This is a genomic window from Streptomyces yongxingensis (genome assembly GCF_055597465.1).
Genome location: NZ_CM145717.1, coordinates 5,661,677 through 6,567,708, shown reverse-complemented (window position 1 = coordinate 6,567,708; position 906,032 = coordinate 5,661,677). Strand labels below are relative to the sequence as shown.

Annotated in this window: 793 protein-coding genes, 14 tRNA genes, 1 other RNA gene, 17 pseudogenes and 4 riboswitches (1 of these 829 cut by a window edge); of the genes and pseudogenes, 357 read left to right on the top strand and 468 right to left on the bottom strand. The window is 71.5% G+C overall.

All coding sequences use genetic code 11. From position 1 onward, the window contains the following. Positions 1–69: 69 nt before the first annotated feature. Complete coding sequence (locus tag ACZ6TD_RS28400) at positions 70–489, top strand: metallopeptidase family protein (protein WP_471342671.1); 420 nt, start codon at positions 70–72, stop codon at positions 487–489. 228 nt (positions 490–717) lie between these two features. Here ACZ6TD_RS28400 and ACZ6TD_RS28395 read toward each other — a convergent pair whose 3' ends face one another. The 3 genes from ACZ6TD_RS28395 to ACZ6TD_RS28385 all read right to left on the bottom strand — a co-directional run bounded on the left by ACZ6TD_RS28395 (position 718) and on the right by ACZ6TD_RS28385 (position 6,849). Further along, positions 718–2,295 carry a DUF5719 family protein gene (locus ACZ6TD_RS28395; RefSeq protein WP_471342670.1) on the bottom strand — a complete coding sequence of 526 codons (1,578 nt, stop codon included), beginning with the start codon at positions 2,293–2,295 and terminating at the stop codon, positions 718–720. Further along, complete coding sequence (locus ACZ6TD_RS28390) at positions 2,292–6,302, bottom strand: glycosyltransferase family 2 protein (protein WP_471342669.1); 4,011 nt, start codon at positions 6,300–6,302, stop codon at positions 2,292–2,294. Before ACZ6TD_RS28390 ends, ACZ6TD_RS28395 begins: the two co-directional genes overlap by 4 nt. 283 nt (positions 6,303–6,585) lie before the next feature. Next, entirely contained in the window at positions 6,586–6,849 is a 264-nt protein-coding gene (locus tag ACZ6TD_RS28385; RefSeq protein ID WP_004952403.1) for a WhiB family transcriptional regulator, read from the bottom strand. Positions 6,850–7,543: 694 nt separating this feature from the next. Here ACZ6TD_RS28385 and ACZ6TD_RS28380 point away from each other — a divergent pair. From ACZ6TD_RS28380 to ACZ6TD_RS28365, 4 genes are all read left to right on the top strand, one after another. Next, on the top strand, positions 7,544–8,065 hold the full coding sequence (locus ACZ6TD_RS28380; protein WP_471342666.1) for a cysteine dioxygenase: 522 nt from the start codon (positions 7,544–7,546) through the stop codon (positions 8,063–8,065). A 48-nt stretch (positions 8,066–8,113) separates the two neighbouring features. Continuing rightward, a complete protein-coding gene (gene cofD, locus ACZ6TD_RS28375) occupies positions 8,114–9,076 on the top strand; it encodes a 2-phospho-L-lactate transferase (RefSeq protein ID WP_344595275.1) in 963 nt (320 codons plus the stop codon). Beyond that, entirely contained in the window at positions 9,073–10,479 is a 1,407-nt protein-coding gene (locus ACZ6TD_RS28370) for a coenzyme F420-0:L-glutamate ligase (RefSeq protein WP_471342664.1), read from the top strand. The genes cofD and ACZ6TD_RS28370 overlap by 4 nt, the downstream gene beginning before the upstream one ends. 325 nt (positions 10,480–10,804) lie before the next feature. Beyond that, positions 10,805–11,716, top strand: coding sequence for a DNA-3-methyladenine glycosylase family protein (locus ACZ6TD_RS28365; RefSeq protein ID WP_471342661.1), 912 nt, complete (start codon positions 10,805–10,807; stop codon positions 11,714–11,716). A gap of 580 nt (positions 11,717–12,296) precedes the next feature. Here ACZ6TD_RS28365 and manB read toward each other — a convergent pair. Continuing rightward, positions 12,297–13,328 (bottom strand): mannose-1-phosphate guanylyltransferase, encoded by a 1,032-nt coding sequence (manB, locus tag ACZ6TD_RS28360; RefSeq protein ID WP_471342659.1) that lies wholly within the window; start codon positions 13,326–13,328, stop codon positions 12,297–12,299. A 147-nt stretch (positions 13,329–13,475) separates the two neighbouring features. Continuing rightward, complete coding sequence (locus ACZ6TD_RS28355; protein ID WP_471342658.1) at positions 13,476–15,047, bottom strand: peptidoglycan recognition protein family protein; 1,572 nt, start codon at positions 15,045–15,047, stop codon at positions 13,476–13,478. A gap of 128 nt (positions 15,048–15,175) precedes the next feature. Between ACZ6TD_RS28355 and ACZ6TD_RS28350 the strand changes: the two genes are divergently transcribed. From ACZ6TD_RS28350 to ACZ6TD_RS28335, 4 genes are all read left to right on the top strand, one after another. Further along, on the top strand, positions 15,176–15,928 hold the full coding sequence (locus tag ACZ6TD_RS28350) for a TIGR03089 family protein (RefSeq protein WP_471342656.1): 753 nt from the start codon (positions 15,176–15,178) through the stop codon (positions 15,926–15,928). Positions 15,929–16,144: 216 nt separating this feature from the next. After that, positions 16,145–17,263 (top strand): LCP family protein, encoded by a 1,119-nt coding sequence (locus ACZ6TD_RS28345; RefSeq protein ID WP_471342655.1) that lies wholly within the window; start codon positions 16,145–16,147, stop codon positions 17,261–17,263. 227 nt (positions 17,264–17,490) lie between these two features. After that, complete coding sequence (locus tag ACZ6TD_RS28340; protein WP_471342653.1) at positions 17,491–19,182, top strand: LCP family protein; 1,692 nt, start codon at positions 17,491–17,493, stop codon at positions 19,180–19,182. A 69-nt stretch (positions 19,183–19,251) separates the two neighbouring features. Next, complete coding sequence (locus tag ACZ6TD_RS28335) at positions 19,252–20,874, top strand: LCP family protein (RefSeq protein ID WP_471342651.1); 1,623 nt, start codon at positions 19,252–19,254, stop codon at positions 20,872–20,874. A 101-nt stretch (positions 20,875–20,975) separates the two neighbouring features. On the opposite strand, the gene ACZ6TD_RS28330 is transcribed toward ACZ6TD_RS28335, so the two are convergent. Continuing rightward, positions 20,976–21,992: a glycosyltransferase family 2 protein gene (locus tag ACZ6TD_RS28330; RefSeq protein WP_471342649.1), complete on the bottom strand. Its 1,017-nt coding sequence runs from the start codon at positions 21,990–21,992 to the stop codon at positions 20,976–20,978. 220 nt (positions 21,993–22,212) lie between these two features. Between ACZ6TD_RS28330 and ACZ6TD_RS28325 the strand changes: the two genes are divergently transcribed. After that, positions 22,213–23,661, top strand: a complete 1,449-nt coding sequence (locus tag ACZ6TD_RS28325) for an LCP family protein (RefSeq protein ID WP_471342648.1) — start codon at positions 22,213–22,215, stop codon at positions 23,659–23,661. Positions 23,662–23,670: 9 nt separating this feature from the next. On the opposite strand, the gene ACZ6TD_RS28320 is transcribed toward ACZ6TD_RS28325, so the two are convergent. Continuing rightward, positions 23,671–24,243, bottom strand: a complete 573-nt coding sequence (locus ACZ6TD_RS28320; protein ID WP_138915309.1) for an acyl-CoA thioesterase — start codon at positions 24,241–24,243, stop codon at positions 23,671–23,673. A 107-nt stretch (positions 24,244–24,350) separates the two neighbouring features. Here ACZ6TD_RS28320 and ACZ6TD_RS28315 point away from each other — a divergent pair, with 107 nt between their 5' ends. Beyond that, positions 24,351–25,670 (top strand): LCP family protein, encoded by a 1,320-nt coding sequence (locus tag ACZ6TD_RS28315; protein WP_471342646.1) that lies wholly within the window; start codon positions 24,351–24,353, stop codon positions 25,668–25,670. 65 nt (positions 25,671–25,735) lie between these two features. Here ACZ6TD_RS28315 and ACZ6TD_RS28310 read toward each other — a convergent pair whose 3' ends face one another. Next, entirely contained in the window at positions 25,736–26,857 is a 1,122-nt protein-coding gene (locus tag ACZ6TD_RS28310) for an acyl-CoA dehydrogenase family protein (protein WP_471358114.1), read from the bottom strand. A 220-nt stretch (positions 26,858–27,077) separates the two neighbouring features. On the opposite strand from ACZ6TD_RS28310, the gene ACZ6TD_RS28305 reads away from it, so the two are divergent. Both ACZ6TD_RS28305 and ACZ6TD_RS28300 read left to right on the top strand, forming a co-directional pair. Then, positions 27,078–28,418, top strand: a complete 1,341-nt coding sequence (locus ACZ6TD_RS28305; RefSeq protein WP_471342644.1) for a UDP-glucose dehydrogenase family protein — start codon at positions 27,078–27,080, stop codon at positions 28,416–28,418. 124 nt (positions 28,419–28,542) lie between these two features. Further along, on the top strand, positions 28,543–28,911 hold the full coding sequence (locus ACZ6TD_RS28300) for a VOC family protein (RefSeq protein WP_471342643.1): 369 nt from the start codon (positions 28,543–28,545) through the stop codon (positions 28,909–28,911). A 28-nt stretch (positions 28,912–28,939) separates the two neighbouring features. On the opposite strand, the gene ACZ6TD_RS28295 is transcribed toward ACZ6TD_RS28300, so the two are convergent. The 3 genes from ACZ6TD_RS28295 to ACZ6TD_RS28285 all read right to left on the bottom strand — a co-directional run bounded on the left by ACZ6TD_RS28295 (position 28,940) and on the right by ACZ6TD_RS28285 (position 31,980). Next, positions 28,940–30,139 carry a dipeptidase gene (locus ACZ6TD_RS28295; RefSeq protein ID WP_471342641.1) on the bottom strand — a complete coding sequence of 400 codons (1,200 nt, stop codon included), beginning with the start codon at positions 30,137–30,139 and terminating at the stop codon, positions 28,940–28,942. A gap of 198 nt (positions 30,140–30,337) precedes the next feature. Further along, complete coding sequence (gene purE / locus ACZ6TD_RS28290) at positions 30,338–30,862, bottom strand: 5-(carboxyamino)imidazole ribonucleotide mutase (protein WP_471342640.1); 525 nt, start codon at positions 30,860–30,862, stop codon at positions 30,338–30,340. Then, on the bottom strand, positions 30,859–31,980 hold the full coding sequence (locus ACZ6TD_RS28285) for a 5-(carboxyamino)imidazole ribonucleotide synthase (protein WP_471358111.1): 1,122 nt from the start codon (positions 31,978–31,980) through the stop codon (positions 30,859–30,861). Before ACZ6TD_RS28285 ends, purE begins: the two co-directional genes overlap by 4 nt. A gap of 183 nt (positions 31,981–32,163) precedes the next feature. Here ACZ6TD_RS28285 and ACZ6TD_RS28280 point away from each other — a divergent pair, with 183 nt between their 5' ends. Continuing rightward, positions 32,164–32,691: a GtrA family protein gene (locus ACZ6TD_RS28280; RefSeq protein WP_471342639.1), complete on the top strand. Its 528-nt coding sequence runs from the start codon at positions 32,164–32,166 to the stop codon at positions 32,689–32,691. A gap of 28 nt (positions 32,692–32,719) precedes the next feature. Here ACZ6TD_RS28280 and ACZ6TD_RS28275 read toward each other — a convergent pair whose 3' ends face one another. Beyond that, on the bottom strand, positions 32,720–33,970 hold the full coding sequence (locus tag ACZ6TD_RS28275; RefSeq protein ID WP_471342636.1) for an ATP-binding protein: 1,251 nt from the start codon (positions 33,968–33,970) through the stop codon (positions 32,720–32,722). Positions 33,971–33,992: 22 nt separating this feature from the next. Continuing rightward, positions 33,993–34,673 (bottom strand): response regulator transcription factor, encoded by a 681-nt coding sequence (locus ACZ6TD_RS28270; RefSeq protein ID WP_020870789.1) that lies wholly within the window; start codon positions 34,671–34,673, stop codon positions 33,993–33,995. Positions 34,674–34,996: 323 nt separating this feature from the next. Here ACZ6TD_RS28270 and ACZ6TD_RS28265 point away from each other — a divergent pair, with 323 nt between their 5' ends. Further along, a complete protein-coding gene (locus ACZ6TD_RS28265) occupies positions 34,997–36,523 on the top strand; it encodes a peptide MFS transporter (protein WP_471342635.1) in 1,527 nt (508 codons plus the stop codon). Positions 36,524–36,609: 86 nt separating this feature from the next. Here ACZ6TD_RS28265 and ACZ6TD_RS28260 read toward each other — a convergent pair whose 3' ends face one another. The 6 genes from ACZ6TD_RS28260 to ACZ6TD_RS28235 form a co-directional block, all read right to left on the bottom strand. After that, positions 36,610–38,013: a hypothetical protein gene (locus ACZ6TD_RS28260; RefSeq protein ID WP_471342633.1), complete on the bottom strand. Its 1,404-nt coding sequence runs from the start codon at positions 38,011–38,013 to the stop codon at positions 36,610–36,612. 1 nt (position 38,014) lies between these two features. Continuing rightward, entirely contained in the window at positions 38,015–39,082 is a 1,068-nt protein-coding gene (locus ACZ6TD_RS28255) for a hypothetical protein (RefSeq protein WP_471342632.1), read from the bottom strand. After that, entirely contained in the window at positions 39,079–40,131 is a 1,053-nt protein-coding gene (locus ACZ6TD_RS28250) for a COG1470 family protein (protein WP_471342630.1), read from the bottom strand. The genes ACZ6TD_RS28255 and ACZ6TD_RS28250 overlap by 4 nt, the downstream gene beginning before the upstream one ends. Positions 40,132–40,157: 26 nt before the next feature. Further along, positions 40,158–40,907, bottom strand: a complete 750-nt coding sequence (locus ACZ6TD_RS28245; RefSeq protein WP_471342629.1) for an LPXTG cell wall anchor domain-containing protein — start codon at positions 40,905–40,907, stop codon at positions 40,158–40,160. A 169-nt stretch (positions 40,908–41,076) separates the two neighbouring features. Beyond that, a complete protein-coding gene (locus ACZ6TD_RS28240; protein WP_191068668.1) occupies positions 41,077–41,586 on the bottom strand; it encodes an ATP-binding protein in 510 nt (169 codons plus the stop codon). A gap of 183 nt (positions 41,587–41,769) precedes the next feature. Beyond that, positions 41,770–42,138, bottom strand: coding sequence for an STAS domain-containing protein (locus ACZ6TD_RS28235; RefSeq protein WP_137978272.1), 369 nt, complete (start codon positions 42,136–42,138; stop codon positions 41,770–41,772). A gap of 252 nt (positions 42,139–42,390) precedes the next feature. Between ACZ6TD_RS28235 and ACZ6TD_RS28230 the strand changes: the two genes are divergently transcribed. Next, entirely contained in the window at positions 42,391–43,338 is a 948-nt protein-coding gene (locus tag ACZ6TD_RS28230; protein ID WP_471342628.1) for an RNA polymerase sigma factor SigF, read from the top strand. Positions 43,339–43,485: 147 nt separating this feature from the next. Here the strand turns inward: ACZ6TD_RS28230 and hutI are convergent, their stop codons facing one another. From hutI to hutU, 4 genes are all read right to left on the bottom strand, one after another. Then, positions 43,486–44,664, bottom strand: a complete 1,179-nt coding sequence (gene hutI / locus ACZ6TD_RS28225) for an imidazolonepropionase (protein WP_471342627.1) — start codon at positions 44,662–44,664, stop codon at positions 43,486–43,488. A gap of 44 nt (positions 44,665–44,708) precedes the next feature. Next, a complete protein-coding gene (locus tag ACZ6TD_RS28220) occupies positions 44,709–46,139 on the bottom strand; it encodes a formimidoylglutamate deiminase (RefSeq protein WP_471342626.1) in 1,431 nt (476 codons plus the stop codon). Beyond that, positions 46,130–47,317 carry an allantoate amidohydrolase gene (locus tag ACZ6TD_RS28215; protein WP_471358109.1) on the bottom strand — a complete coding sequence of 396 codons (1,188 nt, stop codon included), beginning with the start codon at positions 47,315–47,317 and terminating at the stop codon, positions 46,130–46,132. Before ACZ6TD_RS28215 ends, ACZ6TD_RS28220 begins: the two co-directional genes overlap by 10 nt. Before the next feature lie 128 nt (positions 47,318–47,445). Next, a complete protein-coding gene (gene hutU / locus ACZ6TD_RS28210) occupies positions 47,446–49,107 on the bottom strand; it encodes a urocanate hydratase (protein ID WP_471342624.1) in 1,662 nt (553 codons plus the stop codon). 233 nt (positions 49,108–49,340) lie between these two features. Between hutU and ACZ6TD_RS28205 the strand changes: the two genes are divergently transcribed. Together ACZ6TD_RS28205 and ACZ6TD_RS28200 are read left to right on the top strand one after the other, a co-directional pair. Further along, a complete protein-coding gene (locus ACZ6TD_RS28205; RefSeq protein WP_471342622.1) occupies positions 49,341–50,357 on the top strand; it encodes an MDR family NADP-dependent oxidoreductase in 1,017 nt (338 codons plus the stop codon). A 105-nt stretch (positions 50,358–50,462) separates the two neighbouring features. Beyond that, entirely contained in the window at positions 50,463–51,824 is a 1,362-nt protein-coding gene (locus ACZ6TD_RS28200; RefSeq protein ID WP_471342620.1) for a type III PLP-dependent enzyme domain-containing protein, read from the top strand. A gap of 87 nt (positions 51,825–51,911) precedes the next feature. On the opposite strand, the gene ACZ6TD_RS28195 is transcribed toward ACZ6TD_RS28200, so the two are convergent. Continuing rightward, positions 51,912–52,841: a LysR family transcriptional regulator gene (locus ACZ6TD_RS28195; protein WP_471342618.1), complete on the bottom strand. Its 930-nt coding sequence runs from the start codon at positions 52,839–52,841 to the stop codon at positions 51,912–51,914. 89 nt (positions 52,842–52,930) lie between these two features. Here ACZ6TD_RS28195 and ACZ6TD_RS28190 point away from each other — a divergent pair, with 89 nt between their 5' ends. Then, positions 52,931–53,665, top strand: coding sequence for an SDR family oxidoreductase (locus ACZ6TD_RS28190; protein WP_471342616.1), 735 nt, complete (start codon positions 52,931–52,933; stop codon positions 53,663–53,665). A 218-nt stretch (positions 53,666–53,883) separates the two neighbouring features. Here the strand turns inward: ACZ6TD_RS28190 and ACZ6TD_RS28185 are convergent, their stop codons facing one another. The 3 genes from ACZ6TD_RS28185 to ACZ6TD_RS28175 all read right to left on the bottom strand — a co-directional run bounded on the left by ACZ6TD_RS28185 (position 53,884) and on the right by ACZ6TD_RS28175 (position 57,112). Continuing rightward, positions 53,884–54,471: a hypothetical protein gene (locus ACZ6TD_RS28185; RefSeq protein WP_471342615.1), complete on the bottom strand. Its 588-nt coding sequence runs from the start codon at positions 54,469–54,471 to the stop codon at positions 53,884–53,886. 138 nt (positions 54,472–54,609) lie between these two features. Continuing rightward, positions 54,610–55,479, bottom strand: coding sequence for a MurR/RpiR family transcriptional regulator (locus ACZ6TD_RS28180; protein WP_471358106.1), 870 nt, complete (start codon positions 55,477–55,479; stop codon positions 54,610–54,612). A gap of 106 nt (positions 55,480–55,585) precedes the next feature. Continuing rightward, positions 55,586–57,112 (bottom strand): aromatic amino acid ammonia-lyase, encoded by a 1,527-nt coding sequence (locus tag ACZ6TD_RS28175; RefSeq protein WP_471342613.1) that lies wholly within the window; start codon positions 57,110–57,112, stop codon positions 55,586–55,588. Between the two features lie 161 nt (positions 57,113–57,273). Here ACZ6TD_RS28175 and ACZ6TD_RS28170 point away from each other — a divergent pair, with 161 nt between their 5' ends. The 5 genes from ACZ6TD_RS28170 to ACZ6TD_RS28150 all read left to right on the top strand — a co-directional run bounded on the left by ACZ6TD_RS28170 (position 57,274) and on the right by ACZ6TD_RS28150 (position 62,281). Then, positions 57,274–58,413 carry an ABC transporter ATP-binding protein gene (locus tag ACZ6TD_RS28170; protein ID WP_471358103.1) on the top strand — a complete coding sequence of 380 codons (1,140 nt, stop codon included), beginning with the start codon at positions 57,274–57,276 and terminating at the stop codon, positions 58,411–58,413. Continuing rightward, positions 58,410–59,051 carry an ABC transporter permease gene (locus ACZ6TD_RS28165; RefSeq protein WP_471342612.1) on the top strand — a complete coding sequence of 214 codons (642 nt, stop codon included), beginning with the start codon at positions 58,410–58,412 and terminating at the stop codon, positions 59,049–59,051. Before ACZ6TD_RS28170 ends, ACZ6TD_RS28165 begins: the two co-directional genes overlap by 4 nt. A gap of 1 nt (position 59,052) precedes the next feature. Further along, positions 59,053–59,730 carry an ABC transporter permease gene (locus ACZ6TD_RS28160; RefSeq protein WP_020870769.1) on the top strand — a complete coding sequence of 226 codons (678 nt, stop codon included), beginning with the start codon at positions 59,053–59,055 and terminating at the stop codon, positions 59,728–59,730. 147 nt (positions 59,731–59,877) lie between these two features. Further along, positions 59,878–60,816, top strand: coding sequence for an ABC transporter substrate-binding protein (locus ACZ6TD_RS28155; protein ID WP_471342610.1), 939 nt, complete (start codon positions 59,878–59,880; stop codon positions 60,814–60,816). A gap of 16 nt (positions 60,817–60,832) precedes the next feature. Next, positions 60,833–62,281 (top strand): purine-cytosine permease family protein, encoded by a 1,449-nt coding sequence (locus tag ACZ6TD_RS28150; RefSeq protein ID WP_471342607.1) that lies wholly within the window; start codon positions 60,833–60,835, stop codon positions 62,279–62,281. A gap of 40 nt (positions 62,282–62,321) precedes the next feature. On the opposite strand, the gene ACZ6TD_RS28145 is transcribed toward ACZ6TD_RS28150, so the two are convergent. The 4 genes from ACZ6TD_RS28145 to ACZ6TD_RS28130 form a co-directional block, all read right to left on the bottom strand. After that, complete coding sequence (locus tag ACZ6TD_RS28145; protein ID WP_471342605.1) at positions 62,322–64,658, bottom strand: ATP-binding protein; 2,337 nt, start codon at positions 64,656–64,658, stop codon at positions 62,322–62,324. 54 nt (positions 64,659–64,712) lie between these two features. Further along, positions 64,713–65,336, bottom strand: a complete 624-nt coding sequence (locus ACZ6TD_RS28140; protein ID WP_471342604.1) for a DUF6879 family protein — start codon at positions 65,334–65,336, stop codon at positions 64,713–64,715. Next, on the bottom strand, positions 65,323–65,598 hold the full coding sequence (locus tag ACZ6TD_RS28135; protein WP_471342602.1) for a hypothetical protein: 276 nt from the start codon (positions 65,596–65,598) through the stop codon (positions 65,323–65,325). The genes ACZ6TD_RS28140 and ACZ6TD_RS28135 overlap by 14 nt, the downstream gene beginning before the upstream one ends. 95 nt (positions 65,599–65,693) lie before the next feature. Continuing rightward, entirely contained in the window at positions 65,694–67,073 is a 1,380-nt protein-coding gene (locus ACZ6TD_RS28130; RefSeq protein ID WP_471342601.1) for an acyl-CoA synthetase, read from the bottom strand. Between the two features lie 120 nt (positions 67,074–67,193). Between ACZ6TD_RS28130 and ACZ6TD_RS28125 the strand changes: the two genes are divergently transcribed. Next, the gene (locus ACZ6TD_RS28125; RefSeq protein ID WP_471342600.1) at positions 67,194–67,631 is read left to right on the top strand and encodes a hypothetical protein; all 438 of its coding nucleotides are present in this window, start codon (positions 67,194–67,196) and stop codon (positions 67,629–67,631) included. Positions 67,632–67,912: 281 nt separating this feature from the next. On the opposite strand, the gene ACZ6TD_RS28120 is transcribed toward ACZ6TD_RS28125, so the two are convergent. Continuing rightward, on the bottom strand, positions 67,913–69,298 hold the full coding sequence (locus ACZ6TD_RS28120; RefSeq protein ID WP_471342598.1) for a cystathionine beta-synthase: 1,386 nt from the start codon (positions 69,296–69,298) through the stop codon (positions 67,913–67,915). 203 nt (positions 69,299–69,501) lie between these two features. Between ACZ6TD_RS28120 and ACZ6TD_RS28115 the strand changes: the two genes are divergently transcribed. The 3 genes from ACZ6TD_RS28115 to ACZ6TD_RS28105 all read left to right on the top strand — a co-directional run bounded on the left by ACZ6TD_RS28115 (position 69,502) and on the right by ACZ6TD_RS28105 (position 73,258). Next, positions 69,502–70,533: an SGNH/GDSL hydrolase family protein gene (locus ACZ6TD_RS28115; protein ID WP_471342596.1), complete on the top strand. Its 1,032-nt coding sequence runs from the start codon at positions 69,502–69,504 to the stop codon at positions 70,531–70,533. A gap of 293 nt (positions 70,534–70,826) precedes the next feature. Further along, positions 70,827–72,047, top strand: coding sequence for an acetyl-CoA C-acetyltransferase (locus ACZ6TD_RS28110; RefSeq protein ID WP_470012556.1), 1,221 nt, complete (start codon positions 70,827–70,829; stop codon positions 72,045–72,047). A gap of 272 nt (positions 72,048–72,319) precedes the next feature. Beyond that, positions 72,320–73,258 carry a hypothetical protein gene (locus tag ACZ6TD_RS28105; protein ID WP_471342595.1) on the top strand — a complete coding sequence of 313 codons (939 nt, stop codon included), beginning with the start codon at positions 72,320–72,322 and terminating at the stop codon, positions 73,256–73,258. Positions 73,259–73,294: 36 nt separating this feature from the next. Here ACZ6TD_RS28105 and ACZ6TD_RS28100 read toward each other — a convergent pair whose 3' ends face one another. Next, positions 73,295–73,636, bottom strand: coding sequence for a hypothetical protein (locus ACZ6TD_RS28100; protein ID WP_471342593.1), 342 nt, complete (start codon positions 73,634–73,636; stop codon positions 73,295–73,297). Positions 73,637–73,755: 119 nt separating this feature from the next. Between ACZ6TD_RS28100 and ACZ6TD_RS28095 the strand changes: the two genes are divergently transcribed. After that, entirely contained in the window at positions 73,756–73,986 is a 231-nt protein-coding gene (locus ACZ6TD_RS28095) for a DUF4287 domain-containing protein (RefSeq protein ID WP_037954490.1), read from the top strand. Positions 73,987–74,138: 152 nt separating this feature from the next. Here the strand turns inward: ACZ6TD_RS28095 and ACZ6TD_RS28090 are convergent, their stop codons facing one another. Together ACZ6TD_RS28090 and ACZ6TD_RS28085 are read right to left on the bottom strand one after the other, a co-directional pair. Then, complete coding sequence (locus tag ACZ6TD_RS28090; protein ID WP_471342591.1) at positions 74,139–75,035, bottom strand: Bax inhibitor-1/YccA family protein; 897 nt, start codon at positions 75,033–75,035, stop codon at positions 74,139–74,141. Between the two features lie 185 nt (positions 75,036–75,220). After that, positions 75,221–75,303: transfer RNA gene (locus ACZ6TD_RS28085), tRNA-Leu, on the bottom strand. 403 nt (positions 75,304–75,706) lie between these two features. Here ACZ6TD_RS28085 and ACZ6TD_RS28080 point away from each other — a divergent pair. Together ACZ6TD_RS28080 and ACZ6TD_RS28075 are read left to right on the top strand one after the other, a co-directional pair. After that, complete coding sequence (locus tag ACZ6TD_RS28080; RefSeq protein WP_471342590.1) at positions 75,707–76,489, top strand: ABC transporter ATP-binding protein; 783 nt, start codon at positions 75,707–75,709, stop codon at positions 76,487–76,489. Between the two features lie 228 nt (positions 76,490–76,717). Beyond that, positions 76,718–79,258 (top strand): ABC transporter permease, encoded by a 2,541-nt coding sequence (locus ACZ6TD_RS28075; RefSeq protein ID WP_471342589.1) that lies wholly within the window; start codon positions 76,718–76,720, stop codon positions 79,256–79,258. Positions 79,259–79,358: 100 nt separating this feature from the next. Here ACZ6TD_RS28075 and ACZ6TD_RS28070 read toward each other — a convergent pair whose 3' ends face one another. The 10 genes from ACZ6TD_RS28070 to ACZ6TD_RS28025 all read right to left on the bottom strand — a co-directional run bounded on the left by ACZ6TD_RS28070 (position 79,359) and on the right by ACZ6TD_RS28025 (position 89,968). Further along, positions 79,359–80,672 carry a class I SAM-dependent methyltransferase gene (locus ACZ6TD_RS28070; RefSeq protein ID WP_471342587.1) on the bottom strand — a complete coding sequence of 438 codons (1,314 nt, stop codon included), beginning with the start codon at positions 80,670–80,672 and terminating at the stop codon, positions 79,359–79,361. Positions 80,673–80,895: 223 nt separating this feature from the next. After that, positions 80,896–82,275, bottom strand: a complete 1,380-nt coding sequence (locus tag ACZ6TD_RS28065; RefSeq protein WP_471342586.1) for an NAD(P)/FAD-dependent oxidoreductase — start codon at positions 82,273–82,275, stop codon at positions 80,896–80,898. A gap of 128 nt (positions 82,276–82,403) precedes the next feature. Then, on the bottom strand, positions 82,404–82,565 hold the full coding sequence (locus ACZ6TD_RS28060; protein WP_471342585.1) for a hypothetical protein: 162 nt from the start codon (positions 82,563–82,565) through the stop codon (positions 82,404–82,406). A 104-nt stretch (positions 82,566–82,669) separates the two neighbouring features. Continuing rightward, positions 82,670–83,632, bottom strand: coding sequence for a Ppx/GppA phosphatase family protein (locus ACZ6TD_RS28055; protein ID WP_471342584.1), 963 nt, complete (start codon positions 83,630–83,632; stop codon positions 82,670–82,672). Beyond that, a complete protein-coding gene (locus ACZ6TD_RS28050) occupies positions 83,629–84,171 on the bottom strand; it encodes a DUF501 domain-containing protein (protein ID WP_471342582.1) in 543 nt (180 codons plus the stop codon). Before ACZ6TD_RS28050 ends, ACZ6TD_RS28055 begins: the two co-directional genes overlap by 4 nt. 71 nt (positions 84,172–84,242) lie before the next feature. Next, complete coding sequence (locus ACZ6TD_RS28045; RefSeq protein ID WP_471342581.1) at positions 84,243–84,725, bottom strand: FtsB family cell division protein; 483 nt, start codon at positions 84,723–84,725, stop codon at positions 84,243–84,245. Positions 84,726–84,829: 104 nt separating this feature from the next. Next, on the bottom strand, positions 84,830–86,110 hold the full coding sequence (gene eno / locus ACZ6TD_RS28040; RefSeq protein WP_191069721.1) for a phosphopyruvate hydratase: 1,281 nt from the start codon (positions 86,108–86,110) through the stop codon (positions 84,830–84,832). Between the two features lie 265 nt (positions 86,111–86,375). Further along, a complete protein-coding gene (locus ACZ6TD_RS28035) occupies positions 86,376–87,074 on the bottom strand; it encodes a transglycosylase family protein (protein ID WP_471342579.1) in 699 nt (232 codons plus the stop codon). 6 nt (positions 87,075–87,080) lie between these two features. Continuing rightward, positions 87,081–87,248: riboswitch (cyclic di-AMP (ydaO/yuaA leader) on the bottom strand. A gap of 254 nt (positions 87,249–87,502) precedes the next feature. Next, entirely contained in the window at positions 87,503–88,504 is a 1,002-nt protein-coding gene (locus ACZ6TD_RS28030; protein ID WP_471342578.1) for a transglycosylase family protein, read from the bottom strand. Between the two features lie 186 nt (positions 88,505–88,690). Further along, positions 88,691–89,968 carry a cytochrome P450 family protein gene (locus ACZ6TD_RS28025; protein ID WP_471342576.1) on the bottom strand — a complete coding sequence of 426 codons (1,278 nt, stop codon included), beginning with the start codon at positions 89,966–89,968 and terminating at the stop codon, positions 88,691–88,693. A gap of 653 nt (positions 89,969–90,621) precedes the next feature. Here ACZ6TD_RS28025 and ACZ6TD_RS28020 point away from each other — a divergent pair. The 7 genes from ACZ6TD_RS28020 to ACZ6TD_RS27990 all read left to right on the top strand — a co-directional run bounded on the left by ACZ6TD_RS28020 (position 90,622) and on the right by ACZ6TD_RS27990 (position 97,440). Then, a complete protein-coding gene (locus tag ACZ6TD_RS28020; protein ID WP_471342574.1) occupies positions 90,622–91,767 on the top strand; it encodes a sensor histidine kinase in 1,146 nt (381 codons plus the stop codon). Then, on the top strand, positions 91,764–92,165 hold the full coding sequence (locus ACZ6TD_RS28015) for a roadblock/LC7 domain-containing protein (RefSeq protein ID WP_201857704.1): 402 nt from the start codon (positions 91,764–91,766) through the stop codon (positions 92,163–92,165). The genes ACZ6TD_RS28020 and ACZ6TD_RS28015 overlap by 4 nt, the downstream gene beginning before the upstream one ends. Then, positions 92,162–92,533 (top strand): DUF742 domain-containing protein, encoded by a 372-nt coding sequence (locus ACZ6TD_RS28010; RefSeq protein ID WP_137978293.1) that lies wholly within the window; start codon positions 92,162–92,164, stop codon positions 92,531–92,533. The genes ACZ6TD_RS28015 and ACZ6TD_RS28010 overlap by 4 nt, the downstream gene beginning before the upstream one ends. Continuing rightward, entirely contained in the window at positions 92,508–93,098 is a 591-nt protein-coding gene (locus ACZ6TD_RS28005) for a GTP-binding protein (RefSeq protein WP_470012527.1), read from the top strand. Before ACZ6TD_RS28010 ends, ACZ6TD_RS28005 begins: the two co-directional genes overlap by 26 nt. A 9-nt stretch (positions 93,099–93,107) precedes the next feature. After that, a complete protein-coding gene (locus ACZ6TD_RS28000) occupies positions 93,108–94,454 on the top strand; it encodes a cytochrome P450 (RefSeq protein WP_471342570.1) in 1,347 nt (448 codons plus the stop codon). Positions 94,455–94,799: 345 nt separating this feature from the next. Beyond that, entirely contained in the window at positions 94,800–95,942 is a 1,143-nt protein-coding gene (locus ACZ6TD_RS27995; RefSeq protein WP_471342568.1) for a tryptophan dimethylallyltransferase family protein, read from the top strand. Between the two features lie 124 nt (positions 95,943–96,066). Then, a complete protein-coding gene (locus ACZ6TD_RS27990; RefSeq protein WP_471342565.1) occupies positions 96,067–97,440 on the top strand; it encodes a tryptophanase in 1,374 nt (457 codons plus the stop codon). Positions 97,441–97,568: 128 nt separating this feature from the next. Here ACZ6TD_RS27990 and ACZ6TD_RS27985 read toward each other — a convergent pair whose 3' ends face one another. The 4 genes from ACZ6TD_RS27985 to ACZ6TD_RS27970 all read right to left on the bottom strand — a co-directional run bounded on the left by ACZ6TD_RS27985 (position 97,569) and on the right by ACZ6TD_RS27970 (position 100,695). Then, complete coding sequence (locus tag ACZ6TD_RS27985; protein ID WP_471342563.1) at positions 97,569–97,988, bottom strand: DUF6479 family protein; 420 nt, start codon at positions 97,986–97,988, stop codon at positions 97,569–97,571. Between the two features lie 196 nt (positions 97,989–98,184). Continuing rightward, positions 98,185–99,243, bottom strand: a complete 1,059-nt coding sequence (locus ACZ6TD_RS27980) for a nucleoside triphosphate pyrophosphohydrolase (RefSeq protein ID WP_471342560.1) — start codon at positions 99,241–99,243, stop codon at positions 98,185–98,187. After that, positions 99,204–99,821, bottom strand: a complete 618-nt coding sequence (locus ACZ6TD_RS27975) for a SurA N-terminal domain-containing protein (protein ID WP_471342558.1) — start codon at positions 99,819–99,821, stop codon at positions 99,204–99,206. Before ACZ6TD_RS27975 ends, ACZ6TD_RS27980 begins: the two co-directional genes overlap by 40 nt. A 178-nt stretch (positions 99,822–99,999) precedes the next feature. Continuing rightward, complete coding sequence (locus ACZ6TD_RS27970) at positions 100,000–100,695, bottom strand: HNH endonuclease family protein (protein WP_471342555.1); 696 nt, start codon at positions 100,693–100,695, stop codon at positions 100,000–100,002. Between the two features lie 83 nt (positions 100,696–100,778). On the opposite strand from ACZ6TD_RS27970, the gene ACZ6TD_RS27965 reads away from it, so the two are divergent. Next, positions 100,779–102,242, top strand: coding sequence for a DUF2079 domain-containing protein (locus tag ACZ6TD_RS27965; protein ID WP_471342553.1), 1,464 nt, complete (start codon positions 100,779–100,781; stop codon positions 102,240–102,242). Between the two features lie 76 nt (positions 102,243–102,318). On the opposite strand, the gene ACZ6TD_RS27960 is transcribed toward ACZ6TD_RS27965, so the two are convergent. From ACZ6TD_RS27960 to ACZ6TD_RS27950, 3 genes are all read right to left on the bottom strand, one after another. Beyond that, the gene (locus ACZ6TD_RS27960) at positions 102,319–103,107 is read right to left on the bottom strand and encodes a VOC family protein (protein WP_471342550.1); all 789 of its coding nucleotides are present in this window, start codon (positions 103,105–103,107) and stop codon (positions 102,319–102,321) included. A 233-nt stretch (positions 103,108–103,340) separates the two neighbouring features. After that, positions 103,341–104,618: a L,D-transpeptidase gene (locus tag ACZ6TD_RS27955; RefSeq protein WP_471342547.1), complete on the bottom strand. Its 1,278-nt coding sequence runs from the start codon at positions 104,616–104,618 to the stop codon at positions 103,341–103,343. A 198-nt stretch (positions 104,619–104,816) separates the two neighbouring features. Further along, positions 104,817–105,143, bottom strand: coding sequence for a hypothetical protein (locus tag ACZ6TD_RS27950; RefSeq protein ID WP_471342545.1), 327 nt, complete (start codon positions 105,141–105,143; stop codon positions 104,817–104,819). A gap of 99 nt (positions 105,144–105,242) precedes the next feature. Here ACZ6TD_RS27950 and ACZ6TD_RS27945 point away from each other — a divergent pair, with 99 nt between their 5' ends. After that, the gene (locus ACZ6TD_RS27945; protein WP_471342542.1) at positions 105,243–105,557 is read left to right on the top strand and encodes a hypothetical protein; all 315 of its coding nucleotides are present in this window, start codon (positions 105,243–105,245) and stop codon (positions 105,555–105,557) included. 109 nt (positions 105,558–105,666) lie between these two features. On the opposite strand, the gene hutH is transcribed toward ACZ6TD_RS27945, so the two are convergent. The 6 genes from hutH to ACZ6TD_RS27915 form a co-directional block, all read right to left on the bottom strand. Continuing rightward, on the bottom strand, positions 105,667–107,205 hold the full coding sequence (hutH, locus tag ACZ6TD_RS27940) for a histidine ammonia-lyase (RefSeq protein ID WP_471358098.1): 1,539 nt from the start codon (positions 107,203–107,205) through the stop codon (positions 105,667–105,669). Between the two features lie 526 nt (positions 107,206–107,731). Beyond that, complete coding sequence (locus tag ACZ6TD_RS27935) at positions 107,732–108,838, bottom strand: GGDEF domain-containing protein (RefSeq protein WP_471358094.1); 1,107 nt, start codon at positions 108,836–108,838, stop codon at positions 107,732–107,734. Positions 108,839–109,162: 324 nt separating this feature from the next. After that, a complete protein-coding gene (locus ACZ6TD_RS27930) occupies positions 109,163–109,957 on the bottom strand; it encodes an enoyl-CoA hydratase/isomerase family protein (protein ID WP_471342539.1) in 795 nt (264 codons plus the stop codon). Between the two features lie 93 nt (positions 109,958–110,050). After that, positions 110,051–111,595, bottom strand: coding sequence for a cytochrome P450 family protein (locus ACZ6TD_RS27925; protein WP_471342536.1), 1,545 nt, complete (start codon positions 111,593–111,595; stop codon positions 110,051–110,053). 187 nt (positions 111,596–111,782) lie between these two features. Further along, complete coding sequence (locus ACZ6TD_RS27920; protein WP_470012498.1) at positions 111,783–112,958, bottom strand: adenylate/guanylate cyclase domain-containing protein; 1,176 nt, start codon at positions 112,956–112,958, stop codon at positions 111,783–111,785. Between the two features lie 146 nt (positions 112,959–113,104). Then, on the bottom strand, positions 113,105–113,992 hold the full coding sequence (locus ACZ6TD_RS27915; RefSeq protein WP_471342533.1) for a biotin--[acetyl-CoA-carboxylase] ligase: 888 nt from the start codon (positions 113,990–113,992) through the stop codon (positions 113,105–113,107). A gap of 255 nt (positions 113,993–114,247) precedes the next feature. Here ACZ6TD_RS27915 and ACZ6TD_RS27910 point away from each other — a divergent pair, with 255 nt between their 5' ends. The 4 genes from ACZ6TD_RS27910 (at position 114,248) to ACZ6TD_RS27895 (ending at position 117,017) form a co-directional block, all read left to right on the top strand. Then, complete coding sequence (locus ACZ6TD_RS27910) at positions 114,248–115,846, top strand: acyl-CoA carboxylase subunit beta (RefSeq protein WP_471342531.1); 1,599 nt, start codon at positions 114,248–114,250, stop codon at positions 115,844–115,846. Between the two features lie 23 nt (positions 115,847–115,869). Continuing rightward, positions 115,870–116,076, top strand: coding sequence for an acyl-CoA carboxylase epsilon subunit (locus ACZ6TD_RS27905; protein ID WP_413809031.1), 207 nt, complete (start codon positions 115,870–115,872; stop codon positions 116,074–116,076). Positions 116,077–116,171: 95 nt separating this feature from the next. Then, positions 116,172–116,303 carry a morphogenic membrane protein MmpB gene (gene mmpB / locus ACZ6TD_RS27900; protein ID WP_020870724.1) on the top strand — a complete coding sequence of 44 codons (132 nt, stop codon included), beginning with the start codon at positions 116,172–116,174 and terminating at the stop codon, positions 116,301–116,303. Between the two features lie 108 nt (positions 116,304–116,411). After that, positions 116,412–117,017, top strand: coding sequence for a Maf family protein (locus tag ACZ6TD_RS27895; protein ID WP_471342530.1), 606 nt, complete (start codon positions 116,412–116,414; stop codon positions 117,015–117,017). A gap of 61 nt (positions 117,018–117,078) precedes the next feature. Here the strand turns inward: ACZ6TD_RS27895 and ACZ6TD_RS27890 are convergent, their stop codons facing one another. Next, positions 117,079–117,531: a hypothetical protein gene (locus ACZ6TD_RS27890; RefSeq protein ID WP_471342528.1), complete on the bottom strand. Its 453-nt coding sequence runs from the start codon at positions 117,529–117,531 to the stop codon at positions 117,079–117,081. Between the two features lie 344 nt (positions 117,532–117,875). Between ACZ6TD_RS27890 and ACZ6TD_RS27885 the strand changes: the two genes are divergently transcribed. Next, entirely contained in the window at positions 117,876–119,624 is a 1,749-nt protein-coding gene (locus ACZ6TD_RS27885; RefSeq protein ID WP_471342526.1) for an acetyl/propionyl/methylcrotonyl-CoA carboxylase subunit alpha, read from the top strand. A gap of 368 nt (positions 119,625–119,992) precedes the next feature. On the opposite strand, the gene ACZ6TD_RS27880 is transcribed toward ACZ6TD_RS27885, so the two are convergent. Then, complete coding sequence (locus ACZ6TD_RS27880) at positions 119,993–120,931, bottom strand: alpha/beta hydrolase (protein WP_471342524.1); 939 nt, start codon at positions 120,929–120,931, stop codon at positions 119,993–119,995. A gap of 130 nt (positions 120,932–121,061) precedes the next feature. On the opposite strand from ACZ6TD_RS27880, the gene ACZ6TD_RS27875 reads away from it, so the two are divergent. Next, a complete protein-coding gene (locus tag ACZ6TD_RS27875) occupies positions 121,062–122,069 on the top strand; it encodes a GlxA family transcriptional regulator (protein ID WP_471342522.1) in 1,008 nt (335 codons plus the stop codon). A 170-nt stretch (positions 122,070–122,239) separates the two neighbouring features. Here the strand turns inward: ACZ6TD_RS27875 and ACZ6TD_RS27870 are convergent, their stop codons facing one another. Continuing rightward, positions 122,240–122,866 (bottom strand): DUF4232 domain-containing protein, encoded by a 627-nt coding sequence (locus ACZ6TD_RS27870; RefSeq protein ID WP_471342521.1) that lies wholly within the window; start codon positions 122,864–122,866, stop codon positions 122,240–122,242. Positions 122,867–122,904: 38 nt separating this feature from the next. Next, positions 122,905–124,083 carry an alpha/beta hydrolase gene (locus tag ACZ6TD_RS27865; RefSeq protein ID WP_471342519.1) on the bottom strand — a complete coding sequence of 393 codons (1,179 nt, stop codon included), beginning with the start codon at positions 124,081–124,083 and terminating at the stop codon, positions 122,905–122,907. Between the two features lie 148 nt (positions 124,084–124,231). Here ACZ6TD_RS27865 and ACZ6TD_RS27860 point away from each other — a divergent pair, with 148 nt between their 5' ends. Beyond that, positions 124,232–124,825, top strand: a complete 594-nt coding sequence (locus ACZ6TD_RS27860) for a TetR/AcrR family transcriptional regulator (RefSeq protein WP_471342517.1) — start codon at positions 124,232–124,234, stop codon at positions 124,823–124,825. A gap of 186 nt (positions 124,826–125,011) precedes the next feature. On the opposite strand, the gene ACZ6TD_RS27855 is transcribed toward ACZ6TD_RS27860, so the two are convergent. Together ACZ6TD_RS27855 and ACZ6TD_RS27850 are read right to left on the bottom strand one after the other, a co-directional pair. Beyond that, on the bottom strand, positions 125,012–125,995 hold the full coding sequence (locus ACZ6TD_RS27855) for a DeoR/GlpR family DNA-binding transcription regulator (protein WP_471358090.1): 984 nt from the start codon (positions 125,993–125,995) through the stop codon (positions 125,012–125,014). A gap of 137 nt (positions 125,996–126,132) precedes the next feature. After that, positions 126,133–127,581, bottom strand: a complete 1,449-nt coding sequence (locus ACZ6TD_RS27850; protein ID WP_471342516.1) for an NAD(P)H-quinone dehydrogenase — start codon at positions 127,579–127,581, stop codon at positions 126,133–126,135. A gap of 136 nt (positions 127,582–127,717) precedes the next feature. Here ACZ6TD_RS27850 and ACZ6TD_RS27845 point away from each other — a divergent pair, with 136 nt between their 5' ends. The 3 genes from ACZ6TD_RS27845 to ACZ6TD_RS27835 all read left to right on the top strand — a co-directional run bounded on the left by ACZ6TD_RS27845 (position 127,718) and on the right by ACZ6TD_RS27835 (position 132,255). Further along, the gene (locus ACZ6TD_RS27845) at positions 127,718–128,155 is read left to right on the top strand and encodes a gamma-glutamylcyclotransferase family protein (RefSeq protein ID WP_020870716.1); all 438 of its coding nucleotides are present in this window, start codon (positions 127,718–127,720) and stop codon (positions 128,153–128,155) included. 292 nt (positions 128,156–128,447) lie between these two features. After that, on the top strand, positions 128,448–129,275 hold the full coding sequence (locus ACZ6TD_RS27840) for a purine-nucleoside phosphorylase (protein ID WP_470003617.1): 828 nt from the start codon (positions 128,448–128,450) through the stop codon (positions 129,273–129,275). 1,207 nt (positions 129,276–130,482) lie between these two features. Next, positions 130,483–132,255: a phospho-sugar mutase gene (locus ACZ6TD_RS27835; RefSeq protein WP_471342514.1), complete on the top strand. Its 1,773-nt coding sequence runs from the start codon at positions 130,483–130,485 to the stop codon at positions 132,253–132,255. Between the two features lie 379 nt (positions 132,256–132,634). On the opposite strand, the gene ACZ6TD_RS27830 is transcribed toward ACZ6TD_RS27835, so the two are convergent. Further along, positions 132,635–133,312, bottom strand: coding sequence for a PH domain-containing protein (locus ACZ6TD_RS27830; protein ID WP_471342513.1), 678 nt, complete (start codon positions 133,310–133,312; stop codon positions 132,635–132,637). Positions 133,313–133,449: 137 nt separating this feature from the next. Between ACZ6TD_RS27830 and deoC the strand changes: the two genes are divergently transcribed. The 4 genes from deoC to ACZ6TD_RS27810 all read left to right on the top strand — a co-directional run bounded on the left by deoC (position 133,450) and on the right by ACZ6TD_RS27810 (position 137,527). Further along, complete coding sequence (deoC, locus tag ACZ6TD_RS27825; RefSeq protein ID WP_471358088.1) at positions 133,450–134,445, top strand: deoxyribose-phosphate aldolase; 996 nt, start codon at positions 133,450–133,452, stop codon at positions 134,443–134,445. Between the two features lie 6 nt (positions 134,446–134,451). Continuing rightward, positions 134,452–135,885, top strand: a complete 1,434-nt coding sequence (locus ACZ6TD_RS27820) for an aldehyde dehydrogenase family protein (RefSeq protein WP_471342511.1) — start codon at positions 134,452–134,454, stop codon at positions 135,883–135,885. Then, positions 135,878–136,741 carry an aldehyde dehydrogenase family protein gene (locus ACZ6TD_RS27815; protein ID WP_471342509.1) on the top strand — a complete coding sequence of 288 codons (864 nt, stop codon included), beginning with the start codon at positions 135,878–135,880 and terminating at the stop codon, positions 136,739–136,741. Before ACZ6TD_RS27820 ends, ACZ6TD_RS27815 begins: the two co-directional genes overlap by 8 nt. 144 nt (positions 136,742–136,885) lie before the next feature. Then, positions 136,886–137,527 (top strand): ATP-binding protein, encoded by a 642-nt coding sequence (locus ACZ6TD_RS27810; protein ID WP_471342508.1) that lies wholly within the window; start codon positions 136,886–136,888, stop codon positions 137,525–137,527. A gap of 166 nt (positions 137,528–137,693) precedes the next feature. On the opposite strand, the gene ACZ6TD_RS27805 is transcribed toward ACZ6TD_RS27810, so the two are convergent. Then, positions 137,694–138,476, bottom strand: a complete 783-nt coding sequence (locus tag ACZ6TD_RS27805) for a SigE family RNA polymerase sigma factor (protein ID WP_471342506.1) — start codon at positions 138,474–138,476, stop codon at positions 137,694–137,696. Positions 138,477–138,677: 201 nt separating this feature from the next. On the opposite strand from ACZ6TD_RS27805, the gene afsQ1 reads away from it, so the two are divergent. The 5 genes from afsQ1 to ACZ6TD_RS27780 all read left to right on the top strand — a co-directional run bounded on the left by afsQ1 (position 138,678) and on the right by ACZ6TD_RS27780 (position 142,728). Further along, a complete protein-coding gene (afsQ1, locus tag ACZ6TD_RS27800) occupies positions 138,678–139,355 on the top strand; it encodes a two-component system response regulator AfsQ1 (protein WP_173963281.1) in 678 nt (225 codons plus the stop codon). A gap of 205 nt (positions 139,356–139,560) precedes the next feature. Further along, positions 139,561–141,120: an ATP-binding protein gene (locus ACZ6TD_RS27795; RefSeq protein WP_471358086.1), complete on the top strand. Its 1,560-nt coding sequence runs from the start codon at positions 139,561–139,563 to the stop codon at positions 141,118–141,120. After that, positions 141,117–141,731, top strand: a complete 615-nt coding sequence (locus ACZ6TD_RS27790) for a hypothetical protein (protein ID WP_471342505.1) — start codon at positions 141,117–141,119, stop codon at positions 141,729–141,731. The genes ACZ6TD_RS27795 and ACZ6TD_RS27790 overlap by 4 nt, the downstream gene beginning before the upstream one ends. Positions 141,732–141,889: 158 nt before the next feature. Further along, complete coding sequence (locus ACZ6TD_RS27785) at positions 141,890–142,465, top strand: VanZ family protein (RefSeq protein WP_471342503.1); 576 nt, start codon at positions 141,890–141,892, stop codon at positions 142,463–142,465. 59 nt (positions 142,466–142,524) lie between these two features. After that, the gene (locus ACZ6TD_RS27780; RefSeq protein WP_471342502.1) at positions 142,525–142,728 is read left to right on the top strand and encodes a PspC domain-containing protein; all 204 of its coding nucleotides are present in this window, start codon (positions 142,525–142,527) and stop codon (positions 142,726–142,728) included. Between the two features lie 112 nt (positions 142,729–142,840). On the opposite strand, the gene ACZ6TD_RS27775 is transcribed toward ACZ6TD_RS27780, so the two are convergent. Both ACZ6TD_RS27775 and ACZ6TD_RS27770 read right to left on the bottom strand, forming a co-directional pair. Further along, complete coding sequence (locus ACZ6TD_RS27775) at positions 142,841–143,092, bottom strand: ATP-binding protein (protein WP_471342501.1); 252 nt, start codon at positions 143,090–143,092, stop codon at positions 142,841–142,843. A 124-nt stretch (positions 143,093–143,216) separates the two neighbouring features. Beyond that, on the bottom strand, positions 143,217–144,383 hold the full coding sequence (locus ACZ6TD_RS27770) for an adenosine deaminase (protein ID WP_471342499.1): 1,167 nt from the start codon (positions 144,381–144,383) through the stop codon (positions 143,217–143,219). 103 nt (positions 144,384–144,486) lie between these two features. Between ACZ6TD_RS27770 and ACZ6TD_RS27765 the strand changes: the two genes are divergently transcribed. Continuing rightward, complete coding sequence (locus ACZ6TD_RS27765; protein ID WP_470003606.1) at positions 144,487–145,251, top strand: alpha/beta hydrolase; 765 nt, start codon at positions 144,487–144,489, stop codon at positions 145,249–145,251. A gap of 225 nt (positions 145,252–145,476) precedes the next feature. On the opposite strand, the gene ACZ6TD_RS27760 is transcribed toward ACZ6TD_RS27765, so the two are convergent. Continuing rightward, positions 145,477–146,844 carry an MFS transporter gene (locus ACZ6TD_RS27760; protein WP_471342497.1) on the bottom strand — a complete coding sequence of 456 codons (1,368 nt, stop codon included), beginning with the start codon at positions 146,842–146,844 and terminating at the stop codon, positions 145,477–145,479. A gap of 92 nt (positions 146,845–146,936) precedes the next feature. Here ACZ6TD_RS27760 and ACZ6TD_RS27755 point away from each other — a divergent pair, with 92 nt between their 5' ends. Further along, positions 146,937–147,890: a LysR family transcriptional regulator gene (locus ACZ6TD_RS27755; RefSeq protein ID WP_262699042.1), complete on the top strand. Its 954-nt coding sequence runs from the start codon at positions 146,937–146,939 to the stop codon at positions 147,888–147,890. Between the two features lie 9 nt (positions 147,891–147,899). On the opposite strand, the gene bla is transcribed toward ACZ6TD_RS27755, so the two are convergent. The 15 genes from bla to ACZ6TD_RS27680 form a co-directional block, all read right to left on the bottom strand. Next, positions 147,900–148,811 (bottom strand): class A beta-lactamase, encoded by a 912-nt coding sequence (gene bla, locus ACZ6TD_RS27750; RefSeq protein ID WP_471342495.1) that lies wholly within the window; start codon positions 148,809–148,811, stop codon positions 147,900–147,902. A gap of 79 nt (positions 148,812–148,890) precedes the next feature. After that, on the bottom strand, positions 148,891–150,168 hold the full coding sequence (locus ACZ6TD_RS27745) for a thymidine phosphorylase (protein ID WP_471342494.1): 1,278 nt from the start codon (positions 150,166–150,168) through the stop codon (positions 148,891–148,893). A gap of 63 nt (positions 150,169–150,231) precedes the next feature. Further along, positions 150,232–150,654, bottom strand: coding sequence for a cytidine deaminase (locus tag ACZ6TD_RS27740; protein ID WP_471342491.1), 423 nt, complete (start codon positions 150,652–150,654; stop codon positions 150,232–150,234). After that, positions 150,651–151,946, bottom strand: coding sequence for an ABC transporter permease (locus ACZ6TD_RS27735; RefSeq protein WP_471342488.1), 1,296 nt, complete (start codon positions 151,944–151,946; stop codon positions 150,651–150,653). The genes ACZ6TD_RS27740 and ACZ6TD_RS27735 overlap by 4 nt, the downstream gene beginning before the upstream one ends. Next, the gene (locus ACZ6TD_RS27730; protein ID WP_470003599.1) at positions 151,943–153,076 is read right to left on the bottom strand and encodes an ABC transporter permease; all 1,134 of its coding nucleotides are present in this window, start codon (positions 153,074–153,076) and stop codon (positions 151,943–151,945) included. The genes ACZ6TD_RS27735 and ACZ6TD_RS27730 overlap by 4 nt, the downstream gene beginning before the upstream one ends. Then, a complete protein-coding gene (locus tag ACZ6TD_RS27725; protein WP_471342485.1) occupies positions 153,073–154,845 on the bottom strand; it encodes an ABC transporter ATP-binding protein in 1,773 nt (590 codons plus the stop codon). Before ACZ6TD_RS27725 ends, ACZ6TD_RS27730 begins: the two co-directional genes overlap by 4 nt. 62 nt (positions 154,846–154,907) lie before the next feature. Then, complete coding sequence (locus ACZ6TD_RS27720; protein ID WP_471342483.1) at positions 154,908–155,942, bottom strand: BMP family lipoprotein; 1,035 nt, start codon at positions 155,940–155,942, stop codon at positions 154,908–154,910. A gap of 279 nt (positions 155,943–156,221) precedes the next feature. Then, positions 156,222–156,518: a hypothetical protein gene (locus tag ACZ6TD_RS27715; RefSeq protein ID WP_471342481.1), complete on the bottom strand. Its 297-nt coding sequence runs from the start codon at positions 156,516–156,518 to the stop codon at positions 156,222–156,224. Between the two features lie 141 nt (positions 156,519–156,659). Beyond that, positions 156,660–157,016 (bottom strand): hypothetical protein, encoded by a 357-nt coding sequence (locus ACZ6TD_RS27710; RefSeq protein ID WP_471342478.1) that lies wholly within the window; start codon positions 157,014–157,016, stop codon positions 156,660–156,662. Positions 157,017–157,167: 151 nt separating this feature from the next. Then, positions 157,168–157,359: a hypothetical protein gene (locus ACZ6TD_RS27705; RefSeq protein WP_471342475.1), complete on the bottom strand. Its 192-nt coding sequence runs from the start codon at positions 157,357–157,359 to the stop codon at positions 157,168–157,170. Further along, positions 157,356–157,928, bottom strand: a complete 573-nt coding sequence (locus ACZ6TD_RS27700) for a hypothetical protein (protein ID WP_471342473.1) — start codon at positions 157,926–157,928, stop codon at positions 157,356–157,358. The genes ACZ6TD_RS27705 and ACZ6TD_RS27700 overlap by 4 nt, the downstream gene beginning before the upstream one ends. 102 nt (positions 157,929–158,030) lie before the next feature. After that, complete coding sequence (locus tag ACZ6TD_RS27695; RefSeq protein ID WP_471342471.1) at positions 158,031–159,227, bottom strand: helix-turn-helix domain-containing protein; 1,197 nt, start codon at positions 159,225–159,227, stop codon at positions 158,031–158,033. A gap of 109 nt (positions 159,228–159,336) precedes the next feature. Beyond that, complete coding sequence (locus ACZ6TD_RS27690) at positions 159,337–160,188, bottom strand: helix-turn-helix domain-containing protein (RefSeq protein ID WP_471342469.1); 852 nt, start codon at positions 160,186–160,188, stop codon at positions 159,337–159,339. Positions 160,189–160,210: 22 nt separating this feature from the next. Continuing rightward, on the bottom strand, positions 160,211–160,744 hold the full coding sequence (locus ACZ6TD_RS27685) for a DUF6879 family protein (protein ID WP_471342468.1): 534 nt from the start codon (positions 160,742–160,744) through the stop codon (positions 160,211–160,213). After that, a complete protein-coding gene (locus ACZ6TD_RS27680; protein WP_471342467.1) occupies positions 160,719–160,976 on the bottom strand; it encodes a hypothetical protein in 258 nt (85 codons plus the stop codon). The genes ACZ6TD_RS27685 and ACZ6TD_RS27680 overlap by 26 nt, the downstream gene beginning before the upstream one ends. 231 nt (positions 160,977–161,207) lie before the next feature. Here ACZ6TD_RS27680 and ACZ6TD_RS27675 point away from each other — a divergent pair, with 231 nt between their 5' ends. The 4 genes from ACZ6TD_RS27675 to ACZ6TD_RS27660 all read left to right on the top strand — a co-directional run bounded on the left by ACZ6TD_RS27675 (position 161,208) and on the right by ACZ6TD_RS27660 (position 162,791). Continuing rightward, the gene (locus tag ACZ6TD_RS27675; RefSeq protein WP_471342465.1) at positions 161,208–161,585 is read left to right on the top strand and encodes a DUF6415 family natural product biosynthesis protein; all 378 of its coding nucleotides are present in this window, start codon (positions 161,208–161,210) and stop codon (positions 161,583–161,585) included. 1 nt (position 161,586) lies between these two features. Next, positions 161,587–161,811 carry a hypothetical protein gene (locus ACZ6TD_RS27670; protein WP_471342463.1) on the top strand — a complete coding sequence of 75 codons (225 nt, stop codon included), beginning with the start codon at positions 161,587–161,589 and terminating at the stop codon, positions 161,809–161,811. Between the two features lie 265 nt (positions 161,812–162,076). Continuing rightward, complete coding sequence (locus ACZ6TD_RS27665; protein ID WP_471342461.1) at positions 162,077–162,205, top strand: hypothetical protein; 129 nt, start codon at positions 162,077–162,079, stop codon at positions 162,203–162,205. Between the two features lie 76 nt (positions 162,206–162,281). Next, on the top strand, positions 162,282–162,791 hold the full coding sequence (locus ACZ6TD_RS27660; RefSeq protein ID WP_471342459.1) for a hypothetical protein: 510 nt from the start codon (positions 162,282–162,284) through the stop codon (positions 162,789–162,791). 111 nt (positions 162,792–162,902) lie between these two features. Here ACZ6TD_RS27660 and ACZ6TD_RS27655 read toward each other — a convergent pair whose 3' ends face one another. The 5 genes from ACZ6TD_RS27655 to ACZ6TD_RS27635 all read right to left on the bottom strand — a co-directional run bounded on the left by ACZ6TD_RS27655 (position 162,903) and on the right by ACZ6TD_RS27635 (position 169,232). After that, on the bottom strand, positions 162,903–164,123 hold the full coding sequence (locus ACZ6TD_RS27655) for an amidohydrolase (RefSeq protein WP_471358084.1): 1,221 nt from the start codon (positions 164,121–164,123) through the stop codon (positions 162,903–162,905). A gap of 227 nt (positions 164,124–164,350) precedes the next feature. Next, positions 164,351–165,544 (bottom strand): hypothetical protein, encoded by a 1,194-nt coding sequence (locus ACZ6TD_RS27650; RefSeq protein WP_471342456.1) that lies wholly within the window; start codon positions 165,542–165,544, stop codon positions 164,351–164,353. A 116-nt stretch (positions 165,545–165,660) separates the two neighbouring features. Continuing rightward, positions 165,661–166,605, bottom strand: coding sequence for an N-acetylneuraminate synthase family protein (locus ACZ6TD_RS27645; RefSeq protein WP_471342454.1), 945 nt, complete (start codon positions 166,603–166,605; stop codon positions 165,661–165,663). Beyond that, positions 166,606–167,805: a cytidylyltransferase domain-containing protein gene (locus ACZ6TD_RS27640; RefSeq protein ID WP_471342452.1), complete on the bottom strand. Its 1,200-nt coding sequence runs from the start codon at positions 167,803–167,805 to the stop codon at positions 166,606–166,608. It lies immediately after the preceding gene. 65 nt (positions 167,806–167,870) lie between these two features. Beyond that, positions 167,871–169,232: a DUF6716 putative glycosyltransferase gene (locus ACZ6TD_RS27635; RefSeq protein ID WP_471342451.1), complete on the bottom strand. Its 1,362-nt coding sequence runs from the start codon at positions 169,230–169,232 to the stop codon at positions 167,871–167,873. 187 nt (positions 169,233–169,419) lie between these two features. On the opposite strand from ACZ6TD_RS27635, the gene ACZ6TD_RS27630 reads away from it, so the two are divergent. The 3 genes from ACZ6TD_RS27630 to ACZ6TD_RS27620 are packed head-to-tail and all read left to right on the top strand — an operon-like array spanning position 169,420 to position 173,095. Further along, positions 169,420–170,397 carry a glycosyltransferase family 2 protein gene (locus tag ACZ6TD_RS27630; protein ID WP_471342450.1) on the top strand — a complete coding sequence of 326 codons (978 nt, stop codon included), beginning with the start codon at positions 169,420–169,422 and terminating at the stop codon, positions 170,395–170,397. Beyond that, on the top strand, positions 170,397–171,806 hold the full coding sequence (locus ACZ6TD_RS27625; protein ID WP_471342448.1) for a polysialyltransferase family glycosyltransferase: 1,410 nt from the start codon (positions 170,397–170,399) through the stop codon (positions 171,804–171,806). The genes ACZ6TD_RS27630 and ACZ6TD_RS27625 overlap by 1 nt, the downstream gene beginning before the upstream one ends. After that, the gene (locus ACZ6TD_RS27620) at positions 171,803–173,095 is read left to right on the top strand and encodes an acyltransferase family protein (protein WP_471342447.1); all 1,293 of its coding nucleotides are present in this window, start codon (positions 171,803–171,805) and stop codon (positions 173,093–173,095) included. Before ACZ6TD_RS27625 ends, ACZ6TD_RS27620 begins: the two co-directional genes overlap by 4 nt. Before the next feature lie 62 nt (positions 173,096–173,157). Here ACZ6TD_RS27620 and ACZ6TD_RS27615 read toward each other — a convergent pair whose 3' ends face one another. From ACZ6TD_RS27615 to ACZ6TD_RS27605, 3 genes are all read right to left on the bottom strand, one after another. Next, the gene (locus ACZ6TD_RS27615) at positions 173,158–174,060 is read right to left on the bottom strand and encodes an aminoglycoside phosphotransferase family protein (RefSeq protein ID WP_471342445.1); all 903 of its coding nucleotides are present in this window, start codon (positions 174,058–174,060) and stop codon (positions 173,158–173,160) included. Positions 174,061–174,502: 442 nt separating this feature from the next. After that, positions 174,503–175,990, bottom strand: coding sequence for a CoA transferase (locus ACZ6TD_RS27610; RefSeq protein WP_471342443.1), 1,488 nt, complete (start codon positions 175,988–175,990; stop codon positions 174,503–174,505). A 159-nt stretch (positions 175,991–176,149) separates the two neighbouring features. Beyond that, entirely contained in the window at positions 176,150–177,136 is a 987-nt protein-coding gene (locus ACZ6TD_RS27605; RefSeq protein ID WP_471342442.1) for a trypsin-like serine peptidase, read from the bottom strand. Positions 177,137–177,595: 459 nt separating this feature from the next. On the opposite strand from ACZ6TD_RS27605, the gene ACZ6TD_RS27600 reads away from it, so the two are divergent. After that, entirely contained in the window at positions 177,596–178,306 is a 711-nt protein-coding gene (locus ACZ6TD_RS27600; protein ID WP_471342440.1) for an MIP/aquaporin family protein, read from the top strand. A 166-nt stretch (positions 178,307–178,472) separates the two neighbouring features. Beyond that, positions 178,473–180,701, top strand: coding sequence for a catalase/peroxidase HPI (gene katG / locus ACZ6TD_RS27595; RefSeq protein WP_471342439.1), 2,229 nt, complete (start codon positions 178,473–178,475; stop codon positions 180,699–180,701). Between the two features lie 99 nt (positions 180,702–180,800). On the opposite strand, the gene ACZ6TD_RS27590 is transcribed toward katG, so the two are convergent. Genes ACZ6TD_RS27590 through ACZ6TD_RS27575 form a run of 4 tightly spaced genes read right to left on the bottom strand, consistent with a single transcriptional unit; the run spans position 180,801 to position 184,644 of the window. Then, positions 180,801–181,832, bottom strand: coding sequence for an L-idonate 5-dehydrogenase (locus ACZ6TD_RS27590; protein WP_471342437.1), 1,032 nt, complete (start codon positions 181,830–181,832; stop codon positions 180,801–180,803). 38 nt (positions 181,833–181,870) lie between these two features. Continuing rightward, positions 181,871–182,668: an SDR family oxidoreductase gene (locus ACZ6TD_RS27585; protein WP_471342435.1), complete on the bottom strand. Its 798-nt coding sequence runs from the start codon at positions 182,666–182,668 to the stop codon at positions 181,871–181,873. A 45-nt stretch (positions 182,669–182,713) separates the two neighbouring features. Next, positions 182,714–184,111 carry a GntT/GntP/DsdX family permease gene (locus tag ACZ6TD_RS27580; protein ID WP_471342434.1) on the bottom strand — a complete coding sequence of 466 codons (1,398 nt, stop codon included), beginning with the start codon at positions 184,109–184,111 and terminating at the stop codon, positions 182,714–182,716. Positions 184,112–184,131: 20 nt separating this feature from the next. Further along, positions 184,132–184,644, bottom strand: coding sequence for a gluconokinase (locus ACZ6TD_RS27575; RefSeq protein WP_471342432.1), 513 nt, complete (start codon positions 184,642–184,644; stop codon positions 184,132–184,134). 134 nt (positions 184,645–184,778) lie between these two features. Here ACZ6TD_RS27575 and ACZ6TD_RS27570 point away from each other — a divergent pair, with 134 nt between their 5' ends. Further along, positions 184,779–185,510, top strand: coding sequence for a FadR/GntR family transcriptional regulator (locus ACZ6TD_RS27570; RefSeq protein ID WP_137978339.1), 732 nt, complete (start codon positions 184,779–184,781; stop codon positions 185,508–185,510). A 55-nt stretch (positions 185,511–185,565) separates the two neighbouring features. On the opposite strand, the gene ACZ6TD_RS27565 is transcribed toward ACZ6TD_RS27570, so the two are convergent. Continuing rightward, a complete protein-coding gene (locus ACZ6TD_RS27565; protein ID WP_471342431.1) occupies positions 185,566–186,315 on the bottom strand; it encodes an SDR family NAD(P)-dependent oxidoreductase in 750 nt (249 codons plus the stop codon). Positions 186,316–186,411: 96 nt separating this feature from the next. Here ACZ6TD_RS27565 and ACZ6TD_RS27560 point away from each other — a divergent pair, with 96 nt between their 5' ends. Then, positions 186,412–187,023, top strand: coding sequence for a TetR/AcrR family transcriptional regulator (locus tag ACZ6TD_RS27560; protein ID WP_471342430.1), 612 nt, complete (start codon positions 186,412–186,414; stop codon positions 187,021–187,023). A gap of 154 nt (positions 187,024–187,177) precedes the next feature. Here ACZ6TD_RS27560 and ACZ6TD_RS27555 read toward each other — a convergent pair whose 3' ends face one another. Next, positions 187,178–187,441: a type II toxin-antitoxin system VapB family antitoxin gene (locus ACZ6TD_RS27555; RefSeq protein WP_471342428.1), complete on the bottom strand. Its 264-nt coding sequence runs from the start codon at positions 187,439–187,441 to the stop codon at positions 187,178–187,180. 437 nt (positions 187,442–187,878) lie between these two features. After that, the gene (locus tag ACZ6TD_RS27550; RefSeq protein WP_471342427.1) at positions 187,879–188,919 is read right to left on the bottom strand and encodes an aldo/keto reductase; all 1,041 of its coding nucleotides are present in this window, start codon (positions 188,917–188,919) and stop codon (positions 187,879–187,881) included. An 82-nt stretch (positions 188,920–189,001) separates the two neighbouring features. On the opposite strand from ACZ6TD_RS27550, the gene ACZ6TD_RS27545 reads away from it, so the two are divergent. Then, complete coding sequence (locus ACZ6TD_RS27545) at positions 189,002–189,583, top strand: TetR/AcrR family transcriptional regulator (protein ID WP_471342426.1); 582 nt, start codon at positions 189,002–189,004, stop codon at positions 189,581–189,583. Here the strand turns inward: ACZ6TD_RS27545 and ACZ6TD_RS27540 are convergent. Then, positions 189,580–189,888 carry an ATP-binding protein gene (locus tag ACZ6TD_RS27540; RefSeq protein ID WP_471358082.1) on the bottom strand — a complete coding sequence of 103 codons (309 nt, stop codon included), beginning with the start codon at positions 189,886–189,888 and terminating at the stop codon, positions 189,580–189,582. The genes ACZ6TD_RS27545 and ACZ6TD_RS27540 overlap by 4 nt on opposite strands. A gap of 224 nt (positions 189,889–190,112) precedes the next feature. On the opposite strand from ACZ6TD_RS27540, the gene ACZ6TD_RS27535 reads away from it, so the two are divergent. The 4 genes from ACZ6TD_RS27535 to ACZ6TD_RS27520 all read left to right on the top strand — a co-directional run bounded on the left by ACZ6TD_RS27535 (position 190,113) and on the right by ACZ6TD_RS27520 (position 192,396). Continuing rightward, positions 190,113–190,922 (top strand): helix-turn-helix domain-containing protein, encoded by an 810-nt coding sequence (locus tag ACZ6TD_RS27535; RefSeq protein ID WP_471342424.1) that lies wholly within the window; start codon positions 190,113–190,115, stop codon positions 190,920–190,922. Continuing rightward, entirely contained in the window at positions 190,919–191,161 is a 243-nt protein-coding gene (locus tag ACZ6TD_RS27530) for a DUF397 domain-containing protein (protein WP_471342422.1), read from the top strand. The genes ACZ6TD_RS27535 and ACZ6TD_RS27530 overlap by 4 nt, the downstream gene beginning before the upstream one ends. A gap of 418 nt (positions 191,162–191,579) precedes the next feature. Continuing rightward, positions 191,580–191,951 (top strand): hypothetical protein, encoded by a 372-nt coding sequence (locus ACZ6TD_RS27525; RefSeq protein WP_471342421.1) that lies wholly within the window; start codon positions 191,580–191,582, stop codon positions 191,949–191,951. A 40-nt stretch (positions 191,952–191,991) separates the two neighbouring features. After that, positions 191,992–192,396, top strand: coding sequence for a hypothetical protein (locus ACZ6TD_RS27520; protein ID WP_381316612.1), 405 nt, complete (start codon positions 191,992–191,994; stop codon positions 192,394–192,396). A 71-nt stretch (positions 192,397–192,467) separates the two neighbouring features. Here ACZ6TD_RS27520 and ACZ6TD_RS27515 read toward each other — a convergent pair whose 3' ends face one another. Together ACZ6TD_RS27515 and ACZ6TD_RS27510 are read right to left on the bottom strand one after the other, a co-directional pair. Further along, the gene (locus ACZ6TD_RS27515) at positions 192,468–193,241 is read right to left on the bottom strand and encodes an SAM-dependent methyltransferase (protein WP_471358079.1); all 774 of its coding nucleotides are present in this window, start codon (positions 193,239–193,241) and stop codon (positions 192,468–192,470) included. Positions 193,242–193,473: 232 nt separating this feature from the next. Beyond that, complete coding sequence (locus ACZ6TD_RS27510; protein ID WP_471342420.1) at positions 193,474–194,886, bottom strand: amidase; 1,413 nt, start codon at positions 194,884–194,886, stop codon at positions 193,474–193,476. Positions 194,887–195,044: 158 nt separating this feature from the next. On the opposite strand from ACZ6TD_RS27510, the gene ACZ6TD_RS27505 reads away from it, so the two are divergent. Further along, positions 195,045–195,191 (top strand): SCO1431 family membrane protein, encoded by a 147-nt coding sequence (locus ACZ6TD_RS27505; RefSeq protein ID WP_471342418.1) that lies wholly within the window; start codon positions 195,045–195,047, stop codon positions 195,189–195,191. Between the two features lie 22 nt (positions 195,192–195,213). Here ACZ6TD_RS27505 and ACZ6TD_RS27500 read toward each other — a convergent pair whose 3' ends face one another. Continuing rightward, the gene (locus ACZ6TD_RS27500) at positions 195,214–196,488 is read right to left on the bottom strand and encodes an alpha/beta hydrolase family protein (RefSeq protein WP_471342417.1); all 1,275 of its coding nucleotides are present in this window, start codon (positions 196,486–196,488) and stop codon (positions 195,214–195,216) included. Positions 196,489–196,608: 120 nt separating this feature from the next. On the opposite strand from ACZ6TD_RS27500, the gene ACZ6TD_RS27495 reads away from it, so the two are divergent. Further along, positions 196,609–197,322 (top strand): B3/B4 domain-containing protein, encoded by a 714-nt coding sequence (locus tag ACZ6TD_RS27495; protein ID WP_471342416.1) that lies wholly within the window; start codon positions 196,609–196,611, stop codon positions 197,320–197,322. Here the strand turns inward: ACZ6TD_RS27495 and ACZ6TD_RS27490 are convergent. After that, positions 197,319–197,534, bottom strand: coding sequence for a hypothetical protein (locus ACZ6TD_RS27490; protein ID WP_037953453.1), 216 nt, complete (start codon positions 197,532–197,534; stop codon positions 197,319–197,321). The two genes, ACZ6TD_RS27495 and ACZ6TD_RS27490, sit on opposite strands and share 4 nt — an antisense overlap. A gap of 133 nt (positions 197,535–197,667) precedes the next feature. Further along, on the bottom strand, positions 197,668–199,263 hold the full coding sequence (locus ACZ6TD_RS27485; protein WP_471342414.1) for an acyl-CoA mutase large subunit family protein: 1,596 nt from the start codon (positions 199,261–199,263) through the stop codon (positions 197,668–197,670). Positions 199,264–199,394: 131 nt separating this feature from the next. Here ACZ6TD_RS27485 and ACZ6TD_RS27480 point away from each other — a divergent pair, with 131 nt between their 5' ends. Then, positions 199,395–200,291: a L,D-transpeptidase family protein gene (locus ACZ6TD_RS27480; RefSeq protein ID WP_471342412.1), complete on the top strand. Its 897-nt coding sequence runs from the start codon at positions 199,395–199,397 to the stop codon at positions 200,289–200,291. 800 nt (positions 200,292–201,091) lie between these two features. On the opposite strand, the gene ACZ6TD_RS27475 is transcribed toward ACZ6TD_RS27480, so the two are convergent. The 4 genes from ACZ6TD_RS27475 to ACZ6TD_RS27460 all read right to left on the bottom strand — a co-directional run bounded on the left by ACZ6TD_RS27475 (position 201,092) and on the right by ACZ6TD_RS27460 (position 206,067). Then, on the bottom strand, positions 201,092–202,294 hold the full coding sequence (locus tag ACZ6TD_RS27475; RefSeq protein ID WP_471342410.1) for a hypothetical protein: 1,203 nt from the start codon (positions 202,292–202,294) through the stop codon (positions 201,092–201,094). Then, complete coding sequence (locus ACZ6TD_RS27470; RefSeq protein ID WP_037953450.1) at positions 202,294–202,974, bottom strand: RNA polymerase sigma factor; 681 nt, start codon at positions 202,972–202,974, stop codon at positions 202,294–202,296. Before ACZ6TD_RS27470 ends, ACZ6TD_RS27475 begins: the two co-directional genes overlap by 1 nt. Before the next feature lie 61 nt (positions 202,975–203,035). Next, positions 203,036–204,070, bottom strand: a complete 1,035-nt coding sequence (locus ACZ6TD_RS27465; RefSeq protein WP_471342409.1) for a DUF4328 domain-containing protein — start codon at positions 204,068–204,070, stop codon at positions 203,036–203,038. 347 nt (positions 204,071–204,417) lie between these two features. Continuing rightward, positions 204,418–206,067 (bottom strand): beta-N-acetylhexosaminidase, encoded by a 1,650-nt coding sequence (locus ACZ6TD_RS27460; RefSeq protein ID WP_471342407.1) that lies wholly within the window; start codon positions 206,065–206,067, stop codon positions 204,418–204,420. Between the two features lie 238 nt (positions 206,068–206,305). Between ACZ6TD_RS27460 and ACZ6TD_RS27455 the strand changes: the two genes are divergently transcribed. From ACZ6TD_RS27455 to ACZ6TD_RS27430, 6 genes are all read left to right on the top strand, one after another. Then, the gene (locus tag ACZ6TD_RS27455; protein WP_471342405.1) at positions 206,306–206,878 is read left to right on the top strand and encodes a 2-oxo-4-hydroxy-4-carboxy-5-ureidoimidazoline decarboxylase; all 573 of its coding nucleotides are present in this window, start codon (positions 206,306–206,308) and stop codon (positions 206,876–206,878) included. Positions 206,879–207,034: 156 nt separating this feature from the next. After that, a complete protein-coding gene (gene sdhC / locus ACZ6TD_RS27450) occupies positions 207,035–207,415 on the top strand; it encodes a succinate dehydrogenase, cytochrome b556 subunit (protein WP_037953444.1) in 381 nt (126 codons plus the stop codon). Between the two features lie 5 nt (positions 207,416–207,420). Then, on the top strand, positions 207,421–207,891 hold the full coding sequence (locus tag ACZ6TD_RS27445) for a succinate dehydrogenase hydrophobic membrane anchor subunit (protein ID WP_037953443.1): 471 nt from the start codon (positions 207,421–207,423) through the stop codon (positions 207,889–207,891). Between the two features lie 24 nt (positions 207,892–207,915). Next, the gene (sdhA, locus tag ACZ6TD_RS27440; RefSeq protein ID WP_471342403.1) at positions 207,916–209,670 is read left to right on the top strand and encodes a succinate dehydrogenase flavoprotein subunit; all 1,755 of its coding nucleotides are present in this window, start codon (positions 207,916–207,918) and stop codon (positions 209,668–209,670) included. Then, positions 209,670–210,443, top strand: a complete 774-nt coding sequence (locus tag ACZ6TD_RS27435; protein WP_471342401.1) for a succinate dehydrogenase iron-sulfur subunit — start codon at positions 209,670–209,672, stop codon at positions 210,441–210,443. The genes sdhA and ACZ6TD_RS27435 overlap by 1 nt, the downstream gene beginning before the upstream one ends. Positions 210,444–210,579: 136 nt before the next feature. Continuing rightward, positions 210,580–211,884 carry a VanZ family protein gene (locus ACZ6TD_RS27430; protein ID WP_471342399.1) on the top strand — a complete coding sequence of 435 codons (1,305 nt, stop codon included), beginning with the start codon at positions 210,580–210,582 and terminating at the stop codon, positions 211,882–211,884. A gap of 52 nt (positions 211,885–211,936) precedes the next feature. Here ACZ6TD_RS27430 and ACZ6TD_RS27425 read toward each other — a convergent pair whose 3' ends face one another. Together ACZ6TD_RS27425 and ACZ6TD_RS27420 are read right to left on the bottom strand one after the other, a co-directional pair. After that, positions 211,937–213,436 carry a metallophosphoesterase gene (locus ACZ6TD_RS27425; RefSeq protein WP_471342398.1) on the bottom strand — a complete coding sequence of 500 codons (1,500 nt, stop codon included), beginning with the start codon at positions 213,434–213,436 and terminating at the stop codon, positions 211,937–211,939. A 64-nt stretch (positions 213,437–213,500) separates the two neighbouring features. Beyond that, positions 213,501–213,752, bottom strand: a complete 252-nt coding sequence (locus tag ACZ6TD_RS27420) for an SCO4848 family membrane protein (RefSeq protein WP_037953585.1) — start codon at positions 213,750–213,752, stop codon at positions 213,501–213,503. Between the two features lie 106 nt (positions 213,753–213,858). Between ACZ6TD_RS27420 and ACZ6TD_RS27415 the strand changes: the two genes are divergently transcribed. Next, positions 213,859–215,211 (top strand): D-alanyl-D-alanine carboxypeptidase family protein, encoded by a 1,353-nt coding sequence (locus ACZ6TD_RS27415; RefSeq protein ID WP_471342396.1) that lies wholly within the window; start codon positions 213,859–213,861, stop codon positions 215,209–215,211. Positions 215,212–215,264: 53 nt separating this feature from the next. Here the strand turns inward: ACZ6TD_RS27415 and ACZ6TD_RS27410 are convergent, their stop codons facing one another. Beyond that, positions 215,265–216,272, bottom strand: coding sequence for a YihY/virulence factor BrkB family protein (locus ACZ6TD_RS27410; protein WP_471342395.1), 1,008 nt, complete (start codon positions 216,270–216,272; stop codon positions 215,265–215,267). A gap of 157 nt (positions 216,273–216,429) precedes the next feature. Between ACZ6TD_RS27410 and ACZ6TD_RS27405 the strand changes: the two genes are divergently transcribed. After that, positions 216,430–216,570, top strand: a complete 141-nt coding sequence (locus ACZ6TD_RS27405) for a hypothetical protein (RefSeq protein WP_471342393.1) — start codon at positions 216,430–216,432, stop codon at positions 216,568–216,570. Positions 216,571–216,611: 41 nt separating this feature from the next. Here the strand turns inward: ACZ6TD_RS27405 and ACZ6TD_RS27400 are convergent, their stop codons facing one another. After that, positions 216,612–217,211 (bottom strand): 2'-5' RNA ligase family protein, encoded by a 600-nt coding sequence (locus tag ACZ6TD_RS27400; protein ID WP_471342391.1) that lies wholly within the window; start codon positions 217,209–217,211, stop codon positions 216,612–216,614. Positions 217,212–217,457: 246 nt separating this feature from the next. Further along, positions 217,458–218,471: a tryptophan--tRNA ligase gene (gene trpS / locus ACZ6TD_RS27395; protein WP_471342389.1), complete on the bottom strand. Its 1,014-nt coding sequence runs from the start codon at positions 218,469–218,471 to the stop codon at positions 217,458–217,460. 76 nt (positions 218,472–218,547) lie between these two features. Here trpS and ACZ6TD_RS27390 point away from each other — a divergent pair. Continuing rightward, positions 218,548–219,087, top strand: a pseudogene (locus tag ACZ6TD_RS27390) (RNA polymerase sigma factor); the annotation flags it as partial. Between the two features lie 344 nt (positions 219,088–219,431). Here ACZ6TD_RS27390 and ACZ6TD_RS27385 read toward each other — a convergent pair. Next, positions 219,432–220,703 carry a serine hydroxymethyltransferase gene (locus ACZ6TD_RS27385; RefSeq protein ID WP_471342387.1) on the bottom strand — a complete coding sequence of 424 codons (1,272 nt, stop codon included), beginning with the start codon at positions 220,701–220,703 and terminating at the stop codon, positions 219,432–219,434. Between the two features lie 39 nt (positions 220,704–220,742). Continuing rightward, a riboswitch (ZMP/ZTP riboswitch) is annotated at positions 220,743–220,840 on the bottom strand. Positions 220,841–220,872: 32 nt separating this feature from the next. On the opposite strand from ACZ6TD_RS27385, the gene rocD reads away from it, so the two are divergent. Beyond that, complete coding sequence (gene rocD, locus ACZ6TD_RS27380) at positions 220,873–222,093, top strand: ornithine--oxo-acid transaminase (protein WP_471342386.1); 1,221 nt, start codon at positions 220,873–220,875, stop codon at positions 222,091–222,093. Positions 222,094–222,104: 11 nt separating this feature from the next. Here rocD and ACZ6TD_RS27375 read toward each other — a convergent pair whose 3' ends face one another. The 3 genes from ACZ6TD_RS27375 to pdxR (ACZ6TD_RS27365) form a co-directional block, all read right to left on the bottom strand. Next, on the bottom strand, positions 222,105–223,292 hold the full coding sequence (locus tag ACZ6TD_RS27375; protein ID WP_471342385.1) for a glutathionylspermidine synthase family protein: 1,188 nt from the start codon (positions 223,290–223,292) through the stop codon (positions 222,105–222,107). A 15-nt stretch (positions 223,293–223,307) separates the two neighbouring features. Beyond that, on the bottom strand, positions 223,308–223,658 hold the full coding sequence (locus ACZ6TD_RS27370) for a hypothetical protein (RefSeq protein WP_471342383.1): 351 nt from the start codon (positions 223,656–223,658) through the stop codon (positions 223,308–223,310). 127 nt (positions 223,659–223,785) lie between these two features. Further along, positions 223,786–225,294, bottom strand: a complete 1,509-nt coding sequence (gene pdxR / locus ACZ6TD_RS27365; RefSeq protein ID WP_471342381.1) for a MocR-like pyridoxine biosynthesis transcription factor PdxR — start codon at positions 225,292–225,294, stop codon at positions 223,786–223,788. Positions 225,295–225,340: 46 nt separating this feature from the next. Between pdxR (ACZ6TD_RS27365) and ACZ6TD_RS27360 the strand changes: the two genes are divergently transcribed. Beyond that, complete coding sequence (locus ACZ6TD_RS27360) at positions 225,341–225,820, top strand: carboxymuconolactone decarboxylase family protein (protein WP_471342380.1); 480 nt, start codon at positions 225,341–225,343, stop codon at positions 225,818–225,820. 152 nt (positions 225,821–225,972) lie between these two features. Then, on the top strand, positions 225,973–226,545 hold the full coding sequence (locus tag ACZ6TD_RS27355) for a Uma2 family endonuclease (RefSeq protein ID WP_471342379.1): 573 nt from the start codon (positions 225,973–225,975) through the stop codon (positions 226,543–226,545). Positions 226,546–226,581: 36 nt separating this feature from the next. On the opposite strand, the gene ACZ6TD_RS27350 is transcribed toward ACZ6TD_RS27355, so the two are convergent. The 15 genes and pseudogenes from ACZ6TD_RS27350 to purN all read right to left on the bottom strand — a co-directional run bounded on the left by ACZ6TD_RS27350 (position 226,582) and on the right by purN (position 244,254). Then, a complete protein-coding gene (locus ACZ6TD_RS27350) occupies positions 226,582–227,559 on the bottom strand; it encodes an ABC transporter substrate-binding protein (RefSeq protein WP_471342377.1) in 978 nt (325 codons plus the stop codon). Position 227,560: 1 nt separating this feature from the next. Next, positions 227,561–229,582: an ABC transporter permease gene (locus ACZ6TD_RS27345; protein WP_471342374.1), complete on the bottom strand. Its 2,022-nt coding sequence runs from the start codon at positions 229,580–229,582 to the stop codon at positions 227,561–227,563. 46 nt (positions 229,583–229,628) lie between these two features. Next, a complete protein-coding gene (locus ACZ6TD_RS27340) occupies positions 229,629–230,729 on the bottom strand; it encodes a quaternary amine ABC transporter ATP-binding protein (protein ID WP_471342371.1) in 1,101 nt (366 codons plus the stop codon). Continuing rightward, a complete protein-coding gene (locus ACZ6TD_RS27335) occupies positions 230,729–232,315 on the bottom strand; it encodes a GMC family oxidoreductase (RefSeq protein WP_471342368.1) in 1,587 nt (528 codons plus the stop codon). Before ACZ6TD_RS27335 ends, ACZ6TD_RS27340 begins: the two co-directional genes overlap by 1 nt. Before the next feature lie 210 nt (positions 232,316–232,525). Further along, the gene (locus tag ACZ6TD_RS27330) at positions 232,526–234,028 is read right to left on the bottom strand and encodes an aldehyde dehydrogenase family protein (protein ID WP_471342366.1); all 1,503 of its coding nucleotides are present in this window, start codon (positions 234,026–234,028) and stop codon (positions 232,526–232,528) included. Positions 234,029–234,326: 298 nt separating this feature from the next. Continuing rightward, the gene (locus tag ACZ6TD_RS27325) at positions 234,327–235,145 is read right to left on the bottom strand and encodes a serine/arginine repetitive matrix protein 2 (protein WP_471342365.1); all 819 of its coding nucleotides are present in this window, start codon (positions 235,143–235,145) and stop codon (positions 234,327–234,329) included. A gap of 132 nt (positions 235,146–235,277) precedes the next feature. Next, positions 235,278–236,072 carry a hypothetical protein gene (locus ACZ6TD_RS27320; protein WP_471342363.1) on the bottom strand — a complete coding sequence of 265 codons (795 nt, stop codon included), beginning with the start codon at positions 236,070–236,072 and terminating at the stop codon, positions 235,278–235,280. Between the two features lies 1 nt (position 236,073). Next, complete coding sequence (locus tag ACZ6TD_RS27315; RefSeq protein WP_471342362.1) at positions 236,074–236,538, bottom strand: hypothetical protein; 465 nt, start codon at positions 236,536–236,538, stop codon at positions 236,074–236,076. Continuing rightward, positions 236,525–238,186 (bottom strand): hypothetical protein, encoded by a 1,662-nt coding sequence (locus ACZ6TD_RS27310; protein ID WP_471342361.1) that lies wholly within the window; start codon positions 238,184–238,186, stop codon positions 236,525–236,527. The genes ACZ6TD_RS27315 and ACZ6TD_RS27310 overlap by 14 nt, the downstream gene beginning before the upstream one ends. 401 nt (positions 238,187–238,587) lie before the next feature. Beyond that, positions 238,588–239,577, bottom strand: coding sequence for a malate dehydrogenase (locus ACZ6TD_RS27305; RefSeq protein ID WP_471342360.1), 990 nt, complete (start codon positions 239,575–239,577; stop codon positions 238,588–238,590). A 279-nt stretch (positions 239,578–239,856) separates the two neighbouring features. Continuing rightward, positions 239,857–240,126 (bottom strand): annotated as a pseudogene (locus ACZ6TD_RS27300) (helix-turn-helix domain-containing protein); the annotation flags it as partial. 405 nt (positions 240,127–240,531) lie between these two features. Then, a complete protein-coding gene (locus ACZ6TD_RS27295) occupies positions 240,532–241,002 on the bottom strand; it encodes a DUF3017 domain-containing protein (RefSeq protein WP_471342358.1) in 471 nt (156 codons plus the stop codon). Then, positions 240,992–241,879 carry a bifunctional methylenetetrahydrofolate dehydrogenase/methenyltetrahydrofolate cyclohydrolase gene (locus ACZ6TD_RS27290; RefSeq protein ID WP_471342357.1) on the bottom strand — a complete coding sequence of 296 codons (888 nt, stop codon included), beginning with the start codon at positions 241,877–241,879 and terminating at the stop codon, positions 240,992–240,994. Before ACZ6TD_RS27290 ends, ACZ6TD_RS27295 begins: the two co-directional genes overlap by 11 nt. A gap of 156 nt (positions 241,880–242,035) precedes the next feature. Next, entirely contained in the window at positions 242,036–243,601 is a 1,566-nt protein-coding gene (gene purH, locus ACZ6TD_RS27285) for a bifunctional phosphoribosylaminoimidazolecarboxamide formyltransferase/IMP cyclohydrolase (RefSeq protein ID WP_471342355.1), read from the bottom strand. Then, on the bottom strand, positions 243,598–244,254 hold the full coding sequence (purN, locus tag ACZ6TD_RS27280) for a phosphoribosylglycinamide formyltransferase (RefSeq protein ID WP_137978374.1): 657 nt from the start codon (positions 244,252–244,254) through the stop codon (positions 243,598–243,600). Before purN ends, purH begins: the two co-directional genes overlap by 4 nt. Before the next feature lie 401 nt (positions 244,255–244,655). Here purN and ACZ6TD_RS27275 point away from each other — a divergent pair, with 401 nt between their 5' ends. Beyond that, complete coding sequence (locus ACZ6TD_RS27275; RefSeq protein ID WP_471342352.1) at positions 244,656–245,486, top strand: hypothetical protein; 831 nt, start codon at positions 244,656–244,658, stop codon at positions 245,484–245,486. A 41-nt stretch (positions 245,487–245,527) separates the two neighbouring features. Here the strand turns inward: ACZ6TD_RS27275 and ACZ6TD_RS27270 are convergent, their stop codons facing one another. The 8 genes from ACZ6TD_RS27270 to ACZ6TD_RS27235 form a co-directional block, all read right to left on the bottom strand. Beyond that, positions 245,528–247,396 (bottom strand): cell division protein PerM, encoded by a 1,869-nt coding sequence (locus ACZ6TD_RS27270; protein ID WP_471342350.1) that lies wholly within the window; start codon positions 247,394–247,396, stop codon positions 245,528–245,530. A 208-nt stretch (positions 247,397–247,604) separates the two neighbouring features. Further along, positions 247,605–248,489, bottom strand: a complete 885-nt coding sequence (sucD, locus tag ACZ6TD_RS27265; protein WP_020870608.1) for a succinate--CoA ligase subunit alpha — start codon at positions 248,487–248,489, stop codon at positions 247,605–247,607. A 21-nt stretch (positions 248,490–248,510) separates the two neighbouring features. Further along, positions 248,511–249,683, bottom strand: coding sequence for an ADP-forming succinate--CoA ligase subunit beta (sucC, locus tag ACZ6TD_RS27260; protein ID WP_471342347.1), 1,173 nt, complete (start codon positions 249,681–249,683; stop codon positions 248,511–248,513). Positions 249,684–250,030: 347 nt separating this feature from the next. Continuing rightward, positions 250,031–251,494 carry a hypothetical protein gene (locus ACZ6TD_RS27255; RefSeq protein WP_471342346.1) on the bottom strand — a complete coding sequence of 488 codons (1,464 nt, stop codon included), beginning with the start codon at positions 251,492–251,494 and terminating at the stop codon, positions 250,031–250,033. 98 nt (positions 251,495–251,592) lie between these two features. Beyond that, positions 251,593–252,498, bottom strand: coding sequence for a hypothetical protein (locus ACZ6TD_RS27250; protein ID WP_471342343.1), 906 nt, complete (start codon positions 252,496–252,498; stop codon positions 251,593–251,595). Positions 252,499–252,666: 168 nt separating this feature from the next. Next, positions 252,667–253,980: a VWA domain-containing protein gene (locus ACZ6TD_RS27245; RefSeq protein ID WP_471342341.1), complete on the bottom strand. Its 1,314-nt coding sequence runs from the start codon at positions 253,978–253,980 to the stop codon at positions 252,667–252,669. Beyond that, complete coding sequence (locus ACZ6TD_RS27240) at positions 253,977–256,520, bottom strand: DUF5682 family protein (RefSeq protein ID WP_471342339.1); 2,544 nt, start codon at positions 256,518–256,520, stop codon at positions 253,977–253,979. Before ACZ6TD_RS27240 ends, ACZ6TD_RS27245 begins: the two co-directional genes overlap by 4 nt. Then, a complete protein-coding gene (locus ACZ6TD_RS27235; protein WP_471342337.1) occupies positions 256,517–257,662 on the bottom strand; it encodes an ATP-binding protein in 1,146 nt (381 codons plus the stop codon). The genes ACZ6TD_RS27240 and ACZ6TD_RS27235 overlap by 4 nt, the downstream gene beginning before the upstream one ends. Positions 257,663–257,799: 137 nt before the next feature. Here ACZ6TD_RS27235 and ACZ6TD_RS27230 point away from each other — a divergent pair, with 137 nt between their 5' ends. Then, a complete protein-coding gene (locus ACZ6TD_RS27230) occupies positions 257,800–259,266 on the top strand; it encodes an SWIM zinc finger family protein (protein ID WP_471342336.1) in 1,467 nt (488 codons plus the stop codon). Beyond that, positions 259,263–260,990 (top strand): DUF5691 domain-containing protein, encoded by a 1,728-nt coding sequence (locus tag ACZ6TD_RS27225; RefSeq protein WP_471342334.1) that lies wholly within the window; start codon positions 259,263–259,265, stop codon positions 260,988–260,990. The genes ACZ6TD_RS27230 and ACZ6TD_RS27225 overlap by 4 nt, the downstream gene beginning before the upstream one ends. Positions 260,991–261,371: 381 nt before the next feature. Here ACZ6TD_RS27225 and ACZ6TD_RS27220 read toward each other — a convergent pair whose 3' ends face one another. Continuing rightward, complete coding sequence (locus ACZ6TD_RS27220) at positions 261,372–261,782, bottom strand: cobalamin B12-binding domain-containing protein (protein WP_471342333.1); 411 nt, start codon at positions 261,780–261,782, stop codon at positions 261,372–261,374. A gap of 434 nt (positions 261,783–262,216) precedes the next feature. Here ACZ6TD_RS27220 and ACZ6TD_RS27215 point away from each other — a divergent pair. After that, positions 262,217–263,107, top strand: a pseudogene (locus tag ACZ6TD_RS27215) (lipase family alpha/beta hydrolase); the annotation flags it as partial. Between the two features lie 199 nt (positions 263,108–263,306). Further along, a complete protein-coding gene (locus tag ACZ6TD_RS27210; protein ID WP_471342332.1) occupies positions 263,307–265,046 on the top strand; it encodes a M23 family metallopeptidase in 1,740 nt (579 codons plus the stop codon). 116 nt (positions 265,047–265,162) lie between these two features. Here ACZ6TD_RS27210 and pcrA read toward each other — a convergent pair whose 3' ends face one another. Beyond that, positions 265,163–267,637 (bottom strand): DNA helicase PcrA, encoded by a 2,475-nt coding sequence (gene pcrA, locus ACZ6TD_RS27205; RefSeq protein WP_471342330.1) that lies wholly within the window; start codon positions 267,635–267,637, stop codon positions 265,163–265,165. 158 nt (positions 267,638–267,795) lie between these two features. Beyond that, positions 267,796–267,980, top strand: a riboswitch (cyclic di-AMP (ydaO/yuaA leader). A gap of 8 nt (positions 267,981–267,988) precedes the next feature. On the opposite strand from pcrA, the gene ACZ6TD_RS27200 reads away from it, so the two are divergent. Further along, positions 267,989–269,152, top strand: a complete 1,164-nt coding sequence (locus ACZ6TD_RS27200) for a C40 family peptidase (RefSeq protein ID WP_471342328.1) — start codon at positions 267,989–267,991, stop codon at positions 269,150–269,152. A gap of 103 nt (positions 269,153–269,255) precedes the next feature. On the opposite strand, the gene ACZ6TD_RS27195 is transcribed toward ACZ6TD_RS27200, so the two are convergent. Together ACZ6TD_RS27195 and ACZ6TD_RS27190 are read right to left on the bottom strand one after the other, a co-directional pair. Further along, positions 269,256–270,014, bottom strand: a complete 759-nt coding sequence (locus ACZ6TD_RS27195; protein ID WP_471358076.1) for a L,D-transpeptidase — start codon at positions 270,012–270,014, stop codon at positions 269,256–269,258. 120 nt (positions 270,015–270,134) lie between these two features. Continuing rightward, positions 270,135–270,488 carry a hypothetical protein gene (locus tag ACZ6TD_RS27190; RefSeq protein ID WP_471342326.1) on the bottom strand — a complete coding sequence of 118 codons (354 nt, stop codon included), beginning with the start codon at positions 270,486–270,488 and terminating at the stop codon, positions 270,135–270,137. A 346-nt stretch (positions 270,489–270,834) separates the two neighbouring features. Between ACZ6TD_RS27190 and ACZ6TD_RS27185 the strand changes: the two genes are divergently transcribed. After that, entirely contained in the window at positions 270,835–271,857 is a 1,023-nt protein-coding gene (locus ACZ6TD_RS27185; protein WP_471342325.1) for a C40 family peptidase, read from the top strand. Between the two features lie 370 nt (positions 271,858–272,227). Further along, the gene (locus ACZ6TD_RS27180) at positions 272,228–273,190 is read left to right on the top strand and encodes an SDR family NAD(P)-dependent oxidoreductase (RefSeq protein WP_471342322.1); all 963 of its coding nucleotides are present in this window, start codon (positions 272,228–272,230) and stop codon (positions 273,188–273,190) included. 192 nt (positions 273,191–273,382) lie between these two features. Here the strand turns inward: ACZ6TD_RS27180 and ACZ6TD_RS27175 are convergent, their stop codons facing one another. Beyond that, the gene (locus tag ACZ6TD_RS27175; RefSeq protein WP_471342321.1) at positions 273,383–274,198 is read right to left on the bottom strand and encodes an SDR family NAD(P)-dependent oxidoreductase; all 816 of its coding nucleotides are present in this window, start codon (positions 274,196–274,198) and stop codon (positions 273,383–273,385) included. 88 nt (positions 274,199–274,286) lie between these two features. Between ACZ6TD_RS27175 and ACZ6TD_RS27170 the strand changes: the two genes are divergently transcribed. Next, positions 274,287–275,138 (top strand): helix-turn-helix transcriptional regulator, encoded by an 852-nt coding sequence (locus ACZ6TD_RS27170; protein WP_471342319.1) that lies wholly within the window; start codon positions 274,287–274,289, stop codon positions 275,136–275,138. Positions 275,139–275,184: 46 nt separating this feature from the next. Here the strand turns inward: ACZ6TD_RS27170 and ACZ6TD_RS27165 are convergent, their stop codons facing one another. The 4 genes from ACZ6TD_RS27165 to ACZ6TD_RS27150 form a co-directional block, all read right to left on the bottom strand. Next, positions 275,185–275,964, bottom strand: a complete 780-nt coding sequence (locus tag ACZ6TD_RS27165) for a LuxR C-terminal-related transcriptional regulator (protein WP_471342318.1) — start codon at positions 275,962–275,964, stop codon at positions 275,185–275,187. Next, positions 275,961–277,238: a PspC domain-containing protein gene (locus ACZ6TD_RS27160; RefSeq protein ID WP_470003519.1), complete on the bottom strand. Its 1,278-nt coding sequence runs from the start codon at positions 277,236–277,238 to the stop codon at positions 275,961–275,963. Before ACZ6TD_RS27160 ends, ACZ6TD_RS27165 begins: the two co-directional genes overlap by 4 nt. A gap of 160 nt (positions 277,239–277,398) precedes the next feature. Continuing rightward, on the bottom strand, positions 277,399–277,626 hold the full coding sequence (locus tag ACZ6TD_RS27155) for a hypothetical protein (protein WP_471342316.1): 228 nt from the start codon (positions 277,624–277,626) through the stop codon (positions 277,399–277,401). 158 nt (positions 277,627–277,784) lie between these two features. Next, the gene (locus ACZ6TD_RS27150) at positions 277,785–279,095 is read right to left on the bottom strand and encodes a PspC domain-containing protein (RefSeq protein ID WP_471342314.1); all 1,311 of its coding nucleotides are present in this window, start codon (positions 279,093–279,095) and stop codon (positions 277,785–277,787) included. 125 nt (positions 279,096–279,220) lie between these two features. Between ACZ6TD_RS27150 and ACZ6TD_RS27145 the strand changes: the two genes are divergently transcribed. Then, positions 279,221–281,098 carry a protein kinase domain-containing protein gene (locus ACZ6TD_RS27145; protein ID WP_471342313.1) on the top strand — a complete coding sequence of 626 codons (1,878 nt, stop codon included), beginning with the start codon at positions 279,221–279,223 and terminating at the stop codon, positions 281,096–281,098. Positions 281,099–281,273: 175 nt separating this feature from the next. Here the strand turns inward: ACZ6TD_RS27145 and ACZ6TD_RS27140 are convergent, their stop codons facing one another. The 5 genes from ACZ6TD_RS27140 to guaA all read right to left on the bottom strand — a co-directional run bounded on the left by ACZ6TD_RS27140 (position 281,274) and on the right by guaA (position 286,525). Then, entirely contained in the window at positions 281,274–281,801 is a 528-nt protein-coding gene (locus ACZ6TD_RS27140; RefSeq protein WP_471358073.1) for a DoxX family protein, read from the bottom strand. A 131-nt stretch (positions 281,802–281,932) separates the two neighbouring features. Next, positions 281,933–283,228, bottom strand: a complete 1,296-nt coding sequence (locus ACZ6TD_RS27135) for a hypothetical protein (RefSeq protein WP_471358071.1) — start codon at positions 283,226–283,228, stop codon at positions 281,933–281,935. Positions 283,229–283,333: 105 nt separating this feature from the next. Continuing rightward, positions 283,334–284,131 (bottom strand): class II aldolase/adducin family protein, encoded by a 798-nt coding sequence (locus ACZ6TD_RS27130; protein ID WP_471342311.1) that lies wholly within the window; start codon positions 284,129–284,131, stop codon positions 283,334–283,336. Positions 284,132–284,196: 65 nt separating this feature from the next. Beyond that, the gene (locus ACZ6TD_RS27125) at positions 284,197–284,799 is read right to left on the bottom strand and encodes a Uma2 family endonuclease (protein ID WP_471342310.1); all 603 of its coding nucleotides are present in this window, start codon (positions 284,797–284,799) and stop codon (positions 284,197–284,199) included. 139 nt (positions 284,800–284,938) lie between these two features. Further along, a complete protein-coding gene (gene guaA, locus ACZ6TD_RS27120; protein WP_471342308.1) occupies positions 284,939–286,525 on the bottom strand; it encodes a glutamine-hydrolyzing GMP synthase in 1,587 nt (528 codons plus the stop codon). A gap of 306 nt (positions 286,526–286,831) precedes the next feature. Here guaA and ACZ6TD_RS27115 point away from each other — a divergent pair, with 306 nt between their 5' ends. Then, the gene (locus tag ACZ6TD_RS27115) at positions 286,832–287,101 is read left to right on the top strand and encodes a chorismate mutase (RefSeq protein WP_471342306.1); all 270 of its coding nucleotides are present in this window, start codon (positions 286,832–286,834) and stop codon (positions 287,099–287,101) included. A gap of 744 nt (positions 287,102–287,845) precedes the next feature. Beyond that, entirely contained in the window at positions 287,846–288,871 is a 1,026-nt protein-coding gene (locus ACZ6TD_RS27110) for an LAETG motif-containing sortase-dependent surface protein (RefSeq protein WP_471342305.1), read from the top strand. 127 nt (positions 288,872–288,998) lie between these two features. On the opposite strand, the gene ACZ6TD_RS27105 is transcribed toward ACZ6TD_RS27110, so the two are convergent. The 6 genes from ACZ6TD_RS27105 to ACZ6TD_RS27080 all read right to left on the bottom strand — a co-directional run bounded on the left by ACZ6TD_RS27105 (position 288,999) and on the right by ACZ6TD_RS27080 (position 299,427). After that, entirely contained in the window at positions 288,999–290,753 is a 1,755-nt protein-coding gene (locus ACZ6TD_RS27105) for a GMC oxidoreductase (protein ID WP_471358068.1), read from the bottom strand. Between the two features lie 145 nt (positions 290,754–290,898). Beyond that, a complete protein-coding gene (locus tag ACZ6TD_RS27100; protein ID WP_471342303.1) occupies positions 290,899–292,509 on the bottom strand; it encodes a succinic semialdehyde dehydrogenase in 1,611 nt (536 codons plus the stop codon). Between the two features lie 89 nt (positions 292,510–292,598). Next, complete coding sequence (locus tag ACZ6TD_RS27095; protein WP_471342302.1) at positions 292,599–294,449, bottom strand: serine/threonine-protein kinase; 1,851 nt, start codon at positions 294,447–294,449, stop codon at positions 292,599–292,601. A 77-nt stretch (positions 294,450–294,526) separates the two neighbouring features. Beyond that, on the bottom strand, positions 294,527–296,251 hold the full coding sequence (locus ACZ6TD_RS27090) for a serine/threonine-protein kinase (protein ID WP_471342300.1): 1,725 nt from the start codon (positions 296,249–296,251) through the stop codon (positions 294,527–294,529). Positions 296,252–296,459: 208 nt separating this feature from the next. Further along, positions 296,460–297,836 carry a M64 family metallopeptidase gene (locus tag ACZ6TD_RS27085; protein ID WP_471342298.1) on the bottom strand — a complete coding sequence of 459 codons (1,377 nt, stop codon included), beginning with the start codon at positions 297,834–297,836 and terminating at the stop codon, positions 296,460–296,462. A 217-nt stretch (positions 297,837–298,053) separates the two neighbouring features. After that, positions 298,054–299,427 carry an alpha/beta fold hydrolase gene (locus tag ACZ6TD_RS27080; protein WP_471342296.1) on the bottom strand — a complete coding sequence of 458 codons (1,374 nt, stop codon included), beginning with the start codon at positions 299,425–299,427 and terminating at the stop codon, positions 298,054–298,056. A gap of 109 nt (positions 299,428–299,536) precedes the next feature. Here ACZ6TD_RS27080 and ACZ6TD_RS27075 point away from each other — a divergent pair, with 109 nt between their 5' ends. The 3 genes from ACZ6TD_RS27075 to ACZ6TD_RS27065 all read left to right on the top strand — a co-directional run bounded on the left by ACZ6TD_RS27075 (position 299,537) and on the right by ACZ6TD_RS27065 (position 303,463). Beyond that, positions 299,537–300,952 carry a helix-turn-helix domain-containing protein gene (locus ACZ6TD_RS27075; RefSeq protein WP_471358065.1) on the top strand — a complete coding sequence of 472 codons (1,416 nt, stop codon included), beginning with the start codon at positions 299,537–299,539 and terminating at the stop codon, positions 300,950–300,952. Between the two features lie 457 nt (positions 300,953–301,409). Further along, positions 301,410–302,078 carry a response regulator gene (locus ACZ6TD_RS27070; RefSeq protein ID WP_471342295.1) on the top strand — a complete coding sequence of 223 codons (669 nt, stop codon included), beginning with the start codon at positions 301,410–301,412 and terminating at the stop codon, positions 302,076–302,078. Then, positions 302,075–303,463 (top strand): sensor histidine kinase, encoded by a 1,389-nt coding sequence (locus ACZ6TD_RS27065; protein WP_471342294.1) that lies wholly within the window; start codon positions 302,075–302,077, stop codon positions 303,461–303,463. Before ACZ6TD_RS27070 ends, ACZ6TD_RS27065 begins: the two co-directional genes overlap by 4 nt. 225 nt (positions 303,464–303,688) lie before the next feature. Here the strand turns inward: ACZ6TD_RS27065 and ACZ6TD_RS27060 are convergent, their stop codons facing one another. Further along, positions 303,689–304,066, bottom strand: coding sequence for an STAS domain-containing protein (locus ACZ6TD_RS27060; protein ID WP_020870562.1), 378 nt, complete (start codon positions 304,064–304,066; stop codon positions 303,689–303,691). Positions 304,067–304,376: 310 nt separating this feature from the next. Here ACZ6TD_RS27060 and ACZ6TD_RS27055 point away from each other — a divergent pair, with 310 nt between their 5' ends. Together ACZ6TD_RS27055 and ACZ6TD_RS27050 are read left to right on the top strand one after the other, a co-directional pair. Continuing rightward, complete coding sequence (locus ACZ6TD_RS27055) at positions 304,377–304,955, top strand: sigma-70 family RNA polymerase sigma factor (RefSeq protein ID WP_471342293.1); 579 nt, start codon at positions 304,377–304,379, stop codon at positions 304,953–304,955. Continuing rightward, positions 304,952–306,637: a zf-HC2 domain-containing protein gene (locus ACZ6TD_RS27050; protein ID WP_471342292.1), complete on the top strand. Its 1,686-nt coding sequence runs from the start codon at positions 304,952–304,954 to the stop codon at positions 306,635–306,637. The genes ACZ6TD_RS27055 and ACZ6TD_RS27050 overlap by 4 nt, the downstream gene beginning before the upstream one ends. A 14-nt stretch (positions 306,638–306,651) precedes the next feature. Here ACZ6TD_RS27050 and purU read toward each other — a convergent pair whose 3' ends face one another. Both purU and ACZ6TD_RS27040 read right to left on the bottom strand, forming a co-directional pair. Continuing rightward, positions 306,652–307,521 carry a formyltetrahydrofolate deformylase gene (gene purU, locus ACZ6TD_RS27045; RefSeq protein ID WP_471342290.1) on the bottom strand — a complete coding sequence of 290 codons (870 nt, stop codon included), beginning with the start codon at positions 307,519–307,521 and terminating at the stop codon, positions 306,652–306,654. A 51-nt stretch (positions 307,522–307,572) separates the two neighbouring features. After that, positions 307,573–308,019: an SCO4402 family protein gene (locus ACZ6TD_RS27040; RefSeq protein WP_223864866.1), complete on the bottom strand. Its 447-nt coding sequence runs from the start codon at positions 308,017–308,019 to the stop codon at positions 307,573–307,575. A 171-nt stretch (positions 308,020–308,190) separates the two neighbouring features. Between ACZ6TD_RS27040 and ACZ6TD_RS27035 the strand changes: the two genes are divergently transcribed. Beyond that, the gene (locus ACZ6TD_RS27035) at positions 308,191–309,501 is read left to right on the top strand and encodes an ABC transporter substrate-binding protein (RefSeq protein ID WP_471342288.1); all 1,311 of its coding nucleotides are present in this window, start codon (positions 308,191–308,193) and stop codon (positions 309,499–309,501) included. Between the two features lie 60 nt (positions 309,502–309,561). On the opposite strand, the gene ACZ6TD_RS27030 is transcribed toward ACZ6TD_RS27035, so the two are convergent. Both ACZ6TD_RS27030 and ACZ6TD_RS27025 read right to left on the bottom strand, forming a co-directional pair. Then, positions 309,562–311,118 carry a hypothetical protein gene (locus tag ACZ6TD_RS27030; protein ID WP_471342286.1) on the bottom strand — a complete coding sequence of 519 codons (1,557 nt, stop codon included), beginning with the start codon at positions 311,116–311,118 and terminating at the stop codon, positions 309,562–309,564. A 340-nt stretch (positions 311,119–311,458) separates the two neighbouring features. Then, a complete protein-coding gene (locus tag ACZ6TD_RS27025; RefSeq protein ID WP_471342284.1) occupies positions 311,459–312,856 on the bottom strand; it encodes a transcriptional regulator in 1,398 nt (465 codons plus the stop codon). A 376-nt stretch (positions 312,857–313,232) separates the two neighbouring features. Between ACZ6TD_RS27025 and ACZ6TD_RS27020 the strand changes: the two genes are divergently transcribed. The 3 genes from ACZ6TD_RS27020 to ACZ6TD_RS27010 all read left to right on the top strand — a co-directional run bounded on the left by ACZ6TD_RS27020 (position 313,233) and on the right by ACZ6TD_RS27010 (position 316,512). Beyond that, a complete protein-coding gene (locus ACZ6TD_RS27020; RefSeq protein ID WP_471342282.1) occupies positions 313,233–313,898 on the top strand; it encodes a bifunctional DNA primase/polymerase in 666 nt (221 codons plus the stop codon). Between the two features lie 116 nt (positions 313,899–314,014). After that, a complete protein-coding gene (locus ACZ6TD_RS27015; protein ID WP_471342281.1) occupies positions 314,015–314,830 on the top strand; it encodes an ABC transporter ATP-binding protein in 816 nt (271 codons plus the stop codon). After that, positions 314,827–316,512 (top strand): transporter, encoded by a 1,686-nt coding sequence (locus ACZ6TD_RS27010; RefSeq protein WP_471342279.1) that lies wholly within the window; start codon positions 314,827–314,829, stop codon positions 316,510–316,512. Before ACZ6TD_RS27015 ends, ACZ6TD_RS27010 begins: the two co-directional genes overlap by 4 nt. 123 nt (positions 316,513–316,635) lie before the next feature. On the opposite strand, the gene ACZ6TD_RS27005 is transcribed toward ACZ6TD_RS27010, so the two are convergent. Together ACZ6TD_RS27005 and ACZ6TD_RS27000 are read right to left on the bottom strand one after the other, a co-directional pair. After that, the gene (locus ACZ6TD_RS27005) at positions 316,636–316,980 is read right to left on the bottom strand and encodes an SH3 domain-containing protein (RefSeq protein ID WP_471342278.1); all 345 of its coding nucleotides are present in this window, start codon (positions 316,978–316,980) and stop codon (positions 316,636–316,638) included. Between the two features lie 153 nt (positions 316,981–317,133). After that, positions 317,134–318,321 carry a lactate 2-monooxygenase gene (locus ACZ6TD_RS27000; protein WP_471342276.1) on the bottom strand — a complete coding sequence of 396 codons (1,188 nt, stop codon included), beginning with the start codon at positions 318,319–318,321 and terminating at the stop codon, positions 317,134–317,136. Positions 318,322–318,639: 318 nt separating this feature from the next. On the opposite strand from ACZ6TD_RS27000, the gene ACZ6TD_RS26995 reads away from it, so the two are divergent. Beyond that, positions 318,640–319,098: a hypothetical protein gene (locus tag ACZ6TD_RS26995; protein WP_471342275.1), complete on the top strand. Its 459-nt coding sequence runs from the start codon at positions 318,640–318,642 to the stop codon at positions 319,096–319,098. A 106-nt stretch (positions 319,099–319,204) separates the two neighbouring features. On the opposite strand, the gene ACZ6TD_RS26990 is transcribed toward ACZ6TD_RS26995, so the two are convergent. Beyond that, positions 319,205–320,074: an alpha/beta fold hydrolase gene (locus tag ACZ6TD_RS26990; RefSeq protein WP_198273028.1), complete on the bottom strand. Its 870-nt coding sequence runs from the start codon at positions 320,072–320,074 to the stop codon at positions 319,205–319,207. Positions 320,075–320,808: 734 nt separating this feature from the next. Next, on the bottom strand, positions 320,809–321,501 hold the full coding sequence (locus ACZ6TD_RS26985) for a metal-dependent transcriptional regulator (RefSeq protein WP_037958355.1): 693 nt from the start codon (positions 321,499–321,501) through the stop codon (positions 320,809–320,811). A 152-nt stretch (positions 321,502–321,653) separates the two neighbouring features. Here ACZ6TD_RS26985 and ACZ6TD_RS26980 point away from each other — a divergent pair, with 152 nt between their 5' ends. Continuing rightward, positions 321,654–322,409, top strand: coding sequence for an SIS domain-containing protein (locus ACZ6TD_RS26980; protein ID WP_471342272.1), 756 nt, complete (start codon positions 321,654–321,656; stop codon positions 322,407–322,409). 302 nt (positions 322,410–322,711) lie between these two features. On the opposite strand, the gene ACZ6TD_RS26975 is transcribed toward ACZ6TD_RS26980, so the two are convergent. Continuing rightward, a complete protein-coding gene (locus ACZ6TD_RS26975; RefSeq protein ID WP_471342271.1) occupies positions 322,712–324,268 on the bottom strand; it encodes a PAS domain-containing protein in 1,557 nt (518 codons plus the stop codon). A 385-nt stretch (positions 324,269–324,653) separates the two neighbouring features. Then, positions 324,654–325,352 (bottom strand): pyridoxamine 5'-phosphate oxidase, encoded by a 699-nt coding sequence (gene pdxH, locus ACZ6TD_RS26970; RefSeq protein ID WP_471342269.1) that lies wholly within the window; start codon positions 325,350–325,352, stop codon positions 324,654–324,656. A gap of 349 nt (positions 325,353–325,701) precedes the next feature. Here pdxH and ACZ6TD_RS26965 point away from each other — a divergent pair, with 349 nt between their 5' ends. Continuing rightward, positions 325,702–326,805, top strand: coding sequence for a citrate synthase 2 (locus tag ACZ6TD_RS26965; RefSeq protein WP_471342266.1), 1,104 nt, complete (start codon positions 325,702–325,704; stop codon positions 326,803–326,805). A gap of 136 nt (positions 326,806–326,941) precedes the next feature. Here the strand turns inward: ACZ6TD_RS26965 and ACZ6TD_RS26960 are convergent. The 9 genes and pseudogenes from ACZ6TD_RS26960 to ACZ6TD_RS26920 all read right to left on the bottom strand — a co-directional run. Next, positions 326,942–327,535 (bottom strand): annotated as a pseudogene (locus ACZ6TD_RS26960) (TetR/AcrR family transcriptional regulator); the annotation flags it as partial. Positions 327,536–327,672: 137 nt separating this feature from the next. Then, positions 327,673–328,491: pseudogene (locus ACZ6TD_RS26955) on the bottom strand (enoyl-CoA hydratase family protein); the annotation flags it as partial. After that, complete coding sequence (locus tag ACZ6TD_RS26950; protein WP_471342264.1) at positions 328,488–330,071, bottom strand: 4-coumarate--CoA ligase family protein; 1,584 nt, start codon at positions 330,069–330,071, stop codon at positions 328,488–328,490. The gene ACZ6TD_RS26950 and the pseudogene ACZ6TD_RS26955, both read right to left, overlap by 4 nt. Positions 330,072–330,218: 147 nt before the next feature. After that, positions 330,219–331,379 carry an acyl-CoA dehydrogenase family protein gene (locus ACZ6TD_RS26945; protein ID WP_471342262.1) on the bottom strand — a complete coding sequence of 387 codons (1,161 nt, stop codon included), beginning with the start codon at positions 331,377–331,379 and terminating at the stop codon, positions 330,219–330,221. A 62-nt stretch (positions 331,380–331,441) separates the two neighbouring features. After that, positions 331,442–333,397, bottom strand: a complete 1,956-nt coding sequence (locus ACZ6TD_RS26940) for an acetyl/propionyl/methylcrotonyl-CoA carboxylase subunit alpha (RefSeq protein WP_471342261.1) — start codon at positions 333,395–333,397, stop codon at positions 331,442–331,444. An 11-nt stretch (positions 333,398–333,408) separates the two neighbouring features. Beyond that, positions 333,409–335,007 (bottom strand): acyl-CoA carboxylase subunit beta, encoded by a 1,599-nt coding sequence (locus tag ACZ6TD_RS26935; protein WP_471342259.1) that lies wholly within the window; start codon positions 335,005–335,007, stop codon positions 333,409–333,411. Between the two features lie 79 nt (positions 335,008–335,086). Continuing rightward, positions 335,087–336,787: an acyclic terpene utilization AtuA family protein gene (locus ACZ6TD_RS26930; protein ID WP_471342258.1), complete on the bottom strand. Its 1,701-nt coding sequence runs from the start codon at positions 336,785–336,787 to the stop codon at positions 335,087–335,089. Then, on the bottom strand, positions 336,784–337,752 hold the full coding sequence (locus tag ACZ6TD_RS26925; RefSeq protein ID WP_471342256.1) for a TIGR03084 family metal-binding protein: 969 nt from the start codon (positions 337,750–337,752) through the stop codon (positions 336,784–336,786). Before ACZ6TD_RS26925 ends, ACZ6TD_RS26930 begins: the two co-directional genes overlap by 4 nt. Before the next feature lie 273 nt (positions 337,753–338,025). Next, complete coding sequence (locus tag ACZ6TD_RS26920) at positions 338,026–340,890, bottom strand: FAD-binding and (Fe-S)-binding domain-containing protein (RefSeq protein ID WP_471342255.1); 2,865 nt, start codon at positions 340,888–340,890, stop codon at positions 338,026–338,028. A gap of 316 nt (positions 340,891–341,206) precedes the next feature. Here ACZ6TD_RS26920 and serC point away from each other — a divergent pair, with 316 nt between their 5' ends. Continuing rightward, complete coding sequence (serC, locus tag ACZ6TD_RS26915) at positions 341,207–342,325, top strand: phosphoserine transaminase (protein WP_471342253.1); 1,119 nt, start codon at positions 341,207–341,209, stop codon at positions 342,323–342,325. A gap of 82 nt (positions 342,326–342,407) precedes the next feature. Here serC and ACZ6TD_RS26910 read toward each other — a convergent pair whose 3' ends face one another. Then, positions 342,408–343,412, bottom strand: a complete 1,005-nt coding sequence (locus ACZ6TD_RS26910; protein ID WP_471342252.1) for a hypothetical protein — start codon at positions 343,410–343,412, stop codon at positions 342,408–342,410. Between the two features lie 436 nt (positions 343,413–343,848). Here ACZ6TD_RS26910 and ACZ6TD_RS26905 point away from each other — a divergent pair, with 436 nt between their 5' ends. Both ACZ6TD_RS26905 and ACZ6TD_RS26900 read left to right on the top strand, forming a co-directional pair. Continuing rightward, positions 343,849–344,400 carry a hypothetical protein gene (locus ACZ6TD_RS26905; RefSeq protein ID WP_471342250.1) on the top strand — a complete coding sequence of 184 codons (552 nt, stop codon included), beginning with the start codon at positions 343,849–343,851 and terminating at the stop codon, positions 344,398–344,400. Between the two features lie 280 nt (positions 344,401–344,680). Further along, positions 344,681–345,676, top strand: coding sequence for an aldo/keto reductase (locus tag ACZ6TD_RS26900; protein ID WP_471342249.1), 996 nt, complete (start codon positions 344,681–344,683; stop codon positions 345,674–345,676). Positions 345,677–345,846: 170 nt separating this feature from the next. On the opposite strand, the gene thpR is transcribed toward ACZ6TD_RS26900, so the two are convergent. The 4 genes from thpR to ACZ6TD_RS26880 form a co-directional block, all read right to left on the bottom strand. After that, complete coding sequence (gene thpR / locus ACZ6TD_RS26895) at positions 345,847–346,440, bottom strand: RNA 2',3'-cyclic phosphodiesterase (protein ID WP_471342248.1); 594 nt, start codon at positions 346,438–346,440, stop codon at positions 345,847–345,849. A gap of 150 nt (positions 346,441–346,590) precedes the next feature. Next, the gene (locus ACZ6TD_RS26890) at positions 346,591–348,024 is read right to left on the bottom strand and encodes an MFS transporter (protein ID WP_471342246.1); all 1,434 of its coding nucleotides are present in this window, start codon (positions 348,022–348,024) and stop codon (positions 346,591–346,593) included. A gap of 33 nt (positions 348,025–348,057) precedes the next feature. Then, positions 348,058–348,519, bottom strand: a complete 462-nt coding sequence (locus ACZ6TD_RS26885; protein WP_471342245.1) for a MarR family winged helix-turn-helix transcriptional regulator — start codon at positions 348,517–348,519, stop codon at positions 348,058–348,060. 232 nt (positions 348,520–348,751) lie between these two features. After that, complete coding sequence (locus ACZ6TD_RS26880; protein ID WP_471342244.1) at positions 348,752–350,218, bottom strand: NCS2 family permease; 1,467 nt, start codon at positions 350,216–350,218, stop codon at positions 348,752–348,754. 214 nt (positions 350,219–350,432) lie between these two features. Between ACZ6TD_RS26880 and ACZ6TD_RS26875 the strand changes: the two genes are divergently transcribed. Together ACZ6TD_RS26875 and ACZ6TD_RS26870 are read left to right on the top strand one after the other, a co-directional pair. Then, complete coding sequence (locus ACZ6TD_RS26875) at positions 350,433–350,714, top strand: DUF2530 domain-containing protein (protein WP_471342242.1); 282 nt, start codon at positions 350,433–350,435, stop codon at positions 350,712–350,714. 361 nt (positions 350,715–351,075) lie between these two features. Beyond that, the gene (locus ACZ6TD_RS26870) at positions 351,076–351,894 is read left to right on the top strand and encodes an SAM-dependent methyltransferase (protein ID WP_471342241.1); all 819 of its coding nucleotides are present in this window, start codon (positions 351,076–351,078) and stop codon (positions 351,892–351,894) included. A gap of 71 nt (positions 351,895–351,965) precedes the next feature. Here the strand turns inward: ACZ6TD_RS26870 and ACZ6TD_RS26865 are convergent, their stop codons facing one another. Together ACZ6TD_RS26865 and ACZ6TD_RS26860 are read right to left on the bottom strand one after the other, a co-directional pair. After that, a complete protein-coding gene (locus ACZ6TD_RS26865) occupies positions 351,966–355,511 on the bottom strand; it encodes a sacsin N-terminal ATP-binding-like domain-containing protein (protein ID WP_471358060.1) in 3,546 nt (1,181 codons plus the stop codon). Between the two features lie 1,134 nt (positions 355,512–356,645). Beyond that, positions 356,646–357,551 (bottom strand): DUF3027 domain-containing protein, encoded by a 906-nt coding sequence (locus ACZ6TD_RS26860; RefSeq protein WP_471358058.1) that lies wholly within the window; start codon positions 357,549–357,551, stop codon positions 356,646–356,648. Between the two features lie 421 nt (positions 357,552–357,972). Here ACZ6TD_RS26860 and ACZ6TD_RS26855 point away from each other — a divergent pair, with 421 nt between their 5' ends. From ACZ6TD_RS26855 to ACZ6TD_RS26840, 4 genes are all read left to right on the top strand, one after another. Further along, positions 357,973–359,472: an MFS transporter gene (locus ACZ6TD_RS26855; RefSeq protein WP_471342239.1), complete on the top strand. Its 1,500-nt coding sequence runs from the start codon at positions 357,973–357,975 to the stop codon at positions 359,470–359,472. 149 nt (positions 359,473–359,621) lie between these two features. Beyond that, positions 359,622–360,128: a hypothetical protein gene (locus ACZ6TD_RS26850; RefSeq protein ID WP_471342238.1), complete on the top strand. Its 507-nt coding sequence runs from the start codon at positions 359,622–359,624 to the stop codon at positions 360,126–360,128. Positions 360,129–360,252: 124 nt separating this feature from the next. Beyond that, positions 360,253–361,104 (top strand): futalosine hydrolase, encoded by an 852-nt coding sequence (gene mqnB / locus ACZ6TD_RS26845; protein ID WP_471342235.1) that lies wholly within the window; start codon positions 360,253–360,255, stop codon positions 361,102–361,104. Beyond that, positions 361,101–361,991: a 1,4-dihydroxy-6-naphthoate synthase gene (locus ACZ6TD_RS26840; RefSeq protein ID WP_471342234.1), complete on the top strand. Its 891-nt coding sequence runs from the start codon at positions 361,101–361,103 to the stop codon at positions 361,989–361,991. Before mqnB ends, ACZ6TD_RS26840 begins: the two co-directional genes overlap by 4 nt. A 108-nt stretch (positions 361,992–362,099) precedes the next feature. Here the strand turns inward: ACZ6TD_RS26840 and ACZ6TD_RS26835 are convergent, their stop codons facing one another. After that, positions 362,100–362,483, bottom strand: a complete 384-nt coding sequence (locus ACZ6TD_RS26835) for a cold-shock protein (protein ID WP_014177506.1) — start codon at positions 362,481–362,483, stop codon at positions 362,100–362,102. A gap of 168 nt (positions 362,484–362,651) precedes the next feature. Here ACZ6TD_RS26835 and ACZ6TD_RS26830 point away from each other — a divergent pair, with 168 nt between their 5' ends. Continuing rightward, positions 362,652–362,960, top strand: a complete 309-nt coding sequence (locus ACZ6TD_RS26830) for a hypothetical protein (protein ID WP_471342232.1) — start codon at positions 362,652–362,654, stop codon at positions 362,958–362,960. A gap of 93 nt (positions 362,961–363,053) precedes the next feature. Here ACZ6TD_RS26830 and ACZ6TD_RS26825 read toward each other — a convergent pair whose 3' ends face one another. Further along, positions 363,054–363,686, bottom strand: coding sequence for an HAD family hydrolase (locus tag ACZ6TD_RS26825; protein WP_471342230.1), 633 nt, complete (start codon positions 363,684–363,686; stop codon positions 363,054–363,056). A 75-nt stretch (positions 363,687–363,761) separates the two neighbouring features. Between ACZ6TD_RS26825 and ACZ6TD_RS26820 the strand changes: the two genes are divergently transcribed. From ACZ6TD_RS26820 to ACZ6TD_RS26810, 3 genes are read left to right on the top strand one after another with little or no spacing between them, the layout of a single operon-like run. Continuing rightward, positions 363,762–364,856, top strand: a complete 1,095-nt coding sequence (locus tag ACZ6TD_RS26820; protein ID WP_471342228.1) for a FecCD family ABC transporter permease — start codon at positions 363,762–363,764, stop codon at positions 364,854–364,856. Next, entirely contained in the window at positions 364,853–365,992 is a 1,140-nt protein-coding gene (locus ACZ6TD_RS26815; protein WP_471342227.1) for a FecCD family ABC transporter permease, read from the top strand. Before ACZ6TD_RS26820 ends, ACZ6TD_RS26815 begins: the two co-directional genes overlap by 4 nt. Continuing rightward, on the top strand, positions 365,989–366,876 hold the full coding sequence (locus ACZ6TD_RS26810; protein ID WP_471342225.1) for an ABC transporter ATP-binding protein: 888 nt from the start codon (positions 365,989–365,991) through the stop codon (positions 366,874–366,876). The genes ACZ6TD_RS26815 and ACZ6TD_RS26810 overlap by 4 nt, the downstream gene beginning before the upstream one ends. A gap of 171 nt (positions 366,877–367,047) precedes the next feature. On the opposite strand, the gene ACZ6TD_RS26805 is transcribed toward ACZ6TD_RS26810, so the two are convergent. After that, on the bottom strand, positions 367,048–368,316 hold the full coding sequence (locus ACZ6TD_RS26805) for a hypothetical protein (RefSeq protein WP_471342223.1): 1,269 nt from the start codon (positions 368,314–368,316) through the stop codon (positions 367,048–367,050). Positions 368,317–368,601: 285 nt separating this feature from the next. On the opposite strand from ACZ6TD_RS26805, the gene ACZ6TD_RS26800 reads away from it, so the two are divergent. Continuing rightward, the gene (locus ACZ6TD_RS26800) at positions 368,602–371,601 is read left to right on the top strand and encodes a helicase C-terminal domain-containing protein (RefSeq protein WP_471358055.1); all 3,000 of its coding nucleotides are present in this window, start codon (positions 368,602–368,604) and stop codon (positions 371,599–371,601) included. A gap of 91 nt (positions 371,602–371,692) precedes the next feature. Here the strand turns inward: ACZ6TD_RS26800 and ACZ6TD_RS26795 are convergent, their stop codons facing one another. After that, positions 371,693–372,592, bottom strand: a complete 900-nt coding sequence (locus ACZ6TD_RS26795; protein ID WP_471342220.1) for a VanZ family protein — start codon at positions 372,590–372,592, stop codon at positions 371,693–371,695. A 212-nt stretch (positions 372,593–372,804) separates the two neighbouring features. Between ACZ6TD_RS26795 and ACZ6TD_RS26790 the strand changes: the two genes are divergently transcribed. Together ACZ6TD_RS26790 and ACZ6TD_RS26785 are read left to right on the top strand one after the other, a co-directional pair. Continuing rightward, positions 372,805–374,454: a DNA repair helicase XPB gene (locus ACZ6TD_RS26790; protein ID WP_471342217.1), complete on the top strand. Its 1,650-nt coding sequence runs from the start codon at positions 372,805–372,807 to the stop codon at positions 374,452–374,454. Positions 374,455–374,720: 266 nt separating this feature from the next. Continuing rightward, on the top strand, positions 374,721–376,829 hold the full coding sequence (locus ACZ6TD_RS26785; RefSeq protein WP_471358052.1) for a HelD family protein: 2,109 nt from the start codon (positions 374,721–374,723) through the stop codon (positions 376,827–376,829). A 93-nt stretch (positions 376,830–376,922) separates the two neighbouring features. On the opposite strand, the gene ACZ6TD_RS26780 is transcribed toward ACZ6TD_RS26785, so the two are convergent. Next, the gene (locus tag ACZ6TD_RS26780; RefSeq protein WP_471342215.1) at positions 376,923–377,645 is read right to left on the bottom strand and encodes a copper homeostasis protein CutC; all 723 of its coding nucleotides are present in this window, start codon (positions 377,643–377,645) and stop codon (positions 376,923–376,925) included. A 56-nt stretch (positions 377,646–377,701) separates the two neighbouring features. Between ACZ6TD_RS26780 and ACZ6TD_RS26775 the strand changes: the two genes are divergently transcribed. Beyond that, a complete protein-coding gene (locus tag ACZ6TD_RS26775) occupies positions 377,702–378,367 on the top strand; it encodes an HD domain-containing protein (RefSeq protein ID WP_471342213.1) in 666 nt (221 codons plus the stop codon). Positions 378,368–378,454: 87 nt separating this feature from the next. Then, positions 378,455–379,699: a Cmx/CmrA family chloramphenicol efflux MFS transporter gene (locus ACZ6TD_RS26770; protein WP_471342212.1), complete on the top strand. Its 1,245-nt coding sequence runs from the start codon at positions 378,455–378,457 to the stop codon at positions 379,697–379,699. A gap of 253 nt (positions 379,700–379,952) precedes the next feature. Here the strand turns inward: ACZ6TD_RS26770 and ACZ6TD_RS26765 are convergent, their stop codons facing one another. Together ACZ6TD_RS26765 and ACZ6TD_RS26760 are read right to left on the bottom strand one after the other, a co-directional pair. After that, a complete protein-coding gene (locus ACZ6TD_RS26765; RefSeq protein ID WP_471342211.1) occupies positions 379,953–380,225 on the bottom strand; it encodes a DUF4031 domain-containing protein in 273 nt (90 codons plus the stop codon). Beyond that, on the bottom strand, positions 380,225–380,581 hold the full coding sequence (locus tag ACZ6TD_RS26760; protein ID WP_086883249.1) for a hypothetical protein: 357 nt from the start codon (positions 380,579–380,581) through the stop codon (positions 380,225–380,227). The genes ACZ6TD_RS26765 and ACZ6TD_RS26760 overlap by 1 nt, the downstream gene beginning before the upstream one ends. A gap of 148 nt (positions 380,582–380,729) precedes the next feature. On the opposite strand from ACZ6TD_RS26760, the gene ACZ6TD_RS26755 reads away from it, so the two are divergent. Together ACZ6TD_RS26755 and murQ are read left to right on the top strand one after the other, a co-directional pair. Beyond that, positions 380,730–381,671 carry a MurR/RpiR family transcriptional regulator gene (locus ACZ6TD_RS26755; RefSeq protein WP_471342209.1) on the top strand — a complete coding sequence of 314 codons (942 nt, stop codon included), beginning with the start codon at positions 380,730–380,732 and terminating at the stop codon, positions 381,669–381,671. A gap of 138 nt (positions 381,672–381,809) precedes the next feature. Next, on the top strand, positions 381,810–382,775 hold the full coding sequence (murQ, locus tag ACZ6TD_RS26750) for an N-acetylmuramic acid 6-phosphate etherase (RefSeq protein ID WP_471342208.1): 966 nt from the start codon (positions 381,810–381,812) through the stop codon (positions 382,773–382,775). A gap of 125 nt (positions 382,776–382,900) precedes the next feature. On the opposite strand, the gene groL is transcribed toward murQ, so the two are convergent. From groL to thrC, 4 genes are all read right to left on the bottom strand, one after another. Beyond that, on the bottom strand, positions 382,901–384,526 hold the full coding sequence (gene groL, locus ACZ6TD_RS26745) for a chaperonin GroEL (RefSeq protein WP_256650254.1): 1,626 nt from the start codon (positions 384,524–384,526) through the stop codon (positions 382,901–382,903). Between the two features lie 402 nt (positions 384,527–384,928). Next, the gene (locus ACZ6TD_RS26740; RefSeq protein ID WP_009716982.1) at positions 384,929–385,135 is read right to left on the bottom strand and encodes a cold-shock protein; all 207 of its coding nucleotides are present in this window, start codon (positions 385,133–385,135) and stop codon (positions 384,929–384,931) included. Positions 385,136–385,543: 408 nt separating this feature from the next. Next, entirely contained in the window at positions 385,544–385,822 is a 279-nt protein-coding gene (locus ACZ6TD_RS26735) for a MoaD/ThiS family protein (RefSeq protein WP_471342206.1), read from the bottom strand. Continuing rightward, on the bottom strand, positions 385,819–387,120 hold the full coding sequence (gene thrC, locus ACZ6TD_RS26730) for a threonine synthase (protein WP_471342205.1): 1,302 nt from the start codon (positions 387,118–387,120) through the stop codon (positions 385,819–385,821). The genes ACZ6TD_RS26735 and thrC overlap by 4 nt, the downstream gene beginning before the upstream one ends. 18 nt (positions 387,121–387,138) lie before the next feature. After that, positions 387,139–387,280, bottom strand: a riboswitch (SAM riboswitch). Positions 387,281–387,471: 191 nt separating this feature from the next. Between thrC and ACZ6TD_RS26725 the strand changes: the two genes are divergently transcribed. Both ACZ6TD_RS26725 and ACZ6TD_RS26720 read left to right on the top strand, forming a co-directional pair. Continuing rightward, on the top strand, positions 387,472–388,419 hold the full coding sequence (locus tag ACZ6TD_RS26725) for a glucosyl-3-phosphoglycerate synthase (RefSeq protein ID WP_471358049.1): 948 nt from the start codon (positions 387,472–387,474) through the stop codon (positions 388,417–388,419). Positions 388,420–388,577: 158 nt separating this feature from the next. Further along, positions 388,578–390,044 (top strand): alpha,alpha-trehalose-phosphate synthase (UDP-forming), encoded by a 1,467-nt coding sequence (locus tag ACZ6TD_RS26720; protein ID WP_471342203.1) that lies wholly within the window; start codon positions 388,578–388,580, stop codon positions 390,042–390,044. Positions 390,045–390,199: 155 nt separating this feature from the next. On the opposite strand, the gene otsB is transcribed toward ACZ6TD_RS26720, so the two are convergent. From otsB to ACZ6TD_RS26705, 3 genes are all read right to left on the bottom strand, one after another. Further along, on the bottom strand, positions 390,200–391,063 hold the full coding sequence (otsB, locus tag ACZ6TD_RS26715) for a trehalose-phosphatase (protein WP_471342201.1): 864 nt from the start codon (positions 391,061–391,063) through the stop codon (positions 390,200–390,202). Between the two features lie 138 nt (positions 391,064–391,201). Next, positions 391,202–391,420, bottom strand: coding sequence for a DUF3263 domain-containing protein (locus ACZ6TD_RS26710; protein WP_471358046.1), 219 nt, complete (start codon positions 391,418–391,420; stop codon positions 391,202–391,204). 116 nt (positions 391,421–391,536) lie between these two features. After that, complete coding sequence (locus ACZ6TD_RS26705; RefSeq protein WP_471342200.1) at positions 391,537–392,820, bottom strand: extracellular solute-binding protein; 1,284 nt, start codon at positions 392,818–392,820, stop codon at positions 391,537–391,539. Positions 392,821–393,112: 292 nt separating this feature from the next. Between ACZ6TD_RS26705 and ACZ6TD_RS26700 the strand changes: the two genes are divergently transcribed. The 3 genes from ACZ6TD_RS26700 to ACZ6TD_RS26690 all read left to right on the top strand — a co-directional run bounded on the left by ACZ6TD_RS26700 (position 393,113) and on the right by ACZ6TD_RS26690 (position 396,406). Next, entirely contained in the window at positions 393,113–394,045 is a 933-nt protein-coding gene (locus ACZ6TD_RS26700) for an ROK family protein (RefSeq protein ID WP_471342198.1), read from the top strand. Next, positions 394,045–395,256, top strand: a complete 1,212-nt coding sequence (gene nagA / locus ACZ6TD_RS26695) for an N-acetylglucosamine-6-phosphate deacetylase (protein WP_471342197.1) — start codon at positions 394,045–394,047, stop codon at positions 395,254–395,256. Before ACZ6TD_RS26700 ends, nagA begins: the two co-directional genes overlap by 1 nt. A 187-nt stretch (positions 395,257–395,443) precedes the next feature. Further along, positions 395,444–396,406, top strand: coding sequence for a 1-phosphofructokinase family hexose kinase (locus ACZ6TD_RS26690; protein WP_471342195.1), 963 nt, complete (start codon positions 395,444–395,446; stop codon positions 396,404–396,406). Positions 396,407–396,431: 25 nt separating this feature from the next. Here the strand turns inward: ACZ6TD_RS26690 and ACZ6TD_RS26685 are convergent, their stop codons facing one another. Continuing rightward, positions 396,432–397,424: a carbohydrate-binding protein gene (locus ACZ6TD_RS26685; RefSeq protein ID WP_471342194.1), complete on the bottom strand. Its 993-nt coding sequence runs from the start codon at positions 397,422–397,424 to the stop codon at positions 396,432–396,434. Positions 397,425–397,610: 186 nt separating this feature from the next. Then, on the bottom strand, positions 397,611–399,302 hold the full coding sequence (gene cdgB, locus ACZ6TD_RS26680) for a diguanylate cyclase CdgB (protein WP_471342192.1): 1,692 nt from the start codon (positions 399,300–399,302) through the stop codon (positions 397,611–397,613). Between the two features lie 405 nt (positions 399,303–399,707). Between cdgB and ACZ6TD_RS26675 the strand changes: the two genes are divergently transcribed. Then, on the top strand, positions 399,708–400,208 hold the full coding sequence (locus ACZ6TD_RS26675; RefSeq protein WP_471342190.1) for a flavin reductase family protein: 501 nt from the start codon (positions 399,708–399,710) through the stop codon (positions 400,206–400,208). A 69-nt stretch (positions 400,209–400,277) separates the two neighbouring features. Here ACZ6TD_RS26675 and arfB read toward each other — a convergent pair whose 3' ends face one another. Then, positions 400,278–400,715 (bottom strand): alternative ribosome rescue aminoacyl-tRNA hydrolase ArfB, encoded by a 438-nt coding sequence (arfB, locus tag ACZ6TD_RS26670; RefSeq protein WP_471342189.1) that lies wholly within the window; start codon positions 400,713–400,715, stop codon positions 400,278–400,280. 174 nt (positions 400,716–400,889) lie between these two features. Here arfB and ACZ6TD_RS26665 point away from each other — a divergent pair, with 174 nt between their 5' ends. Then, positions 400,890–401,465: a TerD family protein gene (locus ACZ6TD_RS26665; RefSeq protein WP_210949255.1), complete on the top strand. Its 576-nt coding sequence runs from the start codon at positions 400,890–400,892 to the stop codon at positions 401,463–401,465. Between the two features lie 92 nt (positions 401,466–401,557). Here ACZ6TD_RS26665 and ACZ6TD_RS26660 read toward each other — a convergent pair whose 3' ends face one another. Next, entirely contained in the window at positions 401,558–402,007 is a 450-nt protein-coding gene (locus ACZ6TD_RS26660) for a Uma2 family endonuclease (protein ID WP_471358043.1), read from the bottom strand. A gap of 172 nt (positions 402,008–402,179) precedes the next feature. Beyond that, positions 402,180–402,761 carry a TetR/AcrR family transcriptional regulator gene (locus ACZ6TD_RS26655; RefSeq protein ID WP_471342187.1) on the bottom strand — a complete coding sequence of 194 codons (582 nt, stop codon included), beginning with the start codon at positions 402,759–402,761 and terminating at the stop codon, positions 402,180–402,182. A 104-nt stretch (positions 402,762–402,865) separates the two neighbouring features. On the opposite strand from ACZ6TD_RS26655, the gene ACZ6TD_RS26650 reads away from it, so the two are divergent. The 5 genes from ACZ6TD_RS26650 to ACZ6TD_RS26630 all read left to right on the top strand — a co-directional run bounded on the left by ACZ6TD_RS26650 (position 402,866) and on the right by ACZ6TD_RS26630 (position 408,378). Next, positions 402,866–403,876, top strand: coding sequence for an NAD(P)-dependent alcohol dehydrogenase (locus ACZ6TD_RS26650; RefSeq protein ID WP_471342186.1), 1,011 nt, complete (start codon positions 402,866–402,868; stop codon positions 403,874–403,876). Between the two features lie 479 nt (positions 403,877–404,355). Beyond that, complete coding sequence (locus ACZ6TD_RS26645; protein ID WP_471342184.1) at positions 404,356–405,975, top strand: M4 family metallopeptidase; 1,620 nt, start codon at positions 404,356–404,358, stop codon at positions 405,973–405,975. A 108-nt stretch (positions 405,976–406,083) separates the two neighbouring features. Next, positions 406,084–407,169: an S-(hydroxymethyl)mycothiol dehydrogenase gene (locus tag ACZ6TD_RS26640; protein WP_471342183.1), complete on the top strand. Its 1,086-nt coding sequence runs from the start codon at positions 406,084–406,086 to the stop codon at positions 407,167–407,169. Then, complete coding sequence (locus ACZ6TD_RS26635) at positions 407,169–407,807, top strand: MBL fold metallo-hydrolase (RefSeq protein WP_471342182.1); 639 nt, start codon at positions 407,169–407,171, stop codon at positions 407,805–407,807. The genes ACZ6TD_RS26640 and ACZ6TD_RS26635 overlap by 1 nt, the downstream gene beginning before the upstream one ends. A 73-nt stretch (positions 407,808–407,880) precedes the next feature. Then, the gene (locus ACZ6TD_RS26630; protein WP_470003435.1) at positions 407,881–408,378 is read left to right on the top strand and encodes a hypothetical protein; all 498 of its coding nucleotides are present in this window, start codon (positions 407,881–407,883) and stop codon (positions 408,376–408,378) included. 333 nt (positions 408,379–408,711) lie between these two features. Here ACZ6TD_RS26630 and ACZ6TD_RS26625 read toward each other — a convergent pair whose 3' ends face one another. The 4 genes from ACZ6TD_RS26625 to ACZ6TD_RS26610 form a co-directional block, all read right to left on the bottom strand. Continuing rightward, positions 408,712–409,641, bottom strand: coding sequence for a LuxR family transcriptional regulator (locus ACZ6TD_RS26625; protein WP_471342180.1), 930 nt, complete (start codon positions 409,639–409,641; stop codon positions 408,712–408,714). Positions 409,642–409,664: 23 nt separating this feature from the next. Then, complete coding sequence (locus ACZ6TD_RS26620) at positions 409,665–410,393, bottom strand: helix-turn-helix transcriptional regulator (protein WP_471342179.1); 729 nt, start codon at positions 410,391–410,393, stop codon at positions 409,665–409,667. 797 nt (positions 410,394–411,190) lie between these two features. Next, positions 411,191–411,448 carry a LysR family transcriptional regulator gene (locus tag ACZ6TD_RS26615; RefSeq protein ID WP_471342178.1) on the bottom strand — a complete coding sequence of 86 codons (258 nt, stop codon included), beginning with the start codon at positions 411,446–411,448 and terminating at the stop codon, positions 411,191–411,193. 248 nt (positions 411,449–411,696) lie between these two features. Next, positions 411,697–411,769, bottom strand: a tRNA-Thr gene (locus ACZ6TD_RS26610). A gap of 176 nt (positions 411,770–411,945) precedes the next feature. On the opposite strand from ACZ6TD_RS26610, the gene ACZ6TD_RS26605 reads away from it, so the two are divergent. The 3 genes from ACZ6TD_RS26605 to ACZ6TD_RS26595 all read left to right on the top strand — a co-directional run bounded on the left by ACZ6TD_RS26605 (position 411,946) and on the right by ACZ6TD_RS26595 (position 414,743). After that, on the top strand, positions 411,946–413,082 hold the full coding sequence (locus ACZ6TD_RS26605) for an ABC transporter ATP-binding protein (protein WP_471358041.1): 1,137 nt from the start codon (positions 411,946–411,948) through the stop codon (positions 413,080–413,082). 337 nt (positions 413,083–413,419) lie between these two features. Continuing rightward, positions 413,420–413,839, top strand: coding sequence for a hypothetical protein (locus tag ACZ6TD_RS26600; RefSeq protein WP_471342176.1), 420 nt, complete (start codon positions 413,420–413,422; stop codon positions 413,837–413,839). A 103-nt stretch (positions 413,840–413,942) separates the two neighbouring features. Continuing rightward, positions 413,943–414,743 carry a nucleotidyltransferase family protein gene (locus ACZ6TD_RS26595; protein ID WP_471342175.1) on the top strand — a complete coding sequence of 267 codons (801 nt, stop codon included), beginning with the start codon at positions 413,943–413,945 and terminating at the stop codon, positions 414,741–414,743. Positions 414,744–414,840: 97 nt separating this feature from the next. Here ACZ6TD_RS26595 and ACZ6TD_RS26590 read toward each other — a convergent pair whose 3' ends face one another. From ACZ6TD_RS26590 to ACZ6TD_RS26565, 6 genes are all read right to left on the bottom strand, one after another. Beyond that, positions 414,841–416,595 (bottom strand): DoxX family protein, encoded by a 1,755-nt coding sequence (locus ACZ6TD_RS26590; protein ID WP_471342174.1) that lies wholly within the window; start codon positions 416,593–416,595, stop codon positions 414,841–414,843. A gap of 419 nt (positions 416,596–417,014) precedes the next feature. Then, positions 417,015–417,965, bottom strand: coding sequence for a 23S rRNA (guanosine(2251)-2'-O)-methyltransferase RlmB (gene rlmB / locus ACZ6TD_RS26585; protein ID WP_471342172.1), 951 nt, complete (start codon positions 417,963–417,965; stop codon positions 417,015–417,017). Between the two features lie 146 nt (positions 417,966–418,111). Beyond that, positions 418,112–419,509, bottom strand: a complete 1,398-nt coding sequence (gene cysS / locus ACZ6TD_RS26580) for a cysteine--tRNA ligase (RefSeq protein ID WP_471342170.1) — start codon at positions 419,507–419,509, stop codon at positions 418,112–418,114. Between the two features lie 219 nt (positions 419,510–419,728). Next, complete coding sequence (ispF, locus tag ACZ6TD_RS26575) at positions 419,729–420,220, bottom strand: 2-C-methyl-D-erythritol 2,4-cyclodiphosphate synthase (protein WP_471342168.1); 492 nt, start codon at positions 420,218–420,220, stop codon at positions 419,729–419,731. After that, positions 420,210–421,004 carry a 2-C-methyl-D-erythritol 4-phosphate cytidylyltransferase gene (ispD, locus tag ACZ6TD_RS26570; protein WP_471342167.1) on the bottom strand — a complete coding sequence of 265 codons (795 nt, stop codon included), beginning with the start codon at positions 421,002–421,004 and terminating at the stop codon, positions 420,210–420,212. Before ispD ends, ispF begins: the two co-directional genes overlap by 11 nt. Before the next feature lie 320 nt (positions 421,005–421,324). Further along, positions 421,325–421,807 carry a CarD family transcriptional regulator gene (locus ACZ6TD_RS26565; RefSeq protein WP_009716930.1) on the bottom strand — a complete coding sequence of 161 codons (483 nt, stop codon included), beginning with the start codon at positions 421,805–421,807 and terminating at the stop codon, positions 421,325–421,327. A 632-nt stretch (positions 421,808–422,439) separates the two neighbouring features. Between ACZ6TD_RS26565 and ACZ6TD_RS26560 the strand changes: the two genes are divergently transcribed. After that, positions 422,440–423,147: a DUF461 domain-containing protein gene (locus ACZ6TD_RS26560; protein WP_471342166.1), complete on the top strand. Its 708-nt coding sequence runs from the start codon at positions 422,440–422,442 to the stop codon at positions 423,145–423,147. 139 nt (positions 423,148–423,286) lie between these two features. On the opposite strand, the gene phoP is transcribed toward ACZ6TD_RS26560, so the two are convergent. Both phoP and phoR read right to left on the bottom strand, forming a co-directional pair. Beyond that, positions 423,287–423,967 carry a two-component system response regulator PhoP gene (gene phoP, locus ACZ6TD_RS26555; protein ID WP_037960596.1) on the bottom strand — a complete coding sequence of 227 codons (681 nt, stop codon included), beginning with the start codon at positions 423,965–423,967 and terminating at the stop codon, positions 423,287–423,289. Next, positions 423,964–425,259 carry a two-component system sensor histidine kinase PhoR gene (gene phoR / locus ACZ6TD_RS26550; protein ID WP_471342164.1) on the bottom strand — a complete coding sequence of 432 codons (1,296 nt, stop codon included), beginning with the start codon at positions 425,257–425,259 and terminating at the stop codon, positions 423,964–423,966. The genes phoP and phoR overlap by 4 nt, the downstream gene beginning before the upstream one ends. 321 nt (positions 425,260–425,580) lie before the next feature. Between phoR and phoU the strand changes: the two genes are divergently transcribed. From phoU to ACZ6TD_RS26530, 4 genes are all read left to right on the top strand, one after another. Next, a complete protein-coding gene (phoU, locus tag ACZ6TD_RS26545) occupies positions 425,581–426,258 on the top strand; it encodes a phosphate signaling complex protein PhoU (protein WP_451638399.1) in 678 nt (225 codons plus the stop codon). Positions 426,259–426,678: 420 nt separating this feature from the next. Next, positions 426,679–426,909 (top strand): hypothetical protein, encoded by a 231-nt coding sequence (locus tag ACZ6TD_RS26540; protein WP_413799976.1) that lies wholly within the window; start codon positions 426,679–426,681, stop codon positions 426,907–426,909. A gap of 457 nt (positions 426,910–427,366) precedes the next feature. Next, on the top strand, positions 427,367–431,533 hold the full coding sequence (locus ACZ6TD_RS26535) for an nSTAND1 domain-containing NTPase (protein ID WP_471342163.1): 4,167 nt from the start codon (positions 427,367–427,369) through the stop codon (positions 431,531–431,533). 250 nt (positions 431,534–431,783) lie between these two features. Then, positions 431,784–432,707, top strand: coding sequence for an FkbM family methyltransferase (locus ACZ6TD_RS26530; protein WP_471342161.1), 924 nt, complete (start codon positions 431,784–431,786; stop codon positions 432,705–432,707). 12 nt (positions 432,708–432,719) lie between these two features. Here the strand turns inward: ACZ6TD_RS26530 and ACZ6TD_RS26525 are convergent, their stop codons facing one another. From ACZ6TD_RS26525 to ACZ6TD_RS26505, 5 genes are all read right to left on the bottom strand, one after another. Beyond that, entirely contained in the window at positions 432,720–433,334 is a 615-nt protein-coding gene (locus ACZ6TD_RS26525; protein ID WP_471342159.1) for a dihydrofolate reductase family protein, read from the bottom strand. A gap of 90 nt (positions 433,335–433,424) precedes the next feature. Beyond that, positions 433,425–434,183, bottom strand: a complete 759-nt coding sequence (locus tag ACZ6TD_RS26520) for a glycosyltransferase family 2 protein (protein ID WP_471342158.1) — start codon at positions 434,181–434,183, stop codon at positions 433,425–433,427. A gap of 2 nt (positions 434,184–434,185) precedes the next feature. Further along, positions 434,186–434,971 carry a GntR family transcriptional regulator gene (locus tag ACZ6TD_RS26515; protein WP_471342156.1) on the bottom strand — a complete coding sequence of 262 codons (786 nt, stop codon included), beginning with the start codon at positions 434,969–434,971 and terminating at the stop codon, positions 434,186–434,188. Positions 434,972–435,139: 168 nt separating this feature from the next. Beyond that, positions 435,140–435,493 carry a VOC family protein gene (locus ACZ6TD_RS26510; protein WP_471342155.1) on the bottom strand — a complete coding sequence of 118 codons (354 nt, stop codon included), beginning with the start codon at positions 435,491–435,493 and terminating at the stop codon, positions 435,140–435,142. Positions 435,494–435,525: 32 nt separating this feature from the next. Next, positions 435,526–436,287, bottom strand: a complete 762-nt coding sequence (locus tag ACZ6TD_RS26505) for a phosphoglyceromutase (protein ID WP_471342154.1) — start codon at positions 436,285–436,287, stop codon at positions 435,526–435,528. A gap of 127 nt (positions 436,288–436,414) precedes the next feature. Here ACZ6TD_RS26505 and ACZ6TD_RS26500 point away from each other — a divergent pair, with 127 nt between their 5' ends. Then, the gene (locus ACZ6TD_RS26500; RefSeq protein WP_471342152.1) at positions 436,415–437,740 is read left to right on the top strand and encodes an MDR family MFS transporter; all 1,326 of its coding nucleotides are present in this window, start codon (positions 436,415–436,417) and stop codon (positions 437,738–437,740) included. Positions 437,741–437,771: 31 nt separating this feature from the next. Here ACZ6TD_RS26500 and ACZ6TD_RS26495 read toward each other — a convergent pair whose 3' ends face one another. The 6 genes and pseudogenes from ACZ6TD_RS26495 to mshA form a co-directional block, all read right to left on the bottom strand. Continuing rightward, positions 437,772–439,793: a M48 family metalloprotease gene (locus ACZ6TD_RS26495; RefSeq protein ID WP_471342150.1), complete on the bottom strand. Its 2,022-nt coding sequence runs from the start codon at positions 439,791–439,793 to the stop codon at positions 437,772–437,774. Further along, positions 439,790–440,473 carry an RNA polymerase sigma factor gene (locus ACZ6TD_RS26490; RefSeq protein WP_471342148.1) on the bottom strand — a complete coding sequence of 228 codons (684 nt, stop codon included), beginning with the start codon at positions 440,471–440,473 and terminating at the stop codon, positions 439,790–439,792. Before ACZ6TD_RS26490 ends, ACZ6TD_RS26495 begins: the two co-directional genes overlap by 4 nt. Continuing rightward, positions 440,466–440,741: a hypothetical protein gene (locus ACZ6TD_RS26485; protein ID WP_471342147.1), complete on the bottom strand. Its 276-nt coding sequence runs from the start codon at positions 440,739–440,741 to the stop codon at positions 440,466–440,468. The genes ACZ6TD_RS26490 and ACZ6TD_RS26485 overlap by 8 nt, the downstream gene beginning before the upstream one ends. Positions 440,742–440,879: 138 nt before the next feature. Further along, a pseudogene (locus tag ACZ6TD_RS26480) lies at positions 440,880–442,623 on the bottom strand (glycoside hydrolase family 55 protein). Between the two features lie 179 nt (positions 442,624–442,802). Further along, positions 442,803–443,414, bottom strand: a complete 612-nt coding sequence (locus tag ACZ6TD_RS26475) for a type III secretion system chaperone family protein (protein ID WP_471342146.1) — start codon at positions 443,412–443,414, stop codon at positions 442,803–442,805. Then, positions 443,407–444,768: a D-inositol-3-phosphate glycosyltransferase gene (gene mshA, locus ACZ6TD_RS26470; RefSeq protein WP_471342144.1), complete on the bottom strand. Its 1,362-nt coding sequence runs from the start codon at positions 444,766–444,768 to the stop codon at positions 443,407–443,409. Before mshA ends, ACZ6TD_RS26475 begins: the two co-directional genes overlap by 8 nt. A gap of 208 nt (positions 444,769–444,976) precedes the next feature. On the opposite strand from mshA, the gene ACZ6TD_RS26465 reads away from it, so the two are divergent. Then, entirely contained in the window at positions 444,977–445,789 is an 813-nt protein-coding gene (locus ACZ6TD_RS26465; protein WP_470003400.1) for a methyltransferase domain-containing protein, read from the top strand. Here the strand turns inward: ACZ6TD_RS26465 and ACZ6TD_RS26460 are convergent. Both ACZ6TD_RS26460 and ACZ6TD_RS26455 read right to left on the bottom strand, forming a co-directional pair. Next, complete coding sequence (locus ACZ6TD_RS26460; RefSeq protein WP_471342143.1) at positions 445,752–447,275, bottom strand: APC family permease; 1,524 nt, start codon at positions 447,273–447,275, stop codon at positions 445,752–445,754. The genes ACZ6TD_RS26465 and ACZ6TD_RS26460 overlap by 38 nt on opposite strands. 140 nt (positions 447,276–447,415) lie before the next feature. Continuing rightward, positions 447,416–448,264, bottom strand: a complete 849-nt coding sequence (locus ACZ6TD_RS26455) for a helix-turn-helix transcriptional regulator (protein WP_471342141.1) — start codon at positions 448,262–448,264, stop codon at positions 447,416–447,418. 160 nt (positions 448,265–448,424) lie between these two features. Between ACZ6TD_RS26455 and ACZ6TD_RS26450 the strand changes: the two genes are divergently transcribed. Further along, the gene (locus ACZ6TD_RS26450) at positions 448,425–449,450 is read left to right on the top strand and encodes an aldo/keto reductase (RefSeq protein WP_471342139.1); all 1,026 of its coding nucleotides are present in this window, start codon (positions 448,425–448,427) and stop codon (positions 449,448–449,450) included. A gap of 18 nt (positions 449,451–449,468) precedes the next feature. Here ACZ6TD_RS26450 and ACZ6TD_RS26445 read toward each other — a convergent pair whose 3' ends face one another. The 5 genes from ACZ6TD_RS26445 to ACZ6TD_RS26425 form a co-directional block, all read right to left on the bottom strand. After that, positions 449,469–449,927 (bottom strand): NUDIX hydrolase, encoded by a 459-nt coding sequence (locus tag ACZ6TD_RS26445; protein WP_471342137.1) that lies wholly within the window; start codon positions 449,925–449,927, stop codon positions 449,469–449,471. An 85-nt stretch (positions 449,928–450,012) separates the two neighbouring features. Continuing rightward, entirely contained in the window at positions 450,013–451,581 is a 1,569-nt protein-coding gene (locus tag ACZ6TD_RS26440; RefSeq protein ID WP_471342136.1) for a CHAD domain-containing protein, read from the bottom strand. Between the two features lie 196 nt (positions 451,582–451,777). Further along, a complete protein-coding gene (locus tag ACZ6TD_RS26435) occupies positions 451,778–454,030 on the bottom strand; it encodes an RNA degradosome polyphosphate kinase (RefSeq protein ID WP_471342134.1) in 2,253 nt (750 codons plus the stop codon). Positions 454,031–454,261: 231 nt separating this feature from the next. Then, positions 454,262–455,194: a mycothiol synthase gene (gene mshD / locus ACZ6TD_RS26430; protein WP_471342131.1), complete on the bottom strand. Its 933-nt coding sequence runs from the start codon at positions 455,192–455,194 to the stop codon at positions 454,262–454,264. A gap of 62 nt (positions 455,195–455,256) precedes the next feature. Beyond that, on the bottom strand, positions 455,257–456,414 hold the full coding sequence (locus ACZ6TD_RS26425; protein WP_471342129.1) for a PDDEXK nuclease domain-containing protein: 1,158 nt from the start codon (positions 456,412–456,414) through the stop codon (positions 455,257–455,259). Between the two features lie 96 nt (positions 456,415–456,510). Here ACZ6TD_RS26425 and ACZ6TD_RS26420 point away from each other — a divergent pair, with 96 nt between their 5' ends. Next, positions 456,511–458,334, top strand: coding sequence for a bifunctional metallophosphatase/5'-nucleotidase (locus ACZ6TD_RS26420; protein WP_471342127.1), 1,824 nt, complete (start codon positions 456,511–456,513; stop codon positions 458,332–458,334). 54 nt (positions 458,335–458,388) lie between these two features. Here the strand turns inward: ACZ6TD_RS26420 and ACZ6TD_RS26415 are convergent, their stop codons facing one another. From ACZ6TD_RS26415 to ACZ6TD_RS26405, 3 genes are all read right to left on the bottom strand, one after another. Continuing rightward, positions 458,389–459,573, bottom strand: coding sequence for a macrolide family glycosyltransferase (locus ACZ6TD_RS26415; protein ID WP_471342125.1), 1,185 nt, complete (start codon positions 459,571–459,573; stop codon positions 458,389–458,391). Positions 459,574–459,841: 268 nt separating this feature from the next. Further along, positions 459,842–460,096, bottom strand: a complete 255-nt coding sequence (locus tag ACZ6TD_RS26410) for a DUF397 domain-containing protein (protein WP_471342124.1) — start codon at positions 460,094–460,096, stop codon at positions 459,842–459,844. Positions 460,097–460,107: 11 nt separating this feature from the next. Beyond that, positions 460,108–460,959 carry a helix-turn-helix domain-containing protein gene (locus ACZ6TD_RS26405; protein WP_471342123.1) on the bottom strand — a complete coding sequence of 284 codons (852 nt, stop codon included), beginning with the start codon at positions 460,957–460,959 and terminating at the stop codon, positions 460,108–460,110. Positions 460,960–461,086: 127 nt separating this feature from the next. On the opposite strand from ACZ6TD_RS26405, the gene ACZ6TD_RS26400 reads away from it, so the two are divergent. From ACZ6TD_RS26400 to ACZ6TD_RS26385, 4 genes are all read left to right on the top strand, one after another. Next, positions 461,087–461,578, top strand: coding sequence for an ATP-binding protein (locus ACZ6TD_RS26400; RefSeq protein ID WP_471342122.1), 492 nt, complete (start codon positions 461,087–461,089; stop codon positions 461,576–461,578). Between the two features lie 73 nt (positions 461,579–461,651). Further along, positions 461,652–462,545 (top strand): hypothetical protein, encoded by an 894-nt coding sequence (locus tag ACZ6TD_RS26395; RefSeq protein ID WP_471342120.1) that lies wholly within the window; start codon positions 461,652–461,654, stop codon positions 462,543–462,545. 7 nt (positions 462,546–462,552) lie between these two features. Next, entirely contained in the window at positions 462,553–462,828 is a 276-nt protein-coding gene (locus ACZ6TD_RS26390; protein ID WP_471342119.1) for a hypothetical protein, read from the top strand. Positions 462,829–463,209: 381 nt separating this feature from the next. Then, positions 463,210–465,708, top strand: a complete 2,499-nt coding sequence (locus ACZ6TD_RS26385) for an NACHT domain-containing protein (RefSeq protein WP_471342116.1) — start codon at positions 463,210–463,212, stop codon at positions 465,706–465,708. A 206-nt stretch (positions 465,709–465,914) separates the two neighbouring features. On the opposite strand, the gene ACZ6TD_RS26380 is transcribed toward ACZ6TD_RS26385, so the two are convergent. Further along, on the bottom strand, positions 465,915–468,440 hold the full coding sequence (locus ACZ6TD_RS26380; RefSeq protein ID WP_471342114.1) for an ATP-dependent Clp protease ATP-binding subunit: 2,526 nt from the start codon (positions 468,438–468,440) through the stop codon (positions 465,915–465,917). 508 nt (positions 468,441–468,948) lie between these two features. Here ACZ6TD_RS26380 and ACZ6TD_RS26375 point away from each other — a divergent pair. Beyond that, entirely contained in the window at positions 468,949–469,542 is a 594-nt protein-coding gene (locus tag ACZ6TD_RS26375) for an SCO3374 family protein (RefSeq protein WP_471342113.1), read from the top strand. A gap of 5 nt (positions 469,543–469,547) precedes the next feature. Here ACZ6TD_RS26375 and ACZ6TD_RS26370 read toward each other — a convergent pair whose 3' ends face one another. The 10 genes from ACZ6TD_RS26370 to ACZ6TD_RS26325 all read right to left on the bottom strand — a co-directional run bounded on the left by ACZ6TD_RS26370 (position 469,548) and on the right by ACZ6TD_RS26325 (position 478,122). Next, complete coding sequence (locus ACZ6TD_RS26370) at positions 469,548–469,886, bottom strand: histone-like nucleoid-structuring protein Lsr2 (RefSeq protein ID WP_137978524.1); 339 nt, start codon at positions 469,884–469,886, stop codon at positions 469,548–469,550. 221 nt (positions 469,887–470,107) lie between these two features. Beyond that, positions 470,108–470,629: an amino-acid N-acetyltransferase gene (locus tag ACZ6TD_RS26365; protein ID WP_191064449.1), complete on the bottom strand. Its 522-nt coding sequence runs from the start codon at positions 470,627–470,629 to the stop codon at positions 470,108–470,110. A 22-nt stretch (positions 470,630–470,651) separates the two neighbouring features. After that, the gene (locus ACZ6TD_RS26360) at positions 470,652–471,047 is read right to left on the bottom strand and encodes a BlaI/MecI/CopY family transcriptional regulator (RefSeq protein ID WP_385214602.1); all 396 of its coding nucleotides are present in this window, start codon (positions 471,045–471,047) and stop codon (positions 470,652–470,654) included. A gap of 120 nt (positions 471,048–471,167) precedes the next feature. Then, positions 471,168–471,350, bottom strand: a complete 183-nt coding sequence (locus tag ACZ6TD_RS26355) for a hypothetical protein (RefSeq protein ID WP_044573347.1) — start codon at positions 471,348–471,350, stop codon at positions 471,168–471,170. 102 nt (positions 471,351–471,452) lie between these two features. Beyond that, positions 471,453–472,268: a hypothetical protein gene (locus ACZ6TD_RS26350; RefSeq protein ID WP_471342110.1), complete on the bottom strand. Its 816-nt coding sequence runs from the start codon at positions 472,266–472,268 to the stop codon at positions 471,453–471,455. Between the two features lie 361 nt (positions 472,269–472,629). After that, positions 472,630–473,427, bottom strand: coding sequence for a type III pantothenate kinase (locus ACZ6TD_RS26345; protein WP_020870373.1), 798 nt, complete (start codon positions 473,425–473,427; stop codon positions 472,630–472,632). Positions 473,428–473,430: 3 nt separating this feature from the next. Beyond that, positions 473,431–474,462 carry a carboxylating nicotinate-nucleotide diphosphorylase gene (nadC, locus tag ACZ6TD_RS26340; protein ID WP_471342109.1) on the bottom strand — a complete coding sequence of 344 codons (1,032 nt, stop codon included), beginning with the start codon at positions 474,460–474,462 and terminating at the stop codon, positions 473,431–473,433. Next, positions 474,459–476,222: an L-aspartate oxidase gene (locus ACZ6TD_RS26335; RefSeq protein WP_471342107.1), complete on the bottom strand. Its 1,764-nt coding sequence runs from the start codon at positions 476,220–476,222 to the stop codon at positions 474,459–474,461. The genes nadC and ACZ6TD_RS26335 overlap by 4 nt, the downstream gene beginning before the upstream one ends. Next, complete coding sequence (panC, locus tag ACZ6TD_RS26330) at positions 476,219–477,190, bottom strand: pantoate--beta-alanine ligase (RefSeq protein ID WP_471342106.1); 972 nt, start codon at positions 477,188–477,190, stop codon at positions 476,219–476,221. The genes ACZ6TD_RS26335 and panC overlap by 4 nt, the downstream gene beginning before the upstream one ends. Beyond that, the gene (locus ACZ6TD_RS26325) at positions 477,187–478,122 is read right to left on the bottom strand and encodes a Rossmann-like and DUF2520 domain-containing protein (protein ID WP_471342105.1); all 936 of its coding nucleotides are present in this window, start codon (positions 478,120–478,122) and stop codon (positions 477,187–477,189) included. Before ACZ6TD_RS26325 ends, panC begins: the two co-directional genes overlap by 4 nt. A gap of 146 nt (positions 478,123–478,268) precedes the next feature. Between ACZ6TD_RS26325 and ACZ6TD_RS26320 the strand changes: the two genes are divergently transcribed. Continuing rightward, positions 478,269–479,489, top strand: a complete 1,221-nt coding sequence (locus tag ACZ6TD_RS26320) for a threonine aldolase family protein (protein ID WP_471342104.1) — start codon at positions 478,269–478,271, stop codon at positions 479,487–479,489. On the opposite strand, the gene ACZ6TD_RS26315 is transcribed toward ACZ6TD_RS26320, so the two are convergent. After that, positions 479,385–479,720, bottom strand: a complete 336-nt coding sequence (locus tag ACZ6TD_RS26315) for a hypothetical protein (RefSeq protein ID WP_471342103.1) — start codon at positions 479,718–479,720, stop codon at positions 479,385–479,387. The genes ACZ6TD_RS26320 and ACZ6TD_RS26315 overlap by 105 nt on opposite strands. Positions 479,721–479,819: 99 nt before the next feature. Between ACZ6TD_RS26315 and ACZ6TD_RS26310 the strand changes: the two genes are divergently transcribed. Both ACZ6TD_RS26310 and ACZ6TD_RS26305 read left to right on the top strand, forming a co-directional pair. Next, a complete protein-coding gene (locus tag ACZ6TD_RS26310; protein ID WP_471342101.1) occupies positions 479,820–480,902 on the top strand; it encodes a DUF5937 family protein in 1,083 nt (360 codons plus the stop codon). Positions 480,903–480,974: 72 nt separating this feature from the next. Then, positions 480,975–481,322 carry an ArsR/SmtB family transcription factor gene (locus ACZ6TD_RS26305; RefSeq protein ID WP_471342099.1) on the top strand — a complete coding sequence of 116 codons (348 nt, stop codon included), beginning with the start codon at positions 480,975–480,977 and terminating at the stop codon, positions 481,320–481,322. 108 nt (positions 481,323–481,430) lie between these two features. Here the strand turns inward: ACZ6TD_RS26305 and ACZ6TD_RS26300 are convergent, their stop codons facing one another. Further along, complete coding sequence (locus ACZ6TD_RS26300; protein ID WP_471342098.1) at positions 481,431–482,126, bottom strand: response regulator transcription factor; 696 nt, start codon at positions 482,124–482,126, stop codon at positions 481,431–481,433. A gap of 57 nt (positions 482,127–482,183) precedes the next feature. Continuing rightward, on the bottom strand, positions 482,184–483,380 hold the full coding sequence (locus ACZ6TD_RS26295) for a sensor histidine kinase (RefSeq protein WP_471342097.1): 1,197 nt from the start codon (positions 483,378–483,380) through the stop codon (positions 482,184–482,186). A gap of 109 nt (positions 483,381–483,489) precedes the next feature. On the opposite strand from ACZ6TD_RS26295, the gene ACZ6TD_RS26290 reads away from it, so the two are divergent. Both ACZ6TD_RS26290 and ACZ6TD_RS26285 read left to right on the top strand, forming a co-directional pair. Next, positions 483,490–484,542: an SAM-dependent methyltransferase gene (locus ACZ6TD_RS26290; RefSeq protein WP_471342095.1), complete on the top strand. Its 1,053-nt coding sequence runs from the start codon at positions 483,490–483,492 to the stop codon at positions 484,540–484,542. A gap of 500 nt (positions 484,543–485,042) precedes the next feature. Then, on the top strand, positions 485,043–486,185 hold the full coding sequence (locus tag ACZ6TD_RS26285; protein ID WP_471342094.1) for an NADH-quinone oxidoreductase subunit D: 1,143 nt from the start codon (positions 485,043–485,045) through the stop codon (positions 486,183–486,185). A 42-nt stretch (positions 486,186–486,227) separates the two neighbouring features. On the opposite strand, the gene ACZ6TD_RS26280 is transcribed toward ACZ6TD_RS26285, so the two are convergent. The 4 genes from ACZ6TD_RS26280 to ACZ6TD_RS26265 form a co-directional block, all read right to left on the bottom strand. Further along, complete coding sequence (locus tag ACZ6TD_RS26280; RefSeq protein WP_471342092.1) at positions 486,228–487,217, bottom strand: hypothetical protein; 990 nt, start codon at positions 487,215–487,217, stop codon at positions 486,228–486,230. Between the two features lie 259 nt (positions 487,218–487,476). Further along, positions 487,477–488,436: an ABC transporter substrate-binding protein gene (locus tag ACZ6TD_RS26275; protein ID WP_471342090.1), complete on the bottom strand. Its 960-nt coding sequence runs from the start codon at positions 488,434–488,436 to the stop codon at positions 487,477–487,479. 174 nt (positions 488,437–488,610) lie between these two features. Then, positions 488,611–489,348 (bottom strand): ABC transporter permease, encoded by a 738-nt coding sequence (locus ACZ6TD_RS26270; RefSeq protein ID WP_471358037.1) that lies wholly within the window; start codon positions 489,346–489,348, stop codon positions 488,611–488,613. Then, positions 489,348–490,031 carry an ABC transporter permease gene (locus tag ACZ6TD_RS26265; protein ID WP_037964684.1) on the bottom strand — a complete coding sequence of 228 codons (684 nt, stop codon included), beginning with the start codon at positions 490,029–490,031 and terminating at the stop codon, positions 489,348–489,350. The genes ACZ6TD_RS26270 and ACZ6TD_RS26265 overlap by 1 nt, the downstream gene beginning before the upstream one ends. A gap of 141 nt (positions 490,032–490,172) precedes the next feature. On the opposite strand from ACZ6TD_RS26265, the gene ACZ6TD_RS26260 reads away from it, so the two are divergent. Further along, the gene (locus ACZ6TD_RS26260; RefSeq protein WP_471342089.1) at positions 490,173–491,330 is read left to right on the top strand and encodes a betaine/proline/choline family ABC transporter ATP-binding protein; all 1,158 of its coding nucleotides are present in this window, start codon (positions 490,173–490,175) and stop codon (positions 491,328–491,330) included. 32 nt (positions 491,331–491,362) lie between these two features. Here the strand turns inward: ACZ6TD_RS26260 and ACZ6TD_RS26255 are convergent, their stop codons facing one another. Next, complete coding sequence (locus tag ACZ6TD_RS26255) at positions 491,363–492,493, bottom strand: alpha/beta hydrolase (RefSeq protein WP_471342087.1); 1,131 nt, start codon at positions 492,491–492,493, stop codon at positions 491,363–491,365. Between the two features lie 169 nt (positions 492,494–492,662). Here ACZ6TD_RS26255 and ACZ6TD_RS26250 point away from each other — a divergent pair, with 169 nt between their 5' ends. From ACZ6TD_RS26250 to ACZ6TD_RS26225, 6 genes are all read left to right on the top strand, one after another. Further along, positions 492,663–494,495, top strand: coding sequence for a phosphatidylglycerol lysyltransferase domain-containing protein (locus tag ACZ6TD_RS26250; RefSeq protein WP_471342086.1), 1,833 nt, complete (start codon positions 492,663–492,665; stop codon positions 494,493–494,495). Positions 494,496–494,530: 35 nt separating this feature from the next. Further along, positions 494,531–495,409, top strand: a complete 879-nt coding sequence (gene folP, locus ACZ6TD_RS26245; protein ID WP_471342085.1) for a dihydropteroate synthase — start codon at positions 494,531–494,533, stop codon at positions 495,407–495,409. Then, positions 495,406–495,891 carry a nuclear transport factor 2 family protein gene (locus ACZ6TD_RS26240; protein ID WP_121824446.1) on the top strand — a complete coding sequence of 162 codons (486 nt, stop codon included), beginning with the start codon at positions 495,406–495,408 and terminating at the stop codon, positions 495,889–495,891. Before folP ends, ACZ6TD_RS26240 begins: the two co-directional genes overlap by 4 nt. A gap of 195 nt (positions 495,892–496,086) precedes the next feature. Then, positions 496,087–496,455, top strand: coding sequence for a dihydroneopterin aldolase (gene folB / locus ACZ6TD_RS26235; RefSeq protein WP_471342083.1), 369 nt, complete (start codon positions 496,087–496,089; stop codon positions 496,453–496,455). Beyond that, positions 496,452–497,045 (top strand): 2-amino-4-hydroxy-6-hydroxymethyldihydropteridine diphosphokinase, encoded by a 594-nt coding sequence (gene folK, locus ACZ6TD_RS26230; protein ID WP_471342082.1) that lies wholly within the window; start codon positions 496,452–496,454, stop codon positions 497,043–497,045. The genes folB and folK overlap by 4 nt, the downstream gene beginning before the upstream one ends. A gap of 62 nt (positions 497,046–497,107) precedes the next feature. Beyond that, positions 497,108–497,605, top strand: a complete 498-nt coding sequence (locus ACZ6TD_RS26225; protein WP_210946350.1) for a DUF3180 domain-containing protein — start codon at positions 497,108–497,110, stop codon at positions 497,603–497,605. A 57-nt stretch (positions 497,606–497,662) separates the two neighbouring features. Here the strand turns inward: ACZ6TD_RS26225 and folE are convergent, their stop codons facing one another. The 6 genes from folE to dacB form a co-directional block, all read right to left on the bottom strand. Then, the gene (folE, locus tag ACZ6TD_RS26220; RefSeq protein ID WP_037964707.1) at positions 497,663–498,268 is read right to left on the bottom strand and encodes a GTP cyclohydrolase I FolE; all 606 of its coding nucleotides are present in this window, start codon (positions 498,266–498,268) and stop codon (positions 497,663–497,665) included. A gap of 129 nt (positions 498,269–498,397) precedes the next feature. After that, positions 498,398–500,440: an ATP-dependent zinc metalloprotease FtsH gene (gene ftsH, locus ACZ6TD_RS26215; RefSeq protein WP_471342080.1), complete on the bottom strand. Its 2,043-nt coding sequence runs from the start codon at positions 500,438–500,440 to the stop codon at positions 498,398–498,400. 255 nt (positions 500,441–500,695) lie between these two features. After that, a complete protein-coding gene (gene hpt, locus ACZ6TD_RS26210) occupies positions 500,696–501,235 on the bottom strand; it encodes a hypoxanthine phosphoribosyltransferase (protein WP_471358034.1) in 540 nt (179 codons plus the stop codon). A 61-nt stretch (positions 501,236–501,296) separates the two neighbouring features. After that, complete coding sequence (gene tilS, locus ACZ6TD_RS26205; RefSeq protein WP_471342079.1) at positions 501,297–502,406, bottom strand: tRNA lysidine(34) synthetase TilS; 1,110 nt, start codon at positions 502,404–502,406, stop codon at positions 501,297–501,299. Between the two features lie 210 nt (positions 502,407–502,616). Continuing rightward, complete coding sequence (locus ACZ6TD_RS26200) at positions 502,617–503,756, bottom strand: zinc-dependent metalloprotease (protein ID WP_471342078.1); 1,140 nt, start codon at positions 503,754–503,756, stop codon at positions 502,617–502,619. 87 nt (positions 503,757–503,843) lie between these two features. Beyond that, positions 503,844–505,436, bottom strand: a complete 1,593-nt coding sequence (dacB, locus tag ACZ6TD_RS26195) for a D-alanyl-D-alanine carboxypeptidase/D-alanyl-D-alanine endopeptidase (RefSeq protein ID WP_471342077.1) — start codon at positions 505,434–505,436, stop codon at positions 503,844–503,846. A gap of 86 nt (positions 505,437–505,522) precedes the next feature. Between dacB and ACZ6TD_RS26190 the strand changes: the two genes are divergently transcribed. Next, entirely contained in the window at positions 505,523–506,014 is a 492-nt protein-coding gene (locus ACZ6TD_RS26190) for an inorganic diphosphatase (protein WP_014061662.1), read from the top strand. 141 nt (positions 506,015–506,155) lie between these two features. On the opposite strand, the gene ACZ6TD_RS26185 is transcribed toward ACZ6TD_RS26190, so the two are convergent. The 3 genes from ACZ6TD_RS26185 to ACZ6TD_RS26175 form a co-directional block, all read right to left on the bottom strand. Then, positions 506,156–507,859 carry a threonine/serine exporter family protein gene (locus ACZ6TD_RS26185; protein WP_471342076.1) on the bottom strand — a complete coding sequence of 568 codons (1,704 nt, stop codon included), beginning with the start codon at positions 507,857–507,859 and terminating at the stop codon, positions 506,156–506,158. Positions 507,860–508,059: 200 nt separating this feature from the next. Further along, a complete protein-coding gene (locus tag ACZ6TD_RS26180; RefSeq protein WP_471342075.1) occupies positions 508,060–508,767 on the bottom strand; it encodes a DedA family protein in 708 nt (235 codons plus the stop codon). 258 nt (positions 508,768–509,025) lie between these two features. Next, positions 509,026–509,805, bottom strand: coding sequence for a MerR family transcriptional regulator (locus ACZ6TD_RS26175; protein ID WP_471342074.1), 780 nt, complete (start codon positions 509,803–509,805; stop codon positions 509,026–509,028). A gap of 124 nt (positions 509,806–509,929) precedes the next feature. On the opposite strand from ACZ6TD_RS26175, the gene leuE reads away from it, so the two are divergent. Both leuE and ACZ6TD_RS26165 read left to right on the top strand, forming a co-directional pair. Continuing rightward, entirely contained in the window at positions 509,930–510,643 is a 714-nt protein-coding gene (leuE, locus tag ACZ6TD_RS26170) for a leucine efflux protein LeuE (protein WP_471342073.1), read from the top strand. An 84-nt stretch (positions 510,644–510,727) separates the two neighbouring features. Then, positions 510,728–512,140, top strand: a complete 1,413-nt coding sequence (locus tag ACZ6TD_RS26165; protein WP_471342072.1) for a glutamate decarboxylase — start codon at positions 510,728–510,730, stop codon at positions 512,138–512,140. Positions 512,141–512,203: 63 nt separating this feature from the next. Here the strand turns inward: ACZ6TD_RS26165 and ACZ6TD_RS26160 are convergent, their stop codons facing one another. The 7 genes from ACZ6TD_RS26160 to ACZ6TD_RS26130 form a co-directional block, all read right to left on the bottom strand. Beyond that, positions 512,204–512,650, bottom strand: a complete 447-nt coding sequence (locus ACZ6TD_RS26160; protein WP_471342070.1) for a hypothetical protein — start codon at positions 512,648–512,650, stop codon at positions 512,204–512,206. A 1,289-nt stretch (positions 512,651–513,939) separates the two neighbouring features. Beyond that, positions 513,940–514,725, bottom strand: a complete 786-nt coding sequence (locus ACZ6TD_RS26155; protein WP_471342069.1) for an ABC transporter permease — start codon at positions 514,723–514,725, stop codon at positions 513,940–513,942. Beyond that, positions 514,722–515,720, bottom strand: a complete 999-nt coding sequence (locus ACZ6TD_RS26150; RefSeq protein WP_471342068.1) for an ATP-binding cassette domain-containing protein — start codon at positions 515,718–515,720, stop codon at positions 514,722–514,724. Before ACZ6TD_RS26150 ends, ACZ6TD_RS26155 begins: the two co-directional genes overlap by 4 nt. A 150-nt stretch (positions 515,721–515,870) precedes the next feature. After that, positions 515,871–516,500, bottom strand: coding sequence for a PadR family transcriptional regulator (locus ACZ6TD_RS26145; protein WP_471342066.1), 630 nt, complete (start codon positions 516,498–516,500; stop codon positions 515,871–515,873). A 70-nt stretch (positions 516,501–516,570) separates the two neighbouring features. Continuing rightward, positions 516,571–517,137, bottom strand: a complete 567-nt coding sequence (locus ACZ6TD_RS26140) for a DinB family protein (RefSeq protein ID WP_471342063.1) — start codon at positions 517,135–517,137, stop codon at positions 516,571–516,573. Between the two features lie 108 nt (positions 517,138–517,245). Further along, complete coding sequence (locus ACZ6TD_RS26135) at positions 517,246–518,703, bottom strand: aldehyde dehydrogenase family protein (RefSeq protein ID WP_471342062.1); 1,458 nt, start codon at positions 518,701–518,703, stop codon at positions 517,246–517,248. 90 nt (positions 518,704–518,793) lie between these two features. Then, entirely contained in the window at positions 518,794–519,657 is an 864-nt protein-coding gene (locus ACZ6TD_RS26130; RefSeq protein WP_471342060.1) for a helix-turn-helix domain-containing protein, read from the bottom strand. A gap of 305 nt (positions 519,658–519,962) precedes the next feature. Between ACZ6TD_RS26130 and ACZ6TD_RS26125 the strand changes: the two genes are divergently transcribed. Next, the gene (locus tag ACZ6TD_RS26125) at positions 519,963–520,451 is read left to right on the top strand and encodes an ATP-binding protein (RefSeq protein WP_471342058.1); all 489 of its coding nucleotides are present in this window, start codon (positions 519,963–519,965) and stop codon (positions 520,449–520,451) included. Between the two features lie 17 nt (positions 520,452–520,468). Here the strand turns inward: ACZ6TD_RS26125 and ACZ6TD_RS26120 are convergent, their stop codons facing one another. Continuing rightward, a complete protein-coding gene (locus tag ACZ6TD_RS26120) occupies positions 520,469–521,620 on the bottom strand; it encodes a site-2 protease family protein (RefSeq protein ID WP_471342056.1) in 1,152 nt (383 codons plus the stop codon). A gap of 62 nt (positions 521,621–521,682) precedes the next feature. Next, complete coding sequence (locus tag ACZ6TD_RS26115; protein WP_471342055.1) at positions 521,683–521,964, bottom strand: DUF397 domain-containing protein; 282 nt, start codon at positions 521,962–521,964, stop codon at positions 521,683–521,685. A gap of 256 nt (positions 521,965–522,220) precedes the next feature. Here ACZ6TD_RS26115 and ACZ6TD_RS26110 point away from each other — a divergent pair, with 256 nt between their 5' ends. The 6 genes from ACZ6TD_RS26110 to ACZ6TD_RS26085 all read left to right on the top strand — a co-directional run bounded on the left by ACZ6TD_RS26110 (position 522,221) and on the right by ACZ6TD_RS26085 (position 528,016). Next, positions 522,221–523,909, top strand: coding sequence for a bifunctional 3'-5' exonuclease/DNA polymerase (locus ACZ6TD_RS26110; RefSeq protein WP_471342053.1), 1,689 nt, complete (start codon positions 522,221–522,223; stop codon positions 523,907–523,909). Between the two features lie 284 nt (positions 523,910–524,193). Continuing rightward, positions 524,194–525,240, top strand: coding sequence for a rod shape-determining protein (locus ACZ6TD_RS26105; RefSeq protein ID WP_471342051.1), 1,047 nt, complete (start codon positions 524,194–524,196; stop codon positions 525,238–525,240). 151 nt (positions 525,241–525,391) lie between these two features. Further along, entirely contained in the window at positions 525,392–525,988 is a 597-nt protein-coding gene (locus ACZ6TD_RS26100; protein ID WP_075200395.1) for a sigma-70 family RNA polymerase sigma factor, read from the top strand. Further along, the gene (locus ACZ6TD_RS26095; RefSeq protein ID WP_471342049.1) at positions 525,985–526,797 is read left to right on the top strand and encodes a zf-HC2 domain-containing protein; all 813 of its coding nucleotides are present in this window, start codon (positions 525,985–525,987) and stop codon (positions 526,795–526,797) included. Before ACZ6TD_RS26100 ends, ACZ6TD_RS26095 begins: the two co-directional genes overlap by 4 nt. Positions 526,798–526,910: 113 nt before the next feature. After that, positions 526,911–527,456 carry an RNA polymerase sigma factor gene (locus ACZ6TD_RS26090; RefSeq protein ID WP_037955421.1) on the top strand — a complete coding sequence of 182 codons (546 nt, stop codon included), beginning with the start codon at positions 526,911–526,913 and terminating at the stop codon, positions 527,454–527,456. Continuing rightward, positions 527,453–528,016, top strand: a complete 564-nt coding sequence (locus ACZ6TD_RS26085) for an anti-sigma factor family protein (RefSeq protein WP_471342047.1) — start codon at positions 527,453–527,455, stop codon at positions 528,014–528,016. Before ACZ6TD_RS26090 ends, ACZ6TD_RS26085 begins: the two co-directional genes overlap by 4 nt. Before the next feature lie 154 nt (positions 528,017–528,170). Here the strand turns inward: ACZ6TD_RS26085 and ACZ6TD_RS26080 are convergent. From ACZ6TD_RS26080 to ACZ6TD_RS26060, 5 genes and pseudogenes are all read right to left on the bottom strand, one after another. Beyond that, positions 528,171–528,491 (bottom strand): annotated as a pseudogene (locus ACZ6TD_RS26080) (signal peptidase II); the annotation flags it as partial. Between the two features lie 293 nt (positions 528,492–528,784). Then, a complete protein-coding gene (locus ACZ6TD_RS26075; protein ID WP_471342045.1) occupies positions 528,785–530,053 on the bottom strand; it encodes a glycoside hydrolase family 5 protein in 1,269 nt (422 codons plus the stop codon). An 8-nt stretch (positions 530,054–530,061) separates the two neighbouring features. Further along, the gene (locus ACZ6TD_RS26070; protein ID WP_471342043.1) at positions 530,062–530,409 is read right to left on the bottom strand and encodes a response regulator; all 348 of its coding nucleotides are present in this window, start codon (positions 530,407–530,409) and stop codon (positions 530,062–530,064) included. A gap of 858 nt (positions 530,410–531,267) precedes the next feature. Next, entirely contained in the window at positions 531,268–532,341 is a 1,074-nt protein-coding gene (locus ACZ6TD_RS26065; protein ID WP_471342040.1) for a glycoside hydrolase family 6 protein, read from the bottom strand. A gap of 18 nt (positions 532,342–532,359) precedes the next feature. Then, positions 532,360–533,520: a S8 family serine peptidase gene (locus ACZ6TD_RS26060; RefSeq protein ID WP_471342038.1), complete on the bottom strand. Its 1,161-nt coding sequence runs from the start codon at positions 533,518–533,520 to the stop codon at positions 532,360–532,362. A gap of 294 nt (positions 533,521–533,814) precedes the next feature. On the opposite strand from ACZ6TD_RS26060, the gene ACZ6TD_RS26055 reads away from it, so the two are divergent. From ACZ6TD_RS26055 to ACZ6TD_RS26005, 11 genes are all read left to right on the top strand, one after another. Then, positions 533,815–534,324, top strand: coding sequence for a GtrA family protein (locus tag ACZ6TD_RS26055; protein ID WP_471342037.1), 510 nt, complete (start codon positions 533,815–533,817; stop codon positions 534,322–534,324). Then, the gene (locus ACZ6TD_RS26050; RefSeq protein ID WP_471342035.1) at positions 534,321–535,616 is read left to right on the top strand and encodes a glycosyltransferase; all 1,296 of its coding nucleotides are present in this window, start codon (positions 534,321–534,323) and stop codon (positions 535,614–535,616) included. The genes ACZ6TD_RS26055 and ACZ6TD_RS26050 overlap by 4 nt, the downstream gene beginning before the upstream one ends. Further along, positions 535,606–537,366, top strand: coding sequence for a glycosyltransferase family 39 protein (locus ACZ6TD_RS26045; RefSeq protein ID WP_471342034.1), 1,761 nt, complete (start codon positions 535,606–535,608; stop codon positions 537,364–537,366). Before ACZ6TD_RS26050 ends, ACZ6TD_RS26045 begins: the two co-directional genes overlap by 11 nt. A gap of 24 nt (positions 537,367–537,390) precedes the next feature. Next, on the top strand, positions 537,391–538,821 hold the full coding sequence (locus tag ACZ6TD_RS26040; protein ID WP_471342033.1) for a hypothetical protein: 1,431 nt from the start codon (positions 537,391–537,393) through the stop codon (positions 538,819–538,821). Positions 538,822–539,098: 277 nt separating this feature from the next. Beyond that, a complete protein-coding gene (locus ACZ6TD_RS26035; protein ID WP_471342031.1) occupies positions 539,099–539,443 on the top strand; it encodes a hypothetical protein in 345 nt (114 codons plus the stop codon). Positions 539,444–539,445: 2 nt separating this feature from the next. Continuing rightward, complete coding sequence (locus ACZ6TD_RS26030) at positions 539,446–541,362, top strand: PAS domain S-box protein (RefSeq protein WP_471342029.1); 1,917 nt, start codon at positions 539,446–539,448, stop codon at positions 541,360–541,362. Then, the gene (locus ACZ6TD_RS26025) at positions 541,359–542,048 is read left to right on the top strand and encodes a response regulator (RefSeq protein ID WP_471342028.1); all 690 of its coding nucleotides are present in this window, start codon (positions 541,359–541,361) and stop codon (positions 542,046–542,048) included. The genes ACZ6TD_RS26030 and ACZ6TD_RS26025 overlap by 4 nt, the downstream gene beginning before the upstream one ends. A gap of 211 nt (positions 542,049–542,259) precedes the next feature. Beyond that, on the top strand, positions 542,260–542,952 hold the full coding sequence (locus ACZ6TD_RS26020) for a phosphatase PAP2 family protein (RefSeq protein ID WP_471342027.1): 693 nt from the start codon (positions 542,260–542,262) through the stop codon (positions 542,950–542,952). A 5-nt stretch (positions 542,953–542,957) separates the two neighbouring features. Continuing rightward, the gene (locus ACZ6TD_RS26015) at positions 542,958–543,647 is read left to right on the top strand and encodes a response regulator (RefSeq protein ID WP_037955385.1); all 690 of its coding nucleotides are present in this window, start codon (positions 542,958–542,960) and stop codon (positions 543,645–543,647) included. Beyond that, positions 543,644–545,401 (top strand): sensor histidine kinase, encoded by a 1,758-nt coding sequence (locus ACZ6TD_RS26010; RefSeq protein WP_471342025.1) that lies wholly within the window; start codon positions 543,644–543,646, stop codon positions 545,399–545,401. The genes ACZ6TD_RS26015 and ACZ6TD_RS26010 overlap by 4 nt, the downstream gene beginning before the upstream one ends. A gap of 99 nt (positions 545,402–545,500) precedes the next feature. Continuing rightward, positions 545,501–546,481: a polyprenyl synthetase family protein gene (locus tag ACZ6TD_RS26005; RefSeq protein ID WP_471342023.1), complete on the top strand. Its 981-nt coding sequence runs from the start codon at positions 545,501–545,503 to the stop codon at positions 546,479–546,481. A gap of 302 nt (positions 546,482–546,783) precedes the next feature. Here the strand turns inward: ACZ6TD_RS26005 and ACZ6TD_RS26000 are convergent, their stop codons facing one another. Both ACZ6TD_RS26000 and ACZ6TD_RS25995 read right to left on the bottom strand, forming a co-directional pair. Beyond that, positions 546,784–546,981 carry a hypothetical protein gene (locus ACZ6TD_RS26000; protein ID WP_471358857.1) on the bottom strand — a complete coding sequence of 66 codons (198 nt, stop codon included), beginning with the start codon at positions 546,979–546,981 and terminating at the stop codon, positions 546,784–546,786. Positions 546,982–546,994: 13 nt separating this feature from the next. Then, a complete protein-coding gene (locus tag ACZ6TD_RS25995; protein WP_471342021.1) occupies positions 546,995–547,351 on the bottom strand; it encodes a PRC-barrel domain-containing protein in 357 nt (118 codons plus the stop codon). 164 nt (positions 547,352–547,515) lie between these two features. Between ACZ6TD_RS25995 and ACZ6TD_RS25990 the strand changes: the two genes are divergently transcribed. Continuing rightward, positions 547,516–547,683, top strand: a complete 168-nt coding sequence (locus ACZ6TD_RS25990) for a hypothetical protein (RefSeq protein WP_020870302.1) — start codon at positions 547,516–547,518, stop codon at positions 547,681–547,683. A gap of 185 nt (positions 547,684–547,868) precedes the next feature. Here ACZ6TD_RS25990 and ACZ6TD_RS25985 read toward each other — a convergent pair whose 3' ends face one another. Together ACZ6TD_RS25985 and ACZ6TD_RS25980 are read right to left on the bottom strand one after the other, a co-directional pair. Further along, complete coding sequence (locus ACZ6TD_RS25985) at positions 547,869–548,768, bottom strand: RNA polymerase sigma factor SigF (protein ID WP_471358031.1); 900 nt, start codon at positions 548,766–548,768, stop codon at positions 547,869–547,871. A 92-nt stretch (positions 548,769–548,860) separates the two neighbouring features. Continuing rightward, a complete protein-coding gene (locus ACZ6TD_RS25980) occupies positions 548,861–550,120 on the bottom strand; it encodes an MFS transporter (protein ID WP_471342019.1) in 1,260 nt (419 codons plus the stop codon). 106 nt (positions 550,121–550,226) lie between these two features. Here ACZ6TD_RS25980 and ACZ6TD_RS25975 point away from each other — a divergent pair, with 106 nt between their 5' ends. Together ACZ6TD_RS25975 and ACZ6TD_RS25970 are read left to right on the top strand one after the other, a co-directional pair. Beyond that, complete coding sequence (locus ACZ6TD_RS25975) at positions 550,227–550,613, top strand: ArsR/SmtB family transcription factor (protein ID WP_471342018.1); 387 nt, start codon at positions 550,227–550,229, stop codon at positions 550,611–550,613. 123 nt (positions 550,614–550,736) lie between these two features. Next, complete coding sequence (locus ACZ6TD_RS25970) at positions 550,737–551,417, top strand: DUF4232 domain-containing protein (RefSeq protein ID WP_471342017.1); 681 nt, start codon at positions 550,737–550,739, stop codon at positions 551,415–551,417. 58 nt (positions 551,418–551,475) lie between these two features. On the opposite strand, the gene ACZ6TD_RS25965 is transcribed toward ACZ6TD_RS25970, so the two are convergent. From ACZ6TD_RS25965 to bldG, 11 genes are all read right to left on the bottom strand, one after another. Beyond that, positions 551,476–551,549, bottom strand: a tRNA-Thr gene (locus tag ACZ6TD_RS25965). 112 nt (positions 551,550–551,661) lie between these two features. Then, entirely contained in the window at positions 551,662–553,206 is a 1,545-nt protein-coding gene (locus ACZ6TD_RS25960; protein ID WP_471342015.1) for an alpha/beta hydrolase, read from the bottom strand. A 162-nt stretch (positions 553,207–553,368) separates the two neighbouring features. After that, on the bottom strand, positions 553,369–554,595 hold the full coding sequence (locus ACZ6TD_RS25955) for a DNA polymerase III subunit delta' (RefSeq protein WP_471342014.1): 1,227 nt from the start codon (positions 554,593–554,595) through the stop codon (positions 553,369–553,371). Between the two features lie 414 nt (positions 554,596–555,009). Next, positions 555,010–558,336 (bottom strand): dTMP kinase, encoded by a 3,327-nt coding sequence (gene tmk / locus ACZ6TD_RS25950; RefSeq protein WP_471342012.1) that lies wholly within the window; start codon positions 558,334–558,336, stop codon positions 555,010–555,012. A gap of 120 nt (positions 558,337–558,456) precedes the next feature. Next, positions 558,457–561,306: a type I DNA topoisomerase gene (gene topA, locus ACZ6TD_RS25945; RefSeq protein WP_471342010.1), complete on the bottom strand. Its 2,850-nt coding sequence runs from the start codon at positions 561,304–561,306 to the stop codon at positions 558,457–558,459. Positions 561,307–561,515: 209 nt separating this feature from the next. Beyond that, entirely contained in the window at positions 561,516–561,713 is a 198-nt protein-coding gene (locus ACZ6TD_RS25940; RefSeq protein ID WP_471342008.1) for a hypothetical protein, read from the bottom strand. 286 nt (positions 561,714–561,999) lie between these two features. Next, the gene (locus ACZ6TD_RS25935) at positions 562,000–563,577 is read right to left on the bottom strand and encodes a DUF7059 domain-containing protein (protein ID WP_471342007.1); all 1,578 of its coding nucleotides are present in this window, start codon (positions 563,575–563,577) and stop codon (positions 562,000–562,002) included. Between the two features lie 228 nt (positions 563,578–563,805). After that, entirely contained in the window at positions 563,806–564,378 is a 573-nt protein-coding gene (locus ACZ6TD_RS25930) for a small secreted protein (RefSeq protein ID WP_471342006.1), read from the bottom strand. A 238-nt stretch (positions 564,379–564,616) separates the two neighbouring features. Then, positions 564,617–567,055 carry a sodium-translocating pyrophosphatase gene (locus ACZ6TD_RS25925; protein WP_471342004.1) on the bottom strand — a complete coding sequence of 813 codons (2,439 nt, stop codon included), beginning with the start codon at positions 567,053–567,055 and terminating at the stop codon, positions 564,617–564,619. A gap of 729 nt (positions 567,056–567,784) precedes the next feature. After that, positions 567,785–568,213, bottom strand: a complete 429-nt coding sequence (locus ACZ6TD_RS25920) for an ATP-binding protein (RefSeq protein ID WP_020870239.1) — start codon at positions 568,211–568,213, stop codon at positions 567,785–567,787. 91 nt (positions 568,214–568,304) lie between these two features. Further along, positions 568,305–568,646, bottom strand: coding sequence for an anti-sigma factor antagonist BldG (gene bldG, locus ACZ6TD_RS25915; protein ID WP_014061729.1), 342 nt, complete (start codon positions 568,644–568,646; stop codon positions 568,305–568,307). A gap of 54 nt (positions 568,647–568,700) precedes the next feature. Here bldG and ACZ6TD_RS25910 point away from each other — a divergent pair, with 54 nt between their 5' ends. After that, on the top strand, positions 568,701–571,157 hold the full coding sequence (locus ACZ6TD_RS25910; protein WP_471342002.1) for a DEAD/DEAH box helicase: 2,457 nt from the start codon (positions 568,701–568,703) through the stop codon (positions 571,155–571,157). A gap of 111 nt (positions 571,158–571,268) precedes the next feature. On the opposite strand, the pseudogene ACZ6TD_RS25905 reads toward ACZ6TD_RS25910, so the two are convergent. The 7 genes and pseudogenes from ACZ6TD_RS25905 to ssd form a co-directional block, all read right to left on the bottom strand. After that, positions 571,269–571,466: pseudogene (locus ACZ6TD_RS25905) on the bottom strand (Rv3654c family TadE-like protein); the annotation flags it as partial. Between the two features lie 65 nt (positions 571,467–571,531). Beyond that, the gene (locus ACZ6TD_RS25900; RefSeq protein WP_471342001.1) at positions 571,532–571,972 is read right to left on the bottom strand and encodes a TadE family type IV pilus minor pilin; all 441 of its coding nucleotides are present in this window, start codon (positions 571,970–571,972) and stop codon (positions 571,532–571,534) included. A gap of 130 nt (positions 571,973–572,102) precedes the next feature. Next, entirely contained in the window at positions 572,103–572,300 is a 198-nt protein-coding gene (locus ACZ6TD_RS25895; RefSeq protein ID WP_210945418.1) for a DUF4244 domain-containing protein, read from the bottom strand. Between the two features lie 148 nt (positions 572,301–572,448). After that, entirely contained in the window at positions 572,449–573,267 is an 819-nt protein-coding gene (locus ACZ6TD_RS25890) for a type II secretion system F family protein (RefSeq protein ID WP_471341999.1), read from the bottom strand. Then, positions 573,264–574,226 (bottom strand): type II secretion system F family protein, encoded by a 963-nt coding sequence (locus ACZ6TD_RS25885; RefSeq protein ID WP_471341998.1) that lies wholly within the window; start codon positions 574,224–574,226, stop codon positions 573,264–573,266. Before ACZ6TD_RS25885 ends, ACZ6TD_RS25890 begins: the two co-directional genes overlap by 4 nt. Continuing rightward, positions 574,223–575,389 (bottom strand): TadA family conjugal transfer-associated ATPase, encoded by a 1,167-nt coding sequence (locus ACZ6TD_RS25880; protein ID WP_471341996.1) that lies wholly within the window; start codon positions 575,387–575,389, stop codon positions 574,223–574,225. The genes ACZ6TD_RS25885 and ACZ6TD_RS25880 overlap by 4 nt, the downstream gene beginning before the upstream one ends. Beyond that, a complete protein-coding gene (ssd, locus tag ACZ6TD_RS25875; protein ID WP_471341995.1) occupies positions 575,386–576,495 on the bottom strand; it encodes a septum site-determining protein Ssd in 1,110 nt (369 codons plus the stop codon). The genes ACZ6TD_RS25880 and ssd overlap by 4 nt, the downstream gene beginning before the upstream one ends. Before the next feature lie 453 nt (positions 576,496–576,948). On the opposite strand from ssd, the gene ACZ6TD_RS25870 reads away from it, so the two are divergent. After that, positions 576,949–577,785, top strand: coding sequence for an HAD family hydrolase (locus ACZ6TD_RS25870; protein ID WP_471341992.1), 837 nt, complete (start codon positions 576,949–576,951; stop codon positions 577,783–577,785). 422 nt (positions 577,786–578,207) lie between these two features. Here the strand turns inward: ACZ6TD_RS25870 and ACZ6TD_RS25865 are convergent, their stop codons facing one another. After that, the gene (locus tag ACZ6TD_RS25865) at positions 578,208–579,035 is read right to left on the bottom strand and encodes a Fic family protein (RefSeq protein ID WP_470003272.1); all 828 of its coding nucleotides are present in this window, start codon (positions 579,033–579,035) and stop codon (positions 578,208–578,210) included. A gap of 102 nt (positions 579,036–579,137) precedes the next feature. Here ACZ6TD_RS25865 and ACZ6TD_RS25860 point away from each other — a divergent pair, with 102 nt between their 5' ends. Beyond that, entirely contained in the window at positions 579,138–580,142 is a 1,005-nt protein-coding gene (locus ACZ6TD_RS25860) for an ATP-binding protein (protein ID WP_471341991.1), read from the top strand. On the opposite strand, the pseudogene ACZ6TD_RS25855 reads toward ACZ6TD_RS25860, so the two are convergent. After that, positions 580,137–580,325 (bottom strand): annotated as a pseudogene (locus tag ACZ6TD_RS25855) (hypothetical protein); the annotation flags it as partial. The gene ACZ6TD_RS25860 and the pseudogene ACZ6TD_RS25855 overlap by 6 nt on opposite strands. Positions 580,326–580,908: 583 nt before the next feature. Between ACZ6TD_RS25855 and ACZ6TD_RS25850 the strand changes: the two are divergent. From ACZ6TD_RS25850 to ACZ6TD_RS25825, 6 genes and pseudogenes are all read left to right on the top strand, one after another. Further along, positions 580,909–581,943: pseudogene (locus tag ACZ6TD_RS25850) on the top strand (carbonic anhydrase); the annotation flags it as partial. A gap of 114 nt (positions 581,944–582,057) precedes the next feature. Next, positions 582,058–584,019, top strand: coding sequence for an acetate--CoA ligase (gene acs / locus ACZ6TD_RS25845; protein ID WP_471341990.1), 1,962 nt, complete (start codon positions 582,058–582,060; stop codon positions 584,017–584,019). Between the two features lie 247 nt (positions 584,020–584,266). Then, the gene (gene nhaA / locus ACZ6TD_RS25840; RefSeq protein ID WP_471341989.1) at positions 584,267–585,658 is read left to right on the top strand and encodes a Na+/H+ antiporter NhaA; all 1,392 of its coding nucleotides are present in this window, start codon (positions 584,267–584,269) and stop codon (positions 585,656–585,658) included. A 139-nt stretch (positions 585,659–585,797) separates the two neighbouring features. Further along, positions 585,798–586,259 (top strand): phage holin family protein, encoded by a 462-nt coding sequence (locus ACZ6TD_RS25835; protein WP_470003268.1) that lies wholly within the window; start codon positions 585,798–585,800, stop codon positions 586,257–586,259. Then, positions 586,256–587,182, top strand: a complete 927-nt coding sequence (locus ACZ6TD_RS25830) for an alpha/beta fold hydrolase (RefSeq protein WP_471341988.1) — start codon at positions 586,256–586,258, stop codon at positions 587,180–587,182. The genes ACZ6TD_RS25835 and ACZ6TD_RS25830 overlap by 4 nt, the downstream gene beginning before the upstream one ends. Before the next feature lie 143 nt (positions 587,183–587,325). Next, the gene (locus ACZ6TD_RS25825) at positions 587,326–587,529 is read left to right on the top strand and encodes a hypothetical protein (protein ID WP_075200444.1); all 204 of its coding nucleotides are present in this window, start codon (positions 587,326–587,328) and stop codon (positions 587,527–587,529) included. A 42-nt stretch (positions 587,530–587,571) separates the two neighbouring features. Here ACZ6TD_RS25825 and ACZ6TD_RS25820 read toward each other — a convergent pair whose 3' ends face one another. From ACZ6TD_RS25820 to nth, 3 genes are read right to left on the bottom strand one after another with little or no spacing between them, the layout of a single operon-like run. Then, positions 587,572–588,774, bottom strand: coding sequence for a MarP family serine protease (locus tag ACZ6TD_RS25820; protein ID WP_471341986.1), 1,203 nt, complete (start codon positions 588,772–588,774; stop codon positions 587,572–587,574). 12 nt (positions 588,775–588,786) lie between these two features. Continuing rightward, positions 588,787–589,470, bottom strand: coding sequence for an NUDIX hydrolase (locus ACZ6TD_RS25815; RefSeq protein ID WP_470003265.1), 684 nt, complete (start codon positions 589,468–589,470; stop codon positions 588,787–588,789). Further along, positions 589,467–590,312: an endonuclease III gene (nth, locus tag ACZ6TD_RS25810; RefSeq protein WP_037955321.1), complete on the bottom strand. Its 846-nt coding sequence runs from the start codon at positions 590,310–590,312 to the stop codon at positions 589,467–589,469. The genes ACZ6TD_RS25815 and nth overlap by 4 nt, the downstream gene beginning before the upstream one ends. Positions 590,313–590,560: 248 nt before the next feature. Between nth and ACZ6TD_RS25805 the strand changes: the two genes are divergently transcribed. Beyond that, on the top strand, positions 590,561–591,235 hold the full coding sequence (locus tag ACZ6TD_RS25805; RefSeq protein WP_014061749.1) for a Crp/Fnr family transcriptional regulator: 675 nt from the start codon (positions 590,561–590,563) through the stop codon (positions 591,233–591,235). Positions 591,236–591,391: 156 nt separating this feature from the next. Here ACZ6TD_RS25805 and ACZ6TD_RS25800 read toward each other — a convergent pair whose 3' ends face one another. The 4 genes from ACZ6TD_RS25800 to ACZ6TD_RS25785 form a co-directional block, all read right to left on the bottom strand. Next, positions 591,392–592,222: an MBL fold metallo-hydrolase gene (locus ACZ6TD_RS25800; RefSeq protein WP_471341984.1), complete on the bottom strand. Its 831-nt coding sequence runs from the start codon at positions 592,220–592,222 to the stop codon at positions 591,392–591,394. Continuing rightward, complete coding sequence (locus ACZ6TD_RS25795) at positions 592,219–593,322, bottom strand: NUDIX hydrolase (protein WP_471341982.1); 1,104 nt, start codon at positions 593,320–593,322, stop codon at positions 592,219–592,221. The genes ACZ6TD_RS25800 and ACZ6TD_RS25795 overlap by 4 nt, the downstream gene beginning before the upstream one ends. Positions 593,323–593,483: 161 nt before the next feature. Then, positions 593,484–593,954 (bottom strand): RidA family protein, encoded by a 471-nt coding sequence (locus ACZ6TD_RS25790; RefSeq protein ID WP_198275991.1) that lies wholly within the window; start codon positions 593,952–593,954, stop codon positions 593,484–593,486. Next, on the bottom strand, positions 593,954–594,109 hold the full coding sequence (locus ACZ6TD_RS25785) for a DUF4177 domain-containing protein (RefSeq protein ID WP_020870215.1): 156 nt from the start codon (positions 594,107–594,109) through the stop codon (positions 593,954–593,956). The genes ACZ6TD_RS25790 and ACZ6TD_RS25785 overlap by 1 nt, the downstream gene beginning before the upstream one ends. A 72-nt stretch (positions 594,110–594,181) precedes the next feature. On the opposite strand from ACZ6TD_RS25785, the gene bagA reads away from it, so the two are divergent. Both bagA and bagB read left to right on the top strand, forming a co-directional pair. Beyond that, positions 594,182–595,159, top strand: a complete 978-nt coding sequence (bagA, locus tag ACZ6TD_RS25780) for an ATPase BagA (RefSeq protein WP_471341980.1) — start codon at positions 594,182–594,184, stop codon at positions 595,157–595,159. Between the two features lie 53 nt (positions 595,160–595,212). Continuing rightward, a complete protein-coding gene (gene bagB / locus ACZ6TD_RS25775; RefSeq protein ID WP_471341979.1) occupies positions 595,213–596,562 on the top strand; it encodes an ATPase BagB in 1,350 nt (449 codons plus the stop codon). A gap of 706 nt (positions 596,563–597,268) precedes the next feature. Here bagB and ACZ6TD_RS25770 read toward each other — a convergent pair. Beyond that, on the bottom strand, positions 597,269–597,604 hold the full coding sequence (locus tag ACZ6TD_RS25770) for a WhiB family transcriptional regulator (RefSeq protein WP_020870211.1): 336 nt from the start codon (positions 597,602–597,604) through the stop codon (positions 597,269–597,271). Between the two features lie 386 nt (positions 597,605–597,990). Here ACZ6TD_RS25770 and ACZ6TD_RS25765 point away from each other — a divergent pair, with 386 nt between their 5' ends. Continuing rightward, positions 597,991–600,246, top strand: coding sequence for a transglycosylase domain-containing protein (locus ACZ6TD_RS25765; protein WP_471341978.1), 2,256 nt, complete (start codon positions 597,991–597,993; stop codon positions 600,244–600,246). Positions 600,247–600,431: 185 nt separating this feature from the next. On the opposite strand, the gene ACZ6TD_RS25760 is transcribed toward ACZ6TD_RS25765, so the two are convergent. Then, a complete protein-coding gene (locus tag ACZ6TD_RS25760) occupies positions 600,432–600,902 on the bottom strand; it encodes a GatB/YqeY domain-containing protein (RefSeq protein WP_470003259.1) in 471 nt (156 codons plus the stop codon). Between the two features lie 77 nt (positions 600,903–600,979). On the opposite strand from ACZ6TD_RS25760, the gene ACZ6TD_RS25755 reads away from it, so the two are divergent. Together ACZ6TD_RS25755 and ACZ6TD_RS25750 are read left to right on the top strand one after the other, a co-directional pair. Further along, the gene (locus tag ACZ6TD_RS25755; RefSeq protein WP_471341975.1) at positions 600,980–601,909 is read left to right on the top strand and encodes a metallophosphoesterase; all 930 of its coding nucleotides are present in this window, start codon (positions 600,980–600,982) and stop codon (positions 601,907–601,909) included. 96 nt (positions 601,910–602,005) lie between these two features. After that, positions 602,006–602,079, top strand: a tRNA-Pro gene (locus ACZ6TD_RS25750). Between the two features lie 392 nt (positions 602,080–602,471). On the opposite strand, the gene ACZ6TD_RS25745 is transcribed toward ACZ6TD_RS25750, so the two are convergent. Together ACZ6TD_RS25745 and ACZ6TD_RS25740 are read right to left on the bottom strand one after the other, a co-directional pair. Beyond that, the gene (locus ACZ6TD_RS25745; RefSeq protein ID WP_471341972.1) at positions 602,472–602,924 is read right to left on the bottom strand and encodes a hypothetical protein; all 453 of its coding nucleotides are present in this window, start codon (positions 602,922–602,924) and stop codon (positions 602,472–602,474) included. A gap of 38 nt (positions 602,925–602,962) precedes the next feature. Then, positions 602,963–603,367, bottom strand: coding sequence for a pyrophosphohydrolase domain-containing protein (locus ACZ6TD_RS25740; RefSeq protein WP_471341971.1), 405 nt, complete (start codon positions 603,365–603,367; stop codon positions 602,963–602,965). Between the two features lie 176 nt (positions 603,368–603,543). Here ACZ6TD_RS25740 and ACZ6TD_RS25735 point away from each other — a divergent pair, with 176 nt between their 5' ends. From ACZ6TD_RS25735 to ACZ6TD_RS25715, 5 genes are all read left to right on the top strand, one after another. Further along, complete coding sequence (locus ACZ6TD_RS25735; RefSeq protein WP_471341970.1) at positions 603,544–603,966, top strand: TOBE domain-containing protein; 423 nt, start codon at positions 603,544–603,546, stop codon at positions 603,964–603,966. A gap of 237 nt (positions 603,967–604,203) precedes the next feature. Beyond that, a complete protein-coding gene (locus ACZ6TD_RS25730; RefSeq protein WP_471341969.1) occupies positions 604,204–604,779 on the top strand; it encodes a TerD family protein in 576 nt (191 codons plus the stop codon). Between the two features lie 91 nt (positions 604,780–604,870). After that, positions 604,871–605,614 carry a hypothetical protein gene (locus tag ACZ6TD_RS25725; RefSeq protein WP_471341968.1) on the top strand — a complete coding sequence of 248 codons (744 nt, stop codon included), beginning with the start codon at positions 604,871–604,873 and terminating at the stop codon, positions 605,612–605,614. Continuing rightward, positions 605,611–606,222, top strand: coding sequence for a TerD family protein (locus ACZ6TD_RS25720; RefSeq protein ID WP_471341966.1), 612 nt, complete (start codon positions 605,611–605,613; stop codon positions 606,220–606,222). The genes ACZ6TD_RS25725 and ACZ6TD_RS25720 overlap by 4 nt, the downstream gene beginning before the upstream one ends. A gap of 58 nt (positions 606,223–606,280) precedes the next feature. Next, the gene (locus ACZ6TD_RS25715; RefSeq protein ID WP_471341965.1) at positions 606,281–606,706 is read left to right on the top strand and encodes a DnaJ family domain-containing protein; all 426 of its coding nucleotides are present in this window, start codon (positions 606,281–606,283) and stop codon (positions 606,704–606,706) included. A 66-nt stretch (positions 606,707–606,772) separates the two neighbouring features. Here ACZ6TD_RS25715 and ACZ6TD_RS25710 read toward each other — a convergent pair whose 3' ends face one another. Further along, positions 606,773–607,159: a VOC family protein gene (locus ACZ6TD_RS25710; protein WP_044573040.1), complete on the bottom strand. Its 387-nt coding sequence runs from the start codon at positions 607,157–607,159 to the stop codon at positions 606,773–606,775. Between the two features lie 207 nt (positions 607,160–607,366). Continuing rightward, on the bottom strand, positions 607,367–608,137 hold the full coding sequence (locus ACZ6TD_RS25705) for a VOC family protein (RefSeq protein ID WP_471341964.1): 771 nt from the start codon (positions 608,135–608,137) through the stop codon (positions 607,367–607,369). Between the two features lie 299 nt (positions 608,138–608,436). Between ACZ6TD_RS25705 and ACZ6TD_RS25700 the strand changes: the two genes are divergently transcribed. Further along, complete coding sequence (locus ACZ6TD_RS25700) at positions 608,437–609,714, top strand: cytochrome P450 (RefSeq protein ID WP_471358028.1); 1,278 nt, start codon at positions 608,437–608,439, stop codon at positions 609,712–609,714. A 130-nt stretch (positions 609,715–609,844) separates the two neighbouring features. On the opposite strand, the gene ACZ6TD_RS25695 is transcribed toward ACZ6TD_RS25700, so the two are convergent. Beyond that, complete coding sequence (locus ACZ6TD_RS25695; protein WP_385201112.1) at positions 609,845–610,219, bottom strand: nuclear transport factor 2 family protein; 375 nt, start codon at positions 610,217–610,219, stop codon at positions 609,845–609,847. Between the two features lie 98 nt (positions 610,220–610,317). Between ACZ6TD_RS25695 and ACZ6TD_RS25690 the strand changes: the two genes are divergently transcribed. Further along, entirely contained in the window at positions 610,318–612,174 is a 1,857-nt protein-coding gene (locus tag ACZ6TD_RS25690; protein ID WP_471341963.1) for a S9 family peptidase, read from the top strand. On the opposite strand, the gene ACZ6TD_RS25685 is transcribed toward ACZ6TD_RS25690, so the two are convergent. From ACZ6TD_RS25685 to ffs, 10 genes are all read right to left on the bottom strand, one after another. Beyond that, a complete protein-coding gene (locus tag ACZ6TD_RS25685; RefSeq protein WP_471341961.1) occupies positions 612,080–612,994 on the bottom strand; it encodes an SURF1 family protein in 915 nt (304 codons plus the stop codon). The genes ACZ6TD_RS25690 and ACZ6TD_RS25685 overlap by 95 nt on opposite strands. A 205-nt stretch (positions 612,995–613,199) precedes the next feature. Beyond that, positions 613,200–614,645, bottom strand: coding sequence for a hypothetical protein (locus ACZ6TD_RS25680; RefSeq protein WP_471341960.1), 1,446 nt, complete (start codon positions 614,643–614,645; stop codon positions 613,200–613,202). Then, on the bottom strand, positions 614,642–615,217 hold the full coding sequence (locus ACZ6TD_RS25675) for a SigE family RNA polymerase sigma factor (RefSeq protein WP_030829843.1): 576 nt from the start codon (positions 615,215–615,217) through the stop codon (positions 614,642–614,644). Before ACZ6TD_RS25675 ends, ACZ6TD_RS25680 begins: the two co-directional genes overlap by 4 nt. A 438-nt stretch (positions 615,218–615,655) precedes the next feature. Next, entirely contained in the window at positions 615,656–616,747 is a 1,092-nt protein-coding gene (locus ACZ6TD_RS25670; RefSeq protein ID WP_471341959.1) for an aspartate-semialdehyde dehydrogenase, read from the bottom strand. Beyond that, positions 616,744–618,024 carry an aspartate kinase gene (locus tag ACZ6TD_RS25665; protein WP_137978606.1) on the bottom strand — a complete coding sequence of 427 codons (1,281 nt, stop codon included), beginning with the start codon at positions 618,022–618,024 and terminating at the stop codon, positions 616,744–616,746. The genes ACZ6TD_RS25670 and ACZ6TD_RS25665 overlap by 4 nt, the downstream gene beginning before the upstream one ends. Positions 618,025–618,333: 309 nt before the next feature. Beyond that, on the bottom strand, positions 618,334–618,999 hold the full coding sequence (locus tag ACZ6TD_RS25660) for a DUF5063 domain-containing protein (RefSeq protein WP_471341957.1): 666 nt from the start codon (positions 618,997–618,999) through the stop codon (positions 618,334–618,336). Continuing rightward, the gene (gene recR, locus ACZ6TD_RS25655; protein ID WP_020870189.1) at positions 618,992–619,591 is read right to left on the bottom strand and encodes a recombination mediator RecR; all 600 of its coding nucleotides are present in this window, start codon (positions 619,589–619,591) and stop codon (positions 618,992–618,994) included. Before recR ends, ACZ6TD_RS25660 begins: the two co-directional genes overlap by 8 nt. A gap of 208 nt (positions 619,592–619,799) precedes the next feature. Then, complete coding sequence (locus ACZ6TD_RS25650; RefSeq protein WP_137978608.1) at positions 619,800–620,135, bottom strand: YbaB/EbfC family nucleoid-associated protein; 336 nt, start codon at positions 620,133–620,135, stop codon at positions 619,800–619,802. 129 nt (positions 620,136–620,264) lie between these two features. Continuing rightward, the gene (locus tag ACZ6TD_RS25645; protein ID WP_471341956.1) at positions 620,265–622,946 is read right to left on the bottom strand and encodes a DNA polymerase III subunit gamma and tau; all 2,682 of its coding nucleotides are present in this window, start codon (positions 622,944–622,946) and stop codon (positions 620,265–620,267) included. A gap of 75 nt (positions 622,947–623,021) precedes the next feature. Continuing rightward, an RNA gene (ffs, locus tag ACZ6TD_RS25640) (signal recognition particle sRNA small type) lies at positions 623,022–623,118 on the bottom strand. Positions 623,119–623,191: 73 nt separating this feature from the next. Here ffs and ACZ6TD_RS25635 point away from each other — a divergent pair. From ACZ6TD_RS25635 to ACZ6TD_RS25615, 5 genes are all read left to right on the top strand, one after another. After that, positions 623,192–623,276: transfer RNA gene (locus ACZ6TD_RS25635), tRNA-Ser, on the top strand. Positions 623,277–623,561: 285 nt separating this feature from the next. Continuing rightward, a complete protein-coding gene (locus ACZ6TD_RS25630; protein WP_471358025.1) occupies positions 623,562–625,037 on the top strand; it encodes an AAA family ATPase in 1,476 nt (491 codons plus the stop codon). Between the two features lie 421 nt (positions 625,038–625,458). Then, entirely contained in the window at positions 625,459–625,614 is a 156-nt protein-coding gene (locus ACZ6TD_RS25625; protein ID WP_471341955.1) for a hypothetical protein, read from the top strand. Positions 625,615–625,760: 146 nt separating this feature from the next. Continuing rightward, positions 625,761–626,297, top strand: a complete 537-nt coding sequence (locus tag ACZ6TD_RS25620) for a restriction endonuclease subunit S (protein ID WP_471341953.1) — start codon at positions 625,761–625,763, stop codon at positions 626,295–626,297. Further along, positions 626,294–628,315: a type I restriction-modification system subunit M gene (locus ACZ6TD_RS25615; RefSeq protein WP_471341951.1), complete on the top strand. Its 2,022-nt coding sequence runs from the start codon at positions 626,294–626,296 to the stop codon at positions 628,313–628,315. Before ACZ6TD_RS25620 ends, ACZ6TD_RS25615 begins: the two co-directional genes overlap by 4 nt. A 277-nt stretch (positions 628,316–628,592) precedes the next feature. Here ACZ6TD_RS25615 and ACZ6TD_RS25610 read toward each other — a convergent pair. The 6 genes and pseudogenes from ACZ6TD_RS25610 to ACZ6TD_RS25585 all read right to left on the bottom strand — a co-directional run. Continuing rightward, positions 628,593–628,883 (bottom strand): annotated as a pseudogene (locus ACZ6TD_RS25610) (flavoprotein); the annotation flags it as partial. A gap of 29 nt (positions 628,884–628,912) precedes the next feature. Beyond that, positions 628,913–629,119: pseudogene (locus ACZ6TD_RS25605) on the bottom strand (helix-turn-helix domain-containing protein); the annotation flags it as partial. A gap of 75 nt (positions 629,120–629,194) precedes the next feature. Next, a pseudogene (locus tag ACZ6TD_RS25600) lies at positions 629,195–629,278 on the bottom strand (hypothetical protein); the annotation flags it as partial. A 331-nt stretch (positions 629,279–629,609) separates the two neighbouring features. Beyond that, positions 629,610–630,053 (bottom strand): PIN domain-containing protein, encoded by a 444-nt coding sequence (locus ACZ6TD_RS25595; RefSeq protein ID WP_471341948.1) that lies wholly within the window; start codon positions 630,051–630,053, stop codon positions 629,610–629,612. After that, positions 630,050–630,310, bottom strand: a complete 261-nt coding sequence (locus tag ACZ6TD_RS25590; RefSeq protein ID WP_471341946.1) for a ribbon-helix-helix domain-containing protein — start codon at positions 630,308–630,310, stop codon at positions 630,050–630,052. Before ACZ6TD_RS25590 ends, ACZ6TD_RS25595 begins: the two co-directional genes overlap by 4 nt. A 193-nt stretch (positions 630,311–630,503) precedes the next feature. Continuing rightward, entirely contained in the window at positions 630,504–630,833 is a 330-nt protein-coding gene (locus ACZ6TD_RS25585) for a hypothetical protein (protein WP_471341944.1), read from the bottom strand. A gap of 431 nt (positions 630,834–631,264) precedes the next feature. Between ACZ6TD_RS25585 and ACZ6TD_RS25580 the strand changes: the two genes are divergently transcribed. Beyond that, on the top strand, positions 631,265–631,708 hold the full coding sequence (locus ACZ6TD_RS25580; protein ID WP_471341941.1) for a hypothetical protein: 444 nt from the start codon (positions 631,265–631,267) through the stop codon (positions 631,706–631,708). Positions 631,709–631,727: 19 nt separating this feature from the next. On the opposite strand, the gene ACZ6TD_RS25575 is transcribed toward ACZ6TD_RS25580, so the two are convergent. Next, positions 631,728–631,895, bottom strand: a complete 168-nt coding sequence (locus ACZ6TD_RS25575) for a hypothetical protein (protein ID WP_471341939.1) — start codon at positions 631,893–631,895, stop codon at positions 631,728–631,730. A gap of 204 nt (positions 631,896–632,099) precedes the next feature. Here ACZ6TD_RS25575 and ACZ6TD_RS25570 point away from each other — a divergent pair, with 204 nt between their 5' ends. Both ACZ6TD_RS25570 and ACZ6TD_RS25565 read left to right on the top strand, forming a co-directional pair. Beyond that, on the top strand, positions 632,100–633,266 hold the full coding sequence (locus tag ACZ6TD_RS25570) for a sensor histidine kinase (protein WP_471341938.1): 1,167 nt from the start codon (positions 632,100–632,102) through the stop codon (positions 633,264–633,266). Then, positions 633,254–633,928, top strand: a complete 675-nt coding sequence (locus tag ACZ6TD_RS25565) for a response regulator transcription factor (RefSeq protein ID WP_471341936.1) — start codon at positions 633,254–633,256, stop codon at positions 633,926–633,928. The genes ACZ6TD_RS25570 and ACZ6TD_RS25565 overlap by 13 nt, the downstream gene beginning before the upstream one ends. Before the next feature lie 191 nt (positions 633,929–634,119). Here ACZ6TD_RS25565 and ACZ6TD_RS25560 read toward each other — a convergent pair whose 3' ends face one another. Together ACZ6TD_RS25560 and ACZ6TD_RS25555 are read right to left on the bottom strand one after the other, a co-directional pair. Next, entirely contained in the window at positions 634,120–636,681 is a 2,562-nt protein-coding gene (locus ACZ6TD_RS25560; protein ID WP_471341935.1) for an FtsX-like permease family protein, read from the bottom strand. After that, on the bottom strand, positions 636,678–637,454 hold the full coding sequence (locus ACZ6TD_RS25555) for an ABC transporter ATP-binding protein (protein WP_471341933.1): 777 nt from the start codon (positions 637,452–637,454) through the stop codon (positions 636,678–636,680). The genes ACZ6TD_RS25560 and ACZ6TD_RS25555 overlap by 4 nt, the downstream gene beginning before the upstream one ends. Positions 637,455–637,787: 333 nt before the next feature. On the opposite strand from ACZ6TD_RS25555, the gene gdhA reads away from it, so the two are divergent. Next, positions 637,788–639,134 (top strand): NADP-specific glutamate dehydrogenase, encoded by a 1,347-nt coding sequence (gene gdhA, locus ACZ6TD_RS25550; protein WP_471358022.1) that lies wholly within the window; start codon positions 637,788–637,790, stop codon positions 639,132–639,134. A gap of 43 nt (positions 639,135–639,177) precedes the next feature. On the opposite strand, the gene ACZ6TD_RS25545 is transcribed toward gdhA, so the two are convergent. The 10 genes from ACZ6TD_RS25545 to ACZ6TD_RS25500 all read right to left on the bottom strand — a co-directional run bounded on the left by ACZ6TD_RS25545 (position 639,178) and on the right by ACZ6TD_RS25500 (position 652,050). Beyond that, a complete protein-coding gene (locus ACZ6TD_RS25545) occupies positions 639,178–640,287 on the bottom strand; it encodes a PP2C family protein-serine/threonine phosphatase (RefSeq protein ID WP_471341932.1) in 1,110 nt (369 codons plus the stop codon). 102 nt (positions 640,288–640,389) lie between these two features. Then, entirely contained in the window at positions 640,390–641,169 is a 780-nt protein-coding gene (locus ACZ6TD_RS25540; RefSeq protein ID WP_471341930.1) for an IclR family transcriptional regulator, read from the bottom strand. Between the two features lie 131 nt (positions 641,170–641,300). After that, complete coding sequence (locus ACZ6TD_RS25535) at positions 641,301–641,759, bottom strand: SRPBCC family protein (RefSeq protein WP_470003233.1); 459 nt, start codon at positions 641,757–641,759, stop codon at positions 641,301–641,303. A gap of 94 nt (positions 641,760–641,853) precedes the next feature. Then, positions 641,854–643,122, bottom strand: a complete 1,269-nt coding sequence (locus ACZ6TD_RS25530; protein WP_471341927.1) for an NAD(P)/FAD-dependent oxidoreductase — start codon at positions 643,120–643,122, stop codon at positions 641,854–641,856. Between the two features lie 429 nt (positions 643,123–643,551). After that, positions 643,552–644,823, bottom strand: coding sequence for a PucR family transcriptional regulator (locus ACZ6TD_RS25525; protein ID WP_471341925.1), 1,272 nt, complete (start codon positions 644,821–644,823; stop codon positions 643,552–643,554). Between the two features lie 164 nt (positions 644,824–644,987). Continuing rightward, positions 644,988–646,412, bottom strand: coding sequence for an amidase (locus ACZ6TD_RS25520; RefSeq protein ID WP_471341924.1), 1,425 nt, complete (start codon positions 646,410–646,412; stop codon positions 644,988–644,990). Continuing rightward, a complete protein-coding gene (locus ACZ6TD_RS25515) occupies positions 646,409–647,938 on the bottom strand; it encodes a sodium:solute symporter family protein (protein WP_471341922.1) in 1,530 nt (509 codons plus the stop codon). The genes ACZ6TD_RS25520 and ACZ6TD_RS25515 overlap by 4 nt, the downstream gene beginning before the upstream one ends. Beyond that, the gene (locus tag ACZ6TD_RS25510) at positions 647,935–648,249 is read right to left on the bottom strand and encodes a hypothetical protein (protein ID WP_471341920.1); all 315 of its coding nucleotides are present in this window, start codon (positions 648,247–648,249) and stop codon (positions 647,935–647,937) included. Before ACZ6TD_RS25510 ends, ACZ6TD_RS25515 begins: the two co-directional genes overlap by 4 nt. A 171-nt stretch (positions 648,250–648,420) precedes the next feature. Next, complete coding sequence (locus ACZ6TD_RS25505) at positions 648,421–650,763, bottom strand: terpene synthase family protein (RefSeq protein ID WP_471341918.1); 2,343 nt, start codon at positions 650,761–650,763, stop codon at positions 648,421–648,423. Between the two features lie 192 nt (positions 650,764–650,955). Further along, positions 650,956–652,050 (bottom strand): acyltransferase family protein, encoded by a 1,095-nt coding sequence (locus ACZ6TD_RS25500; protein WP_471341917.1) that lies wholly within the window; start codon positions 652,048–652,050, stop codon positions 650,956–650,958. A 315-nt stretch (positions 652,051–652,365) separates the two neighbouring features. On the opposite strand from ACZ6TD_RS25500, the gene ACZ6TD_RS25495 reads away from it, so the two are divergent. Continuing rightward, on the top strand, positions 652,366–652,821 hold the full coding sequence (locus ACZ6TD_RS25495; RefSeq protein WP_471358020.1) for a tellurite resistance TerB family protein: 456 nt from the start codon (positions 652,366–652,368) through the stop codon (positions 652,819–652,821). A gap of 89 nt (positions 652,822–652,910) precedes the next feature. Here the strand turns inward: ACZ6TD_RS25495 and ACZ6TD_RS25490 are convergent, their stop codons facing one another. Next, positions 652,911–653,858, bottom strand: coding sequence for a M56 family metallopeptidase (locus ACZ6TD_RS25490; RefSeq protein ID WP_471341916.1), 948 nt, complete (start codon positions 653,856–653,858; stop codon positions 652,911–652,913). A 3-nt stretch (positions 653,859–653,861) separates the two neighbouring features. Beyond that, a complete protein-coding gene (locus tag ACZ6TD_RS25485; RefSeq protein ID WP_020870142.1) occupies positions 653,862–654,275 on the bottom strand; it encodes a BlaI/MecI/CopY family transcriptional regulator in 414 nt (137 codons plus the stop codon). Positions 654,276–654,530: 255 nt separating this feature from the next. On the opposite strand from ACZ6TD_RS25485, the gene ACZ6TD_RS25480 reads away from it, so the two are divergent. Then, positions 654,531–655,805, top strand: coding sequence for a cytochrome P450 (locus ACZ6TD_RS25480; RefSeq protein WP_471341914.1), 1,275 nt, complete (start codon positions 654,531–654,533; stop codon positions 655,803–655,805). Positions 655,806–655,874: 69 nt separating this feature from the next. On the opposite strand, the gene ACZ6TD_RS25475 is transcribed toward ACZ6TD_RS25480, so the two are convergent. Next, positions 655,875–657,455 carry an SDR family oxidoreductase gene (locus ACZ6TD_RS25475; protein WP_471341911.1) on the bottom strand — a complete coding sequence of 527 codons (1,581 nt, stop codon included), beginning with the start codon at positions 657,453–657,455 and terminating at the stop codon, positions 655,875–655,877. Between the two features lie 351 nt (positions 657,456–657,806). Here ACZ6TD_RS25475 and ACZ6TD_RS25470 point away from each other — a divergent pair, with 351 nt between their 5' ends. Continuing rightward, on the top strand, positions 657,807–658,106 hold the full coding sequence (locus ACZ6TD_RS25470) for a type II toxin-antitoxin system VapB family antitoxin (RefSeq protein ID WP_014061825.1): 300 nt from the start codon (positions 657,807–657,809) through the stop codon (positions 658,104–658,106). A gap of 132 nt (positions 658,107–658,238) precedes the next feature. Further along, positions 658,239–658,940 carry a LytR C-terminal domain-containing protein gene (locus ACZ6TD_RS25465; protein WP_471341909.1) on the top strand — a complete coding sequence of 234 codons (702 nt, stop codon included), beginning with the start codon at positions 658,239–658,241 and terminating at the stop codon, positions 658,938–658,940. Between the two features lie 34 nt (positions 658,941–658,974). Here the strand turns inward: ACZ6TD_RS25465 and upp are convergent, their stop codons facing one another. Then, a complete protein-coding gene (upp, locus tag ACZ6TD_RS25460; RefSeq protein WP_037956795.1) occupies positions 658,975–659,610 on the bottom strand; it encodes a uracil phosphoribosyltransferase in 636 nt (211 codons plus the stop codon). Positions 659,611–659,788: 178 nt separating this feature from the next. Between upp and ACZ6TD_RS25455 the strand changes: the two genes are divergently transcribed. The 4 genes from ACZ6TD_RS25455 (at position 659,789) to ACZ6TD_RS25440 (ending at position 661,374) form a co-directional block, all read left to right on the top strand. Beyond that, positions 659,789–659,956, top strand: a complete 168-nt coding sequence (locus ACZ6TD_RS25455) for a hypothetical protein (RefSeq protein ID WP_471341907.1) — start codon at positions 659,789–659,791, stop codon at positions 659,954–659,956. A gap of 181 nt (positions 659,957–660,137) precedes the next feature. Then, positions 660,138–660,674 (top strand): tRNA adenosine deaminase-associated protein, encoded by a 537-nt coding sequence (locus ACZ6TD_RS25450; RefSeq protein ID WP_165556255.1) that lies wholly within the window; start codon positions 660,138–660,140, stop codon positions 660,672–660,674. A gap of 19 nt (positions 660,675–660,693) precedes the next feature. After that, complete coding sequence (gene tadA, locus ACZ6TD_RS25445) at positions 660,694–661,194, top strand: tRNA adenosine(34) deaminase TadA (RefSeq protein ID WP_471341904.1); 501 nt, start codon at positions 660,694–660,696, stop codon at positions 661,192–661,194. Between the two features lie 93 nt (positions 661,195–661,287). Beyond that, a tRNA-Ser gene (locus ACZ6TD_RS25440) sits at positions 661,288–661,374 on the top strand. 115 nt (positions 661,375–661,489) lie between these two features. On the opposite strand, the gene ACZ6TD_RS25435 is transcribed toward ACZ6TD_RS25440, so the two are convergent. The 12 genes from ACZ6TD_RS25435 to ACZ6TD_RS25380 all read right to left on the bottom strand — a co-directional run bounded on the left by ACZ6TD_RS25435 (position 661,490) and on the right by ACZ6TD_RS25380 (position 671,158). Continuing rightward, positions 661,490–662,254, bottom strand: a complete 765-nt coding sequence (locus ACZ6TD_RS25435) for a 2-keto-4-pentenoate hydratase (protein ID WP_471341903.1) — start codon at positions 662,252–662,254, stop codon at positions 661,490–661,492. Next, positions 662,251–663,039 carry a 2-keto-4-pentenoate hydratase gene (locus ACZ6TD_RS25430; RefSeq protein ID WP_471341899.1) on the bottom strand — a complete coding sequence of 263 codons (789 nt, stop codon included), beginning with the start codon at positions 663,037–663,039 and terminating at the stop codon, positions 662,251–662,253. The genes ACZ6TD_RS25435 and ACZ6TD_RS25430 overlap by 4 nt, the downstream gene beginning before the upstream one ends. Then, positions 663,036–663,464 (bottom strand): hypothetical protein, encoded by a 429-nt coding sequence (locus ACZ6TD_RS25425; protein ID WP_471341898.1) that lies wholly within the window; start codon positions 663,462–663,464, stop codon positions 663,036–663,038. Before ACZ6TD_RS25425 ends, ACZ6TD_RS25430 begins: the two co-directional genes overlap by 4 nt. 10 nt (positions 663,465–663,474) lie before the next feature. Next, complete coding sequence (locus tag ACZ6TD_RS25420; protein ID WP_471341896.1) at positions 663,475–664,374, bottom strand: shikimate dehydrogenase; 900 nt, start codon at positions 664,372–664,374, stop codon at positions 663,475–663,477. Further along, on the bottom strand, positions 664,371–664,517 hold the full coding sequence (locus ACZ6TD_RS25415; RefSeq protein WP_471341895.1) for a hypothetical protein: 147 nt from the start codon (positions 664,515–664,517) through the stop codon (positions 664,371–664,373). Before ACZ6TD_RS25415 ends, ACZ6TD_RS25420 begins: the two co-directional genes overlap by 4 nt. Next, a complete protein-coding gene (gene aroQ, locus ACZ6TD_RS25410; protein ID WP_330815240.1) occupies positions 664,514–664,969 on the bottom strand; it encodes a type II 3-dehydroquinate dehydratase in 456 nt (151 codons plus the stop codon). The genes ACZ6TD_RS25415 and aroQ overlap by 4 nt, the downstream gene beginning before the upstream one ends. 9 nt (positions 664,970–664,978) lie before the next feature. Continuing rightward, the gene (locus ACZ6TD_RS25405; RefSeq protein WP_471341893.1) at positions 664,979–666,259 is read right to left on the bottom strand and encodes an MFS transporter; all 1,281 of its coding nucleotides are present in this window, start codon (positions 666,257–666,259) and stop codon (positions 664,979–664,981) included. Positions 666,260–666,397: 138 nt separating this feature from the next. Further along, entirely contained in the window at positions 666,398–667,222 is an 825-nt protein-coding gene (locus ACZ6TD_RS25400) for a sugar phosphate isomerase/epimerase family protein (protein ID WP_471341891.1), read from the bottom strand. Then, entirely contained in the window at positions 667,219–668,187 is a 969-nt protein-coding gene (locus ACZ6TD_RS25395; RefSeq protein WP_471341888.1) for a VOC family protein, read from the bottom strand. The genes ACZ6TD_RS25400 and ACZ6TD_RS25395 overlap by 4 nt, the downstream gene beginning before the upstream one ends. After that, complete coding sequence (locus ACZ6TD_RS25390; protein WP_471341885.1) at positions 668,184–668,633, bottom strand: carboxymuconolactone decarboxylase family protein; 450 nt, start codon at positions 668,631–668,633, stop codon at positions 668,184–668,186. Before ACZ6TD_RS25390 ends, ACZ6TD_RS25395 begins: the two co-directional genes overlap by 4 nt. Positions 668,634–668,733: 100 nt before the next feature. After that, complete coding sequence (locus ACZ6TD_RS25385; RefSeq protein WP_471341882.1) at positions 668,734–669,501, bottom strand: IclR family transcriptional regulator; 768 nt, start codon at positions 669,499–669,501, stop codon at positions 668,734–668,736. Between the two features lie 286 nt (positions 669,502–669,787). Next, positions 669,788–671,158 carry a DUF6777 domain-containing protein gene (locus tag ACZ6TD_RS25380; RefSeq protein WP_471341881.1) on the bottom strand — a complete coding sequence of 457 codons (1,371 nt, stop codon included), beginning with the start codon at positions 671,156–671,158 and terminating at the stop codon, positions 669,788–669,790. Positions 671,159–671,495: 337 nt separating this feature from the next. Here ACZ6TD_RS25380 and ACZ6TD_RS25375 point away from each other — a divergent pair, with 337 nt between their 5' ends. After that, entirely contained in the window at positions 671,496–672,380 is an 885-nt protein-coding gene (locus ACZ6TD_RS25375) for a universal stress protein (RefSeq protein WP_471341879.1), read from the top strand. Between the two features lie 52 nt (positions 672,381–672,432). On the opposite strand, the gene ACZ6TD_RS25370 is transcribed toward ACZ6TD_RS25375, so the two are convergent. Next, positions 672,433–673,458, bottom strand: coding sequence for a 6-phosphofructokinase (locus tag ACZ6TD_RS25370; RefSeq protein WP_471341877.1), 1,026 nt, complete (start codon positions 673,456–673,458; stop codon positions 672,433–672,435). A gap of 232 nt (positions 673,459–673,690) precedes the next feature. Between ACZ6TD_RS25370 and ACZ6TD_RS25365 the strand changes: the two genes are divergently transcribed. The 4 genes from ACZ6TD_RS25365 to ACZ6TD_RS25350 all read left to right on the top strand — a co-directional run bounded on the left by ACZ6TD_RS25365 (position 673,691) and on the right by ACZ6TD_RS25350 (position 676,766). Next, positions 673,691–673,855: a hypothetical protein gene (locus tag ACZ6TD_RS25365; RefSeq protein WP_020870122.1), complete on the top strand. Its 165-nt coding sequence runs from the start codon at positions 673,691–673,693 to the stop codon at positions 673,853–673,855. A 161-nt stretch (positions 673,856–674,016) separates the two neighbouring features. Next, the gene (locus ACZ6TD_RS25360; protein WP_037956765.1) at positions 674,017–674,850 is read left to right on the top strand and encodes an RNA polymerase sigma factor SigF; all 834 of its coding nucleotides are present in this window, start codon (positions 674,017–674,019) and stop codon (positions 674,848–674,850) included. Positions 674,851–675,038: 188 nt separating this feature from the next. Next, positions 675,039–675,869 (top strand): RNA polymerase sigma factor SigF, encoded by an 831-nt coding sequence (locus ACZ6TD_RS25355; RefSeq protein WP_020870119.1) that lies wholly within the window; start codon positions 675,039–675,041, stop codon positions 675,867–675,869. Positions 675,870–675,935: 66 nt separating this feature from the next. Beyond that, positions 675,936–676,766: a hypothetical protein gene (locus ACZ6TD_RS25350; RefSeq protein ID WP_471341875.1), complete on the top strand. Its 831-nt coding sequence runs from the start codon at positions 675,936–675,938 to the stop codon at positions 676,764–676,766. Positions 676,767–676,853: 87 nt separating this feature from the next. Here the strand turns inward: ACZ6TD_RS25350 and ACZ6TD_RS25345 are convergent, their stop codons facing one another. After that, positions 676,854–677,054, bottom strand: coding sequence for a hypothetical protein (locus ACZ6TD_RS25345; protein ID WP_137978623.1), 201 nt, complete (start codon positions 677,052–677,054; stop codon positions 676,854–676,856). A gap of 211 nt (positions 677,055–677,265) precedes the next feature. On the opposite strand from ACZ6TD_RS25345, the gene ACZ6TD_RS25340 reads away from it, so the two are divergent. From ACZ6TD_RS25340 to ACZ6TD_RS25325, 4 genes are all read left to right on the top strand, one after another. Beyond that, complete coding sequence (locus tag ACZ6TD_RS25340) at positions 677,266–677,754, top strand: MarR family winged helix-turn-helix transcriptional regulator (RefSeq protein ID WP_471341873.1); 489 nt, start codon at positions 677,266–677,268, stop codon at positions 677,752–677,754. Positions 677,755–677,882: 128 nt separating this feature from the next. Next, positions 677,883–680,402, top strand: a complete 2,520-nt coding sequence (locus ACZ6TD_RS25335; RefSeq protein WP_471358017.1) for an MFS transporter — start codon at positions 677,883–677,885, stop codon at positions 680,400–680,402. A gap of 146 nt (positions 680,403–680,548) precedes the next feature. Continuing rightward, on the top strand, positions 680,549–680,734 hold the full coding sequence (locus tag ACZ6TD_RS25330; protein ID WP_471341871.1) for a hypothetical protein: 186 nt from the start codon (positions 680,549–680,551) through the stop codon (positions 680,732–680,734). Next, positions 680,731–681,582 carry a YceI family protein gene (locus ACZ6TD_RS25325; RefSeq protein WP_471341869.1) on the top strand — a complete coding sequence of 284 codons (852 nt, stop codon included), beginning with the start codon at positions 680,731–680,733 and terminating at the stop codon, positions 681,580–681,582. The genes ACZ6TD_RS25330 and ACZ6TD_RS25325 overlap by 4 nt, the downstream gene beginning before the upstream one ends. Positions 681,583–681,629: 47 nt before the next feature. Here the strand turns inward: ACZ6TD_RS25325 and ACZ6TD_RS25320 are convergent, their stop codons facing one another. The 6 genes from ACZ6TD_RS25320 to ACZ6TD_RS25295 form a co-directional block, all read right to left on the bottom strand. Beyond that, positions 681,630–682,412 (bottom strand): TetR/AcrR family transcriptional regulator, encoded by a 783-nt coding sequence (locus tag ACZ6TD_RS25320; protein WP_471341866.1) that lies wholly within the window; start codon positions 682,410–682,412, stop codon positions 681,630–681,632. An 81-nt stretch (positions 682,413–682,493) separates the two neighbouring features. Beyond that, on the bottom strand, positions 682,494–684,017 hold the full coding sequence (locus ACZ6TD_RS25315) for an MFS transporter (RefSeq protein ID WP_471341864.1): 1,524 nt from the start codon (positions 684,015–684,017) through the stop codon (positions 682,494–682,496). 176 nt (positions 684,018–684,193) lie between these two features. Beyond that, positions 684,194–686,401 carry an ArnT family glycosyltransferase gene (locus tag ACZ6TD_RS25310; RefSeq protein WP_471341862.1) on the bottom strand — a complete coding sequence of 736 codons (2,208 nt, stop codon included), beginning with the start codon at positions 686,399–686,401 and terminating at the stop codon, positions 684,194–684,196. Continuing rightward, complete coding sequence (locus ACZ6TD_RS25305) at positions 686,398–687,696, bottom strand: bifunctional glycosyltransferase family 2/GtrA family protein (protein ID WP_471341860.1); 1,299 nt, start codon at positions 687,694–687,696, stop codon at positions 686,398–686,400. Before ACZ6TD_RS25305 ends, ACZ6TD_RS25310 begins: the two co-directional genes overlap by 4 nt. A gap of 26 nt (positions 687,697–687,722) precedes the next feature. After that, positions 687,723–689,672 carry a sensor histidine kinase gene (locus ACZ6TD_RS25300; RefSeq protein ID WP_471341858.1) on the bottom strand — a complete coding sequence of 650 codons (1,950 nt, stop codon included), beginning with the start codon at positions 689,670–689,672 and terminating at the stop codon, positions 687,723–687,725. A 5-nt stretch (positions 689,673–689,677) separates the two neighbouring features. Next, positions 689,678–690,415: a response regulator transcription factor gene (locus ACZ6TD_RS25295; RefSeq protein ID WP_471341857.1), complete on the bottom strand. Its 738-nt coding sequence runs from the start codon at positions 690,413–690,415 to the stop codon at positions 689,678–689,680. A 175-nt stretch (positions 690,416–690,590) separates the two neighbouring features. Here ACZ6TD_RS25295 and ACZ6TD_RS25290 point away from each other — a divergent pair, with 175 nt between their 5' ends. Next, positions 690,591–691,469, top strand: a complete 879-nt coding sequence (locus tag ACZ6TD_RS25290; protein WP_471341855.1) for an LLM class F420-dependent oxidoreductase — start codon at positions 690,591–690,593, stop codon at positions 691,467–691,469. Positions 691,470–691,581: 112 nt separating this feature from the next. Here the strand turns inward: ACZ6TD_RS25290 and ACZ6TD_RS25285 are convergent, their stop codons facing one another. Further along, the gene (locus ACZ6TD_RS25285; RefSeq protein WP_471341853.1) at positions 691,582–692,448 is read right to left on the bottom strand and encodes an amidohydrolase family protein; all 867 of its coding nucleotides are present in this window, start codon (positions 692,446–692,448) and stop codon (positions 691,582–691,584) included. 155 nt (positions 692,449–692,603) lie between these two features. On the opposite strand from ACZ6TD_RS25285, the gene ACZ6TD_RS25280 reads away from it, so the two are divergent. Then, positions 692,604–693,311: a hypothetical protein gene (locus ACZ6TD_RS25280; RefSeq protein WP_471341851.1), complete on the top strand. Its 708-nt coding sequence runs from the start codon at positions 692,604–692,606 to the stop codon at positions 693,309–693,311. 76 nt (positions 693,312–693,387) lie between these two features. On the opposite strand, the gene ACZ6TD_RS25275 is transcribed toward ACZ6TD_RS25280, so the two are convergent. Beyond that, positions 693,388–693,461 (bottom strand) — tRNA-Met (locus ACZ6TD_RS25275). A gap of 63 nt (positions 693,462–693,524) precedes the next feature. Next, positions 693,525–695,708 carry a glycoside hydrolase family 9 protein gene (locus tag ACZ6TD_RS25270; RefSeq protein WP_471341849.1) on the bottom strand — a complete coding sequence of 728 codons (2,184 nt, stop codon included), beginning with the start codon at positions 695,706–695,708 and terminating at the stop codon, positions 693,525–693,527. 168 nt (positions 695,709–695,876) lie between these two features. Between ACZ6TD_RS25270 and ACZ6TD_RS25265 the strand changes: the two genes are divergently transcribed. Beyond that, positions 695,877–696,506, top strand: coding sequence for a hypothetical protein (locus tag ACZ6TD_RS25265; protein WP_471341846.1), 630 nt, complete (start codon positions 695,877–695,879; stop codon positions 696,504–696,506). A gap of 32 nt (positions 696,507–696,538) precedes the next feature. Here ACZ6TD_RS25265 and ACZ6TD_RS25260 read toward each other — a convergent pair whose 3' ends face one another. The 4 genes from ACZ6TD_RS25260 to ACZ6TD_RS25245 all read right to left on the bottom strand — a co-directional run bounded on the left by ACZ6TD_RS25260 (position 696,539) and on the right by ACZ6TD_RS25245 (position 701,946). Next, positions 696,539–697,219: a response regulator transcription factor gene (locus ACZ6TD_RS25260; RefSeq protein ID WP_471341844.1), complete on the bottom strand. Its 681-nt coding sequence runs from the start codon at positions 697,217–697,219 to the stop codon at positions 696,539–696,541. Then, complete coding sequence (locus tag ACZ6TD_RS25255) at positions 697,216–698,562, bottom strand: sensor histidine kinase (protein WP_471341842.1); 1,347 nt, start codon at positions 698,560–698,562, stop codon at positions 697,216–697,218. The genes ACZ6TD_RS25260 and ACZ6TD_RS25255 overlap by 4 nt, the downstream gene beginning before the upstream one ends. 206 nt (positions 698,563–698,768) lie before the next feature. After that, positions 698,769–701,018, bottom strand: a complete 2,250-nt coding sequence (locus ACZ6TD_RS25250) for an MMPL family transporter (protein WP_471341840.1) — start codon at positions 701,016–701,018, stop codon at positions 698,769–698,771. A 286-nt stretch (positions 701,019–701,304) separates the two neighbouring features. Further along, complete coding sequence (locus ACZ6TD_RS25245; protein ID WP_471341838.1) at positions 701,305–701,946, bottom strand: hypothetical protein; 642 nt, start codon at positions 701,944–701,946, stop codon at positions 701,305–701,307. A 476-nt stretch (positions 701,947–702,422) separates the two neighbouring features. Here ACZ6TD_RS25245 and ACZ6TD_RS25240 point away from each other — a divergent pair, with 476 nt between their 5' ends. The 5 genes from ACZ6TD_RS25240 to ACZ6TD_RS25220 all read left to right on the top strand — a co-directional run bounded on the left by ACZ6TD_RS25240 (position 702,423) and on the right by ACZ6TD_RS25220 (position 708,457). Beyond that, on the top strand, positions 702,423–702,824 hold the full coding sequence (locus tag ACZ6TD_RS25240; RefSeq protein WP_471341836.1) for a hypothetical protein: 402 nt from the start codon (positions 702,423–702,425) through the stop codon (positions 702,822–702,824). Positions 702,825–702,944: 120 nt separating this feature from the next. After that, positions 702,945–704,396, top strand: a complete 1,452-nt coding sequence (locus ACZ6TD_RS25235) for an amidase (protein WP_471341834.1) — start codon at positions 702,945–702,947, stop codon at positions 704,394–704,396. 252 nt (positions 704,397–704,648) lie between these two features. After that, positions 704,649–705,221, top strand: a complete 573-nt coding sequence (locus tag ACZ6TD_RS25230; RefSeq protein WP_471341832.1) for a hypothetical protein — start codon at positions 704,649–704,651, stop codon at positions 705,219–705,221. 608 nt (positions 705,222–705,829) lie between these two features. Beyond that, positions 705,830–706,948, top strand: a complete 1,119-nt coding sequence (locus ACZ6TD_RS25225; protein ID WP_471341830.1) for an MFS transporter — start codon at positions 705,830–705,832, stop codon at positions 706,946–706,948. A gap of 849 nt (positions 706,949–707,797) precedes the next feature. Next, the gene (locus ACZ6TD_RS25220) at positions 707,798–708,457 is read left to right on the top strand and encodes an HAD family hydrolase (RefSeq protein WP_471341828.1); all 660 of its coding nucleotides are present in this window, start codon (positions 707,798–707,800) and stop codon (positions 708,455–708,457) included. Here the strand turns inward: ACZ6TD_RS25220 and ACZ6TD_RS25215 are convergent. Continuing rightward, a complete protein-coding gene (locus ACZ6TD_RS25215; RefSeq protein ID WP_471341825.1) occupies positions 708,438–709,262 on the bottom strand; it encodes a transcriptional regulator in 825 nt (274 codons plus the stop codon). The two genes, ACZ6TD_RS25220 and ACZ6TD_RS25215, sit on opposite strands and share 20 nt — an antisense overlap. Positions 709,263–709,926: 664 nt before the next feature. Here ACZ6TD_RS25215 and ACZ6TD_RS25210 point away from each other — a divergent pair. Further along, positions 709,927–710,298 (top strand): DUF6415 family natural product biosynthesis protein, encoded by a 372-nt coding sequence (locus tag ACZ6TD_RS25210; RefSeq protein ID WP_471341824.1) that lies wholly within the window; start codon positions 709,927–709,929, stop codon positions 710,296–710,298. 1,201 nt (positions 710,299–711,499) lie between these two features. Here the strand turns inward: ACZ6TD_RS25210 and ACZ6TD_RS25205 are convergent. After that, positions 711,500–711,727 carry a hypothetical protein gene (locus ACZ6TD_RS25205; protein WP_471341822.1) on the bottom strand — a complete coding sequence of 76 codons (228 nt, stop codon included), beginning with the start codon at positions 711,725–711,727 and terminating at the stop codon, positions 711,500–711,502. A 79-nt stretch (positions 711,728–711,806) separates the two neighbouring features. On the opposite strand from ACZ6TD_RS25205, the pseudogene ACZ6TD_RS25200 reads away from it, so the two are divergent. Further along, positions 711,807–713,048 (top strand): annotated as a pseudogene (locus ACZ6TD_RS25200) (site-specific integrase). A gap of 91 nt (positions 713,049–713,139) precedes the next feature. Here ACZ6TD_RS25200 and ACZ6TD_RS25195 read toward each other — a convergent pair. Beyond that, positions 713,140–713,212 (bottom strand) — tRNA-Arg (locus tag ACZ6TD_RS25195). 416 nt (positions 713,213–713,628) lie between these two features. After that, positions 713,629–713,719: transfer RNA gene (locus ACZ6TD_RS25190), tRNA-Ser, on the bottom strand. Positions 713,720–714,031: 312 nt separating this feature from the next. Here ACZ6TD_RS25190 and ACZ6TD_RS25185 point away from each other — a divergent pair. Continuing rightward, complete coding sequence (locus ACZ6TD_RS25185) at positions 714,032–714,481, top strand: SSI family serine proteinase inhibitor (RefSeq protein WP_471341820.1); 450 nt, start codon at positions 714,032–714,034, stop codon at positions 714,479–714,481. Positions 714,482–714,694: 213 nt separating this feature from the next. Beyond that, entirely contained in the window at positions 714,695–718,750 is a 4,056-nt protein-coding gene (locus tag ACZ6TD_RS25180) for a PAS domain-containing protein (RefSeq protein ID WP_471341819.1), read from the top strand. A gap of 152 nt (positions 718,751–718,902) precedes the next feature. Here the strand turns inward: ACZ6TD_RS25180 and ACZ6TD_RS25175 are convergent, their stop codons facing one another. Continuing rightward, on the bottom strand, positions 718,903–719,202 hold the full coding sequence (locus ACZ6TD_RS25175) for an alpha/beta hydrolase fold domain-containing protein (protein ID WP_471358015.1): 300 nt from the start codon (positions 719,200–719,202) through the stop codon (positions 718,903–718,905). 38 nt (positions 719,203–719,240) lie between these two features. On the opposite strand from ACZ6TD_RS25175, the gene ACZ6TD_RS25170 reads away from it, so the two are divergent. Further along, a complete protein-coding gene (locus ACZ6TD_RS25170; protein WP_471341817.1) occupies positions 719,241–719,984 on the top strand; it encodes a GlxA family transcriptional regulator in 744 nt (247 codons plus the stop codon). Between the two features lie 68 nt (positions 719,985–720,052). Here ACZ6TD_RS25170 and ACZ6TD_RS25165 read toward each other — a convergent pair whose 3' ends face one another. The 6 genes from ACZ6TD_RS25165 to ACZ6TD_RS25140 form a co-directional block, all read right to left on the bottom strand. Then, entirely contained in the window at positions 720,053–721,708 is a 1,656-nt protein-coding gene (locus ACZ6TD_RS25165; protein ID WP_471341816.1) for a long-chain fatty acid--CoA ligase, read from the bottom strand. Positions 721,709–721,911: 203 nt separating this feature from the next. Continuing rightward, on the bottom strand, positions 721,912–722,442 hold the full coding sequence (locus tag ACZ6TD_RS25160; protein ID WP_137978641.1) for a SigE family RNA polymerase sigma factor: 531 nt from the start codon (positions 722,440–722,442) through the stop codon (positions 721,912–721,914). 304 nt (positions 722,443–722,746) lie between these two features. Continuing rightward, a complete protein-coding gene (locus tag ACZ6TD_RS25155) occupies positions 722,747–723,598 on the bottom strand; it encodes a DUF1906 domain-containing protein (protein ID WP_471341815.1) in 852 nt (283 codons plus the stop codon). Positions 723,599–723,651: 53 nt separating this feature from the next. Next, positions 723,652–724,818, bottom strand: coding sequence for a lipid-transfer protein (locus tag ACZ6TD_RS25150; RefSeq protein ID WP_471341813.1), 1,167 nt, complete (start codon positions 724,816–724,818; stop codon positions 723,652–723,654). Beyond that, positions 724,815–725,285 carry a MaoC family dehydratase gene (locus tag ACZ6TD_RS25145; RefSeq protein WP_471341811.1) on the bottom strand — a complete coding sequence of 157 codons (471 nt, stop codon included), beginning with the start codon at positions 725,283–725,285 and terminating at the stop codon, positions 724,815–724,817. Before ACZ6TD_RS25145 ends, ACZ6TD_RS25150 begins: the two co-directional genes overlap by 4 nt. A gap of 65 nt (positions 725,286–725,350) precedes the next feature. Beyond that, the gene (locus ACZ6TD_RS25140) at positions 725,351–726,349 is read right to left on the bottom strand and encodes a bifunctional MaoC family dehydratase N-terminal/OB-fold nucleic acid binding domain-containing protein (RefSeq protein WP_471341810.1); all 999 of its coding nucleotides are present in this window, start codon (positions 726,347–726,349) and stop codon (positions 725,351–725,353) included. 706 nt (positions 726,350–727,055) lie between these two features. Between ACZ6TD_RS25140 and ACZ6TD_RS25135 the strand changes: the two genes are divergently transcribed. Further along, a complete protein-coding gene (locus ACZ6TD_RS25135; RefSeq protein WP_471341808.1) occupies positions 727,056–728,201 on the top strand; it encodes a bifunctional DNA primase/polymerase in 1,146 nt (381 codons plus the stop codon). 445 nt (positions 728,202–728,646) lie between these two features. Then, the gene (locus ACZ6TD_RS25130) at positions 728,647–729,444 is read left to right on the top strand and encodes a hypothetical protein (protein ID WP_471341807.1); all 798 of its coding nucleotides are present in this window, start codon (positions 728,647–728,649) and stop codon (positions 729,442–729,444) included. A 104-nt stretch (positions 729,445–729,548) separates the two neighbouring features. Here the strand turns inward: ACZ6TD_RS25130 and ACZ6TD_RS25125 are convergent, their stop codons facing one another. Next, complete coding sequence (locus ACZ6TD_RS25125; protein ID WP_471341805.1) at positions 729,549–729,767, bottom strand: helix-turn-helix domain-containing protein; 219 nt, start codon at positions 729,765–729,767, stop codon at positions 729,549–729,551. Between the two features lie 358 nt (positions 729,768–730,125). Here ACZ6TD_RS25125 and ACZ6TD_RS25120 point away from each other — a divergent pair, with 358 nt between their 5' ends. Further along, positions 730,126–730,587: a hypothetical protein gene (locus ACZ6TD_RS25120; protein WP_471341804.1), complete on the top strand. Its 462-nt coding sequence runs from the start codon at positions 730,126–730,128 to the stop codon at positions 730,585–730,587. A 190-nt stretch (positions 730,588–730,777) separates the two neighbouring features. Here the strand turns inward: ACZ6TD_RS25120 and ACZ6TD_RS25115 are convergent, their stop codons facing one another. From ACZ6TD_RS25115 to ACZ6TD_RS25090, 6 genes are all read right to left on the bottom strand, one after another. Continuing rightward, positions 730,778–731,377 (bottom strand): ALF repeat-containing protein, encoded by a 600-nt coding sequence (locus ACZ6TD_RS25115; protein ID WP_471341803.1) that lies wholly within the window; start codon positions 731,375–731,377, stop codon positions 730,778–730,780. Between the two features lie 578 nt (positions 731,378–731,955). Beyond that, positions 731,956–732,207: a hypothetical protein gene (locus ACZ6TD_RS25110; RefSeq protein WP_471341801.1), complete on the bottom strand. Its 252-nt coding sequence runs from the start codon at positions 732,205–732,207 to the stop codon at positions 731,956–731,958. 98 nt (positions 732,208–732,305) lie between these two features. After that, on the bottom strand, positions 732,306–732,620 hold the full coding sequence (locus ACZ6TD_RS25105) for a DUF1330 domain-containing protein (RefSeq protein WP_471341798.1): 315 nt from the start codon (positions 732,618–732,620) through the stop codon (positions 732,306–732,308). A gap of 406 nt (positions 732,621–733,026) precedes the next feature. Beyond that, positions 733,027–733,110, bottom strand: a tRNA-OTHER gene (locus ACZ6TD_RS25100). A 485-nt stretch (positions 733,111–733,595) separates the two neighbouring features. Then, complete coding sequence (locus tag ACZ6TD_RS25095; protein ID WP_471341796.1) at positions 733,596–734,264, bottom strand: YdcF family protein; 669 nt, start codon at positions 734,262–734,264, stop codon at positions 733,596–733,598. Then, positions 734,261–735,052, bottom strand: a complete 792-nt coding sequence (locus ACZ6TD_RS25090; RefSeq protein WP_471341794.1) for a GntR family transcriptional regulator — start codon at positions 735,050–735,052, stop codon at positions 734,261–734,263. The genes ACZ6TD_RS25095 and ACZ6TD_RS25090 overlap by 4 nt, the downstream gene beginning before the upstream one ends. A gap of 599 nt (positions 735,053–735,651) precedes the next feature. Here ACZ6TD_RS25090 and ACZ6TD_RS25085 point away from each other — a divergent pair. The 8 genes from ACZ6TD_RS25085 to ACZ6TD_RS25050 all read left to right on the top strand — a co-directional run bounded on the left by ACZ6TD_RS25085 (position 735,652) and on the right by ACZ6TD_RS25050 (position 741,325). Beyond that, on the top strand, positions 735,652–735,915 hold the full coding sequence (locus ACZ6TD_RS25085; RefSeq protein ID WP_381862782.1) for a DUF6284 family protein: 264 nt from the start codon (positions 735,652–735,654) through the stop codon (positions 735,913–735,915). Then, the gene (locus ACZ6TD_RS25080) at positions 735,912–736,244 is read left to right on the top strand and encodes a hypothetical protein (RefSeq protein ID WP_471341792.1); all 333 of its coding nucleotides are present in this window, start codon (positions 735,912–735,914) and stop codon (positions 736,242–736,244) included. The genes ACZ6TD_RS25085 and ACZ6TD_RS25080 overlap by 4 nt, the downstream gene beginning before the upstream one ends. Further along, entirely contained in the window at positions 736,244–737,122 is an 879-nt protein-coding gene (locus ACZ6TD_RS25075; RefSeq protein WP_471341790.1) for a hypothetical protein, read from the top strand. The genes ACZ6TD_RS25080 and ACZ6TD_RS25075 overlap by 1 nt, the downstream gene beginning before the upstream one ends. Next, positions 737,122–737,505 carry an RRQRL motif-containing zinc-binding protein gene (locus ACZ6TD_RS25070; protein WP_471341788.1) on the top strand — a complete coding sequence of 128 codons (384 nt, stop codon included), beginning with the start codon at positions 737,122–737,124 and terminating at the stop codon, positions 737,503–737,505. The genes ACZ6TD_RS25075 and ACZ6TD_RS25070 overlap by 1 nt, the downstream gene beginning before the upstream one ends. A 36-nt stretch (positions 737,506–737,541) precedes the next feature. Beyond that, positions 737,542–738,048 (top strand): hypothetical protein, encoded by a 507-nt coding sequence (locus ACZ6TD_RS25065; protein ID WP_471341786.1) that lies wholly within the window; start codon positions 737,542–737,544, stop codon positions 738,046–738,048. A gap of 17 nt (positions 738,049–738,065) precedes the next feature. Beyond that, positions 738,066–738,623 carry a plasmid transfer protein TraA gene (traA, locus tag ACZ6TD_RS25060; protein ID WP_471341785.1) on the top strand — a complete coding sequence of 186 codons (558 nt, stop codon included), beginning with the start codon at positions 738,066–738,068 and terminating at the stop codon, positions 738,621–738,623. Between the two features lie 61 nt (positions 738,624–738,684). After that, positions 738,685–740,709: a plasmid transfer protein TraB gene (gene traB / locus ACZ6TD_RS25055; RefSeq protein WP_471358012.1), complete on the top strand. Its 2,025-nt coding sequence runs from the start codon at positions 738,685–738,687 to the stop codon at positions 740,707–740,709. A 166-nt stretch (positions 740,710–740,875) separates the two neighbouring features. Next, positions 740,876–741,325, top strand: a complete 450-nt coding sequence (locus tag ACZ6TD_RS25050; protein ID WP_471341784.1) for an RING finger protein — start codon at positions 740,876–740,878, stop codon at positions 741,323–741,325. 90 nt (positions 741,326–741,415) lie between these two features. Here ACZ6TD_RS25050 and ACZ6TD_RS25045 read toward each other — a convergent pair whose 3' ends face one another. Then, a complete protein-coding gene (locus ACZ6TD_RS25045) occupies positions 741,416–741,748 on the bottom strand; it encodes an HNH endonuclease signature motif containing protein (protein WP_471341782.1) in 333 nt (110 codons plus the stop codon). A 67-nt stretch (positions 741,749–741,815) separates the two neighbouring features. After that, positions 741,816–742,391 carry a hypothetical protein gene (locus ACZ6TD_RS25040; protein WP_471341779.1) on the bottom strand — a complete coding sequence of 192 codons (576 nt, stop codon included), beginning with the start codon at positions 742,389–742,391 and terminating at the stop codon, positions 741,816–741,818. A gap of 221 nt (positions 742,392–742,612) precedes the next feature. On the opposite strand from ACZ6TD_RS25040, the gene ACZ6TD_RS25035 reads away from it, so the two are divergent. The 5 genes from ACZ6TD_RS25035 to ACZ6TD_RS25015 all read left to right on the top strand — a co-directional run bounded on the left by ACZ6TD_RS25035 (position 742,613) and on the right by ACZ6TD_RS25015 (position 747,720). Then, complete coding sequence (locus ACZ6TD_RS25035) at positions 742,613–743,302, top strand: DNA cytosine methyltransferase (protein ID WP_471341777.1); 690 nt, start codon at positions 742,613–742,615, stop codon at positions 743,300–743,302. Further along, positions 743,299–744,138 (top strand): bifunctional DNA primase/polymerase, encoded by an 840-nt coding sequence (locus ACZ6TD_RS25030; RefSeq protein WP_471341774.1) that lies wholly within the window; start codon positions 743,299–743,301, stop codon positions 744,136–744,138. The genes ACZ6TD_RS25035 and ACZ6TD_RS25030 overlap by 4 nt, the downstream gene beginning before the upstream one ends. A 2-nt stretch (positions 744,139–744,140) precedes the next feature. Beyond that, on the top strand, positions 744,141–745,616 hold the full coding sequence (locus tag ACZ6TD_RS25025) for an ATP-binding protein (RefSeq protein ID WP_471341772.1): 1,476 nt from the start codon (positions 744,141–744,143) through the stop codon (positions 745,614–745,616). 459 nt (positions 745,617–746,075) lie between these two features. Beyond that, the gene (locus ACZ6TD_RS25020) at positions 746,076–746,264 is read left to right on the top strand and encodes a helix-turn-helix transcriptional regulator (protein ID WP_087684243.1); all 189 of its coding nucleotides are present in this window, start codon (positions 746,076–746,078) and stop codon (positions 746,262–746,264) included. A gap of 61 nt (positions 746,265–746,325) precedes the next feature. Then, the gene (locus ACZ6TD_RS25015; RefSeq protein WP_471341770.1) at positions 746,326–747,720 is read left to right on the top strand and encodes a tyrosine-type recombinase/integrase; all 1,395 of its coding nucleotides are present in this window, start codon (positions 746,326–746,328) and stop codon (positions 747,718–747,720) included. A gap of 143 nt (positions 747,721–747,863) precedes the next feature. Here ACZ6TD_RS25015 and ACZ6TD_RS25010 read toward each other — a convergent pair. Beyond that, a tRNA-Ser gene (locus tag ACZ6TD_RS25010) sits at positions 747,864–747,950 on the bottom strand. Between the two features lie 39 nt (positions 747,951–747,989). Beyond that, entirely contained in the window at positions 747,990–749,609 is a 1,620-nt protein-coding gene (locus ACZ6TD_RS25005) for a S1C family serine protease (RefSeq protein WP_471341769.1), read from the bottom strand. 230 nt (positions 749,610–749,839) lie between these two features. On the opposite strand from ACZ6TD_RS25005, the gene ACZ6TD_RS25000 reads away from it, so the two are divergent. The 3 genes and pseudogenes from ACZ6TD_RS25000 (at position 749,840) to ACZ6TD_RS24990 (ending at position 752,667) form a co-directional block, all read left to right on the top strand. Next, positions 749,840–750,673, top strand: coding sequence for a glycerophosphodiester phosphodiesterase (locus ACZ6TD_RS25000; protein WP_471341767.1), 834 nt, complete (start codon positions 749,840–749,842; stop codon positions 750,671–750,673). Positions 750,674–750,726: 53 nt separating this feature from the next. Continuing rightward, a pseudogene (locus tag ACZ6TD_RS24995) lies at positions 750,727–751,275 on the top strand (ATP-binding protein); the annotation flags it as partial. A gap of 423 nt (positions 751,276–751,698) precedes the next feature. Continuing rightward, a complete protein-coding gene (locus ACZ6TD_RS24990; RefSeq protein WP_471341765.1) occupies positions 751,699–752,667 on the top strand; it encodes a DUF5926 family protein in 969 nt (322 codons plus the stop codon). Positions 752,668–753,172: 505 nt separating this feature from the next. Here the strand turns inward: ACZ6TD_RS24990 and ACZ6TD_RS24985 are convergent. Further along, positions 753,173–753,847 carry a bifunctional DNA primase/polymerase gene (locus ACZ6TD_RS24985; protein WP_471341764.1) on the bottom strand — a complete coding sequence of 225 codons (675 nt, stop codon included), beginning with the start codon at positions 753,845–753,847 and terminating at the stop codon, positions 753,173–753,175. Positions 753,848–754,427: 580 nt separating this feature from the next. Between ACZ6TD_RS24985 and ACZ6TD_RS24980 the strand changes: the two genes are divergently transcribed. Both ACZ6TD_RS24980 and ACZ6TD_RS24975 read left to right on the top strand, forming a co-directional pair. Next, positions 754,428–756,068: a GAF domain-containing SpoIIE family protein phosphatase gene (locus tag ACZ6TD_RS24980; protein WP_471341761.1), complete on the top strand. Its 1,641-nt coding sequence runs from the start codon at positions 754,428–754,430 to the stop codon at positions 756,066–756,068. A gap of 149 nt (positions 756,069–756,217) precedes the next feature. After that, positions 756,218–757,714: an aminopeptidase P family protein gene (locus ACZ6TD_RS24975; protein WP_471341760.1), complete on the top strand. Its 1,497-nt coding sequence runs from the start codon at positions 756,218–756,220 to the stop codon at positions 757,712–757,714. Positions 757,715–757,787: 73 nt separating this feature from the next. Here the strand turns inward: ACZ6TD_RS24975 and ACZ6TD_RS24970 are convergent, their stop codons facing one another. After that, on the bottom strand, positions 757,788–758,309 hold the full coding sequence (locus ACZ6TD_RS24970) for a carboxymuconolactone decarboxylase family protein (RefSeq protein ID WP_471341758.1): 522 nt from the start codon (positions 758,307–758,309) through the stop codon (positions 757,788–757,790). A 47-nt stretch (positions 758,310–758,356) separates the two neighbouring features. On the opposite strand from ACZ6TD_RS24970, the gene pdxR (ACZ6TD_RS24965) reads away from it, so the two are divergent. After that, positions 758,357–759,832, top strand: a complete 1,476-nt coding sequence (pdxR, locus tag ACZ6TD_RS24965) for a MocR-like pyridoxine biosynthesis transcription factor PdxR (RefSeq protein WP_471341757.1) — start codon at positions 758,357–758,359, stop codon at positions 759,830–759,832. Between the two features lie 67 nt (positions 759,833–759,899). On the opposite strand, the gene ACZ6TD_RS24960 is transcribed toward pdxR (ACZ6TD_RS24965), so the two are convergent. Further along, positions 759,900–760,403 (bottom strand): ATP-binding protein, encoded by a 504-nt coding sequence (locus ACZ6TD_RS24960; RefSeq protein ID WP_121824507.1) that lies wholly within the window; start codon positions 760,401–760,403, stop codon positions 759,900–759,902. Positions 760,404–760,604: 201 nt separating this feature from the next. Between ACZ6TD_RS24960 and ACZ6TD_RS24955 the strand changes: the two genes are divergently transcribed. The 9 genes from ACZ6TD_RS24955 (at position 760,605) to ACZ6TD_RS24915 (ending at position 770,677) form a co-directional block, all read left to right on the top strand. Continuing rightward, complete coding sequence (locus tag ACZ6TD_RS24955) at positions 760,605–761,423, top strand: hypothetical protein (protein ID WP_471341755.1); 819 nt, start codon at positions 760,605–760,607, stop codon at positions 761,421–761,423. Positions 761,424–761,519: 96 nt separating this feature from the next. Continuing rightward, positions 761,520–762,263 (top strand): YcnI family copper-binding membrane protein, encoded by a 744-nt coding sequence (locus ACZ6TD_RS24950; protein WP_471341754.1) that lies wholly within the window; start codon positions 761,520–761,522, stop codon positions 762,261–762,263. Positions 762,264–762,405: 142 nt separating this feature from the next. After that, positions 762,406–763,065, top strand: coding sequence for an SCO family protein (locus tag ACZ6TD_RS24945; RefSeq protein WP_471341752.1), 660 nt, complete (start codon positions 762,406–762,408; stop codon positions 763,063–763,065). After that, entirely contained in the window at positions 763,062–763,565 is a 504-nt protein-coding gene (locus tag ACZ6TD_RS24940; protein ID WP_471341750.1) for a copper chaperone PCu(A)C, read from the top strand. The genes ACZ6TD_RS24945 and ACZ6TD_RS24940 overlap by 4 nt, the downstream gene beginning before the upstream one ends. Positions 763,566–763,571: 6 nt before the next feature. After that, on the top strand, positions 763,572–765,716 hold the full coding sequence (locus ACZ6TD_RS24935) for a copper resistance CopC/CopD family protein (protein WP_471341749.1): 2,145 nt from the start codon (positions 763,572–763,574) through the stop codon (positions 765,714–765,716). After that, positions 765,713–766,954 (top strand): iron uptake transporter deferrochelatase/peroxidase subunit, encoded by a 1,242-nt coding sequence (efeB, locus tag ACZ6TD_RS24930; protein WP_471341747.1) that lies wholly within the window; start codon positions 765,713–765,715, stop codon positions 766,952–766,954. The genes ACZ6TD_RS24935 and efeB overlap by 4 nt, the downstream gene beginning before the upstream one ends. A 129-nt stretch (positions 766,955–767,083) precedes the next feature. After that, positions 767,084–768,019, top strand: a complete 936-nt coding sequence (pheA, locus tag ACZ6TD_RS24925) for a prephenate dehydratase (protein WP_471341744.1) — start codon at positions 767,084–767,086, stop codon at positions 768,017–768,019. Between the two features lie 553 nt (positions 768,020–768,572). Next, positions 768,573–769,850 carry a serine--tRNA ligase gene (gene serS, locus ACZ6TD_RS24920; RefSeq protein WP_470003146.1) on the top strand — a complete coding sequence of 426 codons (1,278 nt, stop codon included), beginning with the start codon at positions 768,573–768,575 and terminating at the stop codon, positions 769,848–769,850. Next, on the top strand, positions 769,847–770,677 hold the full coding sequence (locus ACZ6TD_RS24915) for an HAD family hydrolase (protein ID WP_471341742.1): 831 nt from the start codon (positions 769,847–769,849) through the stop codon (positions 770,675–770,677). Before serS ends, ACZ6TD_RS24915 begins: the two co-directional genes overlap by 4 nt. 177 nt (positions 770,678–770,854) lie before the next feature. Here the strand turns inward: ACZ6TD_RS24915 and ACZ6TD_RS24910 are convergent, their stop codons facing one another. After that, on the bottom strand, positions 770,855–771,304 hold the full coding sequence (locus ACZ6TD_RS24910; RefSeq protein ID WP_137978659.1) for a phospholipase: 450 nt from the start codon (positions 771,302–771,304) through the stop codon (positions 770,855–770,857). Between the two features lie 204 nt (positions 771,305–771,508). Continuing rightward, positions 771,509–772,513 carry an Lrp/AsnC family transcriptional regulator gene (locus ACZ6TD_RS24905; protein ID WP_471341740.1) on the bottom strand — a complete coding sequence of 335 codons (1,005 nt, stop codon included), beginning with the start codon at positions 772,511–772,513 and terminating at the stop codon, positions 771,509–771,511. A gap of 153 nt (positions 772,514–772,666) precedes the next feature. Between ACZ6TD_RS24905 and ACZ6TD_RS24900 the strand changes: the two genes are divergently transcribed. Beyond that, positions 772,667–774,211 (top strand): MFS transporter, encoded by a 1,545-nt coding sequence (locus ACZ6TD_RS24900; protein WP_471341738.1) that lies wholly within the window; start codon positions 772,667–772,669, stop codon positions 774,209–774,211. A 154-nt stretch (positions 774,212–774,365) separates the two neighbouring features. On the opposite strand, the pseudogene ACZ6TD_RS24895 reads toward ACZ6TD_RS24900, so the two are convergent. Then, positions 774,366–774,452, bottom strand: a pseudogene (locus tag ACZ6TD_RS24895) (hypothetical protein); the annotation flags it as partial. Positions 774,453–774,659: 207 nt separating this feature from the next. Here ACZ6TD_RS24895 and ACZ6TD_RS24890 point away from each other — a divergent pair. Beyond that, positions 774,660–775,370, top strand: a complete 711-nt coding sequence (locus ACZ6TD_RS24890) for a FadR/GntR family transcriptional regulator (RefSeq protein ID WP_471341736.1) — start codon at positions 774,660–774,662, stop codon at positions 775,368–775,370. 66 nt (positions 775,371–775,436) lie between these two features. Continuing rightward, complete coding sequence (locus tag ACZ6TD_RS24885) at positions 775,437–776,729, top strand: CynX/NimT family MFS transporter (RefSeq protein ID WP_471341734.1); 1,293 nt, start codon at positions 775,437–775,439, stop codon at positions 776,727–776,729. Between the two features lie 239 nt (positions 776,730–776,968). Here ACZ6TD_RS24885 and ACZ6TD_RS24880 read toward each other — a convergent pair whose 3' ends face one another. From ACZ6TD_RS24880 to ACZ6TD_RS24845, 8 genes are all read right to left on the bottom strand, one after another. Beyond that, the gene (locus ACZ6TD_RS24880; protein WP_046085481.1) at positions 776,969–777,697 is read right to left on the bottom strand and encodes an ABC transporter permease subunit; all 729 of its coding nucleotides are present in this window, start codon (positions 777,695–777,697) and stop codon (positions 776,969–776,971) included. Positions 777,698–777,712: 15 nt separating this feature from the next. After that, on the bottom strand, positions 777,713–778,639 hold the full coding sequence (locus tag ACZ6TD_RS24875; protein WP_138914843.1) for an ABC transporter ATP-binding protein: 927 nt from the start codon (positions 778,637–778,639) through the stop codon (positions 777,713–777,715). Next, on the bottom strand, positions 778,636–779,535 hold the full coding sequence (locus ACZ6TD_RS24870; RefSeq protein WP_470003139.1) for an ABC transporter permease: 900 nt from the start codon (positions 779,533–779,535) through the stop codon (positions 778,636–778,638). Before ACZ6TD_RS24870 ends, ACZ6TD_RS24875 begins: the two co-directional genes overlap by 4 nt. Next, a complete protein-coding gene (locus ACZ6TD_RS24865; protein ID WP_471341733.1) occupies positions 779,525–780,649 on the bottom strand; it encodes an ABC transporter ATP-binding protein in 1,125 nt (374 codons plus the stop codon). Before ACZ6TD_RS24865 ends, ACZ6TD_RS24870 begins: the two co-directional genes overlap by 11 nt. 115 nt (positions 780,650–780,764) lie before the next feature. Beyond that, positions 780,765–781,328 carry a hypothetical protein gene (locus ACZ6TD_RS24860; RefSeq protein ID WP_471341732.1) on the bottom strand — a complete coding sequence of 188 codons (564 nt, stop codon included), beginning with the start codon at positions 781,326–781,328 and terminating at the stop codon, positions 780,765–780,767. 175 nt (positions 781,329–781,503) lie between these two features. Further along, on the bottom strand, positions 781,504–782,088 hold the full coding sequence (gene pspAB / locus ACZ6TD_RS24855) for a PspA-associated protein PspAB (RefSeq protein WP_471341730.1): 585 nt from the start codon (positions 782,086–782,088) through the stop codon (positions 781,504–781,506). Positions 782,089–782,091: 3 nt separating this feature from the next. Beyond that, complete coding sequence (gene htpX / locus ACZ6TD_RS24850; RefSeq protein WP_020870031.1) at positions 782,092–783,000, bottom strand: zinc metalloprotease HtpX; 909 nt, start codon at positions 782,998–783,000, stop codon at positions 782,092–782,094. Positions 783,001–783,108: 108 nt separating this feature from the next. After that, the gene (locus ACZ6TD_RS24845; RefSeq protein ID WP_471341727.1) at positions 783,109–784,017 is read right to left on the bottom strand and encodes an LLM class flavin-dependent oxidoreductase; all 909 of its coding nucleotides are present in this window, start codon (positions 784,015–784,017) and stop codon (positions 783,109–783,111) included. Between the two features lie 225 nt (positions 784,018–784,242). On the opposite strand from ACZ6TD_RS24845, the gene ACZ6TD_RS24840 reads away from it, so the two are divergent. After that, a complete protein-coding gene (locus ACZ6TD_RS24840; RefSeq protein ID WP_471341726.1) occupies positions 784,243–785,124 on the top strand; it encodes an HAD hydrolase family protein in 882 nt (293 codons plus the stop codon). 87 nt (positions 785,125–785,211) lie between these two features. On the opposite strand, the gene ACZ6TD_RS24835 is transcribed toward ACZ6TD_RS24840, so the two are convergent. The 6 genes from ACZ6TD_RS24835 to hisC all read right to left on the bottom strand — a co-directional run bounded on the left by ACZ6TD_RS24835 (position 785,212) and on the right by hisC (position 796,280). Beyond that, positions 785,212–786,054: a hypothetical protein gene (locus ACZ6TD_RS24835; protein WP_471341725.1), complete on the bottom strand. Its 843-nt coding sequence runs from the start codon at positions 786,052–786,054 to the stop codon at positions 785,212–785,214. Positions 786,055–786,346: 292 nt separating this feature from the next. After that, positions 786,347–788,071, bottom strand: a complete 1,725-nt coding sequence (locus ACZ6TD_RS24830) for a GAF domain-containing sensor histidine kinase (protein WP_471341724.1) — start codon at positions 788,069–788,071, stop codon at positions 786,347–786,349. Positions 788,072–788,534: 463 nt separating this feature from the next. Continuing rightward, positions 788,535–792,269 carry a thiol reductant ABC exporter subunit CydD gene (cydD, locus tag ACZ6TD_RS24825; RefSeq protein WP_471341723.1) on the bottom strand — a complete coding sequence of 1,245 codons (3,735 nt, stop codon included), beginning with the start codon at positions 792,267–792,269 and terminating at the stop codon, positions 788,535–788,537. Between the two features lie 19 nt (positions 792,270–792,288). Then, positions 792,289–793,290 carry a cytochrome d ubiquinol oxidase subunit II gene (gene cydB, locus ACZ6TD_RS24820; RefSeq protein ID WP_471341722.1) on the bottom strand — a complete coding sequence of 334 codons (1,002 nt, stop codon included), beginning with the start codon at positions 793,288–793,290 and terminating at the stop codon, positions 792,289–792,291. 28 nt (positions 793,291–793,318) lie between these two features. Continuing rightward, entirely contained in the window at positions 793,319–794,926 is a 1,608-nt protein-coding gene (locus ACZ6TD_RS24815) for a cytochrome ubiquinol oxidase subunit I (protein ID WP_471341721.1), read from the bottom strand. A gap of 274 nt (positions 794,927–795,200) precedes the next feature. After that, complete coding sequence (hisC, locus tag ACZ6TD_RS24810) at positions 795,201–796,280, bottom strand: histidinol-phosphate transaminase (protein ID WP_471341719.1); 1,080 nt, start codon at positions 796,278–796,280, stop codon at positions 795,201–795,203. 405 nt (positions 796,281–796,685) lie between these two features. On the opposite strand from hisC, the gene ACZ6TD_RS24805 reads away from it, so the two are divergent. The 4 genes from ACZ6TD_RS24805 to ACZ6TD_RS24790 all read left to right on the top strand — a co-directional run bounded on the left by ACZ6TD_RS24805 (position 796,686) and on the right by ACZ6TD_RS24790 (position 801,285). After that, on the top strand, positions 796,686–797,786 hold the full coding sequence (locus tag ACZ6TD_RS24805) for a LacI family DNA-binding transcriptional regulator (protein ID WP_471341718.1): 1,101 nt from the start codon (positions 796,686–796,688) through the stop codon (positions 797,784–797,786). 231 nt (positions 797,787–798,017) lie between these two features. After that, positions 798,018–799,253: a metallophosphoesterase gene (locus ACZ6TD_RS24800; RefSeq protein WP_471341716.1), complete on the top strand. Its 1,236-nt coding sequence runs from the start codon at positions 798,018–798,020 to the stop codon at positions 799,251–799,253. Positions 799,254–799,444: 191 nt separating this feature from the next. After that, the gene (locus ACZ6TD_RS24795; RefSeq protein ID WP_471341714.1) at positions 799,445–800,293 is read left to right on the top strand and encodes a hypothetical protein; all 849 of its coding nucleotides are present in this window, start codon (positions 799,445–799,447) and stop codon (positions 800,291–800,293) included. Between the two features lie 119 nt (positions 800,294–800,412). Further along, positions 800,413–801,285, top strand: coding sequence for a BRO-N domain-containing protein (locus tag ACZ6TD_RS24790; protein WP_471341713.1), 873 nt, complete (start codon positions 800,413–800,415; stop codon positions 801,283–801,285). A 133-nt stretch (positions 801,286–801,418) separates the two neighbouring features. Here the strand turns inward: ACZ6TD_RS24790 and thiC are convergent, their stop codons facing one another. After that, positions 801,419–803,188 (bottom strand): phosphomethylpyrimidine synthase ThiC, encoded by a 1,770-nt coding sequence (thiC, locus tag ACZ6TD_RS24785; RefSeq protein ID WP_471341711.1) that lies wholly within the window; start codon positions 803,186–803,188, stop codon positions 801,419–801,421. Between the two features lie 181 nt (positions 803,189–803,369). Here thiC and ACZ6TD_RS24780 point away from each other — a divergent pair, with 181 nt between their 5' ends. Further along, positions 803,370–804,836, top strand: coding sequence for a YibE/F family protein (locus ACZ6TD_RS24780; RefSeq protein WP_471341709.1), 1,467 nt, complete (start codon positions 803,370–803,372; stop codon positions 804,834–804,836). Between the two features lie 110 nt (positions 804,837–804,946). Here the strand turns inward: ACZ6TD_RS24780 and ACZ6TD_RS24775 are convergent, their stop codons facing one another. From ACZ6TD_RS24775 to ACZ6TD_RS24765, 3 genes are all read right to left on the bottom strand, one after another. Further along, positions 804,947–805,384, bottom strand: a complete 438-nt coding sequence (locus ACZ6TD_RS24775) for an SsgA family sporulation/cell division regulator (protein ID WP_046085022.1) — start codon at positions 805,382–805,384, stop codon at positions 804,947–804,949. Positions 805,385–805,806: 422 nt separating this feature from the next. After that, entirely contained in the window at positions 805,807–806,001 is a 195-nt protein-coding gene (locus ACZ6TD_RS24770; protein WP_020870014.1) for a DUF5326 family protein, read from the bottom strand. Between the two features lie 219 nt (positions 806,002–806,220). Then, on the bottom strand, positions 806,221–806,538 hold the full coding sequence (locus ACZ6TD_RS24765; RefSeq protein WP_201856542.1) for a cupin domain-containing protein: 318 nt from the start codon (positions 806,536–806,538) through the stop codon (positions 806,221–806,223). 77 nt (positions 806,539–806,615) lie between these two features. Between ACZ6TD_RS24765 and ACZ6TD_RS24760 the strand changes: the two genes are divergently transcribed. The 5 genes from ACZ6TD_RS24760 to ACZ6TD_RS24740 all read left to right on the top strand — a co-directional run bounded on the left by ACZ6TD_RS24760 (position 806,616) and on the right by ACZ6TD_RS24740 (position 810,447). Then, on the top strand, positions 806,616–806,996 hold the full coding sequence (locus ACZ6TD_RS24760; RefSeq protein WP_470003120.1) for a phage holin family protein: 381 nt from the start codon (positions 806,616–806,618) through the stop codon (positions 806,994–806,996). Between the two features lie 24 nt (positions 806,997–807,020). Then, positions 807,021–807,605: a low molecular weight protein-tyrosine-phosphatase gene (locus tag ACZ6TD_RS24755; protein WP_471341707.1), complete on the top strand. Its 585-nt coding sequence runs from the start codon at positions 807,021–807,023 to the stop codon at positions 807,603–807,605. Then, positions 807,602–808,780, top strand: a complete 1,179-nt coding sequence (locus tag ACZ6TD_RS24750; protein WP_471341706.1) for a cystathionine gamma-lyase — start codon at positions 807,602–807,604, stop codon at positions 808,778–808,780. The genes ACZ6TD_RS24755 and ACZ6TD_RS24750 overlap by 4 nt, the downstream gene beginning before the upstream one ends. 218 nt (positions 808,781–808,998) lie before the next feature. Beyond that, positions 808,999–809,895, top strand: coding sequence for a LysR family transcriptional regulator (locus ACZ6TD_RS24745; protein ID WP_471341704.1), 897 nt, complete (start codon positions 808,999–809,001; stop codon positions 809,893–809,895). A 42-nt stretch (positions 809,896–809,937) separates the two neighbouring features. After that, positions 809,938–810,447 (top strand): NUDIX domain-containing protein, encoded by a 510-nt coding sequence (locus ACZ6TD_RS24740; protein WP_471341702.1) that lies wholly within the window; start codon positions 809,938–809,940, stop codon positions 810,445–810,447. A gap of 774 nt (positions 810,448–811,221) precedes the next feature. Here the strand turns inward: ACZ6TD_RS24740 and ACZ6TD_RS24735 are convergent. The 3 genes and pseudogenes from ACZ6TD_RS24735 to ACZ6TD_RS24725 all read right to left on the bottom strand — a co-directional run. Continuing rightward, positions 811,222–811,860 (bottom strand): annotated as a pseudogene (locus ACZ6TD_RS24735) (pyridoxamine 5'-phosphate oxidase family protein); the annotation flags it as partial. Between the two features lie 154 nt (positions 811,861–812,014). Beyond that, positions 812,015–813,574, bottom strand: a complete 1,560-nt coding sequence (locus ACZ6TD_RS24730; protein WP_471341701.1) for a globin domain-containing protein — start codon at positions 813,572–813,574, stop codon at positions 812,015–812,017. Between the two features lie 352 nt (positions 813,575–813,926). Next, positions 813,927–814,559, bottom strand: coding sequence for an HAD family hydrolase (locus ACZ6TD_RS24725; protein ID WP_471341699.1), 633 nt, complete (start codon positions 814,557–814,559; stop codon positions 813,927–813,929). Positions 814,560–814,749: 190 nt separating this feature from the next. On the opposite strand from ACZ6TD_RS24725, the gene ACZ6TD_RS24720 reads away from it, so the two are divergent. The 3 genes from ACZ6TD_RS24720 (at position 814,750) to ACZ6TD_RS24710 (ending at position 816,341) form a co-directional block, all read left to right on the top strand. Continuing rightward, positions 814,750–815,256, top strand: a complete 507-nt coding sequence (locus ACZ6TD_RS24720; RefSeq protein WP_470003113.1) for a DUF2269 domain-containing protein — start codon at positions 814,750–814,752, stop codon at positions 815,254–815,256. A gap of 67 nt (positions 815,257–815,323) precedes the next feature. Next, a complete protein-coding gene (locus ACZ6TD_RS24715; protein ID WP_471341698.1) occupies positions 815,324–815,803 on the top strand; it encodes a MarR family winged helix-turn-helix transcriptional regulator in 480 nt (159 codons plus the stop codon). 82 nt (positions 815,804–815,885) lie between these two features. Next, positions 815,886–816,341, top strand: a complete 456-nt coding sequence (locus ACZ6TD_RS24710; protein ID WP_471341696.1) for a GNAT family N-acetyltransferase — start codon at positions 815,886–815,888, stop codon at positions 816,339–816,341. Positions 816,342–816,392: 51 nt separating this feature from the next. Here ACZ6TD_RS24710 and ACZ6TD_RS24705 read toward each other — a convergent pair whose 3' ends face one another. Continuing rightward, positions 816,393–817,688: an SGNH/GDSL hydrolase family protein gene (locus ACZ6TD_RS24705; protein WP_471341695.1), complete on the bottom strand. Its 1,296-nt coding sequence runs from the start codon at positions 817,686–817,688 to the stop codon at positions 816,393–816,395. Positions 817,689–817,991: 303 nt separating this feature from the next. Next, positions 817,992–819,380: a serine hydrolase domain-containing protein gene (locus ACZ6TD_RS24700; RefSeq protein WP_471341694.1), complete on the bottom strand. Its 1,389-nt coding sequence runs from the start codon at positions 819,378–819,380 to the stop codon at positions 817,992–817,994. 133 nt (positions 819,381–819,513) lie between these two features. Between ACZ6TD_RS24700 and ACZ6TD_RS24695 the strand changes: the two genes are divergently transcribed. The 3 genes from ACZ6TD_RS24695 (at position 819,514) to def (ending at position 821,133) form a co-directional block, all read left to right on the top strand. Further along, positions 819,514–819,945 carry a MerR family transcriptional regulator gene (locus ACZ6TD_RS24695; RefSeq protein ID WP_198273114.1) on the top strand — a complete coding sequence of 144 codons (432 nt, stop codon included), beginning with the start codon at positions 819,514–819,516 and terminating at the stop codon, positions 819,943–819,945. 58 nt (positions 819,946–820,003) lie between these two features. Then, positions 820,004–820,342 (top strand): thioredoxin, encoded by a 339-nt coding sequence (gene trxA, locus ACZ6TD_RS24690; RefSeq protein WP_471341693.1) that lies wholly within the window; start codon positions 820,004–820,006, stop codon positions 820,340–820,342. A 152-nt stretch (positions 820,343–820,494) separates the two neighbouring features. After that, a complete protein-coding gene (gene def / locus ACZ6TD_RS24685) occupies positions 820,495–821,133 on the top strand; it encodes a peptide deformylase (protein WP_471341690.1) in 639 nt (212 codons plus the stop codon). Positions 821,134–821,150: 17 nt separating this feature from the next. Here def and ACZ6TD_RS24680 read toward each other — a convergent pair whose 3' ends face one another. Together ACZ6TD_RS24680 and ACZ6TD_RS24675 are read right to left on the bottom strand one after the other, a co-directional pair. Further along, positions 821,151–821,753, bottom strand: coding sequence for a class I SAM-dependent methyltransferase (locus ACZ6TD_RS24680; protein WP_471341688.1), 603 nt, complete (start codon positions 821,751–821,753; stop codon positions 821,151–821,153). 112 nt (positions 821,754–821,865) lie between these two features. Then, complete coding sequence (locus ACZ6TD_RS24675) at positions 821,866–822,312, bottom strand: anthrone oxygenase family protein (RefSeq protein ID WP_471341686.1); 447 nt, start codon at positions 822,310–822,312, stop codon at positions 821,866–821,868. 91 nt (positions 822,313–822,403) lie between these two features. Here ACZ6TD_RS24675 and ACZ6TD_RS24670 point away from each other — a divergent pair, with 91 nt between their 5' ends. Then, positions 822,404–822,982 (top strand): TetR/AcrR family transcriptional regulator, encoded by a 579-nt coding sequence (locus ACZ6TD_RS24670; protein WP_471341683.1) that lies wholly within the window; start codon positions 822,404–822,406, stop codon positions 822,980–822,982. 89 nt (positions 822,983–823,071) lie between these two features. Here the strand turns inward: ACZ6TD_RS24670 and dnaB are convergent, their stop codons facing one another. Further along, positions 823,072–824,544 carry a replicative DNA helicase gene (gene dnaB / locus ACZ6TD_RS24665; protein WP_470003101.1) on the bottom strand — a complete coding sequence of 491 codons (1,473 nt, stop codon included), beginning with the start codon at positions 824,542–824,544 and terminating at the stop codon, positions 823,072–823,074. 460 nt (positions 824,545–825,004) lie between these two features. On the opposite strand from dnaB, the gene ACZ6TD_RS24660 reads away from it, so the two are divergent. Continuing rightward, complete coding sequence (locus tag ACZ6TD_RS24660; protein ID WP_471341682.1) at positions 825,005–826,345, top strand: MATE family efflux transporter; 1,341 nt, start codon at positions 825,005–825,007, stop codon at positions 826,343–826,345. 144 nt (positions 826,346–826,489) lie between these two features. On the opposite strand, the gene rplI is transcribed toward ACZ6TD_RS24660, so the two are convergent. From rplI to rpsF, 4 genes are all read right to left on the bottom strand, one after another. After that, the gene (gene rplI / locus ACZ6TD_RS24655; protein WP_198267438.1) at positions 826,490–826,936 is read right to left on the bottom strand and encodes a 50S ribosomal protein L9; all 447 of its coding nucleotides are present in this window, start codon (positions 826,934–826,936) and stop codon (positions 826,490–826,492) included. 18 nt (positions 826,937–826,954) lie between these two features. Beyond that, complete coding sequence (gene rpsR, locus ACZ6TD_RS24650) at positions 826,955–827,191, bottom strand: 30S ribosomal protein S18 (protein WP_003978893.1); 237 nt, start codon at positions 827,189–827,191, stop codon at positions 826,955–826,957. 85 nt (positions 827,192–827,276) lie between these two features. Further along, positions 827,277–827,855 carry a single-stranded DNA-binding protein gene (locus tag ACZ6TD_RS24645; protein WP_470003099.1) on the bottom strand — a complete coding sequence of 193 codons (579 nt, stop codon included), beginning with the start codon at positions 827,853–827,855 and terminating at the stop codon, positions 827,277–827,279. An 83-nt stretch (positions 827,856–827,938) separates the two neighbouring features. Then, complete coding sequence (gene rpsF, locus ACZ6TD_RS24640; RefSeq protein WP_030827724.1) at positions 827,939–828,229, bottom strand: 30S ribosomal protein S6; 291 nt, start codon at positions 828,227–828,229, stop codon at positions 827,939–827,941. 229 nt (positions 828,230–828,458) lie between these two features. On the opposite strand from rpsF, the gene ACZ6TD_RS24635 reads away from it, so the two are divergent. The 3 genes from ACZ6TD_RS24635 (at position 828,459) to ACZ6TD_RS24625 (ending at position 831,111) form a co-directional block, all read left to right on the top strand. Beyond that, positions 828,459–828,776 carry a hypothetical protein gene (locus ACZ6TD_RS24635; protein ID WP_471341679.1) on the top strand — a complete coding sequence of 106 codons (318 nt, stop codon included), beginning with the start codon at positions 828,459–828,461 and terminating at the stop codon, positions 828,774–828,776. A gap of 118 nt (positions 828,777–828,894) precedes the next feature. Beyond that, positions 828,895–830,013, top strand: a complete 1,119-nt coding sequence (locus ACZ6TD_RS24630; protein ID WP_137978694.1) for a lipid II:glycine glycyltransferase FemX — start codon at positions 828,895–828,897, stop codon at positions 830,011–830,013. Between the two features lie 66 nt (positions 830,014–830,079). Beyond that, entirely contained in the window at positions 830,080–831,111 is a 1,032-nt protein-coding gene (locus ACZ6TD_RS24625; RefSeq protein ID WP_470003097.1) for an alanine racemase, read from the top strand. 67 nt (positions 831,112–831,178) lie between these two features. On the opposite strand, the gene ACZ6TD_RS24620 is transcribed toward ACZ6TD_RS24625, so the two are convergent. Then, positions 831,179–832,663, bottom strand: a complete 1,485-nt coding sequence (locus ACZ6TD_RS24620) for a glycosyltransferase family 87 protein (protein ID WP_471341678.1) — start codon at positions 832,661–832,663, stop codon at positions 831,179–831,181. 215 nt (positions 832,664–832,878) lie between these two features. Next, positions 832,879–835,563, bottom strand: a complete 2,685-nt coding sequence (locus ACZ6TD_RS24615; protein ID WP_471341677.1) for a transglycosylase domain-containing protein — start codon at positions 835,561–835,563, stop codon at positions 832,879–832,881. A 357-nt stretch (positions 835,564–835,920) separates the two neighbouring features. Between ACZ6TD_RS24615 and ACZ6TD_RS24610 the strand changes: the two genes are divergently transcribed. From ACZ6TD_RS24610 to ACZ6TD_RS24600, 3 genes are all read left to right on the top strand, one after another. After that, entirely contained in the window at positions 835,921–836,631 is a 711-nt protein-coding gene (locus ACZ6TD_RS24610; protein ID WP_471341675.1) for a PadR family transcriptional regulator, read from the top strand. A 49-nt stretch (positions 836,632–836,680) separates the two neighbouring features. After that, entirely contained in the window at positions 836,681–837,763 is a 1,083-nt protein-coding gene (locus tag ACZ6TD_RS24605) for an inositol-3-phosphate synthase (protein ID WP_471341673.1), read from the top strand. Between the two features lie 85 nt (positions 837,764–837,848). Beyond that, on the top strand, positions 837,849–839,186 hold the full coding sequence (locus ACZ6TD_RS24600) for an MFS transporter (RefSeq protein WP_471341671.1): 1,338 nt from the start codon (positions 837,849–837,851) through the stop codon (positions 839,184–839,186). Positions 839,187–839,191: 5 nt separating this feature from the next. Here the strand turns inward: ACZ6TD_RS24600 and ACZ6TD_RS24595 are convergent, their stop codons facing one another. Continuing rightward, a complete protein-coding gene (locus ACZ6TD_RS24595) occupies positions 839,192–840,682 on the bottom strand; it encodes a CCA tRNA nucleotidyltransferase (protein WP_471341670.1) in 1,491 nt (496 codons plus the stop codon). Positions 840,683–840,862: 180 nt separating this feature from the next. Here ACZ6TD_RS24595 and ACZ6TD_RS24590 point away from each other — a divergent pair, with 180 nt between their 5' ends. The 7 genes from ACZ6TD_RS24590 to trxA (ACZ6TD_RS24560) all read left to right on the top strand — a co-directional run bounded on the left by ACZ6TD_RS24590 (position 840,863) and on the right by trxA (ACZ6TD_RS24560) (position 850,650). Then, complete coding sequence (locus ACZ6TD_RS24590) at positions 840,863–843,220, top strand: DUF6049 family protein (RefSeq protein ID WP_471341668.1); 2,358 nt, start codon at positions 840,863–840,865, stop codon at positions 843,218–843,220. Positions 843,221–843,269: 49 nt separating this feature from the next. Beyond that, positions 843,270–845,648 carry a murein biosynthesis integral membrane protein MurJ gene (gene murJ / locus ACZ6TD_RS24585; protein WP_471341667.1) on the top strand — a complete coding sequence of 793 codons (2,379 nt, stop codon included), beginning with the start codon at positions 843,270–843,272 and terminating at the stop codon, positions 845,646–845,648. A 110-nt stretch (positions 845,649–845,758) separates the two neighbouring features. Continuing rightward, positions 845,759–847,474 (top strand): protein kinase family protein, encoded by a 1,716-nt coding sequence (locus ACZ6TD_RS24580; protein WP_471341665.1) that lies wholly within the window; start codon positions 845,759–845,761, stop codon positions 847,472–847,474. A 36-nt stretch (positions 847,475–847,510) separates the two neighbouring features. Then, the gene (gene sigM, locus ACZ6TD_RS24575; RefSeq protein ID WP_471341663.1) at positions 847,511–848,200 is read left to right on the top strand and encodes an RNA polymerase sigma factor SigM; all 690 of its coding nucleotides are present in this window, start codon (positions 847,511–847,513) and stop codon (positions 848,198–848,200) included. Then, positions 848,197–849,177: an anti-sigma factor gene (locus ACZ6TD_RS24570; RefSeq protein WP_471341661.1), complete on the top strand. Its 981-nt coding sequence runs from the start codon at positions 848,197–848,199 to the stop codon at positions 849,175–849,177. The genes sigM and ACZ6TD_RS24570 overlap by 4 nt, the downstream gene beginning before the upstream one ends. Before the next feature lie 150 nt (positions 849,178–849,327). Further along, complete coding sequence (gene trxB, locus ACZ6TD_RS24565) at positions 849,328–850,278, top strand: thioredoxin-disulfide reductase (protein WP_471341659.1); 951 nt, start codon at positions 849,328–849,330, stop codon at positions 850,276–850,278. A gap of 42 nt (positions 850,279–850,320) precedes the next feature. Next, positions 850,321–850,650 (top strand): thioredoxin, encoded by a 330-nt coding sequence (gene trxA, locus ACZ6TD_RS24560; RefSeq protein WP_014061966.1) that lies wholly within the window; start codon positions 850,321–850,323, stop codon positions 850,648–850,650. 75 nt (positions 850,651–850,725) lie between these two features. Here the strand turns inward: trxA (ACZ6TD_RS24560) and ACZ6TD_RS24555 are convergent, their stop codons facing one another. The 9 genes from ACZ6TD_RS24555 to rpmH all read right to left on the bottom strand — a co-directional run bounded on the left by ACZ6TD_RS24555 (position 850,726) and on the right by rpmH (position 857,477). Further along, positions 850,726–851,343 carry a GNAT family N-acetyltransferase gene (locus tag ACZ6TD_RS24555; protein ID WP_452881459.1) on the bottom strand — a complete coding sequence of 206 codons (618 nt, stop codon included), beginning with the start codon at positions 851,341–851,343 and terminating at the stop codon, positions 850,726–850,728. A gap of 324 nt (positions 851,344–851,667) precedes the next feature. Further along, on the bottom strand, positions 851,668–852,813 hold the full coding sequence (locus tag ACZ6TD_RS24550) for a ParB/RepB/Spo0J family partition protein (RefSeq protein WP_471341657.1): 1,146 nt from the start codon (positions 852,811–852,813) through the stop codon (positions 851,668–851,670). Then, positions 852,810–853,898, bottom strand: a complete 1,089-nt coding sequence (locus ACZ6TD_RS24545; RefSeq protein ID WP_471341655.1) for a ParA family protein — start codon at positions 853,896–853,898, stop codon at positions 852,810–852,812. The genes ACZ6TD_RS24550 and ACZ6TD_RS24545 overlap by 4 nt, the downstream gene beginning before the upstream one ends. Before the next feature lie 226 nt (positions 853,899–854,124). Beyond that, positions 854,125–854,838, bottom strand: coding sequence for a 16S rRNA (guanine(527)-N(7))-methyltransferase RsmG (rsmG, locus tag ACZ6TD_RS24540; RefSeq protein WP_037954600.1), 714 nt, complete (start codon positions 854,836–854,838; stop codon positions 854,125–854,127). A gap of 111 nt (positions 854,839–854,949) precedes the next feature. Then, positions 854,950–855,459 (bottom strand): Jag family protein, encoded by a 510-nt coding sequence (locus ACZ6TD_RS24535; protein WP_020869968.1) that lies wholly within the window; start codon positions 855,457–855,459, stop codon positions 854,950–854,952. A 15-nt stretch (positions 855,460–855,474) separates the two neighbouring features. Further along, positions 855,475–856,614 (bottom strand): membrane protein insertase YidC, encoded by a 1,140-nt coding sequence (yidC, locus tag ACZ6TD_RS24530; protein ID WP_471341653.1) that lies wholly within the window; start codon positions 856,612–856,614, stop codon positions 855,475–855,477. 3 nt (positions 856,615–856,617) lie between these two features. Next, a complete protein-coding gene (gene yidD / locus ACZ6TD_RS24525) occupies positions 856,618–856,935 on the bottom strand; it encodes a membrane protein insertion efficiency factor YidD (protein WP_020869966.1) in 318 nt (105 codons plus the stop codon). Further along, complete coding sequence (gene rnpA / locus ACZ6TD_RS24520; RefSeq protein WP_037954594.1) at positions 856,932–857,315, bottom strand: ribonuclease P protein component; 384 nt, start codon at positions 857,313–857,315, stop codon at positions 856,932–856,934. The genes yidD and rnpA overlap by 4 nt, the downstream gene beginning before the upstream one ends. Positions 857,316–857,339: 24 nt before the next feature. Beyond that, the gene (gene rpmH / locus ACZ6TD_RS24515; protein WP_003956500.1) at positions 857,340–857,477 is read right to left on the bottom strand and encodes a 50S ribosomal protein L34; all 138 of its coding nucleotides are present in this window, start codon (positions 857,475–857,477) and stop codon (positions 857,340–857,342) included. Positions 857,478–857,914: 437 nt separating this feature from the next. On the opposite strand from rpmH, the gene dnaA reads away from it, so the two are divergent. The 11 genes from dnaA to ACZ6TD_RS24460 all read left to right on the top strand — a co-directional run bounded on the left by dnaA (position 857,915) and on the right by ACZ6TD_RS24460 (position 872,327). Next, a complete protein-coding gene (dnaA, locus tag ACZ6TD_RS24510; protein ID WP_471341651.1) occupies positions 857,915–859,732 on the top strand; it encodes a chromosomal replication initiator protein DnaA in 1,818 nt (605 codons plus the stop codon). Positions 859,733–860,593: 861 nt separating this feature from the next. Then, positions 860,594–861,724 carry a DNA polymerase III subunit beta gene (gene dnaN, locus ACZ6TD_RS24505; RefSeq protein WP_470003081.1) on the top strand — a complete coding sequence of 377 codons (1,131 nt, stop codon included), beginning with the start codon at positions 860,594–860,596 and terminating at the stop codon, positions 861,722–861,724. Between the two features lie 105 nt (positions 861,725–861,829). Then, positions 861,830–862,711, top strand: a complete 882-nt coding sequence (gnd, locus tag ACZ6TD_RS24500) for a phosphogluconate dehydrogenase (NAD(+)-dependent, decarboxylating) (protein ID WP_471341649.1) — start codon at positions 861,830–861,832, stop codon at positions 862,709–862,711. 56 nt (positions 862,712–862,767) lie between these two features. Further along, positions 862,768–863,910: a DNA replication/repair protein RecF gene (recF, locus tag ACZ6TD_RS24495; RefSeq protein WP_471341648.1), complete on the top strand. Its 1,143-nt coding sequence runs from the start codon at positions 862,768–862,770 to the stop codon at positions 863,908–863,910. Next, positions 863,907–864,467, top strand: coding sequence for a DciA family protein (locus tag ACZ6TD_RS24490; RefSeq protein WP_471341646.1), 561 nt, complete (start codon positions 863,907–863,909; stop codon positions 864,465–864,467). Before recF ends, ACZ6TD_RS24490 begins: the two co-directional genes overlap by 4 nt. Before the next feature lie 307 nt (positions 864,468–864,774). After that, positions 864,775–866,805, top strand: coding sequence for a DNA topoisomerase (ATP-hydrolyzing) subunit B (gyrB, locus tag ACZ6TD_RS24485; RefSeq protein WP_471341645.1), 2,031 nt, complete (start codon positions 864,775–864,777; stop codon positions 866,803–866,805). Positions 866,806–866,847: 42 nt separating this feature from the next. After that, a complete protein-coding gene (gyrA, locus tag ACZ6TD_RS24480) occupies positions 866,848–869,472 on the top strand; it encodes a DNA gyrase subunit A (protein WP_471341643.1) in 2,625 nt (874 codons plus the stop codon). Between the two features lie 3 nt (positions 869,473–869,475). Then, positions 869,476–870,246, top strand: a complete 771-nt coding sequence (locus ACZ6TD_RS24475; protein ID WP_471341641.1) for a DUF3566 domain-containing protein — start codon at positions 869,476–869,478, stop codon at positions 870,244–870,246. Between the two features lie 61 nt (positions 870,247–870,307). Next, a tRNA-Ile gene (locus ACZ6TD_RS24470) sits at positions 870,308–870,381 on the top strand. Between the two features lie 191 nt (positions 870,382–870,572). Further along, the gene (locus ACZ6TD_RS24465; RefSeq protein ID WP_003958712.1) at positions 870,573–870,707 is read left to right on the top strand and encodes a DLW-39 family protein; all 135 of its coding nucleotides are present in this window, start codon (positions 870,573–870,575) and stop codon (positions 870,705–870,707) included. 264 nt (positions 870,708–870,971) lie between these two features. Beyond that, positions 870,972–872,327: a hypothetical protein gene (locus ACZ6TD_RS24460; RefSeq protein WP_471341639.1), complete on the top strand. Its 1,356-nt coding sequence runs from the start codon at positions 870,972–870,974 to the stop codon at positions 872,325–872,327. 91 nt (positions 872,328–872,418) lie between these two features. Here ACZ6TD_RS24460 and ACZ6TD_RS24455 read toward each other — a convergent pair whose 3' ends face one another. Beyond that, positions 872,419–874,137 (bottom strand): serine/threonine-protein kinase, encoded by a 1,719-nt coding sequence (locus ACZ6TD_RS24455; RefSeq protein ID WP_471341637.1) that lies wholly within the window; start codon positions 874,135–874,137, stop codon positions 872,419–872,421. A 45-nt stretch (positions 874,138–874,182) separates the two neighbouring features. Further along, positions 874,183–874,728 carry a helix-turn-helix domain-containing protein gene (locus ACZ6TD_RS24450; RefSeq protein WP_037954566.1) on the bottom strand — a complete coding sequence of 182 codons (546 nt, stop codon included), beginning with the start codon at positions 874,726–874,728 and terminating at the stop codon, positions 874,183–874,185. A 118-nt stretch (positions 874,729–874,846) separates the two neighbouring features. Here ACZ6TD_RS24450 and ACZ6TD_RS24445 point away from each other — a divergent pair. Together ACZ6TD_RS24445 and ACZ6TD_RS24440 are read left to right on the top strand one after the other, a co-directional pair. Then, positions 874,847–874,919, top strand: a tRNA-Ala gene (locus ACZ6TD_RS24445). Between the two features lie 187 nt (positions 874,920–875,106). Continuing rightward, a complete protein-coding gene (locus tag ACZ6TD_RS24440) occupies positions 875,107–876,258 on the top strand; it encodes a response regulator (protein WP_471341635.1) in 1,152 nt (383 codons plus the stop codon). 96 nt (positions 876,259–876,354) lie between these two features. Here ACZ6TD_RS24440 and ACZ6TD_RS24435 read toward each other — a convergent pair whose 3' ends face one another. After that, a complete protein-coding gene (locus ACZ6TD_RS24435) occupies positions 876,355–877,077 on the bottom strand; it encodes a DUF5324 family protein (protein WP_471341634.1) in 723 nt (240 codons plus the stop codon). A gap of 296 nt (positions 877,078–877,373) precedes the next feature. Here ACZ6TD_RS24435 and ACZ6TD_RS24430 point away from each other — a divergent pair, with 296 nt between their 5' ends. Both ACZ6TD_RS24430 and ACZ6TD_RS24425 read left to right on the top strand, forming a co-directional pair. Next, entirely contained in the window at positions 877,374–877,907 is a 534-nt protein-coding gene (locus ACZ6TD_RS24430; protein ID WP_137978714.1) for a peptidylprolyl isomerase, read from the top strand. A 111-nt stretch (positions 877,908–878,018) separates the two neighbouring features. After that, entirely contained in the window at positions 878,019–878,903 is an 885-nt protein-coding gene (locus ACZ6TD_RS24425; protein WP_471341632.1) for a rhomboid family intramembrane serine protease, read from the top strand. A 304-nt stretch (positions 878,904–879,207) separates the two neighbouring features. Here the strand turns inward: ACZ6TD_RS24425 and crgA are convergent, their stop codons facing one another. After that, positions 879,208–879,465 (bottom strand): cell division protein CrgA, encoded by a 258-nt coding sequence (crgA, locus tag ACZ6TD_RS24420; protein WP_020869949.1) that lies wholly within the window; start codon positions 879,463–879,465, stop codon positions 879,208–879,210. Between the two features lie 145 nt (positions 879,466–879,610). On the opposite strand from crgA, the gene ACZ6TD_RS24415 reads away from it, so the two are divergent. From ACZ6TD_RS24415 to ACZ6TD_RS24390, 6 genes are all read left to right on the top strand, one after another. Next, on the top strand, positions 879,611–880,381 hold the full coding sequence (locus ACZ6TD_RS24415) for a DUF881 domain-containing protein (RefSeq protein ID WP_471341630.1): 771 nt from the start codon (positions 879,611–879,613) through the stop codon (positions 880,379–880,381). Between the two features lie 53 nt (positions 880,382–880,434). Next, a complete protein-coding gene (locus tag ACZ6TD_RS24410; RefSeq protein ID WP_471341627.1) occupies positions 880,435–881,112 on the top strand; it encodes a class E sortase in 678 nt (225 codons plus the stop codon). An 84-nt stretch (positions 881,113–881,196) separates the two neighbouring features. Beyond that, a complete protein-coding gene (locus ACZ6TD_RS24405) occupies positions 881,197–881,373 on the top strand; it encodes a hypothetical protein (protein WP_020869946.1) in 177 nt (58 codons plus the stop codon). Then, positions 881,370–882,020, top strand: coding sequence for an aminodeoxychorismate/anthranilate synthase component II (locus ACZ6TD_RS24400; protein ID WP_471341625.1), 651 nt, complete (start codon positions 881,370–881,372; stop codon positions 882,018–882,020). The genes ACZ6TD_RS24405 and ACZ6TD_RS24400 overlap by 4 nt, the downstream gene beginning before the upstream one ends. Then, complete coding sequence (locus ACZ6TD_RS24395) at positions 882,017–883,603, top strand: class E sortase (RefSeq protein ID WP_471341623.1); 1,587 nt, start codon at positions 882,017–882,019, stop codon at positions 883,601–883,603. The genes ACZ6TD_RS24400 and ACZ6TD_RS24395 overlap by 4 nt, the downstream gene beginning before the upstream one ends. Positions 883,604–883,643: 40 nt before the next feature. Continuing rightward, the gene (locus ACZ6TD_RS24390; RefSeq protein WP_471341621.1) at positions 883,644–884,384 is read left to right on the top strand and encodes a class E sortase; all 741 of its coding nucleotides are present in this window, start codon (positions 883,644–883,646) and stop codon (positions 884,382–884,384) included. 95 nt (positions 884,385–884,479) lie between these two features. Here ACZ6TD_RS24390 and pknB read toward each other — a convergent pair whose 3' ends face one another. The 6 genes from pknB to ACZ6TD_RS24360 form a co-directional block, all read right to left on the bottom strand. Beyond that, positions 884,480–886,498, bottom strand: a complete 2,019-nt coding sequence (pknB, locus tag ACZ6TD_RS24385; RefSeq protein WP_471341619.1) for a Stk1 family PASTA domain-containing Ser/Thr kinase — start codon at positions 886,496–886,498, stop codon at positions 884,480–884,482. A 167-nt stretch (positions 886,499–886,665) separates the two neighbouring features. After that, a complete protein-coding gene (locus ACZ6TD_RS24380; protein ID WP_471341618.1) occupies positions 886,666–888,138 on the bottom strand; it encodes a peptidoglycan D,D-transpeptidase FtsI family protein in 1,473 nt (490 codons plus the stop codon). Continuing rightward, entirely contained in the window at positions 888,135–889,547 is a 1,413-nt protein-coding gene (locus ACZ6TD_RS24375; protein ID WP_471341616.1) for an FtsW/RodA/SpoVE family cell cycle protein, read from the bottom strand. Before ACZ6TD_RS24375 ends, ACZ6TD_RS24380 begins: the two co-directional genes overlap by 4 nt. A gap of 22 nt (positions 889,548–889,569) precedes the next feature. Continuing rightward, entirely contained in the window at positions 889,570–891,165 is a 1,596-nt protein-coding gene (locus tag ACZ6TD_RS24370; protein WP_471341614.1) for a PP2C family protein-serine/threonine phosphatase, read from the bottom strand. Positions 891,166–891,240: 75 nt separating this feature from the next. Next, a complete protein-coding gene (locus tag ACZ6TD_RS24365) occupies positions 891,241–891,762 on the bottom strand; it encodes an FHA domain-containing protein FhaB/FipA (RefSeq protein WP_471341612.1) in 522 nt (173 codons plus the stop codon). Positions 891,763–891,772: 10 nt separating this feature from the next. After that, a complete protein-coding gene (locus ACZ6TD_RS24360; protein WP_191069750.1) occupies positions 891,773–892,618 on the bottom strand; it encodes an FhaA domain-containing protein in 846 nt (281 codons plus the stop codon). A gap of 326 nt (positions 892,619–892,944) precedes the next feature. On the opposite strand from ACZ6TD_RS24360, the gene ACZ6TD_RS24355 reads away from it, so the two are divergent. Beyond that, positions 892,945–893,031 (top strand) — tRNA-Leu (locus ACZ6TD_RS24355). A 239-nt stretch (positions 893,032–893,270) separates the two neighbouring features. Here ACZ6TD_RS24355 and ACZ6TD_RS24350 read toward each other — a convergent pair. Further along, complete coding sequence (locus tag ACZ6TD_RS24350; protein WP_471341610.1) at positions 893,271–893,927, bottom strand: FMN-dependent NADH-azoreductase; 657 nt, start codon at positions 893,925–893,927, stop codon at positions 893,271–893,273. A 114-nt stretch (positions 893,928–894,041) separates the two neighbouring features. On the opposite strand from ACZ6TD_RS24350, the gene ACZ6TD_RS24345 reads away from it, so the two are divergent. The 4 genes from ACZ6TD_RS24345 to ACZ6TD_RS24330 all read left to right on the top strand — a co-directional run bounded on the left by ACZ6TD_RS24345 (position 894,042) and on the right by ACZ6TD_RS24330 (position 897,465). Next, entirely contained in the window at positions 894,042–894,419 is a 378-nt protein-coding gene (locus tag ACZ6TD_RS24345; protein ID WP_471341608.1) for a winged helix-turn-helix transcriptional regulator, read from the top strand. 210 nt (positions 894,420–894,629) lie between these two features. After that, positions 894,630–896,147, top strand: a complete 1,518-nt coding sequence (locus ACZ6TD_RS24340; protein ID WP_471341606.1) for a DUF2252 domain-containing protein — start codon at positions 894,630–894,632, stop codon at positions 896,145–896,147. 96 nt (positions 896,148–896,243) lie between these two features. Further along, positions 896,244–897,068: a hypothetical protein gene (locus tag ACZ6TD_RS24335; protein WP_471358009.1), complete on the top strand. Its 825-nt coding sequence runs from the start codon at positions 896,244–896,246 to the stop codon at positions 897,066–897,068. Between the two features lie 43 nt (positions 897,069–897,111). Beyond that, positions 897,112–897,465: a rhodanese-like domain-containing protein gene (locus tag ACZ6TD_RS24330; protein WP_137978727.1), complete on the top strand. Its 354-nt coding sequence runs from the start codon at positions 897,112–897,114 to the stop codon at positions 897,463–897,465. A gap of 83 nt (positions 897,466–897,548) precedes the next feature. Here ACZ6TD_RS24330 and ACZ6TD_RS24325 read toward each other — a convergent pair whose 3' ends face one another. From ACZ6TD_RS24325 to paaA, 6 genes are all read right to left on the bottom strand, one after another. After that, on the bottom strand, positions 897,549–898,697 hold the full coding sequence (locus ACZ6TD_RS24325) for an acyl-CoA dehydrogenase family protein (protein WP_471341604.1): 1,149 nt from the start codon (positions 898,695–898,697) through the stop codon (positions 897,549–897,551). A 96-nt stretch (positions 898,698–898,793) separates the two neighbouring features. Continuing rightward, positions 898,794–899,900 (bottom strand): 2Fe-2S iron-sulfur cluster-binding protein, encoded by a 1,107-nt coding sequence (locus tag ACZ6TD_RS24320; RefSeq protein WP_471341603.1) that lies wholly within the window; start codon positions 899,898–899,900, stop codon positions 898,794–898,796. Next, positions 899,900–900,445, bottom strand: coding sequence for a 1,2-phenylacetyl-CoA epoxidase subunit PaaD (paaD, locus tag ACZ6TD_RS24315; RefSeq protein ID WP_471341601.1), 546 nt, complete (start codon positions 900,443–900,445; stop codon positions 899,900–899,902). The genes ACZ6TD_RS24320 and paaD overlap by 1 nt, the downstream gene beginning before the upstream one ends. Beyond that, on the bottom strand, positions 900,439–901,140 hold the full coding sequence (gene paaC / locus ACZ6TD_RS24310; RefSeq protein WP_471341599.1) for a 1,2-phenylacetyl-CoA epoxidase subunit PaaC: 702 nt from the start codon (positions 901,138–901,140) through the stop codon (positions 900,439–900,441). The genes paaD and paaC overlap by 7 nt, the downstream gene beginning before the upstream one ends. After that, positions 901,137–901,433: a 1,2-phenylacetyl-CoA epoxidase subunit PaaB gene (gene paaB / locus ACZ6TD_RS24305; protein WP_046088802.1), complete on the bottom strand. Its 297-nt coding sequence runs from the start codon at positions 901,431–901,433 to the stop codon at positions 901,137–901,139. Before paaB ends, paaC begins: the two co-directional genes overlap by 4 nt. Continuing rightward, complete coding sequence (gene paaA / locus ACZ6TD_RS24300; protein ID WP_044572512.1) at positions 901,430–902,380, bottom strand: 1,2-phenylacetyl-CoA epoxidase subunit PaaA; 951 nt, start codon at positions 902,378–902,380, stop codon at positions 901,430–901,432. Before paaA ends, paaB begins: the two co-directional genes overlap by 4 nt. A 224-nt stretch (positions 902,381–902,604) precedes the next feature. Here paaA and ACZ6TD_RS24295 point away from each other — a divergent pair, with 224 nt between their 5' ends. The 3 genes from ACZ6TD_RS24295 to ACZ6TD_RS24285 are packed head-to-tail and all read left to right on the top strand — an operon-like array spanning position 902,605 to position 905,385. Further along, positions 902,605–903,372: a DUF5819 family protein gene (locus ACZ6TD_RS24295; RefSeq protein WP_471341596.1), complete on the top strand. Its 768-nt coding sequence runs from the start codon at positions 902,605–902,607 to the stop codon at positions 903,370–903,372. Then, positions 903,369–904,601 (top strand): HTTM domain-containing protein, encoded by a 1,233-nt coding sequence (locus ACZ6TD_RS24290; RefSeq protein WP_471341595.1) that lies wholly within the window; start codon positions 903,369–903,371, stop codon positions 904,599–904,601. The genes ACZ6TD_RS24295 and ACZ6TD_RS24290 overlap by 4 nt, the downstream gene beginning before the upstream one ends. Before the next feature lie 4 nt (positions 904,602–904,605). Continuing rightward, positions 904,606–905,385 carry a TrmH family RNA methyltransferase gene (locus tag ACZ6TD_RS24285; RefSeq protein ID WP_471341594.1) on the top strand — a complete coding sequence of 260 codons (780 nt, stop codon included), beginning with the start codon at positions 904,606–904,608 and terminating at the stop codon, positions 905,383–905,385. Between the two features lie 30 nt (positions 905,386–905,415). On the opposite strand, the gene paaN is transcribed toward ACZ6TD_RS24285, so the two are convergent. Further along, positions 905,416–906,032 carry the final stretch of a phenylacetic acid degradation protein PaaN gene (gene paaN / locus ACZ6TD_RS24280; RefSeq protein ID WP_471341593.1) on the bottom strand. It continues 1,108 nt past the right edge of the window, so 617 of the gene's 1,725 nt are visible here — the last part of the coding sequence; its start codon lies off the right edge, out of view; its stop codon occupies positions 905,416–905,418.

Sequence of the window (906,032 nt, the reverse complement as noted above, 5' to 3'; positions counted from 1 at the left end):
ATGACCAGGCCCGTAAACCCCCATCAGTCCGAGCCGCGTCCCCGTCGTCGCGATCGCCACGGACGAGGTATGCGCGGCCCCATCGCGCCTCCCCAGGTGCCGCTCTCGGTCAGCCGCGCGGAGTCCTTCGTCGATCTTGTGCAGGACTCGGCGGAGCGGCTGGAGAGACGCTGGCCACAGCTGTCCGGGGTCGACTTCACGGTGCTCGATGTGCCCACGTCGGGGCTCGGCGGCCCGGGGTCGGGCGGCGGCCCGGACGGGCACGGCGGGGCGGACGGCTGGGACGGCGAGTCCGTGCCGCTCGGGCGCTTCATCGCGGCCCGCGGGGACGCGCCGGACCGGATCGTGATCTACCGCCGCCCGGTCGAGATCCGGGCGAAGAACCGGGACGAGCGGGCGCTGCTGGTGCACGAGGTCGTGGTCGAACAGGTGGCGGAGCTGCTGGGGCTGGCCCCGGAGTCCGTGGACCCGCGGTACGGGCAGGAGTAGCCGCAGACGGGTGGGAGCGGCGGGCACGCCGTACGGGCAGGGTCAGGAGGCGTCCGGCGGGTCGTGGCGCCTGCGGCGGGCTGCTCCCCGCCCCGCCCCTTCCCACAACTGGGGCTCCGCCCCAGACCCCGAGGTCCAGAGGGCGAGGCCACTGTCACGCGCCCGACACCCTCCAGCGGACGCGCCCTACAGGCGGGAACGCTGGGCGGCCGGGGCTCCAGCCCCGCCCTAGTCGTCGTTGAGCAGGGACAGGTCCTGGCCCGCCTCGGGCACCGCGACCGTGCCCCGGTCGTCCGGCAGCGACTGGATCGTGAACATCGGCACCCCGCCCTCCGACTGCGCCAGCATCCGCGAGGCGTGCACCGGGCCGCCGGAGAGCCGCTCGACCGTCACCGCGTACGGACCCTTGCCCGAGGCCGGGCGCGGTGGCTCCAGGGCCTTGGTGGTGCCGCCCTTGACCTCGTAGGTCTTGCTGACCGGGCTGCCGCCCCCGGCGCCCGCCGAGGCGGTGATCCGCACCTTGGCGGACGCGCGCGGCGCCACCAGGGAGAGCGTGGAGCCCTTGGTGCGGTTGTCGGCCGCGGTGGCGCTGCGCTCGATCGCGGCCGTCGCGGGGATGAACGCCGTCTCCTGGTCGCTCCCCTTGCCCCGGGTCACCTGGAGCGCGGCCACGACCGGTGTGGCCCGGCCCTCGCCGCCCTCGGGGGTGAGCAGCAGCGAGCCGGGCTCGCCCTTGGTCACGTCGCCGAGGTCGATCGCGGCCGTCATGCCGCTCTTGACGTGCAGCGACTCATGTCCGGCCGGGGTGATCGCGTTGTTCGGACCGGCCAGCCGCACCTTGAGGTCCGCGTCGTCGGAGCCGGGCGCGAAGACGACCAGGCGGGCCGAGGTGGCGTCCTTGGGGATGCCGGGGATCGCGACGCTCGTCGAGGGCACGGCGGAGGCCGGGAGCCAGTCGCTGCCCGCCTTCTGGTCCACGGCCTGCACGGCCGCCCCGATCCGGCCGGTGCGGGCCGTCACATGGAGCGAGGCGCCGGCCGCCCGCTGGTCGGTGAGGGTCGAGAGCAGGACCGGGACCGTGGAGCGGGGCGGGACCGTGATCGCTTCATCCGTGGAGGGCTTCAGCCGACCGCTCGGGCCGTAGAGCTTCAGGTCCACCTCGGCCGCGGCGTCGTCCGGGTTCGTCAGATGGACGAAGTCCTGACGGTTACGGTCGGTGCTGACGCCGGGGAGCCAGAAGTCCGTGTCGGGCACGGTGCACGCGGTGCCCAGGAGGCCGCGCCCGCTGCCCGCGTCGATCGTGGTGGTCTGCTGGACGGTCCAGCCGGGCGCGAAGCGGCCGTCGGCGGTGCCGATGAGGGCGGGCGCACCCGCGCTGCTCTCCTCGGTGGTGACGGGCTTGCCGGGCTCCTTCAGGGGCAGCACGGGCTTGTCGCCGCCCGGGGCCGCCTGGCCGCCCTTCCCGCCGTCCTTGCCCTCCTTACCGTTCTTGCCGTCGTCCTTACCGCCGTCGCCGCCGGGGTCCGTCGTGTCGTCAGCGGAGTTCTGGGCCGGCAGCAGTTCGGCGGTGCCGTCCTTGGCGTCCACGCCGTCCCGCTTGGGCGTGTACGCGGTGTAGGTGGTGCTGCTCACGTCCGAGGAGGAGGGCGTCGGGCACAGCAGCGTCGAGCGCTGCACGGGCAGCCGGGTGGCGGCCTTCGCGGAAGCGTCCGTGTCGTCGGAGGAGCCCCCCGTGAGGGCCGCGACGCCGGTGACGGCGGCCAGCGCCGTGGCGGCGCCGATCAGGGACAGGGTGGTGCGGTTCATCGCTGCTGATCGCTCCCGTCGCGGCGGTCCTCGGGGTCGGCGCCGCCGTACGTCGTGTCGCCCTGCGGGGGGTAGCCGCCGTCGGCATAGGGCTGCTGCTGGTCGTAGCCGTAAGGGTCGGCGTACTGGCCCGCGTACGGGTCCGCCGGGTACTGGCCCTCCTGGTAGCCGGCCGGATAGCCGGTGTCCTGGTAGCCGCCCTGGTAGTCACCGGCCGGGTACTGGCCACCGGCGTACTGGCCCGCGTAGCCCTCGCCCTGGTACTGCTCCCCCGCGTACTGCTCGCCCTGGTACTGACCGGCCGGGTACTGGCCGTATCCGGCGTCGGCGTACGTCTGCGCGTCCCACTGCTGCCCGTACTGCTGCTGGTGCGGCACCGCCGCGTACGGGTCACCGGCGGCCGTCTGGTCGCCGTAAGGGTCGTTCGCCATCGCGTTGTCGCCGTAAGGGTCGCCCGTGGCGGCCGGCTCGGCGGTCGGCTGCCACGGCGGCTCACCCGGCATGGGCGGCTCACCCGGCATGGGCGGCTCACCCGGCCGCGGGGGAATCCCGCCCGGCTGCCCGGGCATGGCGTCCGCGGCTGCCGCGTCCGTCTCCGGCCGCCCCTTGGCGCCCCCGTCCTGTGCCGCCTGGGCCGCCTGCGCCTCCGCCGCGGCCCGCAGCCGCCGCGCCCGGCGGCCGTCGCCCGCCAGGTCCTCGGCGGTCACGGCGGCGGCCGCGCCCTCCGCGTCCGGCAGGTCGTCGTCGACGTTCCGGCGGCGGCCCGGCAGTGCGAGCACCAGCAGCACGACCGCGAGCAGCCCCTGCGCCCACACCCATGCGGTGTGCGTGATGGGCGTGTCGTAGGTGAGGTCCAACCGGCCGCCGCTCGCCGGGAGTTCGAAGCCCTGCGCCCAGCCGTCGACCGTCGTCGGCTTCAGCGGCTTGCCGTCGAGCGTGGCCTGCCAGTCGGGCGCGGACCGGTCGGCGATCCGCAGCACCCGCCCGGCCGTGCCGTCCGGGACCGTGGTGTGCGCCTCGACGGGGCCGGAGGCCACGTGCACCGGCTTGGCCGCCGCCCCGCCCGCCGGGCGGCCCGAGGACTCGGCCGGGACGATGGAGACCCGCGAGACCCGCTGGTCGACCCGCCACAGCACCCCGCCGTGCTCCCGGCTGAGCTGAGTGAGGCCCGGGGTCGCGTTCAGCACCCGCTCCATCTCGGGCGGCGCGCCCTTCTGGACGTACACATAGCGCACCGCGTAGCCGCCGAGCTGACGGGTCTGGTCGGCGCCGGAGCCCGCGATCAGATTGGCCACCACACCGTCGAGCCGGGTGTCGGAGCCGCCGGCGGCCGCGAGTTCGCCGTCGCCCAGCCGGGCGCCGGAGCCGCGCACCAGGGCGTAGTCGGCGTGGGCGGCGCTGCTGTCGCCGCCGAGCACCAGGGTGCGGGCCTGGTCCTCGGTGGCGCTCTCGGCCGCCACGAAGGCCGGGACCTGCGAGGGGTCGCGCCGCCCCACCGGGCCGTCCGCGCCGCCCGTCATCCAGGTGACGGCGGCGTACAGCGGCGCGGCGACCGTGGCGACCGCGATCAGCAGCGCCACCGGCTGGCGCCAGCCGAAGCTCTGTGCCGCCACCCGCTCCCGCGCGTCCTCGGCGCCGACCACGGCGGCGGTCAGCAGCGCCAGGCCGTAGACGAGCGTCGCGGGCCCGGCCCAGCCGGAGCCGCTCGTGAGCGCCGCGAAGAGGAAGCCGGTGAGCGCCACGGCCCACGCGCTGCGCACCACCGTCTGCCGCTCCCCGCGCATCAGGGCGGCGAGCGCGGCCAGGACGAAGCCGAGCAGCAGCAGCGTGCCGCCGCCGTTGGGGCCACCGGGGCTGAGCGCGAGCAGGTCCAGGGCGGACGCGGAGCCGGCGCCGCGGTCCAGCCCGGCCTCCTTGAGGAAGCGGGCCGGGTCGGTGACCAGGTCCAGCGACCAGGGGGCGAGCACGACGAGCGGGGTGACGACGAGGCTCAGGAACCGCAGCCCGTACCCCATGAGCTGCTCGGTGCCGCTCCGCCGGTGGCGCAGCACGAGCACGCCGGCGCCCAGGAGGAGCGCCATCGGCCAGACGACCGGGGTGAAGGCCATGGTGAACGTCAGCAGCAGTGCGTACGCCCACGTCGCCCGCCAGCTCGGCAGCCGCGTCCCGTTGCCGGTGAAGCCGGTCGCGGCGGCCGCCGCCCGGGCCATCAGCGGCAGCAGTACGGCGAGCACGGCGGTGCCGAGCCGCCCGCCCGCGAGCGCCCCGGTCGCGGCCGGGAGGAAGGCGTACGCGACGCTGCCCCAGGCGCGCAGCAGCCGGGACTCCACCAGCGGCCGGGAGGCGAAGTACGCGGTGAACCCGGCCAGCGGCACCGAACAGACCAGCAACAGGGTCAGCGTGAAGCCCGTGGAGCCCAGGAAGAACGTGGCCAGCGTGGCGAGGGCGGCCAGATACGGCGGCGCGGACTGCGTCCCGCCGGTGCCGACCGGATGCCAGCCGTCCACATAGCTCGACCACAGCTCGGAGACATGGGCGGGCGCGGGCAGCAGGGCCCCGCCCGCGAGCGCGCCGGCCCCCAGCAGATCCCGGCAGGCGACCAGCGAGACCACCAGCAGCACGAGGAAGAGCATCGGGCCGGGCTTGCGCGCGATCCGCTTGAGCCGGGCGAACTGCTCGATCTCCAGGAAGTCGGCGTCGTCGCCGCCGGGCCCGGACTCGACCGCGCCGTGCCGCCCGCCCGAGGACAGCTCGGGCTCGGAACGGCCGCCCATATTGCTGGCGACTTGCTCGACCGTCGCCCTTACGGTCGCGCCGGGAGGCGGGAAGAGCGGCCGCAGCTCGCTCGGCTCCGTCTCGGGGCGGCCTCTGCGCTTACGGGCGGCGAGGATCCGCCCCGGCCGCAGCAGCACGCCGAAGAGACCGGCGACCTCGTCCAGTGCCTGCCCCGGCACCTTGCCCACGAGATAGGCCAGGGTGCGCAGCAGCGTGCCGAACAGGAGCCGCAGCATCACATAGGGCAGCAGCGCGCCCCGGGTGTTGACCAGCAGGGTGTAGACGGCGCCCGCCTTGTCCACGCGGTGGGGGTTCGCGACGGAGCGCCCCACGCAGTCGATGGGCCGCCGCTCGCGCGCGGACGCCTCCGCGTGCCGCAGTACGGCGTCCGGGGCCACCAGCACCTGGTGCCCGGCCGCCTGGGCGCGCCAGCACAGGTCGACGTCGTCGCGCATCAGGGGCAGCCGGGAGTCGAACCCGCCGAGTTGCTCCCACACGTCGCGGCGCACCAGCATGCCCGCGCTGGACACCGACAGCACCGGACGCACCTGGTCGTGCTGGCCCTGGTCCTGCTCGCGCCGCTCCAGGCCGGTCCAGCGGCGGCCGCTGCGGGCGATGCTGACGCCGACTTCGAGCAACTGCCGGCGGTCGTACCAGCCGCGCAGCTTGGGTCCTACGATCGCGGGCTCGCGGTTGGCGGTGAACTCGGCGTCGACCACCCGCAGCAGCTCGGCCAGGGCGTCGGGCTCGGGCGCGCAGTCGTCGTGCAGCAGCCACAGCCACTGGACGGGCTCGCCGTGCGGCAGCTCCGGCATGTCGTACGCGTCATCGCGCCAGGTGCGGTTGACGGGATCCCAGCCGCTGGGGCGCTTGAGGTACGTGAGCTCCTCGGGGCCCAGCACCGGGGCCGTACGGACCGCTTCGGCGACGGCCGTGCCGAAGCCGCTGCGGCGCGCCATGTGCAGCACCCGCTCCTCGCCGAGGGTCTCGGTGAGCAGCCGGGCGGAGTCGTCGGCGCTGCCGGTGTCGGCCGCGACGACGCTCTGGACCGGGCGCTCCTGGCCGAGCAGACCGGACAGCGCGTCGGGCAGCCAGCGGGCGCCGTCGTGGGCGACCAGTACGGCGGTGACGACATGACGCGGATAGGCCGGTGTCTGAACCGGTTCTTGAGCGGGCGCAAACGCGGCGGTGGCGGCCGGGTATTGGGCCGCCGGGTGGCTGTGCACGGACATCGAGGTACGGGCCCCGGTTCGCTGGACTGCGGTGGACGCGCGCGCCCCATGGGGGCGTTGGAGCGTCTCGGACGGGGCCCCACACTAACGGCTGTGTACGCGACCGGTCCGCCTCCCGTCGCCATGGGCTCGGGGGCGGACCGGTCGCGGTGGCTCACTCCCGCCGTGAACTGTGCGGATATGTCAGCGCGGGTCATGCGGTTGTGCCAGGTCCGACGGGTTTCGGCGGATCTGGCGGGCCTCGACGCCGTGGGTCGGACGGCGGGTCTTCAGACGCCGTGGGTCAGACGGCGGCCTTCTTCAGGCGGCGGCGCTCGCGCTCGGACAGACCGCCCCAGATGCCGAAGCGCTCGTCGTTGGCGAGGGCGTACTCGAGGCACTCGGAACGGACCTCGCAGGCGAGGCAGACCTTCTTCGCCTCACGGGTGGATCCGCCCTTTTCCGGGAAGAACGACTCGGGATCGGTCTGGGCGCACAGCGCGCGCTCCTGCCAACCGAGCTCCTCGTCCGCCTCTTCGACCAGCAGTTGCTGGAACAACTCGGTCATGTGCGCCCCTCGTCTGTCTTTGCGTCCCCGTGCCTGATGCCGTCGGTGAAGCGGCAGAACGACACGAGTGAAATTACAAGTGTGCCGATCCGGGCCAGTCAAGCCGAGATCTGCTATTGGGCCTCTTATTCACTCTGCGGAACCAAGGCTGCGCGGAAAGTGTTCAAATCGGCCTAAACGCGACACCTTCCCCATCCGTTGCCCGGGATCCCTCCTCTCACTCACTGAGGAGGACGCCATCGGCGCCGGTCCCGTTGCATCGCGCGGGAGATGGTGCGGAGTGCGCGGGGTGGTGCGGGGAGTGGTGCGCGTTGATGCGCCGTGTCACCAATACAACGCGCGCACAAACCTTTCTGCCTCCACAGCGACCGGATGAGGTGAACCTTGACCTGAAACGTGAGATGAAGTTGACAGCGGCGCGGCGATCCGGGTCTCCTAGGTCGCATGTCAGTGACCCACGCGCCCCTGCCGACCCGTGACCACGGGTTCCGCTGCGCTGTGCGGGCTCGCTGTCGCTGTTCGAGCTGTTGATGCCTCCTGAGCTCCAGCTTTCTCCGCGTTCCGCACGCGGCGTCTCGTACTGAGACCGCGCGCCGCGCCCGGATCGCACCTCGCGCCCTTACCGCGCCCCTACCGCCCCACCGCGTCCTTACGGCGCTCTCTCCGCGCCCTTCCCGCCGAGGAACCCCACCGCATGAACAGCGACGTCCAGATCGCCGGTGACCCGCTCGCCATCCCGCATCTGCTGCCGCCCGTACCCGCGCACCCCTCCACCGTCTCCGCCTTCGCGGGCCTCGCCCGCACCATCGCGGCCGACCGCGACGGCTGGGCGCCCCTCGTCCAGTACGACGCCACCAGCCGCTGGTACCACCGGCTGCGCACCGGCCCCGGCTATGAGGTGTGGCTGCTCAGCTGGGTGCCCGGACAGGGCAGCGGGGCCCATGACCACGGCCGCTCCTCCGGGGTGCTGACCGTGCTCCAGGGCGAGCTCACCGAGCGGGTGGGGACGCGCGGCGCGCGGCACACTCTGCGCGCCGGCGCACAGCGCGTCTTCGCGCCCGGTTATGTGCACGACGTGGTCAACGACGCCCTCGAACCGGCCGTCAGCCTGCACATCTACTTCCCCGGGCTGACCGAGATGCCGCCGCACCCCACCCAGAGCGCCGAGTTGCCCGCCGGGGCCGGGGCGGACGCGCTGGGCGCCCTCGGCGGCTGAGCCGCCCCGAACGCCCCCGATGTCCGGGGCTGCTGCCAAACTGTCCCCATGCGCATTGTGGTTCTGGCAGGCGGTATCGGCGGCGCCCGTTTCCTTCGCGGTCTGATGTCGGCGGCTCCGGACGCCGACATCACCGTCATCGGGAACACCGGCGACGACATCCACCTCTTCGGCCTCAAGGTCTGCCCCGACCTCGATACCGTGATGTACACCCTCGGCGGTGGCATCCACGAGGAACAGGGCTGGGGCCGGGCCGACGAGACCTTCACCGTCAAGGAGGAGCTGGCGGCGTACGGGGTGGGGCCCGAGTGGTTCGGCCTCGGCGACCGCGACTTCGCCACGCACATAGTCCGTACGCAGATGATCGGCGCGGGCTATCCGCTGAGCGCCGTCACCGAGGCGCTGTGCGCCCGGTGGCAGCCGGGGGTGCGGCTGCTGCCCATGACGGACGACCGCGTCGAGACCCACGTCCTGATCGACGACCCTGACGGTGAAGGCCGTAAGGCCGTCCACTTCCAGGAGTACTGGGTGCGGCTGCGCGCCTCCGTGCCCGCCCACGCCGTCGTTCCCGTCGGCGCCGACCAGGCCAAACCGGCACCCGGCGTCCTGGAGGCCATCGCCGACGCCGATGTCGTCCTCTTCCCGCCGTCCAACCCGGTGGTCAGCGTCGGCACGATCCTCGCCGTGCCCGGCGTGCGCGAGGCCATCGCCGACGCCGGGGTCCCGGTCGTGGGCCTGTCCCCCATCGTGGGCGACGCGCCCGTGCGCGGCATGGCCGACAAGGTGCTCGCCGCCGTCGGCGTGGAGTCCACCGCCGCCGCCGTCGCCAAGCACTACGGCTCCGGGCTGCTGGACGGCTGGCTCGTCGACACCGTGGACGCGGGCGCGGTCGAGGAGGTCGAGGCCGCCGGGATCCGCTGCCGGGCGATCCCGCTGATGATGGCGGACCTCAAGGCCACGGCGGCGATGGCGGCCGAGGCGCTGGCGCTGGCGGAAGAGGTGCGGGGATGAGCGCGGTGCGGGGCGGGTCGGGGAATGCGTCGAGGGGCTCGTCGGGCGAGCCGCCGTCGTATCAGGTGTGGGCCCTGCCCGGGATGCCCGAGGTGCGGCCCGGTGACGACCTCGCCAAGCTGATCGCGGACGCCGCGACCTCGGGTGGTCTGCCGGGGCTCGCGCACGGCGATGTGCTGCTGGTCACCTCCAAGATCGTCAGCAAGGCGGAGGGGCGCGTCGTCGAGGCGGCCGACCGCGAGGCGGCCATAGACGCCGAGACGGTGCGGGTCGTGGCGCGGCGCGGCCGCACGCGGATCGTCGAGACCCGCCACGGTCTGGTCATGGCCGCCGCCGGGGTCGATGCCTCCAACACCCCTTCCGGGACGGTGCTGTTGCTCCCCGAGGACCCCGACGCCTCGGCGCGGGCGATCCGGGCCGGGCTGCGGGAGGTGCTCGGCGTGGAGGTCGGCGTCATCGTCACCGACACGTTCGGGCGGCCGTGGCGGACCGGGGTCACCGATGTCGCCATCGGCGCGGCCGGGGTGCGGGTGCTGGACGATCTGCGCGGCGGAGTCGACGCGTACGGGAACCCGCTGAGCGCGACCATCGTCGCCACCGCTGACGAGTTGGCCGCCGCGGGTGACCTGGTCAAGGGCAAGGCCGAGGGGCTGCCGGTGGCCGTGTTGCGCGGGCTTCCGCAGGTGGTGGCGTTCGAGGGGCTGGACGGGGCTGAGGGGTCTGGCGGGCAAGGCGTCGATGGGGATGCGGGCGCGAGTGCGTTGGTGCGCGGGGCCGCGGACGACATGTTCCGGCTGGGTACCTCCGAGGCCGTACGAGAGGCGGTGACGCTGCGCCGTACGGTGCGGGAGTTCACCGACGAGCCGGTCGACGGCGCGGCGGTGCGGCGCGCGGTCGCCGCGGCCGTCACCGCGCCGGCGCCGCACCATACGACGCCGTGGCGGTTCGTCCTGCTGGAGTCGGAGGAGTCACGGACGCGGCTGCTGGACGCGATGCGGGACGCCTGGATCGCCGATCTGCGCGGGGACGGCTTCTCGGAGGAGAGCATCGCCAAGCGGGTGCGGCGCGGGGATGTGCTGCGCAAGGCGCCGTACCTGGTGGTGCCGTGCCTGGTCGCCGACGGCGCCCACACGTATCCCGATCCTCGGCGGAACACGGCGGAGCGCGAGATGTTCGTGGTCGCGGCGGGGGCCGGGGTGCAGAACCTGCTGGTCGCTCTGGCGGGCGAGGGGCTGGGCTCGGCGTGGGTGTCGTCCACGATGTTCTGCCGGCCGGTGGTGCGCGAGGTTCTGGGCCTGCCGGACGACTGGGACCCGATGGGCACGGTCGCGGTCGGTCAGGCGGCGGTGCCGCCGGCGGCACGGCCGGAGCGGGGGGTGGAGGGGTTCATGGTGGTGCGGTAGGTGTTTGTGTTTGCGCGGTGGGCGTTTGCGGTGTTTGCGGTGTTTGCGGTGGGGGCTTTGGGGCCGGGGTGTTGTCGGGGGCCGGGGTTGTCCGAGGCCGGGGTTGCGCGGGGCCGGGGTTGTGCGGACCGGTTGCGCGGTGAGGTCGCGTGCGCGGGGGTTGGGGGCGCGCGTTGTGCGGAGTGGGAGCGCGGGTGCGGGGGAGGTTGCTGGGGTGCGCCTCGGTGGTGGTCGGGGGTGACGGGGCGCCGTGGGGCGGGGTGCGCGGTCGGTGGTGTGGTGGGTGCCGACCCGGTGGGGCGGCGGTGGGTCGTAGGGTGGCCGCGTGTGTGTGAGACGTACCTGGAGTCCCCCGGCGCCTTGTGACCTCGCGCGTAACCTCGGCGTGCTGCAGCGAGGGCCCGGGGATCCCGCGTTTCAGGTCGGCGCGGACGGCGCGTTCTGGCGGGCGAGCCGGACTCCGGCCGGGCCCGGGACCCTACGGATCGCACGCAAGGGCGCGGAGATCGAGGGGCGGGCCTGGGGGCCGGGGGCTGAGTGGCTGCTGGACGGTCTGCCCGCCCTTCTCGGGGCGGACGACGACCCGTCGGCGTTCGTGCCCCGCCATCGGCTCGTCCACGAGGCGCACCGGCGTCACCCCGGCCTCCGGCTCATCCGGACCGGGCTGGTCCTGGAATCCCTGATCCCCTCGATCCTGGAGCAGAAGGTCACCGGCGTCGAGGCGTACCGGGCCTGGCGGCTGCTGCTCCAGCGCCATGGCGAGCCCGCGCCCGGTCCTGCGGAGGGGATGCGGATGCGGGTCATGCCCGATCCGCGGGGCTGGGCGCTGATTCCGTCGTGGGAGTGGCATCGGGCGGGCGTGGACGCCAAGCGCTCCTCGACGATTCTGCGGGCGGTCCGGGTTGCTCAGCGGCTGGAGGAGGCCGCGTCCATGGACCTTGCCGCTGCCGCGGCCCGGCTGCGGTTGATTCCGGGTATTGGGCCCTGGACGGCGGCGGAGACGTTGCAGCGCAGTAATGGGACGCCGGATGCGGTTACGGTTGGCGATCTGCATTTGCCGGGGATTGTCGGGTATGCGCTTGCGGGGCAACGGGGGGTGGATGATGAGGCGATGCTTGAGCTTTTGGCGCCCTATGCGGGGCAGCGGTATCGCGCGGCGCGGCTGATTTTGCTGTCTGGGCGTAGGCCGCCTCGGCGGGCGCCTCGCTTTGCGGTGCGGGACTTTCGGGGGATGTAGGGCTCTTGGGTGTGGGTGCCGTTGCCGTCGCCGTTGCCGTCGCCGGGTGCGCGGCGTGGAGCGTGGGTGCCGGGTGCTGGGCGTCGGGGTCGGGTGCGGGGGCGTGGGTGGCGGTGCGGGGCGTGGGTGCCTCCGGCGGTGAGCCCCCACCCCGCCCCTTCCCGAAACGATGGGGCGCCGCCCCCTCGACCCCCGCCGGGGCTCCGCCCCGGGCCCCGCTCCTCAAGCGCCGGAGGGGCTGGGTTGCGCCGAGACGGGGCTTCCCCCGGCCAGGGCTCCGCCCCCGACCCCGCTCCTCAAACGCCGGAGGGGCTGCAATTCCGCCGGAGGGGATGGGTGGGTTCCCGCCGGGGAGCCGGGTTCCCGCCGGAGGGGCTGGGATTCCGCCGGAGGGGCCGGATTCCCACCGAAGGGGCCGGGTTCCCACCGAAGGGGCCGGGTTCCCACCGGAGGGGCCGGATTCCCACCGAAGGGGCCGGGTTCCCACCGGAGGGGCCGGATTCCCGCCGGGGTGCTGGGGTCCTGCCGTAGGCGGCTGAGGGGGTGCCGGGGAGGTTGGGGGCGGCGGGGTGTCAGGCCGTCACTGGTCGGATGAGAAGCGGACCGCTCCGGCTGGGATGTCGGCTCCGCACCACACGCGGACGCCGTCCCGGAGCTCGTTGTCGGGGCCGACCAGGGCGCCGTCGCCGACCACCGCGCCCTGGAGGACCGTGCGGGCGCCGATTCGGGCGCCGGCGCCGACGAGGGAGTCGTGGACCTGGGCGCCCTCCTCCACGATGGCGCCCTCCAGCACCGTGCTGCCGTCGATGCGCGCGCCCGCGCCCACCCGGGCCTGGGGGCCGATCACCGTGCCGCCGGTCAGTTTGGCGTCGACCGCGACCGAGGCGCTGTCCAGGACGAGGCGGTCGCCGCAGCGGCCCGGCACGGCCGGGGAGGGGGCCCGGCCCAGCACCAGGTCCGCGGAGCCGCGGACGAACGCTTGGGGGGTGCCGAGGTCGAGCCAGTACGTGGAGTCGACCATGCCTTGCAGGTGGGCGCCCTCCGCGAGCAGACCGGGGAAGGTCTCGCGTTCCACGGAGACGGGGCGGTCGGCGGGGATGGTGTCGATGACCGAGCGGTTGAAGACGTACGCGCCCGCGTTGATCTGGTCGGTGACGATCTCCTCGGGGGTCTGCGGCTTCTCCAGGAAGGCGGTGACCCTGCCCCGTTCGTCCGTGGGCACCAGTCCGTACGCGCGCGGGTCCGGGACCCGGGTGAGGTGCAGGGAGACATCCGCGCCCGTCGTGCGGTGGTTGTCGACGAGGGCGCGGATGTCCAGGCCGGTGAGGATGTCGCCGTTGAAGATGAGCACCGGGTCGTCGGGGCCCGAGCGCAGCCGGGAGGCGACGTTGCGGATGGCCCCGCCGGTGCCGAGCGGTTCCTCCTCCGTGACGTACTCCAGGTGCAGGCCGAGCGAGGAGCCGTCACCGAAGTACGGCTCGAAGACCTCCGCCAGATAGGACGTGGCGAGCACGATGTGCTCGACCCCGGCGGCGCGGGCGCGGGCGAGTTGGTGGGTCAGAAACGGAACGCCGGCCGCCGGGACCATCGGCTTGGGAGTGTGCACCGTCATCGGGCGCAACCGGGTTCCCTTGCCGCCGACCAGGAGGATCGCCTCTGGCGATGGCGTTGCTGGCGCATTGGTCACGTATCGTCTCTGCTTCCTGCTGGGGCTCGCCGGTCGGCGGCCAGTGTATGCAGATCCCCGGACCGCGCCTGATCAGCGCCCCTGGAGGCGGGCGGCGGTCTTCCGTACCGAACCGAGCTTCTTGTAGAGACGCTTGCCGGGGCACTCGGTGGCGAAGCCGTCGCGGTGACCCGCGATCACATGGAGCTTTACGCTGGCGCCCTTTTTGTACTTGTTGCCGCCGCCCGACACCAGGTGCGTCGTACCGCGCGGATTCCGCTTGAAGAGGCCCAGTTTCCACGCGGTGAGCTTGGCGACGGCCTTCACGGCCTTGGCCGAGGGCTTCTTGGAGGTGAAAGTGCCGAGAACAGCGACGCCCATGCTGTTGGTGTTGAAGCCCAGCGTGTGCGCCCCGCGTACGGCTTTGGTCACACCGCCGGAGCGGCCTTCGTAGATTTTCCCGCACTTGTCGATGGTGAAGTTGTACCCATAGTCACGCCATCCCAGGCTCTTCACGTGGTAGCGGTAGATACTGCGCAAAACGGAGGGCGCCTGTGAGCAGGCGTAGTTGTTGCCCGTCACGGTGTGGTGGATGAAGGCGACCTTCACGGTCTTGCTGTAGACGTGGCCCGTTTCGCGGATCTTCTCGTCGGCGCCCCAGCCCGCGCGCGTGATGATGCGGGGCCGCGGCGCGCTGTAGCGGGCGGCGCTCGCCTTGGCCGCCTCGGCCTCGGCCTCGGCCTCGGCGTCGAGCGCGCTGGGCGGCGCGGTGGTGGGGTTGGGCTGCTGGGTGGAGGTGTGGGGGTACGGCAGCGGCTTGGTGGGCGATACGGAGGGTCTGGGGGCCGGCTTCGCGGACGGCGTGGGGGGCGAGGACGGTTTGGCGGACGGCGTGGGGGGCAAGGACGGCTTCGCGGACGGCCCGGAGGCCCCCCAGGACGGCCTTCCCGGCGAACCCACCACCGTCGGCTTCGCGCCCGGTAGACCACCCCCTGACGCCGACACCCCACCCCCCGCCGTCGGCACCGGGTGCCCCGGAAGCGCGCGGAGCGCGGCCCGGTCCGGCCCCGGCGGCGCCGGGGGCTCACCCGGGTCGACCAGCTCCAGCCGCAGCCCGGACGGCAGGGCCGCCGATCCCGCGTCCGCCGCCCCCGCCCCCGCGTCCGCATCCGCCGCCCGTTCCGGCCGCACCCGCGCCTGGACGGCGTCCGAGGCGCCGACCCACAGCGGCGCGGTGCCGCCGTGGGCCCGTGCGCCGCGGAGTTCGGGCGAGTCGGGGTCGGGGGCCTCGTCCCCGTACGGCAGCAGCTCGCGCCACGGCGACCACGCGCCGCCGACCGCGCGGGTACGCACCTGCACCCGGCCGCGGAGCTCCGCGGAGGGCCGGTCCCAGACGACGCCGACGAGCGAGAACGGCCGTACGCCCGACGCGGTGACGCCCCGCTCGACCGCGGCGTCTCCGCCCCCGGCGGCCACGCCCCGGTCCAGCCCGCCACCCACGAGCGAGCGCGGCGAATGCAGCGGGCGCAGCGGCAGCGACTGCGTGGAGCCGGCGGCGACGGTCCGCTCGGTCCGGGCGTGGGCGGGGGCGGGGTGCAGGGCGAGGGGAAGGGCGAGGGCGGCGGTGCACGCGACGCCGATCGAGGATGCCAGGTATGCACGCATGATTGAAATCGTCCCCATAAGGGGACAAACCTGTCCATTCGGAAGAGCGGACACGTCGCGGACGGTCCGGTGCCCCGGACCCCACCGACCCCGTCCGCGCCGCAACTTCGGCGCGTAGTCTTGCGCGCGTGAACGCCACCGATCGCACCCCTGCCGACCTGCTGGGATCCGCGCTCGACGCGGACCCCTCCCGCCCGCTCGTGACCTTCTACGACGACGCCACGGGCGAACGCGTCGAACTCTCCGTGGCCACCTTCGCCAATTGGGTGGCGAAGACCGCCAATCTCCTCCAGGACGATCTCGCCGCGGCGCCCGGCGACAGATGCGCACTGCTGCTCCCCGCCCATTGGCAGACCGCCGTGTGGCTGGTGGCCTGTTCCTCGGTCGGGGTCCTCGTGGACATCGGGGGCGACCCGGCCTCCGCCGATCTCGTCGTCAGCGGCCCGGACAGCCTCAAGGAGGCGCGGGAGTGCTCCGGGGAGCGGGTGGCGCTGTCGCTTCAGCCGCTGGGCGGCCGCTTCCCCCAGTTGCCGGAGGGGTTCGCGGACTACGCCGTGGAGGTGCCCAGCCAGGGCGACCGCTTCGCCCCGTACTCCCCCGTGGACCCGGACACGCCCGCGCTGGCCGTCGGCGGCGTGGAGCTGACGAGCGCCGAGGTGGTGGAGCGGGCGCGCGCCGACGCCGCCGGGCGGGGGCTCGGGCCCGGTTCGCGGATCCTGTCGGGGCTGTCGTACGGCACCTGGGAGGGGCTGTCGTACGGGCTGTACGCGCCGCTGGCCGGCGGCGGTTCGGTGGTGCTCTGCCGCCATCTGGACCGGCTGGACGAGAAGGGGCTGGCCGGGCGCAAGGAGAGCGAGCGCGTCACCGCCACCACGCCCTGAGGCCACGGCCACCGACCGGCCCCAGCCTCCACCCCCACCCCTGACCCGTCCGGCGGACCGAGGGCCGAGTCCACGGGCCGCGCCACCCACCCCGCGCGATGATCTACGGATACGTACAACCATGTGCGGGCTCCGCATGTCTGTTCCGTTAATCGGTATCCCGGCATGCGATGCCGCTCCGCCCCCCGGGCGGAAGACGGGTGGGAGGACGCGGACGTGACGACCGACAGTTCTGAGCCCGCACCGAGACGCAGGCGCCGCTGGCCGCGCGTCCTCGCGCTGGGCGTGGCCGTGCTGGTGCTGTCGGTGGCCGGGGCGGGGTGGTGGTTCTACGAGCGCCTCGACGGCAATATCCGCACCGATACCCGGACCGCGAACGAGCTGAAGAAGTACGAGGCCGAGCGGCCGGTGTCGGTGGTGCGGGACGCGCAGAACATCCTGCTGATCGGCTCCGACAACCGGGGCGGCAAGGGCAACGGCAAATACGGCAAGGACACCGGCACCCAGCGCTCGGACACCACGATCCTGCTGCATCTTCAGGCTGGCGGGAAAAGCGCCACCGCCGTCTCCATCCCGCGCGATCTGATGGTGGACATCCCGGCCTGCGAGGCGCCGGACGGAAAGCGCACCCGAGCCCGGTTCGCCCAGTTCAACTGGGCGTTCGAATCCGGTGGCGCGGCCTGTTCGATCCGCACCGTGGAGAAGCTGACCGGGATTCGCGTCGACCACCACATGATCGTGGACTTCAGCGGCTTCAAGCGGCTGGTGAACGCGGTCGGCGGGGTGGAGATGTGCCTGAAGGAGCCCGTGGACGACGCCGAGGCGCATCTGAAGCTGCCCGCGGGCCGTCAGGTCCTCCACGGCGAGCAGGCCCTGGGCTATGTGCGCGCCCGGTACAGCATCGGCGACGGCAGCGACACGGAGCGCATCGGCCGGCAACAGGAGTTCATGAGCTCGCTTGTGAAGAAAGTGCAGAGCAATGGTGTGCTGCTCAATCCCGCGAAGCTGTATCCGGTGCTCAACGCGGCGACGTCCTCGCTGACCACGGATCCGGGCCTGGATTCGCTCAAAGATCTGTACGCTCTGGTGCGCGGGGTGCGGGACATCCCCCGGGACAAGATCCGCTTCCTCACGATTCCGCGGCAGCCCTACACGTACAACAAGAACCGCGATGAGCTCGTCCAACCCGATGCCGACCGCCTGTTCCGGCAGTTGCGGCTGGATCGGCCGGTGCCGGTGTCCCACGCCGTCACGGCGTCGGCGGGTGGCGGCCCGAAGGCCGCCGACCTCAGCGGGTATCAGGGGACGACCGCGGCGCGCGGCATCTGCGAGTAAAAGGACCATAAGGGCGGCCCAAGATTCGTGAAGGATCAGATAAGGATTGGGCAGAATGCCCAGTTGTAGGGAAGTGGAATTTGTCACCGGCGTCGCTTGACGCTGATCTGGGCGGATAGTGTGAGCGATCCGGTGCGCTCTACGAGGTGGCCGCGCACTGCACGAAGACAGATGGAGCGCCTTGAGGGGGAGGCGCCGCGTGGCACCGACGGAGGACACAGGCGACCGTGGACGCGCAAGGCCCTGGCGGGGCGGGTGACTTCGACCCAGCCGATCAGTGGGTGTTCGACCCGAATACGGGCAACTACGAGCTGCGGCTGAATCCCGCCGAGACATCGGCGGACGACACCACGGAGCTGCGACGGGTCTCCAGATCATCGAGCGATGACGACGCCACCGGCTCCGAGCCCAGGGGACGCCGCCGCGCGGCCAAACGGGAGGCGGAGAAGGAGAAGGCGACGGGCCCGGTCAGCCGTCGCAAGCCGAAGCCGAAGAAGTCGAAGACGAAGAAGGCGCTCTACTGGGGCAGCGGCACCCTGGCCTTCCTGCTGGTGGGCGGTTCGGCCGCGGCGTACTTCGTCTATCAGCACCTGAACAACAACATCAGCAAGGTGGACGTCGGCGAGAACAACGCCGCGGTCTCCGACGGCCCGATGAACATCCTGCTGATCGGCACCGACCGCCGGGACGGCAAGGGGAACGAGGGCTACGGCGACGCGGGCAGCGTCGGCCACGCCGACACCACCCTGCTGTTCCACGTCTCCGCGGACCGGTCGAACGCGACGGTGCTGAGCTTCCCGCGCGACATGATCACCGACATCCCGGACTGCACCGTGAAGGAAGACGGCAAGGAGAAGACGATCCCGGGTGAGGAGGAGGTGCGGTTCAACACCAGTCTGGGGCAGGAGGGCCGCAACCCCGGCTGCACCTGGCAGACGGTGGAGAAGATCACCGGCCTGAACATCAACCACTTCATGATGGCCGACTTCAACGCGGTCAAGGAGATGTCCACGGCGGTCGGCGGGGTGGACATCTGCCTCGGCAAGGACATCAACGACCCCAAGTCGCACCTGAACCTGAAGAAGGGGCGGCACACGGTCAAGGGCGAGCAGGCCCTGGCGTTCGTCCGGACCCGGCACGCCGTCGGCTTCGGCGGCGACCTGGACCGGATCAAGCTCCAGCAGCAGTTCCTGAGCTCGCTGATGCGCAAGATGAAGGCCAGCGGGACGCTCTCCAGCCCGGGCAAGATGTGGGACCTGGCCCAGACCGCCACCAAGGCGCTCACCGTGGACACCGGGATCGGCACCGTCTCCAAGCTGGCCTCGCTGGGGAAGAACCTGAGCAAGGTCGATCTCAAGAACGTCACCTTCGCGACGGTTCCGGTCGTCGACAACACCGACGGTGCGACCGTGCTGCTCGACAAGACCAAGGCCGAGCCGCTCTTCTCCATGGTCCGGCAGGACGTCTCGCTGACCGAGGTCAAGAAGAAGGAGAAGGCGGCCAAGGACAAGCAGGCGGCGCGGCTCAAGGGGCCGAAGGCCGATCCCGCCGACGTCCGGGTCAAGGTGCTCAACGGCAGCGGCCAGTTCGGCGCCGCCCAGGAGACCGTCGACTGGATGCAGAACACCGAGGGGATGTCCCGCACCAGCAACGGCGGAAACGCTCCGTCAGAGCTGAAGAAGACGACCCTGGAGTACGCTCCCAACCAGGCCGACCAGGCGCGTCGGCTGGCCGACAGCATGGGGCTGCCCGCCTCCGCCATGAAGGAAGGCACGAAGGACGCCGAGCCGATGGCGGAGATGACCTTGACGCTGGGCGCGGACTTCAAGGGCGCCGGCACACCGATCTCCGCCCCGTCGAAGGCGCCGAAGGACATTCAGAGGGTTGAGGCCGACGACAAGGACGTCTGCGCCAAGTGACCGTCGCCGGCCAGCGGATCCACCCTCGTCCATCGGGCCGGACGACCGAGAGACAGCGGGGAGGGCCCGATGCGGCAGAGCGGTGTGCGGGGGGAAAGAGGGCGGCAGGCCACCGTTCCCGAACCGCGTGAGCACGGTGAGGACGACAGCCCGCCGGAAGGGGAGGGCCCCGCGTCGCACGGCGCGGGGCGCCGGGCGGGCGGTCAGGGGCGGCCGAAGCGGAGCCGCGGGGTGCGGATCCTGCGCTGGACCGCCCTGACGCTGGCCGTGCTGGTGCTCGGCGCGGCCGGCGCCGGATACTTCTACTACGAACACCTGAACGGCAATCTGAAGAAGGAGGCTCTGGACCTCGGCGACAGCAAGATCGGCAAGCCCGAGCCGAACGCCGCCGGACAGACCCCCCTCAACATCCTGCTCATCGGCTCCGACAGCCGGAACACCGCGGAGAACGTCAAGCTGGGCGGCGCCAAGCAGGACGCGGACCGCAAGCCGCTGGGCGATGTCCAGATGCTGGTGCACGTCTCGGCCGACCGCGGCAACATGTCGGTGGTCAGCATCCCGCGCGACACCCGGGTGACCATCCCCCAGTGCACCGATCCGCACGACGGCACGGTGTATCCGAAGACCGAGGGAGCCATCAACCAGTCGCTCCAGCACGGCGGCCCGGGCTGCACGGTCGCCACCTGGAAGGAGCTCACCGGCGTCTACATCGATCACTTCATGATGATCGACTTCTCCGGAGTGGTCTCCATGGCGGACGCCATCGGCGGCGTCCCGGTGTGCGTGGACGACAACGTCTACTCCCATGACAGCAAGGGCCATGGCTCCGGTCTGAAGCTGACCAAGGGCACCCACAACGTCAAGGGCGTCCAGGCCCTCCAGTGGCTGCGCACCCGCTACGGCTTCGAGGACAACAGCGACATCGGCCGGGCCAAGGCCCAGCACATGTATATGACGTCGATGATCCGCCAGCTCAAGTCGGGCACCAAGCTCAGCGACCCGGGCAAGCTGATGGACCTCGCGGAGGCCGCCACCGACGCGCTGACCGTCGACCACGGCCTCGGCACCGTCAAGAAGCTGTACGACCTGGGCAATGACCTCAAGCGGGTGCCGACCAAGCGCACCACCATGATCACCATGCCCTGGGAGTACGGCGGCGGCGGGGAGTACGTGCTGCCCAAGCCGGGCGACGCCGAGCAGACCTTCTCGCTGCTGCGCAACGACATCAGCCTGGACGGCAAGGACAAGAAGAAGCCGGACGCCACCCCGGCACCCACCGCGCCCAAGGATCAGATCCCGGTGGTGGTGCAGAACGGCACCGCCAGCACGGTCCTCGGGCCGGTCTCCGGCCGGGCCGCGGTCATCACCTCCGAGCTGGCGCGGCTGGGCTACGCCAAGGCCACCGCGAACACGGTGCTCATCTCGCAGGCCGACACCACCGTCCTCTACCCGGACGAGCCCCGGCAGGGCGACGCCCTGGCCGTGGCCAAGGCGCTGAAGCTGCCGAAGTCCGCGGTGAAGTCGTCGAAGTCGGTGCGGGAGGTCACCCTGGTGGTCGGCAACGACTGGCGCGAGGGCACCGCCTATCCGAAGGCGTCGGTGGACGACGGCGACAAGACGCCCAAGAGCGCGGACGCGCTCAACGGCGAGGAGAAGGGCTGTATGAAGATCAACCCGGGCTACACCTTCTGACGCCACCCCAAGGCGCCCTCGTCACGGCACGCCGGAGGGGCCGGACCCGATGCGGGTCCGGCCCCTCCGGCGTACGTGGCGTACGTGGCGTACGGGCGCGGCTACGGCGCCATGACCGCCGGGCGGCGGCTGGCGATGACCTTCTTGGCGAGCGACCGCGGGCTGGTCAGAAAGCCCCAGCCCCATGACATGTGCATGGTCGCGAGCGCCACCGGGATCCGCAGCCGGGCCGCCACCGGAAGCCCCTTGCCCGCGGGGAGCGAGCCCGCGACGATCGCGGCCAGATAGCCGCCGGGGATCACGAAGCCCCACGGGGTGACGGCCGCGCCCGCCACGATGCCCGCCGCGATGGCGACGACGGCGGTCGGCGGGGCGAGATAGCGCAGGTTGATCGAGCCCTGGTGGAAGCGGGCCACGACATGGCGCCAGCGGCCGTAGTCCTTGTACTGCTTGGCCAGGGCCCGCACGCTCGGCCGCGGCCGGTAGGAGACCTTCAGCTCGGGCGAGAACCAGATCAGCCCGCCGGCCTCGCGGATCCGGAAGTTCAGCTCCCAGTCCTGGGCGCGGATGAACTCCTCGTTGTACCCGCCCTGCCGCTCCAGCGCCTCGCGCCGGAAGACGCCCAGATAGACGGTCTCGGCGGGGGCCGCCTCACCACCGGTGTGGAAGGCCGCGTTGCCCACCCCGATCTTGGAGGTCATGGCGGCGGCGACGGCCTTCTCCCAGTCGTTCTCCCCCTCGGCGTGCATGAGCCCGCCGACGTTCTGCGCGCCGGTCTCCTCCAGGAGCCGTACGGCGGTCGCGATGTAGTCGGGCGAGAGCATGCCGTGGCCGTCGACCCGGACCACCACCGGATGGCGGGACGCCTTGATCGCCGCGTTCAGGGCGGCGGGGGTGCGGCCCGTGGGGTTGGGGACCGTATGCACCCGGGGGTCCTCCGCCACCAGTTCGGCGGCGATCTCGTCGGTGCGGTCCGTGGACGGGCCGAGCGCGATCACCACCTCCATCTCACCGTCGTACTCCTGCTCCAGGATGTGCCGCACGGCATTGCGCAGATGGCGTTCCTCATTGAGCACCGGCATGATCACGGAGACGGCCGGGAGCTGATGCGGGGGCATGGCACCTCGGGGTTCGGGGGCCGGGCCCCAGGAGACTGGGGGCGGGGCCCCAAAGGACTGCGGTTTCCGGGCCACGGTACCGCGAATGGGGGACGCCGGAACGCGCCGCCCGGGTGGCAGCGCCCCGTACCGGCGGCGTGGGGCCGTCAAGGCGATCGTCGTATGGGCCTACGGTGAGGCGGTTCCGCCCAGCCCGCCGAAGTCACGGAGGTCCCCTTCAGTGAGTGCACCGGCCCGATCGCCGCGCCCCCGCGCCCGCCGCCCCCGCTGGGGGCTGCGGCTGGCCACGGGCGGCGCCTGTCTGGTGCTGGCGGTCAGCGGCATCGGGCATCTGCTGGTCAGGGAGCTCGAATCCGGGATCCACCGGGTGGATGCCTTCGGCGGCCTGGACAACCGGCCGAAGACCACCGGCGGGGGCGTCACCTTCCTCGTGGTCGGCACGGACGGACGGGAGAAGATCACGCCTCGGGAGAAGGCGCTGTACCGGCTGGGCGGAGCCCCCTGCCGCTGCACCGACACGATCATGCTGATGCATCTGTCGGGCGACCACCGCCGGGTCAGCGCGGTCAGCCTGCCCCGCGACTCGTACGCCAGGATCCCCGCGTACACCGACGCCACCGGCAAGAGCCATCCGAGCCATCCGCGGAAGCTCAACGCCGCGTACGCCGAGGGCGGGCCGAGCCTGACCGTGCGCACCGTGGAGCATCTGACCGGCGTCCATGTCGACCACTACCTCGAGGTGGACTTCACCAGCTTCATGAAGACGGTGGATGTGCTCGGCGGGGTGAAGATCTGCACCGCGCGTCCGCTCAAGGACGACCACACCGGTCTTGACCTGCCGGCCGGCACCCATGTCCTGAACGGCGGCCAGGCCCTGCAGTACGTCCGCTCCCGGCATGTGGACGGCACCTCCGACCTGGGCCGGATCCAGCGGCAGCAGCGCTTCCTGGCGGCTGTGGTCCACCAGATCACGGCCGGGGGCATCCTGCTCAACCCGGTGCGGTTCAACCGGGTGGCCGGTGCCCTGCTGGGCTCGGTCCGCGCCGACCACGGCTTCAGTGCGGAGGACATGGTCGCCCTGGGGCGGGCGATGAGCGGGGTCACCCCCGCGTCCTCGGAGTTCGCCTCGGTCCCGGTGGTGCTGCCCGGCGTTCCGGTGAAGGGGGCCGGCTCCACGCTCCGCTGGGACCGGGCCAAGGCCGAGCGGCTCTTCACCACCCTCCGCGAGGACCGGCCGCTCGTCGCCCACCGCCCGAAGCGTGTCCGGGCCACCCCGGTGGACGTGGACCCGGCCCGGGTCCGGGTCCACGTGCTCAACGGCACCAATACGACGGGGCTCGCCCGCCGCGCGGACCGCGCGCTGCACGCCACCGGCTTCGCCACCACCGGCTCCCCCGCCGACGCCGCGACGCCCGACGTCCGGCACACGGTGATCGCGTACGACCCCGTCTGGGGCCGCTCGGTGCGCTCGCTGGCGGCCGCGCTGCCCGGGGCCCGGCTGAAGCCGGTGGTCGGGCAGGGCGCGGTGATGCAGGTCACGGTCGGCGCGGACTACAAGGGCGTACGGCCGGTGCGGGTCGAGGCGCCGAAGACCGACACCGCCGGGTTCGGGGCCGTCACCGGCGACGAGGTCGTCTGCCCCGAGGGCGGCGCCACCCGCTCCCTCTGACCCCGGGGGTCACCGCCGGTCGGCGCCCTCGGTGGCGTCGTCGGCGCGCCCGGCGGTGCGCTGGGCGCGGAGTTCCTTGATCGCGCGGCGCCGGGCCAGCCGGTGGGTGCGGCGGATCTCGGCCTCCTGGTAGCGCCGCTTGTCCCGTTCGCTCTCCGGGATGACCGGGGGCACGGGCCGGGGCTTGCCGTCGGCGTCGACGGCGGCGAAGACCAGATAGGCGCTGCCGACCTGGGTGGCGGGCGTGGACTCGTTCCACCGCTCGGCCAGCACCCGCACCCCGATCTCCATGGAGGACCGGCCGGTCCAGTTGACCTGGGCCTTCACATGGACGAGGTCGCCGACTCTGACCGGTTCGAGGAAGGCCATCTCGTCCATCGACGCGGTGACCGCGGGCCCCTCGGAGTGGCGTCCGGCGACCGCTCCGGCGGCGTCGTCCACCAGCTTCATGATCACGCCGCCGTGGACGGTACCGAGGAGATTGGTGTCACTGCCGGTCATGATGTGTGACAGCGTGGTACGAGAGGCGGAGGTGGGCTTTCCCGGAAGCTCCGGTTCCGCACCCTGGGCCTGTTTGGTCATGTCGTCCACCTTATGCGGACCAGATTCTTATCAGGTCTGCAACAGCCGTGCCGCGATCCTGCCCCCGGCCTGTAATGCGACCCACCCGACCAGGCACACTGCCTTGCATGAGCGAATGGCCCCAGGGATGGTCCGGCGACGGTAGCGGCCGGTACGGACGTGGTAGCGGCAGCGCCGAGCCGGAGGGGGCTCGTGCCATGCCGCAGGTGAGGCGCACGGCGCCTGGAGCGGGCGGTCCGCCGCCCTACGACGAGCCCCCACTGCCGCCCGACCTCTCGCCCCGCGGCACCGTTCCGCGGCAGCAGGCGTCCCAGGGCTATGACGACTACGACGACGGTTACAACACCGGTCAGGTCTACGGCCGCGGCAACGGCGGACCGGGCGGCGACCACGGCGGCCCCGGTGGTCCCGGCGGCCCCGGCCCGCGTCCGGTGAGGCCGAAGAACTGGAAGCGCCGGATAACCATCGGCCTGGTCACCCTGATCGTCCTGCTGCTCGCCGTCGGCATCGGCACCTACTTCTGGGCCGACTCCAAGCTCCGCCGCGAGGTCGACCTCAGCAAGGTCGAGGACCGGCCGGGCGGCGGCAAGGGCACCAACTACCTGATCGTCGGTTCGGACAGCCGCGAGGGCATGTCCGACGAGGACAAGAAGAAGCTGCACACCGGCTCGGCCGACGGCCGCCGCACCGACTCCATGATCCTTCTCCATGTCGGTGAGAACGGCAACACCATGGTCAGCCTCCCGCGTGACTCCTGGGTCACCATCCCGGCCTTCACCGGCTCGGAGAGCGGCAATCGGATCCCGCAGAGCCAGAACAAGCTGAACGCCTCGTACTCCTCCGAGGGCCCCGGACTGCTGGTCCGCACGATCGAGTACAACACCGGTCTGAAGATCGACCACTACGCGGAGATCGGCTTCGACGGCTTCGCCAACCTCGTGGACGGCGTCGGCGGCGTCGACATCGACATCCCGCAGGACATGAAGGACAAGAAGTCCGGCAATGACCTGAAGAAGGGCAAGCAGACGCTGAACGGCCAGCAGGCGCTCGCCTTCGTCCGGCAGCGCTACGGCCTCGCGGGCGGCGACCTGGACCGCACCAAGAACCAGCAGAAGTTCCTGTCCGCGCTGGCCAACAAGGCGGCCTCGCCGAGCACGATCATGAACCCGTTCAAGCTCTACCCGACGATGGGCGCCGGCCTGGACAACCTGGTCGTCGACAAGGACATGAGCCTGTGGGACGTGAAGGACATGTTCTTCGCGATGAAGAGCGTCTCCGGCGGCGACGGCAAGCAGATGAACATGCCGATCTCCAACCCCGGCCTGGCCACCTCCAAGGGCAGCGCGGTGCAGTGGGACATGGCCAAGGTCAAGCAGCTGATGGGCGAGCTGAAGAACGACGACAAGGTCACCGTCTCCAGCAACTGATCCGGACCACAAAAGACCGCTGCCGGACCCGTCGGGCCCGGCAGCGGTCTTTTGTCCTTCGAGGACTACGGAAGGTTGCGCGCCATCACGATGCGCTGGACCTGGTTGGTGCCCTCGTAGATCTGCGTGATCTTGGCGTCACGCATCATCCGCTCGAGCGGGTAGTCACGGGTGTAGCCGTAGCCGCCGAGTAGCTGGACCGCGTCCGTGGTGATCTCCATCGCGGCGTCGGAGGCGTAGCACTTGGCCGCGGCGCCGAAGAACGTCAGGTCCTCCTTGCCGCCGCCGAGGGACACCCGCTCGGACCGGGCCGCCGCCGCGTACGTGAGCTGCCGGGCGGCCTCCAGCTTCATCGCCATGTCGGCGAGCATGAACTGGACGCCCTGGAAGTCGCCGATCGGCTTGCCGAACTGCTTGCGCTCCTGGACGTACCCCTTGGCGTAGTCGAGCGCGCCCTGGGCGATGCCGAGGGCCTGGGCGGCGATGGTGATCCGGGTGTGGTCGAGGGTCTTCATGGCGGTGGCGAAGCCGGTGCCCTCGGCGCCGATGATCCGGTCGGCGGGGATGCGGACGTTGTCGAGGTAGACCTCGCGGGTCGGGGAGCCCTTGATGCCGAGCTTCTTCTCCGGGGCGCCGAAGGACACGCCCGGGTCGGACTTCTCGACGACGAAGGCGGAGATGCCCTTGGAGCGCTTCTCGGGGTCGGTGACGGCCATCACCGTGTAGTACTCGGAGACCCCGGCGTTGGTGATCCAGCGCTTGACGCCGTTGAGCACGTAGAAGTCGCCGTCGCGGACCGCCTTGGTCTTCATCCCGGCGGCGTCCGAGCCCGCGTCCGGCTCGGAGAGGCAGTACGAGAACATCGCGTCGCCCTTGGCGAGCGGGGCCAGGTACTTCTTCTTCAGCTCCTCGGAGCCGGAGAGGATGACCGGCAGCGAGCCCAGCTTGTTGACCGCGGGGATCAGGGAGGAGGAGGCGCAGACCCGGGCGACCTCCTCGATGACGATCACGGTGGCCAGCGCGTCCGCGCCCGAGCCGCCGTAGGACTCGGGGACGTGCACCGCGTGGAGATCGTTCGCGACCAGGGCGTCCAGCGCCTCCTGGGGGAAGCGGGCCTCCTCGTCGACCTCGGCGGCATAAGGGGCTATCTTCGCCTCGGCGAGAGAGCGGACGGCGTCCCTGAGCATGTCGTGCTCTTCGGACGGCCGGTACAGGTCGAAGTCGTATCCCGAGGACGCCAAGCCTCTCACTCCCCATTAGAGCGCTAACTACCGTTAAGTAACTGAATTCTAGGGGCGACGCCTCGGTAGGTATACGTGAGTTACCTGACAGAGTCGGCTGAGCCCGTACCGCGGTCCCGACTATGCTCAGGCACCGCATCTGCGATCGACCGTTCTGGAGCACTGCATGGCCCTCAAGATCACCGTGATCGGCACCGGCTACCTCGGCGCCACCCACGCAGCGGCCATGGCGGAGCTGGGCTTCGAGGTCCTGGGCCTCGACGTCGTGCCCGAGAAGATCGCGATGCTCACCGAGGGCCGGGTGCCGATGTACGAGCCCGGACTCGAGGAACTGCTGCGGCGCCACGTCGCGGGGATCGAAGGGGCCAGCGGGCGGCTGCGCTTCACCACCTCCTACGAGGAGGCCGGGGAGTTCGGCGACATCCACTTCATCTGTGTGAACACCCCGCAGAAGCACGGCGAGTACGCCTGCGACATGAGCTATGTGAACTCCGCGGTGGAGTCGCTCGCCCCGCATCTGCGCCGCCCCGCGCTGGTCGTGGGCAAGTCCACGGTGCCGGTGGGCAGCGCCGACCTGCTCGCCGCCCGGCTGGCCGAGCTGGCTCCCGTGGGGGCCGACGCGGAGCTCGCCTGGAACCCGGAGTTCCTGCGCGAGGGGTTCGCCGTCCAGGACACCCTGCACCCGGACCGGATCGTGGTCGGCGTCGCGGGCGACCGGGCCGAGAAGCTGCTGCGCGAGGTGTACCAGACGCCCATCGGCGAGGGCTCGCCCTTCGTGGTGACCGACTTCCCGACCGCCGAGCTGGTGAAGGTCGCGGCCAACTCCTTCCTGGCGACCAAGATCTCCTTCATCAACGCGATGGCCGAGGTCTGCGAGGCCGCGGGCGGCGATGTGGTCAAGCTGGCCGAGGCCATCGGCTACGACGAGCGCATCGGCAAGAAGTTCCTGCGGGCCGGGATCGGCTTCGGCGGCGGCTGTCTTCCGAAGGACATCCGGGCCTTCATGGCGCGCGCCGGTGAGCTCGGCGCCGACCAGGCGCTGACCTTCCTCCGCGAGGTCGACTCGATCAACATGCGGCGCCGCGGCCATATGGTCGAGCTGGCCCGCGAGGCCGTCGGCGGCGCCTTCCTGGGCAAGCGGGTCGCGGTGCTGGGCGCGACCTTCAAGCCGGACTCCGATGACGTCCGGGACTCCCCCGCGCTCAATGTGGCCGGTCAGATACAGCTCCAGGGCGCCCAGGTGACCGTCTTCGACCCCAAGGGCATGGAGAACGCCCGGGCCCTCTTCCCCACCCTCGCCTACGCCCCGAGCGCGGCCGCGGCGGCGGAGGGCGCCCATGCGGTGCTGCACCTCACCGAGTGGCGCGAGTTCCGGGAGCTGGACCCGGCGAGCCTCGGCGCGGTCGTCGCCGAGCGCCGCATCCTCGACGGGCGCAACGCGCTGGACCCCGACGTCTGGCGCGACGCCGGGTGGACCTACCGGGCGCTCGGGCGCCCGATGGCGTGAGGCTGCCGCAAGGCTCCTCGTTCGGCGGGTCCGGTCCGAGGCTCCCGTTCGGCGGGTCCGTTGTGACGCTCCCCGTTTGACGGGGCCCGTTCGGTCAACCCGGGACGGGACCCTAGGAGGAGCCATGGCCATCGCCAAGCTGGACGTCACCGCGATCGACTGCCCCGACCCCACCGCGCTCGCCCGCTTCTACCAGCAGGTGCTGGGCGGTGAGATCAAGAACGAGGGGAAGCCCTGGGTCGATCTGCACCTGCCCGACGGGGCCCGGCTGGCCTTCCAGGAGGCGCCCGGCTTCGTCGCGCCGAGCTGGCCGTCGGCGAAGGAGTCGCAGCAGTTGCACTTCGATCTGCGGGTGACCGATATGGCAGCGGCGCAGGAGCGGGTGCTGGCGCTGGGGGCCCGGGCGCTGGACCTCGACGACGAGGGCGGGAAGCGGGACTTCCGCGTCTTCGCCGACCCGGCGGGGCACCCCTTCTGCCTGATCCATCCCTGATCCGTTCCTGACTGGCCCATTATGCGCCTCAGGCGGCGTCCGTGGCGTCCAGTTGGTCGATCGTCGCGATGGACGGGCCGCGTGTGGTGCGGGCCGCGCGTGCCGCGTCCTCCGCGCCGCGCAGCGTACGGACCGCGTTCTGCCAGGTCAGCTTGGCCAGGTCGGCCGGTGACCAGCGGCGGTCGAGGAGCTCGGCCAAAAGGTTCGGATAGCCCGCGACATCGCCCAGGCCCTCCGGGGTGAAGGCGGTGCCGTCGAAGTCCCCGCCGATGCCGATGTGGTCGATGCCCGCCACCTCGCGCATGTGGTCGAGGTGGTCGGCGACGGTCGACACGGTGGCCATGGGTCGCGGGTTGGCCTCCTCGAAGGCGCGCTGCACCTTCATCGCGGCGGGCGTCATCTCCAGCGGATGCAGCCCGTGGGCGCGCATGTTCTCGTCCGCCTCCCGGGTCCAGGCGACCGCCTCGGGCAGCACGAACTTGGGCACGAAGGTGGCCATCGCCACGCCCCCGTTGGCGGGCAGCAGCTCCAGCACATCGTCCGGGATGTTGCGCGGATGGTCGCAGACGGCGCGCGCGGAGGAGTGCGAGAAGACCACGGGCGCCTCGGTCACGCGGAGCGCGTCCCGCATGGTGTCGGCCGAGACATGGGAGAGGTCGACGAGCATGCCCAGGCGGTTCATCTCGCGCACCACCTCCTCGCCGAAGCGGGTGAGGCCGTGTGCCTTCGGCTCGTCGGTCGCCGAGTCGGCCCAGGGGACGTTGTCGTTGTGGGTGAGCGTCATATAGCGCACGCCCAGGTCGTAGAGGGTGCGCAGGGTGGCCAGGGAGCAGTTGATGCTGTGGCCGCCCTCGGCGCCCATGAGGGAGGCGATCCGGCCCTCGGCCCGGGCCGCCTCCATGTCGTCGGCGGTGAAGGCTGGGCGCAGGTCGGTTGCGTACCGGTCGGTGAACCGGCGGACGACGTCGATCTGTTCAAGGGTGGCACTGACCGCCGTGTCGCCCTGGAAGTCGGAGCGCACGAACACCGACCAGAACTGGGCGCCTACGCCGCCGGCCCGGAGGCGGGGGAGGTCGGTGTGGGTGTACGCGGTGAGGTCGGCGGCCATGTCGCGCTGGTCGAGGTCGTAGCGGACCTGCTCGCGCAGGGCCCAGGGGAAGTCGTTGTGGCCGTCCACGATGGGGTGGGTGGCCAGCAGGTCGTGGGCTTGCGCGAGGTGATCGGTCATCCTCGTAGTTTCGTACGCGGGGCGGTGGAAGTCACGTGTTGTGGGGGCGCCTGCGGCGGGCTATGCCCCACCCCGCCCGTTCCCGAAACTGGGGACTCCGCCCCCAGCCCCCCGTTTTCGGGGGCTCCGCCCCCGGGCCCCCGCCGGGGCTCCGCCCCGGACCCCGCTCCTCAAAGGCCGGAGGGGCTTGATAGCTGCTCAGTGACCGAAGCCGAACGAACCCGCCCCGTCCACCTTCGCGCGCAGGCGCTTGCCCTTCTCCGTGGCCTGGGCGTTGAGTTCGTCCTGGAACTCGCGCATCCGGGACTGGAGTGCGGGGTCATGCGCGGCCAGGACGCGGGCGGCCAGGAGGCCCGCGTTGCGGGCGCCGCCCACGGAGACGGTGGCCACCGGGACCCCGGCGGGCATCTGGACGATCGACAGCAGGGAGTCCATGCCGTCGAGGTACTTCAGCGGTACGGGCACCCCGATGACCGGCAGGGGGGTGACGGACGCGAGCATGCCCGGGAGGTGGGCGGCGCCGCCCGCGCCGGCGATGATCGCCTTGAGGCCGCGGTCCGCCGCGTTCTCCCCGTAGGCGACCATCTCGCGCGGCATGCGGTGTGCCGAGACGACATCCACCTCGTACGGGACCTCGAACTCGTCGAGGGCCTTGGCCGCTTCTTCCATGACGGGCCAGTCGGAGTCGGAGCCCATGACGATGCCGATCACAGGAGCGCTCATTCGGTGATGGTCCCTCGGAGGTAGTCGGCGGCGTGGCGGCCGCGCTCGCGGACGTCGGCCAGGTCGTCGCCGTAGGTGTTGACGTGGCCGACCTTGCGCCCGGGCTTCACGTCCTTGCCGTACATATGGATCTTGAGCGCCGGGTCACGGGCCATGCAGTGCAGATAGGCCGCGTACATGTCGGGGAAGTCGCCGCCGAGCACATTGGTCATCACGGTCCACGGCACACGCGGGCGGGGGTCGCCGAGCGGCAGGTCCAGCACGGCCCGTACGTGGTTGGCGAACTGGGAGGTGACGGCGCCGTCCTGGGTCCAGTGGCCGGAGTTGTGGGGGCGCATCGCCAACTCGTTGACCAGCAGCCGGCCGTCGCGGGTCTCGAAGAGCTCGACCGCGAGATGGCCGACCACCCCCAGCTCCGCGGCGATCTTCAGCGCCATCTCCTGCGCCTGGCCGGACAGCTCCTCGGAGAGGCCGGGGGCCGGGGCGATCACGGTGTCACAGACCCCGTTCACCTGGATCGACTCCACGACGGGGTAGGCGACGGCCTGGCCGTGCGGGGACCGCACGACATTGGCGGCGAGCTCGCGGGCGAAGTCGACCATCTCCTCGGCGAGGACGGGCACGCCCGCGCGGAACGGCTCGGCCGCCTCCGCCACGCCGCGGACGACCCAGACGCCCTTGCCGTCGTAGCCGCCGCGCACCGTCTTGAGGACGACCGGGTATCCGTCGCCCTCCTCCTCCGCGAATCGCGCCACGTCCTCGGGGTCGGCCACGATGCGGTGGCGGGGGCACGGCACACCGGCCGTACGCAGCCGCTCGCGCATCACACCCTTGTCCTGGGCGTGCAGCAGCGCCTCGACTCCGGGGCGGATGACCACGCCGTCCGCTTCCAGGGTGCGCAGATGCTCGGCCGGGACGTGCTCGTGGTCGAAGGTGACCACATCACAGCCCTGTGCGAAAGCACGAAGGGTGTCCAGGTCGCGGTAGTCGCCGATGACGACATCGCTGACCACCTGGGCCGCCGAGTCCTGGGGGGTGTCACTGAGCAGCTTGAACCTGATGCCGAGGGGGATGCCCGCCTCATGGGTCATACGGGCGAGCTGGCCGCCGCCGACCATGCCGACTACCGGGAATGTCACCCTCCCAGGGTAACTTCCCCCTCCGACCGGCCCTGACCTGCGTTGGAGGAACCTCCAGATATTCCGCCGGGGCCGGCCTCGTCGCCTGGAGGGCGCGAAGCACGGCCGCTGGTTAGCATGGGGGGATTGACGACGCCGACGGGACGGGGCTGAACGATCACCATGAGTGAACGGAGCACACTCGATGGGCTGCGTGCCCGGATGGGGCAACTGACCCGCGAGATCGCGAAGTTCGGGGTGGTCGGCGGTGCCGGCGTCTTCGTCAATCTCGCGGTGTTCAACCTGGTGCGCGGGGTCACCGAACTGCCCGTGGTGCGGGCCAGCATCGTGGCCACGGTGGTCGCCACCGGCTTCAACTACCTGGGATATCGGTACTTCACCTACCGGGACCGCGACAAGCAGGGCCGCACCAAGGAGCTCAGCCTCTTTCTGCTGTTCAGCGCCATCGGCCTGATCATCGAGAACGGTGTGCTCTACACCGCCACGTATGGCTTCGGGTGGGACAGCTCACTCCAGAGCAATGTGTTCAAGTTCGTCGGCATCGGCCTGGGCACCCTCTTCCGCTTCTGGTCCTACCGGACCTGGGTGTTCCGGACGCTGCCCGCGCGGGAGGCCGTCGAGCGCGCGGAGGCATTCCTGTCCGAGGCGCCGCCCGCCCAGGCCACCCGGAAGCAGCCGGTCCGGAAGTAACCGCTCGGCCCACGGGGTCTCCGACCGCTCAGGAGGCCGAGGGGTCCTCGGCCTCGCGGCTGAGGAAGAGCGCGAACACCGGCGGATGCTGCTGGAGCAGCTCCAGGCGGCCGCCGTCCGCCTCCGCCAGGTCCCGCGCCACGGCCAGCCCCAGCCCCGTGGAGTTCCGTCCGCTGACCGTGCGCTCGAAGACCCGCGCCCCCAGGTCCGGCGACACCCCCGGCCCCTCGTCGGAGACCTCCACCACGGCCTGGTTGCCGGTGACGCGCGTACGCAGCGCGACCGTACCGTCACCGTGCATCAGCGAGTTCTCGATCAGCGTGGCCAGCACCTGGGCGACCGCGCCCGGGGTGCCCACCGCGCGCAGCCCCTTCTTGCCCGAGCGCACGATGGCGCGGCCCTCGCTGCGCGAGGCCGGGCGCCACTCCTCGATCTGCTGCTTGACGACCTCGTCCAGGTCGAAGGCGACCGCGGAGCCGCTGCGCGGATCGCGCGAATTGGTCAGCAGCCGCTGGACGACATCGGTGAGCCGCTCCACCTGGCCCAGCGCGATCGTCGCCTCCTCCTTGACCGTCTCCGGGTCGTCGGTGAGCGTGATCTCCTCCAGCCGCATCGACAGCGCGGTCAGCGGCGTACGGAGCTGGTGGGAGGCGTCGGCGGCCAGCCGCCGCTCGGCGGTGAGCATCCGGGCGATGCGCTCGGCGCTCGCGTCCAGGACGTCGGCGACCCGGTCCAGCTCCGGCACCCCGTAGCGCCGGTGGCGCGGCCGGGGGTCTCCGGAGCCCAGCCGCTCGGCGGTCTCCGCGAGATCGGTGAGCGGGGCGGAGAGCCGGTGCGCCTGGCGTACGGCGAGGGCCACCGCGGCGAGCACGGCGAGCAGCGCGACCGCGAGGATGATCAGCATGGTGCGGCCTATCTCACGGCTCACCGTGGAGCGGGACGCCTCGACCTTGACGACCTCGCCCTGCTCCCCCGGCTCCTCGGCGGAGATGACACTGCCCGTGGGGCGCTTGCCGATCTCCACCGTGCGGTGGTCGGGCATCCTGATCACCGCGTAGCGCCCGGGCTCGATCTGCTCGCGCAGCACCCTGGGGGTGACCCCCTCACCGCCCAGCAGCCTGCTGTCGACGATGCTGACCAGGCGCACCGCGTCGGAGCTCACGCTCTCCTGGGCGCTGTTCTCGATGGTCCGCGTCTCGACGATGACCAGCGACAGGCCGAAGACCGCGATGACGACGAGCACCACGGCCAGTGTTGAGTTGATCAAGCGACGGCGCATTGCCCTACCGTGTCAGCTCGGGTCAGCTTTTCTCGAATCTGAAGCCGACGCCACGGACGGTGGCGATATAGCGGGGGTTGGCCGCATCGTCACCGAGCTTCTTGCGCAGCCAGGAGATGTGCATGTCGAGGGTCTTGGTGGAGGACCACCAGGTGGTGTCCCACACCTCGCGCATCAGCTGGTCGCGGGTGACCACCCGCCCGGCGTCCCGCACCAGGACCCGCAGCAGGTCGAATTCCTTGGCGGTCAGCTGCAGCTCCTCGTCGCCCATCCAGGCGCGGTGCGACTCGACGTCGATCCGCACCCCGTGGGTGGCCGGCTGCTGTTGCTGCGTCTCGACGGCGCCGCGCCGCAGCAGCGCCCGGACCCGGGCGAGCAGCTCGGCGAGCCGGAACGGCTTGGTCACGTAGTCGTCGGCGCCGGCGTCCAGGCCGACCACCGTGTCCACCTCGTCCGCGCGGGCCGTGAGCACCAGCACCGGAAAGCCATGGCCCTCCGTACGGAGCCGACGACAGACCTCGAGCCCGTCCATCCCGGGCAGGCCGAGGTCGAGGACGATCAGATCGACGCCCCCTTGGAGACCGGCGTCGAGCGCGGTGGGTCCGTCCTCACGCACCTCGACCTCGTACCCCTCGCGGCGCAGGGCGCGGGCGAGCGGCTCCGAGATGGATGCGTCATCCTCGGCGAGCAGTACTCGGGTCATGGGGGTGATGGTAGTCCGCTGAGGTCGGAGCACGGGGCGCGTACGGCGCGACGAACGGAGCACGGACGGTTGCACGCCTCGCCCGTGAGGTATCTCTCACCGTCTCCAAGAGTGTCCAGAACGTGTCGTATGGTGAAACAACGTCTGCAGCACTCCTCCGGGGCCTTTGGTGGCGACGACGCACCCAAAGGTCTCTGTCATGTCCGGAGCGGGACGAGGTTGGCACGACCGGCCCGGCCCACATCCGGCGCTCAGTCGCTCAGCCATCCCCCCATGGGCGCCGGCCCCGCAGGCGGCGCTCCTGAGCACGCAAGGAAAGCACCATGGCGTCCAGCCTGACGAAGGGCGCCACCGCGCAGGAGACCCCTGCCGGCGGCAAAACCTTCTTCGGCCACCCCCGCGGCCTGGCCACTCTCTTCATGATCGAGATGTGGGAGCGGTTCAGCTTCTACGGCATGCGGGCCCTCCTCGTGGTCTATCTGATCTCCGGTGGCCCCGACGCCAAGGACGGCGGGCAGGGCGGCGGACTCGGGATGACCGAGGGCAACGCGGTGGCCATCTACTCGGTGTACCTGGCCATGGTCTATCTGCTGGCCATGCCGGGCGGCTGGTTCGGCGACCGGGTCTGGGGTCCGCGCAAGACGGTGGTGATCGCGTCCGGCATCGTCATGGCCGGGCATCTGGCGCTCTCCGTCCCCGGTCAGGCGACCTTCTTCGCCGGCCTCGGCCTGGTGGCGCTCGGCTCCGGTCTGATCAAGGCCAATATCTCGACGATGGTGGGCCAGCTCTACGACGGTCCGCAGGACCCGCGCCGGGACGGCGGCTTCACCATCTTCTACATCGGCATCAACCTCGGTGCCTTCGCCGCTCCCCTGGTGATCGGCACCGTCGGCCAGTCGTACAACTGGCACCTGGGCTTCGCGCTCGCCGCCCTCGGCATGGCGCTGGGCCTGGTCCAGTTCCTGATCGGCACCCGCCACCTGAGCCCGGAGAGCAGCACCGTGCCGACCCCGCTGGCGGCCGAGGAGCGCCGGTCCTGGCTGCGCAAGGCGATGAGCTGGCTGATCGTGGCCGCGGTCTTCTACACCGGTGTGGTGCTCAGCGGGAGCTGGACCCTCAACTGGGTACTGATCCCGATCACCGTCCTCGGCCTGATCATCCCGACCGGGGTGCTGATCCGGATCAAGCGCGACCGGGAGCTCTCGGCGGTCGAGCAGACCAAGGTGAGCGGCTACATCTGGTTCTTCGCGGCCGCCGCCGTGTTCTGGATGATCTTCGACCAGGGCGGTTCGACGCTGTCCGCCTTCGCCGAGACCAAGACCGCGGACACGATCTTCGGGCTGCACTTCCCATCCTCGTGGTTCCAGTCGGTGAACCCGCTGCTGATCATGGCGCTGGCCCCGGTCTTCGCCTGGCTGTGGCTGTGGCTCGCGCGGCGTGACCGGGAGCCGAACACCACGCTGAAGTTCGCCTTCGGCCTGGTCATGATCGGCGTGTCGTTCTTCGTCTTCGTGCTGCCGATGCAGACGGCCTCGGACGGGACCAAGGTCAGCCCGCTGTGGCTGGTGTCGATCTACCTGATCCAGACGATGGGTGAGCTGTGCCTCTCGCCGGTCGGCCTGTCGGTGACCACCAAGATGGCGCCCGCGAAGTACGCCAGCCAGCTCATGGGCGTGTGGTTCCTGGCCGTGACCGCGGGCGACTGCGTCACGGGCCTGCTGTCCATCGCCGGGGTCGACCTGAGCGGGGTCGGGGTGATCACGCTGGAGGCGACGATGGCGGCCCTCGCGGGCTTCGCGGTCTTCATGTACCGGAAGAAGGTCGGGGCGTTGATGGCCGACGTCCACTGACGTCCGTAAGAGGTCACGAGGGGCCCGGCGCGGGGAGATCCGCGCCGGGCCCCTCGTCTTTCCTGAGGGTTTTCGTAGGGGCCGGTTCAGCGGGTGGTGCCGCGCAGCTTGCGCCACGGGGTGAGGGTGAAGATGGCGCCGCCGAGCAGCACGGTGGTACCGGCGATCAGGGCGAGCGCCTTCAGCCCGCCGTGGTCACTGGCACCGGTGTCGGCGAGCCCGCCGCTGGTGGCCGAACCGCCGGTGCTGCCCGAGGTGCCGCCACCGGAGCCGCTGCCGCCGCCGGTCGAGTCACCGCCGGTGGTGCCGCCGGGCTGGCCGGTGGTGTCCAGTTCCAGCGAGACGCCGGGGTCCTTGGACGGGGTGCAGGTGGTGGTCGTACCGAGCGCCTTGACCGTCAGCACCCCGGGGGTGAGCGTCGACTTGCCGCTCGCACCCGGCTTGTAGGTGCCGGTGAGGTCGGGGATCTCGATCGGATCGCCGGACTTGATGGGCCCCTTGTTGGTCGGCCCGGCCACGGCCACGGTGCCCTTGTCCGCGCCGCCGACCTTGACGGCCATCGACGGCTTGACCGAACCGGCGGGGATGTCGGCCGGGCTGTCCATCACGGACTTGCCGAACTTCACGGTCAGCTCGAAGTTCCCGCCGCTCTTGGTGGCGTTGATCTGCACCGGGGAGGTCGCGTTCTTGTCGCCGATGGGGGTCTTGCAGGCGTAGGCGACCTGAACCTCCTTACCGGTGTAGGAATCGCCTCCGCCGTCCCCGCCACCGGTGGTGCCGCCGGTCGTGCCGCTCGTCGTCCCACCGGTCGTGCCGCTCGTGGTGCCACTTGTGGTGCCGCTGGTCGTCCCGCTCGTCGTACCGCTGGTGGTGCCGCTCGTGGTACCGCTGGTCGTCCCGCTCGTGGTGCCACTCGTGGTACCGCTGGTCGTGCCGCCCGGACCGCCGCCGCCGTCCGTCACCTTGATGGTCGCGGCGGCCTTGACGGCCTCCTTCGCCGAGCACTTGGTGTCCGTGGACAGCGGCTTGCTGACGTTGATGTTGTAGCCGCCGGGCGTCAGCGTCACCTCTCCCGCCTTGGTGAGCTTCAGCTTCCCCTTCATGTCGGAGAGCTTCATCTCACCGCCCTTGGGGATCGCCGGGTTCTCCCGCGGCCCCTCCATGGCCAGTTCGCCGGTCTGGGCGCCGCCCACCGTGATGGTGCCGGTCGGCAGCACGGTGTCGGCCTCCAGGTCGAGGATGGGCGGGTTCTTGGAGGCGGCCTGCACCGTCTTCCACACCACCTCGACCTCGTCCCCGACCTTCGCCGTCTCCGGTGCCGTCACGGCCACGGTCGTGGTGCCCTCCACCGGGGGCAGACCGGAGATGGGGGGCGGTAAGCACTCGGTCTGGTACGAGACCTCGGCGCCCTCCGCGCTGCCCGCGCCGAGCAGCACGCCCGCACCGCCGAGCAGCAGCGCGACGGCGGCCGCACTCACTCTTGGTCGCATCTCACGTGGTTCCTTTCGGGGTCGGTCGGATCTCCTCGGTCGGTGCGGAAATCTGGTGGTGCGGCCGTACCTCCGGCGCGGTGTCCGGGGTGAACCAGGGCAGCGCCGGCGGTGCGCCGTCCGCCGCGGCCGGTCCGGACGGCGGCGACGAGGGCGGGAGCGGGGGCGGTGGTGGCACGGTCCGCGCCGTACGGGGCCGCACCTTGTCCACGACGGCCATGCCGATCCGGAAGACCGTCGCCGAGACCACCACGCACAGCAGGACCCAGAAGAGCGTGACGCCCCAGGGCCGTCCCACCGCCCACGGCTGTTCGACGAGCAGCTTGTGGCCGTAGCGCAGTGAGACCAGATAGTCGCCATGGGCCCCGGCGGACAGTTCGACGTCCAGCTTGACCTGCGCCTTCTTCCCCGGCTGGATCGTCCCCCGCCAGCGCTGCTCCTCCCAGGAGGGGGCGAAGACGCCGTGCGAGGTGCCCACCTCGAAGACCGGGTCGCGGGCCGGGGTCGAGCCGAGGTTGCCGACGGTGACCACGAGCCGTCGCCTCGGCGGCGCGCCGAACCAGGTCAGCAGCCCGCTGGAGCCGTCGAGCCGGGCCGAGAGCACGCTCAGCCGCTCGCCCCCGGTCTGCTCCTTCGGCAGCGGCGCGACCGGGTGTCCGGCGACCTTGAACGCCACGTCCGCGGCGGCGGCTTCGCCGGTGACGGTCGCTATATGGATGACACAGGGGCAGGGTTTGGGCGGCTCGGACACCGGCAGCTTCTTGGTGAAGGTGCCGTCCTTGCCGACGGTGACCGCCCTGCCGTCGCCGTTGGCGCACGAGTTGGTGCCGCCGATCATGTTCTGCCCGCAGATGAGCAGGGTGAGCAGGGCACGCGGCCGCCATCGGGCGCCGGTCACGGTGACCGTCCCGCCCGTGCCCGCCTCGGCCTTGGAGAGCTTCGCGGTCGGGCCCTCGGCCGCCGCGGCGCCGCCCGTAAGGGGCGCGCCGAGGGTGATGAGGACCAGGGCCAGCACGGTGACCACGGCGGAGGGCCGGGCCGGGGTGCCTGGGTGTCGGGGTGCGTTCACGTGGTCGCTCCTGCCCCTGTGCGCCGCGGTTGCGGCTGCGGTTCCGGCTGCGGCTGCGATCGCGGTGTGCGGCGTCGGCGTCGTCTGCGCAGCAGCCGGACGCCTCCCCCGGCGCCCGCCAAGACGGTCGCCACCGGCGCGAGCAGCCACCACGGGACGGCCGTGTATCCGGCGGTCGCCGTGGCGTGCGCGCCCCCGCCCGCGGTGACGGTGAGCGTTACGTCCACCGAGTCGACGGCGGGCGGGTCCGGCCAGCTCTCGGTGAGCCGGACCCGTTTGCCCGGCGGCAGCTCGACCGGCAGGGTGCGGGGGGCCCGGCGCAGCACCTGGCCGAAGAGCCCGTCGGCGCGTACGGCCAGCCGTGGGGTGAGCACGGTGTTGCCGCGGTTGACGAGGGCGTAGCGGATGGCCGCCCCGCCGCCGCGGTCCTGGACCGTCACGTCCTCGACGGAGAGGGCGGACAGCGTCGCGCCGCTGATCCGCAGCCGCAGCCGGACCGCGATCTCCCGGCCGCCGGAGGAGACCATGACCGCGCCGGGGTGCTCACCGGGCGCCGCGTCGGAGGGGACGGTGACGGTGAAGGGGATGTCGGCGCGGGTGCGGGGCGGCACCGTCACCCGACGTTCGGCGAGCGCGATCCGGGCGCCGTCGCCGCCGCGCAGCCGGACGGTGCGTGGATGCCCGCTCCGGTTGGTGACCGAGAGCTTGTCCTCGAGGACGGCGCCGGGCCCGCCTTCGAGATAGATGTACGGCCGGTCGCCCGCGCCCGGTGCGCCGCCGCCCCCGGCGGCGGGGGCCGCCGACCAGTCCTCCCCGGCGGCGGCCGCCGGGGAGGCCCACGACACGGGGCTCACCGGGGAGGCCAACAGCAGGGGCACGGCACAGGCGCGGACGGCCACACGGACGGCGGGGCGGGCAGCTGCCCACACGGCCCGGCGTACGGCTGCACGGACGGCCGGGCGTACGGCTATCCACACGGCCCGGGGTACGGCTGCACGGACGGCCGGGCGGATGACGGCATGGACCGCGGCACGGATACGCGACGGCATCGGCGGCTCCTCGGCTGCCGCGCGGGTCAGGGGGTGGGACGCTGACGGCGGGTCAGCCAGAGCGCCCCGGCCACTCCGGCGAGCAGCACCGTGCCGCCGAGGGTGCCGAGCGCGACGGCGGAGTCCGTCGGTCCGGTCTGCGGTAGCTGGTCGTTGCCGGAGCCGCCCTGGGCACCGCCGGAGCCGCCCGTTCCGCCCGTACTGCTGCCGCCCGTACCGCCGGTGGAGCCGGAGTCTCCGCCGCCGCCCGCGGCCTTGACGTCCAGCGTCAGCGAGGGCTTGGGGTTGTTGCCGGGGGTACAGGTGGTGGTCGTGCCCAGCGCCTTGATGGTGAGGGTGGAGGCGGTGAAGGTGACCTTTCCGCTCTTCTTGGGGGTGTAGGTGCCCGACAGGTCACTGATCTTGATCGGGGTGTTGGCGGGGATGGCCTTGTCATTGGTGGGGCCCGACACCGATACCGTGCCGCTCTCCGCTCCGCCCAGTTTGATGAGCGCGCTGGGGTGCATGGCGCCCTTGCCGAGCTCGACGGGGCTGGAGGAGACGCCCTTCTGGAAGGACATCGTGAGCTTGTAGGAGCCGCCGCTCGCGACGCTCTTGATGTCGATGGGCGATACGGCGCTCTTGTCGCCGATCGGCGTCTTGCACTGGTAGTCGACGTCCACGGTGTCGGCGTGCGCGGCCGGGGCGGTGAGGAGTACCACGGAGCCCGCCAGGGCCGCCGCGAGCGTGAGGGCGCCGCCACGGCCGGACGGACGGCGTTGGTTGTGGGACACCACGAGTTCCCCTCTCGTCAAGCGCCGCAGCCGGATGTAACTGACGGCACATCAGATTGGGCGCTGACGGTACGCCGGGGACCTTGCCAAGGGAAGACAAAGAGCACGCCGGATCGGCGTGGGGCGGGGGAAGGAGGGTGAAAGCGGGATGGTGGGGCCGGAGCCGTGCTCTTCAGCCCGGCGCGGCGAGTTCGGCCCAGACCGTCTTACCGGTTCCCTCCACGTTCCGCACGACCCCCCAGTCCAGGCACAGCCGCTGGACGATGAACATGCCGTGGCCGCCGGGCCGTCCGGCGCGGTGCGGGGTACGCGGCGCGGGCGTACCGGTGCCGAGGTCCACGACCTCGAGACGGAGCACTTTGGCGTTGCAGCTGACGCGCAGTTCCTCGGGGCCGTCGGCGTGCAGACAGGCGTTGGTGACCAGTTCGGAGACGACGAGCAGCACATCCTCGGCGGCGGCCCGGTGGTCGGCGGTCGCGGCCGGAAGCCACCCCCAGTCGCGCAGCGCCTCGCGTGTGAAGTCGCGGGCGCGCGGCACGGCACCGCTGGCACCGATCAGATGGAGCCTGCGGATCTGACGGATGGGGCCGGCGGTCGGGGGTGCCGGTGGGGAGGCCGAAGCCGCAGGGCCGTCCGGGTCCGGGCCGCGGTCGCCCGGCGGGTACGGCCGGGTGGTGCTCATCAGCGCTTCACCTCACCGATTCACCGATTCAGGGACAAGGGATACCTGATCTCTTCAACAGTTTCAGCCTGTCTCCTGCCCGGCCATAGCGTGAGAACACCCACTACTTCCGCCCCACCGATGTGACGCGGGCAACGCATCGATGACCCATCGATGACACGCCGGAAACAGGAGTGAGCTATGTCACTCGACAAGGGCGGCGTCAAGCGACTCATGCACGGTAAAGACGGCGTCCGCGCCCGTGATCTCGAACACCCGGGCAACGATCGGCAACATTCCGGCCAGGTGGACGCCGCCGCCTTCGGCCTCGGCCTTGAGCCGCGCGCCGAGGAGGACGTTGAGCCCGGTGGAGTCGCAGAACTCCAGCTTCGAGCAGTCCACCACCAGCCGGACACGTCCCCCCTCCACGCATTTCTCCAGCGGCTCGCGCAGCACCTCGGCGGTGTGGTGGTCCAGCTCACCCACCGGCGTGACGACCGCACTCGCCCCGTGGTGCCGAACCTCGACCTGAAGCCGGCCCTTGCTGGCGCTGCCGACCATCCCGCGGTCCATCTGCGCACCTCTTCTGGCGTCTCGTTGCTTTCGATTGCGCGCATCGAACCCTACGCCTTCTACCCGCCGCTCCGGTAGCCGAACATTTCGCATAGTTCGGCAAATATGGACAACGTGGACTTGCCACTTGGTGGCCGATGCAGGTAGGGCTAGAGGTTCACACCCGCTTACGGCCGGCTTTGGAGGCGCCGCTCACCGGAGCAGCACGTTATGGCACCGGCAGCCATATGCCGAAGAACGATGGAGGAGACTATGTCACCCCGCCTCGACGACACGCGTACCGAACCCTCGGGGAGTACTCGGACCACCGTTTCGTCGGCCCCCCTGCCCGAGCAGTTCACCCCCGACGTTGACGCCCCGGCGACCGTTGGCCATCTCTTCGATGAACTGCCGGAATTGTCCGATCTGCCGGAAATCCCCCCGTATGACACGGTGACACCGGTGGACGCGAGGGCTCTGTCGAAGACCCTCTTCGAACGTCTCGAGGTGCTGGAGGAAGGCACCCACGAGTACGCCTATGTGCGTAACACCCTGGTCGAGCTCAACTTGGCGCTGGTCAAGTTCGCCGCCTCCCGGTTCCGCTCCCGCAGCGAGCCGATGGAGGACATCGTCCAGGTCGGCACCATCGGCCTGATCAAGGCCATCGACCGCTTCGAGGCCGGCCGGGGCGTGGAGTTCCCGACCTTCGCGATGCCGACGATCGTCGGTGAGATCAAGCGCTTCTTCCGCGACACCAGTTGGTCGGTGCGCGTGCCGCGGCGGCTGCAGGAGCTCCGTCTCGACCTGGCCAAGGCCGGCGACGAGCTGGCCCAGCGGCTCGACCGCGCCCCCACCGTCGGCGAGTTGGCCCAGCGGCTGGACATCAGCCCGGCCGAGGTCGTCGAGGGCATGGCCGCGAGCAACGCGTACACCGCGAGCTCGCTGGACGCCCAGCCGGAGGAGGACGACTCCGAGGGCGCGCTGGCGGACCGGATCGGATACGAGGACCACGGGCTCGAAGGCATCGAGTACGTCGAGTCCTTGAAGCCGCTGATCGCCGATCTGCCCGCCCGCGACCGGAAGATCCTCTCCCTGCGCTTCGTGGCCAATATGACGCAGTCGGAGATCGGTGAGGAGCTGGGCATCTCCCAGATGCATGTCTCGCGGCTGCTGTCGCGCACCCTCCGTCGGCTCCGCAAGGGTCTGATGATCGAGGAGTGACGCCTCCGCAGACGGATAAGGGCCCGCCCCCGGATCACCGGGACGGGCCCTTATTCGTGTGCCCCGCGCTTGTGCGTGTCTCCACAGTGCGCTCATTCGCGCACCACACCCTGCCGTGCCGTGCCGTCACCCGGCCGTGCCGTGCCGTCAGATCAGGGTGCCCTCGTGCCACACCGCCGAGACCAGGGGCACGCCGGGGCGGTAGGCGAGGTGCACATGGGACGGCGCGTCCAGCAGCGCCAGATCGGCGCGGGCGCCCGGGCTCACCCGGCCCACGTCGGTACGGCGCAGGGCCCGCGCCCCACCGGCCGTGGCGGCCCACACCGCCTCGTCCGGCGTCATCCCCATCTCCCGTACGGCCAGGGCGACGCAGAACGGCATCGAGCTGGTGAAGGACGAGCCCGGGTTGCAGTCCGGGGACAGGGCGACCGTGACGCCCGCGTCGAGCAGCCGGCGCGCGTCCGGATAGGTCGAGCGGGTGGAGAACTCCGCCCCGGGGAGCAGCGTGGCCACCGTCTCCCCCTGGGCCAGCGCGTCGACGTCCTCGTCGGTCAGATGGGTGCAGTGGTCGGCGGAGGCGGCGCCCAGCTCGACCGCGAGTTGCACCCCGGGGCCGTAGGAGAGCTGGTTGGCGTGGACCCGCGGGATCAGCCCGCGCTCCTTGCCCGCGGTCAGGATGGCGCGGGCCTGGTCGCCGTCGAAGGCGCCCTGCTCGCAGAAGACGTCGATCCAGCGGGCGTGCGGGGCGCAGGCGTCCAGCATCGGGCCGGTGACCAGATCCACGTACCCGGCCGGGTCGTCGGCGAACTCGGGGGCGACGATATGCGCCCCGAGGAAGGTCACCTCGTCGGTGTGGGCACCGGCGATGGTCAGGGCGCGGGCCTCGTCCTGCGAGGTCAGCCCGTACCCGGACTTGATCTCGACGGTCGTGGTGCCCTGGCGGCGCGCCTCGGCCACATAGCGGCCGACGTTGGCGTGCAGCACGTTGTTCGAGGCGGCACGGGTGGCGGCCACGGTGGTGCGGATCCCGCCGGCGCTGTACGGGCGGCCGGACATCCGGGCGTTGAACTCCTCGGTCCGGTCGCCCGCGAAGACCAGATGGGAGTGGGAGTCCACAAAGCCCGGAAGGACGGCCCGGCCACCGGCGTCGACCCGGTTGTCGGTGGCGGGTGCTTTGCTGGACTCACCGACCCAGGCGATGCGGTCGCCGTCGATGACGACGGCCGCGTCCCGGATCAGACCGAGGGGGCCTTCACCGAGGGAGGGGTCATTGGTGACCAGAGTGGCGATGTCGGTGATGGCCGTCGTGGGCGTCGCGGTCGTCATCGTGGGGGTGCTCTCCTTCGTCGGCCGTGCCGGTAGCGGCCGGATCACGGTCCGTGCAGGGCTTCGATGGCCTCGGCCAGCGCTTGCGGCACGCGCGGGACGAGCTGATGGGCGCCGTCCCGTACGACATGGCGGCCGCCGACCACGGTGTGCCGGACATCCGCGCTGGTCGCCGCGAATACGGCGGTCTCCGCGCCCAGCCGGGGCGGCGGCCCCGCGGTGCGCACCGAGTCCAGCGCGATCGTGGTGAGGTCGGCGAGCGCCCCCACCTCGATCCGGCCCGCCTCCGCGCCCCAGCCGAGCGCCGCATGACCGTCCGCGGTGGCGGCCCGCAGGAGCTGGGCCGCGGTCCAGTGGCCCCGGGCGCGGGTGCGCAGCCGCTCGTCGAGCTCCATGGCGCGGGCCTCCTCCAGGATGTCGATCACGGCATGGCTGTCGCTGCCCAGCGAGAGCGGTGAGCCCGCGCTCTGCAGCTCGACGGCCGGGCCGATCCCGTCAGCGAGGTCACGCTCGGTGGTCGGGCACATACAGACGCCGGTGGACGCGTGGCCCAGCAGCCGGATGTCGCCCGGGGTGAGGTGGGTGGCGTGCACGGCGGTGGTCCGCGGGCCCAGCACCCCGTGGTCGGCGAGCAGCCGGGTGGGGGTGAAGCCGTGTGCCTCCACACAGGCGTCGTTCTCCGCCGTCTGCTCGGAGAGGTGGACGTGCAGGGGCGCCGTGTGCTCGTCGGCCCAGCCGGACACGGTCGCCAGCTGGTCGACGGGGACGGCCCGCACCGAGTGGATCGCCGCGCCGATGCGGGTGTTGCCGTCGCCCTTCAGCCCGGAGACCCGCTCGGCCCAGGCTTCGGCCGTGCCGTCGGAGAAGCGCAACTGGTGCTCGTTGGGCTCGGCCCCGAAACCGGAGGAGAGATAGCAGGTGTCGAGCAGGGTGATCCGGATACCGGCCTCGGCCGCGGCCGCGATCAGGGCCTCCCCCATCGCGTTGGGGTTGCCGTAGCGGGCGCCGCCGGGCGCGTGGTGGAGGTAGTGGAACTCCCCGACGCAGGTGATCCCGGCCATGGCCATCTCGGCGTACACGGCACGGGCCAGCTCGAAGTAGCTGTCCGGGGTCAGCCGGTCGGCGACGCCGTACATCACCTCGCGCCAGGTCCAGAAGGAGTCCGGCGCGCCCTTGCGCCGCTGGTCCGGCCGGCCGTTCGCCTCGCCTCCCGGCTCGCCGTCCGCCGTGCCGTCCGCTCTGCCGTCCGCCTGGACGACACCGCGCAGGGCCCGGTGGAAGGCGTGGCTGTGGGCGTTGGCCAGGCCGGGGAGCGTCAGACCACGGAGCGTGACGGACCCGGCGGGCGGCCGCGGACTCCCGGGCACCACCGCCGTGATCCGCCCATTGGCCGCGGCCACGATCACCACGTCCGACCGCACGCTTCCGTCCACCCAGGCGTGCTCCGCCCAGTACGTCTGCGCCGTCAGTGACACGCCAGGCCCTCCAGTACCTCCGCGAGTGCGGCCACACCGGCGAGGCAATCGTCCTCGCCCGCCGTCTCCGCGGGCGAATGCGAGACGCCGGTGGGGTTCCTTACAAACAGCATGGCCGTCGGAACGGACGCGGACAAAATGCCGGCGTCGTGCCCGGCCCCGGTGGGCAGCACCGGGACACCGCCCAGCAGCCCGGACAGCCGGTCCCGGAGATCGTGGGCGAACTCGACGACCGGGGTGAAGGACTCCCGGGTGATCCGGACGTCCACCCCGTCGCGCTGTCCGCGCTCGACCGCGGCGCGCTCGATCTCGCCGACCACGGCGGCCAGGGTCTCCTCGTCGGCGGCGCGCGAGTCCAGCCAGCCGCGGACCAGGCTCGCGATCGCGTTGACCCCGTTGGGCTCGACGCTGACCTTGCCGAAGGTCGCCAGCGCCCCGGCGAGCTTTGCCTTCTTGCGGGCGGCGAGGACGGTGTTGGCGTAGGTGAGCATCGGATCGCGGCGGTCCTCGATCCGGGTCGTCCCGGCGTGGTTGGCCTCGCCGTGGAAGTCGAACCGCCAGCGGCCGTGCGGCCAGATCGCGGAGGCGACGCCCACGGGGTCGGCGGTGTCCGCGAGGGCGCGCCCCTGCTCGATGTGCAGCTCGACGAACGCGCCGATGCGGGCCAGCCGCTCCGGGTCGGGGCCGATGGCGTCCGGGTCGTAACCGGCGCGCTCCATCGCCTGGGGAAGGCTCAACCCGTCCGCGTCGCGCAGCTCATGCGCCTGCGCGACGCTGAGCTGCCCGCTCGTCAGCCGGGAGCCGACGCAGGCCAGGCCGAAGCGGGCGCCCTCCTCGTCGCCGAAGTTGACGATGGCGAGCGGTTTGGCGGGGCGGGCGCCCCGTGCGCGTAGCTCGTCGAGGGCGGCGAAGGAGGAGACGACGCCCAGCGGGCCGTCGAAGGCGCCGCCGTCGGGGACGGAGTCGAGGTGGGAGCCGGTGACGACGGCGTCTCCCGCGGTGGGGTCACCCAGCCAGGCCCACTGGTTGCCGTTGCGGTCCACTTCGTAGGTGAGGCCGCGGTTCTGGGCTTGCTCCTTGAACCACGTTCTGCAGTCGGCGTCCGCTTCCGTCCAGGCGTAGCGGCGGTAGCCGTTCGTTGCCGTGTCGCGGCCGACGGGCTTCAGGTCCGCCCACATCTCGTGGAAGGAAACGGGTGTGGGCAGTCGTTCCGCGGGGGCGGAACGGGTGGGCACACCCGCACCCGCGGTCGGCGACGGCGCCCCACCCCCCGCATGGGTTTCCGCGACCGGATGACGATCGTCGCTCACGCTTCGTCCTCGCGCATCGGGATCCGCACGCCTCGTTCCCGCGCTACCTCGTCCGCTCGGTCGTAGCCCGCGTCCACGTGGCGGATGACGCCCATGCCGGGGTCGTTCGTCAGCACGCGGCGGATCTTCTCGCCCGCGAGCGCCGTGCCGTCGGCGACCGTGACCTGGCCCGCGTGGATCGAGCGGCCCATGCCGACGCCGCCGCCGTGGTGGATGGAGACCCAGGAGGCGCCCGAGGCGACGTTGACCATGGCGTTGAGCAGCGGCCAGTCGGCGATCGCGTCCGAGCCGTCCAGCATGGCCTCGGTCTCGCGGTACGGGGAGGCCACCGAGCCGCAGTCCAGGTGGTCGCGGCCGATCGCCAGCGGTGCGGCGAGCGTGCCGTCGGCGACCATCTCGTTGAAGCGCTCGCCCGCCTTGTCACGCTCGCCGTAGCCGAGCCAGCAGATGCGGGCGGGCAGCCCCTGGAAGTGGACCCGCTCCTCCGCCATCTTGATCCAGCGGGCCAGCGACTCGTTCTCCGGGAAGAGCTCCAGGATCGCCTTGTCCGTGGCCGCGATGTCCTTCGGGTCGCCGGACAGGGCCGCCCAGCGGAAGGGGCCCTTGCCCTCGCAGAAGAGCGGCCGGATGTAGGCGGGGACGAAGCCGGGGAAGGCGAAGGCGCGCTCGAAGCCCGCCAGCTTGGCCTCGCCGCGGATGGAGTTGCCGTAGTCGAAGACCTCGGCGCCCGCGTCCATGAAGCCGACCATGGCCTCGACGTGCCGGGCCATCGACTCGCGCGCCCGCTGGGTGAAGTCGGCGGGCTTCTCGGTGGCGTACGAGGCCATCTCGTCGAAGTCCACGCCGGTCGGCAGGTACGACAGCGGGTCGTGGGCGCTGGTCTGGTCGGTGACGATGTCGATCGGGGCGTTCATCGCGAGGAGCTGCGGGACCAGCTCGGCCGCGTTCCCCAGCACACCGATCGACAGGGGGCGCCGGGCGTCCCGGGCCTCGGTCGCGAGCTGGAGCGCGTGGTCCAGGCTGTCGGCGCGGACGTCCAGGTAGCGGTGGTCGATACGGCGCTCGATGGCGCGCGGATCGCAGTCGACGCAGATCGCGACGCCGTCGTTCATGGTGACCGCCAGCGGCTGGGCGCCGCCCATGCCGCCGAGGCCCGCGGTGAGGGTGATCGTCCCGGCCAGGGTGCCGCCGAACTTCTTCGCGGCGACCGCGGCGAAGGTCTCGTACGTGCCCTGGAGGATGCCCTGGGTGCCGATGTAGATCCAGGAGCCCGCGGTCATCTGGCCGTACATGGTCAGGCCCAGCGCCTCCAGGCGGCGGAACTCCTCCCAGTTGGCCCAGTCGCCGACCAGGTTGGAGTTGGCGATCAGCACCCGCGGCGCCCATTCGTGGGTCTGCATGACGCCCACGGGGCGGCCCGACTGGACCAGCATCGTCTCGTCCTGCTTCAGCGTGCGCAGGGTGCGGACCATGGCGTCGAACGAGCGCCAGTCGCGGGCCGCCTTACCGGTGCCGCCGTAGACGACGAGCTTGTCGGGGTGCTCGGCGACCTCCGGATCGAGGTTGTTCTGCAGCATCCGCAGGGCGGCTTCCTGCTGCCACCCCCGGGCGCTGAGCTCTGCACCACGCGGCGCCCGTACGGGTCGCGGTCCTGTCATGGGCCAAGCCTCCCTGTGCCATCGACTGGTTCGACTGGATCGACCAGGATCGACTGGATCGAGTTATTCACATCTTGATGCCGATGAATATGACTAGTCAATACCGTGGGGCTCCGCATACGCCCAGGTGGTTCAGCGGCGCGGGCTCATCGTGCTGGTCGCGGCCAACCCGGCCCGGCGCCAGGGGGTAGCGTCACCAGGTCGTGTCCCCCACGCCCGCCGAGGAGCCCTGCGTGTCCCTCCCCGCCACCCACCGCGAGGTCCGTCTGGCGGCCCTGCCCGATGGGGTGCTCACCCCCGGTCACTTCGAGGTCGTCACCGCTCCCGTACCCACCCCCGGCCCCGGTCAGGTGCTGGTGCGCAACCGGCTGATGAGCGTCGCCGCCGTGATGCGCCCGCTCACGCTCGCCGACCCGGACGCCTTCGGCCTCCCCCAGCTACTGCACAAGCCCGGCGAGGTGATGCGGGGCGCGGCCCTCGGCGAGGTGGTCCGGGCGCCGGGCACGGATCTCGCCCCCGGGACCCTCGTCCGCCACCGCGCGGGCTGGCGCGAGTACGCGGTCCTGAACGCACCCGAGGTCTCGCCCGTCGACCCCGAGGCGCTGCCGGACCCCGCCGCCCATCTCTCGCAGGGGTTCACCGCCTGGCTTGGGGTGGTGCGCGGGGCCGGGGTGCGGCGCGGCGACACGGTGTTCGTCACCGGCGCGGCGGGCGGAGTGGGCTCCCTGGCCGGGCAGTTCGCCCGGCTGCACGGCGCCGAGCGGGTCATCGGCTCCACCGGCTCCCGGCACAAGGCCGACCGGCTGACGCGGGAGCTGGGCTATGACGCGGTCGTCCTGCGGGGCGCCGGATCGATCGAGGAACAGTTGCGCGCGGCCGCCCCCGACGGCATCGACGTCCTCTTCGACACCGTCGGCGGCGAACAGCTCCGGGCCGCCCTGGCACTGGCCCGCCGCAACGCCCGGTTCGCCCTGGTCGGCGCGCTGGCCGCGCAGCTCTCCGACGACGCGCTGGCCCCGACCGGGATCAGCACCCTGGCCCTGATCACCCGGAGCGTCACGCTGCGCGGCATCAGCGCGGTGGACCACCAGGACGCCATGCCCGGGTACCTGAGCGAGTTCGGCCGGGCGCTGCGCGAGGGCGCGCTCACCTATCCGTACACCCGGCTGACGGGGCTCGACCGGGCGCCCGGCGCGCTGTGTGAGCTGGTGGAGGGCCGCCACCTCGGGGCGGTGCTGGTGGAGCTGTAGGGCCGGGCCGGGGCCGGGGCCGCGCGCCCCGACCCCACGTCTTCGCCTCCGGAGCGCCCCCGGGGGGAACTGGTCCGCGGCCGTTCCGGATGGTTGGCTGAAAGCATGACATCGAAAGCGGTTGCGATGGCCACCCGGCGCGAACAGGCCGTACGAGCGGCCGTGGAGCAGCGGCTGCTCGGCCCGGACCAGCCCGTCGTGGGGCTGCTGGACGTGGCCGGGATCCGCTCCGCGGCCGCCGGGCTGCGCGCGGCCTTCGAGGAGGTCGTCACGCCCGGCACCCCCGTCCTGCACGCCTTCGCGGTCAAGGCCGCCGCGCTCGTCCCCGTCCTGCGGCTGCTGGCCGACGAGGGCCTGGGCTGCGAGGTGGCCAGCCCCGGCGAGCTGGCGCTGGCCCGCGCGGCGGGGGTGACGCCCGACCGGATCGTCCTGGACTCCCCCGCCAAGACCGCCGCGGAGCTGCGCGAGGCCCTCGACCTGGGCATCGCCGTCAACGCCGACAATCCGCAGGAGCTGGACCGGCTCGACGCGCTGGTGGGGCACCGCGCGGCCCCGCCCGCGCCCCTGGGCCTGCGGGTCAACCCCCAGGTGGGCGGCGGCAGCATAGGCGCGATGAGCACGGCCACCGCGACCTCCAAGTTCGGCGTCGCCCTCCAGGACCCGGGGGCGCGCGAGTGGGTCGTGCGCGCCTTCGCCGAGCGCCCCTGGCTGACCCGGCTGCACGCACACGTCGGCTCCCAGGGCTGTCCGCTGGAGCTGATGGCGGCGGGCGTACGGGCGGCCTACGAACTGGCCGAGGAGATCAACGAGGCGGTCGGCCGGCAGCAGATCGACGCCCTCGACATCGGCGGCGGCCTCCCGGTGAACTTCGCCACCGACGACGTCACCCCCGGCTACCGGGAGTACGCCCAACTGCTGCGGGCCACCGTGCCGGGGCTCTTCGACGGGCGGTACAAGCTGGTGACCGAGTTCGGACGGTCCCTGCTCGCCAAGTCCGGCCTGGTGCTGGCCCGGGTCGAATACGCGAAGTCCGCGGGCGGCCGCCCGATCGCGGTCACCCACGCGGGCGCCCAGCTCGCCACCCGTACGGTCTTCGCCCCGGAAGCCTGGCCGCTGCGCGTCCTGGCCTACGACGCGGAGGGCCGCCCCAAGGCGGAGACGGGTGACGGCCCGGTCCCCCAGGACATCGCCGGCCCCTGCTGCTTCGCGGGCGACCTGGTCGCGCGCGACCGGGCCCTGCCGGAGCTGGCGGCGGGCGACCTGGTCGCCCTGCTGGACACCGGCGCGTACTACTTCTCCAACCACTTCGCGTACAACAGCCTGCCCCGCCCGGGGATCTACGGCTTCGACGCGACGAGCGCCGACGGCGAGGTGCGCTTCGCGACGGTACGGGAGCCCCAGACGGTGGACGAGATCGTGGCCGAGAGCGGCGCCAAGCACGCGCTGGGCCTGAGCCGTCTGCGGTAGAGCCCCGCGTCCGGGCGCGCCGCGATGCGATGCGATGCACATCGCGAGGTGCGCCCGGGCCGTATGGATCCGAGGTCCGCCGCGCGGCTACCGCTTCGGCTCGCTCGGCGTCGTTCGAGCATCGGGGGCGAGTGCGTCGGACGGCCAGGCGTTCAGGAAATCGGTGATCAGAGGGTTGGCATCGGCCGCGCGGGTCGCCAGGACGACGCGGACCGGGTCGATGCCCTCGATGGGCACGGTGGTCAGGCCGGGGCGCAGTTGGGGCCGCCGGTCGCCGGCGGCCAGAATCAAGACCGTCCGCTCCTCGGCGACCAGGTCGAGCTTGTCCTCGAACGATTCGTAGTCGATCGGCGCGCTGCGAGCCGGAACGCCATCCGGGCGCGGCTCCAGGCGGGCGAAGTCGCTCCATTGCGGGACCGCGCTCGGGCATTGCGGCAGAACTTCTTCGCTGAGGTCGTCGACGGTCACCGATTCCTTTCCGGCCAGGCGGTGGTCCGTGGAGACGACCAGGACCCGTGGCTCGGTCCACAGCTCGGTGAGGCGCAGCCGGTCGGCGGGGAAAGGCAGTGGGGCGCGGGCGACCAGGGCGTCCACGCGGCGGTCGGTGAGGGCGTGGGCGTCGTTCCACTCCAGGTGGCGGGTGCGGATGCGGGCCGTGGGGTGTCGGTGCCGCAGCCGGCGTACGGCGTGAGTGATGACCAAGTCCTCGACGTACCCGATGGTGAACTCGCGCGAGTCGCCGGCGGCGCGGGCGGTGAGCTCGGCTTGATGGGCGGCTTGGAGCAGCGCCTGAGCCTGCGGCAGAAAAGCGCGACCGGCTTCGGTGAGCCGGCTGCCCTGGGGGGTGCGGTCGAACAGGCGCACGCCCAGATGTTCCTCGAGGCGCTGGATCTGGCGGCTCAGGGACGGCTGCGCGACGTGCAGCACCGCGGCGGCACGGCCGAAGTTGGCGTGCTCCGCGACGACCGTGAAGTAGCCGACGAGCCGCAGATCGAGGTCCGAGCCGGGAACGCGCACCGTTCGAGCCTACCCCCATGCAGTACGCGCATGACGGGTTGCGGATCAGGTCTTGGACGCCGTCGCCGGTCCCGGATTTGAATCGGGACATGGGAAATTACGACGGAAAGCGCGCCCTCGTCACCGGTGGCAGTAGTGGAATCGGCCTGTCGATCGCACGTCTGCTGGCGGCCGAGGGTGCTCAGGTGATGGTCACGGGGCGTAACGAAGCCGCGCTGGAAACGGCGGGCAAAGAGGGGCTGATCGCGGTTCGCAGCGACGCCACCTCAAAAGCCGATATCGACGCCCTGGCGGGGAAGGTCGAGGAGGCGTTCGGTCAACTGGACGCGGTGTTCCTGAATGCGGGCATCACCGACTCGATGTCGTTCGAGGCGATGACCGAGCAGATGTACGACGCCATCTTCGCGGCCAACACCAAGGGGCCCTACTTCACCTTGCAGCGGCTGCTGCCGCTGCTGGCCGAGGGCAGCGGGGTGGTGCTGACCACCTCGATCTCGAACGTGCTGGGGCAGTCGGACCACAGTGTCTACTCGGCGAGCAAGGCGGCCCTCCGGTCGATGGCGCGAACCTGGGCCCGCGAACTGCTGCCGCGCGGCATACGTGTCAACGCGGTGAGCCCGGGGCCCATCGACACAGGCATTCTGCACAAGAACCTGGGCGCGGAGGTGGCGGATGACATGCTGGCGGGCTTCGCCGCGCAGATTCCGATGCGGCGTATAGGGAATCCGGAGGAGGTCGCGCGTGCCGCCGTTTTCCTCGCCTTCGACGCGACCTACACCACCGGCGCCGAGCTCGCGGTGGACGGCGGCGGCACCCAGTTGTGACATCGATCAGGTGAACACCGTTCAGGATCGGACGGTGTTCACGTTCGGTGCGGGACCGGGCAGGCGGTTGAAGCGTGCGGACGTCGTGACGGGGTGCGCCACCGCCCGGCCGTGACAAACCGGCCCCGTCCATGCGCTGACCCCGTAGCCATGGGCGGGGCTTTCCCCCGTGCTGACCAGGGCAGGCGTGCCCTCGAAAGCCCCGCCGGGGCACCTCCTCAGCGCGCGGCCGCCGCGACCGCCCGGGAGCGCCGGGCGCCGCCCGGTCCCGCGTCGCCGGCCACGATCCCCGTCGTCTGGTAGCCGTCCACCGCCTTGCCCGCGGGCCGTCCCCGAGGCACCCGATCCGTGCGCACCCACAGCAGCGCGTCGTGCGCGCGCTCCCAGCGGCCCAGCCACAGCGCCTTGGCCCACAGCCCGGCGCCGAGGCCCGCCAGCAGCATTCCGCCCGCCGCCGGAACGGCGAAGGACGAGCCCATCGCGGCGAGGAAGGCCAGCAGCAGCCACCACCGCAGGGCGCGCCGCCGGGTCCGTACGGTCACCGCGCGGTCCTGGAGGAAGACCGCCTTGCCCGCGCGCGAGGCGTCACGCGCCAGCTCCAGATACCGCTTCCGGCGCACCACGAACACCACGACCCCCGCGATCAGGAAGAGCGCCGCCCCGGCGAGACTTCCGATCCGGCGCCCGGTCAGCCCCGGCACCAGCACCCCGGTTCCCGCGGCCAGCACACCGGGCCACCACAGCCACCCCGCGGGAGCCCTCACGATCACCGCCACCCGTGCCAGCGCATACGCCCCGCGCCCCACGCCCGACCTCCTCACTCTCGTGAATCCCGGAAGAAATCCCTGTCGAATCGAGGAATCTAGCCAGGATGCCTGAGAATTCGGTGAGAGGGACGGGGGTTGGCACACAGAGCGGTCCGGACGCCCGGCCGGAGACGCGGCTCACTCCACGAACAGGCCCCGCTCCGCCGCCTTCGCGTCGAACTCCTCCAGCCGCGCCTGCGCGTCCGGCAGCGCGTCGCACATCGCCTCCAGCAGCACCCGCCCCAGCAGCATCGGCGCACACGCGGTATCGAAGGCCAGACCCGTGCCGACCGCCGCGGGCAGCAGCAGATCGCTGTGGCGGGCGACCGGGGCGAAGGCGCTGTCGGCGACGGTGACCACGGTCAGGCCCGCCTGCCGGGCGTACTCCAGACCCTCCACGACCTCGCGCGGATGCCGCGGCAGCGCGAAGCACAGCAGCGCCGTCGCGCCGGCCCGCTTCGCCGCGTCCACGCGGTCGTCGAGCATCGTGCCGCCCTCGTCGAGCAGCCGGACGTCCGGATGGACCTTGCGCGCGAAGTAGCTGAAGCCGCGGGCCTGCGCGGAGGCGGCGCGCAGCCCGAGGACCGGCAGCGGGCGGGAGGCGGCGAGCAGCCGTCCGGCGCGGACGACGGGGGCGGGGTCGGCCAGCAGGGCGGCGAGGTGGCGCAGATTGTCGATCTCGGACTGCACGGCCTGCTGGTACTCGTTGTACGACCCCTCGTCCGCCTCCGGCCCGGCGGGCGCGACATCGCGCAGATGCTTGCGCAGCGCCGGATAGCCGTCGAAGCCGAGGGCGACCGCGAAGCGGGTCACGGACGGCTGGCTGACGCCCGCGAGCTCGGCCAGTTCGACGCTGGAGAGGAACGGCGCGTCCGCGGCCCGCCGCACCATGCAGTGGGCGATCCGCCGCTGGGTCGGGGTCAGCCGGTGGCCCTCGAAGAGCGCCTGGAGCCGGGCGGCGGTCGAGACGCCGGAAGCGGCCGGGCCGCCCGGCACCCCCGCCGGCATCGCCGTGACGTCCTCGTCCACCCGCGTCACCCGCGCACCGCCCACCCCGTCGCTCACCCCGTGGTCCGTACTCATCACGTCCTCCTGACCCTCGTACCCTCGTCCCTCAGGCCCCCGCCAACCGGTCGAGCAGACGCGCGGCCACCGCCACATCCTCCGTCAACGGCCGGTCCTCCATCCGGGGATCGAGCACTTCCGACGCCAGGGCGAAGGCCACACCGGCCGGGAGCTCCGGGTCGGGCTCAAGCCCGCGCTGGCGCAACGCCCGTACGGCAGCGACCAGTTCACAGCCCAGCACCAGCCGGTAGTGGTCGGCCACCCGGAGCGTCTGGCGGGCGCCGAGCGAGGCGAAACTGGCCTGTTCCTCCACCCCGCGCGAGAGCACGGCGTGGCCCAGCGAGGCGGGGTGGGAGACCGCGCGCATCTCGCCGAGGGCCGCCCCCGCCGCGTATTCGAGGATCATCACGCCCGAGCTCGCGGGCGCGGCGTCGCCGAGGAAGGGGCGCAGCCGGGTGAAGTCGGGTTCGCTGAGCGCGGCGAGCCGGGCGGTGGAGAGCCGGGCGGTCTGGAGCGCGGCGAGCCGGAAGTGGTCCAGGGCGAGGGCGGTGTGCGCGGCGTAGAAGTTGCCGTGGTGGTAGGCGGCCTCGTCGGTGGAGCTGATCAGCGGGTTCTCGGCGGCGGCGTTGAACTCGACGGTCAGCACCCGCTCCAGCGCGTCCGCCGCGTCCAGCGCCGGTCCGTGGATCTGCGGCAGACAGCGGAAGCCGTACGGGTCCTGTATGCGGCCCAGCGGCGGGGTGGGCCGGGGCGGGGCGCCGAGCAGGGCGCGCATCCGGGCGGCGGCCGCGACGGAGCCGGGGTGCGGCCGGGACGCGTGGACGGGTTCGGCGTACGCCTCGTACGACCCGCCGACCGCGATCAGCGAGAGCGCGGCCACGGCGAGCGACGCGGACAGCAGCCGCCGCAGCTCGGCGAGGGCGAGCGCGGACTGGCCGAGAGTGAGGGCGTTGCTGCTGATGAGCGCCAGGGCGTCGTTGCTGTCGAGCGTGATGGGGTCGGGGGCGCGACGGCCCGGGGCGGCCTCGGTGAGGTCCCAGGGGTGCTCGCCGACGAGCGCGAGACCGGTCTGGGCGAGCGCGGCGAGGTCCCCGGTGCCGACCGCGCCGTATTCGTTGATCACCGGGTGGGCGCCGCTGTCGAGGCCCTCGACGAGCGCGGTGACGACGGCGGGGCGCAGCCCGGCACCGCCCGCCAGAAGCTGATTCGCGCGGACGGCCATCATGGCGCGCACCTCGCGGCCGGGCAGCGGTGCGCCGATCGCGCCGGCGTGGCTGCGCAGCAGCCGCAGTCCGTGGTCGGAGTCGGCCGGGCCGACGTCCTCGGTGCGGTTGGCGCCCACACCGGTGCTGCGCCCGTAGACGCGGCCGGTGGCCGCGAGCCGGTCCGCGGTCTCCCAGGCGCGCTCGGCCAGCGCGAGCGCGGTGGGATCGGGCGCGGCGGGCCGGCTGAGACGGTCGGCCAGCCGCACGACATCCACGACGCGTAGGCTCCGGCCGTCCAGCGTGATCCGCGGGTCGGCGCCGTCGGTGCCGTCGGCCGCCGCATGATCAGCATCCAGCATGTGAGACAACATCCAGGGCAACCCCTCTCGAACACGCCTTTTCTGGGCCAACCGCCCAGCACTCCGTCCACATCGCGAGCAGAAGTAACCGGTGATTAACGCAGACCTCTTGACTTCTATTCACTCGACTATGACTGTGCATGACTATATGCAGACAGGGCAAGGGGAAGCGGATGATCAGCTTCAAGGACGTCAGTAAGCACTACCCGAACGGCACCACAGCGGTGGATCGCCTCAATCTCGAGCTCCCGGAAGGGGGCATCACCGTTCTTGTCGGCACCTCGGGCTGCGGCAAGACCACCACCCTCCGCATGGTCAACCGCATGGTCGAGCCGAGCAGCGGCACGGTGAGCGTGGGCGGGCGTGATGTCCTCTCTGCGGACGCCGCCGAGCTGCGGCGCGGGATCGGCTATGTGATCCAGCAGGCCGGGCTCTTCCCGCACCGCACGATCCTCGACAACATCGCCACCGTCCCGCTGCTGCTGGGCTGGGGCCGCCGCAAGGCGCGGGCCCGCGCCGCCGAGCTGCTGGAGCTGGTCGGGCTGCCCGCCGACTCCGGCAAGCGCTACCCGCACCAGCTCTCGGGCGGTCAGCAGCAGCGCGTCGGGGTCGCCCGCGCGCTGGCCGCCGATCCGCCGGTGCTGCTGATGGACGAGCCGTTCGGGGCGGTCGACCCGGTCGTACGGACCCAGCTCCAGAACGAGCTGCTGCGGCTCCAGAGCGAGCTGCGCAAGACGGTCGTCTTCGTCACCCACGACATCGACGAGGCGGTACGGCTCGGCGACCGCATCGCGATCTTCCGCACCGGCGGCCATCTCGTCCAGTGCGCACCCCCCGCCGAGCTGCTGGCCAGCCCCGCCGACGACTTCGTGGCGGGCTTCCTGGGCGCCGAGCGCGGGCTGAAGCTGCTCTCCCTGTCCACCCTCGCCGACGTGGAGCGGGAGCCCGCGCCCACCGACGGGCAGCGCTGGCGGCTGGTCACCTCCGGGCGCGGTGAGCCGCTGGGCTGGCGCGACACCGAGGGTCCTGAGGGCGACCGGGCCCCGCTGCTGCCGGTGCGCCCGCTGCGGGACGGCGACTCGCTGCTCACCGCCCTGGACGAGTCGCTGGCCTCCCCCGCCGGTCTGGTGGCCCGCGTGGACGCCGACGGGGTGCTCACCGGGGTCACCGGGCGCGACGCGATCCATGAGTACGCGGGGCGGCGCCATGCGGAGGCGGGCCGCGCGGCCGCCCTCGAGAACGCCGCCGAGGCGCCCGAAACCGCAGCGGCGGGCGACGGCACCACGGCCTCCGACACGAGCGTGACCGCATGACCATCGACTGGGGCTGGTTCCCCGACCATCAGTCCGACCTGGCCACGCTCACCCTCGACCACCTCTCCACCGCCGTCCCCGCCGTCCTCCTCGGTCTGCTGATCGCGCTGCCGCTGGCCGTGATCGCCCACCGGGTGCGCCCGCTGCGCGGACTCCTGCTCGGGGTCTCGAACATCCTGTTCACCATCCCCTCCATCGCGATCTTCGTCCTGCTGCTGCCGGTCACCGGCCTCACCCGCACCACCGCCATCACCGGCCTGACCATCTACACCCTGGTCGTGCTGCTCCGGAACACCGTCGAGGGCCTCGACAGCGTCCCCACCAAGGTCCGCGAGGCGTCCACCGCGATGGGCGCCCGCCCGCTGCGCACCCTGCTCACCGTCGAGCTGCCACTCGCCTTCCCGGTGATCATGGCGGGCGTACGGGTGGCCACGGTGATGGCGATCTCGCTGGTCAGCGTGGCCAGCTACATCGGGTACGGCGGCCTCGGCCAGCTCTTCACCGACGGCTTCCAGCGCAACTACCCCACCCCCGTCGTGGCCGGAGTCCTTCTGTCCCTGCTGCTCGCGCTGGTCGCGGACGCCGTGCTGGTCACCATCCAGTGGCTGTGCACCCCGTGGCTGAGGAGGCGTGCCTGACATGCTCGAACTACTCCAGAACCTCCTCCGCTGGCTGACCAGCGGCTCCCAGTGGTCCGGGCCCGACGGCATCGCCACCCGCCTCCTGGAGCACCTCCAGTACTCGCTGCTGGCCACCCTGGTCGCCGCCGCCATCGCCCTCCCGGTCGGGCTGCTCATCGGGCACACCGGGCGCGGCGCGTTCCTCGCCATCAACCTCTCCGGCTTCGGGCGGGCGCTGCCGACCGTCGGACTGGTCACGCTGGTCTTCCTGGCCAGCGGGCTGAGCATGTGGCCGGTGTACGTCTCGCTGGTCGCCCTCGCGGTCCCGGTGATCGTCACCAATACGTACGCGGGCATGGCCGCCGTCGACCCCGAGGTCAGGGACGCGGCGCGGGGCCAGGGCATGCGCTGGTACCAGGTGCTGTTCCAGGTCGAGCTGCCGCTCGCGCTCCCGCTGATCATGACCGGGCTGCGGCTGGCCTGCGTCCAGGTCGTGGCCACCGCCACCATCGCCGCGTACGTCAGCTTCGGCGGACTCGGCCGCTACGTCTTCGACGGGCTCGCCCAGCGCGATCTGGTGCAGGTGCTGGGCGGGGCGGTGCTGGTCGCCGTGCTGGCCATCGCCCTGGACCTGGCGCTGGCCGGAGTGCAGCGCCTGCTGTTCCGCAACCGCCCGCCGCGCGCCCACGCGCACTGAAGCCCGCCCCACCGACGTCACTCCGAGGCGACTCAGCGCCCCACCGACCTCACTCCGAAGCGACTCAGCGCCCTACGGACGTCACTCCGAGGCGCCTCAGCGCTCCCCCGACTCATCGACTTCACTCCGATCCGAGGAGACGACCCCATGAACCGCAGGAAACTGCTCGGCGGCCTGCTCGCCGGCGCCTCCGTGCCCGCGCTCGCCGCCTGCGGCGGCGGTATCACCTCGCTCAAGGGCGACGGCGGCAGCGGTGGCTCGGGCGGCGGCAGCAGCCTGGGCGGGCTGGTCATCGGCACCGCCAACTTCACCGAGAACCAGCTACTGGGCTACCTCTACGCCGAGGCGCTGAAAGGCGCGGGCATCAAGACGACCGTGCGGCCCAACCTCGGCTCCCGAGAGATCGTCATACCCGCCCTCCAGCAGGGCGATATCGATCTGCTCCCCGAGTACCAGGGCAATCTGCTGCTCCACTTCGACGACAAGGCCCCCCAGACCGAGGCCGGCGACCTCCAGAACGCCCTCACCGTGGCCCTTCCCAGCGGCCTGGAGGCCCTGTCGTACGCGGCCGCCGAGGACAAGGACGTCTTCTGCGTCACCCGCGAGTCCGCCCGGAAGTACGGACTGCGCAGCTTCGCCGACCTCGCCAAGCAGAACGGCAAGCTGGTCTTCGGCGGCCCGGCCGAGGACAAGAACCGCGTGGTCGGCCTGGTCGGCCTCAAGGACCGCTACGGCGTGACCTTCAAGGAGTTCAAGGCCCTCGACGCCTCCGGGCCCCTGGTCAAGGGCGCGTTGAAGAAGGGCGATGTGGACGTCGCCAACCTCTTCTCCACCGACCCCGACATCGAGGCCAACGACTGGGTGATCCTCGCCGACCCCAAGGCCCTCATCCCCGCCCAGCACATCGTGCCCGTGGTCCGCGCCGCCAAGGCCGACGCCAAGGTCCGCAAGGCCCTGGCCCGTCTGGGCGGCGCCCTCACCACCCACGAACTGGCCCGGCTCAACAAGCTGGTGAGCAACGACAAGAAGGACCCGGACCGGGTCGCCGCCGACTGGGCCGCCAAGAACGGCCTGACCAAGAAGTAGCGACAGGAGCACCCGTATGCCCGACTCCCCGGACGCGCTGGACTCTCTGGTCGAAAAGCGCTCGATCGACGTCGTCCCGGACGCGGAGCGCCATGGCACCGCCTTCAGCCAGTTCACCCTGTGGCTCGGCGCCAACCTCCAGATCACCGCCGTCGTGACCGGCGCCCTGGCCGTCGTCTTCGGCGCCGCCGCCTTCTGGGCGATCATCGCCCTGCTGATCGGCAACCTGCTCGGGGGAGCCGTGATGGCGCTCCACTCCGCCCAGGGACCGCGGCTCGGCCTGCCCCAGATGATCTCCTCCCGGGCCCAGTTCGGGGTCCGGGGCGCGATCGTCCCGCTGCTGCTGGTCATCGTCATGTACGTGGGCTTCTTCGCCAGCGGCAGCGTGCTCGCGGGGCAGGCGGTCGGCGAACTCACCCATCTCGGCGACACCACCGGGATCGTCCTCTTCGCCCTCGTCACCGCCGTGGCGGCCGCGGTCGGCTACCGCCTGATCCACACCCTGGGCCGGATCGCGGGCGTCGTCTGCGCCCTGGCCTTCGTGTACCTGGGCATCCGGCTGCTGGACCGCACCGACCTGGCCACCCTCCTCCACGACCGGACCTTCGACTTCCCGCTCTTCCTCCTCGCGGTGTCGCTCTCCGCCTCCTGGCAGCTCGCCTTCGGCCCGTACGTCGCCGACTACTCCCGCTATCTGCCGCGCGCCACCTCCGCGAAGGCCACCTTCTCCTGGACCCTCGCCGGCACCGTCCTCGGCTCCCAGTGGTCCATGACCTTCGGCGCCCTCGCGGCCGCCGCGGCCGGCCACGCCTTCGTCGGCCACGAGGTCTCGTACATCGTCGGCCTCGGCGGCGGCGCGGCCCTGATCACCTCGCTGCTCTACTTCGTCATCGCCCTCGGCAAGCTGACGATCAACGTCCTCAACACCTACGGCGGCTTCATGTCGATGGTGACCAGCGTCAGCGGCTTCCGCGGCCGCGCCACCCTCTCCCCGCGCGGCCGGGCCGCCTACATCGCCGGGATCATGGTCGCGGGCACGGCGGTCGCGCTGCTCGGCAAGGACAGCTTCCTGTCCTCCTTCAAGGACTTCCTGCTCTTCCTGCTGACCTTCTTCACCCCGTGGAGCGCGATCAACCTCGTCGACTACTACGCCATCGCCAAGGAGCGCTACGACATCCCCGCCCTCAGCGACCCGAACGGCCGCTACGGCGCCTGGCGCTGGAAGGCGCTGTCCACCTACGCCCTCGGCGTCCTCGCCCAACTCCCCTTCCTGTCCACCGCCTTCTACACCGGCCCCTTCGTCGCCCCGCTGGGCGGCGCGGACATCTCCTGGCTCGTCGGCCTCGCCGTCCCCGCCGCCGTCTACTGGCTCCTGGCCCACCGCGACACCGCCCATGTCCCGGACCGCATGATCCTCACCCCGGAGCCACCGCCGGGCCGCCCGTACGTCACCGAGTCCGGGTGACGGCGGGCCGGGGATCGTCCTCCTTCACATGCGGATGGCTCTACTGCGCGAGGGCGGCGGAGATGCGTTCGCGCAGTGCGACTGCCCGGGGATCGTCGTACGAGGCGAGCGCGCGCAGGGCCTCGCCCCAGTGCCGCCGCGCCTCCTCACCCCCGTCCGCCTCGTCCGCCTCGCGCAGCGCACGGGCGAGACCGTAGAGGGACAGCGCCGTGTGCCACAGGTCGTCCAGCTCCCGGTGGGCCGCCGCCGCGCGACGGTGGAATTCGGCCGCCTCGCCGGGCCGCCCGAGCCGCCGGTACGTCTCCCCCGCGCCGTCCCACGCCCGGGCCTCCCGCGCCCGGTCGCCGAGGCGTCGCTGGAGGGAGGCGGCCCGCTGGAACGAGACCAGGGCGTTGTGCGGTTCACCGTTCACCTGCTGCGCCCGGCCCAGCTCCAGCAGCCAGTACCCCTCCCACATGTGGTTGCGGTGGGTCCGGGCGATCTCCAGCGCGCGCTCGGCGGAGGCCAGCGCCTCCTCCGGCCTCCCGCGGTCCCGCTGAATGGCGCTCAGGATCCGCAGCGCGTTGCCCTCACCGCCCTGGTTGCCCAGCTCGCGGTGCATCTCCAGGGCCCGGTGGATGAAGTCTGACGCCTCCTCCAGCCGGGCCAGCTCGTACGTCGCCTCGGCGAGGTTCGCCAGTACGACAGCCTCCCAGTGGGCGACATCCAGCTCCCGGAACAGGGTTGCGGCCTGCTCGAAGTGGTCCTTCGCCACCTCCAGCCGACGCCCCCGCAAGTGGATCAGCCCGATGTCGTTCAGCGAGAGCGCCTCCCCGAGACGGTCACCCGTCTCCCGGCGTGCGGCCAGGGCGCCCTGGTGGTACTCGGCCCCCTCGGCCAGGCGATGTGACTGCGTGCACGCCATCCCGAGGCTTTCCAGAAGCTCGGCCTCGGCCGTGCGGTCACCCACCCGCCGCGCCGCATCCAGCCCGATCCGGCCCATAGCGATCCATTCCTCGAACGGGTTGAGGAGCATGTGCACACTCCGCAGCACCGCGGGAAGCTGCCAGGCGATCACATCGAGACCCGCCTCCTCGGCCGCGCGGGTCGCGGCCAGCAGATTGCCGCGCTCCGTCTCGTACCACCGCATGGCCTCGTCGTAGTCCGCGAAGGACGCCGCGGTGATGCCTTCACTCAGCGGTTCGAGGGGGATATGGGCCTCCTGCGGGTTGATCCAGGTCTGGGCGGCGTCAGCGGAATGCAGGTACCAGACCAGCACCCGGCCCAGCGCCGCCCCGCGTTCCTCCGGGGACTCCTCGTGCCGCGCCTGATCGGCCGCGTAGGCGCGCAGCAGGTCGTGGAACTCGTAGCGGTCGGGCCCGGTCTGCTCCAGCAGATGGGCGCCGGCCAGCACGTCCAGCAGATGCCGGATGCGGCCGGTGCCCCCGCCCCCGTCGAGAGCGGCGGCGGCCGCGGTGCCGAACTCGGCGCCCGGATGCAGCCCGAGCAGCCGGAAGAGACGCGCCGCCTCCGGGGGCAGCGCCCGATAGGACCAAGCGAACACGGTACGCACCGCCTCGGCCTCCTCGTCGTCTCCCACGCTCAGGGCGTCCCACAGGGCTGACTCGTCGCGAAGGTCTCTTATCAGGTCGTCCAGCCCCATCCTCGGACGGCTGGCGGCCCGCTCCGCGGCGATGCGCAGGGCCAGTGGAAGGCGGGCGCACAGCCGGGCCAGCTCGATCAGCCGGCCCGGGTCGTCCTGGGGTCGGTACGGGGCGGTGATGACACTCAGCAGCGCGACGGCCTCCGTCTCGTCCAGCGTGCCCAGGGTCAGCGTGTGCGCCCCGTCGCGGACGGCCAGCCCGGACAGCCGGCTCCGGCTGGTCACGATGACCAGGCAGCCCGCGGCGCCAGGAAGCAGCGGTCTGACCTGGCTCGCGGTGGCCGCGTTGTCGAGGATGACCAGCACCCTGCGCCCGGCCAGCAGCGACCGGTAGAGCGCCGCGCCCGCCTCCAGGTCCGCCGGAATTGCCGCCGCCGGTACGCCCAGGGCCGAGAGGAACCGGTGCAGCGCCTCCTGCGGGGTGACCGGCGCGCCAGGGTCATAACCGCGCAGGTTCACATACAACTGGCCATCGGGAAAGCGGTCCTGTACGCGGTGCGCCCAGCGCAGCGCCAGGGAGGTCTTGCCGACGCCCGCGGTTCCGGCGAGAACGCAGACCGGGACGGAAACGGATTCATCGCCGCCGTCGGCCAGGATGGCGTCGAGCCGTCCCAGCTCCTGGCCCCGGTTGACGAATCCCCGGACGTCCCCGGGCAGTTGCCGGGGCTTGAGACTCGCGGGGCGCCCGCCGCTGTGGAAGTGGATGCCTCCGCTGACGTCCCGGGCCTGCACCACGTCACCCGCGGACCCGGACAGTTCGGAATGCGTCCCGTGATCCTCGTTGATCTGCTACTCCGGTTGTGGTGGCGGTAAATGCGCTACTTCGCGGGCGAAATAAGACCCCAGATCCTCACCGGCGTCGTAGAGATCCCTGGTGAGCGCACGGCAGCGGGTGGTGATCCCGGCATCCGTGAACCGCACCGCGCCGTCGAGGATGCCCTGGTCCGTATAGCGGATCCGGTAGGTCGTGGAGTCGCCCAGCGTCAGGATCTCCGGCAGCGGTTCGGATCTCTCCAGGTCGGCGAGGTGTTCCGGGCCGACCACCCGGATCCTCTCCCCGCATTCGGCGCGCAGCCGCAGCAGATGCAGCTCCCATTGCAGATACGGGGTGATGGGCTCCTCGACCACCCGGACCCGGTAGAGGGTGATCCGGTGGTCTTCGACCTCCTGCGAGAATTCCCGCAGATAGCCGCGCTCCTCCTCGATGAGACGCAGGGATTCGTCCCAGTCGCCCCGGGCGAACGCCTCCCAGCTGGCGAATCCCGGCTCCCTGAAGTGCTGCCCCCGCTCCAGCTTCCAGGAGTCCTGGCCGTCGATCGTCCACTGCCGCTCGCGGAAGTCGCGGCGGTAGGCGTCGAGGGGGAGCGCTTCGCCCTGGCTGGTGTCGAGGCGGGGGCCGTCAAGTCCGAGCATCGGGGATGTCCGGTTTCGCGGCGCTCAGGGTGGAGCCCGGGATGACGACGAGGCGCTCGTCAGGGGCGATGCTGGCGTCGTCGGGGAGTTTCGCGCGATAGGCGTCGGTGAGGTCGCGGCCGATGACCGCGATGTCACCGTTGTCGAGCTGCCAGATGTCCGGGCACCCGTCACGTCCACCGGTGGTTCCGAGCTCGCGCGCCGACTTTCCTAATCGACGCGCGAACGACGCGGACGGGTCGGCTTCCCAGGCACGGGCCATCGCTCTCTCCACTCATCCGTCGTGGTTACCGAGTGTAGGAATGGCCTTCACGGATGGCAACGGTCGCCCTGTGCCGAGGACTGGATCAAGCCGTATCAGGCCGGGGGCAGCAGCTTCTTCTGGGGCTTGCCCATGGCGTTGCGGGGCAGGGCCTCCAGGAAGCGCACCTTGCGGGGGCGCTTGTGGACGGAGAGCTGGGAGGCGACGAAGTCGATCAGCTCCTTCTCCCCGATGCCGTCGGCCACGACATACGCGACGATCTCCTGGCCCAGGTCCTCGTGCGGGGCGCCGACGACGGCGGCCTCGCGGACGGCCGGGTGGTCCAGCAGGGCGTTCTCGACCTCGCCCGCGCCGATGCGGTAGCCGCCGGACTTGATCATGTCGGTGGAGGCGCGGCCCACGATGCGGTGGAAGCCGTCCGGGTCGATGGCGGCGATGTCGCCCGTGCGGAACCAGCCGTCCTCGGTGTACGAACCGGCCGTGGCCTCGGGCCGGTTGAGGTAGCCGTCGAAGAGGGTCGGGCCGGTGAGCTGGAGCTCACCGATCTCGGCGCCCTCCTCGGCGGCGATCCGGGTGCGGATGCCCGACAGGGGGGTGCCGACGTAGCCGGGGCGGCGCTCGCCGTCGGCGCGGGTGCTGAGGGTGATGAGGGTCTCGGTCATGCCGTAGCGCTCGATGGGGCGCTGGCCGGTGAGCCGCTCCAGCTCGCGGAAGACCGGGGCGGGGAGCGGGGCGCTGCCGGAGACCAGCAGCCGGGCGGAGGCCAGGGCGCGGGCGGAGTCCGGGTCCTGGACGATCCGGTTCCAGACCGTGGGCACCCCGAAGTAGAGGCTGCCGCCCGCCGTCGCGTACGCCGCGGGGGTGGGCTTGCCGGTGTGCACCAGACCGCTGCCCACCCGCAGCGGGCCCAGCACACCGAGCACCAGCCCGTGCACATGGAACAGCGGCAGCCCGTGGACCAGGGTGTCCTCCGCGGTCCAGGCCCAGGCCGCGGCGAGCCCGTCCAGGTCGGCGGCCACCGCCCGCCGGGAGATCAGCGCGCCCTTGGGCGCACCCGTGGTGCCCGAGGTGTAGAGGATGAACGCCGTGGACTCCGGGTCCGGCTCCGGCTTCGTCCACGCCGCGCGCTCGGTCAGGTCCACCGGGACGGTCTCGACGGGGGCGTCCACGGCCTCCCCGGTGAGCAGCAGGGTGGCGCCCGAGTCCCGCAGTATGTGGTCGCGTTCGGCCGGGCCGGAGTCCGGCGGTACGGGCACCACCGGCACCCCGGCCAGCAGCGCGCCGACCACCGCGACCACCGTCTCCGGGGTCGCGGTCGCCCGCACCGCGACGACCGGCGCACCGGCGATACGAGCCGCCACCGCGCCCGCGGCACCGAGCAGTTCCTCGCGCGAGAGCGCGCGGCCGCCGACGCTCAGGGCGTCGGGGCGGTCGCCACCGGGCGCGGCGAGGGACGTGAGGAGAGGTGCGGTCACGGAACTGGCTCCTTCCACAGCGGGCGTCGGTGCGTCTCGGGCCCGCTCGTCTTCCGGGGGGCTGGTTTCGGGTGCTAGCCCTACCGACAAAGCGTCCCCGCGACCGTACCGTCCTTAAGCATGGACGCCCGTGACCCGGATCTGAAAAAGGAACTCGACGCGGCCCTGCAGACCCATAAGGAGCTGGGTGCGGAGTACGAGTCGGAGCTGGTCGACTCCTTCATGGAGAAGGTCGAGCAGCGCTTCAACGATACGGCGGACCGCCATGTCCGCCGCCAGCTCGCCGAACAGCAGATGGCGATGGCCCGCGGCAACCGCCCGTACGCCACCGGCGCGCCCGCGGCCCAGGCCCACGGCCTGGGCCTCGGCGAGCGCTTCGCCTTCGTCGGGGTCTCCCTGGTGCTGGCCATCCCCCTGTCGGCCATCGGCGTCGTGAACGAGGGCCTGCCGGGCCTGCTGATCACCTGGGCCGGGATCTTCGGCGTCAACGCCGTCCACGCCATGGGGGCCCTCTCCTGGCTCCGCCGAGGCCGTGGGCAGGAGGAGAGCAGGGACTAGAAAAATCTGCGCGGGGACCGCCGCACCCCGGCGCTTTCGCACCGAGGGCGGGACGACGGCGGTCCCCGCGGGGACGCGGGCCGGGTCAGGGCCGGCATTCCGCGTCCAGGCGACCTTGGAGGTCCGGGAGCCGCTCCGGAGGTCCTGTCGCCTCATCTCGGGTGTCGGTGTCGTCCTTCCGACGCCCACTAATCTGCCGGAGCTGTGTTAACCCTGTGCTGCGGGCGCGTGACACGTACGTACCACTTGCCCGAAAGGGCGGTTGGGATCCTTACGGGCCCTCACTTCGGGCTATTGGCCAGGTACGCCAGCAGGTCCTGCCGGCTCACCACGCCCTTGGGCTTGCCCTCCACCAGCACGATCGCCGCGTCCGCCGCGCCCAGCACCGCCATCAGGTCCTCGACCGGCTCACCGGAGCCGACATGCGGCAGCGGCGGGCTCATGTGCTTCTCCAGCGGGTCGGTCAGCTCCGCGCGCTTCGCGAACAGGGCGTCCAGCAGCTCGCGTTCCACCACCGAGCCGATGACCTCGGCGGCCATCACATCGGGGTGCCCGGCGCCCGGCTTGACGATCGGCATCTGCGAGACGCCGTACTCCCGCAGCACGTCGATGGCCTCGCCCACCGTCTCGTCCGGGTGCATATGGACCAGCGAGGGCAGTCCGCCCTCCTTGCCCTGGAGCACATCGCCGACCCGCACCGAGGGGCCGTCCTCCTCGAGGAAGCCGTAGTCGGCCATCCACTCATCGTTGAAGATCTTGGAGAGATAGCCGCGGCCGCTGTCGGGCAGCAGGACGACCACCACATCGTCCGGGCCGAGCCGCTCGGCGATCTTCAGCGCGCCGACGACGGCCATCCCGCAGGAGCCGCCGACCAGCAGCCCCTCCTCCTTGGCCAGCCGCCGCGTCATCTGGAAGGCGTCCTTGTCGGAGACGGCGACGATCTCGTCCGCGACGGTCTGGTCGTACGCGGTCGGCCAGAAGTCCTCACCGACGCCCTCGATCAGATACGGGCGGCCGGAGCCGCCGGAGTAGACCGAGCCCTCGGGGTCGGCGCCGATCACCTGGACCCGGCCCTCGCTGGCCTCCTTCAGATAGCGGCCGGTGCCGGAGATCGTGCCGCCGGTGCCGACGCCCGCCACGAAGTGGGTGATCTTGCCTTCGGTCTGCTCCCACAGCTCGGGGCCGGTGGTCTCGTAGTGGGAGAGCGGGTTGTTCGGGTTGCTGTACTGGTCGGGCTTCCAGGCGCCCGGCGTCTCGCGGACCAGCCGGTCGGAGACGTTGTAGTACGAGTCGGGGTGCTCGGGGTCCACGGCGGTGGGGCAGACCACGACCTCGGCGCCGTAGGCCCGCAGCACATTGATCTTGTCCGTGGACACCTTGTCCGGGCAGACGAAGACGCACTTGTAGCCCTTGCGCTGGGCGACCATGGCGAGGCCCACGCCGGTGTTGCCGGAGGTCGGCTCGACGATGGTGCCGCCCGGCTTCAGCTCCCCGGAGCGCTCCGCGGCCTCTATCATCCGGACCGCGATCCGGTCCTTCACCGAGCCGCCGGGGTTGAAGTATTCGACCTTGGCCAGGACGGTCGCCCGGATGCCTTCGGTCACGGTGTTGAGCTTCACCAGCGGGGTGTTGCCGACCAGCTCAATCATCGATTCGTAGTACTGCACACCTGCTCCTGGTCCGGTTCCGCGGGGTCTCCGCGTCGGGGCGGCCGCCGTCGCGGGGCCGTGCTGCCAGCTTATTGCGCGCTGCCGCCCTCCGACCGGCGCGTTGGGACGAAGCCCACACGGGGCAACAAGTTGTTGGCAAGGCGTACAAAGGAGAAGGAAGCGCGTGCGCGTGCGGACGTGGACGGAGGTGGGCTGGACCCATGTCGATGTCGAGGGCGAGGGTGGCGCGGCGGATCGCCGCCGCGGCGGCGTACGGGGGCGGCGGGATCGGGCTGCTGGGCGGGGTGACCGCCGTGCTGTTGCTCACCGAGGTGTCCCATGCGAAGCGGGTCGTGGGCGGGTCGGACGATCCGCCTCCGCGCGCGGACGGCCGATATGGCTTCGCCTTCGCCCGCAGGACCGGCCAGCCACCACTGCGGCTGGCCTTTCTCGGCGACTCCACGGCCGCCGGACAGGGCGTCCACCGCCCTAGTCAGACACCGGGCGCGCTGCTCGCCTCGGGGCTGGCGGCGGTCGCGGAGCGCCCGGTGGACCTGCGGAACGTGGCGCTGCCGGGGGCGCAGTCCAGCGATCTGGAGCGCCAGGTCACGCTGGTACTGGAGGATCCGGACCTGCTCCCCGACGTATCCGTGATCATGATCGGCGCCAATGACGTCACCCGGCGGATGCCGCCCGCCACGTCGGTGCGGCTGCTGTCGGACGCGGTGCGCAGACTGCGCGAGAGCGGCTGCGAGGTGATCGTGGGCACCTGTCCCGACCTCGGCACGATCGAGCCCGTCTATCAGCCGCTGCGCTGGATCGCGCGGCGGCTGAGCCGGCAGTTGGCCGCCGCGCAGACGATCGGAGTGGTGGAGCAGGGCGGGCGCACGGTCTCGCTGGGCGATCTGCTGGGCCCGGAGTTCGCGGCGAATCCGCGGGAGCTGTTCGGCCCGGACAACTACCACCCCTCGGCGGAGGGGTACGCCACGGCGGCGATGGCCGTTCTGCCGACCCTGTGCGACTCGCTGGGCCTGTGGCCCGAGGAGGCGCCGGAGACGCTCGACCAGGGCATCCTGCCGGTCGCCACGGCGGCGGCCGAGGCGGCCGCGGAGGGCGGCACCGAGGTCACCGCGGCCCGCGGCCCCTGGGCCCGCCTGCTGCGCCGCCAGGGCCCTGCCACGAAGGAGCCCGCGCCCCTCTCCGGCTCCCCCGACACCTCGTCCCCGGTGTCCCCGCCCCCTTCGGGCTGCTGACCCCGCGCGGGCCCGCGGCCCGGGGCGAGGCTCCCAGCCCCGTCCGAGGTGCCGCCTGGCGTGCGCGGCCGAGCACATCGGCCCGCACCGGTGGGCCGTGGCATCGGTGGAGCGGTGGCGCCCAGCCCCGACGCGGCCTTGTGGTGCCCCGAGGGGACTCCGCATCCCGGGCCACTGAGCGTACGCTTGGAAAAAAGAGTCCCGCGTCACAGCCCGCACCCCGTGACCCTGCCGATACGTACGGGTAACTTCCCTTCGGAGTCCCGCCCGCACCCCGCCCCCATGGAGCCGTGATGCCCGAAGCAGTGATCGTCTCTGCCGCCCGTTCGCCCATCGGCCGCGCCTTCAAGGGTTCGCTCAAGGATCTGCGGCCGGACGATCTCACCGCCGAGATCATCCAGGCCGCGCTCGCCAAGGTCCCCGAGCTCGACCCGCGCGAGATCGACGACCTGATGCTCGGCTGCGGGCTGCCGGGCGGTGAGCAGGGGCACAACCTGGGGCGGATCGTGGCCGTGCAGATGGGGATGGACCACCTCCCCGGCTGTACGATCACCCGCTACTGCTCCTCCTCCCTCCAGACCTCGCGGATGGCGCTGCACGCCATCAAGGCGGGCGAGGGCGACGTCTTCATCTCGGCGGGCGTCGAGATGGTCTCGCGGTCGAAGAAGGGCACCTCGGACGGGCTGCCGGACACCCACAACCCGGTGTTCGCGGAGGCCGAGGCCCGTACCGCCGCACGCGCCGAGCAGGGGGGCTCCGACTGGCACGACCCGCGCGAGGACGATCTCCTGCCCGACCCGTACATCGCGATGGGCCAGACGGCCGAGAACCTGGCCCGGCTCAAGGGGGTCACCCGCGAGGAGATGGACGAGTTCGGCGTGCGGTCCCAGAATCTCGCCGAGGAGGCCATCAAGAAGGGCTTCTGGGAGCGGGAGATCACCCCGGTGACCACTCCCGACGGCACGGTCGTCAGCACGGACGACGGCCCCCGCGCGGGCACCACCCTGGAGGCGGTGCAGGGCCTGAAGCCGGTCTTCCGCCCCGACGGCCGGATCACCGCGGGCAACTGCTGCCCGCTCAACGACGGCGCCGCGGCGCTGGTGATCATGTCCGACACCAAGGCGCGGGAGCTGGGCGTGACCCCGCTGGCCCGGATCGTGTCCACCGGTGTCACCGGCCTCTCCCCCGAGATCATGGGCTACGGCCCGGTCGAGGCGTCCAAGCAGGCGCTGGCCCGCGCCGGGATGTCGATCGGCGACATCGACCTGGTGGAGATCAACGAGGCGTTCGCCGCGCAGGTCATCCCGTCCTACCGCGATCTGGGCATCGACCTGGACCGCCTCAATGTCAACGGCGGCGCGATCGCCGTGGGCCACCCCTTCGGCATGACCGGCGCCCGGATCACCGGCACGCTGATCAATTCGCTGCAGTTCCACGACAAGCAGTTCGGCCTGGAGACCATGTGCGTCGGTGGCGGCCAGGGCATGGCCATGGTCATCGAGCGCCTGAGCTGAGATGAGCTGGGCCGATCCGCCGAGCCGGGCCGGGCGGCCGCGTCGTAGCGCGTCTGCGACACTGGTTCGGCCCGGGCCGTGACCGAATCTCCCCCAGGATGTGACAAAGGTCCTGGGGGAGAGCCGTCTGCCCAGCTCAGCACCGGTGACCAAAGGCCCGCCCGGTACCGAATTCTGCCCATTTGGTGATGGTATGCACTGACGTCGAGAGGCGATAAGCCTCAAGCTGAGGTAGGAATTCGGGGGATCTACAGCCAACCGGGAGTACGTCAGTGAGCCCCACGACTCTTGCCCTCCTCCTGGCCGCGGTGACCGCCACGGCCGTAGGGGCGGCCGCCCTGCACACCGCGCGCGGTGTGCGCCGGCAGATCAGTGAGCTGCGCGCCGAGCTCGCGGCCACCGTGGCCGCCGGTGCCCGGACGGGCGGCGGAGGCGGCGGCGGAGGCGGAGGCGAGGAGGGCGGCGCGACGGTGCCCGCACCCCGCGCCACCCCGGCCGACGAGATACGCGCGGCCGTCGCCGACGCGCTGGCCGAGGAGCGGGAGCGCGAGCTGGCCGAGGCGCGGGCGTTCTGGGCCGCCCAGGAGGCCCGGGACTCCGCCGGAGCGGCCGACGCGCATTCGCTGCTGAGCGGGCCGGGCGGGTTCGGCGAGGACGCCCCCCAGGACGCGCAGCTCTTCGTGCCCCGCCAGGCCGACCTGGCCGGGCTCGAACCGCTGCTCGGGCTGGACGCGCTGGGCCCCGAGGCCATGGACTCCGCCGGGGACCAGGAACCCGAGGTCGAGTCCGAGGTGGAGCTGGAGCTGGGCGCCGGGGCGGAGCCCGCGGCCGAGCCCCGGGAGTCCGCCGAGCTGGCGTCGGCCCGCCGTCGCCATCCGTCCCACCCCGACTTCACCCCGTCGTCCCCCGTCGCCGACCACGACCGTACGGTGACCCGGCTCACCGAGCTGGCCGACGCCCGCACCCCGCTGTCCGATGTGCGGCCCGGGCCCCTCGGCACCCTCGACGTCTACGTCTTCGCCGACGGCACCACGATCTGCATGACCCCGGGCCACCGGGAGACCGCGGAGCGGCTGGCGGACGCGCTGCGCGAGGGCACGGCCCCGGTGCTGCTCGGCGGCTCGGGCGTCTCCGGCGCTTATGCGCTCACGTTCGGTTGCGGCGAGGAGAACGTGTACGTCCTCGCCGACCGCGTCATCGCCTCGCTGTAACGCACGGTAAGCGGCGTCGCACGGTAAGCGGCGCTCTCAGACGCCGCAGCGCCCCGCCGCCTCCGCCACGAGCGCCACGGCCTCGGCGGCCCCCCGCGCCGTATCGCCGCCCCCGGCGCCACCCGGCGCACGCTCCAGCGCGTGCACCAAATCATGTCCGGCCACCGCCACCTGGTCGGCGACCACGAACAGCCCCGCGTCCGGCATGATCCGCGGCGGGGTTCCCGGCTCCTCCAGCCGCTGTGCGCGCACCGACAATTCCCTAGCCAGGGCCAGTCCTTCGGCCGCCGCGCCCGCGCGCAGCCGGGACTGCGGAAGGGCGCGCAACCGGTCGGCGAGCCGGTCGACGGCGGCCAGGAGGGGGGTGACATCATCCACGCTCCGAGCGTATGCGCCACTGAGGGACTGTTGCCAACGGGCGAACACTCAGGCACGGTGAGCTGAAGGAAACCCGGGCCATGGACCCGGGTCCGGCATGGAAGCGTCCGGAGGCGCCGATGTCCCAAATCTTCTCCGACGAGACTCACCGGAACCTACTCTCCCGCATCCCCCAGTGCACGGGCCGTGAAGTCGCCGACTGGCTGCGCACGGTCGACGAGGGCCCCGCTTTCTTCCGATTCGAAGAGAAGGTCAGCTGGCTGCGCGGCGAGCACCAGCTCGCCTACGGCCACGCGAAGGCCATCATCCATGAACACGACTTGAGGCGTGCGGCACGCAAGCTGCTGTAGCCGCTGCCCGGAGGCAGAAGCGTGTATGACAGACCCACCCCCGAAAGGGGCGGCTTAAGCCGCACAGGAAGAAGGGCCCGCGGAGGTCTTCGCCTCCGCGGGCCCTTCTACGTGCTGTCCACGTGCTGCGTGACGCTCAGAGACGCCAGTCGCTAGTCCCTGAAGATCGAGATCAGCCGGAGCAGCTCCAGGTAGATCCACACCAGCGAGAGCGTCAGCCCGAAGGCGGCCAGCCAGGACTCCTCGCGCGGAGCGCCGTACCGGACACCGTCCTCGACCTGCTTGAAGTCCATCGCCAGGAACGCCGCGCCGAGCACCACACCGACGAGGCCGAAGACGATGCCGAGGCCGCCGCTGCGGAAGCCGAGGCCGTCCCCGCCGCCGAAGGCGGCGAACAGCAGGTTGACCGCCATCAGCAGGATGAAGCCGATGGCCGCGGCGAGCACAAAGCGCTGGAACCGCGCGTTCACCCGGATGAGGCGGGTCTTGTACGCGACGAGCACACCGACGAACACGGCCATCGTGCCGAGCACGGCCTGCATCGGGATGCCGGACCAGCGCTCGTTGTACACCTGGCTGATGACGCCGAGGAAGAGACCCTCGAAGAGGGCGTAACCCATGATCAGCGCGGGCGAGGCCGTGCGCTTGAACGACTGGACGAGGCCGAGCACCATCGCCACGAGCGCGGCGCCGAAGCCCACGCCCACCGGAAGCTGCGCGATCCACGCGACCGCGGCGGCGACGATGACGGTACCGAGGGTCATACCGGTGCGCATGACGACGTCGTCCATCGTCATCCGGCCGGTCTGCAGCGGGCCCGCCGGCGGCGCGCCGTACATCTGCTGCAGTTGTTCGGGGGTCAGATTCTGCTGGTCGCCCGCCGCGTAGGGGTTCGTGGGCGCCTGTGTCTGCGCGTACGGGTTACCGCCCGCGTACGGGTTGGCCTGACCGGCGGCGGGGCTCCCGGCCTGCGGCGCCGCGCCGAAACCGGCGTAGCCGCCGCTGCGGCTGAACCCCCGTCGCGAGAAGACCGGGTTGCTGCTCCTCATCTCACTCCTCCGTGGCCGCCGAGCGCGACCTTGACTCAAGAGTAATGGGTAAGCAAAGAAAGCACCCTAGTGCCCAAGGAGGATCTTTTCATGCAGGAAGAGGCCGCGCGAGGCCCCTGCGGGCCCCGCGCACGCACTTGGGGCGACCATCCACACACGCTGAGTGCGCCCACCGGATCTGAAGGTGCCCGGAACCGGACTTGAACCGGTACGCCCGCGAGGGGCAGCGAGGTTTAAGCTCGCCGTGTCTGCATTCCACCATCCGGGCAGCGGTTCCCCCTGGGCCGTACGGTGCGCATACGGCCCTCCCCTGGAAGAGAGCAGCACGAGCCTATCCGGGGACATGCCCCCGCACAGTGAATCCACGGACCGAGGTTGTCTTATTTTATTGGCAACTGAGGGTGCATCAGCAGCGGGGCGGGGTACCCGAAGTTGCCGACGTCCATTGGACCTGCCGATATGCCCTGATCCCCCATTAACTGGGGATTGACGCAATCTCGACGTCCCGGACGGGGCGTCTTCTCCTCCTCAAGGAGGACTCCGCCACCACCACCTACATCGCGCGACCCCCACGAGAACCGGAGCACGGGGTGATCCCGTGCCCCTTCACAACCGGAACCATGGAGTGACGTCCCGCCCACTCCCGCAGAGCACGACAGGAGTCATCCACCGTGACCACCACCCCCTTCGGCGTCGAAACCGCCGCCCGCTCCACCGCGGCGGCCGCCCGCGCCACGGACCTGAGCAAGGTCTACGGCGAGGGCGAGACCCAGGTAATCGCCCTGGATTCGGTCTCCGTCGAGTTCCGCCAGGCGGAGTTCACCGCGATCATGGGCCCGTCCGGTTCCGGCAAGTCCACGCTGATGCACTGCATGGCGGGTCTCGACACCATCTCCAGTGGCTCGGCCCAGATCGGCGATGTCGAACTGACCACGCTCAAGGACAAGAAGCTCACCCAGCTGCGCCGCGACAAGATCGGCTTCATCTTCCAGGCGTTCAACCTGCTGCCGACGCTGAACGCGCTGGAGAACATCACCCTCCCGATGGACATCGCGGGCCGCAAGGCCGACCAGGCGTGGCTGGACCAGGTGGTGGCCACGGTCGGTCTGGCCGGGCGGCTCAAGCACCGTCCCAACCAGCTGTCGGGTGGTCAGCAGCAGCGCGTCGCGGTGGCCCGCGCCCTGGCCGGCCAGCCGGAGATCATCTTCGCCGACGAGCCGACCGGCAACCTGGACTCCCGCTCCGGCGCCGAGGTCCTGGGCTTCCTCCGCAACTCGGTGCGGGAGCTGGGCCAGACGATCGTGATGGTGACCCATGACCCGGTCGCCGCGTCCTACTCCGATCGGGTGGTCTTCCTCGCCGACGGCCAGATCGTGGACGAGCTGCGCAACCCGACCGCCGACTCGGTACTGGACCGCATGAAGCGCTTCGACGCCAAGGGCCGCACGAGCTGACGCGGAGCGCGCGCCCGTCTCCCCTCTTAAGACTCGGTGCGCCTCCGGGGCGCCAAAGCCCCTGTCGACGGTCGACCGTGCTCGGCCCTTGCGCGCGGCGGCAGCCGCATATCGATCGCAGCCTCAGGGCCTCCGCGCGCTCTCCCTTTTGACAGGGGCGCGCCCCTTCGGCTCACTCGCAGCGCCGCCTCGCACTCCCCCACTCCACCCCTTCAGGACTGACACCTCATGCTCCGTACAGCCCTGCGCAATGTGCTTGCGCACAAGGCCCGGTTGCTGATGACCGTGCTCGCCGTGATGCTCGGCGTGGCCTTCGTCGCCGGCACCCTGGTCTTCACCAACACCATCTCCGACGCCTACCAGAAGAGCTCTCAGAAGGGGTTCGAGGGCGTCGACGTCGCCATCACCCCCGACAAGAAGGACGACGACTCCGCCAACCCCGGTGACGCGCCCCGGCTGAGCCAGCAACTGCTGGACAAGGCGTCCAAGGCGCCCGGCGCCGCCTCCGCCTACGGGGTGGTGCAGGGCTACTCCGCCCTCGCCGACAAGAAGGGCGACCTGATCGGCGGCGGCTTCTCCAACCGCGGTGGCAACTACTACCCGGGCGCCGACGGCAAGGACTCCCGGTACACGATGACCGAGGGCCGCGCCCCCAAGGCCGCGGGTGAGATCGCGCTCGACTCCAGGACCGCCGAGCGCGGCCACTACAAGGCCGGGGACTCCATCCGGGTGTCCGTCGACGGCCCGGTGCGCACCCAGAAGGTCGTCGGCGTCTTCACCACCGACGACGGCACTGTCGCGGCGGGCGGCACCCTCGCGCTGTACGACACGGCCACCGCGCAGAAGCTGTTGGGCAAGCCCGGGCAGTTCGACGAGATCGATGTGAAGGCCGCCCCGGGCACCTCGCAGGCCGCCCTGAAGTCGTCGATCGACAAGATCCTGCCCGAGCAGGCCAAGGCCGACACCGCCAAGAAGCTCGCCAAGGACCAGGCCAAGGCGATCGAAGACGGCATGAGCAGCATGCAGACCGCGATGCTGGTGTTCGCCGGGATCGCGCTCTTCGTCGGCATCTTCATCATCGTCAACACCTTCTCCATGCTGGTCGCCCAGCGCACCAGGGAGCTCGCCCTGATGCGCGCGGTGGGCGCGACCCGCCGTCAGGTCACCCGCTCGGTGCTCATCGAGGCCACCGTCGTGGGCGCCGTCGCGGCCGTGGTGGGCCTCATCGCCGGTGTCGGCATCGGCGCCGTGCTGCGCTCGGTGCTCAACTCCACCGGGGCCAGGGTCCCGGACGGTCCGCTGGTCGTCGCGCCGACCACCGTGCTGGTCTCGGTACTCGTGGGCGTCGTGGTGACCGTGCTCTCCGCCTGGCTGCCCGGCCGCCGCGCCGCCAAGATCCCGCCGGTCGCCGCGATGAACAGCGTGCACGCCCCGCCGACCACCCGCGGTCTGGTGGTCCGCAACACCATCGGCGCGATCCTCGCCGCGGGCGGTGCCGCGCTGGTGGTGGCCGGTGCGGGCATGGGTGGCGACGGCCAGGGCCCGATGGGCTTCGGCGCGGTCGTCCTGGTGATCGGCGTCTTCGTGCTCACCCCGCTGCTGTCCCGGCCGCTGATCGCGGCCGCCGGCCCGGTGCTGCGGATCTTCGGGATGCCCGGCAAGCTGGCCCGGCAGAACGCGGTGCGCAACCCGCGCCGCACCGCCGCCACCGCCTCCGCCCTGATGGTGGGTCTCACCCTGATCACCGGTATGACGGTGATCGCGGGATCCATGCAGAAGGGGATCGACAAGATGGCGGCCGACGGGCTGAAGTCCGACTACGTCGTCAGCATGGGCGGGACCGGCGCGCGGCCGCTGTCGCCCGAGGTGTCCAAGACCCTGGCGAAGCTGCCCGAGGTCAGCACGATCAGCCCGCTGCGCAGCTCCCCGGCCCGGGTCGCCGGCGACTCCGACTCCCTGACGGGTGTCGACCCGAAGGCCATCAAGGACCTGGTGAAGGTGGACTTCACCGAGGGCTCGTTCGCCGCGCTCGGGGGCACCAAGGCCCTCATCGACGACAAGATCGCCGACGAGCACCACTGGAAGGTCGGCTCCACCATCCCGGTGACCTACGAGGACGGTCGCAGCGGCAAGCTGACCGTGGGCGGTGTCTACGAGGGCAACCAGATGATCCGCGGGGTCATGGTCGACAACGCCACGGTCACCCCGCACATGGCCACCGTCGCGGACTTCCAGGTGATGCTGAAGACCAAGGGCGGCGCCACGGAGAACAACAAGGACCTGCTGAAGAAGACGCTCGGCGAGAACCCGGCGATCAAGATCCAGAACAAGCAGGACACCTCCGACGAGATCGCCAGCGCCTTCACCCTGATGCTGAACATGCTCTACGGGCTGCTCGCCATGGCCGTGATCGTCGCGGTGCTCGGTGTCATCAACACCCTGGCGATGTCGGTCTTCGAGCGGTCCAAGGAGATCGGCATGCTGCGGGCCATCGGGCTGGACCGCGCCGGCATCAAGCGGATGGTCCGGCTGGAGTCGCTGGTCATCTCGCTCTTCGGCGGGGTGCTCGGTCTCGGCCTCGGCGTCTTCTTCGGCTGGGCGGTCGGTGAGCTGATCGCCACCGAGCTGCCGAGCTACGAGCTGGTGCTGCCGTGGGGCCGGATGGGCCTGTTCCTGCTGATGGCGGCGTTCGTGGGCGCGATCGCGGCGCTGTGGCCGGCCCGGCGGGCCTCCAAGCTCAACATGCTGGCCGCCATCAAGGCCGAATAGCCGCACAGCCGAACAGCGGCGAGCCGGACACGGGACGTCCCCGTCCGCCCCCGAGAGGGGCGGGCGGGGACGTCCGCGTTGTGGCCGCTTTCAGTCGCCTTCAGCCGCGCCAGTCGCGGGCGCGCAGCGGAAGCCCCGAGGCCCCGCCCTCGGGGGTGCGGACGGCGAGGACCTGGTTGACCCCGATCCGGTTGCGCTCGAAGGAGAGGGCGGAGGCCGCCATGTAGAGCCGCCAGACCCGGGCCCGGCCCGGGGAGGTCAGCCGCACGGCCTGGCTCCAGGACCGCTCCAGGTTGGCGACCCAGCGGCGCAGCGTGAGCGCGTAGTGCTCGCGGATGGCCTCCACGTCGCGCACCTCGAAGCCCGCCTCCTCCAGCTGGGCCACGGTCCGGCCGACCGGGGCGAGCTCACCGTCGGGGAAAACATAGCGGTCGATGAACTCGTCCACGTGGTACGCCTCTTCGTCCGGCTGGGGGCGCCGGGCGATCTGGTGGTTGAGCAGCCGCCCGCCGGGCCGCAGCAGCCGGTGCAGGATGGCGGCGTACTCGGCGTACCGCACGGCGCCCACGTGCTCGGCCATGCCGATCGAGGAGATGGCGTCGTAGGGCCCGTCCGGCACCTCGCGGTAGTCCTGGACCCGGATCTCCACCTGGTCGGTGAGCCCGGCGTCCGCGATGCGCTTACGGGCGTACGCCGCCTGCTCCTCGGAGAGCGTGACGCCGACGGCACGCACCCCGTACTCGCGTGCCGCGTGCAGCACCATCGAGCCCCAGCCGCACCCCACGTCCAGCAGCCGCTGGCCGGGCTTCAGGGCCAGCTTGCGGCAGACCAGGTCCAGCTTGGCGCGCTGGGCCTCCTCCAGCGTGGAGTCCGCCCGGTCCCAGTAGGCGCAGGAGTAGACCATCGAGGGGCCGAGCACCAGCTCGTAGAAGTCGTTGCCGACGTCGTAGTGGTGGCTGATGGCCTTACGGTCGCGGCGCAGGGAGTGCAGCGAACCGAAGGTGGGCCGGGCCTCCTCGCGCGGCGGGGGCGGCGGCAGCCCCGGCCCGGCGAGCGCGATCATCTCCCGGGCTGCGGTGCGCAGCGCGGGGTCGCGCAGCGCCTGGAGGCCGGTGAGGAGCCGGGACCGCGGCGCGGTGGCGGGGCCGCGCTCCCACAGCAGCCCGGACAGCCGGTCCAGGGCCTCGTACAGATCGCCCTCGACATCAAGGTCCCCGGCGACCCAGGCGCGGGCCAGGCCCAGCTCGCCCGGCCGCCACAGGATCCTGCGCAGCGCCCGGCGGCGCCGGATGACCAGGGTGGGCGCGCCGGGCGGACCGGTCTCGCTGTGGTCCCAGGCGCGGACGCGGATCGGGAGGGGGGTTCCCAGCACCTCCTCGGCCAGGGTGGCGATCCGCCCAGCGGCGTCGGCCATGTCGCACCTCCGTGATGGCGAGTCAGGAAGATTCACTCACCACGTAAACACCATGGAACCCGCCGTACAGTCCCGCCGACACGTCTGGAATCGGCAAAACAGCTTCAAAAAGCGGGCCATCGGAGGGCATCCGAGGGCAGACGTAAGGGCGTCCGCCCCACGGATGGCGGACGCCCTCGGCGTCAGTTGTGCGGGTCGGACCCATAGGGTCGGGCCCGTAGGGTCAGGACGCCTTGGCCTTCTCGGCCGGGGCCGCCGGCTTGGCCGCGGTGGCGGCGCTGACCGGGGAGGCGGCCTCGTAGAACTCCTCGCGGGGGTTCTCGATGGCGCCGAGCGAGACGACCTCGCGCTTGAGGAACATCCCCAGCGTCCAGTCGGCGAGCACCCGGATCTTGCGGTTGAAGGTCGGCATGGCCATGCCGTGGTAGCCACGGTGCATGTACCAGGCCAGGCGGCCCTTCAGCTTGATCTTCATCTTGCCGAAGACGATCATCGCGACGCCCTTGTGGAGGCCCAGGCCCGCGACGGCGCCCTTGTTGGCGTGCTTGTAGTCCTTCTGCGGGAAGCCCCGCATACCGGAGACCACGTTGTCACCGAGGACCTTGGCCTGGCGCAGCGCGTGCTGGGCGTTCGGCGGGCACCAGGCGCCCTCGCCGGTGGCGAGGTCCGGGACCTGCGCGTTGTCACCGGCGGCCCAGATGTAGTCGCTGCCCTGGACCTGGAGGGTCGGGGCGGTGTCCACATGGCCGCGCGGGCCGAGCGGGAGGCCGAACCGGGCCAGCGCCGGGTTGGGCTTGACGCCCGCGGTCCACACGATGGTGCTGGAGTCGACCTCGAGGCCGTTCTTGAGGACGACATGGCCGTCGACGCAGGAGTTCATCGAGGTCTCGAGGTAGACCTCGACACCGCGCTTCTGCAGGTGCTCCAGACCCCACTTGCCCAGCTTCGGGCCCACCTCGGGGAGGATCTTGTCGGCGGCGTCGACGAGGATGAAGCGCATGTCCTCGCGCTTCACGTTCGGGTAGTACTTGGCCGCGTCGCGGGCCATGTCCTCGACCTCGCCGATGGTCTCCGCGCCGGCGAAGCCACCGCCGACGAAGACGAAGGTGAGCGCCTTGCGGCGGATCTCCTCGTCCGTGGTGGAGTCGGCCTTGTCGAGCTGCTCGAGGACGTGGTTGCGGAGGCCGATGGCCTCCTCTATGCCCTTCATACCGATACCGTTCTCCGCGAGACCGGGAATCGGGAAGGTGCGGGAGACCGCGCCGAGGGCGACGACCAGGTAGTCGAAGGGCAGCTCGTACGTCTCGCCGACGAGCGGCTGGACGACGGCGACCTTGCGGTCCTGGTCGATGGTCGACACGCGGCCGGTGAGGACCTCCGCCTTGGGGAGCACGCGCCGCAGCGGAACCACGACGTGGCGCGGGGAGATGCTGCCGGCCGCAGCTTCGGGGAGGAAGGGCTGGTACGTCATGTACGAGCGGGGATCGACGACCGTGACGGTCGCCTCGCCGTACCGCATCTTCTTCAGAATGCGGCGCGCCGCGTACAGGCCAACGTACCCACCGCCTACAACGAGGATCCTGGGACGCTCCGTGGTGCTCATGTTTCGAGTATCCAGCACCCCACAGGGGGGACCTCGTGAGCCCCTTCACAAGCAATGTGGGGGTATCTGCTACACTCCGCCGCCCCCGTGATCGACGCCATAGTTCCGCGGGGGAACCAGTAAGCGGATCACGACGTTCCCAGTGCTCTGAGCAGCGACAGTCGCTGAACGCGGGAGTAGACCACGAGGTTCCCGGCCGGCCTGTCGCACCGGACGACCCGGTCCATGATCCGCCACTTGTTGAACACCATCACCAAAAGAGGGCCGGGTGCGCCCCAGAAGGCGGCCACCAGGCAATTTTTTCATGTGAAGGATTTCACGAACTCTTTTGGCGGCCATCAGCGAAAGGCCCCCGAGGAGCCCTCCGCAGCCGCTCATACGCTATCGATCCCGCTCAGGCGATGCTCCACGCGATGCCGTCGAGGATGTCGTGTTCGCTCACCACAACCTCCTCGGCGCCGGTCCTTTCCATGATCGAAAGGAGCACGAGGGCGCCCGCCGCGATCACGTCGACGCGGCCCGGATGCATCGCCCCGAGGGCCGCCCGTTCGGTATGAGTCGAGGTCAGCAGCTTGCCCACGATCTCGTCGACATGATCGGCTCGAATCCTCGCGTGATGGATGGCGGCCGGGTCGTACTCCGCCAGCCCCAGCGCGATGGCGGCGATGGTGGTGACCGAACCGGCCAGCCCGACCAGGGTGTGCCCGCCCCCGTCCGGGCGGCAGACCCCGGTGAGGGGCACGGTTTCCCCGGCCAGGTCCAGCGCCCGGCCGATATCCGCTTTGATGGCACTGATCTGACCGGCCGTTGGCGGATCGGTCACTTGACCCTTGACGATGAGATGCCGCTCCGTCAGCCGCACACAGCCGACGTCGACGCTGCGGGCCGCCCGCACCCCGTCGTCGCCGCTGACGAACTCCGTCGAGCCGCCGCCGATGTCCACCACCAGGAACGGACCGCTCAGATGCTCATGGCCGGTCAGCTCCTTGGTCGCGCCGGTGAAGGAGAACGCCGCCTCCTGATCGCCGGTGATCACCTCGGGCTCGACGCCCAGGATCTCCACGACCCCGCGCACGAACTCCTCGCGGTTCTCGGCGTCCCGCGAGGCCGAAGTGGCGACGAAGCGGACGCGCTCGGCGCCCAGCCCGCGTATGACCTCCGCGTACTCCCGGCACGCGGCGAAGGTGCGCTCCAGCGCCTCGGGGGCCAGCCGCCCGGTGCGGTCCACGCCCTGGCCCAGCCGGACGATCGTCATCCGGCGGTCCAGCTCGGTCAGCTCGCCGGTGTCCGGGTCGGCGTCGGCGACCAGCAGCCGGATCGAATTGGTGCCGCAGTCCACGGCCGCCACGCGGGTCATGCGCTCTCCTCCTCGGCCGAGGCGGCGCAGGGCGCGACGCACGGGCCCTTGCGCCACCACTCAGGCAGCATCGCGATCGCCTCGTCCCCGAGCGGATTGACCCCGGGGCCGGCCGCGAGGGAGTGGGCGACCAGCACGTGCAGGCACTTCACCCGGTCCGGCATCCCGCCCGCGCTGGGGAAGCCCTGGAGCACCTCGATGGTGTCGCGGCGCGCGATGTAGTCCTCGTGGGCGGCGCGGTAGGCGGCGGCCAGCTCGGGGTCGGTGCCCAGCCGGGCCGTCATCTCCTTCATCACGCCCTCGGCCTCCAGCGTGCCGATCGCGGACGCGGCGCGCGGACAGGTCAGGTAGTAGAGGGTGGGGAAGGGCGTACCGTCCTCGAGCCGCGGCGCGGTCTCCACGACGTCCGGATTGCCGCAGGGGCAGCGGTGCTGAACCGCGCGCAGGCCCCGGGGCACGCGGTTGAGCTGCTCCCGTACGGCGTGGATGTCCGCGTCGGTGGGCGCGGTGGGCTCCGTCTGGGGCGGGGGCGTATCCATGAGTTTGGAAAGTTCTTCTTCTTCGTTTCGGTTCGAACACCGGGTGCGGCCGGCGGCCGGAGCGCGGCGCCTCAGCGGCGCGCGCTGCCCGCCCCCGCCGCGTCCGCCGTGTCCACGGCGTCCCAGAGGTTGGTGTACCAGGGGCGGCCGGCCGCGCCCCGGTCGGTGGAGTGCTCGGTGAGGCCGGCGCCGTCCACCACGCTGTAGCCGGTCTCCCCCGGCATCAGGAAGTGCAGCCGCTCCCGGGCCTGCTGCTCGGTGTAGGCGGGGTCGCGCAGCCGGGCCTTCCGCTCCCGCAGCTTCTTCACGTCCTCGCGGGCCCGCTCGGCCTCGTGCCGCTGCTCGGCGATGTCGGAGCGCTGGGAGATGTACTGCCGCATCGGATAGGCGAGCGCCACGACGAGGGAGCAGACGACCAGCGCGAGCAGGGCGGCCCGGCCGGTCAGCCGGCCGCGGCGGCGCTTGGTGCGCACGCGGTAGACCCGGGCGGCGGCGTGCTCGCCGAGCGCCTTGAGCCTGGTCGCGGTGGAGAACCGTTCCCGATCCGCCGGCACGTCGCCTCCCCGGTGGTGACTTCGCTTGGGTAACGCCGTCGAGCGGCGCCGTCCCCGGCCACGGTACGGGACCGCGGCCGGGGACGGGCGTCAGACGTGTCCGCTCAGCCCTTGAAGCGCGGGAAGGCGGAACGGCCCGCGTACACGGCGGCGTCGTCGAGGATCTCCTCGATGCGCAGCAGCTGGTTGTACTTGGCCACCCGCTCGGAGCGGGCCGGGGCGCCGGTCTTGATCTGGCCGCAGTTGGTGGCGACGGCCAGGTCGGCGATGGTGACGTCCTCGGTCTCACCGGAGCGGTGCGACATCATGCACTTGTAGCCGTTGCGCTGGGCCAGCTCGACCGCGTCGAGGGTCTCGGTCAGCGAGCCGATCTGGTTGACCTTGACCAGCAGGGCGTTCGCGGTGTCGCTGTCGATGCCGCGGGACAGCCGCTCGGGGTTGGTGACGAAGAGGTCGTCGCCGACCAGCTGGACCTTGTCGCCGAGCTGCTCGGTGATGGTCTTCCAGCCGTCCCAGTCCTCCTCGTTCAGCGGGTCCTCGATGGAGACCAGCGGGTACGCGGCGACCAGCTCGGCGTAGTACGAGGTCATCTCGGCGGCGGAGCGGGACTGGCCCTCGAACTGGTACGTGCCGTCCTTGTAGAACTCGGAGGCGGCGACGTCCAGCGCGAGCGCGATGTCCTGGCCCGGCTGGTAGCCGGCCTTCTTGATCGCCTCGACGATCAGGTCGAGGGCCTCGCGGTTGGAGCCGAGGTTCGGCGCGAAACCGCCCTCGTCGCCGAGGCCGGTGGACAGGCCGCGCTCCTTCAGCACGGACTTCAGGGTGTGGTAGACCTCGGCGCCCCAGCGCAGGGCCTCGGAGAAGGACTCCGCGCCCACGGGCGCGATCATGAACTCCTGGATGTCCACATTGGAGTCGGCGTGCGACCCGCCGTTGAGGATGTTCATCATCGGCACCGGCAGCAGATGGGCGTTCGGGCCGCCGAGGTAACGGAAGAGGGGGAGGTCGGACGCCTCGGAGGCGGCGTGCGCGACGGCGAGGGAGACGCCGAGGATCGCGTTGGCGCCGAGCGAGGACTTGTCCGGGGTGGCGTCCAGGTCGAACATCGCCTGGTCGATCAGCCGCTGCTCGGTGGCGTCATAGCCGACCAGCTCGGGGCCGATCTGCTCGATCACGGCGAGGACGGCCTTCTCCACGCCCTTGCCGTTGTAGCGGTTCTTGTCGCCGTCACGGAGCTCGAGGGCCTCGAAGGCGCCGGTGGAGGCGCCGGACGGCACGGCGGCACGGCCGGTGCTGCCGTCGTCGAGGCCAACCTCGACCTCGACCGTGGGGTTGCCTCGCGAGTCGAGGATCTCGCGAGCTACGACGACGTCGATGGACGGCACGAGGTTCTCCTTCGTATGGGTCTGCGGTAGCAGCACGAGCCTAACGGGCCGGGAGGGCTGCGCCCCGCGTTCGCCCGCCCCACGAGACGGGGGCGTGACACAAAAAGCCAGATTCTGGATCAAAAATCCAGATTTCTTGCGCATTGGGAAAGCCCCGGCGGGGCGCGCCATAGTGGGCGGCACGCCCGGCCGGGGCTCGTCTCTCGCGGCCGGCCTCAGGAGAGGTCCTCGGGGGGAGTCCTCGGGCCGGGGCCGTGACCGTGGCTCAGCGGAGGTGCAGCTGCTGGCCCGGGAAGATCAGGTCGGCCTGCTCCACGATGTCCTTGTTCAGCTCGAAGAGCTTCTTCCAGCCGCCCTTGACGTCGTGGGCCTTGGCGATCTTGCCGAGGGTGTCGCCGGACTTGACCTTGTACTCGCCGTCACCCTTCTTGATCGGGCCACGGGTCTGGTGCCGCGCGGCGGGCTCGGGCGCGGTGTGCGGCTGCGCCTTCGGCTGGGCCTTCGGCTGGGCCGGCTTGGCGGCCGGGGCCGACTTGGTGGTCGGCGAGGACTGGCTCTGCGAGCCGGAGGGCGCGGACGGGGCGGACGGGCTGCCGCCGGAGGTCAGACCCTTGCCGCAGACCGGCCAGGCGCCCTTGCCCTGGCTGCCCAGGACCTTCTCGGCGATCTGGATCTGCTGGGCCTTGCTGGCCTTGTCCGCGGTGGAGGCGTAGGCCGTGCCGCCGTAGGCGGCCCAGGTGGAGCTCGAGAACTGCAGGCCGCCGTAGTAGCCGTTGCCGGTGTTGATCGACCAGTTGCCACCGGACTCACACTGCGCGACCTGGTCCCACTGGGAGGTGGTGGCCGCCGAGGCGGAGGTCGCCCCGATGAGCGGTGCCGCCACGGCGGCACCGGCGAGACCGGTGAGCGCGGCGATACGGGTGGCCTTGGAGGGGCGGCGGTGCTTCCCGTTGGACTTGAGCATTTTGGTTCGTTTCCTCACCGACGCCTACGAGGTGAGCTGTCGGGTTCGGACGTGAGTTGCCCGGCCGGTCGCGATGGTCGCTCCCGGCTTCACCCCTAGCCGACGAGCCCGTTTCCACAGGCCATTCGGCACCTACCTTGGGTCCCCCGCTCCTGCCTTCGGCGCTGACGCGTCGGTTCCCCCCGACCGCCGGCAGGATTCGGCGTGACGATCGACGGTGCCCGCGGTGGCGAGCGGAAAGACGGTAAACACACCTTCCAAGAACGTTCAAACACCCCAAGGGCAGCGAATGGGGCTGTAATTGATCTCACCCGGCCCACATCGGCGCAGGTGGGGCCGGGTGAGGAGGGATCGGACACGAGGTGCGGCCCGGAAGATGTGACGAGATGTATGTCTCACCGGGTCCAGATCGGGCAATTCCCCCCGAATCACTGCTCCCTGATGGTGAGGTCAAGTCGCTGACCAGGGATGATCAGATCGGGGTCGGTTCCGATGAGGTCCTCGTTGGTTTCGTAGAGCCCTTCCCAACCCCGGGACACATTCTGGTGCTCGGCGATTCCTGACAGGTTGTCACCGGGGCGAACGGTGTAATCGTCGTCCGTGGAGCTCCCGTCGCGGTCCGAAGCGCCGCGCGAGGCATGGCGCCCGGAGGGCCGTGCGCTCCCCGCATCGTCGTCGTCGGCCCGCTCCCCGGCGTCCGGGGCGCCGCGGTGGCGGCCGGAGGGCGCCGGGTCGGCGGAGGGGTCCGCCGAGGGAGTCCTGGAGCCGTCCGACGCCGAGGGGCTGTCCGAGTCCGAGGGGCCGTCCGACGCCGGGTCGTCCGACGCGGAGCCGTCCAGACCGTCGGGGGACTTGGAGGTGTGGGGCGCCTCCGGGTCCTCGGCCGACCCGGACGCGTCCGGCGCGTCCGGCTTGTCCGCGCTGTCGGACGTCCCCGGACGGTCCGCGTCCGAGGAGGAGCCGTCCCGCCCCCGGTCCCCCGGGTCGTCCCCGCCGCGACCCGTCCCCCGGTCCGGGGTGGCCGTGCTGCCGGGGTCCACATCGGGGGCGCCGCCGCCGTCGGTGAGCCCGGCGCCCAGCGCACAGCTCGGCCAGGCGTCGGGGCCGCGGTCACCGAGGATCGCCTCGGCGACGGATATCTGCTGGGAGCGGCTGGCGAGGTCGGGGCGCGGGGCGTACTCCGTGCCGCCGTACTTCTTCCACATGTCGAGGGTGAGCTGGAGCCCGCCGTAGAAGCCGTTGCCCTCGTTGGCGCTCCACATACCGCCGCTCTCGCACTCGGCGACGTGATCCCATGTGGTGGTCTGGGCGGCCTGTGCGCCGGCCGCCCCGAAGAGGGGCATGGCGAGGCCCGCTCCCGTGACCCCCGCCGCGACGATGATGGCCGGGGCCTGACGGGGGCGACGGTGTCGACCATTACCGGAACGCATGCGATTGACCTCTCCTATGGCGCTATGGCGCTATGGCGACAAGGTTTGCCGGTGAACATAGCGAGGGCACTCGATCATCACAAGGCGATGTATCCCAGGTCACGCCAAGGTCACACGGCTGATGATTCGTCACGTATGTCCGGCCGTACGGGCCTTGGGGGTCCCGGACGCCCGTCTCTTCGGGTCTCAGCCGTCCGCGGAATCCCAGGTCACCGGGAGCGTGCGCAGCCCGCGCATGATGAGCCCGCCGCGCCACCGCAGATCGTCCGGATCCAGTGCGAGCCGCAGTCCGGGCAGCCGGCGCAGCAGGGTGGCGATCGCGGTCCGGGCCTCCAGCCGGGCCAGCGGGGCGCCCAGACAGTAATGGATGCCGTGGCCGTAGCCGAGGTGCTGGTTGTCCCGGCGGGTGAGATCGAGGACGTCCGGCTCCGCGAACCGCTCGGGGTCCCGGTCGGCCGCGGCGAGCACCACCAGCACCGGCTCCCCCTCGGCGATGTGCTGCCCGGCTAGGGTGAGCGGCTCGGTGGCGAACCGCCAGGTGGCGATCTCCACGGGTCCGTCGTAGCGGAGCAGTTCCTCGACCCCGGCGGCGAGCAGCCGCTCGTCCCCTTCTTCCAGGGCCCGCTGCATGAGGGCGCGCTGCTCCGGATGGCGCAGCAGCGCGTAGACGCCGTTGCCGATGAGATTGACGGTCGTCTCGAAGCCGGCGAAGAGAAGGATGAAGGCCATGGCCGCGGCCTCGTTCTCGGTGAGGTGCTCCCCGTGGTCGCTGGCCCGGATCAACCCCGAGATCAGGTCCTCCCCGTCCTCTTCTTCCCCGCGCTCCGCGAGTTCCAGGCGCTTGCGGTGGATCAGCTCGCCCAGATACGCCCGGATCCTCTTCACGGCGCGGGCCACTCCGCCGCGCGGGCCACCGCCGTGCCGGATCATCGCGCCCGCCCAGTCCCGGAAGTCGTCCTGGTCCTCGCGCGGCACCCCGAGCAGATCGCAGATGGCGTAGATGGGGAGGGGGAAGGCGAACTCATGGATGAGATCCGCCTCTCCCCTCTCTTCGAAGGCGTCGATGAGCTGATCGGTGAGGGTCCGTACCCGGGGGGCGAACGCGGCCACCCGGCGCGGGGTGAACGCCTTCGACACCAGCCGCCGCAGCCGGGTGTGGTCGGGAGGGTCGATATTGAGCAGATGTGTCATCAGTTCGGCGCGCCGCTCCCCCGGGATGCCCACCTTGCCCTTGGCATGGGCCGCCGCGCTGTGCCGCTGGGGGTTCTTCGAGAGCCGGGGGTCGGCCAGCGCCTTCCTGGCGTCGGCGTAACGGGTCACCAGCCAGGCGTCCACACCGCTGGGCAGCGTGGTCCGGTGCACCGGGGCGTGTTCGCGCAGCCAGGCGTACGCGGGGTAGGGATCGCTGGCGAACTCCCAGGTGAAGAGGGTGGGAGCGGAGCTGTCACGGGGCTGTTCCGACACCCCCCGACGATACCGGCGAGGGGCCGCCCTCCCCCCGGTCCGCCGGAAGTAACGACAGACAAAGAGAAATAAGGGAATAAGGAGAACAAAGAGAATAAGGGAGTCACGACCGGGATGAATGTCCAGCGGAATTCCCCATTCATCTCCACACACCCTTCACCGCCCATACACAGCCGGGGTCGAATGCCCGGTATCTGATGGCTGGGACCGCCGTTCGGCGGATGCCCGCGCCGCCCCGTTACGAACCCCCGGCACATGCCCTGACGTCGGTCAACACGGTGAACGGGGGGTGTGGCTGAAACAACGTGAGGTGAACGAATGGGACTGGGGCACATGCACGGGGCCCAGTGATACCGGTGATACGATCACCGCGCTTGCCAGGCGAGCCAAGGGCGCGTAAGACACACGGCGATCCGGCGCATCACGCCGAGAGGATCCCCACTCTGAGGAGCATTATGCCGCCAGTCGGGCATACGGAGCCGTTCCGGCGCACCGACTCCTGTGCGCTGCCGTCGGCAAGACGAGTGCGATGTCCCCGGAACCCGCGGGCGCCGTACGGGCGCTGACTTACCGCCGCTCCGACCATTCCAGACGCATAACGCACCACACCTCCCTAAAGTCCCTGGCGGTCTAGTCGTTTAAAGAGAGTCTCAATGACGCAATATCTACAGGATCCAGCGCTCTGGGCCCTGATCGCTGGCACGCCTCTCGCCGCAACCGCCATTATCCGCGGGCGAAAGGCGCGAGCGAATCTGCGCCAGGAGAAGGCGGAGCTAGAGAAACGCGCGGCCGACCTCGAGAACAATTACGCCGAGGCGGTGCAGGAGGCCCACAGCCGCGCCGAAGAGGCCACCAAGAGCGCGCTGAAGTCCGCCATGCGTACCCTTCAGGGCCTCGCCAACGAGCAGCAGCTCGCCATCTCCAAGACACAGGACAAGTACGGCGAGCACCAGATTCTCCAGGACCTCCTGGAGATCGACCACATGAACTCGCAGTTCGGTCGGCGTGCGCAGTCCATCGCGGTTCTCTGTGACGGCTGGCTGGGCCGGCAGCGCGCCGTCGCCTCGGTGTACGACGTGGTGCGCAGCGCCAAGGGCCGCATCCGTCACTACACCCGGGTGGAAATTCGCTCGCAGAGCAATTTCGCCCTGGTCAGCCGGGCCGTGGAACCGGTCGCGCTGGCACTGGCCGAGCTTTTGGACAACGCGACCAGTTACTCCGCGCCCGACTCGCCCATCGACATCACCATCCGCACCGTCCCCAAGGGCGTCTGCGTCATCATCGACGACGCGGGCGTCGGTATGAACGAGGAGGAGAAGAACCGGGCGGACAAGCTGCTCTCGGCCACGCACGCCACCGGTGTAACGGGACTGGGCAATCCGCCGCAGTTCGGTTTTGCGGTGATCGGTGTGCTCGCCGCGCGCTATGGCTTCACGGTGTCCGTCGATTCGGCCTCTCCCTACGGTGGTGTTCGCGCGGTCGTGCTTCTCCCCGAGGACCTTCTGACCAATATGCCCGAGCCGGAAGAGCAGCCGACGACCCGCGCTCCCGCCGCGGCCGAGCAGCCGGAGCCGAGCGGTTCCGCCATGGCCAGTTCCACCGTGAGCGGTTCCACCCCCGGGGGTCTGCCCAAGCGTCGCCGTAAGGGGGCGATTTCCATCGTCCCGAGAGCAGACTCCACCACTGCCGCGGCCCGGACGAGCGAGGAAACCGCATCGATCATGGGCGCGTTCCAGCGCGGCACTCAGTCCGGCCGCTCAGCAGCAAACCCGAACAGGGAAGGGCATGATCCTCAGTGAACAACGACCTGTCATGGATGCTTGAGAGCGCCCTGGAAGTACCAGGGGCTCGTCATGCGATCCTGGTTTCCGCCGACGGTCTGCTGATGGCCCGTTCTCAAGAGGTCAAGAAGGACGAGGCCGATACCGTCGCGGCGGCGATGAGCGGCATCCAGTCGCTGAGCCGCACCATGGCCGGCTTCTGCGGTGGCACCCATATGACGTGGCGCCAGACCCTGGTCGAGTTCGACGGTGGCTGGGTCTTCCTCATCTCCGCGGGTGAGGGCGCGTATCTGGCGGTCTCCTCCGCGCCGGATGTCGACATGGCCGACATCACCTTCCGGATGCAGCAGCTTGTCGGGCAGCTCGGCAAGGCGCTGACCACACCGCCTCGCGAAAACACCGGAATTCAGGCATGACGGCACCAGGCGAGCAGGAGCCCGAATCCGCCCAATTAGTGCGACCGTACGTCATCACCAACGGTCGAGGGCTGCCGGAGAACGACCAGTTCAACCTGATCACGCTGGTCACCGCCTCCGAACAGAGACCCCCCAGCCATCTCGACCCGGAGAAGCGCGGGCTCTTGGAGCTGTGCTCGGGTGGTTATCTCTCGGTCGCGGAGATAGCCGGACACATGGGACTTCCGATCGGCATCGTGAAGGTCCTGCTGTCCGATCTCTCCTCGGACGGATACCTCGTCACCCGCGCACCCGCGCCTCCGGCGCAGCTTGTCGACGTTTCGCTCCTTCAGGAGGTGCTGGATGGGCTCCAGGCCCGTTTCGGATGATGACGTCTATCTGAACGAAGCGGTGCAGATCGCGGCCAAGATCCTGGTCGTGGGGCATTTCGCGGTCGGAAAGACGACGTTCATCGGCACCATGTCCGAGATTCCTCCGTTGCGCACCGAGGAGCGGATGACTCAGGCCGGAGCCCATATCGATGACCTCATGGGCACCCGGGGCAAGACCACGACCACCGTGGCCATGGACTTCGGCCGGCTCACGCTCAGCGACAGACTTGTCCTGTATCTCTTCGGCACGCCCGGACAGGAGCGCTTCGTCCAGGTGTGGGAGGACATGACCCGAGGCGCCCTCGGGGCACTGATCCTCGTCGATCCCGAACGGCTCAAGGAATCCTTCCCGGTGATCGACCTGGTGGAGCACTACGGACTGCCCTATGCGATTTCCGTCAACCACTTCGACGGCACGCCGGTCCGCCCCGACAACGAATTGCGCGAGGCGCTCGACCTGCTGCCCGAGACCCCGATCGTCACCTGTGACGCACGTGACGAGAAGTCATCGGCCAACGCGCTGATAACGCTTGTCCGTTACCTACAGGAACGTACCCGCTAGGAGCACCTGATGAACATGCAATCGGATTTTCCGGCGGCGCCACCACCCGGCTGCCCCGCCCATGGCAGTGGCAAGCGGGTGCCGCTGCACGGGCCGGAGTTCACCGCCGATCCGGGTGCCTACTACGCGTATATGCGCTCGTACGGCCCGACCGCGCCGGTGGAGCTCTCGCCGGGCGTCGAGGCCACGCTGGTCACGGACTACTCGGCGGCGCTCCAGCTGCTGCAGAACCCGGACACCTTCCGGAAGGACTCGCGCCGCTGGCGTGACTACAACGAGGGCAAGGTCTCCCGGGACAATCCGGTCGTCCCCTTGCTGGAGTACCGGCCGAACTGCATGTTCACCGACGGCGCCGAGCATATGCGGCTGCGCCAGGCGGTGACCGACAGCCTGGCCCGGGTGGATACCCACCGGCTGAGCCGCCATGTCGAACGTGTCGCGGACTATCTGATGGACCAGTTCGTCTCCCGCGGCTCGGCCGATCTGCTCAACGATTATGCCAAACTGCTGCCGCTGTTTGTTTTCAATGAGCTTTTCGGATGCCCTGCGGAAATCGGCGACCGGGTCATCTTCGGTATTTCCGGAATGTTCGACGGTATCAACGCCGAGAAGGCGAACGAGGTCCTCGTCCAGAGCATCGCCGAACTCGTCGCATTGAAGCGCGAGCAGCCCGGAGACGATGTCACCTCCTGGCTTATGGAGCACCATGCCCAGCTGAACGACGGCGAAATGGTTCATCAGCTGGTGCTGCTGCTGGGCGCGGGTGCCGAGCCGCAGCGGAATCTCATCGCCAACGCGCTGCTGCTCCTGCTCTCGGATGAGCGGTACGCGGGGGCCGGGCTGCTGGTCGAGGACGCCCTCGACGATGTGCTGTGGAACAGCCCGCCCATGGCCAATTACGCTCCGCATTACCCGGTTACCGATGTGGACTTCGCAGGAACCCGGCTGCGGGCGGGCGATCTGGTGCTGGTCTCCATCGCGGCCGCGAACAGCGACCCCGCGCTGTCCGCCTCCCGGCAGCAGCTCAGCAAGCGCGCTCACCTGGCATGGAGTGCCGGTCCGCACGCCTGCCCGGCCAAGGACACCGCTCAGCTCATCGGTGTGGTGGCCATCGAGAAACTGCTCAACAAGCTGCCGGACATCGAACTCGCGGTGCCCGAGTCGAGCCTGACGTGGCGCCCCGGCCCATTTAACCGAGGGCTGACCGCACTGCCTGCCCGATTCACTCCGATACGTACGGACAAACAGCCCGTTACGCAGCAACAGATCCCGACGGGTGACCATCGCACCCACGCCCAGAATAAGCAGGAGAAGGGCGGCTTGTGGAGTTCGTTCCTCTCGTGGTGGAGAGCGTGATCTAGGTCACATCGGGAACCCATTTCATACCGCATGAATGTTCAAATGAACGGGTAGGCAGAGTTGCGCAATTTATGTTGGCCAAAATCTAAGAGGAGCTGTCGTGAGGTCTCCCGCCGCCGACGACATCACTGTCGGTCGACGATCAGCGGTTTCACTCATATCCCGACCGCACCCCCACCCCTGCGGCCAATCGAACACCTACCCTAATTTCGCGGAAGCACACACGATGGGAGCCCAGATACCCGCCCCACGGGGCGGGTATCTTCTCGTGGTACGGGAACACCGGGTATCCCCGCCGCCCAAACCAAAACAGCCGTTCCTCTCGATTCAGCGGGAGGTTCGATGAACGGTTTCCGTTCGGGCGAGGCACTGCTGGGTGACGTCGCCACGGGCCAGCTGACCCGGCTGTGCCACGTGGCGGGGCTGAGCGAGGCCGATACGGCCGCGTACGCGGGCGTGCTGATCGAGAGTCTGGGGGCCACGGCGGAACGGCCGCTGGCGCTGCCGCCCCCGTCGCGCACCTTCCTCTCCGACGACCACAGCCCCGTGGAGTTCTCCCTGGCCTTCCTGCCGGGCCGGACCCCGGACCTTCGGGTACTGGTGGAGCCGGGCTGCTCCGGCGGGGACGACCTGGCGGAGAACGGCCGGGCCGGTCTGCGGTCGATCCACGCCATGGCGGACCGCTGGGGGTTCTCGACCGACCAGCTCGACCGGATCGAGGACCTGTTCCTCCCACCGTCCCCCGAGGGCCCGCTGGCCCTGTGGTGCGCCCTGGAGCTCCGCCCCGGCGGGGTCCCCGGGGTCAAGGTCTACCTCAACCCCTCGGCGAACGGCGCCGACCGGGCCGCCGAGACGGTCCGTGAGGCACTGGCGAGGCTGGGCCACGGCCAAGCGTTCGACTCGCTGCCCCGGGCGGAGGGCTTCCCGTTCTTCGCCCTGGACCTCGGCGACTGGGACGCCCCGCGGGTGAAGGTCTACCTCAGGCACCCCGGCCTGTCCCCCGCCGAGGCGGGCTCCCTGCCCCGGATGACCCCCGCACCGGGCCGGGAAGGGCTGGAGGAGTTCTTCCGCACCGTCGGTGACCTCCCCGCCAGGGACCTCACCGACGACGAGGGCGCCGACCGGCTCACCGGGCGCCCCGCCCTCACCTGCCACTCCTTCACGGAGACGGCGACCGGGCTGCCCAGCGGATACACGCTCCACGTGCCCGTCCGCGACTACGTCCGGCACGACGGCGAGGCGCGGGAGCGGGCCGTGGCCGTGCTGCGCGGCAATGGCATGGACAGCGCGGCCCTCGACCGGGCGCTGGCCGCCGTGAGCCCGCGCCCCCTCGGCGACGGCGTGGGCCTGATCGCCTATCTGGCCCTGGTCCACCAGCACGGCCGGCCGCGGCGGGTGACCGTCTACGTCTCCTCCGAGGCGTACCAGACCCGGCCGCCCCGCGAGACGGTCCCCACCGGTGACCGGGTGCGGGCCCGGCTGTGAACTCCGCCGGGACACCGAACTCCAGGACGCCGGGCACCGAGCACGCCGGGACACAGAACTCCGGGACACCGCACGCCGAGCACGCCGAAACACCGAACGACGAACAGACAGGAGCAGGGGCAGCGTGGAGCCGTACAGGATCAAGGTTGTCGAACCGATACCCGTCACCACACGGCAGCAGCGCGAAGCGGCGCTGAAGCGTGTCAACTACAACCTCTTCGACCTGCGCGCCGAAGAGGTGACCATCGACCTGCTCACCGACTCGGGCACCGGGGCGCTGTCCGCCGCCCAGCTCGCCGCGGGGATGGCGGGCGACGAGTCCTACTCGGGCTCCCGCTCGTTCTACCGCTTCCACGAGACGGTCACCGAGCTCACCGGCTACGCGCACATCCTCCCCGCCCACCAGGGGCGCGCCGCCGAGCGCGTGCTGTTCACCACCCTGCTGGAGCGCGGCGACCTCGTACTGTCGAACACCCACTTCGACACCACCCGGGCCAATGTCGAGCTGAACGACGCCGAGGCGCGCGACCTGCCGTGCCCGGAGGCCAAGAACCTCGACAGCACCGACCCGTTCAAGGGCAACATCGACCTGGACACGCTCGCCCGGACGCTGTCCGGGCCCGACGGCTCCCGGGTCGCCGTTGTGGTCATGACCATCACCAACAACGGCGGCGGCGGCCAGCCCGTCTCCATGGAGAACCTCAAGCGGACGGCCGCCCTGTGCCGTCAGCACGGGGTGCCGCTCTTCCTGGACGCCGCCCGCTTCGCCGAGAACGCCTGGCTGGTCACCCGCCATGAGGAGGGCTACCGCGACCGCACCCCCCGGCAGGTCGCGGAGGAGGCGTTCCGCCTGGCGGACGGCTGCATGATGAGCGCCAAGAAGGACGGCATCGTCCACATCGGCGGCTTCATCGGCACCAACGACCCGGAGCTCGCCCAGAAGTGCGAGCTGCTCCTCATCGCCACCGAGGGATTCGCGACCTACGGCGGTCTGGCCGGACGCGACCTCGACATGATGGCGCAGGGGCTGACCGAGGTGACCGAGCCGAGCTATCTCGCCGAGCGCGCCGAGATCGCCTCCCACCTCGCCCACCGGGTCCGCGCCGCGGGCGTGGACATCGTCGAGCCGCCGGGCATGCACGCGCTCTACCTCAACGCCGGGCGGTTGCTGCCGCACATCCCGCCGCACCACTACCCCGGCCACGCCCTGGCCTGCCAGCTCTACCTGGAGGGCGGCATCCGCTCGGCCGAGCTGGGGTCGCTCTACCTCGGTGAGGAGGACGAGCACGGCAACCCGATCAAGAGCGCGCCGTACGAGCTGGTCAGGCTCGCCCTGCCGCGCCGGGTCTACACCCGCAGCCACTACGACCACGTGGGCGAGACGCTCGCGAAGATCGCCAAGAACGCGGACCAGGTGTACGGCTTCCGGATCACCGATCAGTCCCCGATCCTGCGCCACTTCCGCGCCACGCTGGAGCCGGTGCCCGTCAGGGGCTGACCTCCGCACGGCCGCACGCACGACCGCACGCACCACCACACGCACGACCGCACGCGGGCCCGGCACCGGACACCACCGGTGGCGGGCCCGCGTCGTACACACGCCTCGCGCGTCCCGCCTCGTACGCCTCAGCCGTTGCCGAACGAGCCGCTGCTGCCCTCGCGCCAGGTGGGCCGGTCCTCGGTGCCGCCCTTGCCGGAGTCCCGGGTCCCGGAGCCGCCCAGGTCGTACGGGAGCCGACGGCTGCCGTCCCGGTGCAGCTCATCGGGCTCGCGGTTCTGGGTGACATAGCCGACGCTGTCCTCGTCGTCCTGGTGCCCCGGGCCATGGCCCGCCGCCCGCGCCTCGTGGTCGGCCTCCTGGGCCTTCTGCCAGGAACCGGCGCGGCGTTGCGGCTGCTGGGGCGGGACCGGCTCACGGGCCCGTAGCCGTATCCCCCACCACACGGCCCCGAAGCACAGGATCACGACCACCAGCCCGACGATGAACGGCCCCGTCCCGACCAGCAGGTCCCGGGTCACGGCGAGATCCTCGGTGTACGTATCCATGGCGGCCGGGTACCCGGACCCGCCCGGATATCACTCCGGCCCCACCTGCGTCACGCACGGCCCGGCGTCACCGCCCGGCGTCACCGAGGAGCCCCCGCGTCACCGCCCGGCGTCACCGAGGAGCCTCCGCGTCACCGCCCGGCGTCACCGAGGAGCCTCCGCGTCACCGCCCGGCGTCATCGGGGAACGCCCCGCGTCACCGCGCCGCGGAGCCCTCCGCCGCCCGGATCGCGTCACGGTAGGCGCGGGCCGCCGCGCGCAGCGCCGCCTCCGGGTCCACGCCGTCCGCCTCGGCGCGCACCGCGAGCGCCAGCAGCTCATAGCCGATGCCCGCCCCGTCCGGCAGGGCCACGTCGAGCCCGGCCATCCGGGCGCGGGAGGCCAGCTTGGCGGTCAGCGCGAGCGAGGGCTGACCGAGCGGCACCCCTTCGGTGACCGAATCGCGCCGCTTCTCGGCCGCCTTGGTCCGCAGCCAGTGGCGCCGGACGTCCTCCGGGGTCTCGGCGGCCTCGTCGCCGAAGACATGGGGATGGCGGTGGATCAGCTTGTCCACGATGCCGCCCGCCACATCGTCGATCGAGAACGGGTGCTCGGGGTCGTCCTGGGCGATCCGGGCGTGGAAGACGACCTGGAGCAGCACATCGCCGAGCTCCTCGAGCAGCGCCTCGCGGTCGCCCTCCTCAATGGCCTCGACGAGTTCGTACGCCTCCTCGATGCCGTACTTCACCAGCTCCTCGTTGGTCCGGGTGCCGCTCCACGGGCACTCGGCCCGGATCCGGTCCATGACCTGCACCAGGTCGAGCAGCCGCGCGCCCGGCAGATCGTAGGAACCGGGCAGCAGCTCCAGGTCCGGCATCGCCTCCCGGCCGGATCCGGCCAGCCGCGCCAGCCCGTCGGTCAGCTCGGACTCGCCCTCGGCGGAGGTGATCACGACGGCCGTGCGGCCGCCCTCCGCCACGCAGTAGTCGACCAGCTCGCGCGCGCCCGGTGCGCCCGGCTCCACCTCGACGCCCGCATCCCGCAGATACGGCAGCTGCGGATGGTCCGGATCGCCGGAGAGCACCCGGTCGGCGCCGCGCAGCGCCTGCCAGGCGGGCCAGGACAGCAGTCCGGGCGCCACCCGGTGGCTGGTGGTGAGAAGGACGATGCGCCCGGTGGGGGCGGCGGCGTCGGCGGGGACGGACGAGTCAGCTGCGGTCACCCTTGCAACGTAACTTACGCCTGCCCGGGGGTACCGCCGGAGGTCCGCAGCCATGCCTCCTTGGCCAGGACGGCGGTGCCCTGGGTGTTGTCCCACTTTCCGTAGCGGGGGTTCACCCGGATGTCGAGCGCCTTGGAGGTCTGGGTGAACACCTGGTTGACCTTGGAGGTGCCGAGCTTGCGCAGCAGCGCGTTGCGCGTGAGGTCCATCCGGACCGCCTCGTCGATCCCGCCGGGCGCGATGCCCTGCTGGAGATACAGGGCGCGCAGGGCGGTGGCCCCGCCGCTCTGCTTCTCGGCGGCGGAGCGGGCGCGCTGGACCTCGCGGCGGGTGGGGTGGATCCCGTTGTCCTCACCGGCCCGCTCAATCACCCGGAACTGAATCATCCGGATCAGCGTGTCCTGGCTCAGCCGGCCGCTGCCCGCGACCATCTGAGCCGCCCTCGGGTCATTGCCCTGAGCCTGGCGGACGGCCTTGACCTGCGACTGGAGCTCGGACACGGTGATCCGCCCACCGTCCAGGACCGCCGCGGCACCGGGCCGCGGGGCGTCGCCGCACGCGGTGATCAGTGGCGCGGAGAGCAGCAGCGCGGACGCGGCGGAGACGGAGAGCGCAGTACGGCGGCGGATCATTGAGCCTCCCGGCAGAGATCGTGCGGCGCGACAAACGATCTGGCGTTGATCGATGGTATGGAGTCGGCGCGGCCTAGGCCACTGCTTGGACAACGATTCACCACGGTCTTGGTCAGCCTCCGGCCCCCGGCCCGCCGCCGGTCGCCCGGAGCCGGTGGCCGCCGTCGGCCTCCACGAGCTACCGCCCGCCCGAGCGCGCGGGCAGCTTCGTGCCGGGGCAGCCGCCCAACACCCGCGTCATCGCGCTCTTCTCGGCCCCGGTCACCCACAGCCCGTACGTCTTCTTCACCGCCACCTGGTGCGCCACATAGTCACAGCGGTACGCCTTGTTGGGCGGCAGCCAGGTCGCCGCGTCACCGTCGCCCTTGCGGCGGTTGGCCGAGGCGTCCACGGCGATCAGATTGAGCGGATCGTTGGCGAACGCCAGGCGCTTGGCCCGGTCCCACTTCTGGGCGCCCTTCTGCCAGGCGTCCGACAGCGCGACCACATGGTCGATGTCCACCTTGCTGTGGCCCCGGACGAACCGGACATCGCGGCCGGTGTACGGATCGTCGGTGAGCGTGCCCGAGGCGACCAGGCAGTGGCCGTCGCGGAACCTCACGTCCTTCAGGTCCCGCTTGAGGATGTCATCGCGGGTCCCGCAGCCGTTGTCGTCGGTGTCCACCCACGAGCTGCCGAACTCGCTCCGCTCGTAACCCGTCTTCGGCGCACGGCCTTTGACTGTGAGCGAGGACACAGCCGCCAGGGCCGAGCCGGACGCCGCGGGCCGGCTCGGACCGCTCCCGCCCTCGTCAGCGCCCTTTCCGTCCTGGTCACCGGCCTTGCAGCCGCCGACCGCCAGCAGCACCGCCAGCACCGCCGCGGAACTTCGCATCGGTATGCGAAACCGTCCCCGCAACCTTCCCGCCCCCTTCGCGTATCTTTTCGCACAGACCGCCCACACGATAAGGACCCTGGATGGACACGGCCGCAACCGCTCCGCCCGGCACCGGCGCCGAGGGGGCGACCGCCGTCATCAGGGGGCGTACCCGGCTTCTGGCGAGGGCAGGCGTACTGCGGCATCCGAAGGCCGATCCGTACTGGCTGGCCCTCGCCCTCTTCGCCGCCTTCACGGCGCTGTCGGTCTGCCGCTACCGCCGCATGGCCACCATGTCCTGGGACCTGGGCATCTTCGAGCAGGCGATACGGGCGTACGCGCACTTCCAGGCGCCCATAGCCGATCTCAAGGGCCCCGGCGCCAATATCCTCGGCGACCACTTCAGCCCCATAACGGCCCTGCTCGGCCCCGTCTACCGGCTCTTCCCCGGCCCGGTCACCCTGCTGGTCGCGCAGGCGGCGCTGTTCGCCGTCTCCGCCGTCCCCGTCACCCGCGTCGCCGCCCGGCTGCTGGGGCGCGGCCGGGGGCTCGCGATCGGCATCGCCTACGGGGTGTCCTGGGGCCTCCAGCGCGCCGTGGACTTCGACTTCCACGAGATCTGCTTCGCCGTTCCGCTCATCGCCTTCTCCCTGGAGGCGGTGATACGCAGGCGTTGGTACCCGGCGCTGCTGTGGGCCGCCCCGCTGGTCTTCGTCAAGGAGGACATGGGCGCCACGGTGGCCGCGATCGGCGCGGTCGTCTGGATCCGCGCCCGGCGCGACCCGGAGCGCGGCCCCCGCGCCGTCCCGCTCGCCGTCGCGCTGATGGGCTTCGGCGTCGCGGTCTCGGCGCTCGCGCTCGGCGTCGTCATCCCCGGCTTCAACGGCGCCGGCTCGTACGACTATTGGGACAAGGTCGGCAGCGGCGGTGAGCAGACCGGCACGATCCCGTTCGGCACCGCGCTGCGCACCCTGCTGTGGATCCTGCTGCCGACCACCGGTCTGCTGGCGCTGCGCTCCCCGCTGCTGCTGGCCGCCGTGCCCACCCTAGGCTGGCGCTTCCTCTCCCACGACGACCACTACTGGGGCACGGACTGGCACTACAGCGCGGTGCTGATGCCGGTCGTCCTGCTGGCCCTGGTGGACGCCCTGGACCGGGTCCGTGACACCCACCGGCCCTGGCTCGCCTCGTACGCCCGTCAACTGCCCGCGGCGGTGTGCGGCGCGGCCCTGGCGCTGTCGTCCTCCATGCCGCTGTACGGCCTCACCCAGGGCGCCACGTACGACAAGTCCCCGCAGACGCGGGCGGTGGAGCGGCTGCTGGACCGGATCCCGGACGGGGCGACGGTCGAGGCCAACGTCGGGCCGATAAGCCGGCTCACCAGCCGCTGCCGGGTGCTGTGGGTCGGCGCCACACAGGGCATTCGGCCGGACTACATAGCCCTGCAGGAGCCGCCGGAGCGCACCGAGCGGCAGGTGATCGAGTACGCCGGGCAGCTCCACCCGGGCAGCTCGTACACGCCCGTGGGCTCCACGTCCGGCTACTTCGTCCTCAAGCGGGGCTAGGGTCCTTCCGCGGCTCGCCGCAGGCGTCACGGTCCGCCGGACATCCCGTAGGCCCGGCCCGGGCTCCCGCGTCGGCTCAGCCCATGGGCTTCGGGGCGATCAGGGCGAACGGCGCCCCCTGCGGATCCTTCACCACCGACATCCGGCCCGCGACCATGTCGTACGGCGGGCGGAGGACCGTCCCGCCCTCGGCGGACACCTTGGCCGAAAGGCGGTCGGTGTCCTCGACGGCGAAGTAGACCAGCCAGTGCGGGGGCACCTCCGGCGGCATCCCCTCCCGCAGCGGCTGGAGCCCGCCGACCGTGCGCCCGTCGACGGAGAGCTCGAAATAGCCCTCGGCGCCCTCGCCCTCCACGGGGGTCGACTCCACGCCCAGCGCCTCCGCGTAGAAGGCCGAAGCCGCCTCCCGGTCGGTGGTGTTGAGCTCGTTCCAGATCAGCGTCCCCGGCTCGTTGACGAGGCCCGCGCCGGTGAAGCCGAGCGGCTGCCAGACGCCGAAGACCGCCCCCAGCGGGTCGGCCGCCACCAGCATCCGCCCGAGGTCCATCACATCCATGACCGGCATCAGCACGGTGCCGCCCGCCCGGCTGATGGACTCGGAGGTGGCCTGGGCGTCGGCGGAGCAGAAGTAGGTGGTCCAGACGGTCGGCGGCGGGGCCTCCTCGCCCACCGACCGCGCGGACATCACCCCCGCGACGGGCTTGCCCCTCAGGGAGCAGGTCGCATAGCCGCCGGTCTCCGGAGGGCCGACCTCTCCCTCCCAGCCGAACAGCCCGGAGTAGAAGTCCAGGGCGGCCTGTTGGTCGGGGACCATCAGATCGATCCAGCAGGGCGTTCCGGGCTGATAGTGCGTGACTTCGGGCATGGGGCCGCCTCCGTATCGCCACTTCCGGCCGTGTACGGCCGGTACGGGATGCCCCCATGGCCCATTCTCCTCCGGCGGGGCCGTCACGCCACTCGGCGCGGACCGCTACGCCGCGCACCGGTTCGTCGACGGGCCGTGAACGCGGCACAACGCCTTCCCGGCCGCGGCACGAAGCCGGGCGGCGGCCGGCCCGAAGGCCGACCGCCGCCCGGCGGTGGTGAGGAGAGGGTGCGTCAGGCGCTGCCGACGGCGCTTCCGGCCACCCACTGGCTCCAGTCCATGTTCCATCCGTTGAGGCCGTTGTCCGGCTGGACGGTCTTGTCCTTGGAGTTCTTCACGATGACGACGTCACCGACCTGGGAGTTGTCGTAGAACCAGGCGCCGTCCGTGTTGGGGTCGCCCGCGCCCTTGGTGTCCGACAGACCGACACAGCCGTGGCTGGTGTTGACGTTGCCGAAGATGGACTTGGCGCCCCAGTAGTTGCCGTGGATGAAGGTGCCCGAGGTGGACAGCCGCATGGCGTGGGGCACGTCCTTGATGTCGTACTCGCCCTTGCCGTCGTCGTCCGTGAAGCCGACCGTCGCACCGTTCATCCGGGTCTCCTTGAACTTCTCGGAGATCACCATCTGACCGTTGTAGGTCGTGTTCTCGGGGCTGCCGGCCGAGATCTTGATGGTCTTCAGCAGCTTGCCGTCGCGGACGACCTTCATCTCCTTGGTCGCGGCGTCGACCGTGGAGACCTGGGAGTGGCCGATCTTGAAGTTGACCGTCTTCTTCTGGACGCCCTTGACACCGGGCGACGCCTCGACGCCGTCCAGGTCCAGCTTCAGGGAGACGGTCGAGCCCGCCTTCCAGTAGTCCTTCGGGCGCAGGTCGAGCCGGTCGCCGCCGAACCAGTGGCCGACCACCTGCTGGCCGCTGCTGGAGGTGACCTTGATGTGGGACTCGACGTCCTTCTTGTTGGTCACCGCCTTGTCGAACCGGATGGACACCGGCATGCCCACGCCGACCGTGGAGCCGTCCTCCGGCGTGAAGTTGCCGATGAAGCTGTTGGAGGGCGAGACGGTGGTGAAGGACGAGTTCTCGGTCGCCTTACGGCCCTTGGAGTCCTCGGCGGACGCCCTGATCTTGTACTGGGTGGCGCGCTCCAGCTGCCCGCTCGGCTTCCAGGACGTCTTGTCGGGCGATATGGTCCCGGCCACGGTGTTGCCGGTCGCCGCGGACGTCATCGTGACGGAGGTGAGCTTGCCCCCACTCACCGTGACCTTGGTGTCACTGTTGATGCCCGCGTTCGTCGCACCGGCCTTCGGCGTGATCTTGATGTGGGCGTCCGACGCGTCCTTGGCCGCCGCCTCGTCGACCTGCGACTGCGACTTGTGCCCGTCGTTCTTGGCGTCGTCGCCGCCGCCATCCCCGCCGCACGCGGCGAGAGTGAGTACGCCGCCGAGCACGGCGGCCACGGCCACCAGCCCCTTACGGCGCTTGCCGTCCGTCATCACACGCTTCTCCATTTGACCTGGATCTTGATCTGGACCCCAGAAACCCCGGACCTGCCCGATAAGAACGCCTGTACCTTTTGGCCGGTTCCACGCACAGGAAAACTGTGCGCAAGGCCACTCGGCGAAGGCGCCAGTCAAGCGTAAGACCCGTCGGCACCCGGACCGGCACGGCTCAGCCGTCTTCGTCGCCCGGAATGCGGCCCTCCGGGCTCAATCGTCCTCGTCCAGGTCGGCGAAGGCCCCGGACCACTCGGCGGCGCGCGGATCGTAGTCGACGTGCTCGCTGCTCCAGGACGCCTGGGCCAGTTCGACCCCCGGCACCTCCTCCACCAGCTCGAACGGCTCGATCAGATAGGCCAGCGCCTCGGCCTCGTCCGACTCCACCATGCGGCGTGCGTGGCCCCGTTCCTCCGCGGCCATGGACGCATCGCCGTCGATCCGCTCGTACGTCGCGCGCCGCAGCCGGTCCGCATCGGTGATCTCGACCACGAGCTCCACACGAAGCCGGACGAATCGTGATGTCTCGGTACTCGTCATGCGACGGAGGTTAGGGGGCCGACCCGTCTCGCTTCCGCACGACCCGCAGTTGTCACTACGATCGGCGCACGGGGTCAATTTGCCGCAGCCTCAAGGAGGATGCCGTTGAACGCACGCCGACCGCTGCTGACCGCCGCCGCTGCCGGTTCGCTGCTGTGCGCCCTGTGGTTCGTCCCGTCCGCCAACGCCACGGTGGAGGACCCGGGATCGTCCTCGTCGTCCTCGTCGTCCTCGCGGACCTCCGAGAGCTCGCCCGGGTCCGGGCCCAGGACCGAGGCCGTGCCCGACGGGGATCTGGCCGACACCGGCAGTGTGGACGTCACCCCGTACCTCTTCGGCGGCACGGCCTTCCTGGGGCTGGGTGTGGCGATGGTGACCGCCTCCGTGCGGCGCACCCGCCCGGAGGCGTACTAGCCCCTTCGCCCGGAGGCGTGCCGGCCCCTGCGCTCGGGGGCGTGCCGGCCCCTGCGCTCGGAGGCGTGCCGGCCCCTGCGCTCGGAGGCGTGCCGGCCCCCGGCCCGGTTCAGTCCAGGGGGCCGGTCACCGACTCCACGGCCTCGATCAGCTCTCCGGATCGTACGAACGCGTCCGCCGCCGCCAAGTCGGGCGCCAGATAGCGGTCCTCGCCCGGCCCCTCGACGCCCGCCCGGCGCACCGCCGCCAGCACCGCCCGGCTCGCGGGCGCGGGCTCCAGACCCTGGCGCAGCTCGATGCCCCGGGTGGCGGCGACCAGTTCGACGGCCAGGACGCGGGCCAGGCTGTCCACCGCCGTGCGCAGCTTGCGCGCCGCCGACCAGCCCATCGAGACATGGTCCTCCTGCATGGCGGAGGACGGGATGGAGTCGACCGAGGCGGGCACCGCGAGCCGCTTCATCTCGCTCACCAGCGCGGCCTGGGTGTACTGGGCGATCATCAGCCCCGAGTCCACGCCCGGGTCGCCGGCCAGGAAGGGCGGCAGGCCGTGGGAGCGGTTCTTGTCCAGCAGCCGGTCGGTGCGGCGCTCGGCGATCGAGGCGAGGTCGGCGGCCGCGACGGCCAGGAAGTCCAGGACGTACGCGACGGGCGCGCCGTGGAAGTTGCCGTTGGACTCCACCCGGCCGTCCGGCAGCACCACGGGGTTGTCCACGGCGGAGGCCAGCTCGCGCTCGGCGACCAGCCGGGCGTGCGCGAGGGTGTCCCGGCCGGCGCCCGCGACCTGCGGGGCGCAGCGGATCGAGTACGCGTCCTGGACGCGCGGCGCATCGTCCTGGTGGTGCCCGGTGAGCCCCGAACCGGCCAGCACCCGCAGCATGTTGGCGGCGCTTGCGGCCTGCCCCGGGTGGGGGCGGATGGCGTGCAGCTCGGGCGCGAGGACGCGGTCGGTGCCGAGCAGCGCCTCCAGCGAGAGGGCGGCGGTCACGTCGGCGACGGTGAAGAGCCGGGCGAGGTCGGCGCAGGCCATGATCAGCATGCCGAGCATGCCGTCCGTGCCGTTGAGCAGCGCGAGCCCCTCCTTCTCGCGGAGCTCGACCGGCTCGATGCCGTGCTCGGCCAGCAGCTCGGCGGCGGGCCGCACCGTTGCGTCGGGCCCCTCGGCCTCGCCCTCGCCCATGAGCGCCAACGCGCAGTGGGACAGCGGTGCCAGGTCGCCGGAGCAGCCCAGCGAGCCGTACTCGTGCACGACGGGGGTGATCCCCGCGTTGAGGAGCGCGGCCATCGTCCGGACCACGACGGGCCGGACGCCGGTGCGGCCGGACGCGAGCGTCTTCAGCCGCAGGAACATCAGCGCCCGCACCACCTCGCGCTCCACCCGCGCGCCCATGCCGGCGGCGTGCGAGCGCACGATGTTGCGCTGGAGCTGGGCGCGCAGCTCGGGGCTGATGTGGCGCACGGCCAGCGCGCCGAAGCCGGTGGAGACCCCGTAGACGGGCTCGGGCTTGGCCGCGAGGTCGTCGATCACCTGCCGCGCCGCGGAGACGGCGTCGAGCGCCGCCTCGGAGATCTCGATCCGCGCGGTGCCGCGGGCTACGGCGATGACATCGTCGGCGGTCGTTCCGGACGTCCCCACCACCACAGTGTGCATATCCATATTCAGGCACCCTAGAGAGTGAATCCCCACCTGTCACCCCGCTACCCGCCCCTTCCGGGGCTCCGCCCCGGCCCCCCGCTCCTCAAACGCCGGAGAGGCTGGAATATGGGGGTCCGCCCGGGCCCCGGCGGTGTTGCCCCCGGCCCCAGCGGAGCTGAGCCCCTCAGCCCCGCGTGGCCAGGGACGAGAGGCCGTTTCAGCCCCTCCGGCGATCGAGGAGCGGGCTCCGGGACGGAGCGCCACGTCCCAGCCCCTCCGGCGATTGAGGAGCGGGCTCCGGGACGGAGCGCCACGTCCCAGCCCCTCCGGCGATTGAGGAGCGGGCTCCGGGACGGAGCGCCACGTCCCAGCCCCTCCGGCGATTGAGGAGCGGGCTCCGGGACGGAGCCCCGAGGGGGGCCGGGGGCCTGCCCCCGGTATCGGGAAGGGGCGGGGTGGGGAACGAAACGCGCCACGCCCGCGCGTAGGGGCTCAGGGGCACAGCCCCCAGCGGGACCCGGGGCGGAGCCCGGGGTGGGGGTCAGCGGCGGCCTCGGAAGCGGCGGCGTTCCGGGGGGCGGGCGGGAGACGTGTCGGCGAGGCGGATCACCGCGTCCTCCGCACCGCCGTCCCGGCCCGCCACAACCGGCTTCAGCGACCGGGCCGCCTTCGCCCGGTACTGGGCCGCGTCCGCCAGGCGGAAGAGGCGGCGGGCCGACGGCACCGGGCCGATCGGATCGCCCGTCGAGGCGATCCCGCAGGCCACCCCCTCGCCCAGCTCCAGCTCCGCCGCCCGCCGGCACAGCTCATCGGCCACCCGGACCACCTCGTCCGCCGGGGGCCCGACCCCCAGCAGGCAGAACTCATCGCCGCCCAGCCGGGCCACCAGCGCCCCGGGCAGCATCGCGCCGCATATGGACAGCAATGAGCCGAATCGTTCCAGCAGGCGATCGCCGACCGCGTGGCCGAGCGTGTCGTTCACCCGCTTGAGGCCGTTGAGGTCGCAGACCACCAGGCTCACCACCGTGCCGTCCGCGTGATACGCCTCCAGCGCCTCGTCCAGCCGTATGTCCACCGCCCGCCGGTTGCCGAGACCGGTCAGCGGATCGGTGAAGGCGAGGCGGCGGGCCTCCTCCAGGCGCTCGGTCTGGGCCAGCCCGGCGGCGGTCACCGAGGCCAGCACGGTCGCGAAGTCGGCGTCGTCGCGGTCGAAGACGGGCCGTCCGGCCGCCCGGGCCACATACAGCTCGCCCCACGCCCGCCCGTGCAGCACGACCGGGGCCACCACACAGCTTCCGCGGCCGCGCCGCCGCAGCGCGGCCACCCTCCCCCAGCTACCGCTGGGCGGGGTCGAGCCGGTGCCGGTGCCCACGCCCTCGGCCGTCTCGACCCAGGCGTGCGGCTCCCCACCCGCGGCCCAGTGCTCATGCAGGAATTCGGCGATCTCCGGGAAGTCGTGCACCGGGTACGACTCGTCCTCCGGCAGCCGCTCCTCGCCCGCCATCAGCTCGCCCACGTTGACCAGGACCCGCAGCCGCCCCCGCTCGCGCTCCCACATCGAGATCGCCGCGAAGCTGCCGTCGAGGGCGCGGCGGGCCGCCTCGGCCGCCGCGCCCACCGACTCCTGCGGGGTGTGCGCCGCCGCCATCTCCTGAGCGAGCCGCACGACGGCCCGCAATCGTCCGTCGACCCCGCCGGGCCGCCCGCCGATCTCCCCGTTGTCCGTCACGACGGCCTCGCATTCCTCACGGCCATGCATCGTTCGCTCTGCTCTCCAGCGTAAGAACGTCGAGAACAATCCGCTGCGGGCCGTTCACCCCGGGTATCCGAGCGAACGGTCACCCCCGGTGGCCGCTTCGCTCCCCCGGGCCGGGGCCACTCCCCGGATCCGGTCAACTTCCCCGGTCCGGGGTCGCTACTCCCCCGGTCGGGGTACTCCCCGGTCCTCGGTGCTCCGCCCGGTCCGGGTCCGTCACTCCCCCGGCCAGTTCGGCGGACGCTTCTCGTTGAACGCGGCCACGCCCTCCGCGCGGTCCCCGGAGAAGGCCACCGTCCGCCACGCCGCGTCCTCGACCTCCAGACCCGCCCGCAGATCCAGCCCCTGCCCCAGCCGCAACGCCTTCTTGGCGGCTCGCACGCCGACCGGGGAGTTCGCGGCGATGCCCCGGGCCAGCTCCAGCGCCTCGGCCCGGTCCTCGCCCTCCGCCGTCAGCCGGTCCACCAGGCCCAGCGCATGGGCCTCCGCGGCGGCCACCCGGCGCGCGGAGAAGATCAGCTCGGCGGCGCGCGCGGCGCCCACCCGGCGCGGCAGCAGTTGGGTGCCGCCGCCGCCCGGGATCACCCCGACCGACACCTCGGGCAGCCCCACCACGGCGGTGGGGTCGGCCACGATCACGTCACACGACAGGGCCAGCTCGAAGCCGCCGCCCAGCGCATAGCCGTGCACCGCCGCGATGGCGGGCATCGGCAGCTCCAGCACCCCGGTGTAGGCGGCGCGGGAGACCGGCCGGTGCCGCATCATCTCGGCGTCGGAGAGCGAGTTGCGCTCCTTGAGGTCCGCGCCCACGCAGAAGGCCCGCTCATGGGTCGAGGTCAGCACCACGGCCCGGACGTCACGGTCCCCGGACAGCGCCGCGCAGGCCGCCGCGATGGAGCGCGCCATCTCCGACGAGACGGCGTTCATGGCCTTGGGCCGGTCCAGCACCAGCTCGGCCACGAAGCCGTCCCTGCGGACCGCGACCCACTCCCCGTACCGCTGCTCACTCATCACGCACCCTCCCGGTTAACGACCGTGAACACACTGCCCGCGATCATTCCAGCTCCCCGGGGCGTGCGGAACCGGTGAGCCCCCGGACAGGCCCTAGCGGGCCCGCCGCCACCGGTTCAGGAAGCCCAGCAGGATCGACTGCTGCTTCTGCCCCTCCTCCCCCTGCCCCTCCGACTCCGGACCCGACCCCGGCCCCGTCGGGGCCTCAGCCGCGGACGCCGCGTCGGTCGCGAACGGCAGCGAGATCGGCGGGATGGGCGGCGGCGGAGGCGTCCCCGGCGACACCTCCTGCCGCCGGCCCGGCTGACCCGGGCCCGGCTGACCCTGCGGGCCCGGCTCCCCCGGCCGGGCGGCGGGCGGCGCACCGCGCCGACTCCCCGGCCTGGGAACGGGAGCGAACCGCACCGGCAGCGTGATCACCCCCCGTACGAAGATCCCGGACAGCCACTTCAGCTCCTCGATCTCCCCGGCGAGCGCGAGATCGGGGATCCGGTCCAGCAGCTTCTCCAGCGCGACGGAGGCGATCAGCCGGGCCGAGGACCGGCCGGGGCACGCGTGGGCGCCCGCGCCGAACGCCAGATGGGCCCGGTTGCCCTGCTTGTGCGGGGACCGCAGCAGGGCGTCCCGGTTGGTCGCCGCGAAGCTGATCATCACGGCGTCGCCCGCGCGCAGCCGCTTCCCGGCGAGGTTGGTGTCGTGGACCGGGAAGTAGAGCCCCATGTTGGCCAGCGGCGGGTCCGTCCACAGCACCTCGTCGAGGGCGTCCTCGACGAGCATGCTGCCGCCCATCAGATCGCCCGAGAACCGCTCGTCGGTGAGCAGCACCCGCAGGGCGTTGCCGATCAGTCCGGGCACCACCCCGGTCACCATCCCGATCAGCAGCAGAAGCTGCTCGACCAGCTCCTCGTCGCTCAGCCGCGCCGGATGGGCGATCAGCCAGGAGGTGATGTCCGCGCCCGGCTCGCGCCGCTTCAGGTCGATCAGCTCGCGCAGCGCCGCACCCGAGGTCCGGTCCCCGCCCGAGGGGTCCGAGCCGTCGATGAACGCCGCCACGCCCCGCAGCAGCCGGTCCATGATCTCCTGCGGGCAGCCGAAGAGCTGGTTCGTCACCATGATCGGGACCAGTGCGCAGTACGTCCCGATCAGCTCGGCCTCGCCCGCCTCGCAGAACTGGTCGATCAGCGAGTCGGCGATGCGCTCGACATAGTTCCGCAGGGCGCTGGAGTCGATCCTGCCGGTGGTGTCCTCGATGGCCCCGCGCAGCCGCCGGTGCTCCTCGCCGTCCACGAAGTCGACCTGCGGCCGGGGCCTGATGACCTGCGGGGCGTAGCTGGACTCCGGCAGCAGGCCCTCGTTCCTGGCCCGCCAGTGGCGGGGGTCCTTGGAGAAGGTCTCGGGGCGCCGCATGACCTCCAGCGCCGTGTCGTACCCCAGGCACAACATGGCCGGTACGCCTCTGTCCAGCTCCACCGGCGCGAGCGGCCCGTGGGCCTCGCGCAGCCGCCGGTAGACCGCGAAGGGGTCCGCACCGAACTCGGGCGCGTGGAGTGGTTCGACACCGGCCTCCCCGTGGGCGGGACAGCCCGGCGGAGGTAAGGCGCCCGGACGCTGAGCACTCGAATCGTAAAGCTGGGTCACACGTGCTCCTGGACACCGCCGGGCCCACCCCGCGGGCGGACGCGGACGGTGCTACTTCGACGACAGGACCTGGGATCCACCGAGTGGATCTTGCGGAGGTAGGCTAGCCCAACGGGCCCCGCCCCGCGCCCAGTTCAGTGATCCGGTCAGCGCCACCGGAACGATCCGGCCGCCCGCCCCGCACGGGTCACGCGCGACGGCTCAGCAGCCACGGCTCCACGACCCCGAGGCCACGCACCGGCCGCTGCCACATCGGCTGCAGCGCGAAGCGGTACGAGGGCGGCTCCTCGCCCTCCTTCTCCGCCGCGGCGGCCGCCTCCGCGGCCTCCGCCTCCGACACCGGGGCCTCCCCGGTGCGGCTCAGCTCCTCGGCGAACGCGCCGTCCACCAGGACCGCGTTCTTGGGGGCTATGGACGTCAGCCGGCTGGCCAGGTTCACCGTCGTGCCGAAGACATCGCCCATCCGCGTCGTGACCGTGCCGAACGCGATCCCGACCCGCAGCTCGGGCATCGTCTCGTCATGCGTCAGCGTCTCGATCAGGCGCAGCGCGATCTCGGCGGCGATGCCCGCGTCGTCGGCCGCGTAGAGCACCTCGTCGCCCAGCGTCTTGATCAGCCGCCCGCCGTGCGCCGCCACCAGGTCGGCGGCCGTGGTCTCGAACGCCTCGACCAGCTCGCCGAGCTCCTCCTCCTCCAGCCGCCGGGTCAGCCGGGTGAAGCTCACCAGGTCCGCGAAGCCGACCGCCAGCCGCCGGTCCACCATCTCCACGTCGTCCGCCGCCTGCACCACCCGGCCGGTCGCCGCCGCGAGCTGGCGCCGGTAGACGTAGACCAGGAACTCCTCCAGCTCCGGCAGCAACAGCTCGACCAGCGGATACGCGATCTCGGTCCGGGTCATCCCGGTCTCCTGGGGGTCGGTGAGCCCCTCCAGGAAGGAGTCGATCTGCCAGTCGGCGAGCCGGGCGGTGGTCTGGCCGGTGGACCGCGCCACCTGGATGGCCATCGGCTCGCTCAGCAGCCCGGCCTCGACCAGACCGGACAGCCGCCGCAGCGCCAGTACGTCGGCCTCGGTCAGCGCCTTGGCCTGGCCGATGTCGGCGAACCCCATGGCCCGCCAGAAGCGGGTGGCCAGCTCGACCGAGACGCCCGCGCTGCGGGCGGCCTGGAAGGGGGTGTAGCGCCGCTCGGCGCCGAGGATCAGCTGCTCCAGCCGGAGCGCGATGGGGTCCGGCTGGTCCTCGTCGGGGGGCTCCGCGGCGGCGCTCTCCCGCGCCCCGGTGTCCCGTACGGCCCCGTCGGGCGCGGCGGCGTCCAGCACCTCGCGCTCCTCGGCCGTGCCGGAACCCGCGTCGTCGGCGGTCACCGCCCGCCCCCTGTCCGATCCCTGCGCACTGCCCTTCCGTTCCCTCTTCCCGGCCCGGTCCCGAGCTCGCCCACAGCCGCCCCGAGCTGGACCGACCGCGACCACGATACGTCAGGTGTGCCGTAGCTCACTCTCCTAGGGGAGGGTCATTCCTCCCTCGGTACGGAGCGTAGATGCACGATGTCCCCGGCGGAGACCGGCTCCTGAACCCCGCCTTCCGTGGCCAGAACCAGACGCCCGTCGCCGTCGATCGCGACCGCCTCGCCGACGCGCTCCCGGCCGCCCGGAAGCTCGGCCCGCACCTGGCGCCCGAGGGTCGCACAGCCCGCCGCGTACGTCTCCTGGAGGCCGCTCGCCCCGGGGTCGCCCTCGAAGCGGCGCCACTCCCCGTACCACTCCGCGATCGAGCGCAGCACGGCCCGCAGCAGCGGATCGCGGTCGGTGGAGATCGCGTCCGCCAGGGCCAGCGACCCGGCGGTGGGAACGGGAAGTTCACCGGCGCGCAGCGAGACGTTCAGCCCCATGCCGATCACCACCGCGTCCCCGGCCCGCTCGGCGAGGATCCCGCCGAACTTCCGCTCCTCGCCCCCGACCGTCACCAGCAGGTCGTTCGGCCACTTCAGCGCGGTGTCCACGCCCGCCGTACGACTGAGCGCCCCTGCGGCCGCGACCCCGGCCAGCAGCGGCAGCCAGCCCCAGCGCTCCGTGGGAACGCCGGCGTCGCCGGGCCGTAGCAGGATGGAGAAGAAGAGCCCGGACCGGGCCGGGGCCGTCCAGGCGCGGTCGAGCCGGCCGCGCCCCGCGGTCTGCTCCTCGGCGATGAGCACCGCGCCCTCGGGGGCTCCGGCCCGGGCCCGGGTGACCAGATCCGTATTGGTCGAGCCGGTCGCCCGCACCACCTCGAGCTCGGTCCACAGCCCGCCGGGGCGCACCAGCCCCCGGCGCAGCGCGGCGGCGTTCAGCGGTGGCCGTTCCAGGTCGGACCAGCGTCCGTGCGCGTCACCCGGGCTCCCTGAGGTGTCAGAAGGCGTCATGGGGGCCAGCCTAGGGTCAGGAGGTGTGGCCAACGACGCAGTGCCACCAAGCGGTGCCGCCGATACGCTACGTGCCGGTAGCCCAGCCAGCGCAAAGCCGCCGAACGGTCCGGAACTCCCGAAGTCCGGAACCCCCGAAACCCGACAGGCCCCGTCTGATCACGATCACCACCCGTACGACCCCGTCCCCCGCCTTCCCCCGATCCTGAAGACCCCGCCGTATCCACCCCCAGGACGAGCAGGAGCCGCATCCCGATGTCCACCGAGCCGGAGACCGCCCCCGAGATTCCAGACCGTCACACCACCGCGGGGAAGCTCGCGGACCTGCAGCGCCGCATCGAAGAAGCGACCCACGCCGGGTCCGCGCGCGCGGTGGAGAAGCAGCACGCCAAGGGCAAGCTGACCGCACGCGAACGCATCGACCTCCTCCTGGACGAGGGGTCCTTCACCGAGCTCGACGAGTTCGCCCGGCACCGCTCGACCAACTTCGGCATCGACCAGAACCGGCCCTACGGCGACGGGGTCGTCACCGGTTACGGCACGGTCGACGGCCGCCCGGTGGCCGTCTTCTCCCAGGACTTCACGGTCTTCGGCGGGGCACTCGGGGAGGTGTTCGGCGAGAAGATCGTCAAGGTCATGGACTTCGCGCTGAAGACCGGCTGCCCGGTCGTCGGCATCAACGACTCCGGCGGCGCCCGCATCCAGGAGGGTGTGGTCTCCCTCGGCATGTACGGCGAGATCTTCCGCCGCAACACCCACGCCTCCGGGGTGATCCCGCAGATCAGCCTGGTCGTGGGCCCCTGCGCGGGCGGAGCGGTCTACTCCCCGGCGATCACCGACTTCACGGTGATGGTCGACCAGACCTCCCACATGTTCATCACCGGCCCCGACGTGATCAAAACGGTCACCGGTGAGGACGTCGGCTTCGAGGCGCTGGGCGGCGCCCGGACCCACAACACCACCTCCGGTGTCGCGCACTACATGGCCGGGGACGAGAAGGACGGCATCGAGTACGTCAAGGCCCTGCTGTCCTACCTCCCCTCCAACAACCTCTCCCAGCCCCCCGCCTTCCCCGACGAGGCCGATCTGGAGGTCTCGGACGAGGACCGGGAGATGGACACCCTCATCCCCGACTCGGCGAACCAGCCGTACGACGTGCACAAGGCCATCGAGCACGTGCTGGACGACAACGAGTTCATGGAGACGCAGGCGCTCTTCGCGCCCAACATCATCACCGGCTTCGGCCGGGTCGAGGGCCACCCGGTGGGCATCGTGGCCAACCAGCCGATGCAGTTCGCCGGCTGCCTGGACATCAACGCCTCCGAGAAGGCCGCACGCTTCGTACGCACCTGCGACGCGTTCAACGTGCCCGTCCTGACCTTCGTGGACGTGCCCGGCTTCCTGCCCGGCACCGACCAGGAGTACAACGGCATCATCCGGCGCGGCGCCAAGCTGATCTTCGCCTACGCGGAGGCCACCGTCCCGCTGATCACGGTCATCACCCGCAAGGCGTTCGGCGGCGCGTACGACGTGATGGGCTCCAAGCACCTGGGCGCGGACCTCAACCTGGCCTGGCCGACGGCGCAGATCGCGGTCATGGGCGCCCAGGGCGCGGTCAACATCCTCCACCGGCGCACCATCGCCGCCTCCGACGACCCGGAGACCACCCGCACCGAGCTGATCGCGGACTACGAGGACACCCTGCTGAATCCGTATATCGCCGCCGAGCGGGGGTATGTGGATGCTGTGATCATGCCCTCCGAGACCCGTCGCCACATCGTCCGCGGGCTGCGGACCCTGCGGAACAAGCGCGAAGCGCTGCCCCCGAAGAAGCACGGCAACATCCCCCTCTAGCCCCCTAGCGAAGGGCTGTTTCCATGATCCGTATTGTCCGGGGCAACCCGACCCCCGAGGAGTTGGCCGCCGCTCTGGCGGTGGTGCAAGCACGCGCGGCAGCCGCCATGGCCGCCGCGCAGACCGAGGACGATCCGGAGGAGTGGTCCGACCCGGCCCGCACCGTCCCCAGCCACCGGGTGCCGCACCCGGGCCCCAAGGCGTGGCGCACCACCTACTGGCCCGCCTGAGCGGCCCGCGGCGGGCCGAATGGCAGCTTCGCGCCGGGGCGCCTGAGTACGCGTACTCAGGCGCCCCGGCGTCTGTTGGCCTCAGGATCGGATTCATGCTGTGGTCCGAGCCGCCCGATGAGCCGCCCGAGGAACTGCGGCGGGCCGAGGCCATGCTCCGCCGCGCCCGCACCGTCCTGACGGTCTCCGTGCTGCTGGCGATGTGCATCCTCGGCATGTGGCCCTAGCGGACGGCCCCGGCGGACGGCCCTGGCCCGCGGCCCCGTAGCAGGTGGCTCCATAGCGGGTGGCCCTGGCCCGCGGCCCTGCTCCGGGAGCGGCTTACCCTGGTGCGCATGACTGCGCAGCGCACTCTCGTCCTCGCGTCCGCCTCGCCCGCCCGGCTCGGGCTGCTGCGGCAGGCCGGACTGGCGCCGAAGGTGATCGTCAGCGGGGTGGACGAGGACGCGCTCAGCGCCGAGACCCCCGCCGAGCTGGCCCGGGTGCTGGCCGAGGCGAAGGCCACCGCCGTGGCCGGGCTTCCGGAGACGGCCGGCTCCCTCGTCGTCGGCTGCGACTCGGTGCTGGAGCTCGACGGTCAGGCGCTCGGCAAGCCGGCGGACGCCGAGGAGGCCACCGCCCGCTGGAAGTCGATGCGCGGCCGGGCCGGGGTGCTGCGCACCGGGCACTGCGTGATCGACACGGCCGACGGCCGCCGCACCTCGGCCACCGCGTCCACCACCGTCCGCTTCGGCGAGCCGACGGACGAGGAGATCGCGGCGTACGTCGCCAGCGGCGAACCGCTGCACGTGGCGGGCGCGTTCACGCTCGACGGCCGTTCGGCGCCGTTCATCGACGGCATCGAGGGCGACTCCGGAAACGTGATCGGGCTGTCCCTGCCGCTGTTCCGCCGACTGCTCGCCGAACTGGACGTGCGGATCACGGATCTCTGGAACGACTAGGGAATTCCGGCTGGGCGTTTCCCTGGACTTCTCTTTGGCCTTTCCCTGGATCTTCCCCGGATCAGGCCGGGCTGGGGGCGTCGTGGCCACCGCCCGCGGGCTCGGCGGAGGGCTCTGCGGGCGGCTCCGCCTCGTACCCCAGCAGGCTCAGCACGATCAGCCCCAGCACCACCATCAGGAACGCGAACGCCGCCCAGCCCACCAGGCCGACCGAGAACGCGCCCAACAGCCCGTGCACCACCGCACAGGTGATGAGCAGGATGCGGGCCAGGCGGCCGGGGGCACGGTCGCGCACGGCGGTGCGCAGCAGCACCACCCCGCACACCAGCAGATAGAGGCCGAAGAGGCCGCCCGCGACCCAGGTGCCGATCGACATCGCGTCGGTGTCGAGGCCGCCCATGGACATCTGCTGACGGTCCACGACCAGGCCGAGGATCCAGTTCAGCAGCGCTATGCCGACCGCCTCGACCATCAGCGTCACCGCCGCCACCGCGGCCACTGGTCTGCGCGCCACCGCGATCCCCTCCACTCTGTCAGTGGCGAAGCACGCTACTAACGGGTAAGCGTCGCGACAAGAGGTGCGGACGTGCTGAACGCCGTGGCAAAGTTTCCGCCCGGCATTCGTAGGGTCTCCACAAAGAAACGTGAAGCGCCGCAGCACGGCGCGCCGGAGACCTTGCCCACATCGCGGACCGCGCCATGGCCCCGAAAACCGGGCGTACCGTGGAGCGACGGGGGATCCGGACGTTCGTCCAACGCGAGGTTCACGCTCCGTGTGGTCAAGCTCACGCCCGGGGTCTTCTCGGCGCGAGGTGTCGCCTGTACCTAAACTCGGCTTGTTTCAAGGAGGGAGCCATCGTGCGCAAGGTGCTCATCGCCAACCGTGGCGAGATCGCTGTCCGTGTTGCCCGTGCCTGCCGGGATGCCGGTATCGCGAGCGTAGCCGTCTACGCCGATCCGGACCGGGACGCTGTGCATGTGCGCGCGGCCGATGAAGCCTATGCGCTGGGCGGTGACACCCCGGCGGCCAGCTATCTCGACCAGGCCAAGGTCCTGGCCGCGGCCGCCGAATCCGGCGCCGACGCCGTCCACCCCGGCTACGGATTCCTCTCCGAGAACGCCGAGTTCGCCCAGGCCGTCCTCGACGCGGGCCTGACCTGGATCGGCCCCCCGCCGCACGCCATCCGCGACCTGGGCGACAAGGTCGCCGCCCGCCACATCGCCCAGCGCGCCGGAGCCCCGCTGGTCGCCGGCACCCCCGACCCCGTCTCCGGGGCGGAGGAGGTCGTGGCCTTCGCCGAACAGCACGGCCTGCCCATCGCCATCAAGGCCGCCTTCGGCGGCGGCGGCCGCGGCCTGAAGGTCGCCCGCACCATGGAAGAAGTCCCCGAGCTCTACGACTCCGCCGTCCGCGAGGCCGTGGCCGCCTTCGGCCGCGGCGAATGCTTCGTCGAGCGCTACCTCGACAAGCCCCGCCACGTCGAGACCCAGTGCCTGGCCGACACCCACGGCAACGTCGTCGTGGTCTCCACCCGCGACTGCTCCCTCCAGCGCCGCCACCAAAAACTCGTCGAAGAAGCCCCCGCCCCCTTCCTGACCGAAGAGCAGAACGCCCAGCTCTACACCGCCTCCAAGGCCATCCTCAAGGAGGCCGGATACGTCGGCGCGGGCACGGTCGAGTTCCTCGTCGGCAACGACGGCACCATCTCCTTCCTCGAGGTCAACACCCGTCTCCAGGTGGAGCACCCGGTCACCGAAGAGGTCACCGGCATCGACCTCGTCCGCGAGATGTTCCGCATCGCGGACGGCGAGGCCATCGGCTACGACGATCCGCCGATGCGCGGCCACTCCTTCGAGTTCCGGATCAACGGTGAGGACCCGGGCCGCAACTTCCTGCCCGCCCCGGGCACGGTGACCTCCTTCGTGCCGCCCGCCGGCCCCGGTGTCCGGCTGGACGCGGGCGTGGAGTCGGGCAGCGTCATCGGCCCGGCGTGGGACTCACTGCTGGCCAAGCTGATCGTCACCGGCGCCACCCGGCGGCAGGCCCTGGAGCGGGCGGCCCGCGCCCTGGCCGAGTTCCAGGTCGAGGGCATGGCCACCGCGATCCCGTTCCACCAGGCGGTGGTGACGGACCCGGCGTTCACCAGCGAGCCGTTCACCATCCACACCCGCTGGATCGAGACCGAGTTCAACAACACCATCGCCCCGTTCACCCCGACCGGCGCGGACGAGGCCGAGGAGCCCACCGCCCGCGAGACGGTCGTGGTCGAGGTCGGCGGCAAGCGGCTGGAGGTCTCGCTGCCCGCCTCCCTGGGCGTGGCCACCGCCCCCGCGGGCGGCTCGAAGAAGCCCAAGCGCAAGGCGGTCAAGAAGTCCGGCTCCGCCGCCTCCGGCGACGCCCTGGCCTCCCCGATGCAGGGCACCATCGTCAAGGTGGCCGTGGCCGAGGGCGACACGGTGGCCGAGGGCGACCTCGTCGTGGTCCTGGAGGCCATGAAGATGGAACAGCCCATCAACGCCCACCGCGCGGGCACCGTCAAGGGCCTGGCCGCCGAGGTCGGCGCGTCCCTCACCTCGGGCGCGGTCATCTGCGAGATCAAGGACTGACCCGCCCCACCGGACACCCGCCACGGCGGGCCCGGCCGGTCACCTCTGGACACTGTGGGTGAATCCGCCCCGCTGGACCTCATCCGGCGGGGCGGAGTGCTGCGAAGGGTGAGACGCGGGTGCGGGCGAGGGGTGGCCGGTGAGCCGGTGAAGTGGTGTCGCAGCCGTGACCCGGCGGGGCCGCGCAGCGGGATCCGCACAGGCCGAACGCCTGGACGCGGCAAACGGCGCCCTCGGCACCGGCCCGGTGACCGTGGCGGCGGCGCCCGGCGGTCGGTGTGCTGCTCGATACGGGCCCGCCGGGGAATTGCGGGCAGGCACCCCACGACAGGTACCCCACGAGCTTCCGTAGCGGGTCCCCGGGCCCGTCAGCGGTGGAGGGCCTCACGCAGGGCGCGTACCTGGTCGGCGAGGTTGCGTTCGCTGATGCGGGCCTGGGGGAACAGGAGGTCGAAGCCGTGGACGGCGCCGGGTACTTGGACCAGTTCGGTGGTGACGCCGGCGGCGGACAGGCGTGCGGCGTAGTCGAGGCCCTCGTCGCGGAGCGGGTCGATCTCCGCCACAGCGATGTAGGTGGGCGGCAGTCCGCTGAGGTCGGCGGCGCGGCTCGGGAAGGCGTACGGGTCGGCGTGGCTGTCCTTCGCGTAGTACCGCACGGCCAGTTCCAGAGCGCCTCGGTTGAGGACCGGGGTGTCGGTGAACTCCCGCGCCGAGGCGGTGGTCAGGCTGCCGTCCACGCCCGGGTAGGTCAGCGACTGGAAGAGCAGGCGCGGGCCTGCCTGGTCGCGGGCGCGCAGCGCGGTGGAGGCGGCGATGTTCCCGCCGGCACTGCCGCCGGCCACCGCGATGCGTGCGGGGTCGCCGCCGAGTTCGGCAGGGTTGGCGGCGATCCAGGTCAGAGCGGCGTAGGCGTCGTCGGCCGCGGCCGGGTAGGGGTGTTCGGGGGCGAGGCGGTAGTCGACCGAGACGACGACGGCCCGGACGTCGCGGGCGTAGCGCAGCGAGCGCCCCTCCTCGGCCTCGGGGGATCCGTAGGTGTAGGCGCCGCCGTGCACGTAGAGGATCATCGGCAGGTCTTCGGAGGTGTCGGGCCGGTAGACGCGCAGCCGCAGTTGTCCTCCGGGGCCGGGTATGTCCAGGTCCCGCACCGTGACCTGGTCGTCGACGGGGGTGCCGGGGCGTGTGCGCAGGGGTGCGTAGCGCTGGGGGTCGGCGAGGACTTCGTCGAGGCCGTAGACGGGGAAGACGCCGGTGTCGGCGGTGTCGAGCAGGGTCTGGATCTCGGGATCGACGGCGGGGACGGACATGGCTGATGGCCACCTTCCGGGTGGTGGACCGGGCGCTGCCCGGCCCAGGTGTGCGGAACTGACCTCAGTCTCTGCCGGTCACGAGCGGCGCAGAAGTGGCCCGAGGGCCACTATCTGCAACTATTGGGCCATGACCGTTTCGATACCTCACCAGGTGGCCGTTCTGGCCCTCGCGCCGGTGGTGGCCTTCGACCTCAGCATCCCGGCCCAGATGCTGGCCGCGGTCGAAACCCGCGCCGGACACGCGGCCTACGAGGTGCGCACCCTCACCCCGGACGGCTCCCCGGTGCCGACGGTGAGCGGGTACGGCATCACGCCCCAGGGCGACCTGTCCCTGCTGGAGCACGCCGACACGGTGATCGTCGCGGGGACCCGCTGCCCGGACGTGGTCGAGAACGGCACGGTGGACCCCCGTGTCGCGGAGGCGTTGCGTGCGGCCCGGCAGCGCGCCCGGCTGGTGTCCCTGTGCACCGGCTCGTTCATCCTCGCCGCCGCCGGCCTGCTGGAGGGCGGCCGGGCTGCGACCCACTGGCGCTACGCCCAGCAGTTCCGGCGGCTCTTCCCCACGGTCGACCTCGACATCCACCCGCTGTACGTCGCCGATCGCGGGATCCTGACCTCGGCCGGCGGCGCGGCGGCCATCGACCTGTGCCTGCACCTGGTCCGGGAGGACCACGGCAGCTCCGTGGCGAACCGGGTGGCGCGGTACAACGTCGTCGCGCCCATGCGGGACGGCGGGCAGGCGCAATACATCGAGCACCCGGTCCGGGAGGACGCGGAGGCGTCGACGGCCGGGGCGCGGACGCTGATGACAGAACACCTGGACCGGCGGCTGTCCCTCGAGGACCTCGCGGCGCACTGCCACATGAGCGTACGGACGTTCACCAGGCGGTTCCGGCAGGAGACCGGGCTCTCCCCCGCCGCGTGGCTCACCTCCGCCCGCCTGAGGCACGCGCGCCACCTGCTGGAGTCGACCGAGCTGTCCGTGGACGACATCGCCGCCAGGGCCGGTCTGGGAAGCGGTACGAACCTGCGGAAGCGCATGCGGGAAGCCCTGGACACCACCCCCTCCGCCTACCGCAGGGCATTCCGCTCCTCCTCCGCCGCGCACGCCCCGGAGCCGGCGCGGACCACGTGATGCCGCTCGGTGCCGGGCGACCGCGAGCCGTCCGCTTTCCGCACGGGCCGCCGGCCTCGGCGGACTGCCGCCTGCCTCCGTTGCCGTGGCGGCGGTCGACCCGCCGCGCGACGGAGAGCGCGGCCGGCCGAGCGCCTCGGCCGGCCGGGGTCACCGCCGAGCTGGTCCGGTCAGAAGTCGTACGGCTTCTCGGTGCTCCAGTTCAGCACGTCGGCCTCGTTCCAGCTGAACCGCGGCTTCTCGCCCTTCATGACGACGGAGTAGTAGGGGTTCTGGTGGCCGTCCGCGCCGCGCAGCGCGATGGCGAGCGACTGCGCCGTCTGGTGCTGCGAGCCGTAGTCGAAGAGGTTCACCGCGCTGTACACCTTGCCGCCGGGCCGGAGCGTGATGCGCTTGTCGCCGCCGGGGTTGTCCTTCTTCGAGTGCGGCAGTACGGCGTCGTCGTCGCCGAGCTTCACGGCCGGGTAGGAGGTGACCCAGCACGGCTTGGTGCCCTCGTTCGACGCGGTGACCAGCAGGTGGTCGCCCTGCTGCCCGGCGAACCGGTGCACCGCGGTGACCAGCAGCTCGTCGCCGCTGCACTGCTGGGCACCGATCGTTGTCGTCTTGCTCTCGACCTGCTCCGCGCCGCCCTTGCCGTCCCCGTCGGACGCGGACCGGCTCTGCGCGGTACCGGCGGCGTTGTCGCCGTCCGCCGCCTTCGAGTCGCCGTCGGCGCCGCCGCAGGCGGTCAGGCCCAGCGCCAGCGCGGCGGTGACGGCGGCCAGGGCGGCGGCGGTCAGCACCGCGCCGAACACCGCCGGACACCGCCCGACCCGCGTACGGTCCGGCCGGCTCAGCGGCCGCGCACCACGTCCTGGGGGAACGTCAGCTGACCGTTCATCCACCGCAGGGCCGTGGGCAGTTCGCGGCGCCAGGTGCGGAAGTTGTGGCTGCCCCGGTCCAGGATGATCGACTGCGCGCTCATCGGCGGCCGGACCGCGGCCAGGAACTCGCGGGTGGCACCGTAGTCGGGCTCGCCCCGGCGGCTGGAGGCCACCAGCACCGACACCTGCGGCTGGGGCAGATGGCCCAGCCGCCACAGCACATCGTGCTCCCGCTTCCTGCGCTCACCCGCCGGGCCCCGGCCGAAGAGGTCGCCGGTGGTGGGGTCGTTGACCACGCGGTAGTCGGGCGACAGGGCCGCGGCCGCGCTGTAGACGCGGGGGTGACGCAGGGTCAGCTGAAGGGCGCAGGTGCCGCCCGAGGAGTAGCCCAGCACACCCCAGGCGCTGGGGTCATGGCCGATCCGGTAGTGCGCCCGCAGCGCCTCGGGCAGGTCCCGGGCGAAGTACGTCTCGGCCTGGGGGCCGCCGGGGACGTCCACACACTCGGTGTCGCGGGGCGGGGCGATGGTGGGCCGCACCATCACGATGACCGCCGGCTGCAGCGCCCCGGTGCGGATCAGCCCGCCCGCCGTCTGGGGCAGCCGCAGATGCTGGGCCAGCAGGAAGGACCCGCCGGGGTAGCCGCTGATCGCCACGATCACGGGGAAGCGCTGCCGGGCGTACTGGCGCTGGAAGTACTGCGGCGGCAGATAGACATACGCCGGGTTGGCCGCCTGGCTGCGGCGGCCCAGGATCCGCACCGACTCGACCTTGCCCGCCTTGTCGGGCGGCCCGCTCGGCAGTCCGTGCACCGTGTTCAGCCCCTGCGGCGGGGCGGGCCGCACCAGACCGCCCGGCTCCCCGGCCGGCCCCGCGGCGCCGCCCTGCACATGGGACAGGGCCGCCGGTGCCGCATCGTCCTCGCCCAGCAGTTCGGCCCAGGACCCGTAGAACTGGAAGGTGCTGTTCACCGCGAGGGCCAGGGCGGCCACGATCGCGCACTGGGTCACGGCGAGGGCGGCCAGCCGGCCCGCCCAGGCCCGTACCCCCCGGCCCGCGAAGCGCGGCCACAGCCAGAGCGTCAGCCCCGCGCACGCCACGGCGAGGGCGATCATCACATACTCGAGTGATCGACTGGTCAGTCCCATTGTTCTTCCACTCCGGCGCACCGCAACGCACGGTGCCGTCGCCCTGTTTGATGCCGTTTCGCGGTACCCGCGTTGCCTGGCCAGGGCGTGCCTCCGGTCACGAAATGGCATGCTTGACTCACGGGCAGCCACGGCAGGGAGGACCGCGATGGCGATCGAGACAGCCACGGCGCAGACGCCACCGCGCCCCATGCGCGCCGACGCGCGCCGCAACTACGAGCGGCTGCTGGCCGAGGCGCGCACGGCCTTCACCCAGCACGGTACCGACGCTTCGCTGGAGGACATCGCACGCCGCGCGGGCGTCGGCATCGGCACGCTCTATCGCCACTTCCCCAACCGCACCGCGCTGATGGGCGCGGTCTTCCAGGGCGAGATATGCGCCCTGCTGGAGCGGTCGCGGGAGCTGGCCCAGGCGCCGCGGCCGTGTCAGGCGCTGATCGACTGGCTGCGCGCCATCGTGGACCACGCGAGCACCTACCGCGGACTCTCCCAGGCCCTGATGGCGTGCTCGGGCGACGAGACCTCGGAGCTGTCCCGCGGCTGCGGTCTGCCGCTGCGCGAGGCGGGCAGCGAACTGCTCGCCCGCGCCCAGCAGAGCGGTGCCGTACGGCCCGATGTGGTCATCGCCGATCTGATGCAGCTCACGAACGCGATCGCACTGGCCGTGGAGCAGTCGCCGGACGACCCGGAGTTGGCCGATCGGCTGCTGGCGCTGGCCTTCACCGGCCTCAAGGCCCGCTGACATCCGCCGGCGACCCTCGCTACGGGGTGTCCGGCGAATCCTTCCCCTCCCCACCAGCGGCTTAGCCCCTGGACCCCGGGGCCTGGGGCGGAGCCCCACCACGCGGCGGAGCCGCGTATCGATGCTGCGGGAAGGGACGGGGAGGGGAACAGCCCACCGCAGGCGCCACGGTCCGTCGGACACCCCCTAGCGGCGGCGCGGCGCCAGGTCCGCCACCCGCCCCGGCTGCTGCTCCGCCAGCGGCACCGCGGTGCGCAGCTGGGCGGAGCCGGGCCCGCCCGGGGGGTGGGGGTGGTTGCGGCGCGGCCCCGGCAGCGGCAGGCCCTCCTCGCCGCCGCCGCGGCCCTGGGACGGGCCCAGCCGCCCCGACTGCCGCCCCGCCGAACCGCCGCCCTCACCGCCCCCGGCCGGGCCGGACCCCACGCCCGGCCCGGCCACGGCGATCTGAACCCCCTGGTCCGCGAGGGCCTGGAGCTCGGTCAGGGCACGGTCGTCATGGGCGGGCGGCTCATCGGTCACCAGTCGTGTGATCACATCGGTGGGCACCGTCTGGAACATGGTGTCGGTGCCCAGCTTCGTATGGTCGGCGAGCACGACCACCTCCGCCGCCGCCTGGACCAGCGCCCGGTCGACGCTGGCCGAGAGCATGTTGGAGGTGGACAGGCCGCGCTCGGCGGTCAGCCCGCTGCCGGACAGGAAGGCGCGCGAGACCCGCAGCCCCTGGAGGGACTGCTCGGCGCCGCTGCCGACCAGGGCGTAGTTGGAGCCGCGCAGGGTGCCGCCGGTCATCACGACCTCGACCCGGTTGGCATGCGCCAACGCCTGTGCGACCAGCAGGGAATTGGTGACCACGGTCAGCCCCGGAACCCGCGCGAGCCGGCGGGCCAGCTCCTGGGTGGTGGTTCCGGCGCCGACGACGACGGCCTCGCCCTCCTCGACGAAACCGGCCGCGAGATCGGCGATGGCCGTCTTCTCCGCGGTCGCTAGATGGGATTTCTGCGGGAAGCCGGACTCCCTGGTGAATCCGCCCGGCAGCACCGCACCGCCGTGCCGGCGGTCGAGCAGTCCTTCTGCCTCCAGCGCCCGCACATCACGCCGTACGGTCACTTCGGAGGTCTGGACGACGCGGGCGAGCTCCCGGAGCGACACCGCTCCGTTCGCCCGCACCATTTCAAGGATCAATTGGCGACGTTCTGCAGCGAACACGAAACTGACAGTAACGCCAACGACCGTCTGTTTTCAGCAGCTTGCACCAATTAGCAGAAGTTGTACTTCTGTGAGGGCACGAAGTGCTATAAGGACCGGGTCTATGACTCTTCCTGAGTCTTCCGGGTGTGCAACTGCCGGGCCACCTCGGCGATCGAACCGGACAGCGAGGGGTAGACCGTGAAGGCTTTGGCGATCTGCTCCACCGTCAGATTGTTGTCCACCGCCAGCGATATGGGGTGGATCAGCTCGCTCGCCCGCGGCGCGACCACCACACCGCCGACCACGATGCCGGTGCCCGGACGGCAGAAGATCTTGACGAAGCCGTCCCGGATGCCCTGCATCTTCGCCCGCGGATTGCGCAGCAGCGGCAGCTTCACCACCCGGGCGTCCATCTTCCCGCCGTCCACGTCCGCCTGCGAGTAGCCGACCGTGGCGATCTCGGGGTCGGTGAAGACGTTCGCCGAGACCGTCTTCAGGTTCAGCGGGGTGACCGCGTCCCCGAGGAAGTGGTACATCGCGATCCGGCCCTGCATCGCCGCCACCGACGCCAGCGCCAGCACGCCGGTGCAGTCACCGGCCGCGTAGATGCCCGGCGCGCTGGTCCGGGACACCTTGTCGGTCAGGATGTGCCCCGACTCCGCCAGCTTGACCCCGGCCTCCTCCAGGCCGATGTCCGCCGTGTTCGGGATCGAGCCGACCGCCATCAGACAGTGGGTGCCGGAGATGACCCGCCCGTCCGAGAGCGTGACCTCCACCCGGTCCCCCACCCGCTTGGCGGCCTGCGCCCGGGACCGGGACATCACGTTCATCCCCCGGCGCCGGAAGACGTCCTCCAGCACCGCCGCCGCGTCCGGGTCCTCGCCCGGCAGCACCCGGTCCCGGCTGGAGACCAGCGTGACCTTCGACCCCAGCGCCTGGTAAGCGCCCGCGAACTCCGCGCCCGTCACACCGGAGCCGACCACGATCAGCTCCCTGGGGAGCTCATCCAGGTCGTACACCTGCGTCCAGTTCAGGATGCGCTCGCCGTCCGGCTTCGCGTCCGGGATCTCCCTCGGGTGGGCACCCGTCGCCACCAGCACCGCGTCCGCCACCAGCGTCTGCTCGCTGCCGTCCGCGGCCCGCACGATCACCCGCCGCGTGCCGTCCAGCGACTGCTGCGGCTCCACCCGCGCGCGCCCGCGCATGACCCGGCCACCGGCCCGGGTGACCGAGGCCGTGATGTCGTGCGACTGGGCGAGCGCGAGCCGCTTCACCCGGCGGTTGACCTTGCCCAGATCCACGCCGACCACCCGGGCCGCCTGCTCCAGCGGCGGGGTGTCGTCGGCGACGATGATCCCCAGCTCCTCGTAGGAGGAGTCGAAGGTCGTCATCACCTCGGCGGTGGCGATCAACGTCTTCGACGGCACACAGTCGGTGAGCACCGACGCTCCGCCCAGACCGTCGCAGTCGACGACGGTCACCTCCGCGCCGAGCTGCGCGGCGACCAGCGCCGCCTCATAGCCGCCGGGTCCGCCACCAATGATCACGATCCGAGTCACATGCTCCATTGTCCCGCACGGGTTCGAATGCCTTCAGCCCGGGGGGTTTCGCGGGGGCGACCGCCGTACGAAACCTCTCTCCGAACCCCCCGCCAAACCTCCCGCCCCGAGGGCCGTTCCACCCCTCTCCCGTACCCTCAGACCCATGTCGCTCTACGCCGCGTACGCCGGCAACCTCGACGCGCGGCTGATGTCCCGCCGCGCACCACACTCCCCGCTGCGCGGAACGGGCTGGCTGAACGGCTGGCGCCTCACTTTCGGCGGTGAGCAGATGGGCTGGGAAGGCGCCCTCCCCACGATTGTGGAGGCCCCGCGCTCCCAGGTCTTCGTCGCCCTCTACGACATCGCCCCCATGGACGAGGACTCCATGGACCGCTGGGAGGGCGTCGGCCTCGACATCTACCGCCGGATGCGGATCCGCGTCCACACACTGGACGGCGACGAGGCCGCCTGGCTCTACGTCCTCAACGGCTACGAGGGCGGACTGCCCTCGGCCCGCTACCTGGGCGAGATCGCCGACGCGGCGGAGTCGGCGGGGGCGCCGCACGACTATGTGATGGAGCTCCGGAAGCGTCCCTGCTGAGTCCGGTGTGTCCGGTTGACCCCGTTCCCGGGTTGGCTCGGTTCCCCGGTGGGCTCGGTTCCCCGGTTGGTCCGGTTTCCCGGTGGGTCTGGTTGGCCTGGTGGGCCAGGGGCGACGTGACTCTGCTGGGTCCGGTTGCCTGGTTGGGCCGGTGGGGCCGGGGCCAACGTGACCCTGGTGGGTCCAGCGGCAACGCGACGCATGGGTCCGGCCGTGAGCCCGGCGACAATGCAACGATCCGAACATCTCGGCGGACTCCGTCTACGCGCGTAGGCAGTTACCGGCTACCCTCGTGCGCGTGAACGCATCAGTTTCTTGGGACAGTCAGGGCGACCCGCACGCCGCCGCCGACGCCGCCGCCACCCGCCTGCGCGAGCTGACCGGCGCGGAAACCCACGACGTCGCGCTGGTCCTGGGCTCCGGCTGGGTCCCCGCCACCGACGCCCTCGGGGCGCCCGAGCACGAGTTCCCCGTCACCGAGCTGCCCGGCTTCCCGCCGCCCGCCGTCGCGGGTCACGCGGGCCGGATCCGGTCGTACCGGATCAACGACAAGCGGGCGCTGGTCTTCCTCGGCCGTACGCACTACTACGAGGGGCGTGGTGTCGCCGCCGTCGCACACGGCGTACGCACCGCCGTGGCCGCGGGCTGCAAGACCATCATCCTCACCAACGGCTGCGGCGGCCTCCGCGAGGGCATGCGCCCCGGCCAGCCGGTACTGATCAGCGACCACATCAACCTCACGGCCACCTCGCCGATCGTGGGCGCCAACTTCGTCGACCTCACCGACCTGTACTCGCCGCGGCTGCGCGCCCTGTGCCAGCAGGTCGACCCGACCCTGGAGGAGGGCGTCTACGCCCAGTTCCCCGGGCCGCACTACGAGACTCCGGCGGAGATCAACATGGCCCGCACGATAGGGGCGGACCTGGTGGGCATGTCCACCACCCTGGAGGCCATCGCGGCGCGCGAGGCGGGCGCGGAGGTACTCGGGATCTCCCTGGTGACGAACCTGGCGGCCGGTATGACAGGCGAGCCCCTCAACCACGAGGAGGTCCTCCAGGCGGGCCGCGACTCCGCCTCCCGCATGGGCAGCCTGCTGGCCCAGGTCCTCGACCGCCTCTGATCCCCGGTGGCGGCGTCACGGCGCCCTGCGCGGGTACTCACCCTTTGACTAACTGAACAGCGATGCGCGAGGTACGCGAGGTCTGCGGGGCGCGCGGGGTGCGCGGGGTGCGCGGGGTGCGCGGGGTGCGCGGGGTGCGCGGGGCGAGGCGGGGCGGGGTGCCCGGGAACGCGGGGCGGGCCGGGGTGCGCGGCCGGTTGTGTGGTGGGTGCCGGGGGCGGGGCCTCCGGGGCGGCGCCCTGGACCGCACATTTACGGCGCCGTTGGCCGGGGGCTTGCGTGGGCCGGAGATTGGCGCCACAAATATGCGTGAGCGTCCAGGACACCACCCCTCCGACCCCACCCCCTCCCGCCGTCCCGCGGCTCCCCGCCGGTGGCACGGACGCCTCGTCCGTCTCCGCCCCGACCCGGGTCAGCGGCCACCCGCCGGTGGCACGAGCTCGGGTCCGGTTCCGGCCCGCCCGGTGGCCGGGTGCTGGACGGTGTTGGACTCCGCCCCAGCCCCTCCCGCGCCTACCCGCGAGTGGCACGAGCCGCTTGTCCGACTCCGGATCGCAGGGTGGCGCCCGCCGCCCGACGGTGACTCTCCGACGCCGAGGCCATCGGTGGCTCCCTCTAGGCGGGCATGGATGGCGACGAGGCGCGAGGAGGCGGGACCGCCCTCAGATGCCGAGGCCCTCGGGGCACGGTCGCCGACGAGGCCGAGAGATGGAGGCGCACCCGCCCCCGAACGGGTCCGGAACCGGACCGGGCACGGTGGCGCACCCACCCCCGGACGGTCCGGAAACCGGCCGGGGCTCGTGCCGCCGGGGCGCGGTCGCCGACGCTCGGGAGGGGGCGGGGTCGGAGGGGCGGGGTTCTGGACGCTTACGTGTATTTGTGGCGCCAATTTCCGGCCCACGCAAGCTCCCGGCTAATGGTGCCGTAAATATACGGTCCAGAGCCCCGCCCCGGAGGCCCCGCCCCCGTACCCACAACGAAACCGGCCGCGCACCCCGGCCCGCCCCGCGTTCCCGGGCACCCCGCCCCGCCCCTCGCACCCCAGCAACCATCAACGCACCCGCACCCCGCATCCGCATCCGCACCCGCACCCGCACCCGCACCCCGCGCCCGCATCCGCACCCGCACCCGCATCCGCGCCCGCACCCGCATCCGCATCCGCATCCGCATCCGCACCACCCATACGACCACCCCCCAGGAGGCCCCCATGGCCACGGAGCCCGATCTCATCGCCCAGGCTCGCGCATGGCTTGCCGAGGATCCCGATCCCGAGACGCGGGATGAGCTCGGGAAGCTGCTCCAGGACGATGCCGTCGACGCGATCGCCGAGCGGTTCTCCGGCACGTTGCAGTTCGGTACCGCGGGGCTCCGGGGTGAGCTCGGGGCCGGGCCCATGCGGATGAACCGCGCCGTCGTCATCCGCGCCGCCGCCGGGCTCGCCGCGTATCTGCGGACGCACCACGGCCAGGGCGATCAGCACGGTCAAGGGCTGGTCGTCGTCGGGTACGACGCCCGCTACAAGAGCGCCGAGTTCGCCCGCGACACCGCCGCCGTCATGACCGGCGCCGGCTTCCGGGCCGCCGTCCTGCCCCGCCCCCTCCCCACGCCCGTCCTGGCCTTCGCCATCCGCCACCTCGGCGCGATCGCCGGCGTCGAGGTCACCGCGAGCCACAACCCGCCCCGCGACAACGGCTACAAGGTCTACCTCGGCGACGGCTCCCAGATCGTGCCGCCAGCCGACGCCGAGATCGCCGCCGAGATCGCGGCGATCCGCGGCCTGGACGACGTGCCCCGGCCCGAAACCGGCTGGGAGACGCTGAACGACGACGTCCTGGAGGCGTACCTCGCGCGGACCGACGCCGTTCTCACCCCGGGTTCGCCCCGGAACGCCCGCGTCGTCTACACCCCGCTGCACGGCGTCGGCCGCGAGACCCTCACCGCCGCGTTCGCCCGCGCCGGGTTCCCCGAGCCCGCGGTCGTGCCCGAGCAGGCGGAGCCCGACCCGGCGTTCCCGACCGTCGCGTTCCCCAACCCGGAGGAGCCGGGGGCGATGGACCTGGCCTTCGCTACGGCCCGCAAGGTCGCGCCGGACATCATCATCGCCAACGACCCGGACGCCGACCGCTGCGCCGTCGCCGTCCCCGCGATCACGAACCCCACGGCCCCCACGGACGCCGCGAGCTGGCGGATGCTGCGCGGGGACGAGGTCGGCGCGCTGCTCGCCACCCACCTCGTCCACAAGCGCGCCCGCGGCGCGTTCGCGACCACGATCGTCTCCTCGTCGCTCCTCTCCCGGATCGCGGACGACGCGGGGCTTCCGTACGCCGAGACGCTGACCGGCTTCAAGTGGCTGGCCCGGGTGGACGGGCTGCGCTACGCGTACGAGGAGGCGCTCGGCTACTGCGTGGATCCGGAGGGCGTACGCGACAAGGACGGGATCACGGCCGCGCTGCTCGTGGCCGAGCTGACGTCCGAGCTCAAGGAGCAGGGCCGCACTCTCGCGGATCTGCTGGACGACATCGCGGTGGCCCACGGGCTGCACGCCACCGACCAGCTCTCCGTCCGGGTCACGGACCTCTCCGTGATCGGCACCGCGATGAAGCGGCTGCGCGAACAGCCGCCCACCGAGCTCGCGGGGCTCGCCGTGACCTCGGCTGAGGACCTGACGCGGGGCACGGACACCCTCCCCCCGACGGACGGCCTGCGCTATCAGCTCGCCGGGAAGGGGAGCGTCCGCGCCGCCCGTGTGATCGTCCGGCCCAGCGGCACCGAGCCGAAGCTGAAGTGCTACCTGGAGGTGGTCGCCGACGTCCCCGCCGCCGACTCCCTCACCCCGGCCCGCGCCACGGCGGACACCGTACTGGCCGCGCTGAAGACGGACCTTTCGGCGGCGGCGGGAATCCAGCTCCCGGAAGCCGCCGACGCGGACGCGGACGTATCAGCCGCCGAGCCCGTCGCCGTCGCCCCCGGCGATCAGTGACGGCGCCGGAGCGGGCTCAGATCCGGTTGAGGTGACTGAACCCGGTGCCGGGCCCGAGGCAGGCCCGGAGGACGTGGGCGGGGGCGCCCGCCCCGGGGTCACAGCGTGGGCGTAGACGCGGTAGCGGAACGTGCCGCGCGGGGGTCGGCCACCCCCGGCGACGCCCGCGTCCCGCCCCCGGAGGGCCGGGCGACCGAGGCCAGAGGCCAGGCGGCGGAAGCACGGACCCGGGGTCCGGAGGCCGGCTAGCTGAAGGCCGGGAAGCCACGCCTGCCGCCGTGGGGCCGACCACCTCCGGCGGCGGGGCGGCTGGGCGGCCACGCGCGGCGGCCGGGACCAGGCGCCGGAAACCGGGCCAGCGGTCCAGCGGTCCAAGCGGTCAGCCGATGGCCAGCATGACGCCCAGCAGCACCGCACCCGCCAGCGTCGGGGCGATCACCTCGAAGGCCCATCGCACCTCCGGCGCCCCCTGGGCGCCCTCGCGCTGGGCGTTGAGTTCGGCCAGCTCGCGCAGGTCGCCGATCGCGGCGTCGGAGGGGGCCCGGCGGTCCTCGTCGGGCTTGTTCGCCGCGACATGGGCGGACGTGGTACCGAAGGGGTCCTCGGAGGCCGCCCTGGCCTGCTGCCGGGCGGCCCGCTTGCGCCGGCGCAGCGAGACCGGGATCGCCCACAGTTGGTACGTGGCCCCGCCCGCCAGCACCTCGCTGGTGTACCCGGCGCGCAGCCCCTCGACCGAGGCCCAGGGCAGCGTGATCGTACGGAACGGGTTGCGGACGAGCAGCCGGTCCTGCCCCGCGTACACCGCCGGGCGCACCGTGAAGGCGATCACCACCGGCACCGCGAACAGCAGCCCGGCCAGCGCCAGCCACGGCGTCCGTCCCTCGCCCCGGACCATCGCGTCGATGCCCAGCCAGCCGCTGAGCCCGAGCAGCAGCACCCCGCCCGCGATACCGCTCGGGGAGCGGTAGATCCGGTCCGAGAAGGTCTCGGCGTCGGAGGAAGCGGAGGAAGCGGAGCTGGAGGCAGTGGGGGCGGAGTCGTCGTCCGGGCTCGTCATGCGCCCGATTGTGCACCACACTCGGGGGGCGGGGGACGCCCAGGGGAGACCCGGGATCGCCCGCCCCCGGCCCCCGGTCGATTCCAGGCCCGGGGGTGACATCCGACTACGCGCGTAGATATGCTCGTCTGGTGACCATGCCCACCACAGTTCCCGCATACGGCAAAGAGGCCGCGGAGCGACTCGCGTCGATGGCGGACGTGACCGCCAACGACGGCGCACTGCGCCGCTTCCTGCACGGCCTGCCGGGCGTCGACGCGGTCGGCCTGCAGGCCCGTGCCGCGACCCTCGGCACCCGCTCGATCAAGACCACGGCGAAGGCGTACGCCATCGACCTGGCGATCTCGATGATCGACCTGACGACCCTCGAGGGTGCCGACACCCCGGGCAAGGTCCGGGCGCTCTGCGCCAAGGGGATCAACCCCGACCCCACCGACCGCACCACCCCGAAGGTCGCGGCGATCTGTGTCTACGGCGACATGGCGGCCACCGCCAAGGAGGCCCTGACCGGCAGCGGCATCCATGTGGCCGCCGTCGCCACCGCCTTCCCCTCCGGCCGGGCCGCGCTGCCGGTCAAGCTGGCCGACACCCGGGAGGCGGTCGCCGCCGGGGCGGACGAGATCGACATGGTGATCGACCGCGGCGCCTTCCTCTCCGGCCGCTACCTCGAGGTTTTCGAGGAGATCCGGCAGGTGAAGGAGGCGTGCGTCCGCGAGGACGGTACGGCGGCCCACCTCAAGGTCATCTTCGAGACCGGTGAGCTCCAGACGTACGACAACGTCCGCCGCGCCTCCTGGCTGGCGATGCTCGCGGGCGCGGACTTCATCAAGACCTCCACCGGCAAGGTGGCCGTCAACGCGACCCCGCCCGTCACCCTCGTCCTGCTGGAGGCGGTCCGCGACTTCCGCGCCACCACCGGCGTGCGGGTGGGCGTGAAGCCCGCGGGCGGCATCCGCACCTCCAAGGACGCGATCAAGTACCTGGTGATGGTCAACGAGACGCTGGGCGACGAGTGGCTCTCCCCGGAGTGGTTCCGTTTCGGCGCCTCCAGCCTGCTCAACGACCTGCTCATGCAGCGCCAGAAGCTGAGCACCGGCCGGTACTCCGGTCCCGACTACGTGACGGTGGACTGATACGCCATGCCAGTTTTCGAGTACGCACCCGCGCCCGAGTCCCGCGCGGTCGTCGACATCGCCCCGTCCTACGGCCTGTTCATCGACGGGGAGTTCGCCGAGGCGGGCGACGGCAAGGTCTTCAAGACCCTCTCCCCCTCCTCCGAGGAGGTCCTCACCGAGGTCGCCCAGGCGGGCGTCGAGGACGTGGACCGCGCCGTCAAGGCCGCCCGTAAGGCGTTCGAGACCTGGTCCGCGCTCCCCGGCTCCGAGCGCGCCAAGTACCTCTTCCGCATCGCGCGGATCATCCAGGAGCGCTCCCGCGAACTGGCCGTCCTGGAGTCGCTGGACAACGGCAAGCCGATCCGCGAGTCGCGCGACGCCGATCTGCCCCTGGTCGCGGCCCACTTCTTCTACTACGCGGGCTGGGCCGACAAGCTGGCGTACGCCGGCTACGGTTCGAACCCCCGGCCCCTGGGCGTCGCCGGTCAGATCATCCCCTGGAACTTCCCCCTCCTGATGCTGGCCTGGAAGATCGCCCCGGCGCTCGCCACCGGCAATACGGTCGTCCTCAAGCCCGCCGAGACCACGCCCCTGAGCGCCCTGTTCTTCGCGGACATCTGCCGTCAGGCGGGCCTGCCCAAGGGCGTGGTGAACATCGTCACCGGCGACGGCTCGACCGGCGCCGAGCTGGTCGCCCACCCCGGCATCGACAAGGTGGCCTTCACCGGATCGACCGAGGTCGGCAAGGCCATCGCCCGTACGGTGGCCGGTACGAGGAAGAAGGTCACCCTCGAACTCGGGGGCAAGGCCGCGAACATCGTCTTCGACGACGCCCCCATCGACCAGGCGGTCGAGGGCATCATCGGCGGCATCTTCTTCAACCAGGGCCATGTCTGCTGCGCGGGCTCCCGCCTCCTGGTCCAGGAGTCCGTCCAGGACGAGCTGCTCGACGCGCTCAAGCGCCGGATGGGCACCCTGCGCGTGGGCGATCCGCTGGACAAGAACACCGACATCGGCGCCATCAACTCCGCCGAGCAGCTGGCCCGGATCCGCGCCCTGGCCGACGCGGGCGAGGCCGAGGGCGCCGAGCGCTGGGCCCCGCCGTGCGAACTGCCCAGCTCCGGCTACTGGTTCGCACCCACCCTCTTCACCGGCGTCACCCAGGCCCACCGGATCGCCCGCGAGGAGATCTTCGGCCCGGTGCTCTCGGTGCTCACCTTCCGCACCCCCGAAGAGGCCGTGGCCAAGGCCAACAACACGCCGTACGGGCTGTCGGCGGGCATCTGGACGGAGAAGGGCTCGCGCATCCTGTGGATGGCGAACAAGCTCCGGGCGGGCGTGGTGTGGTCCAACACCTTCAACAAGTTCGACCCGGCCTCTCCGTTCGGCGGCTACAAGGAGTCCGGATACGGCCGTGAAGGCGGTCGCCACGGCCTGGAGGCGTACCTCGATGTCTGACAACCGACTCTCCGTGCTCAAGACCTACAAGCTGTTCGTCGGGGGCACGTTCCCCCGGTCCGAGAGCGGGCGGGTGTACGAGGTGACCGACGCAAAGGGCACGTGGCTGGCCAACGCCCCGCTGGCCTCCCGCAAGGACGCCCGGGACGCGGTCGTCGCCGCGCGCAAGGCGTTCGGCGGCTGGTCGGGGGCCACCGCCTACAACCGGGGCCAGATCCTCTACCGCGTCGCCGAGATGCTGGAGGGCCGCCGCGACCAGTTCATCCACGAGGTGGCCGACGGTGAGGGGCTGAGCAGGGCCAAGGCCACCGCGCAGGTGGACGCGGCGATCGACCGCTGGGTCTGGTACGCGGGCTGGTCCGACAAGACGGCCCAGATCGCCGGGTCGGCCAACCCCGTGGCCGGGCCGTACTTCAACCTCTCCTCCCCCGAGCCGACCGGCGTGGTCGCGCTCCTCGCGCCCCAGGACTCGTCGTTCCTGGGCCTGGTGTCGGTGATCGCCCCGGCGATCGTCACGGGGAACACGGCCGTGGTCATCGCCGCCGAGGGTGCCCCCCTGCCCGCGCTCTCCCTCGCCGAGGTCCTGGCCACCTCCGATCTGCCCGGCGGCGTGGTCAACCTGCTCTCCGGCCGTACCGCCGAGATCGCCGCCCCGCTGGCCGCGCACCAGGACGTGAACGCGATCGACCTCGCGGGCGCGGACCCGGAGCTCGCGGCCGAGCTGGAGAAGGCCGCCGCGGAGAACCTCAAGCGCGTCCTGCGTCCACAGGCTGTGGATTGGGCCGCCGACCCCGGCACCGGCCGCCTCCTCGCCTTCCTGGAGACCAAGACCGTCTGGCACCCCATGGGCGTCTAGCCCGCCGCAGGCGTCGCGAGGGCCGGAAACACACCCTGGCCCCACCCCCGCACCCCCTTCCGCAAATGGGCGGTTGGGTCGGCCGTTGGGTCGGCGGTCACGCGGGGGTCACGCGGGCGAAAGGATGCGTCACACTGGTGTTCCGTGACCAGCCAACCGCCTTCCGCCCGTGTCGTCCTGCTCTCCGGCCCCTCGGGTTCGGGCAAGTCCTCGCTCGCGGCCCGCACCGGGCTGCCCGTGCTCAACCTCGACGACTTCTACAAGGAGGGCGACGACCCGACGCTCCCCCAACTCCCCGACGGCGGGGGTGCCGACTGGGACTCGCCGCTGTCCTGGGACGCGGACGCGGCGGTCGCGGCCATCGAGGAGCTGTGCCGTACGTCCGGTACGACCGTGCCGCTCTACGACATCGCCACCAGCGCCCGCGTCGGCGAGGAGGCGCTGGACATCGGGCGGGCGCCGCTGTTCATCGCCGAGGGGATCTTCGCCGCCGACATCGTCGGGCGGTGTGCCGACCTCGGGGTGCTCGCGGACGCGATCTGTCTGCGCGGCCGCCCGTCCACCACGTTCCGGCGCAGGCTGCTGCGGGACCTTCGGGAGGGCCGTAAGCCCACGCTCTACCTGCTGCGGCGCGGCCTGCGGCTGATGCGCGCGGAGCGCGGGATCGTGGCCCGGCAGACGGCGCTGGGCGCGTACGCGTGCGGCAGGGACGTGGCGCTGGGCCGGATAGCGGCCGCGGCGGCGGGAGAGCGGATCCCCGCCGCCGGCCAGAGGGCGTCCGTATGACCGCATGACCGGATAGCCACGCAGTCAAATAGGTGCGAGGCCGGACATCCCCCCTCGGCTGTCCGGCCTCGCACCTATTTCCCCCGTGTTCCCTCGATTTCCTACTCCCTCCCCATTTCCCCCGTATCCCCCGATTTCCCCCCGCCTTCGGTCGTCCCCGCCGCCGTCAGGCGACCAGTTCGCCGAAGGACTCCTCCTCGTCACGGCCGAAGCTGAGGTTCTCGTCCTCGCGCAGCCGGCGCAGCGAGCGCCAGATGCTGCTCTTGACCGTTCCGACGCTGATGTTCAGGATGTCCGCGATTTCCGGATCCGTCCGGCCCTCGTAGTAGCGCAGCACCAGCATCGTGCGCTGCAGCTCGGGGAGCCGGGCCAGGGCCTGCCACAGCACGGTGCGCAGCTCGGTGCCGCGCATCGCGTCGTGGTCGCCCACCGTCTCCGGCAGCTCCTCCGTCGGGTACTCGTTGAGCTTGCGCCGACGCCAGGCGCTGATGTGCAGATTGGTCATGGTGCGGCGGAGATAGCCGCCGACCGCCGCCTTGTCGCTGATCCGGTCCCAGGCCCGGTAGGTCGAGAACAGCGCGCTCTGCAGCAGGTCCTCGGCCTCGAAGCGGTCACCGGTCAGGTGGTAGGCGGTTGCGTACAGGGAGGCGCGGCGCTCCTGGACATAGGCGGTGAACTCCGCCTCCGACGTGGTGCGCCGCTCCCCCTCTGCCTCCCCGTACGAGCCTCCCCCGTGGCCCCCCGGTCCCCCGTTGTCCCCCCCGAGGCCGTGACCGGCCTCCTTGTCCCCCGTGATCGCGTCAATGGCCACCATGTAAGGAGGCCGCTGACGCCCGGCGCCGCGAGCGCACCCCCGCCCGCTCACGGCACCGGACTTCTCATTGCCCCGCCCGGCGTCGTGGAGGCGCGTGCGAACTGCGCTGGTGGTGGAGAAGTGCAGTGTGCTCATTTCGCGCCCCCCGTCGATGGAGCCTGGTCGGTCTGGCTTCTGGCTGCCCCGGCCGGTGGTGTTCCGCCCGGTGCACAGAAGACTTTGCCGGGCCAGTTTCATGGGGGTGTCTGTCGACTGTCACAGGCTCGTCACAGGGGATCGAGACGATAAACCCCTGACGGTCGAACTACAGGCCCCTTGTAGGCCAGAATGACCAACGTGCCTTTCCTGTTGCTGATCGAGGACGATGACGCCATCCGCACGGCCCTCGAACTCTCGCTGTCTCGCCAGGGCCACCGTGTGGCGACCGCGGCGACGGGCGAGGACGGCCTGAAACTGCTGCGTGAGCAGCGGCCGGATCTGATCGTGCTCGATGTGATGCTGCCCGGGATCGACGGCTTCGAGGTGTGCCGCCGGATCCGCCGTACCGACCAGTTGCCGATCATCCTGCTGACCGCGCGCAGCGATGACATCGACGTCGTGGTCGGCCTGGAGTCCGGTGCCGACGACTATGTGGTCAAACCCGTTCAGGGCCGGGTGCTGGACGCCCGGATCCGCGCGGTGCTGCGGCGGGGGGAGCGGGAGGCCAATGACTCCGCGGCCTTCGGCAATCTGCTGATCGACCGCGCGGCCATGACGGTCACCAAGAATGGCGAGGATCTCCAGCTCACCCCCACTGAGCTGCGGCTTCTGCTGGAGCTCAGCCGCCGTCCGGGGCAGGCGCTGTCCCGGCAGCAGCTGCTGCGGCTGGTGTGGGAGCACGACTACCTCGGGGACTCGCGGCTGGTCGACGCATGCGTACAGCGGCTGCGCGCGAAGGTGGAGGACGTGCCGTCGTCGCCGACGCTGATCCGTACGGTGCGTGGGGTCGGGTACCGGCTGGACGCGCCGCAGTGAGCGACGCCCGTGCGGCCACCGGACCGCGGACGACCACGATGCCCGCACCTTCGCCGCACGGGCGGAGAAGCGAACGAACCGGCGCAGTGACGGTTACGCACGGGGGCGGAGAAGTACGGAATTGAGCGCAGTGAGCGACGAGCCCGGTCGGGCCCGGGGCTGGGCCGCGGGGCTCTTGCGGTGGTTCAGCCTCCGGCTGCGGCTGATGCTGGTCTTCGGCCTGGTGGCGCTGACCGCCGCCGTGTCCGCGTCCGCCATCGCGTACTGGCTGAACCGGGACGCGGTGCTGACCCGTACCCAGGACGCGGCGCTGGACGAGTTCCGCAAGTCCCTGAAGGACGACACCGACCCGCTGCCCTCCCTCCCCACCTGTTCCGAATTGCGGGAGGCGGCGGGTCGTATGGCGGACAACACCCAGAAGTACGAGGTACTGCTGATCACCCGGACCAAGGACGCCGGAAGCTGCCCCGCGGCCTCGGACAAGGATCTGTTCACCCTCGATGTGGTGCCCTCCTCGCTGCGGCGCGCGGTGGACCAGAAGCGCCCGGTGGGCAAGGGGAACACCTCCCCGTACCACCTCTACTGGCAGCGGATCACGCTGGACGGCACCCCGTACCTGGTCGGCGGGGCCAAGGTGAACGGCGGCGGGCCGACCGGCTACCTGCTCAAGTCCCTGGACACCGAGCGCCAGGATCTGAACTCCCTGGCCTGGTCGCTGGGGATCGCCACCGGGCTCGCGCTGATCGGCGCCGCGCTGCTGGCGCAGGCCGCCGCGGCCACGGTGCTGCGGCCGGTGCAGCGGCTCGGGGAGGCGGCGCACCGGCTGGGCGAGGGGCATCTCGACACCCGGCTCCAGGTCTCCGGCTCCGATGAGCTGGCCAATCTCTCCCACACCTTCAACCGGGCCGCGGAGCGGTTGCAGAAGCGGGTGGCGGAGCTGTCGGCGCGGGAGGCGTCCAGCCGGCGCTTCGTCGCGGACATGTCGCATGAGCTGCGGACCCCGCTCACCGCGATCACGGCCGTCACGGAGGTGCTGGAGGAGGAGGCCGACTCGCTCGACCCGATGATCGCTCCGGCGGTGCAGCTCGTGGTGAGCGAGACCCGGCGGCTGAACGACCTGGTGGAGAACCTGATGGAGGTGACCCGCTTCGACGCGGGCACGGCCCGGCTGGTGCTCGACGATGTCGATGTCGCCGACCAGGTGACGGCGTGCATCGACGCCCGCGCCTGGCTGGACGCGGTGGAGCTGGACGCGGCGCGCGGGATCGTGGCCCGGCTGGATCCCCGGCGGCTGGATGTGATCCTGGCGAACCTGATCGGGAACGCGCTCAAGCACGGCGGCTCGCCGGTGCGGGTCTCGGTGCGCACCGAGGGCGATGAGCTGCTGATCAAGGTCCGGGACCACGGTCCGGGCATCCCCGAGGACGTGCTGCCGCATGTCTTCGACCGCTTCTACAAGGCGAGCGCGTCCCGCCCCCGCTCGGAGGGCAGCGGGCTCGGGCTGTCGATCGCGATGGAGAACGCGCATATCCACGGCGGCGACATCAGCGCCGCGAACTCGCCGGAGGGCGGCGCCGTCTTCACGCTGCGGCTGCCGATGGACGCCTCCCGGATCGCCTCCGACGAGGCCGAGGACGAGCGCGACCCCGATCACGACAGCGACGGCTCCTCCGGGGGCGAGCGCGACGACGGCGGGGTCAAGGGCACGGCCGAGGGCAAGGGCACGAGCACCGGCACGGGCCGGGACGAGGAGGGCAGGCCATGAGCGCGCGCTGGACCCGGTCGGCCGCCCTCCTGCTGACCGGCGCGGTCGCGCTGCTGGCGGCCGGGTGCGGGATACGGGGCACCTCGGTGCCGGTGGACGCCGGGGCCGCGCCCTCGCGGGCGTCCTGCCGGGCGCCGGAGTCGGAGCGGGCCGCCGAGGGGGTGGGCACGGTCTCCGTACGGATTTATCTGCTGTGCTCCTCGCGGATCCTGTCGGTGAGCCGGACCACCCGGCAGGGCGACGAGAAGACGTCCCGGGAGCCGGTGCGGGTCGCCCGGGCGCTGCTGGAGCAGTTGCGGCTACCGCCGACGGCGGCCGAGGTGTCGGCCGGGTTCTCCACGGCGGTCGAGGACTGGGTGGAGATCTCCGGTCCGGCCAAGGGCGACCCGGACAGCGCGCTGCGGCTGAACCGGCCGCCGGAGGAGATCCAGTCCCTGGCGCTCGCCCAGATCGTCTGCACCTTCGCGGACACCACGGTGGCCGGTGACGACGGCAAGGTGGTGCTCGGCGGCCCGGACAGCCAGCGGGATCCGCTGAAGGCGTACCAGTGCACCGAGGAGATGCGCCGCAATCCGATGATCGCGGTCAACTCCGGGGTGCTGGTGTCCTGAACCCCGGGTCCTGGTCTCCTGAACCCCGGGATCCTGGTGTCCCGATTCGTTACCTGTCGGTACCGCCCCGTCCCAGGTCGGCGACTTGTCGGTAACAAGGTGCTGACCAGCGGGGCGGGGGCGGAACCGCGACCCCCGCGTGCGGCGTCCTGATTTTCGTGCAGGGTCCTTCCGGCCGCAGGGCCGCCTTCCGCTACCGCGTCGCGGGCTTCGTGCTCCTCGTGGCACACCTCTCGTTCGTCTGCTGGCTGACCCTGCGACCGGTGAACGTCCCCTGGGTGTCCGCGGCGACCCTCGAACCACTGGCCACCATCCGCGCCGATCTGGCGCTCAGCCCCTGGTCGGCCGCCCGTTCCATCGGGGGCGGGCTGCTGCTGCTCGCGCCGCTGGGGGTGCTGCTGCCGCTGGCCGGGGGCCGGATGGAGGCGTATCCGCTGGCCTCGCTGGTCCGTACGGCCTTCACCGGGGCGATGGTGGCCATGGGGTTCGCGCTGCTGCGCAGCGAGGTGACCGGGCAGATCATGAACGTGGACACGGTGCTGCTGAACACCGTCGGGGTCGCCCTCGCGCATGTGCTGGTGGTGCCCGCCGTACGGGCGCGGCTCCGCCGCCGGGCCGACCGGGGCCGGGCGGCCCCCCTCCCCCGGGACGACGGCGCCCAGGCCCCGACCCCGACGATTCCCAGGGTCGGGATCGCACCGTGGAGCGACGTCTCCTCCGGCTCGCGGACATAGCGTCGAGGACATCGGGAACCAGCTCTTCCCGAGCCCACCCGACGACGAGGAGTCCCATCATGGCCGCACCGCTGGTCCGCCCCCGCCACGACAAGAGGATCGCCGGTGTCTGCGCCGGTCTCGCCCGGCGCTTCGGGACCACCCCGACGACGATGCGGGTGCTCTTCGTGGTCTCGTGTCTGCTGCCGGGGCCGCAGTTCCTGCTCTATCTCGCGCTGTGGTTCCTGCTTCCGGCGGAGGACGCCTACCGCGAGGCGTGGTGACCCGGCGCGCCGACGCCGTGGCGTGACCCCGCGTACGTACCACCCATACGGAAGCGGCCGGGCCGCACACCCCCAGCGGGATGTGCGGCCCGGCCGTGTGCCCGGGCGGGGTTCAGCCGAGCTTGAGGAGGCCGGCGGTCGGCAGGTTCCCCAGCGGGAGCTGCCCCAGCATGCCCTGGGCGGGCTTGGCCTGGGGGGCGCCGGGGTTCGCCGCGGGCTGGCCGGCGGAGGGCTGCCCCGGGGCGGCGACACGGCCCGCGGAGCCGCCGGGGACCGGCGCCGCGGACGCGGCGCTGCCTCCGGCGACGACGGCGGCGGCACCGAGGGCAATGACACCGAGAGTCTTGAGGGTTCCCTGCTTCATCAGAAATCTGTCCTTGAGACGGGGGCTTGACCGATACGGAAACGTAGCCATGGATTTCGGCTGCCCGCAAACACCGAAAACGGCCTCCGTTACCCCGCCCCGTTCGTGCGCCGGGTGCGCCCGCTCAGCCGCTCTTGGGCGCGGAATCCCTGGTCACAGCCGACGCGGAGGCTACATTGCGGAACAGCCATTCGGACTTCAACTCGGCGTATCCGGGCTTGATCACGTCATTGATCATCGCCAGACGTTCGTCAAAAGGAATGAAGGCGGATTTCATCGCATTGACCGTGAACCATTGCATGTCGTCGAGCGTGTAATGGAACGTTGATACAAGATGCTGGAATTCCCCGCTCATGCTCGTCCCGCTCATCAGACGATTATCCGTATTCACGGTGGCGCGGAAATGCAGCCGCCGGAGCAGCCCGATGGGGTGCTCGGCGTAGGAACTGGCCGCGCCGGTCTGGAGGTTGGAGGTCGGGCACAGCTCCAGCGGGATGCGCTTGTCGCGGACGTACGAGGCGAGGCGGCCGAGGGTGAGGGAGCCGTCGTCCCCGACCTCGATGTCGTCGATGATGCGGACGCCGTGGCCCAGCCGGTCGGCGCCGCACCACTGGAGCGCCTGCCAGATGGAGGGCAGTCCGAACGCCTCGCCCGCGTGGATCGTGAAGTGGTTGTTCTCCCGCTTCAGATACTCGAAGGCGTCCAGGTGGCGGGTGGGCGGGAAACCGGCCTCGGCGCCCGCGATGTCGAAGCCGACCACGCCCAGATCGCGGTAGCGGTTGGCGAGTTCGGCGATCTCCAGGGCGCGGGCCGCGTGGCGCATCGCGGTCAGCAGCGCGCCGACGCGGATGCGGCGGCCGTTCTCCCAGGCCCGGCGCTCACCCTCGCGGAAGCCCTCGTTGACCGCCTCGACGACCTGCTCGAGGGTCAGCCCGCCCTCGAGGTGCTGCTCGGGGGCGTAGCGGATCTCGGCGTAGACGACGCCGTCCTCGGCGAGGTCCTCGGCGCATTCGGCGGCGACCCTGACGAGCGCGTCACGGGTCTGCATGACGCCGACGGTGTGGGAGAAGGTCTCCAGATAGCGCTCCAGCGACCCGGAGTCCGCCGCCTCGCGGAACCAGAGGCCCAGCTTGTCCGGCTCGGTCTCCGGCAGCGCGTCGTACCCGGTCTCCCGCGCGAGGTCGACGATGGTGCCCGGGCGCAGCCCACCGTCGAGGTGGTCGTGCAGCAGCACCTTGGGGGCACGGCGGATCTGTTCGGGGGTGGGCTCATGGGTGTGCTCGCTCGTCATCTGGGCAGCGTAGCCCCTACGCGCGTAGAACGTGAGGGATAGATACGCAACAGTGACCCGCACGGGTAGTGGAGTACACCAGTCCTTCTGCGATCGTGTCGCCATGGCTCAGCAAGCGTTGCCCGAGCGGGGCGCACGGCTGGGGCGGCCGATGGGCGCGGCCGCCGCGCGAACGACCGTACATGGTGTGGTGCTGCTGCTCCCCGAGGGGGAGCCCAGCGGGACGAGACGGCCGTCCAGACTCTCGGTGGCCGCCACGCTGCCGCTGGCCCGGCGGCTGGTCCGGGCGGGCCGGGAGGAGGGGCTGGCCGCCCATGTCGTCCACTACCGGTGCCGGGGCTGGAACGGGGCCGCCGCCGATGCCGCGTCCGATGCCACATGGGCCGTGGAGGAAGTGGTGCGGCGCTACGGCGACGTACCGGTCTGCCTCGTGGGCCACGGCATGGGCGGGCGCGCCGCCCTGCGCGCCGCCGGGCACGAAGCCGTCGCCTCGGTGGTGGCCCTGGCGCCCTGGCTTCCGGCGCCGGACGAGGTGCTCGAACCCGAGCCGGTGAAGCAGTTGGTGGGACGGCAGGTGCTGATCGCCCACGGCACGAACGACGAGCGCACCGACCCCGAGCTGTCCTACCGGCTGGCGGAGCGGGCGAAGAAGGCCAACCGCGATGTGTGCCGCTTCGAGGTGCACACCGACGGGCACGGGCTGCATCAGCACCGCTCCGAGGTGCAGGCGCTGGCTGCGGACTTCCTCCTGGGCTCCCTCTTCCACTCCGGCTTCTCCCGCCCGGTAACCGACGCGCTGGCGGCTCCGCCGCCGCTGGGCCTGCGGATGCCGCTGGCGGCGGGCTTCGGGGCGAACCTGGGTCGTTGAGGGCCTGGCCGAACGGACGAAGGGGCCGTCCCGCCGGACAGTGGCGGGGCGGCCCCTTCGCGCTTCAGGGGGTCGGCCCTGGCAGAGCGCTTACGGGGCTCCGCCGCGTGGCAGGAGCTCCGCCCCTGGACCCCGGGGTCTGGGGCTTAAGCCCCGGCACGGGGCCTGGGGCAGAGCCCCAGTTGTGGGAAGGGGCGGGGAGGGGAACAGCCCGCCGCAGGCGCCCTAGGCGGGCACGCCGACCATCTCGCGCCGCGTCGCCTCCGCGCGCCGTTCGGCCCGCGCCTTCCGCGTCGCGTACACCGTGATCGCCGCCGCGCCGCCGACCGCCACCAGGCCCATGGCGACCGTGCCGCCCCACCCGGCCGCGTGGAAGGCGAGCGCGCCCAGCGCACCGCCCACGCTGCTGCCGATGTAGTACGACGCCTGGTAGAGCGCCGCGGCCTGGGCGCGTCCGGTCTTGGCCGTACGGCTCACCGCCGAGGAGGCCGCCGCGTGGCCCGCGAAGAAGCCCGCGGTGATCAGCACCAGACCGGCCAGCACCGCCGGGATCGAGTTCAGCAGGGACAGCAGCAGCCCGGCCGCGGTCGTGGACACCGCCACGTACAGCGCGCCGCGCCGCCCGAGCCGGCCGACCAGCTTGCCGGTGGCCGCCGAGGAGACCGTGCCGACCAGGTAGATCAGGAAGATCGAGCCGATCAGGCTCTGCGAGAGCCCGAAGGGCTCGGCCACCAGGCGGTAGCCGATGACCGTGTAGACCCCGCCGAAGACCGTCATGAACAGCGCGCCGATCGCGTACAGCCGGCACAGCAGCGGATCGGAGAGGTGCCCGGCGAGGGTGCGGGCCAGCGCCCGCGGGCTTACCGAGGCCGGGGTGAAGTGCCGGGCCTTGGGCAACAGCATCCGGAAGGACGCCGCGCACAGCAGCGCCATCACGCCGACCGCGGCGAGCGCGGTCCGCCAGCCCCAGGCGTCCGCCACCCAGCCGGTGAGGATCCGGCCGCTCATCCCGCCGACGCTGTTACCGGCCACGAACAGCCCGATCGCGCCGACCAGCGCCTTCGGGTGGACTTCCTCCGAGAGGTACGCCATCGCGGAGGCCGGGATCCCGGCCAGCGCCGCGCCCTGGACCGCGCGCAGCCCGATCAGCCAGCCCAGGTCCGGCGCGAAGGGCACCAGCAGGGCGAGGACGACCGCGACCGTGAGCGAGACGGTCATCATGGCGCGCCGGCCGAACCGCTCGGACAGCGCGCTCAGCGGCACCACCGCGAGCGCGAGGCCGAAGGTGGCCGCGGAGACGCTCCAGCTCGCCTGGTCCGCCTGGACCCGCAGATCGTCGGAGATCGCGGGCAGCAGCGCCTGGGTCGAGTAGAGCAGGGCGAAAGTGGCGAGTCCCGCGGTGAAGAGGGCGAGCCGCATCCGGAGGTAGCCGGGGTGGCCCGGGCTCATCCGCTCGGACGCGGGGTCGGTCACCGCGCCGGACTCGGAGGAATTCGGGTTCGGGTTCGGGTTCGGGTTCGGGTTCGAGGACAGCGAAGCGGAGGCGTCCACGCGGTGGTTCCCGGTGGACGCCCTGGTATCAGCAGGAGGCATGGTTCGACCGTACGTATCCACGGTTGATGCGTCCAATGCACGGAACGGCGATAATCGATCCACTGCCGCATGAGTAAAGGTCAGGGTCGTCCGTGTCACGCATCAGTTACGAAAACGACATTCCGGTGACAGCAGATGTCGAGGCGGAGTCCTGGGCCGCCGCGCTCACCCCGCGCCTCGCCCAGTTCGCCGCCGTCGCCCGCCATGAGCATGTGACCCGCGCCGCACAGGAATTGGGGGTGCCCCAGTCGACGCTCAGCCGGGCGATGGTCCGGCTGGAGGAGGACCTGGGCGTGTCGCTCTTCGCCCGCCGGGGCCGTACGGTGGCGCTCACCCCGGCCGGACGGACCTTCCTGCGCTCGGTCGAACGGGCCCTCGCCGAGGTCGACCGCGCCGCCGAGTCCGTACGGGCCGACGCCGACCCCGCGGCGGGCCGGGTCTCGTTCGGCTTCCTGCACACGCTGGGGACCGAGACCGTGCCCGGCCTGATCCGGAGCTTCCGGGTGGACCATCCGCGGGTGCGCTTCCAACTGGTCCAGAACTACGGCGAGGCGATGATCGAGCGGATGCGCGCGGGCGGCCTCGACCTGTGTCTGACCTCCCCGGTGCCGGACGCCCCCGACCTGGTCGCCCGCCGCCTGGACGAACAGCGGCTGCGGCTGGTGGTCCCCGACGACCACCGCCTGGCCGGACGCCGCCGGGTCCGGCTCGCCGAGGCCGCCTCGGAGCTGTTCGTCACCCTGGAACCGGGCTACGGGCTGCGGCGCATCACGGACGCGCTGTGCGCCGAGGCGGGCTTCACCCCGAGGATCGCCTTCGAGGGCGAGGAGGCGGAGACCCTCCGCGGCCTGGTCGCCGCCGGCCTCGGCGTGGCCCTCCTCCCGCCCCCGGCGGTCCCCCGCCCCGGCGTGGCCGAGCTGACCGTCACCGCCCCGCGCGCCGTCCGCGAGATCGGCGTCGCCTGGCTGGACGGCCACCCCGACACACCCCCGGTGGCGGCCTTCAAAAGGTTCCTGCTGAGCCGCCGGGGCCAGCTGCTCACGTAGGCCGGCTGCTCACGCAGCCGGTCGGACGAGCGCTTCGACCGCCAGCGCGGTGGCCTTCGCGATCAGGGGGTCGACGGCCTCGGCGTCCTGCTCCGGCCGCGTGGAGAGGACGGCCAGCGCGATCGGCGCCCGGTCCGGGGGCCACGCGATGCCCACGTCGTTGGTGGTGCCGTAGCGGCCGGTCCCGGTCTTGTCCCCCACGGTCCAACCGCCCGGAACACCGGCCCGGATGCGCGCGTCGCCCGTGGTGTTCGCCACCAGCCAGCCCGCCAGCCGCTTCCGGTCCCCGGCCTCCAGGGCGCGGCCCACGGCGAGCCCGGCGTAGGTCCGCCCGATGGCGCGCGGGGTGGTGGTGTCGGTCACCCGCCCCGGCTCGGCCGAGTTCAGATCCGGCTCCCAGCGGTCGAGCCGGGTGATCCCGTCCCCCAGGGAGCGGCAGAACCGGGTGACCGCGGCGGGGCCGCCGAGCCGGCGCAGCAGGAGGTTCATGGCGCCGTTGTCGCTGTAGGAGATGGCCGCGGCGCACAGCTCCTCGACGGTCAGCCCGTTCGCGATGTTCTCGGGCGTACCGGTGATCGGGATGTGCCCGGCCGTCTTGACGTCGTCCTCGGTGTAGTGGATGCGCCGGGCGAGGTACTCCCCGTCCCGGTCCAGATCCCTGAGCACGGCCCCGACCGCGAGGGTCTTGGAGACCGAACAGATCGGGAACCGCTCATCGGCCCGGTGCACCACGGCCCGCCCCGTACCGGTGTCGAGCGCGAACACCCCCAGCCGCGCCCCGTACTCCCGCTCCAGCTCCCGCATCCGCCCCGGAATGCCCGCCGCGGCCCGCGCCCCGGTCGGCACCAGTACGGCGAGCGCCGTACCGGCGCCGAAGGAGAGCAGTGCACGGCGGGATGTGCGGGCGCCTATGGTCTTCACGGCGAGGACGTCCTCTCGTTGCGCTGAACGTTGCGCTGATCGTTGCGGTGATCATTACGCAACGAGAGGACGTCCCGGGTCAGGCGATGCGTTCCAGAACGATCGGGTTCGCAGTGAATTCCGTGTCCTCGGGCGCGTAGCCGATCGCGTCGGACAGGGCCTCCAGGGCGTAGGTGAAGGCCGACGGGGTGTCGGTGTGGAGGGTGAGGAGGGGCTGGCCGGTGGTGACGTGGTCGCCTGGTTTGGCGTGGAGCTCTATGCCCGCGCCCGCCTGTACCGGGTCCTCCTTACGGGCGCGGCCCGCGCCCAGGCGCCAGGCGGCGAGGCCCACCGCGTAGGCGTCGAGGCGGGTGAGGACGCCGGTCGACTCGGCGCGGAGGACGTGCTGTTCGCGGGCCGCCGGGAGCGGGGCGTCCGGGTCGCCGCCCTGGGCGGCGATCATGCGGCGCCAGTGGTCCATCGCGGTGCCGTCGGCCAGGGCCTTGGTGGGGTCGGCGTCCTTCAGGCCCGCCGCGTCCAGCATCTCCCGGGCCAGGGCGAGGGTCAGCTCGACGACGTCGGCCGGGCCGCCGCCCGCCAGGACCTCCACGGACTCGCGGACCTCGAGCGCGTTGCCCGCCGTCAGGCCGAGCGGGGTGGACATGTCGGTGAGCAGGGCGGTCGTACGGACCCCGTGGTCATTGCCGAGGCCGACCATCGTGGTGGCCAGCTCGCGCGCGGAGTCGATGTCCTTCATGAAGGCGCCGGAGCCCACCTTGACGTCCAGGACCAGGGAGCCGGTGCCCTCGGCGATCTTCTTGGACATGATCGAGGAGGCGATGAGCGGGATCGACTCGACCGTGCCGGTGACATCGCGCAGCGCGTACAGCTTCTTGTCGGCCCGGGCCAGCCCCTCACCCGCCGCGCAGATCACCGAGCCGACGTCGCGGAGGACGGCCAGCATGTCGCCGTTGGTCAGCTGGGCGCGCCACCCGGGGATGGACTCCAGCTTGTCCAGGGTGCCGCCGGTGTGGCCCAGGCCCCGGCCGGAGAGCTGCGGTACGGCGGCTCCGCAGGCGGCCACGAGGGGGGCGAGGGGCAGGGTGATCTTGTCGCCGACGCCGCCGGTGGAGTGCTTGTCGGCGGTCGGGCGCGGCAGGGAGGAGAAGTCCATCCGCTCACCGGACGCGATCATCGCGGCGGTCCAGCGGGCGATCTCGGCCCGGTCCATGCCGTTGAGGAAGATCGCCATCGCGAGCGCGGACATCTGCTCGTCCGCCACCTCGCCGCGCGTGTAGGCGTCGATGATCCAGTCGATCTGGGCGTCGGTGAGGCGGGTGCCGTCGCGCTTGGCGCGGATGACGGAGATGGCGTCCATGGGGGCTGTACGGGGCCTTTCGTGTTCAGGGGGCGACCGGGCGGGCCGAGGCGGCGCGGGGCGTCAGCCGTGGGTCGCGGCGCGGCGCAGGTCGGCGGGGCCGAAGGCGTCCGGGAGGAGTTCGGCGAGCGGGCGGATGCCCGAGGCGGTGTCCATCTGGAGCTCCGGGCCGCCGTGCTCCCACAGGAGCTGACGGCAGCGGCCGCAGGGCATCAGCACGGTGCCCTCGCCGTCGCAGCAGGTGAAGGCGGTGAGGCGGCCGCCGCCCGAGGCGACGAGGGAGGAGATCAGACCGCATTCGGCGCACAGCGCGACGCCGTACGCGGCGTTCTCCACATTGCAGCCGCTGACCGTGCGGCCGTCGTCCACGAGCGCCGCGGCGCCCACGGGGAAGCCGGAGTAGGGGGCGTAGGCCCGGGACATGGCGTCCCGGGCCTGTACGCGCAAAGCCTCCCAGTCGGGGGCCGCGGCGGCGGTAGTGGTCATGTGCCCTGTCCCTTCCGGTAGGGCCTGTTGTTCGCCTTGGGCATCCGCAGCCGCTGTGAGGCGAGCCCCATGACCAGCAGGGTCACGATGTACGGCGTGGCGCTGACCAGGTCGTTGGGGACCGTGTCGGTCAGGGCGTACCACAGCAGCAGCGCGACGGCCGCGGCGCCGGACACCGCGCCCGCGACATAACTCTTGCGGACAATCCGCCAGGCCGCCAGCGCGGCGAGGCCGAGCGCGACGAGGAGCAGCAGGGCGTGCACGGTCGCCCCGCCGTTGCGTAGCTGGAGGGCGTCGGAGTAGCCGAAAAGACCGGCGCCCATCGCGAGCCCGCCCGGTCGCCAGTTGCCGAAGAGCATGGCGGCGAGGCCGATGTAACCGCGGCCGCCGGTCTGGCCCTCGTTGTAGATGTGCGAGCGGACCAGGGCGAGGAAGACGCCGCCGAGCCCGGCGAGCGCGCCGGAGATCACCACGGCCGCGTACTTGTAGAGGTAGACGTTGACGCCGAGGGACTCGGCCGCCGTCGGGTTCTCACCGCAGGACCGCAGCCGCAGCCCGAACGAGGTCCGCCACAGGGCGAAGAAGCTGCCCACCACCAGCAGGACGGAGACGACGGTCAGCGCCGAGATGTCGGTGACCAGGCCGCCGAGGATGCCCGCGATGTCCGAGACCAGGAACCAGTGGTGGTTCTCCAGGTCGGCGAGCCAGTCGGACAGTCCGGGGACGGTGAACGACTGGATGGGGTCGACCTGCGGGGAGTTCTTCGGGGAGCCGCCGATGTCGGCCAGCGGTTCGAACCAGCGCTTGGCCAGATAGGTGGTGGCGCCGAGGGCGAGGATGTTCATCGCCACACCGGAGATGATGTGGTCCACCCCGAAGGTGACGGTGGCCACCGCGTGCACCAGCCCGCCGAGCGCGCCGCCGAGGACGCCCGCGAGCACCCCGACCCAGGGGTTGGTCTGGTAGCCGGCCCAGGCGCCGAAGAAGGTGCCGAGGATCATCATGCCCTCGAGGCCGATGTTGACCACACCGGCCCGCTCGGACCACAGCCCGCCGAGGCCCGCGAGGCCGATGGGCACGGCCATGGAGAGCGCGGCGCCGATCTGCCCGGAGGAGGTGACGCGGTCGAAGTCCGCCTGCTGGGCGGCGTCGACGAGCGCCCGCAGCACCGACAGCGCGATCAGCGCACCGGCGACGATCAGCAGCACCTTGCCCAGGGACATCCGGGAGGCGGGCCCGTTCCCCTTGCCCGGCGTGCTCGTGCTCTTGGTGGTGGTCACCGTGGCACTCATGCCGGCACCTCCGTCTCCTGCTTGTCCGTACCCTTGTCGGCCTTGGCCTGGGCGGCGAGCTCCGCGCCCACCCTCTGCTGCTGGCGCTTGAGCCCGTAGCGGCGCACCAGTTCGTACGCGATGACGACGCACAGGACGATCACGCCCTGCATCACGCCGACGATCTCCTTGTCGTAGCCCTCGAACTCCAGGCGGTTGGCGCCGCGCTCGAGGAAGCCCCACAGCACGGCGGCCAGGCCGATGCCGACCGGGTTGTTGCGGCCGAGCAGCGCGATGGCGATACCGGTGAAGCCGATGCCGGTGGGGAAGTCGGAGGTGAACTGGTGGGTGTCGTTGAGCAGGGTCGGCATGCCGATCAGACCGGCCATCGCTCCCGAGAGCAGCATGCTGGTGAGCACCATGCGCTTGACGTTGACGCCGCTGGCCTGGGCGGCGGACTCGGAGCGGCCCACCGCGCGCAGGTCGAAGCCGAACCGGGTGCGGCCGAGCAGGAACCAGAAGCCGACGCCCGCGAGCGCCGCGACCACGATGAAGCCCCAGATGGGGTCGAGGTCGCCGCCCGCCGGGATGGTGAAGAAGTGGCTGGAGGACGGCAGCGGGTCGGTGGCCACGATGTTGGTCTGCTTGTCGAGGTCGGCCAGCCGCCCGTCCACCAGCAGATAGCTGATGACGATGCCCGAGAGGGAGTTCAGCATGATGGTGCTGATCACCTCGCTGACGCCCCGGTAGACCTTCAGCAGACCGGCGATGGACGCCCACATGGCGCCGACGAGCATGGCGACCAGCAGGATCAGCGGGATCTGCACCAGCCCGGGGAGCTTCAGCGCCCCGCCGACGACGGCGGCGAAGAAGGCGGCGAGCCGGTACTGGCCGTCGACGCCGATGTTGAAGAGGTTCATCCGGAAGCCGATGGCCACCGCGAGCCCCGCCAGGTAGTACGTGGTCGCCTTGTTGAGGATGTAGACCTGGCTGTCGGCCTTCACGCCGTAGTCGAACATGATGCCGAAGGCGTTGAACGGCTCCTTGCCGGTCGCCAGCAGCACCAGCGCGGTCACCACGAACGCGGCGGCGAGCGCCAGCACCGGGGCCGCGACCGCGAGCAGCACCCGCTCCTTGTCCAGCTTCTTCATCGGTCCTCTCCCCCGGTCGCGGCCTCGGTCCCGGTCCCGGTCGCGGCCTCGGCCTCGGTCCCGGTCGCGGCCTCGGCCTCGGTCCCGGCCTGGGCCTCGTTACCGGAGGCGGCCTCGGTCCCGTCGTCCGCCGCGCCCTCCAGATGACCGGAGGCGGCGCCGGTCATGGCCGAGCCCAGCTCCTCCGGGGTGATCGTGGCCGGGTCGGCGTCGGCGACCAGCCGGCCGCGGTACATCACCCGCAGGGTGTCGGACAGGCCGATCAGCTCGTCCAGGTCGGCCGAGATCAGCAGCACGGCCAGGCCGTCCCGGCGCGCGGCGCGGATCTGGTCCCAGATCTGCGCCTGGGCGCCCACGTCCACCCCCCGGGTGGGGTGGGCGGCGATCAGCAGCTTGGGGTGGTGGCTCATCTCCCGGCCGACGATCAGCTTCTGCTGGTTGCCGCCGGACAGCGAGGCCGCGGTGACCTCGATCCCCGGCGTACGCACGTCGTACTCGGCGACGATCCGCTCGGTGTCGCGCCGGGCGGCGGCCGGGTTGAGCAGCCCGGCCCTGCTGTTGGGCTCCTCGGTGACATGGCCGAGGATGCGGTTCTCCCACAGCGGCGCTTCCAGCAGCAGTCCGTGCCGGTGGCGGTCCTCGGGGATGTAGCCGATGCCGTCCTCGCGCCGCTTGCGGGTGGGCGCGTGGGAGATGTCGGCGCCGTCGAGGGTGATGGTGCCGGCGTCGGGGTCGCGCATGCCCATGATGGCCTCGACCAGTTCGGCCTGGCCGTTGCCCTCCACACCGGCGATGCCGAGGACTTCGCCCTTGCGGATGCGGAAGTCGATGCCGTCGAGTACGGCCCGCTCCACCCCGTCCACATCGGTGGCGGTCAGCCGCAGCGCGTCCACGACGAGCATGTCGGTGTCGGTGACGGTGGATTCGCGGGTCTCGGGCGAGGGCAGCTCGCTGCCGACCATCAGCTCGGCAAGCTGCCGGGGGTTGGTCTCGGACGGTACGACGGAGGCGACCGTGGTGCCGCGCCGGATGACGGTGATGTCATCGGCCACGGACAGCACCTCGCCCAGCTTGTGCGAGATGAAGAGCACCGTCAGGCCCTCGGACTTGAGCTCGCGGAGGTTGTCGAAGAGCGCGTCGACCTCCTGCGGGACGAGCACGGCGGTCGGCTCGTCGAGGATCAGCGTCCGGGCGCCCCGGTAGAGGACCTTGAGGATCTCCACGCGCTGACGGTCCGCCACGCCCAGGTCCTCGACGAGGACATCGGGGCGGACGCCCAGCCCGTAGGCGTCGGAGATCTCCTTGATCCGGGCGCGCGCCTTACCGGCGATGCCGTGCAGCTTCTCGGCGCCGAGGACCACGTTCTCCAGCACGGTGAAGTTGTCGGCGAGCATGAAGTGCTGGTGCACCATGCCCACGCCGCGGGATATGGCGTCCGCCGGGGAGTGCAGTTCCACCGTCTCGCCGTCGATCGCGATGGTGCCCTCGTCCGGACGCTGCATCCCGTAGAGGATCTTCATCAGGGTCGACTTGCCCGCGCCGTTCTCGCCCACGAGGGCGTGCACGGTGCCGCGGCGCACGGTGATGTCGATGTCGTGGTTGGCGACGACTCCGGGGAACCGCTTGGTGATTCCGTGGAGTTCTACGGCGACGTCGGTGACGGCACCGGCGGGAGCGCCCTTGGGTGGGCTGGCGGCTTTGATGGCGCACTCCTGAGGGGCGGAGGGGGGTGGGGCTGGCCGGGGGCCGGACCGGCCGGGGTGTGCCACGGACCCGGGCGGCCCCTGGGCGGGTGCCCGGGGGTCTCGTCGCGGGTCCGTGGCACTGGGGTTCAGTCCTTGTAGGTGTCCTGGACCTTGATCTGACCGTCGATGATCTTCTTCTTGGCCGCCTCGATCTTCGGCTTGATGTCGTTGATGAAGCCGCCGGAGTAGGAGAGGGAGACGCCGCCGCGCTTGAGGTCGTAACTCTGGACGCCGCTCTCGGGCTTCTTGTCCTTCACGACGCTCTTGATGAAGTCGTAGACCGAGCCGTCCACGGTCTTGACCATGGAGGTCAGGATCGAGTTCTTGTACTGGGCCAGGCCCTTGTCGTAGTACTGGTCGCCGTCGACGCCGATCGACCAGGTGCCCTTCTTCCCGGCGGTCGCCTCGATGGCGCCCGCGCCGGAGCCGCCGGCCGCGGAGAAGATCACGTCGACCTTGTTGGAGAGCATGCCCTCGGCGATGTCCTTGCCGCGGTCCGGCATGCCGAAGCCCTTGGGCGAGCCGACCTGCACCCACTGGACGTCGAGGGACGCCTTGGGGTTGGTGTCCTTCAGGCCCTGCTGGAAGCCGCCCGCGAACTTCTTGATCAGCGCGCTGTCGGTGCCGCCGATGAAGCCGACCTTGTTGGACTTGGTCTTCAGCCCCGCCGCGACGCCGGCGAGGTAGGAGCCCTCGTGCTCGGCCGAGACCAGGCTGGCCACGTTCTTGGCGTCGACGACCGAGTCGACGATGGCGAAGTCGGTGTCCTTGTACTTCTTGGCGGCCTTGGTGAGCGAGGGGGTCCACGCGTAGCCGACGCCGATGACGGGGTTGTAGCCCGCCTCGGCGAGGCTCGCCAGCTTGTCGTAGCGGTCGGCGTCCGTGTCGCCGTCCTTCGCCGTCAGCTCCTTGCCCTTGACGTCGAAGTCCTTCAGGGCCTTGTCATAGCCCTTGGCGGCGGAGTCGTTGAAGGAGTGGTCGCCGCGGCCGCCCACGTCGTAGGCCAGGCCGACACCTGCGTCCTTGCTTCCCTCTTCGGAACTGCTGCCACACGCGGTGACGGAGAATGCGAGAGCCGCGGCGGCAATGCCCGCGACAGCTATCGTGGATACCCGGCGCACGAGGGTCCCCTCTGAATGACTCGGAGCGCCCCTTTGCGGCGCTGGCTCCGCCGCATCGTAACGCGCGTAGATGCCAGATAAAGGCCCCCTTGGAAGCCGTTATCGGATCGTCGCGAACCTCTCGTGTCCGCCAGGTCTACACAACGTTTCGGGCGGGCAAAACGGCCGCGGTTGCGCCCGGTACGTCCCAGTATGGTCCCCCGGACGAGGCTCCGGGTTCGAGGGGGCCGGGTCGCCCGGCCCCCCCTCCCACACCACCGGACGTGCGGGCCCCGTCTGTCAGCCGAGGGGCGTGTCAGGTGAGCGGAGCCAGAGCCGCTGTCCGCCGGGGGACACGGTCAACCCGAAGTCGCCGGAGTCGGGGCTACCGTCGTTCACGTACGCGTCGTGTACGACGGTGGCCTCCTCCCACAACTGGCGTGGGCCGTAACTCCACACCTCCTCCTGGGTGACCGTGGCCGCCGCCCCCATCCGATCGTGGAGCCACATCTGGTATCTGCCGTCGGGCGCCCCGTCGGCCATGACCACGCCCGGCAGTTTCGCGCCCGCGTAGAGCGCGAAACCGAGGCCGGACATGGTGCCGACGGGAAACGCGCCGGTGCTGCCCGCGCCGCCCTGTTCCGCAGTCCACCGGGAGGTCCGGGCGAGGGCGCTCCGAGCGCATCGGCATGAACCGGGCACCGCCGACGAACCGGCCGGAGGCGACCCCATCGCCGCCTACGTCGAGCCGTACCAGCGCCCCGGACCAGAGCGCTGCCCGTCGGCGACCTCGAGCGCGGTGAGCATGCGCGCCACCATCGTGGGCATGGAGTTGGACGAGGTCGCGATTCCCGGGCCGTCACTCCGCCCGTCGTCCACCTGCGTCACGATCGGCACATCCCGGTGGACCAGGTCCCACCAGGCCGCGTCCGTCGTCACGGGAACGCAGGTGGCCCGCTGCTCCCAGATCTCGCCGGGGATGAAGTGGTGGCGCGGGACGGCGGCGAAGGCCGAGCGCCATGCGTGCGGCAGTTCACCGGTCGCGGCCAGGGCTCCCAGCAGCGCCGCGTGACGTGGTCGCCAGTCCTCGGGCACGGACCCTCACCTCTCTCGCGGGGGCGGTGTGCCGTCCGGCGGGGGCGGCGGCGGGGGCGTCCACGGCTTGATCGGGGCGGGATCGCCCTTGTGCTTGTTCTCGATAGTCACAGTTCCACCTCCTGGATACGGGCGACCTGGCATCGGTGCCTCATTCACCCGCCTCACATCGGGCCTGCCGCGCAGCCTCCTCGTAGGCGCGCAGCAGCCGCTCCCCGGTCTCACACCCGGCGCCGGGCGTCCGGCAGGCCAGGCAGCCCGCGGCGTGCTCGATGGCGGCGCGCCACGCCTCATCGGCGAACGGATCCTTGGTCTGCTCGGCGGTCTGCTCGGCGGCTGTCATCGGGTCCTGCCCCGCACGGCCTGGGCGACGGCGGCGCGCGGGTAGTCCCGAGCGTGAGAGGGGCAGGCGTAGATGGTCGCGCTGGCGACGCTGCCGCTGTGTTCGATGGCGATGATGACCGGCTCGTCGGTGGGCAGTTGGCAGCGACAGCAGGTCTGGCGGCCCTGCGGGACCGGGCCCAGCTCGGCCCGGTCGGCCTCGGCCAGCGCTCCCCACAGCTTGACGGCGTCGGTGAGGTAGTGGTCGGCCGAGAGCGGCACGCGCCAGTGAGTGCCGGGGCCCTCCGTCCTGGAGATGGGCGGCACGCCGAGGTAGGTGCGCTCACCCGTCAGCTCGGTGAGGACGCGGACTTGCCGCAGATTCCAGCTCGTGGCGGAGTCCACGGCGACGAGCCAGTAGAGGGGGCCATGCTTGTCCTGGATGACGGCGCCGGTCGCGTCGCCGAGCAGTTCGAGGGCGCGTTCCCCGACGGTCGGGGCGGCTCTGACGGCATCCCACCCTGTGCCCACCGGTAACGCCTCGACGTTGTTGGTGTTCGGCGGTGTCCACGGCAGGCGTCTGGTCGTCATGGTCGGCTCCGCGCACGGTCTGTGTACTGACCGTCACATGGTGTCGACCTGACAGGACGTCGAGTTGCACTGAACTGTGCAACTCGACAGCAACTGCCCGTGCTACAGGCCGATCCAGTTCGCGAATTCGGCAAGCTCGCCGCTGCGCGACCGCTCACACGACCGCAGGGCGACGACCGCCTCGCGGGTGGTGGGGTGGTACCGCGTCTGCTGCGGCGCTGTCCGGCGTGCCCTCTGCAGGCAGCTGAGTGCCTGCGCCGAATCCCCGGTCCAAACGTTGGCCCTGCTCAGGTCCAGCCAGTGATGCCCCGCCCGGGACCGGTCCCAGCGCTTGGGGAACCGCACGTCGTCCGCCAGTTGGACAGCCTGGTCGTACTCCTCCAGGTCGCAGGCGATCGCTACGGCGTGGACGCCGACATTCGTCGGCCCCCACCCCACGCCGTAGGCGGCGGTCTCGCCGGTTCGTTCCGCCAGTTCGCGGGCCTCGGCTACGCGGGCCTCCACTTGGTGGGGGTCCTTCATCCGGCCTGCGATCACGGCTGCCCGCAGCTGAAGGACACCAGCCATCGCGGCGAGACCGTCCGTACTCCGCGCATCCTGCCCTTCCAGATCCCGGAGCGTGCCGTCCACGATGCGCATGCCCAGGTCGTACCGGCTGGAGGAGAGAGTGGTCTGGGCACGCAGGTAGCCGTACATGGCGGCAAGGCCCGGTTCGTCGGCGCGAGGTGCCGCCCAGTCCAGGCGTTGCAGGGCGACGGTGGCCAGGTCCACGTATCCGAAGGACCAGGCCAGCGTGAAGACGCACCGGAACGCCCATGCCAGACATTCGTGTGCCTGCCGCCGTTCCTCACCGCTGGTGGTGTGTATGGCTTGCACGCATTCGTCGATGAGCGCCGGGAGGTCGACGGCCATCGGCAGATACTCCGCTTGCCGCCGCTGTACCAGGACCCTCTCCATGTCGGCACGGATGAGCGCCACCGGGCGGGTCGGCACCTGCCAATCGAGGGGGATGTCCCAGTTCTCCATGCTGATGCGGATGGGCTGTATCACCTCGTCGAGCCGCTCGCGCCGAAGCTCCTGGGTATAGGGCTGGCCGAGTAGATCCGAGGTGGTCACGCTGAGCGCGCGAGCGCAGGCCGCGACGAGTGATGGCGAGGCGGGCCGCTGCCCGCACTCGACCTTGGACAGCAGGGACTTCGAGACGTTGGCGCGCATGGCCAGACCTTGCTGGGTCAGGTCGCGTTCGCGGCGGATACGAGCGATGCGTGCGCCGGTGTGTTCTTCAATGCTCTGTGGCATGCCGAACTCCGTTCTGACCTCGACACTCAGAACGGTACCCGCGGTCGGCTCCCCGGTACGGGTGGTCGGTCCCCCGTTTGGCGGATTCGAGGGCCCGCCGCGCCCGGAGTCAGTGCAGGGCTTCGATGGCCTTCAGGATCAACGCCCGCGCCTCGGCCCCGTACACGGCCATGCCGCGCAATTGCTCGAACGCCTTCACGTAGATAGCGATCTCCGACGGCTGGGTGACATTCACCTCGGCGGAGAGCAACTCGACGGACACCAGCGTGTCGTCGTGCACGTCGAATGTCTCCTGAGGCCATAGAACCCGCTCGCGCGTCCCAGCCGGGATGATGCCGAACGACACTTGCGGCAAGGCCCCCGCAGTCAGCAAGTAGCCCAGTTGGGCAGCCATCGCGTCCGCGTTGCCGAGCTGGTAATACAGCACGGCCTCCTCAATGAGGAACACGTAACGGTGCCCCGGCTCGTGGATGACCTGCGACCGCTCCAGACGCGCCGCCGCAGCCTCCGCCCCGTCGTCGGGGACCTCGAGGAACCGGGCATTCATCGACAGCAGCGCTCTCGCGTAGCCGTCCGTCTGCAACAGGCCGGGGACCAGGACCGGCGAATAGACGCGCAGCAGTTCCGTGGACCGGTACAGCTCGGTGTAGCTGTCCTGGAGCTTGGCCAGACCGGTGCGCACGCGGCGCCGCCACTCCCGGTACAGGGACTGGGCGTGCTGCGAGGCCGCGATCAGGTCCGCAGCCTGGTCGAGAGCACCGGCTGCGCGGCACCACAGGCGAATGTCCGTCGGTGAGGGCGGAGTGCGAGCGTTCTCGATCCGGGAGGTCTTGGCATGGTGCCAGCCGCACCTGGAGGCCAGCTCAGTGACCGTCAACCCGGCATTTCTCCTCAGGTCGCGCAGCTGGCGCGCCACGTTCTCGCGGGCTACTTGGGCTGAGGACGACGGTGAGATGGTCATGAGCTGGCCGTGGCGCTTCCTGTCAGCGGATCTCGTACTGGTCGTGAGGAATCGCGCGGTCCCACACCGCGTCAAACGCGTCCGAGCACTGTTTGACGATGACCGGCTCGGTCCGCAACTCCATGTCAGGGTCAGCCCAGTTGCCATCTCCCGTGAAGTGGTTGAACAGCACCCGCGTTCCGTCGAAGAGCCACAGGTCTGCGCCCGGAAGCATCAGGTCGACGGCCCGGCGGCGGGGAAGCCACCGCACCTGCTCGCCTGCGGCGACGTTCACGACGGTCCCGGCATGCTCGTAGCGGATGTAGTCGGTGACCGGCTCGGACACGATGCGTGCTCGGCGCACCACGACGCCGCGAGCGACCGCGCGGGAGATCATGTCGGTCCACGGCGCCCAGTACTCGGAGGCAGGGTCGACGTCCCGACGCCCAGTGGCCAGCCAGGTGTTGAAGTCGTCGGCTTCATCGCCGACGGCGTACTGGTCGCGCATCTCGAGGTGCACTGCTGAATGCTGTGCGGCCTGGAACAGTTCGTCAAAGCTGAGCGTGTTCTGCGACATCGCATGCCTCCCTCAGCACCGGGATCAGGCGAGCCGGGATACGGATGACCGTTTCGTGCTCGGGAATGCCAGGCGCGTGCCCCGGCGCCGGCGTCTGGACGCACTGGGTGCGGGTGGCGTCATCGGCGGTGTAGCTCTGGATCACGATGTCCGCAGTCTCCTGGTCCACCCAGGCTGTGGGTGATCCGTTCTTGCCGGTGTCGGGATCGATCCCGATGAACTGTAAGGGCATGGCCGTCTCCCGTGCCGTTCGTCGTGCGCTGATGTGCACCAAACTCGTCCGGCGATAGGGTTTCGTCAAGGGAGAAAATAAGCCTTGTAGCACGATGGAAGTCTGCGCGCACATCCGTGCACATTGCTGGCTGTGCCGCACAGCTCACTCCTGGCATCGGCGGGCACGACGAAAACCCGGCGAGGCGGCGGAGTCTCCCGGGGCGCGGCCAACGCCACAAGGAGCGCCAGCATGGCCACTTCACCCACCCGTCCGCCGACCAGCGAAGAGCGGCACCAATGCCCCCCCGACATCCAGACGATGCGCGCCACCACGCGCCGTCTGCTCGCCGAGGACGCCGAACTCCCCTCCACGGAGGAGATGGAGACGCTCACCCTCCGGCTGCGCGAGCACATCATGACCGCCGTCCCCGCAGTCGAGCAGATGGCCCACAGCCTTCCCGAGGACAACACCCGGCGCGCCTGCGCACGCGCCTGCATCGGCGAGGCCCGCATGCGGATGCGCGTGGAATCCGGCGCCACACCGTCCACCCGGATCGCACACGCCCAGCAACTCGCCCGCTCCGTCAACGCCACGTGTGACCACTACGAGAACCTCGGCGGGAGCTGACATGCCATCCCGCGTCGAGTGGCTGTGGCGCGGCGAGGGCAGCAGCTACGGCCACACGCGGAAGGTCATCGACCACCACGACGAGAACAGCGCCACCCCGTGCGAGGCGGACCCCCAGCTCCGTGAAGAGTGGCGCGCCACCCGCATGGGCCCGATGCTCGCTGCGGTCCCCGCGCTGCTGGCGCTCGCGGTCTGCCTCTGCTTCGCGGGCGATCCGGCCATATAGACCGGGTGGGGCGCTGGTGTTCCGGCCCCCGGTACCGGACGACGGTGCCAGCGGCCCGCCCTCCCAGACCCCTGCCGGTTGGCACGGGCCGACGACGGTCCATCGGCAAGGCAGGGACGAAGGGACTCCGGTACCGGCCTGGACCGCCGGGCCGGAGTCCCGTCCGGCAAGGCTCGTCCCGCCTCCCGCTTGCAGGCCAGTGGCCGGGACGAGCACCGCGCCATCGCGCGGGGACACCCCTGCGCGAGTGAACTCAGGAGGCCCCATGCGATTACAGCACGCCGTCATCCGCCATGACCCGGAGGACGGCGACACCATGCCGGACACGGACGCCCCCTCCCCGGGTGGCCAGACGCCCGGCGACTCCGACGACGGACGCCAGTACGCGAGGTAGCCCGCGTCCGGCGGCACAGGCAAACGGCGGCCCGCCCGAAAGCGCGGGCCGCTCCCACCACCAGGAAGTACCCTGAATGACCGCATCGCCCCCGCCCATGCCCAACCACTGGCACTGCTACCGCTGGACCGGAGAGCGCCGCACGTACGACGACGAGTCCGCCCGGCGGCCACCGCACCTCGTCGTAGAGGACATCCCGCCCCAGGAGTGGAAGCGGATCGCGGCGGCCAGCCCCGCCTTCATGGCAAGCGACGTGCCCCCGCTGGAGGTACCGCACTGGCTGCTCCGCCCGGCCAGAATGATCAAGGCCACCTTCGAGGCGCCCGACAAAGCCTCCGCCTGGTATAGAGACCAGGTCAGCGAGTTGAGCCCGTCATTCCTCACGGACCACGACAAGGACTCGGCCCGGCAGGCAGAGTGGTTCGCGGCAGCGGATGACCGGCTCAGATGGGGAGGCGATGTCGTCGGTGGCTGGTACATCCGCGGCACCGGATTCGCCTCGGTCCAGGTCATCGCGTGCAGCGCGAACCGCATCCGCCCGACGATGCCGTGCCCGTTGCCGAGGTTGATGCACGCGAACCCGTAGAACGACCGGTTGCCGTCGATCCCGGTGAGGTTTCCTCGGGGCGATGCCGACGGCCGGGCGGCATACGCCACCCGGCCGTCCGCGTCGGTTCCGGCGACCGCCCGCCAGGGCTTACGCGTTCCGGTCCAGCAGCACGGCGGCCGTGAACAGCTCCACGCCCACCGCGATCGCGCCCTCGTCCACGTCGAAGTCGCCCGCGTGGAGGTCGCGCCGGGTGGTGTCGCCGGCCTTGCGGACGCCGAGGCGGGCCATCGCGCCGGGCACCCGCTCCAGGTACCAGGAGAAGTCCTCGCCGCCCAGGGACTGCTCGGTGCCCTCGACCGCGTCCGCGCCCCGGCGGGCGATCATCGCGTCCCGCAGCAGTTCGGCGGAGCTCGCCTCGTTGACCACCGGCGGGACCCCGCGGATGTAGTTGATCTCCGACTTGGCGCGGTGCAGGGTGGCGATCTCGTCCACCGCGGCATGGACCAGGTCCGGGGCCTCCCGCCAGGCGGGCAGGTCCAGGCAGCGGACCGTGGCTGACAGCTCGGCGTGCTGCGGGATCACATTGCAGGCGTGGCCCGACTCCACCCGGCCCCAGGTGACCGCCAGACCCGAGCGGGCGTCCACCCGGCGGGCCAGCAGCGCGGGCACCTCGGTGATCACCTTGGCGACGGCGGTCACCAGGTCGGTGGTCAGATGGGGGCGCGCGGTGTGGCCGCCCGGCCCGTCCAGCGAGACCTCCAGCCGGTCGCAGGCCGAGGTGATCGGCCCCACGCGCAGCCCGATCCGGCCGACCTCGACCTTCGGGTCGCAGTGCAGCGCCAGGATCCGGCCCACACCGTCCAGCACGCCCGCCTCGATCGCGTCGGCCGCGCCGCCGGGCAGCACCTCCTCGGCGGGCTGGAACAGCAGCCGCACCGGGCGCGCCAGCCGCCCCTCGCGGGCCAGCTCGGCCAGGACCAGACCGGCGCCGAGCACCACGGTGGTGTGCACATCGTGGCCGCAGGCGTGGGCGCGGTCGGCGACGGTCGAGCGGTAGTCCACCGTCTTGGTGTCGGGGATGGGCAGCCCGTCGATGTCCGCGCGCAGCGCCAGCAGGGGCGCTACGCCGTCGCGCGGGCCGATGTCACAGATGAGACCGGTGCCGGAGGGCAGCACCCGCGGCTCGAGTCCCGCCTGCTCCAGCCGCGCCTTGATCGCGGCGGTGGTGCGGAACTCGCAGTTGCCGAGCTCGGGGTGCATGTGCAAGTCGCGCCGGAAGGCGATGAGTTCGGCACCCAGCTCCTCGGGGAGCGTGCCGGGCAGCGCGGGCGCGGTGGTGGGTGTGACATCGGTCGCATCGAGGGACATCAATTGCTTCACCTGAAGAAGCGTAGAACGCCAGGTGGGTCCACCGAATGTCGATCAACAAAAATTCAATCTGTTCGGGTACGCAAAAGTACCCGCCTCGCTGCATGATCCTCCTAGTCAGGGGGTATAACAGCTGGTTTCCCGGTCGGCCGCGGGTGAGATGCGCCACACGGCCGTACGGGCGACGAGCTCAGAACCTGAGACGCCTCGGGACGCCGCGACCGGTCTCAGGACGCCGCGACCGGTGCCGCGGGCGGTCCCGGGTTCGCCGGCGGGGCCGCGTCTCGCTGCGGGACCGAGTCCCTGGGCGGGGCCGCGTCCCTCGGCGGGGGCGACCCCGCCTGCGGCCCCGAGCCCAGCCGGCGCACATCGCGCGCCGTCCCGGTGACCCCGGACAGGAAGCCCTGGGCGCGCGGGGAGGCGTCGCTGGTCAGCCAGGCGGGGTCCACATCGCAGACCGCGACCTGGACGCCGGTGCCCACGAGCGCGAGCGGCAGGGTGTGCACCACGGTCGAGGGGAAGCTCACGATCGTGTGGCCGATGGGGCCGCGGCGGGCTATCAGCTCGAGCGGCAGATCGGGCCGTACGATCTCCAGACCCACCTCGGCCGAGACCCGGTGCAGCTTCTCGGCGCTCTCCCGGCGGTGGGCGAAGTAGCGGGTGGCGCCGTGGGCGCGGGCCAGTGAGCCGACCGCCTCCAGATAGCGCTCCAGGTCCACCACGCCCGTCTCGACCAGGGACGTGCCCACCAGGTCGGTGCCCCCGGTGAGCCGGGGCGGGCCGAACCGGGCGCGGGTCCAGGCGAAGTCGTTGGCGGTGATGGCGACCCCGGCGGGGGGCTCCACCGGCATCGAGCTGAAGACCTCGACCCGGCGCTTGGTGCCCGGGGTGAGCCGACGGCGCGCGGTGGCGGAGACCGGCGCGAACACCATGTCGCGCGCCCCCTTGCTGCCGCGCCGGTGCCAGCGCACCAGGGGCTCCCCCTTGGCCAGCTGGGAGATGAACTCCATGGTGGCCGTGCCGTCGTCCACCACGACCAGGTCCTTGGCCCGGGTGAGGGTCAGCAGGAGCTGGACATAGCGGGAGAACGGATCGCCTATGACGATCCGCCCGGCCCGGCGCAGCGGTCCGCGCAGCCCGCTGATGGTCTTGATCGGCGCACCGGCCCCGCCGCGCGCGTCCTCCCAGCGCACGGCGAAGCCCTCGTCCCGCGCCAGCTCGGCCATCCGGCGCAGCTGGCCGCGGGTCATCGGATCGTGCGGGGAGAGCACCACCACGGTGAGGTCCTGGGGCGCCGTGGCCCCGGGGCCCCCGGCGCGCTGGGCGTCGGCGTACGCCCACTCCAGCACGTTCAGCAGTTGAACCGGGCTCTCGACGAAGGCAAGCGTGGCCGCGGGGGCAAGAGGGGCAGCGGAGACCATCGCACCGTCCAAAGGCAGGGCCCGGAAGCGGCGGGCAGCCCCCGACGAGTCAGGGGTGCCCGCCGCTTCCGGGCAAGGGCCGGGCTCACCGGCCGGTGGATTCACGGCAGAGTGCCTCAGACCGCGGCGGGCTCGCGGTCGGCGGACTCGGACTCGGACTCGGACTCGGCGACGACGCCCGCGACACGGCGGAGCTTCTTCATCGGGCCGAGCTCGCTCTCGTAGACCTTCTTGACGCCGTCACCGAGGGACTCCTCGATGGTGCGGATGTCCCGCACCAGCCGCGTCAGGCCCTGCGGCTCGACCGAGGCGGCCTGGTCCGAGCCCCACATGGCGCGGTCCAGGGTGATGTGACGCTCGACGAACGCGGCACCGAGCGCCACGGCGGCCAGGGTGGTCTGGAGACCGGTCTCGTGGCCGGAGTAGCCGATCGGCACGTTGGGGTACTCGGCCTGCAGCGTGTTGATCACGCGCAGGTTGAGCTCCTCGGCCTTGGCCGGGTACGTGGAGGTGGCGTGGCACAGCAGGATGTTGTCGCTGCCGAGCACCTCCACCGCGTGGCGGATCTGCTTGGGGGTGGACATGCCCGTCGACAGGATGATCGTGCGGCCGGTCGCCCGCAGGGCGCGCAGCAGCTCGTCGTCGGTCAGCGAGGCGGAGGCCACCTTGTGCGCCGGGACGTCGAACTTCTCCAGGAAGGCGACGGCCTCGGTGTCCCACGGGGAGGCGAACCAGTCGATACCGCGCTTGGCGCAGTGCTCAGAGATGGCGCGGTACTCGTCCTCGCCGAACTCCACGCGGTGGCGGTAGTCGATGTAGGTCATCCGGCCCCAGGGGGTGTCACGCTCGATGTCCCACTGGTCGCGGGGGGTGCAGATCTCCGGGGTTCGCTTCTGGAACTTGACCGCGTCACAGCCGGCCTCGGCGGCGACGTCGATCAGCTTGAACGCGTTCTCCAGGTCGCCGTTGTGGTTGATGCCGATCTCACCGGTGACATAGACCGGGTGGCCGGGTCCGGCGATCTTGTCACCGAGGGTGCGGAGGCGAGAGTTGGAGCTCACTTAAGACAGTTCCTTTCCGAGAATCCACGAGGCGATCTCGCGGATCGCGCCGTCACCTCCGGGGGTGGAGGTGACCGCACGTGCGGCGCCGCGCACGACGTCGTGCGCACCTGCGACCGCCACGGGCCAGCCGACGAGGCCGAAGCACGGGAGGTCGTTGACGTCGTTGCCGACGTAGAGCACGCGCTCCGGCGCGATGCCCTGCTCCTCGCACCACTGCTTCAGTGCGAGATCTTTTCGGTCGATGCCGTGGAGCACGGGGACCTGGAGTTTCCGGGCCCGTGCGGCGACGACCGGGTTCTTTTCCGTGGACAGGATCAGCAGCGCCAGCTCAGCGCGGCGCAGGGCGGCGATCCCGAGCCCGTCGCCTCGGTGCACGGCCACGAGTTCGCGTCCTTCGGAGTCGACGAGCACCCTGTCGTCGGTCTGGGTGCCGTCGAAGTCGAGTACCACCGCGTCGATGTCGTCGCGGGTGGGGAGGGCGCCCGGCCGCTCGGCGTCGAACAGCGGGGCGAGCGCGCGGGCGCGGGCCAGATCGTGCGGATCGTCGATCTCCAGCACCCGGGCGGGGTCGGTGCGCACCAGGTCGGTGCGGCCGAAGAAGCGGTGCCCGGCCTTGCGGAAGCCCCGCGCGTCCATCGCGTAGGCGGCGCCGGTCTCCAGGAAGTCCTGGGGGCGGTCCTGGCGGCGCGGGCGGTACGACTTGTCGTGGTTGACCCCGTCGCCGCCGTCTTCTCGCGGGTTCTCGCCCTCGCGCCAGACGAAGCCGTGGAAGGGGGCGACGGTCAGGGCGGTGTCGGCGCCCTTCTCGGCGACCGCCGCGGCCACCCCGTCGATGTCCTCGCTGATGATGAAGGGGCTGGTGCACTGCACCAGGAGCACCACGTCCACGGTGGTGCCGTGCGACGCCTCGTAGGCGTCCATCGCGTGGATCACCGCCGCCTCGCTGGTGGCGGTGTCCCCCGCGATGTCGGTGGGCCGCTGGATGACCACCGCGCCCGCACCGCGCGCCGCGGCCGCGATGCCGGTGTCGTCGGTGGAGACGACCACGTCCGTCACCAGGCGGCTCGCCCGGCACTCCATGACCGCGCGAGCGACCAGCGGCACACCGCCGACGGCGGCGAGGTTCTTCGCGGGGACGCCCTTCGACCCGCCACGGGCGGGGATCACGGCGAGCACACACGGGCTCGAGGCGGTCATGGCGGCTCCTTCAGGGGTTGCAGAGGTGATCGAGGCCCCCAGGGCCTCCTCTTGATTCGCGTCGCTCACAGCTCCCCCATCCGCCGGATGACGGGAGCCACGCGCTGGACGCCATGGCGATAGGCGCCGCGGGCCGCTTCCCGCATCGTGTTGCGCACCACCCGCCGCAACGCGGAGACCTGCGCCTCGTCCTCGGCGGAGGCCCCGGGGCGGGGTGATCCGTCCGGCTCGAAGCCGTACCGGGCGAGCCGGCCGGGCAGATAGCCGGGTGCGGTGACGGGGGTGTAGAAGGGGGCGAGCGGCGGGAGGGCCGGTGCGGCGGCCAGCTCGGCCACCCGCTCCCGCGCGGCGTCGAACCAGGTCTCGTACGGCCCGTCGGCGGCCACGCCCTGGCGGCTGAGCCACTCGGCGTCCGGCTCGGGCAGGTGCCCGGCGTCAAGCTGGTCCCAGGAGGCCAGACAGCCGGAGCCGAGGAAGTGGTGGTTGCCGAGCGTCTCCCGCACCCCGAGGTCGGTGAGCACGGCGGTCGGTATGGAGCGGTGCAGCGACTCCAGGGCGGCCGTGGAGCTGACCGTGACCAGCAGGTCCGCGGTGTCCAGGACCTCGCCCATGTTCCCGTAGGCGAGCCGGAAGTTGGCGGGCAGGTTGTCGCCGAACTTCGCGATCAGCTTCTGGTAGGGAAGCTCCTCGATGTGGGTGGTGTGCTCGCCCGGCTTGGAGCGCAGCTTGACCACGACCTCGCGGTCCGGGTGGCGGCGCGCGTGCTCCACCGCGCGGCGCAGCAGATAGGTGCGGTCGGCGCGGTTGTCCGGGACGGACGGCTGGACGGCGAAGACGACCGTCCCTCCGGGGTACTTCCGGCCCAGCCGCGCCTTCTCGTCGTAGCGGTCGCCGCCGAGGAAGGGCAGCGCGCACTCCACGACGCTCTCCGCGTCGGCGCCGACGCCCTTGTAGACGTCACGGAAGCGCTCGGCGTCATGGCGGGAGTTGGCCAGCACCACATCGGCGCCGTGGCGCAGCAGCAGCCCGTCGGCCAGCTTCTCGTAGACGACACCGACATAGCCGGTGACGACCACGGGGCGGCGGTCGGCGCCCTCCCAGGCGTGGCGCAGTCCGTGCAGCATGGCCTGGACGGCGCCGCCGACCAGGGAGAGGACGATCACGTCATAGCGCTCACGGTCCATCGCCCGTACGAATTCCACGCCCGTGACCTCGCGCATCGCGTCGGCGCGCACCCCGACCTCGGTGAGCTGCCGGGCGGTCGGCGTGGCGCGGCCGCGCAGCAGGAAGCCGTCGAGGCGGCGCTCCGAGGCAGAACCCGACCCGTCCGGTACGAGGCGATGCGCGGTGAGCGCGCCCCATTTCCACCGGGTGTCGGAGTCGGCGAGCACGGCGACTCGCACAGAGGATTTGGTACGTGAGGACACGTCGGAGACGCTAGGAAGCGTTGTCGATTCACGGCCCAACGCAAGAGCAACAAAGGGTTAACAGAACGTCGACGGTTGGAGAATCGGCTGGCCGGAGCGGCGGGTTAACCGTTCCGACGTTCTTCGTTCACCTTTACGTACACCGTAGGTCAAGACGAATGCCGACCGGAGACCTAGCGTCACCCGCGTGGTTAAGCTCTCCGTCATCGTGCCGTTCTACAACGTGCAGACCTATGCCCCCGACACGCTCAGAAGTCTGCGCGCGAACGCGCGTGAGGACTTCGAATTCATTCTCGTCGACGACTGTGCCACCGACGGGACGCCGGAGATCCTGGAGCGGGCAGAACGCGACCTTCCGGGGGCCGTCTACGTACGGCATGAGAAGAACGGTGGGCTGGCCACCGCCCGGAACACCGGCCTGGACAACGCCACGGGGGAGTACATCGCCTTCCTCGACGGCGACGACTGGCTGGCCCCCGGCTACTACGCCCAACTGCTCGCGGCGATCGAGGACTTGGGGTGCGACTTCGTCCGCACCGACCACGTCCAGTGCACCGCCCGGGCGCGCTCCATCACCCGGGTGCCGCACGGCCGCCGCGATGAGGTGATGAACCCTCGGGACGTGATCCTCCCGGCCGACCGCTCCACCTCCGTCGACTACCCCTACGCCTGGGCGGGCATGTACCACCGCCGCCTGGTCGACGAGGGGCTGTTGCACTTCACCCACGGGCTGCGCACCGCCGAGGACCGGCCCTGGATCTGGCGGCTGCACCGCGAGGCCCGCAGCTTCGCCGTCCTGGGCCTGGCCGGGGTGTTCTACCGGCGCGGGGTCTCCTCCTCGCTCACCCAGATCGGCGATGTGCGGCAGCTCGACTTCATTCGCGCATTCGACCAGGTGATCGAGGAAACCGCACGGGACCGCGACGCCGACACCCTGCTGCCGAAGGCCGTCCGCACCTATTGCGCGATCATTTCCCACCACCTCGGCAACATCGAGAGATTCGAACCACAAGTGGCACGCAAACTCCGTTCCATGTCGGCGGCGGCGATGAAACGCATGCCCCAGGACGTATTGAAGGACGCACTGGATTCCATGGACTACGAGCGCGCCGCACGACTGCGGCGAGTCAAGCGCCGGTCCGCGGGGGCGGAGGTGGCGGCCTGATGTCCGCCTACAAGCCCCTGGCGGAGCGCAAGCGCACCCAGATCTTCCTCGCCTCGACCCTCTACGGGGCGGCGACCCTCGCGGCCGCGATCGACGCGGGCAGCGTCGGCCCGGCCGACCGCCGGCTGCTGCTGATCAGCAACAACGCCGCGACGCCGGAGACCACCCCGCCGGTGGACGAGATGCCCGGCTTCGAGCGGCTGCGCGGCCGCTTCGACCGGGTGCTGTCCTGGAACGAGACGATCTCGCCGTTCCACCCCGGCGGCTGGGCCCCGCGCGTCGACGACGCCCCGCTGTGGGAGCGCCATCTGCGGCTGCTGTGGAACCTCGGCGACGACAAGGTCGAGCTGATCCTGGAGTCCATCCAGGTCAACCCGGCGATGGCGGTCGCCAATGTGTTCCAGGGCGCGCCCATCGACGTCTACGCGGACGGGCTGATGAGCTACGGCCCGACCCGTAACAAGCTGGACCCGCTGATCGGCACCCGCATCCGCCGGCTGCTCCACCTCGACCTGGTACCCGGGCTGCGGCCGCTGCTGCTGACCGAGTTCGGCGTCGAGCCGGAGATCCTGCCGACCGAGGTGTTCACCAAGGTGCTCGCCGAGGTGGCCGAGGCCGCCCCGCGCAGCGTGGCCTCCGCCAGCGAGCGGATCGGGGTCGGCAGCGGCCCGGCGATGATGCTCGGCCAGTACCTGTCCGCGCTGGACATCCTCACTCCGCAGGAGGAGGAAGAGCTGCATCTGCGGATGCTGCGCGGCGCCGTGGCGCTGGGCCACCGCACCGTCGTCTTCAAGCCGCACCCCACCGCGCCGGCCCGCTGGTCGCGGATGCTGGAGAAGAAGGCCGCGGAGCTGGGCGCGGAGCTGACCGTCATGGACACCCCGGTCCTCGCCGAGGTGCTGTACCAGCGGATGAGCCCGGCCCTGGTCATCGGCTGCTTCTCCACCGCGCTGCTCACCGCCGACGTCTTCTACGGGCTGCCGGTGGCCCGGATCGGCACCGACACGCTGCTGGAGCGGCTCACCCCGTACCAGAACAGCAACCGCGTGCCGGTGACGATCGTGGACGCGCTGCTGCCCGACCTCGAGGACCACAAGGCGGTGGCCGCCGCCCAGCCGGTGGACGAGCGGGCGGGCAAGCGGCTGACCGGGCTGGTCACCGCGGTCGGCTTCTGCATGCAGGCCAAGATCTACCCGGATCTGCGGCCCGCCACCGAGCGCTATCTGGCCGCCCACCTGGACAACAACACGTGGCGCTACTTCAAGAAGCGCCGGCTGACCGCGCTCGCCCTGCCCGGGGCGGTGCCCTCACAGCTCGCGTTCATCCCGCGCAATGAGACGGTGCGCAAGGTGGCGCGCCGGGCCCGAGCCCTGAAGCGGGCCGCCCTCAAGCGGACGGTCACCGGATGAGCGCGCCGCCCGCCCCCGACACCGGGCCGATATCCGCCCCCGACACCGGGCCGATATCCGACTCGGACGCCGGGCCGATATCCCCCGCCGACACCGGGCCGATATCCAACGCGGCGGCGACGGCTCCCGCGCCGACGCCGCCGCGCGCCCCCGGCATAGCCCTGGAGCGATCCGCCGGCCTGGAGCGATCCGCCGAGCGCACCGCCAAGGCGGCGGCGCGCGGCGGTGGCCATCCGGTGCGGCTGCGGGCGCTGGACGGGCTGCGCCTGCTCGCCGCGCTCATGGTGGCCGCGTACCACTACGGCGGCCGCGACGGCGAGATAACCCAGGCGTGGGGCTCCTCGCCCCGCGCCCAGTTCCCCACCCTCTCCAGCTACTTCGCCTACGGCTGTCTGGGCGTCCAGATCTTCTTCGTCATCAGCGGCTTCGTCATCTGCATGAGCGGATGGGGACGGCCGCTGCGCTCGTTCTTCGCCTCGCGCGTCTCCCGCCTCTACCCCGCCTACTGGGTCGCGATCATCCTGGTGACCGGCGTCTTCGCACTGCCCTGGGTCGCCTACAAGGCGGTGTCGCCCAGCGACGCGCTGGTCAACCTCACCATGCTGCAGCAGCCGCTCGGGGTGGACCGGGTGCTGGGCGTGTGCTGGACGCTGTGGGCGGAGCTGCGCTTCTACGCCCTCTTCGCGCTGTTCGTGGTGCTCCCGGGCGCGACCCGGCACCGGGTGGTGCTCTTCTGCGCCGTGTGGACGCTGGGCTCGGCGTTCGCCGAGGCGTCGGACCTGCCGCTGCTGGACGTGGTCCTGATGCCGGAGTACTCCTCGTACTTCATCGGCGGGATGGGCATCTATCTGCTCCACCGCTTCGGCCATGACGCCCTGGCCTGGGGAATCATCGGGATCAGCTTCCTGATCGGCCAGCACTACGCGATCCGCGAGCTGTGGCACCCGGCCAACGTGGACGCCTTCTCCTACCGCTCGGCCACCGGCATCATCGCCGTGGTCGCCTTCGGCTATGTGGCGGTGACGCTGATCGCCCTGGGCAAGCTCAACTGGGCCGACTGGCGCTGGCTGACCGTGGCGGGCGCCCTGACCTACCCGTTCTACCTGGTGCATGAGCATCTGGGCTGGGTGGTCGTCTGGGTGCTCCACCAGAAGCTGGGCATCCCCTCCTACGGGACGTTCGCCCTGACCGTGCTGGTGATGCTGGGCCTCGCCTGGGTGCTCTACCGCTTCATCGAGCAGCGGTTCACCCCGATGATCAAGCGCTCGCTGTCCACGGCCCGGCTGTAGGGCTCGGTAAGGGCGTCACGCGCTCTCAGGGCTCCCCTCGCTGTTTCACGTCGAGGGGAGCCCTACGCGTTTCGCGGGGACAGCACCTCGTGGATCACATGGCGGGCGTTGGCCGCCATCGCCGGATTCGTCTCGCGGTAGTACGGGAGCTGGATGAGCGCCATGCTCAGGGCCCAGCCCCGGCCCCGGGCCCAGGTGGCGTCGTCCACGCCGAGCGCGGCGCGGAAGTCCTCCCGCACCGACGCCGGGAGCAGATTCCAGGCCGGGATCAGATCGCAGGCGGGGTCGCCCACCCCGGCGGTCCCGAAGTCGATGACCGCGCTCAGCCGCCCGTCCGCGACCAGCAGGTTGCCCGGCATCAGATCGGAGTGCACCCACACCGGCGGCCCCTCCCAGCCGGGCGCCGCCAGCGCCTCCTCCCACGCGGCGGTGGCCGCGTCGGTGTCGATCGTGCCCGCTGGTCCGCGCAACAGGCCGATCGCGGTACGGGTCTCCTCGTCCACCTCCCGCAGCGGTCCGCCCCGGTACGCGGGCGGCCCGTCCGCGGGCTCGATCCGGCGCAGCGCGACGATGAACTCCGCGAGGTCGGCGGCGAGTGCTCCGGGCCGGGCGACCCGCCCCTCCCGCGGGTTCTCCCCGTCGAGCCAGCGGTGCACGGTCCACGGCCAGGGAAAGCCGTCGCCCGGCGCGCCCTTGCCGACCACCGCGGGGATGGGGACCGGCAACGCGGGCGCGAGCCGGGGCAGCCAGTGGTGCTCCCGCTCCACGTCCCCGGCGCCGCCCGCGATCCTCGGCAGCCGTACGGCGAGGTCGTCGCCGAGCCGGAACAGGGCGTTGACGGTGCCCGACGAGGCGAACCGCTCGATGGGCAGCCCCGCCCACCGGGGGAACTGCGTGGCGAGCAGCCGCCGTACGAGAGCCGCGTCGATGGGCCGTTCGTCGGCGTGCATCGTGCTCGCGCTCATCGGCACCCTCCTGAGCCTCCTGAGTCGTGTCGGACACCACTACGCGTCAGGGGAGGGCTTGGCGGCAACCGAATTTGCCCCGGTGGACGTTAGGGGGTGTGTGTCCGACGGATCGTGACGCCTGCGGCGGCCTGTTCCCCTCCCCGCCCCTTCCCACAACTGGGGCTCCGCCCCAGACCCCGGCGCCCTGACCGGTGAGCCGATCACGGCCAACGGTCGGCTCATCAACCCCCGAGGCTCGGGGCCAGGGCAAACCCGGGGCTCCGCCCCAGACCCCGGCCGGGCGACCGGGAAGTGCGGCCATCTGCCGCACCGGCGTGCCGACCGCGACCAGCCCACCGGCGCAGGTGCTCACGGCACGACGGTCGGCTCGTCAACCCCCGGGGTCTGGGGCGAAGCCCCAGTTTCGGGAAGGGGCGGGTAGGGGAAAGATCCGCCGGGCTCAGAGCCAGCGCGGGACGTCGGCGCCCAGGCGGCCGGGTGGGCGGGCCCAGTCCAGGGGGCCGTCCGGGGTGGCGATCGGCGAGCGGGCGTGGTGCAACGTGCCCAGGTGGGAGGCGGTTTCGGCCAGCCAGGGCGACGGGTCATGGGCCGGGCCGTCCGCCAGGGCGGCGGGGGCGATGCCGTGGGTCAGCCAGGACGCGGTGCCCGCGAGGGAGAGCCGCAGATGGCGCCCGCCGCCGGTGTCCTGGCGCTCGGTCAGCGCCCGCAGCACCGCCGCCGCCAGCAGATAGCCGGTGCCGTGGTCGAGCGCCTGGGCGGGGAGCGCACCCGGGTGGCCGTCGCCATCGCCCTTCGCCTCGATCGCGGCGATGCCGGTGGCCGCCTGGACCAGGCTGTCGAAACCACGCCGCCCGGCCCAGGGCCCGGACCAGCCCCATGCGCACAGCTGGGCGACGACCAGCCCGGGGTGGCGCTCCAGCACGGCGTCCGGGGCGAGCCCGAAGCGGTCGAGCGCACCCGGGCGGTAGCCGGTGACCAGCACATCGGCGTCCGCGAGCAGCGCCTCGAAGGTCCGGCGGTCCTCGGGCGCGGCGAGGTCGAGCGCGGCGGAGCGCTTGCCGAAGCCGGTGTCGGCGTGGGCGTCCGGGTCCTCGGGCAGCCGGGGGGAGTCGATACGGAGTACGTCGGCGCCGAGCAGAGCCAGGGTGCGGGTGGCCACGGGTCCGGCGATGACCCGGGTCAGATCGAGCACGCGCACGCCGCTCGCGGGCAACACGGCGCTCGCGGACAGCGCCCCGTTCCCGGGCAACCCCCCGCTCGCGGTCCCCGTGCTCACCGGCGACCCTCCGCTCGCGGGCTGGGGTGCCTTCAGGAGCGGGAGCGGGAGCGGGCGCGGGACGCCCTCGCCGACCCGCCGGGACTCGATCAACGGCAGTGCGGCCAGCGGGATCTCGCTCTCGCCGGGCTCCGCCACGGCCACGGCCAGACCGCCCGCCGCGTAGACGGTCTCCTGGATCGCGCGCGCGGGGCGGGCCGCGAGCGCCGCCGCGAGTTCGTCCGGCCCGCTGTCGCCGGGCAGGCCGAGGGCGAGCAGCCGGGCCCGGTGGTGCGGGTAGTTGGCGTGCGTACGGACCCATCCGTCGGCCGCACGCCAGAAGCCGGACAACGGGGCGAAGTTGGTGGGCTTCCGGCCGTCGATCCGCAGGTGCCGTTCGCTGACGAACGCGGTGGCGACGGCACCCTCGTCGACCCGTACCGCCGGAACGGCCCCGCCGGAGCGCCGCGCGCCCAGTTCGGCGGCGGCCAGCGAGCACACGCCCACGGTGGCGCGGGCCAGCTCGGCCACGGGCAGTCGGGCGGGCAGTCCGCCGCTCACCGGGCGGTACGTCACTTGCGCCGGCAGCGCGGGGTCGCCGCCGAGGGCGGCCCAGGCGTGGGCGGTGGCCGCGTTCCGCGTATCCCGTGGTGGTGCGTCGCTCCTCGTCATGCGCTCATTGTGCGCCGGAGCGCCGGGGCGCCGGGGCGCCCTGCAGCGAGGCAAGGCAAGGCGAGGCAACGCGAGGCAAGGCGAGGGCCCGGCGCGTGCCCCGCCCCCTCCTCCTGGTCGGGGACGGAGAGGGCGGGCCGTGCGAGGTGGGTGGCGGGCCTACTCGGCGCCCGCCCGGCGGTAGAGGTCGAGGGCCTCATTGCCCAGCGTCGGGTGGTATTCGTTCGTGCCCGCGCTGACGCTGATGTTGCCGATCAGATAGCCCGCGCCGCCCGAGAAGTCGGCGAGGAAGCCGCCGCCGCTCGACCCTCCGGTCTGGACGCAGTCGATGCCCCACATCGTGGAGCCGGGGCGGCCCGCGTCGGCGAACTCATTGCCCTCGCAGTGGTTCAGCCGCTCGCCGTTGCCCTCGGCGGCGGAGCCTCCGTAGCCGAAGGAGTGGACATGGCGGCCGGTCTGCGAATTGAAGGCGATGCCCTGGGCGCCCACGGTGTCGGCCAGGGTGCGGCCGTTCACCGTGTTCATCACGGCGAAGGCGTAGTCCCAGTTGGCGTTGCCCCGGGTGGAGACGTACTGGCCGTCCCAGAAGAGGCGGCGGGCGGGGAAGGTGCCATAGGGGCGGTTGCCGTTGTTGTAGCCGGGGATGAAGACCCAGTTGCGGTAGCCGGTGCCGGTGGCCGCGTCCACGGTGCAGTGGCCGGCCGTGAGCACGACGGACTTGTTGTCGCTGTTGGCCACGGTGGCGGAGCAGGCGAAGGTGCCGCCGGAGGCGTTCTGGAAGAAGACCTTGCCCGCCGTGGTGCTGATCAGGCCGCCGCCGGTCCAGGGGGTGGGGGACGTGGCCCGGTGCGAGGGCGCGGAGACGGGGGCGGCGGGGCCCGGGAGCGGGGGCACGGTCACCCGCTCACCCGCGGTGGGCGCGGGGTCCGCGAGCTTCGCGGTGCGGGCGGCGGGGAGGGTGGTGACGTCCTGGGCGGTGCGCAGCCGTTCCGCCGTCCAGAAGCGGACGGCGGCGCGCTGCTCCTCGGTGGAGACGGAGGTTCCCTGAGCGGGGTGGGACGGGACGGCGGCGTGGGCGGCGGTTCCGGCGGTCCAGCCGAGGGTGGCGAGGGTGAGGGCGCTGAATAAGGTGGCGACACGTCTCATGCGGTCGGCTCCAAGTCCGTTGGAGGTGCCCGAGAGCGTTGGACAACGTTGTCCGACGCTTTGTCGCCGGTAGGGTGCCATGACTGGTCCAGACCTGCCATGAGGCCGGACGCCACAATTAGGGATCCCCCTAGCGCACTTGTGCCGCTCGCGCGCAGGCCCTCCTCGAAGCGCGCCTCGTCGTCCTGGAACGGATCCGAACTCACCGCCGCCGCCGACGGATAGCCCTCGGCGGCCATGCGCTCCTGACGGCCACCGCGTGCCATACGTCAGCGTTTCGTAAGGGCTCGACCGGTGGGCAGCCCTCCGGTTGGTCCATACGGTGTTGCACCGGGCAAGGGCAAGCACGTCGTTCGTGCCCGCCCTGACGTGGTCTCAGGCTCTGGGCTCCTGCGTATCGCAACGGCAAGGCACCACACCCGATCCCCTGCGCGACCCGAGTCCTCAAAGGAGAGAATCTTGCGCAAGTGCGTCGCTGAATTCATCGGCACGTTATTCCTCGTCCTCACCGTCGCAGCGGCGGTACTCACCAAAGCCCCTCTGGCTCCGCTGGCGATCGGTGGGGTCCTGATGGTGATGGTGTACGCCGGGGGTCATGTCTCGGGCGCCCACTACAACCCCGCTGTCACCCTCGCCGTCCTCCTGCGGGGACGGATCACCGCCGCAGAAGCGGCGACCTACGTGGTGGCGCAGTTGGCGGGAGGCGCCGCCGGAGCGCTGATCGCCCGCTGGGCCGTCGACCCGGACAAGGTGACGGCCCTCTCCTTGTCGGGACGGCAGCTCGGCGCGGCGCTGCTGGTGGAGGTGCTGTTCACCTTCGCCCTGGCCTACGTCGTGCTGAACGTGGCCACGAGCAGCAGCCACCCGGACAATTCCTTCTACGGTCTGTCCATCGGATTCACCGTGCTCGCGGGCGCCATAGCGGTGGGCGGCATCTCCGGAGGAGCGTTCAACCCGGCCGTCGCCGTGGGCGGCTCCATCGCCGGACTGTTCTCCTGGTCCTCGCTGTGGATCTACCTGCTCTCGCAGATCGTCGGGGGCGCCCTCGCGGCCGTCGCCTTCCTCGCACTCAACCCCCACGAACGCGGCGTACAGGCGATCGAGCCCGGTGCGGAGCCCGACGCCGCGCCGGGTGCGGGGGCGGCGGCTTCACCCCTGACCTCCCCATGACCCCGACCTCGGTTCCCGCCGGAAACCGTTCACCAGGTCGTCGGCCCCCTGGTGAGCACGGCCGACGTGCCGCGGACGGCCCCGCCGGGCTCGGCGACGCTGTTCCGCTGGTTTCACCGCCCGCAGTTCCTGAGCACCGTGATCCGCCCAGTCCGGAAGGATTCCCATGTCCGAGAACCATGACGCAATCGTCACCGACGCGAAGACGGAGGGAGGAGGTGGCTGCCCGGTCACGCACGGGCGCGCGCCGCACCCGACTCAGGGCGGCGGCAACCGCCAGTGGTGGCCGGAGCGGCTCAACCTGAAGATCCTCGCCAAGAACCCTGCCGTGGCCAACCCCCTCGGCGAGGAGTTCGACTATGCCGAGGCGTTCAAGACCCTCGACTTGCCGGCGGTGAAGCGGGACATCGCCGAGGTGCTGACGACCTCGCAGGACTGGTGGCCCGCCGACTTCGGCCACTACGGCCCGTTAATGATCCGGATGGCGTGGCACAGCGCGGGCACCTACCGGATCAGCGACGGCCGCGGCGGCGCCGGCGCGGGTCAGCAGCGCTTCGCCCCCCTCAACAGCTGGCCGGACAACGGGAACCTCGACAAGGCCCGCCGTCTGCTGTGGCCGGTCAAGAAGAAATACGGCCAGCGCATCTCCTGGGCCGACCTCCTGATCCTCACCGGCAACGTCGCCCTGGAGTCGATGGGCTTCGAGACCTTCGGTTTCGCCGGCGGCCGTGAGGACGTCTGGGAGCCCGACGAGGACGTGTACTGGGGTCCCGAGACCACCTGGCTCGGCGACGAGCGCTACACCGGCGACCGGGAGCTGGAGAACCCCCTCGGCGCGGTCCAGATGGGTCTCATCTACGTCAACCCGGAGGGCCCGAACGGCACCCCGGACCCGATCGCCGCGGCCCGCGACATCCGCGAGACCTTCCGCCGGATGGCGATGAACGACGAGGAGACGGTCGCCCTGATCGCGGGCGGCCACACCTTCGGCAAGACCCACGGCGCGGGCCCGGCGGAGAACGTCGGCCCCGACCCCGAGGCCGCCCCGATCGAGGCGCAGGGCCTCGGCTGGCAGAACTCCTTCGGCACCGGCAAGGGCGGCGACGCGATCACCAGTGGCCTCGAGGTCACCTGGACCAGCACGCCGACCCAGTGGAGCAACAGCTTCTTCCAGAACCTGTTCGGTTACGAGTGGGAGCTCACGTCGAGCCCCGCCGGCGCGCACCAGTGGGTGGCGAAGGACGGCGCCGGGGCGGGCACCATCCCCGACGCCCACGACCCGTCGAAGAGCCACGCTCCGACGATGCTGACGACCGACCTCTCGCTCCGGTTCGACCCGGCGTACGAGCAGATCTCGCGGCGCTTCCTGGAGAACCCCGAGGAGTTCGCGGACGCCTTCGCGCGGGCGTGGTTCAAGCTGACCCACCGCGACATGGGCCCGGTCGTGCGCTACCTCGGCCCGGAGGTCCCGTCCGAGACGCTGATCTGGCAGGACCCGCTCCCCGAGGTGACGCACGAGCTCATCGACGCCGAGGACATCGCCTCCCTCAAGAGCCAGGTCCTCAGCCAGGACCTGTCGGTGTCCCAGCTCGTGTCCGCCGCGTGGGCGTCGGCCTCGTCCTTCCGCGGCAGCGACAAGCGCGGCGGCGCCAACGGCGCGCGCATCCGCCTTGAGCCGCAGAACGGGTGGGAGGTCAACGACCCCGACCAGCTGGCGCCGGTGCTGCGCGCTCTCGAGGGGATCCAGCAGTCCTTCAACGCCGCCCAGGGCGGCGGCAAGCGGGTCTCGCTCGCCGACCTGATCGTGCTCGCCGGCGGTGCTGCCGTCGAACGGGCCGCCAAGGAGGCGGGCTTCGAGGTCGAGGTCCCCTTCACGCCGGGTCGCGTGGACGCGTCGCAGGAGCAGACCGATGTGGAGTCGTTCGCCGCGCTCGAGCCGACCGCCGACGGGTTCCGCAACTACCTTGGAAAGGGCAACCGGCTGCCCGCCGAGTACCTGCTGCTCGACAAGGCGAACCTGCTCACCCTGAGCGCCCCCGAGATGACGGTCCTCGTCGGGGGCCTCCGCGTGCTGGGCGCGAACCACCGGCAGACGCGGCTCGGTGTCCTCACCACGACCCCCGGCTCGCTGACCAACGACTTCTTCGTCAACCTGCTCGACCTGGGCACGACGTGGAGTGCGACGTCCGAGGACGCGAACACGTTCGAGGGCCGCGACGCCTCGGGGCAGGTCAGGTGGACCGGTAGCCGTGCCGACCTTGTCTTCGGGTCGAACTCGGAGCTGCGCGCGCTCGCGGAGGTCTACGCGAGCGATGACGCGAAGGAGAAGTTCGTGAACGACTTCGTCGCGGCGTGGGACAAGGTGATGAACCTCGACCGGTTCGACCTCGCCTGATCCTGACGTCCGGGTCGGCCCGCGCCAGGCCGGCCCGGACATCCCCGGCTCCGGGCGGACCGTGGTGTGCCGCTCCCGCTCACGCGTCCCCGGACCAGCTCACTGGCCGAAGTCCAGCAGGACCTTGCAGGACTGGCTGCGGTCGGCGGCCAAGGCGAACGCCTCCGCCGCCTCCCCCACCGGCCGCACCCCGCTGATCAGCGCGTCGAACGACGGCTCAGCGGCCAGCAGCCGCAGGGCATCGTTGAACTCGGCGTGGAAGCGCAACGCGCCCCGCAGCTCGATCTCCCGGCTGACCAGTACGTTTCCCGCGAACGGGCTCTGCCCCGGGGGCAGCATGCCCAGTTGCACCACCACGCCGCCGCGCCGCACCCGGCGCAGGCAGGTGTCGAGCCCGGCGGCCACGCCGGATGCCTCGATGGCGACGTCCAGCTCGTCCGAGGGCCAGTTGGGGTCGTCCGGGTCGTCGGCCCGTACGCACGCGGTCGCCCCGGCCGCCGCCGCGAACTCCAAGGCACGCGGCAGCAGATCGGTCGCCGTGATGGACGCCGCGCCCGCCGCGCGGGCTGCCGCGATGGTCAGGCAGCCGATCGGGCCGGCGCCGGTGACCAGCACATGGCGGCCCTTCACCGCGCCCGCCCGCCGCACCGCGTGCAGCGCCACGGACAGCGGTTCGGCGAGCGCCGCCCGGCGCGAATCCAGCCCCTCCGGCAGGGCGCGCAACTGCGCCGCCGGGACGGTGATCCGGGAGGCGAAGCCGCCCTGGACATGGGGGAAGCGCGCGGCGCTGCCCAGGTAGCGGGTGTCGCGGCAGACGTTGGCGCGGCCGTCGGCGCACTCCGGGCACACCTCGCACGGCGTCGCCGGGTGCACGGCGACCGGGGTGCCGACCGCGGGCCCGGTCGCGCCCTCGCCGTACGCCACCACCGTGCCCACGACCTCGTGCCCCAGCACCATCGGCTCCTGGAGCCGGAAGTCGCCCACCCCACCGTGCCGGTGGTAGTGGAGATCCGATCCGCAGATCCCGCCGTAGCGGATCGCCACGAGCGCCTGCCCGGGCGCCGGTTCCGGCTCCGGGAGTTCCTCGACCCGCAGATCACCCTGTCCGTGGATCACACAGCCCAGCACCATCCGGCCAGCCTCCTCAAGCTCACCTGGTATCCCAGCGTTCACAACACGCTCGTCATGCCGCCGTCTACGTACAGCACCTGTCCGCTCACGAAGTCCGCCGCCGGGGACGCGAGATACAGCAGCGCCCCGATCAGGTCCTCGGTGCGGCCCCAGCGCCCGGCCGGGGTCCGCCCGCGCACCCAGGCGCTGAATTCCTCGTCCTCGACCAGTGGCCGGGTCAGCTCGGTCTCGATGTAGCCGGGGCCGAGCCCGTTGACCTGGATTCCGTACCGGCCCCAGTCCGCGCACATGCCCTTGGTGAGCATCTTCAGCGCGCCCTTGGTCGCCGCGTAGGGCGCGATGCCGGGGCGGACCACCTCGCTCTGCAGGGAACAGATGTTGACGATCTTGCCGTGGCCGCGTGCGGTCATTCGCCGGGCGGCCTCCCGGCCCACCAGGAAGGCGCTGGTGAGGTTGGTGTCCAGGATCTGCCGCCAGGCGTCGTCGGTGAACTCCAGCAGCGGCGCCCGGTTCTGCATCCCGGCGTTGTTGACCAGGATGTCGAGCGGGCCCACCCGCTCCTCGACATCGGCGATACCGGCGGCGACGGCCGGGCCGTCGGTCACGTCGAACGCGGCGGTGTGCACCCTCGCAACTCCCGCGCCCTCCGCAACCCCCGCGCCGGCGCCGCCGAGGTCGGCGGCGGCCTTCTCCAGGGCCTGCGGATCGCGCCCGTTGAGCACCACCGTGCAGCCGGCCTCCACCAGCCCCCGCGCGAGGGCGTGGCCGATGCCCCGGCTGGAGCCGGTGACCAGCGCGGTGCGGCCCGCGATGTCGAAGAGCGGATGTGTCGTCATGGCGTGCGCATCCCTATTCTCTGCTCGGCGATTCTCTGCTCGGCTCTAGATCACCAGTGACAGCAGCAGGACGAAGACGAGCCCGACGACGGAGATGATCGTCTCCATCACCGACCAGGTCCGCACCGTCTGCCCGACGCTCATCCCGAAGTACTCCTTGACCAGCCAGAATCCCGCGTCGTTGACATGGCTGAAGAAGAGCGACCCGGCGCCGATGGACAGCACCAGCAGCGCCACATGCGTGCTGGACATGTCGGCGGCCAGCGGCGTCATCAGCCCGGCGGCCGAGATCGTGGCAACGGTCGCCGAGCCGGTGGCCAGCCGGATCGCGACCGCGATCAGCCAGGCGAGGAGCAGCGCGGAGACGTTCCAGTTCTCCGAGATGTCCATGATCATCTTGCCGACGCCGATGTCGATGAGGGTCTGCTTGAAACCGCCGCCCGCGGCGACGATCAGCAGCATCCCGGCGATCGGGGCGAGCGAGTGCTCAACGGTGGAGGAGATCCGGTCCCGGGTGAAGCCCGCAGGGCGGCCCAGCGTGAACATGCCCACGATCACCGCCGCCAGCAGCGCGATCAGGGGGTTGCCGATGACGTCGGCGACCCGCTGGACGCCGTTCTCCGGGTCGTCCACCACGATGTCGACCAGCGCCTTGATCAGCATCAGCACGACCGGCAGCAGCACGGTGAACACGGTGACGCCGAACCCGGGGCGCCGCTCCAGCTCCTCCGACGGGCGCGTGGGCATCAGCCGCTCCGGCGGGGTGACGTCCACCCAGCGGTCGGCGACGCGCGAGAAGACCGGGCCCGCGATGATCGCGGTGGGGACGGCGATGAGGACGCCGAGCGCCAGGGTGATCCCCAGGTCCGCGTGGACCGCGTCGATCGCGGCGAGCGGGCCGGGGTGCGGCGGCACCAGGCCGTGCATCACGGACAGGCCCGCGAGCGCCGGGATGCCGATCCGCATCAGGGAGAGGTTGCCGCGCTTGGCGACCAGCAGCACCACCGGGATCATCAGCACCATGCCGACCTCGAAGAAGAGCGGCAGCCCGATGATCCCCGCGATCAGCACCATGGCCCAGGGCATCGTCCGGTTGTTCGCCCTGGCGAGGATCGTGTCGACGATCTGGTCGGCGCCGCCGGAGTCGGCGAGCAGCTTGCCGAGGATCGCCCCGAGGGCGATCAGCACGCCGACGCCCGCGACGGTCGACCCGAGACCGGCCGAGAAGCTGGTGATGACCTTGTCGAGCGGGGCTCCCGCGACGGCGCCGAGCGCCAGTGAGCCGATCGTCAGCGACAGAAACGCGTGCAGCTTGGTCTTGGTGATGAGGAGGACGAGGACGGCTATGCCGACGAGGACGGCTATGCCGAGCTGTGCGTGACCGGCCGACGTGATCGGGTCGACGGTGTCCGCTGCCAGCATCTCGGCGCTGAGTCTGGTCACGGCGGGTTTCCTAACGTGCGTTACTGGTGTTCGAGCCGCCGCAGTTCGGCGGCGGCCCGCTCGGTGATGGCCTCGGGTTCGGGGGAGACGTCCACGGCGACGCCGTACTCGTCCGGCTGGAGCGGTTCGAGCGTGGCGAGCTGGGAGTCGAGCAGGTCCCCGGAGAAGAAGTGGCCCTTGCGCTCCTTCATCCGCTCGGCGATCAGCTCACGGTCGCCGGTCAGATGGAGGAAGACGATGCCGGGGGCGGCGGACCGCAGCCGGTCGCGGTACATCCGCTTGAGCGCGGAGCAGCTCACCACTCCCCCGCCCTCGGAGTGGGCGTGGGCCCAGGCACCGATGGCGTCCAGCCAGGGGCGTCGGTCGTCGTCGTCCAGCGGGGTCCCGGCCGACATCTTGGCGATGTTGGCCGGCGGGTGGAAGTCGTCGGCCTCGGCGTACGGGACGCCGAGCTCCTCTGCCAGCAGGGGGCCGATCGTGGTCTTGCCCGTTCCGGACACTCCCATGACCACGACAACCTGGGGGGCGTGCATTGTGTGAAAACCTCGCTGTCTTCCTCGACCTCGGCGCCGCCGGACACTCAACCCCACAGATACGACGTATTCAAGAGTCCGTGACGTAAAAGTCATACTTATTTGATGGGCTGGTGGCCGCGTAGTCTGAGCGCATGGACGAACAGGGGCCCGAGGGCCGTGGCCAGAGGCCCAGGGGCCGGGGGCTGCACGACCGCGTCCTGGAATCCCTCGGCCCCGCGATCACCGCGGGCGACTACCCGCCCGGCACGGTGCTACGCACGGACGAACTGGAGCGGCGTTACGACGTCTCCCGCACGGTCGTCCGGGAGGCGGTGCGGGTCCTGGAGTCCATGCACCTGGTGGAGTCCCGCCGCCGGGTCGGGGTGACGGTGCGCCCCACCGAGGAGTGGGACGTCTTCGACCCCCAGGTCATCCGCTGGCGCCTGGCCGGCCCCGACCGCCCCCGCCAGCTCCGCTCCCTCACCGCCCTGCGCTCGGCCATCGAGCCCGCCGCCGCCGGGCTGGCCGCCGAGCACGCCACACCGGAGCAGTGCGCCGAGCTCACCGAGCACGCGCTCAATATGGTGGCCACGTCGCGCGGCCAGCAGCTCCCCGCGTACCTGGTCCACGACGTGGCCTTCCACCGCGTGATCCTGCGCGCCTCGGGCAATGAGATGTTCGCCCGCCTCGGCGACGTCGTCGCGGAGGTCCTCACCGGCCGCACCCAGCACCGCGTCATGTTCAGCGACCCCGACCCGGAGGCGGTCACCCTCCACGTCCGCGTGGCCGAAGCGGTCCGCGCGGGCGACGCGGAGGCGGCGGAGCGCTATACGAAGGAGATCACCGTGGGCGCGCTGCGGGAGCTGGACATCCTGGCGCCCTGAGGACACCCCCCGGGTACACGCCCTGAGCCGCCCGAGGGCGGCCGGTGCGCCCGGGTCAGATCTGGTTCTCGCCCCCGTCGACGTAGAAGTTGGCGCCGAGGATGAAGCTGCTCTGCTCGGAGGCGAGGAACGCCACCAGCCCGGCGACCTCCTCCGGGCGCCCCATCCGGCCGATCGCGGTGGTCGTGGCGAGGTGTGCCTTGAAGTCGTCCGCTTTGCCCTCGGGGGCGATGCCCGTGATTGCCGGCGTGTCGATCGGGCCCGGCGAGACCGCGTTGACCCGGATGCCGCGACCCTTGAGTTCGTTGGCCCAGGTCCGCGCGAAGGACCGGATCGCGGCCTTCGACGCCGCGTACGCGCCGAACGCCTCCGTGCCGTTGTCCGCGGCGGTGGAAGCGTTCAGGATCACCGAGGCGCCGTCGTTGAGCAGCGGCAGCGCCTTCTGCACGGTGAACAGCGTGCCCCGCACATTGACGGCGAAGGTCCGGTCGAAGTGTTCCTCGGTGACCTCCTCCAGTGTCGCGAACGAGGCGGCCGCCGCGTTCGCGAAGACCACGTCCAGACCCCGGCCCCGGGCGCGGACGGCGTCGTAGAGCCGGTCCAGGTCGGCCAGGTCGGAGATGTCACCCGCCACCGCGGTGGCGGCCGCCGGGCCGATGGCCTCGACGGCCGCGTCCAGCTCGGCCTTCCGCCGTCCGGTGATGAACACGTGCGCACCCTCGGCCGCCAGCCGTACGGCGGCGGCCAGACCGATCCCGGTGCTGCCGCCGGTGATGACGGCGGTCTTGCCCTCAAGCTGTCCCATGCCAATAACCTCCCAAGATTTCGGTACCGATCGGTACTGAAAGCGAGCGTAGCGCACTTCTGAACCGATCGGTACTGAAGAGGTATCCTGGACGGCATGACGACGCGGCAACAGGCACCGATCGGCCGCCCGAGGGGGTTCGACGCCGACGAGGCCCTTGAGCGCGCCATGCGGGTCTTCTGGGAGCAGGGCTACGAAGGCGCCAGCCTCACCGACCTGACCAGCGCCATGGGCATCACCCGCACCAGCATGTACGCGGCCTTCGGCAACAAGGAGGACCTGTTCCGCAAGGCCCTGGAGCGCTACTCCGAGGGCCCCGCCGCGTACGCGGACCGGGCCATGCGGGAACCGACCGCCCAGCAGGTGGCCACCGCGTTCCTCCACGGCTCCGTCCGGGCCAACACCCGCCCCGGCTGCCCCGCCGGATGCCTGGGCGTCCAGGGCTCCCTCGCCGCCGGCGACCCCGGACGCAGCGCCCGCGACGCCCTCATCGCCTGGCGCAACGAAGGCACGGCCCGCCTCGGCGACCGGTTCCGGCGGGCCGTCGACGAGGGCGACCTGCCACCGGACACCGATCCCGATGTGCTCGCCCGCTACCTCATGGCCGTAGCGCACGGCATGGCCGTCCAAGCGGCCAGCGGTGCCACGCGGGAGGAGTTGCAGAAAGTGGCCGACGTGGCGCTGCACAACTGGCCGCCCGCGCCCTGAGCCTGCCCGAGGGCGGTTCCGATCTCAGCGGGGCGCTGCGGAGCGCACGAGCCGATGGCCCCCTCGTCCAGCTCATGACCCCAGAGATCGTTGAGCTTGCGGTCACACTGGAGACGCCAGACGGCCGTGGAGTCGGCGAGGTAACGGATCACGGTCAGGCCGCACCCTTCTCCGTACGCTCAGAGCCACCCTTCTCGGCCGCGTGACGCTGCCAGAACCCTTCCTCATCCCACTGCTGCGCCTGCTCCAGGTGGCGCAGACGCGCCTCGGTGCGCGCCCGGCGCTCGGCGTACTCGCGGAGGGCGATGTTGACCATCTCCTTCTTGATCTTGGCACCGGACAGCCGCATGGCCTCCGCGAGGGCGTCGTCGTCGATGTCGATCTGGGTGGCGGACGACTGCGGGCAGTTGGGGGCCATGATCCCGACGAGTGCGACGCCCGACCGCGCCCAACGGCGTTTCGGTGGTCCTGACGTCGCACTCGGCCCCCGACCCCTGAATACCCCCTCCGAAATCGCTTGATCTGACGCAACTACTACATCAAGCGATTTCCAGGAGGCACCTCCGGCAGCCCGGCACCGGGAGCGGCCTCCGGGCACAGGTGCCGCCACCGGCCGCACCTCGGCGTCCGCGAGATAACCGGCCGGTCTCCAGGCGACGCCCCCGCAGCCCGGCACCGGGCCAAGCCACCGGGCGCGGGTGCCGCCACGGTCTCGACACCGCACCGGCCCGACGGATGCCGGCGAGGCCCGCGCCCCCCCACCCCCTGCCCATGCTCAAATGCGCCGAAGGCGCGAGACGGCGCCGCGCCATCCCACGTCGGTCAGCCCACGACCCCGCCCAGATCCCCGGCGGCTCAGATCACCGGTACCCTCGGCGCCGCCACCCGATCCACGTCGCCGCCGAGGGCGGCCTCGCGGGCTGCGGCGGCCGTTTCGTGGGGGTTGCCGAGGGAGACGGCGCTGACCTCGGCCAGGCGGGTGTACTGGTCCTCGGTCAGGGTCAGGTCCAACGCGCCCAGGTACTCCGTCAGTTGCGCGCTCGTACGGGGGCCGATGACGGGGATGAAGGCCGTGGCGGCGCGGGCCGCGTGGGCGCGCAGCCAGGCCACGGAGACCTGCGCGGCCGAGGCCCCGGTCTCGGCCGCGATGGCCAGCACCGTGTCCAGGACGGCGGTCTTCTGGCCGCCGTCCTCGGCCCGCACCCCCACCCCCCGGCGGGTCAGCCGCCCCTCCTCCCCGGCGCGGTATTTGCCGGTCAGCATGCCGCCCCCGAGCGGCGCGTACAGCGCGGCGCCGAGGCCGAACGCCTCGGCCATGGGGAGAAGTTCGCGGTCGGCGGTGCGTTCGGCGAGGCTGTACTCGACCTGTACGCCGATGATCGGCGTCCTGCCGAGCCGTTCGGCCGCCGTGACCGCCGACGCCACCCGCCAGGCGGGGAAGTTGGACAGCCCGCCGTGCAGGATCTTCCCCGCCCGGATCATGTCGTCGAAGGCCGTGGCGATCTCCTCCACGGGGGTGATCGCGTCGGGCATATGCGCCCAGTAGACGTCGACATAGTCCGTGCCGAGCCTTCTCAGGCTCGCCTCCAGCGACCGGACCATGGTCTTACGGCTGTTGCCGGTCGCGCCGATCCCGGGGCGCTCGCCGCCGCCCGCGCTGTACTTCGTGGCCAGGACGAAGTGGTCGCGATCCGTGGCGAGCAGCTCGCCGAGCAGGGTTTCGGACGCCCCGCCCTGGTAGCGGTCGGCGCTGTCGAGGAACGTGCCGCCCGCCTCGGCGAACGCGTCGAAGACCGCCCGGTACTGCTCGCGGTCCGTGGTGGTGAAGTTCGCGGTGCCGAGTGCGTACTCGGATACCCGCAGGCCGGTCCTTCGACCGAAGGTCGTGTAGCGCATCTTTCCTCGCCCCTCCTGAAACCTGAAACTGGAATCTGATTCCGGTAAGCATACCGGAAGCAGATTCCGGTATGCTGGCACCGTGGACACCACCGGCAAGGACAAGCCCCTGCGCGCACACGCCGCCCGCAACCGCGACTCCCTCATCACGGCGGCGCGCGACGCCTTCGAGGCCGGTGAACTGGACATCCGCATCGAGGAGATCGCCCGCCGGGCCGGGGTCGGCGTCGGCACGCTCTACCGCCACTTCGCCACCCGCGAGGCCCTCATCGAGGCCGTCTACCGGCAGCGGGTGGAGGACCTGTGCGGCACGGCGCCGCGCCTACTGGCCGAGCTCACGCCGTACGACGCGCTCCGCGCGTTCCTGCGGCAGCTCATCGCACACTCGGCGGCCAGCCAGGGCATGGCCGTCGCGCTGGAGGCGGTCATGAACACCGGCTCCCCGGTCTTCACCCAGACCAGGGCGGAGATGATCGACGCCATCGCCACGATCATGACCGCCGCCGCCACGGCCGGGGAGATCCGTACGGACGTCACCCCCGAGACGGTCTTCCAGGCCATGGGCGGCATCTGCACCGGCCACGACCGCCCCGGCTGGGAGGACGGCGCCCAGTCCGTGGCGCGCCTCCTCCTCGACGGCCTCCGCGAACCCACGCCGCGCTAGGTCCCGATCTCGGCCCACACCGTCTTGCCGATCAGCTCGGGCACGACGCCCCACCGGTCGGCCAACTCCTCGACCAGCAGCAGCCCGTGCCCGCACTCGCGCGGCGCATCGGGCTCGGGGGCCGGGCGCACGGTCGGCAGGCGTTCGACGCGCGGGTCCCGCACCTCGATACGGAGCGTGGGCCCGGTGACGGTGAGTGTCAGCCGGAAGTTCCGCCCCGGTACGCGGCCGTGCAGCGCGGCGTTCGCGGCCAGCTCCGCGATGATCAGCGCCGCCGTCTCATGCGGCAGCCCCCAGGAGCGAATGCGCTCCGTCCCGAGGAGTCATGCCAGGCGGGCGCCCTTGCGGGTGGCCGAGAGCAGGACGGTGAAGTGCGAAACGGAAGTGTCGGTTCGAGTGATTTGTTGCTTCACGTCACTCAGCGTGGCCGCGCACGAATAGGCTGAAAAGTAGCGACGTCGATACGGGCAGTGACTGTCCGGCAATGGTCCGGGCCTGTCCGCTGGCGTCGGGTGGGAGGTGGACCCGTATGGAGGATGAGGAAAGCGGCGCGGTCCTGAGGACGGTCGGCCGCCAGATCAAGTTGTGGCGGGAAGCGGCCGGGCTGAAGCAGGCGGAGCTGGGGGCGGCGATCGGTTACGGAGAGGAGCAAGTTTCGGCCGTCGAGCGGGCTCGGCGCATCCCCAGCCCGGAGTTCCTGGACAACGCGGATCGGGTGTTGGAGGCGGGCGGCAAGATCGCCGCAATGAGGAAGGACGTGGCGGAGGCTCGCTACCCGAAGAAGGTCCGGGACCTGGCGAAGTTGGAAGCGGAAGCCGTCGAGTTGGGCGCGTACGGCAACCACAACATGCACGGGTTATTGCAGACGCCGGAGTACGCCCGTGCGCTGTACGACATGCGACGCCCCTCGTACTCGGAGGACAAGGTCGAGCAGCACGTGGCGGCACGAATGGCCCGACAGGAGATCTTCGATCGACGGCCTGCGACGACGCTGACATTCGTCCAGGAAGAGGTGACGCTGAGGCGCCCGCTCGGGGGCAGAATGGTTCTGCGCCGCCAGCTCGAACACCTATTGGAACTTGGCCAGTTGAGGCACGTCGAGATCCAGGTGATGCCTACGAATCTCGAGGACCATGCCGGAATGGGCGGGCAGCTTCAGCTGCTCAAGCTCAACGACGGTACGACCGTGGGGCACTGGGAAGCCCAGTTGTCCAACCGACTGATCTTCGACCCCAAAGAGGTCCAGATCCTTGACATTCGGTATGGGATCATCCGGGCGCAGGCCCTCACGCCGTGTGAGTCTCTGGCCTTCATCGAGAAACTGCGGGGAGAGACATGACCCTCAAGCCCAATGAGTGGACCAAGAGCAGCTACAGCAGCAACGACGGCCCTGAGTGCGTTGAGGTCGCCTGGAAGAAGAGCAGCTACAGCACCGACGACGGGCCTTCATGCGTAGAGGTATCGGCCCCCACCCCCTCCACCATCCACATCCGCGACTCCAAGAACCCCAACGGCCCCCACCTCACCGTCACCCCCACCGCCTGGACCGCGTTCGTCACCTACGCCAGCAACAACTAGGGGCCCGACGAGCCGTGACGCCTGCGGCGGGCTGTTCCCCTCCCCGCCCCTTCCCGAAACCATGGGCTCCGCCCCTGGACCCCGGGGGCTGAACAGAGCTCCCGCCGGGGGCCTGAGGCGTGCCCAGCCCGGGGGCTGGGGCGGAGCCCCAGATTCGGGAAGGGGCGGGGAGGGGAAAGACCCACCGGCCCCCACCCACGGCGACCCACCGGCTGATCGCTCCGCAGCCACTCGGCCTCGCCTTCGGCGTGTTCGTCACCATTGCAGACCGAGCCGCGTGCCGTCGCGCCCCTGGTGACCCCACCGCGAGGGCCCATGTTGACCTGATTCATGCTCCTGACGTCCGGGTTCCGTCCCTAATCTCACGGCGGTTGTTGCCGAGCGTCGCTCCGTGAGGCGACGCGCAAAAGGGGGGATCATGAGATCTGCGCGAACACTCGCGCGCGCTGTCTGCGCCACCGCCGTACTCGGAACCACCGTCGCGCTGGGCACCGGGCCGGTCTCCGCCGCGCCCGCCGCCACCACCGCGAGCTGCGCCTACCCGTACGTGTGCATCCAGCGGATCTCCGACGGGGTCATCATCGGGCGGTTCCAGGACGTCACCTCGGGCTACCAGGACCTGCCGTCCAGACCGAGCAACGTCACCATCATCAACACCCGACACGACGACGTCGCCTACATCCGTTACGCCAACGGATCGAAGGCCTGCGTCGCTCCGAACGACAGTCTCGCGATTTCGGGCTACGTCCTGACGGGCATTCGCATCTCCTCGTCCGCGACCTGCAGTTGAGCCACGTCATCACCGACCGGACACCGATCAAGGAGGAGAGATGAAGGCATCACGTAAGCCTCTCAGACGAGTCGCGTGGGCCGCGGCAGCGGCCACCGGGATCCTCGCCGCCTCGGCGGGAACGGCGGTCGCCGTCCCCGCCGCCCCCACGACCGCCGCCGCCCCCGCGAGTGCCGCGGCGAGCTGCGCGTATCCCTATGTGTGTCTGTTCAAGGACGGCGTCAGGATCGGCCAGTTCCAGGACGTCACCTCTGGTTTCCAGTCCCTGCCGTCCAAGCCGACCGGCACGGCCAGCTCGCCCATCACCGTCACCAACACCCGTCACGACGACGTCGCCTACATCCGTTACAACACGGGCACGACCGTGTGCCTCCCCCCGGAGTACAGCACCAACTTCACCGGGACGCTGACCGGGATCCGCATCTCCTCCTCCGCGACCTGCTGAGGTCCGGCGTGGAGTGAGCCGCGATGCGGCACGCTGAAGCGGTCGGGGTCGGTCGAGTTCGATCGGCTTCGTCAGGGCTTGCGGCCCACGCCCCCGTACGCGTCGACGTCGGGGGCCGTGCCGCTCGCCGCGTCAGGCCCCGGCCGCCACCGCGTGATCCGGACGATGCCGGGCTCCAGCACGTCGAGCCCGTCGAAGAACGCGGCGATCTCGTCGACCGGGCGGACGTAGTACGGGACCGCACCGCTCGCGTTGTACGTCGCGGAGGCCGCGATCATGCCCTCGCTGGTGGCGGTGGAGTCGCCGATCACCAGGTAGCTGCCGGACGGCAGACCGGCCATCAGGCGGTTCACCAGGGAACGGGCCTCGGCGTGGTCGGCGACGTGGCCGAGGACGTTGAGCAGGACCAGGGCGACCGGTTGGGTGAAGTCCAGCGTTCCGGCCGCCGCCCGGAGTACGGCGTCGGGGTCGTGGAGATCCGCGTCGAGATAGTCGGTGGCGCCCTCGGGGGTGCTGCTCAGCAGGGTGCGGGCGTGCACCAGGACCAGCGGGTCGTTGTCGACGTACACGATGCGCGCGTCCGGCGCGACGCGCTGCGCGACCTCGTGGGTGTTGTCAGCGGTGGGCAGCCCGGTGCCGATGTCGAGGAACTGGCGTACGCCGTGCTCGGCGGCGAGGCAGGTGATGGCGCGGGAGAGGAAGTGACGGCTGGTCACGGCCACGTCGGCCAGGCCCGGGAAGATCTCCTTGATCTTGTCACCGACCTCGCGGTCGGCCTCGTAGTTGTCCTTGCCGCCCACGAAGTAGTTCCAGAAGCGGGCGGAGTGCGGCTTGGTGGTGTCCATACGCCGCGCGACATCGGCTGCCGTGCTGTGGGTCGGCTCGTGCTCGGACAAGGAGCTGGCTCCTGACGGGAGTTCGTGAGGGTAGGTACGTAGGTGATGATCTCCTGCAAAGTTAGACGGAACCGGTCGCCCAGTGCACCGAAACGGTCGGGGAGCGAAAGATTGGCCACATATGTGTGCGGCGCCGTCGGTGCGGCGGGGCCGCGCGGGCCGGGCCGGCTGCCGCGCCGGGTTACGCGTGGTGGGCGGACGGCCAGCGCTCGTACCACCGCTGGTCGGCCTCCAACTGGGACGCCAGCGAGATGAGCACAGGCTCGCTGTTGGCCGGGCCCAGGAGCTGGGCGCCCAGGGGCAGGGTTGCGGCGGGGTCGGCGAACCCGGCGGGGACGTTCATCGCGGGCCAGCCCAGGACGTTCCACGGCCAGGCGTACGGGCACGCCGCGATCATGGCCCGGTCCGTACGCCACCCGGACAGACCGGCCATGGCGCCGATCCGCAGCGGCGGTGTGGCCGTCGTCGGGGAGAGGACGACGTCGAAGCGCTCGAAGATCGCCCCGATCTGGCGCCGCAGCGGCTCCTCGTACGACCGCGCCCACCGCAGCGCGGCGCCGCCCAGCAGCCGGCCGTTGCGGACGGCGCCGCGGGTGCGGATGTCCAGCAGCAGCGGATCGGGGACGCGGCCGGACCATTCGGTGAGCCCGGCCGTGGCGCGGGGCAGGAAGGAGAAACCCACGAGCCCGTAGCGCGGTTCGGCCTCCACCACCTCGTGGCCGAGGGCCGCAAGGCGCTCGGCGAGCCGGACGATGGCGGCCCGCACCACCGGGTCCAGCCTCTTCGGGGTGCCGGTGAAGGCCGTCTTGAACGACAGGGCGATCCGCAGCCGCCCCGGGTCGCGGCCCACCGCGGACAGCACGTCCACCGGCTCGGGGCAGTGCAGATCCCCCTCGCAGTTGCCGGTCGCGACATGCAGCAGCAGCGCCGCGTCGGCGACCGTACGGGCCAGCGGGCCGTTGCAGGTGATGCCGTTGAACGCCTCGGCGTCCGGCCAGGTGGAGATCCGGCCGCGCTGGGGCTTGATGCCGATGAGGTGGGTCCAGGCGGCGGGGATGCGGACCGAGCCCGCGCCGTCCGAGCCGAGCGCGGCGGGGACCAGACCGGCGGCGACGGCGGCCGCGCCGCCGCCGGATGAGCCGCCGGGGGTGTGCTCCGGGTTCCAGGGGTTGCGGGTGTCGCCGAAGGCGGGGCCCTCGGTGAACGGCCACTGGCCCAGCTCGGGGGTGTTGGTCTTGCCGACGATCACGGCCCCGGCCGCCTTCAGCCGCCGTACCGCCTCACCGTCCTCGGCCTTGGCGGGGAAGTCGCCGCAGCAGCCGAAGGCGGTGGGCTCGCCCGCGACGTCCGTGTCGTCCTTGACCGCGAGCGGGACGCCGAGCAGCGGCAGCCGCTCCCCCGCCGCCAGCCGCCGATCCGCCTCGGCGGCCTCGCGCAGGGCGGCCTCGGCGCGGACGCGGCGGAACGCGTTGAGCGTGGGCTGGGTCTCGGCGATGCGCTGGAGCGACTGCTCGACCAGCGCACGGGAGGTCACCTCGCCCCCGGCCAGGGCGCGGATCTGCTCGCCCAGACCCTTGGGAATGACGCTGGTCACCGTGGACCTCCTCGGGTGAGTTCGGCCACTCCCCCTTTACCCCAGGTGGCCGCTCGGCGCACCCTGGGCAACGGTGATGACCCTTTTCATCACGTGCATCGCTTACATCGCTTACATCACTTGCATCACGATCATCGCTGAGCACAGAGGACACCCGCATGACCGACATCGCGGCGCGCCGCACCGGCCTCCACGCCCGCACAGGGGGCCCCTCCGATGGCGAGGACCACCTGTTGGAGCATCTGCTCGGTTGGTCGCTGGTCGTCGTCCTCGCATTGCTCACCTCACAGCTCGGGCTGTTCTAGGCCCCCGGCCCGGACGCCGGGCTCAGTCGACGAATCGCACCTCCGGGTAGCGGGCCGACGGCCCGTCCAACAGACCGTCGTCATCGCGGTGGCGCAGCTCGCGGTCGAAGAACGCCGAGACATACGCGCGCTGGACGGCCACCGCCCGCTCGGGGGCGACCGTGCCGATCGTCCCGGTCACCATCTCCTTCGGCAGGCCCAGCCGAGCGGCGATCCGAGGCAGCATCGAGGTGGCGTCGGTGTAGGTCGCATGGCCCGAACCGAGCAGCGTCAGATCGAGGCGCGGACCCGAGCCGTGCTCCCACAGCGCACCCCACGACGGCACGGTGTGATGGTCGTTTCCGTCCTTGCCCATGAGCAGCACGGGGCGGTCCACACCGTCCGCGGCGACCGTGGAGAGGGGGCCGGGGTCGTGATCCTCCTGGACGTAGGCCAGCAGCCCGTCCAGATTCGCGGCCGCCGCGATTCGCCGGTCGTCGTGCATCGCCTGAAGGGCCGCGAAGCCGCCCGCCGACTGCCCGAACGCGCCGATGGCGGACGGGGCGAGCGGTGTCGGGACGATCGCCTCCAGCCGGTCGAGAACGAAGCGAAGATCCGCCACCCGCACCGCACAGGTCTTCCGCAGCAGTTCGACGACCGTGCCCTCGCGCTCGGCCCGCTCGTACTCCTCCGGCAGCCGGCTGGTCTCGACCCGGCCGTCCGGGAACTCGACCGCCGACGTGTCGTAGGTGTGGTCGACGCAGATCACGACATACCCGCGCGAGGCCAGCTCATCGGTGAGCGTGGTGCCCAGCGAGCGCGGGTCGCCGACGCCGGGCGAGTAGAGCACCACCGGCTGTGCCACCGGGAGCGCCACCGGGTCCGCGGCGCCCCGGCGCGCCCTCGCGGGCGGAGCCCCCTGGTGCGCGAAGGTGCGGGTCGCCGCCCAGTCGACGCTGCCCCGCGGCACGCCCCCGAAGTTGTTCAGCCGGTCGAAACCGGCCGCCTCGCCCGGCGACATCTGCGCGGCGCGCGGATACCGCTCGACGTCCCTGGCCGGATAGCGGACGCTGACCATCAGCTCACGCGACGGCCGGGAGGCGACCCAGGGATCGGGCCGGTCGTGATCGACGAGGCGGTGGGAGACCGTGCCCACGGGGTACGGCCCGGTGGGCGCGGGCAGCGTCAGCCGCACCCGCCGCGCGGCCGGGGCGGCGACCGCCCTCTGCTGCGCCGCCCCCACCCCTGAGGCGGCGAGGACGCCGGCGGCCAGCAGGGTCCGGCGGCGCGGGCCGGAGTCGGAAGTATGTGTGGTCATGCGCAGAGCGTTCCGCTTCCGGCGCTACGCCACCATCGGGGCAACCGCCGTCTCCCGGGTGGGGATGGCCCCCGAAGCCGTACAGCGCACTGCACCGCACCGTATGCCATAGTGGACCACATGACGTTCGACGCCGCAGCCTGGCTGGAATCCGCCACCATCGACCCCGCCGTACTCGCCCTGCGCCCCGACTACCGGGCGCTCCTCATCACCGCCGAGGGGCTGCTTCCCGGGCCCAGCGACGAGCTGAGCGAGCGGCTCCTGGCCGACGCCGAGTCGGCGGCGCGGGAGCGGTTCGGGGACGGGCCGGTGGAGGAGCATCCGCATCTGGCCGCCTGGCGCGAGGCGTTCCGCGCCTTCGGCGCGAAGCCGCAGCGCACCCGGCCCAGCGCGGAGGCCCTGCTGCGGCGGCTGTCCGCCGGGCTGCCCCGGGTGGACCGGCTGACCGACATCTACAACGCGATCTCGGTCGGCCATGTGATCCCGCTCGGCGGCGAGGACCTCGACCACTACGTGGGCGCGGCCCGGCTGGTGCGCGCCGAGGGCGACGAGACCTTCGAGACGACGGCCGGGGGCGAGCCCGTGATCGAGCACCCGGCGCCCGGCGAGGTGGTGTGGCGGGACGACACGGGCGCCACCTGCCGCCGCTGGAACTGGCGCCAGTGCACCCGCACCCGGCTCACGCATGACACCACCCGGGCGATGTTCGTCCTGGACGCGCTGGGCCCGATGGACGACACGGCGCTGAAGGCGGCCGGCGACCAGCTGATGGGGGCGCTGACGGAGGCGAGCCCGGGGGTGACGATCGCCTCGCGGCTGCTGGGCGCGGGCTAGAACAGGGCCTGCTGGCCCGGCGTCGGGGGCTCTTCCTCGCCGAACAGCTTTGGCGGAGTCGTGAGCAGCGGCGCGATCCGCCGCGAGCCGGGGCAGGAGATCAGCTCGTACGCGGAGCGCCGCCCAGGCGGGTCATGGCGGGCGAAGCGCCCGCCGACGACCGCGATCTCTCGGGTGCAGACCGGGCAGGTGCGGCGGGGTGACGACGACATGGGTCCAGTGTCGCCCAGCCCTCCGACAACGGCTCCGGGCCGACGCCCCGACGCCCCGGCGCCCGCCGCCCAGCCCAGCCGGTGCGACCCGGCAACCCAGCAGTCCGGCCGCTCGGCAGCCCGAACCGCTTGCTCAGAACGCGTCCACCGGCTTGTACGCCCCCCACACCTCCCGCAGCGCGTCACAGACCTCCCCGAGCGTGGCCCGCGCCGCGAGCGCGTCCTTCATCGGGTAGAGCACATTGGCCGTGGCCGTGCCCGGCTCGCTCTCGGCGGCCTTCCGCAGGGAGGACAGCGCCGCGCTCACCGCCGACCGGTCGCGCTCGGCGCGCAGCCGGGTGAGCCGGTCGCGCTGCCGGGCCTCGATCTCCGGGTCCACCCGCAGCGGCTCGTACGGCGCCTCCTCCGCCCACTGGAAGCGGTTGACGCCGACCACCACCCGTGTCCCCTCGTCCGTCTCCCGGGCGATCCGGTAGGCGTTCCGCTCGATCTCCTCCTTCTGGAAGTTCCGCTCGATGGCGGCCACGGCGCCGCCCAGGTCCTCGACCCGCCGCAGCAGATCGACGGCCGCCTCCTCGACCGCGTCGGTCAGCGACTCGATGGCGTAGGAGCCCGCGAAGGGGTCCACGGTGGCCGTCACATCGGTCTCGTGCGCCAGCACCTGCTGGGTGCGCAGCGCCAGCCGGGCGGAGGTGTCGGTCGGGAGGGCGATGGCCTCGTCGAAGGCGTTGGTGTGCAGCGACTGCGTGCCGCCGAGCACCGCGGCGAGGCCCTGGACGGCCACCCGTACGAGGTTCACCTCGGGCTGCTGGGCGGTGAGTTGGACGCCCGCGGTCTGGGTGTGGAAGCGCAGCATCTGGGACTTCGGATCGCGGGCGCCGAACTCCTCCCGCATCACCCTCGCCCAGATCCGCCGCGCGGCCCGGAACTTGGCGACCTCCTCCAGCAGCGTGGTGCGGGAGACGAAGAAGAAGGAGAGCCGGGGCGCGAAGTCGTCGATGTCCATCCCCGCGGCGACGGCCGTACGGACGTACTCGATGCCGTCGGCGAGGGTGAAGGCGATCTCCTGCGCGGGTGAGGCCCCGGCCTCCGCCATGTGGTAGCCGGAGATCGAGATGGTGTTCCACTTGGGCAGCTCGGCCTTGCAGTACTTGAAGATGTCCGCGACCAGCCGCAGCGAGGGGACGGGCGGAAAGATGTAGGTGCCGCGGGCGATGTACTCCTTGAGGATGTCGTTCTGGATGGTGCCGGTCAGCCGGCTCCCGGACACGCCCTGCTCCTCGGCCACGAGTTGGTAGAGGAGCAGCAGCAGGGCCGCGGGCGCGTTGATGGTCATGGACGTCGAGACCCGGTCCAGCGGAATGCCGCCCAGCAGCACCCGCATGTCCTGGACCGAGTCGATGGCCACGCCCACCTTGCCGACCTCGCCGTGCGCGAGGGGCGCGTCGGAGTCGTAGCCCATCTGGGTCGGCAGGTCGAAGGCCACCGAAAGACCGGTGGTGCCGTGCTCGATCAACTGCCGGTAGCGGGCGTTGGACTCGGCGGCGGTGCCGAACCCCGCGTACTGCCGCATCGTCCAGGGGCGGCCGGTGTACATCGTCGGATAGACCCCGCGGGTGAAGGGGTACTCCCCCGGCTCGCCCAGCCGCCCGGCCGGGTCCCAGCCGCTGAGCGCGCCGGGCCCGTACACCGGCTCGACGGGGAATCCCGACTCCGACTCGCGCGCCATGGGTCACGCCTCCTGATGGCTGATACCGGGCGTTCTCCCGGTACGGGGCCTTGTTCACAGCATGCGTCGATGTTCGCCCCCTGGCAGCCCCGGGAAGCATTCAGAGCAAAAAGATCAGGGGAGGGGTTCGGATGCACCGGACAGCGGTGGTCGGCACCGCGCTGGCCACGGCCACGGCGGCGGCACTCGTCGCCGGGTGCCGGCCGGGGGAGGCGACCGTGAACGGCCGGGGGCAGGAGCGACCCCAGGCAAGGGCCAGTACGAGCGCGCCCGCGCGGGAGACGCCGCCCCGGCCGCGGCGCACGTACACCCACAAAGCCAAGCCCAAGCGGGTGGCGGTGCGCCCGCCGCGCACCACGGCCCCCGTCGTGCCGCGGCGCACCGCGCCGAGGGTGGCCCCGCCGGTGATCCCCTTCGGCACCAGCGGGGACCGGGTGCGCGAGCTCCAGGCCCGGCTGCGCGCGCTCGGCCTCTTCCACCGGAACCCGACGGGGTACTTCGGCACGATCACGCAGGCGTCGGTCAGCGCGTACCAGCGGGGCCACGGCCTCGCGGTCACCGGCTCGGTGAGCGGGCGCACCTGGACCTCACTGCGCTCGGCGACGAAGACGCCCACGCGCGACGAGCTCTACCCGCCGACCACCCTTCCGCTGGCCAAGCCGGATCCGCGGTGCCTGACCGGCCGGGTGCTGTGCATCAGCAAGACCAGCCGCACCCTGGCCTGGATGGTCAACGGCCGGGTGGTGTCGGCGATGGATGTGCGCTTCGGCTCGGAGTACACCCCGACCCGGGAGGGGCTGTTCCAGGTCAACTTCAAGAGCCGGGACCATGTCTCGACGATCTATCACACGCCGATGCCCTACGCGATGTTCTTCAGCGGCGGCCAGGCGGTGCACTACTCCTCGGACTTCGCCGCCCGCGGCTACAGCGGCGCCTCACACGGCTGTGTGAACGTCCGCGACAAGAAGAAGATCGCGGCCCTCTTCGAGAAGGTGAAGGCCGGGGACAAGGTCGTGGTCTACAAGTAGTCCCGCTGGGACCGCGACCATCAATTGAGGAACCCCGCCGGCGAGGACCCGCTCCGCGAAAGCGACGCCGGTCTACGGGGGCCCGGCGGACCGCGGCTTTCCCCTCCCCGCCCCTCCCCGAAACCAGGGACTCCGCCCCTGGACCCCGGGCTCTGCGGCGAAGCCCCGCTCCGAGGGTCTGGGGCGAAGCCCGCTCCGGGGGACTGGGGCGAAGCCCCGGCCCGGGGGACTGGGGCGAAGCCCCGGCCCGGGGGACTGGGACGGAGCCCCGCTCCGGGGGGCTGGGACGAAACCCGGCCCAGGGGCCTGGGACGAAGCCCGCTCCGGGGGGCCTGGGAAGCCCGCTCCGGAGGTCTGGAGCGAAGCCCCGGCCCGGGGGCTGGGACGAAGCCCCGCTCCGGAGGGCTGGGACGAAACCCCGCCCCGGGGGACTGGGGCGAAGCCCCGGCCCGGGGGACTGGGACGAAGCCCCGCCCCGGGGTCTGGGACGAAACCCCGCCCCGGAGGGCTGGGACGAAGCCCGCTCCGGGGGACTGGGGAGAAGCCCCGGCCCGGGGGTCTGGGGCGAAGCACCAGTTTCGGGAAGGGGCGGGGAGGGGAACGGCCCGCCGCAGGCGTCGCCCTCTGGGCGCGAAAAAGAGGGCGGCGCGGGCAGAGCCGGGGGAACGTGCTCTGCCCGCGCCGAATGCGCGGAGCCGTCGGTACGGGGGGAACCTCGGCTCCCGCGCGGCCGATGACCAGTCGGCCCGTTTCTTTCAGCGTCACCGCTGAAAAAAACGTCACACCTGGGTGCCGGAGTCTCAGTCGGCACCCGTTTCCGCGGTGGTCGTGGGGTCGCCCGAAGCGGGCGAATCCGTGGGTGTCGCGGGGTCCTTCAACGTCGCGGGGTCGTCAGCCGCGGGAGTCGGCGTGGTGGCGTCGCTCGGCGTGTCCGTGGTGTCCGTGGTGTCCGGCGGAGGGGGCGGCGGGACCGGGTCGCCGTCCCCGCTCCCTTTTCCCGGGTCTCCGCCGGAGTCACCGCTGCCCGAACCGGCGCTGTCACCGGAACCGGAACCGTCGGAGCCGCCGTTGCCGCCCCCGCCACCCCCGCCGTTGTCCGAGCCGCCGCTGTCGCCGCCGCTGCCCGTGCCCTCGCCGCTGCGCGGAGTGCTGCCCGTACCGTCGTCCGCGAGGACCTGCGTGCAGTAGCCGTGGATGGCGGACGCGCTGCCCGCCGCCTTCGCCAGCTTCTTCAGCGACTTCTTGTCGAGGTCCGCGCCCACACCCGTTTCCGAGTCCAGGTAGCGCGGGCAGACGCGCAGGGCCCAGTCCGGGACGCCGGGCTCACCCTTGGAGGAACCCTCCGACGTGCCGTTCTTGCCCTTGCCGTCGCCCTCCGGGTCGGAGGGAACCGTTCCGCCCTGGGCGCCGTTCGACCCCACATCGCTGGCATCGTTGTCGCCCGAACCGCTGGGATCAGGCGCCGTCGTACCGCCGTCCCGGGAGATCTCCGGATGGGCGGAGTCCCCGCCGGAACCGCCGTTCGGCATGCTCACCGAGGGGCCCGGAGCGGGATCGCTCTGCCCGAACGGTGTCGGCAGTACCCCCGCGGCTGCCGCCACCGCGAATCCGCTGAGCGCGCATCCGGCCACGACCGCGACCATGCCCGCGCGCAGCGGGCGCCGCAGCCGCGGCTGTCTCTCTCTGAACCACCGGATCCGGTGCGGCCGCCGGGCCATGTCCATCTCGGCCACGGAACCCGCCTCGGCGTCGACCTCGACCCGGGCCGCCCGGAAGGCGGCCACGGCCGCCTCCTCACCGGGAAGCGCGGACGCGTCGGAGGGGGCCGCCGTACGGCCCGCGCCGGCGACGGCGCTGAGCACGGCCGCCAACCGTTCCGCGTCGGCATATGACTGGTCGCCCCGGCCGTCGGGAGTTGCAGGCTGCCCCTCGACCGGTTCGCCGCGAAGCAACCGCTCCGCGGCACTGTCATCCAGCCAGCTGTAGCGGTGGTCTTCGGCCATCACATGTCCTTCTGCGTTGGCGCGCGTGAATCCGTCACACCAGCAGACTTCGCCGCACCCGGCTTGGTTGCGCCACCGCCGTGTGACTCGCGTTGCCCCGGGACCCCGTCGAGCACCGAATCGCCCCCGGCCGCGGGGCCGATCAGATCGGCGAGCCGCCGCAGACCCCGGTGGGCGGCGGTGCGCACCGCCCCGGGCCGCTTGCCCAGCACCGCGGCCGCGCTCTTGGCGTCGAGGCCGAGGACCACCCGGAGCACCACCGCCTCGGCCTGGTCCTGCGGCAACTGGGAGATCAGCCCGAGCGCCTTGCCGGTGCCGATGGCCTCCATCGCCTCACCGGCCGTGTCCGCGTCGGACGGGCGGAACTCCAGCTCCGACTCATCGCCGCCGATGGCCGGGCGGCGGCCGCGCATCCGTATGTGGTCCAGCGCGCGATTGCGGGCTATCCGGGCCGCCCAGCCCCGGAACCGGTCCGCGTCTCCGCTGAAGCGCTGCAGGTCACGGGCGATTTGCAGCCAAGCTTCCGAGGTGATGTCCTCCGCGTCCCCATCGCCGACCAGCGTGCGCACGTAGCCGAGGAGGCGAGGGTGCACGGACCGGTAGACGGTCCGGAAGGCGGTCTCGTCCCCTTCCTGCGCCGCGAGCACCGCGGCGGTCAGTTCCGCGTCGTCCCCCTGCACGCTCTCTTCCTGCCCCACTCGGAGAATCCGTGGTCCAGTCGATTCCGGCGTAACCCGCGGGCTAGCCCTGCCCGTAGGGCGGGTACTGCTGACCGGGCTGGCCGGGCGGCGGGGTCGGCGGCATCTGAGGGGCACCATACGGCGTGGTGCCGTGGGCCGGGGAGCCGTACGGGTTCGGCGACGGCATCCCGTACGGGGCCGGACCGGCCATCTGCGGGGGCAGCGAGGCCCGCTGCTCCTGCATCGCGGTGATCTGCCGGACCAGCAGCAGCGCCAGGACCGCCGCGGCAATGAAGATCACGATGGCGAACATGTCGAAGGCCAGGATGGAGTGCAGGCTCTCGATGTCGCTCTTCGCCTCCGAGGGAGAGGGGGCGTAGTCGTCACCCTCCACCTTGCCCCGCAGCAGGTTGTACCGGATCCCGCCGACGGCGTTGGTGACCAGCGCCACGATCCAGGTGACCCACCAGCCGTTCAGCAGACCGCGGCTGACGGCGTGCGGCCCCTGCGGGGAGCTGGCGCGCCAGATGTCGTTGGCGATCTGCTTGGGGAACCAGAGGTTGACCACCGGGGTGAACCACGACCCGGCCGCCCAGCCGCTGCTGAAGCGGTGCTGGCCGGGCGCGAAGACCTCGGCGTTCAGCCGCAGCCGCCGGAACCAGATCGCCCAGACCACGGCGATCGCGACGGTGAGCAGCGAGTAGATGATCTGGGCCGTGGTGAACATGTCGTCGGCGTCGTTGAGGTCGTCCTCGGTGATGGAGACCGACTTGCCCTCGACCGCGTCCAGCATGTCCCCGATCACGCTGTACTGGCCGGATCGCGCCACCAGGAGGAAGATGAGCGCGGGCAGGGCCAGCCCGAACAGCGCGACGAGCGTGGTGGAGAGCCCGCGCCGGAGATCGACCCCGCCGGTCGGCATGCCCATCGGCGGAGCGGCCGGGTAGCCACCGGGCATCGCCGGGCCCTGCGGCGGGAAGGACGGCTGCTGCGGGGGGCCGGACGGCTGCTGGAGCTGCTGCTGGTAGGTCCCGCATGCGGCACAGCGCCCGTCGGGGCCGACGGCGACAGCGCGGCAGTTCCCACACGGATACATGGTCTTTTGAGTCCCCCTGGGAACGTGACCGCTCCGGGCCACGCGAGAAAATGAGCCTCTGACCGCGCCCAGAGCGCGGACCTGCACGTTACGGGCATCCGACCGGTCCCGTCCAGAGCGGAACGAGCCCCGGACAGCGGGGTGAAGTCCCCGGTTTCGCGCAAGGGGAGGTGTGACGCAATCGAGGCGTGCGACGCTGTAAGGGGTACGAGCCTGTTCCAGGCTCTCCTGATCGACGGTCGGGGCCTCTCCTGTGGGGGGTGGCGGCCCCGACCGTCCTTCTTTTCTCCCTCTCTCCCTCCCGGCACGCTCCCGGGAGTGCGCGCTCGGTTCGGTGGCCCCCGCGCTCAGACCCCCAGCCGCTCCGCGAGCCGGGTGAAGTCGGACCAGCTCAGCGGCGGCTTCCCGGGGTCCCACACCCGCTGCGCCAGCGCCGCGAGCGGCAGCCGGATGCCCCGGGCCACCTGAACGGGGGTCTGGGCCTCGGGATGGTCGCCCCAGATCGCGAGGCGGGCGCCGAGGATCCGGTCGGGTCCGGTCAGGCTCTTGTCGGCGATCGGTGTGGAGCCGCGCAGCACCGCCGGGGACCAGTCCTCGTAAATGCGTTCCCCGGTCGGATAGGTGAAGCCGCCGGGCTCGCCGAGCACGTAGTAGAGGAAGGAGTCGTTGAGGTTGACCACCTCGCGGCCCTCCTTCAGATACTCAAGCGGCTGCCGCGCCGTCTCCTTCAGCCGTCCCGTCCAGTACTCGACCTCGATGTCCTTGGCGGGCTGGACGACACCGCCCGCGAAGAAGCCGTCGTTCCACGCCTTGGGCCGCTTGCCGAGCTGCCGCGCGAGCCGGGCCCGGTCGTTCAGCCAGCCGGTGACCAGATCCTGCACCCGGGCGCTGGGGCCGTATTCCCTCTTGGCGGCGGCCACCAGCTTGGGGAACGACGCCTGGGGGTCCTTGACGGTCAGCGCGAGGTACTCATCGGAGCCCAGGTGCCACCAGCGGCCGGGGAAGAGGGGGGCGTACTCGCGCATCAGGTCGTCGACGATGCGGGCCGCGGCCGGTTGGGAGATGTCCACCGAGCCCTGGAAGGTGGTGCCGCCCGCGTTGCGCAACTGGAGCCGCGGATGGGCCCGGATGACGGCGCCGAGGTGGCCGGGCGAGTCGATCTCGGGGATGAGGGTGATGTGCAGCCGCTGCCCGAGCGCGACGATCTGCCGGACCTGGTCCTTGGTGAGGTGCTGGGACGAGACGATCTCGGGGTGGCTGGTGCTCTGGATGCGGAAGCCCTGGTCGTCCGAGAAGTGCAGGGCCAGCTGGTTGAGCTTGAGATCGGCCATCTGGCGCATCCGGGCCTCGATCCATCCGACCGAGAAGAATTTGCGCGCGATGTCCAGGTTGAGGCCGCGCTGGGCGCGGCCGGGCCGGTCGTGGATCACGCCCTCGGGGAGCCGGCCGCCGGAGCGCAGGGCCTGTTTCACGGTGCGGGTGCCGTAGAAGACGCCCGCGTCGGCGGGGCCGGTGATCCGGGCGCGGCCGCCCGCGACCGTCAGGGTGTACGCCTCGCCGCCGCCGCGCTCCTTCGGGGCGAGGGCCAGGGAGAGGTCACCTCGGCGGGCGGGGCCGGAGGTGGTGCGCAGCCCCAGCTCCGCGGCGATCATGCGGGCCTCGTCGGCGAGCGGGCCCTTGAGGTCGGCCACCACCCGGCTGTTGTCGCCGGGCCGCCAGCCGGGGCCCGAGGCCGGGGTGAAGTCGCGGACGGAGGGGATGGTGCGGGGCGGCGCGGAGACCGCCGTGCGGTGGGGCGGGACGGCCGAGGGGGACCGCGCCGAGGTGGCCGTCGTGGCGTGGGGGGAGGACCGCGCGGGCGAGGAGCGGGTGCCCGGCGGGGGGTGTCCGCCGTTCGTCTGCTGGCAGCCGAGGGCTATCAGGACGAGGGTGACGACGGCGCCCGCGATGAGACCGCGGACGCAGGACGCCTTGGTGGCTCTGAGCGGCAATCCCATGGCGGTGTACCTCCTCCTCGGACCCTCCCCGCTTCGGACGTCCGGCCGCGTGTGGCCGAAAAACGCCCTGCGCCCCGAATGCCGTCCACCGCATGTAGTAAAACCTCCCCGTTCGGGTGATATCGCGTTCCCTCCGGCACACCCACCTCCCCGCGTCGTTAGCGTGTACTGCTCACGCGCTCAGCCCATGTGTCCCACGCCTCCCCCGGGGTCCGTTCCTCCCGGGCGTCCGTATCCCATGCGCGCCTCATGCGTGTCCGAGGAGTCCACGCTGTCCAGGTCCAGGTCCCGCGCCGCCGCCTCCCGCCTCGACCGGCTCAACACCGCCCCCGCCGACGCGGCCGAGGCCGCGCTCCTGTCCTGTTGCGGCAGCCGCCGCTGGGCGCGGCTGATCGCGGCCCACCGCCCGTACCCGGACCTGGAGGCGCTGCTGGCCGCCGGGGACGAGGCCAGCTATGACCTCACCCCCGCCGATCTGGACGAGGCGCTCGCGGACGAGTCGGTCGTCGGCCATGAGCTGCCGCCCGCGGACAGCCTGAGGTCGCTGGCCGCGCACACCGCGCTCCAGGCCGCCCACGACGCGTACGAGCGTCGATTCGGTCACGTTTTCGTCATCTGTCTGGATGGTCTGCCGCCCGAGGAGCGGCTGGACCGGCTGCTGACCGGGATCCGGGACCGGCTGGGCAACGAGTGGGAGCGGGAGCGGGACAACACCGCCGAGGAGCTGCGGCGCATCGCCCGCGGCAGACTGGTCCGGCTGACCGAGAATCGGCCCCGGCTGCCGGAAGTGCCCGGGTTCCGGATCGCGTGATCGCCCGTACGTGCTTGATCGATCACACTTGAGCCCCCCGGCCGGACCCTCCGACAACACGTCGGTACGATGGCCAGGGCCGGTGGACCGTACCCGGCCGGGCCCGACCGACCGTGAAGCCGGCAGGCCCCAATCCCGCTTCCGGAGGGTTTTTCCGTGCCGGCTGGAACGCTGTATCGCGGCCGGGAAGGCATGTGGTCCTGGGTGGCTCACCGAGTCACCGGCGTCCTCATCTTCTTCTTCCTGTTCGTACATGTGCTGGACACCTCGCTGGTCCGCGTCTCGCCCGAGGCGTACGACGACGTGGTCGCCACGTACAAGAATCCCGTCGTGAACCTGATGGAGTACGGCCTGGTGGCCGCCATCCTGTTTCACGCCCTCAACGGCCTTCGCGTCATCGCCGTCGACTTCTGGTCCAAGGGCGCGAGGTACCAGCGCCAGATGCTCTGGGGCGTGGTCGGCATCTGGGTCGTGCTGATGGCCGGTGCCTTCTACCCGGTCCTCCAGCACACGCTGCGCGAACTGTTCGGGAGCTGACGCACATGTCCGCCGAGACCACCACCCCCGCGAGCGACGCGGTCAGCGCGTACGACGTGGATCATCCGGCCCCGGTCATCGAGCCGCCGCGGGCCCGCACCCGTAAGACGCCCAGGGCGACCCGGACGAACTTCGAGATGTACGGCTGGCTCTTCATGCGCCTGTCCGGCGTCCTGCTGGTCGTCCTGGTCCTGGGCCATCTGCTGATCCAGCTCGTGCTGGACGGCGGTGTCACCAAGATCGGCTTCGCCTTCGTGGCCGGCCGCTGGGCCTCGCCGTTCTGGCAGGCATGGGATCTGATCATGCTCTGGCTCGCCACGCTGCACGGCGCGAACGGCCTGCGCACGATCATCAACGACTACGCGGAGCGGGACAACACCCGCCTGTGGCTGAAGGCGCTGCTCTACACGGCGGCGGGATTCACCATCGTGCTCGGCACTCTGGTGATCTTCACCTTCGACCCGAACATCCGCTAGGCCCCGGGGCTGAGGTATCCACTCATGAAGATCCACAAGTACGACACCGTCATCGTCGGCGCCGGCGGGGCCGGGATGCGCGCGGCCATCGAGTCGACCAAGCGCAGCCGCACCGCGGTGCTCACCAAGCTCTACCCGACCCGGTCCCACACCGGCGCCGCGCAGGGCGGCATGGCCGCCGCCCTCGCCAACGTCGAGGAGGACAACTGGGAGTGGCACACCTTCGACACGATCAAGGGCGGTGACTACCTGGTCGACCAGGACGCCGCCGAGATCCTGGCGAAGGAGGCCATCGACTCGGTCCTGGACCTCGAGAAGATGGGCCTGCCGTTCAACCGGACCCCGGACGGCACCATCGACCAGCGCCGCTTCGGCGGCCACAGCCGCAACCACGGCGAGGCCCCGGTCCGCCGGTCCTGCTACGCCTCGGACCGCACCGGTCACATGATCCTCCAGACGCTGTACCAGAACTGCGTCAAGGAGGGCGTGGAGTTCTACAACGAGTTCTACGTCCTGGACCTCCTGATGACCGAGGTCGACGGGGTCAAGCGCACCGCCGGTGTGGTGGCGTACGAGCTGGCCACCGGCGAGCTGCACGTCTTCCAGGCGAAGGCCGTCGTCTTCGCCTCGGGCGGCTGCGGCAAGTTCTTCAAGGTGACCTCCAACGCCCACACCCTCACCGGTGACGGCCAGGCGGTCGCCTACCGGCGCGGGCTGCCGCTGGAGGACATGGAGTTCTTCCAGTTCCACCCGACCGGCATCTGGCGCATGGGCATCCTGCTGACGGAGGGCGCCCGCGGTGAGGGCGGCATCCTCCGCAACAAGGACGGCGAGCGCTTCATGGAGAAGTACGCGCCGGTCATGAAGGACCTCGCCTCGCGCGACGTGGTGTCCAGGTCGATCTACACGGAGATCCGCGAGGGCCGCGGCTGCGGTCCCGAGGGCGACCACGTCTACCTGGACCTCACCCACCTGCCGCCGGAGCAGCTGGACGCCAAGCTGCCCGACATCACCGAGTTCGCGCGGACGTACCTGGGCATCGAGCCGTACACGGACCCGATCCCGATCCAGCCGACCGCGCACTACACGATGGGCGGCATCCCGACCAACGTCCAGGGCGAGGTGCTGGCGGACAACGACACCGTCGTACCGGGCCTGTACGCGGCCGGCGAGGTCGCCTGCGTCTCGGTGCACGGCGCCAACCGCCTGGGCACCAACTCGCTGCTCGACATCAACGTCTTCGGCCGCCGGGCGGGCATCGCCGCCGCGGAGTACGCCGCCACGGCCGACTTCGTCGAGCTCCCGGAGGACCCGGCCGGGTTCGTCCAGGCACAGGTCGAGAACCTGCGCGACGCGACCGGCACCGAGCGGGTCACCGAGGTCCGCAAGGCGCTCCAGGAGACCATGGACAAGAACGTCATGGTCTTCCGCACCGAGCAGACGCTCAAGGAGGCCGTCGAGGAGATCGGCCACCTGCGCGAGCGCTACAAGAACGTCAGCGTGCAGGACAAGGGCAAGCGGTTCAACACCGATCTGCTGGAGGCCATCGAGCTGGGCAACCTGCTCGACCTGGCCGAGGTCATGGCCATCTCCGCCCTGGCCCGCAAGGAGTCGCGCGGCGGCCACTACCGCGAGGACTACCCGAACCGCGACGACGTCAACTTCATGCGGCACACCATGGCGTACCGAGAGGTGGGCGCGGACGGCTCCGAGTCCATCCGCCTCGACTACAAGCCGGTCGTGCAGACCCGCTACCAGCCGATGGAGCGTAAGTACTGATGAGCACCCCCACGCTTGAGAAGTCCGACCAGGCCCCCGAGGCGGCCGACGCCACCGCCTCGCACCTGATCACCGTCACCTTCCGGATCCGGCGCTTCAACCCGGAGGTCTCGGACCAGGCGGTCTGGGAGGACTTCCAGATCGACATCGATCCGAAGGAGCGCGTCCTCGACGGCCTCCACAAGATCAAGTGGGAGCTGGACGGCACCCTGACCTTCCGCCGCTCCTGCGCCCACGGCATCTGCGGGTCCGACGCGATGCGGATCAACGGCCGCAACCGGCTGGCCTGCAAGACGCTGATCAAGGACATCAGCCCGGAGAAGCCCATCACGGTCGAGCCGATCAAGGGGCTCGCGGTCCTCAAGGACCTGATCGTGGACATGGAGCCGTTCTTCCAGGCGTACCGCGATGTGATGCCCTTCCTGATCACGACGGGCAACGAGCCGACGCGTGAGCGGCTGCAGTCCGCGGCGGACCGCGAGCGGTTCGACGACACCACCAAGTGCATCCTGTGCGCCGCGTGCACCTCGTCGTGCCCGGTGTTCTGGAACGACGGCCAGTACTTCGGCCCGGCGGCGATCGTCAACGCCCACCGCTTCATCTTCGACTCGCGTGACGAGGGCGGTGAGCAGCGGCTGGAGATCCTGAACGACAAGGACGGCGTCTGGCGCTGCCGTACGACCTTCAACTGCACGGAGGCGTGCCCGCGAGGGATCGAGGTCACGAAGGCCATCCAGGAGGTGAAGCGCGCGCTGATCACGCGGCGCTTCTAGGACAGTTACGGGCGAGGGCCCCGCTTCCCGGGTTTCCGGGGGCGGGGCCTTCCTCGTTCCGGGACCGCCTTCGTCGTTCCGGCGGGTGCTGGGGAACTATGCACAGGGGGTATACACATCGCGTATAGTCGTGGGCATGGCCACCGCCTACGTTCTCCCGATCAAGACCGCTGCCGCGCTCTTCCCCCTGCTGGCGCTCTTACTGTTGCTGCCGACAGCCGTCGCCCTGTACCGCCGTCACGGCGTGATGTCCCGGGGGCGGGCACTGTCGCTGTACGGCTTCCTCTACTACTCGCTCACGGCCCTCTGCATGACGATCGTGCCGCTGCCGAAGCAGACCGCCGACATGTGCCAGCGGTTCGCGATGGTGGCCCATCCGCAGTGGATGCCCGGGAACACCTTCAGAGACATCTGGAAGGAGGCCGACCACAAGGTCGGGCTCAACGCGCTGGTCCTCCAGAACCCCGCCGTCGCCGGAACCGTCTTCAACCTGCTGCTGCTCCTGCCGCTCGGCGTCTTCCTGCGCTATCACTTCCGGCGCTCGCTGCGCGCCACCGCCGCGATCGGCTTCGCGGTCTCGCTGTCCTTCGAGCTGACGCAGTGGACCGGGGTATGGGGCCTCTACACCTGCCCGTACCGGCTGTTCGACGTGGACGACCTGATCGTCAACACGGCGGGGGCGGTGGCCGGTTGGCTGCTGGCCGGGCCGGTCGCGCGGATGCTGCCGACGCTGGAGACGCTGGACGGGCGGGCGCTGGCGGCGCGGCCGGTTCCGTTCGGGCGGCGGCTGACGGCGCTGGTCGTGGATGTGGCCGGATATGTCCTCGCCTCGGTGTTCACCACCGCCGTGATCTACCGTGGCGGGTCGGCCCCGACCTGGACGCTGGTGGGAATCTTCGTGGCCTGGTTCGTGCTGCTGCCGCTGGCGACGGGGGCGACCCCCGGAAAGCGGCTGTTGCTGCTGAAGCTGGTGGCGGAGGACGGCGGTCCGCTGGTGGTCTGGCGGCTGACCCTGCGCGCGCTGCTGATCGGGGCGCTGGTGATGCCGTTCCTGGCGGGGCTGTTCCTGGCGGCGCTGACCCTGCTGAACGAGCCGTATCCCGCCCACCTGTTCGCCACCGCCCGCGACTCGGGCACGCAGGGCGCGGCGGCGGTCCTCATGGCGCTGAGCCCCGTTCAGCTGCTGGCGGTGATGGCCGGGTTCACGCTGACGGCGGTCTGCGTACGGAAGACGCTGCGCCACCCGGACCGGCTGGCCCCGCACGACCGCGTCTCGGGCATCCGCAACGCGACGCTGCCGCACAGGCGGGCGGTGCGGGCGGCTGTAGGGACGGCGACGGCCGACCGGGCCGCTGCCGCGCCCGCTGACCGGGCCGCTGCCCCGTCCGCTGACCGGCCCGCTGACCCGTCCGCTGACCGGCCCGCTGACCAGCCTGCGTGACCGATCCGTTTCGGTCGCGGTGGGCGCGGGTCAGGGCTGAGGTGGCGGTCGCTCAGGCGCGGGTCGAGGCGAGCTCCACGACGGTGACGTCCGGGGGCGCCCCGACCCGTACCGGCGGGCCCCAGGCGCCCGCGCCACGGGTCACATAGAGCTGGGTGTCGCCGTACCGCTCGAGCCCGGCGGCGGTCGGGTTGGCGAGCTCGGCCACATAGGTGCCGGGCCAGAGCTGACCGCCATGGGTGTGGCCGGAGAGCTGGAGGTCGACGCCCGCCCTCACCGCATCGTGGATCACCACCGGCTGATGGGCGAGCAGCACGGAGGCGCGTGAGCGGTCGCGGTCGCCGAGCGCCTTACCGAAGTCGGGGCCCTGGCCCTCGCTCTCGCCCGCGACGTCGTTCACCCCGGCGAGATCGAAGCCGGGCAGCTCGGTGCGCTGGTTCTCCAGAGGACGCAGGCCCAGCTCGCGCACATGGTCCACCCACTCGGCGGCGCCCGAGTAGTACTCGTGGTTGCCGGTGACGAAGTAGCTGCCGTGGCGGGCGGTCAGCCCGCGCAGCGGCTCGGCGGCCGGACCGAGGTCGGCCACGCTGCCGTCCACGAGGTCGCCGACGACGGCGACGAGGTCGGGGTTGGTGCGGTTGACCGCCTCGACCACCCGCCGGGTGTGGTCGCGGCCCAGGATCGGCCCGAGGTGGATGTCGCTGACGACGGCGATCCGGAAGCCGTGCGCGCGGCGCGGCAGCTTGGCGAGCGGCACGGTGATCCGCTTGACCCGCGGCCCACGCAACACGGTGTACGTCCCGTACCCCACCGTCCCGGCCGCCACGGCAGTGGCCCCGACGGCCACGGCCCGCGCGACGAAGAGCCGCCGAGAGGGCGCGAGGGCCGCGTCCACGGGGACCGCCGCCCCGCCCTCGGCGACCGCCCCTGCGATGGGCTCGGCGGCGGCGCCCTCGGCGACCTTGACCGCCCCGGCCACGGCGGGCCCCGCCGCCCCGGCCGGCGCCTCGACGGCCCCGTCGGCGACGGCCTCGGCTTCACTCACCACGGCCGCGCCCATGCCGTCTCCGGCCGCTGAGCCCGCGCCGCCTTCGGCCGCCGCGCCCTCGCGGCCGCCCCGGCCGCCCGTGCCGACGGCCGCCGGAGCGGGAGCGGCGGCGCCGCTGTCGTCGGCGAACGCCGTCGGCCCGGGGGCGGCCGCCCCCGGGCCCTCGGTGGACCGCACATCAGCGGACGTGCTCAGCCAGGCGCGCAACAGCGGGCGTACCGCCTCACCGACCAGCAGGGCCAGGGTCAGGTACAGGAGCAGCGCGAGCCAGAGGTAGCCCGGCCAGGCGAGGGCGCGCTGGAGGGGGAAGGGCGCGCCCGCGCGGCCCGCGATCAGCGCGCCGACGCTGATCAGCGGTAGCGCGAAGGCCGCCGCCGTGCCCGTACGGCGCGCCCACCCCCCACCCGCCGTCGTATCGCGGACGAGCCGCCGCCATACGTACCAGTGGACGCCGGTCAGCAGACCGACGACGACCAGTGCGATCAGGACGTAGAGCACGACCATCCCCGGTCCCCTCCCCTAGCGACTACACGGCTACGCGACTACCTGCCACGGCTACCTGGAACGGCTACTCGGAGGCATCGTTCCGACGCAGGGCGCGCACGCCACGCAACCCGATCACCCCGATCGCCGTCCCCAAGAGAAACGAGGTGATCGCGAGCAGCAGATGAACCCAAAAGTACGCGGTGGGGTCACCGGAGTCGTCGAAGGCGAGTCCGCTGGCGTCCTTCCACAAATTTTTGACAAAGGTGAACCAGATGACCCAGCTCCAGACCCCGAAGGCGAGCAGGAACCAGGACACGGGGCGGCTGAGCTTCATGGTCTCCAGTATGGGCACGGCCTCCCATACCTCCACGCGGGGGTCTGTCGTCAATACGTCGGCGCTGCTGTCGCTCTCCTCAGCGACGCCAGGTACGTTCACCTCCGTGCCCACACCTTCCTTCACCAGCACTCACGTCCGACACAGCACCCGTAAGAGCACCGGCAAGAGCACCGGCAAGAGCACCGACAAGATCTCCGGCAAGGGCCGCACCCCCGCCCGCCGTGCCGTGGCCCCGCTGGCCGCCACCGCCGCCGCCCTCCTGCTGTGCGGTCCGCTCGCCGCCGCCCCGGCGCACGCCGCCGACCAGCCGGGCGGCTCCACCGACGCGGTCAAGCCGCCCGCCCACATGTCCACGGTGGGCGGGAAGCGGCTCGGCCGCCCCGACACCCAGGTGGACCCGAAGCCGGGCGCGCCCGCGCTGCCCAAGGGGCTCAGCGGGAAGTCGTGGCTGGTGGCAGACGCCGAGTCGGGCGATGTGCTCGCTTCGCACAACGCCCACTGGCAGCTGCCGCCCGCGTCCACGCTGAAGATGCTGTTCGCGGACACGCTGCTGCCGAAGATGCCGAAGACGAAGACCCACAAGGTGCGGCTGTCCGACCTGGAGGGGATGGGCGAGGGCAGCAGCCTGGTCGGGGTCAAGGAGAACTACACCTATTCGGTCCACGACCTGTGGCTCGGCGTCTTCCTGCGCTCGGGCAACGACGCGGTGCACGTGCTGTCGGCCATGAACGGCGGGGTCCCGGCGACCGTAAGGGAGATGCAGGCACACGCGAAGTATCTGAACGCCCGGGACACCCATGTGGTCACCCCGGACGGCTACGACGAGAAGGGCCAGGTCAGCAGCGCGTACGACCTGACCCTCTTCGCCCGCTCGGGGCTGCAGAAGGCGGATTTCCGGGAGTACTGCTCGACGGCGACCGCGCAGTTCCCCGGCACGTTCCAGAAGGACAAGAAGGGCAAGAAGACCCGCTCCAGCTTCGGCATCCAGAACACCAACCGGCTGCTGACCGGCCTCGGCGTCGAGCCCTACAAGGGCATCGCCGGGGTCAAGAACGGCAACACCACGAACGCGGGCGCCACCTTCACCGGGGTCGCCCAGCGCGGCAACCGGGTGCTGCTGGTCACCGTCATGAACCCGCAGCAGAAGGAGGCGAACGAGGTCTACAAGGAGACCGCGAAGCTCTTCGACTGGGGCTTCAAGGCGTCGGGCTCGGTGAACCCGGTCGGCACCCTCGTCCGGCCGGGCGCGGCGGGCGCGGACCACCCCTCGGCCGGTGGCGAGGACGGCCATAAGCACGCCCAGGCGTCCGTCTCGGCGGACAACGGAGGCTCGGGCGGCATGTGGACCGCGGTGGGCATCACGGGCGGCTCCCTGGCCCTGCTGGGCGCGGTGGCCTTCGGGGTGCACCGCCGCTGGCCGCTCCCGGAGCTGGTGCGCCGCCGCTCACGCGACTGAGCGAAGCCCTCACGGCCGCCGTGACCGCCTTACGGTCGCCACCGCCCGTTGTGTCACGCCGCCGCCGGCGGGCCTTCCGGCCCGCCGGCGCGGTGCTTCTCGACCTCCGGCTCGGGCGGCCCGGACGGCTCGGGCGGCCCAGACTGCTCGGGCGGCCCAGACGGCTGGGCCTTGTCCGCCTCCGCCGCCCATTCCGCCTCGTGCTCGGCCTGGGCGGCGGGCGGGGTGGCGGTCCAGGCGGCGCAGTACAGCGTGAGTTTCGCGGTGAAGTTGATCCACAGCAGCAGCGCGATGGGCACCCCGAACGCCCCGTACATGCTCTTGGCCGCCACGTCCTTCAGATAGCTGCTGAGCAGCAGCTTGAGCAGTTCGAAGCCGATCGCCCCGATGAGCGCGGCGACCACGACCGTACGGCGGGGCGGCTCCACGCCGGGGAGCCAGGTCAGCACGTAGCACAGCAGCAGGAAGTCGGCGCCGACGGCGATGAGGAACGCGGCGATCCGCAGCAGCCAGCCGCCGACCCCGTTCTCCGGGATGCCGATGAGCCGGGCGATCCGGCCCACGGCGGTGGCGGCCAGGGCGGACACGGCGAACGACACGAGCGCCACCCCGCCCAGCCCGACCAGCACGTACGCGTCCTTGACCTTGCGCACCAGCGGATTGCCGGGGTCCTCCTCCAACTCCCATACCGCCCGCAGGCACTCGCGCAGCGAGCCCACCCAGCTGATGCCGGTGAACAGCAGCAGGGCGCCCGCGACGACCCCGATCGTGCCGGCGTTCTGGACGAGTGCGCCCAGGTCGAGCTGGCCGGAGATACCGGGGATCTGCTGGGCTAGCTTCTTCTGGAGCTGCGCCATCTGCGACCGGGTGAGCGTCGCCGCGCCGATCGCCGCCCCGACGGCGATGAGCGGGAAGAAGGCGATGAAGCTGGTGAACGTGATCGCGGCGGCGAGCCGGGTCCAGTGGACGCGGTCGAGCCGTTCGTACGTACGCCAGGCGTGGGTGCGCATCAGCCGGGCCAGCGCGGGGCCGACGACAGGCAGCCGGGTCAACAATTCCATGATCAGCAACTACCCCTCTGCGCGGTGTCACTCCTCGGCGCGCCGGGCGCGCGGTACGGGTATCCGGGTTCCCCGGACCGGCGCTCCCCTCATCACTCTTTTCGGTGAGGGCGTGCATACGGGCGCACGATCACTCCATATGCCCCGGATCGTGCGGATGAGTTCCACCATGAAGGACGTCGTCGGTTCCCCGCAGTCGCCGCTCGTCCCGGGCGGCATCTCCGAGATCGCCCTGGCGGCCGTCCGCCGCCTGATCACCCGGCGCCCCCGAGGCCATCGAGGACGGGCCCGCGGATGACTGACGCACCGGAGCCCCGGCGGAGCGTTCCGGCGGAGCGCTCAGTGGGAGGGTGCCGCCGGGCGCGAGAGATCGGCCTGACGGGGCACCACGGGCGGGGCGCCGCCCGGCCGTTCGTCCGCCCCGAAGGGGTATTCACGGTCCAGCCGCCAGACCCCGTCCGCCCCCTGCTCGTACAGCGCGAAGCCGGTGATCGTCCAGGCGGCCTCGTACTCCTTGAGCTCCACGAACGCCCGGTCCATCGCCTCCTCGTCGATGCCGTGCGCGACCGTGACATGCGGGTGGTACGGGAACTGCAGCTCACGCGCGCACGGCCCGGACTCCGCCCGGATCCGCTCCTGGAGCACCGCGCACTCCTCCGCGCCCTCGACGATCCTGACGAAGACCACCGGCGAGAGCGGCCGGAAGGTGCCGGTGCCCTCCAGCCGCATCGGGAACGGCCGCCCCTCGGCCGCGACCCGCGCCAGATGGTCCTCCACGGCGGGCAGCGTCGAGGCGTCGACCTCGGTCGGCGGCAGAAGGGTGACGTGCGTGGGGATGCCATGGGCGGCCGGGTCCCCGAAGCCCGCGCGCCGCTCCTGGAGGAAGCTGCCGTACGGCTCCGGGACCGCGATCGAAACGCCGAGCGTTACGGTCCCCACTGCGTTCTCCCTCCTGGCCCTCCCGGGCTGCTGGGTTCTGGCCGCTGCACCCGTGTCAGTGTGGCGGCTGCGCCGCCTTCGCGGCTAGATTCCTCGGTCCTTCGGCACACCCGTCCAAAGGCCCCCTGGTCAGGGGGCCGGACCGGTGTGTTCCGCTATCCGCGCGGGTCCGTATTCATACGTGTTCATACGTGCGCGGGGCGCGCCGTGCTCACCGGGTGGTGCGCACGGCGCTCGGCGTGCCGCTCAGCGCGCCGCGGGCAGGAAGCCCACCTTGTCGTAGGCGGCGGCCAGCGTCTCGGCGGCGACGGCCCGGGCCTTCTCGGCGCCCTTGGCCAGGATTCCGTCCAACGTCGCGGGGTCGCCCAGGTATTCCTGGGTCCGGTCGCGGAACGGCGTGACCCACTCGACCAGCACCTCGGAGAGGTCGGTCTTGAGCGCGCCGTAGCCCTTGCCCTCGTAACGGCGCTCCAACTCCGCGATGGCGGTGCCGGTCAGGGTGGAGTAGATGGTCAGCAGATTGCTGACGCCCGGCTTCTTCTCCTCGTCGAAGCGGATCTCCGTCTCGAGGTCAGTCACCGCGCTCTTGATCTTCTTCGCCGAGACCTTGGGCTCGTCGAGGAGGCTGACGATGCCCTTCGGCGTGGACGCCGACTTGCTCATCTTGATCGTCGGGTCCTGGAGGTCGTAGATCTTCCCCGTCTCCTTGACGATGTACGGCTCGGGGACGGTGAAGATCTCGCCGAAGCGGCCGTTGAAGCGGTCGGCCAGATCGCGGGTGAGCTCGATGTGCTGGCGCTGGTCCTCGCCGACGGGGACGTGGTTGGCCTGGTAGAGCAGGATGTCCGCGACCTGGAGGATCGGGTAGGTGAAGAGGCCGACGGTGGCCCGGTCGGCGCCGTGCTTGGCCGACTTGTCCTTGAACTGCGTCATCCGGGACGCCTCGCCGAAGCCGGTGAGACAGTTCATCACCCAGCCGAGCTGGGCGTGCTCGGGCACATGGCTCTGGATGAAGAGCGTGCAGCGGTCCGGGTCCAGACCGGAGGCGAGCAGCTGGGCGGCGGCGAGCCGGCTGTTGGCGCGCAGCTCCGCCGGATCCTGCGGCACGGTGATCGCGTGCAGGTCGACCACGGTGTAGAACGCGTCGTGGGTCTCCTGCAGCGCGACGTACTGCCGGATCGCGCCGAGGTAGTTGCCGAGGTGGAAGGAACCTGCGGTGGGCTGGATACCGGAGAGCGCACGGGGACGATCGAGGGCCATGGCACCCATTCTCTCAGGTGTGGAACCGGACTCCGTCCGCCGGTGTATGAGATGTGTGAGGACTGGTGAAGCACAGATCATCGCGCGGGTGCGGGCCGGCGACGCCGAGGCGTATGCCGAGCTGGTGCGGGCCCATGCGCCGATCGCGCACCGCACCGCCCGGCTGCTCGGGGCGGGCGCGGATGCCGAGGATGTGGTGCAGGACGCCTTTGTGAAGGCGTATCTCGCGCTCGGGCGGTTCCAGAGCGAGGCGGCGTTCCGGCCCTGGCTGCTGCGGATCGTCGCCCATGAGACGAGTAACGCGGTGCGCTCGGCGCGCCGGAGGCGCACGGCGGCGGACCGGGAGGGGGCGCTGCTGGCCGGAGCCGAGCCGGTGATACCGGAGTCGGCCGATCCGGCGGCCGTGGCGCTGGCGGGCGAGCGGCGGGCGCGGCTGCTGGCCGCGCTGGAGGAGCTGAGCGAGCCGCAGCGGCGGGTGGTGATCTACCGCTATCTGCTGGATCTGGACGAGGGGGAGACCGCGGAGGCGCTGGGCTGGCCGCGCGGCACGGTGAAATCGCGGCTGAGCCGCGCCCTGAGACGGCTTGAGCGGCTGCTGGGGCCGTCGGAGTCGTCGGAGACCGAGATGGAGACGGCCGATGAGATGGAGTGGGGAGGCGAGGGAGATGGCCGAGGAAGGGCTGCCCGGAGAGCTGCGGGCGCTCGGGCGGGGGCCGGGGATACCGCCATCCGGCGGACCGTCGCGGCACGGCGTGTCGCAAGCGGGCGGCGTGGAGCCGGAGGCAGGCGCGCCCCCGGGGGCAGGCGTCCCGCCGGAGGGCGGGGAGACGCTGGTCGAGCGGGTGCTCGCCCGGATCGTGGGCCTGCCGGTGCCGGTGGCCGACGACGACCGGATCCGGGAGGAGCAGTGGTGGCGGCCCCTGCCCGGCCTGGAGGCCGGGCAGGGGCCCGCGCCGGGGGTCAGCCGGTCGGCAGACCGGGCGCCGGGTAGGCCGCCATCAGCTCGGACACCTCGGCCCTGATCTTGGCGAGGGCGCCCTCGTCACCGCTCTTCGCGGCGGTCACCCCGCGGTCGATCCAGTCGGCCACGGCGGGCATGTGCTCGGTGGACAGACCGCGCGAGGTGAGGGAGGGGGTGCCGATCCGGATGCCGGAGGGGTCGAAGGGCTTGCGCGGGTCGTAGGGAACGGTGTTGTAGTTCACCACGATCCCGGCCTGGTCCAGGGCCTTGGCCGCGACCTTGCCCGGCACCTCCTTGGGCGTCAGGTCCATCAGGATCAGATGGTTGTCGGTGCCGCCGGAGACCAGATCGAAGCCGCGGGCGAGCAGTTCCTCGGCGAGCGCCTTGGCGTTGGCGACCACGGCCCGGGCGTAGTCACGGAAGGCGGGCTGGGCGGCCTCGTGCAGGGCCACCGCGATGGCGGCGGTGGTCTGGTTGTGCGGACCGCCCTGGAGCCCGGGGAAGACGGCCTTGTCGATGGCCTTGGCATGGGTCTCGCGCGACATCAGCATCGCGCCGCGCGGACCCCGGAGCGTCTTATGGGTGGTGGTGGAGATGACATCGGCGTACGGGACGGGCGAGGGATGGGCGCCGCCCGCGATCAGACCGGCGATATGCGCGATATCGGCCACGAGCACCGCGTCCACCTCGCGGGCGATCTCCGCGAAGGCGGCGAAGTCGATCGTGCGGGGCACCGCCGTGCCACCGCAGAAGATCAGCTTGGGCCGCTCCTTGCGGGCCAGCTCGCGCACCTGGTCGAAGTCGATCGCGCCGGTGTCCTGCCGCACCCCGTACTGGACTCCGCGGAACCAGGCGCCGGTGGCGGAGACGCCCCAGCCGTGGGTGAGATGACCGCCCATGGGCAGTGACATGCCCATCACCGTGTCACCGGGCCGGGCGAAGGCCAGATAGACCGCGAGGTTGGCGGGCGAGCCGGAGTAGGGCTGGACATTGGCGTGCTCGGCGCCGAAGACGGCCTTGGCCCGGTTGATCGCCAGGGTCTCCACCTGGTCGATGACCTGCTGGCCCTCGTAGTAGCGGCGGCCCGCGTAGCCCTCGCTGTACTTGTTCTGCAGCACCGTCCCGGAGGCTTCCAGGACGGCGGCGGAGACATAGTTCTCGCTCGGGATCAGGCGCAGGGTCTCGGACTGCAGCAGTTCCTCGGAGCCGACGAGGGAGGCCAGTTCGGGGTCGGCGGCGAGCAGGGCGGGATGGGACAGGGGCAGGCTCATCGGGTCCTCCGGGGCGATCGGTGACGGTCCGGTCGTGTCCCGGGGTGCCCAGGCGGGCGGCACCTCGTGGCGCTGTGGCCGCGCATCGCTTCCTCGTGGTCGGTTCCACGCTCGGCTCGCCAGTCACGATGCGCACCCCCACTCTAGCTAGTGAGACAAGGAGGACAAGATGGGACCGGGACGCTCCGCGGAGCGGGCCATCGCCGCCGCCGAGGCCCATGGCGCGCACAACTACCATCCGCTGCCGGTCGTCGTCGCGTCCGCCGAAGGCGCCTGGATGACCGATGTCGAGGGCCGCCGCTATCTCGATCTGCTCGCCGGATACTCGGCGCTCAACTTCGGGCATCGCAACCGCCGGCTGATCGAGGCCGCCAAGGCCCAGCTGGACCGGGTCACCCTCACCTCCCGCGCCTTCCACCACGACCGCTTCGGCGCCTTCTGCTCCGAGCTGGCCGAGCTGTGCGGCATGGAGATGGTGCTGCCCATGAACACGGGCGCGGAGGCGATGGAGACGGCCGTCAAGACCGCCCGCAAATGGGGCTATCGGATCAAGGGCGTCCCGGGCGGCCGGGCCAGGATCATCGCCGCCGGGAACAACTTCCACGGCCGGACGACCACCCTGATCAGCTTCTCCACCGATCCGGAGGCCCGTGCCGACCACGGCCCGTTCACCCCGGGGTTCTCGATCGTGCCGTACGGGGATCTGGCGGCGATGGCGGCGACGCTCGACGCCGCGCCCGAGGAGACGGTCGCCGTACTGCTGGAGCCGATCCAGGGGGAGGCGGGGGTGGTGGTGCCGCCGCCCGGCTATCTGGCCGGGGTCCGGGAGCTGACCCGGGAGCGGAATGTGCTGTTCATCGCCGATGAGATCCAGTCGGGCCTCGGCCGCACCGGCACCACCTTCGCCTGTGAGCACGAGGGCGTGGTCCCGGACGTGTATGTGCTGGGCAAGGCGCTGGGCGGCGGAGTGGTCCCGGTGTCGGCGGTGGTGTCCTCCCGCGAGGTGCTCGGGGTGCACCGCCCCGGGGAGCACGGCTCGACGTTCGGCGGCAGCCCGCTCGCCTGCGCGGTCGCCCTGGAGGTCATCGCGATGGTGCGGAGCGGGGAGTTCCAGCGGCACTCGGCCACGCTGGGCGGGCTGCTCCACCGGGAGCTGGGACTGCTGCTGGGAAAGGGGGTCCAGGAGGTGCGCGGCCGGGGGCTGTGGGCGGGGGTGGACATCGATCCGTCGCGGGGCACCGGGCGGCAGATCTCCGAGCGGCTGATGGACCGCGGAGTGCTGGTCAAGGACACCCATGGCGCCACGATCCGGATCGCCCCGCCCCTGGTGATCAGCGAGGAGGATCTGGAGTGGGGGCTGGATCAGCTGAGGGCGGTGCTGGCCGAATGATCCGGTATCGCTCAGAGGATGACGTGCGGGACGAAGCGCGCGTACTCATCCGTCACCAGCCCCGCCGACTCACGGATGCCGAGCCCCGCCGCCTCGCCCTCGACCACCCAGGTGCCGAGCACCACGCGGTTGCCGTCGAAGTCGGGCAGCGGCGCCAGTTCCTGGTAGCAGCACGGCTCGTCGCGCACGACGGGCTCCTCGCCCGGCGGATGCACGGTGACCCCCGCGCCCTCGCGGCCCAGCAGCGGTTTGGCCACATAGCCGGTGGTGCGGGCCAGTTCCCGGGGGCCGTCGAGGTAGGCGGGCAGCAGATGGGGGTGGTCCGGGAAGAGCTCCCACAACACGGCCAGCAGCGCCTTGTTGGACAGCAGCATCTTCCAGGCCGGTTCGATCCACAGGGTGGATCCGGTGCCGCCCCCGTTGTCGAGCGTGTCCAGCACATGCGGGCCGAACCGGTCGGTGGCCAGCCACTCCCAGGGGTAGAGCTTGAAGCAGCTCCGGATGAAGCGGAACCGCTTGTCCACGAAGCGGCCCGACAGCCGTTCCCAGCCGATGTCCTCCATGGAGATCGCCTCGGTCCTCAGCCCGGCCTGCTCGGCCGTCTCGCGGAGGTAGGCGACCGTCATCAGGTCCTCGCCCAGCTCGTCCCCGGCCGAATGGGCGAAGTACAGGGGCGTCCCCGGCGGCAGCAGCGCCGCCTGGGTGCGCCAGGCGTCCACCAGCCGTTCATGGAGGGAGTTCCACTGGTCGGCGCCCGGGAAGCGGTCCTCCATCCAGAACCACTGGGCGCTGGCCGCCTCCACCAGCGAGGTGGGTGTGTCGGCGTTGTACTCCAGCAGCTTCGCCGGGCCAGACTCACCGTCGTAGCGCAGATCGAACCGGCCGTAGACGCTGGGCTGTTCGGCCCGGCGGTGCCAGGACTCGGCGATCAGCCCGGCCAGCCGCGGATCGTCGATGCCGAGGTCGGCGAAGCGGCCGGTCTCGACGATATGGGCGGCCGCCGCCAGCGACATCCGGTGCAGCTCCTCGACGACCTCCTCCAGCGCCTCGACCTCGGGCAGCGAGAAGGCGTAGTAGGCGCTCTCGTCCCAGTAGGGGCGCAGCGAGCCGTCCGGGTAGCGGGTCAGCGGATAGATGACCCCCTGCTCCTCCACCGTGGACTGCCAGTCGGGGCGGGGGTCGATGGTGTGGCGCTTCATCGTGGGGCGGCCCGCTCAGCCGCCGCTGGAGCCCGAGCAGCCGAAGCCGCCCCGGTCGGCCGCCTTGCTCTTGTCGAAGGTGCCGTAGTCCGCCCAGCGGCCGCTGACGTCGGAGTCGTAGTACCACTCGCCGTCCACGCGCGACGTGCTCCGGCTCTTCTTCCCCTTGCCGCCCGTGGTGGACGAAGAGCCCTTGCAGGCGCTGGAGTCGACGACCCGATAGCCGTTCAGCGCGTCATAGCTGTTCCGGTCCACACAGCGCTTGTCCGGTTCCGAACCACAGGAGGTGAGCGCCGCCGCCAGCGCGCCCATACCGCCCAGGATCACCGTGCTCGACCGCAGCCGCCGCGTCGTCTTCCGTTCCATCCCCGTCTCCCCGTTCCGCTCCCCCGGGCCGTCGTCCCGGCCGAGGCCCTCGGCTCCCCCGAGGCCGTTCTCTCCCCGGGTCCCCGGGACCGCGACCGCCCACCTTAGGGCAACGGAGGCGTGGCCTTCACGGCAGCACCCGGCACAGCGCCTCCAGGGCGCCCGTGAAGGCGTGGTCGGGCGGGGCGCCGTAGGCGAAGACCAGTGCGTCCGGCTGCGCGTCCGGGCCCGGTCCTGGCTCGTCCGGCTGCCGCTCCTCGCGGTAGCGGTAGCGGGCCAGCCCGTCCAGGGCCAGGCCCTGCCAGGCCGCGCCCTGCACCACGGACCGCTCGGTGCCCGGCGGCAGTTGGAGCACCGCGTGCAGCCCCGCCGCGATGCCCGTGACCCGCACCCGCGGGGCGAGTTCGGCCAGCGCCGCCACCAACTGGTCGCGGCGGCGCCGGTAGCGCATCCGCATACCGCGCACATGGCGGTCGTACGCCCCGGAGTCGATGAACTCCGCGAGCGTCAGCTGGTCCAGCGCGCCCGACTGCCACTCCCCCGTTCCCTTGACCGCCAGGAGGTCGTCCATCAGATGGTCCGGCACCACCATCCACGCCAGCCGCAGCGCGGGCGCCAGGCTCTTGCTGGCGGTGCCCAGATAGACCACGTGCTCGGGGTCGAGCCCCTGGAGCGCCCCGACCGGCTGACGGTCATAGCGGAACTCCCCGTCGTAGTCGTCCTCCAGCACCAGTCCGCCCACCCGGGACGCCCAGTCGACCACGGCGGCGCGCCGGTCGGGGTCCAGCGAAACCCCGGTGGGGAACTGATGCGCCGGGGTGAGCAGGACGGTCCGCAGCCCGGCCGACCGGTCCAGCTCCGCCGTCCGCGCGCCCCACTGGTCGACCGGCAGCGGCACGGTGCGCAGCCCGGCCCCGCGGATCACGTTCCAGTGGACGTCGAGCCCGTAGGACTCCACGCCCACCTCACGGTGTCCGGCCTTCGCCCGCACCCTGCTGAGCAGGGCCAGCCCCTGGACGAACCCCGCGCAGACCACGATCCGTTCGGGCGCGGCCCGCACCCCGCGGGCGCGCGCCAGATAGTCGGCCAGGACCCGCCGCAGCTCGGGCCGTCCGGCGGGGTGGCCGTAGCCGAAGGCGTCGTTCGGCGCGGCGGTCAGGGCGCGCCGGGCCGCGGAGAGCCAGGCGGACCGGGGGAAGGCCGAGACATCGGGCTGACCGGCCCGCAGATCGTAGGTGGGCCGGGTGGCGGCCACGGCGGCGGGCGGGGGTGTGCGCGGCGGCGCGGGCTCCGGCGGCACGACGCGCTTGGCGACCCGGGTGCCCGAGCCCTGCCGGGCGGTCAGCCAGCCCTCGGCCACCAGCTCCCCATAGGCGTCGGCCACGGTGTTCCGGGCGATGCCGAGGTCGGCGGCGAGGGAGCGGGAGGAGGGCAGCCGGGTGCCCGGGGCGAGCCGCCCGCCGCGGACGGCGTCGCGCAGGGCGCGGATGAGCGCGTCCCGCACTCCGGTCCCGCCGCCCCGCGGCAGATCCAGATGGAGATCCGCACCCGGCCCGGCCGGGCCGCCCGCCCGCTGTCCGGGGCCGTCTGTCCGCTGTCCGGGTGCGCCCCTCGGAGTGGCCCATGAATCCGCCATGGAAATGGACCATACCCGTGGGCCGCCCGGCCTCTAGCGTGGAGGCATGACGACCGGAACTTCCCACACGCACGGCCCACGGATGCAGTTCGCCAAGGCCGCCCCCGAGGTCTACAAGGCCATGGTCACCCTGGACGCGGCCGCCAGGAAGGGCGTCGACCCGAAGCTGGCCGAGCTGGTCAAGGTCCGTGCCTCACAGCTCAACCACTGTGCCTTCTGCATCGACATGCACACCAAGGACGCCCGCGCGGCGGGCGAGTCCGAGGAGCGCCTCTACCTCCTCAACGCCTGGGAGGAGGCCGTCCACCTCTACACCGAGCAGGAGCAGGCCGCCCTCGCCCTGACCGAGGCCGTCACCGTCCTGACCGACGGCTTCGTCCCGGACGAGGTCTACGAGCGGGCCGCCAAGCACTTCGAGGAGCGGGAGCTGGCCCAGGTCATCGCCCTGATCTTCACCATCAACGCCTGGAACCGGATCGGTGTGACCACCCGCATGACCCCCGGTGCCTACAAGCCGACCGTGTGACCATCCTCCCCCGTCGTCGTTATTGGCGACGGGGGACCGTTATCCGACATCGGAGTCATCGCGTAACGCATGATGGTGACAGGCCCCCGCATGGCAGTACGGCACGAAGGCAACACAGCCAGGAGGGGGACCCGCCAATGGGAGGTCTCGTGATGACGGCGCCACTGCCCGACCAAGAGTTCGAAAGTCTGCTCGACATCCATGCCCAGCTGGAGCTGCCGGATGGAATGCGGGCAGAACTCATCGGGGGGGAGATCGTCATCTCACCGACGCCTGCGAATTTCCACAACTGGATCTACGGCCGACTCCAGCGTCGTCTCAACCGTGAGGTACCGGAAGACTGGATCATTACCAACACCGCCACGGTCTTCCTCCCCGCGACGGAGGAGAGGTACATCCCGGACCTGCTCATCTGCGAGTCGGAAGCGCTGAAGAGCATGGAGGAGTGGCAGGTCAAGGCGGGTGACGTCCTGCTCGTCGCCGAGATCACCTCGCCCGCCACACGAGCGCGCGACCTCGGGGACAAGGTCAAGGGCTACGCTCACTCCAACGTGCCGATCTATTTGCTGATCGACCCGCACGACGACGAGGGCTCCACGACCGTGTACTCCGCGCCGGACGGGAAGGGCCGCTACCGGGACAAGCACCGAGTGGCGTTCGGGGAGCCGGTGACGCTCCCCGAACCGCTCGGCCTCGCACTCGACACCGCGGGCTTCCTCAAGTAATCCGGTCGCGCGGGCCGCCCTGAGCGCGATCCGTGCTCAGGGCATCCACTTCTTCCAGACGTCCGGATGCGCCTCGACCCACTTCTTCGCGGCGTCCTGCGGCGACATCCCCTGCGAGGCGATCAACTCCGACACCTCGTTCTGGTCCTTCTTGGTCCAGTGGAACTTCTTCAGGAACGCCGCCGCCTTGCCGCCCTTCTTCGCGAAGTCCGCGTTCAGGTACTTCTGCAGCGGTGTGGTCGGGTAGGCGCAGTCGATGGTGTCGGGGTCCTTGGTGCCCTCCTCAGCGCACTTGTCCGTGTACTTGGGCAGCTTCACCTCGACCATCGGCACCTGGTTGAACAGCCACTGCGGCTCGTACCAGTACGACAGGAACGGCTTCTTCGCCTTGGCGAACTGCTTCATCTGGGTGATCTGCGCCGCCTCCGAACCCGCGAAGACGATCTGGTAGTTCAGCTTCAGGTTCTTCACCAGCGCCTTGTCATTGGTGACATAGGACGGTGAACCGTCCAGCAGCTGGCCCTTGCCGCCGCTCTCCGCGGTCTTGAAGGTCTTCGCGTACTTGTTGAGGTTCTTCCAGTCCAGAACATCCGGATGGGCGTCGGCGAAGTACTTCGGCACCCACCAGCCGATATGGCCGGTGACGCCGAGCCCGCCGCCCGGCACGATCGTCTTCTTGTCCTTGACGTAGCGCTGCTCCTGGTCCGGGTGGCCCCAGTCCTCCAGGATCGCGTCCACCCGGTCCTGGCTGAGCGCGTCCCACGCCGGAACCTCGTCCACCTGCACGGTGTCGACGCGATAGCCCAGCTCGTGCTCCAGCAGATACTGGGCGACCGCGACATTGGACTGGGCGCCGACCCACGACTGGACGGAGAGCGTGACGCTCTTCGCCCCGCCCACATTGGCGTACGGCGAGGTCTGCTTGGTCATGTCCGCCGCGCCGCAGCCGGTCGCGGTGAACACGGCCGCGACCCCGGCGGCGGCCATCAGCAGCTGAGTGCGGGTGCGAGCCATCTCAGGCCCCCTTCCTGTCGCGGCGCGACGTCGGCTGGGTGACCCGGTCCAGCATCAGACCCAGGCAGACGATGGCCGCACCGGCGACCAGACCGGTGGCCAGATCACCCTGGGCCAGGCCGAACACCACGTCGTAGCCGAGCGCGCCCGAGCCCACCAGACCGCCGATGATCACCACGGCGAGCACCAGCACCACGCCCTGGTTGACGGCGAGCAGCAGCGCCGGGCGGGCCAGCGGGAGCTGGACCTGGCGCAGTTGCTGCCCCTGGGTGGCGCCGAGCGAACGCGCCGACTCCAGCGCCGCCGGATCCACGTTCCGCAGCCCCTGGGTGGTGATGCGGATGACGGCGGGCAGCGCGTAGACGATGGCCGCGGCCGCCGCCGGGGCGCGGCCGACGCCGAACAGCGCGACCACCGGGATCAGATACACGAACTGCGGCATGGTCTGGCACACGTCCAGCACCGGCCGCAGCAGCCGCTCCAGCCGGGTGGACCGCGCGGCCGCGATGCCGATCGCGAAGCCGAGCACCAGCGTGACGAAGACGGCCGCCAGCACCTGGGAGAGGGTGTCCATGGACGGCTCCCACACCCCGAGCACACCGATCGCGGCCATGGCGGCGGTGGCGGTCAGGGCGGTGGCCCAGGTGCCGATCAGCCAGGCCAGCGTCGCGACGATCAGCAGCACCGCGTACCACGGGAGGCCCTGGAGCCCCTCGCGCAGCGGGTCCAGGATCCACTTGACGTAGTCCGAGGCCCAATCGGCGGTGCCGCCGACGACCGGCACACCCGTGTAGAGGTGGTCGACCATCCAGTCCTTGAACTGGTTGACGGGCTCCTCGATGGGGACGGTCCAGCCGGTCGGCCAGGTCTGGGACCCGGCCAGCCGTCCGGCGAGGGTCACCAGCACGGTGATCACCCCGACGCCCGCCCAGGCGGGCCAGCCGCGCAGCAGCCGGGGCCCGCCCTCGGCCGGGGGCTCGCCGAGGCGCTCGCCCGCCGACGCCGTGGTGCGGTCCATCACGACGGCGAGCAGCACGATCGGGAGGCCGGCGGCCAGCGCCTTACCGACGTCCACACTGGACAGCGCCTGGTAGACGCGGTCACCGAGACCGCCACCGCCGATCACCGAGGCGATGACGGCCATGGACAGCGCCATCATGATCGCCTGGTTGACGCCCAACAGCAGCTCCTTGCGGGCCAGCGGCAACCGGGCCGACACCAGCCGCTGCCGCCAGGTGGCGCCGAGCGAGGTCACCGCCTCCAGCACCCCGGCGTCCGCGCCGCGCAGGCCGAGGGCGGTGAGCCGGGCCATCGGCGGTGCCGCGTAGATCACGGTGGCCAGCACCGCGCCCGGTACGCCGATACCGAAGATCAGCACGACGGGCAGCAGATAGGCGAACGCGGGCAGCACCTGCATGGTGTCCAGAATCGGGCGCAACGCCCGGAACGCCCGTTCCGAGAGTCCGCCGGCCAGGCCCAGCAGCCCGCCGATGACGACGGACGCGGTGACGGCGACGGCCATCAGCGCGAGGGTCTGCATCGTCGGCACCCACATGCCCAGCAGTCCGCACACGGCGAAGGACACCAGGGTCGTCACCGCGACCCGCACCCCGGCGACCCGCCAGGCCACCAGGGTCGAGGCGGCCGTCACCCCGGCCCAGCCGAGGGTGAGCAGGACGACGTAGACGGCGCGCACGCAGATGATGACCGCGTTGCTGATGTGGCCGAAGAAGTAGAGGAAGATCCAGTGGCTGTCGCGGTTGTCGATGATCCAGTCGCTGGCCTTGCCGAGCGGCTCGGAGACATCGACGGTCAGCGCGTCCGGCCAGCTCCCGCTCGCCCATTTGGCGTGCGCGAGGGGCACGAGCACGGCGGCGATCACCACGAGCAGCGCCAGTTTGCGCGCGGCGTGGCTGCGCACGACGGCGCTCAGCAGGGACGGGCGCGTCTCGTCCGCCGCCGTCCCGGTGGCCGCCGGTTCGGTGGCGGGGTCGGTGGAGGGGCGGGTGGCGGTCGCACTCATACGCGCCCCCCGGTACCGCCCGGCGGGGAGAGGGTCGAGGTGAGGCTCATGCCGCGGCCACCTCCTTGCCGTCCAGGCCCGCGACGACGCTCAGCAGACAGGCGTGGTCGACGACGCCCAGGCAGCGGCCGCCGTCCACGACGCGCGCGGGGCCGCCGGTGCGGGCCACGGCCTCGATCGCGTCGGCGACCGTGGTGCCCGGGGCCAGCGCGGGCCCGCCGTCCTGCTCGTCGGACGTCGCGGGGCGCATCGCGCGGCGCACGGTCAGCACCTGCTCCCGCGGCACGTCGCGGACGAAGTCCCGTACGTAGTCGTCCGCCGGGGAGCCGACGATCTCCTCCGGGGTGCCGAGCTGCACGATCCCGCCGTCGCGCATCAGCATGATGCGGTCACCGAGCCGCAGCGCCTCGCTGAGGTCATGGGTGATGAACACCATCGTCCGGCCCTCCTCGTGGTGCAGCCGGATGACCTCCTCCTGCATATCGCGGCGGATCAGCGGGTCGAGCGCGCTGAACGGCTCGTCGAAGAGCAGCACCTCGGGGTCGACGGCGAGCGCCCGGGCCAGACCCACCCGCTGCTGCTGACCGCCGGAGAGCTGGCCGGGGCGGCGGCGCTCGAGGCCGGTGAGGCCGACCTTCTCCACCACCTCGGCGGCCTTGGCCCGGCGCTCGGCCTTGCCCACGCCCTGGATCTCCAGCCCGTAGGCGACGTTGTCCAGGACGGAGCGGTGCGGCAGCAGCCCGAAGTGCTGGAAGACCATGGCGGCGCGGTGCCGGCGCAGATCGCGCAACCGGGCCTTGTCCATGGCCAGGACGTCCTCGCCGTCGATCTTCAGGGTGCCGGAGGTGGGCTCTATCAGCCGGGTGAGGCAGCGGACGAGGGTGGACTTGCCGGAGCCGGACAGCCCCATGACCACGAACACCTCGCCCGGCTGGACGTCGAAGGAGACCTCGCGGACGGCGGCGGTGCAGCCGGTGCGGGCCCGCAGCTCACCGGCGGACAGCTCGGCCTCGGCGGAGCCGGGGATCCGGTCGGCCTTGGGGCCGAAGACCTTCCACAGGTCGCGGACCGAGAACACCGGGGTGCCCTCGCCGCTCTCGGGGGTCCTGGGGGCGTCGGGCGTCTCGGGGACGACGGTCGTAGCCATCACGCCTCACCTCCCGGCTGATGCGTCGCGGCTCGGTCATCGGCCCTCCGCCGTTCCCGATCGCGCTCCTCGAACAGCAGCTCAGCGCACTTCTCGCCCACCATCAGGACTCCGATCATCGGGTTCACGGCCGGCATCGTCGGGAAGACGGACGCGTCGGCGATACGGACGCCGTTCAGGCCCCGGATCCGCAAATCGGGGCCGACCACGGCGAGTTCGTCCGACGTGGCACCCATACGACAGGTGCCCGCCGGGTGGTACACGGTGTGCGCGACCTTGCGGGCGTACTCGCTGATCTCCTCGTCCGAGGTGATCTCCGGGCCCGGGCACACCTCGCGCTTGAGCCAGCTCGCCAGCGGTTCGGTCTTGGCGATCTCACGCGCGACACGAATGCCGTCGACCAGCGTGCGGCCGTCGTAGTCCTCCTCGTCCGTGAAGTACCGGAAGTCGAGGGCGGGCTTGACGGACGGGTCGGCGCTGGTGAGGTAGAGCCGGCCGCGGCTGCGCGGCTTGGGGATGTTGGGGGTCATCGACACGCCGTGCTCGGGCTTTTCGTAGCCCAGCCGCTCCGGATTGTCGGTGAACGGGATCTGGTAGAAGTGGAACATCAGGTCCGGCCCCCGGGATTCGGGGTCCCGCCGGATGAACAGCCCCGCGTCGGAGTCCATCGCGGAGTTGTCCGGGATCGGGCCGTCCGTCTCCCACACGATGACCGACTCGGGGTGGTCGAGCAGGTTCTCACCGACGCCCGGCAGATCGTGGACGGCGGGAATGCCCAGCGCCTCCAGATCGCCCTTGGGCCCGATACCGGAGTGCATCAGCAGCCGCGGGGTGTCCACGGCGCCCGCGCAGACCAGGACCTCGGTCTCGGCCCGGACCAGGATCTCCTCGCCGTCCTTGGTGCGCACATGCACGCCGGTGACCCGGCCGGTGTCGTCCAGCTCCAGCTTGTACGCCCAGGTCTCCAGCATCAGATGGAGGTTGGGGCGGTCCAGGAACGGGTGCAGATAGGCGACGGACGCCGAGGAGCGCTTGTTGTTCTCCGGGTGGTAGGCGAGGTCGAAGAAGCCGACGCCCTCGTGGAACGGCTTCTTGTTGAACCCCTCGACCCGCGGCACCCCGACGGCGGCCTGGGCGGCATCGACGAAGTCCCGCGCGATAGCGTTCCGGTCCTTCTCGTCCACCGGGACGATGTTGTTGCGCAGCCGCTGGAAGTACGGGTCCATGGACTCCGCGTCCCAGCCCTCGGCGCCGGCCTCGGCCCACTCGTCCCAGTCACCGGGGAGCGGCTTGAAGGAGATCAGGGTGTTGTGCGAGGAGCACCCTCCGAGCACCCGCGCCCGGCTGTGCCGGATATGCGAATTTCCGCGTGGCTGCTCGGTGGTGGGGTAGTCGTAGTCCAAGTCGCCGCCGAGCAGGCCGAGCCAGCGCCGCAGGGTGAGCACATCGGGCCGGTCGACATCCGACGGTCCGCCCTCGATGACGGCGACACGGATGTCCGGGTCCTCGGTGAGCCGGGAAGCGATCACCGATCCTGCGGTGCCGCCGCCGATCACGACGTAGTCGTATGCGACAGGTACGGACATGTGGGGTTACTCCTCGCGGTCTTACCCAAACGGCTCGCGCCGGTGCGGGCCGGGGGCTGCTGCCGCCCCTGGGGGTGGGGGTGTAGCTGAGTGCCTTACGTGCCTACGGGCTTCTCGCCGCCGGTCGCCGCGATCGGGCGCGGCCGGGTCCGGGCCCCGGGGGACGAGTCCGGGCCCGGCCGTGCCCCGGGCGGGGCCGGCGGCGGGGTGTCAGCCGGCGAACCAGCGCACCGGGCTCGGCCGCAGGTTCTCGTAGACGTGCTTGGTCTCGCGGTATTCGTCAAGGCCCGCGGGACCGAGCTCGCGCCCGACCCCGGACTTGCCGAAACCGCCCCATTCGGCCTGCGGAAGGTAGGGGTGGTAGTCGTTGATCCACACGGTGCCGTGCCGCAGCCGGGCGGCGACGCGCCGCGCCCGCGCGGTGTCGGCGGACCAGACGGCGCCGGCCAGTCCGTACTCCGTGTCATTGGCGAGTGTGACCGCCTCGTCCTCGGTTTGGAAGGACTCGACCGTCAGAATCGGCCCAAATGTTTCCTCCCGCACCACCCGCATCTCGCGGTGGCACTGGTCGAGCACGGTCGGGAGGTAGAAGTAACCGGTGGCCGGGCGGACCTCGTTGGGCTCCGGCTGCTTGCCGCCGCAGCGCAGCAGCGCGCCCTCCTCCAGGGCGGACGCCACATACGCCTCGGTCTTGTCCAGCTGCTGGGCCGAGACCAGCGGACCGCACTCGACACCGTCCTCGGTGCCGCGGCCCAGCTTGATCTTCTCCGCCCGGCGGGCGAGCTCGGCCACGAACCGCTCGCGCACCGACTCCTCGATGATCAGCCGGGCGCCGGCCGAGCAGACCTGGCCGCTGTGGATGAAGGCGGCGTTCAGGGCCTGGTCGACGGCGGTGTCAAAGCCCTCGGCGGTGGCGCAGGCGTCGGCGAAGACCACATTGGGGTTCTTGCCGCCGAGCTCCAGCGCGACCTTCTTGACCGTCGGTGCGGCGGCCTGCGCGACCTTGGTGCCGCTGACCAGGCCGCCGGTGAAGGAGACCAGATCCACATCAGGGTGCTCGGACAGCCGGGCGCCCACGGGGTCGCCCGCGCCGGTGACCACGTTGGCCACCCCGGCCGGCAGTCCGGCCTCGACCAGCAGCTTCACCAGATGGACGGTGGACAGCGGGGTCACTTCGCTGGGCTTGATCACAAAGGTGTTCCCGGCGGCCAGCGCCGGGGCGATCTTCCAGCTGGCCTGGAGCAGCGGATAGTTCCAGGGGGTGATCATCGCGCAGACGCCGACCGGCTCATGGACCACGACGCTGTGCACATCGGGGGTGCCCGCGTCGACCACGCGCCCGGCCGACTCACCCGCGACCAGGTCGGCGAAGTAGCGGAAGGCGTTGGTCACGTCGTCGACGTCGACCCTGCCCTCCTCCAGGGTCTTGCCGGTGTCACGGCTCTCGATGAGCGCGATCGCCTCGCGGTCGCGCTGGAGCAGCTCGGCGACCCGGCGCAGCAGCGCCGCCCGCTCGGCCACCGGCGTCCCGGGCCAGGGGCCCTGGTCGAAGGCGTGACGCGCGGCCGCGATCGCCGCGTCGGTGTCCTCGACACCACCCTCCGCGACGACGGCGAGGGTCTTGGCGTCCGCGGGGTCGAGGACCTCCCGCTGCGCCCCGGACGCGGCTGCCTGCCACACCCCGTCCACATGAATGGTCTCGACTGCCGCCACGTGATTTCTGCCTTCCGGTTCCGCGTGCTGTGCCACTGGTCCAAGCCAGCAACATGGACCCCTAACCGGAAGGCGGGAACCTATGCGCGATTCGCAAGAGAAAGTGGGCCGCCTCACGTGATCCGAAGGCGGAACCGGCCCCTCGGCCCATGATCGGCCTGTGTGTCAAGAGGCGGTGCGGTCAAGAAGTGGTTCGGACGAGAGGGGGTGCGGTCGAGAGGCGGGGGTGCGATCAGGAGGCGGCGCGATCATCGACGCGGAGCGGTCAGGGCGCGGCGCGATCATCGACGCGGTGCGGTCACGACGCGGTGCAGTAGGCGGTTGGGCAGAAGGTGTCCACCGCCGTCTGGTGGACCTCCCGCTCCTCCACCCGGTCCCCGGCCCCGGAGGGGCCGATCACCAGCACCGCGTACATGGTGCCGCCGGGAGCGGCGAAGCGGCGGTCGAGGATCCGGCGGTGGCCATCGCTCTTGGACTCGTACGTGTACTCCAGCTGGGCCGGGTCCATGGCGGCCGAGCCCAGCCGGGTGAGGGCGATCTGCTCGTAGTCGCGGTGGGTGGAGGCGATCCGCTCGGCCTCCTGGGCGGACTCGTACGGCGTCGACTCGGGGCCGTGCAGCTCAAAGATCTGGATCACGGTGCTGTCGTCGGACGAGGTGTAGTAGACGCTGGGGCCCTCGGTCGTCCGCCGCCATCCGTCCGGGACCGCGAGGTGGTACCCGGCCGGATCGGCCTGGGTGCTGTAGCCCGCGGGCGGGGCGGCACCCGTCAGGGAGGGTGCGGACGGGGTGCCGAACGGCGTCGCGGACGGGGACCCGGAGGGTGCCCCGGTCGGAAGGTCCGTGGGGAGATCGGTCGGGAGATCGGTCGGCCCGCTGGTCTCGGGGCCGGGTGAGGGGTAGAGATCGCTCGGCTGGGAGGCATCCCCGCTCGGCGTGGCCGTGGGGCTCTCGCGGTCCCAGGGCAGCGGACCCGCATGATTCCGGGAGGTGCCATCGCCTCCGAAGGCCACCCATCCGGAGAACGCGATCCCCGCGACCAGGAAGATCGTCACGGCCAGCGCCCTTAGCACCCGCCTGGCGTCCTGCCCCGGCGCTCCCCCGTTGTCCACGCTCATCTATGCCCCCCGATGATGGATCTCTGCTCCCATATGCGGATAAGCCGCGTCGGCCCACATCGATGTACCCGGTTCGAGGGCCGCCCCACCCCCTGTCACCGCACCGATACGGATCCGTCGCCCGGCCGCCGGTCAGCTTGCCGGGCAGTAGGCCGTGGGGCAGAAGGACGCCAGCACGATGCCCTGCCGCTCCCGCTGCTGCGGCCAGTCGTCGGCCGGGCCCGCGACCAGCACCGCGTACTGCACCCGGTCCGGGCCGGTGAAGGCCCGGTCGAGTATCCGGCGCGGGCCGTACTTGGCGCTGCGGTAGCCGTACTCCAGCTCCGCGTCCGCGTCATCGCCGGGGCCGAGCCGCTTGAGCTCATACCTCTTGTAGCCGGGGTTCTTCTTGAGCCCCGTCTCGGCTTGGCGCAGCGCCTCGTACGGCGTGATGTCGGGCTCGGTCAGCGCGAAGACCTGGATCAGACTGCCCCCGTCGGACGACTCGTAGAACACCCCGGTGTCGCGCTTGACCCGCTGCCAGCCCTTGGGCACATCCAGCCGGAACCCCTCCGGGTCGGTGGTACGCACATAGTCCGCCGGCGGCCCCTGGGTGCTGTCCTCGGACACCGATGGAGGCGCCGAGGTCGGGTCCGAGTACGGCCCCGACGACACCGCCGAAGGCTGCTCGGCCGACGGCGACCAGGACGAAGCCGAGGGCGAACCGCCGTCCGCCCGGGGCTTGTCATCCCCACCGCCCGACACCAGCTTCCAGGCGCCGAAACCGATCCCGCCGACCAGCACCACGGCGAGCACCGCCAGCAGCACCGTGCCCAGATGCGGATTGGGTGGTCTTCGGCCCGGGGCCGGTGGCTCCGCGCCCACTCCCACCCAGCGCTGGGTCTCCTCGTCCCATCGGCGGCCCCCCTCGCCGCCCGGGGTGCTCATCTCACCCGCCCAACAGCGCGCCGACCGCCTGTCCGACGGCGACGCCCGAGGCGAGCATGCCGACACTGGCGCTCGCGTCCTGCAACATCACCCGGATCCGGGCCAGTCGGCCGGCCCCGGCCCGGCCGGTGCGCTGAATCTCGTCCTCGGTCCGGTCCAGCTCGTCGGAGAGCGCGCCGACCTCCGGGCTCGGGACCACCCGCCGCAGATCCTCGGCAAGCTGCCGAACGGCCTCCAGCAGCTCCTGATAGGCGGGATCACAGGGAGCCGCCTCCCCCTGCCGTCCGTTCACGATGTGGTTGTGGTCGCCGAAGCCGATGGCGCTGCCCTGCACACTTCCGAACCGGATGTTCCCGAACTTGCTCCCGCCGCCCGCCGCCGGGGCCGCGCCACCACCGCTCGCGCCCGCGGCGTGGTCCGCGCCGCCGCCCATGTCGCTACCGTCCTCCGTGTCAGCCATCGTCATGGCCGCCTCCCGCTCCGTTGCTTCCGGTGGTGTTGCTGATGGTGTTGTGGTCACCGAAGCCGAAGGCGCTGTGCTCCGCGGACTCGATGAAGACTCCGCCGCCGCTCACATTGATGACCTTCTGCTCGAACTCGCCGGTCTCCCAGCCGGCTTCGTCGAGCGCCCTTCGCACGCCGTTGGCCACCCGGTCCTCGACGCTCTTCAGATAGCGGCTGACATCCATCTCCTGGAAGAGCGATGCGCCGGCGTCGCTGCCCAGCTCCCGCACCGAGACCCAGGGCCCGTCGGGGATGGCCGCCTCATAACCCCCCGCGTACATCCGCCAGAGGAAGACGGCCGAGCGGAAGGCGTGGATGACCGCCCGGCCCGCCGCCGTGGGCGTCCGCCCCAGCGCCCAGATCACCTTGCCCGGCAGTCCGCCGCGGCGGTGGGAGTCGGAGAGCCGGTCGACCGCCCGGAAGTCCGGGCGGATCGGGCGCAGCACATGCGGCGCGAACTCCAGCATCAGCATGCCGCCCTGCGTATGCACCCGGACGAAGACCGTGGTGACGACCTCTTCCCGCCATGCGCCGACGCGGATCCGCAGAAAGTGCCGGCGGATCTCGCCGCCCTCCTCGACGGCCTCCGCCCGCTCCCGCGCGAAGTCCGCCTCGCCGTACGGCACGAAGGAGCGGCTCCGTAATCCGGTGACCTTGAGGAAGACGCATTCGTCGAGCTCCAGGCCGCGCAGCCGGTCGCGGCTCTCGGCGACGGCGCGAGCGGTGCCCTGCGCGGGGGAGGCGCCTTGGACGGAGGCGGTGCCCTGTAAGGAGGCGGTGCCCTGTAAGGAGGCGGTGCCCTGGGCGGAGGGGGTGCGCAACTTCTCGACCAGCGGCCGGATCCGCTCCAGGATCACCCGGTTGTCCAGCGGCACCGGATCGCCGCCCTCGCGCGGCCGCAGCTCGACGGCGAGGGTCCAGGTGTCATGGGCGGTGCCCGCCCCGAGGAAGGGGTGCCGATCGTGGTAGAGGATCACCGGTGAGTGCTGCTCACGGCGGATCAGGGCCCGCACCCGCTGGAACCGCTCGCCCTCGAACCGCTCCGCGGGGTCCGCGGCGAGGTCGGCGAAGGTCTCCGGCTCCAGATCGGTGGCCAGCACCCGGGCCACATGCTCACGGTGCAGGGCGACCGCGGCGGCCATCGCGGCCGGGATCACCAGCGCGAACCAGGCGGCGGTGGTGTCCGAACCGGTGGCCAGGACCGGTGCGAAGGCTTGCAGCCCGCCCGGATCGGACTGCCCGTCCGTGAGCGCCTGCGTCAGGGCGGAGAACACATAGGACAGCAGGGTCAGACAGCCGAGCACCCGCAGCACCGCGGCCGCCCGCCGCCGGGTGACGGTGACCCCGTCGGCCCCGGGATAGTCGGCGCGGAAGGGGCCCATGGCCCCGCCCCTCGCCCAGGCCGCCAGCAGAAGCAGCGCACAGGAGAGCAGGAAGAGATAGAAGAAGCCCTGGGCCAGCAGGAAGTCCAGCACCCATAAGGACACCAGCAGCGCGGTCCAGCACGCCTCCAGACGGCGGGCGCGCAGCGCGTGCGCGAGCACCCGGACCGCGTCGATGCCCAACGAGGGAGCCACGGCGCGCTCCTCGTGGACATACAGCTCGTCCACGACCGCGTCCCGGAAGTCGTCGTCCAGATAGGCGCCCGCGCATAACAGCCGGGTGGCCTCGCTGGTGGCGTAGGGAGAAGCGTCGGCGCCGACACGAGGAGAGGGGACGGCCGGTGACGGCTCCGACCGCGACCGCGGCAGACGAGCGGAGTGATCCCCTACAGAAGACTGAGCACCGCCAGAAGAGTGAGCACCGCCAGAAGAATCAGCAGCGCCAGAAAAATGATCACCGCGCGTATTGGCCATGTTTCCCCCCGAGGCCGTAGCAACTGCCTCCACGGTAGGGGAAGATGGCCCGCGATTACAGTGCATGGCCGAAGGGTCACACTCCGGAGTGAATACCGGAATGTGACCCTTCGGAAACGGCCGCGCTGGGGCGAGCTGGGGCGAGCTGGGGCGCGTCAGATCAGGCCGAGGTTCCGCACGGCCTCGCGCTCGTCCTCGAGCTCCTTCACCGACGCGTCGATGCGGGCCCGCGAGAACTCGTTGATGTCCAGGCCCTGGACGATCTCGAACTTCCCGTTCTTGGCGGTGACCGGGAACGAGGAGATCAGGCCCTCCGGCACCCCGTACGAACCGTCGGAGACCACACCGGCGGAGGTCCAGTCGTCGGCGTCGGTGCCGTTGACCCAGGTGTGGACGTGGTCGATGGCGGCGTTGGCGGCGGAAGCGGCCGAGGAGGCGCCGCGCGCCTCGATGATCGCGGCACCGCGCTTGGCGACGGTCGGGATGAAGGTGTCGGCCAGCCACTGCTCGTCGTTGACGACCTCGGCGGCGTTCTTGCCCGCGACCTCGGCGTGGAAGACGTCCGGGTACTGGGTGGCGGAGTGGTTGCCCCAGATCGTCAGCTTCTTGATCTCGCTGACCGGGGCGCCGGTCTTCTTCGCCAGCTGCGACAGCGCGCGGTTGTGGTCCAGCCGGGTCATCGCGGTGAAGCGCTCGGCCGGTACGTCCGGCGCGGCGGCCTGGGCGATGAGCGCGTTGGTGTTGGCCGGGTTGCCCACGACCAGGACCTTGATGTCGTCCGCGGCGTGGTCGTTGATGGCCTTGCCCTGCGGCTTGAAGATGCCGCCGTTGGCCTCCAGCAGATCGCCGCGCTCCATGCCCTTGGTACGCGGGCGGGCGCCGACCAGCAGCGCGACGTTCGCACCGTCGAAGCCCACGTTCGGGTCGTCGGAGATGTCGATGCCCTGGAGCAGCGGGAAGGCGCAGTCGTCGAGCTCCATCGCGGTGCCCTCGGCGGCCTTCAGCCCCTGCGGGATCTCCAGGAGACGCAGTTTGACCGGCACGTCCGCGCCGAGGAGCTGACCGGAGGCGATGCGGAAGAGCAGCGCGTAGCCGATCTGGCCGGCCGCGCCGGTGACGGTGACGGTGACGGGAGTGCGGGTCATGGCGGTCTCCTGCGCTGTGTTGTCAGTCCAAGATCTCTTGGTGTCGAGATACCTGCGTCAGGCTATCCGACGGCACCCGACCCACGTTCTCTCGGGCCATTGTGTAACCGCTCACCGTGCGTTCCGGAACACCGCGCACCTGGGACCACCGCGCACTTCGGCGGCCGCCTGCCAGGAGGGGGAGTGCAGGCGGCCGCCCAGTGCCGCACCCGTGGGGGGCTCGGGCAGCGCCTGCCCCGATTCCCCCGGCTCATTCCCCCCGGTTTTACGAATTCCTCCGGACGGGCTCCGGGCCCGCTCCGCCAGCTCCCACAGCGTGCTGAGGTGGTGGACGTCGGCGCCGGTGGCCTCGGCCAGGGCCTCCACCGCGCCCCGCGGGGGCAGCAGCCGCCCGTTGAGGCAGCGCTCTCAGGAACTCTCGCTGTAGCCGGTGTGGTCGGCGACGGCGGCGACGCTCAGCCCGCTGCGCTCGACGAGCGTGCGCAGTCGGCCGGTGAACTCCCGGACCTGCGGATCGAGTTCCTCCGGTAAGTCCCTCCAACGAGGCATTGCCTCCCCCTGCCCCCCCCCCCGCACGTACCTGTCAATCTCCCGCGCCGCGACCGCCGTTGGCGTCCCCGAGCCGCGAACTGACTACCCAGAGGGATGCCTTGCCCCAGGATGTCAGCTCCTCCGGCGGGGGCGCATCGGAGCATTTCGTGCACCGGTACGCACTCCCGCACACCCGGCTCGTCGTTGCACGGCCGATACCTCGTGCTGGAACGGTCACTTCCGCGCCACAGGGTCCCGACGCTCATTGATCCGGCACAGCTCACACACAACCCTGATTACCAGGCGGTCCGTCCTTCTTCGGGGGAGAGGGCGGACCGCCGCCGGACCGTTCGGATCCGGCCACAACGACGGCGGCCCGTCCTTCCACGGGGGAGAGGACGGGCCGCCGTTTCACATCGTCGGCTAGCGCACCGTGAAATGCACCACGTCGTCCAGGAACGGGATCGACACCCAGGGATCCGGCTGGGCCATCAGGGACAGCAGCACGATCGCCGCGCCCAGCAGCCCGTAGGTCAGCATGTCGGTGAAGCGCGACCGCACCGCGAGCATCCCCACCTCGGGCAGCGCCCACCGGAAGAAGGCGCCCGCCAGCAGGGACAGCCCGATCAGCACCGTGCCCGCCCGGAACGCGTCCAGGGCGACGATCAGCAGCCCCAGGCCCACCCCGCCCATCACCGCGAGCAGCGGCCACTGCCGGGCGGGCGCCGGAGCGGCACCGGGCGCGGCCCGGCCGCCGCCCTCCGGACGCGCGGTGTCCCGGGTGATCAGCGGGAAGCGGCGCGACCTGCGGAGGAGCCGACCGGGCCCCGCGGGCGACGCGGGCGGCTCCTGCCGCTGCTCCCCGGCCGCCGGCTCGCTCGCCTCAGCCGTCATGGCCGGCACCGCCGTCGGCGGCCGCCTTCGCGTCCCGCTCCGCCGCCTCCACCACGTTGACCAGCAGCTGGGCGCGGGTCATCGGGCCGACCCCGCCCGGGTTCGGCGAGAGCCAGCCCGCGACCTCGGTCACACCGGGGTGCACATCGCCGGCGATCTTGCCGTGCTCGTCCCGGCTGACGCCCACGTCGAGCACCGCCGCGCCCGGCTTGACGTCCTCCGGCCTGACCAGGTGCCGCACCCCGGCGGCCGCCACGATGATGTCGGCCTGGCGCAGGATCCCGGGCAGGTCGCGGGTGCCGGTGTGGCAGAGGGTGACCGTCGCGTTCTCCGAACGGCGGGTCAGCAGCAGCCCGATCGACCGGCCGACGGTGATGCCGCGGCCGACGACCACCACATGCGCGCCGTTGATCTCCACCCCATGGTGGCGCAGCAGCTGGATGACGCCCTGGGGCGTGCACGGCAGCGGGCCGCTCTCGTTGAGCACGAGGCGGCCGAGGTTCATCGGGTGCAGCCCGTCGGCGTCCTTGACCGGGTCGATCAGCTCCAGCACCCGGTTGGCGTCGATGCCCTTGGGGAGCGGCAGCTGGACGATGTAGCCCGTGCAGGCCGGGTCCTCGTTGAGTTCCCGGACCGCCGCCTCGATCTCCTCCTGGGTGGCGGTCTCGGGCAGGTCGCGCCGGATGGAGGCGATACCGACCTCGGCGCAGTCGCGGTGCTTGCCCGCCACGTACCACTTGCTGCCGGGGTCCTCGCCCACCAGCACCGTCCCGAGGCCGGGATGGATGCCCTTGGCCTTCAGCGCCTCCACGCGGCTGACGAGATCGGACTTGATCGCGGCTGCGGTTGCCTTGCCATCGAGAATCTGGGCGGTCATGACTTCATCCTCCCGGATGCGGGGACGTCGGATCCAATCAGGGGCCGGTCGGGACCGGACCGGCGAAGGCCGCACCCCGTGGTCCGGTCGGGGTACGGCCTCCTGTGCTCGCTCAGCGGTCGCCCGGTGCCCGCCCGCTGGTCACTCGGTACTCGCTCAGTGGAAGAAGTGGCGCGTGCCCGTGAAGTACATGGTCACACCCGCCTTCTGGGCGGCCTCCACGACCGCCTCGTCACGGACCGAACCGCCCGGCTGCACCACGGCCCTCACGCCCGCCTCGGCCAGCACCTCGAAGCCGTCCGGGAACGGGAAGAAGGCGTCGGAGGCGGCGTACGAACCGGCGGCCCGCTCGGCACCGGCCCGCTCGACGGCCAGCTTCGCCGAGTCCACGCGGTTGACCTGGCCCATGCCGACGCCGACCGTGGCGCCGTCCTTGGCGAGCAGGATCGCGTTGGACTTCACCGCGCGGCAGGAGCGCCAGGCGAAGGCCAGCTCGGCGAGGCCGTCGGCGTCCAGCGCCTCGCCCGTGGCGAGGGTCCAGTTGGCCGGGTCGTCGCCCTCGGCCTGGAGGCGGTCCTTGACCTGGACGAGCGTGCCGCCCTCGATGGGGCGCCGCTCGGCGGCCGCCACCGGCGACTCCGCGCAGCGCAGCACCCGGATGTTCTTCTTACGGGCGAGCGCCTCGACCGCGCCGTCCTCGTACGCCGGGGCGACGATCACCTCGGTGAAGATCTCGGCGACCTGCTCGGCCATGGCGACGGACACCGGGCGGTTGACGGCGATCACCCCGCCGAAGGCCGACAGCGGGTCGCAGGCGTGCGCCTTACGGTGCGCTTCGGCGACATCCGCCCCGACCGCGATCCCGCACGGGTTGGCGTGCTTGATGATCGCGACACAGGGCTCGGTGTGGTCGTACGCGGCCCGGCGGGCGGCCTCGGTGTCCGTGTAGTTGTTGAACGACATCTCCTTGCCGTGCAGCTGCTCGGCCTCCGCGAGCCCCTTACCGCTGCCATCGGTGTAGAGGGCGGCGGGCTGATGCGGGTTCTCGCCGTAGCGCAGCACGTTCTTACGGGTGATGGTGGCGCCCAGGAAGTCCGGGAAGGAGGAGTCGTCCGCCGCCGCGTAGTCGGCCGCGAACCAGTTGGCCACCGCCACGTCGTAGGCGGCGGTGTGCTGGAACGCCTCGGCCGCCAGCCGCTTGCGCCGGTCCAGGTCGAAACCGCCCTCCGCGGCGGCCTTAAGGACGTCGTCGTACCGCTCGGGGTTGACGACCACGGCCACGGACGGGTGATTCTTGGCGGCGGCCCGGACCATGGAGGGGCCGCCGATGTCGATCTGCTCGACGCACTCGTCGGGCGCGGCGCCCGAGGCGACCGTCTCGCGGAACGGGTAGAGGTTGACCACGACCAGCTCGAAGGGCTCCACGCCCAGCTCCCGGAGCTGCTCACGGTGGGAGTCGAGCCGCTGGTCGGCCAGGATGCCCGCGTGGACGCGCGGGTGCAGCGTCTTGACGCGGCCGTCGAGACACTCGGGGAAGCCGGTCAGCTCCTCGACCTTGGTGACCGGGACCCCGGCGGCGGCGATCTTCGCGGCCGTCGAGCCGGTCGAGACGAGCTGGACACCCGCCGCGTGCAGCCCTCGGGCCAGCTCCTCGAGACCCGTCTTGTCGTAGACGCTGACCAGCGCGCGGCGGATGGGCCGCTTGGTACCTTCGGCGGTCACGGGATCCTTACCTTTCGTCCCTCTATGCGGTAGCCGTGACGGGCCAGACGCCCCACGACCTCGACGAGCAGCGAGCGCTCGACTTCCTTGATCCGCTCATGGAGAGCGGACTCGTCGTCCTCGTCCCGGACCTCGACCACGCCCTGGGCGATGATCGGGCCGGTGTCGACGCCGTCGTCGACGAAGTGGACGGTGCATCCGGTCACCTTCACGCCGTGCGCGAGCGCGTCGCGCACGCCATGGGCGCCGGGAAAGCTGGGGAGCAGCGCGGGATGGGTGTTGACGCAGCGGCCGCCGAACCGGGCGAGGAACTCCTGGCCCAGGATCTTCATGAACCCGGCCGAGACGACCAGGTCCGGCTCGTGGGCGGCGGTGGCCTCCGCCAGGGCCGCGTCCCACTCGGCGCGGCCGGCGTGGTCCTTGACCCGGCACACGAACGTGGGGATCCCGGCGCGCTCGGCGCGCGCCAGGCCCTCGATGCCGTCGCGGTCGGCGCCCACGGCCACCACCTCGGCGCCGTAGCGGGCCACGCCCTCGGCGGCGATGGCGTCGAGCAGCGCCTGGAGATTCGTACCGGAGCCGGAGACGAGGACGACGAGGCGGACCGGGCGCCCGGGGCGCGCAGGGCTGGCGGGGGAAGGCGGGGAGGCCACGGCGGGGCTCTTTCTCGCGGGCGGTGCTGCCGTTTGTGTGGTCGTACAAGGTCGCGGACTCATCAATTCCGGGGAACTCTACGAAGCCGCCGACCGTCAGCAACGATACCGGCACACGAAGCGGCCCCCAGGGGACGGGGGCAGGCACGGGAGGTAGCGTCTGGACTGCGAATGCAACTGACGCCACTGACGCCGTGGGAACGACCGCCGCGCCCGCGCCCCGAGCCGTACGGCACCGGCCGTACCCGCGCCGTACGGCACCAGGCCGTACCCGCCCCGGCGTGCAGGACGACGACACAAGGGGAAGACACACTCCACATGCCGGACCGACGCCGCCGAGCGGCTCATCGCCTCACTCCGCCCCCCGCCCAGGCCCGGGGGCGGCGATGAGGCGCGCCCGCATGTCGCGTACGACGCCGCTGCTCCGGGAGCAGCAGTCGTCGTCCTCCTCGTCCTCGTCCGCCCCCGGCGGGCGGAACGGGGAGCAGCACGAGGACAATCCGTTCGCCCCACCGCCCGAGGGCAGGCCGGACCAGCCCTGGCGGCCCCGGCACCGGCCGGACGGCTCCGGCGGGGAGAGCGGCGAGGGCCGCCCGGGGGCCCAGGACGGACAGGACGGCCAGAACGACCAGGACGGTCAGCAGCCGCAACAGCCCCCGGCCTGGGGCAGCCAGTGGAGCAGCCGCCAGCCCGGCCGCCAGAGCGGCGGCTACGGCGTCGGCCCGGGCTCCAACCGCCCCTCCGGCCCCGGCGGGTCCGGCGGTCCGCGCTGGGACCCCAACGACCCGGCGCAGCGGCGCGCCCGGTACGCGCTGCTGTCGGGCATGTGGGCGTTCTTCTTCGCGCTCTTCAGCCTGCCGCAGATCGCGCTGCTGCTCGGGGTGCTGGCCCTGTACTGGGGCATCAGCTCGCTGCGGGCCAAGCCGCGCCGTACGGCGCCCTCCCCGGCCGCGGCCGCGCCCCTGAACGCCCCGCCCCCGCCTCCTGGCGCCACCCCGGCGGCGCTGCCCGCGCCCGGCAGCGGCCCCGCGAAGCCGCAGGCGACGGCGGCGATCAGCGGTCTGGTGACGGGCGGGCTCGCGCTCGCGATCGTCGCGGCGACGTTCAGCTTCCAGGTCGTCTACAGCGACTACTACACCTGCGTGGACGACGCCCTTACGCAGACCTCGCGCCACGACTGCGAAACCCTGCTCCCCGAGCAGCTTCGCCCCCTGCTGAGCACGCAGGACTGACGGCGCCGAGCTCGCACGGCCGAGAGCTCGCGCCGACCGCCTTACGGTTCGCGGCGGGCGTCGTCCGGCAGCGGCGAGGGCTCCGTGCGCGGGGGGTTCGGGGCGGTCTTGCCCTCGGTGGGCGGCTGCGGATGCGGCTCGGGGGTACGCTTCCGGCTCAGCGCCCAGCGGCGCGGGCGGGCCGCCCCGGTGGCGCCAGGGGTGCCCGCGGGCGTCGCGAGCCCTGCCATCGTGCCCACACCGGTTTCGCGTTCCGTCTCCCGCGCCGTCTCCGCACCGGCGCCGGGAGCCGCCTTACGGTCCCGCTTGCGGTCGGCGCCCGGCGCCCCGGGGCGCAGCCACTGCCACCACGGCTCGGCCATCGCCTCGCGCACCTCGGCGGACTCCATGGGCGACACCGTGGGCAGCACCGCCGCCCGCGCCTCCGCCTCGGCCGCGGCCCGCGCCGCGCGGGCGGCCTTGGCCTCCGTACGGGCCTTCCTGGCCGCCGTACGGGCTTGTGCGCGGGCCGTACGGCGCTCCGCCCGCATCGCCTTCCACTCCGGCCAGGAGGCCCTGGTGGGGACGCACAGCCGGTACCAGCGCAGCACCATCGCGCCGGGCACGCCGATCACTCCCGTCCAGGCCAGCGTGATCATGCCCGTACGCCACCAGCTCGGGCCGAGGTCGGCGAGGATACCGATGCCCAGCGGGCCGCCCGAGACCCCGGCCAGCAGCGCCATCGCGGCCGCGCAGCCGACTGCCGCCAACGCGGCGAGCACGAACGTCTCGGCCCAGCCCCAGGGCGGCCTGGGCTCGCCCTTGCCGGGCCGCCGCACCGCCGCGATCCCGATGAACCAGGCCACCGACACCCCGGCCGCGATCCCCGTGAACCAGACCAGCGGCCCGCCGGAGCCGTCCGTGGGCAGCGCGGCGACCAGGGGGAAGTGCGGCAGTTGGGGGTAGGAGGTGATGCCCAGCGGCGCGACCACACTGCCGCCGCCGGCCGTGAACCCCGCCCCGACCCCGTAGGCGGCGCCCCAGACGATCGCGTTCGGCAGCAGCGCCAGGCTCACCAGGAGCACCGCGAACCGTCCCGACCACACATCGCTGAGGTTGAGGAACGTCACCTGCACGGCGCCCGCGTGGCTCAGCACCGACGTCGCCGTAAGGAGCGCACCGCAGCCGAGCAGGACGACGAGACCGCTGGCCCCGGCCCGTAGCGCGGCGGTCAGCCGACGGCGCCGGCACCAGCTCCGCGCGGCCAGGGAGGCGGCCGTCCTCACGGTCCATGCGGCGCCGGGGAGCCGCCGCAGCCTCTCGCTCACACGTCCGGGCAGGCGGAGCGGGAACCGTCCGTCGGCCGTCCACACGCCGACGGCGGCGATGGCCCCGGCGACGACCGGCAGACGCAGCAGCGCGCTGAGCGGGTCGACGTGCAGGGGCCCGGTCGAGGCGTACACCACGGCAGCGGTGCCCACCAGCAGATAGCCGCCGGTGACCCAGGTGAAGGCGGTGCGCGGATCGACGACGGACTCCTCGGGCACCCACTGCCCCTCGCCCTCGTCGGGCTCCGCCTGGTAGACGGCGTGCTGGGCGGCCCGGTAGAGCAGCCAGCAGGGCACCACGCTGAGCAGCAGCGGGGTGAGTCCGACGGGCGCGGTGTGGCCGGAGAGCGTCTCGGTGCGCACGAGGTGGGCGCCATGGCCGAGCAGCCACAGGTCGGCCGCCACGTGCAGGGCTCCGTCGGGGCTGCTCTCGGGGGACGAGGAAGTGATCCACAGCAGCAGTACGACCACGGCGAGCGTGCCGAGGCCCAGCCCCGCGGCGACCACACCGCCGAGGAACGCCTCCCTGATGGCGGAGGAGCGCCGGGGCGCCGAGCGGTCGCGTGCGGACACCGACGGGCTGCGATCGGTCGTTTGCGTCACGTGACCATGCTGCCAATAACAGCCGTTTCATCCCTACATCAAGGGTTTGGTCGCCGTGTCGCGGCTAGTCCGCTTATGCGTCTTTTATGGCGTGATGGGACGGATAGGTGGCTTGCCGCGTTCCGCCCGGGTATCCGTCGCCCGGGAACGCCGCGGGCCCGCACCACCGTGGGGTGGTGCGGGCCCGCGACATGGAGCCGTGGCGGCGTCAGCCGGCCAGCGCGGCGCGCGCCAGGCGCGCGGTCTCGGACGGGGTCTTGCCGACCTTCACGCCCGCGGCCTCGAGGGCCTCCTTCTTCGCCTGAGCGGTGCCGGAGGAGCCGGAGACGATGGCACCCGCGTGGCCCATCGTCTTGCCCTCGGGGGCGGTGAAGCCCGCCACATAGCCGACGACCGGCTTGGTGACGTTGGCCTTGATGAAGTCCGCGGCCCGCTCCTCGGCGTCACCGCCGATCTCGCCGATCATCACGATCAGGTCGGTGTCGGGGTCGGCCTCGAAGGCGGCGAGGGCGTCGATGTGGGTGGTGCCGATGATCGGGTCACCGCCGATGCCCACGCAGGACGAGAAGCCGATGTCCCGCAGCTCGTACATCATCTGGTAGGTGAGCGTGCCGGACTTCGACACCAGACCGATCCGGCCGGGCTTGGTGATGTCGGCCGGGATGATGCCCGCGTTCGACTGACCCGGCGTGATCAGACCCGGGCAGTTCGGGCCGATGATGCGCGTCTTGTTGCCCTTCTTGCCCGCGTAGGCCCAGAAGTTGGCGGTGTCGTGGACCGCGATGCCCTCGGTGATCACGACGGCGAGCGGAATCTCGGCGTCGATCGCCTCGATGACCGCGCTCTTGGTGAACTTCTCCGGGACGAAGATGACCGTGACATCGGCGCCGGTGGCGTCGATGGCCTCCTTGACGGAGCCGAAGACCGGGATCTCGGTGCCGTCGAAGTCCACGGTGGTGCCGGCCTTGCGCGGGTTCACGCCGCCGACGATGTTGGTGCCCGAGGCAAGCATCCGACGGGTGTGCTTCTGCCCCTCGGACCCGGTCATCCCCTGGACGATGACCTTGCTTTCCTTGGTGAGGAAGATAGCCATGGTTTCTGGTGACCTCGTCCCTTACTTCGCAGCCAGCTCGGCGGCACGCTCGGCCGCGCCGTCCATGGTGTCCACCTGCTGAACAAGCGGGTGGTTGGCGTCGGTGAGGATCTTGCGACCCAGCTCCGCGTTGTTGCCGTCGAGGCGCACGACCAGCGGCTTGCTGACGTCCTCGCCCTTGGACTTCAGCAGCTCCAGCGCCTGGACGATGCCGTTGGCGACCGCGTCACAGGCGGTGATGCCGCCGAAGACGTTGACGAAGACCGACTTGACGTCCGGGTCGCCGAGGATGATCTCGAGACCGTTGGCCATCACCTCGGCGGAGGCGCCACCGCCGATGTCGAGGAAGTTGGCGGGCTTCACACCGCCGTGGGTCTCGCCCGCGTAGGCGACGACGTCGAGGGTGGACATGACCAGACCCGCGCCGTTGCCGATGATGCCGACCTCACCGTCGAGCTTGACGTAGTTGAGGCCCTTGGCCTTGGCGGCCGCCTCGAGCGGGTTGGCCGCGGCCTTGTCCTCGAGCGCCTCGTGCTCCGGCTGCCGGAAGGCGGCGTTCTCGTCCAGGGAGACCTTGCCGTCCAGCGCGATGACCTTGCCGTCTTCGGTCTTGACCAGCGGGTTGACCTCGACGAGCAGGGCGTCTTCCTTGATGAAGACGGTCCACAGCTTCTGCAGGACCTCGACGACCTGGTCCGCGATCTCGGCCGGGAACTTCGCGGCGGCGACGATCTCGGCGGCCTTCTCCTGGGTCACGCCCTCGATGGCGTCCACCGGGATCTTGGCGAGCGCCTCGGGGTTCTGCTCCGCGACGACCTCGATCTCCACGCCGCCCTCGACGGAGGCCATGGCGAGGAAGGTGCGGTTGGTGCGGTCCAGCAGGAAGGAGACGTAGTACTCCTCCTTGATGTCCGCGGTCTCGGCGAGCATCACCTTGTGGACCGTGTGGCCCTTGATGTCCATGCCCAGGATCTGGCCGGCCTTCTCGACGGCGTCATCCGGGTCGGAGGCCAGCTTGACGCCGCCCGCCTTACCGCGGCCGCCCGTCTTGACCTGCGCCTTGACGACCGCGCGGCCGCCCAGTCGCTCGGCCACCTCGCGCGCCGCCCCAGGCGTGTCGATGACTTCACCGGCCAGCACCGGTACACCGTGCTTGGCGAAGAGGTCCTTCGCCTGGTATTCGAACAGGTCCACGCGCGTCCGTCCCTTTTCCATGGATTTCGCGGTCGTTATCAGCGCGGGCGTGCCGCGGGGGCAGCGTGAGGACGCGATCTATAACGAGGGCGGCACACGTTCGCCGGGTACGCGGCATGTCCGTCTCGCAGGTTATCTCCGTGGGCCGTGCGGCCCTAAATCGCAGATCACACTGGAGCGGTGATTACGGTCACAGATCGCGACCGTTTCCATCTATCTCCGTACGACAACCGGGCAGCCCCCTCCCCAACGAGGGCTGCCCGGTCGATGACGCTTGCCTTACGGTTTTACGGTTTTGCAGTCTGCATGGCCTTCACGGCCTGACTGTCTGACGCCCGCCGGAGCGATCAGACGGTCGGGAGCGTGCCCGGAACGGTCGGGAGCGTGCCCGGAACGGTCGGCAGCTGGACCGGGACGGAGGGCAGGTCCGCCGGAACCTGCGGGAGCTCGGCGGGGACCTGCGGGAGGTCGGCCGGAACGGTCGGCAGCTGCGGCAGGTCGGTCGGCAGCTGCGGCAGGTCGGTGGGGAGCTGCGGCAGGTCGGCCGGGACGGTCGGCAGGTCCGCGGGGAGCTGCGGCAGGTCGGCCGGGAGCTGCGGGAGGTCGGCAGGGAGCTGCGGCAGGTCAGCCGGCAGCACCGGGAGGGCCGGGATGTTGGCGACGTCGGTCAGGTCGGTGGGCACCGCCGGGAGCAGGCTCAGCGCACCGTCCTTGGCGTTCCCCACGGTGGTCTGGGCGTTCGCGGCCACGCCCGTGGCCAGGCCGTGGGCGAACGGCACGGTGGTGCCCGCCACGTCCTGCGCGAACGGAACGGCGGTGGACGGCACGCTCACCACGACCGGCACCAGGCGGTCGACGGTGTCCTGAGCGGCCGGAACCACGTTGGAGGCGGTGCCCAGCGCGAAGCCCTCGGCGCTGCCGGTCACGACGTCCGCGTACGGGGTGGTGCGGGCCACGGCGTCGTCGGCCAGCGCACCGGTGTCACCCACGGTCCGCTCGGCGACCGGGACGACCTTGACCACGAGGCGGTGCACGGCGGGCGGCAGCACGTCCGAGGCCACACCGTCGACGACCGGCTTGGTGGTGCCGACGACACCCTGGACCTTGCCGGTCAGCTCCTCCGGGCGGATGCCGGCGCCGGAGAGGGAGGCGAGCAGGTCATTGGCCGAGCCCGGGGCGGAGGGCAGCTTCGGGGTGGCGGGGAGCTCGGTGGGCAGCTGGCCCGTGACGCCGTCGACGTTCGGCAGCGAGCCGGTGGGCAGCGTGGAGGTGTCGGGCAGGGCCGGCAGCGAGCCGAGGCCGGGCACGACGCCGGGGACCTCACCGGTGGGCAGGTCGAGGTCGGTGGTCTTCTTGACGGTCTTCTCGACGCCCTTGACCGCCTTGTGGGCCTTCTTGACGACCTTGTCCGGCTTGCCGGCGACGTCGCCGGTCAGGCCGTCGGTGGTGTGCTCGACGGTCTTGGTGACGTCCGAGACCCGCGGCAGGTTCTCGGCGCCGGGGACGCGGTCCCGCACGGGGGCGGTGACGCCGTCCACGGTGGAGGCGGCGCCGTCCACGGTCTTCTTCGCGGTGTCGGTCACCTTGGAGGTGTCGGCCACGCCGCCGGTCACACCGTCGACCGTCTTGGTCACCGAGTCGGTCGACACGGTCTTGTTCACCGTCTTGGTCACGCCGTCCACGGTGCTGGTGACGCCGTCGGTGGAGGGAACGGCCGGGTTCTCGGCGGCGTTGGCGGCGGCCGAGCCGAGGGCCCAGATACCGGTGGCGGCAGCGGCTACGAGGATGGAGCGGCGAAGGTTGTTGCGCATGGTGGAGGAAGTCCTTCGAAAGTCAAGAGAGGTTTCGGACGGGCAGACCTGACCCGCCCCCGCGCGGCAGGTCTCAACAGACGGGGGTGAGGTCTGCCCTAGCCGGGGAATTCGAGGACTTCGTTGAACCGCTCGCGCGTCGGCGCCGAGCTCTCCGCGCGGACCGTACCGGGCTTCAGCCCGAAGGACGGCACGCCGGACGGCGGAAGAGCGGCCTGGGTGTTCCCACCACGGGAAGCGCCGCTGTCGCCGGTGTACTGGGAGGTGGCCCCGAGCGGGGACCGCGGAAGGGGCAGCGGCGCCGGGGCGCCACCGTCCGGACCGGTGCCGGAGGCCGCCACCTGGACGACGGGCCCGTGCCCGTCGTGGGAGACGGCCGCGTCGTGGTGCGCGAGGACGGCCTGGGCGTGTGCCCCGGGCCCCATCGGCTCCGGCGCCGCGGGCGCCGCCTTGTGCACGGTCACCGGCTCGGCCTCGGCCGCGTGGTGCTCGGCGGCCGGGCCGTGGTTCGCGGGCACGCCATCGGAGCCCACGCCGATCGCGTCACCGATGCCGAGGTCGGGCAGGCACACCGGCAGCTCGCCGCCGGCGGTGCCGCCGATCAGGTCGTCTATCGGCTTGGTGATCTTCTGCGCCTGCTGCTCGATCGGCTCCTGGATGGGCCGCACGGTCTCCCGTACGACGTCCTGGGCCTTGTGCGTGGTGCGCGACACCACCGGCGGTGCGTGCCGCTCGACCTGCTGCCGCGCCCGCTCGACACCCGAAGGATCGAGCAGCCGGGAGCCGCCGGAGCTGTCGGCCGAGGCGCCGGTGGCCTCGGTCTGCTCGCTCGACACGCCGACGGCAGCGCCCTGATCGCTCCGCTCGGCGGCGTGAGCGCTGCCGCCGAAGAGGAACGCCAGGGCCAGGAAGCCACCGAGGAAGAGCGCCGCCAGCAGCGCCCGCCGCGCGGCCACCGTGCGCGGCAGGCGCACGGCGACAGGCATGACGGACGTGACAGACACGAGCGGGGCCTTCCCTGAGTACGAGGCGTACGACGGGCACATAAGCGTGCCGATGTGGCGTGTGGGCCGCCGGAACAGGACGACATCGCCAACCGGATGGCTGGATTCATGTCCTGGGCGACGAGGATGATCCTTGCACGACCCACAGGGGTCGGCGCAAGCCCCGGATCACTGATGCATCGCCATGTCCGGTATAGGCAGTTGGCGTCGTTCGATGGCCGCGGCCATCACGTCCGGGAAGAGATCGGGGGTGCAGGCGAAGGCGGGCGCGCCCAGCGCGGCGAGCGCCGCCGCGTGCTCGCGGTCGTAGCTCGGCGCCCCCTCGTCGGACAGCGCGAGCAGCGCCACGAACTGCACCCCGGACGCCTTCATCGCGGCGACCCGGCCCAGCATCTCCTCGCGGATGCCGCCCTCGTAGAGGTCGCTGATGAGGACGACGACGGTGTCGGCGGGCCGGGTGATCCGCGACTGGCAGTAGGCCAGCGCGCGGTTGATGTCGGTGCCGCCGCCGAGTTGGGTGCCGAAGAGGACGTCCACCGGATCGTCGAGCTGCTCGGTCAGGTCGACCACGGAGGTGTCGAAGACGACCAGCCGGGTGGCGAGGGAGCGCATCGAGGCGAGCACGGCGCCGAAGACCGAGGCGTAGACCACGGACGCGGCCATCGACCCCGATTGGTCGACGCACAGCACCACGTCCTTCCTCACCCCGCGGGCCGCCCGGCCGTATCCGATGAGCCGCTCGGGGACGACCGTCCGGTGGTCGGGCAGGTAGTTCTTGAGGTTGGCCCGGATGGTGCGGTCCCAGTCGATGTCCCGGTGGCGCGGGCGGCTGATCCGGGCCGAGCGGTCGAGCGCTCCGGTGAGGGTGGCGCGGGTGCGGGTGGCCAGCCGCTTCTCCAGGTCCTCGACGACCTTACGGACGACGGCCCGAGCGGTGTTCTTGGTCGTCTCCGGCATGGCCTTGTTGAGCGACAGCAGCGTGCCCACGAGATGGACGTCCGCCTCCACGGCCTCCAGCATCTCCGGCTCCAGCAGCAGGGCGGACAGCCCCAGCCGGTCGATGGCGTCACGCTGCATGACCTGGACCACGGAGGTGGGGAAGTACGTACGGATGTCGCCGAGCCAGCGGGCCACTTGGGGTGCGGAGCCGCCGAGCCCACCGGAGCGCGCGCCGCTTCCGGCCCCCTGGGAGCCGCCGCTGCGCCCGGCCGCCGTGCCGCTGGCGCCTGCGCCGTCGCCGCCTCCGGAGCCGTAGAGGGCCTCGAGCGTGCGGTCCATGGCGGCGTCGGCCCCGCTGAGCGAGCAACCGGTGCCGTCGGCGCCCTGGCCGCCGAGCACCAGCCGCCAGCGCCGCAGCCGTTCCTGGTCGGTCCGGGGGTGGGCGTGATCGCTTTGGAGGCTGTCGTGATGGGGAGCGGGGTCGCGGTGGGGGTCGGCATCGCCGTGGGGGTCGGCATCGACGTGCGGGGCACCGTGCGTCATCGGGCTGCCTCCATGGTGTCGTTGGCGTGCGGGGCGGGATCGAGGCCCAGCAGCAGCCGCACCGTCGGTACGACGGCCGCCGCACGGTCCGGGTCCAGCCCGGGGCCGAAGCCGGGTGCGGCGGGGGCGCCTTGGCCGCCGGTGGGCCCGTCGGCCGCGGTGCCCCGGCGGACCAGCTCGCCCAGGGTGCGGCGCACGCCCGTGTCGTACGCGGAGAAGGTGCGCCGCAGCAGGGGCAGGACGTCGGTGAACGCCTCGGCGGGAACGGAGATCAGCCAGCGGTCGACCAGGCCGAGCAGCCGCTCGTCGTGGACGAGCAGCATGCCGCCGCCCGCACCGCCACCGATGAACCCCTCGATCCATGAGGCCGCTTCGGGCGGCTGGGTGCCGGGCGAAAGCGCGAGCCCCATCAGCCGGGCCGCCTCGTCCTCGGCGAGCCGGCCGTCGTCCAGCAGCAGCCGCGCGGCGCGGCCCCGGATGAGGCCGGGAGTGGCGGGGATACCGTCCCGCCGGGCGAGGTTGCGCAGCATGGCCGCCCAGCGGGACCGCAGACCGTCGGCGGCGCGGGGCTCGGCTGGCCGCGTCTCCGTTGTCGACATGTCTGTTGTCGACATGTCGGTCCGCGGCTGCGTCGCGGTCTCTGCCCCGGCCGTCTCTGTTTCCGACAGCAGGGCGATCGCCCGGTGCACGGCCTCCATATGGCGGCACATCTCCGCGGCGCCGTCGGCGTCGAGGCCGGCGCAGGCGGGCGGCAGGCCGACCAGGATCCGCTCGGCCAGCCCGACCGCCACCTCGCCGAGCGCGGCGGTGTCAGTACCCCGTACGTCCCCGTAGCGCACCGAGCGCACCAGGGCGGGCAGGGCCTGGGCGAGATGGCCGACGTCCGCGTCGAGCGCGGCCCGGTCGGCGAGCGAGCGCATCACGACGGGGAGGGCCCCGGAGAGCCCGGCGAGCAGACAGCGCTCGGCCAGCTCGGTCACCTCGGCGAGCCCCTTGGCGCTCCGGGCCTCGGTCTCCGCCTTGGCCGTGGCCGCCGACAGCACCGTGGTGCCCCACACCCCCGCCTCGGCGACCCGCACCGCCAGCTCCGGCTCCCACCGCAGCCGCCAGGTCTCCCTGAAGGTGCCGGTGCTGCCCCGGGAGACGGCCGGGGTGCCCCAGCCGACCCCGAGCAGCCGCAGCCGGTGCAGCAGACGGCTGCGTCCCGCGTCGGTCTCCTTGCGCAGGTCCAGCTCCAGCTCGCGCTCCAGTGCCTCGGGCTTGAGCCGCAGCGAGCGCTGGGTGCGCGTCAGGTCGCGCTGGAGCGGCACCGCCGGAGCCGACTCGGGGACTTCGCCCAGGATGTCGCCGACCACGAGCCGGTCCCGCACGAGCGCGATCGGCACATCGGAGCCGTCGCACATCACCGCCCTGACGGCGTCGAGGGTCTCGGCGAGCCCGGCGAGCGGGCGTCCGCGCATGGCGGCCAGGGTTTCGGCGAGCCTTACGGCCTCGATGACATGGGCCGAGGACACCGCGAAGTCCTCGGCCCGCAGCAGCCCGGCGACCTTGGTGAGCCAGCGCTCGACCGGCCGGTCCGGGGCCTGGAAGAGATGGTCGTACCAGCCGGGCGAGGTGATGCCCGCCCCGTATCCGCTGTGCCGGGCCAGCCGCCGGTGCGTCCACGGCACCCAGCTGATCTCGGTCTTGACCTTGGGCAGCCCCTTGAGGAGCTTCCGGTCGGCGGTCGCGGTGGTCCGCTCCGCCAGCGCCGGTACGTGCCAGGCGCCGCAGACGACCGCGACCTCGTCCCCGAACTCCCGCCGCGCCTCGCGCAGCCGCAGCCGCATATGGGCCTCGCGCACGGCGTCGTCCTCGTGCCCGCCGTGCCCGTACTCGGCGCGCAGCGCCTCCATGGCCTCCGCCACGGCCCCGAACGCCTCCGCGCCACCGGTGCCGCGGTGCTCGATGACGTCCTCCCACCAGCGCTCCGGGTCGTCGTATCCGGCCACCTCGGAGAGGACGGCCAGCGGATCGACGCGCATCCGCGCCGCCTGGTCGCCGGGGTCGGCTTGGTCGTCCAGGTCGGCTTGGTCGGACAGGTCGGCTTGGTCGGCTTGGTCGGCCGAATCGGCCGGGGCAGGCGGGTTCGCCGGACCGGCCGGGGCGGGCTCAGCCGCCTGGCCGGGCTCAGCCGCCGGGGTCTTCTTCGCCGCCATGGCCAGCGAGTTGGCCGCCGGGAGGTCGATGAACCGCACCGGAACCTCATGGGCCAGCGCCCACTGGATGGCCGCCCACTCCGGGGAGAACCCGGCCAGCGGCCAGAACCCGGCGCGCCCCGGATCGTCCGCGGCATGGGCGAGCAGCGCCACCGGCGGACGCATGTCCTTCTCGGCGGCGAGCCCCACGATCGCGTCCGCCTCCGGCGGCCCCTCGATCAGCACCACGCGCGGTGGACACGCCTCCAGCGCCGCCCGTACCGCCCGCGCCGACCCGGGCCCGTGGTGCCGCACACCCAGCAGCAGCGGGCCCGCGGCCGGCGCCCGTGAGGCGCCCGTCATGCGGTCACCTCTCGGCACGCGCGGTAGAAGTCCTTCCAGCCCTCGCGCTCGCGGACCACCGTCTCCAGGTACTCCTGCCAGATGACGCGGTCGGCCGCCGGGTCGCGGACGACCGCGCCCAGGATGCCCGCGGCCACATCGCCCGCCCTCAGCACGCCGTCGCCGAAGTGGGCGGCGAGCGCGAGGCCGCTCGTGACGACGGAGATGGCCTCGGCCGTGGACAGCGTGCCGGAGGGCGACTTCAGCTTCGTACGGCCGTCGCCGGTCACTCCGTCGCGCAGCTCGCGGAAGACCGTGACCACCCGGCGGATCTCCTCGACGCCCTCCGGGAGCTCCGGGAGCTCCAGCGAGCGGCCGATCTGGGCGACGCGGCGGGAGACGATGTCGACCTCGTCCTCCGGGGTCGCGGGCAGCGGCAGCACGACCGTGTTGAAGCGGCGGCGCAGGGCGCTGGAGAGTTCGTTGACCCCGCGGTCGCGGTCGTTGGCGGTCGCGATCAGATTGAAGCCGCGGACCGCCTGGACCTCCTCCCCCAGCTCCGGGATCGGCAGCGTCTTCTCGGACAGGATGGTGATCAGCGTGTCCTGCACATCGGCCGGGATGCGCGTCAGCTCCTCCACGCGCGCGGTCATGCCGTCCGCCATCGCACGCATCACCGGGCTCGGCACGAGCGCGTCCCGGCTCGGGCCGTGGGCGAGGAGCTGGGCGTAGTTCCACCCGTACCGGATGGCCTCCTCGGGCGTCCCGGCGGTGCCCTGGACCAGCAGGGTCGAGTCCCCGCTGACCGCCGCCGCCAGATGCTCCGAGACCCATGTCTTGGCGGTGCCGGGCACGCCCAGCAACAGCAGGGCGCGATCGGTGGCGAGGGTGGTGACGGCGACCTCGACGATGCGGCGCGGGCCCACGTACTTGGGTGTGATCACGGTGCCGTCGGGCAGCGTGCCGCCGAGCAGATAGGTGGCGACCGCCCACGGCGACAGCCGCCAGCGCGCGGGACGGGGGCGGTCGTCGGCCGCGGCCAGCGCGCTCAGCTCGGCGGCGAAGGCGTCCTCCGCGTGTGGACGCAGCGCTTCCGCGGCTCCGGCGGCCGCTGCCGCCCCGCTCGTATCGGTGGATTCGGTTCCGGGCACAGTGACGGTCACAGCTCCCCCACGACTCGTTCTCTCGTTCCGTTTCCGGACGCGTGAACCACACTGCACCACACCACTGACAACCGACTGCCCGTCAGCGAATGCCCAGGTCAGAGGGATTGTCAGTGGGTGCCCGTACCGTCGCAGACATGAATCCGCAGGGGGAACGCTGGACGGCGGAGCAGGTGCTGGCCCTGGCTCCTGACGTCGCGTCGCGCACGGCGGGCGGCAAGCTCGCCGCGGTCGGCACATGGTCGGGCGCGGGCGCGCACGGCCAGGCGGTGTGGGGGCTGTGCTCGGGCAGCGGCAGCAAGCCGTACCAGACGGTGGTCGATCTGAACGGGCCCGGGTATCGGTGCAGTTGCCCGAACCGGAAGTTCCCGTGCAAGCACGCGCTGGGTCTGCTGCTGCTGTGGACGTCCGGCGAGGGGGGCGTGCCCGCGGGCGGGGAGCCGCCGGAGTGGGCCGAGCAGTGGCTCGGCGGCCGGCGGGAGCGGGCCGAAAAGCTCGCCGCCGGGGCCCGGGATGGGGGCCCGGGCCCCGGCGGCGGGACGGGGGACGGCGCGGGGAAAGGGGGGAGCGGAGGCGCGGCCGATCCGGAGGCGGCGCGCCGCCGCGCCGAGCGTCGGGCCCAGCGGATCGCCGCGGGCGCCTCGGAGCTGGAGCGGCGGCTCGCCGATCTGCTCCGCGACGGTCTGGCCTCCGCCGACCGCGCCGGGTACGGGGCGTGGGACGAGACGGCCGCGCGGATGATCGACGCCCAGGCTCCGGGTCTTGAGGCGCGGGTGCGGGAGCTGGCCGCGATTCCGTCGTCCGGTCCGGGGTGGCCCGCCCGGCTGCTGGAGGAGTGCGCGCTGGCCCATCTGCTCAACCAGGGTTTTCTCCACCTGGACCGCCTCCCGGAGAAGCTGGCCGCCACCACGCGCACCCGCGTGGGCCTCACGACGCCGGTGGCCGAGCTGCTGGCCACGGAGGAGGCGATCCGGGACCGCTGGCTGGTCCTGGGCCGCCAGGACGGCACGGACGGCAGGCTGACCACGCGCAGGACCTGGCTGCGGGGCGAGCGTACGCGCCGTATGGCGCTGCTGCTCTCGTTCAGCGCCCCCGGCCAGTCCCCCGAGCTCGCGCTGCCCACCGGCCTGGTGCTCGACGCGGACCTCGCGTATTACCCGGCGGCCCGGCCGCTGCGGGCGGCGATCGGCACCCGGCACGAGGAGGTGGCGGAGGCCGCGCCTGCCGTGGCGCCTCCGGCCGCTGAGGTGGGCGAGGTGCCTGGGGCCCCCGAGGGGTGCGATGTCGAGACCGCGCTCGCGGCCTATGGGGCGGCGCTCGGGGAGGATCCGTGGCTGGACGGCTGGCCGGTGGTGCTCGCCGATGTGGTGCCGGTCCCGGGGGACGACGGATGGCAGCTGGCGGATGAGCGGAGCGGCTCGGCGCTGCCCGTCGATCCGCGCTGCGCGGGGCGCACCGATCTGTGGCGGCTGATGGCGATATCCGGCGGTGGCCCGGTCACCGTCTTCGGTGAGTGCGGCCATCGCGGCTTCTCCCCCATCACCACGTGGGATCCGACCCCCGTCTCGCTCATCGGCACAGCAGCGCAGGGAGGCACCCGTTGACCAGTACGACGTCCGTCGCGCCCAGCGCGCCCAGCGCGTCCAGCGCGTCCTGGGACGATCTCGTCGCGGCCGCGCTGCTCGGCACCGAGCGGCGTACCCCGCCCGTCGGGCCGCGCCCCGGGCAGGACATGCCGTCCGCCCTGCTGGACGCGGCCGCGCTCAGCACGGTGCGGCGGCGGGCCGGGCTGCGGCCCGCGCCCGCCCGGCCGGGGCCGGACCGGGCGCCCGAGGATCCGCGGCCGGCGCTGCCCGCGGCCGCCCGCAGCAGGCTGGCGCTGCTGCTTGCCGACCGCTCGGCGCCGGGGCGCGGCGGTTCACGCTCCGCGCCCGACCTGGCCGAGCTGCTGCCGCAGTGGCTCGCGCTGGCCAATCAGCACGGCTATCGCGTGCCGGACGCGCTGCTTCCGGCGCTGCTGGACGCGGCGCGCGCCCGCACCGATCTGCGGGCCGAGGCGCTGACGCTCGGCGGGCCGCGTGCACTGTGGCTGGCCCGGCTGAACCCTGACTGGAAGTTCGCGCTGCGGGGCGCGGCGGGCCGGGCGTCCGCATCGCTCCCGGAGCCGTCCGGGGCGGCCGCCGCCCCTGATGAGGAACAGCGGCTGTGGGAGGAGGGGCTGTTCGCCGAGCGGGTGTCGCTGCTGGCGGCGGCCCGCCACCGCGACCCGGCGGCGGGGCTGGCGCTGCTGAGCGGCACCTGGTCGACCGAGCGGGCCGAGGACCGGCTGATGTTCCTGGACTCGCTGCGTGATGATCTCTCCCCGTCCGATGAGCCGTTCCTCGAACAGGCGCTGTCCGACCGCAGCCGGAACGTCCGCGCGACCGCGGCCGAGCTGCTCTCCGCGCTCCCCGGCTCCGCCCTCGCCGCGCGCATGGCCGAGCGGTCGCGGGGCTGTGTATCGCTGACCACGGATGGGCCGACCGCCGAGGGACCGACCGACGAGGGACCGACCGACGACGGGCTGACCGCCGACGAGCTGTCGGCCGCCGAACGGACACCCCGGATAACCGTCCGCCCGCCGGACGAGTGCGACAGCGGAATGCAGCGCGACGGCATCGTGCCCAAGCCACCCTCCGGCCGGGGGGAACGGTCCTGGTGGCTGGGTCAGTTGGTGGAGGCGACGCCGCTGGACCGCTGGATCGAGTGGTTCGGCGGACGCGCTCCCGCCGAGATCGTGGCGCTGCCCGTCGCGGACGGCTGGCAGGCGGATCTGCACGCGGCCTGGTGCCGGGCCGCGGTGCGGCAGCGCAGCGCCGAGTGGTGCCGTGCGCTGCTCGGCACCCCGGCGGTCGCGCCGGTCACCGCCGGGGAGGCGGCCCCCGCCGCCTGGCGCGACCCGGCGAAGCTGCTCTCCGCGCTGCCCGCCCGGGAACGGGCGGAGTGGGTGGCCGAGTTCATCGCCTCCCACGGGCTGTCCGACGCCTTCCGGCTGCTCGGGGTGTGCGCGGTGCCCTGGGCCGAGCCCCTGGGCCGGGCCGTCGTCGACGCCCTGGACATCGCCCGCGACGCGGGCAGCTACCCCTGGAGCTTCAGCGGCGTCATGGGCCTGGCCGAGCGCTGCCTGGACCCGGCCCAGGCGGACCGCCTCGAAGTGCTGACGGCGATACCGGACGAGAGGGAGGGGGCGGCGCCGGGTGCCGGTGGCTATTGGGCGGAGGCATTCCAACGCCTGGTGGGCACCCTCCGCCTACGGGCAGCCATACGAGCCGAGCTCGCCCCGGCCTGACCCGGACCGGCCTCCGGGTCGGCGGGTGCCCCGGGCTCGGGACGTGCTCGGGGGTGCTCGGGGCTCGGAGGATGCTCGGGGCCGGTCGGGCTCGGGGCTGGTCGGCCCGGCGTCCCCAGCCGGTTCCGCGCCCAGGCGTCAGGCTCCGGGCCGAGACTCGAACACCCGCCCCCGCGGCGCTGGCGGAGCAACTGGCTCCGCCCATGGGCGCCCAGGCTCGAGATGTGCTCGGGGCCCAGTCATGCGCCGAGACCCCCGAGGGGCTCCGGCACCCCGGCCCGGCTCAGGTCCCGGGCCTTCAGGCCCGGGTCGAGAGCCGGACGACGGGCTCCAGGGTGGAGATCCGGGCGACCGGCCCCAGGACGAGGCCCGGGCGGTGGGTCAGGCGGCTACCGGGCGGACGTTTTGGCGGACCCAGTCGACGATGGCTGTCGTGGTCGCGCCCGGGGTGAAGATCTCGGCGACGCCCTGTTCCTTGAGCGGGGGGATGTCCGCCTCGGGGATGATCCCGCCGCCGAAGACCTTGATGTCCTCCGCGTCGCGCTCCCGCAGCAGCTCCAGCACCTTGGCGAACAGGGTCATATGGGCACCGGACAGGATGGACAGCCCGATCGCGTCGGCGTCCTCCTGGATCGCGGTGTCGACGATCTGCTCGGGGGTCTGGTGGAGCCCGGTGTAGATGACCTCCATGCCCGCGTCGCGCAGTGCCCGCGCGATCACCTTCGCCCCACGGTCATGGCCGTCCAGCCCCGGCTTGGCCACCACCACACGGATCGGACCGGTCACACCCATCGCAGCCTCCAAGCCGTCGCACCCTCACCCATATCGACGTGAACGAACGTTATCCCCAGCATCTCCTACCCGGCAGTTTCGCGGCGTGCGGCGAGGGGGAAATCACACGATGGGACACGTTCGCTGAAGGCCGCACCCGTACCCGCATCCGCATCCGCATCCGCGCACACCGCGCAACGCACACCGCGCATCCGCCGCGCGGACGCCGCATACGCTCGGGCCGGCCACATCAGGGGAGCCGCAGCGGGGACCGTCGCACCGCGCAGCGCCGCCGCGAGCCGCATGGCGCCGCGGTGCGACGGGCGGTCCTGCGTCATGCGGTCACAGCGCCATTCACCGTGCGGTGCCGGGCATCGGGCCACCGCGCGGCCGAAGTCGTCGCCCTGACCGGGGCCCATGACCACGACCGACACGACCGAAGCGAACGGCTGCCCATGAGGGCATTCGGGGGGCCGCGAGCCGCCTCTCGTGCGCCGCATCGCGGGAGGTCGGCCGCCATGGGCCGCATACACAGCCAGAACAACCAGAACAATCAGAACAGCCAGAACATCCGAAACATCCAGAACGCCCGGAACGCCCCGCACATCCGGGCCATCGCCCTCGACCTGGCGCTGCTCGCCGGGCATCTGCTGCTCTACCCGACCGGGCTCCGTCAGGAGCGCCCGCCCGGTACGGCGGCGTGCCCGCCCATGGACAGCCCGGCCCACCGACCCGTTCTGCTCCTCCACGGCTTCATCGACAACCGTTCCGTCTTCGTCCCGCTGCGCCGCTCGCTCGGCCGCCACGGCCGTCAGCACATCGAGGCGCTCAACTACTCGCCGCTGCTGTGCGACCTCCGCACCGCCGCCGCGCTGCTCGGCCGCCATGTCGAGGGGGCCTGCGCCCGCACCGGCCACGGCCAGGTGGACGTCATCGGGCACAGCCTGGGCGGTCTGATCGCCCGTTACTACGTCCAGCGTCTCGGCGGGGACGCCCGCGTCCACACCCTGGTGACGCTCGGCACCCCGCACAGCGGCACCCGTATCGCGCCCCTGTTGTCCGCACATCCACTCGTGCGTCAGATGTGCCCGGACTCCTCGGCGATAACGGAGTTGCGGCAGCCTGCCCCCGATTGCCGTACGCGTTTCATCGCTTTCTGGAGCGATGTGGATCAGTTGATGATCCCGAAGGAGACGGCCCGGATAGACCATCCGGATGTGATCTCCCAGAACATCCGCGTCAACGGATTCGGACATCTCGCCCTGGCGGTGCATTTCTCCGTGGCCGCCCGCATCCGCGAGGCCCTGGACGCCGCCGACAAGGCACCGGCGGACGCCTCTGGCGCGGTTCCCGATGGTTCAGAAGCCCCGGAATTGCCGAACGTCAATCGAACATCCGGCCAAGGAAGCACGTACAGTCAGCCGAAAGACGGCCAAATGCCCTTTGCCGAGATGCTCAAAACTCACGGAAGATTGTCGCTGCCGCGTACCGCCGGGTACAGTCGCCGCTAATTCTCCTGCAGCCGAGGCGAAAGAGAAGTTGGTGGTGAACGACCGTCACCCGTCGGGGGCCTCTCCGACCGTCCCCGCTCCCGACGCCTCGTATCCGTACGACGAGGCTTACGGTCAGCGGCAGGACACAGCGCACGGCTACGTCGGGTACGACGGATACTCCACCGGCAGCTTCGCCCACCTGGCCACCGCCTACGGGGACGGTGACCCGCTCTACGGCGACAGCGATCCGCTCTTCGGCGCGCTTCCGGGCGCGTACGACGGCGGGCAGGGCGCCCACAGCGGTCAGTACGACGCCTCGCAGTGGGCCACGGTCGACCAGCACCACCAGACCGGGTCGTACGCCACCGGCCACTACGACGTGGGTCACGACACGGGCCACCACGAAACCGGTCAGCACGACACCGGCCACTACGACACGGCCCATTACGACACCGGCGCCTACGACACCACCGCGATGTGGGCCGCCTCCGGCTATCACCTGCCGACCGGCATCCCCGCCCAGCAGGACGCCGAGACCGGCGCCCAGTGGGACATCGGCGCCTGGGACACGGGCGCCACCGGCCACACCGAGCTGCCGGATCAATGGGACCACGGCGCGGGGTACGAGGCCGAGGCGTACACCTCGGGCGTGGACACCGGTCAGACCCAGGTCTGGGACACCTCCGTCTACGGGACCGTGGACGAGGCGCGGTACGACCACTCGGGTCCGAACCATCAGGGGTTCGACCAGCAGGGGCTCGACCACCACTCCGGCTTCGATCAAACAGGGCTCGACCAGCCCGAGCACGAGCCCAACGCCTTCGATGAGACGGCCGTCTTCGAGCCGGACGCCTTCGACCAGACCGCCGCCTTCGAGCAGGCCGCCATCCCCGAGCAGCCCGGCGCGTTCGAGCACACCGCCGGCTTCGACCCGGTCAACGAGCCCGACCAGCCGTACGACCCCGGCCCCGAAGCGGAACCTGAACCCAAGGCGGCGGTCATGCGGGAATCCGCCCCCTCCCCTCGCCGGGAGGTGAGCCGCGGCCGCCGCCGCACCCCCTCGCCCCGCCCCAAGCGCTCCGCGCTCCTCACCGTCGCCGTCCCCTCCGTCTGCGCCCTGGGCGTCACCGCCGTGGCCGCCGCCTCGGTCAGCGGCGTGGGGAGCGACAAGAAGGACGAGTCCACCACCCAGGCCGCGCCCGACACCGCGGCGGCCCCCGTGAAGCCCTCCGTCGCCAACAGCAAACTGGACTCCCAGCTCGCCGGGGTCCGCGAGGGCGCCGACGACTTCCGCGACCGCGCCAGCCGCACCCAGGAGCGGATCGACCTCCAGGCGCGCCAGGCCGCCGAGAAGAAGCGCAAGGCGGCCGAGGCGGCGCGTAAGGAGGCGCTGCGGCCGAAGTTCGCGCTGCCCGTCGCCCAGCACGGCCTGAGCGCCCAGTTCGGCCAGGCCGGTATCAACTGGATGTCGGTGCACACCGGCATCGACTTCCCGGTGAGCTACGGGACGCCCGTGATGGCCGCCACCGACGGCACCGTAAGGACGCAGTGGAACGACGCCTACGGCAATATGGTCGTCCTGACCAGCCCGGACGGCACGGAGACCTGGTACTGCCACCTCAGCAGCGCCAAGATCCGCTCCGGGACCGTCAAGGCCGGGGAGACCATCGCGTACTCCGGGAACTCCGGTAACTCCACCGGCCCGCATCTGCATTTCGAGGTCCACCCCGGCGGTGGCGCGGCCATCGATCCGCTGCCCTGGCTGCGCGGCCACGGCCTCGACCCGACCTGACCGATCTGATCTGACCGGCCTGACCGGGCGGGCCTCAGCTCTGCCCGCCGTAGCGCGCCCACCGGCGCGCTACAGCCTCACCGTCGCGCGCCGCAGCCTCAGCGTCCGGCCGCCCGCTACAGCTTCTCCACCGGTGCGTACCGCAGCAGCAGCCGCTTCGGCTTCTCGTCGCCGAAGTCGATCGTCGCCTCCGCGTTGTCCCCGCTGCCCTTGACCGCCACCACCGTGCCCAGCCCGAACGAGTCATGGGTGACCCGGTCGCCGATGGCCAGGGCGACCACCGGGCGCTCCTTGGCCCGCCGGGTGGCGAACCCGCTGCCCCCGGTGCGCGAACGCGACGTCGACAGACCGGACGACAGCCCCGACGGCGGGGTCGAGGCGATGCCGCCCATGGACGCCGACGGAGTGGCGGGCCCGGTGCGCCGCCACCGCACGTACTGGTCCGGGATCTCCTCCAGGAAGCGGGACGGCGGGTTGTACGCGGGCTGTCCCCAGGCGCTGCGCATCGTCGAGCGGGTCAGATAGAGCCGCTCGCGGGCCCGGGTGATCCCGACATAGGCCAGCCGCCGCTCCTCCTCCAGCTCCTTGGTCTGGCCGAGCGCCCGCATGTGCGGGAAGACGCCGTCCTCCATGCCGCTGAGGAAGACGACCGGGAACTCCAGGCCCTTCGCCGTGTGCAGGGTCATCAGCGTGATCACGCCGGAGCCCTCGGTGTCCTCGTCGGGGATCTGGTCGGAGTCGGCGACGAGCGCGACCTGCTCCAGGAAGTCCGCGAGGGTGCCGGGGTTCTCCTCGCCGCGGTCCTGCTCGAACTCCAGGGCCACGGCCGCGAGCTCCTGGAGGTTCTCGATCCGGGTCTCGTCCTGCGGATCGGTGGACGCCTGGAGCTCGGCCAGATAGCCGGTGCGCTCCAGCACCGCCTCCAGGACGGTCGCCGGGCCCGCCCCGGACTCCACGATGGTGTGCAGCTCCTCCATGAGCGTGTTGAACCGCTTGACGGCGTTGGCCGAGCGGGCCGCCATGCCGTACGCCTCGTCGACCCGGCGCAGCGCCTGCGGGAAGGTGATCTTCTCGCGCAGCGACAGCGCGTCGATCATGGCTTCCGCGCGCTCCCCGATGCCGCGCTTGGGCACGTTCAGGATCCGGCGGAGCGGGACGGAGTCCTCCGGGTTGGCGAGCACCCGCAGATAGGCGAGGACGTCCCGGACCTCCTTGCGCTCGTAGAAGCGCACACCGCCGACGACCTTGTACGGCAGCCCGACGCGGATGAAGACCTCTTCGAAGACACGGGACTGGGCGTTGGTGCGGTAGAAGACCGCCACGTCCCCGGCCTTGGCGTCGCCCGCGTCCGTCAGCCGGTCGATCTCGTCGGCGACGAACTGGGCCTCGTCGTGCTCGGTGTCGGCCACATAGCCGGTGATCTCGGTCCCGGCTCCGGCCTGCGTCCACAGGTTCTTCGGGCGGCGGTTCTCATTGCGCTCGATGACCGCGTTGGCCGCGCTCAGGATGGTCTGGGTCGAGCGGTAGTTCTGCTCGAGGAGGATCGTCCGGGCGGTGGGGTAGTCCTCCTCGAACTGGAGGATGTTACGGATCGTGGCGCCCCGGAAGGCGTAGATCGACTGGTCGGCGTCGCCCACCACGCACAGCTCGGCGGCCGTGGTCTCCTCGGTGTCGGTGCCCACCAGCTCGCGCACGAGTGTGTACTGCGCGTGGTTGGTGTCCTGGTACTCGTCCACCAGGACGTGCCGGAAGCGGCGGCGGTAGTGCTCGGCGACGTCCGGGAACGCCTGGAGCAGATTGACCGTGGTCATGATGATGTCGTCGAAGTCCAGCGCGTTGGCCTCGCGCAGCCGCGCCTGGTACATCACGTACGCCTCGGCGAGCGTCTTCTCGAAGCCGTCCGCAGCTTGCCCCGCGAAGGTCTCCTCGTCGATCAGCTCGTTCTTGAGGTTGGAGATCTTGGCGCTGAAGGACTTCGGCGGGAACCGCTTGGGGTCGAGGTCCAGATCCCGGCAGACCAGCGACATCAGCCGCTTGGAGTCGGCCGCGTCGTAGATCGAGAACGACGAGGTGAAGCCCAGCTTCTTCGACTCCCGGCGCAGGATGCGGACACAGGCGCTGTGGAAGGTGGACACCCACATGGCGTTGGCCCGCGGGCCGACGAGCTCCTCGACGCGCTCCTTCATCTCGCCCGCCGCCTTGTTGGTGAAGGTGATGGCGAGGATCTGGCCGGGGTGGGTGGAGCGGGCGCCGAGCAGATACGCGATGCGGTGGGTGAGCACCCGGGTCTTGCCGGAGCCGGCGCCCGCGACGATCAGCAGCGGGGAGCCGGTGTGCTCCACGGCGGCCCTCTGCTGCTCGTTCAACCCCTCGAGCAGGGCGGACGGGTCCACGGCGGGCCGGGCCGCGCCGTCCCGGTAGTGGGCTTCCCGGGGCACGGGCGCGTCGAAATCGCCGCTGAAGAGGTGATGCGGCACGTCCTCGGCACCGCCGTGGCCAGGGTGCGCCGAATCCTCGGGCGGGGGTGGCCGCTCCTCGTCCGAAGGAGGCCCGAGGTCCGCCAGGAAGCTGTCGTCAAAGAGGCTGCTCATCGCTCCCCGAGTCTAGGCCGCCCCACTGACAGCCGACGTCCGAACATCACGAAACGGTTTCGGGCAAAGCGGTCACCAGTCTTCACAGGAGCCCCACGTGTTGGCTACCGTCCTGCGTCAGGCGGCCCGGAAGATCCGTCGGCGAACCACGTCGGCACGGGCGGCCTCCGCCGAGTCCGGTACCGCCGTGAGGCGCCCGGAGCCGGGGACCCAAAAACGCAACACCGGGGTGAATCGGCCCGACCGGTGTGGCACGCGAGTGCCGCCCGGACACGGCCGTAGGGCAACCTTCCGAACCGCCCGAACCCGACAGCTAACCCGGTAGGCGGTCCACGGAAGGAGTCGCCTCCCTTGGCGTCGCACCGCAAGCCGCGGACCCGAATACCCGCCCCGCTCACCGGTCACAGCCGCCGTACGGCCGTCGGGTTCACCACGGCCGCCCTGGCATCCGTCACCCTCCTCTCCCAGTCGGCCAACGCCGCGCCCGCCGATCCCAAGCCGGCCGCCCAGTCGATCGAGAAGGTGAAGGAGAAGGTCGACACCCTCTACCACCAGGCGGAGACCGCCACCCAGCGCTACAACGCCGCCAAGGAGCGCACCGACCAGCAGCGGGCCAAGGTCGACAAGCTGCTGGACTCCGTCGCCCAGCGCACCGAGAAGGTCAACGAGGCCCGGCGCATGCTCGGCCAGTACGCCGCCGCCCAGTACCGCGACGGCGGAATGGCCCGCTCCGCCGCGACCCTGCTGTTCTCCAACGATCCGCAGGACGTCTTCGACCAGTCGCATCTGATGGACCGGATGACCGGCCGGCAGAAGCAGGCCGTCGACGACTTCCAGAAGCAGCGGGTGAAGGCCGCCAAGGAGCGCGGTAAGGCCAGCGAGAGCCTCGCCTCGCTGACCGCGTCGCAGAAGCAGCTGAAGGTCCAGAAGAAGACCGTCCAGGACAAGCTGACCGAGGCGCGACGGCTGCTGGCGAATCTGACCGCCAAGGAGAAGGCGCGGCTGGCGGCGATCGAGAAGAAGAAGGCGGAAGAGGCCCGCCGTAAGGCCGCCGAGCTGGCCGAGAAGCAGCGGCAGGAGGCGGCCGCGCGCAAGAAGCAGCAGGAGCAGAACGCGGGTGGCTCCGGTTCGACGGCGCCCTCCACGCCCTCGGCCCCGGCGGGCAGCTCCAAGGCGGCCCAGGCCATCGCCTTCGCCAAGGCGCAGCTCGGCAAGCCGTACGTCTGGGGCGCGACCGGGCCCAGCTCCTTCGACTGCTCGGGGCTGACGCAGGCGGCCTGGAAGTCCGCCGGGATCTCGCTGCCGCGCACCACCTGGGACCAGGTGAAGGCCGGTACGCGCGTCTCGACGTCCCAACTCCAGCCGGGCGATCTCGTCTTCTTCTACGACGACATCAGCCATGTCGGCCTCTACATCGGCGACGGGATGATGATCCACGCGCCGAAGCCGGGTGATGTGGTGAAGAAGGCGCCGATCACGGAGATGCCGATCTATGGGAGCGTGCGGCCCTCGTAGGCCCCTGGTCCTGACGCGCCGCTGCCCCGGGTCCCAGCCCGGGGCAGCGGCGCCGTCAGCGCCTCAGCGGCGCCGTCAGCGCCTCAGCGGCGCCGTCAGTGGCTCAGGTGCCGGGCTTGCGCCCGTAGACGTATACGTCGTCGCCGTTCTTCAGCAGGCTCCAGTACTTCTTGGCGTCGCCCTTACGCATGTTGACGCAGCCGTGGGAGCCGGGCGGGGACCATACGCTGCCGGCGATCGAGTGGAACGCCTGGCCACCGTCGAAGAACTGGCTGTAGGGCATGGCGACCTTGTAGAGCGTCGACCAGTGGTTGATGTCCCGCCAGTAGATCCTCTTCAGCCCGGTGCGGGTCTCGAAGCCGTCCCGCCCGGACCGCACCGGCACCGGCCCGTAGACCAGCCGGGAGCCGTCCTGGACCCAGCTCAGCTGCCGGGTGAGGTCCACGCAGGCGATGCGGCCCTTGTTGGTCGGGCACTTCTTCGCCGCGTTCGGATTGTGCCCGGCGGCCTTCTGGGCGCTGATGAGGCTCATCACACCCGAGGTGATCGGGCCCGCGTAGCCGATCGTCGGGCTGATGCCGTGGTCGATCTGGAACTTCTGGATCGCGAGACAGTCCGCCCGCGACTGCCGCCCGTCCACGGGACGGCCCAGGAACCGCTCGGCCTGCTTCTGGTACGGCCCCGCGGTGGTCGTGCACGACGACGCGGCCGTGCTCACCGGGGTCACCGATCCGGCCGACCTGCCCAGCGGCCGCGCCTGAGCCTGCGCAGGACCGGCGACGGCGACCGCGAGCGGCACCGCCATCCCCGCCAGCCCCAGCGCGACGCCCACGCGCCGCCCATGACTTCTGACTGCCCCCACTACCCCCATTGGCCACTCCTCTCGACTGCCTCGCTCTTTACTAGGACAGCTCGCGAGTGCAAACGGTTGCCCGGGATCGTGTCGCGATTGTGGTGGGATTACCCCCAGAACATTCGTTCGTCAGGTCCACAGCACGGCGATGAAGATGTTTGCCGTTGTCAAGGCACCCACCGCGCCGAAGGCGGCCGACTCTACCTTCTCCTCATCGCGCTTCACATAGACCAGGCCGAGGATGACGACCAGTAGCGCCAGCTTTACGCCGATTTTGACGGTATTGACGCTGTTGTCGTCCGCCTGATTGAGCCCGACCAGCGCAACGCCGGTCACCAGCATGGTCAGCGCGCCGTGCAGCATCGCCGGGATCATCCGCGCCTCGCCCGCGCGCGCGGCTTTGAGCTGCGAGAAGAAGCCGCCGAGCAGCGCGCCGATGCCGACGATGTGGAGGCCGACGACCACGTGAATGAGTACGTCCATGGCTCCGGAGACTAGCCGCGCGCATATCATCACCCGGCACTCGGGTGGGCCCCTATCGCCGCTTCGATCACGGCCGCCCACACTCCCGACCACCCCACTCGCCGGGCGATCAGCAGCCGTCACGGGACCGACGAAATCCGTGCACTCCCGTTCAATCCCCCGCACGGCCCCCGCTTTCCGGCCTAACTTCCTCCTCCAGGTGGCAGTCCGCTTCCCGTCAACCGAGGGTCCCCGCCTCATGGCGGGCTGCCACCTGCCCGTCCGCCCCCACAAGGGTCCAGGATGTACGGAATGTCCTGGACCGCCCCAACTGGACTGCCCAAGAAAGACCAGGTGAACCGCCGCAGTGGCGTCGCACAGGAAGCCCAAGCAGCGCTCGCTCACCAGCAGCACCGCCCGCGCGGCCGCGCTCCTCGCCCTCACCAGCGCCGCGTCCGGCACCCTCCTCGACGGCACCGGGCACGCCGAGAACCGCCTCACCCCCGCTCAGGTGAAGGCGAAGGTCGATGCGTACCAGCGGGAGGCCGAGGAGGCCACCGAGAAGTACAACGGCGCGAGGGAGAAGGCGGACAAGGCCCGCCGGACGCTGGAGGCGCTGCGCGACCAGGCCGCCCGCCGCACCACCCGGCTCAACGCCGCGCGCAACGCCCTCGGGGCCTTCGCCACCGCCCAGTACCGCTCGGGGACGATCGCCCCGGCCCTCCAGCTCGCCCTGTCCTCCTCCCCCGACCAGTACCTGCAGCGCATATCGCTCGCCGAGCGCGCGGGCAGCCGCCAGGCCGCCCTGATCGCCACGATCGGCCGTCAGGAGCGGAAATTACGCCAGGTCCGCGGCGAGGCGGCCGACCGCCTCGCCGCTCTGCGCGCCTCCCGGACGGCCGCCGCCCACCACAAGCGGACCGTCCAGGAGAAGCTCGCCGCCGCCGATCGCCTCCTCGACCGACTGACCCTCGAGCAGCGGCAGCGCCTGCTGGCGGCGCGGAACGGCGACAAGGCCGCCGGTTCCCTCGCCCCCGCCACGGGCCGTGCCGCCCGCGCCGTCTCCTACGCGTACGCGGCCCTCGGCAAGCCGTACGTCTGGGGCGCCACCGGCCCCCACGGCTATGACTGCTCGGGGCTCACCCAGGCCGCCTGGCGCGCCGCCGGAGTCGCCCTGCCCCGCACCACGTACACCCAGATCGACGCCGGACGGCGCGTCGCCCGCGACCAACTGGCCCCCGGCGACCTGGTCTTCTTCTACTCCGGCATCAGCCATGTCGGCCTCTACATCGGCGGCGGCCGCATGATCCACGCCCCGCACCCCGGGGCCCCGGTCCGGATGGCCTCCGTCGAGGACATGCCCTTCGCGGGGGCGGCCCGCCCGGCGTAGCGGCCCCGGACGGCCCGCCCGGCGTAGCGGTCCCCGGTCCCGACCTGGTGACACAGCGCCTGCCCGAACGGCACCGCCACCTTCGTCCTGGACCGGCTGGCGGACGGCGACGCGCTGCCCGACGCGGGCGGCATCACGGTGAGCGGCGGCCGCTCCAGCCCCCTGGGCGCGGCGCTCGCCATGGTCGAGGACACCCTGGACGTGGCGGGGCCGGTGGGTTCCGGGTGCGCCTGAGCGGCGGTCTGTCGGCGGGTGCGGGGGATGGCGGCGATCTGTCGGCGGGGCGTCGGTGGCGACCGTAAGGCTGACACGCGTTCGGCGTCGGCCCCATGGGGCACCGCTTCGCCCTTACGAACGCAAGGAGCCCCGTATGCCTTCCGCAGCCCCGGCCAAAGCCTCGACCGAGCGGTGGGACGTCCACAGCCTTCCACGGGCCGACGGAAAGACCTTTCTGGTGACCGGAGGCAACGCGGGGATCGGATACTTCGTCGCCGAACAGCTCGCCACTACGGGAGCCACCGTCGTCCTCGGCAGCCGGGACCCGGGCAGGGCGGACGCCGCCGTGGCGTCGATCCGCTCCGGGGTCCCCGGCGCCCGGGTACGGCATATCCGGCTGGACCTCGCCGATCTCCCGTCGCTCGAAGCCTCCGCGGAAGCGCTGGCGTTGGACCGCCTGGACGCGGTCGTCCACAACGCCGGGGTGAAGTTCGACCAGCCGCCGCGCCGTGAGACCGGAGACGGCCACGAGGCGATGTTCGGCATCAACCACCTCGGGCACTTCGCGCTGACCCATTGGCTGGCACCCCTGCTCGCGGCCGCCCCCGAGGGCCGTGTCATCACCACGGGCAGCTTCGCGGCCATGTCCGAGCGACTGGACCTGGACGACCTCGAGAGCACCCGGGACTACGAGCCCGAACGCACCTATGGGCGTTCCAAACTGGCCCAGATGCTCTTCGGTTTCGAACTCGACCGGCGGCTGAGGGCGGTCGGCAGCACGGTGCGGAGCGTGGTCACCCACCCCGGCGGCGCGCTCGACTCCCTCACCCCCTCCCGCCCACCCCTGCACGTCCGCACACCCGCCGAACGGCTGCGCGGCCTGCCCGCCGGAATCCTCGTCCAGGGCAAGGACGCGGCCGCCTGGCCCGCCGTACGAGCGGTCCTCGACCCGTCCATCACCGGCGGCGAACTATGGACCCCCCGCCACTTCGCCCTCCGCGGCACCCCCCGCCGCCGACCCGTCCGAGGTCACCTGGCCGACGCGGAAGTCGCGGCCCGCCTGTGGTCGGCAAGCCGCGACCTGACGGGGCTCGAGCCGCGGTTCGGCCCGGCGTGAGGCTGGGCGTGAGGCCCGGCGCGAGGCTGGGCGTGAGGCCCGGCGCGAGGCTGGGCGATCAGGACGCGTAGTCCTTGGGCTTCTCGGTCAAGCCCGGCTGGAGCGCGGCAGCCAGTCATGACGGTGTGATCACACGAGGTCACCGAATCGGGTGGTTTGTTCGCTGAAGCGGGTCGTCTGCGACCCGCGGTCTCACGCCTGGCTGCCGCCGTCCACCCGGAGGACCACGCCCGTCACATACGAGGCGCGGTCGCTGAGGAGCCAGGCCGCGGCCTGGGCGATCTCGTCCGGGTCGGCGGCGCGGCGCAGCGGGGCGTGGGTGGTGATCCGCTCGACGATGCCCGGGGATTCCTCCTCCCATGCGCGGATCATCTCGGTGAGCGTGGCGCCGGGCGCGATGGCGTTGACGCGGATGCCCTCCGGGCCGTACGTGACGGCGGCGGACTCGGTGAGGCTGTTGACCGCGCGCTTCATGGCACCGTAGGCGGGGAGTTCGGGGTTGCCCATGAGGCTGCCGACGCTGGAGTTGTTGACGATGGCGCCCGTTCCGGCGGTGGCGCGGATGGCGGCGACCTCGGCGTTCATGGCCAGCCAGGGGCCGCGGAGGTTGACGGCGTAGACGTGGTCGAAGTCGGCCTGCGGCAGCTGGTCCATCGGGCCGGGCTGCTGGATCGTCGCGCCGTTGTTGAAGGCCACGTCGAGGCGGCCGTACAGCTCCACGGCCCGGTCGACGGCGGCGCGGACGCTCGCCGCGTCGGCCAGGTCGCACACCACGTGATCCGCGGTGCCGCCGGCCGCCCGGATCTCCTCGGTGACCGTCTTGAGCTGCGCCTCCGTACGGGCCGCCAGCAGCACCCGGGCGCCCTCCCGGGCGAAGAGGCGCGCCGCGGCGGCGCCGATGCCGCGCCCGGCGCCGGTGATGAAGGCGACCTTGCCGGCCAGCAGGCCGGTGGCCGGGGTGAGGGGTGAGGTGGTGTCGAGAGGGGTGGTGTTCGGTGTGTCGTTCATGTCCCCGAGGCTGCTGCGGGTGCCGGGGCCCAACCAGGCACCGGCGGTACCTGGCTGAGCCCCCGGCCGTCCGCGCACACTGAAAGGCGTGGACAGACGAGAACTGGCGGCCTTCCTGCGCAGCCGCCGTGAGCGGATCACGCCCGCCGACGTGGGGCTGCCCGCCGGGACGCGGCGCCGGACGCCGGGGCTGCGGCGCGAGGAGGTGGCGCAGCTCGCGTTCATCTCGACCGAGTACTACACGCGGCTGGAGCAGGCCCGCGCCCCGCGCCCGTCCCGCGAGGTGCTGACCGGTCTGGCCCGCGCCCTGCGGCTGGGCGACACCGAGCGCGATCATCTGCACCATCTCGCGGGCGCCCCTCCGGGCCCGGCGGCCGGGCCCTCCCGCGAGGTGCGGCCGAGCATCGCGAACCTGCTGCGGCGGCTGCCGAACGCGGCGGCGATCGTGCTCTCCGCGACGTACGAGGTGATCGCCTGGAACGATCTGGCCGCCGCCCTCATGGAGGACTTCTCCGCCCTCCCGCGCCGCGACCGCAACTTCGTCCGCCGCGCCTTCCTCGGGCCGCACCGGGACGGGCGGCGGCTGTACGGGGTGTCGGACGCGGACGAGTTCGCCCGGACCTCGGCCCAGGGGCTGCGCGCCGCGGCCGCCCGCTACCCCGACGACCCCGAGGTGACCGAGCTGGTGGCCGAGCTGCGCTCGGGCAGCGAGGAGTTCGCCCGGCTGTGGGACTCCCACGATGTGTCCGCCCGGCCCGCCCTGTGCAAGACGCTGCACCATCCGCTCGTCGGGCCCATCACCGTCAGTTGCGATGTGCTGGACATCGCCGACCGGGACCAGCGGGTGATCATCTACACCGCCGACCCCGGCTCACCGGCCGAGGAGGCGCTGCGGCTGCTGTCGGTCGTCGGCACGCAGCGGATGGGGGTGCCGGGCTGAGCCGCCGCCGTTCGTTCCTCTCCGGGGCCGGGGCCGGGGCTCGGGCTCAGACCAGGCGGCGGGCCGTGGCCCAGCGGGTCAGCTCATGCCGGTTGGAGAGCTGGAGCTTGCGGAGCACCGCCGAGACATGGCTCTCGACCGTCTTCACCGAGATGAAAAGCTGCTTGGCGATCTCCTTGTAGGCGTAGCCGCGCGCGATCAGCCGCAGCACCTCGCGCTCGCGCTGGGTGAGCCGGTCCAGGTCCTCGTCCACGGGCGGGGCGTCGGTGGAGGCGAAGGCGTCGAGGACGAAACCGGCGAGGCGCGGGGAGAAGACCGCGTCGCCTTCGGAGACCCGGAAGATCGCGTCCACGAGGTCGGTGCCGGTGATGGTCTTGGTCACATAGCCGCGGGCGCCGCCGCGGATGACGCCGATGACGTCCTCGGCGGCGTCCGAGACGGACAGCGCGAGGAAGCGCACCGGACGCTCCTGGTCGGCCATCAGCGAGGCGCTGCGGCGCAGCACCTCGACGCCGCCCCCGCCGGGGAGGTGGACGTCGAGCAGCACGACCTCGGGCCGGGTCGCGGTGATCACGGTCACGGCCTGGTCCACGTCGGCCGCCTCGCCGACCACCTCGACACCGGTGCGGGCCGTCTCCCCGATCTCGGCCTGCACCCCGGTGCGGAACATGCGGTGGTCGTCCACGAGCACGACCCGCACCCGCCGCGCCGCCGCGGCATCGTCCGCCCCGGCGCCCCCGGCCCCCGCCGGACCGGGCGCGGCGCCCGGCACACCCTGCGCCCCGGGGCCGCTCGTCGCGTTCGTACCGCCCGTCGCGTCGGTCATGTCGTCGCCGCCCTCTCCATCTCCAGCTCCACTTCCGTGCCCCCGTCCGGCGCGGATCTCAGCCGCGCCGTGCCGCCGTTCCGCTGCATCCTGCCGATGATCGACTCGCGCACGCCCATCCGGTCCTCCGGCACCGCGTCCACGTCGAAGCCGGGGCCGCGGTCACGCACGGAGATGAACACCGTGGCCCCCTCGACCTCGGCGAAGACCTGGACGGCCCCGCCGTCGCCACCGTACTTGGCCGCGTTGACCATCGCCTCGCGCGCCGCCTGTATCTGTGCGCCCAGTTTCTCGTCCAGGGGGCAGTCGCCGACCACCACCACCTCGATCGGGACGCCGTGGTGGTCCTCGACCTCCGCCGCCGTCTTCTTCACCGCCTCCGCCAGGGTGTCCGGCTCCTCCGCCTCGTCCTTGCCCGTGCCCTCCGGCCGGTAGAGCCACGCGCGCAGCTCCCGCTCCTGGGCGCGGGCGAGGCGGGCCACCTCGCGGGGGTCCTCCGCGTTGCGCTGGATCAGGGTGAGGGTGTGCAGCACGGAGTCATGGACGTGGGCCGCCACCTCCGCCCGCTCCTGCGCGCGGATGCGCATCAGCCGTTCCTCGGAGAGGTCCTGCGTCATCCGCACCACGTACGGGCCCACCAGCAGCGCGATGCCGACAAGGACGGCCAGGGCCGCCTGGAGCACGGCCCCCAGGTGCTTGGCCGAGCCCTGGAGGACGACGATCCCGGACACCCCGGCGGCCACCAGCACGACCCCCGCGGCGCCACGGGCCAGCGGCAGGACCCGCTTGCTGCGGCTGAGCTCGACCCACTGGGCGCGGCGGGCGTTGTCCGCCTGGCGCCAGAAGAGGGCGACGCCCGCGCCGATGAGGAGGAGCGGCCATATGTAGGTGTTGGCGCGGCCGAGCTGGAAGCCCTGGACGAAGATCCCCATGCCGACGAAGAGGGCGACCAGGGCGATGATCTGGCCGCGCTCCGGCCTGCGGGCCAGGATCCGGCGGCGGCCGTCGGGGCCCACGGCGGTGAGCGGGCGGCTGACGGTCGTCTCCACGCCGCCGACGCCGAGCGGGACGATGAACCAGAAGAGCGCGTAGACGAGCGCGCCGAACCCCTCCGCCATGAACAGCGCGATGAAGACGATCCGCACCCAGGAGACCGGCAGCCCGAGATGCCCCGCGAGCCCGCGCGCCACACCGCCGAGGAGGCGGCCTTCGGCGCTGCGGTAGAGCTTGCGCGGGGGTGGCTCGGGGGCCGTGGGGGGCACTGCGGCGGTCATGGCTCGATCGTCACACGCCCGGCCGACAACGGGCATCAGGGTCGCCCCTGATCGTTCCCCGACCCCGGGGGCCGGGGGTCGGGGGCCCGGGAGGGGCGGGGGCCGGGGGACCGCCGCGCCCCGGGGGCCGGGGGCCGACCGCTCTCACCCCGCGGCCCCGTCAGTCGTCCGGCGTCGCCCTGCTCGACCGGCGGCGGAACGCGTACGTGAGGGCCGAGGTCAGGGCCGCGACGCAGAGGCCGCACAGGAGGGCCGGGAGGGCGATCTCCGGGCGGACGTCCCACTCCCCGGCCGCGTCCATCCCGTACGCGGCGGCCACGCCCAGGATCACCAGCCCGGCCACCAGCTTGCCCGGCTCGAACGGATGGCGGGACCGGTCGGGGGACATGTGCCCCAGGGAATGACCGCGCGAGTGATCGGGCCGATGCCCGAACCGATGGCCGAACCCGTGATGCCCGAACCGATGACCGAACTCCCGATGCCCGAACCGATGCCCGAACCCATGGTCGGACCAGTGCCCGAACCGATGACCGAACGAACGGCGCCTCATGAGCGCTTCACCTCCACCGCACCCAGCCCCATCTCCAGCTTCAGCGAGACCGTGCCCTCGGCCTTGCCGCCGCCCACCGGCTCCAGGGTGAGCTCGCGCTCCCGGTCCGGGCCGATGTCGACGTTGTGCTTGTCCCGCTTCTCACCCGGCAGCCAGATGTCGCCGATCCCGACTTCGATGTCCAGCCTCACCCGGGCGTCGCGCGGGACCGTCACGGCCAGCTTGCCCGCGCCCATCTCCACCCGGCTGGAGACGGAGCTGCCCGCTTCCAGGGGCAGCCGGTCCAGCTTCAACTCGGCGACGCCACCGCCCAGCTCATAGCCGTCGCGCAGCGACGCCACGGAGGTCGGGGCCCAGGTGCGGCGGGCCCAGTCGGGGGTGACGGCATCGGGGAGGGCGGCCGCGCCCGCCAGCAGCACGCTCGTCAGCAGCGCGAGGAACACCGTGCCGCCGCCGGCCCGCCCCCAGCGGGAGCCGATGACGAGGGCGAGCCCGAAGACCCCCAGCGCGCAGGCGAACCCGATCTCCAGGCTGGTGCCCAGCGGCTGCGAGGACCACCCCGCCCGCGCCCCCACCACGGCGGCGGCGACCGCCACCAGGAAGGCCCAGCCGCCGATCGACGACCGGTCCGGCACCCGGCGCGCCCGCTCCGCCTTCGCCTCCCGCTTGTCGTACGGGCCGTCGTCCGGCCCCCAGAGATAGCCGGTCCGCGACCCGGCCCCGGCACCGAGCGGCCCGGTCGTACCGTCCTTGACGATCGGGTCGCGCCACCAGGACGGGCCGGGGCCGCCGCGCGTGGGCGGCGCCTTGGTCTCGGGCGGCGCGTCGGCGACGGCCTGGGCCGTGGCCGCGTCCACCGCGCCCACGCTCTCCGCCTGCCGCCGGTGGTGCGACCAATAGCCCGCACCGGCCGCCGCGAGGGCGAGCATGAACGAGAAGTACATGACGCCGCCGTTGTTGAGCATCGACAGGAAGAGCCCACAGCCCACCAGCGCCACCAGCACCGCCGTCAGCCCAGGGCCTTCGACCCGGCCCGAGAGCAGCCTGCGCCCCTCGTTCTCGTCCTCGCCGTGGAACGGGATCAGCAGCCAGCAGAACCCGTACCCGATCAGACCGAGGCCGCCCGCGACGGCCAGCACCGACAGCACCACCCGGAAGATCACCGGGTCCAGATCGCAGTAGCGGCCGAGCCCTCCGCAGACCCCCGAGATCACCTTATGGTCACGACTGCGCCGAAGAGGCGTCTGTGACAGGCGGGAACCGGACGCGGCCTCGGCCTCGTCCGCCACGGTGGGTGCTTCGGTCATGCGTCCATGGTGACAACAGGGCCGTACCCGCGACATCCGGCATGCCCCTAGGTCTTCCCTGAGATCTCCCCGGGGGTCACGGCGGCTATCGTGTCGCATCGAACGTGTGCGGGGAGGGGAAAGCGGTGTCGGACGAAGGCCACCTGATAGCCGGACGTTACCGCCTGGTCGAGAAGATCGGCCGTGGTGGCATGGGCACGGTGTGGCGCGCGGAGGACGAACTGCTGGGCCGCCAGGTCGCGGTCAAGCAGCTCTACGTCTCTCCGCACCTCGCCGAGGACGAGCTGACGACCCTGCACGAGCGCACCCGCCGCGAGGCGCGCAGCGCGGCCCGCATCACCCACCCCAACGTGGTCGTGGTCCATGACGTGGTGGACCACCACGGACTGCCGTGCATCGTCATGGAGTACGTGCCCTCCACCACCCTCGCGGACCTGCTGAAGGACGGGGGGCGCGTCTCCCCCGACGAGGCCGCCCGCATCGGCCGCGGCATGATCGCCGCGCTGCGCGCCGCGCACGCGGCCGGGGTGCTGCACCGGGACGTCAAGCCCGGCAATGTGCTGCTCGGCCCCGAAGGCCGGGTCGTGCTCACCGACTTCGGCATCGCCATGGCCACCGGCACCTCGACGCTGACCAAGACCGGCGAGGTCGTCGGCTCCATCGACTACATCGCGCCCGAGCGGGTCAGGGGCCGCAAACCCGGCCCGGCGTCGGACCTCTGGGCGCTGGGGGCGACGCTCTATCAGGCGGTCGAGGGGCGCCCGCCGTTCCGCAAGGCCACGGCCATCGAGACGGGTTACGCGATCGCCGTCGATCCGCTGGACCCGCCCAAACGGGCGGGCGCGCTGACTCCGTTGATCGAGAGTCTGCTGGCCAAGGAGCCGGAGCTGCGGCCCTCGGCCGAGGAGACCGAACGGGCGCTGCGGCTCCCCGCCTCGGAGCCCGAGACGACATCGCTGCAGACCCCGCCGCTCGATACGACCACCACGAATCCGCCGATCGACGCGACCATGAACCTGTCGACGCGGCGGGAGCCCGGCACGGGCACGGGCCGGACGACGGGCACGGACGCGCACGCCGCGCCCAACGCGCCCACGACATCGACCCCGTACCACCACACGACCCACACACCGAGCACTCCGCACAACGCGACGAGCGCTCCGCACAACCCGCCGAACACGTCGCACACTCCGAGCGCACCGCACGCAGCGGACCCACGGCTTCCGTCGCACAACCCGGGCACCGGGAACACGTCCGGCTCGCAGCACACCCCGCCCACGGCCACGCCGTTCACCGCGTCGACGCCGTCCATGACCACCCAGACGCCAGCGCCCCCGCCCGCCCCCGCTCCGGCGCGCAAGAGCCGTAAGGCGGTGTGGACCGCCGCGGCGACCTCACTGGCGGTCGTGGCCGTGGCGGGCGGCGTCTACATGTTCGGCCTCGACCATGACAACGGCGGGGGGAACGGCGGGGGGAAGTCCTCCGCCACGGGCAACCCGTCGGCCTCCCCGGCCAAGCCGTACACCCCGCCGTCCGGCTACCACATCGTCACCGAGAAGAAGTTCGGCTTCTCCCTCCCCATCCCCGACGGCTGGACCCGCCAGGAGCAGAGCGACCCCGACGGCAACACGGTCGACCGCACCCAGGAGGTCCGCTACCTCGACCCCAACGGGCTGGCCGGTCTGAGGATCAACGTCCTGGACTTCGCCTCGGGCAACCAGGTCCAGCACTTCGAGGACCTCGAGGTCGCGTTCAAGGACAAGAAGGAGTACCCGATCTACGAGCGGTTGCGGCTCCAGGAGACGAAGTACCAGGGCATGCCCGCCGCGATCTGGGAGTTCAAATTCCGCGGCGAGGTCCGGATGTTCCGCGCGATCGACCTCGGCTTCGGCAATGAGGGCGACAAGGAGTACGCGATCTACCTGAGCGCCCCGGACGCGGACTGGGGCACCTACCGGCCGATCTTCGACGAGGTCCGGGACGGCTTCCGCATCATCAGATGAGGGGACCGGGCCCGGGACCCGGCCCACGGCCCGTTGGCCCACGGCCCGTTCGAAGAGGCGGGCCCAGTTCGAAGAGGCGCGCCCAGTTCGAAGAGGCGCGCCCCGCGTGAAGAGGCGCGCCCCGCGAAGAGACGCGCCTCCCGTGAGAGCCGCGAGCCGCGGAAAGAGCCGCGAGCTAGGCGAAGAGCTGCGAGCTCTGCCGACGCCGTCGCCGGGAGATGGCGACGTCCAGGGAGAGATACGGCGCCCCGGCCAGCACCAGCGGCAGCCACGCCATCAGATAGGCCAGGTCGTTGCCGTAGTAGTACGGGTCCGACTGCCAGCTCACGGTGAGCCACAGGCTCAGCGAGATCAGCGCGCCGCCGAAGGCGGCCAGGCGGGAGAGGAGGCCCACCAGGATGCCGAGGCCGACGGCCAGTTCGCCGTAGGCCATCGCGTAGCCGAAGGCGGTGGGGTCCTTGAGGGCCTGGTCGACCAGCCACGGCACGGCCGAGCTGTCCCGCACCTGGCGCATCAGCTCGCCGATCGAGCCCGAGCCCGAGTCGGACAGGAAGGCCGAGTCGGTGAGCTTGTCGATTCCGGCGTAGACGAAGGTGACGCCGAGGAAGATCCGCAGCGGCAGCAGCGCGTAACGGGCGGCGGTGGCCCTGATCCCCACGGGCTGCTGCCCGCCTATGCCGCTCACGCCACCCACCCCGCCCATACCGCGCACGCTCCCGCCGCTGCCCGAACCGGCCATACGATCCGCGTGTCTCATGCCGCCCGCCTCTCCCGTCACGCCGCCGTTTAGTTGCGTGTTCGACGAAACCATACGGAGCGGCCGGCCGGAACGACTCAGTCCATAACGTCGATGGGATAGCGGTTGGTCTCCGCCCCCGAGGCCGTCACGACCTGCACATCCACCCGGCCCGGCTCCACGTCCACCGGGACCGGCACGGTGAGCGCGGTGTCCGTGGGGCTGCTGAACCCCCCGGCCACCGGGACCAGCGGGACATGGACGTGCACCGCGCCGATGCGGACCACCAGCTTGGCCAGCCGGTCCGGGTCCTGGGCGCCCGGCGGGACGAAGCCGCTGCCGCGGATCTCGATGTCGTCGCCGGTGCGGATCGGGGCGTCGCGGTCGATGGCGCCCTCCTCGGGGAGGACCCGTACGACGGACAGCACGGTCGGGCGCCCGCCCTCCGCGTACTTCCCGGTCAGGTACATCACCACCGACACGGCCGCCAGCAGCGCCAGACCCCATGGCACGTCGGGCAGCCGCCACGGCTCGCGGGCGAGGCGGACCGCGGTGAAGCCGAGGGCCACGGTGTGGACGACGATGTACTGCACATCGGCGAAGCTGCCGCGGCCCGCGTCGTCGGTCAGCAGATCGGCCGCGCGCGGGCGCACGGCCCGCACCTTCTGGAGCCGCTGCGCCCGCACCCGGGCCGCCACGACGAGCCGTGCCAGCACCGCGGCCGCACACGTCAACGCGGCGACCGTAAGGAGCCCGGCGGTGCGGCCGAGGGCGAGCCCGTCGGTCAGCCGCTGCCGGTCGCCGGGGGCCACGGCCAGCTCGACGCCGAGCACCAGCACCGCGAAGACCGCGATCAGCAGCCAGGCTGCGGCGACGGTACGGGAGGTGGACAGGCGGTTGTCCTCGCCGACGAGCGGGGCGAGCGGGCCGCCGTCCGCGCGGTGCAGCCGGGCGGTGAGGGTCAGCAGCGCGGCGGTGATCACGGCGGCGGTGAGCCCGGCCGTCCGCGCGACCGACCAGCCCGCGCCGATCGCCGTGGCCAACTGGCCGATCAGCAGCGCCCCGGCCGCGCCCCACACCACGAGCACCGTGCGCAGCCACACCCGGTGGTGCCAGGCCGAGGTCTCGGCGCGGCCGCTGTCGGCGACCGAACGGGCCGCTTGGGCCAGCTCGTCCGAAACCCACTGCCGGGACGCCCCGGCCGAGTGGGCCAGAGCCCTGGGAAGGCCCTCTCCGGCCGCGAAACGCTCCCGCAGGGCCACGAACGCGGCCACGGCCCGCCGGTGGCCCTCACGGGCCCCCTGAGGGCATTCACAGCCCTTGTGGCCGTGCGGGTGCCCATGGGGGTGCCGTCCTTCTGCCGTCGTGGCGTTCTCCGCCTGCTCCACCGCCACGCGGGTCGCTCCGTCGTTCACTCGTTCCGTACGGGACCGCGGGTTCGCACGGCACCGCCCAACTGACATGTGTTGAGAGGGGATTGTGCCGCACCGCGGAGGGTGTCAGCTCAGCAGGTCCGGCTCATCGCGGGTGATCTGCAGATACAGAGGTTGATAGTTGATCCACGCCACAAGATCGTTTCCAAGCTGCTCACGCGTCCGCATCGCGTCGGCGTAGTCGATGGGCACCGGCTTGCCCGACGCCTTCGCGGTCAGCTGCACCTGGGCGGCCCGCTCCATCGTGATGAACCACCACGCGGCCGCGTCGACCGAGTCCCCGACCGTCAGCAGACCGCGATTGCGCAGGATGAGGGCCTTGTGACCGCCGAGCGCGGCGGCGATCGCACGCCCCTCCTCCTCGTCCACGACGACCCCCGTGGTGCCCCCGTAGACCGCGTGGTCCTCGAAGAAGGCGCAGACTTCCTGGGTGATCGGCTCCAGCGGTTCGCCAAGCGCGGCCAGCGCCCGGCCGTGCACCGAGCGGCTGTGCGCGACGGCCACGACGTCCGGCCGCGCCTGATGCACGGAAGAGTGAACGACGAAGGCCGCCTGGTTGACGTGGGCGCGCCCCTCGACCACCTGGCCCGCCTGATTGACGAGGAGCAGATCGCTCACGGTGATGTGACCGAAGGGCATGCCGAACGGATTCACCCAGTAGCAGTCGGTGAACTCCGGGTCCCGCACGGTGATGTGGCCCGCGACCCCCTCCTCGTACCCGAACCGCCCGAACAGGCGCAGCGCCGCGGCCAGCCGCTCCTTGCGGTAGCGGCGCTCGTCGTGGGGGGAGGCGTGCTGCGGGGGCATGGTGAACCGCAGCCGGTCGGTCGGTATCGGGGTGGGGGTCTGCGGCTGGTTCGTCATCGGCAGCTCCGCTCCTCTGGTGTGCTGGAGCGGAAGCTACCTCCGGGTATCGCAGGAGGCCAGAGTCAGGGCCTACGGCGATTGATCGCGGTGAGGTCGATCTCGATGGGGAACGGGACGGTCAGGCTGAGCTTGTCGTGGTAGATGCCGGTGAGTTGGTACGCCTTCGTAGCGGGGTCGAGCTCATAAACGTAGACCACGGGAAGGCCGCGATCCTCTTCCACCCGCCAGAAATGCGGCACGCCAGCACCGGCGTACTTGCGCGGCTTGACGTCGCGGTCACGCGCCTTGGAGTCCGGCGACACGACCTCCACAGCCAGAAGAATCTGCTGAGGGCCGTACCAGGTCTGGTACGCGTCAAGAAACTCGTACGCCCGCGTCACCAAGACATCCGGCTCGACCTGGTTCTTCTCATCGAGCCGGACGCTCATCTCCCGCAGGACCTCTGACTCGTCCGGCGCCTGGTTCTCCAAGGCGATCTCGAGCCGTTTCATGACACGTGCGTGGAATGCGGCCTGCGGACTCACGAGGACGAGACTCCCGTCGATCAGCTCCGTGTGCGGAGGAAGATTCGGAAGCCGGTCGAGGTCGTCCGCCGTCCAGCCGCCCTGCGGCGGGCGGGGCCACTCGTACTGCTCGTCCAGCCCGTACTCGCGTGCGGCGCTCATGATTGCTCCCATGGGACGGAGTCTCGCCTCTGCGGTCAGAGTACCCAGCACAAACGGCGACGCCGCCACTCAAACGTATGAGCGACGGCGTCGGCGTTTGACGATCAGATGACCATCCCGCCCGGAGGGAGCGCGGCGGTCACTCCCACTCGATGGTGCCGGGCGGCTTGCTGGTGATGTCCAGCACCACCCGGTTCACCTGGTCCACCTCGTTGGTGATGCGGGTCGAGATCCGCGACAGCACGTCGTACGGCAGCCGCGACCAGTCCGCCGTCATCGCGTCCTCCGAGGAGACCGGGCGCAGCACGATCGGGTGGCCGTAGGTGCGGCCGTCGCCCTGGACGCCGACCGAGCGGACGTCGGCGAGCAGGACCACCGGGCACTGCCAGATGTCGCGGTCCAGACCGGCGGCGGTCAGCTCCTCGCGGGCGATGGCGTCGGCCTCGCGCAGCAGGTCCAGGCGCTCCTTGGTGACCTCGCCGACGATGCGGATGCCCAGGCCCGGGCCCGGGAAGGGCTGGCGGTGGACGATCTCGTCCGGCAGGCCGAGCTCCTGCCCGACCATCCGCACCTCGTCCTTGAACAGCCGGCGCAGCGGCTCGACCAGCTCGAACTCGATGTCGTCGGGCAGCCCGCCCACATTGTGGTGGGACTTGATGTTGGCGGTGCCGGTGCCGCCGCCGGACTCCACGACGTCGGGGTAGAGGGTGCCCTGGACCAGGAACTCCACGTCCTCACCGGCCGCGCCCGCCTCGGCCACCAGCTCGGCCTGCGCCTGCTCGAAGACCCGGATGAACTCCCGGCCGATGATCTTCCGCTTCTCCTCCGGGTCGGAGACCCCGGCGAGCGCGGTAAGGAACCGCTCCTCGGCCTCGACGACCTTGAGCTGCACCCCGGTGGCCGCCACGAAGTCCTTCTCGACCTGCTCGGACTCGCCCTTGCGCATCAGCCCGTGGTCCACGTACACACAGGTCAGCTGGTCGCCGATGGCCTTCTGGACGAGGGCGGCGGCCACGGCGGAGTCCACACCGCCGGACAGCCCGCAGATCGCGCGCTTGGTGCCGACCTGCTCCCGGATCGCGGCCACGGACTCCTCGACCACATTGGTGGTGGTCCAGGTGGGCTCCAGGCCGGCGCCCCGGTAGAGGAAGTGCTCCAGTACCTGCTGACCGTGGGTGGAGTGCATGACCTCGGGGTGGTGCTGCACGCCGTACAGCCTGCGCTCGTCGCATTCGAAGGCCGCGACCGGCACCACATCGGTGGACGCGGTGACGGTGAAGCCCTCGGGGGCCTGGGAGCAGGCGTCGCCGTGCGACATCCACACCTGCTGCTCCTCGGGGGTGCCCGCGAAGAGCGTCGAGCCCTGTTTGGTGACGGTGAGCGCCGTACGGCCGTACTCCCGCGCCCCGGTGTTGTCCACCGTGCCGCCGAGCGCCGTGGCCATGAGCTGGAAGCCGTAGCACATGCCGAAGACCGGGACGCCCGCCTCGAAGAGCGCGCGGTCGAGCGTGGGCGCGCCCTCGGCGTAGACCGACGAGGGACCGCCGGAGAGGATGATCGCCTTGGGGTTCTTGGCGAGCATCTCGGCCACCGGCATGGTGGACGGAACGATCTCGCTGTAGACCCGGGCCTCGCGGACCCTGCGGGCGATGAGCTGGGCGTACTGCGCGCCGAAGTCGACGACCAGGACGGTGTCGGGGGCGGCAGCAGGGGACGCTGATGGCACTTCGGCGGCCTTCCGGCGGTGGTGGCGTGCGGTGGAACATGACTGCGGCGGGGCCACGGCTTCGGGGCGGGACCGCAGGTTTGGACTTTCGATTCTAACGGGCCCATAATCGACGCCATGTCCACGCGCATGACCTTCGTCTTTACCTATGGCACCGGCCCGTCCGGCTGCCATGGTCGTGCTGCGTAAACACTGACAGCGACTTCCCAGGCGCCCCGGGCCGGCAAAGGCCCGGGGCGCTCTGTCGTCTCTCCCGGGTCTCACCCGGGCTCCGGGGCTCCGCGACACGGACCAGGAGATACGGACATGAGCAGCAGCGTTTCGGCCACGGAGGCCGCGCATGTGATCGACACCGCACGGGAGCGGATCGACGCCCTCGACGGGCAGATCCTCGATCTCGTCCGGGAGCGGATGGCCGTCTCGGCCACCGTCCAGGAGGCACGGATCGCGGCGGGCGGGCGGCGGGTGCACCTCTCCCGCGAGATGGAGATCCTCGACCGCTACCGGCAGCGGCTGGGCAAGCCCGGTACGACGCTCGCCATGACACTGCTGGAGCTGTGCCGGGGCCGGGTCTGATCCCTCTCCGCCCCCGCGGCCCCAGAAAGCGGACACGGACAGCGGACGCGGACAGGCGAAGGGCCCCGGGGGCGCCCGAACGGGGCGGGCGCCCCCGGGGCCCTAGGCGGTCAGCACCGGCGTCAGGGCAGCGCCGGTGCTGAGAGGCGGCGCCGGGGGGTTGCGCCGCTGGCTTATGGGGCCCGTATGTCAGGGGTGTCTGAACGGCGTACGCCCGCGTGGTCGGACCAATGTCGGGGTGTGACCGGGGGCGTTTTCCCTCTCAGCATCGTGGTGGATGCGGAGCGCCGGGCGCAACCGTTTCGACCGGATACGGTCGGCCCCGGGCGTCCCCGGGGCCGACCGTCCTTAGGTGGTGACCGGGCTGCTGTCCCCTGCCGACCGGTCACCTCGCCGAAGCGAGGTCCCACGACGGGCCGCCTGAATCACCACAGGGGCCGCGTCTCATCGCTGCGGCGGATCTGAGCCACGCGTGGATTTTCCGGGCCGCTCCTGGCTGGCGCGGCACCGGGCACAACGAGCCCGCGCTCGGACCGGTCACCCGCCGTACGGGTGATGACGTGCGGGGCCGGGCGCCCGTCGCGGATTCTGTGACCATTCTGTGAGCAACCGTGAAGGCAACCTTTCGGCCATTCTCCTGGTCATGTACGTGCAAACGCACGGCCATCCCGCGTCCCCACCGCGACGGCCTTCCACACGCGTATCGCCCACCACGGCGATGCGTACGGACCCAGAGAGGTCTTCATGAAGCTTCGCCGCGCCCTGGCGGCTGCCGCAGCGACGGCCGCCATAGCCCCTGCCGCGCTTCTCGCGGCCCCCGCTGCCTTCGCGGAGACGCCGTCGAGCGAGAGCCCGTCGCCGTCCGCCTCCGAGACCGTGACGCAGTCCCCGGAGGACCCGGCGCCGTCGTCGACGGAGACCGCTCCGAGCGACGAGACCACGCCGACCACCCCGGCGCCGTCCACGAGCGCCACCGAGGCTCCGAGCCCCGGCACCCCCTCCGGCACTCCCTCGTCCACCCCGACCGAGACCGCCACCCCGGCCCCGACCCCGACGTCCACCGAGGAGCCGGGCGACGGCGAGTGCGCCGACGACGGGGACTACAACGAGGACCCGCAGCTCAGCACGACCCTGGTCGGCCTGCCGTCGAAGGTCGTGGCGGGCAGCGGCTTCCACGGCTTCAGGTTCCAGGTCAAGAACGACTCGGACCGCAGCTACCAGCGGGTCGACTTCGGGCTCTTCGCGGGCACGGTGCACGAGTCCACCCCGGACGGGACGGGCAAGTACCTGACGCTGCAGTACAAGGACCCCGAGTCCGGCGCCTGGACGGCGATCTCCACCGACGAGAACGACCCGGGCTCCGGCTACATCGGCTACACCGATGTGCGCCCCCACGAGACCCTTGACGTCGACCTCCGGCTGAGCGTCGCCAAGAGCGCGCCCGAGGGCTTCGGCTACGCCATCAGCGTCGGCGTGTACGCGGACGACGAGGGCAACTGCGTCTACTCGACCGGTGAGTACTACGAGTTCGACGTGCTGAAGGCGGGTTCGGAGCCGGGCAAGGTGCCCCCGGCCGACCCCAAGCCGCAGGGTGGCAAGAAGCCGCTGCCGCACAAGCCTGAGGGCAACACGGAGATCAGCCCGAAGGGCAGCCTGGCCGAAACCGGTTCCTCCTCCGCGCTGCCGATGATCGCCGTGATCGGGGGTGTGGCGATGGCCGCGGGCGGAGGCGCGGTCTTCGTGGTCCGTCGCCGTCGCGCCACGGTCTGACGGTCCTCGCGACGGTTCTGAGGGGCGCCGTACGGGCTGGTCTCCGGCCCGTACGGCGCCCCGGCGCTCAGGCGCCCGGCGCTCAGCCGCCCGGCGCTCAGCCGCCCGGCGCTCAGCCGCCCGGCGCTCAGGCGCGCGGCGGGACCTTCGGCACCGGCAGCAGCGGGAGCTTCAACGCCCCGAAGGCGTCCGCCGGTACGGCGGGGCTGCGCGGCGGGACGGGCCGCAGGCGTTCGTACGGCGCCTCAGGGGCCGGGCGCGGGTCGGGCTCGCCCTTGTTGGGCCACAGGGACATCGCCCGCTCTGCCTGGGCGGTGATGGTCAGGGACGGGTTGACCCCCAGGTTGGCCGACACGGCGGCGCCGTCGACCACATGGATGCCCGGATGGCCGTAGAGCCGGTGGTACGGGTCGATGACGCCCTCCTCCGGGGACGCCCCGATCGGGCAGCCGCCGAGGAAGTGGGCGGTCAGCGGGGTGCCCATGAGCTCGCCGACGTTGCTGCCCGCGAAGCCGTTGATCGAGTCGGCGATGTGGCGGGCGGCCTCGGCGCCCTCGGGGATGTGGTCGGGGTTGGGCTCGCCGTGGCCCTGGCGGGCGGTGAGCAGCCCCTTCCCCGGCCCCTTCGGCTTGCGGTAGGTGGTCAGCGAGTTGTCGTGCGTCTGCATGACCAGGCCGATGATGGTCCGCTCCGACCAGCGGCGGTTGGACAGTGAGCGCACGGCCAGGGTGGGATGCCGGAGGTTGGCGCCCAGGAAGCGCAGCCAGCGCGGAACACGGCCGCCGTGAGGGATCTGCAGGATGGAGAGCATCCCCATCGCGTTGGAGCCCTTGCCGTAGCGGACGGGCTCGATATGGGTGTTCTCGTTCGGGTGGATGGACGAGGTGATCGCGACACCCCGGGTGAAGTCCGCCCGCTCCTCCCCGCCCCGCGCGCGGCGGTAGCGGCGGTCGGTGGTCTGCGCGCCCACCAGGGCCTCGGAGTTGGTGCGGGTGAGGATGCCGAGGCGCTCCGAGACGCGCGGCAGCAGCCCCTTGTCCCGCATCGTGTGCAGCAGCGTCTGGGTGCCGTACGTACCGGCGGCGAGGACGACGTACCGGGAGCGCAGCGCCTTCGGCCTGCCCTTACGGCGGTTGCCGGTCGGGACGGTGGTGACCGTGTAGCCGCCGTGCGGGTCGTCGCACAGGGCGACGACGGTCGTCATCGGGTGGACCACGGCTCCGGCCCGCTCGGCGAGGTGGAGATAGTTCTCGTTGAGGGTGTTCTTGGCGCCGTGGCGGCAGCCGGTCATGCACTCACCGCACTCCGTGCACGCCTTACGGGTCGGGCCCGCGCCGCCGAAGTACGGATCGGGAACGGCCCCGCCCGGCGCGGCCTTCGTGGTGCCGTCGGCGTCGTGGCCGTCCCCGAAGAAGACGCCCACGGGCGCCATATGGAAGGTGTCGCCCACGCCCATCTTCTCGGCGGCCGCCTTGAGGTGGACATCGGACGGGGTGAGGGTGTGGTTGAGACGCGCCCCGAGCATCCGCCGCGCCTGGTCGTAGTACGGGCTCAGCTCCTCCTGCCAGTCGGTGATGTGCCCCCACTGGCGGTCCCGGAAGAACGGCTCGGGCGGTACGTAGAGGGTGTTGGCGTAGTTGAGCGAGCCGCCCCCGACCCCGGCGCCCGCCAGCACCATGACCTTGCCGAGCACATGGATGCGCTGGATGCCGAAGCAGCCGAGGGCCGGCGCCCAGAGGTAGTTGCGGAGGTCCCAGGAGCTTTTGGGCAGGGTTTCGGGGGTGAACCGGCGGCCCGCCTCGAGGACGCCGACCCGATAGCCCTTCTCGGTCAGACGCAGGGCCGATACCGACCCGCCGAATCCCGAGCCGATCACGATCACGTCGTAGTCGTAGTCGTAGTCGAAGTCGCCGTCGTCGGCGTGGGCGTTGAGATCGCCCGCGAAGTCCTCGTCGTGGCCGGGCTCTTGGACCCGCTTTTGGGCAGACTTCTCCCCTGACACTGGTACCTCCATTGAAATGTGCTGGTCAGCGCAGGCGCAGTGCCTTGAGCGCGCGCAGGCTGCGAGTCATGAAGTCCGCGTATTTCTCGTCCGTCATCCCGAAGGCCGGGCCGAGCGGCATCAGCCGCTGCTGGGCGACCGTCTGCGGTTCGGTGAACCTGAGGATGCCCTCGGAGCCATGGCGGCGGCCGAGTCCGGAGTCGCCCATGCCGCCCATGGGAGACGCGACGCTGCCGAAGGCGGCGGCGTAGCTCTCGTTGAGGTTGACCGTGCCCGCGCGCAGCCGGGTGGCGATCGCGCGGCCGCGCCGGGCGTCCTTGGTCCAGACGCTGGCGTTCAGACCGTAGGACGTCGCGTTGGCGCGCTCGATGGCCTCGTCCTCGTCGCGGAAGCGGTAGACGGAGACGACCGGACCGAAGGTCTCCTCGGTGCAGACGGCCATCGGGGACTCCACGCCGTCCAGGATGGTCGGCTCGTAGAAGTACGGGCCGATGTCGGGGCGGGCGCGGCCGCCGGCGAGGACCGTGGCGCCCTTGGAGACGGCCTCGTCCACATGGCGGGTGACGGTCTCCAACTGGCGCTCCGAGACGAGCGAGCCCATCTCCGCCCCGTACGCCAAGGCGGTGCCGAGCCGCATGGCCTTCGTACGGGCCGCGAAGCGCTCCAGGAAGTCGTCCGCGATCGACTCGTGGACGTACAGCCGCTCCATGGAGATGCACAGCTGCCCGGCGGAGGCGAAGCTGCCGCGCACCGCGCCGTCGACCGCGCGGGCGAGGTCGGCGTCGCGCAGCACCAGCATGGCGTTCTTACCGCCGAGTTCGAGGGAGCAGCCCACCAGGCGGGCGGCGGCGGCCTGGGCCACCTCGCGGCCGGTGCGGGTGGAACCGGTGAACGCGACGTAGTCGGCGCGCTCGACCACGGCGGGGCCGACCACCGGGCCGTCCCCGATCACGACCTGCCACACCCCGGCCGGAAGTCCGGCCTCCACCATGAGCTCGCGCGCCCACAGGGCGGACAGCGCGGTCTCGGTGTCGGGCTTCATCACCACGGCGTTGCCCGCCACGAAGGCGGGGATCGCGTCGCCCACGGAGAGCTGGAGGGGGTAGTTCCAGGGCGCTATGAGGCCCACGACCCCGCGCGGCTGGCGCAGTTCGGTGACCTTGGTGAGGGTGGGCACGGCGCCCAGATGCCCCTTGGGTCGCAGATACGCGGGCGCCTTACGGCCGTAATGGCGGGCCACGATGGCGACGCCCTGGATCTCCTCCTGGGCGTGCAGCCGGGTCTTGCCGGTCTCAAGCTGGATCAGGTCCAGGATCTCCGGCTGGCGGCGCAGCAGCAGATCGTGGAAGCGGAGGAGGACGGCGGCGCGCCGGCGGACGGGGGCCGCGGCCCAGGCCCGCTGGGCGGCGCGGGCGTTGTCGAAGGCGGTGGCGACGTCCTCGGGGGTGGACTCGGGCAGGGCGGCGGCGAGGACTTCCCCGGTGAACGGGGTGTGGCTGACGGTGGTGCCGCTGCCGCCGACGCCCCGGGTGAGCCGGGTGATCAGCTCGGGAGTGACGACGTCGGCGGCGGTGCGGGTGCCTTGGGGGGCGACCGGGTTGCCGGCGCCGCCCTGCGTGATGTGCGAGTCCGTCATGGGGGCGAGGGTAGGCCCGCCCGGCGGCTTTGGGTACCCGGCGGTAACAACTTTCGCCCCGCGGCCCCGGGCGGACCCGCCCAACCCCCTCAGAGCTTGTCGATCTTCAGATTCCGCACGACCCGCTCATAGAGCTCCTCGCCGTCCCTCTGGGCGTCGCCGTTGGCGGGCATGGAGACCGTCAGATCCCACGCGACCTTGGCCTTGTTGACGTAGAGGTGATCCCGCTTCACATACCGGATGGGGTTCTTGTTGCTGCTGGTGCCGTACGGCAGATAGGAGGTGGTGACGTCCCGCGCCTCCTTCCCCTGCTGCTTCGATCCTGCCTTCTCGCTCTTGGCCTCCTCGACCGTCGCCCCGCCGCCGTCCTTGTAGAAGGCGACGATCTGGTCCGCCGCCGCGTCGAGGTTCGCGGGATCGTTCTCGCCGTCGGGGGTGGAACGCCGCAGGGAGACGGTGAAGACACCGCTGGGGTCGTAGTACGTGACCACGGGGTTGTCCGAGTCGCTGTCGTCCTGGACCCGCCGGTACTCGCCCGGCACGGCCAGGGACGCGCCCACGACATCGCGCTCCTCCCGGACCGTCCAGCCCGGCGGCAGCCCCTCACTGGAGAACGGTTTCATGACCGTCAGCACCAGGGCGGCCGCCACCACCAGCACCAGACCGCCCAGCCCGAGCTGCGCCTTACGGTTCTTGTGCAGGATCGGCGGCACGAAGCGGCTGCCCCCGGACTGCCCGCCGCCCGGCGGGTGTCCGGCCGTCGCGAGCATGGTGGGCACCGACCGCGGCTCCCGCGCCGCCGCCTCCAGCGCCTGCCGCACCTCGGGCGCCGCCGGGCGCATCGCCGGGTCCTTGCGCAGCAGTTGCATGATCAGCGTGGCGAGTGGACCGGTGGCCCGCGCGGGGACCTGCGGTTCGGAGCCGAGCACGGCCTGGAGGGTCGCGGGGGCGTGGGAGCGGCGGAACGGGGACATGCCCTCGACCGCCGCGTACAGCACGACGCCGAGCGACCACAGGTCGGACTCCGGCCCCGGCCGCTGACCCAGCACCCGCTCGGGCGCGATGAACTCGGGCGAGCCGACGAAGCCGCCCGTCTCGGTGAGCCGCTGCTCGCCCTCGATCTGCGCGATGCCGAAGTCGGTGAGCACCACCCGGTCGCTCCGGCCGAGCAGCACGTTGTCCGGTTTCACATCGCGGTGCAGCACGCCCGCCTCATGGGCCGCCGCCAGCGCGCCGAGCACGGCGAGGCCGATCCGGGCCGCCTCGCGCGGATCCAGCGTGCCCTCCATCAGCCGGTCGCCCAGCGACTGGCCGCGCACCAGCTCCATCACGATCCAGGGGCGACCGTTCTCGACCACCACGTCGTGGACGGTGACGACGGAGGGGTGGTCGATCCGCGCCGCGGCGCGCGCCTCGCGCTCCATCCGCTGGTAGACGGTCTGCCGCTCGCGCTCGGGGAGATGGTCGGGGACGCGCGGCTCCTTGACGGCGACATCGCGGTCCACGACCTGGTCGTGCGCCCGCCATACGGTCCCCATACCGCCGTGGCCGAGGCGGGAGACGAGCTGGTAGCGGCCGCCGATGAGCCGCCCGCTGCTCGGGTCCTGCGCGGCGGGGGCGGGAGCGGGCCGCTGCGCGCCGGGCCGGTCCGCGGCGGGCGGCTGTCCGGCGGGCCGGTCCTCGGCGGGCTGCTGTCCGGCGGGCGGCTGGTGGCCGCTGCGCGGATCGGCGAACCGCGTCGGCTCGTACGCGCCCCGCGACGGCCCCGCCGCCCCGGCCTCCTGGCCCGGCTGCTGAGACCCCTGGGACCCCTGGGGCGCCTCACGTGTCCCGGCCGCCTCGGGTGGCGGCTGCGGCGCCGGCACCGGGGCGGCCGGAGCGTGCGGTGGCGGCAGGCTGTAGCTGGTGGGCTCGTTCGCCCGTCCCCCGTCGTTCGTCATGCGCCCATCATGACCCAGGGGCCGGCACCGCTGTGGCGGGGCCGTGGGCGCTCGTGACAAAGCCGTTGCGACGTCGTTCAGTTCGCCGCGCCGGGGCGCGAGAACGTGGCGGCGGCGGTGTCGAAATGCCGCTTGCCCAGGGATTTCTCACCCACCGGGGCGGATAGCCACAGGTCGTACATCTTGCCGTTTTCGTTCCAGCTCAGGTCGTATGTCTGCCGTGAGCCGCCGTCGTCGGCCGAGCCGTTCCAGATGAACGCCCACAGGGCGGCGGGACGGCCGTTGTGCTCGGTCTCGATGACCTGACCGCTGCGGTAGCCCGGATAGTCCTGCGGGCCCTTGGCGCCCGCCTTACGGCTGAGCCCGAGCGGACCCTCGGGGCTCTGCTCCTGGACGTGGATCCCGATCCGGAACTCCATACCGGGCGAGTTGTAGTAGACCCGGGGCGCCTTGTACTCGCGGGCGAACCCCTCGGGCACGGCGAGCGAGAAGCCGACCGGGTCCTTGACCAGCTCATAGCCCTCGGGGATCCGGTCCGACGGGCTCGCCGTGGGCTCGGAGTCCTTCACGGGCCGCTGCGGCGCCTTCTCGGGGGCGCTCGGACTCCGCGAACTCCCCTTGTCGGCGCTCTGGCTCGTACGCCCGCCCGGCGCCGCGTCGCCGTCACCGCCCCCGTCGTCCAGCAGCGCCACGACACCCGCGGCCGTACCGGCGAGCGCGACCACCGCCGCGGCCGCCATAAGGACGGCACGGCGACGCCCGCCACGACCGGAACGGGACGGGGCGGCGGGGGCGGCCGAGGCGGCTACGGGAACGGAGGCGGCCGGGGGCGCGGAAGCGGGGAACGGCGCGGGGGAAGACACCGGAGACACCGGGGGCGGCACGGGTACGGACGCCGATGAACCGCGGCCGTCCGGCCCGAACGGCACGCTGGGCTGGGTCGGGGTGTACTCCAGCGGGATCTCCGGGGTGTCGCCCACCTCCTGGGCCATCAGCAGCATCCGCTCGACCTCGTCGGCGGTCAGCCGCTCCTCCGGAGCCCGCCGCAACAGCCCTTCGACGACCGGCTTCAGCGGTCCGGCCGCCTCGGGAACGGGGATCTCGTCGAAGACGACGGCGTGCAACACCCCGGCCAGGGACTCGCGGAAGAACGGGGATTCACCGCTCACCAGCGTGCAGAGCAGCACCCCCAGCGACCACAGGTCCGACTCCGGCCCGGTACGCCGCCCCGACATCCGCTCCGGCGCGGTGTATTCGGGCGAGCCCACGAACGAGCCGGTCTCGGTGATCGTGGTGGACCCGGTGACCTGCGCGATCCCGAAGTCCGTCAGCACGACCCGGCCGGTGCCCGACTCCACCAGCACGTTGGCGGGCTTGATGTCCCGGTGCAGCACCCCGCGCGCGTGCGCGGCGCGCAACGCGCCCAGCAGCGCGCTCGCGATCCGCCCCGCCTCACGCGCCCCGACGGGGCCTTCCGAGCCCAGCCGGTCGGCGAGCGAGAACCCGTCGACCAGTTCCATGACGATCCAGGCGCAGTCGTCCTCCTCGATCACATCGTGGAGGACGATCACGTTCGGATGCTTGATCTGTGCGACGGTCCGGGCCTCACGCAGGGTGCGCTCGCCGCGCAACTGCGAGTCGAAGGCCGTGCGCCCCTCGTCCACATGGAGTTCCTTGACCGCGACATCGCGTCCCAGCAACTCGTCGACGGCCCGCCAGACCGTGCCCATTCCGCCGCGTCCGAGCCGTGTGGCCAACCGGTAGCGGTTGGCGATCAGACGGCCTTCTCCCCCGGTACCCATGGGCTCATCTTGCCTCACGGCACGGCGGCCCTCGAACACCGGACCACCGACCCACCCCCACGGGCGATTGAGCCAGGGCGCGCCATACGGGAACGTAGAGCATGCCGATGTTAAAGGGGCGGACCGCGGCCGCCCCCATCGGGCTCAAAAGTGGGCCGCCCCGCGGCGGGGGTCCACGGGGCGGCCAGTCGGAGGGGGACGGGAAGGGTCAGTTGGTGACCTTCCACGTCCGGGAATCACTCAGCAGCTTGCGCAGGGCCGGATCCTTCACCGCACTCGTGCCGTCCGTCGCCTTCGCGGTGACCTTGTGGCTCGCACCGTCGCCCGGGACACCCAGCTCCGCCGGGGTGACGCTCGTCCTGCCGTTCGCGGCGGTGACCTCCGCCCCGTCCACATACCACTTCAGCGACGCGCCCTTGGGCACGTCCACCTCGATGCCCGCCGACCGCTTGACGGCCGTCGCGGTGGCCGTACGGCTGCTGAGCGCGCTGGCGTGGCGGTAGAAGCCCGCGATCATCGCCTCACGGCCGGGGAGGCTGAACTCCCGCCCCAGGGTGCGCATGATCGAGTTGTCCGTGGGTCGGTTGATGCCCTTGGGGTAGTAGCGGCCGCCCTCGTAGGCGCCGACCGTGCCGCCGTCGGGTGAGATCTGGCCGATCCAGCGGTACCACTTCTTCTGCTGGGCGGTCAGCTGCGCCGCGCTCAGCTTCGTGGCGTTGGACTCGCCGGGCTCGGCGCCCGTGTAGGTGCCGTACTCCGGGTAGAAGTACTCGTCGGCCAGCTTGCCGAGCGAGTGGCCGGTCTCGTGGACCGCGATCTGGTCGGAGTCGGGGTGGTCGGAGGCGGCGGTGGCGATGCCGTCATAGCCGACCTGCGAGGTGAGGGTGTAGCCCGCGCCGCCGTACTTGGTGGAGTTGGACAGTACGACCACCAGATCGGCCTGCGGCGCCTTGGCCGCGTAGGACTCGACCTTGGCGGTGTCGACGCACAGCAGCCGCTCGATGTCGTCGCACCAGAAGTACGAGCCGAGGGCGGTGTCCTTGACGACGCCCTTGGAGGGGTCGCCGGAGACACCGGACTGGTTGGAGACGGCGTCCACGGTCCAGACGTTGAAGAGGTCCTTGTACGAGGCGTAGGGCTGCACAGCGGACATCTGCTGCCACTTGGAGCGCGCGTCGGCGTGGAAGTCCTCCTGCTGGCCCGCGGTGTAGCCGTCGCCGATGAAGACGACGTCCAGCTTGTCGGCCGTGGTGCCGTTGTCGACGACCGAGCCGACCTGGCCGTCGGCGGCGGCCTCCTTGGCCGACAGGGAGCGGGCGGCGCGGGCCAGCCGCTCGGGGGTGGCGGCCGGGACCTCGGTGTGGCGGGGGTGGCCGCCCGGGCCGGTGAAGTACTCCACGTCCAGGGCGCGCTGCGACGAGGCGGCGTCAGCGGCGGCGGACGAGCCGGTCGAGCCGGACGCTCCGGGCGACGCGGTGGCCGGAGCGGTCATGGCCGCGGCCGCCGCCAGGGCGATGCCTCCGGCGACGGCCGCGGTGCGCAGGGGGATGCGGCTGCGTATGCGGCTCCGTATGCGTCTGCGCACGGTGACTCCCGAAGTCCTCGCGATAAGCGGCCAGTTAAGCAGGATTAATTCGCCGCTCAACCTAAGGGGTCCGGGTGTCGGGGGCAATGGGAATTAGGGAAGTGGCTAGGAAATCGGGCACCACACAACCCTGCGGCGCGCTCCTCGCTCAACCCCTGCCGCTCACCCCTTCCGGCACGCGCTCAGCCCCTCCCGCACGCCCCTTCCGGCCTGCCGTTCAGCCCCTCCCCTCGCGCCCCCTCCCGTCACGCGCCAGCCGCAACAGCCGGTCCAGCACCCGGCGGCCCCCGGCCCGGATCCCGTCGTGCTCGAACTCGTCCGTCACCCAGGTGCGCAGGCCCCGGATCGCCCGCGCGGTGGCCAGGGAGTGCCCCGTGTCCACGTACAGGTCGTCGTGGTAGATCACGGCGGCCACCGGCACGGTGTTACGGGCCAGCCGCTCGGCGTCGTACAGCGGGCCCCAGCCGGTGCGCGCGGCGAGCAGCTCGGCGGTGCGGGCGAGCGGGCGCAGCGCCGCGTGGGTGTCGAGCATCCAGGGGTGCACCGTCTCGCCCGTAAGGAGCACCGGACGGTCCTCCGCGACCGCCTTACCGGCGTCGAACGCGGGGAATTCGGCGCGGACCCGCTCCGCGGCCCAGTCGGTGGCCCGGCCGTCCTGGGCGTAGGTCGACTCCAGCAGGAGGCTGTAGAGCGGGATGGCGGCGCGCGAGAGGACGGCCGCCGTCTGCTCGCGGAAGGCGTCGCTCAGCCGCGGCCCGTCGGCGGTGGGCACGAACGCGTCCTCCAGGAGGTAGTGCAGCCGGTGCGAGCCGTCGCCGCTGCCGAGCAGGAAGCCGAGCTGCTGGAGGGCGGGGACGGTGAGCCGGGTCCCGTCCGTCAGGACCTCCTCATGGTCGGTCAGATGCCGCACCAGGGCCCGGATGGTGTCCGCGTCCCGCGGATAGCGGGCGTAGTGGGCGAGGGTCTTGCGCTCCATCCGCGGATAGGCGGTCCGGTAGACGGCGTCCACGTCGGTGCCGGGGCCGATCGCGGGCAGTCCGCCGGCCACCAGCACCGCGTCCAGCCCCTCGGGCGCATGGGACAGATAGCTCACCGCGCAGAAGCCGCCGAAGCTCTGGCCCAGCACGGTCCACGGGCGGTCCCCCATGAGCCGGCGCCGGATCAGCTCGCAGTCGCGGACGATCGCGTCGGCGCGGAAGTGGGAGAGGTACGCGGCCTGTTCCCCGGGTCCGCCGCGCAGCGGCAGCGTCTGGCGGTTGGCCGGGGTGGAGCGGCCGGTGCCGCGCTGGTCGAGCAGGAGCACGCGGTATTCGTCCAGCGCGCGGTCCAGCCAGCCGGAGCGGCCCACCGGACGGTCCGCGCCACAGCCGGGCCCGCCCTGGAGGTACAGCAGCCAGGGGAGCCGCTCGCGCTCGGCGGCGGATTTGCCCGCGGCGACGACCTCTCGTGCGTAAAGCCGGATCAGCTCGCCCTCGGGAGCCTTATGGTCGAGCGGTACGTCGAAGTGATAGTCGGCGAGGAGCAGTTCCGGCTGACGGACGGTCGTCACGGCGCCCGGCCCGGCCGGTACCGCTGTGCTTGCCTGCTGCATCCTTCAATCCTCACGTTAAATGGACTTAGCCCGGCGATTAAGTTACCGCCGGGGAGAAGAGGGCACGGTGGCCGACAGAAGCGCCGGTGACGGGCGGACGGCGGGAACGGTGGCGGGGGCGGCCGGGGCGGAGTCGACCGCCGAGATAGGGCGCCGGGTGCTCAGACTGCGTACCGAACGCGGCTTCACCCAGCGGCAGTTGGCCGAGCCCGCGTACACCGCCGCCTATGTCTCCACCCTCGAGGCCGGGAGGGTGCGCCCCTCCGAGGCCGCACTGCGCCACCTCGCGGACCGGCTCGGTGTCAGCTACGACGAGCTGACCACCGGCCGCTCACCGCGTGATGCCACCCGGCTGCGGGCCGCCGTCACCGACGCCCGGCGGGCGCTGGCGACCGGCGCCGCCGAGGACGCCGCCGGGCTCTTCGCGGAGGTGCGCGACGAGGCGGAGCGGCTCGGGTTCGCCGAGGAGCGCTCGGCGGCGCTGCTGGGGCTCGGCGACTGCGCGCTGGAGACCGGTGACCTCACCGTCGCCCGCGACCACTTCGAGGCGGTGGAGCGGCTGCTCGCCGGGGAACCGCTGCCCCGCCGGATCCCGGCGATCCGCGGCCGGGCCGTGGCCCACCTCCTCGCGGGCGAACTGCGCTACTCCTGCTATCTACTGGAGAGCGCCATCGACGAGCTCAACGCCTCGGGGCTGCACGACCCGTACGCGCTGCTGCTGCTCTATACGGCGGCCATCGCGCCCTATATGGACATGGGGGCACACGCCCGTGCGGTACGCGCCGCCGAGTTGGCGCTCGCGCTGGCCCCGAGCGTGGACGACCCGGGGCTCATCGCCCGGATGCACCGCGGAGTGGCCCGCACCCTGATCGCCGAGGGGCGGACGGCCGAGGCCGACGCCTCCCTGGCCAAGGCGCAGGAGCTGTACGAGCAGCTCCGCATCCACACGGACCTGGCGCACTGCCACTGGATGCGCGGCTATGTGCACGCCCAGGACGGCAATCTGGAGCGCGCCGAGCGCGAACTGCGCACCGCCCGCGACATGCTGGCCTCCAAGCGGGCCGCGCTGTTCACCGTGCAGGTCGAGGTCGAGCTGGCGGATGTGCTGCGCCGTCGCGGCCGTACGGCGGAGGCGGAGGCCCTGCTGCTGCCGCTGCTGGCGCGCACCCCCGCCGCGGGGGCCGCGGACACCGCCGGAGAGCCGGACAAGGCGTCGGGCGAGGCCGGGCTGACCGCCGACCGCGGCGCGGTCCACGCGGGCGGCGCCCACCGGCTGCTGGGGCTGATCGCGGACGAACGGGGCGACGCCGAGGCCGCGGAGGAGCACTACTGCGCGGCGCTGTCCCTGCTCGAACGCACCGGCGCCGCCGGTGACCTGGCCGACCTCTGCCGGCTGCTGGGCGATCTGCTGCGCCGGGAGGGCCGCCTGGAGGCCGCGATGGACGCCTACCGCACCGGGCTCGGCCACCGCGCCGCGCCCGGCACCACCACCCTGGGCCCGGCCCCCGCCGAGCCCCCCATGTGAGGCGTCCATCGGCCCCTCCCGCCCCCACCGACCGCCCGCCCGGCCCCTCCCCGTAGCTTCTCGGGGGCCGGCCGGCGCCTGGGTCGCCGGGCGGAGCGCCTGGTCGGGGCGCACCGCACGGCAGGCGGTCGGAGAGACGAACAGGCCGCCGCGTGTGGGGGTCGCGGCGGCCTGACCGCGGCAACGCCCCGCTGCCGTGTCCGCCGATCGCGCATCGGGAGGCACTCCGGCGCGGTCACGGGGCTGGGGTTCGGGACGACCCCACGGGGTGATGCGGCTTGAGATCCACTCTGCCTGCTCGGAGCCGCCGGGGAAATCCACCATTGGTCTCCCGTCACCCCCTCCGACCGGCGGGGGTGTTCCCTCCCACTGACGGAGCCAACCACTCCATATTCGCTCTCCGATGAGGCAGGCTGTCCGGGCAATGGGCATGACAGCTGAGGAGAGGGAGCGGCCGGTGATCCGTGTGGCTGTAGTGGACGACGAGGCGCTCGTACGATCCGGTCTGCGACTGATCCTGGGCACGGCCCCGGACATCGAGGTGGTCGCCGAATGTTCCGGAGCCTTCGCGGTGGACACGGTGCTGGGCAGCAGGGCCGATGTGGTGCTGCTCGACATCCGGATGCCGGACGCCGACGGGCTCAGCGTCCTCAGACAGCTGCGGGCCGCACCCCGCTCCCCCGCCGTGGCGATGCTGACGACCTTCGACGTCCAGGAGTACCTGGCGGCCGCGCTGCGCGCCGGGGCCGCGGGCTTCCTCCTCAAGGACACCGATCCGGAGCAGCTCGTACGGGCCGTGCGCACGCTCGCCGAGGGCGGCAGCGTCCTCGACCCGGCCGTCACCCGCGCCGTGATCGGCGGCTATCTCGCCGCCGAGGCGGAGGCGACGGCAGCCGAGGCCGTCGAGGCGCTCACCCCGCGCGAACGCGAGGTGCTGACGCTGCTGGGCGAGGGGCTCGCCAATCCGCGGATCGCCGAGCGGATGGGGCTGGCGCCCAGCACCGTCAAGGACCATGTGCGGGCGGTGCTCGGCAAGTTGGGCGGGCTCAACCGCGTCCAGGCGGCGATCGTCGCCGACCGCGCCGGGCTCGTCACCAGCCGTCCGCCGATAGGTGGCCCCCGGTGACCGTCTCCCCGCTGCCCCCGCCCCGGAGTTCGTCCCCCGGCACGCCGGGCACGCCCGGTACGTCCGGCGCGTCCCCGGCCGCGTCGCCCGCGCCCGCCTCCTCCCCCGCCTCGCCGCCGCCCGCCCCGGCCTCCCGGCGGCGGCTGCCGCGGCGGGTCACTCGCTGGGGCTCGCTGATCGTCCCCGTCCTCCTGGCGATCGCCGACGCGCTGCTCGTCAACGGCATCACCTTCGGTCTCGAGCTCAACGTCTCGCTGGTGGCGGCGGCCGCGCTGCTGGTGCGCCGGAAGCTGCCCGCCCTGGTCTTCCTGGTCACGCTGCCGGGGATCCTCATCGGCTACGTCTGGTTCGCGCCGATGATCGCCCTCTACACGGTGGCCCGACTCCGCCCCGACCGGCGGCTGCTGGGGGTCTCGGCGCTGCTGCTGGCCGCCGCGCACTTCATCCCCTGGCCGGTCTCCGACTTCGAGCCGACCGCGTACCGGGAGAACACCCTCACGCTGATCGACGCGTGTGTGACCTCGGTGGGACCCATCGCGCTGGGCCTCCTGGTGCGTACGCGCGGGGAGCTCGCCGCCCGGATCGAGGACCTGACCCGCAGCCGCCGCCACGCCGACGAGCTGATCGCCGAGCAGGTGCTGTCCACCGAACGCGCCCGGCTCGCCCGCGAGATGCACGACGTGGTCGCCCATCAGGTCAGCCTCATCAGCCTTCAGGCGGGTGCGGTGCAGATCAGCGCGGAGGACGCGAAGGCGCGGGAGGGCGCGCGGACCATCCGCGAGCTGTCCGTGCGGACCCTGGACGAACTCCGCCATATGGTCGGCATCCTGCGCGCGGCGGGCGGCGACCACGAGGAGCTGACCCCGCAGCCCCGGCTGGCGGATCTGCCCCGGCTGATCGAACTCAGCGCGCTGGACGTCAGCTTCGAGACGGACAGCGCGACCCAGCGGCCGGGCCACTCGGAGGCGGTGGAACGGGCCGCCTTCCGCATCGTCCAGGAGGCGCTCACCAACGTCCGCAAGCACGCGCCGGGGGCGCGGGTGACGGTACGGGTGAACGACGCGGAGGGGGCGGGACCTGGCGAGGATCGTGAGGCGGTTCAGGAAGCGACTCACGCGGCGGCGCACGGGGCGGCGGACGAGGCGGCTCACGGAGCGTCTCAAGCGGCGGAGGAGACGCGGGGCCTGCGGGTCGAGGTGCGCAACGGCCCGCCCGACGCCTCCGCCGTGGCCCCGGGGCTGCCGGGCGGCGGTCACGGTCTGGTCGGGCTGCGGGAGCGCGCACAGTTGCTGGGCGGCACGCTGGAGGCCGGCCCCACGGAGGAGGGCGGCTTCGTCGTACGGGCCGACTTCCCCAAGACCCCGCGCGTCACGGGTCCGGCATGAGCGGGCGGCGTACAGCCCTGCGCGCCCCCGCAGGCGTACGGACACCCCTGGGCGGACGAACGGCTCCGGGCGCCGTATGCGGATCGGTGGAAGTCGGCTGCGGTTCGGTGGCGCCCCGAAGGGGTGCGGGGCCGTGTCGATGTGCGGCTCCGCCGCGCGGGCGCGACCAGCCACGACGGCGCCGCGGACGATCGACGGCAGGTCAGGGCACTTCCGGCGGAGCGCTTAGGCCGACAGGGGGTCGACCGCGTCCTCGTCGTCCTCGTCCAGCTCCGTGGCCGCCCCCAGGTCGGGGTAGACGTCGAACAGCCGCCGCACCCCCAGGGCCGCCAGCACCCGGTGCACATGCGAACCGTGTGCGGCGTCCTGCGGCGGCAGGATCAGCCGCAGCCGGCCCGAGCACGACCGCATCAGCCGCCGCGCCGCGATCAGTACGCCGACCCCGCTGGAGTCGCAGAACCGGACCTCCGAGAGATCCAGAACCAGCCAATGGCGGCCCTCGGCGACCGCGTCGTGGACGTGCTGCCGGACTGCGGGGGAGGTCACCAGGTCCATTTCTCCCGAGACCTGGAGAACGACCCACTCCCCCCGCCGGTCCTCCATCACCTTCAACGTCACGCGCCCGAAGCCCTTCGCTCGCCGCTAACCGGAATTTGCTGTTCCCGGGCGGCTGCCCGCCCGTCGGCGCATGAAACTCCCCCAGGCATACGCCTTGAGGAACGACCCTATGCCGCGCCGAAGCGTTTCGTCTCCCCGATCCTGCGTAAAGCGACCGTCCCCATACCATGCGCGGCCTCGTTCTCACGCACTTTGCCTGATGGACGCGTGTTGTGAGAGCCACCGGCATTACATTCGATATGAACGTGGGCATAGTGCCTGGAGGGCCGGCCGGACAACTCGGGATGGGGGCCGCATGACGAATGACGCACCGCCCCGCTGGGACCGCAGGATGCAACAGCGTCTGGCACGCGGCGAAGCGGCCGCACTCGCCGAGCTCTACGACCGATTTGCCTCACTTGTCCATAATTTGGCACATCGGGTCCTCGAGGACGAGACCGGTGCCGACCGCGTCACCAGGGAAGTCTTCGGCTACGTCTGGGAGAACCCGGACGCGTACGACCCCCAGCAGGGCTCGCTGCGCGCCTGGATCGCCATGCTCGCCCAGCGCCAGGCGGTGCACCGGCTCCGCACGTCACAGACCGCCTCGGCCCGCGAGGACACCCTCACGAGCGAGGCCCTGGAGGAGCGGATCCACGAGGCGTCCGTGGCCGCCCGCGCCGACTACATCGTCACCTCCATGCCCGCCCCGCTGCGCGCCGCCCTGGAGCTCGCCTACTTCGACCGCCGCGACTACCGCCAGGCCGCGGCCGCCCTCGGGGTGACGGAGGACGAGGCCAGGCGCCGCCTCCGGCTGGGCCTCCAGCTGCTGTCCACGGCCCATGTCCAGCCGCCCCGCGCGGTCTCGCCTCCCGGCTACGGACGGGCGCTGTGACCGGGCGCGGCGGGCCGGACCCGTACGACGACGCCTACGGCGAGAGCTCCGGCGGCTCCAGGGACGGGAGAGACGGGCCCGGACGGGGCAGCGACGCGGATCCGCCGTCCCACCCCGCCGGGCCACCACGCATACCGCCGCCGCGGTCGGCCGCCGAGGACAGCGGCCACTGGCCGGGCGCCCTGGACGGCGGCATCCCCGCCCCACGCCCGCCCACGGCGGACGAGGCGGCGGCGGAATGGACACCGGAGCCCGATTCGGCACCCACCCCGGAACCCGCCGCGGACTCCGCACCGGAAGCGACACCGATACCCGAGCCGCGCCCTGGCCAAGAGCCGGAACCAGCCCTGGGTCCCGAACCGGAACCGACCCCCGGCCCCGAACCGGAACCAGCTCTGGGCCCCGAACCGGAACCGACCCTTGGCCCCGACCCGGAAGCGAATCCGGAACCAGAACCGGAGCCGCGTCCGCACCCGGAACCGCCCGCCTCCGCATTGCTCCCCGCACCCGCGGCCACGCCCGCCCCACCGGCCGCACCCCTGGCGGCGCCCACGCCCTCCGCGGCGCATCCGCTTCCGCACGATCTGCTCCGCTCGCTGCTCGGCGCCTGGGCGCTGACCGCGTGCTCGCAGGAGGAGACCTCCGCCGTCGAGTCGCATCTCAACCACTGCCCCTCCTGCGCCGAGGAGGCGCTGCGGCTGCGTGACGCCGTCGGGCTGCTGCACACCGAGCACAGCCTGGACCTCGACCCGATGCTGCGCTCCCGGGTGCTCGCGGGCTGTCTGGGCCGCCGCCCGGCCCGGATACCCATGCCCGGCTGGGCCGGTGCCTACGACGCCGAGGCCGCCCGGCTGGACGCGCTGCTGCGCGACATGGGCGAGGCCGAGTGGCGTGCGCCGGTGCGGCTCAAGTGGTTCGACGGGCGGCGGCTCACCGGCCGGGACACCACCGTCGCCGGGGTGATCGGCCATCTGATGGTCGTGGACGGCATCGTCGCCGCCTCCCTCGGCCTCCCCGACCCGATGGGCGCCGGCGCCCCCGGCTCGCCCCTGGCCCGTACGGAGGCGTACTGGCACCACGAGCCCGGCGCCGCGTACGGGGCCGGTCCGCCCGGGGCGGTACGGGAGTTGTGGCGCGAGCAGGGCCATGCCCTGGTCCGTACGGCGTCCTTCGCCGGGCGCGGGGTCGCGGAGCTCGATGTGCCGTACGGGGACTTCGCGCTGCCGATCCGCGACGCGTTCCTCGACCGTGCCCTGGAGTGCTGGGTGCACGCCGGGGACATCGCCGAGGCCATCGACTACCCCTATGAGCCACCGGCCTCCGCCCACCTCAAGGCCATGATCGACCTGTGTGCCCGGCTGCTTCCGGGGACGCTGGCCGAGCGGCGCCGGGCCGGGCTCGCGTCCCCGCCCCGCCGGCTGGTCGAGGCGGGCACCCCGGGCCGTACGCTCCATCTCCAGGTGGAGGGCACGGGTGGCGGCGACTGGTACATCCCGCTGGACTCCCCGGCGGCGATGGCCGCGCCGGAGGAGGCGGTGGCGACGATCGCGCTGGACCAGGAGGCGTTCTACCTGCTGGCGTCCGGGCATGTACCGCCGCAGGAGGCGGCGGCGGGCCTGTCCGGCGACACCGAGGCGATCCGGGATGTGCTCTTCGCCACAGCGTCCCTGTCCCGCCTCTGACCGAGCCCTCCGAGTCAGTCGAAGACGACCGTCCGGTGCCCGTTGAGCAGCACCCGGCGCTCGCTGTGCCACTTCACGGCGCGGGCCAGCGCCTGGCACTCCACATCGCGGCCGACCGCCACCAGCTGGTCCGGGGTGAGCCCATGGCCGACGCGCTCGACCTCCTGCTCGATGATCGGGCCCTCGTCCAGATCGGCGGTCACATAGTGGGCGGTGGCCCCGATCAGCTTGACCCCGCGCGCATGCGCCTGGTGGTACGGCTTGGCGCCCTTGAAGCTCGGCAGGAAGCTGTGGTGGATGTTGATGATCCGGCCCGACAGCGCCTTGCACAGGTCGTCGGAGAGCACCTGCATATAGCGGGCCAGGACCACCAGTTCCACGTGCTCCGCGCGCACCAGGTCCAGCAGCCGGGCCTCGGCCTCCCGCTTGGTGTCCTTCGTCACGGGGATGTGGTGGAACGGGATCCCGTAGGAGCCGACCAGCTCCTGGAAGTCGGTGTGGTTGGAGACCACCGCGGCGATCTCGACCGGCAGCGCACCGATCCGCGACCGGAAGAGAAGGTCGTTCAGACAGTGCCCGAACTTGCTGACCATGAGCAGGATGCGCATCTTCTCGTCGGCGCGGTGGATCTCCCAGTCCATCTGGAAGGACTCGCCGACCGCCGCGAAGCTGGCCCGCAGGTCCTCCACCTTCACCGGCGAGACGGCGCGGAAGGCCACCCGCATGAAGAAGAGCCCGGTGTCACGGTCCCCGAACTGCTGGCTGTCCTCGATGTTGCAGCCGGTCATGAACAGATAGCTCGACACGGCGTGCACGATGCCCTGCTTGTCCGGGCAGGACAGCGTCAGGATGTACTGGTCGGGGACGGGATGTGACTCGCTCATGACTCCATAGCGTCCCACACCCGCGGCCGCTCCCCGCATCCGCGACGTCGTTCAGACCGCCTGCGTCATGATCGCCAGTACTTCGAGGGTGCGCGGTGGGGTGTCCGGGTCCTCGCCGTCGTTGGTGGCCAGCCGCACATGGGCCTCGCGGGCCGCCCGTACGGCCTCCGGCCAGCCATGGTGCTCGAGGTACGCCGAGACGGGGGCGTCCGCGCCCACCTGGTGCATGATCCTCAGCACCCGCAGCACGGCGACATCGACCAGCGCCGCCTCCTGCGAGTCGCGGAAGATCGTCCCGACGTACTTCTCGGCGGACCAGTTGTCCAGCCAGGTGTCCTCGACCAGCCGGTAGACGGCGTCCGTCACATCCCCGTACCCAGGCTGGCCGGCCAGCCAGCACTCCTGCTGGAAGACGGGATCCGAGAGCATGTGCAGCGCCGAGCGCACATTGGTGCGCCAGCGCCACCAGGGCATGTCATTGACAGGCATGGCTCCCATGGTGGTCGAGCGACGGGCGCGACGGGAAGACTTCTCCGAACCTTGCACAGTCACTGATCGTACGTTCTTCACACAGAGAGACGGATCGGCCCCCGCTGTTCACCTCTACGTCACCATCCCTTGTCTTGTCATAGCGGCTGCGTTCCTCGCGAAGCGACAGGCTCGCTTGCCATGACCGGACGGCGACGCCCTTCCTCCCGCCCCTTCCGAGCCGCCGTGGCGGCACTGTGTACGGCGGTCGGCGCGTCGCTGCTGTCCGGCTGCGGCGCGGTGCTGTCGAACAAGAGCGACAGCGACGCCATCACCGTCATGACCTGGGCCCCCGAGGGCACCAAAGCGACCAATATGCCGGGAATGCCCGCCATGGCGAAGGCATTTGCCCGCTGGGTCAACGACTCCGGTGGCATCCACGGCCGCAAGCTCGAAGTCGTCACCTGCAACGAGCGCAACGACGCCGTCCAGGCCGCCGGCTGCGCCCAGCGGGCCAAGGAGGACAAGGCCGTAGCGGTCGTCGGCTCGTACAGCCAGTACGGCCGGGCCTTCATCTCCCCGCTGGAGGTCGCCGGCATCCCCTACATAGGCGGCTACGGGCTGACGCAGGAGGAGTTCGACAGCCCGTACTCCTATCCGGTCAACGGCGGCCAGGCCGCCCTCCTGGTGGGCAACGGCCGCCAACTGGCCTCCCGCTGCGAGCGCACCGCGCTCGTGCGCCCCGACACCATCGCGGGCGACGAGCTCCCCCAGCTCCTCAACACCGGCCTCAGGGCGGGCAATCGCGCCGCCGCCCGTGACGTCCGCGCCCCCGAGGACGCGGGCGACTACAGCAAGCAGGCCGCCACCGCCCTGGAGGGCGTCGGCGCCGACAGCTCCCTCGGCACCGCCGACCAGGGCGCGGCCCTGGGGAGCTCCTGCGTCACCGCGGCGCTCGGCAACCGCACCGGCACCTTCTTCGACTCCTTCCGCCGGGTCCAGGAAAACCATCCGAAGGTACGGATAGCCTCCATCCTCGGCGGCGTCCGGCAGTCCCTGATCGACTCCACCGGCGGCACCTCCAGCCCCCTGGAGGGCACCTACGCCACCGGCTGGTACCCGGCCGGGGACGATCCGCGCTGGAACCCCATGAAGAAGGTCATCAACAAGTACGCCTTCGACGACAACCGCATCGATCCGGACGACCCCGGTACGCAGACCACCTGGATCGGCTACACGGTGCTGCGCTCGGTACTGATGTCCCTGCACGCCGACGACATCAGCGCCCGCACCGTGCGCAACGCGCTGGACAACGGCCACGCGGTCAACACCGGCGGGCTGACGCCGACGCTGCGCTGGGGCTACGACGACACCCTGCACGTGCCCAACTACTCGCGGATCGTCAACGCGGACGTCACCTACCAGATGGTGCGGGACGGCCGGCTGGTGGCGGTGCGCAAGGGCTTCGTCAACGTGTCCAAGATCCTGGAGCACTACCACCCGGCGGACTGAGCCGCCCCTGTCCCGGCAGGCCGCGCCGGGGACGGCGGCACCGCCGCCCCGGCCGCCCGGTCACAGGTCGGTGGCCTGGCGCGAGGTGAGGCCGTACTGGGAGGCGATCGGGTTCCACAGCCCCGAGGCCGTCTTCTTGGCCTGGGTCGCCTCGCCGCTCGCCCGCTCGGCCGCCCCGACCCGGGGCGAACGGCGGGCCTTGCCCTTGGGGCAGCCCTTCTTGCCGCCGACCTGGTCGGCCCAGGCCGCGTACTCGTTGTCGGCCCTCGCCGAGGACTTCCACGCCCTGGTGAGCGACGCGGTCAGCCGCGCGTGGTCGGGCAGCTTGTCCACCGAGAGCTTGCCCAGCCGGGTCACCAGGTCATTGCGCTGGCCCGCGGCGGTCCGCAGATCCGATGCCGCGGTGGTCAGGTCCTTGCAGGACTTGATGTTGTCCACGGCCTTGATCACCGACGCCCGGCTGTTGTTGCTGTCGGCGAGCAGCGCGTCCAGCGCCTTCGCCTGCGTCTCGACGGGGTCGGCGGCCTTGGACGACTCCGCGGCGCTCGGCGAGGAGCTGCTCAGCGTCGCGTTGTCCTTACCGTCGTCGTCGCCGCCCATACTGAGCACGGCTCCCGCGGCGAGCCCGGCGACGGCGCAGCTCGCCACCACCACGACGCCGATGAGCATGCCCCGCGACATCCGGCGCCGCCCACCGCCGCCACCATCCCGGTGGCCGGACGGCGGTTGCGGAACGTCCGGGCCGAACTGCGGAAGCTGCTGCGTCTCATCGGCCCCGCCGCCACCGCCGCTGTCGCGGAACAGACCGTCGAACTCCGAGGGCGGCGGCCGGTCCCCGGGAAGGCCGGGGCGGATCGCGTACGGGGCGCTGCCGGGCCGCTCCGGAATCGGCGCGGGCGCGGCGGGCGTGGGCGGGAGCACCGCGGTCTCTTCCGCGGCCTGGGCCGCGGGGGGCTGCTGACGGTGGGCGCCCCGGCGGCCGGGGCGGACGGCGCGGAGCTGGGTGGTGGACTCGGCCGGTGACTCGGGCCGGTTCTCGGGCGGCAGCGGCGCGCTCTTGACCGGGGCGAGCGTGGTGGTGGGGGTGTCCAGGGGCGGCGGGGCCTCACCCGGGACCGGGGGTATGACCTGGGTCTCGTCCGCGTCCCCTGCAGGCTGCGGCGGCAACACCTGGGTCTCGTCGGCGGCCTGGTACGGCGGCTGCTGGGGCTGGTGCGGCGACGGCGCGTTGTGCGGCGGCTGCTGGGCGGCGTGCGGCGGCTGGGCGGTGTGTGGCGGCTGGGCCGGTCTCTCCGGGGCCGTCCAGCCCTGCTGCTGCCCGTACGGCTGCGCCTCGGGCGGCGGCGGTGCGCCGAACCCGGCCTGCGGAGGCAGCTCCCCCTGTGGCGGCGGGGCGCCGAACTCACCCGGCGGCGGCAGTTCGCCCTGCCGCGGCGGTTCCGGAGCGCTCTGCGGCCCCCAAGGCTGCCCCCACGCCTGTCCCCCGGCCGGGGCCCCCTGCTGGGCGTCCGAGGGCCTGTAGTCCCCCTGGGCAGGCAGCACAACCCCCTCGCGCACAGGCTGCGCGGGCGGGACCGCGGGAAGCCGCGGCTCATTCCCCTGACCGCTCTGCGTCACCGGGACTCCTTGGTTATACGGAACGACGGAATCGTCGGGTCACGCTACCGGTTCCCCAGAGGGCGCGGTGCCCATGAGCCCATCGGGACGGAGAGAGACTGGTCACCGCGACATGGGGCACATCGCCACGATCGGGGGCGATATGAACCCCATCCGCACCCGCGGTAAACACAACGCAACACACTCCACAACACCCATGCCTCAACACACGCGCATCAGCCACCACAACACAACGCACCCGTAGCACCCACACCACGCAACGCCCCACAACGCACCCGCACCCGGCGGAATCCCAGGGCGAATCCCTGACCGGATCTCTGGCCGAATCTCTGGCCGGATCTCAGGCCACCTGCATCTGGAGCCGCGCCCCGAACTCCCGCACCACCGGCTCGTCCCGGTACGGCTCCAAGCGCTGCTGGAAGTCGTCCAGATACTCCGCGCCCCGGTTGGACCGCAGCGTGCCCAGCAGATCCACCGCCTGGGCGCCCACATGGCACGCCTGCTCCACCTCGCGCTGCTGCACATGCGCGGTGGCCAGCAGCAGCAGCCCGATCGCCCGCCGCCGCACCCGCCCCTCCGGATGCCCCTCCAGGGCCTCCTCGGCGCGCCGCCGGGCCTGCTCGGCCTGGCCCAGGTCGCGGTGACAGTGGGCCAGCTCATCGGCGAGATAGGCATGGTCGAAGTGGCGGATCCAGATGGGTTCGTCGCCCGTGACGGAGCCCGAACCGCTGCCCACCGCCCGCTCCATGGCGTCCAGCGCCCGCCCGGCCGCGGACTGGCAGGCCCGCGCGTCCCCCATCAGGGCGTGGCCGCGCGCCTCGGCCGCCAGGAACATCGATTCGGCACGCGGCGGCACCTGGCCCCGCGCGCCCTCCTGCGCCGCCTTCGCCAACTGGGCGATCTCTCGCGGATTGCCCAGTTGGGCGGCGAGATGGCTCATGCTGGCGGCGAGCACATAGCCGCCGTAGCCCCGGTCCCCGGCGGCCTGGGCGAGCCGCAGCGCCTGGATGTAGTAGCGCTGGGCGAGGCCGGACTGCCCGGTGTCGACCGCCATATAGCCCGCCAGCTCGGTCAACCGCGCGACGGCCGCGAACAGTTCGCGGCCGATCGCCTCGGTGTACGAGCCGGCCAGCAGCCCGGAGACCACGCTGTTCAGATAGTGGACGACGACGGGGCGCACATGGCCGCTGCCGTAGCGGTGGTCCAGGTCGACGAGCGCGTCCGTCGTGGCCCGCACCGCCGCCACGTCGGACCGCCCCACCCGGGCGCCCGCGGTGCGCGCCACCTGGGCGTCCGCACCGGTGATCAGCCAGTCGCGGCTGGGCTCGACCAGCGCGGAGGCGGCGACCGTCGAGCCGCTGAGGAAGTCGCGGCGCCCCACATCGCTGCGCCACAACTCGCAGACCTGCTCTATCGCGCCGAGGACGGTGGGCGAGAACTGCAGACCGACCCCGGAGGCGAGGTTCTTGCCGTTGGCCATGCCGATCTCGTCGATCGTGACCGTACGGCCGAGCTTGCGGCCGAGCGCCTCGGCGATGATGCCCGGCGCCCGGCCCCGGGGCTGCTGACCACGCAGCCAACGGGCCACCGACGTCTTGTCGTACCGCAGATCGAGACCGTGCTCGGCGCCGCACATATTGACCCTGCGCGCCAACCCGGCGTTGGAGCAGCCGGCTTCCTGGATGAGCGCCTGCAGCCGTTCGTTCGGCTGCCGCGCCACGAGCGGCCTAGCGGCCATGGCATTACCCCCAGTGACTGCTTGCGTTCTCGGCGTATCCGTCCCTGTTGCTGAGTGATGCCCCGCAGATATCGCAGGTATACGGCGAATGCGGAACTTGCCCGTATTGACCGCATCGTTCGCGTACGGCGCCGATCCGAGTCCGGGACCGCCCTCCCCCTGGCGCTGCGGCATGGCCGCCGGACACTCGCACGCCCGTCACGCATGGTGGCTACCCGCTTACACAGCCGCAACCCCACACGCGCCCCCGCCCGTGCACCCATGCGCCCCGCCGTGCCGTCGCCGCGCACCCCGGACCCCCGACGGCGCCGCCCGTGCGGGGGCCCGGCCGTAACCCTCGTTGACGGCGGAAGTTGTCCTGTGCGTGGAAGAGACCATGGACGTGACAGGACCATCGCGGTTCCCCGCGGGAACCTCGCAGATCCCTCAGCAGCGCGGGGAGCGACTGCGCGACGCGGCGGTGCGGTACGCCGAGGAGCGACATTGGGACGTGCTCTCCGGCGCCTGGCTCGAGGCCGTGGACGGGGTGGAGCGCTGCTCCTGCGAAACCGCCGACTGCCCGGCCCCCGGCGCCCATCCGACCGGCCGGGACTGGGTGAACCAGGCCACCGGCAGCGCGGTCGTGGTCCGCCGCATGTGGGCCAGGACGCCGCGCGCCTCCATCCTGCTGCCCACCGGCCGCACCTTCGACGCGCTCGACGTCCCGGAGTCCGCGGGCTGTCTGGCGCTCGCCCGCATGGAGCGCCGCCAGGTCGAGCTGGGCCCGGTCACCTCCACCCCCGGGCGCCGGATGCTCTTCTTCGTCCTCCCGGGAGCCGCCGCCAAGGTCCCCGATCTGGTGCGGAATCTGGGCTGGCCGCCGAACGCGATCGACCTGACCGCCCGCGGCGAGGGCGACTATGTGGTCGCGCCGCCGACCCGGGTGGGGCTGCGCGGCCCGATCCAGTGGGCCCGGCGGCCCACCGCCGCCAACCGCTGGCTGCCCGACGCGGAGGAGCTGGTGAGCGCCCTGGCCTACGCCTGCGGCCGCGAGCGCCGCTGACACTCCGGAGGGCTCCCCGGCACGGCCCCTATCGTGGAGCGACGGCGGGGGCGTCGTGACCGGCCCCCGCGTGATACGTCGGTGGGACACGTCTCACAGGGAAACGGGGTAAGCCGGTGCCGCAGGATCAAGCAGCAGACAGCACACAGCCACAGTCGTCCCGGGCCGCCGCCGTGCGGGTGAGCGGCCTGTGGAAGCGTTACGGGGAGCAGGTCGCGGTCGCCGGAATCGATCTGGAGCTGCCCTCCGGGCAGTTCATCGGACTCGTCGGACCCAACGGCGCCGGTAAGACCACCACGCTTTCGATGATCACCGGCCTGCTGCGCCCCGACAAGGGGACCGTGGAGATCGGCGGCCATGACGTCTGGCGGGACCCGGTCGAGGTCAAGGCGCGGATCGGGGTGCTGCCCGAGGGGCTGCGGATGTTCGAGCGGCTCTCCGGCCGGGAGCTGCTCACCTACACCGGGCGGCTGCGCGGGCTGCCCGGCGCGGAGGTCGACCGGCGCGCCACCCAGCTCCTGGACGTCCTCGATCTCGCGGGCTCCCAGAGCAAGCTGGTCATCGACTACTCCACCGGTATGCGGAAGAAGATCGGACTGGCCGCCGCGCTGCTCCACAACCCCGAAGTCCTCTTCCTCGACGAGCCCTTCGAGGGCGTCGACCCGGTCTCCGCCCAGACCATCCGCGGCGTCCTGGAGCGCTACACCCGCTCCGGCGCGACCGTGGTCTTCTCCAGCCACGTCATGGAGCTGGTGGAGTCGCTGTGCGACTGGGTGGCGGTGATCGCGAGCGGGCGGATCCGGGCCCATGGCCCGCTGGCCGAGGTGCGGGGCGACGCGCCGTCCCTGCAGGACGCCTTCCTGGAACTGGTCGGAGCCAACCGGCGCCAGGCGGGCCAGAGCCTCGACTGGCTGGGCGGCGGCGCCCGATGACGCTCACCGACCCGCTCGACGCCAAGGGTCCGCTCGGCACCGCGGCGCCCGCACCGCCCGCGGTCCCCACCGGCTCCCCCACCCCCGTCTTCGTCTCGCTGAAGCTGGCGCTGCTGCGCAACGGGCTGCGCCAGTCCAGCGGCCGGCGGGCCGCGTACCTCACCTCGCTGGTGATGGCCATGCTGTTCGCCGTGTTGCAACTCCTCGGCCTGGTGCTGCTGCGCGGCACGCACCACGTCGACGCGCTGGTCACGCTCCTTACGGCGGTGCTCGCCCTCGGCTGGGCGGTGATGCCGCTGTTCTTCCCCGGCGGCGACGAAACCCTCGACCCGACCCGGCTGGTGATGCTGCCGCTGCGGCCGCGCTCGCTGATCACCGCGCTGCTGGTGTCCTCGCTGATCGGCATCGGCCCGCTGTTCACCCTGACCCTGGTGGCCGGTTCGGCGATCGCCGTCGCGCACGGAGCGGCGGCCGCGGCGGCGGGCGTCGTGGCCGTGGCGCTGACCGTGCTGGTGTGCGTGGCGCTGGCCCGCGCCGTCGCCACGGCCAACACCCGCCTCCTCACCAGCCGTAAGGGCCGCGATATGGCGGTGCTCAGCGGTCTGTTCGTGGCGATCGGCGCGCAGTTCGTGAACCTCGGGGCCCAGCAGCTCGGCGGTAAGAACGGCCTGTCCGTGCTGGAACCGGCCGCCGCGGTGCTGCGCTGGGTGCCGCCCGCGGCGGCGGTGGACGCCGTCCAGGGCGTGAGCGACGGCGCCTACGGGGTCGCCGCGGCTCAGTTCGCGCTGACGGTGGCCGCGTTGGCACTGCTGATGTGGTGGTGGCGGGGCACCCTCACCCATCTGATGACCACGCCGGACTCCTCCACGATCCAGGCGGCGGCGCCGCGCGAGCGGCGGTCCCCCGGCGCGGCCGACACCCCGGACGCCTCGGGCCCGTTCGCCCGGCTGCTGCCCTCCGGCCGCACCGGCACGGTGCTGCTGCGGACGCTGCGCTATGCCGTACGGGACCCCAAGACCAAGTCGGCATGGGTCACCTCGCTGGGCGTCGGCCTGCTGCTGCCCTTCATCACCGCGGCCCAGGGCAACGGCTCGATCTACTGGGCCTGCTGGGCGTCGGGCATGCTCGGCATGCTGATGTACAACCAGTTCGGCCAGGACACCTCCGCCTTCTGGATGGTCGCCCAGACGATCTCCTCGCCCCGCGACGCCTATCTGGAGCTGCGGGGCCGTGCGCTGGCGCTGCTCCTCGTCGCGGTGCCGTACGTGGCGGTGGCGGTGCTCGGCTGCGCCGCCTTCCTGAAGAACTGGTCGGCCGCCCCCGAGGCGCTCGGGATCGCCCTGGCGCTGCTCGGCTCGATGCTGGCGACCGGCGCCATGACCTCGGTGCTGGCCCCGTACTCCATTCCGCAGGACAGCGGCTACAAGAACGTCGTCCCGGCGCAGGCGGGGATCGCCTGGATCAGCATCTTCGGCGGGATGATCGTGGGTTCCGTACTGTGCGCGCCGGTGCTGGGCCTGACGATCTGGCTGCATGTCTCCGGGGCGCACGGCTGGCTGTGGGTGGTGTTCCCGCTGGGCGCGGTGTACGGCGCGGCGATCGCGGAGACCGGCCTGCGGGTGGCGGCGCCGCGGGTCGCGGCGCGGCTGCCGGAGATCCTGGCGGCGGTCAGCAAGGGGTGACGACGCGGGCACGGCCACGGGCACGAGCGGCGGGGCCGGGGGCGAGCCCCCGGCCCCGCCGCGTGCCGTCGTACGAAGCCTCCGCGCCCGACCGCCGGGCCCCCAATTGCCGTAACGTTCCGGCTAGTCGAGGTACTTGCTGTACACCCAGCCTCTGGTCCCGGCGCGAATTCCGGTCGTGGTCCGCTTGAGGATCTTTCCGTAGGACCAGCTGTTCTCAAAGCCCCGGGTGCGGCAGAAGTACCGGAAGGAATCCCCTCGGTAAAGCGTCCCTATAGCGCGGTACCGCTTTCCCGGTCCGGTGCGGAATCTCGCGCCACTGGTCGAGACCTTGAAATTGACATCCGGGGAATTGAACTGACACGCCGATGACCCCACCGCCGACGCCGTTGGCGCCAGGGCGACGGAACCGCCCAGCATCAGCGCCGCCGAGAGCACGACCATCGAGGCTTTACGTTTGATCTTCACGCGACCACCCCCCGTGATCAGTTAATTCATTGCGCGCGGAAGAGCGTAGCACCCGTCAATCCGGAAGCTGAGGACCCGGTAAAACCCCGACGGCCCCTCGGCGAGTCGCCGATGGATCGGTGGTGGTGACAAGTTGAAAGCCGAAGGGAATTGTCAGCCGAGCGCCTCCGGGGTGAGCCCCGCGGCATCCGGATGGCCCGACAGCGCCAGCGTCAGCTCGAACTCGGCCAGCAGGGCGCGGATCACGTGCTCCACCCCCGACTGCCCGTCCAGCCCGAGCCCATAGGCGTACGGCCGCCCCAGCAGCACCGCGCGGGCGCCGAGGGCGAGCGCCTTGAACACATCGTCACCGGTGCGCACTCCGCTGTCGAAGAGCACCGCCAGCCGGTCGCCGACCGCCTCCACCACCCCCCGCAGCGCGTCGGCCGCCCCGATCGAGCCGCCCACCTGGCGGCCGCCGTGGTTGGACACGACGACACCGTCCATCCCCGCGGCCGCCGCGCGGCGGGCGTCGTCGGGGTGCAGCACCCCCTTCAGCACGATCGGGCCGTCCCAGTGCTCGCGCAGGAACGCCAGGTCCTCCCACGTCTTCCCGGGGTCGCCGAACAGCCGCACGAAGTGCAGCACCGCGGCGTCCCGGTCCTCGTGGACCGGCTTGGCGAGCCCGGCCTGGAACGCCGGATCGGTGAAGTAGTTGGCGGTGCCCACACCGTGCAGGAACGGCAGATATGCCTGGTCGAGATCGCGCGGCCGCCAGGCCAGCAGCGGGGTGTCGAGGGTGACCACCAGGGCGGTGAAACCAGAGGACTTGGCCCGGCTCAGAAAGCTCCTGGTGACCTCGCGGTCCTTGCCCCAGTAGAGCTGGAACCACCGCTCACCGTCCCCCATCGCCTCCGCCACCCGCTCCATCGGCGTACTGGACGCGGAGGAGAGGATGAACGGCACGCCCTGCGCCGCGGCGGCCCGCGCCGCCGCGCACTCGGCGTCCGGGTGCATGATCGACAGCACGCCGATCGGCGCGAGCGCGAGCGGCGCGGGCAGCCGGGTGCCGAACAGCTCGACCGACAGATTCCGCCGCCGTACGTCACGGAGCATCCGCGGCACGATCCGATGCCGGTCCAGCGCCGCCCGGTTGGCCCGCTCGGTGCTGCCGCTGCCCGCGCTGCCCGCCACGTAGCCCACCGGCCCGGGCCCCAGCCGCGCCTCGGCCAGCTCCTCGAGCCGGGTGAGGTCGGCGGGAAGCCGGGGAACGGCGCCGGTCATCCCGTTCAGATAGATCTCGTACTGAAATGCCGCCCAGTCCTTGCCGGGTTCCGGTTCCGTGCTGTCGCCACCGATCATGTGCTTCCCTTCACCTGTCCATGACTGGTCAATTTCCCATTGTTGTAGGGGAGTAGAGGGCTCGTAGGATCGACGAACCGTCGATCGTGCTCAAGGGGTCCCACCCGAACGCGATGAGGCCACGTTCCCGCATTGGAGTTCCACTTGCCACCGACCAAGACAACGTGGCTGCGTGCCGGCGCGCCCGTTGCCGTACTGGCGCTCGCCCTGACCGCGTGCGGACCATTCGGCGAAAAGGCCGATACATCCGAGAACGCACGGCACGCTTCCCGCTCGGGTGTCACCGGTGGTCACCAGAGTGGTGCGCAGAAGGTCGGTATGCGATCGGACGGTGAGCCGCCGCTCCAGCCGGGCCAGACCGGTACGCGTGCGTTCAAGGAGGACACCGGGGTCGAGCCCACCTACCGGATCGCGGCACAGAAGGTCGACATCGGCACGGCGGCCGAGGCGAAGGCGCTGGTGTCGAACCCGGCGGACGCCGAGGGCAAGGTGCCCGCGGTGGCCTATGTGAAGTACACCCATGTGCGCGGGGCCACGGTGAAGGAGTATCCGCGGGTCGGGGACTACGCGGAGGTGTACGCGGACGGTCGGCGGGGAGCGAAGGTCACGGGCGCTGCCGGGCGGCCCAAGGGGTGCGCGGACTCGGATGAGATCAAGAACTGGAGGAGCGGGCAGAGCCATCTGCTCTGCAACACCTTCCTGATTCCTGCGCGGGCGAGGTCGGTCGAGGTCATGTGGACGGAGATCGGCGGCGAGCCGTTCGTCTGGACGTTCTGAACGGGAGGTTTCTGAGCGGGGCGATCTGAACGGGACGTCCTGAACTCGACGTTCCGGACGTTCTGAACCGGGCGCCGCATCACCGGGTTCGCGCACCGCGGCGCCGTTAAACGGGCAGGACCGAGGCCAGGAAGGGCTCCACGGCACGGCGCCAGCCGTCCGGCTGGTCGTAGTGGACGAGATGGCCGGCGTCCACGACCTCCGCATACTGCCCCCGGGGCAGCACGCGGACCATCTCCTGCGCCTCGGCGCGGCCCAGCTCACCGTCCAGCCCGCGCACGACCAGGGTGGGGCACTCGACCAGCGCGAGCTCCTCCCAATGGGCGTCATGGACCCAGGTGTCACGGACCTTCAGCATCTGGCGGCAGGAGAAGGCCGGGCGCCAGCCGTCCGAGCGCTCGGCCATGACCTCGGCGAAGAAGTCGCCCCGGGGCGGATTCGGCCGCTCCAGCGTCGGATCGTCCTCACCGAACCACTTGCGCACATCGGCGAGCGTCGCGAAGGGCACCGGCCAGGACCGGAACCACTCGGCCCACTCGCGCTGCGATGCGGCGCCGAGGGCCGAGGCCCGCATATCGCAGATGACCAGCGCCCGGACCAGATCGGGGCGGCGGGCGGCGAGCTGCCAGGCGGTGAGGGCGCCCATGGCATGGCCGATCAGGGTCACGGGGGCGAGGCCGAGCTGCTCCACGGCCGCCTCGGCGTCGTCCACATAGGTGGAGCGGTCGAACGGCCCCTCGGCGGGCTTCTCGCTGCGGCCGTGGCCGCGCTGGTCGAGGGCGACCGCCCGATAGCGGGTGGAGAGCCAGCGGGCCGTCTCCGCCCAGTGGGCGGCCCGGCCCAGCAGCCCATGGAGCAACAGCACTCCGGGGCCCCGCGCTCCCTCGCGGCCAGCGCCTGCCTTGGGCGGATCGGTGAACTCCCAGGCGGCGAGCCGCACGCCGCCGGCCCCGCTCACTTCGATGCGTCGCACCATGTGGTCTGGCACCTCCAACCCTCTCTCGAACACCCTCACAGTATCGAACTCGTATTCGAACACGGGGGCGTTGGCGTCCAACACCCCTCGTTCGAGTGACCATGCTCGGGGATTGATCGTCTGCGCCCTGGGGAGACAGCTAGCGGGAGGCGGACTGCTCGGGGAAGGGAGTCCGCGGGGGACGACCCTGGGAGCTCGGGGCTCCGGGTCACCAGGGCCCCGGGTCGCACCGGCCGCGTTCGCGCGGTCCGTGCGGACCGGGGCCCAGCGGGGGGACATGGGGAAGCGGGGCCCCGGCACCTGACGGCACCGGGGCCCTCGCTGAAGAACATCCCCTCGGCGGCGCAGCCCATCGGGCCCACCGGACCCCCTCCCCTGACGATCCGAGCGTCAGCGACAGCGTCGCACGCGGCGGCCCGGCCCGCTCGGTTTCTGCCGACTCCGGTATCGGGAAAATCCGTCGTCGCAGGTCGTGACGGCCGAATGACGTGAACCGGGTGTATCGGTCAGCGTGTCGAGGCGCGGAAGGTGGTGCGGGGGTGTGTTCGCGCGCTGTTGGGAAGCGAGGTCAGGGGCGGACCGGGGCGGGGCGTCCGCGCGCCGGGGGCTGGAAGAGCGGGAAGAGCCGGAACAGGGGGGCGGGGTCAGGGAGGGGCGGAGAGACGCTCGCACCGGGCCCGGGTCGGCGCTTGACCCCGAGGGTCGGCGCTCGACCACAAGCGTCAGCGCTTGCGTCAGCGCTTGGCCACGAAGACATGCGAGGCGATCTCCGCCTCCAGCTCCGCCGCCTCACCGCTGCTGCCGACCAGCACCCCGCCCGCCGACTCGGTGACGCTCACCACGGAGCCCGGCTGCACCCCGGCCCGCCGCAGCGTGTACATCACCTGGGCGTCGGCCTGGATCGGCTCGCCGATGCGGCGCACCACCACCGTCTTGCCCTCCGAGCCCGGCTCCAGCTCACGCAGGCTCACCATGGACTCGTCCAGGAACGGATCGGCCTCGGCCTTCTCGCCCAGCTCCTCCAGGCCCGGAATCGGGTTTCCGTACGGCGACTCGGTCGGATGGCGGAGCAGCTCCAGCACCCGCCGCTCCACCGCCTCGCTCATCACATGCTCCCAGCGGCACGCCTCGGCGTGGACCTGCTCCCACTCCAGCCCGATCACATCCACGAGCAGGCACTCCGCGAGCCGGTGCTTGCGCATCACGCGCGTGGCCAGCCGGCGGCCCTCCTCGGTCAACTCCAGATGACGGTCGCCCGCGACCGTGACCAGCCCGTCGCGCTCCATCCGCGCCACCGTCTGGCTGACCGTCGGACCGCTCTGCTCGAGCCGCTCAGCGATCCGGGCGCGCATGGGGACCACGCCCTCCTCCTCGAGCTCGAGGATGGTGCGGAGATACATCTCCGTGGTGTCGATCAGTCCGGACATGCGTGCCCCTCGAAGTGTCGTGCGGTGGCCCTCAACCAATTCTGACGCATCCCACCGACAACGGGGCCGAGTCGGCCCCTTCCGCCGCAAGGGACCGGGCTGCTATTCACAGCGTCATGATCGAAACCCCCCACAGGGAAGGCGACGCGTTGATGAGCGAATCCAAGCCGGCCGGGCAATTCTTCGACGCGGCCATCGGCCTGCTGCGGCAGGTGCGGGACGAGGAGGGTGAGCATATCGCCGCGGCGGGCACCCTGATCGCCGATACCGTCGCCGCGGGCGGCCGCCTCTTCACGTTCGGCGCCGGGCACTCCTCCCTGCCCGCGCAGGACGTCGTCTACCGCGCGGGCGGGCTCGCGCTGATGAACCTGCTGCCGGTGCCGGGGGCGGTGGGCGTGGACGTCGTCCCCGCCACCCTGGGCAGCGCGCTCGAACGCGTCGACGGGCTCGCCACGACCGTCCTCGACAGCAGCCCGCTCCAGGCCGGGGACCTGCTGATCGTGATCTCGCTGTCCGGGCGCAACGCCCTGCCCGTGGAGATGGCCATGAGCGCGCGCGAGCGCGGCGTCAAGGTGATCGGGGTGACCTCGGTCGGCTACGCGACCGGCACGACCTCGCGCAATCCTTCCGGCGGCTTCCTCAAGGACCACTGCGATCTGGTCGTCGACAACAAGATCGCGATCGGGGACGCGGAACTCACGGCGGACGGCGTCGGCGCGCCCTTCGCGCCCGCGTCCACCGTCGTGACGAGCGCGATCATGCAGTCCATGGTGGCGGCCGGGATCGGGGAGCTGGCCGAGCGCGGGATCGAGCCGCCCATGCTGAGGTCGGGGAACGTGGACGGCGGACACGAGTGGAACCGTAAGGTGATGACGGAGTACGGGGACCGGATCTTCTACCGCCGGTGAGACCTTGCCGGGGGCCTGTACCGGCGGTGGGGACCTTATCGGGGGCATCTTCCCGTGGTGAGCTCTTACGGCCGGTGGGCTCCTCCCGATGAGGCCCTACCGGCAGTGAGCTCCTCCCGGCGGTGGCCCCTCGCGGTGAGCTCCTCCCGGCCGGTGGGCTCCTCCCGGTGAGCTCCTACCCGTGGCGGTCCTCCTCCGGCGGTGAGCCGCTACCGGTCGGCCCCGCCCCTCCGTGGGCGGCGGTCGCCGGTACGGCTGCCCCGGTACGGCGCCTTCCGTCGCGGCCGCTCCCCCGTGCGGTGTCAGCCGCTGCGTACGGCCAAGTCCACCGAGGCGGCGACCCGGGCCGCGACGTCCTCCGCGTACGTCGCGTCCGTCCGGTCGAAGGCCCGGCGGCTGGAGGTGCGCAGGAAGGTGACCACGCCGAGGGTGCGGCCGCGGCTGCGCAGCACCGCGCACAGGCCGTGCACCGCGCCCTCCGGCCATTTGCGGGCCGCCGCCCACTGGGCCGCCCCCGACTCGCCCGAGCGTCTCGCGCTCGCCCGTACCGAACCGCAGCGCTCGACCGCCTGGAGCGCCGGATGGCCCTCCGGGTAGGCCAGCGGGATGCCGCCCGGGACGACGGGCGGGCAGGGGCCGGGGGCGCCGGTGGGCGTGGCCGCCGCCCGGACCAGCCGGATCCGGTCCGCCGGGGCGCCCGGCGGCGGGTCCAGGACCAGGTCGATCAGGGCGTGGTCGGCGAAGCCCGCCAGCGCGAAGTCCAGGTGGACCGAGGCCGCCTCCATCGGGTCCTCGCATTCGGCCGCCGCCCGCGCCGCCCGGTGCAGTTGGTTGCCCCGGAAGCGCATCCGGGCGCCCTCCTGCTCCTGGCCCTTCACCTCCGTCACGTCCTGGAAGATCCAGGCCACCCCGAGCGGCGCCGGTTCCTCGGTGAGCGGTGAGGCCAGCCGGAGGAAGCCGCTGCGCCAGCAGCGGCGCCGCGCCGCCGCCCCGGTCTCGCCGCGGTCGGTGCCCTCGCCGCGCACCGCCTCGTCGTCGTCGAGCAGTTCGTAGCGCACGCCCTCCGCGCCCTCGAGGCCGTCCGCCGCGTCGGCGTCGGCGTCCCGCAGCGTCACCCACAGCTCGGTGGGCGCCGGGGGCGCTCCCTCCGCCAGGACGTGCTGGAGCGCGGCCTCCGCCTCCTCCACGCCCTGGTCCAGGAAGTCGCCCAGCGGCCGGCCGGGCGCGGCCTTACGGGCGGTGCGCAGCGCGCCCGCCGCGCTGGCGTTGACGACGGCCACCCGCAGATCCGCGTCGACCAGGACCACGTTCCACGACGCGTCGTCCAGCAGCGCCTCGCTCAGCGCGATCGACCGCTCCAGGTCGACCTGGGCGTGCACCTCGCTGAAGGCGCAGTACACCCCGGCCGGGCGGCCGTCCGCGCCCGGCACCCCCGAGGACTGCGTACGGACCAGAACCCGGCCGCCGTCCTTGGTCAGCAGCGCGAACTCGTGCACCCGGCGTCCCGTGGTGCCCATGGCCTCCGTAAGGCGCGCCTCGACGTCCCGGGCGTCCCCCGGGCGGACCGCCCAGCCGCCCAGCCCCTTGCGGCCGACCGCCTCCGCCGCCGTCCACCCGAGGATGCGCTCGGCCTCGTGGTTCCAGTGGGTCACCGTGCCGTCGGCGTCGAACGCGCACAGGGCGGCGTCCATCCCGTCGAGCAGCGCGGCGAGCAGTTCGGAGTCGGGCCGCTCGGGGCCGTCCGGGCGGTCGGGGTGGCCGGACGCCGGCGGGGCCGCGCCCGGCTGTCCCGGGACCCCCCGCGAGGACCGGGCGGAACGCGCTGGACGTGCGGGTTCGGAACGTTGTGAAGCGCTCACCTGACACCCCTTGCTGGACGTGGCTGTCTGTGGTGGGGCACGTCGGACATTGAACTCGAACGTGACACGCGCCACACCGCATTCGTCGAAATCGTTGCCTCACGGAAATTCGCTTGTGTGTGGCAGGAGGGGGTTCTTAGGGTGTCGGTACACGAGAAGGGAGGTGGTTCGGCAGATGTATGAAATCCGGACGCGTGAGGTGACTGCGGGCTAGCAGTCCGTCGTCGCGCTCAGCGCATTCGCCGGACTGGCGCACCTGAGGTGCGCAGCCGGCCAATCCCAAGCAGTCACCCGACCCGCGGGTCGCCGGTACGTCCGACCGGCCCCCTTCCGCCTCAGGGCGTCAGGGGACAGACCCGCGGGTTGTCCGCGTTCCCAGGGCGTTCTACGGGTACAGCCGCTCCACCCGCCAGCCGCCCTCCTCCTCGGGCAGCCGGACGTACCGCAGCCGGTCGTGCAGCCGGTTCTCCCGGCCCTGCCAGAACTCCACCGCCTCCGGCACCACCCGGAACCCGCCCCACTCCGGCGGCACCGGCACCTGCTCGCCCGGCGGATAGCGGTCCGCCAGCTCCTCGTACGAGCGGTCCAGCTCCTCCCGCGAGCCCACCACCGTGGACTGCGAACTCGCCCACGCCCCCAGTTGCGAGCCGTGCGGCCGGGTGCGGAAGTACGCCGCCGTCTCGTCACGTCCGGTGCGCCGCGCGGTGCCCGTCACGATCACCTGCCGGGCGATGGGGTGCCAGGGGAAGAGCAGGGCGACATGCGGGTTCTCGCCCAGCTCACGGCCCTTGCGGGAGCCGTAGTTGGTGTAGAAGACGAAGCCGCGCTCGTCGAAGCTCTTCATCAGGACCGTGCGGGAGCTGGGGCGGCCCCGCGCGTCGGCCGTCGAGACGACCATGGCGTTCGGTTCGAAGAGCCCGCTGCCGACGGCGTCCTCGAACCACCGGGTGAACTGCCGGAACGGATCACCCGCCAGGTCCGCCTCGCCGAAGCCGGCCGCGCGGTAGTGCTCGCGCATGGCGGCCGGGTCGTACGTACGCGCGGAGGAAGCCGAGGGCTCCGAGTCAACGTGAGGCACGGGCATATCTTGCAACATCATCGGTCCGTCGCACGGGCGGCCCCGGAAGAGCGCTCTCCCTCCCCCGCCCCGGCATCCCGTAACCCTCCCGCGACACGGAGGGGATGTGCCGCTTCTCACGCTTCCCCACGGGCACCGCACGCACCAGACTGAGCGGACCACGCGCCTGTTCGGCGCCTGGGCAGGCACCACCCCCGTGTCCCGGAGGTCACTCCCCGCCACGGTTGGGTGACCACCACCCGCACGGGGCACATCACGGAGTGACCGGTACGGACCGCGAGCCGTGTCAGGCGGCCGCGTAACCGTTCCGGCACCGTCCGCCGCCGACCGTCGTCCCGCAATGAGGAGCCGCCTGATGTCCGACTTCGTACCCGGACTCGAGGGAGTCGTCGCGTTCGAGACGGAGATCGCCGAACCCGACAAGGAAGGCGGCGCGCTCCGCTACCGAGGCGTGGACATCGAGGACCTGGTGGGCCATGTCTCCTTCGGGAACGTCTGGGGTCTGCTGGTCGACGGCGCCTTCAACCCGGGGCTGCCGGCCGCCGAGCCGTTCCCCATCCCGGTCCACTCCGGGGACGTCCGGGTCGATGTGCAGTCCGCGCTGGCCATGCTCGCGCCCGTCTGGGGCCTCAAACCGCTGCTGGACATCGACGCGGAGCAGGCCCGTGAGGACCTGGCGCGCGCGGCGGTGATGGCCCTGTCCTACGTGGCCCAGTCGGCCCGCGGCCAAGGGAGGCCGATGGTGCCGCAGCGGGAGATCGACAAGGCCGGAACCATCGTGGAGCGCTTCATGCGGCGCTGGCGCGGTGAGCCGGACCCCAAGCACGTGGCCGCCGTCGACGCGTACTGGACCTCGGCGGCCGAGCACGGGATGAACGCCTCCACCTTCACCGCCCGCGTCATCGCCTCCACCGGCGCCGATGTGGCCGCCGCGCTCTCCGGCGCGGTGGGCGCCATGTCGGGGCCGCTGCACGGCGGCGCGCCCTCCCGGGTGCTCGGCATGATCGAGGAGATCGAGCGCACCGGGGACGCCACCCGCTACGTCAAGCAGGCCCTGGACCGGGGCGAGCGGCTGATGGGCTTCGGCCACCGGGTCTACCGCGCCGAGGACCCGCGGGCGCGGGTGCTGCGGCGCACCGCCAAGGAGCTGGGCGCACCGCGCTTCGAGGTCGCCGAGGCGCTGGAGCGGGCCGCCCTGGACGAGTTGCACAACCGCAGGCCGGACCGGGTGCTGGCGACGAACGTGGAGTTCTGGGCGGCCATCGTGCTGGACTTCGCCGAGGTCCCGGCGCCCATGTTCACCTCGATGTTCACCTGCGCCCGTACGGCGGGCTGGAGCGCGCACATCCTGGAGCAGAAGCGGACCGGCCGTCTGGTGCGGCCGTCGGCCCGGTACGTCGGCCCCGGCGCGCGCAGCCCGCACGACGTCGACGGCTACGGGGACACCGCCTCGCGGTAGGTCAGGAGGCGGCAGGGGCGGAGTGGTCGTCGGCCGGGTGGTCGTCGGCCGGGTGGTCGTCGACGGGACGGTCGTGGGCCGGGCGGTCGCTGGCGGGACGGTCGTCGGCCGGACGGTCGTCCGGGTCCTCCGGGGTCAGGATCCCCTCCAGGATCCGCGACCACTGGGCCACCACCCGCTCCCGGCGGTGGCCGTCGTCCGTCAGCAGGTTGGCCAGGCCGAGGCCCCGTCCCATGTCGAGCAGGCCCTGGACGGCCTCCCGGACGCCCGGCACGGACTCGTCGGCGCCCAGCAGCTCCACCGCCATCCGATGCGTCTCCCGGCCGATCTTCGTCTCCAGGGCGGCCACCCGGGCGCCCAACTGCTCCTCGTACGAAGCCGCCACCCATAGCTGGAGGGCGGCCCGGAAGAGCGGGCCGGTGTAGAGGGTGACCAGCGCCTCGACCACCGCGGGGACGCGGCCCTCCCCGTGCGGGGCGGGGAGGGCACGCAGCTCCGCCGAGCGCTCCTCGGCGACATGCTCGACGGCGGCCGTGAAGAGGTCCTCACGGGTCGGGAAGTGGTGCTGGGCCGCGCCCCGCGACACCCCGGCCCGCTCGGCGACCACCGCGACCGTGGAACCGGCCCAGCCGCGCTCGGCGAGGCAGGACACGGCGGCCTCCAGCAGCCGCCTGCGGGTGGCGCGGCTGCGGTCCTGCTTGGGGTCGCGCAGGGCCGTACGGGGGGTCATCGGGACGCCCCGGCGGGGCCCGCGGCCCCCTTGTCCCCCGCATCCCCCGCGTCCGGAGCCGCCCCCGCGGCCGGTATCGCCCCCGTATCCGCCGCGACGCCCGCGTCGGCCGCCGCCCCCGCCTCGGCCACCGTCTGCCGCACCCACGCCGGGTCGCGCCGCTCCAGGAACGACGTCATGCCCTCGCGGGCCTCGTCGGAGGCGAAGAGGCGGGCCGAGAGCGCGGCCAGCGCCTCGCCGTCCCGGTCGAAGGCGCGCAGCACATCGGCGGTCACCAGCCGCTTGGACTCGGCCAGGCCCTGCGGGGAGCCCCGGCGCAACCCGTCGAGGACGGGCGCCAGCGCCTCGTCCGCGTCCCCCTCCGGGTCCGCGATGGTCACCAGCCCGATCCGGGCCGCCTCGGTGGCGTCGAACCGCTCCCCCGTGAGGTAGTAGCGGGCCGCCGCGCGCCGGTCCAGCCGGGGCAGCAGCGGCATCGAGATGACGGCCGGGGCGAGGCCGAGCCGCGCCTCGGTGAAGGCGAAGCTGGCGCCGCGCCCGGCCGCCGAGATGTCACAGGCCCCGAGCAGCCCGAGCCCACCGGCCCGTACGTGCCCGGTGACGCGGGCGACCACCGGCTTGGGCAGCTCCACGATCGACCGCAACAGCGCCACCAGCCCGGACGCCCCCGAAGCCGAGGGCGGTTCGCTCAGATCCGCGCCCGCGCAGAAGGTGGTGCCGGTGTGGGTGAGCAGCACCGCCCGCACGCGGTCGTCCCGCCCGGCCGCCGCCAGCGCCTCGCGCAACTCGGCGACCAGGCGCGAGGAGAGGGCGTTGCGGTTGTGCGGTGAGTCCAGGGTGAGGGTGGTGATCCCGCGCGCGGAGGCGGACCGTACGAGGGCCTTCGGCGCATCAGCCGTAAGGCCGTCGGTCAGAGGTCGGCCGTTCGTGGGGCCGGTCGTGGGGCCGTCGGTCATGGGGCGGTCGAACTCCTTTCCCTGGCGCGCAGTTCACGCCTGAGGATCTTGCCGGTGGCCGAGCGCGGCACGGCGTCCGTGAACTCCACGCGCCGCACCTTCTTGTACGGGGCCACCTGCCCGGCAACGTACGCGATGAGGTCGTCCGCCGAGATCCGGGTCCCGGGCCGGGGCACCACATACGCCTTGGGGATCTCATCGCCCGCCCCGTCCGTCACCCCGATCACGGCGGCGTCGACGACGGCCTCATGGGCGAGCAGCACGGCCTCCAGGTCGGCCGGGGCGACCTGATAGCCCTTGTACTTGATGAGCTCCTTCACCCTGTCCACCACATACAGCCAGCCGTCCGCGTCCACATGTCCGACGTCGCCGGTGTGCAGCCAGCCCTCGGCGTCGATCATCGCGTCGGTGTCCTCGGGGCGGCCCAGATAGCCCTTCATCACCTGCGGTCCGCGGATGACGATCTCGCCGTCCTCGCCCACGGCCAGGTCCGCACCGCTGTCCGGGTCCACGATGCGCATCTCGGTGCTCGGCAGCAGCTTTCCGACGGTCCCGGGCGGGGCGTTCTTCGCGTCGCGCGGCACCAGATGGGAGCCCGGGGACAGCTCCGTCATTCCGAACGCCTGAAGCAGCGGCGGTACGCCGAGCCGTTGGGCGCACGCCTCCGCGAGCCGGGCGTCCAACGGGGCCGCCGCGCTCAGCACGTACCGCACCGACGACAGGTCATGGCCGTCCACCGCCGGGTGCTTGGCGAGCGCGAGCACGATCGGCGGGGCCACATAGAGCGCCTGGGCGCGGTGCTTCTCGATCGCCGCGAGGAAGGTGTCGAGTTCGAAGCGGGGCAGCACGATCACCGTGCCGCCGTTGCGGAGCGGTGCGTTCATGAGCGCCGTAAGGCCGTAGCTGTGGAAGAACGGCAGAACGGCCAGCACCCGCTCCCCCGGCCGGTTGGGCACCAGCGTCTCCACTTGCGCGAGGTTGGTGGCCACGTTGCGGTGGGTGAGCATCACGCCCTTGGGGGTGCCGGTGGTGCCGGAGGAGTACGGCAGGACGGCGATGTCCTCGGCCGGGTCGATCGCCACCACCGGTTCGGGCGCGGTGCCGCTCTGCATGGAGCGCAGCGAGCGATGGCCGCTCGCCCCGTCGCAGACGAAGATCTCCCGTATCCCGCCCGCCCGTTCGGCGGCCTGCCGGGCCACGCCCAGCAGCGCCGAGACGGTGATGATCCAGGACGCGGCCGCGTCCCTGAGCTGCTTGGCGAACTCCTCCGGCGTCGCCAGCGGATGCACCGTGGTGACCGCGGCCCCGGTCCGGGTGGTGCCGTAGAACGCCGGTGGGTACATGATCGAATTGGGGCTGTGCAGGGCCACCACATCGCCCTTGCGCACCCCCGCCTCGGCCAGCTCGGCCCCGATCCGGCGCGACGCGCGGTCCAGCGCGGCATAGCTCAGGGCCGCCCCGGTCACGCCGTCCACCAGCGCGGTCAGGTCGCCGAACTCCTCGGCCGCGCGGGCCAGTACGGCGTCGTGGATGGGCAAATCGACGGGCGGTACATCGGGATACTCGCTGCGCAGCACCATGGCCGCTCCCCTCAGCTCTGATGGACCTACCTGTCCGTTCTGCCCTACCCGCGAGCTCCCTACGACTTCGGCGGGCCCGGCGCCGACCCAGTACGACTTGGGCCCGCTCAGTACGACCTGGGCTCGCTCAGTACGACTTGGGTCCTTTCAGTACGACTTGGGCAGGCCCAGGGTCTGGTGGGAGACGTAGTTGAGGATCATCTCCCGGCTGACGGGGGCGATCCGGGCCACCCGGGCCGCCGTGATCAGCCGGCCCAGCCCGTACTCGGCGGTCAGGCCGTTGCCGCCGAGGGTGTGCACGGCCTGGTCCACCGCCCTCACCGCGGCCTCCCCGGCCGCGTACTTGGCCATGTTGGCGGCCTCGCCCGCGCCCGCGTCATCGCCCGCGTCGTACAGGTACGCCGCCTTCGCCATCATCAGCCGGGCCAGCTCCAGCTCGATATGGGCCTGGGCGAGGGGGTGGGCGATCGCCTGATGGGCGCCGATGGGCTCCTTCCACACCTGGCGGGTACGGGCGTAGTCCACGGCCTTGTCGAGCGCGTAGCGGCCCATCCCCAGCGCGAACGCCGCCGTCATGATGCGCTCCGGGTTGAGCCCCGCGAACAGTTGGAGCAGCCCGGCGTCCTCGTCGCCCACCAGCGCGTCGGCGGGCAGCCGTACGTCGTCCAGCACCAGCTCGAACTGCTTCTCCGCGGCGGCCAGCTCCATGGGGATGTGGTGGTGGGAGAAGCCGTGGGTCTCGCGCGGGACGATGAACAGACAGGGCTTGAGCTTCCCGGTCCTGGCGTCCTCGGTGCGGCCGACGACAAGGACCGCGTCGGCCTTGTCCACCCCGGTGATGAAGACCTTACGGCCGTTGAGTATCCAGCCGCCGCCCTCGTCCCGGCGGGCGGTGGTGGTGATGCGGTGCGAGTTGGACCCGGCGTCGGGCTCGGTGATGCCGAAGGCCATGGTGATGCTGCCGTCGGCCAGACCGGGCAGCCAGCGCTCCTTCTGCTCGGCGGTGCCGAACCGGGCGATGACGGTGCCGCAGATGGCGGGCGAGACGACGAGCATGAGCAGCGGGCAGCCCGCCGCGCCCAGCTCCTCCAGGACGATGGACAGCTCGGTGATGCCACCGCCCCCGCCGCCGTACTTCTCGGGGAGATTGACGCCGAGGTAGCCCAGCTTTCCTGCCTCGGCCCACAGTTCAGCGGCCCCGTCGCCCTCCTGGGGGCCGCCCGGGGCGTGTCCCTTGGCGAAGGACGACACCGCGGCGCGGAGCGCCACGCGCTCCGGGGTGTCCACGGGCATGTGCGGGCTGGTCATGGACGGCTCCTCCCACGTGCGTGCGTTGTGCGGGCCACTTGGGCTGTGTTCCGCGGGCTGGGTCACTCCCCCGCCGCCACGACGGCGAGCAGGGCTCCGACCTCGACCTGGCGGCCGGGGGCGGCGTGCAGGGCGGTGAGCACCCCGGCGGCGGGCGCCGTCACGCGGTGCTCCATCTTCATGGCCTCCAGCCACAGCAGGGGCTGACCGGCCTCGACCCGGTCCCCGACCGCCACCTCGGCGACCCGCACCACCGTGCCCGGCATGGGCGCCAGCAGCGAGCCCGGTTCGGTGCGGGCGGTGGGGTCGGGGAAGCGGGGCAGCGCGGTGAACACATGGCCGCCCTGGGGCGTGTCGACATAGCGGCGGTCCCCATAGGCCGTCACCTCGAACGTGCGCCGGACCCCGGCCACATCGAGGACGACCCGCGCCGGCTCGGCGGACCGCCCTGGCTCAGCGGCCCGCCCCGGCTCGGCGCCCAGCAGCCGGACGTCGGAGAAGCCCTCCGCGAGCATCCCGTCGCGGGTGAGGCGGTAGCGCACCTCGTGCTCGGTGCCGCCCGGTTCGGCGCGGTAGCTCCTCTGCTGCGACTGGGAGGGCACATTGCGCCAGCCGCCCAGCCGCCCCGCCACGGTCGTCGGCCGCCGCGCCGCGTCGGCCAGGGCGGCGGCGAGGGCGGCGAGCGGAGCCGCCTCGTCGTCATCGGAGGCGGCGGTCAGCTCGGGCAGATGGCGTTCGAGGAACCCGGTGTCCATACGGGCCGCCTCGAACTCCGGGTGGCGCAGCGCCCGTACGAGCAGCTCGCGGTTGGTCACCGGGCCGTGGATCCGGGCCCGCTCCAGCCCGTGGGCCAGCCGCCGTACCGCCTCGGCCCGGGTGGGGGCCACGGCGATGACCTTGGCCAGCATCGGGTCGTAGTGGACGCCGATCGTGTCCCCGCCGTCCGGGCCGGAGTCCACCCGCAGCCCGGGGATCTCCAGCCGGTGCAGGATCCCCGTCTGCGGTCGCCAGTCGCGCGCCGGGTCCTCGGCGTACAGCCGCGCCTCGACGGCGTGCCCCCGGGCCGCCGGAGGCTCGGCGTCGAGCCGCTCCCCCTCCGCGATCCGCAGTTGGAGCGCCACCAGGTCGAGGCCGTGGATCTCCTCGGTGACCGGGTGCTCGACCTGGAGGCGGGTGTTCATCTCCAGGAAGTACGCCCGCCCCGAGGGTGAGACCAGGAACTCCACCGTGCCCGCGCCCTCGTAGCCGATCGCGCGCGCCGCGTTCGCCGCCGACTCGGCCAGAGTGCGCCGCAGTTCCTCGTCAAGACCGGGGGCCGGGGCCTCCTCGATGACCTTCTGGTGGCGGCGCTGGAGGGAGCAGTCCCGGGTGCCGAGGGTCCATACGGTGCCGTGGGTGTCGGCGAGCACCTGGACCTCGACATGGCGGGCGCCCTCCATATAGGGCTCCACGAAGATCTCACCGTCACCGAAGGCGGAGGCCGCCTCGGCGCGGGCGGAGTCGAGTTCGGCGGGGAGCGCGTCCAGTTCGCGCACCACCCGCATGCCCCGGCCGCCGCCGCCCGCCGCCGCCTTGACCAGCACGGGCAGATCGCCGGCGGTGACCTCGGCCGGGTCGAGCGGATCGAGCAGCGGCACGCCCGCCTTGCGCATGATCTCCTTGGCGCGGGTCTTGGAGGCCATGGCCTCCATCGCCTCGGGCGGCGGCCCCACCCACACCAGCCCCGCGGCCCTTACGGCGCGCGCGAAGTCGGCGTGCTCGGAGAGGAAGCCATAGCCGGGGTGGACGGCGTCGGCCCCGGCGGCCAGGGCGGCCCGCACCAGGAGATCGCCGCGCAGATAGGTGTCGGCCGGGGCGTCGCCCGGCAGCCTTACGGCGGAGTCGGCCTCGCGCGCGTGGGGCGCGTCGGCGTCCGCGTCGGAGTGCACCGCGACGGTGGCGATGCCGAGGTCACGGCAGGTGCGGACGATACGCCGCGCTATCTCGGCGCGGTTGGCGACCAGGAGGGAACGGATCACGGGTTCCTCACTCACATCCGGAAGACGCCGAAGCCACCGCGCGCGCCCTCGACCGGCGCGGTGTGCAGGGCGGACAGACACAGGCCGAGCACGGTGCGGGTGTCGCGCGGGTCGATGACGCCGTCGTCGTAGAGCCGCCCGGAGAGGAAGAGCGGCAGCGACTCGGACTCGATCTGCTGCTCCACCATGGCGCGCAGCGCGGCGTCGGCCTCCTCGTCGTAGGGCTGCCCCTTGGCGGCGGCGGACTGCCGGGCGACGATCGACATCACCCCGGCGAGCTGCTGCGGTCCCATCACGGCGGACTTGGCGCTGGGCCAGGCGAAGAGGAAGCGGGGGTCGTACGCCCGGCCGCACATCCCGTAGTGACCGGCGCCGTACGAGGCGCCGATGAGCACCGACAGATGCGGGACGCGGGAGTTGGAGACGGCGTTGATCATCATGGCGCCGTGCTTGATGATCCCGCCCTGCTCGTAGTCGCGGCCGACCATGTAGCCGGTGGTGTTGTGCAGGAAGAGCAGCGGGATGTCGCGCTGGTTGGCGAGCTGGATGAACTGCGCCGCCTTCTGCGACTCCTCGCTGAACAGCACCCCCTGGGCGTTGGCCAGGACCCCGACCGGATAGCCGTGCAGCGCGGCCCAGCCGGTGGCCAGGCTGCGCCCGTACAGCGGCTTGAACTCGTCGAAGTCCGAGCCGTCGACGATCCGGGCGATCACCTCGCGCGGGTCGAAGGGGACCTTCAGATCGCTCGGAACGATGCCGAGCAGCTCCTCGGCGTCGTACTTCGGCGGTTCGGCCGGCCCCGGATCGGGGTGCGCCTTGCGCCAGTTGAGGCGGGCGACCACCCGGCGGGCCTGGCGCAGCGCGTCGGGCTCGTCGGTGGCGAAGTAGTCGGCGAGCCCGGAGGTGCGGGCGTGCATCTCGGCGCCGCCCAGCGACTCGTCGTCGCTCTCCTCACCGGTGGCCATCCTCACCAGCGGCGGACCGCCCAGGAAGACCTTGGAGCGCTCCTTGACCATGATCACGTGGTCGGACATCCCGGGGATGTACGCGCCTCCGGCGGTGGAGTTGCCGAAGACCACGGCGATCGTGGGGATTCCCGAAGCGGACAGCCGGGTGAGATCCCGGAACATCGCCCCGCCGGGGATGAAGATCTCCTTCTGGGAGGGGAGATCGGCGCCGCCGGACTCGACCAGGCTGACGAGCGGGAGCCGGTTGGCGCGGGCGATCTCATGGGCGCGCAGCGCCTTCTTGAGCGTCCAGGGGTTGCTGGCCCCGCCGCGTACGGTCGGGTCATTGGCGCTGATCATGCACTCCACACCGGAGATCACCCCGATGCCGGTGACGATCGAGGCCCCGACCGGGTAGTCGCTGCCCCAGCCGGCCAGCGGCGACAGCTCAAGGAAGGGGGTGTCCGGGTCCAGCAGCATCTCGATCCGCTCGCGGACCAGCAGCTTGCCGCGCTCGCGATGGCGCTGGACGTATTTCTCACCGCCCCCGGCGAGCGCCTTGGCGTGCTCGCCCTCCAACTCGGCGAGCTTGGCGAGCATCGCCTCCCGATGGGCCGTGTGGTCGGCGCCTGCGGGGTCGAGCGCGGACGCGAGCACGGTCACAGCGATACCTCCGGTATGTCCAGGCGGCGAGAGAGCGGCCCATCGCCAACGGCCGTGGTTCGGAGGCCGGAACGGGGGATCACAGCAGAACCTCCGGTATGTCCAGATGGCGGGAGCGCAGCCATTCGCCGACGGCCTTGGCCTGGGGGTCGAAGCGGGCCTGCGCGGCGACGCCCTCGCCGAGCAGGCCGTCCACGACGAAGTTCAGGGCCCGCAGCCGGGGCAGCGGATGGCGGGTGACGTTCAGCGCGGCCGTCTCCGGGAGCAGCTCCCGCAGCCGGTCGACGGTGAGGGTGTGGGCCAGCCAGCGCCAGGCGTCCTCACCGCGCGCCCAGACGCCGATGTTGGCGCTGCCGCCCTTGTCGCCGCTGCGGGCCCCGGCGACCGCGCCGAGCGGGGCGCGGCGGGTCGGCCCCGGCGGCAGCGGGGGCGGCAGCGGGGGTTCGTCCACCGGACCTCCGGCGGCGGGCGTGGAGGGCGCCGGGGGAACGGACAGCCGGGTGCCGTCCGGCAGTACGGCGGTGTGCGGCACGGTGTCGGCCGGGGTCTCCACGGCCTCGAAGACGCCGTAAGGAGAGCCCTTTCCGGGCGGGGCGGTCACATGGAAGCCGGGGTAGCTGGCGAGGGCCAGTTCGACGGCCGCGCCGCTGATCACCCGCCCCACCGCCGCCGGGTCCCGGTCGCGCACCACCAGCCGCAGCAGTGCGCTCGCCTCCTCCTGTACGGCCGCGTCGGGGTGGTCGGTACGGGAGAGGGTCCAGCGGACCTCGGCGGGGCGGTGCTTGCTCATCGCCCCCTCCATCTGGTCCCGTACGAGCGCCGCCTTGGCCTCGATGTCCAGGCCGGTGAGCACGAACACCACCTCGTTGCGGTGGCCGCCGAGCCGGGTCAGCCCGGTCTTGAGGGTGCGGGGCGGCGCCTCGCCCCGTACGCCGTGGACGCGCACCCGGTCCGGGCCGTCCTGGGTGAGCCGCACCGAGTCCAGCCGGGCGGTGACATCGGGGCCCAGGTAGCGGGCGCCCGCCGTCTCGTAGAGGAGCTGGGCGGTGACGGTCCCGACCGTGACGGCGCCGCCGGTGTGCGGATGCTTGGTGATCACGCTGGAGCCGTCGGGGTGGATCTCGGCGAGGGGGAAGCCGGGGCGGCGGACGTCGTGCTCGGCGAAGAAGGAGTAGTTGCCGCCGGTCGCCTGGGTACCGCACTCCAGGATGTGCCCGGCGACCACGGCCCCGGCGAGCGCGTCCCAGTCGTCGGCGGCCCATCCGAAGTGCGCGGCGGCCGGGCCCGTCACCAGCGCGGCGTCCGTCACCCGCCCGGTGACCACCACGTCCGCGCCACCGCGCAGACAGGCCGTGATCCCGGCCCCGCCGAGATACGCGTTGGCGGTGACCACGCCGGGCCCCCAGTCGCGGGCGCCGAGGAGGTCGTCGCCCTCGACGTGGGCCACCCGGCACTCGATGCCGAGCCGCTCGGCCAGCTCGCGGATCGCGTCCGCCAACCCGGCCGGATTGAGCCCGCCCGCGTTGGTGACGAGTCGCACGCCGCGCTCCATGGCGAGCCCCAGGGTGTCCTCGAGCTGACGCGGAAAGGTCGTGGCATAGCCCCGCGCGGGGTCCTTGGCACGGTCCCGGCCCAGGATGAGCATGGTCAACTCGGCGAGGTAGTCACCGGTCAGCACGTCCAGGGGCCCGCCGGTGAGCATCTCGCGCACCGCGTCGAAGCGGTCGCCGTAGAAACCGGAGGCGTTGCCGATACGGAGGGGGCCGGGCGGAGGGGTCACGGGGCGCCTCCGGGGCGGTGTCCGGGAACGTCGCTCGGCGGGGCGGGGCTTGCGGGGGCGTCGCTTGGGGCGCCGAGGCCGGCGGAGGGACCGCCCGAGCCACCACCGCCTGCGGAGGCGTCGCCGGGGGCACCACCACCCGCCGTGCGCTCGGCACCACCACCCACCATGTGCTCCGTCCGCTGCCCCGGAGCCCGGCCCTTGCCGGGCGGGCCCGCGAACGCCTGAGCGATGTCCAGCCAGCGGTCCGCGTCCGGCCCTTCGGCGCGTACGGCCAGGTCGTCGCGGTGGGCCCGCTGGGTCACCAGCAGACAGAAGTCCAGCGCGGGCCCGGTGACCCGCTGAGCGGCGTCCTCCGGCCCGTACGTCCACAGCTCACCGTCCGGAGCGGTGAGTTCGACCCGGAACTCCTCGGCCGGCGGCTCCATCCCCCGCGCCGCGTACGCGTAGCCCCGCGCCCGGACCCCGATCCGGGCCACATGGCGCAGCCGGGCGGTGGGGGCCCGGCGCACGCCCAGCGCGTCGGCGACGTCCTGGCCGTGCGCCCAGGTCTCCATCAGCCGGGCGGTCGCCATCGACATCACGCTCATCGGGGGCCCGTACCACGGCAGCCGGGCGCGCGGCGGCTGCGCGGCCAGCGTCCGGAGCAGCCGCTCCCGCCCCTCGCGCCAGCGGCCCAGCAGCACCTCGGGCGGCTCGGCCGCGCCGCGCTCGGCGCCCTCGTCCACGAACGCGTCCGGCGCGGCCCACGCCCGGCGCACCTCGTCCGCGAACCCCTGGGCGTCCTCGGCGGCTTGTACGGCCCGCTCGTCGGTCCACGTGAGATGCGCGATCTGGTGGGCGATGGTCCACCCGGGCGCGGGCGTCGCCATCCGCCACTCCGCGCCCCCGAGCCCGGCCACCAGGCCGTCCAACTCGTCCCCCTCCGCCCGCAGATCGCCGAGCAGAGCCTCCGTCTCGGACACGCGTCGCTCCCGTCGTCGGGTCTGTCGTGTGTCGGCCTTCTCTTGCCCTCGTCAAGAGCCCTCACCGAGCGCCCTCGTCAAGCGCCCTCACCGAGCGCCCTCGCCAAGAGCTCTCGACGAGCGAGGGTGGCAGCGCGACGAGAAACAATCAAGCACGCTTGCATGATTCAGCCGGTTGAGACGGCCCGTCAGGGCGCGCCGACAGTGGGGCTGGTCGGCTCGATGAGGTGTGCGGCTCGGCGGACCAGCCCCGGCAACCGCGACCGGCTCGCCTTACGGCAGCCGTTCCGCCAGGACCTCTGCCAGGTGGCGGCCCTTCTGGCCCGCCAGCTGGGTGAGTTGGGTGCGGCAGGAGTAGCCGTCCGCCAGGATCTCCGTGCCGGGTTCTGCGGCCCTTACGGAGGGCAGCAGTTGCTCCTCGGCGCAGGCCGCCGAGACCTCGTAGTGGCCGTTCTCGAAGCCGAAGTTGCCTGCCAGGCCGCAGCAGCCGCCGCTCAAGGCGCCCGTAAGGCCGGCGCGTTCGCGGAGGCGGCGTTCGGCGGCGTCGCCGAGGACGGCGTGTTGGTGGCAGTGGGTCTGGCCGACGACGGGGCGGTCGATCCTCGGGGGCCGCCAGTCGGGGGCGTAAGCCTCCAGCGCCTGGGCGAACGTCGAGACGGACTCGGCGAGGCGTGCCGCGCGCGGGTCGGAGGTGAGGAGTTCGGGGAGGTCGGTGCGGAGGGCGGCGGTGCAGCTGGGTTCGAGGCCGACCACCGGGAGCCCGGCGTCCAGGGCCGGGGCCATGACGTCCAGGGTGCGCCGCATGACCGTACGGGCGCGGTCGAGCTGGCCGGTGGAGACCCAGGTCAGCCCGCAGCACACGGGCTTCGGCGGAACGACCACCCGCAGCCCGGCCGCCTCCAGCACGGCGACCGCCGACCGGCCGACGGACGGGGAGAGGTGGTTGGTGAAGGTGTCCGGCCACAGGACGACGGTCCGTCCGTGCTCGGGCCGCACCGATCCCGATCCGGTCCCCGCCTCGCGCGCCGCCGTGCGGACCCGGTCGCGCCACCACCTCGTGAAGGGCTCGTGGGCCAGTTCCGGGATGTCGCGTTCGGGGGCGATGCCGCCCAGGCGTTTGGCCAGGGTGGCGAGTGGGCTCACCCCGGCCAGCGCGTTGGCCGCCGGGGCCGCCCGCAGGAGGGACGCCGCCCGCAGCCACACCGGGAGCCAGCCCATCGAGTAGTGGGCGGCGGGGCGCGGCCGGCCCTCGTAGTGGTGGTGCAGGAACTCCGCCTTGTAGGTGGCCATGTCGACCTCCACCGGGCAGTCGCTGCGGCAGCCCTTGCAGGACAGGCACAGGTCGAGGGCGTCCCGTACCTCCTCCGAGCGCCAGCCGTCCTGGACGACCTCGCCCGCGAGCATCTCGTGCAGCAGCCGGGCCCGGCCGCGCGTGGAGTGCTTCTCCTCGCCGGTCACGCGGTACGACGGGCACATCACCCCGGCGCCGGACACCGACTCGTTGCGGCACTTGGCGACGCCCACACAGCGCCGGACCGCCGCCGAGAAGTCGCCCTTGTCGTGCGGATAGCCGAACTCGACGTCCACCGGGCGCCTGGGCAGCGGGTCGAAGCGCAGGTTCTGGTCCAGCCGCTGCGGGCGGGCCAGGACGCCGGGGTTGAGGCCGCCCTCCGGGTCCCACAGGTCCTTGAAGCGGGAGAAGAGGCCGACCATCTCCGCCCCGTACATGCGCGGCAGCAGCTCGGCGCGGGCCAGGCCGTCGCCGTGTTCGCCGGAGAGCGAGCCGCCGTGGGCGACGACGAGATCGGCGAGGTCGGCGGAGAAGGCGCGGAAGACCCGGATGCCGGGCTCGGTCAGCAGGTCGAAGTCGATGCGGACATGGATGCAGCCGTCCCCGAAGTGCCCGTACGGCGTGCCGCGCAGCCCGTGCTGGGCCATCAGGGCGCGGAAGTCGCGCAGATACGCGCCGAGCCGGGGCGGCGGCACGGCGCAGTCCTCCCAGCCGGGCCATGCCTCGCTGCCATCGCTCCTACCCGGAGTACGCAGTCGGGTCGCGGTCCCGGAGGCGTCCTCGCGCACCCGCCACAGGGCGCGCTGCCCGGCCGGGTCGGCGACCACGGTGTGGTCGGTGGTGGCCTCGGCGGCGGCGCGGGCCACCTCCTGGGCGCGGGAGAGCGCCTCCTCGCGGGTGGCGCCGCCGACCTCCACGAACAGCCAGGCCCCGCCCTTGGGCAGCCCGGTCGCCCCGGCGACCAGATCGGCGGCCATGCCCTCGACGGTCAGCGGACCGTAGGGCAGCAGGGTGTGCGCGGCCTCGGCCGCCGCGCTCTCGTCGGGGTAGCCGAGCACGGCCAGGGCGCGGGCGCCGGGCGCCTCCACCAGCCTTACAGTCGCCTCGGTCACCACGCCGAGGGTGCCCTCGCTGCCGGTGAGGGCGCGGGCGAGGTCGGCGTTCTTCTCGGGCAGCAGCTCGTCCAGGGCGTAGCCGGAGATCCGGCGGGGCAGCTCGGGGAAGCCGGTGCGCAGCAGGGCCAGATGCTGACCGGCCAGGGACCGTATGCCGTCGCGGAGCCGGGCGGGCAGGTCGTGGAGGCCCTGGGCGGCGCGCACCCGCTCCCCGCCGTAGGTGAGGACGTCCAGCTCGTGGACGTTGTCGGCGGTGGTGCCCCAGGCCACGGAGTGGGAGCCGCAGGAGTTGTTGCCGATCATGCCGCCGAGGGTGCAGCGGCTGTGGGTGGACGGGTCGGGGCCGAACGTCAGCCCATGGGCGCCGGCCGCCGTACGGAGGTCGTCGCAGATCACGCCCGGCTGGACGACGGCGGTGCGCCGCTCGGGGTCGAGCGAGAGGATGCCGCGCATATGGCGGGTGAAGTCGAGGACGACGCCGAGCCCGGTGGCCTGGCCGGCGATCGAGGTCCCGGCGCCGCGCGCGACCACCGGCACCCCGCGCTCCCGGCACACGGCCAGCACCGCCGCCACATCGTCGGCGTCGCGGGGCGCGACCACCCCGGCGGGCACCCGCCGGTAGTTGGACGCGTCCATGGTCATCAGGGCCCGGCTCGCCGTGTCGAAGGAGACGTCCCCGCGGACGGCCCGTCGCAGCGCCTGCTCCAGCTCGTCTGCCTGGTGATCAGCCATGCCTCCATGGTCCACGGCGAGGCGGCCGTTGAGAATGTCCAATTCCGATTCATGGCCGCTTCATGGTCGGCGTGCATGGCCTGTGCATGGCCCGTACACGGACGCTTCACAGCCTCGGCGCACGGCCGCTCCATCAGCCGCTTCATGGCCGCCACGCATGGCCCGCATGACGAGAATGACCGCCTTAAGGCTGCCATGTTCCAGCGATCGGCCCTTATGCCGGCACATCGTCGCGCGTCAACAGGATGTGGACATACCGTCTCACCCGCTGGACGCACCGTCGGAGCGCGGGTGCCGACGGATTAGGCTTCGGCTCGTGGCTGAGATCCGGATTCCCGATGACATCAAGCCCGCCGACGGACGCTTCGGCTCGGGCCCCTCCAAGGTGCGCACCGAGGCGCTGAGCGCCCTGGCCGCGACCGGAAGCTCCCTGCTGGGCACCTCCCACCGCCAGGCCCCGGTCAAGAACCTGGTCGGCGCCGTGCGCGAAGGGGTGCGCGAGCTCTTCCGACTCCCGGAGGGGTACGAGGTCATCCTGGGCAACGGTGGCTCCACCGCCTTCTGGGACATCGCGACCCACGGGCTGATCGACTCCAAGTCCCAGCATCTGTCCTTCGGCGAGTTCTCCTCGAAGTTCGCCAAGGCGGCGAAGCTGGCGCCGTGGCTCGAGGAGCCCACGGTGATCACCTCCGACCCCGGCACCCACCCGGAGCCGCGCGCCGAGAGCGGCACGGACGTCTACGCCTTCACCCACAACGAGACCTCCACCGGTGTCGCCATGCCCATCCAGCGGGTGGCCGGTGCCGACGAGGGCGCGCTGGTGCTGGTGGACGCGACCTCCGGAGCGGGCGGTCTGCCGATCGACATCGCCGAGACGGACGTCTACTACTTCGCGCCGCAGAAGTCCTTCGCGGCGGACGGCGGTCTGTGGATCGGCGTCTTCTCGCCCGCCGCGCTGGAGCGCGCCGCCCGGATCCACGCCTCCGGCCGGCACGTCCCCGAGTTCTTCTCGCTGCCGACCGCGATCGACAACTCGCTGAAGAACCAGACGTACAACACCCCGGCACTGGCGACGCTCTTCCTGCTGGACGACCAGCTGAAGTGGATCAACGGCCAGGGCGGTCTGGACTGGGCGGTGCGCCGCACCGCGACCTCCTCGCGCACGCTGTACGGCTGGGCCGAGGAGTCCAAGTTCGCCACCCCGTTCGTGGCCGACCCGGCCAAGCGGTCGCAGGTCGTCGGCACGATCGACTTCAACGAGGAGATCGACGCCGCCGCGGTCGCCAAGGCGCTGCGGGCCAACGGCATCGTGGACACCGAGCCGTACCGCAAGCTGGGCCGCAACCAGCTGCGGGTGGCGATGTTCCCGGCCGTCGACCCGGCGGACGTCGAGGCCCTGACGGCGTGCGTGGACTACGTCATCGAGCACCTCTGAGGGGCTCGCTCCGCACGCGAAGGGGCCCGCGGCCGACCACCGGCCGCGGGCCCCTTCGCGCGCTGACGATCCAGCCCCGGGATCAGCCCCGGCGGAAGAGCTTGCGCAGGCCGAGGAACACCACCAGCGCCCCGACGAAGGTGAGCCCGGCCTTGACCAGGTTGCCGTTCTTGTCGTCGTCGGTGAGCTTGCCGTCGACGCGGTCGGAGTACTCCCCGTTCTTCTTCTGCTCCTTCGCGGTGGCGTCCGGCAGCAGCTCCCCGCCGAGGTCCACCGGCGTCACCTTGGAGCCCGCGCCCTCGGTGCCGTACATGAGGGTGCCGCCGTCCGGGGTGAAGGTGACCGACTCGCCCTGCCGCTGGAGCGGCAGCCCCGGCTCCTTCTCCAGCCGCGTCGGCTTTCCGTTCCGCCAGCGGTACTCGGCGGCCGAGAAGTAGCCGCGCAGCACCAGCCGGGTGCCGTCCGGGGAGAACGCCCCGTCCGTGACCTCCATGTCGAGGTCGGAGACCCGCTGGAAGACATTCACCCCGGAGGGGCTCAGCGTGGTCGGCCCGGCGTACAGCCCGCCGTCCTCGTCACTCTTGCTGGCGATGTAGACGCGGCCGGTCTTGGGATGGACCATCAGCGCCTCGGCGTCGCGCGGCCCGCCCTGGTACTTGACGGTGAACTGGGTCGCGGTGACGGTGGTGTCCTTCAACCGCTTCGGCTCGGGGAAGCGGTAGATCCACACATGGTCCCACTGACCGCCCAGGTTGTCGCCGATGTCGCCGACGTAGACGTTGCCGTCCGGCCCTATCGAGATCGCTTCCACATCGCGGGGATCCCCTATGCCGCGCAGGGTGACCCGCGCGACCGTCTTCCCGGTCCTGCCGTCCACGGCGTAGACGTACGGGCCGTCCGAGCTGTCGTTGTGCGTCCAGTAGACGCCGGGGTGGAGACGGCTCGCGGCGAGGCCGCTGGACTCGGTGATCCGGGGGTCCTGGATCGTGAAGGGGGACGGCGACGACGAGTCGTCGGCGGCGGCCGGGGCGGCTGCGGACACGGCCAGCAGCGCGGCGGCACCGAGTACGAACGGAAGCGGACGCATGGGCCCAAGCCTGCCATCCCGCCGGGGGCGTCCGGTGCCGGAACCACGCCGGGGGGCTCCCTCCGGCCACGTATGGCTTCCCGTCGGGCAGGGCTTCCGTCCGGGCGGGGCTTCCGTCCGGGCGGGGCTTCCGTCCGGGCAGGGCTTCCGTCCGGGCGGGGCTTCCGCCTTCCGCCCGCGCCCGGCCATCCGTCCAGCCATGACTTCCGCCCACGGCCGGCTTCCGTACACGCCCGGCTTCCGTGATCACGCATGATTTCCGCGATCACGGGCAGATAACGTCTGTCAATTATTTGTGCGAGCGACCACTCCCAAATAACCCCGAGATTATTTGATCTCATCCGGGGATTATTTCGGCGAGAAATTTATCGGTCATTGACGGCATAGCGGGCGGCGGCATTGCAATGCAGAAAGGCCCCGCTTACGGTCTGAGCTCATGAGCGAATACAGCCAGTCCTCTTATGCGCAAACCGCACCGCCCACGCATTCCGCCGGTGCCCCGAACCACGGTGCGGCACCGGCCGCGCCGTCCAAGAAGATCGCGATCTTCGCGATCGTCGGCTCGGTCATCGCGCTGGTCGGCTCCATGGTGAACTGGGTGATCTCCGACGCCGAGGGCGCCACCGGGGGCATCAAGGGCATCGACGGCGACGGCATCATCACGCTGATCATCGCCCTGGTCGCGGCGATCCTGTTCATCGCCGCCATGGCCACCAAGAAGGCGGCGCTCTACCTGGTCGGCGGCGTTCTGGGGCTGGCCATGGCCATTGTCGCGGTCATCAACATGGCGGACACCGAGCGGCTGCTCGTCCAGAAGCTGAAGGACGAGGAGGGGGTGTCGCAGCAGGTCGCGGAGAAGGCGGCGGAGCAGGCCGCGAAGCTGTACGACATGACCGCGGGACCGGGGCTCTACATGGTCCTGATCGGCGCACTGATGGCCCTGGCCCTCGGCGTTCTCGGCTTTATGAAGTCCCGCGCCGCCCGGTAATCCGAAAAGGTCGGTCGCTTTCGGCGACCATATTCAGCGGCCATATCCGGCGACCGGAGTTCGACCGGAGTTCGACGGGAGTTCGATCGGAGTTCGACCGAAGTCCGACTCGAGCCGCAGAAACCCAAGACGCCCGCTTTTTGACCGCACGGGGGGCCAAAAAGCGGGCTTTCGGGTTTTCCACGGGGAATTCTCGGCCGGGGCCCTGCCGCCGCCGATGACCGAGCACCCGGCCCGCCCCCCTTGATTAGAGCGCACTCCAACGGCTTGGCTGATCCCCATGGAGTACACGCAGCTCGGACGCACAGGTCTCAAGGTCAGCCGTATCGTCCTCGGCACCATGAACTTCGGTCCGCAGACGGAGGAGGCCGACAGCCACTCGATCATGGATGCCGCGCTCGACGCGGGCATCAACTTCTTCGACACCGCCAATGTGTACGGCTGGGGCGAGAACAAGGGCCGCACCGAGGAAATCATCGGGAGCTGGTTCGCCAAGGGCGGCGGGCGGCGCGAGAAGACGGTCCTCGCGACCAAGGTGTACGGAAACATGGCCGCCGAGGGTGAGCCCTGGCCCAACAGCGACAAGCTCTCGGCCGTGAACATCCGCCGGGCCGTGGACGCCAGCCTCAAGCGGCTCGGCACCGACTACATCGACCTCTACCAGTTCCACCACGTGGACCGCTCCACCCCGTGGGACGAGATCTGGCAGGCCATCGACGTCCTCGTACAGCAGGGCAAGATCGTCTACGCGGGCTCCTCCAACCACGCGGGCTGGCACATCGCCCAGGCCAATGAGGCCGCGGCCCGCCGCGGTTCGTACGGGCTGGTCAGCGAGCAGTGCCTGTACAACCTGGCCGAGCGCCGCGCCGAGATGGAGGTCATCCCGGCCGCGCAGGGCTACGGCGTGGGCATCATCCCCTGGTCGCCGCTGCACGGCGGGCTGCTCGGCGGGGCGCTCCGCAAGGAGCGCGAGGGCGGCGGTTCGCGCAGCACGTCCGGGCGCAGCGCCGACGCGCTGAAGAACACGGCGGTGCGCGACCAGATCCAGCGGTACGAGGACCTGCTGGCCAAGCACGGCATCGAGCCCGGCGAGGCGGCCCTGGCCTGGCTGCTCACCCGGCCCGGGGTCACCGGTCCGATCGTGGGCCCGCGCACGGCCGAGCAGCTGGCGTCGGCGGTGCGGGCGTCGGAGCTGAAGCTGGGCGAGGAGCTGCTGACGGAGCTGGACGAGATCTTCCCGGGCCCGGGGCCGTCGCCGGAGGCGTTCGCCTGGTAGCCGAGGGCGAGAGCTATGAGGGGGCGTGGGCCGCGCGGCGGTCCACGCCCCCTTGTTCTCAGCCGCCGAGGGCGGCCGCCGCGGCGACGACGACGAGAATCAGCACCAGCGCGCCGCTCATGATCATGTTTCTGGTCTTGGGGTCCACACCTCGAGATTAGCCGGACCGCTCAGTGCCCCAGCGGCCAGGCCGCCACCACCTCGTAGCGCGGCTGCTGCCCGGGGACGCCCGGGGCCGGTGGATGGCTGCGCACCAGGCTGAGCTCGCCCACGGTCCACTCCCGGCCCGCGAAGCCGGTGAGCCCGTCCACGTACGGCGCGAGGCTGGTGGCGGAGCCATGACGCGGGGAGCCGTGCCGCGGGGAGCGGGCGCGGGCGATGGTCAGATGCGGGTGGTACGGGCGGTGCCGGTCCATCGGGACCCCGGCCCGTCGGCCCCCCGCCTCGGCGGAGTCGGCCAGCCGCCGCAGGGCCTCGCTGTCGCCGTCGACGCCCACCCACACCACCCGGTCGTCGAACCGGCCGCCGCCCGCGAGCCGCAGCTCGTGGGGGTGGTGCCGATGGGCGGCGCGGGCCAGCCGGGTGTGCAGCTCGGGCAGTACGTCCTCGGCCACCTCGCCGAAGAAGGCGAGCGTGAAGTGCCAGCCCTCCCGCTCGGTCCAGCGCAGCCCGTCCGCCCCCGGCAGCGCCCGGAGCGCCTTGACCCGCGCGGCCAGCTCGGCGACGGCCGCCTCCGGCGGCAGCACGGCGGCGAAGAGTCTCATCCGCCCAGTCTCCCGCACCGGGGGCGGGGAACTCAGCCCCTCCGGCGTTTGAGGAGCGAGGCCAAAGGGGCGGGGCCCCGGCGAGGCCAAAGGGGCGGGGCCCCGGCGAGGTCAAAGGGGCGGAGCCCCTTCCGGCACAGCCTGGTGGGTTCAGGCCGTGGCGGCCAGTGGCTTGTCCTCCGTCTCCGGCGTACGCGGCACGAAGATCACATGCGGGTGGCCCCGGCGCAGGTCCAGCTTCAGCCGCAGGCCGCCGGCCCGGACCAGGATCAGCCCCACCGCGGCCGCGGCGGCCGCCGAGATCAGGCCGCCCGCGGCGAAGCCGACGCGCGCGCCGCAGGTGTCGGTCAGCCAGCCCACCAGCGGGCCGCCGATCGGCGTACCGCCGACGAAGACCATCATGAACAGGCTCATCACCCGGCCCCGCATCGCGGGATCCGTCGCGAGCTGGACGCTGGAGTTCGCGGTCACGTTGAACGTCAGGCTGAAGATCCCGATCGGCACCATGAGCGCCGCGAAGAGCCAGAAGTACGGGGTGGCCGCCGCGACCATCTCCAGCACGCCGAACATCAGCGCCGCCCCGACCAGCAGCCGCCGCCGGGCCACCACGCGCCGGGCGGCGAGCAGCGCGCCCGTCACCGAGCCGATCGCGATCAGGGTGTTGAGCAGGCCGTACGTACCCGGCCCGGCGTGGAAGACATCGTCGGCGAAGGCGCTCAGCCAGATCGGGAAGTTGAAGCCGAAGGTGCCGATGAAGCCGACGAGCACGATCGGCCAGATCAGTTCGGGGTTCCCGGCCACATAGCGCAGCCCCTCCCGAAGCTGTCCCTTGCCGCGCGGCGCCCGCTCGACCTTGTGCAGCTCGCTGGTGCGCATCAGCAGCAGCCCGATGATCGGGGCGCCGAAGGAGAGTCCGTTGATCAGGAAGGCCCAGCCGCTGCCCACGGCGGTGATCAGCACACCGGCGACCGCCGGGCCGATCAGCCGGGCGGACTGGAAGTTCGCGGAGTTGAGGCTGACGGCGTTCCGCAGGTCCTTGGGGCCGACCATCTCGTTGACGAAGACCTGGCGGGTCGGGTTGTCGACGACGGTGACCATGCCGAGCAGGAACGCGATCAGATAGACGTGCCAGACCTGCACATGGCCGCTGAGGGTGAGGGCGGCGAGGGCGAGCCCGCACAGCCCCAGCGCGGTCTGGGTGAAGAGGAGCAGCCGGCGCCGGGGACATCGGTCCGCGATGACCCCGCCGTAGAGGCCGAAGAGCAGCATGGGCAGGAACTGCAGCGCGGTGGTGATGCCGACCGCGGTGGAGGAGCCGGTGAGACTCAGGACCAGCCAGTCCTGGGCGATCCGCGACATCCAGGTGCCGGTGTTGGAGATCATGGCACCGGTCGCGAACAGGCGGTAGTTGCGGATCCTCAGCGAACGGAAGGTCCCGCCCCGGGTGCGTCCCGCGGTGACGGCGGGAGCGGGGTCGGATACGGAGTTGCCGGAGTTGCCGGAGTTGCCAGGGCTTCCGGGGTCTCCGGGGTGTGCGGGGTTCTTCGGTGCGGGTGCGGAGTCTGCTCCGGGTCCCGTACTCAAGTGCGTTCGCCTCCTGGCTGCCTCGGGTCGTTCTTACATATGCGCGAGCTTCTCCAGCACGGGCGCGGCGGCGCGCAGCACGGCCCACTCGTCCTCGGTCAGCTCCCCGACCAGCTCGGCCAGCCAGGCGTTGCGCTTGCGTCGGCTCTCTTCGAGCATGGCCTCCGCCCGCTCGGTCGGCGAGACGACCTTCTGCCGCCGGTCCTCCGGATGCGGCTCGAGCCTGACCAGTCCCTTGGCCTCCAGCAGCGCCACGATGCGGGTCATCGACGGCGGCTGGACGTGCTCCTTGCGGGCCAGCTCGCCGGGGGTGGCGGAGCCGCACTGGGCCAGGGTGCCCAGGACCGCCATCTCGGTCGGGCTGAGCGATTCGTCCACCCGCTGGTGCTTGAGCCGCCGCGACAGACGCATCACTCCGGACCGCAGGGCGCTCACGGCGGCCGCGTCATCGGGGGGCGCCTCCGCCTGGTGCTGGGGGCGGGACAGATCCGGCATGGTCTTTAGCATAACTCATTACCTCGCCTAATGAAAACCCTGGGGACTTCCCTATTTTTATTTCACCCGAACGAGTGAGTTGACTCCGGGTAGTGACGTACGGCGACACGCATGAGCGCCCAGGACCACGGGGTGGGTCCGGGGCGCTCAGGGCGGAACGCTCATGCGCCGGGCGGGACGGCGTACACCAGGGGCGGGTCGACGACTCGGCCCGGGCGGGGCCGCGCTCGGCTCAGGAGACGCCGAGTGCCTGTTCGATCGGGTTGAGCAGGAAGTACACCAGGAAGCACAGCCCCACCGCGCCCAGCAGCCACGGGATCTCCCGGGTCCGCCGGGTGGCGATGCGCAGCAGCAGGAACGAGAGGACGCCCAGCCCGATCCCGTTGGTGATGCTGTAGGTGAACGGCATCGAGATCATGGTCAGGAAGGCCGGGATCGCGATCGTGGCATCGCTCCAGTCGATCTCCTTGACGTTCGCCGCCATGATCAGGAAGCCGACGACCACCAGCGCGGGGGTCGCGGCCTGTGAGGGCACCACCTTGGCCAGCGGGGTGAAGACCAGCGCGAGCAGGAAGAGCCCGCCGGTCACCACGTTCGCGAGTCCGGTGCGCGCCCCTTCCCCGACACCCGCCGTGGACTCCACGAAGCAGGTGTTGGCCGAGGCCGAGCCGAAGCCGCCGCCCGCGACCGCGACGCCGTCCATCATCAGGATCCGGCCCATGCCCGGGAGCTGACCGCGCTCATCGGTCAGCCCGGCCTCCTCACCGACGCCGATGATCGTGCCCATCGCGTCGAAGAAGCCGGACAGCAGCACGGTGAAGACGAAGAGACAGCCGGTGAGCAGGCCGACCTCATGGAAGCCGCCGAAGAGGCTGACATCGCCGACGAGGCCGAAGTCCGGGCTGCCGACCACCTTGTCCGGCACCGTGGGGACGGTCAGCCCCCACTGGGCGTCCGGGATCCGGGCCAGGGAGTTGATCACGATCGCGACCACGGTCATGGTCACGATGCCGATCAGGATCGCGCCGCGCGTCTTGCGGACGATCAGGATGAAGGTGAGCGCGAGACCGGCCACGAAGACCAGCACCGGCCAGCCCTGCAGCCGCCCGGCCACGCCCAGCCCCAGGGGGACGGTGGTGTGCGCGGCGTCGGGGTTACGGCTGACGAAGCCGGAGTCGACCAGGCCGATCAGGGCGATGAACAGCCCGATGCCGATCGCGATCGCCCGCCGCAGCCCGGACGGGATCGCGTCCATCACCCGCTGCCGCAGCCCCGAGGCGACGAGGATCATCAGCACCAGACCCGCGAGCACCACCATGCCCATCGCGTCCGGCCAGCTCATCTTGGGCGCGAGCTGGAGCGAGACCACGGCGTTGATGCCGAGGCCGGCGGCCAGCGCGATGGGGACGTTGCCGATGATCCCCATGAGCAGCGTGGTCAGGCCCGCGATCAGGGCGGTGGCGGTGACCAACTGGCCGTTGTTGAGCTGATGCCCGAACTTGTCCGTACCGGCCCCGAGGATGATCGGGTTCAGTACGACGATGTAGGCCATCGCAAAGAACGTGGCCAGTCCACCCCGGATCTCCCGGGAGATCGAGGAACCACGCTCGCTGATCTTGAAGAACTTGTCGATGCCGTTGGCGGGGGGAGTCGGAGCCTGCTTGCCGGCATCGACCGGCGCGGTGGCCGAGGGGGACATGAAGGACCTCAGTGTGCGTGAACATCAACAGCGGGTCCTTTGGGATGCCCTTTGGATGATCGAACAAGACATTCCGCTCAGACCCAGAAGTATTCAGTATGAAACTATCAAGGCCCGATCGCCAAACCGGTCCCGGCGAGGCCCTCTGCGAGGTCCGGCACGGCCCCGGCACGGCCCCGGTCGGGCCCAGGACCGGCCCCCTTAAGCTGTGGCCATGACGAAGTGGACCCCCAAGCACGAGGCGCCGGAGCCCCTCGAGGGCAATGTCGTGGCCACGATCACCGGCGGCACGATCGTGTGGTTCGTCCTCTTCCTCGTCCAGCTGCCCTTCTACGGCTGGTTCCACGAGCACGGTCACCTGTGGTGGCTGTGGACCTGCCTGGCCGGCGGCGGGCTCGGGCTGCTCGGCATCTGGTACGTACGGGCCCGGGACACGGCGATCCGCCACGGCTCACGGAACGGCGACGCGCAGCCGGCCGACCCACAGAACGGCTGACGCCCAGCACGACTGACGCGCAAGCACGGCCGGTCCACAGCACGGCCGGCGCACCCACCCCGAGCGCGCACAAGGCGGTACCCGTGACGGCGCGGCGCCGGGCCGTCCGCCGTTCCCGGCAGCGGCCCGGCGCCCTGGCCTGGTGCGCGGGCGCGCTCCCCTCCTCATGACGCACCCGCTCACCCGTCTGTGGCGCGCGCAGAAAGATGAGGGCCCCGCCGCGGGGACGCGCGGGCGGAGCCGGATGGGCCAACTGTACGATCTTCACGGGCCGTTCACAATGTTGCGGAAGCCTCACGCCGGGCACTTTGTTCGGGAACTACCGTCTTGTGATCGTCAACTCACCAGTAATGTGAGGGATATGACCGGTAACCGCTTTCGTGCCGATGAGATCGACACCAGCAAGCCGCACTCGGCCCGCATGTACGACTACTTCCTGGGCGGCAAGACCCACTACGCGGTCGACACCCACGCCGCCGAACAGGTCGAGGCCGTCTGGCCCGACGTCAAGCCGTGGACCCGCGCCAACCGGTCATTCATGCACCGCGCGACCCGCTGGCTCGCGGGCGAGGCGGGCATACGGCAGTTCCTGGACATCGGCACCGGCATTCCCACCGAGCCCAACCTCCACCAGGTCGCCCAGAAGGCCGCCCCGGACTCCCGGGTCGTGTACGCGGACAACGACCCGATAGTGCTGGCCTACGCGCAGGCCCTGTTGCTCTCCACGCCCGAGGGCCGCACCGCCTACATCCACGCGGACGTCAGCGATCCGGCGGCGATCCTGGCCGCCGAGGACCTGAACGACACCCTCGATCTGTCCCAGCCGGTCGCCCTGTCGCTGAATGCGATCATGCACTTCATCGCGGACGAGCAGAAGCCGTACGAGATCGTGCGCCAACTGGTCGAGCCGCTGGCCCCGGGCAGCTATCTCGTGCTCTCGCACGGCGCGATCGACCCCCGCCCCGGGGTCTCGGACGCGGTCACCAACCTCTACCGCAGCAGCGGCATCCATGTGCAGGGACGCTCCCGGGAGGAGATCCTTCCGTTCTTCGACGGGCTGGAGCTGGTCGATCCGGGCGTGGTGATGCCGCACCGCTGGAAGCCCGAGAACGAGCAGGCCAGGGCCGAGGCGGAGGCCACGGAGCTATGGATCTTCGCGGGCGTGGCACGCAAGCCCTGACCTGGGTGCGGGGGCCTGACCAGGCCGTACCGTACGCAGTGCCCGGCCACGCCCCGTACGGCTCGCGCCCGTCAGTCGAACCAGCGGGCCCGCGCCAGCTCCTCCGTACGGGTCAGATCCTCCAGCAGGGCCGCCACCTCGAACCGGCGCGCCCAGTGGCCGGCGGCCCAGGACAGACCGGCCGCGACGCCCTCGACCGTCGAGGCGTGCAGGGTGCCGTCCACGTACCGCCAGTCCAGCTCGATCTCGCCCGAGCCCGCGCCCTCGCCCTCGCCCGGGCCCTCGATCAGCAGCTCCTCGTGTTCGATGTACGACAGCGGGGCGCCCGGGAGGAGTTCGCGGACCGCCTCGGGCACCTCGTGCGAATCGCCCTGTGAGGTCACCCGCGCCGGGTACGCCTCGCTCAGCCGCCGCACCTGGAACAGCTCGGCCAGCTCCGCCGCCCGCGTGGGCCGTACGGGCAGCAGCGCCCGGCCGTCCGCCTCGGCCAGCGACATCAGGTCCGGGGCGTCCGCGACCAGCGCCTCGCCCGCCTCGACCACCGTCGGCTCGCCGTCCACGATGGCCCGCAGCTCATCCGGCAGGGTCACCTGCTCGGGGTCCAGGTCGGCCAACTGACCGTAGAGGGCGTGCAACTGGGCGGGGGCCACCTCGCGGTCCGGGTCGGCGAGGCGGGCCAGCAGCTCGGCGGCCCCGCCCGGCTCGTCCAGCAGCGCGGCGACCGAGGTCCGTACGCCCAGCGCGCGCAGCACCTGCTCGTCCTCGAACCCGGCGGCGTCCACCGCCTCGTACAGCCCGTCCAGCAGCGGATCGCCCCCGGCCGCGCGCAGCCCGGCGGGGCGGCGGCCGTCCAGCACCGGATGGCCGCGCAGCCACCACGCGGTGTACGAGCGCACGATCTCCGTCGTGCCGTCCGGCAGCAGCACCCGCACCGGCGCGGTCAGCGCGTCGCGCAGCGGCGGCTGGGCCAGCATGGCCAGCGCCCGCGGCCAGGCGTCGTCGTCGACCAGGTCCAGGTCCCGTACGGCCACGATCTCGGTGGCCACCGGCGGCACCGGCGTCTCCGGCAGCCGGTCCAGTACGTCCTCGCACCACACGTCGACGGCGTCCAGCACGCCGACGTCGTCCGGTTCGGTGAAGTCGCCCTCGCGCGGCTCCAGTTCATCCGGGTCCAGCACCACGTCAGTGGCCCTGACCAGCGTGAAGCCCGCCAGCACACCGACCGCGGCGAGCGGCTGCTCACCCCAGCGCTCGGCCAGCTCGGCGTCGCACGCGGCCAGTTCGCCCTCCCGCATCACCTGCTCGAAGGCGCTGCCGGGGAGGACCAGCTCACCGGCCGGGGCCAGTTCCCCGTCCTCGTCCGGGAGCGCGAGCGCGGCCAGCCACGGCTCGTCGCCCGGCGCCAGCCGGGCCTGCTGGACCAGGCCGAGGACGGTGTCGGCCAGCGTGTCGGCGTCCAGCGCCGCGCCCAGGCCCCCCTCGCCCTCCTCAGCGAACGGGTCGTACTCGTCCTCCGCCTCCAGCGAATGCGCGACGGCGGTCCGTACCTGCGGGGTCGTCAGCACGGCGCGGGGCGTGGCGGGGGTGGCGCCGAGCTTCTCCAGCAGCGGATGGGCGGCGTCCGGATGTGCAACTTTCAGGCCGAGGCGGGCGAGGGTGCGATGCGTGTCGCTGACCGCGGCGCCGCGCTCGGAGGTCCGCGCGGGCGCGGCGGGCTCGGCGATTCCGGCGGACTCGACCGGTCCGCCGGGCTCGGCGATTCCGGCGGGCTGGGCGATTCCGGCGGGCTCGGTGGTGACGGCGGACTCGGCGGTTCCGATGCTGTCCAGTCTGTGCAGGCTGTCCAGGTCGCCGTCGGCCTCGCCCGGCAGCGGCAGCAGCACCTGCCGGGGCCCGATCGTCGTCCGGCCGTCCGCCAGCGGCACCGGCAGCCCGCTGAGCCGGTCCGGGTCGATGCCGCCCAGCGAGTCGTACAGCCGCCGCCACCAGGCCGGGGCCCGCTCCACGCCCGCGAGCCGGTCGATGAGCTCGCCCAGCGGCACCCGGGCCACGCCCAGCACCCGCAGCTCCGAGCGGCGCTCGAGGCCCGCGGGCAGCAGCGTCGGGAACAGCTCGGCCAGCACCTCCACCGTCTCCGCGCCCGCGCCCTCGACGATCTCGGCGTCCCGGGGCCGCAGCGCGTACGGCTCGCCCTCCGCGCCGCCGCGCGCCAGCACGTCGTCGTCCCAGTCGGCCGGGGTGGGCGCGGGCGGGGCGGCAGCCGGCTCCCCCGCCGCGGGGCCGCCCTGGGCGGCGTCCGGGCCGAGCGCCTCCGGCGAGCCCAGCCAGCCCGCCACGGCCTCGGCCACGGCCGCGTCCTCCGTGCCCACGCCCACCGCCGGTGCGGCGGCGCTGGGCAGGAACGGCACCCTCGGCAGCCGCTCCAGCACCCGCTGGCGCAGCTCCCCGTCCAGCTCGCCCCGGCCGAGCTGGCCCGGGACCAGGTCGATCGAGCCGACCGAGACCGGATGCCAGTCGCGCAGCAGCGTCGCGTACGACTCGGCCGCGCGGTCCAGCAGGAAGTCCGTGAGCGGCCCGGGGGCGGTGTGGCGGCGGGTGGGCTCCAGCGGGAAGGACGCGATCAGCAGCGCGGGCATGCCCAGCGGCTCGTCGGTCGGCGTCGGGGCGTGGACCACCGGGGCGGTCGCGGGGCGCGTCGGCGCGCCCTCCGCGTCCACCGGGACCGCCCAGGTCACCGACCACACCGGGCGCAGCCGCTCCTCCACCGGGCGGTCCGCGAGCAGCTCCGGCTCCAGCCGCCCGCCGACGCTCTCGGTGCGCCAGCGCGTCGTACCGCGGGCGCCGCTGTCCTCGACGACGGTGTACGGGCCGTCCTGGCGGCGGCGCAGCGTCCGGGTGCCCTCGACGGTCTCGACCACGACCTCGGCCAGGCCGGGCAGGGTGAGCAGCAGCGCGTCGTCGATCCCGGCCAGCAGCCGCTCGGCCACGTCCCAAGCGGCGCCGTCGCGCAGCGGCAGCACGGCGACGGTGTCGTAGCCGTCCGGGGCGCTCCCCTCGGCGGGCAGCGGCAGCCGCAGCAGCGGCACGTGGCCGTCCCGGCGGCGCAGCTCCTCGGCGAGGCCGGGGCTGGTGGCGGTGGCACGCTGGGTCAGCTCCCGCGCCTCGGCCAGCGACCAGCGCACCCCGCCGGCGCGCCCCACGACCGCGGGCTCGTCGCTCACCGCGAGCACCGCCGCGAAGCCGACGCCGAACCGCCCGACCGCGCTCTCCGGGTCGTCCCGCTTGGCCGACGCCCGCAGCGTGGACAGCGACTCGACGCCCGCCGCGTCCAGCGGCGCCCCGGTGTTGGCGGCGGCCAGCACGGCGGGCTCGCCGTCGGTGGCCGGCCGGAGGGTCAGCCGCAGCCGCCCGGACACCCCGGCGCGGGCGGCGGCGTCCGCCGCGTTCTGGGCCAGCTCGACGACCAGCCGGTCCCGGTGGCCGCCCAGCGCCAGGTCCTCCTCGGCGTTGGCGTCCTCCCGGAACCGGGCGGGCGACGCGGCCCAGGCGTCCAGCACGCCGCGCCGCAGCCGCGCGGTCCCGAACGGGTCCGCGTCCTCGGTCGCGCCTCGCACCATCGCCGTGCTGCTCACGTCTCGCCTCCGGAAGTTCCTGGTCGGGGTCCGTCCTGCGCCACGGCGCCACACCGCCGAGTCCCCCGCGGTGCGGATCACCCCACCGCGCTCGCCGTTCCCTCGCGTGCCGCCCTTGCTAGCCGCGAACGTACCGCTATCCGCCCCCAAACGACGCCTCGGGCCCCACACAACCGGATTCTCCCCCTCACCTTGGGGCCCACGGGCCCCGTCTCACCAGGTCCCTGCCTTGGGCACGCGGGCAGAGGCGCACCCTCCACCGCCGCCAGCACGCCCCCGCCGTGACGGGCGCCCCGCGCCGTCGTGGCCGCTTGCCCCAGGGGATGTCCGACGGATCGTGACGCCTGCGGCGGGCTGTTCCCCTCCCCGCCCCTTCCCGAAACTGGGGCTCCGCCCCAGACCCCGGGGTCCGGGGGCGAAGCCCCTGCCACGCGCGGCCTCCCTGGGCGCCGTCCGGTAAGGGCGAACCGGGTCGGCGGGACTCGCCGCTGGGCCCCGATGACAACGCAGGGGGCGGGCCGAAGGCGCACGGCGCCCCGCCGCGCGCGTCCGAGCAGAGCGCGGCTGGACCCTGTCGCTCGAGGCCGCCACAGATCAAAGGCGTACGAGCCCGGACGCGGCCCGGACGCATCGTGCAGGCCGCCGCCCAGGCGTACGGGGCCCGCCCACACCTGACCGCACGTCGCCCGACCGGCCCGGCAGGCGGTGTAACCACCGGGGCGGCGGTGGGCAGCGGCCCGTCACCCGGTGGGGCGACAGGCGTGAGGCGTCGGGCGGGGCGGCAGCCGCGAGGGGGCGGGGCGCTGGCGCCGCAACGCGCTGGGACGCGCGGCCCCGCCGGGGCGGGAGTTCGCTGCCGTCGCCTGGGCGACCGTGTGCCGGGCGGCGGCCCCGGCCCGCAGTTCTGCAGCGGCCGGGCCAGGGCCGTCCTTCCGTAGCGGCCCAGCCAGGGCCGCCGTTCCGTAGCGGCTGGCCCCGGGCCGCCGTTCCATAGCGGCCCAGCCGGGGGCCGTCCTTCCGTAGCGGCCTGGCCGGGGGCGCGTCCCGCAGCAGTGGCCCCGAGGCCGTCGTTCCGTGCAGCCTGGCCGGGCGCCGTCGTGGGGCGGGGCCCGAGGCCCCTCAGCTGTGGCCCAGTTCCTCCGGCGGCGTGTCCGGCTCGACAGAGCCGCTCGTGCGGTCCGGGTGGAGGGGGAGGGGTTCGACGACGGTTTCGTCGACGACGGGTGGGGCCGGGCGGGGGGGCTTGGGCATGACGGCGGCCTCGGAGTGGGCGCCGCAGCCGTAGGAGAGGGAGACGACGCGGCCGTCCGCCGGGCTGAACTCGTTCGCGCAGGCCCCGAACGCCTGCCCCAGCGAGCCGCCGAGGGCCACCAGGAAGCCGCAGCTCGCGCAGGTGCCCGGGGCCGCCTGGGCCATGGGGGTCTTGGGGCCGTACGCCTCGTCCCAGCGGTCGGCCGCGACGTGGAGGCCGTAGCGGGACAGCACCCGGGCGCGCCGCATGCCCAGCTCCTCGGCGACGGCCGCGATAGAGCCGGTCGTGGGCGCGGCGGTCTGCGCCGCGGGGGCGCCGGCCGTCACATCGGCATCCTCCACCGCCGCGAGCTGCTGCATCTCCTCCGAGACCGCGGAGTTGGGCGGCGGCGCGTCCTCGCCCGAGTAGCCGGGCTCCAGCCGCAGGTCCTCGGCCTCGGTGGGGAGCAGGTCGCCCGGCCCCATGTCGCCGGGGCGCAGCCGCTCGCTCCAGGGCACCCACTCCGGCGCGAGCAGCGCGTCGGGCCCGGGGAGCAACACGGTCTCGTCCAGGGTGACGGCCTTCGCCCGGGAGGCGCGGGTCACCGTGACCGCCCAGCGCCAGCCGCGATAGCCCGGCTCGGCGCTGTCGAAGAGATGCGTGACCACGCGGTCGCCCTCGGCGACAGCGCCCAGATACTCGCCCACCTGCCCCGGACGGGCGGCTTCCACAGCCGCCTCGCGGGCGAGTTCAACCGCCTCGGCGCACAGGCGGTCGGGGGTACGGCTTCGCATCGCACTCACAGGATCGATTCTCTCTTCCACGCCGTCGCAGCCGTCTGACCTGGTGCGCCAGCCGTACGGCCGATCGCGGGACCGCGGACGGAGCGGACCATGGGGCCGCGTCGACGTCCGCGCCCATCCGGCCTTCGGGCGCACCTTGTACGTCCCATTCTGCGGGATGGCTACTCGGCACACGGCCAGGAACGACCCTCGGTGGCGCGGTTACGCACGCTACCTTGTCCGGCCGCACCGGCCCTACCCCCGTCTCATCCCCACCACCCGCCCCGGCGCCGTGCGCCCCCTCCCCTCCCGCCCCCGCGAAACCGCATTTCCGCTGGACAGCGGGGTGTTGCCGATTCCTCCCGACGGCGCCGCCATCCGGAAAGCCGTCGAAGGTCTGACGCTTCGGCCGCGTTGGCTGCACCATGGTCAGGTGGCAGGAACGCGGTGGCACAGCGGCGGCTCGACCAGTCGGTCGGGCCGCTGGATCGTCCACGCGCTCCGTGTTCCCTTCGCGCTCCGCCTCCCCTTCACCGCGGCCGGGCGGGGCATCCGCCGCGCCACCCACGCCCACGGCGCCGGCGAGTCGGGGCTCGGCAAGCTGATCGAACTGCACGCGGTGAACTCCGCGGGCGACATGCTGATCACCGTCGCCCTCGCCTCCACGATCTTCTTCTCGGTCCCGACCGACGAGGCCCGCGGCCGGGTCGCGCTCTACCTGGTCATCACCATGGCCCCGTTCGCGCTGCTCGCCCCCGTCATCGGCCCGCTGCTCGACCGCATTCCGCACGGCCGCCGCGCGGCGATGGCGGGCGCGATGCTGACCCGCGTGGTGCTCGCGCTGACGATGGCGGGCGCGGTGGCGGGCGGCGGGCTCGAGCTGTATCCGGCGGCACTGGGCGTGCTGGTGGCGTCCAAAGCGTACGGAGTCGTCCGTTCCGCCGTCGTGCCACGGCTGCTCCCACCCCACTTCTCCCTGGTCAAGGCCAACTCCCGGGTCACCCTGGCCGGGCTGCTCGCCACCGGCGCGGCGGCCCCGCTGGGGGCCGGGCTGCATCAGATCGGGCCGAGCTGGCCGCTGTACGGGGCGTCGGCGATCTTCCTGCTGGGCGGGTTCCTGTCGTTCACCCTGCCGCACAAGGTGGACTCCTCGAAGGGCGAGGCCAGGGCGCAACTGACCTCGGGGCAGCGCCATCTCCATCTGCCGGTGACGGTGCGCAAACCCAAGGCCAGGGTCGGCGGGGACAGGACCGCCCCGGCCGGGGGAGCCGCCTCCGGCGGCGGGGCCAGGGCCGCCTTCTCCCGGATCGCCTTCTGGAGGGGCCGGTCCCGGCGGCCCGGCCTCCGTACGGTCGGCCCCTCCGTGCTGCACGCCCTTCAGGCGTGTGCCGCGCTGAAGACCCTGTCCGGATTCCTCACCCTCTTCCTCGCCTTCCTCCTCCGCGACCAGCCGCTGGGCGGGCTCGGCCCCGAGATCTCACTCGGCCTGGCCGCGGTCTGCGCGGGCGGCGGCAACGCGCTGGGCACCGCGATCGGCGCCTGGCTGCGGGCGCGCGGCCCGGAGCTGATCATCGCGGTGGTGCTGAGCTCGGCCCTGGCCGTGATCATCGTGTCGGCGGCCTTCTACGGCGCGGTGACGGTGGCCGCCGTGGCCGCCACCGCCGGGATCTCCCAGGCGCTGGGCAAGCTGTCGCTGGACGCGCTGATCCAGCGCGACGTCCCGGAGGAGGTCCGTACCTCGGCGTTCTCGCGATCCGAGACCACGCTCCAGATGGCGTGGGTCCTCGGCGGCGCCATCGGCATCGTGCTGCCGCTCCACGGGGTGCTGGGGATGGCGGTCGCCGCGGCGGTGATCGCGCTGGGCACGGCGCTGAGCGTCCGCGGACTGCTGAGCGCCTCCCGGCAGGGGGCGCCGTATCCGCGGGTGGCGTGAGTTCCGGGCCGCGGCCGCCCCCGGCGGGAGCGCCATCGGCGAGTCGTACCCGTGCGAGGCGATCGGAGGCGGCCGCGGGCCTTGGTGAACAGCGGGGCCGAGTCGTACCCGCGCGCGAGGCGATCGGTGGGGCCAGATAGCCTGCCCGCATGACCGCTGCGCTGTTTTCCAGGGGCAAGGGCCGCCGCGCCGTCACCGCCGCCTGTGCTGTGTCCCTCGGGCTCGTCGCCCTCTCCGCCTGCGACAAGCCGACCCCGCTGGCAACGGTGACGGTCGGTTCGAACACCGTGACGGCCGAGGCGAGCAACGGCTGCTACGGCGACGGCAAGGACCTGAGCTCGAAGAAGTTCAAGGACTGCCTGTCCGCCAAGCCCGAGAAGACGATCAAGGTGACCCCCGGGGACAAGGTGCGGCTCGGGGTGGACCCCGAGATCGCCAAGTCCAGCTGGGGCCTGATCGCCAACAACCCGGTCATGGCCGAGGCGAGCAAGGAGACGTACCGCAGCTTCGACAGCGATACGCTCTTCGCCCGGCAGAACCCGCAGACCGGCCAGACCACGCTCGAGAAGAAGGTCACGATCACGGTCGCCGAGCTCGGCAAGAGCAGCCAGGGCGTCAAGGGCATCTGGCGCTTCACGCTGGAACGGGACTCCTGACAGGGCTCCTGACGGGACTCCTGACGGGATCCCCGACGAGCGGAGCTCCGCAGGACGGGGCCCGGTCGCACCGGGCCACCGGCCGCGCCGTGACAGGGTTGTGTGTGACAGGGGGGAGTCACCCATGCGCGTACTGATCGTCACGGCCGTACCCGCCGAGCGGGACGCCGTCGTACGGGGCGTCGGCGCCACGGCCCCCGAGGTGGCCGAACTCCCCGTCCCCGGCGGGGTGCTCCACCGGCTGAGCCCGGCGCCGCCCACCGGGCCGCCGCTCACCGTGGACGTCCTGGCCGCCGGGGTCGGCCCGGCCGCCGCGGCGGCCGGAACCGCCGCCGCCCTGACCGCGGCCGCGGTCGCCCGCACCCCCTACGACCTCGCCGTATCGGCCGGTATCGGCGGCGGCTTCACCACCGCGCGCCCCGTCGCCGCGCACCCCGCCACCACACCCACGGCGCGGTCCGCCACCGCAGCGCCCGCCACCCCAGGGCCCTCGACCACGCCGCCCGCCACCGCCGCGCACCTCGGCTCCGTCGTCGTCGCCGACGCCATCGTGGCCGCCGACCTGGGCGCCGAGACCCCCGACGGCTTCGCCGCCGTCACCGACCTGGGCTTCGGAACCGTCGAACACCTCCCGCCCGCCCCGCTCGTCGCCGCCGTCGCCGAGGCGACGGACGCCGTGCGCGGCACCGTGCTCACCGTGTCGACCGTGACCGGGAGCGCCGAACGGGCCGCCGAGCTGCTGCGCCGCCATCCGCGCGCCGTCGCCGAGGCCATGGAGGGCTTCGGCGTCGCGGAGGCCGCCGCGGCCCAGTCCGTGCCCGCTCTGGAGGTACGGACGGTCTCCAACGCCGTCGGACCGCGCGACCGCGCGGCCTGGCGGATCGGGGAGGCGCTCGAAGCGCTCACGGGCGCCTTCGCGACCATCGCCCCCCTCCTCGGCACCTGGACCTTTGACCCGGAAGGAACCCGGCAGTGACTGAGCCCCTGAGCGAGCCCCTGACTGAGCCTTTGAAGATCGCCTACTCCCCGTGCCCCAATGACACGTTCGTCTTCCACGCCTGGGCTCACGGCCGCGTCCCCGGCGCGCCCGCGCTCGATGTCACCTTCGCCGACATCGACATCACCAACGGGATGGCCGAGCGCGGAGAGTTCGACGTACTGAAGGTGTCGTACGCCGTACTGCCCTGGGTGCTGGACGACTACGCGCTGCTGCCCTGCGGCGGCGCGCTCGGCCGCGGCTGCGGTCCGCTGGTGCTCACGCGGCGGCCCGGCGAGGGGCAGCCGCTCACCGGCAAGGACCTGGCGGGGAAGACGGTCGCGGTGCCGAGCGAGCGTTCGACCGCGTATCTGCTCTTCCGGCTGTGGGCCGCCGCCGAGGTGCCGGGCGGGGTCGGCGAGATCAAGGTGCTGCCGTTCCACGCGATCATGCCCGCGGTGCGGGACGGCGAGGTCGACGCCGGGCTCGTCATCCACGAGGCCCGGTTCACCTATCAGAATTACGGGCTGCACTGCCTGGCTGACATGGGCGAGCACTGGGAGCGGACCACCGGACTCCCCATCCCGCTGGGCGCGATCATCGCCAAGCGCTCACTGGGCGCCGAGCGGCTGCGGGAGCTCGCCGACGCCGCCCGGACATCGGTGCGGATGGCCTGGGACGACCCGGAGGCGTCGCGGGCGTATGTCCTGGAGCACGCCCAGGAGATGGACCCGGCCGTCGCCGATCAGCACATCGGGCTGTACGTGAACGAGTTCACCGCCGACCTCGGCGAAAGCGGCTACGCCGCGGTGCGCGGGCTGCTGACCCGCGCGGCGGCCGAGGGGCTGGTACCGCCCCTCGGCCCCGGGGCGCTGGACGCGGTCTGACGCTTCGGCGAGTGGTCGCACGCCAAGCGGAGCCGGACGGGTATCCATCCGGCTCCGCTGACGGGATGTCGTATGTGCCGATGTGTGCCGGACCGCTCAGGTCGAAGGTCAGACGTCGAGCTGGTCGGCCACCGCCCGCAGCATGCCCGCGATCTTGTGGCCGTGTGCCTTGTCCGGATAACGGCCGCGCTCCAGCTGCTGCGTCACGTTCTCCAGCAGGGTGGTCAGGTCCTGGACGATGGACGCCAACTCGTCCGGCTTGCGGCGCTGGGCGGCCGCCACGGAGGGAGTCGGATCGAGAACGGTGACGGACAATGCCTGATCCCCGCGATTTCCGGCCACCACGCCGAATTCCACGCGCTGCCCCGGCTTCAGTGAGTCGACGCCTTCCGGAAGCACCGACGAGTGAACGAAGACGTCGCCACCGTCATCGCGGGAGAGAAAGCCGAAGCCCTTCTCACTGTTGAACCACTTGACCTTGCCGGTAGGCACGTCTGTCTCGTCCTCGTCGCTCGTCGGAAAACACGGAAAAACAGCTCTCGATAGCACTACAGCGGGTCGTAAGACCCGCCACCACCAAGGCTAATGGTCCCGAGCCTGGTGACAAGACGTACCCGGGTGGTTCCTATGCGCGCTCTGGCACGGATCTACCCTGGTCCAGTGAGTAATGAAACCCCGCACCGCGGCGGCTCCCCCGGCCACCCCCGAGAGGCGCCCCTTCCCGGCGACCGGCTCATCCGGTCCGGCGTCATCGTCTTCGCCATCGGAGCGGTGGCCACGCTCGCCACCGTCGCGCCGCTCTTCCTGGGCGCGGATCCGCTGCCCTCGGCGGCGTACTTCGTGTGCATGCTGATGGGCGTCGGCTTCGCCCTCGCCGCCGTCGGGCTGCTGCGCTCCATCGCCGCGCAGCGGCGGGAGGTCTCGGCCGCCGCCCGGGTGTCGCGGCCCCCCGTACCGCCGTCCGGGTGAACCGGGTGCACCAGGTGAACCGGGTGAGCCCGCAAGCCCTGAACCGGGTGAGCCGGTGCGCCCGTGAGCCGGTGAGCCGGTGGACTGGGCGGATCAGTCCGCCGTGCGATCGCCTATGTAGCCCGACAGCCAGGCCGGGAACGCCGTCAGATCGTCCAGCACGACATCCGCGCCGGCCCCGAGCAGCTCGTCCACCGCGCAGGGCCCGGTGGCGACCGCCACGGACAGCGCACCGGCCGTACGGGCGCCCCGTACGTCACCCGTGTGGTCGCCGACGTACACCGTCGCCCCGTACTCCCGCAGCGCCTCCGCCTTGGCCTCGGCCCACAGCCAGCCGATGACCGCGTCCGCCTCGATGCCCAGGTGGCTCAGGTGCAGCTTGGCGTTGGGCTCGTGCTTCGCGGTGACGACGATGGCCCGGCCGCCCGCCCGCCGCACGGCCTCGATCGCCTCCCGCGCCCCCTTCATGGCCAGGGTGGGCGCGATCGCGTACTCCGGGTAGAGCTCGCGGTAGAGCTCGCCCATCTCCTCGACGCGCTCATCGGGGAACCAGTGCACCAGTTCCTGCTCCAGCGGCGGGCCGAGCCGGGTGATGGCGAGGTCGGAGTCGATGTAGGTGCCGGTCCGGGCCGAGAGCGCCTCGTACGCCGCCTTGATGCCCGGCCGGGAGTCGATGAGGGTCATGTCGAGGTCGAAGCCGACGGTGAGAGCGGAGTGCGAAGACATGCCCGCCATTGTGCCTTGGCCCACCCCATACACTTAGCCTCGCCTAACTTCGTAGCCGACGAGCGAACGGACGCGATGACCGCCGACCGGACCAGCAACCACCCTCCCAGAGCCCCCCTGGTCCGCGACTCCCCAGCCAGCGCCTCCCCGGTCAGCGCCTCCTCAGCCCACGCCTCCCTGGTCCGCCGCCGCCTCGGCTGGACCGCCGCGGCCGTCGTCGCCCTGCTGCTCGCCGTCCTGCTGAGCCTCGCCGTGGGCAGCCGCCAGATCGCGCCGAGCGCGGTCCTGGACGCGCTGCTGCACGGCGGTTCCAGCGACGCCGCCGACATCGTGCGGTCCCTGCGGCTACCGCGCACCCTCGTCGGGCTGATGGTCGGCGCGGCGCTCGCCATGGCGGGCACGGTGATGCAGGGCGTCACCCGCAACCCGATCGCCGACCCCGGCATCCTCGGCATCAGCCAGGGGGCCTCGGTGGGCGTGGTGCTCGCGATCGCCTTCGCCGGGGTGCACACGCTCAGCGGCTATGTCTGGTTCGCCTTCGCGGGCGCGGGGCTGGCGTCGGTCGCCGTCTACGCCATCGCCACCAGCGGGCGGGGCGGCGCGACCCCGGTCAAGCTCGCGCTCTCCGGCGCCGCGATCAACGCCCTGCTGGTGTCCGTGACGACGGGCGTGCTGACGACGAAGGCGGCGGCCCTGGATGAGTTCCGCTTCTGGCAGATCGGCTCGCTCGCCGGGCGGGACACCGGGATCGTCGGTCAGGTCTGGCCGTTCCTGCTGGTCGGCACGGTGCTGGTGATCGCGGTGGCACGCGGTCTCGACGCGCTGGCGCTCGGCGAGGACGTCGCGAAGGGGCTCGGCCAGAACGTGGCGGCCGTAAGGATCGTCGCGGCCCTCGGCGCCACGATCCTCACCGGCGTCGGGGTCGCCGCCGCCGGTCCGCTCGCGTTCATCGGCCTCGCGGTCCCCCATATCGCCCGCGCGATCGTCGGCACCGACCACCGCTGGGTGCTGCCGATGGCCGCCCTGATCGGCCCGGTGATGCTGCTGGTCTCGGATGTGGTGGGCCGGGTCGTCTTCCCGCCGAGCGAGGTCCCGGCGGGCGTGATGACCGCGCTGATCGGGGTGCCCTTCCTGGTCACGCTGGTGCGCCGGAAGGCGGTGGCCGCGTGAGCGCGACGGAAAGCCGTACCGATGTCCGTACGGTCCGTCCGGGGGTCGGCCCGGCCGGGTACGGGCTGATCCGCATCACGCGAGGGGGACGTACCGGCCGTGGCGGATCGTTCCTGCTGCACCGCCGCTCGGCCCTCGTCGCGCTCGGGCTGACCCTGGCCACCGCCGCCGTCTGTGTGACGTACCTGTGCGTCGGCGAGAGCTTCGTCGACCCCGCCGACGCCGTGAAGGCCGTCCTGCACACCCAGTGGGGCCTCGGACAGGCCACCCCGAACGACCTCGTCGTCGGCACGCTGCGGCTCCCCCGGATGACGCTCGGCCTGATGGTCGGCGCCGCCTTCGGCATCGCGGGCGCGCTGATCCAGACGGTGGCCCGCAACCCCCTCGCGAGCCCCGACATCATCGGCGTCAGCCAGGGCGCGAGCGCGGTGACCGTGGGCGCGATGACCTACGGGGTCACCTCGTTCGCCGTCCTGCCGTACCTCTCCGTCCTGGGCGGCCTCGCCGCCGCCGCGCTGGTGTACGTCTTCGCCTGGCGCGGCGGGCTCCAGGCGGCCCGCTTCGTGCTCATCGGCATCGGATTCGCCGTCGCGCTGCGCTCGATCACCCATCTCTTCCTGACCAAGGGCGACTATCTCGTGGCCCAGCAGGCGAAGGTGTGGATGACCGGTTCGCTCAACGGACGCGGCTGGGGCGAGGCCGCTCCGCTCGGCTGGGCGCTGCTGGTGCTGCTGCCCGGCGTGCTGTGGGCGGCGCGGGCGCAGCGCACGGTGTCCATGGACGACGACACGGCGACCGCGCTGGGCGTACGGCTCGGGCGGGTGCGGCTGGGCCTGGTGGCCCTCGGCGTCGTGCTCGCGTCGATGGCGACGGGCGCGGCAGGACCGGTGGACTTCGTGGCGCTGCTCGCCCCGCAGATCGCCCGCCGGATGACCAGGACCGCCCAGATCCCGCTGCTGTGCTCGGCCCTGACCGGGGCGTTCATCGTCGTCACCGCCGACCTGCTGGCCCGCAAGCTGTTCGCGCCGACCGAACTGCCGGTGGGTGTGCTGACGGCGGCGGTCGGCGCCCCGTATCTGATCCACCTGCTGCTGTCTTCCGGGGGACGCGGCCGTAAGGGAGGCACCGCCGCATGACCGCTTCGGCGTCCACGAGGGGTACGAGCCCGGAGGCCGGTCCGGCCTCCGCCGGACCGGCGGAAGCCGCTTCCGCGAACCGGCCGAACCGGCTCACCGCGCGCGAGCTGACCCTCGCCTACGAGGACCGCACCGTCGTGGACGGGCTGGACCTGGAGATACCCGACGGCGAGGTCACGGTCATCGTCGGACCCAACGCCTGCGGCAAGTCCACCCTGCTGCGCGCCCTCGGGCGGCTGCTGCGGCCGCGCGGCGGCGCCGTGCTCCTCGACGGTACGGACCTCTCGCGCATCCCGACGAAGAAGATCGCCCAGTCCGTGGGGCTGCTCCCGCAGACCCCGGTCGCGCCCGAGGCGATCACCGTCGCCGATCTCGTCTCCCGGGGCCGCCAACCGCATCAGCGCTGGTGGCAGCAGTGGTCGGAGGAGGACGAACGGGCCGTCACGGACGCCATGGAGCGTACGGATGTGACGGCGCTCGCCGACCGCCCGGTGGACGAGCTGTCGGGCGGGCAGCGGCAGCGCGTATGGATCGCGATGGCGCTCGCGCAGGAGACCGACCTGTTGCTGCTGGACGAGCCGACGACGTACCTGGACATCTCCCACCAGGTGGAGGTGCTGGACCTGGTGCGCCAGCTCAACCACGAACGCGGCCGTACGGTCGTCGCCGTCCTCCATGACCTCAACCAGGCCGCCCGCTACGCCGACCATCTGATCGCGATGAAGGACGGCCGCATCGTGGCACGCGGCCGCCCGGGGGACATCGTCACGGCGGACCTGGTGCACGAGGTCTTCGGCCTCGACTCGGTGGTCGTCCCGGACCCGGTGACCGGCAGCCCCTTGGTCGTCCCGGGCACGCCCTGGCAGGCCACCGAGCACGGCTGAGCCGCGCAGGGCGCAGGCGCTCTGCGGGCGGGGGTACGGGCGCGTCGGGCCTCGGGCGTCGGGCCTCGGGCGTCGGTGCCCTGTGGGCCCGGGTACGGGCGCCCGGCGTGCGGCTGAGGCGGGCGCCCGCGCCTTCTTCCGGGCTCGAGCCGCCCCACGGGTGGCCCTGTGTCAGCCCCTGCGCCTCGCGCGCCAGAGGAGGAACAGCACCGAGGCGATGGCCGCGCCCCTGACGACGTAGGGCCAGGTCTCGGTCAGGGCGTCCTTCCAGCCGTGCTCGGGGATCGGCTCGCCCCACTTGTCGTCGGCCCGGCCCCACAGCCAGACCGCGGCCCCGGCCGCGACCAGGCCGGGCATGCCCAGCGCCGCCCACTTCGCCTCGGCCGGGGAGCGGCGGTAGGTGCTGTAGTACGCGATCACCCAGCCGAAGGCGATCATGATGATGTTGCCCAGGGCGGCGCCCGCCACGAGGAGTCCGACCGTCACCAGCAGCACCGGGCCGAGCCCGGAGAGCCACTTGGGGACGCCGCCCCCGCCCGCGGGCTGAGCAGCCGCCTTACCGGGCCCGAGCAGTACGCGGCGCAGCCTGCCACGCGGCTTGGCTCCGGCCCCCGCCTTCTTGGCCTCGGCCTTCGCCTTCGCCTCCGCGGCGGCCTCGGCCTCGGCGGTGGCCGCCTCCGCCGCCGCCTTCTCCTCGGCCTCGCGCCGCTCCTGGCGCTCCTGCTCGGCCGACTTGCCCTTACCGAGCAGTTCCGGGATCTCGATCCCGCCGGTGAACCCCTCGACCGCGCCGTACTGCGCGTCGCGCTGCTCGGGCTGGGCGAACGGGCCCGGCTCGACGTGCCACCAGTCCATGTTGGACTCGCGCGGGCCCAGTTCGTCCTCACCCGCGAGGTGCGGCGGCGAGGCGGCGTTGGACGGGGGCGTGGCGGGGGTGGCGGGCCTCGGCTTGATCAGGGAGGGGGCGCCGTCGCCCGGGGTGTGGTTGGCGTAGCCGTCCCCGTTCCGGCCGGTGCCGGGCACCCCCGGGGCGTCCTCCTCGCGCGGGGCGGGCACCTTACCGGTGAGACCGCTGCTCTTGGCGAGCCCGGCCAGCTTGTCGCGGGCAGCCCGCGCCGCCCCGGCGGCTCCTCGCGGCGACGCGCCGCCGCCCGCACCGCCGCCCTCCGTACTGGGCTCACCACCCGCTCCCCCCGATCCCGGATCGGGGCCTCGGCCGCCCGCGGCGGCCACCACATCGGCCGGTGAGCCCAGCTTGGACAGGATCCGCTTCACCCCGGCCGGGCTGTCCGCCCCTGAAGTGGCCCGGCGATGGTCGATGTCGGCGCGGAGCCCGGAGACCAGCCGCATGCGTTCACCGGACGACAGACCTTGTTGCTGAGCCAGGTCACCGACACGGCTCAGATAGTCGTAGACGAGCTTCTCGCTCTCGATCCCCACCAAGACCCCTGAGAATGCGCACCGTCGGCGTATCAGTCGGCTCCGACGGTACCGCGCGGAACCGGAATCCCGCCGCACCCCCTGCGTCCCGCACCCCGCGGGTACTGTGGATCGAATGAGCACTTCATGGAATCGAGAGGGCTGACATGCCCGAAGAGACCAGCTCGCGCAACCGGGAGGCATGAGTTGCCCGCAGACACCGGCCACGGCGACAGCGGTCCGCAGGATCGCGTCGCCCGGGGCGGCGGCCCAGGAGACGGCGGCCACGGCGACCGCGGCCGCGGGGTGCCGCGCACCCTCGCCGAGGAGCTGCGCACCCGGCCCGACGACGCCCTCGCCGCCCTGCTGCGCGCCCGCCCCGATCTGCTCTCCCCGGTCCCGAACGACCTCACCCAGCTCGCCACCCGGGCCGGCACCCGCGCCTCGGTGGTACGGGCGGTGGAGCGTCTCGACCGATTCGCCCAACAGACCGCCGAGGCCCTCGCCGTCGCGCCCGACCCCTGCCCGTACGAGACCCTGCGGGACCTGATGACGGGCGACGAGGGCCCGGAGGATGCCGGGGGTAATGGGCACGCCCGGGGCGTGGCGGAACTCGGGGATCACGGAGACGCCCGAGCCCCCGGAGACGCCCAGGACCCAGGGGCCGCCCGGGACCCAGGGGCCGCCCGGGACCCAGGGGCCGCCCGTAGCGCCGGGAGCGCCAGGGCCCCGGGGGATGCCTCGGCCGCCGGAGCCGCATCGGGCGTCGGCGCCGCATCGGGCAGCAGCACCCCTCAGGGTCCCGGCCCCGTCTCGCCCGCGGAGACCACCTCGGGCACCGGGCCCGCCTCGGCCGCCGGGACCACCTCGGGCATCGGCGCCCCCCTGCGCGCCGAGGAACGCGCCGCGATCGTCGCCGAGTTGCCGCGGGCCGTGGCCACCCTTCGCGAGCAGGCCCTGATCTGGGGCGGGGACGATCGGCTCCGGCTCGTCCGGACCGCTCGGGAGCTGCTCGCGCCCTCGCCCACCTCGCCCTCCCCCACCGGGCTCGGCCCGAGCGTGCGGGAGGCCACGTCCGGGATGTCGCCGGGGCGGCTTCAGGAGCTGCTGGCGAAGACCGGGCTGTCGCCCACGCATGACCCGGTCACGGCGGTGGCGGCCCTGGCCGGGCTGTTCCGGGACCGCGCCCGGATGGCGGCGCTGCTCGACGGGGCGCCGGCGGGCGCGGCGGCCGTGCTGGCCAAGCTGACCTGGGGGCCGCCGTACGGCGAGGCGTCCGTCGCCTCGCCCACCCCGCCCGTCGGCTGGCTGCTGGACCGCGGGCTGCTGCTGCCGTCCGGGCCGCGCAATGTCGTACTGCCCCGCGAGGTCGCCCTGCATCTGCGCCACGGCCGGGCGCACCGCGCCCCCGAGCCCTTCGCCCCGCCGCTCTCGCCCACCACCGAGCACGATCCACAGGTTGTGGACAACACCGCCGCGGGCCAGACCTTCACCGCCCTGGCCACCGTCGAGGAGCTGCTGGGGCAGTGGGAGACCGCCGGGCCGCCCGTCCTGCGCGCGGGCGGGCTGAGCGTCCGCGACCTCAAGCGGACCGCCGTGGCGCTCGACGTGTCCGAACCGGTGGCCGCCTTCTGGATCGAGCTGGCGTACGCGGCCGGGCTGGTGGCCTCCGACGGCGAGACCGACGAGCGCTACGCCCCCACCCCCGCCTACGACGACTGGCTGCGGCTGCCCGCCGAGGAGCGCTGGGCGCGGCTCGCCGCCGCCTGGCTGCCCGCGACCCGTACGTCGGGCCTGGTCGGTGGCCGGGACAGCAGGGGCCGCACCCTCGCCGCGCTCGGCCCGGAACTGGACCGCTCCCCGGCCCCCGAGGTCCGCCGCCGGGTCCTCGAACTTCTGGCCACCCTCCCGCACGGTGCCGCGGCCGCCCCCGACGTCCTGCTGGCCCGGCTGCGGTGGGAACGGCCGGCCGGCCACCGCGGGACCCCCGCCCCCACCGCGACCACGCCCGGTGCGGCCGCCCCTTCCGGGGCCGCCTCTTCCGGGGCCGCCCCCGGGGTCGCCTTCCCTTCCGGACCTTCCGGGTCCGCCCACGGGTTCGCTTCCGCGGCCGCCCCCGGGGCCGCCTCCACCGCCGCCTCGCCCACCGGCGAGGACCTGCGCTCGCGGCTGGCCCGCTGGGCCGTCGCCGAGGCCGAAATGCTCGGGGTCACCGGCCGGGGCGCGCTCTCCTCCCACGGCCGCGCCCTGCTGGAACGCCACCCGGACGAGCCGACGGCCACCGAGAGCGACCTCGCGTCCGCGCGGGCCGCCCGGCTGCTCGCGCCGCTGCTCCCCGAGCCCCTCGACCACGTCCTGCTCCAGGCCGACCTGACCGCCGTCGCGCCCGGCCCGCTGGAGCGGCCGCTCGCCGAGACCCTGGGCATCCTCGCCGACGTCGAGTCCAAGGGCGGCGCGACCGTCTACCGCTTCACGCCCGAGTCCGTACGCCGCGCACTCGACGCCGGGCGGACCGCCGACGATGTGCACACCTTCCTCGCCGCGCACTCCCGCACCCCGGTGCCCCAGCCGCTCACCTACCTCGTGGACGACGTGGCCCGTAAGCACGGCCGGCTGCGCATCGGCGCCGCCTCCGCGTATCTGCGCTGCGACGACGACGCGCTGCTCGCCGAGATCCTCGCCGACCGCCGTTCGGCAGGGCTGCGGCTGCGCCGCCTCGCCCCCACCGTGCTGGCCGCCCAGGCGCCGCCGGACACCCTGCTGGAGGGGCTGCGGGCGATGGGGTACGCCCCGGCGGCCGAGTCCGCCGAGGGCGATGTGCTGGTCAGCCGCGCCGAAGCCCAACGCACCCCGCCCCGCAAACCGCCCGTCCCGGTCCCGGAGGGCCCGCCGGTGCCCGACGCCACCCTGCTGGGCGCGGCGGTGCGCGCCATCCGCGCCGGGGACCTCGCCGCGACCGCGCCCCACAAACCGGCGGCCGCGGCCGGAGCGGGGGCGGGCCCGGAGGCCGGGTCCGGCTCACGGCCCGGGTCCGGGGCCGGTTCCGGGGCCGCCGCCAGCGGCGACCGGCTGCCCCGCACCACCTCCGCCGACACCCTCGCCACCATGCAGGCCGCGGCCCTGACCGGCTCCAACGTCTGGATCGGCTACGTCAACGCGAACGGCGCGGCCACCCAGCGCGTGATCGCCCCGGTCCGGGTCGAGGGCGGCTTCGTCACGGCGTACGACCACACGGCCGACGAGGTCCGTACGTACCCCCTGCACCGCATCACGGGCGCCGCCGAACTGGCCGAGGACGCCACATAGGCCATAGCCGAAATCAGCCCGTCCGGCGCTTGAGGACACGCCCGGCGGACGTCCGGGGGGCGAGGTGGGGGCTACGGCACGCGGGGAAAGCTCACGCGGCGGGCGGCGCCTCGGTCCCCCGCCGGGTCCACCGGTGCCACCAGTGGCGGCGGCGCGGGTGCAGGGCGCGGCCGAGCCGACGTCCGACCACGACATAGCCGATCAGCGCACCCGAGGTGTTGAGGATGACGTCGTCGATGTCGAAGGCCCGGCCCTCGACGATGAGCCCCTGAACGGTTTCGACGGCCACCATCACCAAGGCCGTCACCACGACCACCCGCACCGCGCCCCGCGCCTTGGGCACCAGCATCGGCAGCAGCACCCCGAAGGGCGCGCCGAGCAGCACATTGCCGCCGATCTGCTTCACCGTGTCCCGGAAGGCGGGCTGGTCGACGTAGGTACGCAGCGACCGTCCCGGACGCAGATTGGTGTGGACGAGGTCGACGGAGCCGGGTGAGGGCACGAGCGTGGCCTTGGCGAGCGCCGCCGCGAAGCCGACCATGCAGACGAACGCCACGAGCAGCACCACCGCCCGCGCGACGCGCGCGCCGAACGAGGAGCGCTGCAGCAGCGCCTTCTCCGGGGCGCCCTGGGGCTCGGAGGGTTCGGCGGTCCGGCCCTTCGTGGGCTGGCCCTTGGCGGGCTGGGCCTTCGTGGACTGGGCCTTCTCGGTCCGGGCCTTCGCGGTCGGCGGCTTCGCACTCTGCTTCTTCGCGCTCTGCGTCTTCTTCTTCGCGCTCTGCGTCTTCGCGGTCACGGGCCCCTTCGCCAGGCCCCCGCCCGTCCGCGGCCCCTTCTTCTGACCGCCGGCCTTCTTCTGGTCCTGCCCGCTCGTCTTCTTCCGGCCACCCACCGTCCGGGAGCCCACCCGCGGCTTCTTCTCCGCCGTCCGCTCTACCCTCGTCCTCTTCTCCGCCGTCCGCCGGATCTCCCATCCAGCGATGCTGATCACAGGGACTCACCTCCCGCCCATGGCTCCGTTGTCCTCGCTCCGTCGGTCCGTGTCCGTCTTCGCCGCTTGCCCGTAGCCGCCCGGAGTATCCCTGTGGCTCTCCGCCACGTGTCCCCGTGGCGCCGCGCCACGTATCCCGCTCCCTCTCCGCCACGCCTTCTCGATGGGGGACACTGGTTCTTTGGCCGGTCAGCACGAAAGGACCCAGGCGCGTGAATGGACCCCTCATCGTCCAAAGCGACAAGACGCTCCTGCTCGAGGTGGACCACGAGCAGGCGGACGCCTGCCGCCGCGCCATCGCGCCCTTCGCCGAGCTGGAACGGGCGCCCGAGCACATCCACACCTACCGGGTGACCCCGCTCGGGCTGTGGAACGCCCGCGCCGCCGGGCACGACGCCGAGCAGGTCGTGGACGCCCTCGTGGCGTACTCCCGCTACCCCGTCCCGCACGCCCTCCTCGTGGACGTCGCGGAGACCATGGCCCGCTACGGGCGGCTGCGGCTGCTCAAGCACCCCACCCACGGTCTGGTCCTGGAGACCAGCGACCGCCCGATCCTCGAGGAGATCCTGCGGTCGAAGAAGATCCAGCCGCTGGTCGGCGCCCGGATCGACCCGGAGACGGTCGTCGTCCACCCCTCCGAGCGCGGCCAGATCAAGCAGACGCTGCTGAAGCTGGGCTGGCCCGCCGAGGACCTGGCCGGCTATGTGGACGGCGAGGCGCACCCCATCGAGCTGCGCGAGGACGGCTGGGGCTTGCGGCCGTATCAGAAGCAGGCCGTGGAGGGCTTCTGGCACGGCGGCTCGGGCGTCGTCGTGCTGCCCTGCGGCGCCGGAAAGACGCTGGTCGGGGCGGGTGCGATGGCCACCGCCAAGTCGACCACGCTGATCCTGGTCACCAACACCGTCTCCGCCCGCCAGTGGAAGCACGAGCTGGTGCGCCGCACCTCGCTCACCGAGGAGGAGATCGGTGAGTACAGCGGTACGCGGAAGGAGATCCGCCCGGTCACCATCGCCACGTACCAGGTACTCACCACCAAGCGGAAGGGCATCTACCCGCACCTCGAGCTGTTCGACTCCCGCGACTGGGGCCTGATCGTCTACGACGAGGTGCATCTGCTGCCGGCGCCCGTCTTCAAGTTCACCGCCGATCTCCAGGCGCGGCGGCGGCTCGGACTCACGGCGACGCTCGTCCGGGAGGACGGCCGGGAGTCCGACGTGTTCTCGCTCATCGGGCCCAAGCGCTTCGACGCCCCCTGGAAGGAGATCGAGGCGCAGGGCTACATCGCGCCCGCCGACTGTGTCGAGGTCCGGGTCAATCTGACCGAGACCGAGCGGCTGGCGTACGCGACCGCCGAGACCGACGAGAAGTACCGCTACTGCGCCACGACCGACTCCAAGCGGCGGATCACCGAGGCGCTGGTCGCCCGGCACAAGGGGCAGCAGACGCTGGTCATCGGGCAGTACATCGACCAGCTCGACGAGTTGGGCGAGCACCTGGACGCGCCCGTCATCAAGGGCGAGACCACCAACGCCCAGCGGGAGAGGCTCTTCGACGCCTTCCGGCAGGGCGAGCTGTCGGTGCTCGTCGTCTCGAAGGTCGCCAACTTCTCCATCGACCTCCCCGAGGCCACGGTCGCCATCCAGGTCTCCGGCACGTTCGGATCGCGCCAGGAGGAGGCCCAGCGGCTCGGCCGGGTGCTGCGCCCGAAGGCCGACGGCCACCCGGCGGTCTTCTACTCGGTGGTCGCGCGCGACACGATCGACCAGGACTTCGCGGCGCACCGCCAGCGGTTCCTGGCCGAGCAGGGGTACGCGTACCGGATCGTGGACGCGAGCGAGCTGCTCGCGGACGAGGACGTCTGACGTCTGACGTCCGGGCCGTCACCGGTCCCCATGACGTCTGTCATGGGGACCGGTGATGGGCAGCTCTGCCCGGCCCCGTCATAATTCATTCGCCTCCCCGACATGCCCTGGCTACAATCGCCGGTCTTGCCGCCTCCCGCGTCCCGAACGGGGAGAGCCGCCGCCCGGACGGAAACCGGTCGGCATCTCGTACCGCGCGTCATCTACGTACCGCGCATCCGCTTTGTGCACTCACTTGTGTGTACTCGCTCGCCGGAGGCTACGCCGTGCCCTCGCACGCCCCTGACCACCCAGATCCGCTCTCGGAGCCGCTCTCGGCGCCCGTCTCGGACCCCCTCGCGCGGGAGCGCGCCCATCTGACCGCGTCCCGCGCCGCGCTGCGCGCCATGCGCGCCGACGTCGAGGCCCTCGACCTCCGGGACGTCGCCGCGAACTGGGTCAACGCCGAAGCGCTGCACCACCAGGTCAGCGAGCGCGTCAAGGCCCTCGCCGACCTCGCCGACACCCCGCTCTTCTTCGGCCGTCTCGACTATCTGCACGCGCCGGGCGCGGAGACGGCGGAGGGTGCGGAGGGGGAGCGGTTCTACATCGGCCGCCGCCATGTGCACGACGCGGACGGCGACCCCATGGTCATCGACTGGCGTGCCCCCGTCTCCCAGCCCTTCTACCAGGCGTCCAAGAAGGCGCCGATGGACATCGGGCTGCGCCGCCGCTTCGGCTATACGGGCGGCGAGCTGACGGCGTACGAGGACGAACGGCTCTCCGACCCGGGCGAGGCGGAGCAGACCAGCAAACTGCTCCAGTCCGAGATCGAGCGCCCGCGCGTAGGCCCCATGCGGGACATTGTCGCGACGATCCAGCCGGAGCAGGACGAGATCGTCCGCCAGGGGATCGGCGGCACCATCTGCGTCCAGGGGGCGCCGGGCACCGGTAAGACGGCCGTGGGGCTGCACCGGGTGGCGTATCTGCTCTACGCGCACCGCGAGCGGCTGGCCCGCTCCGGCACCCTGGTCATCGGCCCGAACCGCTCCTTCCTCCACTACATCGAGCAGGTCCTGCCCGCCCTCGGCGAGCTGCAGGTGGCCCAGGCGACCGTCGAGGACCTGGTGACCCGGCCGTCCCTGGGCGCGGTGGCGCGGGGCGCCGACTCCGCCGACGCGGCCCGTATCAAGGGCGACGCACGGCTGGCCGAGGTGCTGCGCCGCGCCCTGCGCTCGTACGTCACCCGGCCCACCGAGCCGTGCGTCGTGGTGCGCGGCTCACGCCGCTGGCGGGTGCCCGCGTATGAACTGGAGGAGATCGTCGAGGAGTTGCTCACCCGCGACATCCGCTACGGCGCGGCCCGCGGGGCGCTTCCGCAGCGCATCGCGCACGCCGTGCTCGTCCGGATGGAGCAGGCGGGCGAGGCCCCCGACGACCGGGTCCAGGACTCGGTCGCGCGCAACGCGGCCGTCAAGGCGGTGGTCAAGGCGGTCTGGCCGCCGGTCGACCCGGCCAAGCTGGTGCTGCGACTGCTCTCCGACGCCGACTTCCTGGCCGAGCACGCGGACGGCGTCCTCGACGCCGACGAGCAGAAGACCGTCCTGTGGGCGAAGCCGGCGCGCGGCGTGAAGTCCGCGAAGTGGTCCCCGGCGGACCTGGTGCTGATCGACGAGGCCGCCGATCTCATCGAGCGCACCCCGTCCCTCGGCCATGTGGTCCTGGACGAGGCACAGGACCTGTCCCCCATGCAGTACCGCGCGGTCGGCCGCCGCTGCAGCACCGGCTCGGCGACCGTGCTCGGCGACATCGCCCAGGGCACCACCCCGTGGGCGACGGCCAGTTGGGAGGAGGCCCTGATCCACCTCGGCAAGGAGGGGGCCGGGATCGAGGAGCTGACCCAGGGCTTCCGCGTGCCGCGCGAGGTGATCGCGTACGCCTCCCGGCTGCTGCCCGCGATCGCCCCCGGCCTGTCGGAGGCCACCTCGATCCGCGAGGCGGCGGGCGACTTCTCCGTACGGGCCGTGGACCCGGCGGAGCTGGACGCGGCCGTGATCGCCGCCTGCCACGAGGCCCTGGGGCATGAGGGCTCGATCGGGCTGATCGCGGCCGACGCCCGCGTCCCGGCCCTGGCCCAGGCCCTCGACGCGGCGGGCCTGACCCACCTCACCCCCGGCGAGGAGACCAGCGCCGAGTCCCGCCTCACCCTCGTCCCGGCGACGCTGGCCAAGGGTCTGGAGTACGACTACGTGGTGCTCGACGAGCCGGCCGCCGTGGTCGACGGCGAACCCGACGAACGCACGGGCCTGCGCCGCCTGTACGTCGCCCTGACCCGTGCGGTCTCAGGGCTGACGGTGGTCCACGGCGCACCCCTGCCGGAGCTGCTGGCGGCCTGACGGGGCCGGGGCGCGGTTCGGCGGTTGGCCTCCGCTCAGGCCACTCGGCTCAAGCCACTCGGCTCAAGCCGCCTCTGCTCAGGCCACCTCCGCTCAGGCCACCGGAACCGGCGCGTCCATGGCCATGCGCCACTGGCCTACCGCGGCCGCGTCCACCGGGCCCGACCAGCCGTCCGGGCGGGCCGCGCCGCCGATGTGGAAGGCGTTGATCCCGGCGGCGCGCAGGGTGGGCAGGTGGTCGAGGCGCAGGCCGCCGCCCGCCATGATGCGCGCTTCGTAGCCCGGGGTACCGGCCCGCTCCGCCTCGGCGAGCAGAGTGGGCAGACCGTCGTCCACGCCGCGCGCGGACCCGGCGGTGAGATATGTGTCGAGGCCGGGGACGTCCGCGAGCCGCTTGCGCAGGCCGTCGCGATCGGCGGCGCGGTCGATGGCCCGGTGGAAGGTCCAGCGGCTCTCGTCCACGCCGCCGCCCGCGCCCACGACCTCGGTCAGCGCGGTCACGGCGGCGAGGTCGACCCCGCCGTCGTCGGTCAGGAAGCCCAGGACGAACTCGTCCGCCCCCTCCGAGTGCAGCGCGGCGGCGGCCTCGCACAGCGCGTCGAACGCGTTTCCGGCCGCGAAACCGTCCGACGCGCGGAGCATCACCCGCACCGGCAGATCGACGGCCGAACGAACGGCGGCGAAGGTCTCACGGGATGGGGTGAGCCCGTCGGCGGCCATGTCGGTGACCAGTTCGAGGCGGTCCGCCCCTCCGGCCTGTGCGGCGATCGCGTCCGCGGGGGTCAGGGCGATCACCTCGAGAAATGGTCTAGACATGCAGGACAGCTTGCCACACCGCACAAGGGCGCAAACCGCTGCCCCACAATTGGCCCATGCCCGCACCCACCCGCCATCCGGCCCATGACGCGCTGCTCACCCGCTGGACGGACCTCCTCACCAGCGCCCGCGACGCCACGACCCCGTCTCCCGTTCCCTACGGCGAAGACCTCCTGACCCGCTGGGCCGAGCCCCAGCGCCGCTACCACACCACCGATCACCTGCTCGCGGTCCTGGACCGGGTGGACGAGCTGCTCCCCCACGTCCAGGCCCCCGACACCGCCGCGATCCGCCTCGCCGCCTGGTTCCACGACGCCGTCTACCTCCCCGACCGCTCCACCAACGAAGAACGCAGCGCCCGCCTCGCCGAACGCGCCCTCCCGGAAGCCGGCGTCCCGGAGCCCCGCGTAGCCGAAACCGCCCGCCTCGTCCGCCTCACCACCGACCACGACCCCGCCGACGGCGACACCAACGGCGAGGTCCTCTGCGACGCCGACCTCGCCGTCCTGGCGGGCTCCCCCGAGGACTACGGCGCCTACGCGGCGGCGGTCCGCGAGGAGTACGGATTCGTCCCCGACGACGACTTCCGCGAGGGCCGCGCGAACGTCCTCCGCCATCTGCTGGGGCTGTCCCGTCTGTTCCGTACGCCCGTCGCCCACGACCGCTGGGAGGCCGCCGCCCGCCACAACATGGCCACTGAGCTGGAACTGCTCGGTGCGTAACGGGTGACGTCAGGAATGCGGGGGTTGCCGCATGGCGTTGAGCCTGGCATGCCCTCCTCCTCCCCAGCGGAGTCCGCTCGCTCCCGCATGCCCCTGGCCGTCTACGTCCTCGGACTGTCCGTGTTCGCGCTCGGTACCTCCGAGTTCATGCTCTCCGGGCTGCTGCAACCCGTCGCACGGGACATGGGGGTGTCGATCCCCACGGCCGGGCTGCTGATATCGGCGTTCGCGATCGGGATGGTGGTCGGGGCGCCGGTGCTGGCGGCGGCCACGTTGCGGCTGCCGCGGCGGACGACGCTGCTGGCGCTGCTGGCGGTGTTCGGGCTCGGGCAGATCGCGGGGGCGGTGGCGCCGTCGTACGGGGTGCTGTTCGCGTCCCGGGTGGTGAGCGCGCTCGCGTGCGCCGGGTTCTGGGCCGTGGGCGCCGCAGTGGCGGTGTCGCTGGTGCCGGTGAACGCGCGGGCGAAGGCGATGGCGGTGATGGTCGGCGGGCTGAGCATCGCGAACATCGCCGGGGTCCCGGCCGGGGCGTTCCTCGGTCAGCACGCCGGGTGGCGGGCCGCCTTCTGGGCGGTGGCCGGTCTTTCGGTGCTCGGGCTGCTCGGGGTCGTCGCGCTCGTACCGCGTACGGAGGTGCCGACCGGGGACGACCAGCCGCGGCTGCGGGCCGAGTTGCGCATCTACCGCGACCGGCAGGTGTGGCTGGCGCTGGCCGCCACCGCGCTGAGCGGTGGCGCGGTCTTCTGCCTGTTCTCCTACCTCGGGCCGCTGCTGACGGATGTGGCGGGGCTGGACGAGGGCTGGGTGCCGACCGTGCTCGCGCTGTTCGGCGTCGGCGCGCTGCTGGGTACGGTCATCGGCGGGCGGATCGCGGACGCGCATCTGTTCGGCACGATGTTCGGCGGCATCGTCGCCTCGACGGTCGTGCTGAGCGCGCTGGCGCTGACCGCGCACAGCGCGGTCGCGGCGGTGAGCCTGGCGCTGATGCTCGGCTTCACCGCCTTCTTCACCGCGCCCGCGCTCAACGCCCGGATGTTCAACCTCGCCAACGCCGCGCCCACGCTCGCGGGCGCGACGAACACCTCGGCCTTCAACATCGGCAACACGGTGGGCCCATGGCTCGGCGGCCTCGTCATCGACGCGGGCTGGGGCTACCCGGCCGTGGCCTGGACGGGCGCGGCCCTCGCCGGTACGGGCGCGGTGACGACGGTCGCCGCGATGCGGCTGCACCGGGCGGCCGGCGCCTCCCGCGTCATCGCCACGTCGGCCTCCTCGGCCGGTAGGGAAGCGGCCCACGACCTGGCTGCTGACCCGTCGCGCACCACGCGCTGAGAGACCCCACCTCCCCGCGCGGGCGCGGCCACACCCGTTGCCTCCGCGCCGCGCCCCGACCCGGCCCCGCCGGGCGGGGTCACCGGCCCGCGGCGAAGCACGCCCGATGAGCTGCGACAGCACGGCACCGCGCGCGGACCTGCGCACGGCGCCGGGGCGGCGGTCGCCCCGGGCGGCCGGGCGCGGTCTCGACGGACGGCCGGGCGGCAAGGCGGCCGGGCGGCAGCGCGGGCCGCAGGCCCGCCCGTCCCGGTCAGTCCACGTTCGCGGCTCGTTTGGGGCGGCGGAGGCCCGCGGCCTTGAGGCGGCGGAGGAGTTCCTTGCTGCCGACCTCCTCCGCGCCCGCCCGTACCGCCTTCGCGTACAACTCGCTCGGCACGTCGTAGTGGTCCCGGTCGAAGCCTCGGCGCGGGGCGCCGATGCGGGCGGCGAAGGCGTGGAGTTCGGCGTAGGAGACATCGCTGACGAGATGGGACCACAGGCGGCCGTGGCCCGGCCACGAGGGCGGGTCGATCAGGACGGCCATCAGAGGGTGGTGCCCAGCGAGCCCACGGGCGCCACCGCGACCGCCGTCTTGCCGCAGACCCAGTGCGGGTCGGGGCCCAACTCGGGCTCCACGTCGAGGGCGTGGAGGTCGCCGCCCGTGGTGCAGACGGGACACAGCGGCCAGCGGCCGTACCGTTCCAGCAGGGCGTCCTGGACGTCTTGGGCGACCAGACCGGCCACGTACGCGGCGCCCTCCGGCCACTGCTCGACCCACCACCGCCGGTGCGCGATCGCGTCTTCGACCAGCGAGACGATGTCGGCGCGGGCCACCTCCCCCGCCGCGAGGTCGGCCAGGACGAGGGCGCGGGCCGCGTGCAGTGCCTGTTCGAGCTTCATGGGTCCCATTGTCACCTTTGCTTCCTCCCGGCGCCTGTTCGCTTCGTCCGCGGCCCCGGCCCCCCGGATGCCCCGCGCCCGCTCACCGGCCCGCCGTGTCGTCGTCCGGAGGGTTGACCGGCACCGTGGCCGGAAATAGTTTTCGCTGTTGAGTAGCGATCTGAAGGAGACTTTCATGCCTCCACCGCAGCCCGACGCCACCCCACCGCCCGTCCCGGCCGCCCTCGCCGCCAAAGTCCGCACGTTAGCCCCCTCCATGACCCGCTCCATGCAGCGCGTCGCCGAAGCCGTGGCGGGCGATCCGGCCGGTTGCGCGGCGCTCACCGTCACCGGGCTCGCCGAGCGGACCGGCACCAGTGAGGCCACCGTCGTCCGCACCTCCCGGCTGCTCGGCTACCCCGGATACCGGGATCTGCGCCTCGCGCTCGCCGCGCTCGCCGCCCAACAGGCCGCCGGCCGGGCCCCGGCCGTCACCGCGGACATCGCGGTGGACGATCCGATCGCCGACGTGGTCACCAAGCTGGCGCGGGAGGAGCAGCAGTGTCTGGCCGACACCGCCGCGGGGCTGGACACCAGCCAGGTCGAGGCGGCCGTCTCGGCGCTGGCCGCCGCCCGCCGGATCGATGTGTACGGGGTCGGGGCGTCCAGCCTCGTCGGCCAGGACCTGGTCCAGAAGCTGCTGCGCATCGGGCTGATAGCCCACGCCCACGCCGATCCGCACCTCGCGGTCACCAACGCGGTCCAGTTGCGGTCCGGCGACGTCGCCATCGCGATCACCCACTCCGGGCGCACGACGGACGTCATCGAGCCACTGCGGGTGGCCTTCGAGCGCGGGGCGACCACCGTCGCGATCACCGGACGGCCGAACGGCGAGGTCGCGCAGTACGCGGACCTGGTGCTCACCACCTCCACCGCCCGCGAGAGCGAGCTGCGCCCGGCGGCCATGTCCAGCCGGACCAGCCAGCTGCTGGTGGTGGACTGCCTGTTCATAGGGGTCGCCCAGCGGACGTACGAAACGGCGGCGCCCGCGCTCTCCGCGTCGTACGAGGCGCTCGCGCACCGCCACGATCCGCGTCCCGGGCACCGCTGAGCCCGGCCGGTCCGCCTTCGGTTCCGCCTTCGGTCCCACCCCCGGTCACTGTTTCGGTCACCGTTTCGCCGGTGATCGCCCTCGCGGTCACCGTCACCCCCACCCTTACGCTGACGTACCGGAAAGAGCCGCTTCACCATGACTTCCGCCGACTCCGCAGCCGATTCCGCAGCCGACTCCACGGGCTCCGCACGGCTCCGCGCCCAGCTCGACACCCTGACCACCGAGGCGTTCCGCCCCGAACTCGCCGAGATCGACCGGCTCGAAACCCTCGAGATCGCCCGGATCATGAACGCGGAGGACGCCGCCGTCCCCACCGCCGTCGCCGGTCAGCTCCCCCGCATCGCCGCCGCCATCGAGGCCATCGCCGCGCGGATGTCCCGTGGCGGCCGCCTCCTCTATGCGGGCGCGGGCACCGCCGGACGGCTCGGGGTACTCGACGCGAGCGAGTGCCCGCCCACCTTCAACACCCGGCCCGAGCAGGTCGTCGGGGTGATCGCGGGCGGCCCGGACGCCGTGGTGACCTCGGTCGAGGGCGCGGAGGACAGCGCGGAGCTGGCCGCCCGGGACCTCGACCGGCTCGGGATCGGCCCCGACGACACCGTGGTCGGCGTCTCGGCCTCCGGCCGCACCCCGTACGCCGTGGGCGCGGTCGAGCACGCCCGGCGGCGCGGCGCGCTCACCGTCGGGCTGTCCTGCAACGCCGGGTCGGCGCTCGCCGCCGCGGCCGACCACGGCATCGAGATCGTCGTGGGGCCGGAGCTGCTCACCGGCTCGACCCGGCTGAAGGCGGGCACGGCCCAGAAGCTGGTGCTCAACATGATCTCGACCATCACCATGATCCGGCTGGGCAAGACCTTCGGGAATCTGATGGTCGACGTGCGCGCCTCCAACGACAAGCTGCGGGCCCGTTCGCGGAGGATCGTCTTCCTGGCGACCGGGGCCTCCGACGAGCGGATCGAGAGCGCGCTGGCGGCCACGGACGGCGAGGTGAAGAACGCGATCCTCACCATCCTGGGCGGGGTGGACGCCCCGACCGCCGAGAAGCTCCTGGCCGAGGCGCACGGCCATCTGCGCGCCGCCCTGGAGGCCGCCACGGGCTGAGCCCGGGGCCGGGCCCCGCATCCGCGCGGGGCCGGATAAGCCGTCGGGGCGGCACCCCTGGGAGAGGGTGCCGCCCCGACGTTTCGGACGGTATGACCGACCGGCGGACGAACGCGCCGAGTCGATCAGAAGTCCATGTCACCGCCCGGCATGCCGCCCGGAGCGCCCGCCGGGGCGGCCTTCTCCGGCTTGTCGGCGATGACGGCCTCGGTGGTGAGGAACAGCGCGGCGATCGACGCGGCGTTCTGCAGCGCGGAGCGCGTGACCTTGGCCGGGTCGATGATGCCCTCGGCGATCAGGTCCACGTACTCACCGGTCGCGGCGTTGAGGCCGTGACCCGGGGTCAGGTTGCGCACCTTCTCGACCACGACGCCGCCCTCGAGACCGGCGTTGACCGCGATCTGCTTCAGCGGGGCCTCCAGGGCCAGGCGCACGGCCTGGGCACCGGTGGCCTCGTCGCCCTCGAGCTCCAGCTTCTCGAAGACCGAGACGGTCTGGAGCAGGGCCACGCCACCACCGGCGACGATGCCCTCCTCGACGGCGGCCTTGGCGTTGCGCACCGCGTCCTCGATGCGGTGCTTGCGCTCCTTGAGCTCCACCTCGGTGGCGGCACCGGCCTTGATGACGGCCACGCCGCCGGCCAGCTTCGCCAGGCGCTCCTGGAGCTTCTCGCGGTCGTAGTCCGAGTCCGAGGACTCGATCTCGGCGCGGATCTGGTTGACGCGGCCCTGCACCTGGTCGGTGTCGCCGGCGCCGTCCACGATGGTGGTCTCGTCCTTGGTGACCGTGATCTTGCGAGCACGGCCGAGCAGGTCGAGACCGGCGTTCTCCAGCTTGAGGCCGACCTCCTCGGAGATGACGGTGCCACCGGTGAGGATGGCGATGTCGCCGAGCATGGCCTTACGGCGGTCACCGAAGCCCGGGGCCTTGACGGCGACGGACTTGAAGGTGCCACGGATCTTGTTGACGACCAGGGTCGCCAGGGCCTCGCCCTCGACGTCCTCGGCGATGATCAGCAGCGGCTTGCCCGACTGCATGACCTTCTCGAGCAGCGGGAGGAGGTCCTTCACGCTGCTGATCTTGGAGTTGACGATCAGGATGTACGGGTCGTCGAGCGACGCCTCCATACGCTCCATGTCCGTCGCGAAGTACGGGGAGATGTAGCCCTTGTCGAAGCGCATGCCCTCGGTGAGCTCGAGCTCGAGCCCGAAGGTCTGCGACTCCTCGACGGTGATGACACCTTCCTTGCCGACCTTGTCCATCGCCTCGGCGATGAGCTCACCGATCTGGGTGTCGGCGGCGGAGATGGAGGCGGTGGAGGCGATCTGCTCCTTGGTCTCCACGTCCTTGGCCTGCTCGAGGAGCTGGGCGGAGACGGCCTCGACGGCCTTCTCGATACCGCGCTTGAGCGCCATCGGGTTGGCGCCCGCGGCGACGTTGCGGAGGCCCTCCTTGACCAGCGCCTGGGCGAGGACGGTCGCGGTCGTCGTGCCGTCACCGGCGACGTCGTCCGTCTTCTTCGCGACCTCCTTGACCAGCTCGGCGCCGATCTTCTCGTACGCGTCCTCGAGCTCGATCTCCTTGGCGATGGACACACCATCGTTGGTGATCGTGGGGGCGCCCCACTTCTTCTCGAGGACGACGTTGCGGCCCTTGGGGCCGAGGGTGACCTTGACGGCGTCGGCGAGCTGGTTCATCCCGCGCTCGAGGCCGCGCCGCGCCTCCTCGTCGAACGCGATGATCTTGGCCATGTGAAGTGGTCCTCCCAGAGACGGGGTGGATTGCTCCGGACCGCGCTGGCGCCCGCGACGGACGGCCTGCCTGCCGCGCGGTTCCTTGCCCCGCATGGCCTGGCGGGCCTCACCGACCCGGTCCTTCTGTCACTCTCAACGTCAGAGTGCTAACGCCAATGATTAGCACTCGGGCCTATAGAGTGCAAGCGCCCGAAGGGCGTCCTTGAGGGGTGGCGGTCGGGCGACGGGTGGGCGCAAGCGCCCGTGACGGGTGGGCGCAAGCGCCCGTAGGGCGTCCAGGGCCCGAAGGGGGCGGTAGGGCACGGGGAGCCATGGCGCCGGGCATGCCGAAGGGTCCGTACCCTGTTCGGGACACGGACCCTTCGGATTTGTTCGTTTCAGCTGCGTCGCGTCGGCGCGTCAGCCTACGGCCACGCGGACCATGTCGGCCTGCGGGCCCTTCTGGCCCTGCGAGATCTCGAACTCGACCCGCTGGCCTTCCTCGAGGGTGCGGTACCCGTCCATCTGGATCGCGCTGTAGTGGACGAACACGTCCGCACCACCGTCGACCGCGATGAAGCCGTACCCCTTCTCCGCGTTGAACCACTTGACGGTGCCCTGAGCCATTCCTAACTCCCCTATTGCTGGCCCTTGCGCAGGACCGCACTCCGCGGACCCGGGTCAGACCTCACCCCCCGGATGTGGGGGGTGTGCGCCGGAACGCGTCGACCGCCGCTGAATGTATCCGTCCCAACGCCCTCTGCAACAGGTCAATCGGACGAGAATTCTGGGCACGGCCGAACGGTTAAAAGTGAGAAATTATGTGAAGTTCGGGCAAGCCGGGCCGGACATAAGCAACTAACCCGACAATTCGCGCGCACACTTTACGCACAACTTGACGAGTTCTCATATGTGGCTCCGACCCCGGAGCCGGCGGGGAATCCGGGCAACTGTATCGCGATTCCACACACGGAATCGCCCCGTCCGGTTGTCCCCGGACGGGGCGATGCCAAAGGTGAGGAGGGGGACGCGGGGTCAGCAGCCGCCCGCGACCGCCGGGATGATCGAGATCCCGGCGCCGTCCGGGGTCGCCGTGGCCAGGCCGTCGGCGAAGCGGACGTCGTCGTCGTTGACGTAGACGTTGACGAAGCGGCGGAGCTTGCCGGTGTCGTCCAGGACGCGGGCCGAGATGCCCGCGTGGTTCTTCTCCAGGTCCGTCAGGACCTCGGCGAGGGTCGCGCCCTCGGCGGAGACCTCCGCCTGACCGCCGGTGTAGGTGCGCAGGATGGTCGGGATTCGGACGTTGACGCTCATGCGAGTCCAGCCTCTCGGAACGAGTCAAGGGTGGGGCGGATGATGGCGGAGGGGCCCGTGGTGGGGGCCACCGCGTCGAGGGTCTTGAGGCCGTCGCCGGTGTTGAGCACGACGGTCGTCAGGGACGGGTCGAGCAGACCGTCCTCGATCAGCTTCTTGGTCACGCCGACGGTCACGCCGCCCGCGGTCTCCGCGAAGATCCCCTCGGTGCGGGCCAGCAGCTTGATGGCGTCGACGATCTGCTCGTCGTTCACGTCCTCCACCGCGCCGCCCGTACGGCGGGCGATGTCCAGGACGTACGGGCCGTCCGCGGGGTTGCCGATGGCCAGCGACTTGGCGATGGTCCGCGGCTTCTGCGGCCGGACGACGTCATGGCCGGCCTTGTAGGCGGCGGAGACCGGGGAGCAGCCCTCGGCCTGGGCGCCGAAGATCTTGTAGGGCTTGTCCTCGACCAGACCGATCGCGATCAGCTCCTTCAGCCCCTTGTCGATCTTGGTGAGCTGGGAGCCGGAGGCGATCGGGATGACGATCTGGTCCGGCAGCCGCCAGCCGAGCTGCTCACAGATCTCGTACGCCAGGGTCTTGGAGCCCTCGCCGTAGTACGGCCGCAGGTTGACGTTGACGAAGCCCCAGCCCTCGCCCGCCGGGTCGCCGATCAGCTCGCTGCAGAAGCGGTTGACGTCGTCGTAGGTGCCCTCGATGCCGACCAGCTCACCGCCGTAGACCGCCGCCATGACGACCTTGCCCGCCTCCAGGTCGTGCGGGATGAAGACGCAGGAGCGGAAGCCCGCGCGGGCGGCCGCGGCGCCCACCGCGCCGGCGAGGTTGCCGGTGGAGGAGCAGGAGAGGGTGGTGAAGCCGAAGGTGCGGGCGGCCTGGACGGCGATGGCGACGACCCGGTCCTTGAAGGAGTGGGTCGGGTTCCCGGAGTCGTCCTTGATGTGCAGCTCACCGGTGACGCCGAGCTCACGGGCGAGGTTGTCGGCCTTGACCAGCTTGGTGAAGCCGGGGTTCAGGCTCGGCAGGTCCGCCACGTCCGCCGGGACGGGCAGCAGCGGGGCGTAGCGCCAGATGCTGTTCGGACCGGCCTCGATACGCCGGCGCAGCCCCTCCGGGTCGCCGGCCGGCAGCTCGTACGCGACCTCGAGCGGCCCGAAACAGATCTCGCACGCGAAGATCGGACCCAGCTCGAACCGCTCACCGCACTCCCGGCAGGACAATGCGACGGCGGGGCCGAAGGCACCGGAGGCGACGGAGGCGGAGGAAGTGGTTGAGCTTTCTACTGACTGCACAGCCATGGATGGCGAGGCCCTTTCTCCTCATCTTCCTCGCGACGCATTTCGCCACGAGACGGAATTGGCACCTTCCCGAGCTGGGAGCCTCGCTGCGGAATGCGAGATCAGCTGGAGGGTTGCCGGGGCTTCAACGGGCCGTTCCCTCTGCCCCTCTGGATGAGCGGTATGGCACCGGGCGGACCCGGGGCGTTTGTCGGCACGAGCGTCATCGGTACGTCGGTAAACACCGAGGTCGACCCCGACATACGACGGCCATGTGCGTTGTTCAAGACTGTAACCGAAGGCCCGGATGGTTGAGGTAGCCGTCCGATGCGCGAGATGGATCACAGCGATCACAGCAGGGGAGACACACAGGTGCTGGATGAGGTGGAGCGCTGGCTGAAGCGTCGCTCCTGGTCTGCCGACGACCGTCCGCTGGATCGCCTGCTGGCCGCGAAGCGGGCCACGGCGACGACGGTGAGCGTGGTCCTGCCCGCCCTGAACGAGGAGGCCACGGTCGGCGATATCGCCGACACGATCCGGCGTGAGCTGATGGGCGAGGCGATGCCGCTGGTGGACGAGCTGGTGGTGCTGGACTCCGGTTCCACGGACCACACCGCCGAGGTCGCCGCGGCGGCGGGCGCCACCGTCGTCCCCCGCGACTCGCTGCTGCCCCGGCTGCCCGCGCTCCCCGGCAAGGGCGAGGTGCTGTGGCGGTCCCTGCTCGCCACGAGCGGTGACATCGTCTGCTTCATCGACGCCGACCTGCGGGAATTCGAACCGCGCTTTGTCTCGGGAATCGTCGGTCCGCTGCTGACCGACCCCACGCTTGAGCTGGTGAAGGGCATGTACGACCGCCCGCTCGGCGAGGTGGCGGGGCAGGGCGGCCGGGTCACCGAGCTGGTCGCCCGCCCGCTGCTGAATCTGCACTGGCCCCAGCTGGCCGGATTCGTCCAGCCGTTGAGCGGGGAGTACGCGGCGCGCCGTTCGCTGCTGGAGCGGCTGCCCTTCCCGGTCGGCTACGGCGTCGAGCTGGGGCTGCTGGTGGACGCGCTGCACACGGTGGGGCTCGACGCGCTCGGCCAGGTCGACATCGGGGTGCGCAAACACCGCCACCAGGACGGGCAGGCGCTCGGCCGGATGGCGGCCGCGATCTACCGCACCGCGCAGCTACGGCTGGCCCGGGGCCATTTGGTGCGGCCGCGGCTGACCCAGTTCGACCGGGGCGAGAACGGCTTCGAGCCGCGCACCACGGAGGTGGACACCGAGGAGCGGCCGCCGATGATCGAGATACCGGAGTACACGGCGCGGCGCGCGGCGTGACGCCGGGATAGCGGCTCGGCGCTCACGGAGGGATGGCGTCCTGGCGCCCGCCGAGGAACAGCCTCCTGGCGCTGATGTGGCCGGAACCGGAATAGCACCTACGGGGCAAGAAACCGTACGTACGTTTGCGCGGGGCCGCGCCTGGCTAGGCTCGCGACATGGCAGTTCCGCGCACCGCCCCGATCCTGGTCGCGTCCAACCGCGGCCCGGTCTCGTACACCCTGGGCGAGGACGGCTCGCTCACCGCCCGGCGCGGCGGTGGCGGGCTGGTCTCCGGGCTCAGCGCGATCGGCCCGGACGCGGGCGCGGTGTGGGTGTGCGCGGCGCTCGGCGAGGGTGACCGCGAGGCGGCCCGGCGCGCCGGGGCCGGCCATCTGAACCCCGGTGACACCGGCGGCCAGCAGGTGCGGATGCTCGACATCGCGCCGGACGTCTTCGCCGCCGCGTACAACGGCATCGCCAATTCGGTGCTGTGGTTCGTCCACCACCTGCTCTACCAGACCCCGGTCGAGCCGGTCTTCGACGCGGAGTTCGCCGAGCAGTGGGCGGCCTACGAGAGCTATAACGCGGCGTTCGCGGACGCGCTCGCCCAGGAGGCGGTGGACGACGCCGTCGTCCTGGTGCAGGACTACCACCTTGCGCTGGTGCCCGCGATGCTCCGCGAGCGCCGCCCCGATCTGCGGATCGGTCACTTCTCCCACACTCCCTGGGCCCCGCCGGACTACTACCGGCTGCTGCCGGACGACGTCGCGGCGGATGTGCTGCGCGGCATCCTCGGCGGCGACCGCGCCGCGTTCCTCACCGAGCGCTGGGCCACCGCCTTCGCCGACTGCTGCGCGGCGGTGCTGGGCGCGGAGATCGTCCGGGACGGTGACGGCGACGGTAACGGCATGGCGACGGCCGTGCGCTTCCAGGGCCGGGAGACCCGGCTGGGCGTCCACGGCCTGGGCGCCGACGCGGACTTCCTGCGGGAGCGGTCGCGCCAGGGCGATGTGGACGAACGGCTGAGCACTCTGCGGGCCCAGATCGGACCGGGCCGGAAGTCGATCGTCCGGGTGGACCGCACCGAGCTGTCCAAGAACATCGTGCGCGGGCTGCTGGCCTACCGGCGGCTGCTGGAGACCCGTCCCGAGTGGCGCGAGCGCGTGGTGCACGTGGCCTTCGCCTACCCCTCGCGCCAGGACCTCGCGGTCTACCGCGACTACACCGAGCGGGTGCGGCGGATCGCGGACGAGATCAACGACGAGTACGGCACGGAGGGCTGGACTCCGGTCGCCCTGCATGTGAAGGACGACTTCGCCCGGTCCCTCGCGGCCTACCGGCTGGCGGACGTGGCCCTGGTCAACCCCATCCGGGACGGGATGAACCTGGTGGCCAAGGAGGTCCCGGTGGTCTCCGAGCGGGGATGCGCGCTGGTGCTCTCGCGGGAGGCGGGCGCGTACGCCGAGCTGGGCGAGGACGCGCTGGTGGTGAACCCGTACGACGTGGAGGGCACGGCCCGGGCGCTCCACGAGGCGCTGCGCATGAGCGACGGCGAGCGCGCGGACCGCACCAAGCGGCTCGCCGCCGCGGCGACCGCACTACCGCCACAGGCGTGGTTCCTGGCGCAACTGCGGGCGCTGTGATGGCTTGGGGGTGACGGGTGCGGCCGGGTACGGGCGCGGCCGGGTACGGGCGCGGCCGGGTACGGGCGCGGCCCGGGTGCCCGGCGCGACCTGGGCGCCGGACACGACCCGGATACCCGGCGCGACCCGGATGCCGGGCGATGTCCCGCCGAGCCCTACGCGGCTTCGCCGCTGACCGTGTCCGCCAGAGCCGACAGCAGGTCCACCACACCCGCCGGGCCGTCGACCACCAGGTCGGCCCGCTTGGCGAGCTCGGTCACCTCCGTGCTGCCGCTGCACACCAGCACCCCCGGCACGCCCTCCTCGCGCAGCCGCTCCACCGCCGCGAACGCGGCCAGGTCGCCCAGGTCGTCGCCCGCGTAGAGCACGGCTTCCGCGCCCGTCCGCCGTACGTAGTCGATGAGCGCGACGCCCTTGTCCATGCCCGGCGGGCGCAGCTCCAGCACCAGTCGGCCGGGCTCGACGATCAGCCCGTGGCGCTCGGCGAGCGCGTGCAGCGGCGCACGCAGCCGCTCGAACGTGGCCTGGGGGTCCTCGGCGCGGCGGGTGTGGACGGCGACGGCGCGGCCCTTGTCCTCGATCCACGTGCCGCGCGAGGCGCCGTGCTCCTCGAGGACGGCGGGGAGTCCGGCCTGGACGGCGGCGACGCCGGGGTGCGGTTCGGGCGCCTGGACCTCGCCGCTGCCCGCGTCCCAGCGCTCGGCGCCGTAGAGGCCGAGAACGACGAGCCCGTCCAGCCCCTCGGCCCCGGCGAAGCCGCCGTACCGTACGGCGACCTCGGCAGGGCGTCCGGTGATCACCGCGACGGAGCGGATCCTCGGGGCCAGCCGGGAGAGCGCGGGGACGGCGCCGGGGTGGGCGCGGGCCTGGTCGGGATCGGGGACGATCTCGGCGAGGGTGCCGTCGAAGTCGAGTCCGACGACGGCGCGGCCGGGCCGTTCGAGGAGGGCGGCGAGGCCCTCACGGCCGGCGGAGGTGGTGGGTACGGGGACGGGGTGACTTCCCATAGCGCTGCCCATGGCGGTGACCCTACCGGGCCCGGCGGCACGGCGCGCTTCCCCCGGGCGTCCCGCCGGTGAAGGGCCCCGCCCCCGCCCGTGCACGGTTCCGGCCGCCGCGCCAGTGCACGGGTTCCGGCCGTCCCGCCCCGAGGTGCGTCAGCGCCTTCCGCGGCGCTCGTCCCTGATCCGGCGCAGCCGGTTGACGGTCACCGGGTCGTGCTCCAGGGCCCTGGGATCGTCCAGCAGCGCGTTCAGCAGTTGGTAGTAGCGGGTCGGGGAGAGCCCCAACCGCTCCCGTATCGCCCGCTCCTTGGCGCCGGGGCCCGGCCAGCCGCGCCGCTCCACGGCGAGCACGGCCTGGTCGCGGTCGGACAGCCCGGCATCCGTGCCCGGCTCCTGATCCCGCTCCCGCTCCCGCCCCTCGTCCTCGACCTGGTCCTCGACTCGGTCGGCGGGGTCGCCGGAAGGGCCGGGGCCGGGCGTGTCCACTGTCATGCCCCCGCATTCTCCATGGCGTCGGCCTCCCGCTGGATCTGGCCCAGCACGCTCGCCGGGTCGCCGCCCTTGGCCACGGTCGAGCCGATCTTCTGCTTGATCAGCTTGCTGACCTCCGCCCAGGAGGTCTTGTCGGCCGGGTAGAACTCCGCGCTCTCCAGCTCGTCCAGGAACCGCCACAGCCGCTTGTACTCACGGTCGCCGAGCATCGTCTGCTCGACGGCGGTGGTCACCGGCAGCAGGTCGTACTCGGTGACGAAGTCCAGCACGTTGTTCTCGGTGTAGACGAAGTCGAGGAACTTCCCGATCTCCTTACGGTGACCGTTCTGCTTGAAGGCCATCAGCCAGTCGGCGACGCCCATCGTCGACGGGGACTTGCCCCTGCGGCCGGGCAGCGGCGCGGTGCCGTACGTGATGCCGTGGGCGGACGCCTGCTGCATCAGGGTCGGGTGGCCGTTGAGCATGCCGACCTCGCCGCGGGCGAAGGCGTCGAAGGTGTCCTGGCGGTTGGTGCGGGCCGGGGAGCCGGGGCCGGTGAGGTCCGCGCCGACGAGTTCGTCCCGCAGCCATTCGAAGGCCGCGATGTTCTCGGTGGAGTCGATGGTGTAACTGCCGTTGGCGTCGGTGTAGCCGCCACCGCCGCTGAGCATCCACATCATGGTCTCGGCCTGGCACTCCTCGGGGCCGAGCGGCAGCCCGTACGGGATCTTCACCCCACTGGCCTTGAGCTGGACGGCCGCCTCCTTGAGCTCGTCCCAGCTGGTGGGGGCGGAGGATATCCCGGCCCGGTCGAAGAGCTTCTTGTTGTAGAAGAGCAGCCGGGCGCTGGCCACGAACGGCACCCCGTACTGCACCCGCCGCACCTCACCCGCATGGGCGATCGAGGTGATGAAACCGGCCTGGGTGGGGATGGAGAGCATCTCGTCGGCGCGGTAGAGCTTGCCCTGCGCGGCGTAGTCGGCGTACGCGCCGATCTGCGCGATGTCCGGGGCCTGACCGTTCTTGACCATCTCGGCCACCCGCCGGTCCACCTCGGTCCAGCTGTAGACCTTGACGTCGACCTTAAGGCCGCCGTTCTTGGCCTCGAAGGCCCGGGCGACCTTGTTCCAGTACTTCTGGGAGCTGTTGGCGGTGCTGTCGCCGTAGTCGGCCGCGACCACCTTCAAGGTGACATCACCGTCGGAGCCGGAGCTGTCGCTGCCACAGGCCGTGAGTCCTGGTGCCGTCGCCACCGCCGCGACACCCGCCGTTGTCAGACCCAAGAACCGTCGCCGCTGCACCGCTGTTTTCCCACCCTATGGCTTGTTTCATCCTCAAGGGTCCTCCCCCCGAGGTCGAGCGAGTCTGCCTTGCAAACCTCCACAAGGTCTACACCATGGCCATATCGCTTCGGTATCGGAGCTCAATTGCCCAGGTGAGCGGGGTGCTACACGCGTAAGTGGGATGTGTCACCCAGTCACAAACGGAAGGGCAGGTTCATACCAACTCCCTTACGCGCAACGGCGTGATCTCCCGACGAGAAGCGGCGAGTGGACTAGACCTCTCATGGTGGATCGCGCGAGACTGTTCCATGTGAAACACGTCATCGCCCTGGATGTGGGCGGCACCGGTATGAAGGCCGCCCTGGTCGGGGCGGACACCACACTCCTCCACGAGGCCAGGAGGCCCACCGAGCGGGAGCGCGGACCCGAGGCGGTCGTGGCCGCGATCCTCGACTTCGCCGCCGAGCTGCGCGAGATCGGCGAGCGGCGGTTCGGTGGGCCCCCGCTGGCCGCGGGGGTCGGCGTGCCCGGGGTCCTGGACGAGGAGCGCGGGGTGGCCGTCTTCGCCGCCAACCTCGGCTGGAGCGACGTCCCGCTGCGGGCGCTGCTCACCGAGCGGCTGGGCGGGATCCCGGTCGCGCTCGGCCATGACGTCCGGATGGGCGGGCTGGCCGAGGGGCGCATAGGAGCGGGCGAGGGGGCACGGCGCTTCCTCTTCGTCTCCGTCGGCACCGGCATCGCGGGCGCCATCGGCGTCGACGGGCGCATCGACCCCGGAGCCCACGGCTCCTCCGGCGAGATCGGCCACATCGTCGTCCGGCCGGGCGGCGCCGCCTGCGGCTGCGGTCAGTCCGGCTGCCTGGAGACGCTCGCCTCGGCGGCCGCGGTGGGCCGCGCCTGGGCCGCCGCGAGCGGCGATCCGGCCGCCGACGCCGCCGACTGCGCCAAGGCCGTCCGGTCCGGCGATCCCAGGGCCGTGGCGGTGTGGGGGGAGATGGTGGGCGCGCTCGCCGACGGCCTGGTCACCGCCCTCACCCTGCTGGACCCCGGTGTGCTGATCGTCGGCGGTGGGCTGGCCGAGGCCGGGGAGACGCTGTTCGCGCCGCTGCGCACCGCGGTCGAGGAGCGGCTCACCTTCCAGCAGCTTCCCCGTATCGTCCCGGCGGCCCTCGGGGACACCGCCGGCTGCCTGGGCGCGGGTCTGCTCGCCTGGGACCGACTCTCCACGGAGGTAACCGCCTGATGGTCCAGCGAACGCATCTCACCGGCGCCCGGGTGGTCCTGCCGGACGGCGTGGTCGACAACGGGCGGGTGACGGTCGAGGGCACGCGCATCACGGCGGCAGGGCCGGCGGCCGCGCCGGCGGGGGGCCCGGCGGCCGGACTCTCAGCGGATTCCGCGCCCGGCGGCGACGACCGGGCGCTCGACCTGGCGGGCGGCTGGATCGTCCCCGGCTTCGTGGACCTGCATGTGCACGGCGGCGGCGGTGCCTCGTTCTCGGCGGGCACCCCCGAGGAGTCCCTGACCGCCATCCGTACGCATCGGCGGCACGGCACCACCACGATGCTCGCCTCCACCGTCACCGGCGATCTGGACGACCTCGCCCGGCAGGCCGCCGCCCTCTCGGAGCTGGTGGAGCAGGGCGAGTTGGCGGGCATCCACTTCGAGGGGCCGTTCATCTCCCCCCACCGCTGCGGCGCCCACCAGCCCTCGCTGCTGCGCGCGCCCGACCCGGCGGATGTGCGCAAGCTGGTGGACGCGGCGCGCGGCACCGCGCGGATGATGACCCTCGCCCCCGAACTGCCGGGCGGGCTGGAATCCGTACGGCTGCTGGCCGACAGCGGGGTCCTCGCGGCCGTCGGCCACACCGACTCGACGTACGAGGCGACGCTGGAGGCCGTCGAGGCGGGCGCGACCGTGGCGACCCACCTGTTCAACGCGATGCCGTCGCTGCTGCACCGCGCCCCCGGCCCGGTGGCCGCGCTGCTGGAGGACGAGCGGGTCACGGTGGAGCTGATCAACGACGGCACGCATCTGCACCCCGCCGTCCTGGGGCTGGCCTTCCACCGGGCGGGCGCGGACCGGGTCGCCTTCATCACCGACGCGATGGGCGCGGCGGGCATGAGCGACGGCCGCTATCCGCTCGGCCCCATGGAGGTCGAGGTCAAGGACGGCGTCGCACGGATCAGCGACGGGCCGACGGCCGGTTCCATCGCGGGCTCCACCCTCACCCTGGACCGGGCCTTCCGCCGGGCCGTCACGATCGACGGGCTCGGCGTCGAGGCGACCGTAAGGGCGCTGTCCGCGACCCCGGCCCGGGTGCTGGGCATCGCCGACCGGGTGGGTTCGCTGGAACCCGGCAAGGACGCCGATCTCGTCGTGCTCGACGACGACTTCCGGCTGCGGGGCGTGATGCGCGGGGGCGCTTGGGTGGTCCATCCCGAACTGAGCTGAAGTGCCCTGATGTCTGGCAGTGGTGACGGGTGTTGACACTGTCCGACGCTGTCCGGAACGACGCGGAGGTCTGGGCCGAAGCCACTCGTTTTGGCATGATCGCTCGGGCACGGGCACGGCTCGGCACACAGTCGCATTCAGCACAGGAGTCTCCGTCCGGCGGGGGGACGGGAGAGGGGATGCCAGGGTGATCCTCACGGTCACGCTCAACACCGCCCTCGACGTCACCTACCGGGTGCCGGAGCTGCGCCCGCACACCACCCACCGCGTCACCGAGGTCACCGAACGGCCCGGCGGCAAGGGCCTCAATGTGGCCCGGGTGCTGGCCGCGCTGGGCCATGACACCGTCGTCACCGGCTTCGTCGGCGGGGTCACCGGTGCGGTGCTGCGGCAACTGCTCGCCGAGATCGCCCCGCCCGGCGGCGGCCCCAAGGCACCTCGCGGCACGATCACCGACGCGCTGGTCCCGATCGCCGGCACCACCCGGCGCACCATCGGCGTCGTGGACGCCGCCACGGGCGACACCACCCAGCTCAACGAGCCGGGCCCGATCGTCACCACCCCCGAGTGGTCCACCTTCATGGACCGTTACGGCCGGCTGCTGCGCGAGGCGTCGGCGGTCGCGCTGTGCGGCAGCCTGCCGCCCGGGGTCCCCGTCGGGACGTACGCCCAGCTCATCCGCGAAGCGCATGCGGCGGGCGTGCCCACCCTGCTGGACACCAGCGGCGAACCGCTGCGCCGGGGCATCGCCGCCCGCCCCCATCTTGTCAAGCCCAACGCCGACGAGCTCGCCGGGCTCACCGGCTCCACCGACCCGCTGCGCGCCGCGCGCGACGCCCGGCGGCGCGGGGCACGCGCGGTGGCCGCCTCGCTGGGACCCGACGGCATGCTCGCGATCACCGCCCACGGCGCCTGGCGCGCCACCCCGCCGCGTCGGCTGACGGGCAATCCGACGGGCGCCGGGGACGCGGCGGTCGCGGGACTGCTGTCCGGGCTGGTCGAGGAGGCGCCGTGGCCGGACCGGCTGGCCCGCGCGGTGGCCCTGTCGGCGGCGGCCGTAAGGGCCCCGGTGGCGGGCGAGTTCGACCGTGCGGTCTACGACGAGGTACTGGCGCGGGTCGAGGTGACGGAGCACCCGGCGGCGGCCTGAGGCCGCCGCGAGCGCCGCCCCGGTCCTAGCCCTTGCCCTTCTCCAGCCACATCTGATCGATGTTGGCGTCGCACTTGTCCCCGGGCTCACACGACACGGTGATCGTGTTGGTGCCCTTGTTGAGCTGGACGATCGACCAGGTCTCCGTCCAGCCCTTCTCGTAGTCACCCTTCGGCGCGCCCGAGAAGTTCTTCATGTTGAGCGGCCGCGTCTCCTTCTTGCCGTTGATCGTCAGCGACATGCTCTGGTCCTCACCGGGCACGCCGTAGGTGACGTACAGCCGGTAGGACTTCGCCTTGGCCACGTCCACGCTCCAGGTCGCGGACGAGCCCGGGGTGTTGAGCCCGCCCACGTAGGTGCCGCCCTCGGCCTTGGCGCCCTTGATGTCGCTCGCCGGGGCCGCGCCACCGGTCAGCTTCATCTTCGCGGCGTCCTCGGTGGGCAGCTTCTCGCCGCCCGGGCCCTTGGAGGGTCCGGAGGGCTCGCTGGGCCGGACGCTGGAGCCCGCCGTGGGCCGGCCGGCCGGGTCGGCCTGGTCGTCCTTGTTGTCGTCACCGTTGGTGATCATGGCGACGCCGATGCCCACGAGGACCACCGCGACCACGGCGATCGCCCCGATGAGCAGCCCCTTGTTGTTGGGGCCCCGGCCGCCTCCGCCATGGCCGCCGCGCGGGGCGGCCGCACCGGGCTGGCGGGGGGCGCCGCCGGGCAGGGTCTCGGGGGCGGCGTAGTGCGCGTTCTGCCGGCCATAGCCGCCCTGCTGGCCGTACCCCTGCGGCTGCTGGTTCGGGATCTGCTGGCCGTAGTTGCGCTCGCCCACCGCGCGGACCTGGTTGTACGAGGTGCGGGGAACCCCCGGCTGGGCCGGGCCGGGGTAGCCATAGCCACCGGTGCGGGGGGCGGCACCCGGCTGGCCCGACTGACCGCCCTCGTTCCCTTGATCGCCCTCCGAGCGATACAGGTAGGCGAACGGGTCGTCGTTCTCCGGTGTGCCCGAGCCGTTGTTGCCGGCCGTCATCCCTCGTCACTCCCCTATGCATATGGCCATCGGCGCAGGATCAGAACGCGCCACGACAGCTCATATCAGGGTCGAGAGGGCCTCAACAGGGCGTGTGCTGTCCGGATGGCCAATATTCATGATCGGTTCACTGTCGGCGGCAGGGCCGCATCGGCGCAGCCTACCGCGACCGACCGCCCCCCTACCTCATCCGGCCCGGCGGCGCTCCTTGGAGCGGGACCGCTTCTCGATGTACATCCGCTGGTCAGCGGAGTGCAGCACCTCTTCGGCCGACATTCCGCAGCCCGCCCAGCCGATGCCGAAGCTGGCGCCGACCCGGACGGCCCGGCCGTCCACCCGGATGGGCGGAGTGATCGCGTTCCGCAGCCGCACCGCCAGGTCCGCCGCGTCGGCCCGGCCGAGGCCGTCGGCGAGGACGACGAACTCGTCACCGCCGAGGCGGGCGACCGTGTCCCCTTCCCGCACCCCGTTGGTCAGCCGGCGGGCGACCTCGATGAGCACGGCGTCGCCCGCGTGGTGCCCGAACCGGTCGTTGATGGACTTGAAGCCGTCGAGGTCGCAGAAGAGCACCGCGAGCCCCTTGTGGCCGTCGTCGATGTCGGAGTCCTCGTTGGGCGGGACGGTGTGCACATGGCCGTCGAACGGGGCGGTCTCGACCGGGGGCGGGGTGCCGAAGCACTCGAACTCGTCGAAGCCGTGCAGATGCCCCGCCGCGTCCACATAGACCCCGCCGGCGCCCGCGACACCGCTGTCCGAGGCGCCCCCGTCCTCGTACCCCCCGCCCGGCCGGGGCGGGGTGGCGCACAGCCGGGCGGCGAGCCGGGCGCGCAGCTCCGCGCTGTTGGGCAGGCCGGTCAGGGAGTCATGGCTGGCGCGGTGGGCGAGCTGCAGCTCATGGCGCTTGCGCTCCTCGATGTCCTCGACATGGGTGAGCAGGAAGCGCGGGCCGTCGGCGGCGTCGGCCACCACCGAGTTGCGCAGCGAGACCCAGACGTACGAACCGTCGCGGCGGGCCAGCCGCAGCTCGGCGCGGCCGCCCTCGGCGGAGGTGCGCAGCAGGGTGCCGATGTCCTCGGGGTGGACGAGGTCGGAGAAGGAGAAGCGGCGCATCGCGGAGGCCGGGCGGCCCAGCAGCCGGCACAGGGCGTCGTTGGTGCGCAGCAGCCGGCCGTGCTGATCGCCGCCCATCTCGGCGATGGCCATGCCGCTGGGCGCGTACTCGAACGCCTGCCGGAAGGACTCCTCGCTGGCGCGCAGCGCCTGCTGCTCGCGCTCCAGGCGCAGCAGGGCGCGCTGCATATTGCCGCGCAGCCGGGCGTTGCCGATCGCGACGGCGGCGTGGAAGGCGTACATCTGGAGGGCCTCGCGGCCCCAGGCCCCGGGACGGCGGCCGTTGCGCGGTTTGTCGACGGACAGGACGCCGATGAGCTCGCCGCCGGAGGCGCCCGCCGCGTGGAGCGGGGCGAACAGGCGGTCCATCGGATGCCATTCGTCGGGGAAGCGGGGCGCGGGCCCTGGGGTGTGCCACTGCGGGACGTCGTCGTCGTCGAGGACCCAGCCCTCGCTGTACGGGATGAAGCGCAGATCGCCCCAGCGCTCGCCCATGGACAGCCGGCGCTCCCAGGAGCAGCGGGAGCCGACCCGCCCGGCCATCAGCGCCTCGGCCCCGGCGCTGCCGCCGACGGCGGCGACCACGAGGTCCCCGTCGGGGCGGACGAGGTTGACGGCCGACAGTTCGAAGCCGAGTCCGGCGATGACACCGTCGGCGACGGCCTGAAGCGTGTCGGCGAGGTTGCGGGCGGTGTTCAGATCGGCGACCACTTGGTGCAGCTGCCGCAGTGTCGCAAGGCGGATGTACGGCTCCGACTCGGTCTCCATCGATCGCACTCCCCCGAGACCTCGACAGCAAACTCCTGGCGTCTTGTCGTCCGATTGCCACGGCCACTGAATCACAGCGAGCTGCCCACTCGGTACACAGGGTCAACAATTACCGCCTGCTGTGACTCATGTCACAGACCGTGTTCACGCCCCCAGCAGAGCGCGTGGGAGCGCTCCTGGCTTTTGTGATCGCAAATCCCGGAACGAGGGCGCCCGGCCATGCGAGGCGGCCGTCCAGACGGGTCGCGCGCCCTCCGGTGCGGCACCCGGCTTACGGCCCGCGACCTACGCCCGCACTGGTCCCCGGGCCCGATGCGGGGACCGGCCGGGGGCGGTTAGCGTCGAAGGGTGTTCTCGACAAGACCTTCCAGCCCAGCCGAGCCCGCCGTCCCCCATGCTGGTGGGGTGAGCGAGGACGAGTTCCGCGCCGCGCTGTCGCGGTTCACCGCGGGCGTGGTGCTGGTGACCGCGCACGACCCGGAGGAGGGGCCGCGCGGCGAGGACGTCGGCATGACGGCCACCGCGTTCATGTCAGTGTCACTTGACCCGCCGCTGGTGATGGTGAGCGTTCGCAACGGGTCCCGGATGGACGAGCTCCTGGAGCGACAGCCCCACTGGGCGGTATCGGTCCTGTCGGAAGGTCAGCGGCACATCGCGGGACGATTCGCCATGAAGGGGCGCATCAGCGACAGATTGCTGTTCGAGGACATGTCCGTGGTGCGGGGCGAGCACACGGACGCCCCGCTCGCGGTGGGCGCACTGGCGACGCTGGAGTGCCGCACCGAGCAGCGGGTGACGGCCGGGGACCACACGCTGGTGGTGGCCCGGGTGCTCGCCGCGGCGGCACCGGCCGCGGAGGGCGGGCCGCTGACGTACTTCAGGGGGCGCTACCGGGCGCTGGGGTGAAGGACGCCGAAGGGGTGGCGACCGGGGAACGGTGACCGGGCAGCCCGGTCGGCCCGGCCGGCCCGGGGGCTACGTCCAGCCCCGTCCCGTACGCCCCCGCTTGACGTCGCTCCGCTGCTTCTTCTCGCGCAGCCGCCGCTCGTTGATGCCCCGGGGGATCCGGGTGGGGCGGCGCGGCTTGGGCGGTGGCGCGGTCGCCTCCGCGAGCAGTGACGCGAGCCTTACGGCGGCCGTCTCGCGGTTGCGCCACTGCGAACGGTGCTCGGAGGCCCGTACGGTCACCACCCCGTCCACCAGCCGGCCCGCCAGCCGCTCCAGGGCGCGCTCCTTCCATACGGGCGGCAGCGCCTCGGTGCGGGCGAGGTCGAAGCGCAGCTCGACCTGGCTGTCGCTGGTGTTGACGTGCTGTCCGCCGGGCCCGGAGGACCGCGAGAAACGCCACATCAACTCGGCCTCCGGCAAGGAGACAGAACCTCGGATGACATAGGGCGCGGACATGTCCCCCATGGTCGCCTGCCGACCCCGGCGGCGTCATCTCGTTATCTCGTCGTACCCGGACATCAGGGTTTGGCAAAGAAAGTAAAGAGAGCTGGAACCTGTCGGGCCATTCATGGCGTTGTGGAGGGTGACGACGGCTTCGCCCGTCGCCTCGGACCATAGAGACCACGAAAGGGACTCCCCATGGCTGTAAGCCTGTCCAAGGGCGGCAACGTCTCGCTCACCAAGGAGGCACCGGGCCTGACCGCCGTCACGGTCGGCCTCGGCTGGGATGTCCGCACCACCACGGGCACCGACTTCGACCTCGACGCGAGCGCCATCGCCGTGAACACGAACGGCAAGGTCTACTCCGACCAGCACTTCGTGTTCTTCAACAACAAGTCCACGCCGGACCAGACCATCGTCCACACCGGTGACAACGTCACCGGCCAGGGCGAGGGCGACGACGAGCAGATCAACGTCAACCTGGCCGGTCTGCCGGCCGACGTGGAGAAGATCGTCTTCCCGGTCTCGATCTACGAAGCCGAGTCCCGCAGCCAGAACTTCGGCCAGGTGCGGAACGCGTTCATCCGCATCGTCAACCAGGCCGGCGGCACCGAGATCGCCCGCTACGACCTGAGCGAGGACGCGGCCACCGAGACCGCCATGGTCTTCGGCGAGCTGTACCGCAACGGCGCGGAGTGGAAGTTCCGCGCCGTGGGCCAGGGCTACGCCTCCGGCCTGGTGGGCATCGCCAAGGACTTCGGCGTCAACGTCTGAGGTTCCACCAGCGCACCACCACCAAGGGCCGCCCCGCACCCGGGGCGGCCCTCGCCGTGTCCACGGCCACCTCGCCGTCGCGGGGGAACGGGTCAGAACTCACTGGTGTCCAGGTCGAAGCCGAGAGGTTCGGGCAGCGACAGCGGCTGGGAGATGTCGACCTCGACCTTGCGGGTGTACCTCTTCCCAGCGGGCAGGGAGTGCAGGACGGCCTGGTTCCGCTCCCGGTCGATCAGCAGGTAGAACGGAATACCCGCCGCCGCGTAACCGCGCAGCTTGGGGCCCCGATCCCGCTCCGCTGTCACAGCCGACGTCACCTCACCGACCAACATCACCGCTCCCGGGCCCTGGAACTTCAGGGAGTTCCTGAAACTGCCCTTCGGCGCGACGACAAGGTCGGGTAAGCCCCTGCCTTCCGGCGAGGTACCCGGAAGGTGGAGGCCGAGGCCGGTGTAGCACCTCAGCCCGTTCCGGTGGTCCCTCACCTGACCGGACACGGACGACACGATCTCCGCATGCCCCCCATCGCCGGGGCCCGTCACGTGGATCGCACCCTCGACGAACTCCACGCGCCAACCCTCGGGAGCCGCCGCGCTCAACGCGCCGAAGGCATCCTCAGCAGGTGTAAGTGTCACAGCGGCCCCTCCCCCGGTGGCGCGATCCTTTCAGCCGGAGCGAACGGCTCAAAGCCGTTTTCGGCCGCATGTCACCCGTTCAGGGAACGGGCACCCGGAAGGCGCCCGAGACCGCCTGGGCCAGGGCCTGCTTGCGGCGGGTGTGGGCCTCGGGCGGGTCGTCGGGGGCGGCGGTGGCGGAGAGCCCGGCGGCGGACCAGGTCAGGGCCATGGCGAGGACCAGCGCGAGGACGTCCTGGGGGTCGATCGAGGCGGTGACCCGGCCGGCGGCCTGGGCCTCGGCGATCGCCTGGAGTTTGACGGTGACGGCGGATGACTCGGTCACCAGGTTGCCGGTGACCACTCCTTCGAGCTTGGCCCAGGTGGCCAGGCGGATCAGCTCCGGCCGTTCGATGGCGGTCTCGTACAGCCGCACGGCGTACTGGGGGAGGTCGTCGGCCGTGAACGGCACGGCGTCGACGACGGCGTCGGCGTGGAGGCGGAAGACGGCGCCGAAGAGGCCGAGCTTGTCCCCGAAGTAGGCGTAAAGCTGCGCCTTGTTGACGCCCGCGGCGGCCGCGATGCGGTCGACCCGGGCGCCCGCGATGCCATGGGCGGCGAAGTCGGCGGTGGCCGCGTCGAGCAGGCGGCGGCGGGTGGCATCGCTTTTCCGGGGAGACACGGGGACCAGGTTACCAACTGGTTAGTTGCGGGCGTTGGGCGTGGGCGCGTAGCGTACAAAAATCCAACCAACTAGTTAGTTAGAAAAAAGTGAGGTGGGGACGCATGACCGTGCGCGCGTACGCGGTGGAGCAAGCCGGTGGCCCTGTACAGCCGCTCGAGTACGAGCCGGAGCCCCTGGGCCCCCTGGAGGTCGACGTCACCGTGACGCACTGCGGCGTCTGCCAGACCGACGTCGGCCTGGTGGACGACGTGTACGGCGTGTCCCGGTTCCCGGTGGTCGCGGGGCATGAGGCGGTCGGCGTGGTCGAGGCCGTGGGCAGCGCCGTCGACGGCACGCGGCTGGCCGTCGGTCAGCGCGTGGGCGTCGGCGCGGTGGCCGGGGCGTGCTTCGTCTGCGAGTGGTGCCTCACCGGCCGGCAGCATCTGTGCCCGCACAAGGACGACACGGCGCTGCGCGGCGACCGCGGCGCGTTCGCCACCCGGGTGCGGGCGAGCGACTGGCGGTACGTCCAGCCCCTGCCCGACGCCCTCGCCTCCGAGCACGCGGCGCCGCTCCTGTGCGCCGGGATCACGGTCTTCTCGGCGATCGCCCGGAACGGGGTCCGGCCCACGGACCGGGTCGCCGTGGTGGGCGTGGGCGGTCTGGGCCACCTCGCGATCCAGTTCCTCGCCAAGTGGGGCTGCCATGTGACCGCCATCTCCTCGACGGCGGCGAAGGCGGACGACACCCGGCGGTTCGGCGCCCATGAGTTCATCGTCGCGGAGGAGGGGCTGCGGCGGGCCTCGGACTCGTTCGACTTCATCCTCTCGACCGTCTCGGCCGACCTGCCGTGGGACGCGTATCTCGCGGCGCTGCGCCCGCAGGGGACGCTGTGCGTGGTCGGCGTTCCCCACGGGCCGTTCGGCGTCCACCCGTTGAGCCTGCTGCCGGGCGAGAAGCGGCTCGTCGGCGGCGTCGTGGGATCAGCGGAGGAGAACCGGCGGATGCTGGACTTCGCGGCGCGGCACGGCATCCGCCCGGCCGTCGAGACGTTCCCGGTCGCGCGCATCGACGAGGCGCTCGACCACGTCCGCCACGGACGCGCGCGCTACCGGGCCGTGCTGGAGTTCTGACCGCGCCTCGGGAAACGCGGTGGGGCACGGCCCACCCCACAGATCGTCTTCTCGTCGCGTGCACAGCAACGCACAGCAACCCCGCCCTCCGCGCCCGCCGATCGCCCCGCCGCGCTCGTCACCTGGGCGATCGGCCGGGACCCGCCCCCGGCCCGGCCGGAGGTGCCGATGCGGCGAGGGCATGACGTAGCGGCATAAGTCGGCATCAACCAGCCGTTGTTGCCTCATGCCTCGCTGACCGAATTCGCCCCCACTTGAACAACGTCGAGTCAAATTCTTGTTACGCGCCTATCCCAATCGATCGTTCAATGACAATCTCTGGTCGGTCCGCCGCGCGTCTTCTGACTCCGCGGTAAGGCCCTCACGCACCTCTCTGTGCACCACTCGCACCACTCCTGCTCGACCGGACGGCCCACCCATGGCCGTCCGTACCCCCTACGCAGGGCCGCGACCCGGCGGCCCCAAGGCAAGGAGACCGAGTGAGACCCAACGCTTCCTCCCCCCGTAAGAAGACCGTCCGCGTGGCGGCGCTCGTCGCCTCCGCCGCCATGGTCGTCATCGGCGTGCAGACCGGCCAGGCCAGCGCCCAGCCGGAGCGCTCCCGCGAGGCGGGCGCCACGGCGCTTCCGCTGACCGCGGGCGAGCGCGCCACCGCGATCAAGGCGGCCCAGGCCGACGCCTCCGCGCAGGCCGAGTCCCTCGGGCTCGGGGCCAAGGAGAAGCTCCTCGTCCGCGACGTCATCAAGGACGCGGACGGAACCGTTCACACCCGCTACGAGCGCACCTACGCGGGGCTGCCCGTCCTCGGCGGCGACCTGGTCGTCCACGAGAAGACCAGCGGCGCGCGCTCCGTCAACAAGGCCACCGACGCGCGGATAGCGGTCAAGAGCACCGACGCCGCCGTGGCCCCCTCGGCCGCCTCCGGCACCGCGCTGAAGGCCGCGCCGAAGGCGACCACCGGTGAGAAGGCCAAGTCGCCGCGGAAGGTGGTCTGGGCGGCCACCGGCACGCCCGTCCTGGCCTGGGAGACCGTCGTCACCGGCACGCAGGCCGACGGCACCCCGAGCGAGCTGCACGTCGTCACCGACGCCACCACGGGCAAGAAGCTGTCCCAGTGGGAGGGCGTCGAGACCGGCACCGGCACCAGCAAGTACAGCGGCACGGTGCCCCTGGGCACCACCAAGAGCGGCTCCACCTACAGCCTCACCGACTCCACCCGGGGCAACCACAAGACGTACGACCTGAACCAGGGCAGCTCGGGAACCGGCACCCTGTTCACCGACGCGGACGACGTATGGGGCGGCGGACGCCAGACCGCCGGCGTCGACGCGCACTACGGCGCGGCCGAGACCTGGGACTTCTACAAGGAGTTCCTGGGCCGCAACGGCATCAAGAACAACGGCGTGGGCTCGTACTCCCGCGTCCACTACGGCAACAACTACGTCAACGCCTTCTGGCAGGACTCCTGCTTCTGCATGACGTACGGCGACGGCTCGGGCAACGCCAACGCGCTGACCTCGATGGACGTGGCCGGCCACGAGATGAGCCACGGTGTGACCGCGGCCACCGCGAACCTCAACTACAGCGGTGAGCCCGGCGGTCTCAACGAGGCCACCTCCGACATCATGGCCACCGCGGTGGAGTTCTACTCGGGCAACTCCGCGGACGTCGGTGACTACCTCATCGGCGAGAAGATCAACATCAATGGTGACGGCACCCCGTTGCGCTACCAGGACAAGCCCAGCAAGGACGGGGCGTCCAAGGACTACTGGTCCTCGACGCTCGGCAACATCGACGTCCACTACTCCTCCGGCCCCGCCAACCACTTCTTCTACCTGCTGTCCGAGGGCAGCGGCGCGAAGGTGATCAACGGCGTGAGCTACAACAGCCCGACCTACGACGGCTCGACCGTCACCGGGATCGGCCGGGACAAGGCCATCAAGATCTGGTACCGGGCCCTGACCACGTACTGGACCTCGACGACCAAGTACGCGGGCGCCCGCACCGGCACCCTCAGCGCCGCCTCCGACCTCTACGGGGCCAACTCCACCGAGTACAAGGCGGTCGCCGCCGCCTGGACCGCGATCAACGTGAAGTAAGCGGTCCGCCGAAGCGGTGACGGGCCGCACCGGGGGACCGGTGCGGCCCGTTCCGGACGGGCCTCGTCATCCCTGTCGTAGCCGCTGGTCGCCACTTACGCTGCTGTCATGACTCAACAGGTACGCGGCGTGGTAGCCCCCGGCAAGGGCGAGAAGGTCAGGCTCGAGACGATCGTGGTGCCGGACGCCGGCCCCGGCGAGGCGGTGGTCCGGGTCCAGGCGTGCGGCGTCTGCCACACCGATCTGCACTACCGGGAGGGCGGGATCAACGATGAGTTCCCCTTCCTCCTCGGCCATGAGGCCGCGGGCATCGTGGAGTCCGTGGGCGAGGGCGTCACGGAGGTGGCCCCCGGCGACTTCGTGATCCTCAACTGGCGCGCGGTCTGCCACGAGTGCCGGGCCTGCCGCCGCGGCCGCCCCTGGTACTGCTTCAACACCCACAACGCGCAGCAGCCCATGACGCTGACCGACGGCACCGCGCTCAGCCCGGCGCTCGGCATCGGCGCGTTCGCCGAGAAGACGCTGGTGGCCGCCGGGCAGTGCACCAAGGTCGACCCCTCGGCCTCGCCCGCCGCGGCCGGGCTGCTCGGCTGCGGGGTGATGGCCGGCATCGGCGCCGCGCTCAACACCGGCAACGTCCAGCGCGGTGACTCCGTCGCCGTGATCGGCTGCGGCGGGGTCGGCGCCGCCTCGGTGGCCGGGGCGCGGCTGGCCGGGGCCGCGAAGATCATCGCGGTGGACCTGGACGAGCGGAAGCTGGAGTGGGCCCGCTCGCTGGGCGCCACCCACACCATCGACGCCAAGAGCGCCGACGTCGTCGAGGCCGTCCGCGAGCTGACCGACGGCAACGGCGCCGACGTCGTCATCGAGGCGGTGGGCCGCCCCGAGACCTACCAGCAGGCGTTCTACGCCCGCGACCTGGCCGGCACCGTCGTCCTGGTCGGCGTCCCCACCCCCGAGATGAAGCTGGAGCTGCCGCTCCTGGACGTCTTCGGGCGCGGCGGGGCGCTCAAGTCCTCCTGGTACGGCGACTGTCTGCCGGACCGCGACTTCCCCATGCTGATCGACCTCTACCAACAGGGCCGCCTCGATCTGGACGCGTTCGTCAGCGAGACCATCGGGCTCGAGGACATCGAGGAGGCGTTCGCCAAGATGCACCGCGGTGAGGTGCTCCGCTCGGTGGTGATGTTCTGATGACCCCTCCGCCCGTACGCGTCGACCACCTCGTCACCTCCGGCACCTTCTCGCTGGACGGCGGCACCTGGGAGGTGGACAACAACGTGTGGCTGATCGGCGACGACCACGAGGTGTACGTGATCGACGCCGCGCATGACGCCGACGCCATCGCGGACGCCGTCGGCGGCCGCCGGCTGCTCGGCATCATCTCCACCCACGGCCACGACGACCACATCGACGCGGCCCCGGCGCTCGCCGAGCGCACCGGCGCGCCGATCCTGCTGCACCCGGAGGACGAGGTGCTGTGGCGGATGCGCCACCCGGACCGCGCCCCGGACAAGCCGCTGGCCGACGGTGACGTCCTTACCGTGGCCGGGACGCCGCTGCGGGTGCTGCACACCCCCGGCCACTCCCCCGGTGCGGTCTGTCTGTACGCACCGGCGCTGACCACGGTCTTCTCCGGGGACACCCTCTTCCAGGGCGGCCCGGGCGCCACCGGGCGCTCGTACTCGTCCTTCCCGACGATCATCGAGTCGATCCGGGAGCGGCTGCTGACGCTGCCCCCGGAGACGGTGGTCCGCACCGGCCACGGCGACTCCACGACCGTCGGGGACGAGGCCCCGCATCTGGAGGAGTGGATCGCGCGGGGGCACTGAGCCGCGCTCGTACGGCGAGCGCGGGGCCGCCCGCCGGGCGGGCGGCCCCGCGCCCCATGACACCATCGACCGCGTGATCGACCTGGGCTACTCCCTCTCCCGCCGCTTCCCCGACCCGCCACAGACCGACTACCGGCGGGCGGACCCGCGCACCCTGCGGCACGACCTGTTCTGCGGGGACGTCTACCTCGCCGATACGGAGACGGACCGCGAGCTGTCCACAGCCTGGGGATGGGTGCCGGTGCTCGACTTCGCCTGGGCGCTGTGCGACATCGTGGAACGGCTCGACCGGGACCCGCGCGGCAGCCGCTCGGCCACCCCGGTCCACGCCGAGCTGGACTTCACCGAATCGACCGACCGGCTGCTCTTCGAGCGCCGCTTCGGCTGGGTGGACATCACCGCCGACTGGGTGCCGTCCGAGGAAGCGCCGCTGACCTTCAACCACGCGGCGCTGCGCCGCGAGGCCCGCGACTTCCTGCACGACCTGATCGCCGACCTCACGGATCTGCACGAGGGGCTCGGTGACAACCCCGTGGTGTGGGACCTGCAGTCCCGCTTCCCGCGCGTATGAGGTTCAGCGATAGCCGCGAGGCCCCGCGATACGCCGCGAGATGCCGGTATCCCGCGATATCCCGTGAGGATTCGCGGAGGTCCGGTGCGGCTGGAAACCGTCGCCGAACCTCCGCTCCGGCAGCGTTCTCGGGGGTTGAATGCCGCCGGCGGGGAAACTCCCCCGCGCCGCGGCACCGGGGCTGAATTCCCTCGTCGCCATGTGTATCGACCGCCGAGAACCCTCCGCAAAGGGCACTACAGGAAGCTGCCAGACCCGAGCGGGACCTCGCCGATCAGCGGCGTTTCCGGCCATCGGAGGCCCTGCTCGGCTCGCCGTTTCCGGCCATCATCGTCATGGCTTCGGCGGATCCTGGGACGGTGTCATGGGCAGCAGGCCCAATTCCGCCGCCCGTACCCCCGCCTGAAACCGCGAGTTGGCCCCCAGCAACGCCATGATTTCGGCCACATAGCGGCGGTATGTGCGCACGGAGACCGCCAACTCGCGGGCCGCGACCTCATCGGTGGCCCCCAGCCGCAGCCGCTCCAGGATCGGCCGCACCAGTTCGCCGCGCGATCGCTCGCCCAGCTCGATGCGCTCGCTGACCGACAGCGCGGTCCGCCAGATGCCGTCGAACAGCGTCTGGAGCGTCTCGATGACGCCCGAGTCCCGGAGGGTGGAGGCGCGTCGGCCCGCGGCCGAGTCCGCGCACACCAGCGCGGCCCGGCCGTCCACGATGAGGGCGGCGAGCAGCGGGATGCGCGCCACCCGGACCTCCAGGGAGTTCCCGTCCCGCACATGCCGCTGTACGAAGCCCCAGTCCACGGTGTTCTGGGCGCACAGCATCCGGGTGCGCACGGTGTCGCCGCCCGACCGCAGCCAGCCGTCGAGCGCGCCGTGCAGCACGTGCACATGCGCGGCCTCCGCCGCCAGCACCACGTCCACCCGTTCCGTGGCCGTGCGCAGCAGGTCCTGCGCCGCGGCGTGCACTTCCTTGTCGTCCGCCTCGACGGCCGCGACCCATGAGTTCCGCAGTTGCCGGTCGCGGTGTTTGACCACCGTGGACTCGATGAGCGCGCGGACCGCGAGGAGTTCCTCGGTGATGTCGTCCGCAGGGTGCCCGCCGTCCCCGGAGTCCCCGGGGTGCCCGTCGTCCCCGGGATGCCCGTCGTCCCCGAAGTCCCCGGGATGCCCGTCGTCCCCCGGGTGGCGGGGCCCGTCGTCCCCGTCGTCGTCATCGTGCTGTCGCTGGACCCCGGCCCCCGCCGGTGTGGGAACCCTCATTGCCCTCACCCCCGTGAATTCGCTCAATCCACCAGCTCGCGGCCCGATTGGGCGAGCAGCCCGAGCTCGACCGCGCGCACGCCCGCCTGGAAGCGGGAGCTCGCACCCACGTCACGCATGATCGTCGCCACATGGCGGCGGTAGGTGCGCAGCGAAATCTGGATCTTCTTGGCCGCGACGTCGTCGGTGTGCCCCTCGCTGAGCCGCTCGAGGATCACCCGCATGGAGTCCGAGCGGAGCCGCTCGGCCAGCCGCAGATGTTCGTGCACCGGCATCGCGCTGCCCCAGGCCCCGGCGAACATCAGATACAGCGCGCGCACGGAGGCGAGGTCGGTGTTGACGGTGGCGTAACGGCCGTCGCGCTCGGGCCCGGACCGCCCGAACGCCGCCTTGCCGTCGACGATGACGGTCCCGTGCAGCTCGGCGTCGGTGACCCGGACCTCGAAGCCCAACTGGCCCGCGCGCACCGCGGCGAGGATGCCATGGGGCACCGCGAGCACCTGCGGGGTGCACAGCAGCCGGACGGTGACGCCGGACTTGGCCACCGCGGCGAACCGCCCCATCATCGCGAGCATCGGCTTGGCCCGCTCCAGGGCACCCGGCACGATCACGCTGACGCTGTACTTGGCACCGGCCAGCAGACGCCCGACGGCCTGCGCGACCGCCACGCCATCGGTGACGAGCACCATGGGCGAGGGCTGTGGCGGAATGGAGCGGTGCAGGGTCACCGCCGATTCGATGAGCTCGCACACCTGCTTGAGCGTCTCTTCTACGCCGTCGGATCTTCCACTCGAATTCGACAGTTCTGACATGACTCCCCCATCGGTACGCGACAGACCTGCCGCGTACCCGTCGATGAACGCCGAGCGGCCGCACGGCCGAGCTGCGGCCGCATGACGCCCGACGATTTCCCCAGCGTTTTAATCCCCGAATGACACGGGCATCGGAACTGCCCGCTCCCCCCTGCATCGCCGTACATTCACGTACGTTCAAGTGCGCGTTAACCAGCGTGCGTTCTCTCCGGAAGGCCGCCCCCCAGGCCGTGCGGCGGCGAGATTAGTTCGCTGGCCGCGCCTCAGTCAACGCATCATAGTTGATAACGTTCGGATAAATCGGCCACGTCAGGAGCGGAAACCGACCCGGCTCCGCATCCGGACCACGGGATTGACATCAAGTTGCACATCTGCCCGGAAACGCAGCTCGGACGATCACCCTCCGGGTGCGCAACGCAGCGGTAGGGGCACGGTGCGCAATCACGACGGCGCCCGATGGCCGCTTGCTGTCAGCTATGTGCCCACGCCGCCCCGACACGGTCCGCTATCCCCGCCCATCCTACGCCAACGCCACGAACTCCCTGGTCACTTGGGGTTTCACCGCGCCCTGCGGCGCACCCCGCACCAGACGGCCCCGCCCCAGTTGTGACGCGCTTTACACCGATGACAGCGCTGTCCATGCACGGGTGCGGACACGGCGCAAGGGGGCGATCCAGCCCGTACCGGCCGAGACCGGCCCACCGGGTACGCCGCAGGGCTTCCGGTGACAAGCCGCCTCAGGCCGCCGCACACGCGTCCTTCATGTCATCAATGAGCGCCAGCACGGCCCGTACGGACGGCAGAATCGCACGCCCCGCCTTGGTCAACTGAGTACCCGTGGAGTCCCGCGTGAAAAGCCGCACACCCAAGGCTTGTTCAAGACACTTGATCTGGTAGCTGATGGCCGGCTGTGAATAATCAAGTGCCCTCGCCGCCTCATCCATGCGGCCGATCTCGGCGATGGATACGAAGGCACGGAACTCACGCTCATGCATTTCTTCCCCCTGATATCCGTGTGCAGGCCATATCAACGGATCGAATCCGGATCGGCAACAGCGGATGCAGGAAGCTGCAAGGGCCAACATGATCAACCCATGTGCCCGGACGGACCCCGGACCGCCCCCGCCGCTCGACCGGCACACCCCGTCCCGCGCCACCGGCCCACGGCCCCGGGGACCTGCCCCCAGGCCGCCGCGGCGAAGAAAAAACCGCAGAGTCACATGGGTGACCTGCGGTTTCGCAGAGCCGACTGTCGGGTTCGAACCGACGACCTTCGCTTTACAAGAGCGGTGCTCTACCAGCTGAGCTAAGTCGGCGTCCCCTGCAGTGTACCCGGCCCCCGGGTGTGATCCGTTCGAAAATTCTGGGGTCCCGGCTAGAGACATGGCCGCCCTCGCCGGTATAGCGTCACGCCAATCCACCTCCGGTGGACTAGACCCCTCCTTTACTCGGATCGTCCGGCACGTTCCTGCCGGTGAAGGGACAGATCACCATGGCCACCGTCACGTACGACAAGGCAACCCGGGTGTACCCGGGCACCGAGAAGCCCGCTGTCGACCAGCTCGACATCGGCATCGAGGACGGCGAGTTCCTCGTCCTCGTCGGCCCCTCCGGCTGCGGGAAGTCGACCTCCCTGCGGATGCTCGCGGGGCTGGAGGACGTCAACGGCGGGGCCATCCGGATCGGGGACCGCGATGTCACCCATCTGCCGCCGAAGGACCGGGACATCGCCATGGTGTTCCAGAACTACGCGCTGTACCCGCACATGACCGTCGCCCAGAACATGGGCTTCGCGCTCAAGATCGCCGGCGTCAACAAGACCGAGATCCGGCAGAAGGTCGAGGACGCGGCGAAGATCCTGGACCTCACCGAGTACCTCGAGCGCAAGCCGAAGGCGCTGTCCGGTGGTCAGCGGCAGCGTGTGGCGATGGGCCGGGCGATCGTCCGGGAGCCGCAGGTGTTCCTCATGGACGAGCCGCTGTCCAACCTGGACGCCAAGCTGCGTGTGCAGACGCGTACGCAGATCGCCAGCCTCCAGCGGCGGCTGGGCATCACGACGGTGTACGTGACCCACGACCAGGTCGAGGCCATGACCATGGGCGACCGCGTGGCGGTGCTCAAGGACGGTCTGCTGCAGCAGGTCGACTCGCCGCGCAACATGTACGACCGCCCCGCCAACCTCTTCGTCGCGGGCTTCATCGGCTCGCCCGCGATGAACCTGGTCGAGGTGCCGATCACCGACGGCGGTGTGAAGTTCGGCAACAGCGTCGTGCCGGTCTCGCGTGAGGCGCTGAGCGCCGCGGCCGACAAGGGCGACCGTACGGTCACCGTGGGCGTCCGGCCCGAGCACTTCGACGTGGTCGAGCAGAACGGCGGCGCCGCCCAGGGCCTCACCAAGGCGTCCGACGACGCCCCGGCCGGTCTCGCCGTCACCGTCAACGTCGTCGAGGAACTCGGCGCCGACGGCTACGTCTACGGCACCGCCGAGGTCGGCGGCGAGGTCAAGGACCTGGTCGTCCGCGTGAACGGGCGCCAGGTGCCGGAGAAGGGCGCGCAGCTCCACGTCGTGCCGCGGCCGGGTGAGACGCACGTCTTCTCGACCTCGTCCGGGGAGCGGCTCAGCGACTGAGGCCGCGGGCCCGTCAGTTCGTCCCGAGTCAGTTCGTTCCGAATCGGTTCATTCCTACGGCGCCGCTCGTCCGCTTCCCGCGGACGGGCGGCGCCGTCGCGTTGGGGTGGGTGCGGGGTTGGCGGCGTTGTTGCGTTGTCGATAAATTCCCCGGCATTTCGAGCATTTCGACCCCGAGCGTCAACCCTCCGAACGGCAAGAGGGGGTTTCCGTCACCCGGGTTGGTGACGGAATGTCGCCAAATCGTCGCTCCTCGCTACGATCACCGCGTACCGCAGTTCCGTACCGCAGTTCCGTACAACCCACTCCGTACCACCCACCCGCGAGGAACCACCCCGTGAACCACGCAGCCCGCCGCATCGGCAGAACGCTCGCCCTCGTCCTCCCCGTCGTGCTCGTCCTCTCCGGCACCCTCGCGGTCACCCGCGTCCCCTGGGCCTCGCCGAGCGCCGAGTCGCAGATCCTCACCGCCTCCTCCGACCGGGCGTCCACCCACGCCACCCACCGGGCGCCGCATGAGCTGCTGCGCGACCGGCTGCTCGCCGAGCTCCAGGAGAAGAACCCCTCCGTGGCGCTCACCCACCTCCAGGTGGCGACGGCCGAACGGCCCTCGCTCGCCAAGCACTGCGCCTCCATCGCCCGTGCGCTCGGCCGCGCCGCGGTCGCCAAGTACGGCGGTGTGAGCCGCGCCCAGGCGTACGCACGGCCCGTCTGCGACACCTCGTTCGCGTCCGGGATCACCCAGGCGTACCGCTGACCGCGTCCCCCGCCGTACCGTCGGGGCTCTCCCCGCCCTTCCCACCCCCGTTCCCGCTCCGGCTCCGCCTGTGGCGGTCCCCGCACCGCATATGGTGCGGTTCATGAGCGATGACGACGAGCGCAGGCCCGGGCATCACCACCAGACCGCGCGCCCCACACAAGCCGTCGTCCTGGCCGGAGGCCAGGGCTCACGGCTGCGTCCGTACACCGACGACCGCCCCAAGCCGATGGTCGAGATCCCGGGCACCGGGACTCCGATCATCGGCCACCAGTTGGCCTGGCTGGCCGCCGAGGGCGTCACCGACGCCGTGGTCTCCTGCGGCCACCTCGCCGCCGTCCTCCAGGACTGGCTCGAGTCGGCGGAGCTGCCGCTGCGGGTGAAGACCGTCGTCGAGAAGGAGCCGCTGGGGCGCGGCGGCGGCCTGAAGTTCGCCGCCGCCAGGCTCCCGGAGCCCGACCAGCCCTGGTACGCCACCAACGGCGACATCTGGACCCGCTTCTCGCTCCGCGACATGGCGGACTTCCACGACGAGCGCGGCGCCACCGCCACGCTCGCCCTCGCCCGGCCGCGCATTCCGTGGGGGGCGGTGGAGACCAATGAGTTCGGCCACGTCCTGGACTTCATCGAGTCGCCGCCCTCGCCGTACCTCATCAACGCGGGCGTCTACGTCTTCTCCGCCGCCTTCACCGCGCTGCTGCCCGACCGGGGCGACCACGAGCGCACCACCTTCCCGCGCCTGGCGCGGGAACGTCGGCTGGCGGGCTTCCCCCTCCCTCAGGGCGCGTACTGGCGCGCCATCGACACCGCCAAGGACCTGACCGAAGCCGCCAAGGAACTGGCCGCCGGCCCCCCACCCCACGGCCACGGCCCCTTCAACACGACCCCTGTGCCACACGGCTGAGCCCGGATGCGCCGTGCGGCGCCGGCGGGGTTGGGCGCGGATGGGGAAGCCGTCGTGGGCGTCGGTGGGCGCCCTGGCGCGGGGAGCGGGAGCGCTCTCAGCCGAGGAGGCCGCCCAGGGCGGCTTCCTCGGAGGCTGGGTCGCTGTAGTTGTACGTGTTGTCCTCCGGAGGGCCGCCCTCCGGGCCGCCCGCGGACAGGCCGCCGCCGGCGCCGCCCAGCGAGGACGGGCCCGGCGCCGCCGGGGCGAGGGGGTGGCGCGGGGAGCGGGGGGTCGTCCCCAGGCCAGGGCGGGGCCTGGACGCGCCGCTGGGGCGGCCGGAGGTGCCGGACGCCGAATCCGCCGCGCTCGGCACCCCGGACGAGGACGTCGAGGCCGAGGAGTCCGCCGCGGACGGCTCGGGGCGGTGCGACAGCCGCTCGCGCGGCGACGGCGCACCCGCCGTTCCGTCGCCCGTGCCCGCCGTCCCGCGCTGCCCGCCGCGCGGGCTCTCCGCGGGCTTGCTGGGCAGCGGCGAGCCGGGGAGGTTGTTCGTCGGCATATCGCTCGGTTCCGGCGCCTTCACGACCTCCGAGGACCGTACGGCGGCACCCAGCATCGAGCCCACCAGCAGCGTCAGCCCGGCGACCACCATCGCCATCACGCCGCCGCGGCGCAGCACCCGGCGCCGCAGCTCCCACAGCCCGGCCCGGGGGCCGAGCCGCCGCCACGCCTCGCCCGCGAGGCGGCCGTCCACCGAGTAGACCGGCGCGCCCGCGATGATCAGCGGGCTCCAGGCGGCGAGGTAGATGATGTCGGGCGCGTCGTAGACCGGCACCGTGCGCCAGCTCACGGTGACGATCAGCGCGGCGGACAGCAGCGCGCCGAACGAGGCGGCCAGCCGCTGCCACAGCCCGAGCACGGTGAGCACCCCGACCACGATCTGCAGGAACGCCACGGTCAGCCCGGCGCCCACCGGATGGTCCAGCGCCAGGTCGCGCAGCGGCTCGGCGATCGGCCAGGGGTGCAGCCCGCTCAGCCAGGTGACCATCGAGCCGCGCTCGCCGCCGTCGAAGTAGACGGGGTCGGAGAGCTTGCCCATCCCGCCGTAGATGGAGATGAAGCCGAGGAAGATGCGCAGCGGGAGCAGGACGACGCCGAGGTTCATCCGGCGCCCGGGGTAGTAGGCGTGGCGTACGGACTCGGAGTGGCGGCGCGGGCGCGGAACCGCGGCGCGCCGCGACTCGTCCCGCTCGCCGTCGAGGGCGCCCGGCCGTCCGGAGGACGCGCCGCGCCGCTCCGCCCCGGCCGCCCTGGCCACCGCGCTCGCCCCACGCGCTCCGCCCCCTCCGCCCGCTGCGCCCGCCTCGTCCGGGCGGCCGTCCGCGCCCGGACGCCGCCGCCCGCCGGACGACCGGGGCACGCTCTCCGTACGGGGGGTGCGCGGGCCGATGACCGTGGGCGCCGTGTCGTCGTCGAAGGCGATCCGCGGCAGCACCTGCGTGGCGCCCACGTCCTCGGCGGCCTCGCCCGCCCGGGAACGGCCCAAACCATCGTTCAGGCCATCGGACAGACTGTCGGTCGGACCCTCGGAGGAGTACCGCACGGCCTGCAGCAGCCGGGTCGCCGCGGTGTCCCCGCCGGGGCGGGTGCGGCCGCTCCACACCACGGGCGGCCGACGCCGACCGGGGGTCGGGACGCGGGTGAGCCGGGCCGTGTCCGTCAGCGTGTTGCTGACGACCGGGACCCTGAGCTGCACCCGGAAGCTCGGGGCATTGACGGCGACCTGCGCCGGATCGCACGGCACCTTGGCCATGGTCAGCTGTGGTTCGTCGTCGAATCCCCCCGCGCGTCCCGCCAGGGGCGAAGGCATGCGGGCTTTTCTGGTCTCCACGCCCAACTAACCGAGTGACGGACGGGAAAGACACTGCCGGGGACGTCCCGATCTGTCCGAGGCCCGTCAAGATCATCGGCCGGTGGGCCGTCACGGACCGGGGCACACGCACAGCCCGACCCACGCCTGACCCACGCGGGGTCAGGCCCGGGTCACGCCCGGGTCAGGCCCGCAGGACGGCCTACCGGTCCCGCCTCACGGCGTTACCGGGCCCCGCACCACAGCCGCACCCGACCCGGCATCACGCCCGTGACCAGCCCCGCCCACGCCCAGCGGCGTACCGCTCACGCCCGCCTCACGCCCAGCGGCGTACCGCTCACGCCCGCCTCACGCCCAGCGGCGTACCGCTCACGCCCGCCTCACGCCCAGCGGCATACCCCCGCCCAGCGCCGTACCGCCTACGCCCGGCGGCGTGCCGCCTCGTAGAGGACGACGCCCGCCGCCACGCCCGCGTTCAGCGACTCCGCGCCGCCCGGCATCGGGATCCGCACCCGCAGGTCGCAGGTCTCGCCCACCAGCCGCGAGAGCCCCTTGCCCTCGCTGCCGACGACGATCACGACCGGGCCGTCCAGCACCTCGAGGTCCTGCAGCTCGACGTCGCCGTCCGCCGCCAGTCCGACCACCGTCAGGCCCGCCTTCTGGTAAGCCTCCAGGGTCCGGGTGAGGTTGGTCGCGCGGGCGACCGGGGTGCGGGCGGCGGTGCCCGCGGAGGTCTTCCAGGCGCCCGCGGTCATCCCGGCCGCGCGCCGCTCCGGTACGACCACGCCGTGGCCGCCGAAGGCGGACACCGAGCGGACCACCGCGCCCAGGTTGCGCGGATCCGTGACGCCGTCGAGGGCGACGATCAGCGGGTCCTCGCCCTCGTCGAAGGCGGCCGCGCTCAGGTCCTCCGGGTGGGCGTACTCGTACGGCGGCACCTGGAGCACCAGGCCCTGGTGGTTGAGGCCGTTCGTCATCCGGTCCAGCTCGGCCTTCGGCGCCTCCATGAGGTGGATGCCGCCGCGGTCGGACGCGACCTTCAGCGCCTCGCGCACCCGGTCGTCGCTGTCGATGAACTGCTGCACATACAGCGTGTTCGCCGGAACGCCCTCGCGCAGCGCCTCGACCACCGGGTTACGGCCCACCACCAGCTCGTTCGAGCCCTTGCCGCCGCGCCGCGGGACGGGGCGCTTGGCGGCCTGGCGGGCGCGGGCGTTGGCCATCCGCTGCTTGGCGTGGCCCTTGCGCATCTCGGCGGGCGGGGTGGGCCCCTTGCCCTCGAGGGCGCGGCGCCGCTTACCGCCGCTGCCGACCGTCGCGCCCTTCTTGTTGCTGGTACGGCGGTTCCTGCGCTGGCTGTTGCCGGCCATGAATGTCACCTGTCTCTTCACTGCTCAGCGCTGCTCGGCAAACGGCAACGGAAGAACGTCGAACGTCACACGCGTCTACGGTCGTACGGTCGTATGTACGGTCACAAGTGTGCCGCCCGACGCAGCGGGCGGCACAAACAGCCAGGTCAGCGGGTGCCCAGCTCCCAGCGCGGCCCGGACGGGGTGTCCTCGATCACCAGACCCGACTGCTGGAGCTGATCGCGGATGGCGTCCGCCGTCGCGTAGTCCTTACGGGCCCGCGCGGCCTGCCGCTGCTCCAGGACCAGCCGGACGAGGGAATCGACCACGCCGTGCAGATCCTCACCGCGGTCCGAACCGCCCGTCCAGTGCTCATCGAGCGGATCGAGGCCCAGCACGCCCAGCATGGCCCGCACCTCGGCGAGCCGGGCGACCGCCGCCTCCTTGTCGTCGGCGGTCAGGGCGGAGTTCCCCTGGCGGACGGTGGTGTGGACGACCGCGAGCGCCTGCGGCACCCCGAGGTCGTCGTCCATCGCCTCGGCGAAGGCGGGCGGCACCTCGGCGGCGGGCTCCACGTTCCCGGCCTTCTCGACCACGCGCTGGACGAAGCCCTCGATCCGCGCGAACGCCGACTCGGCCTCGCGCAGGGCCTCCTCGCTGTACTCGATCATCGACCGGTAGTGCGGGGTGCCCAGGTAGTAGCGGAGCACGATCGGACGCCAGCGCTTGACCATCTCGGAGACCAGCACCGAGTTGCCGAGCGACTTGCTCATCTTCTCGCCGCTCATGGTCACCCAGGCGTTGTGCGCCCAGTAGGCGGCGAAGTCGTCGCCGAACGCCTTGGCCTGCGCGATCTCGTTCTCGTGGTGCGGGAAGATCAGGTCGACGCCGCCGCCGTGGATGTCGAAGGCGCGCCCCAGGTACTTGTGCGCCATCGCCGAGCACTCCAGGTGCCAGCCGGGACGGCCGCGCCCCCACGGGGTCTCCCAGCTCGGCTCCCCCGGCTTCGCCGCCTTCCACATGGCGAAATCGCGCGGGTCGCGCTTGCCGGTCTCGCCCTCGCCGGAGGGCTGGCGCAGTCCGTCCAGATCCTGGTTGGAGAGCTTCAGATACTCGGGGAACGAGCGCACGTCGAAGTAGACATTGCCCTCGGAGGCATAGGCATGACCCCGGTCGATCAGCTCCCGCATCATCTCGATCATCTCGGGGACATGACCGGTCGCCCGCGGCTCATAGGTCACGGGCAGGCAGCCGAGGATGTCGTACGCCTGGTTGAAGGCGCGCTCGTTCTCGTAGCCGATCGCCCACCAGGGGCGCTTCTGCTCCGCCGACTTCGCGATGATCTTGTCGTCGATGTCCGTGACATTGCGGATGAACGTCACGTCATAGCCGCGGTGGGCGAACCAGCGGCGCATGATGTCGAAGTTCAGCCCCGACCTGATGTGCCCGATGTGCGGGGCGGCCTGCACGGTGGCACCGCACAGGTAGATCGAGACGCAGCCCGGCCTGAGCGGGGTGAAGTCACGGATCTGCCGGGCGCTGGTGTCGTACAGGCGAATAGTCACGCATCAAGGGTAGTGGGAAGTGAACGGTGCCCCGCGCGCCTTCCCCCACGGGGACACAGAAGCGTGACACTCGGGACGCGGGTGACACTCCGGGCGCACCCGCGCGCCCCCTGACCGCCGGAACGCCGACGCCACCGCCGGAGCACCCGCGCGCCCCGTACGCACTGCCGGTCGCCCCGTACGGACTGCCGGTCGCCCCGTACGGACTGCCGGTCGCCCCTACCGCCGGAACACCAGCGCCGTCGCGATCGCCGCGAGCCCCTCGGCGCGGCCGGTCAGGCCCAGCCCGTCCGTGGTGGTACCGGACACCGAGACGGGGGCGCCCACGGCCGCCGTCAGCGCCTTCGTCGCCTCGTCGCGCCGTTTGCCGATCTTCGGGCGTACGCCGATCACCTGGATCGCCACATTGCCGATCTCGAAGCCCGCGCCCCGGACGATCCGGGCGGCCTCGGCGAGCAGTGTGGTGCCGGCCGCGCCGGACCACTCGGGGCGGCCGGTGCCGAAGTGGGCGCCGAGATCGCCGAGCCCGGCGGCGGAGAACAGCGCGTCACAGGCGGCGTGCGCGGCCACATCGCCGTCGGAGTGCCCGGCGAGTCCGTACTCCTCGCCCTCCCACAGCAGCCCGGCGCACCACAGCTCACGGCCCTTCTCGAAGGCGTGCACATCCGTACCGATGCCCACCAGGGGGAGCATCGCCGCGTCAGAAGCCATCGTTCGCCCTCCTGCGGGCCAGGACCGCCTCGGCCAGCACCAGGTCCAGCGGCCGGGTCACCTTGAACGCCTCCTCATGGCCGGGGACGACCACGACCTCGACGCCGAGCCGCTCCACCATGCCCGCGTCGTCCGTGGCGCCCTCGCCCTCCAGGGCGATCTTCTCGTGGGCGGCCACGAGCGTGGCGCGGTCGAAGCCCTGCGGGGTCTGGACGGCGCGCAGCAGGGCGCGCTCGGGAGTGCCGACCACCGGCTCGGGCTCACCGGCCCGCTCCCCGGTGCGCGGCTCGACCTGCTTCACGGTGTCGGCCAGCGGCAGCGCCGGGACGACGGCGGGCGACCCGTCCCGTACGGCGGCGGCGACCGCGTCCACCGTGTCCACGGGCACCAGCGGCCGCGCCGCGTCGTGCACCAGCACGGTGGTGACGGTCTCGGGGACGGCGGCCAGCCCCTTGCGCACCGACTCCTGGCGGGTCTCGCCGCCGGGCACGACGACCACCTCGGTGGTGTCGCCGAGGCTGCCGCTCAGCGGATACGCGTCCAGCAGCCGCCGCACCTCGTCGGCGCCGTCCGGCGGGGCGACCACGACGACGAGGGAGACGGAGCGGGATCCGGCCATCGCCCGTACGGCGTGGACGAGCATGGGCGTGCCGCTCAGCGGGCGCAGCGCCTTGGGGGCGCCCGGGCCCAGCCGCACTCCGCGGCCCGCGGCGGGGATCACGGCGGCGGTGCGGGCGGTTCGCCCGGACGCGCCGGAGCCGCCGTGATCCGGTGTTGCGGACATTGAGTTGGCGTTCAGGTTTGCTTCCTCAGCCGAGATGGGTATGGCCACAGCGTGCCGGGCGCGATGCCCCGACCGGCCCCTTCCGTGACGACTGGTCGAGCCAGCTGCCCGGGCCCGGCACACCAACACCGCGCACCATGCGCGCGGTGGCGCATCGGCACCAGGTGCGATGGACCGGGGGCTCAGAGATCGCTCGGGGGATTGAGGAGATCACTCAGGGGGTCGACGACGTCCGGCACGTACACATGCCGCAGCGCCCGGCGACAGACGATCAGCGGGAATTCACGTCTGAGTCACTCGGGCACCACGGCATTGATATGTCAGGACGCGAGAACCTCGTCGAGCAGGGCCTCGGCCTTGTCTTCGTTGGTGCTTTCGGCGAGGGCGAGCTCGCTCACCAGGATCTGGCGGGCCTTGGCGAGCATGCGCTTCTCACCGGCGGAGAGTCCGCGCTCACGCTCTCGGCGCCACAGGTCACGCACGACCTCGGCAACCTTGATCACATCGCCGGAGGCGAGCTTCTCGAGATTTGCCTTGTAGCGACGGGACCAGTTCGTCGGTTCTTCCGCATACGGTGCACGCAGCACCTCGAAGACCCGGTCCAGCCCGTCCTGGCCGACCACATCACGCACACCGACGAACTCCGCATTGTCCGCCGGCACACGAACAGTCAGGTCACCCTGAGCGACCTTCAGCACCAAGTAGGTCTTGTCCACGCCTTTGATCTGGCGAGTTTCGATGGCCTCGATCAGCGCGGCCCCGTGATGGGGATAGACCACGGTGTCGCCAACCTTGAACGTCATGTGACAGGTACCCCTTCCGTGGCTATCCAGGGTAACACGGGAACGCCTTCTTCTGAATGGCGTTTTCGCAGGTCAGGGCATATCTCGGGGCTTGACAAGTGCGGCAGGGACGTGCTGCACGAGGTCGGCGGAACCGGGTATTCGCAGGTGGGAGCGGCTGTCCGGGCACCCCGAAACCCACCCGTTACGCGTCGGAAGAAGCCCGGACGAGTGGCCGTACGTCCCGTTTTGCCGGAGTCCAGTCGATGGACTTCCGCTACTCCGTTCGGATCAGGAGCGGGGGATCCGGCCCCGATTCACGAATTGATCACAGAGTTGATCACGCAGAGTGGATCAACTCTGTGATCAATTCTCGGACATGCATGGATTCCTTACCGATAATCTCCCGCGCGACCGGTCGAGCCGATATTCGGGACTTCGGGACGGCGCCGTACGGACCGCGTAACGCACGCGGGAAGCGCGCCGGAAGCCCGCCCGGACCACGCCCGGACCACGCCCGAACCGGCAGCACACGGGCGTGCCGCCCCGGGGCCGATCGCCTTGGGGCGGGTCGGGTGCGGGCCGAAGAGGGCGGATCGGTAATCTAAGCGCGCTGATCCAACCTTTACCTCGTCCTAGGAGATGCCGCCGCCGTGAGCAGCAGCCTTCGACGCGGCGCCCTCGCCGCAGCCGCCATCGTGGTCTCGGTCGCCCCGCTCTCCGCCTGCGGAGCCGGGAACGACGCGCAGACGCTGGGGGTCAAGCCCGACAACGCCGCGACGTCCGTCGGGGACATCAAGATCCAGAACGCCACGGTGGTGACCCAACCGGACCGTACGGCCAAGGGCCCGGCCGTCGTCACCGGCCGGATCTTCAACAACGGGAAGAACGACCAGACCGTCAAGGCCATCACCCTCCCTGGCACCAGCGCTCGGGTGAAGCTCTCCCCGGCCAAGGGCAAGGGCCCGGTCGTGGTCCCGCACGGCGGCTCGGTGGCCTTCGGCGGCGCGGGCAACGCCTCCGCCGTCATCAGCGACGGGCGCGAGGCCACCCAGGACGGCAACGCGCAGCGGGTCGTCTTCGACCTCAGCTCGACCGGCAACGTCCCGATCACCGCGTTCGTGGTCCCGGCGAAGAGCTACTTCAAGGGCTGGGGCCCGACCGAGCTGCCGACCGCCAAGCCGTCGGGCTCGGCGACGCCCGGCGGCAAGCCGAGCGGTACGCCCACTGGCACCGCCACCGGTAAGCCCAGCGGCACTCCGACCGGCACGGCGAGCGGCCGGCCGGGCGGCGAGGAGAGCAGCGGCACCCCGAACGGCATCGCCTCCGGCGAGCCCACCCCGAACGGCGGCGGTCACTGAGTCACTGAGACCCGTCGGCGGGTCTGGGCGGGTCACTGAGACCCGCACAGGCATGCGCGAGGGCGGCCCTGGACCTTTCCAGGGCCGCCCTCGCGCATGAGCCGCCTGCTACGGCTCGGTCCGGGGCTCAGGCCCGGTTTTACGGCTCGAACTTGTAGCCCAGACCCCGCACCGTCACCAGGTACCGAGGCGCGCCCGGGTCCGGCTCGATCTTGGCCCGGAGGCGCTTGACGTGGACGTCGAGGGTCTTGGTGTCGCCCACGTAGTCCGCGCCCCAGACGCGGTCGATCAACTGCATACGGGTCAGCACCCGGCCCGCGTTGCGGAGCAGCATCTCCAGCAGGTCGAACTCCTTCAGCGGGAGGTCCACCTTGCCGCCGCCGACCGTGACCACGTGCCGGTCGACGTCCATCCGCACCGGCCCGGCCTCCAGGGCGGCCGGGGTGACCTCCTCCGGCTCGCCGCGGCGGCGCAGCACGGCTCTGATCCGGGCGACCAGTTCGCGCGAGGAGAAGGGCTTGGTCACATAGTCGTCGGCGCCTATTTCCAGCCCGACCACCTTGTCGATCTCGCTGTCCTTGGCGGTCACCATGATCACCGGGACATTGGACCGGCCGCGCAGCTGGCGGCAGACCTCGGTACCGGGCAGGCCCGGCAGCATCAGGTCGAGCAGCACCAGGTCGGCGCCGTTCCGCTCGAACTCATCGAGGCCCTCGGGGCCCGTAGTCGCGATGGCGACCTCGAATCCCTCCTTGCGAAGCATGTACGACAGCGCGTCGCTGAACGATTCCTCGTCCTCGACGACCAGAACTCGGGTCACGGAAGGACCTCCGGGGCAGAGAGTGGTTCATTGGTGAAGGTCTCGTACGGCCGACCGTGGTCCTCGCCATCGAGGTCTCCGGTGTCGTACGACTCGCTCGACTCGCCCGTCTGGCTCCGCGAGCGGTCCCGGTCCCGCGCCGCACCGGCTTCCGGGAGTCTCAGGGTGAAGGTGGAGCCCTGTCCCTCGGCGCTCCACACAGTGACCTCCCCGCCGTGCGAGGCGGCCACATGCTTGACGATGGCGAGCCCGAGCCCGGTCCCGCCGGTCTGCCGCGAGCGAGCCGGGTCGACCCGGTAGAAGCGCTCGAAGATCCGCTCGCGGTCCCTCTCGGAGATGCCTATGCCCTGGTCGGTCACGGCGATCTCGATCAGGTCCCCGCCGGTCGCGGGGATGCGGCGGGCGGCGATGCCGACGCGGGTGCGGGCCGGGCTGTAGTTGACCGCGTTCTCGACGAGATTGCCGAGCGCGGCCGCCAGCTGGCCGCGGTTGCCCCAGACGTGCAGATCGGCGGTGCCGCCCGTGGCCATCGTGATCTGTTTGGTGCCCGCCTGGTGGCGGCACCGGTCGATGGCCTCGGCGACGAGCTCGTCCACCCGGACCGGCTCGGCGTCCTCCAGCGGGTCGTCGTTCTGCACCCGGGAGAGGTCGATGAGCTCCTGGACCAGGCTGGTCAGGCGGGTGGCCTCGACCTGCATCCGCCCGGCGAAGCGGGTGACCGCCTCCGGGTCGTCGGACGCGTCCATCACGGCCTCGGACAGCAGGGACAGCGCGCCGACCGGGGTCTTGAGCTCATGGCTGACGTTGGCGACGAAGTCGCGTCGTACGGCCTCGATCCGGCGGGCCTCGGTGAGGTCCTCCACCAGCAGCAGGACCAGCCGGGAGCCCAGCGGGGCCACTCTGGCGGAGACCGCGAGCGCGTCGCCGCCCCGGCCGGTGCCGCGGCGCGGCAGATCCAGCTCGATCTGCCGGATCTCGCCGTCCCGCCGGGTGTCGCGGGCCATCGCCAGCATCGGCTCGACGGCCAGCTTGCCGCCGCGCACCAGGCCCAGCGCGTACGCGGCCGAGCTCGCCTTGACGACGGCGTCCGCTTCGTCGAGGACGACGGCCGAGGAACGCAGTACTGACAGCACGGTGTCCACGCCGGGCGGCAGCACGGCGTCGGTATGCAGCGACGAACGCGTAGGCTTCGCCTGTTCACGCTCGCTCCAGCGGAACGCCAGCATGGCGATGACGCCGGTGCACAACCCGGCGAGCGCCGCCACTGCGGCGATCGCCGCGTTCACGTTCATGCGTCCAGGTTATGCGGGCGGCGAGACCCCTCCACAGCCCCGTGACGATCCCCTCGGTCAGACGTTGCCGAGAGTTCACCGGGGAGTCGGTATCGGTTCACTCCGGACGTTTCGTCGAGCGGGTGTCACACGGCGGAGCCGGGGCCGCGTTGCCGAGAGTTCACCTTGGAGTCAGGTGTGATTAACGCCCGATGCCGGAAGCGGACGCGTTTCGGCCGGAGCGTGGAAGTGTGGGGCCCCGGGCATGAGCCACGGAGAACCGCCAGAAACCTGTCAGAGCCTGTCAAAGATCGTCACCGAGAGTCGTGAAAGAGGTCAGTGATGCGGGACGCGTACCACGAGGAGCTTGATTCGATCGGGGACGGCCTGGTCGATATGGCCCGGCTCGTCGGTTCGGCCATCGGCCGTGCCACCACTGCCATTCTCGACGCGGACCTCAAGCTCGCCGAGAGCGTCATCGCCGCCGATGAGAAGGTCGATGATCTGCAGCGGGATCTGGAGGGACGGGCGATAGCCCTGCTCGCCCGGCAGCAGCCGGTCGCCACCGATCTGCGGATCGTGGTGACCAGCCTGCGGATGAGCGCCGACCTGGAGCGCTCCGGCGACCTCGCGCAGCACGTCGCCAAGCTGGCCAGGCTCCGCTTCCCGGACTCGGCCGTACCGCACGACCTGCACGCCACGATCCTGGAGATGGGCCAGCTCGCCCAGCGGCTGATGGCGAAGGCCGCCGAGGTCATCATCACCAAGGACGTCGACCTCGCGCTCCAGTTGGAGCAGGACGACGACGCCATGGACACCCTGCACCGCGCCCTCTTCCAGCACCTGATGGACGACCGCTGGAAGCACGGCATCGAGACGGCCGTGGATGTCACGCTGCTGGGCCGCTACTACGAGCGGTTCGCGGACCACGCGGTCTCGGTCGCCAAGCGCGTGGTCTACCTGGTCACCGGTGAGCACGCCGACGAGATGTCCCCGCAGGGGGACGTCGAAGGGGCGTGAGCGTCGAGGGGGCGTGAGCGGCTACGGGGCGTGAGCGGCTGCGGCGGTGTGCTTCGAAGCGCCGTCGACGCGCCCCTGCGCTCGGCCGCCGGGTCGTCGGCACCATGAGCAGCAGGTGACGTGACCCCTCCCGAGGAGGAGACGCATGGCGGACCTCTCCAAGCCCGAACCCGCTCCGACCCACCCCGTCGGTGCATGCGGCTGCGGCTCGGGCTGCGGCTGCGGCTGTCAGTCCGGCGGCCCGTGCCAGTGCGGCGGCAACTGCGGCTGACTTCGGCACGATCGATACGACCGACACAACCGACACGACGGAGGGCCTGGGACCGGCGACCGGTCCCAGGCCCTCTCGCGTGGGCCTCGGTTTCGTCGATGCGTCCCGCCCGAGGTGCGGTCGGCGCCGGAAGCGGCGAGCCTGGTCCTATGGAGGACAAGACCCCGGCCCCGCCTCGCGTCGTGGTGGACGAACCGCTGGACGGCCGCCGCCGTGTGCTGATCGACGGCGCTGACGTCGGAGTGGTGGTGAGCCCGGACGAGCTCCGGCGGCTCCTGCACCGCGCGGGCGTGATGGAAGAGGACGCGCCCCTCGACAGCCCCGAGCTGATCGAATGGAACGGCGGCGGCCCCGACGACTGGCCCGCCGCACCCAGATGACGTAGCAGGGACGACAGAGACGTAGCAGAGACGACAGAACCGCCACAACGTCCGGCGCCGGTCCCTCCCCTCGTGGGGACCGGTGCCGAACGCTGGAGCGGTGCCGATCCGCGCCGTACCGGTGCGGATCAGGGGGCCGGATCCGTGGTCGACGCGACCGCCGTCCCCGATGGGACCGGCTTCACGGATCTCCGGGGCTCACGCGACGCGCCCGCGACCGCCGTCTCGTGACCGCGACGAAAGCTGACCGAGAACATGCGGTGCCATGGGTTGTCTCTCCGTGCGCTGAGCTGATGGCCTTGCTGGACGGCTCGTGGTGGATGCGCTATCGCGGCATGATCCTGCCAGTTGTGCCTCCCACCGAGGAGGTTCCGGTCTCACGCTGCCGGTTTCTCCGCTGGTCAGCCATATAAAGTGAGTTTTCCGGTCCGGATGTCCAGCGCGGGGGAAGTAAGGAGTGGAGACCTTGAGTTCCGACTCGGGGGCACGCATAGCCTTCGCGGAACGCCTCGCGCTGCTGTACAGGGAGGCCGGTAATCCTCCCCTCAAGAGCGTGGCCGAGGCGGTCGTCCGACTCCAGCGGACCGATGAGCGGGGGCGTCCCGTACGGGTCTCCGCCCAGCGGATCAGCGACTGGCGACGAGCGAAGAACGTGCCCGCCCAGTTCGCCGCCCTCGCGGCCGTCCTGCACGTCCTGATACCCGACGCACGGCGCTCGCGGCCCGCGCCGGTGTCCCCGGGCCTGTACGACATGGCCCGCTGGCAGCGGCTGTGGGAGCGTGCGCTGGCCGATCCGGTCGGCGAACGCCCCGCGCCGGCCGCGGAAGAAGAGGACGGGCCCCCGGCCGAGGGCCCGGCGGTCCCCGGCGGCGTATGCCCGTACCGGGGCCTGGCCTCGTACCGCCGGCAGGACGCCCGGTGGTTCTTCGGCCGGGAGCGGAGCACGGACGCCCTCGTCACCCAGTTGCACGCGGCGGAGAAGACGGGCGGCCTGGTCGTGCTCGTGGGCGCTTCGGGGGCGGGGAAGTCCTCGCTGCTGAACGCCGGCCTGGTGCCCGCGTTGCGCACCGGGGCGCCGGGCGACGGGGACGGCCGGGCGAGGGGCGTGACTCAACTCGTGCCGGGCGGCGACCCGCTCGCGGAGCTGGCCCGCCATATCCCCGAACTCGCGCGCGTGGTCCCCACGGCGGACGAGTCGGCGGCGGACGAACCGGAAACGGACGCGGACGAACCGGCGGCTGACGGCCCACCAGCAGACACACCGACAGCCGCCGCCCTGCCGAGGGACAAACCGACAGCAAACGATCCAGCCGCGTACGAACCGGCCGCCTATCAACCAACCGCACACGAACCGGCCGCCGAACCCGGCACCCCGCAATTCGCCCACGCGGTCCGCGAGGCCGTCACCGCGTGGGCGGACCGCGAGACGCCGTCCTCCGACGCCCGCCCCGTCGTGATCGTGGATCAGTTCGAGGAGGCGTTCACGCTCGGCTCCGACGAGGCCGGCCGGCGCACGTTCATCCAGCTCCTCCACGCCGCCTGCACCCCCGCCGCCCCCGGCGAGCCGCCCCCCGTGCTCGTCGTCCTCGGCATCCGCGCCGACTTCTACGAGCTGTGCCTGGGCTACCCCGAACTGGCCGACGCGCTCCAGCACCGGCACATGGTGCTCGGCCCGCTGACCACCGCCGAGTTGCGCGAGGCGGTGACCGGCCCGGCCAAGGCCGTGGGCCTGGAGCTCGAGCCCGGGCTCGCGGAGCTGATCGTCCGGGAGGTGAGCGCCGACGGCCCCCGTGGGACGCATGACGCGGGCGTACTGCCGCTCCTCTCCCACGCCCTGCTCGCCACCTGGCAGCGGCGGAAGGCCGGACGGCTGACCCTGGCCGGTTACCGCGCGGCGGGCGGCATCCAGGGAGCGGTGGCGGCGACCGCCGAGCGGGCCTGGTCCAGCCTCGACTCCGAGGCGCGCACCGCCGCGAGGCTGCTGCTCCTCCGGCTGGTCCGGCTGGGCGAGGACACCCAGGCCACCCGCAGGCGGGGGACGCGGCACCAGTTGGCGAGGGAGTCGACGGACCCGGGCAAGACGGAGGAATCGCTCGAAACGCTGGTGCGCGCCCGCCTGGTGACGCTCGACGCCGAGACCGTGGAGATCACCCATGAGGCGCTGCTCCACGCCTGGCCACGGCTGCGCGACTGGATCGACGAGGACCGCAACGACCATCTGGTGCGCCAGCGGCTGGAGGAGGACGGCCGGTCCTGGGAGGGCTCGAACCGCGACTCGTCCCTGCTCTACCGGGGCTCCCGGCTGGAGCAGGCCCACACCTGGGCGAAGACCGCCGGCGGCACCTATCTGACCCGTAGCGCGGTGGAGTTCCTGGCCGCTTCGGTGAGGCTGCGCAGGCGCACGGTGTGGCTCCGCCGTGGCGCGGTGTCGGCTCTGGTCGTCCTGGCGGTGCTGGCCGCCGGTACGGCGGTGGTCGCGTGGCAGCAGCGGGACGACGCGGTGTTCGAGCAGGTGGTCACCGAGGCCGATCGCTTCCAGAACACGGATCCGTCGCTGTCCGCCCAGCTCGCCCTGGTGGCCCACGACTTGCGGCCGCACGACGAGGCCACCAGGAACCGGCTGCTGTCGGTGGTGAACGCGCCGCTGGCCACGCCGCTGCACGGCCACACCGGCGCCGTCTACCTCACCTCGTTCAGCCCGAACGGGCGGCTGCTGGCCACCGCCAGCTACGACCGGACCGTCCGGCTGTGGGACGTCAAGGACCGGACCCGCCCCAAACCGCTGGGCAAGCCCCTCACCGGCCATACGAGCTGGGTGAGCAGTGCGGTCTTCAGCCCGGACGGCGACACCCTCGCCAGCGCGGGCGACGACGGCACGATCCGGCTGTGGGACGTACGGGACCCCCGCCGTCCGCGCCCGCTCGGCGCGCCCCTCTCCCACCACGACGGCACCATCTATCTGCTCGCCTTCAGCCCGGACGGGCGCACGCTGGCCACCGCCACGGAAAATCGCGTGGTGCGCCTGTGGGACATGAGGCGCCCGGAGCGGCCCAAGGCGATCGGCGCGCTGACCGGCGCCACCGCCGCCGTGCGCTCCGTGGCGTTCAGCCCCGACGGGCGGACGCTGGCGGCCGGTGGCGACGATACTTCGATCAGGCTGTGGAACATGGCCGATCCGCGCCGTCCGAAACGGATCGGCAAGGTGCTGACCGGCCACAAGGATCTGATCCACTCCGTGGCGTTCAGCCCGGACGGCCGGACCCTCGCCAGCGGCAGCGCGGACAACACCATCCGGCTGTGGGACGTCGGCGATCCGCGTCACGCGGAGCCGCTGGGCTCGCCGCTCACCGGCCACATCGGCCCCATATGGTCGGTGTCCTTCAGCCCGGACGGATCCATGCTCGCCGCCGCCAGCCAGGACAGTACGGCGAGCCTGTGGAACGTCAGCGATCCGGCGTATCCCTCGCAGGTCGGCGAGCCGCTCGCGGGCAGCAGCGGCGAGATGTACGCCCTGGGCTTCAGCCCCGACGGGCGGACCCTCGCCACCGGGAGCGGCGACAACACGGTCCGGCTGTGGTCGATCCCGACGTCGGACATGGTCGGCCGGATGGGGGTGTTCCGCCCGGACGGGCGGGTGCTCGCCACGGCCGGGCGCGACGAGAAGGTCCGGCTGTGGAACGTGGACGATCCCAACCGGCCGGTGCCGCTGGGCGAACCGTTCGTCCCCGGGGAAGGCTCGGTGCGGGAGCTGACGTTCACCCCGGACGGCCACACCCTCGCGATGATGACCGGAGACCGCCAGGTGCGGCTGTGGAACGTCACCGAGCCGACCCGGCCCGTCCCGTACAAGCCGCCCCTCCCCCTGCGGACCCGGTTCGCGGGCGCGCTGGCCTTCACCCGGGACGGGCGCATGATGGCGACCGCGTACAACGACAACACCATCCAGCTGTGGAACGTCAGCGACCCGTCGCATGTCCGCCGGCTCGGCAAACCGCTCACCGGCCACCGGGGCTACGTCAACACCCTCGTCTTCAGCCCGGACGGCCGCACGCTGGCCAGCGGCAGCGCGGACAACACCATCCGGCTGTGGAAGGTGACCGACCCGCGCCACGCCACCCCGCGGGGCAGGCCGGTCACGGGCCACCTCGGCCCCGTCAACGCGCTCGTCTTCACCCCGGACGGCCATACGCTGGCCAGCGGCAGCGACGACAACACGGTCCGGCTCTGGGACGTCACCGACCCCGGCAGGGTGACCCGGCTGCGCTCCCCGCTCACCGGCCACACCGACGCGATCGTGTCGCTGACCTTCAGCCAGGACGGCAACACGCTCGCGAGCGGCGGCAACGACAACGCCGTCCGGCTGTGGGACGTCACCGTCCCCTCCAGGGCCACATCCATCGGTCAGTCGCTCAGCCCCAACGCCAAGACCGGCAATTTCCTGTCGTTCAGCCCCCACAGCCGGATGCTCGGGGTGTCCAGCGGCGCGGACACGGTCCGGCTGTGGAGCCTGGACGTGGACGAGGCGGTGCGTCGCATCTGCTCGATGACGCGAGGTGTGCTGACCCCGGAGAAATGGGACGAATACCTCTCCCGGCTCTCGTACGCGCCTCCGTGCGGTCGGTAACGACGTTGCGCGAACGTTGCGTGATCGCGGTCACAACTGCTCACCGCAAGGGAGGAGTCGGCCTCCCCACCCCGGCGACCGCGTTACTCTTAGGTACAGCCCGACCGCTGGTGCATCCCCCGTCGCCAGCGGTCGGGCGCTTCCATGTCCGGGCATGTCCGGGGCATGTCCGGGGGACACTGGGCACCGGTGCGGCGCGACAGCGAACGGGACCGCACCGCAAGAAGACACCTCCCCACCTGGAGACCCCGTGATCCGCAGGCTCGACCAGGCCGCTCTCGACCTCGGCCGCGAGTACGTCCGCCACGCGCCCTGGAGCGCCGGGAAGCGGGCCCTGGTCGAGCGCCACCTCAACGCCGCCCTGCGGGACCGCCCCCTGCACCGCCTGGCCCGTACGCGCTTCGGCGCCACCTTCGCCGTCGACACCCAGGACCTCATCCAGCGGTACCTCTACCTCTTCGGCGTCTGGGAGCCGCATATGACGCGGTGGCTCCAGCGCCGGCTGAAGCCCGGGGACGTCTTCGTGGACGTCGGGGCCAACATCGGCTACTACAGCGTCCTCGCCTCCCGCCTCGTCGGGCGGAGTGGGACGGTGGTGGCGATCGAGGCATCACCGACGTTCCACCAGCTCCTCCAGCGCCACGCGCGGCGCAATGACTGCACCAACATCCGCGCCCTCAACGCGGCGGTCTCCGACCGCGACGAGTTGCTGACCTTCATCCTCGCCAGCTCCCGCAACATGGGCGCCAACAGCGTCGTCCCCTACGACGGCCCCGCCGAGTCCACCTTCGAGATCGCGGCTCAGCCCCTGCCCGCCCTCCTCACCGAGGGCGAGATCGCCAACGCCCGGGTCATCAAGATCGACGTGGAGGGCGCGGAAGGCGGCGTGGTCCGCGGCCTCGTCCCCCTCCTCGACACCCTGCGCCCCGACGCCGAACTGACCGTCGAGGTCACCCCCCAGCGCATGTCCGACCTGGGCGACTCCGTCGAAGACCTGCTGACCGCCCTCAAGGACCACGGCTTCCACGTCTACCGCCTGCCCAACGACTACGCGGCGGGCAGCTACCCCGACGCCCTGCGGCGCCCGCCGGAGGTTCCGGTCCGCTGGCGGGGGCCGGTCACGGAGGAAAGCGACCTGGTCTTCTCGCGGGTCGACGCGGAGACCCTGCCCTGAGGGCTCGGGCGCCTACTGGTCGTCCTGGGGCAGGTGGGTCTTGGCGTCCTCGTAGGTGGCGTCGGCGGTGTGCTCGGCCGGGGCGTAGACGAGGTGCAGCACACCGGTGCTGAACGTGGCGGAGGAGAGCAGTTTCAGCGGGATCGTGGTCTCGCCCTCCTCGAACAGCCGCATGCCCTTGCGGACGGCGATCGGGTGGACCAGCAGGTGCAGCTCGTCCAGCAGGCCGTGCGCCATGAGCTGCCGGACCACCGAGACCGAGCCGCTGAGGGCGATGTCCCCGCCCGGTTCGTTCTTCAGCGCGGTGACGGCGTCGGCGAAGTCGCCCTTGAGCTGCTCGGAGTTCCGCCAGGTGAAGCTGAGGTCCTGGCGCGACAGGACGATCTTGCGGGCGTCGCCGAGCTTCTTGGCGAAGTGGGCGTCCTCACCGCCCGCCGCCTCGCGGTCCGGCCAGGCTCCGGCGAAGCTGTCGTAGGTCTTACGGCCGATGAGGAGGGTGTCGGCCGCGCCGAGACTCGCGTCGACGGCGGCGCCCATCTCGTCGTTGAAGTAGGGGAAGTGCCACTGGTCGGGCGCCTCCACGACCCCGTCGAGCGAGATGAACAGACTGGCGGTGATCTTCCTCATGATGCCCCTCCGTGGGATGCGGTCGGTGAGCTGTTCCTCCTCTCAGACCGGGGAGGCCACGCAAACTCATCGGTGGTGGCGAGCGGGTTTTCAGCGGGTGTCGTAGCGCCAGCCGTCCATGGCGGCCAGGACCCGGGCCCGCGCCTCGACCACCGCGAAGCGTGCCGCGCGCTCGGCCGCGTCGGTGTGGGCGGACTGGCTGGTGACCTGGCCGGGCCACTTGCGGTACAGCAGACCGGTCTCGGCGGTGAACCAGCCCCGGCTGACCGCGTTGAGGGCCATGAGGAGGCCGGTGTCCTCGGAGGCGGGCAGTGCCATCCAGCCGCCGAGGGCGAGGAGCAGGTCCCGGCGTACGAAGAGGGTGGCGGGGTGGACCTGGGCGCGGTGGTCGTTCGCCCTCCAGAATTCGAGGACGGCGCCGCGTGCGATGGGCCCCTGCGGCGGGTCCCCCTCGAAGCCGACGGTGGAGCCGTCCGGCAGCAGGTCCAGGGCGCGGGAGGTGGCCCAGCCGAGATCGGGGTGGTCGGTGAGCGCGCGGAGGTCGCGGGCGAGGGCGCCGGGGGTGAGCATGTCGTCGGCGTCCAGCACCTTGACGTACGCGCCCTCGGCGCGGGAGAGCCCCATCGTGCGCGCCATCGCGGCCCGGCCGGCCCGGCCCTGGCCGAAGCTGACGCGGGCGTCGTCGGGGACGTAGGGGCGTACGGCGTCGGTCTCGCCGTCCTCCTGGATGATCCACTGCCAGTCCCAGCCGTCCGGCAGCTCCTGCTCGCGCAACGACGTGTGGGCGTCCGGCAGATGGACGGCGCCGGGGGCGTGGACCGCGGTGATGACGGTGATGGTGTTCGGCATGGTCACCACCTCTTCAGGGGGGTGGTGAAGACGAGTTCCGTACGGTCCCCGCACAGCGTCACGTCGGAGACCTCGACGACCCGATCGTCGACGTCCGTGCAGATCTTCCGGAGGACGATCACCGAAACCCCCTTCTTGAGGCCGAGCGCCTCCGCCTCCTCCACCGTCGGCGGCCGGGCCGTGATCCGTTCCTCGATGCGGTCCAGCTCGACGCCGATCGTATAGAGCTGATTCTGGGTGCCGCCGGGCCAGGGCTCATGGGCGGCGTCGAGCAGGTCGGGGTTGGCGGCCACGACGTCGTGGACCAGGTAGGAGTGCACGAGCGCGAACGGCGCGTCCTCCTCGCGGCAGTTGGTGCGGTAGATCCGCTCCAGCAGCCGCGTGCCCACGGGGACCCCGAAGACCGGTGCCAGGTCCTCGTCGGCCTTCGCGTCGCGGTACTCGGCGTGAAAGGCGAGGTCACCGACCTCCAGCCCGGTGTCGTGCTCGGTGGACCCGGTGCGCAGCCGCTCCGCCTTGGACCGGCGGGCCCGGTCCTTCTCCCACTGGTGCCGCTCGTTGCTCCGCTCGACCCGCCGGCGCGGGGTCCGTACGAACGTCCCCACCCCGTGCCGCCTGTCGATCAGCCCCTCGGCCACCAGTTCCGACAGCGCCCGCTGAAGCGTCGGCACGCTCGTCCGGTACCGCGCCGCGAGCTTGTCCTCGGCCGGAAGCCGCTCCCCGGGCCCGAGCTGACCTGCGCGGATGCTCTGCCGCAGGGCATCCGCGAGCTGCTCGTACTTGGCCATGCTCAGCTCACCGTCCCAGGCTGCGCGGACCCTTTCAGCCTAAGTCCTCAAGACGTCTTGAGGACTGGCCCCAGGGCCGAACGGGGGCCACCCAAGTGATCAAGCCCCCTACTCGCGGTGAAACCGTGGGTAGGGGGCTTGATCGTTCGGGCGCGCTCTCAGGAGTGCTTACTGACGCCGTTGGCCAAGGACGCAGAACTCGTTGCCTTCGGGGTCCGCCATGACCACCCACGACTGGTCACCCTGACCGATGTCGACACGCTTCGCGCCATGAGCCTCGAGGCGAGCCACCTCGGCGTCCTGGTCATCCGGCCTGAAGTCGAGATGCAGCCGGCTCTTGGCCTGCTTGTTCTCCTCGATCCGGACGAAGTCCAACCCTGGCAGGCGATCCGGCTCCGGGCGGATCTCGAACTCGTCATCAGAGGAGTAGACCACAACCCAGCCAAGAGCCTCGGCCCACCACTGCCCCAAGGCCGCCGGATCCACCGAGTGAACGATTACCTGTTCCCATTCCAAGGTCATCCGCTGATCCTAGGGGCTTGGACGCGTGGGGCTTACTTCTTTTTGCCCTGGTTCTTGACCGCCTCGATGGCGGCCTTCGCCGCGTCCGGGTCGAGGTAGGTGCCGCCCGGGTTGACCGGCTTGAAGTCGGTGTCCAGTTCGTAGGAGAGGGGGATGCCCGTCGGGATGTTCAGGCCCGCGATGTCGGCGTCGGAGATGCCGTCGAGGTGCTTGACCAGGGCGCGGAGGGAGTTGCCGTGGGCCGCGACCAGGACCGTCTTGCCCGTGAGCAGGTCCGGGACGATGCCGTCGAACCAGTACGGGAGCATGCGGACGACGACGTCCTTGAGGCACTCCGTCTGCGGGCGCAGCTCCGGCGGGAGGGTCGCGTAGCGCGGGTCCTCGAACTGGGAGTACTCGGCGTCGCGGTCCAGCGGGGGCGGCGGGGTGTCGTACGAGCGGCGCCACAGCATGAACTGCTCCTCGCCGAACTCGGCGAGGGTCTGGGCCTTGTCCTTGCCCTGGAGCGCGCCGTAGTGGCGCTCGTTGAGGCGCCAGGAGCGGCGGACCGGGATCCAGAGGCGGTCGGTGGCCTCCAGCGCGAGCTGCGAGGTGCGGATGGCGCGCCTGAGGAGGGACGTGTGGAGCACGTCGGGGAGCAGGCCGGCGTCCTTCAGCAGCTCACCGCCGCGGACTGCCTCCTTCTCGCCCTTCTCGTTCAGGTTGACGTCCACCCAGCCGGTGAACAGGTTCTTCGCGTTCCACTCGCTCTCGCCGTGGCGGAGGAGGATCAGCTTGTACGGTGCGTCGGCCATGCCGTCGAGCCTACTGGACCGGTCTGAGGGCGTCGGTTGACGGACCCCGTCAATTGACTGGCGGGGCCACGTCAAGGTCAGTAAGTTGCGGCTGCTGGTTGTGGCACTTACAGGGGGGAGTCGTCCGGTGTCCGTCGTCCGACTGAGGCAGGCCGCCAAGGAGAGCGTCTCGGGGTTGCCCCGGGAGTTCTGGTGGCTGTGGACCTCCACGCTGGTCAATCGGCTGGGCGGGTTCGTGGCCACGTTTCTTGCCATGTACCTGACCGTGGATCGAGGCTATTCGGCGATGTTCGCCGGGCTGGTCGGGGCGCTGCACGGGCTGGGCGGGGCCGTGTCGGCGGTCGTCGCCGGGGTGCTGACCGACCGGCTGGGGCGGCGGCCCACGCTGCTGGTCTCGCAGCTGTCGACGGCGGTCACGGTCGCCACGCTGGGGTTCGTCCAGAACCCGGTCGCCATCGCCGTCGTGGCCTGTCTGGTGGGGATGACCAGCAACGCGTCACGGCCCGCGGTGCAGGCGATGATCGCCGACATCGTCGCGCCCGGGGACCGGGTGCGGGCCTTCGCGCTCAACTACTGGGCCATCAACCTCGGCTTCGCCGTCTCCGCGGCGGCGGCCGGGCTGATCGCGCGCCATGGCTATCTCACCCTCTTCCTGGCGGATGCCGGGATGACGCTGCTGTGCGCGGTCATCGTCTTCGGCAAGGTTCCGGAGTCCCGGCCTGAGCGGGACGGTGCGGTGGGCTCGCTGGAGTCGGAGCCGAAGCCTGAGGTCGGGTTGGGTACGGTGCTGCGGGACCGGCGGTTCATGGCCGTGGTCGGGCTGTCGTTCCTGGTCGCGACCCTCATCCAGCAGGCGTTCGTGGCGCTGCCCGTGGCGATGGGGGCGGACGGGCTGTCCAGTACGGACTTCGGCGTCGCGATCGCGACGAACGGCGTGCTGATCGTGGCCGTGCAGATCCCGGTGACGCGGTTCCTCGAGCATCGCGATCCGGCGCCGCTGCTGACGGTGTCCGCGCTGCTGACCGGCGTCGGGTTCGGGCTGACCGCCTTCGCCGGATCGGTCGGGATGTACGCGCTGGCCGTATTGGTCTGGACGATCGGCGAGATCATCAACACCCCCACCCAGATGGGGCTGGTCGCCCGGCTCTCCCCGACCCATGGGCGCGGCCGCTACCAGGGGATGTACACCCTGTCGTGGTCCCTCGCCTCGCTCATCGCCCCGCTCGCGGGCGGCACCGTCATGGACCGCTTCGGCGCGGATGCCCTGTGGGCGGCCAGCGCCGTGGTGGGCCTCGTGGCGGCCGGGGGGTACGTGGCGCTGGGACGCGCCCTGCGGAGCCGGCCTGCGGCCGGGGAGTCCGGGGGTGGAGTGGGTGCGGCTACGGCTACGGCTGGTGAGGTTGGTGCCGCCTCCGGTGGTGGGGTGCCTGTGGTTCGGGCGGGCTCCTCGTAGCGGGGCGGGCGGGGGCTGCCTCCGGTGGGGATCAGGGGGTGGATCTCGGGATGACCGGCTCGATGTGGATGCTCGGCACTGAGCGCGGGGGCAGGCGGTACGTCGGGGGCGTCGGCCACGCCGGGAAGGTGGGCCGCTGGTAGGTCGGGTACGGAGCGGGGTCCGTACCCGTGCCGCCGCCCGGCTGGTAGCGGTCGTTCCAGCGGGTCACCGGTGTCCCGGGGTAGCTCGGCTCGTCCCGGTTCGCCCATAGGACGAGCGTCAGCCCCGTCATCCCCACCAGCACGGTGAGCGCCAGCGCGCGTACGGCGGTGATGCGTCGGCGTGCGGGGCCGGTGGCACCGGGCGCGATGCTGATCCGTCGCGCCTTCTCGACCGGTGTCGGCTCGTCCGCCGCACCCCCGGCCCTGCCGGTGGTGGACAGCGGCGCGCGCTCGTCCACCCCCAGGGCGGCCAGGTGCAGCCCCAGCCGCTGGGGCTGGCCGGGGAGCCGTACGGCGGTGTCGGCCCAGGTGCGGATCGTCTCGGGGGCGATGCCGTCGGGCGGTACGAGGATGCTGGGGCCGGTCCAGTTCATGGCCCAGTACGCGGTCCCCCGCGCGACAAGCCGCGCCCCGATCAGTACGGCCAGGGCCTCGGCCAGGGGGGCGAGCGGGTCCTGTTCGGTCTGATCGCCACGGGGCGTTCGCTCGCCCTCGGGCAGCCGGGCGATGAGCGCGCGGGCCAGCGGCATCCGGCGGCCGCCGTCCAGCAACCGCAGCACTCGGTGGATTGTCAGCGTGTCCGGCTCCGGTTCCGTTTCCGGCTCCGGTTCCGACTTCTGTCGTCGGCCCATCCCCTCCGTCTCCTCCACCCCGCGCACCGCCTCCGCCAGCGGGGTCAGGATCCGTGTCGCGCGGTGCTCCGCCAGCTCGGTGAGCCAGTCCCGCCAGGGCACTCTCGTGCCCGCGTCCGGGCCGGACAGCAGGACGCGGCCCAGCGCGACCGCGTACCGCGGCTGTACGGAGAGCTGCGCGGGGAGAGGTTCCAGGGAGGGGAGGGGCTCAACTCCGGGCTGCCGCGCGGGCAGGCGCGACAGCCGTTCCAGCCGGACGGCCAGGGCCGGATGCGCGTCGTCGGGGTCCGCGGGCCGCTCCACGGCGCGGGCGCGCAACGCGGCCATCGGCTCCCGTAGTTCGGGCGCCTCGACCATATGGGCGAAGGCGCGGAACGGATCGTCGGGGATCCGGCCCGTCGCCCGGCGCATCGGGGCGAGGAAGTCCGCGAGGAACTCCTGCCACGCCGCCCCCAGCGCCACCGTGGAGCACAGCGCGTCGGCGACGGCGCCCGGACCGGCCACCCGCGCCGCCTCGCGATCGGCCTCCAGCTCCTGCCGCCGCCGGACCGGGCGGGTGAGCCAGCGGAAGACATGGGTGTAGAGGCCGAGCAGCAGCAGCGGCACACCCGCGTACAGCCGCACCAGGTCGTTCGCGGCCGAGGCGTCCTGGATCGCCTGCCGGGCGGCGACCAGCCCCGCCGCGCCCCGGTGGGCGACCGCGCCGAAGCGGCTGTGGCGGCCGGAGAAGTGGCCCAGCTCATGCGCGAGGACGGCGCGCAGTTCGGCGGGCGACAGACCGGCCAGCAGGGGCAGCCCCAGGTAGAGGACGCGTCGGCCGGGGGCGAGGCCGAGGAGTGGCGCGTCCTCGGTGACGGAGGCGTTGACCTCGGCGGTCACCTTGATGTGGCCGGGCGGCCGGGTGCCGACGTCGCGGGCCAGCTCCTCGACCGTGCGCCATAACTCCGGCGCCCCGCGCCGGGTCACCGTCACCGCGTCCTCGCGCGGGGCGGCGGGGCGGGCGGTGCGGATCACCGCCCACACCATGCCGAAGACGATTGGGGCGAACGCCGCGCAGGCGGTGACGACAGTGGTGGGCGGCGTCGTGGCCTCCGGCGTTCCCGCGGTCCATAAGGCGGCCACGAGGAAGGCCGCCCAGAGCAGCACCATGGCTGCGACCAGCGCGTAGAAGACGGCGAGCAGGGCGAGGGCGAGGAGCGCGCGGGCGGTGGCGATCATCGACGCCCCCGGATGCCGTCGCCGCCGGCCCCGGTCCCGCCCCGCACCGCCCGGCCCTCGTCCCTGAACCCGGCCGACAGCCACTCCGCGGCCCCGTACAGGGCCACGCTCAGCGGGTCCTTCGGGGCGCGGGTCAGGAGGCGCTCGGTCGCGCGGCCCAGCTCCGGGGAGACGTCGAGCAGCAGGCTCAGCCGGGCGCGGGCCTTGTGGAGGTTGCTGCCGACGCTGCCGACGGAGATGCCCAGTTCGGCGGAGATCGCCTGGTAGCTCATGCCCTCGAGCGAGTGCATGACGACCACCTGGCGCTGGCGCGGCGGCAGCGTGCCGAGGGCGCGCAGGGCGGCCAGTGCCTCGGCGGTCTCCTCCACGCTCGCGGTCGTGGCGGCCGGGACGGTCAGCTCGACCGGCTTCCAGCGGAACCACCAGCGCCGCCCGTCCCGCGAGAGCTTGCGCCGCATGGTGGTGGTCACCCACGCCTCGGGCGAGGCGCACGCCCTGACCTCGGGCCAGCGGCGCATCGCCTCGATGTACGCCTCCTGCACGGCGTCCTCGGCGTTCTGCCGGTTGTCGCTGAGCATCACCGCGCGGGCGGCCAGCCAGGGGTAGGTGCGGGCGTAGAAGGCGTCGAACTCCTCCTCGGGCCGCCCGCCGCGGGTGGTCTCCTCGACGGTGTCACTCACCTCGGTCGCCCCCGTCCCGCTCGGCCCGCTCGCCCCGACCCTCCGGCTCGTCCCGGCCCTCCGGCCGCCGCCGTATGGTCAGCGCCGCGCCGTCGGGGCGGCGGTCGGTGAGGACCGTGCCCGGCTCCGTTCTGTTCACCAACTCGGCCAGCGTGCGCGCCCGGAGCCGTTCGCCCGAGCGCGCCGCGAGCCAGCGGATGACGTCCCCCATCAGCCGTAGCACCCCCACTGTCACGACCGTTGCCACCGTGAGCCACGGATTGTCCATGAGCACCGTTGTGTCTCCTCTTCATGGTTCCCGGCCGGAGCCGGTTCACCATGAAGAGCCCTCATGGACCGTATTTCTTCACCGCGTTTCTCACCGTGTTTTCCGGGAGGTGTGAGCGGGAGGTGCCAGCGGGTGGTGTCAGCGCAGGGCGCGCTGTGCCTCGTACAGGTTGCGGGGGTGGACCGCCTCCGGGTGGCCGTAGGACTCGATACGGGAGTGGAGCGGACCGGGGAAGTCCGGGACGTCGATCTGGCCGAACTGCCGGACCTCGCTGATCCCGACCGTCGCGCTGTACGGCGCGATGTCGTCGATCCTGACGCACCCGGCCCGCTGATTGGTGACCGTGACGTTCCAGTGGGCGAACCGCGCACCGTAGAGCGGACCGGCGCTCGCGTCGCCGCCGTGCGACCCCGTGTTGTCCACGGTGATCTCCGTACGGACGTTGGCGAAGGGCATCCCGCGGTGGGTGTCGAAGGTGCCCATCTCCATCCGGCCGCGCGACCAGACGTTGTAGCTGGACAGCCCCTCCACATTGATCCCGTGCAGCTGTGTCCCCGCCGGGGCCGGGACGGTGCGCTGGGCCAGGACGAAGTCCTCGACGAGGTTGTCGTGCGAGCCCTCGCGGCAACAGTAAGGATGGTGGCTGCCGCGGCCCGTCACCCGGGTGCGGCGCAGGGTGCACGCCTTGGCGGCGACGAGCAGGAAGCCGTTGTCGACGTTGTTGACGGTCACGTCGTCCACCCAGCAGTCCCACGCGCACTGCAGCGCGACGCCGTTGTACCCCTTGTCCAGCAGGTGCTGCGCCTGCGGCGTCTCGACGACGTCGAGGGTGATGCCCTCGACCCCGGAGCCGGTGACCGGGCGCACCAGCGTGGTGAACCGGGGCTTCCAGTCGGGCCGGGCGTCGAGCGGCAGCGGACGGTCGAGGGTCACCCGGCGGCGCCGCCGGTCGACGGCGACGACGCGGCACGGCCACTCATAGGGGACGTACGAGGTGAGCTTGGTCTTGTCGGTCCAGACGTAGTCGGCGGCGCCCTCGACATCACCGGCCATATGGGCCAGCAGCGAGTGCGCGTCGTCGTCGGCGAGTTGGAGCAGCACGCGGTCGCCGCGGCGCAGGGCGGACGGGTCCTCGACGGTCACCGTCCAGTCGCCGCGGCGGGCGGGGGCGGCGACATCGGTAAGGGTGTGCCACTCGTCGCGCCGGTTGCCGGTCCAGCCCTCGAACGGCCATGCCTGGGGCCCGGATCGCGTCGGTGAGGGAGCGCCGGCGGGCGTCCGGGCAGATCCAGATGAGCCCGCCGGCCCAGGACCAGGACGACTTGTTGCCGCCGTAGCGGCTGCCGTACGGGCCGATCAGCTCGGTGAGGTTGCGGGTCGCGTGGAGGGTGGTGCGGCCGCTGCCCGCACCGCGCAGCACGACGTTGTCGTAGCCGAGGCGGATGACGTCGTCCACGCGGTACGTCCCGGGCGGCACCAGCACCGTGCCGCCGCCGCGGCGCCCGGCCGCCGCGATGGCGCGGTTGATCGCGGGGGCGGCGTCCGCGGAGCCGTCGGGCCGGGCGCCGAAGGCGCGGACGTCCGCGACGACGGGCAGGCGGGGGAAGCCCGTGCGGCCACCGAGGTATCCGGCGCGGCCGACGTACGGGATCTGGGGGTGGTCGTACGGCCGGGCGCGGAACTCACGCCAGAGGGCGGACGTGCGGGCCCCGCCGGACGTGCCCGTCCCGCCGGACGTACGGGCCCCGCCCGGCGTACGCGGTGCGGCGGCCGCCGCGTCCGTGGCGGTCAGGAGCGGGGCGCCCGCCCCCAGGAGCGTGGCGCCCGCCGCCAGGCCCATCGCACCGCCGAGCAACTGCCTTCTGCCGATCTCCGTGCCCATGAGCCAGCCCCGCCTTCCATGGATGTGAACGCAGTTCAGGTGAGAGACGGCGTGAGAATGCCATGGGGCAGGGGCGCGCGGAAGGGGTCGCGTCAGGATGGGTGAAGGTCAAGCAGATATGGGCGGAGGTCAAGCAGAAAGGCAGGCGTGGGACGAAGGCGGGGCCGGGACCCGGTCGTTCACTTCGCCGCATCCCGAGTCAGATTGCTGAACGCCTCAAGATTCCGCGTCGATTCGCCCCGCGAGGTTCGCCACGCGTACTCCTTGCGAATGGCCGTGGCGAACCCCATCTCCAGCAGCGTGTTGAAGCTGCCGTCGGCGTTCTCCAGCACCGTGCCGAGCAGCCGGTCCACCTCCTCCGGGGTGACGGCCGCGAGCGGCAGCTTGCCCACCAGATAGATGTCGCCGAGCTGGTCGATGGCGTAACTCACCCCGTACAGCCGGGTGTTGCGCTCCAGCAGCCAGCGGTGGACCGCCGCGTGGTTCTCGTCCGGGTGGCGGACGACGAAGGCGTTGACCGAGAGGGAGTGCCGGCCGACCCGCAGCGAGCAGGTGGTCGACAGCTTGCGGGTGCCCGGGAGCGTGACGACGTAGGTGCCGTCCTCCGGGCTCTCCCACTCCAGTTCGGCCTCGTTCAGCGTCCGCTCGATGACGGCCCGCGGGTGGGCCTCGGGGGCGGTGTCGGCCTTACGGTCGGCCTCGGGGGCGGTGTCGGCCTTACGGTCGGCCTGGGGCCCGGCCTCGCGGTCGGCCTCGGGCCCGGCCATGGAGTCAGCCTTGGGGTCAGCCATGGGCCGATCGTAGGCGACGCCGCTCGCGCATCGCCTCCGCGTACACCTCCGCCGTGGCGGCGGCGGCCGTGTCCCACCCGAAGGACTGGGCGTGCCGGGCCGCCGCCGCGCCCATCCGGTCCGACCGCCCCGGGTCCTGTACGAAGGGGCGCAGGGCGCGGGCGTAGTCGGCGGGGTCGTGGCCGTCGATCAGCGTGCCGCTGACCCCGTCCCGTACGGCCACCGGCAGACCGCCCACCGAGGCCGCCACGACCGGGGTGCCGCACGCCTGCGCCTCGATGGCCACCAGCCCGAACGACTCGCTGTACGACGGCATGACCAGCACGGACGCCGCCCGGTACCAGTCCGCGAGCTCGTCCTGCGCACAGGGCGGCCGGAACCGGACCACATCGCAGATCCCCAGCCGCGCCGCCAGCTTGTGCAGCCCCTCGGGCTTGGCCAGGCCGCTGCCGCTGGGGCCGCCCACCACGGGCACGACCATGCGCTCGCGCAGCGAGGGGTCCTCCTCCAGGAGGTGGGCGACGGCGTGCAGCAGGATGTCGGGGGCCTTCAGCGGCTGTATGCGCCCGGCGAAGAGGGGGATCAGCGCGTCGGCCGGGAGCCCCAGCCGGGCGCGGGCGGCGGCCCGGCCGTCGGTGGGCCGGAAGCGGTCGAGGTTCACCCCGGGGTGGACGACCGCCACCAGCTCGCGCGCCGCCTCGTAGTGGCGCACCAGCTCCTCCGCCTCCTCGGCGGTGTTGGCGATCAGCCGGTCGGCGGCGCGGACGATCTGCTGCTCGCCGATGACGCGGGCCGCGGGCTCGGGGGTGTCGCCCGCCGCCAGCGCGGCGTTCTTGACCTTGGCCATGGTGTGCATGGCGTGCACCAGCGGCACCCCCCAGCGCTCGGCGGCCAGCCAGCCGACGTGGCCGGAGAGCCAGTAGTGGGAGTGGACGAGGTCGTAATGGCCCGGCCGGTGCCCGGCCCACGCCTGCGTGACGCCGTGGGTGAACGCGCACAGCTGCGCCGGGAGGTCCTCCTTGGCCAGCCCCTCGTAGGGCCCGGCGTCCACATGCCGGACGAGCACCCCAGGGGCGAGCTCGACGGCCGGGGGCAGCGCGGCGGTGGTGGCCCGGGTGAAGATCTCCACCTCGATGTCGATGGCGGCCAGGCGCTTGGCCAGCTCCACGATGTAGACGTTCATCCCCCCGGCGTCGCCGGTGCCGGGCTGGTGCAGCGGCGACGTGTGGACGCTGAGCATCGCGATCCGCCGCGGCCGCCGTGGAATGCGGCGAAGCCGCTGGTGGGGCGGGGCGCCGAACGGTATGTGGGACCGGCCTCGCAGGCCGCCGAGCCGGGACGCGTGCTGGCTCACCGAGCGTTACCTCCTTGCCGGGGCGGGCTCCCTCCAGGGTGTCAACACCGGAACGTGTGGTTCCCATTTCCGCTTTGCCAAAGCGTGACGTACTGATATCCGACGGCCACTCCCCGCCCGCCCCGGTAGGCTCCCCGTCCGCCCCGGCATGGGTTCCCCGCCCGCCCCGGAACAGGCTCCCCCTCCGCCCCGGCATAGGCTCAGCGCCATGCCCGCCCGCGTTCCCCCGCCGTCCCGTCCGATCGGTTCGGCGACCCGCGGGACCACCAACCCCAACCGGCTGCGACGGATGGACCGGTGGATCGCGGCGGCGCACGGACCCGCGCTGCGCCGGGCCGCGGAGGCGCCGGTGGCGGTGGACCTGGGCTACGGGGCGGCCCCGTGGACCGCCGTCGAGCTGCTGGACCGGCTGCGGACCGTACGGGCCGGGGCCCGCGTGGTGGGGGTCGAGATCGACCCCGGGCGCGTGCTGGCCGCGCGGCCGTACGAGCGCGAGGGGCTCACCTTCGCGCACGGCGGCTTCGAGGTGCCGCTGCCCGGCGGGGCCCGCCCGGCGCTCATCCGGGCGGCCAATGTGCTGCGGCAGTACGAGGAGGGCGAGGTCGCCGCCGTGTGGCGGCGGCTGTGCGCCCGGCTGGCGCCCGGCGGGCTGCTGGTGGAGGGCACCTGCGACGAGATCGGGCGGCGGCACGTGTGGGTCGCGCTCGACGCGGCGGGCCCGCGCACCGTGACCTTCGCGGCCCGCCTCGGCTCCCTGGAACGCCCCTCCGACCTGGCCGAACGGCTCCCCAAGGCGCTGATCCACCGCAATGTGCCGGGCGAGCCGGTGCACACCTTCCTGCGCGACTTCGACCGCGCCTGGGCGGCCGCCGCCCCGTACGCGCCGCTCAGCGCGCGTCAGCGCTGGATACGCAGCGCCCAGACACTGCGCGCGGAGGGCTGGCCGCTCACCGACGGCCCGCGTCGCTGGCGTCAGGGCGAGGTCACGGTGCGGTGGGAGGCGGTGGCCCCCCGGGGCTGACGGCGCCGTCCGGGCGGTCTCCCGTGGCAGCGTCCGCCACGACCCGGGCGCCGCCTTCCGTGTCGGGATCGGCCCCCGCCGCGTACTCCTCGCTGATCTCCTTCGGGCCGAACGGCCACACCTTCTCCGTCCGCGCCCACAGCACGAACGCCACGCACCCCGCCGCGACCCAGGCGAGCGACCACTCGATGGGGTGCCGCCCGGGGGAGTTCTTGTCCGCGTAGCCGTAGATCACCAGCCAGCCCACCAGCGCCACCACGCTCGGCAGCGGATAGAGCCACATCCGGTACGGCCGCCGCAGGCCGGGCTGGCGGCGGCGCAGCACCGTGACGGCGACGACCTGCGCCAGGGCCTGCACGATCACCATGACCGTGGTCAGCAGTTGGATGAGCGTGGCCAGATCGGTGTGGCGGCCGATGAGGAAGCCGATCGCCGTCACGACACCCATCGTGGCCAGGCCCAGCACGGGGAAGCGATGGCGCGGGTGGAGCGTGCCGTACGGGCGGAAGAAAACCCGGTCGCGGGCGGCGTCGTACGGCACCCGGGAGCCGCCCAGCAGCCCGGCGAACACGGACGCGAAGGCCGTGATGAGGATGAGCACGGTGACGACGTCGGCCGCGCCCTTCCCCCAGGTCTCCTCCAGCACCGCCGAGGCGACGGACTGGGCGGCCACCGAGTCGGGGTCGGTCATCTCGTGCCAGTCGACGACCCCGAGGGTGCCGATCTGGAGCAGCAGGTAGATCCCCATGATCCCGGCGATCGAGGTGACGATCGCCCGCGGCAGGGTGCGGCCGGGGTCCTTGATCTCGGCGCCCATGTACGCGGCGGTGTTGTAGCCGAGGTAGTCGTAGATGCCGATGGTCAGGCCCGCGGCGAAACCGGTCCAGAAGTGACCGCTGGTCAGTTCGAAGGCGTGGTCCGGATAGGTGAACGCCAGCCCCGCGTCGAAGTGGCTGAAGGCCGCCACGATGACCAGGACCACGGAGGCGATCATCACGCACCACATGACGGCCGTGATCCGGGCGATGTGCTCGACGCCCCGCCACAGCAGCCCGATGACCAGGACGATGACGCCGAGGCCGACCAGATCGCCCTGGGTCTGCGTCATATCCGGCCACAGATAGCCCAGATACTGCACCAGACCGACCACACCCGTGGACATGATCAGCGGGATGAACAGCATCGCCGTCCAGACGAACAGGAACGGCATCAGCTTGCCGCTGCGGTACTGGAACGCCTGACGCAGATACACATAGCTGCCCCCGGCCCCGGGCAGCGAGGCGCCCAGCTCGGCCCAGATCAGCCCGTCGGCGAGCGCGAGCACCGCGCCCGCGACGAAGCCGATGACGGCCTGTGGTCCGCCGAAGGCGGCGACCATGAGGGGGATGGTGACGAACGGCCCGATGCCGCACATCTGGCTCATGTTGATGGCGGTCGACTGGAACAGGCCGATACGGCGGACGAATCCGCCCTCGGTGCCGGACATCCGGACCTCCATTGCCCTCTGGCGCCACTGGCGCCACTGTGGGAGGGAATGAAAGTAAGGAAAGTTTCCAGTCGCGTCAAGGAGGTGGGACGCGGCAAAACGCGGTCCCGCCGTTCAGGGCACCGCACCGCGCCCCGGGCTCAGGCCACCGCCGCCGCGCCCGCCAGCACCTTCAGCGCCTCCGCCGTCGCCGACCCCGCGTCGGCCGTGTACGTGCACAGCATCTGCCCCGGGTCCGCGGGCAGTACGAACGCCTCGAACCGCAGCACCAGCTCCCCCGCCTCCGGATGGCGGAACCGCTTGACGCCCCGCGTCCGCTCCTGCACCGCCTGCGCCTCCCACCGCCGCCGGAACTCCTCGCTCCGCTCCAGCAGCTCATGGGTCACCCGGCACACCCGTGAACTGCCGGGGTGGCGGCCGGTCTCCGCGCGCAGCCCGGCCACCGTGTCATCGGCGACCTCGGCCCAGTTCGGATGGATCTCCTTCAGCCGGGGGTCGAGGAAGACCAGCAGCGGGCCGTTGCGCCGCTCCTCGGGGATCGCGGCGTAGTCGATGCCGAGCCGGGTGCCGAGGGTGTTCCAGGCCAGGATGTCCATCGCCGGTCCGTAGACATAGGCCGGGACGGTGCCGTCCATCGCGTTCAGCAACTGCTGGATCTCCGGCCGCACCCGCGGCCGCGGATCGGGGTCGGGCTCCTCGGCGCGCCGCCGGGGCAGCGTGATGTTGCGCAGATAGGTGTGCTCGGACGGGGTCAGGCGCAGCGCCCGCGCCAGTCCGCCGACCACCGAGTCCGAGACGGCCGGGGCCCGGCCCTGCTCGATACGGGTGTAGTAGTCGACGCTGATCCCGGCCCGCTGGGCGACCTCCTCACGGCGCAGACCGCGCACCCGGCGCCGGACGACCCCGTCCGGCAGCCCCAGCTCGGCCGGGTCGAGCGCGGCGCGGCGCGACTTGAGGAACCCCTTGATCTCCGGTTCGGAATGGCCCATTCGTTCATTATCCGCGCGCCGCCGGATTCCGGGCCGGACAGGTGGTTCTGGCAGACCCAGGTTGAGCCGGGCCTGGTGAGGTTCCCGCCCGGCGCCGAGGCTGAAGGCGCAGGACGCCACGGAAGGCAAAGGCCACGGAAGGCAAAGGAAGGCAGCTGCCATGAAGCGCAGGATCCTGGGCGGTACCGGCATCTCGGTGAGCGAGTACGCCCTGGGCGCGATGATGTTCGGCGCCCTGGGCAACCCCGATCACGAGGACTCGGTACGGATCATCCACCGCGCCCTGGACGCGGGCATCAATTTCGTCGACACCGCCGACATCTACTCGGGGGGCGAGTCCGAGGAGATCGTCGGCAAGGCCCTCAAGGGCCGTCGCGACGACATCGTCCTGGCGACCAAGGCCCATTTCGCGATGGGCGACGACCCCAACCACGGCGGCAACTCACGGCGCTGGATCACCCAGGAGGTGGAGAACAGCCTGCGCCGCCTGGGCACGGATTACATCGACCTCTACCAGATCCACCGGCCGGACCCGACGACGGACGTCGACGAGACGCTGTCGGTCCTGTCCGACCTGGTCAGGGCGGGCAAGGTGCGCGCCGTCGGCTCCTCCACCTTCCCGGCCGAGCAGATCGTGGAGGCCCAGTGGGTCTCCGACCGGCGCGGGCACGTACGGTTCCGCAGCGAGCAGCCGCCGTACTCGATCCTGGCACGCGGCGTCGAGGCGGCGGTGCTGCCGACCGCGCGGAAGTACGGGATGGGCGTGCTGAGCTGGGGTCCGCTCTCGGCGGGCTGGCTCACGGGCCGCTACACCAAGGCGTCCGACATCGATCTGTCGGGCGGCCGGGCGGCCGTGGAGAAGCACAAGTTCGACCCGTCGCTGCCCGACAACGCGCGCAAGCTGGAGGCGGTCGCCGCGCTGGCCGGGCTGGCGTCCGACGCCGGGCTCTCGCTGCCGCACATGGCCATCGCCTTCGTACGGGCACACCCGGCCATCACCTCGGTGATCATCGGTCCGCGCACCATGGAGCACCTGGAGGATCTGCTCGCCGGGTCCGAGGTGGAGCTGAGCGAGGACGTCCTGGACCGGATCGACGAGATCGTCCCGCCGGGCACCGACCTCAACCGGGCGGACAACTACTACGTGCCGCCGGCGCTCGAGGACAAGAGCCTGCGACGCCGCTGACCGGACACCGGGATCGGTTCAGGACGGCCGCAGGGCGTGCAACAGCGCGTCGATGAGCGTGCGGTCGTGGTCGTAGGTGAGGCGGAGGCGGGCCGCGTCCGGCGGCAGCCAGACGAGGCGGTCGACCTCGCGGTTGGGCACGAAGGTCTCGTCGTGGTCGACCGCCTCCGCCGCCCAGTAGCGGACCTGTTTGGGGCGGCCCTTGGCCATGTAGTGGAGGGTGGGCAGCACCGCCCCCGGGGCGCAGCCCATACCGGTCTCCTCGACGACCTCGCGCACCGCGCCGTGCAGCGCTTCCTCGCCGTGCTTCAGCTTGCCCTTGGGATGGGACCAGTCGTCGTAGCGGGGGCGGTGGACGAGGGCGACCTCGAGCCCGCCGGCGCGCGGGGACCGTCGCCACAGCACACAGCCCGCCGCCAGGACCGTCCCGGTGTCCGTTCCGACCAGCCCGTCATCACGGGAATTCCGCCGGTTCATCCGCCGTCTCTCCCTCCCCGGTTTTCCGCTGTCCTCCGCGTGTCGCCCTTCTGCCCTTCGGTCCTTCTGCCCTTCCGGTCCGGCGTCAGGAGGATCTGGCGGCGGACACGCGTCGCCAGATCCGGCCGAACGCGAAGCGGGCCGCCTCGACCTCATGCCGCTGATCGGCGTGGAGCACCCCCAGCGCGTACGCCGTCGCCGGGGCGATCCGGGGCGTACGGGCGGCGGCCGCCGCGGCGGCGGCCGCCTCCGCCGCGTCGCGGTGGCGCTCCAGCGCCTGCCCGGCGGCCAGCAGCCGCACCGACAGCGGCGGCTCGGCGTCCACGGGTCCGGAGCCGCCCGGACCGGAGCCACCGGGACCGGAGCCGCCGGGCCCACTCGCCCCGTCCGGCTGCTGCCACGCCTGGTCGAGCACCTCCAGGGCGTACCGCCGCAGCCGCAGCAGATGGCGCACCTGGTGCCAGGGGGCGTCCTGGCGCTCGCTGGCGGGCGGGGCGTCCGCCGCCGGGGTCGCCGCCAGGCCGTGGACCAGCGCCTCCGCGTTGTACGGATGCCCGGCGCGGACCAGCGGCAGCGCCTCCACCGCCTCGGCCAGCCGCCGGTTCGCCAGCTCGGCGAGCGGCGGCAGCACCTGCCCGGCGGGGCGGGCGGCGTTGGCCTCGTCGAGCGGGGCGTCGGAGGCGAGCAGGGCGACGGTGTCGGCGACCGCGTGGAAGCGGGAGGAGCCGAGCGCCTCCAGGGCGGCGGTGTGGGCCCGGGTCCGGGCCAGGGTGAGCTGGCGCTCCAGCAGCGCTCCGGCGCGGGCCGCGCCCACGGTCAGCGCCCCGCCGCGGGCCTCCTCCTCGGCACCGGCCCGCTGATGGGCCGCGCCCGGCTGGCCGGACCGCTCGGCCTTCTCGCCCTTGGCGCCCCGGCCGCTCTTGTCACCGCGCTCACCGCGGCGCCGCCCGGCCGCCCGGCCCTCGTCCCTCTCCCGGTCTCTGTCCCGGTCCCTGGTCGTTCCGGCCGCGCCCTCGGCGCCGCCGCCCGCGTCGGCCGGACCGGGCCGCGCACCCTGCCCCCCGACAGGGTCCGCGGCCCCGCCTCCCGGCGCACCGGCGGCCAGGGAGACGCTGCGGCGGGAGGCACGGGTGGAGCGGGGAATCGGGCCCGCGGTGCCGGAGGGGCCGCCCGCGCCGTCGACCGCGACCGTGACCCCGCCGCCCGCCGTGCGCGCGGTGCGCGCGGTGCGCGCGGCGCTCGTGGCATGCGCCGCGTTCACAGGCTGTGGGTCGGAGGACCGCTCACCCGGGCTCGCGGCCTCGACGGCCGTTCCCTCGCCCTGCGGTGACCGGTCCGAGGGGCCGCCCGCGCCCGAGAGCCGGTGCAGGGCGCCGCGCAGCCGGTCCAGCCGCTCCGCGTAGGCGTGCTCCCGCGCCAGCGTGCCGGACAGCCAGGCCAGCTCGGTCCGCAGCTCATCGGACCAGGCCGTGTCGGTGATCGGGCGGTAGACGTAGAGCGCGCCGCTGATCCGCCGCGCGGCGCGGCGCAGCAGCCGGGCGGCCTCGGCCGCCTCCTGGACGTCGGAGCCGCTCTCGCGGTGCAGCCGCAGGCTGCGCAGGAAGTCTCCGGCCTGGGCGTGCAGATACGCCGACAGCACTTCCCCGGCCGTCACCGACTCCCACTCAGGCGCTCCCGAAGCCGCGGAGGCCGCCCCGGAAGCCCCCGAAGCCCCCGAAGCAGCAGAGGGTGCAGAAGCCCCGGAAGGTGCCGCCGCGGTCTCCGCCGCCCGGTCCGTCACGCCGTCGGCCCCCGGCCAGGACGGGGCGGCGGCCGGGTCCGCGGCGCCCGTCATCCCGGCCGGCGGCAGGTCATGTCGTTGAACCACGCCGTCGCCTCCGGGCGTCGATGAGCATCTCCTGAACGTTCCGCAGCGGCTGGCCGTCCGCGTCCGTGGCGTGCCGGGTCCACTCGCCGTCCGGGCCCAGGTGCCAGGAGGAGGTGGAGTCGGACATCCCGGTCTCCAGCAGGCGGTTGAGGGCGGCGCGGTGGCCGGGGTCGGTGACCCGCACCAGCGCCTCGATCCGGCGGTCGAGGTTGCGGTGCATCATGTCGGCGCTGCCGATCCACACCTCCGGCTCGCCGCCGTTCCCGAACGCGAACACGCGCGAATGCTCCAGGAAGCGTCCGAGGACCGAGCGGACCCGGATGTTCTCCGAGAGCCCGGGGACGCCCGGCCGCAGCGCGCAGATGCCACGCACCCACACATCCACCGGCACCCCGGCCTGCGAGGCCCGGTAGAGGGCGTCGACGACGACCTCGTCGACCATCGAGTTGACCTTGATCTTGACGTAGGCCGGGCGGCCCGCCCGATGGTGGGTGATCTCCTTGTTGATCCGGGTGATCAGCCCGCCGCGCAGCGACTTGGGGGCGACCAGCAGCCGCCGGTAGTTCTCCCGCCGGGAGTAGCCGCTCAGCCGGTTGAAGAGGTCGGAGAGGTCCGCGCCGACCTGGGAGCTCGCCGTCAGCAGCCCCAGGTCCTCGTACAGCCGGGCGGTCTTGGGGTGGTAGTTGCCGGTGCCCACGTGCGAGTAGCGGGTGAGGGTGTCGCCCTCCTGGCGGACCACCAGCGACAGCTTGCAGTGGGTCTTCAGGCCCAGCAGGCCGTAGACCACGTGGCAGCCGGCCTCCTCCAGCTTGCGCGCCCACTTGATGTTGGCGTGCTCGTCGAAGCGGGCCTTGATCTCGACCAGCACCAGCACCTGCTTGCCGGACTCGGCGGCGTCTATGAGCGCGTCGACGATCGGCGACTTGCCGGAGGTGCGGTACAGCGTCTGCTTGATCGCCAGGACGTCCGGATCGGCGGCCGCCTGCTCCAGGAACGCCTGCACGGAGGTGGAGAAGGAGTCGTACGGGTGGTGGAGGAGGACGTCCCGCTCGCGCAGCGCCGCGAAGATGTCCGGCGGGGAGGCGGACTCCACCTCGGCGAGGTCCCGGTGGGTGCCCGCCACGAACTTGGGGTACTTCAGCTCCGGCCGGTCCAGCGCGGCTATGCCGAACAGACCGGTGAGGTCGAGCGGTCCGGGCAGCGGATAGACCTCGGCGTCCGAGACCTTCAGCTCGCGCACCAGCAGGTCCAGCACATACGGGTCGATGGACTCCTCGACCTCCAGCCGCACCGGGGGCCCGAAGCGGCGGCGCAGCAGCTCCTTCTCCAGGGCCTGGAGGAGGTTCTCCGCGTCGTCCTCCTCGACCTCGAGGTCCTCGTTGCGGGTCACCCGGAACATGTGGTGCGCGAGCACCTCCATCCCCGGGAAGAGCGCCTCCAGATGCGCCGCGATCACGTCCTCCAGCGGCACGTACCGCTGCGGCGACGCCTCCAGGAACCGGGAGAGCGACGGCGGGACCTTCACACGTGCGAAGTGGTCATGCCCGCTGACGGGGTTGCGCACCACGACCGCGAGATTGAGCGACAGCCCCGAGATGTACGGGAAGGGGTGTGCCGGGTCCACGGCGAGCGGGGTCAGCACGGGGAAGATCTGCTGCCGGAAGAGGGTGAAGAGGCGGGACTGCTCCTTCTCGGTGAGATCCGGCCAGCGGACCAGGTGGATGCCCTCCTCCGCGAGCGCCGGGGCGACGTCCTGCTGGTAGCAGGCGGCGTGCCGGGCCATGAGCTCACGGGACCGGTTCCAGATCAGCTCCAGCACCTCGCGCGGCTGCAGCCCGGAGGCCGAGCGGGTGGCGACCCCGGTGGCGATGCGCCGCTTGAGGCCGGCGACCCGCACCATGAAGAACTCGTCCAGATTGCTGGCGAAGATCGCCAGGAAGTTGGCCCGCTCCAGCAGCGGGGTGGACGGGTCCTCGGCCAGCTCCAGCACCCGCTCGTTGAACGCGAGCCAGCTGCGCTCCCGGTCCAGGAACCGCCCCTGTGGCAGCTCCCCGTCCTCCGTGCCGGGCCCGGTGACCTCCTCGTACGAGTCCAGGTCGGCGTCGAGGTCGGGGTCGAGCGACCGCACCGGTGCGGCGACAGCATGCGGCCGGTGGGCCGCGATGGACCCGACCGAAGGCTGGGGGCGGGGCTGGGGCTGGGGGGAAACCGATGCCTGACCGCTTGTGTGGCTCATGAACTCATTGTTCCGCGCCGGAGGTGAAGACGACGTGGCGGAAGCGGGTGCGGAAACGGCACGGAGCCTCCGGTTCGACGAATTCGGCACAGCGGGCTGCATTCAGTGATGCTCGCAACCAAGGTTGAATCGCCGGTAACGGACACATGGCGCGTAGGAAATCGGGACCCATCCCCCAGGGGTCCCGCCCTCGTCACGCCCCCCTGGACTCAGGTCCCGCTCAGCTCTCGCTCAGGTCTCCGTCCGATACATCAGATCCGTCTCATGGGTGACGAAGCCGAGCCGCTCGTAGACCGCGACCGCGGCGAAGTTGTCGGCGTCCACATAGAGCATCGCGGTCGGCAGTCCCCGGGCCGCCAGATGCCGCAGCCCGATCGAGGTCAGCGCCTTGCCGAGGCCGCCACCCTGCGCGTCCGGCCGCACCCCCACGACGTAGACCTCCCCCAGCCGCTCCTCGGCATGCACCTTCGTCCAGTGGAACCCGACGATCTCCCCGCCCCGCTCGGCCAGGAAGAACCCCTCCGGGTCGAACCACGGCTCACCCTTGCGGTCGTCCAGGTCACGCTGGGTGAGCGAGCCCTGCTCGGGGTGGTGGGCGAAGGCCGCCGCGTTCGCCGCCAGCCACGCGGCGTCGTCGGCACCCGGCCGGAAGGTCCGTACGGTCACGCCCTCCGGGAAGGTGGGCTCCGGAAGACCCAGCTCCGCGAGCGACCCCAGGGGCCGCCGCATCTGCCGCAGCTCCCGGAACAGCGTCAGCCCCAGCACCTGCGCGAGATGGCGCGCCGAGGCATGCCCCCCGTGCGCCCAGATCCGCAGCCGCTTCCCCGACTCCCTGAGCAGCGTCACCCCCAGCGCCCGGCCGTGCCCCTGCCCACGGTGCCCCGGATGCACGACCAGCTCGGCGGCCGGTGCCTCCACCGGGTCGGTGTCCTCCAGCTGGGCGTACCCCACCAGCTCCCCGCTCGGCTCCCGCAACACCAGATGCCGCACCCCCTCCCGCCGCCCCCGCAGCTGCAGCCGCCCCTGCTCGGACACCGCCTGCTGCCCATCGGCCCGCGCGGACTCCGCGATCAGCCGCAGCACACCCTCCACCTCGGCCGACGTCAGCTCCTCCAGCACATCGAGCCGCCGGGCCCCGGATGTCTCGTTCACCACGTCATTCATGAGGCCGAGCCTACGGCGGCCCAATTGGCCAGCAAGCTGCTGGCCAATTTGTTACCGGCGAGTCACCCGGCTGCCCCATCCCCGTCGAGGATGTCGTCGGCGATACGCGAGAGATCCTCGGCACTGGGCATCAGCTCCCGCACATGGGGCGGCAGCGCGGCATAGGTGCTCACGGCGAGCGGTGCGTTGTTGCTCCGCAGGGCGTACTCGATCGTCCCCTTGTCGCGGCTCTTCGCGATGAGGATCCCCAGGGTCGGATCGTCGCGCTCCTTGTCCCGGACCAGGTCGTCGACGACGGTGACGTAGAAACCGAGCTGGCCGAGGTGGGAGGGGCGGGCCTTGTCGGTCTTCAGCTCGATGACGACGTAACGGTGCAGCTTGCAGTGGTAGAAGAGCAGATCGATCCGGAACTCCTCGTCACCGACCTTGATGGGGTACTGACGCCCGACGAAGGCGAAGCCCACCCCGAGTTCGGTCAGGAATCGGACGAGATGGGTGACCAGCGCGTCTTCCAGGTCGCGTTCGGCGGGCTCGCCGGTGAGCCGGGTGAAGTCGAGGCGGTATGGATCCTTGGTGATCTCCTGGGCCGCGTCCGACTCATCGGGGACGGTAAAGGTGAAGTTGGACAGCGCCGCGCTGTGGGTGAGGTGGGCCTTGGCGAGGATCACGGATTCGAGCTCGCTGCGCGACATGCCTCGGTAGACGGCCACTTGGGAGTAGAAGTCCAGCTCAGCGCGGTCATTGCACTTGTCCATCAGCAGCTGGATGTGCCCCCAGGGCAATTGTGCAGCAGGCTGTTGCACAATTGGCTCCGGCCAGAGCCGAGCCATCTTCAACATGTACTGAAGGCTTCGCGTGCCGAAGCCCCGCTGGTTCGGGAAGGCCGCGCGCAGCTCCACCGCCACCCGGTTGACGATCTTCGTTCCCCACCCCTCCCGCTCCCGGCGCTCCAGGATCGTCCGCCCGATCTCCCAGTACATCGCGATCATCTCGGTGTTGACCTTGAGCTGCGCCCGGACATGCGCCCCGCGCACAATCGCCTTGAGATCATCGACCAGTTCGAAGAAGCCCGGCGGGAGCTCGGACCCTGTGCGGGGATGGGCGTCTGCTTCGTGAGTTCGTTCTGCATGATCCGCACGCTCACATAACGAACCACCACCCAAACCCCTCATCAGGACTTTTCCGCCGAACGAGCGAAGTCGTCCCACACCGTTGACCATCGGCCATCAGCTCTTCACCTCACCCCTCTGCCCCGCTACGCGCGTTGACCGTAAGCTGCGCTCCACCATCCATCACGGGGCACACAAGGGGACGACATGCCAGCGAGACCTCAACGGCGCGGGGCGGGACGCCGGTTGGCCACGGGAGTCGCGGTGCTGGCCGCCGCGGCCGGAGTGCTGACCGCCGTGAGCCCGGCGGGTGCGGACACCGGCGCCACCGCCTCGGACAAGCACCGGCCCGGGCGCACCGTCGACGTGCAGCTGCTGTCCTTCAACGATCTGCACGGAAACCTGGAGCCCCCACAGGGCTCCTCGGGCACCGTCACCGAGACCCAGGCTGACGGCACCACCAAGACCATTCCGGCGGGCGGCGCCGAATACCTCGCCACCTCCCTCCGTAACGCCCGTAAGGGCCACGAGTACTCCGTCACCGCCGCCGGCGGCGACATGATCGGCGCCAGCCCGCTGATGTCCGGCCTCTTCCACGACGAGCCGACCATCGAGGCGCTCAACAAGCTCGACCTCGACGTCACCGCGGTCGGCAACCACGAGTTCGACGAGGGCCGTGCCGAGCTGAGCCGGATCCAGAACGGCGGCTGCCACCCCAAGGAGGGCTGCTACGAGAAGGGCAAGACCTTCGAGGGCGCCGACTTCCCCTACCTCGCCGCGAACGTCACCGACGAGAAGACCGGCAAGCCCATCCTCAAGCCCTACACCGTGTGGCAGCACAAGGGCGTGAAGATCGGCTTCATCGGGGTCACCCTCGAGGGCACCCCGGACATCGTCACCGCCGAGGGCGTCAAGGGCCTGAAGTTCCACGACGAGGTCGAGACGATCAACAAGTACGCCAAGGAGCTCAACCGTAAGGGCGTGAAGTCGATCGTCGCGCTCATCCATGAGGGCGGGCTGCCCGCCTCCCCCTCGTACAACTACGACTGCGACAACGGCGGTGCGGGCAAGGGCATCTCCGGCCCCGTCGTCGACATCGCCAAGAACATCACGCCCAAGGTCGACGCCCTGGTCACCGGCCACACCCACCAGGCGTACACCTGCACCGTCCCGGACCCGTCCGGCACCCCGCGCACGGTGACCTCCGCGGCCTCCTTCGGCCGTCTCTACACCGACACCACGCTCACCTACGACCGCCGCACCGGCGACATCGTGCGGACGAGCGTGAAGGGCGCCCACGCGGCGAACCACGTCGTGGACCGCGAGCAGCCCAAGGCCCCCGACATGACCTCGCTCATCGGGCGCTGGAACAAGCTGGCCGCCCCGATCGCCAACAAGCCGGTCGGCTACATCTCCGCCGACGTCAACGGCCGCGGCTCCACCGCCTACGAGACGCCCCTGGGCGACACCATCGCCGACGGCCAGCTCGAAGCGCTCTCCCCGTCCGACAAGGGCGGCGCCCAGATCGCCTTCATGAACCCCGGCGGCATCCGCTCCGACCTCGCCTACAGGGCATCGGGCAGCGAGGGGGACGGGGTGGTGACGTACGGCGAGGCGTTCACGGTCCAGCCGTTCACCAACATGATGAACGTGATCGACCTGACCGGCTCCCAGCTGATCACCGCGCTCCAGCAGCAGGTCAGCGGCGCCAACGAGGCTTCCCCGAAGATCCTTCAGGTCTCCAAGGGCCTCACCTACACGCTGGATCTGACCAAGTCCGGCAAGGACCGGATCGTCACGGACTCGGTGAAGCTGAACGGTGAGCCGATCGACCCCGCCAAGACCTACCGCGTCGCGCTGAACGAGTTCATCGCGGGCGGCGGCGACGGCTTCCCCGTCTTCAAGGACGGCAAGAACAAGCTCGTCGGCGCCTCCGACCTGGACGCGTTCACGGCCTACCTGGGCGCGCACTCGTCGCAGTCCTCGCCCCTGGACCCGCCTAAGGCGGACCGCATCACGATCGTGAAGTAACCGCCCGATTCCCGCCGATGGCCCGGCCGCCCAAGCGGCCGGGCCATCGTCGTGTCACCGCAGCGCAGCCTCGATCAGATCGGCGGCCCGCACGGCGCCACCCTCGGCCCGCGTCTCGGCCTTCAGCCGCGCCGAACGCCGCGCCACCTCCGGATCCGTGGTGAGTTCGGTGAGCGCCGCCCGCAGCGCCCCCGCCGTGGCGTCCGCCGTGGCGATACGGCGGGCCACCCCCAGCTCCACGAGCCGGTCGGCGTTCATCGGCTGCTCGGCGCCCTGCGGTACCGCGATCATGGGCAGCCCGCAGTACAGGCCCTCACTGCTGCCGCCCATCCCCGCGTGGGTGAGGAACGCGTCGGCCCGCTCCAGGATCGCGAGCTGCGGCACCCAGGAGTGCACCTCGATGTTGCCCGGGATCTCCCCCAGCTCACCCGGATCGACGTACTTGCCGATCTGGAGCACCACATGCCATCCGGGCAGATCCCCGAAGGCCGCGACGCACTCGCGGTAGAAGGCGGCCTGTCGGGTGTACGCCGAGCCCAGCGAGACCAGCAGCACATTCTCCGCACCGGCGGGGCGCTCCCAGCCGCCCTGGTCGGCACGGTCCCCGAGGCACGGTCCGACGAACGTCACGACCTCGGTGTTCACCCGCTCGGCGTTCGGCTGCATCGCGCGGGGAATGAGCGCCACGCAGCGCGGCGGCAGGCCGGAGAAGGCGTTCGGATCCGTGGTGGTGGCGCCGGACTCCGCGAGCCAGGTCGCGAACTTCTCCTGATACGCGTCCGCACCGGGAAGGCTCATGATCTGCGCCCCGACCTCGTCGTGGTAGCCCTCCCAGCCCACGATCGTCGGCGACAGCTGGACCAGCGGGCGCCCCTGCGTCTCGGCGAGCACCCGGGCGGGGTACGCGCCGATGTCGTACAGATACAGATCGGCCGGGTCGCGGTCGTACACGGCGCGCAGTTGGGGCAGGACGTGGATGGCGTCGTCCAGGAACACGGTCATCGCGCCGATCGGGTCCTCCGGCCAGTCGTTGTCGGCGACCGGCAGGGTGGAGCGGTACGGCACAAGCCGGGCCCCGGTCGACTTGATGACGTCCGCCATACGGGGATCGTTGGCGTACGTCACCCGGTGCCCGCGCGCCACGAGTTCACGGATGATCTCGAGGCTGGGGAGGGTGTGGCTGATGGCGGGGATGCCGACCATCGCGATATGGGCACGGCGACGGGACGGACGTGACATGAGAGATCACTCGTTTCAGGTCTACGGCGAAATGGACACGACGGCCCGGCGCACGGGCGTGGTCACCGGTGCGCCGGAGTGTGCGGCGTGTCAGCCGTAGATCTGAAGAAACGAGTCCATGCGGGGAACGGTACCCCGGCCGGCGACCGGCCCGCCTCCCGATTTTCCGGCCTCAGCAAGCGGTAAGTGCCCGCTCAGCGCCGAGCCCTAGGGTCGCGAACGCGACGGGCCGTCTGTTCTCCCTCCCTCTCCCGACGGACCGTCGCGCCTAACTTTCCTGGACGCGGTCGAAGTCACCGGCCTTGGCCCCACGTATGAAGGCGCGCAGGGCGGCGGGGGTGGTGGTCAGGATGACGTCGGGGTCGTCGCTCTCCCTGAGCAGGACGGCGCGGTCGCTCGCGGCGACGTTCACGCAGTTGCCCGCGTCCCCGCTGTGGGTGGACTTCCGCCAGTCAGCGGCGACGTTGATGCAGTTCGAAGAGTCTCCGCTGTAGGAAGACTTCCGCCAGTCAGGTATGGGCACTTCGAAACCCTTCAGATACTCCGCGCGATGCGGTGGATGAAGTCTCTTGACTCGGCCGGATCGAGGGCGCCGCCCTCCATACGTTCGAGCACGGTCCGATACTTGACCAGCTGCGCCTCCGAGTCGAGGAACTCACAGCCGTGATGGACGTCGAGCTGCACAGTGTCCAGTTGCGGAACAGGACCGTGGACATAGTCGATCGGTTGGCCATTACCGGGGAACGTGCCCCGCCCGAAGGGGACCACCAGAACCGTGACGTTGGCTTCCTCGCTCATCTCGCCGAGATGGGTCAACTGAGCGCGAGCCGTAGCCGCTCCACCGAACTGCATGCGCAGCGCAGCCTCATGGATGATCGCCGTATAGCGCACGGGTTCGTCCCGGTGCAGGATCTCCTGCCGCCTGATGCGGAGGGACAACCGGTGCTCTACCTCGTATTGCCGTAGCGGCGGCACAACCTCCTGGAACAACGCGCGCGCGTGGTCCGTCGTCTGCAACAGGGCCGGGATGTGGATCGCCAGGGCCACCCGCAGCTCGACGGCGTGATGTTCAAGCTCCGCCACGTCGATGAGGGCAGCAGGCAGATGCTCCCGGTACTCATCCCACCAGCCTCGTGTGCGTCCACCTGTCATATCGGCCAAGGCATCGACGAGGGCATCATCAGGGCAGGTGTAGTTACGGGCGAACGCGCGCACCCGGTCCGCACTCACCGGGTACCGCCCGGCCTCGATACTGCTCAGGCGAGCCTGGTTGATGCCGTGCTGCGCGGCGGCAGCGGTCGAGGACAAGCCTGCGCGTTCCCGAAGCTTCCGCAGTTCCGCGCCCAGTCGGCGCTGCCTCACCGTAGGCGTGTTGTTTGGCGGCATCGGTTCTCCCCTATCACCCACACGAGTTCAATTAGCAGCCTTGCTGCTGATTTCGTAGCAGGTCTACCACCGACTGCCATACGGTGTGGCGCAAGCCACCCAACTTCGCCCGACCGAGGGAGACTCCATGGCCAACGTACCGCCGTCCTCCGACCCCTGGACGTACTCCCTCCGCCTGCCCAACGACCCGCGAGCCGCACGGATCTCACGGGTCACCCTCCGGGCGGTCCTCTCCTCCCACGGCATGGCCGAGCTGACCGACACGGCGGAACTCCTGACCTGCGAGCTGGTCACCAACGCCGTCCGCCACTCCGACGGCCCCGCCCAACTCCGCATCCGCCACCTCTGCGAAAGCCGCCTCCGCGTCAGCATCTGGGACACCAACCCCACCATCCCCGCACCCTTCGACGCCCCGCCCAGCCCCCTCGACCGCTTCACCGCCCTCACCGAAGCCGCCGCCAACATGGACGCCACGTCCGGCCGGGGCCTGCTCATCGTCCGACTCTGCGCCGACAACTGGGGCGGCTACCCCCTCGCCGACGACCTCTTCGGCATCAGCGGCAAGCTGCTCTGGTTCGAACTCACCCCGCAGCAGAACGCCTACGAGATCGCCGCCTGACCCATTCCCCCAATCGGGTGATCACCGGTCATTTGCCCCGGGCACATGCTCCGACGACCCTACGTTCACACACATGGTCAGTTCGCGGCACGAGGCCGCACATCGCATCTTTCAAGAACGACCGGAGTTACTCGCGCCGGTATTCCGCATATTGGACGTCCCGCTGCCAAAGGAAGCAGCCGTCGAGGTGCTCACCCCCGACGCCACGGAGATCCGCCCGCTGGAGCGGCGCGTGGACAGCGTGCTGCGCGTGGTTCCGCCTGACGGCGGCGGCTTCCTCCTGGCCATCGAGGCACAAGGGCGCCGCGACCCGGACAAGGCGGTCAGCTGGGCGTACTACCTCTCGTACATGGCAGCGAAGCACGAGCTTCCGGTGCTGCTACTCGTAGTCTGCCAGGACAAGAAAACCGCCGACTGGGCGGCGGGGCCCTTTCGGATCGGCGTGGAGGGGTGGACAGCACTGTCCGTACACCCACTGGTCCTGGGCCCCGGGAACGTCCCGGTGATCCTCGACCCCGAGGAGGCGTCCCAGGATCTGACCTTGGCTGCCTTCTCGGCCTTGACACATGGGCGCGACCCAAATGCTCCGGCCATACTGAAAACACTGGCTCAGGCCCTCGCCAAGGCCGACCCGGAGTCCCGCCCGTACTACTCGGAGCTACTGGAGATCGGCCTGGGGAATACCCCAGCACGAGACGTCTGGAGGAAACTGATGAGCGTGGTAGGTAGCTACTTCCCTGGTCGCGGCACCCTTGTCGAAGAGACCTTCCTCAAGGGCAAGGCCGTGGGTGAGGCTGTGGGGGGTGCGCGCGCCGTGCTGCGCACCCTGGAAAACAGGGGGATCCGCACCTCGGCGGAGATCCGCGAGCGCATCACCGACTGCACCGACATCAAGACACTGGACCACTGGCTCGACCGTGCCATGACCGTCTCCACCGCCAACGAACTCTTCACCGAGGACGGCTGACGACACCATGGCCGTAGTAGGTAGCTACTTCCCCGGCCGGGGAACCCTCATCGAGCAGACCTTCCTCAAGGGCCAGGCCCACGGGGAGGCGGCAGGGCTTGCCGAGGGAGTCCTGCGCATCCTCGAACATCGGGGGATCGCCGTCCGGTCCGAGACACGCCGCCGTATCAGCGAATGCGGCTACCGCGACACCCTGAGGCACTGGCTCGACCGTGCGTTCACCGTCTCCCAGGCAGACGAGTTGTTGGATGAGCTCTTCGAGGTGGAGGAGCCGGACCGTTAGTCACCGCGCGGGCCCCGGGGCCGGACCGGAAGCCGTGCCACCGGGGCGCGGTCGCCGACGCGACGGGAGGGGGTGGGGTCGGAGGGGTGGTGTCCTGGACGCTTACGTGTATTTGTGGCGCCAGTCTCCGGCCCACGCAAGCCCCCGGCCAATGGCGCCGTAAATATACGGTCCAGGGCGCCGCCCCGGAGGCCCCGCCCCCGGCACCCACCACCCAACCGACCGCGCACCCCAGCGACCACCGCCCACCGCACCGCGCACCCGCCCCGTGCCACCGGCCGCCCCCGGAACCCACGCCGAACCCCACCCATCCGGCACAGACCGTGCCTACCCTGGTGGCTTCCGAACGGCGAACAACAGTCACCGGGGGGACGGGGCCTCATGGATCCCGCAGACGCAGCCGCAGACGCAGCCATAGCCACACTGGTCCAGGAACTCTTCGTCGCCGACGGGCCGGTGGACCGGCCCGTCCGCATCGCCTCCCTCGTCGCCTTCCAGGGCGACCACCGCACGCTGACCGAACGCGACCTGCCCCGGATCGCCTCCGCGCTCATCGAAGACGTCGCGAAGGAGATCGACGAAGACATCGCCGATCAGGCGCGGCCCCAGCTGACCCAGCTGACCGACGCCCTCGCCCGCACCCTCCACTCCCTCGGCACCGTCGACCTGGACGACCTGCGGGCCGTCCGCCTCGGCCCCGAAGCCTTCGCCCGCCACCTCGCCATCGCCGCCCCCGACGCCGACGAGGAACTGGACCCGGCGGACGCCCGGACGCACGCCTCGCTGCGGGAGGCCGTCTGCGCGCACATCCTGCGCTTCCTCACCCTCCGCTCCCCCTTCGTCGCGGCCGCCGAGGACGCCGCGTTCGAGGAGCGCTACGCCCAGGACATCATCGCCGCCCACGACCACCTCACCATCTACGGCATCGATCTGGCCCACTCCCCCGACAGCTGGCCGCTGGACGCCGCCTATCTCAGCCTGGAGACCGAGACCGACGGGGGCGGCCCCAGCGCCCCCGCCGAGCAGGCCCTCGCCGGGCGCACCCGGGTGCTGCTGTGGGGCGTGGCGGGGTCGGGCAAGACCACGCTGGTGCAGCGGCTCGCGGTGTCCGTGGCGCGCGGCGACCTCCCGGGCCCGCTGGAGGGGCTGCGCGGGCGGGTCCCGTTCGTGCTCCCCGTGCGCCGGTTCCGCCGCGCCGAGCCGAACCGCGACGGCTTCCCGGAGCCGGATGCCTTCCTGTCCGCCGTCCGCTATCCGCACGCCGCCGCGCAGCCGCCCGGCTGGGCCGAACGGGTGCTGTCGCACGGGCGCGGGCTGCTGCTCGTGGACGGCGTGGACGAGGCCCCGGAGGAGGAGCGCGAACGGCTCCGCGAGGCGCTGCGCGAGCTACCGACCCGCTATCCCGGAAATGTCTGGCTGGTCACCTCGCGCCCCTCGGCCGTACGGGAGAACTGGCTCGCCTCCGAGCGCTTCACCGAGCTGAAACTCTCCCCGCTCAGCCGCGAGGGCGTCACCGCGTTCATCCGGCGCTGGCATGCGGCGGCCCGCCAGGACATCACCGACCGGGTCGATCTGGACCGGCTCAGCGGTTACGAGGAAACGCTGCTGGACGCCGTAAGGATTACCCGGGACCTCGGGCGGCTGGCCACCAATCCACTGATGTGCGGTCTGCTGTGCGCACTGCACCGCGACCGCCGCGGCTATCTGCCGCGCGGCCGGAAAGCCCTCTATGACGCGGCCCTTTCCATGCTCCTGGAACGGCGCGACCGCGAGCGCGCCATGCTGCCGCCGGACGGAATCGACCTCCCCCAGGAACCGAAGATCCGGCTGCTGCAGAAGCTGGCGCACTGGATGCTCGTCAACGGCCGGTCCGAAATGGACCGGGCCACCGCCGTCGAGACGCTCGGCCGGTACATCCCGGCCATTCCGCACGCGGAGCGGCAGGGCGGGCCGGAGGAGATCTACCGCCATCTGCTCAACCGGACCGGTCTATTGCGCGAGCCCACACCCGGTTCGGTCGATTTCGTGCACCGAACGTTCCAGGACTATCTCAGCGCGAGAGCGGTCGTCGAACGGCACGATTTTGACTTCCTGATCGACCACGCACACCTGGACGACTGGGAAGAAGTGATCAGAATGTCCGTGGCTCTCGCCCGTCCCGATGAATGCGCCTACCTCCTGGAGGGGCTGCTGGCGGCCCGTAAAGACGCCCGGCCGGTCCATGCCCGCCATCGCAAACTCCTGGCGGCCGCATGTCTGGAACACGCGACGGAGCTGGACCCCGAGGTGCGTTCCCGGGTGCATCGCTATACCCGTGATCTGGTACGCCCGACCTCGCTGGAAGGGGCCCGGGCGCTGGGCTGGATCGGGCCTATCGTGCTGGAAATGCTGCCGGATCCCAGCGGGGTATCCGATGAGGAGGCCCACCGGCTGGCCGTCACCGCCACCTCGATAGCCGACGACCGCGCGATCGACTATCTGGTCCGGCTGCGGGACCGCGCCTCATGGGCGGTACGGGCGCAGCTCGCGGGCGCCTGGCGGCGATATGACACCGACCGCTACGCCGAGGAAATCATCGCCCATCTCGATGCGCGGGAACTCGACTTTCCGGTGTCGGACCTGGAGGAACTGCGGGCGCTGCGCAGGCTCGGTGGCCGCCCCTGCGTCCAGATCGCCGGTGCGTTCACCCCGGAGCAGCTGACCGAGGGCCTGGTGGCCGAGCGGCTGACCGAGCTGTGGCTGGCCTACGACCTGGGCGCGGACCTGGACCTGAGCTGGCTGGCCGGCTTCCCGAGGCTGGAGATCCTGCGGCTGAGCCACCGCAACGCGGAGGTGACCGGCGTCCCGGAGGGCGTCCAGGTCATCGTGGCGGGCGCGTGAGGGGAGCCCCGGAGGGTTCTGAGGGGAGCCCCGGAGGGGTTTGGCGTGCCCGGCCTCCCGGGGCGTCACAGAGCCCCTCAGGCCGCGCCTGCGCGGCCCCTGCACGAAAGGGGGCCACCTCCGGCCCCTGCGCGAAAGGGGGCCGCCCCGGACCGGGAAACGGTCCGGGGCGGCCCCGAGGCGATCGGCGAAGCTCAAGCTCCGCGTCACGCCTCCTTGCTGAGGTTCGGGCCCGCGCCACCGGCGGCGGACTCGATCGGCGGGGTGTCCGGCAGCGCCGACTTCTCCTCGCCGCGGAAGGTGAACTTCTTCTCCTCACCCTCGCCCTCGGTGTCCACGACCACGATGTGGCCCGGACGCAGCTCGCCGAAGAGGATCTTCTCCGAGAGCACGTCCTCGACCTCGCGCTGGATCGTCCGGCGCAGCGGCCGGGCGCCCAGGACCGGGTCGTAGCCCCGCTTGGCCAGCAGCTTCTTGGCGTCACCGCTGAGCTCGATGCCCATGTCGCGGTCCTTGAGCCGCTCGTCCACCTTGGCGATCATGAGGTCGACGATCTGGATGATGTCGTCCTCGGTGAGCTGGTGGAAGACCACGGTGTCATCGACACGGTTCAGGAACTCGGGGCGGAAGTGCTGCTTCAGCTCCTCGTTGACCTTGGCCTTCATCCGCTCGTAGCCGGTCTTCACATCGCCCTGGGCGGCGAAGCCCAGGTTGAAGCCCTTGGAGATGTCCCGGGTGCCGAGGTTGGTGGTCATGATGATCACCGTGTTCTTGAAGTCCACGACCCGGCCCTGGGAGTCGGTCAGCCGACCGTCCTCCAGGATCTGCAGCAGCGAGTTGAAGATGTCCGGGTGGGCCTTCTCGACCTCGTCGAAGAGGACCACGGAGAACGGCTTGCGACGCACCTTCTCGGTGAGCTGGCCGCCCTCCTCGTAGCCCACGTATCCGGGCGGGGAGCCGAAGAGCCGCGAGACGGTGTGCTTCTCGCTGAACTCCGACATGTCGAGCGAGATCATCGCGTCCTCGTCGCCGAAGAGGAACTCGGCGAGGGTCTTGCTGAGCTCGGTCTTACCGACGCCGGACGGGCCCGCGAAGATGAACGAGCCACCGGGGCGCTTGGGGTCCTTGAGGCCCGCACGCGTGCGCCGGATGGCCTGGGAGAGCGCCTTGATGGCGTCCTTCTGGCCGATGACGCGCTTGTGCAGCTCGTCCTCCATGCGCAGCAGCCGGGAGGACTCCTCCTCGGTGAGCTTGAAGACCGGGATGCCGGTGGCCGTGGCCAGGACCTCGGCGATCAGCTCCTCGTCGACCTCGGCGACGACGTCCATGTCGCCGGCCTTCCACTCCTTCTCCCGCTTCGCCTTGGCGGCCAGGAGCTGCTTCTCCTTGTCGCGCAGGCCCGCGGCCATCTCGAAGTCCTGCGAGTCGATCGCGGACTCCTTCTCCCGGCGCACATCGGCGATCTTCTCGTCGAATTCGCGCAGGTCCGGCGGTGCGGTCATCCGGCGGATCCGCATCCGGGAACCGGCCTCGTCGATCAGGTCGATCGCCTTGTCCGGCAGGAAGCGGTCCGAGATGTAGCGGTCGGCCAGGGTGGCGGCCGCGACCAGGGCCGAGTCCGTGATCGAGACGCGGTGGTGCGCCTCGTAGCGGTCCCGCAGGCCCTTGAGGATCTCGATGGTGTGCGGCAGCGACGGCTCGGCGACCTGGATGGGCTGGAAGCGGCGCTCCAGGGCCGCGTCCTTCTCCAGGTACTTGCGGTACTCGTCGAGCGTGGTCGCGCCGATGGTCTGGAGCTCGCCCCGCGCCAGCATCGGCTTCAGGATGCTCGCGGCATCGATCGCGCCCTCGGCGGCACCCGCACCCACCAGGGTGTGGAGCTCGTCGATGAACAGGACGATGTCGCCGCGGGTGCGGATCTCCTTGAGCACCTTCTTCAGGCGCTCCTCGAAGTCACCGCGGTAGCGGGAGCCGGCGACCAGGGCGCCCAGGTCCAGGGTGTAGAGGTGCTTGTCCTTGAGGGTCTCGGGCACCTCGCCCTTGACGATGGCCTGGGCCAGTCCCTCGACGACCGCCGTCTTACCGACGCCGGGCTCGCCGATGAGGACCGGGTTGTTCTTGGTGCGGCGCGAGAGCACCTGCATGACCCGCTCGATCTCCTTCTCGCGCCCGATGACCGGGTCGAGCTTGGATTCGCGGGCGGCCTGGGTGAGATTGCGGCCGAACTGGTCCAGGACGAGCGAGGTGGAGGGAGTGCCCTCCGCCGGGCCGCCGGCGGTGGCGGCCTCCTTGCCCTGGTAGCCGGAGAGCAGCTGGATGACCTGCTGCCGAACCCGGTTCAGATCGGCGCCCAGCTTCACGAGGACCTGGGCGGCGACGCCCTCGCCCTCGCGGATCAGGCCGAGCAGGATGTGCTCCGTACCGATGTAGTTGTGACCGAGCTGAAGGGCCTCGCGGAGCGACAGCTCCAGGACCTTCTTGGCACGGGGGGTGAAGGGGATGTGCCCGGACGGGGCCTGCTGGCCCTGCCCGATGATCTCCTCCACCTGCTGGCGGACCGCCTCGAGCGAAATCCCGAGGCTCTCCAGGGCCTTAGCGGCGACACCCTCACCCTCGTGGATCAGGCCCAGGAGGATGTGTTCGGTGCCGATGTAGTTGTGGTTGAGCATCCGGGCCTCTTCCTGAGCCAGGACGACAACCCGCCGCGCGCGGTCGGTGAACCTCTCGAACATCGTTAATCGCTCCTCAGAGCGGTCAGAAAGATCGGGGACGATCCCCTCCCTGTCCTTCCGCATGCTAGTCCCGCAACCCGGGACAGCTCATTCCAACTGCCGACAACCGTCCGGATCACCCCCGCTCGCACGGGGCAAACAGCCACTGGCCTCCTGCCCGAACAGCCGACAACTGCTTCAACCCGATGGTGCGAGACGATGTTCCCGCAGGCCAGGCATCTACGCCCACCGCCAGTACGCCGATGGCGAACGCCGCTTTCTCCCGACACGCGGACCGCCCCTCCCCACTAGGGATGTCTTACCCGCAAGCACAGATACTCCATGCCGTGAGGGCCGGTTCCATCCGCTATGGGCGAACAACCTTGCGCCCGTTCACCGGCCCTGCAGGACCCCTTACGGGTACGGGGCGCGCACGGGCCGGTACGGAACGTCATCGCGTACGGAGATCATCACGTTCGAACGCCACCGTCCGCGTAACCGAGCGGGCGGGCGGGGAGTTCTGCCGGGCATGATCCTCAGGGCCCACGGCGCGGAGCCGTCCGCACCGGCCGCCCGGTCACGCTGGTACGAGCGTGAGCTGGGCTGGCCGACGGCCGGCAGCGATCCCGTCGAATTGCTCACGGGGGTGGCCTTCGACGTCATCGAACTGCCGACCGTGGCCGGTTTCGCGATGCTGCGGCGCGTACCGCGGACCGGTCCGGTCGCGGTGGAGGGCGCCTGGATGCGGCTCCTGGTGGCCGCCGGCAGCGCGGACGAGCTTCCGGGGCTGCTCGACTGGCTGGAGTGGGGCGGTGTGGCCCTGGACCTGGGCGCGATCGGCGCCGGAGGCCGGATCACCGCGCCATGCCCCGCCCGCTCCCGGCCCCCGTCCCTGGGCGCCGGGCCGCCCGGTGAGCGATGCCCGCAGGAGGCCGCCGTATGGCTGCGACCTCCCGACGCGAAGGGCGGGGTGGAGCCGACGCTGCCGCGGGCAGGCTTCGGGGGCGATGGGGGCGCCCCCGATCTCGTACGGCTCGTGAGCGCGGCGGCCACGGAGTGCCACCGAGCCCGGTTGGTGCGCGCCCTGCCACTGCCCAGGCAGCGGCGAGCCGGGGAAGGGTGACGCGCTCAGCCGTTGGCCTTCTCATACGCCTCACGGACGGTCGCCGGAACACGGCCGCGGTCGTTGACCTCGTAGCCGTTCTCCTTCGCCCAGGCGCGGATCTTCGCGGTGTCCTGGCCGCCACCGCCCGCCGCCGCGCGCGCCTTGCCCCGGCCGCCGGAGGCCCGGCCACCGGTGCGCCGGCCGCCCTTGGTGTACGGCTCCAGGGCGTCACGGAGCTTGTCCGCGTTGGCGGTGGTGAGGTCAATCTCGTAGCTCTTGCCGTCCAGAGCGAACGTCACGGTCTCGTCCGCCTCGCCGCCGTCGAGGTCGTCGACAAGAAGGACCTGAACCTTCTGTGCCATGGGGTTCCTTTCAGGGAAAACCGGGGGGCTCGGGGCGCGGCGTTAGCCGCTGATGACTCACCCCCCAGGTAATTACACTACGGGAGAATAGGAAACCGCTTTTCCCGGAAAAACACAAACCCCCCGGGAAGGTTCGAGCGATCGGCCAAGCGGGAAGCCTCATGGAAGGCGATGTTCCGGAGCTATGTGATAGGGGCGCGATTCGGACATAGAGCCCGCGATCACAGTTGCAGAAGCATCCGGCTGTTGCCAAGGGTGTTCGGCTTCACCCGTTCGAGACCAAGGAACTCGGCGACGCCCTCGTCATAGGAACGCAGGAGCTCGCTGTAGACATCGCCGTCGACCGGCGTCTCGCCGATCTCCACGAAGCCGTGCTTGGTGAAGAAGTCGACTTCGAAGGTGAGGCAGAAAATGCGCCGCACGCCCAGCCAGCGTGCCGTCTGCAGCAGCTTGTCAAGCACCAGATGCCCTACACCGGTGCCCTTGAGAGTCCGATCGACGGCGAGAGTGCGGACCTCCGCGAGGTCTTCCCACATGACGTGCAGCGCTCCGCAGCCAATGACCTCGGCGTCCTCGTCGCGCTCGGCGACCCAGAACTCCTGGATGTCCTCGTAAAGCGTCACGGTGGCTTTGTCGAGCAGGATGCGATCGTCCACGTACGAGTCGATGAGGCGACGCACCGCCCGAACATCGCTGGTCCGGGCACGGCGGACGGTGACTACTTTTGATAGTGGGGAGGACATGAGCGGACGCTATCGCCCCGTGTCATCGCCCCGACTCACCGGGTCTCTCCCCCGGCTCCCCCAGTTGTGCGACGCGCATGGCATCCCGTAGTGCGTCGCGCTGCTCTTCGGACATCATCCCGAAGAACGCGACGAGTGCGGCCGCGGGGTTGTCACTGGTCGACCACGCTTCGTTCATCAGTGCGGCCGAGTAGGCGGCGCGCGTGGAGACCGCGGCATATCGATAGGCGCGGCCTTCCACCTCACGGCGCAGCCAGCCCTTGTGATGCAGGTTGTCCATTACGGTCATGACCGTGGTGTAGGCGATCGAGCGTTCCCGCTGAAGGTCTTCCAGGACTTCCCGGACCGTGACCGGGCGGTTCCACTTCCACACCCGCGTCATGACCGCGTCTTCGAGATCTCCCAATGGCCGAGGCACACCGAGAATAATAGTGGGAGATGTCGCGAATGTCCGGAGGGTTGGGCGGTTGGACGCGAAAAGCCACACGCCCCGGGACGCGACGCGTCCGCGGGGCGTGGTCCGGCGTGATCGATCCGCTCAGGAGGTCTCGCGCTCCGGCGCCGGGCGCTCGGCCTCGGCGCGGGCCGCCAGCGCGGCGTCCACCGCGGCGTCCTCCTTGGACTTGTTGGCGCCGCCCTGGCTCTTCACCATCGTCACGATGAGCGCGGTGAAGGCCACGGCCATCACGACGGGCGGGACCAGCGCGGAGACGTAATCCATGACTCTCGGCCTCCTTTTGCTCGAGACCACCAGATTACGCGGCGCGCCGCGGCCGCCCGGAGCCGGGCACCGGTCCCGGGCGGGGCGTCCCGGGCCGGCCGGTCAGGCGGAGCGGACCCCGGCGCCGGGTGCGAGCCCCGACTCGCGCTCCGGCGGCGGTGAGGGGCGGCGGCGCTTGGGCGGGAAGACCTCCGCCGGCGTGGGCACCGGACGTCCCGGGCGCGGCGCCCGGCGGCCCGGCTCCCTTCGCTTCGGCTCCTCGCGGTCGCCGTGCTCCGGCGGGGTGGGCTTCTTACGGGGCTCACGCTTCGGCTCGTCGGACTGGCGCACGGCCTCCCGCACGGCCTCGGGCCCCTTCCTGGCGGACCCCCGCGCGGCCGTCCCGGACGCCGCCGGGACCCCGCCGGGCAGGGCACGCAGCCGGGGCGCCACGGGGCGCGTACGCGGCTCCACGACGGCGCCGGCGCGCTCCGCGAGCCGGGCGCGCACGCCCAGCTCGGCAAGGAGCTCGCACTGGCTCAGCAGCGCGCGCCGGCGCGTGGCCTCACCGCCCCCGGCGGCCGACCCGCACAGCGCGCGGAGCGCGGCCAGATCCTCGGCCAGCGGCTCGTAACCGGCCGCCAGGGCGCCCTGGAGCTGCTCGAGATAGCCGACGGCGGCGCCGGGCAGGGCGGCGCGGTAGCGGGCGAGCTCGTCGAGCAGGAACGCTCGCAGCCGCCCGCCCTCGCGGACCGCTTCGTCCACGGCCTCGGCGAGCCGGAGACAGTCCTGGACCTCCTCCGCCCGGTCCGGGCCGAGGGGGCCGGCAGAGGGGGTGACGGGGTCGGGTTGGAGGGCGATGGCGAGGGCGCGTCGGAGCACACGCAGCTCATCCGCACTGAACGCCATTCCGCCGCGGGATCCATATGGCGTGGGCATGGGGCGACTTTAAGTGCTAAGCGGACAAATTTCGCTGAGCGCCGGACGGTGCGGCGCGTTGCGGACGCCGAGCCGCCATACGGGGGAAGCGCCGGACGGGACCGCGCCGAGGCGGTCCCGTCCGGACCCGGCACCCGGGGGCGGACCGTCGCATCCGGGTGCCGGTGTACATGGTCGACGGCCGTTCCGCTTGTCAATACGGAATTCGATGTGCCGTCTTTCCCTTGACCGCCCCTTGACCCATTGGCGAAGAGCGATCAGTTGCGCATGACGAATCCCGAGTGCGGGAATTCGTTTCGGAATGCCGTCAATGCGGTCGAGCACCCGGGTGAAGAGCAGGTGAAGAGCTGATCACCGGTGCTCAGCCGCGCGAGACGTTCCGCTCGTAGACCAGTCTGAGGCCGATCAGGGTCAACCAGGGCTCATGCTCATCGATCACTGAGGATTCTCCTAGCACCATGGGCGCCAGCCCGCCGGTGGCGATCACGGTGACGTCCTCCGGGTCCTGGGCGAGCTCGCGCGCCATACGGCGGACGATTCCGTCCACCTGGCCCGCGAAGCCGTAGAGGATGCCGGACTGCATGGCCTCCACCGTGTTCTTCCCGATCACGCTGCGTGGCCGGGCCAGCTCGATCTTGCGCAATTGCGCCCCGCGTACGCCGAGCGCCTCGACCGAGATCTCGATGCCCGGGGCGATCACCCCGCCCACGTACTCCCCGCGCGCGCTGACCGCGTCGAAGGTCGTCGCGGTGCCGAAGTCGACCACCACGCACGGGCCCTCGTACAGCTCGACGGCGGCCAGCGCGTTGATGATCCGGTCGGCACCGACCTCCTTGGGGTTGTCCACCAGGATCGGCACACCGGTCTTCACGCCGGGCTCGACCAGGACGGACGGCACATCGCCGTAGTAGCGGCGGGTCACCTCGCGCAGCTCGTGGAGGACGGAGGGGACGGTGGAGCAGATGGAGATGCCCGCGATGCCGTCACCCAGCTCCTCGCCGAGCAGCGGGTGCATGCCCATCAGGCCCTGGAGCAGGACGGCGAGTTCATCGGCGGTACGGCGGGCGTCGGTGGAGATCCGCCAGTGCTCGACGATCTCGTCGCCGTCGAAGAGGCCGAGCACGGTATGCGTATTGCCGACGTCGATGGTCAGGAGCATCGCTTACTTCTCCTCGGCCTCGCGCAGGTCCAGGCCGATGTCCAGGATCGGGGAGGAGTGGGTGAGCGCGCCGACCGCCAGATAGTCGACGCCCGTCTCGGCGTACGTACGGGCGCTCGCGAGCGTCAGCCGTCCCGAGGACTCCAGCGCGGCGCGCCCGGCGACCAGCTCGACGGCCTCGCGGGTCCGCTCCGGGGTGAAGTTGTCCAGCAGGATGAGATCCGCGCCCGCCTCCAGGACCGGCGGGATCTGCTCCAGGGTGTCGACCTCGACCTCGATCGGCACATCCGGGAACTCGGCCCGTACGGCGCCGAACGCCTCCGCGACACCGCCCGCCGCGATCACGTGGTTGTCCTTGACCAGCGCGGCGTCCGAGAGCGACATCCGGTGATTGACCCCGCCGCCGCAGCGCACCGCGTACTTCTCCAGGGCGCGCAGTCCCGGGGTGGTCTTACGGGTGTCACGGACCTTGGTCTTCGTTCCCTCGAGGGCGTCGGCCCACGCACGGGTCGCCGTCGCGATACCGGAGAGCCGGCACAGCAGGTTGAGCGCGCTGCGCTCGCCGGTGAGCAGGTCGCGGGTGCGGGTGCGGACGCTGAGCAGCTTCTGGCCGGGCTCCACCCGGTCGCCGTCCTCCGCGTGCCGCTCGACCTCGAACTCGTCCGTGCAGACCACGGACAGGACCGCCTCGGCGATCCGCAACCCCGCGACGGTGCCCGCCTCACGGGCCGTGAAGTCGCCGGTGGCGAAGGCGTCCTCGGGGACGGTGGCCACGGTGGTGACGTCCACGCCCTGGTCGAGGTCCTCCTCGATGGCCATATGGGCGATGTCCTCGACCTGGATGGGGTCGAGTCCGGCGCGGATCAGCAGCTCGGCCAGGTCGGGGTCCAGACCGCACTCCATCGGGTCGAGTTCACCGTCGTCACCGCCGCAGCCGCAGGCGTCGCCGCAGCCGCCCTCCTCACCGGGGCCGCCGATCTGGAGCAGCGGCAGGGACACGGGTGGCCGGCGGTCTTCGGAAGTGCTGCTGCTCACGGGTGGGACTCCGTCTCGGCTCGGGGGGTGGTCGATGGGGGAAACGCTTCGGAGTCCGTGGAACGGACATCGAGGGTGCCGTCCGGACGGAGGGTGACCAGCAGGTGGCGGCGCCAGGCGGCGTCGTCCCGCTCGGGGCGGTCCTCGCGCCAGTGGCAACCGCGGGTCTCCTCGCGGCGGAGCGCGGCGGCCACCAGGACCCGGGCGACGAGATGGAGGTTGGTGGCTTCCCAGGTCTCGACCCCGGGCTCGGCCGTCTTGCCGTCCCGCCGCAACTGCGCCGCGGCGTCGTCCTGGACGCGCTCCAGCCGGTCGGCGGCGCGGGCCAGGCTCTCGGCGGAGCGGAGCACGCCGGCGCCGTGGGTCATGATGTGCTGGATTTCGTAGCGGGCCTCGGAGGCGAGCAGGGGCGCGTCGCCGGAAGCAGCGGGAGCCGATGGCCTGGTCTGCTCCGCGGGCCGCTCGCGTCCCGCGGACTCCGCCCCGGCGGTGATGTCCGCCGCGATGCGCTCCGCGAAGACCAGGCCCTCCAGAAGGGAGTTGGAGGCCAGGCGGTTGGCGCCGTGGACGCCGGTGCAGGCGACCTCCCCGCAGGCGTAGAGACCGGGGACGGTGGTGCGGCCGCGCAGATCGGTGCGGACCCCGCCGCTCGCGTAGTGCGCGGCCGGGGCGACCGGGATGGGCTCGGTCACCGGGTCGATGCCGTGGGCGCGGCAGGCGGCGAGGATGGTCGGGAAGCGCCGCTCCCACATCGTGGCCCCGAAGTGGCGCGCGTCCAGGTACATGTGCTCGGCGCCGCGCTCCTGTATCCGCCGCATGATGCCCTTGGCGACGATGTCACGGGGCGCCAGCTCGGCCAGCTCGTGCTGTCCCCGCATGAACCGCACCCCGTCGGCGTCCACGAGATGGGCGCCCTCGCCGCGCACGGCCTCCGAGACCAGCGGCTGCTGGCCCTCCGCATCCGGGCCCAGCCACAGCACCGTGGGATGGAACTGCACGAACTCCAGGTCGCTGACCTCGGCCCCCGCGCGCAGCGCGAGCGCGACCCCGTCGCCGGTGGAGACGGCGGGGTTGGTGGTGGCGGAGAAGATCTGGCCCATGCCGCCCGTGGCGAGCACGACCGCGTCCGCCCGCACCGCGCCCACGCCGTCCCGCCGGCCCTCGCCCATGACGTGCAGGGTGACCCCGGCCGCCCGGCCGGAGCCGTCCTTGAGCAGGTCGAGCACCAGGGCGTTCTCCACGGTGTCGATACCGGCCGCGCGGACCGCGTCGACCAGGGCCCGGGAGATCTCCGCGCCGGTCGCGTCGCCGCCCGCGTGGGCGATCCGGCGGCGGTGGTGGCCGCCCTCGCGGGTCAGCAGGATCTCGCCCGTGGCGTCGTCGGCGTCGAAGCGGGCGCCGGTGGCGATGAGCCGGCGCACCGCGTCGGGCCCCTCGGTGACCAGCGCCCGCACCGCCTGCTCGTCGCAGAGCCCGGCGCCGGCCACCAGGGTGTCGTCCAGGTGTTGCTCGGGGGTGTCGCCCTCGCCGAGGGCGGCGGCTATGCCGCCCTGGGCCCAGCGCGTGGAGCCGTCGTCCAGGCGGGCCTTGGTGACCACGGTGACCTTGGCCCCGGCCGCGGCGCAGCGCAGCGCAGCGGTCAGCCCGGCGACCCCGGATCCGACGACCACGACATCGGCCTCGGTGGCCCAGCCGGGGGCAGGGGCGCGCAGGGCGGGGGCGGCGCTCTCGGCCGCCGGGCGCCCGGTCGGACGGGTCATCGGGCGGCTCCGATCCACAGGCGCAGGTTGTCTATCAGGCGGGTGGCGCCGACCTTGGCGGCGACGGCCAGCACGGCCTCGCCGGTGTGTCCGTCGGAGACCTCGGTGAAGTCGGCGGGGTCGACCAGGCCCAGATAGTCCAGGACGAGCGGCGGCTCAAGCCCCGCCGCCTCGTCGAGCACCGCGCGCGCCGCCGACCGCACCGCGGCGGGCGACGCGACCCGTATGAGCTCGTGCTCCTCGGACCCGGCCGGGCCCTCCCCGGCCGCCAGCAGCCCCGCGTCGCGCCCCGCGAACAGCGCCCGGGACAGGGCCAGCGCGGTGTCCCGCTCCTGGGCCGTCAGATAGCGGTTACGGCTGGAGAGGGCGAGCCCGTCGCCCTCCCGGACGGTGGGGACGCCGACGATCTCCACGGGAAAGTTCAGGTCGCGGACCATCCGGCGGACCAGCGACAGCTGCTGCGCGTCCTTCTCGCCGAAGAAGGCGATGTCGGGGCGGGTGAGATGGAGCAGCTTGGCGACGACGGTGAGCATCCCGTCGAAGTGGCCGGGGCGCGAGGCGCCCTCGTAGCGCTCGCCCAGGGTCCCGGCGGTGATCCGGACGCCCGGCTCACCGTCCGGGTACACCTCCTCGGCGGTGGGGGCGAAGACGATGTCCGCGCCCGCCTCGGCCGCGACCTTGAGGTCGGCGTCGAGGGTGCGCGGATAGCGGTCGAGGTCCTCGCCCGCGCCGAACTGCAGCGGATTGACGAAGACGGTGACGGTCACCAGGCCCTTGGCGCCCACCCGGGCGCGGGCGGCGCGGATGAGCGAGGCGTGCCCGTCGTGCAGCGCGCCCATGGTCATCACGACGGCCGTGCGCCCCGGCACGGCGAAGTGGGCGAGCGCCGCGTCCAGATCCGGGCGATGACGGAACAGCTCCACATCCGGCTCCCCTGGAAGCGCCTTGGTCCACAGCTTCGGGCTCATGCCTCACTACCTCCCCGGCCCCGCGCGTCGGTCACGTCCGAGAGCACGCCGAGCAGGTCCTCGGCGAGCTCCGGCTTGAGCAGTCCGTGCGCGAGCGCCCGGTCCGCGGTCGTACGGGCCATGGCCAGATAGCCGGCGACGGCGTGCGGAGCGTGCCGCCGCAGCTCGGCGACATGGGCGGCGACCGTGCCCGCGTCGCCGCGCGCGACCGGACCGGTGAGCGCGGCGTCGCCGCTGCGCAGCGCGTTGTCCAGCGCGGCGCCGAGGAGGGGGCCGAGCATCCGGTCGGGGGCCTCGACCCCGGACGCGCGCAGCAGCTCCAGGGACTGGGCGACCAGCGTGGTGAGGTGGTTGGCGCCGATGGCGAGGGCGGCGTGATAGAGCGGACGGGACTCCTCCGCGATCCACTCGGGCTCCCCGCCCATCTCGATGACCAGCGCCTCGGCCGCCAGCCGCAGCTCCTCGGGGGCGGTGACGCCGAAGGAGCAGCCGGCCAGCCGCTGAACGTCCACCGAGGTGCCGGTGAAGGTCATCACGGGGTGCAGCGCGAGCGGCAGCGCACCGGCCCGCAGCGCGGGCTCCAGCACGCCGACGCCGTAGCGGCCGGAGGTGTGCACCAGGAGCTGGCCGGGGCGCACCGCGCCGGTCTCGGCGAGGCCGGCGACCAGCTCGGGCAGCGCGTCGTCGGGGACGGTGAGCAGCACCAGTTCGGCCCGCGCCAGCACCTCGGAGGGCGGCACGACGGGGACTTCGGGGAGCAGGGCGGCGGCCCGGCGCACGGAGGCGTCGGAGACACCGGACGCGGCGACCGGGCGGTGCCCGGCCAGTCTCAGCGAGGCGGCGAGGGCCGGGCCGACGCGGCCCGCGCCGACGACCCCGACGGTGAGCCGGGCAGGTCGGTCCTGCGGCTCAGGCAGTGGTTGAGCGTTCACGCGGCAACGGCCTTCCGTTCCAGTCCTCAGGGGTACCGGACGATTCCCCGCCATGCTACGCGAGTGTTTCCGGGGGGTTTGGCCGCACGCCCGGGCCTGTGGACAACTCTGTGGTCCGATGGACAGGCGTGCGACATGATCAGCCCATGACGGACGGGACGGACGAGGCAGACGAGATGGACGGCACGGGCGGCGAGACGGAGCGGGCCACGCGGGCGCGCCGCCGCGCGGCCTGGCACGGCGCCGAGCGGACGCTCGCCCGCGGGCCCGCGGAGGTGCGGATCGCCGAGCGGCTGGCCGCCCTCACGACCGCCCTTGACGCCGACACCCCGTCGTACGACGGGGACGGCTGGGTGGACATCTACGGCGACGGCATCGTCGAGGAGCTCGAGCGGCGGGTCGCCGAGCTGCTCGGTATGGAGGCCGCGGCGTTCTTCCCCACCGGCACCATGGCGCAGCAGGTCGCGCTGCGCTGCTGGGCGGGGCGCACCGGCAGCCCGGTGGTGGCGCTGCATCCGCTGTCCCATCTGGACATGCACGAGCGGGACGCGTATCTGACGGTGAGCGGGCTGCGCGCGGTCCGTCCGACGAGCGAGCCGCGGCCGCCGACGGCCGAGGAGATCCGGGACCTGGACGAGCCGTTCGGCACCCTCGCCCTCGAACTCCCGCTGCGCGACGCAGGATTCGTGCTGCCCGAGTGGGAAGAGCTGGTCGCGGCCGTGGAGGCGGCCCGGGAGCGGGACGCGGTGGTGCACTTCGACGGGGCGCGGCTGTGGGAGTGCACGGCGCACTTCGGCCGGGAGCTGCCGGAGATCGCCGCCCTGGCGGACTCCGTCTACGTGTCCTTCTACAAGTCGCTCGGCGGCCTCTCGGGAGCGGCGCTGGCCGGTCCCGAGACCCTGGTGACGGAGGCCAGGGCGTGGCGCCACCGGTACGGCGGCCAGCTCTTCCAGCAGTGGCCGGCGGCGCTGGCCGCGCTGGACGGCCTGGACCGCGAGCTGCCGAGGCTGCCGTCGTACGTGGCGCACGCGCGGGTCGTGGCCAAGGCGCTGCGGACGGCGTTCACGGCCGCGGGGGTGGGGTGGTCCCGGGTGCACCCGGAGGTGCCGCACACCCACCAGTTCCAGGTGTGGCTGCCGTATCCGGCGGCGGTGCTGGACGAGGCGGGGGTGCGGCTGGCGGAGGAGACCCGGACGGTGCTGTTCCGTCGCTGGCGGGAGCCGGGGCCGCCCGGCCTGGCCACGACGGAGCTGACGGTCGCCTCATCCGCACTCGAGTGGACGGCCGACGACGTCACGGCCGCGACCGGCGCCTTCCTCGCCCTGGTCCGGGAGCTCATGGAGGCCCGGGAGCTCACGGAGGGCTGACCGGCGCCGCGCGAACACCTCCCTGATCGCCCTTACGGCGCGCAGGGCGTCCGTAAGGCGGCCATGGCGGCTGCGGCGGGCCGGGCGCCCGGCCATCACGGCCCGGACGTCGCGGTACTCCCGCAGCTCCCGGAGGGTGCGCCAGTCGTGCAGGCCCGGTGCGGGCGGGGCGGGCTCGCCGCGCTGGGCGGCCCGGTACAGGTCGAGTACGTAACTCTCGGTGAGGGACATGGCTCGACGGTCCGCCCGGCCCCGGGCGCCGGTCACGCCGTTTGACGATCGGCGTCAAACGAAGGCGACGCCGGGTCCTGGCTCCCGCACCATGGGCTCATGGCCAATGTCATCGACATCGCCGGGCTGCCGCCCGAGCGCATCGTCTTCAGCCCGTCCCCGCTCGCCGAGCTGGGCGCCGCGCTCCATGTGCTGTCCGAGCCCGGCCACCACCCCGGGCTGCACGGCTGGGCCACCGCCACCGCCTCGGCGCTCAAGCCGGATCTCGCGGACCGGCTCTGCGAGGCGGACTTCCTGTGGCGCTCCGCCCGCTCCGACCTGCTGCTCCCGGCCGCCCCCGGGGCGACGCTCGCCGAGGAGCTGGACGCGCTGGACCGGATCGACGACGAGGCGTTCGTGGCGGCCGCCTTCGAGATCGCCTGCTCCGCCTCGTACACCCGGCACACCCCCTCACCGCTGGTCGACGCGGGCGAACGGGCCCGGGTCCGCGAGATGGCGGCCGCCCGGGGGCCGCGGCAGGCGGCCTTCGCCGACCGCATGCTGGAGGACCCGGACGGGCTGCGGGTCTGGTTGCGGCGGCTGCTGGAGGACTGCGACCAGGCGTTCTTCGCCGACACCTGGCGGCGGACGCGGATCCAGCTCGCCGCCGACGCCCGCCACAAGGCGGAGCTGCTGCGGCACAAGGGGCTCGCGGAGGCGCTGACGTCGACCTCGGCCGCGCTGTCGCTGTCGGAGGACGGGGAGAGCATCCTGGTCGACAAGTTGGCGGGCGGCCGTACGACGGCGTACGGCGACGGCGTCACCTTCATCCCGACCGCCTTCGGCTGGCCGCACCTCATCGTCCTGCACGCCCCCGGCTGGCGCCCGGTGATCCAGTACCCGGTCGCCACCCCCGAACTGCCCCCGCCCGCCGCCCTGGAGCTCGTCCAGCGCCGCCTCGAGGCCCTGGCCCACCCGATGCGGATGCGGCTGTGCCGCACCCTGGCCCGCGGCCCGCACACCACCGGTGAGCTCTCCGAGTCGTACGGCATCACGCCCCCGGAGGTCTCCCGCCACATCGCCGTGCTGAAGAAGGCCGGTCTCGTCACCACCCGCCGCCGCGGCCGCTATGTGCTGCACCAGCTCGACCTGCCGTCGGTGGCCCGGCTGGGCAGCGACTTCCTGGAGAGCGTTCTGCGATAGGGCGCCGGCCCCGCCTAAAATGTTCACCGCACGGTGAACGCTGTCGGAACGGCGAGCGGCGGAGGAGCGGCGATGAGCAACCGAAGCCACCGGTCCGCACCGCGGCACACCCACCCCGACGACGTCCCCGTGCGGACCGCGCTCGCGGCACTCGCCGACCCCGTACGGCTCCAACTGGTCCGCGAACTCGCCACGGCGGCCGACTGGGAGCACACCTGCGGCACCTTCGACGTCCCCGTGGGCAAGGCGGCCCTCAGCCACCACTTCTCGGTGCTGCGCGCGGCCGGGCTGATCGAGCAGCGCGACCTGGGCCCCAAGCGGGTCAACCGGCTGCGCCGCCCCGAGTTCGACCAGCGCTTCCCCGGACTGCTCGACCTGGTCCTCCGCGAGCGCCCGCAGAACGGCGAGGACGCACGGTAAGACGGCCGGACGAAACGGTAAGGCGACCGCTCCCACCGTAAGACGGCCATGCCAACCGTAAGGACGCCACGTCAACCGTAAGGCCGTCGCCTCCGTAAGGCCGTCGCCTCAGCGGGCCGGTCCGGTCGACCCCCCGGCCCGGACCAGTCCGGTCTCGTAGGCCATCACCACCACCTGCACCCGGTCCCGCAGCTCCAACTTGGTGAGGATGCGGCCGACATGGGTCTTCACGGTCGCCTCGGACAGCACCAGCCGCGCCGCGATCTCGCCGTTCGACAGCCCCTGCGCGACCAGCATCACGACCTCGCGCTCCCGGTCGGTGAGCCGGTCCAGCTCCGGACGGGCCCGGCCCCCGGGGCCACCGGCTCCGCCGCCCGGCAGCATCGGCGCGAACCGGTCCAGCAGCCGGCGCGTCGTGCTGGGCGCGACCACCGCGTCACCGCTGTGCACCGCGCGGATCGCCGCGAGCAGCTCGCCCGGCGGCACGTCCTTGAGCATGAAGCCGCCCGCCCCGGCCTTGAGCGCGGAGAAGGCGTACTCGTCCAGGTCGAACGTGGTCAGGATGATGACCTTCGGCGCCCCGTCCCGCTCGCATATCCGCCGGGTCGCCTCCACCCCGTCCAGCTTGGGCATCCGGACGTCCATCAGGATGACGTCCACCTCGGTGGAGCGCAGCACCTGGAGCGCCTCCACCCCGTCGCCCGCCTCGGCGACGACCTCCATATCGGGCTGGGCCGCGAGCACCATCCGGAAGCCGGTGCGCAGCAGCACTTGGTCATCGACGAGCATGACGCGGATCGACATCCCGGACGGTCCCTTCCCTCTGGCCTGACAGCCGGCCTACAGCACCTATCAGATGGCTCAACGAACCGGCTTCAGCGGCAGCAGCGCGCTGATCCGGAAGCCGCCGCCCGGCCGAGGGCCCGCGTCGAGCGTGCCGCCCACCATGCCGACGCGCTCCCGCATCCCGATCAGACCATGGCCGCTGCCGTCGGCGCCGCCGTCCTCGTACATCTCCTGCTGCGCACCCCGCCCGTCGTCCTCGACCAGCAGCCCGAGCCCGTCGTCGAAGTAGGTGAGGCGGACGCTCGCGCCCACGTCCGGGCCGCCGTGCTTACGGGTGTTGGTGAGCGCCTCCTGCACGATGCGGTACGCGGTCAGCTCGACCCCGCTGGGGAGCTGGCGCGGGCTGCCCACGACCTTGAAGTCCACCGGGAGCCCGGCGCCGCGCACCTGCTCCACCAGCTCGTCGATCTGCTCGACGTCCGGCTGCGGGACGTAAGTGTTCTCCTCGCCCGGCTCCCCGGTGCGCAGCACGCCCAGCAGCCGCCGCATCTCGGCGAGCGCCTGGCGGCCGGTGCCGGAGATCGTCTCCAGCGCCTGCCGGGCCTGCTCGGGCGAGGAGTCCATGACGTACGCGGCGCCGTCCGCCTGCACCACCATCACCGACACGTTGTGCGCCACGACGTCGTGCAGCTCCCGTGCGATCCGGGCGCGCTCGGCGGCCACCGCGACCTTGGACTGCGCCTCGCGCTCCTTCTCCAGCCGGGCGGCCCGCTCCTCCAGTTGCGCGTAATAGGCGCGGCGGGTGCGGATCGAGTCGCCGAGCACCCAGGCCAGGACGAAGGGGATGGAGACGAAGACCGCCGAGACCACGTCCTCCCACCAGCCCTGCTGGGAGTGCGGCCAGCGGAGGGTGGCGAGGGGGGCCGCGCTGATCGCCACGCCCAGCGCGAAGCGGGAGGCCGGGCGCGAGGAGGTGACCGCCACCGTGTAGACGATCACCAGCATGGCGAAGTCGGCCACATTGGGCCGGATGTTCGCGGCCATCTGGGCGAGACCGCACAGGATGGCCAGCACCAGCATCTTCTCGGGGGCGCGGCGGCGCAGCGCGATCGTCGCCCCCAGCGCCAGGACGATCGGCACGCCCGCGACGCGGGAGCCCCGGCCCACCGACGCCTCCACGAGCCACAGGAACCCGGACGCGACAAGGAGGACGGCCCAGAAGGTGTCCACCCCTGTCGGATGCCTGCGGAGAAATTCGTAGAGGCGCTGCACGTCACCCAGCGTAGGTATCGCCGGACCCCTCCCGGGTCAGCCCGAGGGGCGATCCGCGACCCCCGGCCCTACTCCCCAAGGTGGAGACCACTCCGCATAGCGTGGCGGTGTGGCGAGTGAGAAGCATGAGTGGAGCGGATGGCGTACGGCGGCCGAACGCGCGCTGTACGGGACGGGCGGCTTCTTCCGCCGCCCGGAGGGCCCGGCGGGGCATTTCCGCACGTCGGTGCATGCCTCACCGCTGTTCGCGCGGGCGGTCGCGGAGCTGCTGTGCCGGGTGGACGAGGCGCTGGGGCACCCGGCCGAGGTGGCGCTGGTGGACCTGGGCGCCGGCCGCGGCGAGCTGCTCACGCGGGTGCTCGCCCTCGCCCCCGGCCTGCCGCACGGGCTGGGCCGGCGGCTGCGTCCGTACGCGGTGGAGCGGGCGGAGCGGCCGGCGGGCCTGGACGGGCGGATCGGCTGGCTCGATGCCCCGCCGGAGGGGTGGACGGGGCTGCTGTTCGCCAATGAGTGGCTCGACAACGTGCCCGTGGACGTGGCCGAGACCGACGCGGACGGCGTGCCCCGCCGGGTCGAGGTGGACCTCGCCTCCTTGGACGGCACCGAGCGGCTGGGCGACCCGGTGGACGGCGAGGACGCCGCGTGGCTGGACCGCTGGTGGCCCCTGGCGGGCGCCGAACCGGGGCTGCGCGCGGAGATCGGCCGTCCGCGCGAGGCGGCCTGGGCGGGGGCCGTCGGCTCCCTGCGGGCGGGCCTCGCGGTCGCCGTCGACTACGCCCACGAACGCGCCACCCGGCCCCCCTTCGGCACGCTGACCGGGTTCCGCGAGGGGCGCGAGGTCCGGCCCGTCCCCGACGGCTCCTGCGATCTGACGGCGCATGTCGCGATGGACGCGTGTGCCGCCGCGTCTGCCGCGTCTGCCGCATCCACCGCGTCCGCCGGGCCCGGCGCCGGGCTGATGACCCAGCGTGAGGCGCTGCGCGCCCTGGGCCTCGAGGCCCGCCGTCCCCCGCTCGCCCTGGCCTCCACCGACCCCACCGCCTACGTCCGCGCCCTCAGCGCGGCGGGCGAGGCCGCGGAGCTGACCGACCCCGCGGGCCTCGGCGCCTTCACCTGGCTCCTCCAGCCGGTGAACCTGCCCCAGGAGGTGCTCCGGCCGTAGGGGTGTCCGGCGGAGCTTGGCGCCTGCGGCGGGCCACGCGGCGGAGCCGCACATCGGCACTTCCCCCTCCCCGCCCCTTCCCGAAACTGGGGCTCCGCCCCAGACCCCGGGCCCTGCCACGCGGCGCATCGATACGCGGCTCCGCCGCGCAGGGGCCCCCGCCGCCTGGGAGCTCCCGCCGCCCGGGGGCTCCCGCCACGTGGAGCCCCCGCCGCGTGGGGCCCCCGCCACCTGGGGACTCCCGCCGCCCGGGGGCTCCCGCCACCTGGGGACTCCCGCCACCTGGGGACTCCCGCCACCTGGGGACTCCCGCCACCTGGGGACTCCCGCCACCTGGGGACTCCGCCACCTGGGGACTCCGCCACCTGGGGGCTCCCGCCACCTGGGCCCCGGGGTCCAGGGGCGGAGTCCCTGGTATCGGGAAGGGGCGGGGAGGGGAACAGCCTGCCGGACAGCCGCACCCAGCAGGGGGCTCACAGGGAGCTGAGAGACTGGTACGCATGACGGAGACGACAGTCGGCATCGGCGGCGCCGCCGAGAGCACGGACATGGTGCTCAACATCGGCCCACAGCACCCCTCCACCCACGGAGTGCTACGGCTGCGGCTGGTCCTCGACGGGGAGCGGATCCAGAGCGCCGAGCCGGTGATCGGCTATATGCACCGGGGTGCGGAGAAGCTCTTCGAGGCGCGCGACTACCGCCAGATCATCATGCTCGCCAACCGCCACGACTGGCTCTCCGCCTTCTCCAACGAACTCGGCGTCGTGCTCGCCGTCGAGCGGATGCTGGGCATGGAGGTCCCCGAGCGCGCGGTGTGGACCCGTACGCTCCTCGCCGAGCTCAACCGGGTCCTGAACCACCTGATGTTCCTCGGCTCCTACCCCCTGGAGCTGGGCGGCATCACGCCGATCTTCTACGCGTTCCGGGAGCGCGAGGACCTCCAGCACGTCATGGAGGAGATCTCCGGCGGCCGGATGCACTACATGTTCAACCGGGTCGGCGGCCTCAAGGACGACCTCCCGGCGGGCTGGCTGGGCCGGGCCCGGCAGGCCGTGGCCGAGGTGCGCTCGCGGATGGGCGTGTACGACGACCTGGTGCTCGGCAACGAGATCTTCCGGGGCCGCACCCGCGGCGTCGGCATCCTGGCCCGTGAGACGGTGCACGCGTACGGGGTCAGCGGCCCCATCGCCCGGGCCTCGGGCGTCGACTTCGATCTGCGGCGCGACGAGCCGTACCTGGCCTACCCGGAACTCCAGGACGTGCTCAAGGTCGCCATCCGCCAGGAGGGCGACTGCCTCGCCCGGTTCGAATGTCTGCTGGAGCAGACGCACGCCTCGCTGGCGCTGGCCGACGCCTGTCTGGACCGGCTGGACGAGCTCCCGCCGGGGCCGATCAACCAGCGGCTGCCGAAGGTGCTCAAGGCGCCCGAGGGCCACACCTACGCCTGGACCGAGAACCCGCTCGGCCTCAACGGCTACTACCTCGTCTCCAAGGGCGAGAAGACGCCGTACCGGCTGAAGCTCCGCTCGGCGTCGTACAACAACATCCAGGCGCTCACCGAGCTGCTGCCGGGCACTCTCGTCGCCGACATGGTGGCGATCCTGGGGTCGCTCTTCTTCGTCGTCGGCGACATCGACAAGTAGGTCGGCGAGGCCGACACGCGGGCGAGCCGCGCGGGCGGTCCCTCACGAGATCGCGCTGCGCAGCTCCCCGAGGTCGATCTGCTCCGTCTCGTCGTGCGCGGTCAGGTCGATGACCTCGCCCACCGCGCCCTTCTGGGACTCCGCCTTCTTGGTCTCCGCCAGGGTCTCGTCGCCGATCACATCCGCGAGGTCCTCCTCGGCGGCCGGTTCGGGCTCCCGCTTCTGCTTCTTCGCCTGCTTCTTCTGGGTGCCGAAGTAGTCGAAGCCGCTCTCCGAACGGGAGGCGGCCCGCCGTGCCGCGGCATACGGCACCACCGCCGAGGCGGCCGTACGGGCGTGGGTGCGCGGCTCCTGCGGGCCGTCGCCGTCCTGCCCGCCGGCCGCCGGGGGCTTCCCCAGCGTGGCGGCACCGTCCTTGCCCCGGCTCTCGCGCCGGCCCTTACGGTCGTCGTGCTCCGCGTCCCGCTCCGGGGTCTGCTCCGAAGTCTCGCCCCGGGCGGCCGCGGCGGCGGCCTGCTCCCGCCGCTCCTTCTGCCGTCGGGCGCTCTCCCTGAGCCGGCTCAGCGCCTCGTCGGCCTTGGCGTACGCGGCGGCCGACGGCAGCCCCGAGGGGAGCTCGTCCGGCTCGTCGTCGGAGTTGACGGAGTCGACCGATTCGGCGGACCCGGCGGCCTCCAGCGCCTTCGCCGGGGACGCGGCCTCCAGCGCGAGCCGGCGGCGGCCCTCCAGGGCGCTGGCCCGCTCGGTCTCGGCCGTGGCGTAGCGGCGCAGCAGCTCGGCGTGCTCGTTGCGGAGCCGGGCGAGTTCGGCGCGCTTGGCGCGCAGCCGGGTGTTGAGCGCGGCGCGGAGCTCGCTCGCCTTCTCGGCGTCCGCCTCGAGCTCCGCGATCCGCTCCTCGTACTTCATCTCCTGGCGCGCGGTCTCGCTCGCGGCCTCCGCGACCCGGCGGCCGGCCGAGCGGTCCCAACGGCGCATCAGGACGGCGCCGACGACCGCGGCGCCGGCCGCGGTCGCGGCAAGCCCACGGATCACGACCGTGTCGCCGACCAGCCAGGCACCGGCGGCGCAGGTTATTGACGCGACTGCGACCGAAGCGGAGGGGAGGAGCCTGTGCAGGGGTGGGGATTGGCGGTGGCGTCCACGTGGCATGGCCCGAAACTTACCGTGCAAAGGGGTCGCTTGGGTGCCCGCCGGGCCAGATCTGTTGTCAATCCGTTGGCAAATGCGGCGGTCGCGCGGCCGAGATCCCTTGCCGAGCCCTTGCCAAGCCCTCCCGAGCGGGGATTTGATCCTACTTCACCAGCCCCTTGTCCCGCAGGTAGTCGTCGGCGACATCCCCCGGCTTGAGCCGCTCGGCGTCAACTTTCTTGTTGAGTTCCCTCAGATCGGCGGTCGTCAGCACCTTGGTGAGCTTGTTCAGCGAGTCCGCGATCTTCTGCGAGCCGGCGGACTTCGCATTCACCACGGGAAGTACGTTGTCGGCATTCTGCAGATTTTTGTCGTCGCGGAGCAGCACGAGCCCGAACTGATCCAGCGTGCTGTCCGTGGTCGTGGTCAGGACCATCTGGTCCTTGCCGTCCTTGACGGCCTGCTTGGCCTGGACGCTGCCGATGTCCAGCGGGTCGATCCCGGCGATGTCGATGCCGTACTTCTTCTCCAGACCCGGCTGGCAGAAGGGCCGCTTGGGGCATTCGTCGCCCGCCGCCAGGGTGACCTTCTGCTTCGACTTCCCGAGGTCGGAGAGCGTCTTGAGATCGTGTTTCCTCGCGAAGTCACCGCTGACCGCGAAGGCGTTCTGGTCCACGGCCTTGCCGGGCTCCAGCACCTTCAGCCCGCGCGGTTCGGCGAGCTTCTTCAGCGCCGCGACCGTCTTGGTCACGTCCGAGGAGGCCACCGGGGCGGCATTCGAGCCGTTCTTCTTCTGGTTGAGGAATTCGGCCAGCGTCGCCGCGTACTCCGGCACGACATCCATCTGGCCCTTCTCCAGGGCCGGTTCATACAGCTCACGGGCGTCCACCGTCTTGATCGAGGTGGAATAGCCGGCGTCCTTCAGAACCCCCGCGTACAGCTCCGCGAGGATCTTCGACTCGGAGAAGGAGGCGGAGCCGATCACCAGCGAGCCCTTGCCCGGTTTACCGGAGCTGTCGCCGCCGCTCGACTTCTCCAGGCTGTCCCCGCCGCAGGCGGTCAGCCCGGCCGCCAGCGCCGCGACCCCCGCCACGGCAGCCGCCGCCCGATTGATCTTATTCATGGTTCCCCATCCGTAGTTGTGGCCGCGGTTGTGTGGCCGCGTTGTCGGCGCATTCCGCGTCATCCGCGCTTTCCGCGTCGTCCGCGATCTATGCCTCATCCGCGCTCTCCGCGCTGTCCGCCCTGGTGTCCGCACGCCTGGCGTCCGGCCGCGGGAAGGCTCGGCCCGCGGGTTCTACGTCGTGAGCGCCGGTGAGGCCGGCGCCTGGTCGGCAGGCGGGCGCCGGGCCGCGGTCGACCGCCGCCCCGTCCTGCGCCGCATCGGGTCGAGCACCAGCCCGAGCACCACGAAGACGCCCTCGACCACCAGCGCGAGGCCCGCGACCAGCACCGCACCGGCCACCACCTGCGGGGTGTCGGTGAGCCGGAAGCCCGCCGTGATGATCCGGCCGAGACCGCCGCCGCCCGGCAGCGCGGCCAGCGTCGCGGTGGCCACGACCTGCACCGCGGCCGTCCGTACGCCCGTCATGATGAGCGGGAACGCCAGCGGCAGCTCGACCCGGCGGATCAGCTGGCCGCCGGTCATCCCCATGCCGCGGGCCGCCTCGACGACCTCCCGGTCCGCCTCGTGCACCCCGACATAGGCGTTGGTGAGCAGCGGCGGGATGGCGAACAGCACCAGCGCGATGATCGTGGGCCACTGGCCGTGCGTCCCCAGCGGGCTGAGCAGCAACAGCACCAGTACGGCGAAGGTGGGCACGGCGCGCCCCGCGTTGGAGATGTTCACCGCGAGCGCGCCGCCCTTGCCGATGTGGCCGAGGGCCACGGCGATCGGCAGCGCCACCGCGCAGGAGATCGCCAGGCAGACGAGGGTCAGGAACAGATGCTGGCCCAGCCGGTGCCACACCCCGTCGGGGCCCGCCCAGTGCGACCCGGTGGCCAGCCAGGTCCACGCCTTGGCGACGACGTCCATCAGGTGGTGCCCTTCCGACTCTTGCGTGCCCACGGCGTCAGCAGCCGCTGGAGGCCGAGCAGCAGCAGATCCGCCACCACCGCCAGCGCCACGCACAGCACCGAGGCGGTGAGCACCTCGGCCTTGAAGAAGCTGCGCATGCCCTCGTAGATGAGGTTGCCGAGGCCGCCGTATCCGATGATCGCGCCCACCGTGGTGAGCGAGACCGTGGAGACGGTGGTGATCCGCAGCCCGGCCATCAGCGCGGGCAGCGCGAGGGGCAGCTCCACGCCGAAGAGCAGCCGCAGCGGGCCGTACCCCATGCCCCGGGCCGCCTCCCGCGCCTCCTCGGGCACCGAGGCGAGACCGGCCATGATGTTGCGCACCAGGATCGTGAGCGAATAGAGCACCAGCCCGGTGATCACCACCGCGGCCGAGACCCCGAACACGGGCAGCAGCAGCGAGAACATCGCCAGCGACGGCACCGTGTAGAGGATCGTGGTCAGCCCCAGCACCGGCCCGGCCACCGCCCGCCAGCGGCGGGCCAGCAGCGCCAGCGGAAAGGCGACCAGAAGGCCGATCGCCACCGAGGCGAGCGTGATCCCTACGTGCTCGAGCGTCGCGTCCGTCAGCTCTTGACCGCGTGTGCGTACATACTCACCGCATATCCACTCGTTACTGATCAGACAGTTTCCGTCGGCCATACGCTCACCTCCCCCGTCGGGTCGCGGGCCGGTTGCTCATCACAATTCCTGGGTGACCCTAACCCCGGGAGATGACAATCTCGTCCGATCGCCACACAACAGCAACAATGTCTGCCACGAATGCGGCAACAATGGGGAGCCATGATCCGTTTCGAGCATGTCACCAAGCGCTACGCCGATGGCACGACGGCCGTGGACGACCTCTCCTTCGAGGTGTCGGAGGGCGAGCTGGTCACCCTCGTCGGCCCCTCGGGCTGCGGCAAGACGACGACGATGAAGATGGTGAACCGGCTCATCGAGCCCACATCGGGGCGGATCCTGGTGGACGGCGAGGACATCGCCGAGGCGGATCCGGTCGCCCTGCGCCGCCGTATCGGCTATGTCATCCAGCAGGTCGGGCTCTTCCCGCACAAGACCGTGCTGGAGAACACCTCCACCGTGCCGCATCTGCTGGGCTGGCAGCGGAAGAAGGGGCGGGAGCGCGCCGCCGAGCTGCTGGACCTGGTCGGCCTCGACCCGTCCGTCTACGGCGACCGCTACCCCGACCAGCTCTCCGGCGGTCAGCGGCAGCGCGTCGGCGTGGCCCGCGCGCTGGCCGCGGATCCGCCGGTGCTGCTGATGGACGAGCCGTTCGGCGCGGTCGACCCGGTCGTCCGCGAGCATCTCCAGACCGAATTCCTGCGACTTCAGTCACAGGTGCGGAAGACCGTGCTCTTCGTCACCCATGACATCGAGGAGGCGGTCCGGCTCGGGGACCGCATCGCGGTCTACGGCTCGGGGCGGATCGAGCAGTTCGACACCCCGGCCACGGTGCTGGGCGCGCCCGCCACCCCGTACGTGGCCGACTTCGTCGGCGCGGACCGCGGGCTGAAGCGGCTGTCCGTCACCCCCATCGAGCCCGGCGACCTGACCCAGCCGCCCGTGGTCCACCTGGACGACCCGCTCTCCAAGGCGGCCGCCAAGCTGACCGCGGAGGGGGCGCGCTGGGCCGTGGTCCTGGACGACGCCGAGCGGCTGCACGGCTGGATCCCGGCGGAGGCGGCCGACGGCGCGCGGGGGACCGTACGGGACCACGCGCGCCGGATGGAGGCGTGGCTGCCGGTGGGGGCGCCGCTCAAGCAGGCGTTCAGCACGATGCTCCAGCACGACGCGGGCTGGATCGCGGTGCTGGACGAGGACCGCTTCCTCGGCGTCCTCACCCCGGCCCGGCTCCACGAGGCCCTCCGCCGCTCGATCGACGCCGACGCGGGCGGCATCCCCCGCGGCGAGGTCCAGCTCCAGACCGTCGCCGACGTGTAGGCCGACGGGGGCCCGGGGAGGCCCCGGCTGGGTCAGCGGTCGGCGAGACGGCCGCCGAGCCACTCCAGGGCGGCGGGGACCTCCCGCTTCCAGGTGTTGAAGTTGTGGCCGCCGGTGCTCAGGATGATCGACGAGATCCGGGTCGGCTCCCCGCGCCGGTTGAGCCGCTGCACCTTGTTCACGAAGCGCACGGTGTCCTTGTAGTTCCGCTCACCGTGCTCGCTGCTGGACACCAGCAGCGAGACCGGCGGCGCCGGCTTGTGGTCCAGCCGCCACATCAGGTCGTTCTCCCGCTCCAGCCGCTTGCTGCCACCGAAGAGATCGCCCGTGGTCGCGTCGATCGGGGCCTTGTACGACGGGGAGAGCCCGGCCGCGGCGGAGAAGGCGTCCGGGTGGCGCATCGCCATCTTCAGGGCGCAGTAGCCGCCGGTGGAATTTCCGATGACGCCCCAGTTACGGGCCCGCTTGCCCACGCGGTAGTGGTCGGCCACCGCCTTGGGCAGGTCCTTGGTGAAGAACGTCTCGGTCCGCGGCCCGCCGGGCACGTCCACGCACTCGGTGTCGCGCGGCGGCGTGACCGTCGGCCGCATCATCACCAGGACGAGGGGCTGCATCCTCCCCGCCTTGACCAGCCTGTGCGAGTGCTGTGGATATTTCAGGCCATTGATGAGCGCCTCGGTGGTGCCCGGGTACCCGGTCAGCACCAGCGCGGCGGGGAAGGTCCGCCGGGCGTACTCGGGCCGGAAGTACTCCGGCGGCAGATAGATGTACGCGGGGCTCGCGATCCCGGAGACCGGCCCCTGGACGTTCACCTTGTCGATGCGCCCGGCGACCCTGGGCGAGGAGCCGCCGTCCATGGCCAGGTGGCGGGTGTCGGTGACCCGCACCCGGGTGCCCGGGGTGTCGTGGTCCACTACGACACCCGGCTCGTCCTGCGTACCGAAGAGGTCGGACCAGGATCCGTAGAATCCGAAGGACTGATTGGCGAACAGTCCGAACGCCATGAACACGGTCAGCTGCGTGCCCAGTAGCATGCCGACCCGGCCGAGCACGGGAGCCACGCCGCGCCCGGCCAGCCGGGGCCACAGCCATATCGTGGCCGCGAACAGCAGCAACGCCGCGACGGCTGCCGCGATCACGATGTTGTTGCTCGTGAGACCCATCACTATCTTTCTGCCGGGCGGCCGGCCCCCCCGTGCCGCCGGGGGAACCTCCCAGCCGTGGCTGGGGAGTGAACCCCGCTCCTTCAAACGCCGTCTTACTGGGCGCAAATCGTGCGGATGCCGCGCAACAGAACCGAAGATCCTCTTGACCGAAGCGACGGGAATACAGATGTCTGACAGTCAAGATGCCGAAACATCCGGGAAGGTTCCCACCCGGATACGGCGCCTGCCACGCGGCCCCAGGCCAGAGGCGGTGCCCACCGCCGTCGGCACCGCGTGCACGCTGATCGGGCTGATGGACATCGTCTTCCCCCGGCTGCGGCACAGCAGGGTGCACGCGCTGGCCGAGCTGCTGCCGGGCGCCGTGAGCTCCCTGGCGGCCGCCGCCTCGATCGTGGTCGGTCTGCTGCTGCTGATGCTGGCCCACGGCCTCAAACGGCGTAAGCGGCGGGCCTGGGTCGCGGCCGTGGGGCTGCTGCCGGTCGGCGCCGCCGCACAGCTGCTCTACCGGCACTCGGTCATCGGCATGGTCCTCTCCCTCGTGCTGATGGGGGTGCTGATCCGCTACCGCGCCGAGTTCGCCGCGCTGCCGGACCCCCGAAGCCGCTGGATGGCGCTGGCCAACTTCGTGGGTATGGGCGCGGTCAGCGTCGGCCTGGGACTGCTCATCGTCCGTTCGCACCCGGACGCCATTCAGGGGCGCCCGTCGCTCGGCGAGCAGCTCGAGCACGTCCTGTGGGGCCTGTTCGGCTTCGAGGGGCCGGTCGACTACCGCCATGGCGCGGACTACACCGTCGGCTACTCCCTCGGCGCGCTGGGCCTGCTGACCGTGGCCACCACCGCCTATCTCGCCTTCCGCCCCGAGCACCCCGCCGCCCGCCTCACCGCCGAGGACGAGGAGCGGCTGCGGGACCTGCTCGCCGCCCACGGGCGCCGCGACTCGCTCGGCCACTTCGCGCTCCGCCGCGACAAGGCCGTGGTCTTCTCCCCCAGCGGCAAGGCCGCGGTCTGCTACCGCGTGGTCTCCGGGGTGATGCTGGCCAGCGGCGACCCGGTCGGCGACGTGGAGGCGTGGCCCGGTGCGATCGCCCGCTTCATGGAGGAGGCGCGGGCCCACTCCTGGACCCCGGCGGTGATGGGCTGCAGCGAGACCGGCGGCGAGGTGTGGACCCGCGAGACCGGCCTGGACGCGCTGGAGCTCGGCGACGAGGCCATCGTCGATGTGGCGGACTTCACCCTCTCCGGGCGCGCCATGCGCAATGTGCGCCAGATGGTCAAGCGGATCGAGCGGGCCGGCTACCAGACCCGGGTGCGGCGCGCCGGCGAGCTGAGCCCCGAGGAGCTGGCGACCATCCGGCGCGCCGCCGCCGACTGGCGGGGCACCGACACCGAGCGCGGCTTCTCGATGGCGCTGGGCCGGATCGGCGACCCGGCGGACGGGGACGCGGTCATCGCCACCGCCCACAAGGCCGCCGACGAGGGCGCCGAGGAGGGCCCGTACGGGGACCTCAAGGCCGTGCTGCACTTCGTGCCGTGGGGCCGGGACGGGATGTCGCTGGAGCTGATGCGGCGCGACCGGAGCGCCGACCCGGGCATGAACGAGCTGCTGATCGTGGCCGCGCTGCGGGCCGCCCCCGAGCTGGGCGTGGAGCGGGTGTCGCTGAACTTCGCGATGTTCCGCTCGGCGCTGGCGCGCGGCGAGAAGCTGGGCGCGGGCCCGGTGCTGCGCGGCTGGCGGGCGCTGCTGGTGTTCCTCTCCCGCTGGTTCCAGATCGAGTCGCTGTACAAGTTCAACGCGAAGTTCCAGCCGCGCTGGGAGCCGCGCTTCGTGGTCTTCCGCAACACCCGCGACCTGCCCCGGATCGGCCTGGCCGCGATGCAGGCCGAGGGGTTCGTCTCGCTCGCCCTGCCCCGGCTGCTGCGCCGCGGCCGCCACCCCGAGCGCAGGCCCTGCGCCCATCGGCACCTGAGCGAGGGCCGGGAGCTCCAGCAGGCGGCCTGATCCAGAAGGCACCCCCCTACGCCTAGGCTGGGCACATGAGCACGTTGCATGGGCGGGGCCGGGTGGCCGGACTGCCGGAGTGGGACCGGTGCGCGGTGATGGGCGTGGTGAACGTCACGCCCGATTCCTTCTCCGACGGCGGGAAGTGGTTCGACACCGATCTGGCCGTCAAGCACGGTCTCGATCTGGTCGCCGCCGGGGCCGACCTGGTGGACGTCGGCGGCGAGTCGACCCGGCCGGGCGCGGCGCGCGTCGACGAGGCCGAGGAGCTGCGCCGGGTGATCCCCGTGGTCCGGGAGCTGGCCGCAGCCGGGGCCGTGATCAGCGTGGACACCATGCGGGCCGCGGTGGCCGAGCGGGCCCTGGCGGCCGGTGCCCGGCTGGTCAACGACGTCAGCGGCGGCGGCGCCGACCCCGCGATGGTGCCCATGGTGGCCGCGGCGGGGGTGCCGTTCGTGGTCATGCACTGGCGCGGCCAGTCGATCGACATGAACAACCGAGCGGTGTACGCGGACGTGGTCGGCGAGGTCGTCGCCGAGCTGCGCGCCGGCCTGGAGCGGGCGGTCGCGGGCGGTATCGACCCGGAGCGGATCGTGGTCGACCCGGGTCTGGGCTTCGCCAAGGACGCCGGGCACGACCTGGCGCTGGTGGCCCATCTGTCCGCGCTGCGGGAGCTGGGCCGGCCGCTGCTGGTGGCGGCCTCCCGCAAGCGGTTCCTGGGGCGCGTCCTGGCGGGCGAGGGGGGCAGCCCGCCGCCCGCCCGGGAGCGGGACGCCGCCACGGCGGCGGTCTCCGCGCTCGCGGCGCGCGAGGGCGCCTGGGCCGTCCGGGTGCACGAGGTACGGGCCAGCGCGGACGCGGTGCGCGTGGCGCGGGCCATCGAAGCGGCCGAGACCACGGCGGGAGCGCTGTGACTTCCCTTACGGACAACGAGCGTGTGGCGCTGGTGAACACCGCGCTGTACGACGCCATGGAGCAGGGCGACCACGCCACGCTGCAGCGGCTCTGGCTGGACTCCCCCGACACCGAGGTGTCCTGTGTCCACCCGGGCTGGCCGGTGCTGCGCGGCCGGGGCGAGGTGCTCCGCTCCTACGCGCTGATCATGGCCAATACGGACTACATCCAGTTCTTCCTGACGGATGTCGAGGTGTCGGTGATGGCCGACACCGCCATGGTGACCTGCACCGAGAACATCCTCAGCGGCGCCCCGGCGGAGGAGGAGGGCCAGCTCGGCCCGCTGGTGGGCCAGCTGGTCGTGGCCACGAACGTGTTCCGCCGGACGGAGGACGGCTGGAAGGTCTGGGCGCACCACGGCTCACCGGTGCTCGCGGAGAGTGACGACGACGAGCCGGGCGGCCCCGAAGGCCCCGCCGACGACGGACTGCTGCCGGGCTGAGGTTCACCCCGTTCGAGCCCCGCGAGGTGGGGGTAGGAGGCTGTGGCGCGGAGCGTCGGCAGCGAGCGCCGCCCACCCCATGGGCGAATGCCGCCGGGGCTCGCAGGTAGATTCGAGGCAGGTACCCCCGCATACGGCAGGGGACGGGTGGTGCGTTCCGGCTGGGACGTGCCCGCGTACCGACGACCAGCAGGAGTGGTTCAGGTGGATCGTGTCGCGCTGCGCGGCCTGAGGGCTCGCGGGCACCACGGTGTGCTGCCCCATGAGCGCGAGGAGGGCCAGGACTTCGTCGTGGACCTCGTGCTCGGCCTGGACACTCGGCCCGCCGCGAAGGACGACGACCTCGGCAAGACCGTCCACTACGGCGTGGTGGCGGAGGAGGTCGTGGACGTGGTACGGGGTGAGCCGGTCGATCTGATCGAGACGCTGGCCGAACGGATCGCGGACCGGTGCCTCGAGCACGACGTGGTGCGGGAGGTCGAGGTCGTGGTGCACAAGCCGCAGGCCCCGATCACCGTGCCCTTTGACGACGTGACCATCACCATCACCCGGAGCCGAGTATGAGCAGCAGCGACCCGACCGTGCAGCCCGTTCCCACCTCCGTGGTGGAGCAGGTGGACGCCGCCGATGTGACGTTGAGCAACCCCAAACGGGCGGTGATCTCGCTCGGCAGCAACCTGGGCAACCGCCTGGAGACCCTCCAGGGCGCGATCGACGCGCTGGAGGACACCCCGGGCCTGCGGGTCAAGGCCGTGTCGCCGGTGTACGAGACGGATCCGTGGGGCGTGGAGCCCGGCACCCAGGCCACGTACTTCAACGCGGTGGTGCTGATCAAGACGACGCTGCCGCCGTCCTCGCTGCTGGAGCGCGGCCACGCGATCGAGGAGGCGTTCGAGCGGGTGCGGGACGAGCGCTGGGGCCCGCGCACCATCGACGTGGACATCGTGGCGTACCAGGACGTGGTCTCCGACGACCCGCGGCTGACCCTGCCGCATCCGCGCGCCCATGAGCGCGCCTTCGTCCTGGTGCCGTGGAACGACGTGGATCCGCAGGCCGAGGTACCCGGGCGCGGGACGGTCGCGGGGCTGCTGGCGGCGATGGGCCGGCACGGGGTCCGGGTCCGCGCCGATCTGGAACTGCGACTGCCCGAGTAGACGTTGATCCGGATAGGTTCCGGGAGACGCTGGCACGTACTGGATTGAGGGGCGACCGCTCGGTGAAGCAACTTCGGATCGGGGTGCTGGTCGGGCTGTTCGCCGTGGCCGGTGTGGTGTCGTGGGCGGGGGCCCGGCTGTGGGACACCTTCGGGTCGTTGCCGAGCGTCCCGGTGGCCGCGCCGATCGTGCTGGCCCTGATCGCGGTGGTGCTGGCCGCCACCGCGCTGTCGTTGCGGTCCCGGCTGCGCGCCCAGCGGGAGCGGCAGCCCGACGCCAAGGGCGTGGACCCGATGGTGGCCGCCCGTGCGGTGGTCTTCGGGCAGGCCAGCGCGCTGGTGGCGGCGCTGGTCGCGGGGATGTACGGCGGGGTGGGCGTCTTCCTGGCCATGGAGCAGCTCGATGTGCCCGCCCGCCGCGATCAGGCGTTCTACGCCGGGGGCTCGGTCCTGGCGGGTGCCGGGGTGGTGGCGGCCGCGTTCTTCCTGGAGCGGGTGCTCAAGCTCCCCGAGGACGACGACAACGACGGCAACGGCCCGAGCGCGGCGGCCCGCGCCTGAGGCGCACCGGGGGCCCGTCGTACGCCGCCGTGGGGTGTGCGGAGCCCGGAGAGCCGCTCAGCGGGCCATGATGAGGCTCATCGCCTCCGCCCGGGTGGCCGGGTCGCGCAGCTGGCCGCGGACGGCCGAGGTGAGGGTCTTGGCGCCGGGCTTGCGCACCCCGCGCATGGTCATGCACATGTGCTCGCACTCGACCACCACGATCACCCCGCGCGGCTCCAGTATCCGCATCAGCGATTCGGCGATCTGGGTGGTCAGCCGCTCCTGGACCTGGGGGCGGCGGGCGTAGACATCGACCAGCCGGGCCAGCTTGGACAGCCCGGTGATCTTGCCGTCGTGGGACGGGATGTAGCCCACATGGGCCACGCCCACGAAGGGCACCAGGTGGTGCTCGCAGGAGGACATCACCTCGATGTCCTTGACCAGCACCATCTCATCGTGGCCCAGGTCGAAGGTGGTGGTCAGGACGTCCTCGGGCTCCTGGCGCAGCCCCGCGAAGATCTCCTTGTACGCACGGGCCACCCGGCCCGGCGTCTCCCGCAGCCCCTCCCGGTCGGGGTCCTCACCGACGGCGATCAGCAGCTCGCGGATCGCGTTCTCGGCGCGCTTCTCGTCGAACACGCCAATGGGGCTCTCGCCGTCCAGCGTCACCGGGTCGGTCATGGAGCTGCCTCGTTCCTCACATACACGCACACGAACGCGAAAATGCCGCGTCCACCAGGCTAGAACCTGATGGACGCGGCATTCATTCCGGGGCCACCGGGAGCGGATCCCCGCCCCCGGTGGCGGGGATCAGTTCTCCGAGCCGGAGCCCGAGCCCTCAGGACGCTCGGCGCTGTCCTCCGGGGCGGTGCTCTTGGTCAGCGAGGCCGCCGAGGTGGGCTGGGCGCCGTTGGCCGGGGCCAGCTCCTTGGGGGAGAGCACCGGCGGACGGGTGGAGGGCGTACGCCGCGAGGAGCCGGTCCACGCCGGGCGGGCCGGGCGCTTGACGACCGGGGCGAAGATCTCGGCGATCTCCTCCTTGTTCAGCGTCTCCTTCTCCAGCAGCGCCAGCACCAGGTTGTCCAGGACGTCCCGGTTCTCGACGAGGATCTCCCACGCCTCGTTGTGCGCGGCCTCGATGAGCTTCTTGACCTCCTCGTCCACCAGCGCGGCGACCTCTTCCGAGTAGTCGCGCTGGTGAGCCATCTCACGGCCCAGGAACGGCTCGGAGTTGTCGGAGCCGAACTTGATCGCGCCGAGCCGCTCGGTCATGCCGTACTGCGTGACCATGGCGCGGGCCGTCGCGGTCGCCTTCTCGATGTCGTTCGAGGCGCCCGTGGTCGGGTCGTGGAAGACCAGCTCCTCGGCCGCCCGGCCGCCCATCATGTAGGCGAGCTGGTCCAGCATCTCGTTGCGCGTGGTCGAGTACTTGTCCTCGTCGGGCAGGACCATGGTGTAGCCCAGGGCCCGGCCTCTGGAGAGGATCGTGACCTTGTGCACCGGATCGCTGTTGGGAGAGGCCGCCGCGACCAGGGCGTGACCGCCCTCGTGGTACGCGGTGATCTTCTTCTCCTTGTCGCTCATGATCCGGGTCCGCTTCTGCGGACCGGCCACGACTCGGTCGATCGCCTCGTCCAGGAAGTGGTTGTCGATCAGCTTCTTGTCGCTGCGGGCCGTCAGCAGGGCGGCCTCGTTCAGCACGTTCGACAGATCGGCACCGGTGAAGCCGGGGGTGCGGCGGGCGACGGCCGACAGGTCGACGTCCGGGGCGACTGGCTTGCCCTTCTGGTGGACCTTGAGGATCTCCAGCCGGCCCTGCATGTCCGGGCGGTCGACGGCGATCTGCCGGTCGAAGCGCCCCGGGCGCAGCAGCGCCGGGTCGAGGATGTCGGGCCGGTTGGTGGCGGCGATCAGGATGACCCCGCCCTTCACATCGAAGCCGTCCATCTCGACGAGCAGCTGGTTCAGCGTCTGCTCGCGCTCGTCATGGCCGCCGCCCATACCCGCGCCACGGTGCCGGCCGACGGCGTCGATCTCGTCGACGAAGACGATGGCCGGGGCGTTGGCCTTGGCCTGCTCGAACAGGTCGCGGACCCGGGAGGCACCCACACCCACGAACATCTCGACGAAGTCGGAGCCGGAGATCGAATAGAAGGGGACACCCGCCTCGCCCGCGACGGCGCGCGCGAGCAGCGTCTTACCCGTACCGGGCGGGCCGTAGAGCAGCACACCCTTGGGGATCTTGGCGCCCACGGCCTGGAACTTCGCCGGCTCCTGCAGGAACTCCTTGATCTCCTGGAGCTCCTCGACCGCCTCGTCGGCCCCCGCCACATCGGTGAAGGTCGTCTTCGGCGTGTCCTTGGTGATCAGCTTGGCCTTCGACTTGCCGAAGTTCATCACTCGGGAGCCGCCGCCCTGCATCTGATTCATCAGGAACAGGAAGACCACGACGATCAGCACGAACGGGAGCAGTGAGAGCAGAATCCCGACGAAGGGGTTCTGCTTCGACGTCGAGACGTTGTACCCGTCGGGGATCCCATTGGGCTTCTGAGCGTTGGCCTGCAGAGTCTTGGCCAGATCGACGCCCTGGTCACCGATGTAGGTGGCCTGGAGCTTGTTGCTGCCCGAGATCTTGGCGACGTTGTCCTTGAGCTCGATCTTTACCTTGTGCTCGTCGCCGGTCGTCAGTTCGGCGGACTGGACCTGGTTCTGGTTGATCGCCTTGACGACCTGACTGGTGTCCACCGACTTGTAGCCGCCGGACGAGCCGACGACCTGCATCAACACGACCACGGCGAGGACGGCCAGCACGATCCACATGACCGGCCCACGGAAGTAGCGCTTCACGTCCATCCATACGGGGCGAAGCCGCCCCGTCCCTCCTGCCACAGTGAGGCACGGCAGCCCTGGAGGGGCGCCTGTGCGTGCGGTGTATTGCGGTGTATTTGCGGTGTATGAGCTGTGTAATCCTCAGTCTCGAAAAAGACTGACCTTCGGACGGTACCCCAGCATTGTCACCCGACGCCGCCGTGGACTGTTAACGAAACCGCCTTCCCCTGCTCCAACGGCGGAAAACCCCGCCAGGTTCCCAGGGGGCGGCGGCGCCCGTCAGCCGCCGTAGACGTGAGGGGCCAGGGTGCCGACGAACCGAAGGTTCCGGTACTTCTCGGCGTAGTCCAGGCCATAGCCGACGACGAACTCATTGGGGATGTCGAAGCCGACCCACTTCACCTCGATGGCGACCTTGGCCGCCTCCGGCTTGCGCAGCAGGGTGCAGACGTTCAGCGAGGCCGGCTCGCGCGAGCCCAGGTTCGACAGCAGCCACGACAGCGTCAGTCCGGAGTCGATGATGTCCTCGACGATCAGGACGTGTTTGCCCTTGATGTCGGTGTCCAAGTCCTTCAGGATACGCACCACGCCGGAGGACTGGGTGCCCGCGCCGTAGGACGACACGGCCATCCAGTCCATGGTGACGGGCGTGGAGAGGGCACGCGCCAGATCCGCCATCACCATGACCGCGCCCTTGAGCACGCCGACGATCAGCAGATCCTTGCCCGCGTACTCCTCGTCGATGGCGGCGGCCAGCTCGGCCAGCTTCGCGTCGATCTCTTGCTCGGTGATGAGGACCGACTTCAGGTCGGTGCCCATGTCCTTGTCGTCCACCCGCGCCACTCTCGTTCGACTTACCGGCTCATCTGGCTCGGGCGGATCAGCCCTGCCGGATGACCAGTCTGCCACCCTCCCGGCGGACCTCGACGCGCCCGGGGAGGTTGATGGCCCGCTGCCCCCGCCAGCCGGTGATCAGCCGGTCCACCTCTTCGATGTGGCGGGCGAAGAGCGAACCGGCGGGCGCGCCCGCGGCGATGGCGGCCCGGCGCAGCACCCGGCGGCGGACGGCGGTGGGCAGTCCGTGCAGGCCGACGGTGTCGAGGTGCACGGCCTGCGCGCCACCGGCCGCCGCCGGTGCGGTGGTCATCACATCGGCCTCGGCGCGGGCGGCCCAGGCGTCGAGGGCGTCGGCGTCGTCGCGGGAGAGCTGGGCGGTGCGGGCGAGCGCCTCGACGACGCCCTTGCCCAGCGCCTTCTCCAGGATGGGCAGTGCCTCGTGGCGGACCCGGGAGCGGGTGTAGGAGGGGTCCACGTTGTGCGGGTCGTCCCAGACGGGCAGCGACTGGGCCAGGCACGCCTCGCGGACGGTGTGCCGGTCCAGTTGGAGGAAGGGGCGGCGGTAGCGGCCGCCGGTGCCGGAGACCCAGGCCATGCCGGACAGCGAGCGGGTGCCGGAGCCGCGGGCGAGGCCCAGCAGAACCGTCTCGGCCTGGTCGTCACGGGTGTGGCCGAGCAGCACGGCGGCGGCGCCGTGGCGCTCGGCGGCGGCGTCCAGCGCGGCGTACCGGGCGTCCCGCGCGGCGGCCTCGGGACCGCCGCCCCGGCCGACGGACACGGCGATCGCCTCGACCGGCGCCAGGCCCAGGGCCCGCATCCGGTCGGCGACCTCGGCGGCGCGGGCGTCGGACTCCTGCTGGAGACCGTGGTCGACGGTGACCCCGCCGGCGCGCAGCCCGGCCCGCGGGGCCTCGAAGGCGAGGGCGGAGGCGAGCGCCATGGAGTCGGCGCCGCCCGAGCAGGCGGCGAGCACGAGCGGTGCGTCGTCCCGCGGGGCGGAGGCGCGGGAGCAGGGGGCCGAAGCCGCCGAGGAGGAGGGGGGAGCGGAGGGCGACGAGGCGGCCGGGGGCGCGGCCGAGTGGGCGACGAGGATGTCGTGGAGGACGCGGCGGACCGCGAGGCGTATCGCGGCGACCGCTGGATGGGGACCCATGTCCGTTTCCCATCTGTCATTCGAGGGGGTGCCTCGGGGGGTACGAGGAGTACGAGCGGTACGAGCCTTTCGTCACGCTGCGTATGTCGATGGTGACAGAAGCGAGCTGTTCCCCGAGCATCGCACGCCTACCCGTCGCCAACGGTCCCTCGGACGAGTGATTAAAGGGGGCGTTCGTCCGTTTTCGCGTGTGCCGGGAGTGTGCCGGTTCTAGGACTCCGCCTTGCGGTGCACCCGCGCGACCCACTCGGCGGGTTTGCTGATCTCCGCCTTGGTCGGAAGGGTGTTGGGCGAGGTCCAGACCCGGTTGAAGCCGTCCATGCCGACCTGGTTCACCACGGCCCGCACGAACCGCTCCCCGTCACGGTACTGCCGCAGCTTGGCGTCGAGCCCCAGCAGCTTGCGCAGCGCCTGGTCGAGCCGGCCCGCGCCGCTCGCCCGGCGCTTCTGGAACTTCTCCCTGATCTCCGCGACGGACGGCACGACTTCCGGCCCCACCCCGTCCATGACGTAGTCGGCGTGCCCCTCCAGCAGCGACATCACCGCGGTCAGCCGGGCCAGGATCTCCCGCTGGGCCGGGGTCTGGACGAGCTCGATGATGCTGGGCGCGCCGCGCCCGTCCTCCTCGTCCCCCTCGTCGGCGGGACGGCCGCCGCCCAGCGACTGGACGGCCTCGCGGACCCGCTCCAGCAGGGTGGCCGGGTCCACGTCGGTCTCGCCGAGGAACGCCTGGATCTCGGACTCGATGTGGTCGCGCAGCCAGGGCACGGCGGTGAACTGGGTGCGGTGGGTCTCCTCGTGCAGCGCGACCCACAGCCGGAAATCGTGCGGGGCCACGTCGAGTTCACGCTCGACGTGGACGATGTTGGGCGCCACCAGCAGCAGCCGGCCGCCGCCCGGGGAGCCCGGCAGGTCGCGGGTCGAGGGCGCGAAGGTCTCGTACTGGCCGAGCACCCGGGAGGCCAGGAAGGACAGCAGCATCCCCAGCTCGACCCCGGTCACCTTGCCGCCGACCGTGCCCAGCACCGCCCCGCCGGGCAGTCCGCCGCGCCGGTCCTGCATCTTGCCCAGCAGCGGTTTGAGGATCTGCCGGAAGCCCGCCACGTTCGCCCTGATCCAGCCCGCGCGGTCCACGACGAGGACGGGGGTGTCGGAGGCCGGGCCGCCGGAGACGGCCATCCGGGTGAAGGCGCGGACGTGCTCCTCCGAGGACTTGGCGTGCCGGCGCAGCTCCGCGACGACCGCGCGTGCCTCCTCGCGGCTCACCTCGGGCCCGGGGCGCACCAGCCGGGTCGCGGTCGCGACCGCGAGATTCCAGTCGACCATCTCCACACCACCGATGCTCGTCATGGCTTCACGGTACGTGGCCCGCGCCCCATCCGGGAGGACACCGGGGTCCGCACAGGCGGCCGCCCCGCATCCGGGCCGCCCCTCCGCTCAGCGGCAGCCGCAGTTGGCGAGGGCCGAGGCCATCCGGTCCAGGGCGCGCTGGGCGCCGGTGGCATCGGTGGTGCCGTTCGTCAGATACGCGAAGACCAGCAGCCGGCCGTCCGCGTCCACGACCGAGCCCGCGAGGCTGTTGACCCCGGTGAGGGTGCCGGTCTTGGCGCGGACCACGCCCCGGCCGACCGAGTCCTGGGCGTAGCGGGTGCGCAGGGTGCCGGTGAAACCGGCCACCGGCAGCCCGGTGAGCAGCGACCGCAGTTCGGGGTGGTCGCGGTCGGCGGCGCGCACCAGCACCTGGGCGAGCAGCCCGGCGGAGACGTGGTCGGCGCGGTCGAGCCCACTGCCGTCCGCGATCCGCGCACCGCCCAGCGGCAGCTCGAGCTTCCGCAGCCGCTGGGTCACGGCCTTCGCCCCGCCCTCGAAGCTGGCGGGCTCGCCCGCGGCGAGGGCGGTCTGCCGGGCCAGCGCCTCCGCGATGTCGTTGTCGCTGGTGGTCAGCATCCGCTCGACGAGCGAGGACAGCGGCTGGGAGCGGACGGAGGCCACCGTACGGGCGCCCTTGGCGGCCTCGCGGGCCCGGGGCTCGTCCTTCACCTCGACGCCGCGGTCGCGCAGCATCGCGGCGAAGGTGCCGGCCGCGTCGGCGGCCGGGTCCTCGGCGCGCGGGGCCGGGCCGTGGTCGCTGTCGTCCTTACGGCCCTCATCGGCCATCAGGGGGACGACGGGCGAGAGGTTCTCGTTGGGGCCGATGGTGTGGAGCTTCGGCCCGGAGTAGAGCGAGGTGTCGTAGCCGAGCCGGTAGGGGCCCGCGCCGCGCTTCTTCAGGGCGCGGGCGGTGTCATCGGCCAACTGGCGGAGCGCGGCGGGGTGGTCGTTCCCCTTGACGGCCCGCGCGGTGAGCGTGGGGTCGCCGCCGCCGACCAGCACGATGTCGTGCCCCGCGCCCGCCACGACGCTGGTCCTGATGCGGTGGTCAGGACCGAGGGCGGAGAGGGCCGCGGCACCGGTCGCGAGCTTGATCGTCGAGGCGGGGACGATGGCCGTGCCCGCCTTCGCGCCGAACACCTGCTGACCGGTGGTCACGTCCATCACCGCCACCGAGCGCTCACCGCCCAACGCGGAGTCCTCCAGCAGCGGTTCGAGCGTGTCGGCGAGCCCCGCCCCGGTGGGCGGCGGCACGGCGTCGCCGCCGCTGTCCGGCGACCGGGGCGCGGGCTGCGCGCCGAGTGCCGCCAGGACGGGCGGGGCGCTGGGCGCGGGCCGCCCCGGGCCGCCGTGCCGCTCGCCCGGGACGCCGTCCTCGGTGGCGCGGGCGCGTTCGGCCGTCCGCTGACCGCCGTCCCAGGGCCCGGCCACCAGCACCGACACCACGGCGACGACCAGGCCGGTCGCGGCGGAGACCGCCACGAGCTGCCATGTCCGCTGCTGCTCGCGGGGCGTACTACGCCATTCGCGCCGGACCCGGGCGCGCACGCGGTTCCACTCGCGCAGCCCGCGCCCGCGCATCCGGTCCACCTCGCGTCGCCCACGGCTCAGCCGGTGGCTCAGCCACTCCCTGACCTGCCACGATCGGGCTTCAGGCACGACCGACCAGCCCCTTTCGCCACCACACACCTGCGTGGGGGACACTTAATCACCAGACGTATGTGTTGATCATGGAGGAGCCACCCGTGGAGTTCGACGTCACCATCGAGATCCCGAAGGGTTCGCGGAACAAGTACGAGGTGGACCACGAGACGGGTCGCATCCGCCTTGACCGGCGACTCTTCACGTCGACCAGCTACCCCGCGGACTACGGCTTCGTCGAGAACACGCTCGGCGAGGACGGTGATCCGCTGGACGCACTGGTCATTCTCGACGAGCCGACGTTCCCCGGCTGCCTGATCAAGTGCCGCGCCATCGGCATGTTCAGGATGACCGACGAGGCGGGCGGCGATGACAAGCTGCTTTGCGTACCGGCCTCGGACCCCCGCGTGGAGCACCTGCGTGATATTCACCACGTTTCAGAGTTCGACCGCCTGGAAATCCAGCACTTCTTCGAGGTCTACAAGGACCTGGAGCCGGGGAAGTCGGTCGAGGGGGCCAACTGGGTGGGCCGCGCCGAGGCCGAGGCCGAGGTGGAGGCGTCCATCAAGCGTCTCGAGGCCGCCGGCGGCCACTGAGTCCTGATCACGCCGGGAGGGCGGGGCACCGTGCGGGTGCCCCGCCCTCCCGCGTTTCCGGGTCCGGGCGGCGGCGGTCCCGGGGCCCGGGACGGCGACGGCCGCCCCGGGCGTGCCCGGCACGGCCCGGCCCGGCCCCGGTCAGAAGCCCCGCGTGCGCTTGGCGGCGCGGCGGCCCGAGGGGTCGGCGTCCGCGCCGGGGATCTTCAGGAAGAGGCGCGCGGCCTCGCCTCCCAGGTTCACCCCTATGGCGATCGCCAGGGCCAGCGCCGCCGCCTGGGTGAGGTGCGGAATGCCGCGGTCCAGGTTGCCCTGGGCCAGCGCGAGCAGCCCGAAGTAGGTCGCGCTACCGGGCAGCAGGGGCCCTATCGCCGCCGTGACGTACGGCAGCGCCGAGGCGAATCGATACCGCGAGAGCAACTGGCCGAAGAGGCCGACCAGCCCGGCGGCCACGGTCGTGGCGGCCACCGGCGGGACGTTGGCGGTGTCGGCCAGCGCGCCGTAGACCACCCAGGCGACCCCGCCGTTGAGCGTGGCGAACAGCACGGTGTGACGTTCCTGCTGGAGCAGGATGCAGAAGGTCAGCGCGAGCAGCATCGCCGCCAGGATCTGGATGTACGGCCGCTCCACATGGCGCAGCGCCGCCTCCGGGTTGAGCTTGGCGTCGAGCTGGAGACCCCCGTAGAGCACCGTGAGCACCCCGCAGACGATGCCGACGATCAGATAGCCGACCTCCAGCAGGCGCGCCGCCGCGGTGATGTAGTAGCCGGTCAGCCCGTCCTGGACGCCCGCGACCAGCGCCCGCCCCGGAATCAGCGCGAACAGCCCACCGGTGATCACGGCGGACGCCTGGAGTCCGGAGTTGGCGAGGCTGAGCGCCACCCCGATCGCGGCGGGCGGCATCGCCGCGGCCACGAACTGGTAGAACTCCGGAAGCCCGCGCCCGGAGGCCAGCCACGCCAGCCGGTCGCCGAGCATCGCGCCGAGGGCCGCCGCGAAGAAGACCGGCCAGTCACCGCCGACCAGCATGCTCGCCGCGCCGGCCAGCCCGCCGCCGGCCACGGTGAGCGCCCAGCCGGGGTAGGGGTGGCGGTTACGGCGTATCTCGGCGAGCCGCCGGTACGCCTCCTCCAGCGTGAAGTCGTCCCGCGAGGTGATGTCGTCCACGAGCCGGAAGACCGCGGACAGCCGGGTGTAGTCGGTGCCCCGGCGCCGTACGGTCCGGCTGGCCGTGACCGGGTCGTCGACCAGCGAGGGCTGGTAGCTGACCGACAGCAGGGTGAAGGTGACGGTCGGCTCGCAGCGGTCGAGCCCGTACGCGTGCGCCACGCCGAGCATCGCCGCCTCGACGTCCTCGGCCCCCTCGCCGCCCGCGAGCAGCAGCTCGGCGATGCGGAGCGTGAGGTCGAGCACACGCGGCACGGCCGGGCCCGTCTCGTCCTGCCGCTCGACGCGCTCGGGCGTCGGGCGGTCGCTGATCGGCATGCGCAGCATCGTGCGCATCCGGTCCTGCCAGGGGGCGTCCTTGGTCAGCCGGACGATGGGCACGCCGTTCGGCGGGGTGATGGCGGGGAAGCCGCCGGTGGTCTGGTTCGAGGGGGTCTTCACCCCGGGGGGCGGCACGAACGCCGAGCCCTCGGGCTCGGTGGGGGCCTCCGCCGTCAGTCCGTCGGGGACGGCGAACTCCGACGTCGGGTGCTCGTCCTCGGGCGGCGGCGGCAGGGGTATGCCCAGGGGCGGGGTGAAGGCGCTGTGCGCCTCGTCGGACAGCGGCTTCTGCTGCTCCCCCGTGTCCGTCTCCGCCGCGCTCACGGCACGCGGCGTCTGCTGACGGTCCGGCCTCACGTGTCCTCGCTCCTCACCAGCCCTCCCCGTACGGTTCCCAGCGGCCAAGGATGCAACATCGCCGGCCACCGGAGCCCATTGTGCGGGGCGGTGGCCGCCGAAGGGGAGGTGGGGGCGGTGTGTAACGGGTGTGAAGCCTGGTGAGGGGAGGAGAAGGAGAGGCGGGGATCACGAAGGGCGACCGACGCCCGCCCCGCCGCTCAGCGCTTGGCGTGGCGCCCGCGCGGCCCCTGGGAGGGGGGACCCGCGGCCGGTCCCTGCGGCGCCGGCTGCGCGGCGGCCTCCTTCTTCGCCTTGCCGCGGGCCCGGAGGTACTCGATCACGATCGGGATGACCGACAGCAGCACGATCGCGATCAGGATCAGCTCGATGTGCTGATGCACGAAGTCGATCTTGCCGAGCGCCGAGCCGAGCAGGGTGACGCCGGTGCCCCACAGCACACCGCCGATGATGTTGAAGATGATGAACGAGCGGTAGTTCATCCGGCTCACGCCCGCGATGATCGGCGTGAACGTCCGCACGATGGGCACGAAGCGGGCGAGGATCAGCGACTTCGGCCCGTGCTTCTCGAAGAACTCATGCGCCTTCTCCACGTTCTCCTGTTTGAAGAGCTTGGAGTCGGGGCGCCGGAACAGCGACGGCCCCACCTTCCGGCCGAAGAGATATCCGGCCTGGTCACCGAGGATCGCGGCGACCGCCACGGCCACGCACACCAACCAAAGATCCTGCTTGATCACATCGGTGGTCACCAGCAGGCCGGTGGTGAACAGCAGCGAGTCGCCCGGCAGGAAGAAGCCGATGAGCAGGCCGGACTCCGCGAAAACGATGGCCAGTACGCCGAGCAGACCGAAGGTCTCGATCAGATAGTCCGGGTCCAGCCACTGAGGGCCGAGCGCGAGGGTGTTCACGGGTGAGGCTCCTGGGTCGAGGAATGCAGGCTCGTGCGAGGCCCGGCCGCAGGGTTGGGGCGGACTGAGTGTTCTTCGCAGTGTGCCGCCCAAAGCTATCAACGCCGTGTGCGTGCCCTTGGTTCCCACCGCGAAGGAGGCCCGCCCTCGGTTGCCCCGCCCAGGGATGCCCCTACGGGGTGCCCGGCAGGTCTTTCCCCTCCCCGCCCCTTCCCCCGGCATCGATATGCGGCTCCGCCGCGTGGCCCGCCGCAGGCGTCATGATCCGTCGGACGCCCCCTGGCCGTGCCGCTCCGCGTTCGCGAGGATCGCGTCCCGGAAGTAGCCGGCCAGCCCCGGCCCGACCTTGTCGAAGTTCTCCGTGAAGCGGTGGTCCGAGACATACATCCGGCCCAGGCAGGTGTGCATCTCATGGCCGCACTCGTAGTGGTTGCGGCTGATCCACTGCCGGTGCTCCTCGGCGAGGTCCATCGCCGCCTCGGACTCCGGCGGGGTGCCCGCGCCCATCAGCGCGACGAAGCGGTTGTTGATGTCGTCCCCCTCCTCCAGGATCCGCTTCCAGTCCTCCTTGGTGTACGAGGCCGCCCTGCGCTGGGACTCCCGGTACGCCTCGGTGTTCCCCCAGCGCTGCTCGACCTCCTCCTGGTACTGGTCCGGGTCGACGTCCCCGAAGACCTCGAACTTCTCCTCGGGGGTCAGATTGATGCCCATCTTCCGCGCCTCCATGGCTCGTTCGACGGCGGCGGCCATCTTCCGCAGCCGCTCGATCCGGTCGGACAGCAGCCGGTGCTGACGCCGCAGGTGGGCCTGCGGATCGATGTCCGGGTCGTCGAGCAGCACCGCCACCTCCTCGAGCGGAAAGCCGAGCTCCCGGTAGAACAGGATCCGCTGCAGCCGGTCGAGGTCGGCGTCGTCGTAACGCCGGTGCCCGGCCGCGCTGCGGGCGCCGGGGCGCAGCAGCCCGATCTCGTCGTAGTGGTGCAGCGTGCGCACCGTGACGCCGGCGAAGCTCGCCACCTGTCCCACGGAATAGCTCATGGCCGAATCCGCTCTCCTTCTGTTCGGTACGGGCTCCACGGTGCTCCCTCACGTCGCGTGAGGTGCAAGTCCGGATGGCGAAACCGGCTGGGCGGCGCGGCGGACCGCTGTCATCCTGCCGATCGTGCTGGGGATAACCGATCTTTCGACGTATCTGGCCGGTCTGGCGCTGATCATCCTGCTACCGGGCCCCAATTCGCTGTATGTGGTGTCGGTCGCGGCCCGCCGCGGCCCCCGTACCGGCTATCGGGCGGCGGCCGGGGTGCTGTGCGGCGACGCCGTGCTGATGGCGCTGTCGGCGGGCGGGGTGGCCTCGCTGCTGCACGCCAGCCCGGTGCTCTTCGCGGTGGTCAAGTTCGCGGGCGCGGGCTATCTGACCTGGCTGGCGGTGGGCATGCTGCGCGGGGCGCGGGCCCTGTGGCGCCGCCGCCCGGGGACCACGGAGGCGGCCCGGAGCGCGGCGGAGGCGCGGGGCGCGGACGGGGCCGGGGCTGGGGCCGGGGCCGGGGACACGGCCATGGGGTCCGCGGAGGGCGAGCGCCCGTACCGCCGAGCGCTGGTCATCAGCCTGCTGAACCCCAAGGCGATCCTCTTCTTCATCTCCTTCTTCGTGCAGTTCGTGGATCCGGACTACGCCCATCCCGCGCTGTCCTTCGTGGCGCTGGGCGCCTGGGCGCAGTTGTTCAGCATCACCTATCTGTCGGTGCTGATCTTCAGCGGTACGTATCTGGCGGCCACCTTCCGGCGGCGCCGGCGGCTGCGGGCGGGGCTCTCGGCGGCCGCGGGCACGGCGTTCCTCGGCTTCGCGGCGAAGCTGTCGCTCAGCAGCGCGGGGTAGCCGCGACCCAGTAACGCGGGGCTGGACACGAGGGCGCGGCGCGGGATCGGGGTTTATCTCCGATATGCCCCTAATTTAACGAAGATGGCACTTCACAAAGGCACTCCCGGCCGACGCGCGCTCGACGAATGCCCCGTTTTCTCCGTCAATCCGCTCTACGGCGAGGCCAACCCGGTCAGCGGAATGACCGGCAGGCCCCCTCGCCACTGCCTCCCGGACGAGCCGATGGCGCCCACGACGGCGTATCAGTTCGTCCATGACGAGCTGATGCTGGACGGCAACGCCCGCCAGAATCTCGCCACGTTCGTCACCACGTGGATGGAGCCGCAGGCGGGCACGCTGATGTCCGACTGCCTCGCCAAGAACATGATCGACAAGGACGAGTACCCGCGCACCGCCGAACTGGAGCGGCGGTGCGTGACGATGCTCGGCCATCTGTGGCACGCCCCCCATCCGGACGCGGTCGTGGGCTGCTCCACCACGGGGTCGAGCGAGGCGTGCATGCTGGCCGGAATGGCCCTCAAGCGGCGCTGGGCCAAGCGGAACCTGGTGAGCTATCCGGCCACCGCCCGTCCCAATCTGGTCATGGGCACCAATGTCCAGGTGTGCTGGGAGAAGTTCTGCACCTTCTGGGAGGTGGAGGCGCGGCAGGTGCCCATGGAGGGAGACCGGTTCCACCTCGATCCCCAGGCCGCCGCCGAACTGTGCGACGAGAACACCATCGGGGTCGTCGCGGTCCTCGGCTCCACCTTCGACGGCTCCTATGAACCCGTCGCCGAGGTGTGCCGGGCGCTGGACGACCTCCAGGAGCGCACGGGCCTGGACGTCCCGGTGCATGTGGACGGCGCCTCGGGTGCGATGGTCGCACCGTTCCTCGATCCGGACCTGGTGTGGGACTTCCAGCTCCCGCGGGTCGCCTCCATCAACACCTCGGGCCACAAGTACGGCCTGGTCTACCCCGGGGTGGGGTGGGCGCTGTGGCGTTCGCCGGACGCGCTGCCCGAGGAGTTGGTCTTCCGCGTCGACTACCTCGGCGGCGACATGCCCACGTTCTCGCTCAACTTCTCCCGTCCCGGCTCCCAGGTGGCCGCCCAGTACTACACCTTCGTCCGGCTGGGCCGGGAGGGCTACCGCGCCGTCCAGCAGCAGACCCGCGATGTGGCGCGCTCGCTCGCCGAGCGGATCGAGGCGTTCGGGGACTTCACCATGCTCAGCCGCGGCGATCAGCTCCCGGTGTTCGCGTTCACCACGGCGGAGGGGGTCCGCGACTTCGACGTCTACGACATCTCCCGGCGGCTGCGCGAACGCGGCTGGCTGGTGCCCGCGTACGCCTTCCCGCCGAACCGGGAGGACCTGTCCGTACTGCGGGTGGTGTGCCGCAACGGCTTCTCGGAGGACCTCGCCGATCTCTTCCTGGACGACCTGGGCTCGCTGCTGCCGGAGCTCCGGTCACAGCCCGCGCCCACGGGGAAGGTCGTCAAGGCGTTCCACCACTGAGCCCGGTGTCTCCGGTCCCGGGGGCGATGGCGGTCAGCGCGACCCGGCCGGAGGCGATGGCGGTCAGCGCGTCCGGGCCGGGGCCCGGAGCAGCTCGGCCCGGCGCCGGACCGCCTCCAGCGCACCGGGTCTGCGGCCGGGCACCCGGCCCCGCAGCTCGATCAGCAGCGGGGCGAGGCCGCCGGCCCTGGCCCGGTCCTCCACGAACTGCCACTGGTGGTGCGCCCGGTCCACGGCTCCCTCGACCTCGGGGTGCTCGGCCGATTCTCCGTTGCCCAGCCGCGCGTCGGCCACCGCGAGCCACAGCTCGCAGGCGCGGGCGGGGTCCCCCGCGATACGGGAGAGATCGGCGCGGACCTCCAGCCAGTGGATCGCCTCGTCGGACCGGGGACCGGCCGTCCGGAGGGCCTCCTGCTCCCAGGCGGCCGCCATCGAGGCCGCCTCGCTGTGCCGCCCCGCGTTGGCCGCCTCGAATATCGCCGCGTGCGTCGAGGCGAGCGGATCGGCCACGGGCGCCCACCCGGGTGGCGGTGGCGCGGGGGCGTGCGTCGGCTGCGGCGGGCGCAGTGATGGGGGCGCCGGTCGGGGATCGGCGGGGCGGAACGATTCGGGAGGGCCCGGCGGCATGGGGGGCGGGGAGGCCGCCCCCGTCCCGGCCGACCCGGCCGGTCCGGCCTGCCCGCTCGGTCCGCTCGGTCCGGTTGCCCCGGTCGGTCCGGTCTGGTCGGCCGTCCGGGTCTGCCCGGTTGCGCCGCTCGGCCCGGTTGGCCGGATCTCTCCCGTCTGCCCAGCCGACATGGCCTGCCCGCTCGGTCCGGTAGCCCCGGTCCACCCGCCCTGCCCAGCCGATCCACCCTGCCCGGTCGAACCGGCCTGCCCGCTCGGTCCAGTCCGGTCGGCCGTTCCGGTCGGCGAGCCCGGTCCAGTCGCCCCGGTCGGCCCCGCCTGCCCAGTAGGTCCGGTCTGCCAGATTGCCCCGAGCGGTGCGCTCTGCCCTGCCTGCCCGGCCCATGGGGCGGCGTCCGGGGCCGGGTACGGCTCGCCCGGCCCGGCGCCGTCCAGGAGCAGTTCGGGGCCGGCGCCCAGCCCGGCCTCCAGGGCGGCGCGCTGGTGGAGCAGCGCGAGTGGTGGGCGTTCGACGGCGGCCCGCAGCAGTCCGGCGAACGCTCGGCTGTAGTCCGGCGTGGCCATCTGCCGCTTGGGCGGGGCGGGTGCCACCGTGCCGTAGAGGGTCAGCCCGGCCGCGAGGGCGGACGGGCCGGCGGTTCGCAGCGGTGGCCAGGCCGTCTCGTCGGCCACCAGGTCGGCGACCACGACGGTGCTGCCCGGCGGCCGCCGGCCGAGTTCAGCGGCCAGCCAGTGCCAGGGCAGCGCCGTGTAGCGGGCGGTCCTCGGCGTCGTACGGGCCAACGCAAGGTGCGGCAGCCGCTGTTTGGCGTCGAGGGTGAGCTGGCCCGCGAGATGGACCAGCACCGGGCCCGGGTGCGCGGCGGCGGTCCGCAGATGCGTCAGCACGGTCTGCGGGTCGACCGGGTCCACGAGTTGGACGACGCTGGCGCCGCCGGGCGTGCCCAGCAGCGCCGCCGGGGATACGGCGGCGAGCTGGGGCAGCGCGGCGGCCGCGTCCATCAGTCGCTGTTTGCCTGCCGGGCCGGCGGCGAGCAGCAGGGCGTATCCGGGCCCGCTCACCGTCTCCGCCCCCGTGCCCGACCTGTCGTTCCCCATACCTGCACCGTATCCGCAACCGGCGACGACCGGTGGGGGTGTGACCGGCGCGGCATCCGGATCCGGGGCCGCCGTCAGCGGCTGAGCCTCCCGTAACGCCGCACCGCGACCGGGAGGAAGACCGCGATCAGCGCCAGCGGCCAGCAGACGGCGAGGAGTTGGGCATGGTCCGCGGCCCAGGAGCCGCCACCGCCCCCGGGGCTGCCGAACAGCTCGCGGATCGCGGTGGCCGTCGCCGACATCGGGTTCCAGACCGCGAGGGCGCCGAGCCAGTCGGGCATGGTCTCGGGCGAGGCGAAGACGTTGGAGAGGAAGCCCACCGGCCAGACCAGGATCTGCACGGCCTGCACCAGCTCCGGGCGCCCGGCGGCCATGCCCAGGAAGATGCCGAGCCACAGCATCGCGAAGCGCAGCCACAGCAGCAGCCCGACGGCGAGCAGCCCGTCGCCGAGCCCACTGTGCCAGCGCCAGCCCATCGCGAGCCCGACCCCGAGGAGGACGAGCAGACCGAGCGCCGACTGGAGCATGTCCAGCACACTGCGCCCGACCAGGACCGCCGAGCGGGCCATCGGCATCGAGCGGAAGCGGTCGATGACGCCCTTGTTGAGGTCCTGGGTGATGGCGAGCATCGTCCCTTCGAGGCCGAACACCATGGTGAGCGCGAGCGTGCCCGGCACCAGGTAGTCCTTGTAGTCGCCGCCGCCCGGGACGGTCATCCCGCCGCCGAGGAAGTACGCGAACATCACCAGCATCATCACCGGGAAGACCAGTTGGACGGCCACCTGGACGGGCTGCCGGGCCCAGTGGGCGAGTCCGCGGCGGGTCATGGTCCAGGAGTCGACGAGGGTCGCGGTCGTCATACGGAGATCTCCTCTTCAGCAGCGCCCGCCGTGGCCGTGTCCGCCGTCGCCGGTTCCCCGGTGAGGTGCAGAAAGACCTCGTCGAGCGTGGGGCGGCGCAGCACGATGTCCTCCGCCTCGATCCCGGCCGCTGACAGCGCCCTTACGGTCTCCGTCAGCGCGGCCACCCGGTCGGTGACCCGCGCGCCGAGCCGCCGCCGGTCGGGGTCGGTCTCGACCTCGGCGGCGCCGGTGGCCGTGCCCACGACCGAGGCGGCGGCGGGCAGTTGGCCCGCGTCGCGCAGCACCACCTCGATGCGGTCCCCGCCGAGCCGGGCCTTGAGCTCGTCGGCGGTCCCGTCGGCGATGGCCCGCCCGCCGTCGATCACGCAGACGCGGTCCGCGAGTTGGTCCGCCTCCTCCAGGTACTGGGTGGTGAGCAGCACGGTCGTACCGCCGTCCACCAGCGAGCGGACCGCGTTCCACACCTCCGTGCGGCCCCGCGGGTCGAGCCCGGTGGTCGGCTCGTCCAGGAAGAGGATCCGCGGCCGCATGATGAGGCTCGCCGCGAGGTCCAGCCTGCGCCGCATCCCGCCGCTGTACCCGCTGACGGCCTTGGTGCCGGTGCCGGCGAGGCCGAACCGCTCCAGCAGCTCGTCCGCGCGGGCCGCCGCCCGGCGGCCGCCCAGGTGGTAGAGGCGGCCGAACATCTCCAGGTTCTGCCGTCCGCTCAGCTCCTCGTCCACCGCGGCGTGCTGGCCGACGAGGCCGATGCGGTAGCGGACCTCGTCGGGGTCGCGCAGCACGTCGTACCCGGCGACCTCGGCCCGGCCGCCGTCGTGCCGCAGCAGGGTGGCCAGAATCCGTACGCAGGTGGTCTTGCCCGCGCCGTTGGGGCCGAGCACGGCGTGCACGGTGCCCCGCGGGACGGTCAGGTCGAGTCCGGCGAGCGCCTGTTTGTCGCGATAGGTCTTCCGCAGTCCCTCGACGACGATCGCGGGATCGCTGTCGGCCAAGGTCTTCCCCTCTCCCTCACGCTCTTCTCCGCGCCACGTAGTCAAGTTTGACTACGCATGCCGGAAGGTACTGCCCGAACCTCAACTAGTCAAACTTGATTAACCTAGAGGGCCGCCATCAGCCGCCCTCGATCGGCATGGTGTGGTGCCTCAGTCCGCGCCGGGCGCGGCGTACGGGTTGATGACGCCCTCCGGCAGCACCTCCACCGAGCGCTCCCCCTCGCCCGCCATCACGTACGCCCCGCCCTCGAGCCGCTCGATCAGCCCACGGGTCCACTCGGCGCCACTGTCCGCGGAGTGCACCCAGAACTTCATGATCTCGCCGATATGGCCCCACTCCTCGGGGGTGCCGTCCGGTGGCGTCCAGTGCCGGGTCACCTCGGCCCGCCACTCCTCCAGCGCCGCCACCCGCCGCTTGAGCAGGGCGATCGCCTCGTCCCTGGGCAGGTCCACGATGAAACCCACCCCGGCCGTCAGCTCGTCGATCTTCTGGTCATGGCGCAGCAGGGCCTCCCGCAGCAGCCGGAAGTACTCCTCCTCGCCCGCCTCGGTCAGCTCGTACTCGGTCCGCGGCGGCCCGCCGACCGTGCTCGGCGCGACGTCGTGCGCGCGCATCAGTCCCTGCTTCGCCATCTGCTTGAGCGCGTGGTAGATGGACCCGGGTTTGGCATGGGACCACTCGTGCGCGCCCCAGAACTCCAGGTCGTTACGGACCTGATAGCCGTGCGCCCGCCCGTGCTGGCGCACGGCCCCCAGCACCAGCAGCCGGATCGCTGACATCGCCCGCTCGTCTCCATCCTGGTCCCGATCCCCGCGGTGACCAGGCTAGGGGGTCGACGGGCCCGGCGGATCACCGCTCCAGGACCGACCAGTCGGGCTCCGGCATCGCCCCCGTCTCGAAGACGAGGTCGAAGGCGCCCTTGCCGTCGATCGACTCGCGGATGACGTCGGCGTGACCCGCGTGCCGGGCCACCTCCTCGATCAGGTGGAGGACCGCCCAGCGCCAGGTGCGGGTGCCGCCCTCGTCCCAGGGGAGCCGGAGCGCCTCGAACGTCTCGTCGAGCGACGGCAGGGCCCGTACCGCCTCCTCGGTTTCGCGCGCCACCTCCTCGTACAGGGCGAGCAGCGCCTCCACCGTCTCGTCCTCGGTGGGCTGGAAGGTGTTCTCCCACTCGGCCATCTGGTCCCTGGGGTCCCCCGCCTTGCCCTGGAGGACGCGCAGCCAGCCGCGCTCGCCCGTGACCACGTGCTTGAGCACGCCTGCCAGCGACAGCGCGCTCGCGCTGGGAGTGGAGCGGGCCTGCTCCTCGGTCAGGCCGTGTACCGAGCGCCGGATGCCGCCGCGCTGGGCGTCCAGGTACGCCAGCAGGGCGCCGCGCTCGTCCTGACATGCCTCGGGGTTCACGATCACGGGCATGACTGCCGCCTCTCATCTGGAGGGCGCCCGGGTCCGGCGCCCTTCGATGAACCCCACGCTAGGAAGGCTTGCGGTCAGCTTCTGTCCGCGAGCCCGCCGGGCGGCGCATCAGAACGGGAACTGGCTCCGGCCGTGCTGGATGGAGATCCACTTGGTGGTGGTGAAGTCCTCGATCATCGACTCCCCGTTGAGGCGCCCGAGACCGGAGTGCTTCTCCCCGCCGAACGGCACGATCGGCTCGTCGTGAACCGTGCTGTCGTTCACATGGATCATGCCGGTGTGGATCCGCCGGGCGAACCGCACCCCGCGCTCGATGTCGGCGGTGTGCACGGCCCCGCTGAGCCCGTAGTCGGTGTCATTGGCGATCTGTACGGCCTCGTCGTCGCCGTCGAACGGAATCAGCGTCACCACCGGGCCGAAGATCTCCTGGCCGAGGATCGCCGAGCCCGCCGGGACCCCGCTGAGCACGGTCGGCCCCATCAGGGTGCCCTCGGTGTGCCCCCGCACCAGCGCGGTGGCGCCCTCGGCGATCGTCTGGTCGACGAGCTGGGTGATCGCCTCGGCCTGGCCCTCGTTGATCAGCGGGCCGATATGGGTGCTGGGATCGACCGGATCGCCCACCTTCAGCGTCTCCACCTTGGCCACGAACTTCCTCGTGAACTCCCGCTCGACCGCCCGGTCCACCAGCACCCGGTTGGCCGCCATGCAGACCTGCCCCTGGTGGACGAAGCGGCTGAAGACGGCCGCGTCCACCGCGTAGTCCAGGTCGGCGTCGTCCAGCACGACCAGCGCGCTGTTGCCGCCCAGCTCCAGGACCGTGCGCTTGAAGTGGGAGGCGGCCACGGTGGCGACGTGCCGGCCGACCTTGTCCGAGCCGGTGAAGGAGATCACCTTCGGTATGGGGTGCTCGATCAGGGCGTCGCCGATCTCCGCGATGTCGGTGACCACGACATTGAGCAGCCCGGCGGGCAGCCCCGCCTCCTCGAAGATCTTGGCGACCAGACCGCCGCCGCAGACCGGGGTGTTCTGGTGCGGCTTGAGGACGACGGCGTTGCCGAGGGCCAGCGCGGGGGCGACCGACTTCAGCGACAGCAGGAAGGGGAAGTTGAACGGGCTGATGACGCCGACCACACCCACCGGCAGCCGGTAGAGGCGGTTCTCCTTGCCGTCCACCGGCGACGGCAGGATGCGGCCCTCGGGCCGCAGCGCAAGCTGGATCGCCTCGCGCAGGAACTCCTTGGCGAGGTGCAGCTCGAAGCCCGCCTTCACATGGGTGCCGCCGCACTCCGCGATGATCGTCTCGGAGAGCTCCTTCTCCCGGTCCTCGATGATCCGCAGCGCCCGCTCGAACACCGCCCGCCGGGCGTAGGGGTTGGTGGCACCCCACTCCGGCTGCGCCCGCTCGGCCGCCCGGTAGGCCAGGTCCACCTCCTCGACGGTCGCGACGGTGATGGAGGCCAGCTTCTCCCCGTTGTAGGGGTTGAAGTCGACGATGTCCCAGGAACCGCTTCCGCCGCGCCACTCGCCGTCGATGAACTGAAGGGCCAACTCGGAGAAGTAGGACATGCCATCCCTATCTGCAGGACGCGGTGCCGGTCCCCGACAGCCGCGCACATGTGGGGGGTCTTCCTGACAGCACGTCATCCTACTGACGGGTCAGGCGTCGCGAAGGAGCCCCCGGAGCAAATCCCGGCTCTCCTCGGGAGAGAGGCTGTCCGCGCTGAGCCGCTCCAACACCCGCTCGTAGTAGGAGACTTCATCGCGCTTGTCCAGATAGAGCGCGCTGGTGAGCTGCTCCAGATAGACGATGTCGGGGAGGTCGGACTCCGGGAAGCGCAGCCGGGTGAACGCCCCGCTCTCCCCCGCGTGGCCGCCGAAGGCGAACGGCATCACCTGGAGCGTCACGTGTCGATACTCGGAGACCGTGATCAGATGGCGCAGCTGGGCGGACATCACGCCGCGCCCGCCGTACGGGCGGTGCAGCGCGGCCTCGTCCAGGACCACGTGGAACGCCGGGGCGCGCTCGGAGACCAGCAGCTTCTGCCGCTCCAGCCGCAGCGCCACCCGCCGGTCCACCTCGTCGGAACACGCCTGCGGCTGACCGCGGGTGACCACGGCATGGGCGTAGCCCTCGGTCTGCAGCAGACCGTGGATGAACTGGACCTCGTAACAGGCGATATCGGAGGCGGCACCCTCCAGGCCGACATAGGTCTGGAACCAGCCGGGGAGCACATCGCCGTAGCTGTGCCACCACCCGGCGACATTGGCCTCGCGGGCGAGCCCGAGCAGTGCCGCGCGCTCCGCGTCGTCGGTGACTCCGTACAGCGTCAGCAGATCCTCGATGTCCCGCGCCTTGAAGCTCACCCGGCCCAGCTCCATCCGGCTGATCTTGGATTCGGAGGCCCGGATCGAATAGCCCGCCGCCTCGCGGGTGATGCCGCGGTCCTCGCGCAACCGCCTGAGTTGAGAGCCCAGGAGGATGCGGCGCACCACCGATCCACTCGACTCGCCTGCGGCCATCTCCGCGATCCTCCCTGTACGGAAAGCATCCTTGCGAACGGCGCCCCCGCAGCCCCTGAGGGCGAAGTCTGCCACTGTTCGGGCTTCACGCCGTAGGCACGTCGTTACTCAAGCCGATGATGTACGTCAGTGTACGGAGTCAGAAATACCGGCAAAACCCTGCGGATCGGACCAACTGGCCCGCGTGCACGTGCATCTGCCCTTGCATCTGACGTGCGCATTCGGAACCATAGGGTGTGCGCACGTGCCAGCTCGTACGAAATCTGGCCAGAGTTCGTCACGGCCACGGATGCAGGAGTGCTCGCATGGGGAGCGAAGGATCGACCCTGCTGGAACCCTTGTGGCAAGGGCTTGCCGCCATCGATCCCTCCGCCGTCTCCGGATCCGTCTCCTGCGCCCTGCCCGCCCGCTATGAAGCGGTCAAGGGAGCCCGGCAGTTCACCGGCTCCACCCTGCGGCAGTGGAACATCCCCGAACTCCTCGACGAAGTGGCGCTCGTCGTCTCCGAACTGGTCACCAATGCCCTCCGGCACGCCCTGTCCGGCACCGGAGGCGCCGGTGAGCCGGAGCGGCCGGTGCGGCTCCATCTGATGCGCGGCCCCTCACGGCTGGTGTGCGCCGTACGCGACCCCAGCGAGGTGGGGCCGGTGGCCGGCGAGGCGGGCTGCGGCGAGGAGTCCGGGCGCGGGCTCCATCTGGTGGAGTCCTTCACCGACGGCTGGGGCTGGCAGCCACTGGCGGGCACCCCGCGCGGCAAGATCGTCTGGGCCGTCTTCCGCCTCCCCGCCGCGTAGGGACACACCACCACCCGTCACGGGCGGGTGGACTCCGGCGGGGCCGTGGTGATGCCCAGGCCGTGCAGCTGGAAGAGCCGGTTCACATCGTGCATCGTGACGATCCCCGTCAACTGACCGTGGTCCACCACCAGCACCGGCAGCCCGCCACCACCCGGGCGCGCCCGCTCCAGCACCTCGCTCAGCAGCTCATGGGGCTCGGCCACCGTGCACCGCGCCAGCGGTACCGCCACATCGCGCACCCGCCGCTCCTCCCGGGCCTCGGACGGCACCGCCGCGAGCGCGCGCAGCCGGACGATCCCGCTGGGCCGTCCCTCGAAGTCCAGCAACGGCATCACCGAATGCCGGGCGTGGGCCGCCACGTCGTCGATGAACCGCCCCACGGTCAGCCAGTCGACCCCGGTGGCGACCGGCGCCGACATCGCGTCCGCCACCCGAACCCCGCGCAGCGCGGTGTTGACCCCGGCCCGCTGCCGCTCGGCGTTGGCGATGATCACCATGAAGAGGCCGATGAGCGAGAGCCACAACCCGCCGTTGTTCCCGCGCAGGAAGGAGATCCAGCCGACGGCGATGAGCACCACACCGAGGATCTGGCCGCTGCGCCCCGCCGCCCGGTCGGCGCGCTCCCGGTCCCCGGTGCGCCACCAGATCACCGCCTGCACCACCCGTCCGCCGTCCAGCGGCGCGGCGGGCAGCAGATTGAAGACGCCCAGCAGCAGATTGGCCCAGCCCAGCCAGATCAGCACGGCCGTGGGCACTCCCCAGCCGGTGAGCGCGTGCACCCCGACCCCCGCGCCGACGGCGATACCGCCGATGACCAGGCTGGTGAGCGGCCCGATGACGGCCACCCAGAACGCGACCCCGGCGGTGCGGGGCCGTCCCATCTTGGTCATGCCGCCAAGCGCCCACAGCGTCACGTCCTCCACCGAGACGCCCTTTCTGCGGGCGGCGACCGCGTGCGCCGACTCGTGCAGCAGCAGGCTGCCCATCAGCAGTACGGCGCCGACGACGCTGGCGAGGGCGTAGACGGCACCGGTCCGGCCGGGGGTCCACGCGGGCAGCGTCTCGTGGCCGAGCCCATAGGCGAGCAGCACGATCAGCACCGGGACGCTCCAGTGCATCCGCAGTGGTACCCCGAGTACACGTCCGACGCGGACCGAGCCGTTCATCGCCGTCTCACATGGGTCGGGTCCCCCCGATCGCCACTACCAGTGTCGCGCGTCCGCGGCGATCAGCCCAGACCTGCCGGATCGTGCGCCAGATGGTCGAACTCGCCGTCCTTGGCCCCGAGCAGCATCGCCTCGACCTCGGCCGGGGTGTAGATCAGCGCCGGTCCGTCGGGGAACCGGGAGTTGCGGACGGCCACGTCCCCACCGGGCAGCTTGGCGAACTCGACACACGACCCCTGGGAGTTGCTGTGCCTGCTCTTCTGCCAGACGGCTCCCCGGAGGTCCGCGGCCGCCATGCCGTTGTAGGGATGGTCGCGCACAGGGCTTCTCCACTGTTCGTGCATGCGTGCAGCTGTCAACTGTCCGGGATCATAGCCGCGTTCCTTTGCGAATGCATGGGCGAATGCATACGTGAATGCACAGGTCGATGCACAAGCAGATGCACGTGCACCATCCGTATCGGCGTGATCACCCGACACCCGGGATCTTCTGCCCGGAGTGAAGAAGAGCAGTCGTCATGAATGACGCCCGGGTCCCCCTCCGGGTTGAGCGGGCCTCGTCACCGGAGCGTTGTCAGACCCCCCTGCCAGAATCCCGGGCATGAGATGGGCGGCGGCGGAGACGGACCACGGGGGTGTTCGTCTCTGCCCGCTCGACCCCGGGGGAAGGGCCGCCGGACCGGTCGTCGAGGTCACGGCGGAGCAGGGCGGGATCGCCGAGGCCGTGCGGTCACGCCCCGAGGCCGACCGGTGGGTGTGGCGGTCCACCGCCGAGGTCTATCCACGGCTGCTGGCCGCCGGGGTCCGGGTCGAGCGGGCCTATGACATCGAGGCGGCCGAGGCGCTGCTCCTCGGCCACGAGGGGCGCGCGGGCGCACCGCGTTCGCTCGCCGCCGCCTGGGCGCGGCTGCGCGGGCTGCCCGTCCCCGAGGACCCGCCGCCCCGGGCGGCCGGGGACCAGCCGTCGCTGTTCGAGCCCGGTCCGCCGCCGCTGCCGCCGGGCACCGATCCGCTGGACGCGCTGCTGGAGGTGTACGCGGGCCAGCTCGTCCGTACGGACGCGGCCGAGCACCCGGACCGGATGCGGCTGCTGACCACCGCCGAGTCGGCCGGGATGCTGATCGCCGCCGAGATGCGGCGCGCCGGGGTGCCCTGGCGCGCCGACCGCCACCGGGAGCTGCTGGACGAGCTGCTCGGCGAGCGCTATCCGGGCGGTCTGGAGCCGCAGCGCCTGGCCGAGCTGGCCGACGAGGTCTCGCGCGCCTTCGGCACCCGGGTGCGGCCCGATCTGCCCGCCGAGGTCGTCAAGGCGTTCGCCCGCGCGGGCATCGCCCTCGGCTCGACCCGCGCCTGGGAGCTGGAGCGGATCGACCACCCCGCGGTGGAGCCGCTGCTGCGCTACAAGAAGCTCTACCGGCTGCACACCGCCCACGGCTGGGCGTGGCTCCAGTCCTGGGTGCGCGAGGGCCGCTTCCGCCCCGAGTACCTGCCCGGCGGCACCGTCTCCGGCCGCTGGACCACCAACGGCGGCGGGGCGCTCCAGATCCCCAAGGTGGTGCGGCGCGCGGTGGTGGCCGATCCGGGGTGGCGGCTGGTGGTGGCCGACGCCGACCAGATGGAGCCCCGGGTGCTCGCCGCGATCTCCCGCGACCCCGGGCTGATGGAGGTCGCGGGCAGCGGCCGGGACCTGTACGCGACGCTGTCCGACCGCGCCTTCTCCGGCCGGCGCGACCAGGCCAAGCTGGCGCTGCTGGGCGCGGTCTACGGCCAGACCTCCGGCGACGGCCTGAAGCACCTCGCGGCCCTGCGGCGGCGCTTCCCGGCGGCGGTGGCGTATGTGGACGAGGCGGCCCGCGCGGGCGAGGAGGGCCGGCTGGTGCGCACCTGGCTGGGCCGCACCTGCCCGCCCGCGGGCGGCGCCGCCGAGGAGACGGCCGACGAGGCGGGGCTGCCGCGGGACCAGGAGGAGCCGTCCTACGGCAGCACGGCGAGCGCCCGCGCCCGGGGCCGCTTCACCCGGAACTTCGTGGTGCAGGGCAGCGCCGCCGACTGGGCCCTGCTGATGCTCGCCGCGCTGCGGCGGTCGCTGACCGGGGCGGGGCTGCGCGCGGAGATCGTCTTCTTCCAGCACGACGAGGTGATCGTGCACTGCCCCGAGGCGGAGGCCGACGCGGTCCGGGAGGCGATCGCCGAGGCGGGCGAGACGGCCGGCCGGATCGCCTTCGGACCGACCCCGGTGCGGTTCCCCTTCACCATGGCGGCGGTGGAGACTTACGCGGACGCGAAGTAGGCGGCCCGGGTCCCGTCCGGTGGACCTTCGCGCCCGCGGCATCAGCGGCTGACGCCCGCGGCATCCGGCATCCGACGCGGGGGCGGCCCAGCGGCCCAGCCGTAACCGGGGGCACGCCGCGCCAGGCGTCTCGGGCCCGCGAAGATCCACCGCACGGAGCCCGGGGGGCGGTCGTCCCCCGACCGGCTCAGCCCCACGGGCAGCGGGCCTGACCGTCCCCACACGATGAGAGCGGAGGGCCGCCGGGCGGCGGCCCACCACACCGCCCACAGGGGAGACCTGCCATGACCATCAGCCTCGAGGCACTGCGCCGCTGCTCCATCGCCGTCGACCTCGGCGCGGCCAGGACGCGCGTCTACCTCAGGCGCACCGGGCTCATCGTCGACGAGCCGACCGTGGCCGCCGTGAACACCCACACCGGCGGGCTGATCGCGGTCGGCACGCTGGCCCAGCGGATGACCGGGCGGACGCCCGCACACATCCGGGTGGTCCGGCCGGTCTCCAACGGCACCGTCGTGGACATCGAGATGGCCCAGCGGATGCTGCGGCTGCTGCTGGGCAACAAGCTGCGGCGCGCCTGGCGGCGCCGCCCGCTGGTGAGCGCCGCCGTCTGCGTGCAGCACGACGCCGACCCGCTCGCCCAGCGCGCCGCGGTGGAGACGCTCACCGGGATCGGCGCCAAGCGGGTCGAGCTGGTGGACACCCTCATCGCCGCCGCCGTGGGCTGCGGTCTGCCGGTGGAACGGCCCGAGGCGACGATGATCGTGGTGTGCGGCGCGGCCACCACCCAGGTCGCGGTCCTGTCGCTGGGCTCGATCGTGGCCGCCGAGCGGGTGCCGGTGGGCGGCGAGACCGTGGACCACGCCGTCGTCCAGCATCTGCGCAACGAGCACGCGCTGATGCTGCCCAGCCAGGCCGTCCACCCGCTGCATCTGATCATCAAGGACAGCGCGGGCAGCGCGGACGGCGCCCGGGCCGTGCAGAGCGCCGAGGTGCACGGCCGGGACGTGGCCACGGGGCTCGCCCGGACCGTACGGATCGATGTCGAGGGCGTACGGACCGCCATCCGCACCCCGCTCACCGGGGTGCTGGACGCCATCGGCACGGTTTTGCGCCGCTGTCCGCCGGATCTGGTGGCCGACCTCGCCGACCGCGGCATCATGCTGGCGGGCGGCAGCGCGGTGCTGCCCGGGTTCGACACGATACTGCGCGAGGCCACCGGCATGCCGCTGAACATCGCCGACCACCCCGACGTCTGCGCGGTCGAGGGGCTCGGCGCGATGCTCGACGGCAAGGTGCAGCCCCTGCTGCTGGACGCGATGGTCTCCTGACCCCGTTCCGCGCCCGTACCTCGCCCTGACGCCTGATCGGAAATTCTTCGCGACGCGTTGAGCGGCTGCCTCCCCCCGTGCGTAGTGAAGGGGGAAGAGGCCGACATGGCCGCCGATCCCCCCCGGGGCTCAGACCGGGAGTCGTCCGTTGATGTTGTCCAACTCAGGTCAGGTCCTGGAGGTTCAGGTGCACGACGACGCCGCCGTGGCCGATGAGCGTCCGTCAAGATCCAGGCGTGGTACGCCGGACGAACAACTCATGCGCGCGCTCTACCAGGAGCACGCCGGACCGTTGCTCGCGTTCGTGCTGCGGCTGGTCGCGGGCGACCGGCACCGTGCGGAGGACGTCGTCCAGGAGACCCTGGTGCGGGCCTGGCGGAACGCCGACCAGTTGTCCCGGGCCACCGGCTCCATCCGGCCCTGGCTGGTCACCGTCGCCCGGCGGATCGTGATCGACGGACACCGCAGCCGGCAGGCCCGGCCGCAGGAGGTCGACCCCTCCCCGTTGGAACTCATGCCCGCGGAGGACGAGATCGACCGTGCACTGCGGCTCATGACCCTGACCGACGCGATGCAGGACCTCAGCGACGCCCATCGCGAGGTGCTGGTCGAGACCTACTTCAAGGGGCGGACCGTCAACGAGGCGGCCCAGACCCTCGGCATACCCAGCGGGACGGTACGGTCCCGGGTCTTCTACGCGCTGCGCTCGATGAAGCTCGCGCTCGAGGAGAGAGGAGTGACGGCATGACAGCGCAGACGCACCACCCGGGACATGACGCCGTTGGCGCGTATGTGCTCGGCGTGCTCGACGAGGCGGACGCCACCTATTTCGAGGAGCATCTGGCCGGCTGTGACCAGTGCGGACGGCAGCTCGACGAGCTGACCGGGCTGGAACCGCTGCTGGCCGATCTGGCCGCCGACGTCCCCGGGATCCACGCCGCCCCCGGGCGGACCCAGCTCACGGGCCACACTCCGCATGCCTTCAGCGCCACTCCCAACGCCATCGAGACCCTCACCGCGCGCCCCGGCCCGGCCCTGCTCACCCGCATGGTCGGCGAGGTCGCCGCGTCCCGCGCCAAGCGGCGGCGGCGCGGTCTCTACCTGGTCGCGGCGGCGGCCGCGCTGATCGTCGGCGGCCCGGTCGGCACGATCGCGGTCACCTCCGGCGGCTCGGACAGCTCCGTCACGGCCGCCCCCAGCGAGAGCGCCCTCTTCGCCGGCATGCCCGACAAGGTGCAGGGCACCGACCCGGACACCAAGGTGAACGCGGCGGTCGCGATGGAGGACAAGATGTGGGGCACCGACACCCTCCTCCGGTTGAAGAACGTCAAGGGCCCCCTGGACTGCAGCCTGATCGCGGTCTCCAAGGACGGTCATGAGCAGACGCTGATGACCTGGTCGGTGCCCGAGTGGGGCTACGGGATCGCGGACAGCCCCAAGGCGGAGGCGAGAGAGCCGCTGTGGGCGCACGGCGGCGCGGGGATGAAGCGCTCCGACATCGAACGCTTCGAGGTCCGTACGGCCGACGGAAAGCGCCTGGTCTCCCTGAACGTCTGACCTGCCACTCGGATCGCCGATCAACCCATGCGGCGCGGTGAGCGAGATGTTACACAGAGTGTGATACGTCGTGCTTCGCGTCCCCGGGGGGTCCGGATCCGAGGAGGCACTCCGTGGCTGACCCGGACGCCCATCAGCAGCGCATGTTCGCTCAGTATGTGCTGCCCGAGGTCGAGGTGCTGCTGCGCGTGGCCATGTCACTGACCACCCAGCGAGCCGACGCCGAGGATCTCGTGCAGGACACGTTACTACGGGCGTACCGGGCAGTCGGCCGTTTTGACGGGAGACATCCACGGGCCTGGCTGCTGACGATCATGCGGCATGCGGAGGTCAGCCGGCGCCGCCAGCGCCGGCCCCGGCTGCTCGACGATCCGGACACGGAGCTGGAGCGGCTGGTCCCGGCCCGGGACGCGACGCCGGAGGAGCTGGTGGTGGACACGACGTTCGACGAGGCCGTGGACGCCGCGTTCACGGCCCTTCCGCTGCGGGACCAGCAGGTGGTGCGGCTGGTGCATGTGGACGGGCTGTCGTACGCGGAGGCCGCACAGGTGCTGGACGTCCCCAAGGGGACGGTGATGAGCAGGCTGCACCGGGCGCGCAAGCGGATCCGGAACCAGTTGCTGGCCGCGGGAGTGGAATCGGAGCGAGGTGGCGCATGAGCAGATGGACATGGTGGCGGACCACGGGGACCACGCAGACCACCGGACGGCTCCGGACCACACGATGCCCCCTGGGCGCGCCGATGCTCCAGTCGTATCTGGACGGGGAACTGGACGCCCCGGCCGCGGCCCGGGTGCGCACCCATGTGGCCGAGTGCCACCGCTGCGCCCGGGAGCTCGCCGTCTACCAGCGGATCAGCGAGGCGCTGGCCGCCCGCGCGACGATCGACGAGGCGGTGCTGGACCGGCTCAGGGACTTCGCGGAGTCCCTCGCGGAGCGGGAGAGCCGGGAGCCGGGGACGGAGGGGGCGCCGCAGGAGCCGATCCCGGGGACGGAGACGGTGCCGACGGAGACGGTGCCGCCGGAGGCGATGCCGAACGAGACGACGCAGGTCGAGGCGATGCCGACGGAGACGTTGCCGAACGAGGCGATGCCGGTCGAGGCGATGCCGGTCGAGGCGATGCCGGTCGAGGCGATGCCCACGGAGACGGTCCCCGGGACGGCGCCGGGGGCGGATCGGGACGCCGATCAGGGCGCGGTGCACAAGGCGGGAGGCTGACGGCCACCGGATCGGGCCCCGCGCCCGGTCCGCTCGCGCCCGGACCGGGCAGTGCGACGGCCCGCTCGCGTGCCCGCGGGGGTCTGCGCAGCAGCAGGGCCGCGGTGAGCAGGGTCCCGCTGATCAGGGCCACATCGGCGAGGTTGAAGACCGGCCCGCGGGCGTCCAGCGTGATCCAGTCGATGACGGCGCCACGCAGCGGGCCCGGCGACCGGATCATCCGGTCGGCGCCGTTGCCCATCGCTCCCCCGGCGATCAGCCCCAGGCCCAGCGCCGCGCCCCGGCCGCGGACCCGCAGCCCGGCACCGGCCGCGCCCAGCGTGGCCACCGCGCCCGCGAGCGTGATCACCACGATCAGCGCGGGGCGGCTCTGGCCCAGGCCGAAGGCCACCCCGGTGTTGCGCACCAGCAGCGCGCAGAACGGCCCGAACCGGGCCTGCGGCCCCACGGTGCCGCTCCAGGCGGCCAGCGCCATCGCCTTGCTCAGCTGATCGGTCATGATCACGGCAAGCGCGACCAGGGGAAAGAGCAACCGGCCGGTCGCGGGGTGGGGCTTCATCATCGGCCTCCCTGGGGGTGGGGGGCCGGTCCGCGGGCGCGGTCCGCGGCCCGGGAAGGAAACCCGCCGGGCGGCCGCCCCGCTTCCCTTCCGGCGAAAAACACAGGACGAGGGCCCGCAGGCGGCACTGCCTGCGGGCCCTCGCTGCTTGCCAACGCCTTCGACCAGCTATGTGGTCATCGGCGGTGTACCGAAGGGGTTACTCCGACTTACTTCCCCTTCTTCGCCTCCAGGAGCGGCGTCTGGTACTTGGCCAGCATCTTCATCTTGTTCTTGTCGATCGTCTTCCAGTCGTTCTTCAGCACACCGCCGGTGTCACCCGAGTCCGGGTTCCAGGTCCAGTAGGTGTAGCTGATCTGGTGCTTCTTGAGGTAGTCCATCAGGGCGTTCTGCCAGACGGCCTCGGAGCTCTTACCGGCGGTCTTCTTACCGCCGAACTCACCGAGCAGCAGCGGGGCGATGTTCTGCTTCTTGATGTACGCCCAGTGCTTCTCCCAGATGGCCGGCATGTTCTTCGGGAAGTCCTTCGCCATGAACCAGTTCTGGTTGTAGACGCCCGGACCGTAGTCGTGGGCCGAGTAGACGACCTTGTTCGGCTCCTTGAGCTTCACCGGGTGCTTCTTCACACCCTGGAGGTCACCGCCCCACCAGAACTGCTCGTTCTTGTGGCGGTCCGTACCCTCGACGAAGATCAGCCAGTTCTTGTTGACCTTGTGGATGGCGTCACCGGCCTTGGTGGCGGCCAGCTGCCAGTCGGTCTTCGGGTTGCCGTCGCCCCACGTGGCCTGGCCACGCGGCTCGTTGTGGAGGTCGGCGCCGATCACCCGGTCGTTGTTCTTGTAGCGCTTGGCCAGCTTGACCCAGTCGTCCATCCACTGCTTCTCGGTGAGGCTCTGGGAGTACCACAGCTCACTCTGGCCGTACTGGTCCGGACGGTGCTGGTCCAGGATCACCCGGATACCACGGTCGGTGGCACCCTTGACGATCTTGTCCATGATCTGCTGGGGGGTGAGGCCCTTCAGATCGGGGTTCTTGTGCCAGTCGATGCCGTTGGGCTTGGCCGACGACTTGAACATCTCGTTCGCGTACGGCAGGCGCAGGGTGTTGAAGCCCTGCTTGGCCATCTGGTCCAGCATCGACTCCCAGTTACGGGTCCACAGGCCGTGCGGCGCGTAGGTGCCGGTCTCGAAACCGAACCAGTTCACACCGGTCAGGACGACCTTCTTACCGTCGGAGTCGACGATGTCGCCCTTCTTGGTGGACAGGGGACCCTCAGCACCCGCGCCGGTGGCCTTGGCGCCGGCGGCGGAGGAAGTGGTGGTGGTGGCCGACTGGCCATCGGAGTTGTTCACCGCGAAAGCGGTGACGGTGCCACCCACGGCAGCAGCAGCGACGACGGCCGCGGCGATACCGAAGCGGAGACGCTGCGAGCGCGGCGCACGCTTGGTCTCGGTGGTCGGGGCGTTGTTCTGGTCCATGGGGGAATTCATTCGGTGAGGCTCCTGAGCAATTGGGGTACTGCGGTTTTCAGGACGCTGGGGTTGTTCGTCGGAGATTCCAGACATTCCATCTGCGGGTCGGAGACTGCGGTCAGCCGGACAATCCGCGCGGACGGTAGGAGTTCGCCGATCAGGCGGACCAACCGCTGCGTTTGCCAGCTGGGCTCATCCACGTCGATCAGCACCACATCCGGCTGCAGGTGATGGACCAGAGAAATTGCTTCTCGGGCCGACCCTGCAATTCCGGATAGCTCCAGTCCGGGCTCCTCGACAACGAGATCGGCGAGAGCACTCAACACCAATGGGTGGTGCTCCACGACGAGAACTCTGTGCATCGATGGGAGCTCCTTCGGGGCTTGTCCTTTCGCTTCACGACATTAGGGAGTGACCGCAGTTGGTATCGCCGTACGCCTGGCTGAAATCTGCGTACCTCAATTGCAGGAATTCGGGGCACACCAAACGGCCGAATTCCGCCTACCTCAATTGAGGTAGGAGAATTCGGCCGTTTTGCATGGGTTATGTCCGTTTTAGGGGATGACCTGGAGGGCACAGGAGCCGCTCAGGAGGTTCTCAGGGAGTGCTCAGGGGATGCTCGGAGGCCGGCCAGGGGCCCTCAGGGCATGCGAAAGGCGCCGGTCACGGGGTGACCGGCGCCTATGGATCTTTCCCCTCCCCGCCCCTTCCCGATCCAGGGGCTCCGCCCCTGGACCCCGGGGCCGGGGCAGAGCCCGGGACGGGGCGCGGGGCAGAGCCCGGATCCGGGACCCGGGGCGGAGCCCGGAACGGGGCGCGGGGCGGAGCCCCGATCCGGGACCCGGGGCAGAGCCCCAAACCGGGGCCCGGGACAGAACCCCGATCCGGGACCCGGGGCAGAGCCCCAAACCGGGGCCCGGGACAGAACCCCGATCCGGGACCCGGGGCAGAGCCCCGAAACGGGGCGCGGGGCGGAGCCCCAAACGGGGCCCGGGGCGGAGCCCCGATCCAGGCCCCGGGGCAGAGCCCGGATCCAGGGCCCGGGGCAGAGCCCCGAACCGGGGCCCGGGGCGGAGCCCCGAACCGGGGCGCGGGGCGGAGCCCGGAACGGGGGCTGGGGCGGAGCACCAGTTTCGGGAAGGGGCGGGGAGGGGAGCAGCACGCCGCAGGCGCCGCGCTCGGCCGGGTACGCCCCACGAGGGCCGGAGGAGGGCGGAGCGTCAGCGCGTCAGCCGGTACGCATAGCCGGGGACGAACATCCCCGCACCGGCGGCACAGCCGTCCGCCTGGCCCGGCTGCTTGATCCACAGGAAGGCATCGACCCCGGGGATGCCCGTGGCGGCGGTGGGCGGCCTGCCCAGCTTGCGGCCCGGCGGATCGCAGAAGCGGTGGTGACGCGTGGGCCCCGCCCCGTTACGGCTGGTGTCCACCACGACCCCCAGCCGGGGCCGGCGCAGCTCCCGGATCACGGACAGCCCGTAGCGCACCTCGTCGGCGGTGGCGTTGAAGTTGGAGACGTTGACCGCTATCCCGTCCCCGTACCGCTCTATACCGGCGCGCCGCAGCCGCTCGGCCATGGTCTTCGCGGGCTGCCATCCGGAGTTCCCGGCGTCGTAGTAGACCCGGGCGCGGGGAGCGCCCCGCTGGAGCGCCCGCGCCGCGTACGCCAGGGCCGCGAACCGATCCGCCTGCTGCCGCCGCTTGAGACAGCTCATATGCGCGAGCGCGTCCGGTTCGAGGATGACGATGGCGCGCCCGTCCCCTATGCCCCGGGTGAGGGCGTCGCTCCAGCGCCGGTAGGCGGCCGTGTCCCCGGCGCCGCCGGAGCTCAGCTGCTGGCAGTCGCGCTGGGGGATGGTGTAGGGGACCAGCACCGGCAGCCGTCGCTGGGCGGCGGCGGTGCGGACGAGGTTGCGGGCCCGCTCCTCGATCAGGGACTCATTGGTCTCGGTGAGCCAGGCGGCCTGGGGCTCGGCGGCGATCCGCCGGGCGATGGCCGCCGCCCGTCGGTCGTGCGGATGGTCCCGCACCCAGGTCGCGGCCGGGTTGTGGGGGTCGACGTAGAAGCGGGTCGTGGCCGGGAAGAACGGCTTGGCCACGGGGAGCGACGGCTTGGTGGCGGGTGGCCGCACCGGGCCCACGAACAGGGCCTGCACGGTGGTCGCCGCCATCACCACCTCGACCACCAGCACCATCACGATCAGCTGGGCGACGCCCCGCCCCGCCCACCGGGAGGTGCGGGCGCGCACCGGCGGGCGGGGGCGGCGGTCGCGTCCGCACAGTTTCGTGATCATGGCGAGTCCTGCCCGGCCTCAGCCGTGGTGGGAGTTGTCGGGCGGCCTGCGCCGGCTGATGAGCACCACCGCCAGGATCGCGAGCACCACCAGGACTCCCGCCACCACACCTATCGTGACCAGGGCGGATTCATCCCCCTGGGTTCTGGGGGCGGCCGCGTCCGGGGTGGCGGACGGATGGCGGCGGGGGGCGGAGAGCTCGGCGGAGGCCGGGGGCGCGGCCCGGTCCGCCAGCGCCTTGGCCGGGGCGATCACCCCGTACCCATAGCGCGGGTCATGGCCCGAGGAGCCCTTGCGGTCGGCGGTGTCGATCAGCTTCTGGACCACCTGGTTGGCGTTCCAGCGGGGGTGCTCCGAGCGCAGCAGCGCGGCGCCCGCCGCGACCCAGGGTGCCGCGAAGCCGGTGCCGTCGCCGGTCCAGTAGTCGTCGTTGCCGGAGGTGGTGAGGATGGCGACACCGGGGGCGGCCAGGAGGGTCTTCCCTCCGTGGTGGGAGGAGGTCCAGACGGCGCCCTTCTTGTCGGTGGCCACCACGGCGACCACTCCGGGGAGCGCGGCCGGGTAGGTGGGCCGGTTGCCGATCTTGCCGTTGTCGCCCGCGCCGGCCACGATCACGGCGTCCTTGTCGACGGCGTATTTCACCGCGGACCGCAGTGCGGGGGTCGGCCGCTTGAAGTTGACGGCCAGGTCGATGACGCGCGCGCCATGGTCCACCGCGTGGCGGATGGCCTTCGCGGTGGGGTCGGCGAGGGGCTTTCCGTCGCGGTAGACGCCGAGCGGCATCACCTTGGCTTTGGGCGCGAGCCCGTACACCCCGTCGCCGCGGTAATTGCGGCCGGTGCCGACGATGATTCCGGCGGCATGGGTGGTCTGCTCGGCCGCCTTGCCGCCGTCCCGGGTGCCGTAGCCGCCGGTGCCGCCCGCGAAATCCTTTCCGCGGACCACGCGCCCGCGCAGATCCGGATGGGAGGCGTCGACCCCGGTGCCGATGACCGCCACGGTCACTCCGGCGCCTTTGCTGAATTTCCAGGCGCGCTCCGCCTTGAGCGCGGTCAGCGCCCATTCGGAATCGTGCAGCCCACCGGAATCGGAATCACTTGCCGCAGCCGACGTGGCCAGTGCGAGTGTCATCACGGCGATGACCGCTCCGGCCCGGCCGGCGAATGGATGGCGTGACATCACGTGACCTGACATTACGTCACCTACTCTCCTCGCACGGGACGCAAGGCCGTCCGGCCCATTTCATCTTTGGGCATCCCCCGCAGGTACTGGCACCCGCGAGAGGGTGAGCGCCCCGTCCCTTCTTTGGGGGACCGGTCCGGATACCCGGGCCCCGGCTCTCCCCAATACGGGGGATAGGAGAGGTCCGCCGAAGGTGTACCACCCGCTCCCCCGGGCGCGGGTACTACCTCCTTTTCGGGTGACGCACTCTTGGGTCAACGGCGATAAGAGCCTCCTGCCGAGGGAGTCGCGATGCAGCGTTTCCGAACGTTCAGCGAGCGCACCGGAGAGCCGGGCGAAGAGGCGGACAGCACCGACCGTCATGCCCGCAGGCGGGCCGGAATGCTGTTCCGAGCCCGCCGGATCCGGAACCCGATGGCAGGCATGCCCGGTCTGGCCCTGCGTTTCGCGGTGGTCGGCGGGGGCGGTGTGGTCGTGAACACGGTGGTCCTCTTCGCCCTCTATCACTGGGCCGGACTGCCGCTGCTGGCTGCGTCGTCGATAGCGGTGGAAATCGCCGTCGTTCACAACTACCTGCTGAACGACCGGTGGACCTTCGCGGTGGCCACTCCCTCCCTCGGACGATTCATCAAGTTCAATGTCTCGGTCCTGGGCGGCCTCGGGGTCAATGTGCTCATCGTCTGGTCACTGGTGCGCACCGGAATGCATCTGCTGCTGGCGAATTGCCTCGGCATCGCGGCGGCTTTCGCGGTCAACTTCGCGTCGAGTACCGGCTGGGTCTGGGGGAGGCGGAGCCGATGATTGTCGCCATCGTCTACCTGGTGCTGATCGTGGTCTCGATCCTGCTCACCGTGCAGTCTGCCCATGTTCTCTACCTCATGCTCTACACCTGGGACCGGGCGGACGCCGAACGGAAGTCACGGGCGCCGGATGAATTCCTGCCGCCCCAGATCTCCTTCAGTGTCCTGCTGCCCGCCCGGCATGAGGAAGACGTCATCCAGAGCACCATCGAGCGCGTGGTGCGGGCCAACTATCCGGCCGAACTGCTGGAGGTCTTCGTGATCTGCTCACAGGACGACGACGGCACGATCAAAAAGGCCGAGGAGAAGATCGACGACCTGAAGCGGAAAGGGCTGCACAATGTGCGGGTCGTGGTGTTCGACGACAAGCCGATCAACAAGCCGCACGGCCTCAACACGGCCCTTCCGCACACCGCCAACCAAGTGGTGACGATCTTCGACGCGGAGGACGACATCCACCCGGAGATCTTCTCCCTGGTGAACACCGTGATGGTCCAGGAGAAGGTCAAGGTGGTCCAGGCCGGTGTGCAGCTCATGAACTACGAGTCCAACTGGTACTCGACGCTCAACGTCCTGGAGTACTTCTTCTGGTTCAAGAGCCGGCTGCACTACCACGCCCACTACGGCTCGATCCCGCTCGGCGGCAACACCGTCTTCTTCGCCCGTGAGCTGCTGCTGCGGCTCGGCGGCTGGGACGACCGCAACCTCACCGAGGACGCCGACATGGGGCTGCGGATATCCGCCATGGGCGAGCGGGTGCGGGTGGTCTACGACGACCGGTATGTGACCAAGGAGGAGACCCCGCCGACCCTCGGCCACTTCATCCGCCAGCGCACCCGCTGGAGCCAGGGCTTCATGCAGACCCTGAAGAAGGGCACGTGGAAGAAGATGCCGACGCGCAAACAGCGCTGGCTCGCCTTCTACGTCCTGGCGTTCCCGCGCGGGCAGGCGCTGCTGGGCATCTATCTGCCGATCTCGCTCGGCATGATCCTGATCCTCAAGGTGCCGGTGCTGATCGCACTCTGCTCCTATCTGCCCGTTCTGCTGCTGGCCGCGCACTTTCTGGTCCAGGCGGTCGGCCTGTACGAGTTCACCGGCGCCCACGGCCTCGAAGCCTCGCCGAAGGCCGTCGTGCGCATGGCCATCGCCTGGTTCCCCTTCCAGATGGTGCTGGCGTACGCCGCGCTGCGGGCCATGCGGCGGGAGATGCTCGGCCGCCACGACTGGGAGAAGACACAGCACGTAGGTGCCCACCGGGCCACCACCGAGGAGGCGGAGTCGCGTGTCGGATAACCCCACGCCCTCGCGGCCGGCGGCCGTCGACGCGGAAGGCCGGAACACCGCGGCGGACAAGGGCGCCGCGGCCGGGAACGGCACCGCCGCGGACAAGAACACCGAGGCCCCCGCGCGGCGTCCGCGCCGCCGCCGCCCGCGGTTCTCCGTGGAGCGCGGCTGGTTCCCCCCGCTGGGGACCAAGGGCAGGATCGCCCTGGTCGCCTCCCTGCTGACCGGGCTGCTCACCCACGGCTACCACCTGTTCCGCTACCCCCTCTACCTCACCGACGAGGGCATCTACATGCAGCGGGCGTGGTCGCTGGTGCGGGAGACCAGCCTGTCCCCGTACACCTATGACTACGACCACGCCCCGCTGGGCTGGATCACCCTGGCCGGGTGGGTCCTCCCGCTGCCGAAGCAGTTCGAGACCTTCGGGAACGCGATCAACACCGGACGGTTCCTGATGCTGCTGGTGCACGTCGCCAGCGTCTATCTGCTGTTCGAGATCGCCCGGCGGCTGTCCGGCAGCGTGCTGGCCGCCACCGTCACCTCGTTCCTCTTCAACGTCTCGCCGATCGCGGTCTACTTCCAGCGGCAGGTCCTGCTGGACAACCTGATGATCCTCTGGCTGCTGCTGAGCCTGTTCATGCTGCTCAGGCGAGAAGTCACGATCAGATCGGTGTTCGGCGGCGGGCTGGCGCTGGGCATCGCCCTGATCACCAAGGAGAACGCGATCTTCTTCGTGCCCAGCTTCATGTATCTGCTCTACCGGAGGGTCAAGGGGTCGGCCAGCAGCCGGTTCACCAGCACTCTCTGGCCATTCGCCGCGGCCGCCCCGATCGGCGCCTATGTGACCTACGCGGTGCTCAAGAACGAGCTGCTGCCGAGCGGTTTCGACTTCGACCTGAACAACCCGCCCGCGGACCATGTCTCGCTGCTCTACACCCTGTGGTGGCAGCTCAACCGCAACCAGGGCACCCTCTTCAGCCACACCGGTCTGCTGCAGACCAGTTGGCTGGTCCGGGACAAGTTCCTGCTGATCGCCGGGGTGTGCGCGATGGTGATGTGCCTGTGGATCGGCACCCGGGACCGCAGGCGCGACCTGGGCTTCCTGATCGCCGGGACGCTGGCCTTCGGCTACGCCTTCTACCTGGTGCGCGGCAGCGTGGTGCTGGACTTCTACGTCACCCCGCTGATCCCGATGTTCGCGCTCAATGTCGGCATGATCACCGACCGGCTGCTCAAGGGCTCGTTCGCCAATCGGTTCATGCGCGGCGCGCATTCCCTGACCCGGGTCGCCGTACCGTCGTTCGTCGCCGTTCTGCTGCTGGTGTCACCGGCCTCCGGATATCTCGTCCACACCAATACCGAGGGCCGTACGCAGATCGCCGACCAATACCAGTCCAAGATCAACCTCACCGGAATGCAGCATGCCCAGATCGCCTGGGTGCGCAAGCACGTACCGCCGAATTCGCGCATCATCATGGACGACGACCTGTGGGGTGAGCTGCACGATGTGCGCCCGTTCTACCCGTACGCGCATTCCCACTGGAATGCCTCGTCCGACCCGGATGTGCGCGACAAGCTCTTCAAGAAGAGATGGCAGAACGTCGACTACATCATCATGTCGAACAAGATGCGCAAATCCATGATGACCAACAATTCCGACGGCCGGGAGAACTGGATTCTCCAGGCGCTGCGTAATTCCACCCGCGTCTGGTCGGATACCCAGGGCAATATCAAGCTGGAAATCTACCGTGTGCAGTAGCCATGGGAAGAGGAGGTGAAGGCCATGCCTGAGTACGACGACGACTGGGATGTTCCGGAGGACAGGGATGATCCCGAGAACGAGGAGCACACCCCCGACGGTGAAAAGAAGAAAAAGCTCACCTGGAAGACCGTCCTGCTCGCACTCGTGGTCTTCGCGATCGTCGGATCGCTCGTCCAGGTGGTCGCGCGCGGCGGCTTCGGAGGCGCCCTGAACACCACCGGCAGCGGAGGCGGCGGCGCCCCGAAGAAGGAGCACCACTCCCGGCAGCAGCAGGAGATACGCCCGCCCAAGCAGCCCAAGACCATCAAGCTGGGCAATCAGCGGGTCCCCCAGGCGTCCGGCCCGATCATCGTGATCAACCCGGGCCTGGTCACCCCCGGCGGCAGCGCCGCGGTCGAGGGCGGCGGCTTCGACAAGAAGGCCACCGTGGACATCCTGCTCAAGGCCCGGAAGTCGGATACCAAGGGCCGTGCCATCGGCAGCGTGCGCTCGGACCGGTTCGGGTCGATCTACGCCCGGTTCACCATGCCCGACACCGCGGGCAACCGGCCCGCGACGCTGGTCGCCCAGCAGCGCGGCAGCAGCAAGACGGCGGAGGCCAAGGTGATCACCGGCGGCGCGGTCGGCACTGCCAAGATCAACAAGATGGTGGGCCGCCCCGGCGACGTGGTGACGGTCACCGCCCGCGGCTTCCGCCCGGGTGAGCCGATCGACGTCTTCTGGGGCCGGACCACCGGCATCCCCGTCACCACGCTGCACACCGACAGCAGCGGTAGCGTGGGCCAGGCGGCGATCAAGGTGGGCGTGGCCCCGACCGGCTCCAGCACCCTGGTCCTGGTGGGCAAGCGCAGCAAGACCACGGCCACCGCGCCCTTCCAGATGCTGGCCATGTACCCCTCGATGAAGTCCAAGCCGTACGCGCTCAAGGCCGGCCAGCGGATCACGCTGTCCGCCAACAAGTTCGCGCCCGGCGAACGGGTGCTGGTCTACATCAACTCCACCGGCGGTCTGCCGGCCTTCACCGCCCAGGCGAACGGCATGGGCCAGATCCGCGACGTGGCGTTCAACGTGCCGTTCGGCCTCAAGGGGCGGCAGACGCTGATGGCGATCGGCGACCAGAGCCGGGCCGTGGTCCGCTCGGGCTTCACGGTGCTGCCGTACACCCCGTCCGCCGAGCCCAGCGCCTTCGGCGGCAGGGCGGGCACCACGCTCAGCTTCTATGTCGCGGGGTTCGCCCCGGGCGAGACGGTGGACGCCTATGCCGGTTCGGGCTCGAAGGGCCAGCGCAAGATCGGGACCTTCCAGGTGGACAGCCGGGGCAAGGCGTCGGCCGTGGGCTCGTACAAGATCACTCCGGCGGATGAGAGCGGTGTGTCCTTCCAGCTCGTCGGCCAGAAGAGCGGTGGCGTCGCCAGGGCCAGCATCAACATGTCCCAGGGTCGCGGGGGCTAGGGACCGCGCGTGACGTCGAGGGAGAACGTGGGCCGGGGCGTGCCGTCCGCCGGGAAGCGGCGGGAAGCGGCGGACACGGCGGGGAAACAGGCCCACGTTCCAGGGAGCGACCGGCCGCCGACGGCCGTGGGGCGGCTCACCCGGGCGGCTCACCAGTTCCGTAGATGTACCATGCGTCCTGGAGTGTCCTATGAGCGTAATTTTCGGCCCTAACTCACGAAGAGTCCTACAATTCCTGACCCACATCGAAGACCTCTCCCCGGAGGAAATCGACCGGGTGGCCGATCTGTGGAAGCAGACGTCCAGCCAGACCCGCGCCGAGGGCTGGGCGGTGGTCCACCGCACCACCACGCCCGAGGAGCGGTACCGGATCCTGGTCGCCGCCTCGGTGGCGCGCCGGGCCGCCCTGGACACCGCGCGGAACCACAGGAAACACGACTGGGCCTTCTGGGCCGCGGTCTGGGACGCCGCGACCGCGGTCGCCGTCTGCGACCGCATCGGAAGGCACTACAACGTGCTGGTCGCGCCGCTGGCCGCGGTCATGCCGTCGCTGGCGCACTGCCGGCGCGATGAACTCGAGCCCCGCGAGCTGCGGGGTGCCGTCCTCAAGGGAGGTGGGTAGCGATGGGCGACAACCGGATCGCCGTTGTGGTGGCCGATGACGACCCGGCCGTCCGTGAGGCGCTCGCCGACCTCATCGACTCCCACCCGGACCTGGAGCTGGTGGGCCTGGCCATCAACCACGAGCAGGCCGTGCGCGCGGCGGTGGACCACCGCCCACAGGTCGTGATCATGGATGTGCACATGCCCCGGGGCGACGCCCCCGGCAGCGTCCGGGCCATCCGCGACCAGGTCCCCGAGGCCCGGGTGGTGGCGCTGTCCGCCCACGGCGAACGCGAGACCGTGCTGAACATGCTCGCCGTCGGGGCCAGCGGCTATCTGGTCAAGGGCACCCCCGCCGAGGAGATCCTCGAGGCGATCATCCGGGCCGCCCGCGATCAGTTCAGCATGTCCGCGGAGCTCCTCGCCGACTGCGCCGAGCCGCTGCGCCGCGCCGAGCGCGCCTCCTGGCGGTTCGAGGACCTGGTCGGCAACCGCCTGGAGGACTCGTACCTGGAGCTGCTCGGCCACGCTCCCTGCGGAGTCCTCGTGGTCGGCCCGCGCGGCCGGATCGAGTACGCCAACGCCCACATCCGGCACATGTTCGGCTACAGCTCGGCCGAGCTGCGCGACAAGCGGCTGCGGGACCTCGTCCCCGAGCGCTACCGCACCGCCTCCGAGCAACTGATCGGCCGGGTCTTCACCGCGCCGTCCGCGATGAGCGGCCGCCGCCGCGACGGCGGCGAGTTCCCCGCCCAGTTCAGCGGCGGCCATCTGCAGGGCCGGCAGACCCGCGGGGTGGTCTTCATCGCCGACCTCAGCCAGCTCCGGGCGGCCGAGAGCCGGTTCCGCCAGCTCATCGAGTCCTCCCCGGACGCGATGCTGATCGTGGACACCAGCGGCCGCATCCAGGCGGCCAACCACCGCACCGAGGCGCTCTTCGGCTACGACCGCGACCATCTGATCGGCCGGGCCGTGGAGGCGCTGCTGCCCGACCAGCCGCTCACCGTCTCGCTGCGCGAATGGGACGACAGCCTCGAGGAGCCGGTCGGCCACAGCATGGAGCTGGTCGGACGGCGCAGCGACGCCAAGCAGTTCCCCGCCGATGTCAGCATCAGCCCGCTGCGCACCGAGGAGGGCCTGCTCACCGTCCTGACCATCCGCGACATCACCGAGGTGCAGCGCGCCCAGTTCGTCCTGGAGCGCAGCCTGGAGCTGCTGGAGGTCACCGACCGCGACCGCCAGGCGCTGCTCAGCCATCTGGTCCACGCCCAGGAGGCCGAGCGCGGCCGGATCGCCGCCGACATCCACGACGACACCATCCAGGTGATCACCGCCGCCAGCCTCCGCCTCCAGCAGTTGCGCCGGCGGCTGCGGGACCCGGACGAGCAGCGGGTGATGGACAAGCTGGACGAGACCCTGAAGCTCTCGCTCAGCCGGCTGCGCCAGCTCATCTTCGACCTGCGGCCGTCCAGCCTGGAGCACGGCTGCCTGGCCGGGGCGCTGCGCGGCCTGCTGGAGCAGATGCGCACCGAGACCGGTATCACCTACCGGCTGGAGGACCGGCTGACCGCCCACCCCCCGGCCGAGACGATGGCGCTGATCTACCGGACCGCTCAGGAAGCGCTGGTGAACGTGCGCAAGCACGCCCACGCCAAGACGGTCCATGTGCAGTTGCTCGGGCTCGACGACGGCTGCCTGGTGCGGATCGTCGACGACGGCGAGGGCTACAACCCGCTCGAGGTGGAGTCCCGCCCCGGCCACCTCGGGCTCTCCCTGATCCAGGAGCGGGCCCAGATAGCGGGCGGCTGGTGCCGGATCGAGAGCGAACCCGGCTCCGGCACCACCGTGGAGTTCTGGGTGCCGCTCGGCACTCCCCCGGGCGCGCCGCTCGCCACCCCCGGCTCCCCCGACTCCCCCGAAGGGGACCCGCAGCCGTGACCGCACCTCCCGAATTGACGAAGGTGCTGATCGTCGAGGACCACCGGGTGGTGGCCGAGGGGCTGTGGGCCCTGCTGGCCGAGTACTCGGATCTGACGGTGGTCGGCTGGGCCGACTCGGTCGCCGAGACCGTGCCGATGGCCAAGGAGCTGAAGCCCGATGTGGCGCTGGTCGACTTCCGGCTCCCCGACGGCACCGGCGCCGACGCGGCCGGCGGCATCCGGGCCCATGACCCGTCCGTCGCCATCGTGATCCTCAGCGCCGACGCCAGCGACTCGGCGCTGCTGGCCGCCGTGGAGGCGGGCGCCTGCGGCTATCTGCTGAAGTCGGCGAGCGGCGACGAGATCGCGGCCGCCATCCGCGCGGCCGCCGAGGGCGAGACCCTCATCCCGGCCAGCACGCTGGTGGAGGTGCTGGCACGGCACCGCGAGGACGCGCGGTCCACCGCCGAGCAGACCGAGCGCCTGGAGAGCCTGACCCCGCGCGAGCAGGAGATCCTCACGCTGATGAGCCACGGTCTGGACAACCGGGCCGTCGCGGAACGGCTGAGCATCAGCTACGCCACCGTGCGCACGCATGTGCGCAGGATCCTGGAGAAGCTGGAGGCGCGCTCACAGCTGGAGGCGGTCGCGAAGGCCGCCGAATTCGGCTTCAAGCCCGCGCAGCCGGAGGGGCCGGAGGAGTGAGCGACGGGCTGATCCGGCCCGTGTCCGCCTTCGGTACGGCGGTAGCCCCCTCCGGTGCGGGGGCCGTTCGGCGTTTCGCCGTACGGGTTCACCTGGATGAGCCCGTACGGATGGGGCGGGACCACCTGGGGTGAGGTGACTGGGGGACATATGGGACGAAAAGTCCCCCTTCGGATGGAATCGCGGAGCCACCGAGACGGGTTCCCTCCTCATGCGAGTCCCTGGACGGATCCGATACCCGCTGAGCCGCCGGCACACGATCGCCTTCCTGGTGGCCGCCGCCTGTTACGCGGCGGTCCTCACGGCCGTCCTCACCGGCTCGCGGCTCGTCCGGCTCGACTGGCAGGTGGCCCTGTTCAAGCCGTACGCACAGTGGCCGCGGATCCGGCCGGTGCTGGACGTCTTCGTCATCACGGGCCAGCGCGGCCCCACCGCCCTGGCCGCCCTGGCCTGGGCCGTCTGGCGCGGCGGCCGGACCCGAAGCCTCCGTCCGCCGCTGGTCCTGGGCGTGGCGCTGCTGCTGCTCAACGCGAGCGTCGGCGCCGTCAAGCTCCTCACCGGGCGGCTGGGCCCGTACGACGCCCGGACCCCCGGGTCCGCCGAGCTCTTCCACGGCGGCATGGTCTTCCCCTCCGGTCACGTGGCCAACGCCGTCGTCGTCTGGGGCACCCTCGCCTATCTCGCCGGTCACCACCGGCGGGCGGGCGCGCTGGTCGCCTGCGTGATGGCCGTCGGCGTCGGTCTGACCACCCTCTATCTGGGCACCCACTGGGTGAGTGACGTCCTGGGCGGATGGGCGGCGGGCGTCCTCGTCCTGCTGGCCCTCCCCCTCTTCGAACCGCTGATCGCGACCGTTTCCGCGTATGTCTCCGCTCGTGCGGCGGGGTACTCCATGGGCAGGTGAACCAAGTGGCGCTTCGCGTGCTGATCGCAGACGACCATGCGGTGGTCCGGCAGGGCCTGCGCATGATCCTTGGGCTCGACAACGACATCAAGGTGGTCGGCGAGACGACCAACGGCCGGGAAGCCGTGCGGCTGGCCCGGGAGCTGTGCCCCGACGTCGTCCTGATGGATCTGCTGATGCCGGTGATGGACGGCGTATCCGCCACGGCGGAGATCCGCCAGGACCTCCCCGAGGTCGAGGTGGTGGCGCTGACCAGCTCCCTCGACGACGCCATGGTCATGGGCGCGGTCCGGGCGGGGGCCATCGGCTTCCTGTTGAAGAACGCCGAGGCAGACGACCTCCGCAACGCGGTGAAGGCCGCCGCCGCGGGCCAGATCCATGTCTCCCCCGCCGCGATCTCCCGGCTGATGGGCCAGGTCAGGGAGCCCAGCGGTCCTGAGCAGCTCACCGAGCGGGAGACCGAGGTGCTGACCATGCTCGCGCGTGGCAAGGCCAACAAGGAGATCGCCCACGATCTGCGGATCGGCCAGCAGACGGTGAAGACCTATGTGAGCCACATCCTGACCAAGCTCGGGGTGCACAGCCGGACCCAGGCGGCGGTCTACGCGGTGCAGTCCGGTCTGGTGCCCGCGGGTGAGCTCACCCCTCCGGAAGCAGTGGAGTCGACGACGAGGGAGCAGTGGTGGTCGGCGTGATCAGTACATGGTGGACCCCGACCCGGCGGAGACGGAGCGCCACCGCGCTCGCCGAGGTCACCCAGCACATCCTGGCGGGCGAGACCGCCGATGCGACGCTCCGGCTGATCGCCCGCCGGGTGCGGGAGCTCCTGGGCGCCGATATGGCCCGGGTGATGGTGCTGGAGCCGGGCGACGTCCTGACGATACGGGCCACCGACGGCGCCCCGTGGACCGCGCCGAGCGGCCCGCTGACGCCCGGTGGCTCCTCCCCGGCCCGCCAGGCGATCCGCGCCGGACGGCCCACGGTCTCCGGCGGTGAACGACGGCCGCGCCGACGCGGCCGGGACCCCCGGCACGCGGTCCCGGCCTCGGTGCTGGACGCGCCGCTGCTGGTGCGCGGCCACCCGGTGGGGGTGATCGAGGTGGCGAACCGCGGCGGCGGGCGCCGGCTCACCCACGCCGATGTGAGCACCGTGGGGCTCTTCGCGGCGGCCGCGGGGCACGCGGTCGCCCAGATCCGGCACCGGGAGCATCTGCGACGGCTGGCGTCGGCGGCGGCCGGACCGGGCACCAACGGTTCCGGGGGCTGGTCCGGCCCCTCGGGGTCCCCCCGTTCCTCCGGCCCCTGCGTACGGCGGACCCTGGACTCCCTGGCCGCGGGCGCGGTGGCCCGTACCGGCGCCGCGAGCTGCACGGTCTATCTGCTGGAGCCCGGCCCGTCGGCGAATCTGCGCCTGGTCGGCGGGGGCCACGGCCACACCCCGCCGTCGCGGAAACCGGCGCTGGAGGCGATCGGCGGGGCCGCGCCCGTCATCCACGGCGGCGGCCGTACCGGCGCGGACGGCGAGGGCCCCGCGCGGGGCGCGGTGGCCGCCTGGCCGCTGCTGCGCGAATCCACCGCGATCGGCGCGATGTGCTGCCACTTCCCGCCCGGCCGCGACCCCGGCGAGGCGGACATCACCCTCCTGGAAGTGATCGCGGGACATGCGTCCTGCGCGGTGGAGAACGACCGGCAGCGGGCGGCCACCCAGGAGAAGGCCATCCACGAGGAGCGGCATCGCATCTCGCGCGAGCTGCACGACTCGGTCTCACAGGCGCTCTACGGCATCGCGCTGGGCGCCCGTACGGCCCGCGAGATGCTGGAACGCGACATCGACAGCGCGGAGCCGGTGGCGGGCCGGACCGAGACGGCGAGTCATGCGGAAGCGCCGGGTCGGGCCGAGCCGGTGGCGGGGCACGAGACCGCCGGGGAGGTCGTGGACCTCGCCGAGCTGGCCGAACTCGCCGAGCCCATCGAGTACATACGGCGGCTCGCGGACGCCGCGATCGCCGAGACCCGGACCCTGCTGTGCCGGCTGCGGCCCGAATCGCTGGAGACCGAGGGCCTGGTCGCCGCGCTCACCCAGCACGTCGAGGCGCTCCGGGCCCGGTACGGGATCGCCACCGAGGCGAAGCTGGACGCCGAACCGGAGACCACACCGGAGGCCAAGCACGCCCTGTACCGGATCGCCCAGGAGTCGCTGCACAACGTCGCCAAGCACGCGCAGGCCCGGAACGTACGGCTCCATCTGCTCAACGAACCGGGCGCCGTCACCTTGACGGTCGCCGACGACGGTGTGGGCTTCGACTGCAAGGGCTCCTTCCCCGGCCATCTCGGGCTGCTCTCCATGCGGGAGCGGGCCCGCGAGGTGGGCGGCACGCTGAACGTGGACAGCCGCCCCGGGCAGGGGAGTCGCATCCGGGCCAGGATCCCGGCCGCGCCGGACTCCTGATCCGCCCTCCTGAGACCACTTACCGGCGACGTCCGGAAAACAGCCGCTGATGACACGCCCTCAGGCCCGCTACTGACGACATATGAGACATTTCTGTCCATGCAGCCGACCGTGCGGGACCACGCGCTGGCGGACGGCCTCCGGGCCGGCCAAGCGGCGGTGGAAGAGGGCCTGTTGCGGGCCACCAAGAGCGATGTGCCGTTCATCACCGAGGCCGCGCGGGAGTTGACGCGCGGCCTCGGTGATGCCGCGCGGGAGCTGACGCGCACGGCCGGGCGACGGCTCCGGCCGCTGCTTGTGCTGCTGGCGGCGCGGTTCGGCGACCCCGGCGCCCCGGGCGTGGTGCCCGCCGCCGTGGTCGTCGAGCTGACCCATCTGGCCACCCACTACCACGACGACGTCCGGGACGAGGCGGCCGTACGGCGCGACGCCCCGCGCCCGGACGCCAACTGGGACAACACCCTCGCGGTGCTCACCGGCGACTTCCTCTTCGCCCGCGCCTCGCACATCCTGGCCGACCTGGGCCCGGAGGCCGTACGGATCCAGGCCCAGGCGTTCCGGCGGCAGGTCACCGGCCAGATCCTGGAGACGACCGGACCGCGCGACGGCCACGACCCGGTCGAGCACCATCTGGACGTGCTGGCGAGCCGGACCGGCTCGCTGACCGCCGTCTCCGGACAGTTGGGCGCGCTGGCCTCGGGGGCGGACCCGAGCGTCGCGGACTCCCTCGCGCGGTACGGCGAACGGCTCGGCGTGGCGAGCCATCTCGCCGACGAGGTGGCGACCCCCACCGCCCGCCGCCCCACCCTGCCCGTCCTGCTGCTGGCGGGGGCCGCGGACCCCGCGGACCGTGAGCTGTACGAGCTGCTCACCGGGCCCGTCGAGCGGACGGGATACGCGGAGGCGGTGGCGCGGCTGCGCACCCATCCGGCCCTGGACCGGGCCCGCGAGGAGACCGCCCGTCAGGCCGACGCGGCCCGCGCGGCCCTGTCCGCGCTGCCCGACTGCCCGGCGAGGGGCGCCCTGGAATCGCTCTGCGAGACGGTGGTCGCCCCTACGGCACCCAGGAGTTGTGCCTGACCACCAGCATCGACTGGAGCTGCACCCCCGGCCGCGTAGGCGCGAGCCATGGAACGCCTGCCGCGACCCCTGGCGACTCGGCGCCGACGCGGTGGCCAGCGGCGACACACGGACCCGGGCGGCCGCGCACCGGCCCCGGCCGCCCGCCTCGTCGCCCGACCGCAGGAAGTACGCCTTCCACAGCCGGTAGTGCTCCAGGACCCGCCGGTCGGCCGACGCCGGGTCGCCGGAGGGCCGGAGCGTACCGGGGACGTACGGGATGGCATGCGCCCCGAAGGGGGCGCGGGCCTCAGCGCGTCCCGTCATCGGAGCCGACGCCGCCGGCCCCGCCGCACCAGCCGCACCAGCCCGAGGACGATGTCGACCACCAGCACCACCACACCGATGACCAGCAGATAGCCCAGACCGTGCACCACCCAGCCGAGGATGCCGAGCACGATGGCCACGATCACCAGGAACAGGAAGAGCGCCACCGCCGACACCTCTCCTCGATCGATCAAGCGTCCTCGGCCGTCAGCGGCGTGCGAGCTGCCGCCCGCCGCCCGGACCCGACTGGTAGGTCTTCCCGTAGTGCTGGAAGATCGCCCCCTCCTGCTCCGCGGGCAGCACATCGTCCATGCCGAGCGAGGGTGCCTTCTTCACCAGCGACCGCGTGTAGGAGACCTTCACATAGCCCGGCCCGACCACCGCGTCGTCCACGGGGACGAACACCAGACGGTGGCGGGTGGGCAGTCCGGTGCGGACGGTGGCCATGGCGGGTTCGTCGGTGGACGTGGCCACGTAGATCGCCTCGAGCACCCCGATCTTGCGGCCCTGCTCATCGACGACATCCTGGTCGCGCCACTCACGGATATCTGCTGACTGGATCATGACGTATCACCCTCTGACCTCTGCCCTTCCAGCCTGCCTCCGCTCACCGTGAGACGCCACGCCACCCAGCCACCAGGGGTAACGGAGTGTTCGAAACAGCATGAATTCATCAGGTGTGCCGGATTCCCGGAGGGGTACCCGCCGCGGCGAGGAGGTTGGTATTCATGGTCCCCCTGCTTGTCGTTCTTCTTCTCGCCCTGCTGCTCTTCGGCGCCGGATTCGCCCTGAAGGCTCTGTGGTGGATCGCGGTCATCGTGCTCGCCGTCTGGCTGATCGGCTTCATCGCCCGGCCGACAGTCGGCGGGCGGCGAGGACGGTGGTACCGCTGGTAACCCGAAGAGGCCACAGACAAACCACAACGCGAGACCGAAGGGGCCCGGCCGGAGAAATCTCCGGCCGGGCCCCTTCGGTCGTGTTCTGTTGTGATCAGCAGCGTTGTGATCAGCGGCGCGGCGGCGGTGCTCTCGCGTACGCGTGACTCTCGCGTACGCGTGCCTGTGCCTGGCCCTCGGACCTGCTACTCCTCGGTGAGCATTCCGCGCCGCAGCCTGCCGAGCGTACGGCCGAGCAGCCGGGAGACATGCATCTGGGAGACGCCGAGCTCGGCGCCGATCTCCGACTGCGTCATCTCCTCGCCGAACCGCAGCTGCAGAATGCGGCGGTCCCGCTCACCGAGCTGCTCCACCAGCGGCTTGAGCGCGTGCAGGTTCTCCACGGCCTCCATGGCCGGGTCGACGTCGCCGAACCGGTCCGCGTACGTGGTCACGCGCGCGGCGCCGCTCTCCTGGTCCGCGGGCGCGTCCAGCGAGGTGGTGAGATAGCCGTTGCTGGCCACCAGTCCGTCGACGACCTCGTCCTCGCTCAGCCGCAGATGCTCCGCGAGCTCGGCCGTGGTGGGCGACCGGTCCAGCCGCTGGAACAGCTCCTCGTTCGCCTTGGCGAGGTCGATCCGCAACTCCTGGAGCCGGCGGGGCACATGCACCGCCCAGCTGGTGTCGCGGAAGAACCGCTTGATCTCGCCGACGATGTACGGAACGGCGAAGGTCGTGAACTCCACCTCACGGCTCAGGTCGAACCGGTCGATCGCCTTGATCAGCCCTATGGTGCCGACCTGGACGATGTCCTCCATCTCCACCGAGCGGTTGTGGAACCGCCGGGCGGCGTACCGGACCAGTGACAGGTTGAGCTCGATGAGGGTGTTCCGCACGTACTGGTACTCGTGCGTCCCCTCCTCCAGCTCCGTCAGCCGATCCAGGAACGTCTTGGTCAGCGCCCGCGCGTCCTTGGGCGCCACCTTCGCCGGATCGTCCACCGTGGGCAGATCGACGGGGCGGGCGGTCTCAACTCCATCCAGTGCAATGTCACTTACGCGAACGTCCTGTGCCTGCTCAGCTTCCGCTGCTGTCAGCATCGACATCGTCGCGGGTGCCGTGTGGTTCACTGTCGCACTCCCTGTATCGGCTGCATGCATAGGCTGATTGGGGTCCCGTCTACCCACCCTCCATGCCCTCATGCCTCTTTCCTCCGGACGCGCGGTGGGCCGGTGAGGACCACCAGGCCCCCGACGAGGGCCAACGCCATGAGTACGGCTCCGAAGACGGTCGCCCCCGCCGTCAGCCCCACCGCGTCGCTGAGGTAACCCGCCGTTACCGGCAGTACGCCCGCGGGCACATAGCCGCCGACGTTGAGCGCCGCGTTGGCCTCCGCCAGACGGCCCGGCGGAACACTGGAGTTGAGCAGCGACAACCCGCCGAGCTGCCCCATCCCCTGCCCCGCCCCGGCCAGCAGCGCGGCGGCGACGAGCAGCGGCACGGAGGAGGCGCGGACGGCGGCGATGAGCGCGCCCATGCCGATCGACGTACTGACGGCACCGGCGAGCAGGATCGTCCGCCGATCCAGCCGCTGGACCGCGAACTGCGCACCGGTCGCGGTGAGGAACATGACGAAGGCCATGGTCCCCGCGACCACCGGGCTGGTGGTGTCCAGCAACCCCGAGAGCAGCGACGGCCCGAGGGAGAGCACGAAAGAGGTGGCGGTGATGCCGGGCGCGAAGACGGCGATCCCCATGAGGAGTTCCCCACCACTTCCCCGAGGCACCCCGGGAACCCGCACCCAGACCCGCCTGGCGGGGGCGAACCGCCTGGCGGGGACGGCCTTCGCGGCCACGGCGGAAGAACCACGCACCGGCATTCGCACCACGACCAGGACCGCCGCCACCAGCAGCACCGCCTCCAGGACGAACACCCCCTCGCCCAACAACCCCGCGAGCAAGGGCCCGAGACCGGCCCCGAACACCATCGCGCACGAGGCCAGCAGCGCCGCCAGCCGCCGCCGCTCCGGCCCGGCCACATCGGTCACCGCCGCCATTCCGGCGGAGACGACGGCGCCGACCGCGATCCCGCTGAACAGCCGCGCCACGATCAGCGCCGCCACGCCCGACGCACTCGCGAAGATCGCGCACGCCGCCAGCGCGAGCCCGAGCGCGGGCAGCAGTACGGGCTTCCGCCCCACCCGGTCCGAGACCACGCCCGAGACCAGCAGCGAACCGATCAGCCCGACGATGTAGCAGGCGAAGATCACCGTCAGGGTGCCCTTGGAGAACCCGATCTCGCGCTGCCACCGCACATACAGCGGTGTGGCCGCGTTCGACAGGACGAACACCGCGGTCACCGGCCAGGCGGCGGTCCACACCCACCGGGTGGCGACGCCACTTTCCCCTCCCTCGGCCTCCCGCACCCCCGAGACCACCACCGCCCGACTCCCCACCACGACAGCTCCTTCCGCCAGACTCCAGTACGACTTGAATCGAACTTAGCATGCAGTACGATTGGACTCGTACAAAGAGCCGCGCACCGAGGACCCACAGGACCCACCCATGACCCCCCGGACAACCGACGACGGACGCCCCGCCATCAAGGCCGTCCCCGAACCCCCCGACCTGCCGCCTCCGCTCCCCGAGCCGGCCGTGGAGGAGATCCGCCTGGAGACGGTCCTGGCGGCGCTGAGCGACCCCCTCCGCCTCCGCATCGTGCGCAAACTCCTCCTCGAATCGGAGCAGTTCGATCACACCTGCGGCTGGTTCGGCCTCGACCGCCCCAAGTCCTCCCTCACCCACCACTTCAAGGCGCTCCGCGAGGCAGGCATCACCCGCCAGCGCCAATACGGCCTGGAGCGCCGCAGCCACGTCCGCATCGCGGACCTCAACGCCCGCTTCCCCGGCCTCCTGGACCTCGTGGCCGACTGGACCCCGCCCGAGGGGTGACGGCGGGCGTTAGCCGGGCGTTAGCGGTTCGGCAGCGACCGTTAAGGGAACGCCAGCGGCGGCCGACACCATGGATGGTGCGTGAGCAGGAACCGCACAAACCCGAAGCCCATGGGGGTCGTCATGTCGCACCACATTCTCAACCGCCGTATCCGTAAGGCCGGTGCGGCCGCGCTGATCGCCGCCGCCTCGGCCGTCGCCCTCACCGCCTGCGGGAGCAATGACTCCTCATCCGACGCCAAGGGGAACTCCTCCTCCCACGCGTCGGCCTCGGCGAAGTCGTCCCAGTCGGACGCCTCGATCCACGGCCAGGCGGGCAACCAGACCGGCAAGCAGGCAACGGCCCTGGGCTCGGGCGCCAGCAAGGCCCAGGCGACCTCCGAATGCCAGCCGGGCACGCTGCGGGCGACCCTGGACTCCGCCGGCACCTCCCAGGCCGAGATGAACCACCGGGGCACCTTCCTGCGGGTGACGAACACCGGCGACGAGACCTGCGTCATCAGCGGCTACGCCGGGGTCGCCCTGGAGGGCACCGGCCACACCGCCATCAAGACCACCGCCCGCCACGGCAGCACCTACTTCGCCACCGACCCGGGCACCCACCCGATCACCCTCGCCCCGGGCAAGAGCGCCTGGGCCGACCTGGTGTGGACCACGACCGGAGCCGGGACCGCCCACGCGAAGTACCTGCAGATCTCCCCGACGGGCAGCAACTCCCACAGCACGGTCCCCTTCAACCAGGACCTCGACAACGGCACCCTCTCCCTGACCGCCTGGTCCGCCAAGCCCCCCATCAACGGCTGAACCCCCGAAAACCCAAAGAACCCCAGCTCGGACACGGTCCGGGCTGGGGTTCTCGCTGAGCCGCCTAAGGGAATCGAACCCTTGACCTACGCATTACGAGTGCGTCGCTCTGGCCGACTGAGCTAAGGCGGCATGCTGCGGAGCCAGATTGGCAGCAGCAGCGTCGCCAAGTCTACACAGTTTCGAGGGGTGCTCCGTACGGGGCCGGGGGGCCTGGGCGGGGCCTGGGCTGGGGCGGGGCTGGTCAGTGGCAGCGGGTGCGGGGGGCGGGTGGGCGGCCGGTGAGGAGGTAGGTGTTGATCGCGTTGTCGACGCACCTGCTGCCGCGGCCGTAGGCCGTATGGCCGTCGCCGTCGTAGGTGAGGAGGGTGGCGGAGGAGAGCTGGGTGGCGAGGGCGCGGGCCCAGGGGTAGGGGGTGGCGGGGTCGCGGGTGGTGCCGACGACGACGATGGGGGCGGCGCCCCTGGCGTGCAGGGGGTGGGGCGCACCGGTCGGGCGGACGGGCCAGTAGGCGCAGTTCAGCGCCGCCCAGGCGAGGGCCTTGCCGAAGACGGGGGATGCCTTCCGGAAGTCGGGGATGGACTTCCGGACCTCGGCGGGGGTGCGGAAGGCAGGTGGGAGGTCGAGGCAGTTGACGGCGGGGTTGGCGTACATGAGGTTGGCGTACGAGCCGTCGGTGTCGCGCTCGTAGTAGAGGTCGGCCAGGTTGAGCAGACCGCCGCCGTGGCCGCGCATCGCGGAGCGGAGGGCGGTGCGCAGCTGAGGCCAGGCGGTCTCGTCGTACATGGCGGAGATCACGCCGATCGTGGCGAGGGGTTCGCCCAGGGCACGGGACTCGCCGGTGCGGACCGGGTGGGAGTCGAGGTGGGCGAAGAAGGCGCCGAGCCGGTCGCGGGCGGCGGCCACGGAGCCGGTGCCGAGGGGGCAGCCGGTACGGCGCACGCAGTCCTTGGCGAAGGCGGTGAAGGCGGTTTCGAAACCGGCGGTCTGGTCGCGGTTGATGCGCCGGGAGGACAGCGTCGGGTCGAGCGCGCCGTCGAGGACGAGACGGCCGACGCGGTGGGGGTAGAGGTCGGCGTAGGTCGCGCCGAGGAAGGTGCCGTAGGAGGCGCCGACGTAAGTCAGCTTCCGGTCGCCCAGTGCGGCGCGCAGCACATCCATGTCGCGGGCCGCCTCGACCGTCGAGACATGGCCGAGGATGCGGCCGGAGCGGGTCGCGCAGCCGCGGGCGAACTTCTTGTAGGCGGCGACGAGGCGGTCGGTCTCGCCGCGGCCGTCGGGCGTCTGGTCGGTCTGGGTGAAGGCGTCCATCTGCTTGTCGCTCAGACAGGTGATGGGCTCGCTCTCGGCCACACCGCGCGGGTCCATCGCCACCATGTCGTAGCGGGCGCGCACCCGGGCCGGGTAGCCGACGGCCGCGAAGCTCTGCAGATAGCCGACCGCGGAGCCGCCGGGGCCGCCGGGGTTCACCAGGAGCGAACCGAGGCGGCGGCCGGTGCCGGTGGCCTTCTTACGGGAGACCGCGAGCCTCAGGTCCCGGCCGGTGCCGGGTCTCGCGTAGTCGAGCGGGGCCTTGAGCGTGGCGCATTCGAAGTCCGCGCCGCCGCAGGGGCGCCAGCTCAGCGTCTGCTCGTAGTACGGCTTGAGGGCGGCGGGGACTGCCTTCTTCGACAGCGACGCGGCGCGCGGCGCGGAGGCGTCGGCCGAGCACCCGGAGGACAGCAGGGCGGCGGCCGTAAGGGCGGCGCCGAGGGTCCGGAGCGGGCGGCTGCTGTGTCGGGTGTGCATGGGCTGATCCCTCGGTTCGCGGTCGAGTCGCGGGATCGCGCCGGCCGGATCACATGGATCACCCTGTACTGGTTCCTATGGGATGGGACCGGTTCGCCCCCTTACGGAGAGTATCCAACCGGACACGCTCCATGCGTCCGGCGACGAACCCGTACGGGTGACTCAGCCCGCCCGCAGCGCCATGGTCATCGCCTCGACCGCCAGCAGCGGCGCCACATTGCTGTCCAGCGCCTGACGGCAGGCCGTGATCGCCTCTATCCGGCGCAGCGTCCGCTCGGGCTTCGACCCCGACGCGATCCGCTCCAGCGCGTCCCGTACGTCGGTGTTGGCGAGCGCCACCTGGGAGCCGAGCTGGAGGGCCAGCACATCCCGGTAGAAGGCGGTCAGATCGGTGAGCGCGAGGTCGAGGCTGTCGCGCTGGGTGCGGGTGGCACGGCGCTTCTGGCGGTCCTGGAGGTCCTTCATGGCCCCGGCCGTGCCGCGCGGCAGCCGCCCGCCCGTACCGGCGGCGGCGCCCAGGGCGGCGCGCAGCTCCTCGGTCTCCTTGGTGTCGACCTCCTCCGCCACCTGCTTGGCGTCCTCGGCCGCCGCGTCGATCAGCTCCTGGGCCGCCTTGAGGCAGCCGCCCACGTCGTCGACGCGCAGCGGGAGCTTCAGGACGGCGGCGCGGCGGGCGCGGGCCCGCTCGTCGGTGGCCAGACGGCGGGCGCGGCCGATGTGCCCCTGGGTGGCACGGGCGGCGGAGGCGGCGAGTTCGGGGTCGATGCCGTCGCGCCGGACGAGGATGTCCGCCACGGCGTCCACCGGGGGCGTGCGGAGGGTGAGGAGGCGGCAGCGGGAGCGGATCGTGGGCAGCACGTCCTCCAGCGAGGGCGCGCACAGCAGCCATACGGTGCGCGGCGCGGGCTCCTCGACGGCCTTGAGGAGCACATTGCCCGCACCCTCGGTAAGGCGGTCGGCGTCCTCCATGACGATCACCTGCCACCGGCCTCCGGCGGGCGAGAGCTGGGCGCGGCGGACGAGCTCACGGGTCTCCTTGACGCCGATGGTGAGCATGTCCGTACGGACCACCTCCACATCGGCGTGGGTGCCGACCAGGGCGGTGTGACAGCCATCGCAGAAGCCGCACCCGGGGGCGCCGCCGAGCGCCCGGTCCGGGCTGACGCACTGCAGCGCGGCGGCGAAGGCGCGGGCGGCGGTGGCCCGGCCGGAGCCGGGCGGGCCGGTGAACAGCCAGGCGTGGGTCATCTTGGACGACGCCGTGGGCTCCGCGACGGGGCCGTCGGCCGCCTCACCGGCCGCCGTGACCAGCGCGTCCGCATCCCGCGCGGCAGCCGACAGCTGGGCCGCCACTCGGTCCTGCCCGACCAGGTCGTCCCACACCGCCATGACTGCCTCCGCCGCTCGTCCCTACGGCACCCCATTGTGGTCCACCGCACCGACACCCGAACGCGTCACCCACCGCTGACGCCGCCCGGCCGGCGCGCCTCCGGCGGTCACCCACCGTCGACGCCCTGACCCCGCCGCCCCGCCGACAGCCGGGCGCGGCCATCGGCTGTGACGCGGGGACGGTCCGTCTTTCCCCACCCCGCCCCTTCCCGAACCGGGGCGCCGCCCCGGCCCCGCTGGAGCTCTACCCCAGACCCCGTTCCGGGGGTCCGCCCCCGAACCCCCGCCGGGACGCCGCTCCTCAAGCTCCCTCAGCTACCGCTGGGAGGTGCCCCCTGGAGGGGCTGGAGGGGGCGGCTCTGCCCCAGGACTCCCCAAACGCCGGACCCGAAACGGACCATCGGCGGATCTCCGTCAGCGGCGGCGGCCGTCCTCGTCGTCGCGGGGGCCGAGCAGTTCGTCGGCCAGGGACGGGAGGTCGTCCAGGGGGGTCTCCTCGGCCCACTCGGGGCGGCGGCGCCGGCGCGGCGGTTCGGCGCCGCCCTGCGCCTGGCCCCGGTCGTACCCCTGGCTCTGGTCGTACCCCTGGCCCTGGTCCTGGCCGTACTGCGGCATCTCGCGTGTGCGCTCGTTGCCCTGGCCGTGCTCCTGGCCCTGACCCTCGTCCGGGCGGAACAGCCACGGCGGGACCCGGTCCGCCGGGTCGGCGGAGCGCTCGTCCCGTACGGGCGGCAGGACGGCCGTCTCGTCGGCCGCGTTCGTGGGCGGCTCGGCGGGCGGCTGGGGCAGGACGGCCGTCTCCTCGGCGTCCGGGCCGCCCCGGCGCTCCGGGCCGTCCTGGGGCCGTACGGGCGGGAGGACAGCGGTCTCGTCGGCGTCCGGGCCGTTCTGGGGCGGCACGGGCGGCGCGGGAGGCACCGGTGGCAGCACCGTGGTCTCATCGGCCGCCGCCGACCCGGTGCCGGGGCGGCCGGACTCGCCGCCGTACCCCGCCCGCGGGTCGAACCGCGGCGTCTGGACCGTCTCCGTGGTGTCCGGGTGCGGGTCGTCCGCGCCGGAACCCGCAGCGCCCCGGGGACCGCCGGTGCCCCGGGGGCCGTCCTCGTCCTCGGGCGGCGGGGCCGGGACCTCGGTCTCCACGGTCGGCGCGTCCGCCCCGGAGGACGCCGCGTCCGCCGCCAGCCGTGCCTGCTCCGCCCGCAGCAGCGCCTCCTCGGCCTTGCGCTGCTCCTCCTGGCGGCGCGCCTCGGCCTCGGCCCGCCGCAGCGCCTCCGCCTCCGCCTGGAGGCGGCGCCGCTCCTCCTCGGCGGCGCGGGCGCGGTCCTCGGCCTCGATGCGCTTGCGGTCCTCCTCGGCCCTGCGGCGCGCGTCCTCGGCCCGCTGACGGGCCGCCTCCGCCTGCCGCTCGGCCTCGCGCCGACGGGCCTCCTCCAGCTCGCGCCGCTTGCGCTCCTCCTCCTCGGCGCGCGCCTTGGCGAGCGCCTCCTGGCGCTCGCGCTCCAGCCGCTCCTCCTCGGCCTTACGGGCGGCCTCTTCCTCCGCGCGCCGGCGGGCCTCCTCCTCGGCGGCCTTACGGGCCTCCTCCTGGGCCTTCACCTCCGCCTCGGACAGCGGCAGCATCTGGTCCAAGCGGTGGCGCACCACGGAGGTGACCGCCTCCGGCAGCTGCCCGGCGTCGACGACGATGTAGCGGGCCGGGTCGGCGGCGGCGAGGGCCAGGAACCCGGCCCGTACGCGCTGGTGGAACTCGGCGGGCTCGGACTCGAGCCGGTCCGGGGCCTCGGTGAAGCGTTCGCGCGCGGTCTCCGGCGAGACGTCCAGCAGCACCGTCAGATGCGGCACCAGGCCGTTCGTCGCCCAGCGCGAGATGCGCGCGATCTCGGTCGCGGCGAGGTCGCGCCCCGCGCCCTGGTAGGCGACGGACGAGTCGATGTAGCGGTCGGAGATGACGACCGCGCCGCGCTCCAGCGCCGGGCGGACGACGGTGTCGACGTGCTCGGCGCGGTCCGCCGCGTACAGCAGCGCCTCGGCGCGGTGCGAGATCCCGGCGGACGAGACGTCGAGCAGGATCGAGCGCAGCCGCTTGCCGATCGCGGTCGCGCCCGGCTCACGGGTCACCACGACCTCGTGCCCCTTGGCCCTGATCCACTCGGCCAGCGCCTCCACCTGCGTGGACTTGCCCGAGCCATCCCCGCCCTCGATGGCGATGAAGAAGCCGGTGGCGGCCGGGCCCTCAGCCGCGCCGCCCCCGCCGAGCAGCGCCTCGCGCAGATCGCGCCGCAGCGGCACGCCCTGCCGGTCGTCGGTCCGGCCGAGGACCAGCGCGGCGACGGGCAGCAGCAGCGCGCCCACCAGCATCAGGGTGAAGGCCGCGCCGCCGTGGGCGAAGACGAAGTCGCCGCTGCCGAGCCGGTGCGGTCCGATGACGGCGGCGAGCAGCGGCGCGGCGACCGCGCCGAGCCCGACGCCGACGCGGACGACGGCCTGGAGGTGCTCGGTCATCCGGGGCCGACGGGTCTCCTCGGACTCCTGGTCCAGGAGGGAGTGCCCGGTGTGGGCGGCGACACCCGCCGACACGCCCGCGATCAGGGCGATCAGCACGACGGTGGTGGTGTCGTGCACCAGGCCCGCCGTGAGCAGCGCGAGTCCGGTCAGCGCGACCGACAGCGCCAGCAGCCGGCGCCGCGACAGACCCGGGAGGACCTTCGGGGCCCAGCGGATGCCCATCGCCGGACCGCCGGTCAGGACGAGGACGAGGAGGGCGAAGCCGACCGGCCCGCCGCCGAGGTCCATGGCCTGCAGCGGGGCGACGCCCACGGCCGCGGCGATCGCGCCCGCCACCCCGGCGCAGGCGAGCACCAGCAGCGGAACGGCTCCGGTGCGCCCCTTGTCGGCGCCGCTCCCGGAGGCGGCGCGGGGGCGGCGCAGCCCCTCCAGGGGGGAGCGGGTGCGACTGGTCTGCGCACCGGGCAGTTCGACGAAGGCGAGGATCGAGACCGACGCGGCGAAGAGCCCGGCGCCGACGTACGAGCCGAGCGCGGCCTGGTGGGTGTGGAACCACTCCACGCCGGTGCCCAGCAGCCTGCCGATGAGGGTGACGACGAGCAGCGCGGCGGCGGCGATCGGCAGCGTCAGGAAGTTCGTACGGAGCGAGAGCCGGCGCAGCGCGTCCAGGTGGTCGGGCAGCGGGCGCACGGCGGCGCCCTCGGCGGGCGGTGCCGGGAGCAGCGAGGGGGCCGCGCTGTCCTTGGCGACGGTCCAGAAGCGCTCCACGACGCCGACGACGAACGTGGTGATGAGCAGCCAGGCGACGGCGTCGGCCGGGGCCCAGTCGATCCACAGCGGCGCGATGAGGAGCAGCACCAGCCGCAGACCGTCCGCGCCGACCATGGTCCAGCGGCGGTCCAGCGGACCGGAGGGGCCGATCAGCGCGGCGAGCGGCCCGAGGAGCACCGCGCCGAACAGCACGGTCGCGAAGAGCCGTACGCCGAGCACCACCGCCACCGCGAAGGCCGCGCCGCGATACCCGCCGCCGAAGGAGCCGGCCGCCATGGACGCCTGGAGCGTCAGCAGCACCAGCACCAGTACGGCGAGCACGTCCCCGGCACCGCCGACGAGTTGAGCGCTCCACAGCCGTCGCAGCGGCTGATAGCGCAGCAGGGCTCGTACGGCCCGCTCGCGGGAGTCCGCGGCAAGGGCACCGGAAGTGGCGGTCACGTCCGTTGGCTGCTCTCGCGTCATCCCGCCAGCCTATCCGGATCACATGAATCCACGGCCCCCCGGCCGAACAAACGGGCGGTGAGCCGTGGATGGCGTGCGGATTCTCCGCCTTGCTCCGCTTTCCCGCCCGCCGTCGGCCGGCTACTCGGCGTTGGCCGACGACCTCTCGGCCGCCGTCTTCTTGGCGGCGGTCTTCGCGGTCGTCTTCTTGGCGGCCGTCTTCTTCGCGGTCGTCTTCGTCGCCGCGGTCTTCTTGGCGGCGGTCTTCTTCGCCGCCGTCTTCTTGGCCGCGGTCTTCTTGGCCGCCGTCTTCTTGGCGGTCTTCTTGGCCGGTCCCTTGGCGCGCTTCTCGGCGAGCAGCTCGAAGCCGCGCTCGGGCGTGATGGTCTCCACGTCGTCGTCGCGGCGCAGCGTCGCGTTGGTCTCGCCGTCCGTGACGTACGGACCGAAGCGGCCGTCCTTGACCACCACGGGCCGCTCGCTGACCGGGTCGGTGCCCAGCTCCTTCAGCGGCGGCTTGGCCGCGGCCCGGCCACGCTGCTTGGGCTGGGCGTAGATCGCCAGCGCCTGCTCGAGCGTGATGGTGAAGAGCTGCTCCTCGGTCTCGAGCGACCGCGAGTCCGTGCCCTTCTTCAGGTACGGGCCGTAGCGGCCGTTCTGCGCGGTGATCTCCACGCCCTCGGCGTCGGTGCCGACCACACGCGGCAGCGACATCAGCTTGAGCGCGTCCTCCAGGGTCACCGTGTCCAGGGACATCGACTTCAGCAGGGAGGCCGTGCGCGGCTTGATGGCGTTCTTACCGCTCTTGGGGGTGTCCTCGGGGAGCACCTCGGTGACGTACGGGCCGTAGCGGCCGTCCTTGGCGACGATCATGCGACCGGTCTCGGGGTCGGGACCCAGCTCGAACTCACCGCTCGGCTTGGCGAGCAGCTCCTCCGCGAGCTCCACGGTCAGCTCGTCCGGCGGCAGGTCGTCGGGGACATCGGCGCGGCGGCCGGTGCCGCCCTCGATCTCCGTCGGGCGCTCGACGTACGGCCCGTAGCGGCCGACGCGCAGCACGATGCCATCGCCCACGGGGAAGGACGAGATCTCCCGGGCGTCGATCGCGCCCAGGTCGGTGACGAGCTCCTTGAGGCCGCCGAGGTGGTCGCCATCGCCGTTCCCGGCCTCGGCGGCGCCGGCCTGCGCGCCCTCGCCGAAGTAGAAGCGCTTCAGCCACGGCACGGCCTCGGCCTCGCCGCGCGCGATGCGGTCGAGATCGTCCTCCATCTTGGCGGTGAAGTCGTAGTCGACCAGCCGGCCGAAGTGCTTCTCCAGCAGGTTGACCACGGCGAAGCTCAGGAAGGAGGGCACGAGCGCGGTGCCCTTCTTGAAGACGTAGCCGCGGTCGAGGATGGTGCCCAGGATCGTGGCGTAGGTCGACGGGCGGCCGATCTCGCGCTCTTCCAGCTCCTTGACCAGCGACGCCTCGGTGTAGCGGGCCGGGGGCTTGGTCGCGTGGCCGTCGGCGGCGATCTCCTCGGCGGTGAGCCGGTCGCCCTCGGCGACCTGCGGCAGCCGGCGCTCGCGGTCGTCGAGCTCGGCGTTCGGGTCGTCGGCGCCTTCCACGTACGCCTTCATGAAGCCGTGGAAGGTGATCGTCTTACCGGAGGCGGAGAACTCGGCGTCCCGGCCGTCGCTCGCCTGCCCGCCGATCTTGACGGTGACCGAGTTGCCGATCGCGTCCTTCATCTGGGAGGCGACGGTCCGCTTCCAGATCAGCTCGTAGAGCCGGAACTGGTCGCCCGTGAGGCCGGTCTCCGCCGGAGTGCGGAAACGGTCTCCCGAGGGGCGGATGGCCTCGTGCGCCTCCTGGGCGTTCTTGACCTTGCCCGCGTAGGTGCGCGGCTTGTCGGGCAGGTAGTCGGAGCCGTACAGCTGGGTGACCTGCGCCCGGGCCGCCGCCACCGCCGTGTCCGACAGGACGGTGGAGTCCGTACGCATATAGGTGATGTAGCCGTTTTCGTACAGCTTCTGCGCGACCTGCATGGTGGCCTTGGCACCGAAGCCCAGCTTGCGGCTGGCCTCCTGCTGCAGGGTCGTCGTGCGGAACGGCGCGTACGGCGAGCGGCGGTACGGCTTGGACTCGACCGAGCGCACCGTGAAGGCGGTGTCGGCGAGGGCCGTGGCCAGCGAGCGGGCGCCCGCCTCGTCCAGGTGCAGGACGTTGAGCCCGTCCTTGAGCTGCCCGAGCGAGGTGAAATCGCGCCCCTGGGCGACCCGGAGGCCGTCGACGGCCGTAAGGCGGGCACCGAAGGTGCCGGGGTCGCTGACGTCACCGGCCCGGCCGGTCGCGAAGGTGCCGGTGAGGTCCCAGTACTCGGCGGAGCGGAAGGCGATGCGATCGCGCTCGCGCTCGACGACGAGACGGGTGGCGACCGACTGGACCCGGCCCGCGGACAGACCGCGCATGACCTTCTTCCACAGGACCGGCGAGACCTCGTAGCCGTAGAGGCGGTCGAGGATGCGGCGGGTCTCCTGGGCGTCGACCAGGCGCTGGTTCAGCTCGCGCGGGTTGGCCACGGCGGCCCGGATGGCGTCCTTGGTGATCTCGTGGAAGACCATCCGGCGCACCGGGACCTTGGGCTTGAGGACCTCCTGGAGGTGCCAGGCGATGGCCTCGCCCTCACGGTCCTCATCGGTGGCCAGGAAGAGCTCGTCGGAGTCGGCGAGCAGCTCCTTGAGCTTCTTGACCTGGCTCTTCTTGTCAGCGTTGACCACATAGACGGGCTGGAAGTCGTGCTCGACGTCCACGCCGAGGCGCCGGACCTCGCCGGTGTACTTGTCGGGGACCTCGGCCGCACCGTTCGGCAGGTCCCGGATGTGCCCGACACTGGCCTCGACCACGTATCCCGGACCGAGGTAGCCCTTGATCGTCTTCGCCTTGGCAGGCGACTCGACGATGACGAGTCGGCGGCCGCCCTGTGCGGTCTCGCTGGTGGTCGGGGACAACTTCGCTCTTCTCTCCGGTCGACTCTCGGTGAACGGGCAGTGCCGCGCAGGTAACGCTCACGGCCTCCCTCTACGGTGACGCTGCGGAGTGTGACGGTACATCCCGCCCCCGTGTCAAACGGAAAAAGCCCGCAACGCCACTCGAACGGTAACCCGACAACCGTCCTGTCTGCCGCCCGGACCGGCACGAGGCAGCGTGGAAGGCCCTGTCAGGCGTAACCCAGGCACCAGATTCCGCCGCCGAGCGCGGCGATGCCGAAGAAAAGGGAGAGCACCGCGGAAGCGACAGGACTCACACCGTCTGCGACCGGCACACGCAGCCTCAGGCGCGCCGCCGTCCACAGCAGCAGCGCGGCGCCGAACAACACGAATGCCGTTCCGGCGAAGATCGCAGGTCCGCTCTCCATGGCGGGAGCGTGGCACGCACGGGAGGCGTGAGCGCGAACCCCGGGTGAACAGCGCGCGTCGCCTCGCCGGGCCCCGTCCGCACCCGCCCCGGGACGGCCCCTCCGGCGCCCCCGGCGACAGCTTCCTGCCATACGGGGGCGCGGGACAGAGCGCTGTACCACCGGCGCACGCCCCCGGCGCAAGCGCGGCGCGTTCCCATCCGGCCCCTATGCCGTCAAGGCACCTCTATGGCCGTCATGGCGTCCCTATGGCAGTCGCGGCGTCCCCTATGCCGTCATGGCATCTCTATGCCGTCGTCTCTATGCCGTCGTCGCCGACGGGCCGCAGAAAGCCCTGCTCGACCAGGAGCCGGATGGACTCCGGGGTGCGGTCGCGCAGCACCACCGGGTCCTCCCCGAGCAGCTGGGCGATGGCGTCCAGGATCCGGCCGGCGCTGAGTGTGCCGTCGCACACACCCGCGAAGCCCGCCCCGACCGTGTCCACCTTCGTCGCGCGCCGCATCCCCCGGTGCTGCCTGAGCACCACATGCTCGGGATCCTCGGCCCCGGGCGGGCCCACCTGCTCCTGGACGACCTCGTCGGCCAGCCGGAAGCGGGCGGTCAGCAGCGCCGCGTCGTCCTGCGTGCGCAGGAAGTCCTGCCGGTCGAAGTGGGCCATGACCTCGGCCCCCAGCGGCTGCTCGACCGGATGGGGCCACTCCTCCACGGTCACCGAGGGCCGGTCGGCGCCGGACTTGCGCAGAGTGATCCAGCCGAAGCCGACGGCCGTGGTCTTCCGCGCCTCGAACTCGTCCAGCCACGCGTCGTAGCGCGCCGCGTACGCCTCGGGACCGGCCAGGTGCTCACCGGCGTCGCGCAGCCACAGCTCGGCGTACTGGGTGACGTCCTGCACCTCGCGCTGCACGATCCACGCGTCACAGCCGGGCGGGACCCAGGAGGCCAGCCGCTCGCGCCAGTCCTCCCCCTCGACGTGCTGCCAGTTCGCCAGCAGCTGACACCAGCCGCCGTCGACGAGGTGCCCGGCGGACCGCTGGACGAGGGTGCGGCACAGATCGTCCCCGGACATCCCGCCCTCCCGGTAGACCAGCTCGCTGCCCTCCGGGGAGCGCGGGGAGATCACAAAGGGCGGGTTGGAGACGATCAGGTCGTACGCCTCGTCCCGGACCGGGTCGAACAGCGACCCCTCCCGCAGGTCCGGCTCCGGCGCCCCGGACAGGGCGAGGGTCAGCCGGGCGATGGCCAGGGCGCGCGGATTGCGGTCCGTGGCGGTCACGCGGGCGGCGTGGCGGCCCGCGTGCAGTGCCTGGATGCCGGAGCCGGTACCGAGGTCGAGGACCCGGTCCACGGGCGCGGGGACGGTGAGACCGGCGAGCGTGGTGGACGCGCCGCCGACCCCGAGGACGAGCCGGGAGCGGTCCTCACGGCCGCGCGCGCCGCCCGGGCCACCGATCCCTGCCGCCCCGCCGACCGCGCAGCCCAGGTCGGAGACGATCCACCAGTCCTGGCCCTCGGGCCCGCCGTAAGGCCGCACGTCCACGCTCGCGCGCACCTCGTCGCCGTCGCGCACCAGCCAGCCGTCGGCGAGGCAGTCCTCGGCGGGGAGGGCCGCGGCCGCCCGCCCGTACGCCACGGGGTGCTGCAGCAGGAAGAGCCGCACCAGGGTCTCCATCGGGCCGCTCCCGCCCCGGGTGGCGCGCAGCGCCGGGACGGTCTCCCCGCGCGCCAGGGCCGCGTACGCGGACGGGCCGAGCAGGTCCAGCAGACCGTCGGCGGTGAAGGATGCGGCCGACAGCGCCTCGCGAAGGCGGGCGGTGCGCTCGGGGTCGGCGGTGGGGAGGCGGAACGAGGGCTGGTGCGTACTCACGCCCTCATTGTCGGGGCAACCACCGACAGCGGGCGACGGCAGTCGGCATCGGGACGACATCGCCCACGCCGACCGGGGTGACGGGCGGCAAAGGGCGCGCCACAGGGCGGCGTTGGCCCCCTGGCGGAGAACTCCCGGGCGGTCCGCGTAAGGGACTACGGGGACCGCCCGGGAGGACTACGCGGACTACGGCGGACCAGCGAGGGCTAGGCGGACCAGCGAGGGTGGCTAGGACTGCGTCGTGGCGCCGCCGGCCGTCTTCGGCTTCTGGCAGCCGGGCTGCTTGGCCATGGCCGAGCCGACCTTGCCCTCCTGGAGCTTCTGCAGGGCCTGGTCACCCGACTTGCTGAGCTTGTCGAGCTCATCGGCGACGCCCTTGAGCCCCTGGGCGAACTTGGACTTGTCCGAGGTGTCCAGCTTGTCGACGGCCGACCTCAGCTTCGTGTACGACCCCGAGGTGGCGTTGAGCTCCTTGACCGCCTGCTTCTGGGTCTTGTCGCCGTTGTCCACGGGCGGCGGGCCCGCCTTGTTCACGGCCTTGGCGAGTGCCCCGTAGGACTCGGAGATCTCCTGGAACGCCTTGGAGTCGGTCTGCTGCAGCTTCTTGGAGTCCTGCTCGTCGGCGGCGCCCTGGATCGCGGTGTTGGCGCCCTGGATCTTCTTGAGCTGAGGCTGCACCTCGTCACAGACCGACTTGGCCCAGTCGTTGACCTTCTTGTCCTCGTCGCCGCCCCCGCAGCCGGTCAGCGCCAGTACGAGTGCCGCACCGCCGGACAGTGCAGCCACAAGCTTCTTGTTCACCGGATTGGTCCCTTCCATGGCTCTCGGCCCCGGAACATACACGTCCATCCGGCGAAGCCCACCGGGAGAGCGTCCCGTATGAATATCTTTAGGGCCATTTGCACCACGCTCATTGTGGACATGGCCTCATCGAGCGGATGGCGCACCGCGGACGCGGAAGCGGGCGGACGATGTGCCGTCGCACACCGCCCGCCCGCATGTCGCGGGGGCTTTCCCGGCCCCCTGGCCCCGTCCGGGGCTAGGACACCACCGCCGCGTCGGCTGACTTCGCCACATGCTCGGAGTTGCCTTCGTCACCTACGGCGATTCCGCGCCGCTTGGAGATGTAGACGGCGGTCACGATGATCACTACGGCGATCACCGCGACGACCGCGCGCAGCCCCGGGCTGGCGTTGTCCCCGTAGGAGAACTTGACCACCGCGGGGGCGATCAGCAGCGCCACCAGGTTCATCACCTTCAGCAGCGGGTTGATCGCGGGACCGGCGGTGTCCTTGAAGGGATCGCCGACCGTGTCGCCGATCACCGTCGCGGCATGGGCCTCGCTCCCCTTGCCGCCGTGGTGACCGTCCTCGACCAGCTTCTTGGCGTTGTCCCAGGCGCCGCCGGAGTTGGCGAGGAAGACGGCCATCAGCGTGCCGGTGCCGATCGCGCCCGCCAGGAACGAGCCGAGCGCGCCGACCCCGAAGGTGAAGCCGACGGCGATCGGCGCCATGACGGCGAGCAGACCCGGGGTGGCCAGCTCGCGCAGCGCGTCCTTGGTGCAGATGTCGACGACCCGGCCGTACTCCGGCTTCTCGCTGTAGTTCATGATCCCGGGCTTCTCGCGGAACTGCCGCCGCACCTCGAAGACCACCGCACCGGCCGACCGCGACACCGCGTTGATCGCCAATCCGGAGAAGAGGAAGACGACGGCGGCGCCGAGGACGAGGCCCACGAGGTTGTTGGGCTGCGAGATGTCCAGGCTCAGATTCATCTCCCCGGCCACGGAGGTGTGCACGTCGTTCACCGCCTCGGCGATGGCGTCGCGGTAGGAGCCGAAGAGCGCGGCCGCGGCGAGCACCGCCGTCGCGATGGCGATGCCCTTGGTGATCGCCTTGGTGGTGTTGCCGACCGCGTCCAGGTCGGTGAGCACCTGCGCGCCCGCGCCCTCGACGTCGCCGGACATCTCGGCGATGCCCTGGGCGTTGTCGGAGACCGGGCCGAAGGTGTCCATGGCGACGATCACGCCGACCGTGGTGAGCAGACCGGTACCGGCGAGCGCCACGGCGAACAGCGCCAGCATGATCGAACTGCCGCCGAGCAGGAACGCGCCGTAGACGCTCAGCCCGATCAGCGCCGCCGAGTAGACGGCGGACTCCAGACCGAGCGAGATACCGGAGAGCACCACGGTGGCCGGGCCGGTCAGCGAGGTCTTGCCGACGTCCCGCACGGGACGCCGGGTGGTCTCGGTGAAGTAGCCCGTGAGCTGCTGGATGAGCGCGGCCAGCACGATGCCGATGGCGACCGCGACGAGCGCGAGCACCCGCGGGTCGCCGCTGTGGCCGAGGATCTCGCGGTTGGTGACGCCGTCGAGATCCGCGTAGCTGGACGGCAGATAGACGAAGACCGCGATCGCCACCAGCGCCATCGAGATCAGGGCCGAGATGAAGAAGCCCCGGTTGATGGCGCTCATCCCGCTGCGGTCGGAGCGGCGCGGGGCCACGGCGAAGATCCCGATCATGGCGGTGAGCACGCCGATGGCCGGGACGAGCAGCGGGAAGGCCAGCCCGGAGTCGCCGAAGGCCGCCTTGCCGAGGATCAGCGCGGCCACCAGGGTGACGGCGTACGACTCGAAGAGGTCGGCGGCCATACCGGCGCAGTCCCCGACGTTGTCGCCAACGTTGTCCGCGATGGTCGCGGCGTTGCGCGGGTCGTCCTCGGGGATGCCCTTCTCGACCTTGCCGACGAGGTCGGCGCCGACGTCGGCGGCCTTGGTGAAGATGCCGCCACCGACCCTCATGAACATCGCGATCAGCGCGGCGCCGAGCCCGAAGCCCTCCAGCACCTTGGGCGCGTCGGCCGCGTAGACCAGCACCACGCAGGAGGCGCCCAGCAGTCCGAGGCCCACGGTGAACATGCCCACCACACCGCCGGTACGGAATGCGATCTTCATTGCCTTGTGCGAGACGGCCGTGAGATCCACGCTCGGCTTACCGGGCGCGGAAGCGGCCGAATCGCCATTGACGGGTGTGGTGGGGGGCTCGGGGGTGGCCTCACGGGCGGCGGCCGCGACGCGCACATTGCTGCGCACCGCGAGCCACATCCCGATATAGCCGGTGGCTGCCGAGAATCCCGCACCGATCAGAAAGAACACCGAACGCCCGATGCGCTGCGTCCAGTCGTCCGCCGGCAACAGCATGAGCAGGAAGAACACCACCACGGCGAATCCACCGAGGGTGCGCAACTGCCGGGCCAGATAGGCATTGGCGCCTTCCTGAACCGCTTCGGCGATCTTCTTCATACTGTCCGTGCCCTCGTCGGCCGCGAGGACTTGTCGTACCAGCACCACCGCGACCGCGAGCGCCGCGATCGCGACGGCGGCGATCACCAGCACGATCACACGGTTGTCGGCGGTCAGCTCTGCGGCGGCCAGGGTTGGGGTGAGGTCCAGCTGATGAGGGGTGAGAGGCCCCGCCATTCGTCCTCCTTGACGTTTGGCACATGGGCGCGCAGCAGTTCTGCGACCGCAGAAGAGCCGCCGCGCTCAGGCGTCCTGAGCTCGAGATGTGGACGGATTGTAGGGAGCGTCACACGATCAAAACAGGGCGCCGGAATGGGAATTCCCCCGCACCAGCGAAGATCAATAGGTTTGGCGGTACGAATTCCTTCGGAAGAAGGAAGGTCGACAATTCGGTGACGGATGTAAAGTGATCTCTATAAATGATCTATATAGATGATCTCAATGACGATCTGGCGGTGATTGCACCGCACTGAGAAAAGCGCTGTTCAGAGCCTACGCTCGAGATCGAAAAAGCGCGCGCCGAGAGATGCGCCGGGGGTGCGACTGGGGCGCGTCCGTGCTGCGCCTGGACGATGCCGCCAGGCGGGTGCGGGCACGCCGACCACCGGACCGGCGATCTTGAAACGGCCGGTCCGGTGGTCCGGAAGATCGGGCGAGGGATGACGAGTAGATGCCCCTCGAGGGCCCGATTCGGCGGCCAGAGCAAAGTTCAGGCCCGCGCCTCGCCCCGGGGGCCCGCGCCGGGCCACCGGGGCGAGGCAAGAGGCCCTGGGCGAGGCAAGAGGCCCTGGGCGGGGCGAGAGGCCCGGCCCACTGGGGCAGGGTCCGAACCGGCGAGGACAGCGCCCCACCCGGTACGGGCGGAACCCGACCGGAGGGCTGGGCCACCAAAGGCCGTGGCTTGGGCTAGGACACCAGAGGCTGGGGCGAGGTCGGCCAGCTCATCCGGATCACTCCACCGGTCTCGCTGGTCGTCACCTCGACATCGTCGACGAGCCCGCTGATGACGGCGAGACCCATCTCGTCCTCGCCCTCGGCCTCGTCGTCCGCCTCCGGATGGGAGCCGGGCGCCAGGGCGGCCGAGGTCGGGGATTCGTCGCCGACCTCGATGGAGAACTTCTTCTCCTCCTCGGTCAGGATCACCCGCACCGGTGCCTCCACCCCATTGCTCAGGTGGAGTCCGACCGCACGCGTGCATGCCTCGCCGACCGCGAGCCGCACCTCGTCGAGCACGGCCTCATCCACCCCCGCCCGGCGCGCCACGGCCGCCGCGACAAGACGAGCGGTCCTGACGTGCTCGGGCAGCGCGCTGAAGCGGAGTTCGACGGTGGCCATGCCATCCCCCTCGGGCGTATGGGCGTGCGTATGGGGAGGGCCGGGCGAGCACGCCCGGAACCCCCTTCTGTGTCTTCCTTCGGCGATCTTGTCAGTCGGTCGCCGCGACAGCGTCCTCGACCGAGGTGTGAATCGGGAACACCTTGGTCAGGCCGGTGATGCGGAAGATCTTCAGAATGCGCTCCTGGTTGCAGACCAGGCGCAGCGAGCCCTCGTGGGCCCGCACTCGCTTGAGCCCGCCGACGAGCACGCCGAGTCCGGTGGAGTCGAGAAAGTCGACGCCCTCCATGTCGACGACCAGGTGGTAGTTGCCGTCGTTGACAAGCTCGACCAGCTGCTCGCGCAGCTTGGGCGCGGTGTATACATCAATCTCGCCACCGACCTCGACGACCGTGCGGTCATCGACGGTCCGAGTCGACAGGGACAGGTCCACGGATCCTCCAGCACCTTGCATCGAGCGGTCGCCCCCCATGGATCGGCAGCCGCGATGGCATTCAATCACTTACCAGCAGGCGTGCACGACGCCTTGAGACCATTGTCCGTCAGACCAGTGACACACTCGGTGTCGATGGCCGACAACCAAATCCCGCGGCAGGCGGGCATACGCCCCTCACCCCGGGCCGTCCTCGGTCGGCTGAGCACCGGGGCGAGCCGGAGCGCGCGCATCACTCATACGGAGCACTTGCCCCCGCGCCCGGGAACCCATGCCGACTGGCCCTCGGCGATCCGGCCGGAGGTGATCAACGCCATTCGCGCGGTCGGCATCGAGCGCCCCTGGGCCCACCAGGCGCGCACGGCCGAACACGCGCTGCGCGGCGAATCCGTGGTCGTGGCCACCGGAACCGCCTCCGGCAAGTCCCTCGCCTATCTGGCCCCCGTCCTCAGCACCCTGCTGGACGGCTCGGAGGAGCCCAGCGGCCGTGGGGCGACCGCCCTGTACCTCTCCCCCACCAAGGCGCTGGCCGCCGACCAGCGGCGCGCGGTGGCCGGCCTCACCGCCCCGCTGGGCACCGGCATCCGGGCGGCGGTCTACGACGGCGACACGCCCGTCGAGGAGCGCGAGTGGGTCCGGCAGTACGCGAACTACGTGCTCACCAACCCCGACATGCTCCACCGGGGCATCCTGCCCGGCCACCCCCGGTGGTCCTCCTTCCTGCGCGCTCTGCGCTATGTGGTGATCGACGAATGCCACACCTACCGGGGCGTCTTCGGCTCCCATGTGGCCCAGGTGCTGCGCAGACTGCGCCGCGTCTGCGCCCGTTACGGCTCCTCGCCGGTGTTCCTGCTCGCCTCGGCCACCGCCTCCGATCCGGCGGTCGCCGCGTGCCGGCTGACCGGCGTGCCCGTGGTGGAGATCACCGAGGACGGCTCGCCCCGCGGCGAGGTCGTCTTCGCCCTCTGGGAGCCGCCGCTGACCGAGCTCCACGGCGAGCAGGGCGCCCCCGTGCGCCGCACGGCCACGGCCGAGTCCGCGGACCTGCTCACCGACCTGGCCGTCCAGGGGGTCCGTACGGTCGCCTTCGTGCGCTCCCGGCGGGGCGCGGAGCTCATCGCGCTCATCGCCCAGGAGCGGCTCGCGGAGGTGGACCGCTCGCTGCCGGACCGGATCGCCGCCTACCGGGGCGGCTATCTCCCCGAGGAGCGCCGCGCCCTGGAGAGGGCCCTGCACTCCGGTGAGCTGCTGGGGCTCGCCGCCACCACCGCCCTTGAGCTGGGGATGGACATCGCCGGGCTGGACGCCGTGGTCGTGGCGGGCTATCCCGGCACCCGCGCCTCCCTGTGGCAGCAGGCGGGGCGGGCCGGGCGCACCGGCGAAGGGGCCCTCGCGATCCTGGTCGCCCGGGACGACCCGCTGGACACCTATCTCGTCCACCACCCGGACGCCCTCTTCCGGCAGCCGGTGGAGTCCACCGTCCTGGACCCGGACAACCCTTACGTCCTCGCGCCGCACCTGTGCGCTGCCGCGGCCGAGCTTCCGCTCACCGAGCCCGACCTGGAACTCTTCGGGCCCGCCACCGAGGAGCTGATGCCGCAGCTGGAGCAGCGCAAGCTGCTGCGCCGCCGGGCGAAGACCTGGCACTGGACCCGCCGCGAGCGCGCCGCCGACCTCACCGACATCCGCGGGGCGGGCGGCAGCCCGGTCCAGGTCGTGGAGGCGGCCACCGGGCGGCTGCTGGGCACCGTGGACGCCGCGGCGGCCCACACCACCGTCCATGAGGGCGCCGTCCACCTCCACCAGGGCCGGAGCTATCTCGTCAAACAGCTCGACCTCGACGACTCGGTCGCCCTGGTGGAGGAGGCCACTCCGCCCTACTCGACCACGGCCCGCGACACCACGGCGATCTCCATCCTGGAGACCACCACCGAGATCCCCTGGGGGGACGCGCGGCTGTGCTTCGGCTCGGTCGAGGTCACCAACCAGGTGGTCTCCTTCCTGCGCCGCAAGCTGATCACCGGTGAGGTCCTCGGCGAGTCCAAGCTGGACCTTCCGCCGCGCACCCTGCGCACCCGGGCGGTGTGGTGGACGGTGACCGACGACCAGCTCGAGGAGGCCCGGGTGCACCCCCAGGCCCTCGGCGGCGCCCTGCACGCCGCCGAGCACGCCTCGATCGGCATCCTGCCGCTCTTCGCCACCTGTGACCGCTGGGACATCGGCGGGGTGTCCATCCCGCTGCACCCCGACACGCTGCTGCCGACCGTCTTCGTCTACGACGGGCACCCGGGGGGCGCGGGCTTCGCCGAGCGCGCCTTCCACACGGCCGCCCGCTGGCTGGCGGCCACCCGTGAGGCGATCGCCGTCTGCGAGTGCGAGGCGGGATGCCCGTCCTGCATCCAGTCCCCCAAGTGCGGGAACGGCAACGACCCGTTGGACAAGAAGGCCGCCATCCGCCTGCTGACGACCCTGCTCGCCGGCGCCCCTGAGCAGCCGCCGGCCGCCGAGTGACCGCTCCCCGCCGCCCGGTGGGGACGGCGGTCCGGCGACCGGAGTGCCCGCAGGTCCCGCCCGCGCCCGGGCCCGAAGGGTGAACGGGCCGGTGCGCACCTCCGCCGTGAGATCCGCGATCTCACCGCTCAGGGCGCACCGCACCACGCGCGCCCCCTGCGCGGAGGCCACCCGCCGGGCGAGACCGCACGCCGTACGAGCCCCCTCCAAGCCGTGGTCCGCCGCCGCGAGCGCCGCCAGGTCGGCGGCTCCGCCCGCCCGATGGCGCGCCACCATGGCCTGCCCGGCCGCCAGCACGGCCGCGAACACCACGCACAGCGCCGTCGCGGCCAGAGCGGTCCAGACGGTGGCCGACCCCCGGTCGTCCGCCCTTCTCACGGGACCGCCTCCCGGGCCGCACCGCCCGCGCCATCCGCGCGGACCCTGCCCATCGCGTCGTCCGCGCCCACCGTGTCCTCGGCGAGCGCGGCGGCCTCGCCGCGCAGATTCACCGCCAGTGGACCGGGGCCGGCGGTGTGGGTCCGGACCCGCACCCGCACCAGGTCCCCCTCCCGCCACAGCTCGACCCGAGCCCCATCGGGTGCGGCCGAGCGGGCGGCGGCCATCGCGTCCGCCTTCGGCTCCGAACGCGCCGCCGCCCTCGCCCCGGCCCTGGCCGCGTCCACGCACTGAAGCTGCGCGGACGCGGCCATCAGCCCCCAGATCAGCATCAGGGCGAACAGCGCCAGCACCGGCAGCGCGACGGCCGCCTCCGCCGTGACGTAGCCGCTGTCCCGCGCAGGGTCCCGGGCCCCCGGGATGCCCGTCCTGGGCACGCTCCGGGCCCTCGGGACGCCGCCGCGGGCCCTCCGGACGCCACCGGACCTCCGGATGCCCCTGGCCCTCGGGACACCCCGCGCGCCGCTCCTGGCGCGCGAGCCCGTCCGCTCCCCCGCCCTCGGCGCCTCAGAACTGCGCATCGAGCGCCCGTCCGATGACCGACTGCAGCGCACCGCTGACGGCCCCGCTGGTCACCACCTTGTAGAGCACGGCGGCGAAACCGCATGCCGCGATCGTTCCCATCGCGTACTCGGCGGTGGTCATGCCCGCCTCGGCCTTTGCCCGCGCCGCCGCGTACCGCCGTACCCACCACTGCTTCACCATGTCGGCCCCCCCTTGTCCGTCCGCGGTGTCACCGACCGCGGTGTCGTCGTTCGTCGTTCTTCGTGCTGTTGTCGTGCAGCTGCCGCTCATGCGGCTGTCGTTGGTGCCGCTGTCGTTCGCTGTGTCGTCGTGGTGGTCCCGCCTGTGCTCAGGGGCCGTCTCCCGTCAGGCCGCGGGCCAGCCCGATCATCACCGGGACCAGACCGACCAGCAGGAACGCGGGGAGGAAGCAGCCCGCGAGCGGTGCGTTGACCAGCACACCGGTGCGGTCGGCCCGTCTCATCGCCTCCCGCCCCTGCTCGGCCCGGCATTCGGCCGCCAGCCGGGACATCGGCTCCACCGCCGGAGCGCCCGTTGTCCCGGCGCGTTCCAGGGCGCGCGCCAGCCCATGCGCTCCGGGCAGAGCGCTGATGCGCCCCCAGGCGTGGGCCGGTTCGCCGCCCAGCCGCAGCTCCGCCGCGGTCTGGGCAAGCCGCTCGCCGACCGGGCCGCCGAGCGAGCCTCCCACCGCCTCAGCCGCCTTCCGCGGACCCGCTCCGGCCGCCAGGCAGGCGGTCAGCAGATCGGCGGCCAGCGGAATCTGGCCCGCGGCGAGGGCCTCCAGGTGCCGGTCACGGCCGGGCCGCCCAGCCGTGGACAGGCGGTGCCGCTGCCACCGCCAGAGGCCGCAGGCCGAGGCGAGCCCCAGCACCCACCCCGACGGTCCTCCGACGAGGACGACGGCGACCGTCAGCGCGCCGCCCGGCGCGGCCCAGGCGGGCAGAGCGCCCGCACCGGCCCCGGCGCGCCATCGCCGCCACGGCCGGGCCCGCCGCGGCCGCGCGTCCTCCGCGCCCGGAAGCAGCATCGCCAGCCGTCGTCGGGCGCATCGCTCCCGACGGGCCTCGGCCATCGCCATCGCCGTGCACAGGGCCGCTGCCAGGAGGGACAGCGATATCCCCAGGCTGTGGACAACCTCGGCACTCATCGGCCATCCCGGCGATCCGCTGGGCCTCGGCTCAGGTGCTGATCCCCTCGCCGCCGCCCCGGCTCACGCGCGGCTCGCACCATCCGGCCGGTCCAGACCAGACCCGCCCACTCCAGCAGGCCGCCCAGCAGCAGACAGCTCAGCCCGGCCGGGGTGTGCAGCAGCACATGCAGCGGATCGGAGCCCATCAGGCCACCCAGCACCAGCCCGACGACGGGCAGCACGGCCAGCCCGAGGGCGGTGGCCTTGGCTCCCGCCAGCTTGGCGTCCAGGCTCTCCCGCTGGTCCCGCTCGGCGCGCAGCGCCGCCGCCACCCGGTCGAGCCCCGCCGCCAGCCCCGCCCCCTCGTCGACCGCCACCTGCCAGCAGGCCGCGACCCCGGTCAGCCCCTCGGCGCCCGGCAGCCGGGCCACCCTCCGCAGCGCGTCCGGCACATCCCCGCCGAACCGCGCCGCGGCCGTCACCAGCCCCCAACGCTCCCTCAGGTGGCCAGGGTCCACCGCCAGCAGCGCCTCGCCGGGATGCCGCCCGGCCCGCAGCTCGCCCGCCACGGTGGCACAGAGCTCGATCACCCCGGTGGCGCGCCGCACACGGTCCCGCTCGCTCCGCCGGGACCGCAGCCGGCGGCCGACGACCGGAGTGGCCAGCACCGCTCCGAGCAGCGGCAGAACCGACGCGCCCAGCAGCGCGATCACACATCCGACCGGCAGACACAGCAGCTCACGCCCCATCCGCCCGCCGTACGTGACCCGCCAGCGCTCCCGCAGCCAGGCGGCGGTCTCGGACAGCCGCCGCACCGGGTCGGCTCCCGCGGGCTCGACGGGTCCGCCGCCGGCCAACAGCAGCCTGGCCCGGCGCAGCTCCCGGTCCCGCCCGGTGAGCAGCCATAAGGCCGCCCCCACGCACAGCGTCGCGGCGCACAGCGTCAGCGCCCCCGGATCCGCTCCCGCGCCCGTCATGCCGCACCTCCGCCCCGTGCGCACAGCCGCTGGAGCCGCTGCCAGCCCGCCGCCCGCTCGAAGCCCCCCGGGCTCCAGACGGCCGCGGGGACGGTCGTGACGAAGCCCGCCCGGTCCCGGTCCAGCACATGCAGCTCGGCGACCCTGCGCCGCCCGGCGCGGTCCCGCACCAGATGGACCACGACCGACAGCGCCGCCGCCAACTGGCTGTGGAGCGCGGCCCGGTCCAGCCCGGCGGTCGAGCCGAGCGCCTCCAGCCGCGCGGGCACGTCGGCCGCCGTATTGGCGTGGACAGTGCCGCAGCCGCCCTCATGGCCGGTGTTCAGGGCTCCCAGGAGATCGGTGACCTCGGCGCCTCTCACCTCGCCTACCACCAGCCGGTCGGGCCGCATCCGCAGCGCCTGCCGCACCAGATCCCGCAGGGTGACCTGGCCCCGGCCCTCCTGGTTGGCGGGCCGGGTCTCCAGCCGGACCACATGCGGATGGTCGGGCCGCAGCTCGGCCGAGTCCTCGGCGAGGACGATCCGCTCCTGCGGACCGACCAGCCCCAGCAGAGTGCTCAGCAGCGTTGTCTTGCCCGAGCCAGTGCCGCCGCTGATCAGGTAGGACAGCCGGGCGTCCAGCATGGCCCGCAACAGCCGCGCACCGTCCGGCGGCACCGTCCCGGCCGTCTCAAGCTCCGCGAGGGAGAACGCCCGGGGGCGCACCACCCGCAGCGACAGACAAGTCGAGCCGACCGCGACCGGAGGGAGCACCGCATGCAGCCGGGTCCCGTCCGGCAGCCGGGCGTCCACCCACGGCCGGGCGTCGTCCAGCCGCCGCCCGGCCACCGCGGCGAGCCGCTGCGCGAGCCTGCGCACAGCGGGCGCGTCCACGAAGGTGACATCCGTGCGCTCCAGCCCCGAGCCGCGGTCCACCCACACCTCGTCGGGGGCGGTGACCAGGACGTCCGTGACATCGGGGGCGGCCAGCAACGGCTCCAGGGGCCCGGTGCCGACCAGCTCCGAGCGCAGGGCCTCCACCACCCCGAGCACCTCGGTGTCGCCGAGCAGCCGCCCCTCCTCGCGCAAGGCCGCCGCCACCCGCGCGGGTGTGGGCTCCGCGCCGCTCCCGGCCAGCCGCAGCCGCACCGCGTCCAGCAGATCCGGCGATACGACGCTCATGCGGTGACACCCCCCTCGTCGGCGAGGGCACGTGCCCAGAACTCGGCGCAGAACCGGCCGAGCGGGCCACGGGGGCTGCCGCCCGGGGGCTCCCCGCCCTCGAACGCGTCCGCCAGACCGGGCTCCGCTGGCAGCTGACCGGCGAGCGGGAGCCCGAGCAGCTCCGCGATCTCCTCGTCGCCGAGCTCCGGCCCGCACGGGCCCCGCACCACCGCGCGCAGATCCCGCAGCACCATGCCCGCCGTGGACGCCACCCGGTGGGCGGCCGCGACCGCTCGCAGCTCCGCCGGGACGACCAGCAGCCCGAGGTCGATCTGGGACAGCGCCTCGGCCGCCGCGTCGTCGACGCGGCGCGGCAGATCCACCACCACGACCCCGCCACGCCGTCTGGCGGCGGCCAGCACCGCCCGCATCGCGGACGGCGGGATGACGACCGAATCGCCGCGATCCCAGCTCAGCACCCGCAGCGCGTGCAGCTCGGGCAGCGACTCCTCCAGAGCGCTTCCGGCGACCCGCCCCCGCGACTCGGCGAAGGCGGGCCATCTCAGCCCCTGGGCGCCCTCGCCGCCGAGCAGCACATCGAGCCCGCCGCCCAGCGGATCGGCATCGATCAGCATGGTGCGCCGGCCGGAGCGAGCCGCCGTGACCGCCAGGGCGCAGGCGAGGGTGGAGGCGCCCGCGCCGCCGCGGCCGCCGATGACCCCGACGGTCAGGGCCTGCCGGCCCACGCCTTCGGCGACATCGGCGATCCGGTCGACCAGCCAGGTCTCGGCATCCGGCAGGAACGCCACATTGTCGGCGCCGAGCGCCACCGCCCGCCGCCAGATGCCGTGGTCGTCCAGATCGCGCCCGATGAGCAGCACCCCTCGTCTGCGGGCTCGGTCGGACAGCCGGGCGGCCGAGTCGTCGCCGACCAAAATCAGCGGTGCGGCCTCCCAGCTGCCCCGGCGGGTGAGCGCGCCATGCGCCACTTCCGGTTCCGCCCCGGCCGCCGCGCACAGCCGCAGCAGATCGTCGAGAAGCGCCTCGTCCTCGGTGACGATGAGCGGTCTGCTTCGCTGTCCTTCGGTCGCCGAAGGGCGTTCCGGTGTGATGGATGCAGTCACGATCCCCTCCCATATCCGTTACGCGCTCTCACTCCCGCGAACAGCGAGTGCGAGCACCGCGGAGAATCACCGTGCTGCGATCCAGGAAATCTTGGGGATCTTGGTCCAAAACCGTGGACAACTCATCAGTTGTGAATATCCCAGTCACCTAAACCAGTGACTTCCGGAGAGCAGCCTAGCGATTACGCACGGTTACCGCTCAGGCTGTGGAGAGGCGGGGCCGCACGGGCCCGAGGGAGGGGAGCAAGATCTCATGAGAACACCGGAAATGCGTCCGGACATGCGACGACCCCCGCCGGGGGGGAGAGCGGGGGTCGTCCCCACGGCCGACTCGGGGGGGGAGGAGTCGGGCCGGGTTAGCACGGTCGCGAACGATCCGTGACTTCCATGGTGTACCCGAGAGCCTTCTCAGGCAAACCCACGCGCCTCAGCTTACGCCGAATGGTGGGCCCTATGCTCGGCGTCGTGGAAAACCACTCCTTGCCTCGGACAGCTGCCTTCTTTGACCTGGACAAGACGGTCATTGCGAAGTCAAGCACTCTCACCTTCAGCAAGTCCTTCTACCGGGGTGGGCTGATCAACCGCCGAGCCGCACTGCGTACTGCCTATGCACAGTTTGTCTTCCTCGCCGGCCGCGCCGATCACGAGCAGATGGAGCGGATGCGTGAGTACCTCTCCGCGCTCTGCCGAGGATGGAATGTCCAGCAGGTCAAGGAGATCGTCGCGGAGACCCTGCACGACCTCATCGACCCCATCATCTACGACGAAGCCGCCTCGCTCATCGAGGAGCATCACACCGCCGGCCGCGACGTGGTGATCGTCAGCACCTCCGGGGCGGAGGTGGTCGAGCCGATCGGCGAGCTCCTGGGCGCGGACCGCGTGGTGGCCACTCGCATGGTCGTCGAGGACGGAGTGTTCACCGGAGAGGTGGAGTACTACGCCTATGGCCCGACCAAGGCGGAGGCGATCGCCGAGTTGGCGGAGTCGGAGGGCTACGACTTGTCGCGCTGTTACGCCTACAGCGATTCGGTGACCGATCTCCCGATGCTGGAGGCGGTCGGCCACCCCCATGCGGTCAACCCGGACCGGGCGCTGCGGCGCGAGGCGGCGGCCCGCGGCTGGCCGGTGCTCTCCTTCAACCGCCCGGTGCGGCTGAAGCAGCGCAGGCCCTCGCTCTCCATGCCACCGCGCCCGGTTCTCGCCGTGGCGGCGGCCGTCGGCGCGGCCGCCGCCACCGCCGGACTGCTGTGGTACACCAATCGACGCCGTGCCCTTTATGCCCGCATTTAGGGGTGACAGCAAAGATCTGCGGTGAGGGGTTCCGATTGGCCTCCCGCAGGAGTACAAAGGAATCGACGGCCCGCGAGACCAGGGGTATCCGGGAGGAAACCCTCAGACGCCAAGGCCCCACGGACCGAGCACAGATGCTGAGCACCCACGCGACGTCGACCCGTCGATTACGGGCCAGCCGCACCAGGTGACGGGCAGAAGTTCCCGACCTGATGGGCGAATGAGATTGCACGCATGGTAACCCGGCAGATGTGCCAGCGGCGGTGCCCACGTGGTACCGCCGCAACTCTTGTCCGGGGTCAGCCCACCCTGCCCGGGGTCAGCCCGCCTTGCCCGCCGTCAGACCGCACCCGTCCCGCGTCAGCCCGCGCCTTTCCGACGCCAGGCCACGCCTTTCCGACGTCGGATCACGCACATCCGCGTCAGGCCGCCCCGCGCTGCAGGGCCTCGCAGACCGCCGTGGACTCCCGCACCCCGAGCTCAACCGCCCGTCCGCAGTGCGCGATCCACACCGCCATCCCCTCCGGCGTCCCGGACGCATAGCCCTCCAGCGCCGCCATGTACGGCGCGGCACCCAGCTCCGCGTACCCCACCTCGGCCGGGCAGATGGACTTCGGATCGAGACCGCTGCCGACCAGCACGATCCGTTCGGCCGCGCGCGCCACCAGACCATTGCGGGAGACGAAGGGCCGCAGGGCGAGCAGTTCGCCATGCACCACCGCCGCCGTCACCAGCGCCGGAGCCTCGCTGCCCGCGAGCAGCAGCCGGGCCAGCCCATCGAGCCGCCCCGCCACCTCGTCCGCGTCCGGCAGCGGCAGATCGGACCCGATCAGCGGCTCGTCGACCGGCTCACCCGACTGCCTCGGGCGGCCGATCCTCTCGTCGCCCTCCGCCCCGCCCGCCGCGACCAGATGCAGCCGGGCCAGCACCCGCAGCGGCGACTGCCGCCAGATACTCAACAGCTGCCCCGCCTCGGCGGTCAGCCGCAGCGCCGCCCCCACCGTGCGCGGCTCGCCCTCGGCCCCGAAGTCGGTGCGGCGACGCACCTCTTCCAGCGCCCAGTCCGCACCGGCCAGCGCGGCCGAACCCCGCGCCCCGCGCAATGCCGCCTCGGAGGTGACCTCATTGCTGCGGCGGCGCATCACCCGATGCCCATAGACCCGGTCCACGGCGGTCCGTACGGCGTTCACGGACTCGGTCACACCGGGCAGCGCGGCCAGGGCGGCGAGCGGATCAGCTGACGTACTCATGAGTACGACACTACGCACCTCGCACCGGGCACCCCTCGTTGGAGTGGTGTTCTTCACGTAAATCCCTCATGGTCCGGGATCACTCACCTACGCTAGGTGAACATGAAGATCGCTTTCGTAGGCAAGGGTGGAAGCGGCAAGACCACGCTGTCGTCGCTGTTCATCCGCCACCTCGCCACCACCCACGCCCCCGTCGTCGCAGTCGACGCCGATATCAACCAGCACCTGGGTGTGGCGCTCGGACTCGACGAGGCGGAGGCCGCCGCACTGCCCGCCATGGGCGCCCATCTCCCGCTGATCAAGGACTACTTGCGCGGCACGAACCCCCGCATCGCCTCCGCCGAGACCATGATCAAGACCACCCCGCCGGGTGAGGGCTCGCGGCTGCTGCGGATCGGCGAGGACAACCCCGTCTACCAGGCATGCGCCCGCACCCTGTCGCTCGACAACGGGTCGGTGCGGCTGATGGCGACCGGCCCCTTCACCGAATCCGACCTCGGTGTCGCCTGCTACCACTCCAAGGTCGGCGCGATCGAGCTGTGTCTGAACCATCTGGTCGACGGGCGCGGCGAGTTCATCGTCGTCGACATGACGGCGGGCAGCGACTCGTTCGCCTCCGGCCTCTTCACCCGCTTCGACATGACGTTCCTGGTGGCCGAGCCCACACGTAAGGGCGTCTCCGTCTACCGCCAGTACAAGGAGTACGCCCGCGACTTCGATGTGGCGCTCCGGGTGGTCGGCAACAAGGTGCAGGGTCCGGACGACCTGGACTTCCTCCGGGCGGAGGTGGGCGATGACCTGCTGGTCGCGTTCGGCCACTCCGACTGGGTCCGGGCGATGGAGAAGGGCCGTGCGCCCCGGTTCGAGGAGTTGGAGGAGACGAACCGCGACGCGCTGCGGACACTGCAGGACGCGGTGGACGCCTCGTACGAACGGCGCGACTGGCAGCGATACACCCGCCAGATGGTGCACTTCCACCTGAAGAACGCGCAGAGCTGGGGGAACGAGAAGACGGGTGCCGACCTTGCCGCCCAGGTCGACCCCGCCTTCGGGCTGCGGGAGTTCGCGCCGGGGGAGAGCTCGGCGGCTACTCCCGCTCCCGCTTAGCCGTCCGAAGCGGACGCAGCGCACCCCCTTGCGCGGGCAGACATCCTCGATGACGTCCTCCCCGGCGCGCATATACGTTCCGCCGTTCCAGGACTCGAAGTGATTGCCGATGAACAGCGGCGCCCGGTTGCCCTCGTACGCCCGGTCGAAGGCGGCGAGCACGCCGTCGCGCATCGGACGGCCCCGGGCGGAACGTTAGAGCCCCTTGCCCCTGCTTCTCGCGCGGCTTGTTGGCTGGATAGCAGCAAACTTCGCATGCACACAGAAAATGACGGATAGCGGCAAGGCATTCTAAATTACTATTCACCCCATAGGGGGAATACCGGCTCACTTTCTCCCAAAAGACTTCCCAGCGACTTTACTCGGCATTACGATTCATTTACCAACGCTTGAAGCTCAGTACCGCAGTACGCCGTGACCCACGGCCGCGCCCCTATCCGCGACCGAAGCCCCGGAGGAGACGGGAATGTTGAAGCTCTTGGACCGGATCCACCGGGTCTCCCGCCTCAGACGCGGAGATCTCTCCGCCTCGACCGTCCTCTTCCGGTTCGCCGTTCCCCTCTCACTGGGCATCGCCTCTATCTCGCTGGGCATCGCATCGGCCTGCGGCGCATCGCCCCGGGCGGGACTCATGGCTGCCACCGCGGCCCTCGCGATCACCCTCCTCGCGATGCCCCTCCGGTCCTCGGCCTCCCGGCGGTCTGCGGGCTCCGGGCGGGCGGCGGGCTCCCGGCGGCACCCGGGCTCCCGGCGGCACCCGGGCTCCGGGCGAGCGGCGGCCGATGGACGGGCGGCGCGGCGGGTCGCGGAGGCGGGCGGCACCCGGGCCTGCCGACCGTGGACGCCGTGGCGCGATCACCACTGCACCCGTCCTGCCCCGGCGGCTGCGGGCGTCGGGGCGAGCGTCGCTGCCGACAGGGACGCGGCCGGTCAGCTGCTCGGCGGGGTGAGCGCGTTCCAGCGCCATACGGCACCGCTGGTCCGCGATGAGCTGGCCCGGCTGGCGCGGGAGGGGCAGCGGCCCAGCCAGCTTTTCCTCACCTGCGCCGACTCCCGCCTGGTGACCAGCATGATCACCTCCAGCGGCCCCGGCGATCTGTTCACCGTGCGCAATGTCGGCAATCTGGTGCCACCACCGGGCTCCGATGACTCCTGCGACTCGGTGGGCGCGGCGATCGAGTACGCGGTGGAGGTACTGAAGATCAGCAGCATCACGGTGTGCGGCCACTCCGGATGCGGTGCGATGCAGGCGCTGCTCGACTCATCGACGCCGGTCCGCACACCGCCCCAGCCCGGGGCGTCCGGCAGCGGGGCCGAGGCACCCGGCGGACCTGGGGCGTCCACCGGCGGGCCCGGGGCATTCCCCAACGGGGGCCGCACGCCGCTGGAGCGCTGGCTGCGCCACGGCAGACCGGCGCTGGCGCGGATGGAGCGGATCGGCCGGCTGGGGCGCGGTGAGGTCGCCCTGTCGAGCCGGGCGGTGGCCGACGATGTGGAGCGGCTGGCGCTGGTCAATGTGAGACAGCAGCTCGACCATCTGATGGCGCACGCCTGTGTGGCACGGCGGGTGGCGGAGGGCGGGCTGGCGCTGCACGGCATGTATTTCCAGGTGGCGGAAGCCCAGGCGTATGTCCTGGACACGGGTACGGGGAGGTTTCTGCCCGTCCGCCCGGACCATGGCGCGCCGGCGCCCGTCTGCCTCGCCACCACGGCGGCCCCCACCCGGCCTGGAAGGGGCCATTCCGGCGTGGCGGAGCGGGGCGGCGACCCCGTCCAGGGCGCCCTGGAGCTGGGGCGGTGACGTACGTGATGACAGGTCTAAACCAATTTTCGGCGACAGCCCTTGTCAGGGTGTGCCGTTGGCTGATGAGCTATGGCCTGGGACACAACGGACACCCTGGGAATGGGAGATGTCGTGAGTAACGAGAGCCTGGCCAACCTTCTTCGGGAGGAGCGTCGCTTCGCGCCGCCCGCCGAGCTGACCGCGAACGCCAATGTCACGGCCGAGGCGTATGAGCGGGCGAAGGTGGACCGCCTGGGCTTCTGGGCCGAGCAGGCCCGTCGGCTGTCCTGGGCGACCGCGCCGACCGAGACACTCGACTGGTCGAACCCGCCGTTCGCGAAGTGGTTCGCCGACGGCAAGCTCAATGTGGCGTACAACTGCGTCGACCGGCACGTCGAGAACGGCCTGGGCGACCGGGTGGCGCTCCATTTCGAGGGCGAGCCCGGCGACACCCGCTCCCTCACCTACGCCGAGCTGCAGCGGGAGGTCTCCCAAGCGGCCCACGCACTGGCCGAGTTGGGGGTCCGGTCGGGCGACCGGGTCGCCATCTATATGCCGATGATCCCGGAGACCGTGGTCGCGATGCTGGCCTGCGCCCGTATCGGTGCCCCGCATTCGGTGGTCTTCGGCGGCTTCTCGGCCGACGCTCTCGCCACCCGTATCCAGGACGCCGACGCCCGGGTCGTCATCACCGCCGACGGCGGCTACCGCCGTGGCAAGCCGTCCGCGCTCAAGCCCGCCGTCGACGAGGCGCTCACCCGGCCCGGCACCGAGAACGTGCGCAATGTGCTGGTCGTCCGCCGCACCGGCCAGGAGGTGGACTGGAGCGAGGGCCGCGACGTCTGGTGGCACGAGATCGTGGAGCGCCAGCCGGAGCAGCACACCCCCGAGGCGTTCGACGCCGAGCACCCGCTGTTCATCCTCTACACCTCGGGTACGACCGGTAAGCCCAAGGGCATCCTGCACACCTCCGGCGGCTACCTCACCCAGGTCGCCTACACCCACCACGCCGTCTTCGACCTCAAGCCGGAGACCGATGTCTTCTGGTGCACGGCGGACGTCGGCTGGGTCACCGGCCACTCGTACATCGTCTACGGCCCGCTCTCCAACGGCGCCACCGAGGTGCTCTACGAGGGCACCCCGGACACCCCGCACCAGGGCCGCTGGTGGGAGATCGTCCAGAAGTACGGGGTCACCATCCTGTACACGGCCCCGACCGCGATCCGCGCCTGCATGAAGTGGGGCGACGACATCCCGGCCAAGTTCGACCTCTCCTCGCTGCGGATCCTCGGCTCCGTCGGCGAGCCCATCAACCCCGAGGCATGGGTCTGGTACCGCAAGCACATCGGCGCGGACACCACGCCCGTCGTCGACACCTGGTGGCAGACCGAGACCGGCGGCATCATGATCAGCCCGCTGCCGGGTGTCACCGCCACCAAGCCCGGTTCGGCCCAGGTCGCGCTGCCGGGCATCGCCGCCACCGTCGTGGACGACGAGGCCAATGAGGTGCCGAACGGCCATGGCGGCTATCTGGTGCTCACCGAGCCGTGGCCGTCCATGCTCCGCACCATCTGGGGCGACGACCAGCGCTACCTGGACACCTACTGGTCCCGCTTCGACAAGCGCTACTTCGCGGGCGACGGCGCCAAGAAGGACGACGACGGCGACATCTGGCTGCTCGGCCGGGTCGACGATGTGATGCTGGTCTCCGGCCACAACATCTCCACGACCGAGGTCGAGTCGGCGCTCGTCTCACACCCCAAGGTCGCCGAGGCGGCGGTCGTCGGCGCCACCGACCCGCAGACCACCCAGGCCATCTGCGCGTTCGTCATCCTGCGCGGCGGCGCGGCCGAGGACGCGGGCCTGGTCGAGGAGTTGCGGGCGCATGTGGCCAAGCAGCTCGGCCCGATCGCCAAGCCCAAGCGGATCCTGCCGGTGGCCGAGCTGCCCAAGACCCGCTCCGGCAAGATCATGCGCCGTCTGCTGCGCGATGTCGCCGAGAACCGGGCGCTGGGCGATGTCACCACGCTCACCGACTCCTCCGTCATGGAGCTGATCCAGAGCAAGCTGCCCTCCGCCCCCAGCGAGGACTGATCCCAGCACCCGCGCCGAACTGACGAGGGGCGCTCCCGCCTGGCGGGGGCGCCCCTCCGGCCGGCTGCCGCCGGTAGCTGTCGCGGGCGGAGGGCGGCTGCCGCCGGTAGCTGTCACGGGCGGGGGGCGGCTGTCGCAGGTGGCTGTCGCGTAAAAATTGCGACAAGATGATGGACAGGAGCGCCGGGAAGTCTGGTCGGCATACGCCACACGTGTATCCGCACCTCGACCCCCAGGAGGCCCGCCCGTGGCCGCGCCCACCAGCCGCAAGTTCCTCGGACGTCTGTCGTTGCCCGAGCGGACCTTCGTCACCGACGCGCTGCGCACCGAGACCGTCGGCGGCGTGATCCTCCTGGTGGCCGCCATCGTGGCGTTGATCCTCGCCAACACCCCCCTCAGCGGCGTCTACGGCGACATCAGGGACTTCTCCTTCGGCCCCGAGGCGCTGCATCTGCGTCTCTCGGTCGCCTCCTGGGCCACCGACGGCCTGCTGACGATCTTCTTCTTCGTCGCCGGTATCGAACTCAAGCGCGAGCTGGTCGCGGGCGAGCTGCGCGACCCCAAGGCCGCCGCGCTGCCCGTGATCGCCGCCGTCTGCGGCATGGCCGTGCCCGCGCTCGTCTACGTCACCGTCAGCGCGAGCGGCGGCGGCAGTCTCAGGGGCTGGGCCGTGCCGACCGCCACCGATATCGCCTTCGCGCTCGCCGTCCTCGCCGTGATCGGCACCGCGCTGCCCGCCGCGCTGCGCGCCTTCCTGCTCACCCTCGCGGTCGTCGACGACCTCGGCGCGATCCTCATCATCGCGATCTTCTTCACCCAACACATCAACTTCGTCGCCCTGATCCTGTCCGTCGCCGCGCTCGCCCTCTTCTGGCTGCTGCAGCGCAAGGGCGTCCGGACGGCCTGGATCTACCTCCCGCTCGCCGTGGTGACCTGGGCGCTGATGCACGCCAGCGGAGTGCATGCCACCATCTCCGGCGTCGCGATGGGCCTGATGCTGCGCTGCACCGTACGGGAGGGCGAGGAGCGCTCCCCCGCCGAGCGCGTCGAGCACCGGGTGCGACCGGTGTCGGCGGGTGTGGCGGTGCCGCTGTTCGCGCTGTTCGCGGCCGGGGTGCCGCTCTCCGGCGGCGCCGTGGCGGATGTCTTCACCCGCCCGGAGACCCTCGGCGTCGTCCTCGGTCTCGTCGTGGGCAAGGCCGTCGGCGTCTTCGGCGGCTCCTGGTGCGCCGCCCGCTTCACCAGGGCCGAGCTGAACGAAGACCTGGCCTGGGCCGATGTCTTCGCCGTGGCCACCCTCGCCGGAATCGGCTTCACCGTCTCCCTCCTCATCGACGAACTCGCCTTCCCCGGCGATCCCACGCTCGCCGAGGAGGTCAAGGCTGCGGTCCTCATCGGCTCGCTGAGCGCCGCCCTGTTCGCCGGGATCCTTCTCAAACTGCGCAACACCAAGTACCAGCGACTGTGTCAGGAGGAGGAGCGGGACGAGGACATGGACGGCATCCCGGATGTCTATGAGCTCGACAGCCCCGCATACCACCTGCGGATGGCCGCCATTCACGAGGCAAAGGCCGCCGAGCACCGACGGCTTGCCGAAGTGGCTGCCGCGAACGACTCCGGCGACGATGGTCCGGCATGATCTGAGAGGCTTGACACCCGCAGAAATGCGCAGAAGAGGTAGCAAGCACTGACGACGTGCCAAGCGCGGGCGACGCAGAACGAGCAGCAAGACGCACAAGACACGAGCGTAAGACGCACAAGAGCAGAGGGAGATGGCGATGAGCGCAGCCGACGACGGCGGCAACCGCAGCCTCGGCCAGCTGGTGGCGACGGCGACCACCGAGCTGTCGGCGCTGGTGCACGACGAGATCGCGCTGGCCAAGGCCGAGCTCCGGGTGGGGGCCAAGAAGGCCGCGGTCGGCAGCGGCGCGGGGATGGTGGCCGGAGTGCTGCTGCTGTTCTCGCTGCCGGTGCTGAGCTTCGCCCTCGCCTATGGGATGCGCTCGTGGACCGGCCTCGGCCTCGCCTGGTGCTTCCTGATCGTGGGCGGGATCTACTGGCTGTTCGCGGGGATCCTGGGTCTGCTGGCGCTGCTGAAGTTCAAGAAGGTCAAGGCCCCGAAGCGGTCGATTTCCTCGTCCAAGGAGACGGCCGCCGTACTGGGGAGCGTCAAGCCGCATCCGCGTGCCGAGAGCAATGGCGGACGCCCGGCCCGGGATGTGACACGCTCGTCGGCATGACCGTCCCTGATACCTCCGCGTCGGTCGTACGGCTCGACGGCCCCTGGACCCACCGGGATGTCGCGGCCAACGGCGCGCGCTTCCACATCGCCGAGCTGGGTGACGGCCCACTGGTGCTGCTGCTGCACGGCTTTCCGCAGTTCTGGTGGACCTGGCGGCACCAACTGCCCGCGCTCGCCGACGCCGGCTATCGCGCGGTCGCGATGGATCTGCGCGGGGTGGGCGGCAGCGACCGTACGCCACGGGGCTACGACCCGGCCAACCTCGCCCTCGACATCACCGGTGTGATCCGCTCGCTGGGCGAGCCAGACGCCGCCCTCGTGGGCCATGACCTGGGCGGATACCTGGCCTGGACGGCCGCCGTGATGCGGCCGAAGCTGGTGCGGCGGCTCGCGGTGGCCTCGATGCCGCATCCCCGCCGCTGGCGCTCGGCGATGGTCGCGGACGTCAAGCAGAGCGCCGCCGGCTCCCATATCTGGGGCTTCCAACGGCCCTGGCTGCCCGAGCGCCGGCTGGTCGCGGACGACGCGGCGGCCGTGGGGCGGCTGATCCGGGACTGGTCCGGACCGCGGCTGCCCGAGGACGAGGCGGTGGAGGTCTACCGGCGGGCGATGTGCATCCCCTCGACCGCGCACTGCTCGATCGAACCGTACCGCTGGATGGTGCGGTCGCTGGCACGGCCGGACGGTTTTCAGTTCAACCGGCGGATGAAGCGGCCGGTGCGGGTGCCGACCCTGCATCTGCACGGGTCACTCGACCCGGTGATGCGCACCCGCAGCGCGGCGGGCTCCGGGGAGTATGTCGAGGCCCCCTACCGCTGGCGGCTCTTCGACGGGCTCGGCCACTTCCCGCACGAGGAGGACCCCCGGGCCTTCAGCACCGAGCTGATCAACTGGCTGAAGGACCCCGAACCCGACCGCTGAGCGTCATCGGACGTACGCATTCCGACCACGCCCCCACGCGCGTGCGAACATCTGTTTTTCGAACAGCCAATTGCCTGGAGCATAGGCCAATTGCCGCAGCCAGCGGCGATTACGGACCTTGGGTCAGGGGCACACACCGAGGTATGGGCTGGACGCACGACTACCGTGACGCACCAAATAGCCGCGGCCCCGAGGCCGCCGCTACCGCCAATGCCGCGCTGAGTGTTTCCGAGCGGGGCGGCTCCGGGCCTACCCAAGGCCATGACCCGAACATCGGGATTCCCCGCATCATCCGCCGCCGGGCCCGGTGGGTCTCGGCGCGGCTGCGCCATCCACGCAGCCGCTAGCAGTATCTCGGGCGCGGCCCGGGTCCACGGCGACACCGGAAACTAGAGGGCACACCCCTGGCTGTCCACTGGCTGGTCGGCCGTGCGCCCCTTCTGGATGTCCTCGCTCACCTCGTCCGCCGTCAGCGCGTATCCGGTGTTGGCGTCGTCGAGGGACTTGGCGAAGACCACGCCGTACACCCGCCCCTGCGGGGTGAGCAGCGGACCTCCGGAGTTGCCCTGCCGCACCGTCGCGTACAGCGAGTACACATCGCGGTGCACGGTGGAGCGGCGGTAGATGTCGGGGCCATTGGCCTCGATACGGCCGCGGACGCGGGCCGCGCGCACATCGAAGGCGCCGTTCTCCGGGAAGCCGGCGACGATCGCGCCATCACCGGTGCGCGCGTCTTCCTGCGCGAACTGGAGCGCCGGGGCCTGCAGCGAGGGCACATCGAGGACCGCGATATCGCGCTTCCAGTCGTAGAGCACGACCTTGGCGTCGTAGAGCCGGCCCTCGCCACCTATCTGCACGGTCGGGTCGCTGACGCCGCCGACGACGTGGGCGTTGGTCATGACCCGGTTCGGGGCGAAGACGAAGCCGCTGCCCTCGAGGACCTTGCCGCAGCTGGGGGCGGTGCCGACGACCTTGACGATGCTCTCCTGCGCCCGCGTGGCCACCGGCGACTGGGCGAGCGCGGGGTCGGGCTGCGGCACCGAGGTGATCGGCTCGTTGGCGAAGGGCGAGAAGACCTGCGGGAAGCCGTTCTGCGCGAGCACCGAGGAGAAGTCGGTGAACCAGGTGTTCGCCTCCTCCGGAACGACGCGGGACACCCCGAGCAGCACCTTGGAGTCGCGGACCTCCCTGCCCAGGGTGGGGAGCGAGGTCTGCGCCACCAGGGAGCCGATCAGCCAGGCCACCAGCAGCATCGCCAGGACGTTCACCAGCGCGCCGCCGGTCGCGTCCAGGGCGCGCGCCGGTGACCAGGTGATGTACCGCCGCAGCTTGTTCCCCAGGTGGGTGGTGGCCGCCTGGCCGACCGAGGCGCACACGATCACCAGGACGATCGCCACCACGGCACCGACGGTGCCCGGGGATGCCTTGTCGTCGGTGGTGCCGTCCCATATGAGCGGCAGCAGATAGACCGCGATCAACCCGCCTCCAATGAACCCCGTCACCGACAGCACGCCGACGACGAAACCCTGGCGGTAGCCGACGATCGCGAACCACACGGCGGCGAGCAGCAGCAGGATGTCCAGCACATTCACCGGAACACCGTCTCACGCGCGCCAGTCGAGTGGGACGCGCTTGGCTCGGTCCCACGGTCGCTCCCACCCCGCGTAATGCAGGATGCGATCGATCACTCCGGCGGTGAAACCCCAGACCAGAGCGGATCCCACCAGGAAGGCGGGCCCCCGGTGGCCGCTCGGGTGGACGGTGGTGGCCCGGTTCGCCGGGTCCGTGAGATCCGCCACGGGAACCGTGAAGACCCGGGCCGTCTCGGCCGGGTCCACCGGCCCGACCGGGGTGGGCCGGCGCCACCAGCCCAGCACCGGGGTGACGACGAAGCCGCTCACCGGGATGTAGAGCCGCGGCAGCACCGCGAAGACCTGGACCCCCGAGGGGTCGAGCCCGGTCTCCTCCTCGGCCTCGCGCAGCGCCGCGCGCAGCGGGCCCTCCTCCTCCGGATCGCCGTCCTCCGGGTCGAGGGCGCCGCCGGGGAAGGAGGGCTGGCCGGCGTGCGAGCGCAGCGAGCCGGAGCGCTCCATCAGCAGCAGCTCCGGGCCGCCGGGGCCCTCGCCGAAGAGCACCAGCACGGCGGAGGGGCGGCCTCCGCCCTGCGCGGGCGGCAGATAACGGCTCAGCTGGCGCGGCTCGATCGTCTCGGCCAGCCGGGCCACCGGGAGCAGCCACTCGGGCAGCCCCTGGGCGCTGACCTCCACATCCCCGTACGTGCTCGTCACTCGGCGGCTCCCAGGGGGGCGGCGGGACGGCCGGGGTAGTCGGACGGCGGGCGCAGGCGCTGGCCCGGCTGGCCGCCCATCTCGTACTTCAGCAGCTTCTTCGCCTTGTCCGGGTCGGTCTCGCCCTCCCCGTACGCCGGGCAGAGCGGGGCGATCGGGCAGGCGCCGCACGCGGGCTTGCGGGCGTGGCAGACGCGGCGGCCGTGGAAGATGATGCGGTGCGAGAGCATCGTCCACTCACTCTTGGGGAAGAGCGCGGCGATCTCCGCCTCGACCTTCTCGGGGTCCTCCTGGGCGGTCCACTTCCAGCGCCGCACCAGCCGCCCGAAGTGGGTGTCCACGGTCAGGCCCGGCACCCCGAAGGCATTGCCGAGCACCACATTGGCCGTCTTACGGCCGACACCGGGCAGGGTGACCAGGTCCTCGAGCCGGCCCGGGACCTCGCCGCCGAAGCGGTCGCGGAGGGCGGCGGACAGGCCAAGCAGCGATTTGGCCTTGGCGCGGAAGAAGCCGGTGGGCCGGATCAGCTGCTCCAGGGCCTCCGGGTCGGCGGCGGCCATGTCCTCGGGCGTCGGATACGCGGCGAAGAGCGCGGGGGTGGTCTGGTTGACCCGCAGATCGGTGGTCTGGGCCGACAGCACCGTGGCCACCAGAAGCTGGAACGAGTTCTCGAAGTCCAGCTCGGGGTGGGCGTACGGATACACCTCGGCGAGCTCGCGGTTGATCCGCCGGGCGCGGCGGACGAGGGCGAGCCGGGACTCGGGACGGGCGCCCTTCGAGCCCTTGACCGATTTATGCGGTTTCGAGGCTTCTGTCGAGTCGGCGGATTCTTGTTCGCCCACGGCGGAATTACGAGGTGCGGTCACCCGTCCGGCCCCCTTGCCCTGTGCTCTCACCGGCGTATTGGACACCCGGCCAGCCTAAGCCCACCCACCGACATCCGGTCCGGCCACCGCGAAGAGGCCCCCAATCGGACCCCTGCCGCACAGCTCGGCAGGCCAGTGCGTCAAACTTGTGATTGATCGCACTGTTTTACCGTCCGGCATCATGGGGACGTCGGTCCCCTGTGCATGTCGACAAGGAGAGACTCGTGGACGACGTTCTGCGGCGCGCCCCGCTCTTCGCGGCGCTCGATGACGAGCAGGCCGCTGAGCTGCGCGCCTCCATGGGAGAGGTCACCCTCGCGCGGGGTGACGCGCTCTTCCACGAAGGGGACCCCGGCGATCGCCTGTACGTGGTCACCGAGGGCAAGGTGAAGCTCCACCGCACCTCTCCCGACGGCCGCGAGAACATGCTGGCCGTGCTCGGCCCCGGCGAGCTGATCGGCGAGCTGTCGCTCTTCGACCCGGGCCCGCGCACCGCCACCGCCACCGCCCTCACCGAAGTCAAGCTGCTCGGCCTCGGCCACGGCGATCTCCAGCCGTGGCTGAACGCCCGGCCCGAGGTCGCCTCCGCGCTGCTGCGCGCGGTCGCCCGGCGCCTGCGCAAGACCAACGACCAGATGTCCGACCTGGTCTTCTCCGATGTCCCCGGCCGGGTCGCCAGGGCCCTGCTGGACCTGTCGCGCCGCTTCGGCGTGCAGTCGGAGGAAGGCATCCACGTCGTCCACGACCTGACCCAGGAGGAGCTGGCCCAGCTGGTCGGCGCCTCCCGCGAGACCGTCAACAAGGCGCTCGCCGACTTCGCGGGCCGCGGCTGGCTGCGGCTGGAGGCGCGCGCGGTGATCCTGCTGGACGTCGAGCGGCTGGCCAAGCGCTCCCGCTGACGCCCAACGGAACGCGAAGACCGACCGTAAGGGGCCCGCCGGATTCCGGCGGGCCCCTTACGGCGCTGCGGGCTTACGGCGCTGCGGGCCTTACGGCGCTCATGAACGGCTGGACCCACAGGCCGTGGATCCCCAAGGCTCCGGGAAACGCCGGCCTCAGATCAGCCCGTGGTCGCGCAGATAGTCCAGCTGGGCCCGGACCGACAGCTCCGCCGCCGGCCACAGGGACCGGTCCACGTCCGCGTACACATGCGCCACGACCTCCGAGGGCGTCCGGTGGCCGTCCTCGACCGCCGTCTCCACCTGGGCGAGCCGGTTGGCGCGATGCGCGAGGTAGTACTCCACGGCGCCCCGGGCATCGTTCAGCACCGGCCCGTGGCCCGGCAGGACGGTGTCCACCCCGTCGTCCACCGTCAGTGAGCGCAGCCGTCGCAGCGAGTCCAGATAGTCGCCGAGCCGCCCGTCCGGATGCGCCACGACGGTCGTGCCCCGCCCGAGCACCGTGTCGCCCGTAAGGACCGCGCCATCGGCCGGAAGGTGGAAGGACAGCGAGTCGGCGGTGTGGCCGGGCGTGGGCACCACCCGCAGCTCCAGACCGCCGGTGGTTATGACATCCCCCAGCTCCAGCCCCTCGTCCCCCAGCCGCAGCGCCGGATCCAGCGCCCTTACGGACGTCCGCGTCAGCTCCGCGAAGCGCGCCGCGCCCTCCGCGTGGTCCGGGTGGCCATGGGTGAGCAGCGTCAGGGCGACCCGCCTGCCCGCCCGCTCGGCGGTCGCGATGACCTCCTTGAGGTGGGCGTCGTCCAGCGGCCCGGGGTCGATGACGACGGCGAGGTCGGAGTCGGGCTCGGCCACGATCCAGGTGTTGGTGCCGTCCAGGGTCATGGGCGAGGCGTTCGGCGCCAGGACGCAGACGGCCCGGTCGGTGGCCGGGCCGCCGATGGTGCCCCCGCGCGGCTGGCCGGGCAGAGCGGATGCGTACGTCATGCGGAAGGTCCCCCCGTGGCTCCCGGGATGTGCTTGGTGAACTCATCATGGCCCGGCCAGCTCAGCACCAGCTCCCCGTTCTCCACCCGCGCCCGGGCCAGGACCGGCGTCAGATCCCGGTCCGCCGCGGCGGCCAGCGCGTCGGCGACCGAGCCGTGCGCCGCGAGCTGGCGCAGCGTCGCGATCGTGGGCGGCATCATCAGCAGCTCGCCCCGGTCGTAGCCGTCGGCCGCGTCACCCGGACGGATCCAGACGGTCCGGTCCGCCTCCGTGGAGGCATTACGGGTGCGCTGCCCCCGCGGCAGCGCAGCCACGAAGAACCAGGTGTCGTAGCGGCGCGGTTCGAACTCTGGGGTGATCCAGCGCGCCCAGCAGCTCAGGAGGTCCGAGCGGAGTACGAGCCCCCGGCGGTCCAGGAACTCCGCGAAGGACAGGTCCCGGGCGACCAGCGCCGCGCGGTCCGCCTCCCAGTCGTCCCCCGTCGTGTCCGCGACCACGGTGTGCGGCGTCGGGCCCGCCAGCAGCACCCCCGCCTCCTCGAAGGTCTCGCGTACCGCCGCGCACACGATGGCCTGCGCCTGCGTCGCCTCGCTCGGGTCCAGGCCCAGCCGCCGCGCCCACTGCGTCCGCGAGGGGCCGGCCCAGGTGACCATCCGCTCATCGCGCGGGTCCACGGAGCCGCCCGGATAGGCGTACGCGCCTCCGGCGAAGGCCATGGAGGCGCGTCTGCGCAGCATGTAGACGGCGGGACCGGCGGCCCCTCCCGCCGCGTTCTGCGGGCCCTCCGGGGGCGTTTCAGGGCCTTCCGCGGCCCCCGCGGGCTCCGGCGCCCTCGCGGACTCCCGCGCCGCGTCGGGCTGCTCCGCCGCGTCGAGCTCGTCCGGTGTGTGCTCCTCGTGCCCGCCCTGAGCGTCCTGTGCGTCCTGTGCGTCCTGTGCGTCCTGTGGTGCGTCCGGCCCGGCCGTTCCGTACGGTTCGTCCCGCAGCAGCAGGACGGTGGCGGCCCGGCGCGGTGTCACCGGTGTGAGCTCACCGGCCGACAGGAGCCGGATCCGCTCTGGCCACTCGGGTGGGTACCACTGGCCATTCGTAGTGGACATGGCCGGATGCTATGCGCTTACGGGCTGATGTTCGAGTGGCCCCCGCGGCGCCACGCCGGGGCCGGTCCGCGCACCGGCCGTCACACCGGTCCGCGTCCGCCTACGCCCGCGCCCACCGGTCCGCCGACGGGACCGCTCGCCGGTCCGCGCACCGGCGCCCGCTAGTCCGCGACCTCGACCTGGATCTCGACCTCGACCGGCGCGTCCAGGGGCAGCACCGCCACGCCCACCGCGCTGCGCGCGTGCACGCCCGCGTCGCCCAGGGCCTCGCCCAGCAACTCGCTCGCGCCGTTGATGACACCCGGCTGGCCGGTGAAGTCCGGCGCCGAGGCGACGAAACCGACGACCTTCACGACCCGCACGATCCGGTCGAGGTCACCGACGACCGACTTCACGGCGGCCAGCGCGTTCAGCGCACAGGTGCGCGCCAGGTCCTTGGCCTCCTCCGGGGTGACCTCCGCGCCGACCTTGCCGGTCACGCCCAGCTTCCCCTCGACCAGCGGCAGCTGGCCCGAGGTGTAGACGTACGGGCCGGTGCGGAGCGCGGGCACATAGGAGGCCAGGGGCGCCGCGACCGCGGGCAGCGTCAGGCCGAGCCCGGCGAGCCTGCCCTCGACCGTGCCGCCCGCCATCAGCCCTTCTCCCGCTTCAGATAGGCCACCAACTGCTCCGGGTTCGGGCCGGGGACCACCTGGACCAGCTCCCAGCCGTCCTCGCCCCAGGTGTCCAGAATCTGCTTCGTGGCGTGCACGAGCAGCGGTACGGTCGCGTATTCCCACTTGGTCATGGGGCCGACTGTAATGCCTCTCCGCCGGGCCCTGGTGCGTAGGGCGAGGGGGGACTGGTTAGGCTCCCCACTGTGAGCAGGCTCCATGTCGTCAGTGGCAAGGGCGGAACCGGCAAGACCACGGTCGCCGCCGCACTCGCGCTGGCCCTCGCGGCCGATGGCAAGCGCACCCTGCTGGTGGAGGTCGAGGGCCGTCAGGGCATCGCGCAGCTCTTCGAGACGGAACCGCTGCCCTATGAGGAGCGGAAGATCGCCACCGCCCCGGGCGGCGGGGAGGTGCACGCTCTGGCGATCGATCCGGAGTTCGCACTCCTGGACTACCTCCACATGTTCTACAAGCTGGGCTCGGCCGGACGCGCCCTCAAGAAGCTCGGCGCGATCGACTTCGCGACCACCATCGCCCCGGGGCTGCGGGACGTCCTGCTGACCGGCAAGGCGTGCGAGGCGGTGCGCCGTAAGGGCAAGGACGGCCGCTTCGTCTACGACTCCGTGGTCATGGACGCGCCGCCCACCGGCCGCATCACCCGCTTCCTGAACGTCAACCACGAGGTGGCCGGGCTGGCCAGGACCGGCCCGATACACAATCAGGCCCAGGCGGTGATGCGCGTCCTGAAGTCCCCCCAGACGGCGGTCCACATGGTGACCCTGCTGGAGGAGATGCCGGTCCAGGAGACCGCGGACGGCATCGCCGAGCTGCGCGCCGACGACCTTCCGACGGGCGGGGTCATCATCAACATGGTCCGGCCCGCGATCCTCGACCACGAGGCCGTCGAGGTGGCCGCCAACGGGCAGCGCGCGGCCGTCGCCAAGGCGCTCTCCCAGGCGGGCTTGGGCGGTGCGCGCCGCGGCGGCATGGCCGAGCGGCTGGTCGACCCGCTGCTGGAGCAGGCGCGCGAGCACGCCGAGCGGGTGGCCCTGGAGCGGGCGCAGCGCGCCGAGCTGACCGGGCTGGGTCTGCCACTGCACGAGTTGGAGCTGCTCACGGACGGCATCGACCTGGCCGGGCTGTACCGGCTCGCGGCGGATCTGCGCAAGCAGTGGCCGACGTGAGCGGCGCCCACCGTAAGGGCGCCACGGACAACGAGTCGTACGCAGGAGGCGGCATGAGCATGGACGTGGCACCCCGGCTGGACATGGACGTCCTGCTGGACGATCCGCAGACCCGCATCGTGGTGTGCTGCGGCTCCGGTGGTGTCGGTAAGACCACCACCGCCGCCGCCCTGGGCGTACGGGCCGCAGAGCGCGGCCGTAAGGTCGTCGTCCTCACCATCGATCCGGCCCGCCGGCTCGCGCAGTCCATGGGCATCGACGCGCTGGACAACATCCCGCGCCGGGTGGAGGGCATCGGCGGCGGGGACGGTGGCGAACTGCACGCCATGATGCTCGACATGAAGCGGACGTTCGACGAGTTCGTGGAGGCGCACGCCGACCCCGAGCGCGCCCGGGCGATCCTCGCGAACCCCTTCTACCAGTCGCTCTCGGCCGGTTTCGCGGGCACGCAGGAGTACATGGCCATGGAGAAGCTCGGCCAGCTCCGGGCCCGCGACGAATGGGACCTGATCGTCGTCGACACCCCGCCCAGCCGGTCGGCGCTGGACTTCCTGGACGCGCCGAAACGTCTCGGCTCCTTCCTGGACGGGAAGTTCATCAAGGTCCTGATGGCCCCGGCCAAGGTGGGCGGCAAGGCCGGGATGAAGTTCCTGAACGTGGGCGTCTCGATGATGACGGGCACGGTCAGCAAGGTGCTCGGCGGGCAGCTGATGCGCGACGTTCAAACGTTTGCTGCCGCGATGGACACCATGTTCGGCGGATTCCGTACTCGCGCGGAGGCCACCTACCGGCTCCTGCAGGCTCCGGGGACGGCCTTCCTCGTGGTGGCCGCACCCGAGCGGGACGCCCTGCGGGAGGCCGCGTACTTCGTGGAACGGCTGGCCGCGGACCAGATGCCGCTGGCCGGGCTGGTGCTGAACCGGGTGCACGGCAGCGGTGCCGAACAGCTTTCGGCGGAACGCGCGTTGGCCGCGGCGGAGATCCTGACCCTGGAGGGCGACCCGGTGGATCCGGACGATGCGGCCGTGAACACCACGGAGGGGAGCGATCCGGCCAAGAACGGCGCCGGGGCAGAAAATCTTGCCGACGGCGGATTTGTCGATCCCCCCTCAGGGAATGCTCAAGCGCGGAACCCCTCGGCAGCGGACCCCGACGTCTCCCCCACGTCGGCGGACTCGTCGGCGGAGCGGCTCGCCGCGGGACTGCTTCGGCTGCACGCGGAGCGTATGCAGGTGCTCGGACGCGAGCAGCGCACGCACGACCGCTTCACGGCGCTCCACCCCGAGGTTCCGGTGGCCCAAGTGGCCGCACTCCCTGGCGACGTACACGACTTGGCAGGACTGCGGGCGATCGGCGAACGCCTCGCGGTCCCGCTGGAGCGGACCAAGCGCGCGGCGGGCTGAGTCGGTGCCCGCCGGGCGGTCGGCCGCCCGCGCATGGATGGAGACGCACGACAGCACGACAGACAGCAACAGCACAGACAGCAACAGCACGCATAGCGCACAGCGAGCGACAGCGGTGATGGACCGCATGGCACCCGGTGACGGCCACCGAGGCGGACAGGCGCGCGGACGCCCGTAGCCGGGCTCGGGTTCGGGGCCTCGGGCTTCGGCGGACGCGGCTGCTCGGCTGGCGGCCTACGGCCCGCGCACAGGCAGACCCACGCCCCACGCGCAGGCAGGCCACAGTCACCGGCGGCCAAGGGCGTAACCGGCAGCCGAAGGCGGTACCACTGGCCCAGGCGTGGCCCAGGCGGCGGGCCAACTCCCCGCCCGCGACAACCTGTTAGCCATGTCACGCCAGGCCATACCGCATGAGGCCATGCTCATCCGAGGCCATGTCACACGCGCCCCCACAGCCCCACGGCCGACCGCGGCCAGGGCCGCGGTCGTGCTCGGAGGCGTGCGCGTACCCGTACCCGCCCCTGACGAGGCGCGCCCGTACTCGCACCCCCACTCGTGCCGAGACGAGAGGTGGGTGAGGTGATGATGAGGCGAGACGCTCACACCGGCAGGCGTCAACCCAGCAGGCGTCAACCTGCAGGCGTCAACCCAGCAGGCCGTCAGCCCGGCAGGCTGTCAGCCGACCACCGGCGGACCGCCGCCCGGTCTACCCGACCGCGGCGAAGCGCTCGTAGTCCTCGTCGTCGAAGGGCAGAATCCCCGCGCTGCGCTCGTACTCGATGCGCGCGGTCTCGAGGAGCCTGCGCCAGGAGGTCACCGTCGGCCGGCGGCGCAGCAGTGCTCGCCGCTCGCGCTCGGTCATCCCTCCCCACACACCGAACTCCACGCGGTTGTCCAAGGCATCCGCAAGGCACTCGGTGCGCACCGGGCATCCGGTGCAGACCGCTTTGGCCCTGTTCTGTGCCGCGCCCTGGACGAACAGTTCATCTGGATCAGTAGTGCGGCAGGCGGCCTGCGCACTCCAGTCGGTTACCCAGCCCATGCTGGCGCCGTCCTCTCCCGAATCGGAGCTCCCCCACGGCGACAAACGGCTTATTCACCGTCGCCAGTTGAGGACGTTACGGAAGCGAGACACAGCGCAACACCCCCTGCAGGCCCAATCTTGGATGGTCCGAACGGACTATGGGTACGCGGCAGATCACCCAACGGAGTGAGCTGACGACATTTGCGATTACTAGTGCAAATCCGGGCAGTTCACGCACCGAACAACGGGCAGCTCAGGACAGGGGGCCGCAATCCGGGCAGCTCTCATCGCTCACTTGAGTGAGGGTGGAGGTGTGGCTCAGCCACACAGCTGTGACTGGCGTGAAACAGCTTATGCGAACACCCGGTCCCCTGTCCGGCGATTCGAGACGTAGGCTGCGTCCTATGGGAAACACGCGCTCGAGCGGAGGGCTGTCCACCGCTCAACAGGCCGCCAAGTTCCTCGGCGTCAGCGCGCTGGCCGGTGCCGTGATGGCCGGGCTCGCGCTTCCCGCCGTCGGGGCGCTCGGCCTGGCGGCCAAGGGAACCGTCGAGGAGTTCGACGGAATTCCGGCCAATCTCAAGACACCGCCGCTCAGCCAGCGGACCACGATCCTGGACGCCGAGGGCGGGGAGATCGCGAAGGTCTACTCCCGCGACCGGACGATCGTGAAGCTGAACGACGTCTCCCCGTACATGCGGCAGGCGATCGTCGCGATCGAGGACGCCCGCTTCTACGAGCACGGGGCGGTCGACCTCAAGGGCGTGCTGCGCGCGGTGAACACCAACGCGCAGGACGGCGGGGTCTCCCAGGGTGCCTCCACCCTGACCCAGCAGTATGTGAAGAACGTGTTCGTCGAGGAGGCGGGCGACGACAAGGAGAAGGTCGCCGAGGCCACCCAGCAGTCCATCGGCCGCAAGATCAAGGAACTGAAGTACGCGATCAAGGTCGAGAAGGAACTGGGCAAGAAGCGGATCCTCGAGAACTACCTGAACATCACCTTCTTCGGGCAGCAGGCGTACGGCATCGAGGCGGCCTCCCAGCGCTACTTCAGCAAGTCCGCCAAGGACCTGAAGCTGGAGCAGGCGGCGCTGCTGGCCGGTCTCGTCCAGTCGCCCAGCCGCTACGACCCGATCAACGCCCCGAACGCCGCCAAGGCACGTCGCGACACCGTTCTGCGGCGCATGGCCGAGGTGAAGGACATCACTCCGGCGCAGGCCGCCGCGGCCCGGAAGAAGCCGCTCGGCCTCAAGGTCAGCATGCCCAGGAGCGGCTGCATCACGGCCGTCAAGGGCGCCGGGTTCTTCTGTGACTACGTCCGCGAGACCCTGCTCAACGACCCGACCTTCGGCAAGACCGCGGAGGCGCGCTCCAAGCGCTGGACCCAGGGCGGTCTGACGATCCGCACGACGCTCGACCCGCAGGCCCAGGAGTCGGTCCAGAAGTCGATCAAGAAGCATGTCTACCAGTCCGACCCGGTGGCCACCGCGGTGACGCTGGTCGAGCCGGGCACCGGCAAGGTGCTGGGGATGGGCCAGTCCAGGCCGTACGGCTTCGGCGAGAACGAGACCCAGATCAACCTGTCCGCGGACAAGTCCATGGGCGGCTCGAACTACGGCTTCCAGGTCGGCTCCACGTTCAAGCCGATCACCGCGGCGGCCGCCATCGAGCAGGGCAAGAAGCCGTACCAGCGCTACTCCTCGCCGTACAAGATGAAGTACCCGAGCCCGGTCACCACCTGCAAGGGCACCTGGAGCAACGACGAGGGCGCGACCGTCGAGAACGAGAACGAGAAGGAGGTCGGCCCGTACGGGATGAAGGAGGCGACCGCCAAGTCGGTCAACACCTACTTCGTCCAGCTGATCAGCGACATCGGGGTCTGCCCGGTGACGCAGATGGCCGACAAGATGGGGGCGAAGCGCGCCGACGGCCAGGAGCACAACCAGGTGCCCTCCCTCACCCTCGGCTCCGAGGGCTTCTCGCCGCTGACGATGGCCAACGCCTACGCGACCTTCGCCAACCGCGGTGTCTACTGCTCGCCGGTCTTCATCGAGTCGATCACCGGACCCGGCGGCAAGAAGCTGAAGGTGCCGCAGTCGAAGTGCTCCCGCGCGATGTCGGAGAAGACCGCGGACACCATCAACACGCTGCTGCGCGGAGTGGTCGAGGACGGCACCGGCAAGCAGGCCGGGCTCCAGAGCCGCCCGAGCGCCGGTAAGACGGGTACGACGGACGAGCGCAGGGCCGCGTGGTTCGTCGGCTACACCCCGAACATGGCCGGTGCGGTGTGGGTCGGCGGCCCGGGCTCCAAGGGCGTCAAGATGGAGAACATCACCATCGGCGGCGTCCCCCACGACAAGGTCTACGGCGCGGACACCCCCGGCCCGATCTGGAAGGACGCGATGAGCGGCGCGCTGGACGGCAAGCCGGCCCCGAACTTCGTGAACGTCCAGATCAAGGACCCGAACCAGCGCAAGCCCCACGACGACAAGAAGCCGGACGACCGCAGGCCGGGCCGCGACAGGGGAAACGACAACGGCGGCAACGGCGGCCAGGACAACCCGTGGCCGGACATCTCCCTGCCCCCGGACCTGATCGGCGGCGGCAATGGGAACGGCGGTAACGGCAACGGGAATGGCGGCTGGCGCTTTCCGCGGTAGCGGTGGCTCGTGATCGAGCGCTGAAGGGGGCCGGACGGAGATGTCCGGCCCCCTTCTTATGTCTGCGTCTTATGTGCGCGCGGGGATCCTTACGGCCGTAACGGGAGCCTTACGGCGCCCATGAACCCGTAACGTGACGTACCCGCCCCGTAGCACAACGCGACAAGAGATCCTCCGGGCGGGGACTACCCGCCCGCGAGCTGCCGCTTCACCGCGGCGGCGACCCGGCCGCCCTCGGCCCGCCCGGCGATCTTCGGGTTCACGATCTTCATCACGGCGCCCATGGCCCGCGGCCCCTCCGCGCCGCCCGCCGCGGCCTCCCGTACCGCCTCGGCCACCAGGGCGTTCAGCTCGTCGTCCGTAAGGGGCTTCGGCAGATACTCGGCGAGCACCTCGCCCTCCGCCCGCTCCCGCTCGGCCTGCTCGGCGCGGCCGCCCTTCTCGAACGCCTCGGCGGCCTCACGGCGCTTCTTGGCCTCCCGGGCGACGATCTTCTCCACCTCGGCGTCGGACAGCTCACGCGCGCTCTCGCCCGCGACCTCTTCCTTGGTGATCGCGGTGATGGTGAGCCGGAGAGTCGAGGAGCGCAGCTCGTCGCGCGCCTTGATCGCCGTGGTGAGATCGTCCTGCAGCCTGGACTTGAGCGTGGTGGTCATGGCGTCGAGTGTGCCAGCACTGGCCGGGAATCACCCGAAGATTTCTCCCCCGGCGGCGTTCTGCGACCATGGACGGCATGCGCGCGCGATACGGAGTACCCCTGGGAATCACGGCGGTCGGCGCAGCCGGCCTCGCCTACGCCGCCTGCTTCGAAGTCCGGTCCTTCAGGCTCCGGCGGATCACCGTTCCGGTGCTCCCGCGGGGGATGCGCCCCCTGCGCGTCCTGCAGGTCTCCGACATCCACATGGTGAGCGGACAGCGCAAGAAGCAGCGCTGGCTCCAGTCCCTGGCCGGGCTGCGCCCCGACTTCGTGGTGAACACGGGGGACAACCTCTCGGACCCGGAGGGCGTACCGGAGGTCCTGGACGCGCTGGGCCCGCTGATGGAGTTCCCCGGCGCGTATGTCTTCGGCTCGAACGACTACTACGGCCCGAAGCCGCGCAACCCCGCGCGCTATCTGCTGGAGAAGGCCAGCGGGAGGCACGGTCTGAACGGCAACCCCCCGGTCGTCGGCGCCATCCACAACCCGTGGACGGAGCTCCGCGACGCCTTCGACGCGGCCGGCTGGGTCGGGCTGTCGAACACCCGCGGCCGCCTGAAGCTGGAGGACATCGAGATCGCCCTCACCGGCCTCGACGACCCCCACATCAAGCGCGACCGTTACGCCGAGGTGGCCGGCGGCCCCGAGTCGGGCGCCGACCTCTCCCTGGCCGTGGTCCACGCCCCGTATCTGCGCGTCCTCGACGCCTTCACCGCGGACCGCTACCCCCTGATCCTCGCGGGCCACACCCACGGCGGCCAACTGTGCATCCCCTTCTACGGCGCCCTGGTCACCAACTGCGACCTGGACGCCCGCCGGGTCAAGGGCCTCTCCCAGCACCAGGCCGGCGGCCACACCTCCTACCTCCACGTCTCCGCGGGCTGCGGCACCAACCGCTACACCCCGGTCCGCTTCGCCTGCCCCCCGGAAGCCACCCTGCTCACCCTCACCCCCCAGACCCCCTGACCCCACCCCGCCCACCGGGACCGTCCCGACCTGCGGGACCTCGAAAACCGGATTTCGTCTCTGGCCACAGGTCCGCTAAAGTAGAGCTCGTTGCTTCGGGGTGTAGCGCAGCTTGGCAGCGCGCTTCGTTCGGGACGAAGAGGTCGTGGGTTCAAATCCCGCCACCCCGACTGAAGGAACACAGGTCAGGGGCCTGATTCGCGAAAGCGGATCGGGTCCCTGACTCGTTTCCGGTGTAGTGGAGTGGAGCCGCTGATCAGGGTGCCGGTCAGCAGGAGTGCGTCGAGCCGGACAGCCGCTCTGCGTAAAGCGGCTGGAGCTGGGTGCCGCGGAGATTCACGGTGCCCTCGATCGGGGCGGCGCCGCGTAGCCGCGTTTCCCCGATGACGGCGCCGCTGACGCGCAGTGCCAGGCCGTCAGGGTTGGACAGGCGGGGCTCTGTCAGGTCCAGTTGCCCGGGTGTACGAGCGGACGTCGACCTTCGCCACCTCCCCCGCGGTGGCGGGGTGGCTGAGCAGAAGAGCGCGCGGCACCGCGCCCCGCACCGTTCGCTCCGTAGCGATCACCACGCGGTCAGGCGCAGCGCTGCTTCCGCGTTGGCCAGCATCCGGGCGATGGCGATGGGGAGATGCTGGAATTCCTCCATCACGACGTCGTACGGCTCGACGCGGTGGGTCGCTCCGTCGAGCCCCTCGGCCTCGATGAGGTAGCGGTATCCGGCCGGTGAGCTGGCGTCAGCGGCCTTCTTCCAGGCGGCTCCGTGGCGACGTACCAGCACATCGCCCAGGTACGACGTCAGATCCGTGTGGAGCGTGATCCAGTCCGACTGCTCGAACTCGCCGAGTGGGAGTCGGTCCACGTAGTTCTGGAGGCCGGGCATGAGCGCCAGAGGGTCGTCGGCGTACCGCTCGGGCACGACCCCGAGCATCGCGGCGAGGCCGACGGCGTTGCGATGTGCGCCCTCCGTCCAGGCGAGGGCCTCCGCGGCCGCCCCGTCCGGCGTCGTGTTCTGCATCCGCCCAGCATTCCAGCCGCCCGAGCGGGACGGGGCGCCTATTCGGCCTCGTGCGTCCAGCCCTGGCGGCGGAGGACGGCCGGGATGTCGGGGGCCTGGTAGTGGGTGCCCTTGAGGACCTTGCCGTCGGCGCGGAGGGTGGGGCGGCCGTCGGGGCCGAGTTTGGTCATATTGGCCCGGTGGATCTCGGCGATCACCTCGTCGAGGTCGATGCCGTGGACCAGGGCGGTGCCGTAGGCGACGTAGACGACGTCGGCCAGTTCGTGGGCGAGGTGGTCGAGGGTGCCATGGGCGCTCGCCTCGGCCACTTCGGCGCACTCCTCGGCCAGGAGATCCTGGCGGTGGGCGGCGAGTTCCGGTGAGACCTCGGTGGGGGTCTTACGGGCGTCGAGGCCGAAGGCCAGGTGGAATTCGCGGACGAGGTCGGCGGGAGAGCGGCGCATTCGTCCGATCGTACGTGGGGGGTGGGGTGGCTGGGTGCGGCTGGGGGTGATGCGCGGGCGCCGCCCAGCCCTGTGCGACGTATGGGGCCGTTGTGCGTCGGCGCGCGGATCCTTGGGTGGGTGCCTAGGGTGAGGCGTATCAGGCCCTTGACCTCCGCCTCCGGGGTGGTGCACCCATGAGTCTCAGCATCCGCAATCAGCTCCCCGCCACCGTCGTGTCCGTGACGCCCGGCGAGGCCATGGCCACGGTGCAGGGGCGGCTGTCCGGGGGGCAGATGGTGACGGCCGCCGTGACCATGAGTGCCGTGAAGGAGCTCGGCATCGGGGAGGGCTCCGAGGTGACGGCGCTGGCCAAGGCCACTGAGGTGGCCCTGGCCACCGGGGAGGTCTCGGGGCTGAGCATCCGCAATCGCTTCCCGGGCACCGTCAGCCGCCTCACCCTCGGGGCCGCCATGGCCACCGTCGTCATCGACATCGGCGGCGGCCAGGAGCTCACGGCCGCCATCACCCAGGACGCGGCGGCGGAGCTGGGGCTCGCCGAGGGCAGCCTCGTCACCGCTCTGATCAAGTCGACCGAGGTGTCGCTCGCCACCGCGTAGGCCGATAGGTGGTGGGGTGGTGAGGTGGGGGTGGTGAGTCGGTGGGCCAGATGGGCTACCGGCTTCGCCCCGGCCCCGGCCCGACTCGCCTCGCCCTCGCCCCGGCCCGCTTTCGCTCCCGCCCCGCCTTGCCTCGTCCTCACGCCCAGATCTCGCCAACTCCTCCGCCCCTCACTCCACGAACTTCTACAGTGTTGTAGATTTTGACTCCGGTCCACCGAGCACGAGGAGGAGATCGTGGGAGTTTCCCTGTCCAAAGGCGGCAATGTCTCGCTGAGCAAGGAGGCACCGGGCCTGAGCGCCGTCGTCGTCGGCCTGGGCTGGGACGTGCGGACGACGACGGGCACCGACTACGACCTCGACGCGAGCGCGCTGCTGTGCGACGAGGCCGGTAAGGTCGCGTCCGACCGGCACTTCGTCTTCTACAACAACCTCACCAGCCCCGACGGCTCCGTGGAGCACACCGGCGACAACCTCACCGGTGAGGGCGAGGGCGACGACGAGGCCATCAAGGTCAACCTGGCCGCCGTTCCCGCCGAGATCGCCAGGATCGTCTTCCCGGTCTCCATCCACGACGCGGAGAGCCGCAGCCAGAACTTCGGCCAGGTCCGGAACGCCTTCATCCGGGTGGTCAACCAGGCCGACAACGTCGAACTCGCCCGCTACGACCTGAGCGAGGACGCCGCGACCGAGACGGCGATGGTCTTCGGCGAGCTCTACCGCAACGGCGCGGAGTGGAAGTTCCGCGCGGTCGGCCAGGGGTACGCCTCGGGGCTCGCGGGCATCGCCTCCGACTTCGGCGTCAATCTCTGACTGACGCCCTCCCCGCGGCCGCCGGGCCCGGCCTTTCCCCTGAGGCAGGCCCGGCGGCCGGTTCATTCCTACTCATCGAGGAAGCGCGGACATGACCGCCCCACCCGGCTTACAGGCCGAGGACAGGCCCGACTTCGAGCGGGCGCTGCACCAGGCGTTGCGTACGGCGGAGATCCGTGAGGCCCTGCGGCGCAACGGGGCCACCGGGGACGCGGACATCCAACGGCTGCGCGCCCAGGCGCTCGTGGCGAGCGAGCTGATCGCGACGGCCGCCGCGCCCGAATACGCCGCGTACCTCCGGCAACGCGCCGCCGCGGCGACGACCGCGCCCGCCGCACCCGCCGCATCTGCCCCATCCGGCTCACCCACCGCCTCGGCAGGCGTCGGTGGACTGCTGCCGGTGCTCGCCGTCCTCGCACCGGCTCTGGCCGGCGCGTCGACCGCGGCCTTTCTGCTCCTCGGCGGGCTGCTGGGGCTCCTCGACTCCCAACGCGAATTGGCCGACGCACTGTTGACCGCCGGGCAGACCAGCGCGACGATCGCGGCGTTCACTCTGGTGGTGGGGGTGGCCTGCCTGCTCGTCACCGCCGTACGCCACCGAACCTCGGCCCCCGACCAGCGCTCGCGTCCTCATGGGCACCCCCGCCCCCACCCGCATCCACCCACGCACCCGCCCCACGTCAGGCGCCGGGATGACGCGGCCGTGGCCACGGCCCGCGACGCCTGGCTGAGGGCCCTTCTTCACCGCGGCATCCTGCCGTTCCTGCGCGACCGGCTGGAGAGGTCGCACAGCCCGTCCCGGACGAGTCAGAAGAGCGAGAGAGGAACCACATGACGGTAAACCTGGCCAAGGGCCAGCGGATCAGCCTGAGCAAGTCCGACGGGGGTGAACTCACCGCGGTACGCATGGGCCTGGGCTGGCAGGCCGCGCCGCGGAAGGGGTTCCTCGCCCGGCTGACCGCCAAGGAGATCGACCTGGACGCCTCGGCCGTGCTCTTCGCGGGGCGGGAAGCCGTGGACGTCGTGTTCTTCCAACATCTGACGAGCGACGACGGATCCGTGCGGCATACGGGCGACAACCTCGTCGGTGGCGCCGGTCAGGGCGGGGACGACGAATCGATCCTGATCGATCTGCAGCGTGTTCCGGCCCATGTCGATCAGATCCTGTTCACGGTGAACTCCTTCTCCGGACAGACCTTCGCCGAGGTGCAGAACGCCTTCTGCCGTCTGGTCGACGAAACCAACGGCCAGGAGCTGGCCCGCTACACCCTGAGCGGCGGCGGGCCCTACACGGCCCAGATCATGGCCAAGGTTCACCGCGCGGGTGAGGGCGGAGTGGGCGGAGGCGGAGCGGGCGGGGCCTGGCAGATGTCGGCGATCGGCGCGCCCGCAACCGGGCGGACATTCCAGGATCTGCTGCCGGTCCTCGTCTCCCACCTCTGACCCCCCGTTCCCCTACGGCCTGTGGCGCGTTTCGCGCCGCCCGAGGGAGAATCTGAGGGTGACCGAGCGAAAGCCACCGGGCATCAGTTTCGAAACGTGGGCCGACCGACAGATCCGTGAGGCAGAGGAACGCGGCGCGTTCGCCAACCTCCAGGGGAAGGGAAAGCCCCTCCCCCATCTCGACAAGCCCTACGACGATCTGTGGTGGGTCAAGGAGAAGATGGCCCGCGAGAATTTGTCGTTTCTGCCGCCGACACTCGTACTGCGCAAAGAGGCGGAAGACGCGCTCGCCGCCGTGGAGAAGGCGCCGTCGGAGCGGATGGTGCGGGAGATCCTCTCGGAGGTCAATGACAAGATCCGTGAGGCGATCCGCCGGCCCCCGCCCGGCCCGCCGCTCAATCTCGCGCCATTCGACATCGACGAGGCCGTACGGACGTGGCGGGAGCGCCGGAACCGCGAGCAAGAGGGGCGGGAAGCGGACTGAGCGGGTGGGCCGCGGCGTACGGCGCCCCGGCCCACCCGTAGTCCAGAGCCTCAGGCCCTCCCCGGACTACTCCTCGTTGCCGTACGGGCGAGTGATGATCTCCATGCCATGACCGGCCGGGTCCATGAAGTACAGCCCGCGCCCGCCGTGATGGTGGTTGATCTCGCCCGGCTGCTTCAGATGGGGATCGGCGTAGTATGTGACCCCCTGCTCCCGGATTCGCCCGAAAGCCGCGTCGAACTCCTCGTCCGAGATGAGGAACGCGTAATGCTGCATGACGATCGACTCGCCGGGAATGGTGGCGAAGTCCAGGGTGACACCGTTACTGGTCTCCACCGGAACGAACGGGCCCCATTCTTCTCCGACCTCGAGGCCAAGAATATTCGCCAGGAATTCGGCGGATTCGTGGTTGTCCAGAGAATGGACGATCGTGTGATTCAACTCGACAGACACTGTGGAATGCCTCCGTAAGGCAATCTCACGGGCACCTCCATGCCTCACCCAGCCGGTGACCGACACGCGATGCCGTACTCCCGATCGTAGGCGCCGCCGCCTACAGCCGTCGAGGGCCCCTGCCCCTCCTCCCCAGGCCCCCAGGCCCCGGCCCCAGTCCCAAGCCCAGCCCCAGCTCCGGCCCCGGCCCCGGCCCCGGCCCCGGCCTCAACCGGCAGGATCCCCGTCCGCGGGACCTTTCCGCACGGCCGCCACGCTGAAGATCCCGCCCTCCGGGTCGTGCAGCGCCGCGATGCGCCCATAGGGCGTGTCGGCCGGTGGGGTGAGGACGCCGCCGCCCAGTTCCGCGGCGCGTTCGGCGACCTCGTCGACGTCCTTCACGCAGAAATAGACCCGCCAGCGCGGCCGGACGTTCGGGTCCGGGGCGGCCTCGATGGCGCCACCGCGCAGCCCCGCGACGGCCTTACCGTCGATATGGAGGACCACCCGGTCGTGCTCGAAGCGAACGTCGCAGCGCTCCCGCCCCTGGGCGTCCCAGCCAAAGACCTGACCGTAGAAGAGCGCCGCCTCGAAGGCGTCACGGGTGCGCAGCTCCAGCCATACGGGCGCGCCCGGTCTGCGCTCGCCCCACCAGGCGGAGGTCAGATCGCCCTCCCAGATGCCGAAGTTGGCCCCGTCCGGGTCGGCCGCCCAGGCCACCCGGCCACTGCCGAACTCCAGCGGCCCGACCGCGACCGTGCCACCGCGCTCCTGGACGCGTGAGGCCACCTCGTCCGCGCTGTCCGCCGCGAAGTACGTGGTCCAGGTGACCGGCAGGCTCACCCCCGCCGACGGGGACGAGGCGCCGATGCCGACGGTCGGTACGCCGCCCTCGGTGTACGCGATGGTGTAACGGCCGTGCCCCTGCCGGGTGGGGCGGAAGCCCCAGCCGAAGAGCTCTCCGTAGAAGTGGTGCGCGCGGTCCAGATCCGCTGCCATGAGACTCACCCAGCAGGGCGCGCCCTGGACAGCACGGAACCTCTCCCGCAAGGCCGCTCACCTCACTCGTATCTCTGCGGACGCCACAGACGTCCCGCAGGCAGCCGTCATCGCTCGCGCTTCATGCCCGATATGTACACCTTCCTCTGATTTCGCGACCCGCGCCACCTTGGCGCCCATCGGCGTGCCCTCCGGAGTGCCCGCGCGAGGAGGGAGCACACGCCGTTGTGGCGCATCACACCGGGGCGCGTCCGGCATCGGGGCACGGTCGCGCGGGCATGGCAGGGCAGTATTGCGCCATGTCGAATCTCCGCTCAAACATCGTCGCCTGGCTGGGCCGCAAGTACTTTTCGAGAATTCAGAAGAACGGCTTCGACCTGTCCAAGATGTCGTTCCTCCCGGACGCCACACTGGCACCACTGAGGCGCGACGGCCTCGACCCCATTGCCGATCTGTCCCGAACCAGGGCAAAGGAGCCCATTAGCAAGATTTGGCTGCCTTTCGGGATCAATGCCTGGCTTGTCACCGGATATGACGAGACCAAGGCGGTGCTCGGAAAGGCGAAGGGCTTCAGCTCCGATTTCACCAACCTCGCGGAACGGAACATCGGCGTCGCCCCGCAGCAGAATCCGGGAGGTCTCGGTTTCAGCGATCCACCGACGCATACGAGACTGCGACGCCTGCTGACGCCCGAATTCACCATGCGGCGGCTCAGCAGGCTCACCCCGCGCATCCACTCCATCGTGGAGGAGCGCCTCGACGAGATGGCCGCGGCCAAGGGCCCGGTGGACCTCGTGGAGGCGTTCGCGCTTCCCATTCCCGCGCTGGTCATCTGCGAGCTGCTCGGTGTGCCGTACGAGGACCGCGATGACTTCCAGCGCCACAGCACGGCGCGGTTCGACCTCTTCGGCGGGGCGAACGCCTCCTTCGGCGCGATGTCGGACTCCCTCTCCTATCTGCACGGGATCGTACGGAAGCAGCGTGAGACGCCCGGCGACGGGCTGCTCGGCATGCTGGTGAAGGAGCACGGCGACGAGCTCGATGACCAGGAGCTGGCCGGGCTCGCCGACGGGGTGCTGACCGGCGGCCTGGAGACGACCGCGAGCATGCTGGCGCTCGGCACGCTGGTGCTGCTCCAGGCCCCCGAGCACTTCGCCGCGATACGTGATCAGGACGATGTCGTGGACCCGTTCGTGGAGGAGCTGCTGCGCTACCTCACGGTGGTGCAGGTGGCCTTCCCGCGGTTCGCCCGCGAGGACATGGAGATCGCGGGCACCCGCATATCCGCCGGTGATCTGGTGCTGTGCTCACTGAGCGGGGCCAACCGGGACGAGAAGCTGGGCCCGGACATGGAGCGGGTCGATCCGCACCGGCAGGCCCCCTCTCACCTGGCCTTCGGGCACGGCATCCACCGCTGCATCGGCGCCGAGCTGGCCAAAATGGAACTCCGGGCCGCCTACCCCGCGCTCATACGGCGGTTCCCGGAGATGCGGCTCGCCGTACCGGCGGAGAAGCTCTCGTTCCGGAAGCTCTCCATCGTCTACGGCGTGGAGGAGCTGCCGGTGCTGCTGAAGTAGCCGGGACCGGGGAAGGGACGGGGGGAACGGGAGGGGGAGGGGGCCGGAGGGGCGGGCACCGGAGGGGCAGGGGCCGGAGGGGCGGGAGGGTATCGGTATCGGATATCGACATCCGATACCGGGAGGGAATTCAGAAGCGCTCGACCAAGTGCTCGCGCTCACGCGGCGGCTCGTACGACGCCGGCCAGAAGTCGGTGATGGTCTGGATCCGACCGTCCGCCGAGGCGGTGAAGAAGCTGATCGCCTGCGTCTCCTCCTCGTCCACGCTGAAACTCACCCAGGAGACCGCCTGATCGCCGTCGGTGATGACGCGCTCGACCTCCAGGCTCCACTCGCCCACGTGCTCCGCGTTGAAGCGGACCACGCCGTCCCGGCCGAGCACCCGCTCGCGGGTCTGCGGCAGCTCGTAGCGGACGTCGTCGGCGAGGGTGGCACCGAACGCCCGCCAGTCCCTGGCCTGCGCCGTTGCCCAGTACGTCTCCACCGTCGCGCCTATGTCGGCCATCAGCTCCCCCTCGGTGTGCGGCCTGGCGTCCATCCCGTCGGGAACGTTATCCACAGGCGCGGGGCGACGCCAGCGCGCATGTCGGGGTGCGGCGCAGAATGGTGGGCATGACTGAGAGCACGGAGTCCATGCCGGACTGGGAAAAGCGCTTCCGGGCGCCGCGAGTGGGGCTGCCCGACTGGGCGGAAGACGCCCCGGACCACTCGCTGTTCGTCTCGAACGCCACGGGTACGTACGAGCTGTACGCATGGGACCGGGCCACCGGTGCCCAGCGGCAGGTCACGGACCGGCCGAACGGGACGACCGACGGGGTGCTGTCGCCGGACGGCCGGTGGATCTGGTGGTTCTCGGACACCGACGGCGATGAGTTCGGGGTGTGGCTGCGCCAGCCGTTCAGCGGCGGCGAGGCGGACGAGCGCCCGGCCGACGAGCCCGCGACCCCGGGTCTGGCCCCCTCCTACCCCGCGGGGCTCGCGCTGGGCCGCGACGGCACGGCGGTCGTCGGGCGGTCCACCGACGAGGACGGCTCGACCATCCATGTGGTGCGGCCGGGCGGCGAGTCCGAGGAGATCTACCGGCACCGCGAGTCCGCCGGAGTGGGCGATCTCTCCCATGACGGGACGCTGATCGCGATCGAGCACACCGAGCACGGCGACGCGATGCACTCGGCGATCCGGGTCCTGCGGCCGGACGGGACGGCCGTCGCGGAGCTGGACGACACCAAGGGCGGCACCGAGGAACTGGGCCTGTCCGTGATGGGCTTCGCGCCCGTGGAGGGGGACACCCGGCTGCTGGTCGGCCATCAGCGGCGCGGCCGGTGGGAGCCCATGGTGTGGGATCCGACGACCGGTGTGGAGACGGCGCTGGCGATCGACCTGCCCGGTGACGTGGGGGCGGACTGGTTCCCGGACGGATCGGCGCTGCTGGTCGAGCACAGCCATCAGGCGCGCAGCGAGCTGTGGCGGTACGACCTCGCCTCCGGCGAGCTGACCCGCCTGGAGACCCCGCCCGGCACGATCTCGGGCGCCACGGCGCGGCCGGACGGCACGGTGGAGTTCCTGTGGTCGTCGGCCGAGAAGCCGCCCCAGGTGCGGTCGACGAGCGGGCGGACGGTGCTGGACCCGCCCGGTTTCACGGCCCCGGAGTCGGTGCCGGTCACGGACGTCTGGGTGGACGGCCCCGGCGGGCGGGTGCACGCGCTGGTGCAGAAGCCCGCGGGCGAGGGCCCCTTCCCGACGGTCTTCGACATCCACGGCGGGCCGACCTGGCATGACAGCGACGCCTTCGCGGCGGGCCCCGCGGCCTGGGTGGACCACGGCTTCGCCGTGGTGCGGGTCAACTACCGCGGCTCCACCGGCTATGGGCGGGCGTGGACGGACGCGCTCAAGCACCGGGTCGGGCTGATCGAGCTGGAGGACATCGCGGCCGTGCGGGAGTGGGCAGTGGCCTCCGGGCTCGCCGACCCCGAGCGGCTGGTGCTGGCCGGCGGCTCCTGGGGCGGCTATCTCACGCTGCTGGGGCTCGGGACCCAGCCGGGTTCCTGGGCGCTGGGGCTGGCCGCGGTCCCGGTCGCGGACTATGTGACGGCCTACCACGACGAGATGGAGGCCCTGAAGGCGATGGACCGCACCCTGCTGGGCGGCACCCCGGAGGAGGTGCCGGAGCGGTTCGAGGCGTCGTCCCCGCTGACCTATGTGGAGAAGGTGCGGGCGCCGGTCTACATCTCGGCGGGGGTGAACGACCCGCGCTGCCCCATACGGCAGATCGACAACTATGTGGAGCGGCTCGAGCGGCGCGGCACCCCGCATGAGGTCTACCGCTATGACGCGGGGCACGGCTCGCTGGTCGTCGAGGAGCGGATCAAGCAGTTGCGCTTGGAGATCGAGTTCGCTCGGCGTCATCTGGGGCCGGGCCCGCACCCGGCGCCGTCGGAGCCGTCGGCTCGGGCGGCGTGATGCCGAGGGCCAGATCTCGGGCCGTCTCCGCCTCGCGGCGGAACAGCCGGAACCACATGAAGACCACGAAACCGGCGAAGACGAACCACTCACCGGTGTAGCCCAGGTTCTGGAACGCCTTGATGTCGAGCCCGGTGCCCTCCGCCACCGTGGGGGGCACCGGCTTCAGGGCCCCGGGAGCCTCGGCGGAGGTGACCCAGGCGTCGTACACCTGGTACGGCACCAGGTTGACCAGGGAGGCGGCGCTGATCATGCCCAGCTGACCGCGGGGGAGGCCACCGCTCGCGCTCACTCCGTCGCCGCCCTGGTGCTCGGACGCCTGTAGCGCACCGGTGACGGTCACCTCGCCAGAGGGGGGCGCGGGCACCTTGGCGGTGGCCGCTGGATCGTCGGCGTCACCGGGGAGCCAGCCGCGGACGACGGGCAGCGCCTTGGCGCTGTCTTCGGCCGCGTCCTTGCCCTCACCCCTGCCCTTGTCCCCGCCCTTGTTCACATCCACGCGCAGCAGAGTCAGCACATAGAAGCCGTCGCGGCCGTCCAGCCGCCGGTCGGGCACGAGGAGTTGATGTGCGGTGTCGTATCGGCCGGTGGCGGTCGCCCGCTCCCCGGAGGTCTTCGCGGTGACCGGCAGCAGATCGCCCAGCGGCCGGGCCGCGGCCTTCCGCTCGGCGGACGCCTCGTCCTGCTGCTGGTTGTGCGTGTTGACACGCGTCTCGAAGCGGCTGAGCTGCCAACTGCCCATGAAGAGGCAGACCGGGATCGCCAGCAGGGTGAACACGTTGATCGTCCACCAGCGGGGGGTCAGCAGAAACCGATACACACCCCCACGGTACGGGCTTCGCGTCGCGGCCCCGGCGGCGGGGCCGCCCCACAGAGCCCCGTGCCGCGGCCCCAGGACCCCGCCGGGGCGCGCCCGGACGGCCGCGGGACCTCCCGGGCTCGGGGCCCCGGGAGGCGCTCCGGGAGGCCGCTGCTCCGCGGCTCCGGGAGGACGCCGGCGGGCTTGGGAGGGAGAGCGGCGGGCTCTAGGACGCCAGCAGACCGGTGCGGTAGATCGTTCCGGCGCAGGCGCCGCCGATCGTCACGCTCGCCGCGGCCGGGTCGCCCGCCTCCGGCGTATGGCTGACCAGGACGCTCGCGTCCTGCGGCTCACCGCCACCGCCACCGCCCGGGGTGCCGCCCGGATCGCTCGTGCTGGGGTCGTCCTGCGGTCCGTCCTGGGCCGTGTCCGTGGACGGGTCGGGGGTCGGGGTGCCGGTGGTGGAGCAGCCGCTGGTGCCGCCGCCCGACGCCGGGATCCAGGCGAACTTCACCTCGTACGCCTGGCCGGGCTTGAGGATGAGCGTGCCCGGCTGGGTGGAGGGGTCGGGCAGTCCCGCCGCCGCGTCCCCCGCCGTGTGGTCCACGACCAGGATCCGCGAGGCGTCCGCGCCGCCCTGGGCGCTCGCGCCCACCGAGCCGCTGCCCTCGACCGTGCAGGCCCGGTCCGAGATGTTCACGACGCGGAACGAGCCGTAGACCCGCCCCTCGGCGTCGGCCGCTCCGACCGATCCGGCGCCACCGCTGGTGAGCTGGGTGCGGCTGCAGGTGGGGGAGGTGGCGTTCAGCGTGTTGGTGGGGTCGGGGACCGTACCGCCGGAGCCGCCCTCCTCGCCCTTCGGCGGCTTGTCCTTCTCCTTGTCCTTGCCCTTGTCGCCCTTGTGCTCCTCGACCGTGTCGGAGGGCCCGTCGGCGTCCTTGCCGCCGCTGCCCTCGCCGTGCGGGCCGCCGCTGGCCTCAGGGGTGCGGTGGCTGCTGGCGGCGTTGGCCGGGCGGTCGTTCGAGCTGTCGTCGGTGGTCGCGACGTGCACCAGCGCCGGTACGGCCGCACAGCCGAGCACCACCGCCGCCACGGCCCCGACCAGGGCCTGTCGCCGCCGCGCACGGCGGGCGGGCACGGCGCGCCGCAGATGGTCGAGGGAGTCGGAGGACGGCTCGAGCTCGTCGACGGCGCGGTGCAGCAGCCGCCGCAGTGCCTCCTCGTCCTCACCGCCGGGCTCGTCGTCATCGAGCTGAATGCGGAGGGGCGCCCCCCGCCCCGGCTCGGACCCGGCGGACTTCCTGCCCCCCGTGGCCTCGGCCGACCCGGTGTGCTCCTCCACGGACCCGGTGTGCTCCTCGGCGCCCGCGGACTCACGGGTCTCCGCAGACTCACGGGCCCCCGCGGACTCACGGGTTTCCGCGGACTCACGGGTCTCCGCAGACCCACGGGTCTCCGCGGACCCGGCGGACTCACGGGCCTCCGGGGAGTCCACAGACCCGGCGGACTCCCCGTCCGCCGTGGGCTCCGCGGCCTCCGCAGACTCCGTCGCCTCCACCGGCTCCCTGGGCCCCGTGGTCTCCGTGGTCTCTCCCGGCTCCCTGGATTCCGGCTCGGGGCCGTGCCGCCGGCCGGGATCCTCCGGGTCCGGCGTAGATGTGATCTGGTTCATGCCGGAGCCTCCATGGCGACGCGGAGCGCCGCGATGCCGCGCGAGCCGTACGCCTTGACCGAGCCGAGCGATATGCCCAGCGTCTCGGCCACCTGGGCCTCGGTCATATCGGCGAAGTAGCGCAGCACGAGAACCTCGCGCTGACGGCGCTGAAGTCCCCTCATCGCCTTGATCAGTTGATCGCGTTCAAGCTGTTCGTACGCCCCTTCCTCGGCACTGGCCATATCGGGCATCGGCTTGGAGAGCAGCTTCAGCCCGAGGATGCGCCGGCGCAGCGCGGAGCGGGAGAGATTGACGACCGTCTGCCGCAGATAGGCGAGGGTCTTCTCGGGATCCCGGACTCTCTTGCGCGCCGAGTGCACACGGATGAACGCTTCCTGCACGACGTCCTCGCAGGACGCGGTGTCGTCGAGAAGGAGCGCGGCGAGACCGAGCAGCGACCGGTAGTGGGCGCGGTAGGTCTCGGTGAGGTGATCGACTGTGGTGCCCGCTGCCATCGCGTCGTCAGTGTCCTCGCGCCCTGTTGTGATGTGCGCGGGGCGGGCCGTCGGCCATGGCGCGATCACCGGCATGCCACCTGGGGCACGCGGGGGGCGTACTGCCGCGCCGCCATGCCCTGGAACCGTTGCGATGCCGAATACCTCTGCCACGCCTGTTGGACACGCCGCCCCCTGTCAGGGTTGTACGCGTGAGGCATCGCTTTTGACGATGCGTTGAATGCCCTCATGCGCACCAACTCTTCCCCAATGCCCCAGTTATCCCAGCGCCCATTGCGGGGCGGCTGGAAAGACGCTCCCCGCCCACTGCCGGTTGCGGCGGGCGGGGAGCGAATACGTCGATCACATCAACGGCCCAGCTCAGCTGGTCCAGGCCAGTGACACGCGCACAGGATATTCACATCTGCTGGACGACGCACTGGTGAAACGTCACTTTAAGACGGTCGCTCACGTTACGGCGCCCCGGCCCCTGCTTAACCCACTGGCGCACGTAACCCAGTGGCGGGCCCTGCGTCACCGCGCGGCGGCCCCGCCCGCCAGCTCGGCCGCCACGACCTCCGCGATCTGCGCGGTGTTCAGCGCCGCGCCCTTGCGCAGATTGTCGCCGCAGACGAACAGCTCCAGCGCCTTCGGGTCGTCCAGCGACCGCCGCACCCGGCCGACCCACGTGGGGTCGGTGCCCACGGCGTCGGCGGGGGTCGGGAACTCGCCCTCCGCCGGGTTGTCGCACAGCACCACCCCGGGGGCGCCCGCCAGGATCTCGTGCGCCGCCTCGACCGTCACCTCGTTCTCGAACCGCGCGTGCACGGCCAGCGAATGCGTGGTGATCACGGGCACCCGTACGCAGGTGGCGGTGACCCTCAGCTCCGGCAGCCCCAGGATCTTGCGGGACTCGTTCCGCACCTTGAGCTCCTCGGAGGACCAGCCGTCCTCCTTGAGGGAGCCGGCGAACGGCACGACATTGAGCGCCATCGGCGCCGGGAACGGCCCGGTGTCGCCCACCGCGCGCCGTACGTCCCCGGGGTGGGTGCCCAGCTCCGTACCGGCGACCAGCGCGATCTGCTCGCGCAGGGCGTCGATGCCGTCCTTGCCCGCACCGGAGACCGCCTGGTACGAGGAGACGATCAGCTCGCTCAGCCCGAATTCGGCGTGCAGCGCGCCCATCGCGACGATCATCGACAGGGTGGTGCAGTTGGGGTTGGCGATGATGCCGCGCGGGCGGACCCGGGCCGCGTGCGCGTTCACCTCCGGCACCACCAGGGGGACATCGGGGTCCATCCGGAAGGCGCCGGAGTTGTCGACGGCCACCGCGCCCTTGCTCGCCGCGATGGGCGCCCACTGCGCCGAGACCTCGTCGGGGACGTCGAACATCGCGACGTCGACACCCTCGAACGCCTCCTCGCTCAGCGCGACGACCTCGACCTGCTCACCGCGGACGGTCAGCTTCCGGCCCGCCGAGCGGGGCGAGGCGATCAGCCGGATCTCGCCCCAGATGTCGGCGCGCTCGGAGAGGATCGAGAGCATGACGGTGCCGACGGCGCCGGTGGCCCCGACAACCGCGAGGGTGGGCTTGTCACCACCGGCGGCACCGCCATGGCCGGTCATCGTCCGGTCCCTCCGTAGACCACCGCTTCGTCGGTCTCGCTGTCCAGGCCGAAGGCGCTGTGCACGGCCACGACCGCGTCCTTCACGTCGTCGGCGCGGGTGACGACCGAGATGCGGATCTCGGAGGTCGAGATCAGCTCGATGTTGACCCCGGCGTTCGACAGCGCCTCGAAGAAGGTCGCGGTGACCCCCGGGTTGGTGCGCATACCGGCACCGATCAGGGAGATCTTGGCGATCTGGTCGTCGTAGCGCAGCGAGTCGAAGCCGATCAGCGACTTCGCCTTGGTCAGCGCCTCCATCGCCCGGTGGCCGTCCGTCTTCGGCAGCGTGAAGGAGATGTCGGTCAGCCCGGTCGACGCGGCGGAGACGTTCTGCACCACCATGTCGATGTTGATCTCGGCGTCGGAGATGGTGCGGAAGATGGCCGCGGCCTCACCCGGCTTGTCCGGCACCCCGACGACCGTGACCTTGGCCTCGGACGTGTCGTGCGCGACACCGGAGATGATCGCCTGCTCCATGCCTTCTTCTCCTTCTCCCGCTTCCGGCCGGTTGCGCACCCAGGTGCCCTGGTGGCCGGAGAAAGACGACCGTACGTGGATGGGGATGGTGTACCGGCGCGCGTACTCCACGCAGCGCAGGTGCAGCACCTTGGAGCCGCTCGCGGCGAGCTCCAGCATGTCCTCGTACGGAATCTCGTTGATCTTGCGAGCCTTCTTCACCACGCGCGGATCGGCGGTGAACACGCCGTCCACGTCGGTGTAGATCTCGCACACCTCGGCGTCCAGGGCCGCGGCCAGCGCGACCGCGGTGGTGTCGGAACCGCCCCGGCCGAGGGTGGTGATGTCCTTGCTCTCCTGGGACACGCCCTGGAAGCCCGCGACGATCGCGACCGCGCCGAGTTCGAGCGCGTCACGGATGCGGCCCGGCGTGACGTCGATGATCCGTGCTTTGTTGTGGACCGCGTCGGTGATGACTCCCGCCTGGCTGCCGGTGAAGGACAGCGCCTCGTGACCGAGGTTTTTGATCGCCATCGCCAGCAAGGCCATGGAGATCCGCTCTCCCGCGGTCAGCAGCATGTCGAACTCGCGCCCAGTAGGAATCGGGGATACCTGCTCGGCGAGATCGATCAGCTCGTCCGTCGTGTCGCCCATCGCGGAGACCACGACGACCACCTGGTGGCCGTTCTTCTTGGCTTCCACGATTCGCTTGGCGACCCGCTTGATGCCTTCGGCATCGGCAACGGAGGAGCCTCCGTACTTCTGCACGACAAGGCCCACGTGCGCTCCTCGCAGCTCTCAATAATGCGGTCGGCTCAGTCTAACGAGCGGCCGGAATATGCCCTCCCAATATCACATAGCGAGACGAATGCCTCGCAAAGTGATCAGGGGAAGACGACAGGCATCACACGGCGCAACGTCCACGCACCCGCGAGATCCCCGCATCCCTCCCACCCGCTCAGCGACGAACCCTGCCCGCTTACCGCGGAAGCACACGGGAACGTAACCCAGCTCACAGGATCGGGCGGCCTGGCGTGCCGCCCGCCTGATCGCCCGGCAGGCTGCTCAACGGGCCGTCTCGAGCGCTCCTCAGCGCGGTCCCGAGTGCAGGCCGAGCGGTGCCGCGATCTCCGCCGCCATGACCCGGCCGGCCTCCTCCGCGAGCTCCTCGTCACCGCCCGCGTTGCTGTCCGTGTCCAGGCCGTCCAGCTCGTCCAGCGGGCTGTCCAGCCGTACGTGCGCGACCAGCGACTGCAGCGCGCGCAGGGCCGCCGAGGCGGTCGTCCCCCAGTTGGAGAGGTACGAGAACTGCCACCACCACAGCGCCTCGCTGATGCGGCCCTCGCGGTAGTGCGCCATCCCGTGCCGCAGATCGGTGATGATCCCGGCCAGGTCGTCGGAGATCCGGCAGGCGACGGGCTGACTGCGCGGCACGTACGGGTCGAAGACCTCCGAGTAGATGTCCACCGGCTCCAGCAACTGGGCGAAACGCTCACGCAGCTCGTCGACGTCCGGCTCCGGGCCGGCATCCGGTTCGTACCGCTCGTCCGGGACGAAGTCCTCGTGCGCGCCGAGCCGGCCGCCCGCGAGGAGCAGCTGCGACAGCTCGAGCAGCAGGAACGGCACAGCGCTGTCCGGCTCGTCCCCCTTGGCGACTTCGGTGACCGCGACGATGAAGCTCTCGATCTGGTCGGAGATCTGGACCGCGAAGTCGTCCGGGTCCGGGTGGGCGTCGTGCAGCGTTGCGTCAGACATCGAGAAGTCTTCTCCCTTCGAAGGCACGACCCAGCGTGACCTCGTCGGCGTACTCCAGGTCTCCACCGACAGGGAGGCCGCTGGCCAGGCGGGTGACCTTCAAACCCATGGGCTTGATCATGCGCGCGAGGTACGTGGCGGTGGCTTCGCCCTCCAGATTCGGATCGGTGGCCAGGATGAGCTCGGTGACCGTACCGTCCGCGAGCCGCGCCAGCAGCTCCCTGATCCGCAGATCGTCCGGGCCCACGCCCTCGATGGGGCTGATCGCCCCGCCGAGCACGTGATAGCGACCCCGGAACTCACGCGTCCGCTCGATCGCGACGACGTCCTTCGGCTCCTCGACCACGCAGATGATCGCGGGGTCGCGACGGGGGTCCTGGCAGACGCGGCACTGCTCGGCCTCGGCGACGTTCCCGCAGACCGCACAGAACCGCACCTTCTCCTTGACCTGCGTCAGCGCTTGCGCGAGACGGCGGACATCGGTGGGCTCGGCCTGGAGGATGTGGAAGGCGATCCGCTGCGCGCTCTTGGGACCGACGCCGGGCAGCCTGCCCAACTCGTCGATGAGGTCCTGGACCACGCCCTCGTACACGCCATCATCCAATCTCGCGCCGACGCGCGGTGGCCGTACTCCACATGAATATTCGGTTGCGCCGCGCCCTCACGGCCGGGGGGCGCCACGCTCTTGCGGCCGGGCCGCCGCGACGACTCCTACCGCCGCCGCGGCTCCTACGATCGGGTCCGGGGAACCCGGGACCCGGGGGCCCCGAAGACTCCCGAGAACCCGGAGAACCCGAAGGTCAGAACGGGAGCCCGGGCATACCGCCCAGCCCCTGGGCGAGCGGGCCGAGCTTCTGCTGCTGGAGCTCCTGCGCGGCGTGGTTGGCGTCACGGACGGCCGCGACGACCAGATCCGCGAGGGTCTCCGTGTCCTCAGGATCCACGGCCTTGGGGTCGATGACCAGGCCCTGCAACTCACCGGAACCGGTCACGGTCGCCTTCACCAGGCCACCGCCCGCGGAACCCTCGACGTGGGTGCGGGCCAGCTCCTCCTGGGCCGCCGCGAGGTCCTGCTGCATCTTCTGAGCCTGCTGCAGCAACTGCTGCATGTTCGGCTGGCCACCACCGGGGATCACGGCTTCGCTCCTGGCGCTCGACAGTCGTTCTCTTCGATAGCCCGAGCCTACGTGCTCCCAGAGCGCCTTGCCCTACGCCGTACGGAGGAGACGCGGCGGCGTGAGAGACGGGTGCGGGGCCCACGCCTCCTACTCGTTGACGATCTCCTCGATCACCGTGGCACCGAGCTCGCGGACGATCAGGTCGTGCCCGCTCAGCGCGGTGTCGTCCAGATCCGGGTCGTCCTCGGCCGGCATGTCGTCCTCGATCGAGACCCGCGGCGGCTCGGGCTCCCGGTACGCCGCCTCGGGGGGCGGACCCGCGTCCGCGGAGCCGGACGGTGCGGAGGACGCGGAGGGCGCGGCCGGGGGCGGGGAGGCGGACGCGGGCCGGGGCGCGGACTGGCGGGGCGGGGCGGACTGGCCACCGCCGCCGAAGCCGGCGCCGGAACCGGGGCCGCTCCCGCCGCCGAAGCCGCCACCGCCGGTGGCACCACCGCCACCGGGACCGGCTCCGCCTCCGCCTCCGCCGTAGCTGCTACTGCCTCCGCCGTAGCCGCCGGGACCGCCCGGTCCACCCTGGCCACCGGCACCACCGGCACCACCGGCGCCACCGAAACCGCCCGGACCACCTGGGCCGCCGCCCTGCTGTCCGGCGCCGCCCGAGGGGTCGACGATCGCCTCGATCCGCCACTGCACCCCTATGGCGTCCTGGAGCGCCTGCCGAAGGACGTCCTCGCTGCCGCCGCCCACGAAGCTGTCGCGCGCGCCCGCGTTGGAGAAGCCGAGCTGGAGGGTGGTGCCGTCGAAGCCGGACACCGTCGCGTTCTGGCTCAGCAGGATCCAGGTGAAGCGGCGGCGGTTCTTGACCGCCTCCAGGATGTCCGGCCACATCTGCCGCACCTGGACGGCGCCCTGCGCCATGCTCGGCGCGCCCGGCGCGGATGCGGAGGGCGCGGGGCCCGCGGCAGGGGCGGAAGGCGCGGACGGGGCGCTCGGGGTGGTCGGCGCGGAGGGCGCCGCGGGCGCCTGCGCGGAGGGGCCGCCGCCCTGCCCCGGCGCGGTGGCCGTGGGCCAGCCGCCGGGCTGCCGAGCGGGCGCCTCGGCGCCCTGTCCACCGCCACCGCCGGAGGCACCGCCCGCACCGGACGCACCGCCGGACGCACCGGAAGCGCCGGAAGAGCCGGAAGCGCCGGAAGCGCCGGAGCCGGGCGCGGAGGCGGTGGGCCAGGCTCCGGGCCGCGATCCGCCGCCCTCGGCGGCCGGGGCCTGGGCACCCGAACCCGACGGCCACGCTCCGGGCCGCTGCCCACCGCCGCCCTCCGAGGGCGCGGCCGGGGCCGGGGCACCGGCCTGCTGTCCACTGTCTACGGCGCCGCCCTGGCCGCTGTCCGCGGCAGGCCGCGCCCCGGCGGGCCACCCACCGGGCGCCTCACCACTCCCCGGCCCCCCCGGACCTCCCGGGGCCTGCCCCTGACCGGGCCCGCCACCGGCCATAGCCGCACGCGCGGCGGCCGGACCGGACGGCCCACCGGCGGGAGGGGCGACGGGAGCGTGAGCGTCGGGCCCCGGTACGTACCCCATGGCGGGCCCGGGGCCCCCAACGCCACCACCGCCGACACCACCACCGGCACCACCACCGCCACCGGCTCCACCGCCCAGGCCGCCCGCGAGGGCCCCGCGCTCCAGCCGCTCCAGCCGGGACTGGACGGACCGCTCATCGTCGAAGGCGGCGGGCAGCAGCACCCGGGCGCAGATCAGCTCCAACTGGAGCCGCGGCGAGGTGGCGCCGCGCATCTCCGTAAGGCCCTCGTTGACCAGGTCCGCCGCGCGGCTCAGCTCGGCGCCGCCGAAGACCGACGCCTGTGCCTGCATCCGCTCCACCACATCGGCCGGGGCGTCGATGAGCCCCTTCTCCGCCGCGTCCGGCACGGCGGCGAGGATCACCAGATCGCGCAGCCGCTCCAGCAGATCGGCGACGAAGCGCCGGGGGTCGTTACCCCCCTCGATCACCCGGTTGACGACCTCGAACGCCGCCGCCCCGTCGCTCGCCGCGAAGGCGTCCACGATCGAGTCCAGCAGCGAGCCGTCCGTATAACCGAGCAGCGAGGTCGCCATGGCGTACGTCACGCCGTCGTCAGCCGCGCCCGCGAGCAGCTGGTCCATCACCGACATCGAATCCCGCACGGACCCGGCCCCGGCCCGCACCACCAGCGGCAGCACCCCGTCCTCGACCGGAATCGCCTCGCGCCCGCAGACCTCTCCCAGATAGTCGCGGAGCGTCCCGGGCGGCACCAGCCGGAACGGATAGTGGTGAGTACGCGACCGGATCGTGCCGATGACCTTCTCCGGCTCGGTGGTCGCGAAGATGAACTTGAGGTGCTCCGGGGGCTCCTCGACCACCTTCAGCAGGGCGTTGAACCCCGCCGAGGTGACCATATGGGCCTCATCGATGATGTAGATCTTGTAGCGACTGGACGCGGGCCCGAAGAACGCCTTCTCCCTCAGCTCACGGGCGTCGTCCACACCACCGTGGGACGCGGCGTCGATCTCGATCACGTCGATCGACCCCGGCCCGTTCCGCGCGAGGTCCTGGCACGACTGGCACTCGCCGCACGGCGTCGGGGTGGGACCCTTCTCACAGTTCAGACAGCGGGCCAGGATGCGCGCACTGGTCGTCTTGCCGCACCCGCGGGGACCGCTGAAGAGATACGCGTGGTTGACCCGGTTGTTGCGCAGCGCCTGCTGCAGCGGGCCGGTGACATGCTCCTGCCCGATGACCTCCGCGAAGGTCTCGGGTCGGTAGCGGCGGTACAGCGCGAGGGACGACACGCTTACGACGATATCGGGGACCACGGACAACGGGCCCACACCCGCGTCCCCACAGCCCTTCACCGCCCCACAGACGCAAGGGGCCCCTCACGCACCCGCCAGAGCCCACTTACCCTTGCTGCCTTCCGGCCCTGGGGGAGTTCGGTGAGATAGCGCCACGTGAGGGGCTGGCCCCCACCCTAGCGGATAGACCGGGGTGCGAACGAGTTCGCAAGCACTCCCGATCGTCTTGTAGAGTCTCCAGCGGAGGATTCGCCTAGAGGCCTAGGGCGCACGCTTGGAAAGCGTGTTGGGGGCAACCCCTCACGAGTTCGAATCTCGTATCCTCCGCACCCGCCTGAACAGGCGAAACGAAGAACCCGGACCGCTGAGCGGTCCGGGTTCTTCGGCATGCCTTGGTCTCAGTTTCGGTCTCATTTATTTCCGTCATTCAAGGCATTTCCCTCACCCGCAGCGGGTCGCCCCGGCGAACCGGGCCCGGCTCCGCTCAAGGGGTGCACCTGCGGGCACGGTGCAGCGATCCGGGGAGTCGACTCGCGCAGACAGTCCGCCACGCTCGGTGCAGATATAGGAGTATGTTTAATGGAGCCGTACTTCTATCTCCAGGGGCGACGCGTGGACAAGCCTGCCGAGATGTTCGACCGGGATTACGAGTGGTCAGCGCTGAGCCGGTTCATCACCGATCCGCAGCCAGGCGCGACCCTCGGAGTGGTCTCCGGGCGCCGCCGCCAGGGCAAGACGTTCCTGCTGGACGCCGCCTGCCGGGCCGCCGGAGGGTTCTACTTCGGCGCGACCGAAGCCGCCGACGCCGAGTCGCTCCGCCGGATCAGCTCCGCGCTCACCGCCCACGTCAGCCCCGCCAACCCGTTCCACTTCGCCAACTGGTCGGAGGCCGTCGACGCTCTGCTCGCCCTCGGCGCCGAGCGCCCCGTCCCCGTCGTGATCGACGAATTTCCCTACCTCGTCAAGGCCAACCCGGAGCTGCCCTCGATCATCCAGGAGGCCCTACGCCCTCTGCGTGACCAGCGCACCGGCTCCCGGACTCGGTTGCTGCTGTGCGGGTCAGCTTTGTCCTTCATGGGCCGACTGCTGTCAGGCAACGCGCCGCTGCGCGGCCGGGCGGGGCTGGAACTTGTCGTACGCCCCCTCGACCACCGTCTCGCCGCCGAGTTCTGGAACATCACGGACCCCCGTCTTGCACTGCAGGTCAACTCGATCGTCGGCGGCACCCCCGCCTATCGGCGTGAGTTCGCCCGAGGCGACAGCCCGGCCGGGCCCGAGGACTTCGACGACTGGGTCGTACGCACGGTCCTCAATCCCGAGACACCCCTCTTTCGCGAGGCTCGGTACCTCCTGGCCGAGGAACCAGACCTGCGTGACCCCGCCCTGTACCTGTCCGTCCTGGCGGCTGTGGCCGACGGCAACGCCACGCGTGGAGGCATGGCCGGGTATCTGGAGCGCAAGGCCACCGACATCGCACACCCCATCAACGTCCTCGAGGACGCCGGTCTGCTGCACCGCGACGCCGACACCTTCCGCGACAACCGCCCCACCTACCGCATCGCCGAACCGCTGATCGGCTTCTACCACGCCGTCATGCGCCCGGTATGGGACCAGTTGGAGCGCCCCGGCAACGCTGCCCGGGTCTGGCAGGCCAGCCGCCGCCGCTTCGTCAGCAACGTCCTGGGGCCCCACTTCGAGCAGGTCTGCCGCGACTGGGCCCTGCATCATGCCGACGCCGATGTACTCGGTGGCTTGCCCGCCCGCGTAGGACACGGAATAGTCCACGACCCCAAGGCCCGCACCGGCCACGAGGTCGACGTGGCCGTTGTGGGCATCGCCGACGGACACGCCAAGCCCCCGCTCCTGGCCATCGGTGAAGCCAAGTGGAACGACACCATGGGCGTCGCCCACATCGAACGCCTCAAGCACATCCGCGAGCTCATCGCCCAGACCGGCCGCTACGACACCACCCACACCCGCTTGCTGTGCCTCAGCGGAGCAGGCTTCAACGACAAGGCAGACGCCGCCGCTGAGGCCTCACCGAGCATTCAACTCGTCGACCTGACAAGTCTCTACGACCTGACGTAAGCAAGCCGGCGGGGCGGTCGGTACCGGATCAAGCGGTACCGACAGTCGCCGTTGTCCAGGGAGCAGGCGACACAAAAAGTCCCGCTACGAAATGTGATTCACATAATTCCCGTCACGCAACAGAGAGTTGGGACCCTGCGAAGCACCCTTCGCACTCTCGGACGTGTAGAGTTGGGCTACCGAGGCTCGGGGATCCGGGTTTCTGGTGTGGTGCCGGGGGAACGGGCGCGCTCTTCCTTCGCTGCGGCATCGCGCACAGCAGGTGTGGGACCCATGCACGGCCGCACCGCCCGACCGGGCGCCAACCAAGCAAGGCGGTGCGGCCCAACCGTCCCCTCACAGGGACAGAAGGGCAATCCTTATGAGAACTGCCAACGTCCATCATGCCTGGACCTGGCCTTCACAAGCCAGGAAGACAGTGGTGACACTTGTCGTGATCATTGTTGTGGGCTCGGTCGCGGCCGCCATGACAGGGCACGGCCGGGGCGCTCTGAGCGCGGTCACCCTGGCCATGCTTGCCGTGGTTGCGGAGGAACTCCTGCGCGCGGCTCTGCGGTACTGGCTGCGCGCCGTTTGATCCACGACGACATACGAAGGACGGGTCGAGCTGTGCACGGAAGCCGTAGATCCATCGCTCCGCAAGACGCTCGGGGTGACGCCCAGAGCGAGCGGGTTCCGTTGGGGCATCTGAGCAGCGTGACAGCCGGCCCGTCCGGCTCTCTGTTGGAACACCTGCACGACGGTCCCGACGGGGTGCCGGTCATCACACCACCGGACCTCACAGAACACTTCACCGTGGACGCCCGGCGGGTTCGCCGGGTGCCCTCGAGTCAGGCCGAGCGGCTCACCCGATTCGCTCTGCTCGCGGGCGACCTTGTTGTCGTGCGGCAAGGGACACTCGGCCGACTAGCCCTGATCGGGTCCGACCACACGGGCTGGTTCTACAGCTCATCCTGTCTGCGTATCCGGCCACATCGCGATGTGGTGCTGCCTGCATACCTGGCCGCGTACCTGACGCACCCTCCCGTGCGCAGAGAACTGCTGGGGCGGGCGCTTCCCGGCACGGTCCCCTCGCTTAATTCGGCAATGTTGAATCAGCTACCAGTCACCGTGGTCCCTCTGGAGCGCCAGCGAGCCGTCGTCGAAGCTCTCGCCGACATCGACGAGCAGATCAGGATTCAGCGGGAGATGGCCACACGCCTGGAGACCCTTCGACCGTCGGTCTTCGACGAGCTGACCAACCGGTGGCCGCACCAGTGAACGAGAACCGTGTCGGGCCGCTGGCCACCGAGCAACTTGAGAAACTCCTATTTCAGGCCGCCGACATCTTGCGCGGTGATCTGCGAGCCTCGGACTACGGCGAGGTCATCGCGCCGCTGCTCGTCCTCAAGAGAGCCTCGGACCAGCCCGGGCTGCTCACAGTTCCGGACCTCGCCCGCTGGTCCCACGTCGTTACACACCATCCTCGCGAACTGGGAGATGCGCTCAACAGAGCACTATGGGCATTGGAGAAGAGCAATCCCAGAGAGTTGAAGGGGCTCTTCGACCGCGTCGACTTCAACAGGCGGGCCCCCGGTCCATCTGTGCTCCAACGGTTGATCTACCACTTCGACCCGCTGCGACTCAGTGACGACCACCTTGAGTTCGGAGATGTGCTCGGCCGTGCCTACGACGGATTTCTCAGCGCCGTGTCCATGTCCGACAGGCGGAGCGGCGAGTTCTACACCCCGCGTGCCGTATGCAGGCTTCTTGCGGAACTTGTACAACCGCAGAAGGGCCAGTCTGTCTACGATCCGTGCGCGGGCTCGAGCGGCATGCTTCTCCAAGCAGCGCACTACGTGGAACAGCATGACGGGAGCGAAGCGGATCTCGCCTTGTACGGGCAGGAGAGGAACAACGCAGCATGGTTCAACGGCACGCTGAATCTCTTCCTGCACGGCATCAGAGACACGTCCGTATCCGTCAGCGACTGCCTTACCGATCCTCTCCTCAAAAATGGGCACATCAGGCAATTTGATCGCGTACTCACGGCGCCACCGTTTTCGATGAAGTACGTCCGGCACGAGGTCGGTTACCCGGAGCGAATGAGGTATGGCTGGACACCAGGCGCGAATGCCGACCTGATGTTCGTCCAGCACGTACTGGCTGTTCTCCGTCCCGACGGCGTCGGGGCCGTGGTCGCTCCGCACGGGGTGCTCTTCCGGGGCGGTGCGGAGGCCGACATCCGCCGAGGGCTCATCAAGGACGGTCGTCTCGAAGCCGTCATCGGAATCGGGCAGAACGTCTTCCACAACACAGCTCTACCCGCCTGCATCCTGGTGTTGAGGGGGGCCCAGGGCCTACCGAGGTACCGGCGGGGCAGGGTTCTCTTCATCAACGCCGAACGGGAAGTCGCCACAGGCCGTGCGCAGAATCGGCTGGAGCCACAACACGTAGAGAGAATCGTCGAGTCCTTTCAACGCTGGGAGGACATCCCTGGCTTCGCGAGTGTCGTCTCACTGGAGGACATCGCGGCACACGACTTCAACCTCAACATCCGTCGTTACATCGACACCGACCAGTCCGGGGAACCCCTGCTCGACGTCCGAGCCGCACTGACAGGCGGTGTTCCGAGGAGGGAAATTGACCCGGCTAGGCAGAGGTTCCGTGCCTTCGGCATCGATCTGGATGATCTGTTCCAGCCCAGTGGGCCCCACTACGTTGACTTCCTTGAGGAGGGGTACGAGGCGACCGCGGCCCGCATTCCGGAACTGGCTGCTGATCTGGAGCACAGGTTCGTCTTCCGCTCCAGAGACTGGTGGCAGCAGCAGGACCATCTTTTCGCCGATGTGGCCGGCACGAACCGTCTGTTCACCTCAGGTCTCCGCTCCCAGCTTCGCTCATCGTTCTGTGCGGACCTGATGCCATTGGGAATCCTGGGCGAGCACCAATTGACCGGTGTCCTCGCGTCGTGGTGGTCGGACCACGAGGACGACCTCAGAAGCCTCAACCACCGCGGCTTTACCGGTGTGGTCGACCGATGGGACAGTACCCGCCCGAGTTGGTTGGGGACCTCGTGCATCCCGTCCGAACCAGGGATCACGCGCATACTCGACGCCCTTGGGGACGACCTCTGCTCGCGCATCAGGCAGCTTGTCGTCACGGAACGACAGCGTCTGGTCGAGACGTACCTCTCTTGGGGCGATCGATATGCGACCTCGCTGGCCGACCTCGAGCGACAATACGAAACCGCAACAGCTCGACTCAAAGCGCGAATGGCAGCCCTCGGGCATATGTGAGCACACAGGGAGGTTATTTGCCCCGGCCTGGTCTCCGTTCTGGTCTCATTCACCTCCGTCCAGCACCGCCCATCTCCCGCCCAGGCCCAGCTCCGCCGCAGGTCAGGACGTCCCCGAGCGTCGCCGAACCCTCGGACGAACATTTGGAAAGCGTGTTGGGAGCAGCCCCTCACCCTGATCTTCCGTCTCAGTTCCCGTCTCAGGCCAAGGTCAGCGGAGCCAGGGCTCCCAGCCCGTGATCGGCACGCGTAGCGGGTCTGGTGCTCCGTTTCCGCGATCACCGCACCATGGGGCCCAGCAGTTCCAGCGCTCGCTCCCACCGGAACGTGTCGCGACCGCCACCCGCCTTCGGCTGGTACGGCTCGTGGTCGGCGATCAGCACGCCCATGTCCCGTAGCCGCTCCAGGCTCTGCCGGTAGGCGGGATGGGCGGCCTGGGCGGCGTTCAGATAAGGCAGGGCTACGGTGGGGACGCCCAGGCCGTACGCCTCGCACAGGATGCCCACCGCCAGAGTGTCCGAGATCCCGACGGCCCACTTGTTGATCGCGTTGAAGGTCGCCGGGGCGACGACGTACAGGAACGGCTTGCTCCGCTCACTCATGCGGGCACTCCCAGTTGTCGGCTGAAGTGATGATGCTCGGGCACGGCTCGGCGGCGGTCACGGGCGGCCATGTCAGCCACCAGCTCGTGTACGGCCGGCCGGCGGGTGTCCTGGCCCGCGTAGCTTTCGGCGACGCACAGGGCCCGGTAGCCGTCGGCGAGCCTGCCTTGCTGACTGCACGCACGGGCGGCGTCGATCCACACTTCCCGTAACACCCGGGTGTCTTCCGTGCCGCGCCCATTCTCCAACCGGCTCACCTTCGCCTGGCGGTAGCCCAGCGCTGCGGCAACCTGTGCTTGCGAGCGCTTCTGCCTCAGTCGAGCATGGCGGATACCGCGTAATGCGGCTTGTGCATACGTCATGCCCCAGTGGCGCGGACTGCGCTTCGATCTCCCCAGCACACTGGGTGTCGTCGCAGATACACGGGCACCGCGTACTGGCGGCGTTTTGTGGATGGGGCCTACGGCCCGGCAGCCACGCTGGTGGGCTGGAATTCTGGACTGCTTTGGGGCAGCACAGCCAGTGCGGGCCGCCTTTCGGCCGATTAGCAATAATGCAACCTTGCATGGTCGATACGCATAATGCTGTGCCGCTGCGGGGGCGGTTCTTGCGCACCGACCCAGCACGGGTCGGCAACTCCGCATGGGAGAGAGCGAACTGACCTCCGAGGTCTTCCGCAGTGCGGGTGGGACTTCAGAGGGGTAGATCGTCAGGCAGGACGCGAAACGCCTTGTAATGTCCGAGGGGACGTACGGCACGGAAGTCTCGACGGTCCAGGGTGAGGATCGCGTCGGTGTCGTAGTCGGCTGCCAGGGCGACGTTCACCACGTCGGTGAGATCCAGGTCGAGCGCCAGGTAGCGGGATCGGACGGTCTGAGCGATGCCGAGGTGCCCCTCGGTAATCTCCGGTACGGATACTCGGCCGCGGCGCATCCAGCCCCGGATGTCGTCGATCGCGCTCACCGCGGCCTCGCGGCCCAGTTCGCGGGTGGCTACGTGGTCGAGCTCAGAAAGCAGCAATGGCGACATGACGAGCAGACCGGAAGCCATGATGGCCTCCTGCGCCGCGCCATGCTCCGGATGCGTGGAATCGAGCGCTGCCAGCAGGCCGGAGGTGTCAGCGATGACGACGATCACGCAGCAGTTCCTGAACCGGTTTCGCGCTGGGCAGCATCAGCGACGACATCACGCACCTCGTCCTTGGTAAGAGTGCGTCCAGGGCCGGTGAAGGTGCGGGAGAACAGCGGCTCATCCCATACGCGATTGGCCATGGCGGCAAGGTGGATGCCCTGCCGGATGATCTCGGCCTCACTGATGCCGCGGCGCTTGGCGGCCTCCTTGATGATGGCGAGGTCTTCCGGGTCCGCGTAGACATTGGTGCGCTTCATGGACATGTACCTAGAGTAACACATGTACCATATTGATGTATGTCAGTGGTTCGACTCCCCTCGCCCCTAAGACGCGGGGCTTCCAGTTCAGCCGCGCTAGCCCGGACGTGACTTGACGCATCACCCTTTCCAGCAGGTGAGAGTCGGTTTCGCGTCCGCCAGGCCCGGTGATTCCCAAGCTCATGTCGTGTTGCCTTGCTCAAGGCGAGGGCCTGAAGCCAGCGGAAAGGTCCAGGTGAAATGGGGAGCCCGGAGCAGCTGGGGTCCAGCCCTCGCGAAGAGCCAGCTGGATGATCTGAGAAACGCCGGATGGCAGCACAGGCTTGGCCTCGCGACCGAGCCAGTTGCTCGGGTGCGGCTGGTTGGTCGTGACGACGAGCGTTGTCCCGGGGACGTCTGCGTGCTCGACCACGATCGCGCACGGTGACCAGGCCAGGCCCTGGGAGTAGGTCGGCCTGCGTCGCAGCCGCCAGCGGTAGGCCGTGCCGTCGACAATGATGCGCCGTGCGCCCTTGCGGACCAGTGCCATGGCTCCCCCTCGACACTGAGCATGCTAGGTGAGCGCGGGCCTACCGCCCGTCTCAGTTTCCGTCCCATTCAGAGCTTGCGTGTTGGGGGCAACCCCTCATGAGTTCGAATCCCGTATGGCCCTTCGTGGTTTTCCGTCTCGGGCTCGGGTCAGCGGAGCCGCGTGGTCGGTGAACGTGGTGGCGCCGAAGAGGTAGGGCGACCGTGGGGGCCTGCGTCGCCGATCCGCCGAGCCCGATCGCTGTGAACCAAGACGCCCAGGGCGCCTTCGCTGTGGCCGATGACCCCGACGGCATCGCGGCCGGGGCCGGGACCGACGCCGGTACCGGGACCGGGGCCTGAGCGACCCGGGAGCGTGCTTCCGGAAAACGCTTGGTCGGCCGCCGTTCGGGGGCGGTACGTTGGCCGGTATGACCAGCTATCGAAAGGGCCATGCCGCGTAGGCGCCCATCAGCCCTGCGGGGCGACATTCCGGTCCGTATTCCGGTCCGTGTCCTGTGGCGTCGGCGGTATCCGCCGATCGACCGTCTCTCGGGGGCCTGCGCCGCCGATCTGCGTCGGCTCGAGCGCACCCGCTTCTGGCCCGAGGCGATCGAGGAAGCCTTCTGGCACTGGAGGGCCCTGGCCCACGGTCCTCTCAGAGGTGTGACCGATGCGTTCTGGGGGCCTCGGTGCGGGATCTACGAGTGTGGCTGCGATCCCGGATCTTTTCGCGACGTCCTCGAGACCGCACTCCACGCTCTGCCCAAGAAGAGCGCGCGGGAGCTGCGGGTGCTCGTCCTGGCCCTCGACGCCAAGATCACGGCGAGGGCGAGGGTCATTCGCGTGGACGCTCCGGACAGCCCGTGGTGGCGGGGTGCGTTCGAGGTGATGTAGCGGGAGCCGTCGCACCCGCTCAGGCGGTGCGGCGGTCGCGGGTCAGGTAGAGGGCCGTGGCGGAGGCGATGGCGGTGAGGCCGGTGACGCTGCTGACCAGGATCTGCTCGATGCCGTCGAAGGCGAAGTTGGAGGAGACGTTGACGATGGCAGCGAGGGCCAGGACCAGCCAGAGCAGGGACTTCATGAGGGTCCTTTCTGAGGGACCGCCCTTGGTTCGGGCGTTGTATCGGTCGTTCGCTTCTGAGGTCTACGATTCCGCGTTCGCTTCGCCGGCTCGATGGGCCGCGCTCCCGGATCCGTGGTGTAGCGGGCTACACCCCCACCGATTCACCCACCGGTCGGCCCACTCCGCTCCCACGCGCCCAGCCGGTCGCTTAGCCTGACCGCCATGCGGGAGACGGTGCGGCGGGCGGGGTGGGCCTCGGTCGAGTTGTTGCGAGCGGCCGGGCTGGCCCTGGCCTCGTACTTGTCCGTCGCGGTGGTGATCTTCGCCGCCGTGGCCATGGCCACCGTCGTGGGGGCGGGGGTGCTGCCCGAGTCGGTGCTGTTGCTGCGCAGGACGGCCGGGTACAAGCGGCGGCTGGTGGGCGCCTGGACCGGAGAACCGGTGCCCGAGGCGTACCGGCCGCTGACCGGGGAGGCGTTCGCGCGGGCGCGGGCGGCGGTCGGGGACCCGGCCACCTACCGCGATCTGCGCTGGCTCGTGGCGCACGCGGGTTACGGCTGGCTGCTGGCCTGCTGCGCGATGCCGGTGTGGGTGATCGGACTGCTCGTCGACGGGGTGTGGTGCGGGCTGCTGGGGAAGCGGGCCGTGGTGCTGCCGCTGGTCGAGCGGCTCGTCGATCTCGACGCGGCGTGGTCGCGGGCGCTGCTGCTGCCGTCTCCGGAGGCGTTGCGCAGCGCCCGGCTCGCCGAGCGGGTGGAGGAGCTGTCCGAGACCCGGGCGGGCGCCGTGGCCGCGCACGGGGCCGAGCTGCGGCGCATCGAGCGGGACCTGCACGACGGTGCGCAGGCGCGCCTGGTGGCGCTCTCGATGCGGGTGGGGCTGGCGCGGCGCGCGTACGAGAAGGACCCCGACGCGGCGCACAAGCTGCTGGAGGACGCGCAGGACCAGGCGGAGGAGGCCCTCACCGAGTTGCGCCATGTCGTGCGCGGCATCCATCCGCCGATCCTCACCGACCGCGGACTCGTCGGCGCCGTACGGGCACTCGCGGCGGGCAGCGGGCTCGAGGTGTCCGTACGGGACGACGGGGTGGAGGACGGGCCCCGGGCCCCGGCGGCGGTCGAGGCCGCCGCGTACTTCGTGATCGCGGAGGCGCTGACCAACGCGGCCAAGCACAGCGGGGCGCGACAGGCGTCGGTCGGCCTCGTCCGGATGCCCGATAGGTTGAGGGTCGCGGTACGGGACGAGGGGCGGGGCGGGGCCGATCCCTCGGGTGGCAGCGGGCTGCTCGGCATGCGGCGCCGGGTCGCGGCGCTCGACGGGACCGTGGAGATGACCAGCCCCGCCGGGGGGCCGACGCTGATCGAAGTGGAGCTGCCGTGCGTGTGGTGATCGCTGAGGACAACGCTCTGCTGAGGGAGGGCATGGTCCTGCTGCTGAACTCCGCCGGGCACGAGGTGGTGGCCGTCGCCTCCAGCGGCCCCGAGGTGCTGCCCGCCCTCCTCGAACACCGCCCGGACGCGGCCGTGCTCGACGTCCGCATGCCGCCGGGCTTCCGCGACGAGGGGCTGCGCGCGGCGCTCGCGGCGCGGCGGGAGATGCCCGGTCTGCCGGTGCTGGTGCTCTCGCAGTACGTCGAGGAGACCTACGCGGCCGAGTTGCTGGCCGACGGCGCGAGCGGGCTCGGCTATCTGCTGAAGGACCGGGTGGGGCGGGTCGAGGAGTTCCTGGACGCGCTGGAACGGGTGGTCGCGGGCGGTACGGCGCTGGACCCGGAGGTGGTCAAGGAGCTGATGACCCGGCGCCGGAACGATCCGGTGGACTCCTTGACGCCGCGCGAGCGCGAAGTGCTGCACCTGATGGCGGAGGGCCGGGACAACGCGACGATCGCCCGGACGCTGGTGGTCTCGGAGCGCGCGGTCAGCAAGCACATCGGCAATGTCTTCGCCAAGCTGGGCCTGCCGCCGAGCGACAGCGGGCACCGGCGGGTGCTGGCGGTCCTGGCGTACCTCAACAAGGGGGCGGGGCAGGGGGAGTCGGCGGACAGGCGGTAAGGCCGAGCCCGGTGCGGGTCTCGGCCCCGACGGGGATCGCGGCCCCGGCCCCGGCGGTATTCGCGGCCGCGTCAGCCGTGGCTTTCCCCGCCCCGCCCCTTCCCGAAAGAGGGGGCTCCGCCCCCTCACCCCCGCCAGGGCTCCGCCCCGGACCCCGCTCCTCAATCGCCGGAGGGGCTGGAGAGTTCCCCTCAATCGCCGGAGGGGCTGGAGACCCTCCGCGGGTACCGCCCCCGCAGCGTCGACCACACCGGTGGCAGCGAGCCCGCCGCCGCCGTGGCCACGACCACCGAGACGATCGCCGCGGCCTGCACCGGCGGCAGGTACGGCAGCGTGCCGGCCGTAGCCGCGCTGAAGGCCAGCAGCGGTACGGACGCCACGGCCGCCCCCACCACCAGGCCGGTCACCACCGTGGCCGCCGCCTCCAGCCGTAGCATGCGGCGCAATTGGCCGCGGCACGCGCCCGCGAGCCGCAGCAGGCGCAGTTCTGGGCGGCGTCCGGTGGCGATGAGGGCGAGGGTGCTCAGGACGGCGATCACGGTGAAGGCCCCGATCGCCGCGACCACCGCCACCGACACCACCTCGGCCAGCGCCTGGCCCTCCGCCTCGCCCCTTACCGGCGCCGGGTCCCACTCCACCCGGGCCCCGGGCACCGCTCGCGCCAGCGCCTTCGTGAGCGCCTTACGGTCGGCATCGGGCGCGGCCGCGACCAGGACCCGCCCCGCGCCGGGCATCGAAGTGTGGCGCAGCAGCTCATCGCGGGAGAGGAGGAAGTCCCCGAGCGCGATGGAGCGTTCGTACGTCGCCACGACCCGCAGCCGCGCCTCCTGGCCGTCGCCGAACCGCAGGGTCACCGTGGAGCCGGGCCGTGCGCCGAGGGAGTCCGCGCGGTCGGCGCCGACGGCGACCGTGCCGGGCCGCAGCCGGGCGAGGTCCCCGTTCCGCACCCCCGGGTCGAGGGTGCGCGTCAGCCGCTCCGGGGTGACGCCGAAGACCGGCAGCCGCTCGAGTTCGGGCGAGCCGAGTTGGCTCCGCGCCAGCAGCACCGTGCCGGGGACGGCCTCCGTCGCCGTCCGCACCCCCGGGACCTCGCGGATCCGCATCACCGCACCGGCCGTAAGGCCGCCGTCCGCGCGCACCGCCACGTCGGCGCGCAGCACCTGGCGGGCCTGGGCGTCCCCCGCGTGGGTCATCGTCGCGCCCCCGGAGAGCTGGACCCCGGCGAACGCGGTGACCAGCACGATCGGGGTGATCGCCGCGCCCAGCCGGTGGGCGGACGCGGCGCAGTTGGCGGCGGCGAGGCGGCCGCCGGGGCCGAACAGCCGCAGCGGGGCGCCGAGCAGCCGCATCGCCCCCTCCGCGATCCACGGCCCCAGCACCGCGCAGGCGATCACCATCGTCACCGCCGCCGCACCGGCCGCGGCCGCCGCGGTCGCGCCCTGCTGGAGGGCGGCCGTTCCGGCCGAACTCGCGCCCACGCCCAGCAGCACCAGCCCGGTGATGCCCCGCGCCCTGCCGGGTGCCCGCTCGCGCAGCGCCTCCGCCGGGCGCGCCGTGGCGGTCCTGGAGCAGCCGATGAGCGCCGCGATGCGGGCCACCAGGGCGGTGACGGCGGCGGTGGCCAGGGGTGCGGGCCACAGCAACGGGGGCAGCGTCAGCTCGAGTCCGGTGGGCAGCGCGCCCCGCGCGTCCAGCAGCGCGCGCAGCCCCAGGTACGCGGGGGCCGCCCCGGCCGCGCCCACCAGCGCCGCCCAGGCCGCGACCCGCCCGACCTCCCGGCCCACCGCACCGCGCAGCTGCCGGGGTGTGGCGCCGACCGCCCGCAACAGGCCCAGTTCACGGGAGCGTTGGCGCAGCGCCTGGACGATGGTCGACGACACGACGAGCAGCGCCACGAGGACGACGGCTCCGGCCACGGAGCCGAGCGCCGCCAGCAGCTCTGCACGGGCGGGCGCGGCGGCCAGGAACTCGGCCTCGCCGCGCTCGCGTCCGGTCAGGACGCGCACGGTGGCCGGGTCGCCGTCCGCGCGGTGCCCGACGTCGGTGACACCGGCCGTGTCCAGGGCCTTCCGCACCCGCCCGGCCAGCTCCCCCGGGCCCGTGCCGGGCCCGGCGACGACCCCGATGGCGTCCAGGGCTTCCGGGTGTCCGGACAGGCGCCGGGCCTCGGCGCCGGTGAACCAGACGGCCGTACGGGGACCGTCGGCGACGCCCACGACGGTGTACGCCGCGTCCCGGCCGGCCACGCGCAGCGTCAGCCGCGCGCCGATGCGGCCCACGCCGCCGCGACCCGCCCCACCGCCCACCACCACCTCGTCCGTCCGCTGCGGGGCGCGGCCGGTCCGTAGCGCGTACGGCGCCAGGCGGGCGGTCTCCCAGGGGTGGCCGGTGGCGGACCGGCCCGCGAGGCCCACCGGGAATTCCACGTCGGCGACGGCCGTCCGCACCCCGGGCACCCCGCGCACCACGCTCAGCGCCGTCCGGGGGATCCGGACCCGCTCGGTGAGCCCGGCGCTCGCGGTCTCGCGCTCGCCCAGGGACGTCGCGCTGAAGCGGGTGGTCTGGTCGCCGGCCACCACGAGGTCCGCCCCGGCGTACCGCTCCACCCGTGGCTGCGCGCTCCAGGCCGAGACGAGGGTCAGCCCGAAGGCGCCGAGCAGCAGGGAGGTGAGGGCGAGCGCGGCGAAGACGGCGGTCCACGCCTTACGGTGGGCACGAGTGGCGCGCGCTGCCAGTAGGGCGGCCACCTTCATGCCGTCCGCCCTCCCAGGTCCTTGAGGACGCGGCGGATGTCGGTCGCCTCCGGCCGCTCCTGCCGCCAGACCAGCTTCCCCCGCATCAGGAACAGCGCCTCGTCGGCCCAGGCGGCGGCGAACGGGTCGTGGGTGACCATGACGACCGTATGGCCGTCACGGTCGACGGCCTGCCGCAGGAGCGTCAGCACCCCCTCCGCGGCGGCGGGGTCGAGCGCCCCGGTCGGCTCGTCGGCGAAGACGATGTCGGGCGAGGTCACCAGTGCGCGGGCGATCGCCACCCGCTGGCACTGCCCGCCGGACAGTTCGTACGGCATGGCGCCGCCCCGGTCCCCCAGCCCGACCGCGGCGAGCGCCCGCAGGTCCCGGCCGTCGACGCTCCGGCCGCCGAGCATCAGCGGCAGGGAGACGTTCTCCGCGACACTCAGCGACGGCACCAGGTGGTGCGCCTGGAAGACGAAGCCGATCCGCTCCCGCCGCAGCCGGGTCAGCGCCGCCTCGTTCAGCGAGGACAGCTCCGTGCCGCCGATGCGCACCGTGCCCGCCGTCGGCCGGTCCAGCCCGGCGGCGCACTGCAGCAAGGTCGACTTCCCGCATCCCGAGGGGCCCATCACCGCGAGGAACCGTCCGCGCGGCACCGTCAGATGGATGGGGTGCAGCGCCACGGCCCCCGGCCGGTACTCCCGGGTGACCCCGTCCAGGGTCAGCGCATGGTGCCAGGTCCCCGTCCGCTCCGCGGTGGCCGTCGTACGGCCGCGCCACTGCCGGTTCATCTCTCCGCCCCTCTGTCGCGCCGGGCGGATAAACGGGTCCGCCGGTCATGAAGAACGCTAGAAACGGGCGCGGGCGGGCGGGAGAGAGCGCGGTCCCGTACCGGGAGGGGTGCGGGGCTCCGGCCCGGGGGTGGAGCCGGCTCCACCCCCTCTCGATCTCCGCAGGTCGTCCCGGGTCCTCCCCCGGTCTGTCCCCCGCCCCTCCCCGGTCTTCCCGCTTCGCGGCCGACTCCCCGGGCGCGCCGCCATGGTGAACCCCGCCGGGGACAAGATCCTGGACCCCCACAGGACCGGCATATGAGACAGAAGACCACAGAGAGGCACCAGCCACCCATGGACGTCAGCGCCCGTATCGAGGCCCTCTACGCGCAGATCACGCACCGCAACCCCGGGGAGTCCGAGTTCCACCAGGCGGCGCGCGAGGTGCTGCCGGCCCTCGCCCCCGTGCTCGGCGCGCATCCGGAGTATCTGGAGGCCGGGATCGTGGAGCGGCTGTGCGAACCGGAGCGGCAGCTCGTCTTCCGGGTGCCGTGGGTGGACGACGACGGCGAGGTCCAGGTCAACCGGGGCTTCCGGGTGGAGTTCAACAGCGCGCTGGGCCCCTACAAGGGCGGCTTGCGCTTCCACCCCAGCGTCGATCTGGGCATCGTGAAGTTCCTCGGCTTCGAGCAGATCTTCAAGAACGCGCTGACCGGCCTGGCCATCGGCGGCGGCAAGGGCGGTGCGGACTTCGACCCCAAGGGGCGGTCGGACGGCGAGGTCATGCGGTTCTGCCAGTCCTTCATGACCGAGCTCCACCGCCACCTGGGCGAGCACACCGATGTCCCGGCCGGGGACATCGGGGTGGGCGCCCGCGAGATCGGCTATCTCTTCGGCCAGTACAAGCGGCTGACCAATCGCTTCGAGGCCGGTGTGCTGACCGGTAAGCCGGTCGCGTGGGGCGGTTCACCCGCGCGTACCGAGGCCACGGGGTACGGCACCGTCCACTTCGTCCAGGAGATGCTGCGGACCCGCAAGAGGGATCTCGACGGCCTTACGGTCGTCGTCTCCGGGTCCGGCAACGTGGCCCTCTACGCCATCGAGAAGGTGCACGCCCTCGGCGGCCGGGTGGTGGCCTGCTCCGACTCCTCCGGCCATGTGGTCGACCCGGACGGTATCGACATCGCGCTGCTCAAGGAGATCAAGGAGGTCCGGCGGCAGCGGCTCTCCGCCTATGCCGACGCCAAGCCGGGTGCCGTCTTCTCCGGCCGCGGCTCGGTCTTCGAGCTGCCCTGCGAGGTCGCGCTGCCCTGCGCGACCCAGAACGAGCTGACCGAGCAGAGCGCGATCGCCCTGGTCAAAAACGGTGTACTGGCCGTGGCCGAGGGCGCCAACATGCCCTGCACCCCGGCGGCGATCGAGATCTTCCGGGAGGCCGATGTGCTCTTCGGCCCCGGTAAGGCCGCCAACGCGGGCGGTGTGGCCACCTCCGCGCTGGAGATGCAGCAGAACGCCTCCCGCGAGCGCTGGACCTTCGCCCAGACCGAGGCCCGCCTCGCCGCCGTCATGACGGAGGTCCACACCCTGTGCCGGACCACCGCCGACCGCTACGGCTGCTCCCCCGACGACTACGCCCTGGGCGCGAACGCCGCCGGATTCGTACGGGTGGCGGAGGCGATGGCCGCCCAGGGCGTCGTCTGAGCCGATCCGTCGGAGGCGCCGAGCGGGGCAGACCGGGTCACGGCTACGGCACATCCGCCACCCTGCGCACCGCGCCCAGCACCGGCTTGCGGAGCAGTAGCAGCGCCGCGTCGTCGTGGAGGCGGCCGCCCACATGGGACAGCAGTTCGTCATGGAGCGCGGCGAGGGTGCGGGACGGCTCGTCGCAGATGTGCCGCGGCACCCGCTCCAGCAGCGGGAAGTACTCCCGGCCGCGGTCCCGCGCCTCGATGACCCCGTCGGTGTAGAGCAGCAGTTGGTCGCCCTCGGCGAACGGCACCACCTGGAGGCTCGGCAGTTCGCCGCCCAGGGAGGCCAGGCCGAGCGGCGGGGCCGGGCGGGTGGGCTCGACGGCGACGATCCCGGTCTCGGCGACCAGCAGCGGCGGGGCGTGTCCGCAGTTGACGAGCTCCATACGGCCCTCGTTGGGGCATCCGGCGACCACGGCGGTGACGAAGTCGTCGGGCGCCAGGTTGCGGGACAGGCTGCGCTCGATCCTGGCGACCACGTCGAGCAGGTTCGGCTCGTCGTAGGCGGCCTCGCGGAAGACGCCGAGCACCAGCGCGGCGGTGCTCACCGCGGGCAGCCCCTTGCCGCGTACGTCGCCGACGATCAGCCGGACCCCGTACGGGGTCGGCAACAGGGCATAGAGATCGCCCCCCACCCGTGCCTCCGCGGCGGCGGCGCTGTAGCGGACCGCCACCTGGAACTGGCCGACCCGGGCGGGCACCGGTGTGAGCAGGGCGTTCTGGGCGGCCTCGGCGACCGAGCGGACGGCGGCGAGGACCTGCTCACGGCGTCTGCGCATGGCGCTGGCCCCACAGCTCGCCAGGGCCACGGCGGCGGGCGTGGCCAGGATGATCGCCTGGGTGCGCACCGATTCATGGCCCTGGGTGCCCAGCAGCGCGCCCACCGCCACGGCGAGCAGGCCGATCCGCATCACCCCGTACGGTCCGGAGTGGGCGGCGGCGAGCGCCGGGCCGACGGCAAGCAGTGGCAGCCAGGCCAGCCCCTCCGAGGTCGCGAGGGCGAGCAAGGCCACACCACAGATGATGATGACGGGGACCGCGGGGGCTATGAGCCCAGTGCCGTCCGATCGGTCCGGGTCGTACGGGCGGAGTCGGGCCGGGAACATGACCTGCTTCGCTGCTCTCTCTCCACGGGGGCAAGTGATACCGAGGGTGTCCGTTTCATCCAGAGAAACAGCGGTTCGATAGCTTCGGCAAGCCCCGCCTTTTCAGATAGTGAGCGAGAGGTTCCTGCTCACCCGGCTCGCCGTCGGCACCAGGCGGGTCCGGAACAGCTCACGGTGCGGATCCGCCTCCGTCAGCCGGGCCAGCCGGTCCGCCCGCAGCGAGATCCCGAGCGAGCCGAGCCGGTCTCCGTAGTAGATCGGCACCGCGAAGCAGACCGTGCCCAGAGCGTACTCCTCCAGGTCCGCGACCAGGGGACTTCCGGTCGGGGAGTCCAGGCGGCGCAGCAGGTCGTCGGAGCGGGTGACGGTGCGCGGGGTGAGATCGACGAGCGGATGGCGGGAGAGATAGTCGTGGCGGGCCTCGTCGTCCAGCTCGCGCAGCACGCATTTGCCCAGCGCGGTGGCATGTCCGGCGTCCTCGAACCCCACCCACAGGTCGACCCGGGGCGCCTGCGGGCCATCGACGATTTCCGCGACCCGGATCTCGCCCTCGTCGTAGAAGGTGAGGTACGCGGCGGCGGAGAGCTCGTCGCGCAGCGCGGCCAGGGCGGGCCGGACCCGGGCGAGCATCGCCTGATCACGGCTGCCGGACTCGAGGGCGCGCAGTTTGTCGCCGATCACGAAACCGCCGTCGTCCAGCCGGTGCACATAACCCTCATGGACCAGCGTCCGCAGCAGGTGATACGTGGTCGCCAGCGGCAGCCCCGTCTCCCGGGCGAGACGCTTGGCCGGCGCACCGCCCTCGTGCGCGCCCACCGCCTCCATCAGCCGGAAAGCCCGCTGAACGGATGAGATCAGCGTAGGCGCCGTTTGCGCACCCATGCATCCAGCTTGCTCCCGATATCACCGGATGAGCAAGATCTGATCTTCATGGAGACGCGCGACGAGGGCGCCGGCCGGTGCGGTCGGCGCCCTCGCGGGCTTATGGATCGGTTCGGTTCGGTGCGCCGCGGTCAGCCGGGTGAGATCCGGCCGCGCCAGGCGCCTTCCGCCTCACCGCGCTGCTCGATGAAGTCCTTGAACCTCCGCAGGTCCCCCTTCACCCGGCGGTCGAGCGTCCCGGTCATGTCCGCGGCCTTCTCCGCCATCCCGCTCGGCTCGAAGACCATCGCCAGATTGACCCGGGTGTGGCGCTCGTCCACGGGCTCGAAGGTGACCAGGCCCTGCTGCTGGACATCACCGGAGGTGGTGCGCCAGGCGATGCGCTCGTCGGGAAGCTGATCCACGATCTCGGTGTCGAACTCCCGGTGCACACCGGCAATGGAGGTCGCCCAGTGGTTATGGCGATCGTCCACCTGGGTGACCTGGTCCACGCCTTCCATGAACCTCGGGAACTCGGTGAACTGAGTCCACTGGTTGTACGCGGTGTGGAGCGGAACCCCAACCTCGACGGTCTCCCGCACGGTGCTCATCGGTGACTCCTTTCGACGTTGTCGCGTCGCTCACCACGGCGGGTTTCCGGGACCGCCGAGCCGAAACATGAGCAGGCGGGAAGAGAGGGTCCGCTCAGCGCAGCGGGTGCAGCGGGGCCAGTTCGGCCGGGGAGGTGCCGGTCGCGATGGCGTCGGCCAGCAGCCGTCCGCTGAGCGGGCCGAGCGCCACGCCCCACATGCCGTGCCCGCCGTTGACGTAGACGCGCGGCGAGCCGGTCGGGCCGACCAGCGGCAGCCCGTCGGGGGTACAGGGGCGGGCGCCGACCCAGGTGTCCGTACGGGCCTCCCAGTCGATGCCCCGCAGCAGCGGACGGGCCGCCGCGATGATCGCCTGTATGCGGCGCGGGTCCACCGGCCGGTCCGCCGGGGCCAGCTCCATCATTCCGGCGACCCGCACCCGGCCCTCGCCCAGCGGGGTGCAGACGACCTTCTGGGCCGCCAGATACGTGGGACGGGTGGGGGCGCCCTCGGCCGGGACGCTGAAGCTGTAGCCGCGTCCGGCCTGGACCGGCACCCGGACCCCGAACGGGCGGACCAACGGGTCCAGCCAGGCCCCGGTGGCCACGACGGCGACGTCCGCGCGGAGTTGGCCCCCGGAGGTGGTGACGGCCACGCCCGCCCGCCCGAGGTCCCGGATACCGGACACCTCCGTCCGCTCCAGGATCTCGCCGCCGCGCTCGCGTACCGCGTCGGCGAGGGCGCGGACGAAGTTCCCGGGGTTGAGATAGCGCTGGCCGTGGAGTTCCACGGCCGCGCCGATGCCGTCGCCCAGCGCCGGCTCCAGCGCACGGGCCCGGTCCCCGTCGATCCGCTCGTACGCGATTCGGAAACCGGCCGCGCGGGCGTGCTCCAGCTCCTCGACCATCGCGGCCCGCTCGGCCGCGGTGCGGAAGGCGATCAGACAGGGTTCGGCGGGCCGGGTCGGCTCCGCGACGCCGTCCGCCGCGAGCGCGTCGTACGCGTCCAGCGCATGGCGGTTCAGCGTGGCGAAGGTGGCGGCCAGGACCCGCCAGCGGCGCGGGGTGCAGTTCCGGGTGAAGGTGAGCAGGAAGCGGGCGAGCCGGGGGTCGGGCCGGGGCGGGATGTAGACGGGCGACGCGGGGGAGACCAGGCTGCGCAGCCCGTAGCGGAGCGCCGCCGGTTCGGGCAGCGGCAGCGTCAGGGCCGGGGACAGCCAGCCCGCGTTCCCCCAGGACGCCCCGGCCGCGGGGTGGCGCCGCTCCACGACGGTGACCTCGACGCCGTGGTTCCGCAGCGACCAGGCGGTGGCGAGGCCGACCATGCCCGCGCCGATGACGATGGCGCTGCGCGGTGGGCGGGACGGACCGATGGCAGTGGGCACGGATGCGCTCCTTCCCATGGGTGAAACGCCATCATCGGGGGAGGGGGCCGGGCACCGCACTGGCCCGGAGGCCGAGAGCGCACGGCCCGGCCTTGTCGCCGGGGACAAAACGGAGTCTTGTCACCGGCGGCTCTTCTCCCTCCCCGCCCCTTCCCGCGGCAGCGGCATCGCTATGCGGCATCGATACGCGGCTCCGCCACGTGCGGGCTCCGCCCCAGGCCCCGGGTCAGGGCTCCGCCCCAGACTCCGGACCGAAGCTCTCCCCCATCCCGCGGCATCGATACGCGGCTCCGCCGTGTGGCAGGGCACCGCGCCAAACTCCGGGGTCCAGGGGCGGAGCCCCTGGTATCGGGAAGGGGCGGGGAGGGGAACAGCCCGCCGCAGGCGTCACGACCCCTCGGACACTCCCCAAGGCCCGCCGGTCAGGGCCTACGGCAATCGCAGCGCGCGCAGCCGCAGCCGCAGCCGGATGTCGAACGCGGCCGCGGGGTCGCTCAGATCGAGCCCGGTGATCTCCTGCGCCCGCCGCAGCCGGTAGCGCAGGGTGTTGGGGTGGACATGAAGCTGACGGGCCGCCAGCCGGGCGTCCTCTCCGGCGGCCAGATAGCGGTCCACGCTGTCCAGCAGTGCGGTGCCGCGCCTGCGGTCGTAGTCCTCCAGCTCCGCGAGCGCGCCCAGCGGATCGTGGCCCGCCTCGACGGCCAGGTCCACGGTCCGCATGAGCAGGGCGTCCAGTTGGACGTCGCGGATATGGGCGGTGCGTGCCGCCGCGCCGAGCCGGGTGAGCAGCCGGACCACCAGCTCGGCGTCGGCGCGTGAACGGCCGAGCCGACCGGGCCCGGGGACGGTGCGGCCGACACCGGCCGCCGTCCCCGGCAGCTCCCCCACGGCCCGCAGCAGCCGCTGTTCGTCACCGACCGGCACCACGGCATAGCCCACACCGTCGGCCTCCGCGCTGAGCCCACCGGGCCGGAACGCCGAGAGCCTGCGGTCGAGGTCGGCGAGGGCTCGGCGCAGCGGATCGCCGGGCGGGCCGTCGTACGGACCGTCGTACGGGCAGTCGTACGCACCGTCATACGTGCTGTCGTACGGGCCGGGGGCGGGCGCGGGCGCCGACGGCAGTGGGCGGACGGCGACCACGGCCAGCGGTCCCGGCGCCAGCGAGAGCTCACGGGCCGTCTCGACGGCCTCGTCCCCGCCGCGAAGCAGCGCCCGCACGGCGGCGGTCCGCCGCGCGTCCGCGGCCATCCGCCGCTCGGCCTGCCGGGCGAGCAGGGGCGCGAGCAACGCGGCCGACTCCTCCAGGGCGGCCCGCTGCTCCGGGGACGGCGAGGAGGGCACGATGGCCCAGATGGAGCCGATGGCCGTATCACCGGCCCGGATGGGCATGATCGCGCGCGGCAGGATCCCGGCCCCGCGCAGATCCGCGTAGAACGGGCCTGAGGAGCCCGCGAGCCGCTCGTCCAGATGCTCGGTGCGCAGCAGGGTGCGGTACCGGTCGGGCACCCGGCGGCTGAGGATCGTGGCGACGCGCGCGTCGTCCGAGTTCTCCTGGCCGGGGGAGTAGGTGATCAGCTCGGACGCGTCGTTCTCGATGGTGACCGGGCCACCGGCCAGCCCGGCGGCCCTGGTCGCCAGCGAAAGCAGGCCGTCCGAGGCGTCGTCGTACGAGGAGTCGTCGTACATGGCTCCTCCGCTCATCAGCGCCGGTGGTCGTCACCGCCGGGTGGTCGTCGCCGGGGCACTACCCGGACCCGTTCACTCTGATGCTCGAAGCCACGGATTATCCAGGGGTGTGCGGGCGGTAACGGATGGATTTCACCCTCCGCCGCCCGCTCGGCCGGCCCCCCCCGGCGCCCGCCCGGCTACTCGATCCCCGCCGGGCGCCGCCGCCAGTGCCCGGTGGCCTGCTCGAAGGCGTGGCCGACCTGGAGGACCGCGAAATCCGCCCGGTGCGGTCCGACGATCTGCACCCCGACGGGAAGCCCGCCGGGCGTGAACCCGGCCGGTACGGACAGCGCGGGACTGCCGGTCGAGCTGACCAGATACGCCGAGCGCATCCAGTCCAGATAGTCGTCCATGGCCACCCCGGCGATCTCGGTCGGGTACTCGATGCCGACGTCGAACGGCACCACCTGGCTCACCGGCAGCAGCAGCACGTCGTAACGGCCGAAGAACTCCCGGACGCGGTGGTAGAGCAGGGTGCGCAGCACCTCCGCGCGGCCGATGTCCGGCCCGGTGAGCTTGCGCCCCTCCTCGGCGTTCTCCCGGATCGCCCGCTTCAGCCCGTCGGGGTGGCGGTCCATGAGCGCGCCGAAGGCGACCTCGAAGATCGAGGCGCGCAGCGTACGGAAGACCTCCTCGGCCCCGGTCAGGTCCGGGCAGGCCCGCTCCACGGCACAGCCGAGGCCGGTGAAGACCTCCGCCGCCGACTCGACCACCGCGGCCACCTCGGGCTCGACCGGCACCAGCCCCCCGAGATCCGGCGACCAGGCCACCCGCAGCCCCGTCAGATCGCGCTCGAGGGGACGGGCGAAGCGGGCGCCGGGCTCCTCCAGGGCGATCGGCGACCGCGCGTCGGGCCCGGCGATGGCGGACAGCAGCAGCGCGGTGTCGGCGACGGTACGCGCCAGCGGCCCCTTGACGCCGAGGGTGCTCCAGGCGGTCGCGGCGGGCCAGGAGGGGACGCGCCCGGGCGATGGGCGCAGCCCCACGACATTGCAGAACGAGGCCGGGTTGCGCAGCGAGCCGCCGGTGTCGCTGCCGTCCGCGATCGGGATCATGCCGGAGGCCAGCGCGGCCGCCGCGCCCCCGCTGCTGCCGCCCGCGCTGCGGCCCAGGTCGTAGGGGTTGTGGGTGGCGCCGAATATGGGGTTGAAGGTGTGCGAACCGGCCGCGAACTCGGGCACGTTGGTCTTCCCGATGGTGATCGCCCCGGCGGCCCGGATCCGCTCGATCAGCAGATCGTCCTGGTCGGGCACGCCGTCGGCGAGCGGCGAGCCATGGCTGGTGCGGATGCCCGCGGTGTTGTGGGTGTCCTTGTGGGCGATGGGCAGCCCGTGCAGCGGCCCGAGCTCCTCCCCCGCCGCGATCCGCTCATCGGCCTGCCGGGCGGCCTCGCGGGCGCGGTCCGCGACGAGGGTGACGATCGCGTTGACGGCCGGGTTGACCCGTTCGATACGGGCCAGATGGGCCTCGAGCAGCTCGCGCGCGGACAGCTCGCGGGAGCGCAGCAGCGCACTGAGGTCCAGTGCGGTCCTGAAGCAGAGATCGTCATCCGTCGTCGTCACGGTCGCTCGCCTTCCTCGATGGTCATCGCTGCGCGGGTCTTCCGACCGCGGGCCCCGTAAGGCTCACGGTCCTCACGGGCCCCAAGGGCGGACTCCATGGTTGGGGAAGCGGCCGGACGGGGGAAGAGCGCCGTCACGGCGACCGCCACCAGCACATTGACCGCCAGCGCGACCAGGCCCGCGTTCACATGGTGGGTCTCCACCTCGGCCAGGGTCAGCCAGGTCACCACCGCTTCACCGGTCACCAGGCCCGCCAGCGCCCCCGGGGCGGTCAGCAGCCGCCGGCGGCCGATCGCCGCCAGCAGCCCCGGCACGATCTGGATGAAGCCGCTCACCGTGAGCAGTTGGAGGTCGGCCAGCAGCCCCGGCCGCAGGATGCCGAGGGTGAGCGCGAGTCCGATGGCCAGGACGACCACGCTGTGGTTGACCGCCATCCGGGCCGCCTCCCGGCGGGCGGGCAGCAGATTCCGCGCCACCAGGGTCGAGATCCCGACGCACATCGCCCCGGCCGGCACCATCGCGGACGCCGCCGCGGCCACCACGACCAGCCCGGTGGCCCAGCCCGGCAGGGCGCCCTGGGCGAGCGTCAGCAGAATCCCGTCCGGGTCCCCGGCCCCTTCTCCGCCCCCGCCCGGCCGGGCCACCAGCACCCCGGTGAACCCGATGGTGATCGGGACCATCAGCGCGATCTGGTAGAGCGGCATGAAGACGTTGTTGGTGCGGATGGCCCTCGGTCCGCCCGCCGCCATCAGCGGCGGCCAGTGGTGCGGGGTGGCCATCAGCCCGCCCGCGAGCGCCGAGGTCAGCACGCTGGTCGTCCACCACATCCGGTCGCGCTCCCCGGAGTGCACGGTCAGCATCTGCGGCTGGACCTCGTGCACCTGCCGGAACACCTCGCCCAGACCGCCGGTGTAGTGCAGCGGGATGGCGATGGCCAGGACGAGCATGACGCCGAGGGTCAGCACGTCCTTGAAGTACGCGCTGTTCTTGAGCCCCCGGATGCCCGACCACAGTACGAACGCCGCCGTCAGCACGGAGGCCAGCACCATGCTCAGCCGCCCGGAGGCCGTACTGCCGGTGACCAGCCCGACGACCATGCCGAGCCCGGTGATCTGGAGCTGGAGGTACGGGATCAGGAAGACCAGGCCGATGACGGCGATGACCTTGCCGTACAGCGGGCTGCCGTACCGCTGGGTGAAGTAGTCGGCCTGGGTCAGATAGCCGTGCCGCTCACCCAGCCGCCACAGCCTGGGCTGGATGAAGTAGAGCAGGAGGAAGGCGAGGGCCAGATAGACCATCGCGTACGTGGCCGCGTTGCCGCCCGCGTACGCGACACCGGCGACGCCGAGGAAGCTGAAGGTGGTGAACACCTCGCCCGCTTGCAGGAACCACATGGCGAGGGTGCCGAAGTTCCGCTGGCCCACGGCCCATTCGGCGAGATCGGTGGTGCGGCCGGTCCGGCCCAGGAAACCGCACAGGGCGAGGGCGCACATGCCCAGCAGGGAGACCGCGAGGACGACGTTCACCGCTGTTCACCGCCCGCCCGCTCGCGGGGGCGCCACAGACCCCATTCGACGGCGGCGAGCGCGGGGGTGAGCGCGAGCACCCAGACGCAGATCCAGACGTACAGCGACGGCATCCCGAACCACAGCCGCTCGGCGTTGACGAACGGCAGCCATACGGAGGCGAGGAGGGCCAGCGCGGGGGCGGCGGGCAGCAGGAGGAGCCAGTCGCGCCACGTTCTCCTGGCGGAGGCGGGCGCGGGGGCGGGGCCGGGGGCGACGCCAGGGTCCGGGCCGGGGCCCGGGCTGCCGGGATCTTCAGCTTCGGCCGACACGGTACCTCCTGGGCGCGAGGGGACTGCGCGGCATTCAACAGGCCGTGCGGCCCGCCGGGCATCGTGCCGGACGGCCAACAAGCGGCCGCCCCGCCTTGTCCCGGCGGACAAAGGCGGGGCGGTCGGCCCGAGGTCTCGTTCCCGAGGTCCTTACGGTCCTTCCCGAGGTCCTTACGGACGTGCTCCGGTGCCTCCGGCGGGCACCGGAACCCGCGCGGCCGAGGTGCCGAGCCCGGTGGGCCCGTGCCACGGGGCCACCGGCCGCGTCCCGGCCCCGGTCCCGGCGCCCGTCACGGTCCCGGCCCCGGACCCCACCGGCCGCCGGTGGGCGCGGAGCAGCTCCTCCTCCCGGTAGCGCGGGACCTCGCGGTGCCAGTTCAGGATCCCGGTCATCCAGTTGCGCAGCTCCTCCACATAGCCGTCCATCGCCGTCCGGGCCTCCGGCTCCAGGCCGAAGTCGTCGTACAGCACGGGGAACTCATGCTCCGCGACATGCTGGAACTGCCGCATCCGGGAGGTCATCAGGTCGTTCACGACGGCGACCCCGGTCGGATAGTCGCAGTCGAAGAAGTTCTGGACGACGAGGACGCCATTGTGGACCTCGCCCTCGAACTCGATCTCCTTCTGGTACGAGAAGACGTCGTTCAGCAGCGTCGCGTAGTTCGCGGCGGCGTTCTCCAGCGACTGGACCGGGCCGCTGCGGTAGATCTCGGGTGGCACCCGCCGTCCGTGCGCCAGTCGGCACAGGCTCATGGTGAGGTCGGAGCCGAAGGTGTGCCGGCGCATCTCGATGTAGTCCACCGGGTCCGGGATCCGGTTCTTGGTCTGGTTGGCCAGCTCCCACAGCCAGCTGGCGGTCATGTCCTCGATGGCCTGCCGGAGATCGCGGCGCGCCGAGTGCTCCATCGGGCCCGCCGTACGGCTCCACAGGTCGGCCAGCGACCGCTCCAGCGCGTTCGCCGGGGCCGGGGTGGGGCCCGCGTCGAGCGGCATGAACGCCCCGAGCCGGGCGTTGCAGGACCGGGCCCCGGCCAGGTCGTGGGCGCGGCCGAAGACCGCCGGGTAGTAGTCGTCCGCGTAGGTGCCCCAGGCCAGCCAGCCCGACGCCAGATCGAGCTCGTCCAGGGAGCCGTCCGGGTGGATGCCGGCCGCGCACAGCGGGAGGTCGGCGGCGAGCATCCGCTGCTCGTCCCAGACGTGCGATCCCGGGATGCCGGGCTGCGGTCCGAGGATGCCCATCCGATGGGCCCAGTCGACCAGGTGGTCGCGGGCGGTGGGCAGATGCTGATTGAGCCGGAGGGTGAACGGCATGAAGAAGTCGGGCAGCAGGGAGGGCCCGGTCTTCCGGAACGGGACATGGCTGAACCTGCGGGTCCTGGCCGCCTCCGCCCGGCCCGTGGTCAGCGGCAGGCTGGCCGCGGAGGTGCCGAGGCCGCTGAGCGCGAAGGGCGACCACGCCGGGGCCGTGTCCGGGCCGTTCGCACGATCCGGGCCGTTCACACCATCCGGGCCGTCCGCACCGTGCGCGCCGTTCATGTACCGGCTGGAGCGCATATGCCACTCATGGCCGCCGGACTGCCAGTCCTGGAGCCCCTTGACGTAGGCGAGGACCCCCGCGCAGGCCGCCGGGTCCAGGCCGTGCTCGGCGAAGAGCGGGCCGAGCTCGGTGAGGGCGGTGTCCTCGAACTGCTGCAGCCGTGAGGTGAGCAGCTCATTGACGGAGTCGGCCGCCTCCTGGGTGGTGCAGCCCAGGAACGTCTCCAGGACCAGGACGCCATTGCTGAGCTCGCCCTCGTCCTCGATCTCCCGCTGGTACGAGAACAGGTCGTTGCGCAGGTGCACCGCGTCCGCGAAGGCGTCCCGCAGCACCCGCATCGGCCGCGACCCGGCGATCACCGCCGGCACCTCGGCCCCCACGGCGTGCTCCACCAGCCCGGCCGACCAGGGCGCGCCACCGACCTTACGGCGCATCTCGATGTACTCGACCGGGTTGGGGACCCGGTCGATGTTGATGTTCGAGAGCTCCCAGAGCGATTCGTTGAGCAGGTTCTCGGTGCTCTCCCGGAACCGCGCCCGCCAGTCCGGCGACATCGAGGGCACCGTCCGCGCCCACAGATCCGCGAGCCCCGCCTCGACCGGGTTGGTGGGCTCGGGGGTCCCGGCAGCCGGGTCCATCGGCATGAAGGCGGGCAGCCGGTCGAGATACGCCTTACCGGCCTCACGGTCCTGGGAGCGCTTGAACGTCTCCAGGAAGTGGTCGTCGAAGAAGAACACCCACACATACCAGTCGGTGATCAGCGAGAGCTCCGCGCCGGAGCAGTCGGGGTGGGTGTATGCGCACAGCAGGGCGTAGTCGTGGGCGTCGAGATCCTCCTGCTCCCAGATCCCCGAGCCCTCGAGCATGCCCGTCTCGCGGGCCCACCGGGTGGAGTGCTCCCGTGCCTCCTGGACATGGGGGTTCAGCCGCGCCGGATACGGCAGGTAGAAGTCGGGGAGTCGAAAGGGCTGTGTCACTGCTGGGCCGGCACCTCTCCGTGCGACGGTGGCCCGTAGCCGTCGTCCGGCTACGGACTGGGTCGGCTACGGGCTACCCATGCCGCAACTCGACTATCCGAAAGCCCAATTAGTCACACAAGTGTGCTCCCGCGACCGGCGCTCCTTGCCGCGTACCGCCCCCTGACAAGGGGCGCCGGTCGAGTGCGCGGATCATCCGTCGCGTCTCCGGAAGGCCCATTCCATCCGCGGCTCCATCGCGAAGCGGAACGCCCGCTGGACGGGCGGCGTGCACAAGGCGGTCACCACGGCCGCCGCCACCGCCGTCACCGCGATCTCCCCCAGGGGCCGGTGCAGCCACGGGTGGTCGTACCAGTCCCAGAAGCGGGAGCCCTTGGCGAGGAAGCCGTGCAGCAGATAGCCGTACAGCGTCCCGGCGCCGAGCACCGTGAACCACATCCGGCGCCGGGGCACCCAGGCGAGGAAGCACACGGTGAGCACCATGGAGCAGCCGAAGAGGGCGAACGTCATCACCGCCCCGACCCACCACGGCGCGCCGAGTTCCTGCGCGCTGTCCCGGCGGTAGAACCACGCCGGGTTCATCCGCGGCACGGCCCAGTAGGCGAAGACCACGGCGGCCGCGACCACCGGCACCGACAGCCATCTGACCTCGCGCCGCCGCATCATCCGGAAGTGCTCCGGCCGCAAGTGCAGCCCCAGCACGAAGAAGGGCAGGAACTGCAGCACCCGCTGCAGATCCAGGTCGTCACCGATATTCGGTGAACAGGCGGCGAGCGCGGCGACGGTGAGGGCCAGCGCCACCGGCCACCGCGCGATCCGCCACAGCGGCGTGGTCAGCCGCCAGACGAAGAGCGCGATCAGAAACCAGGTCAGATACCAGGGGTCGAGCAGACTGATCGGATAGGACGGATCGTCGTCCGCCCACCGCTTGAAGAAGGTGTACGCGACCTCGAAGAGGACGTACGGGACGGCGACACCCGTGATCAGCCGCTTGAGCCGGTCCGGCCGGAAATCGAAATTCCGCGAGAAGTACCCGGAGATGACAATGAACGCCGGCATATGGAACGTGTAGACGGTCATATAGAGCGCGGATGCCGCTCTGCTGCCGCCTCGCAGGGGCTCCCACGCATGCCCCATGGCGACCAGCACGATCGCCAGGTATTTGGCGTTGTCGAAGAACGCGTCACGTTGTTTCGGCGCGGAGGACGGAGCCGCTGCCGCCTCGGGAGGCGGGGACACCGGTGCGCGCCGCGCGGGCAGTGTCGGCAGTAAGGACGAGACGTTCATCACATACGCCCTCCCGGGGAACCTGCGGGGAAAATCCTGCCTCTTTCCGGGTTTCGGCGGAGGGTTGCGGAGTGGAACATTCCACGCACCATAGTGGCGCTCGCGAGCCCGCGCCCCAAAAGGCTCAGCTCTCGCGTACAAGGGTTTATGCCCAGCCCAGCGCATCCGTCACCTCCTCAACTTGGGAACTTCTTTACCTCTCCGGTCAGTTCACAGAGTGGCGAAGAGGGGCCGATCCGCCCAGCCTTGACCGACCCCGCCTGCTAACTTCTACACAACTGTAGATCCTAACGACCCTATGGAGTGTGAGTGGCCATGGCCCTGTGGGACCGCATCAGGGAGTCCGCCCAGACGATGCAGACTCAGCTCGTCTCGAAGAAGAACGACTTGAAGAGCGGCGCCTTCCGCGACGCGAGCATGGCGATGTGTGCCCTGGTGGCGGCGGCGGACGGCTCGGTCGACCCGGCCGAGCGGCAGCGCGTCGCCCAGCTCATCGCCACCAACGAGGTGCTGCAGAACTTCCCGGCCGACGATCTGCAGCGCCGCTTCAACGACTACGTCAACAAGCTCACCACCGACTTCGCCTTCGGCAAGGTGAGCGTGATGCAGGAGGTCGCCAAGGCCAAGAAGAAGCCCGCCGAGGCGCGCGCCGTGATCCAGATCGGCATCGTCATCGGTGGCGCGGACGGCAACTTCGACAAGACCGAGCAGGCCATGGTCCGCGAGGCGTGCTACACGCTGGAGCTCCCGCCGGCCGAGTTCGACCTGTGAGGCGAGGCGTACAAGCCGTAAGGCGGCCCCGCAGGCCATAGGCCGCGGCCGTAAGGCGGCCCCGCAAGCCGTAAGGCCGCGACCTGGAGCTACAGCGGGGTCGCGGCGTGCAGGACGAGGACCAGGGCAACCGCCGCGTTCGCCGAGGACAGCGCGGACGCGGCGGTGCCCACCGCCGCGATCCACAGGGCCAGCCCCGCCGCCGTCCACGTCGGCGGCCAGCGCCGGGACGGCGGCACCGGCTCGAGCAGCGCCGCGACCCTGCGCGGCACCGGCCCCGGCGCGGCGAACCCGGCGAGCGCCGTCCCCGGCGTGCCCCGGGAGACCAGGGCGGCCTTGCCGACCGCCCGCGCCGTCACCCGGCGGTCGCCGACCTCCCGGGCCGCCTCCTCGTCCGCCCAGCGCTCGGCGCAGTAGTCCACCGCGGCCCGCAGCGGCCGCAGCAGCGGGTTGGCCCGCGCCGCGAGCTGTGCGGCCAGCAGATAGCGGTGGTGGTGCGCGGTCAGATGCGCGCGCTCATGCGCGATCAGGGCCCGCCGCTCGCGGGGCTCAAGGCTGTCCAGCATCCCGGTGGAGACGACGATCCGGCCCGGCTTCCCCGTTCGCCCGGAGGTACCGGGCAGCGCGTACGCGTACGCCTTGTCGTCCGGCAGCACCGCGACCGGCGACTCCGGCAGCCCGGCGAGCGCGAGCCGGGCGTCCCGCCGCACCCGGCCATGACGCAGACAGGTGGCCGTGCAGGAGACGGCCACCGCCGCCAGCGCGCCGATCGCCGCCTTCCCGGCCACCACGTCGAACGGCACCGCCGCCCGTACCTCGGGGTCCGACCAGCTGTCCGGCAGCGGGTTGCCGGGCAGTTGCGCCGTGCCGACGACCATCAGCAGCCCCAGGCACAGCGTGGAGCACACCGCGAGGACGGTGCCGACGAGCGTCAGCAGCCGGGTGGCGGTGCGTGGATGGAGATGTTGCTCGGCGAGCCGGGCGATCGGCAGCGCCGTCAGGGGCAGAACCAGCGGGAGGAAGACGAAGACGCCCATCGGTCAGTCCTCCGGCTCCTCCGCCACGTCGCTCAGCAGGTCGCGCAGCAGCCGCTCGTCGTCCTGGGTCAGCCCGGTCACAAAGCTGGCCAGGACCGCCTCGCGGTCGTCCTGGCCGTCCAGCACCCGGCGCATCCGCAGCGCCGCGAGCCCCGCCTCGTCCGATGCCGCCCGCCAGACGAAGGAGCGGCCCGCGCGCTCACGGGTCACGGCCTGTTTGGCGTGCAGCCGGGACAGGATGGTCATGACCGTGGTGTAGGCGAGCTCGCCCTCGATCCGCTCCTGCACCCATGCGGCGGTCACCGGCCCCGGCGCCCGGCTCAGCGCCGCGAGCACCTGCGCCTCCAGTTCGCCCTGGCCACGCCGACGGGGGCGGCGGGGCCAGCCGGGCCCGCCGGTCCGGTCGTGGTCCGTCACACCGTCTCCTTCCCCACCGCGCGCGCCCGGCGCGCGGCGCTCCATCGTAGCGAGCGACGGGCCGCCACCCCTTCGCCCGGGCCCCCGCCGTCCCCTTCGCCCGGGCCCCCGCCACTCCCGTCGCCCGGCCCCGCCGTCCCCTTCGCCCGGCCCCCGCCGCGCGTTCGCCCCTTTGGCCTGGCTGTACGCGCGGGCCCGGGCCGCCTCATCGATGCTGAGCAGGGGGACGACCCCGACGAAGGAACGCACTCAGCCATGACGCAGACGCAAGGCTCGCTCGTACGGCAGATCACCGCCTACGCCCACCGTGCCGACCCGTACCCGATCTACGCCGAGCTGCGCAAGACGCCCGTGGTGCACGACGAGGAGGGGCCGTACATCGTCTCCACCTACTGGGAGATCCACGGTCTGCTGCACGACCCCCGGCTCAGCTCCGACGCGCGCAACCTGGACCCCCGGGCCGCCTCCGAGCTGCCCGAGGAGGACGACCCGGGGCTGCCGCCCAGCTTCCTGAAGCTGGACCCGCCCGAGCACGACCGGCTGCGCCGGCTCGCGACGGCGCCCTTCGGTCCGCCGCACACCCCGCGCCGGCTCCACGAGATGCGCGCCGAACTCACCCGTATCGTCGGCGAGCTGATCGACGGCTTCGAGGGGCGGGACCGGATCGATCTCGTCGACCACTTCTCCTACCCCTTCCCGGTGACCGTGATCTGCCGGCTGCTCGGGGTGGACCGGGAGGACGAGCCGCGCTTCCACGCCTGGGCCGACACCCTCGCCGCCAGTCTGGACCCCGACCCGGACGCGGACGCCGCCGAGCGGGGGCGGATCACCCGGCAGGCCCGTACGGAGCTGGCGACATATCTGTCCGAGCTGATCGAGAAGCGCCGCCGCGCACCCGGTGACGACATGCTTTCGGCCCTGGTCAGCGGGGAGGGCCCGGAGGGGCGGATGAGCCAGGTGGAGCTGCTGAGCACCGCGGCGCTGCTGCTGGTGGCGGGGCACGAGACCACCGTCAACCTGATCACCAACGGGATGCTGACCCTGCTGCGCAACCCCGATGCGCTCACCCGGCTGCGCAAGGATCCCCATCTGGTCGTCCCGCTGGTGGAGGAGCTGCTGCGGTTCGATCCCCCGGTGCAGATGCTTCCCCAGCGCACTCCGCTCTCGGAGATCGACATCGCGGGCGTGACCATCCCCCGGGGGGCGTCCGTCTGGCTGCTGCTGGCCTCGGGCAACCGCGATCCGCAGCGCTTCCCCGACCCCGACCGGTTCGATCCGCAGCGCAGGGACAACCAGCACCTCGGCTTCGGCAGCGGCATCCACAGCTGTTTCGGCGCCCCGCTGGCCCGGCTGGAGGCGCAGATCGCCCTGACCGAGCTGGCCCGCCGGCTGGACGGGCCCCGGCTGCTGGAGGATCCGCCGACCTACCGGCGGAACGCGGTACTGCGCGGGCCACGGCATCTGCCGCTCGCCTTCGAGGGGCTGCGGCCGAAGGGGGCCCCGAACGGATCCCCGAACGGATCCCGGTGACGGTGGGGTCCAGCAGCCCCGGACCGGCGGGGCCGACCGCGGGGTTCAGGCCCACCGGACCGGCGGGGCTCACCGGACGCGGAGCGCGGACGCTCTCGTCCCGGCCGCGTCCTTCCCGCCCCTGCCCGTCCCGGCCCCGCCCCTCTCGGCCCGGACGGCGATGTTCCGGGCCATACCGCCGAAGACGAGCGCGTGGCACGGCGCGACCGACCACCAGTACAGATGCCCGGCGAGGCCGCGCGGATGGAACAGCGCCCGCTGCCGGTACACCGCCCCGCCCCGCCCGTCCGGCGCGACCACCATCTCCAGCCAGGCCAGGCCCGGCAGCCGCATCTCGGCCCGCAGCCGCAGCAGCCGGGGCGGCAGCACCTCCTCCACCCGCCAGAAGTCGAGGCTGTCCCCCACCCTGAGCCGCGCCGCGTCCCGGCGGCCCCGGCGCAGCCCGACGCCGCCCACCAGGGTGTCGATCCAGCCGCGCAGCGCCCAGGCGAGCGGCAGCGAGTACCACCCGTTCTCACCGCCGATCCCCTCCACCACCCGCCAGACGTCCCCCGGCGAGGCGTCCACCGCGCGCTCGCGGCGGTCCTGGTAGAGGCTGCCGCCCGCCCAGTCGGGGTCGGTGGGCAGCGGATCGCTGGGGGCGCCGGGGGTGGCGGCGGAGGACCAGCGGGTGGCCACCTCCGCGTCGCGGATCCGCCGCAGGGCCAGCTCCAGCGCCCGGTCCACGCCGAGCGGCCCGCCCGGCGGGTCCGGCACATAGCGGGTGATGTCCCGTTCGGCGCAGACCACTTCATGGCGCAGCGACTCCACCAGCGGGCGGGCGATGGCGCCGGGTACGGGGGTGACCAGGCCGACCCACAGGCTGGACAGCCCGGGGGTGAGCACCGGCACGGGCACGATCAGCCGCCGCCGCAACCCGGTCACCCGCGCGTACCGCCGCATCATGGCGCGGTAGGTGAGGACGTCGGGGCCGCCGATGTCGAAGGCCCGGTGCACCTCGTCCGGCAGCGTGGCGCAGCCCACCAGCAGCCGCAGCACATCGCGGACGGCGATGGGCTGGGTACGGGTGCGCACCCAGCGGGGCGTCACCATCGCCGGCAGCCGCTCGGTGAGATAGCGCAGCATCTCGAACGAGGCCGAGCCCGAGCCGATGATCACCCCGGCCCGCAGCACGGCCGTCGGCACCCCGGAGTCCAGCAGCACCCGGCCCACCTCGGCCCGGGACCGCAGATGGGGCGAGAGCGCGCGCTCGGGGACGCCCTCCGGGGTCAGCCCACCGAGGTAGATGATCCGGCGCACCCCGGCGGCCCGGGCCCGCTCGCCGAAGATCCGGGCGGCGCGGCGGTCGGTCTCCTCGAAGCCGGATCCGGTGCCCAGCGCGTGGACCAGGTAGTACGCGACATCCACGCCCTCCATGGCGGCGCGCAAGGACTCCTCGTCGGTCACATCGCCGCGTACGGTCTCCACCCGCCCCGCCCAGGGCTGATCGCGCAGCTTCTCGGGCGAGCGGGCGACACACCGCACCTGATGCCCCGCGGCCAGCAGCTCGGGCACCAGCCTGCCGCCGATATAGCCGGTGGCGCCGGTGACCAGACAGCGGCGCGGCTCCGGCGCGGCGTGGGGGCCCGGCGGGCGCTGGGGAACGGCCATGAGGCCATGGTGCGCGGGCAGGACGAAACCTGCGAGGTGGGCTCCCTTCGGCGGCATTGTCCGTATCAGGTGTTGGAGGTCGCTCTCCGGTCTCCCCGACCTTCGAGCCTCTCAGCCCGGCCATCTAGGAGACGCTCTCGGGGGACTGACGTCCTCTGTCCTGAGCGCCTCTCCGGCCGAGCTCCCTCGCTCGCCCCGCAGGCTGTTATTCACGTTACTCCGGGCCCTCGTGAGCGCCTAGTCCCTTTCGAGCATTTTTTCCAATTTTCCGAGTGCGACGGGCCCCGGCTCCGGCCCGGCACTCGGGCGCCTTGGCTGCGCCGGGAGGGGCTTGCCCGGTAGGCTTTCCGTGTGATCTTCAAGCGCATCGGAAACGGTCGGCCCTATCCCGACCACGGCCGGGAATCCACCCGCCAGTGGGCGGATGTCGCCCCACGCCCGGTACGTCTTGACCAGTTGGTCACGACGAAGCAGCAGCTCGACCTGGAGACGCTGCTCGCCGAGGACTCCACGTTCTACGGGGACCTCTTCGCCCATGTCGTGAAATGGCAGGGCGACCTCTATCTGGAGGACGGGCTGCACCGGGCGGTGCGCGCCGCGCTCCAGCAGCGCCAGGTGCTGCACGCGCGCGTCCTGGAGCTCGAGGGCTGACCGCGCCCCCGCCCCCGGTGACCGATCGCGGCTGATCGACTTCCGATCCGTGTTGACCCTTTCGGGTTGGTCTCAGCACCAACCATTGATCATTTAGTAGGCATCGCCACCTGGCCGCACTACGCTGCGCACATGAGCATGCTGACCCCTCCCGGCATGGGCGGAAAGTACCGCATTACGGGCGATCGCTACCCGCGGATGAGCCGGCCCCGGAACCGCCGGCGGCTGATGTTCACCGCCTTCGGCTCGGTTCTGGCGCTCGGCCTGGTCGGGTGGGGAACACTTCAGCTCATCGACGTCTTCTCCGGCGACAGCGGCGGTCAGAAGGTCCGCGCGGCACACGGCACCGGGGACTGCGAGCGCGGCGACAAGCACCCCGACGAGAACGCCAAGTCCGGCCGGTCCGACAGCGGCCAGGGCGGCCAGGGCGGTCAGGGCGGCCGTACCGGCGGGAAGCTGCCGAAGCCCTCCCAGATCACGGTCAACGTCTACAACGCGACCACGCGCTCCGGCCTCGCCAAGGACACCGCCAAGAAGCTGGAGAAGCGCGGCTTCAAGATCGGGAAGGTGGGCAACGCCCCGACCCAGTACGACAAGAAGGTCAAGGCCACCGGGATACTGCTCGGCGCCCCCGGCGCCGGTGACGGGGCCTTCAATGTGCTCGGCACGCAGCTCGCCGACGCCCAGACCAAGAACGACGCGCGCGACGGCAAGGACATCGACCTGATCATCGGCAACGGCTTCAAGGACCTGGTCGAGCGGAAGGACGCGGACAAGGCGCTGGCCGCCCTGGCCAAGCCCTCGCCCGCGCCCTCCGGATCGCCCTGCCGCTGACCTGCTGAGGGGCTCAGCCGAACTGTTGAGGGGCTCAGCCCGCGGTCCCGTACATCCGGTCGCCCGCGTCTCCGAGCCCCGGCACGATGTACCCCTGCTCGTTGAGCCGCTCGTCGACGGACGAGGTGACCACCGTCACCGGCGCGCCCGCCAGCTCGCGCTCCATGAGCTCGACGCCCTGGGGCGCCGCCAGCAGACACAGCGCGGTCACGTCGTCGGCGCCCCGCGATATCAGCTCCCTGATCGCCGCGACCAGCGTCCCGCCGGTGGCGAGCATCGGGTCCAGGACGTAGACCTGACGGCCGGAGAGGTCCTCGGGCATCCGGGTGGCGTAGGTGGACGCCTGGAGCGTCTCCTCGTCGCGGATCATGCCCAGGAAGCCGACCTCGGCGGTGGGCAGCAGCCGCACCATGCCGTCGAGCATCCCGAGACCGGCCCGCAGGATCGGCACGACCATGGGGCGCGGATGGGACAGCCGTACCCCGGTCGTGGCCGTCACCGGGGTCTCGATGTCGACCTGCTCGGTGCGCACATCGCGCGTGGCCTCGTACGCGAGCAGGGTCACCAGTTCGTCGGCGAGCCGCCGGAAGGTGGGGGAGTCGGTGCGCTTGTCGCGCAGCGTGGTGAGTTTGTGCGCCACCAGCGGGTGGTCGACGACGTGGATCCGCATGGCAACGACACTAACCGAGCCCCCGAGCCCGGCTCCCGCCGGTGACGCCCTCCGTGCGCCTCCCCGCGCTCGACCGTCTGCCGCCGTACTGGCATCAAACCGCCGATTCGGGGGAAAGTGGGCAACAGCGCCCGGGCTCCCACCGGGCGACACCTCGGCCCCGAGGAGTGATGTGACCATGGCCGACGCGACCGCGATGGAAACCGCCGCGGACCGCCGCCGCCGTCGCGACCGCTTCCTGCGCGCGCTGAACGAGGCCCGGGCGGTACGGAACCAGGTGCGTCCCCGGCAGGCCCGCGCGGCCCGGATGCGCCGGGCGATACACATGCGGACGTTCGCCTGGTGAGCCCTGGTGAGCCTCCGCCGAACCGCCGGAGACGGTTTCCGCGCGTTTCGATTCCGTCCGCGTGAGCCACATCTCTTTGGACTGGTGCACGACGCAGCGTGGAAGACCTCTCGCGAAGCGACGGTTTCTGCCACGATTCCGATTGGGGCGGGACACTGTCCCGCCCGCCCCCGGCACGCCTATGACCAGTGGGAGAGTCACGGTGTACTTCGCCGCATTGCTCGCGCGCACCGCAGAAGGGTGGGAAGCGAGCGACACAGAGCTCGATGACGTGGAAACCCTGACGGACTTGATCGAACTGGCCCGTCTGGCTTCCAAGGATGACGACACGGTGTTGGCCTTCATCGAGCACGAAGACGCGTGGTTCGGCGTCGTCCGCGTGGACGGCGAGGACGACCCGCACATCTATGTATCGGACGCGGCAGCGGCCGCCCGCACCTCGTACGGCTCGATGCTCACCGACGAGCTGCTCGGCCGGGACCCCGACGACGATCTGGACAGCCTGGTCGACCTGGACGGCACCGAGGACGGCGAGCCGGACCGGGACGACGAGGACGCGGACGACGCCCCGGTCCCGATCGGCCCGCTCGGCGACGCCGACATCCTGGCCGACCTCGGCATGGACGAGAAGGAGCTGAAGGCCCTCGACGGGGACGCCCTCGAATCGATCGCCGAGATGCTGGGGTGCAGCATGGAGGGGCTGGAGGCGGTGCGCTGACCGCCGCCACACTGATGTCATGACCGATCCGCTGACCGGCCTCCTGCCCGGCCCCGACCCCGACCCCCTGCGCGATCCCTGGCGCGAACCGATGCGCCTGGCGCTGGAGGAGGCGGTGCGGGCACCCGAGACGGGAGATGTGCCGGTCGGCGCCGTCGTGCTGGGCCCGGACGGCTCGGTACTCGGCCGCGGCCGCAACGAGCGCGAGGCCCACGGCGACCCCACGGCCCACGCCGAGGTCCTCGCCCTCCGAGCCGCCGCCCACCACCTCGGCGGCTGGCGGCTGACCGGCTGCACCCTGGTGGTCACCCTGGAGCCGTGCACGATGTGCGCCGGCGCGATCGTCCTGTCCCGCCTGGACCGGCTGGTCTACGGCGCCGTGGACGAGAAGGCGGGCGCGGTCGGCTCCCTCTGGGACGTGGTCCGCGACCGCCGCCTCAACCACCGTCCCGAGGTCATCGCGGGCGTCCTGGCTCAGGCGTGCGCGGCCCCCCTCACCGCCTTCTTCCGCAAGCCCTGAGCCCCGCCGCGCGGGCCGGTCCCGGAACCCGCCGCACGGGCCGTCCCGGAACCGATTTCGGTTCCCGGCCACCCGTCCGCTAGGCTCTCCCTCGGTAGCGTGTCCGAGCGGCCGAAGGAGCGCGCCTCGAAAGCGCGTGAGGGGGCAACTCCTCCGTGGGTTCAAATCCCACCGCTACCGCTCACACACCCTCCTGAACTGCGGAGACGCAGGGCAGGAGGGTGTTTTGCGTGTGGACACGTCCCGTCGTCATCGCCGTGCCCGGCGACGTGCTCGCGCTGCTCGCAGCGTTGGGTCACCGGCAGCCCAGCTCTACTGAGCCGAGGCGATCGATGGTCGCGGTGACGACATCCCCGGGCCTGACCGGGACGGCGGCGGTGAGTCCGCCGGAGAGCACGATCTGCCCGGCGGCCAGACCTTCGTCCTCGGCGGCGAGCTGCCGGACGAGCCAGGCGACCGCGGCTGCCGGGTGGCCCAGCGACGCCGCTCCGGACGCGGTCGCGACCACCTCACCGTTCTTCTCCAGGAGGACGCCCACCAGGCGCAGGTCGACCCCGGGCGTCGTGACCGGCACCCCGACGACGAACCGGCTCGCCGAGGTGTTGTCCGCGACGACGTCGGCCATGGTGAAGCCGTAGTCCACGAATCGGGAGTCGAGGACCTCGATACCGACGGCGACCCCCGACGACGCGGCGACGACATCGGCCGCGGTGATGTGCGGGCCTTTGAGGTCCCGGCCCAGAGTGAACACGATCTCCGGCTCGCAGCGAGGCTGGATGAGCGCCGAGGTGTCCAGTGGCTCGCCGGGGTCCACCGCCCCCGTGGCCGGCAGGAAGCCGTAGATCGGGCTGTCCACTCCGACCTGGGCCTGCTTGGCACGTGAGGTGACGCCGAGCTTCCAGCCGGCGATCTGTCCGCTCGCGGACCGTAGCTCGCGCTGCACCCGATAACCGGTGGGGATGTCGAGTTCGGGGAACTCGTCGGTCAGCTTGGTGATGGCGGTACGGTCCGCAACGGCCTTGCTCAGCCGGGCGGCCAACTCGCTTACGTTCACGCTCATGCGATCCTCACCGTCACCGGGCCCAGCCGGTCGAACTCGGCCCGGAACACGTCGCCCGGGTTCATGGGAAGGGCCGCGTGCAGCGCGCCCGTCAGAATCAGGTGCCCAGGCTCCAGGGCGACCCCGTGCTCGCCCAGGGTGTTCGCCAGCCACGCGACGACGGCGACCGGGTCTCCCAGCGCGGCGGCGCCGGCGCCCGTGTCGGCCAATTCGCCGTTGCGGGTCAGCACCATCCCGGCCAGCCGGGGATCCCAGCCGTTCGGACCGTCGTCGAGAGGCACGATGCGGCTCGAGGTGGCCATGGCGCCGTTCGACGCCAGGTCGGCGACGGTGTCGGCGAGTTCGATCCGCCAGTCCGCGATCCTGGAGTCGATGATCTCCATCCCGGCCACGGCACCCGCGATGGCGGCCCGGGCCTGGGTGACGGTGACACCCGGGCCCTCGAGCCGGTCGCCCAGAACGAAGACGATCTCGGCCTCGACCTTGGGTGCCACGAACGCGTCGAGCGGGACCGCGTCCCCGTCGCGGTAGAGGGTGGAGGCCAGAACCGGTCCGTAATCGGGAGTGTCGATGCCGAGCGCCTTCCGCATCGGGGCAGCGGTGAGCCCGACTTTGTACCCCACGACCCGATCACCGTCGGCGAGCAGGAGTCGCACGAGCTCCTGCTGGATGGCGTAGCCGTCGTCCATGCCGAGACCGGGTTCGGCGTCGGTGAACGGCGGGATCGCGGTACGGGTGCGCCGGGCCTCGTAGAGAGCGTGGGCCTTGGCCTTCGTATCGGTCATGTGGTCTGCTCCTCGGCCGGCGCGATGGCGATGTCGATGATCATGTCCTCCTGGCCGCCGACGTAGCCGCGCTCGCCGCAGCGGCGCGAGATGGCGTGCGCGGGGACCATGGGGCCCAGGTGCGCCGGGGTGAGGTCGACAGCCTGGATGCCCGCTTCCGCGTAGCGCGGGGCGCTGGCGGCGTGGGCCTTGGCCGAGGTCGCCTCGAACACGATCCGGGGGAGCGGGTCCTGTCGGAGCAGCCAGTCCACCCCCTCCGCGCTGGCCTCGACGCCGCGGGCGCGGGCGCGGGCCAGACCGTCGGACTCGACGATGCCCACGACATACCGGACGTCGATCACCTGGCTGCAGGCGAGCTTCGCCAGCAGGTCGGTGCCTATGTTCCCGGGGCCGACTATGGCCGCCGGGATCTTCTGCTGCCCCATGGCGGGACCGTCACATCCTCTCGATCGGGTGGGGAGGGAGCGCCCCGCTCAGCGGAGCGCGGGAAACTTCAGGGGCGACGAGTTCGCGCAGGTGGGCGTACATCCGCGAGGGATCCGGCGCCAGGCCGGTAAACAGCCGGAAGGCATCGGCGGCCTGGTGGGCGTTCATCCGGCCGCCGTCGAGGAAGACCGCGCCCGCCTCGGCGGCGGCCGCGAGCAGAGCGGTGTGGAGCGGCCGGAACACGATCTCGGCGACCCAGAGGTCGGGCCGCAGGCAGTTGCCGGGCACTGCCTGGCCGGGGTGATCAGCCATCCCGACCGGGGTCGCGTGCACGACCCCGTGCGCGTGTCCGAGCAGCGTCGGGAGCTCGGTGAGTCTGCCACCGCGGACCCGGTGCGGGTCGAGGTCGGCGGCGAGGCGAGCCGCCCGGTCCGGGTCGGCGTCGACGACGTCGAGTCGCTCAGTACCCAGGTCGAGCAGCGCGTAGGCTGCCGCGGCGCCCGCCCCGCCCGCGCCGACGAGGACGACCCGGTCCAGCGGGGCGCCCGCGAGCCCGTCGACGAGGCCGCGCCGGAAGCCGGTCCAGTCGGTGTTGTGGCCCGCGAAGCCGTCCTCACCGATGACCACGGTGTTCACCGCGCCGATCGCTGCCGCATCAGGGGACAGGGTGTCCAGGTGCGCGAGGACCAGCTGTTTGCAGGGATGGGTGATGTTGAGGCCCCGGTAGCCGGCATCCCTGGCTCGCAGCAGCAGGTCGCCGACATCGCCCGGAGAGGCCCCCAGGGCGTGGAGGTCCCACAGGTCGTAGCGCAGCTCAAGGCCGAGCACTGCAGCCTCCCGCTCGTGCATCGCGGGGGACAGCGAGAACCCGATCCCGCTTCCGATCAGGCCCGTCAGCAGAGTCGTCACGATTCCCCCTTGGAGTCGGCCGAGGCGAGCACGGGCTCGATGTCGTCGACGCCCACCAGGCCGGCACCGGGGACCGCCTGAAGCGCGGCGGCGTGGTTGACGGAGATCCCGGTTCCGGTGACGCCGGTCCGCAGCGCGCTCATAGGGCGTCCCTCCGTACGAGGGCACGGTCCAGCGCCTCGACCCCGTAGACGTAGCCCTGGATCCCGGCTCCGACGAAGACCGCCTCGGCGATGTCGGAGACGTAGGAGTGGTGCCGGAACTCCTCGCGCTTGTGCACGTTGGTGATGTGCACCTCGGCGATGAGCAGTTCGGAGGCGAGCAGCGCGTCACGCAACGCCACGGACGTGTGGGTGAACGCACCCGGGTTGATCACGACGCCGTCCGTGCCCCCGCGCGCCTCGTGGAGCCGGTCGACAAGCGCGCCCTCCCAATTGCTCTGCAGGAAGTCGGCTTTGTATCCGAGCGCCTCCGCGCGTTGCGCGGTGATCCGCTCGACGTCGGCGAGGGTGTCGGCACCGTAGAGGGCGGGCTCACGGGTCCCGAGCATGTTCAGGTTCGGGCCGTTCAGGATCAGCAGGCGGCCGTGCCGCATGGAGGCTCCTCACAAGGTGGTGGTCACGCGGGCCGCGGGGGCCGCCGCGGTCGTCCGCGGGGTGCGTCCCAGCTGTTTCAACGGCACGTGGGCGGTCTCGCGGCCTGCGAAGGCCGCCGCCGCGGCAAGCACGCAGAGCACGGCGAGCAGGATCGCGAGCGGAACCCAGCCGAACGCACCCGTGCCGATCATGAGCGCGGCGATGGTGGGCAGGAAGCCCTGGGGCACGTTCGCGAACTGGGTCGAGACCGCCAAACCGGTGTAGCGGACCCGGGCATCGAACATCTCCGCGTACAGCGACGGCCAGACGCCGTTCGGCGCGGCGTAGCACACCGAGCCCAGCAGGACTGAGGCGAGCACGACGAGTGACCAGTTCGAGGTCGTGATGGCCCAGAAGTAGACGAACACCGACGCGGCGCAGCCCAGGGCGCCCACGGCGAACACCGGGCGGCGGCCGATCTTGTCCGACAGCTTGGCCCACAACGGGATCGTGACGACTTGGCCGATGTTGGAGATCACGATCGTCCACAGCATCGAGGAGCGCGAGATGTTCCACTGCTCCACCGCGTACCCCAGGCCGAACACGGTCACGGTGGTGGAGATCGTGGCGTAGAGGTGGCAGACGACGATCCGAAGGAACGAGCCCCAGTAGTGGCGGATGAAGACCATCAGCGGGAACTTGACGACCTCCTGGCTCTCCTTCATCTCCTCGAAGGCGGGCGGCTCCTCCAGCGTGCGACGCACGATCATCGCGACGATCAACACCACCGCGCTGGCCCAGAACGGCACCCGCCAGCCCCAGGAATAGAGGGCCTCGGTCGGCAGGGCCGCGACCGGGATGAAGGCCAGCGTCGCCACGACCAGCCCGGCCTGGGTCCCGGAGAGAGTGAAGCTGGTGAAGTAGCCGCGCCTGCCCTCGGGAGAGTGCTCGAGGGTCATCGAGCTCGCGCCGCTCTGCTCGCCTGCGGCAGAGAACCCCTGCGCCACGCGGCACAGCACCAGCAGGATCGGTGCCCAGACGCCGATGACGGAGTAGCTGGGAAGACAGCCGATCAGGAAGGTCGAACCGCCCATGGTGGCCAGCGTGAAGATCAGGACGCGCTTGCGGCCGATCCGGTCGCCGAAGTGGCCGAGGAAGAACGAGCCGATCGGCCGGGCGATGTAGGCGACCGCGAAGGTCGCCAGCGCGGCCAGCGTGCCGGTGGCCGCGCCGGCGTCAGGGAAGAACACACGGCTGAAGACCAGCGCCGACGCCGATCCGTAGATGAAGAAGTCGTAATACTCGACCATGCTGCCCAGGAAAGACGCGAGCGCGGCCTTCCGGGGCGTTTGGCCCGTTGTCTTCGTATGGGACACGAGACACTTCCTTGTGTCAGGTTCGAGCTGGATTGTGTGACAGACACGCCGGGGCGACCGGAGGGCCGCGGATCAGCCGTTGAGAACGGCGGTGGCCGAGGCGAATGCCTGCCGGGCGGCCTCGTCGACCGGCAGGGCGCGGAACCACGGATCGTTGACCTCGACCGACCAGGGGCCGGTGTAGCCGAGGTCGCGGAGCTCCGCGACCAGCGCGCGGACGGGGAGCTCACCCCTGCCCGGCAGTAACCGGGTCGAACGGGCCTTGTGCAGCATGTCCGGGTCGTCCGGGCGGACCCGGGGGCCGTCGTTGAGCTGGACGCCGGCGACTTCCCGGGCGTCGATGTCGTGGAGCACGGCGGCGTCGGCACCGGTGGCGAACCAGTGCCAGATGTCGATCATCACCCCCGCGTTCGGCGCCCCGCTGCGCCGGACCACGTCGAGTGCCGCGGGATAGTCGCACAGCGCGCCCCAGGCGAATGCCTCCACCGCCAGGGTGACGCCCAGGGGGGCCAACCGGGCAGCCAGCTCGGCGAGGCGGTCGGCCGCGCGTCCGGGATCGGCCGGTCCGGCGGCGAACTCGCCGGAGGTGACCCGGAGCGGCCCCCAGGCGCGCGCGGCCTCAGCGAGCGTGACCTCGGCGTCCGACGGCGCCGCGACCGACTCGGCGAGCGCCCACCCACCGAGGAACTCGGCCTCGGTGACGGCGAGCCCGGTATCGGCGGCCACGGTGCGCACGGCACCGACCCCGCCGTGCGCCGCGAGGTCGGCGAACTGCACACCGATCCCGGTGAATCCCGCCCTCGCGGCAGCGGCGGCCCGCGCGGCGAAGGGAGTGCGCGCGGGATCGGTGAACCCGGCCCCGTGCAGCGTCACGTAGCTCGCGGTCAGCCCGGTCACGCGGGCGCCCCTCCGAACGGCGGGGTCGCGTGGGTGTGGAACGACTCCGGCACGCCCAGGCCCCACGCGGTGCCGCGGCCTTTCGACTCGGTGTCCCACGTGACGGTCTCGAAGTCCGGCGCGAAGATGTGGATCCCGCCGGTGAACACCTCGACGCGGTTGCCGCCGGGCTCGTACACGTAGAGGAAGAAACCTTGAGTGCGCGAGTGCTTGGCGGGGCCGAACTCGATGAACACGTCGTTCTCGAGGAAGACGTCGGCGGCGCGGATCACATCCGAGGTCTCGGGCACGGCGTAGGCCAGGTGGTGCAGCCGTCCGGTGGTGGGGGCGAGTTCTTTCGTGAGCGCGAGGTCGTGGGCCTTCGTCATGACCGACAGCCAAGCGCCGACCTCGTCGCCCCCGGCGGGGACGAGCCGCTCACGCGGCTTGAACCCGAGGACGTCCTGCTGGAAGCGGCTCGCCTCGGCGACGTTCGGCACCAGCAGGTTGATGTGGTCGATGCGCGCGGCAGCGGCGCCCTTGGGGGCGAAGCGCTGCGGCTGGTTCGGAAGGGCCGGCGCCTCGCCGGGCGGCGGCACGTACTTCTCGGTCTCGAAGTACACCTCCTGGACATGCCCGCCGACGCCGGTGTAGCGGTATGCCTTGCCGTGGCCGAAGTCGCCGTCATGCCAGGTGCCCTCGACGCCGTGCTTCTCCAGCGCGGCGACGCGTCGCTCGAGGGCCTGCGGGCTGGTCGCCCGCCACGCCACGTGGCCCAGACCGGCCTCGGGGGCGCCCGTCAGAGTGAGTGAGGTCAGGACGTCGTCGTTCCAGGCACGCAGGTGCGCCCGACCGGGGTCCTCGCCGACGAGGGTCAGCCCGTAGACCTCGGTGAAGAACGCGACGGACTCCTCGAGCCGGGGCGTGAGCAGCTCGGCGTGGCCGAGCTGGGCGATGTCGTAGATCGGCTCCGGGCGGCTGCTCATCGCACCGTGCCTTCCTCGGCGATGGCCTTGGCTTCCAGCTCGGCGACGCCCTCCAGGATGGACGGCGCGTGATTGGCGATCGAGACCCCACCGAAGAGGTAGGCGAGGTTGATCGCAGCCTGCAGCTCTTCCCAGCTCGCCCCGGCCCGCCGGGCCGCATGTCCGTGGATCTTCGCCGCGTCCCGCAGCTGCACCGCCAGCACTGCGAACAGGATCAGCTGGACGGTCTTCTGATCCAGCACATCGGTGTAGGTGACGAGGTTGCGGACCTTCTCCTGCGCGAGCAACAGCTCTGGGTTCGTCCGGCCCAGGCTGTCGAAACGGGCCTGGATACGCGGTGGCACGAAGCCCGCCATCTCGCGGTAAGTCCGCAGGTAATGGTCGATCTCGTGCTGCTGCTCCGTGGTGGGGACCGCGCCCTCGGCGTCCGGTGTACTGCCAGTCATGGGTGACCTTCCCGTTTCGGTGGCACAGGTCACAGTCGTGGCTGCGGCAGGTGTGGCGAAAGCCCGCGTTCCCGTTGAACGGGAGTGCGGAGCGGAAAAGTCAGGGATGGGAGCGAATCTGCTGGTCACGTAGCGAGCGGGAAATGGAGATGGCGGCGGTGCGTACGGCGGGCGCCAGCCGTTCCGGGCGTCCACCAGTGGTGTGCAGGACGACATCGAGTGCCGCGACAACCGCTCCCGAGGCGTCCCGAATGGGCGCGGCGACCGACAGTGACCCCAGTGTGAGCTCCTCGTAGGCGAAGGCGACGCCCGTGCCGCGTACGTCGTCGAGGACCCGGACGAGCCGGCCGGGTTCGACGATGGTGTGTCGGGTGAAGCGCGCCAGTGGTGCCGCCAGCACGTCGGCCTGCACCTCTTTGGGCGCATGAGCCAGCAGCACCTTGCCGACCCCGGTGGCGTGCAGCGGCAGGCGCCCGCCGCGGCGCGACTTCACCAGCAGCGCACCGGCCCCGGAGATCTTCTCTATGTAAAGCGCCTGACCGTCCTGACAGACGGCGAGATGAACGTTCTCCTTGGTCCCCTCGAACAGGTCCTGCATGACCGAGAGGGCGACGTCGCGCAGCGACTCGCCGCGAGGGGCGAGCGATCCGAGCTCCCACATGCGCAACCCGACCCGGTAGCCGGCACCGTCACAGCGCTCCAGTCCGCCCCACGCGACGAGTTCGGTGGCCAGCCGGTGCGCCGTCGACAAGGGCAGTCCGGTGCGGGCGCTGAGCTCGTTGAGGGTGAGCTCAGGGGAGTCAGGGCCGAAGGCGTCGAACAGCGCGACGACCTTGCTCGTTACTGAGCGCCCCGGAATCTCGGCCATGGTCCCTCCGTTCACCGCCTGAACCCGGACCTCTCCAGAAACGCCGTTCACTGGACAGACCCGCGTCACCCGCAGCTCTCGCCATAGGTGGGTGTTCCAGCTGCGAGCAGCCGGCGGGTCCATTGGAATGCTGCGGTGATGCTGGTGTCCAGAGTCTCGCTCAAGACTGGGATGGGCGGGGATGCGGCCGGCACAAGCATGACGAATTCCCGCAGCGGTACGCGGGGCCCGGAGGGCCCGGCTCATCGCGAGCCGGGCCCTACGTCTTCGTGCGCGGCCGTTCCGGTCAGGGGCCGGACGGGGGTGGCTGCTGCGGGGGCTGCTGCTGGTTGGGGTCGGGCTGGGGCTGCTGGGGCGGGGGCTGGTTCGGAGGCGGTTGATTGGGCGGGGGCTGGTTGGGAGGGGGCTGGTTGGGAGGGGGCTGGGGCGGCGGAGGCGGGTTCGGCGGGGGTTGGTTCGGGGGCGGTTGGTTGGGCGGCGGCTGGTTCGGAGGGGGCTGGGGCTGCTGCTGGTTCTGGTCGGGCTGCTGGGGCTGGTCCTGCGGTTGCTGCTGGCCCGGGTCCGACGGCTGATCCTGCGGCTGGTCCTGCGGTTGCTGGCCGGGGTCCGACGGCTGGTCCTGCGGCTGGTCCTGCGGTTGCTGGCCGGGGTCCGAGGGCTGGTCCTGCGGCTGCTGCTGATTCGGATCCGTCGGCTCGTCGGAGGGCTGCGACTGCTGCGAGGGGGTCCCGGACGGGCGCTCGGTCTCCAGCGGGGTGAACCGGTCGGACGGCTTCAGGGTGACCTTCGGCGCCTCCCGCAGCCGCGGGGCGTGCTGCTCGCCCGGCATCGCCAGGAACGAGGGGTAGTCGGCGCGGGCCAGCACCGTGTCCCGTGGGTCGCCGCTGCCGCCACCGTCGCCGAGCGGGCGCTTCAGCAGTTCGGCCTTGCCGATCCCCACCAGAACGAGGTGTTTGACGTTCTTCGTGGCCGGCCGGATGACGGTCACCGTGCTCCGGGAGAAACCGTTCCACTCGGGCCCGGTGAAGGTCGGCTTGGCGTGGCGCGGCGGGGCCGAGACCTTGACGGGATTCCCGGAGTCGCACTTCACGACGGGCAGACCGCGCTCATCGACGAAAACCGCCGTTCCGGCCTGGAGAACGGCGGACACCGGCTTCACCCCACCGCGGTAGCCGTAGGTCTTCGCGTAGGTGTCGGAGCGCAGGGTGACGCTCGTGAGCCGCTGGACGAAACCGGGGATGCCGTCGGGCGAGATGTGCTGGACCTTGCTCCAGGCGGCGCCCTTCCGCTTGTCGGCGTCCAGGTCGTGGAGCAGGCCCTGCCGGTCGCAGGGCTGCCGGTTCCGGACGCCGGCGTAGAGACCGGGGGTGTTGCCGCGGAAGGCGCGGCCTCCGTTGGAGGGCGAGACCACGTGTTCGCGGTCCCGGCCGGCGGAGGAGGTGAACGCGGGGACCGAGGTCTTTCCGACGGGTTCCCGCCGGTATTCGACCGTCGAGGCGTGTCCGGGGGCTTCCCCGGGGGCCTCTTTGGAGGCTTCCCCGGATGCCTTTTCGGAGGAGGAGACCATCCCAAGTACCACCACGACGGCGACCACGACGACGAAACCGACGACGAATGCTGAACGACGCGAGGTGAGGTGCCATGAGATCGAGCGCATTTCCCTCTCCTTCCCTTACCTCGCCCCCCATCCTGCGCTCGCTCCGCACACCCCCGCTTCCCCCGAAACCTTGACATCTCACCCCACCTTTGGGGGGCTTGGGCCGTGTTTGCCCGTCGCCGCTCGCAGAGCCGCCCCCGGCCCGGGGCACCCGGACCGGGGGCGGTCACTACCCCTCGCGGTCTGTGCGCGGCGAATCCTCCGACCATGTCGGATCTTCGTCGCGTATCTAGACTAAACGGACGTGCTCCAGTTGGCAGCAGAACGGACAGGAGATACGGACCGGAGTTCCCGAACCGAGTTCCGGACCGGACGTACGGCAGCCGAGGAGGACCGGATGAGCGGCCCTGTCGTGGCGGGGGTCGACGGCTCCCGGCGCAGCCTTACGGCGGCCGAGTGGGCCGCGCGGGAGGCGGCGCGCCGCGGGGTCGCGCTGCGCCTCGTGCACGCCTGTCCGCCGCTGCCGCGCAGGGTCTCGCCGGTGCCCGGAGTGGACGCCTGGCAGAACGTGGGCGAGCAGATGCTCGGGCAGACGGTGGCCGACTTCCGGGCGCGCCTTCCGGAGCTCGGGATCGACGGGGAGCACACCGACGCCGAACCGGCCGAGGCGCTGCTCACGGCCGCCGCGAGCGCCGGGCTGCTGGTGGTCGGGACCCGGGGCTGGGGTGGCTTCGAGGGGCTGGCGATGGGCTCCGTGGCGCTGCGGGTGGCGGCGATGGCGGACTGCCCCGTCGTCACGGTCCCGGAGGAGCGCCGTACGGGCGCCGGGTGGGACGGTACGGATGCGGACGAGGTGCAGCTCGGCTTCGACGCGCACGCCCCGGCGGAGGCGCCGGCCGCCTTCGCGTTCCGCGCCGCCCAGGAGCGGGGCGTCCCGCTGCGGGTGGTGCACGCGTGGGCGCTGCCCCCGGCATCCCCGTCGGCCTGGATGCTCACGGTGCTGGAGGAGGACCGCGCGATGTGGGAGGACCAGGAGAGCCAGGTGGTCTCCGACGCCCTGCGGCCGTGGCGGGAGGGCTGCCCCGAGGTGGCCGTGGTGCCGGACGTCGTTCTGCTCAATCCGGCGGAGGCGCTGGTGAGGGCTTCGGAGCGGGCCGGGCTGCTGGTGATCGGGCGCCGTACGGCCACCCGGCCCACCCAGCTGCGGCTGGGGCCGGTGGCCCATGCCGTGCTGCACCACGCGCACTGCCCGGTGACGGTCGTCCCGCACCCCGGGCCCTGAGCCCGCCTCCCGCGCTCTGAGCCCGCATCCCGCATCCCGCATTCGCAGGCGATCAGCCGAAGAACACCCCGAATTCCGCGTACAGCGCGGGGTCGACGCCCTTGGTGCCCACCGTGGCCTCCGCGAGCGGTATCCGCACGATGTCCGTGCCGCGCAGCGCCACCATCGTGCCGAAGTCCCGGTCCTTGACCGTGTCGATCGCGCGCAGCCCGAAGCGGGTGGCGAGCCAGCGGTCGAAGGCGCTGGGCGTCCCACCGCGCTGGACATGGCCCAGAACCGTGGTGCGGGCCTCCTTACCAGTGTGATCGGCGATCTCATGGGACAGCCACTCGCCGATACCGGACAGCCGGACATGGCCGAACTCGTCCAGGCTGGAGTCCTTGACCACCATCTGGCCCTCCTTGGGCACGGCCCCCTCCGCCACCACCACGATCGGTGCGTATCTGATCGTGAAGCGGTTCTCCACCCAGGCGCAGACCTGGTCGATGTCGAAGGGCTGCTCGGGAATGAGGATGACGTTGGCACCGCCCGCGATACCCGAGTGCAGGGCGATCCAGCCGGAGTGCCGCCCCATGACCTCGACCACCAGGGTGCGGGTGTGGGATTCGGCGGTGGTGTGCAGCCGGTCGATCGCCTCGGTGGCGATGTTGACGGCGGTGTCGAAGCCGAAGGTGTAGTCGGTGCCCGCCACGTCGTTGTCGATCGTCTTGGGCACCCCGACCACCTGGATGCCCTCGCCCGCCAGCGCCGCGGCGACCCCGAGCGTGTCCTCGCCGCCGATCGCGATGAGCGCGTCCACCTCGTACTCGGTGAGCGTCTGCCGCACCCGGCCGACCCCGTCCTCGCTGGCCAGGGGGTTGGTCCGGGAGGAGCCGAGGATGGTGCCGCCGCGCGGCAGGATGCCGCGCACGGCCTGGACGTCCAGCGGCACGATGGCTCCTTCGAGCGCGCCGCGCCAGCCGTCCCGCACTCCGACGAACTCGAAGCCGTGGACCTCCACGCCCTTTCGGACGATGCCGCGGATCGCGGCGTTGAGCCCGGGGCAGTCACCGCCGCCGGTCAGCACACCGACACGCATCTCCGCTCCCTCCGCCGACGGCGCGAGCCGCTGCCGTCGCCGCTCCTTCCGGCACCACTCTTTGCCACCCCCTCCTTTTCCAGAATCCACCCATATGTAGCGCGGCGCCCACAGCGGCGTAGGGGTGTCCCCACAACACCGGTCTGTTCATCCGACTGATACGACTGATGCGCCAGAGGTGTGGATAGACTCTCGCAACTGCACAAGGGCACAGCGGGGAGAGGCAGCACAGATGGCCCAGGCGAAGAAAATCGTGCTCTATATGCTGATCGTCTTCGTGCTGTACACGATCATCAAGACGCCGGCCCGGGCGGCCGACCTCGTCCAGGTCGGTTTCGAGGGCATATCGGACGCCGCCAAGAGCGTCGGCGAGTTCATGACGGAACTGACCAACTAGCGTCACCCCGCTCCCGCCCCGCCCCCGAACCCCCGCCCCCCTCAGTCCCTTATCGGGCGATTTCTCCACCAACACGTGGTAAAGCGGTGCTTGCACACAGTGCACATGTCTTGTGATGCTATGACCGCTTTTGCCGGGTGAGTACATCGTGAAGGGGTGGCGTGACCGTGTCGGCCCGTACCGCGCCCAGAACCCCGCCCCAGGGCGATGGCGGCAGCGAAAGCGGCAGAAGCCGCGGGGCTGACGCCAGAGCGCTCACCCAGGTGCTCTTCGCCGAGCTCTCGGGCCTCACCCCCGGAACCCCCGAGCACGCCCGCGTGCGCGCCGCACTCATCGAGGCCAACCTGCCGCTGGTCCGCTACGCCGCGGCCCGCTTCCGCAGCCGCAACGAGCCCATGGAGGACGTGATCCAGGTCGGCACCATCGGCCTGATCAACGCGATCGACCGGTTCGACCCGGACCGCGGGGTGCAGTTCCCGACCTTCGCCATGCCGACCGTCGTCGGCGAGATCAAGCGCTACTTCCGCGACAACGTCCGCACCGTCCACGTCCCGCGCCGGTTGCACGAGCTATGGGTGCAGGTCAACGGCGCGACCGAGGACCTGACCGTGCTGCACGGCCGCTCCCCGACGACGGCCGAGATCGCCGAACGGCTCAAGCTCAGCGAGGAGGAGGTGCTGGCCTGCATCGAGGCGGGCCGCTCGTACCACGCCACCTCCCTGGAGGCCGCCCAGGAGGGCGACGGACTGCCCGGACTGGTCGACCGGCTCGGCTACGAGGATCCCGCGCTCGCCGGAGTCGAGCACCGCGATCTGGTGCGCCATCTGCTCGTACAACTGCCCGAGCGCGAACAGCGTATCCTTTTGCTCCGTTACTACAGCAACTTGACGCAATCTCAGATCAGTGCCGAGCTCGGCGTCTCCCAGATGCATGTGTCCCGGCTGCTGTCCCGGAGCTTCGCCCGGCTGAGATCCGCAAACCGGATCGAGTCCTGATCCTTGCGAGGGACCTCCGCCCCGGGACCTCAAGGCTGTAATGTCGACATGGCGCTACAGCGTGTTGCCGACATGTGACATTCTGCAGGAACCGCGTTTGCCGCGGCCCGACCTCCGGTATTCAGGGGGAGGCTGCGTCGGACGCGAACCGCGCAGCTGGGATCCGTCCGCGACCTCTAGGGGGTGGCATGTCCGTAGAACTGGGCAGCTCGAAGGTGCTCAACAACGATGCACCGCTCATGCCTGACGACTGCGACGCCATCGACACCCGCACCCTCTCCCGCTCCCTCTTCCTGCGGCTCGCCACACTCGACAAGGACAGTGCGGAGGCCGGCTACGTCCGTGACACCCTCATCGAGCTGAACCTCCCGCTCGTCCGCTACGCGGCGGCCCGGTTCCGTAGCCGTAACGAGCCGATGGAGGACATCGTCCAGGTCGGCACCATCGGCCTGATCAAGGCGATCGACCGCTTCGACTGCGAACGGGGCGTGGAGTTCCCGACGTTCGCCATGCCGACCGTCGTGGGCGAGATCAAGCGGTTCTTCCGCGACACCAGCTGGTCGGTGCGGGTCCCGCGGCGGCTCCAGGAGCTGCGGCTGGCACTCACCAAGGCCAGTGACGAGCTGTCACAGAAGCTCGACCGCTCCCCGACCGTCACCGAGCTCGCCACGGCGCTGGGCGTCTCCGAGGAGGACGTGGTCGACGGGCTCGCGGTGGGCAATGCCTACACGGCCAGCTCGCTGGACTCCCCGTCCCCCGAGGACGACGGCGGCGAGGGGTCGCTCGCCGACCGGCTGGGGTACGAGGACAGCGCGCTGGAGGGCGTGGAGTACCGCGAGTCGCTCAAGCCCCTGCTGGCCAAACTGCCGCCGCGCGAGCGCCAGATCATCATGCTGCGCTTCTTCGCCAATATGACGCAGTCGCAAATCGGCGAAGAGGTCGGGATCTCCCAGATGCATGTCTCCCGGCTGCTCACCCGGACCCTGGCCCAGCTGCGCGAGGGCCTGATCTCGGACTGAGCCGCCACTGGCCGGTCCCCCGTCGGATCCCTGTACACCTGACGGGTCGTCAGCCACACTGGCCCGATGCGATACGCATGGAGCCGGACAACGGGCCGCCGAGGCACGGCAGTCGCCTCCTCGGCGGCCGCGCTGTGCCTGGGCGCACTCCTCAGCGGCTGCGGCGGTGGCGGCGACGGCTATGTGGCCGCCGGGGCGGCCGGGCCCGACGGCCGGCAGACCGCGAACGCCGTGCCGCCCAAGGACGGCGTCGACCTGGTGCCCCTGGACGAGGACGGCACGGACAACGATCGCGACGGCAAGGGCGGCACGGACGGGAAGCGCGACCGGGGAGCGGCCGGACCCGAGGCCACCACGGACGGCAGAACGGACGGACCGGCCTCACGGGCGCCCTCCGCATCCGCGAAGGCCCCCGGCCGCACGGACGGCTCGGACGGCCCGGGCGGCGGGAAGAACGGCTCCGGGGCCCCGGGACGTACGGACGACGACCCCAAGGGCGACGACGGCCCCAAGGGCGACGGCCCCGGCGAGCCCTCACCCTCCGGCTCGGACCCTTCGGACCCCTCCGGCACCCCCACGCCCACCGGACCGGCCGCCCTCAAGGTCGGCAAACCCGAGCGCACGGCGACCGACGAGCGCTGGTGCGAGAAGGTGAAGGTCGAGTTCCGCAACACCGGAGGAGCGCCGATCGCCTCAGGCACCGTCACCTTCGGGACGCATGTGATCGACGCGCTCGGCATCGACTGGGCCACGCTGGAGTCCGAGGAAAAGCTGCCCGCGCCGATCGGCGCGGGCCGGAAGAAGGAGAAGACCTGGACGGTGTGCGTGGACGACTGGCGGGTGCCGCTGGGCATGCGTATCGAGACACAGGACGTCTCGGTCAGCTGGAAGCCGTAAGGCCGATCCGGCAGCCGTAAGGAGCGCGGGAGCCAGGGCTCCCCGCGGGAGCTCAGGCCCCCGCTGGAAGCGTCAGGGCCTCGCGGCTCAGCCCAGCGCCAGCCAGGCCACCGCCGCGACGATCACGACCGCCGCGATCACACCGACGATCAGGCCGACGCGCGAACCGCCGCCCGATCCGGCGGACGTCTGAGGCTGCCGAGTGCCCTCGTCGACGAAGGCGCGGAACATCTGAGTGGAGCCGGCCGGGTCGTGGTTCCCGTTGGGGCTCTGGGGGTTGTTCGCCATGAGCCCCGACCCTAGCGAACGAGCGGATTCCGGGACACCCCCGGGTCTCAGCAGCCCCTTGCGCCTCAGCCACCCCGCTTGACCGACTCCAGGACGACTCTTTAACGGTAATTTACCGCCCAGACCACCCTTTCATTTGCCTGTAGCAACTAACTTCTTCTATGGTTGCCTTAAGCAACCGACCATTCTGATCAAGCCCACTGGGGGTGCCGTGGCCACACAGCGCCACTATGAGGAGCTGGCCCGGCAGCTCAGCGCCATCGGCACCGTCAAGCGCGGGCTCGGGCGCGTCCTGCCGGCCGACTGCCCATCGGGCGCCGCCGTCGTCCTGATGCTTCTCGACCGCTACGGCGAGATGCGCATGGGCAAGCTCGCCGAGCTGCTCGACATCGACATGTCGGTGACCAGCCGGCATGTGGCACATGTCGCGAACCGCGGCTGGGTGGACCGCAAGCCCGACCCGCTCGACCGGCGGTCGCGGCTGCTGAGCATCAACCCCAGCGGACGAGCGCTGCTCGGTCAGGTGTCCGAGCGCTACACGGACGCGCTCGCCAGTTGTCTGAGCGACTGGTCGGACGAGGACGTCGACCGCCTCAATGAACTTCTCGCCCGGTTGCGGACGAGTTTCGGGGACACCCGTTCCCGGGCTCTGCCGCATCAGGCGGAGACCAGCATCACCCGTACACCTTCGCAACGTTAAGGAACTTCATGGCAACGACCACACCGGACGGCGGTGTGCGGGGACCCGCGGGGCACCCCGCCCACGCCAAGCACGGCGGAGGAGGCCACAGAGGTCAGCACGACCACGCCGCGGACTCCTCGGCGCCGATGACCCACCGGCAGATCATGGAGGCGCTCTCCGGGCTGCTGCTGGGGATGTTCGTCGCGATCCTGTCGTCGACGATCGTCTCCGCCGCACTACCCAAGATCATCGCCGATCTCAACGGCAGTCAGTCCTCCTACACCTGGGTCGTCACCGCCACCCTGCTGGCCATGACGGCCACCACGCCGCTGTGGGGCAAGCTCGCCGACCTCTTCAGCAAGAAGCTGCTGGTCCAGATAGCCCTGGTGATCTACGTCGCGGGCTCCGTGGTGGCCGGTCTGTCGCAGAGCCCCGGCATGCTGATCGCCTGCCGCGTGGTGCAGGGCATCGGCGTCGGCGGTCTGTCCGCCCTCGCCCAGATCGTCATGGCCGCGATGATCTCCCCCCGGGAGCGCGGCCGGTACAGCGGCTACCTCGGCGCGACCTTCGCCGTCGCGACCGTCGGCGGTCCGCTGCTGGGCGGCGTGATCACCGACACCGACTGGCTGGGCTGGCGCTGGTGCTTCTACGTCGGCGTGCCGTTCGCCGTCATCGCGCTGATCGTCCTTCAGAAGACCCTGAAGCTCCCCGTGGTGAAGCGGGACGTCAAGGTGGACTGGGGCGGCGCCTTCTTCATCAGCGCGGCGGTCTCGCTGCTGCTGATCTGGGTCACCTTCGCGGGCGACAAGTACGACTGGATCTCGTGGCAGACCTACGCGATGGTCGGCGGTTCGATCGCGCTCGGTCTGATCTTCCTGCTGATCGAGTCCAAGGCGAGCGAGCCGATCATCCCGCTGCGGCTGTTCCGGAACAAGACGATCACCCTCGCGTCGCTGGCGTCGCTCTTCGTCGGTATCGCGATGTTCGCCGGAACCGTCTTCTTCAGCCAGTACTTCCAGCTGGCGCGCGGTAAGTCGCCCACCATGTCCGGCGTCATGACCATCCCGATGATCGGCGGTCTGTTCGTCTCCTCGACCATCTCCGGTCAGGTCATCACCAAGACCGGTCGCTGGAAGGCATGGCTGGTCAGCGGTGGTGTGCTGGTGACGGCGGGCCTCGGGCTGCTGGGCACCATCCGGTACGACACCCCGTACTGGCACATGGCGATCTACATGGCGCTCATGGGCCTCGGCATCGGCATGATGATGCAGAACCTGGTGCTGGCCACCCAGAACCAGGTGGCCCCGCAGGACCTCGGCGCGGCCAGCTCCGTCGTCACCTTCTTCCGCTCCCTGGGCGGTGCGGTCGGCGTCTCGGCGCTCGGTGCGGTGCTCGCCAACCGGGTCAGCCACTACGTCAAGGACGGCCTGGCCGACCTCGGCCCCAAGGGCGCCGCGTTGGGCCACGCCGGCACCGGCGGCGGTGGCATCCCGGACGTGCAGGCGCTGCCCGAGCCGATGCGCACGATCATGGAGAGCGCCTACGGGCACGGTGTCGCGGACGTCTTCCTCTTCGCCGCCCCGGCCGCGTTCCTCGCCTTCCTGCTGACCCTGTTCATCAAGGAGGTCGCCCTGAAGACCAACTCCGGCTCCCAGCAGGCCGCCGCGGCCGCCTCGGACGCCCCGGCCACCGACGCGGCCCCGGCCGACGCGGTGGTGGGCACGGCCGCCACCGGACAGGTCGCCGACCTCGAGCCCGCGCTCGTGGGCGCCCCGTCCGCCGAGGTGCACGAGCCGGGCGCCGACGGCGCCCTCGCGGCCACCGCCCCGCAGGCGGCCACCGCTCCGCAGCGCCTTACGGCCTTCGCCTCCGCCGGGGGCGACGGCGCGGACCGTCAGCCCCGGCAGGGTGTGCACGGCTTCGTGCGGAACGCGGAGGGCGGCCCCGTCGCCCGCGCCGCGGTGACGCTGATCTCGCTCGCCGGGCGGCAGCTCGGCCGTTCGGTGGCGCACCCCGACGGCTCGTACGCCCTGGACGCGCCGGGCTCCGGCTCGTACGTCCTGATCGCGGCGGCCGACGGCCACCAGCCGCAGGCGTCCACGATCGTGGTCGGGGACGAGCCGCTCGGCTTCGACATCGTCCTGTCGGCCACCAGCGGTCTGGTGGGCACCGTGCGCGGTGCCGCCGACGGCAGGCCGGTGGACGCGGCGATGGTCGTGGTCACCGATGTCCGCGGCGAGGTGCTGGCCACCGGCAAGACCGGTGAGCAGGGCGACTTCGGCTTCGAGGAGCTGGTCTCCGGGACCTTCACGGTCGCGGTGAACGCGCCGGGCTACCGGCCCGCTGCCCTGCCCGTCGAGGTGGGGGCCCAGGGGCTGACCCGGGTGGAGATAGCGCTGCAGGCCGGCGCCCAGGTGCAGGGCATAGTCCGGGCCGGTGCCGACCGGCGGCCGCTGCCCGACGCACGGGTCACCCTCGTGGACTCGGCCGGGAACGTGGTCGCCACCGCCACCACCGGTGAGGACGGCGCGTATGCCTTCACCGACCTGGACGCGGGCGACTACACGGTCATCGCGAGCGGCTACCCGCCGGTCGCGGGGGCGCTGACGGTCTCCGGACCCGGCGTCGACGGCCACGACGTGGAGCTCGCCCACCCGGGCGAGTGACGGAACCCCGGGCCCGGGGCGCGCAAGAGCGGAGACGCGCCCCGGGCCCGGCCCGGGCGGCGGATTTCTCGGCCGGACCCGGAACCCGGATCCCGGCGGCGGTGTAGTGAAGGCAGGGGACGGCCTGACGCCGCCGCCCGGATCCGGTGCACAGACACGACGAGTACCACCAGCACGACGATGACGACCAGCACGGCGAGTACGACCGGCACGACAGCACGGCGCGCACGACCAGCGCGCCGGGCGACATGAGCGACACGAGCGACACGCCGAGCAAGACGAGCAACACGAGCAACACGGCGACACCCGAGCGGGAGCGATACGCGGCATGACGACCACAGGAGCAGGAGCAGGCGGGGGAGCGGGACTGCGGGCCCGGATCCGCACCCGCGACGGCTGGGCGGTCCAGCACGCGGTGCTGACCGTCACCGATATGACGGGCGCCCAGGTGCTGCGCGCGCAGGCCGACGCGGACGGCGCGGTGCGGACCGACGAGCCGCTGCCGCCGGGGCCGTACACGATCATCGCCACCGCGGTCGGCTACGCCCCGGTCGCGTCCACGGCGATCGTCACGGCCTCCGGGCGGGCCGACGTGGGCAATGTGGTGCTGGCGCGCCAGGGCGGGGTGGAGCTTCCGCCGCCCGGGGCGTGGACGATCGACCCGGCGCATTCGACGGTGGCCGCGGTCGCCCAGCATCTGGGCATCTCCAGCGTGCACGGCCGGTTCACGGAGTTCAGCGGGCGGATCGAGGTCGCCGAGGACATCGAGAAGTCGCGCGTCGAGGCGGTCATGCGGGCCGCCAGCATCGACACCGGCAACACGATGCGGGACGGCCATCTGAAGTCGCCCGACTTCCTCAATGTGGAGGAGTTCCCGGAGCTGACGTACCGGAGCACGCATCTGAGCGCGGCCGGGGCCGACCGCTGGACGGTCCACGGCGAGCTGTCGATGCACGGCGTGGTCCGGGACGTGGACCTGGACCTGACGTACCTGGGCACGGGCCCCGACCCCTGGGGCGGGGTGCGGGCGGCCTTCCGGGCCGTCGCCGAGCTGCGCCGCGAGGACTTCGCGATGAACTACAACCAGGTGGTCGCGGCGGGCATCGCGGCGATCGGCACGACCCTGCGGGTGGAGCTGGACATACAGGCGGTGCAGGGCGAGGAGCTCCCCGCGGCCTGAGGCTCCATCCCGGCGCAGGCCCACGCTGCTCGCCGATGCCCGGCGCGCTATCGGTCCAGCAGGGTCTCGATACCCGCGATCGCGAGGTCCAGGGCGAAGGTGAAGTCGCGGTCGTGCATCTCCTGGACCGTGGTGCCGCCCCGAGCCTCCATGATTTTCCGCTGCTCGTCGAAGTCCGAACGGTCCTCGACCGAGGACATCATCTCGTGGAAGAGCTCGTCCTGGGTGACTCCCTCCGCCCGGCAGCGGGCGGCGAAGCGGCCCTCGATCGTGCCGAAGCCATAGACGAACTGGTAGACGAGGGACAGCGCGCTGGTGACCTTGTCGTCCGGCACACCGCTGTTGCGCATCACGGCCAGCGCGGCCTTGCTGAAGCCCACCGCGTTGGGCCCGATGTTGAGGTACTCCCCCAGCAGCGCGGGCAGCCAGGGATGCCGCACCAGCACCCGGCGGTACTCGGTGGCCATCTGGCGCAGTTGCTCACGCCAGTCCCGCGGCTCGGCCGGGGCGTGCTCGAGACCCTCGACGGGGCCGACGGCCTCGAAGGGCAGCGCTATCTCGCCCATGGCCGCGTCGAGGGCGAGTTCGAGCAGATGGTCCTTGGTCTCCACGTACCAGTAGACCGACATGGCGGTCACCCCGAGCTCCGCCGCGAGCCGTCGCATCGAGAAGCCCGAAAGACCCTCGGCGTCCAGCAGCCGCATCGTCGCCGCGACGATCTTCAGATGGTCGAGCCCCACGGGCTGCTGGTCGCCCTTGCGCTTGGGGGTTTTGCGTTCGGAGAGCCAGACGCTGGACCGCGGGCGGACGGTGCGGCTGCCGGTTGCCATGGCGGCGCCTCTCTTTCTCCGGTGCGCTGGCGCCACAGGTGTCCCGGGACCGGGCACGCGGCACCTCACTACCTGAAGATGCTATGCCGCCGGGGCCTCCTGTGAAGATCGTTCGGCCCTGCTGAGCAGCAGCGCGGCCAGCACTCCACCCGCCAGTACGGCCGCCGCGCCGACCAACTGACTGGTCTCCACACCCGAGGCGAAGGCGTCCGCGACGGCCTCGCGGTCCTCGGGGGTACGGGCCGCGGCGAGGGCGGCCGGGAGCGAACCCGCTCCGGTGGCGACCGCGGGCAGCAGCGAGCCGAAGCGGGAGTTGAGCACGGCGCCCAGGACGGCGACACCGAGCCCGTTGCCGCATTCGGTGAGCGTGCCGTTGACCCCCGCGCCCACCCCCGCCTTCTCCGGCGGGATGGCCGACATGATGGCGTTCGCCATCGCGGGCATGGCCAGCGCGATACCGGCCCCCATCACCACCAGCCCGAAGAGCATCCCGCCATAGCCCTGCGCACCGAGCGTCGCGATGGCGGCGAGACCGGCCGCGAGCAGCCCCATCCCGCCGACGATGGTCACCGGGGTCCCGAGCTTCGGCAGCAGCCGCGCGCCGACACCGGTGAGATTGAGCGCGACGATCACCAGCGCGAGCGGCGCGGTGCGCAGCCCCGCGTCCAGCGCGTCATAGCCGAGCACGAACTGCAGATGCTGGGTGAGCAGGAAGAGCGAACCGCCCATCCCGAAGGCCACCAGGATGCCGCCCGCCACCGCGCCCACGAACCGGCGGTTGCGGAAGAAGTGCATGTCCAGCATCGGATACGGAATATGACGCTCCCACAGCGCGAATCCGGTCATCACGGTGATGCCGATGAAGCCCGACAGCAGTACCCGGCTGGAGGTCCAGCCGTGCTCCGGCCCGGAGATGATCGCGAAGACGATGCCGGTCATGCCGATCGTGGACAGCAGCGCGCCGAGCAGATCGGGGCGGTCGCTGGCCGGCGCCTTCGACTCCGGCACCATCCAGACCACGGCCACCAGCCCGAGCAGCGCCACCGGGATATTGATCAGGAAGATCGAGCCCCACCAGAAGTGCTCCAGCAGCGAGCCGCCGATCAGCGGCCCCGCGGCGAAACCGAGGGAGCTGACCGCACCCCACAGCCCGATGGCCTTGGCCCGTTCGCCCTCGTCGAAGACCTGCACCACGACGGCGAGCGTCGTGGTCATCAGCAGTGCCCCGCCGATGCCCATGCCCGCTCGGGCGGCGATCAGCTGGCCGGGGTCCTGCGCCATCGACGCCGCGAACGAGCCGATGCCGAACAGGGCGAGCCCGGCGACCAGCAGCTTCTTCCGCCCATAGCGGTCGGCGGCGCTGCCCGCGGTGAGCAGCAGCCCCGACTGGACCAGCGAATAGGCGTTGATCATCCACTGGATGTCGGCCGTGCGGGCATCCATCTCCCTGGCCAGGGAGGGGACCGCCACATTGAGGATCGTGTTGTCCAGCAACACGGTGAGCTGGGCGAGGCAGATCACGGCGAGGATCAGCCAGCGCTGGGGATGACCACCCGGGGACTGATCGGGTGGCGCGGAGGCGGCGTCGGCGGTCGAGACCGTCATGGGGACTCCAGGCAGAGGCTTCTACGGTGTATGACGATGTGCTGGGTCATACACCGTACAAGCGCCGCTGTACGGCGTACAGCGAATTATGTGCGCGCGTCGCATACGCGTACGGGCCGGTGATCGCGGGGGTGAACCCGCGGCCACCGGCCCGTAGTACGGACGGGGCTCCGGCCTCAGTCGGAGGACGTCGAGGACGTCGACGCCTTCTGGGTCAGGTCATAGAGCGTGGTGCTGCCCACGGTGACCTTCTTGTAGGTGGACTCGATCCAGGAGGTGATCTGGGACGAGGTCCCCTGGCCGCCGCCCGGCCCGCCGCCCATGCCGGTGCCCGAGGAGATGAAGTAGTGGATCTTGCCCTGCTCCACATACTCCTTGAACTGGGCGAGCGTCGGGGACGGATCGCTGCCGTTGAAGCCGCCGATGGCCATCACGGGCTTCTCGGTGGCGAGTTGGTAGCTCGCGGCGTTCTGGGAGCCGATCGCCGCGGCCGCCCAGGTGTAGTCGCCGGCGTTCTTCTCCAGCTTCGCCTCCGCCTCGGCGTCGACCTGCTGACCGTCGAGCAGTCCGCCCATACCGCCGCCACGACGGCCGCCCTCGACCATGCCGCCGCCGGGCAGCATGCCCGGTCGGCCGTTCTGCCCCTGGCCGCCCTGGGCGTTGCCCGTGCCGTTGCGCGGGGACTGGCCGCCGCCCGGGAAGCCCCCGCCGGGGAAGCCGTTCTGGCCACCACCCGGCTGACCGCCGCCGGTGCCACCACCCGGCATGCCCGGCGGACCGCCCCGGCCGCCGCCCGGGAAGCGGCCACCGGGGCCGCCCATACCGCCCGCCACCGAAGGACCGGCGGTCACGATGGAGCCGTGCTTCGGGGTGTCCACCGTGTTGAGCGTGTACGCGACCGGCCCGGCCAGCCCCGCCGCGAGGCCGAGGCCCGCCGCGGCCAGCGCCGCCCTCCGGCCCAGGCGCGCCGTCAGCGGCAGCCCGGCCGCCGCCGCGAGCCCGCCGATCAGCACCGCCCAGCGCAGCCAGGGGTGCCAGTCCGGCGACCGCCCCAGCAGGACGTACGACAGGTACGCGGTGACCGCGACCGTGACGGCCAGCACCGCCGAGGCCGCCGCCCCCGCCCGGCCGCCCTCGTTCCGCCGCTCCCACAGCAGGGCCGCGCCCATGCCCACGAGCGCCGCGATATAGGGCGCCAGGGCGATGTTGTAGTACTGGTGGAAGATCCCGGACATGAAGCTGAAGGTGGCGAACGTCATCAGCAGCGCCCCGCCCCACACCAGGAAGGCCGCGCGCCGGGTGTCGGTGCGCTTCGCCCGCCAGGTCAGCCAGATCCCGGCCGCCAGCAGGATGAACGCCGCGGGCAGCAGCCAGGCGATCTGACCGCCCATGTCGGAACCGAAGAGCCGGTCGATCCCGGTCTCGCCCCACCTGCCGCCACCGCCACCGCCCGGGCCGCCACCGCCGACGCTGCCGGTCTCATCGCCGTTGATCCGGCCCAGACCGTTGTAGCCGAAGGTCAGCTCCAGGAAGCTGTTGTGCTGCGAACCGCCGATGTACGGGCGCGAGGACGCCGGCCACAGCTCGACGATCGCCACCCACCAGCCGCCGGAGACCACCATCGCGAGCCCCGCGAGCAGCAACTGCCCGATCCGCCGGCCGAACGTCGCCGGGGCGCACACCGCGTACACCACCGCGAGCGGCGGCAGGATCAGCCACGCCTGCAGCGTCTTGGTGAGGAAGCCGAGGCCGAAGCAGACCCCGGCCAGCACCAGCCACTTGGTGCGCGCGTCCGCCAGGGCGCGCAGCACGCAGTAGACCGCCGAGACCATCAGCAGACACAGCAGCGCGTCGGGGTTGTTGAAGCGGAACATCAGCGCCGCGACCGGGGTCACCGCGAGCGCCGCGCCCGCGATCAGCCCCGCGGCCGCGCCGAACCCGCGCCGTACGGCCGCGTACAGCACCCCGACCGTCGCGACGCCCATCAGCGCCTCGGGGACGAGGACCGCCCAGGAGGAGAGGCCGAAGAGCCGCACCGACAGGGCCATCGGCCACAGCGCGGCCGGGGGCTTGTCCACGGTGATGGAGTTCGCGGCGTCGGAGGAGCCGAAGAAGAACGCCTTCCAGCTCTCGCCGCCCGCCTGCACGGCGGCCGAGTAGAACTGGTTGGCGTAGCCGGACGCGCCCAGGCTCCACAGATAGAGCACGGCGGTGGCCGCCAGCAGGGCCCACAGGGCGGGCCGCGCCCAGCGCGGGTCCTCCGGCCGTCCCCGCCAGGCCCGCGCCAGGCGCGAGCCGCCGGGTGCCCGCGGCCCCGGCCGGGGAGCGGCGGCGGGGGTCGGCGGCGGCCCGGCTTCGCGGGTGCCGTAGTCGTAGGTGGTCATCGATCGGTCCTCGGGTCGTGGTCGGTCGTGGCCCCGCTGTCCGACGGGAAGACCCAGGCCCGGAAGAGCAGGAAGCGCAGAACGGTCGCGGCGAGGTTCGCCGCGATCAGCACGGCCAGTTCGGTGCCGTGCGAGGCGGTGCCGGGGACGGCGTCCAGGGCGGCGAGGGAGCCGCTGGTCAGCACGAGGCCGATGCCGAAGACGACCAGCCCCTGGGCCTGGTGGCGCATCGCGCGGTCCCGGCCGCGTACGCCGAAGGTGAGCCTCCGGTTGGCCGCGGTGTTGCCGAGTGCCGACAGCAGCAGCGCCAGGGCGTTGGCCACCTGCGGGCCGGTGCCCATCCGGAAGAGGGAGTACAGCAGCAGATAGACCAGTGTGCTCAGCGCGCCGACCACGCAGAACCCGACGAGCTGGCGGGCCAGGCCCTTCGGCACCCCGCTCAGCTCCCGGTCGCGCGGATCGTCGCCGAACGGACGGCGCACCCGGTCCAGCGGCAGCGCACCGGTGGCCAGCGCGCGCCCCACCCGCCACACGCCCTTGAGGTCCTCCGTGGCCGTCTTCACGATGTGGACCGTGCTGTTGGGGTCGTCCACCCAGTCCACCGGCACCTCGTGGATGCGCAGCCCGGCCCGCTCGGCCAGCACCAGCATCTCGGTGTCGAAGAACCACCCGGTGTCCTCGACCAGCGGCAGCAGCCGCTCCGCGACGTCCTTACGGATCGCTTTGAAACCGCACTGGGCGTCGGAGAAGCGGGCGGCCAGACTGCCGCGCAGGATCAGGTTGTACGCCCGCGAGATGAACTCCCGCTTGGGCCCGCGCACCACCCGTGAGCTGCGGGACAGCCGCGATCCGATCGCCAGGTCGGAGTGACCGGAGATCAGCGGGGCCACCAGCGGCAGCAGCGCCTTGAGGTCCGTGGACAGATCGACGTCCATATAGGCGAGCACGGGCGCCTCGGACAGCGACCACACGGTGCGCAGCGCCCGCCCGCGCCCCTTCTCCTCCAGCCGGACCGCCGTCACCTCCTCGATGCTCTCGTCCAGGCAGGCCGCGAGATCGGGCGTGCGGTCCGTACTGGCGTTGTCGGCGATGGTGATCCGGAAGCCGTACGGGAAGGTGCGGGCCAGATGGTCGTGCAGCCGTCGTACGCACCGCTCGAGGTCCGCTTCCTCGTTGTAGACGGGGATGACGACGTCCAGCACCGGACGGCCGCGCACGACCGTCACCGGCCCGCGCACGGGCAAGGTCTGCAGGGGTGTCTCGGGCGGAGCCCCGAGAGGGGTGTCGGTTCGCATGAGGTCGACGGTCGCGAGCCGCGCTGTCACGGCTGTGTGGTCAGCCTGTGGCCTGCCTGTGAGTCCGTCACGCCCGGGTGAACGACCCGGTGCACGGGCAGGTGGACGCCGAACACGGTGCGCCCCGGCACGCTGTCCACCGTCACCTGCCCGTCGTGCGCGGCCACGACCGCGTGCACGATGGCCAGGCCGAGCCCCGTGCTGCCCGCGGCGCGGGAGCGCGAGGCGTCACCGCGCGCGAACCGCTCGAAGACATGCGGCAACAGCTCGGACGGGATGCCCGGACCGTCGTCCTCGATCTCCAGCGAGACGTACGAGGGCGGCTGGGGAGGGCCGAAGGCCCCGGCGGCGCGGGCGGCCGCGTGCGGGGAGCCGTAAGGCGTGGCGTACCTCTGGGCGGACGGCGAACCGCGCCCCTTACGGTGGCCATGGGACGACGCCCCGTACGGCACCCCATGGGAGAGCCCGTACGGCGCCGGATACGGCGAGGGGTAAGGCGACGCCTGGGGCCCGGCCTGGGGCCCGCCCCACAGCACCCGCGCCGTGACCGTGGTGCCGGCCGGGGTGTGCGTCCGCGCGTTGGCGAGGAGGTTGACCAGCACCTGGCGCAGCCGGGCGTCGTCGCCGTGGACGACCGCCGGTTCATCGGGCAGCTCCAGCCGCCACTCGTGGTCGGAGCCGACCGCCCGCGCGTCGCTGACGGCGTCCACGACCAGCGGGGACAGATCGACCTCCGCGCATTCCAGCGGCCGTCCCGCGTCCAGCCGGGCGAGCAGCAGGAGATCCTCGACCAGCCCGGTCATCCGCCCGGCCTCGGACTCGACCCGGTCGAGGGCATGCCGGGTGTCGGGCCCGATCTCCTCCCGGCCGCGCCGGGTCAGCTCGGCGTAGCCGCGGATCGAGGCGAGCGGCGTACGGAGCTCATGGCTGGCGTCGGCGACGAACTGCCGCACCCGCGTCTCGCTCTCCTGGCGGGCCGCGAGCGCCGACTCCACATGGCCGAGCATGCGGTTGAGCGCCGCGCCCACCTGGCCGACCTCGGTGCGCGGATCGGACTCCGAGGCGGGGACCCGCTCGCGCAGCGCCACCTCGCCGCTGTGCAGGGGCAGTTCGGAGACCCGGGTCGCGGTCGCGGCCACCCGGCGCAGCGGGCGCAGCGAGATGCCGACCATCGCGGCCCCGGCGATCCCGGCCGCGACCAGACCGGCCGCGGTCACACAGACCTCCACGAGGATGAGGGTGTTGACCGTCTCGTGGGTCTGGTCGAGCGGGAAGGCGAGGATGATGCCGCCGTCCCGGTGGTCCCACTGGGCCACGGCCCGATAGCCGCCGAGGCCGGGCAGATCGATGGTGTGCACCTTTCCGTCCAGGGGGACGGCGGCGATCGCCTTCCGCTGACCGCTGGTCAGGGGGTCCACCCGGTTCTCGGCGTCGACCTCGTTCGTCATGGGCGAGTCATTGCTCTTGCCGGACATGGAGATCTCGCCGTCCTGTCCGAACCGCGCCCCGACCGTGCCGATGGGCTGACCGGGCGAGGCGACGAAGAGCACATCGTCCCGGGGGAGGTCGCGCGCCGGACCCGGCTTGTTCAGGAACCGCCCGACGGACACGCGCAGACCGTCGTCCACCTGACCCTGGAGGTACGACTGCAGGGCGAGGGTCGTGACCGTGCCGATCACCGCGCAGACCACCGCGATCAGCGCGACGGCCGAGACGACCAGGCGGGTGCGCAGGGACCAGGGGCGGCGCCCGGCCCGCTGAGCGCTCCCGGCCCGTCCAGCGCGCCCCGCCCGCTGAGCACTCCCCGCCCGCTGAGCACTCCCCGCCCGCTGAGCGCGCCGGGCGTGCGCGCGCCCCTGCGCCGCTCCCGCGCCCAGAAGCGGCTGGGAGGCACCGGGCATCCCGGGGGCGCCGGACGGCTCGGGTACGCCGGGCGTGTCGGGGCCCCGGGGCGGCCGGGGCGGGGGGTGCGCCACGGTGTCTACTCCCCGGGCTTGATCAGATACCCCGCGCCCCGCCGGGTGTGGATCATCGGGCTGCGCCCCGCGTCGATCTTGCGCCGCAGGTAGGAGATGTAGAGCTCGACCACGTTGGCCTGACCGCCGAAGTCATAGCTCCAGACCCGGTCCAGGATCTGCGCCTTGCTGAGCACCCGGCGCGGATTGCGCATGAGATAGCGCAGCAGCTCGAACTCGGTCGCGGTGAGATGGATCTCCTGTCCCCCGCGCGACACCTCGTGGCTGTCCTCGTCCAGGATCAGATCGCCGACGGCCAGCACCGACTCACTGCGCGCGGCCGCCGCCCCCGACCTGCGCAGCAGCCCGCGCAGCCGGGCGACGACCTCCTCCAGGCTGAACGGCTTGGTGACGTAGTCGTCGCCGCCCGCCGTCAGCCCCGCGATCCGGTCCTCCACCGCGTCCCGCGCGGTCAGGAACAGCACCGGGACATCGGGCAGTTCGCGGCGCAGCCGCCCCAGCACCGTGAGCCCGTCCATGTCGGGCAGCATGATGTCCAGGACCACCGCGTCCGGGCGCAGCTCACGGGTGATCCGGATCGCCTCCGTGCCGTCACCCGCGGTGCGCACCTCCCACCCCTCGTAGCGCAGCGCCATCGACAGCAGGTCGGCGAGCGCCGACTCGTCGTCCACAACCAGCACCCGGACGGGGCTCCCATCGGGGCGCAGCAGCTCGGTACGCCCATGAGGCGAGGTCGGCATCATGGCCTCCACCCTCGGAGCGGGCCCTGAGAGGTCCCTTTCGGCTGCCTGTGAATTACCTGAGAATCCTGTGTAGGCAGGGACGGGACCGGCCGGAAGGCGCGACCACGGATCCGGGGCACGGAACTCCTGTGGGGGCCACGGAATATCCGGAAGGGCTCTCCGCGCTTCCCTCTGTATGACTTCTCGTCCCGCACTTGGCAAGATCGGCATCTGGACCGCGGCCCTGAAGACGGACTTCGCCCCATCAGAGCAGGTCAGCGAGGCGGCGGCCGAGCTCGACGAGCTGGGGTACGGCGCCATCTGGCTCGGTGGCAGCCCCAGCCCGGATCAGGCCGGAGTCCTGCTGGACGCCACCTCCCGGATCACCGTCGCGACCGGAATCCTGAGCATCTGGGACCACGAGGCGGCCTACGTCGCCGAGCGGCACACCGCGCTCAACGCCGCCCACGACGGCCGCTTCGTCCTCGGCCTCGGCGTGAGCCACAGCGCGCTCGCCGGCGAGCGCTACCAGCGCCCGTACACGGCGATGAAGGAGTACCTGACCGCGCTGGACTCCGCCCCGGCCCCGGTCCCCGCCGCCCAGCGGGTCCTGGCCGCCCTCGGCCCCAAGATGCTGGAGCTGTCCCGTGACCGCGCGGCCGGCGCGCATCCGTACCTCGTCACCCCGGAGCACACCGCCAAGGCCCGCGACGTCCTGGGCAAGGAGGCCGTGCTCGCGCCGGAGCTGAAGGTCGTCCTCGACACGGACCTGGACCGCGCCCGTGCCACCGCCCGCGACTACCTCGGCCGCTACCTGGCGCTGCCCAACTACACCAACAACTTCCGGCGGCTGGGCTTCGAGGACGCGGACTTCGCGGACGGCGGCAGCGACCGTCTCCTGGCCGCCATGTACGCCATCGGTGACGCGGAGGCGATCCGGGCGCGCGTGGACGAGTTCCTGGCCGCGGGCGCGGACCACCTCGCGATCCAGGTGGTGAGCGACGACCCGCTGAAGAGCCTCCCCCGCGAGGAGTGGCGCACGCTGGCCGAGGCGCTGCCACTGGACAAGAGCTGACCGATCCGCTCAGGCGCCCCCGCCCGGCGCCGGCGCAGGCGCCGGGCGAGCCTCCTGTTCAGAACAGCCGCGCACGTTCCCGAACGGGCGCATCCGGAACCGGCACACCGCGTCATATCCCGAACAGCCGGGCCGCGTTCCCGTAACACACCCCGCGCAGCCACTCCTCGTCCTGCCCGACCCGCGTCAGCGCGTCCAGCGCGTGCCGGTACCCGTACGGGATGTTGGGGAAGTCGCTCCCGAACAGCACCCGGTCCCCCAGGGCCGCCAGCCTCCCCCGCTCCGACCGCGGAAACGGCCACCGGCTCTCGGTGAAGTCGGTGAACGCCATCGTGGTGTCCAGGTGCACCCCTTCGTACCGCTCCGCCAGCCCCAGGAAGTCCGCGTACTCCGGCAGCCCCATATGCGCGATGATCAGGCGCAGCCGAGGATGACGGGCCAGCACCCGCCCCACCGGCTCCGGTCCGGTGTACGTGCCCGGGTGGGGCCCCGAGCCGCAGTGGATGACGACGGGTGTCCCGCTCTCGGCGAGCACGCCCCACACCGGGTCGAGCAGCGCGTCGCCCGGATCGTACGCCCCCACCTGCACATGGGCCTTGAACACCCGCGCCCCGCCCTCGAGCGCCGCGCGCACGTACCCCTCCACACCGGGCTCGGGGAAGAAGGTCGCGGTGTGCAGACAGTCGGGCGTACGGGCGGCGAACTCGGCCGCCCAGTCGTTCAGCCACCGCGCCATGTCGGGCTTGTGGGGGTAGAGCATGGCGGTGAAGGCCCGCACCCCGAACGTCCGTAGCGTCGCGAGGCGTTCGTCCTCCTCCTCGCGGTAGGTGATGTGCCAGCGGGGCTCGACGGCGTCGAAGAAGGCCCAGACCTTGTCCAGTACGCGCTGGGGCATGAAGTGGGTGTGCACGTCGATGAGTCCGGGCAGCCCGAGTTCCTGCCAGAACCGCTGCACCGACACCACGGCGGTATCGTCCATACGGATCACGGTAGTTGCCCCGGGCGTATTGCCACAGCCTCGTCTCAAGCTCTCGCCTCGAGTTGATCAGAGCCTCGACCAGTGGTTTTGTCACGCCCATGATGATCTGTAGCAAGATCACCACAAGGGGATCCGAGAAGGTGAACTGACGCCCCGTGACCGGCGTATCCAGCTACGGCGGTCACCGCTCGCTCGACGTCGTCACCGATCGACCACCACCGACCACCGGGGGACCGTCCATGCCCAACCGCCCGCCGCGCGCCGCCGCCCGCTCCGGAACCGCTCTCGTCTGCGCCCTCGGCGTCACCCTCCTCGGCCTCGCCACGGCCGGCTGTGAGGACGACACCGCCGCGTCCGGCCGACGGCAGCCGGCGACCCGCGCCGACATGGCGGCCGACAGCGACGGCGGCAAGACCCTCCGGCTCGGCGAGCCCACGTCGGTCACCTACAAGCGCGGCTCGGACCATATGCGCGGCGCCCTGCGGGCCACGGCGGTGAGCGTGCGCAAGGGCACCCACGCCGAGCTGAGGACGGCGGGTGTGGAGCCGTCCGACGTACGGACCACCCAGCCGTACTACGTCACCATGACCTTCGAGAACATCGGCGAGAACTCCCTCCACTACCCGTTCCTCAACACCCCCACCGGCCTCGAGGACACAGGCGGTGTGGACGACCAGCCGCTCATCACCGGCGACACCGAGGTGGCCGCCTGCCCGGGCAAGGACCCGGACGACTTCGCGGTGGGGGCGAAGGTCTCCCTGTGCAAGGTGTTCCTGGTGCCCAACGGCATACGGCCGTCCACGGTGACGTACAGCACAGGCGATGACACCAAGCGCCCGGTGAGCTGGAAGGTCAGGCGCTGACGGCGGCGGGGCCCTCGGCGTGACCGAACGACCGAGGGCCCGGCACTGAAGAAGTGCCGGGCCCTCGATACCTGAGTAGCGGGGACAGGATTTGAACCTGCGACCTCTGGGTTATGAGCCCAGCGAGCTACCGAGCTGCTCCACCCCGCGTCGGTAGACGTAACTCTACGTCGTTCTGCCCGCCAAGGGAAATCCGCTGCCCCCACACCGCCGTCACCGGAGGCCGGCCGCGAACGAAACCACCCACGACAGCGCCGAATTCCAGTTGATGGCGACCTCATTGGTCGACCACGAGTCAATGTCGTCGACGTAGCAGAACTGCGGCTCGGGGTGATGCGGCGGATCGACCGTGTAGTCGAACAGCATCCTCTTCGCCTTCGGGTCCTGGACCTTTCTGTTCGCGCCGCCGGCGATCGAGCCGGCGGGCGGCTCCGGGAACGCCGGGTCGGCCTCGTGACCGTAGATTCGACTGTGCTGGTTGTGGGAAGGGCGTTCGCCGTACCCGGTCACATAGGAGTGGTTGAGGGCGTTGCGGCCGAGGATGTAGTCCAGCCCCTCCAGCGCCCCGTCCCGGTACCGCTGGTCGCCGGTCAGGTCGAAGGCCGTCGCGATGACGGCGAGCTTGTTGAGCACCGCGCTGTTGGAGCCCCACTCGAGCTCATCGCCCGTGACCGGTATCCCGTACGCCTGCTCGCGCGCCGTCGCCAGGTACCCGTCCGCGGCGGCCCGCACCGAGGCGCGGACGGCGTCCCGTTCGGCCTCCGGCAGCGTGCTGGGCACGGTCGCCAGGTCGAGCCGGCCGAGCGCCGCGACCTGCTGCCAGCTGAACCCCTCCGGCGGGAACGGGTCACGCTCACCGATCCGGTACGGCGAGGTCCGCAGCGCGTCGAGGTAGGTCTGCTCGCCGGTGGTGAGGAACAGTTCGGCGGCGGCCCAGTAGGTCTCGTCGCACACGTGGGCGTCGTCGTACGCGCCACCTCCCTCCACCTCGCCGCTGGCGAACATGTCCTGATGGGCCTGCGCGGCCTCCCAGGCGGTACGGGCCGCGGTCAGGCAGCGCGCGGCGAAGCCCGGGTCGTAGGGCGGGTACAGCCGGGCGGCCTGCGCGGCCGTCGCCGCCAGGTTGAGCGTCGCCGCCGTGGACGGCGGATGCAGATGGCGCGTCTTGTCGTCCCGGTCCGGGGACAGCGGCAGACCGGTCCACTCGTCGTCGTGCACCTTGTGGTGGGCCATCCCCTGGAGGGGCTTACCGGCCGGCACCTGCATGCGCAGCAGGAACTCCAGCTCCCAGCGCGCCTCGTCCAGGATGTCCGGTACGCCGTTGCCGCGCTCGGGAACGCGCAGCTCGCCGTCGCCCAGCCCGTCCGGGCGCGCCCCGGGCGCGGTGCGGGTCCGTTCGTACTCGCTGAGCAGCTGGTAGACGGCGATGCCGCCGTTGACCACGTACTTGCCGTGGTCGCCCGCGTCGTACCAGCCGCCCCGCACATCCAGCGCGTAGTCGCCCTCACCCGGTCTGCAGGGCACATTGGTGTCGCCCGTATTGGGAGGGACACCGATGTGCCCGGCCGGCCGGCCGTACCCGGGCGCCAGCTCGTCGCTGATCGGGATGCCACTGCGCTGCACGTAGAAGAAGTGCAGGGCGTCGGAGCGCAACTGGTCATACAGGGCGGGAGAGATGTCGAACGGGTAGCTGGTCTGCCCATCGGCGGTCAGCGTGTACCCGGCCCCGGCCTCCGTCACCTCGCCGAAGTCCACCGTGTGGACCCGCTGCCCGGAGGAGGTGTCGCTCCCGCGAGGCGTCGACGTGCCGGACCCGACGGTGACACCGTCACCTCTGTTCACCTGCCAGGGGACCGGCCCGGCGGCATCGGTCACGACGGTCGCGCGTTTCGGCCCGAAGGGCAGATAGCCGACCTGGTTGACCCGCACCCGCGAGCCGGTGTCCGGTACGTACCGCGGCAGTGGATCGCCGCCCAGGAGCGATACGTCGTCCAGCCGGAACACCCAGGGCTCGGGGTCGCCGCCGATGTGGAACGAGACCTGGCCGTACTCGGTGTCGAGGGTCGAGGAGAACGTGAACGTGTACCGCTGCTCCGCGTCGAGCGGGATGTCCTGCGTCAACGTCGCGGTGTACGGATCCTTGCTGAGCTGCACCTGGGCCTTCACCGTCACGGGCCGGCTCGCCGAGGCGCTGAACGAGAGGGTGTACGACGTGCCCTGCCGCAGCGGGATGTCGTTCTGCCCCACGAGGACGTCGGACGGGCCGGCCGTGCCCCCCGGTACGTCGGCCAGCAGTCTCTCGTCGACCACGGAGAGCCGGGCGGCTTTGGAGAACCAGAAATCGGTCTGCTCCGCGAATCCCCCGTTGAAGACCTTTTCCTGTGGATTCATCGCCATATTTCCAGCGTGCCCAGTGCTTCCCCGGCCCGCCACACGAGCAGCCGAACCCCCGGGCCGCCCCGGGCATTAGTGGAGCGTTAGCCGTACGGCGGTAGATCATCAGCGGTGACCGGCAGCCTTGTTCTCACGAGCCCGAAACACCACGTCACGAGAACGGGGAAGACCATGTCGCACCGCACCGCCCTCCGCCACACGCGCCACGCCCGCAAGGCCGCCGCCGCCATGATCATCGCTGTCGCCGCGCTCGGGCTCACCGCATGCCAGGACGGCGAGACCGGTTCCTCGTCCTCACCCTCCACCTCCGCGAGCGCCGCGCAGTCCCCCGCACCCACGGCGAAGACCCAGGACCAGGCCCAGGACTCCGCCAAGGGCACCCCGTCGGGCACCCCCAAGAAGCCCGGGATGAAGTGCACGAACCAGATCAACTACGCCGGGGACTCCAGGTCCAACGCCGAGATCAACTCCATCGGCGAGGACACCGGCTACTGCCCGGAACCGGAAAAGGGCAGCACCCCCTCGGGCACGCCCAAGAAGCCCGGGATGAAGTGCACGAACCAGATCAACTACGCCGGGGACTCCAGGTCCAACGCCGAGATCAACTCCATCGGCGAGGACACCGGCTACTGCCCGGAACCGGAAAAGGGCGGCACCCCCTCGGGCACCCCCTCGGGCACCCCCAAGAAGCCCGACGTGAGCTGCACCGACCAGATCAACTACGCGGGAGACTCCAGGTCCAACGCCGAGATCAACACCATCGGCGAGGAGACCGGCTACTGCCCGCCGGTCCAGAAGTGAGTTCTCGCGGCGACACCGGTCGGCGTCCACGGTCACGGTGCGGGCGGCGCCGCCCGTACAAGGCCCGTCTGGTAGGCGATGACGACCAGTTGGGCACGGTCGCGGGCGCCCAGCTTCGTCATCGCGCGATGAATGTGGGTGCGCACGGTCAGCGGGCTGAGCGTGAGGACCTCGGCGATCTCGGTATTGGACCTGCCCTCGGCGGCCAGGCCCATCACCTCGCGCTCGCGGACGGTGAGCTCCGACAGGCGTTGCGGGGGCGCGAGGTGGGCGTCGGGGGCGGGGGACATGAGGAAGTTCGTGATGAGGGTGCGGGTCGCGGCGGGTGACAGCAGCGCATCGCCGGAGGCCACCGTGCGCAGGCCGGCCAGCAGGGTCTCGGCGGTGACGTCCTTACCGAGGAAGCCGCTGGCACCGGCGCGCAGCGCCTGGGCGACGTAGTCCTCGGTCTCGAACGTCGTCAGGATGAGGACGCGGGTGGCGGCCAGCTCCGGGTCGGCGCAGATCGCGGAGGTGGCGGCGAGACCGTCCGTGCCCGGCATCCGGATGTCCATGAGGACGATGTCGGGATGGTGGGCGCGGGTCAGCTCCAGCGCCTCCGCACCGTCCGATGCCTCGCCGACCACCGTCATGTCCTCGCAGGAGTCGATCAGGATCCGGAAGGTGGCCCGCAGCAAGGTCTGGTCGTCGGCGAGCAGCACCTTGATGGTCATGACTCTTCTCCTCCGGCTGGAGCGCCTGTGGCGCCTACGGCCGCTTCGGGTGCCGAGGGCTGGAGCGGCAGCGCGGTGGTGACCTCGAAGCCGCCCTCGGGGCGGGGTCCCGCGCGGAGTTCGCCGCCGATGGTGCGGGCGCGTTCACGCATGCCCATGACGCCGAAGCCCTGGCCCGGCGCGGCCTCTGCGGCCTTGGTGGTCTCGGTGGCCTTGGCGGTCTCGGTGGCCTCGGTGGCCTTGGCGGCCTCGGCACCGCTGATACCGCCGAGGGCGCCGTCGGTGTCCGGGCCGTCGTTGCTGACCGTGATCAGCAGGCGTGATCCGGAGTAGGCCAGATGTACCCGTGCGGAGTCCACGGCGGCGTGCTTGGAGACGTTGGTGAGCGCCTCCTGCACGATCCGGAACGCGGTCAGGTCCACCCCGGGGGAGAGCGGGCGGGGCTCCCCCGTCGTGCTGACCGTGACGGCGAGCCCCGCGGACGCGCACGCCGAGACCAGTTCGGGCAGTCGGGCGAGACCGGGAGACGGCTCCAGCGATGCGGAGGCCGGATCGCCGTTCTGGCGCAGCAGCCCCAGCGTGGCCTTCAGCTCGCGCAGCGCGGAGGACGTGGTGCCGGTCAGGTCGGTGAGGATCTTCTTCGTCTGCTGCGGACTGGTGAGCGCGAGGTGGGCGGCCGTACCGGCCTGCGCGTTGGCCAGGGCCATGTGATGCGCCACGACGTCGTGCAGCTCGCGGGCGATGCGCATGCGCTCCTCTGTGACGCGCAGCCGCGCCTCCTCCTCCCGGGTGCGCTCGGCGTGTTCCGCGCGGGCCTGCACCGATGCCAGGTAGGCGCGGCGCAGCCGGGTCATGTTGCCGGCGGCGAGCGGCAGCAGCAGCCAGAAGAAGGGGCCGATCGTCCGGAGCACCAGGGACAGACGGTCCATGGAGTCGGAGACCGCTGACGCGACCATCAGCGCCGCCATGATGGTGACGCCGAAGACGCGCGTGGTCTTGCGGTCGGTGAGCGTGGCCAGCCAGTAGAGCGCCGCCATGACGGGTCCCAGCAGCAGGGGGGTGAGCAGGTACCCCAGCACGATAGCGATCGCGGTGCAGACCGCGGTCACGACGACCGCGGTGCGCGGATGGCTCCGGTACTTCAGCAGGGCGAGGCAGGACACGCCCATGAGGACGGTGGCGGTCTTGTCCTGGTCGGGTGGGTGGGCGCCGGGCAGGGTGAGGTTGCTGCCGAGGACCGCACAGCCCATCAGTGCCAGGACCAGCACCACGTCGATGACGTGGGGATAGCGGTCGGCGTACTGCTCGAAACGGTCCGTGTAACGCTCAAGGCTGGTGCTCATCGGCTGGGCTCTCCGCTCGGTGCTGTGGGCCATGGTGACCGATTCGGCGCCCTCTGAGCCACCGTGACGGATTCGGCGCTCTGTGAGCCACCGTGACCGTTTCGGCGCCCTGGGGCCACCGTGACCGTTCCCCGCGCGGACCGCCGCCGGGGCCGCCCATGTCGTGCGCCACGGGCGGCCCCGGTGGGGGCGGGTCCGGCGGTCGCTCAGGTGCGGGCCACTTCCAGGCCGGTCGCCCCGGCCGGGTCCGATTCCGGTCCCGATCCCGATCCCGGTCCGGATCCCGGTCCCGATTCCGGCCGGCGGCCGAGCGCCTCACCCTCCACGTCGACCTTGGGCAGCAGCCGGTCCAGCCACTTCGGCAGCCACCAGGCCCTGTCGCCGAGCAGGGCGAGCACGGCGGGCACGATCGCCATCCGTACGACGAAGGCGTCGAACAGGACGGCGGAGGCGAGCCCGAACCCGATCATCTTGACCATGGAGTCGCTCTCGCCGACGAACCCGGCGAACACCGCGATCATGATCAGCGCGGCGGCCACCACCACGCGCGCGCTGTGCCGGAACCCGGATGTGATCGCCTGGCCGGGCCGCTCGCCGTGGACGTACGCCTCCCGCATCCGCGAGACGAGGAACACCTCGTAGTCCATGGCCAGGCCGAAGATGATGCCCACCAGGAAGATCGGCATCAGGCTCATGATCGGGCCGGTCTGCTCCACGCCCAGGAGTTCGGCGCCGTGGCCCTGCTGGAAGACGAGGACGACCACGCCGAGGGAGGCCAGCACCGACAGCAGGAAGCCGAGGGCCGCCTTCAGCGGGACGAACAGCGATCGGAAGACCACCAGCAGGAGCACGATCGCGAGGCCCACCACGACGACCAGATAGGGGATCAGCGCGCCCTGCACCTTGTCGGAGACGTCGATGTTCAGCGCGGTGGTACCGGTGACCTCGAAGGTCGCCCCGGTCTCGGACTCGGCCCCGGGCCGCTCGCCCCGAATGGTCGTGACCAGGTCCTTGGTCCTTTCGTCGGTCGGCGCCGTGGCCGGCACGACCTGGAAGACGGCCGTGTCACCGGCCTCGTTGAAGCGGGCCGGGGAGACGGAGACGACACCCTCGGTGCCGCCGATCTCCTTCGCGACCGTGTCGGCGGCGCCCTTCGGGTCGGTGTCCCCCTTCGCGTCCACCACGACGGTCAGTGGCCCGTTGAAGCCCGGCCCGAAGCCCTCGGCGAGCGCGTCGTAGGCCCGGCGCTCGGTGGTGGAGGTCGACTTGGCCTCGTCCCCGGGCATGCCGAGCTGCAGGTCCGTCATCGGCACCGCGAGGGCACCGAGGCCCACCACGCCGAGCAGCAGCACGGGCAGCGGACGCCGCAGCACGAACCGCGCCCAGCGGCTGCCCCCGTTGTCACGGGTGCCCTCCTCCTCGATCCGTCCGCTCCTGCGGGCCCGCCGCCGGAGCACGGCGTTCGGCCAGAAGCCGAGGAACGCCGGGACCAGCGTCAGCGCGACCAGTACGGCGACGACGACCGCGCCCGCCGCGGCCAGGCCCATCTTGGTGAGCATCGGGATGCCGACCACCGCGAGTCCGGCCAGCGCGATGACGACGGTGAGCCCGGCGAACACGACCGCGGAACCGGCCGTTCCGACCGCCAGACCGGCCGCCTCCTGCGGCACCCGGCCCTTGGTGCGCTCCTCGCGGTAGCGGGAGACGACGAACAGGGCGTAGTCGATGCCGACCGCGAGACCCAGCATCATCGCCAGGGTGCCGGTCGTCGTGGACAGGCCCAGCGCCTCGGACAGGGTCAGGATGGTGGCCATGCTCACGCCGACGCCGATGACGGCGGTCAGCAGCGGCAGTCCTGCGGCGGCCAGCGAACCGAAGGTGACCAGCAGCACGACGGCGGCTATCGCGACACCGATCACCTCGGCCGCACCGCCGGGCCCGCCGCCGTCGTCCATCGCGCTTCCGCCGGCCTCGACGGTCAGCCCGGAGTCCTGGGCCGTGTGGATGGCCCGCTCCAGTTGGTTCTTGCTGGTGTCGGTGAGGTCGTTGGCGGCGACCTTGTAGGTGACCGTCGCGTAGGCCGTTGTGCCGTCCTTGCTGACGGCCTTCGCCCGGAACGGGTCGACGGCGCTCGCGACCTGTGTCCCGTCGGCCAGATTGGCCACGGCCTTCTCGACGGCCTGCCTGTTCTCGGTGGCGGTGACCTTCTCACCGCCCGGCGCGACGAAGACGACCCGGGCGGTCGCGCCGTCGGCGGAGGCTCCGGGGAAGCGCTGTTCCATCAGGTCGAACGCCTTCTGGGACTCGATGCCCGGCATCGAGAACTCCTCGTCGGAAGCCCCCGATGCCTTGAGCGCGCCCAGCCCGACGGCGGCCAGGACGGCCGCCCAGACCAGGGCGACGTACCAGCGTCGCCGAAAGGCCAGACGGCCCACTTGGTAAAGGAAAGTAGCCACGACAGGAGGTCTCCGCATCTGGTGCCGACTGTCCGCATCTGGTGCCGACTGTCCGCCCAGACTCTCCGGGAGCGGGCCGCCCTGTCGTCGTGCGCCTGCCGACATTTCGCGCTACTGAGAACGCAGTACGCACCGCCCGGGCGGGTCCGCCGCTGGTACGACGCACCCGCCCGGGTGGCGACAAGGACCGTCGGCCGCTGTCGTCATCGCCTTCGCGTGATCGCGCAGGCCCGCGCGCCCGGTGGGCGGAGGGCCCACCGGGCGCGCGGAGTGCGGAACGCGGGGCTTACGGGTGGTACTTCTCCTCGACCGTCTCGGCGGCGCCGGACTTGGGGTTCATGGTGACGCGGACGGTCACGCTGTTGGTCTTCGCGGCCTTCTCCAACTGGTCCACGGTGCACTTCGCGGTGCCGTAGCCGTCGTCGCCGATGGACGCGCCTTCGGCGCCGTCGTCCTCGGCGCAGATCGCGGCCGCGCCGAGGATCCGCGTGGCGTTGGCGACAAAGAATGCCTGCTCCATGCCGCCGCTCTCGGGCTTGACGGTCAGCTTGCCGGGCGCGAGGTACTTCAGCGTGCCGACGAACGTGCGGTGGTTCCCCGCGTTGGCGGCGCCGCCCCCGGAGGAGGCGGACCCGCCACCGGTGCCTGCGGCGGGCGGCGCCGTGTCGGTCTTGCCGCCGCCCTGGCCCTGCGAGCCGGAGTTGCCCCCGGAGTTGCCCCCGGAGTTGCCCCCGGAGTTGCCCCCGGAGTTGTCCGAGGAGGAGCCGCTGGTGGGCTGCGCCGAGGCCGAGGAGCCGGAGGCGTTCCCGGAGTCGTCCGGCCCGCAGGCCGTGGCCCCCAGGCTCAGCGCGGCGGCGGCGACAAGGGCGGCGGCGATACGGCGGCCGGCGCGGCCGCGGAAGCGGTTGGTGGCGGTGGCGGTGTTCATCGTGACCTCTCGTTGCTGTGTTCTGTCCGTCTCGCTCCCGGACGACAATCAGCTTCGAAGATCGCGTTGGCGTTCTGCTAACGGACAACTAATACCGTGCAGCGGCGGCGCGCCCAGTGGCCCCCAGGCCAGGGCCGCGTCGCGGCCGACGGTGTAGCGGGGCGAGGCTTTCCGGCGGTCACGGCCTTCGCGATCACCCGGGCCGCGTCGTCGGCGGGCCCGCCACTCCTTATGTGGACGGCGGACTGCGCGTTGGTCGCCTGGATCAGGACGATCCCCGGTTGCTCCCGGCCGAGGAGCCGCGCCGCGCGCTCGCCGCGCTGCCCGGCGATTCGCGGCGCTGCTGCTGACCAGCACGCACGGCATGACGGGCATGGAGGTCAGCGGGCGCCTCCCCGCGGAGAAGTGGCACGTCTCGGCCGAGGGTGAGTATGGGTACTCAGGCGTGCGAGGGCCGTGCTGTGCAGGGTGAAGCCATGGTGAGCAGCAGGCTGGGCCGCTGGGCAAAGGGCATCGTCGTCTCGGCGGCCGCCGCCCATGCGACGTACTGGATCTGGGAATCCGCCGAGCGGTGGGAGTCAGAAGCGGAACAAGCCAATCCGGATGGGGGCATCGGCGCAGGGTTCATCGAAGGGACGCTGGCCACACTCGCCTGGTTGACGCTGGTGCCGTTGCTGCTGTGGGCGGGAATGCGGCTGCTGCGGGAGCGAGACAATCAGCTGCTGGTGAGCATGGGATCGGCGACGTGGATCGTTCTCGGGACCCAGATGACCGCGGGCGGCATCAGCGGGATGGAAACGGAATTGTTCCTTCTCGCCTTCACTCTGCTCAGCGGCTTCCTGGCGATGTTCCGCCCCGCCACACCGGAGGAGGGGTGATCGACCGCGCCGTCCCGGGCTGATGCCACCGCGGAGGAAAATAATGACCGCCGAGACATCCACCCCATTGTGCGAAGCGGCGTTTTATGACCTGTCTCAGAGGTCGATACGGTCCGATTCATGGAGTGGAATTTTCTGACGGCCGAAAAACTCGCGGCTGCCTTGCGTGCCGGTGAAGTGAGCTCGGCGGAACTGACCGACGAGGCGATCGCCCGTATTGAGCGGGACGACAAGGCGATCAACGCGATCTGTGTGCCGGACTTCGACCGTGCGCGGGCCGCCGCGCGCGGTGCCGACCAGGCGCGCGCCCGCGGTGAGGACCGGCCGCTGCTCGGCATTCCGGTGACGGTCAAGGAGTCCTATGACATCGCCGGGCTGCCCACGACCTGGGGCATGCCGCAACACCGGAACTACCTACCGGCCGAGGACGCGGTGCAGGTGTCGCGGCTCAAGGCCGCGGGCGCGGTGGTGCTCGGTAAGACCAACGTGCCCTTGGGGCTGCAAGATGTGCAGAGCTTCAACGACGTCTACGGCACCACCAATAACCCGTGGGATCACGGTCGCACGCCGGGTGGATCCTCCGGCGGATCGGCGGCGGCCCTGGCGTCCGGGTTCGGCGCGCTGTCCATCGGCTCCGACATCGCCGGTTCGTTGCGCACCCCCGCACATTTCTGCGGTGTCTACGCGCACAAGCCGACACTCGGGCTGGCGGCGAGCCGCGGTATGGTCCCGCCGACCGCGCCGGCACTGCCGGTCGAACAGGACCTCGCCGTCGTCGGCCCGATGGCGCGCACGGCCCGCGACCTCACGCTCCTGCTCGACGTCATGGCCGGACCGGACCCGCTGACGCTCGGTGTGGCGCACGACGTGACGCTGCCGCCCGCGCGCCACGAGCGACTCCGCGACTTCCGGGTCCTCATCCTCGATGAGCATCCGCTCATTCCGACCGGGTCCGCCGTGCGGGCGGGCCTGAACCGGGTGGCCGACGCGCTTGTCGACGGCGGCGCCCGCGTCGAACGGCACAGTCCGCTGCTGCCCGATCTGAGCGAAGCCGCGACGCTCTACATGCACTTGCTGTTTTCGGGCTTCAGCGCGCGTTTCCCCGTCGAAGCGTACGAGCAGTTCCGGACCCGCGCCGCCGCGCTGGGCGCGGACGACCGGAGTCTCGACGCGGCGCGGCTGCGCGGCATGGTGTTCAGCCACCGCGACTGGATCGAGGCGAACGACCGTCGCGAGCTCCACCGCCACGGCTGGCGGCGGCTCTTCGCCGAGTTCGACGCCGTGGTGTGCCCCATCACTCCCACTCCCGCGTTCCCGCACGACCACAACCCCGATCGGCTGGAACGCCGGATCGACATCGACGGCGCCGCGTACCCGTACCTCGACCAGCTCGTCTGGGCCGGTCTGGCCACCATGCCCGGCCTACCCGGCACCGCCATACCGACGGGCCGGTCCCCCGAGGGTCTGCCGGTGGGAGTGCAGCTCATCGGTCCGACGTTCGAGGACCGCACCCCACTGCGGCTGGCCGAACTGCTCGAGCAGAAGATCGGCGGCTTCCAGGCACCGAAGTAGGGCGCACGCTCGGCGGGATGCGAACCCGCAACCTCTTGATCCCTGGGTTCGACCAGCCTCTGACGGCGAACCAGGAACCTGTCGAACGGCCATGCCCAACCATAGGCGGCCGACGACCGGTGGAGCAGTTGTCCGGTCCGACCGGGTGACGCCGCGCGCGAACGGGTGATGCAGGTGCTTTTCCTGTTTCCAGGTGGAAGGGAAAAAGTGGCATTCATGCGCAAATGGAACGCATGAACCCCGGGAGGAAATATGCCGATACAAGCGAGCGCGCTCGTGCGCGGCAGCTCGGTACTGATAACCGCCCTGGCGACCGTCGCCATGCTGGCCACCCCCGCCGAAACCACCGAAGCCGAAGCCCACGGCGGGCGGCCAGGCGACGGGCGGGCGGCCGAGACCAGGCAGATCGCGTCCTCGGTCCTGGACGCGGACCAGAACGTCAAGTTCACCCTGACCGCGATCCGGTCCGCCGTCGACCCGCTGCGGGCCTCCGTCCGCCTGAAGGCATTCGTCCGGCAGCACGGCCGGCTCGTGCTGTCGGATGAGGTACGGGTCGGCGCGGTGGACAGCTGGTTCTGGTTCCCGGTCACCGGGCGGGGCGCGATCTGCGAATTCTCGACGGCGAGCACCAACCCCGCGCCCGTCACCACGAGCCTGCTGATCACCCCGGCGATCGGCTGCTCGCCACCCCAACGCTTCGAGCTGCGGAACGGGAAGTTCAAGGCCGACGGCCACAGCGCACGGGCCCCGCACGGCGGAGTGAGCACTGGCGGTGGCGGCATGGCCGGACGGACCGCCCCCCGGGGAACGCCGACCGGCATGTAGGGCGCTACCCCCGCACGGCCCGCCGGTCGCCTTCGCAGTGACCGGAGCCAAGGCTTGAACCGAGGTCCGGCTCGATGACTTCGCCACCGAGCCGGACCTCGTCACCATCCCATCGCATACGCAAGAGGCCCCTTCCGATGATCGGAAGGGGCCTCTGAGCTGCTGCGCGCTCGGCAGGATTCGAACCTGCAACCTCTTGATCCGTAGGTTCGGGCAGGGTGCTGGCGCGGAACTCGGTAACGGTCCGTCCTGGTGCTCATGTCGGGCCAATGACCGGCGTCGAGTGCCGTCGTTGCCGTCAGAAGCACGCGCCGCCTGAACGTACGCGCCCTCGGTGGAAGACCCGAATAACCGCTGGCGCACACGGGCTGCCGTTGGGGAAGATCGGCCAAGCACGCGACATGGGTGCCCCGGCCTGCTTCTTCGCCCGCGAGCGGGCCGCGTTTGTCACGGGAACCGTGCTGCTGGCAGACGGCGGCAACTCCCGTGGAGTCAGCTGACGGAGGCAGATTTTGAGCGACGAAGCGTTACCGGCGACGCAAAGCGCACAAGCTGTGGGTCCGGCCCGGAACACTGTCAAGGCCAACTGGGCCCGCACCTTTGCGGGCGTGGCCACGTCCCTGTTTTGTACCTTCACCTCTTTCGGACTCGTGATCCCGGTCATTCCCCGACTAGTCACCGAGGAACTACACGGATCCGCGTTCCAGGTCGGGGCGGCCTTCACGGTCTCGGGTGTGGTCGCCCTGCTGGTGCGACCGTACGCGGGCCAGCTGGCCCAACGCAGGGGCAGCAGGCCGGTGATGCTGCTCGGTTCCGCCCTCATCGTCGTCGTCGCCGGGCTCTACGCCCTGCCGCTGGGACTGCCGGGGCTCTTCGCTGCGCGGCTGGTGATGGGCGTGGGAGAAGCGCTGCTCTTCACCGCAGGCTCCGTCTGGACTGTGTCCCTGACGCCGACGGAACGCCGCGGACAGATCGTCGGGTTCTACGGGCTGGCCATGTGGACCGGCCTGACCGTCGGACCGGTGTTGGGGGAAGTGGTCTTCCGAAGCGGCTCGTTCGGCGCGGTCTGGGTCACGGCCGCGGTGCTGCCCGCTGTGTCCGTCGGCGTGCTGTTGTTCCTGCCCAACAGCGCGCGCCGGGGAGCCGCCGTGTCCACCCGACTGCTGCCGCCCTCCTCCGTGCTGCCCGGGCTCTCCCTCGGCTGCGGCGCGTTCGGCTATGCAGCAGTCGCCAGCTTCGGAGCCCTCGCCCTCACCTCGCGAGGCATCGACAACGGGTCCTTACTGATCAGCCTGTTCAGCGTGGCATACGTCAGCGTGCGTCTGCTGGCGGGTCGGGTTCCGGACCGTATCGGCGCACTGCCCGTGATCGTCGTCTCCGCCTCGGTGGAGGCGATCGGCATGGTGCTCATCGCTTTCGCGCCGGTCCTCTGGGTCGCGGCCGCCGGGGCGCTGATCGCAGGGGGCGGATTCACCTTGCTCTACCCGGCCCTCGCCCTCATCACCATCGACACCGCGCCCGAGGAAGAGCGAGGCGCCGCGCTCGGCGCCATCACGTCCTTCTTCGACGTCGCCGTGGGCGTCGCGGGGCTGCTCGGGGGCGCCCTCGCCGAAGTGAGCTACACGGCGACCTTCCTGCTCTCCGCAGTGGCCGTACTCGGCTCACTGCTCACCGGCACCGCCGCAGCCCGTCGACGCAGCAAATACACCAGCCTCTCCGCCTCCTGACGCCTGGAGTGCGAGAGCAGACGGATCCGTGGAGTGGTGCGCGGAGCCGCTTTGGCCTGGTGTTTCTCGCCTCTCCAAGCCGCCGGGCTGCGGCCCGATGTCCTGGCCGGTCACTCCATCGGCGATCGGCGCGCGCACGAGTCCTGCGATACGGCGTGCGCACTCCCGTTGGCCGACTCGCGCCCCCCGCGCCCCGGAGAGAACCTTAAAAAGGGATCTCAACATCGGTTTCGTCGAAGTGGTCGACCGACTGCGTGGGCCGCATTCCCCTGGAGGAGGGGGTCATGTCATTTAACTTCGAAGAATTCCGAAGAAGGCAGAGTCGCAAGGCTGCAATGGACGCCCAAGCACGCCAGGAAGCGAGAGATGCGTGGCTCGAACAGAAATGGAGCACCGAGCGGAATCAGTATCACGCCATGCTAGCAACATATTGGATCAAGTTCCGGTGCCCTATATGCAAAGGCCCTCCGAAATTTGGGCCTCGGAAGACGACAATCTCATACGGTTCCTGGGATGACGAGCCAGAAGAAGTAGAGCAAGTTTGCTGGTTTCCGCAACCTCACGACATGGCGGCATGCCAATACTGCGAGCGAGTCGTCCACGTGAACGATAAATGCGGCCAGAGCACGGGCCCTATGATTTGCGCTAAATGCGCAAAGAGAATTGACTCCAACCGGGAACCGTGCAGCGCCCTTTGGAGAAAGTGGATAGCGCCGAAATATATCCAGTACCATTACTTTGGCCCCTCTAGCGAAGACCCATAAATACCCCGCTATTGGCACTGGGAAGCTTGCTCCATGCCAGACGGGGGGCGTTAGCCCGCGCTCCGCATGTCCTACCCTGCTCATCATGATCCGAGCTGTGGTTTTCGATGTCGGTGAGTGCCTGGTCGATGAGACGCGCGAGTACGGCACGTGGGCGGACTGGTTGGGGGTGCCCCGGCACACGTTCGCGGCGATGTTCGGCGCTGTGATCGCTCAGGGTCGGGACTACCGCGAGACGTTCCAGGTCTTCCGTCCTGGCTTTGATCTGTACGGAGAGCGGGAGAAGCGGGCTCAGGCTGGCCAGCCCGAGCACTTTGATGACAGTGATCTGTACGCGGATGTGCGTCCGACGCTGACGGCGCTGCGGGACGCTGGGCTGTGGGTGGGCATCGCGGGCAACCAGACCGTACGGGCAGGGGGCATACTGCGCTCGCTCGACCTCCCGTCCGACTTCATCGCCACGTCCGATGACTGGGGCGTGTCCAAGCCCGATCCGGCGTTCTTCTCCCATGTGGCGGACGCGGCTCCCTGCCCGGCCGAGGAGATCCTTTACGTGGGTGACCGGCTGGACAACGACATCCGCCCGGCGGACAAGGTGGGTATGAAGACGGCGCTGGTCCGGCGTGGACCGTGGGCGACGATTCAGTGGGATGAGCCGGATGCCGTCGCGGTGCCGACCTTCCGCGTGCACAGCCTCGCCGAGCTGCCGGGGCTGGTAGCCAGTCTCAGCGCTGAAGAGCGCTGACGGTCGTTCCCCAGCCGTACATGCGGTCGTCCAGGCTGCGGACGTACGGTTCGTCTCGCCATGCGTGCAGTCGCTTGCGGACGTCGCGGATGCGGTCCATGCCGACGGCGTACCAGGTCACGCTGAGCTGATCGAGTGCTTCGTTGGCCCATCGGCAGGCTTCCTCTGGCCTACCGGCTGCGGCCTCCACGGCGGCCAGGTCGCCGAGGATGATGGTCCGCTGCTTGCCGTCGTCGGCGGGCAGGTTGTCAAGGACTCCCAGCAGCGTGGTCCGAGCCTGGGCCGTGTGTCCGGCGGTCAGCTGGGTGTTGCCTTTGAACGCGGCGAGGCGGACGGGGGTGAACCAGTCCATCCACACCGGGCATGGCTCGTCCGTATCGCCTTCGGCTAGTACGCCTTCGGCGTGGGAGATCAGGCGCAGTGCCGTGCGGGTGTCGTTGCAGCGTGTCATGCATTCGGCCTCGACTGCGTCAAGCCAAGCCAGCATCATCGCGGGGGCGTTGCCCCGGCGGGCGTAGGCACGGGCAGCAGACATGCGCTCTTCGGCGTCTTCCCTGTGGCCCTCCCAGCCTGGGATGAACGCAGTATGAGCCAGGATCGCCGCTCCCAAGAGCGCGTCGTCGGCTTCCCCGGCGGCCTGGAGGCCACGCACAAACGCGTGGTTCGCGGCGTTGGGCTGCTGGAGGTCGAAGAAGTCGATACGTCCGGCGAGAAGGTAGGACTCGGCGAGTGCGGCGGCCAGGGCGGTACGGCAACGGCCGGTTGTCTCACCGATGAGCGCTGTGCCCAGACGTGTGTGCTCCACCACGGTGGCGTGGAGTTGGGAGGGCTGCACGGACCAGTACAGGCGTCGGTGAGCAGCCGTGATCGCGGCGAAGTCGCTGCCTACCGTGGCTGGTTGTGTGGCATTGTTCGCGGTGGGAAATGGCCCGGGGGCGGGTCCGATCGCGGGCGCTCCCGATGCTGCGACGGGTCGCCGACTGGCACCCTCCCGCGTCGAACTCGTGCCGTCCCACGGGGCGGTGAAGCCCAGTTCCTCGATGGACTGGCCCAGGAGATGCGTCAGTACCCGCTGAACGTCAGGCTGCGGCCATGGTGGATTCGCTGACTCCCAGCGGCGGACTTGGCGCACGCTGATCTGCAACGACCGTATGCCGAGCTGAGGAGCGGTGTTACGGATGGCCTCCGCCAACGCTTCCTGAGACGCGTATCCCGCCGCCTGCCGGGCGGCCTTGAGCCGAACGTTTCCCACTGGCCTGGGCACTGGACTTCCTCACGGTTTCGATGGGGCTGGTCAGCTCCGCCAACGGTAGCTTTAAAGGGCCCATTTGGGGACCCTCACCTTTCTGACCTCGCTAGTAGGTCCCATAGATGTCCTCTTTGAGTCCTCTAAGCGGCCTTCATTAGGACGTCCTGTAACCCCACCATGTCTAAGGCCGGACAGACAGCAAACATGCGGGGTGAAGGCCATGAGCGCGGCGGTGCAACGCGCAGGCGAGCAGCAAGACGAAGTGGACGTCGAGGAGATCAAGAGGACGATCGTCAACGCCTTAGTGACGCGGACGGTACTGCCGCCGTACGAAGAACTGCGCGACCTGCACAAAGCGTTGCTGGGGCACATTCACACGTTGATGCCACTGGCAGAGAAGCGGATCGACCGTCTGAACCGGGCCACCGTGGCCTGGTACTCGAGGCGCAGCAGGTTGAACACCATTCCGCATGAGGTGCGTCAGGGGCTGGGCTCCGGCTTGCGGTCGGCTGAGTGGCACGTTCGGAGCTTGGGCTACACGTGTCAGTTCCTGCTCAACAACTCCGGTTTCGTCCAGGAAGGCGACGGGTGACCTAGAGACCGGGCGGGAGCTGCTGCCCATGGGAAGGACCCGCAGCTCCCGCCCTCCCTGGGCACGGTGACTGCGCGGCGGACAACGCCCCGTTCGCCTCGTGGATGTCACCCACCACGCCCAGGGGCGGCGGACACTGCCCCGTCCGCTGTCAGCGGTCCGGCTCCCCATGCCCGCGCCCAACAGACGATCCGCGAGGCCGGGAGTCGGACCGCACAGTAGAACAACCGCATACGCAAAACCGGGCTACCCCTCAAAACCCTGGCAGGCCAAGGGGTAGCCCGGTGGGAAGTCCGTGATCAGGACCCCGGTGCCGATGGTACCGGGGTGGTTGTCGTACTCGTTTCGACGCTGCCTATTTCCAGGTGAGTTCAAGCGGAGCAAAGGGGTGGTGACGAGTGCGAGGCAGATACGGAGTGGCGGGCTCGATGGTGGCGGTCACCAGAGCGTCTACGACACGCAGGTCGGCCACCGGGATACGGAAACCGACGCGGAGCGACCACGACGGCCTGAGCCACCGCGCGGCAGCAGCTGCTCCCCGCCCGCCAGGACCGGGCAGTTCGGTCTGCTCACGCGCTCGCATCCGTGACGGCGACAGTACGGCGGCCGGCCGTATCGGGCCGGGGCCGACGATCGACATACCCCCGGCCGGGCACCCCTCCCCTCCCCGCTGGCCGTTCCTACGCGCACAACGGCGATGGCCGCAGTCGGCGGACGGCCAGTCATGTAAACCGCTCCGCGTAGCCGCCCCTCGACGGCTGGCAGGACTGGGCACGTGGCCTTGGCCGTGTTGCTACGTCGGCGCGTCCACTGCGGTCGGCAGGAGCTCTGTGGGAGCTGTTCCAGATGCTGACTGCGCTAGGTGCGCTGCTGGTGCGGGGTGGCGCGCTGAGTGGCATGGGGGCGCCGCTGAGCGGGGCGGCAGACAGGAGCGGGCGGCGGCCACGGGCCGCCAGCGCGCGCGGCCCGCGCAAGCGGGCCGCCTTGATCCAGTAAGGAAACTCTGAACAGCTCGCACCAGAAGATCGCCGGAGGATCGCAATGCGGGGTGCGCGCGACCAACGCGCAGACGACAAGGGGGAACTGGTGCTGGCCGAGCAGGAGCGGGCGCTGTTGGCCGAGATCGCGGCCATGACTGAGCGCCTGCGCGGTGAACTGGAGGACATTCGTGCGGAGGTGGCGGAGACCCAGGAGGAGCGGGCTACGAGTCCTGCCGCGCCTTCAGTTCGGCGACTTCCCGCTTGAGGGTCTGGACCTCCGCGTTCAAGGTGCGGAGCTGGTCCCGGACCTCTAGGAGTGCTTCGGTGATGGTCCCGGTGGGTTCTGTGCTCGCTGAGGCCTCGCCCCTTCCGACCGTCTCGATCAGCTCGCCGCCGGGGCCGATCACGTCGGCTACGTAGCTGCCGCGCCCCTGCACTGTGTAGATCAAGCCCTCTTCGCGGAGCTACATCGCACGCCAGACCGAACGAGAGGCCGCCTGATGGGCAAACGCGAACGGCGGAGGAAGCATCTACCAGCGCAAGGATGGGCGTTGGGAGGGCATCGCGTACGTCCTGACGGCCGACAGCACGCACAAGCGGCGCAGCGTCTACGGGAAGACCTGAGATGACGCCCACGACAAGCTGACCAGGCTCAAGGCCGACTCCAACAACGGACTTCCCGTCGCCACGAGCAAACAGAGCCTGGGCGACTTCCTGACGTACTGGCTGGCCAACGTCGCGCGCATCAAGGTCCGTCCGGCCACGTACGCCGCTTATGACTCCCTCGTGCGGAACTACCTCGCTCCGGGCCTCGGGAAGAAGAAGCTGACGCGGCTCACCGCACGGGACATCCGGGCCTTCCTCGCCGCCACGGCCCGTACATGCCAGTGCTGCGCTCAGGGGAAGGACAAGGCGCGCCCGGAGCGGAAACGCCGCTGCTGCGCGCTGGGCAAGTGCTGCAAGTCGTACCCGTCCGACCGGACCGTGCGGTTTCTCCTCGTGCTGCTGCGGGCCGCGCTGGAGCACGCGGTGCGGGAGGACGAGCTACCGCGCAACGTGGCCAAGAACGTCGAGCTGGGCATGGGCACGAAGCGCGAGATAGAGCCGCTGACCGTGCAGGAAGGGCGTCAGCTCCTGATGGCGGCGCGAGGTAACCGGCTCTGGGCGGTGTACGAGCTGGCCGTACGGATCGGTCTGCGGCGCGGTGAGGTCCTGGGTCTCCGGTGGAAGGACGTGGACCTGGCCGACGGGACGGTCACTATCCGGCAGACGCTCCAGCGCGTTGGCGGTGAACTGCTGATCGCCGCCCCGAAAACTCAGAGGTCCGCCCGGCGGGTGGCGCTGCCCGCCGAGTGCGTGACGGCGCTCCGGGCTCGCCGTGTCCAGCAGCGCGGGGATCGGATGGCGGCGGGAGAGAAGTGGAAGTGCGGCGGCAATGATCTTGTGTTCACCACGAAGAAAGGGACTCCGCTCGAGCCGCGCAACCTCAACCGCGCCTTCACCCTCCTGTGCGACAAGGCGGGGGTCCGCCGCGTCCGCTTCCACGACCTCCGGCACACCTGCGCGTCCCTGCTCCACGAGCAGGGAGCCGACGCCCGGATGATCATGGAAGTCCTCGGGCACAGCTCGATCCGCGTGACGATGGACATCTACACCTTCGTCCGGCTGGACTCGCAGCGCTCCGCCTTCGACCGCGTCGGCGATGCCCTGCGTGACGGCGACGGCCCGGACGATGACGACAGCGCGGGTGGTGCCCTGGTCGCCGTCTGATCGAGGCGCGCGGCGGTTGCCGTCAACGACCGCCGTCAACGGTCAACGCAAGAGGCCCCTTCCATTACTGGAAGGGGCCTCTGAGCTGGTGCGCGCTCGGCAGGATTCGAACCTGCAACCTCTTGATCCGTAGTCAAGTGCTCTATCCGTTAAGCTACGAGCGCTTGGCTTCCCGGCGGTTTTTCTTGCCGGTCGGCGTTGCGGGGACAACATTACATGACCTGCGCCGTGAGGCGAAATCCGTTTCCCCCACCCCCACTGACCTGCGAAAACTCCATTTTCGGGGGCTCGCGGAGTCGGCGTCGCGAGACCTCGGGGAGCTCGCTTTCGCGTCGCTGGGTGCTTGAGGAGCGAGAGTGGCGACTACGGAAAGCCACGGGATAGCCACCTTGCGTTTCCCCGTCAGTCGCTCCACGTCGCCTGGTCCGGAGCGCACGACCACGGTCGCCGGCGTAGCCGTAGTAAGGGGAGCATGGACGGGCGGGCGCCGGCGTGTCGGTGCGGTCGCGTGATCATTCGTGGCGGGCCCGGAAACGACGCAGGGGGCCCGCGCCCTAGGCGCGGGCCCCCTGTCAGAGAGCGGAGGCTGAGGGATTTGAACCCTCGATGGGCTTTAAGGCCCAAACCGCATTAGCAGTGCGGCGCCATAGACCAGACTAGGCGAAGCCTCCAACACACCGGTCGCTCGCGCGAGCGCGAGGTGGCGTGTGCAGATGATGTCACAGCCCAGTGGGATGTCACCAATCGCGGACTACGGTACTCGGCGGGCGGGGCCCATCGCAAAGCCCTTGTGGGGGGTCTTGTGGGGGGGGTGCTGGGAGCGCGCCCGTACGGCGGAGCGCACTCCTTACGGCCGATTTTACGGCCGAGGGGAGCCCGTACGGCGAGCACAGCCCCTTACGGCGGAGCAACGCGCGCGGCGGCGGCGCGTTAGACGGGGCGGGGGCAGCGCGCCCCCGACTGATCACACCAGGAGTGCCCCCATGCCCCTGCTGCACCGCCTCGCCGTCACCGTCGCGCTGACGACCGCCGCCACCGCGGGCGCGCTGGCCCCCGCCGCGGCCACGCCGCTGCCGCTGCCCCTGCCGTTCGACGGGGAGAGCGCCGACCGGCTCGTGATCACCGTGAGTGAGACCGGTGAGGCCGACGACGCCGCGACCTTTCTGCTGAGCTGCCACCCGACCGGCGGTACGCACCCCCGGGCGCGGGCCGCGTGTGCGGAGCTGGACTCGCAGACCGTGTGGGGCCGGGATCCGTTCGCGCCGGTGTCGCCCGACGCGATGTGCACCGGGCAGTACGGCGGGCCGGCCACGGCTCGGGTGACGGGCCACTGGGCGGGGCGTCCCGTCAACGCCTGGTTCAACCGCACCAACGGGTGTGAAATCGCCCGATGGAATCGGTTCTCCGTCGTTTTGCGCACGCCTGGGAGCTGACCTGCGGATTGGGCCGGGACTGAGAGGAGAAGAGCCCGGTGAAGTTTGTCCGGGCGTGCGTCGAGACGCGTACGTCGCGCTGCGACCTCCCTCTCATCCGCCGTCGCGTCCGGCGCTGGTGCCCGTAGACTCCCCTAGAGACACTCCGCAGATGGGACGGCAGAATGACCGCGGGTGTCAGCAAGGTGCGGTAGTCAGGGAGGAAGCGTCGTCGTGAGCAGCAGGCCATCCCGAGGCGCTGCTCGCCTCGCGGCGATACTCGACGCCCTCCCGGACGCGCTGTTGCTGGTCAACTGCAATGGCACGATCGTCAACGCCAACCACCACGCGCTGGAGTCCTTCGAGACTCCGGGCACCGCCCTGGTCGGCCGTGGTCTGCTCGATCTGCTCCCCTCCTTCGATCCCAATCGCATTCCCGGGTCGATGCGGCGCCCCGACGCGACACAGGGGGACGGCAGCAAGCCGACCCGGATGATGGCCCGGCGCACCGACGGGGCGCAGTTCCCCGTCGAGGTGACCAGCGCGAATCTGGAGGACGGGCGGACTCCGTACGCCGATCAGTACAGCTACACCGGCGATGAGCTGCTGATGCTCATCGTGCGCGACCTGACCGGGACGCTCGACACCGAGGCCGAACTGGCCCGCCAACAGCGCCAGACCGAGATGATCCTGCGCGCGGCGGCGGAGGGCGTGGTCGGCGTGGACACCGAGGGCAAGGTGGTCCTCGTCAACCCGTCCGCCGCGCAGATCCTCGGCTACCGGGCCAGCGACATGGGCGGTCAGGAGCTTCACTCTCTTGTACACCACTCGCGCCCGGACGGTTCCCCTTTCCCGTACGAGGAATCGCCCCTCGCCGACACCCTCCGCTCCGGCCGCAAGCACCGGGTGCGTGGCCAAGTGCTGTGGGCGAAGGACGGCAGCCAGGTCCCGGTCGATCTGACCACCGCGCCCGTACGCGACGGCGACCAACCCGTGGGCGCCGTGCTGACCTTCACCGACCGGCGTGCCGAGAAGGCCATGGCGGCCAAGCACGCCGAGGAGATCGAGAGCCTCACCACCCGGCACACGGAGAAGGTGGAGAGCCTCACCGCCCAGCACGCCGAGGAGCTGGAGGAGCTCACCACCCAGCACACGAAGGCCCTGGAGGAGCTGCGGACGCAGCTCGCCGAGGAGCGCGCGCGGTACGCGGCACAGTTGGAGTCCGTCACCGCCCGGAACAGCCAGCTGCTGGCCGTGCTGGACCAGTCCCTGCGCGGACCGCTGCTGGAACTGCGCGGTGAGCTCGGCGTGCTCGCCGACGACCCGGCCGGGCAGCTGTGGCCCGAGGCCAACCAGATCCTGCACCACCTCGCCGCCGGCTACACCCGGATGACCACGCTCGTCGACAACGTCCTGAGCTATCAGCGGCTCGACTCGAGCGGCGAGGAGCTGGCCCGCCGTACCGTCTCGATGGACGAGGTCGTATCGGCCAGTGTCGAGGGCGCGGTCGAGCTGATCGGCCCGGGGCGCGCGCAGTTCGCGGTGCACGCGCCGCCGATCGACGCCGAGGTGGACGCGGAGCGGCTCGCCCAGGCGCTCGCCCATCTGATCGCGGACGTGGCCGGGGTCGACTCCACCGGCAACGCCGCCTCGGGCGTCGCGGCGAGCGACTCGACGATCGTGGTCGCGGCGGCGCAGCGCGGCGATGTCGTACGGATCGAGCTCCGCGGGCCGTACGCGGGCGGCGACCCGGTGCACGAGCCGATCGTGCGCGGGATCGTGCGCCTGCACGGGGGCGTGCTCCAGACCCACGAGATGCCGGGCATGGGCGGGCACGCGTATGTCCTGGAGGTGCCGATTTCGGCGGCGGCCGCCGCCGAGCAGGAGCGCGTGGACGGCGACGCCGCCGGACCCGGCGACGGTACGCGGGGGCAGGGCACCTCGGGCGCGGGCACCGGTGCGGGTACGGGTGCCGGTGCGGGTACGGGCACCGCGGGCGGAAGCGCCTCCGGCCAGACCCCGACCGGACGCCGCGCCCGGCGCGGGGCGGCCCCCAGCGACACGCCGGGCGACACCAGCGGCGGCGGCACGCAGGGAAACGGCACGCACGGCAACGGCACGCAGGGCGGCGGCACGCAGGGCGGTACGCCTCCGCCCAATCTCCGTAAGGCCGACCCGCGTACGGCCGATCCCCGTACGGCCGACCCGCGCACCGCCGCTCAGCAGGGGGCGGCGGGCGCGACCCCAGCCGCGCCCGCCGCGCTCCCCGCGGTCGTCGGCGAGAACGCCGCGGCCCAGCAGCAGAACGCGGCCGAGCCCGCGACCCCGCCGCGGCCCACCGGGCGGCGCAGGGCACGCCCCCATCCCGACGAGGACCCGGCGGCGGCCGCGGCCGCGTACCCCGGCCAGAACGCCGAGGGAGCCGCGACCGGCAGCCATCGCCACGCTCGCGGCGGCGCACCGGAAGCGCCCGGTCCGCAGCCGACGGGCCCCGCCGCCATGGGCGTTGTGCCGCCTCAGGGCATTCCCGCCCAGCAACAGCCCCAGGGCCGCCGCGCCCGGCGCGGCGCCCCGGCGCGGGAGCAGGGTGGGCCTCAGGCCGCCGGCGCCCCCGCCCCCGCGCAGGGCGCGGGCGGCCGACCCGCCCTCGCCCTGCCCGCCGCCTCCTCCGACACGCCGCAGCAGCCCGCCCAGCCGGGCGCGTCGGGCATGCCCGCGCTGCCCGCCGCCCGCACCCCCGAGGAGCAACAGCCCAACTGGGGCCAGGACACAAGCGGCGGCCAGCCGCAGGAGGCCCCGCCCACCGGACGGCGCCGCGCCCGCCGCGCGCTGGGCGAGGCCCCGGAACAGCCGACGCCCGACCAGGCCCAGGCCGGTCCGCACCCCGCGGAGACCAGCGGGCGCCCACCGGCCCAGCAGCCGACGCAGCCCCCGGCGCAGTGGCCGGACGCGCCCGCGCAGCCCCGTCCGCAGCCGCTGCCCGCCGAGGCCCCGCCGAACGCCGACACCACCCAGGGGCGCGCGATCAGCGTGCGCACCCTGGGCCAAGGGGTGCCGTTCGCCCAGCAGGCGGGGGAGCAGCCGCAGGGCCGGCCCGCACAAGGCCGGCCGCAGGGCCGGCCACAAGGACGCCCGCCGCAGGGTCAGCCGCAGACGCCCTCCGGAGGCACCAGCACCGGGGGCGGCAGGCGGCGCAAGCTGGCCGCCCGGCCCGAGATGACGGACCAGGGCGCCTCGGCCGAACTGCAGCCGGCCGGCAACCGGGCGCATCCGCACACCGGACCGCAGCCCCACACCGGACAGCCCGCGCACGGCGGTCAGCAGCCGCACACCGGACCGCAGCCGCACCCCGGTCCGCACCCCGGTCCGCAGACCGGCGCGCAGCCCCGCCCCCAGCCCGGGCCGGGGGCGCAGCCGCAGCGTGCGGTGGGCGCGTCGCAGGGCTCCGGCCGTACGTTCGCCATCGGCGCGCCGGACGAGGGCGCCGAGGGGCCGGAGCCGCTGGACGGGCCCAACGGCGCCGTCGAGATCGTCGACGACCGCACCCCGCCACCCGACGACGAGCTGCCGCCGGAGCCGCTGGACAACCCGCGCCGCCTGCTCGTGTGGCCCGCGCCGGACATGTCCACCCAGCAGGCGCTGAGCGACCGCGGCTACCGTCCGGTGATCGTGAACTCCCGTGAGGAGGTGGACGCGCAGATCGCCGCGTACCCGGCGGCGCTGTTCGTCGACCCGCTGACCGGGCCGATCACCCGGACCGCGCTGCAGTCGCTGCGTACGGCGGCGGTCGCCGCCGAGGTGCCGGTGCTGGTGACCGCGGGGCTCGGCCAGGCGACGCGCGAGGCGGCGTACGGCGCCGACCCGGCCGTCCTGCTCAAGGCGCTCGCGCCGCGCGACAGCGAGCAGCATCCCTCGCGCGTGCTGCTGATCGAGGAGCACGAGCCGATCGCGATGGCCCTGACGGCGACGCTCGAGCGGCGCGGGATGCAGGTCGCCCGCGCGGCGACGGACGCGGACGCGGTCTCGCTCGCGGCCCAGATGCGGCCCAACCTGGTGGTGATGGACCTGATGCAGGTACGCCGCCGCCGGGCCGGGATCGTCGACTGGCTGCGCGGCAACGGACTGCTGAACCGCACCCCGCTCGTCGTCTACACCTCCGCGGACATCGACCCGGCGAACCTGTCCCGGCTGGCCTCGGGCGAGACGGTGCTGTTCCTCGCGGAGCGCTCGACGAGCGCGGAGGTGCAGTCCCGGATCGTGGACCTGCTGGCGAAGATCGGCACGAACTGAGGTCTGCGGCTCTTATGCCGCACGTTCGGCTCCTGGTCCTCGAACCTGAGCCGTCTCGACCCATCACCGTTCGAAGAAGTCGGCGCGGTCGGAGGCCGGTGAGTCCGCAGGAGTGCCCGGGGCGCTGAGGGGCCGTCGCGTGTCCGGGCCCGTCAGGGGTGGAGGGCCTCGCGCAGGGCGCGTACCTGGTCGGTGAGGTTGCGTTCGCTGACGCGGGCCTGGGGGAAGAGGAGGTCGAAGCCGTGGACGGCGCCGGGGACTCGCACGAGTTCGGTGGTGACGCCGGCGGCGGACAGGCGTGCGGCGTAGTCGCGGCCCTCGTCGCGGAGCGGGTCGATCTCCGCCACGGCGATGTAGGTGGGCGGCAGTCCGCTGAGGTCGGCGGCGCGGATCGGAAAGGCGTACGGGGCGGCGTGGCTGTCCTTCGCGTAGTACCGCACGGCCAGTTCCAGCGCGCCTCGGTTGAGGACCGGGGTGTCGGTGAACTCCCGTGCCGAGGCAGTGGTCGGAGGCGTTGCGTGCTGCCCGGCAGCGCGCCCGGCTGGTTTCCCTGTGCACCGGCTCGTTCGTCCTCGCGGCCGCGGGCCTGCTGGAGGGCGGCCGGGCCGCGACCCACTGGCGCTACGCGCAGCAGTTCAGGCGGCTCTTCCCCACGGTCGACCTCGACACCAACCCGCTGTACGTCGCCGATCGCGGGATCCTGACCTCTGCCGGCGGCGCGGCGGCCATCGACCTGTGCCCGCACCTGGTCCGGGAGGACCACGGCAGCTCCGTGGCGAACCGCGTGGCCCGGTACAACGTGGTCGCGCCCATGTGGGACGGCGGGCAGGCGCAGTATGTCGAGCACCCGGTCCGGGAGGACGCGGGGACCTCGACGGCCGGGGCGCGGACGCTGATGACGGAGCACCTGGACCGGCGGCTGTCTCTCAAGGACCTCGCGGCGCACTGCCACATGAGCGTACGGACGTTCACCCGGCGGTTCCGGCAGGAGACCGGGCTCTCCCCCGCCGCGTGGCTCACCTCAGCGCGTCTTGAGCACGCGCGCCACCTGCTGGAGTCGACGGAGCTGCCCGTGGACGACATCGCGGCCAGGACCGGTCTGGGCAGCGGGACGAACCTCCGGCAGCACATGCGGGACGCCCTGGACACCACCCCTCCGCCTACCGCAGGGCATTCCGCTCCTCCGCCGCCGCGCACGCGTCGCCGTAAGGAGACACCCGACTCCTTACGGTGACCGCGTCGCTCACAGGGGCTCCCTTACGGTGGCCGTGTTGCCGACGCGCCCCCCGATCCCGGCGTCCGTCACCCCAGCGTGGTCACATCCAGCTCCCCGTCCGCGTACTGCTTTCGGATGACCTTCTTGTCGAACTTCCCCACGCTCGTCTTCGGCACCGCCGGGATCAGCGCCCAGTGCTCCGGGAGCTGCCAGCGCGCGACCCGTTCGGCGAGGAAGGCCCGCAGGCCCTCGTAGTCGATCGTGGCGCCGTCCGTCAGCACCACCGTGGCCAGCGGCCGCTCGCCCCACTTCTCGTCCGGCACGGCCACCACCGCCGCCTCGGCGACCTCCGGATGGCCCATCAGCTGGTTCTCCAGCTCGACCGAGGAGATCCACTCACCGCCCGACTTGATGACGTCCTTGGACCGGTCCGTCAGCGTCAGATAGCAGTCGGGGCTGATGGTGCCGACGTCGCCGGTCTTCAGCCAGCCGTCCTCGGTGAACTTGTCCTCGGGGCGGAACGGCTCGCCGTCCGCCCCTCCGTAGTAGGCGCCCGCGATCCACGGCCCGCGTACCTCCAGCTCACCCGGCGTCTTCCCGTCCCACGGCACGAGTTCGCCGTCCGCCGAGATCAACCGGCACTCGACGGACGACGGGAAGCGGCCCTGCGTCAGCCGGTACGGCCAGGCGTCCTCCGCCGTGAGACCGCCCGGCGGATGGGCCACGGAGCCGAGCGGAGAGGTCTCGGTCATGCCCCAGGCGTGGACGACGTGGATGCCGTGGCGCTCCCCGTACGCCTTCATCAGGGAGGGCGGGCAGGCCGCGCCGCCGATGAAGACGTTCCGCAGACAGCTCACCTCACGCGGCCTCGCGTCGAGTTCGGCGAGCAGCCCCTGCCAGACGGTGGGGACGGCGGCGGCGAGGGTGGGACGCTCGCGCTCGATCATCTCGGCGAGCGGCTCGGGCTGGAGGAAGCGGTCGGGCATGAGCATCGAGGCGCCCGCCATGAAGGCGGCGTGCGGGGTGCCCCATGCGTTGGCGTGGAACATGGGCACCACCGGCAGCAGGATGTCGCCCCCGGACATCCCGAACGACTCGGCGCTGTTGACCTGCATCGAGTGCAGGTAGATGGAACGGTGGCTGTAGGCCACACCCTTGGGGTGTCCGGTCGTCCCCGAGGTGTAGCAGAGCGCGGCGGCCTGGCGCTCGTCGATCTCCGGCCAGGCGTACCGCTGCGGCCTGCCCTCGATCAGCTCCTCGTAGTCATGGACCCGGGCGGCGCAGCCGTCCAGGACGGAACGGTCACCGGGGCCCGCGACCACGATGTGCTTCACCGTGGTGAGGCCGGGGAGGAGCGGGGCGAGCAGCGGCAGCACGGAGCCGTTGACGATGATCACGCGGTCGGCGGCGTGGTTCACGATCCAGCCGAGCTGATCGGCGGGCAGCCGGAGGTTGAGGGTGTGCAGCACGGCGCCCATGGAGGGGACCGCGAGATACGCCTCCAGATGCTCGCAGTTGTTCCACATCAAGGTGGCCACGGCCTGCCCCGGCTCGACCCCGAGCTCATCGCGCAGCGCGTTCGCCAACTGGGTGGACCGCGCCCCCACCTCGTGGAAGCCGCGTCGCTGGGGCTCGCCCTCCCCGGTCCAGGTGGTCACATGGGCCGTGCGGCCGTGCACGAGCGTCCCGTGCACGAGGATGCGGGTCACGGTCAGCGGTACGTCCTGCATCGTGCTGAGCACCGGGGCGCCTCCAGGGTTCCGGTTACGCGCGGGTCGAGGTTCCGCCGATTCTGCAGCCGACCACCTGGTATGTCACTACCCCGGGCCCCGTCGGTCCCCCCTGCCGATCCCCCTGCCGGTTCGCCCATAAGGTCACATCGGCCCCCGTCAGCCCCGTCAGTCCCCGTCAGCCCACGTAGGCCGCCATCGCGTCGACCAGGCGATCACGCCGCGTGGCCGAGTTCCGGGTCCTCGCGGAGCTTGCCGAGGGCGCGCGAGACCGCGCTCTTGACGGTGCCGATGGACACCCCGAGCACCTCCGCCGTCTGCGCCTCGCTCAGGTCCTCGTAATACCTGAGGACGACCATCGCCCGCTGACGGTCCGGCAGCCGCAGTACGGCGCGCCACAGCGCGTCGCGGAGCACCTGCCGTTCGGCGGGATCCGGGGCGGGCACCGTCTCGGGCTCGGGCAGCTCCTCGCAGACGAATTCGTCGATCTTGCGCTTGCGCCACTGCGAGGTCCGGGTGTTGACCAGGGCGCGGCGCACATAGCCGTCCAGCGCGTTGTGGTCCTCGATGCGCTCCCACGCCAGGTACGTCTTGGTCAGCGCGGTCTGCAGCAGATCCTCGGCGTCGCAGGCGTTCGAGGTCAGCGAGCGGGCGGTGCGCAGCAGCACAGGCCCCCGCGCCCGTACGTACGAGGTGAACGACGGGAACGCGGCGGCGGATACGCCTGTGCACACGGTCGTGGTCATGGCTCAACGCTAGGAGCGAGCAGGTCGGAGCGGATCGGCCATAAGTGCCGAAGGGCAATCAGCCTCAGGTTGTACGGGTGGTGCTGGCACCACCTCCTGCGGGGGGAGGGCGCGGTCAGACGGTCGGGGTTCTTCCCGGGGGTTCTCCGGGCCAGTCCCCGGGGGTTCTCCGGGCCAGTCCCCGGGAGTTCTCCGGGAGAGTTCCTTAACGGTTCTCCGGGAGAGCCCCCGAGGGGGCTTCCGGGCGAGTCCCCAAGGCGCTCGGAGATGCCTCCGAGCGCCCGAGCGTGTGCCCCACGGGCGCTCACTTGATGATCGCGACCGGTGCGTCCACCTTGTTGCGGTCGATGCGCAGCTTCCGGCCGCCGTGCGTCACATCGACGTTGCCCCGGTACTGGTGGATGCGGCGGTGCGGATTCCACGCGCTCTTGGCCAGCGTCGACTCCCCGTACAGCGACGGCTTCCCGTTCCAGCGCGCGAACCACATCACCGAGGGCAGGTCATGGACGCCGGCCCGGCGGGCCTGCTCCACATGGCGCACCCCGGACTCGGCGCTGCTGTAGAAGCCGGGGAAGAAGCCGCGCGAGCGGACTTCGCGGTTCCAGCCGCGGATGAAGGAGAGCGTCTTGGCGGCGCAGCTCGTCCGCTTCAGGTCGTACGCCTCCATGTCGAGGTAGAGCGCGCTGCGCTTCTTCAGGGAGAGCGCCTTGGCGCGCGCCACCGCGTCCTTGCCCTCCGCCTGCCCCTGGGAGAAGGGCTTGCCGCCGATGGGCACGTTCTTCTTGTTGGTGTTGCGGACGCAAGGCGACTGGGATCCGACGAAGATGGGCAGCACCTGCCACTTCATGCTCTTGACGCCGCGCATCCAGGAGACGGTGAGGTTGGGCTGGCTGGCGCAGGCCCGGCCGCGCCCCGCGTAGTAGACGCCGACGGCGCGGTAGCGGGAGCTGTTCCACGCGCGCAGGGTGGCGAGGGACGGCGCATGACAGGTGTCGAAGGCCCAGCCCTTGAAGACCTTGGCGCCCAGGGGGCGGGGGTCGGGCAGGACCTCCGCCGAGGCGGCGGGGGTGGCACCGGCGATCACGGTGGCCAGGGCCGCGGCCAGACCGGTGGCCCAGCCGGTGACCTGCCATCTGCTCTGCTTACTTCGGGTCATATGACGAGTGAAGGTGGAGCTCGGCGGCCTGATACCGCCGACACGCGCGCGGTTCAGCCGTCTGCGCCGAGGAGAAGCCCGGATGTCGGTACCCCGGTGCCCGCGGTGACCAGGGCGCGGGCGGCCCCCGGCACCTGGTTGACGGAGCTGCCGCGGATCTGGCGGACGGCCTCGGCGATCCCGTTCATCCCGTGCAGATACGCCTCGCCGAGCTGACCGCCGTGCGTATTGAGCGGCAGTGCGTCCTCGGCGACGAATCCGGGTGCCTCGCCGCGTCCGCAGAAGCCGAACTCCTCCAGCTGCATCAGCACGAATGGCGTGAAGTGGTCGTAGAGGATGGCCACGTCGATGTCGGCCGGGGCCAGCCCGCTGCCGCGCCACAGCTGGCGGGCGACCACGCCCATCTCGGGGAGGCCCGTCAGATCGTCGCGGTAGAAGCTCGTCATCTGCTCCTGGCCACGGCCCGCGCCCTGCGCCGCGGCCGTGATCACGGCCGGCGGACGCGGCAGGTCACGCGCCCGCTCCACACTGGTCACCACGATCGCCTGGCCGCCGTCCGTCTCCTGACAGCAGTCGAGCAGCCGCAGTGGCTCGACGATCCAGCGGGAGGCGGCGTGCTCGGCGAGGTTGATCGGCTTGCCGTGGAAGTACGCGGCCGGGTTGGTGGCCGCGTGGCGGCGGTCGGTGACGGCCACATGGCCGAAAACCTCGGGTGTCAGCCCATAGGCGTACAGATAGCGCTGGGCGGCCATGGCGACCCACGAGGCCGGGGTCAGCAGCCCGAACGGCAGCGACCAGCCGAGCGCGGCGCCCTCGGCGGACGGCTCGCGGTGCTGTACGCCGGAGCCGAAGCGGCGCCCGGAGCGCTCGTTGAACGCGCGGTAGCAGACGACGACCTCGGCGACGCCGGTCGCGACGGCGAGCGCGGCCTGCTGCACGGTGGCGCAGGCCGCGCCCCCGCCGTAGTGGACGCGCGAGAAGAAGGTGAGATCGCCGATGCCGCACGCCTGCGCCACGGTGATCTCAGGGCTGGTGTCCATGGTGAAGGTGACCAGCCCGTCCACGTCGGCCGGGGTGAGCCCGGCGTCGTCCAGGGCCGCCTGGACGGCCTCGACGGCCAGCTTCAGCTCGCTGCGGCCCGAGTCCTTGGAGAACTCGGTGGCGCCGATGCCGACGATGGCGGCCCGGCCGCCCAGGGTGTCCGGCGTGCGGGCGCTCATCGGGGGGCGTCCGGGGTGGTGGGGGCGGTCCCCGGGGCGTCGGCGGTCCTCTTGGGGCCCTCGCCGGTCTCCGGAGCGTCGCTGGGGAGCCGTACCGTGACCGTGCCGGTCACATGGTGGCCGATGCCGTTCTTACCGATGACGGCGACCTCCGCCGTGCCCTCCGCGACCGAGGTGACCTGACCGGTCAGCACCATCTCGTCGCCGGGGTAGTTGGGCGCTCCGAGCCGGATGGCGACCTTGACGAGCCGGGCCCGCGGCCCGAAGTGGTCGGTAATGTACCGGCCGACCAGCCCATTGGTGGTGAGGATGTTCATGAAGATGTCCGGGGAGCCCTTCTCCTTGGCCGCCTCGGCGTCGTGGTGCACATCCTGGTAGTCCCGGGACGCGAGGGCGCCGGCGACGATCAGGGTCCGGGTGATCGGGATGCGCAGTGGGGGCAGCTCATCGCCCGTACGCGCCGTCATACGACCGCCTCCTCGTCCGTACGGTCCGCGCCGCCGAGGCCACCGGGGTTCGTCTCGTCCATGCGTTATGCCTCCGCGCCCCGGAACACCGGCAGCTCCAGCTCCTCGTCCACGCGCAGGAACTCCAGCTCGACGGGCATGCCGATGCGCACCTTGTCGTACGGCACCCCGGTGATGTCGCTGACCATCCGCACGCCCTCCGCGAGCTCGATCAGGGCGACCGCGTAGGGCGGGTCGAAGGCGGGGAAGGGCGGGTGGTGCATGACCACATAGCTGAACACCGTGCCGGCGCCGGACGCCTCGAACGCCTCCCACCGCTGGGAGCCGCACGCCCCGCACCCCGGCAGCCAGGGGAAGCGCGGGGTGACGCAGTCCAGGCAGCGCTGGATGAGCAGCTGATGCCGGGCGACGCCCTCCCAGAAGCCCGCGTTGTCGCGGTTGATGACGGGGCGAGGGCGGCGGGGACGGTCGGCCGTCGGCTCCGGCTTCCGCGCGGGCTCCGGCTTTCGCGTCGGCTCCGGCTTCCGCGTCGGCTCCGGCTTCGCCGCTTTCTTGGGCCGCGCGGGTGCGTACTTGAGGATGCGGAAGCGGTGGGTGCCGACCAGCTCCCCGTCCCCGGCGCGGACGTTCATGCGGGTGGTGACGAAGTACCCGGTGCCCAGCTTGGTGGCCTTGCGTGCCGACACCGACTCGATGACCGCGTCGAAGGTGACCCGGTCGCCGGGGCGCAGCGGCCGCAGGTACTCCTGCTCGCAGTCGGTGGCGACCACCGAGGTGCAGCCCGCGTCGTCGAGCAACGCCAGCAGCTCGTCGTACGCCTCGGAGCGGGTCGAACCGCCGGGGTGCCCGGCCAGCCCGCCCATCGTCCACGCCTGGAGCATCGTGGGCGGGGCGACAGCCGGATAGGCGGGGTTGGTGTCGCCCATGGCCTCGCACCAGTGCCTGATCATGGGCTCGTTGACGGGGTCCCTGCCCGCGCCACCGCTCGCGGCCGTCCGCCCTTCGTATGCCTTCAGCCGTCCGTACAGCTCGTCCGGGTCAACGTCCAGGTCATCACGCGTCATCGCTTCCCCTGCCGCATGTCTGCCGTAGAAAGCAATCTGACTATCCGTCAGGTAAATCGACGCTGTCAAGAACGAACGCCGAAGCACGGCACACGCACGATCGCGCGATGGCGTTGATACGCCATCGCGCGACCGTACGACCTCACCCGTCCCGTTTCGCTCAATGAATCACCACAGCTCACTCAGATCGTTCGGACATCGCGCCGCTTCCGCGTTCCCTGCGTTTTCCGCGTTTCCGCGTTGCCCTTACGGGCGCTCACGGACGCCCGCGATGGCGGCGACCTGCCCCCGTGCGAGCGGGTCAGATCCCAGGAGCCGCACCCCACCCTGGACGCGGAGAACGCCGGCGCGGCGAAGGTGCGGCCGGGGCCCGTCCGGATGTCCGCCATCTCGATCCCTCCGATCCTCCGACTCCCGCGACCTCCCCGATGCCCGAAAGGTCGCGGAAGCAGAATTGCCCACCGATTCCCGGACGATGCGCGCGGGCCACTGGAATTACCACGCAAGCATGATGAACCTGTTTTAAACGCCCCATGCACCCCCACTCCCCGCGTCGCGTCGATGCGCCCGGCACACCGCCCCGCCCGGCCCCGCCCGGCCACAGGGCGAGCCTTACGAGAGACTCCGTTCCGCGTGATTTCGGCCATCCTCGGTGACTTGCCGGGCCCTCTTCCCATTACCGAACACTTGTCCGAAAATGGGTGACATGGCGAATCCCTCACTCGCCCATGCTCTTGCCCATGCCCTGACCGCCGCGGCCCACGGTTTCCGCGTGATCCCGCTGACCCGCGCGAAGCTGCCCGCCGTGCGCTCCCCTCACCACCACGACCCCGCGCCGCTGCCGTGCCGTGGCGAATGCGGCCGGCTGGGCCACGGAGTCCATGACGCCTCGGCGGACCCGGACGCGATCCGCGCCCTGTTCGCCGCCGCCCCCTGGGCCACCGGCTACGGCATCGCCTGCGGATGCGCCCCGTACCACCTCATCGGCATTGACCTCGATCTCCGGGGCGTGCAGCCCGGTAAGCCGGGAGCGCCCGGCGGCTCCCAGGGATCCGGGGGAGCGGGCGACACGGACGCTCGGGCCGGAGGGACCGGAACGGCCGGAGCGACCAGAACGGCCGGGAGCGCTGGAACAGCCGGGAGCGCTGGAACGACCGAGAGCGCTGGAACAGCCGGGAGGACTGGAACAGCCGGGGCGGCCGAGAGGGCTGGAACAGCCGGGGCGGCCGAGAGCCCCGGCGCAAGCCGTAAGGCCCGCACGGACGGTCTGGCCGCCCTCACCCGGCTGGCCCGCGCGCACGCCTTCACCATCCCCCGTACGGTCACCGTGCTGACCCCGAGCGGCGGCCGCCATCTGTGGCTGTGCGGCCCACCCGGCCTCGCCGTCCCCAACTCCGCCGGCCGCCTGGCCCCCGGCATCGACATCCGTGGGCTGGGCGGCTATCTGGTCGGCCCCGGCTCCTACGCCTCGCACGGCAGCTATCGCCTCGCGCCCGGCTCCCCCGCCTGGGCCCCGGCCCCCGTCCCGTCCGCCCTGTTGCGCCTGCTCACACCCCCGCGCCCGGCCCCGCCCCGCTCGCACCGCCCCGGTCCGCCGTTCCCCGAGCCGCATCCCGCGGCCCTGGAGGGGCTCGTACGGTTCGTCCGCGCCTCACGGGAGGGCCAGCGCAACGACCGGCTGTTCTGGGCGGCCTGCCGTGCCTACGAAGCGGGCGCGGGGCCGGAGTTGGCCCCCGCCCTGATCGAGGCCGCGCTCGACACCGGCTTGCCCCCGCGCGAGGCCCGCGCCACCGTCGCCTCCGCGGCCCGCAGCGCCGCCCGCCACCTCCAGCCCCCGGACGCGTGCGCCTGACGCCTGACGCCTGATCTGATGCCCGATGCCCGGTATGACCCCTGGGCGGGATGAACGGAGCAGAGGCGGCAGACGTATCACAGGACGCCAGAGGCGGCGCGATCCAGCGGTACACGGACGGTGACCCGTGCGCTACGGGAACGAGGAGCACTATCGTGACCACGCGACGAGGCGCTCCGTACAAGAACCGGAAGGCTCGGCAACCGGAAGGCGCAGGGACCGAAACGCGTAGGAACCAGGCGGCGCGGGGACCGAAACGGCGCAGGAACCACAGGCCCACTCGCCGGTGCGTCCGCCCCCGAGGCGGACAGTGAAGGGATTCCCGCTCTCCCCGTGATCGGTGCCCCGTGACCGGTGCTTCGGCACCGGTGCTCCGTGCCCGGTGCCCGGTGACCGGCCGACCGCCTCCAGCGCACCGGCACCAAGGCGCGATCAGGGGGGAGCATTGCACGAGCTGTACGCACAGGGGTGGTTCGCGGACGTCGCGTTACCCATAGCCGTCTGCGCGCTGGTCACCTGGATCTCGCTGGTCCACCGTTTCGCCGACAAGGGCCGCCTGCTGGGGACCGTAAGGTCCGCGTCGCTGTGCTGCGGAATCATCGCGTGCACCTGCGCGGCGGCGCTGCTCACCATCGCCCTGCTGCTGCCGCACGCCGCCGATGTGCCACCCGCCGTGGCCGCTGCCGCCGCGGGCGGGGCCCTGGCGCCTCGCGTCCGCCAGCAACAGAACCAGCAGTCCACGCCGCCCTTCGTGGCCGTGATCACGCTGGGGATCGCGGTGCTGCTGAGCGAGCTGGAGCGGCGGCTGGTCCATGACATGTACCTCCACTGCCACCGCCTGGTCAGGGACTTCGAGAACGTGGCCCAGCTGCGCATGTTCGCCTTCGAGGCCCGCCTCCACCTGCGCGGCTGCGCCCCCGCGGCCAAGGACAGGACGACGATCAACACCCTGTACGAGGAGGTGGACCAGCTCCTGGACGACGCGGCCAAGGTCGAAGCCGACATCGAGGCGAAGTGCCGGCAGCGCGAGGTCCAGGAGTTCCCGCCGGAGCTGCACGCCCCGACCCGGGAGGAGGCGGAGGACCGCCGGCAGACCCTGGCGATGGCCATGGACGCCTGCGTACGCATGCTGGAGTTCGGCTACCGCACCGGGAAGCGGAGCGGCGACCGCGAGCTCATGCGGCTGCGGGACGAGGCGCTGGCGGTACGCCCCCTCGCCACGACGGGCGCCTCGCATCCCTGAGGCGCCTCGCACCCCTGACGTGGCGCCGCACACCACCGCACACCACGACGACGCCCGTCAGGGACGCGCCCCGCGCACCCCGATGCCTTCAAGGAGCGATGCCTTCAAGGAGCGTAGACAAAGGCATCGGACCCATCGCCCAGCCCACGCGGCCGCCGAGCCCCGTCCTCCTTGGGTTCCACAAAACTGATCTTGATGTCCAGCTCCAGCGCATCGGCCACGGCAGCGAGGCTGCGCAGCGTCAGATTCTCGTCACCGGAGAGGATTTGACTCACTCGTCCCGGGCTGACGTCCATCAGCCGGGCGAGGTCAGTGCGGCTCATGCCACGCTTCCCCAGCAACCCGGCGACCTCCACAGTGGCCTGACGCGCCAACCGCGCCCCCGCGTGGTCGGCAGCCTCCGCCTTCGCACCTTTGCTCTTCCACGGCACGCTCAATCAACCTCCCAGCGCATGGTGCCGACCTCGGGCGTCGAACGCCCTCAGTGAAAGCTTCCCACCTTTAGCTACAACTAAAAGCCCACTTCCCGCCTTCCCACCCACCATCCACCCCCCAAACAGCCGATCCCCCCTCCCTGACCTGCACCAACACCCCACCCGCAGCTTTTCGGCCAGATCTGCCCACCGACCAGCCCCGCCGAACGGACGACGGCCCCCGTCCTCCGTCTCTACCATCCGCCGCGTGAAGATCGGCGAAGCAAGGCAACTCGTTGGCGAAGCCCCCTACGTACGATTCCAGAGCCCGGTCCGGAACGAGCGCGGCTACCACTCCGGGGTGTTCGGCCTGGTCAACGGTCTGGCGCGAAGCGGGAAGCTCAGCGCTGAGCAGGAACGCTTCCGACGGGCCAACAATGACTGGTACAACGCGGCCTATCCAGACCCCTCGACCGTGGATCCGACGGTCTACGACCACGAGCTCCATCCCGGAGCGGCGGCCTGGTTCAAGTCCACGTCCCGGGAACTGATCACGCGGGTGGACGGCTACCTGGAGATCCTTTCCGCTCATGGCATCGAGTGCCGGATGGTCCGGTCGTCGAATCCGGGGAGGGTGGTCTACGAGGACGAGTACCAGATCGTCGTGGTGCCGCACGAGAGAACTCGAACGCCTGAGCGAACAGCCGGAACTCACGTGAACCCACGCTGAAGAGGCGCCCCGAACCAGGGGCACCCCAACCGAGCCGGCACGCCTTCGCGCGGATACGCGAAGGCGCCTAACGGTCCTCTTGGCGTGCATCGACCAGTAACGAACCGCTACGACGGACGTCTACGAGACGTTCACCGCATTCCATAACGGCCGGCCGAACACGTCGGGCAGGGCGCATTCCCCGCTTTGCCTAACCGGCCACCTCGTACTGCCCCACCTCACGGAAGTAGCGCAGGGTTTCCGGGGAGCCGTCATCGAGGGCGGCGTTGGCTGCGGCGCGCAGGGCATCACTGATGTTCGGAGCCGCGAGCATGCGCGCTATGTAGACGGCGTCGTCCTCGGCTTGGGCCAGTCGGTAGCCGGTCTCCAGCCAGGCGCGCATCTCCTCCGGGGAGTTGTTGTCGAGGAGCTTGTTGGCCTCCTCGATGACCCGCTTGTCATTGTTCTGTGTTGCTCCGTGGAGGATGCGGGCGATGGCGACCCGGTCGTCCTCGGCCTGAGCCAGTCGGTAGCCGGTCTTCAAGAAGGTGCGCATGTCATCCACGGTGCCGTTGAGGGCCTCATTGGCCTCTCGGGCGACCCCCCGGCCGCTGTCCTCGTCCGCCAGGATGGCGGCGATCGCCGCACGCAGTTCGTCCTCCGACATCTCGTCCACCGGTGTGTCGGACACGGTCGCCATGGCGGTGGTGACCGGGGCCGCCGAACCGTTGGCAAACGCCGGGGCGGTGAAGAGGAGGGCTGGGGTCAGGGCGGTGGCCACGACGAGCAGAACGGCACGCGTCGATCTCATAGATATGCGTCTCCTGGTTCGGACTTCAGATATGCAGATGATCACCCATGCGCGCCAAAATCGCATGAGGAATTGGTTAGTCCGGAAAAGTGGGCCGCCGTTGACGAGACGCGGCAGTACGGCACATGGGCGGATTGGCTGGGGGCGCCCCGGCATCCGTTCGCGCCGATGTTCGGCGCGGTGATCGCCCAGGGCCGGGACTACCGCGAGAGTCCCTACGGCCGGAGACTGTACGGGCCCCGACCAAGGACAGCCCGCCACCCTGTTCGCCCATCCCGACACCACTCCAACAGGAGGACCCCTGTGCCGGGTGGACGGACGACGGCAAGTCGTACGAGGTGCGCGGGCTGAAGCGGCGGGCCCGGAAGACCACCCGGCCGGTGCCCATACCGCCGACGCTCGTGCAGCTGCTTCGAACGCACCTGGACGAGTACGGGACCGCCCCGGACGGGCGACTCTTCCGTGCCGTGCGCGGCCGTCGGGTGCGCTCGACGGAGTACACGGAGGTCTGGCAGGACGCTCGACGCGAGGCTCTTCCTCACACCGATTGCAACTCGCTGCTCGCCGAGGTGCCGTACTCAGCGCGGCATGCGGGCATCTCGCTGTGGGTCAAGGCAGGCGTCGATCCGGTGGAAGTCGCCCGGCGGGCCGGGCACAGCATCGCCGTGCTCTGGAAGTTCCACGCGAAGCTGCCGCGCGGGCAGCAGCACCGGGCGGACCAGTTGATCGATGATGCGCTCAACAGCCCGTCCGACAAGGCCAAATGGCCCACCTACCTGATTGGCCGGCCGTCCAGTCGGCTCCGGCAGCCAAGCGATCATTCGCCACATGGGTGTTCGATCGATCGTGGCGGACCAGTCCTTGGCGTCCGGTGTACCCCTCGGACGCCCCTCACCTGCCAACTCCCCCATCGCACACCAGCAAACCCCTAAGCCGGAAGGGAGAAGCCCTCGGGCGGCGAACCCTCGGCAAACAGCATCCGCACCCGAACCTTTCCCTCCCGTATCTCCCGGGCTCGCCGGTACTCGGGGGAGTCGTACCACTCCCGGATCCGGTCCATATCGGGGAACTCGATAACCAGGAACCGGGAGGAGTCCCAGGTGCCCTCGACGGGCTCAGGCGTGGGACCCGCGACCAGATAACGGCCGCCGTAGCTGAGAATGGAGTTCTGGGCCACGTGGGCGTAGGCCAGACCAGCCTCCTCGTCGAGCACGTCCACATTGACGATGACGTAAGCACTCACAGGGTTCCCCGTTTCCTTGTGGTTGTTGCTGCGGCGTTCGGCCTGGCCGCAGGTTGGCCGCACGCGCTGGTCAATACTGGTATTCAGGTGGGACCTGCTGAGACAGGAAGCGCGTGAGAGGAGGTCCCGGATTCGCCGGGCCCCTTCCCACCTGCGGTTTTGCTACCTGCGCGGAGGCTGAGGGATTTGAACCCTCAGTGACATCGCTGCCACGACGGTTTCCAAGAGGGCTGTAGCCGAAACGGCGAAGACCGCCCTGACCTGCGCGATCGATCCACCTCAGTGCCTGCTGAGGACTTCGTGGTCCACCAGGGGCCCACAGCACCACCCGAACGGCTCAGCAGTCAACAGTTCCGACTCCAAGGCGCCGGTCATGTCCCGCAAAGTGGTGTAGTCGAGCCGAGGGTGGCCATCGCGCCCGGATTCGAACCGGGGTTTCCGCATCGGGGCGTACCCGAGTGCCGTGTCCTAGGCCGCTAGACGACGCATGGCCAGACGGAGCGTATCCCTCGCAGGCTGGTTCGCCCACCCTTTTCTCACAGATGCCCAAGCAAGATCAATGGAGCCTGCGGAACTAGCCCATGGTCCGCCACTGGGACTTGTCGTCCGAACTGGAACGTGCGGCTGCGGCGTACCACGTGACGGCACGGTGGCCGCTGCCCGAACCACGCCAGATCTGGTCCACGCCTGGTCCACACGCGCTGGTCAACGGCGAGATTCCGGCGGCACAGCGTGAGACGGCGGACATGCGGAAGGGATGCCCCCGAACCAGGGGCACCCCTTCTGACCAGCTAGTTCGCTGACCTCGGCGGAGGCTGAGGGATTTGAACCCTCGGTGACATCGCTGCCACGACGGTTTTCAAGAGGGATGCGGTATCCCGATCTAACCAGCGTCTGAGCTGCACAGATGCGAGGTTCGCGCGTCCCCGCTGGGCGGCTGGCCCACACATGGCCCACAGGCCCCGGAATCGCGCTTCAGGAACGCGCCGCCGTGCCGACAGGCACGATCCGACTCGTGAAGCCGTCACCGCGCAATCGGTCGTACGCCTCCATCACGTCCTCAGGCACGGTGAGACTGATCATGAACCCCTGATCGGGATAGATCAGCAGCCGCTGTAGAGCGCCGACGAGCATGTCAATCACCAGACGCGGATCCCCGATGGAATCGATGTACTCCTCGAAGGTCATCGGCGTGGACGCGCTGACGAACTCCACCTCGGGCCAGAGCTTGCGCGCCGTGGCGTACGCGCGCCGCTCCTCGTACGGCTTGCTGATCAGCAGCACCGACGACACATCGACACCGGACTCTTCCAGCAGTGCCCGAGAGAAGCGGATGTTCTCCCCGGTGTTGCGCGCCTGGGGTTCAACGAGCACCGCCGAACTGGGGACCCCCAGCTCAAGCGCCCGCTCCCGGTAGTGGACAGCTTCGCCGCGCGGCATGCTCTCCCGCGTCGTCGGGCTGTTGGCCCCGGTGAACACGAGGAGCGGCACCATGCCGCGCTCGTACAGGCTCACAGCAGTATCGGCTACGCCCAGGTCGTGACTGCCCAGGCCGATGGCGACCGAGCAGGGGCGGACGGTGTGGCCCATCTGGTGGTAGCCCCACAGGCGCCGAGCGTCCGCCCATGCCTGTGCCTGGATCATTCCTGCCCCTTGTCCTGAGTTGAGTCCGGAACCTTGAAGTCGTATTCCCAGGCGAACCGCGACGCGGCATGCACGCCAACGGCGAATTCGACCACGGTACCGTCCGCCGTCCAGGTCGTCCGATGCAGCTCGACAACGGGCTCCCCCGGTGGCAACTGGAGAAGCTTCACCTCATCCGACGTGGGGACGCGCGCAAAGATCTCTTCCTTCATGTGGTCGATCTCGTACCCCGCGTCGTACAGCACCTTGAAGCCGCCGCCCCGCCCGGCGGGGCCTGGGGTCGGGTCCACCAATCGGGTGCCCTCCACGTGTTCCGGCCGGTAGTAGCTGGTCAGCGTGTGCGTCGGCTGCTCGCCCTCCTTCACGAGCCGCGCCCGCGCGTACATCTCCGCGCCGGGAGGCAGGCCGTGCGCGGCGGCGGCCTCTGGCGGTGCCTCGACACGGCTAACGGTCTGAGTCTGGTCGTCACGTCGGTACGTACGCCCGGAGGCCAGGCGGTCCGCGATGAACGCCACCTCGTCGCCGTCGCGCCACTTTGCCTTGTCGTACCGCGCGGTACCGAGCCGTTTCAGCGGAGTTCGCTGCCGGACGACGGTGCCATGACCGCGCGACGAGGTCACCAGACCCTCAGCCTCAAGAGCCTTGTACGCCGCGTGGACGGTGGACTTTGACCCCTCTCCCGCATCGACCAGGTCCCTGATGTGCGGGAGCTGCTGGCCAGGTCGGTACTCACCACTCTTGATCTGCTCAGCCAGCCTGTCCGCCAGGTCTCGCCACTTCGGCGCCATCCCATGCTCCTCTCGACTGCACCAGTGAAACACAGTCCCAGGACTGTTGACAGTCCTGGGACTGTGCGGCATCGTCTTACTCATCGCGCCGCAGTCCTAGGACAGCGGCCGACCGGAGGGCCTTCTTTGGGCTGCTCCGAGGTAGAGGGCGGGGACGCTGCAATCCCGCTAAAGGCCAGGTGGAACAGGGTTTCGGCCCGTACTGGCGAGGTGGCCCGGTGACCGCGAGCAACGGCCGGAGAGTGGGGACAAGGTCCCCCTTGCAGTGCCAAGCCCCTGTTCATCGCTCTAAAGGAGCAATTGTGATCAGACGAAAGCGTTGGGCGCGGCCGTGATCGACCGGCACGGCGGCGCCTGTGCGTCACCCCGGTTCGCGGCGTCTTCCGCCGACGAACAAACCGGTCCCCCTTCTTCCTGCCATCGCGGCGGCTAGCGCCGCGGCCGGTTGCCTCCTCCGCCCGTCCGGGCCGCCGTGTGCGGTGCCGTACGGGCGGGGCGTGGGGAGCCGGACCTACCGGACTCCGGGCGGGTGAGCGGCGCCGGTGTTGCAGCACCGGCGCCGCGTTCGGGCCGTTCAACCCTGGAAGGAACCACGACCCATGAAGAACATCGGTGCACTTCAGGCGGTTGTTACCGCCGACCTGTCCGACCGCGAGCCGACCGCCGCGGAGCTGGACGAGATCACGGATGAGATGCCGCTCATCGACGCGGAAGTCGAGCTGCTGGACGTACAGATCAGCCTGCTGGACCGGCCCGCGTCCGAGCTGGACATGCGCCGTCTGCGGCGGGCTCGCCGCAAGGTGCTGGCCGCTCGGCTGGAGCTGACCAACCAGGGCGCCCCGGTGACGGGGGTGGGGGCGTGAACGACGCGTTGACGCTTGACGAGCTGGCCGTGCCGTTGCGGGCGTTGCGCCTGCTGGCTGCGGACTTCGGGCACCTGCCCGCGCCGTGCGCGCACCTTTCCACCATCTACCCGAACCAGTTGGAACTGTCGTTTCACGACGACCTGACTGACTTCGAGGCATGGCGTGAGGCCCTGGGTATCGCCCCGGACGCCGTGGACTGCCGAGAGCAGGGGGGCGGTCATACCCGCGCTCTGTCCCTGATCACCGACTACGCGGATGCCGAGCTGCGCCTGGTCGCTTACGCCGACGTCCCCGCCCCGGGTACGGCCGCGGGAAGGGGCGCCTGATGACCGGCAGGTCCGCCCCGCCGCGGGTCCAGATCGCCGCGCTGAACCGGCTCCAGTCGGGGCTGACGACGGTCCTGGTGCTGGTGGCCGTGGTGGCGCTCGCGTTCACCGCGACCAACGTGACGATGTTCGCCATCCAGCACGAGGTCTCGCCGTGGATCGCGTGGCTGCTGGACCCCATGGTCGCGGTCGCGCTCGGGGCCGTTCTGATCGTGGATGGCCGGTTGTCGGAGTACGGCGTGAACCCCTCCGGCTGGGCCTCGGGGCTGCGCTGGTTCGCCGGTCTGGGCACGTGGGTCATGAACTGCTGGGGCTCGCTGTGGCCGGAAGGGAGCGCGTTCGGCGTTCCCCGGCAGGTGGATCCGGCGGGGCTGGTGCTCCACTCCATCCCCCCTGTCCTCCTGATCGTTCTGGCCGAAGCGATCACCCACTACCGCCGCGCGATCCTCGGCAAAATCGCTGAACTGCGCGCTGAGGTGGAAGCGGCGGACGCCCCGGTGGAATCCGCCCCTGTCCCCCCGGTGTCCACCCCGGTCCCCGCGCCCCCTGCCCCGGCCCCGGCTCCCGCGCCGGTACAGGTGGCGGAAGAGCCGTCGCCGCTGGTCATCTGCGGTGACCGGCGGGTCTATGAGCTCACCGTTCCCCCGGTTTCCACCTCGGCCGAGGACGGTGCCGCGGAGACGGAGAAGCTGCCCGCGGATGAAGCGTTGAACATCATCCGCACGTGCTGGGTGATGGGGGAGACGATCACGGAGGCGGCCCGGAAGTCCACCCGTTCCACCTCCTACGTCCACAAGGTCTACCAGCGTCTGCGGGACCAGGGATCCGCCTCCCAGAGCACCGGCCACGACCGCACGCGTGAGGCGGTGGCGGTCTGATGTCCCCGGCGTTCGGCAAGTGCTACGACCCTTCCGGCGCCCGCTACGGCATCCCCACCTTCCCCTGGCGCCTGGCGCCGGACGGGCTGGCCACCAGGCGCCAGTTACGGGCCCGCGGGCTGCGTCCCGGCGGGCAGCCGATACAGGCACAGATCATGCGCGCCAACCGCCGCGCCGGGGGGACGCAGGTCGCGTTCCTGTACCGGCTGGACCAGGCCAAGCCGGTGCGGCCGATGACGGCCGCGAAGTCCGCGGCGCTCGCCGCGGCGATGCTCGCCCGCCGCACCTGCCCCGCCTGCCTCACCGATGCCGGGTACTGCATCCCCACCTCGCTCGGCCTGTGCGTGACCTGCGCCTACCCCGACGAACAGTGCGCCGCCTAACCCACTCCACTCCGTCCCGTTCAAGGGAGATTCGCTGTGTCCAGCCGTACCCGTGCCCGCACCGTGAAGACAGCGGCGGGTGTCACCACCGTTCGTATCCCGCGCCAGCGCGGGCGCCGCTCTGCTGACCCGTTCGTGGTCGTGATCCCTGAACGCCCGACCCTGACCCGCCTGGCCCTGGACGCCGCGGCGCGGTGGCTGTGGCGCCACCGCCGTGCCCTCGCCCCGCTCACCCTGGGCGTGCTGGCTCTGCCCATCACCGCGCTGCTGCACGTGATGGCGTGGTGGTCCGCCCTGGTGCTCGCCCCCGCCGCCGCGGGCCCGCTGCTGTGGCTGGGCATCGCGCAGCGCCGTCGCCCGGCCGCCAACGGGTCGGTGTGGGGCTTGCGCATAGCGGCGGCCCTGCTCGGCACTTCCGGTCTCGCCTGGGCGGCTTCGGCTGCGGGGTTCGGTCCGCTGGCCGGTCCGCTGGAGCTGTGGTGGCTGCTGAACCTGATCGCCGCGCAGACCACCTGGCTCATCGTCCGCCGCACCGCCAACTGACTTAAGGGGACCGTCTGATGGCTCAGCACAGCAACGGCCAGCGTCCGCACCGGCCCACCAACGGCCGCGCGGACAACGGCAAAGGGAACAAGTTCGCCAACGCGGGCGCCGCGGCGGGCGGGTTCGTTGGCGCGATGGGCGGCTCGTTCGTCCCGCCGATCAACGTCACGGTCAACAACAACCGCAACAGGGCCCACGCTGTCGGGGCCCGTCCGCACTCCGAAGCCCTGCTGCCCTCCCCGGAGTTCACCTCCCCGGCGCAGGTGCGGTTCTACTGCAACGGCATCCGTGCGGCGGCCGTCACGCTGTCCATCGAGGTGGCCATGGGCGCCGAGATCCTCAAGGGCGTGCTCAGTGCGGTGCCGGACCCGGAGGGCAAGACGTTCGGGTCCCGGATCCGGGCTCAGAAGGTGGCCCGGAAGCTCCAGAAGTCGGCGGATGCGCTGCGGGATGCGGCCAAGAACGCCGCGGCTGCCTACGCGACGTTCCAGCAGCAGTACGAGGAAGAGATCAACCGCGTTCGTCACCGTGCCCGGCGCCCTCAGCAGCCGCGCATGGACTTCACCCAGCAGTAGATAGGGAGGTGCGGCCATGGCCCGCAGCAACAGGGTGACCGCCTACAACGACGACGGCACCATGAACGGCTACATCATGGACCCGCGCGGCGGGTCGGGCGGGGGCAGCATCTCGGGGTACCTGCTGCACCGCGTCAAGCCCCACCTCCCCCCGTGGCTCGGGGTCGCGGGCGCCGGTCTGGCCGGTGTCCTCGGACACGAGCGGTGGGCGAACAGCGCGGGTGCCGGGGTCGGGCTGACCCTGGCGTCCGTGGCCCTGACCGGCACCACTTGGTGGGTCGGCCGCACCACCGGCAAACAGCGCCGTCTCCACTCAGCCATCACCGTGGCCGCGGGTTCGGCCTGGCTCACGGCCGCCTGCCTGGCCGGACCGACCACCGGCCCGATCGATGACGTCTACCTCATGGGCGGACCCGGTGTGGCGCTGTCGTGGAACGTGCGCATGGCCATGCGCCGCAACGACGCCGACGCGGAAGGCTCCGGCTCGGATAAGGGCCTGCTGGAGAAGGTGGGGCTGGCGCGGGCGCAGATCGGCACCGCGAAGGTGGAGCCGAACCGCGTCACTGCCCCGATCGCTGGGGCGGCTGGGGAGCACACCCACGACGACGTGACGAAGGCGCTGGCCCACATTGCCTCCGCGCTCGACCTGCCGACGTCGGCCGTGCGGTACACCCCCGATGCCGACTCGGCACGACGCGGTGAGCTGGTGATCGTGCCGGAGGACATGCTGGCCGAGACGGTCGAGTGGGAAGGCCCCTCCGACCTGGGCGGTTCGATCGCCGATCCGCTGGTCATCGGCCGCTACGACGACGGCGCCCCGCTGATGCTGTGGCTGCCTGGTGACCCGAGCCCGGAGGTCAAGCGGAACTCCACGCACCTGCTGATCGCGGGCGGTACCGGTTCCGGCAAGGGCGACGCGGCACTGAACCTGCTCACCGAGATTCTCTCCCGCCGCGATGTGCTGGTGTGGCTGTCGGACCCGAAGGCGTTCCAGGACTTCGGCCCGCTGCGTCCCGGTCTCGACTGGGGCGTAGAGGGCGGCCCCGACACCGAGGTCATGGTGGAGGGCGTCAAGGCAGCCATCCCGGCCCGGACACGCTGGCTCGGCGCCCACAGCTACCGGCAGTGGGTCCCGGAGTGCGCGCAGGTGCAGGACAGCACTGAGCACACCTGCCGACCGGACGGCCGCGCGTGCGGCTGCCCCGGGATGCCGTTCCTGGTCGCCTGGATGGAGGAGGCCGCGAACACCCTGCGCGCGCTGGGGGACGACGCGTTCACCGGCATCGCACAGGAAGCCCGTTCTGCCGGCATCTCTCTGGTCGTCTCGCTCCAGCGGCCGAGCTATGACCAGATGAGCACCAGCACCCGCGCCTCCCTCCCGTCCGTGCTCGCCCTGGGCTGCGACCCGCGCGATGAGGGATTCTCCCTGCCGGATTCGGTGCTGGACGCGGGCGCCCACCCCGGCGCGTGGGGCAACCGGCGCCCCGGCTACTGCTACCTGGTCACCCCCGGCATCCCCGAGGACCGCTACCCCTCACCGGGCCGTACGCGGGCGTTCAGCCACCGCGCGGTCTCGCTCATGGAGGTGCTGGCCTCCTGGGCCCAGCGCAACGGCGCCACCGCCGACCCCATCACCGCGGGCGCAGCCTCCGGTGTCGCCGGACGGCTCTACACCGGCCGCACCACCCCCGGGGACGACCAGACGGCGGCGCCGGACGCCGTGGAGGAGGACGAGGACGGCATGGACTACGGGCTGTTGGTGGACCCCGAGGACGCCGACATCGACCCCGAGGCCGAACTGCCCGAGCCCGAGCAGGGCGACGACGCCCCGATCTTCGGACAGGACACCGGTCGCAAGCCCTCCCCGGCCGAGGCGCGTGAGCTCTTTACCCGCGCGCTGGAGGAGTTCGAGACCGAGGGTCGGATGGTCGTGGGTCCGAAGGACTTCACGGACTGGTGCGACCGGAACCACCTCTCCCGCCCGTGGGTGTCCGCGCGGCTGAAGGAGGCCGCGATGGAGGGGCGGCTGGAGCCGACCAACACCACCGGCCGGTGGCGCATCGTCCCCGCCCTGACGGCCGCCTGACGCCTGACACCGTCACGGCCGCCTGACACCCAAACCCCTAGGCAAACCCGCTGTCAGGAACGCGTGACGCCTCCGCGTGACACCCCTGACACCCGAGCCTGACACCCGACCCCGCGGGCCCGCGCCACCCCGGCGCGGGCCCGCGGGCATCCCGGAGGGATTCGCGATGACCCACCTCGACCGGCCCCCGGCCGTCGAAGTCCACCACCCCCAACCCATCACCCCGCACCCGACCTCCGCGCCCCTGGTGCCGGTGCAGCCGGGCGCGGCGGCCCAGGTGCAAAGCGTCGTGCTGCCGGACGGGCGGGTCATCACCGGCTACGCCATCGAGCCGGTCAAGCCCGACCCCGTCACGGCCAAGCCCGTCATCTCCCGATCGGCAGTGAACCTCGCGCTCGGTGGAATCGGGTTCGCCGCAGTCTGCGGTGGGCTGTTCCTGCTCACCGCGTTCATCGCCGCCCTGACCGCGTTCATCACCCAGCTCATCATCCTCGCTGCGGTCATCTTCGGCGGCTGGATCGCCGTCCAGATCCTCGGTGCCAGCCGCGGCCGAAGCGCCGGAACGACAGTCAACATCGGCAAGGCAGTCATCAAGCGCAACCACTTCCACGGTTAGCCGTGCCTCGATCACAGCTCGGCTCAGGAACGCATGGTGGCGTGGTGCCTCCGGAGCGCGGCACGGTCGTGCTCCGGAAGCCCGAGAGCGCTACGCGCTGGCGAGTTCGGCGGGAGTGGTGGCCTGTGCCGGGATCGCTCCCGGTGCCGCCGGCCGGTGCATGGCCCAGTGCTCGGCGATCCACTTCTTGTGGGCGTTGGTGATGGGCACGGTCAGCGGCTGGCCATGCAGCTTGTCGTAGTCCGGGTACTCGCGGGTGCTGGGCGCGACGTCGAGGGTGAGCGTGTCCGGGTTGATGGCGATCTCGCCGAGGTCGAACAGGCGGTGGACATCCCGTCGGAGCAGCAGCCCGCCGAAGGCGTGGTGCTTGCCGTTGGCGGCGTAGCTGTAGAGGTGCGCCGCTTCCAAGACCGCTGCCGGCATCGGCCCGAGGAAGGCGCAGATCTCGCCGAAGTCCTCCAACAGCGTGGCGCGGAAGGCGGCCTGTCCCTTACGAGCGCGGACCGTCCTGACGCTGTGACCACCGGCGATGACCTTGCGCCTGTTCGACGATGTCCAGCGGGGTGGCGTTCTTCCCCGCCTCCACCCGAGCGCGGAAGTCGTCCCACCGCAGGCGCCGCAAGGCGTTCTGGGACTTGGGCTCCTCGCACAGGTCCCGCAGCTCCCGGGCCGGGACGTGGCCGCGCAAGTCGATCCAGCCGGCCTCATAGCTGCTGCGGAAGGTGGTCACCGGCACCACCTTCGAGGCGGGGACATCGAACTCCGCCTTGCACTCCTTGGTCCAGCAGCGGTACTTCGGCGTCATCGTCTTGCGCTCCGCGATGTCCGCCTTCCCACACACGGGACACCAACTGATCTCCTTGGTGCCGCTACCGGTCTCGATGGCCTCGATGACGGACAGCCCCAGCGACGTCTCCCCGTCCCACAGCACGATCGTGTCCCCGACCTGAACATGGTGGGCGTTGGGCACCTTGTCGTCCCAGCTGTAGTGGGTGGAGGGGTTGTCGTCATACCCCGCGCCCACACGCTTGGGGTTCGAACCCAGGTACATCAGCCAAGCCGTCACGTGACTCCTCCGTCGCTCGAAAACCGTCCCGCCGTCGCCGACCACACCAGCGGGTGCGGCTTCCGGGACAGCTCACGTGATCAACGTACAGAGCCCCACAGACACTCCTGTCCCGCCACGAAATTCCATGCCGGCACATGGCTGGGGCGGCCCCCTCTCACGCCAATGATTCGGGGCCGCCCCGGTCTCCCGCTCAATCGACAGAACTGGAGACCTCCAGCATGACCCAATTCACCCACCTCCCGCGATGGCGTAGGCCGCGTTTACTGGACGCGTTCTGCTGCGCGGGCGGGATGGCCATGGGCTTCCACCTCGCCGGCTTCGACGTGGTCGGCGTGGACATCGAGCCCCAACCCGAGTACCCCTTCACCTTCGTCCAGGGCGACGCCGTCGACTTCATCCGCGAGCACGGGGCCGAGTTTGACCTGATCCACGCCTCCCCGCCGTGCCAGGCGTGGTCCCCGCTCAACGCCTACAACCACAAGACCTACCCCGAGCTGATCGCACCCGCCCGCGAGGCGATCCGCGTGACCGGGCGGCCGTACGTCATCGAGAACGTGGAAGCCGCGCGCGGGCAGCTCATCGACCCGGTGATGCTGTGCGGGCCCATGTTCGGCCTCAACCTCTACCGCCACCGGCTGTTCGAGACCAGCTTCCCCCTCACCCCGCCCCCGCACCGGGCCCATGCCGCGCTGTGCATCCGTAACGGCTACCTGCCCACACCCGAGCGGCCGTTCATGACCATCACCGGCGGCCGGCACTCCAAGGCATGGCAACGCGCCGCCGCCCACGCCATGGGCACCCCCTGGATCACCACCATCCGGGGCGTCTGCGAGGCCATCCCGCCCGCCTACAGCGAGCACATCGGCCGCGCTTTCCTCACACACACCACGCTGGAGGCGGCTGCATGAGCACGCACCCGCACACCGCCCTCCGACTCGCGGCCGACGGCCTGCCCGTCCTGCCGCTACGCAAGGGCAAAGTGCCCTTCGGGAACTGCCCGGCCTGCACCAGGAACGCCTGCGGTGGCCGGCCGAACATGAAAACCCCCGGCCCCTGCACCTGCCCGGCGCCCTGCCACGCCTGGGCCGCCGCCACCGCCGACCCGTCCGTCATCGCCTCGCCCGCGTGGGCGTCGGCGTGGCGGGAGGCCGTGGCGGTTGCCTACCACCCCGGCGGCGCCGGGCTGACCGTGGTGGACCTCGACAACGCAGCGGCCGTCGAGTGGGCCCGCGAGACGCTGCCCGCCACCCGCACCGTCGCCACGACACGCGGCGAGCACTGGATCTACCAGGGCGCCACGCGCTCCGTTAACGCCGTCCGTGACGGTGTGGACATCAAGTCCACGATGGCCTACGCCCGGTGGCTCGGCCCCGGCTCCGGCACCATGACCGACCTGCCGGACATCGTGCGCGCACTGGCCGTGAAAGAGCCCTCCACGGTCCGTTCGGCCCCGCAGTCCATCACCGTGCCCGCTCGGGCCGGGGAAGGGATGTGCCCTCACCGCACGCCCACCTACCTGGACCGTGGTATCGCCATGGCCGAGCAGCGCATCACCGAGGCGCGCAGCGCGATCCACGCCACCGTCTACCGGACCTTCCTCGCCGTGCTGGCCACGCACGGCCGGTGCGGCTGCCTCACCGAGGCCCATATCGCGCGGCTGTTCACCGCCGCGCAGGCCAAGGGCGAATCGCCCCGGCACTGCACCGACGCGTGGACCAACGCCCGTACCACGTTGGGACTGTAGCGATGCCCGAGGACGAGAAGACCCCGGCCCGCGAGGTCATCACCGACTACGCACAGGCGCACTTCCGGTACTTCCGCACCGCCGACGGGACCGTGTACGCGCAGAAGAACGGCCACCCTGTGGCCCGTCCGATCCGCTCTCAGGGCACTGCGGGAAGTCACCGCCAGGAACTCATGGTGGGCCTGTTCAGGGACGGGCGGGGCGTGTTCACCGGGACCGCGCTCAAGGAGGCGTTGGACTTGATCGAAGCACTCGCGCTGACCGAGGACGTCCAGCCTGTCCATATCCGCGTCGCCCCCGGACTCGACGGAGCGACCTGGTTGGATCTGGGGCGCGACGACGGCCAGTCTGTCCGTATCCACCCCACCGGCTGGGACATCGCCATCCCCGACCCACGCGAGGTGTGCTGGCGACGGACCCAGCTCACCGGGGAACTGCCCCTGCCGGTCAAGGACACCGACGGCAAGGGAATCGACCTCCTTCTACGGCTGTGCAACTTCGCCAATGCGGAGACCGAATGCCTGGCCATTGCGTGGCTGATCGGCTGCCTCGGGCCGTCCGTGCCCGTTCCCGCCCCCTTCCTCACCGGCCCCCAGGGCGCGGGCAAGTCCACCGGCGGGCGGATGCTCGTGAGGATCATCGAGGGCATGAGCGGCGACCTGCGCCGGGCTCCGAAGGATGAGGAGAACCTGATCGCGGCCGTGGCGGCCGGATGGGTCACGGCCCTGGACAACCTCTCCCACATGACCCCGGACCTGTCCGACGCCATGTGCTGCATCGTCACCGGAGCCGAGAACGTCAAACGCGCCCTGTTCACGGACGGGGACGTCTTCCGCGCCCGCTACCGCCGCCCCCTCCTGCTGACCGGCATCGACGTGGGCGTCATCCGGCCGGATCTCGCGGAACGGCTCCTGCCCCTGCGCCTGGAGCGGCCCCGCGTCCGGCGCACCGAGGCCGAGCTGTGGGCGGAGTACGCGGAGGTGCTGCCCGTCGTTCTCGGGTCTCTCCTGGACCTCACGGTCAAGGTCCGCGCGGCCGAGGCGGAGACCCCCACGGACCTGCGGATGGCCGACTTCGCGCACCTGTGCGCGCAGCTCGACGCGGCGGCCGGTCTCGGGGCACTCGCCGCGTACCGGGCCAGTCTGGACGACCTGAACGACGACGTGATCGAGGGCGACCTCCTCGCGCAGACCGTCCTCAGGCATGCGGACACCATGGAGCCGGGCGCGGCGCAGCGAATGACCTCCACCGAGTGGCTGCACTGCCTCAGTCGCCTCTACAGCGGCGACGAACTGCGTCCCCTGCCCAAGGGGTGGCCGACCACGGGAAAGGTCCTCTCCGACCGCCTCAAGCGCCTCCAGCCCACCCTTGCCGCCCGTAGCGTCCTCATCGACTGGGGCCGCACCAGCGAGGGCCGCTACCTCGAAATGACCCGCCAACCGGCCCCGCCCCCACACGAGCAGAAACCGGTGTTCTGACCCGCGACCACGCGATCTCTACCGGACAAGCAAGAGGAGCACCGGCGGCCAGGCGTGCTCCTCTTGCTGTTCGGCGGAACGCCGCCCGATGGTCGCGCCGCGCAGCGGCTCCTTCTTCACGCTGTGAGGCGTGCCGAACTACAACAGACACCCCCTCTTTTGTCCTAAGAGGGAAGACGCTGCGTCATCTGCGTCATGCAGACGGGAAAACGGCCGGTGAGCTGCGGATACAGGCATGACGCAGACGGCGACGTCTGCGTCATCCTGCGTCATCTGCGTCACCGATGACGCAACCCATGACGCGCCGATGACACAACCCCTGGTCACTGCGTCACCCAAAACCGCAGGTCAAAAGCCCAAATGACGCTGATGACGCAATGACGCAGAAATCCGCGCTTCGGACAGACACGACCCCTGGAAGTCCAAAGACCCCGCCATCAGAGCGAAGGAGTCGAACGCGTGGCACGCGACGAGAAGATCAAACTCGCTGACGTCCTCATAGAGATCAAGATGAGCCGCGCCGCCTTCTACCGCATGCGGGCCCGCGGCAAGGCCCCCCGAATCAGCAAGCTCCCCAACGGCCAGGTACGCGTGAGCCGTCGCGACCTGGATGCGTGGTGGGAGAGCTGCGGCCAGAACGCCGCCTAGCCCGGACCAACCAGATCCATGGGGCCCGCCGTTATGGCGGGCCCCTCGCTTTGGGAGACGCATGCTCACGTACGACGTCGATATCTGGTCCATCCGCAAGCGCGCCGGGCGCCCGAAGCCGTACGAACTGAGGTGGCGCGTCGGCTCGCGGTCGCACTCCAGGAGCTTCAAGCTCAAGCCCCAAGCCGACGGCCGCCGGACGGAACTCATGGCCGCGCTTCGCGAGCGCGAGCAGTTCGACGAGGACACCGGTCTGCCTGCGCGCGAACTGGCCGCCCTGTCCTCCCCCACCTGGTACGAGCACGCGACCGCGTACGTCCTGGTGAAGTGGCCCCGCGCCGCGGCCAAGCATCGTGCCGGCATCGCCGAAGCGCTCGCGGTCGTCACACCGACACTGGTCACGACCACCCGCGGCGCACCGGACGCGAAGGTCATGCGGGCCGCGCTCTACCAGTGGGCATTCCGTGCCGTGAAGGGGGCTGACGGGAAGTTGGCTCCCCGCCACAGGGTCGAGGAGCCGCCGGAGGCCATCCGCACGGCCCTGTCCTGGATCGCTGATCACTCGATGAAGGTGAACGCGCTGGAGAATCCGGCGCTTCTCAGGCCAGCACTGGATGCGCTCTCGCTGCGGCTGGACGGAAGGAAGGCGGCCGAGAACACGGCTCGGCGCAAGCGCATGGTGCTGAGCAACTTCCTTCGCTTCACCGTGGAGGAGCGGGGGCTGTTGTCGGCCAACCCCCTTGCCCGCGTCGACTGGACGCCGCCGGAGACGGACGACGAAATCGACTTCCGGTACGTCCCCGGCCCGGCGCTGGCCCGGTCGTTCCTCAAGGCCGTGCGGGACGCTGGACCGCGTGGAGAGCATCTTGAGGCGTTCTTCGGGTGCCTGTACTACGCCGCGATGCGACCTGCTGAGATCGCCTCGCTGAAAGCCGCGGACTGCACCCTGCCCCCAGAGGACGAGGAGTGGGGGGAGCTGCTGCTAGGGGAGAGCCGTCCGGAGGTGGGAGGCGGGTGGACGGACGACGGCGCGTCGTACGAATCCCGCAGCCTCAAGCGGAGGGCTCGCGGAGCGACGCGATCGGTCCCGATTCCCTCGGTGCTGGTCCGGATGCTGCGGGAGCACATCGAGCGGTACGGGACAGCTTCGGACGGCCGTCTGTTCCGCGCGGCAAGGGGCGGGCGCGTCCGGTCTACCGAGTACTGCGATCTGTGGGAGGAGGCCCGGGCGGCGGTGCTCTCGGAGGAGGAGGCAGCAACTCCCCTCGCCGAGGTGCCGTACTCGCTTCGGCACGCGGGGGTGTCTCTCTGGATCAAGTCGGGAGTTGACCCGGTGGAGGTCGCCCGACGGGCGGGGCACAGCATCGCCGTCTTGTTCCGCTTCTACGCCAAGATTCTGCGCGGTGATCAGTCCCGTTCCAACCAGCTCATCGCACAGGGATTGAACGAGGGCTGACGGTCCGCCGCTGGCCCACAGATGGCCCATACGTACTGGTCAAAGCTGGGACACAGGCGAGACAGGGTGAGACAAGGTGCACGCAGAAGGGGTGCCCCCGAACCAGGGGCACCCCTTCTGACCAGCTACGTCGCTGACCTCGGCGGAGGCTGAGGGATTTGAACCCTCGGTGACATCGCTGCCACGACGGTTTTCAAGACCGTTCCCTTAGGCCGCTCGGGCAAGCCTCCCCGCGCCATTCGTGATGGCGCGGGGATCAGCCTAGCGCGTCAGCTGTCGCCCTTGCGCTTCCCCAAGGTGACGTCCACCTTGGACACCTTGCCGCCGCGCTTGTAGGTGAGGGTGACCTTGTCGCCCGGCTGGTGGGTCCAGATCTCGCTGATGAGGGTGGGGCCGCTGTCGATGACCGTGTCGTCGAGCTTGGTGATCACGTCACCGGACTTGAGGCCGGCCTTGTCGGCCGGGCCGCCGGGGACGACGGCGGGGCTGCCGCCGGCTCCGTTGGAGGCGATGGTGGCGCCGCTGGTGGAGTCCTTCATGTTGACCGTGGCCTCGATGACCGGGTAGACGGGCTGGCCCGTCTTGATCAACTGCTCGGCGACGTTCTTGGCCTGGTTGATCGGGATCGCGAAGCCGAGGCCGATGCTGCCGGACTGCTGCTGCTCGCCGAGGCCGCTGCCGTTGCCGGCGGACTGGATGGCGGAGTTGATGCCGATGACGCCGCCGTCCGCGTTGAGCAGCGGGCCGCCGGAGTTGCCCGGGTTGATGGAGGCGTCGGTCTGGAGGGCGCTCATGTACGAGGCGTTGCCGCCGCCACCGTCGCTGGAGGCGACCGGGCGGTTCTTGGCGCTCACGATGCCGGTGGTGACGGTGCCGGAGAGGCCGAAGGGGGCGCCGATGGCGACGGTGGCGTCGCCCACGGCGACCCGGTCGGAGTTGCCGAGGGGCAGCGGGTCGAGCTTGGCGCCCGCGGCGTTCTTGAGCTTGACCACGGCGACGTCGTAGCCCTGGGCGCGGCCGACGACCTGGGCGGTGTACCGCTTGCCGTTGGAGAAGGTGGCGGTCAGCTTGCCGTTGTCGGCCGCCGAGGCGACGACGTGGTTGTTGGTGAGGATGTGACCCTGCTTGTCGTAGACGAAGCCGGTGCCGGTGCCGCTCTCGCCATTGTTGCCCTGGGCCTCGATGGTGACGACGCTGGGCAGCGTCTTGTTGGCGATGCTCGACACCGAGCCGGGCGCGCGGCTCTCCGTCTTGGGGTTGCCGTAGGCGGAGACGGTGGTGGTGTCGCCGCCGTCGCTCTCCCGGTCGGCGGCCCAGAAGCCGATGCCGCCGCCGATGCCGCCCGCGACCAGGACGGCGGCCAGCACGGCGGCGACCAGCCCACGGGGCTTGCGCTCGAACGGGCCGGAGGACGGCGGCGCGGGAGCGGTCCCCCACGGTCCGCCCGGTCCGCCCGGTCCTCCCTGCCCGCCCTGGCCGTCGCCCTGGCCACCGTGCGGCTGTCCGCCCTCGGCCGACCACCACGCGCCGGGCTGCCCGGCGTCCGGGCCGGGGCCCGAACCGGGGCCCGAGGCGCCGGGCGCGCCGCCGCCGGACCCGTCGCCCGCGCCGGCCGACGCCGAGACGGCCGCGGGAGCGGCCGGTGACGCGGGCGGGGGCGTCGACGGGGGCTGTGCGGGGGGCGCGGCCGACGGCGCGGGGCCGGGGGCGCCCGGCGAGCCTGCGGCGTCGGGCGTGCCTATGGGCCCGTCCGGCGCGGCCGGCCGCGCGCCCGCGGTGGGCTCGTAGTCCGGCGCGGGCGGCACCGCCGGGTTCGGGTGCGGCGCCGGAGGGGCCGGATGCGGCCCGGGCGCGGGCGGAACGGCAGAGCCCTCGTTCTCGGTGCTCACAGGTCTCTCCTCAGGTGCACGACAGATTTCCTCGACGGCCCACGTGTACGTCTTACCGTTACGTCTTACCGTCGTCAGCTTTTCCCACAGCGCGTCAGACCGCCGTAAGGAGCGACAGCCCTGCGGACTACCACCCTTTATCCCGGACAATTCGCCCTACCGCCATTCCGTGCGAACGAACGGAGGGGCCACATCCACCGGCTCACACCGGGCGGTGGCACCATAACGCGGTGACCTATGCGCGCCCTGCCCGGGACAGCCGCCCCGGGCCGCACACCGTCTCCGTCGTCGCCCACCGCGGGGCCTCCGAGGACGCCCCGGAGCACACCCTGGCCGCCTACCGTAAGGCAATCGAGGACGGTGCCGACGCCCTGGAGTGCGATGTCCGGCTGACCGCCGACGGCCATCTCGTCTGTGTGCACGACCGCCGCATCGACCGCACCTCCAACGGCCGGGGCGCGGTCTCGGCGCTGGAGCTGTCCGATCTGGCGGCCCTGGACTTCGGCTCCTGGAAGGGCCGGGCCACCGACAGGGAGGAGCCGGACCGCGACAGCCGGGACAGCACCTCCGTCCTCACCCTGGAACGGCTCCTGGGGTTCGTCGCGGACGCCGGGCGCCGGATCGAACTGGCGATCGAAACCAAGCATCCCACCCGGTGGGCGGGCCAGGTGGAGGACCGGCTGCTCGGGTTGCTGCGCCGCTTCGGCCTGGACGCGCCGCCGCCCGGCGAACGTTCACCCATCCGTGTGATGAGCTTCTCAGCGCGCTCCCTGCACCGGATCCGCAGCGGGGCCCCCGCCATCCCCACCGTCTACCTGATGCAGTTCATACTGCCGCGCCACCGGGACGGGCAGCTGCCGCCCGGGGTGCGGATCGCGGGGCCGAGTATCCGGATCGTACGGAACCACCCCGGCTATGTGGCGCGGCTGCAGCGCGAGGGGCACCGAGTGCACGTCTGGACCGTCGACGAACCGGAGGACGTCGAATTGTGCGTCCGCCTGGGCGTTGACGCGCTGATCACCAATCGCCCCAAACAGGTACTGTCCCAACTCGGACGCTCATAATGGGCATTACAAGGCGTGCACCGGCGCGTTCGGTACGTATTCGATCGTGACGAGTGCGTCACACGATGCCACTTGGCCGGTTTCCGCTCCAGCACCGCGGGGCATTCATCCCGTGGCGTGGGGCTAAGGAGGTCTCGGGGGTGGCTTTGGTGGTGGCACGGCAGGTGCCGACGTCGTCGACCATGGCCGTACCCCATGGTCCTGCGGGCGTCCGCGCGGCACGACAGCGGATGCGTATCGATTTGGGCAGGACTGGGGTATCGGATTCGGTCATAGACGACGCTGTATTGATCCTTTCAGAACTGCTCAGCAACGCATGGCGACATGGCCGCCCTTGGCGTTCCGACCATGGTGGCGGCACGGTCCGGGCCGCATGGACCGTCGACGAGGACGACCGGCTGACGGTCGAGGTGACGGATGGCGGCGGACCCACAAGGCCACTTCCGGCCAATCCCTCGGTGACCGCACGCGGCGGCCGCGGGCTGAACATCATCATGTCGCTGGCCGAGGAATGGGGCGTGCGGGACGACGTCGGTGGAGTCACCGTATGGGCCCTCCTCCCGCCCGATGACGAATTCGCCCACCGCGTCACGATTCCCTCGGATCTCTCCCCCGAGCTGGGCCACACCCTGGGTGCGGAGCTGGCCTCCGGGCTGCGTCCGGGCCTCGACGCGAACCTCGAGGCCGGTCTCGACGCGAACCTCGGCTCGAACCTCGACGCGAATCTGGGCTCGGACCTCGGCTCGGACCTCGGCTCGGACCTCGGCTCGGACCTCGGCCCCGGCCTCGGCTCGAATATCGAGGCGAACATCGACCCCGATTTCGATCGCGAGCTGGACTTCGCCGATCTGGACGAGCTCGCGTAGCCGACGCGGCTCAGGGAGCCGACGCGGTTCGGCCAAAGGGCTAGGCTCGCGCCCGTACCAGTCGTACGCGCCGTAAGGAGAGCACCGCCGCGGCCGTACGCAGACCGTCACGGGCGTACGAGCAAGCCCTGAGCCGCACGATCGGGAGACAGCCTCACCATGGCCAAGAAGCGCCGCCCCCAGACGAAGGCCACAGGCCCACGGGTCGCCAACGGAGAGATCCCTGTGGTGGGCGCGCGGGAGCCCTGCCCGTGCGGCTCGGGCCGTCGCTACAAAGCCTGTCACGGCAGGGAAGCCGCACACGCCGTCACCGAGCTGGTGCAGCGCCCCTTCGAGGGGCTCCCCGGCGAATGCGACTGGGTGGCCCTGCGCGAGCTGGTCCCCGCCGCGACCGTCGAGCTGACCCTCGCCGAGGGGCTGCCCGAGGGGGTTCCGTCGGTCACCCTGGCGACCGTGCTGCCCATGGCGTGGCCCGCGCTGCGCCGCGACAACGGCACCGTGCTGCTCGGCCTCCAGAACGACACGCCCTCCGGCGACATCAGCCGCGACCTGGCCGACACCCTGCGCCGCGCGCTGACCGCCGAGCCGGGCACCCCGGTGGCCGCCGAGCGGGCTCCGGGCGACGGTCCGCGGCTGCAGGATCTGCTCGACCCGAAGGGCACTTTCTCGCCGACCCTGCACGAGGGGTTCGAGTTCTGGCTCGAGGACGCCGCGAACGCGACCGGAGAGGTCGCCGCGTCCCTGGAACGGGCCAACGCGGCCGCGATCCCCACCGCCCGGCTCACCGGCGTGGAGGCGGCCTACTGGTGCGAGACGCCGGAGAAGAACCACCTGCGCTGGGTGATGTCCCACCCCGAGGAGAAGCTGCTGGACGCGCTCGCCCGGCTGCACGCCGCGGGGGCCTCCTCGCTCGGCGAGAACACCCGGCTGGTGGGCTCCTTCCGGGCCCATGGGCTCACGGTGCCGGTGTGGGACCTGCCACGCGGGATGAGCGCCGAGGACACCGAGAAGCCGGCCGTGGACCTCGCCGGACGGCTCGCGGAGGCGCTCGCCTCCGACGCCCCGCTGACCCCCGAGCAGCGGCGCGCCCGGGGCGGTCTCACCAACCGTCAGGTGACGCTGAGCTGACGTCCCCCGGACCGCCGGAGGCCGCCGCGGGGGCATGTGACGCCGCTCACAACTCACTGTTACGCCCTGCAAATCGACGTCCGGAAATCCGCGATCGAATTTGCTATCGGCCGATCTCTTGTTACGGTTCTAAAAGCCCGGTCGCTGGTGCATCCCCCGTCGCCAGCGACCGGGCGCTTCCATGTCCGCGCCCGGACAGCGGCGCGGGACGGCGGGGCAGGTACGGACCAACTGCCTTCGGCAGCGAGTGAGTTGTTCCCGGGGCCCGGTAAGGGAGTCGCTCCCGGGGCCCGCAGCGCACGGCACTGGCTCGCACAGGAAGCCCCTCAGCGCCCTGTGCCCACGCCGAACGCCGGGCCCGGAGCCAGGACGGGCCCGGAGCCCAGGAAGTCGCCTCCCCGGCCTCCGAGCCCTCACACACCCGCGGGCGTCGCCTCAGCGGCCCGTCACGCCCAGCCGCCCGTCACGCCCAGCGGCCCCCGAACCCCCGCACCCGGGGCCCGCCTCAGTAGGCGAGCCGGCTGCCCCCGTCGGGCGCGCTGGTGCTGGCCTCGACCAAGGCGTTCACCACCGTGGCCACCTGAGGCAGCCAGGGCCGCCCGGAGCGGCGCAGCGGCGGCCGCTCCCAGCGCACCCGCCCGGAGCCGGTCTGCGACGGCGGCAGCACCACATAGCCGCCCTCGCCGTGGAACCGCAGCGAGCTGGGCACCCAGTCCTGCTGGTTCAGCAGCTCGCCGAGGTCCTCGAGGGAGTACGGCTCCACCAGCAGCGACCAGCGGGTGGGCGTGGCGACCACCGGGCCGAGCCGTACGCCCGCCCGGTCGAAGGCCGCCAGCGCCCGCGCCCCGGCGACCGCGGGCAGGCTCACCGCGCAGGGCGCCTGGCCGCCGGTGGCCAGCAGGAGGGGCGCGGAGGGCCGGTTGCTCCACCACCAGCGCACCATGCGCGCGTCCGTGGTGGCGGCGAGGAGAACGGGGTCGAACGGATGTCCACCCGGAACCGCACATTCTGGGTCGGGGCAGCCGCACACCCGCGGCCGTCCGCCGCCGGACCGGAGCCCGACGCCAGGGACCACGGGCCACTGCCACTCGGTGGCGCAGGTGAGCGCCGCACGCAGCAGCGGCGACCGCGCGCCGCGCCGCAGCGAGAACTTGCGTCGCCTTCCGAGGATCTCGCGCATGAGCGCTCGTTCCTTTCCGTTAACGCCGAGGGCTGTCCGTCGCACTACATCGCACTTCAGATGGCACTTCACTTGGACTTACGTGGCGCTGTCCGGCATCGTTCGGCCCGTCACAGCAGGTGGATCACAAGTCACTGCGCGTACAAGGCAGCGCATCACGCCGCAGGCCGAGCGTGGAACGTGGCGAGGGGTGGCGCGCGCATGGCGCTTGCCGTCCGGTTGGTGCCTTCCTCGCCACTCGGGGATGGGCGCGGCCGTTGTGGTCTATGACGCCTGGACCGGCCGCGGGGTTCCGGGGCGATCCGAACTGCCCCTGCCCCTCTCCGATGTGTACCCGCCGCGGTGGAGACGACGCGCTGTCGAACGACGTCAGTCGACCTCGAAGGGACAGCCTAACGACTTTTTTTCAGCCAAGTTCAATTCCCCCCAGACACCAACAAGACCACCGGGACAATGCTGGACATCGCATCTGCGCTCCGTGTACATCTGGAGACAGTAGCGGCACAGTAGCGGCGCAGCACGACAGGGGGTTTGCGATGCTATTGAGCGAGCCGGACCCGGCGGGTGAAGGCAGCGGGCCATGAACGCGCCCCACGCGCCGAAAGTGGCTGGAATCGATCCTTCCCTCCCCTCGCCCACGCAAACTGCCGACCCCGTCACACCGCCCCTGACCGCGCCCGACTCCGGTGTCCAGGACCGGCTCGCGGGCTGGGTCTCGGACCTCACCACCCTTCATGAGCTCACCGAACGGCTGGTCCGGACCGACACCCTCGACGAGGCGCTGCGCGAACTGCTGCGCGCGGGCGCGTCCCTGGTCGGCGCCCGGCGCGGACTGGTGGCGCTCGAACCGGCCGACGGGCTCGGTCCGGCGATCACCGTGGGGCTCGGTCTCGGCCACGCCGACCTCGGCCAGATCGAGACCATCCCGCGCGGCTCCGCCTCCGCCGGCCATCTCCTCGACGGGCTGCCCGAGCCGGGCGGCGAGCGGCGCGCCGATGTGACCCACCCCGATATCGCCAGTGAGGCCGATCTCGACCCGCGCCACCGCGAGGTGGCCGCACGGCTCGGCTTCTCCGCGAGCTACGCCGTGCCGCTGGACCCGTTCCGCACCGCCCCCTGCGCCACGCCCGGCCTTTCCGCCATCCCCGCGCCCGCCCCCGGTGCGGACGGGTCCGGCACCGGCACCGGCTCCCCGGCGGGCGCGGGCGACCACCCGGCCCCCGGCGTCCCCGGAACGACGAGCGTCACCGACGCCCCGCGCCTCCCCGAAACCGGCCATGGACGTGATACCGCACCGGCCGCCGCGCCTTCGCCCGGCCTTACGGCCGCCATGGGCGCCGGCGGCCCCTCCGGGCGGCTCGGCGGAGCCGCCTGGCTCTACGACGAGCCCGCCGAGCCCGCGGAGCGCCAGCGCCATCTCGTGGGCCTGTACTGCCAGTACGCCGCCGCCCACATCGCCCGGCTGATCGAGCTCTCCCGCGCCCGCGCCGCCGTCGCGACCGTCCAGGAGGAGCTGCTGCCCACCCGGTTGCCCCGCCTCCCCGGGGTGCGCCTGGCCGTCCGCCACCACCCCGGTCCGCGCGGCGGCGGGGACTGGTACGACGCGCTGCCACTGCCGGACGGGGCGCTCGGACTCTCGGTGGGCGGGGTCTCCGGCTCCGGGCCGAGCGCCGTGGTCGCGATGGGGCGGCTGCGGGCCTCGCTGCGGGCGTACGCGGTGATGGAGGGCGAGGACCCGGTCGCCGTGCTGTCCGACCTGGAGCTGTTGCTGCGGCTCACCGAGCCCGCCCGCTCCGCGACCGCCCTCTTCGCCTACTGCGAGCCCGGGACGCGCAAGGTGGTGCTGGCCGGGGCCGGGCACTGCCCGCCGCTGCTCACCGGGGAGCGGCGCACCGAGTTCGTGGAGACCACCCTGTCCGCGCCGCTGGGGATGCTCTCGTGCTGGGAGGCGCCCAGCGTGGAGGTCGCACCGTCCTCCGGAGAGACCCTCCTCTTCTACAGCGACGGGCTGCTCCACCGCACCGGGGAGCCGATGGACCGGGCCTTCGCCCGGCTGCACACGGCCGCGGCGAGCGCTCCCAAGGGCGTCCGCGGCGACCCGGACGCCTTCGCCGACCATGTGCTCCGTACGGTGCTCCCCGACGGCCCGGCGGCCTCCGTGGGGCGGCCCTCGGAGGACGGCACCGAGGACCTCGTCCTGCTGGTGGCGCATTTCGGCTGACGCGGGGCCCACGTCGGCTGACGCGCGGCCCACGTCGGCTGACGCGAGGCGTCCTTACGGCCGGGGCTCGAGCGGGAGCACGGTCCCCGCTGGAGCCGTGGTCGCCCGCCGCTGCGGGCCCTCCCGGCTGTCAGGCCCCCGCACATACGATGGGAGGGGTCCAGTTCGAGGAGGAAGACGTGACCGAGGAGCCCACTTCCGAAGCCCCGGAGACCCCGGAAGGCGAGGAGCCCGTCAAGCAGCGGAAGAACGGCCTGTACCCAGGCGTTTCCGACGAGCTCGCCGCGAGCATGCGGTCCGGCTGGGCGGACACCGAGCAGCACGACCTGGAGCCCATCGCGCAGGCTCCGCACACCGCCCGCCGCCGCGCCGCGCTCTCCGCGCGCTTCCCCGGCGATCGCCTGGTCATCCCCGCGGGCAATCTCCGCACGCGCTCCAACGACACGGACTACAGCTTCCGCGCCTCGACCGAGTACGCGTACCTCACCGGCGACCAGACCGAGGACGGTGTGCTGGTGCTGGAGCCCGAGGCGGGCGGCGGCCACACCGCGACGCTGTATCTGCTGCCGCGCTCCGACCGGGAGAACGGCGAGTTCTGGCTGGACGGCCAGGGCGAGCTGTGGGTCGGCCGCCGGCTCAGCCTTACGGAGGCCGAGAAGCGGCTGGGCCTGCCCGCCAGGGACGTCCGCAAGCTGGCCGACGAGCTCAGGGACGCCACCGGCCCGGTCCGTATCGTGCGCGGTCACGACGCCGGTCTTGAGGCCGCCCTGACCGACAAGGTCACCGGTGAGCGCGACGAGGAGCTGCGGGTCTTCCTCAGCGAGCAGCGCCTGGTCAAGGACGAGTTCGAGATCGGGGAGCTGCAGGCGGCGGTCGACTCGACGGTCCGCGGCTTCGAGGACGTCGTCAAGGTTCTGGACAAGGCGCGGGCCACGTCGGAGCGCTATATCGAAGGAACGTTCTTCCTTCGGGCCCGGGTCGAGGGCAACGACGTCGGCTACGGCACCATCGCCGCCGCGGGCCCGCACGCCACCACCCTGCACTGGGTGCGCAACGACGGCCCGGTCCGCTCCGGCGAGCTGCTCCTGCTGGACGCGGGCGTGGAGACCACCACGCTCTACACCGCCGATGTGACCCGCACCCTGCCGGTGAACGGCACCTACAGCCCGCTGCAGCGCAAGGTCTACGAGGCGGTCTACGAGGCGCAGGAGGCGGGCATCGCCGCGGTCCGGCCGGGTGCGAAGTACCGCGACTTCCACGACGCCGCCCAGCGCGTCCTCGCCACCAAGCTGGTCGAGTGGGGTTTGATCGAGGGCCCGGTGGAGCGGGTGCTGGAGCTGGGGCTGCAGCGCCGCTGGACGCTGCACGGCACCGGCCACATGCTCGGCATGGACGTCCACGACTGCGCCGTGGCCCGCACCGAGACCTATGTGGACGGCACCCTGGAGCCCGGAATGTGCCTGACGGTCGAGCCGGGGCTGTACTTCCAGCCCGACGACCTGACCGTGCCGGAGGAGTACCGGGGCATCGGCGTCCGGATCGAGGACGACATCCTGGTGACGGAGGACGGCAACCGCGTGCTGTCGGCCGCGCTGCCGCGGACCGCCGATGACGTCGAGGCGTGGATGGCCCGCCTCACCGGCTGAGACGGCCATGCGGCGGCTCATCGCCTGATCGCGTGGGTCCCGTGGGGAGCGGCGGCGCCGCTCCCCACGGTGCTCAGTCCTGCCCCGGCACCTTGCGGGTGGTCACCGCGATCCGGTTCCAGGAGTTGATCGTGAAGATGAGGGCGATGAGCTGGGCCAGCTCCCGCTCCTCGAAGTGCCGGGCGGCCCGCTCGTAGACCTCGTCCGGGACGCCGCCGGGCAGCAGCGTGACCGCCTCGGTGAGCGCCAGGGCGGCCTGCTCCTTCTCGGTGTAGAACCCGGCCTCCCGGGCCTCCGCCCAGACCCCCACCAGCGCGATGCGCTCCTCGCTCTCGCCCGCCTTATGGGCGTCGGTGGTGTGCATATGGAGGCAGTAGGCACAGTGGTTGAGCTGGGAGGAGCGGATCTGCACCAGCTCCACCAGGGCCGGGTCCAGGCCCTCGCGAGCGGCCGCGTCCAGGCTGATCAGCGCCTTGAACGCCTTGGGGGCGGCCTTCGCGAAGTTGACCCGCCCGGTCGTCCGCCGCGCCGTCGTCGCGGTCTGTGCCGTCGCCTCTGTGGTCGTCGCCGTCTGTGTCGGTGTCGAAGTCGTCATGGAAATGAAATTAGGCCGCTAAGCGACCCTCTGTAGGGTGCATTTCCATGGCGGATTCATGGGTCAATTCGGCGGAGATCCTCGGCAGTGACCTCCATCTGGAACTGACCCGCGCGGGCAGCCGCAGGACCGCCCTGATGGCCGCGCTGCGGGCGGCCATCCGCGACGGGCGGCTCGCCCCGGGCACCCGGCTGCCGCCTTACCGTTCCCTCGCCGCCGACCTGGGCATCGCCCGGAACACGGTCGCCGACGCCTACGCCGAGCTGGTCGCCGAGGGCTGGCTCACCGCCCGCCAGGGCTCCGGGACCCGGGTGGCCCCCCGCCCCGCACCGCCATCGCCCCGGCGGCGCACGCCCGGCCGGGAGCGCGGCGGGCGGCCGTCCGGGGCGACCGGCGGCCGCCGCGGGCCCCGGCCCGCCCCGCGCCCGGTGCACAACCTGCTCCAGGGCCAGCCGGACGCCGCCTCCTTCCCCCGCACCGCCTGGCTCGCCTCGGCCCGCCGCGCCCTGACCGCCGCGCCCCACGAGGCGTTCGGCCCCGGCGATCCGCGCGGCCGCCCGGAGCTGCGCCGCGCCCTGGCCGACTACCTCGCCCGCGTCCGCGGCGTACGCACCGACCCCGACCGGATCGTCGTCTGCGCGGGCTTCGCGCACGCGCTGCGGCTGCTGAGCGACACCCGGCTGCCGCGGCCCCGGATGGCCGTCGAGTCCTACGGCCTGGCCTTCCACCGCTCGCTCCTGAGAACCGCCGGGATCCGTACGGTCCCGCTCCCCCTGGACGCCGATGGCGCCCTTACGGAGGGACTGGCCGACCTCGACGGCGTACGGGCGGCCCTGCTCACCCCCGCCCACCAGTTCCCCACCGGCGGTCCGCTGCACCCCGAGCGGCGGGCCGCGGCCGTCGCCTGGGCGCGGGAGAGCGGCGGTCTGGTGCTGGAGGACGACTACGACGGGGAGTTCCGCTACGACCGCCGTCCGGTGGGCGCCGTCCAGGGCCTCGACCCCGACCGGGTGATCTACCTCGGCTCGGCCAGCAAGAGCCTCTCCCCGGCCCTTCGGCTGGGCTGGATGGTGCTGCCGGACCATCTGGTCGACGGCCTGCTGGCCGCCAAGGGGGAGCGCGAGGGATGGACCGGCGTCCTCGACCAGCTGACCCTCGCGGACTTCATCGAATCGGGCCGGTACGACCGCCATGTGCGCCGTATGCGCCAGCACTACCGCCGTCGGCGGGATCAGCTCGTCGCGGCTCTCGCCGAACGCGCGCCCCATATCCGCGTCTCCGGCATCGCCGCCGGTCTGCACGCGGTGCTGGAGCTGCCGCCCGGCACCGAGCGGTCCGCCCTGCGCGCCGCCGCCTGGCAGGGGCTGGCGCTCGACGGCCTCGGCGGCTACCGCCACCCGGACGCCACCACACCCCATCGCGACGGGCTCGTGGTGGGCTACGCGACCCCGCCCGAGCACTCGTTCGCGGAGGCGCTGGACGCGCTGTGCCGCGCCCTGCCGCCCGAACAGACGGCCACCTGACGCCGAGGCGGCCACCCGACGTCGAGGCGCCACCCGACGTTGAGGCGGCTCCCTGACGTCAAGGCGGCTATGACGCCCTGAGCAGCGCTCCTTCGCGCCACTTGAGGATCTTGTCGAAGCTCACCACCACCCCGCCGCGACCCGGACGGTCGCGGTAGCGGACATGGTCGGTGAGGGCCTCGATGAGAAAGAGCCCCCGTCCGTGCTCCGCCTGTGGCGGGGCCGGACTGCGCGGCTGCTGTGGTCTCGGCGCGCCCGCCGGACGCCGCTCGTTCCGGGTGCGGGCCTCGCGGCGGACGGTGCCGCGTCCGGCGAAGCCGGGACCGGAGTCGGTGACCTCGATACGGCAGGTGTCGCCGTCGATATAGGCCGTGACTCGATAATCCCCGCCCGTGCCGTCGCGACCCCCGTGCTCCACCGCGTTCGCACACGCCTCGGAGAGGGCGACCGACAGATCGTAGGAGATCTCCGGATCCACTCCGGCCGTCTCCATGGTGCCGAGGAGCAGTCGTCGTGCGAGCGGAACGCTCGCCGCCTCGCGGGGCAAATGGAGTGACCACCAGATGCTCATGCTCCAGCCTCCCGGCCGCGGCTCGACATACCGTTACGTATTGCCTGGGTCCATGGTCCGTAAGCGTGTTATTGACGTGACTCCGCTCATTCAGCGGACGCGCTCGATGCGCGAACCGGTGTATGGGCCTGTCCTGGTGTGCGCCGGTACGCCCCACCCGCCGTAGGGAACGCGTCCACCCAGTGGGATGATGGCGCGGCCATGGCTTCCCCTGTCGCCCGTGCCGGCGCCGATCTGCGAATGCTGCGGGCCGCGGTGTTCACCGCGGTCTGCGTCGTGCTGTCCGCCGCCGGGCACGTGCTGGGCTCCTGCGCCACCGTGCCGCTGTGGACGCTGGGCGTGGGCTGCGCGGCGATGTTCACGGTGGCGCTGTCGCTGGCCGGGCGGGAGCGGTCGCTGCCCGGGATCGCGGCCGTGCTGGCCATCGGGCAGCTGGCGCTGCACGCGCTCTTCGCGCTCGGGCAGGACCGGGCCGCGGCGGCCGAGGAGGCCGCCCATCGGGCCGACGCCGCCCAGGGCCGGGTGATCGGCCTGGCCGCCAGGCTGCTGTGCGCGTCGGGCCCCGGACGGCCCGACGCCGCGACGGCCCATCGGATCGTCGCCCACGCGGGCATCGACCCCTCCGCCGCGCACGGTGGCCCGCACGCCATGCCGGCGTCCACCGCCCCCGCGGGGCAGGCGGCCGGGATGGAGAGCCTGCTGCCGTCGCTGCCCATGGCCCTGGGCCATCTGCTCGCCGCGCTGGCCATCGGCTGGCTGCTGCGCCGGGGCGAGATGGCCGTATGGCGGGCGGTGGGGCTGTCGGTGGACGGGGCCCGAGGGGTCGCGGAGGCCGCGCTCGTACGGGCGCTGCGCGCCGCTCTGAGGCTCGTACGGGTGCTCCTGGCCCCTTCGCAGGCGCCTTACGGCGGGCCGTGCCGTCCGCGCACGGCCGAGCGGGACGAGGGCGGGACGACGGCACTCGTCCTCCAGCACAGCGTGATCAGGCGGGGACCGCCGGTTTGCGACCTCGCGGCCTGACCGACGCGACGCTCCTCCAGCGGGACCGGAGGGCGGCCGCGACGTCACCGCACGCGCGCCCACCATTCTGATCATTCCTGTTCCTGGAGTGTTGACATGAACGCCATGCGTCTCCGTCGTCTGCCGGTCCTCGGATGCCTCACCGCGGGCGGCCTGGTGCTGCTCACCGCGGGCCCGGCCTTCGCGCACGTGAGTGTGCAGCCCGGCCAGGCCGAGAAGGGCGGCTACAGCACCATCAACTTCAAGGTGCCCAACGAACGTGACGACTCCTCCACCGTCAAGCTCGAGGTGACCCTCCCCGCCGACCACCCGCTCGCCTCGGTGATGCCCCAGCCGGTGCCCGGCTGGGACGTCAAGGTCACCAAGTCCAAGCTCCCCAAGCCCATGGAGACGCACGGCGAGAAGATCACCGAGGCGGTCACCAAGGTCACCTGGACCGGCGGCAAGATCGAGCCGGGGATGTTCCAGCAGTTCCCGCTCTCGGTCGGCCAGCTGCCCGACGACGCCGACCAGCTCGCCTTCAAGGCCCTCCAGACGTACGACGACAAGGAGGTCGTGCGCTGGATCGAGGAGCCCAAGGAGGGCGCCGCCGAGCCCGAGAACCCGGCGCCGGTGCTCAAGCTGGTCGCCCCGGCCGAGGGCTCGGACGGCGCCGCCGCGGCATCCGCCCAGGACAAGGACTCCGAGAAGGCCGGAGCGGAGAAATCCGCCTCCAAGGACGCCTCGGACGACGAGGGCGGCAGCGACACCACCGCCCGGGTGCTGGGCATCGCGGGCATCGTCATCGGCGCCGCCGGTGTCGCCTTCGGCGTGGTCGCCAGCCGCCGCCGCTCCGCCTGACCGCCTACCACCCCACCGCATGCGTGTAACCGCCGGTGACCACGGGTCCTGAACCGACCGCGTGATCCCGGCGGGGCGGCGGGCCCTCGAACCCGCCGCCCCCGCGCGCCACCGATCCACCCCCTCTTGGGAGAACAGCTCCATGCGCACCAAAATCCTGGCCACCGCGCTCGTCGCCGCCGCCGCGCTCACCCTCAGCGCCTGCGGCGGCTCGGACGACGGGGGCAAGGGCGACAACGCCGCCGCCGAGGTCAAGGGCGGCCAGAAGCCGGGGCAGGCCATCGTCCTCGACCAGGCGAAGGCCAAGCCGGACCTCGTCCTCACCGACACCGACGGCAAGAAGTACGACCTGCTGAAGGAGACCAAGGGCCGGCCCACTCTGCTCTTCTTCGGCTACACCCACTGCCCCGACGTCTGCCCGCTGACCATGAGCAACGTCGGCATCGCCGTGAAGAAGCTCCCCAAGGCCGAGCGGGAGAAGCTGCGGGTCGTCTTCGTCAGCACCGACCCCGCCCGGGACACCCCCAAGCGGATCCGCTCCTGGCTGAACGCCCAGGGCGGCACCGACTTCGTCGGCCTGACCGGCGACTTCAACACCATCGAGGCCGCCGCCCGGCCGCTGGGCATCTACATCGAGAAGCCGAAGAAGGAGAAGGACGGCAGCATCACCGTCAGCCACGGCGCCGAGGTGATCGGCTTCTCGCCCAAGGACGACAAGGGCCACTGGATCTACACGACGGAGGCCACGGCGGATCGTTACGCCAAGGATCTGCCGAAGATCATCGAGGGCCGGAACCCGTGACGGCGACCGGCCCCGGCATCCGTAAGGCCGCCGCCGCGGTCCTCGCCGTCGGCCTGTCGGCCGCTCTCGCCGCCTGCGGGAGCGACGACAGCGGTGGCGGGAACGGCGGGGACCACGCGGGCCACAAGGGCGCCCCGAAGCTGTCCGTGAGCGGCGCCTACGTTTCGCAGCCGCCCATGGACGACATGGCGGCGGGCTACCTGACCGTACGGAACGCCGGTGGCGGCGCCGACGAGCTGACGTCCGTCACCACCCCGCTCGCCTCCGAGGTCACCCTGCACACCACCAAGGGCAACCGGATGAAGCAGGTGAGCTCGCTCGATGTCCCGGCCGACGGCCGGCTCGAGCTGACCAGCGGCGGAGATCATCTGATGCTGACAAACCTCACCCACCGGCCGAAGGTCGGTGAGAGGGTCGGCTTCACCCTTCACTTCGCCACCTCCGACCCCATCGAGATCAAAGTCCCGGTCGAGCCGACGACGTACCGCCCCAAGGACTGACGCCCGATGCCCTCGCTGACCTCCCTGGCCCCCGCCGGGCCCACCGCGACTCCCACCCGGACCACCGCGACCGCCCGGCGGCTGATGGCGATCTGCGGCACCCTGCTCGCCGCGCTGCTGTGCGCGCTGAGCGTGGGCGCGAGCTCCGCGTCCGCGCACGCCGCGCTCACCTCGACCGACCCCGCCGACGGATCGGTGGTGAAGACCGCCCCCAGGGAAGTCACGCTGAACTTCTCGGAGGGCGTGCTGCTCTCCGGCGACTCGGTGCGCGTGCTCGACCCCAAGGGCAAGCGCGTGGACACCGGGAAGACCGCGCATGTCGGCGGCACGTCGTCGACCGCCGCCGCCGGGCTGCACTCCGGACTGCCGGACGGCACCTACACGGTGGCGTGGAAGGCGGTCTCGGAGGACAGCCACCCGGTGAGCGGCGCGTTCACCTTCTCCATCGGCGCCCCGTCCAAGACCAAGGCGAAGGTGCCCACGGGCGAGGCGTCCGACTCCACCGTCAGCACCCTCTACGGGATCGGCCGGTACGCCGCCTACGGCGGTTTCGCGGCGCTCGTGGGCGGCTGTGTGTTCGCCGGGCTCTGCCGCTCCTCGCGCCCGGTGCGGAAGATCGCCGTGGGCGGCTGGGCGACGGTCTTCACGGCCAGCCTGCTGCTGTTGCTGCTGCGCGGGCCGTACACCGACGGCGAGGGGATCGGCGGGGTCCTCGACCTCGGCAGGCTGGGCGACGTGCTGTCCACCAAGCCGGGCGCGGCGCTGCTGTCCCGGCTGCTGCTGCTCGGCGCGGCGGCGGTCTTCCTGGCCGTCCTCTTCGGCTCGTACACCCGGCGCACCGGGGAACGGGAGGCGGACGCGCGGCGCCGCCAGGACCTCGCCTTCGGGCTCGGCTTCGGCGGCACGGTGATGGCCGTGGGCCTCGCCGCGACCTGGGCGATGGCCGAGCACGCCTCGGTGGGTCTGCAGCGGCAGCTGGCCATGCCGGTGGACGTGATCCATCTGATCGCGGTCGGGGTCTGGCTGGGCGGTCTGGCCTCGCTCGCGGTGACGCTCCGGGCGGGCGAGCCGATCGAGCGGGCGGCCGTGCGCCGCTTCTCGCGGCTCGCCTTCGGCTCGGTCGTCGCCCTGGTGGTCACCGGGCTGTACCAGTCGTGGCGGCAGGTGGGCTCCTGGGGCGCGCTGACCGACACCGAGTACGGGCGATGGCTGCTGGTCAAGGTGGGTCTGGTGGCGGTGCTGGTGGGCATCGCCGCCGTCTCGCGCCGCTGGACCGGACGCCTTACGGATGCCACGGAGGCGGTCGGGGCGGAGGCGGAGGCGGAGGCCAAGACGGACGCGGAGGCGGACGCGGAGGCGGACGCGGAAGCCGAGCCGGAGAGCGATGCCGGGACCGATGTCGCGGCCACGGCCGACGCGGCCGAGGCCGGGGGCAAGGCACCGGTGAAGGCCACGCGGCCGGTCCGTACCGGTGCGGTCGACACCCCCGCCGACGCCGCCGCCGACGCCGGAACCGAGTCCGGTGACGGACCCGGCGACGACTCCGGTACCGGCGCCACCAACGGCGATTCCGTGCGCGCCGCCCAGCTCGCCCGTCAGCGGGCCGCCCAGGACAAGACCGCCACGCTGCGGGAGCGCGACGCCGACCGCGAGCGCAGCGGGCTGCGCCGGTCGGTGATCGCCGAGACCATCGTGGCCGTCGTGCTGCTCGCAGTGGCCACCGTACTCAGCGGCACCCAGCCCGGCCGGGCCGAAACCGAGCAGGCCGCCGCCCCGGCCACGCAACCCGGCGACCGGCTGAACGTCGACCCGGTGAGCGTGCTGATCCCCTACAACACGGGTCCCAAGAGCGGACGCGGCAAGGCCGTGGTGATGATCGAACCCGCCCTGCCGGGTGACAACGCGCTGCACGTGTTCACCACCGACCTGGCCGACCGTCCCGTGGACGTGCCCGAGGTCAAGCTGTCGCTGACGCTCAAGGGCAAGGGGATCGGGCCGCTGCGCATCCCGCTCGAGCGCCTCTCGACCGGGCACTGGAGCGCCAAGACCGTCCAGCTCCCCATGGCGGGCACCTGGCAGCTCTCCCTGACCGTACGAACCTCCGACATCGACCAGGTGACGGAGACCAGGAACGTGAAAGTCGCTCAATGACCACAGAGCAAGCCCCCTCGTCCGGTATCTCCCGGCGGCGTCTGCTGGGTTCGGCGGGCGCCGCCGGAGCGGCCGGGCTGGTCGCCGGCGGAGCCGCCGGAGCCTACGCGTCCGAGGCGACGCGGGAGGCACCCGAACCCCTCAGCTCGCTGGGCGCGACCGCCGTGCCCTTCCACGGCAGGCGCCAGGCGGGCATCACCACCCCCCTCCAGGCCCACGGCCATCTCCTCGCCTTCGACCTGGCGCCCGGTGCGAACCGTAAGGCGGCCGCCGCACTGCTGCGCCGCTGGTCGCGGACGGCCAAGGAGCTGATGGCGGGCGAGGCACCACCGGATGACACCGGGATCGCGCTCGACGCCGGTCCCTCGTCCCTTACGGTCACCTTCGGCTTCGGCCGGACCTTCTTCGGCAAGGCGGGGGTCGAGGGCCAACTGCCGGAGGCACTCGCCCCGCTCCCCGACTTCGTCTCGGACGCGCTCGACCCCAAGCGCAGCAACGGCGATCTGTGGATCCAGATCGGCGCCAATGACGCGCTGGTCGCCTTCCACGCGCTCCGCGCCCTGCAGCGCGAGGCCGCGGACACGGCCCGGCTGCGCTGGCAGATGAACGGCTTCAACCGGTCCCCCGGCGCCACCGGCCGCCCCATGACCACCCGCAACCTCATGGGCCAGATCGACGGCACCAACAACCCCAAGCCGGCCGACGACGACTTCGAGCGGCGGATCTTCGTACCGGAGAGAGGCGAGCCCGCGTGGATGGCGGGCGGTTCCTACGCGGTCGTCCGGCGCATCCGGATGCTGCTGGACTCCTGGGACCACCTCTCCCTGGAGCGGCAGGAGAAGGTGATCGGCCGCCGCAAGTCGGACGGCGCCCCGCTGTCCGGCGGCACCGAGACCACCCCGGTTCAGCTCGACAAGGTCGACAAGGACGGTGCGCTGGCCATCGCGGGCGCCGCCCACGTACGGGTCGCGGCGCCCGCGTCCAACCAGGGCGCCGCGATGCTGCGCAGGCCCTTCTCGTACCACGACGGCTTCCGCGACGACGGGGCGCCGGACGCCGGGCTGCTTTTCATCGCCTGGCAGGCGGATCCGATGAAGGGGTTCGTGCCGGTGCAGCGGAAGCTGGACCTGGGCGACGATCTGTCGCGGTTCCTGCGGCACGAGGCCAGCGCGCTGTTCGCGGTGCCTCCGGGCTGCGCCCCGGGGGAGTACGTGGGTCAGGCACTCTTGGAGGGATAGGAAAGGGGACGAGCCGCCCCGAGGCATCGCGTCCCAGGGGTGTCCACAGGGGTGTCCACCATGCGGGTCGGCGACCCGGGCCGGCGCGGGTATCGTGGCGGTCTCGTCTGATCACAGGGAGCGACCGTGATGTCGGCCAGCCGCTATGCCTACCTCGGCCCCGAGGGCACCTTCACCGAGGCCGCGCTGCGGTCCATGCCGGAGGCCGCCACCCGGGAGCTGGTGCCGATGGTCTCCGTGCCGGTGGCGCTCGACGCGGTGCGCTCCGGAGCCGCGGCGGCCGCCCTGGTGCCCATCGAGAACTCGGTCGAGGGCGGGGTCACCGCGACCCTCGACGAGCTCGCCACCGGTGAACCGCTGATGATCTACCGCGAGGTGCTGCTCTCCATCAGCTTCGCGCTGCTGGTGCGGCCGGGCACCGCGCTCGCGGACATCAAGACGGTCACCGGGCACCCGGTGGCCCAGCCCCAGGTCCGCAACTGGCTGGCGGCGAACCTCCCGGACACCGTATGGGAGTCGGCCGCCTCGAACGCGGACGGTGCGCGGCTGGTGCAGGAGGGGCGGTACGACGCGGCGTTCGCGGGCGAGTTCGCGGCGTCCAGGTACGGTCTGGAGCCGCTGGTCACCGACATCCACGACGCGCAGAACGCGATGACCCGCTTCGTGCTGGCCGGCCGCCCGGCCCGGCCCGCCGCCCGGACGGGCGCGGACAAGACCTCCGTGGTGATCTGGCTCGGTGACGACCACCCGGGCGCGCTGCTGGAGCTGCTCCAGGAGTTCTCCGCGCGCGGGGTCAACATGATGCGGATCGAGTCGCGCCCGACCGGCGAGGGCATCGGCCGCTACTGCTTCTCGGTGGACTGTGAGGGGCACATCACCGACCGGCGGGTGGGCTCGGCCCTGATGGGCCTGAAGCGGATCTGCCCGAAGGTGCGGTTCCTGGGCTCGTACCCCCGGGCGGGTGTGACGGCCGAGGACCTGGCGCCGCTGCGGCACGGGACGTCGGACGAGGCGTTCACGGAGGCGGCGGAGTGGCTGGCCCGCTGCCAGGACGGCCGGGCCTGAGCCGGACCCGCGCCGAACGCTGGGGATCAACAGAATCGCTGCGGAAAAGTTATCCACAGGCTGATGCCTGGCGCTGGGGATAAGTCGACATCCCCAATCCGGCACAGCGGACACATCGCGACACTCTTCGGATTCACCGCCTTCGCCGGACATCGCTCACTTGTCACCCCAATTCGCTCGACCAACTCTTTGGAGTGAGGGATTCCTCTCTTGTGGAGTGTGTGAACGCGGTTTGATAGGGGAATCCATCGCCGAGCATTCGGGCGGCCTCAGCGATCACTGCGACATCCACAGATCCCACACACAGCCTGTGGATAACTTCGGGGATTCCCTCCACGCCTGTGGACAACCAATCCCCAACTCACCTTGCGCACAAGGGAAGAAGGTCGACTCGGCGCCGCCTCTTTGCCCCTTTTCGGGGAATGCGGAAGCATTCCTTGACGGCGGCCGTCACAGGAATTCCCCGGTTTACCCACAGCCCCAAAAGGGGGCAAAACGGGGCGCAAAGGAATATCGCGTCGAGCGCCCGAGGTCACACCGGTAACCTGGGGGGGTGATTGACCTTCGCCTGCTCCGTGAGGACCCCGATCGTGTGCGCGCCTCCCAGCGCGCTCGTGGAGAGGACGTCGGCATCGTCGACGCGCTCCTGACCGCCGACGAGCGGCGCAGGTCCTCCAGTGTCCACTTCGACGAGCTGCGCGCCGAGCAGAAGGCGCTCGGCAAGCTCATCCCCAAAGCCTCCGGTGACGAGAAGGCCGAGCTGCTGAAGAAGGCGGGCGAGCTCTCCGCCGCCGTCAAGGCGGCCGACGCCGAGCAGGACGCGGCCGCCGAGGAGACCCAGCGGCTCCTGCTCCAGCTGGGCAATCTGGTCCACCCCGAGGTCCCGGTCGGCGGCGAGGACGACTTCGCCGTCCTGGAGACCGTCGGCACCCCGCGCGACTTCGAGGCCGAGGGCTTCGCGCCCAAGGACCACCTGGAGCTCGGCGAACTGCTCGGCGCGATCGACACCGAGCGCGGCGCCAAGGTCTCCGGCTCCCGCTTCTACTACCTGACCGGCATCGGCGCCCTGCTGGAGTTCGCACTGGTGAACGCGGCGATGGCGCAGGCCACCGCGGCGGGCTTCACCCCGGTGCTCACCCCGGCGCTGGTCAAGCCGAAGGCCATGGAGGGCACCGGCTTCCTCGGCCAGGCCGCCGAGGACGTCTACCACCTCGACAAGGACGACCTCTTCCTGGTGGGCACCTCCGAGGTGCCGCTGGCCGCGTACCACATGGACGAGATCCTGGAGGCGGACCAGCTGCCGCGGCGCTACGCCGGGTTCTCCTCCTGTTTCCGCCGTGAGGCCGGGTCGTACGGCAAGGACACCCGGGGGATCTTCCGGGTGCACCAGTTCGACAAGGTCGAGATGTTCGTCTACACGACGCCGGAGGAGGCCGAGGCCGAGCACCAGCGGCTGCTGGAGTGGGAGAAGCAGTGGCTGACCTCGCTGGAGCTGCCGTTCCGGGTGGTTGACCTGGCCTCGGGTGACCTGGGCTCGTCGGCGACGCGGAAGTTCGACTGCGAGGCGTGGATCCCGACGCAGGGCAAGTACCGCGAGCTGACCTCGACCTCCAACACCACCGAGTTCCAGTCGCGGCGGCTGTCGATCCGGATGCGCGAGGGCAAGCGGGTCCGTCCGCTGGCCACGCTCAACGGCACGCTGTGCGCGATCACCCGGACCATCGTCGCGATCCTCGAGAACCACCAGCGGGCCGACGGCTCGGTGCGGGTGCCCGAGGCGCTGCGGCCGTTCCTCGGCGGGCGCGAGGTCCTGGAACCGGTCGCGCGGTGAGCGGCGGCGACGTCCTTCCGTACCGCCTGGTCGCGACCGATCTCGACGGGACGCTGCTGCGCCCCGACCACACCGTCTCGGCGCGGACCCGTGACGCGCTCGCCGCGGCCACCGCGGCGGGCGCCGCGCACATCGTGGTCACCGGGCGGACCGTCCCGGTGGCCCGGCACATACTCGACGACCTCGGCTACGAGGGGCTCGCGGTGTGCGGCCAGGGCGCACAGCTCTACCACGCGGGTGAGCACCGGCTGCTGACCTCCGTCACGCTGGACCGCCAGGTGGCGCTGCTGGCGCTGGAGAAGATCGAGGCGGAGATCGGCCCGCTGTTCCTGGCCGCGGCCCGCGACGGGCTGGACGGCGAGGTGCTGTTCGGCGAGGGGTACCGGATGGACCACGACGGGATGTCCCTGGTGCCGTTCACGGAGCCGGCCGAGCTGTGGTCACAGCCCATCAGCAAGCTCTACATCCAGCACGCCGAGCTGGGCGACGACGCGCTCGCGGACGCCGCCCGGACGGCCGCCGGGGGCCTGGTCGGGGTGACGATGGCCGGCACCGGGCTGGTGGAGCTGCTGCCGCTGGGGCTGACGAAGGCCACGGGCCTGTCGATGGCCGCGCGCCGGCTGGGGATGACCGCCGAGGACGCGATCGCCTTCGGCGACATGCCCAATGACATCCCGATGTTCGGCTGGGCCGAGCACGCGGTCGCGATGGCGAACGCGCACCAGGACCTCAAGGCCGTCGCCGACGAGATCACCGCGTCCAATGCGGAGGACGGCATCGCCGTGGTGCTGGAGCGGCTCTTCCCGGCGGCAGCGGCGAGCAGGTGAACCGGCCGGATGCCGGTGCGGCCGCCTCGGCGGACCGCGCCCGGCATCCGGGCTTTGGCTCGGCAGCGGGAATCGGGCCCTCTGCCGCGGGGATCGGATCCGCTGCCGTGGGAATCGGATCCGCTGCCGTGGGAATCGGGCCCTCGGCCGTGGCCTGCGGGCCCGCTCCCGGCGGGGTCAGCCGAAGACCTTGACCGCCTGGTAGTACGTCCAGGCCGTGCCGTCGCACGACGTCTTGGTGGCGCCGCTGTACGCGCTGCACACCCGCTTCAGGTCCTCGTAGAAGGCGCTGTCGAGCCGCGCCTTGTTGGCGTCGAAGATGCCCATCGCCTTGTGGTTGCGGTAGCCGAAGTCATGCCGGGCGCAGGCGGTCTGGAAGGGGAAGCCGAACGGGTTGTCGGGGGAGCTGCTGCAGTAGTCGGTGGACCAGTCGAACTGGTAGGCGGCCCAGGCACCCTGGTTGTTCCGCGCCGCGAGCCAGGTGTTGTAGCTGCTGGCGCTGGTCTGGGTCCAGCCGGCGAGGACCTGCTGCTTGTCCGCGGGAACCGCCTGGGCGGGTGCGGCCAGGGCGATGGTGGCGGCCGCGGTGACCGCGGTGGCGGCGAGACTCGTGACGAGGCGACGCATTCGGGTTCCCTCCGTTTTTCACTCCTGACACCCCCTCAAAAGCTCGTGGCGAAGGGAGGGGGCGGCGCCCGGTGTGATCCAGCGCACGCCAAGAGTTCGCCAGGTCCCTGACAACCGTCAAGATCTACATCGACGTAGAGATGAACAGAGTTCAACCACCAGAGTTTCGGAGTTTTCTCCAACTACCGCTGGTACGCGGGCCGTTCAGGAGGGACGCCAGGGCACCCGGGAGGGAGGCGTGAGCAGCGGCCCCGGGCCCTTGACCCTGCGGAGGATCGGGGAGGTCTCCATGTCCCGCACGGAGGTCAGCTCGGCGATACGGGTCGTCAGATAGGTGTAGAGGGCCGGGACATCGGCGCAGACCACGGTCGCCAGCAGATTCTTCGTTCCGGTGGTCGCACATGCGAACGCCACCTCGGGGTGGTTCGCGAGCGTCTGCCCGGTGGCGGCGAGCTCCGACGGCCGTACCGACAGCCATATCGCGGTGGTGACGCCCTGGCTGAACAGCCGGTGGGAGTAGTCGACGTCGAAGTACAGGGTGCCGTCGGCGCGCAGATCGGCCAGCCGGCGGCGCACCGTCGACTGCGACCAGCCGGTGGCGGCGGCCAGTTCGGCCAGCGGTGCCCGCCCGTCCCCCGCGAGGACGTCCAGCAGCTTGCGGTCCCCGGCGCTCACCGGTCCGCGCGGGCCCTTCGACCGGTCCGGGGCGGGCGTGCGCAGCCGCGCGATCTGCTCGGGCGTCAGCGCGTCGGACTTGTTGACCAGGCCCTGTTCCCCGCCGAAGTACTCATGCAGCACGCAGTGCGCGCTCACCCCCACCACCCGTGGCGTCTGGGGGAGTTTGCGCAGCAGCAGGGCGTCGCTGTCCTGGCCGGACGCCGCCCGTGTCGACGCGGCGACCTCGGTGCCGTCGGAGAGCACATGCACCCAGGAGGTGTCGGGCCGCCGGGCCAGCGCCTCGGCCACCGGCAGGGCGGCGTCCGGCAGACACCGCACCCGCACCATCCAGACCACGTCGCCGACGGCCGCCGGGTCGGTGAGCCCCAGCACCCGCAGCGCTCCGGTCGTCCGCAGCCGGGTGTAGCGGCGGGCCACGGTCTGGTCGGAGACGCCCAGCACCTCGGCGAGCCGGCTGAAGGGGGCCCGGCCGTCGAGCTGGAGGGCGTGCACCAGCGCCCGGTCCAGGTCGTCGTACGCGTCGGATTCCACCGCACCAAGCTAGCGGGCGTCGGATATCGCCGCCGGGGCAGGGGCCGGCTGGGAGAAGCAGCCGGGTCGGGGCGACCGTAAGAGCCGCGGGAACCGCCCTCGGGGTCGGCCCCGCATCCCTTTGTCGGAATGTGCCGGATCCCGGAGTCAGTCATGCGCAGATCATGGTGGCCGCTCGCCGCCATCACCCTCGGCAACTTCATGCTGTTGATAGACGTCACGATCGTGAACACCGCGCTGCCCCAGGTGGCACGGGGGCTGGACGCGTCCTTCACCTCCCTCCAGTGGGTGATGGACATCTACGCGCTGGCGCTGGCCGCGCTGCTGATGGTGGCCGGATCGGCGGCGGACCTCTTCGGACGGCGGCGGCTGTATCTCGTCGGCCTCGCGGTGTTCGCGATCTCCTCCCTGGTCTGCGGTCTGGCACCGGACGCCGGGGTGCTGATCGCGGCCCGCGCCGTGCAGGGGGTGGGGGCCGCGGCCATGTTCGCCACCAACACCCCGCTGCTGATGGCCACGTACTCCGGACGCGACCGCGGGATCGCCTTCGGCGTGTGGGGCGGTACGAGCGGGGCGGCCGCGGCGGTCGGCCCGGTGCTGGGCGGGGTGCTGACCGAGTACGTCGACTGGCGCGCGATCTTCCTGGTCAATCTGCCGCTGACGGCGATCGCGGTGTGGATCACGGTCCGCTCCATCGAGGAGTCGCGCGGCGCGGCGGGGGTGCGCATCGACTGGCCGGGCGCCGCCTCGTTCACCGTGTGCGCCGGGGCGCTGACGTACGGGCTGATGCGCGGCGGCGAGGAGGGCTGGGCCGACACCGGCACGGTCACCGCGCTGGTGGCGGCCGCGGTCGCGCTGCTCGCCTTCGTCCTGCTGGAGCGCGGGAAGCGGCAGCCGCTGCTGGACCTGGGGCTGATGCGCCGCCCGACGTTCGCGGTGCTGATGGCGGCGGCCCTGCTGCTCCAGGCGGCGGCCTTCCCGTACCTCACCTACGCCGGGCTCTGGCTGCAGTCGGTGCTGGGGATGAGCCCGGTGCGGGCAGGGCTCGCGGTGACGCCGATGGCGGGCGTCTCGCTCGTCGTCGGCGCGGCGGGCGGACGGCTGCTGGAACGGGTCGCCCCCGGGCGGGCGCTCGGCGGCGGACTGCTGCTGGTGGGCGCGGGCGCGCTGGTCAACGCGGCGATGGTGACCCCGGACGCGGACTGGACCGCCTTCGTCCCCGGCCTGGCCCTGGCCGGTCTGGGGATCGGCCTGGCCATGCCGGTGCTGGTCTCGGCGGCCCTCGGCTCGGCCCCGCCGGAGCGGGCGGGCATGGCCAGCGGCGCGGTGAACACCTTCCGGCAACTGGGCTATGCGCTGGGGATCGCCGTCCTGGGCACGGTGTTCGCGACGCGGGTGCGGGACATGGTCGAGGGCGGCGACACCGTCCCGGCCCGCGCGGCCGGGCAGGCCGCCGAGGCCATCAGCGGCGGCCACGCCGACGCCGTGATCGCCGCCGCGCCCCCGGCCCGGGCGGACGCGGCGCGTGCCCTGGTACACGAGTCGTTCGCGGCCGGTCTCGACCGCATCTGCGTCATCGCGGGCATCGCGGCCCTGGCGGCGGGCCTGCTGGTCCTCGCCGTCGTCCGCGGCGGCCCCGGCGGCACGCCCCCGAAGCCGACCCCTGAGATATCCCCGTCGGAGCCGGTCCACGCCTGAGCGGTGGCCGAAGCGAGACGCGAGGGGCAGGCGCCCGACAGCGCCCGCCCCTCGCGGTGTGAGGGCCCCCAGGAAGCCACCGGCCGGTGCGTGGTCCCCGTCCCCGGGCGTGCCGGGGGCTGCCCAGCTCGGCGTGCCGGCCGCGGTCGTCGGGGAAGGGGCCGATGGCGTCCCGTCCTTCGGCCGGCAGCCGCCACAGCTCCGCAGGCGAGCGCACCCCGCCGGGGAAGCGGCAGCTCATCCCGACGATCGCGATCGGGTCGTCGCCATCGGCGGCCGGGGCGGGGGCGGGCGGCCGGGGCGGGGACGGCGGGCCCGGCGGCGGTGGCCCCGCCGTCCGGCGCCAGGAGCCGCGGCAGCTCGGCCACCAGTCGAGTTCGGCCACACGAGTTGTAGGATGATTGGGCAACCGGGTGAATCGATGACCGATGTGAGGGAGCCGAGAGGGATGGCGTTGCGGGCGGCGGGGCGGCGGTCGCTGGTCGACACCGTGGTGGAGCAGTTGCGCGCGCAGCTCACCGAGGGTGAGTGGCGGGTCGGGGACCGCGTGCCCACCGAGCATGCCCTCGCCGAGCAGCTCCAGGTCGGCCGGAACACGGTCCGCGAGGCGGTCCGCGTCCTCGTGCACGCGGGGATGCTGCAGTCCCGGCAGGGCGAGGGCACCTTCGTGGTCTCCACGACCGACCCTTCCGAGGTCATGCGGGATGTGCGGCGCGCCGGGATCCGGGATGTGCTGGAGCTGCGGATCGCGCTGGAGGCGGAGGGCGCGCGGCTGGCCGCGCTCCGGCACAGCCCCGCCGATCTGCGGCGGATGCGGGCGGCGCTGGAGTCGCTCGAGGCGTTCGCGCGGGGCGGGGAGCGGCCCGCCGTCGGCCACCATGAGCTGCACGCCGCCCAGGACCTCGAGTTCCACACCGCCGTGGTGGACGCCGCGCACAACGCCGCGCTGAGCGCGACCTACGGCTGGTTCAGCAGCTCGGTGCGGGACTCGCTGGTGGCCTCGCTCGGCGACCGCGAGGTGCCGAGCATCGTCCCCGCCGACCATCGTGCCCTGGTCGACGCGATCGCCTCCGGCGACCCGGCGGCCGCCGAGGCGGCGGCTCGGGCGCTGCTGGAGGCGCCAAAACGCGCCATCGAGGCGCTGCTCGCCACCGGCTGAGGCCCCTCTCCACGGGTCTCGTAGCGCCCGGCCGCCTCACCTCATCACTACGGAACGGAGTTCTTCTTGCCACGCCCGCACACCCCCGGCCCCGAGGCCGAGCCCCTGCTCGTGGACGCCGAGACGGATCTGCGGCCGACCCCCGAGGTGACCGCCGCGCGGCGTACCCTGCGGGCCCACCCCGCGCTTCTCCTGACCGGCATCGTGCTGGCGTCGCTCAACATGCGGGCCGCGCTCGCCGGGGTCTCCCCGCTCCTCGGCGAGATCAGCGGCCACTTCGGGCTGTCCTCGACCATGAGCAGCCTGGTCACCACCGTTCCGCTGATCTTCATGGGGCTGGCCTCGCCCTTCGCGCCCCGGCTCGCCCGGCGCTGGGGCACCGAGGCGGTGCTGCTGAGCGCGCTGGTGCTGCTGCTCGGCGGCATACTGCTGCGGGTGGCGCCGCCCGTGCCGGCGCTCTTCGCCGGGGGCGCACTCGTCGGCAGCGGGATCGCGTTCCTCAATGTGCTGATGCCGGGCCTGGTCAAGCGGGATTTCCCGCACCGGGCCGCCGGGATGACCGCGCTCTACACCACCTCGATGATCGGCGGGGCGACGGTCTCCGCCGCCTCCGCCGTGCCCCTGGAGAACGCGCTCGGCGGCTGGCGGGGGTCGCTTGCCTCCTGGTCGCTGCTGGCGGCGGTCGCGGCGCTGGTCTGGATACCGCAGACGGTGCTCGCGCGCCGTGGCACGCATCACGGCGAGCCCGCGGCGACGCCCGTAAGGGCGACGCCGGACGCGGGGCCGCGGCTGGGCCGCTCCGTGCTGGCCTGGCAGGTGACGCTGTTCATGGGGCTGCAGTCGTCGATCGCGTACGTCTGCATCGCGTGGCTGCCGACGATCTTCACCGACCACGGCATGAGCAAGAGCACCGCCGGGCTGGTGTTCGCGTTCAGCACCATGCTGCAGATGGTCGGTTCGTTCGTGGTGCCCACCCTGGCCGGGCGGATGCGCTCCCAGCGGACGCCGGCCGTCGCCGTCGCGGCGCTGATGGCTGCCGGTATCGCGGGCCTGCTGGTGGCTCCCGCCGCCGGGGCGTGGGTGTGGGCGGCGCTGATCGGCGTCGGGCAGGGCGGGTCCGTGGGGCTCGCGCTGACCATGATGGTGCTGCGGACCGGGGACGCCCACACCTCGGCGCGGCTGTCCGGCATGGCGCAGACCTGGGGCTATCTGCTGGCCGCGGTGGGCCCGCTGGCGCTCGGCGTGGTGCACCAGACCACCGGCGGCTGGGCGCTGCCACTCACGCTGATGCTGGCGGTGTGCGGGGCGCTGGCGGTGCTGGGCCTGGGCGCGGGCCGCGACCGCAAGATCCGGTCCTGAGCGGTCCGAAGGTCCGTCCCCCTGCGCCTGAGCGGTCCGAAGATCCGTCCCCCTCCGCCTGAGCGGCTTCACGCCTTCACAGACACGCGGTGGCGGCGGCCGTCATTCCGACGACCGCCGCCACCGCGGAGACGACCGGTGGCCGCTCCGCCCGTCCCGGCGCGATGGCGACCGTAAGGCGTGCACAGACCGCTGGGCGGCCCCGCGGGCATCACCTCGCGCCGGTGGTCACTCCGTGGTCACTCCTCCCCCGCGAGGGTCAGCGTGCGCAGCTTGCGGCCCGCGTACCAGGTCGCGGCCACGGTCACGGCCAGCAGCAGGATGACGCCGGTCGCCAGGCCGACGTCCGACGTGATCACATCGCCGTCCGCGACCTTCTGCGCGAGCGCCAGCGCCCACTGCTGCACGCTCAGCTTGCGGGCCCCGGCGACCAGGCTGCCGAAGAAGGTCTCCCACACCAGGGCGTAGACCAGCCCCGCGATCACCGCGTGCCGGGTCACGGTGCCCAGCAGCAGGAAGACCGCGCTGTAGGCGACGGAGGCCACGGCGGCGGCGACGGCGTAGCCGACGGCCAGCTGATTCGCGTTGCCGTTCAGCACGAAGCCCGCGAGCAGGGTGGGGATCGCGGAGAAGGCGACCGTGACGCCGATCGCCACGATCAGCTTGGTGACGATGATCGTCGGCCGCTTCACCGGCTTGGCCAGCAGATAGATGACCGAGCCGTCGTCGATCTCCGGGCCGATCGCGCCCGTACCGGCGATCACGCCGATCAGCGGGACCATGGTGGCCATCGCGAAGCCGCCGAGGATCGCGTCGGCCGTGTCGTCGTCCGCTCCGGTCAGCAGCCGTACGGCGAGCGAGATGATCAGCAGCAGACCGGGGAGGGTGAAGAGGATCAGCGCGCGGCGGCGGCCGAGCAGGGCCCGGTAGGTGAGCCGCGCGACGGTGGGGTGGTAGAGCGAGGACATCGCTGTGGGCTCCTTTCAGGCCGCGACGAGGTAGGAGAAGACGCTCTCCAGGGACTCGTCGGAGGGCGAGACCGTGAGGAGTCGGATGCCCTGGTCGCGGGCGACCCGGGGCAGCAGTTCGGTGAAGCGGGCGAAGTCCACCGCCTGGATGTGCAGCCCGCCGTCGACGCCGGTGCTCGCGTCGACCTCGATACCGGTGGTCGACGGGTCGGCGATCAGGGCGGCCGCGAGCGCGCGGTCGTCGCTGGACCGGACGAGATAGCGGTGCGGACGGTCCGTCATCAGCCGGCGGATCTTGCGGAAGTCGCCGGAGGCGGCGTGCCGCCCCGCGACGATCACCTCGATGTGCGCCGCCAACTGCTCGACCTCCTCGAGGATGTGCGAGGAGAACAGCACGGTGCGGCCCTCCGCGCCCATCCGCCGCAGCAGATCCATCAGCTGCATCCGCTGCCGGGGGTCCATGCCGTTGAACGGCTCGTCCAGCAGGAGCACCGACGGCTCGTGCACCAGCGCGGAGGCCATCTTCACGCGCTGGCGCATGCCCTTGCTGTACGTGGCGATCTTCCGGGAGCCCGCGTAGTCCATCTCGACGGTGTCGAGCGCCTTACGGGCGGCGGCACGCGGATCGGGCAGCCCGTGCAACTCGGCGTTGGCGATCACGAACTCACGGCCGGTGAGGAAGTCGTACATCGCCTCCCGCTCGGGGACGATGCCGATGTGGCGGTACGCCTGCTCATTGCGCCAGATCGGGGCGCCGTCGAGGGTCACGGACCCGGTGGAGGGGGCCAGGAAGCCGCCCATCATGTTGATGAGGGTGGACTTGCCGGCGCCGTTGGGGCCGAGGAGCCCGGTGACACCGGGGCCGATGTCCATGGTCACGTCGTTGACGGCCACGACGTTCCCGAACCAGCGGGAGACGTTGTCGATGGCGATCGTGGTCACAGGCCGACCTTTCGGTAGCGGCGCATCAGCAGCCCGTACGAGCCGGCGATCAGGCCGAGGAGAACGAGGACGTAGACGAGTCCGGTCCCGGTGCCGGGGCCGACCCCGCCGGGGAAGGAGGAGGTGGCACCGAGGAACGCCGTCTGCACCCCGTCGATGATGGTGATCGGCGAGAACAGCCCGATCCAGCTCACCGGGCCGGTGTTGCCCTGGTCCCAGGCGATGGCCTGGACGGCGGACACCGCGCCGTAGGAGATGGTCAGCAGGGCGATGACGGCGGCGACGCCGAAGCCGCGGCGCGGGGTGAGCGCGGCGACGACCAGGCTGATGCCGGCGAAGAGGAACGAGAGCAGAGCCACGGAGACCAGTCCTTGTGCGAAGCCCTTCGTCTGATCGGCGAAGTCCAGCTTGGCGAGCAGTGCCCCGGCGTAGAGGATCAGCAGGGGCGCGCCGGTGAGGATGAACAGCGCGGAGGCCATGGCGGCGAACTTCGCCACCACATAGTCCATCGTTTCGATGGGCCGCGAGAAGTAGAGCGGGACCGTCTTGAAGCGGAGGTCCCGGGAGACGGACTGCGGCGCCTGGGAGGCGGTGTAGAGGCCGATGACGGCCTGCAGCATGATCGCGTAGCGGGTGTACTTGACGGGGAGCTCGTCCGCGCTGGTGGCGATGGCCACCGCGACGATGATCGCGGCGGGCATGCACATCACGGCGAACAGCAGCATCGGCGCGACCTTGGACTTGGCCGAGCGGCCGAGGCCGTAGGCGCCGCGCAGGCTCTGGGAGAAGAGCGAGCGGCGGGCGTAGGCGCGGCCGAGGCGCGGGCCCTCGTAGTGGCGGTAGCCGATGTTGTGAATGACGTCGGCGCGCTGCTGGGTCACGGTCTCAGGCGGCATCGACGGCACCTCCGTTCCCGTGTGCGCTTGCGCCGGCCGGTCCGCCGGACGGCGTTGTGCCCTTCTGGGCATCCGCGGCGGCGTCCGCGGCGTCTGCGGCGTCTGCGGCGCTCGCGGAGGCGTCCGCGGCGCTCGCGTCCTCGTCGTCGGACCGGAAGATCTCCGCGATGCGGTGGCGGCGCTGCTCCATGCGGACCAGGCCGAGGCCGAGGTCGGCGATGGTGTCGCGGACCGTGTCGTACGTCTCCTCGCCCGCGACGTCGACCAGCATCACATGGTCGGAGCCGGGCGACCCGTCGGCGCCGCGGCCGGCCGGCTGGACGGTGAGCCCGGCCCGGTCGAGCGCGGTGCGCAGCGCCGTGGTGCCGTCCGGGTGGTCGGCGGTGTCGGTCACCTCGACCGCGAGCGAGGCCGTGGCCTGGGTGAAGTCACTGGTGGAGCTGGAGCGGAGCAGCTTGCCGCCGTCGATGACCACGACATGGTCGCAGGTGCGCTCCAGCTCGCCGAGCAGATGCGAGGTGACCAGGACCGAGATGCCGAATTCGGTGTGCACCCGGCGGATCAGCCCGAGCATCTCGTCGCGGCCGACCGGGTCCAGTCCGTTGGTCGGCTCGTCCAGCAGCACCAGGCGCGGGTCGTGCACCAGGGCCTGGGCCAGCTTGACCCGCTGCTTCATGCCCGTGGAGTAGCCGCCCATGGGGCGGTACCGCTCCTCGTACAGCCCGACGTGGCGCAGGGTGTCGGCCGTGCGCTCGCGGGCCGCGGAGGGCGGCAGCCCGGACATCCGCGCCATGTGGACGACGAACTCGGTGGCCGAGACATCGGGCGGCAGACAGTCGTGCTCGGGCATGTAGCCGACGCTTTCGCGGATGGCGCTGCCGTCCTTCGCCACATCGAGGCCGAGCACGGAAGCGCGGCCCTCGCTGGCGGGGGACAACCCGAGCAGGATCTTGATCAGCGTGGACTTACCGGCGCCGTTGGCACCCACCAGGCCGGTGACCCCTGGTGCGATGTCGACGGACAGCCGGTCGAGCGCGGTGACGCGGGGGAACCGCTTGCTCAGACTTTCGGTGGCGATCACAGTCACGTGTTCGACGGTAGTGGTGTGAGACACAGGCGGCGTCACTCCAGACGGTGGGATTCGCCTCGTCCTCGGGTCTGACGCGCCCGTAGGGGACAGGCCCCGACCGGAGGGGGTTACCGAGGGTATCCACAGCCGGTCCGGTGGCTTATGCCCGATGTGCGGCCGGAGCCAGACGGGACCGCGCCCATCCTGGGTACCACGCGGTGAACAGAGCCGGAAGGACGAACCCGGCGCACTGCACCGCCAGCGCCGCCACCACACCCAGACCGGCGGAGACGACCACGACCATGGCTCCGGCGGAGAGGGTGAAGGCGATGGACCAGGCCCGGGTGATCACCACATTGATGTGCCTGAACGCGTAGGTGTCCCACACCTCGGGCGGTGCCTGGCTCCGGGCGATACCGGTGGTGAAGGGCCGCCCGACGGCGAGCGTCGTCCAGGCGGTGACGGCCAGCCAGCTCAGCGCAAGTGCCCCGACGTAGTCCTTGAGTCCACTGTCGGGGCGGGCGAAGGCGAAGATCGTCAGCGCGGTGAAGAAGGCCACCGTGCTGCACTCGAGGATGAGGGCGTCGGCGGCCAGGCCCGCCCGACGGGCCCGGATCAGCATCGCCGCGCCCAGCACCAGCCCGGCCAGGGCGCCCCACTGCCAGCCCAGCGTGGACACGATCGCGAGGGCGATCCATGGCATGAATCCGCGCAAGTAACTCATTTAACCCTCCCCCGGGCGTCCGGTCACAATCCGTCGTGGGGTGTCGAAGAGAGAACGTGCCCCGCGAGCCCGGTCCTATGCCCGATGGGCTGCCCGGCCCGTGGATTCCCCCGCGGGAAGGGGAGTTGGGAACAGACCCGGCCGGAGTCGGACCTTCCGGCCGAGCGGGAGAACGTCAGAGACCCGGTGCGCCCCAGACCGGGAACCAGCGGCTGAGGTCCTCCTCGATCCGCAGATCGTCCCCGAGCAGCGCCCGTATCTGGAGCTCCAGCGCGTTGTCCCGCTTCTCCGCGGCGCCCGGCAGCGGCGCGAAGGGGTAGAAGGTGCCGCGCTTGTAGAGGTACACCAGCGCGAGCGAACGCCCCGCCGTGTCCTGGAAGCCGATCAGGGAGCACAGGAGCTGTGGGCCGAACCCCCCGTCCTGGAGCAGCGAATTGACCGCGTGCAGATCGTTCACCAGGCCGGCCACATCGTCCGGCCGCTGCCGGGCCAGCAGCCAGGTGTAGCCGTACGCGTCCTGGCTGAACTCCACGGGCACCCCGCCCCGGTCCGTGTCCGCGTCAAGCAGCTCCCGCACATCCCGCTGGAGCTGGGAGAAGGCGCCGCCCTCCACGCTCGCGAAGCAGACCGAGCCCCGCCCGGTCGGGGTGAACCCGGCCCCCGCCTCCAGGCTGACCGCGGCCCCCGGGAGCCCGAAGAGCCGGTCGAGGTCGGGGCGCACCGGTTTGCTGCGGCCCAGGATGGCGTCCAGCAGCCTCATGCCTCAGCCCCTTCCCGCCTGGCCCAGCTGGGTGGAGATGCGGGCGAGCTGGTCGAGCCGCCGCTCCAGCGTCGGATGCGAGGAGAACAGCCGGCTGACGCTCTCCCCGGAGAGCGCGGGCGCGAAGAAGAAGGCGTTGTACGGCTCGACCTTGCGCAGATCCCGGGTCGGGATCCGGGCCATCTGCCCCGTCACCTTGGTGAGCGCGGCGGCGAGCGCCGAGGGCCGCCCGGTCAGCAGCGCGCCGGCGCGGTCGGCGGACAGCTCGCGATAGCGGGACAGCAGCCGGGTCAGCAGGAAGCTGATCGCGTAGACCACGGCGCTGATCAGCGGGATGAGCAGCACCGCGATGCCCACGTTGTTGTTGCGGCTGCCTCGGCTGAGCCCGCCCCACAGCGCCGCGCGGGTCATGATGCCCGCCAGCACCCCGAGGAAGGAGGCGATGGTCATGACCGCCACATCGCGGTGCGCCACATGGGACAGCTCATGGGCGAGCACGCCCTCCAGCTCCTCCGGCTCCAGCCGCCGCAGCAGCCCTGTGGTGGCGCACACCAGCGCGTTCCGCTGATTGCGCCCGGTGGCGAAGGCGTTCGGCACATCGGTGTCGGCGATGGCCACCCGGGGCTTGGGCATGTCCGCGAGGGCGCACAGCCGGTCCACCGCGCCGTGCAGCTCGGGGGCCTGCTGCGGGGTGACCTCCCGGGCGCCCATGCTGAACGCCGCGATCCGGTCACTGAACCAGAACTGCGCCACGAACAGCCCTCCCGCGATGATCACGATCAGCGGCCAGGCACCCTTGAACACGGCGAGCAGCACGCCGATGAAGACCACATAGAGCAGCCCGATGAAGAACATCGTCGTGACCATGCGCGTGGTCAGCCCACGGTCCGGGGCATAGCGGGTATGCGGCATGGGATGCCTCCCCAGTGACACGACGCCAAAGGCTCTATACCCGATTCTGCCGCTTATCGGGCGATCCGCGCCGTGCGCTGTCGCCCTTAATTCCACAAGCCGTACCGCTTACCCCGCTATGTGCGCCGCACCCTCCGTGGCGATCTTCTCGAAGACCCCGAGGTCGGCCGCGAAGATCGAATCGGGGATCGGCCAGTGCAGCACGATCTCCTCGATGCCCAGCTCGGCGTGGCGCCCGGCGAAGTCCACAAAGGCGTCCACTGAGCTCAGCGGCCCTGTGCCGTCCGGGGTGAAGCCGGTGAGAAAGATCTTGTCGAGGTCGCCGGCGTCCCGCCCGGCCTCCGCGCACGCCTTGCCCAGCCGGTCGATCTGACCGCCGATGGCGGCCAGCGAATCGGCCGGGGTGCCCGTCTCGGAGACCTTCGGATCGCCCGTGGTCACCCACGCCTGGCCGTACCGCGCCGCGAGCCGCAGCCCGCGCGGACCGGTGGCGGCCACCGCGAACGGCAGCCGCGGCCGCTGCACACAGCCGGGGATGTTGCGCGCCTCGTGCGCGCTGTAGTGCGTGCCCTCGTACGTCACCGCGTCGTGCGTCAGCAGCCGGTCGAGCAGCTCGACGAACTCGCCGAACCGGTCCGCCCGCTCCCGGGGCGACCACGGCTCCTCGCCGCCGCGCAGCAGCGCCGTCGCGTCGAAGCCGGAGCCGCCCGCGCCGATGCCGAGGGTGATCCGCCCGCCGGACACGTCGTCCAGCGTGATCAGCTCCTTGGCCAGCGTCACCGGATGCCGGAAGTTCGGGGAGGTGACGAGGGTGCCCAGGCGCAGCCGCGAGGTCGCCGCGGCGGCCGCCGTCAGCGTGGGGACCGCCCCGAACCAGGGGCCGTCGCGGAAGCTGCGCCAGGACAGGTGGTCATAGGTGTACGCGGCGTGGAAACCCAGCTCCTCGGCGCGCTGCCATATCTCCCGGCCGCCCTCGGACCAGCGGTGGATGGGCAGGATCACGGTGCTCACTCGCATACCGCGAGCCTAAGCGGTGGGTGTGACAACGCCGTACCGAGCCGTCCGAGCCGTCCGAGCCGTCCGAACCGTCCGAACCGTCCGAGCCGTACCGACGAGACGCCCGGGGCGGCGCCGGCGGACCTACCCGGGCGAGCGCGTCCGAGGAAGCGCACCCGAGGAAGCGCACCCGAGCAGGCCCACCCGAGCACCGTGCCCTCACCGATGAGCGGCATATGCGGGAGGATGGTTGCCGTGACTTCTGCGACCGACCGGCCGAACACCCCGGCCCCAGAGCGTTTCCGCCCCGCCCCGGCCCGGCCCCGGCTGATCGCCACCGACCTCGACGGCACTCTGCTGCGGGACGACAAGACGGTCTCCGACCGCACCGTGGCGGCGCTCGCGGCGGCCGAGCGGGCGGACATCGAGGTGTTCTTCGTCACCGGCCGCCCGGCCCGCTGGATGGACGTCGTCAGCGCCCATGTGCACGGCCACGGCCTGGCGATCTGCGCCAACGGCGCCGCCGTCGTCGATCTGCACCAGGGCGGGCTGCCGGTCGAGGTCCGCCCGCTCGCCACCGACCGGGCCCTCGCCATCGTGGAGGCGCTGCGCGAGGCCGCCCCCGGCACCTCCTTCGCGGTCGAGCGCAGCGGCGGGATCTTCTACGAACCGCGGTACCCGCCCTTCCACCTCGACCCGGGCGCGATCGTCGCCCCCGCCGAGAAGCTGCTCCACAACGGATTCGCGCACGCCGACATGCCGGTCCTCAAGCTGCTCGCCCACCACCCCGAGCTCGCGCCCGACGACTTCCTCCACCTGGCCCGCTCGGTGGCCGGGGCCCACGGCGACTTCACCCGCTCCAGCCCGTCCGCCCTGCTGGAGGTCAGCGGTCTCGGGGTCAGCAAGGCCAGCACCCTGGCCCGATGCTGTGCCGAGCGCGGGATCTCGGCCGCGGAGGTCGTGGCGTTCGGGGACATGCCCAACGACCTGGAGATGCTGATGTGGGCGGGCACCTCGTACGCGATGGCCAACGCCCATCCGGATGTGCTCGCCGCGACCACCCACCGCACGGGCGCCAACACCGAGGACGGCGTCGCCGCCGTCATCGAGCGGATCCTGGCCGGATAGCCCGACCGGGAATCGCCCGACCGGCCACGTGGAACCGCCCCCCGGCCCGCGCGGGCCGGGGGGCGGTCGCATACGACCGGGGTCGATCTACCAGAAGAACACCGCGTACCCGTTGCCGCCGCTCTGGCCGTTGGTGCCCTTACCGCCCGGGGTGGTGCCACCGGCGCCGCCGAGACCGCCGTCGCCGCCCTCGCTGCTGTTCGTCGGGGGCAGTTCGACGATGCCGTCGACCGCGTCGCCGCCCTCGCCGCCGGTCTCGCCGTTCTCACCGCTCCGGTTGACCGCGAAGACGCTGTTGCAGGTGCCGTTGCCGCCGATGCCGCCCGTGCCCGCGGTGCCCGCGGTGGCGGTGCCGCCGCCACCACCTTGACCACCGGTGCCACCCGTGGCGGTGGCCTGGGTGCCGCTGGTGTTCGACACCGTCGTGGCGGTGCCGGCGGTGCCGGCCGTACCGGGCTGTCCGGGGGTGTTCACCGCAAGGCCACCGGCACCGCCGGTGCCACCGGTGCCACCGGTGCCCAGGTGCACCGTGTAGACGCCGAACGGCGTCACCGGGAGGACGCACCAGGTGAAGCCGCCGGACCCGCCGCCACCGCCGTTACCGCCGGCTGCGGCCATCGTGCCACCGCCGCCAGCGCCGCCACCGCCGCCGCCACCGCCGCCCGCACCCCATGCCTGGAGGTGCACCGAGGTGAGCCCCGGCGGCGCCGTGAAGGTCCCGTCCGCGGTGAACTCTTGCACCCCGTGGATGACGGTCGGCGGCTGCGGCGGCTTGGGACGGCCGACGCCGAGCCCCGCCGGGTCATCCGCCAGCGCGGCGGGCGCCATGGTCAGCAGCTGGCTGGAGATGGCCGCCGCTGCCGCGACGGAGGCGAAGAGGACCCGGCGGCGCGTCCGGGAACGATGAGGAGTAGGGCTCTGGCTGTTCACGTCATGACTTCCTTCCCCGCGGTCGGGCCACCATCTGTCGCGGAGTGCGATGGGATACGTAAGGACCGAACGGCCCGCGAGCCTCATCTCACCCACGGTTCCGGCGGTCTGCATTCTGACGAGCCGATAGTTGGACCGCGCAGGTGAGGAGTTGGGCCGGGCGGGCGACAGCCACCGCCCCACGGCGGCATGTCAGCAGTACCGCGACCCATCAGACCCGTCACCCGGCCAGCAGCCGTCAGGCCCCTCCGCCCGCGAGCAGCCGTCAGGCCCCCGGCCCGGCGCCAGCCCCTCAAGCCGCCTCGCCCGGCAGCGGCGCCTCCCAGACCACCGTCGTTCCGCGGCCGCCCTCTCCGAGTCCGGGGCCGAAGCCGCTCGATCCGCCGAGCGCCTCGGCCCGACGCGCCAGATTCGCCAGACCGCTGCGCCGCCCGTCCGCGGGCACGCCCACCCCGTCGTCCGCGACCGTCAGCCGGACCGCCGGCCGTCCGTCCGCGAGCCGCGCGGTGGCGTCCACGACCACCTCGATCCACTCCGCCCGGGCGTGCCGGAGGGCGTTGGAGAGCGCCTCGCGCAGCGCCGCTACGAGGTGGGCGCCGGTCACGGACACGACCAGGTCGTCCACCGGGCCCACGAAGGTCAGCGACGGCTGGAAGCCCAGCGGCACGGCGGCCGCCCTGACCTCCCGCAGTACCCGGCCGCGCAGGCCGGGCGGCGTCTCGGGCGGGGTCTGCTGCAGCGCGGAGATCGCCGTCCGTACCTCCTGGATGGTGGCGCCCAGCTCCTCGACGGCCCGCTCGATGCGCTCCCGCACCTCCGGCGCGTCCGACTGGCGCTCCGCACTCTCCAGCAGCATCCCGGTCGCGAAGAGCCGCTGGACGACGAGGTCGTGGAGATCGCGGGCGATCCGGTCGCGCTCCTCGAGGACCGCGAGCCGCTCCCGGTCGCGCTGCGCCTCGGCGAGCACCAGCGCGACCGCGGCCTGCGCCGCGAACTGGGCGGCCAGGGTGCGCTCGGTGGCGGTGAACGGGTCCGCGTCGGGCTCCCGCGCCGTGGCCAGCACGCCGAGCACCTGGTCCCCGCTGCTCAGCGGCACCATCATGCTCGGCCCGTAGCGCCCGGGGGCGCCGGTGCCGAGCAGCGGGTCGGCGGCCGGGTCCTCGATGAGGACCGGCTGGCCGGCCAGCAGCCTCGGCACGGCCGGGGAACGGGCCGGAAGCACCGCGCCGAGCAGCCCGGACCGCTCATCGGCGGCCACCGCCACGGCCTTCAGCCCGCCACCGCCGTCCTCCGGCAGCAGCACGATGCCCACCGCCGCGTCCGCGAGCTCCCGGGCCTTCTCGGCGACCACGGCCGGCCCGTCCCCGGCACCGCCGGACAGCACCGCCTGGGTCACGGCCACCGCCCCCTCGATCCAGCGCTCGCGCTGCCGGGTGGCCCCCTGGATACGGGTGTGACCGATGGCGATCCCCGCCTCGGTCGCCAGCACCTCGACCAGATGCCGGTCGGAGTCGGTGAACGGACCGCCGTCCCGCTTCTCGGCGAGACAGAGGATGCCGAAGGTCTCCTCCCCGACGCGCAGCGGAACGGTGAGGTACGAGCCCGGCCGCTGGGACCGGCCCGACGGCTGGGACGAGCCCGACGGCTGGGACGAGCCCGGCGGCTCGGTGGCCGAGGGCGTACCGGTGCGCCGTGCGTCGGCGAGCAGCTCCGCGCACCGCTCCCGGTCGGCCTCGGTCACGCCGTACGTGACCACATCGGCCAGGCCCTGGCCCGCGGCGGCGTCGCCCTCGGCGTGGTGCACCCCGATCGCGGCGCGGCGGGCGCCCGCCAACTCGGCCGCGGTGCGGACGATCCGGTCGAGGACGGTGTGCGCGTCCGGACCCGTGCCGAGCGAGCGCATCGCCGCCAGCAGCCGCGGCAGCCGCGCCGTGAGCTCGGTGGACAGCCCCCGCAGACCGCGGGTCGCCTCCGCGGCCACATCCAGGGGGTCGGGGGAGGGGGCAGCGGCCGCCATGCGTCGAGCCTAATGAGTGCCGCAGGTAAACGCCCTGTTGGCGGCGCTGGGCCCCGCTTCCACCGCTTCCGGGGCGCCGCAGGGCGACCCCGGGCCACCCCATGCGGCAGCTCACGCCCCTGTCCGGCCGCGCGCCTGTGCGGCGGATCTTCGGGGCCCCGTAGGGCTCGGCGAGCCGCGCGGCGGAGCCGCATATCGATGCTTTCGCCTCCCCGCCCCTTCCCGCCGCATCGACATGCGGCTCCGCCTCGCGGCAGGGGCTTCGCCCCTGGGCTCCGGGGCGGCGGCAGACGCCGCAGGGCCGCTCGTCCGGTGCGGGGGACGCCCCCAGCGGGGCGCGCATGCCAGCCATCGCAGGCCCCTCGGGGTCTGGGGCGGAGCCCCAGTTGAGGGAAGGGGCGGGGAGGGGAGCAGCCCGCCGCAGGCGGCAAGACCCGCCGGACAGGCTCTCACCCTCACCCGGCTACCCGGCGCCCACCAGGGCTCCGCCCTCCACCGCCTCGCGTTCCAGCATCCGGCGGAACGGGCCGTCGGCCGAGGCCAGTTCCTCGTACGACCCGCGCTGGACGGCCCGGCCGCCGTCGAGGACGATCACCTCGTCCACCGCGTCCAGGCCCGCCAGCCGGTGCGTGATCAGGACGGTGGTGCGCCCCTGGGTCGCCGACATCAGGTCGGCCGTCAGGGCGTCGGCCGTGGGCAGGTCCAGGTGCTCGGCGGGCTCGTCCAGGACCAGCACCGGGAAGTCCGCCAGCAGCGCGCGGGCCAGCGCCAGCCGCTGCCGCTGGCCGCCGGAGAGCCGTGCGCCCTGCTCTCCGACGAGCGTGTCCAGGCCGTCCGGCAGCCCGTCCACCCAGTCCAGCAACCGGGCCGCGGCCAGCGCCGCGCGCAGCTCGTCATCGCTCGCACCGGGACACGCCAGCCGCAGGTTCTCGCGCAGCGAGCTGTCGAAGACATGGGCGTCCTGGGCGCAGAGGCCGACCAGCCGCCGCACCGCGTCCCCGTCCAGGGCGGCGGCGTTCCGGCCCGCCAGGGTGTACGTGCCGCCCTCGGTGTCCAGGAAGCGGAGCAGCACCTGGGCGAGGGTGGTCTTGCCCGCACCCGACGGGCCGACGACCGCGACCCGGCGGCCCGGGTACAGCTCCAGCCCGAACCCGTCCAGGGCGGGGGCGGACTGCCCGGGGTGGCGGGCGGTGATCCCGCGCAGCACCAGCGGATACGGCGCGCTCGGCGCCTCCTCGCGCCGCGCCTCGTCGGGCTCGCGCACCGGATTCGGCTCGTCCACCACCTCGTACACCCGCTCCGCGGCCCGCCGCACCCGCTGCCGGTGCTGCACCGCGAGCGGCAGCCCCGCGACGGCCTCGAAGGCGGCGAGCGGGGTCAGCACCACGACCGCCAGCCACACCCCGTGGATCCGGCCGTCCGCCACGGCCGGCACCCCCACCCACGCCGCGGCCGCCACGGTAAGACCGCAGACCAGCGCGGACAGCCCGGCGCCCGTACCGGCGGCGGCCGCCGTCCGCCGGGCGATCCGGGTGAGCACCCCGTCGGCCCGTCGCACCGCGTCCAGCCGGCGCGGCAGCGCGCCCGCGACGGCCAACTCGGCGGTCCCCGCGAGCAGATCCACGACCTGCGCCGACAGGGCACCGCGCGCCGGTGCCAGCCGACGCTCCGCGCGCCGCGCGAGCGCCCCGGACACGGCGGGCACCACGACCCCCGCCACCAGCAGCCCCACCGCCAGCACGGCCCCGGCCTCGGGCAGCACCCAGGTGAGGAAGCCCACCGAGGCCGCGCCGACGGTCAGGGCGGTGCCGACCGGCAGCAGCCAGCGCAGGAAGTAGTCCTGCACGGTGTCCACATCGGCCACCAGCCGGGAGAGCAGATCGCCGCGGCGCGTCCGGCCGAGCCCGGCGGGCGCCAGCCGCTCCAGCCTCCGGTAGACGGCGACCCGCAGCTCGGCCAGCACCCGCAGCACGGCGTCGTGCGAGACCAGGCGCTCGGCGTAGCGGAAGACGGCCCGGCCGATCCCGAACGCCCGGGTCGCGGTGACCGCCACCATCAGATAGAGCACGGGCGGCTGCTGCGCGGCCCGCGAGATCAGCCACCCGGACACGGCCATCAGCCCGACCGCGCTCAGCAGGGCGAGGCTCCCCAGCGACAACGCCAGCCCAAACCGCCCCCGACCCCCATGCGCGGCCCCCCGCACCCGCGCCAACGCGCCCCGGCGCGGACGCGTGGTCGAGCCGTCCGGCGCGCTCAGGCCCGTACCGTCCGGCCCGGGCCGCGCAGCGCCCAGCCGCCCACCGGGTCCGCCGTCCGCCCTCAGCTCGTGCGCGGCGGCGGAGGTCCGCCCCACACCCGTAGTCGCCTCCAGCGCGGTTCCACACGCCTCCGCGCGCGGGCGCCCGGCCGCGCGCGCGACGGATCGGCGGACGCCGTCCCCGTCGGAGGCGGGCCGGAGCGAGACGGTCGGCCCTGGGCGGATGGCGCCCGCCGCTGACGCGCGCCCAGCCGCGGGCAGGACGGCCGGCCCACCAGGGGCAGCAGCCCCGGAACCCCGGCCCGGCCCCGGCAGACGCAGCACCCGGTCCGCCAGCGGCAGCAGTGCCGGACGGTGGACGACCAGCAGGACCGTGCGCCCCTCGGCGAGGCGGCGTACCGCCCCGACGACAGACGCCTCCGTCTCGCCGTCCAGGTTCGCCGTCGGCTCGTCCAGGAGCAGCACCGGGCGGTCGGCCAGGAAGGCGCGGGCCAAGGCGATGCGTTGGCGCTGGCCCGCGGAGAGTCCGGCACCCATCTCACCCAGCCGGGTCTCGATCCCGTCCGGCAGCGCGGAGACGAAACGCAGGGCGTCCGCGTCCCGCAGGGCGGCCCGTACCGCCTCGGCGTCGGCGTCCGGCCGGGCCAGCCGGACGTTCTCCGCGATCGTCCCGGCGAAGAGGTACGGGCGCTGGGGCACCCAGGCGATCTGGCGCCGCCAGCTCTCCGGGTCCAGGGAGGCCAGGTCCCGGTCCCCGATCAGCACCCGGCCCTCGTGCGGCGCCGTGAAGCCGAGCACGGCGTTCAGCAGGGTCGACTTCCCGGCGCCGCTGGGGCCCACGACGGCGACCGTCTCCCCCGGGCGGATCTCGAACGAGGTCCGGGCGAGGGACGGCTCGGTGCGCCCGGGGTGGCGGACCACCAGCCCGTCCAGCGCCAGCGCGGCACCCCGGGCGTCGGGCGCGGGCGAGCCGCCCGCCCCCGAGGGCTCGCGCTCCAGCACCGCGAAGACCTCGTCCGCCGCCGTCAGCCCCTCCGCCGCCGCGTGGTACTGCGCGCCCACCTGCCGCAGCGGCAGATACGCCTCGGGGGCGAGCACCAGCACCACCAGCCCGGTGAAGAGGTCCATGTCGCCGTGCACCAGCCGCATTCCGATGTCGACCGCGACCAGGGCGACCGACACCGTGGAGAGCAGTTCCAGGGCCAGGGAGGACAGAAAGGCCAGCCGCAGCGTCTTGAGCGTGGCCCGCCGGTAGTCACCCGTGATCGCACGGATGGAGGCGGCCTGGGCCTTGGCCCGGCCGAAGACCTTGAGGGTGGGCAACCCGGCGACGACATCGAGGAAGTGCCCGGACAGCCGGGACAGCAGCCGCCACTGACGGTCCATCCGGGACTGGGTGGCCCAGCCGATGAGCACCATGAACAGCGGAATCAGCGGCAGCGTGGCGACGATGATCAGCGCGGAGATCCAGTCCGCGGTGACGATCCGGGCGAGCACCGCCACCGGCACCACCACGGCCAGCCCCAACTGGGGCAGATAGCGCGCGAAGTAGTCGTCCAGCGCGTCGATGCCCCGGGTGGCGAGGGTGGTGAGTTCACCGGTCCGCTGGGAGTCCAGCCAGCTCGGCCCCAGCCGTACGGCCCGCTCCAGCAGCCGCAGCCGCAGCTCCGACTTGACCGCCACACCGGCCCGATGGGCGGCCAGCTCGGTCAGCCAGGAGACGACCGCCCGGCCGGCGGCGACCAGCGCCAGCAGCCCCAGCGGAAGCGTCAGCGCCGTCACGCCGTCGCCCCGCTGGAAGGCGCCCACCACGATCTCGGCGATCAGCATCGCCTGCGCGATGACCAGTCCCGCTCCGGCCAGGCCCAGCGCCACGGAGGCGGCCAGGAAGAAGCGGGTGGCCCGTGCGTACCGCAGCAGTCGGGGGTCGATTGGTTTCACGTGAAACACCGCACCCGCGTCAGTGGGCGGCGGGGATGTGCCGGGTGCCGATGCGCTTACGGAAGACCCAGTACGTCCACGCCTGATAGGCCATGATCAGCGGCATCATGATGGCGCCGACCCACGTCATGATCTTGAGCGTGTAAGGACTGGAGGCCGCGTTCGCCGCCGTCAGGCTCCACGCCGGGTCCAGCGAAGAGGGCATGACCTCGGGGAAGAGCGCCAGGAAGAGCATCGCGACGGCCGCCGCGACGGCCACCCCGGACAACCCGAACGCCCATCCCTCACGCCCCCGCCCGTTCATGATCAGCGCGGCGGCCAGCGCCAGAACGGCGATGACGACCGCCACCAGACTCCGGGTGTTCCCGCTGTCGCCCTGCGTCCAGACCAGGAACGGCACCGCGACCACAACGGTGGCCGACCCGAGCCGGGCCGCGTACCGCCGCGCCCTGGTCCGGATGTCCCCGTCCGTCTTGAGCGCGGCGAAGACGGCGCCGTGGAAGGTGAACAGCACCAGCGTGACCACCCCGCCCAGCAGGGCGTACGGCGTGAGCAGATCCGACAGACCGCCCGCGTAGTTCCCGTCGCGGCCGATCGGCACCCCGTGCACCAGATTGGCGAAGATCGCTCCCCAGAGGAACGCGGGCAGCAGCGAGCACCAGAAGATCGCATGCTCCCAGTTGCGCTGCCAGCGGTCCTCGGGGCGCTTGTGCCGGTACTCGAAGGCGACACCGCGCAGGATCAGGCAGACCAGGATGGCCAGCAGCGGCAGATAGAAGCCGCTGAAGAGCGTCGCGTACCAGTCAGGGAAGGCGGCGAAGGTCGCCCCGCCCGCCGTGATCAGCCAGACCTCATTGCCGTCCCACACCGGCCCGATCGTGTTGATCAGGACCCGGCGCTCGGTGCGGTCGCGGGCGAGCAGCTTGGTCAGCACGCCGATGCCGAAGTCGAAGCCCTCCAGGAAGAAGTAGCCCGTCCAGAGGAAGGCGATCAGCAGGAACCAGACGTCGTGAAGGTGCATGATCCTCTCCGGTGATCCTCTCCGGCCGTCAGTACGCGAAGGTCAGCGGCTTGTCGGCGTCCTCGTCCTCGGCGGAGGCCCCGCCGTCCGGACGGCCAGGACCACCCGGACCGCTCGAGGGCAGCCGCAGCTTCGGGTCCTTGGCGGGCGGCTTCTCGTCGATGTCCGGTCCGGCCTTGGCGTACGTGGTCAGCAGCCGCACCTCGATCACCGCCAGCACCCCGTACAGCAGCGTGAAGACACCGAGCGAGATCAGCACCTCGGCCTGGCTGACGCCGGGGGAGACCGCGTCGGCGGTCTTCATCAGCCCGTAGACCGCCCAGGGCTGCCGGCCCATCTCGGTGAAGATCCAGCCGAAGGAGTTGGCGATCAGCGGAAAGCCCATGGTGAGGATGCCGATCCGCCAGGACCAGGTGGACAGCACCGGGCCCATCTCGCGCTTCTTGGTGAGCATGAGCCGGGGCACCTCGTCCTCGCCGGTGCGGAACGCGGGCGCCAGCCACCGCTTGCGGCGGGTCGTCCACAGCCCGATCAGCCCGGCGACGAACGAGGTCATCCCGAAGCCGATCATCAGCCGGAAGCCCCAGAAGGTCATGAAGATGCTGGGGATGTAGTCGTCGGGCTGACCGCCGTAGGCGTCGGCCTCGCGCTGGGCGATGTCGTTGATACCGGGGACGGAGTCGGTGAAGTTGCTGTGCGCCAGGAAGGAGAGCACCCCGGGGACCTCCAGCTCGACGCTGTTGTGCCCCTTGCTGACATCGCCGACGGCGAAGACCGAGAAGGGCGCGGGCGCCTGGGTGTCCCAGAGGGCCTCGGCCGCCGCCATCTTCATCGGCTGCTGCTCGAACATCACCTTGCCCAGCTGGTCACCGCTGATCGCCGTGCCGAACCCCGCGATGACCGCGACCACCAGGCCCACCCGCAGCGAGGCCCGCATCGCCCCGATCTGCTTCTTCCGCCGCTCACCCAGCTCCTCACCGCGCTCCCGGCGGCGCTTGGCCCGCAGCAGATGGAAGGAGGAGATCCCGATGATGAAGGCGGCGCCGGTGAGGAAGGCCGCGGTCAGCGTGTGGAAGACCACGACCAGGGTGGTGTTCTGGGTCAGCACCGCCCAGATGTCGGTGAGCTGGGCCTTTCCGGTGGCCTTGTCGATGGTGTAGCCGGTCGGATGCTGCATCCAGGAGTTGGCGGCCAGGATGAAGTACGACGAGAGGATCGTGCCGAGCGCGACGATCCAGATGCAGGCGCAGTGGATCTTCTTGGGCAGCTTGTCCCAGCCGAAGATCCACAGACCGATGAAGGTGGACTCGAAGAAGAAGGCCAGCAGGGCCTCCATCGCGAGCGGGGCGCCGAAGACATCACCGACGAAGCGGGAGTAGTCCGACCAGTTCATACCGAACTGGAACTCCTGCACGATCCCGGTGACCACACCCATCGCGATGTTGATCAGGAAGAGCTTCCCCCAGAACTTGGTGGCGTGGAAGTACTTCTCCTTGCCCGTGCGGACCCAGGCGGTCTCCAGACCCGCCGTGATCGCGGCGAGAGAGATCGTCAGCGGCACGAAGAGGAAGTGGTAGACCGTCGTGATGCCGAACTGCCATCGGGCCAGCGTCTCCGGCGCCAGAGCCAGATTCACCTGAATCTCTCCTTACGGTCGTGCCTGCCCGCGAGCGAGCTTGTGAACGTATTCACATTCACAAGCAATGATACGCACACGGCTTCGCCCCCTCCCACCGGGGGTGGTAGGGGGCGAATGGGGCACGTATGGGTATGCTGCGCACCTTACGGAGGGGCCGTTGGGACCTTGCGAGGCCCGTACCGATGGGCCCCTCGACGGCTCCGATGGGCGGCCGAGCCGTTCCGCGCGGCGGCCGACCCGGCCGACCCGCGCAGCGCCGGTTCCGCCCGGCTCAGAGCTCCTTGCGGTACTCCTCCGCCGTCCGCAGGAAGATCTCGTTCGCCTCGCGCTCGCCGATGGTCACCCGCACCCCCTCACCCGGGAACGGACGGATCACCACGCCCGCCGCCTCGCACACCGCTGCGAAGTCGGCCGTACGCTCCCCCAGCCGCAGCCAGACGAAGTTCGCCTGCGAGTCCGGGACCGTCCACCCCTGGGCGGTCAGCGCCTCCCACACCCGGCCCCGCTCGGTGACCAGCGCGTCCACCCGCTCCCGCAGCGCGTCCTCGCTGCGCAGCGAGGCCACCGCCGCGTCCTGGGCGAGCTGGCTGACGCCGAACGGCACCGCCGTCTTGCGCAGCGCCGCCGCCACCGGCTCGTGGGCGATCGCGAAGCCGACCCGCAGCCCGGCCAGGCCGTACGCCTTGGAGAAGGTGCGCAGCACACACACATTCGGCCGGTCCCGGTAGAGGTCGATCCCGTTGGGGACCCGCTCGTCCCGGATGAACTCGATGTACGCCTCGTCCAGCACCACCAGCACATCGGACGGCACCCGCTCCAGGAACCGCTCCAGCTCGGCCCGGCGCACCACGGTGCTGGTCGGGTTGTTGGGGTTACAGACGAAAATCAGCCGGGTGCGGTCGGTGATGGCGTCCGCCATCGCCTCCAGGTCGTGCTCCTCGGCGTCGTTCAGCGGGACCCGCACCGACGTCGCCCCGGCGATCTGAGTGATGATCGGATATGCCTCGAAGGACCGCCAGGCGTAGATCACCTCATCGCCCGGCCCCGCCGTGGACTGGACCAGTTGCTGGGCCACGCCGACCGAGCCGGTCCCGGTGGCCAGATGCTCCAGCGGTACGTCGAAGCGGCTCGCCAGCTCGGCGATCAGGGCGGTGCAGGCGAGGTCCGGGTAGCGGTTGAAGGAGGCGGCGGCGTTCGCGGCGGTCTCCAGCACCCCGGCCAGCGGCGGATAGGGGTTCTCGTTGGAGGAGAGCTTGAAGGCCAGGGGGCCGCCCGCGGCGGCCGGCTTGCCGGGCTTGTACGTCGGAATGCCGTCCAGCGCGGCGCGCAGCTTGGGGCTCTTCTCGGTCACCGACAGTCCTCCTCGACCCATCCTGTCCCGGGCCGTGCACAGCGTTCGCACACGGCAATACTGCACACCTTATGAGGATTCCCCCGTCTCGCGTACCCGCCGGGCGCCGCCGCGTATCCGCCCCCGGCGCCCGCGTATCCACCGGGGGGAGCGCCCCGCTTTTTCACGCGCGCCGGTGGCGAGCGCCGTGGCGCGCATCACCCGTGCAGGTGAGTTGAGACCTCTTCGAGACATGTATCAATCAGCAGGCGTGGATATGCCAGGGGCGATCAGAGGCCCGGTGGAACCCCCAACTGGCTTCACTTCCAAGGGAATTGAGGGAGGCGCTCATGCAGAAACGTGCCTTCCGAATACCGATGGCGGAATCGCGCAACCCGCCCACCCGCGCCCTACTATCGGCTGGCCATGACAGCAGCAGGGAAGCACCAGGTGAGCCGGTCGGCCGGCCGCCGGTTAGGGCGGGCGGGCATCCGGGACGTGGCCGCCGCCGCCGGGGTCTCGATCACGACCGTCTCCGACGCGCTCAACGGCAAGGGCCGGCTCCCGGAGGCCACCCGCCGCCATGTCCGCGAGGTCGCCGAGCGGCTGGGCTATCGCCCGTCCGCAGCGGCCCGCACCCTCCGTACCGGCAAGTCCGGCCTCATCGGCCTGACCGTGACCACGTACGGGGATGAACCTTTCACCTTCACCGAGTTCGCCTACTTCGCCGAGATGGCGCGGGCCGCCACCTCCGCCGCGCTGGCGCGCGGCTACGCCCTCGTCATCCTCCCCGCCACCTCCCGCCACGACGTGTGGTCCAACGTCGCCCTCGACGGCACCGTGGTGATCGACCCCTCCGACCACGATCCGGTCGTCACCGAGCTCTTACGCCAGGGCATCCCCGTCGTCAGCGACGGCCGCCCCGCCGGTGCCCTCCCCGTCACCGCCTGGGTCGACAACGACCACGAGGCGGCGGTGCTGGGACTGCTCGACCATCTCGCCGAGGCCGGCGCCCGCCGGGTCGGACTGCTCACCGGGACTTCCACCGACACCTACACCCGGCTGTCCACCACGGCGTACCTGCAGTGGTGCGAACGGGTGGGACAGGATCCGGTCTATGAGGCGTACCCGGCCCACGACCCTTGTGCCGGTGCCGTCGCCGCCGACCGGCTGCTCGCCCGCCCCGACCGCCCCGACGCGGTCTACGGCCTCTTCGACCCCAACGGCACCGATCTGCTCGCCGCCGCCCGCCGCTACGGACTGCGCGTCCCGGACGACCTGCTGTTGGTGTGCTGCAGCGAATCGACCGTCTACCGCACCACCGAGCCGCCCATCACGACCCTCTCACTCAAACCCCGCCGGATCGGCACGGCGGTCGTCCAGTTGCTCATCGACGCCATCGAGGGCCTTGACACCGACCAGCCCGTTGAGCAGGTCATACCCACCGAATTGATGGTGCGGACGTCCTCACAGCGCCGTCCGCCGCGTACGACGGTCAGCGCCCCGCGCAGCCGCGCTGGAGGCTGACCTGAGGGCGACTCAAGGATGACCCGAGGAGGACCTGAGGCCAATGGGCTTCCCCTACCGGGCCAATCCGGGATAAAAGTCCGACGAAGCAGGAGCGAGCAGCGATTGACGGCACCCTGGTGCGTCACAAGCCCTCACGGTCATTCCTATGATGGGCGGACGACACCGCGGACCGCCGTCGACCAGGCAAGGTCCACAAGGTGGCACGGCGGCGTGATGGTGGAGGGGTCGATGACTCAGGGGGCCGGTCTGGAAGCCACGGCAGGGACCACGGCTGCGATCCCTCCTGTGCCCGCGTACGGGGCGCACACCCCGCCCGGCATGGTCGCGCCCGGTGCCGTGCCGCCCGGGTCCGCGCCCACCGCGCCGGGCCCTGCCGCGCCCGTGCCGCCGCCCGCGTCCGCGCCCGAGGGGCCCGCTCCCGGCGTGCCCGCACCCGCTCCTGGCGCACCGGCGCCCGGGGCGCCCGCGCCGGACACGCCCACGCCCCTGCCCGCCGAGTACACCCCGACCGAGCGGCTCCCGGTCATGGGCCCGGGGCACACCATCCCGGACACCCCGCTGGTCCCGCCGCAGGACCGCCCCACCGTGGCGCTCACCCCGGTGCCCGAGCCCGAGGACGGCCCGCTGGCCCAGGACGAGGGCCCCGGACCGCTCTACGTCGTGGGCGATGTCCACGGCTACCACGAGGAGTTGCGCGAGGCGCTCGCCGCCGAGGGCCTGATCGACGCCAAGGGCAACTGGTCCGCGGGGAACGCCCGGTTGTGGTTCCTCGGCGACTTCACCGACCGCGGCCCCGACGGCATCGGCGTCATCGACCTGGTCATGCAGCTCTCCGCCGAGGCCGCCGCCGCGGGCGGCTACTGCAAGGCGCTGATGGGCAATCACGAGCTGCTGCTGATCGGCGCCAAGCGGTTCGGCGACACGCCGGTCAACTCCGGTGCCGGAACCGCCTCCTTCCAGGCGGCCTGGCTCCTCAACGGCGGCCAGCGCACCGACATGGAGAGGCTCGAGGACCACCACCTCCAGTGGATGTCCCGGCTGGACGCGATGGCGGAGGAGGACGGCCATCTGCTGGTCCACTCCGACACCACCGCCTATCTGGAGTACGGCGACTCGATCGAGGCCGTCAACGACACCGTCACCGAGACACTCCAGCGCAGCGACGCCGACGAGTGCTGGGACCTGTTCCGCAAATTCACCAAGCGGTTCGCCTTCCGCGACGAGGACGCGGGGCCCACGGCGGTCCGCGAATTGCTCGACACCTACGGCGGGGAGCGCATCGTCCACGGCCACAGCCCCATCCCGTATCTGCTCGGCGAGGTCGGCTCCGAGGACGGCGAGGACGGCGGCGCGCCCGCGGTCGAGGGCCCGCATGTCTACGCGGACAATCTCGCGGTGGCCATGGACGGCGGCATCACGATGGCCGGAAAACTGCTGGTCGTTCAACTCCCCCTGGCGAACTGAGGATTCAGCGGACACTGTCCGGGGCAGATAGAGAGTTTCACCGGCGCGGGAGCAATTCGGGAAACTTGCTGTCACCCCGCGCCGGATCGGCTCTACCATCGGCTTATCCGTCGCAGGCTCTCCTCCGTTTCCGCCCGACTGCCCGGCGAAAGCCGGCCGTCACGGCCCTACGGAGCATCGGGGGATGCACCATGAAAAGCGCTCCGCACCTGCTGACCGAGGACCGCCCGGAGTTCGAGCGGGTTCTCGACGAGGCACTGCGCACCGCGGACCGTCGCCCGGACCTCAGCGGTATCGGGCAGCGGCTCACTGCCGAGCAGCTGCGCACGATGGCGCTCGGGGCATCGGCCGCGATAGCGGCATGCGCGGCCGACGAGTACCAGAACTACCGCGAGACTCGCGCCAAACTGCGCGAGCCCGCGCCGCTCTTCCCGCTCGCCGGGGACGTGGGCGGGCGCGAGCAGCCGGACGGCACGGTGGGGCTCGCCGGCGCGATGCAGGACGCCGCGGGGGCCGGGCTCGTGGCCATGCTCGCGGTGCTGGCCCCGGTGCTCGCCGGCGCCGCCGCGATCATCTTCCTCATCGTCGGCTACGTCCTCAACGTCCTGGACCCGGCCCCGTCCATCGCCCAGCCGATGGTCACCGCGGGCTGGTTCTTCGCCGCGCTGACCGCCGCGGGCATCCTGATCGCCGCCGTCGGACTGCTCCTGACCGCGCTGCGCAACGGCTCCAGCGCGGTCCGCGGCGAGGCGCGCAGCGAGCGGCTGGAGGAGGTGGACCGCGCCAGAGAGGTCTGGCGCGAGGCCCTGCTGGAGCGCGGCATCCTGCCGTTCCTCCGCGAGGCCCTGGCCAACCCCTCGGCCCCGTCCCCCTCCGCGTACGTCCCGACCAACCCCGAGGCGGTCAGCCGCACCCCCCACCTCGGCTACAGCCGCCCCGGCTTCAGCACCGACGGCGAAGGCCCCAAGGCCCGCCCCCGCTACAGCAGCCCGGACTACACCAGCCCCGACTACGGCGGCCCGGAGCACCAGCCGGATTAGCACGGGTGGGCGTTTCGCCCGCGGATTGATCGATTACCAGCCTATCGAGCGAACTTCCGCCTATTCGGGGGAATTGATGGGCGGGGGTGTTTAGCGTCCGTCGGTGGAGGTGATGCGCGATGCGCAAACACAACACACCGCCGGGCCCATCCGCCCGGCATGACGCCATGGACGTCAACGACTTCGTCTACGCGGCCACGGGGGCCCGGCTTCGTCGGCTGACCATGCCGGACGGCGAACACTGGTTCCCGACGGTCGACGTCTGCGCGGAACTCGGCCACACCAACCCGCGAAAGGCGTTGGCCGATCATGTACAAGCTGGCGGAAAGTCTACGCTCGAGAACGTAACCTCACGTTACGGTCTCAGCATTCCCGCAGGTAGGGAGTGGCGCCGAGACTTGCATCTGGTGAATCTGCAAGGGCTGATTCAGTTGGTGAACGGCTGCACCAAACCCGCGTGCCTGCCCTTCAAACAGTGGGTCTCGAGAGTGATCGCCACCATCCAGCGCGAGGGCTCGTACGCGCTGGAAGTCTCCGAGATCTCCCGCCCCACTCCACCGAGCGAGCTCATGGACGCGATCGTCCGACTGGAGACGCGGACCGAACGCTTCCATACGGAGGTGCTGGAGTCCCTGCACCGGTCAGAGCAGGCATGGTCACAGATCCTCGACGCCCTGGGCTGCCGACCGGGCGAGGAGCCCGAGCCGGACAAGCGGGAGCTGAGGCTCAGGACGGAGGACCTGTTCGCACAGTGGAAGGCCCGGCTGAGCATCACCGAGGACGTGTGGGCGGTGGCCGTCTACATCCTCCCCACGCTGGCCGAAGCCGGGCAGATCGGCCACTCTCTGGAGACGCTCTCGGCCAAGACGGGGCTCACTCGGCAGCGGGTGCACGCCTGTCTGCGCTTCCTCCAGAAGCACCGGTGCATCCGTCAGAACGGGCTGACCGACAGCGGGAACCCGATCTACGTGGCCGAACGTCCGCCCGCGTAAGCGCACGCTGAGGGTCCGAAGTCGCAAATCCAAGTTGCGGCTTCGGACCCGCCCCGCAGCGTATCGCCTGGTGCGATCCGCAGGCGCTGCTTTGCCGGGCTCCACCGTCGATCTCGGCCTGCGCGTCCGCGCCTCAGTCCGCGATCGGCAGATACACGCGGTTGCCCGCCTGCGCGAACTCCCTGGACTTCTGGAGCATGCCCGCCTCGATCTCCTCGGGCGTCGCGTCGGCGTCGCCGCCGAACTGCTCCGTGATGCTTCTGCTGATCTTCATCGAGCAGAACTTCGGCCCGCACATCGAGCAGAAGTGTGCCGTCTTGGCCGGTTCCGCCGGGAGGGTCTCATCGTGGAAGGAGCGGGCCGTGTCCGGGTCGAGGGCCAGGTTGAACTGGTCCTCCCAGCGGAATTCGAAGCGCGCGTCGGAGAGCGCGTCGTCCCATGCCTGGGCGTCCGGATGGCCCTTGGCCAGGTCGGCCGCGTGGGCGGCGATCTTGTAGGTGATCACGCCGGTCTTGACGTCATCGCGGTCCGGCAGGCCCAGGTGCTCCTTGGGGGTGACGTAGCAGAGCATCGCCGTGCCCCACCAGGCGATCATCGCGGCGCCGATGCCCGAGGTGATGTGGTCGTAGGCGGGGGCGATGTCGGTGGTGAGGGGGCCCAGGGTGTAGAAGGGGGCCTCCTCGCAGACCTCCTGCTGGAGGTCGACGTTCTCCTTGATCTTGTGCATCGGGACATGGCCCGGGCCCTCGATCATCGTCTGGACGCCGTGCTCCTTGGCGATCCGGTTGAGCTCGCCGAGGGTGCGCAACTCCGCGAACTGCGCCTCGTCGTTGGCGTCGGCGATCGACCCCGGGCGCAGTCCGTCGCCGAGTGAGTAGGTGACGTCGTACGCCGCGAGGATCTCGCACAGCTCCTCGAAGTGGGTGTAGAGGAAGGACTCCTGGTGGTGCGCGAGGCACCACGCCGCCATGATGGAGCCGCCGCGGGAGACGATGCCGGTCTTGCGGCGGGCGGTCAGCGGGACGTACGGCAGCCGGACGCCGGCGTGGACGGTCATGTAGTCGACGCCCTGCTCGGCCTGTTCGATGACCGTGTCCTTGTAGATCTCCCAGGTCAGCTCCTCGGCCTTGCCGTCGACCTTCTCCAGCGCCTGATAGAGCGGCACGGTGCCGATGGGGACCGGGGAGTTGCGCAGCACCCATTCGCGGGTGGTGTGGATGTTGCGGCCGGTCGAGAGGTCCATGACCGTGTCGGCTCCCCAGCGGGTCGCCCAGGTCATCTTCTCGACCTCCTCCTCGATGGAGGAGGTGACGGCGGAGTTGCCGATGTTGGCGTTGACCTTCACCAGGAACCGCTTGCCGATGATCATCGGCTCGATCTCCGGGTGGTTCACATTGGCCGGGAGGACGGCGCGGCCCGCCGCGATCTCCTCCCGGACCACCTCGGGGGAGACGTTCTCGCGGATCGCCACGTACTCCATCTCCGCCGTGATCTCGCCCCGCCGCGCATAGGCGAGTTGGGTCACGGGGGCGCCCGGGCGGCCGCGCCGTGGCTGGCGCGGACGGCCGGGGAAGACCGCGTCGAGGTTGCGCAGTCCCCCGCGGGGCGAGGTGTGCTTGATCCCGTCGTCCTCGGGGCGGACGGGACGGCCCGCGTACTCCTCGGTGTCGCCGCGGGCGACGATCCAGTTCTGCCGCAGCGGCGCCAGGCCACGGCGGACATCCGTCTCGATGGTGGGGTCGGTGTACGGGCCGGAGGTGTCGTACAGCGTCACGTCCTGGCCGTTGGTGAGGTGCACGCGGCGGACCGGGACCTGGAGGTCCGGGCGCGAACCCGTGACATACCCCTTATGCCAGCCGAATTCGGCCTTCTCGGTGCGCGATGGTGCATCCTGCTGAGTCATGAGACCCACTCCCTACGCCGGCATTACCCGGTAACAGGTTCAGCGGTCGGCGCAGCTGTCAGCGTCAGCGCCCTCTCAGCCCGGTGCTCCGAGCTCCCGCGATTGCAAAGGTTCGTCACCACGCTAACGGTTTATCCACAGCGCTGAACAGGGGGCCCACGTCTCTTGCGATGATGCGACCGTGACCGCCATCCAGCAGGACCACCCGCCCGAGCAGCCCCGCCCCTCCGATCAGGCGCATGGCCACGGCCACGGACATTCCCATGGCCACTCCCACGGCCATGGCCCCGCCGCGCCTGTCTCCGCGCGCCTCCGCAAGGTCATCGCCGCGGTGCTCATCCCCTTCACCGTCGCCGTCGTGGCCGGTCTGATCGTGCTCTGGCCGGGCGGCACGCCCGACCACAAGGCGCACGGCCGCAGCGGTCTCGGCTTCGACCAGACCACCGTGTCCGGACGGGTGGTGAAGATCGAGGAGGTGAACTGCGCCGATGTCAACGCCCAGCCGCAGGCGCCCACCGAGCCCGGCCAGGACGGCGCCGCCCAGAACGGCGCCCCCGGGCAGGGCGGGAGCTCCGGGCCCTCTGGACAGGGCGGGAAGAAGAGCGTCTGCGAGAAGGCCACCATCGAGGTCACCTCGGGCAAGGACAAAGGCCGCACGTTCCCCGAAATCGTCCAGCCCAACGCCTCGCGTCACTTCAGCGCCGGGCAGGAGCTGAAGCTGGCGTACGCCCCCAAGGCGCCCAAGGAACTGCAGTACTCCGTGTCCGACGTCGACCGGTCGATGCCGATGGCGCTGCTGGCGGGGCTGTTCGCGCTCGCGGTCGTGGCGGTGGGACGGCTGCGCGGGGTGTTCGCGCTGGTGGCGCTGGCGATCAGCTTCGGGGTGCTGACGCTGTTCATCCTCCCGGCGATACTCCAGGGTTCCAATCCGCTGGTGGTCGCGGTCGTCGGGGGCAGCGCGATCATGCTTCTCGCGCTGTACATGTGCCATGGGCTGACGGCACGTACGTCGGTCGCCGTGCTCGGCACCCTGGTGTCACTGCTGCTGATCGGGGTGCTGGGCTCGCTGTTCATCGGCTGGGCGAGCCTGACCGGCAACACCGACGACCAGACCGGGCTGGTGCACGGCCTCTATCCGAACATCGAGATACGGGGGCTGCTGCTCGCGGGCGTGATCATCGGCTCGCTGGGCGTGCTGGACGATGTGACGGTCACCCAGACCTCGGCGGTGTGGGAGCTGAGGGACGCGGACCCGACCGTGTCCCGGCGCACGCTCTACGGGGCGGCGATGCGGATCGGGCGGGACCACATCGCCTCCGTCGTGAACACCCTGGTGCTGGCGTACGCGGGCGCGTCGCTGCCGCTGCTGCTGCTGTTCTCCATCGCGGACAGCGGGGTGGGCACGGTCGCCACGAGCGAGATCGTCGCGGAGGAGATCGTACGGACGCTGGTGGGCAGCATCGGGCTCGTCGCCTCGGTGCCGGTGACCACCGCGCTGGCCGTGCTCGTGGTCTCCGCGGACCGCGCCCCGGCGGCGGACGGCGGCGCGGAGCGGGTGGCCGACGCGGGCGGCGCCCCGGCGGCCCGGACCGGCCGGGGCGGGCGCGGGCGGCGCCGCCGGGCGAAGGGTCGCCGAGGCGACGGGTGAGGACGCGCCGAGCCCAGGGGCGAAGGGTCGCCGAGCCGGCGCCGAGCCGCCGGGCACGCCGCCCGGCCGGGGCGGACGCGGCACAACACGGCCTGCCGCCTACCCGGCTCTCAGCCCGCGTACCGGTCCTCGGCCAGGATGCGGTGGAGTTCGGCATCGAGATCGCCGACCGGGTCACAGGCCGCCGGCTCCTGGCCGAAAGGCACCACCCGGTCCGTCCGGTCGAGGAAGGCCACCAGCGGAGCGGCCCCGGCCCGGAACAAGGCCCGTTCACACCCCACTTGGAGTCTGATGAAGACGTCCGAAAGCCCCTCGGGGGAGGCGGGGGCGATGCGCACATCCCCCTCGCCGGTGGGTCTGCTCAACCCGTCCAGCAGCAGCTCCCGCGCGAAGGCCCAGCTCACCGGCGCGTCACCGGGCAAATGGAAGGTGATCTCGACGGCATAGGGGTCGCTGCTGTCGTAGGACAGCTCGACCGGGATCCGGAAGGAGAGATCCTGCGAGACCAGGAAGGTCATCGTCACTTCCGCCTGAACCGTGTCACGCATCTCACGCATCGTTCGCCGCCCCGGGTTGTTTGCGCTTCGCCGACTCTGGAGCGTAGCGACTCGATTGCGGTGCGGAGTCGGTTTGCCTCGTGTGAGGGAACGAAAATGGCCAGTGTTGCCGTGAGGAGGCCCGCGGGGCCGGGCGGCGCGGACGGCGCGGGCCCGGTGGGCGGGAGATCGGGGCCGGCGCACCGGCCGTATCGAAGATCGCTGTCGTCAACAGGCACCCCCGGGGTGTTGTTGCGAGGCAGACGCCGAAGGAAGGACGCCGAGGACTCGCACTGTAACGGCAGGGGTGGCGCCGGGCGGTGCTCCCGCCCCGGCGGTATCCCTCGCGCGGCGTATCCGCGATCGGCGGGGTCCGTCAGGGCCTGCGGGGACGCGTCAGGCCCTGGGGGACGCGGCGAGCGCCGCGGGGCGGGTCAGGAAGTGAACTTCCGTACGACGTAGATCAGCCCGGCGATCAGCACCACCAGCAGCAGCGCCTTGAAGACGAGGCTCACCACGAACCCGATCACGCTCATGATCAGGCCGCCGAACACGGCGAGGACGAGGACCGGTATCGCGATCCAGGTCACCCACCACGGCAAGCCCTGGAATATCCCCTTCGTGGTCACGTGACTCCCTGCTTTCTCTCCGAGCCGTGGGTCCGGACGCCGACGGCCGGTCTTCCCTGCCGTCGATGCTAGGACGGGACGGAGGCGCGCGGGCGGCCCGCGCCCCCCGTCCTCCCCTGACCGGACCCCTACGGGACCGGCCGGCCACACATCGGCTCCGCGATGGACAAGCCCTGGACCGGGATCAGCTCTCCGGCGGCATCGAGCCCCGGGACGGCCTCAGCCCTCCGGCGGCGAGAACACCACCAGCACCCTCAGGTCCTCGGTGATGTGGTGGAACTTGTGCGCCGTGCCCGCCGGGACGTACACCACACTGCCCCGCCCCACCTGCGTCGTCTCCATCCCCACCGTGACCGACGCCCGGCCGCTCATCACGACGTACACCTCGTCCTGGCCGTGCGGCGACTGCGGGTCGGCCTGGCCCGCGTTCAGCGCGTACAGCCCCACGGACATGTTCCGCTCCCGTAGGAACTGCAGATACGCGCCGTCGTTCGCGGCCCGCTCCGCCTCCAGCTCATCCAGCCGGAACGCCTTCATTCGCCTCTCCACCCCTGCCTGACCCATGCCTACGGTGCCCCTGCCTGCGCCGGGGCCTGTCTGCGACGATCTCAACCATGAAGAATTTTCTCGTCAAGACGATCGCGAACGCCGGCGCCCTCGGCGTCGCCATCTGGCTGCTCAAGGACATCACGCTGACCGGTGACAACACCGGCCGCCAAGCGCTCACCCTCATTCTCGTGGCGCTGCTCTTCGGCGTGGTGAACGTGGTGGTCAAGCCGATCGTCAAGCTGCTGGCCTTCCCGCTGTTCATCCTGACCCTCGGGCTGATCACGCTGGTGATCAACGCCCTGATGCTGTTGTTGACCTCGTGGCTGGCCGGAAAGCTGGACCTGAGCTTCCACGTCGACGGCTTCGGCACCGCGGTGCTCGGTGGCCTGATCGTCTCCATAGTCGCGTGGGCCCTGCACGTCGTGCTGCCCGATGACAAGGACTGATCACGGCCGGAGATGATGGAAGGCATGAGAGACCCGTCGCCCTACCGTGTCTGCTTCGTCTGCACCGGCAACATATGCCGGTCGCCGATGGCCGAATCCGTCTTCCGCGCCCATGCCGCGGAGGCCGGGCTGGACGGCCTCCTCGAGGTGGACAGCGCGGGCACCGGGCCCTGGCACGAGGGCGACGGGGCCGACCGCCGCGCCATCGACGTACTGACCGCCCATGGCTATGAGCAGGATCACATCGCGCGCCAGTTCCGGGTCGAGTGGTTCGATCGCCTCGATCTGGTGATCGCCCTGGACAGCGGCCATCTGCACGAGCTGCGCGCGCTCGCGCCGACCCCGCACGACGCCGCGAAGGTGCGGCTGCTGCGGGCTTACGACCCGGACGCGGACCACGACGCGCTGGGCGGCCTCGATGTGCCGGACCCGTACTTCGGCGGGCTGGACGACTTCGAGGAGTGCCTGGAGATGATCGAGGGCGCGAGCGGCGGGCTGCTGGAAGCGGTCGCCGAGGCCATCGACACCACGGAGAAGGCCGCGGAAAGCGCCCGTGCCGAGAACGCGCCCGCCGCCGATGGCCCGGACCCGGGGAAGGAGTCCGCATGACCGGCGACGGCACCCGCACCGTACGGGCCGGACTGCCCGAGGCCGAGGCGTACGAGCCGACGCTGCCGGGCCCGGTCTTCGCCGCCCACTACCACCTCCCCGGCGACGCCGTCGGCCCCTACACCTACGGCCGGGACGCCAACCCCACCTGGTCCCTGCTGGAGCGGGCGATCAGCGAGCTGGAGTCGCCGGGCACCGACGCCGAGACGGTCGTCTTCTCCTCCGGCATGGGCGCGATCTCGGCCGTACTGCTGTCGCAGCTGCGCCAGGGCGACGCGGCCGTCCTGCCGTCCGACGGCTATCAGCTGCTCCCGGCGCTGATCGAGCGGCTGGCGGGCTACGGGGTCACGGTGCGCACCGCCCCGACCGGCGAGGACGCCCAGCTGGCCGCCCTGGAGGCCCTGGGCGACCGGACGAAGCTGCTGTGGCTGGAAACTCCATCCAATCCTGGACTGGACGTCTGTGACATCCGTCGGCTCGCCGAGGCCGCGCACGCCCGGGGCGCGCTGGTCGCCGTCGACAACACCCTCGCCACCCCGCTCGGCCAGCGCCCGCTGGAGCTCGGCGCCGACTTCGCCGTGGCGAGCGGCACCAAGGCGCTCACCGGCCATGGCGATGTGCTGCTCGGCTATGTGACCTGCCGCGATCCGCGGCTCGCCGCGGAGGTGCGGGCCTGGCGCAAGACGGTGGGCGCGATCCCCGGCCCCATGGAGGCATGGCTCGCCCACCGCTCCCTGGCCACCCTCCAGCTGCGCGTCGACCGCCAGGCGGCGACCGCCCTGGCCCTCGCCGAGGCGCTGCGCGACCGCCCCGAGATCACCGGGCTGCGCCACCCCGGTCTGCCGACCGATCCCTCCCACCGGGTGGCGGCCGGGCAGATGCGCGGCGGGCGCTTCGGCTGTGTGGTCTCCTTCACCCTGCCGGACAAGGAGCACGCGGAGCGCTTTCTGACCGCGCTGCGGCTGGTGGACGACGCCACCAGCTTCGGCGGGGTGCGCTCCACGGCGGAGCGGCGCGGACGGTGGGGCGGCGACGCGGTGCCCGAGGGTTTCATCCGGTTCTCGGTGGGCGCGGAGGACGCGGACGATCTGATCGCGGATGTGCTGCGGGCGCTCGACGCGGCATCCGGCACGGATGCGGCCTCCGGCACGACGGCCACCGGGGCGGGTGGCTGAAAGCGGGCGGGTATGCCTGTGCGGCGGGCGGGTACGCCTGTGCGGGCGTCTCAAGCCTCCCCCCTCGTGGCTTGAGACGCCCCGGTTCTTCTCGTGGAGAACCGCTCGAACAAGGCTAGTTGACTCAGCGTCAGTGTCCAATCACAGTAGCGACATGGACCTATCGGCATATTTATAGTTGGCATGCGTTCGGGGCGCGACGAGGCGAGGGGAACCGCATGGATCTGGCCCTCTTACGCACCTTTGTCGCGGTTCACCGCGCCGGGTCCTTCACCCGCGCCGCCGGGCTGCTCGGGCTCTCCCAACCCGCCGTCACCGGCCAGATACGCACCCTGGAGCGGCAGCTCGGCCGCCCCCTGTTCCTCCGTACGGCGCGCGGCGTCGTCCCCACCACGGTCGGGGACGAACTCGCCCACAAGGCCGCGCCGCATCTCGACGCCCTCGTGGAGATCACCGAGGCGGGTCTGGACGACCGCTCGGCGCTGCGCACCCTGCATCTCGCGGGCCCTCCGGAGTTCACCGCGCTGCGCGCCCTGCCCGCGCTGACCACCCTGGTCACCCAGGGGCTGGCGGTGCGCTGCGCCTTCGGCAGCGCCGAGGAGCTGTTCGAGGGGCTGGGCGCCGGCCACCACGACCTGGCCATCACCACCACCCGGCCACGGGGGCGGCTGCTGGCCGCCACCCCGCTGTGCGACGAGGAGCATGTGCTGGTCGCGGCCCCGCGCTGGGCAGCCCGGCTCGGCGGCCCAGCGGTGCTCCAGGTCAAGGGGGTGCGGGCGCTGGAGGCGCTGCCCGTCGTCGAGGTGCACGAGACCCTGCCGCTGGTCACCCGCTACTGGTCGGCCGTCTTCGACGCCCGGCCGGTCGCCGCCGGCACGGTCATCGCGCCCGATCTGCGCGCGGTGCTCGCCTGCGTCGCGCAGGGCGCGGGGCTCGGCGTACTGCCGCGCTATCTGTGCATGGACGCGCTGGACGCCGGGGAGGTGGTGGCGCTGCTCAACCCGCCGGTGCCGCCGCTGCGCACCTATTTCCTGGTGGTGCGGACGGGGGCACTCGCGCTGCCGCATATCGCGCGGGCGCACGAGTGGCTGTTGCGTGCGGCTGTCGATTGGTGAGTAGGTGGTTTCGCGGGACCAAGGGTGCGGCAGATGTCCTGCATGACCGAACGACCCGTGGTCAAGCGCACCGCCCGTGCCATTCTCCTCGAGGGCGACACCGCGCCCCGCATGATCCTGATCAAGCGCACCAAGCCCGGCCAGGCGCCGTACTGGATCACTCCGGGCGGCGGGATGGAGCCCGAGGACGCGACCGTCGTCGAGGCCCTGTACCGCGAGGTGGACGAGGAACTGGGCGCGAAGGTGACGGACGTGGTGCCCGCCTTCGTCGACACCGTCCCGCATCCCGATGGGAGCGCTGAGGGCTCTGGGGGCGGGGGCCCGGCCGGCGTGAAGGTGCAGCACTTCTTCGTCTGCAGGCTCGCCTCGATGGACCTCACCCGGCGGCACGGCCCGGAGGTGGACGAGCCGTGCGGGGAGTACGAGGTGGTGAGCGTCCCGTTCACCCGCGAGGGGATCGCCTCGGTCGGGGTGGTGCCGCCCTCGCTGCGGGCCTATCTCGACGCCAACATCGAGGGCGTGCTGGCCCTGCTCGCGGACGACCTCGGCTGAGCGAGGCCCTGCCGGGCGGATCTTCGCGAGACGGGGCCGGCGGGGCCGGGCTCTACCGGGACAGGGGACCTAACGGAACCAGCCGCTGAACGGCTGCTGGGTCTTCCGGGCCGCCCGCTGACGTGCCTCGGCCAGCACCCGCTCGGCCTCCTCCCGCCAGTCCTCGGGCCCCGCGTCGGGACGGACCGGCGGCCGGATGGCCGGGCTGAGATCACGCACCGCCGAGGGCTCAGCAGCCCGCCGAGCGGGGTCGGCCGGTTCGGGCTGCGCGGCCGGTCCGGGCGCCGCCGGTTCGGGCTGTGCCGTCGGTCCGGGCTGCGCGGCCGGTCCGGGCTGTGCCGTCGGTCCGGCGGCCGGAGCCTGAGGCCCCAGGGCGTCCTGAGCAGCCGGGGCCGTCGGGGCGGTCTGGGGAGGCAGGCCCACCGGCCAGGAGACCGGTGAAGTGGGCGGGGCAGGGGGGATGGCCAGGACCTGAGTGTCCGAGTCTGTCAGGCGCGGAGGGTCCGGGGCAGCCGGAGCAGCAGGGGCAGCCGGAGCCTGCGGGCCCGAGCCCCCCAGCTCGGCCTGAGCAGCCGGAACAGGCCGGGCAGCCTGGCCCGGCAGGTCCACCGCCCACGAGGGCCGTGAGACGGGCGGGGCAGACGGAGCGGGCCGAGCGGGGTGGGCAGGAGAGGCAGGCGACGGGGGCTGGGCAAGCGGGGCAGACGGAGCGGGCGGCGCGGGAGAGGCAGGCGGCGCGGACGGAGCGGGCGGAGCAGGCGGGACCCTGTGACCCTCGCGGGCCTCGGCCGCGGCACCGAAGAAGTCGCCACCCTTCCGCTTGACGTCGTCCGTCCCCCAGTCCCGCTCCCGGTCGTGCTCGAGGGCCTGGTCACCGGAGAGCGCCCGGCGCCGGGCGGCGTCGCCACCGCCGGTGCGCCGCTGCGCCGGGACCTTCTGGAGGTGCGGGATGTGCTTGGCGCAGTGGATGTACGCCTCCTCGACGGTCACCTCGACCCACACCACCGCGCGCCGCCCCGGCACCGGATCCACCGGAAGGCCGGAGTGCGCCTCGCGCATCTCGGCGTCCTCCACCACCCGGGCCCGGCCGTTCACATGCAACCCGATCCGGTCCCGGAAGAAGTCGACCATGAGAATGCCGAGGTGGGGGTTCTCCTGGATATTGCCGAGGCTGGCCAGGACGCCGTTCCCCCGGTATTCCGGATAGGCCAGCGTGCGCGTGTCGAGCACTCTCAGAAAGCCCGGCGGACCGGCGCGGAAGGTGCTGTCGCACTCCCCGTGCTGGTCGGAGGTGGCCAGGAAGAACATTTCCTGGCGCCCGATGAACTCCCGCATCCGGACATTCAGGTGATCCAGCACCTGGTCGTCGTAGAAGCGGTCGGCGCGGGCGACGGTGCCCAGTCGCCGCTGCAGCTGGTGTTCGCCGTCGCTCCCCGGACGCCACGCGCGGTCGTCCAGGTGCTCCGCACTGTCCACGGTTCTCGTCCCCGTCCTGATTCGCCGTCCGGAATCGCCGGAATGCCTGCCTAGTGTTGGTGTTTCGCCGTATGCCGTTCGTGCCCGCGTCCTATTCCGCGGCCGCGGCGAGCTCCTCGATGGAGTCGTGCCGGATGCGGTGCGACGGAATGCCGATGCCCATCAGGGCGTCGACACCGCTGCGGATCATCCCGGGCGGCCCGGAGAGATAGGCGTCGAACGCGTTCCACGGGCCGTACTGCCGCACGGCGTCGGGCAGCCGGCCGCTGAGGCCGTTGGTCGGGCCGTCGGAGACGACGGGGCGGACCTCGAGCCACGGATACTTCTGCGCCAGCCGCAGCATGGTGTCGATGTCGTACAGATCGTGATCGTTGCGGGCGCCGTAGAAGACCTCCACCGGACGGTTGCGGCCATGGTCGGCGACGTCCTCGACCAGCGCCTTGATCGGCGCGATACCGGTACCGCCGCCGAGGCAGAGCAGCCCGTTGTCGCTGGCGTGGTCGACCGTCATGGAACCGGCGGGGGGTCCGAGGCGGATCACATCGCCGGGGCGGGCCCGGTGCACCAGCGCGGAGGACACCCATCCGGCCGGGACGGCCTTCACATGGAAGGAGAGCAGCCCGTCGGAGCGCGGCGCCGAGGCGAACGAATAGTGCCGCCAGACCCGCGGCCACCAGGGCGTTTCCAGTGAGGTGTACTGGCCCGCCAGAAAGGGGTACGGCTGGTCCGGGCGGACGGTGATCACGGCGATGTCGTGGGTGCGCAGCTCATGCCCGACCACCTCGGCCTGCCACCACGCGGGGGCGATCAGCTCGTCCTCGGCGGCCGAGTCGATCATGATCTGGGAGATCTGGGTGTAGGCGCGCACCCAGGCGGCCTCGGCCTCGTCGCTCCAGGTGGTGACGGCATAGCGGGTGAGCGCGCCGATCAGGCATTCGCCGACGGCGGGGTAGTGCTCGGGCCGGGTGCCGTACTTGCGGTGGCCGCGGCCGAGCCGGGAGAGGAACTCGGTGAGGATGTCGAGGTCGTCGATGAGCCGGGCGGCGGTGAGGATCGCCTTGAACAGCCGGTCCCGCTGGGCGTCCATCGCGGCGGGGAAGAGCGGCCGCAGCTCGGGGTGCTGGACGAAGAGCAGCGCGTAGAAGTACGAGGTGACCTTGTCGCTGATCGGCTCGACCTCGGCCATGGTGCGGCGCAGCAGGATCGCGTCGGGCGAGGCGGTCTCGGGGGCGACGAACGGCGAGTCGGGGCCGGGCCGGACGTCCTGCGGGGCCGGGGCCACCTCGTCGGGGCGCTGATGCTCCTCGCGCCCGGGGGCCGCGGTGCCGGGGGCGGCAGGGCCGTGCCCCGCGGGGCCGGGGGCCCGGCGGTCATCCGTACGGTGGCCATCCGTACGGCGGTCGTCGGTGCGGCGGTCGCCCGCTCCCGGGCCGGGCGCGGGGGCCGGCTCCGCGGGCGTACGGCGGTCGGCTCCGGTGCCGACCGGCCGTATCGGGTTCACCGGGCGGCTGGGCGCGCGCTCATCGCTCTGCTGGTCCGGGGCCCTGCGGTCCTCGGCCGGTTTCCTGCTCGGGGTGAACCAGCCCCAGTCGCCACTGTTTCCGCCGGCGCCGTCGCTGCCGGCCGACGATGTGGTGGTCGGAGCGTCCATGGTTGCCTCGCCTCGAACATCTTTCTGTCGGTCTTCGCACTTCCGCTGCCGGAATGTGCCCGCAATTCCCCGTCCTGGTGCACCGGTTCAAGCGAGAATGGTCGTGCCGACCCTCTCCGTAACTCTCTTCCGGGCAGCATGCCATGCTCGTTCCCAGCCCCGCGCGCATTGCCCGAAGTCCGGGAAACGGGGACTGCGTTCCCGTTATGCTGGTTGGCCTGGGATGCCCGGTTCTGACCCCGTTACAGCATGCCGCACGGAACCGGACCCGACCCTACCGGCCCCGGATGAATTCACAAGCCCCAAGTGCCCCACATCTGTTACACCCACCAACTCACGTAATTACCGATAGTTACGTGCGGTTACCCATCAATTCGTAAGCCTCTCGGAGATCACGACCGGTATAGGCGTGGGATGCGATTTCGCTCACATGGTGGTCGGCGTTCACGGCGACCGAGACCGGCACCACCGTGAACAGTTCGGCGTCCGAGAGGGAATCCCCGTAGGCCACGCAGTGATCCCTGGTCAAGCCGAACTTCGCACAGAGCTCATCGGCGATCCGGACCTTCGCGGCCGGGGTCAGGATCCCCGCCGGATCCACCGGCTCCCGGAACGGCACAGCGGGCCAGGCCGAGCCGTACGTGGCGTCCGCGCCCCACTCCAGCAGCCGCGACACGAAGAAGCCCGGCGAGAGCGAAATCACCGCACAGCGCTCGCCCCGCGCCCGGATGTCCGCCCACACCTCACGGATCCCGGCCAGCCAGGGCGCCCCCTCGAACGCCGCCGCCACATGCTCCTCCGTCAGCGCCTCCCACAACGCACAGGCCCGCTCCGCGAACTGGGCCGTCGTCAGCTCCCCGCCCGCGAACGCCCGCTCCAGCGCGGCGATCTCCCGCTCCAGACCGAGCTGCCGGGAGATCTCGATCGCGGCGGCCGAGCCGTGGATGAGCGTCCCGTCCAGGTCGAACAGATGCAGTCTGGTCATACCAGCCGAGCGTAGATGCACCCCGCCGGCCCCCACCGCACCGGCCCGACGCCAACGGCCCGGCCCGAACGGCCCGGTCCGGCACCACCACCCCGCCCCGGCGGCCCCGGTCCGCCCGCACCGCAAGGAGTACGTGCGGATACTCCCGCCGTCAGACGCCCCGGGGCCGCCGCGCCGCCACGGTGGGGGCATGCGGCAACTCACCCGCCCCGTGCGCCGGGGCCTCCTCGTCGTTCATGTCGTCGTCTCCGTCGGATGGCTCGGGCTGACCCTCGGGGTGCTGGCCCTGGGGATCACCGGGGCCATGGCCGGCTCGGCCGAAGAGGCAGGGGCGGCGTACCGGTCCATGAACGTGCTGGGCGACTGGCTGCTGATCCCGATCAGCCTGCTGTCCCTGGTCAGCGGGATCGTGCTGTCGCTGGGGACGCCCTGGGGGCTGGCGCGCCACCGGTGGGTGTACGTGAAGTTCTGGCTGACGCTGATCACCACCGCCGCCACGGCGTTCGCCCTGCGGGCCCGGATCGACGCCGCGATGGCCGATGTGGTGGCGGGGCGGGCGGTCGGGGCGACCACGGATCTGATCCTGGCGCCGTCGGTCAGCCTGGGCGTCTATACCTTCCTCACCGCGATCTCGGTGATCAAGCCCTGGGGGCTGACCGCCCGGGGGCGGCGGCTGCGGGCGACAAAGCGCCGATAATTGCATACGCGGTCTATTTCATCCCTGGACTATCCTGGAATCCGCTCACCCACCAAGGAGGGGTTCCATGCCGGACGAACCGCACGGCGCCGTCGCCCCGCCCGCAGGACAGGCCCTGGCCCAGGGCTGGTGCGCCCTGTCCTCCCTGCACGGCCGGATAGAGACGCATATCGAGCGTGCGCTGCAGGCCGGGCACGATCTGAGCGTCCGCGAATTCTCCGTGCTCAACGTACTCAGCGGACAGCACGACGGCGACGGCGGACATCTGCAGATGAAGCAGCTCGCCGACTCCGTCGTCCTCAGCCAGAGCGCCACGACCCGGCTGGTCACCCGGCTGGAGGACCGCGGTCTGCTCTCCCGCTACATCTGCCCCGGCGACCGGCGCGGCATCTACACCAACGTCAGCGACGAGGGGCTGAAGCTCCTGGAGGAGGCGCGGCCGACGCATGACACCGCGCTGCGCGAGGCCCTCACCGAGGCCGCCCGGCGGCCGGAACTGGCACCCCTCGTCGCCGCTGTGGAGGGGCTGACCGGCACCACGTGCTGATGGGCCGGGCGTGCTGATCCCCGGTGGCGTGGGCCCGTCGCCGCCGTCCGGGGCCCGCGGGCCCCGGCGTAGGCTCCACCGCATGAGCGACTTCGAGATCCGGCGCGCGACCGCCGATGACATCCCGGCGATCGTGGCCCTGCTGGCGGACGACCCGCTCGGCGCCCGCCGGGAGTCCCCGGACGACCTGGCCCCGTACCGCGCCGCCTTCGAACGGCTGGACGGGGATCCCCAGCAGCGGCTGGTCGTCGCGGTCCGGGAGGGCCGCACCGTCGGCACCCTCCAGTTGACCGTGATCCCCGGGCTGTCGCGGCGCGGCGCCACGCGCTCGATCATCGAAGGCGTCCGGATCCACTCCGAGGAGCGCGGCGGCGGGCTCGGCACCCAGCTGATCGAATGGGCCGTCGAGGAGTCGCGCCGCGAGGGGTGTGCGCTGGTGCAGCTCACCTCGGACGCGACCCGTATCGACGCCCATCGCTTCTACGAGCGGCTCGGCTTCGAGGCCAGCCACATCGGCTTCAAGCTGCCGCTGGCCTGACCTGACCTGTTCTCACCTGTTCTCACCGGTCTCACTTCCCGGCCGGCGGCCTCACAGCGTCGCGAGGTCGACGGCCTCGGCCATCCGCCGGTAGCCCGCGTCGTTCGGGTGCTTGAAGTCGCCCGAGTCGTACGCCGGGTTCAGCCGCAGCGGATCGGAGGGCGCGGCCATGACCTTCGCGAAGTCGACGACCGCGTCGAAGGTGCCCGAGGTACGGATCCAGGCGTTGATCGCGGCGCGCTTCGCCTCGGAGCGCGGGGTGTGGTACTCGGCGCCCTTGAACGGGAGGATCGTTCCGCCGATGACCTTGATCCCGCGAGCGTGGGCCAGGGCGATCAGCTCCCGGTAGCCGGCGATCACCTCATCGGCCGACACCTGCGGATTCGGCTTGTAGGTGGGCAGATCGACCTCGCTGAAGCCGATGTCGTTGAGCCCCTCGAGGAGGATCACCGACCGTACGCCCGGCTTGTCCAGGACATCGCGCCGGAAGCGGGCGCCCGCCCGGTCCCCGTACCAGGCCGAGTCGTGCAGCAGCAGATTGCCGCCGATCCCGGAGTTGAGGACGGGGCGCGGGGCGCCCGCCGCCGCGAGGCGCTCGGCCAGCAGATCCGGCCAGCGGTGGTCGGCGTCGTAGGCCGAGCCGAAGCCATCGGTGATCGAGTCACCGAAGGCCACCACCGTGCCCGGGTGCCGGGGGCCGCCGGTGACCTCGACATCGGAGAGGTAGTACCAGGAGTGGGTGCTCTCGGTGAAGGCCGTCCCGGCGCGGTCGGCGCGGTGGTCGCCGTCCGCGCGGAAGCTGCGGGCGTACGCCTGGGCGTGGAAGGTGGCGGGGCCGGTCGGGCGGTCGAAGTACAGCGTGACCGTGACCGGCTGACGGGCCGCCACGCGCAGCGGGGCCGCGTCGCTCACCGTCTCCCCGCCCGCCGGGATCTCCACCGACCGCCGGTGTCCGAAGGTCAGCGGGCGCAGGCTCGGGCCGTGGACGGAGGCGCCGTGCGCGGTACGGGCGAGGGTCGCGCCCGCGATCCGCAGCGGCGCGGTGCCATAGCGGTTCGACAGCCTGATCCGGGCGGCCGTGCCGCCGCCGGTGACCCGGACGACCTGACGCAGGGTCTGGGCCGTGCGCTCGGCGAAGCCGCTCTCGGCCCAGTTCTTCTCGAAGCCCGAGCTGGGGCGCTGGACGGGGGCGGCCCACCCGGCCGACCAGACGGTCCCCGGCCGGTCGCGGCCGGCCGCCGGGCCGCCGGGCCGGGCGGTGGCCGTCCCGGAGGTGGCCGTGGAGGCCGCCATGACGGTGGTGAGGGCGAGCAGGGAGGCGCTGAGACGAAGCGTGGACAAACGCACGGGAGCTCCTGGGGGAGGGGAGGACGACGGGTCGGATCAGGCCACTCCCGTACGGAGGTACCGGGGGTACGGAGGTACGGGAGCGCGTGAGCTCCGGCGTATCGACGTACCGAAGTACCGGCGAACCGGCGAACCGACGTACCCGCGAACCGAGGTACGGGAGAACCGGAGACCAACCTGCCGCCCGCCGCACCGCCGACCCAGCCCCCGGCCGTGCGTACCACTGGCGGGGTCAGGCTACGGCCGCCGGATCCTCAACCCCCCTGCCGGACCGCGGCACCCCGCTCCCGCCCCGCCTCCCCCTCAGAGCGCGCGCCAGCCCTCCGGGTCGACCCCGCCGGGCACCACGCCGCCCGGGGCGTAGGGCTCTCGGGTGAACACGAAGGTGCCCAGGTCCAGATGGGCCGGGGCGCCGCCCTCCCCCTCGACCACCCGCAGCGTCTCCCCCGCGTAATAACCGTCCAGCCCCGTCCAGGTGCCGTCCGGCTCGGCCCTGAAGCGGGAGGCCCGGCCGCCCCCGGCGGCCGGGGACAGCTCCAGTCCGCGGTCCGCGCGCAGCCGCAGGTGGTAGGCGCGCGGCCCCCAGTACCAGGGGCCGGTCAGCGCCAGCAGCGCAGGATCGACCTCGGTCAGCGGCCGCCAGGGCTCGGGGATACGGGGCTCGTGCTCCGCCACGATCCGTATGAGGTCGGCGGCGATGGCGCCGATCGCCGGCCCCGAGGTGGTGTTGGCCAGCGCGATCCCGGCCAGCCGGTCCTCGGCGCTCACCCACAGCGAGGCCAGGAAGCCGGGCATGGAGCCGGTGTGGCCGTGGAGGAACCGCCCGCCGTGCCGGGCTAGCTGCATCCCCAGGCCGTAGCCGCCGTCCCAGTCCCCCTCCTCGGGGGCGACGGCGGGCACCCGCATCTCGGCGAGCGACTCCGCGCCGAGCACCCGCTCGTCCCCGTCCAGCAGGAAGGCGGCGAAGCGGGCCAGATCCCCGGCGGTCGACCAGAGCTGTCCGGCCGGGCCCATCCGCCCGGTGTCCTCGGCCGGTTCGGGCAGCAGCACATCCGCCCAGGGGTGCACGGCCCATCCCCCGGCGTGCGGCGCCCGCGGCTCGAGCGACGTACGCCCCATCCCCAGCGGCTCCAGCACCTCATGCGCGAGCACCTCGCCCCAGGGCGCGCCGCGCAGCCGCTCGACCAGCGCGCCGAGCAGCGCGAAACCGGGGTTGGAGTAGTGGTGACGGCGGCCCGCGGGGTGGGCCAGCGGGCGCTCGCCGAAGATGTCGGCGATCTCGGGCCGCAGCGCCCCCGGCGTGCGCTCCCACCACGGACCGCGGGCCTCGGCGGCGAGACCCGAGGTGTGGGAGAGGAGCTGGGCCACGGTCGCGCCCTCGGCCTCCGGCACGTCCAGATGCTTGGCCAGCGGATCGCCGAGGTCCAGCAGCCCCTCGTCGCGCAGCCGCATCACCAGCACCGCCACGAAGGTCTTGGTCAAGGAGCCGATGCGGTACTGGGTGTCGGTGTCCGGTGCGGATCCGTCCACAGAGCTGCGCGAACCCGTCCACACCAGCCGCCCCTCCCGCACCACGGCCCCGACCAGGGACGGGGCACGGCCCTCGGCCTGGCCGAGGGCGAGGCGCCGCACCAGGGCGCGGCGGGTGGCGGGCAGCGGCTCGGCGAACTCATCCACGTCGGGTGTGGTCATATCGGCACTCTACGGCGAGGGTCTGACAACGGTCAGTCATCGGTCGGCCGACGATCGGTCGTCGGCCGGGGAACCACCCAGCCCCGCACCGCGCTCTGGCCTTGACGCCAGGGTCAAGGTCTACCGTCACACCATGCGGATCGGAGAGCTGGCCGAACGGGCGGGTACGACCACCCGCACCCTGCGCTATTACGAGTCGCTCGGGCTGCTGCCCGCGCGCCGCACCGGCAATGGTTACCGGTCGTACGACGAGGACGATCTACGGCTGCTCCAGCAGATCCGCACGCTGCGGGACTTCGGCTTCGAGCTGGAGGAGACGCGTCCGTTCGTCGAGTGCCTGCGCTCCGGCCATCCGGCCGGTGACTCCTGCCCCGCCTCGCTGGAGGTCTACCGGCGCAAGCTCGCCGAGCTGGACGAGTGCATCGCCCGGCTGAGCGCGATCCGGGAGCGGGTCGGGACACAGCTCGTCCAGGCGGAGCGGGCCCGCGCGGAGCTGGAGGCCGCGGCGACGGCGCCCGAAGGGGCCCCGGAGCCACGCTGCGAGCTGACACCGCCCGGACCGTGAGCCCGCCGTCACCACAACGGCTCCACACGCACGACAAAGACCCCAAGGGAGAGATGACATGTCGCTGACACACGCCGGGGGAGTGGCCACGGTCACGGACGCCACCTTCGCCGAGGAGGTCCTGGCGGCCGAGCTGCCGGTGCTGGTGAAGTTCACCGCCTCGTGGTGCCCCCCGTGCCGGATGATCGCTCCGGTGCTGGCCGAGATCGCGCAGGAGGAGGGCCACCGGCTGAAGGTGGTGTCCCTGGACGTGGACGAGAACCCGTCCACCACCAACGCGTACGGAGTGCTCTCGATGCCGACGCTGATGCTGTTCCGGGCGGGCGAGCCGGTGCGGTCGCTGGTCGGGGCCCGCAGCAAGCGGCGGCTGCTGGAGGAGCTCGGCGAAGCGCTCTGACCCCGTACCTGACGCGATCTGACGCGCGCCGGAGCCGCGGCCGAACCGCCCCTGCTACGTTGGCCGGACATGACCATCAGCGGGGGCGGCCGTCAGCGGCCGTGAGCGGCCATCGGGCGGCGGCAGTGGGGGTGGAAAAGGTGAGGTCAGCGGTGCGCGTCCTGGTGCAGGGGAAACCCGTCGACTCCTATCCGGCGCTGCCTCCCGAGGCCGAGCGCGGTTCCCCGCGCCGGATCACCGAGGTCGGCGAGGAGGTGCTCCGCCGCTCCTGCCGTGAGGTGACCGAGTTCGGCACGCCCGAGCTGAGCGCCCTCATCGACGACATGTTCCTCACCATGTACATCGCCGACGGCGCCGGGCTGGCCGCGAATCAGGTCGACGTCGATCTGCGGCTGTTCGTCTACGACTGCCCGGACGACCACGGTGTACGGCACGTCGGCCACATCATCAACCCCGTCCTCGACCAGCCCGACCCGGCCCACCGGCTGCTCATCGAGGAGGCCGAGGGCTGCCTGTCCGTACCGGGCGCGCGGATGGACGTACCGCGCACCGACCGCACCGTGGTCCGCGGCGTCGACAAGGACGGCAACCCGCTGGTGATCGAGGGCACCGGCTACTTCGCCCGGTGTCTGCAGCACGAGGCCGACCATCTCTCGGGGCATCTCTACATCGACCGGCTCTCCAAGCGCGACCGCAAGGACGCGCTGCGGCAGATGGCGGACCGTCACGAGGAGGTCCTCGCCCGCCGCGTGGAGAAGGCGACGGCCCTGGGCCACCAGCTCCAGCCCTGACCCGACCCGGCTGCCGCTCATCGCAGCCGTCGCGCCCGCAGCACGGTGTCATGGGTGTGGTGGGTGCCGGCGGGGGCGGGAGCGGTGCGTGGACGGGTCTCGTTGACCACAACCGCCCAGTCGTCGTCGAGCACCCCGGCGATGTCGTCGGGCTGGTAGTAGTCGCCGGGGTCGAAGCCCTGCTCCGGGCGCCGGCTCAGATCGGCGAGGTCATGCGTGGCGAACAGCAGGGTGCCCCCGGGCGCGACGGCGTCCAGCAGGCCACGCAGCGCGCCGTGGTCCGGCTGGCGCTTGAGCGGAAAGTACTGGACGGACACCAGGTCGAACGCCGCGGCCGGAGGCGGCGCGCTGGTCGGATCGGCCCGCGTCCACGCCACACGGCCCGCGATGTCCGCGGCCGCCGCGGCGGCGCGCTCCAAGGCGACCCGGGAGATGTCCACCGCGGTCACCTGCCACCCCCGCCGAGCCAGCCAGACCGCGTCGCCACCCTCCCCACACCCCACATCGAGCGCCTGCCCCGGCGGCATATCGGCGACCTCGCTGACGAGCACTCCATTGGGCGCCCCGCTGAAAAGCTGATCGCGGCTGCGATACATGTCGTCCCAGAACTCCCTGTCCATGCCCGCCAACCTGCCCTCGCCCAGGACAATCTGACAAAATTCTTTGCGAAAGCGGCAAAGTGTGTTCAAGAGCCAGACCTGGTTGATCAGACGCGGTCTCGGGCCCGCGGGCTCAGGCGAGGGCGGCGGCCAGCAGGGCGAAGGCGGCGATGATGACGGCGACGCGGACGTAGTGGTAGCGGTCCCAGCGGTTCATCTGCTCCTTCCAGTCCTCGGGCAGGTTCTCCGTGGTCCACGTCTTGCCCCGGTTGTTGATCGGGACGAGCAGCAGGACCGACATGATCACGCTGAGGATCAGCAGCGCGGCGGCGGTGACGACGAGACCGGTGCCGCGGTGGTGCCATCCGGCGATGGCCCAGACCGCGACGAGGACGAGCGAGGTGATGTACCAGACCGGCATCACGGCGCCGAGCATCCGGCCTCCGTGGGCGCGGCCGAGCACGCCGTTGTCGCCGGGGAGGCCGTCGAGGATCCGGTTGACGAAGAAGGCGACGGAGAACTCCACCCCCACCATCACGCCGACGACCACGGTGGTGAAGACCTCAAGTGCGTTGAGCATGATGGCCCCTCCTGGGAGCTAGCGTTGCTAGGCGATGAGGCAACGCTAGATCTGCTGCCGCTCGTTTGTCTAGCGGTGCTAGGATCACATCATGTCGGTACAGGAACGCAAGGAGCGCGAACGGGCGGGCCGCGAGCGCCTCATCGTGGCGACGGCCCGCGAACTCGCCGAGCAGCAGGGCTGGGACGCGGTCACCACCCGCCTGCTCGCCGAGCGCATCGAGTACAGCCAGCCCGTCCTCTACAGCCACTTCCGCGGCAAGCGCGAGATCATCGGCGCCGTCGCCCTCGAGGGCGCCGCCGAGATGGCCGCGGCGCTGCGGGCCGCGGCCTCCGCCGGGGACGGCCCGCGCGCGCGGGTCACCGCCCTCGCCCGCGCCTACCTCGACTTCGCCGAACGCAACCCGGCGGTCTACGACGCCATGTTCCAGCTCGACGGCGGCCTCGCGTTCGCGAAGGAGGACACTCCGGAGCCCCTGAAGGACGCCTTCGCCGCCCTGGTGGAGAGCCTCGGCGAGGTCGCCGGGGACGGCGTCCACCCGGCGCTGTTCACCGAGGTGTTCTGGGCGGCCCTGCACGGGCTGGCGACCCTGACCCGGGCGGGGCGGCTGCCGCCGGGAGACGCTGAACGGAGGGTGGAGCTGCTGGTGGACCGGCTCGCCATGGTCTGACGCGGCGTCCGGGCGGGCGAGCAGCCGAGGTCTTCCGACCCGGCTGCCGGCCTATGGCATCGCTTGGGTCGACCCCACAGCAGCGGCTGTCAGGTCTGGGCCATGTCCACGAAGCGGGAGTAGTGGCCCTGGAAGGCGACGGTGATGGTGGCCGTCGGGCCGTTACGGTGCTTGGCCACGATCAGGTCCGCCTCGCCCGCGCGCGGCGACTCCTTCTCGTAGGCGTCCTCGCGGTGGAGCAGGATGACCATGTCGGCGTCCTGCTCGATGGATCCACTCTCTCGCAGGTCCGAGACCATGGGCTTCTTGTCCGTGCGCTGCTCGGGGCCTCGGTTGAGCTGGGAGAGCGCGATGACCGGTACCTCCAGCTCCTTGGCCAGCAGCTTCAGGTTTCGCGACATGTCCGAGACCTCCTGCTGACGGCTCTCGGGGCGCCGGGCACCGCCGGACTGCATCAGCTGGAGGTAGTCGATGACGACCAGTTGGAGGTCATTGCGCTGCTTGAGCCGGCGGCACTTGGCGCGGATCTCCATCATCGACAGGTTCGGGGAGTCGTCGATGTAGAGCGGGGCCTGGGAGACGTCCGGCATCCGCCGGGCCAGCCGGGTCCAGTCCTCGTCGGTCATGCTGCCGGAGCGCATGTGGTGGAGTGCCACCCGGGCCTCGGCGGAGAGCAGCCGCATGGCGATCTCGTTGCGGCCCATCTCCAGGGAGAAGATGACGCTCGGCATGTTGTGCTTGATGGAGCAGGCGCGCGCGAAGTCGAGGGCCAGGGTGGACTTACCCATGGCGGGGCGGGCGGCGATGACGATCATCTGGCCCGGGTGCAGCCCGTTCGTCAGGGAGTCCAGGTCGGTGAAGCCGGTGGGCACGCCGGACATCTGCCCGCTGCGCGAGCCGATCGCCTCGATCTCGTCGAGCGCGCCCTCCATGATGTCGCCGAGCGGCAGATAGTCCTCGCTGGTGCGCTGCTCGGTGACGGCGTAGATCTCCGCCTGGGCGTTGTTGACGATCTCGTCGACGTCCCCGTCCGCCGCGTATCCCATCTGGGTGATGCGGGTGCCCGCCTCGACGAGGCGGCGCAGCACGGCGCGCTCGTGGACGATCTCCGCGTAGTACTCGGCGTTGGCGGCGGTGGGGACCGACTGGACGAGGGTGTGGAGATACGAGGCGCCGCCGACCCGGGCGATCTCGCCGCGCTTGGTCAGCTCCGCGGCGACGGTGATCGGGTCGGCCGGCTCGCCCTTGGCGTAGAGGTCCAGGATGGCCTGGTAGACGGTCTCGTGGGCGGGCCGGTAGAAGTCATTGCCCTTGAGGACCTCCACCACATCGGCGATGGCGTCCTTGGAGAGCAGCATGCCGCCGAGGACGGACTGCTCGGCGTCGAGGTCCTGGGGCGGAACGCGCTCGAAGCCGGAGCCCTCCCAGGGGGAGCCGCCGCCTCCGTCGCGGTCGTCGCGGCCCCGGCCGCCGCCGTCACCGCGGCGGAAGCGGGGGGACGGGAACCGGTCGGACGGGCCGGAGTCCGCCCATGGGTCGTCCATGGGCTCGGGCACGCTCACCCCGCCACCTCCTCCCGTCCGCGAAGCGAACCTCGCCGTGCCCGTCCTTCTTACGGCACGGCTATGACACAACTGAGCGGCCGGCTTTCCGGACACGGCGCATCGGAGGCTGGGGGTTCCAGGGCCGGATCGGGTGGCGGGCGCCGGACCACGGTAGGCCCGTCGGCACCGCCAGCCAACTTGGTTATCCACAGGGCATGTGGATGATGGGATCCATCCTGTGGGTAAGTCGCGCGAACCTGTGCACGGGCCGGGGGACAGTGCTGTGGACAAACACACAATCACTCCGAGAGCCTCGGCCTGACCTGCGGTTTCTCTATCCAGTGGCTGTGCAGAAGAAAAACTTCTGCCCCCAGCGCAAGATCACGACAAAGGGCGCAGAGAAGATCGTCCCGCGCGCCGCCTTGTAAGGACCAGGAGTAGCTTGTGTCTCTTACCTGTGGACGATTACATTGCCCTCATGACACAGGCCCCCACGAGCGCGCGGAGCACCCCGCGCCACCACGACCGCGAGATCATCGCACTCGCGCTTCCCGCCTTCGGCGCACTCGTGGCGGAACCCCTCTTCGTCATGGTCGACAGTGCCGTCGTCGGCCATCTGGGCACCGCCCAGCTGGCCGGTCTGGGCGTCGCCGCGGCCCTGCTCACCACCGCCGTCAACATCTTCGTCTTCCTCGCCTACGCCACCACCGCGGCGGTGGCCCGCCGGGTCGGCGCGGGCGACCTCGCCGGGGCGATACGGCAGGGCATGGACGGCATCTGGCTGGCCCTCCTGCTCGGCGCCGCCGTCATCGCCGTCGCCCTTCCCACCGCCCCCGCCCTCGTCGGCCTCTTCGGCGCATCGGACACCGCCGCGCCCTACGCCACCACCTATCTGCGGATCAGCACCCTCGGCATCCCCGCGATGCTGGTGGTCCTCGCCGCCACCGGTGTGCTGCGCGGCCTCCAGGACACCCGGACCCCGCTGTATGTCGCCATCGGCGGCTTCGGGGCCAACGCCGCCCTGAACGCCACCCTGGTCTATGGGGCCGGGCTGGGCATCGCGGGCTCGGCCTGGGGCACGGTGATCGCCCAGAACGCCATGGCCGCCGTCTACCTCGCCGTCGTCATCCGGGGCGCACGGCGCCATGGCACCTCGCTGCGGCCCGATGCCGCGGGGATCAGGGCCTGTGCCCACGCCGGGGCACCGCTGCTGATCCGTACCCTCTCGCTGCGCGCCGTGATGCTGATCGCGACGGCCGTGGCGGCCCGCCTCGGCGACACCGATGTCGCCGCCCACCAGATCGTGCTCACCCTGTGGAGCCTGCTCGCGTTCGCCCTGGACGCCATCGCCATCGCGGGCCAGGCGATCATCGGACGCTATCTGGGAGCCGGCGACGAGGAGGGGGCACGGGCCGCCTGCCGCCGCATGGTGCGGTGGGGCATCGCCTCGGGCGTGGCACTGGGCCTGCTGGTGGTCGCCTCCCGGCCGCTGTTCATCCCCCTGTTCACCACCGATTCCGCGGTACGCGACGCCCTGCTGCCCGCCCTCCTGGTCACGGCCCTCATCCAGCCGGTCTCGGGGGTGGTCTTCGTCCTCGACGGCGTGCTGATGGGCGCGGGCGACGGGCCGTATCTGGCCTGGGCGATGATCGTCACCCTGGCCGTCTTCGCCCCGGTGGCACTGCTGGTGCCCTCGCTCGGCGGGGGCCTGACGGCGCTGTGGTGCACCATGGCGCTGATGATGTCGGTCCGGATGGCGACCCTGTGGCTGCGCACCCGCTCCGGCCGCTGGATCGTCACCGGCGCGGTACGAAGCTGAGCCCACATCCCGCCAGTCGGTCCCCGGCACGGCAAGAGGCCGGCACGGCAGGAGGACGGCACGGCAGGAGGGCCGCACCCCACAGCGGGGTGCGGCCCTCCGGTGCACTGTGTGCGGTGCCGGCGGCGACCGTCACGGCCGTCGTCAGGCGGCGACGACCTCGACGCCGACCTTGGCGGCAACCTCGGCGTGCAGACGGACCGAGACCTGGTGCGCGCCCAGGGTCTTGATCGGGGCCTGCACCTCGATGCGGCGCTTGTCGACCTCCGGGCCACCCGCGTCCTTGATCGCCGAAGCGATGTCGGCCGGGGTGACGGAGCCGAACAGCCGGCCGGCGTCGCCGGCACGGGTCTTCAGACGCACCTTGACACCCTCGAGCTGAGCCTTGACCTCATTGGCCTGCTCGATCGTGGCGATCTCGCGGATGCGACGACCGCGGCGGATCTGCTCGACGTCCTTCTCGCCACCCTTGGTCCAGCGGAGCGCCAGACCACGCGGGACCAGGTAGTTACGGGCGTAACCGTCCTTGACGTCCACGACGTCACCGGCGGTGCCGAGGCCGGAGACCTCGTGGGTGAGGATGATCTTCATGATTCGGTCACCCTTCCCTTATCGCGCGGTGGAGGTGTAGGGCAGCAGCGCCATCTCACGGCTGTTCTTCACGGCCGTGGCGACGTCACGCTGGTGCTGGGTGCAGTTGCCGGTGACCCGGCGGGCACGGATCTTGCCGCGGTCGGAGATGAACTTCCGCAGCAGGTTCGTGTCCTTGTAGTCGACGTAGGAGATCTTCTCCTTGCAGAACACGCAAACCTTCTTCTTAGGCTTGCGAGCAGGCGGCTTCGCCATTGTCTCTCTCCAGTGTGATCAAGAAGTGTGTGCTGGTCGCCCTGACCAGACCGCGCGCTGTTTCACGTGAAACAACGCCTCGGGTCTAGAAGGGCGGCTCGTCCGAGTAGCCCCCGGAGTTGCCGGAGCCGCCGCCCCAGCCACCACCACCGCCGCCCTGGCCGCCGGCCGGAGCGCCGGTCGCCCACGGGTCGTCGGCCGGAGCGCCGCCGCCCTGCTGCTGGCCGCCGCTGGGGCCACCGCCCCAGCCGCCGCCACCCTGGCCGCCACCGCCGCCGTAACCACCCTGACCACCGCGACCGGTGGTCTTGGTGACCTTGGCTGTGGCGTTGCGCAGGCTGGCGCCGACCTCGTCGACGTCCAGCTCATAGACCGTGCGCTTGATCCCCTCGCGATCCTCATAGGACCGCTGCTTCAGACGGCCCTGCACGATGACGCGCATGCCGCGCTGAAGGGACTCGGCCACGTTCTCCGCGGCCTGCCGCCACACCGAGCACGTGAGGAAGAGGCTCTCGCCGTCCTTCCACTCGTTGGTCTGCCGGTCGAAGGTACGGGGAGTGGACGCGACGCGGAACTTCGCTACCGCCGCACCGGACGGGGTGAAACGCAGCTCGGGGTCGTCGACGAGATTGCCGACGACCGTGATGACGGTCTCGCCTGCCATTGGGGGAACCTCTCGGCGGGTACTGCTGGGCTGCTTGCTACTCGTTGCGATTCGGCCCCGATGACCGCTGAACGCTTACGCGGTCAGTGGGTCTCGGGACGGAGGACCTTGGTCCGGAGGACCGACTCGTTCAGGTTCAGCTGGCGGTCGAGCTCCTTGACGACCGCGGGCTCGGCCTGCAGGTCGATGACCGAGTAGATGCCCTCGGGCTTCTTCTTGATCTCGTACGAGAGACGACGACGGCCCCAGGTGTCGACCTTCTCGACCTTGCCGTTGCCCTCACGGACGACGGAAAGGAAGTTCTCGATCAGCGGGGAGACAGCGCGCTCCTCGAGATCGGGGTCGAGGATGACCATCACCTCGTAGTGACGCATGTGGAACCCACCTCCTTTGGACTCAGCGGCCACGGTCGTTCCGTGGCAGGAGGGTCGTGATGCGTATCCGCTTCGGCGTCAGTGCAGACACCACCGCGGACGGTACACAGTACCCGGCTCCGGCCGCCCGCTTGAAATCCGGGCGTCTTGGCCCGCAATCTGTACACATCGGGTGTGAGCGGCGTAACACTTCGCCGCCTTGCTCTATGTGCCTACCTGGAGGTGCCCCATGGCACAGGCAGCACGATCCCCCCACGGCTTGTTCACCTTCCTGGACACCGACGGCAAGTCGCATCCCGTAGAGAACACGGTCGCCGTGGTGACCGTGGTGATCGGCGTGATCGCCTTTGTCACGGCTCATTTCCCCCACCTCCACCTGGTCAGCTCGTGGGTCGGACTGATCGGGATGATCAGCGGTGCCTGGGGCCAGCTGAGGTCCGTGACCACCGGTGAGCGGTTCCTGCTGATCATCGGGCTCGGTGCCGCCGCGGTCGGCTTCTATCTCGGCATGGCGCATGGAGGGCTCTTCGGCGGCGTGCTGGGCTGAGCCCGCCCGGAGCCCGGTTCTCCCCGGGCCCGAACGGGGCGTGTCCCGGTCGCAGTAGGCTTCGGCGCGAGAGCCGGAGCCCCGACCCTGGGGACAAACCTGCCGAGGAGCGCCCCACATGAGCCTGACCCTGAGGACGATCAGCCGAGAGCAGCATCTGGCGTACATCCAGAGCCTGCCGGCGGCAAGCCACATGCAGGTGCCTGCATGGGCTGACGTCAAGTCGGAGTGGCGCTCGGAGAACCTCGGCTGGTTCGACGCCACGGGCCAGCTCGTCGGCGCCGGTCTCGTCCTCTACCGTCAGCTGCCCAAGATCAAGCGCTATCTCGCCTATCTCCCCGAGGGCCCGGTCATCAACTGGTACGCGCCCAACCTGGAGGACTGGCTGCGTCCGATGCTCGCGCATCTGAAGCAGCAGGGCGCCTTCTCCGTGAAGATGGGCCCGCCGGTCATCATCCGCCGCTGGGATTCCGCCGCGATCAAGTCCGGCATCCAGAACCCCGACGTCAAGCGGCTGCGCGACGTCGAGGCCACCTTCATCGAGCCGCGCGCCTTCGAGGTGGCCGAGCGGCTGCGGCGCATGGGCTGGCAGCAGGGCGAGGACGGCGGAGCCGGCTTCGGTGACGTCCAGCCGCGGTACGTCTTCCAGGTGCCGCTGGAGAACCGCTCCCTCGAGGATGTCCACAAGGGCTTCAACCAGCTGTGGCGCCGCAACATCAAGAAGGCCGAGAAGGCCGGTGTCGAGGTCGTCCAGGGCGGCTACGAGCATCTGCCCGAGTGGCAGCGGCTCTACGAGATCACCGCGGAGCGCGACCACTTCCGGCCCCGCCCGCTCAGCTACTTCCAGCGCATGTGGACGGCCCTCAACACCGAGGACCCCAACCGGATGCGGCTGTACTTCGCGATGCACGAGAACGAGGCCGTGGCCGCCGCCACGATGCTGATCGTCGGAGGCCATGTCTGGTACTCCTACGGCGCCTCCGCCAACCACAAGCGCGAGGTCCGGCCCTCGAACGCGATGCAGTGGCGGATGCTCCGCGACGCCTACGCGCTGGGCGCGACCGTCTATGACCTGCGCGGCATCAGCGACTCCCTCGATGAGACGGATCATCTCTTCGGCCTGATCCAGTTCAAGGTGGGCACCGGCGGGCAGGCTGCCGAATACCTCGGCGAGTGGGACTTCCCGCTCAACAAGCTCCTGCACAAGGCGCTCGACATCTACATGTCGCGCCGCTGACCACGATTCGCTGTCTCCCATACCTCCAATACACCGCGGCAACGAGAAAGGTTCCGGGACCGGCCAATGGCGCTCACCCTCTATGTCGACACCGCGCGCTGGCGGGCGCATCAGCAAACGGTGATCCAGCAATTCCCAGGGATAGTTCCGGTCTGCAAAGGCAACGGCTACGGCTTCGGCCATGAGCGGCTGGCCGAGGAAGCCGCCCGTTTCGGCAGCGACATCCTCGCGGTCGGGACCACCTACGAGGCCGCCCGGATGAAGGACTTCTTCAGCGGTGACCTGCTCGTGCTCACCCCCTTCCGCCGCGGTGAGGAGCCGGTGCCGCTGCCGGACCGGGTGATCCGTTCGGTCTCGTCGGTCGACGGCGTCTACGGCCTGGTGAACGCGCGCGTGGTCATCGAGGTCATGAGCAGCATGAAGCGGCACGGCGTCACCGAGGAGGACCTGCCCAAGCTGCACGCCGCGATAGAGAACGTCCGGCTGGAGGGGTTCGCCATCCACCTCCCGCTCGACCGCACCGACGGCCTGGACGCGGTCGAGGAGGTCATCGCCTGGATGGACCGGCTGCGGGCGGCGCGGCTGCCGCTGCACACCATGTTCGTCAGCCACCTCAAGGCCGAGGAACTGGCCCGGCTGCAGCAGCAGTTCCCGCAGACCCGCTTCCGGGCGCGCATCGGCACCCGGCTGTGGCTGGGCGACCACGATTCGACGGAGTACCGGGGCTCAGTGCTCGACGTCACCCGGGTCTCGAAGGGCGACCGCTTCGGCTACCGCCAGCAGAAGGCCGCCTCCGACGGGCATCTGGTCGTGGTCGCGGGCGGCACCTCCCACGGCGTCGGTCTGGAGGCGCCCAAGGCGCTGCACGGGGTGATGCCCCGCGCCAAGGGGGTCGCCCGCGCCGGTCTGGCGACCGTCAACCGCAACCTCTCGCCGTTCGTGTGGGCGGGCAAGCAGCGGTGGTTCGCCGAGCCGCCGCACATGCAGGTGTCCATCCTGTTCGTGCCCAGCGATGTCCAGGCGCCCCAGGTGGGGGATGAGCTGGTGGCACATCTGCGGCACACCACGACGCAGTTCGACCGGCTGCTCGACCGCTGAGCCACGCCGCCGGGAGGGGCTCCGCACCGCGGCTCCGCACCGCCGGGAGGGGGCTCCGGCCCGGGGCTCACTCCCGGTGGACGCCCCAGTCCACCAGCGCCGCGCCCTCATAGCGGGACGCGCGCCGCGCCTCTCCCAGCACGAACGCGTCCGGGGCCCGGTCCAGCACGCCTCCCCCGGGGTCGTCCGACCCGTCCTGGCGCACCGGGTCCCGCTCCGGCACCAGCGCGTCCCGGATGATCAGGGCGCACAGATACAGCGTCCCCAGCAGATGCACGGCGATCGCCAGCTGATAGCCCTCCGCGGGCAGCCCCCGGTGCTGGTCGCCGCTGCCCGTGTACGCGAGGTACATCCAGATCCCCAGGAAGTACATGACCTCGCACGCCTGCCAGACCAGGAAGTCCCGCCAGCGCGGCCTGGCCAGTGCCGCCAGCGGGATCAGCCACAGCACGTACTGCGGTGAGTAGACCTTGTTGGTGAGCACGAACGCCGCGACGATCAGAAAGGACAGCTGGGCCAGGCGCGGACGGCGCGGTGCGCACAGGGCGAGCGCCGCCACCCCGAGGCAGGCCAGGGCCATCAGCACGGTCCCGTAGGTGTTGACGTCCTCCAGGGGGTTCCCGGTGCGCTGGGAGATGATCAGCCACACGGAGCCGAAGTCCACGGGGCGCTCCTGGCTGAAGGTGTAGAACGTCTTCCAGCCGTCGCGGATGTGCGGTCCGCCCTGCGTGCTGATCATCACGGGCAGGTTCACCACGAGCCAGGCGGCCAGGGCCCCGCCCGCGGCCGTCCAGAAGGCCCGCAGCCGGCCCGCCCGCAGGCAGAGCACCAGCAGCGCACCGAGCAGCAGCCCTGGGTAGAGCTTCGCGGCCGTCGCGAGCCCCAGCAGCACACCGGCGGCCAGCGGGCGGCTGCGGGACCACATCAGCAGGGCGGCGGCCGTAAGGGCGACGGCGAACAGGTCCCAGTTGATGGTGGCCGTGAGCGCGAAGGCGGGGGCCAGGGCGACGAGCAGCGCGTCCCAGGGGCGGCGGCGGTGCGTACGGGCCACACAGACCGCGATGACCGCGGTGCAGACCATGAGCATGCCCGCGTTGACCAGCCAGTAGATCTGCTCGCGGTCCTGGATGGAGCCGCCGTGCGGGGTCATCCAGGAGGCGACCTCCATGAAGAGGCCGGTGAGGACCGGATACTCCAGGTACTGCATCCCGCCCGAGACGTTGTCCGGTATGCGGTCGAAGTACGGGACGAGGTCGAGGGCGAAGCCGCGGCCGTTGTAGAGGTGCGGTATGTCGGAGTAGCAGGCGTGGGTGTACTGGGCGGTGGCCCCGTAGAACCAGCCGCCGTCGTAGCACGGCAGCTTCTGCACCATGCCCAGGGCGAACATGCCGATGGCGACGATCGCCACGATCCGCACCGGGGTCCACCAGCTCGTGCCGAGCAGGGCCCGGCGTCCGGTCGGCCCACCGATCAGCTCGCTGCCGGCCGCGGCCACCGGGTCCTCGGCGGTCGGCCGTACGGGCTGGGCCTGTGGGTCCTCGCGCACGCTCATGGCCCCCATCCTGCCGTACGAGCCCCACCGGAGGAGCCAGGACCGGCCCAGCGGCCGCTGAGCGCGCCGCGGACGCCCGGCCGGTCTCCGAGTCGGGGAGAGGTGTGCCAGAGGCGCAGAGAGCCGTTCAGGGCCTGGAACGGCGTCGGCCGCGCCGGAGCGGGTTCGCTCCGGCGCGGCCGGCGAGGGGTGAACGGGTCGTACGGGACCGCGGGCTATTCCTTCCTGCGGGTCCCGGACGGGCCGCCGAATATGCCACCGGGGCCGCCCGGGTCCTCCGTGGTCGGCGACGTGGACGGACCTCCCGGACCGCCGTTCGCGCCGCCGTTCTGATTGCCGCCGTTGCCGTTGCCGCCGTTGTCCTGGCAGTCCAGGTCCAGCGGGTCACAGGTGTCCGTCGGGGTCGAGCTGCCGGACGGCGACTCCGAGGGGGACTCCGACGGAGATTCCGAAGGCGACTCCGACGGGGACTCGGACGGCTTCTCCGTCGTCGGGGTCGGGCTCGGGCTGGCGTCCTCGCCGAAGACCTTCTGCCCGATCGGGGTGGCCGCGGGGAAGTCCTTGACCGGCACGCCCCGCAGGGCACCGCGCATGTAGTCGGCCCAGATCTCCGCCGGGAACGACGCACCGTGGATCGTCTCCTGGCCGCCCACACCGCGCATGGACAGGAACTTCTGGCTCTTGGCCTGGTCGTTCACCCGCCACATGCCGATCGCCGTGGACAGCTGCGGGGTGTAGCCGGAGAACCAGGCCGACTTGTTCTCGTCGGTGGTTCCGGTCTTGCCCGCGACCGGACGGCCGATCTTCGCCGAGGTGCCGGTGCCGCGCTCGACCACGTTCTCCAGGACATCGGTGACATTGTTCGCCACGTTCGAGTCGAACGCCCGCTTGAGCTCGGCGTCCTGCTTGTGGTTGTAGACCGGGCCGTTCTTGTCCTCGACCCGCTCCACCGAGTACGGCTCGGCCTGCTGGCCGCTGGCCGCGAAGGTGGCGTACGCCCCGGCGAGCCGGATGGCGCTGGGCGCGGAGGTGCCGAGCGAGAACGTCGGGGTGATCGAGGCCAGCTGCTCCTTGCTGAGGCCCGCGGCCAGGGCCGCGTCCCGCACCTTGTCGGTGCCGACGTCCATGCCCAGCTGGATGAACGGGGTGTTCACCGAGTACTGCATCGCGGTGCGCAGGCTGATCGGGCCCTTGTCCTCGTCACCGTCGTTCCGCTGGTGCCACTCCTTGCCGTCCTTGTCGTGCCAGACGGTCCCATCGTAGTCCCGCAGGGTCACCTTGTTGTCGCCGTTGTAGACACTGCTCGGCGAGACCAGGGTGCGCTCGGAATCGGGTTGCTCCCGTGGGCCCTTCGGATCCCGGGCGCCGTTGGTCATCGCGGCGGCCATCACGAAGGGCTTGAAGGTCGAGCCCACCTGGACACCGGTGTAGTCGGCGTTGTTGCGGTAGTGCTCCAGCGCGTTCTTGCCGCCGTAGATGGCCAGGATCTTGCCCGTCTTGGGCTCCACCGAGGCGCCGCCGAACTGGACGTACTTGTCCTCGTCGCGATCTTTCGGCTTGATGTTCTCCTTGGAGACCTTCTCGACCGCCCGGGTCAGCTCACTGATCTTCTTCCGGTCGAAGGTGGTATGGATCTGATAGCCACCCTTGTCCAGTTTCGACTTGCTGATGCCGGTGTTGGCGATGATGTAGTTGTCGGCGAGGTCGGTCAGGTAGCCGATCTGGCCCTGCTTGTTCGTGGCCACCTTCGGGTTCTGCGGCATCGGGAAGCCCTTGGCGATCCACTTCTGGGCGTCGGCCCTGGGCATCCTGTGCACGGCGACCTCACGCCGCAGGATCCACTCCCAGCGCTGCTTGGCCCGCTTGGTGTTGGCCTCCTTGGTGGCGGCGGCGCCGTAGCCGCCGTTGGGGTCGTAGAGGTTGGGGCCGTTGAGCGTCGAGGCCAGGAAGGCGCTCTGGCTGGGCGTCAGGTCCGCGCAGTCCCGGTCGTAGTAGGCGCGGGCGGCCGCCTGGCAGCCGTAGGCACCGCGTCCGTAGTACGCGGTGTTCAGATAGCTCCCGAGGATGTAGTCCTTGTCCTTGGTCGCGCCCACCTTTATGGAGATGAACAGCTCCTTGACCTTACGCGTGAGCGTCTGTGACTGGTCGAGGTAGGTGTTCTTCACGAACTGCTGGGTGATGGTCGAACCACTCTGGGTCGCTCCACCCTTCGCCATGTTGACGACCGCGCGAGCGATACCCATCGGGTCGACGCCGCTGTCGTCGTAGAAGCTGGCGTTCTCCGCGGAGATCACCGCGTTCTGCATGGACTTGGGGATCTTGCTGAGGGGGACGATCTGGCGGTTGAGGTCACCACCGCCGGAGACCACCATCTGCTTGCCGTCCGCCCAGTAGTAGACGTTCTTCTGGGTCTGGGAGGCGGCCTGGGCGGTCGGTACCTCCACCAGCCACAGCCCTATGCCGACGGCGCCGAGCAGCACCGCGAAGAAGAAGATGAAGGTTCCCGTCACCAGCCTCCAGGACGGAACCCAGCGCCGGAAACCCGACCGCCCGCCGCGCGGGTAGTCGATGAAGCGCTTCTTGCCGGGGTGCTCATCGCCCCCCGAGCCACGTCCGCGGCCGCCGCCGGTCCCCCGTCGGCCGCCTCCGCGACCACCGGGACCCGCGCCGGCCGCGCTCGGCTCGGCTGCTCGTCTACGGCCACCGCCACGCTGGGCGGCGCGGCGGGCCGCCGCGCGGCCGCCGTAAGGACGCTCCTCCCCCTCCGGGGTGGCGCCCGACCCGGCTGCGGCGTTGTGCGTAGGTGCTGCACGGCGGCCGGACGACTGCTGTCCGGCTCGCCGGGCCGCTGCTCGTCCGCCGCCTTGGGGTTGCGGCGGCTTGCGACGGTGCTCGCTCATGGAACGACTTCTCCTCGGGCAGGCGCTATCGCCTGAAAGCGGCAGATGGCTTCCGGTCCCCCCAATGTGCGGTCCGGTCGCACCAGGCAACCGGACGCACTGCATCCGGGACGAGGACGCATCGCGGCGTCACTTGGTTCCCATAGGTCTGCATGGCGAACAGAGTACGCACGGTCAAAACCCGCCCAGCCGCCACCTTCACTCCATAACCGTCAGATTGATTGCCACGAATTGATGATGTGACGGCGTTCACCGTGGTCCCTCTTGTCCCGTCCCGAGCACGGTTCTATCGTCTGGATGTATCGAGTCGATACATCAGCTCGGCATAGCGGGCCCGGAGGAGAGGGGAGGCGGGGAATGAGCAGACGCTCAGGCGTCCTGGAGTTCGCCGTTCTCGGCCTGCTGCGCGAGTCACCGATGCACGGATACGAGCTGCGGAAGCGGCTCAACACCTCACTCGGGGTGTTCCGCGCGTTCAGCTACGGCAGCCTCTATCCCTGCCTCAAGACGCTGGTCGCCAACGGCTGGTTGATCGAGGAATCGGGCAGCGCCTCCCAGGACGCTCTCTCGGCCCCCCTCTCCGGCCGCCGGGCGAAGATCGTCTACCGGCTCACGGCGGCGGGGAAGGAGCGGTTCGAGGAGCTGCTCTCCCACACCGGGCCGGACGCCTGGGAGGACGAGCACTTCGGCGTCCGGTTCGCCTTCTTCGGCCAGACGTCACGAGACGTTCGGATGCGGGTGCTGGAGGGGCGGCGCAGCCGCCTGGAGGAGCGCCTGGACAAGATGCGCGCCGCCATGGCCCGCACCCGCGAGCGCCTGGACGACTACACCCTCGAGCTGCAGCGACACGGTATGGAGTCGGTGGAGCGCGAGGTGCGCTGGCTGAACGAGCTGATCGAGAGCGAGCGGGCCGGGCGCGATCGGCGCGACGGCACCGCCGGGCAGGACCGGACGACCGAGCGGGACGAGGACCGGTCGCCACAGCAGGACCAGTCAGAAGATGCGGACGGCCCGCCCCGGCACCGGGGTGGTTCCCGGCCGGATCCGTCCGATGACACCGCCAAGTGAGGCCCGGCATCCGCGGGGCCTCGTCCAGTACACACAGGGAGCAACCGGAATGGGTTCGGTTCGTGTAGCCATCGTCGGCGTGGGCAACTGCGCCGCCTCGCTGGTGCAGGGCGTCGAGTACTACAAGGACGCCGACCCGGACACCCGCGTGCCGGGTCTGATGCACGTGCAGTTCGGCGACTACCACGTGAAGGACGTGGAGTTCGTGGCCGCCTTCGACGTGGACGCGAAGAAGGTCGGCCTGGACCTCGCGGACGCCATCGGCGCCAGCGAGAACAACACCATCAAGATCTGCGACGTGCCGACGACCGGTGTCCCGGTCCAGCGCGGCCACACGCTCGACGGACTCGGCAAGTACTACCGCCAGACCATCGACGAGTCCGACGAGACCCCGGTCGACGTCGTCCAGGTCCTCAAGGACAAGCAGGTCGACGTTCTGGTCTGCTACCTCCCGGTCGGCTCCGAGGACGCCGCCAAGTACTACGCCCAGTGCGCCATCGACGCGAAGGTCGCCTTCGTCAACGCGCTCCCGGTCTTCATCGCCGGCACCAAGGAGTGGGCGGACAAGTTCACCGAGGCCGGGGTGCCGATCGTCGGTGACGACATCAAGTCGCAGGTCGGTGCGACCATCACGCACCGCGTGATGGCCAAGCTGTTCGAGGACCGGGGCGTCATCCTGGACCGCACCATGCAGCTGAACGTCGGCGGCAACATGGACTTCAAGAACATGCTGGAGCGGGAGCGCCTGGAGTCCAAGAAGATCTCCAAGACCCAGGCCGTCACCTCGCAGATCCCCGACCGCGAGCTGGGCGCCGACAACGTCCACATCGGCCCCTCGGACTACGTGGCCTGGCTGGACGACCGCAAGTGGGCCTATGTCCGCCTGGAGGGCCGCGCGTTCGGCGACGTCCCGCTGAACCTGGAGTACAAGCTCGAGGTGTGGGACTCCCCGAACTCCGCGGGTGTCATCATCGACGCGCTGCGCGCCGCGAAGATCGCCAAGGACCGCGGCATCGGCGGCCCGATCCTCTCGGCCTCCTCGTACTTCATGAAGTCGCCGCCGGTGCAGTACTTCGACAACGAGGCGCGGGAGAACGTGGAGAAGTTCATCAGGGGCGAGGTCGAGCGCTGAAGCGCCATGCGCTGATTCCCGCCGCGTGATCACGGGCCTCCGGGTAATACGCCCGGAGGCCCGTGTGGTGTGTGAGGCTGACGCCATGCCTGTTGTGCGTGATCTCCGCGTACTGCTGCAACTGCGGGACTTCCGCCGCCTCCTGGCCATCCGGCTGCTGTCCCAGTCGGCCGACGGCGTCTACCAGGTGGCGCTCGCCACCTATGTGGTCTTCTCCCCGGAGAAGGAGACCTCCGCCGCGGCCATCGCCTCCGCCATGGCCGTCCTGCTGCTCCCCTACTCCCTGCTCGGCCCCTTCGCCGGGGTGCTGCTGGACCGCTGGCGCCGGCGGCAGGTGCTGCTCTACGGCAATCTGCTGCGCTCGGGGCTGGCCGCCGGAACCGCCGTGCTGGTCCTGGGCCAGGTGCCGGAGTGGCTCTTCTATGTCTCGGCCCTGTCGGTGACGGCCATCAACCGCTTTGTGCTGGCCGGACTTTCGGCGGCCCTGCCCCGCGTCGTGGACAGCCAGGAGCGTCTGGTCATGGCCAACTCCCTCTCGCCCACGGCCGGAACGCTCGCCGCGACGGCCGGGGGCAGCCTCGCCTTCATCGTCCGGCTGTCGGGTCCGGGAGGCACCTCCTCGGACGCACTGGTGGTCCTGGTGGGCGCCGCGCTCTATCTCATCGCCGGGCTCACGGCCCTGCTGATGGCGCCCGGTCTGCTGGGGCCGGATCCCGCGGCCCTTCAGCCCCGTCTCTCCGCGGCCCTGACGAGCACCGCACGGGGTCTGGTCGCGGGCGTACGCCATCTGCTGGAGCGCCGGGATCCCACCGTGGCGCTGACCGCGATGACGCTGATGCGCTTCTGCTACGGCGCGCTCACGGTGACGGTGCTGATGCTCTGCCGCTACGCATGGGCCGACACCGAATCCCAGGGGCTCGCGCTTCTGGGGCTGGCCGTCGGCGTCTCGGGCGCGGGCTTCTTCGCGGCGGCGGTGATCACGCCATGGGCGGTGGCCCGGCTCGGGGCCCGTGCGCCCTCCCGGCCGGACGGCCGGCTCTCCTGGGTGATGGTGTGCGCGGGGAGCGCGGCCCTCCTGGAGCCGGGGCTCGGCCTGCCCTTCGAGCCCGCTCCCATGCTGATCGCCGCGTTCGTCCTCGGCCTGATCACCCAGGGCGCGAAGATCGCCACCGACACCGTGGTGCAGTCCGCCATCGCCGATGACTTCCGCGGGCGGATCTTCTCCCTCTACGACGTGTTGTTCAATGTCGCCTTCGTGGGAGCCGCGGCGGTCGCCGCGGTGATACTGCCGCCGGACGGCAGATCGGCCGCACTGCTGATCTGTGTGGCACTGCTCTACGCGGCCACCGCGGTCCTGGTGAGGTTTCACGTGAAACATGACCGGCGGAGCGCCAAGCAAGTCGATGTTTCACGTGAAACGTGAGGGGCTCAGTCCTCCGGCTGAGCTTCCCACCACTCCTGGAGCGCGGCGATCGCGGTGTCCCGCTCCATCGGGCCGTGCTCCAGCCGCAGCTCCAGCAGATGCTTGTACGCCTTGCCGACCTGCGGCCCCGGGGGGATGCCGAGGATCTTCATGATCTCGTTGCCATCCAGATCCGGGCGGATCGCATCCAGCTCTTCCTGCTCCTGTAGCAGGGCGATGCGCTCCTCGAGACCGTCGTACGCACGCGAGAGCGCCATCGCCTTCCGCCTATTGCGCGTGGTGCAGTCCGAGCGGGTCAGCTTGTGCAGCCGGTCCAGCAGCGGCCCGGCGTCACGGACATAGCGGCGGACCGCGGAGTCGGTCCATTCCCCCGTGCCATAGCCGTGGAAGCGCAGATGCAGCTCGACCAGGCGGGAGACATCCTTGATCAGCTCATTGGAGTACTTGAGCCTCGTCATCCGGTACTTGGTCATCTTGGCCCCCACCACCTCGTGGTGGTGGAAGGAGACCCGGCCGTCCTTCTCGAAGCGGCGCGTCTTGGGCTTGCCGATGTCATGCAGCAGCGCGGCCAGCCGCAGCGTCAGATCGGGGCCCTCGGTCTCCAGGTCGATGGCCTGGTCCAGCACCGTCAACGAGTGCTCGTAGACATCCTTGTGGCGGTGGTGCTCATCGCGCTCCAGACGCAACGCCGGAAGCTCCGGCAGGACGCGGTCGGCGAGCCCGGTCTCCACCAGCAGCCGCAGCCCCTTGCGGGGGTGGTCGGCCAGGATGAGCTTGTTGAGCTCATCACGCACCCGCTCCGCCGAGACGATGTCGATGCGCTCGGACATCGCCGTCATCGCGGCGACCACCTCGGGGGCCACCTCGAAGTCCAGCTGCGCGGCGAAGCGCGCGGCTCGCATCATCCGCAACGGATCATCGGAGAAGGACTCCTCGGGCGTCCCCGGGGTGCGCAGCACCCGGGCGGCGAGGTCCTCCAGGCCGTGGTGCGGGTCGATGAACTCCTTCTGCGGGAGCGCCACCGCCATCGCGTTGACCGCGAAGTCCCGACGGACCAGGTCCTCCTCGATGGAGTCGCCGTACGACACCTCGGGCTTCCGAGATGTCCGGTCATAGGCTTCTGACCGATAAGTCGTGATTTCGATCTGGAAGCTCTGATCCGACCCGCTTCCGGGGGACATGCCCTTGCGGCAGCCGACCGTACCGAAGGCGATGCCGACGTCCCAGACCGCGTCCGCCCAGGGCCGTACGATCTTCAGTACCTCGTCCGGCCGCGCGTCCGTCGTGAAATCCAGATCGTTACCGAGCCGGCCGAGCAGCGCGTCCCGTACCGAGCCGCCGACCAGGGCCAGGCGGAAACCGGCCTGCTGGAAACGACGGGCAAGATCGTCGGCAACGGGAGAGACCCGCAGGAGTTCGCCCACGGCGCGGCGCTGCACCTGGCTGAGCTCATTGGTCGACTGCGGGGATCGGCTGTCATTGTTGGCGTTCGGCACAACAGAACAGGGTACGTGGCCGTGCGCCCCCGAGAATCCACCCCCGATGGGGCCACCACTGCGTAACGATCTTGTGGAGCCGTCCACAGCACTTCGTCACAGCGGGCATCGTTACCATTTCGTGGACGCACAGTGCGACGACCACTGACGACCTACTGACGACAAGGGACGGGCGAGCGCGTGGCCGATGCGGCAGACCTCCGGGGGACAACTTCCGCTCGTGCCCGGCGATGGTTGCGGCGCACGGCGGCCCTGCTGGCCGCGGCGCCGATGCTCGCGGGCCTGGCACAGATTCCGGCGGCACCCGCCGCTCACGCCGAGAGCAAGGCCACCGGCTCGCGATCGGTGGACGTCTCCATCACCTCACTGACCCCCACCGCGCCGAAGAAGAGCGACACCCTCACCGTCAGCGGCACCGTCACCAACGACACCAAGGGCACGGTCTCGGCGGCCCGGGTGGGCCTCCGGGTCGGCCCGACCATGAACGGCCGCAGCGCGATCGACACCACCGCCCACCGCACCGGCTATACGGAGGGGCTCGACGGCACCGAGATCGACCGCAAATACGCCAAGAAGATCGGCAAGCTGCCGGCCGGCGCCAGCCGTGACTTCTCCCTCTCCATACCGGTGGATCAGCTGCACCTGGGGGAGAACGGCGTCTATCAGCTCGGCGTCTCGCTCACCGGTGGCACCTCCCATCAGCCCTGGCCGCAGGTGCTGGGCATCGAGCGGACCTTCCTGCCCTGGCAGTCGGGCCCGTCCCAGAAGAAGTCCCAGCTCACCTATCTGTGGCCGCTGATCTCCGCCACCCATGTGACCGCCCGCACGGACAACGACGAGGACCGCACCCCGATCTTCCGGGATGACCGCCTGGCCAAGGAGCTGGCCCCGGGCGGCCGGCTGCAGCAGATGGTCGCTCTGGGGAAGAACCTCCCCATCACCTGGGTGATCGACCCCGACCTGCTCGCCACCGTCGACGCGATGACGAAGAACTACGAGGTCCAGAATCCCTCGGGCAAGGGGACCAGGGCGGGCCACGGCCAGACCGTCGCCAAGCAGTGGCTGGACGCCCTCCAGAAGGCCGTGGAGGGCAAGCAGGTGGTCGCGCTGCCGTTCGCCGACCCCGACCTCGCCTCGCTCGCCCACCGAGGTAAGAACGTCACCGGCGCCCTCAGCCACCTCCAGGGCGCCACCGAGCTCGCCTCGACGACCGTGGAGACCATCCTCGGGGTGCGGCCGCGCACGGACTTCGCCTGGCCCGTCGAGGGCGCGGTCGACTCCTCGATCGTGGACGTCGCCACCTCCGCGGGCGCGCACAACGTCATCGCCCGCAGCGACAGCCTGCGCGAGACCGGCGGGCTCTCCTACACCCCCACCGCGGCCCGCCAGATCGGCGGCGGCAATACGGCGGTGGTCGCCGACGCACGGCTGTCGACGGCCTTCACCGGCGACATGTCCAAGGCGGAGAACTCCACCCTCGCCATCCAGCGATTCCTGGCCCAGAGCCAGATGATCAACCTCCAGGCGCCGGACAAGCAGCGCAGCATCGTGGTCGCCCCCCAGCGGACGCCCACCACCAGCCAGGCGCAGGCGATGGCGGCGGCCCTGGAGGGGCTCTCCGGGCAGTGGACCCAGCCGCTGAGCCTGGGGCAAGCCGCGAAGGCCAAGCCCGACCCGAGCGCCACCCAGCGGGTGCCGGGCGCCCGCTCCTACCCCCGGGCGCTGCGCGCGCGGGAGCTGCCCATCGAGGCGTTCAACAGCATCCAGGAGACCCAGAAGACCCTGGACAATTTCGAGCCGATCCTGACCGCCAAATACCGGGTGGTCACCCCCTTCGGGAACGCGATCAGGCGCGAGATGTCGACCTCATGGCGCAGCGAGGCGCAGAACGCGACCGGCTTCCGGCACGACGTACAGACCTATCTCTCCGGGCTCACCAATAAGGTGCGCCTGGTCCCGAAGTCGAACATGACCCTCTCCGGGCGCAGCGCGACCGTCCCGGTGACCGTCCAGAACAACCTGGTGCAGAGCGTCGAGCTGCGGCTCGTCCTGCGCTCCCAGCAGGGCAACCGGCTGGCGGTCGGCGATCCCCAGCTGGTCAATGTGGAGGGCGGCCACAGCCAGTCCGTGAAGTTCGGCACCACGGCCAACGCGAACGGCCCGGTGTGGGTCTCGGCGCAGCTCTACACCCCGGACGGGCAGCCGTACGGCGACGAGATGATGTTCGAGGTGAATGTCACCGAAATCACCTCGACCGTGATTCTGGTGATCGCCGGCGGTGTGCTGCTGCTCGTCCTCGCCGGTGTCCGGATCTACATCCAGCGCAAGCGCGCGGCCGCCAGGGGCGGTGAGGACGGCGGGGACGGGGAAGACGCCGAGGAGGCGCACGGGCAGGATGAGGACGACAGCGAGGCCCCGGAGACGGATCGGTGTGACCGCGCACACGCCCTCGTGCCCGAGCAGCCGAGTGACCCGGCGCCGGACACCGGATCGCAAAGCGCTGGCCCGTCCGGCTCGGGTGAGAAAGTGGACCATTGAGCAATTGCCGGGGCCGGTGGGCCGCAGTGGACGATGAGGTGGGGTAGCGATGAACGCGCCGTATGACGGTGATGGCCGAGTGCCACCGCCGCCGCAGCCGTCCCCTCACGGCCCCCACGACCCTTACGGACAGGAACCGCACCAGCGGGATCCGTATCTGGGCGACGCCCACCAGGCACCCCCGGCCGATCCGCGCCAGTCCTACGGCCAGCAGTACTACGCACCGGATCCGTATCTGGACGACTCGTACGCGACGGGCAGTTTCACGCCCTACCCGTATCCGACGCAGGATCGGTACGCCCACGATCCGCTGACGGACCCGCTGTACGACCGGCGCTCCCCTCACACTCCGCAGCAGGACGGCTACCAGCAGCAGTACCACCAGCAGCCCCCCACGCCGCAGGGCCCCGACCCGCGCGTATGGTCTCCCGAGGCCGCCGTCGGCCACCAGGGCACGGCACAGCAGCCGTACCCCGTCGATCAGGCGGGCCAGGGCTATCCGGTGGCCGGAGACGGCTACGGCGCGGGGGAGCAGCCGCAGCGGGACGCCTTCGCGCACCTCTACCGCGATCAGCAGCCCTATGAGCCCCGGCCCGGCCAGGGCCAGGGCTACCCACAGGGCCCGGAGAACCACCCCCAGGGCCAGGCGCCCGCTCAGGGGCAGGCGCCGGTCCCCGGGCCGTCCAGATACGAGTCCGCCGGCGCGACGGCCGCCGCCCCCACGGTGGCCTCCCCGGTGGTGACCGCCCCAGCGGCCGAGCCCGAGCCGAAGCAGTCCTCAGGGGGCAAGGGCCGCGCGTCCAGCGTGCTCCAGTCCAGCGCGCTGATGGCCGCGGGCACCCTGGTCTCCCGGCTCACCGGCTTCGTCCGGCAGATGGTGGTCCTCGCGGGCCTGGGCGCGGCCACCCTCGGCTCCACCTACGCCCTCGCGTACACGCTGCCGACGATGGTGTACATCCTCACCATCGGCGGCGGTCTGAACTCCGTCTTCGTCCCCCAGCTCGTGCGCGCGATGAAGGAGGACGACGACGGCGGCGAGGCATTCGCCAACCGGCTGCTCACCCTGGTGATGGTGGTGCTCGGCCTTCTGGTCGCGGTGACCGTGATCGCCGCACCGGTGCTGATCCGCGTGATGTCGCCGACCATCGCGAACAACCCCGCCGACAACGAGGTCGCGGTCACCTTCGCCCGCTACTGCCTGCCCACCATCTTCTTCATGGGCATTCACGTGGTGGTCGGCCAAATCCTCAACGCCCGGGGCCGGTTCGGGGCGATGATGTGGACCCCCGTCCTGAACAACATCGTCATAATCTTCACCTTCGGCCTGTTCATCTGGGTGTTCGGCACCGCCGGCAGCTCCAAGATGGACACCACGACCATCACCGCCGAAGGCATCCGCCTGCTGGGCATGGGCACCCTGCTGGGGCTCGTCGTCCAGTCCCTGGCGATGTTCCCCTACCTGCGTGCCACCGGCTTCCGCTTCCGGCCGCGCTTCGACTGGCGCGGCCACGGCCTCGGCAAGGCCGCCAAGCTGGCCAAGTGGACGGTCCTCTTCGTCCTCGCCAACCAGGCGGGCGTGCTGGTCGTGACCCAGCTGTCCACCGCGGCCGGTGCCGAGGCCGAGAACCAGAACGCGCCGGGCATGAGCTTCGTCGGCTACTCCAGCGCCCAGCTCATCTGGGGCATGCCGCAGGCGATCATCACCGTCTCCGTCATGGCATCGCTGCTGCCCCGGATCTCCCGGGCGGCCCACGACGGGGACTCCGGAGCGGTCCGCGACGACATCTCGCAGGGTCTGCGCACCTCCGCGGTCGCCATCGTCCCGCTCGCCTTCGGCTTCATCGCCCTGGGCATCCCCATGTGCACGCTGCTGTTCGGCGCCTCCGGCACCGATGCGGCCGTCTCCATGGGCTACATCCTCATGGCGTTCAGCCTGGGTCTGATCCCCTTCTCCGTGCAGTACGTCGTCCTCCGTGGCTTCTACGCCTACGAGGACACCCGCACCCCCTTCTACAACACGGTGATCATCGCCGCCGTCAACGCCGCCGGATCCGGACTCGCCTATCTCCTGCTCCCCGCCCGCTGGGCCGTCGCCGGTATGGCGGCCGCCTACGGCCTGGCCTACGCCATCGGCGTGGGCGTGGCCTGGAAGCGGCTGCGCAACCGGCTGGGCGGCGATCTGGACGGCCCCCGCGTCGTACGCACCTACACCCGCCTCGTCGGTGCCAGCATCCCCGCCGCCCTCCTGGGCGGTGGCGCGGCCTACGCCATCATGCAGACCCTCGGAATGGGCGTCGCCGGCTCCGTAGCGGCTTTGCTGGGCGGCGGTCTCGTTCTTATCGCGGTCTTCTACATTGCTGCGAAACGGATGCGCGTTGATGAGCTGACGGCCATGGTCGGTATGGTGCGCGGACGACTCGGACGCTGATCATTGAGCACAACCATCGTCCGCCACCGTGTGTCGTGCATAGCGGCGGACTGTGGGCACAATTGTCTTGGCTCGGAGTAGGCGCAACGGATGGGGAGGCAGGAACGACGGTGGCGGAACGGAGCACGGCTGCCGTCGACGTGGCCGACAGCGGTGGAGAGGCGCCGCTGACCGCCGAGGCGGGTAAGGCCACGGCCGACGGGGCGGGGACGAAACAGAAGGTCGGCAAGGGGACAGAGGCCGCGGTCACCGACGATACGGGCGCCGCGGCCGAAGCGAACCCGCTCGAACTGCACAGCGGTCACAAGCTGGCCAGACGCTACCGTCTGGAGGAGTGCGTCACCCGTCTGGACGGATTCAGCAGTTGGCGTGCCGTGGACGAGAAACTGCGGCGTGCCGTCGGGGTGCATGTCGTGCCCGCGGACCATCCGCGCGCCAGGTCGGTGCTCGCCGCCGCCCGTTCGGCGGCCCTGCTGGGCGATCCCCGCTTCGTCCAGGTCCTCGACGCCGTCGAGGAGAACGATCTCGTCTATGTCGTCCATGAGTGGCTTCCCGACGCCACCGAGCTCACCGCCGTGCTGGCCTCCGGGCCGCTCGAGCCGCACGACGCGTACCAACTGGTCAGCCAGGTCTCCCAGGCCATGGCCGCCGCCCACCGCGAGGGCCTGGCCCATCTGCGGCTGAATCCCGGCTCCGTACTGCGCACCGAGTCCGGTCAGTACCGCATCCGCGGACTGGCCGTCATGGCCGCCCTGCGTGGTATCAGCGTCGACCATCCCCAGCGCACCGACACCGAGGCGATCGGCGCGCTGCTGTACGCGGCGCTCACTCAGCGCTGGCCGTACGAGGCCGACGCCTACGGCCTCTCCGGGCTACCCAAGGGCGTGGGCCTGATCGCCCCCGACCAGGTCCGTGCCGGAGTGCACCGCGGTCTGTCCGAGCTCGCGATGCGCGCGCTGGTCAACGACGGGGCCACCGCCTCCCGTCAGGACCAGCCCTGCACCACCCCCGAGGAGCTGGCCAAGGCCGTCGCGGCCATGCCGCGCATCCGGCCGCCGGAGCCCGCCTTCACCCCTTCCCCGGCGTACCAGCGCACGACCTACCAACAGGGCGTGTACGGCCAGCAGCCGAACCGCGGCGGCACCGCGCACACGGCCCGCCCGGCCGCTCCCGTGCCGCCTCCGCCGCCGCTGCAGAGCCGCACCGGCAAGGCCCTCAAGTGGACCGTCTCCGCCCTTCTGATCGCCGCTCTCGGCCTCGGCAGCTGGCAGCTCGCGGACACCCTCCTCAAGGAGGAGAACAAGTCCAGCCCGGGCAAGTCCACCGGTGAGAAGGACGACGGCAAGGGCCTGAAGCCCGTGGGCAAGCCGCTCAACATCGAGAGCGCCACGGAGTTCTCGCCGCTGGACGCGCCCTTCGCCCCGGACAAGGTCGATGGTGCCGTCGACGGCGATACGGACACCGCCTGGGTGACCAAGGAGTTCTGGAACTACCCGAACTTCGGTAACCTGCCCAAGCGCAAGCAGGGCAGCGGCATCATCGTCGACCTCGGCAGCGCCAAAAGCGTCTCGAGCCTCGACATCGACTTCTACCGCGCCGGCCAGAAGGTGGAAGTCCTCGCCGCCGATCCCTCCGCCTCCGACCCCACCTCACTCAGCGCCTTCTCCAAGCACCTCACCGATCTGAAGAGCGTCGGGAAGAAGCTGTCCACCGTTCTCGACAAGCCGGTACGGACGCGATACGTCCTGGTCCACATCACGGAGCTTCCGGCCAGCACCGCCGATCGCTACCGTGGCGGCATCTCGGAGATCAAGGTCAAGGGCTGACCCTCTACGGTCGGCCGAGAGGGGAGGGGCTCAACGTTGGACGACGCCACCATCGGCGGAGCGAGCGACGGCGAGCTCCTCGCCCGGCACGTCGACGGGGACCCGGACGCCTTCAGTGAAATAGTGCGGCGCCACCGCGACAGACTCTGGGCGGTGGCGCTGCGCACCCTCGGCGACCGTGAGGAAGCGGCCGACGCCGTCCAGGACGCGCTCGTCTCCGCCTACCGCGCCGCCCACACCTTCCGGGGCCAGTCCGCCGTGACCACCTGGCTGCACCGCATCACGGTCAACGCCTGCCTGGACCGGGCGCGCAAGGCCGCCTCCCGTCGCACCTCCCCCGTCGACGACACCGAACGGCTCGAGCAACTCCTGGAACCCCATGAGTCAGCCGCCGCCCCCGCCGAGCGCGGTGATCTCCACCGGGAACTGCTCCAGGCGCTGCGCACCCTCCCTCACGAGCAGCGCGCGGCCCTGGTGCTGGTCGATATGCAGGGCTACCCCGTCGCGGAGGCGGCGAAGGTCCTGGACGTTCCCACCGGCACCGTGAAGAGCCGCTGCGCCCGGGGCCGCGCACGACTGCTGCCCCTCCTCTCACATCTCCACCCCAGTGGGAGGGGTAGCTCACCCTCGGGCAGGGGAAGGAACCGGACGCAGGGGACGTCCGTCCCACCGACGGCAGGACCGAACGACACAGATGCCGTGAAGGGCGGAGGTGGGCGAGCGTGACATCCTCGACGGACACGGAAGAGCACCCTGAAGTCGCGGAGATCTCCGCACTCACCGAGGGTCTGCTCTCTCCGTCCCGCGCCGTCGATGTGCGCACTCACCTCGCGAGCTGCGTGCTGTGTGCGGACGTATGGGAGTCCCTGGACGAGATCCGCTCCCTGCTGGGGACGCTCCCCGGGCCGGTGCGGATGCCCGCCGATGTCGCGGGCCGCATCGACGCGGCCCTGGCCGCCGAAGCGCTTCTCGACGCGACCGCCCCCGAGGGCATGGCCGATGTTTCACGTGAAACTCCGGATCCGGACGCCGCGCCCGCGCCTGTTTCACGTGAAACGGCCGATGACGCCTCCAGCGCCTCCGGCTCCGACACCGTGGAGCCCACGGCCAAGCCGTCCATCGCGGCGGCCCGGCCCGCCGGGCGCCCGCGTGGGGCCACTGGGCCGGGACGGGGAACCACCGGCCCCGGCACCCGCCCGGGCCGCGCCCGGCGCTGGCGCAAGGCCGTCCTCGGCGGCGCATGCGCCGCAGCGGTGATCGGCATCGGATCCTTCTTCCTCCAGAGCGGCTCCTCCGGCGATCACACCGACAGCGACACCCAGGCGCACGCCAGCCAGAGCTCCACCGGGAGGTCCACCCTCTCCTCGGGCACGCTCAAGGACCGCGTGCACGAACTGCTCGCCGACCGGAAGTCCACCTCGTCGGACGGCGTCACCGGGCAGGGCAACTCACCCGATGTGCCGCTGCGCGCCGATGACGACCCTGAGGTGCCGTCCTGCGTACAGAGCGGCACCGGCCGCAAGGAGCCGGCTCTCGCTGCTCAGCAGGACACCTACGACGGCCAGAGCGCCTATATCGTCGTCCTCCCGCACCCCTCCGACAGCTCGCTCGTCGATGCCTTCGTGATCGACGCGTCCTGCGTCTCCTCGTCCCCGACGACTCCCGGGGAGCTTCTGGTGACCCGGACCTATCCGCGGCGCTGAGGCACACCACACACAGGGGCCCTGCCTGACAGCGCTCGGGAATGCCTGACCCGTAGGATCCGTTGGGTGGGGTGGCAGCGGAATTCCGGGGACCCGGAGCCGCCCGCCCAGTCAGCAGTCCGGCAGTCGGCAGAGACAAGGAAGACATCCGTGAGCGACGTCCGCAACGTGATCATCATCGGTTCCGGGCCCGCGGGCTATACGGCCGCGCTCTACACCGCCCGCGCTTCCTTGAAGCCGCTGGTCTTCGAAGGCTCGGTGACCGCGGGTGGCGCCCTGATGAACACCACCGATGTGGAGAACTTCCCCGGCTTCCGGGACGGGATCATGGGCCCCGACCTGATGGACAACATGCGGGCCCAGGCCGAGCGCTTCGGCGCCGAGCTCGTTCCGGACGACGTGGCCGCGGTCGACCTCAGTGAGCAGATCAAGACCGTCACCGACTCCGCCGGTACGGTCCACCGGGCCAAGACCGTCATCGTGGCCACCGGCTCTCAGCACCGCAAGCTGGGCCTGCCGCGCGAGGACGAGCTCTCCGGCCGCGGTGTCTCCTGGTGTGCCACCTGTGACGGGTTCTTCTTCAAGGACCAGGACATCGCCGTCATCGGCGGCGGCGACACGGCCCTGGAGGAGGCGACCTTCCTGTCGCGGTTCGCCAAGTCGGTCACGGTGGTCCACCGCCGGGACACCCTGCGCGCCAGCAAGGCGATGCAGGAGCGGGCCTTCGCCGACCCGAAGATCTCGTTCATCTGGGACAGCGTGGTCGAGGAGATCCACGGCGACGGCAAGCTCTCCGGTCTCACGATCCGCGACGTCAAGAAGGACGAGACCTCCGAGCTGCCGGTCACCGGACTGTTCATCGCGATCGGCCACGACCCGCGCACCGAGCTGTTCAAGGGCCAGCTGGGCCTGGACGACGACGGGTACCTGAAGGTGGACGCGCCCACCACCCGGACCAACCTGCCCGGTGTCTTCGCCGCCGGCGATGTCGTGGACCACACCTACCGTCAGGCGATCACCGCGGCCGGCACCGGTTGCTCGGCGGCACTGGACGCCGAGCGGTACCTCGCCTCGCTGGGCCAGGGCGACGCCACCGTCTGACTCCGCTTCCCACCTCTGCACCAACTCACTAAGGAGATTGCCATGGCCGGTGCCACGGTCACCGTGACGGACGCCGACTTCGAGGAGAAGGTCCTCAAGAGCGACAAGCCGGTACTCGTCGACTTCTGGGCCGCCTGGTGCGGTCCGTGCCGCCAGATCGCCCCCTCTCTGGAGGCCATCGCGGCCGAGCACCCCGACAAGATCGTCATCGCCAAGCTCAACATCGACGAGAACCCGGCGACCGCCGCCAAGTACGGCGTGATGTCCATCCCGACGCTCAATGTCTACCAGGGCGGCGAGGTCGCCAAGACCATCGTCGGCGCCAAGCCCAAGGCCGCCATCGAGCGCGACCTGGCCGACTTCATCGGCTGAGCGCACCACGCGTCACCCTCATACACGAAGGGGCTGCCCATCGGGGCAGCCCCTTCGTGTTTCACGTGGAACCCGCTACAGCGGCCGAAGCGCGGGCTCCTTCTGGACGGCGCCGAGCAGCCGGTCCAGCGCCATCTCGACATCCTCTTTCCAGGAGATCGTGGTCCTCAGCTCCAGCCTCAGCCGGGGGTAGCGCGGATGCGGCCGTACGGTCTTGAAGCCCACGGCCAGCAGATGATCGGCGGGCAGTACACACGCCGGTTCCTTCCAGGTGGCATCCCCGAACGCCTCCACCGCCTTGAAGCCCCGGCGGATCAGATCCTTGGCGACGGTCTGCACCATCACCCGGCCCAGCCCCTGCCCCTGATATCCGGGCATCAGCCATGCCGTCATCAGCTGGACGGCATCCGCCGCGACCGGACTGGTCGGGAAGGCCGTGGAGCGCGGTACATACGCCGGAGGCGCATACAGCACAAAGCCCACCGGGACCTCATCGACATAGACCACCCGGCCGCAGGATCCCCACTCCAGCAGAACGGCGGAGATCCATGCCTCTTTCTCCAGCTCCGGTCGGCCGGCCCTTACGGCTGCTTCGCCGCTGACCGGATCGAGCTCCCAGAAGACACAGGCGCGGCAGCGCTTGGGGATGTCCGGGAGGTTGTCCAGCGTGAGCGGTACGAGCCGACGCCCCATGAAGCCAGTCCTTCACTTCCGTGGCCAGCCGCGCCACGGGCGGCTGACAGCGCACTACGCTCCCTGATCAGACTGCCGACGAAACCGCCGACAGCTCCCAGGCCCAATCCTGTGGCCAACAGTCCGGTGCGGCTCACCGATCGCATGGCCCTGCCCTCCACATGCGGCGCCTCCACATGGATCCGCCTTACCTGATCGCATCGTATCCGTGCCGAGATTGCACCGATACCGCCCTTGGGCAAACAGCGGGTCGCGTTCCGACCATGTCGGAACGCGACCCGCCCCGCTGCCCTTCCGTGCGGCATTGGCCGCACGGGCAGCGCCTCACTCGTCCTCGTCCGCCGCTCCGCCCTCGGAGGAGAGCGGCTGCTCCAGCACCGGCCCCTCACCGGGGGCCAGCGTGCCGAGGATCCGCTCGAGATCCTCTATTGAGGCGAACTCGACGACGATCTTTCCCTTCTTCTGACCGAGGTCGACCTTCACCCGCGTCTCGAACCGATCGGAGAGACGTGAGGCCAGATCCGTGAGCGCGGGGGACACCCTCGCGCCCGCCCTTGGACTCTTGGGTTTGGTCGTACCGCCCGAGCGCGATCCCATCAGGGTGACGATCTCCTCCACCGCACGCACCGAGAGGCCCTCGGCGACGATGCGATGGGCCAGCCGGTCCTGCTCCTCCGGGTCGTCCACGGAGAGCAGTGCCCGGGCATGGCCCGCGGAGAGAACCCCGGCGGCCACCCTGCGCTGGACGGACGGGGAGAGCTTCAGCAGCCGCAGCGTATTGGAGACCTGCGGACGCGAGCGCCCGATGCGGTCGGCCAGTTCGTCATGCGTGCAGTTGAAGTCCTTCAGCAGCTGGTCGTACGCCGCCGCCTCTTCCAGCGGATTCAGCTGGGCCCGGTGGAGGTTCTCCAGCAGCGCGTCGAGCAGGAGCTTCTCGTCATCGGTGGCCCGGACGATCGCGGGGATCTTCTCCAGCCCGGCCTCACGGCAGGCCCGCCAGCGGCGCTCGCCCATGATGAGCTCATAGCGCTCCGGCGCCAACTGCCGTACGACGACGGGCTGGAGGAGTCCGACCTCCTGGATCGAGGTGACCAGTTCGGCGAGCGCGTCCTCGTCGAAGACCTCACGGGGCTGCCGCGGGTTGGGGGTGATGAAGTCCAGCGGCAGCTCGGCGAAGTGGGCCCCGGCCACCTCCTCCGGGATCGCCTCCGGGGCGGCGGCCTCGGGCTCCTGCTCCCGCGGCGCGGGCTCGGTTTCCTGTGGAACGGTATGCGTGGCCAGTCCGGCCACCTTGGCCGCCGCCACTCCGCGCTCCTGGGTGAGCACCGGGACCGCGGTCGGTGAGGTGGTGGCCCCGGTCGTCGTGACCGTTCCCGCCCCCGCCGAGGACCCGGCGTTGTCCGTCCCCTTCGGCGCGGGAGGGATCAGGGCACCGAGCCCACGGCCCAGTCCTCTGCGTCGCTCACTCACTGAATCCCCTCCTGCATGCTGCTGTGCTGGTCGTGCTGGCTGAGCTCGGGCAAGGCATGAGCGTGCTGGGCGTCGTAGTGCACGCCGACACCTCTGAGGGCGATCTCACGGGCCGCCTCCAGATAGGAGAGCGCCCCACTCGACCCCGGGTCATAGGTGAGGACGGTCTGCCCATAGCTGGGGGCCTCGGAGATGCGCACCGATCGGGGAATGCTCGTCCGGAGCACCTCACCGCCGAAGTGGCTCCGCACTTCGTCGGCGACCTGGGAGGCCAGCCGGGTGCGACCGTCGTACATGGTGAGAAGGATCGTTGAGACATGGAGCTTGGGGTTGAGATGGCCCCGCACCAGATCCACATTCCGCAGTAGCTGCCCCAGCCCCTCCAGCGCGTAGTACTCGCACTGGATCGGGATCAGCACTTCCGCGCCGGCCACCAGCGCATTGACCGTCAGCAGGCCGAGCGAGGGCGGGCAGTCGATGAGGATGTAGTCCAGCGGCTGCTCATACGCCTCGATGGCCCGCTCAAGCCGGCTCTCCCTGGCCACCAGAGAGACCAACTCGATCTCGGCACCGGCGAGATCGATCGTGGCCGGAGCACAGAAGAGACCTTCCACATCCGGGACCGGCTGCACCACGTCGGACAACGGCTTGCTGTCGACCAGCACGTCATAGATCGAGGGAACCTCGGCGTGGTGGTCGATCCCCAGCGCCGTCGAGGCATTGCCCTGTGGGTCGAGGTCGATTACCAGCACCCGACCACCATGCAGGGCGAGCGAGGCGGCCAGGTTGACCGTGGTCGTGGTCTTCCCGACCCCGCCCTTCTGGTTGGCGACCACCATCACCCGGGTCTGTTCCGGCCTGGGCAGCCCCTCACCGGCGCGACCCAGGGCTTCGACCGCCAGTTGAGCGGCGCGGCCGATAGGGGTGTCGTCCATCGGAGGCGGCGTTTCACGTGAAACATCCTCCCCCGGCGATTCGGTACGGGGGCCGGGGACCGGATCGGTCATCGGCCCCGCGATGTTGGCGTCGGACCGCAAGGATTCACTCTCCTCGACATCAGGCTCGCAATAAGCAGAGCCTGCCATGCTTTTGGGGTCGTGAACCAGCGGGGCCCGTTCTCCTGTGGATGAATCCACGTTCACACGGGGTCGGCGGTCGCGGGGCAAGGCCGCCGCACGACCGCGACTGATGATTCCATGCAACAGGGAGCGACGTTTCACGTGAAACACGATGCACGGGAGACCTCGTCGATGGGTCGCGACACTCCGGTATGTGTAGTTTTGCCAGCTTGTATGGAGCAATGCCCTTGACTCAGGGCCGACGGCGCGGCGACCGGCGAGCCGCCTTGGCCCGCTTCGCCGCGAAGCGCACACCCCCGGGGCTCTCTCCGACCTCGACCCGCACCACCGTGGACGGCGGGTCCACCACTCCCTCACCGACATGCAGCACCGAGGTCCCCACCACGCCCAGCTTGCCCAGCGCGGCCCGGGCCTGCTTCAGCTCCTCCTCGGCGGTGTCGCCCTTCAGCAGCAGCATCTCGCCGTACGGGCGCAGCAGCGGAACCCCCCAGCCGGCCAGCCGGTCCAGCGGAGCCACCGCCCGAGCCGTCACCACATGCATCGGGGTCAGCTTGCCGAGGACCTCCTCGGCGCGGCCGCGCACCACCGTCACATGCTCCAGCCCCAGCAGCTCCACCACTTCCCGCAGAAAGTTCGTCCGGCGCAGCAAGGGCTCCAGCAGCGTGATCCGGAGATCGGGACGGGTCAGGGCGAGCGGGATACCGGGGAGCCCGGCCCCTGACCCCACATCGCAAACGGTGACCCCCTCGGGCACCACTTCGGAGAGCACGGCGCAGTTCAGCAGATGCCGCTCCCACAGCCGCGGCACCTCGCGCGGGCCGATCAGCCCACGCGTCACTCCCACATCGGCCAGCAGCTCGCCGTAGCGGACGGCCTCCGGGAAACGGTCACCGAATACATCCCTTGCCTCGGGGGGCGCCGGGGGGAGCTCCGCTGCTTCCGTCACGGGGACCGTCCTTCCGTACCGAACACTGTGCTGAACGATGATGTAAGGCTGACAAGATTCGGCCCCGTCTGCGTGCAGACGGGGCCGTGTGGATCACGAGTCGGAACCGCTTCAGACCGGAAGCACGACCACGCAGCGCTGGGGCTCCTCGCCCTCGGACTCGCTGCGCAGTCCGGCGGCGGCCACGGCGTCGTGCACCACCTTCCGCTCGAAGGGCGTCATCGCCTTGAGCTTCACCGGCTGACCGGTACCCTTCGCCTCCTCGGCGGCCTTGGTGCCCAGCTCGGTCAGCTCGGCACGCTTACGGGCCCGGTATCCGGCGATGTCGAGCATCAGCCGGCTGCGGTCGCCGGTCTCCCGGTGCACCGCGAGGCGGGTCAGCTCCTGAAGGGCCTCCAGCACCTCGCCATCGCGGCCGACCAGCTTCTGCAGATCACGGCTGGTCGAGTCGCTGATGATCGACACCGCTGCGCGATCGGCCTCGACGTCCATGTCGATGTCGCCGTCGAGGTCCGCGATGTCCAGCAGCCCCTCGAGGTAGTCGGCCGCGATCTCCCCTTCCTGCTCAAGGCGGGTCAGGGTGTCGACACCCTCGGCTGCCGGGGTGGTGCCTTCCGTCACGGATGGACTCCTTCGTTACTTCTTGGACGGGTGCTTGGGGCGCTGCTGGCCCTTGCGCTGGCCGGACTTCGCGCCACGGGAGGAGCCGGAAGCCGAACCGCCGGCCGGCTTGCCGCCCTGCGCGCCCTTCTTCTGCCCCGTGCCCTGCTTCTCGGCGGGCTTGTCCTCGGCGGACTTCGCGGTGGAGGCCGAGGAAGCCGGCTGCGAGCTGGCCTTGCTGTGGCCGGTCGTGGAGCGCTGCGCCTTGGTCTGGCGCTTGGGCTGCTGACGGTTGGCACGCGCCGTCTCGACCGCCTGCTTCGCGGCGACCTCGGCCGGCTCCTCCTTCAGCTTGCCCTTGGCCCGCAGCCGCTCCTCGCGGGCCTTGAAGGCGAGGCTGCCCGGGGTCGGGTTCCGGCGGATGACGAACATCTGCTGGCCCAGGGTCCAGACGTTGGTGGTCAGCCAGTAGACGAGGACACCGACGGGGAAGTTGATGCCGAAGACGGCGAACATGATCGGGAAGACGTACATCAGCATCTTCTGCTGCTGCATGAACGGCGTCTTCACCGTGAGGTCGACGTTCTTGGTCATCAGCTGGCGCTGGGTGAAGAACTGCGAGGCCGACATCAGGACGATCATGGTGATCGTCACGATGCGGACGTCGGTCAGCGAGGCGCCGAGGGATTCGACCTTCGTGGCCGAGTCCATGAACTTCACCGACAGCGGAGCGCCGAAGATGTGGGCGTTACGGGCGCTGTCCAGCAGCGACTGGTCGATGACACCGACCGTCCTGTTGTTCGCGATGTGGTTGAGCACCTGGTACAGCGAGATGAAGAACGGCGACTGCGCGAGGATCGGCAGACAGCTCGAGAGCGGGTTGGTACCCGTCTCCTTGTAGAGCTTCATCATCTCTTCGGACTGGCGCTGCCGGTCGCTCTTGTAGCGCTCCTGGATCGCCTTCATCTTGGGCTGGAGCGCCTGCATGTTCCGCGTCGACTTGATCTGCTTCACGAAGAGCGGGATCAGGCAGATCCGGATCAGCACCACCAGCGAAACGATGGACAGACCCCACGCCCAGCCACTGTCCCGATCGAAGATCAAGCTGTAGAACGAGTGGAACTGGACGATGATCCAGGAAACTACGTCATAAAGAGGACCGAGGATCGTGTCCACGAATCAGGCTCCTTGGGCTTTGGGCTGGGTCTCGGGCTGTGCGGCAGGCTCCACAGCCGGATGCCCGCCGAGGCGGTTCCGCAGCCGCTGGTGCCACACCGGACGCTTCCGGGGCGGGACGTGGTCGACGCCACCGAGTGACCATGGGTTGCAGCGCAGGATGCGCCAGGCCGTCAGCGCCGTTCCTTTCACCGCGCCGTGCCGGTTGATGGCCGTATAGCCATAGTGCGAGCACGACGGGTAGTACTTGCAGACCGGTCCCAGCATCGGGCTGATGGTCCACTGGTACAGCTTGATCAACCACAGCAGCGGGTACTTCATCGCGGCACCCCTCCCAGTAGCCGCTGCACTGCCGTGTCGAGATCGCGGGCCAGCTGGTCGTGACCCGCCTCACCCGCGCCGGGCAGCGCCCGTACGACCACAAGGCTACCTGCGGGAAATCGGTCGATGCGGTCCCGCATCAGATGGCGCAGTCTCCGCTTCACCAGATTGCGGACGACGGCACCGCCGATCGCCTTGCTCACGACGAAACCCGCACGCGCCGGAGGAGCACTCTCCCCGGATGCGTGCGGGTCCGTATCACCGCTGGTGAGGCCGGTGCGAAGGTGCACGACAAGGAGCGGGCGCCCGGCCCTGCGTCCTCGGCGTACCGCGGCCGCGAAGTCCTCGCGCCGCCTCAGCCGATGTTCGGTAGGCAGCACGTCATGGACCTTGGGTCAGGCTGCTCAGGCCGACAGGCGGGCGCGACCCTTGCTACGGCGGGACGCGAGGATCGCGCGGCCGGCACGGGTGCGCATCCGCAGCCGGAAGCCGTGGGTCTTCGCGCGACGACGGTTGTTCGGCTGGAAGGTGCGCTTGCTCACTCGGGGGCTCCAGAAATGAATCGGATGGTGGCGGTCTATCGCTTGGCTGTCACCGTGCGCCCACGAGTAGCTCGCAATACGCCCGAGTGCACCGCTTCACGACCACGGATCATCAGCCCGTGAATCCTTGCCCATCGGAGGCAGGCGGCAGCAGCCATCGACAACTCGACCTGGTTACGGTACGCGCGGTTACGCCATCCGGTCAAACCGGTGGCCGACACCCTGACAGCGCGCTATCCCCCCACAGAGTAGGGGCAAGGGAACGCCCGGCGACATCGCATGGCACATTTGTACACACCCTGTGGACAACGACTTGAACCGCGTACCCCGGCCTGACTACCGTGGCTGGGCTCCGATTCCTTCACGCCCGTCCCGAGAACCACGCATTCGTGGGACCTGTCGGCGTCCCCCACCCAGCGAGTGAGAGAGCGTGCCCTGTGGCTGACGTACCCGCCGATCTTGCCGCAGTGTGGCCACGTGTGCTCGAGCGGCTGCTGGGAGAGGGCTCCGGGCAGGGCGGACAAGGCGTCGAGGCCAAGGACGAGCACTGGATCAAGCGGTGCCAGCCCCTCGCCCTGGTCGCCGACACCGCGCTGCTCGCCGTCCCCAATGAATTCGCCAAGGGCGTGCTGGAGGGCCGGCTGGCCCCCGTCGTCAGCGAAACGCTGAGCCGGGAGTGCGGCCGCCCGATCCGCATCGCGATCACCGTGGACGAGTCCGCCGGCGAACCGATCGTCCCCCCGCAGCCCCAGCGCGAACAGCGCGAGTCCTACGAGCAGGGCTACGACGGCCGGGACGGCTACGGCCGCCAGGCGCCGGACGATCTTCCGTCGGCCCGCCCCGCGTACCCCGGGTATCAGCAGTCGCGCCCCGAGCCGGGCGCCTGGCCGCGGAGCCGTGACGACTACGGCTGGCAGCAGCCCCGGCTCGGCGGCTTCCCCGAGAGCGATCCGTACGCCTCCCAGCGCTCCTCGTCCGGCTATGACCAGCAGCCCGGCTACGACCAGCCGCCGTACGAGCAGCAGCCGCGCGGCGACTACCGCGGTCCGGGCGCCGAGCGCCCCGGGCCGGGCGGCCCCGAGCGCCCGCCGTACGAGCAGCGCCACGATCTGCCCGACCCGCTCGAGCGCGCCCGCGGCGGACCGCCCGTGCTGCCCTCGCAGACCGGCGCCCCCGGCCCGCTCGCCGCCCAGCCCGCGCCCGCGTCCGGCCCCGGTGAGCCGACCGCGCGACTGAACCCCAAGTACCTCTTCGACACCTTCGTCATCGGCGCGTCCAACCGCTTCGCGCACGCCGCGGCGGTCGCCGTCGCCGAGGCTCCGGCCAAGGCGTACAACCCGCTGTTCATCTACGGCGAGTCCGGGCTCGGCAAGACCCACCTGCTGCATGCCATCGGGCACTACGCGCGCAGCCTCTACCCCGGCACCCGGGTGCGCTATGTGAGCTCCGAGGAGTTCACCAACGAGTTCATCAACTCCATCCGCGACGGCAAGGCGGACGCGTTCCGCAAGCGCTACCGCGACATGGACATCCTGCTGGTCGACGACATCCAGTTCCTGGCGAGCAAGGAGTCGACGCAGGAGGAGTTCTTCCACACCTTCAATACGCTCCACAACGCCAACAAGCAGATCGTGCTCTCCTCCGACCGGCCGCCCAAGCAGCTGGTCACCCTGGAGGACCGGCTCCGCAACCGCTTCGAGTGGGGCCTGATCACCGATGTGCAGCCGCCGGAGCTGGAGACGCGCATCGCGATCCTCCGTAAGAAGGCGGTGCAGGAGCAGCTGAACGCGCCGCCGGAGGTGCTGGAGTTCATCGCCTCGCGGATCTCCCGCAACATCCGTGAGCTGGAGGGCGCGCTGATCAGAGTGACGGCCTTCGCGAGCCTGAACCGGCAGCCGGTGGACCTCGGGCTCACGGAGATCGTGCTGAAGGACTTGATCCCCGGCGGCGAGGACGCGGCCCCGGAGATCACCGCCACCGCGATCATGGCCGCGACCGCCGACTACTTCGGGCACACGGTGGACGATCTGTGCGGGGCCTCCCGCAGCAGGGTGCTGGTCACCGCGCGGCAGATCGCGATGTACCTCTGCCGGGAGCTGACCGATCTCTCGCTGCCCAAGATCGGCGCGCAGTTCGGCGGCCGCGACCATACGACGGTGATGCACGCCGACCGCAAGATCAGGGCTCTGATGGCCGAGCGGCGCTCCATCTACAACCAGGTGACCGAGCTGACCAACCGCATCAAGAACGGCTGAGAGGGGCCCGCAGGGCCACCGCGAACCGCTGAAGGGCGCTCCGGGACGGACAACTCCCGGGGCGCCCTTCGTCGTACCCCCTCGTCACATCGCTGTCCCTCGTCGTTCACCGCTACGAAGCTGTTCGATTCCCTGCCCGGCCGACCCGGTTCTCCACAGATCCACAGCTCATCCACCGTCCACACCCTGGGGACATGGGAGTTGTCCCGATCGCGTCCACAGGGTGCGCGGTGGAAAGGGGATCCCCCGAGGTCAGCAGGGTGTGGAATTGTGGCTAACCGGAGTCCACAGACTGTGGATGATCGAGATGCCCACAGGCCGCGCGTCAGCTTGTCCACCGGCAACCCACAGCCGAAGGCCCGTTGCCCACAGCTTCTCCACACCGCTGTCCACTGTTCGGCAACGAAACGGCCACGGTCACCGGGCCGAGTGAAAGGCGTCACACCGAAGAGGCGGGTTGGGCTGTGGGGAAGGTGGGTAAAACTGGGGACGGCGCTGGGGAGAACCGGGCGATGTCTGTGCATCGCATGTGCAGAACTCTTCGGCGTCCACAGACAGCCCTGGTTGTCCACCGCCCCCACCCACAGGCCCGGTGGATAAAAAAGCGCCTCTGACCAGGGCAGATCGAGTTTTCCACGGTTTCCACAGGGCCTACTACTACGACCACATAGAGATAGCGAGGAAACCGCTTCGAAGTGGGGCCTGTGCACAACCTCGGGCCGAGCCGCCCGACACCCCGCGCACCGACTTGACCCCGAGCCGCACCGACTGTCGGCGGCGTGCGTCAGACTGGTCTCCGGCGACTCAGCCGACGACGAAGGCCAGCAGGGCGAGCCAGCAACAAGCAGGAGGCGGCTTACGGTGAAGATCCGGGTGGAGCGCGATGTACTCGCGGAGGCAGTGGCCTGGACGGCCCGCAGCCTCCCGGCCCGACCGCCGGTGCCCGTCCTCGCGGGCATCCTGATGAAGGCGGAGGAGGGCGCGCTCAGCCTCTCCGGCTTCGACTACGAGGTCTCGGCCCGCGTCTCGGTGGAGGCCGACATCGAGGACGACGGCACGGTCCTCGTCTCCGGCCGGCTCCTCGCCGACATCTGCCGCGCCCTCCCCAACCGCCCGGTGGAGATCTCCAGCGACGGCGTGCGGGTCACCGTGGTCTGCGGCTCCTCGCGATTCACACTCCACACCCTCCCTGTGGAGGAGTACCCCGCGCTGCCGCAGATGCCGACCGCGACGGGCACCGTCCCCGGTGAGGTCTTCGCCGCCGCCGCGGCCCAGGTCGCCATCGCCGCCGGCCGTGACGACACCCTGCCGGTGCTCACGGGTGTGCGGATCGAGATCGAGGGCGACACCGTCACGCTGGCCTCCACCGACCGCTACCGCTTCGCGGTCCGCGAGTTCCTGTGGAAGCCCGAGACCCCCGACGTCTCCGCCGTCGCGCTGGTGCCCGCCAAGACGCTCCTCGACACCGCCAAGTCGCTGACCAGCGGTGACACCGTCGCGCTCGCGCTCTCCGGCTCGGGTGCGGGCGAGGGCCTGATCGGCTTCGAGGGCGCCGGGCGCCGTACGACCACCCGGCTGCTCGAGGGCGACCTGCCGAAGTACCGCACGCTCTTCCCCACCGAGTTCAACTCGGTCGCGGTGATCGAGACCGCCCCGTTCGTCGAGGCCGTCAAGCGTGTGGCCCTGGTCGCCGAGCGCAACACTCCGGTGCGGCTCACCTTCGAGCAGGGCGTGCTGATCCTGGAGGCCGGATCCAGCGACGACGCACAGGCTGTGGAAAGGGTGGACGCCCAGCTCGACGGCGACGACATCTCGATCGCCTTCAACCCGACGTTCCTGCTGGACGGCCTCAGCGCGATCGACTCGCCGGTCGCCCAGCTGTCCTTCACCACCTCGACCAAGCCAGCCCTGCTGAGTGGCAAGCCCGCCATGGACGCCGAGGCGGACGAGGCGTACAAGTACCTGATCATGCCGGTCCGACTGAGTGGCTGAAAGCCGAGCGAATGAGCAGGTGTAGCCCACATCTGTGCGGCTACCCGCGGGCGTAGGCTCGGATTCACCGCGAAACGCAACGGACTACGGCACGAAGGATCACTGATGGAGCTCGGTCTCATCGGCCTCGGCAAGATGGGCGGCAACATGCGCGAGCGCATCCGCCGCGCAGGCCACACCGTCATCGGATACGACCGCAACCCGGACGTCGCCGATGTCCACAGCATCGATGAGCTCGTCACCAAGCTCAAGGGCCCGCGAGTGGTGTGGGTCATGGTCCCGGCGGGCGTCCCCACCCAGATCACCATCGATGAGCTGGCCGAGCTGCTGTCGCCCGGCGACGTCGTCGTGGACGGCGGGAACTCCCGCTGGACCGACGACGAGAAGCACGCCGAGCAGCTCAACGCCAGGGGCATAGGTTTCGTCGACTGCGGTGTCTCCGGCGGCGTATGGGGTCTGGAGAACGGCTACGCGCTGATGTACGGCGGCTCCGCCGACCATGTGGCCCGGGTCCAGCCGATCTTCGACGCGCTCAAGCCCGAGGGCGAGGGCGGCGCCGTCCACGCCGGCAAGGTCGGCGCGGGCCACTTCGCCAAGATGGTCCACAACGGCATCGAGTACGCGATGATGCAGGCGTACGCCGAGGGCTGGGAGCTGCTGGAGAAGGTGGACTCGGTCACCGACGTCCGCGAGGTCTTCCGCTCCTGGCAGGAGGGCACGGTCATCCGCTCCTGGCTGCTGGACCTGGCCGTCCGCGCCCTGGACGAGGACGAGCACCTGGGCAAGCTGCGGGGCTACGCGGAGGACTCCGGTGAGGGCCGCTGGACCGTGGAGGCCGCCATCGACAACGCCGTGCCGCTGCCCGCGATCACCGCGTCGCTCTTCGCCCGGTTCGCCTCTCGCCAGGAGGACTCGCCGCAGATGAAGATGGTCGCCGCGCTGCGCAATCAGTTCGGTGGCCACGCGGTCGAGAGCAACGAGAAGTAACCACCCCTCGGGGTGGAAGCACGCAGTACTGCCGGGGGAGGTCGGCGCAGCCCACCATGCACGTCACGCATCTCTCGCTCGCCGACTTCCGCTCGTACGCCCGGGCCGAGGTGGCGCTCGACCCGGGCGTCACGGCTTTCGTCGGGCCCAACGGCCAGGGCAAGACCAATCTCGTCGAGGCCGTCGGCTACCTGGCCACCCTCGGCAGCCACCGGGTCTCCTCCGACGCCCCGCTGGTGCGCATGGGCGCGGAGCGGGCCGTGGTCCGGGCCGCGGTCGTCCAGGGGGACCGGCAGCAGCTGATCGAGCTCGAGCTCAACCCGGGCAAGGCCAACCGCGCCCGTATCAATCGATCGTCGCAGGTCAGACCGCGCGATGTGCTGGGGATCCTGCGGTCGGTGCTGTTCGCGCCCGAGGATCTGGCCCTGGTCAAGGGCGATCCGGGCGAGCGCCGCCGGTTCCTGGATGAGCTGATCACCACGCGGGCGCCCCGGATGGCGGGGGTCCGCTCCGACTACGACCGGGTGCTGAAGCAGCGCAACACCCTGCTGAAGACCGCCGCCCTGGCCCGGCGCCACGGCTCGCGCAGCGGGGGTGGCGACGCGGCCCTGTCCACCCTCGACGTCTGGGACCAGCATCTGGCCCGGGCCGGTGCCGAGCTGCTCGCCCAGCGGCTCGATCTGATCTCTGTGCTCCAGCCGCTCGCCGACAAGGCGTACGAGCAGCTCGCCCCGGGCGGCGGCCCGGTGCTGCTGGAGTACCGCGGTTCGGCCGGTGAGGGGCTGGCCGACGCGGGCAGCCGCGAGGAGCTGTACGAGCTGCTGATGGCCGCCCTCACCGAGGCCCGTAAGCAGGAGATCGAGCGCGGGGTCACGCTGGTGGGCCCACACCGCGACGACCTGGTGCTCAAGCTGGGCCGGCTCCCGGCGAAGGGCTACGCCAGCCATGGCGAGTCCTGGTCGTACGCCCTCGCCCTGCGGCTGGCCTCCTACGATCTGCTGCGCACCGAGGCGGGCGAGCCGGTGCTGGTGCTCGACGACGTCTTCGCGGAGCTGGACGAGCGGCGCCGGGAGCGGCTGGCCGAGCTGGTCGCCCCCGGGGAGCAGGTGCTGGTGACCGCGGCGGTGGAGGACGACGTCCCGCATGTTCTGACCGGTACGCGCTATGCGGTGTCCGAGGGCGAGGTGCGGCGCGTATGACGGACGGGACGGACCAGCCCGCGCGGCCCTCGGCGGCGCCCGGTCCCTCGCCGGTGCCCGAGCCCTCAGGCGTCGATCTCGCGCGGGTGGCGCTGCGCGCCGCCAAGGAACAGGCGCGCGCCCGGGGAGCCGCGGCCCAGCAGAAGAAGCAGGCGCGCAGAGGGGGCCTGCGCTCCGGCGCGCGCGCCGATGGCCGCGATCCGCTTCCGCTCGGTGCTGCGATCAACCGGCTGATCACCGAGCGTGGCTGGGAGACCCCGGCCGCGGTCGGCGGGGTGATGGGCCGCTGGCCCCAGATGGTGGGCCCCGAGGTGGCCCAGCACTGCGAGCCCCAGCGCTATGACGAGGACGCCCGGGTGCTCACGGTGCGCTGTGACTCCACGGCGTGGGCGACCCAGCTGCGGCTGCTCGCGCCCCAGCTCGTGGCCCGGCTCAACGCCGATCTGGGCCAGGGCACGGTGAAGCTGATCAAGGTTCTGGGCCCCGGCGGCCCGCCCCGGCGCTACGGCCCGCTGCGCTCCCCGGGCTCCATGGGCCCGGGGGACACCTACGGCTGACCGGGGTTCGAGCGCTGGTGTTAACCGGGGGTAACAGGGTGACTGCTGAGACCCCGGTCACGGTAGCCGGTGGTTGACAGCCCGAAGCGCTGAGTGGCGGCGTGAGCCTCTTGGAGCCCGTCCCCGCATATGGGGAGTCGGCGGCATCCGGTTCAGGGCGGCACATGCGGACTCAGGCGGCAGCAAGCCCCCATTCTTGTCGGCGCTACCGGTAGACTGGGGCCGTACACCGTCGCCGCTGGCGCGCCGAGCGCTTGCGGACACATGTTGAACGACGCAGCCGCTCCCGCCTGCCCGGAGACGGCTTGTGCTGTGCCAGAAAGGGCGCTTCGTGGCCGATTCCGGCAACCCCATCGAAAACATCCCGTCCACGCCCGACGGCGAGGCCCTGGCTCCGCCGTCGTACGACGCCAGTGCGATCACCGTCCTGGAGGGGCTGGAGGCGGTCCGCAAGCGACCCGGTATGTACATCGGTTCCACCGGTGAGCGCGGCCTGCACCACCTCGTCCAAGAGGTCGTCGACAACTCCGTCGACGAGGCCATGGCCGGTCACGCGGACACCATCGAGGTCACGATCCTCGCCGACGGCGGCGTCCGCGTCGTGGACAACGGCCGCGGGATCCCCGTGGGCATCGTCCCCTCGGAGGGGAAGCCGGCCGTGGAGGTCGTGCTGACCGTGCTGCACGCGGGCGGCAAGTTCGGCGGCGGCGGCTACGCCGTCTCCGGCGGTCTGCACGGCGTCGGCGTCTCCGTCGTCAACGCCCTGTCGTCGAAGGTGTCGGTCGAGGTCAAGACGGACGGTTACCGCTGGACCCAGGACTACAAGACGGGAGCGCCGACCGCGCCCCTGGCCCGGAACGAGGCCACGGAGGAGACCGGCACCACGGTCACCTTCTGGGCGGACCCGGACGTCTTCGAGACCACCGAGTACTCCTTCGAGACGCTGGCCCGGCGCTTCCAGGAGATGGCGTTCCTCAACAAGGGACTGTCGATCTCGCTGACGGACGAGCGCGAGGCCCATGTGGACGAGGAGGGCAAGCCGCTCTCCGTGAAGTACCACTACGAGGGCGGCATCGTCGACTTCGTCACCTACCTCAATTCCCGCAAGGGTGAGCTGGTCCACCCCACGGTGATCGGCTTCGAGGCCGAGGACAAGGAGCGGATGCTCTCCCTCGAACTCGCGATGCAGTGGAACACGCAGTACACCGAGGGTGTCTACAGCTTCGCGAACACCATCCACACCCATGAGGGCGGCACCCACGAGGAGGGCTTCCGCGCCGCGCTGACGTACCTGATCAACAAGTACGCGCGCGACAAGAAGCTGCTCCGGGAGCGCGACGACAACCTCACCGGTGAGGACATCCGCGAGGGTCTGACCGCGATCATCTCGGTCAAGCTGGGCGAGCCCCAGTTCGAGGGCCAGACCAAGACCAAGCTGGGCAACACGGAGGCCAAGACCTTCGTCCAGAAGATCGTCAACGAGTATCTCGCCGACTGGCTGGACCGCAACCCCAACGAGGCGGCGGACATCGTCCGCAAGGGCATCCAGGCGGCCACCGCCCGCGTCGCGGCCCGTAAGGCGCGCGATCTGACCCGCCGCAAGGGGCTGCTGGAGACCGCTTCGCTGCCGGGCAAGCTGAGCGACTGCCAGTCCAACGACCCGTCGAAGTGCGAGATCTTCATCGTCGAGGGTGACTCCGCCGGCGGCTCGGCCAAGTCCGGCCGCAACCCGCAGTACCAGGCGATCCTCCCGATCCGAGGCAAGATCCTCAACGTCGAGAAGGCCCGGGTCGACAAGATCCTGCAGAACAACGAGGTCCAGGCGCTGATCTCCGCCTTCGGCACCGGGGTGCACGAGGACTTCGACATCGCCAAGCTCCGCTATCACAAGATCATTCTGATGGCGGACGCCGATGTCGACGGCCAGCACATCAACACCCTGCTGCTGACCTTCCTCTTCCGTTTTATGCGCCCGCTGGTCGAGGCGGGGCATGTCTTCCTGTCCCGTCCGCCGCTCTACAAGATCAAGTGGGGCCGGGACGAGGTCGAGTACGCGTACTCGGACCGGGAGCGGGACGCGCTGATCCAGGCCGGCCGGGAGCAGGGCAAGCGCATCAAGGACGACTCCGTCCAGCGCTTCAAGGGTCTGGGCGAGATGAACGCCGAAGAGCTGCGAGTGACCACGATGGACCAGGACCACCGTGTCCTGGGCCAGGTCACGCTGGACGACGCGGCCCAGGCCGACGACCTGTTCTCGGTCCTCATGGGTGAGGACGTCGAGGCACGGCGCTCGTTCATCCAGCGCAACGCCAAGGATGTCCGCTTCCTCGACATCTGAGTCGGCCCCCAGCCGCAGACGACAGAAGGACTTTGACCAGCAATGGCCGACGAGAACACCCCGAACACGCCCGACGACCTGACCCCCGACGAGCTCGCCGAGGGCGCCGCCCTCCGTGTCGAGCCGGTCGGCCTCGAGACGGAGATGCAGCGCTCGTACCTCGATTACGCGATGAGCGTGATCGTCAGCCGTGCGCTGCCCGACGTCCGGGACGGCCTCAAGCCGGTGCACCGCCGGGTGCTGTACGCGATGTACGACGGCGGGTACCGCCCCGAGAAGGGCTTCTACAAGTGCGCCCGCGTCGTCGGCGACGTCATGGGCACCTACCACCCGCACGGCGACTCGTCGATCTACGACGCGCTGGTGCGGCTGGCCCAGCCGTGGTCCATGCGGATGCCGCTGGTCGACTCCAACGGCAACTTCGGCTCCCCGGGCAACGACCCCGCGGCGGCCATGCGGTACACCGAGTGCAAGATGGCGCCGCTGTCGATGGAGATGCTCCGGGACATCGACGAGGAGACCGTCGACTTCCAGGACAACTACGACGGCCGTAACCAGGAGCCGACGGTCCTGCCGGCCCGCTTCCCCAACCTGCTGATCAATGGCTCGGCGGGGATCGCGGTCGGCATGGCCACCAACATCCCGCCGCACAATCTGCGCGAGGTGGCCGAGGGCGCCCAGTGGGCCCTGGCCAACCCCGAGGCCACACAGGAGGAGCTGCTCGACGCCCTGATCGACCGGATCAAGGGCCCGGACTTCCCGACCGGGGCGCTGGTCGTCGGCCGTAAGGGCATCGAGGAGGCGTACCGCACCGGGCGCGGCTCGATCACCATGCGCGCGGTGGTGGAGGTCGAGGAGATCCAGGGCCGGCAGTGCCTGGTGGTCACCGAGCTGCCGTACCAGGTGAACCCGGACAACCTCGCGCAGAAGATCGCCGACCTGGTGAAGGACGGCAGGATCGGCGGCATCGCCGACGTCCGCGACGAGACCTCCTCGCGCACCGGCCAGCGCCTGGTCATCGTGCTCAAGCGGGACGCGGTCGCCAAGGTCGTCCTGAACAACCTCTACAAGCACACCGATCTGCAGACCAACTTCGGCGCCAACATGCTGGCGCTGGTCGACGGTGTGCCGCGCACCCTCTCGCTGGACGCGTTCATTCGCAACTGGGTCACCCACCAGGTCGAGGTCATCGTCCGCCGGACCCGCTTCCGGCTGCGCAAGGCCGAGGAGCGGGCGCACATCCTGCGCGGTCTGCTCAAGGCCCTGGACGCGATCGACGAGGTCATCGCGCTGATCCGGCGCAGTGACACGGTCGACACCGCGCGCGGCGGCCTGATGGGTCTGCTGGAGATCGACGAGATCCAGGCCAACGCGATCCTGGAGATGCAGCTGCGGCGGCTGGCCGCCCTGGAGCGCCAGAAGATCATTCAGGAGCACGACGAGCTTCAGGCGAAGATCAACGAGTACAACGCGATCCTGGCCTCGCCGGAGCGGCAGCGGCAGATCATCAGCGAGGAGCTGACCGCGATCGTCGAGAAGTACGGCGACGACCGGCGCTCCAAGTTGGTCCCCTTCGACGGCGACATGTCCATCGAGGACCTGATCGCCGAGGAGGACATCGTCGTCACGATCACCCGTGGCGGCTATCTGAAGCGCACCAAGACCGAGGACTACCGCTCGCAGAAGCGCGGCGGCAAGGGCGTGCGCGGGACGAAGCTGAAGCAGGACGACATCGTCGAGCACTTCTTCGTCTCGACCACCCACCACTGGCTGCTGTTCTTCACCAACAAGGGCCGGGTCTACCGGGCGAAGGCGTACGAGCTCCCGGACGCGGGACGCGACGCGCGCGGCCAGCATGTGGCGAATCTGCTGGCCTTCCAGCCCGATGAGAAGATCGCGCGGATTCTCGCCATCCGGGACTACGAGGCGGTGCCGTACCTGGTGCTGGCCACCAAGTCCGGCCTGGTGAAGAAGACCCCGCTGAAGGACTACGACTCGCCCCGCTCGGGCGGTGTGATCGCGATCAACCTCCGGGAGATGGAGGACGGCCGCGAGGACGAGCTGATCGGCGCCGAACTGGTCTCCTCCGCGGACGATCTGCTGCTGATCAGCAAGAAGGCCCAGTCGATCCGGTTCACGGCGACCGATGATTCGCTGCGGCCGATGGGGCGCGCGACCTCCGGTGTGAAGGGCATGAGCTTCCGCGAGGGTGACGAGCTCCTCTCGATGAATGTGGTCCGGCCCGGTACGTTCGTGTTCACCGCCACCGACGGCGGGTACGCGAAGCGGACCGATGTCGACGAGTACCGCGTCCAGGGGCGCGGCGGTCTCGGTATCAAGGCGGCGAAGATCGTCGAGGACCGTGGTTCCCTGGTCGGGGCACTGGTGGTCGAGGAGACCGATGAGATCCTCGCCATCACGCTCAGCGGTGGCGTGATCCGCACCCGGGTCAATGAGGTCAGGGAGACGGGCCGTGACACCATGGGCGTCCAACTGATCAACCTGGGCAAGCGCGATGCCGTCGTGGGCATCGCCCGGAACGCCGAGGCCGGTCGTGAGGCTGAAGAGGTCGAGGAAGAAACCGCGACCGTGAACGCGCCAGCCGAGGAGGCCGCGTCCGAGGCGGCCGAGGGCACAGCGCCCCCGGCCGACGAGACCGAGGAGTAAGTCGTGAGTGGAGCCACGGGTGCCGCGGGCGGCGGTGCGGACGCCGGAGGGCGTCCGGGATCGGAAGCCCCGACGGGCGGTCACACCGCTGGGGACGGCGCCCGTGGCCCGGCCGGGGACTCCGCCGCCGCGGCGGTGACCGAGACCCGGAAGCTGCGGCCGCAGCGCGATCCGCACCCCAAGCCCCAGTACTCCAGCCCGCTCCCCAACGAGCGTCCCGCCCCCGCCCAGCCCGCGCAGCCGTACCACCCGCCGCAGGCGTACGCGCCGCCGCCCGGCGGCGGGGCCGGACGGGGCGGCTCGGCGCCCGGCCAGTCGGCTCAGGCCGCCCAGACGGGGCACCAGCAGGCCGCCACGGCCGTCCGCCGCCCCCGGACGCCCGCGGGGGCCCGTCCGGCGCCGCGGACCCGCAAGGCGCGGCTGCGGGTCGCCAGGGTCGATCCGTGGTCGGTCATGAAGGTCAGCTTCCTGCTGGCGATCGCGCTGGGGATCTGCACCGTGATCGCGGTGGCGGTGCTGTGGATGGTCATGGACGCCATGGGCGTCTTCAGCGCGGTGGGCGGCACCATCAGCGACGCCACGGAGTCGCAGAAGGGCAGCGGGTTCGACCTGGAGTCCTTCCTGTCGCTTCCGCGTGTCCTGGGGTTCACCGGGATCATCGCCGTGATCAATGTGGTGCTGGCGACCGCGCTGGCCACGCTCGGGGCCTTCATCTACAACCTGTCGGCGGGCTTCGTGGGCGGCGTCGAGCTGACCCTGGCCGAGGACGAGTAGCGGCCCGTCGTTACCGATTTTGGGACAGGGCAGGTGGTGCGCTAATCTTTCGGTGCAGCGCGGGGCTATAGCTCAGACGGTTAGAGCGCTTCCCTGATAAGGAAGAGGCCACAGGTTCAAGTCCTGTTAGCCCCACCGTCGCGATCAGCCTGGGCGGAGATCTTCTCCGCCCAGGCTGATGTCGTATGGGGGCAAGGAGTTGATCCCCGCCTCCTTCCCGGTTTCTGACCGGCCAATGCCGGTCATAGGTCACCGATCGGTATCGGTCGGTGTGTATCATCGGGCGCCAGAGGTCCCCTACGTCAAGAAAGAGACGAGGTAGCGCGGTGAAGAAGCTGCTCCTGGTCGCACTGGCCGCCATCGGCGGGCTCCTCGTGTACCGCCAGATCCAGGCGGATCGCGCCGAGCAGGATCTGTGGACGGAGGCGACCGACTCCGTGCCCGCAGGTTCGGGTGTGTGAGCTCCTCCAACAGTCCCGGTACGGGGCCCCGACCGCTGGAGCGGTCGGGGCCCCGTCGGCTTTACTGGCGCCGTGGCGGGGAAGTGGCGGGGCGTCGGGGGGAGCGTCGGGGGGATGGGATGCCGGGGGGCCTTCGTGTTTCACTCTCGCAAACGAATAGCTTGCACAGGCAAAGTTGAGCGGGCCGGCCAGGTCGGGTTGAACGAGCCGGCCAGGCCGGGGTTGAGCGGGCCGACCGGCCGGTACGACGAGGAGTGACGCGCGATGAAGGACCGTCGCAAGGTCAGGGCCGGTCTCGCCGCGGCGGCGGCGCTGTGCGCGGTGGCTGCGGCACCGGGGACGTCCCTCGCCGACAACGCCACCGGGGCCCGGGCGTATGAGACCCGCGGCACCCGGATATCCGGCTCCGACGGTGACGCGGGCGCCCCTTCCCTGGTGGCCGGCCGCACCTATGTCGACAGCGTCGGGCCGGGCGAGAAGCGGCACTACGGCGTGACGCTCGACACGAAGTCAGCCGCCTATGTCTCGGCGGTCGCGGCACCCCGGCCGGGGGCCGAGGTGACCTCGTACCGCGATGGCGTGAAGGTGACCCTGGAGAGCCCCGACGGGGGCGTCTGCGGCACCGCCTCCCCGAAGATCGAGACGAGCGGCGTGGCCTATCCCCTGGCCGACTACGCCTCCCGCCAGATCGACTCCGGCCCGGCCTCCTGCCACCAGGCGGGGCGCTATGTGGCGACCGTGGAGCGCCAGTCGGGGTCACCGGACCCGGAGCGCTGGCCGGTGGAGCTCCGGCTGATGGTGGAGCCACCGGTGAAGGGCGGGGCCACGGGGGCGGCCCCGGAGGGGAGTTCGAGCTCGCCGTCTCCCGAGGCGCCGGACGGCACTCCGTTGCCGAGGCGCGGCGGGCGCGGCTTCACCGACGCGCCGACCCTGGGGACCGGGGTCTGGAAGGACGAGATCACGCCGGGGGAGACGCACTTCTACCGGGTGCCCGTGGACTGGGGGCAGCGCCTCTCCGCCGCCGCCGAACTGTCCGCCGACGGCAAGGACCAGAGCACCCGACTGCTCGACCGTGCCCTGGCGCTGCACGCCTACAACCCGGCGCGCGGGCTCGCGAAGCGCGGCACCCCCGCCGCGCAGGACGGCGAATCGCCCCGCACCCAGGTGGCGACCGCGCCGGTGGCCTACGGAAACCGGTATGCGAACACCGGCTCCACGGTCCGCGCGATGAGCTTCAGCGGTGGGTACTTCCTGGCGGTCACCCTCAACCCGCCGCAGGTGGCGCCGCATCTGAACGGCCCGGTGCCGGTCGTTCTGCGGGTACGGGTCGCGGGCGACGCGCGCGGCGGGCCCACCTACGGCAAGGACCCGGTCAAGGCGGGGTTCGGCCTCACGGCGGCCGACCGGCGGGCGGCCAAGCGGCATCCGGACGCGGCGGACGGCGACCTGATGGGGAGTTCAGGCTCAGGCGCCGCCGACTCGAAGGACGCGCTGCGGGTGGTGGGGTACGCGGGGATCGGCACCGGCACGGCGCTGGTGCTCGGGCTCGGGGCGTGGACGCTCACCGCCAGGCGCCGGGCCTCGGCGCGGCAGCGGTACGGGCCGCCGCCTGCTTGGTAGTTGAGGTCTGGGGCCTGATTGGGGGCCGGGGCCCGGGGCCTGCTTGGGGGGCGGGCTCTGGGGTTGCTTCGTGGTTGGGCCCGGAGCGGGGTCAGCCCGCGGCCACGAGCGCCCATGCGCCGATGGCGAAGCACAGCGCCGCCACGATCAGGATCGAGAGCGTCGCCCTCCGGGACGGTCCGGGGCGCCGCCGCGCCGCGGAGGGAACCTGCGGCCGCTCCGCGGTGTATGGACGAGTAGAAGGAAAGTCACGCGGGGGCGGCGTGGGTGTCGGGGTCGGAGTCGGCGTGGGTGTCGGCGTTGGCGTCGGTGTCGGCGTGGGAGCCGCGTTCGGAGCGGGAGCGGGAGCGGGGGTGGGCGTATGCGGGTGCGGGTGCTGCACCGGCTGTACGGGGTGTGGGGGCTGCTGTTGTGCGTGGTGCGGGTGGTGCACGGGCGGCTGTGGGGCCGGTGGGATCGGGGCCGCCGTCGAGGGGGTCGGCGGGGTCAGCGGGTGGGGTATCGACGGCCGCTGGACCGGCGGGGGCGGGGGCGGGGGCGGGGTCGCGGGCTGGGCGGCCGGCGGCGGGGGCGTCGGCGTCGGTGGGCCCGGGGGCTGGTGCGGTGGGGTCCGGTTCAAGGGCGTCTGGGCGTGCGGAGGTTCGGGGTGCCGGACTTCGGCGGGCGCGGCGCCGGAGGACGGAGTCCCAGGAGCCCCGGGGGCCTCGGTGTGCGGGGCGCGCGGCTGGTCGTTCCGGGGGAGCGGCGGCGGGAGAGTGAAGCTGCCGGTGTCGGACATGGACGGCCGCGGGGCGGCCGGCTGCTGGGAGGCGGCCGAGTCGGGGCCGGCGGCCGCCTCGTCGGCGGGGCCCGAGTCGGCGGTGACCTGGGGCCGGGGCGGCGCCGCGCCGTTGCCCTGGGGCGGGTCGGCCTTCGCGTGGCGGCGGCGCGGCCGGGTGGGGCCGTCGGGGCCGAATCCGCTGGGCAGCGGCCCGAGTTGGTCGAAGACCTCGATGGCGTCGTCGTCCAGGTCGGCCTCGGGCAGCAGGTCGACCGCGGTCGCCAGCGCTTTCCGCGCGCCATTGGCGGTGCGGAAGCGGTTCTCGGGATCCGGCTGCAGCAGCCCCGCGAGCACCTGCCACAGCGGTTCGGGCACCCCGGTGGGCGCGTTCGGCACCCCCTGCTCGAAGAGCTTGACGAGGGCCTCCGCGTCGGGCTTGTGCCCGGTGATCAGATAGAGCGCCACCAGCCCGACGGCGAAGAGGTCCGCCGGGAAGTCGGGGTCGTCGCCCATCATCTGCTCGGGCGCGAAGTAACCGGGCGTGCCCATCACGTAGTTGGCCTCGGTGAGGCGCGGCTCGCCCTTGGTCAGCGCGATGCCGAAGTCGGACAGCCGGACGTGCGGCCGCCCGGTCCCGGTGGATTCCAGCAGGATGTTCGCGGGTTTGATGTCCCGGTGCACCACGCCCTCGGCGTGCACCGCGGCCAGTCCGGAGAGCAGCTGGTCGAGCAGGGTGCACACATAGCGGGGCGGCAGCGGGCCGTAGTCCCCGATCAGATGGGCGAACGAGCCGCCGCCCACCAGGTCCATGGTGAACAGCACCTTGTCGTCGTCGGCCGCCCAGCTGGCCGGTGCCAGCACATGGGGGTGATCGATCCGCAGGGCCTGTTCCCGGACGAAGCGCAGCAGCGTGTGGGCGTCGCGTTGCTGGAGCACCTTCGCTGCCACGTACCGTCGGCGGCGGTGGTCCCAGACGCGCCATACGGCGCCCACGCCCCCGCGCCCGATCGGGTCCACCAGCTCGTACCGGCCCGCGAAGATCTCACCCATCGCGCCGTGCCCGCCCCGTCATCGACTCGTCAGCAGTTCAGCCCGTCAGCTCTGGTGCGCCTCATAGTGGGCGACCGCCTCGGCGGTCCGCCCGGCGCCGTACACACGGAGAAACTCTGCCAGCTCGGGGTGGGTGGGGGCGAGGGAGTCGGCGGCATCGATGATGTCCCCCGCGGCCGCCACGGACCGCAGCAGCGACTGGATCTCGCGGACCACTCGCCGTACGGTCGGGGCGCCCGTGCTCGCCGTGGTCTGGGTGGAGTTGAGGACCGAGCCGCCCGCGGACTTCTTGATCTCCTCCATGCGCTCGGCGGCCTCGGCGGCGCTGACCCTGCCGTCCGCCGCCTGACTGGACAGCTCCTGCAGGGCCTGCACCCGCTGGACCACGGCGGGGTTGCCGATCTTGGCGCGCTGGCCGCTCATGAGCTGCGAGAGCATGGGCGCGGACAGACCGAGGACGGCGGCGAGGCGGGCTTGGTTCAGACCGAGATCGTCGATCAGACGGCGAAAGAGCGCCCCCAGCGGCTCCCCGTACCAGCTGCGCTGAAGCTCCCGTGCGCGCGCGGTGGCATCCTGCTGTGTTGCGTCCATCTCGCTCTCCCCTTCGCTTCGCTGCCGCGAATCTTGCGTGGCATCCTACGGAGAGCGCTACGCGCGAGCGATACCCGGTCGGGAATGGTGGTCGGTACCAGGTATCCTGATCGGCGAAGGGGCCTTAGCTCAGTTGGTAGAGCGCCGTCTTTGCATGGCGGATGTCAGGAGTTCGACTCTCCTAGGCTCCACCTCCATCACCAGCCAGGACAGCGGACCGATGTCCTGGCTGATGTGTTTTCGCCCCTGATATCGGTGTTGCCACTCTTGTCATTGCCCGACGCAACACCCGCGGGATGCTCCAGGGTGTTTTCCATAACTCGGGCAGATCGCCCGGGAGTCGTCTGATCGGCGCGGCGCGCCGTACAGGGGGACACGATGGGTGAGCTGCATCCGCTGGGCGAGAACCTGCCCGAGGAGTGCCGGGCGTTCGCTGTGGAGCTGAGGAAGCTGTTCCTGGGGCTGGGGGTCTCGGTGCGCAGATACGCGGTGCGCAGGCACCGGGATCCGAGCACCATCTCGCGGTTCCTGAACGGCACCCGCATCCCGCCGTGGGAGTTCGTCTTCGATCTGTTCACCGATCTCGCCGAGCGGCGGGGCGTCGCTCCCACCCCGGCCGCCATCGAGCTGGTGCGGGAGCTGCACCGGGCCGCGGTCCGCACCAGCCGCTCCCCCGGGCACGCCATGGAGATCCTGCAGATCCAGCTGGCCGACGCCGACCGGGACGCGCGGGTGTCCATGGCGCACCAGGACGTGCTGGGCGAGGCACTGCTGGACCTCAAGCACCGCATCGCCGATCTCGAGGTGCGGCTGAACCAGGCCGAGGCGGCATGGGTGACGGAGCGCGCCCGGGCGGACGCGCTGGAGCGGGACATCCCGGACCGGGAGGAGCTGATCAAGGAGCGGGATCTGCTCCAGCAGGAGGTGCGGCGGCTCACCGAAGAGCTGGACGAGGTGCGGCTGCGGGGGCGGCTTGCGGAGGAGCGCTGTCTGGTCCTGGAGCGGCAGCTGGCCATGGTGGAGTCCCAGCGCCCGGCCGCGGTGCCGCTGCAGGAGGAGGAGCCCATGGGGCGAGAGGGGCCCGCTGCGCCCCAGCGGGCGATGGGGCCGCGGCCGAAGATCCTCGTGGTGGACGACCAGCAGAACAATCTGCTGGCCATGGAGGCCGTGCTGGCCACGCTCGACCAGGAGCTGGTGACCGCGACCTCCGGACAGGAGGCCCTCAAGGCGCTGCTCGACCATGACGACTTCGCGGTGATCCTGCTGGATGTGCAGATGCCGGAGATGGACGGCTATGAGACGGCGGCCCACATCAAGCGGCGCCCCCGCAACCGCGACATCCCGATCATCTTCCTCACCGCGATGGGCTCCGATCCCGAGCACTCCTCGCGGGGCTATGCGGCCGGTGCGGTGGACTACATGGCCAAGCCGTTCGACCCCTGGGCGCTGCGGGCCAAGGTCTCGGTCTTCACCGAGATCTTCCTGGAGCGGCGGCAGCGCCGTTCCCGGGGGGAGGACCCGGCGGACTGAGCCGGAGCCGGGGCCGGAGACGGGGCGAGGGGCGGGAGATCAGGAGATCTCCCGCCCCTCACGGGGGGCTTGGGCCGGGCGCCGTGAGCGGCGCCGTCAGCGCTCGTCGTCCCTGCGGGCCTCGGCCTCGGCCTGCTTGGCCTGCACCTCGGGGTCGAGGGCGCTCTGGTCGCTGCCGTCCACCGCCGAGAGCCGCTCGCGGTCGCCCACCTCGGTCGCCGCCGGGGGCTCGACCAGCCAGTCGGGGTTGGCCTGCTTGTCCCACCACTTCCACGCGGCGAAGACGCCCGCGCCGACCAGCCCGATGAAGGTCGCCCGCTTGGTGAAGCGGGCGGCCCGGGCCCGGCGGCGGTGCTTCCGGGCGAGCTTCTCGATCTCCGCGGCCGTCACATGGGTGCGCAGCGCCGCGATGGCCGCTGCCGTGCGGACGGCCGCCTCCTCGCGCGCCGGTCCTGCGGCCGCGCGCACCCCGGCCATCGCCTGCTCCACCCGCGGTGCGGTGTAGTCGGCGGCGTGGCGTGCCGCCTTACGGGTCCGCTTGGCGGCCCGTGTGGCGGCCTGGTCCACCTTCGGCGGGAGGGTGCCACGGGCCTGGTTGAGCCGTGGCGCGATATGGGAGTGGTACTGAGCACCGGCGGTGCACCGGGCCTGGTGCGCCGCGGTCGAGACCTTCGGCGCCAGCCGGACGCGGGCCTCGTGCGCGTAGCGCGTCGCGGTGTCCTTGGCCGTGCCGGCATAGGGCGCCACCGCCTCCGCGGCGTGCAGGACGCTGCCCTTGGCTGTGCCGGTCGCGGCTCGCACGCTGTCAATGCGGGTCACGGGATCCTCCTCCTCGGTGGCGTGGTCAAGCTCCGGGGTTCAGAGTCGTGCGTTCTCGTTGCGCGCTCTATTTGCCCAGTTTCGTGTTTCCATCCCAAGAAAGATCATGCCTGTTTGTGGAGATCATGCCCGTTCGCAGCACGACCGGCATGCGCGATCGGGCATCCGGGTCATAGGGATGATTCTCGCGGAAACCGCGCGGATCGGCGCGCCCGGGGCCGCCTCAGCGGCTACTCGTCCGCCTTGCGTCCGTGCGAGGATCAGGAGACGTAAGCGAAAACGATGGAAGGTTGATCGTGGCCGAGCAGCTATACGCCACCCTGAAGACGAACAACGGCGACATCGTGGTCCGGCTGCTGCCGAATCACGCGCCCAAGACGGTCAAGAACTTTGTCGAGCTGGCCGAAGGCAGTCGCGAGTGGACCCACCCAGCCACTGGCAAGAAGGCCAAGGAGAAGCTCTACGACGGCACCGTCTTCCACCGGGTGATCAGTGGCTTCATGATCCAGGGCGGTGACCCGCTGGGCAACGGGACCGGTGGTCCCGGCTATGAGTTCGGCGACGAGTTCCACCCGGACCTGGCCTTCAACAAGCCGTACCTGCTGGCGATGGCCAACGCCGGCCCGGGCACCAACGGCTCGCAGTTCTTCATCACGGTCGCCCCGACCGCGTGGCTGACCGGTAAGCACACCATCTTCGGCGAGGTCGTCGACGAGGGCAGCAAGAAGGTCGTCGACGCGATCGCGGGCACCGCGACCAACCCGCGCACCGACCGTCCGCTCCAGGATGTCGTCATCGAGTCGGTCGTCGTGGAGACGCGCGAGGGCTGAACCCGCGCGGGGAACTTTCATGCCCCGCTTGTCCGTGTGAACAAGTGTCCGTGTGAACAAGCGGGGCGGGGGAACGCCCGATCAGAAGTGGACAAGGGGCGAGGGGACACCATGGAGGACCAGGCGGTCTGTTGCTACCGGCACCCCCAGCGGGAGACCGGCATCAGCTGCACCCGCTGTGAGCGCCCGATCTGCCCCGAGTGCATGATCAGCGCGTCTGTGGGGTTCCAGTGCCCCGAGTGCGTGAGCGGACGGGCGTCCGCCGGATCCGGGGCCTCGGCCGCCGGTCCCCCGGCGCGCGCCGCCCAGCCGCGCACCCTGGCCGGCGGCACGATGGCCTCGGACCCGCGGCTGATCACCAAGATCCTGGTGGCCATCAACATCGCGGTATGGCTCGCCGCGCTGTCCGCGGGCGACCGGCTGGTGAACGATCTCGACCTGGTCGGCCGGGCCTACGACCCCGGCACGGTGCAGATCGTCGGCGTCGCCGAGGGCCAGTGGTGGCGGCTGGTGACCTCGGTCTTCCTCCACCAGCAGCTGATGCACATCGCCTTCAACATGCTCTCGCTGTGGTGGATCGGCGGCCCGTTGGAGGCCGCGCTCGGCCGTGTCCGCTTCATCGTGCTCTACATGCTGTCGGGGCTGGGCGGCAGCGCGCTGTCGTATCTCCTGGCCGCGCAGAACCAGCCGTCGCTGGGCGCCTCCGGCGCGATCTTCGGTCTGCTCGGCGCCACCGCCGTGCTGATGCGCCGGCTGAACTACGACATGCGGCCGGTCATCGCGCTGCTGGCGCTGAATCTGCTCTTCACCTTCACCTGGTCCGGCATCGCCTGGCAGGCCCATGTCGGCGGCCTGGTCGCGGGCACGGTGGTGGCGTACGGGATGGTGCACGCGCCGCGGGAGAAGCGGGCGCTGGTGCAGCGGGGGACCTGCGTCCTGGTGCTGCTCGCGATCGTCGCGATGGTGTGGATCCGGACGGTGCAGCTCACCGGCTGAAGCTCATCGGCTGAGCGAAGCTGCCGACCGATGAGCGGCAGTCCATCGACCACCTGGGATGACCCGGACCCGGTCAGTTGTCCACAGCGCGTGGCGGATCTTACGCAACCTGTGGAGAACTTGCGTACACCCCCCGACTGACCTGCGTTTTCGCAGGAAGGCGGGGGTGTGAACGATCGAACAGGCGCCCGCCACCGGTCACACCGGCGTCAACACGGCAGAGGTTATCCACAGATCTTCTGAGTTTTCCCCGGCTGTGGATAACTCTGTGGACAACCTGGGGACGAGCCTGGGGAACGCCGGGTCACTTCCACTGCGTGGAGACGACGAACCCCGCGGCGATGAAGCCGAAGCCCACCACGATGTTCCAGTTCCCCAGCGACTCGACCGGCATGTCCCCCGTGGTCACGTAGAAGATGACGATCCACGCGAGGCCGATCAGGAACATGGCCAGCATCAGCGGTGCCACCCACCGGCGGCCGCTGTTCAGACTGATGCTGGCTGCCTGCTTCGCCGGCGGCGGCGTGAAGTCGTCCTTCTTGCGGATCCGTGACTTCGGCACGAGGAACTCTCCTGTCGATGCGCTGCGTGACCGCGCGGGGATGTGTACGGACGGCGCCGGGGCGGGACAGCGACGGGGACCACGTCCCTCCCCCACACGTCCGTTAGCGTAGTCCTTCCGCGGCGTCGTAAGGAGTAAGGGTACGTTGAGCAATTCCGCTGACTCCCCCACCCCGGCGTCCCGCCGCCCCCGGTTCCGCCCCGTGCGGCTGCTGACCGGAGCGGTTTTCGCACTGGCCGGAGTGATCTTCTGGACCAGTTTCAACACGGCCCAGGGCACCAACCTCCGCAGCGATGAATCGATGCTGCGGCTCTCCGATCTCATCCAGGAACGCAGCCGTAAGAACGGCAGCCTGGGCGACAGCACCGCCAAAATACGCTCCGAGGTCGACGCCCTCGCCCGGCGGGACAACGGCAGCACCCAGGCCGAGCGCCGCAAGCTGGCCGAGCTGGAGGAGACCGCCGGGACCAAGAAGCTCACCGGCCCCGGGCTCACCGTCACCCTCACCGACGCCCCGCCGAACGCCACCCCGCAGATCCCCGGCGTCCCGGACCCCCAGCCCAACGATCTCGTCATCCACCAGCAGGACCTCCAGGCGGTGGTCAACGCGCTGTGGCAGGGCGGTGCCGAGGGGATCAAGGTCATGGACCAGCGGCTGATCTCCACCAGCGCGGTGCGCTGCGTCGGCAACACCCTGATCCTCCAGGGCCAGGTCTACTCGCCGCCCTACAAGGTCACCGCCGTGGGTGACCGGGACAAGCTGGGCGCCGCCCTCGCCGCCTCGCCCGCGATCCAGAACTACCGCAGCTACGTCGACGCGTACGGCCTCGGCTGGAAAGTCGACCAGCACGACACGGTGACTCTTCCCGGCTACTCCGGCACAGTGGATCTGCACCAGGCACAGCCCATCGGATAGCACCGGCGGACCGGCGCGCGGCACCGGGTCAGCGGGGCGGACAGTGGGGGCCGATGAGAACGCGGCTGATCGTCAGAACGCTCAGTGAGATCTGCGTCACCGCCGGAGCCTTGATCATCCTTTTGGTGGTCTACGTCCTGTACTGGACCTCCGTGCGGGCCGACCGCGCCATGGACGGCGAGATCGACCACCTCCAGGACCGCTGGGCCACCGGCACGGTCAGCGCCGGTGCCGAGCCCTCGTCGCCGCCCCGCCGCTACGAGTCCGGCGCCTCCTTCGCGATCATGTACATCCCTCGCTTCGGCGCCGACTGGGCCAAGCCCGTCCTCGAGGGCACCGCCACCGGCACCCTGAAGAAGGGGCTCGGCCACTACTCCCGCACCGCCCGCCTCGGCGCCCTCGGCAACTTCGCCGTCGCCGGGCACCGCCGCACCTACGGCGACCCCTTCAAGGACTTCCCCGAGCTGCGCCCCGGCGACGCGGTGGTGCTGACCGACGGCACCACCTGGTTCACCTACCGCGTCGACCGGCGGCCCTACCGCACCCTGCCGACCGACACCGGGGTGATCGATCCGGTGCCGCGCGCGTCCGGCTTCCGGCGCCCCGGCCGCTATCTCACGCTGACGACCTGCGAGCCGGAGTGGGGCCACAGCCACCGGCTGATCACCTGGGCACACCTCGACGCGACCCAATCCGTAGCCCAAGGCAAGCCCAAGGCTTTGTACGGCTGACCCTCCGACCCCACCCCTCGCCCCTTACTCTGGTGCTGCACTCCGGTGCTGCAATCGACTTCGTCATCGGTGAGTAGGGATGGCATGTACGGCTGGATCTGGCGGCATCTGCCGGGTAACGCATGGGTGCGGGCACTGATTTCGCTCGTGCTGGTGCTGGCGATCGTCTTCGTGCTCTTCCAGTACGTCTTCCCCTGGGCGGAGCCCCTGCTGCCGTTCAACGACGTGACGGTCGACCAGGGAATGGCGGGTCCGCGATGAGCGCGCGCATCCTGGTCGTCGACAACTACGACAGCTTCGTCTTCAACCTCGTCCAGTACCTCTACCAGCTCGGTGCCGAATGCGAGGTGGTGCGCAACGACGAGGTCTCCCTCGGGCACGCCCAGGACGGCTTCGACGGGGTCCTGCTGTCCCCCGGGCCCGGCACCCCGGAGGAGGCCGGGGTCTGCGTCGACATGGTGCGGCACTGCGCGGACACCGGCGTACCGGTGTTCGGGGTCTGCCTGGGGATGCAGTCCATGGCCGTCGCGTACGGCGGAGTCGTCGGGCGGGCCCCGGAGCTGCTGCACGGCAAGACCTCGCTGGTGACCCATGAGGGGGCCGGCGTCTTCAGCGGGCTGCCCACCCCCTTCACCGCCACCCGCTATCACTCGCTGGCCGTGGAACGGGGCACGGTGCCCCCCGAGCTGGAGATCACGGCCTGGACGGAGACCGGCATCGTTATGGGTCTGCGCCACCGTGAACTGCGGGTCGAGGGCGTTCAGTTCCACCCCGAGTCGGTCCTCACCGAATGGGGCCACCGGATGCTCGCCAACTGGCTGGTGGAGTGCGGGGACACGGATGCCGTGGGGCGGTCCGCGGGGCTCGCCCCGGTGGTCGGGGCGGTCGGCGGTAAGGCCGGCGAGTGACCGGACCGCGCCCCGAGCGCGAGGGCGCCGCCCAGGGCGCCCGGGAGCCCGCTCCGTACGCGCCGTACGGGTCTCATGAGCGGCACGCCACCCCTGGCGCGCATGGTGCCCACGCCGCCCAGGGGGATCCGGACGCGTTCCCTGCGGTTGCGGAGGGCCTGCGGGACCCGCTGACCGACCCGCTGCCGGACTCCGCCCCGGCCGGGCCGACGGGGCGCGCCGTGGGCACCGCGTCGCTCTCGGTGCCGCCACCCACCGGCCGCAGGCGGCGCGCCCGCCCGGCTGCCGCGGGGCAGGAGGAGGCCGCTGAGGCGGCCGAGCCACCCACGGGGCGCAGACGCGCTCGCACGGCCCCCTCGGGGCCGGAGGAGGCGGCTGAGGCGGCCGGGCCGCCTACGGGGCGCAGACGCGCCCGTGCCGCCCCCACGGGGCCCTCAGGGCCCGCACACGCCGCTCAGACGCCCACCCGCGCCCCCGAGACGCCCACCCGCGCCCCCGAGACGTCCGCACGTGCCCCGGAGGCCGCCGCCGAGACGGCCGTCCTGCCCCCGGTGAGGCCCCGGGGCGACGACGAGACGGCCGTCCTGCCCCCGGTGACGCCCCGGGGCGACGACGAGACGGTCGCCCTGCGCGCCGTGGAGGCACCGCCCGCCGACCGGACCATGGTGCTGCGCAAGGTCGAGGCGGACCGGGACGGCGATCCCGAGCCCGCGCCCGGCGGCCGGGCCGCCCGCCGTAAGGCCGCCCAGGGGGCCGGGAAACGCGCCGGAAAGCATGGCTCCCGCGTCGCCCGGCGGGGCACGGCGGAAGCGGGCGCCACACGAGCCGCGGAGGGCGCGGGGAGCGCCGGGGACGCCCGGCCCCGCACCCGTATGGAGGCCAAGCGCGCCGCGCGGGCGCGCAAGGACGGCCCCGGGGTGGTGGCGAGCCGGGTGATCGGCGAGCTGTTCATCACGCTCGGCGTGGTGATGCTGCTCTTCGTCACCTATCAGCTGTGGTGGACGAACATCCTCGCCCATCAGCAGGCCAACGGCGCCGCGAACAACCTTCAGAAGAAATGGGACGAGAACGGCGACGAGCGGGACCCGGGCACCTTCTCCCCGGGCCAGGGGTTCGCGATCATCTACATCCCCAAGCTGGATGTGAAGGCCCCGATCGCGGAGGGCATCGACAAGCACAAGGTCCTCGACCGCGGCATGGTCGGCCACTACGGCAAGAGCCCGCTGAAGACCGCCATGCCGTGGGACAAGAAGGGCAACTTCGCGCTCGCCGGGCACCGCAACACCCATGGCGAGCCGTTCCGCTACATCAACCGCCTCAAGCCCGGCGACGAGATCGTCGTCGAGACGCAGAGCCGGTACTACACCTATGCGATGAGCAGCATCCTGCCGCAGACGCCGCCGTCCAACACGGGCGTCATCAAGCCGGTGCCGCCCGGCTCCGGCTTCACCAAACCGGGGCGGTACATCACGCTGACCACCTGCACCCCGGAGTTCACCAGCACCTACCGGATGATCGTCTGGGGCAAGATGGTCGAGGAGCGGCCGCGTAGCGAGGGAAAGCCGGACGCGCTGGTCGAATGAGCGGGAACAGCCGGGAAACCAGAAAAAGGGGTACGACGCGGTGGCACGCACCGACCACGACGAGCGGCGGGACCGGCACACCGGCCCGCCCGCAACGCCCAGCCGCCGTCCCGGCCGTGGACGGGTAGCCGCGGCCATCGCCGTCTTCGGCGAGCTGTTGATCACCGCGGGGCTGATCCTCGCCCTGTTCGTCGTCTACTCGCTGTGGTGGACCAACGTCCTGGCCGACCGCGAGGCGAAGAAGCAGGGCGACCGGGTGCGCAAGCACTGGGCGCAGCAGGGGCCGGGCAAGCTGGACACCAAGAGCGGCATCGGCTTCCTGCACGTGCCGTCCATGCACAACGGCGAGGTGCTGGTCAAGAAGGGCACCAGCACCGAGACCCTCAACGACGGCGTGGCCGGCTACTACACCAAGCCCGTCAAGTCCGCGATGCCGTGGGCCAAGAAGGGCAACTTCAGCCTGGCCGCGCACCGGGACGGGCACGGCGCGAAGTTCCACAACATCGACAAGGTCCACGAAGGCGACCCGGTGGTCTTCGAGACCCGCGACATCTGGTACGTCTACAAGGTCTACGCGACGCTGCCGGAGACCTCGAAGTACAACGTGGACGTGCTGGACGCGGTCCCGAAGGAGTCGGGCCGGAAGCGGCCGGGCCGCTACATCACGCTCTCGACCTGCACCCCCGTCTACACCTCCCGCCACCGCTACATCGTGTGGGGCGAGCTGGAGCGCACCGAGAAGGTCGACGCGGACCGCACGCCCCCCGAGGAACTGCGCTAGCGACGACCCCCCTGGAAGCCCCGAGCACGGAAGAAGCCCCCGGCACCCTGAGAAGGTGCCGGGGGCTTCCCCGTGTCACGGTGCCAAGAAGCCGGCTAGAAGCCGTTCTGGCCGCCGAAGATGCCTCCGCCGTTGTCCCCGCCGCCGTTTCCGCCGTTGCCACCCTGTCCGGCGACCGTGATGAGGTTCACGGACTGGCCCTTGGGGACCTGGGTGCCCGCGCCGGGCTGGCTGGCCACCACGGTGGCGTTGTCGTCCTGCGGACCGGCGATGTTGCCCACGTTGAGGCCCAGGTCCTGGAGCGCCTTCTTGGCGTCCTTGAGCTTCTGGCCGCCCAGGTTGGGCACCGGCACGTTCTCGTCCTGCGCGGGCTCCTTGGCGACGGTCAGCGTGACCGTCGAACCGGGCAGGACCTCCTGGCCGCCCTGGGGCGTCTGGGCGGTGACCGTACCGGCGTCGACGTCGCCGTTCTCGACCTCCTGGGTCTGGACCTTGAGGCCCTTCGCCTGGAGGGACTTCGTGGCGTCCTCGACCTTCTGGGTGGTCACGTCCGGGACGACGACCTTCTGCTGGGCCTCGGCGACGGTCAGGGTGATCGTGGCGCCCTTCGGGACCTTCTTGCCGCCCTTCGGGTCCTGGTCGATCACCTTGCCAGCGGTCTGGTCCGACTGCTCGGTCTTCTGGTCGACCTTGAAGCCCTTGGCCTCGAGCTGCCGCTTGGCCGATTCGAACTGCACGTTCAGCACGTCGGGCACCTCGACCCTGGCCGCGGGCTTGGGGCCCTTGGACATGGTCAGCTCGACCGTGCCGTACCGCTTGACCTCGGCGCCGCTCTTGGGGGTCTGCTCGCAGACGGTGTTCTTGTCCGCGTTCTCGCAGAACTTGGAGCCGACGTTCTTGACCTTGAAGTCGCCGTTCTCCCCTTGGCTCTTGGCGTCCTCGAACGTTTTGCCGACGAGGCTGGGGACCGGGACCATGTCGTCGTTCTTACCGCCGGCGAACAGCGACTTCCCGATGAAGATCGCACCGACCAGCACCAGTATCCCGGCGAGGATCAGCAGGATCGTGGAGAGGTTGCTCTTCTTGTCGTTGCCCCCGCGCCCCCGGCCGCGGTCCGGCCGCTCGTCGTAGCCGAAGCCGCCGTCGTCCTCGCGCATCGGCGGGAGCATCGAGGTCTGCGCCCCGGCGCCGGAGTTCTGCGGCCGGAGCATCGCGGTGGGCTGGTCGTCGGAGCCGTAGCCGACCGCGCCCAGCGCGGCCGTGGCTGCCACCGGCTGGCCCTCCAGGGCCGCCTCGATGTCGGCGCGCATCTCGTCGGCCGACTGGTAGCGGTAGTCGGGGTCCTTGACCAGCGCCCGCAGGACGATGGCGTCCATCTCCGGGGTGATCTCGGGGTCGTACGTGCTCGGCGGCTGCGGTTCCTCCCGCACGTGCTGATAGGCGACGGCCACCGGGGAGTCGCCCACGAACGGCGGCCTTACGGTCAGCAGCTCGTAGAGCAGGCAGCCGGTGGAGTACAGGTCGCTGCGCGCGTCGACGGTCTCGCCCTTGGCCTGCTCGGGGGAGAGGTACTGGGCGGTGCCGATGACGGCGGCCGTCTGCGTCATGGTCATACCGGCATCGCCCATGGCCCGGGCGATGCCGAAGTCCATCACCTTGACCTGGCCGCTCCGGGTGAGCATGACGTTGGCCGGCTTGATGTCCCGGTGGACGATGTTGTTGCGGTGCGAGTACTCGAGGGCCTGGAGGATGCCGGTGGTCATCTCCAGGGAGCGCTCGGGGAGCAGCTTTCTGCCCGAGTGGAGAAGCTCACGCAGGGTGGAACCGTCGACGTACTCCATCACGATGTACGGGATCGAGACGCCGTCGACGTAGTCCTCGCCGGTGTCGTAGACCGCGACGATCGCGGGATGGTTGAGCGAGGCGGCCGACTGGGCCTCTCGGCGGAACCGGGCCTGGAAGGACGGATCGCGGGCGAGGTCCGCCCGGAGCGTCTTCACAGCGACAGTACGGCCGAGGCGGGTGTCGTGCGCGAGGTAGACCTCCGCCATGCCACCGCGGCCGAGCACTGAGCCCAGCTCATACCGGCCGCCGAGGCGACGCGGCTCTTCCATAGCTACTCCAGCCCTCTTCCGTGGTTCCCGGCCGCACCCTGCGGGGCCGGCGAAGTGCTGCTCGCGCATACCGTACCCGGCACGTCTTACGGGACCCGGCCTCAGTGGCTATCTGATACCGGACCGGTACGGCGACGTGCGGGATTGGTATCCGGACGTGACGGGGGTCACTTGTCGCGCTCGGTTTCCAGTACGGCCTGCATGACGCTCTTGGCGATCGGCGCGGCCAGCTTGCCACCGGCGATGTCGCCGCGGAGGGTGTTGGACCCTTCGATGACGACCGCGACCGCGACCGGCGAACCGTCGTTCCCCTTGGCGTAGGAGATGAACCACGCATAGGGGTTCTTGCTGTTGGCCACGCCGTGCTGCGCGGTACCGGTCTTGCCACCGACCGTGACGCCCGGGATCTGGGCGCTGGTGCCGGTGCCCTCCTTGACCACGGTCTCCATCATGCTCTGGAGCTTCTGGGCGTTCTCCGAGCTGAGCGGCTGGCTCATCTGCTCCGGGTCGGTCTGCTCGATGGTGTTGAGGTTGGGGGCGCGCAGCGAGTCGACCATGTACGGCTTCATCAGCTTGCCGTCGTTGGCGACCGCGGCGGCGACCATCGCCATCTGGAGCGGGGTGGCCCGGTTGTCGAACTGGCCGATGGCCGACATCGCGTTGCCCGGCCGGTCCATGTCCTCGGGGTAGACGCTGGCGTAGGCGCGGACGGGGGTGTCGACCGTCTCGTTGAAGCCGAACTTCTCGGCCTGCTCCCGCATCTTCTCCTTGCCGAGGTCGTCACCGAGCTTGCCGAAGACCGTGTTGCAGGAGTAGCGGAGCGCCTGCCGCAGCGAGGCGTTCTCGCAGGGGATGTTCCCCTCGTTGGGCAGGTTCTGGGTGGACAGCGGGAGCTTCCAGGGGACCGGGGATTCGGTCGGCCCGTCGATGTCGGTGTACTTGCCGTTCTCCAGCGCGGCCGCGGCGGTGACGACCTTGAAGGTCGAGCCGGGCGGGTAGGTCTGACGGAGCGCCCGGTTGAGCATCGGGTCGTCCTTGTCGTTCTTCGGCTGGAGCCCGAGCCACGCCTTCTTGTCCTTGGAGGTGGCGCCCGCGATCTTCGACGGGTCGTAGCTCGGGGTGGAGGCGAGGGCGAGGATCTTGCCGGTGCGCGGGTCGAGCGCGGCGACGGCGCCCTTCTTGTCACCGAGGCCCTTGAACGCGGCCTCCTGGGCCTTGCGGTTCAGGGTGGTGATGACGTCGCCGCCCTTCTGCTTCTTGCCGGTGATCATGTCGATCGTCCGGTTGAAGAAGAGGCGGTCGTCGTTGCCCGTAAGGATGCCGTCCTCGATGTTCTCGATCTGGTTGGCGCCGTACGCCTGCGAGGCGAACCCCGTGACCGGCGCCCACATGGGGCCGTCCTTGTAGGTGCGCTTGTACTTGAAGTCGATGCCGTTGGTCTCGGCGGATCCCGTGATCGGCTGGCCGTCGACGATGATGTTGCCGCGCGGCTGGCTGTAACGGGCGATGAGAACCCGGTGGTTTCCATCGCGGTTCTTCAGCTCGTCGGCCTGGACGTACTGGATCCAGTTGTCCCGCACCAGCAGGGCGAGGACGAGGAGTCCGCAGAAGATCGCGATTCGGCGCAGGGGCTTGTTCACGGTCGGACCACCTGGGTCATCTCGGCGTCTGTGGTGGGTGCGGGCGTCGGCGCCGGGCGGCGCGCGGTGTCGCTGACCTTGATCAGAATGGCGACGAGCGCCCAGTTGGCGATGACGGACGAACCACCCTGCGCGATGAACGGCATGGTCATACCGGTCAGCGGGATGAGGCCCATCACACCGCCTGCCACGACGAAGACCTGGATGGCGAACGCCGCGGACAGGCCGATGGCCAGCAGCTTTCCGAACGGGTCACGGGCGGCGAGGGCGGTGCGCACACCGCGCTCCACGATCAGGCCGTAGAGCAGCAGGATGCCCATGGTGCCCGCGAGCCCGAGCTCCTCGCCGACGGTGGCCAGGATGAAGTCGGAGTTGGCGGCGAAGCCGATGAGGTCGGAGTTGCCCTGGCCGAGGCCGGTGCCGAAGACGCCGCCGGAGCCGAAGGCCATCAGCGCCTGGGCGATCTGGTCACTGCCTCCGTTCTTGGCCACCTCGAAGGGCTGGAGCCAGGCGTCCACACGCGACTGGACGTGTGGTTCGAAGGTGGCGACACCGACCGCTCCGGCCGCGGACATCAGCAGACCGAAGACGATCCAGCTGGTGCGCTCGGTGGCGACGTACAGCATCACGACGAAGAGGCCGAAGAACAGCAGCGAGGTGCCCAGGTCGGTCTCGAAGACCAGGATGAGGATGCTCATCCCCCAGACCACCAGGATCGGGCCGAGGTCGCGGCCGCGCGGCAGGTACAGGCCCATGAAGCGGCGGCTGGCCAGGGCGAGCGCGTCCCGCTTGACCATCAGATAGCCGGAGAAGAACACGGCGATGATGATCTTGGCGAACTCACCGGGCTGGATGGAGAAGCTGCCGAGGGTGATCCAGATGCGGGCGCCGAACCGGGGCGGGAAGAACATCGGAAGGATCAGCAGGATCAGCGCCGCCACCATGGAGATGTAGGTGTAGCGCTGGAGGAGGCGGTGGTCCTTGAGCAGGATCAGGACGCCGACGAAGAGGGCGACACCCAGTGCCGAGTAGATCAGCTGGTTCGGGGCCGAGGGCGAGAAGACCATGCCGGCGTCCTCCGCCCGCTGGGCCAGCCGCCTGGACTGGTCCAGCCGCCAGATGAGCACCAGGCCAAGGCCGTTGAGGAGCGTGGCGATCGGCAGCAGCAGCGGGTCCGCGTACGGCGCGAACTTCCGGACCACCAGATGGCCGACGCCGGCCAGCAGACCGAGCCCGAGGCCGTAGCTGAGCATGCCGGAGGGCATCTCGTCGCTGAGTGCCAGGCCCGCGTTGGCGTAGGCGAAGACCGGAATGATCACCGCGAAGACGAGCATGGCCAGCTCGGTGTTCCGCCTGCTCGGCGGCCCGGCCGTACTGATCGTCGTCGTGTTGGTCGTACTACTGCTCATGGGTGGACGGCCCCTTACGGCTTCACTGCTGGGTGCTGCTGCACTGCGGGACCAACTTCTTCTCCTCCTCCGAGAGGGTGGGGCCGGGCTTCGGAGTGGGAGACGTCGTCGGCGTGGGCTTGGTGGTGGCCTTGGCGGCGCGCGTCCCGAGCTGGTTCTCGGTCTTCTGGTCCCCGGGCTTGCCGCTGCTGCTCTGGGAGGGGTTGGCGCTGCTGGATCCACCGCCACTGGGCGCCTTGTCGCCCTTGCCCTTGTCGCCGCCGGTGAGATCCTTCTGGCTCTCCTCGGCCTTCTCCTGGGCATCGGCCTTCTTGCAGGCGCTGGCGAGGGTGGCGAGGTCCTTGGTCTTGTCCTGGGCCTGGCCCAGCCCGCTGACCGTGATGGTGTCCTCCACGCGGCCGCGCTGGTCGGCCGGGAGGTACTTGAGTTCGATCTCGCGGTGGTCCTCATGGACCTTGTTGAGCTTGATCCAGGCCAGATCCTGGCTGATGCCCTGGTAGATCGCGACATGGTCGCCGTTGGAGCCCACGTAGTACTGCGTCTGGGTCCAGCGGTAGCCGCCGTAGAGGCCGCCGCCGATCACGGCCAGGCCGAGCACGATGAAGAGCGACCGCTTGGCCCATGTCTTGCGGCCGCTCTTCTTGGTGAAGTCACCGTCGGCGTAGTCGCCGTAACTGCCCTGCGGCATACCGCCGATGGCCGGATCGCCGCTGCCGGGCGGTCCGAAGCCGCCGTGCGCGTCGCCCTGCTGCGGCGGTACGGACCGGCCGAGCTCGGCGGCCCGGCCCGCGGGGGTGTGCGCGGCGCCGCCGTCCCCGAGCGGGATCTGGTTCTCGGCGACCGCGCCCACGATCACGGGGGTGTCGTTGAGCTGGGCGGCGAGGGTGTCGGCGCCGTCGACGTCGAGGACGTCGGCGACGATGCAGGTGATGTTGTCGGGGCCGCCGCCGCGCAGGGCGAGCTGGATCAGCTCCTGCACGGTCTCGTGGGGGCCCTGGTAGCTGGCGAGGGTGTCCTCGAGGGTCTGGTGGCTCACGACGCCGGACAGGCCGTCGGAGCAGATCAGATAGCGGTCACCGGCCCGGACCTCGCGGATGGACAGATCGGGCTCGACGTGGTCGCCGCTGCCCAGCGCGCGCATCAGCAGGGAGCGCTGCGGGTGGGTGCCCGCCTCCTCCTCGGTGATCCGGCCCTCGTCGACCAGGCGCTGCACCCAGGTGTGGTCCTGGGTGATCTGGGTGAGCACCCCGTCGCGCAGCAGATACGCGCGTGAGTCGCCGACGTGCACCAGACCGAGCCGCTGGCCGGTCCACAACAGGGCGGTGAGCGTGGTGCCCATGCCCTCGAGCTGCGGGTCCTCCTCGACCATGACGCGCAGCTGATCATTGGCCCGCTGCACGGCACTGCCGAGGGACGTCAGGATGTCCGAGCCCGGGACGTCGTCGTCGAGCTGGACGAGGGTGGAGATCACTTCGGAGCTGGCGACCTCGCCGGCGGCCTGGCCACCCATGCCGTCGGCGATGGCGAGCAGTCGGGGGCCGGCGTAGCCGGAGTCCTCGTTGCCCTCCCGGATCATGCCCTTGTGCGATCCGGCCGCGAAACGCAGTGACAGACTCATGCGCACCTCGCCCGTCGGCTCCGGGTACAGCCCCTTGCCAACCACGCTGCCCACCCTCCGGTCGTCATGGTCCTACTACTTCCGCAGCTCGATGACGGTCTTGCCGATACGGATCGGCGCACCCAGCGGAATCGGTGTCGGTGTGGTGAGTCGGGTCCGGTCGAGATAGGTGCCGTTGGTGGACCCGAGATCCTCGACGATCCACTGGCCGTCACGGTCCGGGTAGATCCTGGCATGCCGGCTGGAGGCGTAGTCGTCGTCCAGCACGATTGTTGAATCGTGCGCACGGCCGAGGGTGATGGTCTGCCCCTGCAGGGCGACCGTGGTGCCGGTGAGCGTGCCCTCGGAGACCACCAGCTTGGTGGGGGCACCGCGGCGGCCGCGGCCCCCGGACTGCTGGCGCTGCTGCGGCGGCGCGCTCTGCTGCCGCTGCTGCTGGGCTTGCGGCCGGTCGGGGGCGCCGCGTCGCGCCGAACCGCGCTGGGTCACGCGGGTCCCGAACAGGTCGCTGCGGATGACCTGGACGGCCACGATGACGAACAGCCACAGTACGGCGAGGAAACCCAACCGCATGACCGTGAGGGTCAGCTCTGACATTGCCCCCGCTTCACCCTTCGGCTTGCCGGTAAACGATGGTGGTGCTGCCCACGACGATCCGCGAGCCGTCGCGGAGCGTAGCGCGCGTGGTGTGCTGTCCGTCCACCACGATGCCGTTCGTCGACCCGAGATCCTGGATGGTCGGTGGGGTTCCGACCCGGATCTCGCAGTGTCTGCGGGAGACACCGGGATCGTCGATCCGCACGTCAGCGTCGGTGGAGCGGCCCAGGACGAGCGTGGGCCGGGAGATCTGGTGGCGGGTGCCGTTGATCTCGATCCAGCGGCGGGTCTGGCCCTGCGGCTGGGCTCCGACGCCGGCCGCCGCTCCGCCGCCGCGGGGCGCCGGACGGGCGCCGGGGGGCGTGGACGGCATCGGCGGGGCGCCGGCGGGCTGGGCGGGGTAGCCGTAACCGCCGGGGCGCTGTTGCGGGGCTGCTCCGGCGCCGGGGCGGCCCGCCGCCTGCTCCGGGCTCTGGGACTCGCTGGAGGCCAGGGTCCGGCTGCGCACCCGGTACAGGCCGGTGTCGAGGTCCTCGGCCTTCTGCAGATGCACCTTGATGGCGCCCATGAAGGTGTATCGCTGCTGCTTGGCGTAGTCGCGGACCATACCGGCCAGCTCGTCGCCGAGCTGTCCGGAATACGGGCTGAGCCGCTCGTAGTCGGGCGCGCTCAGCTCGACGATGAAGTCGTTGGGGACGACCGTCCGGTCGCGGTTCCAGATCGTGGCGTTGTTGTCGCACTCGCGCTGGAGTGCGCCGGCGATCTCGACCGGCTGGACCTCGGACTTGAACACCTTGGCGAAGGTGCCGTTCACGAGGCCCTCGAGACGCTGCTCGAAGCGTTTCAGTACTCCCACCGGGCACCTCCTTCCTCAGTCGTGCTCTGCGTCGTCCTGGTACTGCTTACTGATCGTATCCACGCGTCGGGAAATCGGGTGGTTCCCCTTCCTGGCCCTGTGGAGCAGTGTCACCTCTCACAGGGATCGTAGAGGTGCCCTGACGACAGTGTCCCGCAACCGTGACGCTCTACGGACGGGTGGGGGCGGGGGCCTCGGTAACGGGTGTGATTGCACCCCGAGGAGCGTGCTAGTGTTCTGGATGTCGGAAGGCGCTCCGCACGAACCGGACGGATCAAGAAGATCGGGCTGGGGAGTGGGGCAGGCGGCCGGACGGCAGCACCCATGCGCGGGTGGCGGAATAGGCAGACGCGCTGGATTCAGGTTCCAGTGCCCGAAAGGGCGTGGGGGTTCAACTCCCCCCTCGCGCACCAGTCGGAGCGGGTCTCTCCGGAGTGACGAAAGTCGCTCGGAGGGGCCCGCTTCGCGTTGTGCGACGGCTTCGCGTTGGCGGCGGGCGCCTCCTGGGTCTCCTCCAGGACGATCTCCTGGGTCCCGCGGACAACCTCCTGGGTCCCCCGGACAAACGGCAGGGGCCACCCGGGGAAGAGGAGGCCCCTGCTGCTCGATGTCCGGTGGGACCGGATCAGACGGGTCGGGCGGGTCGGTCGGATCAGGCGGCGGCGAAGCGGGTGGCGAGCTCCTTGGCCTTGGCCGCGGCGTCCTCGTGGGCCTTCGCCTTGGAGGCGTCCGAGAGGTCGACCAGGTCGGCCATGGCCGGATTGCTGCGCGCCAACGTGAGTTCCGGCACAACGAAGGTGACATCGAGGCCGAGGCCGTCGCCCAGGGCCTTCCCGAGGTAGTTCGTCACGAACTCGAAGCTCTCCCGCGGAGTGCCCGGACCGTAACCGCCGCCGCGGCTGGCGACGACGACCGCCGGGGTGCCGGAGGTGGTGGTCTGCTCGGCGCCCGCGGTGCGGCCCATGATGATCACGTGGTCCAGCCACGCCTTGAGGGTGGAGGGGATCGTGAAGTTGTACATGGGGGCGCCGATCAGGACCACGTCGGCCTGCTCGAGCTCGCCGGCAAGGGTCTCCCGCAGGGCGAAGGCCGCGTGCTGCTCGGGGGAGCGCTGGTCGGGAGCGGCGAAACCGGCGGCGGCCGCGAGGCCGTCCAGGTGCGGCAGCGGCTCGGCGGCCAGGTCGCGATAGATCACCGTGCCGTTCGGGTGCTGGGCTTCCCATTCCTTGCGGAAGGTGGCCGTGACCGAGCGGGAAGCGGAGGCTTCACCGGGGAAGACGGAGGTGTCGAGGTGCAGAAGAGTCGGCATGGATGCCTCCAGTGACAAGGCTCGGGAAGGAGCCAGTAATACCTACGTACCTACAGAAGGCACAGTAGCTTACTTTTTCGTAGTCCCGAACGAGAGCGCAGTAGTCTGTATTCCATGGCGAAGGATCGTGGGGACCACAACGAGCATGCCTGCAAGCAGGTCGACGGCGAGATGACGCGGTTCTTCGAACTGTTCGGCAAGCGATGGACGGGGCTGATCGTGGCCGTGCTGACGGAGCAGGGGGCGTACTTCGCCGACCTGCGGCGGGCCATTCCGGGGATCAGCGAGCGGATGCTGTCGGACCGGCTCACCGAGCTCTCCACGGCGGGGCTGGTGGTGCGGGAGGTCGACGCCGGGCCGCCGCTGCGGGTGGCCTACCGGCTCACGGACGCGGGGAAGGCGCTGGAGCCCGCGCTGAAGGAGCTGTCGCGGTGGGCGGAGAACCACCTGCCCTCGGGCGGCGAGGACTGCCCGAAGCAGTTCCGGGGCTGAGCCGGACACCTTCCGGCTTGGGACCCGCCTTCTGATCCGGGGAGCGCCTTTTGATCCGGGACCCGCTTCTGACGTGGGGTTCGCCTTCTGATCTGGGGTTTCGTCATGATCGTCAAGGTTTTCCACAGGCTCTGACGGGGTGGGGCGACAGGGGGTACGGTCGGCTCAGTCGATGCAGTCGATGTCGTGTGCGAGAAGGGCGGGGGCGCGATGACGGACGACCGGAGTGCTGAGGGCGGCGGAAGCGGCGAGGGCGGCCGGGGCGACGGCAGCGGCGAGCGGGGGCCGAGCGGCGGGGATGGCGCGGGCGGGGCGGCCCGGCGGCTGTCTCCGGTTCCGGGCTTCGCCGTGTGGCACGGTGCGGGGCCCTCTCCCCGGCAGCAGGGCAAGGCACTGCGCAAGAGCGTGCCACGCTCGGCGCACGCCGAGCCGCCGAGGGACACCGGGCGGCCGGATCCGGTGGCGGCGGTCGAGCGGTCCAACGCCGGGCGGCTGCCGGAGCTCACCCCGATCCGGGTGGGGCGGATGGCCGCGACCCCCTTCTCCTTTCTGCGCGGGGCCGCCGGGCTGATGGCGCACGACCTCACGACCACGCCGGTGACCGGTATCGGGGCCCAGCTGTGTGGGGATGCCCACGCCGCCAACTTCGGGATCTACGGAGATGCGCGCGGTGGCCTGATCATCGATCTCAACGACTTCGACGAGACCGTCCACGGTCCGTGGGAGTGGGACGTGAAGCGACTCGCGGTCTCGCTGGTGCTGGCCGGCCGGGAGGCGGGCGCCGACGAGGACACCTGCCGGGCGGCCGCCCAGGACGCGGTGGGTGCCTATCGGCGCACGGTGCGACTGCTGGCCAAGCTCCCGGCGACGGAGGCGTGGAACGCGATCGCGGACGAGGAGCTGGTCTCCCACACGGACGCCAAGGACCTGGTGGGCACGCTGGAGCGGATCTCCGAGAAGGCCCGGCGGAACACCAGCGCGCGGTACGCCGCCCGGGCCACCGAGCCCGTGCCGGGTGAGGAGGGCTCCTCCGGCCGGCCGGTGGCCCGGCGCTTCGTGGACGCGCCGCCGGTGTTGCGCAGGGTGCCGGACGAGGAGGCGGCGGCGGTGGCCTCGTCGCTCGCCGGGTATCTGGGCACGCTGCCGGAGGACCGGCTGCCGCTGCTCTCGCGGTACGAGGTGCACGATGTGGCGTTCCGGGTCGTCGGCACGGGCAGCGTGGGCACCCGCTCCTATGTGGTGCTGCTGCTCGACCACCGGGGCGAGCCGCTGGTGCTCCAGGTGAAGGAGGCGCGCCCCTCCGCGCTGCTGCCGCATGTGGCCAAGGCCGGCTTCGAGGTGCCGGATGTCACACACGAGGGGCGGCGGGTGGTGCTCGGCCAGAAGCGGATGCAGGTGGTCAGCGACATCCTGCTGGGGTGGACCACGGTGCGGGGGCGGCACTACCAGGTGCGGCAGTTCCGCAACCGCAAGGGAAGCGTGGATCCGGCGGCCCTGGCCGCGGACCAGATGGACGACTACGGGCGGATGACCGGGGCCCTGCTCGCCCGGGCGCACTCCCACAGCGCGGACCCCCGGATGCTGGCCGGTTACTGCGGCAAGGGGGAGGAGCTGGACGAGGCGGTGGCCGCCTTCGCGGTGGCGTACGCGGATCGCACGGAAGCGGATCACTCCGCGCTGGTCATGGCGGTGCGCAAGGGACGGATAGCGGCCGAGATGGGGGTGTGAGGCACGGGCGGGGGTGTGACCTCCATCGCCGATCACCGCCGGACGTAGTCTGAGCGGGTGACGAATCCGGAAGCGCAGCAACAGGCACGGCAGTCGGTGTCGGACGCGGAGCCCCAGGCGGAGTCGCACGACCGGTCGCAGGAGGAGGCTCAGGCCGCCGAGCGGCTGGAGCGGGCGGTGCGCGCGGCCGAGCAGGCGCTGATCGAGTTCGAGATAGCGGTGGAGACCTTCCGGGTGGAGGTGGAGAACTTCTCCCGGCTGCACCACCAGCGGCTCGGGCCGATGTACTCGCGTCTCGACGAGCTGGACGCGCTGATCGCCGAGGCGGTCGCGGCCCGCACCGGCGATCCGGAGGACCTCCGCAAGGCCCGTGAGGCGCGGGGGCTGGTGCAGCCCATGCCGGGTGTGGAGGAGCTGTTCCACGGCTGGATCGACTCGGAAGGGCTCTCGCCGGAGGCGGCCGCGATGCTCACCGAGCGGCCCGTGCAGCCGCCGCCGAGGGTGCGGCCGAGCGAGGAGGCCCGCCGGATCTACCGGGAGCTGGCCCGTAAGGCCCATCCGGATCTGGCCGAGGAGGAGGCCGAGCGGGAGCGGCGCGGTGCCTTCATCGTGCGGGTCAACGCGGCGTACGCGGCCGGGGACGAGGAGGCGCTGCGGGCGCTGGCCGAGGAGTGGGAGGCCGGTCCGCCGCCGCCGGAGCGGCGGGCGAGCCGCAGCGAGGAGCTCTACGCCCGGCTGGAGTGGCTGGCCGAGCGCAAGGAGATGCTGGCCGCGGTCGCCGCGGAGCTGGAGTCGAGCGCGATCGGCGCGATGATCAAGATGGCGCCCGAGGACCCCGATGGGCTGCTGGACGAGATCGCCGAGCAGCTGCTGGCCCAGGCCGCGGAGAAGGAGGCCCGGCTCGCGGAGCTGGTGCGGTAGTAGGTTTGCCGCAGTTGCCGATGTCGTGTGAGAGGTGTGTCCGATGCATTTTGCCCAGCTTCCCCAGGTGGAGGCGGCGGCGGTCCCGGCCGATGGCCTTCTGCTGGACGTCCGGGAGGACGACGAGTGGGCGGCCGGGCATGTCGAGGGCGCGCTGCACATCCCGATGGGCCAGGTCGTGGCGCGGTTCGACGAGCTGACCGCGGCGGCCGGCGAGGGGCGCCGGGTGCATGTGATGTGCCGGGTCGGCGGCCGCTCCGCGCAGGTGACGCAGTATCTGGTCGCGCAGGGGCTGGACGCGGTGAATGTGGACGGCGGGATGCTCGCCTGGGACGCGGCGGGCCGGCCGATGGTGAGCGGCCCCGACGGCACCGCCGAAGGGGCCTTTGTGCTCTAGAAGTTTCCCTACTGATCTTCCCTGCTGACTCGCCGGGGCGCGCTGATCAGGCGAGGGGCGGGCGTCGGTCGAGTGGCCGGCGATCAGGCGAGGGGGTGGGCGGCGAGGAGTTCGCCCAGGGCCTCTTCATGGGCTGCGGCGGATCCCAGCGAGAGCTCCAGTTGCTTGCCCCAGGCGTGGTAGCGGTGCAGGGGGTAGTCGGTGACCGCGCCGAAGCCGCCGTGCAGATGCTGGGCGGTCTGGACGACGCGGCGCATGCCCTCGGCGGCCCAGATCTTGGCGACGGCGACATCTCCCGCGATGGGCAGCGCCCCGTTCACCGTCGGCCGTTCCTCGTCCAGGGACAGCCGCCAGGCCGCCTGCCACAGCGTGGCCTCCATGGCCCGCAGATCGATATAGCGGTCGGCGGTCTGCACGGCGACCGCCTGGAAGGTGGCGAGCGGGAAGCCGAACTGCTCGCGCTTGCTCACATACGAGCTGGTGAGGTCCAGCACCGCCGAGCCGAGGCCCAGCGCGAGGGCGCAGGTGCCGGTGGTGAGGAGATCGCGCAGCCATTCCCAGGCGCCGTCCCCGGTCAGCACCTCGCGGTCGGCGAGCCGCACCCCGTCCAGCCGGACCTCGGCCTGCCGCTCACCGCTGGTGGAGATCTGCTCCTCGAGGGCGACGCCCTCATGGTCGCGGGGGGCCAGGGCGAGGACCGTACCGCCCTCACCGGTATGGGCCGGGATCAGCACGCGATCGGCGCCATGGGCCCAGGGGACCGCGGTCTGGACGCCGTCCAGCACCCAGCCCTCGCCGTTCCGCCGTGCCTGGACGGCGAGTTCGGCCGGGCCATGGCCGGTGCGGCCGCTGGCGGCCGCGGTGAGGACCAGCTCGCCGCGGGCGGCCCGGGGCAGCACGTCGGCACACAGCTCGTCCCCGCCGTAGCGCTGCACGGCCAGTGCGGCGGCGCTGGACTCCAGCAGCGGCACCCGGGCCAGCACCCGGCCGCATTCCCGCAGCATCAGGCAGAGGGCGAGCGGGTCCAGGCCCGAGCCGCCGTACCGGGGGTCGAGGGTCAGGCCCAGCAGATCGCCCTCGGCGAGCTTCCGCCACAGCGCGCGGTCGAAGTCGTCGGCGACGGCGCCCGCGGTCAGCGCGGGGCTGGGCACGCTGTCCGGTGTGACGGAGGAGAAGACGGCCTTCGCCGCCTCGACGGCCGCCTGCTGCTCCTCGGTGAAGGTGAAGTCCACTGTCCGTACCTCCCGCGCCGCGGCTTTATCTGACGGCCCGTCAAGATAGAACAGCTTCTACAAGAAGGGAACGCCGCTGCCGCGCCCGGTGGCCCGTCAGCGGTCGAAGTCCAGCTCCACCCGCTCGCCCACCGGATGGGACTGACAGGCCAGCACATAGCCCGCCTCCACCTCGTCCGGCTCCAGCGCGAAGTTCCGGTCCATCCGCACCTCGCCGGAGACCAGGAAGGCCCGGCAGGTGCCGCAGACTCCGCCCTTGCACGCGTACGGCGCGTCGGACCGATTGCGCAGCACGGTCTCCAGCAGCGGCTCCCCGTCCTGGACCGGCCAGGTGCCCGAGCGGCCGTCCAGGGTCGCCGTGACCGAGCTGTGCGAGGTGGCCAGGGGCGGGCCCGGTATGGGGACACCCTCGGTGGGGGCCGCGTCCACATGGAAGATCTCCTGATGGACCCGGCCGCGGGAGACCCCGAGGCCGCGCAGCGCCCGCTCGGCGGCGCGCACCAGACCGTAGGGCCCGCACAGGAACCAGCCGTCCACCGAGGCGACCGGCAGCAGCGCCGGGAGCAGCCCGGTCAGCCGCTCCTCGTCGAGCCGCCCGGAGACCAGCCCGGCCTGCTGCTCCTCCCGGGAGAGCGCGCACACCAGCTGGAACCGGTCGGGCCAGCGGTCCTTGAGGTCGGCGACCTCCTCCAGGAACATCGTCGAGGCCGCGGTGCGGTCGCTGCGGATCAGACAGAAGCGCGCTTCGGGCTGCCGGCCGAGCAGTGTGGCGGCGATGGACAGCACGGGGGTGATACCGCTGCCGCCGACGACCGCCGCGAAGTGGCCGGGGCGGGGCTCCAGGACGAAACGGCCGGCCGGGGCCATGACCTCCATGACCTCGCCGACCGCCAGCTCCTTGAGGGCATAGGTCGAGAACTCACCGCCCTCGACCAGCCGCACCCCGATCCGCAGGAACTCCGGGCCCTTCGCACCCGGGGCCGGGGTGCAGATCGAGTACGTCCGGCGGATCTCCGCGCCATCGGCGAACCGGCGCACCGCGATGTGCTGCCCCGCCGCGAAGCGGAACGTCTCCCGCAGCGCGGGCGGTACCAGAAGGGTGACCGCCACCGCGTCATCGGTGAGCCGGTCGACCGCCGCCACCCGCAGCGGGTGGAACGCGCCGTGGCGGGGCGTGACCCGCTTCACCGCCTCCGCGGCCATCACAACTCCTTGAAGTGGTCGAACGGTTCACCGCAGGCCGCGCAGCGGCGCAGCGCCTTGCAGGCGGTGGAGGAGAAGCGGCTGAGCAGCTCGGTCTCGGTCGAGCCGCAGTGCGGACAGCGCACCGCCAGGGTCACCGGGACCGGGCCGCCCGCCGTCGCGTCGCGCGGCGCGGGCGGCGCTATGCCGGACTCCGCCAGCTTGCGGCGGCCCTCGGCGCTGATCGCGTCCGTCGTCCAGGGCGGGGAGAGGACCGTGCGCACGGCGACCTCGGGGACACCGTGGTCGTGGAGCACCCGCTCGATATCGGTGGCCATCGACTCCAGCGCCGGGCAGCCGGTGTAGGTGGGGGTCAGCTCGACCTCGACCCGGCCCGGCCCCAGCAGCCGCAGCCCGCGCATCACCCCCAACTCGGCCAGGGACACCATCGGCAGCTCCGGGTCCGGCACGGATCCGGCCAGCCGCAGCAGCTCCTCCTCGAGCGGGGTGAGGTCGGCGCCGGACGCGGGAGGTGTGGGCGCCGCGGCGGGCCTGGGCGTCACCATGCCGCCCCCGGGTGGCTGCGGTGCAGATGCTGCATCTCGGCGAGCATCCGGCCGAACGGCTCGGTGTGGATGCCCTGGCGCCCGGCTCCGGCCGCCCAGCCGCCGCGCCGCGGCCCCTCGGGCACCGCCAGGGTGGCGCGCTCCAGGACCGAGGTGATCCGGGTCAGCCAGGCGTCGTGCAGGGTGTGCCACTCCACCTCGCACCCCTCGACCGGCTCGAAGAGCTCACCGGTGAACCGCCAGAGCGCGTCCAGCCCCCGCCGCATCCGCTCATGGCTCTCGTCCGTGCCGTCGCCGAGCCGCAGGGTCCAGTGCTCGGCGTGGTCGCGGTGGTAGGCCACCTCCTTGACCGCCTTGGCGGCGAGCGGGGCGAAGGGGCCGGTGCCGCGCGCCAGCCGCTCGTACAGCAGCTCCTGATAGGTGGAGAAGTAGAGCTGACGGGCGATGGTCCGGGCGAAGTCCCCGTTGGGCTGCTCGACCAACTGGACGTTGCGGAACGCCCGCTCCTCGCGCAGATACGCCAGCTCGTCCTCGTCGCCGGCGAGGGAGAGCAGCACCCGGGCCTGGCCGAGCAGGTCGAGGGCGATATTGGCGAGCGCCACCTCCTCCTCCAGCACGGGGGCGTGCCCGGCCCACTCCCCCAGCCGGTGGGAGAGCACCAGCGCGTCGTCGCCCAGGGCGAGGGCCGCGGTCATAGGTGCCGCACCCCCTCGGGGATGGCGTAGAAGGTGGGGTGGCGGTAGGGCTTGTCGGCGGACGGCTCGAAGAACGGATCCCGCTCGTCCGGGGAGGAGGCGGTGATCTCGGCGGACGGCACCACCCAGATCGAGACGCCCTCCGAGCGGCGGGTGTACAGATCCCGCGCGTTCCGCAGAGCCATTTCCGCGTCCGGGGCGTGGAGGGATCCGGCGTGGGTGTGGGACAGTCCGCGCCTGCTGCGGACGAACACCTCCCACAGCGGCCACTCGGCGCTCGGGCTGCCGCTCATGCCTGTGCCTTCCCGTGCTTGGCCGCGTACGCCGCGGCTGCCTCGCGCACCCAGGCGCCTTCCTCATGGGCCCGGCGCCGCTGGGTGATCCGCTGGGCGTTGCACGGCCCGTTTCCCCGCAGCACCTCGCGGAACTCGTCCCAGTCGATCGGGCCGAAGTCGTAATGCCCCCGCTCCTCGCTCCACCGCAGCTCGGGGTCGGGGAGGGTGAGGCCGAGGGATTCGGCCTGGGGGACGCAGATGTCGACGAAGCGCTGGCGCAGCTCGTCATTGGAGTGGCGCTTGATCTTCCAGGCCATGGACTGGGCGGAGTGGGCCGAGGCGTCGTCCGGCGGGCCGAACATCATCAGCGACGGCCACCACCAGCGGTCCACCGCGTCCTGCGCCATGGCGTGCTGGGCCTCGGTGCCCCGGCTCAGGGCCAGCAGCAGCTCGTACCCCTGGCGCTGGTGGAAGGACTCCTCCTTGCAGATGCGGACCATCGCCCGTGCGTAGGGCCCATAGGAGCAGCGGCACAGCGGGACCTGGTTGGTGATCGCGGCGCCGTCCACCAGCCAGCCGATGGCGCCGACGTCGGCCCAGGTCAGCGTGGGGTAGTTGAAGATCGAGGAGTATTTCTGGCGGCCGCTGTGGAGCTTGTCCAGCAGCTCGTCCCGGCTGGTGCCCAGGGTCTCCGCCGCGCTGTAGAGATACAGGCCGTGGCCCGCCTCGTCCTGGACCTTGGCCATCAGGATCGCCTTGCGCCGCAGCGAGGGGGCGCGGGTGATCCAGTTCGCCTCCGGCTGCATGCCGATGATCTCGGAGTGGGCGTGCTGCGCCATCTGCCGCACCAGCGTCGCCCGGTACTCATCGGGCATCCAGTCGCGCGGCTCGATGCGCTCGTCCGCGGCCAGGGCGGCGTCGAACACCGCCTCGTACGCTCCCGCGTCCGCCGCCATCGTCGTCATGCGAAGCCCCTCCGCCATTCGTCTCCGCCGACCGGCCAGCCTACCGACCGATCGTTCGGTTCAATGGTGTGCTGAGGAACGTAGGGTGTCAACCCTGTGGATAACGCTGAGGACGCTGTGCCGAGTGGTTCCGCATCGGTACGGTGCCGGGGGCGTGGGGGCCACGGGGGCGCGCGGCCGACCGGCGTGCGCGAAGACCTGGACCATCGGGAGCGGGGCGGGGTATGGCGGACACGGAGCCGGAACCGGCGGAACGGGAGCCGACGGGACCGGAGCCGCGGGAAGGGAAGCCGACGGACCCGGAGCCGAGGGAATCGGAACCGGCGGAATCGGCGCCGGACGGCGACGCGGCGGAACCGCTCACCACCCTCTCCCTGCCCGCCCAGCTGATCATCGCGGTGGCCATCGCGGTCGCCGCCGTCGCCGCCGCGATCCATCTCTCGGCGGCCTTCCTGAACGTCTCACCGCCCAACACCCTCACCAAGCGGCACGGCGCGGCGATAGACGACTACGTCTATCCGGAGTTCGAACGGGTCTGGAAGCTCTTCGCCCCCAACCCGCTTCAGCAGAACATCGCCGTCCAGGCCCGCGCCGAGATCCGTACCGCCGACGGCGGCACCGCGACCACCGGCTGGCGCGACCTCTCGGCCCAGGACGGCGCGGCCATCCACCACAACCCGCTGCCCAGCCACACCCAGCAGAACGAGCTGCGCCGCGCCTGGGAGTTCTACGTCGGCTCGCATGACGTGCGGGAGCGGCCGCAGGGCATGCGCGGCAACCTCTCCGAGCAGTACATCCGCCGGATCGTGATGCTCCGCCTCGGCCGCGAGGAGGACGGCGGCACCGTGGAGCGAATACAGGTGCGCTCCGCGACCACTCCGGTGGCCCCGCCGCCCTGGAGCGACGAGAAGATCGACACCAAGACGGTCTACCGCACGCTGCCGTGGTGGACCGTGACCTCCGACGACCTCCCGGAGGCGAAGCGCCGGTGACCCCCTCCGCCCGCCTCCAGACCGCCGTGGCGCGTGGCTACGCGCGCGTCACCGCGTCCGCGCTCGGCCCCCGGCAGAGCGCCGTCGTGCGCATCGGCTTCTCCTTCACCTGGCTGCTCTTCCTGGTGCGCGAATGGCCCCACCGCCGGGAGCTGTACGGGCCGGACGGCCCGTGGAACTGGGACATGGCCGCGCGGCTGATCGACGGCAACCGTGCCTTCAGCGCGCTCATGTGGTCCGACAGCACGGTGTGGTTCGAGATCGTCTACGCCCTCGCCCTCGTCTCCAGCGCGCTGCTGCTGGTGGGCTGGCGCACCCGCACCATGTCCGTGCTGTTCATGATCGGGGTGCTGTCGCTGCAGAACCGCAGCATCTTCGTGGGGGACGGCGGCGACAATCTCATCCATCTGATGTCGATGTATCTGGTGCTGACCCGATGCGGGCGGGTGTGGTCGCTGGACGCGCGCCGGGCGGCCCGGCGGGCGGACCGAGCGTGGCCGCCGCGCGACACCACCGGAATCGTGCTGTGGGCCGTCACCGGGACCGCCCTGCTCTGGGCGCAGTTGTTCACCGACGCCCGGCTCTCCCTGACCGCCGACGGCCCGCTGCCCGGGCTGGGCTGGGCCACCGTCCTGTGGGGGCTGTGGCTCGTCCAGGCCGGGTGGTGGCTCGTCAGGCGTTACGCGCCGGGGGAGCCGCGCACCGTCCTGGACGCGCTCGCCAATGTGGCTCACAACGGCGCCCTGCTGGTGATCATGGCCGAGGTGTGTCTGCTGTACGCCTCGGCCGGCTGGTACAAGATCCAGGGCTCGCGCTGGCAGGACGGCACCGCCCTCTACTACCCGCTGCATCTGGACTACTTCTCGCCCTGGCCCTGGCTGGCCGACATCATGGCGTCCAGCGGCACCCTGGTGATGGTACTGACCTACGGCACGGTCATCGTCCAGGTGGCCTTTCCGTTCACCCTGCTCAACCGGCGGGCCAAGAACGCGATGCTCGTCCTGCTGATGATGGAGCACCTCGGCATCGCCGTGATGCTGGGGCTGCCCTTCTTCTCGCTCGCCGTGATCGCGGCGGACTCGGTCTTCCTGCCGACGAACGTCCTGCGCTGGGCCGAGGCGCGGCTGGGCCGGGTCCGGGACCGGCTGGCGGCGCGCGCCGTGTGGCTGCCGGGGCAGCGAGCGCGGGAGAGCGACGAGGAATCCCCGGCCGGCACCCTCGTACGCTGAGGGGATGATCGATGACGAGTCCGCGCGGGCCGTACGGCACTGGCGCGCGACGGCCCCCGACACCGTGCTGCTGGACGGCTTCCACGCGCTGAAGCACGCGCTGCGGTTCGGCGCGGAGGTGCGTGCCGCGGTCACCAGCGACAAGGCGGCCGCCGTGGAACTCGCCGAGGACCTGGCCGACGACCTCACCGAGGTGATCGCGGACCTTCTGGTGGAGGTGGATGCCGGGACCCTGCGCGATCTGGTGCCCAGGGTGCACCCCACACGGGTCGCCGCCCTGGCGGTCCGGCGCGACCGCCGGGCGAATCTCGACGAGCTGTCCCAGCGACCCCGGCAGGCCCCCGTGGTCGTCCTGGACAACCCGCGCAACCTGGGGAACGTCGGGGCCGTGGTCCGGCTCGCCGCCGGGTTCGGGGCCACGGGCGTGGTCACCACCGGCGATATCGACCCCTGGCATCCGAACGCCGTGCGCTCGGGCGCGGGGCTTCACTTCGCCACCGCGGTCGAGCGGCTGCCGGGCGACGCGCTTCCGGAGGGGCCGCTGTACGCCCTGGACCCGGAGGGGGAGGACATCCGGTCCATGACCTTCCCCGATGACGCGCTGCTCGCCTTCGGCTCCGAGCGCCACGGGATCTCGCCGGAGCTGCGGAAGCGGGCCACGAGGCTGGTGGCCCTCCCCATGCGGCCACAGGTGTCCAGCTACAACCTGGCCACCAGCGTGGCCATGGCCCTCTTCCACTGGGGCGGCCCCGACCGCGCGGGGCGGTCGGGGCGTGCGCGGTGACACGTCCCGCACACCGCAGCCTCGGCCTCGCTACTCCGCCGGGCGGCGGACCTCGACCATCCGGAAGCGGCCGGCCACGAACGCCCCGTCGCACAGCGCGGCATTGGCCGACGGGTTGCCGCCCGTGCCGTGGAAGTCCGAGAAGGCCGCGGTCTGGTTCACATACACCCCGCCGGTCAGATTGAGCGACAGCTGGGCGCACTCCTCCAGACACGCCTCCTCGATCAGCCGCTCCGCCTCCGGTGAGGTGGTGTACGCCCCGACCGTCATCGCGCCCTTGTCCCGGGTGGTCCGGCGCAGCAGTGCGACCGCGTCCTCCGTGGAGGCGACGGCGACGGCGAAGGAGACGGGGCCGAAGCACTCGGCCAGATAGGGCGCGTCCGCGTCCGCCCCCTCCCAGAACTTCCGCGCGCCGTCCGCCTTGACCATCAGCGGCGTGCGGACCGTGGCGCCCGGGAAGTCGGGGTGGGCCACCGTGCGGGAGGCCAGGGCGACCGCGCCCAGGCCGGGGGCGGCCTCCAGCCGCTCCTGGACCCGCGGGCCCACGATCGCGCCGAGCAGTGCGCTCGCCCGTGCGTCGTCGCCCAGCAGCCCGTCCACCGCCGCCGCCAGGTCGGCCACCACCTCGTCATAGGTCTTGGGACCGG

Excerpts from the sequence above, each read along its gene's own strand:
- ACZ6TD_RS28400 (WP_471342671.1), top strand. The coding sequence starts at position 70 with ATGCGCGGCCCCATCGCGCCTCCCCAGGTGCCGCTCTCGGTCAGCCGC.
- ACZ6TD_RS28395 (WP_471342670.1), bottom strand. The coding sequence starts at position 2,295 with ATGAACCGCACCACCCTGTCCCTGATCGGCGCCGCCACGGCGCTGGCC.
- ACZ6TD_RS28390 (WP_471342669.1), bottom strand. The coding sequence starts at position 6,302 with ATGTCCGTGCACAGCCACCCGGCGGCCCAATACCCGGCCGCCACCGCC.
- ACZ6TD_RS28385 (WP_004952403.1), bottom strand. The coding sequence starts at position 6,849 with ATGACCGAGTTGTTCCAGCAACTGCTGGTCGAAGAGGCGGACGAGGAG.
- ACZ6TD_RS28380 (WP_471342666.1), top strand. The coding sequence starts at position 7,544 with ATGAACAGCGACGTCCAGATCGCCGGTGACCCGCTCGCCATCCCGCAT.
- cofD (WP_344595275.1), top strand. The coding sequence starts at position 8,114 with ATGCGCATTGTGGTTCTGGCAGGCGGTATCGGCGGCGCCCGTTTCCTT.
- ACZ6TD_RS28370 (WP_471342664.1), top strand. The coding sequence starts at position 9,073 with ATGAGCGCGGTGCGGGGCGGGTCGGGGAATGCGTCGAGGGGCTCGTCG.
- manB (WP_471342659.1), bottom strand. The coding sequence starts at position 13,328 with ATGACGGTGCACACTCCCAAGCCGATGGTCCCGGCGGCCGGCGTTCCG.
- ACZ6TD_RS28355 (WP_471342658.1), bottom strand. The coding sequence starts at position 15,047 with ATGCGTGCATACCTGGCATCCTCGATCGGCGTCGCGTGCACCGCCGCC.
- ACZ6TD_RS28335 (WP_471342651.1), top strand. The coding sequence starts at position 19,252 with ATGCGGCAGAGCGGTGTGCGGGGGGAAAGAGGGCGGCAGGCCACCGTT.
- ACZ6TD_RS28330 (WP_471342649.1), bottom strand. The coding sequence starts at position 21,992 with ATGCCCCCGCATCAGCTCCCGGCCGTCTCCGTGATCATGCCGGTGCTC.
- ACZ6TD_RS28320 (WP_138915309.1), bottom strand. The coding sequence starts at position 24,243 with ATGACCAAACAGGCCCAGGGTGCGGAACCGGAGCTTCCGGGAAAGCCC.
- ACZ6TD_RS28315 (WP_471342646.1), top strand. The coding sequence starts at position 24,351 with ATGAGCGAATGGCCCCAGGGATGGTCCGGCGACGGTAGCGGCCGGTAC.
- ACZ6TD_RS28310 (WP_471358114.1), bottom strand. The coding sequence starts at position 26,857 with ATGCTCAGGGACGCCGTCCGCTCTCTCGCCGAGGCGAAGATAGCCCCT.
- ACZ6TD_RS28305 (WP_471342644.1), top strand. The coding sequence starts at position 27,078 with ATGGCCCTCAAGATCACCGTGATCGGCACCGGCTACCTCGGCGCCACC.
- ACZ6TD_RS28300 (WP_471342643.1), top strand. The coding sequence starts at position 28,543 with ATGGCCATCGCCAAGCTGGACGTCACCGCGATCGACTGCCCCGACCCC.
- ACZ6TD_RS28295 (WP_471342641.1), bottom strand. The coding sequence starts at position 30,139 with ATGACCGATCACCTCGCGCAAGCCCACGACCTGCTGGCCACCCACCCC.
- purE (WP_471342640.1), bottom strand. The coding sequence starts at position 30,862 with ATGAGCGCTCCTGTGATCGGCATCGTCATGGGCTCCGACTCCGACTGG.
- ACZ6TD_RS28285 (WP_471358111.1), bottom strand. The coding sequence starts at position 31,980 with ATGGTCGGCGGCGGCCAGCTCGCCCGTATGACCCATGAGGCGGGCATC.
- ACZ6TD_RS28280 (WP_471342639.1), top strand. The coding sequence starts at position 32,164 with ATGAGTGAACGGAGCACACTCGATGGGCTGCGTGCCCGGATGGGGCAA.
- ACZ6TD_RS28275 (WP_471342636.1), bottom strand. The coding sequence starts at position 33,970 with ATGCGCCGTCGCTTGATCAACTCAACACTGGCCGTGGTGCTCGTCGTC.
- ACZ6TD_RS28270 (WP_020870789.1), bottom strand. The coding sequence starts at position 34,673 with ATGACCCGAGTACTGCTCGCCGAGGATGACGCATCCATCTCGGAGCCG.
- ACZ6TD_RS28265 (WP_471342635.1), top strand. The coding sequence starts at position 34,997 with ATGGCGTCCAGCCTGACGAAGGGCGCCACCGCGCAGGAGACCCCTGCC.
- ACZ6TD_RS28260 (WP_471342633.1), bottom strand. The coding sequence starts at position 38,013 with ATGCGACCAAGAGTGAGTGCGGCCGCCGTCGCGCTGCTGCTCGGCGGT.
- ACZ6TD_RS28250 (WP_471342630.1), bottom strand. The coding sequence starts at position 40,131 with ATGCCGTCGCGTATCCGTGCCGCGGTCCATGCCGTCATCCGCCCGGCC.
- ACZ6TD_RS28240 (WP_191068668.1), bottom strand. The coding sequence starts at position 41,586 with ATGAGCACCACCCGGCCGTACCCGCCGGGCGACCGCGGCCCGGACCCG.
- ACZ6TD_RS28235 (WP_137978272.1), bottom strand. The coding sequence starts at position 42,138 with ATGGACCGCGGGATGGTCGGCAGCGCCAGCAAGGGCCGGCTTCAGGTC.
- ACZ6TD_RS28230 (WP_471342628.1), top strand. The coding sequence starts at position 42,391 with ATGTCACCCCGCCTCGACGACACGCGTACCGAACCCTCGGGGAGTACT.
- hutI (WP_471342627.1), bottom strand. The coding sequence starts at position 44,664 with ATGACGACCGCGACGCCCACGACGGCCATCACCGACATCGCCACTCTG.
- ACZ6TD_RS28215 (WP_471358109.1), bottom strand. The coding sequence starts at position 47,317 with ATGTGGGCGGACCTGAAGCCCGTCGGCCGCGACACGGCAACGAACGGC.
- hutU (WP_471342624.1), bottom strand. The coding sequence starts at position 49,107 with ATGACAGGACCGCGACCCGTACGGGCGCCGCGTGGTGCAGAGCTCAGC.
- ACZ6TD_RS28200 (WP_471342620.1), top strand. The coding sequence starts at position 50,463 with ATGACATCGAAAGCGGTTGCGATGGCCACCCGGCGCGAACAGGCCGTA.
- ACZ6TD_RS28190 (WP_471342616.1), top strand. The coding sequence starts at position 52,931 with ATGGGAAATTACGACGGAAAGCGCGCCCTCGTCACCGGTGGCAGTAGT.
- ACZ6TD_RS28180 (WP_471358106.1), bottom strand. The coding sequence starts at position 55,479 with ATGCCGGCGGGGGTGCCGGGCGGCCCGGCCGCTTCCGGCGTCTCGACC.
- ACZ6TD_RS28175 (WP_471342613.1), bottom strand. The coding sequence starts at position 57,112 with ATGTTGTCTCACATGCTGGATGCTGATCATGCGGCGGCCGACGGCACC.
- ACZ6TD_RS28170 (WP_471358103.1), top strand. The coding sequence starts at position 57,274 with ATGATCAGCTTCAAGGACGTCAGTAAGCACTACCCGAACGGCACCACA.
- ACZ6TD_RS28165 (WP_471342612.1), top strand. The coding sequence starts at position 58,410 with ATGACCATCGACTGGGGCTGGTTCCCCGACCATCAGTCCGACCTGGCC.
- ACZ6TD_RS28160 (WP_020870769.1), top strand. The coding sequence starts at position 59,053 with ATGCTCGAACTACTCCAGAACCTCCTCCGCTGGCTGACCAGCGGCTCC.
- ACZ6TD_RS28155 (WP_471342610.1), top strand. The coding sequence starts at position 59,878 with ATGAACCGCAGGAAACTGCTCGGCGGCCTGCTCGCCGGCGCCTCCGTG.
- ACZ6TD_RS28150 (WP_471342607.1), top strand. The coding sequence starts at position 60,833 with ATGCCCGACTCCCCGGACGCGCTGGACTCTCTGGTCGAAAAGCGCTCG.
- ACZ6TD_RS28140 (WP_471342604.1), bottom strand. The coding sequence starts at position 65,336 with ATGCTCGGACTTGACGGCCCCCGCCTCGACACCAGCCAGGGCGAAGCG.
- ACZ6TD_RS28135 (WP_471342602.1), bottom strand. The coding sequence starts at position 65,598 with ATGGCCCGTGCCTGGGAAGCCGACCCGTCCGCGTCGTTCGCGCGTCGA.
- ACZ6TD_RS28125 (WP_471342600.1), top strand. The coding sequence starts at position 67,194 with ATGGACGCCCGTGACCCGGATCTGAAAAAGGAACTCGACGCGGCCCTG.
- ACZ6TD_RS28115 (WP_471342596.1), top strand. The coding sequence starts at position 69,502 with ATGTCGATGTCGAGGGCGAGGGTGGCGCGGCGGATCGCCGCCGCGGCG.
- ACZ6TD_RS28110 (WP_470012556.1), top strand. The coding sequence starts at position 70,827 with ATGCCCGAAGCAGTGATCGTCTCTGCCGCCCGTTCGCCCATCGGCCGC.
- ACZ6TD_RS28095 (WP_037954490.1), top strand. The coding sequence starts at position 73,756 with ATGTCCCAAATCTTCTCCGACGAGACTCACCGGAACCTACTCTCCCGC.
- ACZ6TD_RS28090 (WP_471342591.1), bottom strand. The coding sequence starts at position 75,035 with ATGAGGAGCAGCAACCCGGTCTTCTCGCGACGGGGGTTCAGCCGCAGC.
- ACZ6TD_RS28075 (WP_471342589.1), top strand. The coding sequence starts at position 76,718 with ATGCTCCGTACAGCCCTGCGCAATGTGCTTGCGCACAAGGCCCGGTTG.
- ACZ6TD_RS28070 (WP_471342587.1), bottom strand. The coding sequence starts at position 80,672 with ATGGCCGACGCCGCTGGGCGGATCGCCACCCTGGCCGAGGAGGTGCTG.
- ACZ6TD_RS28065 (WP_471342586.1), bottom strand. The coding sequence starts at position 82,275 with ATGAGCACCACGGAGCGTCCCAGGATCCTCGTTGTAGGCGGTGGGTAC.
- ACZ6TD_RS28055 (WP_471342584.1), bottom strand. The coding sequence starts at position 83,632 with ATGACCCGCGTGGCGGCCGTGGACTGCGGCACCAATTCGATCCGGCTG.
- ACZ6TD_RS28050 (WP_471342582.1), bottom strand. The coding sequence starts at position 84,171 with ATGGATACGCCCCCGCCCCAGACGGAGCCCACCGCGCCCACCGACGCG.
- ACZ6TD_RS28035 (WP_471342579.1), bottom strand. The coding sequence starts at position 87,074 with ATGCTCAAGTCCAACGGGAAGCACCGCCGCCCCTCCAAGGCCACCCGT.
- ACZ6TD_RS28030 (WP_471342578.1), bottom strand. The coding sequence starts at position 88,504 with ATGCGTTCCGGTAATGGTCGACACCGTCGCCCCCGTCAGGCCCCGGCC.
- ACZ6TD_RS28020 (WP_471342574.1), top strand. The coding sequence starts at position 90,622 with ATGACGCAATATCTACAGGATCCAGCGCTCTGGGCCCTGATCGCTGGC.
- ACZ6TD_RS28010 (WP_137978293.1), top strand. The coding sequence starts at position 92,162 with ATGACGGCACCAGGCGAGCAGGAGCCCGAATCCGCCCAATTAGTGCGA.
- ACZ6TD_RS28005 (WP_470012527.1), top strand. The coding sequence starts at position 92,508 with ATGGGCTCCAGGCCCGTTTCGGATGATGACGTCTATCTGAACGAAGCG.
- ACZ6TD_RS28000 (WP_471342570.1), top strand. The coding sequence starts at position 93,108 with ATGAACATGCAATCGGATTTTCCGGCGGCGCCACCACCCGGCTGCCCC.
- ACZ6TD_RS27995 (WP_471342568.1), top strand. The coding sequence starts at position 94,800 with ATGAACGGTTTCCGTTCGGGCGAGGCACTGCTGGGTGACGTCGCCACG.
- ACZ6TD_RS27985 (WP_471342563.1), bottom strand. The coding sequence starts at position 97,988 with ATGGATACGTACACCGAGGATCTCGCCGTGACCCGGGACCTGCTGGTC.
- ACZ6TD_RS27980 (WP_471342560.1), bottom strand. The coding sequence starts at position 99,243 with ATGGCTGCGGACCTCCGGCGGTACCCCCGGGCAGGCGTAAGTTACGTT.
- ACZ6TD_RS27975 (WP_471342558.1), bottom strand. The coding sequence starts at position 99,821 with ATGATCCGCCGCCGTACTGCGCTCTCCGTCTCCGCCGCGTCCGCGCTG.
- ACZ6TD_RS27970 (WP_471342555.1), bottom strand. The coding sequence starts at position 100,695 with ATGCGAAGTTCCGCGGCGGTGCTGGCGGTGCTGCTGGCGGTCGGCGGC.
- ACZ6TD_RS27965 (WP_471342553.1), top strand. The coding sequence starts at position 100,779 with ATGGACACGGCCGCAACCGCTCCGCCCGGCACCGGCGCCGAGGGGGCG.
- ACZ6TD_RS27960 (WP_471342550.1), bottom strand. The coding sequence starts at position 103,107 with ATGCCCGAAGTCACGCACTATCAGCCCGGAACGCCCTGCTGGATCGAT.
- ACZ6TD_RS27955 (WP_471342547.1), bottom strand. The coding sequence starts at position 104,618 with ATGGAGAAGCGTGTGATGACGGACGGCAAGCGCCGTAAGGGGCTGGTG.
- ACZ6TD_RS27950 (WP_471342545.1), bottom strand. The coding sequence starts at position 105,143 with ATGACGAGTACCGAGACATCACGATTCGTCCGGCTTCGTGTGGAGCTC.
- ACZ6TD_RS27945 (WP_471342542.1), top strand. The coding sequence starts at position 105,243 with ATGCCGTTGAACGCACGCCGACCGCTGCTGACCGCCGCCGCTGCCGGT.
- hutH (WP_471358098.1), bottom strand. The coding sequence starts at position 107,205 with ATGCACACTGTGGTGGTGGGGACGTCCGGAACGACCGCCGACGATGTC.
- ACZ6TD_RS27935 (WP_471358094.1), bottom strand. The coding sequence starts at position 108,838 with ATGGCGGCGGCGCACACCCCGCAGGAGTCGGTGGGCGCGGCGGCCGAG.
- ACZ6TD_RS27930 (WP_471342539.1), bottom strand. The coding sequence starts at position 109,957 with ATGAGTGAGCAGCGGTACGGGGAGTGGGTCGCGGTCCGCAGGGACGGC.
- ACZ6TD_RS27915 (WP_471342533.1), bottom strand. The coding sequence starts at position 113,992 with ATGACGCCTTCTGACACCTCAGGGAGCCCGGGTGACGCGCACGGACGC.
- ACZ6TD_RS27910 (WP_471342531.1), top strand. The coding sequence starts at position 114,248 with ATGTCCACCGAGCCGGAGACCGCCCCCGAGATTCCAGACCGTCACACC.
- ACZ6TD_RS27905 (WP_413809031.1), top strand. The coding sequence starts at position 115,870 with ATGATCCGTATTGTCCGGGGCAACCCGACCCCCGAGGAGTTGGCCGCC.
- mmpB (WP_020870724.1), top strand. The coding sequence starts at position 116,172 with ATGCTGTGGTCCGAGCCGCCCGATGAGCCGCCCGAGGAACTGCGGCGG.
- ACZ6TD_RS27895 (WP_471342530.1), top strand. The coding sequence starts at position 116,412 with ATGACTGCGCAGCGCACTCTCGTCCTCGCGTCCGCCTCGCCCGCCCGG.
- ACZ6TD_RS27880 (WP_471342524.1), bottom strand. The coding sequence starts at position 120,931 with ATGTCCGTCCCCGCCGTCGATCCCGAGATCCAGACCCTGCTCGACACC.
- ACZ6TD_RS27875 (WP_471342522.1), top strand. The coding sequence starts at position 121,062 with ATGACCGTTTCGATACCTCACCAGGTGGCCGTTCTGGCCCTCGCGCCG.
- ACZ6TD_RS27865 (WP_471342519.1), bottom strand. The coding sequence starts at position 124,083 with ATGGGACTGACCAGTCGATCACTCGAGTATGTGATGATCGCCCTCGCC.
- ACZ6TD_RS27860 (WP_471342517.1), top strand. The coding sequence starts at position 124,232 with ATGGCGATCGAGACAGCCACGGCGCAGACGCCACCGCGCCCCATGCGC.
- ACZ6TD_RS27855 (WP_471358090.1), bottom strand. The coding sequence starts at position 125,995 with ATGGTGCGGGCGAACGGAGCGGTGTCGCTCCGGGAGCTCGCCCGCGTC.
- ACZ6TD_RS27850 (WP_471342516.1), bottom strand. The coding sequence starts at position 127,581 with ATGGAGCATGTGACTCGGATCGTGATCATTGGTGGCGGACCCGGCGGC.
- ACZ6TD_RS27845 (WP_020870716.1), top strand. The coding sequence starts at position 127,718 with ATGTCGCTCTACGCCGCGTACGCCGGCAACCTCGACGCGCGGCTGATG.
- ACZ6TD_RS27835 (WP_471342514.1), top strand. The coding sequence starts at position 130,483 with ATGGCCACGGAGCCCGATCTCATCGCCCAGGCTCGCGCATGGCTTGCC.
- ACZ6TD_RS27830 (WP_471342513.1), bottom strand. The coding sequence starts at position 133,312 with ATGACGAGCCCGGACGACGACTCCGCCCCCACTGCCTCCAGCTCCGCT.
- deoC (WP_471358088.1), top strand. The coding sequence starts at position 133,450 with ATGCCCACCACAGTTCCCGCATACGGCAAAGAGGCCGCGGAGCGACTC.
- ACZ6TD_RS27820 (WP_471342511.1), top strand. The coding sequence starts at position 134,452 with ATGCCAGTTTTCGAGTACGCACCCGCGCCCGAGTCCCGCGCGGTCGTC.
- ACZ6TD_RS27815 (WP_471342509.1), top strand. The coding sequence starts at position 135,878 with ATGTCTGACAACCGACTCTCCGTGCTCAAGACCTACAAGCTGTTCGTC.
- ACZ6TD_RS27805 (WP_471342506.1), bottom strand. The coding sequence starts at position 138,476 with ATGAGCACACTGCACTTCTCCACCACCAGCGCAGTTCGCACGCGCCTC.
- ACZ6TD_RS27795 (WP_471358086.1), top strand. The coding sequence starts at position 139,561 with ATGCTGGTCTTCGGCCTGGTGGCGCTGACCGCCGCCGTGTCCGCGTCC.
- ACZ6TD_RS27790 (WP_471342505.1), top strand. The coding sequence starts at position 141,117 with ATGAGCGCGCGCTGGACCCGGTCGGCCGCCCTCCTGCTGACCGGCGCG.
- ACZ6TD_RS27780 (WP_471342502.1), top strand. The coding sequence starts at position 142,525 with ATGGCCGCACCGCTGGTCCGCCCCCGCCACGACAAGAGGATCGCCGGT.
- ACZ6TD_RS27775 (WP_471342501.1), bottom strand. The coding sequence starts at position 143,092 with ATGAAGCAGGGAACCCTCAAGACTCTCGGTGTCATTGCCCTCGGTGCC.
- ACZ6TD_RS27770 (WP_471342499.1), bottom strand. The coding sequence starts at position 144,383 with ATGACGAGCGAGCACACCCATGAGCCCACCCCCGAACAGATCCGCCGT.
- ACZ6TD_RS27765 (WP_470003606.1), top strand. The coding sequence starts at position 144,487 with ATGGCTCAGCAAGCGTTGCCCGAGCGGGGCGCACGGCTGGGGCGGCCG.
- ACZ6TD_RS27760 (WP_471342497.1), bottom strand. The coding sequence starts at position 146,844 with ATGCCTCCTGCTGATACCAGGGCGTCCACCGGGAACCACCGCGTGGAC.
- ACZ6TD_RS27745 (WP_471342494.1), bottom strand. The coding sequence starts at position 150,168 with ATGGACGCCATCTCCGTCATCCGCGCCAAGCGCGACGGCACCCGCCTC.
- ACZ6TD_RS27740 (WP_471342491.1), bottom strand. The coding sequence starts at position 150,654 with ATGACCACTACCGCCGCCGCGGCCCCCGACTGGGAGGCTTTGCGCGTA.
- ACZ6TD_RS27735 (WP_471342488.1), bottom strand. The coding sequence starts at position 151,946 with ATGAGTGCCACGGTGACCACCACCAAGAGCACGAGCACGCCGGGCAAG.
- ACZ6TD_RS27730 (WP_470003599.1), bottom strand. The coding sequence starts at position 153,076 with ATGAAGAAGCTGGACAAGGAGCGGGTGCTGCTCGCGGTCGCGGCCCCG.
- ACZ6TD_RS27715 (WP_471342481.1), bottom strand. The coding sequence starts at position 156,518 with ATGTCCGGCCTCGGTTTCGCGCTCTACGCGGGCGCGAAACTGCCGGGC.
- ACZ6TD_RS27705 (WP_471342475.1), bottom strand. The coding sequence starts at position 157,359 with ATGACAGCCGCCGAGCAGACCGCCGAGCAGACCAAGGATCCGTTCGCC.
- ACZ6TD_RS27700 (WP_471342473.1), bottom strand. The coding sequence starts at position 157,928 with ATGACGACCAGACGCCTGCCGTGGACACCGCCGAACACCAACAACGTC.
- ACZ6TD_RS27695 (WP_471342471.1), bottom strand. The coding sequence starts at position 159,227 with ATGCCACAGAGCATTGAAGAACACACCGGCGCACGCATCGCTCGTATC.
- ACZ6TD_RS27690 (WP_471342469.1), bottom strand. The coding sequence starts at position 160,188 with ATGACCATCTCACCGTCGTCCTCAGCCCAAGTAGCCCGCGAGAACGTG.
- ACZ6TD_RS27685 (WP_471342468.1), bottom strand. The coding sequence starts at position 160,744 with ATGTCGCAGAACACGCTCAGCTTTGACGAACTGTTCCAGGCCGCACAG.
- ACZ6TD_RS27680 (WP_471342467.1), bottom strand. The coding sequence starts at position 160,976 with ATGCCCTTACAGTTCATCGGGATCGATCCCGACACCGGCAAGAACGGA.
- ACZ6TD_RS27675 (WP_471342465.1), top strand. The coding sequence starts at position 161,208 with ATGGCCACTTCACCCACCCGTCCGCCGACCAGCGAAGAGCGGCACCAA.
- ACZ6TD_RS27670 (WP_471342463.1), top strand. The coding sequence starts at position 161,587 with ATGCCATCCCGCGTCGAGTGGCTGTGGCGCGGCGAGGGCAGCAGCTAC.
- ACZ6TD_RS27665 (WP_471342461.1), top strand. The coding sequence starts at position 162,077 with ATGCGATTACAGCACGCCGTCATCCGCCATGACCCGGAGGACGGCGAC.
- ACZ6TD_RS27660 (WP_471342459.1), top strand. The coding sequence starts at position 162,282 with ATGACCGCATCGCCCCCGCCCATGCCCAACCACTGGCACTGCTACCGC.
- ACZ6TD_RS27655 (WP_471358084.1), bottom strand. The coding sequence starts at position 164,123 with ATGTCCCTCGATGCGACCGATGTCACACCCACCACCGCGCCCGCGCTG.
- ACZ6TD_RS27650 (WP_471342456.1), bottom strand. The coding sequence starts at position 165,544 with ATGGTCTCCGCTGCCCCTCTTGCCCCCGCGGCCACGCTTGCCTTCGTC.
- ACZ6TD_RS27640 (WP_471342452.1), bottom strand. The coding sequence starts at position 167,805 with ATGACCGCCTCGAGCCCGTGTGTGCTCGCCGTGATCCCCGCCCGTGGC.
- ACZ6TD_RS27625 (WP_471342448.1), top strand. The coding sequence starts at position 170,397 with ATGTCCGCCTACAAGCCCCTGGCGGAGCGCAAGCGCACCCAGATCTTC.
- ACZ6TD_RS27620 (WP_471342447.1), top strand. The coding sequence starts at position 171,803 with ATGAGCGCGCCGCCCGCCCCCGACACCGGGCCGATATCCGCCCCCGAC.
- ACZ6TD_RS27615 (WP_471342445.1), bottom strand. The coding sequence starts at position 174,060 with ATGAGCGCGAGCACGATGCACGCCGACGAACGGCCCATCGACGCGGCT.
- ACZ6TD_RS27610 (WP_471342443.1), bottom strand. The coding sequence starts at position 175,990 with ATGACGAGGAGCGACGCACCACCACGGGATACGCGGAACGCGGCCACC.
- ACZ6TD_RS27605 (WP_471342442.1), bottom strand. The coding sequence starts at position 177,136 with ATGAGACGTGTCGCCACCTTATTCAGCGCCCTCACCCTCGCCACCCTC.
- katG (WP_471342439.1), top strand. The coding sequence starts at position 178,473 with ATGTCCGAGAACCATGACGCAATCGTCACCGACGCGAAGACGGAGGGA.
- ACZ6TD_RS27590 (WP_471342437.1), bottom strand. The coding sequence starts at position 181,832 with ATGGTGCTGGGCTGTGTGATCCACGGACAGGGTGATCTGCGGGTCGAG.
- ACZ6TD_RS27585 (WP_471342435.1), bottom strand. The coding sequence starts at position 182,668 with ATGACGACACATCCGCTCTTCGACATCGCGGGCCGCACCGCGCTGGTC.
- ACZ6TD_RS27575 (WP_471342432.1), bottom strand. The coding sequence starts at position 184,644 with ATGCACGCCCCCCAGGTTGTCGTGGTCATGGGAGTGTCCGGAACGGGC.
- ACZ6TD_RS27570 (WP_137978339.1), top strand. The coding sequence starts at position 184,779 with ATGGACGAACAGGGGCCCGAGGGCCGTGGCCAGAGGCCCAGGGGCCGG.
- ACZ6TD_RS27565 (WP_471342431.1), bottom strand. The coding sequence starts at position 186,315 with ATGGGACAGCTTGAGGGCAAGACCGCCGTCATCACCGGCGGCAGCACC.
- ACZ6TD_RS27560 (WP_471342430.1), top strand. The coding sequence starts at position 186,412 with ATGACGACGCGGCAACAGGCACCGATCGGCCGCCCGAGGGGGTTCGAC.
- ACZ6TD_RS27555 (WP_471342428.1), bottom strand. The coding sequence starts at position 187,441 with ATGGCCCCCAACTGCCCGCAGTCGTCCGCCACCCAGATCGACATCGAC.
- ACZ6TD_RS27550 (WP_471342427.1), bottom strand. The coding sequence starts at position 188,919 with ATGCGCTACACGACCTTCGGTCGAAGGACCGGCCTGCGGGTATCCGAG.
- ACZ6TD_RS27535 (WP_471342424.1), top strand. The coding sequence starts at position 190,113 with ATGGAGGATGAGGAAAGCGGCGCGGTCCTGAGGACGGTCGGCCGCCAG.
- ACZ6TD_RS27530 (WP_471342422.1), top strand. The coding sequence starts at position 190,919 with ATGACCCTCAAGCCCAATGAGTGGACCAAGAGCAGCTACAGCAGCAAC.
- ACZ6TD_RS27525 (WP_471342421.1), top strand. The coding sequence starts at position 191,580 with ATGAGATCTGCGCGAACACTCGCGCGCGCTGTCTGCGCCACCGCCGTA.
- ACZ6TD_RS27520 (WP_381316612.1), top strand. The coding sequence starts at position 191,992 with ATGAAGGCATCACGTAAGCCTCTCAGACGAGTCGCGTGGGCCGCGGCA.
- ACZ6TD_RS27515 (WP_471358079.1), bottom strand. The coding sequence starts at position 193,241 with ATGGACACCACCAAGCCGCACTCCGCCCGCTTCTGGAACTACTTCGTG.
- ACZ6TD_RS27505 (WP_471342418.1), top strand. The coding sequence starts at position 195,045 with ATGACCGACATCGCGGCGCGCCGCACCGGCCTCCACGCCCGCACAGGG.
- ACZ6TD_RS27500 (WP_471342417.1), bottom strand. The coding sequence starts at position 196,488 with ATGACCACACATACTTCCGACTCCGGCCCGCGCCGCCGGACCCTGCTG.
- ACZ6TD_RS27495 (WP_471342416.1), top strand. The coding sequence starts at position 196,609 with ATGACGTTCGACGCCGCAGCCTGGCTGGAATCCGCCACCATCGACCCC.
- ACZ6TD_RS27490 (WP_037953453.1), bottom strand. The coding sequence starts at position 197,534 with ATGTCGTCGTCACCCCGCCGCACCTGCCCGGTCTGCACCCGAGAGATC.
- ACZ6TD_RS27485 (WP_471342414.1), bottom strand. The coding sequence starts at position 199,263 with ATGGCGCGCGAGTCGGAGTCGGGATTCCCCGTCGAGCCGGTGTACGGG.
- ACZ6TD_RS27480 (WP_471342412.1), top strand. The coding sequence starts at position 199,395 with ATGCACCGGACAGCGGTGGTCGGCACCGCGCTGGCCACGGCCACGGCG.
- ACZ6TD_RS27475 (WP_471342410.1), bottom strand. The coding sequence starts at position 202,294 with ATGGCCGAAGACCACCGCTACAGCTGGCTGGATGACAGTGCCGCGGAG.
- ACZ6TD_RS27465 (WP_471342409.1), bottom strand. The coding sequence starts at position 204,070 with ATGTATCCGTGTGGGAACTGCCGCGCTGTCGCCGTCGGCCCCGACGGG.
- ACZ6TD_RS27460 (WP_471342407.1), bottom strand. The coding sequence starts at position 206,067 with ATGGGATTGCCGCTCAGAGCCACCAAGGCGTCCTGCGTCCGCGGTCTC.
- ACZ6TD_RS27455 (WP_471342405.1), top strand. The coding sequence starts at position 206,306 with ATGCGCGCCTCATGCGTGTCCGAGGAGTCCACGCTGTCCAGGTCCAGG.
- ACZ6TD_RS27445 (WP_037953443.1), top strand. The coding sequence starts at position 207,421 with ATGTCCGCCGAGACCACCACCCCCGCGAGCGACGCGGTCAGCGCGTAC.
- sdhA (WP_471342403.1), top strand. The coding sequence starts at position 207,916 with ATGAAGATCCACAAGTACGACACCGTCATCGTCGGCGCCGGCGGGGCC.
- ACZ6TD_RS27435 (WP_471342401.1), top strand. The coding sequence starts at position 209,670 with ATGAGCACCCCCACGCTTGAGAAGTCCGACCAGGCCCCCGAGGCGGCC.
- ACZ6TD_RS27430 (WP_471342399.1), top strand. The coding sequence starts at position 210,580 with ATGGCCACCGCCTACGTTCTCCCGATCAAGACCGCTGCCGCGCTCTTC.
- ACZ6TD_RS27425 (WP_471342398.1), bottom strand. The coding sequence starts at position 213,436 with ATGGTCGTGCTCTACGTCCTGATCGCACTGGTCGTCGTCGGTCTGCTG.
- ACZ6TD_RS27420 (WP_037953585.1), bottom strand. The coding sequence starts at position 213,752 with ATGAAGCTCAGCCGCCCCGTGTCCTGGTTCCTGCTCGCCTTCGGGGTC.
- ACZ6TD_RS27410 (WP_471342395.1), bottom strand. The coding sequence starts at position 216,272 with ATGGAATTGTTGACCCGGCTGCCTGTCGTCGGCCCCGCGCTGGCCCGG.
- ACZ6TD_RS27405 (WP_471342393.1), top strand. The coding sequence starts at position 216,430 with ATGAGTTCCACCATGAAGGACGTCGTCGGTTCCCCGCAGTCGCCGCTC.
- trpS (WP_471342389.1), bottom strand. The coding sequence starts at position 218,471 with ATGGCCCTCGATCGTCCCCGTGCGCTCTCCGGTATCCAGCCCACCGCA.
- ACZ6TD_RS27385 (WP_471342387.1), bottom strand. The coding sequence starts at position 220,703 with ATGAGCCTGCCCCTGTCCCATCCCGCCCTGCTCGCCGCCGACCCCGAA.
- rocD (WP_471342386.1), top strand. The coding sequence starts at position 220,873 with ATGGGACCGGGACGCTCCGCGGAGCGGGCCATCGCCGCCGCCGAGGCC.
- ACZ6TD_RS27375 (WP_471342385.1), bottom strand. The coding sequence starts at position 223,292 with ATGAAGCGCCACACCATCGACCCCCGCCCCGACTGGCAGTCCACGGTG.
- ACZ6TD_RS27370 (WP_471342383.1), bottom strand. The coding sequence starts at position 223,658 with ATGGAACGGAAGACGACGCGGCGGCTGCGGTCGAGCACGGTGATCCTG.
- pdxR (WP_471342381.1), bottom strand. The coding sequence starts at position 225,294 with ATGGCGGATTCATGGGCCACTCCGAGGGGCGCACCCGGACAGCGGACA.
- ACZ6TD_RS27360 (WP_471342380.1), top strand. The coding sequence starts at position 225,341 with ATGACGACCGGAACTTCCCACACGCACGGCCCACGGATGCAGTTCGCC.
- ACZ6TD_RS27355 (WP_471342379.1), top strand. The coding sequence starts at position 225,973 with ATGACGGCGCCACTGCCCGACCAAGAGTTCGAAAGTCTGCTCGACATC.
- ACZ6TD_RS27350 (WP_471342377.1), bottom strand. The coding sequence starts at position 227,559 with ATGGCTCGCACCCGCACTCAGCTGCTGATGGCCGCCGCCGGGGTCGCG.
- ACZ6TD_RS27345 (WP_471342374.1), bottom strand. The coding sequence starts at position 229,582 with ATGAGTGCGACCGCCACCCGCCCCTCCACCGACCCCGCCACCGAACCG.
- ACZ6TD_RS27340 (WP_471342371.1), bottom strand. The coding sequence starts at position 230,729 with ATGGCTACGACCGTCGTCCCCGAGACGCCCGACGCCCCCAGGACCCCC.
- ACZ6TD_RS27335 (WP_471342368.1), bottom strand. The coding sequence starts at position 232,315 with ATGTCCGTACCTGTCGCATACGACTACGTCGTGATCGGCGGCGGCACC.
- ACZ6TD_RS27325 (WP_471342365.1), bottom strand. The coding sequence starts at position 235,145 with ATGAGCGTGGACAACGGGGGAGCGCCGGGGCAGGACGCCAGGCGGGTG.
- ACZ6TD_RS27320 (WP_471342363.1), bottom strand. The coding sequence starts at position 236,072 with ATGAGCACCCCGGGCGGCGAGGGGGGCCGCCGATGGGACGAGGAGACC.
- ACZ6TD_RS27315 (WP_471342362.1), bottom strand. The coding sequence starts at position 236,538 with ATGACGATGGCTGACACGGAGGACGGTAGCGACATGGGCGGCGGCGCG.
- ACZ6TD_RS27305 (WP_471342360.1), bottom strand. The coding sequence starts at position 239,577 with ATGACCCGCACTCCCGTCACCGTCACCGTCACCGGCGCGGCCGGCCAG.
- ACZ6TD_RS27295 (WP_471342358.1), bottom strand. The coding sequence starts at position 241,002 with ATGACGGCTGAGGCGAGCGAGCCGGCGGCCGGGGAGCAGCGGCAGGAG.
- ACZ6TD_RS27290 (WP_471342357.1), bottom strand. The coding sequence starts at position 241,879 with ATGACCGCCCAGATTCTCGATGGCAAGGCAACCGCAGCCGCGATCAAG.
- ACZ6TD_RS27275 (WP_471342352.1), top strand. The coding sequence starts at position 244,656 with ATGTCGCGTACGACGCCGCTGCTCCGGGAGCAGCAGTCGTCGTCCTCC.
- sucD (WP_020870608.1), bottom strand. The coding sequence starts at position 248,489 with ATGGCTATCTTCCTCACCAAGGAAAGCAAGGTCATCGTCCAGGGGATG.
- ACZ6TD_RS27255 (WP_471342346.1), bottom strand. The coding sequence starts at position 251,494 with ATGCGCAACAACCTTCGCCGCTCCATCCTCGTAGCCGCTGCCGCCACC.
- ACZ6TD_RS27245 (WP_471342341.1), bottom strand. The coding sequence starts at position 253,980 with ATGACGCACGGTGCCCCGCACGTCGATGCCGACCCCCACGGCGATGCC.
- ACZ6TD_RS27240 (WP_471342339.1), bottom strand. The coding sequence starts at position 256,520 with ATGACGGGCGCCTCACGGGCGCCGGCCGCGGGCCCGCTGCTGCTGGGT.
- ACZ6TD_RS27230 (WP_471342336.1), top strand. The coding sequence starts at position 257,800 with ATGAATCCGCAGGGGGAACGCTGGACGGCGGAGCAGGTGCTGGCCCTG.
- ACZ6TD_RS27220 (WP_471342333.1), bottom strand. The coding sequence starts at position 261,782 with ATGGGTGTGACCGGTCCGATCCGTGTGGTGGTGGCCAAGCCGGGGCTG.
- pcrA (WP_471342330.1), bottom strand. The coding sequence starts at position 267,637 with ATGAGCAGCCTCTTTGACGACAGCTTCCTGGCGGACCTCGGGCCTCCT.
- ACZ6TD_RS27190 (WP_471342326.1), bottom strand. The coding sequence starts at position 270,488 with ATGGACGTACTCATTCACGTGGTCGTCGGCCTCCACATCGTCGGCATC.
- ACZ6TD_RS27180 (WP_471342322.1), top strand. The coding sequence starts at position 272,228 with ATGCCTTCCGCAGCCCCGGCCAAAGCCTCGACCGAGCGGTGGGACGTC.
- ACZ6TD_RS27175 (WP_471342321.1), bottom strand. The coding sequence starts at position 274,198 with ATGAACGACACACCGAACACCACCCCTCTCGACACCACCTCACCCCTC.
- ACZ6TD_RS27165 (WP_471342318.1), bottom strand. The coding sequence starts at position 275,964 with ATGACCGACGCGACGGGCGGTACGAACGCGACGAGCGGCCCCGGGGCG.
- ACZ6TD_RS27160 (WP_470003519.1), bottom strand. The coding sequence starts at position 277,238 with ATGACCGCCGCAGTGCCCCCCACGGCCCCCGAGCCACCCCCGCGCAAG.
- ACZ6TD_RS27155 (WP_471342316.1), bottom strand. The coding sequence starts at position 277,626 with ATGTCCCCCGACCGGTCCCGCCATCCGTTCGAGCCGGGCAAGCTGGTG.
- ACZ6TD_RS27150 (WP_471342314.1), bottom strand. The coding sequence starts at position 279,095 with ATGACCGAAGCACCCACCGTGGCGGACGAGGCCGAGGCCGCGTCCGGT.
- ACZ6TD_RS27140 (WP_471358073.1), bottom strand. The coding sequence starts at position 281,801 with ATGGGCGGGGTGGGTGGCGTGAGCGGCATAGGCGGGCAGCAGCCCGTG.
- ACZ6TD_RS27130 (WP_471342311.1), bottom strand. The coding sequence starts at position 284,131 with ATGACGAACCAGCCGCAGACCCCCACCCCGATACCGACCGACCGGCTG.
- ACZ6TD_RS27125 (WP_471342310.1), bottom strand. The coding sequence starts at position 284,799 with ATGAGCGCCGCACGCGAGTACGGGCTGGACGAGCAGTACGAGTGGCCC.
- ACZ6TD_RS27115 (WP_471342306.1), top strand. The coding sequence starts at position 286,832 with ATGAGCAGCAGCGTTTCGGCCACGGAGGCCGCGCATGTGATCGACACC.
- ACZ6TD_RS27110 (WP_471342305.1), top strand. The coding sequence starts at position 287,846 with ATGAAGCTTCGCCGCGCCCTGGCGGCTGCCGCAGCGACGGCCGCCATA.
- ACZ6TD_RS27100 (WP_471342303.1), bottom strand. The coding sequence starts at position 292,509 with ATGACGGACTCGCACATCACGCAGGGCGGCGCCGGCAACCCGGTCGCC.
- ACZ6TD_RS27095 (WP_471342302.1), bottom strand. The coding sequence starts at position 294,449 with ATGACGAACGACGGGGGACGGGCGAACGAGCCCACCAGCTACAGCCTG.
- ACZ6TD_RS27090 (WP_471342300.1), bottom strand. The coding sequence starts at position 296,251 with ATGGGTACCGGGGGAGAAGGCCGTCTGATCGCCAACCGCTACCGGTTG.
- ACZ6TD_RS27080 (WP_471342296.1), bottom strand. The coding sequence starts at position 299,427 with ATGCAGCAGGCAAGCACAGCGGTACCGGCCGGGCCGGGCGCCGTGACG.
- ACZ6TD_RS27060 (WP_020870562.1), bottom strand. The coding sequence starts at position 304,066 with ATGGAGGACCGGCGGGGGGAGTGGGTCGTTCTCCAGGTCTCGGGAGAA.
- ACZ6TD_RS27055 (WP_471342293.1), top strand. The coding sequence starts at position 304,377 with ATGACGAATGACGCACCGCCCCGCTGGGACCGCAGGATGCAACAGCGT.
- purU (WP_471342290.1), bottom strand. The coding sequence starts at position 307,521 with ATGAGCGAGTCACATCCCGTCCCCGACCAGTACATCCTGACGCTGTCC.
- ACZ6TD_RS27040 (WP_223864866.1), bottom strand. The coding sequence starts at position 308,019 with ATGGGAGCCATGCCTGTCAATGACATGCCCTGGTGGCGCTGGCGCACC.
- ACZ6TD_RS27035 (WP_471342288.1), top strand. The coding sequence starts at position 308,191 with ATGACCGGACGGCGACGCCCTTCCTCCCGCCCCTTCCGAGCCGCCGTG.
- ACZ6TD_RS27025 (WP_471342284.1), bottom strand. The coding sequence starts at position 312,856 with ATGGCCGCTAGGCCGCTCGTGGCGCGGCAGCCGAACGAACGGCTGCAG.
- ACZ6TD_RS27020 (WP_471342282.1), top strand. The coding sequence starts at position 313,233 with ATGGACGTGACAGGACCATCGCGGTTCCCCGCGGGAACCTCGCAGATC.
- ACZ6TD_RS27010 (WP_471342279.1), top strand. The coding sequence starts at position 314,827 with ATGACGCTCACCGACCCGCTCGACGCCAAGGGTCCGCTCGGCACCGCG.
- ACZ6TD_RS27000 (WP_471342276.1), bottom strand. The coding sequence starts at position 318,321 with ATGATCGGTGGCGACAGCACGGAACCGGAACCCGGCAAGGACTGGGCG.
- ACZ6TD_RS26995 (WP_471342275.1), top strand. The coding sequence starts at position 318,640 with ATGCGATCGGACGGTGAGCCGCCGCTCCAGCCGGGCCAGACCGGTACG.
- ACZ6TD_RS26990 (WP_198273028.1), bottom strand. The coding sequence starts at position 320,074 with ATGGTGCGACGCATCGAAGTGAGCGGGGCCGGCGGCGTGCGGCTCGCC.
- ACZ6TD_RS26985 (WP_037958355.1), bottom strand. The coding sequence starts at position 321,501 with ATGTCCGGACTGATCGACACCACGGAGATGTATCTCCGCACCATCCTC.
- ACZ6TD_RS26980 (WP_471342272.1), top strand. The coding sequence starts at position 321,654 with ATGAGCGAATCCAAGCCGGCCGGGCAATTCTTCGACGCGGCCATCGGC.
- pdxH (WP_471342269.1), bottom strand. The coding sequence starts at position 325,352 with ATGCCCGTGCCTCACGTTGACTCGGAGCCCTCGGCTTCCTCCGCGCGT.
- ACZ6TD_RS26965 (WP_471342266.1), top strand. The coding sequence starts at position 325,702 with ATGTCCGACTTCGTACCCGGACTCGAGGGAGTCGTCGCGTTCGAGACG.
- ACZ6TD_RS26950 (WP_471342264.1), bottom strand. The coding sequence starts at position 330,071 with ATGGTGCTGCGCAGCGAGTATCCCGATGTACCGCCCGTCGATTTGCCC.
- ACZ6TD_RS26945 (WP_471342262.1), bottom strand. The coding sequence starts at position 331,379 with ATGACCAGCCCGCACATGCCCGTGGACACCCCGGAGCGCGTGGCGCTC.
- ACZ6TD_RS26920 (WP_471342255.1), bottom strand. The coding sequence starts at position 340,890 with ATGGCTGATCACCAGGCAGACGAGCTGGAGCAGGCGCTGCGACGGGCC.
- ACZ6TD_RS26910 (WP_471342252.1), bottom strand. The coding sequence starts at position 343,412 with ATGCGTCCGCTTCCGTTCGTACTCGGTGCCGCCGCGCTGCTGGCCGTG.
- ACZ6TD_RS26905 (WP_471342250.1), top strand. The coding sequence starts at position 343,849 with ATGAGCGAATACAGCCAGTCCTCTTATGCGCAAACCGCACCGCCCACG.
- ACZ6TD_RS26900 (WP_471342249.1), top strand. The coding sequence starts at position 344,681 with ATGGAGTACACGCAGCTCGGACGCACAGGTCTCAAGGTCAGCCGTATC.
- thpR (WP_471342248.1), bottom strand. The coding sequence starts at position 346,440 with ATGAGACTCTTCGCCGCCGTGCTGCCGCCGGAGGCGGCCGTCGCCGAG.
- ACZ6TD_RS26885 (WP_471342245.1), bottom strand. The coding sequence starts at position 348,519 with ATGCCGGATCTGTCCCGCCCCCAGCACCAGGCGGAGGCGCCCCCCGAT.
- ACZ6TD_RS26880 (WP_471342244.1), bottom strand. The coding sequence starts at position 350,218 with ATGTCCCCCTCGGCCACCGCGCCGGTCGATGCCGGCAAGCAGGCTCCG.
- ACZ6TD_RS26875 (WP_471342242.1), top strand. The coding sequence starts at position 350,433 with ATGACGAAGTGGACCCCCAAGCACGAGGCGCCGGAGCCCCTCGAGGGC.
- ACZ6TD_RS26870 (WP_471342241.1), top strand. The coding sequence starts at position 351,076 with ATGACCGGTAACCGCTTTCGTGCCGATGAGATCGACACCAGCAAGCCG.
- ACZ6TD_RS26865 (WP_471358060.1), bottom strand. The coding sequence starts at position 355,511 with ATGGTGCGAGGCGCGACCGAGGACGCGGACCCGTTCGGGACCGCGCGG.
- ACZ6TD_RS26860 (WP_471358058.1), bottom strand. The coding sequence starts at position 357,551 with ATGCGAAGCCGTACCCCCGACCGCCTGTGCGCCGAGGCGGTTGAACTC.
- ACZ6TD_RS26850 (WP_471342238.1), top strand. The coding sequence starts at position 359,622 with ATGACCGCTGCGCTGTTTTCCAGGGGCAAGGGCCGCCGCGCCGTCACC.
- mqnB (WP_471342235.1), top strand. The coding sequence starts at position 360,253 with ATGCGCGTACTGATCGTCACGGCCGTACCCGCCGAGCGGGACGCCGTC.
- ACZ6TD_RS26825 (WP_471342230.1), bottom strand. The coding sequence starts at position 363,686 with ATGTCTTCGCACTCCGCTCTCACCGTCGGCTTCGACCTCGACATGACC.
- ACZ6TD_RS26820 (WP_471342228.1), top strand. The coding sequence starts at position 363,762 with ATGACCGCCGACCGGACCAGCAACCACCCTCCCAGAGCCCCCCTGGTC.
- ACZ6TD_RS26810 (WP_471342225.1), top strand. The coding sequence starts at position 365,989 with ATGACCGCTTCGGCGTCCACGAGGGGTACGAGCCCGGAGGCCGGTCCG.
- ACZ6TD_RS26780 (WP_471342215.1), bottom strand. The coding sequence starts at position 377,645 with ATGTCTAGACCATTTCTCGAGGTGATCGCCCTGACCCCCGCGGACGCG.
- ACZ6TD_RS26775 (WP_471342213.1), top strand. The coding sequence starts at position 377,702 with ATGCCCGCACCCACCCGCCATCCGGCCCATGACGCGCTGCTCACCCGC.
- ACZ6TD_RS26770 (WP_471342212.1), top strand. The coding sequence starts at position 378,455 with ATGCCCCTGGCCGTCTACGTCCTCGGACTGTCCGTGTTCGCGCTCGGT.
- ACZ6TD_RS26765 (WP_471342211.1), bottom strand. The coding sequence starts at position 380,225 with ATGGCCGTCCTGATCGACCCGCCCTCGTGGCCGGGCCACGGCCGCCTG.
- ACZ6TD_RS26760 (WP_086883249.1), bottom strand. The coding sequence starts at position 380,581 with ATGAAGCTCGAACAGGCACTGCACGCGGCCCGCGCCCTCGTCCTGGCC.
- murQ (WP_471342208.1), top strand. The coding sequence starts at position 381,810 with ATGACTTCCGCCGACTCCGCAGCCGATTCCGCAGCCGACTCCACGGGC.
- groL (WP_256650254.1), bottom strand. The coding sequence starts at position 384,526 with ATGGCCAAGATCATCGCGTTCGACGAGGAGGCGCGGCGCGGCCTCGAG.
- ACZ6TD_RS26740 (WP_009716982.1), bottom strand. The coding sequence starts at position 385,135 with ATGGCTCAGGGCACCGTCAAGTGGTTCAACGCGGAGAAGGGGTACGGC.
- ACZ6TD_RS26735 (WP_471342206.1), bottom strand. The coding sequence starts at position 385,822 with ATGAGCGTCAACGTCCGAATCCCGACCATCCTGCGCACCTACACCGGC.
- thrC (WP_471342205.1), bottom strand. The coding sequence starts at position 387,120 with ATGGCTGTGCAGTCAGTAGAAAGCTCAACCACTTCCTCCGCCTCCGTC.
- ACZ6TD_RS26720 (WP_471342203.1), top strand. The coding sequence starts at position 388,578 with ATGGCAGTTCCGCGCACCGCCCCGATCCTGGTCGCGTCCAACCGCGGC.
- otsB (WP_471342201.1), bottom strand. The coding sequence starts at position 391,063 with ATGGGCAGCGCTATGGGAAGTCACCCCGTCCCCGTACCCACCACCTCC.
- nagA (WP_471342197.1), top strand. The coding sequence starts at position 394,045 with ATGGTCCAGCGAACGCATCTCACCGGCGCCCGGGTGGTCCTGCCGGAC.
- ACZ6TD_RS26685 (WP_471342194.1), bottom strand. The coding sequence starts at position 397,424 with ATGACGGCCGGCAACAACGGCTCGGGCACACCGGAGAACGACGACCCG.
- cdgB (WP_471342192.1), bottom strand. The coding sequence starts at position 399,302 with ATGGAGACCGAGTCGGAGCCGTACATCCGCCTTGCGACACTGCGGCAG.
- arfB (WP_471342189.1), bottom strand. The coding sequence starts at position 400,715 with ATGGGGGACATGTCCGCGCCCTATGTCATCCGAGGTTCTGTCTCCTTG.
- ACZ6TD_RS26665 (WP_210949255.1), top strand. The coding sequence starts at position 400,890 with ATGGCTGTAAGCCTGTCCAAGGGCGGCAACGTCTCGCTCACCAAGGAG.
- ACZ6TD_RS26650 (WP_471342186.1), top strand. The coding sequence starts at position 402,866 with ATGACCGTGCGCGCGTACGCGGTGGAGCAAGCCGGTGGCCCTGTACAG.
- ACZ6TD_RS26640 (WP_471342183.1), top strand. The coding sequence starts at position 406,084 with ATGACTCAACAGGTACGCGGCGTGGTAGCCCCCGGCAAGGGCGAGAAG.
- ACZ6TD_RS26635 (WP_471342182.1), top strand. The coding sequence starts at position 407,169 with ATGACCCCTCCGCCCGTACGCGTCGACCACCTCGTCACCTCCGGCACC.
- ACZ6TD_RS26625 (WP_471342180.1), bottom strand. The coding sequence starts at position 409,641 with ATGAGGGTTCCCACACCGGCGGGGGCCGGGGTCCAGCGACAGCACGAT.
- ACZ6TD_RS26615 (WP_471342178.1), bottom strand. The coding sequence starts at position 411,448 with ATGCATGAGCGTGAGTTCCGTGCCTTCGTATCCATCGCCGAGATCGGC.
- ACZ6TD_RS26605 (WP_471358041.1), top strand. The coding sequence starts at position 411,946 with ATGGCCACCGTCACGTACGACAAGGCAACCCGGGTGTACCCGGGCACC.
- ACZ6TD_RS26595 (WP_471342175.1), top strand. The coding sequence starts at position 413,943 with ATGAGCGATGACGACGAGCGCAGGCCCGGGCATCACCACCAGACCGCG.
- ACZ6TD_RS26590 (WP_471342174.1), bottom strand. The coding sequence starts at position 416,595 with ATGCCTTCGCCCCTGGCGGGACGCGCGGGGGGATTCGACGACGAACCA.
- rlmB (WP_471342172.1), bottom strand. The coding sequence starts at position 417,965 with ATGGCCGGCAACAGCCAGCGCAGGAACCGCCGTACCAGCAACAAGAAG.
- ispF (WP_471342168.1), bottom strand. The coding sequence starts at position 420,220 with ATGGCTTCTGACGCGGCGATGCTCCCCCTGGTGGGCATCGGTACGGAT.
- ispD (WP_471342167.1), bottom strand. The coding sequence starts at position 421,004 with ATGTCCGCAACACCGGATCACGGCGGCTCCGGCGCGTCCGGGCGAACC.
- ACZ6TD_RS26565 (WP_009716930.1), bottom strand. The coding sequence starts at position 421,807 with ATGACGTTCAAGGTTGGCGACACCGTGGTCTATCCCCATCACGGGGCC.
- phoR (WP_471342164.1), bottom strand. The coding sequence starts at position 425,259 with ATGAACGTGAACGCGGCGATCGCCGCAGTGGCGGCGCTCGCCGGGTTG.
- phoU (WP_451638399.1), top strand. The coding sequence starts at position 425,581 with ATGCGGGACGCGTACCACGAGGAGCTTGATTCGATCGGGGACGGCCTG.
- ACZ6TD_RS26540 (WP_413799976.1), top strand. The coding sequence starts at position 426,679 with ATGGAGGACAAGACCCCGGCCCCGCCTCGCGTCGTGGTGGACGAACCG.
- ACZ6TD_RS26525 (WP_471342159.1), bottom strand. The coding sequence starts at position 433,334 with ATGAGGAAGATCACCGCCAGTCTGTTCATCTCGCTCGACGGGGTCGTG.
- ACZ6TD_RS26520 (WP_471342158.1), bottom strand. The coding sequence starts at position 434,183 with ATGCCGAACACCATCACCGTCATCACCGCGGTCCACGCCCCCGGCGCC.
- ACZ6TD_RS26515 (WP_471342156.1), bottom strand. The coding sequence starts at position 434,971 with ATGGCCAAGTACGAGCAGCTCGCGGATGCCCTGCGGCAGAGCATCCGC.
- ACZ6TD_RS26510 (WP_471342155.1), bottom strand. The coding sequence starts at position 435,493 with ATGACCTTGGAATGGGAACAGGTAATCGTTCACTCGGTGGATCCGGCG.
- ACZ6TD_RS26505 (WP_471342154.1), bottom strand. The coding sequence starts at position 436,287 with ATGGCCGACGCACCGTACAAGCTGATCCTCCTCCGCCACGGCGAGAGC.
- ACZ6TD_RS26495 (WP_471342150.1), bottom strand. The coding sequence starts at position 439,793 with ATGATCGCCACCGCCCGCGCGCTCCTCGCCCTCGCCCTGCTCGCCGTC.
- ACZ6TD_RS26485 (WP_471342147.1), bottom strand. The coding sequence starts at position 440,741 with ATGGACAATCCGTGGCTCACGGTGGCAACGGTCGTGACAGTGGGGGTG.
- ACZ6TD_RS26475 (WP_471342146.1), bottom strand. The coding sequence starts at position 443,414 with ATGGCTGACCCCAAGGCTGACTCCATGGCCGGGCCCGAGGCCGACCGC.
- ACZ6TD_RS26465 (WP_470003400.1), top strand. The coding sequence starts at position 444,977 with ATGCCCGCCCGCGTTCCCCCGCCGTCCCGTCCGATCGGTTCGGCGACC.
- ACZ6TD_RS26460 (WP_471342143.1), bottom strand. The coding sequence starts at position 447,275 with ATGTCCGGCACCGAGGGCGGATTCGTCCGCCGTATCGGCCTGTTCCAG.
- ACZ6TD_RS26455 (WP_471342141.1), bottom strand. The coding sequence starts at position 448,264 with ATGGGCCATTCCGAACCGGAGATCAAGGGGTTCCTCAAGTCGCGCCGC.
- ACZ6TD_RS26450 (WP_471342139.1), top strand. The coding sequence starts at position 448,425 with ATGAAGCGCAGGATCCTGGGCGGTACCGGCATCTCGGTGAGCGAGTAC.
- ACZ6TD_RS26445 (WP_471342137.1), bottom strand. The coding sequence starts at position 449,927 with ATGAACCGGCGGAATTCCCGTGATGACGGGCTGGTCGGAACGGACACC.
- ACZ6TD_RS26435 (WP_471342134.1), bottom strand. The coding sequence starts at position 454,030 with ATGAGCCACACAAGCGGTCAGGCATCGGTTTCCCCCCAGCCCCAGCCC.
- mshD (WP_471342131.1), bottom strand. The coding sequence starts at position 455,194 with ATGAATGACGTGGTGAACGAGACATCCGGGGCCCGGCGGCTCGATGTG.
- ACZ6TD_RS26425 (WP_471342129.1), bottom strand. The coding sequence starts at position 456,414 with ATGGTCAACGGTGTGGGACGACTTCGCTCGTTCGGCGGAAAAGTCCTG.
- ACZ6TD_RS26420 (WP_471342127.1), top strand. The coding sequence starts at position 456,511 with ATGCCAGCGAGACCTCAACGGCGCGGGGCGGGACGCCGGTTGGCCACG.
- ACZ6TD_RS26415 (WP_471342125.1), bottom strand. The coding sequence starts at position 459,573 with ATGTCACGTCCGTCCCGTCGCCGTGCCCATATCGCGATGGTCGGCATC.
- ACZ6TD_RS26405 (WP_471342123.1), bottom strand. The coding sequence starts at position 460,959 with ATGCCGCCAAACAACACGCCTACGGTGAGGCAGCGCCGACTGGGCGCG.
- ACZ6TD_RS26400 (WP_471342122.1), top strand. The coding sequence starts at position 461,087 with ATGGCCAACGTACCGCCGTCCTCCGACCCCTGGACGTACTCCCTCCGC.
- ACZ6TD_RS26395 (WP_471342120.1), top strand. The coding sequence starts at position 461,652 with ATGGTCAGTTCGCGGCACGAGGCCGCACATCGCATCTTTCAAGAACGA.
- ACZ6TD_RS26390 (WP_471342119.1), top strand. The coding sequence starts at position 462,553 with ATGGCCGTAGTAGGTAGCTACTTCCCCGGCCGGGGAACCCTCATCGAG.
- ACZ6TD_RS26385 (WP_471342116.1), top strand. The coding sequence starts at position 463,210 with ATGGATCCCGCAGACGCAGCCGCAGACGCAGCCATAGCCACACTGGTC.
- ACZ6TD_RS26380 (WP_471342114.1), bottom strand. The coding sequence starts at position 468,440 with ATGTTCGAGAGGTTCACCGACCGCGCGCGGCGGGTTGTCGTCCTGGCT.
- ACZ6TD_RS26375 (WP_471342113.1), top strand. The coding sequence starts at position 468,949 with ATGATCCTCAGGGCCCACGGCGCGGAGCCGTCCGCACCGGCCGCCCGG.
- ACZ6TD_RS26370 (WP_137978524.1), bottom strand. The coding sequence starts at position 469,886 with ATGGCACAGAAGGTTCAGGTCCTTCTTGTCGACGACCTCGACGGCGGC.
- ACZ6TD_RS26365 (WP_191064449.1), bottom strand. The coding sequence starts at position 470,629 with ATGTCCTCCCCACTATCAAAAGTAGTCACCGTCCGCCGTGCCCGGACC.
- ACZ6TD_RS26355 (WP_044573347.1), bottom strand. The coding sequence starts at position 471,350 with ATGGATTACGTCTCCGCGCTGGTCCCGCCCGTCGTGATGGCCGTGGCC.
- ACZ6TD_RS26350 (WP_471342110.1), bottom strand. The coding sequence starts at position 472,268 with ATGCCCACGCCATATGGATCCCGCGGCGGAATGGCGTTCAGTGCGGAT.
- ACZ6TD_RS26345 (WP_020870373.1), bottom strand. The coding sequence starts at position 473,427 with ATGCTCCTGACCATCGACGTCGGCAATACGCATACCGTGCTCGGCCTC.
- ACZ6TD_RS26335 (WP_471342107.1), bottom strand. The coding sequence starts at position 476,222 with ATGACCCGTCCGACCGGGCGCCCGGCGGCCGAGAGCGCCGCCCCCGCC.
- panC (WP_471342106.1), bottom strand. The coding sequence starts at position 477,190 with ATGAGCCCGAAGCTGTGGACCAAGGCGCTTCCAGGGGAGCCGGATGTG.
- ACZ6TD_RS26320 (WP_471342104.1), top strand. The coding sequence starts at position 478,269 with ATGACGGACGGGACGGACGAGGCAGACGAGATGGACGGCACGGGCGGC.
- ACZ6TD_RS26315 (WP_471342103.1), bottom strand. The coding sequence starts at position 479,720 with ATGTCCCTCACCGAGAGTTACGTACTCGACCTGTACCGGGCCGCCCAG.
- ACZ6TD_RS26310 (WP_471342101.1), top strand. The coding sequence starts at position 479,820 with ATGGCCAATGTCATCGACATCGCCGGGCTGCCGCCCGAGCGCATCGTC.
- ACZ6TD_RS26305 (WP_471342099.1), top strand. The coding sequence starts at position 480,975 with ATGAGCAACCGAAGCCACCGGTCCGCACCGCGGCACACCCACCCCGAC.
- ACZ6TD_RS26300 (WP_471342098.1), bottom strand. The coding sequence starts at position 482,126 with ATGTCGATCCGCGTCATGCTCGTCGATGACCAAGTGCTGCTGCGCACC.
- ACZ6TD_RS26285 (WP_471342094.1), top strand. The coding sequence starts at position 485,043 with ATGACGGAGACGACAGTCGGCATCGGCGGCGCCGCCGAGAGCACGGAC.
- ACZ6TD_RS26275 (WP_471342090.1), bottom strand. The coding sequence starts at position 488,436 with ATGAATAAGATCAATCGGGCGGCGGCTGCCGTGGCGGGGGTCGCGGCG.
- ACZ6TD_RS26270 (WP_471358037.1), bottom strand. The coding sequence starts at position 489,348 with ATGGACGTCGTCGCCAAGGCGTGGACCTGGCTGGCCACCGGGTCGCAC.
- ACZ6TD_RS26265 (WP_037964684.1), bottom strand. The coding sequence starts at position 490,031 with ATGGCCGACGGAAACTGTCTGATCAGTAACGAGTGGATATGCGGTGAG.
- ACZ6TD_RS26260 (WP_471342089.1), top strand. The coding sequence starts at position 490,173 with ATGATCCGTTTCGAGCATGTCACCAAGCGCTACGCCGATGGCACGACG.
- ACZ6TD_RS26255 (WP_471342087.1), bottom strand. The coding sequence starts at position 492,493 with ATGGGTCTCACGAGCAACAACATCGTGATCGCGGCAGCCGTCGCGGCG.
- ACZ6TD_RS26250 (WP_471342086.1), top strand. The coding sequence starts at position 492,663 with ATGTCTGACAGTCAAGATGCCGAAACATCCGGGAAGGTTCCCACCCGG.
- folP (WP_471342085.1), top strand. The coding sequence starts at position 494,531 with ATGAGCACGTTGCATGGGCGGGGCCGGGTGGCCGGACTGCCGGAGTGG.
- folK (WP_471342082.1), top strand. The coding sequence starts at position 496,452 with ATGAGCAGCAGCGACCCGACCGTGCAGCCCGTTCCCACCTCCGTGGTG.
- folE (WP_037964707.1), bottom strand. The coding sequence starts at position 498,268 with ATGACCGACCCGGTGACGCTGGACGGCGAGAGCCCCATTGGCGTGTTC.
- ftsH (WP_471342080.1), bottom strand. The coding sequence starts at position 500,440 with ATGGACGTGAAGCGCTACTTCCGTGGGCCGGTCATGTGGATCGTGCTG.
- hpt (WP_471358034.1), bottom strand. The coding sequence starts at position 501,235 with ATGGGCACCGACCTGAAGTCGGTCCTCATCACCGAGCAAGAGATCGAC.
- tilS (WP_471342079.1), bottom strand. The coding sequence starts at position 502,406 with ATGGGTCCCCATCCAGCGGTCGCCGCGATACGCCTCGCGGTCCGCCGC.
- ACZ6TD_RS26200 (WP_471342078.1), bottom strand. The coding sequence starts at position 503,756 with ATGACGAGCATCGGTGGTGTGGAGATGGTCGACTGGAATCTCGCGGTC.
- ACZ6TD_RS26175 (WP_471342074.1), bottom strand. The coding sequence starts at position 509,805 with ATGAGCTATTCCGTGGGACAGGTGGCGAGCTTCGCCGGCGTCACGGTG.
- ACZ6TD_RS26165 (WP_471342072.1), top strand. The coding sequence starts at position 510,728 with ATGGCACTTCACAAAGGCACTCCCGGCCGACGCGCGCTCGACGAATGC.
- ACZ6TD_RS26155 (WP_471342069.1), bottom strand. The coding sequence starts at position 514,725 with ATGACGACCGCGACCCTCGTCGACTCCTGGACCATGACCCGCCGCGGA.
- ACZ6TD_RS26145 (WP_471342066.1), bottom strand. The coding sequence starts at position 516,500 with ATGTCAGCGATCCGGCTGCTGGTGCTGGGGGCCGTGCGCCAGCACGGG.
- ACZ6TD_RS26140 (WP_471342063.1), bottom strand. The coding sequence starts at position 517,137 with ATGCCCGTGATCGTGAACCCCGAGGCATGTCAGGACGAGCGCGGCGCC.
- ACZ6TD_RS26135 (WP_471342062.1), bottom strand. The coding sequence starts at position 518,703 with ATGTCCTACTTCTCCGAGTTGGCCCTTCAGTTCATCGACGGCGAGTGG.
- ACZ6TD_RS26130 (WP_471342060.1), bottom strand. The coding sequence starts at position 519,657 with ATGGCCGCAGGCGAGTCGAGTGGATCGGTGGTGCGCCGCATCCTCCTG.
- ACZ6TD_RS26125 (WP_471342058.1), top strand. The coding sequence starts at position 519,963 with ATGGGGAGCGAAGGATCGACCCTGCTGGAACCCTTGTGGCAAGGGCTT.
- ACZ6TD_RS26120 (WP_471342056.1), bottom strand. The coding sequence starts at position 521,620 with ATGAACGGCTCGGTCCGCGTCGGACGTGTACTCGGGGTACCACTGCGG.
- ACZ6TD_RS26115 (WP_471342055.1), bottom strand. The coding sequence starts at position 521,964 with ATGCACGAACAGTGGAGAAGCCCTGTGCGCGACCATCCCTACAACGGC.
- ACZ6TD_RS26110 (WP_471342053.1), top strand. The coding sequence starts at position 522,221 with ATGAGATGGGCGGCGGCGGAGACGGACCACGGGGGTGTTCGTCTCTGC.
- ACZ6TD_RS26105 (WP_471342051.1), top strand. The coding sequence starts at position 524,194 with ATGACCATCAGCCTCGAGGCACTGCGCCGCTGCTCCATCGCCGTCGAC.
- ACZ6TD_RS26100 (WP_075200395.1), top strand. The coding sequence starts at position 525,392 with ATGTTGTCCAACTCAGGTCAGGTCCTGGAGGTTCAGGTGCACGACGAC.
- ACZ6TD_RS26095 (WP_471342049.1), top strand. The coding sequence starts at position 525,985 with ATGACAGCGCAGACGCACCACCCGGGACATGACGCCGTTGGCGCGTAT.
- ACZ6TD_RS26085 (WP_471342047.1), top strand. The coding sequence starts at position 527,453 with ATGAGCAGATGGACATGGTGGCGGACCACGGGGACCACGCAGACCACC.
- ACZ6TD_RS26075 (WP_471342045.1), bottom strand. The coding sequence starts at position 530,053 with ATGGACCAGAACAACGCCCCGACCACCGAGACCAAGCGTGCGCCGCGC.
- ACZ6TD_RS26070 (WP_471342043.1), bottom strand. The coding sequence starts at position 530,409 with ATGCACAGAGTTCTCGTCGTGGAGCACCACCCATTGGTGTTGAGTGCT.
- ACZ6TD_RS26065 (WP_471342040.1), bottom strand. The coding sequence starts at position 532,341 with ATGATCACGAAACTGTGCGGACGCGACCGCCGCCCCCGCCCGCCGGTG.
- ACZ6TD_RS26060 (WP_471342038.1), bottom strand. The coding sequence starts at position 533,520 with ATGTCACGCCATCCATTCGCCGGCCGGGCCGGAGCGGTCATCGCCGTG.
- ACZ6TD_RS26055 (WP_471342037.1), top strand. The coding sequence starts at position 533,815 with ATGCAGCGTTTCCGAACGTTCAGCGAGCGCACCGGAGAGCCGGGCGAA.
- ACZ6TD_RS26050 (WP_471342035.1), top strand. The coding sequence starts at position 534,321 with ATGATTGTCGCCATCGTCTACCTGGTGCTGATCGTGGTCTCGATCCTG.
- ACZ6TD_RS26040 (WP_471342033.1), top strand. The coding sequence starts at position 537,391 with ATGCCTGAGTACGACGACGACTGGGATGTTCCGGAGGACAGGGATGAT.
- ACZ6TD_RS26030 (WP_471342029.1), top strand. The coding sequence starts at position 539,446 with ATGGGCGACAACCGGATCGCCGTTGTGGTGGCCGATGACGACCCGGCC.
- ACZ6TD_RS26020 (WP_471342027.1), top strand. The coding sequence starts at position 542,260 with ATGCGAGTCCCTGGACGGATCCGATACCCGCTGAGCCGCCGGCACACG.
- ACZ6TD_RS26005 (WP_471342023.1), top strand. The coding sequence starts at position 545,501 with ATGCAGCCGACCGTGCGGGACCACGCGCTGGCGGACGGCCTCCGGGCC.
- ACZ6TD_RS25995 (WP_471342021.1), bottom strand. The coding sequence starts at position 547,351 with ATGATCCAGTCAGCAGATATCCGTGAGTGGCGCGACCAGGATGTCGTC.
- ACZ6TD_RS25990 (WP_020870302.1), top strand. The coding sequence starts at position 547,516 with ATGGTCCCCCTGCTTGTCGTTCTTCTTCTCGCCCTGCTGCTCTTCGGC.
- ACZ6TD_RS25985 (WP_471358031.1), bottom strand. The coding sequence starts at position 548,768 with ATGTCGATGCTGACAGCAGCGGAAGCTGAGCAGGCACAGGACGTTCGC.
- ACZ6TD_RS25975 (WP_471342018.1), top strand. The coding sequence starts at position 550,227 with ATGACCCCCCGGACAACCGACGACGGACGCCCCGCCATCAAGGCCGTC.
- ACZ6TD_RS25970 (WP_471342017.1), top strand. The coding sequence starts at position 550,737 with ATGTCGCACCACATTCTCAACCGCCGTATCCGTAAGGCCGGTGCGGCC.
- ACZ6TD_RS25960 (WP_471342015.1), bottom strand. The coding sequence starts at position 553,206 with ATGCACACCCGACACAGCAGCCGCCCGCTCCGGACCCTCGGCGCCGCC.
- ACZ6TD_RS25955 (WP_471342014.1), bottom strand. The coding sequence starts at position 554,595 with ATGGCGGTGTGGGACGACCTGGTCGGGCAGGACCGAGTGGCGGCCCAG.
- tmk (WP_471342012.1), bottom strand. The coding sequence starts at position 558,336 with ATGACGCGAGAGCAGCCAACGGACGTGACCGCCACTTCCGGTGCCCTT.
- ACZ6TD_RS25940 (WP_471342008.1), bottom strand. The coding sequence starts at position 561,713 with ATGGAGAGCGGACCTGCGATCTTCGCCGGAACGGCATTCGTGTTGTTC.
- ACZ6TD_RS25925 (WP_471342004.1), bottom strand. The coding sequence starts at position 567,055 with ATGGCGGGGCCTCTCACCCCTCATCAGCTGGACCTCACCCCAACCCTG.
- ACZ6TD_RS25920 (WP_020870239.1), bottom strand. The coding sequence starts at position 568,213 with ATGGCCACCGTCGAACTCCGCTTCAGCGCGCTGCCCGAGCACGTCAGG.
- ACZ6TD_RS25910 (WP_471342002.1), top strand. The coding sequence starts at position 568,701 with ATGGCATTCAATCACTTACCAGCAGGCGTGCACGACGCCTTGAGACCA.
- ACZ6TD_RS25895 (WP_210945418.1), bottom strand. The coding sequence starts at position 572,300 with ATGGTGAAGCAGTGGTGGGTACGGCGGTACGCGGCGGCGCGGGCAAAG.
- ACZ6TD_RS25890 (WP_471341999.1), bottom strand. The coding sequence starts at position 573,267 with ATGAGTGCCGAGGTTGTCCACAGCCTGGGGATATCGCTGTCCCTCCTG.
- ACZ6TD_RS25885 (WP_471341998.1), bottom strand. The coding sequence starts at position 574,226 with ATGACGGGCGCGGGAGCGGATCCGGGGGCGCTGACGCTGTGCGCCGCG.
- ACZ6TD_RS25880 (WP_471341996.1), bottom strand. The coding sequence starts at position 575,389 with ATGAGCGTCGTATCGCCGGATCTGCTGGACGCGGTGCGGCTGCGGCTG.
- ACZ6TD_RS25870 (WP_471341992.1), top strand. The coding sequence starts at position 576,949 with ATGCTCGGCGTCGTGGAAAACCACTCCTTGCCTCGGACAGCTGCCTTC.
- ACZ6TD_RS25865 (WP_470003272.1), bottom strand. The coding sequence starts at position 579,035 with ATGAGTACGTCAGCTGATCCGCTCGCCGCCCTGGCCGCGCTGCCCGGT.
- ACZ6TD_RS25860 (WP_471341991.1), top strand. The coding sequence starts at position 579,138 with ATGAAGATCGCTTTCGTAGGCAAGGGTGGAAGCGGCAAGACCACGCTG.
- ACZ6TD_RS25835 (WP_470003268.1), top strand. The coding sequence starts at position 585,798 with ATGAGCGCAGCCGACGACGGCGGCAACCGCAGCCTCGGCCAGCTGGTG.
- ACZ6TD_RS25830 (WP_471341988.1), top strand. The coding sequence starts at position 586,256 with ATGACCGTCCCTGATACCTCCGCGTCGGTCGTACGGCTCGACGGCCCC.
- ACZ6TD_RS25825 (WP_075200444.1), top strand. The coding sequence starts at position 587,326 with ATGGGCTGGACGCACGACTACCGTGACGCACCAAATAGCCGCGGCCCC.
- ACZ6TD_RS25800 (WP_471341984.1), bottom strand. The coding sequence starts at position 592,222 with ATGACGTACGCATCCGCTCTGCCCGGCCAGCCGCGCGGGGGCACCATC.
- ACZ6TD_RS25795 (WP_471341982.1), bottom strand. The coding sequence starts at position 593,322 with ATGTCCACTACGAATGGCCAGTGGTACCCACCCGAGTGGCCAGAGCGG.
- ACZ6TD_RS25790 (WP_198275991.1), bottom strand. The coding sequence starts at position 593,954 with ATGGCGGGCGGCACGGTCGAGGGCAGGCTCGCCGGGCTCGGCCTGACG.
- ACZ6TD_RS25785 (WP_020870215.1), bottom strand. The coding sequence starts at position 594,109 with ATGACCAAGTGGGAATACGCGACCGTACCGCTGCTCGTGCACGCCACG.
- bagB (WP_471341979.1), top strand. The coding sequence starts at position 595,213 with ATGAGCATGGACGTGGCACCCCGGCTGGACATGGACGTCCTGCTGGAC.
- ACZ6TD_RS25770 (WP_020870211.1), bottom strand. The coding sequence starts at position 597,604 with ATGGGCTGGGTAACCGACTGGAGTGCGCAGGCCGCCTGCCGCACTACT.
- ACZ6TD_RS25765 (WP_471341978.1), top strand. The coding sequence starts at position 597,991 with ATGGGAAACACGCGCTCGAGCGGAGGGCTGTCCACCGCTCAACAGGCC.
- ACZ6TD_RS25760 (WP_470003259.1), bottom strand. The coding sequence starts at position 600,902 with ATGACCACCACGCTCAAGTCCAGGCTGCAGGACGATCTCACCACGGCG.
- ACZ6TD_RS25755 (WP_471341975.1), top strand. The coding sequence starts at position 600,980 with ATGCGCGCGCGATACGGAGTACCCCTGGGAATCACGGCGGTCGGCGCA.
- ACZ6TD_RS25745 (WP_471341972.1), bottom strand. The coding sequence starts at position 602,924 with ATGCAGAACACGACGCCGGACGGGGCGGCCGCGGAGGCCCTCGCCTGG.
- ACZ6TD_RS25740 (WP_471341971.1), bottom strand. The coding sequence starts at position 603,367 with ATGCGCCGCTCTCCCGCCGACCTCGTCCGCGAATTCCACCTGGCCTTC.
- ACZ6TD_RS25735 (WP_471341970.1), top strand. The coding sequence starts at position 603,544 with ATGAGTCTCAGCATCCGCAATCAGCTCCCCGCCACCGTCGTGTCCGTG.
- ACZ6TD_RS25725 (WP_471341968.1), top strand. The coding sequence starts at position 604,871 with ATGACCGCCCCACCCGGCTTACAGGCCGAGGACAGGCCCGACTTCGAG.
- ACZ6TD_RS25720 (WP_471341966.1), top strand. The coding sequence starts at position 605,611 with ATGACGGTAAACCTGGCCAAGGGCCAGCGGATCAGCCTGAGCAAGTCC.
- ACZ6TD_RS25705 (WP_471341964.1), bottom strand. The coding sequence starts at position 608,137 with ATGGCAGCGGATCTGGACCGCGCGCACCACTTCTACGGAGAGCTCTTC.
- ACZ6TD_RS25700 (WP_471358028.1), top strand. The coding sequence starts at position 608,437 with ATGTCGAATCTCCGCTCAAACATCGTCGCCTGGCTGGGCCGCAAGTAC.
- ACZ6TD_RS25695 (WP_385201112.1), bottom strand. The coding sequence starts at position 610,219 with ATGGCCGACATAGGCGCGACGGTGGAGACGTACTGGGCAACGGCGCAG.
- ACZ6TD_RS25690 (WP_471341963.1), top strand. The coding sequence starts at position 610,318 with ATGGTGGGCATGACTGAGAGCACGGAGTCCATGCCGGACTGGGAAAAG.
- ACZ6TD_RS25680 (WP_471341960.1), bottom strand. The coding sequence starts at position 614,645 with ATGAACCAGATCACATCTACGCCGGACCCGGAGGATCCCGGCCGGCGG.
- ACZ6TD_RS25675 (WP_030829843.1), bottom strand. The coding sequence starts at position 615,217 with ATGCCGGTGATCGCGCCATGGCCGACGGCCCGCCCCGCGCACATCACA.
- ACZ6TD_RS25670 (WP_471341959.1), bottom strand. The coding sequence starts at position 616,747 with ATGACCGGCCATGGCGGTGCCGCCGGTGGTGACAAGCCCACCCTCGCG.
- ACZ6TD_RS25660 (WP_471341957.1), bottom strand. The coding sequence starts at position 618,999 with ATGTCTGACGCAACGCTGCACGACGCCCACCCGGACCCGGACGACTTC.
- ACZ6TD_RS25590 (WP_471341946.1), bottom strand. The coding sequence starts at position 630,310 with ATGTCCATGAAGCGCACCAATGTCTACGCGGACCCGGAAGACCTCGCC.
- ACZ6TD_RS25585 (WP_471341944.1), bottom strand. The coding sequence starts at position 630,833 with ATGGCACTGGTCCGCAAGGGCGCACGGCGCATCATTGTCGACGGCACG.
- ACZ6TD_RS25580 (WP_471341941.1), top strand. The coding sequence starts at position 631,265 with ATGCCGCGTAGGCGCCCATCAGCCCTGCGGGGCGACATTCCGGTCCGT.
- ACZ6TD_RS25575 (WP_471341939.1), bottom strand. The coding sequence starts at position 631,895 with ATGAAGTCCCTGCTCTGGCTGGTCCTGGCCCTCGCTGCCATCGTCAAC.
- ACZ6TD_RS25570 (WP_471341938.1), top strand. The coding sequence starts at position 632,100 with ATGCGGGAGACGGTGCGGCGGGCGGGGTGGGCCTCGGTCGAGTTGTTG.
- ACZ6TD_RS25560 (WP_471341935.1), bottom strand. The coding sequence starts at position 636,681 with ATGAAGGTGGCCGCCCTACTGGCAGCGCGCGCCACTCGTGCCCACCGT.
- ACZ6TD_RS25555 (WP_471341933.1), bottom strand. The coding sequence starts at position 637,454 with ATGAACCGGCAGTGGCGCGGCCGTACGACGGCCACCGCGGAGCGGACG.
- gdhA (WP_471358022.1), top strand. The coding sequence starts at position 637,788 with ATGGACGTCAGCGCCCGTATCGAGGCCCTCTACGCGCAGATCACGCAC.
- ACZ6TD_RS25545 (WP_471341932.1), bottom strand. The coding sequence starts at position 640,287 with ATGTTCCCGGCCCGACTCCGCCCGTACGACCCGGACCGATCGGACGGC.
- ACZ6TD_RS25540 (WP_471341930.1), bottom strand. The coding sequence starts at position 641,169 with ATGGGTGCGCAAACGGCGCCTACGCTGATCTCATCCGTTCAGCGGGCT.
- ACZ6TD_RS25535 (WP_470003233.1), bottom strand. The coding sequence starts at position 641,759 with ATGAGCACCGTGCGGGAGACCGTCGAGGTTGGGGTTCCGCTCCACACC.
- ACZ6TD_RS25525 (WP_471341925.1), bottom strand. The coding sequence starts at position 644,823 with ATGAGCGGAGGAGCCATGTACGACGACTCCTCGTACGACGACGCCTCG.
- ACZ6TD_RS25500 (WP_471341917.1), bottom strand. The coding sequence starts at position 652,050 with ATGAACGTCTCGTCCTTACTGCCGACACTGCCCGCGCGGCGCGCACCG.
- ACZ6TD_RS25495 (WP_471358020.1), top strand. The coding sequence starts at position 652,366 with ATGGCCCTGTGGGACCGCATCAGGGAGTCCGCCCAGACGATGCAGACT.
- ACZ6TD_RS25490 (WP_471341916.1), bottom strand. The coding sequence starts at position 653,858 with ATGGGCGTCTTCGTCTTCCTCCCGCTGGTTCTGCCCCTGACGGCGCTG.
- ACZ6TD_RS25480 (WP_471341914.1), top strand. The coding sequence starts at position 654,531 with ATGACGCAGACGCAAGGCTCGCTCGTACGGCAGATCACCGCCTACGCC.
- ACZ6TD_RS25475 (WP_471341911.1), bottom strand. The coding sequence starts at position 657,455 with ATGGCCGTTCCCCAGCGCCCGCCGGGCCCCCACGCCGCGCCGGAGCCG.
- ACZ6TD_RS25465 (WP_471341909.1), top strand. The coding sequence starts at position 658,239 with ATGAGCATGCTGACCCCTCCCGGCATGGGCGGAAAGTACCGCATTACG.
- upp (WP_037956795.1), bottom strand. The coding sequence starts at position 659,610 with ATGCGGATCCACGTCGTCGACCACCCGCTGGTGGCGCACAAACTCACC.
- ACZ6TD_RS25455 (WP_471341907.1), top strand. The coding sequence starts at position 659,789 with ATGGCCGACGCGACCGCGATGGAAACCGCCGCGGACCGCCGCCGCCGT.
- ACZ6TD_RS25450 (WP_165556255.1), top strand. The coding sequence starts at position 660,138 with ATGACCAGTGGGAGAGTCACGGTGTACTTCGCCGCATTGCTCGCGCGC.
- tadA (WP_471341904.1), top strand. The coding sequence starts at position 660,694 with ATGACCGATCCGCTGACCGGCCTCCTGCCCGGCCCCGACCCCGACCCC.
- ACZ6TD_RS25435 (WP_471341903.1), bottom strand. The coding sequence starts at position 662,254 with ATGAGCGTGAACGTAAGCGAGTTGGCCGCCCGGCTGAGCAAGGCCGTT.
- ACZ6TD_RS25430 (WP_471341899.1), bottom strand. The coding sequence starts at position 663,039 with ATGACCGATACGAAGGCCAAGGCCCACGCTCTCTACGAGGCCCGGCGC.
- ACZ6TD_RS25425 (WP_471341898.1), bottom strand. The coding sequence starts at position 663,464 with ATGGGGCAGCAGAAGATCCCGGCGGCCATAGTCGGCCCCGGGAACATA.
- ACZ6TD_RS25415 (WP_471341895.1), bottom strand. The coding sequence starts at position 664,517 with ATGAGCGCGCTGCGGACCGGCGTCACCGGAACCGGGATCTCCGTCAAC.
- aroQ (WP_330815240.1), bottom strand. The coding sequence starts at position 664,969 with ATGCGGCACGGCCGCCTGCTGATCCTGAACGGCCCGAACCTGAACATG.
- ACZ6TD_RS25405 (WP_471341893.1), bottom strand. The coding sequence starts at position 666,259 with ATGGTCGAGTATTACGACTTCTTCATCTACGGATCGGCGTCGGCGCTG.
- ACZ6TD_RS25395 (WP_471341888.1), bottom strand. The coding sequence starts at position 668,187 with ATGAGCAGCCGCCCGGAGCCGATCTACGACATCGCCCAGCTCGGCCAC.
- ACZ6TD_RS25390 (WP_471341885.1), bottom strand. The coding sequence starts at position 668,633 with ATGACTGGCAGTACACCGGACGCCGAGGGCGCGGTCCCCACCACGGAG.
- ACZ6TD_RS25385 (WP_471341882.1), bottom strand. The coding sequence starts at position 669,501 with ATGGCCGAGATTCCGGGGCGCTCAGTAACGAGCAAGGTCGTCGCGCTG.
- ACZ6TD_RS25380 (WP_471341881.1), bottom strand. The coding sequence starts at position 671,158 with ATGCGCTCGATCTCATGGCACCTCACCTCGCGTCGTTCAGCATTCGTC.
- ACZ6TD_RS25375 (WP_471341879.1), top strand. The coding sequence starts at position 671,496 with ATGAGCGGCCCTGTCGTGGCGGGGGTCGACGGCTCCCGGCGCAGCCTT.
- ACZ6TD_RS25370 (WP_471341877.1), bottom strand. The coding sequence starts at position 673,458 with ATGCGTGTCGGTGTGCTGACCGGCGGCGGTGACTGCCCCGGGCTCAAC.
- ACZ6TD_RS25365 (WP_020870122.1), top strand. The coding sequence starts at position 673,691 with ATGGCCCAGGCGAAGAAAATCGTGCTCTATATGCTGATCGTCTTCGTG.
- ACZ6TD_RS25355 (WP_020870119.1), top strand. The coding sequence starts at position 675,039 with ATGTCCGTAGAACTGGGCAGCTCGAAGGTGCTCAACAACGATGCACCG.
- ACZ6TD_RS25350 (WP_471341875.1), top strand. The coding sequence starts at position 675,936 with ATGCGATACGCATGGAGCCGGACAACGGGCCGCCGAGGCACGGCAGTC.
- ACZ6TD_RS25345 (WP_137978623.1), bottom strand. The coding sequence starts at position 677,054 with ATGGCGAACAACCCCCAGAGCCCCAACGGGAACCACGACCCGGCCGGC.
- ACZ6TD_RS25335 (WP_471358017.1), top strand. The coding sequence starts at position 677,883 with ATGACCCACCGGCAGATCATGGAGGCGCTCTCCGGGCTGCTGCTGGGG.
- ACZ6TD_RS25325 (WP_471341869.1), top strand. The coding sequence starts at position 680,731 with ATGACGACCACAGGAGCAGGAGCAGGCGGGGGAGCGGGACTGCGGGCC.
- ACZ6TD_RS25320 (WP_471341866.1), bottom strand. The coding sequence starts at position 682,412 with ATGGCAACCGGCAGCCGCACCGTCCGCCCGCGGTCCAGCGTCTGGCTC.
- ACZ6TD_RS25315 (WP_471341864.1), bottom strand. The coding sequence starts at position 684,017 with ATGACGGTCTCGACCGCCGACGCCGCCTCCGCGCCACCCGATCAGTCC.
- ACZ6TD_RS25310 (WP_471341862.1), bottom strand. The coding sequence starts at position 686,401 with ATGACCACCTACGACTACGGCACCCGCGAAGCCGGGCCGCCGCCGACC.
- ACZ6TD_RS25305 (WP_471341860.1), bottom strand. The coding sequence starts at position 687,696 with ATGCGAACCGACACCCCTCTCGGGGCTCCGCCCGAGACACCCCTGCAG.
- ACZ6TD_RS25295 (WP_471341857.1), bottom strand. The coding sequence starts at position 690,415 with ATGATGCCGACCTCGCCTCATGGGCGTACCGAGCTGCTGCGCCCCGAT.
- ACZ6TD_RS25290 (WP_471341855.1), top strand. The coding sequence starts at position 690,591 with ATGACTTCTCGTCCCGCACTTGGCAAGATCGGCATCTGGACCGCGGCC.
- ACZ6TD_RS25285 (WP_471341853.1), bottom strand. The coding sequence starts at position 692,448 with ATGGACGATACCGCCGTGGTGTCGGTGCAGCGGTTCTGGCAGGAACTC.
- ACZ6TD_RS25270 (WP_471341849.1), bottom strand. The coding sequence starts at position 695,708 with ATGGCGATGAATCCACAGGAAAAGGTCTTCAACGGGGGATTCGCGGAG.
- ACZ6TD_RS25265 (WP_471341846.1), top strand. The coding sequence starts at position 695,877 with ATGTCGCACCGCACCGCCCTCCGCCACACGCGCCACGCCCGCAAGGCC.
- ACZ6TD_RS25260 (WP_471341844.1), bottom strand. The coding sequence starts at position 697,219 with ATGACCATCAAGGTGCTGCTCGCCGACGACCAGACCTTGCTGCGGGCC.
- ACZ6TD_RS25255 (WP_471341842.1), bottom strand. The coding sequence starts at position 698,562 with ATGAGCACCAGCCTTGAGCGTTACACGGACCGTTTCGAGCAGTACGCC.
- ACZ6TD_RS25245 (WP_471341838.1), bottom strand. The coding sequence starts at position 701,946 with ATGAACACCGCCACCGCCACCAACCGCTTCCGCGGCCGCGCCGGCCGC.
- ACZ6TD_RS25240 (WP_471341836.1), top strand. The coding sequence starts at position 702,423 with ATGGTGAGCAGCAGGCTGGGCCGCTGGGCAAAGGGCATCGTCGTCTCG.
- ACZ6TD_RS25235 (WP_471341834.1), top strand. The coding sequence starts at position 702,945 with ATGGAGTGGAATTTTCTGACGGCCGAAAAACTCGCGGCTGCCTTGCGT.
- ACZ6TD_RS25230 (WP_471341832.1), top strand. The coding sequence starts at position 704,649 with ATGCCGATACAAGCGAGCGCGCTCGTGCGCGGCAGCTCGGTACTGATA.
- ACZ6TD_RS25220 (WP_471341828.1), top strand. The coding sequence starts at position 707,798 with ATGATCCGAGCTGTGGTTTTCGATGTCGGTGAGTGCCTGGTCGATGAG.
- ACZ6TD_RS25210 (WP_471341824.1), top strand. The coding sequence starts at position 709,927 with ATGAGCGCGGCGGTGCAACGCGCAGGCGAGCAGCAAGACGAAGTGGAC.
- ACZ6TD_RS25185 (WP_471341820.1), top strand. The coding sequence starts at position 714,032 with ATGCCCCTGCTGCACCGCCTCGCCGTCACCGTCGCGCTGACGACCGCC.
- ACZ6TD_RS25160 (WP_137978641.1), bottom strand. The coding sequence starts at position 722,442 with ATGACCACGACCGTGTGCACAGGCGTATCCGCCGCCGCGTTCCCGTCG.
- ACZ6TD_RS25155 (WP_471341815.1), bottom strand. The coding sequence starts at position 723,598 with ATGACCCGAAGTAAGCAGAGCAGATGGCAGGTCACCGGCTGGGCCACC.
- ACZ6TD_RS25150 (WP_471341813.1), bottom strand. The coding sequence starts at position 724,818 with ATGAGCGCCCGCACGCCGGACACCCTGGGCGGCCGGGCCGCCATCGTC.
- ACZ6TD_RS25145 (WP_471341811.1), bottom strand. The coding sequence starts at position 725,285 with ATGACGGCGCGTACGGGCGATGAGCTGCCCCCACTGCGCATCCCGATC.
- ACZ6TD_RS25140 (WP_471341810.1), bottom strand. The coding sequence starts at position 726,349 with ATGACGCGTGATGACCTGGACGTTGACCCGGACGAGCTGTACGGACGG.
- ACZ6TD_RS25135 (WP_471341808.1), top strand. The coding sequence starts at position 727,056 with ATGGCGAATCCCTCACTCGCCCATGCTCTTGCCCATGCCCTGACCGCC.
- ACZ6TD_RS25125 (WP_471341805.1), bottom strand. The coding sequence starts at position 729,767 with ATGAGCCGCACTGACCTCGCCCGGCTGATGGACGTCAGCCCGGGACGA.
- ACZ6TD_RS25115 (WP_471341803.1), bottom strand. The coding sequence starts at position 731,377 with ATGAGATCGACGCGTGCCGTTCTGCTCGTCGTGGCCACCGCCCTGACC.
- ACZ6TD_RS25110 (WP_471341801.1), bottom strand. The coding sequence starts at position 732,207 with ATGTGGCGAATGATCGCTTGGCTGCCGGAGCCGACTGGACGGCCGGCC.
- ACZ6TD_RS25095 (WP_471341796.1), bottom strand. The coding sequence starts at position 734,264 with ATGATCCAGGCACAGGCATGGGCGGACGCTCGGCGCCTGTGGGGCTAC.
- ACZ6TD_RS25090 (WP_471341794.1), bottom strand. The coding sequence starts at position 735,052 with ATGGCGCCGAAGTGGCGAGACCTGGCGGACAGGCTGGCTGAGCAGATC.
- ACZ6TD_RS25085 (WP_381862782.1), top strand. The coding sequence starts at position 735,652 with ATGAAGAACATCGGTGCACTTCAGGCGGTTGTTACCGCCGACCTGTCC.
- ACZ6TD_RS25075 (WP_471341790.1), top strand. The coding sequence starts at position 736,244 with ATGACCGGCAGGTCCGCCCCGCCGCGGGTCCAGATCGCCGCGCTGAAC.
- ACZ6TD_RS25070 (WP_471341788.1), top strand. The coding sequence starts at position 737,122 with ATGTCCCCGGCGTTCGGCAAGTGCTACGACCCTTCCGGCGCCCGCTAC.
- traA (WP_471341785.1), top strand. The coding sequence starts at position 738,066 with ATGGCTCAGCACAGCAACGGCCAGCGTCCGCACCGGCCCACCAACGGC.
- traB (WP_471358012.1), top strand. The coding sequence starts at position 738,685 with ATGAACGGCTACATCATGGACCCGCGCGGCGGGTCGGGCGGGGGCAGC.
- ACZ6TD_RS25050 (WP_471341784.1), top strand. The coding sequence starts at position 740,876 with ATGACCCACCTCGACCGGCCCCCGGCCGTCGAAGTCCACCACCCCCAA.
- ACZ6TD_RS25045 (WP_471341782.1), bottom strand. The coding sequence starts at position 741,748 with ATGCCGGCAGCGGTCTTGGAAGCGGCGCACCTCTACAGCTACGCCGCC.
- ACZ6TD_RS25035 (WP_471341777.1), top strand. The coding sequence starts at position 742,613 with ATGACCCAATTCACCCACCTCCCGCGATGGCGTAGGCCGCGTTTACTG.
- ACZ6TD_RS25030 (WP_471341774.1), top strand. The coding sequence starts at position 743,299 with ATGAGCACGCACCCGCACACCGCCCTCCGACTCGCGGCCGACGGCCTG.
- ACZ6TD_RS25025 (WP_471341772.1), top strand. The coding sequence starts at position 744,141 with ATGCCCGAGGACGAGAAGACCCCGGCCCGCGAGGTCATCACCGACTAC.
- ACZ6TD_RS25015 (WP_471341770.1), top strand. The coding sequence starts at position 746,326 with ATGCTCACGTACGACGTCGATATCTGGTCCATCCGCAAGCGCGCCGGG.
- ACZ6TD_RS24990 (WP_471341765.1), top strand. The coding sequence starts at position 751,699 with ATGGCCAAGAAGCGCCGCCCCCAGACGAAGGCCACAGGCCCACGGGTC.
- ACZ6TD_RS24985 (WP_471341764.1), bottom strand. The coding sequence starts at position 753,847 with ATGCGCGAGATCCTCGGAAGGCGACGCAAGTTCTCGCTGCGGCGCGGC.
- ACZ6TD_RS24980 (WP_471341761.1), top strand. The coding sequence starts at position 754,428 with ATGAACGCGCCCCACGCGCCGAAAGTGGCTGGAATCGATCCTTCCCTC.
- ACZ6TD_RS24975 (WP_471341760.1), top strand. The coding sequence starts at position 756,218 with ATGGGAGGGGTCCAGTTCGAGGAGGAAGACGTGACCGAGGAGCCCACT.
- ACZ6TD_RS24970 (WP_471341758.1), bottom strand. The coding sequence starts at position 758,309 with ATGACGACTTCGACACCGACACAGACGGCGACGACCACAGAGGCGACG.
- pdxR (WP_471341757.1), top strand. The coding sequence starts at position 758,357 with ATGGCGGATTCATGGGTCAATTCGGCGGAGATCCTCGGCAGTGACCTC.
- ACZ6TD_RS24960 (WP_121824507.1), bottom strand. The coding sequence starts at position 760,403 with ATGAGCATCTGGTGGTCACTCCATTTGCCCCGCGAGGCGGCGAGCGTT.
- ACZ6TD_RS24955 (WP_471341755.1), top strand. The coding sequence starts at position 760,605 with ATGGCTTCCCCTGTCGCCCGTGCCGGCGCCGATCTGCGAATGCTGCGG.
- ACZ6TD_RS24950 (WP_471341754.1), top strand. The coding sequence starts at position 761,520 with ATGAACGCCATGCGTCTCCGTCGTCTGCCGGTCCTCGGATGCCTCACC.
- ACZ6TD_RS24945 (WP_471341752.1), top strand. The coding sequence starts at position 762,406 with ATGCGCACCAAAATCCTGGCCACCGCGCTCGTCGCCGCCGCCGCGCTC.
- ACZ6TD_RS24935 (WP_471341749.1), top strand. The coding sequence starts at position 763,572 with ATGCCCTCGCTGACCTCCCTGGCCCCCGCCGGGCCCACCGCGACTCCC.
- efeB (WP_471341747.1), top strand. The coding sequence starts at position 765,713 with ATGACCACAGAGCAAGCCCCCTCGTCCGGTATCTCCCGGCGGCGTCTG.
- pheA (WP_471341744.1), top strand. The coding sequence starts at position 767,084 with ATGTCGGCCAGCCGCTATGCCTACCTCGGCCCCGAGGGCACCTTCACC.
- ACZ6TD_RS24910 (WP_137978659.1), bottom strand. The coding sequence starts at position 771,304 with ATGCGTCGCCTCGTCACGAGTCTCGCCGCCACCGCGGTCACCGCGGCC.
- ACZ6TD_RS24900 (WP_471341738.1), top strand. The coding sequence starts at position 772,667 with ATGCGCAGATCATGGTGGCCGCTCGCCGCCATCACCCTCGGCAACTTC.
- ACZ6TD_RS24890 (WP_471341736.1), top strand. The coding sequence starts at position 774,660 with ATGGCGTTGCGGGCGGCGGGGCGGCGGTCGCTGGTCGACACCGTGGTG.
- ACZ6TD_RS24880 (WP_046085481.1), bottom strand. The coding sequence starts at position 777,697 with ATGTCCTCGCTCTACCACCCCACCGTCGCGCGGCTCACCTACCGGGCC.
- ACZ6TD_RS24870 (WP_470003139.1), bottom strand. The coding sequence starts at position 779,535 with ATGCCGCCTGAGACCGTGACCCAGCAGCGCGCCGACGTCATTCACAAC.
- ACZ6TD_RS24860 (WP_471341732.1), bottom strand. The coding sequence starts at position 781,328 with ATGAGTTACTTGCGCGGATTCATGCCATGGATCGCCCTCGCGATCGTG.
- pspAB (WP_471341730.1), bottom strand. The coding sequence starts at position 782,088 with ATGAGGCTGCTGGACGCCATCCTGGGCCGCAGCAAACCGGTGCGCCCC.
- htpX (WP_020870031.1), bottom strand. The coding sequence starts at position 783,000 with ATGCCGCATACCCGCTATGCCCCGGACCGTGGGCTGACCACGCGCATG.
- ACZ6TD_RS24845 (WP_471341727.1), bottom strand. The coding sequence starts at position 784,017 with ATGCGAGTGAGCACCGTGATCCTGCCCATCCACCGCTGGTCCGAGGGC.
- ACZ6TD_RS24840 (WP_471341726.1), top strand. The coding sequence starts at position 784,243 with ATGGTTGCCGTGACTTCTGCGACCGACCGGCCGAACACCCCGGCCCCA.
- ACZ6TD_RS24830 (WP_471341724.1), bottom strand. The coding sequence starts at position 788,071 with ATGGCGGCCGCTGCCCCCTCCCCCGACCCCCTGGATGTGGCCGCGGAG.
- cydB (WP_471341722.1), bottom strand. The coding sequence starts at position 793,290 with ATGCACCTTCACGACGTCTGGTTCCTGCTGATCGCCTTCCTCTGGACG.
- ACZ6TD_RS24805 (WP_471341718.1), top strand. The coding sequence starts at position 796,686 with ATGACAGCAGCAGGGAAGCACCAGGTGAGCCGGTCGGCCGGCCGCCGG.
- ACZ6TD_RS24800 (WP_471341716.1), top strand. The coding sequence starts at position 798,018 with ATGACTCAGGGGGCCGGTCTGGAAGCCACGGCAGGGACCACGGCTGCG.
- ACZ6TD_RS24795 (WP_471341714.1), top strand. The coding sequence starts at position 799,445 with ATGAAAAGCGCTCCGCACCTGCTGACCGAGGACCGCCCGGAGTTCGAG.
- ACZ6TD_RS24790 (WP_471341713.1), top strand. The coding sequence starts at position 800,413 with ATGCGCAAACACAACACACCGCCGGGCCCATCCGCCCGGCATGACGCC.
- thiC (WP_471341711.1), bottom strand. The coding sequence starts at position 803,188 with ATGACTCAGCAGGATGCACCATCGCGCACCGAGAAGGCCGAATTCGGC.
- ACZ6TD_RS24775 (WP_046085022.1), bottom strand. The coding sequence starts at position 805,384 with ATGCGTGACACGGTTCAGGCGGAAGTGACGATGACCTTCCTGGTCTCG.
- ACZ6TD_RS24765 (WP_201856542.1), bottom strand. The coding sequence starts at position 806,538 with ATGAAGGCGTTCCGGCTGGATGAGCTGGAGGCGGAGCGGGCCGCGAAC.
- ACZ6TD_RS24760 (WP_470003120.1), top strand. The coding sequence starts at position 806,616 with ATGAAGAATTTTCTCGTCAAGACGATCGCGAACGCCGGCGCCCTCGGC.
- ACZ6TD_RS24755 (WP_471341707.1), top strand. The coding sequence starts at position 807,021 with ATGAGAGACCCGTCGCCCTACCGTGTCTGCTTCGTCTGCACCGGCAAC.
- ACZ6TD_RS24750 (WP_471341706.1), top strand. The coding sequence starts at position 807,602 with ATGACCGGCGACGGCACCCGCACCGTACGGGCCGGACTGCCCGAGGCC.
- ACZ6TD_RS24745 (WP_471341704.1), top strand. The coding sequence starts at position 808,999 with ATGGATCTGGCCCTCTTACGCACCTTTGTCGCGGTTCACCGCGCCGGG.
- ACZ6TD_RS24740 (WP_471341702.1), top strand. The coding sequence starts at position 809,938 with ATGACCGAACGACCCGTGGTCAAGCGCACCGCCCGTGCCATTCTCCTC.
- ACZ6TD_RS24730 (WP_471341701.1), bottom strand. The coding sequence starts at position 813,574 with ATGGACGCTCCGACCACCACATCGTCGGCCGGCAGCGACGGCGCCGGC.
- ACZ6TD_RS24725 (WP_471341699.1), bottom strand. The coding sequence starts at position 814,559 with ATGACCAGACTGCATCTGTTCGACCTGGACGGGACGCTCATCCACGGC.
- ACZ6TD_RS24720 (WP_470003113.1), top strand. The coding sequence starts at position 814,750 with ATGCGGCAACTCACCCGCCCCGTGCGCCGGGGCCTCCTCGTCGTTCAT.
- ACZ6TD_RS24715 (WP_471341698.1), top strand. The coding sequence starts at position 815,324 with ATGCCGGACGAACCGCACGGCGCCGTCGCCCCGCCCGCAGGACAGGCC.
- ACZ6TD_RS24710 (WP_471341696.1), top strand. The coding sequence starts at position 815,886 with ATGAGCGACTTCGAGATCCGGCGCGCGACCGCCGATGACATCCCGGCG.
- ACZ6TD_RS24700 (WP_471341694.1), bottom strand. The coding sequence starts at position 819,380 with ATGACCACACCCGACGTGGATGAGTTCGCCGAGCCGCTGCCCGCCACC.
- ACZ6TD_RS24695 (WP_198273114.1), top strand. The coding sequence starts at position 819,514 with ATGCGGATCGGAGAGCTGGCCGAACGGGCGGGTACGACCACCCGCACC.
- trxA (WP_471341693.1), top strand. The coding sequence starts at position 820,004 with ATGTCGCTGACACACGCCGGGGGAGTGGCCACGGTCACGGACGCCACC.
- ACZ6TD_RS24680 (WP_471341688.1), bottom strand. The coding sequence starts at position 821,753 with ATGGACAGGGAGTTCTGGGACGACATGTATCGCAGCCGCGATCAGCTT.
- ACZ6TD_RS24675 (WP_471341686.1), bottom strand. The coding sequence starts at position 822,312 with ATGCTCAACGCACTTGAGGTCTTCACCACCGTGGTCGTCGGCGTGATG.
- ACZ6TD_RS24670 (WP_471341683.1), top strand. The coding sequence starts at position 822,404 with ATGTCGGTACAGGAACGCAAGGAGCGCGAACGGGCGGGCCGCGAGCGC.
- ACZ6TD_RS24660 (WP_471341682.1), top strand. The coding sequence starts at position 825,005 with ATGACACAGGCCCCCACGAGCGCGCGGAGCACCCCGCGCCACCACGAC.
- rplI (WP_198267438.1), bottom strand. The coding sequence starts at position 826,936 with ATGAAGATCATCCTCACCCACGAGGTCTCCGGCCTCGGCACCGCCGGT.
- rpsR (WP_003978893.1), bottom strand. The coding sequence starts at position 827,191 with ATGGCGAAGCCGCCTGCTCGCAAGCCTAAGAAGAAGGTTTGCGTGTTC.
- ACZ6TD_RS24645 (WP_470003099.1), bottom strand. The coding sequence starts at position 827,855 with ATGGCAGGCGAGACCGTCATCACGGTCGTCGGCAATCTCGTCGACGAC.
- rpsF (WP_030827724.1), bottom strand. The coding sequence starts at position 828,229 with ATGCGTCACTACGAGGTGATGGTCATCCTCGACCCCGATCTCGAGGAG.
- ACZ6TD_RS24635 (WP_471341679.1), top strand. The coding sequence starts at position 828,459 with ATGGCACAGGCAGCACGATCCCCCCACGGCTTGTTCACCTTCCTGGAC.
- ACZ6TD_RS24630 (WP_137978694.1), top strand. The coding sequence starts at position 828,895 with ATGAGCCTGACCCTGAGGACGATCAGCCGAGAGCAGCATCTGGCGTAC.
- ACZ6TD_RS24625 (WP_470003097.1), top strand. The coding sequence starts at position 830,080 with ATGGCGCTCACCCTCTATGTCGACACCGCGCGCTGGCGGGCGCATCAG.
- ACZ6TD_RS24620 (WP_471341678.1), bottom strand. The coding sequence starts at position 832,663 with ATGAGCGTGCGCGAGGACCCACAGGCCCAGCCCGTACGGCCGACCGCC.
- ACZ6TD_RS24615 (WP_471341677.1), bottom strand. The coding sequence starts at position 835,563 with ATGAGCGAGCACCGTCGCAAGCCGCCGCAACCCCAAGGCGGCGGACGA.
- ACZ6TD_RS24610 (WP_471341675.1), top strand. The coding sequence starts at position 835,921 with ATGAGCAGACGCTCAGGCGTCCTGGAGTTCGCCGTTCTCGGCCTGCTG.
- ACZ6TD_RS24605 (WP_471341673.1), top strand. The coding sequence starts at position 836,681 with ATGGGTTCGGTTCGTGTAGCCATCGTCGGCGTGGGCAACTGCGCCGCC.
- ACZ6TD_RS24600 (WP_471341671.1), top strand. The coding sequence starts at position 837,849 with ATGCCTGTTGTGCGTGATCTCCGCGTACTGCTGCAACTGCGGGACTTC.
- murJ (WP_471341667.1), top strand. The coding sequence starts at position 843,270 with ATGAACGCGCCGTATGACGGTGATGGCCGAGTGCCACCGCCGCCGCAG.
- trxA (WP_014061966.1), top strand. The coding sequence starts at position 850,321 with ATGGCCGGTGCCACGGTCACCGTGACGGACGCCGACTTCGAGGAGAAG.
- ACZ6TD_RS24555 (WP_452881459.1), bottom strand. The coding sequence starts at position 851,343 with ATGGGGCGTCGGCTCGTACCGCTCACGCTGGACAACCTCCCGGACATC.
- ACZ6TD_RS24545 (WP_471341655.1), bottom strand. The coding sequence starts at position 853,898 with ATGGCAGGCTCTGCTTATTGCGAGCCTGATGTCGAGGAGAGTGAATCC.
- yidD (WP_020869966.1), bottom strand. The coding sequence starts at position 856,935 with ATGAAGTACCCGCTGCTGTGGTTGATCAAGCTGTACCAGTGGACCATC.
- gnd (WP_471341649.1), top strand. The coding sequence starts at position 861,830 with ATGGAGCTCGGTCTCATCGGCCTCGGCAAGATGGGCGGCAACATGCGC.
- recF (WP_471341648.1), top strand. The coding sequence starts at position 862,768 with ATGCACGTCACGCATCTCTCGCTCGCCGACTTCCGCTCGTACGCCCGG.
- ACZ6TD_RS24490 (WP_471341646.1), top strand. The coding sequence starts at position 863,907 with ATGACGGACGGGACGGACCAGCCCGCGCGGCCCTCGGCGGCGCCCGGT.
- gyrA (WP_471341643.1), top strand. The coding sequence starts at position 866,848 with ATGGCCGACGAGAACACCCCGAACACGCCCGACGACCTGACCCCCGAC.
- ACZ6TD_RS24460 (WP_471341639.1), top strand. The coding sequence starts at position 870,972 with ATGAAGGACCGTCGCAAGGTCAGGGCCGGTCTCGCCGCGGCGGCGGCG.
- ACZ6TD_RS24455 (WP_471341637.1), bottom strand. The coding sequence starts at position 874,137 with ATGGGTGAGATCTTCGCGGGCCGGTACGAGCTGGTGGACCCGATCGGG.
- ACZ6TD_RS24450 (WP_037954566.1), bottom strand. The coding sequence starts at position 874,728 with ATGGACGCAACACAGCAGGATGCCACCGCGCGCGCACGGGAGCTTCAG.
- ACZ6TD_RS24440 (WP_471341635.1), top strand. The coding sequence starts at position 875,107 with ATGGGTGAGCTGCATCCGCTGGGCGAGAACCTGCCCGAGGAGTGCCGG.
- ACZ6TD_RS24425 (WP_471341632.1), top strand. The coding sequence starts at position 878,019 with ATGGAGGACCAGGCGGTCTGTTGCTACCGGCACCCCCAGCGGGAGACC.
- ACZ6TD_RS24410 (WP_471341627.1), top strand. The coding sequence starts at position 880,435 with ATGAGAACGCGGCTGATCGTCAGAACGCTCAGTGAGATCTGCGTCACC.
- ACZ6TD_RS24405 (WP_020869946.1), top strand. The coding sequence starts at position 881,197 with ATGTACGGCTGGATCTGGCGGCATCTGCCGGGTAACGCATGGGTGCGG.
- ACZ6TD_RS24400 (WP_471341625.1), top strand. The coding sequence starts at position 881,370 with ATGAGCGCGCGCATCCTGGTCGTCGACAACTACGACAGCTTCGTCTTC.
- pknB (WP_471341619.1), bottom strand. The coding sequence starts at position 886,498 with ATGGAAGAGCCGCGTCGCCTCGGCGGCCGGTATGAGCTGGGCTCAGTG.
- ACZ6TD_RS24375 (WP_471341616.1), bottom strand. The coding sequence starts at position 889,547 with ATGAGCAGTAGTACGACCAACACGACGACGATCAGTACGGCCGGGCCG.
- ACZ6TD_RS24370 (WP_471341614.1), bottom strand. The coding sequence starts at position 891,165 with ATGAGTCTGTCACTGCGTTTCGCGGCCGGATCGCACAAGGGCATGATC.
- ACZ6TD_RS24365 (WP_471341612.1), bottom strand. The coding sequence starts at position 891,762 with ATGTCAGAGCTGACCCTCACGGTCATGCGGTTGGGTTTCCTCGCCGTA.
- ACZ6TD_RS24350 (WP_471341610.1), bottom strand. The coding sequence starts at position 893,927 with ATGCCGACTCTTCTGCACCTCGACACCTCCGTCTTCCCCGGTGAAGCC.
- ACZ6TD_RS24345 (WP_471341608.1), top strand. The coding sequence starts at position 894,042 with ATGGCGAAGGATCGTGGGGACCACAACGAGCATGCCTGCAAGCAGGTC.
- ACZ6TD_RS24340 (WP_471341606.1), top strand. The coding sequence starts at position 894,630 with ATGACGGACGACCGGAGTGCTGAGGGCGGCGGAAGCGGCGAGGGCGGC.
- ACZ6TD_RS24330 (WP_137978727.1), top strand. The coding sequence starts at position 897,112 with ATGCATTTTGCCCAGCTTCCCCAGGTGGAGGCGGCGGCGGTCCCGGCC.
- ACZ6TD_RS24320 (WP_471341603.1), bottom strand. The coding sequence starts at position 899,900 with ATGGCCGCGGAGGCGGTGAAGCGGGTCACGCCCCGCCACGGCGCGTTC.
- paaD (WP_471341601.1), bottom strand. The coding sequence starts at position 900,445 with ATGGTGACGCCCAGGCCCGCCGCGGCGCCCACACCTCCCGCGTCCGGC.
- paaC (WP_471341599.1), bottom strand. The coding sequence starts at position 901,140 with ATGACCGCGGCCCTCGCCCTGGGCGACGACGCGCTGGTGCTCTCCCAC.
- paaB (WP_046088802.1), bottom strand. The coding sequence starts at position 901,433 with ATGAGCGGCAGCCCGAGCGCCGAGTGGCCGCTGTGGGAGGTGTTCGTC.
- paaA (WP_044572512.1), bottom strand. The coding sequence starts at position 902,380 with ATGACGACGATGGCGGCGGACGCGGGAGCGTACGAGGCGGTGTTCGAC.
- ACZ6TD_RS24295 (WP_471341596.1), top strand. The coding sequence starts at position 902,605 with ATGGCGGACACGGAGCCGGAACCGGCGGAACGGGAGCCGACGGGACCG.
- ACZ6TD_RS24285 (WP_471341594.1), top strand. The coding sequence starts at position 904,606 with ATGATCGATGACGAGTCCGCGCGGGCCGTACGGCACTGGCGCGCGACG.